Raw genomic sequence first — 922,746 nt, 5'->3', positions numbered from 1 at the left:
AACTTTCGGGTCAAAATTCAACTTACCTCTATAACACGATGAAAGCATACCAAAGCGGAAATAGACAAGGCGACTACGCAGAAATGATGCGAGTTCAGCTCAGTAAGCTCGATGATCAAGACTTGAGAGATATAGCGGCTTTTTATTCATCTCAAGATAGTGGTTCCATAACTCATGTATTAGATGGAAATTAGTAAAAAGTCCCAATATTCAATTGGGACTTACTCCCTAAGGGATGAATTAAGAGGCTGCATTATCCATAAATTCTTTCTCCGTCAGGTATGCTTCAACAATCTTCTCAGCAGATAGGTCGATGTCTTCAGTCGAAGTATGGCAGCTCAGAACAGAGAACAGCATCGTCTTCAAGCCTTTGTAACCCGAAGTTGATGGATATAATGTTCCCTCTTCCTGTAAACGGTGAACTACTCGATCTGTTAGTTCATTGCGGTAAGTGTCATCGCCTTCACCAAATTGTGCTGAGAAACGATTAGAAATAACATCATTCAAAATCGTAATACCTTGCACAGATGAAAGCTTATTCGCCATACGCTGAGCTAACTCAGTACAACGATCAATGTGTTCAACAATCCCTTCTTTGCCTAATGATTTGAACGCTGCATACACAGGAACGCCACGTGCTCTTCTTGATGCAGAAATACCAAAATTAATCGCATTTCGATCTGGTTTTTCCATTGCATCATTAAGGTAGTCACCCATGTTACTACCGCCCATCGCTTTAGATAGTGCCGCTGCATCTTTTACGATGATCATTCCACTGTCATACGGCATGTTGAACCATTTATGCCCGTCAGTATCAATAGAATCTGCGCGTTCAATACCTGCTAATAAATACTTTTGTTTATCACTTGCGGCAGCCCATAAACCAATTGCACCATCTACGTGAAGCCACGCGTTGCCGTGGTTCTCGACAGCATCAGCCAATTCATTAAATGGGTCGAAAGCACCGGAATCAATACAGCCAGCTTGAGCGCAAACAAGCGTTGGGCCTTCTAAGCCTGAAATAATTTCTTTTAAGTTATCTGGGATAATACGTAAGTTATCGTCGGTTGGTACTTTGACAATCGTTTCAAGACCAATACCAATCATGGATAGCGCGCGCTTGATCGTTGAATGAATTTGATCACTGACAACAACGTTAATACGAGGAGCTCCAAACAAGCCTTTTGTCACCACATCCCAACCAGCGCGTTCAAGCAGTGCATTGCGGGCAGTAATCAAACCGGTGTAAATCGCTTCTTGAGCACCAGAAGTGAAACCTACCGCCGTACCTTTATTTAAACCTAGTAGCTCAACCATCCACTCTGCAGCTGTTTCTTCAACAACAGACATAGCAGGGCTAGAAACGTAATAAGGCACATTTTGGTCCCAAGCACTCACGAGCCAATCGGCTGCTAGTGAAGCGGGAAATGAACTGCCAATCGCGTACCCAAAGAAACGTGCACCACCAGATGCCATTAAACCAGCATCGACATTCTTTACCATGTCATTAATCACTTGTGATGGGTCTGTTGGTCGCAATGGTAAATCCCCGCCGATAGCTTCACGTAACGCTTGTGAGGTTGTACCGTTGTCTACCGGTCTATCTGCTAAAGATTCTAGGTAAGAAACTGCATGTTTGAGAGAGCTTTCAAGTGGTAAGCGATATTCATTAAAACGGTGTGACATGATGATTCCTCTATTTGTTGTCTACCCAATCATGTTATTGGATCAGAGCGTTTAGGAATTGTCATATCGCGCCACGGGAATGCGATTTAATAAAGTTCATATATCCAGCACAAAAACGAGAAACCAAAGACGAACTTTTCTAATCAATGTATAGAGTTTTGAGTCAATCATATAATTACCCCTCACTGACAGAAAACTATAACCCTTGATGTTGGCTGCGGAACTGTGAAGGAGTAAACCCTGTTTTGCGTTTAAAGAAACGAGTGAAGTTAGCAGAATCACCATAGCCGATATTGGTTGCTATTGACGTTATTGAGTCGTCCGAGTACTTCAGCCGAACCTGAACTTCATTTAGAATAAGATCATCCAATACTTCGCGATAAGTTACACTTGCGCCGAATAAGCGCCTCTGGATAGTCCTAGGACTCATTCCCAGTATGTTCGCAGCCGTTGATATGGGTAACTTTCCCATCGACAAATATGGTTGCATGGCATGTTTGAATGAGCACAAAAAATCACTAGGTATACCTTCTCGATCTATAACCTCTCTTCCTGAATTTTTTATTAAGTTAACTTTTTGACTCAAAATTTCGTTATTTAGACGAATACCTGTGACTGAGCGGAGTGTAAAAAACTGAACATGTGCTAACTGTGAGCATTCAAAAAAGCACTCCGTATGTGGGCTGACAATTGTCACATACTTTTCTTTGCTATTGTGTTTAGTCAAAGCTGTTATCAACTCATCCAGGAAAATGAACGAGAATATTTCCGCGTACTTAAACCAGTCTTGTGTCGCACCCTCTTTTTCGCGAACTAACCAGTAACAATCATTATGGAGCTTTAACGATATTTTAACTCCGCTTGAGTAATATCGAATGATTTCACAGAATTCTTCTAGCGCTTCTTTTACAGTGCCCTCCCTTGCTTTAACCAACTGAGCAATCACGCCCGGTATATAGGTGTTCTTACACATTACCCAAACACGAGTCACAAATGTGTCCAACGAAACACTTTCACCAAACATTCTGATTATGTTGAGTAAAACAGTCTCAGGTATAAACGGGAATTCACATGTTTGTATGTCAACCGGTGCTTTAACACCAGTAATCAAAGAATACACATTAATATCTCTTTCACTAAAGAGTTCAGCCAGGTCATGAACACAATCTGTGCGAACAAGTGGTACTCCTCTATTCGGTAACGCCATACGTTAGGACCTTCTTTATAATTAGATGTTTCTCGTTTGATATGTTGACAGTCGTGCCTAAGAATTAGAAAACCCCTTACTTGGCAAATCAAATAAGGGGTTAGATTCATACTATTTAGTTATATTTAATATAAAGCACCTTTCGTAGGCTATTGCATCGACTCTTATCCAGAGGGTCTCCTAAATAATCGCCACCTTCTGCAGCCCTTTTCATTAATAACGCTCTTGCACGTTCATCACTAAGTAGATCTCGGTACTTTTCATAGGTTTTCAGTTTGAGAATTTTATATTTCGAATTTTGGCTAGGGTCAGAAAAGTTATCGTAGCAGTAATTCATAGCACCTGAGTTTGCGCCAATCTCACTGGCATCTGTGATTGCATACGCGTTGGAAATCAACACAATCATAGAGAATGCGAGAATCTTTATCAGTTTCATATCCAGTACCCTTTAACGTTAATCTTGTTTCAATTGCAGTTCTCGAACCTCTTAATTGGCTGCAATTGATGTTCAAAATCCATGTTAATCATTCATCTAACGTCATGCTTGCCATTTGGTGACACATCAAAAATAACCAATTTAATTAATACCGATTTGACTCTGCCTAGCATATGTTTCAATTTCATCACGAAAATAAAAAAACCAATGTCACGACATGGCCATTAAATCAAGATATTTGATCTTATTTTTATCTTAAAAATGGTTCACTCTCTCATTAATAACGTGATGGTTCATTGATGGGAGTAGAACACCTAACTCCCTACATATCAGAATCTTAAATTGAGAGCCTCACATGTCAGAAATAAAAAAAATCGGCACTGAAACGCAAAAAAAGAAACCAATCAATAAAGTAAAAATAGCGACAAACAGTCTGTTGGCATTCACCATACTTTCTATTGGTATCGCTGTAGTTTCAGACAGGATTATTCCAACTACCGACAACGTTAGAGTTGAAGGCAACGTCATTTCCTTAAAACCACAAGTATCAGGTTTAATAGAACAAATTAATATTACAGCAAACACTAAAGTAGAGAAAAATGACGTGTTGCTCAAAATTGTCTCTACCGACTATGAGATAGCCGTTAAACAAGCAGAAGCAAAATTGAAGATAGCCGGACAGCAAGTTGGGGCGCAAATGGCCAGTATTATTTCCGCTCAAGCACAACTCACGACATCGTTAGTTGCACAACAAAATGCTCGGCGTCAGGGTCAACGAGTATTAGCGATGGCAGACAAAGGGGTTGTATCAAAGTCAGATGCAGATACAACACGTGCCACGATTGATAAAGCTAATGCTGAGGTCATGAACGCTCACGCTAATCTAGAAAAAGCTAAAGCTCAAGTGGGTTCAGAGGGAGAGGAAAATGCACAAATACAATCAGCACTACTTGAATTACAAAAAGCCCAATTAGACTTATCGCGCACAACCCTATCAGCGCCTTCAGATGGTGCGGTAACCAACTTGAATTTATCAGAAGGTTCATACGCTTCTTCAGGCTCTCCATTAGTCACCTTCGTCGAAAGCGACAATTTATGGCTTGAAGCTTATTTTCGAGAGAATAGTCTCGGTAACATAAAGCCAGGCGATGATGTTGAAATCGCATTAGATCTTGCTCCAGGCACTACGTTCAAAGGCACAGTTTCTTCAATCGACCTGGGAGTCACATGGGGTAAAAACGAACAACTTGGCGACCTTGCGAGTGTACAAAACCAAAATGGATGGTTAAGAGACACACAACGTATTCCAGTTACGATCAAAATAAACGAACCATCAGCGATCCAATCAATGCGAATTGGAGGCCAAGCAGATGTCATCGTTTATACTGGCGAAAACACTCTATTCAACCTACTTGGAAAATTCTGGATTAACGTAGTGAGCTTGTTCTCTTATGTTCGATAAAATAGAACAAGCACAAGAGCGTAGGATTTTTCGCTACGTCACGACAGTCGGCTTGGCAACATTCCTTGCACTATGGTTTAACTGGCCATTAGCTTTTTGTACGCCACTTCTGACCGCAAAATTTATCACTGATAAACCTCAATTTCATATTCTCCATGTCAAGCAGTTGGCCTATGCGCTTCTATCCACCGCTGTAATTGGATTCGTAGTATCAACGGGGCTACCTGAGTATAAAATTGCCTTTCTTTCTATACTCACACTCGGGATGCTTTGGGCATACTATTTATTTACCGACCCTAAATGGGTCATGTTCGCAACATTCTTAATGATCGAACTGATATTACTTCCATCTATAACTATAATCGATCAAGCATCCGCGCTGAATGTAGGAATCGGTTTTGCGTTTTCAGGCACTTCGGCCGTCGCTTTGTATGCCCTTTCACACGTTTATTTTCCCGAAGAAGAGAAGACGGACTTTGTTGGCTTTCCCGTATCTCCACTTACCAAAGAAATGCGATGGACAGCCGCTATACGCGCATGGGTGATTTCATTTCCACTCGTATGCTTTTACTTCTATTTTCAACTTTCACAGATACTGCTTACCGTTGCATTTGTAATGTTATTATCGTTAATGGCAAGCAGCGAAACGTCCGGTAAGACCGCGTTATTTTTCACAGTAAGTAACATCTTCGCAGGCCTGATTTCATTCGTCACTTTTCTCATCATATCTTTAGCACCTAATATGTATGTATATATGATGGTTGTACTCAGTGTCATTGCGCTTTTCGGAATAAAGATTTATACCGTTCCACAAAAGGCGCCTATATATATTACGGCCTTTACCGGATTCAATGTACTTATGGGAACATCAATAAGCAGCGGCGCGTTGGATGACAAATTTTACGTTCGTATTTTCCAGCTATTTTTAGTCTTGCTATACATGGTATTTATGACCTATTTCTTAGAGTCACGAACTAGGAAATAACCCGTCAAAAATCAACTTTCAGTCGTTCGTACAATCTCATCCATTGTTACTATGTGTTGTTAAATGGCAGGGAAACTCCTGCCATATCTAGTCATGTGACAGCCACAGCCCCTAGATTACACTGTAAAGACATGGCTTCAGGTACAACATAGCGCTTTACACGCCCTAGCGAACCCTTACAATGTGCAGCAAATATATTTATCAAGGTTTATCTCTATGTCTATTCAATGGTTTCCGGGACTACTGAATCAAACAATCACCTCAACTCACCAAGACCAAACACTCCATTCAAAACAATAACTTATATAAATAATTCAATTCACACCCTCTCACACCAACTCACCACTCCTCATATTTTTTGTACCCCATTATGTACCCCAAGCAATGAACTAGTGTAGAATATGTAACAACTTTTTGGGGAGTTCATATGCCAAAGAAAACCACTAGTTTGTCTGACAAACAAATCAAAGCAACCGAGATCAAAACGAAGGAATATATTCTGTCTGACGGAAATGGGCTTAACCTCCGCATTAGACCGAATGGCACCAAATCATGGCAGTATCGATACACCAATCGTGTAACTGGCAAAGTTAAGAAGCTCTCGCTAGGTTCATACCCAACGTTAAAACTTGCTGACGCAAGGAAGATTGCTCAAGATCACCGAAATCAACTTGCCAATGGAGTTGATCCTCGAGAGCACATTGAGCTACTCAAGCAGGATACCCTTCGTAGAGAATCTAATACTTTCATTTGCGTTGCTGAGCAATGGTTCAAAAGAAAGAAAAAAACAATCAGCAAGGAGCATGCTGAACGTATTTGGAGAACTCTACAAATCTATATATTCCCCAAATTTCAAAATGTTCCCATAGAGTCTATTACGCGTAGAGATGCCATTCAGCTCCTACGTCCTCTCGAAGAAGCCCAGAAACTTTCGACGATCAAACGAATCTGTCAGTCACTGAATCAGATTATGGAATATGGAGTTGATAGTGATGTAATCGATGCAAATCCATTGACCAGAATGATCAAGGCGTTCGAACGCCATGATGTAAAGCATATGCCAACAATCCGTCCAGAAATACTTCAAGAGTTCCTATGTAAGCTTGAGACAAACAATACGATACAAGATAAAACCAAATACCTCATACTGTGGCAACTTCATACAATGTTAAGACCTAAAGAAGCGGCCCGAACACGCTGGAGCTACATTGATATTCACAAAAGATGTTTGACGATTCCGCTTGAAGAAATGAAAAGCCAAAGAGTACATAAAGTCCCCCTGACTGATGAGATGATAGAGATACTCAGCAAAATACGCCCGTTAAGTGAAGGTAAAGAGTTTGTCTTCCCTAGTGAGCGAAACTCTAATACCCACATGAGCGTATTCACAGCAAATGCTGCGATAAAACGCAGTCTTGGTTTTAAAGGTGAGCTTGTAGCACATGGGTTAAGGTCAATAGCCTCTACTGCCCTGCACGAGCAGGAGTTTGATTCACTGCATATTGAAGCCTGTTTGTCGCACGCTGATAGAAATACAACTAGGGCAAGCTATAATCGAACCGATTTTTTTGAGCAAAGAAAAGACATTATGGCTTGGTGGAGTGAGTTTATTAAGTCGTCATCTTCATAGCATGGGGGCATTCTTAAACCTACAAGTTTAGGTTTATGACGCGCAGTTTGATTGCTTCTTCTACGTTGGTATGTAGAGTATTTAACTGGGGGCAATGTGCCCCTTCCAGTAACGACATATAGAGGTCTACATAGCGCTAAATCGTCATTTCGTCCGAAGGACGGTGTGTGAGATGTTAATAACCCAAGGCACTTATATAAATTTAGCTAACTGTGCTAATAGCTTATCGATAGCATTCACTACCTGAGCTGGTATTTTGACCTTATCTTTTACTTTCTTTAAAGCTTAATTAACAAGCTCCTTAACACTTCCTTATCCTTTGCCGAGTGTGACCGAATCCTCTTTTAGTATCGTCGAATTTTAAACATAAATTTGATCACCCAGTTGTTTCCATTGTTGGAACAACAGCTTAGCTTACAGATCAGCGAACAACAGAAGCTACTACTCGTCTCGCATACCATCACGTTTGGAAATTCTAAAACAGACAATATCTCCAAAATCAACAGGAGCGCTCTATCCTTAAAAGAGCACTTCACCTACTCTCTTTATGGCAAAACCCATTTAGAGGGGGTTTAAAAGAGGTAATTGACCAAATGTCTCGCCAGACCTCGCCTTGTCTTCTAACTTGTAAGCTCGTTCGCTTGTATCAACAACAGTATATTGAAATTCAAGATGCTGATGGATGTATTCCTTCGTTAGAGAGTCGAGCTTGAGGTCTCCAGAAGCAAAGCGAGGGAGGTCAGATGGTTTCAAACTAGGAATCACCAAACGATTCGCAACGTACACGCAAAATTGGTCACCACTTAAACGACCAGAAGCATGACTTTGGATACGTGTGATTAGACCAAATTTTGGCTTATGACTGTTTTTTTCGATTTGTCTTCCAGACATACCGCAATAAATCAGTTGTTCGCCATGCCAAATAGCATAGACGCCAGCAGCAACTTTTGGGATACCTGAGTCAGCCCAGCTTGATAGCTTATATCTTTTGGAAAACATCAAATCTCACTTTTTATTGGGAGGCGTTATGTCCGAAATATGCAATTGAGGGTGGTATTGGAAGTACCAATATCGGTCTCAGAGCTTACTTTCTACACCAAGCGTGCATTGTGAATAGATTAAAACTTAGCAGTCGCAAGTATAACGGCACTTTGGATACGTAGAGCAACCATAAAAAGACATACCAGATTTAGCTCCTCGCTTAGCAACACGCATTACAAGCTTAGATTGGCAATCAGGACAAATCATAGGTTCGATGTCTGCCCTGTGTGTTTGGGGCGAGATTGATGGTTTATTTTGGAACCTGCGCCCATCTTCGATCATATGTACTAGTTCGCTACCGTTGACTAACCACAGACGTTTATCTAGAGAAAAAGCCACAGCATCAGAAGTAAAATCCCCTGAAGTTACGATAATCATTTTACTGGCATTATTTGCGATCATGACACCGTACATCTCCCTTAGAACTTGCACTCCCACCTTGCGAGATTTCCAATGCTTACATTGTACAAGACTTAATTTACTATCTTTTGTTAACCAAATATCAACGCCACCATCAGATTTTTGAGAGAAAGATTGTTTGACCGCATATCCTTGAGACTTAAAGAACTCTCCGATGTAACTCTCAAATTCCATCCAACTCAAGTGATTTAGTGGGGAGGTATTCCTATGAGTTCTAATCTGAGAGTTGGTCGTGAGATAGCTTCTTTTCCTCTGATATTGCTTAAAAAGCGCTATCGGTGCGGGGAGCAAAAATAAAAACGTAAAATATGGGGCTATCAGGGGCAAGTTTGGAGCAATAGCTTCAAAGACAAAATTATTGCTACCAACGGCCAAGCTAGGTAATAGATATGAAAGTCCAAAATAAATACAAGCCGAGAGTACTACGCTTAGCCACCATGGAGCGTCCATTAAGTGCCATATGATTCCATCGTTTTTTCGTGCCATTTAAACTCACCTGATAAGCATTTTGGTGCATTAAAGCATAAACAATAGATGATGAGTATAGTTAGCCCGTTGATATTAATAAGAATAATAACAATTAATGAGCCAGGAGAGAGAAGAGCTGGAGCTGTGTACTTAGGACGATTAGTTTACGCCGCTTGCGTTTGGGTTCCTTGTTCGGAATCCGAACATTTCCAACTCATAGTTGGACAGAAGCATGTTAGAGTCCCCCCCCCTAAATTAACAAAGTAAAATAATGAATATGGCGCTAAGCCACTAGCATACTCACCCTTGATTGAGCAGAGCTAAACACAGGAAACATCTAGCACAAACACGTCTACCTTCCCCTCTAACTCACAAGGTAGAGTTGACTCAATGGACAATTTCAAATCCTGACCGCTTGTTATTCCATGTTTTTTGCTATTCGCAACTAATTCATCTGGGCCAAACCAGAAAACGAGATAGATTCCTTGCTGTTCTGCATCTGGGTGTACTGAATAACGCTCATAAAGTTGCGTGGAAGCAGCACTATATAGCTCCTTATGCCATTGCCCTTTAGCTTCAATAACAAGTAAGCGTCGTTGCCCGTCGAGTACCTTCGCTGCCGTTATATCTATTCGATTCTGATTTTTGGTTTCATGTTCTTTATCAATTATGATGCCATTTTGTTTGAGTGTATGGCTAAGGTATTCAGCAACTATATTGACTGAATCTAGTTCACCTAATCTGTTAAGTTTTCCTTCTTTATCTTTCGTATAGAACCGACTGCCAGTATTAAACTCACCTCCTAGTACCTCTCGTTGATAATTGCTCAACTCTTGCAATACCTGTTGGCGCAGAACCTCAACCGTTACTACGTCACCATTATCAAGGAAGTTTACGATATTCTGAGGTGTTGGTGGCTCAAACTCTTGCAGCGCTTTGGTTCTTCTTTGTTCAGCAAGGATACTTTTCAGTTCTTGATGAAACTCTTTAAAACGCGGATTATCCAGAAGCCGCTTCAACACAGGACTAGCTCTATCAGGAATGTCCCTACTTATTGCCCACACAGTATCCTTAATAAATCGGTATGCTGTTTCACCTACTGGGCTTCCTGTCCCCCAAGAGCTTGGTAAATGGACTTTAGGCCATTCATCAATAAATGTATCTAAAATAGCCTCACTTTTTTGAGCGCATAAATCTGGCCAATATGAGTTCTCACCACGATTCAAAGATCCTGATAAACATTCAAAAAGAAGAATCGAGTGTTTATCAGTCTTCAGTAATTCGAAGTAAGGAGCTGACGCTTCTAGGTTAAGGAAATAAAACGCTCTAACAAACCAGAATTTTTGTGTCTCATTCAACTTCCAATCTTCAGGTGAAAGTTCAGGTTCAGATTGTAGAATCAGCTTCGTGCATCTTTCATTAATAATCGTACAAAGTTTTTTCCTATCACCAAATTTAACCGCTAACTCAAAAAGTGTATCCAAAGCATACGATACAAGGCTGTTAAATTTATGAAGCCATTCAATCGACAGAGAAGCTTTTAGTGGGCTAAAAACGTCATCATACTTAAGTAAGCCAACTTCAGGATACTGACAATTTGGCTCACTAAGCTGTGGTTCTACGTATTGTCGAAGAAATGCCTCGGCAGATTTTACGTTAGGGAATATTAGTCTATCAACTTCAGACTTGAGAGAAGTATGCTCATTATCTTCAACCGCATCCCAATGCCTATTGAGATTGGTTCTCAATGCAATGAGAATCTGGCGGGGAACCTCATCCAACTTGCCATTAAAACGCATAATTTCAAGACAAGCAGCGAACAAAATGTCCTCAGTAACCTGAGACTTCGATTGACACTGAAGCTCAGCAAGCTGACGTAATTCTGGGACATTGGGTTTTATGAAGTCTAAACAGTTTCGTAGCGCAGTTCGAACCAAATTTTCATCACCAAACTCTTTCTCAATATTCTCAGGATGATTTAAAACAAGGTTTGAAAATCGTAGCAAACAGGGCCAGTGACGACCACTTTCAACCAACTCGCGATTTTCATTAACAAAATCTATATTCTTTAAAAAAACAGATGCTTGCTTTTTTTCGCGACGTTTCATTCTTCGTCTATGCTTGCGGTTATGATCAGGAAAAGCTCGTCTTACATATCTGTTTCGACTTGCCCAAACAGCCATAAACTCAAGCTTTTCATTTGCCTGAAAACGCATATGCCTTATCAGGAGATCTGGCCCTCTCTGTTCTTTGGGCCGACAATAGTAATGTGAAGGCAAAAAACTCGACCACAAATGTACATTATCGGTATCAAATGCTAAATCAGCGATAAACTCAAGGTCTTCGGCTCTCAAACACAAGCCAGCATGAGAGTAGTGGCCACTAAACTTATCGAAACGAAGTTGCCAAATTTTCTCACCATCAGTAAGCCGAGAAAATACATGTTCAATGATACCTTGACGAAGGGCGTGATCTTCCTGAAGAATCTTTACCGAAGTGAAATCATTAGAATTACCATTCGAGTTGGAAAAATTGAGGTTTTCAACCCAAGACCAGACCTTTTTCGGGTTATACGGTGGCACCGCAAGTTCAAAATAGCGATCTAACAATGAACCTATTAGTTTGCTAACACCATGACGGCATTTACATTCGTAGTTATCTTTCAAGCAAGTACAAAACAAATCTTTACTTAACGAGTCTAAAAGGCTTTCAACCGTTGTTAGTTGTAACTCCCTGATAAGTCCTTTTATAAAGTATCGCTCACCATATGTTCTGTCACATTTTTCATGATAGAGATAGAAGCAACGCCTAAAAAAAGTCTCAAGCTCCGCTTCCGTGACATTAGAAAAGCCAATTCTCTCATATACATCCATTACCATTCGTAATGAAGCACTACTAGCTTCATCAACTAATTTGTCAATGCTTGTACGAGGGGCATAGCTACTCAGTTCAAGGAGACATTTATGCGCCAGCATTCTTGTATATTTGTCTTCGCTTTTAGTAAAAGACAATTGTTCCAACTCAGGAATCAACCACCTAGAGGCTTGGGAGCTCGCTAGTAATTCCAAAAGTAAATCTCTTAAATGCCCATCTCCATTAATCAACAGCAATGGCTTAATTTCTTGAACTACGCCCTCAGTGAAGAAACCTGAAACACTGAACTTCCGCCAAAGATCCCCCCTTCTAAAGTAAGGATCTTCATTTTCAACTTCTTTCAATTTGGAAAGGAGCAATGCCTTTGAAGAGTCTACTAGTTGTGATGGGTCTCCATTTGCGAGCACCGCATACGGATCGAGTTCAATTAACATCTCCTGTATCAACTTATCCCCCAATGAAGCCATCCAGCCAACTAGTCCTCGTAATTCATTTCTAACCACTGAGTTTGGAGCAACTAAGGGTAATAGTTTATCTAAACTCAACGGATCTGAGGGCGCACTGATACGCTTTATAAAATATTCTGCAGCGCAGTACTCAGAAATTATTTTATGTAGGGGTTCGTGATGATCAGGATTATCACTAGGCTTAAATAAACGGGTGGCGAGGACAATACTTGCTACCGAAGCTCTGCTAACTAAGCTTCCTAATAATGGATACATTCGGCTCTCGGTCGCCTCGCTCACACCAACACCTTCGGAACCCGAAAGCAGTATCTTGGCGAATATTTGCGATGATAGCTCGATTTTTTCTCCATGAGACAAAGCCGTTATAGGCTTGACCTGAGTGTTAACTTCCCGAGCTAGACGAGCAATAGCCTGAGAGAAAATAGTTTTTTTATTTGTAAACTTGCCATTACTCTCAATATACGCATCCGCAAACATTTTGAGAAATTGAGGATTTGGAAGAATCGAAGCGAGATCGAACCTTGCAACTTCTCTCTTAAAATCGTGGAAGTCTTCTTTTTGAGTATAATTTTCGTATATTTGCTGTTGTTCCGACTCATCAAACTCACAAAGCCTAACAACTAAAGGGGCGTGGCCAATATATTCTGCAAAATTACTTGTGGCAGAGTTATTCCATTCGCTAGAGCGACTAGAGATTATGACACGGGGAGGTTTTGCTCTAGCTGCATTGGCTAACAGCTGGTGAATTCCACTTTCATCAATTTTAGCTAGCTCATCAAAAGCATCGATCACTATCGGAATACCTTTGTCCTCTGTCCCCATATGGCGGAACACATTAGCACTAGCCATGTTAACTCCAAGATATTTAGCAAGGCTCCGCATAAGTTCGGACTTTCCAGCCCCTGGCTCGGCGAGCACAACAATAAAGTTTGCCTGTGCAAGTAACTCTGACTCGGAAAGTTTCTTATCTTGGGTGAACAAAATACGATCAATATAAAGCATGTGGTTCCCAACTAAGACGAATAGAGAAAGTGAATGTTTTTGTTGCTAATTTAGCTAGTTAGTTGAAGGAAACTTTATCATTTTTTGGTATGTAAAACTGCTTGCGGTGTCTTATTCATATCCATCACGTTACATTATTAGGCTCGCTTACTAACCAATTGTTAAAAATTGACACTTGCAAACCTATCATAGCTAACACACTTTTGGGCATTTTCGAGCTAGAAAATGCCCCGCTTGAGAATTCAGGTTGTGATGTTTTTGGACATAAATCAGTTTCTGAAAATCTAACATTAGCATTACATGAATTAATTCAGGTATGGCAAAACTGAAAATCGCTCAACTTAGAGTCCAGTTTTGATGGTACTTTTCACACAAAACCCAACGTTAGACTGAAAATGCCAAGCATTGAGAATCTCTCTTAAATTCTGTATATGTTGGGCTACAGATCTACTGTTATAGCTAAATGTGCCAGTTCTACTGAAAACATGAAGCCGAACTTAGCCAACAACACACAGGATTTTTCACCATCATCTTCGATTTTACCGAGAACATCCTTAACAAAGTCTTTATCTCGTTTTCGGACATAAGCCATAGTCCTAGGAAGTTCTTTGATCTCAATATTTGATTTCATGAGGTCGTGAGCGAGCTTATTTCGAATATTCTTTATTTCATGCAGGGCAGGTAACAACTCCCTAGCCTCTTTCTTCTCACTCGCATCCTCAAAGTCATAAATATTAATAAAGGACTTAAAAGTATCAATTTTCTTACCTAACATCGCACCTTTGATATCAGGCTCAATGCACACTAGTAGATGACTTAGCTTGAATTCAATGAGAAGAACAATACTAAAAAACATACCAGTTTTAGCGTTGGACTCCTGCGTTCTAGCCCTAAACCACTTATTTCCCTCTGCTACGATTTCTTTCAATTTTCGAGTGTTTTCTTCGGGGGATTGAGGCTCCCTATACGTAATAATTGAAGGGCTAGTGCTCTTGGGCTTTCTTTTGTAATAGCCAAATATATTTAGTAATTTTTCCACAATTCTCTCTTAAAAACTAAACGCAGCGAATAGTAAAAATGCCACGCATTGCGAATCACTCTTAAACAGTTTGTAAAGTTTTTTGCAGGCACTAAATGATATGCATGCTTTTTCGAAAAGCAGATGCATCAGCCTCAATTTGATTAAAGATATTATTTAGAGCGTCATTAGTCTCAATTAGCATCTCTCTAATTTCCTCTTCTTGAGCTTCAGAAATTATCGTTCCTATATGCTCATTATCACTGTTATTACGTCGAATATTGATCTCAATCGTATCCAAGCGAAGATAGAATGGTGCCGCTTTTACATACCAAAAATTAAAGTCATTAACTAATGAGTCGGACAAGTACAAACGATTATCTTCTATCTCTTTCTTTAGGATATTGACGTAGTTTAGGCATGAATCAAACTGATACTCGAAGACCTCATTAAATCCGTTTTCAGAATTGAACTTTTTAAATTCAAGACTCACCATTAACAACCTATTATATACATTTAATTTCTTATCAAAGAGTTTTTCAAAGGTCGATTGAGATATAGAAAAAAAACGCTGAGTTCTTTTCATTTCCAGCGCATGTTTTTCATCTAGAGCTTTCATGCTTGCTGCATGTTTATTATCTAGTTCTTTAATTTTCTTCGCATTGTTTGCGTCGCTTTCTTTGATATCTTTTTCAAATGCTTGTTTATGCTTTTGTAAAGATTTATCAAACCAATGCTTACCAATCAATGTTGATACACCAACAGCAGCAGGCAAAACTACCGCTATATGTTTTACTATAAAGCTTGTTACTTCCATCATACTTACCAAAAAATGTAACGCTATTCAGACGACTAAAAGCCGTTTTTTAACTCCACCATAATGCCTTTTTAAGAAAATAATATCAATTAAAAATCAGCAACTTATCGATAAAAGGTGTGAGTTAGATTGCTGAGGTTAATCTAATGTCACTATTCCGATAAAATTCGCGTTTCGGATAAGTTTTGGTTGGGCAAAACTACAGCTTTGAGGGATTAGAGCGCTTCTACTCTAACGCATAAAGGGGCACAAACGTTTTAGAGATTTGGCACTAAGCCATGTGATCACCAAGCAATCTTGTCACACAGTTAATCTTCAAGTCGAAGACCGAAATGGTGAAAAACTTCAGAATAAAACTGCCAATTAAGAAAAACGTCAGAATAAGACTGCTAATTAGGAAAAACGTCAGAATAAGGAAGCTCACAAGGAAAGCAAAATGAAACGAAATGGAATATATCCGTGTCAGAGATGTTCACCCACTCTACTTCTACCGTTTTGATAGTTATGCTAAGTTTGGGTCGAAGCTCATCTAAAGGAATGATAATGAAATCATGGATAGCAATTACAGTGTTAGCCTCAGGGGTTTTGAGTGCTGCTGAATTTCGGACACCAAACTGCCCAATTGGCTGCCCTAGTCTAGAAATAGACGGTAATGTAGTCATTTTCGAGCGTTTGTACACACTCTCTCAAAACAAGAAAACACAGTTTGCTGATTGGGTCGCATATGAAGTCGATATTCTTAACTTTGGAACAACAACTAATCGGACTTGGAAAAATAACCCTCTACTTGTTGAAGCTGAACGATTAGAGAAAGGTGATTATACTGGGGCTTCAAGTAAGCTCGATGTTGATCGTGGACACCAGGCTCCCTTAGCCAGTTTTGTCGGCAGTCGCTATTGGCCTACTCTTAACTATCTATCGAATATCACTCCCCAATCAAAAGACTTAAACCAAGGCGCATGGAAAAACTTGGAAGAAGCAGTTAGGGATGCCGTTGGGTTTCGAGAAAACCTGTACGTTATTACTGGGACTCTCTACCGTAACGAAATGGATGCTTTGCCAAAAGCTGATGAGCCTCATGCAATACCTTCGGATTACTACAAAATTGTATACGATGAGAAAGGCAATTCTGTAACCTTTCTTATGAACCAGCACACAAGCCGAGATACTAATTACTGCACTAAAAACCTAACAGTATCAGAGTTGAGATCAATCGTTCCATATACTCTGCCAAGTGGTTTAGCTGATAGTAATGAAATATTGAAACGTTTAGGTTGCTGATCACTCGGTTTATTTGGGCTCGAATTCATCAGCTCAGAACATGCTAGAAGCTTGTAGCTATGCCGCGCTTCTATTTGAATACCCGTCTTCCAACATGCAGTGTAACTACGAATAAGTAATCAAGCTATTTAGTCCACTACTCCAAGAACAAGTAGCTCTTCACAGGATTGAGATACTTAACTTACCTAAGAACAACCATGAGCTACGCTCATGAACTCATCGAGGTTTTTCAAAGCGTAGCTTTGGGATGTCTTCATGAGGGTCACTTTTACTCTATATATAATATTAAGGTGAAAGTGACCCTATACACTTAGACCATTTCAAATTAGCAATCTAATGATAGAACTAAACAAGTTATGTTGATGACTGTACCAATAAACTGTCCAGGCAACTGCATTTTTCAACACCAAGTTACAAATCTAGTGAAGTGGATGACTTTCAAAGTTCATTACGTGAGTGACAGCGGTCGCAAGTATGAGTTCGTCATACTGAGTAGTTAAATCAATATCGGTTAAAACGATCAGCAGCAACAAGTCGGGATCCGATACATCGCTCATCAAATGCAAAGCTATGTCGTCAGAATCGACCTTCATCACAGCTTTAGCCATCAACGAGAACAACTGGTTTAAACAGCTATCGCACTGAGTATTTGCGCGATGGATATACTCTAGAAAAATTGATTTAGTATTCATACGTACAGAATAATAAAAACACTCACAGCTAAAGTATTGGAATAGACTGCCACCATGTGAAGAAAATCACGATTCAGTCGCTCGCATAACGGATTGGTTCAAACAGGCTCAACTTTTAAAAGTGAGCTTTATTAACTCGAACATCGGCTAATTAAACCGCACTTAGTTTTACAAACATTGACGGCTTCAGAACGTATACTGTATATTTATACAGTATACGTTCTAAGGTCGTAAATATGCACATTCTACCGCTTTCCCCATCCAGTATTTCTTGCTCACTCACCTCATGGGAATCACCAGCGGCTGAGTATGTTGAGCTTGGTGTTTCCCTGGATTCAGTCCTAGTCAATAACCCTAATGCCACATACCTTGCTTATGCTAATGGAGATTCCATGGAAAGAATTGGCATCTTCAACGGCGACTTGTTAGTCATCGATAGAAAGCCACAGGCTCAGCATTTTGATACCGTTATTGTCAGCTTAAATGGTGCATTTATGTGCAAGATCCTTGATGTGCATAACAAGCTTTTGCTTTCAGCAAATCCTCATCATTTACCTATTGAGATCCATCCAGAAGATGCCTTTGCGATTGAAGGGGTTGTGATACGTTCTGTTCGTCTGCATAAACCACTGCCTGAGTTCATGTAATGTTTGCTCTTATAGATTGCAACGCTATGTATGTCGCTTGTGAACAGGTATTTCGACCTGATTTACGACACCTACCCTGTATTGTCTTATCAAACAATGATGGTGCCGTTGTAGCAGCAAATAGGTTGGCAAAAGAAGCTGGAGTTAAGAAATTTGAGCCCTATTTCAAGCAAAAGACACTCATTGAAAAGCGTGGTGTGAACGTTTTTTCATCAAACTATGCTTTATATGCTGATCTGTCTGCAAAAATGATGGCCACAATTACTGCTTTCTCACCGAGGAGCCACATTTACTCAATAGACGAATGCTTTTTAGATATCAGCCGTTTTGCACATATTGAGTCAGACTTAACCTCTTTCGGTCAACGAATTCGTCAAACCGTCTGGAAAGAATGTCGACTGCCCGTTTGCTTTGGTGCTGGTGATACTTTGACACTATCCAAAATGGCTAACAGAGTTGCAAAAGTTGACAAAGAATTGAATGGTGTCTGCATCATAGATTCTGAAGACAAACGCCAACAATATTTAGCATCACAACCTGTATCTGAAGTTTGGGGCGTTGGAAGAAGATTGACACAACGTATGAAGTTAATGGGGATAGAAACAGCTCTAGATCTAGCAAATTTAAACCCTGAGCAAGCGAGGTGCTCTTTCAATGTAGAAATAGAACGAACAGTTCGTGAGTTGAATGGCCAACCTTGTAAAATTTGGGACGAATGCAGAGTGGACAAACAACAGATATTTAGCACTCGCAGCGTCGGCAACCGAATAACATCACTTGAAGAGCTAAAGCAAGCTCTCGCCTTTCACGCTGCCACAGTGGCAAGAAAAGCACGTAACCAGAAAAGCTCATGCGCTATTCTCATGGCTTTTGCCAACACGTCGCCTTTCGATGACATACCGCAAAACTTCAAAGACACTTGCACATTTGAATTTCCGACGAATGACACAGGTAAGTTGACCAAAGCAGTGACGTTGATGGCAACAAGGTTGTTTAAACCAGGTGTCAGCTATTACAAGATTGGCGTAGGAGCATTGAATCTAGTATCTGATAAGCAACGTCAGCAAGACTTATTTTCGGAGCAAGACAACCCTGCGTTGATGCAAGCCATAGATAAACTCAATATCAAATTGGGTCGGGATTCGATATTCCTAGCCGCTCAAGGAACCACGCATGACTGGGCTATGAAGCGTAACTTTTTATCCCCTCAATACACGACAAAGTTAAAAGATCTACCGAGAGTGCTCTGTTAATTGAGCCCCTGAAGAATCGAGACCTGTTCTTATCAAGCTTTTGGAGAAAAGCAAGTTGATAGCTTCATGAACTAGCTCTGAGTCAATCAACTGAGATCGAGGCTGTGATCTACACATAATTTATAAGTTCACCCCTATTTTTTATCAACAGAAGTTAAAGTCCAGGATATGTAACCAATACTATGATTCTATTAGAATTTTATTCATAAATGATTATATAAATCGTGCCCATCATCACTTTAGTGATTAGCTATTTCATTCATAATTACAGGTTTTTTCAATTCATAGGTAACAATAATCGATGGGTCTAAATCTTAGTAAAATACGATCAGGAACAGATACTACTGTGATTGTTATCAATGGCTTCCTTTCGGAGTCAGATAACGACTTAACTGACTGGTTGAGTATTGTTGAGAACACTTACAAAGACGCAACTGTATTGCATCTAGAGTGGCCAGCAAGCAACATCGGTAAGAATATTAAACGTATTGCCAGTTCGAAGGTCGCAACTTTTGCCCTATCCGCATTTGTTCCAGGTATGGCCTTACTTTCATCGGCAAAATCAGCTGTAGATCTGACCGCCATGACGAGTGAATGGAGAAAATCGATAGTCAACACCGAGGAAGCTGGTGAATTCTTAGCTAAATATATCGACTCAAACAGTGGTAACTACGTTGTCATGGGCCACTCTCTTGGTGCTCGTGTAAGCTACCATACATTGCGCAACCTTAAACGCGTTGAACGATTAAACAATGTTTTCTTACTGGGTGGTGCTGTTTCTAACCAAGGTGATTGGAATCAGTTTGCTCTAAACAATTACAGCTTGCGAATATTTAATGTGTACTCAAAAAACGATAGCGTTTTGAAGTATCTTTACCGCACAGGGACTGCGTTCCGTAGCACTCCTATTGGGCGGCATAAAATCAACTCGCCATTTCAGAAGCAAATACAAAATTTCGATGCTTCTCACCTCGTCAGTGGACACATGGAATATAAAAAAGAAGAACTAGGAACTCACATAGCCTCCATTATAAGTTCAGAGATTTAGCATAATTTATTTTTGGCAATGTGGATTTATTTACAAGTAATATTAGTTCATATAGCGGTTTAGGTTCCCCCATCGACAAGTATTTTGGGGGCTTTACAAACTCGTAAATGGACAAAACCGTGTCAGCGACTTTGCTAAATTAGTTTAGGTATGCAGTATGTCAAACTCGCTTAATGAAGTGTTCAGTCTAATTGGCGCAGATCACGCACCGACGCGCCGCATTATGCGACCGCGCAGTTCTTTATTAATCTTGATGATAATGACTTTTCAGGCCATACCGCCCCAACTAGCAAAGGCTGGGGTTACGCGGTATTTGGTAAAGTCACCCTAGGCATGGAAGTGGTCAACGAGATCGCAAAGATCCCAACCTGCACCAGGTTCGGCCATGAAGATATGCCAGTAACAGATGTGGTGATTGAGAAAGTGACGGTAAAATAAATTCCTCATTACCAAACCAGCAACAGCGCCCATTTCTATGAGCGCCGATAAACAATGCGACTGTGCTTAACCTGCAAACAGAGAATCGCAGTAGGCATCAAAACTGTCATCATCCAGATAGACACCAAAAGGCAACGGCAAATAGTTCCTTTGTAGCTCCAGTTTTACGATGCGTTTAAGCTCTCTTTTTACATAACCTGCAATGTCTTGCGCTGCCTCAGTAGACCATTGCTTCATGGCCTTTAGTGGCTGTCGGTTTGATAACAATAAACTCGAGTATTCGTTGGGAATGTCGGTTCTTAGATAGATACCGAGCTCTTTAACATGGTAGGGCATATCCCAATCAATGGTACTGATAAAAATCCTAACTCGGCTGCTGGCAGAATAAAGAAAAGCGAAGTGTTGATAAGGCTTAAGATACTCTTCTCGCTCTGCTTTAGCGATATGGCCTTGCGCGATAAAAAAGCGCCGCATCGAAGCAATAAGATAACCAAAAGATGAGACCGAACTATCGATATCATTGGCGCCTTGTTGAACAAAATAGAGATCTTGCTGATCATCTAAGCTTCTTGGCATCAGCTTGGTTTCTTTGGCCCAGAGCAGCTTTTCAGGGCAATAAATAATGTCTGCAGCGTAGTCAGAAAACCCTTCATCTTGGTCTGAAAGCTCGCGCAAGCAATCAAGGTTTCGATGCCTCTCGGCGTGGTTATCGCCAGATATCAGCACATCCATCGCGGCGGGGTCAATATCTAGGCTCAATACCCCAAAGTAAATCTTACCGCGCAGCATCTGATACGGCGTAAGCTGCCTATCGATGAAGCGGTGCTGCGGCATGACGGCTTTTTTTAACCCCATGCAGCGATCCTCGAATATTTCCTTGGCCTCTTTAGCGCCAAACGCCACATGGTGTTTTTTAAGGGTTCTTTTTACTTCAAATGCCGCAACGACATCATTAGCGTCGACATAATCTGTAATCGCACGGGTTCTGTGTGAGCGATCTTTTTTGCTCAGCACTATGTCAAATTTAGGCAAGCGGTGCCCGTCAAAATGGATAGGCATGTCTTGGTGAACGTCAAACTGCTCGCCAAAATACTCATCCATCATTTTTACCCACGCACCTTCAGCCACGGTGCCAGATTCAAACTTACCACCATTGGTATTTTTGATCTTACGCAGACCTATTTGTTGGGCGGTATTCAGATCTGATAGGTCTCGCTGGAAACGAAGTTCATCCCGATCGTAGCGACTTTTGCGCGCCTTGACGGAATGAAAATCCGCACTCGGAAAATAACGGTTTATTCGCCCTTGTAGCTTAAAGCTGTGCAGGTGCCTCCTGTCTAGGGAAAATAGCGAGGCAAACTCGGTGATAAAACCTTCGACAAACGCCCCTCTCTCGATATCGCTGTCGTTTTCAATCTCACGCTTTAAATGCTGGATAAATTGATCGTGAAAATACTGGCCGATGACAGGCTGAATATACGATGACAGACGAAAAGAAGGGAGACAGAATCTGCGCTCGAGCTCTTGCAAGGTTTGTTCTACAAACGCCCTCTCTGACGAGGTATTCAACACGGAATCCAAACGGCTTTGAACCAAAGCGACCAGCATACGGCCCACTTGCTTGTTAATCTCGGCATGGCTGAAAGTCGCGTAAGGAAGCTCAGAAATGTGTTTGATAGCAGCATCAATGTTGACGGATGCGCCAGTCTCAAGAAGCTGGTTAAGCTCCTCGATGGATTGAGGTAAGTTATTCATAATAGTTTCTCTGTTTTGTCTGTATTTATGCCGAGCGTTGCTCATCCATAAATCAGTTAGTTACATAGTTTCAGTTCGGTTGTGAGTTCATATTCAACTTACGCCTTGTTTAAAAAAACGTCAAGCATGCATGGTAAAAGTTGCAAAAAGTGCAACGCCAATAAGCGATTAGATCGCATCGCTCACATTGAACGCTACTGGCAAAGGGGGAAGAAACAAAAGAGTCGCAACTGAACAGGCCGCAAACCGCTCAAAATCAAGAACGGCAAATTAACTCACCACAACAAAGAACTGCTCTCCCCCTTTAGCGTTAAAGCCAATGGTAAAATACGAGTGCTACCGCCAAGGGGAGTTTGTGGAGGTTGCTCGGCTTTCTCTGTGGTTGAGTGGGCAAAAGACAAGCCTTTGACTTTCTTGCACTGATAAGAACTATTTAAGATGTGCTCTAAACTCGATTTTGGACAAAAACATGTCAGCTCGCTTGCTAATTTAGCGAACTATGGATTAGTTCAAGTATTGTTAACTATGGAAGGAAAAAGGCACTATTCGACCCTATTATTTTTTAACCTGTGACGCAGAAACGGAAAAAGCCCTAGCATTTCTGCTAGGGCTTAAAGTGTGGCGGAGAGATAGGGATTTGAATACTATCTTTACCGAGACCTTTATAAATTAAAGCATTGAAAAAATGGAGTTTTTCTGAAAGAGTCAATTGTCCATTAATGAGTCACATTTGATGTGTATAAAACTAGCATTCGTTTATAACATTCAATTGATGCTTTTGTGATCTTAGTGCTACCCGTGCCATCTTCTTGTTTCTGCTCCCGTTTAGGACGCTTCGATCAAACGAGTGAAAAGATGTGGCACATGTAAAGTTGTAATCCGAAAGCTCACTTAAAGGACATGCATATAATACACATCAGCCCCTTTCGAATTTACTATTGGATTGCTACATCAAGGCCTCCAAATCATCATCCATTACATAAGCCGTAGGATCGTACACATCATTTTGAAATCCTTCATGGCAGTACCAGTCAGATTCATGCAATGCCTGATACATCGCTGTTTCCCACGAATTCTTATGTAGTTTAAATTCGTTGTCAGCATCAACTTTAAGCTGTGCTCTAATGTAATCTAATGGATTTACTTGGGGAGCATTTTCTATAAAAACTTCTCTGAGTGTGGCTAACCGCGATGCAGCTTCTATCGAAAATCTATTTGATAAATGATAATCGACAAAGTGTGATTGTATTCTTTCCTGCATGATACGAGAGTAAGTATTGGGCATATTAATATAAAACTCCATGCGCATGAAGTCATCCTCTTTAAGACGAGCAAATAACCACTGTTGTTGATTTACGTCATCATAGTAAGGATGTAGCGTCTGCTTATTTTTCACCGTAGCAATCCCGCTGCTTTTCCCTTTATTACATTTATTGCAAGAAGGTACTAAGTTCTCAGGCAATACTGACAAGAGCGGAAATTTAGCCTTGGGTAAATAGTGGTCTAGTGTTTCAACTGTCGAAAAACCACAAAATGGACATTTATTATAAGGAGCAATATTAAACAAAAAGTCATATACTTTACGACCTTTCTTGTTTAATCCAACAAGTTGATTTGTATAAAGACCTTTTAACTCTTTCTTAGTTACACCACCATATATAATCGTATCTTCGTGGGATGAATCAGGTTGAATATTATACCAATCGCTCGAATTTGAATAAACAAGGTATAAATCACACTCAGAAAATGCCTTGGGAGAAACAGCATGAAATCTCTTCCTGTCATTTGCATCACCAATACTATTCACACAAAGTGTAAAAACTTTTTTGTAGTCGAATTCAGGTTTTTTTAAGTGCCTCATTCGTCATCCTTAGTCGCAGCTGTTTTTGACAGTAAAGCCATTAAAACAGCCCTTCCCTCAAAACCAATCTGTCCTTTATACTCGTCAAGAATTGTCGCAAAGTCCTTTTCTTCCTCAACCGAAGACTCTAGCAAATCATGAAAACCAGACTTAGTTACTTCGAGACCAAAAACTTCTCGCGTTAATAGACCAACATTTTCTCCAAATGTTTCTCTTTCAGGGCGTTCCTGTTTTCCTGATGCTCTCGTACGACTAAGCTTCCAAACACAACTCTTTGGTACTTCTTGAAGTACCACTGGCGAATGTGTAGCTACAATCGCAACGCCATTTCTCTCCATCAGCAGAGAAGATAGAGCGCGAGTAAATGCAGACAACAAAGGGGGGTGTAAGTGACTTTCAGGCTCATCCATTATAATGAGTGTTTTTTCTTGAATTAACTCAACGAGTCTCGTTATTATCAACATTACGATTGCGTGACCAGAACTCATCCTCAAAAATAATTTTCTTGAAATTTCTTCTATGAGATCTGGATCAATATTGTTATCTAATCTCTTTAAACCCATATCCAAAAAGTTAACGTCTGATTCCAAATAAGTAATAGCTTTAAGCCATCTACTCTTAGCTTGTACTAAGCCAAAAATATTCCTAATACTTGTAGAAAATTCAATGCTTAACTCATCTAGATCTTTGAGAGTAGAATGACTCTGCTTTCCTCCACTCCTATTTGCTTTTAAACCAATATAGGAGTAGTTTATATTTTCATTATCATTTTCGCGGTCTTTTGGCGGCTCAAATGGGTCGAAAGCACTAAATGAAACTGATATTAATTTTGAAAAATATAATGGATCTAATACCTCGTCATCATTTTCATCGGATATATCTACAAATCGACCACAGTTTGTTCTATCTATAAGGTTAGAAATCATTCCGTTTAACAACGTTGTTTTTCCGATCCCATTTCGGCCAATTAATACATGAACGTTAGTGGATGGCTTTGATTTTGGATATACGTTGAAATCTAAACAATAATTTGCTTGATCCGTGGATTGTGCAGTCTCATATCTAAATTGATACTTTTGTAGTAGGTCACCACCATTTAATACTCTTCGGTACTGACTTTCTATTGAAGATAATGAAACAAATCTAGTTAGAGATGTTTTGAATACTGATTGTTCTTTGTACCGCTCCAGTTGAGTTTCATCTGCGACGACATCTCGTAACGAGGTTAAGAATCGGTCTTTATCTCTCTCTTTCAAATTGGATATTTTTTTATAATAATCAACGTCCTGCCCTAAAGAGAAGAAAGCAGTTGGCAATCCAGATTGATACTCTTGATCCATGTTATCTCGAGTTAAACTAGGAGAAACTTGCCCTCTATACCCAATCTTCACATCACCTAATTCATAGCGTGTACCTTCACTATCAAACACTATAACGTTGAATTGAGTCTCAAAGGAGTAGTCATCCCATGAGTTAACCCTTAAGTAGATACTATCAACAGCCTCTGTAGGTATAGGATCAATCCATGTGCTCTTAACGATTTTCATTTATATGGTTCCAAATAGGTTATTGTCGCTAATTACTTATTATTTTTTAAATAAAGGGATTATATCAACCAATTACATAAGTAACTAGAGTCATAAAGATTCGGCATACTATCGATTTGTTAGCATCTGATTAAGAGTTTCACCGCTCGGCACTTCCGAGCAGTCTTAGCATTCACTGGTCGTCCTGTAGTGAAAAAGCTATATTGACCACTCAGCTAAGAGGTTATTGATAAGATCTGCTAATGAAAAGTACTAACGGGAATTCGAGGAACGCTCCATCCTAAACTCGTCTTGGGGTATTTTTGTGTTAAAAAGTGCCATGGGTAAAAATTCAACCCATAAAGGTTCTGGACAGGAGTTAAGGTCTTAATACTGACTATCCAAGAAAAGATCTGTAACGGGGAGCCAAAAACATCAGAGCAAAAGGCCTGGCCTCACCCTTATCAAGTACGATGGCAATCAAATGTGCTTTTGCTCATTCCGTCTTTGATGACTCAAGTATATATGCCGTTAATCTACTGACTTATTGGTGCTAATTAGCGCATCATTTAGTTCAGCAAGTACACGTAAGACAAATTCCTTATCCTTGGGTGAATCAAAGCGGTATTCTAAGTAGTCATCTAAACCGTTTACTGCCTTTACATAAGCTTCAATAACTTGAGCCTTGTTGATCATGTTGTTGGCATTTATTGCGGTCATAACACTCACTACCCTGTAACTTTATTAATAACTAAGCTTCGAAAGTCTTGCTGCTCTTTAGAGTTTGCTCTCGGGTGAGCTATCCTGTAGCAATCCATACCATTACTAGTAAATCTCCAGTACTTTTTGCTCTCCAGTTCCTTCGTTTCATACCCTCCAAAATACTTGTTCATGACAAGTTTAATTGTCTCATCGTTTTTACGATTACATCCAACTGCGAACACAATACTATCGGGTTTACAAAATTTGATCGTCTCAACCAAAAGCTCTGCGGATAACTTTTGAATAACCGAGAACTCTTCTTTACCGCGCCGTTGTGGCGATACCCCGTTATAATCCCAAGCATACAAGTTGGCATAAATAAGTTGTTGAGGGCTGAGAGAAAGCTCTTGAGCAAGCTTGGAGTAGAATCGTTTAAAGTGAGAACGATGAGAAACTTTTAACTCTCCGCCTTTCTTGTCCAATAAATGCCAAGAATATCGTTCAAACGCTTCATCAATGATAGATCGTAGGTTTTTAGTATCATTATGCTTAACAATGCGACTTATCGTATTTTTATTGTTGAGCGTATTCCATCTAGCAGTTTCCCTTCCTACTATCATTACGCGCCTGTTGGCAGAACTAAACTCCTCAAACGGATAAGGTAGAAAAACTCCTGAATACCTGTCTTCACCATTGATAAAGTCAGTACTATTAAGATCTTTTAGTACCGATTCATAGTTAGATTTTAGTAAGTTTAAGTCCATTTTTTTACCGTAATACTTTGTTTTTCAAGGTATAGAGTATAACTTACCCATACTCATCAAACATTGAACCTTGTCAAAGCCACTGATATACATAAGGCCACGCTATGCAAAATATTTGTGAAGGACTTTTAAAAATTTGTCCTGAACTAAAGTTTGTAAATGGATACATTATCTTTGGTTCGCTTTCAGACCTACCACCATACAACCATACAACCAGTCGTATTACATAAATTGGTGAACAGATAGTGATGACTACTCAGAAGTGGATACAAAGGCCAAAGATATTGAAGAGTACATTACAGATATTTTGAAGCAATACACGTCCCCTAGCCCATCGCCTCATGGGTACTTCAAGATTAAATCTAGAATCATAGAATTTCAGCTAACAACACAAGATATCGTAGACACAATCTTGGATAACATAGATAAGGCAAATCAGCTGAAGGATTTTCGTATATAAAAACCTATACTCTTCCCTGTATAAAGAAAGAGTATGAGAAAGAAAATGTCTAACATCCAACTAGACTTACCATTAGGCCTAGTTGGATAACGAACGATGTAAAACGACTTCCTACTCACAAAATTCAAGGCCAAATATTCACCTAATTTGCCGCCATGACAATGCCCTATTTTTGTTTCTTTGACCGCTTTTTGTCTCTCACCCACAGTACAGAACCGTTCGTTTTTTTCATTTCAAATAGATCAATTGCCACAAACAGATCGCTTAGTTTTTTGAACCCGTAATTCCGTTGGTCAAATGAAGCATGATTAGATATATGGTTGCCAATTGGCCCCAAACTAGCCCATCCATTCTCCTCTTCAGTTGCCTCTACTGCTTGGCGCAGTAGATTCATTAAACGTGTATCTCTATGTAGCTGCTTGTCTTTTACTACTGGATGACGAGCCTCTTTGGGGTCATCATCTAGATACAAGAACTTAGAACAACTATTAACAAATGGCGACGGAGCCTTTCTTTCTCCAAAACCAATAACGGTTTTACCATCAGCCAAGGTTCGAGTTACTAAGGGCGTAAAGTCGCAATCAGATGAAACTAAGCAAATTACATCAATATCTTTTGTATATAGGACATCCATTACATCGATCACTAATGCCATGTCAGTCGCGTTTTTACCTCTTGTTAGATCAAATTGCTGAATTGGCTGTATCGCATGTTCATGCAGAACATCCTCCCATGCCTTAAGGTTCTGGTTTTTCCAGTTGCCATATGCCTTCCGAATATTAACAACTCCATAACGAGCAAGCTCAGACAGGATTTTATCTATCTTTTTTGCTGGAGCGTTATCGGCATCGATGAAAAGGCCAATTTTTTCTTTTTCTTCTTTCATTTTATTATCCTAGCTATCTGAAGTTATATAACCCTTTGCTCATCCTAGACTTGGTTATTAAACCAGCACGTAAGCTCCAGGAATATGCCCTCCAGCTTTAGCTATGTTTTGCTTAAGTTCGTAGAGGTTATCTTGCTCTAAACCTTGCCATTTCCTAAGTTCTTCTATCTGCCTAAACAAATCCAAAGTATTAACATTCTTAATCAGTGCTATTCGATCACGTTCGCCAACGGCGGCGTCGTAGTTACACCATTCGAAACCCTCGGGGATAGTAGATTCATGAGAAAGGTCTAATGGCTCTAAGTTACCTTGAGACATGTGAATCAATAGGTGATAGTTCATGTTCTCACTCAAATACACCTCTACACGTATAGTGTTCCAATTATCCAATTTTGGTAGGTCACGTATGGATGGAAGGTAATCACTAATTAGCCTGATTAACTCTTTCTCTACCAGTTCGTTCGCTGGCCCATCATGCATTGAATGTTCTGGCATAAATGCAGCTATACGATTTCCCGTAACCACAACAGGTGTTTTCGGTACTAAAACATCAAGTCCACAGTTGGTTTCCCTACCGAATTGAAATTCAGGCAGTACATCGATAAGCGACCACAATTGTCGAAGAATATGAAAAGTATCTTTATTACTAATTGAAACCCCATACGGCTCAGTTATTGATGAAAATTGGTTAATCGAAGATCCTGTAACTTTGTCGTTAAACCCAACATCTTTACATATTTCAGCGAAGCCTTCCGATCGCACCAACTGGTTTATACTTCTAATTTTTTCGGTTCTCGACTCACTTTCAAAACTACATTTATCAATCAATTGTTCAATAACACGGATATTAGACATATATTGATAAACGTCACAATGGAATCGATTGAAAGTTACTGGGATGTACAGTTCAAAGAACAACTCTAAGCTGTTGTATAACTCAACATGCTCAAACCGACCTGGATCTCTTTTAGGTGCACCACATAGCTCAATGATCTGTCTTATTTGGTTAGGCGATACTTTTAGTGGCTTTTTGGCATTCTTCAGCTCGCTGATCCTAGACTCTTTTATGCCAAAGTCTTCTGCAAGTTCTTTCTGTTTCTTGCCTAGGCTTTCGTAGAATGCAATTGCGTGATTTATCCATCTGATAGATTCTTCTTTAGTCATGTTCATTATCTGATCTCCTCTTCATTCGTTGTGAACAAGGCTATCACTAACCAAGATTTTTGTAATTACAGAAATCATGTAATTAGATGTAATTTATTACAATGACGGAGAATGTGGTAATGATGTATAAATGAGAAAAAGCCCAAAACGCAGCCCTATTTTCTATCTTAATCCTTAATTTTGACAAATCACTATGCTGGACTTGTCAGCTCTGAGCTATTAGAAAATATTTTTGTTTATTTAAAATATTCAATTTGACATTTCTATAGACATTTTATTAATTGTTTATAGATTAATTTTTTATTTGTTGCATTTTACAAACCAATCCCAAAAAAATATTAATTTAAACAAGTTAAAATTTTAACTTATTAATAATAATACGTAATCGAAAAAAGTTTTAAAACATACCAAATCAAAACTTCAATGTCAGTTGATTAATGAAATTATTAATATTAATATTGATTGGTACCGTTATTATTCATAGATCTTTAAAAACAAGGGAATAAATAATTTAATCGCACACCTATTGTGCGAGAAATAAACATAAACATTTTCGGCGCACACGTGTACTGCGAATTATCTAAGAATAAGAACTTTGAGTTAGCCAAAAAACCAAAATATATCATATTCATATTTTTCAAAGAGTTAATAATATAGCGAGCTACACCTTCAAGGGACACGAAACTCCGTTTCTACCCTTTTCGATACTCGCTCTCCGAGGGCTCTTGAAAAATCCACTCCGTGATTTTCCGCTGGTGCCGCACTTTCAGTGCGAAGAGACAAGTTTCACCCATCTATGGCAACTCCAGAACATTTAGAAACAGTAATAAAAAATCACAGCAAAAATGCTGAATTCAAAAACAATAATAATAAATGTAGGCATTCAAATGACAAATAATAAAAACAAGGGCGGAGCTCCCAAGTTAGCTCCAGATCAAAAGCAAAGCAAAGACTTGAGATGCAGAGTCACAAGCACTCAGATGGCAGAGGTTGATAGACAGGTTGCTGAATCAGGCTATGAGCACAGAGCGGATTTTGTTCGAGACTGTGTTTTCAACTCAGTCAAGCCCAAGGCAATAATCACAGAACCAAGTCGTGCATTTCTTCATAGCTCTCAAAGCTACTTCAGTAACTTCAATCAATTCGTTCATGCCCTTCATAGAGACAAAGATACACTATTACAAGTATCTGTTGATGTTGTAATTGAAACAAGTACAAAGCTACTCGAACAGTTGAAGATAGTCAGAAGGGAAATTGAGGGCAATATCAGCAATGACACCATAATAGCCCTAGTGATAAATAACCTATCAAAGGATGAGTTTGTTCAACTACAAAAAGACTTTCAGATTCGCCACCCTCAATCGCAGGAGGCTCATGATGATTTTTAAAGAGTGCAAACCAAAAAATGAAGTTCAAACCGACCTCGATATACTTCAAACACTAACGTATGCAGCACGGGCCGATGATAAAGCCCCATATAAGGCTACTGAAGATGAGATGGATGATACCGAGCTAGATGCAAATCAATTACTCAACTATTCGCTAAGAAACAAGACCGACTCGGAAAGCACTTACGTTACATCTAACGAACTAGATTCTGCTGTAAAAATGGTCTTCAAGCCCGATGAGTTGGATCAGAACTGGGGCAATGTAATTGATGAGTTCGTAGCTATCAGCAGAGAGAATAAAAACTGCAAACAGCACATGAAGCACTTTGTTCTCTCACTACCACCGAATGAAGACCTAGACCACTCTCAATGGACTAGGGCAGCTCACCAATTCATGAAAGACTTGGGCTACGAGGATTGCAAGTGGATTGCTTTCAAGCACGATAAAGACAGCAATCCTCACCTTCACATTGTTGTCAGCCGAATTAACGTCTTCACTAAGAAAGTCAAAAGACGCTGGGGCGACTGGGATAAAGCCTTCGAATCAGTTAGAAAACTTGAGAAAGAATTTGAATTGACCCAGCTAGCCTCCCCTGGCGACATCATGAAACCAGAGAAGCAAAAAGATGGCTCAATCAAGATGGTTCCGAACGACCAGGGATTAAATGCCAAGGCTCCGCACAAGGCGGATATCGCCAGACGGGTGACAACTGTACATAGTTATTTTTTCAAAGAGTCATCAATCAAACCCACCTTATCAGAGTGGATGCTCGCACTCAGAGAAGCAGGCGTAGGCGTTCAGCTCAAGTTCAGCAATGCAGGCAAGGTGAGCGGCATGTCTTATAGAGTGAAGCTCCAGAAGCCGTACAAAGGCAAAGAGAACTACATCCTTAATGCCTCCTCTATCGGCTATAAAGGAAGGTTTGGATTCAAAAAAATCACGGAAAGACTCGCTCATGTCACTGATGAACAACTGGGCCTTGCTAGAGAAATATCAGCTCGTGAAACCAGGATGAGAGATGATGAAGAAAAGGACATCATCGCATTCAAGAAGCTTGATGACATAAGATTGTTGGGCAAAAAGGTTTACGATGTTCAAGTCAAGATGGACGAACTTCATTTCTCCAAACATATTCTCAAAATCCTGCGTAAGAAACGAAACTTTAGAGCCCATCGAAAAGATGGAGTTTTCATTGTCAGTCGTCGATTTGCAATCAAAAATCTCGAAGAAACACCGAGAATGACAGGCCCTGAGTATCGTGCTTATCTTGAGCTAAAATGGGCCGAGATGTTTATCGATATGATTCTCGAATTTTTTGGATTTGACACTCGGGAAGTGCGCCCACCATCGACAGATATAAAGTTTGCAGAAGTACTTCTCGACAGTGAGTACCAAAATCTCTTCGGCTTTACTGTGAATCAAGAATATCTTCATGATGGCCGTAAAAACGAAGTCATTGATACTATCGACCTCGAAATGCAAATTAAAGGCAAACAAGGCTCAGGAGACGGGACAAAGAGCACTGCTAGAGCACGAAACTATCGAAAATGACTTATCCCCTTCCCTATAAACGAAAAACGCCCCTGTGAGTAGGGGCGATGAATCTCCAGATTACCTTTTTATACGCTTTTCGCAGTCGCTCTGCATTATCTTCTCCCGAAGCATCTTGCGATGGCAGCGCGGGTGGAGGGGCTTTTTCAATCCGACTAATCCCTCTCTTACCTTAGATTTAGTGTAACTGAAATAGCTTATGCGAACAAACCTTGCTGTTTGGAAGAGTCCGTAAATATACCAACAATAAACCTACGAACTTTAAATTATTGATATTTCGTTATTTATATTTAAATTTCATAACTTTGTTTGTTGATTATTAATTATTACCTTATATGTTTTTTTATAACAATCACTCGCACTAAATTTATTTAAACAGAGAAAACTTCAACTAGATGAATATTAACTTTAATACAACAATAGGAAAGAAAATTGTTAAGCCCTACTAATTGATAACATTTACTTGTCAACTATTAATAATAGTCATTGCTATATTCATTCATTCCAATTAATATATCTGCATACTAATAAAAATAATAAGAAATGGTTAGAAGTATGAATAAAGATCGAATAATCGAACTTGAATACAAATTAAAAAATGACATTAAAATGCAGGGTAGTGATAATTTAACTGTACATTACCAAATTCAAAAGCCAGATTTCCAGCACATTGATGAGCTTCAAACTAATGATAAAAAACAAGTTTCATTACACATTCGAGCCACAGTGAAAAAGGACGGAAAGAAAGTTAAAGACGAGAGCGGCGTGATATTGAGCGCTAAACTGCATTTAGCAACGAAAAAGCCAGTTTCAAAAAAAGAAGCTTTCGAGATGTTTGGTACTGAGCTATACCAACCTGAAATCATGCAACTGAAGGATACTCATTTCAGTGCACTACAGGATTATTGCCAGGTTGCTGCATACAAAAATAATATTAGAAAGCAAAGAGAAGTCCAAAAAGGTCGAGACAAAATAGAGTTACAACATGGAATTACCACACATAGTCTCGCTGCCCCAATCCATCATGTTTGCGAGCAAATTGGTGAAATTGAATCTGTCGATCGAGTTACGGCATTTGAAGCTGAATCTTTACTGCAAGCAGTCTTCAGACTTGAAGAAATTCTTAGAGCTAAAGGCATGGACGAGAAGGCTCTTCACAAACCTCTATCGGACTTCTCGATGCTGAACGACACTATCGCATCACAAGTGCACATAAAATATCAAGTAGCAAACAAGTCAAGAAAGAATCAGGTTGAAGCCGATATTTTTGGAAGCCTTACAGACGAAGATTTACTTAGCATTCAAGAGATGACTCACAAAGATCACTCCTACCCGAGGCAAGAGCTAGAGAAAAGGAAGAAAAAGATATTGGCAACTTCGCCGCAGGCGGTATCTTAAAATATAAACACATCGCTACATTGATAAGTAGTTTGTTGTTGGAATTCTTAAAGTTTCTTTCGTTTTTTAAGAATTCTTAATCCGCTTAAGAATTGCTAAGAATTTACATTAATCGCTCCGAGCACTCACAGCTAAACATCCAGATCAAACCTCCCTCTGAGGTTGACCATTAAATGTAAGTTCTCCTCTCGCTATCTAACTTATGCCCCTTCCTTCTTAGAGTTGATCTTCACTAAACACATAAGCTCATATCAACTATTACTTTTCTAATCTAATGCCTGGGTGTCGATCCTTAGACTATGTACTCTTGTCAATCAGGGTGTGAGCGGCGACAGCAGTCTGTAATGATGTAACACAATCCTCGTGTGTTGATTTGTAACCTTTGTGTACTATGTTGTTGCGTAGGACTCTAAATTTGTGAAGGTCGGAATGAAGGTTATTACCTAAAAACTTCTTTAGTGTCTTAATTACATCGAAAACTGTAGGGCTATCTTGTTTTCTTTTGTTAAAGCGCACTCGGATGCCATTTTCTGGCACATACTCGAAAATTCGAAGCTCAACAGATAAGAATGCTTCGATTATTGCTGCATTATGATGGTGTTGAATCAGTGAGAGCTCATATGACCGATTCATAGTTTGCATCCATGGATAAAATCTATCATTGACAAGGTAGTGAGCGATTTCTTGTGAGATTCTTTTAGAGTCAAACTTGGCTTCCAATGGCTTTTGCAGAGTATGGAAAATGTTAGGTTTGAGCTTCCAACCGTCATCATAGAGCTCTTCGATTCTTTGCATGGCTGATTTTTTCTTGAGTTCTAATAAAGTGTAAGTTTTGAATCCACCAACCAAATAAGGGTGCAGGCCAGTGACAAAGTCAGTTTCCTTAACTCCCATGTCTTTGCTCACATATCGATAGACTTGGATAAAATGGTTGAGCGCTCTCAGGGCCTTCTCAATGGTCTTTTCTTCTGAGTCTGCTTCAAATGCCACTTTAATCGTTGTAAGGGTGTTCAAATAGTTGAAGTTAGTTTTACCAGCTTCGGTCGACATTAAAAAGCCAGTCGGAAATTGACCTTTAATAGGGGGAGAGTAGCAAAATGTTTGGTTTGAATGAGGCTCTACAGGGTTTTCAAACTCGTATTTAACTGCGCCTTTACTAATAGTGTTTGGGAATGACATCGTATTTAGCGCTCTTTGATGTGAGGACACACCTATAAAAAAGAACTCCCCGTCAAGTTTGAAGTTACTTTCACCTAGCTCGACATTAATGGGCATAGGGTAGAAGACTTCGTATACCACGCATCCTTTCATTTATTTCTCCACAGCTAAGGCTGATTCTTTATTCGAGATCGTGTTATAACAAAAATATGCGTCAAGATTTGAGATGGCGTAGATGTAATTTGATTTCATAAGCACCCAATGCCTTTCTTGTAGGTGTTAGGCTAAAGAATGTCATTTACTTGTTCTGAGTCACAGCTTAGATTCATAATGGTCACCGCTAGTTCGTTTCTGTCCAGAGGCTTCATAGAGCGAAATTTTTACACATGGTACTTTTCTCTCAAAGTGCCAGCTAACGAAGATCTGTCCGTTTCAAGCTAGTCGGTAATATGTAATTAATGGTTTCAATTACTTTAATGCAAACATACTAAATGATAAGTAAAATATGTGCTCCCTACTTTACAAAGACTGTCGAACACTAACACTGAACAATCAGAACTAGAGGTAGTTATTAAAATGCTAAGACATTTTACATTGGCATGCGTGTTATTGGTGTCTTTTATCAAGTTCACACCTGTAGCACTCGCAAACGATGATTCGCTTGGGTTGTTTATCGATGCAAGCCCGCAATGCCCTTTTAGTCAGGACGAATTAAAGGGTAAGATCCAAGGGGAGTTCGTTAAGGCTCGAGTAAAGCCATCGCAAGATCGCATACACTTCTTACGCATTTCCTTGCACTGTATTGAAGTAACACAGCGCAATGGATTTAAAACTGGGGTGGCTCTGCATCAAGACATAAGATTTGGTACCACACTCGATAACGGCGTAGTCGTCTTGGAGGAGCACAATCGCGGAATGATGCTAGTTGGTTCGGGCGATGTATCTTCAAAGGTTTTCTTTTTCAATAGCATCAAAGATATAGTTTCGGAAGCACTTATAACCTATATAGAAAACCCGAATGCTACTACTTTACAGCAATATAATTACATTATTCAATTAATGGCATTGCGAGATATAAATAACGCAGAAGCAGTAACAAAAGATTTAAGAAAACGTGGCTACAACACACACGTAAAAGATGAAGAGTCATTTAATAGAATCATTGTTCTCCCTGACCCTGAATATGGGTATGAGCAGGTTATTCAAATTGTTGAAGAACTTGAAGATATCACAGGCTCGCGAGGGCAAGCGTTAAGGTTTAGACCCAAATTATAACTAAAAGACCAGCAATACTGGACACATGACTATGCGACTTTCCATCTCTGATCTAATTTATGAGCTTCTAGTTTATAAAAGTCCTTAACAAGGTTTTGTCCAAAACCTTCACAAGCTGAATTTTTACCCGTGGTACGTTCTACTTCAGAAATGCCCCTTTACATATATGGAATCCACGTATTTACAAAGTGATTTTTGCAATGAAAGTTAAGATGCGGTCGTATATTCGGCTTCTTATTGAAGGAGCTACCCTCTAGCCTTTGATGTTTTGCGCACCTACTGTCCTCATCGAGTTAGCAGCTTGGAAAGCATGACGGAAAGGTCAGGTTTTCAGTAGGTTGGTCTTACCTTTTATGCTTCATCATTTTGTAAAATATCACAATTTATTAGTGATTAATCGGTGAGTAAAACTGGTTTGTATTCAGTCTCATACCGAAGCATTGCCCACGCAGTCCGTACCACTTTGTTAGCCAGTGCAATGCAGGTCTTCTTGAAGCCGATACGATCTATGATACTCCTCAACCAAGCATCCTTTTGAGTCTTCGGTTTTTCGGGGAGTCGTCCAACGTAAGACATTGCACCAAGATAGAGAAGGGAGCGTAGCTCCTTCACTCCACCGCACTTATCGATCCCAATCATAAAGACCTTGCCTCCTGAACTGTGTTGTTTGGGTGTAAGACCAACAAACGCTGAAGCTTGTCTTCCATTCTTGAACTGCTTTCCATCACCAAGAGTTGTATAGAGCATTGCAGCAGTTGTTTCACCAACACCTTCAATTTCCATTAATCGTTGGCAAGGTTCTATCTGACGGGTTAAAGCGTTTTTCTCTTTTTCGAATGCAATGAGTTTTGCTTTCAATTCTTTATATTGCTCCCACAACATAGACAGAACGGATACGACATTGGTTGGTATTGATGTTTCTCCATCAAGCACTGTTTGAACTGAAGCTTTTAACCCTTTTTCACCTCTAGAGTTTGCTATACCGTAGCCCAAGATCGTCCCTCGAATGTGAAGCGCTAGGGAAACCACACTGCGAGATAAGAATCTACGGCTGGTTTCTAAAGAATGCATAGATTGTTGTTCTAGTGATTTTGGACGGCTGTACTTAATGCCAATTTGTATTGCGGCGTTAGCGATCGCGAGAGCATCGTTATGATCCGTTTTATGACCCTCTAGGTATCCTTTTACTTTCTTAGGGTTAATGATCCTCACTTCATGCCCAAATTGTTCAGCTAATTGCCCCCAATAGTGACAACCACAGCAACCTTCCATAGCAACAATGGATGACTTTGCTTTAGCTAGGAACTCTTTCGTTTTTTGTCGGCTTAAAGGTTTATTGGAAAGCATTTCACCATGAACACTGATATGACAGACTTGTAGAACATTTTTAGCTAGGTCGATAGCGATAATATTATTGCTCAACATATTGGAACCCTCGTATTTATCTCATTCTCCTAAGTCTAGCTTGGCAAAGGAGGGAGTGGATTCCATACATCAAGCTAGAGTTTTTATTCCTGATCTTTTCAAAGATAAATACTTGGCCTACTTTTTCTAATGAATGCAATGTGGAGTGACATCAGGCCTGAGAGCCTACTTGATTCATGTTACTTTATTAAAGGGTTGTAACCAGTTGCCCTGCAAGCTTATGCTAGCACTACTCTCAAGCTGTCATTGTTACGAGGTACTATATTTTGCCTACTCTAAAAAGAATTAGACATTTAGAACAACTAGGTCGGCCTACTCAAGGTACGTCCATCCAACTTAACATTATCGTCAAAGGTATTGTAGTTGCTATCGAGAACGGTTTCGTTCTTGTTGACGCTGGTCTTAAGTCTGAATCTATTATCCCTGCTGAACGGTTCATGAACGCTGCTGGCGAACTTGAAGTTGCAGTTGGATCTGAAGTTGAAGTAGCGGTAGACGCTGTTGAAGACGGTTTCGATGCAACTCAGCTTTATATAGAGAAAGCGAAGCGTCAGGAAGCTTGGATCGTTCTTGAGAAAGCTCACGAAGAAGGTGAAACTGTTGTTGGTATCATCAGTGCTAAAGTTAAAGGCGGTTTCACTGTTGAACTTAATGGTATCCATGCATATCTTCCTGGTTCTCTGGTAGACGTACGTCCTATCCGCGACACTGCTCACCTAGAAAACAAAGAGCTAGAGTTCAAAGTAATCAAGCTAGACCAGAAGCGTAATGATGTTGTTGTTTCTCGTCGTGCTGTTATCGAATCTGAAAACAGTGTTAAGCGTGACGAACTTCTTGAAACTCTAAAAGAAGGTATTGAAGTTAAAGGTATCGTTAAGAACCTGACTGACTACGGTGCATTCGTTGACCTTGGCGGTGTTGACGGTCTTCTACATATCACAGATATGGCTTGGAAGCGCGTTAAGCACCCATCAGAGTTCGTTAACATTGGTGACGAAATCCTAGTTAAAGTTCTTAAGTTCGATCGTGAGCGCACTTGTGTTTCACTAGGTCTTAAGCAACTAGGCGAAGATCCATGGATAGCAATAGCTAAGTGCTACCCAGAAGGTCACAAGCTTTCTGGTCGTGTTACGAACCTAACTGACTACGGCTGCTTCATTGAAATCGAAGAAGGCGTTGAAGGTCTAGTACACGTTTCTGAAATGGATTGGACTAACAAGAACATCCACCCTTCTAAAGTTGTTAATGTTGGCGACGAAGTTGAGGTTATGGTTCTCGAAATCGACGAAGAACGTCGTCGTATCTCTCTAGGTCTGAAACAGTGTAAAACTAATCCATGGGACTCATTTGCAAAAACGCATGTTAAAGGCGACAAAGTTACGGGTAAGATCAAGTCTATCACTGATTATGGTATGTTAATCGGTCTAGAAGGTGGCATCGAGGGTCTAGTACACCTATCTGACATTTCTTGCGACGCAACTAGCGAAGGAGCTATTCCTAACTACAACAAAGGTGACGAGATATCAACTTTTATTCTATCAGTTGATGCCGCTCGCGAACGTATTTCTTTAGGTGTTAATCTGGAGATAAAAGCATCGCGAATTAAAGGTGTTTATATTGAAGAAGAATATCTAGCATCTTTATCCGACACGTCTGAGTTCTCCTTTTTGAAACCGATAGAAACCTCTATCGCTACCAACATTTGTAAAGCAAAAATTGTTTGTAATGAAAAGTATACACTACAGTCTTTAACAGCCTTCTTAGATAAAGAGTTCTCTGTAAAACTTTCAGTCGAGCCACGACTTGGTGAAGACGTTAAGTTAAGTGTCCTAGCTGGTTACAGTACAAGTAAGACAATTCGCTCTTATGGTTTTGAGATCAGAAAAGAAAATAATAGCATTGAAGTTTTTACTAATAATATGAGTCTTTTAGATCCACTTGATTCCAGTGCAGTTAGTGATGTTGATGCAAACGAAATTCAAAGCCATGGATTGAATATTGATGCTGACAAAATAATAGTCTCAAAGTTTGAGTATTTGGTAGCCATTTTTGGGGTAATAAATGAGTAAAAATGATAGCGGTCACTCTATAACCGAGTATGCCCGACAAGGTGATGAGTTAATTCGGTTCGATGGTAAGGCACGAGCCAAGTCTTCTGACTTTCAAACTGATAAAACTGTAATTCTCATTCACGGGTTCACTGCGCATGGAGATTACCTCGAGTCTTTAGCAACCGAATTAATAGAGTATGGTTACAACGTCCTCATTTATAATTACTATTCACTTAATGGGGTTTTACGGGCTGCTGAGAGTTTGGCTGAAAGATTAGTTCTACTTAATAGAAATACAGATGGCGATCTAGAAAGTAACAAAGTTAGTCTTATATGTCATAGCATGGGAGGACTTGTTGGAAAAAGCTTGTATTTATTGACGGAAGCTAAGTGTTTTGTGTCTTCGTTAGTAACGATAGGAACCCCTCATCAAGGTACATTAACCGATGCTAAAGTAATGCAACACTTGATAAATGCAGGTGAATATTTATCTGGAAGCTCAACAAGTTACAGACCTGATAGTTGCTCAGCTAAAGAGTTAATGGGGGTAGATAACTACAATAACATTGGCTTACTTGACTCTTTGACACAAAAAGCCGACGAGTTGAAGGAATTACCAATTCTTAGTATTTCAGGAGGACGTCGATATTTAGAAGTTGGCAGTAACCAAATATTAAACTATGCGGCAAACAAGTACATTCAAAAGCAGCTCAAAAGTGAAAATGATGGATTGGTTTTAGAAGATAGCTCAACCCCATTTTCAAACTTAAAAATTGAACCTCACCCATTGAGCATGCACCAAAATAAATACTCTGATTATAAATATGTTAATCATAGCCACCTCGTAAACAGTCAAGTAGTAGGTCTAAATATTGTTGCATGGCTTAATAATATACTCAGGTCTGATGACTGATAGTATTACTGGTTAACGTTTGGTATGTTTTATATTATTTAGTTGAATGTACCTCTATTAACACTGTAAGGCTGAACACCTCCACCGTTCTGATCTTCACTATCAAAACGGGGAACCGAATCAAGCAACTTCCCATACCAGTAGTTACCCATGAATCGCAAATTTAGGAAAGCCGCTGGCAGACTTTTGTCCAAGCGTTTCTTAGTTTTAATTTCTATCCTTGGCACTTTCTAGCTCGAAAGTGCCCCATTGTTGGATAAGAATCTTGCTCATTCACATCCTTTTTATGAGCTTTTCCCCTACTAAAAGTTATCAATTCTTCCAATGCTGTTTGTTGTAAATCCACGTGTTGTATCACGGTTGTTCGACCTAACCGATATCCATCAATGCTCTACAGCGGCCTTAACAAACTAATCAAGATTGAAAAGTATCGACCATTCTCACCAAAATTGATCACAGATGGTATACTTGCTGTATATAAAAACAGTGTTACTACTTATTTACCCTAACTATAAGATATGTATGGACATTTGTATGGTTACAGATGCACAATATGGCGACATTGTGGGTTGGACAACTCTTCTCAAGAGGCTAACTTATGAACACAAAAGAAAAAGTTAAACTATACATTTTGTCGTTGGGAATATTATTTCCAATTATATTGATAATGTCATTGAAGATGCCAAGCGAATCCTTTCAGGTATGTGGCACTGAACCGTGCAATTTTGAGAAAATAGTAAGTATCAGCCTTTCTAATATTTGGTTAATGTACAAAACCAATTGGCTAGCTGTTCTAATGCTTTTCTGCTTCTTAGGCTCACTGATTATCAAGCGCCAGTTCGAGTACATGCTTGAAGGTGGCGTTGGAAAAACAGTTCGGGTTTGCAATGTTAAAAGCGAAGATTATGAACACCTGACTTTTCTCGCAACTTACATTATCCCGTTTTTTGGTTTCTCATTTGATGACCCTAAAAAGCTAATCGCTTACCTTATCTTGATTATCATCATAGGTATGATTTTCATAAAAACTGATAAGTATTACGCGAACCCTACATTAGCTTTATTTGGATATCGGTTGTACAAAGCCGATTTATCTGACAGTCATGGGTTGTATGAATCTGTCATTATAATATCAACAGATAAAATCATTAATAAACAATCAATTAAGTACAAGTTAATTTCAGACAACGTATTTTTTGCTAAGGTAGTGAAATGAGTCAAGTAAAAAAAGTACTCAAAAATTACATTGATGAGTGTGATGGTATTGGGGTTTACTTTGTAACCCACGCTGGCGACATCTTTGACGCCGATATCGACTCTAATGCTCTTAGGCGTTTTAAAGTCGATTTTTGCAATGAATTTGACCGAAAATATACTGAAAACGAAAATTTTTCAGTAGTAAAGCTGTCGAATTATGACGAGAGAAAGAGTGCTCTCTTCAGGTATGACTTCACTCCTCAAGAGATGCCGCTAGAATTCCAATATACCCAAAAAGTGTTGCAGTTCCTGCCAACTGATAATGTTCCAGTTTTTCGCTTAGGTAATAGTCGTCTAAACGAATTAAAGGCTGTAATCGTTTTACTCCAAAGCTCAGTTACCTCAGCAAAAATGGCCTTCTATCAGCACATCTTCCCAGTATCTATTATCGGCCCTGACAAAGGGTTTCTAAACCTCACTAGCCTACAATCTCGTTTAGTGGAATTAGAAGAAGATATCCTAAAGTTGAACGCTAACTTTGTATTTATGCAAACTGGAAAGCACTACCTGATTGAGAATGTTAACACGTTAGAAACCAGGCTTGGCTTCAAAAACGCTATTCATAGCCGAGCTGAATTGTATTCGAAAAAGCTGGATACAACGGGTCTAGTCGAAGACTTAACTATGTTCAATGATAGAATCAAGAAAGAGACATCGTTCGCACGTAAACTAGTTAAAGTTTATCGAAACTCTGCGGTATTAAATGAAAACGTACCTCATGAAAAAATCATCGAGTTTACGAAAAAGAAACCTCACTTCAAGTCTTTGAGCATGTCTGTTAACGACAATGACAACGGCTTTAAACTTGATACTGTAGGTCGATGTAAGCAGTTCCTTGAACTGCTAGATGATGATTTCTTACGTTCCGATCTAACTAACGCAGATTACATTGCAAGGACTAAAGATCGAGTTAAGAACTCTTAGCCAGTAAAAAGCCGAACCCTCTCGAAAAAGGTTCGGCTTCTTCTCCTTGATATGACTAAAAGGATGACTGGACACTTAAACAAGGTTTTTCATCATTCCAGCCGCAACCACCATATCAACAAGTATCAGGTCTCGTTAATTGGCATCTATAAAGCTTTGAGCCTAGATCAAAAAAGCCATGCTTTTCTCATCCCAATTTTGATGTTGGCTATCGCTCTAGTAAGTCCAAGTAAATGAGTAGAAGTCTTGATCTCTTGCTCATATTGAATCCCCAATAGAGCAATCCCTGCTAATATTTTCTGTGGCCTCATCACTTGACCTGTCAGTAGCTCCATAAGGTCGTAAACATTTTGAGCTGTTCCTAATCATCACTTACGTTGAGTTCCCGACCTTTTGCCATACGCATAAGCCTTTTATACTTAGGAGGTATTGGTTTCCTTCATCCCAACCCGTGACAGCCCTCTCAGTATTTAAACACAGTTCAGAGACTTCGTCATTTGGCGCTCTAACTCTCGATAAATTTAATTCTTACTCATTACACGACGTTTAAATGAACAAACCTTTAAATGCAATAGTTTGCATTTATTTTATGTCTAACAACATGCTGTCAAGACAAACTATTCAATCAAAAAAATTGAGTCGAACCAGTTGGTGATTTATTACTGAACCATGCCCGATTCGACTTTCGATAATAATAATTCGGATTAGAGATGTCCTATTTGATTAAGAATTTTTCTTTATAGCAACGTTTGCACGTACAATCGAAATCAAACCTAGTTTTAAGTTGCTTCTGCCTAGCTTTTAGAGGTAACCCCATATATTCATCATCGTATGTCCAAGTAATTTCATCACCTTGTTTTATATCTTTTGTTGCTATAATTATAGGATCGGAAATGCTGATTAGATCGGTAGCAGAAGGGTTAGCTTTTATAGATGGTTGAACCTCAGCGTTTGCATCACAACTGTGATTCATATACATCATTGCGGCAGATATGTACCCAAATATCGATATTGTTTTTTTCGGGTTTAGAACAATGTAAGTTGAGTGATACGTAGTTACAATTGCGTGAATGTAGCGAATATATTCTGGTTTATGTTTCAAATTTTTCGATAATGAATCAACGATCTCTTTATCATACTCATTAAACTTTGGTCGTTGACTATCTCTCAGGTTGTATCTTTTGATAATATGCTCAATTATACCAGTGCTAGATGGCAATAGTAAGGGTAATAGCATCCCCCAAGTACCTGATTTTTCAGCAAGTGGAATCTTGGATATGTTGTAACCGATTAACAACTCATCAACTAATATTGTTTCATTTGCTTTGAAATTTCTGGTTGCCCTGAGCCCTCGCAGGCCATCTTTTCTGATGAACACTTCAACGCCAGAACCAACCGAAGGGTATACAAAATATGATGAGCTATTACTTTTAAGCGCAAATGTTTTCTTAGTTTCAGTTTCAAACGTTTTTTCAATTTTGAGTAATGCTTTGAAGCTTGTATACCCATTCTCAATAGCAAGCTGGTTTTGATAATCTGTGAGTTTTATTGACTTATCGTGAAGACGAAGTGATTTTGCTTGTTTTTTAATTTTAGTGCTTAATTTAGACATAATTAATCCTGCAATTTATCTCACTTCTTGGTACGAGAGATTAAGTAGGTTTTTCTGCCTTGACCATTAAATAAACAAATTTTGAACTAGTGTTGAGCTAAGCAACTTTGGTATCCAAGAACGCCTCTAGAATGCGCAGAAAAATAATACCTGACTCAACATATATGTGCAAACGGTATAATTGGGTTGGCTAAAAGTTTTCTCTGCCCTTGAAATTTACAATATTCTATAAAGTTACTTTGTTATACTTGAACTAACTCCGCATTTTATTAGATAAGTAAATTCACAAGATAACTTTAAGTTCCTCGCTTAAAACATTGAGTACCCCATCGGTTTCTCATGTCTTAAGTAGATTATGTAACAGTCTGGAGTTCAAAAGGTTGTTGTCAAACTTCCCTTCGTGGGGATACCCTACCTGGCTTGAAACCTGTCTTACACCCTCAACAATGCGATCAAAATTATCGTGAGTATGCCCACTAACCATAACGCTTACTCCATGCTCGGCTAACTCTCGGATTAACTCATTGTCATCAGAGCAGAAATAACACGTTAAAAGGTCAACTGGATAGCCTGAGTGTTTCAATTCAAAAGTCTGTGGAAAGTGAGAAACAACCAGCTTCTTCTTCTTTAGAGAGTTAGACATAGATTCAATACAGGAACTCCTAAACTCAGCGTTTAACTCCCTCATTTTTGAAGGTGTCAACGTCTGATTATTCACTGTTATGTATTTGAAATCATTGATTCTCATCTGTAAGAAGAGAGTGTTGACGTCATTTAGCCCACTGAGGTTTGTCCAACCAATCCCTCCAAATATTTCAAGATCATACTTATCAATAACTACCGATGTGTTTTCGAGAAAATGCAAGTTGTCACTCAATTGATTCCAAAAAGGTAAACAGCTCAAATAATCAAGATAATCGAAACCTTGAGGATACAACTCATGGTTACCAGCAATCACGATAAATTCAATATCAAGGTTTGATTTAGCCGCTTGGAAAGCGAGCTCTGCTAGCCCTACCCCATGCGTAATATCCCCACCAAGTATCACAATATCAGCATCAGGGTTAACCAATTGTTTAATGGTGGTTCCACTAAACTCTTCATGCAAATCTGATATCACTTGAAACAACGTATCCACGGGCAATCTCGTAAAAAATGACTGTTATAACAGGATAATAGTTGCTCAAACAGATGTCCAACAAGTCATGTACAACTCCATTGATACGTCAGATTAATTGGCGATATAACCCTTATAGAGCACCACCAAAGCGGTGCTTTGAATAAATCGACAGATTCGTGAGCGAAGCTCATGGGAAAGTTCTTACCGATTCTTAGTCCATTTAAGAAGTCTTAAATTTGGGTTGGGATGTTAAGAATTTTTAAAGTTGAAATGACTCAATAATAATGTATCTCATCACGTATTAACTGATACCCCATTAAAATTAGGTCTGTTGTGTAATGTCCTTATAATGATAAGAAGATAACACCATAAACCCCAAAACCAGAGCTGGTTTCCAGTATGAGGCCCCCCGATGCTCTCTGACATCCACTATGATCAGTATTTATTTCTGTGCAATCTCAGAGTAGCCATAATGAAGTTATTCAATCAGAAGTATTGGTTTTACTATCTAGGTCAAGCCAGTCATTTGTAGCAGATAATGAGCTCATGACTTTCATCAAATCAATTGGAAATTGATGATCAGAGTGACGATTCATCATTTCCTGATCGTATGTATATCGCGCATGAGGGTGCTGCGTTTCATATTCAAAATAAATATAAATGGCTTCTGCCCTATCAAGCCCTGAGAGACCTTTAGCTGCCTTTCTAGCCGCACGAATATGTTTTCTATAGAAAAAATCTATGTCTTTTGCAAGCATATACTTATACCTCCGTAGACACGATAGTATTAAGTGAGCTCTGCCTTGATTTTGGTACAAATGTTTCAAATTGCTGATTCATTCGCTCAACAGTCCAGTCTGGAACACCGTGTATATTTTGATACTTCCCTTCAGCTTCAATAACCTCCAACTCAATATCAAGGTTCTGTGTCGCATTGATGTAGCTTTGAAGCTCCCAGCCTTTAATAAAGGTATTGGCTACGACAACATCATATCCAGCTCTTAGAAGACGTTTCATCTCAAGTCGACACCATGCATGAGCATCTTTAATGTACTGCGGGCAATGGCTGTACTTACCATCTTTATCTACAAAAAACATATCTGCTTCGACCAAACGGGCATCAAGTTTTGAAGCCATTGTTGTTTTTCCTGACCCAGGAATGCCTCTAATTAGTGTGAGCTTTTGTTTCTTCATATTATTTACCTCAAATTTATTAATGGTAGAGGAGCCCCCTACTTTCGTAGTAAATAATACTAAAATTGACTGCTTTATCAATTAGCACTAATGGATATTAATCTTTTAAATCAGCAACTTAATCCAGTTTATTAAATCTAATATTACTAAAGTTTAGATTGAGTATGAACTTATACATCTAACTCAATCAGTTAGCTCCTTTCATAACTTTCTTAATGGAAATAGTATCTAGTTTCTATGGGGTTTTACTATTTAGACTCAGATCACATAAATTAATCTATACGTTATTCAAAGGGTGTAACTACAAAATCATGCCTAGGACATCATTTACAAAAAATTTTCCATGAGCAATGCTCATGAACATATCGATTTAGTTTACAGCTAAGCTTTGGCGAACTTTAAAACAGGGGCAATATGAACTTATTTTATACATACAGAAGAAAGTGGCCCTTTAAGAAGCAAGACATGTGAACCATCTTGAAAAAATACAATCCGTAACATATTGATTAACAATAACAACGTTTAAAAATCACCTAACCCATTGATTTTATAAGTAGTAGTATATGGTGTCAGAACCGTATCTACGTTAAGGTTTGACCAAATCAACGGCAAACCACCATGAACAAACTTATCTATAGAAGAGCCTTAAACCAAAACTTAAACTCAAACCGCAACATAAAAGCCTTGAAAACTCTTAGTGCATTAAAAGACCTCCCTTTTCTTGTCGAGTGCTCAAAGTATAAGCATCTCGAGCAATTCAAAACGAAGTTTTGGAAAACTGCTCATAGGGGCACTTTCCCTTATTTATATATAAACACTTCAAAGTGCCCCCCTTTTACTTAAGGCAACGCTTTGCTTATAAATGTCAGTAGTAAACCCTCCAAAGAGTCCCTCTTTGAATCTATCGATTATGGTTCATTCTAAAGGGCCAATTTTAAACAGTTTCCACCACATAAAACCAAAATAATTATAAAAAGGTAAATATGAAAATTACTAATAAATCAACAACATCAGAACACATTGTCATGGCTGGTCATGCATTCGATAAAGTCACGATTCTTGTATCAAATGGTGTCGAGTATTCTTCATCAGATAGAAGGATCGTGGCGCCAATATATGGTCAAACAAACATTATGGAAATTTACCGATCATATAAACAAGCAGGAATAAAAGACATACAGTTTGCAGTCGATTCTAAGTCACTTCCAGAGGCGTCCTCAATTGTAATGCTTGAAAACTTCAAAGCTGATAAAAAGCATATTATTGATGTAGTAACGGGCGTTGACTACTCTAGCTACCATTCATTTCAGTACTTATTTGAAGCTTACAAGATACATCCAAGTGAAGAGTTAGCATCATTCCTTTCTAGGTACTTAATTCAGCAAATCCCGCTTCGGTTTGACTCAGCAGAGGCTTGCCTAAATCACTTTCTTCCAGGTAGCTCCGATGATAGTTACAGAAAGCTTCTCTCCAAGTTACAAGAACTTGAAGCGTCGCACGAAAGCGAACTCATAAAGGCAACTAGAGTATCCAACTTTGACGATATTGTTGAAGTCGAAACTTTTGCGGATGTGGGCCACTACATCGACTCTGAAAAATACGACACATATGCACTCTTAGGTAGAGCAGGAACAGGGAAAACTAAAAATGTACTGCAACCTATTTCGAAGTCTGCTGATAGTAAAAAGCGTGTCGTGTATCTTTCTTATCTCATTCCATTAGTTGAACAGTTCTGTGAAATGACTGATGCAATTTCTTATAAAAAAGCGTCCTTGTATGAGATAGAAAATGCAGATGCACTTGGAGTTGTAGTTAACAGTAGCTACAAAGATCACATTGCGTCTTTCTTACTCAGTTGCGACGTACTTATTATCGATGAATTTGAAAAAGTCACTTCGACTGTTTGCTCAAAGAGCAACAATACAATGCCACGAGAAGAAGTTTTTGAAATCTTGAGTAAAGCAATTATCAGGGCTCCAAAGATTGTTGTGGCTGACGCCGATATTACAGACACAACATTATGTTGGTTGAAAAAACTAGGCAAAAACATCCAGGTTATAAAAGCAACACATAACCCATATAAAAATGTGAACGTCACTATTGCAGACAAGCTTCATGTTTTCACACATACAAGAAACCAGTTTAAAAATGAAAAGGTCATTTTATTTGACACACTCAAATCACTCAGACTTGTAATGATAGATTTGGGATTAAAAGATAGATCTGGACAACCATGCGAAAAAGCAGCTTTTCGTAAGAAAATACTTGTTATTACAGGAGCTAACAAAGGCTCATCAGAACAAGCTAAATTTCTAAAAAATCCTTCTGAGGAATGTTTGAAATACGACAAGATTTTCGCATCTCCATGTCTTGCTTCAGGGTATTCGATAGAAAGTGACTATACAGACAATGTGAACGTGATGAGTGATCTAACGCTGGGTGTGAAAGAACTGATTAATTTTTCAAAAAGGTTCAGAACTAGCACGAAAATAACGTTCTATCTAACATCAAATTTTATTTACGACTATCAACCAATACAAAACAATTTTCTTGATTCAGATTGTGACCTATTGAATCTAGAATTTGTTAACAAGCGCAAGCTGTTCAATAGCAATCAACCATTAAGTATGAGATGGGCGCTTAAACAACTTGGATTCAATGTTCAAATATTAACCACTACCCATGAATTATTGAAGAAAGGACAAAATCAGCTCAATGTATTGAATGGATTGGAGAAAGAGAGTCGAATACAAGCAATTTTGGATGCACCTCTAACCACGCAAACAGAAGTAGACAGGCTCATGGCAACAAACCAAGTAGGTTTCCAAGAGCAAGCGATGATAAAGAAATTCGAGATCATGCGTGATTATCAGATTAGTTCAGTAAAAGAAGAAGATGTTCTTTTTGATATGTCTTTTACGAATAAACAGCTTTTCAAACATATCTGGACTAGTCAACCAAACAAGGACAAAACGACAAAACACCTCATTGAACCTGCCAAGATTCTGAATTCAATGACCTTTGAGAGTTCTGAATATAGTAATCGTGATGAAAAACTTAGACTTTCACGTCCACAGGTTCTTGAAATTTCGCGAAAAATTTATGACAACCATGAATATTTTCATGAGGTACTTCCAAGAGTAAAGTTTTATGAGGAATGTACACAGGCCCGAGCAACCAAACTCTTAAAATCCCTATTAACCTCATTGGGGTATATATGGCCAAAGCATGGATACAATGGCAACAAAAACTTAGTGAGAATTAAACTTGATGATAGAGCTTTAGCTTTTAGAAACACCATCAGCTAGGATTCAGATCGAAGCCCCCTAAATGCCACTACACACGCGGCATTTAGGAGGTTATATGATTTAACTTTATCGTATTAATCATTTAACTATATAAACCAACAACTTGAATCGCTTACACATTAAACAAAAAGCACCACTAAGCGTGAGGTTAATCACAAATAATTGCATGTGCAAATGTTTCACCTTTACCAAGCAAATAAGTAGCAGTTAACATATTCACCTCGTAAAACTGTCCTCACAATTTACTTTGTATTCAACTTGAAGGAGTTACTAACAATATAGAGCCTTGTTTGCTGGCGATAAATTATGCAAACGATTTTTCCCTTGGCACATTATGCCACTTAGTTCTCATAAACATTTGAAAACCATCCACTCATTTCACTGATTTGAACAGTGACATATAGGTTTTTTATGAGCATTAAATTCAAGATCGAACGTAAAAAAGACGTTTTAGCACGCATCCCATTTTCGATGGCAACACTTCATCGCAAAATTAATGATGGAACTTTCCCACCTTCAATATCTCTTGGCGCGAACTCGGTTGGATTTCTTTCTCATGAGATTGATAGCATAATTGCTGCAATGGTCTTGGGCAAAGACCTCAAGGTTGTGGTATCAGAGCTAGTCGAAAAACGTCAGTACTTTCTTGATGATAGCTATTTAGCATTAGCCGCATAACTCTTACTTTAGGCTTACCATGATAAGTGGGATTTTCACTTCGATATGTAAACGCAAAATTCCACTTTACAATTAATTTCTATAGAGCACTGTTATCCCGCAACATGATGAGTTAAGCGCATTTCTTTACGTAGAATTTGACTCACCCATACACAGTAGCGTTGTGTTACTTCAGAACCTCTTCATTTTAAAAACTACCTCCTTGATATACGCACCTCTCTCAATCACTAGAACCAAATTAAGATATAGCTAAGAACAGGAGCTCCATCGCTTTCTATCTGCTTTATCCATCGCAATCATCCCTAGAAATTTATTTTAAATACTCTCTACGCCTTCACACCTGTTATTCGATTCACGCTACCCTTATAAAGTGTTAAGATCTCTTTATCAAAGTTTATTGTGGCGACGAAACAGTACATGTATTGTGATTTCCTTATCAAATCTTATGTACCCCACTTTGTACCCCACATTAAACAACTAAAATTTAAAGGTAATAGTTTCAAATGGTTAACAGTAGTATTCAATGGTTTCCGGGTCACATGCATAAAGCCCGCAAAGAAATCGAAGAAGTTATCCCACAGGTTGATGTGATCATCGAAGTACTGGACGCTCGTATCCCGTTCAGTAGTGAAAACCCAATGATCTCTTCACTGCGCGGCGATAAGCCTTGTGTAAAAGTGTTGAACAAGCGCGACCTTGCCGATCCTGAGCTCACTGAGCGTTGGATTGAGCACTTCGAGAAAGAGCAAGGCGTTAAAGCGATTGCGATTACTACTAGCGTAAAAGAAGAAGTTAACCACGTGATGGAGCTGGTACGTAAATTAGCACCGCACCGTGAACAAATGGGTAAGAACATTCGCACGATGATTATGGGTATCCCTAACGTGGGTAAATCGACCATTATCAACTGTTTGGCTGGACGTACGATTGCGGTAACGGGTAACCAACCTGCGGTAACTCGTCGCCAACAACGTATCAACCTGCAAAACGGCGTGATCCTTTCAGATACTCCTGGGATCCTTTGGCCTAAAGTAGAAAACCCACACAGCGGCTTCCGTTTAGCTGCGACTGGTGCGGTAAAAGATACAGCAATGGAATACGACGAAGTGGCATTCTACACAGTCGAGTACTTAGCGAAGCAGTACCCTCACCTGTTGAAAGAACGCTACCAAATTGAAGAGCTGCCAGAGTCTGACATCGAATTGATGGAAGCAATTGGTCGTAAGCGCGGTGCACTTCGTGCAGGTGGTCATATAGACATTCACAAGTGTTCGGAAATCCTACTTCACGAACTTCGCAACGGTACTTTAGGTAAAGTAACGCTAGAGCTACCAGAGATGATCACCAAAGAATTGGTTGAAGTAGAAGAAGCGGCTGCACTGAAAGCTGAGCAGCAGATTAAAAAGAAAGAAGAACGTCGTAAGCGTTACTTAAAGAACAAGCGCTAATCGCTATTAGTTTTTGTTAATCTGCATTAGTTTCTGTTAACCACTCTTACACCAACCTCTAATATATTCACGTTCTATCGATAATAGGGCGTGAATATTGCGTTCTACCGTTTGTTGATCTAGCTAACATACTGACAAATCTATAGAAACGGTCATTTACAATCCCAAAGACTGTGACATACTACGCAAATTATTGTGTATCAATCTCGGTTAGTTTCTCAATGCGCTCTTATTCTGGGTTCAAGAATCAAAGATTTAAAACCTATTTCGATAATGAAATTTATTTGCCGTACATAAATTTCATCTACATTCCAATCTCAATATTCTGTGCTTTCATTGTTACCGACTACATCCACTTTGGTACAGAGTGCGTAACCCCTATCATTTTCCGAGTCATACTTTTTCTATTGATGATGGTTGTCGCAAGATACTGCATTACAAATAAACCCAACGTTTTAGAACTCGTAGAAAGTACCTTCCTCGTAATTACCTCGCTTTTCTTGGTCTATGTAGGTCGACTCGCTATTGAGTTGAACAATTTCGATTACCAAGGTGGCATCATTCTAGTAATGATCTACATCGGAACCTTTTCAAGACTGTCTGCTAAATACAGCATCACTACTCTGTCATTTATCTTTTTGGCTTATCTCATTGGCCTTACCCCTCAGCTTTATGAAGCAGAGCCTAGTCACGAAATAGAAACCATTTCCGTATACGCTTCAGCTTATATTCTTATTGCAGCTTCTTGTTTAAGACGAGATTTCGAAGTGCATAAACGCTTCACTCAATCCGAACAGCTTCGTAAACAAGCAATACAACTCCGCAAGCAATCTAATATGTTTGAAGCCCTTTCTTATCAAGATGCGCTAACGGGTTGCTACAACCGCCTTTATCTTCATCAGGTGATCGAACCAAGCATAGACCGTCAGTTATCCATAACATCGATCATGATAGATATTGATCATTTCAAATCGATTAACGACACCTACGGCCACCAAATGGGTGATATGGTGATCAAAGAACTGGCCGATGAGATTCAAAAAAGGCTACCAACCAGCAGTAACTGCTTTCGATACGGCGGTGAAGAGTTTTTAGTGATGGTCCAAGGAGAAACTGAGGCTTCAATTGAATCGCTAGTTAACTCCCTATTAGAATCTCCTTCTCTCCTTCGGTTAGAAGTAACAATTTCAATCGGTGTGAAATATGCGTCACAGGCTCTCGGCTCTGTCGAACAACTTATCGACGATGCCGATCAAGCACTCTACATTTCGAAGAAGAGCGGTAGAAATAAGATCACATGGAGTGATTAATCACACAGTATTTCACGCGCGTTAGCGATTCATTATAACCACCATTAATCCAATCAAAAAAGCCCCGAACAATTGAATGCTCGGGGCTTTTGTCTTCGTTCTTCGGCTTTAAAGTGACTTCAGTAATTATAGTTACTTAAATAAGAAGCTACTAAGAATACACAACGCTCGCTGTTTTCTGTTCAAGTTCAACGGGAGAGCTCCAAGAAATCACTTTTTCATTCACTTGGCTGCCACATGGTGCGTTCCAAACTTGCTCTAGTTCTTCTTTGCCACCAATTGCCTGATAAAAAGCAATCGCTTGGTGGTTCTCAGACATCACCTCTAGGTAAAGCCCCGAATCAGAATAGTATTGCTGCAACCACTTTGATAATTCAGACAATAGACGCTTGCCAACACCACGACCGTGGTAATTATTGTCTACGTGTAACGCATCAATGAACGTGCCACGTTCAAAGTTGTGATTACCAAACGCGCAGACGAAACCAACCAGTAAACCGCCTTCTTCAAGCAATAAAACATGTTGGTTGAAAGGAGGATTAATCAAACGAGTCTGCCAAATAACAGATCTGTCCTCCAGAACATCATTTTCTAGGTAATCATCAGCAAGAATGCCACGGTAATATAGCTTCCAGCTATCCGCGTGTAATTGGGCAATCCGCTCATAATCTTTATATTCAGCTACCTTAATTTCCATTTATTAGCCCTTAGTACTTCCATTTATGACTTGCTACTACATTTCACACTACCTTTATACAATATTTAAGCAAAACATACTAATACACGTTTACACTTTCAATATTGACTTACACGTGTACGCTGATATTCTAGCGAACAGATGTAAGCTCAATGGAAATTTACTAATGAATAGTGCCGATAAACCATCAACAAAAAAGCCACCACTAATCTGGCTCAATATTTTTTTATTCTCTTTTAGCATGCTGCTTGCTGTTGTCGCGGCTCCCGTTTATGGCTACTTTTTTGGCTATGGTATGGAGCACTGGATATGGCTAGCGATCTGTTTTACGTTCTGTAACCTGTCTATCACGACGGGTTATCACCGCTTATGGTCACACAAAGCATTTGAAGCGCATTCAAGCCTAAGATTTCTATTTGCATTAGGTGGCGCATTTGCTCTACAAAACAGCGCGCTACACTGGTCTTCTGATCACCGTGTGCACCACAAGCATGTCGATAACAACGACAAAGACCCATACTCAGCAAAACGTGGCTTTTGGTATTCGCACATCGGCTGGATGATTCGTAATTACAATACTGCAATGTACACAGATTACGAAAATTGTCGCGACCTGAAGAAAGATAAGATTCTTATGTGGCAGCACAAGCACTACGTTTCATTAGCATTGCTTATGAACTTCGGTGTTCCAATCGTATTAGGTGTAATTTACGGTGACGTGCTTGGCATGTTGTTAATTGTGGGCGCTGTTCGTTTGGTACTTAACCACCACACTACATTCTTCATTAATTCTCTTGCTCACATTTGGGGTAGCCAACCTTTTACCGACAAAAACACAGCGCGTGACAACGGTGTGCTAGCGGTACTCACTTTTGGCGAAGGCTACCACAACTTCCACCACATCTTTGAGAACGACTACCGTAACGGCATCTACTGGTGGCAATACGATCCAACTAAATGGTTGATTAAGAGTGCTTCTTTAATGGGCTTAGCAAGCAAGCTTAAGAAAACGCCTCAAGCTCGCATCGAAAAAGCAGAAGCGACAATGCTACTTAAACGCACACAGCAGAAAATCATGCACCGTGCCGATAAGCAACAAATCGCGGAAAAGCTTCAACAAGAATTCGATGCACTTGTATCAAACATGAACGAATACTACGAAGTCAAGAAGCAGCTAATTGAAAGTAAACGCGAAGATGTTGTGAAAAAGTACGAACACTCAGTACTTAAGGTTCGTTACCAACAAATCAAAATGAATTTTGAACAGCAGAAGAAAAATTGGGCTATGACAGTAGAGCAATATGCTTAAAGTAAAGTAATACGCTTAACACCTCAATAACAACACTGTTTGATTCTTATTCAAATGCCCTTATCTTCCGGTAAGGGCATTTTTATTTCATAGATCTAATTAAATACATGAATTTTAAGTCTTTATTCTAATAACAGACACTAGTTCCAAATGTCACACTTTCACTGCAACAAGATGTCAACCTATAGAGCTTACTGTGACAAATATCACTTACAGAACGATATCCATCCCATAACATGCGCGTCCCAAAATTCTTTCAGCAATTAGCGGACCCATTTTATGAAATTGTTAAAAACATCTATCGCTTTCGCCATCTCTTCTGCACTTTTAATTGGTTGCAGCAGCGACACTGATTACGTTCAACCTGAAGAAGTTAAGATCGCTACCTACAACTTGTCATTTGACCGCGCAACCTTTCAAGATCTCGTAACTGAAATGCAAATCGAACCTAACGCTCAAGCGACGTTAGTGTCCGATTATTTGGATAATACAATTAGCGCCGCTAACAAAGAAACGGCAGCAAAAGTTATTCAGATCCGCAACGTCGCAGCTGTGATTCAAAAGAATCGCCCTGACGTGCTTATGATGGCTGAATTTAACAATGACGGCACAGGTACTGATAAATCAGCGCTAGAAGGTTTTCAAAAGAACTATCTCTCTGTCGCTCAAAGTATTGAAGGTGCAGGTGGCGACGCAAACTTAGAGCCAATCTCATACCCATACTTTGAAAGCTACTCAACTAATACAGGTTTACTGAACGAATTTGGTTTTGATTTAGACAATGATGGTAACGCTGGAACACTGCCAGGAGATGCGTGGGGCTTCGGTTTGTACCATGGGCAATACGCATTTGCTCTGATGTCAAAATATGAAATCGACACAGCCAACACGCGTACATTCCAAGAATTTAAATGGAAAGATCTCGAAGGTGCTACTATTCCAACAATCACTGTTTGCGACGATCCTAGTAAGTTCCCAACAGGTATGGTTTGCGGCGATGAGTGGTACACGGCCGAAGAATGGGCAGAAGTTCGCTTATCTTCAAAGAACCACGTTGATGCACCAATCCTCATCCCAACCAAAGATGGCACAGAAACGGTTCACTTACTGATGTCACACCCTACTCCGCCCGCTTTTGATGTAGGTAAAAACATCGAACAAAACGCAGCAGAAGTCGACTTCTGGCACCAATACATTCAAAACAAATCGTTCTTCTACGATGACTCTGGAAAAATGGGCGGCCTAGAACAAGGCAAGCATTTTGTTATGATGGGTGACCAAAACCTCGATCCAGTTGATGGCGACGGCATTAGCTCTGTTATGCAGGACTTACACAACGATGCATTGGTTAACCAAGATGTAACCAATGGCTCATTGTATCCAACAAGTGATGGCGCAGCTGAGTATGCTGCTGATAAACCACTACACCATCCATTACCAAGTCGCATTACTTCAAATTTTGGATTGGCGGTCGACTACGCACTACCATCAGCGACGATGAACATCATTGATTCCGGAGTATACTGGCCTGCCACAAATGAAGATGGCCGTACTTTAATCTTTGATTCTCGAATCCCTGACTCTAATGGAGATAGTAAAGAAATTTCATCTGATCACCGTATGATCTGGGTGAAAGCGGATTTCAGTAACTAAGCCAATCAATTGAGATCTAAGAAGCCCTCATATTGAAGTGAGGGCTTTTTTTATGATCGAAACCGATTGTCACTAGCTTTATGTTCTCAAACGCGAATTGTGGATGCTTACAACCATAGTTATTGGATTCCAGAGCTCTTTCTTCAATCTAAAATATAACTATATTACTTGAACTTAACGAGTTTATAGCTAAGGAATTGAGAATGAGTAAACTGACTATTATTGCAACGATTGTCTCTAAAGAAGACAAAACTGAGCTTGTTAAATCAGAGATGATTAAATTGATCGATAAAACCCGTGTTGAAGACGGCTGTATTAACTACGATCTACACCAAGATAACGATAATCCTGCTCACTTTGTTTTTCATGAGAATTGGGAGTCGGAAGCTCACTTAGAGAAACACTTGGCGAGCCAACACATTGCAGAGTATGTAGCTGCGACTGAAAACTGTATTGAAACCTTTGTGCTTAATAAAATGACGCACATTGCCTAACCAGTCACTCTGTACTGATTCAATAAAAAACCCAGCTCTGATCGCAGGGTTTGTCTTTTCTAAAGGCTTGTATCTACGTATTCTAATTATGAAAAAACCCGCCAGAGTAGCGGGTATGGTCAATAATTAATGCTGTCAAAAACAGATAGGTAACAACCATCAATCCAATATTGAGTGCCTCTTTACAGTGGCACTCTGACATTTCTTTTGCTGATCGCTAGCACGGGGGCACTAGTTAAAAGCACGAGCCAAAATGCCATTCCCTTGATATTGGTAAACACTTGAATTACTACTTACAAAGACCGACTCTCCAGGCTTAAGAGAAACTGTACGGCCTTCTGAAGTGACTGTCGCCTCTCCTTCCACGCAGAACAAAATCTCCGCGCTACGCAAATACTGTGACTTACTCTCATCGGTCGCAGACAAGATATCAAAACCAAAGTCATCCACTGGAATCGGATAGCTCATCTTGCCCTCTTTTAATACAGGCTTAAGGCGAATATCTTCTAGCTTAATCGGCTTAAAGATCGTGTTATCGATAAGCTCAGGAACATCTATGTATTTGGGTGTGAGGCCAGCACGCAACACGTTGTCTGAGTTTGCCATGATCTCTAAACCCGTACCTTGAACATAAGCGTGTGGGGTTTCTGCGAATAGGAACATCGCTTCACCAGGTGCCAGTTCAACCGTGTTAAGCATCAATGGTGCAAACAAACCAATATCACCTGGATAATGCTGTTTGAACTCTTTGCTGTATTGCAGAGCTTCACGCCCCATAACCGTTTTAGCTGGTCGCGCATGCGCCGCATAAAGTTCATTAAGCGCAGACTCTTTACGGTCACCCTCAAGCGACATAATTGCACTAAAGAAAGACTTCAGAGAATCACTGTCGGCATTGGCTTTAAGTACATTGAGCTCAATCGCTAACGAAGGGATATCCACTTCTTCGAACAAGGCAATAATATCGTCGATTGGACGAAAGCCATTCATCGCTTTGTAGAACGTCAGCGCATAAACAAGTTCAGGCTTATGGTTTGGATCTTTGTAATTACGATTAGACGCATTCAAAGGGATGCCAAGTGCATTCTCTCGCTCAAAACCTAATTCAGATTGACGCTTGTTCGGGTGTACCTGAATCGACAACGGTGTTTCGGCTGCCAACACTTTAAACAAGAACGGTAATTCACCAAAACGTGCCGCCGTGTACCCACCTAAAACATCGGTTTTGTTTTCATCAATCATGTGAGAAAGTGGCTCACCTGTGTCGCCTACTTTTGAGCAACCATTAGGATGAGCACCCATCCAAATTTCTGCTTGAGGTTCTTGGTTTGGGTTCACAATACCAAACAATTGATTAATGGAGTCTTTACTGCCCCATGCGTAGTTTTGGATAACGTTGTCGAGTTTGAATAGAGACATAATTACTTCTCATTAAAAATCTGGCCGCCAAGCTTGAGCGTGGCAGCGATATTACGGGCACTACGAGTCAGATTTTGGCTCGCTTCTGATAAAACTTGGTCTAAGGACTGAGGTGAACGTACGGTTCCAAATAAGCTAGACATTGAGTCATAAAGCTTTTCAACGTCTTTACCCAAAGAGCCAGCAATGCCAATGGTTGGAATGTTCAGCTTTTGCGCTCGCTGTGCGATACCAAAAGGTGTTTTTCCTTGCAGAGTTTGGTTGTCCATCTGCCCTTCTCCGGTCACGACCAGTGAAGCGCCTTCAAGCACCTTATCCGCATCTAATGCGTCGAGTACCATCTCAATACCCGCTTTAATTTGGATATTGAACGCTAGGCTTAACCCTAGGGGTGTGCCACCAGCAGCACCAAAACCCTTGCTGTCTCGATGATTAACGCCTGTAAGGAATTGAGCGATATCTACAAAATGTCCGATAGCAGCATCAAGTTGTTGAACTTGAGTTTGTGAAGCCCCTTTTTGTGGGCCAAACACTGCACTTGCTCCGCTTTCGCCACACAATGGATTATTCACATCACACGCAACCACGAACGTGACTTCTTTACATCTAGGATGCAGCCCATCAAGATCGATGCTTGCTAGCTGACTTAATTCGGCGCCGCCACCAGATAACTCGTTGCCTTGCTTGTCTAATAACTTGCCTCCCAACGCTTGTAAGATGCCAGCACCAGCATCGTTGGTTGCGCTACCGCCCAAGCCGATAATGATTTGTTCAACGCCTTGATCTAACGCATCTTTAATCAGCAACCCAGTGCCATAAGACGATGCTGTGAGAGGTGATCTTTCTTCTACCCTTAATCGATCTAAGCCAGACGCTTGAGCAAATTCTACCAAGGCAGTTTTTACCTTTTTTCCATCAACAGCCTGCTCTAACGATGCCCAGTAAGCCGTGCATTCACGTCCGATTGGATCCGCTGTTTGCAACTGTTGCTTTTTACCATTGAGTGCTTCTAGCAACACGTCTACCGTGCCTTCTCCGCCATCGGCGAGTGGCATTTTCACAAACTCTGCGTGAGGGAAAACGTCAGCAAATCCACGCTCAATACAAGACGCAACTTGATGAGCGTCGAGTGATTCTTTAAATGAATCGGGGGCAATTACAATTTTCATTGTCGTTCACCATTCCCGCCCACCAAGGTGAGCGAGTGATTGAAATTAGAATTTGATTTGGAATGTTTTTGCTTGGCAAGATGCCAATTCACCGAAGGTTTCTGCCGCTACATCACCTTCACGAACGCGCTCGTCCATGCTTGTCTCTTTCCAACTCGAAACGGTTTGAGTGAAGGAGATTGAATCTGACACTGAACCTGTTTCTGCCGGGTTGTAGACACGCATGATCAACGCATCTTCATCTTCCGCTTTCTTCAGTACGCTTAGTACCGCACCTGCTTGTTGCTTCGATAGCAAGCTGAAGCTCATTGGTAGGTTTTGCTCATCCACATTCAGCTTCATCGCGTTGTAAGGGATCTTGTTGTAGCATTCGATTTGAGTGACATTGTCACGTGCTTGCGCCATGACGTTCGCGTCAATATGGTTGCCAGAGAAGCCACAAAGCGTGAATTGACACACTAGCTTACCGCGAACTTGTGAATCAGGGGTCGGGATCTTGATACCTGATGGGCGACCTGGGCGAAGCAATAGCTCTTCTTTGCCTAATACGCCAATACCGCGGAATAGTGTCAGTGCGAAGGTATCTCTATTCTCGCCACCTTGGGATGCAATCACTTCAAATTCACGCAGACCATTCGACATGATCGCCATGCCCGCGTAACCGTTTTCTAATGCTGCAAAGTTCATTAACTGATACACAGGAACTGGCGCTTCTTTCCACTTCTCTTCTTCCCAAACCGCCATTGCTGGGTCATTGGTTGGTCGAGTAATACAACCGAACTGGTTATCCGCAACCACAGTTTCAGAAACGAATGGCGTTGGTACTAACACACGTACACGGTGGTCGTCGGCTTGATTGTCTAGTTCCATACGTACTTCAATGCGGCGAGAACCTTGCTTCAATACCACTTGGCATTGCGCTTCAACGAATCCGTTTTGACCCGTGCGTTCTTCACGCTCTGCAAGGTTTGCTGGTACGTTCATTCGGAAAGCGATGTTCGCTACCGATTGGAAGCCTTGGTGGTCAATCGATGTTTCCACTGGGAACTCGTCTGAGTACAGTAACCATTCTTGACGAGATGGAGAGTAATCGTACTCATCGCCGTCATCAGAACCGTCTTCCAAACGAAGTACTTGGTCGAATACTTGCTCTGTCTCTTTATCGAAAATAGTCAGAGTACCGTTGTCGTTTACATTGATTCGGTAGTACTCGTTTTCTAATAGGTAGTCCTTTTGCTCGGCAACTTTTACAGCGCCCTTCTCGTTACCTTGGATGTGTAACGTGGTGAAGCCCATTGCTGGTACAGTGCGTTTGATTTGAATATCAAACTCCATAAACGGGTCGTAGTTACCGTAGTGAACGATTTGACGGTCTACTTTACCTGGGTCAATTTGTCGCTTGTCTTGGATGAAGTACTCAACTGGGTTTTCGTTTTCATCAAAGATTGAGAATTCTTGAGCACGGATAGTAATGGTTGTGTTCACCACTTCTTCACGCTCGTACGGAGAAAGGTTAAACATCGCCAGTTTGTCGCAACCTTCGCGATCCGGCATGTGGTCGACAATCTTACGCTTGTAGAAATGAATCAGGTTTGTCGCCATGTCGTCCGCAAGGATGTAGCGGTTAAGGATCTCAGCGTGAACCTTGTCAGAACAGCAGCAGCCAATCGAGTCATGAGCGTGGTTCTTCATGCTCTCTTTCCACATTTTCTCAATCAAACCGTGGTGGTATTCGAAACCTAATGTCCAAGCGATAGATGCTAGAGGCTCTAAGATGTTTACAATCTTGTTTTCGATTTCTGCGTGGATCAGTTTGATGTCCATACGCGTAGAAGAAATCGTACGGTGAACACGCATGTATTTTCCGTCGTTGAATTCGCCTTTGATTGTATCGAGTTGGTCGCGTGCCGCTTCTACTTTTTCGAACACTTCTTCAAAGCGGCTCATTGAGAATTCACGATCTGGGTAGATTTCGCGAAGTTTGTCCATTACTTCAAAGATGTCTTTCTGAATCGGCATTTGATCGTGGCCGTTCGGCAATAGGATGTCTTTCGTTACCGATGGTTTTTCTAGCACTGGGAAGTACTTATCTAAACGAGCACGCAGACCTTCTTCGTCTTGTGGAAGGTATTTACCAATCGCGTAACCCAGCGGAAGCACTTGTGCCGTTACTTCACTGCCGTCGTTAGACTGCCATAAGAATTCTGTTTTGTTGGTGCCGTGACGCTCTGAACAACCACGCCAGAACATTGCACGTGTGATGTCGAAGCCGTTGTAGATCATCGGCAGTTGAGAACTCATGCTGAATGAATCTGGTAGGTAACCAATCTTCATCGCATCGCCAAATTTCATACAGTCACGAATGCCATACATCATGTTACGCACAATCGACTCACCAGAAACTTGCATTGTGTCGGTTTGAGAATACCAAGGGCCAATAATAAGCTTGCCCGCTTCAACCAATGCTTTTACGCGTTCTGTGTTCTCTGGTTTGATCGCAAAGTAGTCTTCTAGAACAGCGGTTTGACCATCTAGAACGTAGTATTTGTATTCTGGATCACTCTCCAGACGGTTCATGATTTCTTCCATGTTGTTCACAAGAAGAATGCGAGACTCTTCTGTTGTGAAATACCATTCACGATCCCAGTGCATGTGAGGAGTAATGTGTACGCGTGATGTAGTCATAATCATTTACCTAAATGTATCGCTTCGAGTAAAACTAAAGTTCGAACTCAAATACGACTAAATTAAATTTTTCAAGGGGTTAAAAGTGGCTGCCGCTAAATTTAGGGTGCAGAAAACCACGCCCAGAATCTGTGTGAATAAAACCGCTAGGAGCACAGATATTTAGGACAGCCAAGTTGTTCGTTATTTTTTATATGGTATTTTTATTGCGAACTAGAAGTTAGCTCAAAATTCAGTTAGTTCTGTGTTGCAGTACTTGCTTCAAACTTACCCTTTTTTACAGCGTGACCACGCCACATCAGAAGAGTAACAGTTGAAATCACTGTGCCGACAATCGCAGCACCGAACCAAATTGCAGCAGCAGAGAATGCGCCCAAACCTGAATCGTGTAACAAGAAGATAGAGAAGATACCTGCGCCCGGAGTCGATAGACCAATACCTGCCGCACCAACCATTGCACCTGTAACAACAGAGCCTAGTAGGAATGAACCGATTACACGGATTGGATCTTCAATTGCCATTGGAATTGCACCTTCGGTAATACCCGCTAGGCCAAGTAACCATGTAGATTTACCTGTTTCAATCTCAAAGTCTTTGAATAGACGTGGAGCAATCATGGTTGAAGCCGTTACAGTGAACGCCGAAACCATTTTTACTGAACCGAAGATTGCATATGGGCCATAGACACCGTTCGCCATTGCACCTAAACAGAATGCGTAAGCAGCTTTGTTTACCGGACCACCTAAGTCGAATGATACAAACAGACCAAGAATCGCACCCAATAACAGCGCATTGGTGCCTGACATACCGTTCAGCCAATCCGTCAGACCTTGGTTTAGGAACGCTACAGGTTTACCGATAACAAACAGCATCAAGCTACCTGCCACCAAAGTACCGATTACAGGGTAAAGGTAGAAAGTGAGGAAGCCGTTAAACGCAGGGCCTAAGCGAACATGCTCTTTCACCCAACGCATCACGTAACCAGCAATCAAACCACCAACAACACCGCCTAGGAAGCCAGAGCCAATGATGTTTGCTGCAATACCCGCGGCAAAGCCAGGGCCAAGTGCCGGTTTGTCTGCTAATGAGTAGGCTGTGTAAGCTGCTAGAACGGGAACCATTAATGTACCCAGTAGGCCGCCACCTAGCTTGCGATACATCCATAACCAAGAATCTTTTGTTGCGTAGAGCTCTTGCAGGTCAAAAATTTGCGCGATAAGAACAGCGACCGCTAGAACAGTACCACCAGCAACAATTAGAGGAACTGCATAAGAAATACCAGAAAGTAGAGCTTGTTTTAGCTCAGTTTTCAGTGGCAGTTTCTTTGGCTTGTCGTCAGTAGCAACTTTGCGTTCGGCACCGTTACCTTTTTTCGATTCTTCAACCGCTTCATTTAGAATGCTCTCAGCGTGCTTGATAGGTTTCGCTACTGGTGTTTCTACACGAGGTATTCCGTTGAAACGCTCAACTTCTTTAATCGCAACTTCAGCAGCAAAGACACACGCTACTGCATTGTTTAATTGTTCAGCTGTTAAGCGATCTTCAATACCGTTTGCGCCCTGCTTTTCAACATGCACGTTGTAACCAAGCTTTTTTCCTGCTTTTTCTAGGTACTCTGCTGCCATATAGGTATGAGCGATGCCTGCAGGGCAAGCAGTAACACATACAATTGTCGGTGCATTTATATCTAATTTGTCTTGTTTACCTTCTTGCTGGTTGTCGCCATCAAGCAGCGCAAAAATTTCATCGGCTGTGGTCGCTTTTAATACCGCTTCGCGAACATCGTCGTCAACCAATGTAGTTGTCAATGCAGTAAGCAGATGCATGTGGGTAGAACCCGCTTCTGCATTTGGAATCGCAATTAGGAAGATAAGATTTACATCTTCGTCTTCATCCAAGCCTTTCCATTTCATATCTTCTTTAAGTGTTGCTACAGCGAAGCCAGCTTCTTTAACCGCGTCAGTCTTGCCATGCGGTACTGCTAGGCCTTCGCCAAGCGCTGTCGGGCCTTGCTCTTCACGAGCAAATACTGCATCAAGATACTCTTGCTTGTTATGCAGTTTGCCCTGCTGATCCAGTTGGTCAGCAAGTGCGTAAATCGCTTCTTCTCGACTGCTAAACGTAGTTTGCAGATTTACGAGCGACTTATTAGTTAGAGTAGTAAGTTTCATAACCTTTTGTCCCATAGTCACGGATTAGTACGACAGTCGTCCCTGCCGACGCCATGAATAATACAACTTCAAGACATTTAATCCGTGATCACGATCTCATCAATACATATTTGTATTTAATTTGTATCTAAATCGTATTGGTAAATCCTTTAAGAAAGCTTGTTATGTATCGTTTAATTTGTATTATATATACTACAAGATACCGACACGATGCTCACCCTAACCTTTTGAATTAGGATTATATAGAGCAAATCTACGCGTTTAAGGTACAGGTTCTTAAACAAAGTCTAGTTGTTCTAGCGTACAAATGAGGCAAAAATGGCAAGACTCCCGATGTATCGCCAAATCGCAGATGCAATAAGAGAAAAGATCAGTTTAGGTGAATATAAAGTTGGCGAAGCACTCCCGACAGAAGCTCAGTTGCGTGAAGTCTTTTCTGTAAGCCGTGTCACCGTAAGGCAAGCACTTAAGCTATTGATCGAAAATGATGAGCTTGAAAGCGTTCAAGGCAGCGGCACTTACGTGAAAGAGAACAAAATCAATTACGACATCTATAAGCAGTCTAGCTTTCAAGAAAAGTGGGCGCATTTGGATGTGGTAACGCACAGTGAGGTTTTAGCCTTTGAAATGAAACCCTGCTCTTTGGCAATGTCTGAACATCTAGATATCAAAGAAGGCGAATTGGTTTTCTACGTAAAGCGTGTCCGTTTCATAGACAACAGCCCAATCACGGTTGAAGAAACCTGGTTGCCAGTTGCCCTATTCCCGGATCTTACCTATCAAGTAATGCAAACATCTAAATACGACTTTATTGAAAACACCAAAGGCATGGTGATTGATAGAAGTGAGCAAGAACTGGTTCCGATTCTTCCACCTGAAGACGTGGCTAAACAATTAGATATCGACCCAGCTCAACCGATTATTGAAAAGCGCACTCGTGGTTACCTTGCCAATAACACGGTATTTGAATACAGCCGAAACTACTTCACATCAAACGATTACCGATTCACTTTGGTCGCAAGACGCCAAAGATAAAACTCAATCAAGTAACGCTATGACTAACACAGAGGACGCCCGTCCTCTGTGAAAACCCTAATTCCCTAACCGATACCCCCAACGCTACCACTACAAATATTCCTAAACCAATATCAAACAACCTCACGAAAGATCATTCACATTCATTGAAATATTCCGAGTGTCATTTGGCCATAAAATAAACGCAGAATGACAAAAACAACAGTCACAGGAATGTAGATGAATACTAAACAACTTGAGAGCGCGGTAAATGAGGTGACTTTGTTCAACCAGTATCTGCACTTAATCCAATCAGTCCATACCCTTCCGACACCAAAAGTAAACTGGGAATCTATTGCCATGGAACCCGCGCCGACAATGCCAACAGTTCGCTTCGACCATAAAGTCAAAGCCATGGAAGCGCTTGATGAATACAAACCATACTGGCTGGATATGCTGTTGGGTAACAAATCTAAGTTGCACACCCTCACCACGAATATTGAGCGAGCAGCAGAAAAAGACATCGAACAATACAAAACTGAATTTGTACATTGGGTTCAGAGCTACAACTACTGGGCAAAAGGCAATCAATTATCGAAAAGCGTTTTAAATAACGATAGCCAAGCAAAGCTGTCTGCCCTTTCTGAAGCTCAGCAGAACCCGATGAACGCGACAGTGGTCGACACCAAGCTGATAAACCACAACTTTAATACCTACAAGAATGGTCACCTCTTAGAAGTCAACATTCAGGTTAATAGGCACAACATCATCCCTAAAGAGAAAAAGGTGTTGTGCCAAGGCGAAGTAAAGTTAGAGACCCTATCCCTTTCTGAAAGTAACGCCTTATATCGTGAGTACGTGTGCAGCTGTATTCTTAAATGTGCGCTGGACTCTTTCAATGTATTACCCGAGACAAGCGTCGTGATCAATGTTGAACAAGTTTCAGCAGACCATTCCAGCGAAACAATTCTTTCGTGTCATATCGAAAAAGGGTTGCTGGAATTCTTATTGATTGAAGATGACAAGCCCTCTGAGATTCTTGAATTCTTTGTGCATATTGAAGATTTCAACCCTCATCGAGGCAACGGGTTTTCTGCGATTAAAACCATCTTCTCTTCTTTGCCTATCGCGTCGTAACTCACTCGATCTTGCGGTTAAATTATTGACTACTCATCACGACTAACCTTTGGTTGGTCGTGTTAAATCACTTTATATACTTAACAATTATGTCGACAAACGCTATTTCAAAAACAACACATCCATTAAGAAAGACCGCTCTATACAAACGATATTGCAACCCGTTACCTTTAGTCGCGATGGTTCTGTCTGTGCAGGTATCCGCTGAAGAAACGGTACTGAAGGAAGAAGCAGCCTCAATTGAAGAACCTGTGCTTACAGAACCACACGAGCTTACAGAAGAGCAAGCCTTCCTAGGCGAAGCGATATTGGCAGAAAAGTCGGAATCGGAACAAGAAGACGAGTCGCCCTTCACTACGTTAACCAAACTGGGCTTTATCTACTCTCAAAATACCAGCTCATCTTTATCTATCAACTCAGGTATATCGGTAGGCTATAAAAAAGAAAACTGGGGACAACGTATTCAGTTCGATACGTACTATACCGATGCTGAAAACGATGAAGATGGTACTAATCGTTATACCACCAATTATGGCATTAGCTATGACTTGAACGAAGTCACCTATTTGGTCGCGACAACACGTTTTGAGCACGACCACTTTGGTACTTATCGTAAGCAATTCATAACAGCTACAGGACTGGGTCGCCATTTTTATGATACTGAAAGAATCAAACTCCAAGGATCTGCCGGTCCGGGTTACCGAATCAGTAAACGACAGTCTTCTGATGAAGAGTTTCCAAACAAAGAGAACTATGAACTGATCGTCAATGCCAATATTGATGGCTCTCTGACACTCACAGAGACGTTTTCTATGGGAGCAACGGCTAACATGGCTTACGGTGAAGAGAACACCAACTACAACTTGAAAGGCTATCTGAAAAATATTTTGATGGGCAATTTGGCGCTAACTTTTGATACCGAATACATTTACAACACCACCGTTGCGTCAGACCAAAGTAACGCTGAAATCTACAGTTCAATGAATCTAAACTACGATTTCTAACCGTCCGCACCGCTCATTTCGCTTAATCTAGAAACCCCTATAGCAAAGGCCCTCACAACGAGGGCCTTGAAGTATCTAGCTTAGACTTAGACCTAAACTTAAACTTAAACTTAAACTTAAACTTAAACTTAAACTTAAACTTAAACTTAAACTTAAAGTATATCGCTATGCTGCTTTCGTTCTCAATCGAGTCAGTATGTCCATCTGTTTTAGGTTCGCCATACCGACGTAAGCCACTGGCACTAAGAACAGTGAGAAGAAGGTTCCGGCAGTCAAACCTCCGACCAACACTAAACCAATATTGATACGGCCTAATGAGCCCGGACCATCCGCTAGTGCCAATGGCAATGAACCGAGGATCATGGTGAGTGATGTCATCAAGATAGGACGCAATCTTGAACGCGCACTGCTGATCGCCGCCTCTTGAGCACTTGCACCCGATTTACGTTTCTCGTTAGCAAACTCCACCAGCAAAATACCGTGTTTGGTCACTAGCCCAACCAGAGTAAGCAAGCCGATTTTTGAGTAGATATTAAGGCTTTGGCCAAATATCGATAGCGTCAGAATCGCACCCACGATACACAACGGAACCGTTAGCAAGATGATCATTGGGTCGACAAAGCTTTCAAATTGCGCCGCCAAAATCAGGAAGATGAAAATTAACGCCAATACAAACAACACCTGTGCACCGGCTGTTGAATCAACCAAGTCTTTAACTATGCCATTGAACTCGTAGCTCTGTGCGGGTTTTAACAAACTCGGCACCGTGTCGTCGATATAAGCTTTTACATCGCTAGCCGTATACCCGGGCATCAAATCTGCGGTAATTTCAGCGCTGTCTTTGCCCATGAATGTCTTGAAGTTCGATTCTGATGTCACTTGTTTAATCGATACAAACTGAGACAAAGGAAGCCTTTGGCCAGACTGTGAATCCACATACAGCTTATCGAGAACCTTAAAGTCGCCGAGATCCTTTCGGTTAACTTGAACTTGAATTGGGTACGTATAACCGTCATCGGCTTGCAAATCTGCCGCCTTCACTGAACCTAAGAAAGTAGATAGCGCATTGGTGACATTACTGTAATCCACACCAGACAACACAATCGCATTGCGGTCAATCGACAAGTCATAACGTAATTGGTCGCGCAACATTGAGTTCTTAATGTTTGTCACGCCCTCATAACTCTCAAGCGCCTCAACGACTTCACTTGCGGTTTCAGACAACACCGAGGTGTCGCGGTTAACCGTCGTCAGCTCAAGGATCATGTTGGTCGCTATGCTTAAGTTATCTGCAGAGCGAACCTTGAAAGACATGCCGTAGGCAGAGACCGAACTTTGCGCTTTAGCGATAAACTCGTTCACCAACTCATCGGCTGACTGGTCACGTTCGCCCCATGATTTCAATAAAACGTGATTGGTCGGAGTCCCTTCGATGTAAGATAAATTCGCTTCTACTGAATTATCACCTTTGAACACACTGTTAAGCTGCTCGTTGTTGTCTAGGTGATACTGACGTCCGACTCCTGTAGGAGGCGTTGAAGTGACCTCAACAAAACCAGTATCTTCCGTTGGAAGCAACACTTGAGGCATTGTCCAAACCGCCAAAGCAGATAGAGCAATCAATGCCAAGGCAATACCACTCATCAGTGTTTTACGCTCAAACCATTTGCTAAGTTCCTTGGTGTACAAGTCAGACAGAACATTCAGCTTCGCATCAACTTTTTTGTACCACCTTGCCGGCTTTGTAACTGGCTTCATTAAGTAAGCACACATCATGGGTGAGAGCGTTAAAGCCACAAATCCAGAGATGATCACTGCTGCTGCTAACGTGAAAGCAAATTGTCTAAATAGGTCGGCGGTTAAGCCCGACATCAAACCAATAGGGAGATACACGACCGCTAAAGTCAGCGTCATCGCTATCACAGGAAAGACGATCTCTCGGCACCCTTTGATTGCCGCATTAAAAGGGGTTTCGCCCTCTTCGATATGTCGGTAACAGTTTTCAGCAACGACGATGGCATCATCGACGACCAAACCAATCGCAAGAATGATGGCCAAGATAGTCAGCACGTTGATACTAAACCCGAGCACATGCATAACTGCAAACACACCAATCACACACACTGGGATCGTGATAATAGGAATAGACGCCACACGAACTGAACCAAGGAACAACACGACAACGGCTGAAACAAGAACAATCGCCTCAACCAAAGTCATAAAACCTTCATCAATCGCAGTTTTAATGAAGTCGGCTTGGTCATAAACCATCTTCATCTCAATACCTTCTGGCAACTGAGGCTGAATCACATCGATTTGTTTCTTAACTTTATTCGCTACTGTGACTGGGTTTTCACTTTTCAGTGGCAGTACCTGAATCGACATTGCTAAGTTGTCATCGACTCGAAGAATACTCGGGGTTAAGCTTTCTTCTCCCATTTTAACTTCTGCAATATCGCCGACACGAATGATCTTGCCGTTATCAACACGAATCACCAAATCTCGCACATCATCAACACTGGTCACTTGGTTGACCGGGTTAATAGAGAAATCTCTCACCTGACCTTTGATAGTACCCGCGGTAAATGTCGCGTTGTATGAACTTAATGTACCAACTACATCCGATGCACTCATGTTAAGCGCCATCATGCGATCGGGTTGAAGCCAAACACGCACCGCCTTTTCACTGCCGCCGTACGGTCCCCAAATACCGCCAACGCCTTGTATATGCTTAAATTGAGGCACAACCTGTTGGCTAATGTAATCGTACATGTCTTGCTTCGACATCTTGCCAGTATTCACAAACGTGATGATGTTACTGGGCATACTGGTGTCAGAAGAGTCATCCGTTACCGTTGGCTTATCCGTCATACTTGGTGGAAAATCGCCAATCGCTTCGACACTGCTGCGCAGGTTGTTCATTAAGCTGGTGTATTCGACATCATCAATGTCATCTTCAAAGATGATTTTTAGATTACACGTACCTTCCTGACAGTCCGTCGTCATGGTTTTCACACTGTCGAGACCGGTTGCAGCGGTAATCAGTTTGTCGGCCACGTTACGTGACATGAACTCTGCGCTCGCACCATTAATCGCCGCGGTTACGGTCGCTGACGGTGTTTTATGTTCAGGGAAATATTGGATCGATAATTTCTGAAATGACAGCATGCCAAATAAAACAATTGCGATACTCAGTACTGAAGCAAAAACTGGATGCTTAATACAAATCTCAGGAAGCTTCATTCAGATTCTCCTTCGTTACGGCTTCCTTGCTCTGGGTTTCCTTACTTTGGATTTCCTTGCTTAAAGTTTCCTGGCTTAGGGTTTCGCTCGATAACGGCTCAACAGTCGCGCTTACCTCTGCTTGCTCGGTGTTTTCGTTGATCGCTTCGTCCACACCTTTCGATGCATCTGTCCAATCAACCGAAGGCTCTACCGGATGTTGTTCACCCACGTTTGTAACGCTCTTTTCTACTTTAGACTCAACAATCTGCTGAGTGTTTTCTTTGTCTGTCGGTTCCGTTATTAGCTCAACCGTTTTCTGCTCCGCATTAGGGTTCATTACCTTAACTAGAGATGCTTTCTTGAGATTCTGTTGTCCCGTCACTACGACCTTATCACCCAGTTTCAAGCCTTTCTCGACAACAACGTATCCGTCGTTAGTATTTACGCCCAATTCAACAATGCGTTGTTCGATCTTTTCGCCATTCACAACCCACACAAAGCGCTCAGCATCTTTTGCTTGAACGGAATTTTGGGACACCACCATCTGCGTTGTGTCTTCGCTCGTCATTTGGCTTACTTTGGCAAACATACCTGGAACCAAGCGATGGTCTGGGTTGGTTACGTGCGCGTGTACTTCTACACGGCCTGAACTCTCGTCCACCGCGGGGGCAATGTAATCCACTACGCCAGAAAAGGCTTCATCGACAAAAGCATCAACTTGGATGGAAACGTTCTGTCCAAGCTGCGCGTTACCTAAATCCGACTGTCCAATGGAATACTGAACTTCGACAGGATCGAGTTTGATCAAACTCACCAACGCGGTTGCGCTATCAATCTTACTGCCCACTGAGTGGGTAAAATTAGTTAACTGCCCATCAAATGGCGCTACCAATAAATAGTCATTCATCAGCGCTTCTTTCTGTCGGTAATCCGCGGCTGCTAGATTCGCCTGCTCTCCCAGTTCTTCCACATCTTGTTGAGACATAGAGTCAGGCTGTTTCTTTAGTAATTCTTGTACTCGCTTTAATTTCGACTTTGCTAGCGCGAGCGAGCTTCTTGCTTTATCTAAATCAGCTTTCGCTTTGGTATTGTCCAACTGAGCTATCAACTCGCCTTTTTTAACTGAATCTCCATCTTTGAAATGGATGTTGAGAATTTTGTCGGAGGCACTAAATGTCAATGCAGCAGAATCCGTTGCCCTGATTTTGCCAACCTCGTTGATTGAAGAAGTGAATGCTTGTTTGTGCGCTTTTTCGATAGTCACAGGAATCAAGTTCGAGTCTTGGGCAAACGATGGAGAGATATGTAAGGCAAACAGTGCCAGACAGATTGTTTTACTAAGCTTTGTAAATTTCATTTTTAATAACCATAACCGTTTGAATTCGTCTGAATTAAAACGTTTTTCTAAGCAGCTATTTCTTACTTAATGAGCTTCCAGCTATTTAAATAATGCTAAAACAGCTAATAATGAGAAAAGGGCTCAACTCACTGTCGAGCCCTACAATTTTTATATGATTCCTAAATTTTTACGTTCTGAACTCCAAAGTAAAAGTTAAAAACGATGTTGATATTGAACACCAAGCAAGAGAGCATCGGCAGTCACATCAGCAGTTATATTGGAACTCGTTCCTGGAATCGTCGTCAGGTTTTCGTCAATATCTTGTGATTCTCCGATGATAAAGCCGACAGCAATGTCCACAGAACTGGCATCGGTGAAGTTATACGTCCCTCCGACCGTGAGCCAATGACGGTTAACATCAGGAATAGAGAGAGATGTGAGTTCGTCAGTCGGGGAAATGTCGTACATGTAGCCCGCTCTTAGAACGACGTCTTTCGACATGGTGTATGTACCACCGACAGAAACATGTCCGGCATCTTTCCATTTATACTCTTTAATAGAGTCGTCATAAGAGTCAGACGTTAATGAATCAAACTCAGACCAATTCACCCACTGCAGGCTGTAGTGAAAAGCCCACTGATCGTTGAGTTGGTGCCAACCGGAAAACTCCAAAGTATCAGGTAACGGGACGTTCATTTTGTCAGCAGAAACGCCTGCTTTAGTGATGTCACCTTCAACTTCGATATCAGGGCTGTAGCGATAAGAAACACCGAACCTGTTTCGCTCATTCACTTGATAAGTTGCACCAATGTTGGCTCCCAAACCAAAGCCGTCCGCATCTACATTCAACAAGCCCTGACGGTAGATTTCACCCTCACCGTAGATAACATCCAGCCCGGCACCTAAGTTGATTTTTTCAGACAACTCATAAGCGACAGCAAAGCCGACATTGATACTTGAGAGCGCTGTTTTTCCTCCAAACTCATCCGCTTCAAACGAATCATCAAACTCAACATCCGTACCAAAGTTGGAGTGAACCGTTGCACCTAATGTGAACTTCGAATCTTCGATAGGATGAACATAATGAATGTTTGGAACTAATGTCCCTGCGTCTAATGATTGGTCATCCAACATTTCAGTATCACCAATCATTGGCGTGTAGCTAACATTAGACACATCAATACCACTATCGATATAGATAGCACCGACAGAAAGTGTTGGTTGCTCGATGTAAGCCATCGCAGCGCTGTTCTTAGCAACAATCGCAGCGCTATCGGCCATCACAGCATCACCCGAGAATGCACGACCTAGCCCGGTTGCGGACTGTGCGTTAAGTTGAAAACCGGCCGCGTTAATCAGGCAAGGAACGAGAGTAACTGCAGTACCCAATAAAAGTTTATTCTTCATTTTGAGGCACCTCTGTTTCGATATGATCTTCGTTCACTATCTCGATTGAGGCACCCTTTGTTGTTACCATCGAGGCAACGGCAACCTGCTGAGTATTGGTCGCATCCCAAACAAAATTAAGCTCTTCTGAATCTGGAAATCCGGGTAATCCCGATTCGTCCATCGTTCCTTCATAAGGGAACAGATAAGTACCATGCCCTCCCGTGGTCGTTCGAATGACCCCGCGAGTTTCAGTAGTAGTTAATGGCTGTCCTGTCGTGCCCGTAATTGGTGCCAATCCCAAAGCCTTAATAAGTGGCTCAGTTCCCGTTCTTATGTTGTCTGGAGCTGAGTTGGGAACGACACTGTCTGGAATGTAATCAACGCCGACATCACATGAGTCACCGCAGTCACCTACAGCCGCCAACAATAACGTTGGTTGTTCGTTGTTGGCTTGACGGGATGTAAAACTCGCAGGATCTGAACTGTCGATGGCAGCCTGAACTCCCTGCTTTAAACCAGTCACAAGAAGGTCATAAATATCATTTTCTAACTGGCTAACCGTAAGAGCATTTTCGGAAGATGAACTGACAAACTCGTTCAACACCGCGATACATTGTTGATTGCTCGTATCTGTCACGCAGCTTTCAGGAACAACTGTCTCAGCAATACTGCGCTGTACATCTGGGGATTTTTTCACTCCTTCAGACATTTCTGGCCCCAGCGTTTGAGAAGACAAAACCAAATTGGTTAAACCTTGTCCCGGAACAACAAAATTAACGGTATTAAATGAGAAGTCAGAGTTAGCCTGCAGCTCGCGAGTCTCTTGGCTAAACTCGCTGACCATTACCGACATAATTCCGCCCAGAGAGTGCCCGACTAAGTGAATATTTTTCTTATCAACCCATGGCTGACCATTCAAAGCAAAACGTAAACCTAAAAAATCTGAAACCGACTGTTGTAAATTGGAGCGAAGAGCAAGAGGCGAGTCGATATTGATGAAGAAAGATTTGTTCGCTTTAGCACTAATTTCAAGTCCATTTAAATCGTATCTCATGCGCTCACCATGATAAGGCATATCAATAGCCACCACCGCAAAGCCCTGTGTTGTATAATCTTTTGCCATTAGCGAAGCGGCAGACTTATCAGCTGTAACGCCATGAACAAAAACCACCGTCGGTAGCTGCTCGATTCCATCCCAACGAGCTGGGGTGTAGATATCAGCATTGATAATTTGTGACTCTACGACAATTGGAAGTGGGTCATCTTGAGTAGGAAAGCCACCAGAGCTTGTTTTCATCCATTCATATAACGGTGGGCATGATGCTTTAGGCTCGTATTGATCATAATTACATTCAGCCTCACGACTTTCAGTAAAAGGTAAATAAAATGGAAGCTTCAATTTTTGATTATAAAGATCATATTTAGTCGTTTTATCTGCGACCAAGATGAGCTCTCGTAAGAAAGTCGTTCCTTCAGAAATATGATTATCTCTCATCGCATCTAAAGTCGAATACGCACTCTGCGTTGTAAACTGAGCGGCATACACAGGAACACCTTGTTCAGGAAAGTGCTTGTAGTATGCGTCCATAGCACTAAGTACTTGTTTCTGTAATTCAATATCTCTTTCACTTTCAAGGGGAACACCTGAATATAAAAGGTCATTGAAAGATTGCGCAGCTTGAAGCGACTCTCCAAATTCTGTTTTCACACCATCAGTTACAACGACTGAATAAATTTCATGAGGTTTGAGACTAGCTTCACATTGAATCTTAATATTTGACCCATCAGCTTCGACGCGAGTTGCAACTAATTCCCCACTCTCATCAATTAACACGACATTATTTAATAAAGAGTTGTTATCTAATGGATAACGCTTATCAGAATTAACACTTTGTAGAGGAATTAAAATCGGTTCTGCACAAAGGCCCCAGCCATCTAGTGCTGCGTATGAATTGTTGTAGTCCTGATAATAAGCGTCATTCTTCGATGACATAGTCACAGCGTGTTCACCGACTCCGGTAATGGTTCTATCCTCGTCATACCCATACCCATCGTTCGGTTTTGGTAGTTCGTTAATGTTGTAAGGAACCAAAACTGAAACAGGTTCTTGAGTCGAGTCTTCAGACTGACAGCCGAGTAAGGCAAGCGTAATTAGTCCACATATATATGGCTTATTGAAATCTTTCAAAACAGCTCCTTCGTAGCTTTCGCATTCAACTGGTGTGGCCATGCGATTTATCGTTATTTGAGTTGCCAATTGAGTCGGAGGTAAGCTCGACTTTTATTCGTAGAGAGCAAGGCAACACAGAGTTGGAATGACACGTTGATAAAACTACGTAAGAAATTTGAGCAGTTAACCCACACCCACTAAATCAGCGTCACCCGTTAATGATCCAATAGCTACTAACGGCAAGCACCTGAAACCGCATTAAACAACCTAAAAAAGGTATATAAGGAAATCTAATTAGATTAATAATCAACATAAATTCAGTTACTTAAATATCAAAGACGATGAAATCGGTAAGTTTATGTTTGTTGTAAGATTTGTTATATTTAGGTTAGAACGCTTATAACAATGAGAACCCAGATGTCTGCTGAATTTATTATCAATGATGATATACAGGTCAATTTAGAAGAGAATGAAATCCATCACTTTAAGACGGGCCGTACCTACCCAATAGGTTCTAATGAATCAGAGCTGCTTAAGTTTTTTATCTCGAGACCCAATGAGGTGATCACTCGCCAAGTTCTGATTGAACAAGTGTGGGTGTCTAAAGGTATCTACGTTGAAGATGGTAGCCTAATGCAGACCATCTCGATTTGCCGAAAAGCATTAGAAGACAAGAGCGGGATGATCATCGTCACTGAACGCGGTAAAGGCTACCGATTTGCAGGACAAGTGACACAAGACAAAGAAAGCGCGCTGCGTAAAATTCAATCGCAACCAAAACAAGAAACGAAACAACCTGAAGACAATACGGCGACAGATAGCATAGCGACAGAAAATTCAACAACCGAGACAACGGCCGCAGCGAAAAAAACAAACAGTGTAGTAGCGCTGGTTACATTATTTTTGGTGACTGCAGGTTTATCCCATTATTTATTTTCTTATTTAGATAGAAATAACCTAGGCGAAGATCTCGTGGGTCAGCATTTTATCTCTTGTAAAATCGAATCCGACGAATTCACTTTTAATGAATTATTCAACGTCACGCTTTATGAATATAAGGAACGAAAAATCATCATCGATAATTCAGGAAAATCTCTGAGCTTTCCAGCAGGATTTAAAGGAGTGACTTGTGAATAACAAAAAGAATACAGTAATTTTTGTGGTACTGCTTGGCGTATTAATCGGTTGGCTTTCTACCTTTATTCCGAAGTCACACCTTGCAGGGCATTATTTAGCAAATACAGCTTCGATTATTAACCCGTCCAATAATATGATTCATAACCAGTCTTCTATTAACATCGAATTTAAGAAGAATGACAGTTATGACCTATTATACGTGTCGACCAAGCAAGTCGGTTTTACGTCATCGGGATCTTACTCTGTCACTCAACACGACATCTCACTCGATGAGAACCAACACCAGCAAATCATCCCGAATCGCCAGTTGTCGTTTTACGAAAAAGTCATGATAAGTGAAGGTTCTACCCTATCTTCTGACGCGATGCCTTACATTCCATTGAATAGAGAAGAGTTTTTACTGGTGACGCGCTATGGGATGATTCATTTTTGTAAGAAGGTAGTCTGCTCTGAGCTGTCAACGTATTCAAATGACATTCCTGACGTTGATATGAACTAAGCTCACTCGCTATTTTCACCCTAATTATATTTTAGTGCCAGCTTGTGTTTTAACGCTTACTTAGGGAAATAAGTAGGCGTTAAGCGTCAAAGCTAAGATTCTCACCTCTTTACTCCGATAAATACCCACTTCGTTACACATTCCCTTCCAAAGTACAAAAAACACTCACGATTTATAGAATAATGCATCCATATGCAACTAGAACAAACAAAAGTGATCCAAGTTATATTCTAACGAGCTACAAAATTTGTTTATTAACATCTAAACAACAGTAGTTAATCACGATTTACAACCACAATTAACATCGAAAAAAATGTTTGTCTTAGATCATATCAACCTCAACTATGCCTCGTGCCACAGTGCAGTTTTCTGTACATTCATTGTCATATTCTGAAACACTTTCTTATATTTTTTAAACTTTGTGGAGATTTCTATGTTAGAGCTCTTGATCGGATTAGTGATTACCATCGCTGTTGGTTACTTTATTGTGAAAGGCTATAAAGCGGCAGGCGTATTACTAACTGCTGGCCTTGCCCTACTTCTTATTACTGGCCTTATTGGTCACACAGTCTTACCAGCTAAGGTCGCTTCAACAGGTAACATGGTTACCGACTCACTAGAATTTGTTAAGTACATGCTTCAGTACCGTGGAGGCGGCCTAGGCATGCAAATCATGCTTCTTTGTGGCTTTGCTTCTTATATGACGCACATCGGCGCAAACAACGTGGTAGTGAAACAATTCTCTAAACCGCTTGCTGCTATCAAATCTCCATACGTACTTCTTGTTGCGGCTTACATCGTAGCGTGTCTAATGTCTCTAGCAGTAAGTTCTGCAACAGGCCTTGGTGTGCTATTGATGGCTACCCTATTCCCAATGATGACGGCAATGGGTATTTCACGCCCGGCAGCGGTTGCAGTTTGTGCGTCACCTGCAGCAATCATTCTTTCACCAACTTCTGGTGATGTGGTTATTGCAGCTGAAAAATCAGGCATGTCTCTTGATGTATTTGCCGTTCAAACGGTACTACCTGTTTCTATCTGTGCAATCATCGTGATGGCTGCGGCCGCTTTCTTCTGGAACAAGTATCTGGATAAGAAAGAAAACACACCAATGGAAAAAGTAGACGTTTCAGACATTGAAACAACGGCACCCGCTTTCTACGCTGCACTGCCATTCCTGCCTATCATCGGTGTATTCCTATTTAACGGCCGTACGATTCCAGGCCTTTCACTTGATATCTACACCATCGTCGTGGGCTCTATCTTCGTGGGTGCTATCATCGATTACGTTGTGAAGAAGTTCGACGGTGAGAAAACATTAGAAGACCTAGATTCTTGCTACCAAGGCATGGCTGAAGCATTCAAAGGCGTAGTAATGCTGTTGGTTGCGGCGGGCGTATTTGCTCAAGGCCTAATGTCTATCGGTGCTATTGATAACCTAATCGGTCTTGCTGAGTCAGCTGGTGCTGGCGGCATCGCGTTAATGCTTATCCTAACGGGTCTAACGGTTGCAGCTGCTATCGCGACAGGTTCTGGTAACGCACCTTTCTATGCATTCGTAGAACTGGCTCCGTCACTGGCGGCGAAAATGGGCTTGAACCCAGCGTTCCTAATCATCCCAATGCTTCAGGCATCGAACCTAGGCCGTACCATTTCACCAGTCTCTGGTGTAATTGTCGCGACATCTGGTATGGGTAAAATCAGCCCATTTGAAGTAGTAAAACGTACGTCTGTACCCGTAATCTGTGGTCTTATCACGGTTATCTTCGGTACGCTTGTTCTAGTACCAATGGCAGCTTAATTGTCAGTAAAACAGACATGATTATTTGGATATAAAATGCCCTAACAAAAAGGCGCTGAACTTAATAAGTTCAGCGCCTTTTTTCATGTCACGTGTTCAAAATCATTAGAGGTTATTGATGCTAAATTAAAAGTTATCACGAGAAACTGTCGTTAAAAGCTCACGTTATTTGCCCCTAATATTTACAACCAACAGTACGGCTTGAAATAGTTTTATTTCAAAGGAACAAGCCCTACTTCATGTCACCATAGCGTTCTAGGTACAGAACCGTTGCTGCAGTACGTGAAGGAACTTGTAGCTTTTTCAGCAAACTCTTCATATGTACCTTAACTGTCGATTCAGAAATGAACAGATGGTCTGCGATCTGCTTGTTGCGGTAGCCTTTTGCAACTTCTTGAAGGATCTGCATTTCACGTTCAGTCAGTTGGTCGAAGATGTCGTTGCGGCTCTCAGCATCATTTAAGTAACGAGATACAACACTGCTGTAGGCTTTGTCGCCATGGTGCGCTTGTTTCAGTAATTCGATGAGTTCATCGGGTTCAGTGTCTTTAAGCAAGTAACCATCAGCGCCCGCTTTTACAATTGCTTCAATATCTGCAGGGCTGTCAGAAACCGTTAGAATAACGATGTTAGCGCTTGAGCCATCAGTACGAAGTGCCTTTAACGTATCAAGGCCAGACATGCCTTTCATATTAAGATCCAAAAGGATCAAATCAGGTTCTTCTTCATGGGCAAGAGCGACCGCTTCAGTACCGTTACTTGCTTCTGCAATCACTTCGAATTCATCTTCAAAGCTCAGTAATTGGCTTATACCTCTGCGCATCAATGGATGATCATCAACCAGCATTACTTTACAAATCGTCAACTTTAACTTCCTTCAAACTTTTATATTTCAATATGACTGTACAGCCTTCACCTTGAGCCGCTTCAATCGTTAAGTCGCCATTCAGTCTTGCCGCACGCTCCTGCATAATGCTCATCCCATAGTGGTTCATCTTCGAACTACTTGGGTCAAAGCCATCTCCATTATCCTTAATCACGACGAATACTTCACCTTCCTCATCGATACAGCATACATCTATCAAGTCGGCATTGGCGTGTTTTATTGCGTTTATTGTTGCTTCACGAATCAATTGAAGCAAGTGAACCTGACTGTGCGCATCAAGCTCAATCGATGAAAGATTATTGGTTAGGTTAATCTTCGCTTCTGTTCTTTCGCTGAGTTCTTCAAGCATGGTGCTCAAAGCCTCTCCGAAGTTGCCCTCTTTTATCGTCAACCTAAAGGTTGTGAGCAACTCTCGTAACTGAGTATAAGCATCAGCCAAACCGTTACCGATCTCCGACGCTATTTGTTCCGACTGCTCTCGGTGTTGTTGCTCTGGCAGTTTGCCAATCACACGCTTCAGCAATGTCACTTGGATTTTCAAATACGACAGTGACTGAGCCAGTGAATCATGCAGTTCACGTGCAATTGTTGCACGCTCTTCCATAATAATAAGCTGCTCAGCTTTTTTTTGCGCGCGATTATAGTAGATAGCTCGCGATAAGAGTTGGATAAAACTCTCAATCAGCGTCCTGGTTGAATGGCCATGATGATATGAACAATATAAATAGCCCAAGATAAGCTCATTATCATCCAGCTTCATTTCAAATTTTTCATAATCTAAGTTCGAATCGTACCCTTCATCCATAATCAGTGAACGACCTGAGTTGTCTACAATCTCTAGCCTTAACGATTCGATGCCTTCTAAGCTCACGAGGTGTTGCAGGATTGCTCGGAAGTTCTCTGGGGCGATACGAGTTACGGTCAGCTCTTGTGAAGAGTGATACAACGCCTGGAGTGATTGGTTAGCGTTTTGTAGCTCTATTGTCTTAGCATCCACAACGTCTTCAAGATTTCGATAGAGCGCACCCAAGTCTTTCGCCATTGAGTTAAATGTCTTGGTCAAAATACCCAATTCGTTGTTATTGGTGACCTTCAACTCGACTGCAAAATCACTATTTTTGATTCGCTGACTGGCGCCAACGAGTGCATGTAACGGCTTAACAACTTGTTTACGGACAAAGTGAACAACAAAAAGAGATATGACGAGAATTCCCCCTAAGCCAATACCACCAGCCCATGCCAACTTTATCAGCTTATCTTCAGAGAACTCTTGCAGCTTAAAAACGAAGCCATCGATTTCAGCAACGAAGTTTTCAACTAATACGAGATAGTGCTTCCGGTCTTCGCTGCTTAATACCTGTTTAAGCTCGTGCCAACGACCAATAATTAAATAGTAATCTTCGGTGATGTCTGTAGGAACTTCCCAACTGACCAAGTTGGCCATTGAAGGGGAATAAAGAGAACTTTCGAATTCACGAATATGAGAATCATAATCAGCTGATTCTATTTGAATATCATGCGCTAAACGATAGCTTTGCATACGCATTGAGCCAGCCACGTTAACCGCCTCTGCGTCGTTGAGACTTGACGCCAATGTGAAGATAGCAAAACCAGTAGTGGCAACCGAAAGGAGCAGTATGGACAATAGTGATTTAGCTATTGTACTCGTTACAGATGAAACTGGTTTAATAAGCAAAATCAAAATCCTGAAGGTATATAAGTGGCTGTCCGAAACCTATTGTCACACATCAAAAAACAGAGCTCCATTCAATATGTGACCAAACGCTTCGTAATTTATTGATCTAAGACAATATAGGATCCTATTTAGCCCTTAAGGGGTATTTATACAAATATTTCTAAAACTACACTACTTGTGAGGATAAATGACAAGATATTAACAAAACAATGATCTACAATTACAACATCTTAGCAACATTAGTAGGCATTTAGTGGTAGACCTATCGAGACGACGCCTATTTTCTAGGCGAAAAGTAGATTCAAGCCAGATTCGATTGCCTTGGATTAACAGCCTAGAAAGCTTTACAGATGACTGCACTCGCTGCGGTAAATGTATCGAAAATTGTGAGACTAAGATAATCATTGTAGGCGATGGTGGTTTTCCTACTGTCGATTATTCAAAAGACGAATGCACTTTTTGTTATCAATGTGCTGACGTTTGTCCTGAACCAATTTTTAAACCCAAGGAAGAAACACCTTGGCAAGCAAAAGCAAGTATCTCTGATAAATGCTTAGCGCAACAAAATGTTGAATGCCGAAGCTGTGGTGACATGTGTGAACCTATGGCTATTCAATTTCAACTTAGAGCAGGCAGTGTTGCTCTACCAAAAATCGAGTTAGATGAGTGTAACGGTTGTGGAGCCTGCGTAGCAGTTTGCCCTACTTCAGCTATTCTTGTGAGTAATGCATAAAACAAAAATAACGAGAGCAATTTATGGCACTAAATGAAGTGCATATATCAAGTTTAGTCGTGCATGTGAGCCCAGAGCATCTAGACGAGATCAAAGCACAAATCGAGAAATTCGATAACGCAGAGATTTACGGCAGCAGCCCTGAAGGCAAAATCATAGTAGTCCTAGAAACCGAAAACCAAGGTTTTGTAACGGACACCATCGAAGAAATTAATAATATTACGAACGTTTTAGGCACAGCTTTGGTTTATCACCAAATCGAAACTGAGCTCGACGAAACGGATTTAGAAACTGGAAGCAACAATTCTCAACTTGAGGGTGAAGTATGAAAATGACAAGACGCGCGTTTGTGAAAGCAAACGCAGCTGCATCAGCGGCAGCCGTTGCCGGTGTAACTCTGCCAGCAACAGCAACCAACCTGATTGCTAGCTCTGATCAAACAAAAATCACGTGGGATAAAGCGCCTTGTCGTTTTTGTGGTACGGGCTGTTCGGTACTAGTTGGTACTCAAAACGGTAAAGTGGTTGCGACTCAAGGCGACCCAGAAGCACCTGTAAACAAAGGCCTTAACTGTATTAAAGGCTACTTCCTTTCAAAAATCATGTACGGTAAAGACCGTCTTGAACAGCCTCTTCTTCGTATGAAAGACGGCGAGTTCCACAAAGATGGTGATTTTACACCAGTATCTTGGGACCAAGCTTTCGACGTAATGGCCGAGAAATGGAAAGCCGCTCTGAAGAAAAACGGTCCAACAGGCGTTGGTATGTTCGGTTCAGGCCAGTGGACTGTAATGGAAGGCTACGCAGCCGTTAAGATGATGAAAGCGGGCTTCCGTTCAAACAACATCGATCCAAACGCTCGTCACTGTATGGCTTCTGCGGTAGGTGCATTCATGCGTACCTTCGGTATCGATGAGCCAATGGGTTGTTACGATGACTTTGAACACGCAGACGCATTTGTACTGTGGGGTTCAAACATGGCAGAAATGCACCCAGTACTATGGACTCGTATTACAGACCGTCGTCTAAGCCACCCACACGTTAAAGTAAACGTACTGTCTACTTACTACCACCGTTCTTTTGAGCTTGCAGACACGGGTTATATCTTCGAACCTCAATCAGATCTAGCGATTGCTAACTTCATTGCTAACTACATCATTCAAAACGATGCCGTTAACTGGGACTTCGTGAACAAACACACTAACTTCAAGCAAGCAACGACAGACATCGGTTATGGCCTTCGTGACGACGATCCACTACAGCAAGCCGCTGCGAACCCTAACTCAGGCAAAATGACTGATATCAGCTTCGAGAACTACAAAGCTTCTGTTGCTGAATACACCGTTGAGAAAGCGTCTGAAATGTCAGGTGTCTCTCAAGATGATCTAATCAAACTTGCGAAGCAATACGCGGATCCAAACATCAAAGTAATGTCACTTTGGACTATGGGTATGAACCAACATACTCGTGGCGTTTGGATGAACAGCCTTGTGTACAACATCCACCTTCTAACAGGTAAGATTTCTACTCCAGGTAACAGCCCATTCTCACTAACTGGCCAACCATCTGCGTGTGGTACAGCTCGTGAAGTTGGTACGTTCTCTCACCGTCTACCAGCAGATATGGTGGTTGCTAACCCTAAACACCGTAAGATCGCAGAAGACATCTGGAAACTTCCAGAAGGCACTATCCCTGCTAAACCGGGTGCTCACGCTGTTGTTCAAGACCGTATGCTTAAAGACGGCAAGATCAATGCGTACTGGGTAATGTGTAACAACAACATGCAAGCTGGTCCAAACATCAACACTGAACGTCTGCCAGGTTACCGCAACCCAGACAACTTCATTGTATGTTCTGACCCATACCCAACGGCAACAGCTCAAGCGGCTGACCTTATCCTTCCAACAGCAATGTGGATCGAAAAAGAAGGTGCTTACGGTAACGCTGAACGTCGTACACAAGCATGGTACCAACAAGTTAAAACTGTGGGTGACGCGAAGTCTGACCTATGGCAAATCATGGAGTTCTCTAAGCGCTTCACTATTGAAGAAGTTTGGGGCGAAGAACTGGTTGCGAAAATGCCTGAGTACCGCGGCAAAACCATGTACGACGTGCTTTACAAAAACGGCAACGTTGATGCATTCCCACTGTCTGAAGCTCAAGAGCTTAACGACGATGCACAAGCTCAAGGTTTCTACGTTCAAAAAGGTCTATTCGAAGAATACGCAGCCTTTGGTCGCGGCCACGGTCACGATTTAGCACCATACGATCGCTACCACCAAGTTCGTGGTCTACGTTGGCCAGTTGTTGACGGTAAAGAAACACTATGGCGCTTTAAAGAAGGTTCAGATCCATACGCTAAGAAAGGTTCTGATTGGGACTTCTACGGTAAGCCAGATGGTAAAGCGCTGATCATCAACGCTCCATACGAAGCGCCACCAGAAGTACCAAACGATGAATACGATATGTGGCTATGTACAGGTCGTGTTCTTGAGCACTGGCATACAGGTACTATGACTCGTCGTGTACCAGAACTTTACAAAGCAGTACCGGATGCACTTTGTTACATCCACCCTGCTGACGCTAAAGCTCGTGGCCTTCGCCGTGGTGATGAAGTTCTTATCGAAAACAAACGTGGTGAAGTACGCGTTCGTGTTGAAACTCGTGGTCGTAACCGTCCACCACAAGGCTTGGTATTCGTACCATTCTTTGATGCAAGAATTCTGATCAACAAGTTGATCTTGGATGCAACGGATCCTCTGTCTAAGCAGACGGATTACAAGAAGTGTCCAGTTAAGATCACTAAGGTTTCTTAAGCGCCAATTGCTTTTGGAACCTAGATACAAGATCTAACGTATTTAATATTGCGACTACTTTTTTCATCACTTTTTGAAAGAAGTAGTCCACTCAAAGAATTAGCCTTTAGGCGGAGAAATTAACCATGAAAAAACTGATTACTGCCCTACTATCAGCTGGTCTTTTGCTAGCTGGTGCAGTTCAAGCTCAAGCTGAGCTGGATAACCCAGGCGGCATTGGTGGCGTAGAATCTCTACGTGGTGCAAGTGAACTTGAAGCTACTCGTGCAGCAGATGACTTCAAAAAGTTCCCTCGTGACCAAGTACTCGAGAGTGACTACGTATACCAACCACCTCTAGTGCCTCATACTATTCGTAGCTATGAAGTTTCTCTTAACGCAAACAAGTGTCTTTCTTGCCACAGCTGGAAAAACGCAAAAGAAATGGGTGCTACTAAAGTGAGTGTAACTCACTACATGAACCGTGAAGATGCGGTACTTGCAGACGTATCACCTCGTCGTTATTTCTGTCTACAGTGTCACGTACCTCAAGCTAATGCTAAACCACTAGTTGAGAACGAGTTCAAACCTGTAGATTCACTGCGTTAATCGTAGCCAGACGGTAAGAGAGGCTATATATGATAAAATTACTTAAAGCGTTTTGGAAAAGACTCGCGACACCAAGTAAAGCAGCGGTAGGCGTTGTACTTTTCTTGGGATTCGCAGGCGGTCTTTTGTTCTGGGGTGCATTTAACACAGGTATGCAAGCAACCAACACAGAAGAGTTCTGTTCTGGTTGTCACGCTCCTATTGTTGCTGAAATCCAAGAAACAATTCACTACTCTAACCGCTCAGGCGTTCGTGCTATCTGTTCAGATTGTCACGTACCTCACGAGTGGACAGATAAAATTGTTCGTAAGGTTCAGGCATCTAAAGAGTTGTACGCGCACTTCATTGCAAAAACCATCGATACTGAAGAGAAGTTCAAAGCACGTCGTGCTCACCTTGCTGAACGCGAGTGGAAACGTATGAAAGGCAATGACTCACTTGAGTGTCGTAACTGTCACCAGTTCGATTACATGGACTTCTCAGAGCAGAGCCCTCGTAGTGCGAAACAACACTCAACTGCGCTAGCTTCTGGTGAAAAAACGTGTGTAGATTGCCACAAAGGTATCGCACATAAACTACCAGACATGCACGGCGTTGAAGGCTGGCAATAAGGAGCGATTGAATGAGTACTTTAGAAAGCGTAATTTGGCACATCCTAGGTTACAGTGCTATGCCAGTTATCATTCTTGGTGGCTTTGCAGGTGTTGCAGCCGTATCTCTTTGGCTTTTATCTATGACTAAAGACAAAGAAATCGATTAGAAATCGAAATTGCGTCAACTTTTACCAGTTATTTTTGAGATGAGTTGACACTAGAAAGCCACTGAATTCAGTGGCTTTTTTATTGTCTGGCATTTCTTACTTCTACTGTAAGGTATTTCTACTGTTAAGTAAGAGGCAAAACGTTAAGCTTGGTTTTCCGAAGCTTCTGGATCGACGTTCTCTTTATCGACATCTTCCTTATCAACAATCGGCAGCACCTGTTTTACATAGTTACCCGGAGCCTTGCCAATCACAGGATGAAGCTCGGAACCTTGATTGAAAGGTTCGATTTTCTCGTCAGCTTCAAAGCCTTGTAACCATTGATCCCAGTGTGTCCACCATGAGCCTTCGTTGTGACTTGCGTTATTTAGCCATTCGTCAGCAGAGTCGTCTAGGTTGTCGTTCAACCAGTAGCCGTATTTCTTTATCTCTGGATGGTTAACAATGCCGGCAATATGACCCGACTCACCCAGAACAAACGTTTTGTTTCCACCAGTGTTCAATGCACCACGGTAAGTCCCTTGCCACAAAGCAATATGGTCTTCTTTGGCTGAGATAAAGTAGCTTGGAATTTTGATCTTATTCAAATCAATCCAAACACCGCCTACTTTTACGCCTTTGTCTTGAACCAGTTTGTTTTCAAGATAAAGCTCTCGCAGCAAGAAGTTATGGCATTTAGCCGCCACGTTAGTGCTATCACTGTTCCAGTACAGAAGATCAAACTCCATCGGGCTGCTGCCTTTGAGGTAGTTATCGATGTAATAGTTCCAGTATAAGCTGTTCTCTCGAAGCAAACTGAACGTCACGCTCAACGAGCGACCATCCATATAACCTTTAGCGTCGTTCTGTTTCTCAATAGCGTCGATTATCGTCTCATTGATGTACGCCCCAACCTCACCTGGCTGCGAGAAATCTAATAACGTGGTAAAGAAGGTCGCCGTTTTTATGCGCTTCTTCATACGCTTAGCCGCATAGTAAGCCACTGTAGATGCGAGTACCGTACCGCCAATACAATAACCTGCGGCATTGATTTGCTCTTTGCCGGTGATGTCTTCAATAGCTGTGACCGCCTTAACGACACCTTCCGTGACGTAGTCTCCGAATTCTTGGTCTTTCTGTGCCACACCCGGATTGCGCCAAGACATCATAAATACGCTATGCCCTTGTTCAAGCAGCCAACGCACCATCGAGTTCTTTTCTCGAAGGTCGAGAATGTAGTACTTATTGATAAACGGCGGAACGATCAACAATGGTGTCGCATTGACTTGTGGGGTCTTCGGGTGATACTGAATCAATTCAAACAAATCATTTTGGAAGACGACATCACCTTCTGTATTCGCAACATCCACACCCAATCGGAATGCATTATTGTTGGTCATACGGATCTTAAGGATGTCGGCACTCGCTTCCACGTCCGCTTGCAACTGCTCTAACCCATCAAGAAGGTTTTCGCCATTTCTCTCAAGAGTCAGCTTCATCAGCTCCGGGTTAGTCGCGATAAAATTACTTGGGGACATGGCATTGATAGCCTGACGTGAAAAGAACGCTACACGCTCTTTGGTTTTCTCGTCAATGCCTTCAATCGAGTTGATGGTATCGATATAGCTTTTACTAAACAGCAAGTAAGATTGCTTGATGAAGCTATAGAAAGGGTCGTTCTTCCATGCATCATCGATAAAACGCTTGTCACCACGATCTTCAGCGATAACGCTCTCGGTGTTACCCATCAGTGCAGCGTTTTGCCAGATTTGCAGTTGCTGTTCCCACCATTGGGATTGCAGTTGAAGTAGAACGGCTGGTTGGTTTGCGGCTTGCTCAAAAATTTTCGATGCGTCATTAAAATTCAATTCTTGCATCGCTTTATTTAGGGGAGATTGCGCGGCTTCCTTGTTTTGTTCAAAATTTTCCCACCATTGCTGGTTCGTTTGTTGAAGCTTAACAAGGTAGTCCGAAAAGAAGTGTTGAAACATAACATGACTCCAATAATCGGAAAATCGCCACCAAGCGGCACAGGCCAACCTGTACCAACTTGAAGGCGACTAATTTTATGCAGGTGTAACTGTTTTCAAGTTTTCAGTTGTTAGTGTTTCAACATCTTCTTTGAACTCTTTTGCAGCAGCTTGCATTTTTGAGCTATCAATCATCATCTGTTGAGACAATTGAGTAAGTGCCGTTAGTTGCTGGCCGTTAAAAGCGGTGAGGCTATTTACGTCTTTGATTTCACTGACTGCTTTCATTTGTGCAAGACCCATATCGGTATAAGTCTGCAACGCATTCATTTGAAGTTCAGTCATTGTTTGAACGTTCTTTGCAACCAACTTATTGAATTTCAAGTACGGTTCGAACTGCTTTTCAGTTTGGTCTGTGATTGTTTTGAAAATATCCGTGTACATAAGTAACTCCTGGTGAATACATAGTTAGTGAAGAAATAGCTTAATAAAGAAATAGTTAAAAAATAAATAGCTTAAAAAACCAATTTGGCTCGCCTACGGCACATCGAGTTCTAACCCTCGATACCTTTCAGCAAAACAGCGGTTCCCATTCCCCCGCCCACACAGAGTGAAGCAACACCATAATTGGTATGTTGCTCGATCATCTCGTGGATGAGTGAAACAATAATTCGGTTACCTGATGCCCCTAAAGGATGACCAAGTGCAATAGCGCCACCGTTGACATTAACTTTAGATTTGAACGCTTCAAGCGGCAGATCATGTTGTTCAGACAACTGGTACATTACGCCTAACGCCTGTGCAGCGAAGGCTTCATTCAGCTCAAATAGCTCAACTTCTTCTAAAGTTAAATCCGCTTTATCTAGCGCTTTAGATACTGCTTCTACTGGGCCCAATCCCATGATCTTTGGGTCTAAACCCGATTGTGCGTAGCTGCTCAGCTCTACCAGTGGAGTCAGGCCGTATTTCAAGACCGCAGATTCAGACGCTAAGATAATGGCACTTGCGCCATCATTGATGCCCGAAGCATTACCAGCGGTGACCGTTCCTTCTCGGTCGAAGGCTGGACGAAGCTTTTGTAGAGCTTCGAATGTCGCGTCTGACTTCGGATACTCATCGGTATCAAAAGTGACGGTTTGTCTGCGTTGCTTAACTTCTACAGGGACGATTTGCTCGTTGAACTTACCCGCTTCAATTGCGGCTACCGCTTTCTGCTGGCTTTCTAACGCGTAGTTATCTTGTGCGAGACGCGAAATATTTAACGCGTTGGCGATGTTTTCAGCGGTCATGCCCATGTGGTAGTGATTGAACGCATCGGTTAACCCATCACCCACCAACAAGTCTTTCATCGAGATGTCACCCATCTTGTGTCCGTTGCGAATACTCGGTGGCACAATAAAAGGAATCTGAGACATCACCTCAACACCCGCCGCAATAACGACTTCAGCATCTTGTGCTTTGATGTGCGACGCTGCGTCCATCACCGATTTCATGCCGCTGCCGCAAATCATGTTCACACCGTATGCAGGTGTTTCCTCAGGTAACCCTGCATAGATGGAAGCCTGACGAGCAACCCCCATACCTTGACCTGCCGAAATCACATTACCAACGATCACTTCATCAATCGCATCCAACGAAAGATCTACGGACTCCAACGCGCCTTTGATCGCAACGCCAGCCAACTCACCCGCAGATACGTTTTTTAGCGACCCGGTGAATGCACCAATAGGAGTACGTTTAGCCGCAACAATAAATACTTTTTCCATGATTCTATTCCCTTCAGTTTCGCCAATTAGTGCATGTACAAGCCGCCATTCACAGACAATGTTTCGCCTGTAATGTACGCGCCAGATTCACTTGCTAAAAAGCCCACTGCGTCTGCAATTTCTATAGGCGTCGCTAAACGTTTCATTGGAATTTGGTTTTTAATTGAATCAAGGACTTCAGGCTTCATTTGCTCAACCATAGGTGTGCCTGTGTAGCCAGGGGCAACCACGTTTACTGTCACTCCACTTCTTGCACCTTCAGCCGCCAGTGCTTTTGAAAAACCAATCATTCCAGCCTTTGCTGCGGAATAATTGGTCTGTCCGAACTGACCTTTAAGACCGTTCACTGAAGAAATGTTGATGACTCGGCAGTTGCCCTTTTCACACATCGGAGCAAACAGAGGCTGTGTCACATTGAAAAGGCTATTGAGGTTAGTCTCAATCACATCTTTCCAAGCTTCGGCATCCATCTTTTTGAAGACGCTGTCACGAGTAATACCTGCGTTGTTGACCAAAACATCCACCGTGCCTTCTTCTTCTAACAACTTGCTTAAGCTCTGTGCACATTCAGCGGTGTTGGTGACATCTAATTCAAACAATCGTACTTGATCTTCAGTAAATTGCTTTTCATTAAACCAATCCAGTGCGCACTGATAATTCCCAGTAAAATAGGTCGCGATAACACGATAGCCATCCGCGACTAATTTAGAAGAAATTGCTGAGCCGATACCGCCTTTTGATCCTGTAATTAAAGCAAGCTTTTTCATTAATGGTTCCATCCCTTACAAGCGATTAAATAACAATGATGTTAATAAGATAATGTCTTAGTCGATAATTAAACTTTACGTTTTTCTTTAATTAAACCCTACAGCTCAAAATCAAAAATTATTATTACAAATATAAAATATTTTCGTATCATGATTAAAAACTAGACTTTCGTCCCAAAACCAATGAAATGTTACATGGATGTAAAACCACACAATACTTTGATTTTAATAAGGTTTATTTAATTTTACTTTTATCACCAAGCAGATAAGTCTTTGTTAATACGAGACAAACCTATATCTCTCAGCTTGTTTCAAGAAGAATGCAATGTGGGGATTTGAAATGATTGATCATGATAATAATAACAAAACTCTAATTAGCCATTAATAAATGGTTCCTTATCATTCTATATAAACCTCAATATAATTAACGTTCTGGATTGGAAAGCTGAACATTATGAATAGACAAAAAAAGCCCACTCAATCTATGAGTGGGCTTAAGTAAATGTTATTAATAAATAGAGCGCAGGATTCTACTTCGTAAATATTTCATTTGTATTTACATCTAAATAAATTTTATTTTCAAGCGATAGTCCGCCGCAATAAATAAAATAGACATCTCGGTCACTGTACTTTACCGATTTCACCCAACCACCCAATTCTTCGAAGTCACTTGGGTCACATTCGCCATCAGAGATCAGCTCAGCAACCGTATTGCGGAACTTCTCTTTATGGATCTTAAGATCGTCGGATTTAACCAAATATGAATCCAATATCTCTATGCTTTCTTTCTCGGAAATAATCACTTCATCATTAGATAGGCCAGACATCGAAACCCATTCGGCTGTCTGTGGCCCGCCTTCTTTTAGAACGATGTAATCTGAGATACGAGCCCATTCGCCTTGTTTCTCTAACACTTCGACCTTTTCACCTTTATAGAGGTAATCTGTTATCAACCCATCAATTTCAGGCTGCTCTACCACTTCAAGCTTTCTATCCAGAACGTAAAACTCTGTCTGTTCTGGCTCAGGTTTAAGTTCCATGATCGGTTTTAAATCAGCTTCAGGCTGAGCAACTTCTTCAACGGACTCTTCGGTTTTGTCTGCTGGTGGTGAGTCTTTCTTCATAACAAAGAAGTAGTACGCTGCTCCTCCTCCGCCCAATATTAACAACACAAGTAAAGCGATCAGCGCTTTTTTCATCAAATCCACCAGCTCTTCCGTCTTAGGTATCTTTTAAGTGTACATCAACTCATGCTGCTGCTCATCTATACTCTCAATAGAGAACGCAGTAAGTAGAGGAAAGTCATGAGTTTTTGGGTGAAAGTTATCATTGTGAGTGTACCTTTGAGTGCTAATGTCGCGCTAGCAAACCATTGTGACCGTGAAAACTGGCAAGTACTGTTGGACCGCCAACTCTCATTTGAAGGGCGGTACAACCAATACACTAAAGAATTCAACCAAGTTCTCTCAACCTATAAATCACAAACGCTGTTATCCAAACATTTCACCAAAAAGCAGATCATTGAACTTTGGGCAAAGTACGAACAAAGGTTTAATTTACAGCTCAATAGTCATATGAATACCGCTTACGATGTCTCTGAGGTTCTATTAAAACAGGCATACGTTGTGTCTACCGAGCTAGATGGGACGGAATCTCTAACGCATTCTTGGCAAGCCGTGGCTAAACATTGCACCAACGCAAAACTACCACGACAGACAGAAAGTGCGCTGGTGCATGTACAAAGCTCACAATCACTCTCCCGAGAGCTCCATACACTCAGTGAAAAGTTCCGTCAGCTATCTTCAAAATACCGCAAAGAAGCCACGATGATTGACGAAGCACGCCACACAAATCAACCGACAAACGATGGCCCAAACTGAAAACATTACTAGGTTTCATCGCTTTCTCGACTGGATTTTTCCGATAAATATGCTTCCCTCAAGCCAAAATAGTCAGATAAGTCGTTAATCAAAGCTTTATCAATAAGTTGTAAAACTAATGTGCGAACTATCAACAATAAAGTTCAATTTCCGACCAATGCAAGCGAGCATATGAGATATTCATCACAAAATAGGTTTACAAACGCCAAGAAATTGTTATCATGATTATTCATATAACTTAATAACAAGAAACATTTTGGCTAGGTAATATGCAAAAAACTATGGCTTTCAACTGCTTGAGTAACACGGAATGGACTGCGGAGATAAGAGGTAAACTTTTATCTGTAGCTAAACACATGGAAGAGTTCGGTTCAGTAAGTGAGCTAGAGCTATGTAAGATATTTGGAGAGACGATTTGGAATGACGGTGTGGATTATCATTCACATGCTTTCTCATTCAGAATTAACGCTCAAACTGGGGATTGTTCAATCTCTAACTTTAAGTATCACTAAGTTTTGCACCTATCATATACGGAGTGCCTTTCGCGAGGCGCTCCGTTTTTTATTGCTGCGCATTTGGTATTTGACGACAGTCTTTAAGAGCAGCGGCACCCTAGTTTAACAACGAAAGTCATTTCGTTTTCAGCTCATTTCCCCCAAAGACGTCTCCCCTACCTATAAGCTTAGTCAGTATAAACCGGAAGTGGCGCATTGCCTTTCACTTGCCTAATCGCAAGATGAGTATGTATATCTTTTACGTTAGAGAGCCGTTGTAACTTTCGGGTAAACGCTTCGTAAGCCATAAGGTCAGGACTAACAACTTCCAACAGATAATCATAAGCGCCAGACACCACGTGGCAACTTATCACCTCTTCCATATCTACAATTGCGCCTTCAAACTTATCGATCGACAATTCTTGGTGGTTGTTTAAGCTCACCTCAACAAACACACTCATTGCGATGCCGACCTGTTCTCGCGACAGGCTCACGCGATAACCGTCAATGATTCCTTTCTCTTCCAGTCTTTTGATGCGCCTTGCGCACGGTGAAGCCGACAAGCCAACCTCATCAGCTAGCTCAGCCGTGGTTAGCCTACCGTCTTTCTGAAGCAACTCAAGAAGATGTCTATCAATCCTATCCATAGTAAATACCGATCATTGGTTAAATTCATTAACAATTAGGAAAATATTAGCAGAAATCATCAACCATAACTCAAGTTAGAACAAAATTTGCCAACCTGTGGCACACCAAGTACCCCATAATGAGTCATCATCCACTTTCCTTGTTTATTATGAAGCTTGGCTACCTATCTATTATTGTCACTCTGCTCATCTGGGCGAGCTTTTTCCTTTCTCTTAAAGGCGGCGCAAATTCAGACTTAACACCTGCAGACATCGCACTGACTCGATTCCTCATTCCTGCATTGGTGCTATTGCCTTTGATGTGGAAAGCGCGCAGCACGATCGTTGCTGTCCCGAATCGATACTTGGCTGGTATGTTTGTGGGGTGCGGGTTGCCTTATTTACTCGTTGCAGGGACAGCCATGCAGTTTGTTCCGGTATCACACGGGAGTGCCTTGGTTCCGGGAACGCTTCCTCTGTTCGTAACAGGGATCGCTGTACTCTTTTTTAAGCAGCCACTTAGCCGACACCGTGTCGTTGGTTTAGGTCTGGTTTTGCTTGGAATATTGTTGTTTCTGGGAAGTAGCCTAACCAGCTTCAACTTTGAATACACCAAAGGTCACTTGTTGTTTTTGTGTGGCAGCCTGATGTGGGCGACTTTTACCATCTCAGCACGTGTTGCCAATCTTAATGCACTTGTGAGTGCAGGTTTCATTTCATTCGGTTCCACTTTACTATTGCTGGTCCTCATCATGACAGGAACCCTCCCTAGCCATTTGATGGACACACCAATTTCACAATGGCCAGTTACTGAGCTTGCAGTGCATTCAGCTGTGCAAGGTGTGGGCGCCGGCTTAATCGCGGCATTCACATATTTATATGCTGTTAATACTTTAGGCGCTGAGCGCTCTGCTGCTTTTGGCAGTGCAACACCCGCTGTTGCAACCTTGTTGGCGATCCCACTGTTCAACGAAATTCCGGATACGATGACTTGGTTAGCGCTTGGTTCGATTTGCATCGGCAGCTTGGTCGCGAGCAACATTTTCATGAAGCATGACAAGTCTATGCAGTATCAACCGCCAAGCCATAGCAAAGCCTGATGCTGCGTTTGAACCAACGTAAAGTTGCCCTAAGCATCGATCTTAGGGCTTGTAGTACATAGATAAGCCCACAAACGTAGGCTTATCTAAAATCTGCTTTTTCTGAGCTCGCTTCTCCATTAAACTGTCCGACCTTTTTGCAGATCCAAGAGAACACCATGCAACGCGATTACACTTTAACTTGCTTAAACAACATGCCTCGTGAAGAACTAGAAGAATTTAGTTTAAGAATGATTCATCGCCTTGTCCCTGAAGATGCAATGACGGAACTGTTTACGTTCGAACAGGAAGAAGTGACCAATGAAGAGCGTATGCAATCAGCAAAGTTTGATGCGATGTTGCGAATGACAGCAATCGCGCTGAGTGAAGTGAATCTTGCGTTTAGTGAGTCGGATAACTCACAACAAAACATCGAACGCATGACTCGACTATTGCTTTGGCACTTCTATGCAATGTCGTTCAACCTTGAGCAAGCGATCAGCCTTGAAATTCACTGTGACAAAGTCGAGAAGATTTTGTTGAAAGCACCGACAGAAGCATTTGGTTGGGTAAAAGAACTCACAGAGTTGCTGCACTTCTATGCTGAGGTAAATGAAGGCAAAGAAAACGGATAGACTCGAATATCTCCGAATCGAAGGCAGACAGAACTATACCGAAGGCAAGTAGAAACTTTGCTGAAATGAGTTCTCTGCCTTTGTTGTTTCTAACACGCTATGATGCAACATCAGTATCGACTGAGCGATTTTGGTGCCAATACCTAACGAACCATTAGGTGCTTCTCGTTCAACTTCATTATGGATAACGACCTTCACCCGTTTTGAATCCGATTCTAAACCTACATCTAACGACACCATTGTTCCGCTCGGGCTATGCCTCAACGCATTATCTAGCAGATTCAAGATCAGCCTCTCAAGCAAATCACCATCACCTACAGCCTTGATTCCTTTAGGTATATTGACGTTCAACTCAACATTCTTGTGGCGATACTGGCTTTGTATCGTTTCCAAGCATTCGTTCATCAACATATTGAAATCGATTGAAGTGTATTGATATGTAGGCACAGGATTATCATTCTTGGCGCTATCGAGTAGTGAATGGAGCTGTTCAGACAACTTGTTGCCATTGCGGTAAGCGACGTCAATCAACGGGTCTGACTGCGGATTTTTAATCTTCCACGTTTCTAGATAACCCAACACACTCGACAGTGGCGTTTTCAAATCATGACTGAGCTGTAATAAGCTTTGTCTACGGTGTGATGACTGATACTCAAGCTGCAAGAATTGTTGTTGAATGTGTTTCGCCATCAATTGATAAGAACGCGCAATAGGCACTAATTCTGGTACTTGGTGTGTGAAATTAGGTTCTAACCTAAAATCTTGTTCTGCTTGTTGCTGCAATTTATTGGTTACCGCCTCTATTGGGTTCAACAAGCTGCGTTTCACTAACAGATATGCACCAATTGCAAAGCCCAAGATAGAGACCAGCACAAGCCCTGCTAGCGCGATATATGGCGTATCAACCTGAGAGTTGGTGATTACAGTATGGCGATTACTGCCAATCACCACATACAAATACCCCACGGTTGAACCTAACTCTTCAATCGCCGCCACAGAAAATACTTTAGCAGAGCCTGGGTTGATCGGGTCTTCGCCCAAAATGGGATATGGCTCGTCGTTTAAGAACTGTTGAATGGGTGCTAGGTCTATCTGATTCGCTAACACAGTGCCTTCCGGTGCAGCATGAGTCGTAATATTGCCCTGACTATCAAGAAAATAGATATCGAAATCTGGCCCTATCAACATCAAGGTATGGAAAATAGATTTGAGTGCTTTAGGGTTGTAGTCGGTCCCAATCATGAGAGGATTATCATCACGCATATGAACCGCGAGCTCTTTATGTAAGCTCTGCTTGGTTCTTTGTTCTATGGTCTCTTTTTGCCAATGATAGGTGTAAGCAATCACCACACTCACGAGTAGAAACCACAAGCTTGTGAACAGCACTAAACGCGATTTGAAACTCATGTTTTCTCCTCGAAGGATCTTAAGCTTAGGACGCGACACATAGACCTAAGCTTTTGACTCAAACTTATAGCCAACACCCCAAACGGTTTTGATAAAATCATCATCGCTATTCGGCATCGCAAGCTTGGTTCTTAAGCGGTTGACTGTGCTACAGACGGTATGGTGGTAGCCAGAGTGATGAGTGTTCCAAACATGATCGAGCAACTCGTCTTTGCTGTATACACGTCCCGGACGGGTTGCTAAGAAATGAAGTAAGGTAAACTCGGTAGCAGTCAGCGGTACGTCTTGATTATTGAGTGACACCTGATGGCGTTCAGGTTGAATAATAAGCCCGCCAAAATTCATAGTTGATTCTGCTGTCACAACCTCTTGAGTCGCTGATTCAACATGGCTTAAACGGCGAAGTACGTTCCTCACTCTTGCTTGAAATTCAAGAACGCTGAAAGGCTTCGTTATGTAGTCATCAACACCAGCTTCTAAACCCGACACCTTGTCTAGCTCCGCATCTCTTGCCGTTAGCATCAATACAGGTGTCCAGTCCTCTTGCTGACGTAACATTCGACAAAAATCGAGTCCATCACCGTCTGGTAAGCCACGATCCAGTACGATCAAATCGAAATGACCATCTTCATAGAGCGCCTGAGCCTTTTCAATCACATTGGTCCTGATTACGTCATGGCCTTGGAACTTAAGATGCATCTTCACCAGTTCAGCTAAGTCATCATCGTCTTCAATCAACAATATGTTTGCCATCAAATTTACCGCAGCATTATTCATGATCCCTGCTCTATTCGGAGTCTACCCACCTTTCAATTGACCGGAACAGAACAGGAATTATTTCATCGTGCTTTCAACCCTATTATTCAGTTCGAGTAATAGTGATTCTTGCGCCTGGGTTAAGGAAGCGGTGGTTGCCACTTAGTGCCGACGTCGTCAGGCCATCATCTTGGCTTATTACGCCTGCATGGAAACTCACTACATCCGTGTCATTTCTTGCAGTGTTAAAGCCTTCACCACCACCGGCAGGCCCCGGAATCGTTGCAGCAAGCTCGTCGTTCAATTCCGTTCCTGAATCCCAAACATTCATGTTCATGACGAAGGTGTCACCCACCGCTAATGACTTGAGCGACAAACCGGATTCACCAACAAACGCATCATTAGTGTTCACCAACATGGAAGCGACGGAGAGGTAGTCTTCTTGGTTAGGATTGACACGGATTGAAACAGTGTCGATTTCACCAGAAAGAATCAGTCCATTGCCAGAGATGCCTTGATAAACATTGGCGTCACTGCCACTGAGTGCAAGCAATTGTGCATTACTGCCACCTTCCGCTAAGTATTCAAGATCGACCGAGGCACTTTGCCCGACTTCAAACAAGTTGAAGGTATTATTGTGAGTCAACACTGCGAGCGGTGACATTGGTTGATTGGGCGTGAGGTTCGTAACACTCACATCATAACGATAGTAATCGTCGTCATCGTCCGGACAACCTGCTAACACAGCCACAGATGCAGCGATAAATAGAATTCTAGCTTTCATACATCCCCCTTACTTCACAACAATGGTGATAGTTGCAACAGGGTTTAACCAACGATGACTACTGCTATCGAGGTCACTGATACCGCCCGCCGCGTCACTATCACCAATGTTACCCGGATGAATATGAACCTTAGCGTTTGATACTGCAGTTTCTACACCAGAGCCACCAGCGCCAAAGGTAATGAATGGAGGGTTCGGCATGCTGCCCGCCAGCTCATCATTGGCTTCTGTACCTGCGTCATAGCCATTGAGGGTCGCTTTGTAGGTGCCCGCTTGAGTTGGGATTTTCCAACTGTCTAAGCCAACAAAACCGTCGTTGGTTGGCAGCAGCATTGCACCCAATGACAAATAAGCTAAATCACCAGTGTCGATATTAAATGTAGTTGCGACGCCCGGATTGAGAATTCCGCCGGCTGGATTTTCAACCACCACGCCGCCCGCGTTAGCAATGACACCAGATAAACCTGAAATATCGCCACCTTCGGCCATCGATTCTAGTTCCGCAGAAGCAGTTTCACCCGTTCTAAACATGAACAGGCTTGAGTCATGAGCCGCCGCTAAGATAGGCGTAAAGTAGATCCCTTTCGTTGCATTAGTGACAGTGACTTCAAGCTCAGCAGCCTGAACTTGAGCCGCTCCGAAGGCCAACATAGCCGAGCTGATCACTAAGCTGATTTGAGTACGTTTATTCATTTTGATTCCATCCTTTATCGAGTCCTATCGTTGCCAACAAAACGAGTAACAGCGATATACCGTTACCTTTGCCAGAACGAATTGTGGTGTTGTTGACTCTAAGAATGGCGATCAAATCTATCAGCAACTTCATTGAATTCTCATAAAACTCTCACAAGTTTCTTTAAACTTCTCACCACCCAGAAAAATAGACATAAGATATTGATATATAAATAGAAACTCTCGTTATAAAAATGAGAGTCACACAAGAAACCATGGTTCTAGAATAGCGTAGACCAAACGCAAAAAGGCCCAATCGATATACCGACTGGGCCTTTCACTGATGTATAAAGCTTCTCTCTGGAAGACTCTATTCGCTTCCAACTGAGCTAGCCGAACAACACCAATTTAGAATGCGTAGTTTGCGTCAACAAGTTCGCTTACTTCAACTTTGCTTACTTCTGCGCGAGCTTCAAGCCACTGCGCTACTTGCAGTTGCTCTGCTTCTGTCACTGAACGGTAGCGCTCAATAGAACATAAGAAACCTTCGAACAGCTCTAAACCACCGCCACCAAAGCACAGGCCGATGCTGTCGATAAAATCGATAAATTCATCGATGAACACATCGTATTGGTCAAAATCAGCAATCGAAGTCGTGCAGCTTACTTCAAAACCTAAAATAGCGAATTCACCTAGGTATAACTTCTTGCGTAGGCGACGATTTTTGTTTTCGATTTTATCTAATTTCATAACTGTCTCTCTTTTCGTTTGATAAAGCATTTATACACAGTTCCTCGTTAATTCCCAAGAGTTTTGTATTACACGAGAGGCTTAACAGGAAAAATCGTGCTGCAGAAACAAAACCTTAATCAAAACTATAAAAATCTGTCACTTAACTGCTTCACGATTGGTCACACATTGACCCAACTTATTAACTCATTAGTTAGTGGGTAAGTCATGAATAACGAATAATAAATTCAGCCAATAGGAAGCAGTCCCGATGAGCAAGGAAACATTTGATAGTACTCGTTTTAACAAGAGTAACAACAAGCCCTTCGAAGAAGTTCTAGATGCGAACCTTTCAAGAAGAAACATTCTGAAAGGCGGTTTAGGCATCAGTGCAATGACCGCATTTGGCGCGTTTGGTTTGGCGGGTCACAGCACGGCTAACGCTGCGACAATGCAAGCAACGGGCGCACAAAAAAGCACTGCAACACTTGCCTTCGAATCGGTTAAAGGCTCATTGACAGACAGTGTCGTTGTACCAAAAGGCTATACAGCACAGGTATTAGTTCCTTGGGGGACTCCGCTTAACAAGCAAGGCAATGCTTGGTTAAAAGACGGCACCAACAATGCACAAGATCAAGCCAACGCATTAGGCATGCATCACGATGGCATGCACTTCTTCCCGCTTGATGGCAACAGCAATGATGGCTTATTGGTGATCAACCACGAATACATCGACCAAAAAGCGCTGCACGCTAATGGTCCAACATACGATGAAGGCAACCGCCCTAGCCTTGATGAAGTACGCAAAGAGATCAACGCGCACGGCGTGAGTGTGGTTCGCGTGAAACTAGAAGGTAACCAATGGGTGATGGTCGATAACGATCCACTGAATCGCCGCTACACGGGCGCTACAGTAATGGATCTGTCTGGCCCTGTAGCTCACAGTGAATTTACCAAGACCAAGTTCTCACAAGACGGCAGCCAAGCTCGTGGCACACTGAACAACTGTGGTAATGGCTTCACGCCATGGGGCACTTACCTAACGTGTGAAGAGAACTGGCCGGGTTACTTCGTGAACAAAGGCGAAACAACGCCAGCACAAGAACGTATTGGTATCGCAACCGACAAAACACGTTACGGTTGGGACACGCTTTCAGGTAACAAACAAGAACGCTTAGACGAGTTTGCACGCTTTGATGTAACACCAAGCGCTGATTCACCGATGGACGACTACCGTAACGAAGCACATGGTCACGGCTACATTGTTGAAATCGACCCATACACAGCGAACTCTCGCGCTAAGAAACGTTCTGCACTGGGTTGTTTCCGCCATGAAGGCTGTACGTTCGGTAAGTTAACCGAAGGCGAGCCAATCGTGTTCTACTCTGGTCACGACTCTCGCTTTGAATACCTGTACAAATTCGTTTCTGAAGAGAAATGGGACGCACGCGATGCAGAGCCAAGCAATCGTCTAAACGCGGGGGACAAGTACATGGACAAGGGCACCCTGTATGTGGCTAAGTTCAATGATGATGGTTCAGGTACTTGGCTACCACTGACTCTGAGCAGTAAGACCACAAACGGCGGCAAGCTAGGTGATTCATTTGATTCTCAAGCAGCACTTATCATTAATACCGCAGGCGCAGCCGACCTTGTAGGCGCAACGCCAATGGATCGCCCTGAGTGGTGCTCTGTTGACCCAATGACAGGTACGGCTTACCTAACGTTGACGAATAACAACAAGCGTAAAGAAGCGAACTCAGCAAACCCTCGCGTAAACAACAAATTCGGTCATGTTATTCGTTGGGATGAAGGCAAAACCGCAGGTGAATTCGATTGGGATATCTTTGTCTTCGGTTCTCCAGCAGTGGAAGACAAGTCTATTAACCGCTCGGGGCTAACAGACATGAACCAATTCGCGAGCCCTGACGGCTTAGCGTTTGATGCTCGTGGCATTTTGTGGATTCAGACAGATAACGGCGCAGACGAAGTAACGGGCTACACCAATGACCAAATGCTGGCAGTGGTTCCGTCTCAGTTAACGGATGACAACGGCAACAGCGCGGTGATTGATGCAAACAACCAAGCACAGCTCAAACGCTTCTTTGTTGGTCCAAACGGTTGTGAAGTGACTGGCTTTACCATTAGCCCAGATTACAAATCACTGTTTGTGAACATTCAACATCCAGCTAACTGGCCATCGTCTGAAGATGCAACGGCTCAAACTCAAGGCAATGTTCGCCCAAGAGCATCTACCGTTGTGATTCGTCGTGAAGACGGCGGTGAAATCGCAGTCTAATACGTAGACAGGCTCAGATCAGAGACATTTCTGTTATCTAGTTTCTGTTCGCTAGCTAAGTAAAATCAAAAAGAGCGATATGGCCAAATGCCCTATCGCTCTTTTTTAAATTCTATACGATCTTTGATTCAACTAATGATCTGCGACTTTGTAAACTGCTCTTCACCCCAAACCAAATCACGCACCGTTATCGTTGATCGCAATACCGTTAATCACAGTTAACTCACGAACAACCAAACACCAACGCCCATCATCAACGTACCTGCAATACGGTTCATTAACTTAACGTTATCGGCTTTGCCCAGCATATGCTTTAAGCTCTTTCCGCCTGTCGCGTATAAAGTCATGCAAACAAACTCAGAAACCAGAATAATAGACACTAAAATTAACAACTGCGGCGCTAAGTCTTTATTACTATTAATGAAAGGAGGCAGTAATGAAATCATGAACGCCCAGCCTTTCGGATTCGCAATCGCTGTCACGAAACCTTGTACCACTAAATCCCAATCATTACTGACTTTGGTTGTTTGATTATCAGTACTGATCGCCAACTTGCCTCTTGAACGCCACATCTGAACGCCTAAATAGAACAAGTAAGCTGCACCAACAAATTTGAAGCCCGTAAATAGCCACGGGTAGTTAAGCATAATAGAAGCAATACCTAATACCGCGGCAATAGAAACTACAGCGACACCAGCCAACTCACCGATCATCATCCATAATGTACGCTTGTACCCCACACTCATTCCCAGTGTCAAAGCCAAGGTCATACACATACCGGGCGTGATTGAGACAAAGAAAAACGTGGGAATAAAAGCCCAAAGTAGTGCGCTATCCATATTATTACCTTACTGGCTTATTTTTATTTAGTAGCTTTTGCTTCTTGATCGGACTTGAAACGAAGCGATATTGAAACGAAGTAGTGATGACAATAACCAATATTGCGAACAATACAAACAAAAAGAGCCACATAACAGTGGCTCTTTTCAATCACCAACCGTAATTACTTACGACGGTTTTTAATTCGCTTCATCATAGTCAAACGACGTTCAGCGCTTGCTTGATCTTGTGGCTCTTCGTTCGCGTTGTTCTTACGACCTTGACGGTTTTTGTAAGCCGATTTAGTGTTCAGCTTCTCAATGTAAGCATCACGCTTCTTCGGTTCATAACCCGGCTGTTCAACACGGCGAATACGTTGTTGGATCAGTTTTTCAACTTGAACAACAGTCAGCTCTTCTTCGCGGTTAACGAAAGAAATCGCATGACCTTGTTTACCAGCACGGCCTGTACGGCCAATACGGTGAACGTAATCTTCCGCGAGGAAAGGCATGTCGTAGTTAATTACGTGTGGTAAGTCTTCGATATCAAGACCACGAGCCGCAACGTCGGTTGCAACCATCACACGTGCTCTGCCTTCTTTGAAATCATCCAAAGCACGACGACGAGCGCTTTGCGCTTTATCACCGTGACAAAGTACCGCTTTAATGCCGTCTAGCTTAAGCTCTTTAACGACGTCATTCGCTGTTTCTTTGTAGTTCACAAACACAAGAACTTGACGCCAGTTTTTACGGCCAATAAGCTCAGAAAGCAGTTCAGTTTTGCGTTCTTGGTCCACAGGATACACCACGTGACCAACAGTTGCAGCCGTTGAGTTTTCACGCTCAACACTGATACGTTTTGGTTTACGTAGAATATCAACAGACAGTTGGTTTAACTGAGTTGATGTTGTAGCTGAGAACATCATGATTTGTGGAGAGGTTTCCACATCCAACATGATCTTACGAACGGCATTGATAAAGCCCATATCAAGGATACGGTCAGCTTCATCAAATACTAGAAACTCTAGGTTTGCGATAGACACGTTACCCGCTTCTAAGTGCTCTTCTAAACGACCAGGTGTTGCAACCAAAATATCCACACCCAGTTCTAATTGACGAACTTGTGAAGACATTTTGTTACCACCGTAAACCGCTGAAACGCTTAGTTCAGTGTATTTAACGTAGTCTTTAATATTTTGAGCGATCTGCGCAGCAAGCTCACGAGTTGGAGCAAGAATAAGGCCGCGAGCCGTTCCTCTAGACGCCTTTTTACCGCTGTTCAAAAGGTGTTGGATAACAGGCAATGAAAATGCCGCTGTTTTACCCGTACCGGTTTGAGCAGTAGCAAAAATATCATGGCCTTTACGAGCCATTGGAATCGCTTTTTGTTGAATTGGAGTGAGTTTTTCATAACCACACTCAGTCAACGCTTTGACTAATTCAGGAGCAAAACCTTGAGAGGAAAATGACATTGTTACGGGTTCCTTAAGCAGACAGCCTACATTCTTATTTCAGCCGAGCACTATAAAGTAATTAGAGTGATTTATCTCACATTTATCGTGATATAACGCAAACTTTCTCATTTAATCTGGTGTTTACCCCACCTTCAACGAAGTAAACACCGAGATCATCAGTTCAAACAGTAAAAATAGCGCTATTTGATACCACACAGCTTGAGTAGAATCAGCTCGAGATCGCCCCAAGGCATGAGCTGTGAGTCAATCACTTCAAGTCGAGATTCAAAACCATCGAGCGTAATTTCGTTTACAGATACAACTTGATTCGCCACATTGAATGCGTAACAACCTTGGTCGGTATTCACCACCGCTTTTACACGCTCAGCCGTCAAATCAGACAACATTGAGAATAGCGCATCAAAATCAAATTTGTGTTCAGCGCCAAACAACCAGCCACAGCTAAAGTAACCCTGCCCTTTATTCTCTTTGCGGATGAAAGCTTCACCGGGAGGAAGTTGGAATTGTGGCTCTTGTTCAGCGTGATCGTGATGGTGAGCTTCAATATGAGATGAAGCACTGCCGTATACTCTTTCAATATCCAACACTTCCAATGGCACTTCACCATCGTGAATTAGCTTATGGAAGACTTTCGCTGGCGTTTGATCCGTCACCCAATCATTGAACACATCGATGTCTTCAGAATGAACAAGGTCAACTTTAGTACCAAGAATCACATCTGCACTGCCCAGTTGATCATTGAAATTCTGACTCGAGGTGTATTTTTCATTGGATAGGTTTCGTGGGTCAACCAAGCCAAGCGTCGCTTTTAAATCAACATAAGGTGTGTATTGCTCTGAAGTTAGCGTCGCAATAACCTGTTTAGGGTGACCAAGCCCTGTAGGCTCAATCAATAAACGATCTGGCTTTTGGCGCAATAAAGCATTAATGCCCACCGACATAGGCACGCCCGCAGTACAACACATGCAGCCACCCGGCACTTCTTTAATCAAAGCGCCTTGATCTGTCATCAATGCGCCATCAATGCCGATTTCCCCGAATTCATTAACCAGAACAGCCCAGTTTTCATTCTCAGGTTTGTTTTTGAGCAGGTTCAAAATAGCGGTCGTTTTACCGACACCCAGAAAACCCGTAATTATGTTTGTAGGAACTTTTTTGGTCATATCAGTTCTCCTTTTTCAGGGAGTATATACTCAATCACCGAAAAGTTGACCCCAATCGATTGTTTATACTGAGATTCATTAATAGAGATATGGCGAAAATACAATCAGAATAGATAAGAGTAGAAATAAATATAGGGTAAATAGATAGGTAGATGCGAAGTTTGGACGCTCCAGACGAACTAAAGGCGTACTTACTCAGTACGCCTCACCCTCGTTACTCAATCGTGAGTTCGCGAATCAGGAAGCCTTAAATATCGACCTGAACATTTAACGAGGAACTAAAACTTTATTCTGAATCCATCCAAATTGTGTGTAAAACCTCACTTCTCCTTGCGGTTTGTTATGTTGCTTTACGATTTAACTATGGTTCATTTTTGAGGATATTCAAGCCACCACCAGAGAATCGATCAAAATTGTGACGGCGATTCAACTATTGCCCATAGATTCCATTTATGTAACACGTGCATTCCATAAATGAAATTCAACTTTTCATCTTTGTTGCTATAGGATATCCAGAGGACGCGTATAATTTACGACAACCCCGCCTTAACCCATTCAGGAGCCTTATCTCAATGACCAGAAGAGAGAAAATTAAGCAGTCCCTACTCGCCAAAATGCCAAGGGATGCTATTAATCAATTTCTCTCAAGAGATAAGACACCCGCTTCTGTTCTCTTTCTTTCTTGTATTGTTGGTGTACTTGCTGGTGTGGTAGGTACCTATTTCGAAGTCGCGGTTCATTTCATCACAGAAACTCGTACCGATTGGCTAAAAGATGAAATCGGTAGTCATTTACCCCTTTGGCTCGCCGCTTTCCTAATTAGTGCAGCATTTGCCTTTATTGGTTATTTCCTCGTGCACCGCTTTGCTCCAGAGGCTGCAGGCTCAGGCATCCCTGAAATTGAAGGGGCGATGGACGGTATGCGCCCTGTTCGATGGTGGAGAGTATTGCCAGTAAAATTCTTTGGCGGTATGGGCGCATTAGGTTCTGGTATGGTTTTAGGTCGAGAAGGACCAACCGTTCAAATGGGCGGCAGTATTGGTCGCATGGTCACCGATATCTTTCGAGTCAAAGATGACGACACTCGCCACTCACTATTAGCTTCGGGTGCCGCAGGTGGTTTAGCCGCCGCATTCAATGCACCACTGGCTGGCATCATGTTTGTAGTCGAGGAGATGAGACCACAGTTTCGCTACTCACTCATCTCAATTAAAGCCGTCATCATCTCCGCGGTTTCAGCCAACATCGTTTTTCGATCAATCAACGGACAGTCTGCCGTTATCACAATGCCTCAATACCAACCGCCTGAACTGGATGCTCTGTGGTTGTTCTTGTTGTTAGGCGTGTTGTTCGGCCTGTTTGGTGTGATTTTCAATAAGCTGATTACACTTTCGCAAGACCTTTTTGTGGCAATACACAAGAATGACCGTAAACGCTACTTAATGACAGGCTCCCTGTTGGGCGGTTGCTTTGGCTTATTGCTGCTCTATATACCGGAGTTGACTGGCGGTGGTATTGGTATCATCCCGAACATCACTAATGGCAACTACAGCGCAAACGTGCTGCTGTTAATCTTTCTAGGCCGCGTGCTCACCACGCTACTTTGTTTCGGCTCTGGTGCACCGGGTGGTATCTTTGCACCAATGCTTGCTCTAGGAACACTCTTTGGTTACGCGTTTGGGCTTATCGCGGCGGCATTCTTTCCTGAACTGAATATAGAGCCGGGTATGTTTGCGATTGCTGGTATGGGAGCTTTGTTTGCTGCGACTGTTCGAGCACCCATTACAGGCATATTATTGGTTATTGAAATGACCAATAACTACTATCTCATTCTACCGTTGATCATCACTTGCTTAGGGGCAGTTATCATTGCTCAAATGCTAGGCGGTCAGCCGATTTACAGTCAGTTGTTGAATCGTACGCTTAAGAACGAAAAGCTACGACAGCAAGATCTTCCTCAGCAAGAGGAAGTACGTTAACTACTTTGAATGTATAGAGTTCCTTTACTACGTCAGTACGAAAAGTGAGTTAATTACAAATAACTCAAAAAAATAAAGCACACTTTCCTCGTGCTTAATGTCCCGATTCCGCATCAAAATCAAAAAAGCAAACGTTAAACTTGCTATCATCCACTCAAAATTATTTGAGTGCTCTTAACATCTATTGATGGCATAACTGAACGCTCTAGCTAGAGCAAACATTCAATAATTAACTCATACACCTTTAGTAACCCGCATTCTATAAATAATTAAGTTGGAGCAAGTCGTTGAATTGGAGAAGATTAACCCAAGTAAAAAATGTGCCGCCATCTCAGGCGTCTTTAGCACTTGGAGTAATTGGATTAGGACAGGCGTGGGCTTTATATGTACCAGGTATTGGTGAAATCACTCGCCCCTACCTCGCTTCGTTGGGCGCTCTATTATTACTTCCTGTTTTACTTCGCTACCTAACGAGTTTTAATACCTTCTTAAATGATATACGTCACCCGTTAAGTGGTAGCTTAATGGCACCGATGAGCATGGCTTTATTAATTCTGTGTGACTATCTAGCCGAAATCTCTCCAGTCATTGCTTATCCAGTCTGGTTCTGCGCGTTATTGTTGCATTTTACCATGATGGTGTTGTTCTTTAGTTTCCAGATCATCAACTTCAAAATGTCGAACATTGTACCGAGTTGGTTTCTGTATCCGGTGGGGTTAATCAGCAGCTCCTTAGCAGGTACACAATTTGGGCACACCGTTTTTTCAGAAACACTTGCGGCCACTTGTATCGGTATCTATTTCCTAATGCTGCCAGTGGTGTTGTACCGCTTGGTATTCGAAGGAAACCTTCCTCGTCGAGCAAGGCCAACACTGGCCATTATGGCGGCTCCTGTAAACCTGTCTTTAGCCGCTTACTTAGTTAACTTCGACAATCCAGACCCGATTCTGACAGGCGCGTTGGCAGGTATTGCCATCACCATGACACTGTTAATCTATCTGTGTTATATCCGGTTGATGCGTCTGAAATTCCAACCTTCGATTGCAGCCGTCACCTTCCCTTCAGTGATCAGTGCCATAGCTATGCACCGTTTGACTACGTTTTTCGGCGCAGAATACCCACAATGGTATTGGCTGCACAAATTCGGTTTCTTTGAACTAACTATTGCCACCATTTTAGTTATTTGGGTCGCTGGCGGTTACGTGAAAATGTACTGGCCGGAGTTTTTTGATACTGACTACATGTCTAAAAAGGTCAAACGTTCTTAGAGTTTACTTGGTAAAACTCAGTTGTTTTATCTGTACCAACAAAAAATTAGCTCTTAGCTCCCAAAATAACGCCATTTGTTACGTGTAACAAATGGCGTTATTGGTTCGCGCTGAATCAACTTACGATCGAAATGGTTTAATCGATCAAAGCACCATATTGGTCAAAGAATGGATAGGGACCATCACTATCTTCTATATAGCTAATATGAGAAACCACAGAATCCTCAGCTATGGTCAGAAGCTGTATAGCTTTAGGTTCTAATGAAAATGACGAGTTTGCCTTTGGATCCAGATCTAATGTGACTGAATGACTATGAGAAGGCCCCACCCAAACTGGAATTGAATTCCAAACTGCCGTAATTGGTCGATGTAGGTGGCCAGCACAAATACCCAAGATATTGCTAAAAGGCTTAATTATTTCGTAAAATTCATCAGCATTCTGCAAGTTCTGCACATCCATATGATTTAAACCTACGGCCATCGGTGGGTGATGGATGAACAACATTATTGGCCTATCTCGATATTGCTCTAATACCAAACTAAGCCATTCCAAAGTATCCGCTGCTAAATATCCATAAGGTTTACCAAGGACCGAAGTGTCTAAGCCAATAAGTACTTCGTCATGGATATCTACGACAAAATTACAATATTCATCGTGATCAAATGAAACAAGATTCGACAATCCCTGACGCAGATTGTGTCTATCATCATGGTTCCCAGGAATAACATACAATGGCATTTCAAATTCTGCGAGAGCCTTATTGATCAATTGATACTCTTCAGGCACTCCGAAATCACCCAAGTCTCCCGTCACCACAACACAATCAGGTTTTGGATGTAAGGCATTGATATGATTGACGGCATCATACAAACATTTCAACGTATCGACTTTCTTATAGGCGCGCTTGCCACCCTGCTTGATGTGCAAGTCTGTCAGTTGTGCAATTAACATGGTATTACTTCTTCAAAGGGATGAGCCGTTCAGGGGCAAAAGAGACCGCGACAACTTGACCAGTTTGGTAATCAACGCGCGCAAAGCAATCAACCATCAAAGTGCTCATTTTCTGTACCCCAGAGAGAGTGACACGTGTACGATCACCAAGAAAGACCGTACTAATAACCGTTGCCGTTAGTCCGTTGTTTTTATCAGTCACTTCCGTTAATAAAATATCTTCAGGCCTTAGCATTACGCTAATTTCTTTGTGAGTAGATACTTGTGCGAGAACCTGATCGGGCAAAATAATCTGCTTACATGTATCCAATAACAGGCATCCCTCACTCACTTGTCCTCCGAGACGGTTCATTTGACCAATGAAATCGGCAACAAAATTGTTAACCGGACTCAAATAGATATCTTTTGCTGAGCCAATTTGTGCAATTTCTCCATGGTCTAAAACTGCAATTCTATCGCCCATAGCCATTGCCTCTTCTTGATCATGAGTCACATAAACCGCTGTTATTCCCAACCTTTTTAGAAGGTCTCGGATATCGCCGCGCAACCTTTGCTTCAGTAGAGCATCTAACGCGGATAACGGTTCATCCAGTAAAAGGACATCAGGTTCAGTAATGATAGCCCTAGCTAACGCAACACGTTGACGCTGTCCGCCAGAAAGCTGATGTACGTTTCGACTGGCATACTTTTCCAAATCGAACATCTTAAGCATTTCTTTGAGTCTTCCTGCTCGTTCAGACTCACCAACACCACGAACTTTCAAACCATAAGTGATATTTTCACTTACATTCATATTTGGGAATAGCGCATAAGACTGAAATACCATCCCCACTTTACGCTTCTCGATAGGCAAACCAGTAACATCGTGGTCACCAAACACAATGGTTCCACCGTTGTCATCAGCAAACTCTAAGCCCGCAATCATACGTAATGTGGTTGTTTTTCCGCATCCTGATGGTCCAAGCAAAACTAAGATTTCGCCCGCCTCGATTTTTAGGCTCGTTGGCTTCAGCGCCAGTGTGCCATCTGGAAATGTCTTCGTAATATTGTTTAGCGAAATTTCTACGCCATTTTGCTGTTCTAACATATTGATTTTGATCTTAATTATTTGTCACTGGTTTCTTGTTCAATGCTTGAGCCAAGACCAATAGAGGGAGGATTAAACAAAGGAAAATTAGTGTGTAAGCCGAGCTAATTTCAAGCCTCATTGAAGCGTATGAGTCAGCTAAACCCACTGGTAAAGTCTTAGTTAATGGCGTGTGTAGCATCCATGTCAGGTTAAATTCACCAATTGACAAAGTGAGAGTCATCAACATGCCTGCGACAATACCGGCCTTGCAGTTGGGAATTATCACATCAAAAAATCGCTGCCAAAAAGTCGCGCCAAGACTTGCGGCTCCTTCCTCAAGAACACGGAAATTAATGCTCTGCAAAATTGACAGCACCGACTTAACCATGAACGGCAGTGTAAAAATCACATGTCCAACGAGAATAAACATCCAACTTGATCGGAAGTCAGTGAATCCTCCATAGGCTAGAATTAAACCTAACGAAATAGCCATCCCCGGAATTGCAATGGGTAGTGTAAGTAGCTCGTCAAAAATAGAAGCCCATCTACTTTTACTTTTCGCAAGTACGTAAGCACAAGGCACACCTACGACAACATTAATTAGCGTGGTAGCGATAGCTATTTGCAAAGTTAGCCAAATAGTATCTGAGTACAATGCCCATACCTGTTCAACCCACCTAAACGTAAATCCGCTTTTAATACCGACAAAATAGTTATTTGTAAGGCCAGCGACTACCGACATAAATACGGGCACAATCAAGAATGCGCAGACGGTCAGTGTGAATAGAAGTTGAATGTAGAAGTATTTGTCTTTCTTCATGATTAGCCCCCCATCGCAACTGATGCGTTACCATGACGCTTCGCCAACGCTAAACAAATCCAAGTAACTAAACCAAGGATCAAGCTCAGCGCCGCTGCCATGGCAAAATTGGCATTGAGCGTAAATTCTGTATATATCGTCATAGGAAGAACGTTGATGTTCGTTGCCAACGTAAACGCGGTACCAAATGCGCCCATTGACGTAGCAAAACATATCGAACCCGAGGAAATTAACCCTGGGGTTAGAGCAGGAAGTGTCACATCCTTAAAGATCTGCCAACGATTTGCACCTAATGAACGACCGGCTTCAAGTAGGTTATGATCAAGCTTTTCAGCCGTTCCCATTACTGTCAAAACCACGCGGGGAATAGAAAAATATAAATAGCCCAAGAATAGCCCTGCCATTGTGTATGCGAACATCCAACGATCACCCGTTAACATCAGCCCTAACTGGGCAAAGAGCCCTTGCCTTCCCGCAAGCATGATGACAAAAAATCCAATAACAACGCCCGGGAAGGCCAGTGGAAAGCTCAACATCGCAACCAAGAGCTGTTTACCTTTAAATTCATAGCGAGTTAAAAATAGTCCTGTGATGGTCGCTATCGTTAAACTAACTAAAGTCACAAGAACAGAGAGTCCAACCGTCGATACCAGACTCTTGAAATAAATAGGTCTGGTTAAAATATGCCAATAACTTATAGCGCCACCATCCACTAACGACACCTTGATTAGCTGGGCGACAGGCAATAAAAAAAATGCACAGCTAACGATGATGGCTGGTAAAATCAGAAATAAGGAAATACGATTATTTTTCATAGAGATATTGGCGGGCTTAACCCCGCCATCCAACATTTTGATAAGCTATTAATTCACTTCTCGGATATACATATCCGCAAACGTAGACTGATTTTCGGACATTTTTGTAAAGTCTACAGACCCAACTCGTTCATACTCTGTTGCAGGAAGAAATTTACTCTGTGCCTCTTCACTCATAACGCCATCGATAACCGGGCGTAAGTATGCTTCAGCCCACAGTTGTTGGCCTTTATCTGACAATACAAAGTCTAAAATCTTCTGGGCATTTTCTGAGTTTGGAGAGTTCTTCACTTTACTCATTACATAGGGAACAGCAATTGAGCCTTCCTTAGGAATAACAAAGGCAGCATTAGTAAAGTCATTGTATTTGGCACGATACGCATTGAAGTCATAATCGATTAAGATTGGAATCTCTCCAGAAATCACACGAGCATAAGAGGTTTGTCTAGGAACTATTGGACGGTTAGTAGCCAACTTCTTGAAATATTCAATTGCTGGGGCAAAATTATCAATACTCCCTCCCATGGCTTCATTCACCGCTACCGCACTCGCGTAGCCAACAAAGGCACTCGTTGGGTCTAAGTACCCCACCATCCCACGATATTCAGGTTTTAAAAGGTCTTCCCAACTTGTCGGTACGTCAGCACCATCAAGTGCGTCTACGTTTACAAAAAAGCCAATCGTACCTGAGTGAATAGCAAACCAGTTCCCATTAGGATCTTTCATGCCTTCAGGTATCTTCTCCCAATTCTTTGGTTTATAAGCGTCTACAACACCTTGCTCTGTCGCATTAATACCGAAAGAAACACCGTAATAAACCACGTCAGCAACTGGGCTATTCTTTTCTGCCACGAGTTGGGATAAGGACTGGCCTGAGTTCTTGTTGTCCATAGGAACTCGTATTCCTAGCTCTTTATTGATCAACTGAAGTTGCCCCCCCCAGTTCGCCCATTCTGGCGGACAGTTGTAACAAATAGCATTGGATGCCTGAGCCTGAAAAGCGACTCCAGCAAAGCCAATGAATAAGCTAGCTAGTTTTCTCATTTTTGATAACTTTCCAGCTTGTATTAAATGATGTTGTGTCATTATGTTCTCCAACAAATCGTCCGTTAACTAAATTGGGTGATAACCGGAACCGCACCAAGCGATCCCTCCATTTGTAATTCATATTTCAGCGAAAATTCACGCTGTGCGATTGAGCCAGCTTTCGTATTAAACAAAATATCGACAGCCATTTTTCCCATATCGACATGTGGAACAGCAACCGTCGCCAAGCTAGGGCAAACCAACTGCCCAAGCCCCATACCATCAAAACCCACAACTGAAACGTCTTCTGGGATTCGTCTACTTTTACTCTTCAATGCATTTATTGTTTTTAGCGCGAGCAAATCATTGCTGCAAAACCAAACCGTAGGACCACACTCACCACTTAGTAACCTCATCTCAGAGTCAGTGAACGGAACAAGTTTGTTTTGGTCTACTTCAAGAAGCAGGTTTAATTCAACACCCTTCTCATAGAGACCTTGTTTGAATCCTTCATAACGTTTTTTTGCTCGGTCGGATGAGGCGAAGTGCCCTGTAATCATTCCTATCTTTGTATGGCCATATTCTAGAATTTTCTGTGCAACATCCTTGCCTGCCTGATAGTTATCAACGTAGATACAAGGTTCATTTTCAACAGATTGGTTGTGAAGCAAACAATAAGGAAACTTAAAACTGCGTAATAATTCGAGTGCAGCATTATCAGACACGTCGGCTATCGTTAAGATCACACCTTCCACTCTTTGACGGATCAGATCGATAGCTGCTTGTTGTTCTTGTTCACTATCATATTGAGTGTCCAGCACTATAGTCGAGTAGCCAAAATGCCGAGCACGCTGCTGAATACCTGCAACAACTTCTGAAAATACAGGATTCAATAAGCTCGGAATCAATACGCCAATCGTTGGGTTTTTATTGAACTCAAGAGCACGCGACTTCCTGTCTATTCGATAACCGGTTGTATCGATGACACGCTCGATCTTTTGAGCTGTAGCAGAAGCCACAGATTCTGGTGTGTTAACGAATCGAGAGACTGTCGCTGGGGAAACTCCCGCGAGAACTGCCACATCCTTGATATTCACTCGTTATCCCTACTCATCCCGTTAATTGATGAACGCAAGACTAGATGACAGGTGTGACAGTTTTATTAATGAAATTAGGCAATATCTACACTTTTAACCAACGTTAAAAGCACCTTCGAAGCAAATGGCGTCACTTTGATTTATGAAACAAATTTGTTTCATTCAATAACACGGATTTTCTAATGATTTATTTCGAATGAAAAAAGTCATTTAAGAGATGTAGGTCAATAAGATCAGCGTAATACGATTCGACTAAATAAAATTTGGGATTGCTGCGACCAATTCAAATCGCAGGTTACATAGTCATGACCAACACTATTTGAAGGGATGAAAACGGAAAAAGGTCTCACAATGTGAGACCTTTGAATAGGCAAGGTTGTTAATCGATCAGGCGAGTATTACTAGACCTGCTGGGAGATCTTAGAAGTCAGCGTGTGGGCCAAATACTTCGTAATGTACGCGTGAACGATCCACTTTAAGTGCGTCTAACTGCTCTACGATGTTCTTCATAAAGCCAACAGGACCACAGATGTAGAAGTCGCTCTCTTCAAAGCCGTTAGTATCAGAGATTGACGCTAGATCCATTTGACCTTCATGTGTGTTCTCACATGCAGACTCGTCTTTGTTCATGTACCACGTTTTCGCTGACCAACCTTTGTCGGCAACAATGTCTTTTACACGAGTCGTGAAAGAGTGTTGGCCTACGTTTTCACAAGCATGAAGGTAAAGAACCGGTTCGTTTTTCTGCTCGTTGTTCAGGAACTCAAGCATAGACTGCATTGGCGTTACACCAACACCCGCAGAGATAAGCGTTACTGGCTTGCTGCGTTCTTGGTACATAAAGTCACCCGCTGGTGCGTATAGGCTAACTTCATCGCCGATAGCAACGGTATCGTGTAGGTGGTTAGATACAACACCTTGTGTATCTTGGCCTTGCCCTTCACGTTTAACAGAGATGCGGTATTGTTTGCCGTTTGGCTTATCAGACAGAGAATATTGACGAATTTCGCTGTATTGAGAGCCTTCTGGTTTCACTTCGATACCAATGTATTGACCTGGCGTGTAATCCAGAACTTCACCGCCGTCTTTTGGCTGAAGAATAAAGCTAGTTACTAGCGCTGACTCTTCGATCTTGTCTGCAATCACAAACGCACGCGCTGCTTCCCAACCACCAACAGCTTGCTTACGCTGTAGGTAAAGTTCAGCTTCACGATCGATGAATACTTGCGCTAAGAATAGGTAAGCGGCTGTCCATGCTTCTTCCACTTCTGGAGTAAACGCATCAGCGGCTAGTTCACGTAGTGTTTCAATCAGGTGCAAACCAACAATTTGGTAGTGCTCTGGTTGAATGTTAAAGCTTGTGTGTTTCTGTGCAATACGTTCAACCGCGGTGGTTAGCGCCGCTAGGTTTTCAATATTTTTAGCATAAGCCGCGATAGCTTCAAACAGTGCCACACCTTGGCGACCTGTTCTTTGGTGAGTCATATTGAAGATATCTTTCAATTCAGGGTTATGCGTGAACATACGTTGATAGAAGTGTTGAGTTAAAGCAGGGCCTGCGCTTTCTAAAAGAGGAATCGTCGATTTGATGATGTTGATATGTAGATTGTTTAGCATTGATTTACTCCGAACACTTAGTCTTTTGACCACTTGAGTCAAATTGACTAGTTTTATTTAAAGATGACTTTATACCAATTCATTCTCAATGAGCTCTCTGACTGCATTTTTTATGAGAATCACGTGGACTGATAAATGGGCATTAATTGATTCAAATCAACTATAGGTCAGTTATTCAGTCATATAGACAACACGTAATGGACACATAGCACAAACGGTGCCAACATGCGAAAGCTTGCTGTGTCTGACATCCTTTCAAAAATTCACTTCAAACTTTAGTCAAAAAGACCTTTTTTTTGTGTCATAAAGACTCTACCATGTATAAAAATACAAACAGTATGAGCCCTTTATGCAAGACATCTCAGCATCCACTCTCATGGAAATGACCATTGGTTTAGCCAGCGGTGTGAACGATCAAGACCGTTTTAATCGCCTAATCGATGCCATTCGTAAAACCATAACGTGTGATTGCGTCGCGCTTTTAAGCCTTCAAGGCGACACGCTAGTACCCATCGCAATGCAAGGGCTCAGTCGAGATACATTCGGTCGCCGCTTTATCATTTCGGAACACCCACGCTTTGATGAGATTTGCGCGTCACGTTCTCCTGTTCGTTTTGATGCTGATAGCTCATTGCCTGATCCTTTCGACGGCTTACTAATCGACCATGACGGCGATTTACCAATGCATGCCTGCATGGGTTTACCTCTGCTGTTTGGTGACAAATTGTTAGGAGTGCTAACCCTAGACAGCCTAAAACCTGATGTCTTTGCGAATATTCCTGCTCGTAACCTAGAAGTTCTCGCTGCTATTGCGGCTTCAACCATGCAGATGGCGATGACTTTCTCGCAACTTGAGCATCAAGCAAAACAGTCAAAGCAATTACTGGAAGAGTTGAACGTAGAAGCGTGGGAACGTGACGGCGGCGAGTTAATTGGTAACAGTGACACCATGGTCGCGCTTAAGAACGACATCGCGGTTGTAGCACCGTCTGAGTTTAATATTCTGATTCATGGTGATACTGGTGTTGGTAAAGAGCTCGTTGCTCGTACCCTGCACCACCAATCGCAACGTAAGCGTAATCCGCTGGTCTACGTGAACTGTGCTGCTATTCCTGAGAACTTGGTAGAGAGTGAATTATTTGGTCACGTTCGTGGCGCATTTACTGGCGCAGACAAAAACCGCTTAGGTAAGTTTGCCCTAGCCGACGGCGGCACTCTGTTCTTAGATGAAATTGGTGAATTGCCTTTGGCAGCACAAAGTAAGTTACTGCGTGCGCTGCAAAACAACGAAATCCAACCTGTAGGCCAAGACAACATCCAAACCATTGATGTTCGTGTTCTGGCTGCAACCAACCGAGACTTAAAGCAAGAAGTTGAAGACGGTCGATTCAGAGCCGACTTGTATCACCGACTTAGTGTGTACCCTATCGCGGTACCTGCATTGAAAGAGCGCGGTGACGACATCAGCTTATTAGCTGGTTTCTTCCTAGAACAAGCGCGCCGTAAGCTTGGTATCAACCAAGTTAAGTTCCGTTCTGATGTTCTGGTATTCCTAAACCGTTACGGTTGGCCAGGTAACGTTCGTGAGCTTGAACACGTTATCAGCCGTTCAGCACTGAAAGCATTGGCTCGCAGCACTAACAAAAACCTCGTTACAATCACTAAAGAAGATTGTGGTCCACTCGACCAAGATCAACCGATTGCGACGACACAGGTAAAAAACACACCATTATCGACACCAACGATCGACCTATCCGCTGGTTTACGTGGCGCGACGGACGATTTTCAACGCAGCATCATTACTGAAGTGTTGGAAGATGCTAACTTTAACTGGGCGCAAGCAGGACGAGTTCTGAAAACAGACCGAGCAAATCTGACTCGACTGTCTAAGCGTTTAGGACTAAATGTGGCTAAGTCTCACACGATCGAACGGACAAAATAGATATTAGCGGTTTGTTGCGAGCATCTAGCAAAACTTGTGTATATAATGCTGCAAATTGTAACGCTAATTTTAAATATGTAGAGAGAGTTATGAAGTTTATCCGTTGGTTCTTAGGTCGTGTCATCTTGTTATTGAATTTTGTATTCAGCCCACGTGGTGTGAAGCGTTCTCAAGAAGAGCAAAGCAAAGTGAATGAGCAGGCAAAGACGCACACGTTATACCAATTCGAAGCGTGCCCATTTTGTGTAAAAGTGCGCCGCGCGATGAAACGTCAATCGGTTCAATTTGAACTTCGTGATGCAAAGAACAATGATCAACACCGTGCAGAGCTTGAAGCTGGTGGCGGTCGCGTTAAAGTGCCTTGCCTACGTATCGAAAAAGACGGCAAAACTGAGTGGATGTATGAATCTTCGGATATCGTTACTTACTTAGAAAAGCAGTTCGCATAAGCTAACCTGCGTAACGAAAGTCAGATACAAAAAATCCCTCAAATATGAGGGATTTTTTATGTCTATTATTTGGAACTCGTCGCTTTCAATTTAGGGAAGAAAGCTCAAATGACTACTTCGACACAATCAGCATCAATTCTACACGGCGATTACACGCCTTGCCTTGCGGAGAAGCGTTAGTACAAGCAGGTACGTATTCGCCAAAGCCGCGAGTGTAAATAGCACGACTCGAAACATAGTTACTTTCCAAGCGCGCTTTCACTTCTTTTGCACGTAGCTCAGAAAGCGGATCATTAACACGATCACTGCCCGTGTTATCAGTATGGCCCTCAATCACCACATCAATGTCTTGGCGTTGAGAAAGGTAACTGCCTAAAGTATCCAGCCATTGATTGTAGGCTGGTTCAGGGAATGCCGAACCCGTTTTAAAGTTCACGTGCTGTTCCAGCTTTACCATCACATGGTTGCCCGGCAGTACTTCAAAGTCGATACGGTTTTGTCTTAAAAAAACTTCCAGTGGGTCATTAGTCGAGACACCACGTCCATAGTTGGTTGTGATGGTTTTTTGTTGATGAGTGCTGTTCTGGACTGAGTAACTGCGATTGCTCGCTACAGATGTCGTTTGAACCACACCCCATTCAGGATGCATAAGGTCGTAATCGGTTTGCGGAGCAGTTTCTAGCAGATCGTCACCTAACATACCCGTTGGTAACGTCGTTTCACACCCTGCCAAAGCTATGCTTAACATTATCGCTAAATATCTCATTACTTCACCAACCACTCATGCAGATAAACCATTCACTAATGTCTATATCGGCACCGAGGGAAAAACTTTAGACAAAAACTTTATACGAAAAGAAAGCACATCCCAAAAAAGTGCTTTTGATCACAGTTAACCGTCAACTAGCCTGTCATCACCCGCTAGTTCCAACTGTTTGCATTTATTTACCTTATAATTGTTTTCCAATTCGTACTAAATAGTTAGAATCTCACGACTTCTCAACGCTAGAGCAAACATTATGTTTAAACCATTTACTAAATTCATCACAGCACTCGCTGCCGTACTTATTATTGCGGGTTGTAGTGAAACAGACGAGCCACAGAAAGGCGTTCAATACGAAGCACTTCCTACTGCTCTAACTGAATTTAACCTGTCTCCGATCACTGAAATCTTCTCTTTAAACTGTGGTCACTGTCGTCAAATGGAAAGTGCAATTCCAGAGATTGAGTCGCTAACAGACCAAACTATTGGCAAGATGCACGTAACGTTCAATGAAAGTGCTCAAATCAGCGCAATGATCTACTACACAGCAGTGATGCAACTTGACGCGACACCTGACCACGCGTTCATGGACGACCTATTTGGTGCCGTTCAAATGGGTGCAGATGCAACGCCAGAACAGCGTCAACAAGCACTAGAGACAGCGTTCACTTCTCGTGGTTTGGTTAGCCCATACCAACTGAATAAAGAACAGCAAGTTGCTCTATTTGACTACGTTAAGAAAGCAGAAGAGATCTCAGTAAAAGGTCAAATCAACTCAGTACCAACATTTATCATCAACGGTAAATACCAAGTACTCACTGCAGGTCACCAAGATGTTGCTGGCATCGCAAAAACGATCAACTACCTTTTGACTCAACCCTAATCACGGCTTTAGCCCATTGATTAACACACTCTGTATTAACTGCGAAATTCTGCATTAACTATGAAATACAGCATTAACTATAAATAGGTTTTACTATGTCTAAATTTATCATCCCGGTCATTGTCTTTATTTTGGCTGGCTTCATGATCTACCGCACTTGGATGAATCATAAATCTGGCGAAGAAAATATCGAGCAAGGCCAACAGTTTCTTGTCGAAAACGGTGCTAAAGAAGGGGTTGTTACGACTGAAAGCGGTCTTCAATACCTTGTACTTGAAGAAGGTACAGGCACAGAGCACCCAACTAAGAACAGTAAAGTAACGGTTCACTACCACGGTACACTTATCGACGGCACTGTTTTCGACAGCTCTGTTGAGCGCGGCGAGCCAATCTCATTTGCTCTTAAGCAAGTAATCAAAGGCTGGCAAGAAGGTTTGACTTACATGGTTGAAGGCCAAAAAGTTCGCCTGTTTATTCCGAGCCAATTGGCTTACGGTAAGGGCGGTTCAGGCCCTATCCCACCGTCATCAACTCTGATTTTTGATGTTGAGTTAATCTCTATCAAATAACCGAAGTGACTGATATAAGCCCCAACATACAAGCTATGTTGGGGCTTTTTTATATGTGAACATTTGAAAGCACTTTGGCACTTTGGCTATTTAGCTACTTTAACAACGACCAAATATACCCTCAAAAATCGACCACTAGACGACTGGTCTAATTTAAATTATAGTACTGCCCATGAACGAAAAAACGAATGACACACGCCTGCATGTTTTAGATGTTGGCTACCAATTAATAGTGAACAACGGCTTTAACGGCGTTGGCTTATCGCAATTGCTTAAAGAAGCGGACGTGCCGAAAGGGTCGTTTTACCACTACTTTAAATCGAAAGAGCAATTTGGCGAGGCTCTGATCCAACACTATTTTGAGACCTACATCAGCAGAGTTGAAACTATTTTGGTTCATGGCGAAGGAAACCATTACCAGAGAATCATCAGTTATTTCACTCGATGGTCACAGATTGAAAACGGTACCTGTAACGCTCATAAATGCTTAGTCGTTAAGCTCAGCGCTGAAGTTTCTGATCTTTCTGATCCTATGCGTCAAGCCTTACTAAAAGGGGCTGAAAAAGTGACCTCTACGATACAACACTGTGTTGCTGGTGGTATTGAAGATGGCTCCATTAAAGTTGAAGACAGCCAAGAAACCGCTCAAAATCTATATTCTATGTGGTTGGGCGCAAGTTTGTTGAGCAAACTAAGCCAGAGCTCAAGCAGCTTAGAATCAGCTTTAAACCTAACCCAACAGATTTTAAAAGGTAAAAACTAACCACGTACTGTGTTTAGTCTTTATTAACGACAGATAACCCGCCCTCTTATCAATTTGATGACGGCGGGATTTTTAGACAACAAGACTAGACGACTGGTCTAATTCCAAATAAACATAATATAAAATTAAGGATATCCAATGACTCAACAAGACAATCGCCGCATCGTATTGGCTTCTCGCCCAGTTGGCGCACCGACTCAAGATAACTTCCGTTTAGAGTCAGTAGCCGCACCAACAATTCAAGATGGCGAGATGTTACTTCGCTCAGTTTATCTTTCTCTAGACCCATACATGCGTGGTCGTATGAGCGATGCTAAATCTTACGCAGACCCAGTTGCGATTGATGAAGTGATGGTTGGTGCAACCGTATGTCAGGTTGAAGAATCAAACCACGCTGATTACGAAATTGGCGAGTGGGTACTGGCTTACACTGGTTGGCAAGATCTTGGTGTGTCTAACGGTGAAGGCCTCATCAAACTAGGCAAAGAACCAACGCACCCTTCTTATGCACTTGGCATTATGGGTATGCCTGGCTTTACGGCTTACATGGGTTTGCTTGATATCGGCCAACCTAAACAAGGCGACACGCTAGTCGTTGCGGCGGCAACAGGTGCAGTAGGCGCAACCGTTGGACAAATCGGCAAACTAAAAGGCTGTCGTGTTATCGGCATTGCGGGTGGTCAAGAGAAGTGTCAGTACGCGAAAGACGTGCTTGGCTTTGACGAATGTATCGACCACAAAGCTGACGACTTCGCGGAACAACTGGCTAAAGCATGTGACAACGGCATCGACGTTTATTTTGAAAACGTTGGCGGCAAGGTTTTCGATGCCGTAATGCCATTGCTTAACACCGGTGCTCGTATTCCTGTATGTGGCCTTATCTCTCAATACAATGCGACATCACTGCCTGAAGGCCCGGATCGCATGTCTAGCCTTATGGGTACGCTGCTGGTCAAGCGTATTAAGATGCAAGGCTTCATTATCTTTGATGACTACGCGCACCGTTATAACGAGTTTGCTGTTCAAATGACAGAATGGTTGTCTCAAGGCAAGATGCACTATCGTGAGCACCTAATTGAAGGTCTAGACGAGGCGCCACAAGCATTCATGGGTCTATTAGAAGGCCAAAACTTCGGTAAGCTTGTTATCAAAACAAACGAAGCTAAATAAATTCAAAAACTGAACCCGTTAGTTAACTAGGTAGAATCATGATTACTTTGCATCACCTGAATAAATCACGCTCAAAGCGCATCATCTGGCTGTTGGAAGAGCTTGGTGTAGATTACCAAATCAAACCATACCAACGAGACAGTGTCACTTTTCTTGCGCCACCAGAGCTTAAGTCCGTTCACCCATTGGGTAAATCTCCTGTCATTGAAGACGATGGCATCGTGATCACTGAATCTGGCGCGATCACGGAGTACCTAATCGACAAATACGGTCAGGGTAAGTTCGCACCTACACGCGGCACCGCAGACTACGTAGAATATTCTCAATGGCTTCACTTCGCTGAAAGCTCAGGTATTTTGCCAATGTTGCTTAAGATCTTTGTAATGAAAGACGGTTGCGAGACTAATTTCCTTGGCGGCTACGCTGACGATGAAAACCAAAAGATCTTAACTTACGTGAATAATGCTCTTGAAGGTAAAACCTACTTGGTTGCAGACACACTAACAGGCGCAGACTTTATGATGTCGTTCATCGTAGAAATCGTTGGTAACTTTGGTGCAACTGCGCTTTACCCTAACATTGCTAAATACGGTAAGCTTTTGGCTGACCACCCTGCTTACCAAAAAGCAGAGCAAGTAGAGCTAGAACACTCGAGCTGATCGAGTTTCAATCAAGCTCGGACGCGCTTAGGATAAGCACAAGCAACTAAATGAAGCCAAAGCCGATTTATCTTTCGCTTTGGCTTCTCATTTGCCTTCATTTCGACAACAATACCGAACTCTAACTGAACAGCCATAGAGTTTGATTTTCATGTCAGCAAACCTTGCTCAATACACACCACTGCACGCTTTAAACCAACCAGCGAACCAAGACTTATCGCTACCCACTCGGTTTACGTTTCCGTATTACTATACTCCGCACCCAATGTGTAATTTAGCAATGCTGCAGCTTCAACAGTCACTGCTCGACTGTGGTGTGAATGAAACATCGCAAGGCAACCTCTATGCCGTACTTCTTGTTCAGGATCCAACAACTCAGGAGCTAGGCTACCTTTCTGCATTTTCAGGTTTGCAGTTAGATTCGTCTTTGGACTCCCAGTTAAACAACATTAACTTTGTTCCACCAGCCTTCGATTCAGAACAGTTTCAATCTCACAACAGTGCAAACCTCGCTCGCCAATCGCAACTAGCGGATGACATTGAAAAACTAAAACAATCGCATAACCTAGATGAATTGACATCAAGCCTAAATGAACTCAAAAACGATGCGAGTAAAGCAGTTGAAGCATTTCAGATCGCAATGGCTGCTAACAAGGCTGAGCGTACGATTCTAAGAGAAAAAGCCAATCAAGAGAAAGCGTTGGGGAATCTTGATTCAGCCGCTGACCTGCTTAAACAATTAGGTAATCAAAGCAGCCAAGAGAAGCGCGACCTAAAAGCGCTCCGTATCGAGTGGAAACAAAAGATCGCAGAACGCCAGTTGCAAGTTGATGCTATCGAAAGCGAACTTAAGAGCCGCAAGCAAGAGTACCAAGCGATCTCAGCCGAATTAGAAGCGCAACGTTTGTTCCATTATCGCTTTATCAACCAAGCACTCGAATCAAAGAACCTGCTTGAATTGTTAGATGGCAAAGACGCTCTTGAAGGCTCTGGCGACTGTTGCCTACCTAAGCTGCTTAACTTTGCGTTTGAACACGGATTTAAACCGTTAGCATTGTCTGAGTTTTGGTGGGGATTACCACCTACAGATATCATTCGACAACACGCAAACCTCTACCCTGTTTGTCAGAGCAAAAGCTTTGAGGTCCTCGACCACCAGCTGAGTGGTATTGAACTAGAAGATAACCCGCTTATCGTGAACCCTGCTGTAGGTAAGTCTTTTGATATTGTTTATGAAGACGAAGAAATCGTAGTAGTAAATAAGCCTGAAGAGTTCTTGTCGGTTCCCGGTAAGTTTATCGAAGACTCGGTTTATACACGCATTAAAGCGCGTTACCCGAATGCGACAGGGCCTTTGATCATCCATAGATTAGACATGTCGACGTCTGGATTATTGATTTTGGCACTGACCGCAGAGTCTAATAAACACATCCAGAAGCAATTCATAGATAGAACCGTAGAGAAACGATATACAGCTCTGTTAGATGGTGAAATCGACGGCAAATCTGGCGATATTAGCCTGCCTTTGCGCGGTGACATCACAGACAGACCAAGACAACTGGTTTGCCATCAACATGGACGTAACGCTGAAACTCATTGGGAAGCGGTCAGCACCAACAATGGCAAAACCAAGGTTCATCTGTATCCGAAAACAGGACGCACCCATCAGCTACGCGTGCATTGCGCTCACCCGTCGGGCCTTGGTGTACCAATCCGAGGTGATGATCTCTATGGTTACAAACGTGAGCGCTTACACCTTCATGCGGGCTACCTAAAACTGATTCACCCTACAACTGGCGAGTGGATCGAGTTTGAAGTGCCTTCTGAGTTTTAATCCAATCTTTAGCGTGGGGCTTTCGAGCCCTACGCTTCTCAAATGTCCTGTAAATAAGCTTTCAACCCTCGGTCGAAAGACCAAGACATTAGTACCAGAAATCTAAGACTAAAAAGCTTGAACACAATAAAGTGACCATCGCGGGAATACCGTCCTTCCAAGTATCAAAGCGTAAGTGGAAATAAAGCGCCCCTATCGAAGTAGCCCCCAATATTGCACCACCCATCAATTGAGTATGTTCTGGTGAGATGTCACATAGGGCTAAAATCAAAAGAGCCGCTCCTGTCAATTCGACTAACCCCACGAGAAACATGATCATTCTATTCAAGCCATAGCTTCTAAAGAAACCAAGCTGAATTTCAAACACTTTACGCTGCCAAGCAAGTATCTTGATTGAGCTTGCCAATAAAAAGAACGCCACTAGTAATACACTCACCACCGAAATCATATTGCCACCTTTCTTAAGAGTTATTAACGTCAGTGGGATTATTTAAGCATTCATAAATCGAACGATAAATGCTAATTTTATGATACTTAAGATTCCAATTTGGAATGTTTAAGTTTAGATAGCAGACATAAGGCAAGTACAATGGATAAAATTGAGTGTATTCGTATCTTCGTGGAAACTGCGCAGCTGAATAGCTTTACTGCTACTGCCAATAAACTCGACATGACACAAAGTGCCGTCAGTAAAAAGATTGCGTGGTTAGAAAATGATTTGGCAATGACGTTGTTTCAGCGAAACAGTCGCAAAATATCCCTAACCCATGCAGGCAAAGACTACCTCACTTATTGTGTCCGCTTCCTAGAAGAAATGTCAGCAATAGAAAGTCAGCTCAAGCGAGAAACCGAGTCTGTAGAAGGTGAATTGAAAATATCCGCGCCCAGCGCCTTTTCATCAATGTTACTTAGCGAGCTGCTCCAAGCGTTCATTGAGCAACATCCGGGTATCCGCATTAACCTTAGCGTCGACGACCGTATAATTAACCTCAATGAACATAATATTGATGTTGCGATTCGAGCATCACAGCTCAAAGATTCCGGTTTAAAGGCTCGATTCCTATTCAATAACAACGTTCAATATTTCGCATCACCAAACTACCTCCACAAGCACGGAATACCGAAACACCCACAAGAACTTAATAAACACCATTGTCTAACTTATTCACTAATGAGCCCCGCTAACGAGTGGCGCTTTACGGATAAAAACCGCCAATTCAGCAGTGTGAAAGTGAATCAAATCTTCACATCAGATAGCCCAGAAATGTTACTTAAAATGGCTAGACAAGGTTTAGGTGTGGTTGCTTTACCGGATTGGATGGGCAAAGAATTTGTAGAGAATGGGGAATTAACGCAGTTATTAGAACAATGGAGCAACAACTACTTACCCATGTACGCGGTGTATCATGCGAGTGAATATTTGCCCCAACGAATTCGAGTTTTTATCGATTTTCTTGCGGAGCATCTAAGCTCTACGAGCGATTAGCCCATCACATCGGTGCGTTGTTCTACACATTCATATGAGCCCATTTCGAACTCACGACAGATCCAAGGTCGATTCTCGTAAATAGTACACATCAGTGTTTCTCTATCTACTGCAGAACACCAGCCATCGTCTAATCTCAGCATGGTTTCTCCACCCCACTCGTCATAAGCAATATGCTCTTCAGGAACGCCTGTATCTGTGATGATCATAACCTCTAGACGACAACAGCATGCCTGGCAGTTGGCACATGTTACTTCAGGTTCGGTTACGTTCTTTATCTCTATGGTCATAAGTGACTACACTGCTAAATTTTGCGTATAGTAATCGAAACCGTCCGCTACGGCTAATAAAGAAAGTAGATGACGGTGTTTTCATGGATGTAGAAATAACAATGGGCGCTATGATTCACTCACAACACCCATTAATTTATTTTTTAGCTCGGTAAAGACTCTATTTAGAATAGGCTCGCGAAAAACAACTTAACGTAATCCATCAGACGTTTGAATATTCCACCTTGTTCAACAGCCTCTAGCGCAATCAATGGCTGAGTTTGCACATCTTCACCATCGACTGTGTAATGAACCACACCTAGTGTTTGACCTTCTGCAATCGGTGCCTTCAACTCAGAATCAAGCTCAATCGATGCCGTTAGCTTTTTACTGTCTGACTTAGGCAGTGTGATAAACGTATCTTCTGCAACACCCAGCTTCAATGTATCTTTGGCACCAAACCATACCTTCTCTTCAGCGACTTCATCTCCACCTTGATGTGGGTTTAGCGTATCGAAGAAGCGGAAGCCATAGCTCAACAACTGTTTACTGTCTGACTCACGGCTCTTAACGCTTGATGCGCCCATAACAACCGCGATAAGTCTCATCTCTCCTTGTGTCGCCGAACTCGCTAAACTGTAGCCAGCGCCAGAGGTATAGCCCGTTTTCATGCCATCAACCGTCAAGCTTCTATCACGCAATAAGCCATTACGGTTGTGTTGTGTGATGCCGTTGTAACTGAACGAACGTTCGCTGTATAAGCCATAAACATCCGGTAAATCACGAATAATCGCACGACCTAGTAATGCAATATCGTAAGGAGTCGAATAAAGATCGTCAGCGTCTAAACCATGCGCGTTCGCAAAATGGGTGTTTTCTAGTTTCAGAGACGAAGCCCAAGAGTTCATAAGATCCACAAATGCATCTTGTGAGCCCGCAACGTGTTCCGCAATCGCAACACTCGCATCGTTACCTGATTGAATAATCAAGCCGCGGTAAAGGTCCACCATTGCTACATCGGTGTTCACTTCGATGAACATTTTTGAAGAGTCAGGGAAGTTCTTCGCCCACGCGTTCTCGCTGATTCGTACCTGATCGTCAGCAGAGATGTTGCCTCGCTTCATCTCTTGCCCAGCCACATAGCTGGTCATTAGTTTAGTCAAACTCGCTGGGTTTAACTTAGTGTGTGCGTTTTTCTCTACCAGCACATCACCAGAATTAAAATCAATTAACACATACCCTTTTGCGCCTAGGCTAGGTGGGCTTGGTACTATAGAAGGTGCTGCGATAGCTGCATTACTTACCATCGCTGCGTTACTTACAATGAATATACTTAATAGAGGGAGAGAGTATTTGGAAAACAGTTTCATTGAATCAAACCTAAGTTAACGTTTTGAGCAGTATAGACAAATGCTAGCAAAAGAAGCGCGAACTTTACGTTGCTTTACGTATTTGTACCATTCGTTACAAATAAAAAAGTATAATCTGCGATCTGACCATATTTTCAACACCCAATATTGACTCAACGAATGCATCCAACGCCTTATTCTATCGCTTAGGCATGCGTCTAAATAACATTTCAACAAAGCCAGTAATGCGCTGTTTGCTCTCGCTTGGCTCTAAATCAGGTTGAATGCCAGACTGTGCCAATGCTTGCCATTGTACGACCTGAGAGTTAGGTACGAAAAAAGCAATGTACAGAGATCCTTTCTCGGCGACTTTTCCGTCACCATCATAAAATGGCACCCCTGTTGAAAGCTTAATCGCATCGAAAATCGAGTCATCATTTAACTCTGATTCTTCGGCCAGTCCAAAACCGACAACAACATCACCAACTGCACCATTTTGATTCAGTTGATAACCTTTCGTAGCGAGTTGATCTTCAATCGCATCACGCACTAGATCGGTTACTACGGTCTCATCGTATTTTTGAGAAAGATAAACCTGCTCTGATTCAGGGTGCCACGAATACGTCGTTACTCCGTGTTCCATGAACTCAAAATCACCACTGGTGACCACACCATAATTGTGCGTTGGCGGCATTTCTTGTGTGGTACATGCTGTCAGTCCAATCGCTATCAAAGCCAATAACGCTGCTTTTTTTATGCTTTTTGTTGCACAAATGGATCGTTTTATCATTCGCGGCTTCCTTACCTATATAAGAATAAATATCAATTAGCCTCCCAACATAAATAGTAATTATGTTAATAGAAAGGTCATTAAACGTTTGCGTAATCGCTAACCTTCACTTCTGCCCGTTTTGGGGGTTTAATCACAAAAACAGAGTTGGTATAGTCTACCTCGTTAAACATAACCAGACCATTCGAGGCACGGAGCTTCCTCAATCATCTCATGAAGAGAAGAATTGGTACCGACAAAGTATCGGCAAATTTAAGAGGGTCAAACAATGGAATTCAATATGGTTGAAATTTTAGGTTACGCGGCATCTATTATGGTCGCAATTTCATTAACAATGAAAGATATCGTTCGTCTGCGTGTCCTTAACTTTATTGGCTGTACTCTCTTTACAGCATACGGCGTTATGATTGACGCATGGCCAGTGGTCGCGACCAACGGTTTCATCGCTTGTGTAAACATCTACTTCCTTGCAAAAATGCAAAAGGAAAAAAAAACGGAAGCGATGAAAGCAGCGAAAGCTTAAATTAGCGATTAGCATTTCAAATATTTCTGAAAAAGCCCAAATAGAGTGATCTATTTGGGCTTTTTTGTGTCTGTCGTTCTCAAGAGCATGATTTCCAATATTCCAGCCTTTGAATACATCGATTCTTTCAACTGATCACATATAAGCAACGCGATAATCGTTCTTTTGATACGTCTGAGTGTTGTTACGTCCTCTCTCTTTTGCTTGATAAAGCGCTTTGTCAGCTTTATCGATCGCTGTTTCAATATCAGTGAGCGCTCGATCGTGACAACAGCCAGCACTGATTGTGACGGGTGACACCAAACCTTGCAGTTGCTCTACACTTCGTCTTAGTTCCTCAGACAATTCGAATAACTCACGCTCATCACAATCAAACGTCACCAAAATAAACTCTTCACCGCCATAGCGTGCAATCAAGCGACGACGATTAACAAATCTCTTCAGTGATTTTGCGACCTCACAGATAACCCTATCGCCTTGAGCATGACCATATTGATCGTTCACCCGTTTGAAATGGTCAATATCAAGCAAAGTGACACCGACATTTGTTAGCGGATAAGGCGACCTTTGAGCAATTTTCAGCTTTAACTGCTCGATAAAACTCCGTCGGCTAGGAAGACCAGTGAGGTAATCGAGGCTCGCAACATCCAAGATTTTGAGATGACGATGTCGCAGGTAAAGCACCAACACGATGATAATGCTCAATAGGCTCACGACTAAAGCCATCAAACTAATGAACAGCAAACTATGATTTCTATTGAGCTCCTGCTCTAAAATACCCGCGGAAATGACCCAATTCAGATAGGGGTAAAACTTATAGAAGACGTTTTTGTTGGTCGTACCATTGTCACTGGAAATTGAATAGCTAAAGTGACCTTCTGGCTTGGTTGCGATTCGGTCAATTAGCAGTTCCGACGAGTAGCCGACCAAGGCTTTCAATGACTTGTGTTCATAATCAGGATGAAGCACTAAGTTACCCTGAAGATCAATAATGTACACATATCCGCTATCACCGAACGCGTACTTTCTCAGCTTGTCTTTTAAGCCTTCAAGATCGACCAAATACATCAATTCTTCTTTATAGGTCGTCGCGACCAAAGTATTGCCACTCGGTAGCGTCATCGAATAGGCAACTTTTGCACGCCGACTTATCTCATGAGGATTAGCGTGAAAGTACTCGATCATACCAGAGTCGATACTGAGCTGTTTTTGGATATGAATAAGATGCCCGCGCTTCTTGCCTTGCAAGAAAGGATGGTAGAGGTGAACGCCTTGTGGTGACATCAAATAGATATAACCTGATTGTCCAATGTGCAGTTCACTGGCGATCTGGCTTACTTGTTCAATTTCTTGTTCCGGAGTGGCATGCCATACATGGGACGCAACGGTATCGGTAATTCCTTTGAGATATGTCTTTATCGCCTCATTAACTGTTGTGTCGACAATATCGTAACTCGCATTCACAATCGTTCGAAAAAATAGCTGGTTGGATTCCAACAGTGACCTTTCAGTTCGGTTAAATTGAAAGGCCGAAAGAATCATCGACACAATGGCGAGCGCAATGGAAAAACTAAGAATGTATTTACGTCTGACTTTCAAGATTACCCCATAGATTTATAATTTTAGGTAACGCTGTGACTTCTCTTATATACAGACTGTTTTATATCATGGTTTTATTTTTTACTGAACGAGTGTCGATATTTTTAAGGGTTTCTATACGCAATCTGTGACTTAAAGCAAAAACGCCGAACTGGATTCAGTTCGGCGTTTTAATTTTACGTTGAAGTTGATGACTTAAATTACACTAAAACCCTGATAAATAGACTTAAAAGCATTCGTATTTACTGGCTATTACTGCGATCTATTGTCTATAAATGGATTAGTTAGCATTAAATTAAGAACAAACCTGAGTCCAGCTACCATCACTACCCGGTTCAGAACTTGTCCACCAGTTCGCTTGGTAAATACTACCGTTATGAACCACTTGGTCGCCAGTGTTTGCATGGCTTGGGTTACCCGCCCAATCTTTCTGAGGTAAGTCTGGGTAAACCGCTAAACCAGCTGTATCACATGTACCCGGGTTTGTGCCACCATCGCCAGGGTTACCGCCACCTGAACTGATATCACCTAATGGTAGGTCTGGTTGCTCAAAGCTAAAGGCATAATCGACTCCGTTCACGCTCACTGCATAGTTAGCAGGGCCGGAGATTGGCAGGTAATACACCATATCTAGCTCATACACTCCACCAGCTGGAAGTTCTTCCCATGTAGGCAAAGTAAACGCCACTCGGTGCATGGTGCCATCTAATCCACCAATGTTATCCGCACGAGTATGACCCGAAGCAATCACCGTTAAACCACCACCCGATTGATCTTTTGCGTTATCAGGTGCTGACACTGGGATATCGAACTGGAACTCGGTACCGCCCGGAAGTGCTTGACCGGTGTTGTTTGTAAACGTGATCTTAGGATTGATTGGGTAGTTTTGGTCACCGACTTTGAAGCCACCAACCGATACCGTAATATCTAGAGCTTCTGTCGGGATAGCGCCCGTCGCTACCTTGTTTCCATATGGAGTTGCAGACTTAAACTTATCGTAGATAGCTTTCGTCATTGTGTTACCCATGTGGAACTCACCGTTACCGCTATTACACGCTTGTTCAGTAGTATCAATAGACGTTCGGTTGCCACTTGCATCGAGTACATAACAGTTGTAATCCCCTGCCAGTTCCCAGAACATGATGCCGCCGATCTCTTTGTCGATAACGTAGTCTGCTTTCACGTTGATAGAATCTCTATCTTCCGTTGAAAGGAATACGCCCTTCTCTGCGTTCCACAACCAAGGAGCAACCGCCACGCTGTCGTAGTTACGCGTGTAAGTTCCCGTTAGAACATCAGACGGATCATTCACAGGATCAAGCTTGTAAGCCTCTGCATACGAACCCCAAATGCCTTTCTCTAGGTTCTTCGCGTGCCACATTGGGTTAGAACCCGCGCCCATTTCGTTACCTTTTGGATCGGTATCGTGCCACATGTTGTCGATACCAATTGCACCATGGCCACAGTTATTCTTCTCACCTTCCCCGTACCTGCTGAACATTCAGCTTGGTTTGGAAGTGCAGCTCGGCCCCAAAGACCATTTTCGCCTCCGGTTACACCTTGCCAACCACGAGTGTAGTAAGGCACACCGATATTAATACGACCTGCTGGCATAGAACCACGGAAGTAATGGTAAGCCCAATCCGTGTTCAGATAACCGATACCACCGTAAGCCGCAGTGCCGTAAACGTTCCACTGTGCTAACTCTGAATCTTTACCTGTATCAAACAACGCAGCGTTATGACCTACGTGATCGTTCCACGCACCGTGAAGGTCGTAAGACATGATGTTTACGTAATCGAGGTACTTAGTCACATCGAACGTTTCCATACCGCGCAACAGGTAACCAGAAGAAGGCGCCGCGATCGTTAACATGTAATGATTACCATCTTGCGCAGACGCCGCATCAAGCTTCTCACGTAGCACTTTCATCAAGACTTGGTACGAAGCCCACAGGTATTGGCGACGCGGCTCCATGAAGTCTTTGTCGTACGGATTACCAGCACCCGCCATAGAGGTTGGATATTCGTAATCGATATCTAAGCCATCGAATTGGTATTTACGAAGCATTTCAACCGCGGAAGTGGCGAATGTTTCGATACCTTGATGGTTAATAGAACCGTCTGCGTTGGTTGTCATGGTATAGAAACCACCATCAGCTACTCGACTGCCATCAGTCGCGAAGTGACCACCCGTTTCAGCCCAGCCACCAATAGAGATTAGCGTTTTAACATCGTGTTTTTTCTTAGCTGTCGCTAATGCACCGAAGTGACCTTTGAAGCCTAAGGTAGGATCAACTTCAACGCCCGGCCACTCTTTACCAACCGCTGCGTTATTCGGATCGTTCACATCACCCACGTTTACTTTGCCATCTGAGCCAATGCTCACGAAAGCGTAGTTAATGTGTGTGAGTTGTTCCCAAGGGATGTCATTTACTAGGTAAGCAGCTTGTGGGTCGTCCCCTGCACGCCAGCTGGTGAAGTAACCAATGACACGACGTGGGTGATCCGCGCCCATTTTCTCACGGCCTTCATCATCGTAAATAGTACAGTAAGGAACATCGACACCTTGAGTTTGATATAAGCCATCAGGTCGACAAGTGCTCACCGTTGGTGTGCCATTCACCGTCAAAGAAGCCAGCGCTGAATCTGTCGTTGCGCCTTGATTGTCAGTCGCTTTTGCGTAAACCGCTAAAGAACCCGCTTGAGTGGTTGTGTAATCAAGCGTGTAAGGGGTAGTTGCAGCTGTGCCAATAAGAGCGCCTGCCACATAAAAATCTACTTTATCAACCGTGCCATCGCTGTCTGCTGCTGTTGCGGTAAGCGTTACTACACTACCAACATCGACCGAAGCTGCTGAAAGCGCAACCGAAACTGTCGGTGCTTCATTTCCTGGTTGTGCTGAATCAACAACCACTGAAACTTCACTAGCAAGGCTTGCCGCACCTTCGTTGTCTGTCGCGACAACAGAAACCTGATGGTTACCCGACGTTGCAGCCCACGTTGCTTCAAATGGTGCCGCTGTCACAACCGCGACCGAAGAACCATCAACAAAGAATTCTACGGAAGCAACACTACCATCAGCGTCCAGTGCTGTTGCGCTTAATACGACATTGTCGCCTTCAACAATCACATCTGATGCTGTAGGCGTTGTTAATGAAGCCGTTGGTGCTTCGTTTGGTGTACCACCACCGCCATTACCACTACACACATCGACTTTCTTCCATTGTGCGTAATCACCTTCAAATTGGCTTGGGTTGTTATTTTGATTCCAGTAGTTTGCTGAGTACGCGCTGCCGTCATGTGAAACCTGATCACCACCGGTATAAACAGTGGCAGAGTCCCACGTTTCTAACGTTGAGCAATCAACAGCCGCATAACTGTTGAACGCCATCAAGCATGACGCAGTGAGAGTACTGAGTGTAAAAACCTTCTTGGCCACTCTTCCTTGGTTTAGGTGCATGTTAGCTATCCCTTAAGTTGTTGTTTCAAGATGTTTAATTTAAATGAGACTTTACTCACCACTTAAATCTCTTCGCAAAACAACTGTAGGTAACAACGCAAATTTAACACCTAAAATATTCTCTATTTATAAAATGACTCGCATTAATTTGTTTATAGCATGCAATGAGTCGACACTTATTTTGCACCAACAACTAATATTAATTTATTTCGGAAAGCTAAAAAATAATGTCTCAAAAATCAGAAATGTGACTCAGCGTTGGGAAAAAAATTCGTATCAAAACTGACCAAAAAGTAGAGATTTACAGTCGATTTGGCTTTCTTTTTGGAATTCGCCCACCTTTTGATAACAAATGTGTTAGTATCTGCGGCTTTTTTGACGAACCTCACACTTCTATGCAAGTGTGGGAGAAATACATAGGCTTGAAAGAGCCAAATATAGCGAAGAAATAATGTCCAACTTGACGCAAGTCGCCAACGAAAACATCAACGCAGAAGCTACTTCTATCGATTTCAATAAAGCTCAATCTTTGGGTGAAAAACTGGAACTCGGAAACCCAGTATTTTGGCTTAGTGGGAGTTTTTTAACCCTCTTTGTCGTCCTTGCTTTCACCAACACCTCCGTGTTGTCCGAACTTGTTAACATCGGCTTTAGTTACTCAACTAAGTGGTTCGGTGCGTTCTGGCAAGTCCTATTACTACTCAACTTCATTATCGGCTTAGTGCTTGCACTAGGGCGCACAGGCCACGTTCGTTTAGGAACGCTTGCTCTCCCTGAAATGACCACCTTTAAATGGATGTCTATCGTCCTATGTACGCTGCTAGCCGGCGGTGGTGTGTTCTGGGCAGCGGCAGAGCCTATTGCTCACTTTGTTTCAGCTCCACCTCTTTATGGCAACGCTGATCCACAAGCGATGGCGTTCAACGCCCTATCACAATCTTTCATGCACTGGGGTTTCCTTGCATGGGCAATCTTAGGCGGTTTGTCTTCCATCGTGTTAATGCACCTGCATTACGATAAAGGCCTTCCCCTTAAGCCTCGTACTCTTCTTTACCCAGTACTTGGCGACAAAGCAATCAACAGCTGGATCGGCAACGTAGTCGACGCGTGCAGCATCGTTGCAGTCGCTGCGGGTACTATCGGTCCTATCGGCTTCCTTGGTCTTCAAATCAGCTACGCACTGAGCGAACTGTTTGGTATTTCAGACACATTCGCAACGCAAAGCGTCGTGATCATTTTTGCTATTGCTATGTACACGCTGTCTGCATTGAGTGGCGTTAACAAAGGCATCCAACTGGTAAGCCGTTACAACATCATCTTATCAGTGTGCCTAATCGGCTATATTCTGTTAGTAGGCCCTACAAGCTTCATTATTGATGGCTACCTGCAAGGTATGGGCGAAATGGTCGATAACTTCATCCCAATGGCACTGTACCGCCAAGATACAGCGTGGCTAGGTGGCTGGACGGTATTTTTCTGGGGTTGGTTCTTAGGCTATGGTCCGATGATGGCAATCTTTATTGCTCGTATTTCACGTGGCCGTACCATTCGCCAAATGATCGTTTCTATCAGCATCGTTGCACCGCTAGTAACATGTTTTTGGTTCAGCATCGTTGGTGGTAGTGGTTTAGCGTTTGAATTAGAGAACCCAGGCGTAATTTCTAGCGCGTTCGAAGGCTTTAACCTTCCTGCTGTGCTACTGGCAATTACTGCTCAACTGCCGTTCCCTACTTTGATTGCGATTCTGTTCCTGATCCTGACGACCACGTTCATCGTGACAACAGGTGACTCGATGACTTACACCATCAGTGTGGTAATGACAGGCACTACAGAGCCTAATGCAGCCGTACGTACCTTCTGGGGTATCATCATGGGTGCAGTAGCCATTGCACTTATCTCAATGGGCGCAGGCGGCATCTCTGCCCTACAGTCGTTCATTGTGATAACAGCCGTTCCTGTATCGTTCATCTTGTTACCGTGTTTATGGCACGCACCGAAGATCGCGAAACAGATGGCCAGAGATCAAGGTCTCGTTTAATGCCTAATCCGATTTAGTTTCGGATAACGTAGGATACTAAAAAGCCACTCAAGTAATTCACCTGAGTGGCTCTGTTTTATCTGTTCGCTGTCGACTTTATCAGTACTGATGTCTAGCGATTGTATCTACCAATATTTCGGCTTATTGAAACTTTTCACCTGCAGCAACCATGAATGACATCTCAACCAGTAGCTCAGGATTAGCAAGTTCAGCTTTCACGCATGCACGGCTTGGCGCGCAGCCTTCAGGGAACCACGCTTCCCAAACTTCATTTAGTGCGTCAAAATTGGCAAAATCTGTTAGGTAAATAGTCACTGACAATACGCGAGATTTATCACTGTCTACCAAACTCATCATTTCTTCCGCTTGTTCGAATATTTGCTGTACCTGACTCTTAATTCCTGCCGTTGTATCCGTCTCAGCCACTTCCACAAAGCTTGCGATACCGTTAAAAACAGTCACATCAGACCAACGCTTGGTCGGGTTGATTCTATGAATTTTCACTGGTTATACTCTTCTTGTAATTAGGGTGAACATCAGCGTAATCTAATCCAAATCGTGAATATTGAAAACAAAAATTAGAAAGCTCCATCTCTCCAGTGAGATCACCATTCTGTTATGGACGGCGCTCAACTCGTGCCAACACCGCAATTGAAGAGTCTGTCTTTCTCTCAACTTCAAAACAACCGCCAGAGCTTGAAAGCTGACGAACTGAAAGTTTATCTTTCCCTAACTTATCAAACCAATATGGAGCCAGTGAACATTGTGCCGAACCTGTCACTAAATCCTCCGAAATACCGATTTTTGGCGCAAAATAGCGCAGAACATAACTGTCATCTGAGCTTTTGGCTGTCACCATCACTGCATGCAGATCTTTAATTTTTTTATACAGTTCAAAGTCAGGCGAAAAATTCTTTACGGCTTCCTCTGAATCCAAAATCAGCACTAAATCTCTCGTAGAAAAAGCTTCGATAACAGGTTGATTTAAAGCCGCTAAATCAATAGGAACATCGCTTACCTGCGAGTAAGATTTACCCTTCCAGCTTGGCAGTTCTATTTGAGATAAGCCTTCTTTTCTAGAGATCACGACCTGTCCATAATCACTATTTAGGGTAACCTCATTGAGCTTATACTTTTCGATCAAACTAGTGCCTGCAGCCAAACTACCATGACCACAAAGGTTTATCTCACCATCTAAGGCGAACCAACGAATATCGAAATCATTTTCTGATTTCACGATGAAAGCAGTGATTGGCAATGCCAGTTGATGCGTTACTTCTAGTAATTCCGAGTCAGCTAACCATTGGCCAAGTTCTACGACCCCACAAGGGTTACCTTTCGCCGACTCCCCACCAAATACATCATATATAAACGCTTTGATAACCTATCTCCTTATTCTGTCATCTAAAGCTCTCATTCAAAGCTCTAGTTTCATTTTCTTTACATAAATCATTAGCATAAGGAATGTCAAAAGTACCAAGGTTTATGATTCATTTTATAAACTAATACTCTCACAGCGAAATTAATTTTGCACTAGTGCGGTCATATTCAGGGATTTTATTAAATGGAGTACTTTTATGCATGTTCAAACCTATGATTTAAAACAGAGTAATGTGGGATATAACCTTGGAGTGATTGGCGTAGCATTGGTGCTCGCTTGGATTGGAATTTATAAGTTTACGCCAACCGAAGCGATGCTCATTGAACCGCTAATCGCAAATCATCCTGCAATGAACTGGCTTTACAATCTGTTCTCAGTACAAGCCGTGTCTAACATGGTGGGTGGCGCGGAGATCATTGTCGCGATTGGATTGATCGTTGGATTTAAGAAGCCGACAGTCGCATTCTATTCAGGCATTGCAGCAGCGGCTATCTTTGTTGTGACACTTAGCTTCCTGATTACAACGCCAAATGCTTGGAAAGTATCAGATGGCATCTTAGTCACTAACTTCTTCCTAGTGAAAGACATCCTGTTTTTGGCGATCGCTATTAGCGTAATCGAACGTAACAAACCTCAGAAGTAACCGTAAATCTATAAGTGGCCGTAACTAGAAGTAACCTTAAACCTTGAAATAAAAAGACTCGAAGCTGGCTAGAAGGACGCTGCCAGCTTCTAATGTATAAGGCGATAATCGATTAAGTCGGTCGTCTATTCCGAATACAGATATCACGCCCTAATTAATTCGATACTTCTACTCAACTTTTACTCTCAACTCTTCGCACGCTAAGCCATCCAAAAAGCCAATAATAGTGTCATTCGTACTTTGCTTCGCGAGATTAGAGCCATAATCACTTAAATCCATATGTTTAGAGTCTGGAAGCTCAACAACACAACTACCATATTGCTTTTGCTCTGATTCAGTCGGCAGTACCCCCTCTTTGGTAGAGTGTTCAGTTGCTCGAATGGAAAGCACTCGGATATCTTCACTTTTAGGTAGAGTGACTCGTTTGTGGTCGAGCGTAATTAACTGAGAAACATAGCTTTTATTTTCGTTACTCAACCATGTAGAAATATCGCCACCGTTCGAGTGCCCAACTAAGGTTAACTTGTCAAAATCATAAGCAGGAAAACGACTTGCTAGCTCATGTTGAAGTGCATTGAGAGTCTCTGCCCCTCGCGTCCAATTTTCAATTCGTGTTTTATACAAGTCACCAGTCTTCGATAAAGGAGGATCGCTTGGCAGTTCATGATCAACATAGACGGTCATGTACCCCCTATCGTTCAGCATTTCTCCAACAAAACTATATTTGGTGAATGGAACTCGATTACCCGCACTGATAAAAGCTACGTCACACTGTTCTGTTGTTGTACAACTGTCAGAATCCTGCGGCAAAACAACTTCTATTGGGATAGAGCGATCTCTTGCCGAATCAACAATGACCATAGACTGCGCTGTCGCAGAAAGAGATAAGGCACCTAAGCAAACACCTATTAAATACTTCATATAACACCATGTAATACATACAAAAAAGATAGACAGGTTAACGATCGAGTCTATCTTGTTAGAATCTGGCTAATATTAGTCGCACTGATACGTATAACAAGAGAGATATGAATAAATCACGTAGAATTAACAAGTTAGAGCGATAAGTGAGCACTAAACTTTGAGTATCAAAAGTATAAAAGAAGACTCAGGTAGAAGTTAGATACGCACAACGATAAACCAAGTAATTCCTTATATGAGGATAGAATCGGCATTGATAGCATTCACTTAAGCAGATAACGCCTTACGATAATAATGAGCATCTTGATCCTTCCCTTTGAACACGGCGTAACTTTCAACGCGTTCAACCAAGTCAAAACCCGCCTTGGATAAGATTTTATTTGATCCAACATTACCCACTAACGCATAGGCATCAACATATTTAAGGGAGGAGTGCTCAGCCAAGTAGATAAGTGACGTCCTCACCGCGTTAGACGCAATACCTTTAGAACCAAATGCGTGGCCTACTCGATAACCTAGTTCTCCACTTTCAGCGTTCTGGTCGATATCACGAACGTTGATTCGCCCACAAATAGTGCCATTAGCGTCTTTGATCAACATAGGAATCATCTCGCCATTGTCATACTCTCTTAGAAAGCTCGTGACTTGTTCGGCAACTCCCGCATTAGAATAGAAGCTATCATCCCGAGCTGGAACAAATGCCTCAAACCACTCTCTGTTTTCGAGTTCAAACTCCAATAGATCATCGGCATCGTTTGAATGAAGTAAGTGTAGAAATACTTCCATAATTAACCCTATAACATTTATCTAAACGCCACGTCTTGCGATTCATACAGATAACCAGTTTTAAATTTACGGTAAGTCTCTTAGCTTCTTAGCTGGATTACCCGCATAAATACCTTTTTCGGTGATGTCTTTGGTCACAACGCTTCCCGCACCAATCACCACCCCTTCGCAAACACTGACAGACAACACTGTCGCGTTGGAACCAATGGTAACGTTATTTGCGATAACAGTGCGTCCCCAACTCTCTGGGTTTGGATCTGGTTTGCCATCTTTAAACAAGTCATTGGCAAACATCACCCCGTGCCCAACAAAGCAGTCACTTCCGATAGTCACATACTCGCAAATAAAGGTGTGAGATTGAATCTTACTCCTCTCGCCTATCACAGAGTTCTTTTGAATCTCGACAAAAGGGCCAACGAACACGTCATCTTTAAACTCACAACCATAAACGTTGCTCGGCTCGATGATGGTGACATTCTCACCACACGTAATATCAGTAACCTTCACTTTTAAAACTCTAGGACTTGCCATACTTCCTCTCGACATTGGCGTCACAATTCAACCTAAGCGATTGTGCCGTAAGCATTAAAGCGCAGCAAATTGAGATGTTGAGAGTTGGTAATGGATCAAGGATTCTGCATCAGTTAAAACAAGCCAGCCAACACGACTGACAACAGTATGCATCCGATAAAACTTGGGGCATGAAATGGGCGAGCTTTAGATTTTACATACTCTTTCTGAAGATCTTCTTGATAAGTTTTAACAGCGAGTTCTCTCACGTAGTTATTTTGCATAATAAGCTCCTTTTCAATGAGTAAGAGAAGCTTAAGACTTGAAGTTAGGTTGAGGTAAAGCAAAAATTCAAATTAATTGAACACTTTAGTTTTGTTACTCGAGGATTACTCTAAATACATCATTGTTCACGCCGCCAACATCCACTAATTCGCCCTGCTTCATAACAAGCGAAGCGTTTAGTTGTCGTGTTGAACGCGGCTCTTTCTTTTCTCGAATCACGAGTATATCGACGAAGTAGCCAGAATCTTGCTTACGTATTGCCCCTGAAAAAGTCACGCTTTCAACCCTATCCGCGAGCACTGAACTAAATGTTTTATCTTCTAAAACACCCGAAGAAATCGAAATGTCACCATAAAAAAGAGTGATAGTTTTTGGGTCAGGAGCTAGCTCAGGTTTGGATGAACAACCCATCAGGGCTAGGCACAGCATTAAAATAACTCGAAATTGCATAAACTGATATTCTTACGTTAAGCGTCTGTTTTTCATATTAAAACACTTCACATCAATAAACACCATATGTCGGGCAGAAGCTTGTTTAGAATGAACTGTATAGCAAGGCTTAATGATGGGGTTACGTCTTGGGATGGAGTTCGCGAATCAGAGAATCGGCTCTGGTTCCTTGTTAGGAACTAGAGCCTTAATTTAATTGCTTTTATCGAAGGGGTTCAATGGTTCTAAGCAACACCGTCTTGTGGAGGCGTGCCTTCACAGTTAGAAACAACAGCATCAATTTGTACTAAAGCATTCATTGGGATTTCTGAAACCCCTACTACGGTTCTTGCCGGCAAATCAGCATTAAAGAATGCGGTGTAGATTTCGTTTACCGCATCAATATCTGAAATATCCTTAAGTTGAATATTAATTTTCACCGTGTCGTCCATGCTATGGTCAACACTTTCAATTATCGCCTTAATATTTTTTAAACATTGCTCAGCTTGTTCTTTTACCCCACCTGCAACAATTTTATTTGTTTTCGGGTCTAAAGGTAATTGGCCTGAAATATGATTGTAGTGAGAGAAAGCAACAGTATGCGAATAAGGCACGAATGGTGCAGCAGCAGTATTATTGGTTTCAATAACCAGTAAGCGAGTGTCTTCTGGTAATTGCGGCGGTGTACCGTCGCCATGTGAAACGGATGTATCAATTTGAATTAGAGCACCCATTGGTAATTCAGCGGCATTAACAACGGTACGAGCAGGAACATAGCTTGGGAAGAATTTAGCACATACTTCATTTACCACTTCCGCATCTGCGATATTTTTTACGTAGATAGTCGTTTTAACCACATCATTCATGACATGTCCGATGCTTTCTAAAATAGCTTTAATGTTTGATAGACATTGGGCCGTTTGCGCTTCGATACCACCATCAACCAACTCACCTGTGGTTACATCTATCGGTAACTGAGCTGAAAGATTGTTGTAGTGAGAAAAAGCCGCAGTCTGCGTCGATACAGCACTTTGAGGCGCATTATCCGTATTTCTTGATACCTTAACTAGTGCGCAAGGTGCTTGTGGTTTAGTGCCTTCGCCGTTTGAAATAAGAGCATCCATTTGAACTAAAGCGTCACTGTTCGGTAGCGCAGCGACACCCACGACTGTTCGTGTAGGAAGGCTGTTGTGGAAAAAGCTTTTGTAAACTTCATCAATAGCATCGATATCAGAAATATTCTTAACGAAAACATTAATCTTCACGACATCATCCATAACATGGTCGATGCTTTCAACAATCGCTTTAATATTATTTAAGCATTGCGTTGCTTGGTCTTTAATATCACCAGTTACTATTTGACCTGATTTAGGATCAACAGGTAATTGAGCAGAAAAGTTATTATAATGAGAAAAAGCGACCGTTTGTGTAGATACAGAATTAATTGGTGCATTTTCAGTATTTCTTGAAATCTTAATGATATCGCTACTCATCGGTATTATCCTTTTAATAAAATAGGCATATGTATTTATATTTAACAATCGTATTGGAAAGAATGATTAAAGTAGCGCCATGTTAAGTGAATTATTTTAAGGTAAACGTGATATCCATCAGACTCTCAGTTGACTATAAATCAGCAAGTTACAGAATAATTAGTCATCGAACGACTAATTATCCGTAACACTAGGCTTTATCAACTGCTAAATTCTCTTTAATTTTAAGTCTATTCAATAATCCTGAATACTCTCTCTGAGAATACGATGAGTAATTCCTAAATTTTAGATAATATTTGATAGGTTGTTCACACTAAAAGTCCTATAACTCTTTTACTAGCCTAATTATTGAGCTTACTCTCTTATATACGTGCATAAACTCTTAGGCTGTTTAACTAATTATTTTAGAGAGCTATTTTTATATAAATACGTTAATAATATACTCGACAATCAAATACCAACACACTGAAAATGCCCACAATTAGATACATTTACTCACTTAATTCAACAAGACAACTGTGTTCGTTCAAGGTATCCGATAAGTCGGCCTAGAAGTAGCCACTGTAATTTTCAAAACATTAACGACGAGCGCCTAAGAAGCTTGACCATTTGTCTTTTACTTCAGGCGTTAAATCTAGCGAGAATTCGTAGCCTAAATGGTTTTCACGTGTGACCTCAAAACCTAGATGCTTGTGAAACCGCACCGACAACTCATTAAGACGTAGGACATTACTCACTAACACAGTTGAGTGTTTGTTTTTTAGGTTATCAGCAATGGAGCGAAACAAAGAAAGGAAAGCCGCCTTACTACGATAGTTTGGGTGTACCACAAACATAGGTACAAACCACTGACCATCGCCTAAATCACGCAGTGTCGTATAACCAATTAACTTGTCGCCTCTACGATATTCAAAAAGTAACCCCTGCTCAATTGATTCAGCACGTGACGCCAAATAAACATCTCTTTCGATCGGAAACCCGGCTTCTTTAGAAATTGACTCCAACGTGAGCATATCTAGTTCCAAATACTCTTCCATTACTTCCTTGTTAGCTAACATCTTATGGTGAACCTTTAAATATCATGGATGCACAAAACACACTTCAAGCTAAAAATTCCAAGCATTAAGTACCGTTGCGACGCATTTTTTCTGCTGTGACTCAAAGAAATTGAAGAACTAAGCAAGTAATAAAAGCAGGTAAGCCTGCAATAAATAACACTAGGCCTGTTTGATAATTCATTCGATAATGTTCTTGCTGGTCTGTATCAAAATCATGGCCTTCGACCATTTTGTAGACTTTATCTGTTATAGGGTCATCAAGACGTGTGGTCTTACTATGAACACCACCTTCCCACATTAACTTGGCTAGAACCCAAATGACGATAACCACGAAAAACAAGAAATCGACGATTCTTGTAGTGGCAAAGAAAGGAAAAAACTGAGATAAGGCCAGAACAACCAATGCTGCCGTTAAATTAATCAATGCTACTTTCTTCAATAAATCGAACAAAAGACCTCCTAGAGTATCAACATGATTTAAGCGGCTGTGACTGGAAATCTTCTAATGTCATCACAGACTCCAACTTTGGTGTATTCTTGAAAAACAACACGCATAGTCAACCCAGCCTCACTTCTCATCCAATTCATAAACTCACGGTCAAGCTCAGAACGCCATATGTGTTGAATCATTTTTGTGAAGCTTTCGAGTTCAAGGTTTAAAAGTCATTACCGACTCATTTCCTAAAGTTTGCAAGCACTCAAAACCTGATTTGTTGTACGTGCTTATCGCGTGAGTATTATTAGTAAAAACTGTGAGTCTTAATTCTTCTTCATTGCGCGACTCCAATAAAAGCTTAGCGAGACTTAGCATTTTAATGCTGATAGCACGTCCTCTAGAGCTTGAAGTAACAAACATTTGAATGACTTCTAAAGAAGAATCATCAATAGGTGTTAGCCCACATAGGCCGACAAGTTCTTCCCCGATAAATGCACCGATCATGACACTTTCCTGAGAAGCACCTTCAATTAGTCCTTCAAAATATAACTTTGGCATTTTTGACTGGGCTTCGTAACCAGAGCCAAAGCATTCTGGATGTAATTTCAAACTCTCAAGTCGTAGTGCGCGATACTTAAGGCTATCTTTGCTTTCTAGTATTTTACAATGAACGTCCATATTTCCTCACGTGAGAATAATCGCCGTTAGTCCAAAAAGTTTAACGCTTGAACGCAAATTCCTTCCTAACAACTTACTCATGACGACTATGTTTTGTTGTTTAATAACAGATATTTATAAAACATCTGTTTTTCGGGCAACTAAAATATACAAACAATATTGCATAACATGAAATGCCGCACGTTTCGGGACATAAATATTGAGTAAAGACTAAACCGCTCTTGGAGTAGTATTGAAGTGGCGCTTAAATTCGCGGCTGAATTGAGATGGACTGGAGTAGCCAACTCGGCGAGCAGCATCGCTGATGCGAAGGCCTTCTAGCTGAATCAGCTCTTTGGCTTTGTTGAGCCTGACCTTCTTCAAGTATTGCAGCGGTGATTCGAACGTTACGTTACGAAAGGCGTTGTGGAACGCAGACACACTCATGTTGGCTTCGTCAGCAAGCGATTGAACAGTGATGGTTTGGTCGTACTCTTCATGCACTTTAGACAGCGCTTTAGCGACACGCGCATAGTGTCCGTCATGATGAGCTAAATCAAACAGCACACGCCCTTCTGAACCTGTTAATGCACGGTAGACAATCTCCGTCACCATGGCATCTCCCAATATATTGGCTTCAATGTCACAATGTAGAGTTTTGACCAATCGAGTAAGGCTCTCCAGCATTTGCTCTTCCATTCGCGTCGATTCTAAGCCGCTCGAATTCTGCTTGTGCTTGTTGCAGTAGCTCTCTAGAAAGCCTTGGTCTTCTAGCTTTTTGACTAAGCTATGTAAGCGCTGAGAGTCGATACTGATCGATAAACCAAGCAATGGTTCGCCATTTACAGGCAAGGCTTCACACTCCAATGGCATTGGTACACCTACCACAAGGTAATCGCCTGCGGCGTAAGTAACGGGTCTGTCGCCAATGTAGATATTCTTTTTTCCCTGCCCGAGCATGATAATACCCGACTGGTAAGTGAATGGCTGACGCTGATTCCCGCCACTGCTTCTATACAACCACACACCGCCAATTTCAGTTTCTCTGATCCCTTCGAGATCATCCCAACCTTTGTGTTCTACATAAGACTGTAATAACTGCGCGAGTGTTTTCATAAGTGGCGACTTTCCATTCCAAGTGCTAAGAGTAAGCAAGCTAAAGCGGAGAAAGAATATCAAGTTTGTAGAAATAGGCAATTTATTTGGAGGATCAGCTCTTCATCACCCTAGATTACTGTACTAATATGCAAATATAGAAATTGAGCAATCAAATAAAATAACAAATTGAGCTTTACACAAGGAATCTCTAATGCAATTCACTTATGTTAACCCTACCGTTATCCACTTCGGCCAAGGCCAAATCAACGCTATCAACCAAGCGGTTGATACTTCTAAGAAAGTACTAGTCATCTACGGTGGCGGTTCAATCAAAAGCAACGGTGTTTACGACCAAGTTGTCGCTTCTCTAAAGGATCACGCTTGGATTGAGTTCGCTGGCGTTGAAGCAAACCCAACCAAAGAGACGCTAGACAAAGCCGTCGCTCTTGTTAAAGAAGAAAACGTAGAATTCATTATCGCTGTTGGCGGTGGTTCAGTAATCGACGGCTCTAAGTACGTTGCTGCAGCGGCTAAATATGACGGCGACGGTTGGGATATCCTAGCGGGTAAACACCAAGTAACAGAAGCGACACCAATTGGTGCGGTACTGACACTTCCTGCGACAGGTTCTGAATCTAACATGGGTGCGGTAATCACTCGTAAAGAAACTCAAGAGAAACTGGCATTCATGAACCCTGCGGTACAGCCTAAGTTTGCGGTTATGGACCCAGATGTAATGAAGTCTCTGCCAGAGCGCCAACTGATCAACGGCTTAGTTGATGCGTGGGTTCACGTATGTGAGCAATACATCACAATGCCAACAGACGCGATGGTTCAAGACGGTTACGCAGAAACACTGCTTAAGAACCTACTTGTACTGGGTAAGCAATACGACGAGCGTGACAACGACGCATGGCGTGCAAACCTAATGTGGACTGCAAACCAAGCGCTTAACGGCCTGATTGGTACCGGCGTTCCTCAAGATTGGGCAACACATATGATTGGCCACGAATTCACAGCACTATGGCACGTAGACCACGCACGTTCTCTTGCGATTGTTCAACCTTCACTACTTCGTAATCAAATCGAAGCGAAGCGTGGCAAGCTAGAGCAAATGGGTCGTAACGTATTTGGCCTAGAAGCGGGTGCGGATTTAGCAGAGCGCACTATTGATGCAATCGAAGCCTTCTACCACAGCCTAGACGTTCCAACCATGTTCGACGGTTACGAAGCAACTAAAGCGGCAGCAATCGACAACGTTGTTGCTCAACTTGAATCACACGGTTACCTAGAGCTTGGCGAGAACAAAGCAATCACGCCTCAGAAAACACGCGAGATTCTAGAGTCTGCGATTCAATAGCGGTCAAAATTAGAGCAAGGAAAACAAGGTTCTAAAGAAAATCACCAGAATCTAAAAATTTATTCCGTGAAACTGAACCAAATTCTTTGCCCTTGCGTATATCCTCAAGCAGCGTCCAAATCAGGCGCTGCTTTTTAATTTGCCCTACAAGATGCTATTAAATTCTCATAAGTCCTTAATTTTATGTGCATTCAGATTTCTATATTGGTAAGGTAAACCTGTCTCTTTACTAGGTATGAACAACGATTTGAACAATCTCAAGGAAATGGTTAAGTTTAAGTCACTTAACAAGTGGTATGGTGATTTTCATGCCCTAAAGGATATCGATTTAAATATTGAACAGGGAGAAATAGTGGTGATTTGCGGGCCATCAGGTTCGGGGAAATCAACTTTAATCCGCTGTATCAATCAGCTAGAACCTTTCGAAAGTGGCGATCTTTCAGTGCTAGAGCAAGTACTTCCGAGCAAGTTCAGCACACCAGGTCAAGTCGGAATGGTGTTCCAGCACTTTCATTTATTCCCCCATCTTACTGTGCTTGAGAACCTAACTCTGTCGCCGATTCGTACGCTTAAAAAAAGCAAACAAGAAGCCGAGAAGATTGCAATGCACTATCTCGAACGCGTACACATTGCAGAACAAGCCAACAAATACCCTGTACAACTTTCTGGTGGCCAACAACAACGAGTGGCTATCGCACGTTCACTGTGCATGAAGCCTGAATTGCTGCTTTTTGATGAACCAACTTCAGCGCTTGATCCGGAGATGATCAACGAAGTGCTCGACGTGATGGTTGAACTGGCGAGCGAAGGTATCACCATGGTGTGTGTGACCCACGAAATGGGCTTTGCGAAACAAGTGGCCGACCGCGTTATCTTCATGGATGAAGGGCAAATTGTGGAATCTAATACGCCTCAAGCGCTTTTTGAAAACCCGCAACATGAACGTACTCAAGCGTTCCTAAATCAGATCCTGACTTATTGATGTTGATTCGAATTATTAAACCCGCCCTATCCGCTTTGGTACAAATTATTGTGCTCGTGGCTGCGGTTGTCTGGATCCTTGATTCTGGCGCACAAACCATGGGATACAGCTGGCAATGGGAGCGTGTGCCGGACTATATTGCTTTCTATGAAGATGGTGAATGGTGGCCTGCCGAATTAGTTGAAGGGCTACTGGTTACCATCAATATCTCTTTGATTTCTTTGCTAGCTACGCTGATCATTGGTTTAACGACAGCGCTATTGAGAAACTCAAATTCTGTGGTTGGACGCACCTTAGCAGCCAGCTATGTTGAGTTGATTCGTAACACGCCGTTGTTAGTACAAATTTATTTGCTCTATTTTGTGTTTGGCCCCGTATTAGGGCTGGATCGCTTTAGTACTGCCGTTTTAGCCTTGGCACTTTTCCAAGGCGCTTACACCGCTGAGATATTTCGTGCCGGTTTAAATGGTATTGCGAGAGGACAATTTGAAGCAGCTCAATCCTTGGGCTTATCAAAGACCTATACTTACTGGGATGTGATTCTTCCTCAGGTGGTACAACGCACCTTGCCACCTTTGACCAATGAAGTGATCTCTCTTATTAAAAACTCTTCAATTGTGAGTGTCATGGCTATTTTTGACCTGACAACTGAAGCCAGAAACATTGTTTCTGAAACCGCGATGCCATTTGAGATCTGGTTCTCTGTGGCGATCATTTATCTTGCACTTACACTTTCACTTTCTGCCGTTGCTGCTTGGCTTGAGCATAAGCTCGGAGCTAACTGGCGAACACAATAAGGATTTATCAGCATGAAGCTATTTAAAACCGCGATTACAGCCCTACTTGCGCTTGCCGTAAGTTTGCCTGCACTTGCTTCTGAAACGCCTAACCTCGATAAAATCAACGAACGTGGCTCACTGCGCGTTGGTATGTCGACATTTGTTCCTTGGGCGATGCGTAACAAACAAGGCGATCTCGTTGGCTTTGAAATCGACGTGGCGAAACGCCTTGCCGAAGATTCTGGTTGGAAAGTCGAATTTGTACCTACGGCATGGGACGGCATTATCCCTTCTCTATTATCGAAGAAATTTGATGTGATCATCGGCGGTATGTCTATCACTGAAGCTCGTGCGAAAAGCGTATTGTTTACTGAACCTTACTCGCACTCTGGCGTTCAACTGGCGGCTAATAAAGAGCTAGCGAAAGGTTTTACTCAGATATCTGATTTTGATTCTCGCCGCGTAAAAATTGCAGCACGTCGTGGAGCATTCACGGTTCAAGTCGCTCGTGAAACCTTCCCTAAAGCGAAAGTTCTACAGTTCGATGACGATGCTCAAGCATTCCAAGAAGTGTTGAACGGCAACGCACACGCGGTTATCGCGTCTAGCCCGAAACCAGAACACGAAACGATCAAAAACGCAGACACGCTATTTATTCCATTTGAAGAACGTCTATCAAAAGGTAACGAAGCATTTGCAGTTCGCCTAGGTGAAACTGACAAGGCAAAATTCTTCAACGAATGGATCAAAGCACGCACTGAAGACGGTTGGTTGAAAGAGCGTTACGAGTACTGGTTCTCTACTCTAGATTGGCAAGACCAGATTGCTCAAGGTCAGTAATCAAAACTTTTGCTAGTGAATCGAGGCTGTGCGTTGTCTGCACTGCCTCGACTCGGCAACTTGATTCGCTTTATTGATGATCTAAAACTCAACAAAACAGCATACTAATTATTATTTAAACAGGAATGACGTGAGTAGTACTAGCGCATTGACAACACCTAAGCCCAACGTTCATATGAAGCCTTGGTATCAACGCCTTAATCTTTTAGATGGCGTGTTACTCGCTGTTATTTGTGTGTTTGCAGGCTGGCTTTATTATCGTTCTGCTGTTGGTATTAATTACCAGTGGCGCTGGGAAGATGCGTTTACACTAATTTTTATTCCGCCTTCTCAAGGCAGTATTCCCTATTTTTTCCAAGGCTTGATCGCAACGCTGCGCTTAAGTTTATGGAGTATGGTGTTAGCACTCTCTTTTGGCACATTGTTAGGTGTAGCAAGACACTCAAAGATCGCTTTTTTCAAAACACCGGCACTGATTTTTATTCAGTTGGTTCGTAATATTCCGCCGCTGGTGTTTGTCTTTATCTTTTACTTCTTTGTTTCTAACCAACTGATCCCATTGCTTGGTTTAGAAAGCATTTTACGTGAACACAATGGCGAGATTAACGCTGTTCAAGATTTCCTGTTCGGCCCAGCTAACCTTTGGGAAAACTTGGCGTCTGGTGTTATCTGTATTGGCTTGCTCTCTTCTGCTTATATTGCTGAAGTGATTAGAGCTGGCTTAGAAGGTATTCCTAAAGGCCAATGGGAAGCGGCCGATTCACTCGGTCTGTCTGCATTGTCTAAGTATCGATTTGTGGTCGGTCCACAGGTATTAACGGCTATCACACCGCCTTTGGCTGGCCAAGCAATCTCCTTGGTTAAAGACACGTCAATTGTGTCTCTGATTTCGATCCAAGAGATGACGTTTGTTGGCACTGAGATGGCAAACTCCTCAGGTTTGATCTTTGAGATCTGGCTGATTGTAGGCTTCGTATATTTTGCTTTGTGCTTTGCACTTTCGCGTCTGTTCAAAGTGATTGAGCAACGTTCTAGTGCTTACCTTAACCACCAGTAACGTCATTAATCAAAAGTACCAAATCGCCCGACCATTCATTGCCCTTATCAATTTTACCTGATTGGTTTAAGCTGTTGACCAATCAGGATTTATCCCTTCATATTTCTTCTTAGAAACACAGCAAAATACTCGCCTAATCACTATACTTAACGTACCGAACTACGTTGATTCATCTCAAGGACATTGCTCAACATGGACAATCATAAAGAAAGAGCTTTTTACGCCGTTGTTGGCGCATTGGTTGGAGACGCAGCTTCAATGGGGCTGCACTGGCTGTATGACCAAGAGAGGATCTTACACGTGGCTGGTTTTGAGCCTGAGTTTCGCTCACCGAATCGGTTCGATTATCAAGACAAAGGCTACTTTGCGCACCAAGGTAAAACCGCAGGTGAGCAATCGCAATATGGTGCTCAGTTACTGGCGATGGTCGACAGCTTAGTCGAAAACCAAAAATACGATGAAGCGAACTATATTCAACATTTCCGCTTCTGGTTTGATTTTGGCGGCAGTTGGCAAGGCTACATTGATAAAGCGACGCGCATGAGCTTGCTGAACATCCATCAATTAGAACTAGAGGACGCCCCGATTACTGCCTGTGGCGCAGACGATACGCAACTTCCCGCAGTCTCAAAGATCATCCCATTGGTGGCGTGTACTTACACCTCTCACACTTTACCAGCCATGGTAGAGAGTGCGGTGCGAGTCACTAACAATAACGACAAAGCAGTGGAGTGGGCGCAAGCCATCACCCTATTGGTTCAAGCGGCAATTCAAGGCAACTCGCCATTGCAGTCGGTAGAAATGGTGCGACAAACCTGTAGCAAGTTTGTACACGACCAAATCGACATGGCTTTGGCTGATCCCGAACTTTCAATAACAGATGCCGCGAAGAAGTTCGGATTGCATTGTGAACTGAGTGCCGCATTTCCCTTGCTGATTCGCATCATTGCGGGTGCTCAGAGCTATAAACAAGGTATTCGAGACAATATCTTATGTGGCGGTGACAGCTGCGGGCGTGCGATTGTGATTGGCGCTGTATTAGCGGCGTGTTTCTACGAAGAAGATGGCGAAATTCCATCCGAATGGCTAAAACAAGTCGAACTCAATGGCGGCGTGCTGTCTTTGCCTATTGAGTGATTTGCCGTAATAACGAACAAGGCAAAGCGCCTTTCTTGCTCAAGAGCTCGAAAGGCGCTTTTCTTTTCACTAGCCACCTAAAGTAATCACTTAAAAGAATGACTTAAAGGAATAGCTTCAGTTTTGGTCAATAAACTTTGCGGATCCCTACGACCGCCAGTTTATTGAGCTAACCAACCCTGAGAACTAGAACCTTCTCTAGAACCTTCTCTAGAACTGATACGCAGCGGAAAGCTTGTAGTTACGACCTGGTTCATAGTCATCCAAGGTAAAGCCTCTTGCTGTACCCGAACGAGACGCGTGTGAGGTGTATTGCCCATCAAACACGTTATCGATACCAAAGGTGACAGACAATCCATCCACATTTGATGGCACCCACTGAGCATACAGGTTATGAACGTCATAGCTTTCTTTCATCGGCTGACCATCGAATACATTGTCTTCGTCTTTAACAAACATTGAGTTCCATCCAAAGATCGTCTCAAGAGCTTCAGACTGATAATCGAGTGTTAGCGTGATGCTGTCACCCATATCAATGCTGCGACCATTACCACCCGCGACTGCACCGCCTGTTTCCTTATTTTTAGTCTCTGAAAGCGCATAAGAAAGCTTACTGTTAAACATCTCGTAACCGTAAGACAAGCTCGCCTCAAAGCCCTTTATCTCGACGTCACCTAAGTTGTAAATCAAGTAACTCTGGTTTACGGGTTGATACTCTTCGGCAATGTAATCATCAATATTGGTTTGGAATACAGTTAGGTTTGCGCCAATAAAGTGGTTATCTAAACGTTTACCGAAGCGCACACCACCTTGCGTGTTCTGCCCGGTTTCAGCCTTAATGTCGTCAGCTAAGAACGCTGCGTCTTGGTAAGCAATAAAGGTCTCCATCAACTCGGGTCCTTTGAACAGTGAACGGGTGCTCGCGAACAGCGTCCAATCTTGGGTCACATCCCATTGCGTTGCCAACGACCATGTTACGTCGTCAAAGTCATCGTTTCCTGTTTCGGCTTTACGCTGGTAATCATCAAAACGAACACCTGCAGTGATCGAAAAGGCTTGAGTAAAGTAGAACTGGTCTTCAACAAAAAGTGCGGTAGAAATTGCTGACTCATCCATAAACTTACTGCTGCCGTAATAGCTGCTCGATGACTTGTCCATGTAGTCAAAGCCATAAGTCGCGATATTATTAAACGACATCAGGCGATAGTCCGATTGGAACTTAGCATTCAGGCCAAAGTTTTGGTTTTTCGCTGTATTGTTAGATAAGCGGTTCGATGGCCAACGCGGTGCCATAACACTTTCATCACGCTGAATCTCGGTCTCTGTGTTGTACAGAATGACGTTACCTTGATGACTTTCGCCACGTAGCTCATAACTTGCAGTAATAGTGTCACGGTCATAATCAGTTGGAATCAGGATGTCGCTAGACAAGCCTTCGTTAGCACCACCTGACATATCTGGACGCGGGCTGTAATCACCACTATCACGGTAGAGATCATAAGAGAGTTCAAAGCGGTGTAAGTCACTCGGTTCAAAACCAATCTTACCGAGAATGTTGTAAACATCGCCTTCTGACCCAAAGGTTTCATTGCCGGCGCCGTCTTCGAAGTTATCACGACTCATGTAATGACTGTAAAGCATCGCATCGACGTTATCTGACAACAAACCATACACAGTGAGTGAACCTTGCTGGCTTGCGTTGGTTGCGTAACCGCCATAAACACGAGCGCCAAAACTCTCGTCATAACGAAGCATGTCTTTGGCATCTTTGGTTTCAAACAATACTGAACCGCCTAGTCCATTTTGCGTCACCGAATTGTTACCCACTTGGATATCAGCTGATTTCAAGATGTCAGGATTAAGAGTGAGGTTACCGATATGGTGGAACATATTGGCGTGCTGAGAAGCACCATCGAGTCGAATGTCTAAGTCAGTTTCGCTTAAGCCACGGATGGTAATTCGTTGGTTCACCGAGTGCGTTCCCCCAACATCAACACCGGGAATCTCACGCAGAAGATCTGACATATGGTCAGCTTGCTTGAGTGACATGTTATCGGCAATGATCGATTCAGTGTTGCTTGATACTCTCGTTCCCCACACCACAACTTCACCAAAGTGCGATGTGTTCTCTTCTGCAGTTACAGGGCTGCTAAACACGCTGGCAATAGCAATACAGAGGGCTGAAAGCTTGATTGTTGAGCTGACGGGGCTTTCCATAAATTCAATCCTAGATGTAAATGATAATAATTATCAAACATGATAGAGTTGTAATTTATGAATGCACAGATGATTTTCTTATGCAAAAACGCACAGATGTTATGAGGAACGGTCAAATGAGTGAAGTAACATCAAAGCAAACTAAACTTGCCGAAACGGCTGTGGCTGCAAGAGTCGAATTAAACAAGAAAGCTGTGTTAACAAACAAACCAGTATTAACAAAGAAGCCTGCGTTAACAAACAAACCTATGCTAACGAACAAACCTACGTTAACTAAAAAAGTGGCTCTGACCAAGAAGCTAGAACAGACTGAAAAGCAGATCATCGTGACACAAGGCCAAACCAAGCAGACATCACTTGCTGAGGGCAAATTCCTTTCTTACCAATACAATGACCAAATCTTTGTTCATGGCGGTCGCTGTATTGAATTGGTCGACAGTAACATCGTTTCAACCGCTCACTCAGCGATCTTGATTACGATTCTTCTCGAAGGGAAACTCACCTTTGGCTATGACGATCTTGAGTTCGATCTCGATGCCAGTAATGGGCCACAAGGCGTGGTGGTGAACCTTGCCAAGCCTGCCAACTTTAGGCGCTCGTTAATTCAAGATAACAAGATGAATAAGATCAACATCTTGGTTAAGCCACAATGGGTAAAACCACGTTTAAGTGACCACTGTTCAAGCAAATCATTCTTAGATTCGCACAAGGCGTTTTACGATGTGCAGTTCAACGCTGACATCATTCAACTCACCAACAGATTAACCAGCCAAGCGACACCGACTAACTTTCAAGACAAACTCGTCGTCGAGACGCTAACCCAACAATTGCTCGCTCAAACCTTGTCTCAGATGCCGATTCAATGTTGCCACGAGTGCACTTCTGAGGGCATTAACGCTAGTCCAAACGGCACGGAGCAGAACGTTGGCTTTGACCAAAACGATAACCAAGTTTCGACTGAAAAAGGGTTCGATGCCAAGATTGAAGACATCATCAGCTACATCGAAATCAATCTAGATAAGCCACTCAGCCTTGAAAGCATCGCAAATCGATTCTCAATGAGTATCTCTAACTTACAACGTCGATTTAAGCAGTCTTACAACCTGACGATCAACGGCTACATTCGCCACCGCCGCTTAGATATCGCGCGTCAACACTTAGAGCGTGGCTTGGTTTCAATAACCGAGGCAGCCTATGAAGCGGGTTATCAACACCCTTCAAATTTCACCAATGCATTTAAGAAAGCGTTCGGTGTTCCACCTCATACGCTTGCTAAACACTCTGTATCAAGGGGTAACTAGCTCCTGATGTAAGGAGTCTATGTGTTTTTGATAACTGGAACACACTGCGACAACTCACCCCTCAGCCAAGTCACAAACGGGTTTTCTGGCTGACCATACTCGCCGTTTTGTGTGAGCAGTATGTACTGGTGACCAGAAGGTACAAAACCAAACGGCGCGATCAAGTTACCTCTTTCAAGATCATCGGCAACTAAAGGATAAGACCCAAGCGCAGCCCCTAAGCCATCAACAGCCGCCTGAAAGCAAAAGTAGAAGTGTGCAAATGTTTGGTTCGCTCGAGCTTTTGACAACTCTCCGCTATTTACTGTGCCTTCAGTGATAAACGCCCAATGACTCCACGCATCTGGCCGCGTACTGCTGTGAAGCAGTTTTACATCGGCTAGATTATCTTTAACCTGTTGCCAATAATCCGGCGAGCACACAGGGCCTACCCACTCTTCGACTAACGGTATCTGTTTGTAACTCTCGGTTAATTTAAAGTCATCTCGGCGAATCGCCATATCTAATCCAGTTGCGCCTAATGTCACAGGCCCACCCGCCGTAGACAAGCGAACATCAATTCCAGATTCGTTATAGAAATCACCAAGTCGAGGCATTAACCAACGCATGGTCAATGTGGGTTCGCATGAAACCTCCAACGCTTGATGATTCAGCTGATTAAGCTTATGGACTCCAGTCTCCAAGGCTTGGAACGCTTGCTCTGTGTAACCTTTGAGTAATTCCCCCTCTTTGGTGAGACACACATTCCTACCCTGCTTATAGAACAAGGCGCGAGATAGGTGATTTTCCAATACCTTGATCTGCTTACTCACTGCGCCATGTGTGATATTGAGTTTATCCGCCGCATCACTGTAACTTCTCGAATGCGCTGCTACGTGGAAAATATGGAATGCTTTCAAATGTCTCATGTGTGATTTTTTTTCACAGATAGGTGGAATGCATTTCGATTATAGGCAGCAATTAAAAACCATACAATGACAGCTCATCAAATAAGAGAGTTGGAGTATTTATGGAGTGGTTGAGCTTAGCGGTGTTGGGACTATTGATTGTTATAAGCCCCGGTGCTGATTTCGTTTTAGTTTTGAAGAACAGTGTTAATCAAGGTAGACAAGCCGGTATTTGGACTGCAATAGGTGTGAGTTTAGCCATTTGTGTTCACATCAGTTATTCAATGCTTGGGATCAGTTACTTAATCTCACAGAATGAACAGCTGTTTGACATGATCAGGTACGCAGGTGCAGCCTACCTTATTTATCTAGGACTAAAAGGTATCTTGAGTGCGGACAACAAGCTTGCACCTATGGAAGGTGCAAAGCAAATCACCAGTGTTTGGCGCTATTTAGCCCAAGGTTTTTTTTGTAACGTGCTCAACCCAAAAACCATGTTGTTCTTCTTAAGCATCTTCAGCCAAGTCATCTCACCTGATGCAGAGAACCAACATGTCGCACTCGGCTATGGGCTTTATATGATCGTTCTTCACGGCTTGTGGTTTGGCGTTGTCGCTATGCTGTTTACTTCAAAGACATTGCAGAAGCATTTATTGCGAGCAAAGAAAAGACTCAATCAAGCGTGTGGGGTTGGATTAGTGACATTCGGGGCATTGTTGGCGGTTAAATTTTAAATTGAAAACCAAAACAAAAAACCTCAATGGCGAACTGTGCCGTTGAGGTTAATAACTAATGCTTGGAATTACTGACGCCACATATAGACAAACTGGTCGTTTTGCGAGGTGATTTCAAAGCCAAACCTCAAGTACAACTCCCCAACTCGATTACCTTGTAGATAACAAAGTTCGACGGGTTTATTGAGGCTGTCAGCCTTAGTTAAACAATCTTTCAATACTTGGCTACCAATGCCTTTACCATGATATTCAGGTAATAGAAAGAATCGGCAAAAATAGAAGTGATCGCCCTTGTCTTGCAACAACACACTGCCAATCGCTTTATCTTGATATTCAATGATTTCAGGGCGTTCTTCTGCCCACTCTTCGGCGTGTATATCTCGTTGAATTTGTTCATCCCAGCCAAAAACAGCCTTGATTGGCTCAAATTCAGCCGCCTTTTTTAGCACGAACAAAAATTCATAATCTGATGACTGAGCGGGTCTTGTCGAATACTTCAAAATATCTCCAACAATAATCAATGAATCAGAATCTACAATGGCTTCATTTCCCAAAAGATCGCTATCTACAAGCAAGTGAGAATTGGAAGGTGCCATGCTTCAGTGTTCATTTAGGGTTTAGTTGATAGCGTAGAACTTCGTGTTTATCTTGCTCTGAGTAAAAGGTATTTAAGAACTGCCCACCACACTTCTCAATCACTTTCTGCGAAGCAATATTGCCGTACTCGCAGGTAATAATAGCGTTTTCAGTCAGTACGTGACGTTGAACCCAAGACAACATATGACTTGCGATACCTCGCCCTCTCGCTTGTGGCAAAGTCTCGTAGCCTATATGTCCGATAACGTCATGAATGTATTCACTGGTGCCATGACGAACTCTTATCACACCAAGGATTTGACCAGAGTCGATACAAAAATACGTAGAAGCAGGCGTCCAACCTTCTGGCAGTTCCTCACCTTTTGAATAAGCGACTCGCCTTTTTAAATACGCATCGCTGCCATCAGAAATACCGGTATAGATTTCGAGTCCATCATCGATACAAGCTTTTACATAATGGTGGAACGCATTTGAGTGCGCCATGTCTGCTTTGACTATATCCATATAACTTCTATTCCTACCTAATACTTGTCTGACTATTCACTAAGCCCAACGCTAGGCTAGATGCATGGTATACTCTTGGTGCCCTGTGTGCTCTTCGGCTTGTTCACTTACGATGTTAAAGCCTTGAGAAAGGTAGAAATCAATGGTCGCTTGATTCTCTTTATACACATTCAAAGACAAATTAGGGCATTCAAGCTTGGCATGTTGCATGAGCTGTTTCCCAATGCCACAGCCTTGATGCTGCGGGCTAACAAAGATCGCAGCTAAGATACCTTCATAAAGCGAACAAAAGCCACGAACCTCGCCGTCTACTTGATACACGTAAGTTGTTGATGCAGGCATGTATATGTCGCGCATATTACCCACTTTCGACTCCCAAAACTCAGGAGCCACAAAGTCATGCGCCTTGATCGAGGCGGTTAACCAAATATCTAAAACGGCTTCAATATCAGCGGGGTTGTACTCTCTAATCATCTTAATTCTCAGGCAATTAATGCTGTTTAATAGGCGAACAAGTATGCCGAGAAGCCACGTAAAGTTATTGAAGATTTACGACAATGTCTCAGTCAGAATTATTGAACGGCAATGATAGAACAATACCATTGGCCGCTATTGCTTCTTAACGTACTTCGCCGTAACCAGCATTTCACCGCCACCATCAAGCTTGCAATCTAACTGATGGTCTTTGCCTTCATTGATTCGTCTGATTACGGCTTTAGTGCCGATTTTCAGTACAGAAGAACTGCCTTTTATTTTTAAATCTTTAATGAAGGTAACTTTATCGCCACTTTCCAATACAACTCCATTTACGTCCTTAACACGCGCGGCTTCTCTTTCTAAACGCTCTTCTTCTGGGTTCCACTCATAGGCACACTCAGGGCAGATTAGGTTGTTTTGATCTGGGTAGACATATTCAGATTGGCATTGCGGACAAGGAGGTAAAGACATACGTTAATACTTCATTTAAATAGAATTTGTTCCATTTTAATGACTCTTGTTAGGCTTAGCGAGCACAAATCGAACCAATTTTCGGTAGCAGAATTTAGCGTAGAAAAGAACAGCACCTAAAACGAACAAACACAGCCGTTAAGCTGTGTTTGTTTAAAGGCTTGGGAAGCGGAACGGATTAACGTTCTACTTTTGGCGAGTAAATCGAGTAAGCGGTGATTTGCCCTGCCACGATTGCAGAGAACATGAATAACGCCGACAAACCAATACTAGGAATAGGCAGAATCGATTGTTCAAACACAGACTGACTGGCACTCACTAATACTCGGCTACCCGGAACCAAAATGATAATGCCTTGCACGATATAAATAGAGCCCGTGAGTTCCATCTTCTTGGCAATCCAAGTTCCGTACAAAGTAATAAGAACCGTCGTAACCCAAGTACCCACAACCCAACCACTATCAAAACCTAGATAGAACGGCCCCCACATACCCAGAACCGCGACTGGCAAGCCAAGCAAGATGTCTTTAGGGCGCGCATTGAACATCACACCGATAGATACTGAGATCAACACCAAGCCTGATATGTGCATCCACATCGGTACCGCATTGGTATAGTCGATAGAAACCGCTTGTCCCCATATTGCTTCACCAATATTGAGACCCATGATAATCCCAACAAACAGCTTGATCAGCGTTAAGGCACTCTGCCCTAATAAACTGGTACCAGAGACGAGATCATTAAACGCCAAACATTCTAATGCGTTGGCTATGGATAACCCGGGGACAAACAAGACGATCGAGGCGATACACAACGCCCACACCGGAATCGGCAACCCTGTACTTGCCAGAAACGCCACAAAGATACCCGTTAACAATGCAGAGATGAACTCAACCGCGATAGCGCGACGTGAATGAAGAACTTGCTGACAGACCCAAACCATCAAACCCAATAATGCAGAAAAGCCCACTGCTTCCAACGTACTGCCCACCAGCATCAAATACGCAGGCGGAATACCCATATTGGCTAGTGCAGTCACAAATTTAGAGTAACCGACAGGCTCTGGTACAGGCTCACTGCTCGGTTGGTTAATACGAATGATCGTATTGGCCAACAAACTCAGGTTAATTGAAGCAGGCTTTAGACGCTTTAGAATCACAGCGTTGTTATCGTCTGGAAACTGATAATTAATCGCGGTTGGCGTTGCTTGGATCATCACATCCACACCATGCTTTTTAGCATAATATTGTGTATATTTTTCAAGCTTATACGGAGCGCAACCACTGCGGTGAAGAGTATCACCAATTTCAACAATTTTGTTAATTCGGAACTGAGAAGGCATGGGTATTTTAGGGGAGACAAAATGTGCGGCAAATGTACCAAACGACAGACGGAATGACGAGGCTTTTGCGTGAATTATCAACTGAACTCGTTACTTTTTTCTGCAAAGGCTTAGAAGTCTCTATAACTCTACTCATTTGGGATTAGTTTACTGAATGTTTTGACCGACTAATAAGTTAAATTTATGCATTCAGATTGTTATTAACGAACGCCGAAACACGAATAAAAATCAGTTTATGTTAACACTCCAAATACCTTAATTTTCATTAGATTTATGACAACTGAGCACCACCAAAGCAGGTTTATAAATTAAGGTGGATTTATCGAAAAAAACGGCATGACATTTACTATTATTTCTCGCCCTCCTTTTAACGAGATTTTAGTCACATTTTATTCACTCTCATAACGCCAGATATGATTGAAAAACTAGCGGAGTGGTGGTTATGCGAGCACTTAGAATAAAAATGAAAGAAAAAGGTTTCGTTTTCAGTTAGATGTGGCATTATCAAACTCGTTAAGATGATGTGCGTACATCGTATAATGGCTATTACCTCAGCCTTCCAAGCTGATGATGCGGGTTCGATTCCCGCTGTACGCTCCAGTCTTCTTGATGCCTCAGTCTTACTCTTAAGACAGTGTGCGTGCATCGTATAATGGCTATTACCTCAGCCTTCCAAGCTGATGATGCGGGTTCGATTCCCGCTGCACGCTCCAACTTCTGTTTAGTTTCAAATTCTCGTTAGTGACAATATCTCTTTAGATTCACCATCTCCTCTTAGCTTCAAAACCTAAAACAATTAAAACTGCGCACTTCATTGTGTGATTTTTTGTATTAAAAAAGAGCAATACCAAATGATATTACTCTTTGAATATTCTTAATTTAATTGGTTACCTCAATCAAGCTGTCCTTCATCTAAAGCAGACGCGACCCAGACAAGCGGCGCATTCCAGTTGATGGTTATCTCGTTCAACGTCCAAGCTCCAATATTATCGCTGTAACACGTTTGTCCAACACACTTGCCTTTCATCACAGCGGCAATAGGATCACTAAAACTTACCGAATTTGGGCCTCCAATTAACGCACCCGGTGCTGGTTTTGGTGAACTTTCATCAGCAGCGTAAGCCCAGAATCGATGATGAGGATTCTCAGCAGGTTTCGTTCCATAACCAGTAACATAAGAGATATTCATCGGGTTACCCCCGAGGATATAATCCATCGCACTAGCCGCCGCTTTGATGTATCGAACATCATTAGAAAAATCGTGAGCGTAAATCAAAAAGATACTTCGGTTTACAAGGTTGGAGTTTGAGCCCCACGAATACTCTTCGACGGTATAAGGAATGTTGTAGCCTTCATTGGCAACTTGCTTGGTATAAGATTCTGCCGTTTTAATGATGTTCTTACGTGCTTGTTCAATAACCTGGCTGTCCAATGAATTAGGTACCACGGCTAAACTCACGGTGCCCGCAGGCGCTATATACTGCCAATACATATCACCATTCGCATTAATGTTCCCCTTCGGCACTTCAAGATAGTGCGGAGAATCAATCAATACTTTTTTATAAACCTCATCATTGGTTGTGATAAAGAGCTCGGCCGCAGCCCAGTATCGCTCATCACTCAATTCGATATCATCATACGGCCCAGAACCGGTGAAGTTGTCGTAAGCATAGATATCTTGATGTTGATTGGCTGCGTTCCACGCTTTGGTCGCTGAATCCAAACATAACTGCGAGAAATCACTGTCGATATCTTTCCAAATACGTGCGCACTGAGCACCGATTGCCGCCAGATTCAATGAAGCTGCAGTAGTGGGATAACCAACATAACGTTTCTGAGTATCTTTATGTGGTGGTAATGGCATGCCTGTCCAAGACTCATCTGCGATCTTGTGGAATGCCAGCCCTCTCGCGTTAATTTCGGTAAGTTTGAGGTTTTTACTCGCAGACTGATTACCAACAGGAACGGCGATAGGCGTGTCAGAGTCAACTTGCATCGCTAACATGAACTCTATGTTCCAGCGAGCTTCAGACAACAGCGGGTTAACGCCATTGGTTGCTTCAGGGATTTTTACTTTGCTCTCTGAAAAAGGAAGTGATTTGTTCTCTAAGAACTTACCTCGCTCGAATAAATTCAGGAGTGTCCAAGTTGAAATACCACTATTCACCGTGTATTTACCATGGTCGCCCGCATCGTACCAACCACCGGTCGCATCAATAGTCAGGTTGCAACCAGACCATTTATTCCCCCAACTATCGATTTTATCAAAACATGTCGCCGTGTCGGACATGTGACCACCGGGCCTCGCAAGATCCTCACGTTGAACGAACTCAGGCTTTATTTCAATGCCGCTTCGATTTTGATAGAAGTAAGACAACGCATCGAGCTTCAACTTACTATAAACATCGTTTCGAATATCGAACGGATAACTGACATCATCGCCGACTTCGATCTTTAAACCTTTCATTGTGTCTGTATAGTTTGAAAGATTAACTCGGTGAATGTGCTCACCCGACGCTTTATTCAGGCCGAATACTTCTGTTTTACCGAGATCAAGGCTGATCCCTGATTGAGAGACTAATGTCCATTTCAAAGGTGTCGTCGAGGTGTTTTCAACAAAGACATATTTATCAGATTTCGGTAAGAAACCTACTTGATTGGCTCGAATAGGCATCTTAGTCGCCACTTTTACAAATGGCTTACCCACGACAGAAACATTGTCTACACAGATGACACCCGTTTTCTGTGCGCCTAATTGAAACTGGAATTCTGTATCGGCGTCACTATCAAGTTCTTGTACAAAATCAAACGTATAGCTTTGCTTGTCTGTTGATACACCCACGTCACTTAGAAAATAATGCGTATAAGGAGGCCCTTCATGTTGGATCAAGACTTTCATCTCAGTATCAATATTTGCATATGCATCGAACGATACCTGATATTTCTGACCTTGCTCTAGACCAATGCCACTGTGACCAAAAATGATATCCCAAGAATTCTTTCCTGGGTTTTTAATATCAATACACGCTTCATGTTCTGTTTCTACATTTGCGCCAGCATTCCACCAACCATCCATATTGCCTTTAAAGTGACTATTCCTAATCTGCTCTTCTGCATAAGTTGCTCCAGAAGATAAAATCATGACAACCGCGAGAGATAACGTTCCTTTTTGCATCATTATTCCTTAAAGATGTTTCATATCTCCAAGGAAACTAGCGAAATAGATTCAATAATAGAGAGTTAACATTCGCAAAAAATAGACTCGTAAAAATAAATATTATGATTTCTTGTGATGTTTAACACTAAGGAACAAGCTCATGAATCAATTGCATGGATAGACAAAACGATGTTGTGCTAGTGCTTCTCATTAAACTCAAATTTCATAAAAGTGGGGGTTTAATAATCTTGGTCAATATCCGAAAAAACAGTTGTGTTAATGTGCGCGTATTAGCAACAACCAAAAATAATTAAAAATGTTTAAAAGCAATGAGTTAACAATAAACATCGAAGCAATCAATGTCGCACTGTCAAAAGTTGAAAATGCGAACAAGATTCAGCTTAATACGTTGAAAGGTTATGTGAGCAGCGAACCAGAACAGGCCGTGCTTGCGTTTCGTTCTTTGAATGAAGTGGAATCGATCGACGACAAGCTTAAGAAGATCATGTCAGAGCTACCACACCTCAGTGGCGAAGCTCATCATCTGCTTGAAACTTCTATCTTGCTACAGTGATTCTAGCTACAGATAAGCCTCAGCCAATACAAGTTAGTTCATGTATTCCTGAACAGGTTGAGACTTATCTTTAACTGGTCACAGCGTTTAACCAATGACTTATCCGTTACACAAAGCTGTACTGATAGGTTGAAATGAATTGGTGATGTAAGACCCTCGCATTACTCCCAGAAGTTCCACCATTTTTTGCTGTTTTCCTCACGCTGCTGTTGGCCTTTTTCTGAACCTTTCCCCTCTTCTTTACGCTCTTGTTCCGCTTTTTTGTCTTTCTGCTTTTCTAATCCCGACTTTTCTTCGTCCTTATCCATATCATCTTTAAGCTTCTCTTTCTTATCTTTGAGCTTCTCTTTACTCTCTTCGAGGGCTTCTTTCTCGTCTTCTAAATCATCAAGCTCTTTATCTAACTTCTGCTTATCTTTTTTGTTCTTACTTTTTTTCGTTTTCTTCTTTTTCTCTTCGATCATCGAATCAAGCTGCTTCTCACGATCATCCATTTCGCCTTCAACTTTTTTTGCCTCAGCGAATGTTTTTACTTCTTCTAAATCGGGCTTACCTTTACCAGTCCACTCAGGTTTAGCAGCAATACTGTGGGTCGACCACGTTATCAAAGCACCCGTAACTGCAAGTACTAGAACTGTCTTATTCATCCTTAAACTCCTATTCCTATAGTCTTTTAAAGCTAATACCTAAATAGCACTAAAACAAGGTAGCCATACCTAGCACTCATCCCTTTGAACTAGATATGGCTTGTGTATCACCTTATAGCGTTAATGCTTTGACCATACCCGCTTCAGCGTGACCAAGAATATTGCACGCGAACTCTACGTTATTATCACCATGAAAATGCCAAAGCATCTGCTTCGCTTTGCCCGGCTTAACCGTGACTGTACTGCCCGAGTCATGAGCGTGATTACCCATTTTTTTCATCATTTCACGATGCTCTAGCTGCTCTGAGGCAGAACCAATCGAGAATTCATGATCAATCTTGCCTGTATTCATCACAACAAACTGCACTACGTCATTTGGCTCTATATCGACCTTGTTCTTAAAGGTGATTTTCATGTCATCGCTCAGTAGGACATGAACCACTTTATCCGGCTTTACGCCTTGAGCTGGCATCCCAACTTCTGACATACCTTCCATGTTCATCATTCCATCCATATTCATCATCTTCGAATGGTCCATCTTTCCACCCTTCATCATGCTGTGATCCATTTTTGAATGATCCATTTCTCCGCTCTTCATCATCGAGTGATCCATGCCTGAATGATCTTTACTTGAATGGTCAACAGCTGAGTGATCCATTTCAGCAAAAGCCGTTGCAGTGGTCAGTGTTAGAGCGATAGCAATTAGTGTCTTTTTCATGATCGTTCCTTAGATTAATTCAGTTATTTATTTGTTAGTTTCATATGTTCATGTGGTGCACCCTTACCTACTCCTGTCTCGCAAGTAAGGGCCTTATAGTCAGTGCGTTATTTACTTGTCTCGTTTTGGCTCTGAGTAATCTCACGCTGTTTCCAGAGCTTAAAGATTGCAGGCAACACCAGTAGGGTGAGCAACAGCGCAGAAGCCATACCGCCTATCATTGGTGCTGCGATTCGTTGCATCACTTCAGAGCCCGTACCCTCGCCATACATGATTGGAATTAGGCCGATAATCACCGTAAGTACAGTCATCATCACAGGGCGCACACGCAGTCCTGCCCCTTCACGGATCGCATCCGTTAAGTCTTCACTCTGAAGTGCTTGCTGGTTCTCTTCTGCATCCAACTTTTTGTAGTGCCAAGCTTGGTTTAGGTAAACCAACATGATCACACCTATCTCAACGGCAACCCCGGCAAGCGCGATGAAGCCCACACCCACCGCAATGGAGAAGTTGTAATTGAGAACATGCATTAGCCATAGGCCGCCAACCATCGCGAGTGGCAATGTCAGCATGATCATCATCACCTCACCGACACGGCGGAAGCTGAGGTAGAGCAACAACATGATGATGGCGATGGTGATTGGTACTACGACACTTAAACGTTCTTTGGCACGCTCCATGTATTCGTATTGACCAGACCATGCCAGTGAATACCCGGCAGGCAAGACGATTTGGTCAGAAACAACTTTTTGCGCCTCTGCGACATAAGAGCCAAGGTCACGCCCTTCGATATCGACAAATACCCAACCGTTAGGGCGTGCGTTCTCCGTTTTGATCATCGGTGGGCCATCTTCATAACGAATATCAGCAACATCAGAGAGAGCAATTCGCGCACCGTTTGGTGTCACTAACGGCAGGTTCTGCAACTTAACGACAGAGTCACGATAGCTTTGTGGATAGCGGACATTGATTGGGTAACGTTCTAGCCCTTCAACGGTTTCACCCACGTTCATGCCACCAACCGCAGTCGAGATAACCTGTTGCACTTCTTTAATGCTCAAGCCATATCGCGCAGCAGAGCGGCGTTTAATGTCTATCGTCACATAACGACCACCAGCAACACGTTCGGCATACACAGAAGCCGTACCGCGAACACCATTTAAGATAGGTTCCAGCTGAGAACCAATATCTTCAATTACGCTCAGATCCGGGCCTGCGATTTTGATACCGATTGGGGTTTTAATGCCGGTCGCTAACATGTCGATACGGGTTTTGATTGGCATAACCCAAGCATTGGTTAAACCGGGGAACTGAATCAGATCATCAAACTCTTTACGCAGCGACTCTGTAGTGACACCGTCACGCCACTCATCTCGTGGTTTAAGCTGAATCACCGTTTCAATCATGGTCAGTGGCGCAGGATCGGTTGCCGTTTCTGCGCGTCCGATTTTGCCCCATGTGGTTTCGACTTCTGGAATGGTTTTGATGAGCTTGTTGGTTTGTTGCAACAACTCACGAGCCTTACCTATTGAGATACCCGGATACGTGGTTGGCATGTACATCAAATCCCCTTCGTCCAAAGGAGGAATGAACTCACTACCAAGCTTGCTGGTTGGGTAATAGGCAGACGCCATTAAGCCAAGTGCGATAACAATCATCACCTTTGGATATTTTAGGCTGAAGTTTAGAAGCGGCTTGTACATCGCCACTAAACTGCGGTTAACTGGATTCTTGTTTTCAGGTAACACGTTGCCACGAATAAAGTAGCCCATTAACACAGGCACAAGCGTGATAGCCAAACCGGCTGCTGCGGCCATCGCATACGTCTTGGTAAACGCAAGTGGCGAGAACATCTTGCCTTCTTGCCCTTCTAGCGCGAACACAGGTACAAAGCTCAAGGTAATGATGATGAGCGAGAAGAACAGTGGTGCGCCAACTTCTTCTGCCGCTTTACCAATCACTTGCCAACGGTTTTTGTCAGTGAGCGGAGTCCGTTCAATATGTTTATGAACGTTCTCGATCATTACTATGGCACCATCCACCATTGCGCCAATCGCAATCGCTATTCCACCAAGAGACATGATGTTGGCGTTAATACCCTGCCAATGCATCACAATGAATGCACCCAAGATACCGACAGGCAGACTTAGAGCGATAACCAACGACGAACGGATATGGAACAAGAACAGCGCACACACGACGGCGACCACGATGAACTCTTCAGCAAGCTTCTTCCAAAGGTTTTCAACGGCTGAATCAATCAAAGTAGAACGATCATAAGTCGCGACAATCTCGACACCATCAGGTAAGCCCGCTTGCAGTTTAGCGAGTTTGGATTTAACTGAGTCGATCACTTCACTGGCATTTTCACCAAAGCGCATCACGATAACGCCGCCAACCGCTTCGCCCTCACCATTGAGTTCAGAGATACCACGACGCATTTGCGGGCCAAGGTTAATGTCGGCAATGTCGCCCAATAACAGAGGAGTACCCTTGTCGGTCACTTTTAGCGGCAGAGATTGAATGTCTTCGATGCTTGTGAGGTAGCCGGTTGTACGAACCATGTGCTCGGCTTCGGCAATTTCAACGACAGACGCACCGGTTTCTTGATTACCATCTTGGATTGCCTTGTTGACTTGCTGAAGTGTTAGGTCGTAAGCACGTAACTTGGCAGGATCAATCTGTACTTGGTACTGCTTCACCATGCCGCCAACGGTCGCCACTTCAGACACGCCTTCTACGGTTTGCAGCTCGTATTTCAAGAACCAATCTTGCAGACTACGAAGCTCTGCTAAGTCGTGCTTACCGGTTTTGTCTTGCAGTACATAGCTGTAAACCCAGCCTACACCAGTTGCATCTGGTCCTAGTGTTGGCTTGGCACTCGATGGCAAGTTAGGTGCAACTTGGCTTAAGTACTCCAACACTCGTGAACGCGCCCAGTACATATCGGTATCGTCATTGAAGATGATATAGACATAGGAATCACCAAAGAACGAGTAGCCACGAACCGTTTCTGCACCCGGAACGGCTAACATCGCCGTTGTGAGCGGATAGGTCACCTGATCTTCGACTACTTGAGGCGCTTGCCCCGGATAGCTGGTTTTGATGATCACCTGGACATCAGAAAGATCTGGGATAGCATCGACGGGCGTATTTTTAACGCTGTATAAGCCGCCAAATACGATGGCTACAGTGGCAACCAGAACCAAGAATCGGTTACTGATGGACCAACGAATGATTGCATTGATCATAATGTGCCCTCACCCGTGCTATTCGTCGGTTCGAGAGATTTGAGCACATAATCAGAACCTTGCTTCGCCACTAGAAACCGAATGCTTTGACCCTCGGTAAACTCGGATAAATCAAGGTCATCACTTACTTGGAAGTTCATTTCACCCGCCTTCCAATTCCACTCAAGGACTGGCTGATGTTTTACGGTGATCATGCCAAAATCTGCCATCAACATAGTGATGTCACCTGTTACCCAAACTTCGCCAGCGATCTTGTGTTTGTTGACCTTGTAATTAACAACCTCGTACTGCCCTGACTCTGTCTTTCTCATCTCAAAATCAATCGCCTTACCACGTTGCACGTCACTCATATCCAAGCCTTCCGCAAAGGTGAAATTCATCACCATGCCCGGCCAATCCCATTCAGGAACAGGCTGATGGTTAATCGTCACCATGCGACTGCCTTTCATAACATCGGAAATTTCACCGTTTGCCCATACGGTTTCAGCTTCTTCCTCAACACCATTGATACGTGACAGATCAGCCGATTGGCTCGATTCAGAGTCCAACATAAAGTGCGCAGAAGTCACGATATGTTCACCTTGTTCAAGCCCTTGCAACACCTCGATTTTCTCGTCAGCTTCACGCCCGACTTCAATGCGTGCTGAACGGTATTTGCCCTCACCTTCGGACAACACTACTCGTGTCATACCACCAGAATGAATCACCGACGATCTTGGGATAGTAAGAACAGATTCATCACTTATTGGCTTCAACGCAATATTGGCGAACATGTTCGGTTTTAGCTCGCCATTAGGATTCGAGAACTTCAAACGAACGCGTAAAGTTCGAGTTTTCGGGTCAAGAATTGGATACACATAATCAACGTTGCCCTGCCACTCTTTGCCCGGAATCGCATCAAGTGTCATCTCTGCATTACTGCCCGATGAGATCCAGTGAGCTTGGCGCTCAAACACTTCGGCATCAACCCACACCTCGTCTAGAGGGCCTGCGCTGATTACCGCTTGCGCAGGCGAAAGATAACCACCCTCACGAATATTGAGGCTAGCGATAACGCCATCTGCAGGTGCTTTAATTTTTATGGTTTGCGAGGCTTTACCTCGGCGAGTGATCGAACGAATCTGAGCTTTATCGACACCCAAGGTGATCAAGCGTTCAGTGGAGCCCTTGACCAACCCTTTGCGACCCGTTTTGTATGCACTAAGTAACTCTTCTTGTGCCTTAACCAGCTCTGGAGAGTAAAGAGTGAACAACACATCGCCCTGATTGACCTTCTCACCGACAGCATTGATATAAAGCTTCTCAACCCAGCCAGCTGCTCTTACGTTGGTTTGCCACAATGTACTTTCATCAAACGCCACGTAACCCACGGTTTCAATCCGAGGAGACAACGCTTCAAAGTTAACTTTTGCTGTTTTGACACCAAGATTATTTTCTACCGACGGGTCGATATACACAGTTCCCGCCTTGTCTGCTCCCGCACTTGAGTCATCCGCATAAACAGGAATTAAATCCATCCCCATTGGTGACTGCCCCGGTTTGTCTCGCTGATAATTTGGGTCCATCGGAGCCACCCAGTACAGAGGCTCATCCTTGGTTTGTTTACTTACTTCGGCGTCTGTACTCGTTGCCATCGCTGACATGTTATGTGCTGACCCAACGACAAAGTGATTCACACCAAAACCCAATGCACCACCGACCAACAAAGCGATAGTCGCTACTTTTACTGTATTCATTGTCTATTCCTTTATTGATTGGCTGTTGTGTTGAGTTGCGCTTGAGTTGAGTTGTGGTTGGTTTACTTGGTATTCAAAACCACTGACTAACGCCGCCAGTTTGCTGTTAACGATGTTGAGATCGGTGATCAAACGTTGTTGCTCTAACTTAAGCGCTAGCTCATCGGTCGTTGCTAAAATGACATCGTTAAACTGAGCGGTATTGTTTTGATAACCCCTTTCAACCGCGCTGATTCGGGCTGCGGTTTGAGGAAGCAAGGACGTTTGATAGCGATCTAATCGCTGGATCAGATTTGATCTGTCCACCAGCAATGCGTTCACTTGCGCGTTCATTTGGGAAAGTAAGGTGTCTTTTTGAGATTTAGCCGCACCAACTTGATACTGAGCAGCCGATAAGTTTTTATCTTGTCGATTCCCCGTAAACAGCGGAATGTCGACTGTCAGATAAGCACTCACCAAATCAGAAGCAGGTTCACCCGCCATGTTATTGGCTTGGCGGTGCGCATACATCACTTCTACCCCAAACTGCGGGGTATAAGCTTGCTCGGCTAACTCAACCTGAGTTTGATTAGAAGAAATACTGACATCGGAGATCTTAACCAAAGGATGGTCAGTCAGTAGCTGGTAGTGCTTGGTTGAATCGGTATTGGTCTCTAATTTGCTTTCTAACAATGACCAATCGATTTGGTTAGTTGCATTCAGTGTGCCCTGAGAATCAAGAACCTGAGAGCCTAGCCAATCAGAACCCAACCATTCAGAAAACTGAGAGATTAAACGGCGTTGAACCTGTTGGTTTGCCTGAAGTTTCTCATCAAGCTTGCTCACTTGAAGCTGAGCATTAAGCAGATCTTGTGCTTCACTTTTACCAATCGAGTAATTGGTTTGTACATAATTTTCAAGCTCAACCAACAAACGACGATTTTGACGAATCACCGACTCAGCTTTTTGTTGATAACCTAACTCAAGCCAAAGCTGCGTCATGCTATTCGCAACCGTCAATTCTCTTGCTTGCACCTGCAAAGCTAAAGCATCAGCCTGTTGGCCTGCCTTTTTCTGTTGGAGGTTAAGCGTATCGCCACGCTCAAACTGCTGCATCACCCCTACCGATATATTAGTCATCGGGTCTTCGTCGAATTGAAAGCTATCGACAGGCAAACCGCCAAATCCAACTTTTAATTTCGGGTCCATTAAGGTCGCGTTGGCAATGCCCGTTTCTCGCATCGCTTGAGACTGAGCAAAGTACTGTTTGCGATTTCCATCTTCGCTTAAAGCAATCTCAATCAGTGTATTGAGTTGCTGCGTCGAGCTTGCTTGGTCATATGCTGAAATGTGTTGAGCATTTGAAGCTGACGCAGTGTTAGCCGCGAGCGTAGCACTTGAAAACAAGGCCATAGGCAAGGCAGCAGCAACCACTAAGCTCGTGTTCATAACAAACACATAGGTTGTTGGTTTCATATTCACAATGAATGTCCATATCTAGCGCTAATTAGCGCATAAAAAAGAATGGCTTATCAGATTTATCTAACTGATAGAGCTGTATTTTTAGATATAGATTTATGCAGTGGGCGGGCGTAACAAAGATTGAGCACGTGCGACTTTCTGGCCAATCGTGACCGATTGAAAACGAGCTAATGAAAAGGAAAGTTGATCAACGGCTTGAACAGCCTGAATTGGATAGGGACTTGCAGAACACATTGAGGCACAGCAATCGGCACTCGAACAATGGTTACCCATCATCGAACTGCCGTCTTCGCTCATTGAAGACATATCGCATTGAGCCATCAAAGCATGGGCACTCATGTTAGAGTCTTCAGCGTGTACTTTTTCACTCATCACATGACACCCTGCCATTGAATCATTAACCGAAGTACCGCTGTGGTAACAAGCCGATTTGCTCGACCCCATTTCCATCATCATTACTTCAGTCATAAAGGCTGAGGAGCTTGAGGCATAGCTAGACATCAACATCGCAATGATGCTGAAAACAATAATCCAAGTTTTTCGGAATGTGTTTGTCATAGTTTACCTTTGAATTTACACCGCAACTATAAACGTTACCCTTAGGGTAAGGTCAATGCCATTGTGCCGATATTTATCTGACCGTTGAAAAAGTATTCATCCTCTCTTTCATCAAAATGAGATAATTCTTCGACTTTGCAGTTTTTTCTTTAAAAATTATCCAATTAGCTAGCGAAACCTCTATCTGTGTATTTTACTTAAAATAGTGCAACCACGATTCACGGATGATAAAAATGGCTAACAAAAGAAACGTCGAAACAGACAAGAAAAATACAGAAATCAAAAATAAAAAAAGTAACGAGCTAGAACAAAAGAAACCAACACAAAGAAAGAAGCGCAGACTGCATTCACATCTAAAAGTGAATATCCCACTTTTTCAGTCACTCATGATGATTTTGCCATCATTGGCTAAACACGCTGCTGCCGAAAGTATAGACAATTCCAGCGACGCTGCAGATCAAGTAACCGCAAATAACGTGACCGAAAAAGATGTCACCGATGACCATAGCAAGGCGGACTCATCTGCGGTTGCTCATCAAGAAGCTCAGACAAGTGACAGCGATGTAAACTCAACCTTGAGTGCAAGTCATGCCCCCCATGGTTCGAGCTCTCACTTGGTTCCTTCTCATCATTTGTCGACGCTTTCTCACCCGCAAGTCCATTACATTCCTTCGGTATCGATGCCGACTATCTCCTCAGGAAGTAACGGTCAGCCGACTCATTCGAATGCGCCTACGACGCCCGCTTTACCCGTCACCTTCATGCCAGAAGTCATAAAAGGTACGTACGGAGAGCTTCATGTTGATGCAAATGGTCAATACACATTCATATTGAATCCAAATTCTCCTCAATACATCCTGTTAAATCAGCACCAACCAGGTACTGACCATTTTGCGTTACATCTATCTAATGGCTCGAGCATCATTGTTCAGATACCGGTAACAGGTAAGCAAGACACGCCAAATATTTCTGGAGACCTAACAGGTGTCGTAACAGAAGATCACAATATTGATTCACAAGGTTTGTTACATGCGAACGGCAAAATCGATGTCATAGACCCTGACCAAAATGAAAGTTCGGTTACGCCGGAAGTTATCTCAGGAAAATATGGTTCATTAACTATCGATGTTGATGGACACTGGCAGTATCAAGTTGACAACTCTCTTTCGAATGTTCAAGCGTTAACCGCAGCCACTTCATTGCACGAAAGCTTCACTATTCACACCAAAGATGGCACGCCTCAAACAATCGATATGACAATTGGCGGCAACGACGACAACGCCGTTATCACAGGTGTAGATGCTGGCACGGTAACTGAAGATTTAACGACACAAATCCAAGGACAGCTTTCGGTAACGGACTCTGATCTTGGAGAGGACCACTTTCAAGCCTCACAAGTGACTAGTAATTTCGGTACGCTAAGCATCACCAAAGACGGTGCATGGACATACAATTTAGATAACAATAACCCTGTAGTTCAAGGGCTTGGCCAAGGATCAACTGCGACAGACATCGTCACTGTTCACTCTGCCGATGGCACAGCACATCAAGTTACGGTTACGATTAATGGCACCAACGACCATGCGGTAATTACGAGTAGTACAGCAAATTCACCAAGTTCGTTTTTCGCTATCGGGAAAAGTAATGGCTCAAGCCAAGTTACTGAAGATAAAGACCTAACGGTTTCGGGCCAACTCAACATCACCGATATCGACTCAAAAGAGGCGCATTTTTCTACTTCCGACCTCAAGGGGACACTGGGTACTTTACACCTTAAAGACAATGGTGATTGGACCTACGATCTAGATAATAAAAATCCACAAGTTCAGGCTCTTGGTAAAGGGTCTGCGACAACAGACATCATAACCATCCACTCCGCTGACGGCACTCCTCATCAAATCACTATTACCGTTAACGGCACCAATGATAAAGCCGTGATAAGCGGAACTAGTACCGGCGTGGTAACCGAAGAGTCCCAACTTCAGACCTCGGGCACACTTGCGGTAACGGATGTGGATACTGGCGAGGCACACTTCTCCAACACCGATATCGTAGGCTCGTTTGGTACGCTTCATCTGACCGATACTGGTTCTTGGACGTACGATCTTGATAATACAAATCCTAACGTTCAATCATTGGGCAAAGGAGCAACCGCTACCGACACCATCACCGTTCATTCCGCTGACGGCACGCCGCATCAAGTGACTATCACAGTAAATGGCACCAATGACAAAGCAACTGTCAGCAGTGCGACCGTTGCTATCAATGAAACCGACAAAGCAGTAACAACATCAGGAACATTGACCAGTACCGATGTTGATAACCCAGACAATACGTTCACGCCAGATTCCATCATTGGCACGAACGGCAACCTAAACATCGACGCCCATGGTCAATGGATCTTCACCGCCAACAGCGCATTCAATCAATTAAACGTTGGCGATAAAGTCGAAGAGACGTTCACTGTCTCTTCCATCGATGGTACCCCATCAACAATCAAAGTGACGATCAACGGAACCAACGATAAAGCTACTGTCAGCAGTGCAACTGTCGTCATCGATGAGACTAACAAAGCGGTAACAGCTTCAGGAACGCTAACCAGTATCGACGTTGATAATCCAGATAATACGTTTACACCGGATTCTATTTCAGGCACCAACGGTGACCTGACTATTGATGCTAATGGTCATTGGGCGTTCACTGCGAATAGTGCGTTTAATCAATTGAACGTCGGTGATAAGGTCGAAGAAACCTTCACGGTGTCATCTGTGGATGGCACACCATCAACCATCAAAATCACGATTAACGGCACCAACGATAATGCCATGGTTAGCAGTGCGACCGTCGCTATCGATGAGACTGACAAAGCGGTAACCACATCAGGTACGTTGATCAGCACCGACGTAGATAACCCAGATAATGCGTTCACACCGGATTCAATTATTGGTGCCAACGGCAACCTAAACATTGATGCTAATGGTCATTGGACGTTCACCGCCAACAGCGCGTTTAACCAATTGAATGTCGGCGATAAAATCGAAGAAACCTTTACGGTGTCGTCTGTTGATGGCACACCGTCAACCATAAAAGTGACGATTAACGGTACTAACGATGCAGCGACAGTCAGTACCGCAACTGTAAGTGTGGATGAAACGAACAGCGCTATAATAACTTCTGGAACCCTCACAAGTACCGATGTAGACAACCCAGACAACACGTTTACGCCAGACTACATTGCTGGATCTAACGGCGACCTGACTATTGACACCCATGGTCAATGGACATTCACCGCCAACAGCGCATTCAATCAATTAAACGTTGGCGATAAAGTCGAAGAGACGTTCACCGTCAATTCGGTCGATGGCACAACATCCACCATCAAAATTACGATTAATGGCACCAATGATAAGGCGACGGTAAGCAGTGCGACCGTTGCCATCGATGAAACCGACCAAGCAGTAACAACATCAGGAACATTGACCAGTACTGACGTGGATAATCCAGATAATGCGTTCACACCGGATTCAATTATTGGTGCCAACGGCAACCTAAACATTGATGCTAATGGTCGTTGGACGTTCACCGCCAACAGCGCATTTAATCAATTGAACGTTGGCGATAAAGCCGAAGAGACCTTTACGGTGTCGTCTGTAGATGGCACACCGTCCACCATCAAGGTGACGATTAACGGCACCAACGATAAAGCGACCGTTAGCAGCGCAAATGTGGCAGTTGATGAAACTGATACAGCGGTAACTACCTCAGGCACGCTAACCAGCACCGATATCGATAATCCAGATAACACGTTTACGCCCGATTCCATCACTGGCACGAACGGCAACCTAAACATTGATGCTAATGGCCATTGGACGTTCACTGCCAACAGCACTTTTAATCAGTTGAATGTGGGCGATAAGGTTGAAGAAACCTTCACTGTATCGTCTGTTGATGGCACCCTCTCAACCATCAAAGTTACGATCAATGGCACCAATGATAAAGCGACGGTCAGTACCGCAACGGTAAGTGTGGATGAGACTGACAAAGCGATAACCACCTCAGGCACAATAACCAGCACCGACGTCGACAACCCAGACCATACGTTCACACCGGATTCCATTTCAGGCACTAACGGTAACCTAAACATCGACACCCATGGTCAATGGACGTTCACTGCCAACAGCGCTTTTAATCAGTTGAATGTGGGCGATAAGGTTGAAGAAACCTTTACTGTGTCGTCCGTTGATGGCACACCCTCGACCATAAAAGTCACGATAAATGGTACCAACGATAAACCAACTATTGCTGCGCAATCGCACTCGGTTACCGAAGATGGGCAATTACTCCAAGGTCAGATGGTCGGCACAGATATCGATAATGGTGCCCAGTTAACTTATTCAGTAGCAAATCCTGTAGATGGATTGACCCTAAATAAAGACGGTAGCTACAGCTTTGATCCTTCGAATAGTACCTACCAACATCTAGCAGATAAACAAACTCAAACCCTTACGATTCCAGTCACAATCACTGATGAGCACAACAGTAGCTCAACAGAAAACCTAACCATTACTATTACTGGTACTGGTGATGCCGCCATTATTGGTGGTGTGGATACGGGTTCTGTCATTGAAAAAACAGCGGGTGATAATATGTCACCCGATTTTGCTCATTCCGGAATGGCAACACTGGGAAACAGTGTTTTATCCGCCGATGGACAATTGACCATTGTTGACCCAGATAAAGGCGAACAAGGTTTTGCTTCCCACACCAATGCCTATAACTACCATGGTACTTATGGTGATTTAATTTTAAACCCTGATGGTAGTTGGCATTACGTTGCCGATGCAGGCAGTGTCAGTCATATTGGTGGGCGACCAACCACCAGAGGGACCGCCATCGACCAACTTGGTAAAGGTGATACGTTAACTGACACCATCACTGTCCATTCTATAGATGGCACTACGCATGATATTGTAATTACCATAAACGGTAGCAATGATCGCCCGTATTGTTCATCCGAAGTACAACTAAATTCAGGCAAAGAAGATACAGTTCAAACCATAACAACCAGTGAACTGCTTTCGAATAGCGTAGATGTTGATGCAAACGATGCAGGTAAGCTGTCTGTCGCTAACCTTCATGCCGATCATGGTTCAATTCGGGATAATCACGACGGTACTTTCACCTTTACTCCCAACCATAATTACAACGGTAACATCCATTTTACCTATGATGTCGTCGATGCACATAGTGGCGCCACTCATACTGGTGCAAATACAACGATTACTGGTACTCCAGATCAAGCCACTATTACTGAGGTGACAACAGGAAGCGTGACTGAAGATGGCACGCATGCCACTCACAACAACGGAATCACTACAGAGCTAGCATATGGGAAACTTCAAGTTATCGACCCTGATAGCGGTGAAAATAAATTCCAATACAGTCAGTTTGGTGAAACCTCTATTCACGATCCATTTGGTGGCATGTTGCGAATCGACAGCGCCGGAAATTGGGGTTATAGCGTTGACAACGCGGCTCTACAACACCTTGGTCAAGGACAGACTGAAACGGTGGTGTATCGTGTTCATAGTTATGATGGGACTGCTTACGATCTGCATATTGATGTAACAGGAACCAACGACGCTCCTACGGTGAATAAAGTTGTTCTCAGCAACGGCACAGAAGACACACATTACCAAATGCAAGCAAGTCAGTTTGGTTTCACCGATATAGACACCAAAGACACGTTGCACTCGATTTCGATTACAGACCTACCACCAGCGACACAAGGTAAGTTTGTTCTTGACGGGCATGACATCTCTTCAGGTCAGAGCATTGCCACCGCAGACATCAGTAAACTTCAATTCGTCCCCGCACAAGATTTCAATGGTGATGTTCAATTTAAGTACACTGTCAATGATGGTCATGTAAACTCGCAGAAAGCGACGAATACCCTTCACATAGATGCCGTTAGCGACACCGCAAAAATTACAGGAACAGATACTGGTGATGTGCATGAAGGACACACTTTTACGGCGCCAGACGGCAGTATGTCGGGTTCTAGGGTGAACGATCGATCGCCCGATCATCAGCATCACAATACTGGCAAATTATGGAACGATCAGATCCATACCAAGGGCCACCTTAATATCCACGATGCCGATAGTGGCGAAGCGCACGCCCAAAATGGTGTTTACCACGGACATTATGGTCAGATCATATTGCAAGAAAACGGTGATTGGAACTATTACGCTTCAATTGGCCAAGATTCAACGGGTAGAGCAATAGATAAACTCGGTCAGGGGCAAAACCTAACCGATACAATCACAATCAAGTCAGCGGACGGTACAGCTCATAACATTGTTATCACTATTCATGGCAGTAATGACCGCCCGTATTGTTCATCAGAAGTGCAACTTAACGCGGGCACAGAAGATACCCGCCAAACCATCACTATCGAACAATTACTACACAACACGGTTGATGTCGATAATAATGATACTGGGCTACTTACTGTAGAAAATTTGCATGCTGATCATGGTTCAATTGCAATTAATTCAGATGGTAGCTTTTCATTTACACCAGAGAAAAATTATAACGGTAATGTCCACTTTTCATATGATGTTAGGGATGCACATGGTGGAGTGACCCATACAGGAGCAATCACCTCACTAGGCGCGATCAACGATAACCCTGATAATATTCCTGTTGTTGATTCTGTAACAGAAGACACAGATACGCACCATATTATAAATTTACTTGCAGGTGCCACTGATGTTGATGGTGATGCCTTATCTATTAGTCAGATACAGGCTTCGTTTGAAGGCAGTACTGGCAAGTTACCTCAAGGTGTCACAATAGCGAGCGATGGTCATTCGTTGATCATTGATAGCCATGCTCAAGTATTTCAGCACCTAAGAGTTGGTGAAAAATCAGATGTCGTTGTCCATTACATGATTGACGATAATCATGGAGGGCAAACACCTGCCATAGCAACTATTACTATTGCTGGTACAGATGATAAAGCAGGATTAACCTCAAACATCATTCAAATGAGTGAAACAGAAGCCGTTGATAGTGCGCAACATACCTATAAAGGTTCATTACAACTAGTCGACCCTGATACGGGAGATAATACACAGTTTCTATTTGGCGGGCGATATATCGGCCAACATTACTCACCCGGTTCACTTAATGTTTTTCCTGATGGTTCCTATCAATTCCGGCTCCAAGGAGCGCTTAACCGACACGCCAATGATGATATCCAAAGCTTACATGCCGGTGAGTCCATTGATTTTCCTTATGAGATAAAAACCAGTGACGGACAAACACTGACCATTATGGTCAGGGTAACCGGTGAAGATAGTAACGCACAAATCCATGTTTCGATGCCAAATTCATTGCCTGCTAATCAATCTGTTATTGAAGAACATTTTGTTCCCGCGAGTACAACAAATCTCTATGCTGGCGGGCGTTTGCATGTGGTTGACCCTGACCATGATCAATCTTATCTGCAAGCTGAAACCATCAATACCACACACCATGGTCAGTTCAAAATTAGCGCTGATGGAGGATGGAACTACACCATTGATAACTCCATCGATGAAGTACAAAAACTCGGTGCTGGTGAATCATTTACCGAGACCCACACAGTCCATTCCCTAGATGGCACCGCCAGTCAATTACTTACAGTGACAGTTCAGGGAACCAACGATGCACCAGTAGTTTCAGCGCAAGTTAAATTAGCACCAGGAATAGAAGATACCGATATTCAGCTAAACAAGTCTGATCTTCTTTCAAATGCTACAGACATCGATCACAACGACATAGGGCACTTAAACATAACCAACTTAGTCGCTGATCACGGCGTCATTGTTGATAACAAAGATGGGACATTTAACTTCCATCCCGAACCCAACTATAACGGACAAGTCCATTTCTCTTACGATGTCATCGATGGGCATGGTGGAGTGACACACACGGGTGCAAGTACCACACTAGCCGCCGTCAATGATGCAGCTGTATTTTCAGTAGACGATACCGGATCGGTAAAAGAAGATGTCCACGTTCAAGGAGACTCACAACATACTGTAGCAGTATCGGGAGTACTAATTGTTTCCGACCCTGACGCAGGAGAAAGTGAGTTCGTCGCCAACCGAAATGTACATGCTGTGAGTGACCAATTTGGTGGTGATTTAAGTATTGGCCGAGCCGGCGACTGGACTTACTCGGTTCCGAACAACAATTTAAATAGGCTTGCTGAAGGCGAAAAACATCAAGTTACATATGAAGTGGTTTCTCGCGGAGGAGATAAACACCAAATAGTCATCACCGTCGTTGGTACCAATGATGACCCTATACTATCCGTTACCCAAACCACCCCAACAACGGGAACCCTCACTGAAACCGATATTGACGTTAAAGATATGCATACTTTCTCTGTCGTCAGTTCAACAGGCCAATTTGGTTCGCTCTCCGTCGATCCGGATACCGGTGCCTATGTGTACACGGCAAACTCTTCGGTTGCAGGGATGACTTATAACTCAGCTACACACACGTATCACGGAACCGATGTGTTTGAAGTGAAAGTGGCTGACAATCATGGTGGTGAATCATCGAAGTTCATTACTTTTGATACCAATGGTCATGTTTCCGTTGTCCCCGGACAACAACCAACGATTTCAACAACGGTGCCTGTTAATCCGCTGATTACTACAACTCAACCGAGCTTACCTACTGGAACAAACACACCACCAAGTAATGCAGTAACCCTAGATCTAGCCGCATCTAGTGATACTGGTATATCAGATACCGATAATGTCACCAAAGAAACCACACCAACCATCACGGGACATACGGATATCCCTTATTCACAAGTCACGGTCTATGATGGTTCAATACTCGTTGGACACGCGGTGTCTGATGCATCTGGACAATATAGTGTTGCGGTAAGCAGCTTATCGGACGGCGATCATAATCTATCCGCCAAAGCATTGGCTCCTTCATCAGTGCAACCTGCAACATCGTCACTACTTTCTGTACATGTTGATACTGTGGTTGCGCCACTTACCATTGGATTAACTCATGATACGGGAAGTAATAACTCCGATTTAATCACCAGTGATGGTGCACTAACTATTGGCGGACAAGAAGCAGGCTCAACTGTTGAGTATTCCATTGACAACGGGCATACATGGACATCGAGCTTTACGCCACAACAAGGTTCAAATACCGTTAGTATGAGACAAACTGACACCGCAGGAAATGTGTCGACCAATACTTCACTGACTTTCACCCTCGACAATACAATTACCGCACCGACTGTCTCATTGCGCAACGATACTGGGCCACACTCCGTCAACACCCCAGACTTAATCACTAAAGACTCTCAGCTTTCAATTCAAACGGAAGCGGGCGCAAAAGTAGAATATTCAAATGATGGCGGACACACTTGGACTGCTGTATTTAACCCAGTAGAAGGTGTAAACAACCTGCAGGTAAGACAAACTGATATCGCAGGCAACTTATCTCCAGTGACTAACTTTAGCTTCACCTTAGATACAACCCCCGGCACGGTGACTGTGAATCCGATATCGCAAGATAATGCACTAAATGCTGCTGAGAATAATCAGCCGTTGGTAATAACAGGAACCACCTCTAATATCGACCCTGGTGATGTCGTGTATGTTGTCGTTGGTAATAATCATTTTTATGACGCGACCGTAAAATCGGATGGTTCATGGTCATTGACCCTTAGTGCATCTGTTCACCAAAACATTCTGGCGTCCGATCACGACTACCCAATACAAGTGGGTACCGTAGATACTGCTGGAAATTCAACGCCTCGTATTTCAACTCATTTATTAGTCGATACACAGAACCCTATTCCACATATAACCGTCGATTCAGTTACACAAGATAACGTGCTTAATGCCCTTGAATCGGGTCAAAGCATTCCGATAACAGGTACGGTTACTGGCGATTATCACGCAGGTGACACGGTAAGCTTAAAAATAAACGGGACGCATATTCTGTCTCTCACGGGCACTATTAACGCTAGCGGACACTTCTCAATTCCAGTTGATGGCAGAGTGTTGGAGCATGCTAACATTCACACTAGCTATGCAAGTGGCCAGGCAGCACCGATACACTCTATTGAAGCAACAATACAAACAACAGATGTTGTCGGAAATGTGGGCAGTGCAACCACAGGATCGCAAGTATTCACCGTTGATACACAAATACACATCGGTATTCAGACCGATCCTATAACCGCTGATAATGTGATTAACTCTCAAGAATCCAATTCATCCGTTGATGTCACTGGATCCGTTTCTGGTGATTTCAATGTCGGCGACATTGTTACTTTGAACGTCAATGGGGCACAACATACTGGCGCTGTAGACTCACAAGGACACTATTCCATTGCCGTTCCTGGTAGCGAGTTAACTGCAGATGCTGACCAAAAAATTGAAGCGTCAATCGCGGTAACAGATAGCGCAGGTAACAGCGCTCACACCACCACTGATGTTGTTTATCAAGTCGACACTCAGGTTAGCGTTCCTACTATCACTTTTGAAAACACAGGGGCAGACAACTTGTACAGCAAAGCTGAAATCGCCCGAGGCCATGCAAATACGATTACAGCAACCGTTACGCCTCCTGGTGATGCTAAAATCGGTGAGCATCTTGTTGTTAACGGTCAGGATCATGTATTAGATGCTCACACTCTTCAACATGGAATACAAATTGAAGTTCATCCAGGTTCTAATGTGCAAGCAACAATGACTGACGAACACGGTAATACCGCAGGTAGCCAAGGTTTTGCTGCAAGTGCTATACCTGAACCGATCGTTGTCAGACCACCATCGGGAAGCCATCAAGTGTCTGGCACGCTTGGCATACCACCACAATTGCCATCTTTAACACCAGTACCCACCACACAACACGGTTGGAGAATCCATCTACCAAATGGACAATATGTGACCAGTCATCATGGGCAATATGGAACACTAACCATTGATCCTCAAACCGGTGATTTACATTATCAAGAACAAGCAAATGTTCACACAGGGCCACATGGTAGTGCTTCTGGCATCGGTCAACATGAAGACAAGTTCGAAGTTGCCTTACAAGGTACGAATCAAGATGAAGTGGTCGCACATGTCAACATTCAAATACTAAGCCATGGGCCAGGGAATAGTGGCAAACTAAATATTGGTACCGAAGTGGTTGATATGACAATCACTCCTATCGCACATGCTTCACACCCTGCTCCACCACCTCCACCTCCGGTACTACATGATGAGCCAGACATGGCTTCACAAGCGGACTTTACCGTTACGCAAAGCGATGACAGTTATCTAGATTTGACTCAGCACACTCACCAAGAACCCGATCAGAAAACCAGCCACCACGGTGCAGCTGCTTATCTGGATGCATTGGGGATTAAACCCGATGCGACATCAACAACTGTCCACGATCAACCTGCGGACATGGACATCGTACTAGCGCAAGTTGACCATCAAGATGCAACGACACATGACCAAGCGCACTTGGATATGTCAGACGCGCTGGAACACCATGATGCAAACATCAACCATAACCAGGATGATGAGCATCACCACCACGATATCGATGGATTACCGGACATAGATCCTAACTCATAACTCCACATATCAAGTGCTTATTGCCTAACGCTTAGTGCTTAGTGCTTAGTGCTTAGTGCTTGCAACTTACCGCTTAAACTCAAAGCCAACACAACAGGGAGCATTACTTGCTCCCCGTTGTTTCTCTCTAAACAACATACAAAACAGAGAATATGAAAACCAAAAAGGGAGCACATGATGTGCTCCCTTTTATACTTTTCTACTTTCTTATTCGTTGACTATCCAGCTACTCTTTATAACGATTACCTTTCACCAAATGCGACACTCACATTGGTGTAGATCGGTTTCCATAAATACTGGAATACTGATTTCTCACCAGTGGTAATATCTACCTCGCCCGTCATACCTGGCAAGATAGAAAAGCTCTCAGGATTATCACGGAAATAAGGAACATCCACCGAGACGACTACTTCATAATAGATCTCGCCACGTTCGCTTTGACTTGTGGTCGGTGAAATACTCTCAACCGCCCCTTTTAGCGCCCCAAAGCGGCTGTAATCAAACGCATCAATCTTGATACGAGTCGGCTGCCCTACACTCACAAAACCAATATCTCTTGGCGACAAACGGGCTTTAAAATCGGCTTTCCCACCAACAGGAACAATTTCAACCACAGTGCCACCCGGCTGAATAACACCTCCGTTCTGTGTACTTGGCAGGCTTTGCACCAAACCTTGTAGCGGCGACACTAACATGGTGTTCGTCAATTTCGCTTGGCTTGAACGTACTCTGGCGTTCAGGGCTGACAAGTCAGAGACAGCTTTAGAACGATCATCGCTCACTTTAGCTTTCGCCTCCGCCAGAAGCTGTATGATTTTTTGATCATTACTGTCAGCTTGTCTAATCAATACAGACTTCTTACCACGAGCTTCTTCAATTTTCTGCTCAATGCTGGCCAGTTTTTGACGCATTTCAAGCACACGTAAGCGTGAAATGTTGCCCGATTTATAACCCTTTTCTAGTATGTTCAACTCTTGCTTAGTCGCATTCAACTCTTTCTCATAACTCGGCAAGGCATTTTTTACACTACGAAGCTGTTCTGCAATTTGCTCACTCTCTTTCTCAAGCACCACTCGCTTTTGAAAATAGAGTGCTTTTTGCGCATTCAACTGCGCCTTTTGTTGGCTGACGATCTCTGGGTAATCGACCTCGAATTCAGCAAGATTAGGCTCACGTTGCTCAAGCAGCGCATTCATACGTTCCACACTGGCTAGAAGCGTCACTTGTTGAGACTTGAGCTCTTCAAGGGCGGTACGCTGGAAAGTGGCATCAAACTCAACAAGCGGCTGGCCTTTCTCAACCAACTGGCCTTCTTTTACGAGAATTTGCTTTAACTTACCGCCAATCGCACTTTGTAATACTTGCTTCTCGCCTTCCGGAATCACAGCACCTTTGGCTTTGGCGATTTCATCAACTTGAGTGACGACAGACCAAGTGGCAAAAGCAATAACACATAAGGCAACCGACCATGTGGCCAGCGCCAATGTACGAGCCGTATTTTGTGATTCAACAAGTTCACCGTAGCGCTTGCCCTTCTCGATAGATTGTTTAGTCATTAGCGACTCCTTGCTTAGACTCTGATTGTTCTTGTTGGGCTGCATTTTGTTGAGCAGACGAATCTTGAGTTGACGGCTGTAGCTCTTGAGATAACGGTTGCTCAGATAACTGCGGTTCTTGAGAAGCTTGAGGTTCTGAAGACTGCTCCGGCTCTAATGGACCGGCATAAACCACTGCACCTTCATTTAATACCACAACTTTATCGGCAAGCTTGATTAAATCCGGATCGTGGGACGTGTAGATCACGGTTGCTTTTCCTTTTTTCGACTGCACAAACTCACCAAATATACGTTTAGCATTTGGGTGAGCATCCGGCACAGGATTATCCATTAAGAACATAGGGTAGTCATAAACCAGCGCTTTCGCGTCAATGAGGATCTGCGCGACGCTGCCAGACAACATGTCAAAAAGGCTGTCCGGCTGAATACTGCTGATGGAAGTATCGAGCCCACCTGATAATGTCTCGAACCAACGCTTTCCGCCCACCATTTCAATTGCAGAGATCATTTTCTGATCTTCGACTTTATGGCCGTCGTTTAGCCACTCTCGAATACTCAGCGTAAGCAAATCAGGATAAGCGGCTCGAATGAAACACCAGTGACGATAGAGCTGCGGGTCGTATTGGACGAGGTTAACGCTTTCAAGCTCGACCATGCCGTTTTGGATAGGCTGCAAGCCAGACAGCACTTCAATTAATGTTGATTTACCGCTCCCAGAAGGGCCGGTAATCGCGACAATTTCACCGGCTTCAATATCAAAACTGACACCATTCAAGGCAGGGCGACTCTGTTTGGGATAGCGCAGTGTCACTTGGTCTAATTTCAAATTAGGCGCTACCACAGGTAATGGGTGATGCTGGTAACTGAATTCACGCTCAGACGGCTGAGACAAAATACGGTTCACTTGCAGTTTGGATTGATTAAAGCTATTAAAACGCATCGCACTGTTTGCCAACACCTGAGCAGGACCCGTCACTTTAGATATCAACATCATTGAAGCAATCAAACCACCAGGGGTCATCACTTGTTCAAAAATAAGTCCTATACCTAATCCCATCACGGCGAGTGTCGACCCCACACCAATGAAGTAGTAAATCGAGGTGTACCGACTCTGGAGAACCGATTGATTAAAGGTCACTGTTGAAGCAAGAAGATTGGCCTTTTTGAAGCGTTGAATCCAGTGCTCTGCGAATCCGGCACTGCGAATAAAGGCAAGCTTGGATGACAATTCATTGGTCATATTTTGACGATTCGTGCCTGCTACCGTCGATTGCATTGAGCGCTTGTTACTTGAGCGTATCGAACGCTTAGCTAATAGGTAATAAAGAACCAAAGAAACGATAGGAACCAGTACTAACCACCCACCTAACACACCTATCGCAAGTACAAAAATTAGAATGAATGGCAGATCAAACAGCGCATTTCCTAATGGCCCTGAAAGCACACCTGAAATACGCTCCGACAACATTACTTGGTTTTGTTGACTAGAAGAGGCTGTTTGCTGATTCTGAGCATAGCTATTTCGAAGCAGACGCTGCACGAGGGATTGAGAGATCTCACGACTTACTCGGTTGGAAACTGAAGCAAACACTCGGCTACGCAATGTTCTTAACCAACCCATCATCACAAACAACAACGCCGCGCCAATGGCGATACCTTGCAGCTCATGCCCTGCATCACCGCCAATCACATGGTCATAAATTGACATCGTGATGAAAGGAACGGCAAGCGCAAATAAGTTAGTGATAAAACTGACTAGCAGTAATTTAGGAATAATGGGGCGAAATGCATGTAATCTTTCGCCAACCCAATCAGGAGAAGCCTTCTCTAATGGCGGACCATCTATAACAATACAAAACTGCGGGACATCGGTAATATCTTCATTCGCGTTAAAGGCAACAAACTGCTTCGATTCTAAATGACCGGAGATCAACTCATGTTCACCAAGAACCAGTAATACTAATTTGTGTTCACCAACTTCATCTAGGCTCGCAACCAAGCGATAAGGTAATGCAAGCCTATCGAACATAGCGAACATGTCGTCGATTGATTCAATGCCATTCTCATCAACCCATTGATGTGCGAACAACTGGATATTAGCATTAACTTCCAACTGCTTAAGAACCGAAAGGCTCTCGGTTTCTAAATGGTTCATCACCTCTTGTCGACCGCTGGTATCTGCACGGTTGTTCGTACCTGAAGGGTTACCAATATCTAAACGATTCATACGATAGCCTCCTGGTTGTTCTCGTTGTCGACCGCAATAGCTCGACTTTCCACTATAATGATTCGATTAGCCAATTCGCGAAGTTTAGAATGGTAGCTCACCATCAGTATCGTGCGTCCTGCCGTCACTTCTTCTTCCAGAACCTTAGCTAGGTTTCCAAGGGCATCTAAATCAAGTGAAGAATCCGGCCTTTCCAACATGATTATGGGTTTATCGCTTGCCAATTGAGCCGCGATATTGAGCATTTTCACGTTACCCATACTCAACAAAGAAGCACTCGTATGGCCGATTTGTGTCTCTAGTCCATCAGGTAATCGAGTAATTTCCTTGGTTAAACCCAAACGCTTTGCATAGTCACTGGCGCTTTGCGTTTTCTCAGGGTCAAAGCCACACAAGTTATCAAGAATGGTCCCCGACACCAACTGTCCTTTAACGCCACAGTAGGCAGCAATGTTGGTTACCGATGCGATTGAAACGGCAGCTCCGTTAATGAAGCACTCACCCGCTTTTAGATCATCAATACCTGCAATCGACGACAATAAATGACTGTTGGTGTGGCGATCCTCACTCTCTAACAATACCAACTCACCTTTATTCAGTGTGACATCAACATGAGAGAGTTCACCGTATCTTTCAACGGTCGCTTGCTTAATTCCCAACGTCTCAAAGTCAGATAAAGGGAGCTTAGGTTGCTCAGAATCTGAAGGCTCAGATAGTGATAAGTCACTCAACTTTTCTATTGCCTGATTAGCACTGTGTATTGAATTAAGCTTAATTCGAACTCCCACCAAAGCACTTAAAGGTGCGACGGCTCTGCCCGACAAGATAGAACATGCCGCTAATCCACCAGTAGTTAACTGCCCATCCAACACCCACAAGCTCCCCGTAATCACCAGTAAAACTGACGTCGCTAATGCGGCAAGTTGAATACACTCTTGGGCGAAGGCGTTCTGTTCTTCTTCTCTCGCTTTAGACTGAGAGCGAACATTATTGAGGGATTTAAACTGATTGAAGATTCGAGACTCAACGGCCTGACGTTTGATTCCCTGAATGGTTTGGCTCAGCAAAATCAAGAACGCTTTTCGCTCCTGCTCATCTTGAGAGGCTTCTTCACTTAAGCTTTTAACGCGAATAGAAGATAACCAAACGATTCCGAGCGTAATAAGCCAAACTGCCAAAGGTATCGCCACCAGCTCACCGCCGATGTAAGCCACTAAGCCCAAGAAGATCAATGCAAAAGGTAAATCAATAAAGCCTGCAATCACACCACCGGAATACCAATCTTTGACTTTTGATACTGAGCCCAGCCCCTCTTCCACACCGCCAACACCAATGTGGCGAAGATGGCCTGATGAAGCCGTTGTTACTCTTTCAACCAAGGTTTGATAGGTCGCTTTCTCGGTATTGCTGGCCGCGGCTGACAAAAGCCAAGTACGCACAAACCGGATTAATGCTTCCATGGCAACAGCCAACGCTGCACCCGCCAACAACAAAGTGGCAGTACCGTAACTTTGGTTAGGTAAAATACGATCATAAATTTGTAAAACCGTTAACGGAACGGCGAGAGAGAGAAGATTTATGAGTAAAGAAGGCAGTAGGACTTTTCCTACCACCTCTTTGTTTTTCATTGAACTTGCGGGCATACACAATCCTTATCCATGCTGATGAAATAAGATTGGTACACCATGTTGAGTATTGCAAGGTAACGGACTGATTTAACGTGTTTTTCAATATAACTATGACGCAGATCTTCCTACACAAATCTTCCGTTCTATTCGTGCTCTACAATCTGTTGTCATAATCCTCAATCGCCTGCTTTAACTTTGTAAAATCCGAATCACACAAGTGCTTTCTTAATGACTCAAACTTCTCTTCAGGCCAGTCGTATATTTTCATCGAAATCAGTTCTTCGATAACGGACTTGTCAAAACGGTACTTAACGACTTTCGCAGGAGAACCACCAACAATACTGTAGGGTGCGACGTCTTTTGTCACAACGCTATTCGCTGCAACCACAGCGCCTTCGCCAATCGTAACGCCGGGCATCACCATCGCTCGCATGCCTAACCACACCCCATCTTCAATGTGAGTATCGCCTTTGCCGATATAGGCGTCTTCAATCACATCCATAAATGGATACAGTGAAAACCAGTCGACTCTGTGGGTATGGTTACCGCCCATGAGAATGACCACTTCAGCCCCGATACAAACATAGTCACCGATATAGAGTTCGTCGATTTCCCAACGAGGCTCCCACTGACGACTGACTTCGTCACCATGAAGATAACGGACAACTGAACCTTCAAACCCATTGTCCCAGCAATCGCTGTAGTAACTGTGTTGACCTTTGATGTGAATGTTGGGGTTGCTGACTACTTCATGCAGCAATTCGAATTTAGACCAATGCTTGTTTTGCATTTTTACCTCTGATTAATCTTTATTAGTTAAATATCAATATATTCGACAATACAGATTCAACGTGCACAGCTTCGCTGACGTAGTAGCACTGGGTGCCCTGATACATCAATAGTGTAGTCACAGTTAAAATAATCGTAATGTCGCTAAAACTAAAGAGACGTCAGTGGATTCGAGGTTGCTTAAGAAGAGGAAGTAATTTCAAAGTTTGCTCAGTTTGTTATCGATAACTTGGTTAGATAATTTACAGGTATATTGTATCCGTTAATGCACACTCATTTGACAGAAGAATGTGATTAATAAGGTTACAAATATCATTTCGTAGAATACGGAATGAACAAGAGCCTGCGCGATTACACAGGCTCAAACTTAGACTCGCTTATAAATTTAGGCTTACGCTTGGGTCTAGGATCAGCGGTTACATGCGAGCAAGTTGTACTTTTCTGTCTTTATTCACCACGCAGAAGTTACCGCGCTTAGTACGACACTTAGAGCATCGTTCACATTCTACAGGACTTCTATCCCCCTCCTTCCAACGCTTAACTAAATGGGGTTCAGAAAGCAGAGGCCTTGAAAGCGCGAAGTATTCGATGCCCGTGTTGTTTGCAATCGCTTCGATAGCATCAAAATCCGTTAAGCCGCCAACGGTGATCACTGGAATGTCGACGTCTTGGCTGATCGCGTGACCATATTCGTGGAAGTAACCTTCCGCTTGAATGGTAAAACCATCGTGTGACTCGCCAATCATAGTATCGGCTTTACCATGAATATTACCTGACACGACAATGCCATCCACACCAATTTCTTCAAGCTTCTTACACACCAAGCGAGTTTCATCAAACGTCACGCCACCCTCAAAAAACTCAGAAGCTGTAAGCTTAACTAAGATAGGAAAATCATCACCCACCAACTTACGAGTCGCGGTATAGATCTCTAACAAAAATCTCATGCGGTTCTCAAGGCTACCACCGTATTCATCTTCACGTTGGTTGTAATAAGGGCTTAAGAACTGGTTAATTAGGTAAGTGTGAGCGGCATGAATTTCAACTCCATCAAAACCTGACTTCTGTGCTCTTAATGACGCTTGAGCAAAGGCATCAACAATGTAGTCGATCTCATCTTTGGTCATCGCTTTGCCTAGTGTTTGAGTTCCTTTTTCTGGAACCTCACTTGGTGCGTAGATTACTCGCTCGCCAAGATCATGCGTGGTTTTGGTGCCACCATAAGCCAATTGCATCACGATTTTAGAGTCGTTGTCGTGCACCAGTTGAGTCAGCTTCTGATACTCTGAAATGAATGAGTCGTTATACATACCCATCATGCCCGCATTCGGCTTTTCTTCTTCAACGATGTTCGCGTAACCCGTCACGATCAGGCCGACTTCACCTTGAGCCAACTCTTCATAGATAGCGTACAGTTTATCTGTCATATGCCCGTCTTCGGTGGCCATATTTTCCCACGTTGCACTTCTCATGAAGCGGTTCTTTAGTGTCATCTTGCCAATGTGGGTTTCTGTAAACAAAGTGCTCAAGTGTCTTCCTCTCAAAATCGTGTTACGCGAGTTACCCATCAAGCATGGGCACTGATTCAGGCGGATACTACAGAGAATAAACTAGGGAAAACTTAATCTAGATTAAGAGAGCGGCATTCTCATATGAGAAAAAGGCAGAAAGAGATCAGAAAGACAGGAATTAGAGAAGACAAAGGAAGCAAACAAAAGCCGCTTAGTTTAGCTAAACGACTTCAGGGATTTATAAGCTTATAGCTTTATAGCTTGAAGGCTTTACTAAAATTCAGACTTAACAGTGTTACCCATATTTAACCGTAGGATCAACACACTGATAGATCTGCCCAATGCTCGCTTCATTGGTTAACAAGGCTTCAATAAGGCACGCCACTTCTTGTCTGTAAATCACACCATGAACTTCGACCTGCTGGGACAGCTCACCGTTGCCAGTCTCCTCGCCGTCTAACAAGCCACCCGGACGTAAGATTGTGTAATCCAAAGAGCTCGAGGCTAACCAAGCTTCAGCTAACGTCTTTTCACGAACCGCTGCGCCAAACCCTTTTCTAGATCGCTCAGACAAATACTGCCAAGAGTCACCACAACCTAACGACGTTACCAGTACAAATCGAGCGATACCATTGGCTTCAAGCGCATCAGTCAGATGTCGGTGTCCAATGTAATCAACGGGAACATCCGCTCTGAAGCTGCCCATACTAGAAACGACCAGTGCCGATTTAAGTAATTGAGCGACCACAGCTTCAACCTGTTCTTTATCGGTAGCATCACAACGCAGTGTGGTGATACCAAGTTCAGCCAAGCGCGTGTTGTTCTCTGGGCTTCTCGCAATCGCTATCACTTGATAATCTTGTTTGTGAAAATGCTCAACAATTGCAGCACCCAATCCACTTCCTGCTCCCCATACAACGACCGTACTCATAAAAAACCTCATAATATTCATGTTGCTCTTAATACTAACGACACAATCTAATCGGTTCTTACGTTCAGACCAACAAATGAGAATAAGTCTCAGTATTATTTTTATTTTTTGCTGGATCTTACTAATCCGCTCAAAAGCACGACCACTTATCATAATTAGACATTGGTTGATTGAATTGCCCAAACATGTCTACTAAAGTAATTTTAATACAATGACTTAGTCTCGGTGGTTATGAAAAAAGAACGCATTCAATACTCTTTCGACGTGTGGTTATTTATTCCTGATGAAGACAAACTCATCATGAATGATGAAGACGTGATCATCGACAATCGCTTGTCCAAGCTACTCAACTTTTTCTGCCAAAATCCTAAGATAGTATTCTCACGAGATGAGCTGATTAATGAAGTCTGGAATGGCTCAATCTTGACAGATCAGGTGATCACGCAAGCCATTTTTGAACTGCGCAAAATACTCAAAGCGGCTGAACGACATTCCATGGGACACATCATCACCGTGCCCAAACGCGGTTATAAACTCGATGTTGATGTACACAAAACCATCTTAGTACCTGCAAGTGTCACCACAGATACCGTGTCAGTTGCAGACATGAATCATGCACCTAATGCTTTTGGTTCCTTTCCTTCAACTCAATTAGACGCACCAGATACATCGCCAGTTTTGGATGAGGATAAAAAACAACAAGTCGTACCAAAAGCAGAATCGGTTACTGGTGAGAACCTAATAAGCGATCAAGGCTCAGAGGCCAAAACCGTACTCGAAGAATCTGAAGAGAGTTCAATCGATGCAACCTCAAAAAAACCTGCTTCACAAGAGCCTGTTCAGCCTGTTGATCCGCAACCTAGCGCTTCGAGACCTAGCGATTCGAGCTATGTCGCTCCAAGCCATACCGATTCGAGTACAGCACAGTTCATTCAACAGTCACCTGTAAATAAAACAGCAAACGACAAACAAGCGCCTATAGCAGCCAATAAACCTCAGAAAAGAACGTCTCGTGCTGTGATGTTTGGGGGCGCTATAGTTATTGCGCTTGGACTTATTTGGTGGACGTTAAAACCGACCAGCCCTACATCGGACGCCTTCGATTTGAGCAGTTTAAATACCGCCGCTAATGAATCAAACCAACCACTCGCTGACTCCAATCAATCAACGGAACAAAATCGTCTTAATCAAACAGCAGACAGCCAAAATCTAGATGCCCACAAAGCACACGAATCTGTGCACTACTTGTCTTTAGAGCCTAGATACATCTACGTAAGTATCGATGACAACTTGAAGACGGATGCCTTTAAGCGTGGGATCATCCATAAATTAATGAGCTACTTGACCACCTATCGCGATTTTCGTGTCGTAATCGATGAAACCTTGGTGCCAAATTCAGCCAACGTGATCAGTTTCAAGAGTGAAATTGATGGTGATAGAGAATACCTTGATATCACCTACTTCAACCGAATTTCTAACTTCAGACACCTAGGTCGAGATTACCTGATTGACCCAGCTTCACTCCACACGACCATGCGTTCAATGCTCGATGACCTGTTGGATTCATTTAGTTTGGATATTCAAAAATCGATATTAAAGCAACAAATCTCTGAGTTACCCAAACAAGAAGAAGCCTTAAAGCTCACCCTTGAAGCGCTCGGACTCACCTTCATGACATTAGACAGAACCGACACATTGTCTAAGATCGCCCAAGCCAATGAGCTAGAACCCGACAACCACTTCGTTATGTCGAACCGTTACATGTATGAGCTTGCCGACATTTTTATAATGAGATCGAAGAATAAGAATAAGCAGGTTGAAGCGCTCAATAAGAAATTCAAAAAACAGTTACTAAATGCTCAGAACAATGCTAACTCTTATCGAGTCTATGACGCGTTAGCAGCCTACTTCCTCACTGAAGATAACCCTGACCAAGCCGAATACTATCTGAGCTTGATCCCGAGGAATGAATACAGTGTGATGTCTATGATTATCTTGGCAAAAATTGAAGAATCTCAAGGCAACCCTTCAATGGCGGAAGAGTATTACTATGAAGCGATATTAGAATCTGGCCACCCTGTAGTTTTGAAAGTAGCTCAAACACTGTTTTTCAAAAGTAACATCACCGAGATTGAATCCAAATTGGGTATCAAGCATTGATGAGTTTATAATTCTCGATCATTAAGAAGCACACAGCCCATACAGGCGATGTGCTTCTTGTGAGCTAAATACTAGTGAATAAAATAACAAACTGGATAACGGACTAAACTTCTTGCTCTTGCCCGCGGTGATCCGCAGCCAAGTAGGTGTATATCGTTGGTACAACGAACAGAGTGAATAATGTGCCCACCGACATACCAACCGTGATGACCAAACCAATCGAGAAACGGCTTTGAGCACCAGCTCCGCTTGCAATGAGCAGCGGTACGACACCGACAACCATCGCAGCTGTGGTCATCAATACCGGTCTCATTCGAACAGTCGCTGAACGAATAGCGGCCTCGCGTCGGCTACATTTCAATTCCTGTTGCATTTGGTTTGCAAACTCCACAATCAGAATACCGTGCTTACTGATTAAGCCTATCAAGGTCACCAGCCCTACTTCGGTGTATATGTTGAGCGTATCAATGCCTAAATACAGTGGCATCAGAGCACCAAAGATAGACAATGGCACACTGGTTAATACCACTAGTGGGTCTCGCAAACTTTCAAATTGAGCAGCCAGAACCAAGTAAATAATCACAAGAGCAAGGAAGAACGTCGTAACCAGTGAAGAGCCTTCTTGTAGGAACTGTCTCAATTGGCCTGAAGTATCCGTCGTATAAGATTTAGGCAATATCTTCGCTGCCCCTTCTTCCATCACTTTATAGGCTTCACCGATACTGATTCCCGGCATCATTTTCGCTTCAATCATGGCGCTATTAAGCTGTTGAAACTGATCCACTTTCGATGGCTGTACTGATTGGCTAATTTCAATCAATGACGCCAGCGGGACCATCTCATTGGTGTTAGAGCGTACGTGGTAGCTCTTCAGATCATCCCAAGAGTTACGGTTCTCGTTAGGTACCTGAGTGATAACTTGATAGCTGCGCTGATCCATCGAGAAGTAATTCACGAAGCCTTCACTGATAAAGCGAGACAACACGGTACCGATGTCTTGTGCGTTCACGTTCATCTGAGCCGCTTTATCGCGGTCGATGCGAATCTCTACCTGTGGCTTATTAAAATTCAGGTCGTTTTGCACATAGATGAACTTGCCACTCTTCTGTGCGTACTCTTTCAGTTTTTCAGCGTACTGATAGAGATCCTGATAAGAACCCGTTGGCGTTTTCAGAACCATTTGGAATGGCAGACCTTGCGGCGTGCCTGGCAAATCCGGTGGAGAGAAGGTATACACCTGCAAACCCGGTAATACAGAACTCTCTTTTTCGAAACGTTGCATTACCTCTTTTGCCGTTGCGTCACGTGAATCCCAATCTTTCAATACACCCAAACCAAAGAACGCATTGTTGTTCATGTAACCGTTATCTAGCATGGTCATTTCGACTTCATCGTTCTTGCTGATAGAGTCAATCAGAGCCGGAGTAAAGTGGCGAATGTAATCGGTATTCGCTTGTGCAGGACCTTGTCCCATCACAATCATCACGCCTTGATCTTCTTCAGGTGCCAGTTCAGATGAAGTATTCATAAACATGAACACCAGACTGATCAGCAACGTTCCTACCACAGGCCAAATATAAACACGGTTATTCAACACATGTTCGAGCACTTTACGATAGCGCTCTGTTACGCCTTCAATTACCGCATCGATTTTCTTAACCAGTTTTCCGTCGAGAACCGATTTATTAAGCAGTTTTGAACACATCATCGGCGTTAGCGTTAAGGCGATGAAACCCGAAATTAGTACTGAACCCGCCAAAGTGAATGCGAACTCAGTAAACAACTTACCGGTGAGTCCACCCATGAAACCAATCGGCGCATACACTGCGGCCAATGTAATGGTCATCGCAATAACCGAGCCTGCAATTTCACGAGCACTGTCTATTGCTGCCTTAATTGGGCTAGTGCCGTCTTCTAAGTGGCGAAAGGTGTTTTCTACAACAACGATGGCATCATCAACCACCAGTGATATTGCTAATACCATGGCAAGCAGCGTCAACAGGTTAATACTGAAGCCCATGCTCAACATGAAGAACATAGAGCCAATCAATGACAAAGGAATCGTTACAAGTGGTATCAACATCGCTCGCATTGAGCCCAAAAAGGCGAAGATAACGATGACAACGATCAGTGCGGCTTCGATTAAGGTTTTCGCTACTTCATCAATTGAGGTTTCGATAAACTTAGTCGAGTCATAGATTACATCCGCTTTAATACCTTCAGGTAAGCCTGCTTGGATCTGTGGAAGCAATTCGTAAATGCCTTCAACAACGGTCAATGGATTAGATGTTGCCGTATTGCTGATCGCCGTTGATACGGTAGTCACACCATTGAACTCAACGTCTGAGTCATAGTTTGCTGCGCCTAGTTCAACCGTCGCCACATCTTTTAAGTGCACCAGTTGCCCGTCATGCGCTTTCAAAGCCATGTTCTTGAAATCGTCTACCGAACTTGAATCGGTATGGGCGTTAATATCAACTTCGATATAAGGGTTTTGCAACTTGCCCGCCGCACTCACAATGTTATTTGCACGAAGCGCGTTTTGAACATCTTCAGCCGTCAGACCATATGAAGCCAGTCGTTGAGGGTTCAGCCAGATTCGCATTGCAAAATCTTCTTGCCCCAATATGTCGACCTTTGACACCCCCTCAACAGTAGAGAAAGTCGGCTTAACTACGCGGCTCACATAGTCCGAGACTTGCTCCGTCTTCAATGTGTCACTCGAAAATGAAACATATAAGATCGGAGATTGAGACGTCGATTTAAGAATACTCGGGTCCAATACACCCGACGGCAGCTTATATTTCACTTGCTGCACGAGAGACAAAATTTCGGTCAAAGCACTATCAGACGGGTACCCTAGCTTCAAATAAACCGTGATAACCGACTTACCCAGAGCACTATCCGATGTCATGTAATCAATGCCCGCTGTTTGAGCAATTTCTGCCTGCAGTGGCTGCGTCACATACCCTTGAACGCTGGATGCACTGGCACCTGGATAACTCGTTGTAATGGTAATAACGCCTGTTTCAATTTCTGGATATTGACGCACTTGCAGTGAGGTGAAGGCTTTAAGGCCTAACACCAACAGTACAAGGCTTAATACCGTAGCCAAAACTGGACGTTTGATAAATACATCAGTAAATGTCATGGGAGTTTCCTAGTTATTTTGCTTAGTACTTTTGTCAGTAATCAACGGATGTTGGTTATTAACCAGAACCCATCCACTATTCTTGAGTTGGTGTTGGTTTGAAGTCACAACCACATCCCCTGCTTTCAAGCCCGAAACCACACCAACATAACCGCCTTGTTTGGGGCCGACTTCAACAGTGCGCTGCACAACCTTGTACTCGTAAAATGGTGATGCATCGTTGCTCGAATGTTCACTGGCCTTTTTAGTGGACGTATCCAACACAAACACGGTGTTCCCATACAAGGTGTAACTGATCGCAACAGAAGGTACCGCCACGATAGTGTCCGATTCTGATGTGATTAACGTAGCGTCGACATACATACCCGCCTCTAACGGCACGGCTTGGTTAGCCATGGCTCTCAATTCGATATTGTGCGTGTTGCTGTCTGAGCTCGGTTCAATGGCAGAAATAGTGCCGTGAAAGACTTCGTCGTTCGTTGCTTCTGAATTAAACTGTAAATCTTGCCCTACCTTCACATCGTGTAAATAAAGCTCTGGAATAGAGAAATCGACATACTGCTTTGATTTGTCTTCCAGCTCGACAATTGCTGTGCTTGAATTAATAAAGTCACCCACATCGATATGACGAATCCCAACGCTGCCAGAAAAAGGCGCTTTCACTTTCATGTAGTCGATTTGCGTAGCAATATATTCCAGCTTTGCACCTTCAGCATTAAATTGAGCTTGTAGCTTATCAACCGAATTTTTTGAAACACTGTTATTTATAAGGAGCAATTTATTTCTCATCAATTCGACTCTTACCAATTCAACTTTGGATAGCTGGCTCTTATAGTTGGATTTCAATAACGCATCATCCAATTTAACAAGAACATCACCTTTATTTACTTTCTGACCTGAAGTAAAGAGAATCTCTTTTACTTGGCCTGACATTTGGCTCGTCACATCAATAGATTGCTTAGAATGAATGTTACCAATGACTTTTAAACTTTTATCCCAAGTATCTTGGTTTACTTTTTCCGTTGTTACAGATATAGATGGCAATTTAAAATTAGCGACCTTCTCTTTGATCATTTCACCTTTTACATAATGAAAACCAAATACAAAAGACAGTAATATAAAAAGAGCTGACCCGACGATAACGCCTTTATACTTACTCATGTGTTCACCTTGTTTTTTAAGTCTGGTCATTCTACCTATCGACACTGCCAATAAATCAAACTCATATAACATCCACCCAATCTTATATAAAATAAAAATCAAACTTTAAAAATCAAACACTTATAATTAAAACATCAATCGAAACTCAATTTTTGTTTTATTGCTATTTTATTTGAACATGATTTATCTATTTTCTCGATCGATATAATTCTCATCGTTCCTTAAACAAATAAACGAGTTAACTATGTCGAATCAAATTAACAATACTAAAGTCGCTATTAAAGAAAAGATGAAACGTATATATGGAGAAGATGTTACCCATAAACATAATAAAGACCATTTAGAATATAGAGAGCATCAACCTTCTCATTCTGGTCAACATGGTGGCGCCCCAGAAGGTCATAAGCATTTAGTCAATCACCATTCTGATGGTCATCATGATAAACATCACAAAGATAAAATTCATGACCATAAAAAATCATCGCGACTGCATCATAAAAAGTAGAAGACTGGATGAAGTCCAGATTATTAAAAATAAAGCATTAAATCAGTTCTTCCACAAAATATGAATTAATGCTTAATCAAACGTTAAACCAAATTAAAAAATGAAATAGCAAGTCAATGATGATGCTATTTCATTCAAGGATTACTATGTCATTTATTATTGAACAACTTAGAGACTATCCGTTTATAGCGCTCTTTTTATCACTCGGTCTCGGTTACTTAATCGGTAAAATTAAAATCGGTAAGTTTGAATTAGGTGGAATTGCAGGTTCACTGCTTGTTGCTGTAGCACTTGGCCAGATCGGCGGTATCGCGATTTCTAACGAAGTAAAAAGCATCTTCTTTGCTTTATTTATTTTTATGGTGGGTTACAACGGCGGTCCGCAGTTTTTCTCGTCATTCCGCCTTTCATCGCTAACACGCTTATTCGCTTCGTTTGTGATGACGTTTGTAGGATTAATCACGGTTGTATTGCTCTCTAAATGGGCAGGACTAGATAAAGGTTTAGCGGCGGGCCTTGCGGCTGGTGGCTTAACACAATCGGCAATCATAGGTACTGCAGGTAATGCTATCGATCAGTTGAACCTGGCGCCAGATGTCACCTCAACGCTTAAAACAAACGTGGCTGTGGGTTACTCAATCACCTATATCTTCGGCTCTCTTGGTCCGATTCTAATGATGTCACTCATTCCAATGGTAATGGGTTGGAACATAACCAAAGAAGCGAAGAAGCTTGCGGAAAAAATGGGCGCTGGCAGCAAGCAACTAAACGAGGGTGAATTCTCTGCATTGAACCGCGTATCTTCTCGTGCTTATCAAGTGACCGCGAACTCTATGTTTGTTGGGAAAAGTGTTGTCGAGTTAGAAGAAGCATTCGATGCTGACCTCACAATTGAAGCTATTTACCGCTCACACCAAGACACAGAATCAACGTTAGATTTGGCGAAGAACCCTATTTTAGCGGCGGGTGACAAAGTTTACCTTACTGGTCTGACTCAGGCATTTCCTAAAGTGACCTCATTGGGTATCGAACTCGGTGAATTTAGTGAAAAAAGCAATGTTGTCCAAACACAACAGAAGGTCGTACTCACGAATAAGAAACTAGCGGGTATTACGCTACGTAAGCTTCACGATGAAACGAACGCACGTATTCGTCGTGGTGTTTATATCACTCAGCTATCACGCATGGGCCATGATATTTCGACATTGCCAGAAACTGAACTGCACATTGGTGACGAAATCACCTTAGTTGGACAAAAAGAAGACATAACTAAAGTCATCAAAAAAATTGGTTACAACAGCCCACTGCCTAGTGTTACTGACTTCGTAACAATGTCTTTCGGCATGGTGCTTGGCTATCTGATTGGCGAGATTGGTTTCACTATCGGTGGTTCTCATATCGCTCTAGGTTCAGGTTTAGGTTGTCTGGTTTCCGGCCTACTTGTGGGCTACCTAAGAATGCGTACACCTCGTTTAGGCAGTGTTAACCACGGCGCAGCCAACTTTATGCAGACATTCGGCCTTGCAGTATTTGTTGCGGTTGTTGGTATTAATGCAGGCGCTCCAGCGCTGACGGCAATCAAAGAGAATGGCATAACGCTATTACTACTCGGTGTATTGGTGACTCTGATTCCTCAAATACTGACGTTCCTATTTAACTACTACGTACTCAAAATCAAAAACCCAGTGGAAGCACTTGCTGTTGTCGCGGGTAGCCGCAGTGCAAACCCTGCATTCGCATCGCTACTAGAAAAAACACAGAACAGCACACCAGTACCGAGTTTCACGATGACTTATGCGGTTGCCAATATCTTCCTCACCTTATGGGGTCCGATCATCATCAACCTAATTACCAAAATCTCGTAATCAACACCGAATCAGCCAATTGATGATTCAACTTATTAATTAACGATTTAACACAGTAGCTAGCCAAGCAGGCTAGCTGCTCAAAGAAATTAACTCATTTATATATCCAAAAAACTTGGATCTTAAACAAATTTAAAGAGAAACGACTATGAAACGCACAGATGAAAAACGCCTAGAAACACTAAGCCCATTCGAAGTAAAAAACACACTGATCGACCTTGCTCAACATTCACATGAAAAAACCATGATCAACGCTGGTCGTGGTAACCCAAACTGGGTCGCGACAGCGCCACGTGAAGCCTTTTTCCAATTAGGTATGTTTGCACTAGAAGAATCAAAATCGAATTTCTCAGGATATGAAGGCTTTGGTGGAATGGGAGTTCAACAAGATATTAGCCTGCGCTTTCTTCAGTTTTGTGAAAAATACGAAGACCAAGAAGGTGTGCAATTCCTCATTGAAGCCTTCCAGTTTATTACGGATCAATATCAGGTAGACGGTGATGCGCTTATTTATGAATGGGTTGAGGGGATTCTAGGTAACAACTACCCAGTGCCTGATCGCATGCTCAAATATTCAGAACTTATTGCTCGCAAATACATTGAGCAAGAAATGGCGGGCTCACAGCCATTACCTGCAGGAAAGTTTGACTTGTTCGCCGTTGAGGGTGGCACAGCGGCCATGGTTTACATCTTTAACACGCTAAAGAGCAACCGACTATTGAACCCTGGTGACACCATCGCGATTGGTACTCCGATTTTCACTCCGTATATCGAAATGCCCGAGCTAGAAGATTACGCGCTCAACAAAGTAGAAATCATGGCGGATGAAGCGTCTGCGTGGCAAATTCCAGACTCTGAATTAGAAAAACTGAACGATCCAAGTGTTAAAGCGTTCTTCCTCGTTAACCCAAGCAACCCTGCTTCGGTTCGATTAAGCGATGAGACACTCTATAAGATTGCAGAGGTTGCTAACCGTCGCCCTGACCTAATCCTTCTTACTGATGATGTTTATGGCACTTTCGCTGATAACTTCACATCATTAGCAATGCTGGCTCCGAAGAACACTATTCTAGTGTATTCATACTCTAAGTACTTTGGTGCAACAGGCTGGCGTTTAGGCGTGATTGGCGTACATGAAGACAACAACTTCGACCGTATGATTGCTGATCTTCCAGAGGAAACCAGAGGCACACTAACGGCAAGATACCAAGGCATTGCACTTGAGCCGAGTAAGATTAAGTTCATTGATCGTTTAGTGGCAGACAGCCGTGCAGTAGCACTGAACCATACGGCCGGTCTTTCAACACCTCAGCAGATTCAGATGACAATGTTCTCGCTACTGTCTTTGATGAAGGATGGTGAAGAATACAAACGACTCGCGAAACAAATTGTGCGTCGTCGCTACCACACTCTAATGCAGAATAACTTAGCCGCGCCAATCGTTGCTGAAGGCGATCAAACCGGTGCATTCTATTACGTGGAGATTGATCTGAAAGAGATTGCTCAAACGATTCATAGCAACGATTTCTTCGCATGGTTAGAAGAAACGTATGAGCCGCTTGATTTCTTGGTACGCCTTGCAGAAGAACATGGTGTGATTGTGATGCCTGGGGCAGGTTTTGATGCGCCAACGTGGTCTCTGCGTGTGTCTCTCGCGAATCTAGAGGAAGCACAATACGCAAATATCACCAAAGCGATGAACGCGGTAATGCAAAGCTATGTTGAACGTTACGAAGCGGCTTGCTAACACGACCTCAACACTAGAAAGCTCATAGAAGAGCGATAAGTTCTGAGTGTAGATTCACTAAATTAGTGAGCCTACACTCAGTTCTTTTTATCTAAGACGATATGTTAGAAAAGCTATTTGAACTCATAGGTATAAGAAGCGCCAACACTGTTATTTTCACCGAAGTCATCCTCAGCAAAAATAGTGAAGAAGTTGAATGATTGAGCATCACTCAACTTGTAGCTAGCACCGACGCCTGCCCAATACCCTGAATAATCATCAGACCCCATTGAACCGCCACCGAAGCCCATGATAGACCATTCATCAGTAATCGTTTTTAAACCAAACGCACCAATGTAGCCACCGTGTGTTGAGCTCGGCATCAACACATAGTCAGAACCAACGTTATCATCATCGAAAACAGCTACTTCGCCGTCATTATAGCTGTAACCAGCCATAGGGAAGATTTGCCAACCGAACGGCTCAATATCGAAATAGCTCAGTGGTATAAATGTGCCAATACTGTAGTTGTTCTTATAAGCATCGTTGTCATATTCAGAACGGCTAAAGTTGAAGTTCACAATACCCATAGGCAACAGCCATGAACCGCCTAATCGCCACTCTTCACCGTCGGCATTGACACGAGCATTGATCATTCGCGCTTCATCTAAACCAATAGAGCCTGAAAACTGCAAATCTTCGTTATAAGCAACGCCAGCTTTTGTCACGATTTTAGTCGGATCATCAGGGTGCTTCTCTTCAGCCAAAGCATCCATCGATCCGAACGTTGCCACAGCAACAAGTAATAGATTACGTAATGTCATTAGAAGGTCGCACTAACGCCAACAAAGTGGATACGGCCGTCGAACGAACCATCAACCATTAGACGATCCATTTCAACCGAACCCAAGTCAGCGTATTCGTAGAACACGTCGATCAAGATATCATCCCAATACGTTGAAGCACCTACTGAGTAGCGATACTGTTCGCCAACAGGGAGGTCAACCCATTGCATTGACGGATCATCTTGTGGCGAGGTCTCGTAAGAGAAGCCCGCTTTTAAACGCCAGTCTGAATTCAATTGATAATCAGCACCAACCGCAAATTTCCAAACATCATCCCAGTCACGCTTGATTGGAATTCCGCCTGTAGGGTCACCACCAACTGATGCACCAAAGTCTAGTACTGTCTCGTCCCACGCGCTCCAACGATGGAACTGAATACTTGCCAATAGGTCAAGTTGTTGGTTCAAGGCATAACTAGCACTGACATCGACAATCTCAGGTAACGCAATATCCGTAGATAAAGAACGATTGCTACCAGGTAATGGGCCTTTTAACTCATTCTTAAACTCATGTTCTAGTTTCGAGCGGTAGCTGGCACCCAACTTAAGTTTATCCGTTGGTGTATACATCACACCAAGGTTATATCCATAGGTCCAATCGGTATCTTGTTTAGCTGTAAACCCAGAAGTTGACTGCTCAAATGCTGCCCAGCTCAATTGCACACCCGCGCCTACTGACCACTGGTCATTCAGCTTATAACTCAGTGATGGATTCACTTGCATTGCTGTGAGAGTGATATCTTCTAGAAGTGCAGCACCCGCCCAATCACTGCCATAATCGAGGCTTGAACCGCCAACAGCACCAAGCGCAATACCAAAGTGTAGTTTGTCTGTGACTTGATGAGCATGAAAGGCACCAAATGAGGGAAGAACTGAGTGCCCTTTTCCATCATCGCTAGAATCTTGGTTATCTTGATATTTCATCTCAAGATCAAACGCCATAGTATTAATGGTAGTCTTGCTTTCGCCCATGTGTGACATGGTGGCTGGGTTGGTCCACATCGCCGCAGCCGAACGAGTGTAAACACCATCACCGGCACCAGTAGTACCGGCATTGGCGACAACAGCTTCTTGCAAAAACAAACCACTTGCGAAAGCATTTAAGCTTGTAAAAATTGCGGTGGCAGCTAGCGAGTAAGTAAAAGTTTTGTTCATCAGATTGCTCATTTAGCCTTAGACATTAAATTGCTCTAAGGTTACCGCAAAGCCCCATAAACAAATGGAATATCCGTTATTCCTGTACAAACGCTATTTGAACTTTCTCGCGACGTATGAACGTGGCTTGTCTCGATGAATTTCACGTTGAGCAGCAATTGCTCTGTTCTTACCTAACCCTACCTTTATCTGATACCAGGTCTCGTAAAATACGGCCATGCCAGTGCTTGACCACCAAGTCTTGTTGTAAAGTTTCTTATTAGCTGCGACGACATCTGGCGACCGATTCGCACATTCAAGTGCCAACGCATAAGCTTCAGCGTAAGGGTCTTCGGCAATCTTGGTTACCAGCCCATAGTCTTTCGCTGTTTCACAGTCGATCACTTTAGCGGTCATCGCCATTTCTAAGGTGTGATCTTTACGCATTAACTCTCGAAATGCGATGGCGCCTCCCATGTCAGGAATCAAACCCCATTTGGCTTCCAGTATCGAGAAAGTCGCGTCTGGACTGGCCATCCTAAAATCACCACCACTGGCTAATTGAAGGCCTCCTCCCCAACAACGACCATGAATCGCAAAAATGACAGGACATGGGATCTCTCGCCAACCAAGCGAAAAGTGCTGCGCAGCATTAGGTAATGTCGGTAACCATTTGAACAAAAGCTTCATCGCCCCTACTTTACTGTTCAATAACGATTTAACATCTAAACCAGAACAAAAATCGGAACCACTGCCTTTAACAATAACAGCTCGAATATCTCTGCTCTTCTTGAGCTCACTTATCATGTCATTAACGGCTTCAAACATCGCCATATCAATAGCATTGAGCTTATCGGGTCGATTCAACACAACCGTCGCAATTTGGTTTCCATCGATAGAACAAGTAATACGATCGAGGTTTGGCATGGTGGCTACCTTATAAGTGGTCAGACCTTTAGATTATACATTTTATTAACATATGCCAAACTTGCACATTAAGAAGCGAGACCTGTGTTGCTTAACACCGCCCCTTTACACAAACGACATAAATAAAAAAGCAGTGATGGATCGCTCCATTCACTGCTTTTCATTCATAGCTTTTCATTCATAGCTTTTTTGCCAATAGCTTTGATCGCCAGTAGTTTTGAATACCAATAGCTTTGAATACCAGTAGCTTTGATAATCAAGGACTCTCAGTTTTGGGAGAACCTATGTTCTTCGAGATTTCAGTAACAAGAAGATGAAGTAGCTGCCACCAATAATGGAAACTAACGTCCCTGCCGCAAGCTGCGCCGGAAACACCACCACTTGCCCTAACCAGTCAGCAAATAACATGAGTGCAGCACCAATTAAAAACGACAAGATGATCTGTTCTTTAACCAAACGCGCACCCACCATTGCGGCAATATGCGGAGCCAACAAGCCGACAAACGCGACTGGTCCCATGGTGGTTGTCACGACCGAACATAAGATCGCAACAATACACAACAATGCCACGTAGGCGATATTGATATTCAACCCTCTGGCACTCGCGAACTGACGTCCCGCCGCAATTAAGGTCACCCAACGACTCAACAGCAGAGCCACACCAATACAAGCCGTTATCACTATGGCCATAATCATTGCTGACTCAGGTTCAACACGATAGGTAGACCCTGCTAACCAAGCCAATAAAGTGTATTTCCCCTCACCCACTCGCGTTAGAGAGAATTGCACCAAAGCTTCCAATACCGCGGTCAACGAGATACCTGTCAGAATTAGAATAGACGGAGCAAACTGATGCTTCTTTCCAAGAAACAGCAATAAACAAAGTGCAATCGCACTACCTAAAAATGCAACCCACGGGCTTAGTGAGTGAATCGAATAGCCCATGAATAAGCTACTGAAAATCAACGCCAGAACTGCACCCGCCGACACACCAAGAATATCTGGGCTTGCGAGCGGGTTGTAGACCAATCTTTGTAAAATCACACCCGCCACCGCTAAGCCGCCACCAGCGAATATCGCGGTTAACATTCTCGGCCAACGAATAGACCATTCAAATGCGTCTGGAATAACAAAGTAGCCCATATCAGAAGAAGGCTGAGACAATGTACTCAACGCCAACAGCCCCAAGATCATCGTCCCCAACAAGAAGTAAGCCACAGGTGAAATAGACTTTGGACCTTTAGGCATCGAGAAAAACAGCTGATCTTGAGCCGATAATTGCTTTCTCGCAATAATAATCAACGCAGGAGCACCAACCACAGCAGTTGCCGTTCTTGTTGGAATCATGTCCAAAGACCATTGCGCCAAGAAAATCGCCAAGCTGTCAGTGACACACAGCAGTAACGCACCTAATACACAGCTTGCGATGAGTTCAGATTTCGCCTTTAGAAAACCTAGATGTCTAGCAATGTTCGGAGCAATCAAACCGATAAAGCTGATCACGCCCACTGAGGTAATCGATACTGAAACCAACCAAACGCCAACCACCATCAATACAAAGAATGTGGTGCCAATATTGAGCCCGCGCGCTGCTGCCCCTTCTGTGCCGATGGAAAGCAAAGTCAGAACTCGCGGAGCTAAGAAGAATATGGCAAAAATCGGCAACAGCTTAGGCATCAACCAAAGCACTTGTTCCCAACCATTCTGTCCTAGGTCGCCCGCTCCCCACACAAATAGATTTTGTGCGTACTGATCGTTGAGCAGAATAATCGCTGTCGCAAATGCCCCTAGCAACAAGTTGACCGCCATACCCGCCAATACAATTGGCAAGCCGCTCATGTTTTTGATGCCAACAATCGAAACAATCAGCCCCATCGCAAGCAGCGCACCAACTAGAGCAAACCAAACTGAATACTGAGCGACCAACATCGGCGCTACCACATTCAGAATAACCAGACCAAGCCACGCCCCTGATGATGTACCCAAAGTTAACGGGGACATCATGCGGTTCTGCGTCAATTGTTGAAACAAGCTGCCGATAGTGCCAAGTGTTCCGCCGACCAAGATCGCCATCACCAAGCGAGGTAAATTGACATAGGCTAACGCCATCAACTCGAATGAATCATCGACCATTTTATTGAATGTAACGATGTCACTGATCTGTGAGGCTTGTTGAAGCAACTCACCAATAGGGCCAAATTCCGACTGCCCTAACCATAAATGAACAAGGGCAGCACAAAGTAGCGCAGCCCCCATCATAAAACCACTGGATTTCATTACTGCTCCGCTAGCGTCAACAACGATTGCGCCATGGCTTCTGCGTTATACAAGATCGACATTGCACCGCCGTAACTCCAACTTGCCGCGACTGGGCTAAATTGACCCTTGCGAACGAAAGGCATGCTCTTCCAAACCGGAGAACGGTCTAGCTTGTCTTGATATGGGAAAGGTTCAAAGTAAAGCGCAATACCGTTCTTCACGTTCTTAAGCTCGGTCATGCGTTTTTGACTGATGCCCCACTGACTTGCAGGAAGATCCATCGCATTGTCAAAGCCTAGCTGTTCAAGTGCGTATTGTGGAATAGAGTTATCGCCATAAATGAACACCGATGTGGTGCTCGCAAAACGGAAAGAGGTAACTTTCGGTTTGTCGCCCGGATACGCTTTATCTAACTCAGCTTTTAGAACAGCGATACGCTCATCCATTGCGGCCAGCTTTTGGTTCGCTTGTTCTTCTTTACCAAGCAACTGTCCGATCTTCTTTAAATTCTCAATAGCAGCCGCTGCATTGCTGTGTTGTTCGCTGTACGTTTGGTAGTAAAGCACGGGCGCAATTTCAGAAAGTCGTTCCTGAAGATCTTTCTGAGGAGAAGCGATAAGAATCACATCAGGGTTTAGCTTCTTCAAAGCAGAAAAATTCGGCTCAGTTCGAGTGCCAATATCCGCCACGCCTTCTGGAATAGCAGGTTGAACAACCCAATCGGTATAACCTGCAATATCAGGTACCGCTACTGGTGTGACACCGAGTTCAATCACTTGTTCGGCTATGTCCCAGTTCAACGCAGCCACTCTAACAGGCTGAGCTTCAAGGGTTTTAACACCCTCACTGTCTTCAACTTGAAAATTGGCCATCGCATTAAACGATAAAGCGCTCGCCAACACGGATACCACCAGCTTTGCATTCAAGCTCTTTACTTTAGAAAAATGGGAAGCTATTCGTTGTAAATTCATACTGTTGCCTACTCAATCTAAATTCTATATTTCTTCAAACGACAAAAGCAGCCTTAACTAGGCTGCTTTAAATTGGATACACTAACTTAGTTAGAACTCATAGTTGACGCTTAGCTCTACAGACTGCTCAGCACCGAACCAACAGTTCGATTGGTCGTAACACGCGTAATATTCTTCATTGAAAATATTGTTCACGGCTAGGTTGGCAGTCGCACCAGATAAAGTCTCGCTTGCGGCACCTAAGTCATAACCTACAGATAGATCAACCACAGTGTAAGACGGCACTTTGCCTTGTGTATTACTCGCATCCATTTGCATTTCGCCAACGTAACGAGCGCCTGCGCTTAGTCGAGAACCAGCTAGCATCCCTGTAAATACGTTGTAGTTAGCCCATAAGTTCGCAGTATGTTCAGGTACATAGATTGGTGTAGTGCCCTCTAGACCATTGCTCGTATCTTCTGTTATTTCCATATCCACGTAAGTGTAAGCTGCGGCAATATCAAAGTTCTCAGTAGCAAACCAACGACCAGATACTTCAGCACCTTGTGATACCACTTCACCGACTTGAATTCTTGGCCCATAAACATTACTAGGGTCAGTCATTAGCATGTCTTGCTTAGTGATATGGAAGAGAGAAACCGTTGCTTCTTTCGACATATCATCAGACAGGTACTTCACACCAATCTCAGCTTGTTGCGCCATTTCAGGATCAAATTCGTTGCCACTCTTATCAACCCCCGGAGCTGGCTCGAAACTGGTCGCGTAGCTCGCAAATGGAGATAGCCCATTATCAAGTTCGTATAAGCCGCCTACACGATAAGTAAATTGCTTATGATCGGATTCATGAGCGTAGTAATCGCTTTCTGATTTGTAGTGATCAAAACGAGCACCTGCAATTAAGACAAGAGCATCTAAACGAACTTGGTCCTGAAGGTATAAACCAAGCTGACTTGATGTGGTGTCATCAAGATATTCACCCGTTTTTGTTACATCGCTGCGATCGAGGAGATCATTATTAGGATTCAACGGATCGAAGCTATTGAAACCACTTCCGTTCGCACTATAAGACGAGTAATTAACGTCTCCATCCATATTTTGGTAATCAACACCAACTAACACATTGTGCTCTAACGAACCGGCTTTAATAACACCACTCAGCTGGTTATCAATAACAAAACCTTTAAAGCTCTCGTCCGTTGAGTACAACGCACGAGATAATTGATTTGGGGTGCTCGGATCATAACTAAGATGGTAGGTATTCTCTTGGTACAGAGATGCATCGGTATAACGAGCATTTTGTAAGAAGGTCCAATTATCATTGAAGTCATGGTTAATTTTATAACCAACCATCAACACTTCACGTTCAAATTTACTCCAGTTCTTATCTCCCATAGAAACCGATGGATCACTCGCTTTTAACACATCTAAAGGCATTGCTGAGTTAATGCCCATTGAAGGATCATTCTGGTAGTAAAGGTTGAAATTGATTAGTGTTTTGTCGCTTACTTGCCAATCTACAGAAGGAGCAATTAAGTAACGCTCTTCTTCAGCGTTATCAACTTGGCTATCTTGTTTACGAGCAAGTGCTATTAAGCGGTATGAGAAATCGCTGTCACCAAATTGTCCCGTCGTATCAATAGAAGCTTCTTGTAGGTTTCGAGAACCCGTTGCAACGCCAACCTTCGTTGACTGCTCAGTTTGTGGAGTTTTAGCGATCATATTCACCATACCGCCTGGTGGCATTGCACCGTACAGAACTGATGTTGGACCTTTAAAAATCTCAACTTGTTGCATTGCGATAGGGTCAATCTGTGGCTGCAAGTTCCAACCATTCAAGAACTGAAGCGAAAGGCCATCGTAGTAGTTAACGTTGTTCGTGTTAAAACCACGGATAGAGTAAGAATCAAACATGGCTACAGAACCACCACGGTTTTCAGTTACAACACCCGGTGCATAACGAAGGGCTTGGTTCAAAGATTGAACACCTCGTTGCTCTAACTGTTCTTCATCAATAACCGTAATACCTTGAGGCGTCTCTTCTGGCTCAAGTGCCGACTTGGTTGCTGTATTACGATAGGCTTTACCCATGATAGTGACAGTCTCGATGTTCGAGTCTGCCGCTGTAACGGTTTCTTCCGCCAACGCTTGCGCTGCGAACGCAGTCAGCAACGCTACTGCCAATGATGAATACTTAAAACGAGTGTGAGTGGTCATAATTCCCTCGGTACCAATGCTTAATATAAATAATAATAAATCTCATTTGCATTGTATGTATCTAGAGGTGGGATAATTAACAATTTGGTGCAAATTCAAAAAGAACTTGACCTATTTTTAGCAGAAAACGGTCAATTGGTGATTTAAAAGACAATTGACCCTATTGATAGGAAGACTTTGCTAGAAGATAGTAAGCGGGAATATGACTACGATTTAATAATAGGAACCCAGTACTCCATTTCAGCGTCAGAGGCATTTGCTTGGTAGGCAAACGGGTACACTTCAAGCTCATATCCATCAACGCCACGATAACCTGAACTTGGCATCCAATTCAGCACAAACCAACTCAAGGTGTGTCGTAAATTCTCAATTGGACCACAGTGCTTCACTACAGCATAAGTTTGCTTAGGAACCGTCAGTACCTCTAACCTTTCAGAGATAATACTCGGTAATTGCGGGATTGAAATTCCTTCCTGAAGCTCAACCCCTGCCCAATAGTGAATATTCGTGCCGTCAAAGCAAGACTGAGTCAGGTCAACCACGCCAATGAACTGGAGCACGTTGTCGTCAGGGATCTCAACCTCGCCTTCTAAACGTGACCATAGCTGAGGGACTTTCTGAGCGAAGTCTTGCGTGAGTGAAAACAAACCACTGATTTCTGATGTCATACCTTTCACTAGGAAAGACTCTCTTTCATCAATGCGCACTTCCACAAAGCTTAACGCCCCTTTTTCAGAAGTACTCGCTGTTTCAGATACTTGTATCGGCTTTCTTAGCCCAACTCTTTTGCCTGCTTTTCTATACTGACTTGGGCTAGACCCAAACATCTGCTTAAACGAGCGGCTAAAGCTTATTTCTGAATTGAACCCGAGCCCAAGAGCAATATCTATCACGCGCTCTTTTCCATCAAGCAGGTGTTCTGCAGCTTGGCTTAACTTTAGCTCTCTCACATAGTTAGCCACAGTAAGCCCTGTTTCGGCTTGAAACACTCTTTGAAGCTGCCAACGAGACCAACAGCTTTGTGTCGCAATATCTTCTAACGATAGCGAGGAGCTAAGGTTCGAATGGATATAGGTCAAAACGCGACTGATACGACCAAATGCAGGTGTGTTCATATTTAAGCTTTCATATTCTCTATAGTTGACAGCGACATATTCGATTCACCAATACTTTTATCATTTAAAACGGCTTTTATCACTTAAAAATGTACAGCCTGCCCACACTTTATAAATCTCAAAAACGTCAAAAGCACCGAGTAGATGCTCCATTTTGTATGGTTATCCTAGATTATGTCCGTTATGATAACGCAACTGATTCTCATTTATTGATTTAAGATGCTTCCCCAACTGCACAATATTATCACTCGTCGGAAAGCCCCGTCTCTACATCAGAAAATCTTCGCTTACTCAAAAGAAGTTACCCCGTATTTAAGCGGAAGCTTTGGCGCACTTAATAGCAAGAGCATTGCGATAACAAATGAGAATAGCCATAAAGAACTCAAACGAGTTTACGATGGGCTTGCGCAAAGCCACCCTGAAGCAGGCAAAGCGTATTGGTTAACGCGTACGTGGGATCTCGTGTGCTGGCAGCCTATCTATGTGACCTTCATTTCTATCTATGGGCTTCATTCACTGCCCGATATCAAGAACATCGGTCAGTTTAGGTACAAAGAATTTGTCACAGGCTACCGTTTCTTTAATGGTGATCATCAACACGGTTCACCAGAAGAACTGATTCCACAAGCGGGCAAAGCTATTCTTGCACTAACAGAGTTTTATCGTAGCCAGATTAGCGAATGGACACGTATTCGTCCGGGGTTTACCAATCATCTACTTGCTGATCTATTACTAGGCAGCTTGATAAAACTTCAGCAGCACGAACCAAGCCTGACTAATGATTATATCACTGAGCAAGCTAAGCTTTGGTTAGAAGCATGCCAATTGCCTGAAAGTCATTTAGACAGCCTTAAGGTCGATGCCCATTCAGGAATGCTAAAACTGATCAGAGTCAGTTGCTGCCTCGTTTATAAGTGCGATTCAAGAAAGTACTGTGACGATTGTCCTAGGCACCCTGACAACAAAAAAACGGCTAAATAACAACCACCACTTTAAAGACCAGTGCGACAAATTTGCTTTCATTAAGCATCGCTATTGGTCTCGATACAGGACCGACATGTTCCAGCTTTCAAACATCAACATCGTTCGAGACAACCGAACCATTCTCTCAGTTGACGATCTCACTATTCCGACCGATGAACTGACCGTAGTTCTTGGTCATAACGGTTCTGGCAAATCCACGCTCGTTAACTTGCTATCAGGACAAATGTCACCGGATCACGGCACCGTTGAGTTCGAGGGTTCTTCTCTTTCTTCACTCCAAAGCAAAGACTTAGCAAAGAAAATTGCCTATTTACCGCAAAAACTTCCCGCTTCTGCAGGTTTAACCGTAGAAGAGCTGGTTCGTTTAGGGCGTTTCCCATGGAGAGGCGCACTAGGTCGTTGGAATTCAGAAGACAAATCGATTATCCAACAAGCGATGGAAAGAACAGGTGTCACTGAATTCTCACAAGCTTTGGCGGATGATTTGTCTGGAGGAGAACGTCAACGAGCATGGGTCTCTATGTTACTAGCTCAGCAGTCACCGGTATTGATCCTTGATGAACCGACCTCTGCATTGGATGTTCATCATCAGTTTCAGCTAATGGGCTTACTGTCTGAACTCAACAAAAAAGAAGATGTTGGGGTGATCGTTATTTTGCACGATTTGAACCTAGCGCTTCGTTACGCGACGCATATTGTCGCCCTGAAAAAAGGTCAGATTGCGTTCGAAGGCAGCGCGGATAAGTTGCTTGATGAACAAGCGCTATCGGCTTTGTATGAGTCCCCTATCCGACTGATCGATCATCCAGTTCCAGCCAATACTGCAGCAAGTGAGAAGGTTGCAGTCGTCTGTGAATAGTTCTGGTATTTCAGTTTAAATCTAAGCTCTAAGCTCTAAGCTCTAAGCTCTAAGCTCTAAGCTCTAAGCTCTAAGCTCTAAGCTCTAAGCTCTAAGCATAATAAAGGCCATTGAAATCATAAACTTCAATGGCCTTTTCGTTTTTCACTCGCTAGCTAGCTAAATAATAAATAATTAAATAATTAAATAATTAAATAATTAAATAACCAAATAACTAGCTAAGCTGGGACTGTCTCGCTTCTTGGCTACTGAAACCACGTAAAATATTAAACAGGGTAATCAGTGTGAACAACATGATGACAAGCGATAGATGCCACACTTCTCCTAGCCCTAATTGAACTAGCCCCATACTCACCATTGAAGACACCACCATCTGCCCTCCGCCGGACATCGCAGCAGCCGCGCCAGCGTTCTTCTTATAAGGCAACATCACCAAGGCCTGAGCACAAGGTAACGCAATACCATTGCCAAGAATCATCAAGAACTGGCCAAGCATTAAATACAGTGGCTCAAGTGGACAAAAGAAAAGCCATAACGCCGCAGCAACATGTAATACAGGTGTGCATAACAGAGTTTTCTTGTTGCCCAGCATAGGGCGAATACGGTTACATAAGCTTGTTCCGCCCAGCATGCCTAATGCAGGAATCACCGCCCACATCGCGTATTCATCTGACGTCATGCCAATCTGGTTTTGCATGATAAATGGCATCACTGATACGGTGGTGATCATCAAGCTAAAGTTAAGCCAACCGATACTCGCAAAGCTCATAAAATAACGAGAAGTAAGTAACTCTTTATATTGAGAAACCATTTTCTTCGGTGAAGGAATAGCTGAAACCTGAGTGACGGTTTCCTTAAACTTGAACGCCAATACCACCCAAGCCAATGAGACATAGCCAAGTAGTGAGATAAACACCATACTCCAGCCAAAGTGGAAGTTAATAAACCCACCGATAACAGGCGCGATCAAAGGTGTTATAGACGCAACCATCGCAATATAAGACATCGCCAAAGGCAAGTCTGCACCGTTGAATCTATCGCGCGTCGAAGCGCGAGCAAGTACAGCGCAACAGCCGGTTCCTAGGCCTTGCAGAAATCGCCCCATAACCATATTGGTAAACGAATGGCTGAAGAAAATGATCATCAATAGTCCCAGCATGGCGATTAGTAATCCGCTCAGCAGTACTTTCTTGCGCCCGAGAGCATCGGAAATAGGGCCATAAATAAACTGGGAAGGCCCAAAACCTAATAGGTACACGCTCACCAAAAGCTGAGCTTGCTCTAGTGATACATCGAAGTCTTTGGCGATCCAAGGTAGTGATGGGAACACAAGACCCATACTGAGCTGACCGATACTGATGACCAAACACGCAAGTAAGATCGATTTAAAATCAAATCGACGACTCATCGTTTAATACGTCCGTTCGAAGAAAAAACGTGCGTATCTAACTCACAACATAAAAACAGAGAAAATAGCGGAAACGCTGCTGGCGAGTTGTTCATAATGCTCCGACTGGATCAAATAGAGAAAGGCACAGTAAACATACGTGAGCTTGTATAATCATACAATAGGCGTTCAACTAAATATGTGAATAGTCACTTTTCAGCAACCTCAGCTTTCCGCCTGCCCACGACAAGCGCTAGACTAACACTAGATGCTCATAATCAAGGGACTTCAATGAACACTCATCACCGTATTTTTTCATGTGCTTTGGCGCTGCTTTCCCTTGCTCCTACAACGTCAGCCTTTGCATGGCAGGCAGAGAAGATCACCGACGGACTCGTGATCCCTTGGGGGTTGGCTTATATCAACGACAACTCCATGCTAGTAACAGAAAAATCAAGCGTCATTAAACACATTGATTTAAAGACCGGCGATCAAAACACATTGTTCAGGCTGCCAAATGTTTGGGCGAAAGGCCAAGGTGGATTATTGGATATCGCACTCTCCCCTTTTGAAAACGGAAGGTTCTACGTCACTTATAGTAAAGACGTCGATGGTGAAGGTGTAACGACACTGGCTTCTGCTAATTACAGTAATAATGAAATCACTAATTGGACAGACGTGTTCGTGTCGAAATCCAGAACGGACACAGGGCGTCACTTTGGTAGCCGTATCACCTTTGATGAGAGCCACCTGTATTTTTCAATCGGCGATCGTGGTGACAGGGACAACGGCCAAGACACCATGACTCATGCTGGCTCAATATTGCGATTAAATGCCGATGGAAGCACGCCAAGCGATAACCCATTCACTGACAACAACAAGGTACTCAATGAGATTTGGAGCTATGGCCATCGTAATCCACAAGGGTTGTTCTATGATGCCCCGACTCAAAAGCTTTGGTCGATTGAACACGGCCCGCGCGGTGGTGATGAAATCAACCTAATAAAAGCAGGCGCCAACTATGGATGGCCAGTCACATCGCACGGAAAAGAGTATTGGGGCCCAATTAGCGTTGGCGAGTCTAAAACCAAAGATGGTATTGAAGCGCCTAAAAAAGTCTACGTTCCTTCAATCGCTCCGGGGAACTTGATTGTTTACCAAGGCGATAAATACCCAGAGTTAAAAGGAAAGCTGCTGGCTGGCGCTCTTAAGCTTACTCACATTAATATTGTGACAGTCAATGAACAAGGTGAGGCAATCAAGGAAGAGCGTATTTTAGAAGACTTAGGCGAAAGGATAAGAGACATCGAAACTTCACCAAGCGGCGACATCTTTTTCAGTACCGATAATGGCAACCTGTACCGCTTGAAAAAGTAGTCTAGTTCTCGTTCAAGTAAAGACATTTTCCTTATAACGACAGTGATAAATATAAGCCGTTAAAAGTGGGCTCAACACCCAGTTAGCGGCTTCTAATTTGCAAAAAGAAATGCGCTAAAACAGTGCATTCACTCCAAATTCGTCATCAATTTCGACCACCATTTTCACAAAAATGACAACAAATCACCATATAACTGTAACTCCATGATATTTAAGGAATGCAAAGTTTGACTACCCCCAAGTTTCTGCAACCTTTCACTATGGATTCGATTGACTATCCCCTGATTTGATTTAGACTTCATCTCGGCTAGAAAGAAAGTTCTTTGTATATAAACATTTCGTTGGATTACTAGTAACCCCGTTGTGTTGTACGCAATAGCAATAAACTTTTCCACGCTATCAGTGCCACAATTGGCTCATAATAAAAATTTAATTTTAGGATATCATCATGTCTAACACAGTTACTGGTAAAGTAAAATGGTTCAACGAAACTAAAGGCTTCGGCTTCATCGAGCAAGAAAACGGCCCAGACGTATTCGCACATTTCTCGGCAATCACAGGCGACGGTTTCAAAACTCTTGCTGAAGGCCAACAAGTTGAGTTCACTGTATCTCAAGGTCAAAAAGGCCCTCAAGCTGACAGCATCAAAGTACTTTAATTTAGTATTTTAAAGCTTTCTAAAAATAGCCAGCCTCTGCTGGCTATTTTTTTACCCGCTATTCAGAGATTTAAGGTAACATCCTCCCACTATTTCTATCTCAGTATGTAGTGGTCTAATGATCCCGGACACCAAATTAGGTGGTAAAGTCTCCACCATAAATGAGGTGTTCAATGACAAAACGACAACGACGTACATTTTCTACTGAGTTCAAAATAGATGCTGCAAGTTTGATTCTTGATCAAGGGTACTCCATACCTGAAGCCGCTAACTCTATGGGCGTAGGTGAAACGGCTTTACGGCGATGGGTCGACCAACTCAAAGTTGAGCGAGGAGGGATGACTCCAACGACTAAAGCCCTCACGCCTGAGCAAAAGAAAACCCAAGAGTTAGAAGCCCGGATTAACCGGCTAGAACGAGAAAAATCCATATTAAAAAAAGCCACCGCTCTCTTAATGTCGGACGAACTCGAACGTTCTCGTTAATAGACAAGTTGAGGGAGCACGAATCGGTCAAAATGCTTTGCGAACTGTTCAACGTAGCTTCGTCTTGTTACTACGAGTTTAAGCAACGCAAGCCGGATGCCAGTCGCATTCGTCTAGCTAGCCAAATTAAAGAACTCTTCAACATGAGTCGAGGCTCTGCTGGCAGTCGTACTCTTGTCTCAATGCTGAGCGAAAAAGGCATAAAAGCCGGACGATTCAAGGTTCGCCAGATAATGCGTGAAGCTGGTTTAATGAGTAAACAGCCAGGTTCGCATCGATATAGACATGCAAAAGCAGAAAGGCTAGATATTCCAAATCTACTGAAGCGTGAGTTTTCTGTCAGTACTCCGAATCGTGTTTGGTGTGGCGATATTACTTATATTTGGTCAGGTTCGAAGTGGACCTATTTAGCGGTAGTGCTTGATCTATTTAGCCGACGCGTTGTGGGGTGGTCTTTATCCGATAAGCCCGATACCGAATTAGTATCTAAAGCTTTGGAGATGGCCTGGGAGCAACGAGGATGTCCGAAGAACGTGATGTTCCATTCAGATCAAGGCTGCCAATATAGCAGCCGTAAATATCGCCAAAGACTTTGGCGATATCGTATAACTCAAAGCATGAGTCGTCGTGGTAATTGTTGGGACAACGCTCCCATGGAGCGGCTATTTAGAAGCTTGAAAACCGAGTGGATACCAGCAACAGGTTACCTGACACAAGCTCAAGCTAAGAAAGACATCAGCCATTACCTGATGAGTTACTATAATCGGCAACGGCCTCACCAAGCAAATGATGGGCTGTCGCCAGTAAATGCCGAAAATCGGCTTAAGTCAGTGTCCGGAATTTGTTGACCACTACAGACACCCTATCAATGGCTCTCAAACCGACAATCTATAAGTTTCACTAAAATACGCCACTCCCCACCCTACCTAGTAATAGCCACATACACGATTATTTTCAAACACTTAATGTAAGTAACAACCTAGAAGAACTTTAATAAACTGCTATAATCTCTGAACCTTGGTACACCTTTTGTACCCCTCAAATCACCCTTTTGGTACACCTCAGAGGCACACGTTCATGGCATCTTATAGTATTGAAAAGCGAACTCTAGCAAGCGGCGAATCTCGCTACAAAGCCACTGTTACGGTGAAACATCGAAGCAAAATTGCTCAACGTTTTTCCAAAACTCATAAGAAGAAAACACTCGCTACTGCCTGGGCGAAAAATGAAGTCCGAAAGATAGAAGAAGGTGAAGCTCAAGACCGTTCTGTACCTATTGGCCAGCTGCTAGACATGTTCATTGAAAACAAAAACCTCTGGGACAATACTGGCCGATCTAAACGGCTTTGTTGCGTAATTCAATGGAACTAAATTCAGAACCTACGACCTGATCTGCTACGCCCACTATCTCTCGTAGCCCCATGCCTAAACCACGTTACAAAACAACCAACTGGAAGCAATACAACCAATCACTTATTAACCGTGGCTCTTTGACCTTTTGGATTGATGAAGAGGCGATAAGTGGGTGGGCGCAAAGCAAACAGAATAAGCGTGGGAGGCCGCGTCGGTTCAGTGATTTAGCCATCACAACAGCACTCATGGTGAAACGAGTTTTTTCTATGCCGCTAAGAGCGCTACAAGGATTTATCGACTCGATATTTAGGTTAGCCCATGTACCGTTAAGTTGTCCGCATTACACTTGTATCAGCCGTAGAGCCAAGCAAATTGAGGTCTCATTTAAGACTAAAACGAGAGGTGTGATACAGCACCTAGCCATTGATGCGACAGGCCTTAAGGTTTATGGTGAAGGAGAATGGAAAGTCAAAAAACACGGGACAGATGGCAGGCGCAGAGTCTAGCGAAAGCTGCATATTGCCGTCGATACAAGCACTCATGAAATTATTGCAGCCGAGCTAAGTTTATCGACGGTTACGGATGGGGAAGTTCTCCCAAATTTACTGAAACAAACACGCCGAAGTATCCTCGAGGTAACTGCTGATGGGGCTTATGACACGAGAGCGTGTCACGCTGCTATTAAGATTAAGGGAGCCATTGCGCTTATTCCCCCAAGAGAAGGGGCAGCCTTCTGGGACCGGGGTCACCCTAGAAACCTCGCCGTGGGTTGTCAGAAGTTATACGGCTCAAATAAGTATTGGAAAAAGCGGTATGGATACCACAAACGTTCACTCTCAGAAACCGCGATGTATCGAGTTAAACAGTTGCTAGGAGGGCAATTGAGCTTAAGAGATTACAATGCCCAGGTGGGTGAAACTTACGCGATGATAAAAGCGTTGAACAAGCTTACTGGGTTAGGTATGCCTGAAACTTATCGTATTGACTAAGAAACACACGAAACGGGTGGCTCTGTCTCTAAACTGAATTACGCAACAAAGCCAAGTGCCAAAACGGATTATTTAAAAGGGAGATTAGAATCATGCTAGTGACATGCCCGAAATGTGGAAGCAAAACTCGTATTGCGACCTCACGTTCCATCAGTTCAGAAACGCGAGAGCTGTATTGCCAGTGCTTAAATTTACATTGCGGAAGTGCATTTGTTTCGCATCTTTCGTTTTCACATGTAATCGAGTCTACGGGAGAAAACCAGATCCAGACCTGCAGCCAGAGTTATGTAAAGGTGAATTGAACCAGATGGACATCTTTGAATAAGTTGTTTGTACTTCCACAAGTGGGGCTTGTGAAAGTACCAGTCAAGATTGGTTACGGTTGTATTGGAGGAGATGCTTGGAATAAACCATCAAGTGAATAGCGTTCAACAACTGTGACAAAAACGTAATCCGGTTTCCATTCTTGAATTAACTGTTCGAGCGCTTGTGTACCTAAAAGCTTACTCCAGTTTTGCTTCAAGATATGCCCAAAGGTAGCTGTCATATAAGGAGCTAAAGCGTTCCCATATGAATCACTTAACCATAGTACTTTTTTGTTATTGAGTGCCTTTGGTGTTGTGATTAAGTACAGGTCATCCCTATTCCCGTATAATGGTGCAGTGCCTTTGTATACCACCGAATCTTTGTTGTAATCACTTATGACATGACTTAACTGCAAATTGTTTGCTTCTGTTATTGGATTAGGATCAGAATATAGACTGCCAACTCGGAGAAATCTTGTAAGGTCACCATGGACATATGAATCATTCCGTATGACATTACTCCAATTAAGAGGAGGTAAAACTAGGCCTTCATTATTGATTCGTAACATAAACTCATTGAAAGCAACTCCCGCACCGTAATAATTCCAATGCGTATCAGTCTTGTAGTATAAATCTTGAGTATTTATAACGTCAGATATTGTATGCCTAACGTCAATGTAGATTCCACTGTCATACAGCGTTTGCGATATCGATTCGTTACTGGTTTTTGCCCATAGAGGTAGATATTCGTTGTAAATTGTACTCTTATTTGGCCCGACTAATATTTTATAGTCTTTTACACCGTTCTTTTGAAAGTACTTATCCCAGAGTATCTGTGATTCTATGATTGCTTCTGAGCGTTCCTGAACTTCTACAGTCTGAAAACCTGCACGGTAAGCTGAAATTGTTTTTTGGTGGTCATCGCCTAAAAAGAACCACCCATCTTTTCCAACAACAACGGAGTTAGGTTTGATGCTTATCCCTAGAGGAACTAAATATGGGTTTATTTTCCTTTCAATAACATCAAGTGAATAAAGGAACTTTGTGTTAGTTAGATTTTCCTTTGTAAATCCACCTGAATAAACATTTACAATCGGCAGTATTGATAAAATAACACTGATTAATAAGAAAAATATTTTAATATTGGCTCTATTGTTCAATGAGATTTTCCTTATTAAAAGTTGAAATATAGAAACACACTTGAAGATGAGCTTCTGATAATATAAATGGATACTGCAAACAAAAAGGCCGCTGAAATCATTTTTCCTATCCCAACTTCTCTTTGTATCAATTCATATGAATTAGTTTTAGACAATAGATAAAAAGAAAAAGAGATAGCAGAGAATGGGATTGCATTTACGGCTACCATATTAGGAAGAATACCAAATAGAAGGTCAAAATTAGTGCCAATCCATGACAATTTGTTAGAAGCTATTCCCTCTATTGGTTTATCTATTAGATTGAGCCCGCTCATACTAGATAATAGGTTTACGGCGGTTGTAAGGTTTTCCGCCCTAAAAAAGACCCATGTCATATTGATGAATATAAACGTTGTCAGCCAAGCTAACCATGTTGGCATGTTTCCGCCAACAGATTTCCACATTCTGTGCAATACGAGAGCCATGCCATGTAACGCTCCCCAGATAACGAACATCCAGCTAGCACCATGCCATAACCCACCAATTAGAAATGTAATGAAAAGGTTGCTGTAAGTCGCTAGTTCTTTTTTCTTACTCCCACCAAGAGGGATGTATATGTAATCCCTAAGGAACCTTCCTAATGTTATGTGCCATCTACGCCAAAAATCTTGGATATCTAGTGATTTATAAGGCGAGTTAAAGTTGATTGGTAGCTTTATGTTGAATAGCAACGCAGCGCCCATCGCCATGTCGCAGTAACCACTGAAATCAAAGTACAACTGAAAAGAGTAGCTCAAGCTCGTTAGCCAAGCTTCGTAGAATGATAATGTCGCGGAGTTATAGAATCCTGCATCAGCCCATATAGAAAATGTATCAGCTATGGCAATTTTCTTAAACAAGCCGATAGAAAATATAAATAAACCAAGCGAGATATTTTTGCTTCTAGGAGCAAGATTCCATTTTGAATTAAATTGCGGCATCATTTCTTTATGATGAACTATCGGACCCGCAATTAATTGTGGAAAAAAAGTCACAAATAGCGAGTAGTTCAAGAGGTCATATTCTTTAGTTTCTTTTCTGTAGCTGTCAACTAAGTACGCTATTTGCTGAAATGTGAAAAAACTAATAGCGAGTGGAAGAGCGATGTTAGTATTTTCAAATGGCTGGGATAATAATAAATTCACATTCCCAATGATAAAGTTAGTGTACTTAAAGTAGCCAAGTAAAGCTATATTTGTTATCACTCCAAAAGCCAAAAGAGACGACTTTTTAATGCCTTTATCTTTCTTGGTTAGATGACTTCCTAAAGCAAAATTGAACGCCAATGAGCCGAGAATAATGGGAAGGTAGGATGGCTCCCATCTAGCATAAAATATAAGACTAGCGACCACTAACCACATCTTCGCGCAAGTATATAGTCGATACTTTGCTAGTATGAAATATATACAAAAGCAGATGGGTAAAAAGATGAATATGAAATTTATAGAACTGAATAGCATAGGGACGTTACAAAGTGATAATCGAACTGGGAATGATACACTACTTGAACTGTACGTCTTTGATTTTTTATATAAACGAACAAAAACGATCTCGGACGATCTCTAAATTTCCAATCTAAAACAGCCCTGATGTAGATACATCGAGGGCTGTGTTCCAATACAACTACCGAAATGAAATGCGGGGCTTTGTTGCGTAATTCAATGGAACTAAATTCAGAACCTACGATCTGATCTGCTACGTCCACTATCTCTCGTAGCCCCATGCCTAAACCACCTTACAAAACAACCAACTAGAAGCAATACAACCAATCACTTATTAACCGTGGCTCTTTGACCTTTTGGATTGATGAAGAGGCGATAAGTGGGTGGGCGCAAAGCAAACAGAATAAGCGTGGGAGGCCGCGTCGGTTCAGTGATTTAGCCATCACAACAGCACTCATGGTGAAACGAGTTTTTTCTATGCCGCTAAGAGCGCTACAAGGATTTATCGACTCGATATTTAGGTTAGCCCATGTACCGTTAAGTTGTCCGCATTACACTTGTATCAGCCGTAGAGCCAAGCAAATTGAGGTCTCATTTAAGACTAAAACGAGAGGTGTGATACAGCACCTAGCCATTGATGCGACAGGCCTTAAGGTTTATGGTGAAGGAGAATGGAAAGTCAAAAAACACGGGACAGATGGCAGGCGCAGAGTCTAGCGAAAGCTGCATATTGCCGTCGATACAAGCACTCATGAAATTATTGCAGCCGAGCTAAGTTTATCGACGGTTACGGATGGGGAAGTTCTCCCAAATTTACTGAAACAAACACGCCGAAGTATCCTCGAGGTAACTGCTGATGGGGCTTATGACACGAGAGCGTGTCACGTTGCTATTAAGATTAAGGGAGCCATTGCGCTTATTCCCCCCAAGAGAAGGGGCAGCCTTCTGGGACCGGGGTCACCCTAGAAACCTCGCCGTGGGTTGTCAGAAGTTATACGGCTCAAATAAGTATTGGAAAAAGCGGTATGGATACCACAAACGTTCACTCTCAGAAACCGCGATGTATCGAGTTAAACAGTTGCTAGGAGGGCAATTGAGCTTAAGAGATTACAATGCCCAGGTGGGTGAAACTTACGCGATGATAAAAGCGTTGAACAAGCTTACTGGGTTAGGTATGCCTGAAACTTATCGTATTGACTAAGAAACACACGAAACGGGTGGCTCTGTCTTTAAACTGAATTACGCAACAAAGCCTCACTCCTTTACTGTATGACTTCTTCGTAAAATTCGATTACTTGTATGCGCTGCCGCAAGCAAACACGCCACTAAGCGCCGAAAAGTCAGAAGTACTACTTTCAGACCAAGACTTGATTGACGAAGTGCACCTTACTGTCATGTGATCCCTTTCTTGTTAGTTCATCATAAGTGCTTAAAATAATTGGGGTGTACCAAAAAAACCATCTTGCTAGCTAACTGCCCCACTTCGTTTATACTAGGCACAACTTATCTATAGGCTGTGATTTCAAAAAACTCATTGGTACACCTATAGTACACCTCACCCGATTGGAACCCTTACATAACATGGCCCTCAAACCGACAATCTATAAGTTTCGTATCTCTTTAACCGATATGAATCGCGACTATTACGACTCTTTTAATCTAACGGTTGCACAACACCCTTCTGAAACAGAACAGCGCATGATGGCTCGTATTATTGCTTTCTGTATCAATGCATCTCCTGAACTTGAGTTCACTAAAGGGTTGTCTAGCATTGAAGAACCCGATTTATGGCAGAAGTCGTTAGATGACCAAATCTTAGAGTGGATTGATGTTGGCGAACCCGATCCAGAACGCGTTAAGAAAGCGACTCGCTTATCTAAGTCTGTGAGCGTGTTCAGCTTCAACACTAAATCGAATGTTTGGTGGGAACAGAACAAAGGTAAATTCGGTTACCTGAAAGCTCAGATCGTTCGTCTAGACAACGATGGTATTGAGCAGCTAGCGGCGATGACACAACGTACGATGGATCTTTCAGTGATGCTGTCGGGTAACTCTGCGTTCGTAAACAGCGACACTCAATCTGCAGAAGTAACGTGGGAAGAGCTACAGAGTAATGACTGAGATCCAAACTCAGACTGAACCTCAGCGCCAAACTAAGCTCGAAGCGTGTTTGCAGCTCGCAGGTCTCGATTCAGTCAAAGCGCTGACGACGGGCTATGAAAAAGAGTTAAAGTCATTTATTGATGACAACCATGCTCTGTTTAAGCACGCTTGCGAGAACAAGCCAGACAACTCTGCACGTCAGACGTTGCTTGGTCTGTTAACCAAGGTACATATCGATGCAAGCTATCGCTTTGAAAGCAATAAAGAAGCGAATGAGGCGATGCAAAATGTATTCGATAATACAGTGAGCACTGAGCACAGCGACAAGTTTCAAAACTCTAACGCTCAGCAGTTAAAGTTAATCACTCATTTGTGGTTGTTCATTCAAGGACGACTAGGAATGGATTACAGCCTTGCCAATGATCATGCTGCTGTAGCCGCTACGCTGTTGTCTCGCATATCGAGAAGCAGTGATGATGAGATTCGCGTTGAGTTTATGGCCAGTTTTTATGATGGTTTGAACCTCTATCAAGCTGAGAATAAGCCGTCCGGTTTTGTTCACCACTTTAAGCGTTTGTTTAATCTTACTTAAGCATTCCACCAGCGGCTGTACCCAAATTTGCGCTTTATAGATTCTGTAGAGCGCATCTAATTTCCGTTCCAACCAACCCACATCGAAAATGCAGATTCCCTATTACGCTCGTTCCTCACTTTAGGGAATGACGACACTTCATTACAAGCACAAAAAAGCCCCCACAAGATGCCGCGTTTCAGCATCGTTGTTTATCCGATTACAATCCAAAAACCATACATTAGAAACGAACAAAGTTTTGTTGTGATAATGATCCTTCCCATAAAACGACGAATTAAAGCTACGTATATGACAAGGTTATTTTACAAATATAACTTATCAATTTATTCAAAAAGTGCATATTTTTCAGATAATTATTCTCAAATGGAAATGATCATTTATGTGACGAGCGGAAGCATTTTTTCCTATGATGATAAGTACACTGACTTTTATAAAATGATAATAAAAAACCTGCAAATACAACTAACGTTAACTTTAAATTATCTTGTTTTATAAGCGGAGAATTAAAATGAAAATATGGTCTGTATCCTTTCTTGCAACTGCAGTAGCTGTCGCTCTAAGCAGTAATGCGATAGCTTGTACTGGGCTTATTGTTGGTAAAGGAGCCTCGAGCGACGGTAGCATTATGATTGCTCGTAATGAAGATTTTGGCATTAACAACTGGAACAAATACCTAAAGTATCGACCTGCGCAAGATAACCAAGAAGGTGACTGGCAGTTAGGTAACGGATTAATTGTTCCAATGCCAAAGCACTTCTTTGCTTACTCAGCGATACCAGACTGGGATGCGGATACCGTTAATCGCGATGGAAAGTTCTATGAAGAACGTGGGATTAATGAACACAACGTTGCCATTTCAGCAACAACCAGCGCAGAAATAAACGACAAAGTCGCCAAAATAGATCCTTTAATCGATAATGGCGTAATCGAAGCCATTATACCTACGCTAATCCTTCCTCAGGCAGAAAACGCAAAACAAGCCGTAGAGTTACTCGGTCATTACATCGAAACCTATGGTGCTGGCGAAGGTAACAGTCTCTATATTGCAGACACCAATGAGGCGTGGTTATTTGAAATTGGTTCAGGTCACCATTGGATTGCTGTAAAAGTGCCAGATGACAGTTACGCCATGATTGCAAATGGCTTGCGTGTACATGATGTAAACTTGGCAAACAAAGAAGTACTGCATTCAAAAGATATATTCGAGTTTGTAGAACAACACAAACTGCTTGATAACGCAGATAAAAAATCTTTCAATTTTGCTAAAGCATTCGGAGTTATTGGTGATGAGTATAATATCGATCGTGAATGGTTAGGCCAAAAAATGCTTACACCTTCGCTGCATCAACAAAGTCGCATGACGCAATACCCTTTGTTTATGAAGCCAGATACAAAAATCTCAGTTGAAGATGTGGCAGAAGTACTTAGCGCGACTTATAAAGATACGATTTTGGAAGGAAAATCGAAACGACCAATTAGAGTTGAGCGTCAACTAGAGTCGCATATTATTCAGCTTCGCCCTGAGATGCCAGAAGAGCTTCAAGGTATTATTTGGCAAAGCTTCGGCGTGTTACCAGAATCTGTTTTAGTGCCGTTATACTCAACCCTACAAGATTACCCCAAAGCGTACCAAGTAGGCGATGATAACTACAGCGATGACTCTGCTTATTGGCAGTTCCGTAGCTTAACCGCCCTCGCTTCTGCAAACCCAGACAAGTATTTACCAGTACTAAAAGCAACTTGGGACAAAGAAGAAACTCAACTATACAAGCAGGTCGCACACTTAGATAAAACGTTAACAGACATGTATAAAGTAGATAAACAAGCGGCTCTGAACATGGCTGCCGACTACTCATACGGACAGCTTATGCGTACATTGGATATGGCAACTGAGCTTAGATACAAAATGATTACAGATTTGACTAAAAGCACAGAGAAGAAATACTCAGAGGAAGAATTTAAGAAAATAGTCAATCTGTAGGTTTATGAAGCAACCAATAAAAACGGAGCATAATGCTCCGTTTTTTGTTCTTAATAGGTTTAGTTCTAACGCAGGCCGTGTAAGAACTCGTGGCGCGTTGCTGGATTTGATCTGAAGATACCACCCAATGCGGTTGTCGTCGTTTCACTAGTAGCGTCCATTACACCGCGAGATTTAACGCAGTAGTGAACCGCATCCATGGTTACAGCAACATCATCCGTTTCTAGTAGCGTTTGCAATGCTACAAGGATTTGCTGTGTCATGCGCTCTTGAACTTGTGGACGCTGAGCAAAGAAACGAACGATTCGGTTGATCTTCGAAAGACCAATGATCTTACCTTGAGGAATGTAAGCTACTGCGGTTTTACCATCAATGGTGACTAAGTGATGCTCACATGTGCTGGTTACGGTAATGTCTTTTACTCGTACCATCTCACGAACACCCATCTTGTTTTCGATCACGGTGATTTTAGGGAAATTGGCGTAATCCAAACCAGAGAAAATCTCATCCACATACATTTTCGCAATACGTTGTGGTGTTTCTTCCAGACTGTCATCTGCAAGATCAAGTTCAAGGAGAGTGAGAATCTCACGCATATGGTGTTCGATTCGTTCCTTTTTCTCTTCTCGGCTAACCTGGTTAGGACGCATTGGTGTCTCTAATCCGCGGCTTGCTAGCGCATCTTTAACCAACTTCGCTGATTCGCTAAGACCTGACATTGAACTTCCTCTTTTATTGCCCCTTCTGGATGGCAAACAAGGATACTCGGAATTTTGAATAAATACACCCATATTTTAAGGGAGGTCATTATTTACGGGGCTTAAACTATGCTAAAGTGGCTGCAATTTCGTTGGCGAACAACCGTGATTTGATAATTATTGAGCCACCATTGCCAACCACTAAATCAAAATAATAACGACCAAAGGATTTCAATTATGGGCTGTTGCGACGCTCCGGGCTTAATGCCAATTGAAGAAGCACTAGATAAGCTGCTATCACCAATTAAACCAATCCAAACGACTTTATCTCTACCTCTTGCTGAAGCATTAGGTTATGTCCTTGCTGAAGATATTCTTTCCCCTATTTTCGTCCCTCCTTTTGATAACTCAGCAATGGATGGCTATGCATTGCGCTTAGCAGATCTAGAAAACGGTAAAGTACTACCATTAGCAGGCAAATCTTTTGCAGGCCAACCGTTCGAAGGTGAATGGCCAAGCAATACCTGTATTCGCATTATGACTGGCGCAAAGATCCCTGAAGGTTGTGACGCCGTTATCATGCAAGAAAATACGGCCGAAACTGAGGCTGGTATTGAGATTCAACAAGACAACATCAAGCTGAACAATAACATTCGCCCTACTGGTGACGACATCAAACAAGGCGATATCGTTCTTAGCCGCGGTGAGCGTTTAACACCTCGTGACATTCCAATGATTGCTTCATTGGGTGTGAGCCACGTGACAGTGTTACATAAGCCTAAAGTCGCTTTCTTCTCTACTGGCGATGAGCTAAAGCCATTAGGTCAACCTCTTGAAGACGGTCAGATCTACGACAGTAACCGTTACGGTATTAAACCATTAATCGAAGCCTTTGGTTGTGAAGCTATCGACTTGGGTATCATCCCAGATTGTCCTGCGACGCTTAAAGAAACCTTCGAAAGAGCACAGCAAATAGCAGACGTGGTTGTGACTTCTGGTGGCGTGAGTGTTGGTGAGGCGGATTACACCAAAGACATTTTGGAAGAGATCGGCCAAATCGGCTTCTGGAAACTGGCAATCAAACCGGGCAAACCGTTCGCATTCGGTGAATTAGATAACGCGTGGTTCTGTGGCTTACCGGGTAACCCAGTGTCGGCAATGATGACCATGTATGTTTTGGTTCAACCTATGCTGGCTAAGCTTTCAGGTCACACCGCATGGACGGCACCAGAGTCGATCCCTGCTATTACTAAATCTGCATTCAAAAAAGGCCCAGGCCGTACTGATTACCAACGTGGTATTTACTCGATTGAAAACGGTCAATTTGTTGTAGAAACAACAGGCAACCAAAGTTCAGGCGCTTTCCGCTCAATGAGCTTAGCAAACTGCTTTGTGGTTCTAGAGCGTGAACGTGGCCGTGTTGCAGTCGGTGAAACGGTTCAGATCCAACTGTTTAACTCGACGCTTTACTAACGAGGCTTACTGATGGAAATACTGTCTGACGCAGAGATGCTTCGCTACAACCGTCAAATCATCCTTAAACAGTTTGATTTTGAAGGCCAAGAAGCGCTAAAGCAGAGCTCAATCTTAGTATTAGGGGCTGGAGGCTTAGGTTGTGCCTCTGCTCAATACCTTGCGACTGCGGGTGTTGGTAAGCTGACACTGATCGACGATGATGTTGTTGAGCTTTCAAACCTGCAGCGACAGGTGCTTCACACCGATGCAGATATTGGTAAAAAGAAGGTGGATTCAGCCGCTGAATCGTTACAGGCACTGAACCCTCACCTGACGATTGAAACTGTTGACCACAGGCTTGATGACCAAGCACTTGGCAAGTTGATTGAAACACACTCGCTTGTTCTTGATGCCAGTGACAACGTTGAAACGCGCAATCAACTCAACCGCTTGTGTCACGCCTCTAAAACGCCACTCGTATCAGGTGCTGCGATTCGAATGGAAGGTCAGATTAGTGTGTTCACGTATCAAGACGCAGATGCACCGTGTTACCAGTGTTTGAGCGCCCTATTTGGCAACGCTGCACTAAGCTGTGTTGAAGCTGGTGTGATGGCGCCTGTTGTTGGTATGGTGGGCGCGGCTCAAGCTTTGGAAGCTATCAAGGTTATTGCTAAGTTTGGACAACCAAAACAAGGCAAGCTTTTAATTCTCGATGCCATGTCTCATAGCTGGCGTGAAATGAATTTAATGAAGATGCCTAATTGTTCGGTGTGTGGATAAGCTAAGTCCTATCCCCTCTTATCGAAAACCTAAGCCTTGACTAAAAGTCAGGGCTTTTTTAGAGATCAACATCAACTTCTCAAATCGCTTTATCAATTTGAAAGACTCTATGAGAGATTAATTTCATTTGAGTTCTCATTTTGAGAATACAATAAAAACCCCAGCACCCAAAAATATAAACAATAAAAATCAACAACTTAAAGTTGGCACGTAACTTGTAAAAGTATTTAGACCTTCCATGACAAGGATGTAAATATGAGAATTACAACGTTAAGTTTGCTATTAAGCGCGCCATTGGTCGCCAACGCAGCGCCCTTCGATACATGCCCTAGTAAGGCTTACCTCTTTCAATCGACCCCAGTGCAAGTTTGGGGGGTTAACCTAGTTACCGGCTCAACAACTCTGCTGGAAGACGACACGGGAATGAGCGCTAACATCAATGGTGTCGGTTTCGACTTTCAAGACAGATATATCTATGGCTATGACACAACCAACAAACGCTTAGTGCGCCTTGGACAGGATTTCCAAGCCGAAGTAATTAACGCTAGCGGCTTACCAACCGACCATACCTTCTATGTAGGCGATGTCTACGACCATGTTTACTACCTCTACCGCACCGGTAAGGGGCTGTTCACTGTTGATCTATCCCCTCTCGATTCAGATCCTAATGCAACTGTTACGGTCAACAAAATCGCAGGAAGCCCAGCAACTGTAAGATTGACTGATTTTGCCTTCCACCCAAGTGATGGCTCTTTATATGGTATCGACAATAACTCTGGTGGTTTGTACAGCTTCAATCCTACAACGGGTGCAGAAACCTACATCGGTGATACTGGAGAAACTGGCACATTCGGCGCAGGTTATTTCGATGTAAACGGCTACTACTACGTATCTCGAAATCAAGACGGTAAAATATACCGTATCAACTTATCTCCAGACAACGCGGCCAACATCGCAGCTGGGATTGTTCCTGCCGTTGAGTTTGTATCGAATGGCCCAGCTTCTGGCCAAAACGATGGTGCTCGCTGTGCTAATGCCCCAGTTGTTGATGAAGATTCAAATATCGACTTCGGTGACGCGCCAGATAGCTACCTGACTCTTCTAGCAAGTAATGGCCCTCGACATGAACTTGATGGCATCACATGGTTAGGTACAACACCTCCAGATGCGGATTTGGATGGTTATGTCACACCACAATCAGACGAAACCGTTGGAGTGGATGATGAATGGGCAAACGGAGGTATCGGTTTTGTTACCGCGCTTGAAGCCGGACTTGATTCAAAAGTTGTGATTGAAGCTTCAACGACCGGTTACCTTTCAGCTTGGATCGACTGGAACCAAGATGGCAGCTTCGATGGCGCCAACGAGCAGGTGTTTACAGATTACGCGCTCGATGCTGGTGAAAACGCACTGTTCCTTAATGTTGATATTAACGCACTGACTGGTACGACGTGGGCTCGATTTAGATTCAGCCAACAAACCAACCTAAGTTACTTTGGCGGTTCAACCTCTGGTGAGGTGGTCGATATTCAAGTCGATGTCCTTAACGATGGTGCCACCGCTCGTTACTTCCCAAGTGCTTCTGGCTACGCAACGCTCGCGTACGAAGATAACTGGCCATATAAAGCAGATTACGACATGAACGATGCTGTTCTTATGTATCGTATTACCGAGATCCTTAAAGATGGAAAAGTCGTCAAATCCACTATCGACGGACGGTTAGCTGCTGTCGGGGCATCGTACAGAAATGGTTTTGCTGTTCGACTTCCTAACTTAGACCCGAGCTTAGTAAGTAGTGGTAACTCTTACATGAAACACAACGGTGTATTCACTGACCTCGACTTAGAAGATGGACGTAGCGAAGCAATATTTGTAATCGCCAATGACCTGACAGAAAAAATCAGCACTGGCTGTACCTTCTACCGCACCAGTAATGGATGTAAAGAGGATGAGCAGTTCTCATTCCAAATTGGTATTACTTTAGCCGGTGACGGTGTGAGTACTGGCAGTTGGACCGATATGCCTTACGACCCGTTCATTTTTGCAACGCCTGGGTATTATCACGGTGAAAACCTACCTCTACATCCAGGGCGCAGCTGGGAGGTTCACTTGCCAGACCAAGCTCCAACCGAAGCCTTTGATACGGCTAATCTCTTTGAGGCAGGATTAGGTGTCGATGACAGTAACCCATCAACAGGTAAATATTTCAAAACAGCAGAGAATCACCCTTGGGCACTCATCATTACGTCAACCGATGAGTGGGAGTGGCCGCTAGAGTATGTGGATATTGTTACCGCTTACCCTGAGTTCATACAATACGCTGAGTCCGGTGGTGACACGAACCAAACATGGTATGAATCACCTGCAGACAACCAATGCTACGTGCCATAAGGAGAAACGTTATGAATACTCACAATAAACAATATCGAGAAACTCACTACGTTGATTCGAGTCACAATCTAGCTAAGGAAGATGGTATGTCTGCACACAGAACTTGGAACATGAAAAAATCGTTGGCTGTTATTCTCGCTGCCACTCCACTGATATTGGTTGGGTGTGGAGGCGGCGGTGGAGGTGGCGGCAGTGCATCGACACCATCTCCAGCAACACCGTCGACGCCAGCAGCGCCTTCAAATCCAGTAACAGGAACGACATCTTCAGCGACAAGTGCAGCAGCGGCACCAATCTATACAATGAGTGATGTGGTTGTGCCCGATGGCTTTGATTACAGCTCTGTTGAGCAGTTTGATCTCGACATCGACATCAGTAGCATTTCTACCGCTCGCTCATTTGTCACTGTTTATAGCCGTTTCAGCACACGAGATGACTCTACCTTAAAACCAGACTACTCAAGTAAAGTGATTGCTGGCTCATTAAACAACGGAGTCTTCGCGTCTAACTTTACGGCTCCAGTCAATCACGACTCATTGTTAGTCGAAATTTGGTTTTATGATGGTCAACCGCCATTACAACAAGTGGTATCAAGCAGTGATTCCCAGATCGTTTGGTAATCGGCGGAGACAGTTTGGTCGTAAACAGATGAAAAACTGATTCTGTATCAATCCAAAGTGAGCAGCGATGCTCACTTTTTGGTCGTATAAGAATGGATAGCCACTCAAACTTTCTGATTGATTACATTCACTTTACTGCCAATCTGACTTATCTTTTCAAGATTACCTTCAAAGACTTACTCCCATGAAACAGTTAAAAATAGGTCTCTTTATATTGATGTGCGGTGTGGGGGTGCTATTGGCCCTTACCTATTTACCGCTAACATCTGAGACGGGACAACGCATTCAAGCCAAAGTAATTTCGAACACGCTCACTCAGTCCTTAGATGGACACAGGCGTTATCTTACGGTTCAGACAAAAGATAATGACGTATTTCGCGTCTCTATTACTCCAACCACAGACTGCCCTATTGATTCTGTGGTCGCGCTTGATACATTAAACAATCAAATAACCGGACAAAGCAGTTATCAGTTCATCCACTGTCGAGCTGCACAGTAGTAATCGACGCAACAACTGTATTCGCAAAAGCAACAGTAATCTCTCTAACACGGTATTCGCTAAAACAGCAGTGATCTCTCTAACAATAAGAATCGCTATAACAACAAGAATGGATATAACAATAATGAATCAGCCACTCATCTCACCAGAACAACTTCAACAACGTTTGCTAGAAAAAGACAACATCATCCTCCTCGACGCCAGTATCGAATTTCAGATTCCAAGTGAGTCAGAAAAGATCAAAGGACAAATGATTCCTGGCGCGATTCGTTTTGATTACGACAAAGACTTTTGTAATAAGCACACTCTGCTTCCTCACATGTTCCCGACAGAAAAACAATTCAACATACGTGCACAAGAAATTGGCATCAATCAAGACAGTACGATCGTGGTTTACGATAACGCCGGAACCTTCGCTTCGCCCCGTGCGTGGTGGATGTTTATGGCAATGGGACACAACAACGTATACATCTTAGATGGTGGTTTACCAGCGTGGATCGAAGCCGGTTACGCGACAGAGACTGACTATCGAACCGAAGTGAAAACGGGCAACTTTGAAGGCAATATTCAAGACAACTATTTTGTAAGTGCTCATCAGATTGAAAGTTACTCAACTAACAAGAGCGCAAACATTGTCGATGCGCGTTCTCAAGCTCGCTTCGATTCAGAAGTTCCTGAACCACGTGAAGGTTTACGCAGTGGCCACATCCCAAACTCAGTTTGCTTACCGTTCGCTCAGGTATTAAATGATGGCAAATTAAGAACTCAACAAGAGTTAATTGAGATATTTTCCACCATAGAGATCGCCCCTTCTCAACCTATGTTCTTTAGCTGTGGCTCTGGAGTAACAGCCTGCATCATATTATTGGCCGCGAAACTCGCTGGCTATACAGGTGAAATGGGCGTTTACGATGGCTCATGGACTGAGTGGGGCGCTAACGAGAAGCTACCTATCGCCATAACTGAAAAGTAATTAAACTTCACTTAGTGCCACTGTTAATCTTACTGCTAGAACATACTACGTGCGCATAAGAAGCTTATTCACAGTGAGAATAAAACCTCATGGAGTAAGCTTTTTACTCTGTAGCTAACGGCTACCTCCGCTTAAAGCCAGAGCTCGATTAGCGTTACTGCTATAAACGACGACTGTTTGCTAACTATAAACTGTGATTAACCATGGGTTATTTGTCATCAAAATTCTGAATACTAATATTTCGCTCAAGAATCTCTGCTCGTAGTCGTTACACTATTTAATCATTAATACTTTCATTATTGATATTTGTATCCTTCGTTGCATGAATCACGCTGACAATCCACTAGTTTGTCACTTGCTCTCTGTTTAAGTAGTAATTAACAAAAGGCATCTCATGGCTCTATTTAAGAAAAATATCTGGTCGCTGTATGTTCTGATCGTACTGCTTACCCTGATACTTTTCGCTGTGTTGGGCATAAGTAAGTGGCAAGCAAACAGAGACGATTTCACTGAGCAACAGCACATTCAGGTAGAACTTTTTTCTAGCTCTGTTAGCTCGCTGATGACCAGCCAAGAAGCACTACTTGAAGTTGTTGGGCACCAGTTAGCCCAACAATCTGACTTTACTCGCACGGCTTCTATCCAGATTCGACCAATATTAGATAAGCTACTTGATACTCACCCCGCGATAGCCGCATTTGGGTTACTTAATCCTGAAGGTGATTACCTTGCAATTAGCTCGAACCTACAGCTATCCGATCAGCATAATTTGCTTAACGACTCATACACCAGAGATTCATTTCTCGAGGCCATGTCTAGCGAAAAAATGGTGTTGGGACGTACCTATTTCCAGGACTCACTTAACAGCCTAGTAATTCCGCTAAGAAAGTCGATTTCAATCGATGGCAAGCACGTCGATGCAGTCATGACTGCGGGTTTGCGTTTGGACAGTACGATCGTATTCGAAAGCAACGCACACGCAGGTAGCTACAACACGTTAACCCTGCTTAGAACAGACAACTATCGTCAGTTCTTTTCTAGCGACATCGAATCTCTTGACGCCTATTTGAAACCTGTTGCTAACGACCTGATGAAACGCATTACCAAAAATTTTTTAGAACAAGTGAATGTCAGTGTCAAAGAAGCAAAAACCGGTAAAGACACGTACTCTTTCAGTATCAGTGACGACACATACCACTCGCTCGTTAGCGCTAAATACATTCCAGACTACAAGCTTTGGGTGGTCGGCCGTACAGACCTATCGCACGTCGATGTCATATTCGTAAAAGAGTTTGGCATTCTTTTTGTTGCCTTTATTTTTCTTCAATTTGGTTTCTACTTTTTAGTAAAATCGATTGCCAAAAACGAACAACACACTCGAAGCCAACTCATCTACCAAGCGAATCATGACCCGTTAACCTCTCTACCCAACCGTTTATACATGCGTAGAAACATTGGTAAATGGATTGAAGATGAGTCAGAGTCGTTCTCACTATTGTTCATCGATATCGATAACTTCAAGTGCGTCAACGATACCCACGGACACGACTTCGGTGACAAGGTGCTCAAGCAAATCGCTTTACGTTTGATGAGATTCCGCTCTCGAGTCAGCCTTTTAGTGCGCGAATCCAGTGATGAGTTTTTATTCTTAACGCCTTTATCGAATGAAGTTGAAATTAAACGACTCGCCAAGCGGATTATTGAAGTGCTGTCTCAACCTTATGAAGTCGAAAGCGCGCAGTTCTTGTTAGGTTGCAGCATTGGCGTAGCACGTTTTCCTGAACACGGAAAAGATTTAGATAGCCTGTTACGCTCTGCCGACATTTCGATGTACAAAGCGAAGCAGCAGCAAAACTCGTACAGTATTTTTACAACAGAAATGCAAGACGCTCACCTCTACAAAATGAAAGTAGAACAGAGGCTACGTATCGCGATCGAAAAACAAACTCTGTTCATGGTTTTCCAACCACTGGTCCGTGCTGATGAAAGTATTCACGGTGTAGAAGCACTCGTTCGCTGGATTGATGACGAGCTGGGTTTCGTTCCACCAGATGTCTTTATACCGGTGGCTGAAAACACTGGCTTAATGCAAAAGCTCGGCACTTTTATTATTGAGTCCAGCATTATGCAGATCGCCCATTTGCACCGAACGACGGAACAAAAAATCGGGCTTTCGATCAACATATCTGTTCGACAGTTTTCTCACCGATCTTTCTCTGAGCATTTATTTACAACGCTGGAGAGGTATCAGCTCTCCGCAAGTTGTCTAACATTAGAGATCACTGAAAGCCTGTTCATTGAAGACTTAGACATAGTAAAACCTATTTTTGAGGCCTTACACGAAAAGAATATTAAAATATCTTTAGATGACTTCGGTACAGGCTATTCATCACTAAGCATGTTAAAAGCACTCCCTATCGATGAGCTTAAAATCGATAAGAGCTTTATTGAGAACATTTCAGTCGATCAACAGTCTCTTACCATGGTTCAAAACATCATCGCGATAGGTAAGAATTTCGGCATGGTGGTATTGGCTGAAGGCGTAGAATCGAACGAGCACTTCGCGATTCTAAAGGCATGTGGATGTGACTTAATGCAAGGCTATTACTTCTCTCGTCCTATTCCTTACGGTGAGTTGTACGAATTTTTATCTCCAGCCTCAGTCAAGGAAGTCGAACTGGCATAAACCGCAAGTTAACCAATAGCACCACTATTTCTACCCCTGGCTATTACGACCTCAGAGTCTAATGAACCAAGAAAGTGAATTTACTGCCATGCCCCCTCAAAAGCATGGAGGTATTCAAATATAACTCAACCTGGATTCGGTAAGTTTCTACGCCATAAGTCACTATCTAGCGTTTTTTGATACCCATAGTCATACAATTTCTGCACATACTCTAAACTGAATGAACTTAGATCATCCTTCGAAAAATCATCATCGATATAGGCAAGATTAAAACCAATTTGGTTACGCTCACTGTAGTTATAAATATGCTCTATATCACCGATACTTTGACGACGAATCAATATTGATAACGCACGATAAGAAACTGATGTTAAGCCATTCTCTATCTCTTCAAACTCAGGTTTAAGAAAACCATTACGTATAACGTAAATGTTCTTTTCTATATTTTTGGGAACAAAGGTTTTTTGGAAACCCTGTGGAATAAGAAAGACTTGCCTTGAAACACCTCCATCCACATGCAATTCGTCGACCGTTCCCCCTCGATATGGCAATGTAATTCGAGTGGCAGGGAATAGCCCAGGAACGGCACTGCTCGCAATAATGATATCTTGTATCAACTGTTGGGCTTGAGGCGTTCCGATCTGGGCAATTTTTCCAACGTCCCAAATCGCCATTTTTTCATTGTCTAAGCTTGTTGTCGCGATAAGTAATATCCGCCCTTTGCTTCTCTCAACAGCAAGTTGATTGACCATTATAGCGTCGACAGCATCACGGACTTTGAATTCAAAACCACTAACATCCACCATTGAATTTCGAAAAGGTAACTGAAAAATTGAGTTACGTTTAAACATTTCATCGGCTGTCGTTCGCGTATAGTAACCCTTCAGTTTTTGATCGTATTCACTGCCTAAAAATGCAAATATCGACACAATCGCACCCGTTGATACACCTGTAACAACATCAAATTCGGGTCGAGTTCCACTCTCACTCCAAGCGTTCAAAACGCCCGCGGAGAAAGCCCCATTAAACCCACCCCCTGACAGCGCAAGATGGTTTACCTGCCCGGACTTGTTACTGTGTTCAACAAGAGATTCTATAGCGTGACTAAAGTCGTAATTATCAGTCGAGATAACGGACTCATCCCAAAACCTCAAACCCGGCGTGTCTAAGGGGTTTAACTGCTCGGAATTTAATAAGACGTTACGTTCAGGTGTATAGGCGCAACCCGATACCAACAACACGAATATTACGATCATGAACAACGCAGGTTTTGGTGTCATCAATGCAGTGTCTCTTTCAGGCGGCTTATACAGCACGATTTACCACCTTATACTCGAGTATTTTCTGCATCAATAAGATAAATAGAGCGCTGATCACTACTGCGATAAAAATAGAGCTAAATCGATATAAAATCGAGAAAAAGGCATCTTGTTCACCGGGAATAAGCACGGTTGTCAACGGCACCGTTAATGAAGCCATCGCAGAAGATGCTAAGGCCGACTTGAGCTTGCCTTGTGTGTGCCAATAACAAAATGGTCCCATCGCAATCGTGAATAAAAGCCAGTATAAAAATGCATTTTCGTACCATTGCCCTAATGTTAACTGCACCACTAAGCCTGCAGCACATCCTGCGGCAGTACCAATCACTCTCACTTTGGCCATATCGACCGCGCCAGTACAAGTTAAAGGAGCTAAAATCACCAATATTGATGCGTAAGCCGCTGATGAGTCATACAGATCGACGACTTGGAAAACAATAAAAGATAGCATCACGACAACCCAAATCACCATGATTTGCGTGACGTCATACTGAATAGGGAGTTCTACCTCACCTTTCAGATTATCAGCGGGTTGATCTTGCTGTTGTTGATGTACTTCTTGCCGTTGCTGATATTGCTCATCACAAATCGGATCAGGAAAGAGCCAATACGCTATTGAACAGATAACAATATTCAATAAGCAATAAACCCCAATAGTAATAGAGATCTGCTCGACATCGATAAAATCATAGCTACTTAGATGCAGTAATATAGAGACAACAATTAAGCCCATATAACCGACGACAAAAGTCTGCTTTTTTGTCATGGCGATACATTTAAACAAGAACATCACGGCCACAGCAGTCAGTAAAATAGGGGGATAGCTACCTAATACTCCCCACAACACATTGGCCTGAATGATTGACCAAATAGCACTGACGAAAATGATCAGTAACAATGGCAAGTTCAAGCTATCGCTGATACTAAGGACAAAAAGAGGCAGCAAAATTGCCAAGAAACCCAGCTCCCAACCCATGGCCATACTAACAGCCAGACCAAAAGAACAACCAAACCATATTCGAAGTGTCTTCATCGCAACCGCCTAATAGATGAAATGAAACCAACTAATCAAACGGATACGCGTTTTTGCTACGAATCGCCAAAAACGGTTGTCGTTTGAATATAAAGCAAGCGTTGCGCGCGAACCTACGAATAACGGGCTTGGCAGTGCATCATCGCTTTGTAGGTTAATTCGAGTGCGCTGTGCATCTCGTACCCAACGGTTGTTCCCTTCAATCTGAGTCAAAGTACCATTTGGATTTTGGTGTCCAGAAGCGACACCTAAGTCTCGACTCGCTACGCTGTAGTCAAAGATCTTCCCGGGATGAGCATCAAACGTAACCAGCGCTCGATAACTTTCTTGAACGTGAGCTACTGATTTTTCTCTGAAGTCTGCAGCGACCCACATAGAACCGTCAGAGATTAAGGTAATCAGCGGCATATTCGCGTTCGCCATTGCGCCAACTTCTAAACGCAAGTTAGTCACTACCCCCGCACTTTGTGAACGTACCGTCGTATTAGTCAAATCAAGCTTTGCTTGTCTTACACGGTTTTCAGCTAACAAGACATCTGTTGTTGGTATACCCGGCTCTCCTAGGCGCGCAACTAAAGTACCAAGATGATGTTGCTCAATTTCAAGAACTGAACTTGCCACTTGATACTGCTTGAACACATTATCCAAATTCGATTTTGATACGGCTTGGCTCTTAGCAAGCTCAGCAACTCGTTGGTAATCTGCACGCGCGTTTTCGTAGCCTGCTTCAGCTCTGGAGATACTGGCCATCGCCATCTTCTTTTGAGCGTATAGAGATCTTTCCTGCTCTTGAGCTGCTTTCAATGCGAGTTCAGCTTGCTCTAGTGCTATAACATATTTACCAGGGTCAAGAACAAACAAGATATCGTCCTTTTCTACCGCTTCGTTGTTTTTGACGAGGACTTCTGTGACCCTGCTAGTCACTTCAGGCGCGACTTGCACAACTTGACCATAAACACGTCCCTCTGTCGTAAAAGGAGCTCGACGATCAGCGACAATTAAATACACAAACGAGACAATAAACACGCTACCCAAAATTTTCATGACGCGTTGAAATACTTGCTTTTGCTGCATGATTTATCCTAAGCCTAAAGATTTTGTGCAATTATAGTCATAACAAGGTCATTCTGGTATGCTCATAAAAAGCCCCCATTTGAGCTAAAAATAGAACAATGAAAGCAAATTTTGACGATATCCGACTTTTTTCACAAGTCGTACTTCATGGCGGAATAAGTGCTGCAGCTAAAGCAAACGATATGCAGCGTTCCAAGGTCAGTCGTCGCCTAAAAGCTTTAGAATTTTCGTTGGGTTCAGAGTTGCTTATTCGCACGACACGCAATATTGAATTGACAGAATCTGGGAGACATTTTTACGAATTGGTGGCTAAGCAGGTTTATCATATCGAACAAGGAGTAGAAGCTTTACAGGAGAGCCAGAGAGATTTTAATGGTCTTTTACGTCTTGCGATTCCTTCGGCTTTGATGAGCTCAAGCATCTTTAACTCAACTATTGACGACTACTCAGCACAATTTCCCAACGTACAAATAGAAATTGAAAATCACCAAGACAGTGTAGATTTAAAACGATATGGTTTTGATCTACAAATACTACCTAATGTTGTTGAAGTCATTGATGATAGTTATATTCAGTTTAACTTACTGCAGTACGGATCTCGGCTCGTAGCAACCAAAAAATACCTAGAATCTCACCCATTCTGTGATACGTTAAATGACCTAAAACTCCATCGCATTTTATCCAATAGATACAGTGCAGACTTTCTTGATAAGTCCATTAAAATACACTTAAAATCTGATGACCTAAACCTCTTACTCAAGTTAGCCTTACAACACCGCGGTATTGCTTTTCTACCTGATATATACCTGACACGTTCGGTTGACGATTCGAGCCTAGTACATGTATTACCCGATGTTGTTTTCCCAAAATTGAGCTTAACTATGCTCTACCCGTCTGCCAATTCTTTATCAAAAAAGACCCGTTCCTTTATCGACTTATTCAAGCTCAATTTAGAACAGAGTATTTCAATAGGTTAGAGGTCTCCCTGACTATAATAAAGTTAATTTTATCAGTGTTTTACATCTAAATTATAAACAGAAATGCAAAACAGGAACCTAGATAGATTCCCGTTTTAGTAACGAATGAAGCTCATTTTCGTAAGAACAACAAGGGATAGGACAATAAAGTATATCTCCTTTGTCTTCTCTTTAGTTTTTATCAATCAGTTCAACATGCTTCATTTGCTCATCCAAGTTAAGTACCGTTAATGCATTACTTACACTGGTCGCAATCACGTCAACCACTCCAGTTCTTAACGCACCTAATAGAGCTAATGGCTTACTGTTCTCGGCAGCGATGGCGATTACATCAGCGATAGGACGGAACTCTTCCAAGGCCAAACCAATCACACGGTCACTCATTACTGTATTTGCAGCTTTACCGTGAACGTCGAAAAAGTCATAACCCGCAAAGTCACCGACGACACCTTGTAGTAAACGAGACTGTACTACCTCACCCGCGGTAAACCAGCCTAAGTCGACCATATAGCTGTTTTCACTCATATCACCGATACCCACTAATGCGACATCCGCTTTACGAGCTAGATCGAGTGTTTGCTTAACAGTACTGTTTTCCATGAACGCGGATTTTTGTGCTTTGTTTTCAGCATAAGCAGGCGCGTACAAGGTTTCAGATGATCCGCCGTACTTCTTAGCTAGCTGTCTGCATATATGGTCGGCGTTAAACATACCGCCTCTTGGGTGAATGCCGCCGATACCACATACGAATTTACAGTCACGTGGGGTAATTACGCCAGTATGGTGAGCAACAGACGATACGTTTCGACCTTGGCCAACCGTGACTACCATGCCGTTTTTTAAGGTGCTCGTCAGATAGTTAGAGACTAAACCAGCCACTTGCAGTCGTTGCTTCTCTTCATTCGGTTGGTCTAATGCAACAAGTGCACGCTTAACACCAAATCGTTCGATCAAACGTTGTTCGATCTTCGCGCTGAATACTGGGTGGTATTTCACGGTGATCTCGACAATCCCTTCATCGCGGGCTTGCTTGAGCATTCGACCAACCTTTGCACGAGAGATAGAGAACTTTTTAGAGATCTCTTCCTGGGTGGCACCATCTTGATAGTAAGCAACGGCTACTTCAGTGAGGAGATCAGTGTTTTCTTCGGAAACATCTTGGATATTCTTACTCATATACCACTCAACCAATATTTAACAATTATTTTACCTGCTGTACTTCCTAATATAGGAGAGCTCAGTAAGTGATACACAAGCTTACACCCTGAACATATGTAACAACAAGGAACATTTGCTCAGCGTCATAACCATAGTTTCGTTGTTGATTAATTCACCTCACTTTGTTCGTTAAACGTTTGCTTGCATACCCCATGATTACTAGAGCGAAATATATTTGACTGAAGTCACCATACGGCACTATTTACCGTTGACTTTGGGGCTAGATCGGATAAATATGGCTACATCATTTACTCATCGAGCGAACAAATGTTCTGTGCAAATGTTCGTTCGGAGAAAAATTTAAATTAATGTAAGTTAGGCTCACTGGTACAACCATGAGGAACTTCATTAGTTCGCTTGCAAATGCCCACACCTCTCCCATTAAAGAGGTGTTCTGCGATACATAGGATGATCAAAATGAGCAATAAATTAGAGCAACTTCGTAAACTAACAACTGTTGTAGCTGACACTGGCGATATCGAAGCTATCAGCAAGTACACTCCGGAAGATGCAACAACTAACCCATCTCTAATTCTTAAAGCCGCTCAAATTGCTGAGTACGCACCTCTAATCGATGCTTCTATCGAATACGCTAAAGCGCAAAGCGCTGATAAAGCACAACAAGTTCAAGACACTTGTGACATGCTTAACGTGAACATCGGTAAAGAAATCCTTAACGTTGTACCTGGCCGTATCTCTACTGAAGTAGATGCTCGTCTTTCTTACGACATGGAAGGCAGCGTTGCTAAAGCTCGTCAACTTATCAAAATGTACAACGACGCTGGCATCACTAACGACCGCATCCTTATCAAACTGGCTTCTACTTGGGAAGGCATCCGTGCTGCTGAAATCCTAGAGAAAGAAGGCATCAACTGTAACCTAACGCTTCTATTCTCTTTCGCTCAAGCTCGCGCTTGTGCTGAAGCTGGCGTATTCCTTATCTCTCCTTTCGTTGGTCGCATCATGGACTGGTACAAAGCGAAAGAAGGCCGTGATTTCGAAGCTTCAGAAGATCCAGGCGTAATCTCTGTTTCAGAGATCTACAACTACTACAAAGAGCACGGCTACAAGACTGTTGTTATGGGCGCAAGCTTCCGTAACATCGGCGAGATCCTTGAACTTGCTGGTTGTGACCGTCTAACTATCGCTCCTCAACTTCTAGCTGACCTAGAAGCAGCTGAAGGCGAAGTAGTAGAAAAGCTAATCGACTCTAACGGTACTAAAGAGCGTCCTGCTGCAATGACTCACGCTGAGTTCCTATGGGATCACAACCAAGACCCAATGGCTGTAGAGAAGCTAGCTGAAGGCATCCGTAACTTCGCCGTTGACCAAGGCAAACTAGAAGACATGATCGCAGCTAAGCTGTAATCACTACCGAATAAATAAGAGGAACGAATTTCGTTCCTCTTTTACATCTATCCACGAATTTTTAATTTCGAATCAATTTTGGAAGCAATTATGAACCGCAAACATCTAGCTAACGCGATCCGTGCTCTAAGCATGGACGGCGTACAACAAGCAAACTCTGGTCACCCTGGCGCACCTATGGGTATGGCTGACATCGCTGAAGTACTTTGGCGCTCTCACCTAAACCACAACCCGTCAAACCCAGAATGGGCTGACCGCGACCGTTTTATCCTGTCTAACGGCCACGGCTCTATGCTGATTTACTCTCTGCTTCACCTAGCAGGTTACGAGCTTTCAATTGAAGACCTTAAGAACTTCCGTCAACTGCACTCTAAGACTCCAGGTCACCCAGAGTACGGCTACGCACCAGGTATCGAAACAACGACTGGTCCTCTAGGTCAAGGCATCACTAACGCTGTTGGTATGGCGATGGCTGAGAAAGCGCTAGCAGCACAGTTCAACAAAGAAGGCCACGACATCGTAGACCACTACACTTATGCATTCATGGGTGATGGCTGTCTGATGGAAGGTATCTCTCACGAAGCATGTTCTCTAGCGGGTACGCTAGGTCTTGGTAAGCTGGTTGCTTTCTGGGATGACAACGGCATCTCTATCGATGGCGAAGTTGAAGGTTGGTTCTCTGACGATACACCTAAGCGTTTTGAAGCTTACGGCTGGCACGTAATCCCAGCAGTTGATGGTCACGATGCTGACGCTATCAACGCGGCTATCGAAGCAGCTAAAGCGGATCCTCGTCCGACTCTAATCTGTACTAAAACAGTAATCGGCTTTGGTTCTCCAAACAAAGCAGGTACGCACGACTGTCACGGTGCACCATTAGGCGCTGACGAAATCGCAGCAACTCGTAAGCAACTAGGTTGGGAGCACGGTCCTTTTGAAATTCCGTCGGAAGTTTACTCAGAGTGGGATGCGAAAGAAGCAGGCGCAGCTAAGGAAGCAGCGTGGAACGAGAAACTTGCAGCTTATGAAGCAGCATACCCTGAGCTGGCAGCTGAATTCAAACGCCGCGTAAACGGTGATCTTCCTGCTGAATGGGAAGAGAAAGCAAACGCAATCATTGCTGACCTTCAAGCTAACCCAGCAAACATCGCATCACGTAAAGCATCTCAAAATGCTCTAGAAGCGTTCGGTGCTATGCTACCTGAATTCATGGGCGGCTCTGCTGACCTTGCGCCTTCTAACCTGACTATGTGGTCTGGTTCTAAGTCTCTTGAAGCAAATGATTTCTCTGGTAACTACATCCACTACGGTGTACGTGAATTCGGTATGACGGCTATCATGAACGGTATCGCTCTGCACGGTGGTTTCGTACCATACGGCGCAACGTTCCTAATGTTTATGGAATACGCGCGTAACGCAATGCGTATGGCTGCTCTGATGAAAACTCAGAACATCCAAGTTTACACACATGACTCTATCGGTCTTGGCGAAGATGGTCCAACTCACCAACCGGTTGAGCAGATCGCATCTCTACGTCTGACTCCAAACATGAGCACATGGCGCCCATGTGACCAAGTTGAGTCTGCTGTTGCTTGGAAACTGGCAATCGAGCGTAAAGATGGTCCTTCTGCACTTATCTTCTCTCGTCAAAACCTAGCACAACAAGATCGTGACGCTGAGCAAGTAGCAAACATCGCTAAGGGTGGTTACATCCTGAAAGATTGTGCTGGCAAGCCAGAGCTAATCATCATTGCAACGGGTTCTGAAGTTGAGCTAGCGGTTAGCGCTGCTGCTGAACTAACAGCTGAAGGTAAAGCGGTGCGCGTAGTATCTATGCCTGCAACTGACGCTTTCGATAAGCAAGACGCTGAATACCGTGAGTCTGTGCTTCCAGCTGACGTAACAGCACGTATCGCAGTAGAAGCTGGCATCGCTGACTTCTGGTACAAGTACGTTGGCTTCGGTGGCAAGATCATCGGCATGACAACGTTCGGCGAATCTGCACCAGCAGGCGAGCTATTCAAGATGTTTGGTTTCACTACTGAAAACGTAGTAAACACAGCGAAAGAGATTCTTGCTTAGTCTTGATTAAATTGCCTCACCCTTAAATGGGTTGATGCATACTGAAAGCCCCGTATAAAAATGCGGGGCTTTTTTGTATCTGTTGGCTGTTATCTGTTGTCTGTTATCTGTTATCTGTTATCTGTTAGAGACTAGAAGCTAAACCGCGCACCGACTCTAACGGTGTTTTGCTTTAGGTTTTTGCTATAGGTGTAGTCATAACCTGCATCAACGGCAAGCCATGAGATAATCTTAACCGAACTAACAACCCCCAAGCTATTTAAACCATGTTCATAGGTATCTGTATAACTGTAAAACGGTTGTAGCGACCAACGTTCGTTAATCGAAACCACAGAGCCTACTTCACCGATAAACCCTTCATCGTAGTTTTTACTGGTTTCCCTGTTACATGGGTCAAGAATGCTATCATTTCGGCACGAAGAGCGTCTCTTAGGTTTCACCCAGTTAACGCCTACAGAAGCGTACAGTTCAACCTGTTGAGTGATCGACTGGTACCAACCCAATTGAATAGACATATCGGACAAAGTCGTTGAAGATCGTGTGGTCTTCGAAGAGTCGAAACCAACAAACAGAGAATCCGTTACAGCATAATTCCCCCCGAAATAGCCGCCGTAAAGTTGCTTACTGCCTGAGTTATTGTAAGAACCTTCAAAGTAATCTTGAAAGCCATCGTCACTGACTCGTGTATTCTGATATCCCGTATAGAGATAGTGAGAACCCTTTGAAGCTAAGCTTGGGAAACTCATAAGACTGAAACAAAAAACGGTAAAAATAAGGGGGCGCATCTCGGTAACTCAAAATTTGATTAGGATGTTAGAAGTGTAACTCAACGGTAATTGAACGGTGTTCTATTTTTGTTTCAAAGATTTACAAACCGATAATACTAACTTATAAAAAAGCCCTGCAAATTTCGCAAGGCTTTCTCTTATCTCTCATTCAGCTTGTCTTTAACGGTTATTTCTCTTCGAAGCGCTTCGCCAAGTGATAGAACTCATTCACTTGCTCTTTTAGCTCAGTGGAGTGATCTTTCACGGAATGCGTTGCCACTAAGTTTTGCTCGGCGGTCGACGCGATAGACTGCATATGCAGGTTTACATCACTCGATAGCTGACGCTGTTTATGCGCGGAGCTTTCAACCGACTGCATCAAATCGTTCATCGATTGCATTAAAGTTTCGACTTCAGACAAGCGCTCTGCACTCACCTTCGCCACATCACCACACGCGTCCGTTTGCTCTCGGTTCGCCAGAATATCCTTTTGCCAGCCTTCAATCGTCGCTAGCATGGTGTCGATACTCTCTTTGATCTGAACCGTCGCCTTTGACGTGCGACCCGATAGCGCACGTACTTCGTCGGCAACCACCGCAAAGCCTCGTCCTTGCTCGCCCGCTCTAGCCGCTTCAATTGCTGCGTTTAGTGCCAACAAGTTGGTCTGTTCGGCGATTCCACCAATCTCTTCCATTATCTTGCTTACGCTCTGCGCTTGGTCGCTCAATTGGTAAGTCGTTTGAGTCGCCTTTTCAGCCTGTGAAGCTAAGCTTTCTAAATTTAGATGGGTTTGATTAATACTCTCTTTAGCGCCAGCACAGGTTTGCAAAGTCACATCAACAATCTGGTGCGCTTCTTCTGTACGAGAAGAGACCTCATTCGCGGTTACTTCAACCTCTTCAGTCGCCTCTCGTACTTGAAGGATATCTTTTGTTTGTTGGTCTAAGGCTTCTGATACTTCAAATGACGTGGCATTCAGGTTGTCCGCCAAATCCTGTAGTGGCTTGGCTGAGTCTGTCATGCGACCTAGTACCGTGCGGATTCTTGCAGACAATAATTTTAAGTGAAAATCGGCAACAGAGAACTGACTATTGCCTGAATAGACAAGGCGACTGACACTATCGAATTTAGATTGCAGCTTTTTTAACTGCAATGGAGTATCAATGAGCTCTTGTCGGAAAAGCAATGCTAATGCGGAAACAGGAAGTAAGCTCAATAACCATTGCGATACTTGCCCTACTTCGATTAGGTTTGAAATCAAAGGGGCTGCTAAAGAACCGAGTAACACTGCGTAACGAACACTGTCACTGATCTGTAACGACCATTGACGCCCCGACTTCTCAGCCTTCAATAAGCTTTGGTAAGCCTTATCCGCGACTTGTACCCATTCGTTTTTAGGCTTAACACGAACCGATTGGTAGCCACTCACCTTCCCGCCATCATAAATAGGGGTAACGTAAGCATCAACCCAGTAGTAACCACCAGATTGGGTTTTATTTTTTACGATACCGCGCCACGCTTTACCCTGCTTTAGGTTAACCCACATATCGGCAAAAGCCGCTTTGGGCATATCATTGTGCCTCACGATATTGTGATGTTGCCCTAGCAATTCTTGTTGGCTGTATTCTGCGATGCGACAAAAAGCATCATTACTGTAAGTAATCACACCTTTAAGGTCGGTAGTCGAGACAAGTTGTTCGTTTTCGCTTAGAAGCGTTTCACGAGATTGAGAAGATGAACTGACAGTCATTTATATTAACTTTTGTTAATTATTGTTTTAGGCGAGGAATATATACAATTATTAAAGTTATGACAAAATGTGAACGTCACATTTTATGTAAATGCCTGCTATTTATACAAAAATACGCCTGACACCTCACAAAGCTCAGAGCTTCACGTCTTTTCTCTTCTCTTCTCTTCTCTACTCAAATTAGCGGTCATGACTCATCTAAGTTAACTGCAGTGGTAAATTTCACGGTTCTCATAGAAACAGAGGTATGGAACTTGCGAATGTTTAAATCTTTGCGCAGTACTCGTTCAACAAAATCTTCGTAGGCTTGAATGTCTTTGACCGTGACAATCAACATGAAGTCAAAACTGCCCGATATCTGATAGCACTGCGTGACCTCTGACGCCTTCGAAATAGAATGGCGAAAGATCTGATAAATATCCCCTCGGTCTCGTTCCATTTCTACGGACACAACCAAAGTCATCTTACTGCCTGTAAGTTCTGGGTTGATGATAGACACATCATTCACAATCACGCCTTCCTCTCTCAATCGTTTCACTCGCTTTAAGCAAGCCGGAGGCGATAACCCAACCATCTCAGCCAATGTGAGGTTTGGGATTCGGTTGTTCTTCTGCAGTTCAACGAGAATATTCCTATCTATACGATCAATTTCCATAATTTCTCAAAGCTCTAATTTCGTGACCAATAATTTCGAATACTACGACAAATAAAAAATTGCAGTCGAATATTGATATAGATTTTGAAATAACCATCACAATAATCAAGGTAAGATCTTCTCATTCCAAACAATCGAACCATGGTCGTAACTATGAAATCAATCTATCAATTTTTTAAAGAACTCCTCAGAGAGATTTTCGATGTCACCTCGACTCTTTTCCGAATCATGATTCCAATCATCATCGTGATAAAGGTCGTTGAAGAACTTGGCGGCGTCGTAATTCTTAGCGAATGGCTAAGCCCAATAATGGAAAGCGTCGGATTACCGAAAGAAATGGGCTTGGTATGGGCAACAACCATACTCACTAACATCTATGCGGGGCTGATTATTCTTATTAATTCCGATGCTCCCTTAACGGTTGCTCAAGCCTCGGTTTTAGGCAGCATGATGCTACTAGCGCATTCATTACCGATTGAGGGTGCAATAGCTAAAAAGGCGGGTGTGAGTTGGCTGGCTACCCTATCAGTGAGAGTCGGTGGTAGCTTGGTGCTGGCATGGTTACTCAATCTCAGTTATCAATACGGGGATTTGCTCAACTACCCAGCAACCGTGCTTTGGCAGCCTGAAGTATCTGGAGACACGAGCTATCTTGGATGGGCTATTGAGCAGCTAAAGAGCTTTGCCGTTATCTTCATGGTGATATCAGCACTATTACTGCTACTCAAGATTTTAAAAATTCTAGGCGTTGAAAAGCTCATGGCAATATTGTTAAGACCATTCTTGAGACTACTCGGAATCAGCAAAGACGCGACTAACCTAACCATTATTGGAATCACGCTTGGTCTTTCGTTTGGCGGCGGCTTATTGATCAATGAAGCTAAAAAGGGACATATCTCGGCGAGGGATGTATTCACTGCAATCATGCTGCTCAATCTACTCCACAGTTTGATTGAAGATACACTTTTGATCATGTTAATTGGGGCTGATTTTTACACCATATTTTGGGGAAGGTTAGTATTCTCAGTGCTGGTTATCGCCTTAATATCAAACGTCATTAAGCGCATGAATCCACGTACTTGTGAACGTTATTTTTATCGTGATGTCTCTCAGTCATAAGTAAATCGCCAACGAGAATAAAAGGAAAAGAGCTCAAATACGGGCTCTTTTTTACGACTTGGTGCTCATATCACCTCCGCTATTGTTAAATTTCACGCCCTTGAAACACTGAAAATCATTCTCAACACCCCAATTATTGATATTTAGAGTGAAAATAATTTCAGTATGGGTAGTTACTAAACACTCAATTATTAAATGCAATTTTTAAACACCGATAATAAAAAACGTATCTTATTATTTATCACCCCACACCTTGTATAAAGCGGTCTCAAGATAATAAACACTTACCAACCAATGTTATTAAAAATCCAAACTATCAGCTATTCATTCAAAAAAACCCATTAAATAGCTGACAATAAAATAAATAACCATCCTTATTTGATATTAACTCTTAATGTTGAAACCGGAACGAATAATGATTTGTAATGATTATTCATTTGATTGGTTAATTTTATAAATATATTTTGTTACATAATCAAAACTGATGGCTTGATATAAGAATGTCACACAAAACAATGGCTTTAATGGTTCTCATTTTTTCCTCACTGTCACAGGCTTCCACTATTGAGAACGACGAACTATTGCTGAAGTCATTGATTGAACGAGGCGTTATCTGTCCTAGCTTAACCTATGAGGGCAATCAAGAAGCTTTGCGTATCTATCTAAACGCCAAGAAAGTAAAGAGCACTCCGTTTGATTCAAAAAATAGAAAAGAGACAACCAAGACAAAAGAAATAGAAAGTATAAAAGAGATAGAAAGTACGAAACATACAGCAAACACACGTCAGTTAAATAAGACACCACAAGAGTGTATTAGGCCAGACTCGGACAACTGATTCGAATAAGGCAGTTGATACTGATATCGACATGGAAATATAAAAAGGAAATACAATGAAAATGATGAGAAAAACATTGTTGGCTTCAGCAATGCTTACTCTATTTAGCGTCAGTAGTTATGCAAAAACACCTATTGATTTAGGCGTTGTTAATGAATACAAACTCATTGAAATGCTAGTTAGACAAGGCTTAGTCGACCAAGATGCAACCGATGTGGCAAAACACGACGCACTTGACCGTTACTTAAAAAATAAGATCAATTCCGGTTTTAAAGGCGACGCTCAATTCGGTAAAAAAGCACTTGAGCAACGAGCGAAAATACTCAAAGCCATTGAGAAAGGAGCTGGCGTTAAAAAGGCCAGCGTCTTTGCTTTGGAAGTCGGCACCAAGCGTACCGATAAAGTACTGGCTCTATTGGTGGATTTCCCTGATTTGAACTGGGATGACAACAAGCTGACCGAAGAGCACACCCAAATGCTCTACGAGAGCTACAACCCAGAACATTATCAAGAGTTGCTGTTTTCAAACTCTGGCTACACAGGGCCAAACGGCGAAAACCTAATCTCGATGCGTCAGTATTACCAAAGCGAATCGGGTGACAGTTACAGCGTTGCAGGTCAAGCTGCTGGTTGGTATCGCGCCTCTAAGCCTGCGTCTTTCTATGGTGGTAACTCCCCGACGACCGACAACGATCTCAACGCACAAGAACTGGTTCGCGAAGCGCTAAATCAACTGGCTCAAGATCCGAGTATCAACCTTGCCGATTACGACATCGAAGATCGTTACGATTACGACGGTGACGGAAACTTCCGTGAGCCCGATGGTGTGATTGATCACCTAATGGTGTTCCACGCATCTGTTGGCGAAGAAGCCGGTGGTGGCGTATTAGGCCCAGATGCTATCTGGTCTCACCGATTCAACCTTGGTCGCACACATGTGCTTGAAGGCACCTCTAGCTCTCTTCCTGACCGCTTTGGTGGCCAATACGCAGCATTTGATTACACCATTCAACCGATTGACGCGGCAGCGGGTGTCTGTGCTCACGAGTATGGCCATGATTTAGGTCTGCCAGACGAATACGACACACAATACACAGGCAAGGGTGAACCAGTATCTTACTGGTCAATCATGTCCTCAGGCAGCTGGGCTGGTCAAATCGGTGGCACACAACCAACAGCATTCAGCTCTTGGGCAAAACACTTCTTACAAAAATCGATTGGCGGTCGTTGGGTTAACGATGATCAAATCTCGATTGATGACCTAGAAGACAACCCACAGGTTTATACGCTGTTCCAAACGACGGATAACAGCCGTCCGAACATGATTAAAGTGGACCTTCCAGAAAAACAGATCGAAGGTTTAAAACCGTTTGCTGGTGAGTATTCATTCCACTCTCAAAAAGGCGATGACCTGAAAAACAGCATGACACGCAAGTTTGTGATTCCAGCCGGTGATTCTGCATTGCTTTCGTTCAAAACGTGGTTTGAAATTGAGAAAGACTACGACTTCGCTCGCGTGCTAATCAACGGACAAGCAATAGCTGGCAACATCACCTCAATGGATGACCCATACAATACTGGCCTCGTTCCTGCTATTGGCGGCGAATCTGGCGGGTGGATTGACGCTGAGTTTGACGTTTCACAATGGGTAGGCCAAGAAGTAGAACTGTCATTTGAGTACATCACCGATGGTGGCTTAGCGATGGAAGGCTTCTATTTGGATAACCTCAGTGTGGTCGTGGATGGTGAAGTGACCTCAATAGACGATGGTGAAAGCAACTCCACCTTCGCCCTAAATGGCTACAAGCTGAGCAATGGATTCCACCAAGCGCAACACTACTACCTGCTGCAATGGCGTAGCCACATGGATGTTGATGAAGGCCTAGCCAACATCAAACGTATGGGGCAACTTATCTCATTCGATCCGGGTTTGATCATTTGGTACGTAGACGAGTCACTGACTGATAACTGGGTAGGCAAACACCCAGGTGAAGGTTGGTTAGGTGTGGTCGATGCAGACCAGAATGCCATGACTTGGGAAAAATCTGGTGAAGTCGCTCAAACTCGTTACCAAGTTCGTGATGCTGCGTTCTCACTCAAAGATCATACCCCAATGCGTCTTGTGAACAGCGACAATGATGTACTTGAAGATACCAGTTTGCTTGGTAACGCTAGCTTCTCTGACGACCAAGACTACACGTCTCCTCAAGCGCCTGATTCAGGACGTATCCTGACGGAGTTTGGTTTAGCCGTTGATATTGTGAATCAGAGTGACAACAACGAATACGGCGTGGTTCGCTTATCGAAAGTAAGCCAACACAACGTCGCCCCTACTGCGAACTTTGAGCTTAATGTTACTGGCCTGAACGTGTCTGCACGTAACTTCAGTTCTGACCAAGATGGCGAGATCACCAGTTATCTATGGGACTTTGGCAACGGCACAACAAGTAACGAAGTGGCACCAACTTGGTCTTACGAACAAGCCGGTGAATACACGGTGAGCTTGACTGTTGTTGACGACAAAGGTGCTACCGATTCATTCAGCTCCGTAGTGAGTGTTGAATCTCCAAACGCCCTTCCAGAAGCAAGTGCAAAGTACATTCACTTAGGTCGTTGGGTAACCATGTGGTCAACAAGTTCAGATAGCGATGGTCGTATTGTTGATACCGAGTGGACACTTCCAAACGGAAAGGTGAAACGAGGTCGCACATTCACTTCTATCTTCCCTTCATACGGAAAGCACGAGGTGACCCTGAAGATAATCGATGACCAAGGTGGGATTACGACTAAGACAATTTTGGTCGACCTGTAGCTCATCTTAGGTCTTAGGTTTTAGGTTTTAGGTTTTAGGTTTTAAACGATAGACCATAAAAATAAGTACGCGGCTCTATCACACGTACTTACAAGCAAGCTTAAGCACTGTTGTCTTCGAGCATGAGCCAAGACAGCAGTTTTAAGGAAACGTTATTATTTAAGCCGTAAGCAAAAGCCCTACCGATTTGGTAGGGCTTTTTATTGGTCGCAGTTCGAGATACTAGGGTTCTAATCACAGTAACGAATTTACTGAACCACCATTCGATGAGCCATTACACAGGCTGCTTTTGAATACGCGATTTACGAGCACTAAATACGAACAGCAAGATAACAGCTAACACGAATGGTAATACGTAGATGTTGAGGTTCTGCCACCCTGCGGTCGATTCTAGCCAGCCAGAGAGCATCGCTGTAATAGTCACACAGCCAAAGACAATAAATTCATTAAACGCTTGTGCCTTAGCTTTATTCTGCGATTGGTAGGACTGACTAAACAAACCTGTTGCCGCGATAAACATGAAGTTCCAACCCACACCAAGCACAACTAGAGCAGCTCTGAAGTGCCAGATAGATTCGCCATGAATGTTAATCGCGATACAGACGACGAACAGAATCCCGCCCGCCAAGATCATCATTCTTGAGCCAAACTTCTCGATAAGTGATCCGGTAAAAAATGCAGGTACAAACATCCCCAACACGTGCCACTCAATCACGCCAGCAGCTTTAGTAAAGTCAAAACCACAGCCAATCATTGCCAATGGCGTTGCAGTCATCAAAATGTTCATTACAGCGTAAGCAACCATGGCTGCAAAGACCGCACCAATAAAGTTCGGCGCTTTAACGATCACACCTAAAGGATCGGCTTTGGGAGCCTGACTATTAAAAGAGACTTTAGGAAACTGAATGGTTTGTAAAATGAGTAACGCAAGAATGTTCAACCCAATCAAAGAAGCAAAAGCACCAATGTACAAGCCATCTGCTGACCATTGTTGAGACATTATCGCTAAGTTAGGCCCGAGTACCGCCGCTAACACTCCACCAGCCATTGATATTGAAATCGCACGGTGGCGCGCATTTTCGTCACACACTTCGATAGCAGCAAAGCGATAAAGCGTGCCAAAACCTATGCCTATCCCAAGTAAGAACGTGGCGAAACAAAACAGATAGAAATTTTGCTGAGACAGTGCGTAAGTCGCAAGGCTAGCCCCTGTAATGCCAACCACATTACCAATGCTAAATCCTCGCTTCCTCCCTAACTTGCCTGAAATTAGAGACGCAGGAATAGTGGCTGCCATTAAACCCAAAAACTGCAGTGCAACCGGCAAGGTAATCATGCTGACACTGGGCGCAATCTGCTTACCGATCAAGCCAATCACCGAGATCAGTAATATATTACCCGTCATCAACAAGGCCTGACACAGTGAGAGCAGCCAAACATTTCTATTCATCTTCGTTCCTAAATATGAGCACTGTTGGTCAATAGACCAAATAATCAACAAAGTCGCAACACTTTGTTACTCATAGCAACTCTACAAAGCGGCCAATAGACCAATATCAATAGTTACCACCATATGACTTTGATTAGCGTTACTTAAGACGCTAGAGTTGAAATTATCATTACTTAAGATAATAATAATTTTCTGTTATTTATAGGCTTTAGCATTTGAAGGTGAGTATGATCAATCCACTTTGGCTCAATACATTTAAGACTCTGGTTGAAGTTGGACATTTCACCCAAACGGCTGAAAAGTTGTACATGACACAACCAGGGGTCAGCCAGCACATCAAGAAGCTTGAACAAGCTTGCAATTGTGACCTGTTATCGAGAGAAAATAAAAGCTTCGAGCTGACCGAACAGGGTCGGATTATGTATCGCTATGCGCTCAAGCTAGAAAAAGACCAAGAAGATTTATTCGAATCTCTGAGTTTTGACAATCCTTATGCTGGGCAATGTCATCTATCCTGTTCGGGTTCACTCTCTTTACGTCTGTATCCCAAGCTTCTTGAACTTCAGCAGCAACACCAAGATCTGAGCATTAACTTAGAAGCAGCTCCAAACAAAAAGATATTGAACGACCTAATCCAAGGCACCACCGATATCGGCATTGTTAGGCACTCCCCAAACGACAGTTACTATCAGAGCCAAGTCATTGGTAAAGAAGCACTCTGCCTCATCGTTCACAGCAGTCTGGCTCACTTAGAGATAACTCCACAAGTACTGCACGACATTGGCCTGATTGCGCATCCAGATTCTGCTCACTACCTGTCTTTGTATTTCGATCTGTGTGGAGACAAGGATCTCGCGAACATCAACGTTAATGAAATACCAAGATCTGGCTACATCAATCAGCTTCACCAGATCTTGCTGCCAGTATCGAAAGGGTTAGGCTTTACCGTCTTACCGGCAGGTGCAGTTGAGCACTTCCCGGAAAGAGACAAGTTGCACGTTGTGCCACCCAAAATAGAGGTTGAGGAAATACTGTATCTGGTTCAAAAACGAAACCGAAAACTGCCGCACCGATACGATACGGTTATCGATCTGATCAAACAGAACGTGAGTGGTTAGAAGCGTTGATTAGTTGATTAGTTGATTAGTTGATTAGTTGATTAAATTTAAAACCTTTAACCCAGAAGATTAAAGGCTTTAGTACTGAAGCACTTATTATTCAGACAGTAATAGCGATAAGACAGCAACTGTTATATGCCGACTAAGCAAAGCGGCTTATTCCAAGGTACTGAGAACCTGACAGGCTCGCTCGAAGTCATAATTATCTAACGCACTTTGCACATCGTTAAGCGCAACAGAATTTGGATACTCTTTAAGTAACTCGGCCACGTATTGCGTTGCATCGTTATCATAAGCTTCCAGCAGCGAGAGTAGCTTAACCCTTTGATCTTCTTTGACCACGGTTCCCATCGCACTTGCTTCACTCATGTATTCTACTTGTGGCTTCACAATCTGGCTTTCCGTTGCTGCAATAAGCTCAACTAACCTCGCCTCACCTTCTCTGAGGGCTTGATCATCACACAAACGATTGTGAGCTTTATCTTCTAACTCTCCCATCAAATCAGCAAACCGGAGGCCGCCAATCGACGCTGCCATACTTTTCAAAGTATGCAGGTTTCTTTCAAGCGTAATCCAATCGTCTTGTGCCAAATTATCAAACGCATCAACCATCATGTTTGGGGCACTGCTATGGAACTTCCCAATCAGTTTGTTTTGAAGTTCTGCATCATGATGAGTGAGCTGTTCAAATCGTTGCTGAGAAAACACACTGATCACATTAATGCTGTTAGGTTGATTTGTTAGGCCTTCGAGTTGCTCTGCCTGCCCATCTAACGGCGCTGCCTTCTCTTCTACCATCACCTCTGGCACGATGTATTTGATAAGCAAAGAGGTCGCTTTATCAATGATTATTGGCTTATCTAAGAAATCCGTTACCCCTGCGTCTCTTGCTCTCTGTTTTGCATCAGCGAATACATTGGCCGACATCGCAATGATAGGAACTTTCGTATCAAACTCTCTAATTTTTCGTGTCGCTTCGAAGCCATCCATAATCGGCATTTGAAGGTCCATAAAAATCATTTCATAATCGTTAGTTTGAGCTAACGCCACAGCTTCTATGCCATTTTCGGCTAGATCAGCATTCAATTTAGCACGACTAAAATATGCCAGAGCTAAATCTTGGTTCAGCTCGTTGTCTTCAACCAACAACACCCTTTGTCCTTTAAACTCAATATGATAATCCAGTTTAAGTTCTTGCGACTTAAAGTCCGCGAGTTCCTCTGTGTTCGACCGAGGTAGCGTCAAAGGAAAAGAGAACTCACTGCCCTGTCCCAATATGCTCACTACTGAAATTTCACTGCCCATGGCTTGTACAAGCTTTTGACTGATATTAAGCCCTAAACCTGTGCCACCAAACCTACGTGTGGTGGTACTATCTGCTTGGCTAAACGCTTGAAAAAGTTTATGTAGGTTCTCTTCTGATATGCCTATCCCGGTATCAGAAACAATGATCTTCATACTCACACTGTTCTCGTCAGATTTGACCAGTTCAACGGCTAAGGTTACTTGCCCATGCTCTGTAAATTTAATGGCATTACCAATAAGGTTCAGGATTACCTGAAATAGCCTCAATGGGTCACCAAGCATTGGCGTCTCTAGTTCCGGCGCAATCGACATTGATAAATTCAGCTGCTTTTCGATTGCTTTCGACTCCATCAACTCAATCACATCTTTGAATGTCGTTACAGGATCAAATGGAATACTATCGATAACAAGCTGACCCGCTTCTATCTTTGAGAAATCAAGAATATCGTTGATGATAGTTAATAATGAATGACCCGAACGATGCACTTTCTCAATATAGTTTCGAGCGACCGGATTAGATATTTCCCCAATCGCTAGATAAGATAAACCAATAATCGCGTTCATCGGCGTTCTTATTTCATGGCTCATGTTAGCTAAGAATTCAGATTTGGCTTGGCTCGCCAAATCGGCTCGCTTTTTCTCTTCTTCTAGTTGTTCATTTAGGCGTTTCATTTCTGAAATATCAAAAGCCCAAAATAGAGTCGCGACTTCCCCATCAAGCTCGAGTAGGTAGTAACTAACAAGGGCGACAAAACGACTGCCATCAAATTTCCGAAGCATTAACTCCCTATTCACAACCTTACCGTTAAGACTCAGTTCTTTATACAAATCATCACGATCGGATAAAGTGTTATAAACGACTTCAACATCAATAGAAGAAAGCTCTCTTCGTTCTACTCCAAAAAGACGTTTCGCCGTATCATTCGCATAACGAACTTGTTCGTCGACAATAACACTAGCTGCTATAGGGGACGTGTTCAAAATGTTGTAAAGCTGATTTTGTGCTTTACGAAGTGCTTCGGTAGCGTTATTAGCAATAGTGATTTGCTTAGATAATTTCCTATTCCAAAATACAATCAACAATACTATCACTACGGAAAATACCGAGATGGTATAAACGAGTTGGTAATCAACTTTTTCAATCGCTTTAGGTGCCGCCCATTTAGCGGATATTTTTTGGTGGTCTTCTGCAGAGATACTTCCTATTGCTTTGTTAACAATAGACAGTAATAACGGCTCTGATTTAATGACGTGTAAGGTCGGCGATAAAAAGAAATCCAATCGACCAATAATTCCGATACCTCGATAACCAAATGAATTGATCAAATAATTCAACACATCGACAGTATCAATAAATCCATCGAGCTCACCAGATTCAACTCGATCCAACCCTTCTTTGGTGGATTCGACAAGATCCCATTCAATATTTGGGTAACTTTCAACAATGGCTTCGGTATTAGCACCACTGGCTAATATTCCAAGCTTCCAACCTTTAGCCTCTTTAAGCACAATACTATTTACATCACGCCTTGAAGCTATCGCAAGGCGACTAGAGAATAGCGCTTTTGCTGGCTTTACACTTTCGCCTAATGAGCGGTTCTCAACCGCAGCTGACACTAAATGTACTCGTCGATGATCAACGAGGCGACGAGTTTCTTGCCAACTTTCAACGTCGACATGACTAAGGCGCAGTCCGGTTTTTTGTTCAATTAACTTGAGGTAATCATCAATCATCCCTATATATTCATCCTTGTTTGACAAAGCTTCATAAGGTAATGAGTTTGGATCGATACCTATCTTTAGTTCGGGATGATCCTTGATCCATTGACGCTCTTTCTGACTTAGGTTAAGAAGTTCACCAGTCAGGCTGTTCGATTGGTAAACATCTGAGATATAACGCTGAGCTCCTTCACCAAATGACTCAAATTGGTCAATTGAAGGGAAATACACATAATTACTCTCAACCGAATTGACATCAAAATAAAATGTCATGAAGCCCGCATTAATACTTCCTGTTTGCGTTTTATAACCAGCACCTTTGGTAACAGACGATAATTCAGACGTATTCTTTTTACTCAGCGAAGAATCTAATACTTCGCCTAAATACCAAGATTCAATCGGTCTTTTATTATTATCCGCTTGAGCAGAAATAACCTTGAATGTGTGCTCAGCATCGAATATGTCAAAGATCTTAGGGAGTTCTTCGAAGCGGTCATTCACAATAAAGTAAGCGGAGATTTGAGCGATAATATCGGCTTTTCTAAGTACAGGAGTAAGATCATTCTTAACTTGGGTTTCAAGTATCTGTTCAAACTCATCATCAGTTTGCTTTAAATATTTAATCGCTTCGTTAAAACTGTCTCTTAACTTGGGCGTTCTAAAATCAACATAAATTGGATAATCGACTTTAAAATCTTCGTGTAGTTCGATTTCACGCATTTCAATGAAACGAGTATTTGTCACAAACCATCTTAATACCCGTTTTTCGACCATTAACAAATCAACATTTTGTGCTCGTAGTTGAGAAAATGCAGACTCTAAGCTATCAATATCTTCAATTCGATCGATGCTCACCTTATCTTTAAGTAGTTCGACAGAATTTTTTATTGGTGATGTTTCATCGAATAACAAAGCACCTAAAGATAGGTTCTTGGCAGATTTGAGGTTCAAGTTACGTCTTTTTAACGAAACTGGCACGAATTCAACATCCATGACTTTGTCACTCAAAAAGTGCACTGAAGACCCGTCAGCCTGTATCCCTGAGACAAACGATATCGAACTATTGTTATCGATGGCTTGATTCGCAGCACTACGAGGCAACGTGACAACGTCACCAAGTCGGTAGCCCATGTTGTTTAGAGCCCTTTGCATAATGTCGTGTTCGATACCGACAGAAGTGCTATCCGGGTACATATATGGTGGATTACCAAAACCAAACACCCCTTTAACTGGAGTTCGGTAGGGTGAGTCTTTTAACCAATGCGATAGGATCCGGTTTTTCTTCCCAATATCAAACGTTGCAATTTGTTGGTTTAACAAAGCAAGCAATTCGGTGTCCTTAGTTCGAACAACCATTGCAGCTTCTATGTATTTCCAGCGGTCGAGAACGTAATTGACCGCTAAACTGTATACACCACTCTTGTGAGCAAGATTTAATGTTGTAACGGGCTCGGCGAGCATCCCATCGACTGAACCATCTTCCAGTGCTCGGATAGCATCAATCGCAGTATCAAATTGGACTCTTTCGATTGAGCTGAGTTGTACCCCCGACTTTTCTAGATCGATACTATCTTGAACCATGGCGATACGCCGCTTATCGGACTGCTCAATGTTGTCGGTGGTAGGGTCGTCGGTAGGAAGAATCACCGCGATTTGGTAAGGGATGTAAGGATTAGTAGCGAGAAATCGCCCACCTTCGCTCGGATCAAACTGTTGGAAAGGGAAAACATCTCCTTTCCCATCAAGTAGCGCTTGTTTCGCGTCAGAATTAGAGTTTACGCTTATAAAATCCGTCTCAATTCCATAATTAAGTTCAAACTCGTTCGCCCAATCCCGAATGATACCTGACACCTCCCCTCTATCATCAATAAACGAATAAGGATAATGACTGGAAAGCGCGATAAAGGTCACTTTAGGTTTACTTTCTAACCACCGGGTTAAATCATCTTCACTAACACTCACGGCATGAGCATGTGGTAAACCAATGAGAAGAAACAACAAACTGGAAATGAGTATAAAGCACTGCTTAATCCATATAACAAAGCGCTTATTCATCTTTAAATTTCTCTTTAATCGCTAGTATTTCGGGCAAGTTGACGAAAAAAAGATCGACGATAGTCGGATCAAAATGCTTGCCTTTCTGTTCTTCAAACAAGCTCAGCGCCTCATCGACACTCCAAGCCTTCTTATAAGGACGCTCTGCTGTCAGGGCATCAAATACGTCAGCAACGGCCGCAATTCGTCCGACCAATGGAATATCTTCGCCGGCTATCTGGTTTGGGTAACCACTGCCATCCCACTTTTCATGGTGATACTGCGCGACTTGAATGGCCATACGCATCAGTTTGGAATCGCCCTGCCTACCAAGGATTTCAACACCGAACTCGACGTGTTTCTGCATTGTAGTCCATTCATCGGCATCCAATTTGCCTGGCTTCAGTAACACACTGTCAGGAATGCCAATCTTGCCAATATCATGCATCGGCGCTGCATCACGTAAGGTCTCGGCATCTTCGTCTGTCATGCCCAAGGCTTTGGCTAATATCTCGCAATAATGGCTCATGCGCATAACATGCATGCCTGTTTCGTTATCTTTAAATTCAGCGGCTCTACCCAATATGTTGAGCGTTTCTAGTTTGCCGAGATTGATCTCTTGGGTTTTCTCTTTCACCTGACTAAACAAAGCTCGTTGCTGGTCATAAAGAGCAATATGGGTTTTTACACGTTGTAGTGCAATTTCAGGTGTAATTGGCTTCGTTAAATAATCAACAGCACCTAAGGACAAGCCTTTTACTTCGGCTTCAGGGCCAATCTTTGCGGTAACGAATATAATGGGGATATGCGCAGTATTTGGCTGAGCTTTTAATTGACGGCACACTTCGTAGCCATCGATGTCAGGCATCATGATATCAAGGAGAATAAGATCTGGCTGCGGCACCATCTTCGCTATTTTGATACCGATAGTACCGTTAATCGCGACCTTAACTTGATAGGTATCTTTGAGGATTGCCGTTAACACATCTAAGTTACTTGGGGTGTCATCCACGACTAACACTATAGGTTTACGACTCATTGACACCTCTTATAAAAATCAAACAGTTATAAACATAGTGTAGATGGGTTTTCGTACCTCTCAACATGAAAATGACAAATGATTGTTAAAAATGAAGAGTCGATCTTCGAGTGACATCAAACTAACGGTTTGATCCTCGTCTGATGTCAAAAATACGGCAGAGATTAGCGTATAACACAAGAGGGAATATGCTGTCTTGGACATATGAACCATACGAAAAGAGCTCCTCATATGGGAGCTCTTTTCATTTCGGTAACTAAGGGGTTAAGCAGACTAGAGACCCAGTAATCTAACGACCTGAATAATACATACAGATTCGAACGCCATCGAACTCGCGAATCTCAAATGGGATCTCGTAGATCGATTCCATCACTGACTTTTCAACCACTTCAGAGACCTTACCCGACTTAACCACTTGGCCCTTCTTCATCGCGACAATGTTATCAGAGTAACAAGAAGCAAAATTGATGTCGTGAATCACGATCACCACCGCTTTATTGAACTCATGCGCTAAACGACGCAGTGTCTGCATGATTTCAACCGAGTGTTTAATATCTAGATTATTCAGAGGCTCATCTAAGAACACATAATCTGTATCTTGCGCCACAACCATCGCGATAAACGCCATTTGACGCTGACCGCCACTCAATTCATCAAGGTATTTGTTTTGGATGTCGGTAATGCCAAGGTGCTCTAGTGCCGTATCGACGATCTTATGATCTTCGTCTTTCAAGCGGCCTTGAGAATGTGGGAAACGACCAAAACAGACCAACTCACGAATCGTAAATCGCATATTGATGTTGTTTGACTGTCTTAACACGGCAAGGTGCTTGGCTAGCTCTTTGGTATCCCACTCAGCCAATAACTTATCGCCAATGACCACTTCACCCGCGTCACTTTCTGTTAAACGGCTTGCCATTGAAAGCAGTGTACTTTTACCCGCACCATTTGGGCCAATGATAGAAGTCACTTCTCCTTTCGGGAACATAGCACTGGCATCATCAACCACGAGTGACTTGCCATACTTCTTAGTTAAACCTGTTAATTTAATCACTACTTACTACCTTTACTGAATTCTGGTGCGTAACAACAAGAACATAAAATACAAACCACCGACCAAGTTAATGATCACACTCACTGTGGTTTCAAACGCCATTACTTTTTCGATGAACCATTGACCAGACACGAGCAACACTACCGCTAACAAGCTGCTAGCGATGATTAGAGTACGGTGCTGATAAGAACTGAATATCTGACGAGCCAAACTTACTGTGATTAAACCGAAGAAAAGTACCGGGCCAACCAAGGCAGTTGATACCGCGACCATCACTGACACAATAACCAAGGTAATCTGAGTCAGTCGCTTGGTATTCACGCCCAAGCTTGTTGCGTTATCGACACCAAGCCAAAGCACATCAAGCTTAGGTGCTAATAACCACAGGCCAAGCAAGCTCAAACCTAATGGAATAAGGCTGAGGTAAACCAGTTCGCCTTTCACGTTATTGAAGCTTGCAAACATCACATTCTGCAACACCGCAAATTCATTGGGATCAATCAACATCGCAAGGAAGTTCGCTAAGCTCGAGAATACGCTGCCACATACGATACCAATCAGAAGCAGTGTGAATACGTTATTTCGCTTGCTCTTAAAATAGAAATGGAACAGAGCAAACGAGAACAAAATCATCACAGTCACAGACATCGAAAAGTTTGCGATTGAATCAATCACCCAGAAACTGGTACTGCCAAATACAAACAGAAGTACCGTTTGAACCAGCATATACAAGCTATCAAAGCCCAAGATGGATGGGGTTAGAATTCGATTATTAGTGATGGTTTGGAAAACCAATGACGACGCCGAGATCGCCACCGCCGCCAGCACAATCGACAGCAGTTTGGGTAGTCGCAGAGACAAGAAGAACTCATAGTTATCCCACGTAAGTCCCTGCCCCACAAATACTGCCGCCATACACAAAGACGCGATGGCCAGAATCGCAATTTTTACTGAATCACGCATTCGACTTGTCTCTCATGATTAGGTAGATAAAAATCAAGCCGCCAAAGACACTGATTACCATCGAGATTGGAATCTCGTAAGGGAAGATGACGATTCGAGCTAACAAGTCACAAACCAATACTAAGATCACGCCCCAATAGGCTGTCCAAGGCAGAATCTTCTTCATGTTATCGCCCATCATTAGCGACACGATATTCGGCACGATAAGGCCAAGGAATGGGATAACACCGACAATCATCACTACAGAAGAGGCACAGATAGCGACCAATGCAACACCAATGAAGACGATCTTCTGATAATTCAAGCCGATGTTTTTCGCAAAGCTCTCGCCAATACTCGCCGCACTGAACTGACTCGCGAAGTAGTAAGCCAACACACAAGCAGGCACTGCGAGGTAAAGAATTTCATAGCTGCCTTGCAACACACTCGCAAAGTTCGCCATTGTCCATGCCGACATGGTTTGTACTAAGTCGTACTTGTAAGCAATAAAGGTTGTTAGAGACGAAACAACGTTGCCATACATGATGCCAATCAAAGGCACCAACACCGCATTCTTAAACTTAAGGTGTTGTAGAAAGCGGACCAATAGCATGGTTCCGAAAACCGCAAACGCGAAAATGAAACCTAAGTAGCTCCATTGCGCTGCATTGCCCAGAACCAGAATACCGACTATGTAGCCAAGCATGGCGCAGTCAATGGTACCCATAGTCGAAGGCGCGGCAAACTTGTTCTGCACGATCTGTTGCATGATCAAGCCAGCGACACTCAAGCCCGCACCGGCAAGTACAATCGCGAACAGTCGAGGGATTCGACTAACAACATAAATAGAGTTGGCGTGTTGGTTGCCATTGAAGAAGTCGCTAAAACTGATTTCAGCGACTCCAATCATCAATGACATAATGCATAACACAACAAGAAATACAGCAGCGGCAATGGGTTTCAACATAGAAATAATACTAAAGGTAGGGCTCTTTGAGTCCGTATGAAAAGTGAAAAAGGGCTTATAAGAACGCTCTTATAAGCCCAAAAATCTGATGATTGATGACTATTGAATCGTTCGTTCAATATCACCCAACATTCTGTGAATCGCTGTCACGCCACCACCAGCCAAATACCAAGCACTTGAATCAAGGTAAACGATGTTGCCTTTCTGCGCTGCAGGTGTCGCCGCAACTAATGGGTTATCAAACAGCTGTTGTGCGCGCCCTTCTGATTTACCGATCGCTTTTTCGCGGTCAAGAACGTAAAGCACTTCAGGTTTTGCGTCAGCAATGTATTCGAACGAGATTAGGTTGCCGTGAGTCCCTTTAATTGGAGCCACTGTCGCACTCTTTGACTCCTCGAAACCAAAATCATCAAAAATGATCGAGAAGCGACTGCCCTTATTGAACATCGCAATGTTGTTGCCGTTGTTCATCAGCATCATTGCAGACGTTTCGTCAGACGCAACTTTGTCGTTTACCGCCGTGATAGACGCTTGAGTCTCTTTGATTATCGCTTCTACTTCAGCTTGCTTACCAAAGATGTCACCTAGCGCGCGCCAGTTTTGCTGAGCATCAGCCCAGTATTTATCACCTTCAATAGAGAACATGACCGTTGGAGCGATTTGTGCCAGCTTGTCGTAAACCTTAAGCATACGGTTTTCCGCGATAATGATGTCAGGCTTCAACATGTAGATAGCTTCAAAATCCGGTTCACTCAATGATCCTGTATTTGCTGTCGTTTCTTTGTACGAAGCTAGGTAATCGGGCAGCAAGCTATGAGGCGCACCAACTGGCTGTACACCAATTTGATCAAGCACATCCAAGCTACCAAAGCCAAGTACCACAACGCGCTGTGGTACTTCAGTAAACTGCGCCGTGCCCTTTACGTGTTCAATGGTCACGGTTTTCGCTTGAGCGGTCATCAGTAATGATGATGCAAGAATGATGGCAAACCCGCTTAACAACTGGCGAACTGAATTGATTGTTTTCTTCATGTTTCTTCCTTTGCCATTGATACTAACCACCACTCATGACAATGAAAGTCACACTACTCATAGGCGAGCATGGGGCGAACACAACGGCTAAATAACGATAATTTAAAGTCTGTCATTGCTTTGATAACAAACCCGTAACGCAAGTGAGAACTATTATCAATTATATTTGCGTTAAACTGGCGACACAACAACTTTATTATTCAGAAATGTAAAAGTGAGTATTCATATTTTGCGTAGTCAGGAGAGATACTCGGGATCAGAAATAGCAAAAAGACGCGAAGAGGAAAATGATCATCAATCTGAAGAATAAACTGATGGGGAAAAGTGCCCGAAAATCCTGTAATTACAACGCTAAATCACAGAATTACGACGCCAAACTCCAGAATTACAACGCTCAACCTCAGAGTCACGACTTGTAATTTACAATGTAAAGACTATATACAACAGATACTTAATCATAAATAAATTAGCTGAACAATTAAAACCACTAATGACAAAGAACACAAAGCGGTGCAAAGCCAAACATCGGTCAGGTATCATGGTGAATTACCTGCCCATCGCTCATTTAACTCTCAACAAGCGACGGCAAATCATTCAAAAATATTTTTAAATTTAATTAAAAATAGAGTTGCAATTCAAAAAACTAGGCGTATAGTGCGCCACTTGGCTCTAATCTATAGAGCTGTTAATGCTAAAGTAAGTCCAAGTTCCTCAAAGACAGTTCTCGATTTCCTCGTTACACCATCTCTGCGTCAGCTTTCACCTAGATAGTCATTCAATAGCTTTTAAATTCGATCCTCACTACCGATCTATCGTCATTCGCTCTTTTGCTAGCGAAGTCAAAATAGATCGATCACTTAAATATAAATGTAATAAACACAAGGCACAGTTATGTCACGCAGAACAACACGACAAACCCATTGGTACCAACTATCACGCGACAAATCAGTCAATAAACTAAAAGGTAATAAATGCTCAAGATTAAAATAGACTTACACAAAGAAGAAATTTCATGGGTCACAGAGATTCGACAGCTCAATAGCGATATACTCCACCGCCACATATTGCCCAAGCTACAACATCACAGTTATCTCATCGACTTTGAATTTAATGAACGAGAAAGCATCGGAACTATTGTTTCAGGCAACGGAAACACCCTAGGACATTTCACACTCCTATAGCATTTCCCATAGGCTACAAAAAGAAACACCGTTTAGTCCCAAAGATGTAAAAGATGTCACCCTCAATTCGCTCTAGCAGAACAAAATAGAGTAGAAGTAAAACAGATCAGAAACCTAGCCCTTTTTGCATTTCACGCGCGGCTAACGCTAGCTAGGTTATCGTACTTCTATTGAAACCAACTTATATCAAACTCTGAATCACCAATGAGTCATTATCAGTGCATTCATGGACTAATAAGTTAACGGCATCGACCTTAACTTCTGATCAAGAGTATATAAGTGTTCTGCAGCTTGCATGTGTTGAGGGTAATCACTAAATTTCTCACGATTCTCCTCATTCATCTTACATGTCTCATCCACCAGCATTAATTTCCAATACAGCTTTGTTGTATGCAGCATCGCCAATAAAGGTTTGAATACCTCTTTTTCATAAGCTTGAATCAACTCTTCAATCAATTCGTCACGCTCGTCTTCACTTGCGATTGAACCATTGGTTGCCGACAATACTTTTTGATATTTCAGATTGAGTTGCAGCTTATCCATCACCGTTTGGTTATCTTCCGCCAGTTCGACAAGTTTTGACTTAATGATGTTCACCCAATTCTCTTGGCTAAGAACCCTATCATCGATACTCGCAAAATCTTCGCGTATTTGACGTTCGACGTCTTTTTGAGCTTTCTTTAAAACGGCGCGCACCTTTTGAAATGGCAGCTGATATTCCTTACTTAGATCGATAATCAGTTTATGAAAACCACCATTTGGAAGGTGTAAGTTTTCCTTAAACGTCGCCATTGCAGCTTCTTGCTGATCGGTAAGGTGAGTCATTCTGTTTCCTATTCTTTATCACTTATGGTGCTGAGCCCGCGATCATACCACTATATAACCTCGTTTTTTCGGTAACTTGATAGGTTACATCTAGGTACGTACTTAATTTCTCTCAACACGTTATCTTTTGGCTAGTTTTCACACTACTTGGCATTAAATGGTAAGTTTCTATCGATGAATATTCGTACATTAGTCGTACAGGGTATATCGCCAGACAGGAGTCATTACTTACATATGAAAGACAACAGCGAGAAATGAGAAACCATATGACCTATTCCGAATACAAAGAATCCGATCTGCATAAGTGCGTTAGCGTTGGTGCAGAAGCAACGGTATCAATCGCCAAGTTTACCGTTAAAGCCACTACCCTTTTATTTCGATTTTTCCGCTGGCTTGTCGTATCGGCCTATTCTTATGTGATGAAGTAATTCTGTATTGGAGTCGTTATTTTCATTACGACTTATCCAAATACCCAAAAGCGCGCCCTGTTAGGTCGCGCTTTTTTTATGCTCCCATTTTTGTAGCCAGGTTTTCTAGATCTAGCTTTTGATACTTAAAGTACATAACCAATTTTCTATCGTCAGTGGCGCTAAATGGTAAAACTCTGAATCGAATAAAAACCATACTACACCTGTTCCAACAAAACAGACTTCTAACTTATACAGGTACTAAAATGAAAAAGATTGCACTTAAAATTGTAGGACTAACGGTTTTGGCTTCTGCGCTAACTGGTTGTATCGGCAGCAACGCCGTAACAGGGAAAGTGATGAAATTTAACGTTGAAGTTGTCGATAACCGCTATGCTCGTGCAGGTGTAAACTTCTTATTAGCGCCTGTGTACGGTATTACAACCGCAGCCGACTATGTCGTATTCAACTCACTCGAATTCTGGACAGGTAAAAACCCAATCAGTGGTTCACCACACGTATTTGATACAAAAACAGATACACACTTCGAAGTGAACGACGACCTAGACCCAAGCTTGAAAGAAGCACCTGTTGGGCCAATTTCAAACAATCGCACGATTGAAACGGGTGAGATGATTAAGATTGACGAAAACACGGTTCAAATGGACATCGTCTATACCTCTGGTGAAACGGCAACTCTGACAGGTATCAAAGAGGGTCAAAATGTTAGCTATTACATGGATGGTCAGCTTGTGTCACAAACGACCATCGCTGAATTAGAGAAGATACAAGGCACTGAAGCGTAAGATTCATCGCCCACACAGAGTTCAAACTTAAAAAGACTTTAAAGCTCACAAAATATAAGAAGCCCAGCAACTGCTGGGCTTCTTCGTATGTGCTCTATTATTTGTAAATGCCCTATTGAGATTGAGACTGTGTAAGTCGAATGCTCACCAAACTCGCCACCATGATGGCCAAGTAAAAACTGCCGATAATGGATTCCATAAACACGAAGAACTGAGCAATAGGTAATGCCGGTGATATGTCACCATAACCAACCGTAGTCAACGTGATAAAGCTAAAGTACATCGCATTAAACAAATTGGTTAGCCAGATTTGCTCTTCTAACCCATTAAAGGCGTTGGGAAATATTTCTAAAATCAACAAGTAGATGGTCGACCAAGCGAACCCCAACAACAAGTAAATACAGATCGAGCCGATAATGTGATTGGGTGTTACCGTTTTTGCTTTCATCACCTGTTTTAACGCCGAGTAAATGTGTGAAAACAAGAACACAGCCAACGCCGATAGGGTCACTATCGACAGATTATAGCCTTCCAAAAACGAAAACACACCAGACACCAATGCCGTAATCAACAACATCCCATACCAAGATCGATACAAAGCTCGCTCTTTATGGATACCAACAATTGAACTCGCCAGAGTAATGATGATGAGAAATAGTATTGTTTTCTGGCCTTGAGGATAAAACTGCTGCATCACCGCGCAACCAAAAAACAACACCAACAGTGCATAGAATAAGAAGTAGAAGTTGTCGTCTTTAGAGACTGGCTTCATCTATTTGTCCTCTGCCTCTACTGGTTTTTTCTCAGTTTCTTCTTGGTTTTTCTCTTCAAGCCCAAGCCACGCCATCATCAGCTCATAGCTTAAACTCAGTATCACAGCACCAACAAACAGACCGACGATTCCTGACATCGCCATTCCGCCCAGTGCGCCGAGTAAAATAACCAACATTGGAATGTGAGAGCCACGGCTCAGCAGTACTGGCTTCAAGATAGCGTCACTGCCGCTTACCAAAATACACCACACTAAGAACAAGCTCGCCGCCAGTGTCGATTCAACACTGAACATGTAAATAATGGCAGGTAACAAAGCAAGAATCGGCGGCAACTGAATAATAGCGACCAGTAACACCGCTAGCGCCCACAATGCCGCGGCTGGAACACCCGCGATAACCAAACCAATTGCCGACATGATAGATTGAATCACAGCAACACCAATCACACCTTGCACAACGCTGCGCACAGTCGATTTAGATAACTGCACGAGCTCTACGCCTTTGCCATCCGTTAAACGAACCACTAAGTGAGTCACACCGGTTTGACATTTATCGGCGTTACTCATGAACGCACCTGCAATGATGGTTGAGATAATAAATTGGACAAAACCACCGCCCAATGAGCCTAAGATCGATGCCATTTTAGAAGCAAATACCTTAAGTTCGTCTGCATACGTGATAAACACGCCCTCTATATTCGAAGAAGCATGGACCAAGGCGGCATAGACTCTTTCGCCAACTAATGGGATATCTTGCAAGGACTCTTTGGGTTTCGGCAGAGACAAGGTTCCGTCCTGTAGCCCTGTCATTAGGTCCGAAGCACTGGTGTAAATACCGGAAGAGAGCGCGACTAAAGGAATGAGTAGTAACAGTACTCCGATAAAGCTCAGTAACGCGCTGGCTTTTCCTTTCGACATTCCCGTCTTATTTGAAATGGCGACAGCAACTGGATAGAGCGCAGTTGCAATGATCGCCCCCCAAATAACCAATAGAATGAATGGGCGCAAAATCGAGAAACACCAATACACGAGCATGGCAATCGCTGCGATTTTGATGGCAGCGTCTATCGCCTGTTTTGAAAAATCATCGGTTAACTTCATGAGACGTCCTTGTAAGACATAATTAAGGCTGATTTTGTAGGAACTTCCAATTCCGAGTTTCTAGGAATAAAGAAGCCAAAATCATATATATACCAATTAACACTAATTGGAATATGCGTATAAGAGTGTTGCTATCGATGTCGCCTGAGCTCATCAAAGTGCTACCGACAAGTACTAACAACGTACTAAATGCAGTGGCGAAAATCGGCGCTTTTTCGGGAACTGTGTAGATCTTCTTGGCGATCACAATAGCGACCAAGCCTATGAATAAAGAGTAGAAGATAATATTAGGAACAATCGAAAGGATTGAAAAAGCCGCTATCGCGAGCAATCCCCCGATACCGTTACTTATCACTAGAAAAGCACTCAACTTTATCGACTTCTCTGACGTAATCATCAACGATAACAGCGCAATGAACATCATTGTCAATAAAGCTTCAGATATTTGAAAAATAAAGAAAAAACATACCACTGGATAGGAGATAATCATCGCCCTAAAGGCCGCATACCAACGCTGTTTCTTTTCGAGTGGTGCAGCAGCAAAACCTGAGAACTCCGATTTAGGCTCAGGGAAAAATACATGCACTAACGCAAAGATCATCACTGAAACCACACCAGAAGTTGCTAAGCCAGATGCCAGCATTACCGAAACGCCAGGGTTATCAATCGCCATGAATGGCAACATCAAGACAGCAATCAACAATATGGTGGCGAACAGGTTCCATTTAGGGTCGACAAACAAGTAGTAACCCCAAAGCATCATTAGCCCCACTAAAATCAGCAATGGGATTGGGTAATGGGTAATTCCTCGCGATAGCAATAAACCTAACCCCATAGTCACCACAACTGCCAAGAGCAATTCGTAGACCGTTTCCTTATGGAGATTTGGTTTATCAATTAGGAATTTAGCAGTGAACACTGGCGCCACAAACGCAAGTGGCCAGTTTATCCATGCCGCCAAGAAAACAGCCAACGTGACCCCAACCGTATACCTCAGGATCCGTTGCTGTATTTGCTGGTCAAGAATCGGCTTATCGGACATAAGACAATACGCTAATCAGACGAATCCAAACTTTGCCTATCGCGTTGAACACAAAGTTGTCGCCGCTATAAACAATCACATCCGCTTGGCCACCCACTCGAAGCATGCCTTGCATCTCATCTCGTTCAAATTCAATAGTGATAGGAAGCATCTGTGTTTGACGCAACCAACCCGTTTGTTGGCTAGCTTGCGCAAGCTTACCTGCTTGATCATTTTGCCCCCAATCAACACCCCAATCGATACTACTTACGCGCCCTTTTACCACTTTGCCCGGTGCGAAATCTAACGCCACTTCAACTTCATCACCGACCGTTACATTACCTAGGCTGTTCTCTCGATAATAAGCTTCAATCCAAATATCTTCGGTTGAAACAAAGGTCATGATTGCTTGCCCTGCCGATGCATAAAACCCTTCAGACAGGCTAAAGTTAGAAACCCCACCTTGTGTCGGCGCGGTAATCACGGTGCGCTCTAGGTTCAATTGAGCTTGTTCAAGAGCCAGCAACGCAGCTTTCACTTGACTGTTTTCTTGGCCTTCTTTACCCATTTGTTGCTTCGCACCTTCAAGATCAGCCTCTGCATTCACAACAGCCGCCCGAGAGGTCGCTAATGCTGCTCGCGCTTTATCTGCGTCTGATTTAGAAACCACACCTTTATCGGCCATCTCTAAAACACGCTTGGCTTGCAGTTTGGTGTTTTGTCTTTCAACAATCGCTGAAGTGAGTTTCGCTTGAGCTGAAGCAATGCTCGCGGTTTGAGCACCGACATTTTGGCCTGCAATCTCTAAATTTTGCTCGGCTTGTTGTACTGCAATTTTGTAATCAGACTCATCTAAAATGGCTAACTTGTCGCCTTGATTAACCAGTTGGTTAGGTTGAACCAGTATATCGAGTACTTTACCCGACACCTCTGGCTTGATTGGAACGATATAACCTTTTACACGAGCATTATCAGTAATAGGGATGATGCGGTCTGAAATGACACTGAAGATCAACATGAATGCAACAAACAACAATAGGTAGTTTGTGACCTTTCTTACTTTGTCTTTTCCATTTTCTTGCTGGCCAACTTCTTCATTGGCTTCTTGCTTATTCCCTTTGGCTTCTGACATGGGACTCCCTTCTAGATAACTAACATCAACAAAATTAATACTTTAAAAATAAACCCAGCGATGGAAAACTCAAGTAAATAGGGTTAGATTTAGTAAACAAAACGTTGCAAATGATATGCACGTCTAATAATGCAACAATATATACAGGATTGTATTCCAATGACCTCTAGTCACTACCAAGTCCCGGTAATTCAAACGAACTACGCTAAAATTCTGGTTCAGGTTTTTTCTGACTATGGTCTTGATTTACATCTGTTGCTCAAAGATTCCGGTTTACCACCCGACCTTATCGAATCAGAAAGTGATTTTGTGCCATCGGAATCCATTAAGCGTTTGATTTATCTGACATCAGCACAACTCGGCGTATCTCGGTTCACCGATATTCTTGGACTCGCATTTCGACGTCGAATCATCCCAAATGTCTTGCATCAATTTACCGAATTCGAAACCATTGGTGATGCACTAAAACAGATCAATTCAATCTTTGCCTATGACTCCCCAGGCAGCAAAGTCGAGTTTATTCAAGAACACGGTCAGAGCTGGTTTTGCCGAACTGCCCCCGAAGACAATTCCCCTATGTTTCAATGGGGGGAAGCTTTTGCGATTACATATATCATTGAATTAATAACCATTTTATCCCAATCCCCATGGTTACCTAATAAGGTTCGTCTTCAAGGACATGACATCGATGTCGTCAAAACACTGGTGCCAAGTAGCTGCCAACTGTTTGTTGATCAGTCGTCGACGGCTGTGCTTATTCCTGAAGAAATCTTACAACTCCCAATTCGCCTAACCTCTAAAGAACTCAGTGCTAAACCGACACTGATTGAGTGGCACACCAGCTTTACCGATAGCGTTTATGAGCTTCTAAAGCCGTACATGAAAGAACAAGACCTCTCTCTTGAAGAAGCCGCTGAGCTACTCAACTTTTCGGTGCGAACGTTCCAACGCAAACTCAAGAACGAAAACACCACTTATCGAAAGATCAAAGAAAACCTGATGTTTTCGGTAGCTTGCGAACTGATGGAAGAAGGCCACACGCTGACCTACATTTCTAGCCAGCTCGGTTACACCAACATCTCGCATTTTTCTCGTGCGTTTAAGCGCGTTTCAGGGTTAACACCCAAGATCTATCAACGCTCGATTTCGGCTTAGATACCGCTCTCACCGATTAGTTAATTGCAACACACGCCTAACCAAGGACAATGGGCGCTGCACTGCCCGAGCCTGAGCCTGAGCTAGAACTAGAGCTAGAGCTAGAGCTACACACTCTATTTCGCCCATTACCTTTAGCGCGATAAAGCGCCTTATCCGCACTGCGATAGGTCGCTTCAGCTTGTGCCTGTATTTCAGATACACCACTGCTCACAGTCAGGTTCAGTGTTGTTCCTTTGGCAATCACTTCTTTCAATCGATACATCGCCTCAAACGCTTCTGCCAAATTAGTTTCGGGCATTAAGATAGCGAACTCCTCGCCGCCTACTCGCGCGACGATGTCGGTTTCTCGACTGTTATTTCTCAACAGTTCAGCGACCTCTTTCAGCGCTGAATCACCTTGGTCATGACCATGATTATCATTGATGGCCTTGAAATGATCTAAATCGATCAACGCCAAACAAGAGTGTGTATAACCATAACGCTCCGCTAAGTTTGAATAATGGTTAAGTTCTTTATCAAAACGGCGGCGGTTCCAGCACCCTGTGAGAGAATCTGTGTCCACCAACATTCTTAATCGACGTTCTAATACTTTGCGTCGACTAATATCCGTAAAGGTCACCACATATTTATTATTGTGCGACAGTATTTCAGCTAACTTTTCGACAACCACATTCACAGTAAAATGTTCGCCAAGTCGACTGACTCCACTCAACTCCCCCTTCCATCTCTGGTTTTCCTTGAGTGAGCGAGTAATGGTCGATATTAAACTGCTGTTATTCATAAAACAGAGATCAGAAATCGGGCGAGACTCGACTTGATTAAAGGCATAGCCTGAAACTCTAGAGAACTGTTGATTGACTTGTATTACCCTCAATTGACTATCGAGGATGATAAAACCAGCGACGCCATCAATGATCGCTTCAGACAAGCTATTCTTGCTTTGAGCCATTTCATGTCGATATAGGCGTGCAGTAATGAGGGTGCTGAGCAAAAACAACGCGCACACAGAAAAAGCCATGACTGCCGAAGAAGCCATACTCAATAACCACAAGCTAACTGCCATATTAAGGGCAAGTGTAGACACCACGTATAGCGGCATTTTTCGGTCAAAACTTAACTTATTCATAGTCTGCTCTAGTGATGGGCGAATGACTATGATGGCTAAGTTTTCACTAAGATATTTACCATTTTACGACACATACAAATTCAAATTATATGAGTACCATTAAGATCAACAACTTATGCTAATTATTGAGTAAGAATAGCAAGCTACCGCCACTGAGTGAGCTGCCATAATTGAAGTTAATTCCAATCCCGAAATTGTCAAAAAAGTAAGAATCGTAAGGCACATCAAATACTAATCCGGCCCCGAATTCATAGTAATAGTGCGTATCTAAAGGAGCAGTCAAATCACCCGCGACATCGATTCTTGTTAAGTTATAGTGGATTTGAGGGTTATTAAGCGACCAAGCATCGAGCGCTACATTTTGCCTAAACTCTAGTTCATTAATGAATCGCATCCCTTCTGGGTTACCGATATCGCCATCGTTCGCTTCGCCCCAGCCTGTTCCATAAAAGTAACGAACTCTGGAAGACACATTCCAACTGCCCCACTCCTTTGGTTGCAAGTATTGAAGTTTGACTGAAGGTTCAGCAACAAGCGCCCATGCTGATGTATTCAATGCGTAGCCATCTAGCTGAGATTGAAATGCTTGAGAGTAGCTGTTGTTGTATTCGTATTTATTGCGGTAATAGAGCAAGTGAGTGCCTAACCCATAGGCGATAGACCAATGCTGGTTTAAATGGTTTTGCCCTCCGAAAAAGCCATACAGGCCCAATACCGAGTCTTCATTTGGGTTAACACGACGGTCAGGAGTCACATCTGATGAGATCTCAATATCCTGTTCAGAAAGCGCATAAGACCCTCGCACAGACCAAATAAGGTCGAAGTCAGGGTCATCCGTTTTAATCACGGAAGAGTAAGGGATGGAGCCCACACTCACTTGGCTTCGAGTATCGATGGTTTTATCGGATCCAAAACCACTGTCGTTTAAATTGATAAACGAATTAGGATCAAAATCCACAAAGCCAATTGAAATGGCATCGCTGTCAGTCAGCGCAATTGACACAGAAAATATCTTCTCTAAGCGGTTCTGAATCAATTCATTGGATGCATAGGCCGAGGAAGAACTGAGGCCCATTAAGAGCAGAATAATAGAACGGGGATAGTGCGATAGGGGTGAAAGCATTAAGTTGACTCCATTCAAACTTATGCTTCAAGTGTAATTGGTAACTTAACTAATTCAATCAGAGAGTTAACGGTGTGGTTGATACTGCTCTCAGTTCCAGCTGCAAGAGCGTTGCTAAATCGATGGCTCCCCAAAGTTCTTCTACGTCTTGGATTCTAAAATGAATAATCATATGCGCCTCTGTCTAAATTGAAGTCTTATCTTGAATCATTCTTAAAACGCTTACTTACCATAATGCGCCAAACTGACTTTAAGACCTATTTCGCATATAAAACAATAAGCGATTGAAAATTATAGGATTATCTTCTAAGTTTTTTATAACCCTTTACTCAGGAAGAAGTAGATGAGCAATATAGAAAAAGTATATGGATTTAATACGCCCCAACGACTCTTTGTCGGATACACGCTTGCGGTACTCGTCGATTTAACGGTTCTTAATTTTTTTGATGAATACTGGGACTTCGTCAATATCGAGTCTTTCACCATCTCATTTGCAGCTGCGATTCTGCTACAACTCCTGCTCAAACTGTCTATTGGCTTAGAACATAAGCTCGCAGATTACTTCAAATCTAAACCGGGTACAGCGCCTAAGATTTATCGCGGTTTATCCAGTTACGTGATTTTGGTGGGCTCTAAGTTTGTGATGTTGGAAGCCATCAATATCTTGTTTGGCGACAAGGTAGACTTCACAGGCCCATGGAATGGTGTGGTGGCATTCTTCGCTGTGGTATTCACGATTTTGGTCGCAGAGATTATTGTTTCAAAAATCTACTTCGCACTCGATGACACGCCCAAAGCCGAAAAAGCATAGCCGCTTTTGATACAGACCTAAGACAAAAAAAGTGAGCCAAACAGGCTCACTTTTTACATCTATTCTTTACGTTTCAGCGATTAACAAACAGAGAAGTTAGATAAAGACTCTCGCTCTAACACCAAACACCCAAGCGCTACTTTCATTGGAGAAAGCTGGATCTTTAATGTATTGAATATCAGGTGTCACTTGGATGAAATCGTTGAGTTGCATGTTGTAGTAAATTTCAGCCGTCCATTGCTCTGTACTGCCACTTATCGCCTTCGCATCAGCTTCAAAAGAATCGCCATTCACTTCCGCCCAGTTTAGCGCAACACCAAGGTTGTTCGTCGGTTTTCCTAACCCGAAATATCCCATACCAACAGAGATTGATTTATCGTAAAGGGCAACATCACCTTCTGAGAAACCACCTCGCACAAACGGCATAACTTGCGGCGTGATAAACTGACTCCATGAGAAATTGACACCTGAGCCGCCTTCAGTTGCAAGGCTATTACTGTGGCGAGTATCGTCACCAAAATCCCAGAACGTCACATGGAAGTTGTCTGTATAAATCAGGTCTTGTGAAGCCGTCCAACCTAATTCAAGTGTTGTAAAGTAAGACGCATCACTACCAAAAGCGCTATCAAAGCCATCAAAAATATCATCTGACTGACCATTTGCATCAGCGATACCACCGACCACATAAAAGTTTTCGCCTAGCATATGACCGGCAGAAAGGGCCAATACACCGTCATCCGGTAAGCCCATCGCACCTGAGCCTGTCGAGAATACCAAGTTAGTAAAGCCAGACCACGGGCTTGCTAGAGCGTAAACATCCGCATAATTCGTTACATCCTGCCAACCGACAATAATGGTGCCTTTGCCATCATTGATTTTTTGCTTCCAATTTAAGTCCGTAACACGAAACCCTTGGTCGCTGTATGCCGGACCAATTGCACCGACATAGCCAAGCGGGCCGAATGAATAGTCTTTTGGCGGAGTATCACCATAGGCATGCCTATGTTCCACCTTCCAAACTAAGCTACCTGAGTTCTGTGTGCCGTTTCCTAATAGATGCCATGAACCGTATAATCGTGCCACACCCGACGATGCATCAACGCTATCGCCGCCAACCCCATCCCCAGAGGTCAGCCCCAAAGCAAAGTAATCTGCACCAAATGTAAATCCATCTTCAGCTAATGACTCCCTCCAAGATTTCTTTTGTGCTTTCTGCTCTGCAATTGTATTTTCAACAGAATCTGGGCCTTCAAAGTTAGCGCCGTAAACAACGCCGCTCATTGGGCTAGCCGCCATAACAATAGCCATACTTACTTTAGAGAATCTTGAGTTCATCATGTCACCAGTGCTTTTTAAGTTAGTTTTATTTTATTCATTACTCACATTGAAAATTGTCATTTGATGACACTGAGTGATTTAGATACTTCCAACAAGAGATTGGATTCAACTAAATGCGCTAGCTAAGGTTGATACTGTTCTATACCTTCCGCTTTCATCGCATACACCGACTGCACATTGGCTGCGCCGTCAGAGTAATTCACATTTTCTTTCGATTGATGACCCGTTAACTGCCCTTCAACCCAAACTGGTGTCATTAAGCTGACCAATTCAATGCCCTCAGGAAAATCAATCAATACAAGCTGGTTCGCTGGAGGCGGTGGTGTATGAATACACGCTCCAGCAGAAGGCACTAAAAAGAACTTAGTCACCTTAGTTCCATCCATTTCAATCGGCGTGATGTAACCAGGGATACGATGTTTACTACCTACTACCTCTGTATTGGGTTTTGAACCTAACGCTTCGCGTTGCTTCATGATCTGAGCACGAGCAACGAACAATGCTTCTACATCTATATCTTGCTTTTTTAATCTTTCAGTAACTTCGACGATTTCTTGTCTCGCTTTATCACTTGCCACAAAACCGTCTTCAGCCTGAGCCTCTTTAAAGCGAGCAATAGTCGCCATGTCAAACATCTGATTTCTATCTAACTTTTGAAATGGATCCTCCATTAACTCCATATTCGGAACTAACTCATCCCAGTACGTCACTTTTATTTCACTAGCCAATGATGAAAATGACAAACAACAGAACATAAAAAATGAGCCTATTGATTTTAAATCAACCATCAAAATCTACTCCAACCAAACACAACAAAAAGGAAGTAGGTAGAGGAAAAGCTCCTCTACCAAATGATTAAAAATCGAATCGTAAATTACATTTCGTTGCGGTATACAACACCATCTTTCATTACCAATTTAATAGTATCGATAGTCTTGTATTCAGGATCAGCGTCGAACCATTCCGGAGTCGCGCCTATCACTGCCATATCTTCCAATGGGTTACCCTCAATCAATAAGATGTCTGCAACCGCTCCATTTTCAATAACGCCTAATTTCCCTTGTGTGGTGCCTCTAGGGCCTGACATCGCCAACATCTCACCGGCCGTTGAAGTCATTTGTTTCAATACTTCAAAGTTGCTGCCGAAAGCTTGTGTTCGCCAGTAAATTTCGTAACGACGAGCTCTCTCTGCATCGGAATCTGCTCCGACATAGTCAGAGGCAAAAACGACCTTCACATTGTTTTCTAACAATCGTTTACCGTAATCACCGTATTCTTCTTGAAGTTGGGCGACCATTGGCAATTTCTCAGCTGGCATTAAGGGGTTTTTCGCTAAATCTGGCGATAATCCCCACATTTGAGGAACAACATATCCGCCTTCTTTGGCAATTCTCTTCATCGTTTCATCATTAATAAAGAACCCATGTTCAAAGCTTTTAACGCCACAATCCAATAATCGATTTACCGATCGATCGTTAAAAGTGTGTGCCGCGACATAGGTATTCCAATCTTTAGCGGCTTCAACAATCGCACACGTCTCATCAACCGAGTATTGAGTCGTATCTATTGGGTCAAATCGAGATGAACCACCGCCACCAGCCATGATCTTGATTTGAGTCGCGCCATTTCGTAGGTTCAATCGTGTTGCTTTCAATACTTCAGGAACGCCATCGGCAACTGCACCAATCCCCATACGTTCAAAGTTAGAAATGTCACCCACAGAATTTGGAGAAAAACCTGAGTCACTTCGGTCTCGGAAATCACCATGACCGGAGGTTTGAGAAATAAATGTACCAGAAGGGTAAATACGCGGGCCGACAACGTTACCCGCCTCAATTTCACGAGTTAGACCAAAGGCTGGACCGCCCATATCACGAACAGTAGTAAAACCATCATCTAAGAAGCGTTTAGCAACTTGAGTCGCATGAATTGAAATGTCAGTCAGGTCTTTATTAGATTCGATATCACCAAAATTATAATTAATCATGATATGAGCATGGCCATCGATTAGACCCGGCATTAAGGTTTTACCCTGACCATCAATCACATCAGCTTCACCTGCTTCAATTGGCGTTGCGGAGATTTGCTTGATCAGGTTATCTTCAACCAATACGTGATGATCTTCGTACAGTTTATCTTCTGTACCATTGAATATGTCGACGTTAGTAAACAACGTTGACGCCGCATTTGCAGAAAGAGCAAACGCGCACGAAAGAGCCACAACAGAGAGCTTTAAGCCAGTATTTTTCATTTTTACACCTTGTTATCCATAAATGAGTGGAATCCACTTCCCATAACGATTCCGTAACTACTAATGAGTGTTATGAGGTTTCAAAGGTGTTTTTCATTACCCGCGACACTCGCAAATAACAAAATAAAAACATCCTATCAACATTCAATAACTTAGTAGCAATACTGACAGTATTCAATGTTGAAAAATGGCCATTTGGTGACAATGAGTGATTATGCGGATCAAGTCCTGTTTACTTAATGATTTTGATACAGCCGTTTTTTTCTAAACAGCGACTATTTCGATATTGTCGTTATTTCGGAGACAACCTCTATTATCGTTGTAGCCGCTCTTTTCGATACTGTCTTGGTGTCATGTTCATCTGTCGTTTGAAGGCACGTGTAAAATGAGAGGAGTCAGCGTAGCCCATCTTTGTGCCGACTTGAGTAATCGACAAATCCGACTCCGTGAGCAGTTCCAAAACCTGCTCGAGCACCATATCTTCTATCAAGGTTTTATAGATGACACCTTCGCTTTCTAGTCTGCGTTGGATGGTTCTGACATGAATATTCAGAATTTCAGATGCCAAGCTAATAGGGAGTTTCCCCATCGTGAGATAAGGTTTAATCACAAGTTTGAATGCGCTCAGAAATGAGCTGGGTAGAGGCGTGGTGAATTCAGGTGTATGGCCGCGCTTTGACAGCACGATAGGCGAAAGCATGATCTCTGCAGGGATCTCAAAAGCAGTCACTGGCCTATGCGTGTAATACTGAGCACTGCCCATTTGTGGTAGAGATTGAAAACATTCGAGATCGCCATTCTGAATTCCGACCTCAGACGGCTTCCAACGACCTTGCGTTAATACTGAAAGTAGCTCGTTAATGAAAATAACAGAAAACAGCTCAGCGAACTTAAACCAAGGTGCGTTAGTAAATGGCTTCTCACGAACCAACCACCACTTGCCTCCGGATTGCTTGGTATAAACATTCGCACCATTGGATACGAGCTTAAGCTGCTCACCAAATTGGTCTAGCGCGATTTTCAATGAACCCTGCTGGCTTAGCTTAGCCACAAACCTTGGCACATAGGTTTGCTTGCAAAAACTCCACATAAACAGCGAAAACTCTTCTCTCGACGCAGATTCCCCCATAATCTTGACCACGTTTTTAATAGTGGTCTCAGGGAGATAATCGTAATGGTCATTACTGGTGAGAATATCATTAGGGATTTGGGCACTGCGTAGTAAGGTGTAGATTTCACCATCAATATGTTTGAACAGTTCCGCGAACAATTCGACTTCTTTCTTATCAACAACCGTCATTGCCTGAGGGGTATTTGGCATCCTTTCCTCTTATCTATCCGTTCACGAACTCAAATTATCACCTTCTTTAAGATAGCAGAACAAACGCCGCGTTACCTAGAGTTACTAACCGAATATACCCGTCAAAATAACGAATAAACAAACGGTTAGTCGCTCAAATTACATTTACTGACTTGGTAGTTTACTGAACCGCTAAATCGGCTTTTCGTACCCAAAATGCTCGCACATGGTCGTAAATCAGATTAAACACAAACGCGTAAATGGTAATAGAAATGGTCACGCCGATATCCATCAAAAATGCCTGCCATAACCCGACGTTGAGCAAGTACGCCATCACCGGGATCGTCGCCACCAGCAAGCCTGCCTCAAATAACACGACATGAAAAACACGTAACTTGAGCGAACGCTTTGATTTTTCACCCGTGAAATAACGGTCAAAAATGCGATTGAAACAGTAGTTCCAAATCATCGCGATAGTGGCAACAACTATCATGGTTCCTGATAAGGCATTCACATCGTGATCGGTAAATATCGCCAAGCCCATAATTGAAAGTGTTACGGCCAAAACTTCGAATAACACTGAGTGGAACACTCTTTCTAATGTACTCATACATTCCTCTAAATAATCTAGTCTATGTTGGATTAGCTCGGATTATGTCATCGAAAATAATAAGAGAAAGTTAACAGCCATCACGAACAGTGATAGCCTAGGAGTTATCCCCCCCCTTTGGTATTGAGCGAGAGATAGAATGTACAGTTTTGAGCAATTAAAAGTCTTCGTCACCGTGTGTGAAAGTGGCTCTTTTTCTGCTGCTGCACGCAAGCTGAAACGCGCTCAATCCGGCGTCAGCCAATCGATCGCCAATCTCGAAATAGCCATCGACCAAGAGCTGTTTAACCGCGAGAAAAACATCCCCGTTTTGACCAACACAGGCAAAGCCTTATTGCCTGTTGCCAAGTCGATTCTCGACCAACAAAAGTACTTCGACCAAAAAGTAGAATCGCTGACGCAAGAAGATGAACACGAACTGATCATTGCCATTGATGAGAGCATCATAGATAAGAATTTCATTAAGATAATCAGCTCACTAGCCGATCAGTTTCCAATCACACACTTCGATATTATTACGACATCTACCTTCGATGTTGAAGACTTAGTAAGGCGCGGAAAAGCACAGATTGGCATCATCTATGCGGATGGTGAGCTTAAGGTGGATATGGACTTTTTCCTACTTGGCCAAGCGCGCTTTCTTACTGTCAGCTCTGCCACGCACGAGCTGAGCCAAATGCCCGTCGTTCAAGACTCCGACCTAAAGCGCTACCGCCAATGTGTGCATCGCAGTTCGAAGCAGCGCGAATTGTGGTTCACCTATGGTATCAGCTCCATGCTTTGGTATGCCAACAACCACAAAACGATCATCGATCTCGTTGAACAGAACGTAGGGTGGGCAAATGTGCCTGAAATGATGGTGATGGAAGGAATTCAGAAAGGCGATCTCGTTGCACTGCCAGTGGCACACGAGCATGGTGGTTGGATTACTCCAGTGGGTTGCTTAGTGTCTCGCAGCCATATCAATGGCCCAGTGTTAACAAGTTTACTTGAAAAACTAAAAGGCCACTCATTAGAGAACAATCAATGGCAAGCCAACTAATCTTCCCCAATTCTTGAGTTCAGCCAATTTCAGCAACTGAATCCTAAATCAATGACGGTGGTGTTTTCTCCAGCACTACCTCATTTCCGCTTTTCGTGCCGATAATTTTCTTTGTCGTGTGGATAAAACACCCTAGTTGATATCCCAAAGTGACATAACTAGTATGCGATCCCAAAGGGGTTGTCTTATCAAACTGATATCGACAAAACCAAATCGCTCTTTAACACCACTGACCCAACTTCAAATCTCCCACATAAGTGCCCCTGCCCTGCAACCACTTGTGAAAGCTTCAAATAGATCACTTTTGAATATTGATTCGCACCCAGTTTATGAGCCCTCTTCGAGTGCTTTTTTATATCTAAATGAACCTTTTGGAAAATTTGTCGTGAACGTTTTAAGAAATATTTGCCCTGAGAAAATGGGCAAAGAGCGTAACAAACGAGAGTATGATTTACGCGTACTTAATTGTGTCAGTGAAAGCGAATATGAATCGCGTATGGCAGTTTGGAATAGCTTAACTTTGGTTGTTACTCCGTCTGTTTCAGAAACAAAAGGCTTCATCGATGAGGCTTTCAACAAACTTCAGCAAGACTTGAAAGAAGCGAGCCGCGAGTTATCGATTAACTACACGGACTTCATTGCAATGGCGCATGAAGAACTTAACTACATTAAGGTGTTTGTTGCTGATAAGACCGCACAATACGGCTGGTATGCCGCGATCGTTCTTATGATCATCGGTACTGTTGCTTTATGCGCTCAGTAAACAAAACTGTGTATTCAATAAATTGTCTTAAAAGCTCAAGCGACAGGCCAATTTAGCCTTTCTATGAGCCTGTTCTTTAACTAGAAAACAAATGGTTAACCTCATTTGTTTTCTAGTCTATAACCCCTTCACTCCCCCATTAGAGACAACAGATCCCGCGTCGCTTGTTTTGGATCTTCAGCGTGACATATCGCAGATACCAGTGCTAATCCATGAATACCGCTCTCAACTAACTGCGGGATATTCGATTCGTTAATTCCACCAATACCGACAATCGGTAACTTCGTTGTCTCCAACGCCATTTTAATGCCGTTATAACCCCAATGTTTCTTAAGATTCGTCTTGGTCGGTGTGGCAAAAAGCGCACTGAGGCCAATGTAATCAATAGGCAGACTATCGGCTTCTTGAAGCTGTTGTTCAGTTTCAATCGACAGACCAAGAATCTTGTCTGGGCCAATCAACTGACGGGCTAACTCAGCCGGCATATCTGATTGACCTAAATGCAAGCCGTCAGCATCCACAGCCAATGCAACGTCCACTCGGTCATTAATGATCAACGGTACTCCTGAGCTAGCCAAAATCGACTTAACGGCCTGCGCTCGTTCAATAAAAGCTCTCACATCTCCATGCTTCTCTCTTACTTGAACCATAGTGACACCACCAGCGATTGCTTGTTCAACCACAAACTTAAGCGTTTCTAAATCTTGTTGGTCATCCGTTACTAAGTAAAGCTTATAAGGGTTCATATCGTGCCTTTGGAGTCGGAGTCTAAATTGAGTTGCTACCATTTTACCGACAATTCGCATCATGTGCATGGAAGTTAATACTGAATTAGCTCAATTAAGCGCGCACCATTGAATATACAACTCGTTGAAAGCATACCGAAAATCCTGAAATTTTTAACGAAAGCGTTACTTATTACACAAACTATTCACTTAAGCCTGCCCAGAACGCTGTTTTATGGAATACTTCGCTATGAAGGAATCAGGTAAATATAGGGATAGTTATGCGCCACCTTTCTATAGCGTTTAAGATCAAGCTAGGTTATGCCATCTGCTTACTCTTTTTCGTCATTTCAGGCCTTGTGAGTTACAAAGGTATCCAAACCTTGTCGAACGGCTTTAGTCAATACAGTGAGCTCAGCCAGAAAGCGACGCTGTCAGGCAACATTCAAGTGCACTTTCTTCAGATGCGTTTAGCCTCTGAACGTTACTTAGAGTCATTGGATGAGCAATACGAAACGAATTATCAATCAAGCAAACTCGCGATTGATGAACTGCTCAACAACTTAATCCAAACCACCACCAAAACCGATAGCCTAGCTAGCCTGCAATTAGTGCAAGACAGCGTAGCGGCATTTGACACGGCTTATGGCTCAATGAAACAGAGCCAGCTGCTCATCGACCAATTGGTGAATATCGAGATGGTCAAACGAGAAACCAACGCCCTCAAAGCCGCTCAGAGCTTGTTGTATGAGTCGTACAACAACAATGATCCAAACGCGAGCTTGTACGCTGGCATGTTGATGGAGAACTTCCTCGCCGCTAAGATCACTGTGCTGAGTTACTCAAACAACAACGACCTTAAAACCTATGAAGCCGGTAAAGACATTTTTGAATATGCTCTGCCAGGTATCGAAGGTGATATTGAATCTCTTAAATCATCTCCTTATCAAAGTGAACTGATTGAAGACTTCTCTAACCAACGCGAAGCGTATGCAAAAGGTTTTGAGCAAGTTCATCAGCAGATGATTGAAAACACTCAAAGAACTGCAACGCTTGCCTCGATTGGTGACAGCTTGGCTATCGCAGTAGCGGATGCTCAAAGTATTCTAGAGCAACAGAAACAAGCATTAACGCCAGAACTGCAAGCCAGTGAAAAACGTTCAGTTCAAATCATCTTCTTGCTAACGGGTGTGGCTTTGGTGATTGGCATGACGAGCGCTGTGTTGGTGACTCGTTCTATTACCAAAGGCATCGCACAGGTTAAACAGATCACCAATGAGCTTTCTCAAGGCAACTTAAATGTTGAAGTGAACATTGAGAGCAAAAACGAGATTGGCGAACTGCTGACCAACATGGAGATCACCATCGAGTCTCTGCGCGATATTGTTGGTCAAGTGAACCGCTCTAGTGTGCGTATTGGTGAGATGTCGGAGTCGCTGAATCAAGTGACCAATAACAGCTCGACCAACGCGACACAGTTGAACAATGAGATGATCAATATCTCTTCTGCTGTTGATCAATTGGCTTCCAGCACATCAGAAATTGCTTCAAGTGCTAACCACGCCTCTAAAGTGGCGAACCAAGCTACCGAAAATGTCGCGATGGGCCTCAAAGAAGTCGATAAAACACTGCATGAAATTGGCAGCGCCGATGAAAGCATGCAGGTGAGTAGCCAGAAAGTAACGGACCTACACAAAGAGTCGATGAACATTGGCGCTATTCTTGAAGTAATCAAAGGCGTATCTGAGCAAACCAACCTATTGGCATTGAATGCCGCTATTGAAGCTGCTCGTGCGGGTGAGCAAGGCCGTGGATTTGCCGTGGTAGCAGACGAAGTGAGAACGCTCGCTAAGCGTACCCAAGATTCTGCTAGCCAAATTGATGAACTCATCACCTCGTTACAGCGTGGCGCTAAAGATGCGTTAGAGTCGATCAAAGAGAGCCACAGCACGGTTTCCGATGCTTCAACTCAGGCGCAGCAAGCTTCTCAGAACTTGCATGTGATTAACCAACACATCCAAGATCTGAATCAGGCTAACAGCCAGATTGCAGTGTCTGTTGACGAACAAGATTGCTTAACCAAGTCGTTGGGTGAAAACGCGCAAGGTGCAAATACCATCGCGCAGAGCAACCAAGAGTCTGTCAGCAGCATTTCAGGTGCAGCGAGCGACTTAACCGAAGTTGCTCATCACTTAGAAAGCCAAGTGAATCGATTTAGAACCTAACTAAACCAATTGCTGATATAACGAGATAGCTAACACGACGACGAGTTAATACGGTTTTGAAGTAATAATAGAAAAGCCCTCAACACATATGTGCTGAGGGCTTTTTAATAAGCTACGAATGCAGATCTAGATTGAATCTACTGAACCTTCAAACGTTGGATCAACGTCTCTTCATCTAGTTGATACAGCTCATCAAGCAAGTTCATCTGTAAGCTACCCGGGCCACGTGAGTTCTCAGCAGCAATTTCGCCAACCACACCTAATACCGCAGCAGCAGCCAAACCACTGTCATCTCCAACAGCAGCGAAAGCGCCCGTTAATGCCGTTAAGGTACAACCCATGCCCGTCACATACGGCATCATTGGGTGCCCGTTGTTTAACGTCACCACGCTGTCTTTGGTGACAACGTAATCTGTCTCACCAGAAATCACCACATTCGCACCGTATTCAGCGACTAAGCATTGCGCTGCGCCTAATGCAGCATCACTGCTATCTAGCGCATCAACGCCTTTGGTCTGTGCTTGCTCACCCGCTAACGCGATAATCTCAGACGCGTTACCACGAATGACTAGCTTATCCGCTAAACGTGCAATTTCACGAGAAGTCTCGGTACGCAGCGTGCTTGCGCCGCAACCCACAGGGTCAAGAACCACAACCTTGTTGTTCGCATTCGCTTGTTCAACAGCAAAACACATTCTTGGCGTCCAAACACTGTCGAGGGTGCCAATGTTGATCACTAAAGCGCCAGAGAAAGACATCATCTCTGCAAGCTCTTGTTGTGAGTGCGCCATAATAGGCGAAGCGCCAATCGCCAATAACGCATTGGCCGTGTTGTTCATCACTACATAGTTGGTGATGTTCACAACCAGTGGTTTTTGCTCTCGTACTGCGCGCAACGATTGGATGATTTGTTCAGTTAGCATGGATAAATCCTTATTCGTGAAAGTCGCTTTAAGCCGCGGTTGAGTCATTAAGTGCATTCAGACCTTGTTGCCAAAAAGCTACTTCCATACGCGTTGCGGTTTTGAAGATATGGACGATGTTCTGACCGCGCTCGCTGTTAATATCAATTTCAGCCAGTAGCTGATTGAAATATTCTGCGCCCGTTGCCACGCCAGACTGGAACTCTTCACCGCCGTAAAGCTGTAGCCAGCTTGCGTATGGGTTGCCTTCTAATACTGTATCACTGCTTTCTAACAGCGCTTTACCAATCACGGCATAACCGATTGAACACGGAGCCAGTGCCGCATATAAGTCGACGAGATCACCTGTCATACCTGAATCTAGAACGTAGCGCGTGTAGGCAACTGTGCCGAAATCTTCCGGTTCGTTTTCTAAATCCGACTCAGTTAAACCCCATTGACCACAGTAAGTTACGTGGTGTGAAATTTCAGAATCTAGCAGAGCATCAACACTTGGCAGCGCACGGCGCATATCAGCCAGTGTCTTTGCCTTGTAAATTGCCAATGCATAAGCACGGGCATACTGCTTTAAAAACAAAAAATCTTGCTTCAAGTAATGTAGAAAACACGGCTGAGCAAGAGTGCCGTTCGCCAGCGTTTTAACAAAATCATGCTCGGTGTAGTCTTGCCAATCTTGCTGACAGGCTTGAATTAAGTCTTGGTATTTCATGAGATTCCTTAGTCAAAAGTCGGTACGTAATCAGCGGCTTTTGGTAGTGATTTGATAATGCCTTTGTCGAACATAAACTGTGCGTAATCATCGTAACGCTTCATATCTACAGCAGAAGGGCGAAGTGCAAAGCGAGTCAGTGTGTCGTTCCATGCACGTTGGTTAAGTTCGTTGTTCAACGTATCTGGTGAATACGCCACAAACTCACTCCATGACTCTTGTGGGTGGTTCACAATGTAAGTGGTTGCTTGTTCCAATGCTTTATTGAACGCTTTGATTGCTTCGTCGTCGTGTTTCTTAGCGTTCGCCACAAAGATCAACTCGTCGTAAGCGGGTACGCCGTGCTCTTCTGGGAAAAATGCTTTCGCTTTAAAGCCTTCAAGTGCTAGCTGGTTGGTTTCGAAGTTACGTAAGCCACCCCAAATTGCATCTACCTTGCCCGATGCCAATGAAGATGAAAGTGCCCAACCGACATTGATGGTTTGCACGTCGGTAAATGCAACATTTTCTTGAGCTAGCATGGTGCCGATGGTTGCTTCTTCGTTACCCGCAATCGCAATACCGATCTTTTTGCCTTTCAGATCCGCTAGTGAATCGTTCTTGCCATTATCTAAAACCATCAACGTATTCAGTGGTGTTGCGATAAGAGTAGATGCACGAACGAGAGGCAAACCTGCCGCTACATCCATGGTTAAACTTGGTTGGTAAGTTACCGCTAAATCGACCTTACCTGCCGCAACCAATTTTGCTGGTGTGCTTGGGTCAGCTGGCTCTTGGATTTCCACCTCTAAGCCTTGGTCAGCAAAGTAGCCACGCTCTTGAGCAATCACAATTGGGCCGTGGTTCGGGTTCACAAACCAATCCAACATCAATGTCAGTTTCTTTTGTTCAGAATCCGCCAATGCATGACCTGAAACTAGCGAAGCAAGCAGTGCCACTGCACCTACCAATTTGGTGTTTTTCATAGTTAACCTTTCCTTTTGAATATTATTATTGTGTGTATCGAGCTAATTTTTAACGAAGTTTTGTTTAGATAAATAGCGTGAGCGAAGCTTTATTAAACAAAGTGTTATAGAGCGAACCATTACTGGTTTTCCCAAGGGATAGCTTTTTTTAGTAATTTGTCTGTGATGAAGTAGAGCGAGATAGACAGCACCGCCAAAATGAATAAGGCAGCAAACATCTCATCAATGATCATGCGCGCGTTGGCCTGCAGCATTAAGTAACCTAGCCCTTCACTCGAACCCACCCACTCGCCGACAACCGCACCAATTGGGGCAATAACCACAGCCACACGAATGCCCGACGCCAGTGTTGGCAATGCAGCAGGCAGTTGGATATAACGCAACAATTGCCATTTCGATGCACCCATGGTCTTGGCAAGATCAAGGTAACCTGTCGGTGTATTACGTAGGCCGTCGTAACAACAGGTCGTCACGGGGAAGAAGATTATGATTGCCGCCATCACCACTTTTGAAGCGATGCCGTAGCCAAGCCACAACATAAGTACTGGCGCAATCGCAAATACAGGAATCGCTTGGCTAGCAATTAAGATAGGCAACAACCAACGTTTCAGTGGTTCGAACATCAACATCTGCAGGGCGAAAAACAGCCCCATGGATAAACCGAGCAATAGACCAAGTAAGATCTCCTGCGCAGTCACCCAAGTGTGTTTGAGTAACACATCGTAGCGTTCAATTAGCTTGATGAAGACTTCTGCAGGCGCTGGAAGAATGAAGCTTGGCATCTCGAAGATAACCACCACCAGTTGCCATAAACCGAGAATCACAGCACTGCTGATCAGCAAACGCATAACGGGATTCATCTGACGAGGACGTGTAGTGGTAGTCTGTACGTTAGCTGAACGAGCCGCAGCTTCGCTTCGCGTTAGATCATTCATAATCACGCTCCAACTGATCTAAAATCGCTTGTTGTAACTCAGCGCATTCACCGTCTAACACTCGTGGTGTTGATGTGAGAGGCACAGATAAAGAGTGAGCACTCGCAGGCGTGCCTTGCAACACATACAAGTTATCCGCCAAACGCACCGCTTCTTGTGGATCATGAGTAATCAACACAACGGTTTTATCTCTTAACAGCTCACACGCTAAGGTCTGTAACTTGTGTCTTGTTACCGCATCCAGCGCAGAGAAAGGTTCGTCCATCAGCACAACAGGTTTGTCTTGCATTAAAGTGCGAGCCAAAGCAACACGCTGACGCATACCGCCAGACAATTGATCCGGCATAGCATCCGCGTAATCAGCCAAACCAACCACAGCGAGCAACTCTAGTGCTTGATTGGTTTGCTGTGCTTTATCAGAAACTGGATTTTGAAAGCGATGACTCAGGCATACATTGTCGATAACCGACAGCCATGGCAGTAACAAATCCTGCTGCGCCATGTAAGCGATGCGATCCGTTAAAGGCAATTCATCAGAGGTTGCCAATGTGCCCTGCCACTCCACCTTGTCGTCCAACAAGCCTGCCAGATAACGTAAGACCGTGGTTTTTCCGCAGCCACTTCGACCCAGCAATACCGTCCACTTACCTGCATTTAAGCTAAGCGACAACCCAGACAAGGTCGCGTGCTTACTGTCGTTATAGCGTAAGGAGGCATTGCTGAGTTGAACACCCACCGTATTAACAGACATTACCGTGCCCAGCGAAGAAGTGATTTACCGGGCCATGACCTTGGCCGACTTGCAACTCATCAGCGTGAGCAATTGCGCGCGAAATGTATTGTTTGCCTAGGTCAACAGCCTCTGAAAGCGTGTTGCCTTGAGCCAAGAAAGAAGCGATAGCAGAAGAAAGCGTACAACCCGTGCCGTGCGTATTTTTAGTAGGAAAGCGCTTCGCGCTAATCAGAGCAGATGTGGTTGGCAGAATCAGTAAGTCGTTACTGTTCTCATCCTTCTCTAAGTGACCGCCTTTTAGCAGGACAGCTTTAGCACCTAGTGCGCGTAAGTCTTCAATCATGCCCTGCATTTCGGCTTCGCTTTCAGGTACCGCTTTGCCTGTCAGTGCTGCGCCTTCTGGTAAGTTAGGAGTAATGATATCAGCCAGCGGAATCAGCTCTTGTTTTAGCGTCGTAATTGCTGAGTTTTCTAGAAGAAGGTCTCCACTTGTCGCGACCATCACAGGGTCAATCACTAAGTGTTTAGGTTGGTATTGTTTGATTTTGTCCGCGACGACTTTGATGATTTTCGAATCGGCCAACATGCCGACTTTCACTGCCACGATATTGAGATCAGTAAAAACCGCATCTAACTGGCTAGCGACATGGTCGAGTGGAATAGGAAAAATGGCTGACACGCCTTGAGTGTTCTGGGAAGTGATAGCGGTAATCACAGAACAAGCAAAACTACCGGTAGCAGACATGGCTTTAATATCAGCTTGGATACCGGCACCGCCACCACTGTCAGAACCCGCGATGGTTAAAACAATCGGAGTATTCGTGCGAATCGTGTCTTCAGCAGAGTGCTGCTGTGTTGAGGATTTTGGAGTTGAGGCTTTTGGCGTTAAATCTTTTGAAATAGAACTGTGTGTCATTGTCGCTCCTACTATCTTACAAGACGTAGGAGAACGAACACTGATCGAAGGAGAAGTCGCATTAGGCTCATGAAAGCTTTCATGGGTGCAGACGTAGATCGAGTGCTTATAGTTCCCTACGCCAGTGTTAACTGAATCAGGTTCAACGGGTCTCGATTAACGATCTCAGCAAACACCAAATAAGGTATGTGCCCCCCGACTATTGATAGCGATAGTAACAGCACTCTCACAACTGAGATACTGATTTTATTCAATTATAAGAATTACACATGAAAAAATTTCAATTAGGCAAAACAAAACAAATACTTATAACGTTCCTTTAGATGGTTTCGACTGTATAAACAAGCACAACACAATCAGAGACATACCTAACCAGCCTGTAAAAGGAATAAGCTCACCGACAACACAGACGGCAAGCACCGCTGCAACTACTGGTTCAAACAGAGTCAGCAGATTGGCACTACTCGCGGTCACGTGGCGTAAACCAAAACTGAACGCGATATAGCCCAAGCATTGCGGGATTAACGTAAGATAACTGATGACTAATACGTTAATCTGTGAGGAAAACAGGTTCTCACCCGTAAACCAGAGCGTTGGCAACAACAGCATCGCACCCAGGCCAAAAATACTGCCCATCGCTGCTTGTGACTTAATCCCTTTATCGATCAATGCTTTTGTCGCCCAAGAATAAATGGCGTAACACAACCCAGCGACCAAACCTAAGCCAATACCTAACAGCTTGAGATCATCACCGGATTCATTCGCCGATGAAGATTCTGAAAACACCAACAACCCAATACCTACCACACCAATCGCAAAGCTAGTGAGCCAACGTTTGTTGATATTGTTCTTTTTGCTAATCAGACACTCTAATAGTGCCGAAAAGAAAGGTGCGGTAGCAATCGAAACCACGGTACCAATCGCCACGCCTGATAATTTCATTGAAGAATAGAAAGCTAAAGGATAGACCGCCAAAGCCAAAGCGCTCACTGCCAACAGCTTCTTGTTCTGCAAAAGTTTGTCGAAAGCGAATAGGATTTGTCGATACGCCAAGCCCGCTTGCATTAGACCACCGACGCCCATAGAGAAAGCACCAATCGCTAATGGGCTTAGATCAGGCGCAAAACTTGCGGCGGTGCCTGTCGTACCCCATAAAATAGAAGCAAACAAGATGGCCAAAGTGCCCGTTTGGAATTCGTTAACGCGATTGATGGCAAGATTCATTTCTATTATCCAATTTTCAGTTCTGAAATAGATAATAGTGAAGATTGATAAAGGTTAGTTTGCCGAAAGGACGCTATTGTTGTTTCTAAAGACTCTCTTTCATCGAACCCAAAAACGCCCTTGGAGACATTCCAAAGTGCTGAGAGAAGCGACGACTGAAAGCAGACACATCACTATAGCCCACATTTTCAGCAATCAATTGAACCGGTAAATCGGTATGAGTTAACAAGGCTTGAGCTTTCTCCATACGATAGCGAGTGATGTATTTAAGCGCACTGATACCCAAGCATTCTTTGAAACGTTTTTTGAATTGAGTAGGACTCAAACAGGCCGTTTCTGCAAGTTGTGGAATAGAGAGAGGTTGGGCGTAATTATCCGCTATCAGCCTTTGTACCGCACGGATTCTTGGGTCGATGCTCTTGCTGACTTGTTGTTGCTCTAACAGCAATGAAAACACATCCAAAACTGATGACTCAATGCCACTATCGACCTGATATTCCAGCTGCTTCTCAACAAACAGCAAGAAGCTCATTAAAGGTGGCGTTATCGTGAAAACCGAGAGCTCATGCTCTAACAAGTGCTGCGGCAACTCCGCCATATCCGCGACAATAAACCGCGCTGCTTCATCCGCCTTAAACGCATGCGCTGTGGTTACCGGAATCACCACACATTCGCCCACGGCCACTTTGCCGACATACCCCACCATTTCAATATTAATACTGCCTTGGATCGGCAATACCAATTGATGATGGTCATCATGAGCATGGGTATTAAATTGCTTGGTGTAAGATCGAATGCTTAAGCTAGATTTCATGAGCAACGCCGGAGTACAGTTTATTGAAACATGAGTGTTAAAACGAAATTACATGATTTAAGCGAGGGAGTCACATCGGGCTAGTGCTTTTGTCGTCTCCTCTGTCTAGCCTGTTCTAAGTCGGATCAAAAAAGCCGTTTAAGTATCGATACTCAAACGGCTTTTTATTGGAGTCTAATTCGCGATCTCAAGAACAGTTAACCGAATCGGCTATCACTCCCTAACAAAATCGCTCATTCACACTCTACTATTTTTGAAGTTGCTCTTTAGCGGCTTCAACCTTAGAAAAATCTAGGCCAAGCTCTTCAACTGCTTCTTTGATTAGCGCAGGGTTTTGCATTACCTGACCCATCAGCATTTGAAGCTTCTCTTGTGGTAAACCAAGTTGGCTGATTGTCGCCATTGCTGCAAGAGGGTTTTCGGTCAACGTCTTGAATATCTCGCTGATCTGCTCGTCGCTAATATTGTTCTCTTTCAACATTGCTAAAATCGGGTTCATTTTTTTGCCTTTGAAACACTAAATTAAGTAGGAGCACAGCATACCATCTAGCTGTGCTCGATTGTACTAGCAAGTGAAGCTTTGGTTTAACACGAACTGTGCTTTTCCCAAACGCAAATAATGCTTGGGCTTAGCGAGACTCTAATGGGTAAGAGCGGTAGCTCCACATACCATAGGTTCTCAGTGCGTCACGGTAGATGCCTAGAAGCTCACCACTGCTCGCTTTCTTAAGATCTTCTAGCGGCTTATCTGGGTAAGAAACTGTATCGAAGGTGATGCCCTGAGGGCCAGTTTGCCAGCTAGCAATTTCAAATAGAGTTTGACCACGACGAACATGGCTTGCCGAGCTGATAATGGTCGCGTGCTTAATATCATGACGAGCAAGCGCATAGCTACTGAACAAGGCATTGCCTACCGTGCTAGTCGCGTAGTTCTCTTCAATGATGCGGTCTTTGCTTACCCCTTTTGAGATAAGCCAATCCGCCATTAACTTGCCTTCAGTCTTATGGTTCTTAGGTACGCCGCCGGTTAACACGATCATCGCGTCTGGGTTCGCTTTCGACATTGCTAATGTCGTTTCAAGACGTTCAATCAAGATTTCATGCATAGAGCCATCAGGGTTAAGCGCGTAGCCCAAAGTGACGATGGCACCGTGGTCGCTCAACAGTCCCTTATCTGCAGACTCTTTAAGAGGTGTTTCTAACACGCGGTCGACCGTTGCAAAAATACGTTTGATGTCTTCTGCCTTGCCTTTATTCAGGCTTTCCAGCTTCTCCATGTGCTTGTTGGATTCACTGTCATTGCCTTCAAATCTTTGCCAAACCGCAAGATATGCGTGCAAGTCGACATCGTCTGGCGCAACCGTCAGTGCTTGTTCAAACAGCTCAATAGCGCGTTCTGCGTTCTTGTTGTAGATCTGAGCGTTCGCTGCCGAGATCAACAAGTCAGTACGGTAAGGTTCTAGCTGGTAAGCTTCTAACAATCGGTTAGTCACAATTTCCATGTTGCTTGGCATTTTAGCCGTGAAGCCCGCGTGTGAAATTCTTGCCGGAGACTTAAACGCCTGCAACGCATCAAGAAGTAATTGGTCGACAACTTGTCGCTTAGTCACCAACTGCGCGTAATCCGCTGAAGCCTGTACTGCGCCATCGTTAGCAGCAAAAGAATAAGGTGTTGCGCCAAAAGCGAGCATGCCACCAAGAGCGAGGGCGATAATGTTCTTTTTCATGGAAAGATCCTGTGTCGTTAAGTGTTCACATCAGATTTGCTCACCAATGTAAGTCCCTAAGATTAAAAAACTGTGAACCACACCAGAATCTCCGAGGTTAATATTCATTTGTTGCATAAGGTGTGGCAACAGATCACGATTTTGAACTTACCAATAAGCCTGTGTATCCAGATAATTCTGGTTTGAACCAGTGCTCAACGTTTTTGTTGGAATATCTGACTGCGGATTTCATACGCCCTATTCCACCGAAAACCACCCATCACAAACCCGAACTCCGCAGAAAACAACACGCCCAAACAGCAACTTTAAGCTCATTTTTTCAACAACTTAAAATCCAACACACCGAATTGTTCGATGTTGATCCTACCCACAGATAACGAAGCTCTAAACATATGGCCGCTAAATGCGAATCGACATATTTTCAAATAATTCAAAATCAACTATTGAACGATCGTTCAAGCGGTGTTTTAATGAATTATTAATACAAGGAGTTACCCCATGCTTAAGTTCTATTTTCACCAAACACCCAACCCAATGAAGATCGCTCTGTTTCTAGAAGAGACAGGCCTAGATTTTGAACTCGTTCCTGTTGATACCTTAAAGGGCGAGCAACACACTCCGGAATATCGTTTGATTAACCCGAACGGTAAAACACCAGCCATTGAAGACGATGGACAGCGCGTGTTCGATTCTAACGCTATCCTTTTGTACCTATCAGAGAAGACTGGTGAGCTTGGGGGGCAACCAGAAGACAGAGCTGAACTGCTCTCTTGGATGATGTTTATCGCCAGCGGACTTGGTCCATACTCAGGCCAATCAGTACACTTCCGTCATGCTGCACCAGCAGGCTTAGATTACGCTGTAAACCGTTACCTACGTGAGGCACAACGTCATTACGAAGTGTTAGAAAAGCACATGGAAGGTCGTGAGTTTTTCGTCGGAAATGAGTACACCATTGTCGATGTCGCTGCATGGGGTTGGATTGATAAAGCACCTTTCGTGCTTGGTGAAGAAGGCCTAGAACCTTACCCGAATTTGAAGCGCTGGTTTAACGCAATCAACACTCGCCCTGCTGCACTGCGCGCCCGCGAAACCGGTAAAGACGTTGAATTTAAAACCGAACGTGATGAAGAGGCAAAACGAGCACTGTTTCCTTCGAATTATGCGAAGTAGAAAAATGGAAAGTTAACGCTCTACTGAGTGATAGCTAGAACTCAAACATAAAGAGCCGCTAAAAAGCGGCTCTTTATGTTCAAATTGTATTAAAAAGTGACTATTTGATAATCTTTTTGTGGATTGATACTAAGATTCAGTATTCGTAATTATCCACTTTTCTAAAACACATTCATGGACAAAAATGAGCTATAGATTTCACTAAATTAGTATTTAACGAATTATCTAAAGTGTTGAAAATCCTCTAATTGATTGGCCAAAATTAGTCACTCTCTACATAACTAATTAATCATATATTGGATATAATTATCATACTCTCCATAGTTATGCTTGTATAATTTGCCTTGTATTAGGCACGGTAAGCTTGTATTTCGACTCACTTCTTCTGCGTGGTATAGTGGTTGAAACTTAGAGTTTTGAAGATACCAATATGTGGTGTGTTTAGATGATGTTTGATGCCAAACATTATCAATATTGTTTAGTTTGCTATACAGTTCTTCGATAAGAAGTTTTCGTCCCTCGGAGTCAAAACACTCTAAATAGTATTTGGTTACTGCATAGTCTAGCGTGCTCGCTTTAATTTCAAATAAGTATCCATCTCTATTTTTAACGCCGAAATCCCAATTATCCCAAATTTCAAAGGCGAAACTCCAAGCTGATTTTTGTTCTTCTTCACTCGCGAGCTTAGAAAATGATTCAAGGCATTCCGCCACACTATTTCTTCCAATATCTTGGAAATCAACCGCATAGAGATAAATTGCTTTAAAATAGCATTGTATAGCATTATCGGAAGTAGTTTGAGCCATAGCCTTACCAAGGCTCAATTGTATTTGAGGATAACGTGACGGATAGGTGTTTAATATTCTCATCCAGTGTTGCCAGATATTTTCATTTTTCATGAAAGCCAAGAATACTTTAACTAACTTATCATTCTCATACTCACTAAGTGGTTCCCTTCCTGAAAATGGAAGTACAGATGAAAGAGCACAGAATTTTAATGTTTGATTGGTAGTTTCTAATGCAATATCCAGAGCTTTAGATTTACCCATAAGATCCATCATCCCCCACATGAAAGGAATATCTCTCTTAACGTCTAAAATTGACATGAGAGATTTCTCATCCAAATAGTACAGCAAAGTAAATGCACTCTTTAAATTATAACAAATGTAATACTTATAATTTTCATGATTACGATGATACTCATCATATATTTTCGACCAGTTATTGTCAGAAACTATCTTTCTAAGATGCTCTTTTCTTTCGTCCTCATGATATTTTGTAATAAAATCAAAACGAACAGTAGTTGAAAGGCTGTTAATAATTAATATCGAATGCTCAATTAATTGTTTGGATGACTTATCACAAAAATCTCTTAGAGAAGACCAAAAATCAGAATGATTTGATACTAGACCAACAAGGAAAAATATGCCTTTTGTTGTTTCTATATCTGTGTTTCCTAAGTTTATTATTCTATTATTCAACCATTTCAATACGGAAATCGCATCTTGGTTTAAAACTGTACTTTTTAGCTCTCTACTTTTTAAAAGGAAGTCTAGACCTTGAATGGACTCTGCTTTTCGATACAAATCCACAGTATTGTCACGTTGAGATAACCTGATAGCATCTTGAAGCAATTCATTCAACTGGTTATCAATTTCAAACTTTGTATTTGTAGTCATTTAGAACTCCAAACTAAACAATCGTTTTTATCAATCTCAGTCCATAGATCATTAAAGGCATCCAAAATTAATCTAGCATCACCGCACTTTTGTAAGATATGATGCTCTTGACCGAAGCTATTAACGGATGTACCCAAAGACCATGCCATTGGTAAGTCATTTACATTGGGGAAAATTAAAAACCTATCGTGAAAACCCCACCCATAATTATTTCTTGGGCTTCTGAGCTCCAGATTGATCACCATAGTCATCTCTGGTGTTAAAGATTGGAGTTCACTATTGTATTTATCAAAAACACTTATATCTTTTTCTTCATTTGGAGGCTCTTTAAGATAAGTAATTGCTCTCAACGTGGCGTTGTTGAATTTTGTGTAAAACAAAGTTTCTATTATATCAGATGGAGATAAATACGGGTCCCATAGATAAACGCCATTTTCACCGTATCTATTGATTAAAAACCTCAAATCCTCAAGAGCTTTTTTATGTTCAACTTCTTTATTTTTTCCCTTCGGGTTATATTGAACAAAATCTCGACTATCTCTGAGCTTTTCTCGGTTATTTTCATAAATTCTGGTTCTTGTCCAATCAGTAGCTTTATTTTTCTTATCTCCAACAATTCCAGTGTCTGAATGAGTGATCACAGGAACAATAGAATGACTTCCATCATCGTGATATATTACTCTCTGTTCGTTTCCCATAAAATTAGATGAGAATCCAATTGTTGTGATAAAGGAAGATGGTGCCAACGAATAAAGTATTAGTTCACTTTTAGCATCCCATATCGTTAGTCTATAAGCCCCTTTATGGTTGAATGGTATTGTAACCGATTTAGATGACTTAGAGCAGTTTACTATATGAAAATCATTCTTGTTAAAATCATCATCCTCTTGATATCCACAAACCATCAGGTCTCTTGCCTGTATATTTGGGTGCCATGCAATCTTACATTCAACCGATAAATTGTCAGAGAGTAATGTTGTACTCGTTTGTACCGCATTGACTGGAACTTGAAATATTATACTACCTAGCTTGTCAGATAAGGATGAAAGATCTATTGGTAAGTATTTCAAAATCCCATCAGAAAGCTCTTGCAATATCGTTGTTTTTTCAAAAAACATCGATAATTCGATTTTATGCTGATTTATAAGTTCGACGATATATGAGCCATTATTAAAATTGTTCTTTAATACTGAGTTTAACGGCACAGTTTCAAAAGAGTCTGGCGGAGTGAATATTCTATTTTTATAATTGTATTCAGATGTTTTTACCTTTTGACCACAGCTATTCCATTCGCTGTTGTTTTTTGCAGTAGTAAACATCTCAATAGCATTATTAATAGATACTAAATACGTTTTTATTCCTACATACCAACCTTTCAATTGCTGGACTACTATCCCTTCTCTTGGCGTTATGAATGAAGCTTTATCAAGCTCAAGAAATTCAGGACTTCGGCGCTCGGCGACCATAAGAGTAAAAACGTTTGTTGGCTGCGCTCCCTTGCTTATTATCGAAAATATTTCTGTGACCTCGACACAGTTATACTCACCTAAAGCTTGACCAACTAAAAGTGTTCGTAAATCTTGATCAACAAAAGAGTGGTTCACAGCTTTGAGATGTCCGTTCATAGAGTTCTCGATCAATTAATAATATAAGTATTATTTCATATAATTAAGAGACTTACACTTTAAGTAGTATTTAAGATAGAAGTCTGAGGTAGGGTTATAGTGGATTAGCACATTTAACCACATAATTAGACTTTTAAGCATGAAGAGAAATAATCTACAACGCACGATTTGATATTAAGTTCGATCTAACCCTAGAAAAGTTAGGGGCAATAATGTGTTTGCAAGTCCTAAACAAAAAAGAGCCACTAAAAAGCGGCTCTTGATCTTCAAACTATTCGAACTCGTTCAGATTACTCTTTACCGAATACGTTGTTCTCTTGCTCTTGTACACGGATGAAAGTCGTACGCTTAGTTAGCTCTTTAAGCTTTGCTGCGCCTACGTATGTACAAGTTGAACGTACACCACCAAGGATGTCAGAAATTGTGTTGTGAACTGAACCACGGTATGGAAGTAAAACAGTTTTACCTTCCGCAGCACGGTACTTAGCAACACCACCTGAGTGCTTGTCCATAGCCGACTGTGAAGACATGCCGTAGAACTTCATGTACTGCTTACCATCTTGCTCTACTACTTCACCGCCTGACTCAGAGTGACCAGCTAGCATGCCGCCTAGCATTACGAAGTCAGCACCGCCGCCGAACGCTTTAGATACGTCACCCGCACATGAACAACCACCGTCACCGATGATCATGCCGCCAAGGCCGTGTGCCGCGTCGCCACACTCGATAATTGCAGAAAGTTGAGGGTAACCTACGCCTGTTTTAACACGTGTAGTACAAACCGAACCAGGGCCGATACCAACCTTAACGATGTCTGCGCCTGCTAGGATTAGCTCTTCAACCATGTCACCCGTTACAACGTTACCCGCAGAAATAACTTTAGTTGGGAATTCAGCACGTACTTTCTGTACGAACTCAACAAGGTGCTCTGAGTAACCGTTAGCGATATCAATACAGATAAATACGAACTCTTCGCTAAGAGCCATGATCTTCTTAACTTTCTCGAACTCAGCTTCAGACGTACCTGTTGATACAAATACGTTGTTCAGAGTTTTCTTGTCTGCTGTTTTAGCAAACTCAGCCCACTGCTCTACTGTGTAGTGCTTGTGTACTGCAGTCATAACACCGTGCTCTGCTAGAGCAGCTGCCATTTCAAAGCTTGCTACCGAATCCATGTTAGCTGCAATTACTGGAGTACCAGACCATTGACGACCGCTATGCTTGAATGTAAAATCGCGGGTTAATTCAACTTGAGAACGGCTTTTAAGGGTAGAACGCTTCGGACGGAAGAGTACATCTTTGAAACCTAACTTAAGTTCTTGTTCGATACGCATGGTGTTTTCCTTGATTCATAAAATTATGTGTCTCTCGCGAAATGCGTAGTAAAACCGTTGGCAGACGAGTTTACTTTTCTTCGGACACAAAAAAACCGGAGCGTTGGCAGACGCTCCGGTTTTCAGCATTATAGGTCGTGATTTAGTAACAGCAAGTCTGATATTTCATTTTTTTTTATGCTATCCTCTCAAAGATTCCATATCCGCTAAAACTTCCCTAGCTACACTTTCCCACTAAATTCTTACTAATTAATAACTTAGCGAACCATTCACGCAAACGCTGTTGGTTTATTGCGCAATCGTTTTCCTCCATTTTTTACGTAATGTCCCCCTCATAAAGCAATAATGTGAAGAAAGTTCCTCGAAATCACATAAAAACCACACTTTTCTCCAACAAAAAAATGCCTTTTTTCTTAAATAAATTCGATTTTTTTCTAATTTTTATCTGTTTTTGACCAAATTGGCCAATCTCGTGACTTTTTTATTTTGTGGTCACTTGGAAAAGTAGAGTGATAACGACTCGATCTAGAGACCAAGATTCACTTGGGTTTGAGAATTCAGACCTCGCACTCCATTAAATGAAGCTTTCAATCTCGAACTTTATAAATCCAATTTCTATTCACCCGTAGCATTGCCGCTCCGAAAGTACGTTTCGTGACTTCCCGGTCGTTCATGTAACCTGGAATATTGAGTAAAGCGCATAGAAAAAGAAGATTGGTTGACGTGAAAAGCTAGGGGAAAGATTAGATATGAAGAATAAAAAGCAAAAAAATGGCTCAGGTAATTAACCTTAGCCATTTTTATTCGCTGATTAGACTGATGCTAATACACACATAGAAAAGTGCTGTTTAGTAAATAGAACAGTGCTAGTTCTTTTGAGAGACTAACGCTTCAGCGGTCGCATCTTGAATCGACAAGAACAATGAGCTGACTTGCCCTGTTGGCGAGCGCATTGGGTTTAGCGTCACGTTCTGATACATAAAGTCGGCTTGTTGGGTTACAGGCCTAACATTACGGCACTTAAACAGATAAGGCCTTTGTTGCCATGTAATGAAGCTACGACAACCGAGATCGTAGACGGGCTTGGTTTTCAGCCTAAACCACTCTTCAGGGATCTCAGGGAACAGTTCAAAGATAGACTTACCAATAGCATCGTGCGATTGCTTACCACTATGGTGCGTCATGAAGCCATTCCAAACTTGTACCTGAAAGTCACGGTTAATGACCACCAGCCCCATATCGACGTTTTGAACCATATCCACCATCCAGTGGAACTGTTCAAATTCAGCAGGAAGATTCAGCATATTAAAACTCCTCCATTAGGTAGGCCAATTTGTTGTCTAGAAGAGGCAGAGATTCGTCAACGAACATAAACAGAAGATCACAACGGATTGAAGTGCCATCAATGTTGTAACTGACTTCAAAGGTCATGGTCTTCTTAAACGAGCCGCTGGTATTCTCAATCACGGAATCAATTGAGATGTGTTGCCCAAGCAGAACCGGAGAACTCTGGAAGAAACGAACCTCAGATTGCTCCCCTAGCCCGTTAAGAAAAGAACCAACTAGGATATTCGATACATCCATCAGCAGTTCTAGTTCTTCAAGCTGTTCGCTTTCGGTTGGCACTTTCATGAGCTTCTTAAGGTCGCTCACGCTGGAATCACTCAGTAATACTAATGCTTCGCCTGCAATGCCTTCTCCGCTGAAGCCTTGGCAAACACCCGACACTTGGTCGTTGTCTGCTAGGTCACGAAGCGCCATGTGCAATTCGCTCACTTCGAAGATGTTGACGTTCGGCAGTGGCAAGTGGACAAATACATTAAAGTGACGAGCCAGTGCATCAGCAGCACGGCCTATCGCTACGTTCGCCACTTCCATATAGATATCGCGTCGGCGCAATATTGGAAGTTCGAGAGCAGTAGGCGTATACAGTTGAGGTTGTTTTGGTGGCTCGACGTGCTCACGTAAAATCGCTTTTAACGCTTCTTTATCGATCGGCTTTTGCAAAAATGCTTTAGCGCCGAGATCCATCACCTTCTGTTGTGCTTTTGGTTGTATGTCACCAGAAACAACGACAACAGGCGTGGTATCACCCAAACGTTGCATCTCTTCCAATGTGCCATAGCCGTCTAATTCCGGCATGGTGAGGTCGAGGAACATCAATTTAAATTGGTTTTGAGCTAACTCTTCAAGTGCATTAAGCCCATGAACAGCAAAAGTTATATCTGCATTTAGAGAACTAGGCAGTGATCGAGCCATCTGCTTCCTTGCTAACGCAGAATCATCACATATAAGAACTGGGAACGACATAAATGCACCACCGACAAATTAAAGCTAATTCGGACGAGTGTAACAGAACATTATGGTATCAGGTACGGGGTGAATGGATTTATGTGTAGATTATTAGTAAGAATGATGAAACAAGCAGGTAAGCTATTATCCGACATTATTCTTCATGAAAAACAATATGCTACAAAGGTAATAACCGTTCGTCATTATAGAGTAATAGCACTTTTTCATGGAACAACAGCGCTAATTTATGAAATGACAGCCTTAATAAGTGAGTTTATTAAGGCTCAATCTCGTCATGAATGTATTGGTTTACCTGCTCTATATAAAAGAGCGAATACAAAGGACTAAAACTGGTATGAAGGCCATAGGATCAGTAATGCGAAACGTATAACCACAGCAAACACCAACAAAGCAATGCCCAAACGATACCATTTGTATTCTGCAATATTCATTGGGATACGTTTGTAGAACATCGTAATCACGCCTTTCCAATCGCTACTGCGTCTTCCGTACTGCATCATGCTCGTCAAAACAAACAGCGCGCCAAGCACTAACATCCCTTTTTCAGCCCAGAACAATCCAACTTCCATTTGTGTATTCCTTGATAAAACGGTGAGCAACTCAAATCATTCTAGTCACCTTTGCGCTCGGTTTCTGTAAGACCAAGGTCTAACCCACTCTCTACTTACTTGAAGGTACTTATCTGAACGAATTTAAGTGAACGTAAATCGCTGAGCACACTTAACTGAACAGCGTGTTCATATCGAGTTCAGCTCCGCCGTCTATACTCTTGTTTCCACTAACAGGAGAAACTCAATGAAATCACTGAAAAAGTCGCTTTGTGTATTAACTGCTTCAGCTTTACTCGTTACCGCTCCGTTTGTGAGTGCTTCAACACCACAACAACCGCCACAGCCAGCGCTTAGCCCACTGCAAATGGTTATTGCTTCTTTGAATCTAACCGAAGAGCAACAAGCGGAAGTGTTCTCTCTTGTACAAGAGTATCAATCCGATAGAACAGAGATTGATATGGATAAAGCCATAGAGCTTAAGAAGAAACAGATCAGCCTTGTGACTCAACCAGATTTTGATGAAGCCGAAATGGAAAAGGTCATCGACACGGTTCAAGCAACAGAGAAGTCGATGGTGATGCAAGAGATGCGTCTTAAGAACAACATCTATAACGTGCTGACTGAAGAGCAGAAAGAGCAATTCAAAACCATGATGAAGTCTGCGCTCTCTGGTGGAAAGTAGTTTGGTAGAAAGCAGTTTGGTAGAAAGTAGCTGCCCCTAATCCTGATATTGATTCTTACCCTCTCCCCCAAAAGAGAAGAATCGGAATAGACAACAAAAAAGCCGCAGTCACCTTAATGACTGCGGCTTTTTGTTGTTCAGTGCGCCATTAGCAAATCACGTATAAGCATGATTCGACAAATCTGGAGATTGGTTGTTCTTTTGAATGACACGCATTAATTGGATAAGCAATAGAATACCCGTTACACCTAAACCGACGCCGATTCCGCCCCAAATCCCTGCAAGCTGGAACTTATGCATCAAATACCAAGCAGCAGGTAGGCCAAATACCCAGTAACCAATAGCTGTCATCACGGTTGGCATTGAAACAATCTTCATGCCTCTCAATAGGTTAATTGCCAGTAACTGCCAAGCATCAACGATGAAGCACAACGCGACTACCCAGATAACAGAAGCCAATAACGAAGTCATCGCGCCAGTGCCGTCGTCTAGCTTAAAGAGAGAAGCGATCATTTCAGGCCATATGATAAACACGGCAGACAGCGCCACGCTCAGCACCGACACCAAAATAAAGCTTAGAATGGATGTTCTTTTGATGCCTTCGTAGTTGCCCGCACCGTAGTCACGTCCAACCAAAATAGCGGCAGCCTGTGAAAAGCCGAAATTGAAGTTCCAAGTGAAACTTAAGCATTGCAAAAGGATTTGGTGCAGAGCTAACGAAGCAATACTGATCGTGCCCGCCATTAAGGTGCCACCGTAGATTAAGCCATGCTCAAGTAAAGCCGCCATTGCAATCGGCAAGCCCATCATCAATAAAGGACTCATCAACTTAATCGAATATTCTTCGGTATGAAGCCATGGTGCGAATTGCTTGAACTCGTCGCGTTTAAACACCCACACCGTATATCCAAGCATCACGATCAACGCAGCAATAGCGGTTCCTAAACCTAGACCCGTTAAGCCCATATCTAACTGGAACGTCAGCAAATAACTCACTGGCACATTCAGAATTACGGTAATAACAGACATCACAAGAATGGATTGCACATTACCGAACGCACTGGTTAGCCCGCGAAGTACTAGCAAGATAAGCGAAGGCAGCATTACCCATTTCAAGGCATGCACGTATTCCATAGCCAAGGTGATCACTTCTGGCGGCTGTTTTGCTGCTTCCAATACCAACGGAGCAAACCAGAAGCTCGCCATTAAGGTTACGCTGAGCACGAATGCCAGCATAGTTGCGCCTTTCACCGCCAACCTAATTTGTGTATTACCAAACTCTGGGCGAGCGACGCGCTGACCATAAGCGATCGCAATCAAGTTCGCGACACACCCTACCGTGCTACTCGCAATAATGAAGATGAAAAAGTAGATAGAGGCGCCTAAGCCACCAGCCGCTAGGGCTGACACACTGATACGCGACATCATCCAAACATCAGTAAGGACTAAAGCCATGGATATCAGTTGTGAAATGATCAAAGGGAATGCAAGAGTGAGTATTTTTTTCATGAGCGCCTCAGTTAATTCCGCCCAAAATACGATCGATGAGGCTGGCGTTCAATTGATAAATTTGCGACTCTAACATTCCATAAACTCATGCGAACGAATTATGACCCCATATCCTAGCTTACCATCCTCACATAATGGCTTAAAAGCTTTCGAAGCGGCTGCAAGGCTGATGAGCTTTACCTTGGCTGCCGATGAACTCAACGTGACACAAAGTGCGATCAGTCGTCAGATCAAACAGCTTGAAGATGAGTTAAACGCATCATTGGTTATTCGTAAGCATCGAGCGATTGAATTAACAGAACAAGGTCATGATTTGTATGTAGCTTTGCGTGATAGCTACGGCAATATCGAATCGGTGATCGCATCTTGGAGTGAGCCAAAACAGAAGCGGATTGTGATCAAAGCGACTCTGAGCTTTGCGACGCGAGTGTTGATCTCTAAGGTTCGAGAATTAAACGAGCGTTACCCCGATTACGAGATCGTGATTGTTCCTGTGATTGAAGAAGATGAAGCGATCAACAGCAGCGAGTATGACTTGTTGATCTTCCACACTCGCTTCAAAAAACGATACGACAATACACCTGATATCACATTCTTGCGTGAGGAGTTCATGGCGCCAGTCTGTTCTACTAGCTTAACGAATTCTGCCAGTTTAACGACGCAAGACACCAACCTCGACTCGATCTTAACCATGCCAAGGCTCCATCCCACCTTAGATCACCATGACTGGAAAGTATGGCTAGCCGATGTCGAGTTCCCGCCGAAAAAGCCCGTCAGAAACACCAGCTTCTTGTCGTTAGATTTAGCGCTCAGTGCATGTTTATCGGGGGAAGGCGTCACGGTGACTGATTTGCTTTTGGTATTACAAGAACTTCAACGAGGATTTTTATACTGTCCTAAAAACGCCAAGATCCAACACAGTGCTTGGACTTACTTTGGCCACCAGCGTACTCATTCGCCGGTAATAAATGACCTGATTGAATGGCTTAGGGAAGAGACAACAAAAGAGATCGAGTTGCTGAAATCATTAGCTCACCAGAATCATTGGTTTGGTGTTATTAGCGATCATCAGTAACGGTAAGCTGTAAGCCCAGATACAACTAAGCCGCAGAACTTGCTGCGGCTTATGCTTTCTACCAGTCGTTTATTGCTTTTATTTAGTGAGCATTAAAGCTTAAACATACGCGCACTGCGTGGTGGTAGATTGAAGGTATGGTAGCGAGAAGAAATGGTTTCTGTCGCGCTGCTTAATACGTCTTTGTATTGAACATTCCAATTGAATTCATGTTGGTAGGTATCAACCGTCACGCCACGGGTTTCACCACACTTGTTAATACCAACAACGCCTTCTTTGCCACGCTTAAACAGCAAAGTACATTGGTCGCTGGAAATCATCGTCATCGATTTACCTTGCATCGCGTTATGGAAGCTCAACATATTCTTCATATTTGAGCTATTCCAAACATTGCCCCAACGACCGTTATCCTTATCTTCAGAATCAGGAAGGTCATCACTGTAGATCAACGGCGTACCGCCATCTTTACCAAGGATGTAAGCGTAAGCAAGCTGCTCGTCTTGTGGATCCATAATTTGATAACGGAAACCGTCATTGGTTGGAATATCATGTGTGATCGCAAAAGTAATTGAGCGATTATCATCCAATACTTGGCCATAGGCTTTAGGATCATGCAGCTGATTCAAGCCACCGCCCATTGAGAATGCCGAGCGAATCGACGCAAACAGCGGGAAATCGTACGCGGAATGATTAGTATTATTCAGGTAAGGTGCCAAGAACGACTCATAGCCGCTGTTCCCTGCTCCACCACTGGTAATAACTTCACCGAACACATGCATGTTCGCAGTAATTTCAGACGTGAATACCTGATCGATTTGGTACTGGCTCATGTGTTTTACCGCATCAATACGGAAACCTTTGATCCCCATATCTTTTAGCGCTTTCAGATATAAACGTTGCTGTGAAACCACCCAGTTATTCGGATCAAGGTCAGGTAAACCTACATCGCCATCGGCACCACACAAACGCCAGTACTGAACGTGACCAGGATCGTTCCAATCTGAAATACAACCTGCGGCATGGAAATCGTTAGCCGAGACAAAACCTTGCGCTAAGTTGCCAAACAGAGTCTGGTCAGCAAAGTAGCTTGAACGGCTCGCATAATCGTTTAGCACTTCTGTGCCAGGGTAATCCAAGTCACTTCGCTTCCAGCTTTCATTCGCCATATGGTTCAACACCACATCGGCATACACATCAACACCCACACCTTTAAGTGCGGCAATCATTGCGGCTAAATCTTGCTTGTTGCCGAGAGGTGAATCAATGGCACGAAGGTCTTGAGGTTGGTAACGCGCCCACCATTGGCTGCCGCTCGATTTCATTGCCGGAGCAACGAGTACTTTCTTGTAACCAGCTTGTGCAATTTGATTAGCGTTGGCCGTTACGTCCGAATACTTCCAATTGAAAGCATGCAAAATAGTGTCAGCATAAGTGGCTGAGCTAAAAGAACAAACGGCAAGTGCGGATATGAGTAGGGTATTGATTGGTTTCATAGAACATATCTCTCATTATAAATTCACAAGAATGATATGAATAAGAAAGACAATTAAAACGACGGATAAATCAGAGTTGAATTAGCGTCACCTTCTGTTGATGGTGATTTTATAAAACTGAGCTATCGCCGATGTTATGCGGGATGAATTTTGAAAAGAACTGAAATGAGAATTAATTGAATCAAGTTGACCGGAACAAGACAAAGACTTTGGTCGGCTCTTCTAAACTACGTTATGATTCCTTTTCCCCTCAACCAATTGATATTTTTATGCCTTCTTTCTCTTTTTCACTGATCCCTGTAGGGGTTCGGTTCATGATCCTTTCCGCTTTTGGATTCGCACTGATGTCAGCTTGTGTGAAATACGTTAGCAATTACGGCATACCTGTATTTGAAATTGTTGCAGCAAGGGCTTTGGTGTCTTTGATCATCAGCTACATCGACGTTAAACGAAAAGGCATTTCTATCTGGGGCAATAACAAACCTCTGTTGTTTGTTCGTGGCGCTGTTGGTACCGCAGCCTTGATGTGTGTTTACTATGCTGTAACCACTCTTCCGTTAGCAGAAGCCACCATTCTACAATACGTGCATCCCGTATTTACTGCGTTACTTGGCGTACTGTTCCTGAAAGAACGCGTCCAAAAGTCGACCATGATCTGCATTGTATTCTGCCTAGCGGGATTATCGGTAATGGTACAGCCAAGCATGAGCAGCAGCGCGAGCAGCGAGTTGCCGCTATTCAGTATTATGCTGGCGTTATGTGGCGCGTTTGGTAGCTCAATTGCTTATGTGATTGTAAGAAAGCTTAGCCAAACTGAAGACAGCTCAGTCATCATCTTTTACTTCCCACTGGTCGCTCTGCCAATATCGACCGCCCTGATCTGGAACGACTTTGTGTGGCCTAGCCTTTTCTTAACCATGATGCTAGTTCTGGTGGGGATTTTCACACAAATAGGCCAATACGGTTTGACCAAAGCAATGCAAACTCAAGCGGCTGGTAAAGCTTCAGCTTACTCATACGTTCAGATCGTATTCTCAGCACTATTAGGTGTTTGGGTGTTCAATGAGATTCCATCGGTTTGGACATATCTAGGTGGTGGGCTGATCGTGACAGGCGCACTAATCAATGTGTTTGGTAAACAGTTATTGGTGCCATTTAAAGCTAAGTAGATAGCCAAATAACAGAGCTGAATACCAGTTAGCCAATCAGCGATTAAATAGATCTAAAAAGGGCATTGCGGATTATTCCACAATGCCCTTTTCTGTAAGTCTTTCCTAGCACCTTTTCTCAGACGTTTTATTTCGAACAAACTCGCTCTAACACACCAACTCGATTAATGAGTTTTATTACGTAGCATTGCGCAGTTTAGGATCATCACTTAGGTATTCTACGAACTCGATTTCAAAACCTGCCGGATCCACAAAGTAGACGTTTTTACGATAAGGTTCTTCGGCTCCGGGTTTGGCTATTGGGAAGCCCGCATCAATAAGGCGTTCAATCACACTCTCAATATTATGGGTCACATAAGCGAAGTGAGCGAGACCAACTGAGTGTCCGGCTAAGTCTCTATTTTCACCCTCACCATGATCACTCATTGCGATATATTGATACTCATCGCCAAAGTGCAGCCAGTTACGTGGCTTACCTGACCACTCCCCTTTCCCCTCATTACGGACATACCAATGAGGGAACGCCGCTTTGTAGAAAGTCAGCATTTCAGGGATGTCTTTGACGACTAAATTTACATGTTCAAGTTGGATCATTCTTCTCTCCTTAAAGTATTCTCATAAGCAACGTTGTACATGCTAATACCTCAAGTTAAGTTGAGGTAAAGGGTTAATTTACGTTTATTTTCAAGAACGTTTTTAGAGTCCAAATTGTTCTATTTTTTGATGCTATACAAACTTTAAGCATGAGAACTTTAATCACCTAAGTTTTAAACAATAGACGTTAAGTTTAGACGACCTACCCCAAACTGACTTCCTGATCATGCGGCTTGTTAAGCTCGTTTCTTAAGTCTTTAATGATTCAAAAACAAAAAGCGAACCACTTAGGTTCGCTTTTCTTTCATCTAGCACGTTTCGTCTTTGCAATACGCGGCGGTTAAGCCGCAGATATTATGACTTGGGCTGATTCACCTCTACATCGAGAGATGCTCTGTTCCCTAGACTAAAGAACTTCTTCCATTTAATCGGCATCATTGGAATAACGATGAGGCTGATACCAACCAGTGTCAGAATGTCGGGGATCTCGTCAAACCACATCACGCCAAACAAGGTTACAAACACTAACCCCGAGTATTCTGCGAGCGCAATTTGGTTTGCTGGAGCCTTTTTATACGCGACCACCACCAATGCATGATAACCAAGAACAAATAGATTGATTGCCATGATCCACCCCACATGACGCCATTCAATCTCGGCCCATGCCGGCAATGCAAACGCCAGTGCAAGTGGCAGAGTCATAACACTAGTCCAAAATAAGGTCGAGATAATGTGTTGTTCGGCGTTCAGACGCTTGATCAAAATATTACCAACACCCATTGCAAGCGCACTACCTAGCCCTGCAATCGCCGCCCAGTGAAATTGCTCTGGACGCAACACAATTAGCACACCCACGAAGCCTATCAGTGTCGCGATCACTTTTGATGATGTCGGCCTTTCTTTCAACAACACAATAGACAGAGGAAGCATCAGGATTGGCCCAACATAGAACATCGCGTTCGCTGTCGCCAAAGTAAGGTGTGTAATGGCAATCATCGCACAACCACTGCCCACTAATATAAATTGAGCCCGTAAAAAATTGATGCGGCAACCGCCTTGCATGCGAGTTTCTTTAGGGAGCTTTAGCCAAAAAGGAAGCAGTAAGATCACGCTCAATAGCTGGCGGATAAACACATACTGAAATGTGGGAACTTCACCATTAAGTATTTTTAGTGAGACATCGGAAAAAGACGCCAATAGGTTTGCAAATACCAAAAGCAAGATGGCGTGGTTGGTGACTTTATTCATACGGAAACAGAGCTACACATTTGTCATACAATTATGGGCAGGCATAATACATGAGAATGGAAAATAAGTAAGAACAAAGTTTCCGGATACTTATTACCAAAAACCAAAGGTATTAAGGAATAAGTATCCATCCTTTCCAGCTGCCTGATAGTCTCCTAAATAGCAACACACATTGGCGTATTTGAAATAGGGTCACGAAACACGCTCGCTTTGAGATCAAACACGTTACTGAGCATAGTTTCGGTCATCACCTCATCAGGCGAGCCTTCTGCTATTACGCATCCCTTTTCCAAAACCACTAAATGGTCGCAGTAACGACTGGCTTGGTTAAGATCATGCAGCACAACAACCACCGTTTTTCCTTTGGCATTCATCTGTTGCATCAGGTTCATTAATTCCACTTGGTGAGACATATCAAGGTATGTGGTCGGTTCATCCAACATCACTACGTCCGTATCTTGTGCAATTACCATCGCGATCCATGCTCTTTGACGCTGCCCACCAGACAGTGACTCAACAGGCTTATCAGCAAACTCAAGCACACCTGTATCTCGCATTGCTTGCTCAACAATCCTTTGATCGTCCTGCCCTAACCTTCCCCAATGAGAGACATAAGGCGAACGGCCATATTCGACCAACTTTCTTACCGTGATCCCCTCAGGACTGACCAAGATTTGCGGAAGAAGTGACAACGAACGAGCGAGCGCTTTATCGCCATAGCTTGATAGCGGTTTGTCTTCAAACAACACCTCTCCATCCACTGGCTTGTTAATTCTGACTAACGTCTTTAACAAGGTAGATTTACCACACCCGTTAGGTCCTATCAATGCGGTAATTTTTCCCTTAGGGATAGAAACCGACAGGTTCGGTATGATCGTTTGTTTGCCGTACGCGACGGAAAGATTCTGCGTTTTAAGCATGGTTACCAACCTCGATAACGATAGAGAAGAAAGATGAAATATGGCGCGCCAATCACAGACGTGAGAGCGCCTGCTGGCAATTCAATAGGTGGTTGTAGACCTCTGGCTAACCCATCAGCGCTGGTAACCAGAATTGCCCCCACCAGTGCAGAAGCTGGGATTAACAACTTATGATTATGCCCAAACAACAAGCGGGCTAAATGAGGTGCTAATAAACCCACAAAACTGATCGTTCCAGCAACAGAAACGCTAACACTGGCAAGCAAAACCGCGGCCAATAGCGCAAGAGCCTGAATCTGTTTTGGCTTAGTACCCAATGTGGTCGCACTTTCCTCGCCAAGCCCCATCACATCTAATCGCCAAGCAAGCCACAATGCCATGGGTAACAACAAGAGCAGTACGCTCCAAATAAAGGGAACTTGCTGCCAGTTTCGTCCCCAAAGGCTGCCAGTTAACCACACCATGGCCGTGTTGATCTCGATCGGATTGGTAACCAGCAAGAAGTCGATACAACTGGCCAGAAACGCACTCACCGCAATACCAATCAGCGCCAACTTGGCGGGTGTTGGCCTTGACCACCATGCCAATGCAGCAATCAGCCCTGCAGCCAATACCCCACCAAACATCGCCACAACAGGAAGCACACTGACAGGTGCATTGGGGAACCAAACTAAACTCGCTGTCGCAGCAAGGCCAGCCCCGGCGCTAATACCCATAAGATCAGGCGATGCTAACGGATTACGTATCACGCCTTGCACCAATACCCCTGAAAGCCCTAACCCTGCGCCCACGCTTATCGCGAGCAACATACGTGGTAGCCGATACTGATGGATAACAAAGTCGTCACTGGAAAACGCGACCAAATGTTCGATGACTTGAGAAACAGAAAGCGAAGCTGCGCCGACAAACAAACCCGCAGATGCCACTAATATGAGAATCCCAGATAACAAAACTATCTTGGTGTGATGGTGCATTAAGATCTCCTCGTCGCAATCAAAATAAAACAAGGTGTCCCGAGCAAAGCAGTAATAACACCAACGGGTGTTTCAGTCGGGAAAGCAATCGCTCGCGACAGCGCATCTGACCAAGACACTAATGCTGCGCCTGCCAATGCTGAAATAGGAATCAGTAAATGGTAATTGTGCCCAACCATAGGTCGAACCAAATGAGGCACTAACAATCCAACAAAACCAATTGGCCCTGCGATAGCGACGCTTGCTCCGGCAAGCAACACGATCGTCAGTCCACTCACGAGGCGGGTTAACCTGATGTTACTGCCCAACCCCACGGCTACCTCTTCGCCAAGTGCCAGTAAGTTGAGATTGCGAGCAAGACTCATTGCCAACACCAAACCAATCACTACAGGCGGCCAAAGCTGTTGCCATTGCCCATCATCCACACTAGACAGTGAACCAGTAAGCCAATGCAAGACGCTATAAGCCATGTCGTCAGCAAGAATCAGCGCCGCTCGTGTCAGTCCAATCAATAACGCTGTAATGGCGATACCCGCGAGAACCAAACGTAACGGATGAGAACGTTCGGAGAAAAAACCACCGAGGAGCATCACGGCACCGCCGCTTAGCAACGCACCAAGAACCGCATTAAGGATAGGGTTTAGCTCGCTAACCACAGGTATACCTATTGCAGCTAACGCCATAAAACAGGCTGCGCCAGCGTTAATGCCAAGAATCGACGGAGACGCCAGTGGATTGCGCGTCAAACCTTGCATCAATAACCCAGCGACGGCCAAGCTCGCACCAATCAATAGCCCTGCGTAAGCTCTTGGCGCTCTTAGCGTCGCCAATATTTGATGAGTCATGTTGCTTTCATCAAACGCGAACCAGTAGTGAATCAAATCACTCAATGTTAAAGAGAAATTAGACCACCCGGTCATAGAGGCCGCGTAACCAGATAGTGCCAAACACGACACGAATGCCGTAAATAACGTGACTCGCCACGACAGTATTGGCCAGAATTTCTTACTTTTAGAGAACAACATCGTACTCATGATGGGTCCAAGATCTGCTCAAGATTTTTCGCCATTTGTTCTGCCGCTAACATGCCTCGATTCAATGACCAAAGCGCTGGTGATACTTCTACCACTTGTTTACGTTTCGCTGATGACAGTACGTTAAATAACGGATTTTTCTGCCAATCATTAATAATATTCGGGTGAGAGTAAGCACCAATCAGCAACCAATCCGGATTGGTTTTTAATAACAACTCAAAGCTGGTTGGCAAATACGCCTTCTCTGTTATTTTCGCAATAGGGCTAGCAATACCTAATGTAGTGAGCACTCCTCCGGCATAAGATGCAGGGCTATGTAACCACATACCTTTGTCCGACACGACAGCAAATTGGACGGTTTGTTTGAGCGAGAAATGACTTTTAAATTCAGCCATGGCGTGCTGATGTTGTTGAATTCGTTGTTCCATTGACGATTGCTTGTCGAGAGCGATGCCAATCTTGAGCGCAGACTCCAAATTTTCTTGATAAGTCTCACCGCGGCTTTTCAACAACAGAGTTGGCGCGATTCGTTGTAGATCTTGGTAAACAGTTCGGTGGCGCTCAGCGTCGGCAATGATCAGATCGGGCTTTAATATCGCAATGGCTTCTAGGCTTGGCTGAGAGCGCATACCAACCGACTCCCATGGTTGAACCAATTCACGCACCGCCGGAATCACTCGAGAAGCATCATTGTCGTCGGCGACACCAACCGGAGAAACACCCACCGCAGCGAGTGCATCTACAAATGAAAACTCCAACACCACAATACGTTGCGGGGTAGTCGCTATCTCAAACTGATCCTGCTCGTCTTGTATGACCCTGGTTTGTGCTGAACTGGAGTATGAGAACAAGCTTAAGATCAGCAAAGCTAAGGTTATTGCTATCCTGCTGAATAAAAACGGCCGATTAAATGACAGCAGTCCGTTCGACAGCTGCAATGGATTCGAAAACAAGATTCGGGAGCTGTTTTCCATATTTAATTTTCCTTAAACGCTAGAACCGTGAAAGCCGCCAAGAGTATTGGCGACTTTTATTCGTTATTACTTTCAATAAATTACGTATTAGAACTGATAATTCAGATCCAAAGTGTAAGAACGTCCTGGTGCTGGATAACGACCAACTGGGCTGGTATCAATACCACGGAAGTAATAGTCCTCATCAAACAAGTTGTTCACCGCAAAGTTCATGCGCAGCTTACTGTTTTCATCCTTGTACAAATCCGAACCTAGGTTGAAGTTCCAGACCATGTAGGCAGGCACTTTACCTGTCGCGCCCGTTGCATCTTCGGCACTTGTATTCGCATTGTCAGAATAAGATTCGCTAAAGTAGTAACCAGATAAAGTCGTATCTACCTTGCTAAAGGCGTAAGTCGCATCCCAACTAAATTGATGTTTAGACGTATAAGGAAGTTGATTACCTTTGTTTACGCCCTCTTCCTCGATCGTTGCATCTAAGTAGTTATAGCCAGCGCCTAAACTCAGAGCTTGCATCGCTTGAGGAATATAACGACCAGAGAGTTCAACACCTTGATGGAGGGTTTTACCAATATTGTCGAAAGTTTCAGTCGCTTTTTGCCATTGAAGCTGATCTTCAAAATCGATTCGGTAAAGCGCTACATTGAAACTGGTTGAATCTTGGTTGTAGCGAGCACCCAACTCATAACTCCATGCCAGTTCACTGCCCTCTTCACCTTTACCACGGATATAAGCAATTTGTGGTGCTCGCAAAGATTTCTGAGCATTGGTATAACCTACCCATTGTTCAGTTAGATGGTACGCCACCGTTAAACCAGGCAACCATTCTGTCACTTTGTTATTTGTCTTTTCTGCCTTACCTAGATCGTAAAATGCCATATCTATTGATTCATAGCGAATACCAGGTGTTACCTTTAATACATCATTAAACAAGCCAATTTCATTGCTGATATAGCCTGCGAAAGCGTCAGTATCTAAATGCCAATCGCGTGGCGTTGTGGTTACTCCACTAGAAATTGATGTTTGAGTGAGCTTGTAATCAATGTCTTCGTTAACATAGCGCGCACCCACAATCACATTTTGCGTCACGGTATTACCGTCAAAATACATCGCGAGTTTCGGCTCTACCCCATACACCTTAAATTCACGTGGTGACGTACGAATATCAGTAGATGGCTGCGACGGATCAGACCACTCCACACCTTTAGTACTGTTGTAACCCCACTGGAAGAAACGCTCAGAACGATGGCCAAAGGTCAGTACTTCTAGCTCTGCACTATCAGCAATATTCAAATCATGTAAGTACTTTAAGCTCCAACGTGTCGATTTACCTTGGTACTCATCATAAGGGCGCTTAGATTGGGTACGGTCATTCTCGTAATCTTCTGGCGATAAAGCGCCCGGCATTTGCGTGTCGGCATCATAACGCTGCACGAAAGCTTGTAGTTCTTGAGTATCACTCAGTAACCACTGCAACTTAGCTTGGAAGTTTTTGACATCGGTGTCTGAATGTTCACGGAAGCTTTCACCTTTTAGAAAATTACCTTCGACTTGAAGCGCAAGCGTATCGGTTAACCAGCCACCCGTGCGCAGGTAAAAATCATTAAGTGGCGTATCGCCACCCTCGAATACAGTAAAGCGATTACTTATTTCCGTTTGCCACTCGTGTGGAATAGGCTTAGTCACCAAGTTAATCACACCACCCACGTTGTTTGGCCCATACTGCACAGCAGCGCCACCACGCACGATATCAATTCGGTCAAGCATCGACAGAGTCGCAGGGAAAATAGATTGTCCGGTATGACCATAAGGCGCAAGAGTCAGTGGCACACCGTCCATTAGAAATTGAGCATGACCACTGCGGCTGGCTTTCAAGCCTCGCACCGAGATGTTAGGCAATACACCCGTACCCGTTTCGTCTTGAACCTTAATGCCCGGTACACTTTGGAAGGCCGAATCAATCGAAAGTGCGCCAGTCTTTTTAATTTGTTCTTTAGTTAGAACGGTACGCGCTCCCGGATACTCTTTCACATCCTCAAGCTCTGAATTACCGATCAAGCTACCTGTCACGACAACCGTTTCCATGGTCGTCGTTTGTGGATCTGACGCGGCAAATGCGCTAATGGAAGTCACTGAAGCGATGGCCATTGCAAGGGTACTTAGACGCAACGTTTGATGTGATTGAGTACAGGGTTTACCATCCAAATTCTGGTAAGGCATGAAAATCTCCTAAGTAGGCAGGTTAGGATCAAAGGCCGTGTTTGCGGTTATATCGGCGCTTTGATCCTATGGGCTAAACGGCCTCAAAATAAGGCCAACTTTTCACTAATTCGTAGTGAACAAAACAATCGTTTTTAGAGTTGAAATAGCTCTTTGAAATGAACTAACTCCTAGAGCTGAATTCGCTCTTAGAACTGAATTAACTTTTAAAACTGATAGCCATAGCTGAGCATAAATTCGGCTGGTGCTCCGTAACCAATCTGATTAGTACCAGACGTGCCGTTGGTTGCACCCAGAATGTATTTCTCATTAAGCACGTTGTAAGCGTTCGCTTGAACTTTGTGACGACCCGTGGTGTACGCTGCCATCAAGTCAACCGTGGTGTAGTCACCCAGCGCTACAGCTTCATCATTACCCGCGTAACGGTCACCTACGTATTTCACGCCACCACCTAAACGCCAGTTATCGTCTAGCTGATAAGTGCTCCAAAGCGAAAACAGGTGATCAGACACATCGTTCGGCTTTTTGCCTGTCTCTTTGTTTTCTGCATCGAGGTAGCTATAACCCACCGAAATATCCCACTGCTCAGTAAATTGACCGCGAGCTTCTAGCTCAATACCTTGGTGGCGAGCTTCGATCTTGTTAACAACGTCTCCGTCTATATTCGTTTCTGGTTGCTCTTGATCAATTTGGAAGACCGCGGCATTAAGCATCAAGGCGTTATCTAGTAAGTAAGCTTTTGCACCCACTTCTTTTAGATCCGTATGGAAGAATTCAGCCAATTTAGGATTGATATAAATACCCGAGTAAGGCAATTGCCATGAGCGAGCTAAGCTTGCGTACACTGACATATCATTGTTGAGACGGTAGACCAAACCACCACGGTAGCTCACTTTGTCATCGTCTAGATTCTCTTTTGCTGAGCCCGCTTTTTGCTGTTCAAGCTCCATCGAGTCGTAACGCACATTGCCGATCACTGAAAGATCACCAAAGGTATAAACATCTTGAATGTAAACGCCAGTGGTCGTTGTGGTGTTGTCGCGGGAAGGTTTAAACCCCGGATCAGGCGTTGGGCCTGCTACAGGGTTATAGATATCTTTCGGAGGTAAGGTTTCATCTCTTGCGAGCATTAGGTCGATATTGATCTGATTATAATCCGCACCGATCATCATTTGGTTCGAATCCGTTTCCCAAACTAGCTCAGATTGAAGAGTCGTCGTGGTACGAGGGTCGTAACCGAGGTTATTTACACTCTGAGATACTCCATTCCCAGTTACCGTCCCTTGGCGTGTACCCTTTTGCTCAAGTTCGATATGGTTGTATGCTGCGCGGTTTGTCCATGCCCATTCGCTATTCAAAAGCCATTCATAATTAACGCCAACACGAATGCTGTCCGACTCTTGATAATCGTTCGTGCCACCGTAAAACGTGCTTTCAGAGACGTCGACAGGCTTACCATTCTTTGATGGAACACCACGATATGGCACCAACTCTTGGTGAGCATATTCGACATCGAGATCAATAATGTGTCCATCAGAAGGCATCACTCGAATTGTTGGCGCAATAAAGAAATCATTAGAGTCGACATGGTCTACATAGGAATCAGACTGTCGACTTTCCACGTTGATACGACCACTGACCTTGTCAGTAAACGCCATCGAACTATCAACTTGACCAACAAACAAATTGTTGCTGCCAACACTGCCATTTACGTTGGTGAAGTTATCACCGTTAGCTCGCTTGGTGACCAAGTTAATGATACCGCCCGCGGAGCCTCGGCCATAAAGTGCGCCCGCAGGGCCTTTTACCACTTCGACACGTTCGACATTCGCTAGGCTTCGGTACGATTGCATAGTCCCGTCATCACGCATACCATCACGGTAGATATCGTTGAGTGCATCAAAACCACGAATCACAAATTGGTCTCGGCTTCCCTCACCCAGGGTATTGTTAACCCCTGCGACACCATCAAGTGCATCCACTAAACGTACCGCGCCACGGTCTTCCATTTCTGTCTTTGTAACAACCGATACCGCTTGTGGCACATCTAACCACTCGACATCCGTTTTGGTTCCTGACTGAGGCATATGCTCTGCATAACCTTCGTATTGATGGCCAATAATTTGCACTGTTTCATCTACTGTGGCTTGTTCTTCCGCCACTGCAGTTGACACACCAGCCACCGCCGCCAAGGCTCCGCCAATTGCCAAAGCAAGAGGGGACAAGGTCAATCTCATGTTCATTTTCTAATTCCGTTTTAGTTTATAAAATAACAATATTGCGAATAAGAACAAATATCATTTATATTTGCAATATATATTTTTTGATCTATATTTGCTTTGCAATATGCAACACTACTAATGACATAAGAATCAATAAAAACAATAAGATAGAAAAATTCTCTTTCTTTTAACCCCGAAAGAGAGCACTTGAAAGCGAGTTGTGAGCAGGCGACAACAACGTTTTAAAATTAGGAAAGCCCCATGAAATCTACGATTATTATCGTAAGTCACGTCGTGAATGATGCAGTCACTCACGGCTTCGTACCTACCGCAAAGGCGATGGGTCTTCACGTCGTTTTGATCACAGATCACAAGCTCAATCACCTGAAATTGAGCAGTGATGATGAACGCTTTAATCCCGATGAAATTTTAGAATGCGATGTCTTCAACCCTCTTGAACTCATCGAAATCATCACCGAGAAAAATCTAGCACCTCATGCTGTTTTCAGTAATAGCGACCACCTACAAACTTCCACTGCAATCTGTGCACAGTTCTTTGGTTTACCCGCTAAAGATTGGAACGTGACGATTAAGGCGAAAAACAAATACTTAACTCGTCAGGTTCTCAACGAAAAATCGTTACCTAATACTCGAAGTGTTTTGTTAAGTCGAGAGAGCGCTCCTGTATTCGATTTCGATTTTCCTGTCGTTGCGAAGCCCAAGGAAGGCGTGGCTAGTTTAGACGTGCAGCGCTGCGATTCTGCGGCTGAGCTGGATAACTATTGCGATACCTTTTGGCAAAGGCACCCTACTACTCCCATCTTGGTTGAGGCGTTTTTGCAAGGCCCATTGATTACTGTCGAAACCATTGGCGACGGGGATCATTTGGTCGCGCTTGGTGGGTTTGATGTAGAGCTCTCAGCACCACCCTACTTCATCGAAACAGCGGCGAGTTGGAATGGTGTTAACAGCGTTCACTACCGTGATGAATGTATACGTCAGCTTCAAGAATTCGGGGTGGGGTTTGGTGTCTGTCATAGCGAATTCATCATCACAGATTCGGGGCCTGTACTTGTCGAAATCAACTATCGAAGTATTGGTGATGGACGAGAGTTTTTACTTGATAACCTTAGTGGTGGGAATTGGTTCAATACCATCTTAAGCCTTCACTTGGGTCACAAGCTTGATCCTACATTTCGTATTGATGGCAGTGCCCTTGTGCACTATGTAGTGGCCAAACAAAGCGGTTTAATTGAAGGGTCATCAACCTCTTTCATTCACCAAGAGGGCGATATTGTCATTCAGCAGCAAGTGCTTAAAAAGGTTGGTGATACGTTCCAACAAAGCTATTCCAACAAGGATTACTTAGCGAGAATTTCGGTCGTTTCTCCTTCTGGTCGAACACTAGAACCCGCGCTACAACAGGCAATCTCTCGCTTCAATCTAACAGCAACAAGCGAGGTAACAGCATGAATGAAAACGCGTTATACCTCACTCAGCGACTAATCGATACTTGCTTGCGTGAAGATTTGTTTGGATTAGTTTCCCAAAGCCAATTTAAATCTCAGCTACCAAATACACTCAAACTATCTTCTTATCCTCGTAATCAAATTTGGGCTATTTTTGCGGGTTCAGACTTTACACTCTACTTGCCCGTTACTCCCAGCTATTACATGCAGCGTTGGGTATACGGCCAACCAGATGGCTCGAAAGGTGATGGTTGGTTCATCGAGAGAAATGGTGTCGTTGAAACCCAGCAGCACTATCAAGATTGGATCGAATTATTGAAAGCAAGTGCTCACGAAAGCTCGCATTCATTATTAGATGGTTATTTGCAAGAACTCGAATGCGCAGAAAAACACAAAGGATTGTGTGATAGCGCCTTCAGTCAGCAATCCGAATCACTCATGCAGCCGATTTCTCAACTAGAACGTTGGGAGAAAAAGTTATTACGTGCCGATCAAATCGCATCCTATCTTGACCACCCTTACTACCCGACAGCACGTGCTAAGTTCGGTTTAAGCGATCACGACCTAGAGCAATTCGCGCCAGAATTTGCACAAAACTTTGAACTTCGTTGGCTCGCAATCGAGAAGTCACTCGTTACATTGACCAGTCCACAACCAGAATGTTGGCCAACGATGGAGCAAGTAGGTCTGCCCGCCGATTTTGCTCTTAGCCATGAGCTATTCCCCGCACACCCATTAACACTAAGAAGTCTTGATGGCATTCCTGACGGTGTCATTGAAGCACCGGTTGCGTATCTTGAGGTAACTCCAACCCTGTCAGTGCGCACTGTGGTCGTGAACACAGCACCACAGGTCCATATCAAGGTGCCGCTGATCATGCGATCTTTGGGTACTAAAAACATTCGCCTAATCAAACCATCTACGCTCTATGATGGGCATTGGTTTGAACGTTTGTTGACGCACTTAGAGCAAACAGATAAAGACTTACATGGCACGTTTTTCCATTGTTATGAGAAACATGGCGGCCATGTTGGAGACGATAAAACCTTTGCTTACATTGTGCGCGAATACCCGCAGAGTTACTTCCAAGACAAAGCACTGGTGCCTGTGGCCGCCCTTGCCAGTCCAATGCCTGATGGACGCTTGTTCTTGGAACACCTCGCCGAACAGTATTATCAGCAAGATACACTGACTTGGTTTAAAGATTACGTTGATCTGCTTTGCAAAGTGCACCTTACATTGTGGATTCGTTACGGTATCGCTTTGGAGTCTAACCAACAAAACGCCATCATTGCATTCGATGAGCAAGGTAAGATGACCTTAGCCATGAAAGACAACGATGCAGCGCGTATTTGGCCAGAGCGTTTCCAAACGTTTGAGCAACAATCGCCCGTAAAATGCGATCACCTTTTAGATCAACGTATCACTGTAGATAACGAGCTTGCTCTTGGTCAGATGTTTACCACTATTACTTTGCAGTTAGACATTGCCGCGATTGTGGAAGCAATGGCGACGAAAGGAATCGCCACTTCAGCTTATCTGTATGAAATGGTCGCCAATAGCCTCTCCCAACAACTTAACCAGTTGGATGAACAAGGACACAACACCAAGCTCGCAAACGAGATGTTGTTTGAATCACCTAACCTATACGCTAAGTATCTATTGAGCTCGGGTAGCTTATTGTCTAAAGAGGCGTCTGGCGCAAGCGATATCAATAAGTTCTATGGCTTGTCGGCACCGAACTTTTTATTGCTAACCAGCGAAGAAGCACAACACGCTTACCTTGAAAACATCAAGCAGAGCGTGAGTTAACCCATCATGACCAAACTCATCTATTGTGTACTTTTAAGCCACTTTATCGCCGCGTTTGCAGCCTTAGGCATGCCGCTGTTTTTACCAATGGTATTGCCAACACTGGATGCAAACATTACTTCGGATTGGGCGGGGGTACTGTTCATTTTGCCGACCTTTTGCACTGCCGTTGCGGCGCGCTTTTGGGGGCAGTTTGCTGATAAATATGGCAGACGTCGCTCTCTATTACGTGCTCAACTCGGGCTTGCAGCAGGCTTCGCGCTGTGTGGCTTAGCCGATAATCTCTCAATGTTTGTGTTTGGTCTTATCGTTCAAGGAACCTTTGGTGGCACCATGGCCGCCTCAAACAGCTACTTATCCAGCCAAATCAACGATGCAAAATCACTCGGTAAGTCACTCAATAAAACTCAGCTTTCTGCTCGTCTGGCGCTAATTATTGCTCCGATAGGGCTTGGCTGGAGCTTATCAGAAACAAACCCGCTGAACGCGTATCTGTGGCTGTCCGCTTTACCGCTATTCGCGCTATTGATCACCTTAACATTACCCATCGATGACTTAGCGAAATCTAAGGGGATTGTAAAAGATCAGGCGTCGAATAAAGCTCAAAGCAGCCAAACCAATTCGTTAAATACGCTTTATTGGGTGTTTGGCGCGCAGTTCAGCTTTGCTTTCGCCATGGTCGTCACGTTCCCCTATTTCTCGCCTTATGTGCAGCAATATGGCGTGACAAGCCAAGCGTGGATTGGGTTTTTATATGCCCTCCCACATGGTATTTATCTGATCTTTGCAGGAAAAGTTCATCTGTTCTCAGAATGGGTTGATCGCCACCAGCTTGAACGCAATCAAGCGCAGCGTACTTTATGGCTAGGCTTTGGTTTGCTTTCACTCAGTGCAGCAATGCATCTCACTCCTTATCAAGAAGTGTTGATTATTGCTCGTATTGTTTTCGGACTTGGCATGGTTTGCTGTTATCACGGCTTGCATCAAGCGTTAGCAAACCAAATTGATCGACGACAAAGCGGCAAAGTGTTTTCGCGCTTTGACGCTATGTCTAAATGGGGTGGCGTTGCGGCTGGATTGAGCGCTTCTTTTATATCAAGCCTGGGCTGGCTTGAGGTTCCTTTCATACTTTCTATGTTGGTCAGTGGCATTGCTGCTATCGCGCTGATCATCCATTCAAAATTTGGACATCAACATGTTACAGACTCAATTATCTCCAAGTGAATATTCCGCTGAAGACCAAGTTCTTCAAAATCGTAAAAAAGCACTGCTAAACCGAGAAAAAGCCCAACTCAATACCATCATGGGCGTGGTGAACTGTTACTTACGTGAATACGCGATACCAAAGAAACAGGTTAATTGGTGCTACAGTTCGGCCTCTCTTCCTCAAACTTTGAAAAGAAACTACAACGCTCACCAACGTGTGGCCATTCACCTACCTCACCAAGATCAACCTCAGAAAAATGGTCTGATGGTTTTACCCGTTGAGTACACCAGTAAACTGGGGAAAGTGAAGCTCAGTGATACACCTTGGGCTAAAATGCCCGGTGCAGCTTGGTGCAAATTGGACGCAACTCAAACCCTGACGCTTCTACTCAGTTACCTAAAAGAAATGCTGACGATTCCATTCAATCACGAGTTAGTCGAGCAAATGGAAAACAGTTTGTTGATTACCGAGCAGTTCCTAAACTCAGACAACTCACCTCAGCATCACAATGCGTTTATCGCATCAGAGCAATCGTTACTTTGGGGACATACTTTTCATCCAACGCCAAAGAGTCGATCAGGTGTCAGTATCGATGATCTGCTCGCGTGTTCCCCTGAGGTTGGCGCTAAAGTTCCTCTCTATTGGTTTAAGGTCGACACCACTTTGCTCGATGTCTTGAGTTCAGATGACCGTACCTCACCAACTACCATGCTTGAACAACTTGCACCTGATGAAAACAATTCAGCAGGTACCATGCTTTACCCTTGCCACCCTTGGGAAAGTTACACACTTTTGCAAAACCCAGTGGTCAAAACGGCCATTGAACAAGGCAGAATCATCCCGCTTGGATTAGGTGGTGAAAAACTCTTACCCACTTCATCCGTGCGCACTCTGTACCACCCAGATATGGATTGGTTTGCTAAGTTCTCTATCAATGTACGTTTAACCAACTGCGTACGTAAAAACGCATGGTATGAGCTCGATAGTGCCGTTCAATTAACCTCGATTCTGCATCCAATCAAAGAAAGCGAACAGTTACGTAATCCAGTATTCAAGGTAATGACTGAACCTTACGCGACCACATTGGATCTAGAGTCGGTTGCCGAGCAGGAACAAACTGATGTTATTAAAGCTCGCGAGTCGTTTGGTATTTTGTATCGAGAGAATTTCACCTTAAGCGAAACCGATATTTTGCAACCAACGTTAGCGGGTGCCCTCTTTGCTTACGATACAGACGGGAACAGTTGCATCGCCACTCAGCTCAAACAAAAAGCGCAAACAACCCAAAGCCAATATGAAAATGTCGCCACGCTGTGGTTTGAGCGCTATCTGCATTGTTTGATTCCGGGCGTCTTTAACTACTACTTCAAACATGGGGTTGCGTTTGAACCTCATTTACAAAATACGTTGATTGGATTTGAAAAAGGCATGCCTTGCTGTGTATGGATTCGAGACTTAGAAGGTACCAAGCTACTACGCGAGTTTTGGCCATCAGAAACACTTCAGCAACTTTCAGAACGTGCTCGTCAATCGGTGTACTACAGCCGTGAGCAAGGTTGGAACCGTATTGGCTATTGCACCTTCATTAACAATATCAGCGAGGCCATTTTCTTTATCGCTGAGGGTAACTCGGCACTTGAGAATACGTTATGGGGAACTTTAAAAGACGCTATCGTCCGCTGGACGTCTATCAATGGCCAGCAACCCGAACTAATGGCATTGCTTAACGATGGTCATTTCCCAAGCAAAAATAACTTCACAACACGTTTGATGCAAAATGCCGATAAAGAGTCCGGTTACACCCAAGTTGTAGCACCGTGGCCAACTCATTCACAAGGAGTTCACCATGCTTAATTCTCCTCAACTTTCAGCCTCTATCCATCAAGAAATCCAGCAATTGGCCAAGCAACAAACGCAGCCATTATGTGCTTATCTTTATGATCTCGATGCATTGGAGCAGCACATTAAGCAGATGCGACATGTATTGCCAAAAAACGTAGAGCTATTTTACGCGGCGAAAGCGAATCCTTCAGCGCCGATACTGCGAACTTTAGCTCCTTATGTTGATGGTTTCGAAGCTGCATCAGGCGGAGAGCTTACACACCTCCACCAGCAACAACTCAATAAACCACTGATCTTTGGTGGCCCGGGGAAAATGCCCAGTGAACTGGAGCAAGCAATTGAACTCGATGTTGATGCGATTCATGTAGAGAGCCTCACCGAATTGCAACGCATTGGTTCTTTAACACAAAAGTTGAATCGACCAGCTTCGATCTTCCTGCGTATGAACATAGACATTGGTGACATCACACTTAGCAAATTAGCCATGGGCGGAAAGCCCACCCCATTTGGTTTAGATGAAAATGAGTTAAACAACGCGCTGATGTACCTACGCGATTTCCCCTTAATAAAGTTGAAAGGCTTTCACTTCCATTTGATGTCACATCAACTCGACGTTGATCGCCACCTCGCCTTGATGCAACGCTATTTCCAAGTGGTCAAAGAGTGGAAAAAAACGTTCTCACTCGATGAGTTGATCATCAACCTCGGTGGTGGCATGGGGATCAATTACCAAAACCCTAAACAACATTTTCCTTGGATGGAGTTTTGCGACAAATTGGAGTTCCTGATTTCCAAGGAACATTTACAAGATTGGAAGCTGCGTTTTGAATGTGGCCGCTACATCTCTGCACCTTGTGGCTATTACGTAATGGAGGTCTTGGATATTAAACAAAATCTTGGCGAGCATTTTGTGATTGCCCGTGGTGGCACGCATCATTTCCGTACTCCGGCAGCGCAAAGCCATGACCACCCTTTTGCAATCGTGAAAAGTAATCAGCAACCCACGATTTCACATCCGATAAACCATGCCACAGCCACGTTGGTTGGACAGCTTTGTACGCCAAAAGATGTTCTGGCACGAAATCAACATATCGAGCAGGTCGATATTGGTGACTATGTGGTGTTCACTCTAGCAGGCGCTTACGCATGGAATATCTCGCATCAAAACTTTTTAATGCATGAACCTCCGGTGTTTCATTACTTCTAAAGCTCTCCAGTGCTCTATGATTTCTAACTTACGGGTTGAGTCAAAACGCCATAGAGTTAACTAAAGGCGCTAAATTAAAAAGGCGTTAGCAAACTCAGGTCTGCTCACGCCTTTCTTATGTTTATCGTAACCCTTTTGCCAAACAGCTAAGGTGATTGAACACTCGACTCCCCACAGTGATCGTAATGTAGAACCAAACCGTAGTTAATTCAAATACAAGCACTTAGCATTTTTCATCGACTGCGCAACGGGAGTGGTACATGGACAACAGAATCACCATTATTAAGTTTCTTAGAGTGTTCGATTGCATTCGTTCATCTGGCGAGCAATTGGATAACAAATATCAATTTGGCGAGATGGTAGCCTGGCACGATTACGACGGCTACACCTGTTGGTTAAGCTACCGAGACGTTACCGTGACCCTAATGTTCCACGGCTCATTGAAGATCGAATACGACAAAGCATCGAACTATGAAGACTTCATCAAGCGTTGTTTAGCTATGCTTGAAACTGAACCTTCTTCATAAGTTACCCATCGCTATCGAGTAAATAACGCATAGTCTACAGGGAAAGAGTGGAGAAATTCATGAACGGAACCAATTGTAAAACGCGGTTACACCTTAGGTTAACGACACCTTTACTCCTTCTACTCAGCCTACATTCGTTAAGTCTTAAGGCAGATGCAACAGGGACAAACATGATCGACTTTACACAAGTTAGTGAGCATCAAAACTGGACAGTGACTAACGACGATGTAATGGGCGGCATCTCAACAGGCGAGCTCATTTATCTTAATAACATGAGTCGATTTAGGGGAGAGCTCTCGTTAGAAAATAATGGTGGTTTCAGTTCTGTAAAGCGCTCCATTGAATCACCTGCCCATGAAATAGATAGTGCAGAGCTGATATTCGTTGGTGATGGTCGCACCTACCAACTGAGGTTCACCACTTGGAAGGAGGGTAATCGAGTTCAATACAAACACGATTTCGATACCATAAAGGGAGAGCAGCTAAACAAGGTCTTCCACTTCAATGATTTTCAAGCGGTGTTCAGAGGTCGGCTACTGAGCGATGCCCCGGAACTTAAGGCACAAGACATCAAGCAAATTGGCTTTTTGATTGCAGACAAACAGCCCTCGCCTTTTGAGCTAGACCTAATACAGCTTCAATTCAAAACATCACAACCTATCCCATCACCAGAAGCTAACTAAACCGAAAACAAACAAAAGCCCTTGATACCTTTTTGACTAACAACAAGATATCAAAGGCTTCTTCTATTTAAACCGTCAACGATTAGTATTTGATGGCTGTTTTACCAATAGAAGCACTGCTTTCAATACGTTGGTGTGCATCTTTAATTGTATCCACACTAAAGCCATTTAAGGTCGTGGTCAGCGTCGATTTAATACGACCCGCATCAATCAGATTCGCGGCTTGGAATAGGATGTCTTGCTGCTTCTGGATATCGTCGGTGTTGAACAGTGAACGTGTAAACATCAGTTCCCAAATAAAGCCTGCTGATTTGCCTTGCAGCGCTGATAAGTCAATCCCGCCATCGAACTCTACAATCGAACTGATCAGGCCTTGTGGTGCAATCAGCTCAACCATCGCATCCCAGTGCCCTTTGGTATCAGCAACATTGAAGATGTAGTCGACATGTTGAATGCCTTGCTCTCGCACAGACTCGACAAGGTTACGGTGGTTCACCACATAGTCCGCCCCCATATCTCTTACCCACTGTTCAGTTTCAGGTCTTGAAGCTGTTGCGATAACATTTAGGTTGGTCAGTTGCTTAGCCAGTTGAATCGTAATTGAACCTACACCGCCTGCTCCACCAATGATCAGGATAGACTTTTTCTCTTCAGGACGAACACGAAGGCGGTCAAACAACGCTTCCCATGCCGTAAGCGTTGCTAGTGGCATAACGGCCGCAGCTTCATCAGAAAGGCTCTTCGGCGCTTTAGCCGTAATACGGTAGTCCACAGCTTGGTATTCGGCATTAGCGCCCATACGAGTTACGTCACCTGCATAGTAGACACGGTCACCGACTTCGAAGCCTTCAACGTCAGCACCTTTGCCAACAACTTCACCGACTGCGTCATAACCCAAGACTTTTGATTGTTCGAGTGTTTTGTCTTTGGCACTACGAATACGAATTTTTGCGTCAGCAGGGTTAATAGAAGTCGCGCTCACTTTTACCAGCAAGTCATTATTTTTTAGTTCTGGCAGACTCGTTTCAAACTCAAATAAACTGTCTTGCTCTGTAATCGCAAGTGATTGAGTAAATCCGATAGCTTTCATTTTTGATGGTACTGACATTGTGCTTTCTCCTTGAATTAGACGGGTTAATCTTAGTCAATTCTCACTCTAGATAAACCGCCTAATATTTGAATAATTCTCAAATAATTTTTGATAATGGTGTTACCGCTATCTGGGTAATGCAGACATCTAACTGCATTGCCAAGGGCTGAGAGGTTAAATCAGACCTTTCTCAATCAACCAATCATGTGTGACTTGATCTTGTGGTTTACCTTCACGGCAAACTTTGTAATCCAGCTCGGCGATAATGTCATTCGAGAAGCGTAGGGAATCCAACTTCTGAATCTGCTCTTCGTTAAACAAGTGCTTCTTGTCATCTCTTAAAAGCAGTACCGCTCTGTCAACGATTCCGAGTAAGCCTTTTGGCTCTTTGAGCTCACGAATATCGTAACGATAGTGCCACTGAGGTTTCCACAGTGGCACTACCACCCACTCTTTGTTTGCGACCGCACTTTCAAAAGCTCTGAAACAATCGTCTTCACTGCCAGGAAAGAACTGGTAACCAGCATCGCTCAGGCCATAGTCTTTCATCATCTGGATAGAGAAGCGTGTGATACCAGCTCCGGGGTTGATACCCTGGATGGTCGAGTTCATTTTCTCGATCACTTCGGCTTTTAATAAATCAGAGACTTCAGAAACCGCCTCTTCAGGCACATAGTCTGGTACGCCCCACAAGGCGTATGGTTCATAATGAAGCCCAAGCTCGATAAGCGGCTCAACTTCTTCAACGCCCGCTTTGTAGATACCGTGACTTGATGGCAACCACGCAGAAGAAAGCATATCCACTTGGCCTGTTTTCAGCTTTTCAAAGTTCTCCTGATGTGGAGAGAAAATGCGCTCTACCTCAAAGCCCATGGCTTTCAATACATTGGCAACCAATGATGCGGTCGTACGGTGGAACGACAAATCCGTTACACCCATTATGATTTTCTTAGTCATCTTGTCCCCCTAGATCGTAGGCTTCGTTCATACAGTGTGTACTGCGCTATGTTGTCGATAGGGGAAATGATAGTGAGAAAATTACTAATGAAAAACAGCCTCATATTTGAATTATTATCAAATTAATTTTGACAATTAAGTGTTTGAAGCTAACTTAGAAGCGATAATTAGAGATAACCCATCTGCAGATTGTGATGGGGAAATATTCCAACGCCATGTTTAGAACATAATTCAATACAGGTAAACAACATGCTTCTTGAAGACTTACAGGTCATTTTGAAAGTGGCAGAATTTCGCAGTATTACTGCAGCAGCCACCAACCTAGACATGCGTACAGCTACCGCAAGTGCTGCCGTCAAACGTGTTGAAGCGGCTCTGGGGGCGGAATTATTTGTAAGAACCACGCGCCACCTAAGGCTCTCTTCAGCAGGCGAACGCTATTTACCTGAGTGTGAACAAGCCTTAAAAATGTTGGAGCAAGCGAAACTCAACATGAGAGAAGAGCTTGGTATTGTTGACGGTGAAATTCGCATCGCGCTTTCTTCTGATCTAGGACGAAATCTAATCACACCTTGGCTTGATGAGTTTTTACTGGAATACCCTAACGCCGCACTACGTACTAGCATCAGCGATAGCAATATCGATTTTTACCGTGATTCTGTTGATATGGCGTTGCGTTATGGCTCCCCGACTGATGCCAACATGTATGGCTTTAAAATCTGCGATGTACCCAGAATATTGTGTGCGGCCCCTGAATACTTGGCTGAAATGGGAACACCAAAACGCCCGAGTGACTTAACTCAACACAATGGTTTGCTCTACCAACTTCATGACATATTGCAAGACGAGTGGATATTCAACGATGGCACTCAAGATCATAAAGTGAAACTAAAAGGGAACCGCGCCTCGAACGACGCTGATCTTGTAAGACGTTGGTGTATCGCGGGTAAAGGAGTGGCAATAAAATCTTGTCTAGACATGTCTCCTCATCTGCTTTCAGGCGAAGTGGTTAAAGTCATTCCTGAATTTAAACCAACACCTACAGAGTTGTGGTTAGTATGCCCAAGTCGTCAATCCATCACCCCTACTGTGCGTCTACTGAGAGATTTATTCAGAGAGAAGACCGCAGAGATCCTTTCGCAACTTAGCGAAAAAGGCATTATAGAAAGCAAAATATCATAGGATCTAATGCAGCTTAGAGATAAGAAGTAGAGATACAAAAAAGGCGTTAGCGAACTTCAATTCGCTAACGCCTTTAATCATTTGAACATCATATGGGTATGATGAACATACTGACTTTATTACAAGTACTTGATTTAATAACCTTAATACAAGAGTTTAGTTTGACTCGTCTTCAACAACGTCACAACCTGCACAGCACTGAAGAGCAATTTCATGTTCGAAGGTGATGGTGTCTTCGCCTTCTTCCAGTAGCTCTGCGATTTCATCCGCGACTTCTTTCTCATCATCCGCTTCAATTTCGCTTGCTAGCTCTTCTTCTGAATAACCGAAGAAGTTAAGCAATAGGTACTCACGAGCTTCCTCTTTAGTACAGACCACGTTTGCTGAAAGATCTGGTGTAATCTCACCTTGCGCAAGAGTCGCTGTCAGTTGAGCGAGAGCATCCTCTTTCATCGCAGGCGTTAACCAACCAAGATCAGTACTTACTGTTGTTTTTTTACAGTCGAAGCAAGGCAGTTGGTGGAAGTAGTATTGAAAGGTAGTCATAGGTAATTTCTTCGTTAAGTGTTGTATAGCAAGATTATGCGCGTTTTGTAGCAAAATACTATCTCAATCAACAACGAAGACGGATTGGTCGTTGATAATTTATACTAAACACATAACAAGGTAATGAGTGAAGTAACTCAGTTGTTTTTTAGACGACCAATACATTTCGTAAACTTACTGTAAGACGATAAACGAAGCCTCGTAACTGCCACGATATAATGTGTCATATGTAGATGCTCTAGCGATAAAGAAAACTAGAGCAATTTGTTTATGGTCTTGAAATTCAGTGAGGAAAACGGAACAACAAGAATGAAGTCTTGCGATCTCACATTATTTAAATAAACCTAGAAACAGCACTAGATGAAGTAAATAGCTCACTAAGACTTACCTTATACCCAGTTAAAAGTAATAGCTGTAGGTAAACTTTAATTCTGTTCCCTGTCTATTGTGACCAAAGCTTTGCTCCGTATCATCGAAGAATTCCGTATACGTCACTTTACCCCAGTGCTTGCGGTTGTCCGATAGTGGGCCTTGAAATGCGAGGTCAAGTTGCAACTGATTTATCGTCCCAACACTGCCACCGAAATCAAGCGAGCTAAACTGCGGATTTATTTGTACATGAGTGCCGTTTTCATGCAAATAAATCGAGTTCAAGAAATTAAATTGAACGCCATAAGTATAGTCATCGGTAAGGCCTAAGCGACTAAAATCGCTGTTGTTTTGCCCTACTGCACCGGCCAAAATTGGGAAAGATAACCAGTTATCAAACGGAGTATTTACACGAATCAACCCACCGACTGCGAACAAACGATCTGAAATAGCATCGGTAAAACTGGTTTCTATATAATCAAGTGATACACCAACCATTGGCGCATGCTGCCAATCGGTCCGGCTTACTTCAAAATAACGAGCGCGAACTTGAGATAAGTTAAAGTCTTCACTTCCCACTTTTCCGTTATCTTGACCTTGTATTGTTAACTGCCCAAGAAACAAATTCTCATTGCTCTTTTGTCCTGAAATCTGAGCCTGGATTTGCGCGAAGTCGTTATCTTCTTCTCTGAAACTTTGCTTACCGTAAGTCACGTTGATAACCGATGAAACCTTGGTGTGGTCACCGGGGTCTGGGGCATCACCTGGTGTGATGTGGTCATCTGACAATGCATGAGATGAGAAAAGAATAAGGGCACTACTGAGTGTTATGTTTTTATAATTAGTCATGATCAAAAACCTATTATACGTTATTGGGCTCTTAGCCTAGTTAAGCCAAGTTCCAAAACACTTTAGAGAAATTCGATCCCGTTAGATAACAAAATAAAGAGACAAAAAATAAAAAAAAGTAGGGCTAAAAGTATCAAATGACAAAACCTTAAATAACGTTAACTTTGTCACTCTTTCCCATACAGGAAACTCGTCCTCCTCTAATTTAATATTCAATAAATTTATATTTAGACAAAACACATTCACTAGATATAGTTTCATTAATATTTAAATACACATGGTTATTTTTATTTCTGCTTAAATTCTCATTTTTTAATATTCGCATTTCGATGTGAAACATTTATTGCTGTGGATCAAAATGAAAAACCACATATACCAGTTAGCATATTTAAAGACGTTACGTAAGTGAGAAGACTAAATGCTCAAACTATGCCTAGAGCCACCAGTATATAAAGTTGGTGAACTCTATTATTCACCAACTTCTGCTGTGATAGATAGCCAGGGAGAGCGAAGTCGCCTAAGAGCACGAGAATCCAACCTCTTTCACGAACTCATCAAGACATTCCCTGAAGTCCTTTCACGTTCGTCGATCGAAGAAACACTTTGGAAAGACTCTTACGCGACAAACGCAACAATTAATCAAACAGTTAAAGCGTTGAGGTTTTCTTTAGAAGACACTGATAGAACGTTGATTAGAACCATCCCCAAGCAAGGCTATGTTCTGGCAGTTGCACCAAAGATTGACAACAACACAGTACCAAAACTCAACGAGTCAAACGCTAACGAGTTGACCGTAGACGTATCAATAACTGCCCAGACAATATCAAGTACTGAGGTAGAGACAGTTGACACCACCAGCGAACAGAGCAACTCAGTAACTACTAATAATACCAAAACAGAAGCCACACCACGGAGTATCGTTAATTCAATCACTCTATTACTGGCTATCTCTATCGCTACTTTCGCCCTCTGCGCATCTGGCCTTTTTACTGATCAACCTGAGCGTATTAGCCACCAATATGGCAATCACTGGATACTCTTCAATGCTACAGAGCAGGAGCTCAGCTCGTTACCTATACAACCCGGAGACTCGACAAAATATGTGTCTAGGAATAAGTCGTTCTATCGAATTTGTTCAGAGATAAGAGGAGTTTTGGAATGCCAGCAAGTCGAACTTTAACCCTTTTATCCATAGTCATTGCCATTGTCGTTTCTGGCGTACTTGGCACACAAGCTTATCAATATTTAAATAATCCTCTCCGATTAAATGAAGGGGCATGGGAAGGGAAAGGGGCTGTCTATATTGATGACTCAAGGATTGACAGTAATGCAATGATGTTAGTCGCAAACGATGGGATTCGACTTTCAATAAGCAATCGGTACAACGAATTTAACTACACCTACGATGTCACATTAGAATTGAAACGTGTTGATCACGTCAGTACCGATTTCGAGATAAAGAAGAGAGAAGTGCGAGGTTTAGAAGCCTTTATCGAAAATACCAATATTGACATACCACTGGGTAGTAATTTGATCCGTCTGAATGCTTGGAACCTCGATGAAGGTCGAATTTTTATTGAGGTCGAGCAAAGTGCAGGCTTAGATGTATCTTATATTTTAGACAAGAAATCAGGTAGTTAGTACTAATTTACTTTTTTTTACCTCTCAATTTACAAATACAATTTTTTTTCTTCTAAAGATACTTTTTTTGGTTGGAGAGTAAGTGAGCTCACAGGGTTAAATGGTGATGAAGATTATTTCATAACTATAACGACTTGAGCTTTCGCTCTTCAACATAAAGGTATCTACAATGACGGTATCCGCAACCACACTCCCTACTCCGGAAGAAAAATCAGGGTTAGCCAAATGGTTCCCTCTGATTGTTCTCCTCGCAGCCCAATTTTCAACCATGGCCGATAACTCTGGATTGGCTATTTCTACTGAGGCACTTATAGCCCTTCACGGTGCAAGCATGCCGCAAATTCAAATGGCTAATGCAATGTACCCGCTTATTGCAGGCGCCGGCATGATCGCTGGTGGCCTGATCGGTCTGATTATTGGATGGAAGCGTCAAATGATCATCGGAGCAGGCATGCTTGCTGTGGGGTCATTTGCAGCCGCATTCGCTCCAAATATGGAAGTCTTAAATTATGGAGCTCGTGTGGGTTCTGGTTTAGGTGCTTGTTTACTGATCCCTGCAGTGCTGGCAAACGTGGCAGGTATTTACAAAGGTAAAGACCAAGCGATCGCGTTCTCTGCGATTGCAGCTCTGGTTGGCCTCGCAAGTGCAGTTACGCCATTGTTGTTTGGCTTTATTTTGGATGTCGCGAGCTTCCAAGTCGCTTTCAGTGGCTTAGGCATTTACTGCTTATTTGTGATGTTCGGTAGCATGAAACTACCTACGCTTGAGTCTAGCCCTTTCAAAGGTAAACTCGACACTATCGGTATCGCCTTAGCAGGTGTTGGCCTTCTTTGTTTCGTGACTGGTTTGCTTAAAATCTCTGATTGGGGATTGATCAAGCCCCTAACTGACTTCAACCTTTTGGGCATGTCTCCAGCGATTCCAACAGTACTATTAGGCGCTACACTACTTAAAGTGCTGATGGTGTGGGAGCGCCGTTTTGAAGAGCAAGGTGGCACACCTCTTCTTCCTTCTTCTTATGTTAAAAATCCACAAGTTGTGGTCGGCTTAGTCTTGTGTGCCACGATCTTCTTACTGTTTGGCGCTACGGGTTTCATCAACGTTTCTTACATGCAGCTTGTCGCGGGTATGAGTGCATTCTCATCTGGCATGGCATTATGTGCGTTCGCTCTTGGCATGATGATTGGTTCCCTTGGTGCTCCAGTTAAATTGGCTCACTTAACGTGTCAGCGTATTTGCCAATTGGGCTTCAGTATTGCTGCGACAGGTACTGCGCTGATGTTCTTAGGCTTTACCACTGAAGGTATCACCTTCTGGCAATACATTTCTCTAACCATCTTTGGCACAGGTGCTGGCTTACTGGCTTCTCAAGCTTCAATTGTTGTAACGTCTGCACTAAGTGAGCGTGAGGCTCAACAATCAGGTGGCATTCAAGCGACGTCTCGTAACGTAGGACAAGCGTTTGGTGTGGCTATCCTAGGTTCAGTGATGCTGTTTTCTTTAACTGGTGCGATTAAGTCAAACGTAGCTGAACATGAGGCGCTATCAGCAGAAACGAAGCAAATCATTATTGAGCAACCTTCGCTACCATTCGTATCAAACGCTATGGCAGTTGACCTTATGGAGAATCTGATTGCAGATAAAGAAGAGCAACGCATTGTCATCGAAGTCATGGCGGAGTCTCGCTTACAGTCGGTTCACTATGCGCTATTTACTTTGATTGGATTAATGCTTGGTGGGTTAGCCTTGTGCTCTAAACTTCCCCAACGTTCATTAATGAAGAGCGAAGAGTAACATTTCAAGCCTCGGCAATGCCGGGGCTTTATTCGTTTCACCCGACGTAATTTCAATCACCTAATGAGATTTTATGGATAAGAAAAACGATAGCAAAACAACTTGGTTACTCATCGCGCTCTGCTTAGCACAATTCACACTCTCGGCAGATGTCGCCAACCTGTCTATCTCCACCTCCGCACTGGTTAATGTTTTTCAAACAGACATTTCGAACATCCAGTTTCTAAGCAGTGTTCAACCACTTGTTGGCGCGGCTTTGATGCTTTCTGCAAGCATTTTCGGTTTGATTATTGGTTGGCGACGATTATTGATCCTTGGCACAAGCATCGGCTTTATTTCCACACTTGGTTTTATCGCAATCGATGATATAACCACCCTATCCCTTTTAGTCCGCCCTCTTGCAGGCATTGCCTCTGCGCTCATACTTCCCGCTGTTCTGGCGCTTGTGGTTGCGCATTTCCCGGGGAAAAATCGCGCTGTTGGATTCGGCTTTATGGCCGCCGCCACCGGATTAGCAGCAGCCATCATCCCTTTGTTGAGCGGTTGGCTGCACGACAACACCGATTGGTATTGGTCTTTCGTTATTATTGCAGTGTGCTATTTCTCAAGCTTAATGGCGGCCATCTTTGCTATTCGTCCTATTCATACTAACAGCCCGACTAAGTTCGATGTTGTTGGTGCAATACTCGGTGCAGTAAGCACGGTCGCTGTTTTTCTAGGGCTAATTAAGATGCCTTATTGGGGCGTATTCACAGTCTTAAACGGCGCAAAGGTTCCCTACTGGCTGAACGTAATTTACCCATTAAGCCCTGCTCTGTTTTTGCTCGGCCTAGGCGTTTTGCTATTTACGCTGTTTGTTATTCAGCAAATTAGGTTTGAACGGAAGCACGGCTTTGCGCTTTTACCATTTAGCTGGTTCAAAAATAGTGCGTCAAGAACGGGATTTATCGTACTCTCACTGATGTACATCGCACTAGGCGGAAGTAGCTTTGTCACCGTCACTTACTTGCAAGTCGCCATCTCGCTCTCTTCTGCTCACTCTGGTAGCATTATTCTTCTGTTCTCTGCCTGTATGATTGTTCTATCAGTGGCGACTCCAATCATATTTAAACAGCAATCACAGAAAAAACTCTGCCAAATTGCTTTCATCACAATGTTTTTCGCCGGGTTAACATTGATATTATCGAGCCAAAGCCAGCAAATATTAGCCCCTTTCTATTTGGGCATGGCGTTGCTAGGGGCTGCGATGGGTATTTTGGCTTCCCAATGTCCCGTCATCATTACAAGCGCCTTAGGTGAAAGAGATGCGGAGCAATCTGGTGGCTTACAAGCAACGGTAAGAAACATTGGTTTGGTATTAGGTATCAGTCTATTTGGCGGATTAAACCAAGGTGCAATGGACCACAACATTCGCTCTAACCATGAGATCGCGACCTACTACCCTCAAGATTTCGTTTCGGATTTGAACCAACTTTCTCATGTACCCTATGTTGATGATAGCCGTGTTAACACATTGATTAAAAATTATCAGTTAGATAACCATCAAGCTGAATATCTATTAAATGAAAATGCAAACGCTCGCGTTTTTGGTTTCAACTTAGCGATGATGGTTCTGGTGTCGATTTCACTCCTCGGTGGATATATCAGCTCTCGAATCGGTCCACCGAAGCTTCAGCCTCGTCCCCCCACTCTCAAACACTCTCTAAAAATCTAGTGAAAGGTCAACCTTAACGGGTTGGCTTTCTAAGTTTTGCTCCTCAGGTCATCAGCTATCAAGCCTTTAGAGACAACTCCACTCATCGATTAAAGCGCCTTAAACACTGTGAAAACTATAGTCCAGTATCAACGCCCTAATATTGTTTCTCTCGACATTCCCCTCTCCATTGGCAACTCATCCAACTTTAGAAAATACATTTGTGAATAATGGCGTTCTATAACCCTCAGCTCGTTAATCGAAAATTTAGATTTAGGGTTTCAGCTGTATTCTTGTCCACTTATAAGTAATCCATAGCGGCGCTAATATCTGCCATTACAGACCTTGGTTATATTGCTTGCCACCAATGCTGGCTCTGAAGCGGCTTCTTACAGCATGTTTTAAAAGGTACCGTGAAACCCTCACGTTATAGTGAATACTTTTAAGGGCTTTCTATAGACACAAAAAAAGAGCACTTACGTGCTCTTTGAGTTGATGTGAAAGTTGTATTTATATGATTAAGCCATTTCTGGTTCTTTCACTGACGTTGTTGCATTTTTGTGTACTGAAACATCGCCACCTAACACCGTGGCATGTACTCGTATATCTTTAATCTCTTGTTTTGGCGTCTCTAGTGGGTTTGCGTCTAGCACAGCAAAATCAGCCAATTTCCCAGCACAAATCGAGCCTTTACTGTCTTCGTGCCCCATTAGATAAGCTGCACCAAGTGTAACAGCGTGCAGAGCTTGCTCAGCGGTTAGGCACTCTTCTTCTCCATACACGTTACCTGAGAAAATGCACTTACGATTCATTGCACCCCACATCATAAACAACGGGTTAACCTGCGTTACGCCATCATCACAGTGAATAGAGAACGGGATGCCTTTTTTCGCCGAAGTTTGGAACGGGTTTAATCGATTGACATACTCAGGCCCAACGGTTTGTGTTGCGTGTACGTCACCCCAAACCGGAATATGAGTACCAAACAAGTTGTGACACACACCTAACTTGACCATTCTGTCCATTTGCTCATCAGTCACCATTTGGTTATGTTCTAAGCAGTGACGAGCTTCTGGCATTGGTGTGTCTTTCTGCATGCGTTCGATAATATTTAGCAGTTTTTCTGTGGTGCCATTACCGTTACAGTGGAACGAGATGTTGTAGCCCGCTTTATGGAACGGCAAAGCAGACTCGTAGATCTCTTCTACGTCGCGAGTCAGCGAGGTACTCGGCTTGCCATTATAATAAGTTTGGCCGTCTAACAGATTCGCAGTGAAACCTTGAATTGAGCCATCGGTATTCACATACTTCACGCTACCGATACAAAGCCTGTCTGTATCGTTCTGCTTCATGGTGTTTACGTCTTCCAAATTGAAAGGCCCTACCAAAGGGTAAGCCGTAATACGAAGCTTAAACGCTGGGTTGGTACTCAATGCTTGGTAAAGCGGATATGGATTCGACGGCAAGCCCATGCCACAATCCGAGACTGTCGTCACACCCAATGAGTGGGCAATATTCGCGTAATCGATCAAGGTCTTTCCGATCACGGCCGGGTCAGTTCCGTAGTTAAATGCTCCAACATTGAGTGCACGGTAGATGTCTTTCATTTCGGCAATATCGCCTGTCAATCGACCATTTTCACGTAATACAAATTCAGCATTGTCGTCCAAGCTGAACCCTGACATTTCAAGCGCTAATGTATTGAGTCCTGCTAAGTGGCAGCTTGCGTGCATAAAAAACACCGGAGAGTCATCAATAACAGAATCCAAGAAATCACGATTCACAATGGTCCCATCAGTCATCAACAGTGGGTCTAAACCCCAAAGATTGATCCATTCTCCTGTTTTACCTGCCTTGTCGTGCTCTTTTTTAAGATCTTGTAAGTGCGCTTTTAATGTTTCAGCAGTTGCACACCCCTTTAGTAACTTACCTTCTACACCTAGACGGTCGTATTGTCCGCCATATTCAAACATACCTGTAAACAATGCTGCAATCAGTGGATGCATATGCGCTTCAATAAAACCTGGCACAATTGTTTTGCCTTCGAACTGAGCATCTAAGAGATATTCTAAGCTTTTATCGGTTAAAAATGTTTCAGCCTGATCTTTAGTACCTGCGAATAGTATTTTCCCATCTTGTACAATGGTCGCTGCTGCCTTTGGAAGCTCTTCATTCATAGTAATAAAGTTGCCTGTGTAAAGGACGGTTTCGGCGTTGTATTGAATACCAGGCTTAAGAGCTGTTTTAGTTGTCATAGTTAAACTCCAGATGTGTAGGGTTCATTGTAATTTTTGTTCCTCTTCAACTTGCCTTAACCTGTATTTCGTTTCGAGAATTTTAAAATGAAATAAAATGATGAAATAAAATTGCGATATAAAAAAAGATAAAGACGATGATTTATATGAATTTTTTAACTATAAGGAATGCCAGCGCTGTTCAAAAAAAGCATGAACTTCAAAACTGCCTATTGGATAGTGATGTTCAACATCAGGCGTAAAAGAAAAGGAAGAGAGCTCAGGGAAAATCAACAAACTCAATAGTGTCCCCAATATAATGACAACGAACAATTTAAAATAAACACTCATCACTGCATTCCTTATTTATTAGTAATGCAGACTTTATAAGGCTTATTTAGCCGTCTTTTATTGACAATCCACGCTGTAAAACAATTTCTTATCTATTATCATTTTTATTTGTTAACCTAGATATCGTTGAATAAAACCATTTAGTAGTTCGCCAACACCAATCATTCACCAAGCTTAACAATAGCGATGAAATATTGATCAAAAACTTAGAACAACAAGCAATGAACCCATTAATTTATCCTAAATACGTTCATTCACTCGGCCACGAAGCGCTTTATCGCATACCTCAGATAACAATCGAATAAACTCATATTATTTCTCCCACTACACAATAGGAGTAAGATAATGAACGCTCAGTTAGTAAGACAAATTTTAAGGTGAGCACATGTTGTTTGCACATTATTAGCTACTAAAACATTTCAACGTCCAAAAAAAAGCGAGCCACTTAGGCTCGCTTTTGATTGTCTTTTTCTTGCTTAGACTTCAGTTCAGATTACAAAAGTTCTACCGACTGTTGAGCAATCACGAACTCTTCGTTGGTTGGGATAACCATTGCTACTGCGTCTAACATTTCAGACTTACCGATGATGCCTTCTGCACCAAAGCGAGCCGATTCGTTACCCGCTACATCTTCAACGAAACCAAGAATCTTAAGGTTGTCTAGGATTTCACGACGAATTGGTAGAGAGTTCTCACCGATACCACCAGTGAAGATGATGCCGTCTAAAGAATCTAACGTTGCAAGGTAAGAAGCAATGTACTTTGATACGCGGTAAGTAAACACCTCAAATGCAAGCTTAGCGCCTTCATGGCCCTCTTCCATTGCTTCTAAGATGCCACGAGCATCGCTCGTAAGACCAGACACGCCAAGGAAGCCAGACTCCTTGTTTAGAGAGTTAAATACTTGCTCTTGTGACCAGCCTTTCTTAAGTAGGTATTCGATAATACCTGGGTCTAAGTCACCACAACGTGTGCCCATCATAAGACCAGAAAGCGGTGTGAAGCCCATTGAAGTATCAACACTGTTACCGTCTTTGATAGCACATACAGATGCGCCGTTACCTAGGTGAACAGAGATGAAGCTCGATTCTTCTACTGGCTTGTTGACCATTTTCGCAGCTTCACGGCTAACGAAGTAGTGGCTCGTACCGTGGAAACCGTAACGACGAACGCCGAAGTCTGTGTATAGCTCTTTTGCGATTGCACCTGTAAATGCACGTTGTGGCATTGTTTGGTGGAAAGCAGTATCAAACACAGCGAACTGAGGTAGAGAAGGGAAAGCTTCAATCGCAGCACGGATACCGATAGCACCTGCTGGGTTATGAAGTGGAGCTAAGTCAGATAGGCTTTCAATCTCACTCGTTACTTCTTCAGTAATACGAACGGTTTGAGTGAACTTCTCACCACCGTGAACGATACGGTGACCGATCGCCACGATATCAGCTGTGAAGCCTAAGTCTTCCATCAGGCCAACCAATTTGCCAATGGCAATTTTGTGGTGGTTACCCTCACCTTGAATAGCAATTTCTGTTTTCTGACCTTGATGCTTCCAGCTCATGCGAGCATCTTCAAGACCAAAACACTCCCCTAAGCCACTTAATACAGCGTCACCAGAAACAGAATCGATGACAGCAAATTTAAGGGAAGAACTACCCGAGTTAATAACCAGAACAAACGAATTAGACATTGGATATGGATCCTGTTTCAGTACGAATTTAGTGAAGTTTGCGCTTCAATTTTAGTTAAGTCTATTATTCAATAATTTTTGAATCTTTCAACTTTTGTTTTGCAAAAACCACCAAATGAACACAATTAAGTTGATCTTAGTCATCAATTCATTTCTTTCGAGAACGAAAATTAAAAAATAGTTGAATTAGATGAAGTAAATGCAGTTATGAAACTGATAGGTTCATACAAACCACATTGAGAGCAAAGTCATCTTGGATTGAAATCTTACCCAAGAGTCCAATTCAAGAATTAAGCCCATAAAGCCAATAAACCAGCTAGCGTTCTACGCTGCGACTTAAAAAATACAGCACGACACTTAAATATAGAGCAGTTGGTTACCAATACCCGCTAATAGACTTCAAGGCATTTAACTTCGCCTCAGCACTATAAATAGATCACTTATTTGGATCGAAAGGTTGAATAGATCTTACTTCAAAATCCATTTTCATTTTTCACTATAGCTGTGGGTTTCCTTTGCTAGACATCGCTCGACTCCCATACCTCTAGACTAGACACGCTAAACGGCGCTTTACGCACATGTCACTGTGGCAGCCTTATAATGCGAGGCACTATTTCAATCAGGGCTTAGGACGTGCTACAAGCACAAAGAATAAAATAGCAGGCACAAAAAAGCCGAGCATAATACTCGGCTTTTAAATTCACTGTTTAAGCTATTCGTCTATAAGCACTTGGCTTGTAAATTTCAACTTAAACTAAAGGTTGATTAACCTTCGCTGCGCTCTGGACGACGACCGCGGTTGCCGCCATTGCCAGCTGCTGCGTTGCCATGGCCACGTTCGCCACGGTGGTTACCACGGTGATCACCACCACGGTTACGGTCAAAACGACGTTCGCCATCACGACCACCAGCAGAGTTACCATCACGTGCGCCGTCACGGTTGCCACGGTAGCCACCACGACCGCCATTGCCACCTTCACGGTTACCACCTTCGCGATTACCGCCTTCACGGTTACCACGGTAGCCGCCGCCATCACGACCGCCACGACCGCCATCACGACCGCCACGGTTGCCATCACGACCGCCGCCGCCACGACGAGGCTCACGGAAGTCGTTGAAATCAACAACTACAGCGCCAGCTTCTTTTTGACGAATGCGAAGTTTGCTTAGCTTACCAGCAGTTTCAGAGTTCATTGCTTTTGGCAGTTGAACGTAAGTAGAACCTTGGTCTAGCTTGATAGCACCGATAGAACCTTTAGTTAGGCCTAGTTCGTTTGCTAGTGCGCCAACGATGTCTTTAACCTGAACGCCTTGCTCACGGCCAACTTGTAGTTGGTACGTATCCCAATCTTGAGTATTGAAGTTACGACCACCACCGTCACGGCCATTGTCACGATCTTCACGACGCTCTTTGCGACGGTTCTTATCACGCTCAATAGCAGCGATCATTGGGTCTTCGCCAACGTAGAATAGTGGGCTCTTACCTTGCTGACGCTTAAGAAGCATTGCAGCTAGAGTAGCAGCATCAACTTCTAGAGATTCTTGTAGTGTAGAGATTAAACCTGCGAAGTTTTCTAGAGCTTTGCTCTCTTTCTCAGTTTCAAGCTCAGCACCAAGCTTAGCAACACGTGCAGCAGCAACTTCGTCACGTTGTGGAAGTTGGATTTCTTCCATTTGAGACTTAGTTACACGCTCGATTGTGCGAAGCATACGGATTTGGTTAGTGCGAACTAGTAGGATCGCTTTACCTTTACGTCCAGCACGGCCAGTACGGCCAATACGGTGGATGTAAGATTCAACATCGAATGGGATGTCGTAGTTAAATACGTGAGTGATACGTGGAACATCAAGACCACGTGCTACAACGTCAGTTGCAACTAGGATATCGATAACACCTTGTTTGATGTGATCAACAGTGCGCTCACGTAGAGACTGAGGAATATCACCGTGCAATGCAGCAGCTTTGAAGCCACGTGCAGATAGCCAATCAGCTAGACGCTCAGTGTCTTGACGAGTACGTACGAATACGATTGACGCGTCAGTTTCTTCAGTTTCAAGAAGACGAGACATTGCTTCGTCTTTTTCTACGCCTTTAACAACCCAGTAATTCTGCGCTACTTTGTCAACTGTGTGGTTAGTACCAGCAACGTCAACTCGTGCAGGGTTACGTAGGTAACGGTCAACAATAGTCTTAACCATTGGAGGCATAGTTGCAGAGAAAAGTACACGTTGTGCAGATTCGGGAGCTTGCTCAAGGATCCAAGTAACGTCATCTACGAAGCCCATTTTTAGCATTTCATCTGCTTCATCAAGAACAAATGTATGTGCTTCATCTAGGTGTAGACGGTCACGAGTTAGTAAGTCTTTAACACGACCTGGAGTACCAACAACAATGTGAGCACCGCGGCTTAGAGCACGCATTTGGTCAACAATTGAAGCACCACCGTAGATTTCAAGAACTTTAAGACCGTTGATGTCACGACCTAAGTTTTTGATTTCCGCAGCAACTTGAATCGCTAGCTCACGAGTAGGAGCCATGATGATTGCTTGTGGTTTGTGTTGGTTCAGGTTGATTTTGTTAAGTAAAGGCAGAGAGAATGCTGCTGTTTTACCAGTACCAGTCTGTGCTTTACCTAGTGCGTCACGGCCTTCAAGAAGAAGAGGAATAGCTGCTGCTTGGATTGGAGTCGGAGAAACGAAACCCATGCTATCAAGAGCTGAAAGAATGTTATCGTTAAGGGCTAATTCATTAAATTGAATTACAGATTCGGACATTGGGATCCCACTATATATAAGTAAACAAAAGGTCCCGGGAGCTCTATCAATTCCAATACTGATCCAATCAGATACTGATTCCATTCAGAGTTACGAAGCAGTAATAAAACACTTCAAGCCATTAGGGACGTCTAAGGGAGGCGGATTATTCCCTAAATGCATAAAAAAATCCAGAAAAAATTGAAATACATCACATATTTTTCGCTTTTACATCAATACTGGTTATCATATCGTCAAAATTTGATGAATATCTCGTCACAGCACCCATCTTCTAGCAAATTGACCTAGTTAAATAAGAGGGCAATTAATTAACGCTCACTTCGCCTTTAAGTAGTAATCAAGCCTCGCAATGATTATAGTGTGCTCAATTGTCCTCGATAGATAAAAGTCAAAATGTTTCAAGATAATCCTCTACTCGCTCAACTCAAACAGCAAATCCAAGAAACCCTCCCTAAAAAGGAAGGTACAATCAAAGCCACTGAAAAAGGGTTTGGTTTTCTCGAAGTCGATAACAAGACCAGCTTCTTCATTCCACCTCCATACATGAAGAAATGTGTACACGGTGACAAGGTAATTGCCATCATTCGCACCGAGAAAGATCGCGAAGTAGCAGAGCCTGAGGAATTGATTGAACAAGGCCTTACTCGTTTTATTGCTCGCGTGAAGTTGTTTAAAGGTCGTTTGAATGTAGTTCCTGATCACCCGCAACTGAAAAAGCTGCAACTTAAAGCGAAAGCGAAAAAGGGGCTAAACCCTGAAACGCTAAAAGAAGGCGACTGGGTTGTTGCTCATATCATTCAACACCCGTTAAAAGGTGACAACGGATTCTTGGCTCAAATATCTGAAAAAATCACAGATGCTGACGACAAGATCGCACCTTGGTGGGTAACGCTGGCACAAAACGACCTACCAAACAGCGAACCTGAAGGCATTGACGACTGGCAGATCAAAGACGACGCTGATCTTGAACGTATCGACATGACTCACGTCCCTTTTGTGACTATCGATGGCGAAAGCACAAAAGATATGGACGATGCGCTTTACGCTAAGAAGAAAGAGAACGGTGATTTTGAGCTAACTATTGCGATTGCTGATCCTACCGCTTACATCTCTCCAGATGATACGATGGATAAAGTGGCTCGTGAGCGCGGTTTCACTATTTACCTTCCAGGTCGTAACATCCCAATGTTACCTCGTGATCTAGCTGACAACTTATGTTCACTAATAGAGAACGAAGTTCGCCCGGCACTTTGCTGCACAGTAACAGTATCTAAAGAGGGTGTTATCGGCGATGACATTAACTTCTTCGCTGCGAACATCAAATCTCATGCTCGTCTTGCTTACGACCACGTATCTGACTGGCTAGAAACCGGTGTATCAGACAAATGGCAACCATCAGAAGAGATCGCTGCGATTGTTTCTGACCTTCACCAATTTGCACAAGCACGTTCAGCATGGCGCTCAACAAACGCTGTTGTATTCCCAGACCGCCCTGACTACCGCTTTGAGCTTAGCGAAGATAACGATGTTGTCGCTATCCACGCAGACATGCGTCGCACTGCAAACAAGTTGGTTGAAGAGTCTATGATCAGCGCGAACATCTGTGCAGGCCGAGTATTAAAAGAGGGCTTCAACCAAGGTGTCTTTAACTGTCACTCTGGTTTTAAAGCTGAGAAATTAACAGACGTTCTAGAACTGGTTAACCCAGAAGCCGAAACACCGTTTACAGAAGAGCAGATCGTTTCTCTAGAAGGCTTTGCTACTCTGCGTCGTTGGTTAGGCTCTCTAGACAACAGCTACTACGACAACCGTATTCGTAAATTCCAAGCGTACAGCGAGATCAGCAATGAACCTGCGCCACACTACGCGATGGGTTTAGACATTTACGCGACGTGGACTTCCCCAATTCGCAAATACGGCGACATGATTAACCACCGTATGCTTAAAGCACACATCTTAGGTAAAGCGCCAATTCAAACACCAGACGAAACTATTGGTGATGAACTTGCCCTGCACCGCCGTCACCACGGTATGGCTGAGCGCAATGTTGGCGATTGGTTGTACGCTCGTACTCTAGCAAACGCTCCTGTAGAAGAGACTCGCTTCCAAGCAGAGATCTTCGACATTAACCGTGCTGGTATGCGTGTGCGTCTGCTTGAGAATGGTGCAGCTGCATTTATCCCTGGTTCTCTCATTATTGATAATAAAGAGAGAATAGAGTGCAACGGTGATATGGGTACTGTATCTATCGATAAAGAAATGGTATACAAACTGGGAGACGTTTTAGAAGTAGTTCTCTTCGAAGTTAATCAGGAAAACCGTAACTTAGTAGCAAAACCTACTCAAGTATTTGCGGACTTGCCTAGCGAGCCTGAAACGACAAACGAAACCTAAGCTTAAGAGCTTTAAAGGTTACGGCTTTCAAGGTTCACTTCTAAAGGCGCTAATTATTAGCGCCTTTTTTGTAAATGTCTCATGCTTAAACAATACTTAAAAAAATAATCAATAAGCAATCAGTTTACAACGTCAAAGAAGCGCACTATGTCATCAATCACAGTTACTCAATTCAGAAACTTCATTCCCAGGAAACGGGAACGTTACCCCGCCTCTAAAAACGGTATTTTCATCGTTTCTAAAGGCAGTATTTCTTTCGTGCTACCTGATGGGACTGAAGCCTCATTGCAAGCCGGAGATTTTACTCTTTACAATTCTGGTCAGATTAAAGACATCACCGTTGACACTGAGAATGGCGAATTCAGCGCAACCTGTGTAGATTTTGATTTAGCTATTTTTCAGAAATTCATTAATCAGTTCAGTGATTTAGAACCCACACGAGTCCCAGACAAATACATTAAGTTTAATAAAACTGATACCGAAATATGCCAATTGAAAGAGCTCATCATGTCGCTCGTTCATTCATCGACTCAGAATGACTACGCACTCACTCAATTAGGTTTAGGTTTGCTCTCTCTAATGGTCGAGCAGCACCCTGCTCTGTTAGTTATTATTGCCCGAGCGTCAAGGTTAACCGTGACGCAAAAGGTCATTCATTACATTGAACAGAACATTGAAAATAATATCTCACTCGATACCCTAGCCAGCTATATGGGGATGTCACCAGCCACACTTAAGCGCCGTTTGTCGGCTGAAGACCTTTCCTTTTCAAATCTATTAAAGATAAAGCGAATCGCCCATGCAGCGACACAGCTCAGAACATCGAATAAATCTATTACTCAAATCGCTTATGAATCTGGATTTAAAAGCGCGGCACACTTCAGTACAGCCTTTAAAACCTATCATGGCAAGACTCCAAAAGACTTCCGCTCTTTGGTTGCACAGTCTTATTAGTTGCACAATCTTATTGGCTGTACTGTCTTATTGGTTGAACAGTCTTAGAAAGTACGAGTGCACATGCACATGCAGATAAAAGTATAAATCTGAAATGTGTTGGTGGGAGTTTACGAAGGTCGTTCGTTTTTGGTATCAAACCACCAGCGAACACCTAAGTAAAATGGTCACGACCAGAAGTAGGATTTAGGGTCTTTTTCTATTTCAGCCAAAATAGCATCAAGATCCTTGGATTGAGGAAGGTAAGGGTAAGGTCCCCAATTTACAGAGTCGGTTTCCGCATTATCTTCAAGTGGCACCATCACCACCCAGCAAGATAACGACTCATCAAAGGTAACGCAGGCGATCTCGTTGGTATAATCACTATGAGATGAGTCGAGTAGATAATGCGCCTGAGAAAACAGCACACCACCCTCACACTCTTCATAAAGGGATTTTCCTAGCTCTACAGGTAAACTACGATTTCGTGAAGTACAGAGCCTCTCAGCTCCAATTAAAAGACGATTCAGTTCTATATGAATAACGGACATAACACCCCTTGTAACTTCATAGAAACTTCTAAGTAGTGAATTCCTCTACTTAGCTTAGGACTCAACGATCATTTTAGCGAACAAGTGCAAACAAAATACCCGCCCTGCTCCCAGAAACGAATCCTTCTTCAGTAAACACATTCTAAAAGGGCAAAGCCGTCTAAATTTCATTAACCAGTGCCATTTTGGCAGCCACACTGTCTTTCACTAACCAGACTAACGGCTATAACGTATCCGTATAGAATTTCACAAAAGTGTCATATAACCGACCTATCATAGCCAGCAAATGTTATTAACTAGGAGTTGTTTATGTTACGAGTCGCGCTTGCCTCTCTTTTATCCTTAGCCCTGTCTTCTCAAGCTGCTTTAGCACAAGAAACCAATATTTCGGGCTCCACTTCTGTATCACGAGTGATGGATGTTTTAGCAGAGGAGTACAACAAGACTCACCCTGATAACTACATTGCGGTTCAGGGCATCGGTTCTACAGCGGGTATTACCATGGTTAATAAAGGTGTCGCTGATATTGGTATGAGCTCGCGTTACTTAACTGACCGCGAACAGGACGAAAAATTGAAGGTATTTCCAATTGCCTTTGACGGCCTAGCAGTCGTAACTAACCGTTCAAACGGTGTAAGCAACGTTACACGTGAACAGTTATTCGATATCTATAAAGGAAAAATCACAAACTGGAAAGCCGTGGGTGGTGCGGATCAGCCTATCGCAGTTGTAACTCGTGAAGCTTCTTCTGGTTCACGCTACAGCTTCGAAAGCTTGCTTGGTTTAACAAAAATCATTAACGACCGTCTGGTTTCTGACATCAACCCAAACAACTTGGTTGTAAACAGCAACAGCATGGTTAAAACGATTGTTAACCATAACCCACACGCGATTGGATTTATCTCTGTTGGTTCTATCGACCGTTCGATTAAAGCCATTACCTTTGAAGGCATAGAGCCAACATCAAAGAACATTGCTAACCACAGCTATGAATTGGCTCGCCCGTTCTTGTTGCTACACAAAACTGAATCAGTTTCTGACGAGAGCAAAGATTTCATCAAGTTCGTGAAGTCACAGCAAGGGCAAGATCTTATCGAAGAGTACGGCTACACACGTATTAAGTAGCTATTCACGAATGAAGTAAGATAAGTACTTTTAGTGATGTTATTAGGATGCTGATGATGTCGCCTTGATAGACACAAACAAAAAGAGAGAGCCTTAAGCTCTCTCTTTTTTTTTGAATCTATAATCTTCGCTTAAAAGCAGTTCCACTTATAAAAAAGCTCTAGAAGTGCAGTTGGATTACCGAAACAATCACAGCGCCAGGACGACGAATACCTTCGATTTCTACGCGAATTTCGCGTTCAATCTCTAGGCCTTTCTTAATTGGCGTTACTTTTATTAGCGTACTTTTAGCACGAACGTTACTGCCCGATTTGACAGGATATGGGAAACGTACTTGGTTAAGACCAATGTTTACAACCATCTTCGCTGTTGGGAATTGAGACTTATCAGGATCAACACTGTCAGTCAGTCTAGGAAGCAGAGACAAAGTCAAAAAACCATGTGCGATGGTTGTTTTGAACGGAGAATCTGTTTCAGCCTTAGAAGGTTCAGTATGGATCCATTGCATATCTTCAGTAACAAGGCCGAACTGGTTGATACGGTCTTGACTAACATTGATCCAGTCGCCAGTATGAATAACTTCACCGATCTGCTGATTAAGCTCATCAAACACAAGCTGTGCTTCTCGCGTTAATACGAGCGGCTGTTCTATTGGCATCTCTGGTGCATCTTCATTTACAGCAGGTTTGTGGTGATCACGAACCCAAGCAAAGAAATGGCTATTTTGCGTACGATTCAGAAAGTCACCCCAGTAATCTCTAAGAGCTGGAGACATCCATTGCATAAACTCTGAGTGTTGCGAAGACACGCTATCGCCTCGGTGTTTAAATAAATCAATGACTTTCATAAGAACCTCAATGCACAAAAAATTTCAATATAACTAGTTAATTTTGAAACACTTCACACTATTGTGCAAATGTTTTCGAGCATACACTCGTTAGCTGAACACTGTTATTTCCATAGTAAACAGACACTTAATAATAAAACATCATTTTATTACAAAACCTAAATTAGAGTGTTAGCTCCATCACAAAACGAACATTTGATTATATAAATGGCGTTTTTATTCACAAGCGGAATAAAAAAGGCTTAGCGCAATGCTAAGCCTCAGTTTTTATAAGGATTTAATCCTGTAAGGGATTAGCCTTGCAAGGCGTTAATCTTACCGGAGTTAAGTCTCCTATTCGTCATCAAGTGGAATCAACTTAGTCGTGCCACCGTGTGCCTTCTCACGCTTACGTTGCACGAATGCATAGAAGCCTGGGATTAGGAACGTACCCGCTAACAACACACATAGCAGACCGCCGATCAGTGAAATACCCAACGAGTTCTGGCTCACGTGACCTGCGCCCGCTGCGAAGATAAGCGGGAAGATACCTAAGATGAACGACCAAGAGGTCATGTTCACAGCACGGAAACGCAGCGTACCGCCCTTCACTGCCGCATCTTCAATTGATGCGTCTTTCTCTTCACGCTCCACTTTTGCGAACTCTACAATCAAGATTGCGTTCTTCGCGGCCAAGGCTATCAAGAGAACCAAACCTATTTGTGCATAAAGGTTTAGCGGTGTGCCCGTCAGATTCAATGCTAAGAAGGAGCCTAATGTTGCAACCGGTACCACTAAGATAATCGCTATCGGTATTGTCCAACTCTCGTATTGAGCCACCATAAACAAGTAGATGAAGATCAGAGCCAGTGCAAAAGCAAAGATCGCTTGGTTGCCTGCCAATACTTCTTGGTAGGCCATGCCTGTCCATTCGTACTGATAGCCCTGAGGTAAGACTTCAGCGGCTACACGTTCCATTGCAGCAATCGCATCACCGCTTGAGTAACCCGGTGCTGGTTGGCCTTGAATCACGGCACTGCGGTACATGTTGTAACGCCATGCTACATCTGGTTCAAAGATCTGGTCGTACGTTACTAATGTACTTAGCGGGATCATTTCACCATTAGACGAACGTACGTGGAATCGTTGGAGATCATCCATGCTGCTACGGTGTTCACTGTCAGCTTGCATGGTCACGCGGAAGTTCTTACCAAACATGGTGAAATCGTTCACATACAGAGAACCTAGGTTACCTTGTAGTGTTTGGAAGATTTCCGACAACGGAATACCTAACTGTTGCGCTTTCTCACGGTCGATATCGACATAGTAGTGAGGAACGTTGGCACGGAAAGTACTGAACGTATGTGAAATCTCAGGCTGTTTGTTCGCCTCAGCAATCACGTCATTCATTACCATCGCCAGATCAGTACGACTACGACCTAATGTATCTTCTAGAACAAATTCGAAACCAGAAGCAGCACCCATACCCGGAACTGCTGGAGGTCCCATTGCAAACACAATAGCTTGAGGCAGTTCTGTGGCCGCTCGACCATTAATACGTTGTGAGATAGCTTGTGCGGAATGTTGACCATCCAGTGCGTTACGCATATCCCAATCATGCAGTTTGATAAATAGCGACGCGCCATTCGAAGCAGAAGCGCCTGTCATGAATGCGTAGCCGTTTACCAGTGTCACACCATCAACACCCGGCTCTTGCTCAACCATCTCTAGCAACTGCTCAGTCACATCTTCTGTACGAGACAGTGATGCCGCGTCAGGAAGCTGCACGTTAACCAGCAAAATACCTTTATCTTCTTGAGGTACAAACGCCGTTGACGTCGTTTTCGCGAAGTAAGTAACCGCTGCTAGCGCCACAACAAAGAAGGTAAACAGCAGAACACCTTTTTTCACAAGGAAACCCGCGATTTGGCCGTATTTGTTAGTAACAGACTCTAGGCCACGGTTGAATGCTTGGTACCAACGTGCTGTGTTACCACCGCCCTGTTTAAGAACCAATGAACACAATGCTGGTGACAGCGTTAGAGCGTTAATAGAAGAGATAACAACCGCAATACAGATAGTCAGAGCGAACTGACGATACATGATGCCAGTAATACCCGGCAACATCGCCACAGGGATAAACACGGCAAGAAGTACCAGTGTTGATGTAACGATAGGACCCGTTACTTCTTTCATCGCAATCAGTGTTGCTTTACGCGGTGAAATCGTTGGGTCTTTGGCCATCGTCGTATCGACGTTTTCGATAACCAAGATCGCATCATCTACCACGATACCAATCGCCAGTATCAAACCAAACAGGGTTACCGTGTTGATGGTAAATCCTGTCATCTGCATGACGGCAAAGGTACCAATCAACGACACCGGAATCGCAACCACAGGAATCAGGGTTGCACGCGCACTACCCAAGAACAGATACGTCACCGCGATAACCAGCAAGATAGCTTCGATCAGCGTTTTCACTACGCCCTTAATCGACTCTGCAACAAAGACTGTGGTGTCATAACTCGCCTCGTAAGCCACACCTTCAGGGAAGTTAGTACTTAGATTGTCGAGCATCGCCATGACCGCTTTACCACTTTCCAACGCGTTTGCGTCTGACTGAAGTGACAGCGTTACGATTGAAGCGTCTTGTCCTCGGTATTTACCATTGCCATCGTAGAATTTTTTACCTAACTCAACGCGTGCAATGTCTTTTAAGTAAACGGTTGAACCATCTTGATTTGCGCGAAGTACAACATTTTCAAACTCATCAGCCGTTTCTAAGCGGCCTTTTGTCACCAAGTTGAACTGTACTTCTTGTGGATTGGCGTATGGTGCAGCACCAATACGACCGGCAGCGACTTGAACATTTTGTTCGGCCAATGCGCCATACACATCAGATGTTGTTAGGTTCAGGTTAGCCATTTTCTCAGGGTCTAACCAAACACGCATCGAATACTCACCGCCGCCCAACACGTTTACTTCACTAATACCCGACACACGTGCCAGTTGATCTTTAATGTTTAAGTTTACGTAGTTGATCAGGAACTGGTCGTCATACTCACCGTTTGGAGAGTAAAAGTTCAATACCATCAAAAGGTCAGGTGAACGTTTCTTAACCGTTACGCCAACCATTCTAACTTCTTGTGGAAGCTTCGATTCGATTTGGGCTACTCGGTTCTGAACGTTGACCTGAGCCATATCAGCATCAGTACCGACATCAAAGGTCACATTAAGATTGTATGAACCGTCGTTAGCACTTTTAGAAGACATGTAGATCATATCTTCCACGCCATTCACCGACGTCTCTATGGGGTCGGCTATCGCCTGTTCCACCACTTCAGCACTGGCACCCGTGTAGAATGCCGATACACTGACCGATGGTGGGCTAATTTTTGGATATTCGGCCACTGGTAAGATAGCGAGAGAGATCGCACCCGCCAGCGTTAATATTATGGATATGACAAGGGCAAACTTAGGCCTTTGAATAAAGAAACGACTTAACATAAATAGCCCTCTTACTCAGCTTGTTCAGCAGAAGCTTGAATACGAACGGACATACCATTACGTACACGCTGTAGGCCTTGAGTGATCACCGCGTCGTCTTTCTCTAATCCAGATTGAACAATCACGCCACCTTCAACTTGTCGCCCCATCTCAATATTTCTACGCTCAGCGACTGGTGCAGCTTCGCCTTCAACCAGTACCATTACAAAGTCACCTTCTAGGTCGGTTTGAACTGCACGTCGCGGGATAGTCACAACATCAATAGATTGTTTTTCACGTAGATCAACGCGAACGTGTTGGCCTGGAAGTAGTTGCTGATTCGGGTTATCAGCAATGGCGCGCATCGCGATTGTACCAGTATTAAGGTTGATACGGTTGCCCAAGAAATCAAGCTGACCTAGATGTTCAAACGCTTCACCATTCTCAAGTATGATCTGAACTTCAACCCCTGCAGAGTCACTGCTGCCGTCGCCTTCAATGCGATCCATCCCTAACTCAATACGCTCACGTTCACTGATGCTGAACGACGCATGGATTGGGTCTAGGCTAACCAACGTAGTTAATACACCTGAAGACGGCGAAACCAGATCACCCGTACTCACTTTGGTGTCGCTGATTCTTCCAGAAAAAGGCGCGGTAATTTGGGTATGGGAAAGCTGAACATTGGCTGCGTTTAGCTGAGCATGGCTAGCTTCAAGTTGTGCTTGAGAGCCTAATAAGTTTGCCGTCAACGCATCGAATTCCGATTGAGAAATGCTGCCCTTCGGGAGAAGATTTTTACCACGGTTAAAATCAAGTTCGGCTTTTTTAAGGTTCGCATTCGCTTGAGCAACAGAGGCTTTTGCACTTGCAACTTCAGCTTCAAACGAAGATGGTTCGATCGAGTAAAGCAATTGGCCCTTTTCGACCATTTGACCTTCATTGAAATGACGGCTTTGTAGATAGCCTGAAACCTGCGCGGTGATAGCCGTGTCTTCAACGGCTTCAATACGACCGATGTACGACTTACTTTGCTGGTGAGAAACAACGCTAACATCCTGTACAGCTACGAGAGGTAGAGGCGCTTGCTTGGCATTTTGAGCATCTTGCCCACACCCAGCAAGAATAAGAGAGCTTGCAAGAGCCGTAAGGATCAACTTTTTACGCATGGTTATACCGTCACTTATTAGTATTTGAACAGCATAAAATTTACGTAACACACTCGTCACCATTGTCCGAGGAATATCAATTATAACTAGCCAAAGTGTATCAATATGTTAATTGAAACCAAGTGCTTATAAAGTGATTACAAACGCGTTACAATTCCTAAGTAAATCAACCTCTCAGCTTTTGTTCTCTATGGATATTGTCTAACATAATGTATGGTCAGACAGATAAGCATTCACATTTAATTGTTAAGGAATTCTCATGATTTCAAAATGGGCTAAACGTTTCTATCAAATGGCGGAATTGGTCGGTTCTTGGAGTAAAGATCCTTCAACTCAAGTCGGCGCCGTAATCACTAAGCACAACCGTATTGTTTCCGTTGGTTTTAATGGCTACCCACATGGCGTGTCTGATAGTGCGGATACTGATGACAGAGAAATGAAGTACCTTAAGACGCTTCACGCTGAAGAAAATGCAATCTTGTTTGCTAAACGTGATTTAGACAGTTGTGAAGTTTGGGTGACTCACTTCCCTTGTCCGAACTGTGCAGCAAAAATCATCCAAACTGGGATTTCAGCGGTACATTGCCCAGAGCAAAGTGAAGATTTCCTTTCTCGTTGGGGCGATAAAATCAAGATAAGCCAAGATATGTTTGAGCAAGCTGGTGTCGAAGTAGACTGGTTACCACTCGCTGACCTGGACTAATATCAAAGCTAAATTTCAGATACAAAAAAGCCGAGAGTCGATATATCGCTCTCGGCTTTCTTTTTTTCGGGCGCTATAGTTTGGACACTATAGTTTAGACGCTGTAGGTTGGTCGCAATAGACTGACGAGTAAATTAATCGTTGCTTGGGAATGCAAGAGCGTAAGCTTCCATGAAATCCTTACGGATATCCTGTTCAAGGTGAATCGCTTTTTCGGTCGGACAGAAGATCATAAAGTGCACTTCTTGCTCACCCGTCGAACTGCTCGTGATATGGATATGAGGCTCAGATCCCGGAAGATCAACGCCAGCGTGTTTTTCGATCACACCGTTATAACGGCGGGCAACATCGATAAATTCTTCACAATGCTCTTCAATTTTAACGATAAGGCCCGGCACCATTGGATATAGGTTAACGAAGTCTTTGACCGTCACAAAAAAGTTATGATAAACGTAGCGCTTCATGAAATTAAGGTTCTTGACCGGGTAGGTGAAGAACATGCTATTGGGCAGCGTGGCTGTCTTGCCAGTGAAGTGATATTGCCCGTGATATAGGTCGATTTCCTGAATCACAGTCGCCATCAAATTGTGCTCAATCACCTCACCGCTGATTTTACCCACTTCGATCCAGTCACCGATTCTAAATGAGCGAGAACTCGCACGCTGAATAGAACCGGTGAAACACAAAATGATCTCTTTAGACGCAACGACTATAGCAACAGCAATGGCCGTTACTGACAGCGCAAACTCGCTGATTTCAGATTTCCACAGCACAAATAAAGTGACCATAATAATGGCAAACGTACCGTTCTTGGTACGTGACATCCAGTTACGTTGATCTTCACTGAGAAAAGCGACATCACCACGGATTCGAGACAGAGTGATTCGTCGGATTATTAATATAATGCAGATGATCAGCACACTAAAAATAAACTTATTAGCGAGTAAGAAATCGATCACTTGCCACAACTTTTCCATTACGTATTCCTTTGTATTACAACAATTAAGCTTTATAACGACGAGCTTTACAGCGACTGACTCAACCCAAAAAACGCATTATAAAAAAGCGCTCAAAAATAGAGCGCTCCTTTTCATGATTAATTCAGCTTAGGTAAGGCTATCATTTTATCTTGGCAGAAGTAATAAATTGACCAAAAGTTTCACACCAAATCACAACCGTATTAAATCGATTAAGATCAGTACCTTCAGGCAGCTCAACCATAAATCGGTCGAATGTTTTTACATCTCCGACTCTCAGTAAATCGCTTTTACTATCATTGAAGGCTTGTTCGGTTTCAATAAACTTAGGTGATAGGTAAACTTTATAATCCGGTCCCGGTGCCAGTTCACCTTCAAAAGCTATCGCACTTTCAGAAACAGAAACGATGCCTTCTCCCCAATGCAAAAAGTCACTGTCTTGTCGGTCTTTAGTGAACTCGCCTGTGTAGATAGCCTGCTGACTGATCGCTTCAACAGAACTTGAGGAAGGAGAATCAGGCTCAATCAAGATAGGTAGTGCATAGACACCAAGCCCAAAACCAAAAGCACCCACGGCTAAGTGGGTGCAAAGTAAAACTAACTTTTTCATCGCGTACTCCCTTATGCTTAAAGAGAGTATTATTGAATACTCTTAAAAATACAAAGAGATATAACGCTTTGATATCCTATTTTTGGTAATGAGTCGCCGTACGCTGAGACAATTCGACAATCACTTTTACCGCTTGCTCCATGCCTTGAATGGTAATGAACTCATGAATACCGTGGAAGTTATAGCCGCCAGTGAAGATATTCGGACATGGTAGCCCCATGAAAGATAAGCGAGCGCCGTCTGTACCGCCTCGGATCGGCTTGATCATGGGCTCAACATCGCACTCAATCATCGCTTGCTTCGCTAATTCAATAATATGTTGATGCGGTTCAACCATCTCTTTCATATTGAAGTAGCTATCGGTTAGCACCAGCTCAACACGGCCTTTCTCAAGACGCTCATTCAGCTCATCCACTTTCTGTTGCATGAATGCCTTACGCGCTTCTACACCCTCACGTTCAAAATCACGGATGATGTAACCCAGTTCAGAACGCGCCACACCCATTTCAGCTGATTTCAGGTGGTAGAAACCTTCATAACCTTCTGTGCACTCTGGTGTTTCTTGCGTTGGCATCATCAATTGGAATTGCGCCGCGATGTTCATCGAGTTCACCATTTTACCTTTTGCGGTACCTGGGTGAACATTTACGCCATGACAGACAACATCGGCGCTCGTGGCATTAAAGTTCTCAAATTCCAACTCACCGACTGGACCACCATCAATGGTATACGCCCACTCAGCACCGAACTTCTCAACATCAAACAGGTTCGCACCACGGCCGATCTCTTCGTCTGGTGTGAAACCAATACAAATATCGCCGTGTTTGATCTCTGGATTCGCTTTGAGGTAAGCAATTGCACTGATTATTTCAGCGATGCCCGCTTTGTTGTCGGCACCAAGCAGAGTCGTACCGTCAGTCGTAATAAGGTCATGGCCATGCAAGGTATCAAGATCTGGGTATTGGCTTGGATTCAGGCATTCACCGCTTGCACCTAATTCTATCGTTCCACCTTGATAATCTTTAATCACCTGTGGTTTCACGTTAGCGCCGGAAGCATCAGGAGCGGTATCCATATGTGCGACAAAGCCAATGGCAGGCACATCGTAATCGACATTCGACGGCAGTTTCGCCATCAAATAGCCATTTTCATCTAAAGAGACATCAGTTAACTCTAATGCGATCAATTCTGATTTTAAGGCTTCAGCAAATGTTATTTGACCCGGTGAACTTGGGCACTGCTGATTAGAAGGATCGGATTTAGTATCAAAAGTAACGTAATTCAGAAAACGTTCTACAAGCTTTTCCATAATTCATCTCACCATGGATTAAGTAATTGATTTACTGACTTAATTATTATGTCGATAAGCGATACATCGTTAAATTAAGACGAACATAGAGTCAGTAGCGAGGTTTTTCATCTTACGCCCCTGACCATGTATGTAATTGCTCTACATCATTATTGTGCGAAATTAGACGAGCTTCCTATACTTGAAATAAGAGGGTTTCGTCAGTTCAACATTGCATACGGATGATAAGAGATCGCTTTGTACGCATTCTACGCCCTCCGCTCTCAGCCTAAAAAAAGTACAAAGTGGATGATGATCACAATTTATCCTTGATGCAGAATCTGTCATACGTTACACGGAGACACAGTTATGACGATTAATAAATATTTCATTTTATCTCCTCAAGCCTCTGAGGAAACGCTTCAACCAGCATTAACTGAGAAAGAAGTTCAAAGGCAGGAAGCTCTAAGACAGGCGCAATCTCAAGGTGGGTTTGACACCAACGCGACCTCGTAACTTAATCAATACTCAGAACATATTTAAGAACCCCTAATAAAAGAGCTCTACTTCTCTATGATGTAGAGCTCTTTTGTCTTTGACTCTTCTTCTCTCTTTCTATGATGTCCTATTCAGGCGTCGAACCCATTCACGTTTTGTGACTCCCCTACTTTATATCTATAGCTCCACGACTATGCAGCTAGCTCATTCGCTACGTTGAGAAATGACTCATTAAACTTCCCTCAGCCATACCTTGTCGTGTCATTTTGTGCTAATAATTTATATTCGTTTTCATTCCTCACTCGCTCTCTTTTCAAAAACTCTAATGCGAGTACCAGAGAACTTAACCACAGGAATCCCGAATTCAATGGAATATTCAAAACTAGGAAGTAGTCAAATTCCCGTTTCCCGCATCTGTCTTGGCAGCATGACTTGGGGGCTGCAAAATACGCAACAGCAAGCCGACCAACAAATCGAATACGCACTAAGCCAAGGTATTAACTTCATCGATACTGCAGAAATGTATGCGGTTCCCCCGTCTCCAGAGACCTACGGCAAAACAGAAGCGATTATTGGTAACTGGCTATCGCGCCACCCGCAGCGCCGCCAAGAACTGATCATAGCGAGTAAGATTGCAGGCCCAGGTCTTCCTTGGGTTCGAGATGGTGGTCCTATAACGGGTAAAGCCGTAATCGAAGCGGTTGATGCGTCATTAAAGCGTCTACAGACTGATTATATCGACCTATATCAACTGCATTGGCCAAATCGAAATACACCTCACTTTGGAAAACAGTTCCCAAATCAAATTCGCTTCAGTGATATCGACCGAAAGCAGCATGAAGGGGAAATGTTGGAGATCCTTCAAGCCCTAGCGAGCTGCATTAAAGCAGGAAAAATCCGTCATGTTGGTTTGTCTGATGACACCACTTGGGGCATCAACACTTATCTCAAGCTGAGCGAAAAACACGATTTGCCACGCATGGTCTCGATTCAGAATGAATTCAGCCTGCTGCACGCAAAAGACTGGCCGTATCTGATTGAGAACTGTGTGCATGAAGATGTCGCTTACCTGCCTTGGTCACCGTTATCTGGAGGAATGCTCAGTGGCAAATACATTGATGGTGCGAGACCAGAAGGAAGCCGTTGGACTTACATGCAGCGTAAAGGCATTTTCCGCGACACTGAGTCTGCCAATGAAGCCGTAAAAGGATATGTCGAAGTTGCGAACTCTCATGGATTTACGCCGAGCCAGCTTGCATTAGCATGGTGTAATCAAGTCGATGGTGTTACCTCATCCATCATTGGGGCGACCACGATGGAGCAGCTAAAAGAGAACGTGGCTGCTTTCAGTAAGCCATTATCAGAAGAGATTCTTACCGATATCAACACAGTGTTTAAGCGCTATCCTGTTCCATATTAAGCTGTAGTTCACCCAGCCTTCTCAGTTTGTCTAGCCTGTTCAGCTTAATCTTTGGTAAGTAAATCAGATAAGAGCGTACTATTTAGTACGCTTTTCTTTTTGTAAGTGGGTCGCTTTGCTTTTTATGTGGATCGCATTGAGCTATCACGCTTTTGGTTCTCCAACCTTTGCTCTATAATGCGCGGGCTTATATCTAGGATAAAAACATGATTTCAAAAAACCAATTAAAACTCCTTCGTGCTTTGGGCCAAAAGAAACAACGTAAAGCCCACGGCTTGTTTCTAGTTCAAGGTGAAAAGAACGTTCTTGAGCTGTTCAATAGTGACTTAGTCGTGAAGAACGTCTTTGCTACCGCTGATTTCTTATCTGAAAATCACGCTTCACTTATTGAGTTTGATTGTGTTGAAGCCTCGCTAGATGACCTAACCAAAGCGAGTACTTTGGTGAGTAACAATGCCGCGATTGCTGTCGTTGAGATCCCAACATTTGAACTGCCAAAAGCAACTGGGTTGATGATTGCACTGGATGGCGTATCTGATCCGGGCAACCTAGGTACCATTATTCGCGTAGCAGACTGGTATGGTATTAAGCATATCGTTGCGAGCAGCGATTGTGCAGACCCATACAACCCTAAGACCATCAGTGCAACTATGGGTAGCTTTGGCCGAGTACACGTAAGCCAAACAGACTTACCGGCTTATTTAGAACAAGCGAACCTACCGGTTTACGGCGCGTTCTTAGAAGGCGAAAGTGTTCATAAGACAGAATTTACTGCCAATGGCATTTTGCTGATGGGTAGCGAGTCTCACGGTATTCGTGAACATGCGGCTAAATTCGTGACAGACAAGATTACGATTCCAGCTTTCGGGGGCGCGGAGTCTTTGAACGTAGCAATGGCGACCGGTATTATTCTCGACAACATGCGTCGTCAGCATAGCTAGATTTCATAGGCTAACGAGCCAATCGACAGTGTTCAGGTATTAAAAAAGGCGTATTGATTAAATCAGTACGCCTTTTTATTTGAGTTCTTTTCAACAACTACTTTTCTAGCATTGCCAACTTATCAGACACACCATTCCACTTTTCAGCTTCATCCATCGGTGCTTTTACTTCCGTTTGTACCGGCCAAATCTCGGCAAGCTCGGCATTCACTTCAATAAAGATCTTTTGATCTTCTGGCAGTTCATCTTCTTGGAAGATCGCTTGAGCATCACATTCAGGTACACATAAACCACAATCAATGCATTCGATTGGGTTAATTACCATGAAATTAGGGCCTTCATGGAACGCATCTGCGGGGCATACCGCCACACAGTCTGTGTATTTACATTGAATACAGTTATCGCCTACGACAAATGCCATGATGCTCTGCTCTATAAGTTAGTCAAAATTGAAGAATGGAGGATAATACTCATCCCAAGGCAAAATTCAACATCATACGACTCTAATATCGTGTCTATTTGCTCGATGCTTCCAAATTAGTATGACAGATAAATCAATTTCTCGTAAAATGCGCGCCATTGTGAGCTTATCGCTTCTTTCAACATCAGCGTTTTATCAAACTCTGTATTAAGAAACGATCTAGCTAAGACACCTATAAAAACGAGACATCAAAATGATACGTTTAACCGAAATTAAACTCCCACTAGACCATGAAGAGTCAGCCATTCAAGACGCTATTGAAGCAAAGCTTGGCATTAACGCTGATCAGGTACTTTCTTTTAATATCTTTAAACGTGGCTACGATGCTCGTAAGAAATCAAAAATCTTACTTATCTACACGCTTGATGTTCTCGTTGAAAACGAAGCTGAGTTGTTAGAACAATTCATCAGCGACCCGCACGTAAAAGTGACTCCTGACATGGAGTACAAATTCGTGGCTAAAGCGGTTGAGAACCAAACTGAGCGCCCTGTGGTTATCGGTTTTGGCCCTTGTGGTCTATTCGCTGGCCTTGTGCTTGCTCAAATGGGCTTCAACCCAATCATCGTTGAGCGTGGCAAAGAAGTTCGTGAACGTACGAAAGATACCTTTGGTTTCTGGCGTAAGCGTACTCTAAACACAGAATCAAACGTACAGTTTGGTGAAGGTGGCGCAGGTACATTCTCTGACGGTAAGCTATACAGCCAAGTTAAAGATCCAAAGCACTACGGCCGTAAGGTAATCGAAGAGTTTGTTGCTGCAGGCGCACCAGAAGAAATTCTATACGTAAGTAAGCCGCACATTGGTACCTTTAAACTGGTTACGATGATCGAAAAGATGCGCGCTTCTATCATTGAGCTAGGTGGCGAAATCCGCTTCAGCACTCGCGTAGACGACGTTCACATGGAAGATGGCCAAATCACTGGCTTAACGCTTTCTAACGGTGAAGAGATTAAATCTCGCCACGTAGTACTGGCTGTTGGCCATAGTGCTCGTGATACGTTTGAAATGCTGCACGAACGTGGCGTTTACATGGAAGCTAAGCCTTTCTCTGTTGGCTTCCGTATCGAACACAAGCAAGCTATGATCGATGAAGCTCGCTTCGGCAAGAACGCGGGCAACCCTATCCTAGGTGCTGCGGACTACAAACTAGTACACCACTGTGAGAACGGCCGTACTGTATACAGCTTCTGTATGTGCCCGGGTGGTACTGTGGTTGCAGCGACTTCTGAAGAAGGCCGCGTAGTAACCAATGGCATGAGCCAATACTCTCGTGCAGAACGTAACGCAAACAGTGCCATCGTTGTGGGTATCGACCCTGAACGCGATTACCCAGGTGACGCACTAGCAGGTATCCGTTTACAGCGTGAGTTAGAAAGTGCCGCTTATGTTCTAGGTGGCGAGAACTACGACGCCCCTGCACAGAAAATCGGTGACTTCCTGAAAGGTCGCGATCCAAGTGAGATTGGTGAAGTAAAACCATCATTCACGCCGGGTATCCACCTAACAGACATTTCAAAAGCACTACCTGATTTTGCTATCGAAGCAATTCGTGAAGCAATCCCAGCGTTCGAGAAGAAGATCAAAGGCTTCTCTACTCCAGACGGCCTACTAACAGGTGTTGAGACGCGTACGTCTTCTCCTGTATGCATCAAGCGTGGCAAAGACTATCAAAGCATCAACTTAAAGGGCTTCTTCCCTGCAGGTGAAGGTGCAGGCTATGCTGGTGGTATCCTATCTGCTGGTATCGATGGTATTAAGGCTGCAGAAGCGCTAGCGATATCAATGGCCGAACAGAACCAAGCTGAGAAAATTGAGATCGCTTAGGCGCTTTCGATAAAGCAAAGCTAAATAGCGGTCAGCTAAAACTAAAAATCCAGTGTCTTGTAGACACTGGATTTTTTTATTGCGTACGGATTATGTAGATTTAGTCGGTATCGACTCTGGCTTTACTTACAAGTGTCTTTTGACCAGGTCACACCATCATCTGAACACTCAAATCGACTTGTTCCATTCTGGTAATAATAACCTTTAGTCCAGTTACCTTGAGAATATTTAGACGTTATCGTTTGAGTATAATCAAACGGCGTATTTTCAATGTACGCATACTTATGTCTGTTCCAGCTGTCAGAGCCATATGAACTGTTGTCATTAAAATCTACCGATAGGTAATTGAGCGCATCAAAGTCGCTGCGCGACACACTATCCAATGAATCACCTAGATTAACCCACTCTGGATGTGGTGCGTTATTTTCAAAATTAAATTTCGCTTGTACTTGGGTAAACTGATCTTTGTAGTCACCGACAACATCTGCCGACAAGGTTTGCATGAATCCAGCACCGATATTTTGACGTGAACAACTTTCCCAATCAGGTTGTTTAGACCAACCACGGTTCAACACACCAAAGGTCGCGAGTGAGTTAGGCAAAACCTGCTGCTTGATCGTCTCTTGCACCGAACATGAATATTCAGTTCCATCACTATCCAATGAGAACCAAGCTTCTTTGTCATACTCTAAGCCATTTTTCTTTTGGCCATTACGCTCAATATGTTTATTTAAAGCCAGCTCAGTCTGCAGATCAGCGGACACTTCATGTTCAATGACAATCAGCTTGTCTGCGGTCATCACCGTTTTAACTTTATACCACTTATTTATTTCGTTCTTCTTAGCGTAATCCCAATGTTCCCAGTAATAATCAACATAAGCTTGTTGGGCTTTTGGATTCTCTTTTTGAATCTCTTTGGTCTCTTGATACGACTTTTTGATAGCCGGCATCATTTTTTGCGCTAAGTCATAGAGCTCAGTATTTTGATCTTTAACGAAATCTCCATACAAGTCTTCAACTGCGATGTTGTATCGATTGGCAATGCGGAAGTCATGATCTTTCACATTTTGGATAATGCTATTTTGGGTGTTTACGGCTTGCTTCAAAGCTGAACAACTGTTTAAGCCACCTTTGTGCAAATCAGCTTGAATCTCGTTCCATAACACTGTGGTTAATGGTGTCGTTGACTTGATTTCTAAATCAGAACTCACCGTCATGACTGGCGGAAATACTAACTGATAAGGTTCAGTAATCGGCGAGTTTGGGCTATCCGCATCAATTGCGCCGACCGGTACGTTCACTACGATTGGAGCGTAGTCCATGCAGTCAGAATTAGAACCCGTTAAAGATAACTGATAGCTGCCTTCATCGTCTGTGATGCTGCTTGGCTCACCTTCATCTAACACACCGTTATAATTGATGTCCAAAAACGCGGTCGCCCCTGAAATATAACCATCGATAGCCACACCTTGTAAGGTTTTTGTTTGAGGAGCGGAAGCACTGGTACTGCTACCACCGCCTCCTCCGCCACAAGCCGTAAGGCCACCAGCGATAAGTGCGATAGAAATAAGCTTAAGTTTCATTCGATGAGATCCTAATGAAATACATTAATAAGTAGGGTTGTCATTGGGGGGATGACCGAGAATGACTGTGATAGTCATGGTCAGTCATAATAGCGATTGGTATTCAAAAGAAACATGAAAGGGTGCTAGGCAATTTATGCATGTTTTGTTCTAACGAAAGGTCTTAAATGGACTAATTACATATCGCTTGAAGATATCCAGAGTTTATAGAAATCACTGTAGCCAGTTTGATTGATCTCTACGCCTTGAACCTCAACACTATTAAAAACCTTCTCTTTGCCGTGAAATAACGGACAAAGTAACTTCTGTTGATAAAGCGAATCTTCAATTTCTAGCAAGTCGCTCATTGGCTTCTCGCCACTCACAGCGGCTCTAACTCTCTCGCAATGCGCCCTCATCTCCAAATTGTTGAAAATGAATCTGAGGCCAGATGAAGCAAGTAGCCAATCGTAAAGGCCATAATCGGCTGGCTGTTCGATAACTTCTTCAATGAATAACAGGTCTGCCGACTCACTCATGGAGCTAGGGTCACTGATATTGGGAAGCTCAACAACTTCAATAATGACACCTGTCTTTACAATCGTTTGTTGCAGCCAGTCAGCCATCTCTTGAAGTAAAGGAATCGTCATTCTAGGTCGTGTTAACACAACAGTGCCCGTCAAAATAGGAATGGGATTGCTGCATGTTAATTTACTAGGCGAGAAAGAGAGATCATCCGTCACCATATCAGCATCAAACTCTTTACTGCTGGACTTGATAAACGATACCAGCCTGTCGAGTTCTTCAGGGGTTATGCCTGCGTTTTCTCTACGATTAACTGCAAGATACGAAAGTGCATTGATTGTGGTTTCTTCCGCTACACCAGACTTATTGAAACTGAGAGTATGATCATTTAAGCCATCAATATCCGTCAGCGTGATCTGCTCTAACAGTGAGTGTTGAGCAAAGTAACCACGGTGACGTTTTAGAATAAGGCGCTCTTCGCTCCAATCATCCAAAGAGAAAGGTCCCGTTCCAATATACGCACTGCGTCCACTAGCAAAATAGCTACGCTTGCAACGGTAGATAGACGCGTGTGCACTACACAGCGCATAGATAAACATTGGGTTTGCGCGCGCTAACTCGATAGTTAGTTTTTTCTCACCCACCACATGAACATCATTCACCTGCTCAAATAAAGACTGTACCGGGCCATCTATGTTTTTTAACCGTAACAAACATTGAACGACATCTTTTGCACTCAAGGTTTCACCGTCATGGAAAACAACATTAGGCCTTAACCAAAAATGCAGAAAGCGACCTTCTATCTTCCAATGGTGGGCAAGACTGGCTTGAGGCTCGCCATTAAGATCTTGAACTAACAAAGTATTATAGATACTTCTCAGAATTTGATGTTCAGCGATTCTATAGGTTTTGGCGGGCTCAAGATTATCAACCCAGGGGTATTGAGTGATCAACAAATGATCATGCTGTTGATTGAAAAGGTTATGTTTTTCAGTGGCTAGCGTCAGTGCCTTTATTGCGGTATCACCATAGCTTTCTAAAAGGCGAGGAATTACGTTAAAGCGACCTTGCTCTAACTGAAGCGCTAAAACTTGCTCTAATGCTTCAGGGAAGCTAAGCAAAATTTTAAATTGACTAAGCCTCCCTCGTCCTTTGGACGGAATCCAACAAATCCACTGGAATTCAGATAGGCATTTCAGGACGATCGATGTGTTTCTACGAGAAGTAGAAAGCGAGTGTTCCAGATCATCTATCGTTAGGTGGTACTCTTCACCTAGTTCATATTTGACCAGCAGTTGTTGGAATCTACGTAAGTTCGCGTCGTTCAATGGGTATCCAAATTAAAGCGTCTAAAGGAACGAGAATAGCTATCACAAAAATATGGTCTCTATTTACTCGTTCAAAATTGGAATATGCTTTGTGAAACTGTTGATATAAATATTATCAAGACCCAATTTAGTTTATAAACACCTCTTTTAGCAAACAAAATAACCAATGATGATACATAGTCGTAATCAAAATAAGAGATGCGTTTAGTCTTTGACTGAATTCGTTATTTGGTCTGAATTCCACTTCCCTTCATGAATCGCAGAATTGACGTCTCTTCTTGGTAACCAGCCCATGGTTTCAAGTTCGGGTTTATCTTTGAAGTGTTCAACGTAGCCGATACATAAGTACGCCACGATATCGATGTCTTCCGGGATATCTAATGCGTCTCGCAGTGTTGAGTCATGCAGGATGCTCACCCAACCTAGCCCTAGGTTTTCAGCTCTTGCCGCGAGCCATAAGTTTTGAACCGCACACACGGTGCTGTACAGATCCATCTCTTGTTTGATGGTTCTACCTAAAACAACTTTTCCGGTTCGATTACGGTCACAAGTGACGCAGATACCGATAGGTGATTCGACGATACCTTCGAGCTTTAGACGCTTATACATCGCCTGCTTTTCATCGGGGAACATTTCCGCGGATTCTGCATGTGCTTGATTGAAGCCGGCTTTGATTTGTTGCTTGGTTTCAATATCACGGACAACGACAAAGTCCCAAGGCTGCATAAAACCAACACTCGGCGCATGGTGCGCTGCGGTTAGCACACGCATCAAAACGTCTTCTGGGATCTCATCAGGAAGAAACTGACCACGAACATCTCGGCGAGAAAAAATCGTTTTATATACTGCATCGCGTTCATTCGGCGTAATTTCCATACATCCCTGTCTTATCGTCGTCTTATTGAGCCAGTATTATCCAACTAAAGTGTCTATGTTACTAGCGGTACACAAGCAACATGGTAGAATGCCGCCATTAATCTTATCCTTGTATAAGATTGTTAAACCTTTCCATCGCTATTTAGCCAAATCATACCGAGAAACTTATGCCATTTTCCAAGCTTGGATTAAGCTCACCTATTGTTAAAGCCGTTGCAAAACAAGGCTATGAAAAGCCAACCTCTATTCAAGAAAAAGCAATTCCGATTGTACTTTCTGGTAAGAACCTTATTGCTGCTGCACAAACAGGTACAGGTAAAACTGCGAGCTTTGTTCTCCCTATCTTAGAAATGCTAAGTAAAGGTGAAACACAGCGTAAAAAACGCATTCGCGCCGTTATTCTTACACCTACGCGTGAGCTTGCGGTTCAAGTTGAACAGAACATTACTAAGTACGCGAAGTTCCTAAACCTTACATCATTAGCGATGTACGGTGGCGTGTCTTACCAACACCAGAAAGATCGTCTTATTGAAGGCGTAGATATTCTTGTGGCAACACCAGGCCGTTTGATCGACATGTACGGACAACGTGCCGTTCACTTTGATGAAGTTGAAGTTCTGGTTCTTGATGAAGCTGACCGCATGCTAGACATGGGTTTTATTGAAGACATCAACAAGATCATCGCGCGTTTACCACAAAACATCCAAAACCTGTTGTTCTCAGCGACGCTATCAACGCCTGTCCGTGCCCTAGCGAAAAGCGCAATCAGTGAAGCGGAAGAGATTTCTATTGCCAAAACTGACGCCTCTAAAGCGAACATCGAACAGTGGTTGGTGACAGTAGATAAGGATCGTAAGTCGGCACTATTGAGCCATATGATTACTGATGGTGATTGGGACCAAGCGCTTATCTTTATTGAAACCAAGCACGGCGCGGCGAAGTTAGTTGCTCAACTGGAAAAACGTGGTATCCAAGCAGAGGCTTTCCACAGTGGACGTAGCCAAGCGATTCGTGAAAAAATCTTAGCTGATTTCAAGAAAGGTAACCTAAAATACTTGGTTGCGACTGGTGTTGCTGCGCGTGGTATCGATATCGATAACCTAAGCCGCGTAGTTAACTACGACATCCCATTCCCTGCGGACGATTATGTTCACCGTATTGGTCGTACAGGTCGTGCGGACGCGTCTGGTGAAGCGATCTCTTTCCTATCGAAAGACAACTTCAAGAACCTATGTATTATTGAAAAACGTCTTGGTCACTTGATTGAACGACGTGTAGTTGAAGGTTTCGAACCACGTAAAGAAGTACCAATCTCTGTATTGAACTTCGTGCCTAAAAAGAAAAGAGACCTGCAGCAACCTGAGTAATTTCAAATTTAGACAATGCGAGAGTCGCGTTAATCAAAATATAAATGAAACGAAGCCCAATACGGCTTCGTTTTGTTCTTTGAAACACGAATACAAGGCAGGTAACTAGATGATCACTCCTATCGCAACGAGATTAACCCGTGGGCAAGATCTAAAACTTGAGCTCCAAAAGCTTGTGACAGCGCACAATATCTCAGCGGGCTCTGTCGCGTCTTGTGTCGGTTGTGTTTCTCAACTCAATATTCGTTTGGCTAATGCGAACAAAACCAAGCTAATCACAGATCCGTTCGAAATTGTGTCACTTATGGCGACGCTAACCCCAAACCACCAGCATGTTCATATATCCGTTGCTGATGAAAATGGAAATGTGATTGGTGGGCATTTGCTTGAAGGGACGATTATCGCAACCACCGCTGAATTGATTGTTCACTGCTACGATACTTTGACCTTCAACAGAGAGCATGACGATTCGACGGGTTACAGTGAGCTCACTATCAGCGAAAACACGCAATAGAACAACACCACGCAATAGATCGCCCCATAGCAACACTAAGCGCCCCATATAAAGCGATACAACCAAATAGTATTAGGAAACACGATGGCTCCAAACTCCGCAGACTCCGTTATCGTTCTCGATTTCGAAACCACAGGCTTATCACCAAACATGGGTGACCGAGCGATTGAAATCGGTGCGGTGAAACTCGTTAACGGCGAAGTCGTCGACACCTTCCAGCAACTCATGAACCCAGGATTTCGTGTTAGCGGGTTCATTGAAAGCTATACCGGAATCAATAACCGCATGTTAAGCACGGCGGCCAGTTGCAGCGAAGTGATGAATGAGTTTGCAGACTTTATCCAAGGCAGCCAACTTGTTGCTCACAATGCGTCGTTTGATAAACGCTTTCTTGATGCGGAATTAGACTTTATTGGCCGAGACTATACTGGCAAGTTCGCTTGCTCAATGTTGATTGCTCGCCGTCTAATCCAAGACGCGCCGACTCATAAGCTAGGCGACCTTGTGCGTTTTAAGAATATCGACAACGACGGTACTTTCCACAGAGCGTTAGCCGATTCAGAAATGACAGCACGGTTGTGGTTATTAATGATTGATGAACTGCAAAGTGATCACGGTATTCAACAGCCGAGCTTTCAACTGATGCAGAAAATATCTAAGACAGCTAAAGGCTCGATTCCAAAGCTGCTAATGAGTAACAGAGGCTAACTCTCTGCGTTCGGCTTTGGGTTTGTCAGAAGGCTAGTAGCAAACAGTCACTAGCCTTAAATAGCTACCCTACTCCTGCAGTGACACTAACGTCGTCTTGAGGCTTTCTAGTTCACTCATAAAATAAGCCCATTGTTTATCACTGCTCACTGCGGCGATATCCACCAAGAACTTCGCTGATGTTTGCATATTCTTATCAAGCTTAGACTCCAGTTCTTGCGGATAATAATCTTCATTGTTCAAAAGTAGTTTCATAATAATTGGCTGTGCAATATGTAAATCGGTCTTCTTTTGCATAAGTGTCGTTAGGTCTTGATACGTATTATTTTGATATTGTCGCCAGCTATCGTTAGTATTTACCCACTCTTGAGACCACGTCAAAATAATCGTTTTTTGCTCTTCCGATACCGACCCGAACCATCGCTCTAACCTATCTTCAATTCGACTTCGATAACGTTCTCTCGAATCTTCATCATTCAATGATAATCTTTCTTCGTAATACTCTTGCTGCTTTTCCCTAAAGTTCTTTAAGAATTCGTTATCTTGCTCTGGGGTAAGCTGCATACTTAACGCGTAAATATCTGGAGCGAACTTGTTAACGATCGAGCGAATATGATTTTTAGTTTGTTCACTTTGATCAATGATAAAAGCAGAATTCATATCAGAACGGTCTAAGTTTTGAATCGCTTGCAGTTGCGACATATACAGCGGAAGTTGGGTTTCTTTGTGCCATTGCTGTAATAAGTCGAGGCGCTCTTCGAGCTCTGATTCTTGACTGTTGGATAGAGAAACAAAGTCTTCAATATAGCTAACCGCAAACCAGCTTATATTGTTGTAGGCAAATTTAGTCCCGCAACCAGCGAATACAAAACAGACTAATAAGACTAACCATCGACACTTTCTCATTTAACCCTCTCACGATATTCAGCAAATCCACAAATCCATTAACTCACCCTTTTAAGGTTAGCTCTAGTTCTTATAACGCTATATTCTAGCTCTTATAAAAGTAGCCTTAATAAGCAGTGGCTGTAAAAACTTTGAGATAAATTGAGACTCAGACTTGCTAATCTAGCTATTTCGGCAAATGATTAAACTAAAAATAATTAATGGCAGTGATGTAACTTGATTTTTATTGCTCATTTGATGTAAACGAATCCTATAAACGAATGGTTTATTTATTTTCAAATGATTAATATTTGGGAGGTAAGCTATGGCCGCTACTCCTCATTATACAAGCGAGTTAGAGTACGAGCTTTGTTATTTTGACGATGGAAGACTAACAACAATTACGATATCCGCTAATAATCGACAGGAAGCGATGACTTGGTATCTTAGCGAAGGAAGACATATCAACGATTTCTATTCGATCAGACCTGATGAATAAACGTTTGATACGTTACTGACTGTGGAACACCCTTTACTGCATTATCACTAGCATGACTTAGCAGTAAAGGGAGACAATCTCGAACTACTTCAGAATTCGGGCGCGGAATTGACGACCCTTCATTTTACCTGATTCGATTTTACCTAATGCTTTCTTAGCCATTGATCTTTCTACAGCAACGTAAGCACGCATCGCGAACAAGTTGATCTTACCTACTGACTTACCATCAATACCGCCTTGGCCTGTCAACGCACCAAGGATATCGCCTGCGCGAAGTTTCGCTTTCTTACCACCATCAATCTGGATGGTTACCATGTTTGAGTAGTACGGCTTAGCAATTGGTTTAGCTGGCAACTGAGACGGTTCGATTGGCATATCCATGTACTCATCAATTTGAGCAACACGGTGCATCTCTTTTTCGCTAAAGAAGCTAATTGCGACACCTTTGCTTCCTGCACGACCAGTACGACCGATGCGGTGCACGTGTACTTCAGGATCGCGAGACAACTCAAAGTTGAACACAGCATCTAGGTTATCAACATCAAGACCACGAGCAGCAACATCTGTTGCAACCAAGATAGAGATGGTTTTGTTTGAGAACTGAACCAAAGCTTGGTCACGTTCACGCTGTTCCATGTCGCCATGAAGCTCGATAACACTGAAACCACGGTGGCTTAGCTCATCATTTACGTTCTGTACTTCTTTCTTAGTATTACAGAACACAACCGCTGACTCTGGTTGATGATGAAGAAGCATTAGCTCTAGTGCGTCATCACGAGCTTCAGTACCTTCAACCTTATAAAAGTGTTGTTGGATGCTTGAGTGATCGTGCGTTGATTCAACCTTCACCATTTCAGGGTTATTCATGATGCGGTCTGCAACAGATTTAATCTGTTTAGGGAAAGTTGCACTGAACAATAACGTTTGACGATCTTTTGGTGCTGCTTCAATAACAGCATCTAGTGCATCTTGGAAACCCATTTCCAGCATGCGATCGGCTTCATCTAACACAAGTGTGTTCAACTCAGACAGGTCAATACGCTCTCTCTCTAGGTGGTCCAGGATACGACCAGGAGTGCCCACAAGAATGTGTGCGCCATGCTCTAATGAACCAATTTGTGGGCCCATTGGCATACCGCCACATAGTGTCAGCACTTTAATATTGTGAATGCCACGAGCAAGAGTACGGATCTCTTTTGCTACTTGGTCTGCAAGCTCACGAGTCGGACATAACACTAAAGATTGAACACGAAAACGCTTAACGCGTAGGTTTTGCAGCACGCCTAAACCAAAGGCAGCTGTTTTACCTGAACCCGTTTTACCCTGACCGATAACATCCTTGCCATCCAGAATAATAGGAAGACTTAACGCTTGAATAGGCGTCATTTCAGTATAACCAAGAGAATCTAACGTATTTAGAAGCTCTGGCTTAAGGGCGATTGAAGAGAATTTTGAAGTGCTCAATGGAAATATCCAACTGGTGAAAAACAGAGTGCATTATGAGTGTTTTTGAAAATTATTCCACCTTAATCACAGTTTTGGAGCAACATGTTAGGCGAATACAAAAAAACCAGCTGGGGTGCTGGTTTTTTACGTTGAAACATCTAAGTCTGTGGATAAATGCCAGACCCCAAAGGTCTCTATGGCACACCGTGGCCTTTAGATGCAACCCATACGCGATACCATTGCTCGCGAGTCAGTTCTATTTTCAGCGCATCAACGGCCGTCTTCACACGTTCAATCTTACCTGAGCCAATAATCGTAATTGGATTAGACGGTAAACGACGAACCCAAGCGTAAATCACTTGGTCAATGCTGTCTGCACCCACTTCTAGACGAATCGCCTCTAGCTCATCACGAACGCGAATCGCTTGTTCTGAATCACCACTGAAGATGCTACCGCCACCGAGACAAGACCACGCCATTGGACGAATACGGTTCATCTGCAGTTGATCCAGCGTACCATCATGGGCGACTTCGAAGTTCAATGGATTGATTTCAACTTGGTTAGTCACTAGTGGCTTACCTAGTCGAGATTGCAGTAAGTCGAACTGACGCGGTGAAAAGTTAGAGACACCGAAGTGCTTAACTTTACCGACCTTATGTAATTCAGCGAACGCTTCTGCTACTTCATCTGCATCCATCAGTACATCAGGGCGGTGAATCAGTAATACATCAAGTTCGGTTACACCAAAACGCTCTAGAGAGTTATTTACCGATTGGTAAATATGATGCGCGCTGGTGTCATAGTGATTGATCTTGCGATCAGGAGTGTGGTCACCACACAAGTTGATGTCGCACTTGGTGACGATTTGGATATCATCACGAAGGCTTGGCTCAAGCGCCAATGCTTCACCAAACAACTTTTCACATTGGTAGTTACCGTAAATATCCGCGTGATCAACAGTTGTGATACCAAGATCAATGTGCTGCTTCAGGAAAGTCAGGCGTTGTTGCGGGGTCATGCCCCACTCTGCTGTACGCCAGTATCCTTGCACCAACTCAGAAAGTTCTGGGCCTTGTGGCGCTGTCGTTACTCTTGCAACCATGGGTTGTCTCCTTTATCAATACTGAACGTATCCTAAGCTCGTTTTACCGAGGGCTCAACGTATAACAAATGGCAAAGGTAAACGCTTACTAAAAATGTGAGAGCCACAGAAAAACGAACACTTAAATGAATAATAGCTTGCTGTCTGCCCGTCAACCGTTCTCCTGAAAGGCTTGTTTAATCTGATGAATGACGAAACCATCTATAAATTTGAGCAATTAAAAGCGATTTAGTTCAACCGTTAAGTTGTCACCATCACTATGCAGCTGAATCCAAGGAACTGAAGAACCAGAAGAAGATGAGGAAGAACTAGGCACATTCCATACACTCATTTGCTCAGAGGAATGATGTGGTGAGTTGATGAATTCGACGAGTTGTTTATCTACCTTATCGTAACCAACGCCCTCACGTTTCGCTTGCTCAAGTTGAGCGACCACATCGAACTCATCCTCGCCAATCCGAATTAAGCTAAGAGCAAAACCATCTTGGCGAAGATACGCCTGAAGCTTTGTGTAACTTAGGTTCGAATATGGCAGGTTTAAGCGAACCACCTCGACGCTTGAGTCGCCCAACTCCAATTCAACATAAACATCCAGATCGTAATACCGCGTCAAATCACTGCACAGAAGAGCACCTTCGATCTCGCCACAATCCATTAGGTCATTATCGTTAACATAATTTTGAGAACTAGGTTGAGCTGAACTGCTGTTGAATACCGTACGCAACCACCAGCTTTCACTCGCTTGCGCAGAGGATGAAAGGGTATTCAGAGCCAATAACAAAGGTAGGATTAAGACTGGAAGAGTTCTCATTTATTGTGCTTATTTCACGCGGTATGAAACGTTCATTATACGTGACCAATCAATAAACAACCGCTCAAGCCACAAACTTTAGGCAAAAAAAACGGGCATACATGCCCGTTAGATAAATTCTATCGCCGAATAACGTAATCCGTCACATTGAGAACCATTACGGAACTAACAATACCATTCCGACGACCTATATACAATACGACATGCCAATTATTTATAACCACCTTCTATTGCAGGCTCTTCAAGCGATAATCTAACTTTGTTACGCTGAATAGCTTCTGGCGGCAAACTGATGAAACCGTATTGGTTCAACACACCTTGATGATCTTGTGACAAGGTAAGCCCAACAAAGAACTTCTCTTGTTCCGTAAAGCCTTTGCGATGCGCTGGAATATTCAGGTACATATAGTAAACCGTTGCCAATGGATAACGACCAGAGAGAATCGTTTCTTTATTTAAGTCGTAGTTCACCCCTAGATTATCAACCACACTCAACCATTTCACATCCGAGATTTGGTCTGAGTAAACCGTGTAACCAATCGCAGCTTCTTCATCTTCAATCTTATTAATGAGGTCAGGCAAATCCGCTAAGAATTGAGTATGAGCATATTCTCCTTCCGTTCCACATTCGACCCAGCTTGAAAAGGTGGTGTGCCCTTTTAGGTTGTGATCGATGGCAAAAGGCAACATATGAGTATCTAGGCTTTCACCGTTACGAATATCACTGCTTGGTAACCATTTAGGGTGCTTGGGATCGTTAGAACAACCAAACACATCGATAAGTTCAGCAACACTAATGGATGTGGCGGGGTTATTCTCATTCGCCAGAATAGCTATTACGTCGGCGGTAAACATTAGCTCAGTCGGTCTGTAGCCGTAGCGCATGTCAAACCTTGCCATCTCTTTGTCAGTCCACTTTTTGGAAGTAATACCAACACGCGAGCGTTGCATGATCATCTGCTCTGGGACATTGTCACTCAACAAAATTTCTAAGTCGATCTCTTGGCTCTCAAGCAAATCTTTAACAAGATTTTCCATGTTCGGTTCAATTGCGACCAAACCAATATCACTCACGTCATTCGCTAACGTTGATACAGAAAAAAACGCAGGTACAGCCGCAAGCAGTAAGCCCGATTTATTAGATAGACGTTTCATTACTGGCCTCCTACTGGATCAATCGATGTCTTAGATTCAACATCACTATTGCTGTCGAGCTGCATCTCTGAGGTGAAGATATTCCAAGATGAATTTACTGCCATACTCTCTGTTTTTAACACCGCAATGGTTCTACGCTTCCGCTTGTGAAGATGCTGCGTTAAGCTGGTTATCTGAGTAAATTCTTGTTCGAAAATTCGCTCTCCATCGATGCCTCTGTCAATCAGAGCGTCTCGAATCACGCCAGTCCTTTTCTTGGCCAATGCTTTGTTATAAACGTTAGTACCTTCTGAGCTCGTATCACCAACTAAAGTCACGGATGCATCTGGCTGTTCACCAAGTAAACGCACTAACTCGTTGAGAACGGCCGTGTGTTCAGGTTTTAGAACGTATTTATCGAAATCAAATGCCACGCTTAAGACTTCAACATCTTCGACAATTTTCCAGTTTGCACACCCTTTAATGTCTACCGTCACACCTTCTGGCGTATCTGCACAAAGGTCTCGTTGGTTAATTACACCGTCACGATCATCATCAGCGAGATCATCAATTTGATGACGAGTCATCGTCGTATCGGGCGTTTCTGCACACCCCATCAGCAAGATAGAACTAAGTAGCGCTAGTTTAAAATATCTCATTACTTGTTCTCCCCTTGCCATTCTTCTGGGTGTTCAACCCTTAATGCGTAAGTCAACATGCCCATCGCGTTTAACACTCGGTATGCCGATAACGTTTGATCGTATTCAGTGCTGATAAAATTTCTTCGAGCTAAGAACACTTCCACTTTTGCATCAAGCACATCCAGTAGGCTCCGTCTGCCAACATTAAATTGTTGGATATAACCAAGCTCTGCAATTTTGGCTGCATCCACGTTCTGTTGAAGAAGGGACTTTTGCTGTTCAAGCATCTTGTAGGCATTCCAAGCGAGCTGAGTGCCCTCTTTAACCTCACGCTCCGTTCTTAATCTGATTGCTCTTGCTTCTTCCACTCGCCACGCAGATGATTCCACGCGAGAGTCGGTAGAAAAGCCATTAAACAAGTCGTAATCCATGGTCAACATGATACGAGCATCTTCATCAACACCACCCGGAGGGTTAGACACATTGTCATTCTTGTTGGCATGAAGCTCGAGCTTTAGCTCTGGGTAGTAATCCCCTTTCTCGCGGCGCATTTCTTTACGAGCGGCATCGATATCAAGCAAAGAGGCTTGGATTTCAGGGTGATTCTCGACAGCCTGTTCAAGCGCGACCTGTGCTGAGCTTGGTAACAGAGCATAATCAAAACGTGGATAAACCAAGTTCACAGCAGGCTTACCCACTAAACGTAGGTACTGAGTTTGTAAATCAAACAGGTTATTCTGAGCAGCGATTAATGAAGATTGCGCCGTCGCAACACGGGCAGAGATTTGAGCCAGATCCGAGTTGCTACTCAAGCCTTTGCTCTTTTTATCTTGGATATCTTGATAGATCTCTTGGTGCTCTTTTACATTACGCTTAGACAGTTCAAGTAGCGTCTCTGCCTTAAGAATATCGAGATAGTTTCTCACCACATCTAACGAGACATTTTCAGCGCGTGAAATCAGGGTTAATCGTTCAGCTTCAGCTTCGAACGTTAGTCGGTCGACATTCGACGTCGTTTTAAAACCATCGAATAGTAACTGAGAGACTTTAACGCCAATCTCGGTTCGCGTTAACCCACGATCATCGCTATCGAGTTTGCTGCCACTGTTGTAGCGTGTCTCTTCATAACCTGCTGCCGCGTACAAGTTCACTTGTGGCATATACAAACCACTCGCCGCGTCTCCGTCTCTGACCACCGATTGGTATCGGGAGTATTGCGCCAATATCTCTGGGCTATAGTCGATGGCAAAGGCCACGGACTCTTCTAATGAGGCTGCTTGAGACAACCCGCTCATCAGTAAGCAAGAAGAGAGTAAGAATTTTGAATGCATTACACTTCCTTTTATATTTATGCTTTAACCCACTTCATCGTTCGCGAAGTGAGTTTTCCTTAGCTCGTAAAATAGGTTTTAACCAATAACTCAATACTGTTTTTTCTCCGGTCAAGATATCAACCGCGACTTGCATCCCTGGGATAATGCTAAAGGCAGAGTTTTGTAGCTGGTCTTCGTTTAACTGAATATGGGCGCGATAATAGGCATTACCGTCTTCCGTTTGTAAGGCATCGGCACTGACATAAGTGACTTTACCTTTCAGGCCACCATAGATAACAAAGTCATACGCCGTGAATTTAACGGTTGCGCCTAACCCGTTATGAACAAACGCGATATCTTGCGGAGAGATCCTCGCTTCGACAATCAAATCACTGTTTGATGGAATGATCTCAATAATCGGCTCACCTGGACGAACAACACCACCAATAGTACGCACAAAGACCTCTTTTACTGTTCCATCAACAGGCGCTAAGATTTGTGTTCGTTTCAGTTGATCGGCGATGGCCTGTTGGCTTTCATTCAATTGTGCTATTTTGCTGGCAACTTCGTTCAGTTGGCCTTGTACTTTGGCACGAAAATCTAACGCGATGCTGCGGTGGTCGGCTATCGATTCTGAGTAAGCAGCAATCTGTTTCTGAGCCGCCACTTTTGAGCTGGCAATATCGCCTTTCAACTTGACCACATCACGGTTAAGTTTCAGCAACTCAACTTCTGCAACCGCACCGCTAGCAACCACATCTTTCAACATGTTGCGCTCTCGAATAACGATATCGAGGCTGCTCTCTAAAGTCTGAATATTATTGAGCGTATCGACACGAGCTTGATCTTGCTGCTCGATGCGAAGTGCCGCCTCTTCCAGTTCAGACTTTAACTGTCCTAAACGCTCTCGATAGTTCGCCTTAGCATTCATTAACGCGGGATGGCTTGATACATCGACAACAATATCTTGTGGTACTAAAACCACTCGTTCAAACCACTCTTTTGCGTCATTATTTAGAACGACTGTCGCCAGCTCCGCTTTCAATCTTAATTGTTGGGCCAGTAAGGTATCGGCTTGTTGAGCCGACTCTAAAAACGCCGCTTTAAAACGTGTATCTTCGAGCTTAGCCAGAGGCTGCCCTTTCACCACTGATTGGCCTTGTCGCACCATGATTTCTTGGACAAGACCGCCCTCTAAACTCTGAATGGTTTGTACAGAAAGGCTAGGAACGACTTTGCCCTCGCCGATAACCACTTCTTCCAATGTTGCCCACGTCGCCCAACCGATAATCGAGACAATGAGTAGAGCGCTTAGCCAAATCAGCTTACGAGAGCGGAATGCCAAGTGGTTGTTGGTCCATTGAATATCATTACTCATGACGGCCTCCCTTCACCACTGAAACCGTCTTAAATCGACTCGCCCCTTTGGGTACACTTTTCTTCTGTAGAGAGAGGATATCTTTTGGCTCACCCTCAGCTACGATTTGACCTTTATCCAACACAACCACTCGGTCACACATCATCAAGAATGAAGATTTGTGTGAGCTGATCAGCATTGAAGTTTCTCTTGGCATACTTTGAAGTGCATTGAAGAACTGTATCTCAGCTTGATTATCAAGTGCGCTAGTAGGCTCATCCATGATCAATAGTTTTGGACAGCGATACAATGCTCTCGCTATTGCCACAGCTTGTCGTTGGCCTCCTGAAAGCAATCGACCACCCTCGCCGACTGGCGTTTCTAAGCCATTGTTTAAGCGCCCCATGTAACCGTTAAGGCCAGACTGTTGCAGCGCTAGTCTTAGCTTTTCTTCATCAACGTTGGTCGCACCCAGTGTGACGTTGTCGTAAACACTGCCAAAGATAAGATTGGTGGTTTGCCCCACCCAACCCATACCACTGCGCAAGACACTGGTTGGCCATAACTGCCCATCAATCTCTTGATAGAAAGCTTGTCCTGTTGTTGGCAAATACTGGCGTGCAACAATCGATAAAAGTGTGGTTTTTCCTGCGCCTGCCGCACCAACAAGGCCAACTCGCTCACCCGGTTTTATTTCAAAAGAGATTTCCTTTAGCGCTGGGCTTTGAGTCTCTGGATAAGTAAACGTAACTTCATCCAGCCTAACCCCGCCGTCAAAGTCACCCTTATCAATCACTTGATGCTTGGACTCTTCTTGCGGTAAGTCCATGATCTGATTTAGGCCTTCAACGGCTGAGCGTGTTTGTTGAAACCTCAGCAATAGAAGAGAAAGTTGGTTCACCGAGCTTGCAGCACGTCCACTCAACATCACCACAGCTATCAAACCACCCATACTCAGCAAGCCTTCAGAGATCTGATACACGCCGAAGATGATGAGAGTAATGGTGACGATCTGCTGACTCGACTGAATGGAATGTGTCACGATATTAGAGTAGTGGCGAGATTGAGTCTGCCATTGAGAGAGCGATGAAATAGTCTGCTCCCAACGTTTCTGAGTAATACCTTCAGCATTGTTTTGCTTGATATCCGGAAGAGTTGTTAAGCAATCAAACAGCTGTGCTTGTCTTTGTGTCGACAAACGTGCGGTTTCATCGAATGTTTTCTCGACTTTACCTTTCATCGCAATGCTTAGCACGATCAATACCAACATGATCGCGACAGGGATGAACATCATCGCACCACCGAGCCAGCCGATAAGGAATAGGAATAACAAGGTGAATGGCAGGTCGACTAAAGTAACCAAAGAAATAGAAGTGAAGAAATCTTTCACGCTATCGAAATCTTGAAGCTGTCTGGCAAAGGCGCCTACCGACTGAGGTCGATTTTCCAGCTTCATACCAAGGACTTTAGAGAACAGTTGAGAAGACAACTTGTTATCAATATAGCGCCCAGCCATGTCAGTCACAGAGCTGCGTGAGCTTCTCAACACCCAATCAAAAATAACGACAATACCAACGCCTGCTGCCAGAACCCAAAGCGTGTTAAACGCTTGGTTTGGCACCACGCGGTCGTACACATTCATGGTAAACAGAGGCACGACTAGCGCGAGTAAGTTGATCAAAAATGAAGCGATAAATAGGTCTCGATACCAAGGTTTCACTTCTTTGACGACACGCCATAACCAACGGGTGTTGGATTTATTCTCGCTACGTTCATGGGATTGAACACGTGCATCATCAAGAGCTTGAGCACCAACTTGCCAAACATACGATTCAACTTGAGCAACCAAGTCTTTTAACGATGTTTGTTGGCTTGAATTAGTTTCGCAATCCAATACTTGAAAGTAATCACCAGAGTCTTGCGTGACGACAACAGGATTTCCTGTCACGGAATTAACAGCAACAACGGGGAACTGACATTGAGTCAGTAATTCTTTTTTAACGTGGCTCAAAGTTAACCCCGATTTCTCAATGGCTCTTGGGAAAAGGGATTCATTGAGCCTTCCTTCATTTAAAGGTAGGCCAGACACTATTTTGGAAGGATGGCTGCGAACATTAAAATGCTCACATAACCATTCCACACAACCTAGCCAGCTGTCTTTTTGTTCTACCAATCTAAACTTCCTTTTATAGACTGTACATCTAACTTACAGCGTTAAATTATTGTCTTCTATCATTTTTTGTAAAATTTGTGCTTCTAATGCACTGCTACTGTCGCCTTGATACAGATCGTCGTACGTAACATCGGCTAATAAGATGTTTTGTTGAACGTCTTCATCGCCATTAGGTTTAATAGAAATGGTCACACCTTCACCAGATTCTTCTAAATCTAGATATTGTGTTGCCCCTAACCCTGTATTAAGCCCTAGGCTTCCCAAAATACCCGAGAGGTCAATTGCATCAGTATCTGGAGACGCATCAAAATCTTGAACCACATCGTAGCTTGGGGCTTCTACACTCCCTAAGCCTGAAGATGCGAACACAAAATCATCTGAGCCCGTCCCGCCAATCAGCAGGTCGTTATCATCTGTCGCGGTAATCGTAGAGTCCCCTTCCGCAACAAATTCAACCGATACCGTTTGAGGTAATCCTACCGATTGGTTGTTGCCTATTTCAGCAGAAGGTTCGATGGTGAGTTCAAATGGGTCAACGCCATCATAGCCACCCGTAATCGCTAGATTAGGTACATCTGCCAAGTCCACCACATATTGACCATCGACCATAGAGCCGTGTGAGAACGTCAAACCTGCGGGAATATCATAAATTGTAATGAAGCCCACTTCTGAATCGGCAGGGTTTACAAGAGAAAGGTCTAAACCAAGAGGAATCGTGCCACTTGCTTCAGCCACAATTGAAGAGTATTCAACGCTTAGTAAAGGCGCATCAGGTTCTGGTGTAATGATAAGCGTCATGTCTTGTGAGCTTGGGTCACCCGTGTCGACCACTAACTCGCCAAGTACGGTATTTTGATCAACCGTTCGGCCGGTAATCGTAATGTCGAGATTACCAAACGCATCGCCCGCAAAGAATTCGAGCTCATCAACAGAGCTTGCCTTAACGAGGATCGTCGCCTGTATGATGCCACCAACACTAGTGAAAGAACTAGTTTCTGATCCAATTCGAATTCGATCTAGCCCAACTAACCCTGATGGATCCGAAGTCGCATTCACCGTCACAGTGATAGACAAGAATTCATCACTGTTAGTTTCAAAGCTATTGGCATCAAGAGGAATCACGATGCCATCATCTTCACTTCCAGTGAGCTGTTCAGGTAAATCGAAGAACTCAACTTTATCACCAATAGGATTCACACCGACGGTGAATTCAGATTCGGTATAGCGGATTTCTGTGGTGCCGATTTCTTGAGTAATCGCTTCAAGGACTAGATTCATATCACCACTAAAATCTCGCGGCGGTAGAATTACAAGGTTGGCAAGCTGACTTGGATCGACCTGCCACTCGTAAGTAGGGTTACCATCAAAGGTACCGCCATCGACGCCATTGTTTGGAACTAATTCGTAGCTGTCACCCACCTTTATCGCAACAACCGCACCTTCAGGCACGCCTTTCAATGCCAAGGACATGTTTTCAGAGCCATCTTGATCAATCAGCTCCGCGCTCAGTGATGACAATGAAATGTAGTTATCTTCGTCGCCGACAATATCCTCCGTCACCAAGTTTGCTGCATCAGCAACAGGTTCAACGGTGATAGTCACCACGGTCGTTTTATCTTGCGTATCCGTTTCAGTTACGCAATCCGCTTCATCGGTAATATTGGCGGTTACTGTTAAGGTGATTTCACCACTGTAATGTTCAGGTGGTGTCACCAGCACATCACTCAAGCGGCTAGGATCGGTTACGGTCCAAGTACCATTGCCGTTATCAATCAACAAGCCAGTATCAGCAGGACTCTCCGATAGTGTCACACCATTTGATACTGTGATGGTCAGAGAGTTAACGGTCTCCTTACCAGTAGCACTGTTACCTTCACCCGTGATTAACTGGCCATCTTCAACACTATCTCCAAGAACAAGCTCAAGATTAAGATCCGTGGCGATGTCTTCTTGGATCGTTGTCGAATCCGTGGCGACGGTAATGTCATCCACAACAGGCAATACTTGAATACTAATGGTTTGAGCTGTCGTTACGGTTTCACCATTACACGGTGACGTTTCAATCGTCTCTATCGTGAAATCAATACATCCAGCGAAGTCTTCGTCCAATCCGGTTAACGTCAGTTTCGAGAGACCATCGGCAGTAATTGAGTAACCGACGACTTCGCCAGCCGCGTCATATTCCGCAATAACACCATCACCTGAAATCTCGACGCCTTCAGGAAGAGAGTCAGCAGGAATATAGAAAGAGATCGTATTGTCTGGGTCACTAGCTACATTCGTATTGAGCAAGCCCGTAAGATCGATATCTTCCCCTTCTGGTGTCTTAATCTCGCCATCCGGTTGAATCGGGCTTGGTGGACCTACAGGGTCACAAGTACCGCCACCGCCGTCATGGCCAGTGATCTGAATTTGGAATGAAGTATCAATATACTTCGAATCTTCACCATCGATAACACGAGCACGCACCACAATATCTAATACAGGGGTGTCGCTTGGACTGGAGATCGTCATACCGCTCAAGATCTCTTGCGCCAACTCTTGAATAGAGTCACTCGTCAGGCCATTGGCGGAGATAATCCAGTTTCCTGAAACATCTTGAGCGGCTCCGTTCGGGTGTTCGATAATCAGCGAATAACCATCAGGTACATCGATCAAGATATAATCTAAGTACTCTGAGCCATCCATATCAGCGTCAACAAAAGTAACGGCATCAGACACGTTGACTGGAGAACCATCATCACTGGTGTATAGCTGACCAGAACTTTCCAAACGAGTATCTGACTCGACCCTCGCATCAACGGTGACACTGATTGAACCAGAGATATCTTTTACATCAGTTGCGCCTGTCGGCGAAGTGTCGGTAACTTCATAAGTAATTGGAATTGAGAACGTACCGCTCAAATCTTCCGTAGCGGTTACTGTCAGTCTTCCGCTACTTAAAAGCTCGGACAGTGTTGGCGTCGTAGAGTCTAATAAACTTTCTAAATCTAACCCTGAAAGCGGCACATCAATAACACTACCATCAAAATAAAGAGTCAGATCAGCAGGAAGACTGTCAATCACATACCCCGTTAAAGACTCACTCCCATCAACATCTTGATTCACTGATGGCTCTAGGTTCAATCCAATTTGGCTGTCTTCAATACCTTGAGTGCTAACTGTTTGACCATCTTCTTGATCAACAACGGGCGCTAACTCTACTTTCAACGTCATCGGGAACTCACCCGAATCACCATCAGGCTCTGTTGAAATAGCAATAACAGTTAGCTCTAACTCGCCACTGAAATCAGTAACAGGCTTGAGGTATAGGTCATTCAGTTGAGCGTTAGAGACTTGGAATACCGGCCCTGTCACATCATCAACATACGCGATCGTCAGCGACACTGGCTCACCCAACGAATCCACCAGCAAGGTGCCATCAGGAATATTGGTCAGAAGTATATTGATCTCTTCTGAAACGTCGTCATCAGAAGTTTGAACCACAAAATCAAGTCGAATCAGACCATCTTCATTGAGAACAGATTGGTTACTGATGACTTTGGTATCGCTGTCATATTCCCAATGCGCATTTCCTCCATCCACAACAGTAGGTTCATCAACAACGCCTTTGAGGAAGATATTGATGGTTTGAGTATCGCTTAACGCAGTCACATTAACAGGGTCTAACGAGTCAATTGTCGATTCATAAGAAACCGCAGTCACGTTAATGAATAGGTCTTCCGTAAAGGAACTGATGTCTTCTTTTGGTATTAGATAAGCGGTGCCGTTCTCTATCGCTTCAGCAGAAACGAGATAAGTATTAGGACCAATTAGGTCAAACAATCCTCCTTGAATCGCCCAGCCGTCTTGTACTTCAATTTGATAACTTAACGACTCAGAACCATCGGTATCAGTCAACGCACCATTGATTACGTTCTTGAGGAAGATGCTTTCATCTTCCAGACCTTTGTAATCTTTAACAGATAAAATTGGAGTATCAGCATCCGGTGAGATCTCTACAACGACAGTATTAACAATATCGGCCGTTTTATCATCGGGGTCAGCGAAGGTGCTTCCCGCTTCGGTTGCAATCGCAGTAATCTCAAACTCAAATCGACCTGCAAGGTTTTCATCAGCTCTGATTTCCATTTTGTCGATTTGGGTCTGAGTGTACTCTTTGCCTTCTTTAACCGCGTTTCCGTTCAAGGTGATATTCAGCCCATCTGGAATGCCGCTAATGGTGTAAGACAGTTCTTCAGATGTATCTTGGTCAACCAACTGAGCGGTGATATCTAATTTAATTGGGTTTGCATCATCTTCTACGGATTGGTAGGTAAATACAGAATCTGACCAATCTGGAGCATCGGCCACCGGTAAAACAGAAACAGAGACATCTGCGGTCAGCTCTTTTGGAACCGTGTCAGTACTTATAATTGCATTGATCGCTAGAATAACCGTTGAGGTCGTATTCGATTCATGGAGTGCAGGTCGATAAGTTAACTGACCATTCGGGCCGGTAAACTGACTGTCAATCGCCGTTAACTGATTACCTGAAAGCGTCACCTTGCCATCAACTACTTGAAGTAATACGCCATCTAAATACAGGCTACCGCCTTGCAAAGAAGCTTCTGAGAACTCGATAGCCGTAACGGTTTCGCTTTGGTCAACGTCTCCAGTAGAAACGCTCACAACGATAATCGCGTTGTTATCTTCTGTAGTTTCAGAATCTTCATAACGAATAAAACCTTCGTTATCATCCAATACAAGCTCTGCGTTACTGGTGACTTCATCACCGTCGGCATCTCGAACCAAATAATCAATGTCATCGACGATCTTAGGATCAGCAGGATTAGTCGTCACATTTGGATTAGTGGTTAGCTGGTAGCTACCATCTGGTGAAAGGGTAAACTGACCGTAAATAGAATTACTGTCGTAAACATTAATTAGGTCAATGGTGATTGACGTATCTGCATCTACAAAAGTGTAAGTCGTTCCACGATAATCAAAACTGACGATGATTGCGCCATCCGCACCTGCAAATTCTTCTGTTAAGAACTGTCCGCTGAGATTATCGCCTTCCACCATTTCAATGGATCCAGAACGAGAAGTTGGCACTGCATCCGTAACATTAACAGCATAAATAGCCGGGTCAGAACTATCACCATCGGCATCAGTAACGACCAATTCAAAATTCACAGCAAGATTATTTTCACCATCCCCCGTAGCATGAGCAAGCGCCGCATATAGGTTGAACTCTGTTGTGCCATCGTTGTTAAAACGAATTCGGAAGATATCGTTACCCGACGTATCTTGAGCGTAATACCAACCATCAGCATTCACGTCTTGCAAGGATATCGCTCGTCCGCCACTGCTGTAACCAAGGGCATCAAAAGCATCGATGTTGATTGAGACTGATGCGATATCGTCCGAGCCTTGGATAATAGCGATCGATGGGCTTGGTTCTTCAGTCCCAGTTTGTTCGTTATCACCAATGAGCCCATCTTCATCGACAGATATGCTGCCTACAATCGAGAATGCAGGATCCTTACCGTCGTATATTTTGATGTCGGATTCTTGCGTATCTCTTGATCCATCAGAGTCTATGGTGACGATAGAAGCTGGTATTGTCAGCTCGGTGTCTTTTGTACCAGAGCCATGATCAATGGACTGATATAACTCAATAACAACAGTTACGTTTGTTGAACCATTTGCTTCAAGACTAAAGTCATCTGGAAGCCTGATTTTTAAAACAGCATCACCATTGCCAAGAACAGCATCAAATGTACCATTTCCGTTGTCACGCCAAGTCAACGCTTCACCATTGCTGGTTACCGCGACACCATCGCTATCAAGAACAACTTGGCCGGTGGTCACATCCAACCCCAAGAAAACCAGAGGGTCATTACCAGCGGTAACCGCCAAGCTCACGCTTGCTGTTGATCCAACTCCCGACGGCGTGCTATCAGCTACAGGGATTTCACTCAGTTCAACCGTTCCAGAACCAATCGCTGGCTCACCGCCATCAGTCACTGACACATTTAAGGCTAATGTGGTTTTATCGTTGTCATCATCTTTTGCTGTGATGACAAAAGGAATTTGGTCGGTTCCATTCGTTTGGTCGAGCCCTTTGAATAGTTCAAAGGTGTAAGTGACATCAGTATCGGCCTCACCTGACAGAGAGGTGAAGCTCAAGGTAAACGCTTTATTTTCAGCACTTTCAGAGCCAACATAACCAGTAAGTTCATTTCCGCCGGCAGAGACTACATAGATGATCTGTACGCCCCCACTAAACAACTGCGGCTGATCTCCAACATCAAAAAATACAGACTTAACAAAGTCACTTCCGACGTTGAGGTTGAAAGTGCCAGTATCTGAAATACTGCCGTGAATAAGATCTGACTCGTCCACAGCAGCATTGCTAGTTGAAGTTAATATTGGGTCGGCTCCATCCTGGATAATCCAATCGAATTGCCCTTGCTCTAAAGAAGTACCATCTAAATCCGTTCCATCAATAATAAGTGGCAGGGTGATGGAGTCATTGCTAAACAGGTGGTTTATAGGCTGCTCTAACACTAATGTGACATCTGCTAGAACATCGATACCACTAGCGACTGCACTCAACGTTAGCGTGAATATCGTTTCACCATTTGCTTGTGCGGTAATCGTTTTACCATCATTCGCTAACGTGTAGGTTAGAGGGAACTTCTCATCTCCGGTCGTCAAGCCCAAGGCGTCTAGCTGCACCAAACTATTAGCATTAAATACAATAGAAGCAGGATCTGGATTATCTGAGCCAGCGGAAACGGTAAACTGACCGACTACAGTTTGAATTCCATCAGACACATCACCTTCAGAGCTGGTTGTTGTCCCATCAACAACTAACCCTGCATCACCATCAAAAATATCGATCACCGCAGTGCCACTTCCGAAGTCATTACTGCTGTCGCCTGCAACATAGTTGAAAGTGATGTTTTGAGCTACGGTGTGATCCAAATTTCTGTTGGCGACGAACGTCCAATGACCATTGGAAAAAACGGTCAAAACACCTTCATCCAAAGTAAAAGAAACTGGCGCACTCCCGGATATTGTTTGTGTCGTCCCGTTCACTTCAACACTTTTTATTGTCAGTTGTGTATCAAGGTCGATATCGTTATTCAATACATTTCCTGACGTGACTTCACCTTCTATCACATCATAAGACTCATCGAAAATTAACGGCTCCGAGTCTTTGATGACAATAGGTAGATGACCAATTACTAACTCTGTGGTGTTGTCCGCGTCAGTTTGAAGCCCTTCAATAATCAAAGCCGTTTGAATCGAATCAAGGCCAGACTCTTGGTCGATCGCTTTATAGAAATTGATATTTACGTTAGTGCCAGAAATTGAAGCGTCGAACACAATTTGACCATCACTTCGCGTGCCCGTTAGGCTTTGTTTGTCACCTGATACGGTAATCGTTATCGACAAGCTTTGAGAAGTTAGCGACTCAGCTATAGTTTGATCTGCGCTAAACGAGAAGTCCGCAAAATCGATCCTAATATCAGAAGTTTGTGTTTCGCCTCCAAAAATACCGATGATATTTTCCGAAAACACAACTGATTCAGGAAGAATAATCGTCGGCATGTCATCGATGGCTTCGTTGCCGACTGTATTGAAAACTTTTGCGTCGATCGTCCATTCCGCAGAAAAATTTAAGGTAGATATATCAATATTCTCCACCACCCAGTTACCTGCGAAATCAACAACTCCCTCGAACACCAGTGTCTGAGTCCCGTCGTTTACTTCGATGTAAACCGGTAAACCTTCTGCAACATTGGTTGTACCCTGCATGGTTGTAAGTTGGCCACTACGAAATGCCAAAATACTAAAACCGTCTAGCGTATCAATGTCTATAACAGGCGAAACAGTATCAATAACAATTTGCCCTGCGCTATTTATTGCTGAAGCAGGGTTACCGGCAACGTCAACGGTGTCAGCCTCAATTTGTATACCACCGTCAGCAAAACTTGTTAGATCGACGCCTTCAACTGACCAAGCACCATTAGCGACCGTTGCCGTCAGCACAATGATATTCGTTGTACTGTCAGAAATACGGATATTGACCGTTTGACCGTCTTCAACGTTCTGTACCGTACCAAAGAATTTAGCGGATTGAATTTCGAAACTGTTGAGGACACCATCACCTCCATCATCAACACTCGCTGCAATACTCGCCAACGTGTCCTTAACAATGATGTCAGTCGCCGTGGTAGGGTTTCCTGCAATATCGAAGGTACTAGCAACGACAGTGAGCTCACCTTCAGCAAAGTTAGAGTAATCTTGAGAGACGAGTGTCCATGCCCCGCCAGAAACGGTAGTTGTGTATTCCTGAGTAACACCTTGGCTATCAGTAATAACGATCGTAATGACCTGTCCATCTTCAACATTGGCAACAGTACCGGCTAAAACCCCGTTGGAAATTTCGAATTGATTGTAAAACTCATCACCAAAGCCATCGAAGTCAACCTCAATGTTGGCTAATGTGTCTTTGATTGTGGAATCGTTAGCGGTAATGCTATTTCCAAAGTCATCAGCAATGATCGCGTCGACCTTAAGGTCACCTTCCGCGAGCGAAGAAAGATCGACGCCGTCGACGACATAAGTTTCGTTGCTAGTCACGGCAGTAGTGGTAACGGTGTTGCCGTTAACATCAGTGATGGTCAGAACAACGGTACGCCCGTCTCGAACATCCACAGCCGTACCCGTAATCGTGACACCAGGTACTTCAAACTGGTTCTCGTAACCATCTCCGCCATCTAATATATCAACGGTTAATAGTGCACTAGGTAACAGAATATCAAGGTTACCTTCATTCGATGCTGTATCTTCTTCGACATATTCTGTAGGACGCGTATCAAAACCTGCCTCAGCGAGCGTTTCATCTAAGGTAGAACGAACATAAGCAATAAAAGAGGCACTGGAACTAGGTTGATCATTCACTGAGTTAGGCTGTTGAGGTGCGCTTTCAATGTTGTTAACGAGTTCAGTGACCACCTTTTCCAACTGTTGTTCAACTGCGGCTATTTGTGGCTCGGTTAGGGGCTGAGCCTCTTGTAAATTCTGAGGTTCAATGCTGACGACTTGCACACCTTCAACTTTTGGCTGCGTAGCTGGTAATTGAAGCCAAGTCCCATCAGGGAATACTTGCCACACAACACCACCAACTTCGATATATAAAATAGGATCCATCCTAAACCTCTTCCTTACAAAAACGCTGACCTTGAGAACATCAATTTACTCAATAAAAAGCCGGAGAAATCAGCACACTCTCTTTAGTTAATACTAGCAAACAACAAATCATTAACAGTTAATTAATTATCACTAATACGCTGTAAAGTAAACCGATAGGTTGTGACTTGCATTCAGTTATATCTATCGTCACAAAATACATTCAATGAATGTGTCATAATGTTGAAATTACTGGTTAATTTTCAAGGAATGTCATGACTGCAACGAACTATCTCAACCAATTGAATCAAAAGTATCTTGCGACTCATAAAGCGAAAGAAGACTTCTTTTGGGATACATATATGGGGATCAGTGACGACCACGATGGCTCGACACTCGCTCAGACTCAGTGGACTGAATTTCTAAGCTCTGCCGAACAAATTGCTGCTATCGAAACGCAACTAGCTGCTATCGATAAAATTCAAGATCCCCTAGAAAAAGAGAGTACGCTAACAGGCTTGAATGGTTGGTTAGCGACCTTTAGATCTCACGCTATTGAGTCTGAGCAGTCACAGAAGCTTAAAGCCGATCTCATAAAGTTTGAGGCTGAACTGTTTGAGAAAAAACAGAATCATGTGATGACTTACGTAAATGAAACAGGCGACGAAACAGAAGGATCACTGCCAGTTTTAGGTTCAGCCGTTAGAAGTAATGGTAATGAACAAGTCAGGCTTTCTGCACACCAAGCACTATTAGATTTAGAACAGTGGCTGCTGGCTAACGGCTTCATTGAACTGATCAAAAAACGTAACCAATTTGCTCAATCACTGGGTTTTAAAACCTTCTTTGATTACTCGGTGGTTAAAACCGAACAGATGACGACAGAGCAGCTGTTTACGATTCTTGACGACTTCGAAGCACGTACACGCGATAGCCATCAGCAAAGTCTAGCCAATTTAGCAGAACAGAAAGGCGAGAATGCACTTCAAGCCCATAACTTTACCTACTCTTTTGCAGGTGACGTTATGAATGATCTTGATCCTTATGTTCCGTTCTCAAAGTCACTTCGACGATGGATTGAATCTTTTGGTCGCCTAAACATCGAATACTCTCAAGCGACATTAAAATTGGATCTGCTTGATCGTAAAGGTAAGTACCCTAATGGTTTCTGCCATGGCCCTATCCCATCTTTCTACGATCAAGACACTTGGGTAGCGGCTCAAGTTAACTTCACGAGCAACGCCAAGCCCGACCAAATCGGCAGCGGTTATGATGGTATCAACACGCTATTTCACGAGGGCGGCCACGCAGCGCATTTCGCCAATGTTAAGATGAACGCGCCTTGTTTCTCTCAGGAATTTGCACCAACTTCGATGGCTTATGCGGAAACTCAATCCATGTTCTGTGACAGCTTATTGAATGACGCCGATTGGCTCAAACAATACGCGCTTAATGCAGATGGCCAAGCAGTACCTGATGAGTTAATCAAAGCAATCATCGATAACAAACAACCTTTCAGAGCTTATCAAGAACGCAGCATTTTAGTGGTTCCATATTTCGAGCGAGCACTTTACGAATTGGCGGGTGAAGATCTGACACCTGAAAAGATCACCGATCTTGCTCGTAGCAGTGAGAAAATGATTCTTGGATTGGCGAGTAGCCCTCGCCCATTGATGGCGATCCCACATCTGTTGTCGGATGAAGCGTCTTGCGCATATCAAGGTTACCTGCTGGCTCATATGGCTGTGTATCAAACTCGTGCATATTTCACCGATAAGTTTGGCTACTTAACGGATAACCCAGAAATCGGCCCTTTGTTAGCTAAGCACTACTGGCACCAAGGAAATAGCGTCAATCATAATGGGACAATCGAAAGCCTGACTGGGGGAGGTTTTAATGCCAAATACCTCGCTGACGAGTGCAACTTATCGCCAGAAGAAGCTTGGGCTATTGAGGAGCAAAAAATCAAACAGCTGTCGACAAGAGAACGATCACCAATCGCTGATTTGAATGCGAAGATATCGATCGTTGATGGGGCCACCGAGTTGGCGAATAATGATAAGTCAAACCATCAGATGTGTGATGAGTTTGAACACTTTATCGTTGGGCAATACGGCCGATAGCGGGTGCTGAGCATCTATAACCAAGGTTGAACCAAAAGACCAAACGAAAAAAGGACGATAATTTATCGTCCTTTTTATATTCAGCGTTGGATCTATGCCGTGACACATATCGAGCGAGTTTCACAATTAAACTCAACATCAACAGAATCAACACTTCGCAATGATTTTCGATGAATGCCAAACACTTGCCCCGTCAAAACAATATAAAACTTCTCTGTTTTGAGTAGATTCCAAGCTTCATCAAGAGATTCAGCATAAACCTTGTTCTTGAGATCTTGCGGGCGAGTACCTGCTACTCTTCCATGTTTGCGCGCCAATTCAAATAATCCATTACGATTCGGTTTACACGTAAACAGGGTATCATTTCCGTAAATACTACCCTTAGCAGTAATGTTTTTAACCATTACATTTCTCCAAATAATAATTCCACTCGTAACACCTGAGTGGCATACCACATGTCGAACTGTGGATATTTAAACTGCGTAAAGAAGAGAATATGGTGTAAAGACCGGGCAAGCTATTACACCATTATCATCAAATTTCTTAGAAGTTCTTAAGTTCTTAGAAATAGTAGTAAGCTGCTGCGAATACGTGTGTTTCTTCGTCGTATTGCGCGCTAGTTTTACCCACACGGTAACCGTCTAAGTCTTGCTTGATATCAATACCCATGTCAGCGTTGTCAGCAATACGGTACATTGCAGCGATATTGATGTAAGAAGAATCTACGTCAGATTGACCATCTAATTCATTGCTGCTAGACGCGTAACCTGCTGCGATTGTTAGGTCTTCAGAAACTGTGTAGCCACCTGAAACGTAGTAACCCGTATTCTTAGCAGAATCACTCTCTTCAATCCAAGAGTTCATACCTAGTTTAAGAGCACCAACCTTAACGTTACCTGTCACTGTGTAAACTTCGTAATCAGTATCGTCATCACGAGCTTCATAACCTGCGTATAGGTTGAATACCTCTTGCTCTAAACCGATGTAACCGTTAATGCCTTTATCCGCATCATTATGATCGTCACCTGTTTCAAAGTAAGAAATACCATAAGCGATACCGTTTGTTGCGCCTTGGAATTTAACAACATTGAAGCCGTCAGATGCATCACCAGCAGAAGCGCCAAACTCGTAAGTGTTATCGCCAGCGCCATCCACTTTGTCTAGTGCTGTGTCGTTTTCCCAACCGAATGAAGCAATACCGTAGCCAGTATCGAAACCTAACCATGCTTTGTCTACGTCTGTTGCTGGACCAGTATCGATACCGTTTGTCCAACCAGCTGTTGCTGCGTCGTTCGCAGATACGTTGTTGTCTGTCGTGTAGTTCACCATCAAGTCAGTTTCGAAATAACCAACAATACGGTTGTTACGGTAGTTTACGGCAAGAGTAAGACCCGTTGCCCAGTCATCGTAGAACGCTTTAGAGCCAGTGTCGTAGTAACCACCAACACCGAAAGAGCCTGATACTGAGAATTGATCTTTGTGCATTGAATCGAATGCAAACATGTCTTCGTTTTGGCTGTTTTGGCTGCTTGTGCTTACAGCGAAAGCTGAACTTGAAATGCTCGCAATCGCAAGTGCTACTAATGTCTTTTTCATGATAACCACTACCTATATATTGATTCGGCCTTGTTAGTCCGGCCTTTTGGAGTGGCGCTATTGTTCAAAAAAATACGTTATTGATATACCGTAAATTTACTGAAAATTTTATAGCTTTGGTGAATTAAATTACATAATGATATGTTGATATGGCTTTTATATTGAGAATCGCAAGCCGAGCGTAAACCCGATATCCGTGCTGTTATCCATATTCCGGATGTTCTCAATCATCACGGGGGTTGTTAGGCAGAATTAAAAGCCTGAGCCTATAAAAAACACCGTTCAATTAATGCAGTAAATGTACTGCTTATCATTCGATAATCTAGAACTAAGAGTTATAAAAAACTTAAAAATAGAACCTATGATATATATAAGAATCTTATCTTGCACTGAGCCACTCGAACGAATATCTTCTGAGTATTGACCTAATGAATGTATCGAGAAAGGAAAAACGTGTCTGCTTTAAGCCTAAGTTTTGAACAGCTATTAATGAAACAATCAACCTCTCTTATTAATAGCGATCCTAAAAACTTTCAAACAACGTGGTCAGAAGCAAGCTTTGACGTACTCGATTGGTTCGGGATTGATCGTTTAACGCTTTACCCGAATTCAATGGTCTTACTTGAAGACGGGAAAACTTGTTCAGTATCCAAAGCAAACATACCTCCTGTCGATAAGAAAAGTTTGGTTGGCGGTAACTACCTTGATTACCTAAAGCTATTGAAAACCAATGAAACATATCTCACCTTTACCAGTGACGAACTCGTTTCAACCAAAAACTATGTGTTAAAGAAGATCTATAAAGAAGGGGGAAGATGGCACTGCATCATTCCTTTGCAGCTGTTTAACCAACGCTGGGGAGCATTGTCTTTTACTAACTTTCACGACAACGAAACCACCTTCGACCTCGAAGACATCCAGCGCTTAAAGTTAGTCTGTGAACTTTGGCTCTGTTATTGGCAGCACTCAACGCTAGCGAGGACACTAAAGCAAAATGAGAATCGGCTAGCAGATGATAGTGAGAAGCTATTATTACTCACAAAAAAACAAACCAAGGTTTTGGCTCTCATTGCTCAAGGGTTTAGTGCAAAAGAGTGTGCAGAACAGCTCCACCTTAGCTCTCGAACGATAGAATCGCATAAATACAGAATGCTTGGATTACTCGATTTAAACAGCCACAATGACCTGATTCAATTCGCCTTACGCAATGGCCTAGGTCTTACAGAAAACCTACACACGACACGTTAAAGCAAGGCTATGTACACTCTTTACGCATAATGTTGGTTGTTATTCGTTGCCTTCACTCAGAGCAAATTTGATTTCATCCGACGAAAAGCCCTTTCGACTTAACATTGCGTACGCCTTTGAACGCTCTTTGTGATCGTTGAGGTCATATGATTTCTTCTGCAGCTGTTCCAAACAAGATGAATAGAAATCCAGTTGCTCCTCATTAATTAATCGGTCGACCAACGATGACAACTCGCTGGTGTCAATTTGTCGCTGTCTAAGCTCTTGCTGAATAGCAGTCAAGCCTTTGCCTTTACGAGCATACTTAAGCACCTCTTTTTCCAAATCAGCTTTCTCTGCCTTAATTTGAATATTACTTTTCAGTTCATGCGACTGCGTGTGCTGGTCAATCGCTACCTTCACCTGCTGGTAGCTAAAACCACGCTTTTGCAGGGTCGCGACAAGCTTTTCACGGCTCATGGTAAAACTTGTATAGTAATGGTTGATACGGTCTATCAAGATGGTTTGCTCATCAATAGACTTTTCGAAAGACACTTTATGGATTGCATCAGAAATCACTGAATCGGTCAGGCCTTTCTTCTTCAATTTTTCGACAATATATCGAGAACCGAATTCACCAGAAAAAGCTTGTTCCACGAATTGTTCTGCAAACACTTGGTCAGACTTGAGATACCCGAAGCCTTTCAGTGTCCCTAGAGTTTCATCGATCCATTCTTGATTGTCGGTTTTCACTTTGAGCTTCGCAACCAACTCGCTTTCCGTCATATCTCTCTGGGTTAGGTGCCACATCGCAGAGTTCATGACGCTTTCAATTCGTGTTGCTTTTCTTACCGTTGTATTTCTACTATTCGTTTTTTGCTGTGAATCATCCATTCGCTTTCAACTGTCCAAACTAAGCCTACCCCATCATAACGTAATTCTAAGGCGGTTGAGTGACATAAAAGAATGAAGCTCAATATAAACGGAAGCCAATAAAAATGGACGCTTATTCAGCGTCCATTTGATATCACATTAAGAATGTCGACTCTAAGCTGCGCTTAGCTTTGTCGTATTAGTTTTTTTCGTAATAGCTCTTTTCGAAATCGCTTTTCGTATTAGCTCTTTCGCTTAGCTCTCTTCGTGATTGTAAATATGCACATCTCGTTGAGGGAATGGGATCGTGATGCCTTCTTCATCGAAGCGTTTCTTCACGGTTTCCGTCACATCCCAATACACATCCCAATAGTCATCGGTCTTAACCCAAGGTCTGACGACAAAATCAACAGAAGACGTATTCAAGGTATGAAGCTTGATCATATGCTCCGGTTTTTTCAGTACTAGAGGGTGCGCAAGAATGATGTCGTTCAATACCGCTTTCGCTTTATCGATATCATCTGAGTAACCAATGCCGAAGACCATATCAACACGTCTCACACGCTCTGCAGTGATGTTGTTGATCACGTCACCCCAAATTTTGTTGTTCGGGATCACCAAGCGTTGGTTATCGATGGTTTGAATGGTCGTCGACACTAAGCTCATGTCTTTTACTGTGCCTTGAACGCCGGCCACTTTAACCATGTCGCCCACATCATAAGGACGATAGATCAAGATCATCAAACCTGACGCAAAGTTAGATAGTGTGTCTTGCAATGCGAAACCAATAATGACACCCGCAACACCGAAACCGGTTAATAGTGGCGCTAGCTCAATCCCAATTTGAGACAGAGCGATAAGCAAACCAATAAACACGACCGCTTTAGATGCGATGGATACGAAGAACTCCTGCATCAATACGCTAAAGTCCATTTTAGAGTGCGAGACACTCTTACGAACGGTCTTACGAGCCACGTTAGCAATAAGGCGAGTTACGTATAAAATACCAAGAAACAGAGCGAGTTTAACGATAAATGAAGGCGTGTTGTCAAACGCCCATGAACTGAACGATCGAAGCCAGCTATCCAATAGATCCAGTGCAACATCGACATCCAACACATCGGCGTTAATGTCCCCAGTCGTCGCTAATAGAATGCGCTTGTACGAAGTGACATCCACACCAAACGGGGCCATCATAGAGATACTTGTCTCTAAGCTGGCAACCATTACACTGGTTCGTTCGCTGAAACGTATTAACTCAGTTTTTATTGTCGTCTTTTCGTCTTCACTAACAAAAGACAAGCGACGCTCTAGATCTTGACGCTGCGTGTCTGTATACAGGATCGCATTGGTCAGATATTGAGAACGAGAAACCAATGCGGTTTTTAACTGGCTTTCCGCAGCCGATACATCAACGCCTCGATCTTTTGACCAACTTAAGGTTTTAGAGAGTTGCTGATAGTAATCATCCATCATTCCGATACGTTTTTGAATCAACAATTCAAGACGCTTTTTTGAATCCCCCTCAGCCGAACGGTTGTCTTTGCTCATAGAGACAATTTTGACTTCGTTCAATGACAGTAAATGTTGTAAAAGATCTACCTGTTGGGCAAGAACAGCGTCTAAGCCTTCCTTCTTATCGGATGATAATTGGGAGGAAATCTCTTTACGTAGTGCTTGGTTCTTTCGTCTTAATATATCTTCTAGAAACGGCTTCTCAGCATCGTGTGCTGTTTCTAATGTTGTTAGGTCCAGCATTAGCTGGTCTTGTACTTCTGCTATTTTATCGACACTTTGTGCAAAACTCCCTGATGCAACAAACGCCAACATTAAAAATAGACAACGCCAAACCTTTATCATGTTAATTCCTATGAATGTCTAAATTGACCCCTTAAATAGTAGTAAAAAGAATATGGATAACAAGCATTTAAACGTATGTTGTGTTAAAAATTCGCAAAATATCAGTACGTATCTAATATTTGAGAGTTCCAATCCCCTCTTATGATCTGTAGAGTACGCAACCAACAAAGAACAACAGCCAATATCGTCACTTAAGCACATGCACAAAAACGCCTTAAATCCGATGTTAGCTAACAGCAAGAGAGCATAGAAATGAACAACGAACTTGATATTATCGAATCCTTAGAAGAACTAGAAAAGTTCCTCATCTCAGTGGAAGCTGGCGGTTTGGGTCTTGAAGGCGTTGAAGGTGTAGGCATGGCAACCAATAATTCAGATGGTCGTCACTTCGTTGCTGTATTCAACAGTAGCCACAAAGTTCTGCTCGCTCGCTGGATCACCAAAGAAGTTTTCGAAAATGGTAAAGACTTGGTACGTAATGGCCCTCGCCGTACTCACTAAGCCTTTCCAATAGAACCAACGATTAAGCCCAATAAGTTCCTCTAAGATCTGTTGGGCTTTTTGTATCTCCTCATCGTGAATAAACAAATCGATACAGAATAAATTAGTTATAATTGCCGGTTGTTGTGAACTTTAACCAGAGCCCAATGTCGTATTCGCGTGAGTTGATGTTTATACGTCTTTTATCGTGTATATGCCGTTTCCCGCGTTTATATAGTTTCTCTAGTTTATACATGGTTTCACTTTAACAATTTTATGACTTGTGGCGCGAAGAGAACTTATCTAAGCTAGCCACAATTCAATGAGCTCGCTTTAGCTATTAACTATTAACTATTAACTATTAACTATTAACTGATTTGATTACTGACTAATTTGCTGAACACATCGCTACTTTTCTTACCCACACAGAATCGCCAACAAAAGCAATCGCTTTGGGCGCTTCTCCTTACCGGACTGGTTATCATAACTTGCCTGGCGAGTACGCTGTCTGCGAATAAAGTAACGGCTTCAGCTTCCTTAGTTGGACAATCAATATTTGTCGGCGCAGAAACCAGCAACCCACATGCTGTCATCGCATCTTTAGATAAAATGTCTGAGCTTTATGCCAGCGTTTTTGGTTCAGAAGCATCTAAAGCTCTGACAACACCAAATTCAAGTTCATGCAGCCTGAGTTCGAAAATGCTGACCTTTGCCGCCCCGAAAACCGGCTGGCTGATCCCATTCGTACTTATTATTGCTGTTGCATTTAACTTACCTCCTCACATCTCGAGATTATCTAGAGACAATCATCGCTCTGCTCGACCTACAAAACACCGCTTGCACCTAAAGCACTGTATATTTAGAGAGTAAATAACCGGGCTATTCCACCCTTTTATTTATTTTTTGGAGATACATTTGTGTACAACACACTACTAACTAAGTTTGTCGATTCGTTGGCATTCTACATGCGCACATGCGCAAAAGCTTTCGTCACTGCAATCTTAGTCATGACGTCATTTACCGCCCTGGCTCAAACCACGGGCTGGATAAGCGTGCCTGAGCATCCGCCAGTTAAGATGCGAATGATGTCGACGGGTGAACAGTCGGATAACGGCGGTACCGTTCAAACTGTATTGGACGTTACACTCGACGGTGACTGGAAAACCTATTGGCGCAGCCCAGGTGAAGGTGGCATTCCGCCAAGCTGGGATTGGTCTGATTCAACTAATATAGAGTCTGTAGATTGGCATTGGCCGATCCCTAAATACTACGAACAACTTGACGTAATGACGCTGGGATACAAAAAGCACGTAAGCTTTCCTGTCACCCTAACGTTGAAAGACAAAACGCAACCCGCTGTATTTAGGGCTTCTCTCTCGTTCCCGTCGTGCACCAATATTTGTGTTTTGACTGACTATGACATCGAACTCCCTATCGACACGCAGCAATTGCAGTTCGATGAAGAAGCGATGTTCTTGTTCAACCAAGGCATGAGCCAATCTCCAAGAGAAGCGAACCGGACTTCAGTGAACGGTCTATTTTGGGACAAAAGCAAGCAACAACTGGTCACTCAACTAACCAGTAACGAAGGCTGGGATAAGCCGATGGTGTTGATTGACGGGCAAGAAGTCATCGATGACTTCTTTGCTCAACCAACCGTCCATATCACCGGCAATACGATGACCGCGGTATTTGACGTCAGCAACTGGATAGGCGAAGTCGACTTAACGGATCGCACCGTTAGTGTCACAGTTTCAGACACTAATTTTGCCGAAGAGATGACGGCTCAAGTCGGCTCAAAACCTATCGCTTATCAAGCAAGTAACAACGGTTTTCTTGCAATGATCGGCTTTGCTTTGATTGGCGGTTTGATCCTCAATATTATGCCATGTGTGTTGCCTGTATTAGGAATGAAGTTAAATAGCATCATTCAAAATCAAGGTGCATCCAATCGACATATCCGACTCTCATTCTTAGCTTCTGCGTCAGGTGTCATTACGTCATTTGCACTCCTAGCCCTTGGCATGACCGCTCTAAAAATGGGTGGCAATGCGATTGGTTGGGGAATCCAGTTCCAAAATGTTTGGTTCATCGGGTTCATGCTGATCATCACTTTGCTGTTCTCGATTAACCTACTTGGGTTATTCGAATTCAGACTACCATCAGGTTTAAACACTTGGATGGCGACTAAAGGCGACGACTCACATTCAGGCCACTTTATTCAAGGCATGTTTGCTACGCTGTTGGCGACACCGTGTAGCGCTCCATTCCTAGGAACCGCAGTCGCTTATGCACTTGGGGCAAGCTACCAAGAGTTGTGGGCTATCTTTATCGCACTCGGCATCGGTATGAGTGCTCCTTGGTTAATTTTCGCGCTGTTCCCAAGTCTTACAAAACTGCTTCCAAAACCTGGGGCATGGATGTTCAGAGTTAAGCTAGTATTTGGCTTAATGATGTTCATTACCAGTCTATGGTTAGCAAGCCTAATGAGCCCATTCATTGGTAAATTCCCGACGATCCTGTTGTCACTGTTTATCGTGATTACAGTATTGATTTGGATTGGCCGTAAGTTGGGTCGCAAGGTACTTATTCCTATCGTCGCAACCACAACCTTGGTGTTTGGTGCTGCATTAATCGTAGGCAGTGTGACCGCAGACAATTGGGCGACACCGATTGTTGACGATCTCGCTTGGCAAAAGCTAGATGCAAAACAAATCCCTCAATTGGTTGAGCAAGGCAAAACGGTATTTGTCGATGTGACCGCTGATTGGTGTATTACCTGTAAGGCCAACAAGATCGGCGTCGTTCTCCAAGACCCTGTCTACAGCCACCTACAGCAAGAAAACATTGTTTTGATGAAAGGCGATTGGACAACACCAAGTGAAAGTGTCACTCAATACCTACAAAGTAATGGTCGATTTGGTGTGCCATTTAATATCGTCTACGGCCCAAGCTATAAAAGCGGTATTCCACTGCCTGTCATTCTCGACAGTGACACTGTCGTTCAAGCCATCAACGCTGCGAGATAATTGATGAAGACTCCCAACAATGAAGATAAATCTAGCACGACTGAAGACAGCGCTGTAAAGGGTGAAACCAAAAAGCCAAGTCGTCTTAAGAAGTGGGGAAAGGAACTGGTTTCAATGATATTGATCGTTGGCGTGGTTTCATTTGCGATGGACTTTTATCACAGCAGAAGCATGCCTCAGGGCGACGCGATTCCAATTGTGGGTCAATCACTCAAAGGCAAAGATATTGATGTTATCGAGCTAAGCAAAAATGGTAAGCCAGTCATTGTCTATTTTTGGGCAACTTGGTGTGGCGCCTGCAAATTTGTGAGCCCAACCGTCAATAGCTTCAACGACTCCCATCAAGTGGTTTCGGTCGCTCTGTCATCGGGCCCAGACGAACGTGTTCAGCGCTACTTAGAGGCAAAAGAGTATGACTTCCCTGTGATCAATGATCTTTCTGGATCAATCAGCAGAAGTTGGGGCGTTAATGTCACTCCAAGCATCGTCATCATCAAAGATGGAAAGATTAGCAGTATCGCAACAGGCGTTACTTCCCCGATAGGGCTCTGGTTAAGAACCTACTTTGCATAACTCGCTTACAAAGAAAAACTGAGCAAAGCAAGGCGAATAACTCGATTTAGCCCGTTTAACGAACAGTATTACCGTGAGCGCGACCCAATGAGCGCTCACGATTATCAAGAATTAGAGAATATATAGCATGAAAAAACATCTGATTAGTACACTGATTTTAGGTTCACTAATGAGCACCGCTGCCTTCGCTGAGTTAAGTACAGAGCAAACCCAGAAACTTGAAGAGATTAACCAATTTCTGAAAGAGAACCCTTCTACGATCTCTGGCTTACATACCAGCTTAGAGCAGTACGTAGCAGGGCAAGAACAGTCGAAGAAAGCTCAAGCAGGAAGCCATGATTGGTTATACAACAATGACGCTCACCCAATCACGGGCAACCCGGATGGCAAATCAGTCATCATTAACTTTACCGACTATAACTGTCCTTACTGTAAGCGCTTGGAAAAAGGCTTAGTTCAATTAGCCTCTGAAAATAGCGACATCAAAGTGATCAACGTGTACTTATCGTTTAAACAACAACAAGTTGCAGGGCTAGACACCAACGCGGCGCTATACGCGATGAAAGTATGGAAAGATAACCCAGAAGCATTCCCTGAAGTTAATAGATTGCTGATGGCCAAAAGCGGTATTCACTCGAAAAGCTCACTAGAAGCCGTTGCCAAGAAGACGGGAACAGAGGCGGAACTAAAAACAACTAAAGAACAAAACCAGGTTCTAACCACTAACCACCAAACGTTCAGTGCACTCGGCTTAACGGGCACTCCAACCATGATGATGAACGGAAATGTTTTACCAGGATATGTGCCTTACGACCGACTTAAAGATATCGTGGATGACGCTTTTTAATCGAGTGTAGATAGAGATAAAGACTCGAAAGAGAAGTGAATAAAAGCCGACTCGCGTCACTCGCCGTCGGCTTTTTAATGAGCTTAAGATAATGTTTTCAATATTACTTTTGAAACAGAAAAGCAATCGAAGTGTCACTATCTTGCAATGGATTCTTAATTTACCCTCGCTACGCTAAAAGCAGTTCTGTCGATGAGTCAAAGACGTGTTAACTCAAGACAACTGTCCTTTGACCGAGCCTTGCTCGGTCTTTTTTTGCTTAACTCAGCAAGCGACAAACAAGCGCGCCCGGCTCCCTTAATGCATCCACGTTATAGCTGAGTACACGCCCAGAAGATGGTGCGTGATAACGACGACATTCATTACCGAACGCATCATATTGGATGGCGAGCAGATCATCTTGTTCGACACTTTGCAAAAGCTCGACCTGAGGCAGCACAAAGCCACCAATATCAGCGCGGATAGACACGACGTTGTTGCCTTCTATCCAGTCCATACTTGGCAGCTGCTTTGCCTCTAACGGGTCTTCACCATTAAGCATTTCATAGTAAGACAACATATTAAAAACACCGTCCACGGCTCGTTGAATCATGTCAGGCTGAGTAAACTTACCCATCCCCACTTCCACCGTAATGCTCGGAATTCCACTTCGATTCCAAACCGTTTCAAGAATACCTGGGTCACCGGGATCATTGAGAACACAATCTGGCGTCATCAACCTTGCCATTTCAAGGCACTGTTCAATTCGGTAGTCAGCAAAAACATAAAGTGGGTAGACAGCGCCACGAGTTTGGGTATGCAGGTCAACGGCGAATGTCGCATTGTGTTTGAGTAAGCGATCCCACAAAGACGCAACAAAGCGCTCTGCCGCTAAGCCATTCGCATCCCCTGGAAAGAGTCGATTAAGGTTGGCAGGGCAAGAGCCCGGATCCGAAGAGATAAAATCGCGGCTATGGTTAAGCAAACCCGACAAATTCACAGTAGGCACTATCGTTACCGTGCCTTTGAGAGTTTTACCGACTAAGTCTCTGATAATTTGCTGAGCAGCCAACACACCGTTGAGCTCATCACCGTGAATACCAGCGGTGATCATCAACTTAGGACCTGCTTGACTGCCTTTGAAAACAGAAACCGGCATGTTCTTGGGTTGCCCTAGCCCATCACTGGTTACTTGAAACCAAAACTGGTGCTCTCCAACGGGTAGGTCTTCAACATTCAAGGAGCCAATAACCTGCCTACCTTGTAAAACATCGCCTAAGTACTCTGTTTTCATCCAACGTCTCCATCTTGTTGAGCAAAATCTATTCTCGTCTAAGTTTTTGCATCATAGAGGATATCTTAATCAGTACAAACAGTTAATAAGATGAACGAGCTCTGACTTCCCCATAATACTCACTCATATCATCATCACTTCCCCTAAATAGAAACTCGAAAAAGTAACTACACAAAAACAGATAAGTTGTATAACCATTCACAAATCACTCAGTCTATTGAAATAAAAGTGCAATAAAATCAACAATTAAAAAGTTCCCTATTCACGAAAATGTAATTTTATAGAAATGAAAGCTTAATTTAGCTGCTCTAAATTAGCTTCATATCGAAACGGAGAGCACATTGCTCACGGATTTTAAAATACAAGGTAAGTGATTATGAAAAAGGCAGTTCTAGCTTCTGCAGTGGTAGCGGCACTAGTTTCAGGTTCATCTCTAGCAGCAACAGTTTACAGCTCTGATGGTACAGAACTTAAAATTGGCGGTCGTGCGGAATTCCGTGGTGATTTCATCGGGTCAGGCGGTAAAGAAATCGACGGAACCATGAAAAATAAAAGCCGTGTGCGTTTAAATGTTGGCGGTACTACTGAAATCACTAGCGATCTATCTGGTTTCGGTTTCTATGAAGCAGAACAAGGCGTAAATTCTTCAGCGGATAACGATGAAACTGATAACTTTAAACAACGCTATATGTACGCTGGCCTTGAAGGTAACTTTGGTGCTGTTTCGGTAGGTCGTCAAGATACAGCTGCTGCTCAAATCTCAGAAATGTCGGATGTTACTATCTACTCAGGTGATCAAAAAGCCTTCATTAACGCGGGCAACGAGCAGATTAACAACACGTTCGTGTACGCTTACGATGCTGATGCTCTTTCGTTGAAGGCAAGTTTAATCGCTGGCGAAGATAAAGATACAGACGGTTACGGTATCTCTGGTATCTACACATTGCCTATGGGCTTAGGTTTTGGTCTTGGTTACTCAGGTAATGACAATGGTGCAGGTAATGGCTCTGCAACCGCTGTAATTGCTGGTATCAACTACAAAATGGATGCTCTATACCTAGGTGCCACCTACACAATGGGTGACCTAGACGACAAAGCTAAGACTGAGTTCTCTGGTGTAGAAGTTGCGGCTAAGTACAAACTTACCGATCAATTTGAATTGGCTGCTTTGTACCAAAAACAAGAAAAAGACGCGACACAGAACATCACTGTAGATACAGCTGATTTCTTCGAGCTAACGGGTACATACAAGTTCAACAAGTCTATCCGTACTTACGTTGCTTACCAATTAAACAACCTAGACGATGTAAAAGTTGCAGGTCTAGAGACACAAAGCGAAGATTCTCTTCGTCTAGGTCTACGCTACGACTTCTAATCTAAATCGGCTTTAGATGCAGACTAAAAGGTTGGGCAATAGCTCAACCTTTTTCATATTCAAATATTCTGACTAACTTCATCAATGCTTTTTCTGGTTAAGTGGTGCTAAATCCGTATCATAGGTGAACCACATCAAATAATTAGAAGCATCATGTCACAACACCATCCGATCCAAGGCGCTAGCTGGATGCTAACCGCAGGCCTAGCCTTTGCCGTCATTAACAGCCTAACTCAAATCGCTAGCATTCATTTCGGACTTACTTCTACTACCGTTGCCGTCATTCAATACGCCATCGCGTTGTTCGCTATTCTTCCTTATCTGAAAACGCTGGGCATTCGCCGCGCGCTAAAAACCGACAACCTCAAGTTGCATGTATTCCGTGTGTTTTTATCGGTGATTGGTATTCAACTTTGGATATGGGCGCTGGCTTACCCAGTTCCTATTTGGCAAGGCATTGCCCTTCTCATGACGTCGCCACTGTTTGCAACCATAGGTTCAGGGCTTTTCCTCAAGGAGAAAGTGGGAGCTGCTCGCTGGGGCGCGACCTTAGCAGGTTTCGTGGGTGCTATGGTGATTCTAGAGCCATGGGCTGAAGACTTTAACTGGGCAACGCTACTACCGATTGGCGCCGCTTTCTTTTGGGCATGCTACTCACTAATGGTGAAAAAGCTCTCTTCACAAGACAGTCCTTCAACTATGGTGGTCTACCTTTTACTATTGATTACGCCATTTAACATCCTACTTGCTGCGCCAGATTGGCAGACTCCAAGCGGCGGTACGATTTGGGCTATCTTAATTGTCATCGGTGTTATGACGGCACTTGCTCAATGGGCAATTGTAAAAGCCTACTCAGTCGCTGATGCTTCATTCGTACAACCATTTGACCACGCAAAATTACCGCTAAATGTCCTAGCAGGTTGGATTGTATTTAGCTGGGTTCCACCGGGTCGTTTATGGCTCGGGGCTGCTATTATTATTGCGTCAGTCGCATTTATAACGCACTGGGAAACGAAAAAGCCGTCAAAACTGAAGAAAGTTTAGGGTTAGTGAAATAAATAGTTCAACTGTCCGTTCTATATGGATAAGAGAATTCAAACGAGGCCGTAACCATGAAGAAACCAGTCAAGATTACACTATACCGTTGGGCAGGCAGCTGGGGTCCATTTAAAGTTAATATCCCATGTGGGGAATGTACCCTTACCAAAGACATTCTTAAGGATACTTTTGAGAATGAATTATCAGATGTCGATGTCGAACTGGAAGTGAAAGATTGGTTGTCTCACTGGTGGGAGCCTCTAAAACTGGGCTCTTGGCATGCTCCAATCCTTGTTGTTGAAGGCAAGGTTGTAAGCCAAGGCGAAGCGCTTAACCGCGGTGTGTTAGTTCAATCCGTGATCAAAGAGTGGACCAAACGCGACAGCCTAAAAGGCAACATCGTTTATGGTAAAGCGACCTGTCCATTCTGTGTTAAGGCAAAGAAAATGCTTGATGAAGCGGGTGTTGAATACCAATACCACGATGTTGTAAAAGACAGCGCAGCTTTGTATCGCATGATTCCAGAGGTCAAAGCGCACATTGGTGAGAAAACACCAGTAACCGTTCCTCAGATCTGGCTCGATGGTAAATACATCGGTGGAGCAGACAACTTAGAAGCGTGGATGAAAGAAAATGGTTTAGATACCATTCCAAATAACGTTGTCGACCTGTCCAACCAATCGGCAGGCTAAACTCACACAGAGTTACAAATCCGATCGTGAATTAATCAGTGTTTTTTTGTGTCCATCCACAACAAAACGAGCGATGACCTTCATTAATCGCTAAAACGCAAAAGGCCTTAAACTTCATCGAGTTTAAGGCCTTTTTAAATTCCGTTTTTGAAAATGCTTATTTCGCCATTTTCTTCATCATTCGCTTAAAGAACGACGGTTTCTTTGGCTTTGACTTGCCATACAATGCTTCGTGCATCATGTTTTTTGCTACCATTTGACCAAGGTATGCGTGGCCTAGTTCGTAATTCATGCTTATCTCCGCACATAATCGATTTTCTTATGCGCGGATTCTACACTTAAAGCGCCCAGAAACAAGATCTAAATCACACTTTGATGCAAGTAAATCATCCTATTGCAAAATCCGTATTCTTGTCTCTGCATCAGTCAGCATTGTATCGTTATATCAATGAGTTAATGTTAAGCCCGTCTAACCTTGATTCACCATCCCCATTTGCAATCCAAGACATTGGTTTAGACATCCATAAAAAAGCAGCTCAAGAGAGCTGCTTTTTAAATACTTAGCTTAGAAACACTGACCTTAAAAAGGACACTATTCGCTAATGCCTAATAGTTAGTAACTAAAACACTAACTACGCTTTGGCTGTCTGTAAGTTTTACCAGCAATCTGGTACGTGTCTTTTTGCTTTAATTCGAACATAGTTTCAAAGAACCAAGCTGCAAATTTGATTAAGTCATCGCCTTCATTCATTACATGTTCGATGTACTCTTGCTCTTCGCCTTGTTCATTTTCTTGAAACGTCACGTGGTAAATACGCTTTTCGCCTTCTACTTCAGCTAGCGCAAATTGACCTGTTAGTGATCCAGCAGCCTCAGCGACTTCTGTATCCTCATTGGATTTCAATAGCTCAAGCGCTTGAGGCAGGCCATCTAGTGCGCAGATAGCTTTTACCAGTACTTCAAATTCATTTTGCTGCATGTTTATTACCTATTAAATGGACGCAGGTATTGTAGAAAACCATCCATACAAATACAACGTATTAACGACTGTACTCTGAACTATAGCGAGCTAGTTGCTTAACTGTACTCTACTTCAGCTGTTTAACTGTACTCTACTTCGGTAGCTGCGGCTTTCTTATTCATTTTGGTTGAAGACCAAAGGACTGTACCCATGCAAGCACCAATAATCAGATAAAACCCGCCGAGTTGTAAGTGAGTTGTCACCCAGCTTTCTACTAGATACCCACCCAATAAACCCGCTAAACACATCTGAATTGAGCCAGACAATGCAGACACTGCACCCGCTTGTTTCTTATGGGGTTCTAATAACATGCTGATTGATAGTGGGAACGAGATGCCTTGTGCTATCGCCAACCAAGTAAACGCCCAAACTAAGTTAAAGATGGATAACTCATGAGTAAGAAGCCAAGTTCCCGAAGCCAAAATGATCAAAATCGCAAGGCTCATCAATTGCGGAGTGCTAAACCTACGATTGAGCAAGTTCAAAGCCACGCTACCTATCAGTAAACCTGCCGAAGGGACAATCATCAATGAGCCATATTCAGCGGCGGTCAGCCCCAATTGCTCTTGCATTAAGAATGGAAACAGCGATAAAGATACCAAACTTGCCATGTAGCTCATCCAGTTATAACTGGCACTGGTCAACACTTGGCGGTTAGTCAACAAGCGTCCGTAGTTCTTCACTACTTGGCAGGCATCAAAGCGACTCTTTCCATATGGCAAAGTCTCAGGCAACACAAAGTAACCCAGCGTAAATATTGCCAGTAGATAAAGAAGAACAAACAGGAACACCGCCTGCCAACCGAGGTGAAATGAAATCCAACCACCAAATACGGGGGCAATGATCGGCATGATCGAAGCGGTGATCGAAATATAAGACAACGCTTTGGTCAGTTGAGGGCCATCATAGCTGTCGCGAAGCACACTTCGTCCGAGAACCGAGGCGCTGCCCGCCCCTAAACCTTGCAATAAGCGACCAACCTCTAGCGCCGTCATGTTGTCAGAAAAAACAACACAAACGACAGTACCAATCAAATAAACACCCTGACCTAACAAGAAGATAGGTCTTCTTCCCACTGCATCAGACATCGGCCCGTAAAATAGCTGAGACAGGCCAAAACCCACAAGAAACAGCGTGACGAGCAGCTGTACATCTACCTGAGTCACACTTAAATCAGAAGCAATTAACGGCAATGATGGCAAGTAGATGCTCACACCCACCTGCCCCGTAGCAATAATCATCATTGCTAAAAGTAACGGCGTTTTTTTAAAGGTCGATTGGCTCAAAAAATTCCCTATTCGTTTGATATTTGTTCATGATATAAGTTTATATTCAAAACCAGTAATTGATAATTAACCAAATTGGAATTTAATTAAGTCCTAGCAGGAAATAATATGGATTGGATTCTCAACGTAAAAAGCTACGTTAGAGTGGTAGAAGAAGGCAGTTTCAATGGCGCCGCTCGCAAACTTAACACCACCAGCTCGGCGATCAGCAAAAGAGTAAACTGGCTCGAAGAGCGTATCGGTACTCAACTTTTAAAACGCACCACTCGTTCAATTAACCAAACCGAAGCGGGTGCACTCTTTTACTTACGGGCCAAGGATCAACTCGACAATTGGCAGTCAATTATTGATGAGACTCGCTCGGTTAACCAAACCCCGGCAGGCCTCTTAAAGATTGGCGCGACGATTGCTGTTGGCTCTAAATTTCTCGTGCAATACATGGACGACTTCTTAGAAAAATACCCAGATATTAAGGTGCAGCTGATCACGACCACGCCAGGCCAATTGCCTGAACTTGGCTTGGATCTCGTGATCAGTCGTGAACTGGAACAGCTCAACTCATTAAGCTTCAAGAAAACACCGCTGTTTGAACACAAGGCCAGTTTCTATGCTGCGCCGAGTTATCTTGCCAAACATGGTTATCCCACCAACGAGCAAGACTTAGAACAACACAACTCCTTAATATGGGGAGAGCGCCCTACCCGTGAAGTCACACTCACCAAAGGGCAGCGCATCACTTTGAACGGCAACTTTGCGACCACCAACCCTGAGGCTTTGTTTCACGCGGCGAAACGAGGAATGGGTGTGCTGTTAACCATCAAAGCAATGATCAAAGAGGATCTTAAACAAGGGACATTAGTTCCAGTATTGCCAAATATTACCGCCGACGAAGTGATGGTTTACGCATACTACCCTAAGCTTGATTACTCACATACGCGAACCAAGTTATTTTTGGACCATTTGAAAGATAGGCTAGATAAAGAGCGAAATAACCAGATTTTGTGAAATAAGTCTCAACTTTATTTGAAAAATGATACAACGCGGCCAATAATAAACTAAGAGCATATAAAAATAGATGCGTACAAACTAAACACACAGGCTTACACGCTGGATCTGGTTAACTAGGGATGGTAGCTATGACTCAACAAACGTACAACAATATGATAGACACTGAGCGTATAGGGCGCTTGCTCAAGTTGGAAGGTATCGACCTTTTGGAATCAGCAGTACTTACCCTGCACCAAATGTTCGATACCAAGTACACCACTATCATTGAGAAAAAGTACTTTCCAGACCAAATTGTTCCCTTAGTTATTGCTCATTCTGATCACGTCTTGCATGACAGAATCAACCCTCGTCATGGGCAAATCTATCAGCAAGCCGTTAATCAAAACCACCCTGATTGCTCATTTGCTCAATACGTTGTCAAATCACTACCTACATCTGCCTTTCGGCAAGAGATTACCTCACAGAATTCCATTGCGATTCCTACACGGACTCAAAGCGGTGAAGTCATGGGGGTACTTTTTTCTACGTTTACTTCCCCAATGAGTAATGCTCAGCAACAAGAAGCGATTAAACATCATCAACTTTTTTCAGATATCATCATCCACACCCTGCGTGAGATGTGGTTCAACGATCGCTCTGAACAATTGGTCAATCAACTCAGTTATGAGGTCTCACACGATAGCTTAACAGGTTTACTTAACCGCAGTTGCTTATCCGATACGCTAGAATCAATCACTCAGCAAAACTCAACACCGTTCACGTTAGCAATACTGGACATTAATAGTTTTAAAGCGATTAACGATCTTCACGGCAACTATATCGGAGACAAAGTACTGCAACATCTGGCTGAGATTTTGAGACGAACACTCCCTGAAAATAACCTCACCTTTAGAACGGCAGGAAATGAATTCGCCTTCATCACCTATTACGCCGACCCAACCGCAATTTGTGAACAAATCATCGCCAAAGTAAAACAAGGGTATAACAGTATTGATCTTAGGATCGATTTTGATATCAGCATAGGCATCGCAGGATCAGCCGGAGATAGCAAAGACGTAGAGCAAATCATCTTCAACACCAGCTTAGCGTTGAAAGAATGTAAGCAATATTCGGGTACCCATATCAAGTGCTATGACACCCACTTAAGATCTCGATATCAGAGAAAGACCGAGTTAATTGCGGCCTTGAGAAATGAACTTGAAAACTCTATCTCGCTGAACAGCGGAATGTATGTTGTGGCTCAGCCGATTGTTGGTCAACAAGACAAATGTTGGAAGTATTTCGAAGTACTCACTCGTTGGAAAACAGAAAAGCACGGCGACATATCCCCAGTTGAGTTTATACAGGTAGCAGAAGAATCCGGGCTAATTGTCGAGCTGGGTGAACGCATTATCGAACTGGTATGCCGAGCTAAAACGACATTAGAACAAGGCTTAGGATACAAGGTTAAGCTCGGAATAAACTGTTCCGCCCATGAACTTACCGACTCTAAGCGTTACATTTCCTACCTCACTCGGACCATTGAACAGCATCACTTTAAGGCTGACGAGTTTGTTATTGAGCTGACCGAAACAGTATTGCTATCTCCAACTCAAGACACCAAAGACGCACTCAACTTTTTGCGAGAACAAGGCTTTACGATTGCGCTAGACGATTTCGGCACCGGTTACTCTAGCTTGAATTACATTCACAGTTATCCGATTGACTGCATTAAAATTGATGCCATTTTCATTCAAAATTTACTCACCAATTCGACATCAGAGAGCGTTGTTTGGTTGATCATCCAGCTTGCTCATCGACTCAACGTATCACTTGTCGCAGAGGGTGTGGAAAAGCGTGAACAGCTAGAGAAACTTCACGATATGGGGTGCGACAAGATCCAAGGATACCTATACTCGCCTCCTATGCGACCTGAAGCTATCGTGAGTTTAGTGACTCATTCAGAAGCGCTCATTCAAAGCCCATAAAAATTAAAATATATAGCAGTAGCCAGACCAAAATCTAAAAAACCGCGAAGCATGACTAAGTACTTAAGTATTTAGAAAAGCTCTCGCGGTTTGATTAATCGGCCTAATTTAGAGAAATCTATTAACTGTTATTAGATTGCGCTTCTAAAGCTACCTTTAACAGCTTATCAGCTTCATCTCTTGACGCGACGAACGTCGCTTTTTCCTTTTTAGGCACTGAATCAGCCATCGGAATATTCGCTGTCATCGCGTTCACAGGACGACCACGTTCGATTAACTCATAATGCAAGTGTGCCCCCGTCACTCGGCCAGTTTTACCTGACAAGCCAATACGCTGACCACGAGATACCGTTTGTCCTTTACGAACTAAGATCTTACTCAAATGGAGATAACGCGTTTTGTAAGTGCTACCGTGCTGAATAACCACGTAGTTACCGGCGTATGGGTGCTTACGGGTCATGATCACTTTACCATCACCCGTCGCTTGAACTGGCGTACCAATTGGCGTCGCGAAATCTGTACCGTTGTGAGGTGAGACTCGGCCTGTCACAGGGTGTAAGCGCTTAGGGTTAAACTGAGAACTCTGACGCCATCCACTGCTCACCGGGTAACGTTGGAAAGCACGTTGTAAGCTATCGCCATTGGCATCGTAATATTGCCCATCAGTGTGTAAGTACGCAGAAACAACACGATTGCGATTCATGATCTTAATCGCTTCGATTTCACGCTTTCCGGTTGCGACACCATCAACAAATTGCGCTTTCTGAAGCACTTCAAACTGATCGCCAGCGCGCAGGTCGCGGCTAAAGTTCAACTTATCTTTAAGAAGCGTCACAATATGGTCAATCTCAAGACTATTCAGACCAACCTTGTTCGCCGACATAGAGAAACTGCCGTGAATATCACCCACTAAAGGCTTTTGTTTCCATTCACCAGGAATAGAAATGTCTTCAAATTCATAGCTGCCATCTTCAAGTCGTCGGTAAACCGCTTTATCCGCAACACTAAATTGAATTTCCATTTTGGAAAGATTGCCCGTCGCCTCATCACGCCAAAAACGTAATGTGTTACCAGGACGAAGTGTGTCTAGGGCAAGGAAGTTTAAATCGGTTTCCATCACGCTCATCATCGATTTATAAGAAAATCCAAGTTGAGTGAAGATGCTACTCAAGTTATCGCCCGTTTGAATTTGATACTCAAACGTCGGCGGTTCGATAATCGCGACAGAAGAAGGTGATAGGATTGACTCAATAACGGTTGAGTCAGGTAAATCAAGATCGATCGTTTTCGTCAGATCCGATTCTGAAGATTGCAAAGCAATACCAAACGCTGCAATAAGTGGCAGTCCTAAAATAGCTACTTTTTTTACAGGTGAAAGCTCAGCAAACGGAGAGGAAAATATTTTTGAATACACGGTAAACAGGTCTTTCTACGATATAAAGGCATAGGATATGCTTTTCAAACGCATAAATCATCATTGCATTGTCATAATATGATGTGAATCTGCCCAATTTAGACTAAGTCATTGAGTTACCGTAAGTGGAAACCTGCTTCACGATAAATAATATTAACCGCCAAAATAGAAAATAAAAAAGCAGAAACGGCTAGTTTCTGCTTTCTATTGATTCACGCTACTTCATCTCAATTAAGCGCTAACCGTCGATACCAAGCAATTGTCTTCACCAAACTCATTCGGGATATAACGATCAGCATTCGCATCGTTCACCCATTGTTGGTCATCAACCAGGTAGCGGAATTGAAACTCGCCATCTTTAGGTAGGCGAGTTTTAAACTTGTAAACCTTCCCTTTGGCCAGTTTTTTCATTGGGGTGGCTTTCCAATCAAGAAAGTCAGCAACGATGGATACAGAGTTCGCTTCTTGAGCTTCTAGCTCGAAGGTCACTTCAACTTCATCTTTCGTCTTAAAAAAACGTTTATTAATCATTCGCAAGCTCCATTTGTAAAAATAGGCAGACACCAAGCATAAGGAGTGTCTAAATTTCATTCATCTAATTAAGATAATATGTAATTTAGCTCACATAAACAACAGATCCTTGCATTAACGAAAACGTTATTGCTTACCAATTGATTGCGTATCAAAAGAAAAGCTCATTAACACCTTTTCAGAAGGGGATTCTGCAAATGATTGTTCCGCAGAATGCTGAGTAAAGCCGATAAAACCTTCCCCTGTTTGTTTGCTAGCGGATTGTAAATCTTGCTGCTGAGCGACTTCTAAAGTCTGAATTTGCACTCTATCGCCTAGAAAAAGCTGGTCGACAAGCACGACACGGCTTCGCTGCTGGTCATGTTTAAACAAGCCAAGATAATAGAACACGCCACTGCCTTGGTTAGATACCCACATCGGTGCGACAAAGAAATTCGCCTTGCCCAACGTGACGGCTGAAAGGTTGTTGGTGTCTACCGTTACCACACCACGCTCAACACCCGAGTCATAGCGTCCAAAGGCTATAGCTCTAGGTTCATCGACTTCATTAATAAAAGCGTACGCGTTGGTTTCGGGTACTTTAATTGTCCATGGGTTGGTCGTCTTCAAATCAAAAACGGTTTCAACAACAGGGTCATAACTGACTTGAGAAGAAGGAAACTTCGCCAAGATCTCTTCGTCACTTAAGCTAAAGCGATAAATACCCGCCAGTATCACCACAACCAGCATGACAATTGGAATCAGTAAAATCAGAGGTATAGGTAAGATTTTCTTTTTCATGAGCAATTATATTCTTTTGTTTTCATCCAGTTGTGCAGACCATAAAGGGCTTTAGTATAATTATCAATACAGGGTTAACCAGAAGTGGAGCATGGATGGATATCAATCATATTAAAGATAGAAATATCAGAAGTTGCGAATGCCGCTGTGGAGCAGTCAACCTAGTATGCAGAGGCGAGCCTCAACGCACCTCTGTATGCCATTGCTATGAATGTCAGAAACGGACCGGAAGTGTGTTTGGTGTTCAGGCTCGATTCCCAATAGAACAAGTCACATTAAACGGAGAAGTCACTTCTTTCTCACGCATCAGTGATACGGGCAGTGAAGTGACCTATCAGTTTTGCCCTAAGTGTGGCACCACCATGCTCTTACAATCTGTTGCTGCTGCCGATTTTTATATCGTCCCGCTCGGATTATTTAAAGAGCAAGACTTTCCGCTACCGAGCTTTTCAGTCTACGAAGAACGTAAACACGGCTGGGTCAAATTTGACCATCAAATGAGTCACTACAACTAGCCTGTTACTGACCTTTATCTCGATAAAGCAACGGCATTAGAACAAACTGCAATACTGTTGCCTAAGATCAAATATCAACGCACCACAGCGCTAGCGTATCTTTTCGCTAGCGTTATAATCGGCTCCTCTTTTTAACCCAGGGTGAACCACATGATTTCTAAGCTACCTCGCTGGGTTGAATACGGCGCTTTGCTGCTCGCAGGCCTTGCTGGCAGTGTTAATGCGATTGGCTTACTCGGCTTTCAGCATCAAGCGATCTCTCACATTTCAGGCACCATGTCTTTATTAGGCAGTAGCCTGCTCACACCAACTTCGGCTTCTTTACATCTTTTACTGATTATCATGAGCTTTATGTTAGGTGCAGCCTTCAGCGGATTCTTTATTGAGAACCAAGCACTGAAGTTAGGGCGTCGTTACGGCGTTGCTCTGTGCATTGAAGGGGGATTGCTATTTTTAGCACTTTGGGCGCTGTTACAGGGCTACACTTCAGGCCAATACTTCGCTTCAGCAGCCTGTGGTTTGCAGAACGCGATGATAACGACTTACAGCGGTGCGATCATTCGAACAACGCACATGAGCGGGATCATCACGGATCTTGGGATCATGATTGGTGCTCGCTTAAAGGGGATGCCTTTTGACCGTCGTAAAGCCAAACTACTGATGTTCATTGTGGTTGGCTTTCTGTTTGGTGGTTTAAGCGGAGCTTGTCTGTTCCAGCGCTTTGAAATTTTGGCGCTGGCTTTCCCTGCCTCTTTCGCTTTCATTATCGCATTTAGCTACTGGCTCTACCTGACCTATCGAACTGAAACGCCAGTCAATTTATAAATACCTGGCAATATATCCTCAAATTACGTAACATCCGCAACACTTTATTCTAAACTCTTAATGAGTTGCAGAATAACCAGTGTGAATAGTTAGCGATATTTGATGAATAGTATTGCAAGCACTATCAATACTGGGTAATCTTGCAGCCAGTGAGAAAATACGGATGTTTAGAGAATAAAAACGCCAAGGATGTGGCTTTTTTACATGTAGAAATACGAGAACAATTAACATGTCTAACAACACGAATACTGCTCAACCAGAGAAATCTAAAGGCAGTTTCTGGGTTTTCTTAATCCCATCTCTGATTGGTTTATTCCTTTTCATGGCACCAATCAGCTACCAAGGTGATCTAACGATCCCTGTCGCTATTCTAGCCAAATCAATTCAAGCGGTTTTCGGTGAGTCTCTAGTTGCTATTATCACTGCAATCGTTGCCTTCATGTCTGTAGCTTCCGTTTTAAGCACCATTTTCAAGCCTGCATTCATTACATCGAACTCATTTTTAAACGGCCTTTTCAACCCATCTCCACTGTGGTTGTTGGTTCGTCTTATCGGTGGTGCTGCAGCATTCATGGCTTTCTTCCAAGTCGGCCCTGAATTTATTTGGGAAGAGAACACCGGTGGCTTAGTCCTAGAAGGCCTACTTCCAACACTGTTCTCAGTATTTATCTTTGCAGGTTTACTACTGCCACTGCTGCTTAACTTTGGTCTGCTAGAACTATTCGGCACTTTGCTAAGTAAAGTGATGCGTCCAATCTTCAACCTGCCAGGTCGTAGTGCTATCGACTGTATGGCTTCTTGGTTAGGTGATGGCAGCGTTGGTATCCTGCTTACAAGCAAACAGTACGAGAAGAAATTCTACACGCAGCGTGAAGCCGCTGTAGTTGGTACGACTTTCTCTGCAGTATCTATCACGTTCAGTCTTGTGGTTATTGCTCAAGTAGAGCTAGAGCACCTATTCCTGCCTTTCTACGCAGCAATCTGTTTAGCGGGTATTGTGGCTGCGGTCATCATTCCTCGCCTTCCGCCACTAAGCATGAAGAAAGACACCTTCATTGATGGCAGCAAGCCTCACAAAGACGCTGACGCGATTCCTGCAGGTCACTCAACATTCTCTTGGGGTCTTGAGCTAGCAGTAAACAAAGCATCACAAGTTAAGTCAGCTACGTCAGTATTTGCTGAAGGCATCCGTAACGCCGTAGATATGGTATTTGGTGTACTGCCTGTTGTTATGGGCCTTGGTACGATGGCACTGGTTATTGCGGAATACACATCGGTATTCTCATTCCTAGGTCAACCTTTCATTCCATTCCTAGAGCTACTTGGTGTTCCTGAAGCGGTTGCAGCATCTGAAACCATCGTGGTTGGTTTTGCAGACATGTTCATCCCGGCAATCCTTGCGGCTTCTATCGACAACGAGATGACTCGCTTTGTTATTGCAGCAATGTCGGTAACTCAGCTGATCTACATGTCTGAAGTAGGTGCTCTGCTTCTAGGCAGTAAGATTCCAGTGAACATCCTCGAACTGTTTATTATCTTTATTCTGCGTACGTTAATTACACTTCCGGTTATCGCTGGTGTAGCACATCTAATATTCTAAATTAGACCCTACTGATATAGCGTAATTAAGAGCCATTTTATAAAGCCTCACTTTTGTGGGGCTTTTTATTGCCAGTAAAAACATTCCCTACCCGCTCAAAATACATTCACCTACCCACCCCAAATACAGCCAAGATATAAAATTGGCATATCATTTAATTTCATATCTGTTTAACTTCCTTCTCGTCTTGGAATAGAAAACCACACACATAAACGTCTAATTAATAAATTATCAATACCAGTAGGCTCTAGGCTCGCGTGTATCTTCAACTCATTGAACCAAATGCTAAAAGTAACAAATATATGATTTAGTGAATTTTGCATTGTTTAGGTTGTTGTATTTTTGTAGTCTATTTTGTGAAATTACATTCAAGTAAATTTCAATCTCGTCGATATATATAATTAGAAAAACACGATTAACTTTAGACTTCGCAAAGCCTGTGAGAAGGGGAACACTCAATGAAATTTAGCCATAAGGTGGTTGCTGCATCATCAGCCTTGCTGCTAGTGACAGTATCATTGCTTTCAATACAACAACTTTACACCGTAAGAAGTGCTGTAGAAAACCACGTCAATGCGAGCCTAAAAGAGATGGTCTCTGGCGTAAAAAATACAGTCGTATCAGAAATGAACGCCAAGAAAGCGTTGGCTCAATCGACGACTGAAGTCATCGAGATTAACCCTCAAGATCGTACTTACGTAAAAGAAATCCTAGAAAAACCAAAGCTTAAAAACAGCTTCCTAGCGGTTGGCTTTGGTTATGAAGCAAACGGTTTCGTCATTGAGAATGATGACGGTTGGGAAGCCGGTCCAGATTACGACCCAAGAATCCGCCCTTGGTACATTGATGCTAAATCCAAAAACAGTTTAGTGGTTACAGCTCCTTATGTGGATGCATCAAGTAAGAAAGTCATCATCTCTGTGGGTACGCCAGTTAAAGACAGCGGCCGCTTCACGGCAGGTATGTTCTACGACCTAGAACTGACCAACCTTGCGACATTGGTAAACCAAGTGAACTTGTTTGATGCCGGCTACCTATTCCTAGTCACTGCTGACGGCACAACGATTGCTCACCCGAATGCGAAAAACAACGGTGAAACGCTTTCAAGCTACATGCCACAAGCAAGCATTCGTGAAGGCTCTCAAGAAATTGAAGTCGACGGAAAAATGTTCCTAGTGAACTTCACCCACATCCCAAGTGAAGATTGGTACATTGGCGCAATCCTTGATGAAGAGATCGCGTTCCAAACCGTTGAAGATCTGAAAAACAGCTCAATGATCTACTCTTTGATTGCCGTTATTCTCAGCATCATTGCACTGACTGTTCTGATCCGTGTGTTAATGCGTCCACTTGATGTGCTTAACCAAGCAATTCAAGATGTGGCGAGCGGTCAAGGTGACTTAACCAAACGACTAGACACCAACACAGACAAAGAGTTCTCTGACCTAGCAAAAGGTTTCAATACCTTTACTGAAAACCTGCAAAACCAAATCATTCAATCAAAAGCGATTGGTGTTGAGATTAAGCGTGGTACTGAAATCACGGTTAAAGGTGCAGGCGAATCAGCAAACGCGATGAATACCCAACTGCAAGAGCTTGAGCAATTAGCGACTGCAATGAACGAGATGGCAGTGACTGCAACAGAAGTCGCGAACAACGCTCAAGGCGCAGCAGCTGCGGCTCGTGAAGCTGACGAAGCAACGCTAGACGGTACATCTGTAGTCAGTGATACCACTCAAGCCATTGATAACCTTTCAGCACGTATCGACCAAGCGGTTGCAGAAGTACAAGTACTGGAATCAGCGACAGCCAACATCGAAACGATTCTTAAAGTAATCAACGATATTGCAGACCAAACTAACCTACTCGCATTGAACGCAGCGATTGAAGCGGCACGTGCTGGTGAATCTGGTCGTGGTTTCGCAGTCGTAGCCGATGAAGTTCGAACTCTGGCGCAACGTACTCAAGAATCGACCACTGAAATCCGCAACATGATTGAGCAGCTCCAAGCTGGCGCAAGCTCAGTATCGAACGCGATGAATCAAAGTAAAGACACAGCCACTGACGCCGTTGAACGCGCTCAGCAAGCAAACTCTTCACTTGACCGCATCCGTGACGCGATTCAGCGTATCTCTGATATGAATATTCAAATTGCTTCAGCAGCAGAAGAGCAGAGCTTAGTAGCGGAAGAGATCAACAACAACACAGTTAAGATCAAAGACCTTTCAACACAAGTATCCAACGCGGCTCAAGAAGCAAACACGGCAATGCAGGTACAAACTGACAATGTTCGCCAACAAGACGAGCTATTGAACAAGTTTACGGTTTAACAGAAGTTTGTGTTAATCGGCGCTTAGCTTAACCAACACATAGTTCAACTAACGTTCCGCCAAGAACCTAAAAAACAAAAGACCCGTTTACTAGATGCTAGTAAACGGGTCTTTCTTTTTTCGACTTCTCTTTCTAACCGATTAGACGTAACTCGTAACAGGCTCGAATTAGTTCGTTGTCAGCATCATGCACTGATTAGATTCAACCTTAATGGTTAAGTCCTTGCCAACACATTCGAATACATCACCAGACAACAAATCCGTTACTGTACCAGTCCAAGTCAGTGATGCCGTTTTACTTCGCTTCGACTTGTTGATCACCACAATGCCTTTGTCGCCACGGACAAACACCAGCAAATCATCATTTGCCTCAACCACACGCATCGCTTCGCCATGAACATGGTTATGGAACTGAATCATGTTTTTCATGTAAGGCGCTTGCCAATCGTTAAGCCAACGAGGCTGACCGTTCTGATCCAGAATGCCGCTGGTACTTAGCTCACTGTAAACAAGCGGCACACCGCCGTCTCGACCAAGAATAAAGGCATGAGCTAATCGCTCGTCAACTTCACCCATTACGTGATCCAAAAATACTTCATTATTTGGAATATCATGAGTGACGGCAAAAGTGATTGCTCGCATATTCGATAACGCCTGACCAAAACAGTAAGGGTTGATCAGAGATTTAAAGCTGCCCTGCTCTTCAAAGGATTTGAAGATAGTATTGAACAGAGGGAAATCGTAAGCGCCTAAGCGAGTGTGTTTGAGGTAAGGCTCAAGGAACAACTCATACTCTTCTTTGGTCGCACCACCATCAGTAATGATCTCGCCAAAGATGTGCATTTCTTCGCAAATATCATCAGTCCACACCTTGCGTAGATGTGACAGTGTCATGTGTTTCGCTGCGTCTATGCGAAACCCTTTCACGCCAATCTCTTTTAAGGCTTTTAGGTAAGCTCTCTGCTGCGCGACCACATTGTCGTTGTCTAAAAGCGTTGGCAAGCCAGGGTCACTAACTCCACCGGTAATACGTCCGTTCTGCACTTCCCAAGTGTCTTTCCAGTTTTTGATACCAAACGCTTCAACAAAGTCGTTTTCATCAAATAAAGGCTTAGAAAGATCGCCAAACAAACGTATGGATTCGTAATAGTCAGCATCTTCTTGATAAGACGCCATGTCTTGCTGATTTGGATACGTTAAATCGCCACGGATACCCGACTCATTGGCCATGTGGTTAAACACGACGTCCACATAGGTACGAAGCCCGTGTTGCTTTAACGTGTTCACCATCGCAGTGAAATCTTGCGTGTCACCAAGCTGATTATCAATCACACGATAATCTTGTGGTTGATAGCGCTGCCACCATTGGGTGCCAGAATCACGGTCGCAACCTTTAGGTCCGCGTAACGACTTCATTGCCGGTGATACTAAAACAGATTTATAACCCAACTCTTGGATCAGTGGGGCGTTCTTCATTACGTCAGCGTAGCACCAGTCAAAGGCATGCAATATCACATCTGTCGCTGGGTTGCTTAACATAGCTGAACTATCCATGTTGTTCTCCTACCAAACTTGTTTACAGCTTTCTAGATAAATACAAAGGCTAAAAGGCAAAGCTGCATAAATTTCCTTAAGAATGGTATTTATTATATGAGTTACTCATTAAAAACCCTCCTCCTCCCACCGATTAGTCACGGCGGATAGTTAAGGGCGTAGTGCCAATTATCGCATAACGTCTGGGATGAACACTCAACCGTAGTGCTTTAAAATGCACAAAAAAGTGACAAAAAAGGAGCGTATATACGCTCCTTTTATTCAATCTAACACATATTTATGACTAAGTTCTGTAAAGAACCTTCACTACGTGCCAGCCAAATTTTGTTTTAACAAGGTGTGGTACTAGCGTCTCGCCAGAGAAACAAACCTTATCAAACTGAGGCACCATTTGACCTTTTTGGAACTCGCCTAAATCACCACCTTTCTTGCCTGATGGACAAGTAGAGTGTTTCTTCGCTAGTGTTTGAAACTTCGCGCCTTTCTTAAGCTGTTTAATGATGTCTTCTGCTTGTTCTTTATGCTTCACTAGGATGTGAAGTGCTGCTGCTTTTCTTGCCATGATAATTCTCAGTGTGTTGCGGTCAGTTTACTTACGATGGTTGCTTAGAGCATCGTTAATGAACTGACTGTTGTAATTCTGTTTATCGCTAACGACTTGTCGACATAAAACCATCGACAGCGCGCGTTTAGCGTGATTTTAACCCAAGAACTGCCAATCTTCACTCTATAACCGAAAACAACTGCCTTAAAACCCCTAAAAACCGTATAGTGACTTGCCGATATCCCTGTTTCCCTTTAAATTAATCCTTATAAATTAAGCGCGTATTAAGTAGGAGCCACTATGGCCAAACCGATCAGTAAAGCGAGTCAGTCACAGGGAATGTTGATGTTCAAATTATCCCTTACTCAAAGTTTTGCGATTGGCACGCTTAAGGTAAGAGAAATAGTGCCTTTTCAGCCGATGACTCAAATCCCATACTCCCATCATCACGTGATTGGTACGGTGACCATCCGCGATCTTACCGTTCCAGTCATTGATATGTCTGCAGCGATTGGCTTTCGACCGATAACACCCTCTGAATACCAAGATTGTGTGCTCATCGTCACCGATTGTTTAAGAACAGTAGTGGCATTTTTGGTTCGTTCGATTGATAAAATCATTGAATGTGATTGGAAAAGCATTGAATCGCCACCCGCCAGTGTGGGTCGTAATGTGTTTGTTACTGGTATTACGCGTTTTGAAGATCGTATCGTGCAAATGCTCGACGTGGAGTTATTACTTTCTAAGATCTACCCGGCTTATGAAAACGCGCATATTCCAATGCTGACCGATGTAGAAAGGGAACGTCTCAAAGCGCTGAATATCTTATTGGTTGATGACTCTTTAATCGCGAGGAAACAGCTATCTGATGCCTTGGACAGTATCAACATCCCTTACAGCATTTGTAATAATGGTTTAGATGCGATCGATCTAATGCGTCGCCAAGCCAGCGCTGGCAATGCAATTGATCTTCTCGTGAGTGATATTGAGATGCCTGGACTCGATGGCTATGAGCTTGCGTTCGAAGTACAAAATGACAGCGCACTGAGTCATGCCTACTGTATTTTGCATACCTCACTGTCCAGTGAAATCTGTGTCGACCGAGCCAATCAGGTAGGTGCACATGAAGCGCTTGAGAAGTTCAATGCGGGCGAATTAATCGAAGCCATGCTACGCGGCGCAAAAGTCTTAAACGAAGCATCTACGGCTGCTTAGACGCTATTTTGGAAGCTAAACCTAGCATCATGCTTAATGGTTTAGCTTCTTAGCTTCTTAAGGATTAGATATGAATCAATATGGATCTTTTCCTTAAGATTTCTTTGGCATAGAATAACTCTTACTCACAAATTCCACTTCCTCAACTTCATTGACATGATTGGTAAAAGACGCCAATGCATAGAGTGTGTTCGCGACTAAGTTAGCGTATTTAAAAAGAATCGGGTCTGGCGATTTTTTGCTTTCATGATGCTCAATACTCACCAATGCTCGCACGACTTTTTTTGCCTGACAGCGACACAAGTGAAGCTCGCCGGACACTCGGTGCCCACCGGGCAAAACAAACCCTTTGAAACCACCTTCTAGCTGATCGCGAATGTGATGATAATCTTGCTTAAGCTCGACCAATTCAGACTCGGTAATGGCGAGTTTTCCGCGCACAGAGCCATTCAAATGGTAGATGTTAGGTTGCAGGCGTTGCAGGATCTCACGGACTTGAGGTTCTAACTCCAAAGACAGCACCAACCCAACTCGACAACAAAGTTCGTCCGACAGAATCTCAAAATCACAGATAGGACTGTCTTCATAAATAAACGGGTAGCAGAACTCGTCCCAATCTCGACTTACTGGTTTCACGTACCGATCCTTACACATAAATATAATCAGACGCCAATATACCAAACTCTTTGATTTAGACATAAAAAAGCCCTCACATTGGAGGGCTCCTAAAGAAATCGGTTAAACGAGCTTATTCGTTAGACACTTTTTTATGGCCTTCTTGCAGGTGAACGAAATCCACCAAATCGTCGCCAGACACTTGGTATGCCTGACCAAAGCCTTTCACAAACAGACCGTTCTCTGCTTTAAGGTTGAACAAAGAGAAGTCTTGAAGTTGGCTAAGACCATCAATGATTTCACCAAAGCGTTCTTGCATCTGGCCGATCACTTGAGTCCAAAGTTCCGTTTCACGCTCAACAACACTAGCTTGAGCATCAAACGTTAGACGCTTGCGTGCGTAAAGCTGCTTCGAGCTCTCTTCATCTTCAATCATCATCAAAGACACTTGAGGATTAGCCTTCAAGTTACGAGCGTGACGAGCAATATCAGAAATGAGAACAAAGTAACCTTCTTGGTTCTGAACGAAAGGTGCGTAACTTACGTTCGGGCGACCTTCTTCATCAACCGTTGCAAGTTGAAGGGTACGGCGCTCTTGGCGAAACTCTTTGATTTCTGGACCTAGGCGACCTTGTAGACGTTCTTGTTTTACTTGCTGTTCCATGGGTAATTCCTTTCTTCACTTTCTCTGATTTATTATTTTTGCCCGAGGTTGAGCGATCATTAGCGAACTAAACGATCCTCGAGCATTGATGTACTGTTTAAGCGAGTAGGCAACCTTATTTAAGCTTGCCGTTAATTATTCTTAAGCTTGTTCTTTTAGTGCTTTGAAGCGTTCAACTTGGTCGGCAATAAGCTCACGTTTTTCATTGCGGCCTAGGTAGATCTTAAAAATGTTCTCGCCCGTTTCACTGAAGAAACCGAAGTAATGACTTTCACGACCCATGAACGCTTTGCTCACCAAACCAACTTGTTTGATGTTGTCTAGTTTCAGATGGCCATGAAGTTCGCCCTCTTTGCCCATTAGGTTGTAGTAACCACGTGCGACTTTACCTTTAGGGAACGGCGCTTTTACTTCGAAGATTGAGCCGAATGAATGCATAATTGTGGTCACTGGGCCCCAACCAACTAAGCCTTCTAGGATCTCTTGGGCACGGCTGCCATCTAACATCACCGCCATGTCGTTTGGAAAAGCAACGACTACTTCAACTTCTGAAACGCCTAGCTTCTCAGCAATCGCAGTAGGAAGCAGTTTTGGCTCTTCTTCTAAAATTCGAGCTACGCTTTGTTCTAGAGTTTCTGTCATTTCTAATGTTGTATCTGTCATTGAATATGTTCCGTATAAACGAGTAATTTACGTAAGTTATAAACTAAAAATTCAATATTAAGCGTGCTTCAAGCTTGCATGCGGGTGAACGCCCGAAGCTGACACTTTCGGTGTAGGGTGCATCGCTTGATATTCAGCGTTAAGCACTTGAATTACGCTCTGTGCAAGGCTCACTGCCCAAAAACTACCCGCGATAGTCAGGCTCAAATAATCTTCCGAAAGCTCTACTAAACCGTTCTTTTCCCAATGCGCGAACAAAGGCTTCAGATAATCGAACGTGTCTTGTCCCATAAATGTCGGTAATGTGCTTCTTCTAACAACACCAGAATCAAAACCTGCCTTCAATGAAGAGAAGCTTGGCTCTAATGAGCTTTGCTTCGTCATCATGGCAATAGGTAATTGACCTTGCTTTATAGACTCCATGTAACTGTCTAAAGTTCGATGTTGCATCACACCGTGACCGCCAATGTTGCCACCAGCACCACAACCAATTGGAAGAACCTCGGCATAGGTTTTCGCTAAGCTGTTGTAAATGCTGCGTTCGCGGTTATCACGAGTCCAGTGATTCACACTCAGTTGCTTGACCTTATTTTTTGTCATGAACTCGACACCCGCCAAGTACATGCTCGCTTTATCTGGCGTATTCGCTGGTGGTGGAATTTTTCCTTTCTCAACGAGATTAAGCATAGGAGCATTACCCCCAACAATCAGTTGGTAGAGATCAATACCGTGTGCACCAGTAGACATGTAGTCTTCTAAATCTTGTTGGAACACTTCCATTGACTGGTATGGCAATCCGTATAACAGATCAAGAACGATTGGCGCTTGCTCGGTCCGACTCAAAGCACTGATACGTTCTAGCACAACCTCTCGGTCATCTAGGCGCTTAGCACTGCGTCGAACTTGAGTATTAAAACTTTGAATACCGAATGAGAAACGATTGAAGCCACCTTCAAGCGCACGATCAAACATCTCGTCGCCAAATCGATTGATGCGCCCTTCCAAGGTCATCTCAACATCGTTTGCTAGTGGGAAATATTGGCGAATAGCCTTAGCTAATTGCTCTACTTGTTGAGGCGATAAATCGGTAGGTGTTCCGCCACCAATGTAGACGGCATGAAATAATCCAGACTGAGCCCAAGGCGTTTTGGCTTTTTGCTTCAACTCAACCATCAGAGCATCGAAGTACTCATCCACTAATTTGCGGCTTGCGGCATTTTGGAAGAAGTTACAGAACGTACAGCGCACACGGCAGAAAGGAATGTGGATATACAAGCAACGCTTATCCTGTTTTTTCCCTTCGCTTAGCATCAGTTCATCAAAAAGCTCCAACTTCTTACTCGGGTCGACCGGAATTGAACTTCCTCCGGCATGGGCAGAATGCTTTTTCGCAAACGCAAAACGAAGCGGATCAGGGCTAGAAACACCCAAGATTGATTCGTCATACTTATAGATATTAAGACTCATATAATCTCTCTAAACACTTACATAGCAAAGTCTGGAAGACTATTCGCTAAAACTGAAATAATCATAAATAGACGTAAATGATAATGCAATTGATAATTGATCTTATTTAGATTCTAAGCAATAATCCGATACAGATTTTGGATTTGGTAAAGGATTGAGTGTGAACGTTCCTAGATATGTTATTGCAGGCGGTGCATCGTTAGTGATTCATGCGGCGCTATTATTTGTTGCTCAAGAATCCAAAGTATTCGCGATGCCTGCAGGTAGCCAATCGAACACGGTATCGATCAACTTCACTCCCAAGAGCACGCCTTCTCCAGCTCAACAAAAAACCATCACAGAGCCGGTTGAACCAGAACCAATCAAAGAAACGGTCTCAGAAGCTGAACCTAAACCTGTCGAACCCAAGGCAGTCGAACCAAAGCAAGCCAAACCGACACCAAAGAAAAAAGCGATCACCAATAAACCTCAACCCAAGAAAGTAGAGAAAAAGGTTGTTGAAAAGAGAGTCGAGAAGAAGCCGATTCAAAAGAAACCAGTGACTCAGAAAAAGGTCGTTAAGAAAGAACGCCCAGAACCAAAGTCCAAACCAACGCCTCAACCAGAAAAGTTGGCCGACAAGAAAGTCGATAAGAATATGGACGAATCAGCCAATCAACCTCAGGAAGTAAGCCAAGGCGTATCAAACCAAGAGCCCGTATTAGTCACTAAGCCCTCTTTTTCTTCACGCCCCACACCACCAAATTACCCACGCCAAGCTAGACGTCGTGGCGTTGAAGGTGTCGCTACTTATGAGGTCTGGTTAGACGCTGAGGGCAAACAAATTAAACAAGCATTAGTAAATTCATCAGGCGCACTAATGCTCGACAACGCCGCTTTAGACGCCATTAAACAATGGAAATTCTCACCTCACACTGTCAATGGTCGAGCGATTGCTCACCGTGTACAAATACCTGTTCGTTTTAGGTTGGATTAATCATGCAACAAATCAGTTACTTACAAGATCAACTTGGCTTAATGACTTGGCCTCTTCTCATCTGCTCAGCATTAACAGCAATGATCATCGCTGAACGTGTCTTCCAAGTGATGTTAAGCATTGGTGTTGGCAAACGCGCCATTCGTCGCGAGCTCAACCAGATCTCACCAACCAACAGCAAAGAGATCGAAGCATTAGCACAATCTATCTCAGGTAAACGACCGCTACTGTACAAGGCCGTGTCAATGTTGCTTGCTCACCACTCTTTCTCAAAAGGATTACGTGAAGATGCAGCAGGCATCTGGCTACAAGAAAAACGCCACCAGCTTCATGCAGGTTTAAGGTTGCTTGGTTTGATTGGCGTGATCAGTCCACTAATTGGCTTGCTTGGTACGGTGCTTGGTCTTATTGAGATGTTCAAAGGTGTAGCTGCTACCACCGGAAGTATTACACCAAATGATCTAGCTGACGGCCTTGGCTTAGCAATGAGAACCACAGCTGCAGGTTTGATGATTGCACTGCCTGCGATCTCAGGGTCTCAACTGCTTGGGCTTTGGGCCGATCGGGTTTTGGCGCAGCTAGAACATACTCTGAACTATGTCAATGTGTGGCTAGAAGGCATGTCGATTCAAACCAATCACTCTGACGAGACTAAAGGCTCATCAGTAAACAAAGTCGGTGATGTGAGCCAAGCATGATTAAAACGCCCCACTCATCTCAAACACAAAGTTTAGCGCCAGATTTAACACCGCTGCTCGACATCATTTTTATCGTGATGGTTTTCCTGCTTCTGACAGCATCGGTGAAGTTGGAGTCATTAGAAGTCGAACTACCAAGCTCTGATATTAAGAACGTTTCTGAAGTTCATAAAGATTCGATAAGCGTCAATATCTTAGATCGCGAACCTTACTGGGCGATTAACGGCAGAGAGTACATCGACTGGGAAAACTTCAAAATTGCATTACTAGAAGAAACAGGTTCAGCGGATAAAAAGCCGATCATCATTGGCGCAGATAAAGCTGCCAACGTTGAGAACCTAGTGAAGTTGTTGTCGTTCCTTCAAGAGAATGGAATACCCGCAACCCAATTGCTCACCGAAGATGGCTAGAACAACTGTCTATTTTCATGAGGTTAAGCTCTAGTTACTAAGACCAAATAACCAGAGCTAAACCTCTCTATAGATTCGAACTCACAATACGAACGGACTGCTCACTGAGAATCTTCGCGATTACTCTCCATCACAAGAAAGTATAAAGAAATCATTATGAAAAATTTAAAAGTACTCGACAAATTAAAGACCAACAAACATTTACTCTCAATCGCGGCGATGAGCTTGGCACTGACTGCACCAACGGCAATGGCCAACGATACAGAACAGCCTCGAATCATCAGCGCGGGCAGTGCTGTTACCGAATTAGTTTTAGCGCTGGGTGCTCAAGATCAGTTAGTGGCGATTGATGTAACAAGCCATTTCCCTCAAGCAGAGAACCTGCCGAAGATTGGTTATCACCGAAACCTGTCAGCAGAAGGCTTGATAGCATTACAGCCAACAACACTGGTTGGCTCAGATGAAATGGGGCCAGATAACGCAATATCTCAATTGAAATCTGCGGGCGTCGATGTCGAGATCGTCAATACCGAAGCGAATGTTGAAGGGCTATTAAAGCGAATAGACCAAATCGCCAAGATTACCCATACCGAAGCACACTCACAGCAAGTCAAAGCTGAAGTAAATAAGAAGATTGCGGCACTAAAAGCAAACCAAGTACCAAGCAACGAAGCGAAGAAAGTTCTGTTCTTATTATTGCATGAAGGTCGCCCGGCGAACGTTGCTGGCGGTGAAACGTCACCAAACGCGATCATTGAATTGGCTGGCGGTGTAAACCCTGCGGCTAAAAGCCTGACGTCTTACAAACCACTATCGATGGAATCTCTGGTAGAAATGCAGCCTGATGTCATCTTGGTGAGTGGCCGCAGCTACCAAAAAATGGGCGGCGCTGACGCCATTCTTAAATCGCTGCCTATGTTAGCAGCGACTCCTGCTGGCATGAACAAACAAATCATTACCGTAAAAGGCAGTGCATTAGTAGGCGGACTTGGCCTAGAAAGCCTTTCAGAAGCCAAGCGATTAAACGCTCTTATCTATCCGCTATAACTTATCTACCCGCTATAACTCGACCACCCTATTCTTACTGTTGCTAGCTCAGTTTCCATTTACCTACCCGCTTTTCCGCAATGTTGGTGATGGATATTGAAGCTAGCAATGGACATTGAGGCCCTTTATGTTGCTACGATCCGTCCCACTGAAAACATCGATGTTAGGCCTAGGGGCTACCCTAGTCTTCGTCGCACTGTTCTCAATTACCGTTGGGCCAATGAACATTAGCTTAGCTGACAGTGCAGCGAGCTTACTCCAACCAAACAATGATTTAGCCCCACACATCAATTTGGTGATTCAAGAAATCCGTTTACCAAGAACCATCTTATGTATGCTAATCGGCGCGATTCTCGCATTATGTGGTGCCGTCATGCAGGGCTTATTTCGAAACCCGCTTGCAGAACCTGGGATCATCGGCGTTTCTGCTGGCGCTGCATTAGGAGCTGCATTAGCCATCGTGCTTTTCTCTGAGCTTTCACTGCATTACCCTGCTTTCATGAACTTTGCTGCGGTTCCTGTGTTCGCTTTTCTTGGTGGCGCTTTAACCACACTCTTGGTCTATAAACTAGGCACGGGTAAGTTCGGCACTTCTGTCACCATCATGTTGTTGGCGGGTGTGGCGATCAGTGCGCTCTCCGGCGCTGGTATTGGGTTCTTGAACTTCATCGCTGATGACCAAATGCTGCGTGATCTTTCATTATGGTCGATGGGTTCACTAGCAGGAGCGAAGTGGTCAGGCATTTTGCTTGCTGCAGTTACGCTCGTAGCACTCTTTATTGTTTTTTACCGTCAAGCGATGTCACTGAATGCCCTGCTCTTAGGTGAGTCAGAAGCGCAACACCTTGGCATTCCAGTACAAAGACTCAAACGAAAGCTCATTCTACTGACAGCCGCAGGCGTTGGTATCACAGTGAGCCTGTCTGGCATGATCGGATTCATCGGGCTCGTTATCCCTCATTTAGGTCGTATGTTGGCAGGCCCAGATCACCGAGTTCTTTTGCCATTGTCAGCAGTACTAGGCGCACTACTGCTAACAGCCGCAGACATGTTCTCTCGTGTGGTACTGGCACCAGCAGAATTACCTGTGGGCATTGTTACCGCGATTATCGGCGCTCCATTCTTCTTGTACCTTCTATTTCAACAGAAAGGGAGAATCCTTTAATGTTTCCTTCAGCGTTAAAAGCGACCGATATCGAAGTGAAGTTCGGCAGCAAAGTGATATTAGATGGTGTTTCTATTGAGATTGAGGCAGGAAAGGTAACCACACTGCTTGGGCCAAATGGCGCAGGGAAAAGCACGTTACTTAAAGCCTTGTGCCAAGAGATATCAAGCAACGGCGATATCCAATATTTTGGACACACCAAAGACAAGTGGCCTTCTCAAAAATTGGCGAAGCATCTGGCTATGCTACCTCAGCACAGTACGTTGACCTTCCCATTTTTGGCACATGAAGTTGTCGAGCTTGGTGGAATCCCTCTGCAAGAGTCCAACAAGAAGCTCACCAACATCGCTAGTCAAAAAATGGATGTTGCCGATGTGACTCACCTGAGTGAAAGGCTCTACCCTTCGCTATCCGGCGGTGAAAAACAGCGTGTTCACTTGGCTCGAGTGCTAACCCAGCTTCACTATTCTGGTGACCAATGTATCTTGATGCTTGATGAACCCACATCAGCACTGGATCTTGCCCACCAGCACAACACCTTAAAGATCGCGAGAGATCTCGCCGACAACCACAATGCCGCGGTTATCGTGGTGTTGCATGACCTAAATTTAGCCGCTCAATATTCCGACCGATTAGTGGTATTGAAGGATGGACACTTAGTTTGCGATGGAAGTCCTTGGGAAGCGCTAAAGCCGTCAATGATTGAAGACGTATACGGATACAAAAGTATCGTCGAAAAACACCCAACCATGAGCTTCCCTCAGGTTCATCCCGCACAATAAACGCAACCAAAAACTGGCGCACTTAAAGTATTCGTTCCTTCTAACGCCGACACCATTCAAAGCCTCGATTTAGTCGAGGCTTTTTTTATTGGCTCACAGCCTCTCTCTCGCCTTAAACTCAATTTTGTTAGTAACCATAGCAATAAGCTCTCAAACGGCTCACCCAGAGCGTTTGAGGCTCTAGAAATAAACATAATCAGTTAGTGTTGCTAAACTTTTCGCAATTGAGGTTGAATGTAAGACTCGAGCGTAAGCATATAAAAATAAAAGAAATAACTTCATTTGGCACAAAGCAAGATAGCAGAAGCGATATGAGTTCGAGAGAGAAAGAGAAAGAGAAAGAGAAAGAGAAAGAGAAAGAGAAAGAGAAAGAGAAAGAGAAAGAGAAAGAGAAAGAGAAATTGCAGACACAAAAAAAGCCCCCGTAGGAGCTTCTTTTATCGTGTGTTGATTACTGACTCATGCGAATCAATGACTTACCAATCAACCACTCTAGTTCTTTACCGCTAGTATCACCAAACTGAGTTTCAGTCAGCTTGTATAGACGGTCAATACCGTTTGCAGCGAACTCATGAGCGCTCTCAGCAGTAACGATATGATGGAAAAGTAAACGTAAAATTGCTAGGAACTCAGCGTCTTCAAGTGCTGCAACCCAGCTAGCTGAAAATGCGTCAAGGCCATTTTCAAAGTCAATGTGTTCCATAAACATCTTGAAAATACGACCGTCTAAAGCAGCAGTAAAATCCGTTTTCTTAGGAAAGTGATGACTAATACCTGTACGAGAAACGCCTGTTTGTTGACTCAATGTCGTGTATGACATCTTGTCGTAACCCAATCTCAATAGCTGGTCCACAACGGCATCCATGATCTTCTGGATCGTGATTTCTGTATCTTCTTTACTACGCTTTGGCATATTCAGGCTCTTCTCTTTGTAAATCCATCTAACTCAATCAAATGAAGTCAGAATGAAAATCGTTATCAGCATTATGTGAGCAAGATGTTTTTTCGCAAGTATTTAGAACTAAATGCACACAAATACTATGTACGAACAATTTTACAGTGATGTCTCTTTGGACACTTTGTCTAATTATTCTTCGAAAATCACCTTACAATCCTAAGTCGATAATTTTAAATAACGACTTAGAATATGAAATACCCAACGAAAAATTCATTGTATAAATACCTATCAAGCGATAGATAGTCTTATAAAATCATTCCTGACGCAACTAAGTGAATGATATTCTGACAAATTAATAACATTCCTTTTCAACAAAACGTGAGGTAAATCACATACATATTTATCGGCGCGAATGTAGATATTCATTAAACACCTTAACAAACAACATAGCATACCAGTATAAATTAGTTCAAAGGTTTTAATTTTTGTAGATACAGTTCTAATTGCTCGTTAGAATAACCTCAGACTTTGTAAGAGGATTATTTATGAGCCAAGATATTGGTAACAACGATGTATGTGAGGCTTGCGGTTGCGCAGGTGAAATTGGCTTCATCATTAAAGAAGGCGACGAGGTTGCTGAGGTAACGGTTTACGGCAACTCTAAAGCCCTTATTGAAACTGAATTAGCTAAGTACGTTGAGTTAGCAAAGCAAGTGTCTAGCAATGTTGAATTTGAAGCATCAGAGATGACTGAAGACAGCACAGAATTGCACGCACGCTTTAAATTTGAAGTAAGCGCTGAGAAAATTATTTTCGAACTTAAGACTCGCTCTCTAGCGCGTTAATATAAGCACTTACACTCATAAAATTAAAAGACGAGTTTATTACTCGTCTTTTTTTATTATTTCAACCCAACCTAGAGCACCATTGGTCTCAAAGTCATTTTCAGCCGCACATTTAATCACAACACCGGAGACCTCAACGATAGCACCAACACTATATGCCTTATCATTGTAATAACAAACTCGTTGCTGTGAAGTACTCTGAGTGACAACCACTGCCGTTTTTGCAGGCGTTGATATTATTTTATTAGCACTTACTGATATTGAACAAAACGCAGAGGTCAGAATCACAACGCATTTTAGAATTTGATGCTTTATTCGAACCGAAAATTTACCTTTCATTGTCTCTTATTCCTTTCTACCTACCAACAAATGAGTAAAACACTATGCGAGAATAATTTTTTCTTTATAGTGTTAACGTCTATCGTAATAAGAAGCTTGTTATGCTCCGAATAATTGCACTTATTATTGGTTCCTTAACCATAACAAATGTGACTGCTGAACCACTCGATCAGTATCAAATATTGAACCATCTGGATAATTACGGAAACTTATATTTACGAAATAAGCCATACACATCACTGCCAACAGGGTTAATCGTTGATGGCAACCTCAATATTGAGAACACTGCGATTACCCGCCTACCCAAAGGGTTGGAAGTAAACGGAAGTCTTAAAGGCGGTAACAGCCAACTCACGCGGGTTCCCTCGGGAGTGAAGATAAAAGGCTATGCCGACTTGATTGGTAGTCAAATTACCAGTTGGCCACGAGGTGTGAGAGTGGGCGGATTTATTAACCTCACGGATACTCCCCTCCAGAGGCTACCCAATGGCTTTAGAGTGAAAGGCGACCTGAGCGTGATTCGTACGCCTTTGACAGAGCTACCAAACGGGATAGTGATTGATGGCGATTTATATATAGGCGGTTCTGGGATTACAACATTTCCTGACACCATGACAGTCAAAGGTAATATCTACCTCGGTGGTAACACGATTACCACGTGGCCGACCAGCCTAGAGCTCGGTGGCGCTGTCGCTCGCTAATTTAGCCTAAAGCTCTAATGCTCTATTGCTCTATTGCTCTATTGCTCTATTGCTCTAAAACTCTAATGCAGCAGCAAGTAGTAATTCAGAAACAAAAAAGGAGCCCAAGGCTCCTTTTTCAATTCAATCAAGTTACTACTCAGCTAACAAGCTAACTAACGCTCGTTAACCAATGTTCTTCACTGGATTCGCATAGCTGTCGATTAAGTACTGACGAGCACCTTGTGGCAAGCCAGATAGTTTATCTTCAAACTCCTGCTTAACCGCTGCTGTAATCGACTCGTCTTCTTTTTCCGCTGCCAGCAAGTTTACTGGAAACAGTTTGTAGTTGTCGTGGATCTGGCGGTCGATCTCTTGAGCAAGCGCTTCAGGCGTATCAAAATCTTGGTCGATAACCTGACCGAAACCAACATGAACACGTCCTTTATTGCCGATGATACCTTGAATGATACTTTCGATATCTTCAAATTCACCCTTTTCGTAACTGCCGTTTACGTCTTTTTCAAAAAGCTCGATCGCTTTCGCGATGTCACATGGATCGTTTTCGTAAGAAATAGACACAGGAACGATCTTCAACGACTTCACGTATTCAGGGAATGCGATTTTTTGCTTACGACCTTCAACGTGGAACATTTTCAAGATTGCTGGCTCAGTAAAATCATTGCCGTCTTTTGCACGGCCTTCTTTTTGAGCGATCCAGATAGAATTGCCCGTTTCCAAAGAATGCTTGATGTACGAAGACAACTGCCCTAGTGCTTTCATCATCTCACGCGGCCCTTTCAAAGAACGCTTTACAATAAAGCTCTTATTAAGGCGCATCAGTTCAGTCGCACATGGTTTCTTCAACAAGTTGTCACCAATTGCAATTCGGCAAGTTTGATGATTGTTGTGATGCAATGCGTAATTAACTAATGCTGGATCCATAGCAATATCACGGTGATTTGAAATAAACAGGTAAGCTTGGTTAGCATCAAGAGACTCTACACCTGTGTATGTCACACCATTGGTGGTTTTCGCTAATGTATCTCGCAAGTATTTCTTAACTTCAATCTGAATGGATTCAACGCTGGTCAGCTTGCTCCATTTCATTTTCAAGTAAACGCGCAAGATCGGGCTCATTAATGCTTTAAACCAAGACGCATGGTTTGAAAAACGATAGTGCAGAATCGCACTGATAAATTCTTCATCATTAATAAGACGGTTTAGTGCCGCTGGAATTTCATCATCGCCATAAGGACGAATATCAACATATGGATCGGTCGGAGAGGTCATTTTTTAATTCAAATAATAAAAATCTGGCTCATTCTACGCGTTGTTTTGACTTCTCGCAGCTACAGAGTCCATACTTTTGACAAGGTCAGACCAGAAAGATTGAAAATACCCTGTTATTGTTGGCATTCTTTAAAATTAACGGTAATCTTGACGCCCCAAAATTAAGGTACTATCTATGAACTTCGCTATTGAATATACATCGGCTTACTTTTCACACTTGGTGATTACACCTCGCAAGAAAGTACTTAAACATAGCCTTGTATCGGTTCAAAGTGGCTTGGTTTTGATAAAGCTGGGTAAACAAGAGTATGCCGTCGAGCCAGGCCAGAGTGTATGGATTCCATATGACTGCCTAACATCACTGACCTACTTTCCAAACACCCAGGTTAATCGTGTCGATTTCTCAGTTCGTTTGACCGACTCATTCCCGAGACAAGCAGGATACATCACGCAAACCAACCTCTCTTCTGCGTTACTGGAAAAGTTGGATCTAACCAAAGCTCGCGCTTCAAATGCCAATAATACGGAGCAAGCGTTTAAAGATATGCTTTCTGTTCTCAAGCAAGAAGTGTTGGCATTTAAGCCACTGCTTTGCGAAAGTGCTTTGTCTCAGCGATTCAACCAGTGGAATATCGATGACTCGAACCTACCGCAAGAACACACCTTGGTGATGGTAATGCGCGAGGCAAAGAAACGTATGCAGTCGGGTCAGAAACGTGCACTTGTGATTGATGATTTGTTCTCAGGCAAAGAAGAAGAGTTTGAACAGCTATGCATGCTTGTTTTTGGTGAAGATTTATAGCTTAGCGACAAGTTATAGCTAATATGAAAGCAACAAACCAGATACTAAAAGGCCGCAAAAACTCAGTTTTTGCGGCTTTTTTAATTCTTAGCGTCAATTAATAACCTAACGGTCTAGAACGGTAATTCAACCTGCATCATGAGATCAGCGTCTCGTGAGTCATGCCAACGGTAATCAAATCGCATGCGCGGTTGCCCTTCTACTTTATCACCAAAGCCAATGCTCAATTGAAGGCCATGATTCATCAACCACTCTTCTGTCGACATATCATACTGATCATCTTCGAGATCTTCTGGGAACCACATACCTAATCCAACGTAGTTAGATTCAAGGCTTTGAGTTAATAGAGGCGCATCTTTGCTCTGAATAACCCAATCAGACCAATAGTCTGCCGTTGATTCAGGTTCATCTTCGCTTAATCCACTGAGCTCCATCATACGTTGACCAAAAGACTCAATACTCGAAGAGAAGTCTAAGCAGCTGTTTTCATCATCAGAAGTCAGCATTATCGAATCTAAGCTAAAGAAATCACAATCAGCTTGAGCAGGCATACTGCATGCTGCGATGATCATCGTCGCTGGTATCGCGCGCTTTAGCATAGTCATCAGACCTCTTAAATTAGTGAATCTACATTATTGTATACAGTCCACTATCTTGCAATATCTTTGTAACTGACTTTGTACTCAATTTCGCCACATTGCTCCCATTTTGCAAAGCAAGACGGATATCGGTGCTACGAATCTTCACTTTTTCAGGGCAAGCCATCACAGACCAGCGCTCTGTTATCTCATCGGATTTATAGAAAGATGAGAATTTGAAGAAATTATCAGGGCCAATAACAAACGTCAGTTCGGCGTCACTATGTAACTTCTGAAGTTCACTGAGCACCGCGTAAGTCGTCACGCTTTCACCTGGAGTAAATAAACTTTTTTCGATCAAAGAAAGCTCAACTTGATCCAGTGAAAGATCGCTAATAAATGCGTTAACTAACTGACATCTCGTATCAAAGTCTAGCATCTCTTTTCCCCAAGCATGGGCAATACTTGGAACAAGTAGAATTCTGTCAAAGTGAGCCAACGAATCAATCACACTTTTGTGCCCTAAGCTCGGCGGATTAAACGCACTACCGAAAATAGCTATTTTTTCCATTATTTATTACTGCCTTCTCTTTCTAAGCTTGTGCAAAGAGGTTTTTAAATCGGATGATTTAGGTATGATAACACTAGATTTTTAATTTGCTTGCAGGAAAGGAATACGAATGGAACAGTTAATTCGTGACGAAATGCGCGTACTACCTTCAATTGACCCTCACTTCGAAGTGACTCGCCGTGTGGACTTTATCAAAACTAAACTTCAGCAGTCAGGCTGCAAGTCTCTGATCCTTGGTATCAGTGGCGGTGTAGACTCAACGACCTGTGGCCGTTTAGCACAAATGGCAGTTAATAGCCTGAATGAAAGCGCTGGTAGCGACAACTACCAATTCATCGCCGTTCGCCTGCCTTATGGTGAGCAAAAAGATGAAGATGAAGCACAGCTTGCTCTGTCTTTCATTCAGCCTTCTCAATCCGTTTCTGTAAACATTAAAGCCGGTGTTGATGGGCTCCACGCAGCATCTCACGTAGCTCTAGAAGGCACGGGATTGCTACCAACAGATTCTGCAAAAATCGACTTTGTGAAAGGGAATGTAAAAGCACGTGCTCGTATGATCGCGCAATACGAGATCGCAGGTTACGTTGGCGGCCTCGTCATCGGTACTGACCACTCAGCGGAAAACATTACAGGCTTCTACACCAAGCACGGTGACGGCGCATGTGATTTAGCACCTTTGTTTGGTTTGAACAAACGCCAAGTTCGTGAGCTTGCAGCAACGCTAGGCGCTCCAGAGCAACTTGTTAAGAAAGTACCAACCGCTGATCTAGAAGAGCTTGACCCTCAGAAAGCCGATGAAGCAGCATTGAATCTTTCTTACGATCAAATCGATGATTTCCTTGAAGGCAAAGCCGTTTCTCAAGACGTATCAGATCGCTTAGTAAGCATCTACAAAGCAACACAGCACAAGCGTCAGCCTATCCCAACGATTTACGATTAATTTTTTGAGTTAATCTCAGAATCAAAAAGGCCGGAAGCTCATTCACGAACTTCCGGCCTTTTCTATTTAATGCATTTTTCTTTATGATCTAGCGAGCTATTAATCAACAACTTCGATATCAGTTTGAGGCACACTGCAACACGCCAGTATCTGACCCATATTGCGTTCATGCTCTTGCAATGCAGGGACATCAGGTTGATGAACTTGCCCTGACTCAAGGGTCACTTTACACGCTCCACAGAAACCCGCACGACAACTTGAAGCAATAGATACCCCCGCGGACTCCGCTTGCTCTAGCAAAGTGGATTGGTTATTACCTTCGAACAAGTAACCATTAACACTCAACTGCAGTTGCTTCACTGTTTCTTCAGTTGATTGAGCCACGCCAAATGCTTCTTGGTGGTAATGCTGAGGATTAAGCCCCATTTGAATCAGTAGTTTCTTTGCATTATCCATAAAGCCATCAGGGCCACACACAAACGCTTGACGCTTGTGTAGTGCTTCAATTTTAGCAATATGTGACACGCTCAAACGACCAGATAAACCATCCCATTCTTTAGTTGGTTGGCTTAACGAATAAATCACTCGTAACCCTTTATGTTCGTTGGCAATCTTATCAATCTCAGCTTGATAAGGAATATCCTCTTCGCTACTGCATTGATGATAGAAAACCACATCATCGATTTGACCATGGTCGGCTAAGTAGCGAAGCATCGACAACATTGGGGTAATACCGCTGCCTGCAGACAAAAGCAGTAACGGATGGGTTGGGTTTGCTTCTAAGTAGAACGCACCATCTGGGTTTTGAGCGACTAGAGTATCGCCCACTTGGAAATGATCATTGAGCCAGTTAGATATTTGACCATCATCCACTCGCTTCACTGAAATCGCCAAACGACCCGCTCGTGATGGGCTAGAAGATAACGTGTAACGACGCGAAATCGTCTCGCCATCAATCACCATCTCAATCGGCAGATGTTGCCCAGGCTGGTAACTTGGTAGTGAGTGGTTCTCTTTCGCAGGTTCTAACCAAAAAGTTGTAAAGTCACGAGCGATCTCTTCACGTTCAACACAGGTTAAATGTAACGACTCAACCCAAGTGTCTTCATAGTGCTCTTTCTCTTTGGTTTCGAGTACTTCAACGACATCACCGGCTTTGACTAAACCTTCATTTTTGGCCACAAGATTCTGACCAAAGAAAACACCACCGCGCTCATTGGCTCGGAATGTAGAGAAGGTATTAAGCGGCTCTTTTGTTGATCTAAATTCGCCACGCTCAACATCAACCGTAGTTAGGATACAACGCTCACAAGGCTTCACCGATTCGAACTCAACCTCGCCGATACGGATACGCTTCCAGCTATCTTCAGCAAAAGGTTCTGTGTTGGAAACAACAAAGTTGGTGCGGAACTGATCCATTGAATGGGTTTCAGGGCTGCGGCGATTGAGTTCATCAAGAGAGGCTTGGCTGATCACTAACATTGGGTAACCGTCGGCAAAGCTCACATTATGACCGAGCTTTTCACGAACACGATTCGATTGCTCGCCAGAAAACAGTAGCTCAACGCGCACGCCCAACACATCACTGAACCAATCATCGGCTTCATCACATGTCGTGTATGCCGTGAAGCTGTCTTTCCACACCGTTGCTGGTGCTTCTTGCATCTTGAAGCTAGCATACTTTAGGCGCAGCGTTTCTTTACCTTCATAAGTGAAGATCAAACCATCTGGTTGCAAGCTAGAAGATACCTTAACCATTTTAGGGAACTTACGTGCCGTCACCATTGAGCCATCAGCCAACGCCAACATAAAGCGTCTGTCGAAAGTAAGGCCTTGTTTTTCGACCCAAGCAGAAGAGAGCGCAATCCCGCCCACTGACTTAACCGGAAATACATTGATTTGAGATAGAGAAGGCACTTGCTGTGAAGCCTTTTGATCTGACGGTAGCTGCGACATAACGATTCCAATGTTTTGTTATTTGTCCCAATGCTAACAAATGGTTATAAATAGATAAACTGGCAGGCATTAAACACTTGATACTAAGCTATTATCTTGAGATGTTTAGCTGTCTATTTTGATACATTAAGGCAGCAATGCAGTAACACTCTCCATACGTTCTATACTTTGAACACGATTACTGCATTGAACTTTCATTGAATAAAAAGGATTTATCATGAACAAACTCGTCATTATCATCTTGTGTGTACTACTTCCGCCTGTTGGCGTGTTCTTCGCTCGTGGCGCAGGTAAAGACCTATTGATTAACATCATCCTGACTTTCTTCTTCTGGGTGCCAGGAATGATTCACGGACTCTGGGTGGCGACTCGTTAACCCGTCTCCTACCATCTCCGAGAATTAATACCGAATAAAATACTCATAAAAACAAGCTCCTAGCCCTGAAGAGTTAAAAATAGGATGAAATGAAAGTGCTTTTCCACTATCATCCTGTCGCCTAAACGTAAGCGATTGCTTTCACAGATTTCGCCGAGTTTAGGCTCCAACTACATAACACTTCAAATGGTGGGAGCCTTCAATGACACAACTTACGATTACTCGTCCTGACGACTGGCACGTTCATCTACGCGATGGCGAAGTATTAAAAGATACAGTGCGCGATATCAGCCGCTACAATGGTCGAGCGTTAATCATGCCAAACACCATCCCACCGGTAACCGATACCGAAATGGCTTTAGCTTACCGTGAACGCATCATGGCAGAGCAGCCAAGCGAGCAATTCCAGCCTCTAATGGCACTCTACCTGACAGACAACACCACTCCTGATGAAATTCGCAAAGCGAAAGAGTCTGGTGCCGTAGTCGCTGCAAAGCTTTACCCTGCAGGCGCAACGACTAACTCAGATTCAGGTGTAACGTCAGCGCAAAAGATTTACCACGTGTTAGAAGCCATGCAAGAAGTGGATATGTTGTTACTGGTTCACGGTGAAGTAACGGCTCACGATGTTGATATCTTTGACCGTGAAAAAGAGTTCCTAGACACAGTTCTAGCACCGATTGTGAACGACTTCCCTAACCTGAAGATTGTTCTTGAGCACATCACGACTGCAGACGCAGCGACTTTCGTTAAGAACGCTAACGACAACGTAGCGGCAACCATCACCGCTCACCACCTGCTTTACAACCGCAACCACATGTTGGTTGGCGGCATTAAGCCACACTTCTACTGCCTTCCTATTCTGAAGCGCAACACTCACCAATTAGCGCTTATCGAAGCTGCAACAAGCGGCAGCAAGAAGTTCTTCTTGGGTACAGACTCTGCACCACACGCAAAAGGCGCAAAAGAGTCAGCATGTGGTTGTGCGGGTTCATACACTGCGCACGCAGCAGTAGAGCTTTACACTGAAGTGTTTGAACTAGAGGGTAAGCTTGAAAACCTAGAAGCGTTCGCGAGCCACAACGGCCCAGACTTCTACGGCATGCCACGTAACTCAGACACCATCACTCTCGTTAAAGAAGAGTGGAACGTTGCTGAAACCATGCCTTTCGGTTCAGACATCGTTGTGCCAATCCGTGGCGGCGAGACGATTGCTTGGTCTGTTAAATAGATTCTACGCAGTCAAATAAAACACTTATTAAAAAGCCCTTCACATAAGTGAAAGGCTTTTTTTCTTTCTAATCTAATTCGCTTGATTCTCTGCCATTAGCATCTAACCTTATCTCATGACCTCATATTTAATGAGGTTAATGATAAAAATAATAATGGTTAAGTATGAATCTAGGCTTAGATATACGCACTCTGTGTTTAATTATGGTGTTCTTGTCTGGTACATATTGTATTGGTCTGATAATTAAACAACAAAATCAAACACGTGTTCTGGGAATGCGCAGCTTTATTTGTTCCATACTTTTATTCATGGCGGGCTTCTCTTTGCTGAGTTTTGGTCCTCATATCTCACCATGGCTTTCAAAAATCACTGCCAATATAACAATCGCTACAGGTTTCGCATTGATGGTATTTAGTCTTACTCAATTAAGGCAGTCCCCTACCATTTACACAAAAATCGTGTTGGCTGTATTACCCATCGTTATGGTTGCCTTGATTTACTTCACCTTTTTTGAAACTTCAACCAATGCGCGTGTCGTGACAATGAGCCTCTACATCACTCTATGTACGATAGCTAGCATGTTAGTCATCAACACAGGGACTATGGCCGATGTCAGAGCGGCACTGTATCTATTAATCGCCGTATTTGCCGTCCACTCACTTTTCATGGTGTTTAGAGTTTGGGTGACACTCAAAGAGCAGACTATTGAGGATTTCTTACAAGCCAGTGACATTCACCAACTGGCTATTATCATGAACGCAATCTTACTGAGCACACTAGGCTTTACGTACAACTGGCTTCTCAATGCGAGGATCATGCAGTCTCTCTATAGTTCTTCAATGAAAGACAGTTTGACAAACCTTTATAATCGTCGAGCAATGAATGACATGCTGAAACGAGAATGGATGCGCAGCGCAAGGCATCAACACCCTCTATCAGTGATAATTCTCGACCTCGACCATTTCAAGCAAGTAAATGATCAATATGGCCACCAAATTGGTGATTGTGTATTGAAAAGAATGGGACGCGTTCTGCTCGATAATCTACGAGCAGCCGACGTCCCTTTCCGATTTGGAGGTGAAGAGTTTTTAATTATGCTGCCTGACACCAATATTAATGATGCATACAAAGTAGCTGAGAAACTAAGATTGATTGTTGAAGAAAGCAAATTTTGGCGACAGCAAAGTAATCATTTAACGGCAAGTTTTGGGATTTCTCAACTTCGTTCAGAAGATAAAATGACAGATATGATTAAGCGTGCGGATGAAGCCTTATACTATGCGAAGGAGCATGGTCGGAATACGGTTTGTCATTCAGAAAACGTTCAAGGCGCAACCAAAACCGGTTGCCTGTCTTCCTTCGTTTCGTAAATACAACACTAACTTTGAGTCAAAAACACCATAGACGAACACTTCTACGGAACATTATTTAAAATACCAATCGTTTGTAACATAAGCCTACTCAATAAGAGTTGCACGATACTGTTCTGCTGATTATTCTCATTTAATCGCAACGTACCCCAAAGAGATATAAATAATGGAAAGTACTTACACCTACCCGATTGGTAAACCTGGAAAAAAATGGCAACAAGCAGAACGTCAAGCATGGTTCGCTCAAAGAACCGTTAAGCGTGAATACCAGCAAGAAGTCGTGCCAAAAATCCAAGCATTGGCAGACCGCTTTGACATCGAGCAATACGGCGCACTGAGCTACGATGAAGCTCGCTTCCCTCTTTTTGCAATAAAAAGCAAAAACTGGGACGCATCAAAACCGACGATCCTTGTAACGGGTGGTGTTCACGGTTACGAAACCAGTGGTGTGCATGGCGCGATCAAATTCGCCGCAACTCAAGCAGAACAATACTCAGCGCACTTCAACATTGTTGTTGCACCTTGTGTGAGCCCTTGGGGTTATGAAGTGATCAACCGTTGGAACCCAAATGCTGTCGATCCAAACCGCTCTTTCTACGACGGTACGCCAGCAGAAGAATCAGAAAACCTACGAGCTTTAGTGGCCTCTTTGCCAGAAGTATTGGTTCACGTTGACCTGCACGAGACGACGGATTCTGATGAAACAGAATTCCGACCAGCACTCGCAGCGCGTGATGGTATTGAGTACATCGAAGGTATGATCCCAGACGGTTTCTACACAGTTGGTGATACTGAAAATCCACAGCCTGAGTTCCAAGCCGCGGTAATTGCTTCAGTCAAAAAAGTAACCCACATTGCACCAGCAGATGCAGACGGCAAGATCATTGGTTCAGACGTCACTCAACACGGCGTGATCAACTACCCTATGAAGAAGCTAGGCTTGTGTGGTGGTGTGGCTGATTGTAAGTACGGCACAACCACTGAGGTTTACCCGGACAGCGACAAAGTGACAGACGAAGAGTGTAATGACGCTCAAGTTGCTGCTGTAGTCGGTGCTTTGGATTACGTAATTCAACATGAATTGAACGCGTAAGCTAATAGCTAAAACTAAAAAGAGCCACAAGTGACGATTCACTTGTGGCTCTTTTTTTGTCTTATCTGCTTGTCTTTGATTTCTTCTTGGGCATAAAAAAGCTCCCTTGCACACAGTACAAGAGAGCTTTGAAATAATACTTAATAAGGAGTAACTAGAGAACTATCTACTCCCCATACTTGATTACTTTATTTAGCGGTTTCGCTAACGTTTTCTTGTCCTTTATCTACTTCAGTCAGTAGACCTTTCAACAAGCTGAAACAACCAATCAGAAGAATGATCGTAAACGGCAATGCAGCAATGATCGTGATCGATTGCAGAGCTTGGATAGATTGAGTACCACCAATCCACAGCATCACCATTGCAATAGCACCTGAGATAACCGCCCAAACCACTTTCTGTTTAACAGGAACTTCAAGCTTACCACCCGCTGTCATGCCATCGATAACGATAGAGCCTGAGTCTAGCGTTGTAACGAAGAACACGATGATCAGCGCGACTGCGAGAACCGACAGAATACTACCGAACGAGTAAGCATCTAGCATGTAGAACAAGCTTAGAGATACGTCTGTAATGCCTTGGTCAAGGCCAAGTTGCCCTACATGATTAATCACCTGCTCGATAGCCACGCCACCGAAGATAGCCATCCAAGCCGACGTTACCAATGTTGGGATAATCAGTACGCAAAGTAGGAACTCACGAACCGTACGGCCCTTAGAAATACGCGCTACGAACATACCGAAGAATGGTGCATACGCAACCCACCATGCCCAGTAGAACACAGTCCAGCCATGCAGCCATGTTGTGTCTTCACGACCAGAGCTTTGGCTCAACGCTACGATGTTATTCACATAACCCGTCACCGCTGTTGCCACAGAATCAAGCACGGTTGTGAAGTTCAGAACAGCGATAAGACCAAGGAATACGAACGCAATAACCATGTTCAGGTTACTTAGGAACTTAACACCACCGTCCATGCCACGCATAACAGAGATGATCGCCAAGCCCATAATCAAAACGATAATAGATTGCTGAAGATAGATGTTGTTTTCCAAGCCAAACACGTGGCTAATACCACTTGCTGCCTGCGTACCACCTAGGCCTAATGAAGTCGCAAGGCCAAACAGAGTAACCAGTACCGTTAGTACGTCGATCACATCACCGGTTTTACCCCAAACTCGTTCACCCAGTATTGGGTAAAACACAGAACGCATTGATAGCGGTAAGCCTTTGTTGTAAACAAAGTACGCTAGACAAAGCGCCGTCATGCCATAGATAGCCCATGCATGAAAACCCCAGTGGAACAGTGTCGCACCGAGTGCCAGTTCACGGCCTGCTTCTGTAAAAGGTTCTGCACCGAGTGGCGTTCCGAACCAGTTCGTGAAGAACGCGGTTGGCTCTGCAACACCCCAAAAAATAAGTCCTATACCCATACCCGCTGCGAATAGCATTGCTATCCAAGATGACATGGAGTAATCCGCCGTCGCGTCTTCGCCACCTAGACGAATTTTACCCAAAGGTGAAAACGCGAGAACAACGGCAAACGCTAGCATGATGTTAGCTCCCCACATAAAGAGGAAGTCAAACTTTGATAAAACAGCACCCTTAATAGAATCAATAGCAGCTTTAGCATCTGCAGGAGGAAGAGCAAGAAGAGTGATGATGAAGAGAAGAGATAAGCCTACTGAGGCTACGAAAACTGTGTTATGGACATCCATGCCCCATTTACTGACGTTGTCTTGACCAACTTGATAGTCAGTAGAATCAATACTGTATTTTTTTGATTTAAAACTCATAAATTATGATGTTCGCATATCCGAATCAACGAATATAAGGACGCTCTCCATATCCAATTACTACTTGATTGGCTCGCCGCACCACCTAAATAAAAAGGCGATAAAAATCACAATGATTGGTGACAAATGGACTTATTGGCTCAATCCCAAGGCGCGGATTATAGCACAGCTCAAAGCATTTTGACTGAGCTTTAGCTCAATAGTCACCCAAACCACCGTCAATAGTGATAGTTAAACCAATAAAAACAGAATAAAATAAACAAATAAAAATCTTTAAATACAGTACTTTAAATTAAAATAACGCACCGTAAAATCTCATTCAAACTTTCTAAAGATAAAATAAACAACAGCCTAATTTATTTATAGCTCTAACAAAAAAGCCCCGCTATAGGGGCGGGGAAATTACCAAAGGTAAAAGAGAAATCAGTATTCAAATGTCAGTGCTACGTCTAGCAGAGCAGCACTTCACATTTCAAAGACAGCACATTAGATCGCGAAGCAAAAACCTAGGTTATAGTCTTCGCCATTTTTTGCCGTGAACTCTTTATCTTCACTTGAAGCGTTCGGTCGACCGCTTTCATCGCCTTTCACTAAGCTCACCCAGTGACGGATGCCAGAAGAACGGCTCGCCTCAGTTTGGCCAAACGTGGTGCATGTCTCTAACTGGATATCTTGAATATCAACCAATTCTAAGTAGCCAGTGCCTTTACGAGCACCGATTGTCACTTCAACGTGTGTACCGCTTTCATCACGAAATAGGATTGCTGAAGGCTTAGACTTATCGCCGGTGAAAGCAACAAAGTGCTTCGCTCGTTTTAGGCCAGTATGTTCGCCATTTTTGAAGTAAACCTGAACATGTCGGTAGTCAATCTCATAGCTCACTGCGTCTTCGTGTGAACCAGCCTCTAGAGGAAATAGAGTATCAAGCAACTGTTTCGCCATTTTTTGTTTTTCGAGCTGCTTATCTGCTTTCACCATTTCTACGGCAAAGACAGCTTCAGCAATAAATGTTGAATGGTTTCTGTGAAGTTCTGTTCTGTCTAGTGTCAGCATATTCATAGTCTTTCCCTCTTACGGCTTTGAATTTCATGTCGGTCAAAAATCCTGATTGACCCTTTTCAAAATTGTTCTTTACTGTGTTGCTTCCATGCATTTCATACTACTTGTATTTTAGAAACAATTTCACAACAAAAATTTCACAGTGTTAATTTTACTAAATTGCTTTTTTACACAAACCGGAATTTTGAGCCCCCAGCCCTTTATCTAACTGGGTTGAGGGCTAAGTAGAAACACTTTTACGTGTTGTTTGAATTTGTGTAATAACCAACACCAACCAGCTTATTATCGATCACTCGATAGTAAGTGTGCTTGGTTTCCACTTTGCTCGACAGCGGGTTTAACCATTGATAGGTATAAACGCCTCGCCCATTTTCTTTCGCTAGGTTTAACATCTCAGTGAGAATTGGCTTATCGTCAGGGCTTAGGATTTCGTTGTGCGAACGCCCAACAAGCTCAGGGGATACACCGTGCGCGAGCAGCTTTCCAGAGCTCATATCCATCACGAACACATACAGGTCTCCCTCAACAAAGCTGCCTTCGGTATCATTGAACTCGGTGATACTGTCCTGCTCTGATTCCACTATCGCGGCCATCGCTCTCGCCAATAATCGCTTAGCTTCTGTTGCACTAGAGCGTTCTGGGTAATACCCCACGGCAACAATCACATCACCCACACGTTCAAAGAAAGTCGTTTTAGGCTCGCCCATGCGGTCAGTCGGATTAGTCCAATGGTACTGAACTTCGCCAAACCCGTTGTGCACAGCCTTAGTGATCATTTCACGGAAAAAGGGATTACCGTAAACGTCTTGAGTATCCAAAACACTGTCGCCCACCAACACCATTGAAGAGCCGCCACTGGCAAGGAATTGGCCATCAATACCAAGAGCAAACACATAGAGCTCACCGTCTATATATTCGGCATCACTCATGAAGTCTTGAACGCTTTCATCGCCTTCTTTTTGTACATGGACAACCGCTTTAGCAAGCAAGGTTTTGGCTCTTCTTTCAGCATCGCTGACGACATGTGGCTCTGAAATATCGAGCACATTAACTGGCTCGTTTTCTTTTGCTGTTTCTGAATGTTCAGCACGTAGTCCAATGCCACTGATCACTGCAAATACGGCACAACCAATAAGGATAATTCTTGATATATTCATAATGACTTCTCCTAATAGCCGACTAAGGACGGTAGCCAAAGCGTAATTTGTGGGAAGAAAGCGATAACGAACACGCCAATGACGGATGCAAGCACAAAGGGATGTATCTTCGCGGTGATCTGTTCGACCGTGGCCCCGCCTATTCCCGAGGCGACAAAGATATTTTCACCGAGCGGCGGTGTAGCAAAACCTATCGATAACGTACACACCACCACAATACCTACGTGGGTTGGATCTGCGCCTAGCATGTACATGATTGGCAGCAAGACCGGTACGATAATCATGATCGCGGCTAACGTTTCCATGAACATGCCGACGAAAAGCAATAGCACAATAGTCAGTGCCCACACCATGTACATGTTGTCAGTGAAACCTAGCAATGACTCAGCCACCACGACCGGAATTTTTTGTTCGATTAACAAACGACCGAATACCGTTGCCGCGAATAGAATCAGCAACACACGTCCAGTGATCCATGTCGTTGTCGACAATGATTTAATCGTGCTTTTGAACGATAACTCTCGGTGAATAAACACCCCGACAAACAGTGAATAGAAGATAGCCACAACCGCTGATTCTGTTGGTGTGAACATGCCACTGTAGATGCCCCCGAGAATCAAAAACGGAGCCAGTATCGACCAAATACCACGACGTAAAGAATGTCTTACTTCGCCAAATGACCAGTTTTCAGTCAGCCCTTTGTAACCTTCACGTTTAGCAATAAAGTAGTTAGTGACCACTAGCGTCGACGCCATAATGAAACCCGGTACAACCCCAGCAACAAACAGTTTTGGAATAGATAAAGAGGCAAACTGTCCGTGTTGAGCAATGGCCTCTGGCGGTGCCATCAGTCCCATTGCGGAGATGCCGAAAATAACCAAGGGAATTGAGGGTGGGATAATAATACCCAGTCCACCCGATGCGGCAGTCACCGCGGAGGCGTAGCTCTTATCATAATCACGCTTAACCATCGCAGGTACCATCAGCATCCCCACCGCAGCGGTCGTGGCTGGCCCTGAACCCGATATAGCACCAAAAAACAGACACGCCATTACCGTTGCGGCGCCAAGCCCCCCGTCACGGGGCCGGCTAAGCTCTCGGCTATATCCACCAACCGTTTGGAGATACCCGCCGCCTCCATCAAGGCACCGGCAAGAACAAAGGCCGGCAGCGCCATTAACGGGAAGTTACCCACCGAGGTAAACGCGATTTGTACTAAAGCGATGGGATTTTTGTCGAGCAACATATAGGCCGCCATTGAAGCGCCGGCCAGTGATACGGTGATTGGTGCACCCAGAATTAACAGGGTTAAGAAGCCACCAAATAAAATTAGAGTTAAATAGGATTCCATTATTACATCTCTCTATTACGACTATTCTCTATGACGACTACTGTGATGATTTTTGTGCCGTCATTTTGCGCAGTTCTTTAACTTCAGGATCTTCGTTTTTAGCGCCTTTGAACAAACGCTCGTAGTTGTTCCAGATAATTCGAATCATCATCAACGAAAACGCGATAGGCAAAATCATATAGAAGTACTTCATTGGGATGCCTGTAGTTTGAGATTTCCAAAACAGGTTCATTTTGTTGAACACGAAATCGTAACTGAGATAGACAAAGTAACCGTTGAACAGCAACCATAAGAAGTCAGCGATGGTTTCACAGACGGTCTGAACAATCGGAGGGAAGAACTTGAAGTGAAAACTGACTCGGTTATGTGCCGACATTTTGGCCGCCACAACGGCGCCTAGATAGGCAAACCAAACGAACATGTAAGTCGCAACTTCATCACCCCAAGGTATCGAGTAATCGAAAAGCTGACGAGTAAGGATTTGTGTGAACAGTAATAAGACAAAGCTTGCTAGCAACAAACAACAGGTATATTCCTCGATGTTGTTAAGGTGCTTTTTTATTGTTTTAGCGACTGACATATAACCTCCAATGTTGATTTCCACATGACAACCAGTCGCTCGCGGTACTGAGCAGATCAGGTACTAAACAGATCAACGAGTAAAGCCATGTAAAGGCCCTATCTCATTGTTCTATCGCTAGGTGATTAAGTAGCGGAGAACAGCAGATAGGGCGTATCTAATCGTTACTTTCTACCTAGTAACTCAAGAACGTCGTCTAGCTTGTCTTTACCACCAATGCTTGAATAGAACTTAGGCCAAACTGATTTCGTTACCTTGCTGATCCACTCTTGCTCATTGTCTGCTGGGTCTGTGAATACCATGCCTTTTGCTTGCAGTTCTTCACGGATCTTGTTTTCAGTATTTTCTAGATAAGCAAAGCTGTGTTCTGTTGCTTCTTGGCCTGCTTCAAGAATGATCTTTTGCATTTCAGGCGTTTGTTGTTGGAAGACTGTTTCACTGACGATAAGCGGCTCAAGAGAGAAGATATAACGAAGGTTTGTGACGTACTTTTGCACTTCATTAAACTTCATCGCATGAACAGTGATGTATGGATTGTCTTGACCATCAACCACACCTTGTTGCAGGCCAGTAAATGTCTCTGACCATGCCATTGGTGTTGGGTTTACGCCCCATGCTTGGTACGAAGCAATCATAATTTCGTTACGAGGGACGCGAATCACTAACCCTTTAAGATCAGCTGGCGAAGCGACTGATTTTTTAGAGTTGGTTAGAACCCTAAAACCAGAATAAGCCCAACCTACGATGCGAACACCTGCATCACGAATCGTGTTATCGACAAGGTCTTGACCTACTTGGCCTTGAGTTAATAGCACCGCTTCTTCTGCACTTTGAATGACGTAAGGCATGGTCAATAGACCAACCGTTGGAGAGAAAGGCGTCACGTTGTTGATCGCCAATACAGAGAAGTCGAGAAGGCCGATTGCCGCGTCGTTCACGGTATCTTGCTCATTGCCCAATTGACCATTCGGGAACAGGTCGATTTTGACTTTACCGTCTGTTTTTTGCTCCATCAATTCAGAAAATGATGTCGCTAATTCCCACTGCGTACCACCAGCAGCATCGCCGATAGCCATTTTAAAATTTGCTGCCGCCGCGGTATGAGATAGCATCGCTGTTGCTACAATCGTGACGCCAGCAATAATTTTATTTTTAATCAATTTCATAGTCTTAACCTTTCATATCATACAGACGTCCTGCCTGTACTTTGCTCACAAGGTGACCTGGTACAACTTTCCTGGTCGTAGTTCTATTTCCCTATTTTGGAAACAATGTTCGAGTAGCTAAAGCACCTCATCCTTTAACGAATACCACTGATAAAGGAACTGTTGCCCTACTCTTCGAAATGGTGCAAACATCTCAGATTCCACCACTTCCCTCACGTTGGGGAACGGAAGTTTTGATTCAAATATTGGCAAGTCAAGCTTATGACCTTCACCTGCGATCCACTGGGCAAGGCGCTTGCCTGCTTGAGCGGAGTACATCACACCATTGCCGCCATACCCTAGTGCGTAGAATATGGATTGCTTTGGATTCGGCTGATAGATTCTTGGCATCATGTCGTGGCTAACATCAACCCAACCCCACCATGAATAATCGATTTTGATCTGATCGAGAGAAGGGAACTTTCGGGTTAAATCCGCTCTCAACATATCTTCGTATTTCTTTTCAGGTGCATTCTTGCCACTGATGGCACTGCGTGTACCAATCTGCACTCGGTTATCGGGTAACAAACGGTAGTAATGACGCAAGATTCTAGTATCAGTAATCACCTGATTGGTTTTGAAGTTACACGCGGCGATTTCGTCTTGAGTTAACGGACGCGTCACCATCGAATTTGAAAGTACGGGTAATAGGCGATTCTTAAGCTCTGAATGCAAACCTTGGCTGGTATACCCACCGGTACAAACACCGACAGAACGAGCCTTAACCACACCACCTGGTGTTTTCAGGTAGTGCACACCGTTGCGTGTTTCCCAACCCATCACAGGGCTTGCTGGGTGAACTTTTACGCCAAGTGCTCTCGCCTTTCTTAGATAACCAAACGCCAGTTTCCCTGCATGAATACCAATACCTTCAGGCTCATGCATTGCGCCTGCCGCTTCTTGATCACCAACGTAATCACGTTTTACGGTTTCCGCATCTAAGATCTGCGCATCGTAATCGAACGTGTCGCGCAGCAACTTGGCTTCTTTTTCAAGTGTTGCCATCACTTTGGGACGATGGGCAACGTATAAGTGGCCGCCCGGCTGTGGGTCACAATCAATGTCTTTGATCAGAGACTTAAAGGTGTTCATGCCATCGATGCATTCACGGTGCATTTTCAGTGCGGTTTCGAGTCCCCAGCGTTCAATCCACTGAGAACGCTTCAAACGTCCTGACGCACACTGAGCCTGGCCACCATTTCGGGTACTGCAACCCCAACTCATACGGTTAGCTTCAATCACAGTCGCTTTAATGCCATACATTTCAGCAAGGTGTATCGCGGTGCTTAGGCCTGTGTAGCCTGAACCGATTATCGCCACATCCACATCCATATCCGATGTAATTGGACCATCATCTTCAGGTGGCGCGCCTGCGGTATCTACCCAATAAGTCGGGGCGTATTCCTTACCGTGACCTGGGCTCTTGTCTTTAAGTGGATCGTATTTTGGATCGTATCTTTCTTTTGCTTGGGTACTTTCTTGTGCTTGGGTGCTTGTCACCTTTGGCGGCACATCGGCTGCCGGTTGTTCCATTACTAAACTCATAATACGACTCTCCTAGTCATAACACGTGGACTGATTTTGGTTTCGTGTCTAGCTCTTGGGAGTATTGCTGGGAGTCAAAAGAGGTCGTGTTTTACGGAAGGCATTTTTTACGCTGATTTTTCCATCTTTCAGGGTAAACACATCAACCATACGAGCTTCGATGACAGTGCCATCAGGGTTAGTCGCAGAGAACGTTGACTCACTCACCGCGCGGTCGCCACACACAAAGTGGACAGGGTCGCTCCAGGCTGCATCTGGAAAGTTCTGCCAAACCAATTCAAAGCTATTGCGAACGGCTTCGTACCCTTCGATAGTGTTTCCAAGTTCGCCTTCTCCTGCCACGGTGTGGAAGACACAGTCTTCGGTCATAAACGACATTAGCGCTTCAATATCATGGTTATTCCATGCATCACTAAAAGACTGTAAAAAGGCGGTGTCGACTTGGTTTTCCAGCACGAATGTCGCTGCATTGGTTTGCATATTCATATTCCAGAATCCTTTATGTTTTCGTTATTGGTTTAAATTTCAGTAGCTTTGCGCCACTTTTTATTAGAGTTTTTAAACTAGACCCGCGAGAATTTAACAACTTGATAACAAGATTCGCCACTCTAACTTCGAGTTACTTTATAAACAATCTTTAAGCTCACAGATTTCATCTTTTTATAAATTAATTGGTGTTCTAATTTTATTTATCTCGTAATCACTAGATTTATATGAGGTCTAAATAAAATTATTAGAAATATTAGACTTTAGTCGAAATCAAAATCTTGATGGTACTTTCGGCCATACTGCTCAAGCTGGCGATCATGAGTATTAACTTGTAACTCGATATTACCCTCGCCTTTATTAATTACTTGATTGCTGTCTACATGGGCTTCATTTTTCAAATCAGCCAGTTTCTCTTCAATATATTCTGTCGGTTCATTTAAAACATTCATGGAGATTAATTCCTTTATCAGGTTTACTTTCGCTGACGGAAGAATATGAACGGATACTAGACCGTTTGAATATTCTTTCTCATCGTACAAAGGCTGAATGGCATCATTGCCACCTTCCTTAAATGGGTGAATGGAATACCACTTATCTTTTCGTTGCTCTTGCTGATCACAATCAGCCACATTGAATATCTGAGTCCTATTGAGGTCACATGGTGAGTTGAAAACACTAACTTTATGATAATCAATGGCTTTAATAATATTGATACAATCTTTACTTTGGCTATGACATACAGACCACAGCGCATTAATCAGGTTATCTGTCCATTCAAGTAAACGGGTTGGAAACCCCTGTTTCTTGGCTAAACACATCAGTAACCAATCGTTTATCTCGTGTGCACTCAACGAATGCCCACCATAAACTCTCACGGTCGAGAGAAGCTCTTGTTCGACACGGCGAATATTCTTTCGATTTGATCGGCCTAAGCTTGGCATCAGGTTATTATTTTCATAATCACACACGTTATAAATTAATCCACGGTGCCCACTACACTCTGTAATGAGTGAATCGATTATTTTATACAGGTCTTCGAGTGAGCTTATATAACGTTTATTTTTCACAACATGCATACTACGATTCACTTAATTTAAATCCGGTAAAATCCAAATATCAACAACCCTGTCAATCGATGATAAAAATCAACCAATAATAACGATTAACCAATAGTCAACGAGTATCATTATTGTATTTTTCTAAAATGATAATAAGTATATATCTTCATAAACAAGTATCAATATTAGAACCATTCACTAAGGCGCTATGAGTTAATGGTCGATTAATAATAACGAGTAACAAAGTTTATATAGCTAGAACCACTTATGTTCCTAATGAACATTTAATTAGTGTTCTAATGTTTAACTGGAAATTATTGAACTAAGCGTTTACGTTCTTCACCTAAGTACTTGCCAATACCCGTTGGTATTGCCCGACCACATTCTCGATAGCACTTTCTCTAACACTCTCGAGATATCTGCGGCCGGACAAATTTCCTATGACTTACACGTAATCTTTGTATTTATCTAGGAAACGAACCGGTGTTGAGAGTGCATCTCGGCGGAACGGGTCGCCCAACTCCTGAGTACACATGATTTCAATGATGGTTGTTTTGCCTTCGTTCATCTGCATATCGATGGCTTTTTGCAAGGTTGGACCTACATCTTCTAGCTTATCAACCGTGATACCTTCAGCGCCCATTGCTCGTGCAATCTCTGCAAAGCTTTGGTTTTCAAGTTCACCGGCAACAAAGCGTCGGTTGTAGAAGTCGACTTGGTTCTTCTTCTCTGCACCCCATTGACGGTTGTGGAATACCACGGCTGTCACTGGAATGTTATGGCGAACACATGTCATGGTTTCCATCAGGCTCATGCCCCACGCACCGTCGCCTGCATATGAGATAGCTGGACGATGAGGTGCCGCTGCTTTCGCACCAATGATGGTCGGGAATGCGTAACCACAGTTACCGAAACTCATTGCAGCAAAAAAGCTACGTGGTTTTTCAAAGCGTAAGTAGCTGTTTGCCACTGAGTTGATGTTACCGATATCCGTCGAGACCATTACGTCTTCTGGCATCGCTTTTTCTAGCTCACGCAATACTTGGCGTGGGTGTAGATATTCACCACCAGAGAACGGAGTCTCGTGTGAGTTTCCCTCAATCATATCCAAGCTAAAAGAGTCACGTTCGTGTGTCCACTCATCAAGCTCTTTTTCCCAAAGTGCTTTTTCTGTAGCGACTGTATCTTGGCGAGCGCCTTTGTTGTCATCACACAACAGTGCACGACCTTCCAACCTTTCAGATAGAGCAACCGCTGCTGCTTTTGCATCACCACAGATACCAACCGAAATCTTCTTAACCAAGCCAAGCATCTTGTTGTCGGCATCAATCTGAATGATTTTCGCATTCTTCGGCCAGTAGTCCATGCCATGTTGAGGCAAGGTACCAAATGGACCGAGACGTGTACCCAAAGCGATAACCACATCCGCTTGAGCCATCAGTTTCATTGCTGCTTTCGAACCTTGGTAGCCTAAAGGACCACACCATAATGGGTGACTAGCAGGGAAAGAGTCATTGTGTAGGTAGCTGTTAACTACTGGGGCTCCTAGTCTTTCCGCCAACGCTGCACACTCTTGAACTGCATCTGCCATTACCACGCCACCACCAGAAATGATGACTGGGAATTTCGCTTCAGCAATCAGGTCTGCCGCTTCATTTAGAGATTTCTCACCACCTGGACCACGGTCTAAACGCGCGGGTTTAGGGATCTCGGTTTGAGTTTCACCGTAGAAGTAATCACGTGGAATGTTCAGCTGAGTTGGACCCATTTCGCTCATTGCGCGGTCAAAACATCGGCCTGTGTATTCTGCCATACGGTCTGGGTGCGTTACGTGTCCTTGATACTTAGTAAACTCTTGGAACATTGGAAGCTGGTTACACTCTTGGAAACCACCTAAGCCCATTGTTTTTGTACCTGTCTCTGGCGTCACAATGACGACCGGGCTATGTGCCCAGAACGCCGCTGCAATCGCAGTCACACAGTTACTAATACCTGGGCCATTTTGCCCGATAACTACGCCGTGGCGACCCGATACACGAGAGTAACCATCTGCCATGTGAGCAGCACCTTGCTCGTGTACTACTGGGACCAATCGAATGCCAGCAGGAGCAAAGATATCCATTGCGTCCATAAATGCCGACCCCATGATGCCGAACATATCGGTAACATCATTAGCAACCATAGTTTCAACGAACGCTTCTGATGGTGTCATTGTTACTGTGCCGGAAACAACCGTACGTTTTTCTTGCTCGCTCATTCTTCCATTCTCCTTGAGTTAACCAAAATTTCATTTTTCGGAATGAATTGTCTCTTTTTCGAATTCATTTTCACCTTAGTAGTAGAATTTTTGCGCGTCAACTTTTTATATTAAATTGGAACAATTCATTCTAATTAATAAAACTGGATCACATTATTGGTAGTTTTTCGTACAAAAAGTGCCGTTAACTTAAGCGGAGCTGTTAATAATCGATGACATATCGCGATAGCAGCGACAAGTGATGAGTTATATAGAGGGAAAAATGATGAAAGAGGCGGAATTGATACCAACGCAACCAGTCAGTGTGAGAGAGCGCTTTGGGATCGACAGCAACCTAACCGTGATGGCATTTGAACATGCGGGCGAATATGTTCCTAAAGTCGATCCTAACTACTGTTTCGACCCCGAAGTGACGCTAGCGATATTAGCGGGGTTCACCTCCAATCGTCGCACGCTGATTCAAGGCACACACGGAACGGGCAAGTCGTCTCACATTGAGCAAATTGCCGCGAGATTGAACTGGCCATGCTTGAGGGTCAACCTAGACGGACACTTAAGTCGCTTGGATTTCATAGGTAAAGACAGCATCGTTATTAAAGACGGGATGCAAGTAACAGAGTTTAAAGAAGGCATTCTTCCTCAGAGCATTCAACAACCCATCGCACTGGTATTAGATGAATACGACGCTGGTCGCCCTGACGTGATGTTTGTGATTCAACAACTATTAGAGCAAGACGGTAAATACACCTCTTTAGAACAAAACCGAGTGATCACTCCTCACCCTTCTTTCCGCCTGTTTGCTACCTGCAACACGCTTGGCTTGGGTAATTTTTCAGGTTTGTATTCGGGTACTCAAGTACTTAACCACAGTCAGTTAGATAGATGGAACATCATCGCTACACTCAACTATTTAGATCCACAACATGAAACTAAGATCGTGTTATCCAAACTTCAAGATCTAAATAATGAAAGTGGCCGACAACTGGTTGAGAAAATGATCGCGACCGCCGGATTAACGCGTAACGGGTTTCGAGCTGGTGACCTTTCGACGGTGATGTCTCCGCGAACGGTACTCACTTGGGCCGAAAACATCCAAATATTCGACGATGTAGCGACCGCATTTAGATTGTCATTCTTAAATCGCTGCGAAGACGAAGAGAAAGAGCTAGTCAGTGAATACTATTTCCGCTGCTTTGGTGAAGATCTAGAAACGCATGCTCAAAACTATTCACACTCGGAGTCGTAAACCATGGCCAACGTTTCTTCTCAGCAGAAAAAGATCCTCGATCTTGGCGTGTCTGTCGCCAGAGCGATCAGTGGTGAGTTGAGTCTGAATTATCGGGGAGAGCGTCTCTATAAAGGCAATAGCCCTTGTTATTATCAGTCTGCACACACTAACGATCTCACCTTTGTTTCTCGCCATGAGTTGAAAAACAGCAAACTATCGATGCAAGGCAAGATCGATTCATCAGCATTGCGACTCTTGCTTTCAGACGCTGACCTCCATTATTCATTACGCCCTCAAAACGAAATAGAACGTCTGCTTTACGACTTCTGCGAACAGGTACGAATTGAATCGCAAGTCCCGTCTTATCTGAAGGGCGTGATCACTAGTATTCAATTCAACTTTGCATATTGGAGCGACCAATATCATCAAAATGGCTTCACCGAATCACGAATCGGCATGTTGCTGTTTACTCTGATGCAAGTCATCCACACTCGCTTAACCGGTGTCCCAGTTTCGGAACCAATCGCTGAGACCATTGAATCGACTCGCGCCGGCATCGTGCCTACCTTTGGTCACAGCCTTAAACGCTTAAAGCAACATCGAGCCGACCAACAACAGTTTGCACACTGCGCTAACGAGCTTGCCGCCCTTGCACAAGAGTTAGTCATCCAAGAACAAGAAAATGATAACTCGCCCACTCCAACGGTCGAAGAAGACATCAAGATCCTTGCGCAGCTTGCCCTTATCGTTGATGGCGACATTCAAGATCAAGACGTCGATACTGACATCACAGGCAGTAGTAAGGTGTTCGAGCTTTCGGGCGCGAATTATCAGGTCTTTAATTTAGAATTTGATCAAGTCATCGCGGCAGACAAACTCGTCAGGCGCGCCCTATTACTCGAACTGAGACAAAAGCTGACTGATGACATCATGGCGAGACAAGTAAACACTCGCCGTTTAGCCGCTATGCTCACTCGCTTTGTTGCCACGCCACAAAGGAACCGACGTCAGGATCATTTAGAAGAAGGCATTGTTAACGCCACTACCATCACCAAGCTCATCACTTCGCCATTGGATCGCACTGTCTTTTATCAACCTGACATCGGCGCATCTCACCAATGTGCCATCACGTTTTTAATGGATTGCTCAGGTTCAATGCAAAAGCACAGTCACAAGTTAAGCCTGTTGATGGATACGATTCTTAAATCCGTTGGACTGGCCAACATTCCATTTGAGATCATTGGATTCACGACCAATAACTGGAACGGTGGCAAAGTTTATCGACAGTGGCTCAAGCAAGGTCAACCAAAACACCCAGGCCGCTTAAACGAAGTTCGACATATCGTGTTTAAGGATTTTGATACACATTGGAGACGCTCTCGCCTTGGCATTGCTAGCCTTCGTAAAGCAGACATCTTTAAAGAAGGGATTGATGGCGAAGCAGTGCAGTTCGCTAGCCTGCGTTTAAAGCAGCACAGTGCACAACGAAAGGTTTTGATCGTGTTCTCAGACGGCTGTCCGATGGATACCGCCACCAGCACCGCCAACGATCAGTTCTATTTGGATAACCATCTCAAACAAGTCATTGAACGCGAGTCGACCAAAAACGGTATTGAGATTCATGGCGTAGGGATGGGCGTCGATTTAAGCCCGTACTACCGCAGTAACATCACCTTAGATGTGCAGGAGAGCTGCCTGTTCGGGTTATGTAAGAACGTATTTGAAATGCTAAAGCGTTAGGCTTTTTGTTTATACGTACACTCAATGAGAAGTGAAGTTTCGGGGAGCAGTGAAGTATTGGCTAGCACAGGCCGCTAGCCTTTTCTAGAGGATATTCTTAAGAGATAGCAACAGCTAAGAGATAACAAGTAACTAGGAAATAACAGGCAACTAAAAGACAGCAAGCAACGACCATGCAGACACAGCCATCAGATACCCACCAATCAACATCAGCACCGTAAACACCAGCTTTCTTAATTGGTCATTAGACAACGGTGGCGGGAAACGTCGAGCAAACATCGTGACAAGCGCCACCAAGGGGACAGCAATAGCGGATAGCCACAGTATGCTCGGTTCCATGTCGCCTGCAACGTAGACATTGACAGTACGCGACATCGACGTACAAGCGAACACCATCAGCAATGTGCTTCGCACCAGATCGAGTGTAAAAGGTTGCCGATAGAGATGATAAACAATCGGAGGGCCCGCCATCCCAAATAACCCGCCCGCTAAACCAGAGCTAAATCCTGATATAAGGAATGATACCGTTGCCGAACGATCCTTTCTGGTTTTAGGTTTGAACATAAAACTCAAACCTGCGAATAGCACCATCGCACCCAATAGCCCTCGCAAGATATTGGTCGCAGAGTCACTCAACTCGTCCAGCAAAAACACCCCCATCGATACACCGGGAATAATACCGATGACTAACACCACCAGAATTTTGAGCTCCCCAAGCAGTGGCTTACCCATCAAAGCGACAAAGCAATTAAACAAAGTCACAATACTGACCACAGCAGCAATAACGGGTAAGGAAACCAGATTAAGACTGACCGTTAAACCAATTACAATGATCCCAAGACCAAACCCCGTGACGGTTTGGAAATAGGTACCCACCGCGATGGTGGCAAGAATGGCGAGTAAAACAGGTAACTCCATCAGCAATCCTAATTAGGTTGTTTAGGGTTTTATTTTGGGTGCAAGATTCAGTATTAGCTTCGGGAGCTAAATGTTAATACCTAAAATCAAACGTCGACTCTTCTCTTTCTTCAACATCAGCTTCAGTATCAATATCAATATCAATATCAATATCAGCGTTAGAATCAGACACTTTCCCTTGTTGCGCTTGTACCGCGGTCACCGCGATCACATTAAAGATATCTTGCGCGCTACACCCTCTCGATAGGTCATTGGCAGGTTGGTTCAGGCCTTGTAATAACGGTCCAATCGCAACTGCCCCACCTAACCTCTCCGCAAGCTTATAACCAATATTACCGGCTTCTAAATTGGGGAATATCAACACGTTCGATTGACCTTTCACCTCTGAATTAGGCAGCTTTTTAGCCGCTATCTCAGTCACAATTGCGGCGTCGAGTTGAACATCTTGATCGACGGCGATTCCGGGGCAACGTTGTTTAACTAACTGAGCCGCGTTACGAACCTTATCGACCGATTCATGCTTGGCACTGCCGTTGGTAGAAAAAGAAAGCATCGCCACCTTAGGTTGCTCCATCAGTAACGTTTGGGCACTTTTCGATGCGGCAACCGCAATGGATGCTAATTCCGCTTCATTGGGATCAATCACCAAACCGCAATCGCTGAAAATCATGCCGCCTTTAAGATTATGGAAAGGCTCACACAACATCATCAGAAAGAAACTGGACACCAATTCACTGTCTGGCGCGGGGCCGATAATCTGAAGCGCAGCTCGCACCACATCAGACGTGGTATAAACCGCACCATTAACTGTGCCATCGACCAGCCCCTCTCTGACCATCAAATTGGCAAAAACGAGTGGGTCTAGAACCAACTCTAGAGCGTCATCGTAAGTCATACCTTTCGCTTTTCTTAGCGTATACAACCGCTCAGCGAGCACTTCTTTGAGTGATGACGCCTGTGGGGAAACAATATGAATGCCTACAAGATCAATGTGATGTAATTCTGCAGCAGCGATGATCGCTGGTTCATCCCCTACTAGGGTGATGTGAGCGAGCTGTTTGTCTATCGCCATTCTTGCGGCTGCTAGTACTCGCGGGTCCTCAGCTTCACTCAAAACCACTCGCTTACGATCTAAGTGAGCTCTATCAATAATCCGTTCAATCGCCTTCATCTTAAATTCCATTTATTGAGATCAATTGTTCCATAATTTATATTTATATTATTGGAATAATAAAAAAGGTCAAATTTTATTCAGATAATTGAAGAATAATGATTTGGTATGTACACTCTTAGGCATAGACATATCGCAAGGATGGATCATTATATGCAAACAGAAACACCACAAGTTCAAGGGGATACACCGACTCTCCGACTTTTTGCACTATTAGAGGTGATAGCGCAAAAAGACGAGTTTATTTCTCTTCAGGGATTAGTCGAAGAAACTGGACTGCCAAAACCGACCCTGCACCGAATGCTTCAGCAGTTAGAAGCAGCAGGCATCATTCAAAGAGACGGCGATGAGAAACACTACAGCTCTGGTATTCGACTCAGAAAGCTTGCCGAAAACCTACTGTTGAATAGCACCATGCACAGTGCCCGACGCACGATTCTTGAAAACCTGAGGGCAGAAGTTGGTGAAAGCTGTAACCTAACGGCGCTATCAAGTGGCGAGATCATCTATCTTGATCGTGCAGAAACTGAAGCCCCCCTTCGTTTTCATCTACACCCAGGTTCTCGCGTCCCAGTGCATTGCTCAGCAAGCGGAAAATTGTTTTTAGCACACATGTCTAAGTCACAGCGTCGAAGACTGATTGAAAACGTGCCATTAACTCAATACACCGTAAATACCATTACCGACTATTCGACATTAGAGAAAGACATCGAAGAAGCGAAAATCCAAGGTTTTGCAATTGATGACGAAGAGTTTTTGCCGGGCTTAGTCTGTATCGCCGTGCTGATTCCGTCATCTACGGGTCAATCAAACCTCGGCCTCGCAATACAAGCACCTGTCATTCGATTAAGACCAGATGAAGCGATTAAATTCTTACCGGCGCTTCAAAAAGCGGCAAAAGCGCTAGCAAAAATAGAATCTGATAATTGGGGTTAGTTTTGATAATTTCAGCTTAACAGTAGGATCTGGCTTTAAGTACATATTGAAGCCTGTTGCCCCGTTGTCACTGTATTCGGCTAAACGGTACTCGGCCAAACGATGTTTGGTCGAAATCATTTTAACGTCAGCATTTATCATAAACAGCAACATACTTAAGTAATCACGACAAAGGAAACACGATGCTAAACATTAACAACAAGCACTTACTCTCTTTTATGGTGACAGAACCAACAAACGCTGTTTCGGTAACAAACCCGGCAACTGGGGAACTCGTAGGCCGCGCACCTATTTTATCTGAGTCTGAATTAACAAGTGCTATCGAACGCGCTCACATGGCACAAAAAGAGTGGGCTCAAGTACCTGCTAAATCTCGCGCCGCATTACTTCATCGCTGGCATCAACTGATCCTTGAAAACAAAGATGATCTTGCTCGGCTAATGACGATTGAACAAGGCAAACCGTTAGCCGAAGCAAAGGGCGAGATCGCTTATGGTGCGAGTTTTATAGAATGGTTCGCTGAAGAAGCGAAGCGAACCTATGGCGATTCAATCCCGAGTACAGTCGCGGGTAAACGTTTAGTTACGATCAAGCAACCTATTGGAGTGGCTTGTGCCATTACCCCATGGAACTTTCCCACGGCGATGATCACGCGTAAAGCCGCACCTGCCTTAGCCGCGGGTTGTAGCTTTGTCGTGAAGCCGTCAGATGAAACACCACTGTCTGCGTTTGCTGTGGTTGAATTGGCTTACCAAGCGGGCATTCCGAAAGATCTACTTCAAGTCGTACTCGGTGAAAGCCCAGAGCAAGTGGGTGGTCTTTTCACCTCACACCCACTGATTAAAAAAATCTCTTTTACTGGTTCTACCCGAGTCGGCAGTATCTTGATGGCTCAAGCTGCGAAAGGCATTAAGCGCACTTCAATGGAACTGGGCGGCAACGCACCGTTTATCGTGTTTGACGATGCGGATATCGACGCTGCCGTTCAAGGCGCAATGGCTTCAAAATTCCGTAATGCAGGGCAAACCTGTGTTTGTGCAAACCGATTCTACGTACACAGTAAAGTACACGATGAGTTTGTGGCTAAGTTCGACCAAGCAGTACAGCTGCTTAAAATTGGAAACGGTTTGGACGAAGGCGTAACGGTTGGCCCTGTTATCAATGAAGGTGCTAAGCAAAACATCCAAGGATTGATAAACCGAGCTATTGAACAAGGTGCTAAACCTGTGACGCCACTTCAACAACTTGATGGACTATTCCTTCAGCCCGTTGTTCTTAAAGATGTAAAACACAGCATGGACATCGTTCAACAAGAGATTTTTGGCCCAGTAGCACCCGTGATGCAATTCGATACCGACGAAGAGCTCATCGAGATGGCCAACGATACAATTTACGGTTTAGCATCATACTTCTATAGCCAGAATATCCACCGTGTATGGAAAATCGCAGAAGCGCTTGAGTACGGAATGGTCGGCATCAATGATGGATTGATCTCTACCGAAGTCGCCCCTTTCGGTGGTGTTAAGCAATCAGGTATTGGCCGTGAAGGTGCCAAAGAAGGCATCGATGAGTACATGGACATTAAATATCTGTGTTTTGGTAGTAACTAGGTTTTGGCAGTAACGAAGCTATAGCCGTAACGAAGCTTTATCGACAATGAAGATTTAGCGACAAAGAACATTTAATGGTTACAACGCTTTAATGGTAAAGACGCTTTGGTGATAACAACGTTTTAATGATAATGAAACTATGACATTAGCGATTCCTAACTCTTAAATATCAAAAGCTTTAAAGCACCTACCCCTTCAAAAAACTCAAAAAAAAGCCGCGCTATAAAGCGCGGCACCTTGGGCTCGGTTTAAAAGGGTGTTTCTTTTCTTCGTGGTTTTATTATTGAGTGACGTTGTTATGTAATATCGTTTACTTTTTTATTTAGCTACTCAGCTATTCCAGTGTTGAACTATTTAGCAGTTTTGGTTATGTAAGTGCTTTCAACTTCAAACGCATCGCATGCAGCACTGGTTCAGTGTAACCACTTGGTTGAGCACAACCTTCGAATACCAACTGACACGCTGCTGAAAAGGCAATGCTGTTTTCAAAGTCAGGTGCCATATTACGGTAGCTCGGGTCGCCAGCGTTTTGCTCATCCACCACTGCGGCCATGCGCTTCATGGTTTTCATAACTTGGGCTTCATTACAAATCCCATGGCGTAACCAGTTCGCAATATGTTGGCTTGAAATACGCAGCGTAGCGCGGTCTTCCATCAAGCCTACATCATTGATATCCGGCACCTTAGAACACCCGACACCTTGGTCAATCCAACGAACTACGTAGCCAAGAATACCTTGTGTATTGTTGTCCAATTCGTTTTGGATGTCTTGAGCGGTCAGCTTTTGCTTGCCTAATAGCGGAATAGTCAGGATATCGTCGACATTCGCTCTCACTCGCTCACGGAGCTCTTTCTGACGACTTGGTACACTCACCTTGTGATAGTGCAGCGCATGCAAAGTCGCCGCAGTTGGAGAAGGAACCCAAGCAGTATTTGCGCCGGCTTGCGGATGACCAATTTTCGCATCCATCATCTTGGCCATATTGTCTGGTTCTGGCCACATGCCTTTACCAATCTGGGCTTTACCTTGCAGACCACAAGCCAAACCAAGATCGACGTTTTGATCTTCGTATGCACCAATCCAAGTCATGGTTTTCAGCTGTGTTTTAGGCGCAAACGGGCCAGCTTCCATACTGGTATGAATTTCATCACCGGTTCGGTCTAAGAAACCGGTATTGATAAATACAACACGGTCTTTGGCGGCGCGAATACATTCTTTGAGGTTAACTGAAGTACGACGCTCCTCGTCCATGATACCGACTTTGATCGTGAATCGATCTAAGCCTAATGCATCTTCAATGCGGCCAAATAATTCATTAGTAAACGCCACTTCTTCAGGGCCATGCATCTTAGGTTTTACTATATTGATGCTGTTCGCTGTCGAGTTTTGGTAAGCGCTGTTGCCTTTTAAATCATGCATTGCGATTAGCGAAGTGACCATGCCATCCATAATACCTTCAGGTACTTCATTACCTTGATCATCAATGATGGCTGGGTTGGTCATTAAGTGGCCCACGTTGCGTATAAACAACATACTGCGACCTTTAAGCGAAATCTCACCACCGGTGACACTGGTGTATTGGCGGTCTGGGTTCAAGCTACGAACGATGGTTTTACCATTTTTCTGTAACGACTCTTGCAAGTCGCCTTTCATCAAACCGAGCCAGTTACTGTAGGCCAGAGCTTTATCTTCACCATCGACTGCGGCAACGGAGTCTTCGCAATCCATAATGGTGGTGAGTGCCGCTTCCACTAGCACATCTTTAATACCAGCAACATCGACGCTGCCAATTGGTGCGCTCGGGTCAATTTGAATTTCAATATGTAGGTTGTTGTGCTTGATCAGAATACTTGAAGGCGCACTCGCATCACCTTGGTAGCCAATGAACTGGCTATGATCAATTAGAGTGACTTCTTCGCCGTTATCTAGTGTCGCCGTGAGCGTATTACCAATGCTCACGTTGCTGATACTGTATTGGGTCACGTCTTTATGAGAAACACCATTTAACGGCGCAGCATCATCAAGGAACTCGCGGGCATAAGTGACTACTTTGGCGCCGCGAACTGGGTTAAAGCTTCCGCCTTTCTCAGCACCATCACTTTCGCTGATGACATCCGTTCCGTAGAGCGCATCATATAAGCTACCCCAACGTGCGTTTGCTGCATTAAGTGCAAAGCGTGCGTTCATAATAGGTACAACAAGCTGCGGTCCTGCTTGTGTAGCAATTTCAGGCTCAACGCTTGCAGTAGTGACTTGAAAGTCATCGCCTTCAGGGACTAAGTAGCCAATCTGTTGTAGGAACTGTTTGTACTCTGCCGCATCCAATGTTTGTCCTGCACGCTCCTGGTGCCAAACATCAATTTGGTGTTGAAGGTCTTCACGCTTAATAAGCAATGCGCGATTCTTTGGAGCCAAGTCTGCAAGGATATCTGCAAAAGATTGCCAAAAGTCTTCTGCGATAATGCCCGTTCCAGGAATGACCTGCTCATTAATTAATTGGTAGAGGGTGCTATCAATGTTCAAGCTTCCCTGTTGAATACGACTGCTCATAAAATCTCTCTCAAACTAACTGATGACTACTCAATAATTCTACGTAACTGGCTTAAATTTACGTTACTAGCTCAAATTTACGTTACTAACTTAAACTTACTTAACGGGCATGAATTTAGCTAATTTATGCCGTTTATACTGAATATTCATACAAAAAATACCCTACAAACTGTGTTATTCCGTCACACCACTCTCTATTTCATTGGCAACACTTTTAATCAATCGACGCATCCACTGATGGTCAGGATTGGTTTGTAACAATGGGCTCCATGCCATCTTCACCTCAAAAGGTTCAATAGCGAAAGGTGCCGGTTTGATTAACAACCTAGGATTGTTGCGCTGTAACTGTGCCGCTTTGGTTGGAATGGTAAGGATCAGATTTTTCTGTTGAGCGAAGAGAATCGCCGACAAATAATGTCGAGTAAACACCGTAATATTTCGGGTTTTGCCGATACGCATTAGTGCTTCATCAATCCAACCCAGCTTTTGTGCTTCGCTTGGGTTGATCCCAACACCTGTTCCCATCCCTGTCTTACTCACCCAAATATGTTGCGCCTTTAAATAAGACAAAATATCAAATTTATCAGCAATCGGGTTATCACAGCTAAATAAGCAGGAGAACCCGTCGTGCCAAAGGCTCATCTGGTGAAACGACTGTGGAATATCATCAAATCGGTTGATGATAATATCAACAGTGCCTTGTTCCACATCCTTATAGCTCACATCACTTGGCGTCATGATATCCAATCGAATTTTCGGAGCTATTTCGCTCAGTTTTTTAAGCAATGGCTGAATAATGGTCGATTCTGCATAGTCACTCGCCATGATACGAAACACGCGTTCGCTGTCTTCCGCATTAAACTCAGTTGTGGGTTGTAGCGTCTTCTCTACATTCGCCAATATATTACGGATCAGTGGTTGCAACTTATGTGCGCGCTCGGTTGGTACCATCCCTTCACTTGTTCTCACCAACAATGGGTCTTCAAACAGATCCCTTAATCGACGTAGGCCATTACTCATGGCGGGTTGAGTAATTCCTAGCTGATTTGCCGCACGTGTTACGTTTCTTTCACGTAGCAACATGTCTAAATACACAAGTAAATTAAGGTCTACACGAGCAATATTCATAAGAAAAATACCGAATATAATAACTATAAATTAACAAAATTATCACATACATGGTTATTCTTTGTCCATGGTTAGATTTAATCCAAATCAAATGACCTCGCCAAATTGGCCAACATGTCCACGTGAAACTAAGGAATAGTTATGTCGCAAATTACACAAGATATCGAAAAGATTGAAGTTGCAAAAAGCGCTGCTGGTGCTCCATGGGATGCAATTAACCCAGAATCTGCAGCCCGTATGCGAGCTCAAAACAAATTCAAAACAGGTCTGGATATTGCGCAATACACGGCAGATATTATGCGTGCAGACATGGCGGCTTACGACGAAGACAGCTCTCAATACACTCAGTCACTGGGTTGCTGGCATGGTTTCATCGGCCAACAAAAGCTGATTTCTATTAAGAAACACTTTGATGGCAAGACAGACCGTCGTTACCTATACCTTTCAGGTTGGATGGTCGCGGCACTTCGTTCAGATTTCGGTCCACTTCCAGACCAATCTATGCATGAGAAAACGTCAGTTGCTGGCCTAGTAGAAGAGCTATACACCTTCCTACGCCAAGCAGATGCTCGTGAACTAGGTGGCTTATTCCGTCAACTAGATGCGGCACGTGAAGCTGGCGATGTGAATCTACAAGACCGAATCCAAGACAAAATCGACAACCACGTAACACACGTAGTGCCAATCATTGCCGATATCGATGCAGGTTTCGGTAACGCAGAAGCGACTTACCTAATGGCTAAGCAGATGATTGAAGCGGGTGCATGTTGTCTACAAATCGAAAACCAAGTAGCCGATGAGAAGCAATGTGGTCACCAAGACGGCAAAGTAACGGTTCCGCATGCTGACTTCCACGCAAAACTTCGCGCACTTCGTTACGCTTTCCTTGAACTAGGCATCGACAACGGCGTTATTGTTGCTCGTACCGATTCACAAGGTGCTGGTCTAACAAAAGAAATCGCAGTAGTGAAAGAACCTGGCGACCAAGGTGACATCTACAACTCATACCTAGATGTTGAAGAGATCGATGTTGCAGATATGGCTGAAGGTGATGTTTGCTTCAACCGTGACGGCAAGCTAGTTCGACCTAAGCGTTTGCCTTCAGGCTTATACCAATTCCGCGAAGGTACAGGTGAAGACCGTTGTGTATTCGACTGTATTGAAGCAATCAACGCGGGTGCTGACCTTCTTTGGATTGAGACTGAGAAACCACACATCGGTCAAATCAAAGAGATGATGGACGGCGTACGTGAAGTTCACCCTAACGCTAAGCTGGTATACAACAACTCTCCATCATTCAACTGGACGCTAAACTTCCGTCAACAAGCATACGACGCGCTGGCAGCAGCAGGTAAAGATGTATCAGCATACGACCGTGCAAGCCTAATGAGTGCGGAATACGATGAAACGGAACTGTCTGCAAGCGCTGACGAGAAGATTCGTACATTCCAAGCCGATGCATCTCGTGAAGCAGGTATCTTCCACCACTTGATTACTTTGCCTACGTACCACACAGCGGCACTGTCTACCGACAACCTTGCAAAAGAATATTTCGGTGACCAAGGCATGCTGGGCTACGTTGCGAATGTTCAACGTAAAGAGATCCGCCAAGGCATCGCATGTGTTAAACACCAAAACATGTCGGGTTCAGACATGGGTGATGACCACAAAGAGTACTTTGCTGGTGAAAATGCACTAAAAGCAGCGGGTGAAGCGAATACATCAAATCAATTTGATTAATCGCTAACAGCTTTCCCCCAATAAAATCTCCCCCTCCTCATTCCCTGTTAGGTTTTCGGAGGGAGGAGGTTTTGAGATGAAGCTTGTACTGCCAGCTTCATCTCAAAGCCTCAGATTTGTGTTCCATACCACTGTTACGCTAGAAAATTCTGTTTAAGCTAACTATATTCATATTTTTTGATATTCCTGTTTATTGATATTCCTATTTATTGAGAGTGCCCATGACTTCAATACCGACACACCTACAAGATGCAAAAACGTTGCTATCAGAAAATGGCTTCGCTACTGGTGATACTTGGTATCACGGCACGTCTTCAGCTTTACTTGCGTCTATTCAAGGTCAAGGCCTCAAACGCTCAGGCGACAAAGCCCTCAATGAAGCCGCTTTAAAAACTATGGCGACCATTGGCAACAACTACACAGAATCCGTTGAACCCGTCTTCTTAACTCAGAGTAAAGAACTGGCGTATTACTGGGCTCAGCAAACCATTCGCGAGCGCAGCACTCGTTTTGAGGGTGAAGAGCACCCTATCGTGTTAGCCGTCAATCTATCTGACAAACAACAAGCAAAAGTCAGACCGGATGTAGGCGCAATGAGCCTGTTGATGATGAGTGTTGGCGAGCAATTCATAGCTCATTTAGCTCAAGTCTATCAAGAGAACAACATCTCAGGCCCAGATATTGAACTGCGAACTGCTGACCGTATGGACTACTTGAATAAACTTGGAATGGCGTACATTGATGAAGACATCAGCCGTGCTTGTGTTCAAGAGTTATTGGAACCCGAACTGACCAGCTAATACCGTTCAATCAACCGACCTTAATTAGAATTAAAAATGGCTCCCAATACGGAGCCATTTCTACTTTCTGTATACAAACATAAGTTACCTAAAAATATAGGTAGTGAAAATATCCATACTATAGACACAGACGGCCTTGCTGCGCAGCTTGCATCATTTCGATATCACCTTGTAGCGAACGATAAACGACGGTATTCCACACCTCACCATTATCCATTTCAAACTCGATAGCATAGTTCAAACCAGCGACGACCTGAGTTCGAACACTCAAGATTTGTTTGAGCTCGGCAGCGGTATTCATTTGACCAAGAACCGCGTTTAAAGCTTGCTCAGCTTGAGGTGTGATATCACTTTTCGACCAACCGCCAGTAAGGTTCTGAGTACTACAGATTGGATTCGCCTTCTCTTGTGATTGAGTCATCACTTCGCCCTTCTGACTGCATCCAGCTAAAACTACGACACCTACCAAAGTAACCAATAATGCTTTTCTCATAAATCCTCACTAAATAATTCATTCAGCCATTAACGAGTGCTCACTCGCAAAGATGTTTCATATGCCTTCAAGATTAAACCTCAAATGTCATCACTTCATCAGGAATCATGGTGTCGCTAATCCATAAACACAGAACAGTGTCAGAAAAAACAAAGCCGGACATTCATGCCCAGCTTTTATCCACCGGATATTGTGACCCTTTATAGGAGTAACGTTTTAGATGGTGTTATTTGTTAATGCCATTTTTTCTAGTGCTATGTTGGTTAATGAAAGTACACCAACATCTCGACATCATCCCCTTGTTGTTCTGCACTCAGTAAGAAGTGTAAATAGCCTTCTTCTGTTACAGGGATTTGCAGATACTCATTACTGCCTACGTAGTTAGACGCATACTCGTGCTGCCCTGCGGTTGGCCAATATGTACTGCTAGCAAACAGATCGACATTACCAGTATCTGGTTGAGCGGTGTTTTTGTCCGTTAACCACACTCGTACCTCTTGCACACCTTCTGGAACATACACCGCAGCATAGCGACGTTGATGAACCGTCAGGGTTTGAGCTTTACCAGATTCAAAGATCACTGGTGTTAAATCATCTTGTTCTTGGATTGGTGGTGTTGGCGTTTTTGTCTCTACGGATGCCACCAGCGTCACATCACTAAAATCGGTGCGACCCGTGATGCTCATGTAGTAACGACCCGGTTTGATAAAACCCGATGAACTAGGTTCGAACGCCACAACTTCATTGCTGCCGTTGCCGTATTGGCTAAACTCGAAGTCGTAATAATGCGCCTCTTTACCGTAACTCATATAGAGGTCAGCATCACCTTGGCTTTGGCCCAGAGCATTACCTTCAATCGAAACCTCAAAATGCGTGGTGTTCTCTGGTACATCAATGTAGAAAAGCTGTTCGCTATAAGCCGTGCCGGTTAACAGCACATCTTGATTTGAGACAAGCACAGTGACTTGATCTGTCGGCTCTGTGGGATCAGTCGGCTCTCCTGGGTTAGGATCCGGGTTTGGTATTTCAGGCTCGGTTGAAACTGATTCTAACCAACGTTCAAACTCACCATTGTATTGCTGACCCAACACTTTTACCTGTTGCGCCCATTCGGAAAACTGACCAGTACGAGACAGTGCCAACAAGCTCTGCACTTCTTGAGGATGTTCTTCCATCATAAAGCGCACCGCCAAGTAGCCCCAGCGATAGATACGATTAGAATCATGGGAGTAAGTGGTTGCAAGCACATCCGATAAGCTCATCTTCCCGCTGTTAATCAAGCTTACCGCAGCATCGTAGCCTTGCTTGTAATGCATGTACTCGGCAAAACCTTCTAGCCACCACACGACGTAGCCATGCGCCAAATTGTCGTTAAACGAACCATATTGGTTAAAGCGGGCATCGAGATAGTGTGTGTATTCATGTTCTAAATTGAGAATAGCCAGGTCATCACCATTATCGTAACGATAAGCTACAAAACGCGCTACGTTGCCTACCTCTGATGGGTTTCCTTCTAAGTACTGACCACCGTTGTCTGTGGTGTTACCAAATAAGAAAGCGGAGTAATCCACATAGCTGCCTTTGCTCCCGAACACCGCGACTTCTACTCGGTCGTTGTTATCGTCTGCGACGGGTTGTTGAGCGGTATTTGCCACTTGATGAAAATCCGCCTCTTTCGTTGCCAACACATCACACGCTTCCATAGCTTGTGACTGGCTTAAATCTTGAGAACGAATAATTGCAGGCCCTTGGCATTCATGACGGTTAGGAAGTACACGCATGGCTAGATCGCGCTTGGCTTGCTCAATATCAAAGCCATTTAGACCTTCCGGTGCGAAATAGCTCATCATTTCTACTGCCGCTAACCAAAGTTTATCATGTGCACTCCCCAGTGGGTTTTGCGCCATCACTTGTTGCATCATTCGCAGTGCTTTTTCTTTGGTGGCTTTGTCTGGACTTGCTAACAAACGACCCGTTTCACGCACCGCGTTGTAAACAAGGAAGCTCGCATCAGTATCCAACGCCCACGTGTTATCACGAGCAAACGCCGCAAGCGTATCAATATGTTGAGAATTGCTTGCCATGTAATCATAAAAGTCATCTCTAGCCGCATGACCAGCCATTGCTCGAAACAGATTGTTTAGCCCGTCGACCCATTGTGAGTCTTGCGCGGTCTCTCTATTGAAGTGGCTCAGTGCCGCAAGTTGTGCATCCATTGTGAGTGGCAGTTGCTTTACGTTATCAACCATTAGCGTCAGGCTTTTCATTGCTCCAACTTGTTCACGACCTTGGTCTAGCGCAGTAGGATTAGCTAAGAAGGCAATGGTTGACTGAGCAAACCGCTGGCTCAACGCTTCACTGAAGTCTTGTGCTTGCGCGTTATAGCGAACGTAATAAGCCGCACGAACAAACTCGCCAAGGTTTTCTAGTTTACGAGCTTGTTCTTCTTCACCTCGATAACGGGCAATTTCTAGGCTCAGCGTGGCTTGAATGCGGCTTAAGCTCGCTTCACTATAAATATTGTTTAATGCATTCTCAGATGCAGAGAACCAAGAACCATAGCAACTGTAGTCCGCCGTAGAGACGGAAAGAGCGAGATCAGAGGCCAACTGAAGATCAGAAACATCACATTGATTTTCGGCAAAAGAGAAACTGGAAACACTGGCAAGCACACAAGCGATCGCCAAACGATGACGTGGGAATAAACGGGTATGAGACATACAACACTCATTAGTTAATTATATATTTCGGGTCGCCGTTATATTCCTTACGATTAACAAGGTGAATTCAGTTGCTTATGATTTATGAGGTTGGTTCAAAAAATAGATATTTTGCGTTATTTTATAAATTCAAAGGTTTATGCTCGACAAGAACTCATAAGCTCAAAACACTATCGAATAATACAAACTACTGATAATAAGGTAGTTTATTTAATCATTAATTGATTTAGATATGGCAAGGCTATGTTGTTAAGGATGACCGCAAGTAGTAAACTTGCGACCGATTATGCAACTTATCTCTCAAGTCATAGACTCAAGTAACGTTACGGCAGACTCGCTCCAAGTAACATGACTCAAAAAAATACTAAAAAATTTGTGTCCTGTAGACAGTGCAAATCGAATAAAAATAATTATATAAACCTAGGCTAGGTTCGGTTAATCAAATGAAAATAACGTCGTCTTTAGGCTCACTGTTGGCTAGCAGTCTGTCTATCGAAAAAAAACAGCGAGCGCTGATAGAGCTCGTTATCAGTACTTATCAGCCACAAGAACGCACTGCTCTTTTCCAAACCATTACAAAATATCGCACAAGCCAGCTGGAATTGCTTTTCCCTGAGCATCAAAATAACAGCTTCTCAGTGCTATTTGAATTGATGGACTATCGTGATCTCATCCAACACTATCCAAACACTTTATCGACAGAGATGACGTTGCTGGAAACGGCAGCCGGCGATTGTTACACACATTGGTTAGACTTTTGGTGTGAATGTGAAATTGCCGCAATAAAAGCGAAATCACCATTCGATGCGAGTGTATCCTCTCATATAGAACTCCCTATCAAAGACAGCGCTTACTACGGTGCCATCATTGAACAGATAGAAAATGATCAGCTTATGGTGCAAACACCCTGTCACCCTCAAGCCATGCCAATCAGTGATGCCATCGCGTTAAGTAATCTTGAGGTTTTTATCAAGGGAGAGAAATGGTTTGAGATGCTACCTTTACTCCACCTTTCACAAACGGGTAAGCACTTTATTTTACTCAAACACCCGACCGATGAAGCTTTCCCAACCCTAGTTTCTTCTGCGTTGATTCAAGATTGGTCTAAGAATGAAACTTGGTTAAGTTATGCGCCACCGTTCAGCAATGAACAGTGGCAATACTGTTTACCCGATCATGGTTACGATGATTTGGCTGGGTTACAGATATTCACACCGTCTACACTGTCAAAATGTCATTCTCTCCTAGAATTTGATAATAAGTTTCAGTTACAATTGTCTGACAAAAGTGCCATATGTGAAGTGCTCCGCCTGACAGTAAGCGGTAATACTCAACAAAGACTCTATTTCCTCTATCTCGCCCAAAAAGAACTAATGAGTGTATTGCACCAAGTAGGGTACAAAATCGGCTTCACCATTATCGAGCAGCCTTTCATGCTCCAGTTTTATCAAGCTATCGATCCCAAAGCGTATTTCCATTCTGGATATTGCGAGTTGAATGATGACGGTACAACCATTTATCGTGGATTGTGGAATTTCGAAGTGATGGTCAAAGTATTTAATAACACCGATTTTCGTCGCTACAAACGCGCAGTGCGTGAGAGTAGAAAGCTAGGCTCAGTAAAAAAAGTAAGCTCGATAGAAAAACTAAGTTCGGTAAAAAGAGATGAACATGTTTGATTTCGGCCTAGAGGCGATCATCTATGCCAAAGCGATAACGCTTCTTATGACGGCAGCAATCGTAGTGATGTGGTTACTCTACTATTGCTATCGTCTGAAGCAAAAAAATGAAGCCATCGCGGGCACGCACCATGTGCCTTACATTGCTTACTCGGTTTGCATTGTTGCGTGGATCAGCAGCAACGCGTATTTCCATACCGACTTATTACCGGAGCTTGGCGCTTCGGCCGCGGTGTTGGCGGCAAAATTTGCCAATCTCGCCTCTTTCTTTGCGTTTGCATTTGCCTACTACTTCTCGTGTCAGCTCGCAGCCGAGCAACGCAATGGTAAAGTACACATATGGCAACAGGCTATTTTTGTCGGCTCATCAGTCTACGCCCTCTTTATTAATTTAAGTCCGGGGTTAACCGTTGAACACGTCGACATTGTCGGCCCAAGCCAATTCGTTATTGAGTTTGGTCCTCATACGCCATATTTCTTTATCGGACTGGTGAGCTTTGTTGTCCTGACCTTAACCAACCTTGTGGCCATGCGAGCTAATAGCAGCAAACTCATACTCGCCAAAACCAGTTACATGATTGCGGGCATCTTAGTTTTCATGCTTTCTACCGCAACCATTCACCTTGGCATGACATACTTCATGCATGATTTTTCACTAACCTGGTTACCACCAGCATTGTCTATTAGCGAGATGCTGTTCGTTGGTTATGCCCTGCTGACCTCTCGCTTCTACAGTGTTAAATACCTAGCTTATATGAGCCTTAACGCGCTATTGGTGTGTGCAATTTTAGTGATACCTTTCGGCGCAATATTCATCCCATTGACCGACAACAACCAATGGCTAATCGCGATACCTATCTGTGCGCTTATCGGCATTACTTGGCATGTACTCTACAAACGCGTGAGCCATTACGCCTCTTTATTGGTTTACAGAAACAAGAAAACGCCTGTACAGCAAATCCTTGCTTTAGAAGAAGACTTCAAACTATCGATTGATGATGCGATGCGTCGCTTGGGTAACCTACTGCAAATTCCAGAAGACAAATTGCGCCTCGTTAACAGCAACTACAACGAGACCTTCTACGAAGACTACCTTTCAACAAATAAGTCCGTTTTGTTATTCGATGAACTTTCTGAAGAGTTAGATTACGCAGAGCCCACGAAAAGCTCGATCAAGGCGCTTTATGACAAGATGAGCTCAAATAACACAGCCTTAGTTATGCCTTTGTTTGGTCAAGGGCAGTCTGTCTCGCACTTATTGATATCATCACACAAGAGCAACGACCAGATGTTTTCTAATGAAGAGATCTTGGCACTGCAAACCCTGTTAACTCGTGTGCAAAGTACCATCGAAGCTGATAGACGCATTCGTCAAAGCCGAGCACTAGCGAACTCAATTGCTCATGAGATGCGTAACCCGCTCGCTCAAGTACAATTGCATTTTGAAGTACTCAAGCAGCACATTGATAACCAGGCACCAGCAAAACAGATACTGCTTGATATTGAGAACGGCCAAGCTGCCATTCAACGTGGGCGACAATTGATTGACATCATCTTGCGTGAGGTCAGTGACAGCTCACCGGAGCATGGGCCGGTTGCGATGACCTCTATTCACAAAGCTGTGGATCAGGCAGTAAGCCAATACGGTTTTGAAAACGAGAAGATTATTGAGCGAATTCGTTTACCACAACATGCTGATTTTGTCGCAAAACTCAATGAGACCTTATTCAACTTTGTCATTTTCAACCTGATACGTAATGCGATCTATTACTTTGATTCTTATCCAGAGAGCCAAATTGAGATCAGCACTAAAACCGGATCGTACGAGAACATTCTCATCTTCCGAGACACAGGTCCGGGCATTGACGAAACCATTGCTCATAAGATTTTCGATGACTTTTTCTCGTATCAAAAAAGTGGTGGTAGCGGCTTAGGATTAGGTTATTGCCAACGCGTAATGCGCTCATTTGGCGGTCGAGTTGAGTGCCACTCTAAACTGGATGAATTTACTGAATTCCACCTGTATTTCCCAGTGGTACCTAATGCGCCCAAAGCAGACGCGCTTCGTACGCCTGATTTCAATGATTGGAAACAAAGCCAATCAACGAGTAAAGATAAAACCAAAGCGGATATACAAGCAGGTTTACAAACGAGTCAACATGATCCAAGTAGCGTTCAAGAACAATTAGACCACCTCGCACCCACCGTGCTCATCGTCGACGACAAAGAGGTACAACGCACGCTTGTTCAAATGTACTTAAACCGACTTGGTGTAAATAGTTTACAAGCAAAAAATGGTGAAAATGCCGTTGAGCTTTTTAGAAGCAATCAAGTCGATTTGATCTTAATGGACGTGCAAATGCCTGTAATGAATGGCTTTGATGCAAGCCAGATCATCAAAGCGCGTTCACCTCAAACACCCATCATTGCTTTGTCTGGGGAGTCGGGACAACACGAGTTAGATATGATCAGCAAACTGATGGATGGTCGCCTAGAGAAGCCAACCTCTTTGAAAGCACTGCAACATGTACTCGATAACTGGTTGAAGAAAGACATGAGATCGAACGTTTCTAAAGAAACACAAAGTGAAGATTAGATGCAATAAAGTCGCTGATCCTATGAGAACAACGACTCGATAAGTAAACCAGCAATTGGACAACCCAGTGATTAATCAAAAATCCCCGCAAGAGCCTCTCTTGAGGGGATTTAAAAATTCAAAGGGCTCGGTATCAATAATTTACTAAAGCTCTTTAATCTCGATTTGGCGCAATGCTTCCATGTACTCTAGAGTCTCGTTTACATCGATGGGTTCGTATAAGCGCAGTACTCCCGCCCAACCTTCAGAAACTTCAAAGTCATATTCAGCACCAGTATCACAATTGAACGTGACCGAAACGGTACCATCACCGTTGTCACGCATGGACTCGCCAGACGCATAGAATTGCTCAGAATCAATCCAACCATCCGATCCATAAGTGGTTAGAGAGTAGTAACCACCTAAAAAAGCCAACTGTCTTTAATCGTTTTGATACCACAACTGAGACGATTTGGTTCGCTTTAGATAGCTTCTTCAAACTCAGCAACTATTTTGTATTTAGAGCCTACGAACGTAAAAGTACTACCAACGGCTATATTTTTCTCTACAGAAGCGACTTTTATGCCATCAATCATAAGAGTACTGGATAAATAATAATCCTTGTTATCACCTTTTATTTCAGAGAGTTTTGTTTCTACTTCCACCACCTTATTTTCTAAATTTGTTATAAAATCAACCTCACCTTTTAATAACGTTATTTTGGGTGATACAAGCAATTCATCACCCTCAAAAATCTGGTAAGACACTGTATACGTAGGACTACTAAGTGCCAAGGCTAAACCGGAAATCAATAATGAAACTATCAGAGCTATCATATTTCTCATTGTTTTATATCCTTAACTAATTAAACGTTTAATAGAAAGCTAAAGAAGTAGGAATGTTGTTACCCCTCAATAGAAACGTACCCCCCTAGGGTAGGTACGTACATTAATTCAATATTAACGATTCCACCCCTCTTTATGTAAAAACAAATAGCTTAAGGTAACAACGAAGTGGTGTTAACTGAAGACTGTGCAATAAGGGGCTATAGGAACTATAAGTTAATTGCTGATGCAGGACACATATGAAGTAAAGAAGTCTTCGTCCGTACGCTTAAAACTGGTATCTCCAGTTACTAAGCTAACCGTCACTTTACTAGTAGTATTCTGAAAGGCAGTTGTAGACCAATACTGATAAAAACTTGTAGCCCAACCAATAAGAGTCATATCCTCATTTACTATCTGTAGTGACTTCAAAGCACTTTCAGTAGGTAAGCTCCAACTCTTGCCATTAAAACCCATTGAAGACAAAGTGTCGCACCATGCATTAGCTTCTCCCCAATTGACTAAAGCGAATAGCTTACCATTGGTTTCATACTCGCTTTCAGTACTAAAGCCCAATGATTGGGTAACTAATACATTTGGGTTGGATACAAAATCATTCCCAAGCTCATCTTGGTTCACGTGCAAACATAAACCATATTGATCAGAGTTTTCACATGCCAAAAGATCGACTTTATTAATAGTTACAATATCTTGAATGTTACTATCGTACTTATATGTCGCGATAACGTCTGCGGTTTCTTCGCCATCGGTTTTTACGGTAACTAACCCATTTTCATCAATTGCCCATCCAGAACCAGTAGTATGCCAATCAACTAATGAACTTACGTCACTACCATCTGACTTCGCGATCAGTGCCAGTTGCCCGTCTTGAATTATTTCAAATTCATCACTACCATTTTTAATCGCAATTTCTATATTATCGACAGGCAAGCCAACCATTAAGTTTTCTTTACCTTGCGGCGGGTTCCTAGGATCAAGTAAAGTTAATTCAGCAGTAATATCTGCACTTTGACCAGAAGATGTTGATGTCACGCTCCCTTTATTATCAACACTTAATAGGTAGTTACTGGTTTTCCATTCTGCAATCTCACGTACATGTAAAACCTCGCTCAAGTTACCTTTTGTTACTGTCAACAATGCTTCACAGTCAGTAGAACCATAAAATGGATTGTCATTGCATTCGACTACGAGATGATCAGAAAAGTTACTTTTACCTAAAGTAGTCAGTGTTATATTTTCTTCTAATATGTCATCGATATGGCTATTAGAGTATATTCCAGATACTTGGCAGTCATTCAGTTCAATACCAACTTCTTTAGTAACAAGGTAGCCATTATCAATGACACAGTTACCCTCAGCTGACCAAACTACATCATTTGACACATCGACTTTAAATACATCGCCTGAACGTTCAATAATTAATTTGGCTTCAAGTTCCTCAGGAAGATTTTGTAACAGAACTCGTTGTGAATTGTCTTCTGGGTTACTAAAACCAACATCTAACTCTAAATTAACCTTCTCTATATCATCGAATGCAATGACTTCAACACTAAATTCACTTTCTTCATACATTGTATTTTCATCAAAAACGGCAGAAAGTGTGGCTGTTCCTTGAGCTACTGGTGTTGCAACTCCATTACGAATAGTCACTACATCAGTGTTGTTCGAATACCATTGAGAAGTTTTAGTTACATCCAGTTTTTTATTAGGTAAAGTTGGTTCATTAAACAGGAAATTTGCGCTATACGTGCCTGGGACACCAACTAACATAATTGAACTCCCAGAAACATCAAACGCATTATGGTTTAAAGCTTGCACTTCAACTCTGTGACTAGCATTCTGGTCAGAGTAATTCGCACTCACGTGCATATTATCCTGTCTATCATATGCCCAAAAAACGTTTAGATGTTGTTCATCTATACGCAAGCCATCACTATGATCCCAGTCTACCGATTCTAATTCCAGAATAGAACCATCATTATAGGTACCCATGGCTTTGAACTCTGTTGGGTAACCTAGTGGAGCAATTGCTGTTCTTCTGTCCCCCGACATCAACTCGGTGACAGGAAACAATTCGAGCTCTATTAACGCCTTGTCTTGTCTACTATCAGATGACTCTTTGCAGCCTGATAACATAGCTAGAGCTACTAAACTCCAACAAATTTTCTTATTCATCTAAAAACCTTACATAAAGCGCTTTAACGCTTTCCTAAAAAATGTTATTCAACTTCACACCAACTATATAATTTATCTATGTTCAGGCTTAATTAATAAAGTCTGATAACAAAAAATAAGATAATAGCTCGTATAAAAGACAGAACTCTATTTGATGAAGAGATAATAGAACATTTTAACTAAGGTTATAGAACAAAGTTAATTCACAATTAATTAACCAACAATTAAGCCCTGCTTAACGAAAAACACACATACTCTAGAATTATTTAATCTAGTGGATACATTAAAATAATATAAACTTTATTACTTACCTTGGGTGGGTTTTTACTAAATATAACCTTTGCTTATTCTTATTAATCAACACGCGGTATATTATTAATGAATAATTATTTCATTAATTTCTTAAAACCTTACAATCATGCCGCGCATTGCTTGCTCGACTTGATTTTATTTTTATATATTAATGTCTGTAAATCATCTTAGAATTAAACCAAGTAATAACTTTGGCAATAGTCTTATCGATCAAGCTACATACTTCCACCCTAAACAAATATCATTCGTTATCTTTTTCAAACATCGCAACCTCAATCAAATCGAGTAACCACTTATATTTTGCTGAATGCTGATTTCTTTTGTGGATATAAGCAAACACCTCAATATCATCAATCCCACCTAAACCTTCAACTGTAATAGCACGAATATCATGACGATGCTGTTCAATTACAGGGACCATACAGGGTGCGAGTACGTTACTTTGCTTAACTGTGTCTATAAGTCCAACAACAGACGTTGTCCTAAGGCTCATTTTTAAGGAGGTTCCCCGCAGAAGCGCTTCTTCTTCGATGCGCGACTTTTTACTCTTATCAAAGTACGCCAAATCAATGTGAGCGAAAGGGTAACAGACTAGTTCTTCCACTTTCGCTTTAGTGCCTTTAAATGGATGAGCCATTCTTGCAGCAAGCACAAATTTCAGGTTACCCAAAGGCACTGCGATGATTTCAGAGGGGAGCTCATTAGTACCAAAATGAACCACAAAATCGACTGTGCCGTGCTGAAGTTTTTCCAATGAATGCTGAGAGATAGTGTGAGTCACTAGCGTTGCTTTTGGGCTCTCATTAGATACCTGTTGGTAGAGCGCCGGAGTCAACCAAGACAAGATGTGTGGGTTGGCTTCAATGTGAAACGTATCTTCTAACCCAGCAGGGTTAAATCGTTTACCTTCTGCAATCGCAGTGAATAGCCCATCAAGTAAAGGGGAAATACGTTGATAAAGTTGGTCTGAATAAGGAGTTGGTAGGAATTGCTTGTTGGATAAAACAAACAACTCTTCTCCCAGGGACTCTTTCAACTTCTTGATACTTTGACTTACCGCCGACGTTGAAACAAACAACTTCTCACTCGCTTTACGTAAGCTTTGCTCTTGATAAACCACCACAAACACTTTCAATAGGTTTAAATCAACATTACTTAATTTCATACCAGCCCATAAAGAATCGCTTAACAAATAATTGAGTTTATGTGAACTTTATTAACAATGTCTAGTTTGTATGGTGGTTTCAGTATCCAAACGAAGACGGTGATCACCGCATCGAATTTAACTATCAGTTTTAACTGAGCGTTTTTAGCTAACAGCTTCAATTTCAAAGAACAGTTTCAAACTACGCATAGAAACAAGCCTATGCCGAAGTTAAGCCAGATCATCAAGGCGCGTTCACCTCAAACACCCATCATTGCTTTGTCTGGGGAGTCGGGACAACACGAGTTAGATATGATCAACAAACTGATGGATGGTCGCCTAGAGAAGCCAACCTCTTTGAAAGCACTGCAACATGTACTCGATAACTGGCTTGAGAAAGGCTGGGCGTCGAACGCTTCCAAAGAAGCCGAAGGTAAAGAGTAGATGGCTAACAGCTAACAAGTTAATCAACGACTGATAAAAATCCCCGCAAGAGCCTTTCTTGAGGGGATTTTAAAATTCAAAGGGCTCGGTATCAATAATTGACTAAAGCTCTTTAATCTCGATTTGGCGCAATGCTTCCATGTACTCTAGAGTCTCGTTTACATCGATTGGTTCGTATAAGCGCAGTACTCCCGCCCAACCTTCAGAAACTTCAAAGTCATATTCAGCACCAGTATCACAGTTGAACGTGACCGAAACGGTACCATCACCGTTGTCACGCATGGACTCGCCAGACGCATAGAATTGCTCAGAATCAATCCAACCGTTTGCGCCATAAGTGGTCAAAGAGTAATAACCGCCACGACCTTCAAAGTCTAGGTTTGGTGTTGGAATCGTCCACTCTTGGCAGGTAGTTTTACCTTGGCCGGGAACACGCTCCAAATATTGCGCTGTATCTGCCGGTAGCCCTGCATAGCCAAACGCCGTCACATATTTGAAATGGTGATCTTCCACGTCATCTAACGTGGCGCCAAACCCTTTCAAGCCCTCAATCGGTGCGCCATGTTTCATGACGTTGTTGATGAGTTTTAAACGGTAATCTTCAACGTCGCTTGGGTTGTAACCTTTGCCTTGATAAGGCTTGGCTGAGTTCGCTTTTATAGAGAGTAGACTCTGGCGGCGCTTAGTGTCTTCAATAGAATCAGCTATACGTGTTCTTGCTAGCACATGAACATGAGTACCCTTCGTCAGATCATCAGCGGTTAGAGTTAGCGTTTCGCCACGGCGAACCACTTTATGCAGAAGATGATTTTCGTCCATGATATGAATGATCTGGAAATAATCGTTATCTTCTTTTGGTACATGGAACGTTGCACCTTCTGATACGTCAACCACCATCGTCGAGTAAACGACATCACGATTTGAGCGAATCACCGTTTGTGCGTCTTTGGATACTGGGTCTGCGTGCAGCCAATGGTTTACGCCCACTTTGTTTTGTAATCCAAGGAAGTTCCAATCAGACTCGGCTTCAGGGTAGTTATCCCAGTTAACACCACCAACGGCAGCATGGTCATAGGTAGATGAACGATTGTTGTCCTCTGCCGTTACAGCAAATGCGGTTAATGCTAGTAGCGTCGCTAACGTCGTTTTATTCATGATGGTTTCTCGTGTTTGTTTCGATGAGCTCAGTATGTAGATGCGCCGTGATATACTCCAATTGATTATATGAAAACAAGATATACACTTTAGGTATATCTAATCATCTTTGTTCTGGATCCCACAATGATAATAAGTAACCGCTTTAAGCGCTTAGACCTCAACTTACTTAAAGTATTGAAGGTGTTGATCGAGGTGAAAAACACTCGAAAGGCGTCAGAACTCCTGTTTACGAGCCAACCCTCAATCAGTCGTTCATTACAAAAGCTACGCGACTACTTTGACGATGAGTTATTTATACGCTCACAACATGGTTTAGAGCCGACCGCTAAATTACTTGAAATTAAACAAACCTTGATGCCAGTGTTACTACAATTAGAACAAGTGCTTGAACCAGAATCTGAGTTTGATGTCGCTCAATTTGATGGCACCGTGAACATTGCTATCAATGGATTCATTGCCAATAGCATCTCGGCGAAGCTGATTAATATTCTGTTAGCACAAGCCCCGAAGGTGAAAGTGAACATCGTCGATTGGGGAGTAAATACATCGGACTTGATGACCTCTGGTGAAATCGACTTAGGAATCAATTACTACCCATTAGAATTATCTAAGCAGGTATACCAAAAACGAATCGCGAGTGATGACTTTGTCTTGATCTGCCGATCTGGGCATCCGCTTGCTGACTCATTATTACCACAAGATCAGGAAGAGCCGCTTCAATTAGCAAGCTTAGTCGTGAGTGATTGGAACGAGAATATTGCACTTGCCCCTAACGTGCTAGCGGACGTTGGAATCAATACTGAAGTGAAAATACGATCGACCTATCTACACAGTTTATTGTCAATCGTAAAACAGAGTGATGTGTTGTTCCCTTGCTCTAAATTACTAGCGAACTCACTATCTGATGAGTTTTCATTTGTGAAATTCCCTCACATACCCAACATGCCGAACAGTGATATTGGCATGACCATTGGACGTAAGCACCGTAACCAATCCAAAATACGCTGGCTTGAATCGTGTATTGAAGAAGTGTTCACAAGATAACGGTGTGCTTGCTATCACCGACAAAGACAAACCAGACTAGCGATTACGAGTGATTAGCATCCACCATCGCAGTTTCAATCAAATCCAGTAGCCATTTGTATTTTGAGGAATGTTGGTTTTTCTTGTGAAGATAGGCGAATACTTCCATTTCCTCAGCCCCCTCCTCTAATCCTTCAATCACGATTGAGCGCAATACTCCCTTATGTTGTTCAATCACTGGAGGCATACAAGGGGCAATAATGTTGGAGTGCTTGATCGTTTCGATGAGTCCAACAATTGACGTGGTTCGAAGCGCCATATTGATCGACTTGCCTTGGCTTAAAACTTCTTCTTCCAATCGCGAGTGCTTGTTTTGGTCGAAATAAGCGAGGTCAACATGAGCGAATGGAAAGGACAACAAATCATCAATTGTAGCGATAGACGCCTTGAAAGGGTGATCAGCCCTTACCGCCAATACAAACTTTAAGGTCACGAGAGGCACGGCAATGATCTCGGCAGGCAAACTCTCCGCTTCAAAATGAATAACAAAATCAACGTCGTCACTTCGAAGTCTTTCTAACGAGTTTTGGGAACTAGTATGGCTTATCAGCCTAGAAAGCGGACTTACCATTGAGAGTTGATGGAAGAGGGCTGGTGTTAACCAAGGCAAAATATGAGGGTTCGCCTCTATCTTAAAATCTTCGTTTAGATCGGCAGGAGCAAACTGCTTGCCCTCCTCTATCGCCGTGACTAATCCGTCCAGTAGTGGAAAAACACGTCGATACAAATCATCGGAATAAGGCGTTGGTAGAAACTGCTTATAAGACAAAACAAACAGCTCTTCACCTAACGATTCCTTGAGCTTTTTGATGCTTTGGCTTACCGCGGGTGTCGAAACAAACAGTTTTTCGCCGGCTTTGCGCAAGCTCTTTTCCTGATACACCACCACAAAAACTTTCAGTAAGTTCAAATCGACATTGTTCAGTTTCATAACACAACCATAAAGCACAGATTAACGAGTGGTTAAGTTTATATGAATTAACTTAACGATGTCCACTTTGTATAGTTATCCCACATTCACGAGTTACACGGACGTAGTGAGATAAATTTATGAGGCAACTATGTTATTACACCGTTCAATCCTTTCTCTTACTTCTTTCCTTTTCGCTGGTTTAGCTATCGCGGAAGAAACCGAAATTCAAGATATGTCCGACCCTCTGGCGGTGTATACACAAGGTGGCTTTGGTTACACAGATAAAGGCCTAAACCTAAAAATAGGCCAAACCTACGATACTGGTAGCGACACAACCATGGGCATGAATGTGTTCGAAATAAAAGGCATCGCCGGTGAAGCCGTTGGTTGGAACAACCGAGGCGCAGACGACAGTATTGATTCGATTCGTTTTAGAAACTTCGGTGTGGATTTAACCAATGGCCGAGGTACACAAGTCGATATGTCTTGGGATTTCGATAGTAATCAAGGTAGTGCGTCTTACAGCTTTATTCAGGCGCTACCACAGATGGGCATGTTTAACTTCTATCCGCTTGCTGGTCTCGGTATCGCTGCGGGTGAAGAGTTGGTTGAAGGGACGGGAGGCGACCTCGATGCCGCGCAGCTCAGCGATCGCTACAACATGCACGGTACTTTCTACGTAGCGGGGATGTACGCCAAGATGCAACTTACCGACAAAATTTGGCTGAACTATAACCCTATGTATTTAGGCACAATGTCTGGTTCTTCAACGTTCAAAGATCATGGCTTTGAAGGCAGTGATTCTGTACTCGCGCATGAGTTTGCAGCAAGTTACCAAATTAACCCAAGAGCCAACGTTCGTTATTTCGCAAACTGGACAGAAAACACCAGTATCGAAGACGGTGATCACCGTATCGAATTTAACTATCAGTTTTAAGCAGTAATTTTCTGTGCGGATAAGCTCTTGCAGCCTTAACCCATGATTTCTGTTTGACGAGCTATTTCAGTTTAACGAGCAATTTCAGTTTTAACGAACAATTTCAGCTTTAACGAGAAATTCCAGTTTTAACGAACAATTTTGAGTTTTTGAGGACACATTATGAATATGATATCTAAAGCCTTTGTCGGAAGTTTCACTTGCCCATTACGATCTGCTGCCATGCTCGTTTCTGTAACGGCTTTATTTTCAGCAGCGGCGATAGCCGGAAACGATGATGCAACAGAAACGATCCAGACGCGTGCAGGTGACTTTACTTTCGAAACCGACTTTCTTCACGGCATTCCAACACAAGCAAGCTCAGAGAAGCTATTTGAATTAATGGATTATCAACGCGCGTCACAAGCGTACATTTGGTCGGTACCTTTAGTCTCGAACTACGCGTGGAAAAAAGCGTATGCAGATATGGGAGCAGAAGATGGCCAAATCACCTACGTTGAGTCTCATGAATCCAAGCTGGGCGGCTTAACTTACAATACCTCTACGCCTTATGCGATTACCTGGTTTAACGTAGAGAAAGAACCAGTAGTGATTGAGATCCCGACGGATGAGTTGCGTGGCGCAGTACACACCATGTGGCAAATTGGCATTTCTCAGATGACAGAACCGGGTGTCTATGTTGTAAAAGCGAAAGGTTCTGAAACGCCGAGCAACCTTCCAAAGGGTGCGAAGGTATTTGAGTCTGACACAAACAATGTTTTCTTCGGTGTTCGCTTAATGGCTAAGTCAGAACAACAACGTATGAAAGATTTAGAAGCGCTAAAAATCACAGACCTCAGTGGCAAACTACTTAGCAATAAAGGTGTGAACTTCCCTGAACGTGGCGAAGATGCCAAACACCCGCGTGGTATGGCATTTTGGGAAACGCTAAATGAAGCAATCCAATCTGAGCCAGTAGCAGAGCGCGATCGTATGATGCACGACATGCTGCGCCCATTAGGCATTGAGAAAGGTAAAGCGTTTACGCCATCAGCTCAACAACGTGAGATTTTAGAGCAAGCTGTCGTCATGGGTGAAGCTATGGTTAAGAACATCGACTTCAACAAAACGGAACGCTTGCCACACGCAGCTTACGGTAATGAAGGAAATTCGTGGGAAATAGCAACCGCTTCGACTCCGAACCAAGATCGTGACTACGGTATGGATCTCGATGGACGTGCGGCTTGGTTTTATGAAGCGGTGACCAACGATATTGCGATGCACGGTTTTGAAAACGGCGGTTGGGGTCAGATCTATCTAGACAATTACCGTGACGACAATGGCAACGGACTTAATGGCAGCAATCACTACACTTTGACACTGGATGGGGATGTAAATTTTGCCGATTTGTTCTGGACAATTACCGTCTACAACGTCGAAAACCGTGCCATCATCGACAATCAGATTGAGCGTGCCGATGTCGGTTCAAACATAGAAGGAACGGTTAAAGATACACAAGGTAACTACACGTTCCACTTCTCACCAACAAAGCCAAATGGTGTAAATGAAGCGAACTGGGTTCAAACCCGAGAAGATGAAAACTGGTTTGTTTACTTCCGCGCATATTCACCAAGCAAAGCGTTTGTAGAGCAGCAGTCTGAAACCTTACTGCCTAACTTTAAGCGTGTGGACTGATCATCTAGAACGAATCACAGATCATTTATCTATGCGTCTAAAAACTAACAGGTTCATAGAGCAAAAGAAAAGAGGAGCCTCAGTGCTCCTCTTTTTCTTTTCTATCTTCATCTAATAACTAGGTAAGACCTTGATAGATTTAATCTAAAACCGAACGAACATAATCAGCAATGTCTTGGTTTTGGCAGTTATCAAAGAAACATTGCTGGAAACGCTCGCTGCCAACCGCTGTCTTCACTAACTCTTGATCGATCGCTCTTAGCGAGTCAATAAAGTTATCTTTCACTACCGCCGCTTTCACCTCATTTAAAAGCACAGCATTACGCTGCTGCGGCTCTGCTCGTTCTAGTGGGTAACCTTGACCACGCTCGCCAGTGAACGCTTTTTCAAAGATATAACGAATGTTGAGTTCACCAGCCCAGCCAAAGCCTTTTGCAAACGCAAGCGCAATAGCATTGCCGTTATTGATTTGATTAAACAAGAACGCATCTGATGGCTCTAAACAGTAGCCACAAACCACACCCGGATGTAGGTTCAGTGACATCAAAGCACCTTGACCAGTTCCACACCCAGTCACAATGAAATCAACAGCTTTTGAGTTGATAAGAATACTCGCCATGATGCCTAAGTGGATATACGTTAAATGATGGTCGTTCTCGTCTGTCATACCTAAATTGAACACATCATGGCCAAGGCCACCAGCTACTGACTCTAGTTCAGCAGAAACCATTGCATTCTTACCTGCTTGGCTGTTTTCCATCATTAGTGCGATTTTCATTTACGTTCTCCTACTATATTGCTGCAAATTTAATAATTTCTAACCATCTAATAATACAAGAATAGTTAACGTGCTAACCAACCACCATCGACAGCAATGGTGTAGCCGTTGATGTAATCCGATGCTGACGATGCTAAGAACACACATGGGCCAGCCACATCTTTCGGTGTACCCCAGCGTTCGGCAGGAATACGTTCAAGAATCGCTTGATTGCGGTCTGCATCTTCGCGCAATGCTTGAGTATTGTTCGTTTCCATATAACCAGGGGCAATCGCATTTACATTGATATTGTCGCGAGCCCATTCGTTCGCCATCGCACGGGTAATCCCCATCACTGCACTCTTAGATGCAGTGTAAGAAGGCACACGAATACCACCTTGGAACGAGAGCATCGATGCAATATTAATGATTTTACCGCCAGTACCTTGCGCCTTAAACTGCTTCGCAACAGACTGAGACATAAAGAAAACAGTCTTGGTATTGATGTTCATTACGTCATCCCAGTTTCGCTCTGAGAACTCAATGGCGTCTTCACGGCGGATGATTCCAGCATTGTTCACAAGGATGTCGATCTGACCAAACTCAGTCAAAGCTTTCTCTATAATGCCTGGAATGCACTCTTGCTTTAGAAGGTCGGCACGTACATCTAAAAACGTGTGACCTGCGGCATTCATTACCTCAATCGTCTCTTTAGGCTCAGTACGATTAACGCCAACAACCTTACAACCAGCTTCAGCTAAACCCATTGCAATACCTTGTCCAAGGCCAGTATTACAACCAGTCACTATCGCTACTTTTCCTTCCAGATTGAATGACTCTAGCATCGTATTCTTTTCCTCAGTTATGTTTGGTGTTGTGGCGTCACTGCTTATATCTCTCGGTCATTTAATCATACAATAAAACATAAAGATGGGACTAACGTTAAAGAAGTCCAAACTTAGGTAAAAATCATACAAGTAGGTAGCTAAGTCAATAAATAGATAAGTAGGAAAATAGCGGTACAAAATAGGTGTGTGATTTTAGAAGAGAAAAGTGTAGCTATTCACTGAGTCAAAGGGAGTGACTACAAACAAGCCGATTGCCCGCAGTAAAAGCGCAGCACGCCGCTTCGCTAAAACAGATATTTCAGCTATTTGGCAACAATCCCATGATTTAAAAGGCTAAACGGTATATACATAATAATGTGTTATTAAAAGTACTGAATTATCATGACGCTCAAAGAAATCCTGAAAATCCCCAACGTCCGCTACTTCTTAATGTTTAGAAGCAGTTACTTTGCGCGTTTTTATTACCCTGTATTCACCCTACTCTATTTAGATTACGGCTTAACCCTTTCTCAATTCGCGATGCTTAACGTGGTTTGGGCTGCCACTATCGTACTTGCTGAAGTGCCATCAGGGGCATTCGCCGATACCTTAGGACGTAAGAAACTTGTGGTGCTATCTTCGATTGTGATGTTTGTTGAAATCGCCATGATCGCCGTTGTGCCGACAGGAGATCCTAATCTGGTCTTCATCGTTTTCTTGATTAACCGAATATTAAGTGGCTTAGCAATGGCACTGGCTAGCGGCGCCGACGAGGCATTGGCTTACGACACCTTAAAAGAACAAGGCAATGAAGAGTTGTGGCCGCGAGTGCTGCAAATCCAGCTTCGTGTCGCCTCAACCGTCGGTATCTTTGTCACATTGATTGGTGCGGCGATGTACGACGTGAACTTCATGGCGAACATCTTTGATTTCCTAGGATTAGCAGAGCCAGAAAGCACCAAAGACCTGATGCGTATTCCCGTGTTCGCCACCCTATTTGTCGCGATGATCGCCATTTATGCGGCTATAAACATGCAAGAAGAGAAAAAGATCCTACCAAGCGGTCAAACCAAGTTAGCTACATCTATAGCTAGCCTTAGACTAACTGCCGACACCGGTAAGTGGGTACTCGCTACGCCTTATGTGTTTTTCATATTGCTCTACTACAGCCTGTTCGAACACACATCGCGAATGTTCTTAACCATGAACAGCCAATACTATCTGGCCATTGATATCCCCATCATTTATTTTGGTTTTATTGGCGCGGGGATCAGTTTACTCAAAATCATACTGGCAGGACAAAGCCGCCGATTAGCGGAAAGTATGGCGCCCAAAACGTTTATCGCAGTCATGGGTTTAGCCACCATGGCGACTTATTATTGGATCAGTTTGGGGTGGTCAATCTACGGGGTCATTCCTGCACTGGTGTTAATATTTATTATCATGACGATGAACATTTTCATTAGTTACCACCTAAACAAAAAGACCGAATCGCACAACCGAGCCACTGTTCTTAGCTTTAAAGGCCTGATGTTTAATCTCGGATACGGTTTGATCGGTATTTTGTACGCTTACTACTACAAGTTGGTATCTCAGGGCTACACCGAACAAGAGATAGAGCAGAACCTCGCTTTCTTGGCTTCATTGTCTTCGTTCTTCTATTACTTCACGTTGTTGTTCGTTTCGATCAGCGCGTTGTTCTATTTCAAAAACAAGAAAGAGCCTATCTTTTGAAGAAAACATCGGTCTTTGAAGAAAAGGTAGACCTTTTCAAGAACGCTCTGATACCAAATAGAGCGGAAAGGTGAGCCTCTGGTTATAAATAGACCATGTCGCTTCTTATCATGATATTTTTTGTTAAGATAATCATTAATTTACATAACACATGGAAGCGTCATGTCTTTTAGTTGGATAGCTTTTACTCTTCTCGCAGCCTTCAGCCAATCTTGGCGTAATGCATTTCAAAGTAAACTAGCTGGCACCATGAGTGTGGCAGGTGTGACACTGGCTCGCTTTATTTGGGCTGGCCCAATCGCACTTATTTATCTTTGTGCACTCTATCAATGGCAGCCAGTTGCTATTCCTAACTTTTCCGGCGAGTTTGGTTTTTACATCGTTGCAGCAGCGATCATGCAGATCCTCGCGACGGGTTTAATGGTGATGTTATTTAAGCTCGAAAACTATGCGATAGGAGCAGGCTTAGCCAAGTGTGAAGCCCCCGTATCTGCTGTGTTATCCGTATTGTTTTTTGGTACTGCTTTGACACTAACAGGTTGGGTCGGCGTGCTTATTGGCACGTTAGGCGTACTAATCATGAGTAGTTCTTCGGGTTGGCGAAGCTTGTCTCCGAAAGTATTTTTGTTAGGTATGGCGTGTAGTACCGCATTTGCTTTAACGTCTCTTTGGGTACGTGAGGCCAGCTTGAACATAGGGCTTCCCTTCCCTCATAGCGCTGCTTGGGTACTGTTTCTGGTGATAACTCTTCAGACATGCATTATCTGTACGTATCTCTTTTTCAGAGAGCGAGACACGCTGCGCCAGATATTCAAGAAATCTAAACTGGTGGTGATGACAAGCCTAGCAAGTGTGATTGGTTCCCTTGGCTGGTTTAGCGCGATGTCACTTCAAGCCGTGCCGTATGTAAAGACACTCGGGCAAGTCGAAGTGATCTTCATGGTGTTGATATCCTATTTCTGGTTAGGGCAAAGCATCGCGCGCAAAGACATTGTTGCGCTCATCTTGCTTTCTATCGCAGCGGTATTGGTTATGTGGCAGTAAGTTGAACGTCGTCATGCTTGGGTGTTGGCAAATAAGAACGAGCAAATCATGCCAAGCAAAACATTCATCCACCGTATAATTTTTACGGTGGCGTAAAATGATAAGAACCATTTTCACATAATTTCTATAGTGCACGTATCAGCTATTCGTAATCTCCACTTACCCAATAGGATACAGCCTAATGAAAACACTCGCTCAAATCGCACTAGCAACAATCGTATTTACAACCTCACTAATGGCATTCGCTGAACCCACGACGACAAATGAAGCCCAATCAGAAGTGGCAACCATAACCGTGAAACATGAAGCAATGACCGTGACGCTAACGGATAAGCATTTTACGTCTGCAGAAGAAACTGAAGCCACTCCCCCTCAGAAGTTAACACAAAGCCAAAAAACAAACTCAGCGCCACAGCCAACAATATAATGGCCGTGTCAAAACAGTGAACCGCATCAAACTAGTGATCTCATCAAACTACCGCTTAGAGATCTGTACTCATCAAGCAGTAGCGAGTTGATTAATATGACTAGGACAAATTGAAGTCATATTGCGACCGTTTGTCTTCGCTTGATATAACGCTTTGTCGGCTCGGCTAATAAACCCATTCCAACTCTCATGCGGGTGAAGCTGAGCAACACCAAAACTCGATGTCAGAAACATCTCATGTTCTTGTACTGCTGATACCTCTGAAATAGATAATCGCAGCTTGCAGGCAATAGCCTGTGCTTGGAGAAAATTAAAATTGGGCAATAAAATCATTATCTCGTCTCCACCAAAACGAAACGCACTGGCTTTGGGCGATGTTTTTATCGCACCTTGAACCATTTCAGCAAAAGACTTGATGACGAGATCACCCACAATGTGCCCGTGTTGATCATTGATCGACTTAAAATTATCAATATCCATCATAATGGCACTGACAGGCGTAGTACCCGCCTGCTTCATGATGACTGGTACCATTTCATCTAATGCTCTGCGGTTTCCCAGTACCGTTAAGGGATCGCTGTAGGACAGCTCGTGAATAGAACTAAGCAACCTTGCATTAATCAGCCAAAGCATTGTAAAGCTCATCGACACGATAAGAACGATGCTCACTAAAAAGGCAAGTTGATGAATGAGAGTGGCCGCCATGAAATCCTGAAGCTCAGCTGAAAACAACGTCACCATTACTCGGAAAACCATAAACCCGCCATATATCGTAAATGACATGGCCATCATCCGAATACCTAGGGTCAAGTCATCACGCCGGCCCTTTAATACCGCAAAGGCAGTGCAAAAAGTCACAAAAGCCAGATATAAACTAATGAGGATAATTCGAGCCTTGATGGAAGGCTCATAGTACGTGAAGTAAATAAAACATGGCAAAAGAGCCAACATCATTAGACTACTGAGGTAGGTGCATTTGAGAGAATATTCTCGAAACAGACATAAGCTATACAAGGCGAGATGAAAACCAAGCGCAATGATCATATTGGCACCAATAACGGTGACCCAATCAGGGAATTCCCCTCTTAGGCTCAACATCAACGGCCCTGTTCCGATAACAAATATTGAAATGGAAAAGATTGAAAGCCCTTTAATCGGCTGTTGAGTGAATTGAAATAACAATAAGCCAATACAGTAAATGAAAGAGAACAAAATAATAATGAAATTAAGTGTTCTCATATCCAGCGAAAAACCATCCATGATTTTCTATCTTCCATACGCAAACCAAATCACAACATGGTTAATAATCATACAAACCAAAGAAACATTCACTATATGAATCCTTGTATTTTATAAAATAAGGGATAGATCACATATGCAGAGATTTTTTTCGCATGAGTCCATGATCTGGATAGGCATGTAAAACTCGCCCACATGGCTTCATAGCATCACGGAATCTACAGGCTTCTGCACTCGTTACTTGGTCGAATGACGACTGTCTGGCATTATGCGCCCAAGAAATCTCTAGGGGCTGTTGACCTTTCGAGCTGGGTTTTGCAGCATCTTGTGGAAAATTTATTCAAGGAAGAGGCTTTGACGTGTAGCTGGCCTACATGAAAAGCCGAACCACAAGAGCTGCCCGAAGGGTTCGAACTAGGCGCCCCCGCAAAAATCGTTTTATGCTTTGTTTAAGAATATTTGCTTAGAATGACTAGGCTACATACTCTTCGCCGCGCCTAAAACGATTTTGACTAGGCGTCCCCCATCCGAACAAAACTTAACCACGAAAGGTCAACAGCCCCTAGTTATTACACAGTAAAGAATGAATGAAGGTAGTCAGTGGTAGAAAACAGCCAACAATTAAGTGACCGTTACAACGAACATGGTTACTTTGTTATCAGAAATTATTTCGATGAAGCTCAAATTGCATCGCTTAGAAAAGTCGTGCTGAAATTCCATGAATCATGGAAAGCAGACAACGAAGAATTCTATAAAGAAGAAGCATTTAACTCGTCTTTAATTACCGGAAGCGAATATTTGCCTGCCGATGATAGAAGCGTGCTTTTTGACTTCATCAGCTCAAAACAAGTGATGGGCGTTGTTGATGCAGTGATTCCGAACAAACCGGCATTCATGAATACGCAGCTGTTCTTCAACCCTGTGAACCCGCAACAAAAAGACTTCTGGCATCGTGACTGTCAATACGACTACGACGTTGATGACCAGATGAAAGTCATCATGGAAACCCAAGTATTGCACCTGCGAGTCCCTATTTTTGACGAGCCCGGTATGGAGCTTATCCCCGGCACACACAAGCGTTGGGACAACGAAGAAGAATACAATGTTCGCCAAGAAGAAAACGGCAAAGTGAGCAGTGATGATATATCTGGCGGTAAGCAGATACCGTTAGCCGCCGGTGACTTATTGGTGTTTTCAGCGGATATGATTCACCGAGGCCGCTATGGCTTGGATCGTTTGGCTTTGGATATTTTGATCTTTGACTCGGCGGCAGACTATGTCGACTACGTTGATGACGATTGTCTGCCAACGCCAGCCATGCTGAGCAATATTACCGACCCAAGATTGTTTATGAACACGCTACACTTAAAATCAATGCAGTACTCATAATCCATAAAGGTACCCGAACTATGACTGACACTAAGCAAAACACCCGAATTAGCCAGTTCCGTTTCGGTCAGCCAAAAGAATCTCTCAAGTTAGAACATGTCACTTTAGGGGCACTAGACAAAGATAAAGTTCGCGTACAAATTGAAGCCACTAACATTAATCCTAGTGATCTGTTGTCGATTTATGGTGTGGGCCAATACAAACATAGCCACCAGCCGCCGAGAGTGCCGGGATTTGAAGCGGTAGGAAGAGTTGTAGAGTCCAGCCATGCTGAGTTTGCAGTGAATCAGCGCGTGCTTGTGGCAACCAGTGGAACATGGCAGAACTATGTCGATGTATCACCAGACAACCTCTTCCACATTCCTCAGCACCTAGATAATGGCTACGCCTGTCAGTTGTACATAAATGCGCTCACCGCGTGGGTACTAACGACAGAAGTCGCGAAGTTGACCAAAGAAGATGTGCTGATCATCAATGCTGGTAGCTCAGCCATCGGTAAGATCTTCTCCCAGTTATCGAGCTCACTTGGGTTTCAAATCATTGTTGTGACGTCACAACCTGAACGCTCTCGAACCAATTCAAACTATGTGTTAGATGCCAAAAGTGATTTGGTTGCACAGATTCAACAGCTAGGTTTACCTCGACCAACGGTTGCCTTTGATGCGATTGGCGGTTCACCCGGAACCGATCTTATTCACACCCTTGGCAACAAAGGGCGTTTTATCAACTATGGGACGCTGTCTCTGGATTTTTACGAACCACGCTTTTTTGAGCACGCGAGAAGCCAAGGCATCGATTTCAGCACCTTCTTCTTACGTTATTGGGAAGAAGCGGAAGGTAAAGATGTTCGCCGTGATAAGTTCACGACTATGTTAGATCACTTCATCACAAACGACATTCAGCTCGACGTCGACCGCTATCTGCCATTCGATGAGGTGCAAACCGCGATTGATCTCATTGAATCGAAAACCACACGCTTGAACGGCAAGATCATCTTACTGCCTGTGTAGTTTGGTGGAATTGAGAGCACACTATTTACGCCAAACAAGATACAAAACGAACAACCCGCCAAGAGCCGCCGTCACAATACCTACAGGCAGTTCTTGTGGCGCTAATATGGTTCGGCTAATCACATCCCCAGACAGTAAAAGCACCGCGCCCCACAAGGCAACCAAAGGCAGAGCTCGCTTGTGAGTGACACCTGAAAATGGTCGTACTAAGTGGGGTACCATCAAGCCAATAAAACCGACCACTCCGGTCATCGATACAATCGACGCAGTGCAAAACGCACAACAAAGAAAAATCTCGCTTTGTAGGCGGTGTACATTGATCCCCAATGAGCTTGTCGTCTGTTCACTCACCAACAAAGTATCGAGCTCCCGATAACGTTTGAAAATCAACGCTATAAGACACAACACGCCCGCCAAGGCAAAAATCAAATTATCCCAACGTGCGAGCCCTAAGCCTCCCATCGTCCAGAACAAAATCGAACTCGCCGCTCTCTGGTCGCCTGAATAAATCAAAAAACTCGTGATGGCTCCGAATAGAAATGAGATCGCCAAACCACACAAGATCAAGTTGTCATTGCCTTTTTTCTTCTGCATCGAAAACAGAATCAGAACGGCGGTCGCCGAAACAATACCACCCGAGAATGCAGCCAGTGGCAGTGACCAAACACCCAGAGCGTCTCCCACTTTGGTGATCACCAACACAGCACCAGCAGACGCGCCAGATGACAAGCCAAACAGAAACGGATCCGCCAGATCATTTCGTGTCGAGGTTTGAAGCAACGCCCCAACCATCGCCAGCCCTGCACCCGCGATAACCGCTAACAATGCTCTAGGTAACCTTAGATCGATCAGTATTCGACTGGTCATATCCGGCGTTGGATCAGTGAAAGAGCTAAGTCCTACAATCACTTCCTTAAAAGACAAAGGGACTGAGCCAAATTGTAAACTCATCATGAAGGCAAGCAGCATGGCAGTGATACCTGTTAGCCATGCTGCTCGATATTTATCAAATAAAATCAATGGACTACTACTCTTATCAATAACAAGATTTCATATAACAACCTTCCCGATCACTCAGAAACGAACGCCTCTGCAAGTTTCTCAATGGCATCGATATTGGCAGGCCCAGGGGTGAGTTGTTCATAACGCAGTTTGACATAACGACCAGAAGTGACTGCATTGGTGTATTTCATTAACGGATGGGCTTCGAGGAAACGTTGCAACGAATCGGCACCACTCGCCGATTGGTAATCAAGAAGGATAATCACATCTGGGTTTTCACGAGCGACATTCTCCCAAGAGGTTCGAGCCCAACTTGCTTCCATGTTACCAGTGATATTTTGGCCACCAGCAGCTTCAATCATTGCGTTTGGCATTCCGTACTTACCCGCGGTGAAAGGCTTATCTTCACCCGAATCAAACAAGAACACTTTTGGACTCGGCTTACCTGATGCTTTTTGCTTTTCTGCTACTTTTTTAACTCTCTCTTTCCAGCTGTTTACCAAAGCCTCGGCTTCTGCTTGCTTGTCGAAAATAACGCCTAACTTTTGCATGTCGCCATAAAGCAGACCCATTGTCGCGCCTTCTTTTTGGTCTTGGGTATGAATGCAACTCTCAGAGAGCACTAAAGTATCAACCCCGTATGGCTTCAGTGTTTGAGGCGTCACTTCACCACCCACTTTCATTCCGTAATTCCAGCCAGCGAAAAAGAAGTCAGCATCAGCAGCAATCAATGTTTCTAATGAAGGATACTTAGGTGCGAGCTCAGGAATATCACCTAAACGTTCTTCAAACGAACTCGACATCTTGTACCACCCAGTAATGCCCGTAACGCCCACCATCTCCTTTTGAAGACCAAGAGCAAACCCCATCTCGGTCATATTGATGTCGTGTACAACCACACGCGAGGGCCGCTTTTCAATGGTCAATGGGCTCCCACAGTTATCAACCGTCACTGGGTATTGAGTGCTTGTCGCATACGCAAAAGAGAAAGGTAAAAGAAACAAAAGACTGGAAATTACAGGCCACTTCATTGGGCTGCTCCTATTAAAGAGTGATTAGAGAGAGTTAAGTGAGTTGAGTAAGTTGATGCGGCTTCAAAATGATGGATGGTGCTGCATATAACAGGATGATTGAACGTGAGAACGCGCAATCCAAAAACAGGGATCATGTATCGGTCTTGCATCACGGTATCTGGGGCTGAGAACGCCACCATTTTTTGATCTGACATCAACAAGACTTTGTCGGCGAATGGCGCTACCAAAGGTAAATCGTGCAGCACCACAACAGACGCAATGCCGCGCTGTTTAATTAGGCTCAGAAGTTCAAGGCGAGCGAGAGGATCAAGGTGGTTTGTAGGTTCATCTAAGAGTAAAAGCCTCGGCTCTTGTGCAAATGCGCGAGCAATACTTGCACGTTGCTGTTCACCACCGGATAGTTCACCAAAGCACCGCTGGCTTTTGTGAACAAGCCCGACATCTTGCATCGCCTGCTGAACCGCTCGTTGGTGCTCTTTTGCGCTACAACAAAATGTATGAGGAGTTCGGCCTAAGCCAACATACTCAGCAACGCTCAAACGAGGATCAACATGCTCATGTTGAGTAACCACTGCGACTTGCTTGGCTATCTGCTGCCGCTCAAGGCTTCCAAGCGCAATACCAGACAACATCAACTCACCCGCGACGGTTTTATATTCGCCTGTAATGCCTTTCAGCAAACTGGACTTTCCACTTCCATTGGGGCCAATGATGGCAACGCATTCACCATCGTTCACATCAAATGTCACGTCGGAGACGGCTCTCCAGTTAGCCAAACCATCAGCGCAGAGCCCGCGCACAGACAATACAGGTTTATTCAAATTCCCACCGAGCATCCAAAAACAACACTTATTGTTATGTTATAACATAACAATAAGTTAAAGATATAGTTAATAATAGAAATATTAAGACCGCGCTAAGAAGTAATGGGAATGGCGGGATAACCCAATCACCTTAAACAAAGACAGAAGTGCTTACGGAAATTGATTCACTGAGAAAGTTTGATTCAAGGAATTGAGTATTGAGAACGCAGTAAAGAGTTGTAATGCGTTTCTCCATAATTTAAGTGGTTACGAGATGGTCATGAATCACATTTATTTGAAACATCAGTAAGTTATATCACTATAAATATGACACTGATCACCCATAAGGTAATCTCGATTCTATATGGTAGCGTCATACTTAAAACCACGATGCGAACATACTGATGAAAAGACACATACTATCAAGCGCCATCCTACTCTCTCTAGCCTTTCCCACCTTTGCAGCTGATGGCGACATACACGATGTCACGATACTGGGTACTTCAGATATTCATGGTCATTTTATGGCGTGGGATTACGCGGCAGATAAACTCAATACTCGTGGTAGTTTGAGTCAAATCGCGACCAAAGTTGGTGAGATCCGCAAAGAGCAATCTAACATTATCCTTGTCGATGCTGGCGACACCATCCAAGGCAACTTCGTAGAAACCTTCAAAGACGAGCCTGTTGATCCAATGATGCTTGGCTTTAATCACATGAAATACGATGTATGGGTTTTAGGTAACCACGAATTCGACTTTGGCCTTAAAACGCTCAACAGAGCCGTTACCCAATTTAAAGGGCAGTCTCTCGGCGGCGACATCAAGAACAAAAACGGTAATCCATTCTTACCGGGTTACACCATTCTAGAACGCGGTGGCATTAAGATCGGCGTGATCGGAATGGATACCCCAATGACGGAGGTCTTTGCGCAAGGCACCAACCGCTTAGAAGGCGTCACTTTCACTAACCCAACCTTGGAAGTGAAAAAAATCGTCAAAGAGATTGATGATCAAGTGGATGCCATCGTATTGGTTGCCCATATGGGGATTGAAAACGAGAATGACATTGCTGACACCGGTGTCACCGACATTGCCAATGCAAACCCAGAGCTTGATGCCATCGTCGCTGGTCACATGCACACTCGCATTGATAAAGCCGTTGTGAATGGCGTTATCATTACTGAACCCGACAAATATGGCCGCGCCTTATCTCGTATTGATCTTCAATTTGAAGAACGCGATGGCACATTCACTCTCGTCAACAAAGACAGTTTCACCTATAAAATTAAAGGTATCGACTCTGATGAAAATATGGACGAGTTATACCAGCCTTATCACAAACAACTCAGAGAAATGGCGAATCGACCTGTCGCTCAGCTTACCGGCGTTGATTTAGTCCCAGAAAACGAAATCCGCGGCATCCCTCAAGTCCACGTTCAAGACACAGGCATCAGTGCGCTATACCAAGAAGCGAGCTTCTTCTATGCACCCAAAGCCAATGTCATCGCACTTCAAATAGACAACGACAATGCAGAGCTCGATGTTGGCCCAATCAAAGCCAAAGACATCGCGTACAACTACCAATACGCAGGTGGCGAAATCACTGTCTACCAGATGACAGGCAAAGAGCTAAGAACCTACATGGAATGGTCTGCGGGCTACTTCAACTCAGTGCAACCCGGTGATGTAACCTACAGCTTTAACCCTGAACGCAGAGCATCAAAATACTCAACCAATGACTTCTTCGCGGGCGTGACTTATACCATCGACCTCACTCAGCCTGCAGGTACACGCGTCACCAACCTCGCGTTTGCAGATGGCACTCCAGTTACAGATGAAACAGAAATCCGTATTGGTATGAATAGCTATCGAATGGGTCATCTAACCAAGAAAGGCGGCGTGCTAGAAGGAGATTCGTTCCCTGTACTCTTTGATACAGAAGCAGAGTATGGAGAAGAAGCAGGCACGATCCGTAACATGACCATCAAGTATCTTAAAGAAGAAAAGAACGGCAAGTATGAAGGTAAAACTCAGCAGCGATGGGCACTTTCGGGGTTAGAGAACCGCTACAATGAACAGCGAGAGATCGTAAAGTCATTGATTAATGATGAAACCATATCAATCCCCACCAGTGACGATGGCCGCTACACAAACATCGCTTCTATCAACGTGAAAGAACTAATGTTCAAATCTGACGAAGCCAAACAAGCAGCCATAACCACACGCGAAAAGAAACTGGCGCAGGCGACTGAGCAAGAGAGTAAGCAAATCAAACGCGAAATCACTCTGATTGACGCGCTCAATTAACCCCTGACCTATAACCAATAACGACTTAACGACTTAACGACGCTTAGAGCCTGGTTAAGTCGTTGATTGCTTTATTTTGTGTTAGTTTTAAAGAGTCCTAATTTGATGACGTTAAACGGGGTTATTTGGATTAAGCTTGCCAGGCAAAAAGCAAGACTTGCCCCCATTACTTTGTTAATGTTCGTATAAACTATGCTTAGGTTTATTTTGTTTTGGGAGGAAGTGCATTGTCTAGGATAAGTTATCCTTATTCGGTTTCTATCGTCGATACCATCAAAAATAACTATGAGTCATTTAGGTTCGAGACGCATGAGCTTTCCCATGATGGATTGTATACAGATGGTGAAAGAATTTATGCAGTTATTCAAGAGGTTCTTGGTGATGACGAAAAAAGGGCTGCATTAGAGAGTCACTATGAAGAGTTTAGGACAGTGGCTATTCCTCCCGTAGTCATTGTTGGCGGAAAGCTCCCTGGTTTCATCAAAATTCCACTTCGAGACTCTTTCGAAAAATCCCACTTGTTTGGTCAGCCTCTTTTTATGGATGAGTTTATTAATCAATTAAATATTCACATTCCTAAAAAGTATCAACCATTTCATGCTGATATGAAGTGGGCGACGAATGAGTTTAGAATTGTACTGAAGAATGAAACAACTAATGATGAAAAAGAAGATATTCAACTTATCTGTGAATCCTTAGGTCATCAGGGTTTTGATTATGTTTTCGAGGTAAATCATGATATCAGTGATTATCCAGGAGTGGTCGATTTCAAAGATGACTCTAAAAATAACCTTCAAATTATAGCTAGTGGTTTAATTCAGAAACAATTTCCTAGAAATGTTTTGGATAGGTATGAAGAAGATGAAGATTTCTGGGTTAAAAATAGGAACATTATTTTTAATGGTGATGAGCTAGAACACCAAGATATATTTTTGCCTAATGATTTTTCGGGGAAAAATACTAAATGTTTCGTAGACGCCTCTGTATTTGAACGCAGGAATTTGAGGGTATATTTATCTCTTTATGAAAAGGTTGTTATAGCATTGCCATTTAAGTCTGAGGAGAGAGACTTTTATAGCATGTTTGGTATAAATCCACTTGAGTTAAAAGAACTTATTATTAGAGGTCGGTTGCTTTTTGTTGTTCCACAAAATTTAGCAAGATACTCGCAAACTCTATTGCAAGAAATTATAGAGGTCAATCCGAATGCAATAATATTCTCAAGGCGATTAGCAGCAACAACAATTCAGGGTATACAAAAAAAGTCTGGCATTGTTGGCTCTACATTTTCTAGTGATGAGCAATATGCGTTTCTCTATTATTGTGCGAGGTCTAATAGCGAAGGACTCAAGCTTTTAGCCAAGTCGCTTTCTGAACAATGGCAGTTTTCAGAGTACATGATAGATAAAGAAGGAGCTACTTCTGTTTTTAGAGCTGGATTTTCTAATTTAGCTACCAAACTATTTGAAGTTAAAGGGAAAGACTTATCTATTGAGCTTGCTACGGCCAGTTCTAGCTTTGAGTTTGCACAAGGATTAAATGCACATCACTTTCCATTTGATTCCGAACAGTATTCAGAGGTTGCGGCTTGTGAAGCTGTTGGCTGCCTTTACAATGGAGTGATTAACAACTCTTCGTTTATTAGAGAGTCCGAGATTAGCATTCTCTTGGAGAATGTTCTGGCAATTAATAATGACATGAATGTACTAGAACTGGATGATGCTCTTACTAGTAATAGCCTTAGAGCTATTCCAGACATATTGAAGGGCTACTCCAATTTAAGCAAAGATGAACTAAGTTTAAAACTATATGAGCTTAGAAAAGAACTCATGCAAATAGAAAAGAATAGAGGGAATTTGGCTGCTTTAGATTGTACTGGAGCTTTCGGGCCATTAGTGACCGGAGCGATCATGGAATACAATAACGTTTCTGGTGGGGCTTATGTTTCTCTTGGTGGTTGGTTGTTAACGACATTGTGCCACTATAGTCGTCAGTCAAGTTTGGCAGATAATCCAATATTTACGCGGTTATCGAGTATGAAACATAGAGTGTCTCAAGATGCTGTTATCATAAAAAGGTGTCGAGACTCTATTAAGAAGTACTCATAATTTTTTCCAGTCTATGGAAGATTCAACTGGCCTTACAGTCCATCGACTTGTTCCCAGCGAGCTAGTAGGCTGCGAAAGAACAGGCAAAAACAAGCTAGCAAAACAACACCAACCCACACCGCTTTCATAAATAAAACGTTTAATAATTTGAGCCATGATTTATTGCACTTAAACGAGATCACGAACCGTCTGACGAAAAATTCAAAGCCTCCGAGGTGACTCTAAGCTCCCACCACCAACTGTATTCTCCCCCCACACTGATCTATTTCCCTCTTTTTGAAGTACAAGTTATTAATAATTCGATATAAATCGCTCTATTGTTTGAAATTGTTGTCTACAGTTTTATAGAGCTTGTCGCTTCAGTAATTGCCACAAGTAACGACACCTTTTGATGGTAAGTTTTGGTTATAAGGAAAGGAAATGGAAAGCCCAATTGTCACACTCACACATGCCAGCAAAAGCTTTGTTGATGGCAAAGATACCCATCACGTATTAGAAGGTGTCGACTTCGCTTTGGCGACAGGGGCAAGCGTGGCTTTGACAGGGGCGAGTGGCAGTGGAAAGAGTACTCTGCTGAACATCATTGCGGGGTTTGAACCTCTATCCGGTGGCGAATTATCTGGTGGAGAATTGTGGCTCGATGGCGAGAACACATCAAATTGGAAAGACCCACAGTGGAGCCGATTCCGCCATCAAAAATTGGGTGTTATCTTTCAACAGTTCAACTTGCTAACGCCACTCAACGTAAAACAAAACATCGCCTTCCCTCTTCATTTAAATCAACAGAAATGGAGCGACTGGTGCGACTATTTAGTTGATGCATTGGGTATCAGCGATCTACTCGAAAGACACGTATCTGCACTCTCTGGCGGTCAGCAACAACGGGTGGCAATAGCGCGTGCACTTGCCCATAAACCCAAACTATTGCTTGCCGACGAACCCACTGGCAACCTCGACCAAAAAGCAGGGTTAGAGGTTATGAAGCTGCTGAGTGAAATCACTACACAAGGCAACAGTGCCGTGCTTTTGGTTACGCACAGCCCAGAATGCGCCAGCTTTATGGAGACAAAATTGGTGTTAGACGATGGTTGTTTAAGGAACGCAGATCTAACCCCAAGAGCAGCAACGTTGTGAGTCATTCAATGAAGCAAACTGGCTTCGCTCAGAACCAGCTCACACATACCAAACTGACTCTGAATCTATTCGCGGCGCACTATCGTCAATCACCCTTGCAAGCCGCAGCGATTCTGATCGGCATTGTGTTAGCGGTCACCTTGTTTGTCGCAGTGCAAGCCATCAACCTCAATGCCAAGCGCAGTTATGCAGAATCGACCGAGCAACTTAGCGCCCAAGCACAAAACCTTATCATTCCATTAGCAGGGCAAAACTATTTGCCGGAATCGCTCTACTTCAACTTAAGACAAAGTGGATTAAGCGCAGCGCTACCCGTTATAGAAGGGCGAGTAAGAGACGAACAAGGTCGACGTTGGTCAGTTCAAGGCAGTGAGTTGATCGCCGCCCTCACTTCAAGAACTCGTCACTCTCGCGTCGACGATAAAAGCAATATTCAAACCAAAGAGCCAAACATTTCCCTGTTCGACAATGTCTTACCTTTGCCGCAACTCTTAGCGGGTGAACCCATTGTGATGATGAGTCAATCTCAGCACCAGAGTTTGGACGAAGTGGACACGCTCACTTTAGATGAAGTACTCAACAAGGTTGTGGTACTGCCAGATGAATGGCAACTGGGTAGCCGAATGTTGATGGACATTGGATTCGCTCAGCAATTGCTTAACAAGCAAGGGCAACTGAGCTACATCGCTGTTTTTGACACTAAGAGCGACACTAAGAGTAATACTCAGGATAAATGGCAGAGCCTCATAGGCGAGCAAGGGCAATGGATTTCCAACAACCAAAGCACGGATCTCGGTTCAATTACCGACAGCTTTCACCTTAACCTCACCGCCATGAGTTTGTTGGCGTTTTTGGTTGGCCTATTCATCGCTTACAACGGTGTGAAGTACAGTTTGCTGAAACGTAATCGGCTGTTGGTGCAAATTCAACAAGCCGGCATTGCGCCAAGCATCGTGTTTTCAGCTCTGTTAGTCGAGCTGACTGTTTTAGTCACACTGGGCGCGTCGCTTGGTTTCATTCTCGGCATTCAACTCAGCCATTGGCTACATCCAACTGTCGCGATAACGCTTGAGCAACTTTATGGTGCAACACTGCTTCCCGGTACATGGCAGTGGCAATGGTTAGTGCAGGCACTGCTACTCACGCTGGCCGCAACGCTTGTCGCGTGTTGGCAACACTTTAAACAGCGGGTGCGACAACCCCTCTCTTCCCATGGCGGTTTCTATCAAGCGCCAGAAGCGTCTAACGAAAATCAGCTGTTTGTTATCGGGTCAGTATTAACCATTGTCGCGTTAGCAGGGTTATGGCTGAGCGAACACCATCGCTTCACCATGGCATGGCTCGGTGTGTTAGTGGTGTCGATTCCCTTGTATCTCCCCAAAACGCTCAGCGTGCTAGCGAATTGGAGCGAAAAACGCACCCAATCAGGATTGATACAATATCTATTTGCTGAGCTGCGTGAACTTATCTCCCCTCTTTCCCTTGCCATGATGGCATTGCTTCTCGCCGTCACCGCCAATATCGGAATGAATACCTTAGTCGGCAGCTTTGAATCCACGTTAAAGCAATGGCTTGAACAGCGCTTACATGCCGATATTTACGTTAGCCCTGCTCAAGCTGAAATCGCCAATGTAGAGCGCGCATTAGAACAGTTTGAGAACGTTGAAACCGTCTATAAGCAATACTACGTCGATGATAACTTGCAGGGCTTACCGACTTTGCTCGGCACCAAAAATAAAGACACACTTGAGCAAACCATGGTGTTCCAATCCCGCGTTGATGACTTCTGGACGCGCTTTTACCAAGGTGAATTAGTGGCGATCAGCGAACCTACGGCGGTGAAGCTCGGCTTGTCCCTTGGAAGCCAACTCAAGCTCGACGCGATCCAAAACAAAACACTCATCGTCGGGGCGATTTTTCATGATTACGGCTCACCGAATGGCGAAGTGTTACTTGCACCTAATTTATGGCTCGAAAGCGGATTTACTGACTTGCCCACCAGCTTGGGAATCAAAGTATCTGGCGACCCACAAGTGGTGTACGAACAGCTACGCCAACAACTCAATCTGCACCCAAGTCAGCTTTACGATCAGGCACAGATCAAATCGATCGCTTTAGATATCTTCTCACAAACTTTTGCCATCACTCGGGCGCTTAATGGCGTCACATTAATGGTGGCAGTGATTGGGTTGTTCTGCGCCTGTTTCATGTTGCTCGATGCACGCAAAGCCGCCATTGCAAGGTTGTATGCGCTCGGTGTTAGTCAGAAAAAATTGATGGTGATGGTAGTCGCGCAAATCGTTGTTCTGGTCACCTTCACTCTGGTTATCGCCTTACCACTCGGCGCTATGGTCGGTTATGTGTTGACGCACATCGTTACCCTGCGCGCCTTTGGTTGGAGTTTAAATTATGTATGGAATTGGAGTGATGCACTCAGCATCGCAGCCATCACCATTTTAGTGGCTGTATTCGCGACCTTGATTCCACTGTGGCGTTTGGTCAGCAAACCCGTGGTATCCAGTTTACAGAGCGAGGTGTTGTGATGAATCGACCAATAAAAGTTTTCCTTCTCACACTTGGCATCTTGCTCCTTTTAGGATGCGAGGAGTCCACTCAACCGTCAGCTCAAAATATGGGTTCGTTACTCAGTACTGGAACACAAACCGAGAATGAAACACAAAAAGAGGCTGAGCAATTCACCCCGGTAGTAAAAGGCGTCGAGATCACCTTCCCTGCCGACCATAAAGCACACCCTGATTTTCGTCATGAATGGTGGTACTTAACCGCCAACCTGATTGATGAAGACGGCAATGCGCTAGGCGTACAATGGACACAATTCCGCTTCGCGGCTGCACCAAAGGACAGTTCGAATAGCACTAAGGAAACTACGTGGCAAAGTCAGCAAATCTACATGGCACACAGCGCCGTCACCACCAAAGACAAACACTACGCCGATGAGAAGTGGTCACGCGAGCAAGCTGAACTCGCAGGTGTAAGCGCTTCACCATTTCGGGTCTATCTCGATGACTGGCAGTGGACATCGTCAAGTGATGATCTGTTCCCCGCAACCTTGAACGCTAATTCCGGTCAGTTTGGCTACTCGCTTAAGTTAACCAACAACGCGCCTTATCAAAAGCAAGGCGAACAAGGCTACAGCACCAAAAGTAGCGATGGCAAAGTAGCTTCCTATTACTACAGTCAACCATTCATTAATGTATCGGGCGAGGTAATTATCGATGGAGTCACGCATCAAGTTTCCGGTAAAGGTTGGATAGACCGAGAATGGAGCTCGCAGTTTTTACTCGACTCGCAACAAGGCTGGGATTGGTTTGCACTAAGGCTGAGTGATGAAAGCAGCTTAGTCGTATTCCAACTGCGAAACTCAGCAACAGGTGAAGCCAGTTATTCCCATGCAAGGTTAATGCAGCAAGATGGCTCTGGCATCGCGATTAAGCAACAAGACATCAACTTAACCGCCATCAAGCAAACGGAAATCGATGGAAGTGACTACCCAACAAAATGGCAAGTTTCAATTCCAACTCAACAAATCGAACTGACCGTTTCAGCTCTGAATCCAAATGCCAAAATGCCGCTGTCGGTTCCCTATTGGGAAGGCCCGGTCTTAATTGAAGGAACTCACTCTGGTACAGGCTACATGGAGTTGACTGGGTATTAATCAAAAAAGCAGCGTAAAGAACTATACGCCTTTATGCTGCTTCATCACTCTATTCAAAGTTAACAAATGAAAGAGATTAAATCGCCAATAGATACGATTTAACAGACGCAAGACGTAAAGTGGCCCCACCAATGATGTCTATAAAACCGAGTATAGGGTAAGGCTTAGACGCACTGATCCATGCTGAGCCTGTCGCGCCAATCGGTATTTTTTTCATCGTTTCTTCATCAATTTCTAAAATAACGGTTCGACCAATTGCTGGAGACCCCCTTTGAATATGTGCCGAAACTCGCTGCTCTTGTGGGAGTAAATTTCCTTGAGCCTCACCGGTTGCTTTTACTTTACTGTGAACACGAGAGCGGAAAATTTGCCCTGGAAAAGTATCAATAAAGAACTCGCTAAACTGACCTTTTTCGATATTGGCAAAGGCTTGGTCTGGGATACGCATTTCGACAAATTTCTTCGATGTATCCCACACATGCAGGGAACCGACTCGAGATCCATCAGCAATAAAAACATGGGTGATCATGCCATCAAACGGAGCTCGAACCGTAAGGCGGTCAAGGTCAAACATCAAGCTTTGTTTCTTAGCGAGCAAGCCATCTTTCTTGGCGTGCAACACGTTCAACTCAGCCATAAAAAACTCAACATTGTCTTGAGTTTCTTCTAACTCTTTAAGGCTAACATGTTGCTCTAAGTTCTGGTTACGCGATAGGTTTCGCTTAGCTTGGGCCACTTTCACTTCTTGAGCTTCAATAGTTCTATCAATTTCAATCAGACCAGAATCAACCTCAGAAATCGACGCAGAGATCAGATCATCTTTGAGAGTGTAAAGCACTTCGCCCTTTTTCACATCGCGATTATGGTCAACGTATATTTTGTCGATATGTTGGCCAAGCGCTGGAGAGAGCACTGCATGAGGTGCTTTGACAGTGGTTGAATTGGTCAAATCAATCGGCGAATAGAAACGATGGCCGACAAACAAACTCACCAGTAACAGCAAACCAATCACAACAGACACAAAGTAATTCTTAGGGGTTCGTTTGAGTACATTAAATTTGAATAACAACCAAACCACTAATATGTAGGGGAGCATGATCTCTTTCATTGCGAAGCGCCTCTAATCCACTGTTGTAATTTATCCCAGTCCGTCACAATCGCGAGCACCGCAATAATCCAGAGCGGTTTGTAAAACATGCCCAATATGCACAGCCAAAAAATCAACTTGGCCTGAGCCAAACCACGCTCTTTAGCAAGGTGTTTGGGAATAGAATGGACATACCATAGCTTGCTCAATGTCCATACAAGGATGCCCAATGTGACTGCCACAATGAACCACATGAACAACGTCGATTCTAGAATGTTATAGACCGAAGGATACGCATCGTAAACCAAGGTAGTTGGATGAATCTTCATACGATTTCCTAAATTATCATCCCGTCTCTAAGGCAAAGCCATTGGGACTATTCCAATCACTTAAGTACTTATGCACTTACATACTTACGCACTTAAGCACTTAAGCACTTAAGCACTGAGCCCAGAATGAACGAAAAAAGCCGTCTATCAATACCCATTGTCATCGGTATCAATAGACGGCATACACTTTATTGTTCTAGGTACTTAACACGAACTTCTTTGATTTTGCCGTCAAATTTGAACGGCATCTCATCATAATAAGCTTGTGATACTGGCGAGCCTAAATCAGAGCCAATATCAAACCCATCATTGAATGAGAAGAACGAAGGCGCTGTTTTTGGAACCACACCAGAGGCGAACGTTTCACCATTCACCTTGATGGTGATATCGAAAGGCGTAAACGGCCCCGGCTTAGTGGCTTTAGATTCAACTTCTATCGTCACTTCACCTTCTGGTAACACTTTCTCAGATTGGATATGTGTGTGTTCCATCAAAAACAGGTTGTACTCATAGTTAAGTTTTCCGTCTTTCACGTACACCGTCATACCACCTGAGAATGCACCGACCGCGTAGAGCACACCATTCGTATCAGGAGTAACCACCGCATCAAACTCGACGAGCGTAGAACGGTTGCCGACTTTTGGTGCTGCAATTTCAGGGATTCTGGTGATTTCATCAGGATACGTCCATTGCGTATATTTACTCTCTGGCGCATCTTGCGGGCTGTGTGCTGCAGTAGACCATAATGATCCACCAATCGGGAATGCTTTGTTATCCTGCGCTTCTTGCTTGAAAATCGCCTTCATTTCTTCCAGTTTTTCAGGGTACTTATCAGCCAGATCAACCGCTTGAGACCAGTCCTCATCAATGTGGTATAGCTCCCATTGATCCGTCTCAGGACTCCACTCTCTAAAACCTTCGGGCATACCTTGAACCCAAGGAGCTCTTGGCCCAAACGCACTCGCAAACCAACCATCATGATAGATACCGCGACTGCCTAAGATCTCAAAGTATTGGGTTTTCTTCTGCCCTTTCACATCCGCATCGTCAAACGAATAGGTCATGCTTTTACCATCGATTTCATCTTGAACATGACCGTTGACCACTTTAGGTGGTGTAATGTCTAAGATGTCGTAGATAGTAGGCGCGATGTCGTTAACGTGGTGAAATTGCGAACGTGGCGTCGCATCGGGTTCGATTTTTGCTGGCCAACGCACCGCAAGAGGTTGACGTGTTCCACCAAAATGAGCCGCAACTAACTTGGTTGATTTATAAGGGGAGCTGCCTGCCCAAGCCCATGCCGCATGCGCCATGTTCTCGAATTTAGGACCGCCTAACTCATCAATTGAACCGACCTTGTTCATCGCTTCAATTTGTTGCTTTGTCGTGGTTGGAATGGCGTTTTGAGCGAGCAATTCAGCAAGCGTGCCATTTTGCCCTTCCGATGACGCGCCATTATCACCCCACAAGTAGAAGAAGACAGTGTTGTCTTTGTAGCCAAGCTCATCGATTTCATCGACCAAACGACCAACCTGAGCGTCGGTATGCTCAATGAAGCCTGCGTACACTTCCATTAAACGTGCTTGGAATGCTTTTTCATCTTCAGGTACATCGTCCCACGCAGGCATACTTTCTGGCCTTGGTGTTAGCTGCGTGTTTTCAGGAATCCAACCCATTTTCTTGGCTTTTTCGTATACGTCTTTTCTGTATTCATCCCAACCTGCGTCGAATTTGCCCTTGTACTTATCAGCCCATTCTTTAGTTACATGGTGAGGGCCGTGTGCCGCACCACTAGACCAATACATCATGAAAGGTTTGTCAGGCTGCAGAGACTTGTGCTGACGCATCCATTTGATCGCTTGATCCGCAAGATCTTCACTCATGTGATAACCTTCGCGGTGGATTTTTTCTGGATCAACAAACGTGGTGTTTTCCACCATAGTCGGTTCATATTGAGATGCACCAGCACCAACAAACCCATAGAAATATTCAAAACCATAACCCGTAGGCCAATTATCAAAAGGCCCCGCAGCTGTTGAATCTAAAGGGTGAGTGTTGTGCCATTTACCAAAAGCAGAGGTTGAATAACCGTAGTTTTTAAGTACTTCAGGAAAGGTCGCACTGGTTTTCGGGATCACCCCTGCATAACCATCCCAATCGTTAGCGTATTCCGCAATAACACCTGCGCCAACACGGTGATGGTTTCGGCCAGTAAGCAATGAAGCTCGTGTAGGCGAACACATCGCTGTCGAGTGGAAACGGTTGTAGGAAATACCTTCACCAGAGATTTCATCTAACGTAGGCGTATTGATTGGACCGCCGTAAGTCGACGTTTGGCCAGGACCTACATCATCGATCATCACGATGACGATATTAGGAGCATCTTCAGGTAAATGGTTGGAAATAGGACGCTTGTTATGAGTAGATTCAGCAAGAGTATGTTTGGCCACCGAGGTCGATGGCTGACTAGGAAACGGTAAGACCTCTTGTGCGACAGAACCCGCAGCAAAACAAGACATCATGATGGCACTAAGCTTTTTCATTTGGACACCTTTGAGAACAGGAATTAACTCCGGTCTACCTGTTGTGCTAAAGACATCCGTATACCGTCATTTAGCGAAGCAAAATAGATCAGAGATGTAAAACTCAATGGCGAGGGGTCAAAGAAAATAGCCTCAGCACCAATGTAGTTTTTCAGTGCTAAGGTTATTCAAAAGGGGGATATGCAGGTAGAGCGTGGCGTTTATATCAGCAATAAGTGGGGTTTATAGTACTAATCCGCGCATCCTAGGTGTGCTCGAATAGTTTCTCTAACTTTTATGTGGTTTTCTGTTTTTTGATAGCGTCGATGGTAAGCCAGACAGTATTCCAATGGCTTATGCTCTATCGGGTTTTCCAGTACTTGAAAATTTAAACGCTCTTGCCAATTGAGTGCAAGATGTCTAGGTACGATCGCAACTCTATCACTGATGGTGACATCAAGCAGCATCGCTGAAATTGAATGGGTCTTGCATTGGATATTCCTACTTTTTGGACTCTCCAAGCGGATATGTTCGAATCCATCCATTCCTTTCCATTGGGTGGCTAATGCGACATGCCCCTCTTCATAGAATTGATTCCGTGAAATATGATCATGAATTCTTGGATGGTCACGACGGCACACAACAACTGTTGACTCGCTGAATAACGGCTCAGTGACAATGGAGTGGTCTTTGACCATAAATATACCCACGGCTAAATCGACAGATAACGATTTAAGTTGGTGCAGCAGTATTTCCTGATCTAATGGAGTATGTTCTATCATCATTGACGGTAGAACGGGCAAATCCAATGCCAGCGCCTCGTTCACATAAACCGAATAAGTAAAACGCTCACTCAAGGCATTTTGTATTTCATCAAACCCAACGCGAAATCGAGTGGCTAAACGAATGGCCATCGCGGTCGGTTTCATCGTCCGCCCCTCTCGATAAAACAGGGGCTCACCAATCTCTTGTTCCATTCGCTTTATAGATGCACTCACCGCTGGTTGCGTGATACCTATGGTTTCAGAGGCTTTGGTATAAGAGTGATACTGGTAAACTTCTAAGAATACTTTTATCAAATTCAGATCAAAATCCATGGTTTACCTTCTTACTCCGCAGCAATGTTTGTATTTTATACCACTTCCACAAGAGCAAGATTGATTACGACCAATGGTCACAGAGCTTTTGCTTACAACTGCTGTCAGCTTCACATCTTGATAAGCCAATGCCCACATGATTTCATCTGCAAAACGACCAACAGATAATAGCCTACGCATTTCTTTCATGTATTGAGCACTGTACTCGAAAAATTTTCTATAGCCTTGGCAAAAATAATTATGCCCTGGATGTCCGCTTGAACTGCGTTCAAAACGATGTTTTGGACACCCTCCATTGCAGGCAAACTGAAATGGGCATTTTTTACAGTCGGGAGTCAATGTTGTTTGTTTTTGTAGACCGAATTCAATGGCTTGCTGGCTGTTATTGCATTCAGAAATCGATTTATGATGAATATTGCCCAAACGATGTTCTGGGTATACATAATGGTCGCAATTGTATAAGTCCCCGTTCGCCTCAAGAGCAAAAGCATGACCACAACGTTCAGTAAAATGACACATTCCAGACTGCTGTCCGCACCAAGCACTCAACGTACTATCAAACATATTCACAAAAATGGAGCCCACATCTTTGCGTACCCATACATCAAAAATGTCACAAAGAAATTCGCCATAGACTAACGAAGGCACCGACCATGACGTCACTTCCGCTAAAGGCTCATCGGGTAAGACAAGTTTTAAATCCGTTTGAGAACATGTTTGCTTCGTTCGTTCGACCAACGGAATAAACTGAATATACGTTGAACCAATCTCTTTCAAATGCTGATACACCCGCTTTGGATGTTTCACATTTTCATTATTGACGACGGTAAGCGTATTAAACTCAACACCATGCTTTTTTAACAATTCGATACCTTGCATAACTTGAGCATGTGTTTGTTTACCCGAGCGGGTGACTCGGTAAGCATCGTGTAGATCTTGTGGCCCATCAATGGACACACCGACTAAAAAGTGATGTTTTTTGAAAAACTCACACCAAGCATCGTTAAGCAAAATGCCGTTGGTTTGAAAGGTGTGTTCAAGTTTTTTTCCCTTTCCGTACTGTTCACATAACTGCATGGTTTTTTCAAAAAACGCGAGCCCCATCATTGTTGGCTCACCGCCCTGCCAAGTAAATTGAACATGGTTGTTGCTTTGAGCTTCAATGGTCTGCTTTATATAGGAACTTAGCGTGTCATCACTCATTCGCCAGTTTGTTTGACGTTCAGGATAGAGTTGGTGTTTTTCAAGATAGAAACAGTAACTGCAATCAAGATTACAGACAGAGCCGGTCGGCTTGGCCATTACGTGACAATTGTGAGGTGCTTGCATGAGTGAACCTTATAGTCAGCCCATCCATTGTGGCTAATTAGTGAGAAGCGTCCATAAGTGTGTATCACCATTCTATAGGTTCAGTTTCTGGCTAAATAGTCGGTGGTGGTTACATTTACTATAAACAGGATTTATAGTTCATGCCTCTAAATAGCTCAAATCCACGACCACCGACAAATATCGACACATTTTAGTGATTAACCAAAGCCTTCTTCTGCTCTCTACTCTTATATTCTTCTGCTTTGGTTCTGGGTGAGTTTAAAGTGTATAACTCGGCATCTAGGCTTGTTAAACGAATCAGTGACGATAAGAAAGAGTCACAAAGTGAATACGGTTATCTTCATAACTTCCTGTTGGCTGCAGCGTCACGTTGTCGGCTGTGATATCCGCTGTTCCATTATTTTGATATTGATACGCTAAACCTAACTTGTTGCCAGATTCAAGCTCATACTCACTACCAAACCCAACGCGCCATTGCTGGTCAACGGGCAGTAGTACGTCTCGCTCATTCTCGTTCACTGGAGAAGAGTCGTAGCTAGCGCCACCATAAATCGTAAACTTATCCATCTTATGCGCTGCGCCAACGCCTACAGAATAGGTCCATGTATATTTGTCGTCATAATCTTCCCAGTTTTCAAACTTAGCGTTAACCATTACATCGGTTTGTTTGGAAAGAGCATGCTTAAGCCCCAAGTCGATACTAGTAACCCAAGACAAATTCGCGGTTGGATTCACATCTAGCGACGTTTCAATATCAATTTCATGGTCTGTTTTATGGCGATATTGCAGACCCAAGTGTGTATTGTCGCTCAACGTGTAGTAAGAGCTCAGAGCAAAAGAAGGAGCAACACTGTCACCGGTAGCAAGTTCTTCCAATTGAGTGTTCACGCCACCAACGACGTCTATCTTCATGTATTGAAGAATCAAAGAACCGCCAAGGGAGAGCTTGTCTGTAACTTGATATGAAACACCAGTTGTAATATCGACGACAGCAATAGCATTCTCTGAAATGGCATTGATTGGATTAGCGCCGACACCATTGCTATATTCAGCACCTAAGCCACCCGCGGAATGAAGACTAATTCCAAGTACCGCTTTCTTATTCACTCTTTTAGCATAAGAGGCGTGAGGTGCGATTAATCCCTTTGAGGCTTCAGTGCTTTCTCCTGAATCATCACGAGTGAACTGGTTGAATACATTGATATACTGAGCGCCCGAAACATACGAGCGATCTTCAATGCCAGAAAGTGCAGCGGCGTTTGAGATTGTTGCAGAAGAGTCAGAACTGTTTGTAACGTTGGCGGCCCCTGCTGTTGCAACGCTTTTGGTTGTCGCTATTTGAGACATGCTTAAGCCAGCACTATTGACCCAAAAGGGGGTAAGAGTGGCACATGCAACCACAACATTGAGAGCGACTTGCGTCATCTTCATTTTATAGATTCCTTAGGATGTTTCGAGAGAATTTTTCGGCGTATTGCACACATGCAACAAGCCCACACTTGAACCATCCGCAATAAAAGCTAGAGCGTTCACGTAATTAGTAATTAAGTGGCGCCCGAACCTTTCTTGTCATTCAACTCAGCCACAAAACTCAATATTGTCTCGGATTTCGTTTAACTTAGACCAATTTCACTTGTAGATTTTCGATGCCCCGATTCATATCCGCATTTAACGTGTCATCACTCATTTAACAATTGATTGGGTGTCCAGGACAGAGTTGGTGTGTTTCGAAATAGAAAAGGGAGTTGCAACCAAAATGACAAACAGAACCCGTCGACTTGGCCATTAATGAAAACGGTCCATATAAGTGTGTTCCACTATTCTATAGGTTCAGTTTTGGTCTAAATAGTTGGTGGGGATTACATTTGCTATAAGCGGGGTTTATAGTTAAACCTTATGGCGTCGTCTTTATACGATTTATATTTAGTGTGATATTAAGCGTACGCTTTTGTAACCAAAACTAACTTTTTTTCTTCTTGAGGTAGTTCAGTTGGATACCAACAACTTATGTTGCTCAAAGCCCACTTCACAACTGCGGACAAAAATGAGTTTGCGTCACCCTCGTTCAACACTACAATGGAATTCTCTCAATAGTTAAGGACTGACGATGAAAGAACTTCGCGATTTAGATTTAAATCTACTGAAACTATTGCAAGCGGTTGTAGAAACACGAAACACACATCAAGCCGCAGACAAACTAGGGATATCACAAACTAGCGTCAGCCGTGGTCTAGCTAAGCTGAGAGAAACGTTTGGCGATCAACTGTTTATACGTAAAGCACATGGAGTAGAACCTTCTGAACTAGCTGAAAAACTGGCAGAAGCGGCCGATGAAATGTTCACGCCATTGGTTAAAGTCGTTGAGTCTTATCAAAATTTTGACCCTCAACAGTTCACCGGTGAAGTATCGATAGCAATGAACATTTTCCTGCTAGAGCAATACGGTGATGGTATTTTTAGTGAGCTGCGAAGCGTATTACCTAATGCCAACTTCAAACTGGTTTACTGGCAAGAACAAAGCTTGAGTGACATGCTTAATGGCCAAGTTGACTATATGCTCCACTTCGCCCAATTCCCATTACCACAAGAAATTTATCAACATAAATTGAAAGAAATCAAGCTGAGCCTTATTGCCCGCAAAAACCACCCTGTGCTTAGTAACGGCAGTGCTTGGGAAGATATTCACCACCTTCCTATAACTCGGATACTCGCAGATGGAATTAACTCGAAGCGTGCGCCAGTTGAAGACCTTTATTTAGCGAAAGGCTACAAGGCTAATATTGTGTTATCCACTCATAGTCTTCGAGTTTTACTTAACAAGTTAAAACACTCTGATGCCTTTTCATTCGGCAGTACCTTCATGACAGAAAATGAACCAGAGTTGAGTTGCTATCCTCTTCCTGTTGTCCCTAGAGAGATGAGGTCCATTCAAATTAACGGTGGCTACCTACAATCTAAACGTGGCTTCCCATTGAACCAACTGTTGCACCAAGCGATGCAAAGCTTCTTCGATAAAGTGGTGCAACCAGAGAAGTAACTCTTGAACATCAAGTTACTTCATATCGGTCACTTATTTTGGAGACTTTTGTAAACTAAAACTAATTGATATGCTTATTGAAGAATAAGCCAATCTCTTTGATAGCATCTTCCGATTCAGGCATGTCCGCAACGAGTCCATTCATATAATCACCATGAGACTGACCATCATAAACGTGAAGCTCAGTCTCAACATCAGCGCTGCGCAGTAATCGGTGCATTCGAACCGTATCACTCAGTAATAAATCACGAGTTCCTGAAATAAAAACAGTGGGTGGAAAAGCATCTATATTTGCGTAAATAGGTGAAATTAGTGGGTTATCCAATGCCTCACCATCAGCATATAAATCAAATGTCGCTTGAATTAATCCTTCACGATGACCTAATGAATCTAGCCCCTTCAATGTGTGCCAAGTATCCGATGTTTCTTTCAAATCAACCGCTGGTGTGCCAATAAAAAGCGCTCCCGGAGCCGGTAAATCCATATCTTGTATTTTTAGTGTCGTTGCCAACGTTAAATTACCGCCCGCAGATGTGCCAAAAATAGCGGTCGATTCTGCTGTTTGAGTTTTCATTAGCTCTTTCCAAACAGCAACGGCATCATCAATTGCAGCTGGAAATGGATGTAATGGTGGCTGACGATAATCAACTGAAATCACTTTTGCCCCTAACCCATTCGCGACCCAAATTGCCTCTCGAAGTGCCGATTCACCCCCACCAAAAACAAACGCGCCACCATGAATATGAACTAGCCACTTATCTTTATATTCAGATGAGACTATTTTGGGCGTGACAAAAAAGGTATCTACTCCTGCAATTTTTTTTGCTTCATACGTTACTTCAAAACGTTCCGCTACTGATTTAGCGAGTTCAACTCCGGGTGCATCAAACATAGACTGAAATTCAAGCCACTCCTCTGTACTTTCAGGGACAGGAATCTCTGGAATGCTGCCTCTACCTTCGATCATTTCAGCAAACGTTGTCGATATCCCCACAGGCGTTGGAATCGTGCGCTCAGCCAAGTTGATATCAGCGATTACCGAGGTACTTGAAAGACTAAGTACAAGCGCAGAGACAAGAGTAGTAGGAATTAAATTAGTCGGTATACATTTGCGTAATGTTTTCATTGTGACTCCAAAGGCAATTTATGAACTGCGGTTTGCAGTTTGTTAACGCCATTATTGAAATCAATGAACTTAAAATCGACGAATTAGAGAAATTCAGAATTGGGGCAACAATTGAAGCATTTATGAATTTCTCTAATTCATATTCAACCTCTTCCCACAACCATAAGCTATGAGCAAATCACTACCTTATGGAGGACGTAGTGAACATTCGCGAACCGACAAAGTCACTAGGACCTTACGATGTTGGCCTCAACGAGAAGCTCAAATGTATAAGATTTTAAAACAAGAGAAAACGCTACTCCTTGGTATTTTGACTGTAATATTCTTCAAGACTTTAGGTGAAAGCATGCTGACCTCAAGTCTCTCAATCTTCTCTTATGTCATCACTACCGCCGTCCTCTTGTATGTCTCAATGACCGCCATTTTTGCGGTGGTTCGCCACTCAGACTCCTTAGCAATTAAGTTGGGAGACCCATTCGGCACCCTTATTCTGACATTGTCAGTCATCTCATTAGAAGTGATTATGATCTCTTCTGTCATGTTGACTGGCGATCCAAATCCAGTTCTTGCCCGAGATACGATGTTTGCTGTGATCATGGCGGTATTGAATGGCTTTGTCGGTATTACCTTATTAGTTGGTGGGATGAAGTATCACACCCAGTCCTACAATTTGGATGGCATTAAAGCGTATTTGGTTGCCATTATTCCTCTTGCGATGCTCTGCTTGATCTTGCCAAACTTTACCAGCAGTAGTGACAATGGAAACATGTCATTGAGCTTGATGGGCACATTAGTTCTCGCATCCATTGCGTTATATGGCGTATTCCTGTTCGTACAAACACGTAGCCATACTCACTTCTTCATTGATGCCGACAATAAAAGTGAACATGACCACCACGGCCCTGTAAGTAGCAATCTATTTCACACCGTCATGCTAATTAGTTACTTACTCATCGTAATACTTCTGGCAAAAGGTTTAGCCATTCCAATTAACGACAGCATTAGCGTTATGGGCGCTCCGGCAGCCCTTGGTGGCCTTATCGTTGCCCTTATTATTCTCGCGCCAGAAGCAGTTGGTGCCGTCAAAGCCGCTCTCACCAACCAGCTACAGCGTGCTATCAACCTGTTCTTCGGCTCAGTATTAGCAACGATTGCACTGACCGTACCGGCCGTTTTATTGATCTCTGGTGTAATGGATCAGCCCTTGAAATTAGGCTTAGAACCCGCAGAAATGGTGTTGCTGGCCGCTACACTTCTCATGACCAGCGTTAGCTTTAGCAGCGGTAGAACCAACTCGTTGAATGGTGCAACCCACCTTGTCCTCTTCTTCGCTTATTTAATTTTGATGTTCGACTAACACGAAGCACAACAGCCAGATCATTCGATCTGGCTGTTACGTCGTTTGATACCATTAAGGAAAGAGTATGAATGAAATATTATCCGCCATTTGGATACAAGATTTTGACACGCTACTTGAGATCAACTCACTCCATATCTTGCTGCTACTGCTTGCGGTTGTGTTATTTCTAGAGTCGAGTTTTGTGTTTTTGCCTCTCCCTGGGGATGGACTGGTCTTGTTTGTAGGTGGACTAGTTGGATTAGGTGCTGTGGATTTTTATACCGCCCTGACTGCTCTCAGCTTATCGGCTTGTTTAGGTACCATTATAGGTTATCTACAAGGACGCTGGTTAGAAGGTTCACGCTTCATGAACAAAATTGAAGTCGTACTGCCTGAAGATTCATTACCTAGAGCAAGGCGCCTTCTCAATAAATTCGGGTTCCTATCATTGTTCGTGTCCCGCTTTATTCCTTTCGTTCGAGTTCTAACCCCGATGCTGATGGGCATTGCACACCTGAGCTTTATCCGCACTGTCATGATCAGCATGACCAGTTCCATCGTGTGGGTGTTAACCCTGCTTTATGCAGGAAAGTCCATTATGCGTCACCCGTTTCTACATCAACATCAAGAACTCATCACCAAGTGGTTTCTCTTCACCAGCTTAATGCTGATGGCAATTGCTTTTATCACCTTGTTTATCCGAATAATTCGCAAACGTAATCACATTGCAGTGTAGCCCATTATTATGACCTTAATAACCGTTCCATTACCTAACACTGACGCCGAGCTGCTGTACTCCGAGTTAATTTCAGCAATGCAGTCCGGGACTAGTGATGGCATTATCAAACAAATAGAAAGTGCTAACCTGACCGATCTTCCATTCGTGATTAGAAAGTTCACCAACGCACAGTGTGAACAGTTTTGGGTGTTGCTTTGTACTCAGCAGCCTAATCTGGCTGCTGACTTTCTGGATTACCTAACAGAGCCAGAGCGTGCACTCTTATTTTCAAACCTTCCTATCGACAGTGCGAAAGACATTCTTTTACACATGCGTTCAGACGTTCGCCGCTCTCTATTACGTAGCTTACCTAAACCACTTCACAAAGCCCTTGAATCCTCACTACCCGAAACTTGGGAAAACGAAGAAAAATCCGCGATGTCTTTTCCTAATGGTTCCGTTGGGCGAATTTGCAAGAATGAGATAATCAAACTAGAAAGCTGGGCAACCATTTCAGACTTAGAAACCGTCTTGCGTGAAGGCGAGCAAAGCTCTGAACGAATTGAATGGCGCTACATTTATTTACACGACAAACGCGGTAACTACTTAGGTACGGTCAAAACTAGAGAACTGTTTCTCGCTCAATCTTGGGATAGATTGCTCGATCATATTGATACAAGTGTCCCCACCGTACCTGCAGATTTTGATCTCCAATCATTAAAAAGTGTGCTCGACTCTACCTCACACTCTACGGTTCCTGTTATCAACGAACATGGCTTTCAAATTGGTATCGTTGGTCACACCCAGTTAAACCAAGCGTTATATGAGAAATCCGAACAACAACAACGTGAAGCCAGCGGTATATTTGGCGGTGACGAGTTTCGTACTATGCCGCTATTACAACGTAATATCCGACGCCTCACATTTTTGTTGCCATCGGTAATCTTGAGCTATGCCGCGGTATCGATCATCGCTTCCTTTGAGCATATTATCGAACAAGTTGCCGTATTAGCTGCCGTTTTACCCTTAGTGGCTAACTTATCCGGGGCCGCGGGCAACCAATCCGTTGCTGTTTCTATTCGAGAATTATCAACAAAGCATATTTCCGCTAAAGACTGGTTGTTTGTCGTCGCCAAAGAGTTACCGATTGGCGCTATCAATGGTCTTGCAATTGGTTTGGTTATTGCCCTACTCATGTTGTTCACCCATGGTCAGCAAAGTCATTTATTACCGGTGTTAGTCGCGGCTGCCTACACGATATCGTCCACTTGTGCAGTCATGATCGGTGGCGCTTTGCCCCTAATTCTCAAGCGCGTAAACCTCGACCCAGCCATGTTATCTAGCCCACTGCTCACTACATTAACCGATGCGATTTCATTCTTTAGTGTTCTATATCTTGCACAGTTAATGCTTCTTTAACTTAGTTAACTAGTCAATCATTTCAGTTAGTCAGCCATTTAGTCATTAATTTGATTCGAGATTAAGCGACACCTAATAATTTAACCACTACCCAATGACACAAAAACCCACCCACATTTAAAGGAAACTGTATGCACATAGAAACGTTATTCACCTATTTAACTCTAACTGTTCTCGGCTTGTTGCCAATGATGAACCCACCAGCCGCTGCCACCGTTCTTCTTGGTTTAAGTAAGGGCCGAGACAAGAGTTATATCGTTTCACAAGCGAAAACCGTTGGGCTTTACCTATTCATCGCTATGTGCATCACCTTTTTTATTGGTGCTTCTGTTTTGGAGTTGTTTAGTATTTCAATTCCGAGCTTACGTTTGGGTGGCGGGATCATCATTTGTGCGATTGGCTTTAACATGTTGTTTCCAAAACCAGAAAGCATGGATGGCAGTGTCGGACAAGATTCTATTGCTTTAGTGCCCCTTACGATTCCATCACTGTGCGGTCCCGGAACAATGGCATTGATCATTAGCCTTGCCGCTGAAATCGCATCTAGTGAAGAAGAGTTAGAAAAGATTAGTATTTATACAGGAGTCATTGGTGGATTTGGTGTTGTGAGCTTAGTCGCCGCTTTTATTCTGAGTATGGCTTACCCGTTACTTAAAGCTTTGGGTCAAAATGGTATTAACGCGTTTACCCGAATAATGGGTTTTCTACTTATCTGTATGGGTGTGCAGTTCTTTACTATCGGTATTACAGAAATCGTACAAGATATCGGCGCATTGCTGTAATTTTTCGTATCAAACCCCGCACTGTAGATTGCTTATTGTGTGGGTTTTTCTGTTTAAACAACGGCACCCAGTTTCCACTCCAACAGCCCACAATACTATCCCCCTCAAAATACCCACTCTAACTCTAATCGCTCGACTTGCTCTACGTTCTTCTATGTAAATGCTCCTCTGAACCAGTAAACATTGAACCAGCATATATTGACGACCCAGTAAACATTGGTGCCTTTAACGAACATCTTCCCGAGTTTTCATCACAGAGATTCGATAGCAATGTATGGACGTTTTAAGGTGGTCACACTGGTGGCTTTCTAGCTAAATAGTACTGTTATATACATTGATAACAGCACGTATCTTTCTGCAAATTTGAGTACTAAATCGTTCACTTCCTCCAGGCTAATACGAACAAAAAAGCTGATACCAACATTATTGGTATCAGCTTAATCCTATGCACTTCTGGACGTTCTTTCTTATCCTAATGAAAGGTATTGAACATGTAGATGTTAACGATAGCTTACTCGGTACAACAAGGCATAAATCACAGGCAATACCACTAAAGTTAGTAGTGTAGCAAACCCAAGTCCGAATATGATGGTCACCGCCATCGACTGGAAGAAGGCATCAAACACCAGCGGGATCATACCCAACATGGTAGTAATTGCCGCCATGCACACAGGTCGAACACGACTCACACTCGCATCTACAATTGCACGGTTAAGATTTGAACCTTGGTCGGTTTCGATATTGATTTGCTCCACCAGCACAATACCATTCTTCACAATCATGCCTGATAAGCTCAATAACCCTAGCAGGGCCGTGAACGAGAACGGAATATTCATTAATAGTAAGCCTGCACTCACACCAATTAATGCCAGTGGTACCGTCAACCAAATCGCCAAAGGCTGACGAATGGTGTTGAATAACAATACCGTAATCAAGAACATGATCAGGTATCCCATTGGCAATGAACCCATTAGGTTGTTGGTAGCCTTTTGCTGACTTTCATATTCCCCCCCCCACTCAAAATGATAGCCTTGAGGGAGTTCAATCGCTTCGATTTTAGGGGCGACCAAACGGCGCAAAGATTCAGCCGTATCATCACCAAATGGCGTCACATCGGCCATAACGGAAATCACACGTTTAAAGTTACGACGAACAATTAAAGAGTCTTCCGTCGTCAAATTAAAGTCGGAAACGACCTGTGTTATTGGGATATAACGGCTTTGGTCTTGGCTCCACACTTGTAACTCAGGTAATCTATCGATATCAAAACGTTCTTCATCTGGCGCGCGCATGACAATCGGCATGATATGACTGCCATCTCTGAACAAGCCAATCTGCTCACCATTTAAATTGCGTAACAAGGTTCTATCAAGATCACTCTTGGTTATCCCGACTCGCCTTGCTGCTGCACCGTCAAGTTGCGGTTCAAGCACTTGAGTTTTCTCTCGCCACGAGTGACGAACTGCGGTTGCTTTTGGCTCATTACGCATGATCTCATTCGCTTGAGCAGCAAGTTGTCTCAACACTTGTGGATCCGCACCATAAAAGCGCGCTTCTACTTTAGCGGCAGGGGCAGGGCCCAAATCCATTAACTTAAACTTAAAATCAATATCAGGATGTAGACTTTCAAGCCTTGCTTTCATCTGAGGTAACATCGTTTCGATCGCGGCTAAGTCTTTCGCTTCAACAATCAATTGCCCGTAACTGCTGTATGATTTTTCAGGTGCATAAGTCAAAATAAATCGCTGAGCACCCGAACCTACGACGGTCGTGACATTATGAACGTCATTAAACCCGCTCACGGTACGTTCAATTTGTTTTAGGCGTTGTTCTGTTTCACGAACGTCTGTGCCTTGTTGCAGCCATACATCCACATAGAAAATTGGCGTATTCGATGGCGGGAAAAAGGCCTGTTTTACAGAGCCAAACCCGATCACAGCAGAAATAAGCAAGACCAGAGTGATGACCATAGTCGCGACGCGGTTTTTTAGTGCGGTATTAAGAACCGTGCGATACAGGGTAAATATCAACCCTCGATAAGGATCGATATGCTCTGACTCACCTTTGGCTATTTCTTCTTTAAACATCAGTTCGCAGAAGAACGGCGTTAACGTGATAGCAAGCACCCAACTTAGTAATAAAGAAATCGCTAATACTTGGAATAAAGACCCTAAGAAATCCCCCGTTGCGTCGGCAGACAAGCCAATCGGGGCAAATGCAATAATACCAATCAGTGTTGCACCAAGCAGGGGCCACTGGGTCTGTTTAACAACGGATTCAATGGCTTTACGTTTGGTCAATCCACGTTTCAGGCCAATTAAGACACCTTCAGTTATCACTATCGCATTATCAACCAGCATTCCCAGTGCAATGATCAAAGCACCAAGTGAAATGATTTGAATCTCAACGCCTAGAATGCTCATTCCAATGAAGGTGCCGAGGATAGTCAGTAATAAAATAGCCCCCATTAAAATGCCTGAACGCAAACCCATTGCAAATAAGAGCACGACAATAACAATCAATACCGCTTCGACTAGGCTCATCACAAAGTCAGACACCGACTTATCAACCGCATCGCCTTGGTCGTACACTTTGTTTAATTCAATGCCGATTGGGCGAGCAAAATCGAGTTCAGACAATTTATTACTGACACGTTCACTCACATAAACCACATTGACGCTGTTCGCAAACGAGATCCCAAGAGAAATGGCTTGTTCACCATTGTTACGATACAAGGTATAAGCTTTATCCTGAAACTGACGGCTTATTTCTGCGATATCACCTAATTGGATCAGGTCATTGCTTCCCGGCGGGCTAAATTTAAATGATTTTAACGCTTCAATTTCATTAAACTCACCAGAAGAATGGATTCGGATCGATTGTCCATCAAGTAGCAAATCACCACCATTAGACACCATGTTCTGATTTTGAATCAAACGAGAAAGCCAAGCAGGATCAAGGTTCAACGTATTAAGATCTTGCTGGGCAATCTCAATCACAATGTGTTCAGAGACTAGCCCGGCCAAGTTAACTTTCTTTACCCCTTTAATAGCAAGAAGCTCACGCTGAAGGTATTCACCGTAATTTTGTAGTTCGCGATAAGTGTATTCATTACTCGTAATGTTGTAGAGAATGCCATACACATCGCTAAAATCATCAATGACTTGCGATGGATTCACTCCCGGTGGCATTCTCGGCTGAATATCATTCACCTTACGACGTAATTCATCCCATACCTGAGGTTGTTGTTCTGCTTGTATGGTCTCTTTTAATATCACCGCAATCTGAGACAGCCCAGCACTGGTAAAAGATTCGACATCTCTAACATATTCAAGCTGAGAAATCGCACGCTCAAGCGGTAAGGTGACCTCTTCCTCAACTTGCATTGCAGAGGCACCAGGGTACGTGGTGTTAACCATAGCTTGTGGAATAGGGAATGCAGGAAATTCCAATTGTCCTAAACCACGAAACGAAAGCACACCGCCCACCAATAAAATGGCAACGACGAGCCAGCTTATGACTTTGTTTTTAATTGCGTAATTAGTCAGGTTCATTATAAACCTCGCTCACGAACGACGGGCGTAACTCTCATCCCCTCTGACAATTGACTGACACCAGCACTCACCACATAGCTATTCTGAGAGAGATCTCCAGAAACAATCGCACCACGCGCCGACACTCCTTGAATGGTGATATCTAACGAAGAAACTAACCCGTTTTGAAATACCCAGACTTGAGGTTGACCAATCAGGTCATTGTCTAAAATGGCGCTAGCAGGAACGACAAAACGTTGAGCACCTTGCTTATCGGCAATGATTTTATCGATATCAAGGTGTAGCGTTGCTCCCATACCTGGATACACAGTATGGTTATCTTTTGGCGCGACCAGAGTAAAGGTCACTTCATAGCTTTGTGTTCCTGCTGTTGCTTGCGTTTTATGCTGTTTATAAGTCACAGGGTAGGAAATCGATGAGCCATTAAAGGTCGCTAAGGGCTGATAAGATGGGTCAATTCTCTTAGCATCCATCTGGCTAAGTACGTTTTCAGGTAACTGGATCGTGACATCTATCATTTCATGATCTTGTAAAAGGACGATACCTTGGTGAGCTTGCACTTGTTGATGGTTTTCAATGTGAGTCGTTGCAATTCGACCACTGTAAGGCGCAGTAATGACGGTATCTTTCAACCTGTCTTGTGCAAGCTGTAAAGCTCCCTGTGCAACTTGAAGACGAGCTTGAATGCCATCAAACTCCGCTTGAGCCAATAGATTCTTTTTCATCATTTGGGTCGCTCGATCTAATTCTCTTTTGACTAAATCAAACTCCGATTTTTTCAATGTGACTTCAGTTTTAAAATCTCGCTGATCAAGTCGAGCAATGACTTCGCCTTTTGTCACTCTTTGCGATGGCTTTAAGTTAAATTCAACGACTTCACCACCCACTCTAAAAGCGAGCTCGACTTCCTTCGATGCAGAAACTTGAGCAGGAAAACGTCTGATTTCTTGATGACCCACGGCTTGGACTTCAGTCAAACGGACAGGGCGAGGCGTATCACCTATCAGTGGTGAGTCTTCGGTCGAACACCCCGTCGACATAAGTAAAACAGAAAAAGAAAGAAGTATGCGTGAAGAACGAATACGAGGCATGGATATCTCCAAAGTAGCTTAAATATTTTGACGCTACTTTGGAGTAAATAGAAGGCAAACACGATGAATTAGAGAAATTCAAATTAGCGATAATCACCTTAGGGTAAAGCTTCTTGTTTTAACCATTTCCATTTGCGCGAACCGCTGAACTTTTCGCAGGGTACATAATGCTGTCTTTGATTCCATCTTTAAATTCATAACTAAAGTCAGGGAATGGGTAGTTATTGTTATCTTGCCACTGCTTAACTGTTTCGGTCGCTTTCTCTTTGAGTTCATCATCAATAGGGTTAAGTGCCTGAGCAAGTTGGTATTGATTAGAGAATGCCAACTGGGCGCCTACCGCTTCAACTTGCTGCATCACCGAAAACATCACATCCTCTTGCACAGCAAGAAACTCTTCATGGTCTTTGCATATAATATAAGCGAGTATATCGATGTGTATCGCAAACTCACCAACGCCTACAAACCTTGCTCTCACCGGATCTTCATCCAGTTTAGGATGTTGTAACAACAGCCGCCTAATACCAACAACCAGAAGTTTGAGTTGGTCTTGAGTTAGCTCTGGACGCAACCTCAAGCGATGACTCATCCGACGCTTATCGCGGCGTTCGAGGTTATCAATTTCCATATTGGCAAATTCGGAATTAGGAATAGTAATTAAAGAACGCTCTAGTGTTCTGATTCGTGTAGATCGTAGCCCTATGCTCTCAATAGTACCTAGGTTATCGCCATAGCGGCAAAGTTCCCCAATTTTGATACCACCATCAGCATACAAGGTAAGCCCATTAATCACGTTTTCCAGTACAGGACGAATGGCGAGTGCTACCGCCAAACCACCAACCCCTAAACCCGTCACGATTGGGGAGATTGAGAAGCCCATAAAATCGATCACATAGATGCCCAAGATGGCAATCGTAAGGCCGCCAAAAATACGCGCGAGTACCGTAATTAAAGAAGAGTCAACATACTTGCCTTCATGCTTATTAAATACATACAGCTCAGCAAAGTAATTGAATATGGTCATGATCAACCATGCAACGAAGAAAAACTGGCCAATCAAAAAAGAGGTAGACAAAAACTGGTAGATACCTCCAGTGATCCATATTCCGTCATCAATCACTTTTCGGGTAATAAACAGAATAAAGACGACCCCAACCAAAGATAACTGGCGGCCAACTTGCCATTTCAGTCCATTTCGATACCAATGTAAGTTCCAACGTTCGCCAAGCGAGAAGCTTAACTTAATCATAGACCTACATAACAAAAAGACGCTCACTAAAGCAAACCACTGCCAAAGAGGAATCGATGCGTATAAGGTATTAAAGCTTTCTGGTAAAGATTTAATCAATGATATTGAAAATAGCGGGCCTGGAAGAATTAAAAACTCATGGTACAAATCAACGTCATGTTCACTTTTCTCCGTAGACGCTGAGATCAGGCGATACCATTTCGATAAGCTATTAATGGAAGTGGTCGTAAACAGATATTGGCCAACCTTCTCACCATTCGTCTGTCTAGCGATCAGAATGTCTGTATTAGCGAGACGCCATTGGTGACCAGTGTCACCCGTTGGTGATGCCATTTCTGAAGGATGTAATTGAACGTCTTGTCCTAACCTATTTAGAATTTCGTGCAGCAAAATTATTCTTTCCATCACGACCACGGTTCGACTGCGATTGGGAAGGTTTGACAGATCCATGGTTCGCGTTACTTGGGCATAAGCGTGTTGGGCTTCAGGTAAATCGAGCTGCTCAAGCTGCCAATAATGGATCACGTGCTCAGAATACTTAATAAAACCAGATAGAGTGCTATTGGGCGTTGAAGTATCCACAAAACTGGGCTTGTCTTGGCCGTGAGCGAATGAACTAAACCAAACAATTTGGATTGAAAAGAAAAGTGTTAAAAGTCGAGCGACCATAATTGACCTTTGATTTAGTCGAAACACCCTCTCAGAGAGCATACGATTCTTACTATCAATATGAATAGTAAGAATGAAAATTGAAATGAATTAAGAATGGTTCACTATCAATTCGAGCGATAATGAATTTCTCTAATTCATGTGCTTTGTGAAGTAGTTATGCGATAAATAATCATCAATAATCGATGGAGATAAACCATGAAATACTTTCCACTTATTACCGTTATTCTTGGCTACTTAATTTTTATGTCATTTCTAACATTGCGAATATCATCATAAATATATTTTACCTTTAACTACCGCATAGCGAATTACTTCACTATGCGATTAAACTTCCCTATGAAAATCATTTTCTTTAACCCATCCATCCTATCAAAGATAAAAAACCACACATAACAACCACATAACAACCACATAAGAAGATAAGCCAAAATAAATATATTTAAAGGGAACTTTTCCGTAAAGAATCAATGGTTGAGCAGTTATGTTTTTCATATGTAGTTACACCTACCATTTAACGTTTTTATTAAATATCGCACTTGGCTAATAATAAATTTATCTATCATTTTTTAGTTACTGGTTATTAGCTAAATATATTATTTATTAAGTAACTGTACGCTTCAAAAATTAAGATACATACAGTCACTTAACAAAGGGTGATATTGTGGATTAAAAGCTCATGTTGTAACTGATACCAGTATGGTGATCATTGTTTTCATCGTAGCGATATGTTGCTTCAACAAACTGATTTTGTGCTACTTTGAAACCTAAATTGGTTTCAATAGATAAATCACGGTAACTCTCTTTGCCGCCAACTTTCTGTTTTTGATCGTTAAAGCTATAAGTGTATTCTGGTGTAACATCAAACCAAACATGACTAGTGAATGCGTAGGTCATCGTCAGTGCTGCATTAGCTAAATAACTTGTGTTTGTCGATAAGTCATTGGTATTAAAGCCTAGACCCATTGATGGAGAAAGGCTGAAGTTAGAGTCAATAGAGGTTGTTTTTATGGCATTAAAAAATACCGTATGTGAGTTTTTGCTTGTATCCTTGTAATCGGTGTCCCATAGGTAATCCAACTGAAGAGCGGCATCACTATTCGCTAATGTCGCAATAAAATTATGTTGGTAGAAATCATTAGAACCAATGTATTCAAACATGGTTGAACCATTGTTTAGATCCTGGCTTGCAGCAATGCCAGCTGTAAAACCATCACTATCATAACCTAGGTTCGCATAAGAATAAGTCGACACTGGGTTTGAAAAGTCGATGTTCTGGTTTGCATTCGCAAAAGCTGAAAGAGTTAAAGGTAAAATAGCAGAGATAGTTAATACAATTTTTTTCATAATGTGTTCCTCAATATTTAATGTCGAGTAAATTGTACCTAACCCGCTATTGTTTACGACGAATTACAGAAATTCAAAATAGAGCTCACTGTAAATTGTTAATAAACATACATATCATTCGATAAAATGAGCACACTACTATTTTAAATTTTCATAACATCCCAAATAGTCACCCATAGGAAATATAAAATCTAAGAGCATATTTGGTACATTAGATGAAAGATGATGAATAATTCCTTTGACACAAAAAAGGCTCCAATATAGGAGCCATAAGTTTTCAATTAGCTATTAGCTATAAACGGTGGACTATTCACTATGAATAGGATTACCGCCTTCATCTAACAAAGGAGCTTTGGGCTTATAATGCTCAGAAGACAAACCGATCCTTTCCGGTATTGCTGTACCGATCACTAATGAAGACCAAGTGCCCACAATAATCCCAGCGAACAATGCAAACGCAAACCCACTTAATGTACCACCTGCGATAAGGCCAATACTGCTTACCGTCAATAACGTGGTTCCAGACGTTACTAGAGTCCTAAACAATGACGATCGTATCGCTTGATCCGTAGATTCACTGGTACTCTGATTCGGTCTACGGGTCAGGTACTCACGAATTCGGTCTCCGATAACAATAGAGTCATTGAGCGAATAACCCACAACAGCAAGCAATGCAGCAAGAGCGGTGAGATTAAATTCAATCGAAAACACCACAAATAATGCTAGAAACCACCAGCACATCATGCAGTAGAGCAACAATCGCGCCCAGAGCTAATCGCCATTCAAAACGCACAGTTAAGTAAAACATAATGGCGATAGACGCAACAATCAGGGCTAAACCACCTTGCTCAAATAATTGCTCACCCACCTGCGCGCCAACAACTGAGCTCGACACTAGATTAAGCGGATGGCCTAGCTCCAACTCTACAGCTCTTAACCACCGCAACAACTCCAATTCACCCGTTCCGCCAATAGGAAACTGTAACTGCCAAGTTTGGTAGGTAACATCGGGCACTAGATTGGGTAATTCATCAAATACCGTATTCAAAGCTGACTGCATCGCTTCCAAAGTCACTGGAATATCGGTATTGACAACATGAGAGATACCACCGGTAAACTCAAGCCCAAGCGTGAAACCTTTGGTCGATATCAGGACAATTGATATAAACATCAACCCAAGTGAAACCAATAAACCGTTCCACCTTACTTTTGACCACTGAATATCAGCGACCAACTGGTTAAACTTTGTCATTGTCATACCCCCAAAGTTTTGTCATCCACATTTGGCTATAAAATAATCCCGTAAACATACTGGTCAACAGTCCAATCCCGAGTGTTATTGCAAAGCCCTTCACGGCACCATAGCCAATCGCAAACAGAATAATCGCAGTGATCAACGACGTAAGGTTTGCGTCAATAATCGTACTTCTGGCCTCTTTATAACCTCTCGGTATCGCGCTTGCTAGCGGTCTTCCTGAACGCATTTCTTCTTTGATTCGTTCAAACACTAGAACGTTAGTATCAACCGCCATGCCCATGGTGAGTACAAGGCCCGCAATACCCGGCAAAGTAAGCGTTGCTCCCGGTATCAATGATAAGAAACCCACAATCATGACAATGTTGGTGATAAGCGCGGCACAAGCTATAACACCGAACTTTCGGTACAAAACCAGCATCGACACAAATGTCAGAGCTAAACCTACCATCACCGCGAGCAAACCCTTTTGGATATTTTCTTCACCTAGGCTTGGACCAATCACTTGCTCATCAATAATGGTCACAGGTACGGTCAATGACCCAGAGCGTAGAATTAGCGCAAGGTCTTGTGCATCGGAAATTTGCCCGATACCCGTTATTCTAAAACGACTTCCTAATTGGCTTTGGATCGTAGCAATGTTGATCACTTCATGGCGTTGAACAAGTTGGTTGTTATGATCTTGATGATATTCGCTGTATAAGGTCGCCATAGGTTTACCGATGTTACTCCGTGAGAAGTCAGACATTTTGCTGCCTCCCGCACTGCTCAACACTAGGTTCACTTCAGGTTGTCCAAACTCGCCAACCGATGCGGATGCACCAATAATGTACTCTCCCGTTAACACCGGTTGCCTAGACAAGCGTACAGATTCCCCATCACGCGTAGTATGAGTCTGTGCAGCTTGGCTTGAATCAACAACCGTATGAAAAGAGATCGTCGCCGTCGCACCAATAACACGCTTCGCTACTTGAGGATCTTGAACGCCCGGAAGCTCTATCAATATACGGTCAGTCCCCTGACGCTGGGTGACGGCCTCAGTAATACCTAAACTTTCAATACGCTGGCGCATAATATTTAGGGTTTGCTGCATAGCGAGGCTTGCCTGCTCTTCTTTAATGCTTTCATCAAGCGAAAAACGTAATACGTTGTCGTTTACACTGATTTTCCATTCAGAAAACTGTGAACGCATGTGGTCGGTTACGTTTTGAATACTGTTTGAATCACGACTACTTAAATTAGTAATAATGACCGAGAATCCATTGTTGTCTATGTCAGCAATTCGACTGCGTATCCCTTCTGCACGAGCCACGTGGCGAGCATTCGTCGATGTCGCTTCTACCAAACTTCTCACGCTATCATCTATTTCAACTTGCAGCATGAACTGCACGCCACCACGAAGATCTAATCCAAGGTTAATGGGTGTTAGCCCTACCTGGCTAAATAGCTGAGGTGCTGCACTGACGAATGAAAAATGAGAATGAGCTAACGGAAACGCCAATGACAATACCTGTTGCGCTTCTCGCTGTTCTTTTTTACTTTCAAAGATTAATGTAGTTTCGTCTTGTTGATTCTCAATACCTAGCGGAGTTATCTGATTTTTAACTAATGTGCTTAACAAAGGCTCAATGGGTAATGAACTATCAGCGTGATTAAGGACCAATGCAGGCTTTTCGCCAAAAAAACTCGGTATAGCGCTAATCAATAAGAGAATTAGCAGGAAATAGGCAAATATTTTTTTCATGTTATCTACCCTATAAGTACACATACTTCACGAGATAAAAGCTACCTTCTGGGGCTTGTAACCAGTTAGTAGCGTTCACATCACCAGGTCGGTACTTCGAGATTTTGATAAGTAAGCTACCATCGAGTTCTCGATGAAAATTCATATTGTCGATATTAGTAATCAATTGCTGACCACCAGCTGCTATCTCGTCACTTTGTCCGTCAATAATAACAATCGACCACAAATCGCTTTCGGCTTCTGCCTTTGTAATTCGATACGTCAGAGATTGATTATTACTGATTTGTTTGACATCACTCGTCGCTTCAATTTGAGGTTCACTGTCATAAATGAGCTTGGCTATTGCAGACACATCCTCCAACATCGAGCTCGAAGACCATGCAAAACTTGAGAAAAAACCGTTTACAAGAAGAGAGAATAACAAAAGATATTTATTGATATTTTTCATTGGGTTGACAACTGTTAATTGATGCTACTTAGATTCTTTTTTGAACCTATCTCCTTTGCTGCATTAGGTTTTCTTTCCTAGAAAACCATGAATGCAGAGATCATAAATAACCAACAGTGTCCTGAATATGGTTTACAGAAATTCAAATATGACTTGAGAGATTCACATTTGAATTTCTCTAATTCTTTGAGAATTTAAGTGAAGTTAAGCAAACTCAATTCAAACGACATTGAGTTAAAAATTAACGTCTAATGCCAACTCAACATTTTCATTTTGGCTGATTATTTAAATCCCGAGGAATCGATAACATGAAATTCAATATTATTTATCTCAATGATCGACGCTATAAGATCTACGATATCGGAGAGGGCCAAAGTGTGATGTTTATTTTCCACAGAGAGAAAAGCATGGCCGATTTAGAAGATATTGTAAGATTGAAGCTAAAAAAGCATCAACGAGTGATCATTGTCGATCTCAGTGATGATTTCCCTAGTGATATTTCAAAAGTGACTGAGGAAAGTTGCCAAGCATTGATTGAAGATCTTCACCTACTTGCAGATATTTACTGGCTTGACGACATAGCAGTAGAAAGCGATTACATTAACAAACCAATGATCGCAACGTTGTCGACCCTGTTAGGTAACAGGTGCGTTGCTTTGACTACGTTATAGTTATGTCGGGGTTTCTCGTCATGTTAGCCATGCGAGATCAGCTCGGGTTACAACAAACGGTTCTTATACTGTTCTGGCGTTTGGTTCGCGTAACGTTTGAACATGGTGATAAAAGGGCTTGCTTGGTTGTAACCCAATGTAAGAGCGACCTCTTTAACCGATTGGCCGTTTCTCAACAAGTCCATTGAGTAGAGGTAGCGCACTCGCAATCGCCATTCTGTAAAGCTCATCCCAAGCTCCGTCTGGCAGTGGCGAGAAAGGGTTCTTTCCGTGGTGTGGACACGCTCAGCCCAATCTTTCAATGTCACTTCATCGGTTGGGTTTTCTTCCACAGAAGCCAGTATAGGCGCTAGGTACTTATTGTCGGTTGAAGGCAAGAAGTGGTGTTCAACTTCACGCTGCGCAAGTTGGTCGAGTAGTACCTGAACAAGCCTTTGATCTTGTTCTGTTTCCGCAACATTGATCCCACGATCGCGAAAATCATCAATAATCGAAGACACAATCGGCGTGATCTTTATAAGGCTGGTTTTATCTGGAAGGTGTTGCGTTAGCTCAGGGGCGATATTTAGCGAGCAGTAGTCCAAAGGCTTACGGTTATAACTGCAATGCGTCACCCCGGCCGGTACCCAAATCGCCAAATGGGGTGGCGCTAGAAATCGGGTGCCTTCCGCTTCCATTTCTAATATACCGCCACTGATCAATTGAACCTGTCCCCATGAGTGGCTATGAACTCGGGTCTCAGTGTTCGAAAGAAACGCTTCAAAATTCATAAATACGTTGGATGGTGCCTTATCAATTGATAAGGATGGGTGAAGGTTTCTTGAGTGTTTTTTCAAACTTGTCTTCCTATCGCGCCTGATGTCTTTCTAAAGATACTTGTAAGTATAACGACCTGTCAAACTAGCCGCATCAACTCATTTGCGACGGAATTCACATGCATTATCTCTTACCATTTTTTACAGTCTGTATCTGGGGCGCCAATGCAATCGTCAACAAGCTTGCTGCAAGTACCATTGAACCTAGCGCGATGAGTTTTTACCGCTGGTTTTTTGCGATGTTAATTCTCACCCCCTTCTGTATTCGCTCAGTTATCAAGCAATGGCCGATCATTAAACCTAACTTGTCTAAGTTGGCTTTCCTTGGCTTTTTGGGCATGGTGTTAAACCAATCTCTAGGCTATTACGCGGGCTTAACCACAACCGCTTCTAACATGGCGTTGATCACCTCATTAGTACCCTTGATCAGTGTGTTCCTTAGCGTTCCTCTGTTACACAAGTCGATTTCTAGTTTGAGCATTGTGGGTGGTGTATTGTCACTGTCAGGCTTAGCTCTGATGTTAGGCAAAGGCGATCCTCTGTTCTTTATCCATCAAGAGCTGACTCAAGGCGATGGCTATATGCTGATTGCGGCCTTTGTATATGCTTCTTACTGTGTGTTGTTGAAACGCTGGAAAATGCCAATCAGTAGCTGGGTTGTGATTTACATGCAGGGGCTTTTTGCCGTCGCAATGCTAGCGCCACTTTGGCTTACCAGCGAACAGCTTTTACCACCGCAACAAGCGATCCCATTAATCGCTTACGCCGCGGTTGCCGCTTCCATTTTAGCACCTTGGATGTGGGTGAAAGCGATTGATACCATTGGTGCGGACTCAAGTGCGATGTTCATGAATTTGATGCCAGTTATCGCAATTGTATTAGCTTCCACTTGGCTTGGCGAAGAGATTAACCAGTTCCACATCATTGGCGGTGTGATGGTAATTTCCGGTGTCATCCTTGCTCAAATCAAAAGAAAACCAAGGCTTGAGGCACCTCTCCCTCAACAAGGCTAAACACATTACCCAACGCTCACATTAGGGTAAATATTCAAACTCACTTTTCTCACAGTGCCTACTCCCGAAGTAGGCACTGTTGTTTTATTCACAAGCCTTTCAAATGCTTTTAATACGCGTTCATTGTGGTTGCAACATGTTACCGACTCAGGTTTAATGCATTGAGTACCGTTTAAGTTGTAAAAGGAATTACAATGACTCAACCAACGATCCCTGTGATCATCTCGTCTCTGCTTGCTTTGTCATCTGCTTCAAGCTTTGCTGCCACTGTTCCTGCTGATGTGACATTAGCTGAAGAACGATTAGCTGAGGAACAACATTTTGTGCGTGGTAATGGCGCAGAGCCCAACACACTAGACCCAAGCTTCGTAAACTCAGGTATGCCCGGTGACATTATCGTCAATGATATGTTTGAAGGCTTTGTGATTGAGGACAGTGACGGGCAAATCATCCCAGGGCAAGCCAAAAAGTGGTCTATCAGCAAAGACGGCAAAACCGTGACGTTTGTATTGAAAGACAACCTCAAGTGGTCGAATGGTGAGGCAGTCACAGCATCCGATTTTGTCTTTGGTTGGCAGCGCGCTGTGTCTCCTAAAACAGGTAACAACACAGGTTTTGTTTTTTCGACGGCTAATATCGTGAACGCTAGCGAGATTCTATCAGGAGACAAAGCTCCCTCTGAGCTTGGCATCAAAGCATTAGATAAGCGCACAGTTGAGATTTCACTTTCAAAACCTACGCCCTATTTTATGAGTTTAATGGGCATCAAGACCTTTTTCCCTTTGCCTGCTAAGTTGGTTCAAGAGAAAGGTGACCAATGGACTCGCGCAGAAAATATCGCGACCAACGGTGCTTACACTTTGAGTAAATGGGTGCCCAACGAATACGTTGAAGTCGAGAGAAACCCAAATTATTGGGATGACACATCGACAGTCATCAATAAGGTAACCTATCTCGGCCTATCCTCTCAAAATGCCGAACTGATTCGTTACCAAGCTGGTGAGATCGATATGACCAATCGCGTTCAGCTTGAGTACTACCAAAAATTAATCCAAGAAAGTCCTGAACAAATCAAAGCGCAAGCTCTATTGGGCTCTTACGTTTATTCATTCAATACACGTAAGAGCACCGTTTGATGACGTAAGAGTACGCCAAGCACTCAGCATGGCCGTCAATCGTGAGATATTGGTAGATAAAGTCACTGGTCAAAGTGAGCCAGAAGCATACAGCGTGACGCCGAATAATATTCCTGGCTACACAGCTCCTTTATCCGAATTCAATTCTTTAGACAGCACGCAGCGTTTAACAAAAGCCAAAACGCTACTTGAAGAAGCGGGATACAACGAAAACAAGCCGCTCAAATTTACCCTGACATACAACACCAGTGAGAATCATAAAAAGATAGCTATTGCGATTGCATCGATGTGGAAGCCACTTGGCGTAAAAGTTGAGTTAGAAAACATGGAGTGGAAAGCCTATGTTGCAGCGAAGGGAAGTGGCGACTATCAACTAGCTCGCTCATGGGCATTTGGTGACTACCCAGAGCCTTCTGCACTGTTAGAGGCGTTCATTTGTGGTCACACGGCAAATGAAAGTGGCTACTGCAACCCCGATTACGATGAGCTCTTACAGCAAGCAAGTAAAACGGAAGATCAGTCTAAACGCTTTACTTTATACCAGCATGCTGAATCGCTACTTAACGAATCTGCAGCAGTTATGCCTTTATATCATTACAATCACACCCGATTAGTGCGAAATACTCTCAAAGGCTTCCCTAACAATAATCCGAAAGGAAATATCTACGCGAAGGATCTATACTTTATTCAAGAGTAAAAATGAGCTGAATAACAAATATTTTTAACTACCACTTTAGTGGTAAAAAGACTAAGATAATTTAACTAAACCAGATAAACAGCGGTTAGTTGGCTAAAACAAAATAAGGTACCGCAATGAGTACCAAACGGCTTAGAAACACCTAGCACTGCGCTAGGTGTTTTTTTTGCAATCGACCTTTCTAGCTGTCAGCTCAACATTTATTGGTTCTTACTCAATATGGCTAGGCACCTGCTCAATATTACTTCATCCGCGTTTGCCACTCGCCTCTACCGCCTTTAAACATCAATATTCATCCCTTCGTCACTCGTTTGAAAAAATAATCTTAATCGTGAGAAACACCGCTTTAATTTATGTCATCTTAAGTATATTGTTATTAGCAAGTAACAAGCATGTTATACAGAACAATAATAATGAAGGAAGATAGATGAGCAGTAACAATAACCGACCAGATGGTAAACGAGACGTTACTCTGCGTTTTTTAGCTGAACCTGGGGATGTGAACTTTGGTGGTAAAGTTCATGGTGGCGCAGTAATGAAATGGGTCGATTTAGCGGCTTATGCTTGTTCTGCTGGGTGGAGTGGTAAATACTGTATTACCGCTTACGCAGGGGGAATTCGATTCGTTGCGCCAATCCATGTTGGCAACCTTGTTGAGGTAAGTGCGAAGGTCATCTATACCGGTTCATCTTCTATGCACATCGCTATCGACGTTCAAGCCAGCGACCCTAAAGAACTCAACAACCGCCTAACGACTCACTGTATCGTTATTATGGTCGCTGTTGATGAAAATGGTAACCCGACCAAGGTGCCGGAGTGGGTGCCAGAAACACCAGAAGACATCGAATTAAGAGATTCGGCTATTCGCCTAATGAACATGCGAAAACAGATCGGTGAAGAGATGGAAGCACACGTTAAGTACCTTAAGTAAACTTCACCAACTACGCTACAAAACCTTATTACAATGCCAAGCACCTGCTTGGCATTTACTTATCTAGCTCTACTCCCCTATTCACACTCTCACAGACAAAGCTTCGTCTTACCCAACACCGCTTACCTCAATACGACTTGTCTCAATACGGCTTATATAGCGTGATACTTAGCCAAGGGCTGAAATGAAGCCGCTATTGTTTAGCAATTTGCTCGAACTGTAATAAAGTCGTCATTTAGCTCTGGTTAAATACCGCCAATCATAATGGATGTATTTGAATTTCCCGGAGCTACTCTTGAGCGTCACACGCCCCACTCTTAGCGAATCTACACTGAATAACCTCAAGGCAGTTGAGTACCAATGGGTCAGAACCTTGTACGTAGAAGGTTACGATAGCAATGAAATTAACCACTATATCCAAACTTGTTTTGGCGGGGATAACACGTTTGCGGATCTCTTTCGCCGTGTGGCACTCGATCAAGAAAGCATCTATGTGCTGTTGCAGCATCTTGGCTGTGCTCCTTCTAGTAGAGAACTCTAACCACAACATCCGATTCCCTCTTACCTTTGAATTGAAAGATACTTCCAAGCCAACCAATAACTACGAGTGATAGCTACTCACAACACATCAACAGTAGCCCGCCGTTATAGACATTTTCTGTGCAATCAGGCTAATCGTTGCATACAAATCATTGAAGTATCACGCATTGAAATATTAGCAATATATCAATAGAGCAACTGCCCCTTATACTGAGTGTCTGATTTGTGAGACTCGTTCATGTCTTCAAGTAAGAGGAATGAGGCTCGGAAGGTTTGAGAGAGAAGTGACTCGAAGCTTTGAACATGAAGCCGTTATGAGCACAAGAATTGACAGGTAAACGAACATCAAGACAAAGTAGAAAGCAAAAAGTAGCAGGTATAAAAAAACCCAAGTAAATACCTGGGTTAGAGTTACAAAAACCACTAATCATTAATAGCGTAAGGAACCTGATTAGTAGCCAGCTATGCGTAACCTGAGGGTTATTTTTATTACTGATCGGCGGCCAAACCAAATGATGTAATAAAAATGCCAATATAGAGCGACCTAAAGGTCGCTCTTTGTCTTTCTTATAGGGTACAGCTTATCCTTTTACACCACCCGACGTCAAACCGCCAACTAACCAACGTTGAGCAAGTAAGAATACGATCGTAATCGGAAGTGCTGATAGTACAGCCGCTGCCGCAAAGTCGCCCCATAGATAGTTCTGAGGATATAGGTACTGCTGCATGCCGACTGCTAGCGTGTAAGAGTTCACATCCGATAATAGGATTGAAGCAACAGGTACCTCACCAACAACACCAATAAAAGATAGAATAAACACAACCGCTAGGATTGGCACTGACAGAGGTAATAGAACCAATCTGAACGCTTGCCACGGCGTCGCACCATCAAGGGCTGCTGCCTCTTCCAGAGAGTTATCAATCGTTTCAAAGTACCCCTTAATCGTCCATACGTGAAGTGCGATACCACCTAAGTAAGAGAAGATTAGACCACCGTGTGTGTTCAAACCTAAGAACGGAATGTATTGACCAAGTTTGTCGAACAGCGCGTAAATCGCTACCAAAGCCAATACTGCTGGGAACATTTGGAAAACCATCATCGCTTTCAAGATAGTTTCTTTACCTTTGAAGCGCATACGAGCAAATGCGTAAGCCGATGTAGTAGACAGCGCCACAATCAAAATAGACGTAATACCCGCGACTTTAATTGAGTTCCACAACCACGTTAGTACCGGGAATGGAGGTGGTGTCACCGAGCCGTCTGCATTCGTTACCGACATACCAAGAGCTAATTTCCAGTGTTCCAAAGATGGGTTATCTGGAATCAAGCTACCGGTTGCGAAGTTACCTTCACGGAACGAGATAGCAATAATCATTAATAGTGGGAAGATAATTAGCGCTAAGAAGCACCACAACACTGCATGCGTTGCCCACACTCGGTATTTAAGGCCTTTACCTTGTACCATAGCCATTGTCGTGCTCCTTAATCTTGAGTTAGTTTAGTGAAACGTAGGTTTAATAACGCGAGTGCACCAACCAATAGGAAGATAAGCGTTGCGATAGCACTTGCTAGACCAAAGTCTTGACCGCCGCCGCCTTCGAATGCGATTCGGTAGGTGTAGCTTACAAGTAAGTCTGTGTAACCCGCGGGCTCTGAAGTGCCAATCATGTTCGGGCCGCCGTTCGTCAATAGTTGAATCATTACAAAGTTATTGAAATTAAAGGCAAATGCTGCAATCAATAGCGGTGTAAGCGGCTTAATCATCAATGGGAATGTGATTCGCTTGAAATTATCAAGAAAGTTAGCACCATCGATTGCTGACGCTTCGTACAAATCTTCAGGAATCGCTTTTAATAGGCCCATACATAAAATCATCATGTAAGGAAAACCTAGCCAAGTGTTAACAATCAACACCATGGTTTTCGCAAGAATCGGGTCGGAGAACCAGTTCGGGCTTAAGCCAAAGATACTCTCAAGCACCATGTTGATCTCACCAAAGCTCTGGTTAAATAGGCCCTTAAAGATAAGAATCGAGATAAACGCTGGGACTGCGTAAGGCAGAATCAGTAGAACACGGTAGATTGAACGACCCTTTAGCTCTTCCCACTGCACAACATTTGCAAGAATCAGACCAATGGCAAGTGTGAAAACAACCGTACAAATAGAAAATACAACGGTCCAGATGAAGATACTGATGAACGGTTCTTTAATGCCGTCATCTTTCCAAACACGTTCAAAGTTAGCCGTACCAATGTCTACAACAAAGCCTGGAGATATTGTGTTACCAATAAACTCTCCTTTCTCGTCAACCGGTTGGTAGAAACCCACTTCCATGTTTGGTTTCAATACTTCACCAGATTCATTGTTGATTAACGTTTCACCGTCACCTTGAAGGGTATAAAGCGGTGCGACGGCAGCAAACTTACGCAAGCCACTCATACGGATATCATCACCATCTGGCAAGTGGAAGTCTACACCACTGATCGCAGAACGGTTTTGGATGATCGCTTTGATCTTCTCTTTTTCACCTAGTACAGATTCGATTGCAGATAGGTCCATCTCTGTTGCTGTCATACCTTCCAGAGAAAATACATCAGTTGCTAACAGCTGGTCGCCATCTTTCACAACGATCTGGTGACCGTTATCTGTTTTGTACAAAGTAAATGGGTAACTTTCACCGCTTTGGAATGAACGGTCTAAAAGAACGGTTTGAGTACGCTCTAGAGAGAGCTGGTTTTTTGCGCTGTAGTTAGTAAACGCAAGCCCGACGGTGTATGCCAGTGGGAAAAGAATGAATAAAATCATTCCGGCAATACCTGGGTAAATATAACGGTGGGCGTAAGTTTTCTTACTACCAAAAATGTAAAGTGCCAAAGCCGTTAAGATCACAGTAAGAAGCGCAAATGCGAGCTCACCGCGAGAATACATTAAAATTGTAGCGTAGCCATTAATTAAGCCAACACTACCAAGCAACCCCCATTTGATGAAGACGCTTTTACTGCTTGGAAGGCTTGATGGTGCCGGGATCGCATCTGAACCTTGAACTGACTGCATAGAGGAACCTGCTAACGATATAGATAAAAAATAGAAAAGTAAGGAGAGGTTACCCCCTCCTTAAAGGTAGAACTTGAGTATTACTTAGTCATTCGAGCTTCAGCACCTTTCAGCGCTTGATCAACAGTTTGGCGGCCATCAACAACGTTGCCGATCGCTTCTTCCATGCTGTACCAGAATGTAGTGAACTGAGGGATGTTAGGCATGATTTCACCGTTCATCGCGTTGTCCATTGTTGCGGCAATACGCGTGTCACTGTCTAGTTGACGTTGGAAAGAGTTAAGAGCAACTGCGCCTAGTGGTTTGTCATCGTTCAAGCTTTTCATACCTTCATCAGTTAGTAGGTAGTTTTCCATGAACTCAACGGCTAGGTCGCGGTTTGGAGAAGCAGTGCTGATACCACCCGCCCATACACCAACGAAAGGCTTAGACGCTTTACCGTTGAACTTAGGCAGTGTTGCAACGCCGTAGTCTACGCCTGCTTTCTCGATGTTTGCCCAGCCCCAAGGACCATTGATTGTCATTGCAACGTTACCCGCAACGAATTCAGACTCAGCAACTGAGTAGTCCATGTCTGCAGAGATAACTTTGTCTTGTACCATCTTCTCGATGAAACCTAGAGACTTTTGAACACCATCAGTCGCTACGCCCGCATCTTTAATGTCGTAACCTTCGGCTGTTTGTTTGAATGCATAACCGCCGTCAGCTGCTAGTAGAGGCCATGTGAAGTAAGCGCCGCCACGTAGAGGCCACATGATCGCTTTCTTACCGTCTTTTTGAAGCTCAGCGTTAAGTGCTGGGATTTCTTCCCAAGACTTAGGTGGGTTAGGAACAAGTGCTTTGTTGTAGATAAGAGAAACTGACTCAACCGCTACTGGGTAAGCGATTGTTTTACCTTCGTAAGAAACAGCGTCCCATGCGAAGTCTACGATACCTTCTTTAGTCTCTTTAGAAGGTTTGATATCAGCAAGAAGACCCGCTTCTGCAAAACCACCAAAACGGTCGTGAGCGTAGAAGATCATGTCTGGGCCATCGCCAGCCGCTGCAACTTGAGAGAACTTCTCTTCTAGTTTATCTGGGAAAGCCACTGTTACTTTAACACCAGTGTCTTCTTCAAAGCGTTTGCCTACTTCAGCCATTCCTTCATAAGCTTTATCGCCACCAACCCAAATAGTTAGTTGACCTTCTTCGATAGCAGCGTTTGCACCAAATGAACCCAGAGCCACAATTGTGCCTAGAGCTACAGCGCTTAGAGCGTTTTTCATGTCAATATCCTTTTTATATTTATACGTAGGGCGCATTCAATTAAGACGAGCCAGTTTTCGAGGTTATGATCTGAGAAAACAGTCCCTAACTCATCATCCTAGCCACTACGCCCTAGCTATTATGGCTTAATTTCGTGATCGTCATCCGGTCAGATTAGAGAGCGAAGTCACAAAGTGCATACTCATCGTGATCCACATCACCGTTATGTGGTGAATTTATTTGAACTGGATCGCTAATTGGGAGCAACCCCATTTATCTACTCCTCCCCTCCTACTCCCCCTCGTTAAATTTTCATTGGGAGGATGTACGATTGCGCCAATTCACCGAAACTGCATCCATCCAAGAGTGGATAGTAAGAACCCTTTACCAGCGAATGTTATGCGTGAAGCATTGTTCATTTAGTTGGCTTCACTGCCCGCTGTTGTCTTTATTAAGCATCAAGCTAAATCTGTGATTGAATCACGGGGGAGATTTAGCTGGATGTGGGGGAAATAGGCACCAGTTTGGCTATGACGGGTGGGCTTGGTTAAAGAATCCAAGTCTCACCCACTTTTTTTCTTACTCATTCAATACTTACCAATTCCTACAGTTACTGCTGACCCAAAAATTTCTTATAATGATAAGCAGTAAAACTTAAAATTTGATCGATCGAGGACTAGCTAGATGGCGAGTGTCACGTTAAAAAACGTTTATAAATCATATGGTGATGTACAGATTTCTAAGGACGTAACCTTAGACATCAACGAAGGTGAGTTCGTAGTATTCGTTGGACCATCAGGTTGTGGTAAATCGACGCTATTACGCTGTATCGCAGGTCTAGAGGACATTACGTCTGGTGATTTGTACATTGGCGACCAACGCATGAATGACGTTGAGCCTTCAAAGCGTGGCGTAGGTATGGTATTCCAATCTTACGCGCTTTACCCTCACCTTAACCTTTACGACAACATGTCTTTCGGCCTTAAGTTAGCAAACGCAAACAAAGCTGAAATCGACAAGCGTGTTGAGCATGCAGCAGAAATTCTTCAGCTTGGTCACCTTCTTGAGCGTCAACCTAAAGCACTTTCTGGTGGTCAACGTCAACGTGTTGCTATTGGTCGTACTCTAGTTTCTCAACCAAACGTATTCTTACTTGATGAGCCTCTATCTAACCTAGATGCTGCGCTGCGTGTTCAAATGCGTTCGCAAATCACTAAGCTACAACGTCAACTTGGTTGCACCATGATCTACGTTACCCACGACCAAGTGGAAGCGATGACAATGGCCGATAAGATTGTTGTTCTTGATGGCGGTTATGTTTCTCAAGTGGGTAAACCTCTTGATCTTTACCACTACCCTCAAAACCGTTTCGTGGCAGGCTTTATTGGTTCACCGAAGATGAACTTTATGTCGGTTCACATCGAGCAAGCTGAAGCTGAACGCGTACAAGTTCAACTTTCTAACGGTATGACTTTCTGGATCCCAGTTGATGGTACGACTGTCAATGCTGGTGACCGTATGTCTCTGGGTGTTCGTCCTGAGCACTTGTTGTCTGCTGAAACAGGTGACGCGACGATTGAAGCTGAAGTGATGATGGTCGAGAAACTAGGTAACGAAACTCAGGTTTACCTAAACCTCGAAAGTGCTGATGCTGACGTTATTTATCGCCAACCAGACACATTGACGATTGAATCTGGTGACAAACTAGCGATTGGTATTCCTGCGCACCGTTGTCACTTGTTCCATAGCGATGGTCGCGCATGTCGTCGCTTGTACAAAGAGTACGGCACCGACTAATCGGTTCGCCTTTTTAAGATATAACTTGCCCATATCGAATCCCTCTTACCAAGTAAGGGGGATTTTTTGTTTAAAGGCGCCAACTACTTTCGCTTTGATGGTTTAATTTTGCGCACCGCTCAGTTAGCTTTTCGCGCGGCAATAAAAAAGGCCTAGCGGATGCTAGACCTTTATTTGTTTGAGCTCAAAGCCACCCTACCTAAACGATATAGGTTGGCCCTGCAGAAACTTAGTGGATTGGCGTATCACTTGTTTTGTTGAACTGGCCAAAATGCTTTTCTAACACTTCTGGTGTTAGTTTGCCTTCCGCTTCTAGTCGCTTAAATTCAGCAACGATCGCTTTTTGCTCTTCAATTGATGGCAGTTTTACTTCTGGCTCATCGCCCATCTCTTGAGTCATCTGCTCTAGTTCTTTTTCAAAATCGCTCATGATACTTACCTAAATATTAAACCTAATCAGATTTTACTCATTTACGCTCTGTGATGCTAGAGCGATTAAGTGCAAAGCCCGAAACCAGATCAAGCTAAGGCCAGTTAGAAGAAAACAAACCCCTAAATAAAAAGAGCTGGATTCACGATTAAATGAATCCAGCTCTTCGTCTATGTCCCTTTCTAAGCCATGCTACAGCTTAAAGGAATTAAAGCTCAAAGAGATTAAAGCTTAAATGAACCAACCATCTTATCCAGACGTGAGGAAAGGTCTCGGAGCTCTTGGCTCGCTTCAGCAAGCTGCTCAGCGGTACCCGTTGTCACTTCATTGATTGCGTTAATCTCTTCAATGTTCTGGTTGATGGTGTGAACTACGGTTGATTGCTCTTCCGTTGCCGTTGCTACTTGCGTGTTACGATCGGTGATGTCTACGATGCGGTCCGAAATGCCACCCAGTACATCTACGGCTTCATCCGATGCAGCTACACCTTCAAGGGTAATGACTTTACCTGTACTCATTGCTGCTACTGCATCTTTAGCATCGCTTTGCAGTTGGTTGATCATCTTCTGAATCTCTTCCGTCGAGTCTGCCGTGCGACTTGCTAGATTTCGTACTTCATCGGCTACCACGGCAAAGCCACGGCCTTGCTCACCGGCACGCGCTGCTTCAATCGCAGCGTTCAATGCAAGTAAATTGGTTTGCTCTGAAATATCACGGATAACACCCAGAATAGAGCCGATATCTTGTGTTGTTGAAGCAAGTTGTTCAACCACTTGACCCGTACTTTCGATATCTTGAGCTAAACGGCTGATCGCGTCTTTTGCTTTGTTTACCACAGAGCGGCCCACTTCAGTATTGCCCGAAGCTTGAGTGGCCGTTTCCGCAGCCGTTGCCGCATTTGATGCAATCTCGCTGATGGTCATGCCCATTTGGTTAATGGCAGCCACCACTTGAAGGGTTTGATCACGTTGCTCTTGGCTATTATCGTGGGTGATGTGTGCTTTGTTAGAAACACTCTCTGCCGCCACTTGAAGCGCTTGGCTTGTCGAACATACTTCTTTCATAGACTCGTGAATCTTTTCAATGAATCCATTAAAGCCCTTTGAAAGCTGTGCAATTTCATCGTTGCCTTTCACTTCAATACGCTGCGCCAGGTCGCCATCACCTTCGCCAAGGTCACCGAAACGCTTAGCCAGAAGTTTAATCGGTTGAGTAATGCTGTTCGCCAGAACTACGCCCATTAGGATAAATACTAATGCCACAACCGCCGTCATGATCAGCATCTTTTGCGCTGTCGCATCTAACTCTGCAAACACTTCTCCAGTCGGAACTACACCAATAACAAACCAGTCCATGGAAGACACATACAAGCTCGCCACAAACAGCTCTTGGCCCTGGCTTTCAGTGGTAATCAGGTTAAAGCCCGACTTGTTCAATAGTTGGCTTGATTGAGGACCGTAAAGTTGTTGAAGTGAAGAATCACTGCGAGAACGCTCACGGTGAATCTGTACATCACCTTGGCTATCGGTCAAAAATACAAAGCCTGTATTTTCAATCTTGAAACCGTTCAGCAGGTTAACCATGTCATCCATCGATTTTGATAAACCTGACATCGCCAAACCAGAAGGCTGTTGGTAGTTAGCAAACATCTTCACTTCACCGTTGGCTTCTTGGAACATACTCACCATGGTTGGCTGGCCTGACTGAGTAAAACCAAAGAACCAACCGTCTTGTTGTTGGTTTAGCTGGCGTAAAAAACCATCTTGGTTCCAGTAGTAAGCTGTTTGACGGTTCGCTACCGAGGCATCATTCAGCTGATATTGGTTGCGAACATTGTTCAGTTGTTTTACCAACTTACCCTCTAACACAGCATCGCGATCTGTCGATTCGATTGCATCAGAAATGAATTCATTTGAAGCAATTTGCTCCGCCGCTAACAATAGCTGAGAGACTTCACGATCAATTTCACCATTGATTCGCTCCAACATACCGGGAAGCTCAATATCAACCAAACGGTGACTCAATACATCTCTTGCTTGCTGTTGTGCCATCGCGCCGACAATCACTGTCGATGCAAGAACCGCAAAGGTAATTCCAAGTACAACTTTTTGTTTGATACTCAGAGAGTTAGTTTTAAACATATTTGGACCTTTAAAAGAATCGCTCGTTATTGGTATACCCTGAACAGGACTTTTTTAGTGCACTCCAACAAGCAATGCACAATCTGAGTGATGTATCGGCCAAAACCAATAAAACTAGAGACTTTTATCTCAAAAAACTGCAAACATGATGTAACGACTCAATCATTTCTTGTGGGGGTTGAGATTAATTAGCTAAATACGCCCCCTTATTGATATTCACCCTTATTATCAAACCCTTTAATTTTTATCTGAGTCAGGCAGCATCACACCTTTGAGCTTTATTGTATAAAAAGTGATTGATATGATAAAAATTCACTGTTCAGTGATTTTTCTAGCTAAACACTTGTAAATCTTTCCAATTTTGAAAAAATAAATTCCGCAAATGTACTGGAACTTTTTCCTGGTAATCAGTGACCAATACTCAAAATAAGAATCAAATGGCCCCCAGAGAGTCCAAAAATGCATAAAAATAACTTCGAAATCCTTCAAAACTACTTAGAGTCTCAAATCATTGGTCAGCAAGAGCTCGTTAAGCAACTGATGATCGCCTTATTGGCAGATGGCCATATCCTTGTTGAAGGGCCTCCAGGGTTGGCAAAAACCCGCGCGGTAAAATCACTAGCTGACTGTGTCGAGGGAGATTTTCACCGTATTCAATTTACCCCTGACCTATTGCCTGCCGACCTAACTGGTACCGATATTTTCCGTCCAGAAACGGGAGAGTTCACCTTCCAATCTGGCCCGATTTTTAACTCGTTAATTCTAGCGGATGAGATCAACCGTGCTCCGGCGAAAGTACAAGCCGCTATGTTAGAAGCTATGGCTGAGAAGCAGGTGACCGCAGGTCGAAAAACCTATGCTCTACCGGACCTGTTTTTGGTAATGGCAACGCAAAACCCGATTGAGCAAGAAGGTACTTACCCGCTACCAGAAGCTCAATTAGACCGTTTCTTGCTGCATTTAGAAGTGGCTTATCCAGACATGGAAAGTGAACTTGAGATCTTGCGCCTAAACAGAGGCGAAGCTCAAGGCAACCAACCTGTTCAACCAGAGCCTATTTCTCAACAAACTATCTTCGAAGCTCGCCAAGAAGTGCTCAACATTCACATGGCAGACACCATCGAGCAGTACATTATTCGACTGGTTATGGCGACTCGCCAACCTAAGCAATACAGCGACCAACTTGATCAATGGTTAGATATGGGTGTCAGCCCACGTGCAACTATTGCTTTAGACCGATGTGCTCGAGCGCACGCATGGCTAGCAGGCCGCGATTACGTAACACCGCAAGATGTTCAAGCTATGGCATTCCCTGTATTACGCCACCGTCTACTTCGCAGTTACCACGCACAAGCTGAAGGAGTTACGGCCAATCAAGTAATTACACACCTTATCTCACTGGTTGGCAGCGCATAGGTGATACGCGTATGAATAACCAACTACCCAACCATAGTGACGGTGTCACGTTAAATCTGGACGAACTGCTGCAATACAAAGCGCAGTCTGTTCGATGGTTGCCTCCAGCCAAGAGTCTTTGGTCGCAACTTAACGGTCAACACGAGAGCAACCGTAAAGGTCGCGGGATGAACTTCTCTGAGGTTCGTCAATATCAGGCGGGCGATGACATCCGCAGCATTGATTGGCGCGTAACGGCTCGAACAGGGAAGGCACACACCAAACTGTTTTCTGAAGAAAGAGAACAGCCTGTGATTTTGTTCTTAGATCTGTCGAGCAGTATGATTTTCGGCTCAACCTTGTTGCTTAAATCGGTTCAACTCGCGCACTTTGCCAGCCAGCTTTGTTGGTTAACCGTCGCTCAAAAAGACCGTATTGGTGCAGTGATAGATACTGGCCAAGAGATCATTGAGATTAAACCGAGTGCTAGCAACCATGCTCCACTGCGTATTTTACAAAAAGTCATAGAAATCAATAACGCAGCGCTGACCAACCAAGACAATCACAGCGACACAACCTTAGATCATGGGCTGAAGTCTCTACAACAGCTCTGTCCAAAAGGCAGTGATATTATTATCCTTAGTGACTTCGTCCGTTACCGAGAAAGTGACTACTCACTTATCAGCCAAATTCGCAGGCACAATAGAGTGCGTCTAGTTCATTTTTACGACCCTTTGGAGCAAGGTGAAACTACCTACAAAGGATCTAAACAGGTGACCGATGGCGACAAAACTCAGTGGTTCAACTTCTCTTCCAATAAAGAAAAGGAAAAGCTTAACCAAGCGTTTTCATTAAAGAAGCAGCAGTTGCAGAAACTTAGTTTATCTCTCGCGATACCTTATAGCTCTCTGTCTAGTGCGCAGTCACTAATGAGCCAGATATCAGGATCTCAGTCATGAATCAGTCCTTAGATTTAAGCCCTGTCATTGCGCCAGATGCACCGACTTGGTGGCCTTTGGCATGGGGCTGGTGGGCGGTAGGTATCACGGGCATCGTTCTGATCGTCTTAGTGTTTTTCATTGTAAAACGCAGACAAAAGAACCAATGCGCGAAGAACGAAGCACTTGCTTGCTTTCGTAATAGTCAGCCTTCAAATACCTTGTCTCCGAGTGCAGCTCAAGACATCGTTCGTCAGGCAGCACTAAGCTATTTCCCACGCGACAAAGTGGCAGGCTTATCTGGCGATGATTGGTTGGCGTTCTTAGATGCGCAATTGGCGAAGCCGTTATTCGCCGCAAAACAATCGCAATGGCAACAAGCGCTCTACCAAGATACAGCCTTAATGAGCGACGAACAGAAAAAGGCTCAACAGCAATTGGTTAATGACTGCGAAATCTGGCTTCGTAAAGCCCTTCCTCCAAAGCGAGGTCGTTATGACTGATCTTTTAAACACGAGCTTACTAAATATTGAATTCGTTTGGTGGTGGATGTTTTTCCTCGCGCCACTGCCGGTTCTCGTTTACTTGTTCTCTCCTAAGGCGGAATCGAACAATGCCCTAAGGCTTCCATTTCTGCCCGAGGACAACAATACCAAAACGCCGAGCAGTCGCTTACCCAAAGCCTTGTCGGTCATCATCTGGCTTTTATTGGTAACGGCGATGGCACGCCCAGTTTGGTACGGTGAACCGGTTGAGTTTCAACCAAAACACCGAGACTTGATGCTGGTTGTCGACCTCTCCTACTCGATGAGCCAAGAAGACATGCAGTTCAATGGCGAATACATCGATCGCTTATCTGCGGTGAAACATGTATTGAGTGACTTTATTGAGCGACGAAAAGGCGACCGAGTTGGACTGGTGTTATTTGCTGATCACGCCTACTTGCAGACGCCACTGACGTTAGACAGAGACACGCTCTCACAACAACTCAATCAGGCTGTGCTAAAGCTGATCGGTACTCAAACTGCGATCGGTGATGGTATCGGCCTTGCCACCAAAACCTTTGTCGACAGTGACGCCCCTCAGCGTGTGATGATCCTACTCAGTGACGGCAGCAATACCGCGGGCGTATTAGATCCACTAGAAGCGGCGGATATTGCTAAGAAGTACAACGCGACGATTTATACCGTAGGTGTCGGTGCGGGCGAAATGATGGTCAAAGAGTTCTTCATGACTCGTAAGGTCAATACTGCTCAAGACTTAGATGAACGCACGCTAATGGAAATCGCCAAGCGCACTGGCGGTCAATACTTCCGAGCGCGAGACAGCAAAGAACTGGCAACGATTTACGACACCATCAACCAGTTAGAACCCGTGACGAACGCCACTAAGATATGGCGACCGCAACAAGAGTGGTTCGTATGGCCACTGTCTGCGGCAATGTTCTTCGCATTTATGCTGTTAGCCATTAGGAGAAACAATGTCTAACTTTACTTTTATCTACCCATATTGGTTCTTGGCTCTTGCCGCGCTGCCCGCTATTTGGTGGCTTAGCAAAAGACAATCGAAGCAAGGGTTATTGGCGTCACACATCGCCCGTTATCTGGCTCCTGAATCGAGTAAACCCTCGAAAAACCGCAGTACTTACTTTGGTATTTGGTGGATAGTCGGCGTCATCGCGTTAGCTGGACCAAGCTTTGAAAAAAATGAACAGCCGAGCTTTGAAAAAACGCAGGCGCGAGTTGTGATCATGGATATGTCGATGTCTATGTATGCCACTGACATTAAGCCAAACCGTTTAACACAGGTGCGATACAAGGCTCTGGATCTGCTTTCGTTATGGAAAGAAGGCCTAACGGGAATGGTGGCCTACGCAGGTGATGCTTACACCATTAGTCCGCTAACGTCTGACATCAACACCATCAAGAACCTCGTACCCAATCTATCACCAGATATCATGCCCTTCCAAGGCGGCAATGCAGCATCGGCAATTAAGCTTGCGATTGAGATGATGACTCGTGCTCATGTCTATAAAGGCGATCTGGTACTGATTGCTGATGATATTGATGGTCAAGAGAAGAAAGATATCGACTCGCTACTCTCTGGTAGTAATTGGACGTTATCAGTCTTGGCTGTAGGTACGGAAAGTGGCGCGCCAATCTCTCTACCAAGCGGGGCGATGCTGAAAACAGATTCAGGGCAAACCGTGGTGGCAAAAACTAACTTAGACAATATGCGCGACCTGACCCGTCGCTCTGGTGGCACCTTCACCGAGGTGCAATTTAATAACTCAGACGTTGAGCACATCGCGAGTTATCTCGACCGAGTTGCGACAACTTCAGAGGTGACTAAAACCAATAACTCGCTCAACACCAGAGTAAACAACGGTTTCTGGCTATTGCCGTTTCTGTTATTTCCTGCCCTTGGCCTATTTCGAAAAGGGGTCATTTGGTGTGGCCTAGCACTGCTTGTCTCGTTCAGCCAACCGAATACTGCGTTTGCAAACCCTTGGAAAACCGATGACCAAGTAGGTTATCAGTTGTATCAAGATGAGGACTTTCAACAAGCTGCAGAGAAGTTCGATCAGCAAGAATGGAAAGGCATTGCGCAATACAAAGCCGGTGATTTCGAAGCGGCCGAACAGACGCTGCAAGGTCTTTCTGGCGAAGATGCTCGCTATAACCTCGCCAATGCACAAGCAAAGCAAGGCAAGTACGACCAAGCGATTGAAGAGTATCAACGTATTCTAGAAAGCAACCCTGAACATGCTTATGCGAAGAAGAACCTAGAGATTGTCGAACAGGCTCAGAAGCAACAGCAACAGCAACAGCAACAGCAACAGCAACAGCAACAGCAACAGCAACAGCAACAGCAACAGCAACAGCAACAGCAACAGCAACAGCAACAGCAACAGCAAGACGATTCTGAGTCCAAAGACCAAAACGAACAAGACCAAGGTCAGCAAGATGATTCTTCGCAAAGCTCGCAGGATCAACAACAAAGCTCAGCTGACAATGGGAAGTCGCAAAGTCAAAGCGGCAGCCAAGATCAAAGCAATAAACAAGATCAAAGTGAAAACCAAGATCATAATACTGACCAAAGCCAAGCTGATAGTCGCTCTGATTCCAAGACGGATGAAGAAAACGACAAGCAAGCTGTGCAACAAAACAAACCGGATCAAGCAGATAAACAGCCACAGGACAAGGGTGACTCAGTATCTCAGGCAGCCCAAGAACAAGAGGCTGCTAAGGAAGACACTGATAACAACGCTCAACAAGCTGCCGCACAAGTATCAGGTCAACCTATGTCGAGCGATCCTGATATGCGAAAACTTGAGCAAGTAGAAAGCGCGCGTGATCCGAGCCAACTGCTTAAAGCGCAAATGATTTTACAAGCACGACAAAAAAGTGCTCCCAACAACCAAAACAAAAAGTGGTAACCATGCGATTTTTAAACAAGCCATTTTTATCAATGCTACTGACACTGCTAATCGGTGTTTTCTCATCACACTCTGTATTCGCAGCGACTGCTGTTGCGAGTGTTTCGCAAAACAGTGTTACCAAAGATGAAGTCTTCCTACTTAGAGTGGCGACCGATAAAAAAGTATCGTCCGGTGCTTTAGACCTGACCTCCCTTCAGAAGAATTTCTACGTCGGCACACCAAGCTTTGGGTCATCGATGCGAATCGTCAATGGTAGCCGCACTGTGTCTAGCGAGTGGAATATTACCCTTGCCCCGCTTCGATTAGGCCGATTAGATATTCCTAGCTTTGATATTGAAGGCGCGAAAACTAAGCCGATCACCATCAACGTTGCGGTTAATAAAGCCGCTCCAAAGCAGAGTGATATGGCCGAGTTTCAACTTAATCTGAGTAAAGACTCGCTATACCCTCAAGAGGTCGCGGAGCTTGATGTAAAACTTATCATTAAGGCTGATCCTAGAAGACTGCAAGATCCTAAAATTGCGCCACCAAGTTCAGCGCAATTAGACGTGGAACCGATTGGAGAGTCTAAGCAATTTCAAGATGTTATCAACGGACAAGAAGTCACGGTTGTTCAGCAATCTTTCCATATATCGTCACAGCAAGCAGGACAATTTCAGCTTCAAGGGCCAAAGTTAACCGGTGCTGTTGTTTACTCAACCAACAACTCAAGCACAACGCGCCTTTTCCAGCTCGACACGCCTGTTGAAACCTTAGATATAACAGTGAATCCTGTCCCAAAAGGCTATCAAGGTGAGTGGTTGCCAACATCGAACTTTAAACTGATACAACAATGGTCAGATAGCCAAGGCAACGAGCTGACAGATAGCAATGCTTTAGGTGGCGACAAGCAGAATATTGAAATGGAAGCCGGTGATTCGTTAACTCGTACCATCACCATGACAGCCAGCAACTTGACCCAACATCAATTGCCAAAACTGAACATCACCTACCCTAAAACGGTGCGTGTTTATGAAGAAAAACCACAATTTGGCACCACTCAATCCGGTGATGCTGTCGTTGTTTACAAGCAAGTCTTGATTCCGAAAGAGGCTGGAAAGATCTCGCTTCCTGATGTTTCTCAAGCTTGGTTTAGCACTGACTCACAATCACAAGAAATCAGTAAAGCTCTTGGTCTTGAGTTGTCGGTTCAGGCAAGTGAACGCGCTAGCTCAAGCTCGCCAGCGCCTGTTATGGAGACACAAACTCAGCAAGCCAGCCCGACGATTGTTACCGTTGAAAACCCTGGAATGTGGCCTTACCTAACCGCGCTATTTGCTGCTTTATGGGTAATTAGCTCTGCGGTTGCTTTTTACTTCTGGTCACGCCGCGGTACAGCAGTAAAACCAAAGCAAAAAGATGAACGTCAATCCGATACGGCAGAAGCACTTATTGCCGCTCTGAAAATGAAAGACGGTGTGAAGACGAGAACTTTGTTCGAACAGTGGAAAACAGAAAACCCAGACTTGAGTGATGAGACGTTAGAAACAATCGAAGCTGAGCTCACCAAGCTAAATCAGAGCCTCTATGCTGAAGCTGGCTCACCAAGTCAGTCATGGGATCCTTCTGAGGCAATCAAAGCGGTTAAGAAGCCAAAACGCATCTCGAACAAAGCACACAAGAGCACATTAGAAAGGCTTTAATTAACCAGCGTTCTAAGTAAGCAGAAAGCTAGTTAAACAGAAAGTCTAAGTAAACAAAAAAGAACGAAGCCGTGATGACCACATTGTGATCATCACAGCTTCAATCGTTTTGAGACCGGAAAAATAAACGCCAAACTAAATCAGTGGCGTCGCGACCTTTCTTCGCTTTAGAGCAGATACAATTCGATTTCGCCCTGAGTCTTTAGCTTGATACAAGGCTTTGTCTGCCTTGCCATACAGCAGATCGAAATCGAATTGATGTTGGTCTGAGGTTATCGAGGCATAGCCGACAGATGCGGTTAAATACTGGCTGGTACTGCTTTCACAATGAAGGATCTTCGCCTCTTCAATGCATTTTCTGATCGACTCTGCACGCTGTTTAGTTTCAGAGTGATGAGTGCCGATCATCAACAACATAAACTCCTCACCACCAATACGACAAAAAGTTTCCTTATCGCTATGAACATGGGCATTAAGTATCTTGCCGATGGTGCGCAGAGCAGCGTCACCTTCTGTATGCCCGTAAACCGTGTTGTACAAACCAAAGTGATCAAGGTCAACAAGAATGAGTCCAAACGTGACTTCGTGCTCTGTGGCAAATGCCCCTTGATCATCACAATTGAGATCATCTAAAACCTGCGACAACATACGACGATTTCCAAGGCGTGTCAGAGGGTCAAGCTTAGAGATGATATCCAACTGCTCATTGGCTCGTTCAAGCTCTTGAGTGCGCTTACTGACCTCTTGCTCTAGCGTCTCATTGAGCTTTTTGAGCTCCTCTTGCGCCATAGTTCTCTGTAGCACCTCAGCTAAACTCGAAGCGAAGATACGTATCACTTCACGCAGTTGTGAGGTTAAAGGGCTGCGAGTTAACAAATTATCCGCGGCAATAAACGCAATCGGCTCACCCGTATTGGTAGTGAGCATCGTCATTGCCGTCCAACCGACACCTACAATATTAAAATCGTGATAGATAGGCACGGATTCTTCAAAGGCGACTTGATTAGGACAGGCACGTGCTGCGGCGACAATGTCACGCCCCACCAGCTCAGAGCGATAATAAGATTCATCGACAATGTCGCCTTTTATGTCAGTGCCCCACGTGCCTTGCATGTAACTGCAATTTTTATCGGTGAGGAAAACCGCCAATCGATCAATGCCTAAATGCTGAATCGCAAAGCTTACCGCCGATTTGCACACTTCACTGACGCTATCGCAACGAGACAGCTCCACCATACTTGAGTGCAGCATGCGTATATTTTGTTCTTGGCGCTTGCGAATGTAGATCTGAGAAAGCAGAGAGCCAAAGGATTCAAGCATCTGCTTTTGATAATTGGTGATGGGTGAACGGTGAATGTAGTTATCCATCGCAATCCATCCGACGGGTTTATCGCCTTCACGTAAGATAAGCATTCCATTCCATCCCTGCCCTACCACTTTTCCTTCGGTGTAGAGAGGGGCTTGCTCGATAACAATAAGGTTGGTGTGATTGTCAGACAAGGCCTCAATATATTCGGCTTCAAGCTGGTGTAAGTCATATTGAGTATGGTGCTCACTGTTGGTCTTACCGGACTCATCAGTGCCGTATGTCCCGCTAAAACATCGCTTTTTCATATCCAATAACATGAAGATTGCACGATCAAATCCTAACCGATCACGAATTGCCTCAACCGAGGCTTTATATAACGCATCCAAAGAGTCAGGATTGGAGAGCTCTAATGCCACCTGATGAACGAGTTTCATGTTCTCAACAAATAGCTCACGCAGCTTAATTTCATCTAGGTACTGTGCTTCACGCGTGTCGCGGTGTTTGATCTCCAGCGCGGCGTTCTTTTCTGCACGAATGCATTGCCAGCGGGCTGCTGCAAGTTGAAGGACATCAAGATCTTGGTCAAAGGTTTGGTTGATCTGCTCCGCATTGCAATTTTGAACAATTAAATAAGTTCTGCAGGCAGGCGCGTTGTCGAGCATCATGATGAATGACTCCCCACCTAATACCTTCATGTGCTCCCACTTACAGGTATTGATAGACATTGGGAGCACGCCATCTGCGGTATCGAATTGAGAAACCCAAGGCCAAAACGTCGCAGGATAATTCGCCAATGAGGTTAGCTCACCATAAGAAAATAAGGGTAACGAATCGCCTTCCGGTATCGGTTCTGCAAATATCCCCATCCCTTTTGGCGCGAGTACCTTAGCAAGGTAATCAAAAAGAAACTCTGCCAATAAACGGTGGTCGCGAGTAGCAGATATTTGTTTTGCAAAGGCTTTAACAGGCACGCTTCCGTCCATTGGTGATTAAGAGTGAAGCAAAAATACCGAAGCATTGATATGCAATCAATGTAACTAAAAATGAGATGTTAAGCGGGTCGCAATTTCAATTTTTACATTATCACAAGCATGAGAAGGACGACAAAAATGGGATTTTCTGCCCAAAATTTCATCGACATTAGGACTTTTTTAGAGACATAAAAAAGCCCCACCTAAAGTGGGGCAAAACTTCCATCGCTTATAGTTATAGTGATAATTCTGTCGATCTATTCGATTATCTAACCTGCGTTTCAGTTAGCGTACTGTCCTTTTAAAAAACTAAAGCAGCACTGAGTTAATCGAATTAACCAAAGTCACCGTTTACGTAACCTTTAGTACGATCATCTTTTGGTTCGCTGAAGATAACACTCGTTTCGTTGTGCTCTACAAGCTCTCCCATTAGGAAGAAAGCAGTACGGTCTGAGATACGACGCGCTTGCTGCATTGAGTGCGTTACGATAACGATAGTGAAGTCTTTCTTCAGGTCTTCCATCAATTCTTCAATCTTGTGTGTCGCGATTGGATCGAGTGCCGATGTAGGTTCATCCATCAGGATTACATCCGGTTCCATTGCAATCGTACGAGCGATACATAGACGCTGTTGCTGACCACCAGACAAACCAAATGCGTGTGCTTTAAGACGGTCTTTCACTTCGTCCCAAAGTGCCGCACTGCGTAGTGAGCTTTCTACTACTTCATCAATGTGTTTCTTGTCTTTGATACCTTGAGCACGTAAGCCGTAAGCGACGTTCTCGTAGATGCTCATTGGGAATGGGTTTGGCTTTTGGAATACCATGCCTACGCGAATACGCAGGTCAGCCACATCAATGTTACCGTAGATGTTCGTGCCATCCATATCCAGCTTACCTTTAATAGTAACGCCTTCAATTAGGTCATTCATGCGGTTCAAACAACGTAGCAGTGTCGATTTACCACAACCAGATGGGCCAATCAGAGCCGTTACCTGACGCGTTGGAATTGGCAGGTTAATAGACTTAAGCGCTTGGTTGTCACCGTAAAACAGATCTAGGTTCTCAATATCAAATTTGTTCATTTTCGTATTCTCTAAATTCTTAAATTCGTGTCTAACTTGATGCTTTCTTTATCACGGGGGCTCTTTTTATTGTTGAGCCAGCTAATGAGCTTAGTAAGTTGCCGTGTTGAAGCGTCTCGCAATCAGTTTTGTAACCATGTTGATCAAGAGAACCAATACGATTAGGACTGTTGCCGTGCCGTAGGCTTGGTTCCACTCATCGATAGTAAATAGCTCTGTTGTCAGCTTATATAGGTGAACCGTTAGTGTACGGCCAGAATCGAATACCGATTCAGGAACACGTGCCACCATACCTGCTGTTAAGAATACAGGTGCTGATTCGCCAATTACACGACCAATACTAAGAATGACCGAAGTTAAGATACCTGGCATTGCGCTTGGTAAGATCAAACGCCAGATAGTGTAGATTTTTGAAGCGCCAAGGCCGTATGAACCTTCACGATAAGTTTGTGGTACTGACATCAATGCTTCTTCTGTAGTACGAATGATTACAGGAAGAATCAGGATACTTAGTGTTAGTGCACCCGACAGAATCGAGAAGCCAAGACCAAGAATCGAAACAAAGAAGGTCATACCGAACAGACCAAAGATAATCGATGGAATACCGGCTAAAGATTCGGTACAGAAACGAATCACTTTAACCAGTTTACTGCCCACTTTAGCGTATTCGGTTAGGTATATTGCCGTCATGATGCCGAGTGGCGCCGCCACTGCAATCGATGCGATTACCATGTAGATCGTGGCAATGATCATTGGGAAAATGCCACGTTCTTCACCGGTTCGAGTGTAGTCGTCGGTGATGAAGTTCCAGTCTACGTATTGCAGGCCATTCGATAGGATGTACCAAATGATCCAGAATAAGAAACCAACGGTGACTGCTGCTGCCGCCCAGATAAAACCTTTCAAGATATTATCTTTTGTTTGACGTGCTTGTTTTAGTTTTACGCGATCCATATTACTTATCCTCGCCTACTTCGTTTTTTCACGATTAAGATAAAGCAGAGCACCATTCAACATCATGATGAATACCAGAAGCACAACGCCGGTTGCGTACAGTGCACTCGCGTGAATACCACTTGCGTAAGACATTTCAATAGCAATATTTGCGGTTAGCGTACGAGCCGAATCCAAAATACCTTCTGGCATTGCTGGCGCATTACCCATCACCATGATGATTGCCATCGTTTCACCCAGTGCACGACCGATACCCAGAATCACACCAGTCATAATGCCTGAACGTGCAGCAGGAACGAGTAACTTAAAAATCGTGTAGATTTTCGAAGCACCCAGTGCAAGTGAACCTTCTTTGTACGTACGAGGTACAGCGCGGATCGAAGTTTCAGAAACCGTAATAACGGTAGGAAGAATCATGATACCCAGAACAATGATACCCGCGAAGATAGTGTTACCCGCTGGTACTTGGAAGATGTTCTGAATCATAGGAACGATGATTACTAGACCAAAGAAGCCGTAAACTACCGACGGGATACCCGCTAGAAGCTCAACTGCTGGTCGAATAATATCGGCAAGACGCTTTGGTGCAATCTCAGCAATAAAAATAGCGGTTAATACACCGACGGGTACACCAACAACTACAGCGCCAAGTGTCGAGACAATCGATGCAACAATCATGGTTGCAACGCCGAATAGAGCTGGCGGTAACCAATCCACACCCAGAACGATGCCAGAAACACCAGCCTCTTGGAATGCAGGGATACTCTCTGCAACGATAAAGTAAGCGATAACGGCTAGTGATACGATGCCGATTACAGCACTCGATAAGAACAAGCCGTGGAAGATTCTTTCTCTCCAGTCGATGCGCTTCTTAGCACGTAGACTTGGCTTGTTGATTTGAGTCGCTTCAGTATTCATAAGCTTTTCACTATTTGCGATGGTCATATATAAAATCTCAAACTTTGTGGCTCAACAAGAGCTCGAAATAGACAAAGTTGAAAGAAAAGGCTCAGCCTAAGTTAGGCTGAGCAATAATTAAGTGTTGGTCAGTTAAGATTAGTTAACTGTGATGTAGCCTTTCTTGTCAGCGATAGCTTGAGCTTCATCTGCAACCATCCAATCTAGGAATTGTTGAGTTTCAGCTGTTGGAGCGCCGGCTTTGTAAAGAACTAGGAAAGGACGAGCAACTTTGTAAGAACCGTTCTTTACGTTCTCAACTGATGCTGCTGCGCCATCGATAGTTAGAGCTTGAACTGTGTTATCTACAGTACCAAGAGAGATGAAGCCGATAGCGTATGGGTTGCTTGCTACAGAAACTTTAAGTGCGCCGTTACCGTTTGCAACTTGTGCACGTTGAGAGATAGCCGATACTTTCTTGTCGCCAATCTTCTTCTTAAGCTTCATGATGTCTTCGAATGCACCACGTGTACCAGATGCAGTATCACGAGTGATTGCTACGATTGGCTTGTCAGCACCACCAACATCTTTCCAGTTAGTGATGTCGCCTTTGTAGATTGAAGTGATTTGCTCAGCTGTAAGAGCAGATACTTCGTTATTTGGGTTAACAACAACTGCGATACCGTCACGAGCGATAACGAGCTCTTTCAGGTCAGCTGTTTTCTCTTCTTCTTTTAGGTCACGAGAAGAGATACCAAGGTCAGCACTTCCATTTTTTGCTGCTTTGATGCCTGCAGAAGAACCTGGTGCTTGAATTTCGATGAACACTGGTTCGCCTTTATTCATGTAGGTTTCTGCAAAAACTTCAACCAGTGGAGAAGCACTGTTAGAGCCAACTACAGAGATAGTTTCTTTAGCTGAAGCTGTATTCACTGTTAGAGCGCCTAGTAGTGCGATTGCACCGATAACTGTCTTTTTCATCACAAATTTCCTTTAGTGGCGTTATTGCCGTAATGTTTTGCTTGAACGAGGCCTACTTTAGAATCCGAATGTGACAGTTGTGTTTCACTTAATTGAAGCCTATATGACAACTACAATTTATTTTCTTGTTTTCCCCCTACCAAATAGCCTTGAAGTAAAAAATTAGCCTCACTCATAGGCACTGAATATTCATTCCAACTTATTTAAGCTAAACCGCTCAATATCTCGCCCCCTGTCATTACCTAATACCGCACAAAGTTCCTCGTCAAATAACCCTATCTTAAAAATGGCTAAAGCCTTGTTTGTACGATAAATAATCAGAATTTATGAAATATCTATCGCATATATAAAAATAGCATCTATTACTGATTGAATTGTCATTCTCAATAGTTAGAATCACTGATTAATAACAATAATAACAATTGCTTCTGCTCATTTACTTATTCATAGAAGGACAATACATGCGCCAACTTCTCAGTGGCTTATCAATCAAAATACAAATTCTGATTCCAGTACTCTTTTCCGTCGTACTACTTTTGACGGGTGTCATTATCGGTGGTGACAAACTGGAAAATGCTTTTAAAGATGTATCAACAGCAACAGATCAGCTGATTCTACATAAAGAAGAACTTAGCGAGATCGTCGACAACAGCTACGGTATGCGCATCAAGGCGATCTATAGCTTATTTAATCCTGACGACGTCAAAACGCTTGTCGAAACGCTAAATCAAAAACGTGACCAAAATACTCGTCTACTGAACTCGCTTGATACCGTACCAGGCATGCAAGATGAAGTAGCCGCAATGAGCAAAGCGATGAATCACTACGTTGACTTTTCTCGCACCACCATGCTTCCTCTATTGAGAGCGAAACACGGCGATGCATCACTCGCTTCAGATTTTGATAACCGCTACCAGATTGCAATCGACCAATACCGTCACGCGGGTAATGAAATGGTGCAAGCAATCAACACGCTTTCTAAAAAACTCAACTTACTTGCCACCCAGGAAGTCGACACCAATGGCCAACAGCACACCAGCACACTCAATACCGCGACTATTGCGCTGTTAGTGATTCTTTCAATCGCATTAGTCATCAGTTGGACGCTTGCTGGCATCATTGTTAAGCCGCTTAGCAATATCCAAGAAACCATGCGTGAAGTAGCAAAAGGTAACCTGTTAGTAAAAGCCGAAGAACATGGCGACAACGAGATATCGCGCCTTGCCCAAGACGTAAACAAATCAGTTGAGCAATTGCGTGACACAGTAAGTTCACTATCTCGAATCAGTATTGAAGTTGCATCTGCGTCGACAGAACTAGCTGCAGTAATGACGCAATCAAGTGCAAACTCAGATCAAGAGAAACAAGAAGTGGAGCAGGTTGCTTCTGCCGTGAACCAACTTGAGAGCACAGCAGCACACGTTAACGAGAATGCGGTACAAGCCGATTCAGCGTCTAAGCAAGCCGACGAAATGGCGACACACAGCATGAGCTTGTTTAATGAAAGCAACCAAGCTAACGAGCAAATGGCGATTCAGCTTAGCGAAGCGGCAAACGTTGTAGGCACGCTAAAAGAGCACTCTGAACAAATTGGTAAAGTGATTGAGGTGATTCAAGGCATCTCTGAGCAAACCAACCTGCTTGCGCTTAACGCGGCAATTGAAGCAGCTCGCGCAGGTGAAAGTGGCCGTGGTTTTGCAGTTGTTGCCGATGAAGTTCGAATGTTGGCAGCCCGCACACAAGATTCAACCAAAGAGATCCAAGCGATTATCGAAGGTTTGCAGGTTCAATCAGGTAATGCCAATGAGAGCATGAGCAGCTCACTGTCTATGTTAGAGCACAACCAAACGCTCTCGGGTGAGGTAAGCGCGGCCCTTTCAGGTATTGCTAACTCAGTAACCGACATGACAGAAATAAACACTCAGGTTGCCTCTGCCGCAGAAGAACAAAGCCAAGTGACTGCAGACATCAACCGTAATATCTCAAACATCTACAGCTTGGTAAGCCAAAACGTAACCGGCATTACCCAAGCCGCAGCAGCGAGCCACGAGCTATCGAACCTAGCCGAACAGCAAAAACAGCAGTTGGACTATTTTAAGGTATAGGGTTTAAGGTGTAAGCTTCAAGATCTAAGTTAAGACCTATATACCAGAACCTAAAAGGCCGTGGAAAACCACGGCCTTTTTATTTACGCATTAAGAACTAAATCATTCTGCAACTAATAAGACGCTAAATTTATATTGTGCGGCGTTGTACTGGTAAACCTCACCATTGATTGAATCAAACGTCATCACGCTCTGACCATCACTCGCAGGAGTTGAACTCCATATAAACGAAGCTAAGTTTCCAGCTTCAACGTTAAACGTATCACCGAACACCTTGTGACTTATTGCTGGAGAGTGGCAAGCCACTTCTTTTAATGACACTAACTCTTTGATGTTTGGCATGCGCCACTCTTTTACACCTGAGAACTGATGCAACGCATGGCTGCCACTCTGGTCATTAATTGATTCAACCATAGAAAGCGCACTCTGCCAGTGGTACGTTTCAGCTGGCCCACTACAAGCTAATGTCTTCGTATCCCAAGTTTTACCCAGTTGGCAACGCATCCAAGTTAGCCCTGTCAGTTCATCGCTAAACGTCCCATTATCATTCGCAACATAACGCGTGCTCGGAGCCGATTTTTCCATATCTAAACTGCACTCTTGTGCCATTGCACCCGCAGAAAACAGAGCCATTAAAGTGATGGAGAGTAAATTTTTCATGTCTATTTACCTTGTAGTGAAACTAAACGAACTGGGAATTGGTACGAGTCATAATTATCTGAAGAATCAACATCACCTGAATAGATCTCTATAGAACCAACAACCCCTCTATCTGAGCCCTGGGTTCCAATCTCGTTATAATAGAAGCCACCTTCAACAGCAGTGTTTGTATATTGACTATAAGTAATGGATTGAGTCCATACCGAGCCAGTGTAAGTCGTATAGTCAATACCAAGGGTTTGATGTGGGAAGTACTTGTAAGTTAAACCATAAACTTCACCATCCGAGTTGGTTTCGGTCTCACCGAAGTCGAGCACGTTGTAGAATTCATTGAACGTTGGCAAGCGCCAATCTGACTTACCGCATAAGTTCATTGCATTGATATGTTCAACGTAATCTTGAGTGGTACATACCGCATCACCTTTTGTTTTACACGTCGCTAAATCAACATCTTGATCGTAAGGCGTTACTCGTCCAGGTAGCTCAAGCGCTAATATGCGATCTTTATGTTGAATAGAGCTTTCATCATCCGTTTTCGATTCCCAAATCAAGCCACTGCGTTGATCCAAAACACAAGACCACTCCGCTGCATCATCAGCAAGCACCTGGCCATTTGAATCTAACTTTGCGAACTGGAAACCATTACCGGTATTGGTATTCAGCTCTGTTTTATCAAAGCCGTATTCTGCATCTTGACCTGGGAATGAACTCTGTGGTTCAACGACATTTTGTGTGTCATCGATATCTGAGAAATAGCGTAAAACACCCGTATCATTCAATGCTGTCGCAGCTTTTAGCTCTCCTTCGAGGAAATTTGCAAAAGCAGTAACTTGGTCATTATCTAGTACTCCACCCACATAATCGGCCGCACTCTTATCAAATTTCGCACTCAATTGAGCCAGCATGAACGCGCGATTAGAGTGCTTAAACGCCTTAATTGTTGATACGACATTTTGTTCCAGACTCGCGAGTTCAGATGCAGATAAATCGTCTTGGATATCGCCAGAGATCGTAATGCCACTTTTCGCCAACTGCGCTTTTAATTTGTTGTTTGCCTCAGCTACCGTTAACCCGTCTGCGACATAACCCGCCAATAGTGAACTGATACCATTAATCTCATTTCCCGTATTTTTTTGAAGACCGGGAGCGGCAATATAAGCGTAAGAAGATGCAGAGCTGCTCGTGCTATTTGCTGTAATCCCCGTATCCACCTGAGCTAACAAAGGAACCGATAAAATCGACTTCTTAGTGCTGGTGATACTAAATTCGCCATTCGCGTTAGCCGTCGAACTTGGCTCTCCACTATCACACATGTAGTTTTGATTTATGTCTGCACAGACCTTACTTTGCAAATCTACATTCTGTGCTGTCACTGTACCTGACACGGTATAGGTTGGTGCTGCAGATGCAGAGGTGTCGGAACCGCCCGAACCACCGCAGCCAGCAAGAGCCAAAGAGATGGCCAAAATTGTCAATTGAGGTTTCATAGAGTTATCTTCTTGTTTTGTTTTTAAAGAGCCTTGCCATTAGAGACAAGTAACGCGTACCAAATGACCTGCCGAACGAGAGCAAGGACATGAATAGAATTGATATGAGTGAAGCAGAACCACCAGAAGAGCCACTGGTAGCTGTTGGTTCTTGTGGTGAAGTCGTTGTTTCTCCACATTCGTATTTCGAAATCGTGCCAAGCCCCCACCGTTTTAAGTGCCCAGTTTCACCATTTACGTAATCGGCGATTTCTAAACGCCAAGACCCGTTAATAGGCTCACCCTTAAACGAATCAAGGACCGAGTCATGTTTAAGCGTGAAGTAACCATCAAAGCCAGAAAATCGCGTCGATTTATGGTTAAGTAAATCGACTCGTGTTCCCTTCGGTGAAATCAGGGTGACCACTAAATCACTCAATCGAGGATGCTCGATCTCTAGGTACACTCCGAAATTGTCGTCTGCAGTTTGAGTCGTTCCATTTAGAGTGAAATTGAATGTCTTAAAGCCAACGATCGGCTGATTGGTCGAACTAAACCGGCTATCGGGAAGATAACTGTTTACTTCTTTGATATCGGATTCGAGTACAGGTAAACCATATACAAGAGATAAATCATGCTTCCAATTGTGTGATTTGAGGGCGTCGCTGTATCGATAGTCGACACTAGTATTCATGGCGACTGAAGAACCACACATCTCGCCTGTCGGAAGTGTCGCTTCAATCGTTAGTTGATTAACCGGAGGACTAACAAACGACTTCATCAATCCTGAAATATTGATTTGGCCATCCACTTGAGCCTGTCTTAACGTCGGGTACAATTCAATCGTCAACGGCTTCTTTGGATCAACATAGCGGTCAAGAACCTCTACTTTAAATGGCTCGATGATCAACCCATGCACATCAAATTTTTGCTTCAATATTTCGGCATAATCTCGATTCGGATACAGCTTTTGAGCCACAAACAGTGTGCTCTCAGCTAGGTCGTGCATTTTCAATCCACGACCTAACCCGTACATAGACTCGAGTATGATTGAATCAAACTCTTTAAAAGCGATCTCACCATACTGCTCAACCGAGGCTTTCAGAGCTTGGAACAAAGGCGTTGACCAAAGCTCATCACCTAGTTCACCAGCAACACTTTCATGAGGGCGATATTCCGCTTGTCTAAAGTAACGTGCTCTTTGGTTCCATAGGCTACGAGTGGTATTCCTTACCCCGAAGTAACCATCCCAGTTAAAGACAGTATCTATCTCGAACTCTTGCCCGCGAGTCTGTGCATTTTCATATTGAGTACGAAAGCTAAAACTACCCGCCCAGTAGTCTCCAAAACCTTCACCAATTGCGCCTGTATGACCGTAAGCCCAATCTTTTACTATGTGATAATGAATCCCATGACCGAGTTCATGAAGAATCACGTCGCCGTCTAATGCATCTGGAGAACCTCCACCGACACCAAACAAAGCCGCTTTAGGGCCATAATAGTACGTCGAGTTATCTGCAGATAAGCCTCTGCCATCGAACTCAAGCGGGGCATCAAACAGATCAAAGCCCAAGCTACTGATATAGCTTAAGGACTGATCTAGATGGGCAAATACCATCAATTGTGGGAATCGCACATCTTGCCAATCCACACTTTGCAGCTCGTTCAGATCAGCAAACTTTGTGAGACCTTCAGCTGCAAGAAAATTTGAAGTGTCGCGGTTCGTTGTCGCGCCTGAATCAGGGTCGATCGAATATAGAGCCGTTGCATCAACCTGAGAGACACGAGCATTGGTAAGGTAGATACCATCGCTGTGGTTCAATACCTCCACATCAGTTTGTACATAATGTGGAAGACTCGGGTATTGGCTGACATCAGTTAATAAAGTTTCTGGTGGCGCAGTTCTGTCCATGGTTCTCAAATCTGGACTGAACACGTTCACATGAGTCGCAACAACTTGACCACTGCTTAAGCTTGGTGCTCGCTCTGCTTCTAATAAACGAGGCACTTCCAACTCAGCAGCCGTTGTCGGGTTTCCGTTGAGTAACACGGTATTTTCTAAGCTTCTGAAAACGCGTGAAACCTGCTCGTCAGAGTTAGTGGAAAGAACCATGGACTTTTGTTGTTGGTACTCACCTTCTATCAATACATCGAAGTTGTAGTGGTGCCCTAACTTAGACTGTGTTTCATAGCGAAACCTTAACGTACCAACCTCAGGGTAAGCTTCTTCTAAATAAGCTTTAGCTTCTTGCTGCGTTGTCACAACGGTGTTACCAATTGGGTAATCCCACTCGGCAGCACTGCTTGTTGCTGAAACCAAGAACAAAGCGAGATACAGAGGACTCTTTTTCATATGTCCTCCTTAAAACGCATACTTGGCGTTAACGGTGAAGTAGCGGCCAGGTTCTGTGGAGTAGATTTTATTGCTGTTCGCAATACCCGCAACGTCTTGGTATCGGATGTATTCTTTGCCGAATAGGTTCATCACATTGGCGCTGACATCCAAGCCAAAGTTCCAAGAGTAACTTACCCCCAAGTCAACACTCGCCCAGCCAGAGGTGGTCGCACAGTCAGTAACGATACCTAAATCATCTTCACATTGAGGGACGTTATCCATCGCTTGCGCCCAATTAACCTGCGCATAAGCAGATAAAGCGTTATCGTCATAAGTCACCTCGGCATTGCCTTCCCAAGGTGTTAGCGTACGAACTTTTTCCCCATCCTCATCTTCTCCATCAACGTAGCCGACTTTAGTACTCACACTCCAAAAATCGCTTAAACGGTGTGCGACAGAAGCCTCAATGCCATATGTCTCGACTCCACTTACGTTTTGATACTGCTTGTAGTAGTTACCTGTATTTGGATCCGGCACAAATGTGATCTGTTTAACGTCAATAAAATTATCGAACTTCTGATAGAAAACGGCCGCATATAGCTGTGTTTGTCCGTTATCAAACTTACTGCCGAATTCAAACGAATCACTGGTTTCAGCCTCTAGGTCCATATTAGGCACAATGACAAATGGGGTAATTGGGACAAAATCATGGTTCTGATAACCATAAATTTTGTCATAACCCGGTGCTCTAAAGCCGTGGTTGTACGAGAGGTATGCGTTGAGTGATTCTGTTAACTGATAACTCACCGATAAGCTAGGTGAGAACTCGCTAGAGCTTTGTTCCTTCACTTCGTAGCCATTGATCGTGCTCTGTGACTCAGGTTTCAACTGGTGTAAATCAAAACGGGCACCTGCAGTCACAGTCCAATGATCAATTTCAATCGCGTCACGAATAAAAGCAGCAAAGTTGTACGAGCGAGCCGGAGCAAAAGGCAAATCAGCGTTAAGTGATACTCCGTTCCAGTCTAAAACAGAGGATTGACTTGGACGCTCATGGAGGTTGGTTTCCATATTCACACCATAAGACAAGGTATGGCTCATGTTTTGATGTTGGAAAGCACTAATAAAATCGGCGTTTGCACCAAGAAGCTGATCCGTAAAACCACGAACATCAATCGTTCGGCGTAACTCGGAAACGTTGTTGTTGGTTCGAGACATCAAACGATTAGTGGTATCTTCATTAGTCATATCACGCCAATAAATCTTGGCATCTAATTCCTCAAACCAAGTATTGGCAGGTAGGTACTCAAACCCCGCATACGCAGAAAACGTCTCGGTATAAGACTGTTGGTCAAAATCTTCAGTGTCCCATTTTCCGTCTTTTTGGATCTTAGAGGATCCTTCTTTTCGACTTAGATTATCTTTGTAGTACTCAACATTACCTTTGAGCATCAAGGAATCACTTGACCAATAATTTAGAGTGTAACCACCACCGACGCCATCTATCTCCCGGTTATAAAGGTCCTCATCAAAGTTACGTGTTTCTTCACCTTCCCAATAAGAAAGGTTGACTAAGCTTTCGAATTTTCCTGAACGGAAAGCGAGGTTTGTCGCACCTTTGTATTTATTACTGATACCGGTATAGGTTGCAGAGACGTCGCTGTAGAAGTCTTTATCTCCGAGGTAATCTCCCGGCTTTTTCGTCCTAACCACCACAACGCCACCGATAGCGCCTGAACCGTAAACGGATGAACTCGCCCCTTTTATAACCTCAATACTTTCCAAGTTAGACATATCAAACGAGTTACGCCCTACCTTGTCATTGATATCGTTGGCACCAAAGCCATCAGCAGACTTTATTCCGTCTTTCACAATCAAAATCCGGTTACCTGTCATCCCACGGATCGTAATGTTTTGAGGTCGACCAGCTCCTCCAGAAACACTGACACCAGGCTCACTCTTTATTGCATCATAAAGCTCCGTTGCGCCTTTTTTTTCTAGCTCTTCACCTGTGATCACGGCTACTGAACCTGCTACTTCAGATAACGGTTGCTCTATTTTATTGGCTGTTACAATCACTTCTTCAAAGTGGTAAACCTCAGATTCGGCGTGCACGACGTTGGCAGCAAGTACGCTCAGTACTGCCGCTGATAGGGGGGAAAGCTTCATTTACTGCTCCGCTTTAATGTCTTTCAGGGTAAGTGATAAAAGGAATGCGTATTCAAACGCTTGTTGTGCTAAAGACTGTCGTCTGTCTGTCGAATGTCCTTGAGTAAAGTTTGTCGACAATAGATAGGGACCACTTCCAGTCGTTAGCTCGCTTAGTTTTGCGTAATACTTAGCCCCTTCCCAATAAGGTACGCGGCTGTCATTCAGGCCAACCTGAATCAATATTGGTGGGTAATTTTGTTCGCTAAGATTCAGATAAGGGTCATATTGCTGCATGACCTTCAATTCATCGGCAATGTTTGGATTGCCCCACTCACCGTACTGCTGAGCTGTTAGAGGTAATGCAGAATCAGACATGCTATTAACAACATCAACAAATGGCACTTTAAGGACAGCACCATCAAACAAGTCAGGAGCTTGATTTAAAGCGGCAGCAACAAGAGTGCCACCAGCACTTCCACCCATCGCATAAATAGGGCGCTTACCAAGATTGTATGCTGTCAAATCACGAGCAACTGCGATGAAATCCAAGATGGCATTTTCTTTTCTAATCCCCTTACCGGCTTGATACCAATACTCACCATAAAACCCGCCCCCACGAACATGTGCAATTGCATAAATAACACCTTCATCAAGTAAGCTAATAATTTGTGGCATGAAATAGGGCTTCATCGTCATGCCATAAGCCCCGTATCCATACAAAAACACTGGTGTGGTCTTAGTCAATTTGTCTTTGCGATAAGCCAAAGTGACTGGAATCGTTACCCCACCAAAATTCACCATAACTTGCTCGGTTTGATACGCTGATTTTTGATATTCCGGGTAATGATCCTGAGAGAAAGCCTCTCGTTTTAGAGTGTCAGTGTTCAACCGGTCCCACTTCGCAGGCTGAGTCAGAGACATGCTGCGAATGTGCAATTTGTTACTTTGGTAGTCGCCCACTTGGCTTACCCAAGCAACTTGGCCCACATCAGCCAATAACTGGCTTGAGCGATATCGGTTATCTTTGTCGAGAAAGTTTAGAGACTGAGACGCACCACTTTGGCTAACAACCACAGCACCAGACTCAAACAAATAGAAGTTACTGATTCTAGATTCGTCCGTTGGTTCAAAAACCGTTCGCCAGAGGTTGATATGTTTAGCCTGAGTAAGTGATGCAGAGTAAAAAGCAAAATCATTGCGATCGTGATTGCTTTTGGCAAACAACATAGAATCCGAAACATCAATGTAGTACTCCACCCCAGTTTTTCGTGGTAATAGTGGTTTGGATATTTCACCGTTATCAAGGTTTAACAAACGTTGCTCGCTGGAGTTTTCACTGTTTGCCTGAACGACAGCAAATTGCTTATCACTTGAAAGGTAATACGAAAGCAACCAAGCGGAGTCCGGCTCTTCCATTAACTGAATTGGTTTTAATTCATTTAAGAAGTATTTTGTTAGCGCATATGGTCTCGAAGTTTGTTGTTCAAGTTGAATCAAATACAGAGATTTACTGTCTTTCGACCATGCTAGCGAGCTGTCTACATTTTGAGCTACTGATGTAACTTGCTGAGTTTTAAGATCAACAACACTCACTCGAAACTGCTCAGTACCCGTAATATCTTCTGCTATCGCGAGCTTGGTTTTAGTTGAGTCTAATGCCCAACCACCTAACTGATAGTAATCATACTCGGCAGAACGAACATCAATATTAAGTAACTCGGTCAAATCCTCACTCCCAACTAATCGGGACAACAAGGCTCTTTTGCCCTTGTGATTTAGGATCGCATACTCGTAGCCATCGATTTCCTGCCATGGTTTATCGGCGCGTTCAGGGCGATTGTCTTGCCATTTCTGTTGTAGGGATTTGCTCAAATGATCAATACGTTCTTGGTATAGCTGAGTTTTATCATTCTGTTGGTTAAGATAATTGAGTACTTTACTTGCACTACGAGAATCATCTCTGAGCCAAGAGAACTGATCAGATGCGCTAACCGCTCCCGTCAGTAAGAGCGCAAAAGCTAACAACACACACGCTTTCATAAATACAACGAATCCATACGCTAATTTAATAAATTTCGCGTATACTGCACCCAAACGATAATGAGATCAATTATCATTTGCATGATTATGTGAGATTAATCACGAGAAGAGCATCAATTAATGATGGATTACTATTATAATCATGGAAGGAATTTATATTTAGATAAGCCTGATAAATCAGTCGATAGTGTTTAGTTCAATCAGAAAAATGACCATTTACAGAATAAGCAAACGTTTACTAAATTTGTTAAACAACTATCTCCACTAAGGCAATTTTGAAAACTTGAATAACGTCGTTAGATCAGCAAACCTTACTGACTATTCTCAGCAGCTCTGATTCTTTCAATCGCTTCTACCCTTCTAAGCTGTTGTGGCTGAAAATGAGCTTCTCTAAGCTGGGCAATCGTCTCTTTTTGTTCAATATCTGAGAGTGCAGAGTCATTCAAAATGTCACTTCGTTCAACAAAGTAGATTTCTAAAGCTCCTTCAAAGTCCGATCTTTGTTGATCAAGCGCTTCGAGCCGCTGCGCCGCTTCTTCGCCGACCAATTCATTTCTCTTCAAGTATTTGCCTTGTTCGTCTAGACCTTCAGAACTGGATAGCTGGGGGAGTAATACCTGATTCTGATGGCTCGTTTGAACGTAATCTGGCTGCTCAGATAGATAAGACTCAAGCCTTTGCTGATATTCTGATTCGTCTAACCCTTCTTGTTTCAGAAGTAACTTTTCTAAAGCGATTTCCCTCATTCTGTTGTCATGGGTAAATAGAATACTTATCTCGCTCTCACTGAAAAATTGAGATTGGAGATCGAGCAACGCTTGATTCAGTGCGCGTAGGTCCTCAGCGGATATTGATGTGGTGTCAAATTGCACGTCTAATGTTGTCAGTGCCGACTTGTACTCAAGATACTTGGCAAACAGTGCTTCATCGACAATCGTAACTTGTGATTGCTCGTGGTGTTTTGCCACATTGTCACGGATATCTTCAAGGGTTAATTCGGTATTACCTGACACGAAATATTCCATCATGTCTTTGGCTGATGCATTATCAATTTCGGTATCTTGTTGAGAGGTAACCTTCAATGAGGAGGCGTTCTGTTGTTTGTTGTTTGAATTTAGATTGTCTGTTTTTGCAGGCACATATAAAAAGACCGCCGCTGTGCTCATCAGGGCTATCGTGGTTATCGACAAAATGGCGGTCTTTTTCATTATATTTTCCTTATGCTCTTAACTTTGGGCAGTGCGACTTACAGGCCAGCCAATTTCAATCGATTCGCGTGTTGGCGATATAGTGTCACGGGATCGGTCTCAAAGAGATGATGGATACCCAACAACCCATTAATCTCGTCTAGGTGGTTCATTTTGTAATCATCACCAATCACTTTGCCCAAATGAGCGCTACATGCTCCCACTAACCCATCATTAGGTTCGTTAAAGGCTAAACCAAGTATTGTCATCGCTCCGTCGGTAGGATCAAGAATGTTGGTAAAAGTGGAAGATCCTGTCCATGAATAGTAATAAACACCGTTGTTTGCTTGCCATTCACCATCACCACACGCAGACGTCGGAACGCCTTCAGGGTAAAACTGATTGAATGCAAGCGAACCTTCAGTGGTCAACGCTTCAAGAGATGCAAGGCCATCTTGGTCAAGATCCGTTCCACCAGATAACAGGTTGATGAGCGTCGTCAATCCACCAGCCAACTTAACCGCAATACCTTCCGCAGCTGAGCCTTCTGATACGCTTCCACGCACGAGGTCGGCAACTTTAGATCCTTTATGTACGCCACCAATGCTTGTCACCGAAGCAACCAGATCAGGACGAACTGATGCTACATAGCGTGCTGTCGGTCCGCCGTGGCTGTGACCGACAAGATTAACCTTACTAGCCCCTGTCGCGGCTAACAGTGTTTCAACTTGAGCTAGCAATTGCTCGCCACGCACTTCAGAGCTGTTGGTCGCTGATACCTGAGCGACATAGACACTGGCACCATCTTTGGTTAGGGATTCAGGTACGCCATAGAAGTAGTCGACACCCGCTAATGTATCGAAACCAAACAAACCATGTACCAACATAATGGGATATTTCGTTTCCGTGTATCCGCTGGCTTCTAACGCCGATGCGCTCGTTCCGGCATAGACACCAAAACTGGATAGACAGGCTATCGTCCAAATTAATATCTTTTTCAATGCTCTTTCCTTAAACAGATTAGACCTCTGATGAGTAAAAGAACCGTAGTTGATGATTTTATAAAACTAAAAAGAGTGACTCGATATTTGTGATATTGAACTTGAATTAAACAGTTGTGATGAACATTAGATAAATAGAATTAGACCAGATTCCCACACCATAAATTATTGATTAAATTAACATTTAACGAAAATTAATGACGCTAAAACTTCAATTATCTTGACCAAAGATAAGCCCGACATTCACAAAAACGGCTCACCTCTTTTAGATCTACGACGACAAACTGGCGAGTCGTAGCTCTCAGAAATCGAATATTAAATGATAAATCTCTCGCTTCAAGTTGATTGTTTTTCAATCAAAAGTCGTTGGAAAGTTGATACTTATACCAATTATGGAACGCCAACAACCTGAATGTATTGACGGTAATTATTGATTTTCGATATAGGTCGTACCAGTTATTTACTTATCCAGTTATCAATAAACTATAGGCAACAAACAATAGGTAACAAGCAATAGACAACAAACAATAGGCAACAAGAAATAGACAACAAGCAACAACGTTTTGTTTGGCTCACTAAATACAAAAGAGAATACAGTGATGAAAAATACGGCTTTAATACTCGCGTTAACCATACCATTTGGGGCTTATGCTGCTGATGACTCGATACCGACACCAGAATCGATGACATCCGCACAAGTGCTCAGTACACAAGGTTCTGAGACCTATTCTTATGTTCGATGTTGGTATCGAACCGATGCATCGCACGACTCTGCAGCCACCGACTGGAAGTGGGCGAAAAAAGAAAACGGCGACGATTACACGATCAACGGATATTGGTGGTCTTCTGTTTCTTTCAAGAACATGTTCTACAGTGATACCCCACAGTCTGAAATCAAACAGCGTTGCGAACAGACTCTCGGCATCCAACATGACGCCGCTGACATTACCTACTTTGCCGCAGACAACCGCTTCTCTTACAATCACTCCATCTGGACCAACGATAACGTTGTGCAAGCCAATACCATTAATCGCATTGTCACTTTTGGTGATAGCCTCTCTGACACTGGGAACCTATTTAATGGCTCTCAATGGGTTTTCCCAAATGCAAACTCATGGTTTCTAGGGCACTTTTCAAACGGTTTGGTTTGGACCGAATATTTAGCAAAAGCCAAAGACGTTCCTCTTTATAACTGGGCCGTCGGTGGCGCAGCAGGTACCAATCAATACGTGGCACTGACTGGCGTCTATGATCAAGTCACCTCTTACCTAACTTACATGAAAGTCGCTAAAAACTACCGCCCAGAAAACTCACTATTTACTCTAGAATTTGGTCTCAATGACTTTATGAATTACGACCGAGAAGTCGCCGATGTTAAAGCTGATTTCGGCAGCGCTCTAATCCGATTAACGGAATCTGGTGCGAGTAATATCTTGCTGTTCACATTGCCCGATGCGACCAAAGCGCCGCAATTCAAATACTCGACGGAGCAAGAGATCATTAAAGTTCATGGCAAGATCTTAGAGTTCAACCAATTCATCAAGGCGCAGGCCGAGTATTACCAGAGCCAGGGGAAAAACGTGGTGTTATTCGATGCAAGTGCGTTGTTCGCCAGCATTACTGATAACCCAGAACAACATGGTTTTCGAAACGCGAGTGACGCCTGTCTTGATCTCAATAGAAGCTCAGCCGCAGACTATTTACGAAGCCACAGCTTGACTAATGATTGCGCGACCTATGGTTCAGACAGTTATGTATTCTGGGGCGTGACACACCCAACTACGGCTACTCACAAATACATCGCAGATCATATCTTGGCGTACTCGTTCTCGACGTTTAATTTTTAGGGAGGAAACTCTCATCAAGTATCGTTAGGTATCATCTGTAAGTGCCTGAACTTAAAGTTTAGACAAAGTACAGATACAAAAAAACCGCCATCATCGGCGGTTTTTTATTTGCATCAACCTTTCAAAGCTAAGCTTTTAGGTCACGCAAGTTGATTACTCGTCGTCCACTTTTGGTGCAACTTTCTTCTTAGGGATAAACACGGTATCACCCACAGCCACATTTTGGTGGAAGCTCTTATCACGCTTAACTGGTTTCTTCGGCGTTTTCTTAACTTGAGTGTTGGTCTTCTTCTTCGCAGGTCCGCCTTTAGCAAAAGCAGGTTTACGAGGCTTAATGCCTTTGAATTTACCTTTCAAGCCTTCAAGTACTGAGAAAGTAAGATCTTGTTGAAGGTAAAGCTCAACACGCTTAAAGCTATCCCAGTCTTTTGGACCAACCAAAGAGATTGCATCACCTTTGTTACCCGCACGACCAGTACGACCAACACGGTGCACGTACTCTTCTGTATGCTTAGGCATATCAAAGTTGATAACGTGGCTTACGTTTGGAATATCGATACCACGTGAAGCAACATCGGTTGTTACCAAAATCTTGTAAACCGCACGCTCGAACTGACTCATGATAGCATTACGTTGCGTTTGGTTTAGGTTGCCGCTCAATGCCACAGCTTTAAGCTTCTTCTCGTTCAACTTATCCGTTAAACGGTCAGTATCGGCGCGAGTTGCAGTGAAGATCATCACCTGACGGTATTCAGCTTCTTCAATCACACGATCCAAGATCGCTTCTTTATGATCGAGATGGTCACACAGGTAGAACTTCTGAGTGATATCAAGGTGCTGTTCGTTAGATACACCAACAGAGATGCGCTTAGGTGCGTCTAGCATTTCATTTGCAATGCCATTCACTTCCGCGTGATCAAGCGTCGCAGAGAACATCAACGTTTGACGACGACGGTGTTTAGCTGCATTCGCAATACGACGCAATTCAGGTGCGAAACCTAAATCCAGCATACGGTCAGCTTCATCAAGGATTAGCGTTTCAACACCATCTAAAAATAGTGAGCGGTGCTCAAGGTGATCGGCCAGACGACCTGGAGTCGCAACAATAAAACGAGGGTACTTACGCAGGGCTTTAACTTGGTCGTTAAAGTTTTCACCACCCAAGATAAGTGTGGCTTCGTAAGACAGACCGCCAAGCATGCTACGCAGCTCGCCGTAAACTTGTTTCGCTAGCTCACGAGTAGGAGCCAAAATTACACCACGAGGATCTTTAGCAGAAAACGCTTTTGTTTTTAATGCCTTATGTATCATCGGCAACACAAACGCCAATGTTTTGCCTGATCCCGTTTTTGATGAAGCCAATAGATCCTTACCAGCAATAGCAACAGGGATCGCTTTTGATTGGATCTCTGTCGCCTTCTTGAAGTCGTAATGTTTTAAGTTCTTCAGTAAGCGGTTATCTAAGCCTAAATCTTTAAAGTGCAAAGGACTCTCCAGTCATGATGGTATTGAATAAAATTAATTTAACGTGACATGATACCGCGAAAGTACTTTATAAGGATAGAGATCACAGTAAATTTATCCCTTTATCTAATGTTAGCCAGAATATTGTATGCACCGCGAACAAAGGGGTGACTCACCTTTGTACTGCATTATTGCCGCGCCACACACTTCATCTCAAAAGTGAGACAGATTGTGATACCTAGCTAATTACCTCAAAAATTTAGCAATTTCTTTAGTTATTGTTTTTGCAGTTAAAAAATTAGTCGCTACAATCATTAATGAAGCGACTATATGATAAAGAATGTATAGCGCATCTTTTGATGATAAATAAGCAAGGAGTTCTTATGAATAAGACGTTAATCGCAGCTGCAGCCTCAGTATTTATTTTAGCTGGTTGTTCTTCAGAGCCTGAAGAAGCAGCGGTATCAGAAATGGACCAACTAACTAACCAAGTTGCTGAGCTAAGCAGCGAAGTAGAAGCACTTAAGAGTGACAAAGCGGCTGCTGAAATGAAAGCTCAAGAAGCATCAGCTGCGGCTATGGCAGCAAAAGAAGAAGCGGATCGTGCTAACGACCGTATCGACAACATTGCTGAGTCTTACACTAAGTAATTGAGATAGAAGCTCAATGAAGCTGTAGATTTCAAAAGACGTATATACATGCAGTAAATTGACAACACCACCTCTTTTCGAGGTGGTGTTTTTTATTGAGAGAGGAATGATTCGTTTTTAAAACTCAATCACAGGCGGTGCTATTTCAACAGGCACACCATTTTGAGCAAAGATCACCGCTTTCGCCTTTGAATTAGGCAAATCTGCATCTTCAAGCCACCATTTTAATTCAACAGGGATTTGCAGTAATTTCTTAGAGCCATCACTTCGCGTCAAAGGTTCGTGAGCTTCAACAAACACGCTTCTGTCGGGCTCTAGAGACACTTTAATCGGCTCATCGATTATTGTGACTTGTTCACCACGACTCACCTGTTCAAAAAGCCACTCAATATCTTTTGGTTCCATACGGATACACCCAGAGCTGACTCGCAAGCCAATCCCAAAGTCTTTATTGGTCCCGTGTATCAGATAATCACCAGCACCATAAGCAAGTCGCAACGCATATTCACCTAAAGGATTTTCAGGCCCAGCAGGAACCACTCTTGGTAACTCTATACCTTTCTCTAAGTACTCTTTGCGAATTGAGTTTGGAGGAGTCCAAGTGGGGTTTGGACGTTTTTGGCTTATCTTTGTGATCATCTCGGGAGTATCACGCCCTACTCGACCAATCCCGACGGGGAATACATGCACCTGATTCTTCTCAGGCTCAAAGTAGTACAGCCTCAGCTCAGCAAGGTTAATCACAATGCCTTTTCTCGGAGTGTCCGGCAGAATCAAACGGCTTGGAATGCTTAACACATAGCCCTCAGCAGGAAGAAAAGGATCGACCCCTTTATTTGCTGCCATCAAAGAGAGAAAGCCAATATCGTATTGCTTTGCAATGATCGCCAAGGTTTCACCCGCCGCAACTTCGTGTTGCTGTATTCTGCCCACGATACGGCTTTCTGTTGGTGGCAACTCAAAAGTTGCAGCAGACACCCACGACGAAGTCATCGCGCCAGCAAGCAAAATGATTACCCGAGCAAGTAAAGCAGTTCTCACAGCAAACAAAGTCGTTCTAGCAGTAATCAATATGGACTTAACAGCAATCAATGTGGATTTAACAGCGACCAACGCTAGCTTATGTAACCTTGTTTTCGTCTGTAACTGTGTTTTCATCGAGTGCGAAGGCGTCGAGTTAGCGCAATACGACATACAATTCCTTGGTTTGTCTCTTTATCAAAGTTTAGATTATCGCTGATCAAACGTCTCTACAACGTATTGTTGCCTCCAAGGCAATATGCAACAGATTTATATTTCGAGCTTTATCTTTAAATATCGTGCAATTTACCCATACAAAATCGATTGCCTTTACGCTTTCAACATATTTGGTTATCAATATTAATAAAACTATAATGGCAAAGCGGTTTTGTGACTAAAGTCTCATGGAGCCTCGTTTTAACTCGCTAATATTGCCTCAACAAAACGAATTCAATTCAACAGAATCGGTAATTGATTAAATCCTGTTCCTATCATTACCGTTTAAACTTTGGAGAACGACCATGGCTACACCTCATATTAATGCTCAAGCTGGTGATTTCGCAGAAACAGTACTTATGCCGGGCGACCCGCTTCGCGCAAAATACATTGCAGAAACATTCCTTGATGACGTGAAGCAAGTTTGTGACGTTCGCAACATGTTTGGTTACACAGGCACTTACAAAGGTAAGAAAGTTTCTGTAATGGGCCACGGTATGGGTATCCCATCATGCTGCATCTACGTACACGAGCTTATCGCTGAATACGGCGTGAAAAACGTTATTCGCGTAGGTAGCTGTGGTGCGGTACGTGACGACGTTAAACTAATGGACGTTGTTATCGGTATGGGTGCTTCTACTGACTCAAAAGTAAACCGCATTCGTTTCAACAATCACGACTTCGCTGCAATCGCTGATTTCGGTCTTCTAGAAGAAGCTGTAAACCAAGCACGCGCACAAGAAGTTCCAGTTAAAGTTGGTAACGTATTCTCTGCAGACCTTTTCTACACTCCAGAAGCTGACCTTTTCGAAAAAATGGAAAAGCTAGGCATCCTTGGTGTTGATATGGAAGCAGCTGGTATCTACGGTGTTGCTGCGGATCTTGGTGCTAAAGCCCTAACTATCCTAACAGTGTCTGACCACATCATCCGTGGCGAGAAATTAAGCTCTGAAGATCGTCAAAAATCTTTCAACGACATGATGAAAGTTGCTCTAGAGACTGCAATCAACATCTAACAGTTTGATAAAGATACATTGAAAAGCGTTACCTCGCAGCCGAGTTCACTTGGCTGCTCAAATAATCCCGAGGGGGAGATCGTGTCTAACGACAAGCTGCCAAAAGATGCGGATGGTTTGCAACTCAACTTTTGTAAAACATTGGCGTGTGACAACTTTGGCTTGAGCGATGCAAAACGGTATGTTTTGCAACACGCGAACCCTAAGCGTCCAGCGATGGTTTGTCGTGAATGTGGAGCTTTCCCCCCCTTACTTAACAATCGTGAAGTGTTAAGCGAACTTCATCGCCTGCGACAACTTCACAGCGATGGCCTTCCTGCTTGCCGCAATGATGATTGCGATAACTTTGGCCTATCGGTTCATACCCACAAACATCTTTACCATGCCTTCGGCTACAGTGGCGACAGGCAGCGTTATCGATGTAAAGACTGCCAGTCAACTTTCGTTGACAAGTGGTCTGGATCCAATAAAAAACTTCAGTTTCAAGAAAACCTCATGGGCTTATTGTTCATGGGTTATTCCGTACGTGAAATCTGCAGAAAACTTGAGATCAACCCAAAGACTTTCTATGATCATGTTGACCACATCGCGAGCCGTTGCCGTCGTAAATTAGCGATGATCGATGCACGATGGGTTAATCATGCCAAAGATTATCAATTCGCTTCTCACTATCAACGTCTGCAACCGCAAAGCAACAATGGTGTGGTTTGGATAGCAACGGGTGAGGCGCATTCTGGCTATATCCTTTGCCAACACGTCAACTATTCTCAAAATGAAGAGCCTTCAGGGAATGTTGACCACAATCCTTACGATGATGTTGCGCGTTTTGTATCCAAAGATCACTCATCAGAAGCGAACCTCGAACAACCTCAGCCATCTGACAAGTTGAAAGAGCGTATTGAACAGCAGTACCAAGTGATTCTAGCGAGAGGTAACGTTGAGGATCCTATGGGTAACCTCACCACATTTAGCTACCCTTCGAAAGGTGCGCTGATTCGACCGCCTTATACCTCCTATGCTCACTTCTTACATGTGCTTGATATGTGTAATGAAGACAAGCATGTTGCTATCTATATGCCACAAGATCCATTACTAAGGTCTGCCGCTTTAAGTGTATGTTTGCCGCGCATTCAGAGTCAAAATATTGACCTTATGTATGTAGAGGAAGATCCTGGCTGGCAAGACGATCAAAGTTTCGAAAAGATCGACATCGTTCACATGAGCTGGTGGCGCGATCGTTGGGCTATCGCAAATCAAGGTGATAATCAGAAAGGTATTTGCTACCTGACGGGTAACAATCCAGAACCAAAACAGTGGTTTAACACTGCCTCAATTCAGCAAACCAAGTTCTATCAACAACGCTTCCAGCTGTTATTTGATAGCTTCATTAATGAGCCCAGACGTAAGCTTCGTCCTGGGGGCATTCTTCCATTACTCGACATATTCAGAGCTTGGCACAATCTGTGCTACCAAGATAAGCAAGGGCTCACGGCAGCGCAGCGCTTAGGTGTAGCAGAGCAGCCATTGACCTTAAAGCAACTACTTTCATAGACACGTATCAGCTAGATAATTATTCGGGAACTCATTGATTTTAAAGCAACAACATGAGGTAACACCCATAATTAGAAAAGATACATGTTCCTTTGACGCTCTAAGAAAGATAATTGGTGCTTATCTCAAATCACACACTTATAATGATTGTGTTATCAATATGTTCGATAATTATGGATCTAAGTCTTGGACAAAAACCAGTACCTTCTTGAAACAGAACTAGAACAACTCAAAACTCGTGTCGACTCTGAGCCATCGGTGATCCTTGAGATTGCTCAACAGTGCCTAGTCCGATCGGAGCAAGTTCTGTTTGAAGAGGGTGCTATCCAGTCGTTGATGTTAATGGCAAGGTGTAGCTGGAACCTGATGGATTACCAAAAAGGTTTGAAGTACATCAAGGAAGCCTACAAGCGCCAGAACCGATTAGATACCGACCTTTTCCTCCCTGAAATCCTCCATTTACACGCGCTCCAGTACTGGGGACAAGCCAAGTATTACTCCGCCCAACAGTTCTGGATCAATGCCTTAGAGCAATCTGCACTGGTTGATGAAGTCGAGATTCAAATTGAATGTCTCATTGGGCTTGGCAACATTTGGCGAATGACTCATGAATATAAGCTTGCACGTTCTACCCATCAGCTTGCCGTTAAAGTGGCTAACAACAGCCGCATTGGTTGGCTAGAGGGCAAAGCAAGAATACTGCTCGCTTGGGATTACTACCTGCTTAACAACTATGTTGAAATGCTGTCGGTACTCGACGGTGCAGAAGAAGCGTTAAAAGAGCATAAAGATAACACTTGGCATGCCGAAGTATGGGACTTTCGAGGCCTTGCTCTGCTTGGGCTTGAACGTCTAGATGATGCAGAGCGCGCGACAGCCAAAGCGCACAATCTAGCCGTAGAACACAACCTCGTTTGGATGAAAGCGCACTCTTACATCAGTCGAGCTCGATTGGAGCTCCTGAGAAAAAGACCAGAACATGCGGCAGAATTACTGAAACTCGCTGAACACTCTGCAAATGAATTCGATAATGGTGAGTTGCTTAGCCAAATTTGTTACCAACAATCCTTGGTTGCCGAAGAAAACCAAGATTTCAAAGCTGCGTTGGTCGCCTTTAAAAAATACCGTCAATATTCCATCGGTATGCTTAAAGAGCAAACTAATCGTGTCGGTTTAGACAAAGCGCGCAGTTCAAAACGCCAGCTTGAACAGAGAGCACGAAAGCTGATTAATCGTATTCGTGGCCAGCATGAATACGATCCTGAAAAGCACCTCTCTTATGTCGTCTCTGAAACCTTTTGGTGGGAGAAGCTGGTCCTATTTAAGACAGAACTTAAGCGTTCGAACCACAGCATCATTATGTTCCATCATGTCGATACCGATTACTTAGATGTCTGTACCGAGATTGCTCATACCTTGTGTAATCAAAACGACTTCATCGCTAGGCTGAGTTCAGAGCGTGTTGCTATGATGCTTTCAGAGAAAGGCGAAGCCGCAGAACAAACCTTCCAAACTCTCAGCACCATGCTAGAAATATATCCATGGCATAGAAAAGGATTAAAAGGTTCGAGACCTACCGTCAGCCTCAATGATATTTTGACGTTCCCGTTCACTCTTGAACAATTAGAAGAAGACGATGCTGAGGTAATAGAATAATGGAAACCCTATTACGCAAAATCACAGATGCTGGTTTAGACCCTTCATCGGTATCGGGTGAAGAAGCGATCATATTCTGGAACCACATTCGCCAGCACGTTTCGACCACGCAAACAGAACAAGCGCACTGCTATATAATCAGCTCTGAGTACCGTGCCGAGTTGCAACAAAATCAAACCAGTATTGAAGAACTCAGGCTTGCACTCGACCTACTCCACCTTCCTGTAGATATCGAAGACATTCTCACAGTAAAGACCAGCCTAAGTGACCGCTTAGTTGAAATTGGTGATTACACGTCAGCACTGAATGAATTCGTCAGTTCATCGACAATCGCGGTTGAACATGGCCATATCGATGAATATGTATTAGCAATTTTAGGCATGGGGAACCTGTGTGATGCCTATGGCGATCACAACAGAGCTCTTCGCTATTACCAAAAAATCAGCAGTATAGACCACGCGATTAGCAGTCGCTCACTTCGCCTCAAATTCAAGCTGCATATGGTAGCAAGCCTACTTCTGCTCAACCGCATTACCGCGGCCAGCGATTTACTAAATGAGTGCGAAGAACTCAGTATTTTAGTAAGTGACAAGCTGCTCACTGCTCAGATATTGCTTTACCAGGCGAAAGTGCTTCGTGCTAAGAAGAAATACCATGAAGCCTTACGTTGCCTATCAAAAGTTCAATACCCAGCCAACAGCACTCAAGCAAGTTGGCTCGCAACCATGACTCGTCTCGAGTTAGCACATTGCCTAAGTGCAACCGGAAAGCAAGACTATGCGAGCATGATTTTGTCGAGCACAGACAAACGTGTAAAAGCCTACTCATCGCCAGTGCTTGCAAAGCGTTTCTATGACTCTTTGAGTGACGTATGTATGAATCAGGGCCGTTTTCAAGAAGCTCTGAGCTATGAGAAAAAAGGTTACCGAATTGAAACGGATCTGATGAAGCAGATCCCGATCAGCGAACTCGGTGCAAGCCAACTACGCCGCCTATCGCGTTTTGAGTTACAACTCAAACTCATTCTCTCTGAGCAAGAAAATAGAGAACTCAAAGAGACGACTGAACAACACAAGAATACAGTTGCTCAACTACAACAAGATGTTTTCACCGACCCACTGACCGGGTTACACAACCGTCGATGGTTAGATGTGAAACTAAAAGACCTGTTGCTTCACGAAGCACCTTTCGCCTTGATGGTTGTTGATATCGACCACTTTAAGTCTATCAATGATGAACTCAGCCACTTAGTGGGTGATAAAGCGATTGTCAGCGTTTCTCAAGAGCTGCGCTCATACTTTAAGTTTAGAGGCGCGTCATGTGTCAGGTTTGGCGGAGAAGAGTTCCTAGTCATCCTTGAGAACACTGACCTTGCGAAAGCAGAAATGCACTCTGAAAATTATCGAGAGCGCATCTTCCAATTCGGATGGCATGAAATACTCGGAGAACGCGGTTTAACCGTGAGTATCGGTATCACTTTACATCGCGACGGAGAAAATACTCAGCGTACCTTCTACCGTGCCGATAAAGCGCTATACCGAGCTAAAGCCAATGGCCGTAATCAAGTGTGTACAGAATAGTGCCACGTAGGTCTGTAGGTCTGTAGGTCTGTAGGTCTGTAGGTAAGCCTGCATCTTATTGATAAAAGAACAGAGATATTCCAGCAAGGGCAGCAAGCGTCCCTATGACGCTTTGCTTTGACACCTTCTCCCCTTTAATCGCATAAATCACCAAAATAAAGACCGGACTGGTCGCAATCAATGTTTGTGCAATCGCAGGGTTCGCATTCTTCAATGCAACTTGCTGAAGCCACAATGCCAAAAAGGTTCCGACAAAGATTGCCCCTAATAACCAAAGTTTATCGAACTTGGTCATTTCCCATAAATCTCTTTTTATCGATGAATACGGCTTCTTTTCAACAAAAGGGATAATCAGCATTACGGCAAACACGCCAATCGTCAGGCGAATCAAAGCACCTAACAATGGTGGGATATCACCCGCCACTAACGCGTAATGAGAAATCACCACACCGGATGCCTGACAAACACTCGCCACAAGCCCATAACCAATGCCACCCCACTGCGCTTTGTCTTTAGAATCACCGCTCGCCGATTGTGATGGCTGGAAGACGACAAAGATCACCGCTAGTGTTGTAATCACGACACCGAGCCAACTTTGTACTGTCAATACAGCGCCAAGGAACATTAATGCCAGCACACCAGAAAGAGGCGGTGCTAAAGATTCCAGTAACAGCGTCTTATTGGCACCGATTCTTTTCAACGCCGCAAAATAGGCGCTGTCTCCAATCGCAATGCCAATCACACCTGAAATTGCCAATATCAGAAAATGGTTGGTACTCAATTCAAATTCAGGCATAGGTATTAACGGCATGACCAACAGCATCATGCCAGAGGCTACAACACCCTTAACAATGTTCAATTGCATCGCAGAGAAGCGATGTCCAAATTGCCCATAGATCCATGTCGCACATGCCCACACAATTGCAGCGCCAATGGCCGCCAATTCACCTATATACATCCGTATTTATCCCTTGTGGTTATGCACGTCATTTAAAATCGTAGCTGTCATCATTTCAGCTGAAATACCAACCAGAAAGCCGAAATAGCCTCTTCAAACGCGATGAGATTTTATAAGATTCATCCATGCTTTTATTCGCATTAGAAGCGACAACACATTATTTTCAACTCGGTAAATCATTTTTATAACAATTACTTGGATGATAGCGTAGTATATTTATAACTAATATCTAACATTACAAGGATCTGTTATGTTTTTAGACTACTTTGCGCTCGGCTTACTTATTTTCGTAGCATTAGTCATCTTTTACGGCATCATCGTTATTCACGATATTCCTTACGAAATAGCGAAAGAACGCAATCATCCTCATCAAGATGCTATTCATGTTTCAGGCTGGGTTAGCCTATTCACTTTGCACACAATTTGGCCGTTCCTATGGATTTGGGCGACACTATGGCGCAAAGATCGTGGCTGGGGCTTTGCTAAATTAGAAGAAGAACAACACGACATTCATCATCGTGTTGATATTTTAATCGATCAGGTTAGCACGCTTCAGGAAGAAATTGCTCAACTCAAACAAGCCGATTCAGTGAAAGAGAATCAAGCTAAAGATCAGAATAACGCACAAGATCAGGAGGCTAAGTAATGGATTTACTGCTGATAATGACCTACGCGGCGCTTTGTATCACCATTTTCAAGGTGTTCAATATCCCGCTAAATAAGTGGACAGTACCCACTGCCGTACTTGGAGGTGTGATCATAGTAGGTACCCTAATTCTACTAATGAACTACAACCATCCATTTACGCAAATCGGTAACCAAGTTTACTCAACAACGCCAGTCGTTTCAGGCGTTAGGGGTAAAGTTATCGAAGTGCCTGTAGAAGCAAACAAACCTCTGAAGCAAGGGGATATTCTTTTCAAAATCGACCCAGTTCCATTCGAAGCTGAAGTCGCAAGGTTAGAAGCCAAGGTAAAAGAAGCAAGCCAAGGTGCGCTTGGAATGGAATCTGAAGTGGCTGAAGCAGAGGCTGCAAAAATCAAAGCCATCGCAGAAAGAGATAAAGCCCAACGTGAGTTTTCTCGTTACAAGCGCGGTTACGACAGTGGCGCTTTTACCGAGCAGCAATTGGATACTCGCAGACAAGCTTACAAAGCATCGGAAGCGGCCGTGAAAGTTGCAGATGCAAACCTAGAACAAACAAAGATCGCCTTGAACTCTGAAATAGGTGGCGAGAATACAGCGGTTTTAAGCTTATTAGCTGAATTACGTAAAGCTCAGTTTGATTTAGAACAAACCGTGGTTCGCGCTCCCACTGACGGATACGTTACGCAACTAGCATTACGCCCAGGTGTAATGGCAGTACCACTTCCTTTAGCTCCCGTGATGACATTTGTTCACACAGAAGAACAGTTCTATACCGCTGCATTTAGACAAAACTCGCTACAGCGCCTACAACCAGGTTATAAAGCTGAGTTCCTATTTAGAGCATTGCCAGGAAAAGTATTTAAAGGACGTATTGATGAAGTGATTCCAGCTATTGGTGAGAGCCAATTCCAAGCTAGAGGCGCGCTTCTAGGTACTGACGCATTGCGCACCAGTGGTCGTGTGTTTGTTAAATTGAGCATCACTGATGATCTGTCTGACTACCATTTACCTATGGGTACTGCAGTCGAGGTTGCCGTTTATTCTGACAGCTTCACTCATGTGTCTATCATGCGTAAGGTCCTTATTCGCATGAAGAGTTGGCAAAACTATCTATATCTAGACCACTAACTATACCTAGACCACAAAATGGTCGTAGATATACGATGAACCCACTTAACACATTGTTAATATGAATCAAAAAGCCAGACCCGTTCTGGCTTTTTTGTTGCTTGATTAACCGTAAAAGTGGGCTTTTTACATGATATTTGAGTGTTCGGATGGAATTTTAGACATCTAGACACTTACCTTCCCTTATGGAAGGGTTCTACTGTATAATGCGCGCCTTATTTTTTATATTTGCCCAAAAAACGTTCTCATTGAGACACATATTAATAATGGCGAATATTCATTCTTTATCATGCTTTATCTTTCAGTATTCGAGGTTATCTATGAACTTTTCAGCTAAAACAGTGGTCGTTATCGCCATTGGCGCGGCACTGTACGGCATTGGTGGTTTACCTATGTTTGGTGTCCCAGTGTTTGCTAACACGACATTGAAACCAGCAATGGCAGTCTTAGCACTATTTTCTGTTTTGTTCGGCCCTATCGTTGGCTTTTTGGTTGGCTTTATTGGTCACTGGGTAACGGATTTATTTGCTGGTTGGGGCGTATGGTTAACTTGGGTATTAGGCTCAGGTATCGTAGGTATGGTTATCGGCTTGTTCCCTATGATGACTAAGAACCGTCTTCAACAAGGCGAACTGCCAATGAAAGATTTTGTATTGTTCGTGGTACTTGCCCTTGCAGGTAACGTTGTAGGCTACGGCTGTTCCGCGTTCCTAGACACTATCCTATACGCAGAACCGTTTACTAAAGTCTTCACTCAACTGTCTATCATCGCAGCGGGTAATACCGTTCTGATCGCTGTTGTGGGCTTCCTGATCCTAAAATCAGTCGCTAAACGCAACAAACAAAGCCGCAACCTGACTGAGGCATAAGCGCCAATGACTATAGAATTTTCGAACTTCTCTTTTAGATATGAGTCGCTGGATAAACCGACGCTAAAAAATATCAATCTAAGGATAGAGAAAGGAGAGAAAATCGTCATTATTGGACCAAGCGGAAGCGGTAAATCTACCCTAGGTCAATGCCTCAATGGCCTAATACCTCATGCAATTAAAGGTGAGGTAACTGGCTCTTTAGAGATCAACGGCAAGAATATCTCTGAATTTTCGATGCACGACTATACCGAGCAGGTAGGCACAGTATTGCAAGATACTGACAGCCAATTTGTGGGTTTAAGCATCGGCGAAGATATCGCATTCGCATTAGAAAACCAGTTGATGTCGAACATTGACATGTACCCGTTAGTTAAGTCGACTGCAAAAATGGTTGACCTAGCGGACATGCTTGAGCGCTCGCCACACGATCTTTCAGGTGGTCAAAAGCAGCGAGTATCGCTAGCCGGCATCTTAGTTGATGACGTTGATATCTTGCTGTTTGATGAGCCTTTAGCCAGTCTTGACCCTAAGACCGGCAAGGCGACCATCGAGATCATCGACCAACTGCATAAAGAAACCAACAAGACTATCGTGATTATCGAGCATCGCCTTGAGGATGTCCTACATCGTGATATCGATCGAGTGATCTTAATGGAGCGCGGTGAAATCGTCGCGGATATGACTCCCGATGAAATTTTAGCGTCTAAGTTACTTGATACGCACGGTATTCGTGAGCCTCTTTACTTATCTGCGCTTAAAGCGGCGAAAGCCCCACTAACCTGCGAAGATAAGCTGTCAAACCTCAAAGCTTTGGATTACAAAAGGTTCCGCCCAGCAGTTCAAGCTTGGTTTGCTGACCGCCCTGCCCCAGCTGCAGAAAAGCAGTATCAACCTTTACTCGAAGTTCATGGTCTGACTTATTCTTACGATGGCGAGAAGAACGCACTCGAAGATGTGAGCTTCAAGATTGGCAAAGGCGAGTTTGTTTCGATTCTGGGCAAGAACGGTTCGGGTAAATCTACCATCACCAAACTCATCATGGGTGTGATCGATGCCGATTCAGGCTCTTCCTATCTAAATGGTGAAGACTTATCTGAGCTTTCTATCTTCGAAAGAAGCCAAAAGGTCGGTGTAGTAATGCAGAACCCAAATCATATGATCTCGCATCATATGATTTTTGACGAGATTGCTTTTGGTCTTCGTAACCGTGGCGTTGCAGAGGATGAGGCCAAAGAAAAAGTTGAGAACGTTCTTGAGCTGTGTGGACTGAGTAAGTTCCGTCACTGGCCTATCGAAGCTTTGAGCTACGGTCAGAAAAAGCGTGTAACCATTGCTTCTATCTTAGTGTTGGAACCTGAACTCCTCATCTTAGATGAGCCAACTGCAGGCCAAGATTACCGAAACTACACGTCAATGTTGGCGTTTATCCAAAAGCTTAACCGTGATTTGGGTATTACTGTAGTGATCATCTCACACGACATGCATCTCGTTCTAGAGTACACCACACGTTCGATCGTAATCGCAGACAGCAAGCTTATTGCCAATGCCGCCATGACGGAAGTGTTTAGTCAGCCATCGCTTCTAGAACGTGCAAACCTCTGTACCACTAGTATTTATGAACTCGCGACTATGATGAAAATCGACGATACCAATGCGTTTATGCAGTACTTCATCGACTACGAGAGAAGTTCTCTATGAACGCATCAAAAGTAAAATTCGGCATCAACTACATTGATACCAAATCCCCTCTGCACGCATTAAATGGCATCACGAAATTTGCACTCTTCCTAGCTTGGGTAACCGTGGTATTGACTACGTTCGACCTGAGATTGATTACGCTGCTTATTATGACTGGTTTATACCTATTAAAGCTCACCAATGTGCCTATACGCGTGTATAAACCTTTGTTATTAGGTACGGCGAGCGTCTTAAGTCTAAATGCTTTATTCATGTTCCTGCTTGCTCCGCAGCAAGGCACTGAGCTCATCGGTAGCGAAACTGTATTACTGACATTACCGGGTAACTACTCGTTGAGCCAGGAGACTCTATTTTACTTAGTCACGGTGACGCTCAAGTACATGAGTATGTTTCCGATAGCGTTAATATTCGTCTTCACTACGCACCCGACTGAGTTTGCCGCAAGCCTCAACCGTATCGGCGTTCCGTACAAGATCGCCTATGCGGTAAGCTTAACGCTGCGTTACTTGCCAGAGGTTAAGAAGGACTTCATCAATATCATGCATGCTCAGCAAGCTCGTGGTGTAGAACTCTCGAAGAAAGCGCCCCTAATAACTCGAATCAAAAATGTGGCTAAGGTTCTAGGGCCGCTCATTTTCTCTAGCTTAGACCGCGCAGACGAGATCTCTAACGCAATGACGTTACGAGGCTTTGGCCGACACAAGGCACGTACTTGGTATAGCTATGCGCCTTTGAAACGTATCGACTTTGTTTGTTTGAGTGTCATTGCTTTTATTGTGGTGTTGGCCATAGCGAAACGCATTCTTGAACCTGAATTGTTTTGGTATCCATTCTAAATTTTCATTTACCACATACAAACAACGACTTAAAATTACACACCGCTCAATAGGGCGGTGTTTTTATGTGTGCCAAGATCTGATTAACAATTGAACCAATAACTCAATACTGACTATTTTTGACGATAAACTGACCGTTTACTTACGTCTTTGGTTTGAAATCTAATTTAGAAACTCTTAATATACACGCTTACAGAATGCTACACTCAATAGAGATTTGTAATGGCTCGAATTACTCAAGTACAGAAACTAGAAAATCAAAAGCACTACGATGAGATCGTACTAAACCTTTTTCTGGCTGAAGGACATGAAGCACTAACTTATGCAAGGATTGCTCAAGAAATTGGCATTAGTTTGACGACGCTTCAGGGCTATTATCCATCGACCCGCGCTATCCGATCAGCGTTACACCAACACATGCTATCAATTGTTATAGAGAATCTAGAGTTCTCATCGGAAGAAGTATTCATTCAATCTTGGCAAAACGCTCTAGATAATGATCAATTTCGATTCGTGATCAAATTGATGTTTTTCCATGCCTCCCAGGTCAAGAGCCCTGAACAGTTTAACATCAGTTCAGATGGTCAATTCCGCGAGATAATGTTTAATAGCTTTGGGCTTGATACCGTTCGAATCCTTGAGACTGTCGTAGGACGTTCAATGTTCTATCTCACAAACTTCAAGCAGCATTAAACCAAGCGTTAGAAATACAAAAATGGGAGCCTTTCGGCTCCCATTTTCTTTTTAGTTATCGCTTACTTCAACTTATAGACCTAATTTAGCTTGTAAAAAACGGTCGATAACGGTGGTAAACGCAGCTCAATCGATGTGTCTAAACCTTCGCTTTCTACTTGTTCAACCTCAGCAACCGGCTTCACTTCAAAGCCACTGCCTGCATAATCCGCAGAGTCTGTATTCAATAACAAAGAGTACTGACCTTGTGCTGGAACACCTAAGCGGAAGTGCTCATGAGGAACGGGTGTAAAGTTAGAAACCACCAATACACGCTCGCCTGATTCACTGATACGCTCATGAGCTAAGATACTCGCTTCAGCTGAATCCTGTAGACGCCATTCAAAACCTTTCGGGTCGAAATCAAGATCATGCATTGCAGCTTCAGAACGGTACAGATTGTTCAAATCTTTCGTTAAGCGCTGAACACCTTGATGACGTTCATAATCTAGCAAGAACCATTGCAGTTGATCATCGTGGTTCCATTCCGCCGTCTGACCAAATTCAGCACCCATGAAGTTCAGCTTCTTACCCGGCTGCGCGTACATGTAACCCATGTAAGCACGTAGATTTGCCGTTTGCTGCCACTCATCACCAGGCATTTTTTCGTGGATAGATCCTTTACCATAAACCACCTCATCGTGAGATAGAGACAATACATAGTTCTCACTGTGTGCATAAACCAATGGGAAGGTAATTGTATCGTGGTGATATTTACGATTGATTGGATCTTCTTGGATGTAAGACAAACTATCGTGCATCCAACCCATGTTCCACTTAAAGCCGAAGCCTAAGCCGCCCATAAAGGTTGGGGCTGAAACACCAGGGAAAGCCGTTGATTCTTCAGCAATCGTCATCGCATTCGGGAAGTGCTTGTACACTTCTTCGTTCATCCACTTAAGGGTTGCGATAGCATCGTAGTTTTCGTTGCCGCCGTCTGCATTCGGAATCCATTGATCATGGCTACGCGAATAATCGAGGTACAACATCGAAGCAACCGCATCAACACGAATGCCGTCGATATGGAATTGTTCAAACCAGTACAGTGCGTTTGCAACCAAGAAACGGCGCACATGCTCTTTGCCTAAATCGTAAATGTACGAATTCCAATCTTGGTGCCAACCACGACGTGGATCTGGATCATGGAACAAAGGTGTTCCATCAAAGTTGGCTAAGCCGTGATCATCACTAGGGAAGTGTGCTGGAACCCAATCCAGAACAACACCCAGACCAGCTTGGTGACATTGATCGACGAAGAATTTGAAGTCATCTGGAGAGCCAAAACGACTCGTTGGAGCGAACAAGCCTATTGGCTGATAGCCCCAAGAACCGTAAAACGGATGCTCTGAAACCGGCATCAACTCTACATGCGTGTAACCCAAGTCCGTTAAATATGGGATCAATTCAGCAGCAAGTTCACGGTAGTTTAAGAATTCCCCTTCAGCGTTACGCTTCCAAGAACCAGCGTGCAGTTCATAGAACGAAAGTGCTTCTTTACGCTTTTGCGTTACTGGGCGATTCTGCCACTGAGTATCTTGCCACTCGTAACGAGCGTGATCGTAAGTCACAGAAGAAAATGAAGGGTATTGCTCAGAGTAAAAACCCCATGGGTCAGCTTTGTGTGGTAAGCCTTCGCCATCAGGTCCTTTTAATTCAAACTTGTATTGAGCGCCTTCTTCCAGTTCAGGAATGAATAGGCCCCACATGCCATAATCTAAGCGTTGCATTGGATGACGACGACCATCCCAAGCGTTGAAGTTACCCACTAAGCTTGCCGCTGTTGCATGCGGTGCATACACCAAGAAACGCGTACCTGAAATCGTCTGTCCATCACGCTCTAGCGTAATAAACTGAGCCCCCATGTGATGATACATATCTTTAGGTGTATGGAGATCTTCATAACTCGCGTACAGATCGTGGTACTGATATGGATCATCGATGATCTGCTCGACTCCAGCCCAATCAACCGCGAGCTTGTAGTGAGTAAAACGTAAATCTCTCTCTTGCTTAAGAATGAAACCACTTTCACCCTCTCGCGCTAACTCAATACGAGGTTCCTTTCCAACAATCAACTCGACTTTATTTGCCCCAGGAATCCACACACGTAATGCACCTTGCTCAGAAGGTAGGTATGGCCCTAAAAACGCAAATGGGTCAGTGAAACAAGCCTGTGATAGTTGGGTATATATTTGTTTTTGCTTTGAAATAGAACTTAGTTCCAAAACGCTTCTCCCTAACCAAACATCCAAAAAATATAATACAAAAATGCCCGCTATTAGTGCGGGCAATATAACGACGGTTTATTCTACCAGATGAGCATTCATTATTGAGTGACCGAGGTTGTAGTTTCGTACGGCGTAAGCAAAAAACCACCTATTTTCAAGCCACTCAACATCATTACTTAGCTGCTTTTTCTCGAACGTCAGTCAGCTTAGAAGCGATACGATTTACCCCTTCGTGAGCAAATATTTCGTCCAAGTTCATTGATAGTTTACGACGCCAGTTAGGGTATTCATCGACAGTGCCAGGAATGTTTACTGGCTTGTCCATCTCTAACCAATCTTCCAGTTGAACACTAAGAAGTGTCGAACCACCAGCCGCAACGTGCAGTTGAAGTGCTTCAGCAAGATAAGAGTCCATCGGTACTTGGCTTGCATCACGACCAACACCTTCAGGTAAGAAGCCATGCCATGCCACTGAATCTAAGATACCTTGTTTGCACTCCAGACGGTCATCGAACAAGGTTTCTAGCTGTTCTGCATCTGGGTATAAACCAATCTCTTGACCCATTTTCAAGTCATCACAATGCCAGAAGCCGCGAAGCGTTGGCATATCATGAGTACAAAGTGCCGCCATCGATTGTGGCGCATAATGTTTCGGTGAAATAAAGCCACCGTCATCTTCTGATGTTTCGAAGAAGAATACTTTGTAAGAATGCACGCCCGCATCCGCTAGAATATCGACGATTTCATCCGGCACAGTACCTAAATCTTCACCAATAACGCTACATTGGTAACGGTGAGATTCAAGCGCCAGAATTGACAGCATGTCTTGTACTGGGTAGTAGATGTACGCACCCTTGGTTGCGTTTTCGCCTTTTGGAATCCACCACAAACGCAGTAGGCCCAAAACATGATCAATACGAAGTGCACCACAGTGCTTCATATTGGCACGGAGTAGCTTAATGTATGCGTCGTAGCTCGTTTCTTGAAGCACTTCAGGATTAAGTGGTGGTAAACCCCAGTTTTGACCTAGAGGACCAAGCACATCTGGTGGAGCACCGATGCTCGCATCCATCACTAGGTTGCCTTCATCGGCCCAAGTTTCGCTGCCTGAATCAGCAACACCAACAGCTAGGTCACGGTACAAACCAACGGCCATGCCTTTCTCTTCAGCAAGAGACTGTGCATCGTTGATTTGGCAATCCGCTAACCACTGCAGGTACATGTAAAGATGAACATTCTCTAGGTTCTCTTTAATGTATTTCTGTGTCGCTGGGCTTTCGAATGTACGATACTTCTCTGGGAATACTGGCCAGCCCCACATACCTGAATCTTCGGCATGTAACTCACCGTGCAGAGCATCAAACGCCGCTTGATGCATCAGGCTTTCACCACCTTCTTCTACAAACGCTAAGAACGCTTGTGCACGATCGCTGTTTTTATCTAAATGACGAATCTTAAATTCTGCGAATAACAGAGGCAAGATGCTCATCTTAAGCTCGGACACTTCAGTGTAATTCACCCAGTGTGCTTCACGAGCTTTTTGTAGACGCTGTTGGAATTCAGCGCTGCCTACCGTTTGTTGTGCTTCAGCACTTAATGCGAATTCAGGTACTGAGCTCACATCAATGTATAAGATGTTCAACCAACGACGTGACGACGGGCTGTATGGGCTCGCGCCTTCTGGGTTCGCTGGGAATAATGAGTGAATTGGGTTTAGGCCAACAAAATCACCACCGCGAGAAGCGATATCAGCAACAAGCTGTTTAAGGTCACCAAAATCACCAATACCCCAGTTGTGCTGAGTTCTTAGTGTGTACAGTTGAACACTTGGTCCCCAAAGCTTTTTGCCTTGCTCGATTGGTGACTGCTTGAAACACGCTTTTGGCGTAATGATCAATGTCATCTCGTAAGGCTTCTTACGGCGCTTACGGCTCACAATCAGCTTGTGGTAACCCCATGCCAAATCACTTGGCAATGCAAACACTAAAGGGCCACCCTCGGCACGCTCGTCACGAACGACTTGAGATTGAAGATAGCCTTCAAGTACCTCTCCTTGCTCGGTTTCTAAGCGCCAGCTGAACTCACTTTCACGAGCACTAACACCTAGATTAAGCGCCACCTCTACTGGCTCACCGTCACGCAAGACAAGAACTGGGTCTAGTACATCTTTTTTGTGTTTTCTTTCTGCAGATTTAAGCAGTGCATCATCGCTGCTTGTATCGTAGCCCAATGAAGCCAATAGAGACGTAATCGTCTCTTCTGATACTTGTGCTTCATCGCCCCACGCACTAACGTAACTGTCGGCAATATTTGCCATTTCTGCGACTTGTTTTAATACGGTCTGTTCTTTCATCGCTCTCTCCGAAAACGTTCTGACGCTTTCAATTTTGTAGGGTTGTTAATTTAATTTTTTACTAATCAATTAGCTTGTGACAATCGGTTTGTAAGCAGCTTGTTTATAAACGACAAACCTTTAAGCCTTTCGTTTGCTCACAAGCTAATTGAGCCAAGGCAGAAACTGCCTTGGCTACTTTGAAAGTATTAACGGTTAACCGCTTCTAGCTTCCAGATGTTGTTCACGTAGTCGCGGATTGAGCGGTCTGATGTGAACTTACCAACCAATGCTGTGTTAAGAATCGCTTTCTTAGCCCAACCTGCTTGGTCTTTGTACTGCTTGCCCATGTCTTCATGTGCTTTCACATAAGATGCGAAGTCAGCAAGACATAGGTACGGGTCGCCACCGTCTAGTAGGCTATCAAACGTTGCACGTAGAAGACCTGGTTGACCTGGAGAGAACTCATCGCCAGTCAGTAGGTCTAGAGATGCTTTCAGCAGTGGGTCTGCGTTGTAGTAATCGTATGGGTTGTAACCCTGAGCTTGCAATGCCACTACACCATCAACGTCTAGGCCAAAGATGTAGATGTTTTCATCGCCAACTTCTTCACGAATCTCAACGTTTGCACCATCCATCGTACCGATAGTTAGCGCGCCGTTTAGCGCCATCTTCATGTTGCCCGTACCTGATGCTTCTTTACCAGCTAATGAAATTTGCTGAGAAACGTCTGCCGCAGGAATAATGATTTCAGCCATGCTTACACGGTAGTCAGGGATGAATACCACTTTCAGCTTGTTGCCAATGCGAGGGTCGTTGTTGATCTTTTCTGCGATCTTGTTAACCGCGAAGATGATCTCTTTCGCTAGGTGGTAACCCGGTGCTGCTTTTGCTGCGAAGAAACATACGCGTGGCTCACACTCGAAACCAGGTTCGTTAAGAATACGGTGGTACAGAGATAGAATGTGTAGCAAATCTAGGTGCTGACGCTTATATTCGTGAAGACGCTTGATTTGCACGTCGAAGATAGCGTTAGTATCTAGCTCGATACCCATGTTCTCTTGAACCCAATCAGCAAGGCGCTGTTTGTTTTCTTTCTTAACAGCCATGAATTCTTTTTGGAATTTCGCGTCTGTTGCAAACTTAGCGATGCCTTCTAGCTGCTCAAGTTTTGCTGGCCACTCAGTGCCGATCTTGCCAGTAATTAGCGTAGATAGCCCTGGGTTACAGAACTTCAACCAACGACGTGGCGTGATGCCGTTCGTTACGTTAGTCAGTTTGCCAGGGAAGATTTCGTTGAACTCTGGGAACAAGTCTTTCTTAACCAGTTGAGAGTGAAGCGCAGCTACACCGTTTACTTTGTAAGAGCCAATCACACATAGGTTTGCCATGCGAACCATGCGGTGGAAACCTTCTTGGATGATAGAAAGCTTCGCTTGCTTCTCACCGTCACCAGGCCACATCTTGCGAACTTCTTGCATGAAGCGGTGGTTGATTTCAAAAATGATTTCCATGTGACGTGGAAGAAGACGGTTGATCAAAGATTCAGACCAAGTCTCTAATGCTTCTGGAAGTAGTGTGTGATTCGTGTATGCGAACGTATGAGCACTGATTTCCCAAGCTTGGTCCCAAGTTAAACCTTTCTCATCGATCAGGATGCGCATCAATTCAGGGATAGCGATCGTTGGATGCGTATCGTTCAGTTGAATCGTTTCTTGCTTAGGCAGATCTTCTAGAGAGAAACCTGCTGCTTCGTGACGACGTAGAATATCGCGAACAGACGCTGCTGAGTGGAAGTACTGCTGCATTAGACGCAGTGTCTTACCTTTCTCGTGGTTGTCGTTCGGGTAAAGTACTTTAGTGATGTTGCCTGCATCGATTAGCGAGTGTTGCGCTTCGAAGTAGTCACCGTTGTTAAAGCTTGCTAATGAGAATGGTGCGATTGCCTGACATTCCCAAAGACGCAATGGGTAAACTGTGTTTGACTCGTAACCTACGATAGGTAGATCCCAAGGCATTGCTTTCACTTCCATACCCGGAACCCAAGTACGAACTTCTTTACCGTCGATATATTCAACTTCTACATGACCGTAAAAACCAATGTGTTGTGCTAGTTCTGGACGAGCTACTTCCCATGGGTAACCTTCAACACCACGCCATGCGTCAGGTGCTTCTTGTTGACGACCGTCTTGGAAAGACTGTTTGAATAGACCGTATTCGTAGTGAAGACCGTAACCTACTGTTGGGTATTCTTGAGCGGCACAAGAATCCATGAAACAAGCAGCAAGACGACCAAGGCCACCGTTACCTAGTGATGGGTCACGTTCTTCTTCTAGAAGGTCAGTTAAGTTTTGACCTAGCTCTTCCATTGCATGAGTGATCTGTTCGTATAGACCCATGCTGATCAGGTTATTACCTGTTAAACGACCAATCAAAAACTCTAGTGAAAGGTAGTTAACGCTCTTCGCGTTCTTAATTTTTTCGTCATTTTCAGTTTCTAACAGATCAAATGTTGTCAATTCTGCTAGCGCACGCCCCATTGCTAGGTACCATGCGCGGCTATCTGCGTTTTCAATCGTTGTTGCGTAGGTTGCAGATAAATGCTTCTTAACGCTTTCTTGGAACGACACTTTATCGAAAGTTTTTTGCTGAGTTGGTTTCATTTCAGAAATCTCGCTTTTAATAGTTCTAATTCATCTGTCACATATCGTGCATGGTCACCATTAACTAAACATCCTCCCGCTAACGCGACAAACTAGGAGTAGATGGGAGGGCGTAGGGGGCGTACCGACATAGGGTTAGTGATCTGACTCTCATGTTCTGACTTCGAACAAAAACTTGGAGTGACTAAGATCACAAGCTCCCGTTCGATAACTTACCTTCAATTGATGTGACTTTTATTTAACCGGATTAAAGTCATTATCAAATTTGATATTCAGATCACGAAAATAATTTCTTCCTCTCATCTTTTGCATAGATTTACGTGTTGGGATGAAGGAAGTCACATTCACAAACCAACCCGCTATGTGAGCAAAGTCTCAAATAAAGGGCGTAGAAGCCTAAAAACATGCAGGAGTGCAAGGTTTCTGAGGAGGATCATAGTCGGTGCCGTTTTGCTTCACGTAATATGATTGAAGACTTAAGTAATTAGGCTGATGTCATTCGATTACACTCAACGATAGATTGAGGTAATCCAGAACATAAGCCACGGAATAGGTGAAAAACTTCGACATGTGGATCCCTTCGAAACTGACTCGTCCCGGCCGCTTACATAATGCAATCCTACGACCTAGGGTTCTCGATCTGCTCCAACACGCAGATTGCTATAAGCTTGTATTATTCCGCTCTCCAGCGGGGTACGGCAAAACCACAATGGCAGCTCAATGGCTGGTAGATAAGCCCAATGTGGGTTGGTACAGCATTGATGACAGTGACAACGATGCCTTTCGCTTTATCAACTACCTAATGCAATCACTCAATAAAGCGACTCAAAATGCCTGCCCTAATGCCCAAAAGCTGGCAGAAAAGCGACAATTTTCATCGTTGCATTCTTTGTTAAGTGAAGTGTTTGCTGAGATGTCTGAATTCCATCACGAATGTTTCCTTGTGTTGGATGACTATCACTTGGTCAACAATGACGATATCCACGAAGCTATGCGCTTCTTCCTTAAACACATGCCTGACAACCTGACGCTTGTTGTGACTAGCCGCGGGACACCACCACTTGGCACTGCAAACCTTCGTGTTCGTGATCTGATGATTGAAATTGGAAACGATTCGCTGGCTTTTGATACTGAAGAGACGACGCGCTTCTTCAATCAACGTGTCGCCGATGGCGTAGATGACACGACCGCTGGTAGTATCTGTACTTATGTTGAGGGGTGGCCTTCGGCATTACAGCTTATTGCCCTTCAAGCTCAACATCAAAAACGTACCCTTGCGCAATCTGCAGAATCGTTCTCTCACTTTAACCATGCCCACCTTTGGGATTACTTGGTTGAAGAAGTATTCGATCTACTGGATAAAGAAACCCGACAATTCTTGATGCAGTGTTCAGTACTTGATCATTTCAATGACGAATTAGTCTGCGCGCTTACACAGCGTGAAGACGCACTGGGTATGATCGAATCACTCAACCGATTTGGCTTATTCATCTACCCGCTTGAAGGCGAGAAAAACTGGTACCGATTCCACAATCTATTCGGTGAATTTCTTGCCCATGAGCGCCAAGCTCGAATTCCGCAACAAGAAGCCGAGTTGCACCGAAGTGCCGCGAAAGCGTGGATCAAACAGAAAACGCCTCATCAAGCACTGCGACATGCACAACGTGCTGAAGATCCAGAGCTGATCATCCAAATCCTGACTGAACACGGTTGGCCGATGTTCAACCAAGGTGAGCTTTCATCATTAGAGATGGCGATCAAGCAACTGACTACGGATCAACTATACAGTGAGCCGAAGCTATCAATGCTGCGCGCTTGGCTGGCACAAAGCCAGCACCGTTATGATCAAGTGGGTACTTTGTTGGAAGAGGCTGAGACTCAATATCAAGCTCGAAACATTGAACTCGATACTCAGCAACAAGGGCAATACAACGCCCTGCGCGCGCAAGTTGCCATCAACAGCAATGAGCCTGAGAAAGCATTGGAATTGGCTGAGCTTTCGTTGAGCCAGTTGAACACCACCGTTTATCGTAGCCGCATTGTCGCAACCTCGGTTGTGGGCGAAGTGAATCACGTAATGGGTAACCTAAGCCGTGCGCTACCGATGATGCAACAAACAGAAAAACTGGCACGTCAGTATCAGGTTTACCATCAGGCTCTATGGGCAATTCTGCAGCAAAGCGAAATCTTGATTGCTCAAGGTTATGTTCAAGCTGCATTTGAGCTACAAGACAGCGCATTCAAATTGATCGAAGAGCATCAACTTCAATACGTTCCTCTACATGAATTTTTGCTGCGTGTTCGCGCTCAGATCTTCTGGTGTTGGAACCGACTAGATGAAGCGGAAGAATGTTGCTACAAAGGCTTAGATATCCTTGGTCACCACTCACCAAGTAAACACCTGCACAGTTACTCAATGCTGGCTCGAATTTCATTGAGCCGTGGCGAGATTGATAAAGCGTCGAAGTTTATCGACCAAATTCAACACCTGCTACGTCAATCAACTTACCACGTAGATTGGACCGCAAATGCTTCTCTTTCTTTGATTCTATTCTGGCAAGTAAAAGGCAATAAAGAGGCAATCCGTGATTGGCTAAGCGTGGCGGTTCGACCTGAATCGGCAAGTAACCACTTCTGCCAGCTTCAATGGAGAAACATCGTACGTTCTCACATCATCCTTGAGCAGTATGAAGATGCGGAAGAAGCGCTGATTTTCCTTAAGAGTGAAGCGCAGCGTTCACATCTGATTACAGACACCAACCGAAACTTGATCGTTGAAGCGGTGTTGCGTACACAAATTAACGATGAAGACAGCGCACGCGTGCTACTTGAAGAAGCGCTTCATATGACCAACCAAACCGGTATGGTTGGTAACTTCTTGGTCGACGGTGGAACTATCGGGCACATCTTGGATAAGTTGAGTAGCAAGCCAGGCCTAGGTGACTTAGAGCGCCATCGCGCTCAGCAGATCATGAAAGATATCTCAACGACTCAACGTAGCCGTTCGGTTCACTTCGACGAAGATTTTGTGGAGAATCTGGTTAATCACCCGAATATTCCTGAGCTTGTGCGCACTAGCCCACTCACCCAGCGTGAATGGCAAGTACTTGGTCTGATCTATTCTGGGTTCAGTAATGAGCAAATCGCTCAAGAGCTCGATGTAGCGGGGACCACGATCAAAACTCACATCCGTAACCTTTATCAAAAGCTCAACATTGCTAACCGTAAAGAAGCAATCAGCACGGCGGAGAACTTGCTGCAGTTGATGGGGTACTAAAACGGAATCGAGATTGATTCGAGAAAAGCTTAAGCTAGTCACCAATGGTGGCTGGCTTTTTTTTCATCTGAAGTTTAGAGCTTAAAAATGTAGGAGCTGGAAAAGAAAAAAGACAATCACCAAACGACAGGCAAAAAAATAGCCAACCGCAATAATCGCGATTGGCTCTATATATTTGTGAACAAATCAATAGGTTCACTAACAACGTCAGTTGGCTAGGTGACCCTCGGCTTAAGAAGGGTCAATGTACACAATGCAGTTAGCGTGCCAACTTTTATTCGACGTTTTATAAGCCCTGCATCGCATAAAAACCATGAATTTGCCATGCGAATTGCAAAGTGCATTTGCATAATGCAACCAAGATGCAATATCGATAAGAGATCAGTTTCATCTCTGCTCTTAATGATAAATTACTAAGTGGTTGTACTTTAAATGTTAGGCAAATGTTCAGTTCAACTTATTGCCTTACAATTAAGAGAGTAATAAAAGCCCTTCCCCAATGGCATATTCATACTTTTTTTACACTAAAGTTTGTATACTGCACAAAATCACCCTCAACTCTATGAAGCAATGAACTACTTAAGTACTTTTTTCAAAGGCATGGCAATGGGCGCAGCAGACGTTGTTCCTGGCGTGTCGGGCGGAACCATCGCATTCATCACTGGTATCTACGATACGCTGCTAGAAAGCATTCGCAGGATTAACCCTAGCGTACTTGGCTTATGGAAACGCGAAGGCTTCAAAGCCGCGTTTAACCACATCAATGGTTTCTTCCTGATTTCACTGTTCGCAGGCGTATTCACGAGCATTGCGACATTTGCAAAACTGATTTCTTGGTTATTAGTCACCCACCCCGTTCCACTGTGGTCTTTCTTCTTTGGCCTGATCTTGGTGTCGGTTTTCCATATTCTTAAGCAAGTAGAGAAGCGCGATATGATTCGATTCGTGTTTTTGCTGCTTGGCGTTGCTTTCGCCTATAGCATTACCGTGCTTAAGCCGCTGCAAATGGAACCAACCAGCATCAATGTTCTCATTGCGGGTGCGATTGCGATCTGTGCGATGATTTTGCCGGGTATCTCGGGTAGCTTCATTCTGCTATTGATTGGTATGTATGCTCCGGTTCTTAGTGCGGTTAAAGAGTTCCAAATCGATGTGCTTGCGCTATTCCTTAGTGGCTGTGTGATTGGCCTACTGACTTTCTCGCACGTACTTTCTTGGTTACTGCGCTCATTCCGCGATTTCACATTAGTGTTCTTAACTGGTTTGATGATCGGTACGCTGCCTAAGATTTGGCCGTGGAAAGAAACCATCAGCTGGCGTACAAATTCAAAGGGTGAGCAAGTTCCTCTACTTCAAGAAAATCTGTCACCGTTTGATTTTGAAGCCGTAACCTCTCAGCCTTCTCAGCTGGTAATGTCGATTGTGATGATGTTGGCTGCTATTGCCTTGGTTCTAGGACTAGAGAAATTTGCAGAGCGCAACGCTGACTAATCATTCAACCAACTTCTGGAAAGCGTTTAGAACGGATAATGCTTAGAAATACTAAGCTCACCTCTCGATAAACAGACAAAAGCGAAGCCAATGGCTTCGCTTTTTTAGTTCTACCATACGCACAAAATTGCTTTTTGATACAAGCACGTATTGAGGGGTATGATAACATCGCCGCTCTTATAAAATTAGATGAGAACACGACATGCACCCAGCATTAAAGGTGGTGGCTCTTGGCATAGCTCTCGTGGCAGGTTTTTATGGGCCGCAAGTATTTCAAAAATTTAAATCGATGATTGAGCACTCAACTGCCGAAGTCAACTTAGATGACTACTGCATGCTTTCAACCATATCGTGTGAGCAGGAATCCATTTCAATGTCGCTTGACCGAGAAACCGCGCAACCTCTTCTACCCACAAAGATAAAGGTAGTTTGGGAAGGTGCTGCATCTGAGACACTGATGTTATCGCTCACAGGTTTAGAAATGGAAATGGGATCAGCGCGTTTTCAATTAAAGAGCATTGGCAATAATACCTATGAAGGTGATGTGATTTTACCTGTATGTACTTTAGATAAAATGACATGGGTCGGTGAACTCACTGATGGTGTCGATACTGTAAACCCTGCAATAAGGATGGCAAGATGAGTAGAAATTGGTCGTTAGCATTGGTTGTCGCTTTTGTACTTGGCTTTGGTGTCAAAAGCTATCTTGATGGGCAAAACGAAGTTCAAGAACAACACGCTGCAAAACAAGAGTTCTCCGCAACGACTCTTTTCGGCAAAGACAACCAGCCAACGGAAATCTTTGACCAAACCGATGACAGAATTCGTATCGTTTACTTCGGTTTCACACGTTGCCCAGATGTATGCCCTACTTCTTTGGCTATGTTGGCCGGAGCACTTAACCAAGTATCTGATGAAGCAAAAGCAAAGATTCGCCCAATGTTTGTTTCTCTCGATCCAGAACGTGATGCCGCTGAAGCCTCGTATGAATACGCGCAATACTTCCACCCGATGATGGAAGGGTTAAGTGGTCCATTGGATGTCACCACTACTCTGGCCCATAACTACGGTGTTATTTTCAGAAAAACTAAGCTTGACGGTTCAGAGTTGGAATACACCTTAGACCACAGCTCATATTTCTATTTTTTAAAGCCCGACGGTACTTTGATTACTAAAGTACCGCACACGTTGACGCCAGCGCCAATTGTTGAGGCCATCAACACGTTAGCGTACCAAGTCATCAACGACTAGGAACAACGTATAGAAAAATAAAGAACTTAACTAATAAAGTTCGAACAAAAAGTCAGGTCCCAGACCAAAAACATAAAAATTAAGGACAACAACATGAAGTTAAAAGCACTTGCTCTTGCAGGCTTATTGCTCACCCCTTTTGCTCAGGCTAATAGCGACATTATGGTTCATGACGCGTATGCTCGTGCAACCCCGCCTTCAGCAGTGAACAGCGCGGTGTTCACGACTCTGATGAACCACAGCGATAAAGATCGCGCTATTGTTTCTGCAACAACACCTGCAGCAGGTAAAGTAGAACTTCATGATGTAATCATGGATGGCGATGTTATGAAAATGCGCCAAGTTCAAGAGATCACCATCCCTGCGAACGGAGAAGCAATACTTAAACCAGGTAGCCTACACATTATGTTGTTCGACCTAGCAAGCAGCCTAAAAGAAGGTGAGCAAATCGAGATGACACTGACTTTCGCCAATGGTGAAACACAGACCTTCGATGCGCCGGTTAAGAAAGTAATGAGCGGCATGAAAAAAATGAATCACGATCATCATTAATCGTATTCACAATTGATAAAATAATTTAAGCCACGATGACTTCTCGCCATCGTGGCTTTTTGTTAAACTGAATTCGCTTTTTATTCAGAGCCTGAACACATAAATAACCCAAGGAGAATAGAAGATGATTGTAATGAACACACTAAAACTGGCAGTAAAAGTAGCGCGTTAATTTGTTTGGTTAATCAAACTTAAATACCAAACGACCAACATCTCGTCACCCGTGACGACCGCACACTTTTACCCGGTTTACTATTGATCGTAAGTGAACAATACCTGCATGCCCAATAGCGCATGACTAAATCCGGGGTCCTATCTATTTGAATTCGACCCAAGCTCAAAACATTTTTGACGTCTCGACGCTTTTTAATCTCAGCAACTCTTTTTGATCTCATCAATGCTTATTGATCTCATTAATAACCTGAGATCTCACAAGAGTTAATGCTCTCATAAGACTTTAATGCAGTGATAAGAAATCAAAGCTCGCACGTCTGGGTAAATAGACATGAATTCACAAAACGCATTTTCTCATCCAATGTCACTTCAACAACTTGGATGGCAACCTGTATTCCAACAACAACTGACACTCGAAGACTATGACCATTCCGTCATTGCTCGTATCGTCGCACATCATCGTAGTGGCTATACATTAGCGTCAGAGCAAGGTGAAATTGTTCTACCCATCCACCAAAACCAACCGGCAATGACGGTTGGCGACTGGGTGATGTTGAACTCTGATCTACAATTCGACCGTTTACTAGACCGTCAATCGCTCTTCCGCCGTAAAGCTGCAGGCAGTCGCGTAGCTGAACAATATATTTCATCCAATATCGACACCGTTTTTATCGTGGTTTCGTTAAATAACGACTTTAATCTAAGCCGCATCGAACGCTATCTAGCACTCGCCAATGAAGCGCAAGTTGAAGCCGTTATCGTACTCACCAAGAAAGACTTGTGTGACGACTACCAAGGCAAAGTACAACAAGTTCAAAGCTTAGATTCTATGCTGATGATCGAAGCAGTGAACAGCCTAGACCAAGAATCAACTCAAGTATTGTCACCTTGGTGTAAAACAGGCAAAACGGTGGCTTTGATGGGTTCGTCTGGTGTCGGTAAATCGACACTCGTGAACTCGCTACTTGGCGAAACTCAGCAAGAAACGGGCGGTATTCGTGAAGACGACAGCAAAGGCCGTCATACAACCACGTCACGATCGCTCCACTTGCTAACATCGGGTGGTTTACTGCTCGATACTCCTGGTATGCGAGAGTTACAACTCGCCGATTGTGCTGAAGGAGTAAGTGAAACCTTTTCGGATGTGGAAGAGTTAGCGATGCATTGTCGCTTTTCTGATTGCAGTCATGAGTCAGAACCAGGATGCACAATACGCAAAGCCATTGAAAGCGGTAAGCTTTCTGAAAGACGATTCTCTAACTATGAGAAGCTACTCAGAGAGCAAGCAAGAAATGGAGCCTCATTGGCAGAACAGAGAGCGAACAGTAAACAGCTTTCTAAAATGTACAAAACCGTGCAATCAGAGAGCCGTAATATCAAGAAATCGTCTAAATAGCCGATTATTGGATTAGGTTTACAACACGTAAATAAGCCCTGTGTCCCTATCGCGTATTAGCTCATTAATTCATGATCTCTTTAACGCATTGGGCCGGGGCTTCTTTATATCAACAGGAACCCAATGGGATCATTTCTGCACACAATGATCTTGCTAATCGACTCTGATGGCACTAGAACCAGAACATTGACCCAAATGAGTATTATCATGCAGATTTATATCTCAACAAGAGTACAAAAATTTAACATTTAGCTCTAAAAACACCACGTAGCGCAAACAATCACCCTAAAAGTAAACTATTCCTAGACACCCTCTTAGATCCCGCTAATATGACCGCCCATTCCACTAGTGTATAGTTGGATTTGGTACAACTTTATAAAAAAATACATCACTATAATAAATTAACAATTGCAGGTATTTTATGCAAAATCACAACATGCTCGCCCGCATCGCTCGTGGAAATCTCGTTCTACAGATCCTTGCTGGTATTGTTTTCGGTGTCGTTCTCGCCATGGTTTCTCCTTCAGCAGCTCAAGATGCAGGCCTATTAGGTAGTCTGTTTGTTGGTGCTCTGAAAGCTGTTGCTCCAATTTTAGTATTCATTCTTGTTGCAGCTTCTATCGCAAACCAAAAGAAAGGTCAGCATACTCATATGCGTCCAATCATTGTGCTGTACCTGATTGGTACGTTCTCTGCAGCACTGACTGCGGTAGTACTGAGCTTCATGTTCCCAACCACTTTGACACTGGTTGCTGGCGCTGAAGGTGCTAACCCTCCTCAAGGTATTGCAGAAGTTCTTCATACTCTTCTATTCAAGCTTGTAGATAACCCAGTTAGCGCACTAATGAACGCTAACTACATCGGTATTCTTGCTTGGGCAATCGGTCTTGGTCTTGCTCTGCACCACGCATCAGCAACAACCAAAGCGGTTTTCGAAGACCTAAGCCACAGTGTTTCACACATTGTTCGCTTCATTATTCGTCTTGCGCCATTCGGTATCTTCGGCCTTGTTTCGACTACATTCGCAACAACGGGCTTCGATGCACTAGCAAGCTACGGTCAACTGCTAGCGGTTCTACTAAGCTCAATGCTGATCATTGCTCTTGTCGTTAACCCACTGCTTGTCTTTGTAAAGACAAAACAGAACCCATACCCACTTGTACTGCAATGTATTCGTGAGTCTGGTGTAACGGCATTCTTCACTCGTTCAAGCGCTGCAAACATCCCAGTGAACATGAACCTTTGTAAGAAGCTAGAGCTAGATGAAGATACTTACTCTGTATCAATCCCTCTAGGCGCAACCATCAACATGGCAGGTGCTGCAATCACCATCACTGTGTTAACGCTTGCAGCTGTACACACAATGGGTATTGAAATTGATATCTTCACTGCGATTCTACTGAGCCTTGTTGCTGCAGTATCAGCATGTGGCGCATCAGGCGTTGCCGGTGGTTCACTGCTACTGATTCCTCTAGCTTGTGGCCTATTCGGTATCTCAAACGATGTAGCGATGCAGGTTGTAGCGGTTGGTTTCATCATTGGTGTGATTCAAGATTCGGCTGAAACAGCGCTTAACAGCTCAACTGACGTAGTGTTCACTGCGGCTGTATGTAAAGCTGAGCAAAACAAAGCTTAACAGCTCTTGGGTATTAGGCTTTAGCTCTAACAGCAAATAGCACATAAATAAAAAGGGAAGCATCAGCTTCCCTTTTTTGATCCTGTTATTCCTAACTCAGAGTGTCCCGTCTCCAATGGAGTGTGACTAAAATAAACTGAGCTGACCTAAATGAGAGTTCAATTCGCTCAAACGCTCACCTCATCAAGCTACTGACTTAATTTTTGTTGCTCCAATTGGTTTGGCTAAAGTCTAAAGACGCACCGCTAGGCGCTGGTGACGATGTATTATCTGTGCTTTGAGCCGTACCCGTTTGGGACGCTGCGCGTTGCTCTGGAGAATATTGTTGGTTGTGCTCTGGGTTGGAGTTCGGGGCTTTCATCTCGAAACTCATTTCAACATCGCTGCCTTGCACATTCGACTCGTCAATTTCCTCTTCTTCAGTAACCTCTTTAACCTTCTTAGGGACAGGCACATTGCGTTTGTAGAGCTTGTTGAGCGCCTTAATGATTGAGTGCTTAGTGATTGCTTCTTGGGTCAACTTGGTCATTATCGGTTTAGTCAGAGCCTGTAAGCCCACGACAGCATCCACACCAAGTTCCCCGCCGACTTTATCCCTCAAATGCTTCGCTTCTGCGTAGCCAAAATGAGCTGATAGGAATAACCAGATATAAGCGATGGAGTTGCCGTGTTCACCATGGTCAATCCAAGCTTCGCCTGCTCTAAACATGGCTTCTGCACTGTTCTTTTCTGCGGCCGTCTCAAACCAGTAAACGGCTTCACCATGGTTAGACTCAACACCAACACCGTTCAAGTAACTCATACCGAGTTTGATCTTGCCGTCTAAGCTATTCTTTTCCGCAGCTTTTTGGTACCACTCGACAGAGCTTTCCGCGGAGTAGTCTGGATTTTCTTTATCTAGACACCAGTCACCGATAAACAGCATTGCTTCAGTATTACCACCAGCCGCAGATTCTTCGATATAGGTGTAACCTTTAGGGATGTTTTTATCAGTTCCACGACCAAAGACAAGTGCTTTACCCATCTCAAATTTCGCAGACACGTCATTGTCCAATGCGGATATCGCAAGCTGCCAAAAGTTGGCTTTCTCTCTTAAAATCAGGTCTTCTTTGCGCTTCATACTCAGGCGCACAATGCCATACATACCATTGATATTATCGAGTTGTGCCGCTTTGTCGTACCAATACAGAGCTTCCTTAATATTGTTACGTTCCGCTTCCTTCGCCAAATACAGAATCGACGGAACATGCCCGGTTTCGGCTTTGAAGTGACGCTCTTTTTGCTCTTGTATGCGCGCTTTTTCAATCGCTTTTCGATAAGCGACAGCACGAGCCTTACGTTCTTGTTCCAAGCGCTGCTTTCTTAGCGATAAAGAGATCAGCCACACGGCGACAAGTATTAACGAAAGAGCCGTCGCACCAATTGCGATTCCCATTGTACTCATAAAATATTTTAACCTAACTCGGCTGATACTAGCCCCGATATCGGGAAAGTGATCAACCCATAGTGAATGTTTCTAATTACAGGGAAAAGCGCCGTTATTTAAACGTTCCGCCCTAGAATGAACTTAGTTCAGTATCTCAGGAATACATAGCGATAAAAAGTCTACTAAGACCTATCCTTATGCACTCCATAAATGGTGTGATCTTGCTTCAATAGAGTTCGATAATGAAGACCATCTTTCAACAAAATAGTCTTAAACAAAGACAACGAAACTGATGATTACCTATCAACAATTTCGTGTCGCTGTAGTTAGTTCAGTTGACCGTATATGTAAGCTAGCTCAGCAACCGTTTTAGCAGAAAATTTCTTCATTAAACTCGCTCGGTGTACTTCTACCGTTCTCATCGCGATACATAATTCATCGGCAATTTTCTGGTTACGTTTGCCGTCGATAATCTGCTTAAGAATATCGATTTCTCGCTCAGTTAACGACGCATACGCTTGGCGATAAACATTCATGTGTAAATGCTTTTCAGAAGCCTCTAGCCCTTGCTTGATCGCCTCAGCTAACTCACTGCCTTTAACTGGCTTTTGAAAGAAGTTTACCGCACCGGCTTGCAATGCCTCCACCGCCATTGGTACATCACCATGGCCCGTCAGGTAAATCACCGACAATGGGCTCTGCGCTTTCATCATCAACTCATGAACTTGCTGTCCTCTCATTTCAGGCATTCGACTGTCTAACACCACGCATCCCGTCGCATTCAAATCCACTGCATCCAAAAAGCTCGGGCCATCTTCATAGGCTGTCACCTTGAAATCATGCTCTTCCAATAAGAACACCAATGAGTCACGCATCGACTCATCATCATCAACCACATAGACTGGCAACGCATGATGAAGTTCAGACATAACAAGATTCCTTATGAGTCATTTGAAATAGAGGAAGGCAGTGTCACCGCGACATGACAACCATGAGGAGTCAGTGAGGTGATGCTCATTTTGCCACTGTGGTCTTCAATCACGTCTTGGCAAATCGCCAGCCCTAAACCCAAGCCATTTTCTTTGCTACTCACAAAGGCTTGAGTGACTTGTTGCTCGGTGAAATCTAAACCGGTGCCGTTATCGATAACCGACAGCATCATTTTATCCGGTTGATACTCGGTAATCACTTTAATTGTCGATGGTTCGTTGTTTTTGTTATCAATATCAGACGTAGCGCTTTGTTCGCGATGCTGTTGTGCATTACATGCGTCGGTCGCATTGTTTATCAGGTTTACAATCACTTGCTGCAATCCCACCGGGTCAACATGCAGTTGGATAGGCTTACCTACAGCGTCGCGCTCAATGGTTATCTTGTGTTTCTGTAATCGAAATTGCAGTAGCTCGATAGTGTCTGTGAGTAACTGCTCGATATCAGTCCGTGACTTTTCCGATGAACGTTTCTTTATCATGTTTCTCAAGCGTTGAATGATCGCATCAGCACGGTCCACTTGAGACTGGATCTTCTCAAACACAGGTTCAATATCGGTCAATGGTTTGTTCTTCGAAATCCGCAGTAAACCACCTTCGCTATAATTCCGAATAGCTGCCAGAGGCTGATTGATCTCGTGTGCCAAACTGCTTCCTAACTCACCGACCACCGCGATTCGTTGAGAGTGCTCGAGCTGCTCACTCTTACTTTTTAATTTGTGCAGCGTGGCTTCCAACTGTTTTTTGCTAAGGCTGAATTTGTACTCCAACCAAAAGTGATAGGCGTTCAGAAACACAACCAACAAAAAGAACGCCCAAGCCCACTGTTGATTGTACTTAAGCCAGATTAGCGCTTCTTTCCACCAAGGTTGTTGCAGTGGGTGCATGTCGAGTTGCTGATAAAGCTTGTCGATTGACAGCAAGCTTGTCGGTGACGTCCAGCCCGATGCATTCGCTGCAATGGCTGGCGCACTGCTTTTTGGCATCGCAAATAACACCTGACTCATTTTTTTCGCCAGTGTAGAAGACGCTCTCTCTGTTTTGGCAAACGACCAGTTAGGGTACAAAGGCGTAGACACCTGACATCGGAACCCTTCTGGTGCTTGATTGTCGATAACACGATATTGACTAGCCACCAGCAAACCTTCACTGATCATGCTCTCGACCAAACACGCAGGCACCACCGCAGCTTCAATGTGCCCTTCACGCAGTTGATACAAGCTGGCATCAATAGGGAAACCTAAGAACTGAGTATTAGAGAAAAAGTGATTAGGGTTGAGCCCTTGTTGCATCACTTGGTAACGCATAGTGAGGTAACCACCAAATGCATTTTCCGAGACCGCCGCAATCGGCTTACCGCTCAATTGTTCGAGCGAAATATAAGGCGACATTCTTCTCACCACCAAGGCCGAACCAATACTTTGCGTATTGCTGGCTCCCGACTGTTCAAAGTTATGACTGGTCATGGTGGCCATCCAAGAAAGCGCATACTGGCGTCCTAAGCGAACCGCCTGACCGGGGTTGGTGATAACAAAATCGACAGTGACGTCTTTTACCGCTTCGGCCATCTCTTCCAAGTTGAAAGGCTTGAGGACAAAGTGCTTACCCGCAATACGCTCAGACAGCCAATCCATTGTCGGCTGCCAACGCTGTTGAGCGGAAAGCTTACCTCGAGTCGCCAACACGCCAACCTCGATAACCTGATCGGGTTCATCTGTGTTTTGGTTTGGGCTTGAGCTTGGGGCTGCTATCGCTTGTTCAGATTGAGCTGCTAAACACGCACCCGCGGTTAGGCTCAACCAACAAAGGCCAACAATTGTCATTAGGTTTCTGACTGACACTGAAATCTCGTTCTCCACACTGACGGCATGTCCATCACTCAAATAACGCATGACGACACTTTAAATAGAGCATTTAAACAAAGCATAACAGCTAGATTAGTAAAACCACATTTGTTCTAGATCAATTTTGATCTGGGTATGTGGAAATCCACAATACCCCGTGAACGGTCAAAAACTGACAATGAGCCGAACAGATCGAATACCCATTTATAGGTACCTCTATGGACTCATTGAAAAGACGGTTTCTCAGCCAATTCGGTAAAGTTTCCGCCGGTGCTGCGCTCATTCCCATTGCCGGAATCAACACCGCAGTCGCGAGCACAGCCATTCGCAATAACAACCAGCCTGACCGCAAAGGCGAAGTAGGCAAGCGCTACGCGATGGCGATTGATTTACGTAAATGCGTTGGCTGTCAGGCATGCACTGTTGGCTGCAGCGTTGAAAACCAAGCGCCAATCGGCCAGTTCAGAACCACCGTAAAACAGTATGAAGTCTCCCTTGATGATGGTTCGACTACTCAACAAGACGTGAAATCATTCATGTTACCTCGCCTATGTAATCACTGTGACAACGCACCCTGCATCAAGGTTTGTCCTGTTCAAGCCACCTTCCAGCGTGAAGACGGCATTGTGATGGTCGACAACGAGCGCTGCGTAGCCTGTGCCTACTGTGTTCAAGCTTGCCCTTACGATGCTCGCTTCATTAATAACGACACCCTTACCGCTGACAAATGTACTTTCTGTGCACACCGCCTTGAAGACGGCTTACTGCCTGCTTGTGTCGAAACCTGTGTCGGTGGCGCGCGTGTCATTGGTGACCTCAAAGACCCAAACAGCGAGATCAACCGTCTGCTCAATGAAAACCAAGACGACATCAAGGTGCTTAAGCCAGAGCAGAATACCAACCCCCATGTTTTCTATATCGGCATGAACGAGCGATTCGTTAGCCACATTGAAGGCCAACCTGCGATTTATGATCCAGCCGCCATCGATAACTCATCCTCTAGCAAACAAGAATTGGCAATCGCGACACAAGGCAAACAAGGAGAGACAGCATGAATATCACTGAAGTGTTAGTTCCCGCTCAAGAGATCGCTTGGCTACCGTGGGCGGTTCAATATTTCTTCTACATTGGTTCGGCTTACGCGGCCGCTATTCTGTTTTTGATTGCACTGATATTCAAGAACTCAACCAGTCACCAATTCCGTTCAGCGCTTGTGCTTGTGATGGCCATCGGCGCAATTGTTGGGCCACTAGCACTAACAGGTGACTTACACCAACCAGGACGTGCGTGGCATTTCTATGCCCACATCACGCCTTGGTCATGGATGTCATTAGGCTCTCTGTTTTTGCCTTTGTTCTCTGGGCTAACTGTCGCGACTGCTTGGGTTTACCTGCGAGGTGACATCGCACAGCTTAAGGAAAGTGAAAACCCGCTTCTAAAGCGTTTGGCTTGGCTGACGCTAGGTCAATGGCAAATATCATCAAAGCTGATGATTGCACTCGCTGCTGCGACAGCTATTTCTGGCTTAAGTATCGCGCTTTACACAGGCGCAGAGATTGCGATTTTGGCGAGCCGACCACTTTGGCATCAACCGGCTTCTCCACTGCTTTGGTTCACGACCGCATTCTTTGCTGCAACGGGCTTAACGTTGTTGATTTGGGCTCTACTACCTTCAAGCAAGCCAAGTTTAAAACCAACAGATCTCGCTATAGTGCAAAGAACGATTACGTTAACGGGCGGCCTTGCCATCATTCTTACGTCTATTTGGGCATCTAACCATGGTCACTTCAATCTCTATGAAAACAACGCTTGGGGAATCAATCTAGGCATCATGACCACCAGCATTTTGCTGTGCATGATCTTAGTTCTCCCCCTACAACGCTTATCGCAAAGCAAGCTTGGAATTATCTGTGTAGCACTTGCGACCATGATTTCAGCATGGGCGGTACGCTGGGTCACCATGATGGAAGTTCAAACCATTCCACGTTTTGATGTAGGCCCATTCCCTTATGAACTGCCTATGGGGAGCGCTGGGCTACTCGGCATCGTTGGTATGTGCGGCCTTTGGTTAGCGCTTGCGTTGTTCGCTTCGGAAATCGTGTCTACTGGATCTAAAAGAACAACTGGCTCTGCACAAAAGACAGAATCTAAGCCAAACCAAAATACACCGTCACCACTTAACCGCTCACATAGCTTGTAGTCTGAGGAATCATCATGGATAACAAACGTCGTCAATTTTTGAAAACAGGCCTTGCTGCCGGTGGTGTTGGAGCTTTTGCTGCAGGTTATGCAACAACCACAAAACACATGGTTCACGGTGCTATTGATGGCACCGCAGGTAAGAAAACCAATCACATCCATCACGGTAATTCGTTAGAGACGGAATACAGTGTCGATGAACAAGGTAAGATTTCGCCGAATCCAAACCAACGCGTTGCACCATCAATGTGTTTTGGCTGCTGGACATTGTGTGGCTTGCGTGTACGTATCGATAATCGCAATGACGAGATTTTGCGCATCTCGGGCAACCCGTACCACCCGTTATCAAGCGACCAACAGATCCCGTTCAAAACGCCCGTAAAAGACGCCTACATTGGCTTGTCTGGTGAATCCGGCATCAATAACCGTTCGACAGCCTGCGCCCGCGGTAACGGCATGTTAGAGATTCAAAACAGCCCATACCGAATCACTCAACCATTAAAACGTGTTGGTAAACGAGGTGAAGGTAAGTGGGAGCCGATCAGCTACGAACAACTTATCTCTGAGATCACCGAGGGTGGTGACTTATTCGGTGAAGGTGAAGTTGAAGGCTTACGATCGATTCGCGACATCGAAACACCACTTGATCCGAGCAACCCTGAGTACGGACCAAAAGCCAACCAACTGCTTGTGACCAATGCCGGTAATGAAGGGCGTGACGATATCTTGAAGCGCTTTGCATTTAACAGCTACGGAACACGCAACTTTGGTCACCACGGCTCTTACTGTGGTTACGCATTCCGCGCGGGTTCTGGCGCGATCATGAATGATTTAGACAAGTTCTCGCACTTAAAACCAGACTTCAACAACGCAGAGTTCATTCTTTTCATCGGTATGTCTCCAGCTCAAGCGGGTAACCCGTTCAAGCGTCAAGCAAGACAACTGGCTGAAGCTCGTACTAATGGCAAACTGAGCTACACCATTGTGACTCCAAGCCTTCCAGCAGGATCATCAAGCCTTGCGGCGGGCGATCGTAACAACTGGCTACCGATCAAACCGGGCACTGATTCAGCATTAGTCCTGGGCATGATCCAATGGATCATCGAAAACCAGCGCTACAATCACGATTTCTTGTCTCGCCCAAGCGCACAAGCGATGCAAAAAGCAGGCACCACGCATTGGTGTAATGCTTCACACCTTGTGATCAGTGACGAAACACACCCACAAAATGGACGTATGCTCCGTGCATCGGATATTGGATTGCTAGAAACAGGCGAACCGATATCTGACGATGACGGATTTATCGCACTAGATGTGACAGCGTCACTTTTATCATCGCATATTCAGGTGAATGAAGCGGCTCTGTTCGTTGATCAAGACGTAGAAATCGATGGTCAAACCGTTCGTGTTAAGTCTTCTCTACAAAGATTGAAGGAAGAAGCCTTCAAATATGACCTTGCTTACTACAGTGAGCAGTGTGAAATTCCAAAAGATCAAATTATTGCGCTGGCGAAACGCTTTACCAGCTACGGAACGAAAGCAGTCGTCGATACCCACGGTGGCAACATGCACACCAACGGCTTCTACAACTCGTTCTCTATCTTAATGCTGAACGCGCTGATCGGTAACATCAACGCGAAAGGCGGTGCCATGGCGAAAGCAGGCGGCTACCCAACTTCTGTTGCAGGTCCACGTTATGACTTTACCAAATTCAAAGGCAAGACTAAGCCTCAAGGCGTGTTCTTGTCCCGCAGCAAGTTCCCTTACCACAAGACCAGCGAATACAAGCGCCGCGTTGCCGCAGGTGAATCACCCTACCCAACACGCGCTCCGTGGTACCCAATCTCTGCGCCGCTTTTAACCGAGCATTTATCAGCTGCGATTGATGGCTACCCTTACCGTGCAAAAGCGTGGATCAACCACATGGCGAACCCACTTTATGGCGTTCCGGGCTTAGGCAACTTACTAGGTAAGAAGCTTAAGGATCCAAAGCAGCTTGGTTTGATCGTCTCTATCGATGCCTTCATCAATGAGACAACTGCATTATCGGATTACCTAGTGCCAGACACGGTTACTTACGAAAGCTGGGGCATGGCAACACCTTGGCATGGTGTCGCGACCAAAGCGATAACCGCTCGTTGGCCGATTGTTGAGCCTAAAACTTCCCGCACTCAAGACGGGCGGGCCATCAACCTAGAGAACTTCTTTATTGATGTGGCGAAAACACTGGGCTTAGGTGGCTTTGGCGACAACGTAATCAAAGATAATCAAGGCAACTGGCACGGTATTCATAGCGCTGAAGACTTCTACTTGCGCTCTGCAGCTAACTTGGCATTAGCAAAAGGCGGCGTACCGAATGTAGACGCTGAAGATATCGTTTGGTCTGGTCTAGAGCGCCTAGTCCCTGTAATGAACAAAACGCTTAAACCAGAAGAGATGCTCAAAGTGGCGTATATTTTTGCGCGTGGCGGTCGTTTTGAAGACGCAACCAATGCCTACACCAATGAAACCATGAAGTACAAATGGACCAAACCATTGGCTATTTGGAATGAAAAACTCGGTACGTCTCGTAATACCATCAGTGGCGAGCAATACATGGGTTGTCCTACATGGTATCCACAAAAGTTAGCAGATGGCACGCCTTTGGCAGAGCAGTTCCCAGTAACAGAGTGGCCATTCACCCTAACCAACTTTAAGTCCAACATTCACAGTGCGGTGTCTAACTTGTCACCACGCTTGGAATCCATTAAAGGCGTGAACCCGGTTTACATTCACCCGCAAGACGCCTCTTCTGCTGGCATCAAAACAGGCGATGTATTTGCCATTGAAACACCGAGTTCAACCACACATGCGTTGGCAATGGTGATTGATGGTATAAAACAGGGAACATTAGGCTTTGAACACGGCTTTGGACACAAAGAACTCGGTGAGCGTGCGCACTGGATTGGTGACACACAACAACCAGTGAAAATGAAGTCAAACGATGGCGTTAACATCAATGATATTGGCTTGATTGATCCGACGAGAGAAGGCAAAGGCGTGATGCTTGATTGGGTTGTGGGCGCAGCGGCAAGACAAGCGCTTCCGGCTAAGATCTACAAGGTCTAGCTTAAACTCTGTAAGCTCTAACTTAAGCACTTAATCAAAACACTTCTTTATCTGATTTGCAGATGAGAACACAACAGGGCAACTTCGTCATTCGAGGTTGCTCTGCTTTTTCATCCCCTTAATCTAGAAAAGCACCCTATTTGGATAAAACGCCCAATCTTCATACAGCATCGGGACTAGATAAAGCATCCGGTCTAGATAAAGTAATCAACCCAAAGCCATTAGGTAATCTTCATTTCACCACAACTTTTTTAGCCCGCATCCATAAAGCAGCTATGCTTATACAATCGGTGCCATAAAAGAGCCTTAACAAGCAGTTACACCGAGGCGAACATGGCAGTTCCCTTACATTTCGTTAACGGCAGTTGGATCAGCCTATCGAAGTTCACATCAATACCATTATGGTGATTGAGGTTATTAATGTGAGACTCACCTCAAGTTCCAAGTGAATTAATGTGGAAATCCACAATAGCGCGAACAACCAATTATGTCGAAAATGCGTGCATTACAACCAATAGCGACGCCTCATGACTAAGCTGACAATTAAAACTCAAACTTTAACGCTTTGCATCGCTGCTCTAGGAAGCCTTTCTTTATCCGCTTTTGCACAAGCAGCGCCGAACCCAATGCCAGAAGCTGCAGAAACCTGTAGCGGCTGCCACCAAGCCGACGGTAAAGGCATGCCCAACATCGCCCCTATGCTTGCAGGGCTCAATGCTGATTACCTCGAACACCAACTAATCCTGTTCTCAAGTGGTGAGCGTCAAAGCGCGATCATGAAGGGAATGGCTGACGGTGTGTCTGACCCTGCCGTTCGTCGTGAAGTCGCAGAATACTTTGCATCACTGCCTTCATACGAATTCACCGATTTAGAACAGCGCGGCTCACAAGCTGATATCGATAACCCTTATCGTAAACTTGTATTCCAAGGCGATTGGGACCGAAACATCCCAGCTTGTGCAACCTGCCACGGACCAAGTGGGATGGGCGTAGACAAATTCCCACGCTTAGCCAGTCAACACGCCGACTACATTCAAACTCAGCTCAACGCTTGGAAAAACGGCACTCGGAAGGGTGATGATTTGAACATGATGGGCAACATCGCGGGCAAGCTAACCGACGATGAAATCAAAAACCTGTCGTACTACTTCGCATCTTTCCGATACTAAAGGGCTCGCATGAAAACACTACTTCTAATTACCGCAACCCTTGCCTCTGGAATCGCTTATGCAGAAGCTGAGTTGCCTGATCGCCAAACCGAATTACCAGCAGTTGAGAAGCCTCAAGATAACAAGTATCTGGTGCCACGAGACTTGGTCGATATTCCTGCAGGAGAGTTTGGCGACAAAGTTAAACTGGGTTATTCACTGTTTGTCGATTCACAACAGATGCGCGGTACGTTCGTCGGCAATGAACAAAGCTGTGTCAACTGCCACATGCAAGCGGGCATGAAAGCGAATGCGGCGCCTCTATGGGGTGCTTATATGGCCTACCCTGCTTACCGTAAGAAAAACGACAAGGTAAACAGCTACGCAGAACGTATCCAAGGCTGTTTCACTTATTCAATGAATGGCCTGCCACCAGCAGTGGGCTCAAAAGAGATGGTCGCGCTAACCGCTTACTCATACTGGTTGGCAATGGGCGGTATCTTGGATAAGAACGGCATGCAAGACACACCCGTTCCTGAGATTAGCGATGCAGATTTACAAGTCGGAGGAAAAGCGGAGAGCTTCCCTCTTCCAGAAGAACTGTTAAGCAAATACCCAATTGATGATCGCAGCAAGCTGGCAGGTCGTGGCTACCCTAAGATTGCTAACCCTGAACAAGAGCCGTCGATAGCGCGTGGTGAAAAGGTTTATCAAACCAGCTGCCAAACCTGTCATGGTCAAAATGGCGAAGGCATTAAAGGGGCGGATGGTCGCTCATACCTACCACCACTTTGGGGCAAAAACTCATTCAACTGGGGCGCAGGTATGCACCGCGTAAACACCGCCGCGTACTTCATCTACGAAAACATGCCGCTTGGAAAAAGCCAACAGCTGTCAATTCAGGATGCGTGGGATGTGGCCGCGTTTGTAAACAGTCATGAACGCCCACAAGACCCTCGATACAAAGGCGATGTTGCCGGCAATGCTAAGCGTTACCACAGCCACCAAGGTTACTATGGCAAAGAAGTCGACGGTCATGTACTGGGTTCAAAAGCCTACCCAAGTGGTAAAGAAGTGATTAATGATCACTAATTCGTTTTAAAGAGCAGTAACCGGTTTTCGTGAGTAGTCATGCATTTCAGTGAGACCGGATAGTTGCTTACACCAGCTATAGCTAAGCTTTACATTGTAAATTGGTTACAACTGGACGAATAAAAAGGAGCCAAATTGTTTAACGATCTGGCTCCTTTTTTGTGTTTGAACGATTAGAAAAATAACTAACCTTGCTGCATCTTCTCCCAAATCGTCGGAGAGCCAATATAGTCTTGAACCGTAGTGATGAATTCTTTAACCAGCTTGGTTTGCTTACGGTGCGGATAAACGGCATAAATAGCCGTATCGGCAGTAGAGATTGGGTAGTCTGGAAGTAAAGTGACCAAGCCGAGTTCTTTCATTGATGCGTATAGATTTGATTGATCGAGGAAACCATACCCTAAGCCATCCTTAACGCAAGACACCATTGTGCGAACATCACTCACCTTATAGTTGCCACGAATCGTCAGACTTTGGAAAGTATTGCCTCCTGGCTCTTCGCTGATACGTAAATGATCAACCGTCATATCGCCATTGGTATAAATTACAGCAGGTAACGCGAGCAAATCTTGTGGCGTCTTCGGTTCACCATGCTGCTTCACAAAGTCGTTCGAGGCGACCAGCATGAAGTTACTGTCGGCAATCTTCTTCGCAATCAAATTCGATTCAACAAGCTTGCTGAAGCGAAATGCGATATCAAACTGCCCTGCAATGATATTGGCGATCTTGTCGTCCAATGACAGCACAATCTGTACATCCGGATACTTTCTCATGAACTGCGTGATGATAGGTTGCAGGTATTGCTGACCAAAATAGATGGGAGAAGTAATTCTCAACACACCTTTGGGTTCAGACTGGTAAGAATCAGCAATACCCTGAATCTGATTGATGGTGTCTTTCAGCACATAAGTTTGCGCGAGAATATCTTCCCCTGCAGACGTCAACGAGAACGAACGCGTAGAACGGTTGAGAAGCTGAACACCTAGGTCTTGCTCAAGCTTTTTTATTTGTTTAGAGAGTGAGGAGTTGTCCATATCATGCAAGGTTGCCGCTTTGGTAAACGATCCTTGTTGAACCACATCTAAGAACAATAACAGCTGATTCGTATTTGGCACTGCGCCTCTCCTGAAATAAAACTCGACTAACGTTCGTCTTTAGGGGTGTCCATCACAACCATAGTCGTAATAGATTGCACCTGAGCACATTCCCCAAGCACATCGGCATGAAACTTCTTATAGCCCGGTAGATCTTTGGTTTCTACCCTTAGCAAGTACTCGTTGGCACCAGTAATGTTGTGGCACTCCACCACCTCTTTTTCCATACTGACATGCTGTTCAAACTCTAGCTGAGCCGCTTTGCTGTGGCTCGATAAACCAATCGAAACGTAAGCAATAAAGCCCACGCCCATCAGGCCATTATCCAGAACAGCTCGGTAACCTTGAATGATCCCTTTACGCTCGAGATCTTGTACTCGCCTTAAGGTCGCTGAAGCAGACAAACCAATTCGTTCTGAAAGCTCAATGTTGGAGATTCTGCCGTCCAATTTAAGCTCTTGCAATATCCTTTCGTCAAATCTATCCATAGGTACTTATTATTGTGCATTTAGTGATAGTAAGTGAAATAAAAGCACATAATTGCCTCACTTTCCACCTACTATGCTTCTCAACACGTGAAAGTCATGACCGGTCAGTCACTTCGTTCATTTTATTGTAGGAGAACCATTATGCCTTTAGAACAACTTAGCGCACTTGCCTTGTTTGCGTTTGTCTCGACCTTCACGCCGGGTCCAAATAACATCATGCTCATGACATCAGGTGCCAATGTTGGCTTTGCCCGAACTATTCCGCACATGCTTGGGATAGCTCTAGGGTTTGCCGCGATGTTGTTGTTGGTTGGCTTCGGTTTAATGGGCATTTTCAACGCTTATCCTGTCTCTCACCAGATCTTGAAATATCTAAGCCTGACTTATCTTGTGTACCTAGCAATTAAGATAGCATTGAGCGGCAAAGCAAAAAGTACAGAGGCTTATAAGCCCATGACCTTCATTGGCGCTGCCAGTTTTCAGTGGGTAAACCCGAAAGGTTGGTCAATGGCACTGACTGCGATTTCAGTGTACAGCAGTGGCAGTTCATGGTGGGAGCTTGCAATCATCGCAGCAATTTTTACGCTAGCTAACTTGCCATCAGTGACATTCTGGACGGCAGCAGGCAAACAACTGCAACACTGGTTAACAACACCAGTGCGCATCAAGAGCTTCAACTACGGTATGGCGGGCTTACTTCTAGCCTCAACGATCCCGATGTTGTAACCAGATAGTTTCCCTATGATGGTTAGTAAGTGATTACTGGCCATCAATTTCATTACAAGTATCCAATAACTTCGCTAAGCCAACGTCCAAATGTCGCCTGCCCGCTCGGGGTTAGCGTCCATAAAAACACCGCTACATTCATTGCTACTGTCAGCCAATAGATAGATCTGAACGGCTGCTTCTGCGTTTTATGGCGCAGCTTATCTTGAGCAATCAAAGCCCCTAACCAACCACCAGCAACAGAAAAAGCATGCAGAGTTTTCTCTGGCACACGCCAATTGCCATTGATCGCAGCTCGCTTGTCCTTTGCGTACACAAAAAAAGTCACTATCCCGATAACTAAATACCAAACCAACAGCGCTTTAGAACTTTCTGCAAACAACACAGAGACGGCCACCAACACCAGATAAGTGATGGCGAATTGAATAGATGAAGACAACATCAACTCCTTTTGGGTAACAGCTCACATACTGTAGCAATTACGCCCTGTAGATTTTGGTAAGGATGGATAACTGGTGGTTTCGTTCCCAAGAAATCTACCGTCTCCTTAAGTGCACTATGGAATTTATAGGAATTGCAGATATCTGCAAATGAAACTGACGTAATCTACCTATTTTGCTCCCCCTGAGTACAGCTATCGTTCCTAATACACAAAACTCACTTATGTTAATATTAAATAGAACGTAAAAACTTTATTACTCTTTAAAAATAAGAACATTCCAAAGTGATATTCATCTCACATTAATAAGGATGAGCTCTCATCCTTATTATCTACTCCTAGCTTCTACGCCTTGGGTTATTAATATCGAACATATGAGCTATTGATCCAATTAATTTCACTTAAACCAAATACAAAGCGTGATACTGACACTAGGTTTCTTATTTTTACGTATTAAAAATAACTTTACATATAGCTATCACAAATAGTTGGCCATCAATCGGACTAGGATATTCATCTTCATAAAAAGTGAAATATGGATATCAAACGTGAACAACATAAATATTAATAAGAACATCACTCTACAACGCACCTTCGACATTACAAAAAAGAGAAGCTTCAGACGGTCAACGCTAGCCAAAGCGATTCTACCTCTCTTCACCGCCACCCTTATCGCAGGCTGTGGTAGCGATAACGACAGCGACACGGATGCTGGCAACAGTGGCTTATACAAAGCAGGCGAAAACGAAGTCGTTGTGTATTACAAACGTGATGTTGCAGCTGCAAGCACTTCGGGTTCTACTTACGACGGCTGGGGACTTCACCTATGGAATGGCGAAGGCTGTACTAGCACAGACTTAGTAGCCATGGGGTTAAGCAAAACGGGTACTAACTGGGAAGCACCTTACGAATTTGATGGTATCAGTGATACCTACGGCGCTTACTATGTGTTGAAAGTCGATCCAGATGCTTCTGACCCACATAAATGCATGAATTTCATCTTACACAATGGCGACGAAAAAGCGTTTGGTAGTGCCAATTCTAAAATCGAGCTAACCAAGCTTGGCGATTCACAGGGCGTATTCGGGTTCCATGGCAGCAGCGAGTTGTATTACGACCCAATTTCAGAGCGTCCCGTCAATATCGATGGCCAAAAAGCGCATTGGTTGGACGCAGAGACTATCGCCTGGGAAGCCGCTGGTAATGCCGATTCTGTAAAACTCTTCTATGCATTAGATAACAGCATCACGATGAACGACGACAAAGAAATTGTCGGCGGAACTGCAATTGAACTAAGTAAAGACGGGGAGCTATCTTCTGAATTGAAAGAACGTTTCCGCCACCTTGCAAGCTTACCAGCACTGGCTATCGATGTGGACGACAAGACTTTACGTACCATCTTAAAATCTCAGATAATCTTTGTTGCCTACAATGCCAATGGCGATGTTATCTCTTCAACTGAGGTTCAAAAACCAGGAGTGCTTGATGCAGTATTTGCTAGCGAAGATGCTGGTAATGCAATGGGTGAAGAATTAGGCGCGATTGTTGAAGGCAGTGCGGCTACCTTCAAGCTTTGGGCACCAACAGCGCAAGATGTTGAACTCGTCCTGTACAGCGAGGATCTGCAAAGTTCACAAGTTTTTCCAATGACAGAAAGCACTGAGACGGGTATTTGGGCGACTGACGCGGTACCTAACGCTGTCAACAGTTACTATCGCTACCAAGTAAAGGTTTACCACCCAACCACAGGCAACATTGAGACTCGCCTAGTAACCGACCCTTACTCACTCAGCTTATCGAAGAACTCTGCATACTCTCAAGTCATTGACCTTAATGATTCAACACTGAAACCAGAGGGCTGGAGTAACTATAAGCGCGACACAGAAAAAACGGTTCAAGACACAAACCACGTACTTTACGAATCACACCTGCGTGATTTTAGCTTCAGCGATAAGGCAGGCACAGCGAACCTAAACGGCAAGTACCTCGCTCTCACAGAAGCAGATCGTGAATCGGTCAAACACCTACAAGATCTGCAAGATGCAGGCTTAACTACGCTACATATCTTACCGGCATTCGATATCGCTACCGTTGATGAAAATGAAGCGAGCCGTGTCGATATTACGGATACGGTCGGTAAATTGTGTGATGTAAAACCAGCAGCCGTCTTGTGTGGTAACGAAGATGAAAACAAAACCATTGAAGCAGTATTAGATGGTTATGACTCTTCAACTGGTGACGCCCAAGCCCTAATGAACGACCTTCGCATGCTTGATAGCTTCAACTGGGGTTATGACCCATTCCATTACACGGTTCCAGAGGGAAGTTACGCGACCGATCCTAATGGTTCTAAGCGTATTCTAGAGTTCCGTCAAATGGTGAAAGCAACGCACGACATGGATCTTAAGCTGATCATGGACGTGGTATACAACCACACCAATGCGTCTGGCGTGAACGATAAGTCTGTCCTAGATAAAATTGTCCCTGGATACTACCACCGTCTTAACTTAAACACAGGTGGCGTCGAAAATTCAACCTGTTGTGACAACACTGCGACTGAAAACCTAATGATGGGTAAATTAATGGTCGACTCACTTAAGGTGTGGGCTGACGATTATAAAGTGGATGGTTTCCGTTTTGACTTAATGGGCCACCAGCCAAAAGACGTGATGGTCGAAGCATTGGAAGAAGTGCGTAAAATCGACCCAAATACTCTGTTCTACGGTGAAGGTTGGGACTTTGGCGAAGTAGCGGATAACGCACGCTTCGATCAAGCGAACCAAATCAACATGGCAGGCACTGAGATCGGTACATTCTCAGACCGTCTGCGTGATGCCGTACGTGGCGGTAGCCCGTTTGATGGTGGTGTCGATTCAGAAGGCAACCACCCACTTCGCTTTAACCAAGGCTTTGGTAACGCAGCGATTGCCAACGAAGAGACCAAAGTTGATCAAGATTCAATCAACGGTCGCTTACACAACCAAGATCTTGTTCGCTTAGGCATGGCAGGTAACTTAGCCGAATATGTATTACTGGATTACAAAGGTGATACTAAACTGGGTAAAAACGTCGACTACAACGGCGCACCTGCCGGCTACACCAAAATGCCATCAGAGAACATCTCTTACGTTTCAAAACACGATAACCAAACGCTTTGGGATAACAACGCATACAAAATCGCCACTGGTACTAGTTCTGCAGAGCGTGCTCGCATGCAATCTGTATCACTCTCTACCGTGATGTTAGGCCAAGGTATACCATTCATCCATATGGGTTCTGAACTATTGCGTTCTAAGTCTATGCAGCGCGACTCTTACGACTCTGGCGACTGGTACAACCGTGTAATGTTCGATGGTACGGACAATAACTGGAATGTTGGCTTACCTCGTGAAGACAAAGATGGCGCCAACTGGAACCTGATCAAAACTATCATTGCTGACAGTACGGCTAAACCAGACGAAGACGACATTGAGCTCACCAAGCAGCAATTCCTAGAGCTATTAAAAATCCGTAGTTCAAGCGAACTGTTCCGCTTAGACACTGCTGATGAAGTCATGAAGCGTGTCGACTTCCGTAACGTTGGCAAAGATCAAGTCGAAGGCTTAATCGTGATGTCTATCGATGATGGTGTTTCAGCCGGTGCTAACCTAGATCCTGCCAACGATGCGATTGTTGCTGTTGTAAACTCAACCAATAAATCTCAATCGTTCAAAATCACAGGAGCAACCGGCTTTGCACTCCACACCGTTCAACAAAATTCTGAAGATGACATTGTAAAAGGTGCGAGCTTCGCCGCTGAAACCTTCACAGTACCTGCATTAACCACCGCTGTATTTGTACAAGCTCAAGGCGATGCACAGGGTGTCGGCCTGCCAGTTGATAACTCAGGTAAGGATGTGTCTAGCATTCCTCCATACGGCCAAACAACGGTTTACGTGCGTGGTGCTATGAATAATTGGACGCCTGTTGATGATTGGGCTATGAGCTTTATTGGCAATGGTGTTTACTCTGTAACAAAGACTTTGGAAGTAAAAGACTATGGCTTCAAGTTTAGCGGTGCTACTTGGGATCAACTTGACCTTGGTTGTAATTCAGTTGAACTTGCCGATGGCTCTATCAATCTTGGTACTGATGGTAACTGCCAATTGAGCGTAACTGAAGCTGGCAGCTATACCTTCACTCTGAATGCGATTCATGAGCTAAACAGCAGTGTGGGTAAGGCCGTGGTTTCTGTGACCAAACAGTAAGCTTTATAGAACAAAAAACTAGGTTTAAAGGGAGGCATTAAGCTTCCCTTTTTCTATATTAACTCTCATAAGATTAAAGTGAAATAAGCCTCATACCATCCTGTTTTGAGCATCAGCTCACATACCACAACAACTACGCCCCGAATTTCTTAACCAAGGAGGATAAAGCAGCATTCTGATTGAGCTAGCCTCCTGCCTACAACTACAACTACAACTACACCTCTACTTCTCGAGATGGAATATAAGTATGTACAACAAGAAACATTCAATCTATCAAGTTTTTACACGTTTGTTCGGCAATCAGAATACACAGAACACACCTTGGGGAACCATTGAGCAAAATGGCGTGGGTAAGTTCAGTGATTTCACCAATAAAGCGCTTACAGAAATTAGAGAACTCGGCATCACTCATATTTGGTACACCGGAGTACCACATCATGCTGTGATCAACGACTACAAGCACATCGGCATCTCAGATGATTATCCAAGCGTTGTAAAAGGACGAGCAGGCTCACCTTATGCCGTCAAAGATTACTACTCTGTAAACCCAGATCTTGCAGACAACCCAGCACAGCGTTTACAGGAATTCGAAGCCTTGATCAAAAGAAGCCATGACAATGGTTTGAAAGTCATCATCGATATCGTCCCTAACCACATTGCTCGTAATTACAAAGGCTTAAATAACCCAGAGGGCGTGCGTGACTTTGGCGTTCAAGATGACACGACTGTTGAGTATCATCGCAACAACAACTTCTATTACATTCCTAACAGCGTATTTGAACTGCCCGAGATCGAACCTGCGTTCATCCCTCTTGGTAGTGAACAACACCCGAATTTGGCCTCACCGTTTCTTGAATCCCCGGCCAAATGGACAGGAAACGGATCGCGCTTGAGCAAACCAAACTTCGACGATTGGTATGAAACCGTAAAGATTAACTATGGCGTGCGACCAGACGGCTCAAAAGATTTCCCTGACCTACCGGATGATTACGCAACGCGTGATCACCTCGCCCACTACCAATTCTGGCAGCAAGTTGATGTGCCAGATTCATGGATTAAGTTTCGAGACATCGCTTTATATTGGTTAAAAAAAGGCGTCGATGGGTTTCGCTACGATATGGCGGAAATGGTACCGGTCGAGTTCTGGAGCTATCTCAATTCATCAATAAAAGTAAAGAATCAAGACCCCTTTTTGATGGCGGAAGTTTATCAACCGCACCTTTATCGTGATTACATTCGCTTGGGTAAAATGGACTATCTGTATGACAAAGTAGATCTCTACGACGGTCTAAAAGCAATCATGCAAGGAAAGGCTTCAACGGCAATCATCCCTGAAATCCAGCATCAAATGATGGACATCGAACACCACATGATGCACTTCTTAGACAACCACGATGAGCAGCGTATCGCGTCTCCAGAGTTTGTTGGTAACCCATATGTTGCTAAGCCAGCCATGTTAGTCAGTACGCTATTAAGTAGCTCTCCCACCATGATTTACTTCGGGCAAGAAGTCGGCGAGCCGGGCGCAGAGAACGCAGGCTTTGGGCAACCATCTCGAACATCTATATTTGACTATATCGGTGTTCCTCAACATCAAAAATGGATGAACGGAGGAAAATTTGATGGGGGGCAGCTTAGCGATGACGAAAAGCAGCTCAGACTCTTCTACCAGAGAGTGATGACGTTTGCACTGAACCATTCATCTATGACTGGAGAGTACCAAGATTTACACAAATCCAATCAGCTAAGTGATTCTATTTATGCTTTCTTGCGCTTTAATAACGAAGAGCTTGTTATCGCAGCTGCTAACTTTAGCCAAAGCATGACGGATAATATCGAGTTGAAGATTACTGCAGAAGTGATTCAAGAGCTGGGAATCACAGACGGAAGCTATCCGCTCAAAGAACATATTGAAGGCGTCCAACAACAGACTCTATATGTGGAAAATGGCGTCGGTTACTTCAGCGCTGAATTAAATCCCCTAGCGGCTTTCGCTTGGGTGTTAGCTATCTAATATACTGCCTCTCGAAGTCATTAATTATTGTTGCATCGAAATAAGGATAAACGGTACTTAACGTAAATATCAAACATGTTAAGTACCTAAATGCCATGAGCAGTAGAGATGTTAAACCATCGAAAATTCACAAAATCCTATTAGTTTTTAAAGCCTAATCAAAATTAGCCTTTTGTAAAATTTCAATGAAGGTTTTAATCTTCAGATCGCCCGCTCCCTGCTTCGCGTAAAGACCAACATTCCCGCGCTTAGAATCGTCAATCAGTAACGTTTCAAAGCCTTTGTCTTTCATCCAGTTACACATTTTATGACTGTATGGCATCACAGCATCAGACATTCTTAGCATATCTAAGCTCGCAAAAAGAGAGTCAACATCATAGACATCTCGCCCAATAACCTCGGTATCACGCCCGCCAGGTTGTGAATTTACGTGATCAGACAGCACAGAGTTATGTCTAGAGTGATCGGGGGTCACTTGGAGTATTGGAAACGCCAACATCTCACGCCTTAACAAGCTCGGGTCTAAATGTTTCTTCGTTAACAATGGATGGTTGGCTCGAACAAACACCGCTTCTTTGTCTTGAAAAAGTGGGTAAAACGTCACTTTACATCGCTCATGCAGCCCGTAGATTTCATGGCCTACAAACAAGTCGATATCGCCTTGAACCAAGTGGTGCATCAAAGACAAGTTGTTACCGAACTCTAAATGTAGCGAGCCCATTTTTTCTTGTTGCTTGTATTCCTCAACCGCCTTGCAAACAAATTGTTCCCACCAAGCTTCCCCAGTGCCTAGCTTCAATTTACCTGATTGGCGCTGCTGCATGTCGGTAAAGCGATGCATTAAAGACAGATGCTTTTCTTGCTGTTCTTGTGCAAACTCCCGAAACAACAACCCGTACTCGGTAAGCTCAACGCCTTTTGACTTGCGAGTAAAAATAGCCACACCAACATCACTCTCTAATTTCTTGATCGCAGCAGTCAAGGAGGGCTGGCTAATATTCAGCTTTTCCGCGGCACCTTTAATACTGCCAGTATGCGCAACCATCAGAAAGTATCGGTATAGCTTGTTCATAGGATTCTCTTAGTTTGCATTCGATCACAAAATGCGAGGTTAGAAATTCAACAAATTAAACCACTGAACACAGCGCGCAGTGGATAGAGCTCATGATATAGGATTTTTCTATAGAGAGCATTAGTAATGCTATTTCCCAGTATAAGATGAAATCACTATAGTAAGGTCAATTAACTTATTAAGTGGACATTGAGATGGAACAGAAATGGTGGCATGACGCAGTGGTCTACCAAATTTACCCGCGTAGCTTTTTAGACTCGAATAATGACGGTATCGGTGACCTAAATGGAATCATCAGCAAACTCGATTACCTCAAAGAACTGGGCATTAATGTCATTTGGCTATCTCCTGTTTATCAATCTCCAATGGACGATAACGGCTACGACATCTCCGACTACCAAGCGATTGCTGAAGAGTTTGGCACGATGGAAGAGATGAAACTCCTGATGGATGAAGCGAAGGAATGTGACATTAAGATTGTTATGGATTTAGTGGTAAACCATACGTCAGATGAACACCGTTGGTTCGAACAAGCACGCTCTTCAAAAGACAATCCGTATCGAGACTATTACATTTGGCGCGATGCGCAACCGGATGGCAGTGCACCGGATGACCAAGGCTCTATCTTTGGCGGAAGTGCTTGGCAGTGGGATGAACTCACACAACAATATTACTTCCATCTATTTTCGAAACGTCAGCCAGATTTGAACTGGGAAAACCCGAAGGTTCAAGAAGAAGTTCATACTATGATGAACTGGTGGATTGACCTTGGTATAGGCGGCTTCCGCTTAGATGTTATTGATCTTATTGGTAAAGAGATCGATAAAGGAATCACTGGGAACGGACCAAGGCTGCACAAGCTATTACAACAAATGAATCAGGCGACCTTTGGTAACAAGGATTTGTTAACCGTAGGAGAAACTTGGGGCGCGACACCAGAAATAGCCAAGCTATACAGCGGACAAGATAGAAATGAACTTTCTATGGTATTCCAATTTGAGCACATCACCCTGACATGGGAAAACGGTGACAAATGGAACCCTATTCCGCTTGATCTTCGAGAGTTCAAAAATGTGCTGACTAAGTGGCAGCTCGAGCTGGCTGATGGTGGCTGGAATTCCCTTTTTTGGAACAACCACGACTTACCACGTTTGGTTTCAAAATACGGTGATGACAAACATTTCCGAGTTGAGTCAGCAAAAATGCTGGCGACGTGTTTGCACTTCTTAAAAGGCACACCTTACATTTATCAAGGTGAAGAGATTGGCATGACCAATGTCGCTTTTGACAATCTAGACCAATATAAAGATATTGAAACGCACAATTTCTATAAAGTAAAAACGGAATCGGGTGTCACTCATGAACACATGATGGACGCCATTCACGAGAACAGCCGTGACAACGCTAGAACACCAATGCACTGGAACAACCAAACTAACGCAGGGTTCTCTGAGGGAACACCGTGGATTGAGCTGAATCCAAACTACCCAGAGATAAACGTCGAAAGTGCGTTGGCCGATCCAGGCTCAATATTTTACCACTACAAGACATTGATAGAGTTACGAAAAGCTCATCCAGCGATTGTCTACGGTTCATTTATTCCTGTTTTTGAAGAACACGACAAGGTTTTCGCCTACGTGCGTGAGTTGGATGGTGAGCAACTATTTGTCGTATGTAATTTCTCTGGTGACTCATTAACGCTTGACGTCCCTGAGCAATATCGAACTCAAACAGCAACTTGCCTAATCAACAATTATGGTGAGGTTTCGAGTCTCGACACGCAACTAAACTTAGCCCCTTATGAAGCATTCACTTTAAAACTGTAGCTATGGAGCTATGGAGCTATGGAGCTATGTCGCCATAAGAACTAACCCCCGAATAAAGGCAAGGTACCCCCTTGCCTTTTTTGTTGTTCTTTAGCGCGTAAACTTAACTGTCATAGCCGCATACCTAGCCGACATCGCTGTGTATTAGATCCAACATAAACATACATTTAACTCAACATGTCCGCATATTGAATCCGACATTGCATAAGCCAATATACGCAACGCTCTTCTTAGCGAGCGATAGCCAAATCACCATTAATTTGTTTGAGCCCGTCTTCACATTTCTTTTCACGTTCAACATCACAAAAGCTACACACTACCTCCAAAACACTAAGCTCACAATAATGATATAGATTTTTACTATACCTCTTAGCTGTTTACCTATTTCTCAAGAAGGGACGAAACCGATAAAATCACTCTCAGATAATAAGAACTGATAGAAGTGATTATCGTTATGGATAACCTTCTGAATATGGAATGAAACTATGAAACCTCTATTGAAAACACTGTCTATTTGTACTCTTGCTGCTCTTTTCAATGCACCGGCTTTTGCTATGGAAGAAGGTGAAATCACAATCTGGATCAATGGCGATAAAAGTTATGCCGGCCTTGCTGAAATTGGTAAACAATTCGAAGAAGATACTGGTGTAAAAATTAACGTTCAGTACCCAGATTCACTGGAAGCTAAATTCCAACAACACGCAGCAACAGGCGGCGGCCCTGACATCATTTTCTGGGCACACGACCGTTTTGGTGGATACGCAGAATCAGGCCTACTTCACGAACTTAATCCAAGTAAAGAATTCAAAGAAAAGCTTGTCGACTTCAGTTGGGATGCGGTGACAGTCAACGGTAAAGTTGTGGGGTACCCTTTAGCAATCGAAGCACCTTCTCTAATCTACAACAAAGACCTACTTCCAAACCCACCAAAAACATGGGAAGAGCTTGCTGCCATTCAGAAAGAGATGGCTAAGCAAAACAAAAAAGCCATCATGTGGGATGTAAAAAATGCGTACTTCACGTGGCCGATGATCTCTGCCGGTGGTGCCTTTGCGTTTGAAAAAACAGCAACAGGGTATGACGCCAAGAGCACAGGTGTTAACAACGCAGCAGGTGTTCGCGGCCTTCAATTCCTGGTTGATATGGTAAACCAAGGGGTAGTTAACCCGAATATGGATTACTCAGTAGCAGAAGCAGAGTTCACTAATGGCAATGTGGCAATGACCATTAATGGCCCTTGGTCTTGGGGTAACTTAGACAAGCTTGGTGTTAATTATGGTGTTGCGGAGCTGCCGACATTAAATGGCGGTAAAGGTAACCCATTTGTTGGAATCCTAAGTGCGGGTATCAATGCTGCGAGTCCAAATACTGATCTTGCTGTCGAGTTCTTAGAAAACTACCTATTCCAAGACGACGCTCTGAAAACCATGAATGATGACAAGCCTCTTGGCGCGGTGACACTAAAGTCATTCCAAAAGATTCTTGAGAGCGATGATCGCATCAAATCAACCATGACGAATGCTGAAAACGGCGAAATCATGCCAAACATCCCGCAAATGACGGCTTACTGGTTCGCTGAAGGTGCGGCTATCGATAACGCAATGCAGGGTAAGCAAACCGTTAGAGAAGCACTAGACACAGCAGCAAAACAAATTACCAAATAACCTTTCTTATTATTAATATCCTATTGTCCTTTGGCACAGCGCATGCTGTGCCTTTTTTGTTTTGGAAATCAACTCGCTATGCAAATCCCTACTCTTTACCTAAAAGGTACGTTCAATGGCTGGGGGTTAGACACCCCATTGTTCAAAGAGCAAGACGGCTCCTACAGAGCAAACTTATGCTTATCTACCGACCTTTATCGCTTCAAAATTTCGGATTCAGATGGCACCAAGCAATGGACACTTTCAGGGCATGAAAGTGAAGCCACTCTCTGTGAATTGGAACAAGCAATGCCGCTTATCAATACACAAGGTATTGGTAATGATCTGCTGCTCTCTCCCGCTGTCGCTGGTCAATACTCCTTGAAGGTGCAATTCAGCGCTTCGACGCCAACGATCACCGTAACCAAGGGGGAATACAATGATCTATCAACACCTCAACGCGAGCCTATGAACACACGTCTGATAGCGGGTGAGACAGAGGAGACGCTGCCTCTCTGGCAACACCCTGAATTTGCAATGCCACATAACCAACTATTCCAAGAGCTCACCATCTCAGAGACACAGTCATTCCCGTTTGTGTTCGGGGATAATGTCGATGGTTACTATCATGGAGCAACCTATAGCTATGTAAACGGTGGTAAATATCGTCACCACCAAGGTTGGATACTGGGAACCTTCGCCAGCTATATCGACGGCAAGTTCAATAATAAGTTAGAGGCTGAACGTGCTAGCCTGACGCCTTATGGTATTGAACATCATTATGAGAATAGTCGAGAATCGCTGAGCCTGATTCAAGGTTCCAGACTCGTATCGCTTAAGGTATCGTCCAACAAACCGAGCGCTTTAAGCCTAATTCCAGAACTCAACGTACCGACGACTCACTCTAAAGTTCACATTTCAGACTCAAATATCGCCATAGAACTCAACCCTCAAGTTTGCCCAGACGGCTGCCCAAGGTTTGTCGCCATCGTGAGCAATCATGCAGTACATACACGAGAGATCTCGCTAGACGCTCACCCTGAACTTCGCGACCTAGTTCAACTCTCAGAGAGCAATACAAAGCTCATGCTCACGACGTCAGATAAACAAACTGAACTTGTCGTCTACCTCGGCTTTGCTGAAACTCTTGAAACCGCTAGCTCATTGGTCAATCAAGCGATCAAAAATAACGAACACGTTCTTCACCAACAGCGGATTTATGAGTTCTTAACCAATAATTATTTGTGGACCAACGACCTTGAATACAACCAAGCCGTCATGTGGTCGCGCCTTGCAAGCCGAACCTTTGTGAGTCATGAGTTCGGCACGGGCATTTGGGCTGGATTACCTTGGTTCAAGGACTGTTGGGGCCGCGACACCTTTATCGCGCTGTCTGGTACAAGCCTGGTAAATGGTTTATTCAACGAAGCAAAAGAGATCATTGAAAACTTTGCGTCCATGCAGATGCTCGACGAAAATTCCACAAATTACGGACGAATCCCGAATCGAGTGACGAGTAAAACGAACATCATTTATAACACCACCGATGGTACACCTTGGATGATTCGTGAAGCCCTTGAGTACATCAACTACTCTGGCGATGTGGCGTTCGCTAAGGCCATTTACCCCACTCTCAAGCGTTTCATCACGGGTGTCGAAAAACACTACTTGAATGAAGATAGCCTGATGGCACATCGCCACCCTGATACGTGGATGGATGCGAAAATTGATGGGATGACACCTTGGTCTCCTCGCGGTCCTAAAGCCAATGACATCCAAGCTTTGTGGTTTGAAAGCTTAAACTGCGCTATTCAACTCGCAACTTTAGTGGGCGACTCCGAAGCAGAAAAGAGCTGGACAATCCAAGCAGAAAAAGTGAAAGAGAATTTCGCCACCAAGTTTTGGGATGATAAAAACCATCGCCTAGCCGATCATTTATCACAAGGTGATGTGCCTGATTATAGCGTGCGCCCGAATCAGTTGATGACGATTTCAATTCCTCAGAAAAGTCAGCTTAATCAGAATGAAAGAGAGCAATACATCGTCAAGAACGCGGTAGAAACGCTATTGTTCCCATGGGGGATCTGCTCGCTACAACAAGAGCATGTCGATTTTCACCCTTATCATGACAATCAAGCCATGTATCATAAAGACGCGGCTTATCACAACGGGACGATCTGGGGGTGGAATGCGGGCTTTACCATTACTGCGCTCAACAAATTTAAGCGGCAAGATCTCAGTTACCAGCTATCCAAAAACTTGGCAAAACAGATCCTTACACAAGGCTGTAGAGGGACGATGAGTGAGAATTTGGATGCTTTTCAAGAAGGTAACCGCGACCTTGTAGAATCAGGGACGTTTGCTCAGGCCTGGTCCGTTTCAGAATACGCTCGTAACGCGCAACAGGACTATTTGGGATATTGCCCACGCTTATTGGACAATCAGATACACCTAACACCAAATTTCCCAAGTTGTTGGAGCGAATTAGTGGCTTCGTTGCCTTTTGGTCAAGGAAACCAGCTACGACTGTCATTTGAATCTAAAAATGGGATTTCTCATTACAAGATTCAGTCAAATCTAGAAGATACGGTAAGTCCCGAAATCACATTAGTTCTTAAACTGGATATCGACCAAAAATCTGTGGCTGTTATCTCAACACCATTAGCACAATCGTTGGAGATCATGATCGACAGTCATCAACAACAGGTCACGGTTAACGACAAACAAGCGCAGTTTGAGATTCAACCAAAGCCAAATAACGCCATCTTACGCGATTTACAGTTTGCCAAGCCCGACTTTGCAAGGCAACACAACAGCTTGATGAGCAAGGACTACTTGTTGAACAAGCGCAATAAGCAAAAATTGTCAGCAGCTAAGGACTAACTTCGCTGATATTAAGCCTATCGCTTTATAGACGTATAAAGCGATACGGCTATAAAGAGATAAAAAAGCAGGCCTAATACACCGTTTACGAAGACAAAACGGAGTTAGGCCTTTTTTTATTGTCTAAAAATAAAGTCGATAAAATCCGGGAATCGCAACGACCAAGCCAGTTCATTGTGTTGATGACCTTGTCCTTCTTGATAAAACAGCGTCACGTTCGGCTTTTGAGTGAGTAACGTGTTCATTGCCCTTGAACCACTCAGATAAACGTCAGCAAAATCTACGCTTGCCTCTTCACGAGCTTCATTCGTTCCCATATCCATATATATTTTCGTTGGAGACAGAAAGCTAAACTCTTTCATATACTCGAAGTATGAGGGTTTATTGAACCAAAACGCCGGAGAGAAAACCCCAAGCACGCCAAAGGTATTCTGGTACAGTGAGCCGCCATACAAGCTTATTAACCCGCCCATGGAACTGCCAGCAAGATACGTAAACTCTCGGTTCGGCTTTGTTCTGTATGTTTGGTCTATATAAGGTTTCAATGTTTGACAGATAAACGCCATATACTCGTCCCCTTCACCACCAAATTTAAGTAACTCCTCACCAACACCCAACTCTTTTATCTCTTGATTGGCGCGCCAAGGCGAATACTCATTATAACGCTCCATGCCATCAAGCTCATGACTGCTGTCGATTGCGACAACAATTAACCCTGATAACTTACCGAGCCTTTGCATCTCATTGAGTGTCGTTTGTGCATCCCAACACATCCCATACGTCGCTGTAGACTTCTCAAAGACATTCTGCCCATCATGCATGTATAAGACAGGGTAAGCGTGCTCTTCTTGGTGATACCCCGCGGGAAGATAAATGCGGAGCGTTCGAGTTCGATTCAACTGTGGAATAAAGAACTCATCGATAATAATCAATTCAGATTGCATAACGACCTCTAAACTTGAAGCGTCTATAAATTCGGATACAAAAAACGCCCCTTTAAAGGAGCGTTCTATCTTTATCTTTATCTTTATCTAAGCGACTAAGATACTGGGCTGCTAAACCATTCAGCCTACTAATCTATTACGTTATTAGCTAACAAGCTAACAAGCTATTTTGCGTTGACGGCTCGCACAAAAGCTTCTTGTGCGCCTTCAACATTAAGTGCCTTCGCTTCATCTAGCAAACCTAAAGCTTTCGGTATGTCACCCGATTTCACCGAATTTTGTATAGCGGACAAATAGAAGTCTTTTGTCTCTTGCTGCACACGTATCTGCGTGTCTGCTTTCTTCGGTGCTACTGCTGTAGTCGTTGCCAGAGCGACAGGTGCCGCAACAGCAGCCACTGGTACTACAGCAGGTTTAGCACGGTAAGGGCGAAGCTTTAGAGTTTCGACTTCTAACTCTAGACGCCCACCTAGTTGATTGGTGTATACAGGATCGGTGACCATAGGCATCACTTCACCAAACTCTTTCGCGCGAACTTTCGCAGGATGATCAACTTTAATCGCTTTTCCTAGCTCATCAGCTGGTGTGTAGATAATGATGTAAGGTGTTTTACTTGCATCAACACGTAAGCGTTCAATGTAACTAGTGCGTGTAAACGCATCGGATGCTTGAACCTTAAAGTCTTCAAACTTCAATGTTTGCACTGGCTTAAAGTTCTCATCGAGAAGTATAGCTTCTGGAGCAAAAACCGAATCATCGATCATCAAACTGGATAGCTTAACTACCATCTCACCTGAGCGTTCGCTGAACTTGAACGCTGCAAAGTGGCTATTACCTGTCGTAAATGTACCGACAGGTGAACCCAAGTCGATATCAAATTTTAAATCTTCATTGTCATTTAATCGAGCGTATGGGAATTGCGAAAAATCGCTGCAGCATACTTCTGCATTAGTAGGTGCATCTAATTTAGTTTGAACCTGAACATCTGAAGCACAACCGCTTAGCAAGGCACCTAGTACCACGGCTAACATAGAGCTTTTATTTGTCATTTTAATCTCTCTTACTATTGGTTGTTTGGAGGAAACAGAAAAAGGCAGCCAGTTGGCTGCCTTCTACTGCAAATGGTTTAGAACCAAATTTCAGTGTGCACACCGAATACAAACTGGTCATTACCGTTTTCGATACCAATTTGCTTAGCACTTGCATCGTCATCAGCTTTGATGTAGCTGATGTAAGGTTTTACCTGTGGACGACCGAAGTAATCTGAGTTTGCCGTAAATGCTGTAGCAATCTCTAAGTTAATGATGTTACTTTCTACATCGTCACCTGTACGACCCCAGTAACCTTCATCACCTTCTTCGTGACCGTAAGAAGCTGTTGCTTCTAGACGAATGTTGTCATTCAGTTTGTAAGAAGGACGAGCTGCAACAATATAACGTGTTAGGCCTTTAGCGCCCCAAAGTTCGTCAAGAGCTGTGATATATGTCGCTTCTGTACCAAGCTGCCATCTTTCTGAGATGTTTAGCACACCGTAAGAAGTCAAGAATAGAGACTCGGCATCATCATTACCGCCAGACCAGCCACCGAAGTTAACACCACGGTTTTGCATTACACCAGTACCGTATGCAATCGCGTTTTGTGTCCAACCGTCTAAGCCATAGTAGCTTGTATTAAGCGTTACAGATGCACCGATACCGTCTTCGTTTTCATCGCCGTTTACAACTTTTTGACCGTATTTCAAATCAAAGTCTAGAGAGCCAATACCTGCATCTACTCCGTAGTAATATAAGTCTACAGAAGAAGCAGTAGTGCGCTCTGCACCTGGAGTTGAAGAACCAGCATCAGGGTCAGCCATTACATATGCGATACCAGCTGTGTTGCCACCTAACTTAGTTTGAATACCTGCACCGATACCAGATGATTGTTTCCAGAACTCACCAGACAAAATACCTGCAGCACGGTTTAAGAAGCGTTGACCACCCCAGATTGAAGTGTCGTCACCTAGAATACCACCTAACTCAACATATGCTTCTTTTACTTCAAATTGTGCTGTGGTGTTATCTTTTTGGCTACCGGATGAAGAGTAAGCGTAAGAGTTACCATTACCATACTCAGTACGTAGAACGTAGTCAGCCCAAACACCATTTTGGTATTCAGAGTGCTTCTTAACTACAAACTCAACTTGGTTTGTACTCTTACCGTGAGTACCAGCCGTTTTGTAATCTGGCTTACCAAATTCAGTGTCTACTGTTTTACCATCTACTACACGAACGTTGGAAGACATATAACCATGCACTTCCCAACCGTCAGCGATAACATCAGTAGGGTTTTTCACCTCTACTTCCATTGCAGAGTCACCGCTTGTTACATCCAGTGCAACTTCATTCTCAGCAAATGCAGAACCAGCCATAAGTGCAGTAGTCACCGCTGCAGCAATCAAACTTACTTTTTTCATTCTTAACTCCATTAAGGACGATTTATTATTAGGTTTTATATTTTTGCTCTCTTGCGACAACCAAAGGCAGTTATGGCGGACGTAAGATAGAGAGGTTTAGGGTTGCCCCTGATTCGTTTCAACGGAGCCAATATTAAGAGGGGATGACAAGTTTGACTTCCTCCGCCCTGAACTAAATTAAGGGGGATGAGAAGGGAGTAGAAATTATACGGAACGGTGTTTACAGGAGTTAGATCACTTAATCTAGGAGGAGTAGGCAGCACACAGATCTAATTATTCACCTTAAGTGAGATCTAGTTCAAATATATAATTTGAACCTAATCGGTAAATTATTTTTTTAACAATAATTATTCTGTGAAGTTGCTTGACCTTACTGTGACAAAGCTTTTTACTTATAGTTCACTGATGTCGATAAACGAACAAGAAATCAAGCAATGACTAGAACGCTCGCTCGCCCTTATCCGCTAGGCGCAACGCTAGGTAACACTGGCTGCAACTTCTCAATTTTTTCTCCTGACTGTAAATCACTTTCCCTCGCACTCTTTGACGAGAACGATGAGTTCACCACTTATAAGTTGGAAAATGAATACGCTGATATCAGATATGTGTTTATCGACGGTATAAAAGCAGGACAAAAATACGGCTTCATTGCTGAAACTGAAAATGGTCCAATCCTACTTTCAGACCCTTACGCTAAAGCAATCAGCGAACCGCTCGATTACGTCACGCCGTATACCAATGAAAAAAGCTTTTCGATGGCGAAATGTGTTGTTATTGATGACACTTTCGACTGGCAAGATGTAGACAAGCCGCGTATTAGCCGAGAAGAGACCGTTCTTTTCGAAACCCATGTAAAAGGCCTATCTAAGCTTCACCCTGAAGTCGCGCCCCATACTAAAGGCCGTTACTTAGGGTTAGTTAGCCCTGAAATGCTCGCGTTCTACAAACAGCAAAATATCAACTCTCTACAACTTTTACCTATTGCTGCGTGCATGCATGAGCCTCACCTACTAGATATGGGGAAAGTGAACTATTGGGGTTACAACCCATACTTATTCATGGTGCCTGACCCACGCTACGCCGAAAAGGACGCCGTGAATGAGCTCAAAACTGCGATTCGCGAACTGCACCGTAATGGCATCGAGGTCATTCTAGACGTCGTGTACAACCACACAGCAGAAGGCGGTGAAGGTGGAACTACCTTCAACCTAAAAGCACTGGATAGTCGCTACTACATTAAACATGGTTGTCATTATGCGAACTTTACTGGTTGCGGTAATACGGTCGACCTAACCCACCAGCCAGCACTCAACTTAGTGATGGATACACTTCGCTATTGGGTTAATGAGTTTAAAGTTGATGGCTTCCGCTTTGATTTAGCAGCAACGCTAGGCCGTGAAGGCGATAATTACAATCCTGAGGCCGCTTTCTTCAAAGCCGTTGCTCAAGATCCTGTACTTAAAGAAACCAAGTTAATTGCGGAACCTTGGGACATCGGCCCGAATGGCTACCAAGTTGGTAATTTTCCTTTAGGTTGGAATGAGTGTAACGACAAGCTCAGAGACATTACACGCAGCTTCTGGCGCGGTGATCAAGGCTATCTGAAAGAGTTTGCAACTCGCTTGATGGGATCGCGTGATATCTACAGTGCAGCGCACTGGCCGTACAAATTGACCGTAAACTACATCACTTACCATGACGGCTTCACCATGCAGGATCTTGTTTCTTACAAGCACAAGCATAATGAAGAAAATGGTGAGAACAATCGCGATGGGCACGGCGACAATCGCTCTGAAAACTATGGCGTTGAAGGCGAAACCGAAAACCTCTTGGTCGTCGCAACACGTGAAAAGCAAAAGCGTAACTTCATGGCAAGCCTGCTGTTCGCCTTTGGTATTCCGCATATTCTGACAGCTGATGTGTTATCTCATACTCAAAAGGGTAACAACAACGCTTACTGCCAAGACGGCGTAACCAGCTGGCTGAACTGGGAAGATTCAGAGCGTAAGACTTACTTCAAGACTTGGCTGTCTGAGATGATCTCCGCACGTCAGCAATACATGGTGCCTTTTATTAAGGCATTCAGTGGCGAAAAGCGTAACTCTAACCGCATCTTCTGGAGCCGTGTCGATGGTACGCTTATGGAGCATGATGACTGGAACCGTTTAAGCTCGGTTGCGTTGCATTTAGGTATTGGTAAAGATGGTGACGAGTTGATTTATCTGATCAACCAAACCAACGCACCTGCGCGTTTTTCTTTACCTAGTGACCGTAAGCAAAACTGGGTGACTATCTGCGATACTAACCTACGAAATGTAAAACCAGGTCATGCTGAAGGTGAAATGCTGCTATCTCCAGCTTCAATGGCGATTCTGCACTATTCGCCAGACAAGACTGATTTGATTTAAGTTAAAGCTAAGCCAGCTTAATAAACCACCAGAAACCATAGGAGCCAGTTATGTTTATGACTGGCTTTTTTGTTAGCCGAATATCACAAAAGCCATTCATTTATATGGAATCATTTGCATTGATGTGATTACGAAAACTGTTTAGTATGGCCGTACTATAAAAATGAATCTATAACGTCTTTGGATATCATGGCTTTACCTAAAACATTAATTCGGCTTTTTAAACCATACATTATTTTATTAACTGGAGGGATGCTCTATCTTGCTGTGGCTCAGCTTGAAAAAGTAGAAACAGCAGCAACCGAACAATCATCATCAAATATTCGAATCGCAAGCTCCACGATTCGTTCCAACATCGAAGCCACATTTGGCAAGCTCTATTTTCTAGAAACCAGTCTAGGCTTACCTAAAACGGCTCCAATCGGTGACCGAAAATTCAGAGAACTGAGTGATAACATTCTAAAAAGAACACCTAACTTCTCCGATATCGTTCGATACCAACCTCAAACCCAACAATATATATCAAGTCGTGGCTTACCTCTTTCTAACGAACAAGTTGGCTCCATCAAATGGAACCCAATAGACAGTGTTGTGGAAGATTTTTATATCTCTTCTATTTATCAAAAGCCCGATGGTCGTTGGGTGTTCGCGGTGAAACATACAGCGGAAAGATTGAACGAAGAAATATGGATTGAGTTTGATTTATTGCACACAACCCAAGGGTTAAGAGACTTAAAAACGCTTAATCACGGCTATGTGTTTGTGGTTGATCGAGCAACAGAACGACTTGTCTTTCACCCTAATCCGAAACGTATCGGCTCTAAATCTATCAGTTATCACGCTGGAATAAGCCACCAACTCTCGCAAGGAGAAACCGTCGGTAAACACGAATACTACTATCAAGATAACTTCAAAATATCGGTATTTGACGCTGACAATAGCTTGAACTGGGTATTCATTGCGGGTACCGATCGTCACGATATCCTAACCAGCTCATATCAATTCACGTTAACTGGCGTCGTACTTGGTTCTCTGATTCTATTGTGGGTTGGGGCAAACTATTTGTCTTATCGCTTGAACGTATCTTTATCTCAACTGAATAAGGTCGATGACCTCGTAAGCTTTAAGCGAGAGTTGAAATCCATACTGGCTAGCTTTACCTACCAAAAAGGCATTCAATTCTGTCTCTATCAGCCTGAAAACCACGTATTCAGTACCATCGACTATCACGGAAACAAATCAACGGTACATTGTGACAAGGCCCTTGCAGAACGATTTACACCAGACACCATGGCTTATCGAACTGGTAAGTACGCAGATCCGCTGGCATGTAAACTCAAAATACACCAACGTCACTACTGCATTCCTTTGCACTCTCGCAAACAGTTGGTCGCAGTGCTTTATGTGAACGCGAACTTACCGATCAGCCAGAGTATTCTGCGTATGATCAGAGATTACACCGAGGTCTCGCTGTCTAACTTACTGCTCCACCACCAATTGAGCAGTAAAGACCTGATGACTCAGTTGGACAACAAAAGCAGTTTCAATATCGCATTGGAAAACTACGCCGACGAGCCAGATACCTATGTTGCTCTGCTCGACATCGATAACTTTGACCACGTTAATCGCGCCTATGGTGAAGCGGTCGGTGACAAAATGATCAAGCTGACTGCAGAAGCGATACGCTCATACTTCCCTAAACCTAAAGGGCTTTGTCTAGCACGTATTGGAGGCAAGGAGTTCGCTGTATTGTTCAAAGCAAATGATGTGAAGGATGCCAAATTCCAGCTGGACCAATGTCGAATTGGAGTTAGTGAGCAAGCCGTTGCCACGCCAGATATCACGTTATCATTAGGTGTCAGCGTCGGATTCTCGCAAATAGTAGGTGAAACAGATTCGGCTTTAGCGCTTGCAGAACAGGCGAAACTCATCGCTCAGCAGCTCGGAAAGAACCGAGTGGAAGGACATATAAGAGCTGTCGCGCAAGCTTCATAACACGCCGCAGATTCGTATGTGCACACAAAGCACCTAGGATTCACACCCTAGGTGCTTTTGTTTTTATGGAAAGTCATTACAATGCGCCTTCGACACGACAATATTCCCTTTCTAACGACACGAACCTTATGAAGCTAAGTAACCGACTGCAAACTCTCCACTCCCTTGTCAACAATGACTACCAACATATTTGGGACTGCTGCTGCGATCATGGATTTTTGGGCGTTCAACTGTTGTCGGATAATAGAGCGCCTCAGATTCACTTTGTCGATATTGTCCCGTCTCTGATGAATGAACTGGAAGACAAGCTAACTCGTTACTTTCCCCAAGATAATTCAGACCAACAAACGGTTACCAGCCGATGGCAAGTTTACTGCATGGATGTCGCTGCTATTCCGCTCCAGAAACATACTGGTAAACACTTGGTTATTATCGCGGGCGTCGGTGGCGATCTCACTCAGAAGCTCGTCGACGACATTCATCGCCAACATCCAGACAAAGATATCGATTTTTTGCTTTGCCCAGTCCATCAGCAGTTCGAGCTAAGAAGTCATTTAAAAGCGCTCAAGCTCGGCCTGATTGACGAAGTGTTGATTGAAGAGAACCGTCGTTACTACGAAATTTTATTGATTAGTAATAACCAAGGTGATGCTGAAAAGAGCCAAAACGTTAACGAGATATCAAGCGTCGGCGATAAGATCTGGACACCAAGTTGTGATGAGCAAATGAAGATATCACAGCAATACAAAGCCAAAACATTGCAGCATTATCTGCGTATTCATCAAGGCCAAGAGCAGCAAGGCAAACCGAGCCAAGTGAAACACATCATCGATGCTTACCAAGCGATTTAGCCCTCACCTGTTCTGCATATAGCATTGATTTTACTACCACTAGATTATAGTAAGTACTAACTTTATCGCTTACCGTTAGTAGAGCCGATTCAATAAAAAAGCCGACAGTTCAATGAACTATCGGCTTTTTTGATGCTATTTGTTTGGTTTGATCTTACTGTTCTTGCTTCTTATGACCCGCATCAGGCTCACCAGTCGTTTCAACCTCACAGGGCGTATCAGCCCCATAAATCGTATCAAGATAGTCGTCTTTCTCTTTCCACGTGTTATTCAACCAACTGTGGAAGCGGCGTTTAAACGCTTTATCTTCAAAATAGTTACCGTTGACGTTCTCATCCATTGGGTGCAATTTAATACGCACGACCACCTTTTTCATCTTACCTTTCAGCATGTCTTCAAACGGAGAAGTCTGATTCTCTGGATAAGCCAAAGTAACGTCGACGATACCATCTAATATTGGGCCCATTGCAGACAGAGCAAACGCCACACCGCCGGTTTTCGGTTTTAGTAGGTGTCGATAAGGAGTCTTCACTGTCGATAACTTCTCGTGGTTAGCACGCGTTCCTTCAACAAAGTTGACCAATGTCGTTGGTGCCCATTTGAACTTAGTACATGCCTTGTTGATTGCGTCGAAGTCATCATTACGACGCTCAGGGTTACGAAGCAAAAACTCACGCGAGTGACGTCTCATGAACGGCATATCCAAGCCCCAACAGGCCAATCCAACAAAGGGAACATACAGCAGTTCGTGCTTTAGGAAGAACTTAGTCATCGGCATCTTGTCTTTCAAGATTGAAGACAAGATCACGATATCCGCCCAGCTCAGGTGATTCGACATCATCAGGTACCACTGCTTGGTCGAGATATCTTCTCCTCCTTCGACTTGCCACTCGATATCGTTATTCACATTCAACATCCAAAGGTTAAGCGAAGCCCAACACCAAAACGTGAAGTTCGCTAAACGAGTACATGACTTTTGAACAATAGAGATTGGAAGAATCAGTTTGATGAGGCCAAAGAAGCTCACGGTAAACGCAGTCATTGCGGTATTGATAGTCACGAACAATACGTTCAAGACCATACGAAGATTATCAAGCATAAAACACGGCTATATTGAGATCGAAAGCCGACATTATACTCATCTGTAAATTATTCTCTTCAGTTATTGGTGGAATCGTTCAAGGGTCAAACCACTCATTGAGATTGATCAAGCTCAATTCAAAAATTAGCCATAGCAAAGCCACCAAGATCCAACTCCCAACAAGAACAAAAAAAGACCACAAGAAGTCATTAAGACTCAATTATAAATGTGTATTTTTGACTCCATTAAAAGTAATCCCTCTCAACAATTCAGTATTGATAAGCATTCTCATTATTGGCATGGTACATGCAACTCCAAAAAGTAAGATAGTTGAGTATCCTTAATGAGATAACTTCTCTACATAAAGGTGATGATATGACAGATATTCCTCATGGTTTGGTAACTGGCAAAGTCTTACATAAAACACAATGGACAGATCAGCTGTTCTCGCTGCAAGTCAGTGCTCCCGTCTCTCCCTATCAGGCAGGTCAATTCACGAAACTTGGCTTGCTTAACAGAGAGGATGAGTTCGTAAGGCGAGCCTATTCAATGGTGAACGCGCCAGAGCACGAACAAGGTCACCAACATCTGGAGTTTTTGATTATTAAGGATCAGAACGGTCAGCTTTCACCTCAACTTCATGAGTTGAAGGTAGGCGATGACATCTTTGTCGGCAAAGACCCAAGCGGCTTTATGACCTTAGATGAGATCCCAGAGATCGCCGACGATCTATGGATGCTTTCAACCGGGACTGCCGTTGGGCCTTTTATCTCAATGCTCGAAAGTATGCAGATACAGCAGAAAAATGGCTCAGATGTCGAAAAAGTAATGTCATTCAAAAACCTTGTACTGGTTCATGCCGTAAGAACAGAACAAGACCTGACTTATCGAGACCGTATCGCTCAACTCGTTAATCACTTCCAAGGGAAACTACAATATGTGCCAATTATTTCTAGAGAATCAGTCACCGGAACTTTGCGCGGACGAATCCCAAGCTTGTTACTTGGAGGCGACCTTGAGCAAACCACGTCTGTCGCTTTCAATCAAACCCGCAGTTTTTTCTACCTTTGTGGCAATCCGCAAATGGTTCGCGACACAAGTGAAGCACTAACCAGCTTAGGTTTCGAGAAGCACTTACGCCGAAAGCCCGGCCAATTCAGCAGTGAAAACTACTGGTAATCACGGTCACCAATTCAAAAAGCTAAAGCTTGTATTCAAAATACAGGCAGATAAGAGGTTTTATATGAGTCATTTACGCATTCCTTCACATTGGAAGATTCAACGTTCAACACCATTCTTCACTAAAGACAACGTGCCTGCCGCGTTAATCAGTCACCACAACACCGCAGAGGGTGTATTCGGTCAATTATGTGTTATGGAAGGTACGGTTACCTACCACGGTTTTGCAGACGCAGATGCGACAGAACCAGAAGTCACCGTTGTCATCAATGCCGGGCAATTTGCGACAAGCCCTCCGCAATATTGGCACCGTATCGAACTTAGTGACGATGCTCAATTCAATATCAACTTCTGGTCAGAAAAAGAGACCAAGAAAATGTTTAATACTCGAAAGTAAGATCGATTCAATATGAATGAACTTATGAGCAAGCTACTTCGTAGTGTGATTTTTAATGTTCAAGAAGTGATGATAGAAGATCAAATAACCATAGTAATTACAGTGACTAATGGTGATAGACAAGACAAAAAAACTCTAGCACACTGGACAAAGTTATTAGTTTTAATCCCGTTTCAGATAATGAATAAGTGGATTATTTATATTTTAGGTAAGAGAGGAAGCCATGCTCAACATTGCTTTTTTTAGCTCAAAATCATACGACGAAAAATCATTTGAACTTGCAAAAGGCGAACTCAACGCCGAGTTCCATTTTCACGATTTTCGACTCACTACAACAACAGCAAAAATGGCGCACGACAACGAAGTCGTTTGTGCGTTTGTAAACGATGACCTATCGCGAGATGTGCTAGAGATTCTAGCAAAAGGCGGCACTAAGCTGATTGCGATGCGCTGCGCGGGCTTTGATAAAGTCGACTTAGACGCAGCCAAAGAGTTTGGTCTGCAAGTCGTTCGTGTCCCTGCTTATTCTCCCGAGTCTGTAGCAGAACACACCGTCGGTATGATGATGTGTTTGAACCGCAAGTTACACAAAGCATACCAACGTACTCGTGATGCGAACTTCTCACTTGAGGGATTAGTTGGCTTTAACTTCCACGGAAAAACAGTCGGTGTGATTGGTTCAGGTAAGATTGGCCTAGCGACGATGCGTATTCTGAAAGGTTTAGGCATGAACATCCTATGCTACGACCCATATCCAAACCCGTTAGCTGTTGAGTTAGGAGCTAAATACGTTGAACTCGACGAGCTTTATCAAGAGTCTGATGTGATTTCTCTGCACTGTCCGATGAGTAAAGAGAACTACCACTTATTGGATGCAACGGCATTTGGCAAAATGAAAGATGGCGTAATGATCGTGAACACCAGTCGTGGTGAACTGCTTGATTCAACTGCAGCCATTGAAGCGCTGAAGCAAAGCAAGATTGGCGCGCTTGGCCTTGATGTTTACGACAACGAGAAAGAACTGTTCTTCCAAGACAAATCTAACGATGTGATTGTGGATGACGTATTCCGTCGCCTATCCGCTTGTCACAACGTGTTGTTCACCGGTCACCAAGCCTTCTTAACTAAAGATGCTCTGTTCAACATTGCTAATACAACGCTAACCAGCGTCGATGCCTTCTTTACAGGCAACACCAGCGGCAATGAACTCGTTTAATAGAAGATTGAGTTAATAGCAGACTGAGTTAAAAACAAACGAGATCTACAAATACAAAGCCACGCTATTCTGAAGTGAACAGCGTGGCTTTTTCGTTTATCTAGTATTCAAAAATAGTTCTTAGACGCAGAAGTGACAATCTTCGGTGTCTAAACCATAAATGCCTTTTCGAATAGCAAGGTGCTCTTCCCCTGCTTTAACCCCCATCTCATAACCGGCATCAAGCGTTGATTGATCCATAGTTAAACGCTTCACCGCGAATGCTTCAGGTGGCGCAATCACCTTGATGGTCGCATCTTTTGGTGGATTACGAATGAACTCCAAAGATTGGTTGTAGTTTTCAGCACGCACTGCCATTGATTCTGCAATGTGAGGGAATTTCTTTAATAGTTTTTTCAGCATCCATTGGTGCTTTTGAGGCTTCATTCGGTAACTCAAAGGATGAGAAAGAATCACGGTAATGTCTCGTGCGCCGCGACGATAGGCTTCACGAACCGGAATTGAATCGGCCACACCACCATCGGTATAACAACCACCCGAGAAGCACGGCGTTTCGCGGTAAGCAATAGGTAGAGCGGTGGTCGCTTCCACCACGTTAGAAAGGTTTTCTGGCTTGATATGATAGTAGTCTGCACTGCCCGTATCGACATTTGTTACAGCAGCAATGAGTGGGATACTTGAAAACAGTTCACCACAATCTAGGGGATAACGTTGATTTGATTCATCCCACAACCACTTAACGTCCACCAAGTTACCCCCTTTGGCAAAGCGAGCAGGGTTAAAAAACGTCTTGTCAGTCGCCATCGTGGTAATCACGTGATAGCTGCGTTTCGGCGCTTGAGATAAGTAACCCACCAAATTCGACACACCCGCAGATACACCAATGGCAAAATCATAAGGACGGAAATCGTCTTGCATAAAGGCGTCCAACACTCCAGCTGCGAAGATGCCTCTCATAGCCCCACCTTCAACGATTAATGCGCTTTTACTCATCTAAAACTCTATTACTTTATAAACTGATAGCCGTAGGATAATCCCGCCCATCTTATAAAGATAATGGGATATGTTTATCAATTCGATAGGTAAAAGCTATCAATAGAAATGGTGCTGAACTTCAGGGAATTCGCACTACTCACATGGATCGCGAATAGAGGCCAACTAATACTCGCATGATCAATAAAGGCCGCTGAGTGATTAACTCAGCGGCCTTCTGACTATTTAAGCGAGTTTATTGATTACGACTTAAATTCGCTCACATCGATTTGAAGCAATTTACCAATGCCTTCACCGTATGCAGGGTCAGCTTCGTAACAGTGTCTTAGGTGACGCAGTTGAATCTCTTTTGGCACGCCGCCTAGGTTACGAGCAGTGTTATCAAACAGAATAGCTTGCTTCTCTGGTGTCATTAGACGGAACAAGTCACCTGGTTGCGAGAAGTAATCTTCATCTTCGCGGTGATCCCAGTGTGCCGCTGCGCCATCTAAGTTCAATGCTGGTTCAGCGAAATCTGGTTGCTCAGCCCATTGACCTTCGTTGTTTGGCTCATAACCCAATGTGCTACCAAAGTTACCATCAACACGCATCGCACCATCACGGTGATAGCTGTGAACTGGGCAACGAGGTGCGTTCACTGGGATATGCTGATGGTTAACACCCAAACGGTAGCGCTGTGCATCACCATAAGCAAACAAACGACCTTGTAGCATCTTGTCTGGTGAGAAGCTGATACCCGGAACCACGTTAGCAGGATTGAATGCCGACTGCTCAACTTCAGCGAAGAAGTTTTGTGGGTTACGGTTCAATTCAAACTCACCCACTTCAATTAATGGGTAATCTGCGTGTGGCCAGATCTTAGTCAAATCGAACGGGTTATAAGACACTTTCGCTGCATCCGCTTCTGGCATCACTTGCACTTTCAGTGTCCATTTCGGGAAGTCTTGATTATCGATGCTGTCTAGCAAATCGCGTTGATGGCTTTCGCGATCATTACCGATCAACTGTCCGGCTTCTGCATCAGATAAGTTCTTAATACCTTGCTGAGATTTGAAGTGGAATTTCACCCAGAAACGCTCGTTGTCTGCGTTAATAAAGCTGAACGTGTGGCTACCAAAACCGTGCATGTGACGGTAAGTAGCAGGAATACCACGGTCACTCATTACGATGGTGACTTGGTGAAGCGCTTCAGGTAGAGATGTCCAGAAATCCCAGTTGTTCTTCGCGCTGCGCATATTGGTGCGAGGGTCACGCTTAACCGCATGATTTAGATCTGGGAACTTAAGAGGATCACGAAGGAAGAATACTGGGGTGTTGTTACCCACCATATCCCAGTTGCCTTCTTCAGTATAAAACTTCAATGCAAAGCCACGGATATCACGTTCAGCATCAGCGGCGCCGCGCTCACCGGCAACCGTAGTAAAACGTGCAAACAGGTCGGTCTTTTTGCCTATTTCAGAAAACAGTTTTGCCTTGGTGTATTTGGTAATGTCGTGCGTAACAGTAAATGTACCGTAAGCGCCTGAACCTTTCGCGTGCATACGACGCTCTGGAATGACTTCGCGGTCAAAATGCGCCATTTTTTCTAAAAACCAAACATCTTGAAGCAGTTGAGGACCGCGTTTACCCGCAGTTTGAACATTCTGGTTATGAGCCACAGGACAACCCGCAGCTGTAGTTAGTTTTTTACTCATGATCTATTCCTTAAGGTCCAAAGATGCAGCAATAGCAATGCACCTTGATATTTATACTGGCTCCCTTTCAAAAGCCCCTAAAATACTATGGATATAGAATAGACCTCTAATGGCATAAAATATAATCGTTTGTATTTATCGTTATAATCTATAAAACCTATTAATCGGCCAACTTAGAAACAACGATGTGATGCACTGATTAGCTAAGTATCTTTCTTCCTAGCTTGAGCGTCGCTGCTATATTTCTTGCCGTTCTGGTTAGATTCATTTCGGCCTCTTGCAGTACCTGATTGAGTGGTTGAGGAGAACGTACCGTTCCAAACAAGCTGCTCATTTCACCATATAAGGCTTCGACTTCAGTACCTAAAGATCCTGCAATTCCTATGGTTGGAATACCTTGTAAGCTCGCACGTTTAGCAATGCCATAAGGTGTTTTTCCTTGCAGAGTTTGGTTGTCCATTTGCCCTTCGCCAGTGATCACAAGGTCGGCACCTTTCAACACGTCATCGGCTTGTAAAACATCCAGTACCATCTCGATACCAGGTTTGATCTGCATATTGAACAGCAAACCAAGCCCCATCGGTGTGCCACCAGCTGCGCCATAACCGGCACGCTCTTGTACGGGTTCACCACCAACACAACCTTGCGATTCAGCAACTTGAGCAAAATTCGCAAGCGCCTTATCAAGCATTAAGACTTGTTCAGGCGTCGCCCCTTTTTGTGGACCGAATATATGGCTGGCGCCGTTATCACCACACAATGGATTATCAACATCGCACGCCACAATCAATTCGACATCTGTGTAGCGCGAATCTAAGTCGGTAAGATCTATTGATGCGAGTTCTGCAAGTGCAGCACCACCTCGGCCAAGCTCTTGTCCATTCCTATCGAGTAAGCGCCCACCTAGAGCTTGAACAATGCCTGCACCACCGTCGTTGGTCGCACTGCCACCCAATCCAAGAATGATGGTTTGAGCACCCTGCTCTATCGCTTCCAAAATCAACTGCCCTGTGCCGAATGAAGAAGCAATCAAAGGATCGCGCTGCTCTGGCGTCAGCAAGTCCAAACCAGACGCGGCAGCTATCTCAATCAAAGCCGTTTGATTTGGGTTCTGAGCAGACGGTTCTAACATCGCCCATTCAGCACTAACCAACTCACCCAATGGCCCTTCAACTTGATGTGTTCGCTTTTGTCCGGCTAAACCTTGTAGCAATACATCGACCGTACCTTCGCCACCATCGGCCAAAGGTAAGGTCACATAGTCAGCGTCTGGGAATATTTCACGAAAGCCCTTTTCAATGCACGCCGTCACCGATACAGCCGATAAAGATTCTTTAAACGAGTCTGGTGCAATAACAATTTTCATAGAAGCGGGCTCCAATACTTCAAAAATATCTACCAAGAAATAGTCTAAAAACAACAAAACCACTATATAGAAGAGGGGGTAATTGTGCGTATTTCCCTTTCCGAATTTGACCAAACCCTCAGATTTCAACGCCACTATTTTATATTCAGTAAAGTTACTGTTTGTTCATAACCCATATTTTGACAAGTTTAATCCCGCCAAATTATCGAGTTCCGACTTAATTAGTCGTAGAAACCAGATCCTGAACACGCTTTTTGTTTCGCATTGCGGAATCCTAGAATCTTTTTGTTCCATTTTTTAACCTACCGACAGTTATTGGAGAAAAACTTAATAAGGAAATATTTCGTAACTTTGCTCACAGAATATTTTCGGAATAACAACAATAATTCATTCCGTATTATGGAATTCAACTTATCGGAGAACACAGATGCCTTTAGTATCAACTGAAAAACTACAACAAGAATACGAACGAATCCTTTTGGCTCGCGACATGAAACCAGAAATGGCAACCAAGCTTGCGGCTGGTTTTGTTGAGATGGCAAACGAAGGTACTTACTCGCATGGCATCAACCGTTTTCCAGTGTTCATTGACCAAGTAGATAAAGGTCAGATCAAATTAAATGCTGAACCTGAATGCGTTAACAGCATGGGTGCTCTAGAGCAATGGGATTGTAACTACGGCCCTGGCGTTCTTAACGGCCTTATCTGTGCAGAACGTGCAATGGAATTGGCTCGTGATTACGGCATTGGCATGGTCGGTATGCGTAACTCAAACCACTGGATGCGTGGCGGTGCTTACGTATTGAAAATGGCACGTGAAGGTTTTGCAGGAATTGCGTCAACAAACTCAATCGCAGTAATGCCTGCTTGGGGTGGTAAAGATCACCGTATTGGTTCAAACCCTCTCATCATGGCGGTTGCGGGCGATCCACCCGTAGTTGTTGACTGTTCAATGAGCCAATTTTCTTACGGCCAGCTACAAAACTTCGTACTTGCTGACAAAGAACTACCTGTTGTTGGTGGCTTTGACAACGAAGGTGAACTCACTAAAGACCCACATGTACTTTGGGAAAACAAACGCCTACTTCCAATGGGTTTCTGGAAAGGTTCATCAATGGCAATCGTACTCGACATGATGCTAACGGCAATCACTGGCGGCCACTCAGTACCAGCACTAACTGAAGATATGGGTGGCGAGTTTGGTGTATCTCAATTCCTTATCGCTATCGACTTAAGCAAGACAATGGATCAAAGCACTTACGCACAAGAGATGAAGCGCATCCGCGATTACGTACTTGAGTCAGAGCCTGCAGAAACGGGTTCAGTGATGATTGCTGGTTCTGAAATTGAAAACTTCATTAAGGAACACGAAGCAGCTGGCGGCATTGAAATTAACGATGGAATTTGGGAACAAATTACGTCTCTGTAATTAGCCAAAGGTAGGGAAAGCGTTATGCAAAGTGTATTTAAGAGTATTTGGAAAAGTATCGATGTCATCATGGCAGTTATTCTGTCTTGCATGATTGCTCTCGTGTTTACAAACGTAGTTTTACGCTACGGCTTTTCTTCTGGTCTTCGTCCCTCTGTAGAACTATCTCGCCTTGGTCTTGTATGGATTGTCATGCTCGGTGCCGCCGTTGTGCTGCGCCGAGGTGAACACCTCGCGGTTGCGGAATTTTCTGAACGATTATTTCCAAAAGCAGTACCCGTACTAAGACGTATTTGTTGGGTAATCGTCTTGATCTCAGTAGGCATGCTTTACGTCGGTTCATACCGTCAAATGATGTCTAACTGGTCAGATATTTCTCAACTTACAGGGCTTCCTTCAGCATTATTTTACTTAGCTGGTGTGGTGTCAGGCTTGTTAATGGGTGTGATTGCCTTTGTGCGAATCTTCAAACCAGACTGGCAGCTAGATAACTTAGAAGAGGAGAAAGAATAATGACGTTAGCCATTTTCTTATCGGTATTGATTGTCTCAATCTTACTTGGTCTTCCTGTCGCATTTGCACTGTTGTTGTCTTCAATGGCATTGATGCTTCATATGGACTTTTTTAGTGCAGACATTCTTGCGCAGTCTTTAATTAATGGTGTCGACAGCTTCACTCTGCTTGCCATTCCATTCTTCCTCATTGCGGGTGAAGTAATGGCATCGGGAGGCTTGTCACAGCGTATTGTTCGCCTAGCAACCACTTACGTGGGACACCGTCAAGGTGGCTTGGGTTACGTTGCTATCATGACTTCGGTACTGCTTGCTGGCCTTTCTGGTTCAGCTGTAGCAGATGCAGCAGCCTTGGTCAGTATTCTTTACCCAATGATGAAAGCAGCGAAATACCCAGAAGCACCTTCAATGGGCTTACTTGCTTCAGGCGGTATCATCGCACCCGTTATTCCACCTTCAATCCCTCTGATCCTTGTAGGTGTTGCTGGCGGTATCTCGATCAAAAACCTATTTCTAGGCGGCATCGTTCCAGGCCTGTTAATGGGTATGACATTGATGTTTGTGTGGCGCTGGACAGTTCGCAAAGAAAACCTAGCGACATCAGAAAAAGCGACAAAAGCAGAAAAACGCGCAGCACTTAGAGAAGGTGTATGGGCCTTAATGCTGCCGGTCATCATCATAGTGGGTATTCGTTTCGGCATCTTTACACCAACAGAAGCCGCTGTAGTAGCCGCAACTTACGCAATCTTTATCTCAACGTTTGTTTATAAAGAATTAAGCCTAACAAAGTTCTACCACATCGTGCTTACTGCAGGTCGCTCGACCGCAATGGTTATGTTCTTGGTGGGTTGTGCAATGGTTGCAGCGTGGCTAATTACAGTTGCTCAGCTACCTCAACAACTCGCAGAAATGTTAGGTCCACTGGTGGATAGCCCACGCCTATTAATGGCAGTAATTATGTTGCTCGTACTTTGTGTCGGCATGGTTATGGACTTGAGCCCTACGATTCTAATCCTTGTACCCCTTTTAATGCCTGTCATCAAGATGGCTGGAATTGACCCAACGTACTTCGGCCTACTGTTCGTTATTAACTGTTCAATTGGCTTGATTACGCCTCCTGTAGGCACCGTACTAAACGTAGTGTGTGGTGTAGCGAGAGTACCAATGTCGACCGCAGTGAAAGGTGTATTGCCCTTCATCGCAGCTTACATGGCTCTGCTCACACTGTTTGTCATCTTCCCAAGCATTATCACTGTGCCAATGTCGTTTGTCATTGGTTAATCCTCGACGGAGAAAATAATAATGAAAACCCTACTAAAACTTACTCTACTCGCTTCGACTATCGCAATGAGCTCTAGCGCTTTTGCCGCTACGACTCTAAAACTGGCGCACGCTGCACCAGAGTCGGATTTGCAACAAGACCTATCTTTGTTCTTTAAGAAAGAAGTAGAAGCTCGTTCAAACGGCGAAATCAAAGTAAACGTCTACCCACAAGGTCAATTGGGCAGTGATAAGCAAATGATTGATGGTTCACGTGCTGGCATCGTTGATTTAGCGATGGTTGGCTTGAACAACTATAACGGCCTAATGCCTGAATCAGCGGCCTTCACTCTGCCGTTCATGTTCCCAGATCGTCAAACAGCATACAAAGTACTGGACGGCGAGCCGGGTAAAGAAGTGTTAGCGAACTTTGAAAAATTCGGTCTTAAAGGTCTTGGTTTCCCTGAAAATGGTTACCGCAACATGACCAACAACGAAAAACCTATTCGTGTTCCTTCAGATGTTGAAGGCCTACAAATGCGTGTGAATGGCTCGAAAGCGCTAAACGACATGTTCAACGAGCTAGGTGCTAACCCGCAGCAACTTCCAGTATCAGAACTCTACACAGCACTTGAAACAGGCGTTGTTGACTCTCAAGACCACCCAATTTCTGTAACGCTATCTTTCAAGTTTGACGAAGTACAAAAATACCTAAGCCTTACACAACACGCTTACTCACCACTAGTTCTAACAATGAACCTACGTAAGTTCGACAAGCTAACGGATGAAGAGCAAAAAATCATCGAAGAAGTCTCTGCTGAAGCCGTGGCAATGCAACGTGAGCTAAGCATCCAAAAAGAAGACAAGATGATCGCTCAACTAGAAGCGAACGGTATGCAAGTTAACCGTGACGTTGATGGCGCTGCTTTCCAACAAGCTATCCAACCGGTTTGGAGCGCTTACATCGAGAAAAATGGCGACGTGATGATCAACAAGATCAAGCTAGCAGCCAAGTAACGCAATTGAGTGCGATTGCCTAGTCCTCTTTTTAGCTAGGGAATTTAGCTAGGCAATCCGCTCGTCATTAACTCAATACAACATGGGCAAACACAATGTCTCAAGAACAAAAAACATACCAAGAATTAAAAGAACGCGTGTTCGCAGCAAACTTGCAACTTCCTAAATATGGCTTAGTGACTTTCACTTGGGGCAATGTCTCTGAAATCGATCGTGAACGTGGCGTGATTGCAATCAAACCGTCAGGTGTTGAATACGATGTAATGACGGCAGATGACATCGTTGTTCTCGATTTAGAGGGCAATCGCATTGAAGGTAAGCTGAACCCTTCAAGCGACACGGCTACGCACGTTGAACTTTACAAAGCCTTCCCAACCATTGGCGGCATTGTTCACACACACTCTCGCAACGCCACCATTTGGGCACAAGCCGGCCGAGACATTCCAGCGCTTGGAACTACACACGCCGATTACTTCTACGGTGATGTACCTTGCACTCGCCTACTAACAAAATCTGAGATCGAGTCTGACTACGAGAAAAACACTGGCTTAGTGATCATCGAAGAATTCAAGCAACGCGATATCGACCCACAGGCAATGCCAGGTGTCATCATCGCAGGACACGCACCATTTACATGGGGCAAGGATGGTTCAGACGCTGTGCACAATGCTGTAGTAATGGAAGAGATTGCAGCCATGGCAACAGCCACTCGTGCCATCAGTCCAGAAGCAGCTATTCAACCAGAGCTACTCGATAAGCATTACAACCGTAAACACGGTAAGAATTCATACTACGGACAGAAGTAAGGTCTCACACATGCATCAGCTGTCTACGCATAAGTTGTATAAACATAAATTGGATAAGTACAAGTTGTTAGCATTGGATCTCGATGGCACGGTTCTCAACTCGCAGCACACTATTAGTCAAGAGTTAGTCGAGACGATCAAACAAGTCGCTCAACACACTCATGTGGTTATCGTTACGGGTCGCCATCATGTCGCGGCAAAACCCTATTACGACCAGCTTGGTTTATCGACTCCAATAATTTGTTGCAATGGCACTTACATCTTTGATTACCAGAACGATACGGTCATTCAAGAAAACGCCATCGACAAAGAAATTGCGGCTGAGTTTATCACCCTATCCCAGGCTCATGATCTGAAGATGGTGATGTATGTGCGTGATGCAATGCTCTACTCGAGAGCACGCCCTATTGAATACATGGAAGCGCTACTGACGTGGTCTCAAACCTTTCCAGAAAGCCAGCGACCAAACATTCAAAAGGTCGACGATTTTCAACATGAAGCGAAAACCTCAGAGTACGTGTGGAAGTTTGTCGTTGAAGGTGAAGTCGATACATTTGCCGAACTTCCTTTCGTTAAAGAGAACTTCAACGGCGAGCGCTCTTGGGTTGACCGTGTCGATTTCGCAGCAACAAGCAATAACAAAGGCAATGCATTAACCCGTTACATTGAGCCGCTAGGTATCAGCCTAGAGCAGTGTGTCGCAATTGGTGACAACCACAATGACATTTCGATGCTTAAAGCAGCAGGACTTGGCATCGCAATGCAAAATGCAGATGACACCGTAAAAAGCTCAGCCAACCTAATCACGCCTAAAAACAATGACGATAAGACAGGGTTAGCCACGCTTTTACAAGACCTATTTAGTGCCCATTAATTTAATGCATCGGCTTTATTAAGCTGTTTATATTTAAAGAGAATTTTTATGTTAGTCGGAAATACTCAACCTACGCAGATCAGTAAGTCGTACCCTGTCGTTATTCAAAACGTGCTTGAGTACTTGAACAGTCTCGACCAAGAAAAACTCGCATTAGGTCGCCATGAACTCCCTGGTTTTGATTCAAAACAGGCATGGTTTGTTGTATTGGAATATGACAAAGAGCCTCTAGGAAACTTCCAACCTGAAGTCCATAAATACCATTCTGACTTGCAGATCATTCTCGAAGGTTCTGAAGTGATGGCATGGGCGATCGACACTGGCGAACACAGCAACGCACAACCTTATAACCAAGAACGTGACCTTCAGTTTTACGAATACCCAGGAATTGAACTCAGCTTCATTCATGCAAAACGCAATCAGTTTTATTTATTCACACCAAATATCGTGCATATCACCAATATTGAAAATGATGACAGCCAACCCGTTAGAAAACTGGTGGTGAAAATTCACAACGATTTACTGGAAGCCAAATAATGAATTACTACATTGGAATTGATTCTGGCGGGACTTTTATGAAAGCCGCGTTGTTTAACGCAAAAGGTGAACAACAAGGTCTTGCCCGCGTATCGGCGAGCGTCATCAACGAAAAACAAGGTTGGGTAGAACGCGACCTAAACGCACTATGGGGTAACGCTGTCGATGTCATTAAGCAGCTTTTAGATACCACAAAAGTAGAACCGACCTCTATCAAAGGCTTGAGCATTTCAGCCCAAGGCAAAGGCGTTTACCTTCTTGATAAAGAGGGACAAAATCTTGGCCACGGCATTATGTCTTCTGACTCGCGTTCACTGCCTATCGTTAAAGAGTGGCTAGAACAGGGTAAAGCAAAAGAGATCTATCCAACCACACTGCAAACACTGTGGACAGGTCACCCTGTATCGATTATTCGCTGGATCAAAGAGAACGATGCCGAACGATACAACAACATTGGCGCAGTGATGATGTCTCACGACTACCTTCGCTATCGCTTAACGGGCGAAGTGGCTGCAGAACTGACCAATATCTCAGAGAGTAACTTTTTCAACTCCATTACGGGGGAGTATGACAGAGCACTTCTGGAAACCTTTGGTATCGAAGAAATTTGGGACGCGCTACCACCCGTTGTAAAACCTCAACAGCAAGCAGGGAAAATCACTGCGGCTGTTGCTAATGAAACCGGCCTAGCAATAGGTACACCTGTGTTCGGCGGTTTGTTTGATGTGGTGTCTACCGCGATATGTTCTGGAATCAACTCTTCAGAACATACCCTGAATTATGTAATGGGAACATGGGCGGTCACGTCTGGTATCTCAAAGGTAGTCACGCAAGAAAGCCACAACTTTGTTTACGGCCATTACGCCGTCGATAACGAGTACATTATTCATGAGGCGAGCCCGACTTCAGCGGGTAACTATGAATGGTTTGCTGACTACCTTGGTGAAAATGGCCAGCTTAACCACCAGCAAAATCAAGCGTTAGTGGAAGCATTAGATCCGGCATCAAGCAGTATCTACTTTGTGCCATTCCTTTACGGTTCAAACCAAGGGCTTGGCCTAAAGTCAGGCTTCTATGGTCTGCAATCGCACCATACTAAAGGACACCTAATTCAAGCCATTTGGGAAGGCATTTTATTCTGTCACAACATTCACCTAGAACGTATGCGTCAGCGTTTTCCAAAAGCCAACATACTAAAAGTGACAGGCGGCCCTGCATCTAGCCCGGTATGGATGCAAATGCTGGCTGACCTTACCGGCATGACCGTTGAAATATCAGACGTGGATGAAACCGGCTCATTAGGTGCCGCAATGATGGCAATGGTCGGCGCGGGTGAGTTCGCTTCATTAGAAGAATGTACTCAAACCATCACTAATTCTGCGTCACGTGTCGAACCGAATCCTGAACACTACGACACTTACCAAAAGAAATATAAGCACTATCAAAGACTGGTGCAGTTGTTTAAACAATTTGAGGATGAAATGGATGCCTAGCACCGTATTAAAACCATCTAAATCTTTATTAGAATCATCTAAGCCCCTGTTCAAATCACCGAAGCCGTTGCTACAAATGGCACTGGATGCCACTGATATCGACACAGCGTTAGCCTCAATAGAGCATGTTGCAGATAAGTTAGATGTGATTGAAATCGGGACGATTTTAGCCTTCGCCCATGGCGTAGACAGCGTTAGAGTCCTACGAGAAAAATACCCAAATCACATCATTGTCTGTGACATGAAAATCACCGATGCCAGCGCCATTTTAACACGTCTGGCGATGGATGCTGGCGCTAACTGGGTAACAGTAAGTGCAGCAGCACACATCGAAACTATTCGTTCAGCGAAGAAAGTAACGGATGAATTCGACGGCGAAGTGCAAATTGAGCTGTATGGACACTGGACACTGGAAGATGCACAAGCTTGGGTCGACATGGGCATTAAACAAGCAATTTATCACCGTTCTCGTGATGCGGAACTTGCTGGTGTGAGCTGGACCGAAGAAGATTTGATAAAAATGCAGAAATTATCGGATATTGGAATTGAACTATCCATTACTGGTGGTATTGTTCCTGACGATCTGCATTTGTTTAAGAATCTGTCTGCAAAGTCATTTATTGCTGGCCGAGCGTTAGCTGGTAGCAATGGACGTGACATCGCAGAAAACTTCCATACTGAAATAGGTAAACACTGGTAGCACATATATGAGTGAGCAAATTAAATCGTTGTCTAAAGCACTGACCGTATTGGAATTCCTTGGGAATTATCCTAATGGCGTTTCGCTACAAAAAGTGTCTGAAGGGACAGGCTTCAACAAGTCATCTGTCCACCGTATTTTAGCAACGTTTGAAGCCTCTGGTTATGTTGCTCAAATGTGTTCAGGTAAAGAATATCGCTTAACAATGAAGTTGGTTCAGCTTGGACACGCAGCTATCAACTCTGATGTCACTGGCACTGTTAAGCCATACCTATCTGAGCTACTCGACGATGTGAATGAAACGGTTAACTTCCTCTCTTTTGATGCTGACAACATCATTTTTAAAGACAAGTTTGAACCCGTTAATTCTTCCTTTAGAACTCGAACCTACGTAGGGCTGCATTCTCCAATGTACTGCTCAGCGGCAGGAAAATGTTACTTAGCATTTAGCTCTGACAGCGTTCGAGAAACCTATTGGAAACGCAATGTCAGCACAATGAAGCCGTTAACTGAAAACACGATTCTCGACAAGTCTCAGTTTTTTGGTGTTCTCGATAAAATTAAGAGCCGTGGTTATGCGCTCGATGATGAAGAGAACGAAGCGGGTATATCTTGTGTTGCTGTCCCTATTTTTGACAAGAACAATTCTCCTGTATACGCGGTTAGCGTCTCTTCGCTTACGCCAAAAATGAAAGCTCTCGGCTACGAAGAAATTGCTAGCAGAATTCAAGACATAACAACGCGTATAGAACAACAACTCTTTTAAGGAAAAAGAATGTTTGATTCTAAAAACAAATTCAGATTAGGTATTTACGAAAAAGCGATGCCAACCACCCTTACATGGGAAGAGCGTTTGATTCACGCTAAAGAAGCTGGCTTCGACTTTGTAGAAATTTCAGTGGATGAAACCGATGAGCGACGTGCTCGTTTAGATTGGTCAGACGAAGAAATTTATGAGCTTCGCCGTCTATGTGAAAAGCACCAAATGCCTTTCCAATCAATGTGCCTAAGCGCACACCGTAAGTTTCCGTTTGGCTCAATGGATGATGCTATTCGTACTGAATCGCTGATCATCATGGAAAAAGCGATTTCATTGGCTTACAAGCTTGGTATTCGCTGTATTCAAATGGCGGGCTACGATGTGTACTACGAGCCGCAATCGGCTGAAACTCACGCTCGCTTCATTGAAGGCATGCAACAAGCCACCAAAATGGCAGAACGTGCAGGCATCATGTTAGGTGTAGAGATCATGGATACTCCGTACCTCAACTCATTAAGTAAGTTTGAAGTGCTTAAGCGTGAGATCCCATCACCTTACTTCATGGCTTACCCAGATGTCGGTAATATTTCTGGTTGGAACTACGACGTGTGTACCGAACTAAAGCTAAGCCGTGATCACCTAGTACAAGTGCACCTAAAAGATACACTACGAGTTTCAGAAACCTGCAAAGGCCAGTTCCGAGATCTTGTTATAGGCGAAGGCCAAGTCGACTTCCCAGCTATTTTCAAAACACTCGCTGAAATTGATTACAGCGCGCCATTAGTGATTGAAATGTGGGCACAAAACGACAACTGGTTAGACGATATCAAACAAGCAAAAGCAACATTAAAATCTATCGCTAACCAATCTGGCTTTGAACTGTAAGGGAACCACCATGACTATTTTTCGCACTGCTTTTTTCGAAGCTGATTTAACTGAAGAACAAAAACAAGACTTCTACCAATACATGGAAAACGAAGTCGCACCTATTATTCGTACATTCCCGAATAACCAAGGGCTAACACTGAACAAGCCTGAAGCGATTGAAGCTGAAAGCCATAAGAATTTACTGCTTATGATGCAACACAGCTACGAAAACGAATCAGTAATGACAGCCGCTTTAGATTCGGAACAACGAATCAAAAGTATGCATGCGACCAAAGTGATCATTGAGAAATACAATATCCATGTTCACCACATCAATTTTGTGCGCGATTAACGGCTAAAAAAGCCATACACCGTAAAGTCTCAATCGAAAAGCAGAAGATCATCTTCTGCTTTTTTTATCGCTATTAATAAGGAATCATTATGAGAGTATTCCCGTTAAAAGATGCCCCACTGGTCTTACTGTCTCTGATCTTTTTTATCTGGGGTTTAATTACCGTTTCAAGTAACTCGCTAATTCCACATTACAAAGAAGCTTTCTCTCTCGATTATAAAATGGCGATGCTATTTCCCATGGCCTTTTTTATCACCCGAATTACAGTGTCGCTTCCAACGTCATTTGTCATGGCAAAAATTGGCTATAGAACTACGCTGAAGTTCTGCTTGATATGGTGCCTACTGGGCTGTCTAGCCATGGCACATTTAGTACGAGGAGAAGAGCTTGTTCCAACACTCATTGGGATCTTATTGATGGCCTCAGGTGTGTCAGCAATTCAAGTGGTGAGTTCACCTTACGTATCACTACTCTCGACACCCGATAAGAGCGTGATACGTCAAAGTGTGGCAACGGCATCGAACTCTGTTGGCACTGTGCTTGGTCCGCTAGTGCTTACCGCTGTCATTCTTGTGGCAGCAAGTTTTAACGTCGACAACACCGCACATCAAGTGTCGTTTCTGTTCTTACTCATCGCCCTGTTCTTTTTCGGCTTACTGATATTTTTTAGCAAAATAACCCTTCCCGATATTAAACCAAAACAAATGACTGGCTTTTCGCGAGGGTTAGCCATCCTGATTAAAAATCACCAGTTCATGAAATTGGCGTTAGTACTATTGTTGTATATTGGTGTCGAAGTCAGTTTTGGTACTTTTACTATTGCGTACCTTGCCGACCAGCAATATGGCGACCTTGGTTTGGTATTCGCAACACAGATCATCGCTATTTACTGGGTATTGATGTTTGTCGGAAGAGTGTTATTCGCCAAGTTCGGAAGCACTGTAAATAAGCACTATCTCTTCTCACTGTCTTGCGTTATTGCCGCTTTGATTAGCGCCGTTGCGGTCTATCAAAATTATGTTTGGGTTGGCTATTTGATGCTTGTCGTAGGGCTATGTAATTCTGCGCTCTACCCTATCATTTACGCACAAGCGCTACATGCCTCAGGTAAGCAAAACTCACAAGGGGCAGCAATTCTCATTATGTGTTCAATTGGAGGGGTTGTTTTACCATTCGTACAGGCGAGTTTGATTGATGAGCTTTCGCTGAGTACGAGTTATATTGCGCCCGCATTAGCGTATGTATTAATGATAGTTTTGTACTGGTCTAGTTTAAAGCATCGTGTTTAAACTGTTGGTTTAGATAGGTAACTTGGTTTAGTCAATCACTTGATTCAGTAAATAAGTCGATGACTAAAAAGTCGGCCTGATTGGCCTAGAAGATAGAGAAAGTGAACTGGAGAAAGATAAGGAAATGAATTTGGTGCTTCTGACGTTAGTTTGAATCAGTGAGTGGCTAATCACCACCACTGATCACACTTAACGCGGGTTATTTAAGAAATTAAACCCAAGCAGAAGCAACAAGTAGGATAATTGCACCCATGATAACGGTAGACTTAGCAAAAAATAGAACTTCATTCATTACTGAAGGTTTTGCTAGTGATGCGTTGTTTTCATTCGTGATTACTGTAGCGTTCATACTGTGTTCTCATCGTTATGTGATCTGAGGTCAATTTTGCGCCGTTATGTGACCAAAGTCAATATTAACTGTAGTTTTATTACACAATGAAAAAGCTATAACTGAAGAGAACTCCAACAACGCAACCTCCCCTGACTCCACGTAGTTTTTCATTAAATCAACATCTATTAGATACAAAAAAGCCCGAAGCCTGATACACAGAACACTTCGAGCCTTTATACAGCAGTCGATACACTGCTTAACTCAATTGAGCCAACTCCGCTCGCATTGAATCGATAGCTTGTTGATAATCTTCACTATCAAAAATAGCAGAGCCCGCAACGAACATATCGGCACCCGCTTCAGCAATCTCTTTTATGTTGTTAACTTTCACACCACCGTCGACTTCTAAACGAATATTTCGGCCTGATTCATTAATGCGCGATCTGATTGACCGCAGCTTATCGAGCGTGGCAGGGATAAAAGATTGACCACCGAAACCTGGGTTCACCGACATGACTAATATCAGGTCGACTTTATCCATAATGTAATCAAGATGACTCAATGGCGTTGCTGGATTTAATACCACACCAGCTTGGCAACCGTGCTCTTTAATTAGCTGCAAAGTACGATCGATGTGCTCTGATGCTTCGACATGAAAAGTAATCATAGTCGCACCCGCTTTAGCGAACTCTGGTACCAGTTGATCCACAGGCTTCGCCATTAAATGCACATCGATTGGCGCTGTAATTCCATAATCCCGCAGTGCCTTTAATACTGGCGTACCAAAAGTCAGGTTAGGTACATAGTGGTTATCCATAACATCAAAATGAATAACATCAGCTCCAGCCGCGAGAACGCGTTCTACATCCTCACCAAGACGCGCCAAATCAGCAGAAAGAATCGAAGGTGCGATAAGATATTGTTTCATTTTTTTCCTAGTTATTTTTGTATCGTTAAATTCTGTTTAGCTCGCTGGAACAAATTTAGTTATCTGCCCGTTTTCAACCATGTAGCAATCCATTCCTGCCGATGTCGCTGCGTGCTGGCCTATAATCGTATCTTCAAACACCACACAATCGCTCGGTTCAAGCTCTAACTGGCTAGCGACTTTCAGAAAAGTATCTGGGTTAGGTTTGTGATTTTCTACGTCATCGGAAGTCACAATCGTACGTATCATTGATGGGATATCGGTCGTCTTTAAAATCGCCCTTGCATGCTTGGCTTGAGCACCAGTGCCGATGCCTATCTTTTTCAACTGATACTGTTGTTGTAAGAGTGCGTATGTCTCCGGGATAACATCCCCTTTGTGCTCAATAGCCTCAAAGTTAGCGATTTTGTCCGAAGTAATTTGTTGAGCATCAAGAGTTAGATCGTAACGCTTAAGGATCTCTTGAGTCACTTTTCGCGATGGCATCCCACCAAGTTGATCGAGCCACTCTTTGTCGTAGGGAATACCAAACTTCTGACAAGTTTGTTCCCATGCATGAGCGTGTGCCACCATAGAATTGACCAGAGTCCCATCGAGATCAAAAATAATTCCTTTATATTTATCTAACTTTGGCATCGTCAATCTCTCATATTGTTTTGAGACTCATACTACTAATCACCCTACATAAAACCTATTCATGATCGCCTTAATATGATCTTATTCAACAATCCGACAATTAAACGAAGTGATGCAATAAAAGCCGTTGGTTTACTATTGAAATCATATTTTGAGCACATCTCACCCATTTTTACTTAAACCAAGTAGAGTTGCATAAATTGAAGATGATATAGTCCACGAAAATCAAACATCTTGGACATCATCATGCATTCTAGCGACATCATTAAATTGGCAAATTTGGGCGTAAACATCGAAATTACAAAAGAGTCTTCATTACATCCTTCAGACGCGTTAGAAGTAGTAAAGATTGTTGCTGAAATCGGTAGCCAAATCACCATCAAGAAAAAGTACCACACAGACTACCTAGTTCAGATGGCTGAAGTAGGCCGTGACCATGTGACGATTGCTGTTTAAGTGCAGCCACTATTTCGAAATTAACATAACCTAAGCTTCAAAAGTTTAGAGCGACATATTGATATAAAAATGCAGCATATTGGGGGCAATATGCTGCATTTTCTCTTTTCGTTAGGAGCATCGAAAACGCAAAGAGAAACAGGTTAATCGTTACTAGGTATGAACTAACTATCAAATAATTTAGGCACACCTGTTTGCGCACAAACATCATTCAGTCGTTTTTGTGCCGTCCGTATATTCTCTTTCCAGCGTTCATCTTGAGCCCACATCTCGATCACGAGTGGTACAACGCACTCAGTCTCTTTCAACGTTTCAAAAATAGCATTGAAGTCAACTTCGCCATCACCAATCACTAAGTCTCGGAATTGCCCTTTGTACTCGTCAGTCACTTTATAAGTGTCTTTGAGGTGGATCTGAGTGATATGAGGCTTACTCAGTTTTAGCTCAGTCACTATGTCGTAATTCCAACCAGAGATATTGCCCACATCCGGATACGCCGTGAAATACGGTGAATTAACTTCGCGACTCAGCACTTCGAACTTACTCAAAGAATTCAAGTAATCGGTATCCATGATTTCCACAGCAAGCATTACGCCCGATCTTTCAGCCAAACGCGCCGAAAGCTTCATGCCTTCAATGAACCTCTGGTGAGTCACTTTATCAGCAGGCTCGTAGTAGACGTCATAGCCAGCGAGTTGGATGGTACGAATACCCAACTTGTAAGCCAACGAGATAGCCTTCTCCATATGGATAATCGCTTGTTCACGAATCACAGGATCAACAGATCCAAATGGGAACTTACGATGCGCGCTTAAACACATGGATTGCAACGGTACGCCGTGCTTTTCACAAAGATGACGCAAGGCATACACTTCTTCGTCATTCCAATCTAGTCGACTGCGACGCTCGTCTGATTCATCGACCGATATCTCAAGAAAATCAAAGCCGAGTTCTTTGGTTTGCTTAAGTTTATCTTCCCAGCTGAGTTCGTTAGGTAGAGCCTTCTCATAAAGCCCAACACGGTGGCGTAACAAGTTTTGATACATAACACCTCCTAATTCCAGTAGCGATCGATCTGAGCTTTTAGTGCTTCTGCTGTCTCTTTACCTTTGTCACCCGCAAGTGCGCGACCTGCGATAAAGGTTTTCGCTTTAATACCTTCAAATAGGTATAGGTCTTCAGGCACGATGCCACCTGTGATAGAAAGCTCGATGCCCATTTCAGACAATGCACGCATCTTCACTAGATCTTCTTCAGTCCAGCCCACACCGGCTAATTCAGCGTCACGAGAGCGGTGATAAATAGCTTGAGAGATACCTAGGTCGACCCAAGATTGAGCATCGTCCATTGTCCAGTTACCATAAATTTCGATTTGGATTTCACCGTTAAATTCATCAGCGACTTTCTTACATGCACCAATGGTTGCGATGTGTGCAGCAGCAGAAACCGTAATCCAATCAGCGCCCGCTTCGAATGCCATACGAGCTAGAATTGCGCCGCCATCTGTGGTTTTCATGTCACACACAAGAATATGGTCTGGGTGGTTCTTACGAAGCGTAGAAACTGCCTTCATGCCTTCTGCAAAAGCCAAAATAGTGCCTACTTCAATCACATCAACAAAGCTTTCAACGTTGTTTGCCACTTCAATAGCAGCAGGAAGGTTTGTTTGGTCTAGGGCGATCTGAATCATTGGTTTAGTCATGTTGTTATCCTTTAATTTGTTCACGTATTAGACGGGCTAAGCCATCATGGTTGTTATCTGTTGAGCACACGCGTTGAACGTGTGACTTGACGATGTCATCAGCATTGAGCATCGCTACGCCTAATCCGGCGTACTTGAGCATGGATATATCGTTGTGGTTATCACCGACGGCAATGACGTCATCGGCGTGATAACCGAGTTCGGTGATGTATTCAGCAAGGCGTAGGCCCTTACTGTTACCTTTTGCAGCAAAGTCGATTCGGTTTGACCAAGAACGCTCACCGTTGAAGTTCTCTTCTATCCATGGGTGTTGCATTAAACGGTCTACTGAGTCTTGGCTACCTTCCACCACAAACTTCCAAACGTGTTCGGCTTGCTGAGCCGTTTCAATGAATGATGCCACTTGGTAAATTTGAGGGCGATGTTGCTCTGGTGCCGTTTCTGCCCAACTTTCCAATGCCAACATGTAGGCAAATGGGTTGTAGTGTGAGTACGTCATGGCATGCGTGATGTACATGACCATTTTGAGCTGAAACTCATCTGCCATATCGATGAAGGTCAGCGCTTTGTCTTTATCTATCGCGTTTTGAGTCAGTACCGTTTCAGTCTGATAGTCGTAAACATAAGTGCCGTTACAGCAGATGATTGGCGTATCTAACCCCAATTCGTAGTAATAAGGTCGTGCTGCTGTGTGGTGTCGACCAGTCACAATCACGACATGACAACTTTGTTTGGCTTCTTGGATCGCCTTTTTCAGTTCTGGATGAATCGTGTGATCATCCTTTAACACGGTTCCATCGAGATCTAACGCCAGCACTTTATACATAGAGTCCTCTCACTTATTCCCTGAAGTCGGGCCTAATCAATATTGAAACTACTTAGAGCCGAAGCTCGTTAAACGGCTTACTTGAACGGCTTATTTAAACGAAAAGCCGATTTACTGTTGGCCGTAATAAGCATTTTCACCGTGCTTACGTAAGTAGTGTTTGTCGGATAGTTCTGGCTGAATTTTGATGCCGCTATTCAAGGTGCGCGTTGCCAACGCCATTGCAGAAACTTCTTCTAATACCACCGCGTTGTGAACCGCATCGTTGGCGTCTTTGCCCCAAGAGAAAGGTGCATGTCCTGCAACAATCACGCTTGGAACTGCCATTGGATCGATTCGACGCTGCTTGAACTCTTCAATGATCACCAAGCCAGTATTTTTCTCGTACTCTTCAGCAATTTCAGAGTGAGACAATCGACGTGTACATGGGATGTCACCGTAGAAATAATCAGCATGAGTGGTACCCAAGGCTGGAATATCGATGCCGGCTTGCGCCCAAATTGTGGCACTGCGTGAATGCGTGTGAACAATGCCACTGACCTCAGGGAAAGCTTTGTAAAGCTCTAAATGAGTTGCGGTATCACTTGAAGGATTGAGTTTCCCTTCAACAATGTTGCCTTCTAGATCGACGACCACCATATCTTCAGCTGTCATATCGCAGTATTCGACACCTGATGGCTTAATCGCTATCACGCCATTAGTACGGTCAAACTCAGAGACATTGCCCCAAGTGAATGTCACCAAACCGTACTTAGGTAGCTGCAAATTGGCCTCTAAGACGCGTTGTTTCAATTGGCTATATTTAGACATAATTGTCTCCTTACGCGGCTTCCGCTTGCAGCAGTGCAGCATCAATTAAACGCGCCACCTCTTCAGGGCTTTTACATGCGCGAAGTTTTGAGAAGTCTTCATCAAATTCAATCAAATTAGCCACTTGCATCGTGCCTTCGATGTGTTCTTCAGAGTCTTTACCCGCCAGCGTGATCAGAACATCAACAGGCTCATCAACACCTTCAAAAGTAATCGGCGTTTCAAGCACGGTTAACGCAAAACCAGTGCGAATCACGCCATCTTCAGGACGGCAATGAGGCAACGCGAACGCGTCATGAATACAGATGTAAGGGCCTTCTTCACCGATTGCCTTGGTAATCGCCTCGTAGTAACGTTCTTCAGCAATCCCTGCCTTGACCAATGCGTCAGTACCGAGCTTAATTGCCGCTTTCCAATCAACTGCTTTTGCGTTCAGCAGGATAGAGTTGTTTTGGATAAGAGATTCTTTCAGGTTCATGTTATTGCTCACTTATATAATTGTTTTTATTGACTCAGTGGTGATGTACCACTGAGCCGTTTCTAATTATTTGTGGAAGTTGGTCTCGATGATAGAAACCAGTTCGTCGCCGAAAGTTTTCACCATAATCATGTTCTTCACCGCTAACTGCTGCTTGCCTTCAGGCAAACCCGTAATCTTCGCTGCAAGAGCAACTGAAGTAACGATGATGTCAAATGAACCAAGGTGAGATTTGTAATCAGTAATGGCGCTGTTAAACGTCGAACTTGGGATGCCTTTCTTGTCCAAGTACTCTTTGATTTTCTTAGAGCACATCATTGAAGAACCTTGTCCTGAACCACAGCACACTAAGACACGAACCGGTTTCTGGTCAGCCGCCGATACTCTAGATTCTGTTGTTGTGGAAACCGATGGCGCTTCAGCGGTTGCTGTCGATTGTTGTGGTGCTGCAATTTCAATCTCAATGCCTTCTGGCGTTACTGCTGTCATTGTTTCAGCTTGTTTTTCCGCGTCTTCTTCTGCTCGTAGTTGTTTAGAAGCGAAGAACATGTAGACACCAGCCAAAGCTAAAATCCCGAAGAAGAACATATTAGAACTAGAGATACCTTGCATAATTGGCGGGAATACCAGAGCCCAATCAGCCATGCCCATCCAGCCATTAAACTCAGTACCTGATTGAGCAAAGATGTTGATTGCCCAAGCTGAACCGACAACTTCGATAATGCCCATCACGAAACAGATCTTCATGACGGCTTTCCAGCCACCGAAGTGGTTCGCAAATACACCGATAGTGGCATTCGAGAAGAACATTGGGATGAAGCCAGGAATGATCATGATAGGAGCATCAAACGCTAACATCGCAAGAACCGCAGTGAATTGACCAACAGCGCCCCACATGAAACCGAATACCATTGCATTTGGAGAGTATGCGTAGATAGCTGCACAATCGATTGCTAAAACAGCATTAGGAATAAGACGTTGAGAAATACCGTTAAAGGCTTCAGATAACTCCGCTACGAACATACGAACGCCCGTCACGATAACTTGAATAGCCACTGCGAATTTCAAACCAGTTTCGAAAATGTAGATAAACCAGTGCGTTTTGCCTGCCATGTCTTGAAGGTTATCAAGACCAAATGAAAGAAGGATAATGCCGAAGAAAGCAGTCATTACTAACGTTGTTGCTGCAATGCTATCGTGGAAAATGTGTAACCATTTAGGCAGTTTGATGTGATCAACACTGTCATTTTTGTCGCCAAGCTTTGGTGCAACTTTAGTCGCTACCCATGACGCAAACTGTTGTTGGTGACCAATAGAGAAACCCGCCCCACCCGTAACTTCTTGGGTAGGTTTGAACATAATGTTCGACGAAATACCCCAGTACAATGCCATCAATATTGCTGAATAAATGATGGTTTCCCACATACCTGCACCAAGCACGAAGTAGAAAACGGCAATGAGGCCAGCTTGTTGGAACATGATATGTCCCGTAAGCATGATGGTTCTGATACCAGTGACACGACGGAAGGCAACAAGAAGAATGTTTAACCCAAGTGCCAGCAATACGGCATATCCAACCCAAGAATAATTGTCACCCATGGTTTCCATAGTCGACATCATAGAGGTGTACGGATCAATAACAGACCCCGTTAATCCATGAATCTCACTCATTTTCTCAATAACTGGTTTGAAACCTGCTACCAATGTTCCTGCACCTACCTGCACTATCATGAAACCAACGATGGTTTTAATAGAGCCGGAGATAATAGTTGTTGCGTCACGCTTGAGTAGAATGTAACCCAGACAAGTAACAAGACCGAGTAGCAATGGTGCTTTGGTCATTACCTGACTGTAAAAAATATAGAAAATATCATATAAGAATTCCATATCTTTACCCCTGATTAATTTTTAATTTTAATGGTATGTAGGATGTGATGATGTCTAGTTTTGCTCACGAACTAGACTTTACCAATCAAAAGTAATCATTCAATGCTCACTTGTGATTACTTTGATTTATATCAATTAACCACACCCAGAATGTGTCTAATTGAGCTTGGGATCACACACAAAAACATCAAACCCTATAAAATCAACGACTTACGAAACATTGTGATTGAAGTCTGATTTTTATAGCGATGTAGTTTGACAATCACGATGGTGATTATTAGAATCAAAACAAATCAAAAGTAATCATCAAATTGTCACAACGACATAAAGAGTGATAAAAATGAATGAAGTACAAAGACATAACGGCATCTTGTCGCTATTAGAAGATATGCAGACGATTAACGTCTCACATATCATTGATAGATTTAGTGTTTCACCTGCTACCGCCAGACGTGATATCGCTAAACTAGATGAAGTTGGCAGGCTGAGAAAAATTCGAAATGGTGCAGAACGAGTAGAGACTCAAAAGAGAAAATGGTCACCACTCAATATCAACAGCACTGAGTTCTATGAAGAGAAAGCGGAGATTGCACAAGCAGCCGCTGGGCTGTGTGACGCTGGCGATACAATCGTGATCAACTGCGGCTCTACTGCTTTTCTACTGGGCCAGCAATTATGTGGCGATGACGTTCAAATCGTAACGAACTACTTCCCACTCGCAAGCTATTTGATCAACGAAGATCATGACGATGTCATCATCATTGGCGGTCAATACAATAAAGCACAGAACATCTTTCTAAACCCATCCCCTAATTCATTAGGTGGCTACGCTGGAAACTGGATGTTTACCTCAGGCAAGGGCTTAACTGACGCAGGGCTGTATAAAGCTGACATGTTAACGGCTGTGGCCGAACAACAAATGCTAGAACAGGTCGATAAACTTGTTGTCGTGGTCGACAGTTCAAAAGTTGGCCAACGTACTGGAATGCTATTTTGCAACACCAAACAAATAGACATAGTCATCACAGGCAAAAACGCTAATCCAGAAGTCGTAAAACAGATTGAAGCTCAAGGGACGCAAGTCATCCTAGTTTAAATCACAGGGCAAACTAGCCCACAAATAATAATAAATTCAGCTCAGTGCCTTAATCCAAATTAAGGCGCTCGGCTCCCTACATCCAAAATTAATCAAATTAGTGAAATAAAAGGTATTATCATGAGCAATGTAAACGAAATCACTCGCGAGTCTTGGATCCTAAATACATTCCCTGAGTGGGGTACATGGTTAAATGAAGAGATTGAACAAACAGTCGTGCAACCTAATACGTTTTCTATGTGGTGGCTTGGTTGTACAGGTATTTGGCTAAAATCAGAAGGTGGCGCAAACCTATCAATGGACTTCTGGTGTGGTACTGGTAAAAAAACTCAAGCAGTTCAAAAAATGAAAAACCAGCACCAAATGATGCGAATGGGTGGCGTTGAGGCACTTCAACCTAACCTACGAACTGCAATCTTCCCATTGGACCCTTTCGCTATTAAAGAGATCGATGCAGTTATGGCATCTCACGATCACGGCGATCATATTGATATCAACGTTGCGGCAGCCGTTCTACAAAACTGTGGCGATCACGTTAAATTCATTGGTCCTAAAGCGTGTGTTGATTTATGGATGAAATGGGGTGTGCCAGAAGATCGTTGTGTTATCGCGAAAGTTGGCGACGAGATTAAGATCAAAGACGTGAACATCAAAGTTCTAGACGCATTCGACCGTACTGCACTTGTGACACTGCCTGAAGGCACTTCTTCTTTAGATACCGAGATCTTAGGCGGCATGGACGACCGTGCAGTGAACTACTTAGTAGAAACTACCGGCGGTTCTGTTTACCACTCTGGTGATTCACACTACTCAAACTACTACGCTAAACACGGTAACGACCACAAGATCGATGTGGCACTGCTTTCTTACGGTGAGAACCCACGTGGCGTGACTGACAAAATGACTTCTTCAGACATTTTACGTGCCGCTGAATCTTTGGATTGTGAAGTCGTGGTTCCTTTCCACCACGATATCTGGGCTAACTTCCAAAACGACCCACGTGAAATTGAAATGCTTTGGAACATGAAGAAAGAGCGTCTCCAATACGGCTTCGCACCTTTCTTCTGGCAAGTCGGTGGTCGATACACTTACCCAACAGATAAAGGTCGCATGCACTACCAACACTTCCGCGGATTTGCAGATATCTTTAAAAATGACCCAGAACTGCCATACCGCGCATTCTTGTAATTAGAAAATCAACCAAAGAGGGAGCATGAGCTCCCTTTTCTTTATCTACTAAAATGGAATTTTTATGTTGTTGCGCGAATTTAAACATCACTTCAAGCGTGGTGATCTAGAATCAGCCGTCGCCGTTAACTCTCCGAATAATGATGGTTATTATCTAATGGTTCGAAGCAGTAAGTGGGGAGTAAATAGTTTCTTAGAGTCTGACAGAAAGCTGAAACCAAGAGTGTTCAAAACCCAACAAGCTCTGCTTAATGCTGCAAGATCAATTGGCTTCAATCATCAATCAGTCGATATGCAAAACCTCTAGAGCCTTCTGAACCCCCAGTTCATCACATGATCCCCTTTGTCCATCTCACCTTTACACTGTGAATATTGAAACTCTGTTTGGATAGGTTAGGCTCTCTGTCTGATACCAATAACAAGCCAAGACAGGCGAGCAAAGCAATGAAAGTTGACTATCACAAACGACTGATTCCCGTTATCCGTTATCTAGAAAAACGCTTTAATGAGCCATTAAACCTGCCAGAAGTCGCGGCGTTAGCCAACTTTTCACCCTACCATTTTCATCGTACTTTTAAGGCTGTTCAGGGTGAGACACTTGCTGATTTCATCAGACGATTGAGACTCGAAGCGGCAGCCAATGATCTCTTCAAATCCAAACAACCTATTATTAACGTCGCATTGGATTATGGCTTTTCATCGTCTCAGAGCTTTGCCAAGGCATTCAAACAACATTTCGGTGTAACACCGAGTGCATTTCGCGATTGCGAAGATTACCAAGCGTTCAGCGAGTTAACTCGAAATAGCAAGATTGGACACTCATTGCGCAAGAATGGAAACGATGCAACTGACGGCAATTCATATACTAACTCCGAACTTTCAACATGGAGTATGGCAATGAAAACACAACAATTTGAAGCATCGAAACTGGCGTATGTACGAGTGACTGGCCCCTATGGACAAGGTTATGAAGAGCCAAGCGGTCGTCTTTATCAATGGGCAGAAATGAAAGGACTAGCGAGTAATAGTTGCATCTTTATCTATCATGACAATCCAGAAATCACTCCAACAGATAAGTGCCGAACAGACATCTGCTTGATGGTTTCAGACGACACTGAAGTGCCAAGTGGGATCGAATTAAAAGATTTTCCCGGTGGGCAATATGCGGTGATGAGACAAACGATCACCGAAGTCGGTCAATATGCAAAAGCATGGGATGATTTAATGAGTAACGTCATTGAATCCGGCATTGAAACCGAAGACCGACCTTGTTTTGAGCTCTACCACAGCTACGACCCGCAAACTCACCATTCAGACGTCAGCTTCTGTACTGCAATTAAGTAAAAAGAGTAAATACAATAACAAAGCCTACTTCGCGTAGGCTTTCGTCTCTTTAGATCGCTTTCCAACAGCTTTGTTACGTAATTAGGTTGGAGATAGAGCCGGCCTGTTTCAAAGCTTTTTAGTCAATAAATGAGAATAAATACTAGTAGACACCAGTAATGTCATAGCCCAAACGGATTTGGACCATGACAATCAAAATGAGTGGGATACAAACTGGAGGTAAGCTAAATTTTGCCTTACCATTTCCATCTAACAGTTAAGACAGTTCAAAGCGAAACCCTTACTGATTTCATCAATCGCTTGAGGCTCGAAGTACTTTCCTAACGCGTACAATAAAAAACATCACCACACACGCGATATAGAGCTTACCTACCCATAGGCCGATATTGATCAGCTGAGTTTCTTGCTCAATTAGACGTTGATACTCAGTATCAGAGAGGTAAGGATCGTCAAAGGGGACAACGTTAATCCCCCACATAAACCAAACAAACCAAACGACACTTCCTGCGAGCAGCCATAAGGCTAATATTGAAAATTGCTCGAACACACCTAGTAGTGTGTTCTTGTTAAGCGATATTTGAGCTTTTTTCATTTCACGACCTTTTTATCACAACACAGGGGGGGATCTCTAAAGAAGTAAGAGTACTAAAGCCTTTTATTCCACTTACCTTGATGGTCACGGTCGCAATTCTCTTGTGTATCGAAGCTCACATGCTTATCGATATTTTTCAATGTAATCCCAACCTGACTAAACGCCTTTTGGATGGTAACAGAGACCTCCTGCTGACCTCCTCCCTCTAAGAAGTTAGCTCTATCTTGATTGGTGTCGAATACGCAGACGATTTTTAGGCTCTGTGGAAAAGAAGAGAAATTGACCGTATGAGTCACCCAAAGAAAACCATCGTAGCCTTTCAACGTAGCTTCACACACGTCTGTTAACACGTCTCTGATTTGATTTTCGATCTTCTTATCTGATTTACGCATGCAGCAAACTTCCTATTTAACACCTTAAAAAATAAGGTTTTTCGGTCAATATTGTTTGAACGACATTGGACACTGTGACTGTTTCAAATGCAAAGTATTTATTGGGAGAGTCTCGACTGGAAGATATAGAGGAAACGCCTCCTGCTTGATCACTGACGAGACAATCAAACATGAGGCGAATATAGAATTTACGAAGATGTTAGCTCGCCGCGAGCTCCCAATCAGTCAATAACTTCATGATTACGCGAGAATCTTGATGAGTCGCCATTGGCGCAGCAAGTTGCGTGTCACCTTGCTCAACTGCTTGGCGGATATTACGCACTTGATAATGGAAGCCATCGCCTTGCGCTTCGACTTTCACTTCGCGTGTCGACGTTTCATAGATCTCAACAGTGAACGAGTTTTCTTCGGTCGGTAACCATGGGGTGGTTTCGAGAGTGATGCAGCCTTTGCTGCCTAGAATCGTGAAGCCATGCTTTAAGCCGTGGTCTTCTGCGGTATGGATTTGTGCGGTAAAACGGTCATTGAAGCGCATCAGCGCCGACGATTCACAAATATTGCCATCTTGGCCTCGTCGACCGATTGCTGAGATCTGCACATCATCAAACACACTCTCACCAAATTGCTGTTGCGCGACAGAGTGGATCAGAGACATTGGATAACAACCCAGATTATACAATGCGCCTTTGCTCGCAGGGTTCACGAACTGGTCAATCGCCGCAACATAAGACCCTTGAATAGAGCGCACCTCACCAATCTCACCGGTTGCCAACTCTTGATGAAGCTTGGCGATAAGCGGGTGGTTTAGATACATCAAACCTTCAGCGAAGAACACACCGGACGCTTTGACAGCTTGCAGAGCTTGTTCGGTTTTTTCCATATCAACCGACAACGACTTTTCACACAGAATCGCTTTGCCTTTTTGAGCCGCTTTAATAACGTATTCGTGGTGAACATGGTTTGGTAGAGCAATGTAGATGATGTCGACTGACTCATCTTCAATCAAAGCTTCATAGCTGTTGAAGGTCAATGTTGGCTGGTACTGCGCCGCAAACTCATTGAGTGTTTTCTCTGTGCGTCCAGCGACGGCATACAGCTCACTTTTAGCATCGCCTTTAATCGCATCGGCCATTACGCCTGAGATAAAGCTGGTTCCTAGGATTCCCCATTTCATGGTTTATTTCTCCTGCTTCTGAGTTTCGAACGCTTGAACCAACTCGGTAATGTCACGCTCAATAAACGCTTGGGTATGAGGCATACCAAAGTGCTGATTAATCGCTTCACGGTTTGCGTATTGCTCAAGCAAAATCACACGGGCGCTTTGGTTTTGATCATAGGTTGCTATTGCTTGTAGGCAGCCAGGTTCGCTTTGCATGTCTAAACAAAACTGTTCGATAGCTTCGATCGCAGCAGCTCGCTCTATGTTGGTTTTGATCTTAAGTTCGGCTGTGACAAAGATGGTTTTATTCGTTTGAGGCATTTCACGCTCTTATTTTAGTTAATTGTCGGTTTGCCATTAATATAATTAACCCCTAATAATTGATAAACTCACCTTTTGTTTATTATTTATCAACTGAGAGTGTTTAATGGATAAGTTAACCAGCATGAAGGTCTTCGTTTACGTAGTGGAGCAAGGCAGCTTTCGCAGCGCCGCCAACCACTTCAACCTGTCAGCAACCATGATCAGTAAACATGTCCACCACCTTGAAACGAGCCTTAACTCTCAGCTGATTCATCGCACCACGCGTAAGCAATCTTTAACCGATTCAGGTCAGCTTTATTATCGAGAATGTAAACGAATTCTTGAAGACATCAGCAATGCTGAAAACCTGATTCAAACCTTGGAAAACCAGCCTCAAGGCACGGTAAAAATAAACTGCCCGGTCACCTATGGAAACAAGGTACTTGCCCCGATAGTGGCTAAGTTCCTCGCAAATCACCCAACGATCAACGTCGAACTCGTGTTGAACAACGACCTTGTCGACCCTTATTCATCCGATATTGATTTGATTGTGCGAATCGGCGATCTATCTGACTCTAGTTTAGTCGCTAGATACTTAGGGGATTATGAGATGTGTTACTGCGCGGCTCCTGAGTACCTTAGCCAACATGCAGAAATCCGTGTGTTGGAAGACCTTGCACAACACCCATCGCTTGGATTCAGCTATAGCAGTCGTCGTGATGTGAGTGGTCGAGATGCACAAGCGCGGGGTGCGCAAAGCAGTGAATCGCAACTCCTAGCCCCTCAGAACCACCAAGCAACGCATAGCGCGGTGAATAAAGGGCAAGTACGTTTGATGTCGAACAATGGGGATGTGTTGCGATATGCTGCCCTGCAAGGCGTAGGCGTGTTGTTACAGCCGACTATCTTAGTTGCAGAAGAAATTGAGCGTGGAATGCTATTGGAGATCTTGCCCGGCATGGCACCGTTACCTAAACCGATCCACTTGTTGTACAAAACTAAGCAACTGTCATTGAAGAACCGAACCTTTGTCGAATTCTTGTTAGCTACTCTTTATGAGTAACTAAGCGCTGACGAATTAGCAAAGAGGCTTCTAAGTAACGAAGAGTTTTTTAACAACAAAACCGCTAGACTGTTTGCCAATGGCTCATTAAGCGCTTGCCAAGCTCAGAGGGCGTGGTGTTATGGACGATCATTTCATCACATTGGTTAAACACCATGAAGTGTTTTAGCTCATCGCATAAAGCATGAACCAACGACTCATGGTTTTTAATTCGCTCTTCCACAACCAAGTTACGGATATTGAGCAAACCACTCTTCCTATCAACTTTACAATCCATTCGAGCCACCAGCTCACCTTGCCACAGAATCGGTAAGCTAAAATAACCAAACTGACGCTTAGCTTCAGGTACATAACACTCAAGAAGGTAATCAAAGTTGAACAGTGATTGCATTCGCTTACGTTGAATCAACAGATTGTCGAACGGAGACAGTATCTTTAACTTGGTTCTAGAAAGAGGTTGATTCAATAGTTCGAAAGCATCCGGCAACACATAATAATCCGAGCCTTGAATATCTACTTTCATCAACTGCTTATCTTCAAGCATCTGCTGGAGTGTTGTCTGAATCAGAGGTTTTGTGTTCTTGAGTAGATAGCTCATTTCCGACGCTATTCCCACACCATTAGCTTCTAAATAACGCGTAATTAGATGCTCGATGTACTCTTGTTCCGTTGGTTCTGAGGTATCAATACCACTCAGCAAAACTCGTTCAGTTAGGTCATACACCTTATGGAAGTTCACTCGGCTCGGCACCATTAAGTCACCTTGCATAAACAAAGTTTCTAGTGCCTGTTTGGCAGGTTTACCGCCCCATCCGCCGGGGTTTGGTCTATCCCCTTCAAAGTCTTTCGCCATTAATGGCCCTTCGCTCTCAATACGTTTGAGAACATGTGCCATCAGTGCGTCGTCTTTTTTGTACCAATACTTAAGCTTACCGCTTGCGAATCCATTCTTTCGATGCAGGCTGAAGCGGTAGTCGCGCATGGGTAAATACGCGGCAGCGTGCGACCAATACTCAAACACTTCTCGACGCTCTAACAGCTTATCCAGATGGTTAAGTTGGTAGTCTTGATTGCGATTCCACAGCGTATGATGGTGAGCTCGCTGAATCACAGAAATGGTATCAATTTGCACATACCCAAGCTTTTCAATCGCAGACAGCGTGTTCGCCAAGGCACCCCCATTACGTTGCTTCTTAGGCGGCAGCTTTTGAGAAAGCAGTACAATTTTTTGCGCTTGAGCGAGTGAAAGTGATTCCATGAAATTCAGACTCTAATTGATACCAATGACCGGCTTATGATTCAGCAATAAGCTCTTGAAGAATTTGCTTGTACGTTTCGACCGTCTGCGCACCTGTCACTGCACTCTTACGGTTGAATACCACGGTAGGAACCGCAGAGATCCCCATACGCTGCCATTCAAACTCTTGCGCTTCAATTTGCTTCAAGTTTTCGATGTTCTTTAGACGTTTCAGCGCTTTCGTGGAATCGAACCCAACCGCTTCAAGTTCTTGTGCGATAACCTCAAGATCAGACAGATCTTTTTGCTCTGTGAAGTGAGCCGTAAAGAAGCGTAGCTTTAACTCAGTCTGTTTACCGTGCGCTAGTGCAAAATCGAGAAGTACATGTAGATGACGTGAATTGACCATTCTCATGCTGTCGTAGAAATTGAAATCGAAACCAACCGCTTGGCCACGGGCAGCCAATTGCTCACGGGAACTTTGGCTCTCTTCTGCACTAGAGCCGTATTTTCTCATGATGTGGTCGCGCAAGTTTTCACCTTCTTGCGGCATATCTGGATTCAACTCAAACGGCTGCCATTCAAGTTCAATTTGCTCTGCTAAGCCAAGCTCAGTAATAGCTTGTTCTAAGTTTTTGTAACCGACCACGCACCATGGGCACATTACGTCAGAAATAATATCGAGTTGAAGTTTGTTGCTCATCGTCATTCCAAATATCGTTGATTAGGCGTATCCAATACAAGTTACACCATTTTGAACAATCGTTCAAACCAGCTAAATACGCCAGCAGCCAACAAAAAAGCCAACTCATGTTCACGAGTTGGCTTTGATAAAAATCTGTGGAGCTTAAGAGCGTTACGCTAGCAACTTCTCAAGCACTTGGAACACACCGGCATCGACGTTACTTGGCGCGCTAAAACGTGCGATCTCTTTTAACTTTGGATGCGCGTTTTCCATCGCGTAAGAGTGGTAGCTCTCTTTAAGCATTTCCAAGTCATTCAGGTAATCACCAAAACTCATGGTCTGCTCGTAAGTGAAACCTAATGTGTTCTGTAGATGTTTAATCGCCGCACCTTTTGACGCTTCAGCGTTCATCACATCCAACCAAATTTTTGCACTTACCACCACTTGGTAGTTCTCACCGAATTTGGCATCAATAGTTGGGTTCACTTTCTCTTGTGAACCGTCGAAGTGACAGATAGCCACCTTGATGAAATCGTCTTCTACCGCCAGTAAGTCTTCTACTTGCTCTCGGCGATGGTAGTACTTAGAGATCTCCGCTAAAGCACGCTCATCTTTGGTTTCGATGTACGCTGATTTCTTACCACAAAGCACCACATGTGCACCTTCAATGGCACGCGCTTCTTTGATGATGTCTTTGATGGCATCAGTATCAAGTAAGCAGCTGTAGAGCTCTTGGCCTTTGTGCATCACTAATGTGCCGTTTTCAGCAACGAACATCATGCGATCTTTTAGCGGGGAAAAGGTTTCCATCAAGCTGTAGTACTGACGACCCGATGCCGCAGCAAAAATAATGTTTTGAGCTTCTAGTCGCTCATAAAGATTGAAGAATTCTGGATCTAACTTCCCATGTTCATTAAGCAGAGTGCCGTCCATATCAGCAGCGATAAATTTGATGTTCTGTTGTGGCATTTCAGGGCTTACCTATAAGTAAAAATTAAAGTGTAAATTATGATTTTTCGTTATCTTGTGTAACGGTTCTTCGTTCGATTATATCGTTAGAGTAGCCAATGAATGCAACGCTTTTCGGTCGATTTCTTTGTTTAAATCTAAGATCTTGTTTATGCGCAATAAGAAGGTAAAAACAGATAAAAATCGAGTATCAAACTCAACTAAAACCACTGATTTAATATGCCAACTTAAGCCGACTTTTAAATTTCGCGTTGACCAATAAAAGAAATAGGCTTACCATCAATCGTCTTTTAACGATTATAGAAAGCGAAACATCAATATGAACGAAACTTGCCCTACAACTGGTAGCTGTGCTCTACCAATCGGACATGGTGATACCGAAGCTGAAACGCAAATGGCAGCTCTGGCCAAAGCGCTCGCTCACCCAGCAAGAGTTCGTATATTGAGTATCCTTTCAACGTTAGAAAAATCGGGCGGCTGTTTGAACAGTGACTTGGTGAGTGAATTAGGTTTGGCTCAATCAACCGTATCAGAGCACCTAAGAATCTTGAAAACCTCAGGTTTCATCACTGCTGAATCGATACCACCGAAGATGTGCTATCGCATTAACCGCGATAATATTCAGCAATTTGAATCGCTGATCGACACCATTTTGAAATAGATTTATCACGCTTAGTTTGTCGAATACAGAATAAACTAAGCGTATTTTTTTGCTTTTAAATATCGTTTTTCGACGATTGACGATATCAACCAAAGAGAAAATATCATGAAACCAAAATTAGGTTTTCTAGATCGCTATTTAACGTTGTGGATCTTTATCGCTATGGGCCTTGGCGTTTTGCTTGGCACCCTATTCCCACAGATCGAACAGTGGAATGAATCGATGTCGGTTGGTACTACCAACATTCCACTTGCGATTGGCCTTATCTTAATGATGTACCCACCTCTGGCTAAGGTTGACTACAACCTGTTAGGCACCGTGGTCAAAGATAAGAAAGCCATCAAGCTATCTTTAATCATGAACTGGTTAGTTGGCCCAATTCTGATGTTTGTGTTGGCGCTAACATTCTTAGGCGACCACCCAGGTTACATGGTCGGCGTCATTCTGATTGGTCTTGCTCGTTGTGTGGCAATGGTTCTGGTTTGGAACGACATCGGCGGCGGTAACAAAGAATATGGTGCAGCATTAGTTGCTCTAAACAGTGCATTCCAAGTGGTGAGCTACAGCTTTATGGCGTGGCTATTCATCAGCGTTCTTCCACCAGTATTCGGTTACGAAGGCATGATGGTTGATATCTCGATGATCGATATTGCACACAGTGTTCTTATCTACCTAGGTATCCCATTCCTAGCAGGCTTCCTAAGCCGTAAGATCCTAGTGTCGATGAAAGGCGAGCAGTGGTACAACGATGTGTTCATTCCACGTATCTCACCAATCACACTGATTGCTCTACTGGCGACTATCGTGCTGATGTTCAGCCTAAAAGGCGAGATGATTGTTGAGCTGCCAATGGACGTATTGTTGATTGCGGTTCCACTGACTATCTACTTCACAGCGATGTTCTTCATCAGCTTCTTCATTGGTAAGAAGATGGGTATTGAATACGACAAGAACGCATCAATTGCATTCACAGCGACAGGTAACAACTTCGAGCTAGCAATCGCAGTGGCAATCTCAGTATTCGGTATCAACTCAGACCAAGCGTTTGCCGGTGTTATCGGTCCACTGATTGAAGTACCTGTGTTGATTTACCTAGTGAACGTGGCGCTTAAGATGAAAGACAAGTATTACAATGGTCAAACAGTTAAACCTAACGTCTAGCATCTAGAGCTAGAGCGAACAAAAAGCTGCATCACTTTGAACAGAAAGGCTCACACGTTAAACGGTGAGCCTTTTCTTTATTTAGTTTGATCCAATTTAAGTCTCGCCCAGCTTACGTTTCGTCTAATAGGCCTTTCAATGCTTGTTCAAGCCAAAGCAATGCTGGGCCTTTTGAACGTGTTTTAGACAAAACAAGATCAACGGGCGGCGACCATGTTTTGTGATCGAATGAGACATTAATCTCCACTAAACGTTGCTTATCCAACTCCTCTTCGACAAGGTGTTTGGGTAAATATGCCCAGCCAATATCACTGCCGAGCACCACCTCTTTGATAACAATAAAGCTGTTTGACCACCATACCTTACCGGCAATCAGCGGAAACTGATCCATCACCTTACCTTTGTCTCCCCTCAACATTAACTGACGATGCGGGAGTAAGTCAGAGAGTTTCGCAACACCTGTTTTTGCGAGCACATGACTTGGATGACACACAGCAATAAACGGCAAGTGGCCGATAAAGCAAGGCTCAGAGCCGACATCAAAAGCCAAGTTGGTAAACATCAATCCAATATCGGCTCTCTCTTCGATAATCAGCGGATTGACCTCCGTTGTGGTACACGCAACCAGTTCAACTTCAGTCGCAGGGAATTGTTTACTGAATTCACTCAGGATTTTAGATAGGTTCGGGACCAGTAATGAATCATCTAATGCAATTTTGATGAGCCCCTCTTCACCGCTACCCATCGCATTAACCGTCACATTCAGATCTTCAACCTGAAGCACGATCGCTTTCACCTGTTTGAATAACTGCTCGCCCGCTTCGGTTAGTGAAGGCTTTCGAGTCGAACGATCAAAAAGCTCAACATTAAAATCTATTTCAAGATTACTGATACCTTGGCTCACTGCCGACTGCACTTTACCCAATTGACGCGCACTAGCAGAAAATGACCCTAATTCAACGGCATACACAAACATTTTTAGCTGTTCAATGTTGTACATTCGGTTTCTCCTAATACTTACTATCACCATATGTGATGCTAACCATCTTTATATTATCATTTAAGCAGATATTATCTAGCCAAGTCATTAGCCCATCGGCGGCTATTTAATCGTAAAGAGAGTTAGAAAATGTCACATAAAGAACGCATGTTACACATGGTGCTATTTGAAATAGTTGCTTTGATTTTTATGGCTATAGCGGCAACTTACATTGTCGGTGGCGGAGCAGTAAAAATGGCAGGGTTAGCTCTATCTTTGTCATTGATTGCGATGACGTGGAACTACGTCTACAACTACGGCTACGATAAAATTTACGGTGCTGACCGCAGCAAACGAACCAAGAAAACACGTATTCTGCACGGCTTAGGTTTCGAACTGGGTTTGATGTTGGTGTCGTTCCCACTACTGATGTGGGTACTTCAACTCGATTTCTGGACTGTATTGGTAATGGATATCGGGATTGTTATCTTCTTCGTACTTTACGCGATTGCGTTCAACTGGGCGTATGACTCGATCCGAGATCAATTGGTTGCGAAAGGGAAAGTAAGTGTGCTGAATTAATAAAGCCGTCTTCAAAAGAAGACGGCTCATATTATTTACCTAAAGTAGAGATTATTTGCTACGAGATAACACTGTTCCCTTTAGATACATCGGACCACGCTGTTGTAATCGCAACGCGAGATTTACTATCAAGGTTATCGATAAAGCCATTGTCACCCACCTGAGGTTCAAAGCCACTCATAGCTTGAACCAATGCATCAACTGCATTATTGGACAACACAGTATGATCTTGCGATGTGCCTTGATCTCCCATCGCAACAACAACTTGCGCACGGTTACCATTGAAGTAATCATTGAAAGTTACAGAACCAATGTGTTCAAACTTGGCTTGGTCAGTATCACTTTCAGGATCGCGCAGTATCGACAATTTAAGGTCATAGCCACTGCGTTCTAACCACAGTTTCTGCCAGTCAATCCCATTGAAAACAATGTTGTCTTCGCTGCGAATGTCTTCAACGAGGTTGTCAATGACGTCACCACTTACAACAAAGCTATCTACGCCAGTGCCGCCCTTGAAGGTATTTTGGAATCCACCAAGTACCATCACGTCACTTCCTTCGCCACCATTGAACTGGCTGAACTTAGAAAGCGCAGCAGCAATTAGATGATCATCACCTTCGCCACCGTTGAGCACCGCGTTATAACCCATTAACTTAACAACATCATTGCCGCCACTAGCATTGATACGGTTGTAATTGCCAAAGACATTGGCGAAGTCATTACCAGCCCCCAACTCAACTTGGTTATTATTACCAATCGTAACTGAGTAGTCTTGGTCGCCGCCTGTATCAACACGGTTATAGTTGCCAGATGTGACGACATAATCACGGCCAGTTCCAGTGTCAATTTCGCCACCTTCACCAAAGACAAACGACTCATCATCACCCGCGCCCAAGAACACGTGATTGATTCGTCCAGCAACAACGGCTGTATCATTGCCTTCGCCACCGAACATCATATTTTCACGTCCCATTAGCACACCCATATCATTGCCTTCACCGCCGGTAAAGATATTAGATGTTCCTGTCGCATAGTAGACATCATCACCTCGACCACCCCAGAAATTATTGTTATCTCCTAGGTACGCGCCGAGATCTTTACCATCACCACCCCAGTTGAAGTTGTAATTGCCTAAAGAAACGTTGATGTCTCCATCGCCTTGCAAGTGACCGCTATTACGAAGGAAATCAAATGTTTTCTCCTTCATATTCAGTAGATCAGCCGTCAGGTTTTCTTTTAAGTTTTCCACCAGAGATTTCATTTCTGTTTGCTTATTTTCACTGAAAATGGTCGCAAACAAATTAGGTAGGTTTAGCGAATTAAAACCAAATGCACGATCTTCTTTAGCGGAACTATCTGTCGTTATTGCATCGCCGTTATTCTGAGATCCATCGACATTAGTGCCATTAACAGAAACGGATGAATTATCTTCTTCCTCTTCCGGCGCTTTTTCTTTCAAGCCGTGCGTTTCTGCGAACGTCTTAATGCCGTCAGCACCCATATTGACGCCCGACTCTAGGCTGTCTAGCAACTTAGTAGGATCAACGAAGGCTTGTAATTGATCGCCACTAAACTCGCCAACAACTTCTAGCATTTCTTTTAGGATTGCGACGTCATCTACTGATTCACCAGTACGAGACACAATATGCCCTGCAGCTGTGTAATCCACACCGAAGATATCACCTAGCGTCGTATCTGCACCTACGCCGGCAAGTTGGCCTAGAAGCTTATTTTTTAACTGACGAGGAAGATCTTCGGGGCTGTAAGTAAACGTTGTTTTAGCTTGCCCCGTTGTGGAAAATTGTTGAGTCATAAGACCAAACAACGAACCCAAATTGGTATCAAGAATCGACTGGATATTATCACCGAACATAAAGTTCCAGTTACCCGTCGTCACTTGAATATCAGCACCTTGGCCACCGACAGCAAAGTTAAACGCTAGCTTCTCATTCGCTTGACGGAACTTATCTGCACGACTCATTTTACTTGAGTCAGAATGATCACTTCCGCCTAACCACTGGTTGTATTGCTTGTTTAACGTCGCTTCAGCGTCATTTTTCAAGCCGCGGCTACTGCGTTCATTTTGAGAATCCAAGTCAACCAAGCTTGTGTAATCAACACTGCTACTCTGATCTAATCCAGACATGTCTTTAACGAACTTTTTAGCCCCAGATAATGTCCACTGTTGCTCTTGAGCGGCTAACCAATCTTGACCCTCACCTGAACTCGCTATGCTTTTTAACACACCAGAGATTCGAGAGGCGCCGTCAAACGGATTAACCAGAGGAGGCGTAGGAATTGATTTATCCATCATCACAATAAGATCGTTGCTTTGCCCCAAATTGAAGCTCACATTACGATTACCGATGAACATCTGTGCGCCTTCTAGAGCTTGATAGCCGCCAATATCAAAGCTGTGTTTACTTTTCCCATCACCGACATGAACCATCACGTTGTTGTCACCAAAAGCTAGAGATTTAAAGCCACCTGTACCGACTTTAATGCCAACGTTCGAAGTACCCCAGTTAACCGCGGTAAACTCACCATCACCAACATTGACTTGAATATTGCCAGAGTAGCTGAGCTTATTACTGCTGTTATTAGATGAAGAGGATTCAGTCTCATTCTTACGTTTTTCTGGGGCATTAAACACATCACTGTTTTCAGCAATTGCGCCGCGAGCGGTATCATCAACGTCGCTAGTACCTACGCGAGAAAGATCGATGTCTCCTTCTGCGATACCATTTCTTATACGCTCATGTTTTTCGGTCACTTCGCCTTGTTCATCCCAGCTAAGTGTCACTTTGTTACTTTTCTCTTTTTGTACCCAATGACCATTTTCGTCATGGGTATGTTTACGACCATTCGAATCAACAGCAACTTCTGAGCTACGGACAGAAACATCGCTACGGATATCGTTGTCACCCATCGATTGAATAAGAAGTCTTCCGAAGCCATTTTGTTTGTCATCACTGATTAGCGAACAACCGACCACACTAATATGATCAGGTTTAGCCTTCACATTTTCAGCTTCACTAAACGCTTTATTAAACGCTGCTAGTTTCACGGCTAACTCATCTGCGCTGTAACCACTTAAATGAGTATTATTGTTTTCAGATTCATCTCGACCATGACCAACAAGTTGCCAACGTAATTGTCCAGCTAACTTATCTTTAGGTAGCTTAGATGGGTCACCGTAAATCACACGATAATTGCCGTCTGAATCAAGCTGTACAACCACAGTGCTATCTGGATGTTTGCCAGCTAGATTTTCAGCAGCTTTGGAAACCGCAGAATCATTCTCCATTTGGATAATTATTTGACCCCCAAAGCGCGTTTCACCGCCGTCAGATTGAGGGGATACTACGAGGCGTTCCCAACTGTTAACGTCTTTGTTATGAATATCATCATTACGACGGCTTAGCCCATCACCTAAATCAAGCTCATCCGCCACTTTTTTCGGCGTCAAAATATCGGCGACATCGGCACTGTCGAAAGAAGACTTCACACCGTCATGTAGCGTGGAAGTATTCTTATTGATAGCTAAACCAATCTTATTCCCGTCAAATAGGCTATGTACACTTTCACCGACTCTAAAATCTTCCGTATATTTGGCAACAATATGCAGATTCTTATCGGTCTTCTTGATCGCCTCTATACGTATATGGGAGCCCGGTTTGAATAAAACCTCTGCCTGATTCAATTGCGCAAGGCCGGCAACATTGGTACCTTTCGCGTCCAGAATCGTTAGCATCACTGTCCCTTTCCCACCACGGAAGTCTTTAGCCAGCTCTGCACTAGTCGATGTAGAACAGAAACCTTTCTCTCCGATCAGTTGCCCTGGTGCAATACGACTCTCCAATTCCGTTAAACTTACTCCTGGCATGAACGCACGGTAAACAGTTCCTTCAAACGTGTCTAGCTTGCTCATACCTTTAACAGCATCAACAGAGTTGTCTTTCACGAAGTATTGAAGTTTCTCGTTCTTCCTCAGTGATTCGTTTACATATTGGTAGCCTTCACTGGTATACCATTGGATACCTTTAATTTCGGCATCATTTAAATTACTGTTGGCAACAACCTCTTCACCAGCCTTCCTTCCATCAAGTAACTCTTGATTATAGCGATTCTTATTGAACGGTTCCTCTTGTCCAATTAGAGCATTCAGGCTTTCTTCACTGACGTATTTCGTACCATCATCAAGCTGCTTAACATCCACTTTTGGCGTCTTATCATCGGTCGCCATCAATATATTAGAAATAACTGTCGCCGCTAAATCAGGCCGTGTTTTAGCCAAATCAGCAATGTCGCTTCTTAATGCTCCAATTGATCCATTATTGTACAAGCGTTCTGATAGTTGCTCTTGGAAGCGCTTCAAAGCAGAATTCCGTCCTGAAGTCTCATGTTTAGCAACGTAAGTATCAATAAGGTTATTCAAATTCAAGGCAACTTCAATCTGCTTTAACCCTGTAGATGTATGCAATAGTTCCACCTGTTCGAGGATCTTCTGGTAAGACTCTCCGATTGGTTTCGCAAACACTTGGGCATCTTTCTTCAGCTCATCCTTGGTCATGACTTGTGACAAGTCCACTGAAATCTTGGTCTTATTACCTAGAGCTTCTAGGTCACTCGTCACGTCACCCACAGGCTTTTTAATCAGCGTTGCGTCAAACACAGGTAAATCAAGAATTCCCTGCATTGTCGTCTTGTCACCCAATGTCGGCTTGTAAGTAGCCAACGTATCGCCATCCATCACTACCACGCGGTTGAAGATCGCCTCACCTGCGTCGTTTTTACCCAGCTTGTAGCTTTGAGCCATGTTCAGGTCGGACTTACCGAAGAAACGCGTTAGGTAGGCACCAAATTTCTCTGCGGACGAGAACTCAACGATGCCCGCATTTGGGTCATAGAAACCGTAAACACGATCCTCTCCTGAGCCTTTTGCCCAAGCCGCCATCGCGTGACCCGGCGCATCAAGTTCCAACAACACAGGTTTACCGTTAGCCGATACATCGGTGATCTTTTCAACCACACCGTTTACGGTCAGCGCTTGCTTCCCTTCCAGCTTTTCCTGCCATACTTTCATAGAAGTATCATGCATTGGGTTCTTAGCATGAATCGCAGCCAAGCTGCTGAGCAACTTGCTTGCATTGGCTTTTTCACTGTCGGAGTAAAGCGTTGGATTGCTCAGCACCGCCGCCGCAGAATACATTTTCTCCAGCAGTTGTCTTGCAACGCCAGTTTGACCATCGCTTTCTAACTGTTTCGCAACCAAAACAAGTTTAGAGAGAGGATCACAGCGTCCACCAAAACCGTCGTTCGATAGGTTCAACAGCATTAACTGCGGTGCGAGCTGCTCGGTGGCTTTCGCATCCACCACTCCAGCAGAGGCAATCTCACGGAACAGTCGGTTATACTTCTCAGACTTGTTCTGGAACGTCACTTTCAGTGCACGACTTTCGATTTCCCAAGCAAGCGCACCTTTTTGCTCTGCACTCCAGCTACCTTTAACAAACAGATCGACCAGTTGCTTGATGCTCATATCTGAATGGAAGCCGTCAACGATGTCCTTAGCATGGTCGTTTTTGTAACCATTTAGGAAATCTTTGGTGGTACGAATATCTTTCGATTTTCCTGGTACGCTAGTATCCGGTTTCAGCGCATCGCCATAGCGTTTAAAGTCTTTCTCTAGCCCTTTAAGCACTTCGCCCGCTTCTACCGCCGCTTGCTCAGCATTGAACAGACCCGAGACAATTTGATCGGCGTATTGCCCCATCAAGCGGTTGCTCGCTTCGTGGCCATAGAAGGTTTGTTCACCCGTGACGTTGTAGCCAGCAATCGCGAGTTTGGCACGCAGCTTCTCGCCTTCACCGCCTAGACCTTCGTTGTCTGTCAGCAGCAGAACTGGCGTCTCTTTTGGCAAGCCTTTAAGGTTCTTCTCTACCGAGAATTGACCGTTAACGGCTTTCGCGATGGCCCCTACAATGCCCGCAGGATTCGCCACTTCATGAGCTGTAATGGCCTTGGTCATACTTGGCATAGGACGGTCAAGCAATAAGCCCGAAACCGCTTGGCCATTTTGTGCAGCATAACGCGCTAAATCTGCAGCAATTGGACCACCCATTGAGTAGCCGTGAATGATGATGTTACTTGGGTCAATACCCTTGTCATTCACTAGATACTTGAACATGGTGCGAGCGTCTTGATACAAGCCTTTTTCGCTTGTTCCGCCATCGCTTTCACCATAGCCACGCAGATTGACTGCGAGCATGTCGATGCCTTGTTTCTGATAATGACTGCGAATCGCGCTCGCTTGCTCCTCTGAGGATGAACCAGATCCGTGTAGGAACAGCACTACTTTGCCGTTTCCTTTACTCTCTTCGCCTTCAGGTGCTTTCGCTCCCTTATGGAAGTATCCAGACAAACGACCAGCTTCACCTTTCAGAGTCACTTTTTGAGACTCGTCTTTTTCGACAGCAAGCCCTAGCAATGTTTGGGTGATATCACCAACCTTACGACGAGCATCTTTAGTTCCGAACAACTCATTGTTTAGGAAACGAGTTAACGGACTAACAGACTCTTTGTCGCGCGGTGGTGTACCATCATTTTCAATCGCTACGTTTTCTTTGTGCTTCTCATTGCCTGATAAGATATCACTAACTTCCGGTTTACTGATTGGCGTTGCATCAAACACAGGCAAATCAAGGATTCCCTGCATAGTCGTCTTATCACCAATTGTCGGCCTATAACTCGCTAACGTGTCGCCATCCATCACCACCACGCGGTTGAAGATCGCTTCACCTACATCGTTTTTGCCCAGCTTGTAGCTTTGAGCCATGTTCAGATCGGACTTACCGAAGAAACGCGTTAGGTAAGCACCAAATTTCTCTGCTGACGAGAACTCAACAATGCCAGCATTTGGATCATAGAAGCCGTAAACACGGTCGTCACCTGAGCCTTTTGCCCAAGCCGCCATCGCATGCCCCGGAGCATCAAGTTCCAACAACACAGGTTTACCGTTAGCCGATACATCGGTGATCTTTTCAACCACACCGTTTACAGTAAGCGCTTGCTTCCCTTCCAGCTTTTCCTGCCATACTTTAATCGACGTATCATGCATTGGATTCTTCGCATGGATAGCTGCCAAGCTGCTGAGCAACTTACTTGCATTGGCTTTTTCACTGTCTGAGTAAAACGTTGGATTGCTCAGCACCGCCGCCGCAGAGTACATCTTTTCCAGCAGTTGTCTTGCAACGCCGGCTTGACCATCGTTTTCCAGCTGCTTTGCGACCAGAACAAGTTTAGAAAGTGGATCACAGCGTCCACCAAAACCGTCGTTCGATAGGTTCATCAGCATTAACTGTGGTGCAAGTTGCTCGGTGGCTTTCGCATCCACCACTCCAGCAGAGGCAATCTCACGGAACAGTCGGTTGTACTTCTCAGACTTGTTCTGGAACGTCACTTTCAGTGCACGACTTTCGATTTCCCAAGCAAGCGCACCTTTTTGCTCTGCACTCCAACTACCCTTAACAAACAGATCCACCAGTTGCTTGATGCTCATGTCTGAGTGGAAGCCGTCAACGCTATCCTTCGCATGGTCGTTTTTGTAACCATTTAGGAAATCTTTGGTAGTACGAATGTCTTTAGATTTTCCTGGCACGCTAGTATCCGGTTTCAGCGCGTCGCCATAACGTTTAAAGTCTTCCTGTAGTCCTTTAAGCACTTCGCCCGTATCAACCTTCGCTTGTGTTGACGTGCTCGTCTCATTGCTTTCGATATAAGGCGCGGTGATTTTTGCCCATTTATCAGCATGCTGCGTCATTAACCATTCGGCTTTGTGATTCGCAGAAGCACTGGATTTAGGCTTTTTAACTGGGGGTTGGCCTTTGCTTGCGCGATACTCCTGATACCAAGTATCGAAATCATCACTACCACTAACCAAAGCGTTCACTTCAGCAATAATGACTTTACGGCTTGCAAAATCAAAATGATCGAGTGCCTTAACATCAACTTTTGCCGTGGATTCTGTTTTAGGCACAAATTCACTTAACACGTTCGGCACACTGCGGAACTCAAACAAGATAGCGGGCTCTGGCTGCTGCACATTTCCTGTCGTAGCGTTGTTGATGCCATGTCCTGCCACTTCGCCGCCATACTGGAAGTATTCAAATACACTCTTAGCAAGGCTTTCTGAATATGAACCTTTCAGCTTGCCAATGATTTGTTGTCTCACGTATCGTGAATCATCTGCACTAAGAAGTTCCAGCATTTTGACAGGCTTAGTTCTTGGCAAAATCTCCCAAGCATTTTTTACTTTCGGATCGGTTAACCCTTGAGCGTTTGGAGAGAAACCCTCCGATGCAGGATCCCAATCATTGATGTAGATACCGTACTCTTTGGCCAGATCTGCAGTTTTTGAATAGACCGATGTGAGATAGGCATACACGTTTTGCGCAGCCGTCGGATCATCTAATTTGTGCTCATTAGAGTTAACTAAAAACTCATCTCTAAGTCCCGACTGGTACCAAGGTGCCGATTCTAGAAGTCTGACTTCCAATGACGAGCTTGAACCAAATTCTTTCGCATTAATGCCCATAGTGGCTTGTTGTCCACTAGGGGTCATCCCTATTGTCTGCCCTTGAGCTTCAATTGCAGTGCCGTTACCAGCCGCGATGAGGTGCTTCGAATTCGAGATAACCAGCGTAAAGTGTCCATCATCACTCACCAATTGAGGTAAGCTTTGGTGGTTTGACTGGTTGATATGGCCTGTAAACTCTTTCGCTAACCAAAGCATTGCTTCTTTACGACTTTCAATCGCCGTCGTATCACTGGTTTCACTCGGATACGTAACCAATTCAATTGTGTGCGTCTGCCAGTTGTTCACCCCATTGATATCCGCAATACGAGCTGGGTTGCTATAACCGCCTTGATTCATATCTTTGGTTAACATGAACAATGGGTTACCCTGTGAATCATGCACATACCCAAACGTCTGTGCTGAATTCTTAGGTAAAACAACAACTAGACCAGATAGTTCGTTTTCTATACCAATTGATGTCGAGGCAAAATGACTTTGAAACCCAGGAACACTTTTTGAACTATGTTGACCCGTTGCTTGATTTCCTTGTCCACCACTTAACCCTTCTAAGTTCACCCCTGAAATACGAATATCTTTTCGGTTTACATCCTGTGACGCTCGATCTGCAACAATGATGCTATCGGCATTGCTCTCAGTGAACAGAGAAGTGATTGAACTTCCGGTGTTTTTAGAACGAACACCCGCATTGATTTGTAGTCGATTTACGGCTTGAACCGCACCGTCTAGCGCTTCTTGCTCTTGATCGGTTAATCCTTCACTGAATCGACCGTCGGCACTCTGTGGATTTACCGTATCGACATCGCTACTGGTTGTCTCTTCACTCGGAATAGAGTGACTTTCATTAGATAAGCCGCTGCCAGAGGCACCTTGACGATCAGGGCGGTCATTTTCGTTTTGCTTAGAACCTTTCGCGTCTGCTTGTGCTTGATTCGCTTTATTTTCAGCATTTCTCGCATCACTATTACCACGTTCTTCAGCGTCTCTAGCTGAATTATTGGCATTCGATTCAGCTTGTTTAGCTTCATCGGTTTTCGTGGTCGCTTCTGCATTACGTACATCAGCATCGGCTTTAGCGTCCGCAATATCTTGCTCTGCACTAGCGCGATTCTCTTCGCCTTTCGCAACGCCTGCTTCTGATTTAGCCACCGAATCGTTGACGTTCTTTTGGTTACTTTCGTGGGTCTGTTTCGCAGCAGTGATCTGTTCGCCAGACACATCTTTGGCATTGTCTAATTGGGTTTGTACATCCTTTAGAAGACCACCAGCAAAACGATCGCGCCAATGATCACCAGACACCCCCGTATACTCAGCTTTGTTGTCAAGTACATCAAGGCCTTGAGCCATTGCCGTTAGATCTTTAGTTACCGCTTCAGACTCTTCGTTCACAGCGTCGCGCTGCGCTTGACCATTACTCTCTAATGCTTCTTGATCGGTTGATTCTAATTGAGCCTGAGAACCTGATACAGCTTCAAGTTGTTTCTGCTTTTCTTGCTCTAAACGCTGGCGATCGGCTTCCGCTCGTTCTTTGTCAGACATTGCATTTTTTGCAGCTTGATTTTGTTCCGCATTATCGGCAACAGCATTAGCTTGGTGTGACGTTTCAGATTTCGCCACCACATTATCTAAAACATAGCCCAACCCATCATTATGGCCTGTGCCTTTGAATTCTATTCGGTTGCTGCCAGAATTTGCAGTCAACTTAAGTGTTTTTTGTTGCCAAGCTGCTTCATCGCCAGAGGTTGAAAATACAACATCACCGTTCCAGAGAACCTCTATGCCTTCATTGCTTGAAATGCCTGCACGCTTCGCAAAATCAAAGCTAACCGCAATGACCTCACCTTCCGCTAAATCCGTTAAATCTTGAGAAAGACTTGTATTAGTATAAGTATCTAGCTCTGTTACACGTAAACCATGGCCTTCGCCACTTACGCCATAAGCGCTACTTGAATATGATGCTTCTACGCCATGAGTAGATTCCCAACCGTCGCCACCTTGTTCAAAATCGCCATTAACTATCAGGTTAGGTGCTTGCGCTTGATCTGAAGACTCTTCGATGTTGAGTTCATTTTCCATGCTGCTGAGATCAGGCGTTTCAATGTTAGTCACGCTTCCACTTAGCCCGTCTCCTAGATCGGAACCTACTTCTTCGATTTCATCCAGAGCGAAACCATCAAGTTTCGTGATTTCAGGCGTTGAAATAGCACCTCGCCCTTTCTGAATTCCTGATGACGAAGCTTCATCACCTTGAACTAGGTAATTAATCGCTTGGCTGCCACCCACTCCAAGAAGAGTTTGTTTAATATTATCAAACAGTGCGGAAAGCTTATTGCTGCTAGTGTTACTTGACGCGACGGCTAGGCTATAGAAATCACCGTTACCCACTTTGATAGCAACGTTATTTCTGGCATAAGAAGCGTTAATCCCTAAGCCATCACCTACGTGAATATTCACGTTTGCTTTGCCTTTCATCACCGCAACATTGAGACCGTCACCCACTTTGGTGTTGACGTTATATTTGCCCCATGCAACGTTAACTGAAATACCGTCACCAATTTTGGTGTTGATATTCGCATCACCATAGGCAGCCGTTACACTCAGGCCATTACCCACGGTTGTCGTAATGTTAGCTTTACCTTTCGCCGCCGTGACCTGCATACCATCACCGACTTTAGTGACAATATTGCCCTTGCTCCAAAGTGCGTTGAAGCTATCTCCGTCACCCACTTGAGTAATGATGTTCGCTTCACCTTTCGCTAAAACAACATTACGGCCATCACCCACTTTCGTAATGATATTCGCTTTGCCCCAAGCTCCCGTGTAATCATCGCCATTACCGACGTGAGTAATGACATTCGCCTTACCTTGAACCACAGAAACTTCTTGGCCATCACCGACTTTGGTAATGATGTTCGCTTCACCTTTGGCGAAGTTGTATCGATCACCGTCACCGACGTGAGTGAAGATATTTGCTTGTCCCCAGGCCACGTTAACGCCTAATCCATCGCCCACTTTTGTGATGATGTTAGCTTTACCTTTCGCCAAACCAATAGTCGTACCATCACCCACATGGGTCATGACATTACCCACTTTTGATATCAGTAAACCAACGGTGGTTCCTTCACCAACTTTGGTTAAGATATTACCTTTACCCGCCAACACAGCTGCGGTTGTTGCATCACCAACATGGGTCACTACGTTTGCTTTCGCAGCTGCGACAACACCCATGAAGTCATCACCGACTTTCGTTATGATATTCGCTTCACCAAGGGCTAGTACGCCAGTAAGACCATCTCCTACGTGAGTCATAATGTTTGCTTTACCAAACATCGCGGCTAAGGTTGTTCCATTACCCACTTTCGTCATCACGTTTAGTTCGCCAGCAAATAAACCTAAGCTTGTGCCATCACCAACGTGAGTATAGATATTCGCTTTACCGATCATTAATGCAGCAGTTAGGTCATTACCCACTTTAGTCATGATATTGGCTTGGCCAAGCATTGCAGCAAACGTGCTGCCGTTACCCACCTGAGTGAATATATTTGCGTTACCTACCATCGCGGCTATCGAAGTACCATTGCCCACTTTGGTTGCGATATTACCTTTCGCCACCATTAATGCGACTGTTGTACCGTCACCAATATGCGTAAAGACATTGGCTTCCGCGACCATAAGCGCTAATGCATCACCATGACCAACCTTGGTAAATACATTGCCTAGGCCACCCATTAGCGCCCACGCGTTGCCTTCACCAACGTGAGTGAAGATATTGCCTACGCCGATCATAGCGGCTATTGAAGTGCCGTCGCCTACTTTGGTGAAGATATTACCCGCAGCACCCATTACGCCAATTGTTTGGCCATCGCCGACATGAGTCAGTACGTTACCAATACCCAACATAATGCCAGTGGTATCACCATCGCCCACCTTGGTTAGAATGTTCGCCCCACCAACCATTACGCCAGTTGTCGAGCCATCACCAATATGTGTAAGTACGTTAGCACCTCCTCCCATAACGGCAAGCGCATTGCCATTGCCTTTTTTGGTTAGGATATTTGCACCACCAAGTGCGACTGCGGTCGTATTTGAGGCCGTATCATCACCGCTAATATGAGTAATGATATTGGCACCACCAAGCATACCTGCCGTGAGGTCACCGTCACCCACTTTAGTCATGACATTCGCGCCACCGACAAGTACAGATGCGATGTCACCCTTACCAACCTGTGTCATGACATTAAAGCCACCGACCGCTAACCACAGCCCGTTGCCAGAACCAATTTGGGTGTGCGTGTTGTAGCCGCCTAGCATAGTCAAACGACTATTACCGTTACCTTTGTGAACTGAAATATTGCCATAAGCAAGTAAGTGAGCTAAATATTCGCCATCACCAATACGAACCAATACATTGACTGCACCGCCTGCGTAGACATCCATTTTGCCTTGCTTGCTCTGATGGACTAATACGTTAGCCAAGCCAGCACCACGGAAAGTAAGATCGCCTTCATCGCCACTTTTAACAATAACGTTAGCCGCGCCGCCACCAATAAATTCGGTATCACCAAACTTAGAGCTATGAAGAATAACGTTAGCAATCCCTCCGCCATTAAAATGAACATCGCCGCGGGTAACGTTGGACTTGATAACGTTACCGCCACCTACGCCATTAAAACGAACATCCCCAGAGCTTTCACCGGTATCGGTAGAAGGTTTGATCAATGCTTGTTCATTGTACTCGTCAATATCTGCGACCGTTTCGCTTGTACTTCTTACCGCATTTACACTGTACTGAAGATCACTCAGCGAATACCCACCTCGACCCATTGAGTGATATCCATTTGCTGACGAAATATCCTCATTGGCCAAATTTCCGGTGTAATTACCTTCTTTGTACCAAGAGCGGGCCTGGTACTTTAACTCGCCAGTTTCTGAATCATTTGCTAATTCAACCACCACAATTTTTGTATAAGGGCCAAGCACTTTCGCATATACATACGTGTTTGATTTACGATTTGACTTAACACCTTTAACATCAACTGTTGTGCCATTTGTAGAAATAGCATGGCCACCCATTTTTGCATCGGCCAAAACAACATCTTCAGCATCGATTAAGGCACCGTTTGCGTATGTAACCCATTCATATTCAGTCAGGTCTTTCTCAACAGCATGAACGGTTACTGACTGTTGATGTTCCACCGTGAGATCAGATAGTGTATACGCGCCATTAATGTTGACAGCATTGAATCCTCCCTGAGAAGAGATATCTAGATCTGATAGGTTCTCAAGGTGATTACCCGCTTTATACCAAGCGGTAGAGTAGTACTCTAACAAGCCAGTTTGAGGATCGTTACGAAGCTGAACTTTGTTGATTTTTGTATAAGTATCGTCTGCGAATGCAAACAGGTAAGTATTAGGTTCACGAGATGAGCTGATGCCAGTTACTTGATGATTTTGACCAACCCAAGAGCCACTCATTACAGCCTTAGTAAGCACGATTTCATCGGCATTGGCATTGGCTAACCCTTCGCCTTTGAAATCGTTACCAGACCCTTTACGGGTAATCTTGTTGTAAGCCCCGCCTCCAGAGAAATGAATATCACCGTGTGCCACATCAGAATAGATACTGTTGTATCCACCAACTCCTTCAAAACGAATGTTGCCACGTGTTTCCACATAGACATCATCCGATTGTCGCGTACGTTCAATACGGTTTGATGCGCCCGCACCCTGCAATGTTATATCACCGACTTTACCTTTTCGAACGAGATGGTTATCGGCACCAGCACCACGGAAAGTGATATTACCCGTTTCTACTCGTGAGCTAATACTGTTGGCAGCACCAACACCATCAAACGTCACATTACCGCGAGAACCCTGGTATTTATTGAACCAAGTTCGGTCAAGTTTGTTTCCGGCCCCAGCTCCAGTAAAGGATAAATTACCTTGATTTGTTTCATGCCAAAGGCTGTTATAGCCACCAGCACCACCAAACGTCACATTACCACTTAGACCTTTACGAGTTATCCCATTATATGCAGCAACACCGCCATAATTTACGTCACCGCGATTACCTAGATGATCAATAGATACTCCACCAGCAGCGCCAGCGAATGAAACGTTCCCATCGCCACTTTTGTTAATGTCCGCATACCCGGCAGCACCTTTTACATTTAGGTTGCCAACAGAGTCTTCTACTCTTAGATATGCTGCACCACCTACTACCGTATCATTTCCGCTACCCGTATAAACCGTCGCCCCAATGGAACCGACAGTGACGTGATCATCACCTCCACGAGCATGTATTTCGCCGCCAAAACCGATAGCAACAATGTTGTTGTTACCTTCATCGGCGGAATAGTTCCCTGTAAAGAAGTATTCAACACTTCTCCAAAATGGTTTTCCCATAAAAAAAACTCTAAATTTGGGTTAAATAGAAAACCACTGTACTTTTCTGATACAGCGATCATTTTGAACATCGACCTTGCCGCGGACAGTGCAAACTTTCTGCCCCTTCCACGGAAGGAATACACGGCGTCGAAGGTCATTTACGACCTCTCGACCATGCCCGAATGGCGCTATCATCTCTGGAATATAAATATGCTGACCGGACCTCCAGTCAGATAAAGAGATTTCTCGATCCCCTGATAGCAGTGCATCTCGACTCTGCTCAGACAAAAACGCCCAATTACAAAATGCAATTGGGCGACCTTGTTCATCTTCGTAATAGCAAAACTGGTTTAGCTCAAACGCCGGCATAATGCGCTGCTGCCATTCAGCAACAACGTATCTGCTGTGGAGAGGAGAATGCTGACTTAACAACATCACCCCACCAATTAAATTTTTAATTTGAGCTAAGGTAAGATTTGCTGATTGATGTGTAATAGACATAGGCTCTATATCACCGAATACAGCTATTATTTAGCTTTAGAAGCTCTCTTCTTTGGCGCAGGTTTTTCTTCTGTCTGCACTTCTTCAGTCTGCTCAACATTAGGCTCGTCTGAAGGTAAAAAACCTGCTGCAACTAGCTTGTCAAATTCTGCCGACATACGAGGATCTTCGAGCATATTTTTAACCATTGAGACCATATACATAAAACCAGAAGCTGGCATATGAACGACTTGTTTAAGTTCGAGGTCACCATCATTTTCAGCCATTACGCCGCTAGCCATATTGTTTTGATCTTGACCTACGAAATAAAGAGAGAAAACACCTTTATTGTAATTAACACTAGATACTGTTTGAACAAACTTTTCTGTCATAAATTAAACCCGATTAATTATATACAACGGCTTGATTAGCCTTGGAAACAACTATTATTAAAATAGAAAAACACAAAATAAGAATTAGTTGCGTTTTATAAATTAATTTTACACCTCAAAAAAATTTGAATCAACTTACTTTTATTTTTGTTTTAGAGTATATATTCTATTAATTGAAAAACATAAAAATCTCATTATCATAATAAAAAAAATAAACAATGCATTTTCCAAGAAAAATGTTTCATGTTTTATTTTACTTATTAGTAAATATAAATTTGAAGAGTTTCTAAGGTGCTGATACTATGCCGCCCTTTTTTAAACATCATAAAAATCAGCAATGAAGCTTAAATAATGACACAAAATGAAGTTCTAACCCTGAAGTGTATAAACCTATACTTAAGTATTTTAGGCGTAAAAAAAGACATAACTAATATAAAGAACACAACTGAAGAATCAAAAAACTTCAACGATGAATTAAAGGAAATACAAACAAACAACAAAGTTAATGTTGTAATTAAACGTTCAAAAACAAAAAAGATTAACAATATAACAACACCTGTTATTCTATTTGATGCTCAAGGCTTACCATTTATTTTAGCTAAAGCTAATAAAGAATCTTGTTTAATACAAAACCCTAATAAAGAATCTCCTGAAGTGATTCCCTATGATAAAATAAACTCGATATGGAAAAAAAGTTGGCTTGAAATAAAAAAACCTCAATCACGTTTTGATATCACCTGGTTCATTCCTGAGTTTTTGCAACACAAAAGAATACTCGGGGAAATTTTTTTGTTTTCTTTTGTATTGCAAATACTCGCCTTAATCTCACCGCTATTTTTTCAGGTTGTGATGGATAAAGTTCTTGTACATCAAGCTTGGTCAACCCTTGACGTGCTTGTGATAGGGCTTGTGATCACTGGCATTGTAGAGGTTATACTTCGCGGCTTGCGCGAATATCAATATGCGCACACAGCCAATAGAATTGATATTCAATTAGGGCTTAAGTTGGTAAAGCACTTGTTTGGCCTTCCTTTGATGTTCTTCAAAACACGCCAAATAGGCGCTATCGTCACTAGAGTACGTGAGCTAGATACCGTACGAGAGTTTTTGACAGGCTCGATGTTTACTTTAACTGTCGAGTTCTTGTTCATGTTTGTCTTTCTCTACGTAATGAGCTTACTTTCGTCGACCCTCACATTGTTATTTATTGCAACCATTCCTCTTTATGTATTGCTCGCTTGGTGGCTTACGCCTCGAATGCAAACGGCGGTAGAAGAGCAATTTACACATGCTGCTGCAAACACCTCATTTCTAACAGAAACAGTGGCTGGCAGTGAAACTCTAAAAAGTTTAGCCGTAGAGCCACGCTTTGTTCGCCGTTGGGACGAACAAACAGAAAAAATGGTTTCTACTGGATACGTAGTCCAACAAATTAACAATCGCTCTAATCATGCTGTTCAACTTATACAGAAGGTAACCAGTGTCGGTATTTTATGGCTAGGAGCAACTGAAGTATTGTCATTGGAGATGACTATTGGCCAACTCATTGCCTTCAACATGATGACGAATCACATCGCTCAACCCTTATCTCGTATGGTCGAACTATGGGGGCAGTTTATTCAAACCCGCGTAGCGTTAGAGAAATTAGGAGACATGCTCAATTTGCCGGTAGAACAACATACAGGTAACGACATGGTGACAATGCAAGGGGCTATTTCTTTCAAAAACGTTCTGTTTCGTTACCAACTTGATACCCCTCCTACTCTCCATAATTTATCTTTGGATATACAAGCAGGAGAAACCTTAGGCGTTGTCGGCACATCTGGTTCTGGGAAAAGCACCTTAGCTCGATTATTACTGCGACTATACAACCCAGAGCAAGGGTTAATCACGGTTGATGACACTCCACTGAATCAAATTAGTATTCAGCAACTGCGCCAACAAATCGGCATAGTGCTGCAAGAAAACTATTTATTTAACAAAAGCGTTTGCGAGAATATTGCCCAATCAAAACCTGAGGCAAGCTTAGAAGAGGTTATCGAAGCGGCGAAGCTCTCTGGAGCCCACGAGTTTATTATGAAGCTCCCAATTGGCTATGACACGATATTAGCCGAAGGCGGGCAATCTCTTTCTGGCGGGCAGAAGCAACGGCTCGCGATTGCACGAACTCTGCTTTCTAACCCCAAAATCATTATTTTAGATGAAGCTACTAGTGCACTTGACGATGAATCACAGGCGTTGATTCAATCCAATATGGCGAACATCGCAAAGGGCCGAACGGTCATAACTATCGCTCACCGATTATCCACCGTACGAGATTGTGATCGAATTATTGTTCTTCACCAAGGGAGTATCGTCGAGCAAGGCAGTCACCAACAATTATTAACGTTGGGTAAACAGTACAAACAGTTGTGGCAACTTCAACAAGAGCTCAAACAAGAGGATTCAAACGCATGAAAAGCGTAATAAAGCAATTCTTGGCTAGATTCAAGTTCAACCAAGCCGCAGAGAACCACTACGAGTTTTTGCCTGCACACCTCGCTTTGTCACAGCGCCCTCCTTCACCATTTGCTCGTTTAACGGCAATCACTCTTAGCCTAGGGGTAATGGCGGTATTGCTTTGGGCGTATTGGGGAAAACTGGACGTACAAGCGACAGCAACCGGGCGTTTCGTTGTCTCTGGACGTTCACAAGTAATTCAATCTTATGAACAAAGTAGAGTCCTCTCCATTCACGTTAAGGACGGGCAGCGAGTTGATAAAGGCGCGCCACTTCTTACTCTCGACACCCTAGGCATTAATCAAGATATTACACGTCTCATCACTCAATCCGAATATCAGACAAATGAGTTAGTTCGCTACCGATCTCTGAACAGTGGCCTTCCACTCTCTAAAGACCTTCTATTTTCGACCTTACCATCGGCACAGCAGACATTAATCAATGAAAACCACCTTAGCGAGAAACGCGAGTACGAGTCGACTCTTGCAAGTATCAAGGCAGAAATGCACGTCAACAATGCATCACAGGCAGCCCGTCAAAGCGACATCAACGCCTTAATTCAGTTGACCGAAAATATTAACCAAAGACTCGCGGCACGAAAAACGTTGAATCAAATAAAAGTCATTGGACACGTAGAGTATCTAGAGCAAGAAAAAGAGCTACTGGAGGTTCAGCGTCAAGTGTCTCAGCAGCGAGCTGAATTAGAGGTTTTGAAATCCCAATATCACAGCCTTGAAGAGAGGTTAACCGGTTTCAAAGCACAAAAGCAAAGAGAGTGGCTTGAGAAACGAAAGCAAGCAAAGTTGCAGTTGGTTGGGTTAGCTCAAGAGTTATCTAAAGTTCGTGAGCGTGAACAATTAGAAATAATCCGCTCCCCTGTCGATGGCACGGTGCAGCAACTCAGCATTTACACGCTAGGCGCGGTACTTCAACCTGCACAAAACTTGATGATTATTGTCCCTGGAAATTCCGTTCAGCAAGCAGAGATACAGATTCTCAACAAAGATGTAGGTTTTGTTTATCCCGGACAGTCAGTGACCGTAAAAGTAGATGCGTTTCCATATACTCGCTACGGCACTATCGAAGCGGAGTTGTTAAGTATTTCTCGTGATTCGACCACGGATGAGCGTCTAGGGCTTGTTTTCCCAGCCCAAGTTAAACTCATCAATAACAATATCTTAATTAACGGAGAAAGCGTTGAGCTAACGCCTGGTATGTCCGTTGTTGCAGAAATCAAAACGGATAAGCGCCGAGTTATCGACTATATACTTAGCCCAATACGTGAATACCAAGCTGAGTCGCTACGAGAGAGATGAGAATGGATATGGCCTTATCAACAACACAAGATGTGTCTATCGCCCAAGATACATCTTGCACTCAAGATACCTCTAGCAATCAAGATATATCTGCCACAAAAGATAATGGCGGAATAGACGCCGTCGTTTATGCCGGAAATCACTTTCACAAGAAATCGACTAAAACACAGCTAAAACATGCATTGGGTGTAAATCATTCCAATTTGAGCGACATGCAAATAAGGGAAGCGGCGGATTATATCGGCCTGAAAAGTCAAGTAACGAAAGTAAAATCAAACGAGTTAGATACCCTTCCACTACCCGTTTTAATTGAAATCGACAATAGTTGGAAAGTGCTCACAAAGTCAGCCGATGGTTCCTCTCTTTTATATGACCCAACCACTCAATTAGACCAACAGAGTGAGCTTAGTCTGAGTAGTCAATTATCGATGTACAAGGTAATGCTGGTCGCGGATGAAAGACTAAGTAACAAAGAAGTGAAATTTGGCCTTAGTTGGTTTGCCCCCTCTATTTGGCGTCAAAAAAGCCAGATGCGTGATGTGTTTTTCTATGCTATTGCACTTCAGATATTCGCACTAGTAAGCCCGTTGCTATTTCAAAATGTCATCGACAAAGTACTAGTAGGTCGCAGTTTATCAAGTCTTCATGTGCTCGCAATGGCCATGCTCGCATTAGCTATTGCTGAACCAGCATACAGCTACTTACGCAATACCGTCTTTGGTCATTTGGCGAGTCAGGTTAATGCAGAGCTATCAGGGCGCCTTTATCGTCACTTAGTTGGCCTTCCACTCACTTATTTTAAGCAGAGACAAACCGGGCAAATCATTGCGCGAGTTCGTGAAATGGCACAAATCCGTCAGTTTTTAACGGGTTCGACGTTAATGTTAGTACTCGACTTAATTTTTGTGGCTGTCTTTATCGCCGTCATGTTCCACTATGCTAGTACTCTGACTTGGTTAGTCATCGGTTCATTGATCATCTACTTCCTACTTTGGCTTATCGCTGGCCCCTTAATAAGAAAAAAAGTGGAATCAGAATACGAATCAGACGCCGACGCCACAACCTTTTTAACTGAAGCAGTAACAGGCATTGAAACCATTAAAACAACTGCGACTGAACATCGATTCTTACATCAATGGCAACGCATACTCAGCCAGCAACTAAAGCGTAGTTTCGATGCTCAAAAGTCTGGGTTAATCGCAGGGCAAAGCATCGCACTTATCCAAAAGCTTACCGCCGCATTATTGCTATGGTGGGGAGTCAGCGCTGTACTAAATGGTGAGCTAACGCCCGGTGAATTGGTCGCATTCAATATGTTAGCTGGTCATGTTACCCAACCGGTACTTAGACTTGCTCAAATTTGGCAAGACTTTCAACATACTCTCATTGCATTGAAGCGAGTGGGTGACATTCTTGATGAACCAAAAGAAAACAGTAAACAGGGGCTAGCTTCTGTCCCTGAACTCAATGGTGGCATAGAGTTTCACAACATTAGATTCCGTTACCACGAAGACGCTCCAGAGGTACTAGCTAACCTCTCATTAGAAATAAAACCAGGGCAATTTATCGGTATTACAGGCCCATCGGGCTCAGGGAAAAGCACCATAACCCGGCTACTACAACGCTTGTATGTTCCCCAGCATGGTCAAGTGTTGGTCGACGGTATGGACCTAGCTATCGCGGACCCTATATCGTTACGCCGCAATATGAGTGTTGTGTTGCAAGACAGCATTCTTTTCTCAGGAAGTGTTGCAGATAACATTCGCCTAAGTAAGCCACAAGCTTCAGATGAAGAGATGCGCCACGCAGCGCAACTTGCTGGCGCTCTAGAATTTATTGAAGAGCTTCCCCACGGATTCGATCAACCTGTTGGTGAGAAAGGCTCTTCTCTATCTGGTGGTCAGCGTCAACGTGTCGCATTGGCAAGAGCCTTACTCGTAAACCCTCGAATTTTGCTGCTTGATGAAGCGACTTCTGCTCTCGATTATAACTCTGAAGCTGCCATCATGAGCAACATGGACGAGATCTGTCGAGGTAGAACCGTAATTAGCATCGCACACCGCCTCAACACTCTTCGTCATGCGGATAACATTCTAGTTCTTGATAAAGGCCAAGTGTGTGAAAACGGAACTCACGATGAGCTGGTTGAGAAAGAAGGGCTTTATGCCAAACTCTGGAAACAACAGATAGGGTAATAAAATTATCATATCTATTGCGAGAGAAGATCGAACTTAGGCTGTACCTGAGTATCCGTATTTGATTAATTCAATATCAAACATCGTTCAATAACTAGAGTCTCAAACACCGATCGTAGACAATTCTTTATAACTTGTTGTTAACCAACTACGGCAAGTTAAAAGCCATGAACTGACTAACTATTAAAACTGCCAAACTACAACATAGTTGGCAGTTTATTCATTTATGCATATAAGCTCATTTGTTAACGCCCTTGTTACATAGCAAAAACATCACACAGCCCTCCCTAATTAAGTCTAATAATCCGCCACTCACGAAGTAGCATCACAAATCCAAACATAAACTCCTCGTACCAGTTGCGCATTCATTTACATATAGGTAGTTTGAGCGGCTTCGCAACCTATCAATTCGAGCAATGACGTTCATGCGAGCATCTTTTTCGAGCAAAAGTGTTCGGATTAACATTTCAAGTGACTTTAATTAACAATTTTATGCTCAAACGCTCACTTTTGATGTTCGTTTATTTTCGAGTTCGCAAATATATGCACAATACACGTGCTAGATAAGCAAAACTAAAAAGGACTCGAACATGACAACAAACAAACACCCTTCTTTATTTGGGCAATGCTTGGCTGAATTTATCGGTACAGGATTACTCATATTCTTTGGCGTTGGCTGTGTGGCCGCTCTGGTATTAACTGGTGCGACATTCGGACAATGGGAAATCAGCATCATCTGGGGCTTCGGTGTTGCGATTGCAATTTACTGTACTGCCGGCGTTTCAGGCGCGCACATCAACCCAGCCGTAACGATTGCACTGGCCATGTTCCATGGCTTTGATAAAGCGAAAGTGGTGCCTTACATCATTTCGCAACTGCTTGGCGCTTTCTGCTCTGCAGCATTGGTTTACAGCCTGTACAGCAACCTATTTACTGACTACGAAATCGCACATAACTTCGTTCGTAGCAGCCAAGACGCACTATCAACTGCTGGTATCTTCTCGACTTACCCACATGCTTCACTTTCTTTCTTCGGCGCTTTTGCTGTGGAATTCGTGATTACTGCAGTGTTGATGTTTGCCATTTTAGCGTTAGGTGATGAGAACAACGGCGCATCTCGCGGTGCAATGAACCCTCTACTGATCGGTATTCTTATCGCGGTTATCGGTGGTTCTTTAGGTCCACTGACGGGCTTTGCAATGAACCCTGCTCGTGACTTCGGACCAAAACTGTTCGCTTACTTTGCAGGTTGGGATTTCGCACTAAGCGGTGCTCGTGATATTCCTTACTTCATCGTTCCAATTCTTGCTCCAATTGCTGGTGCGTGTTTTGGTGGTTGGTTGTACCCACGTGTTATCGGTGCTTACCTACCAGTAGAAGGCCAAGGCTGCACAATTCCAAACCAATGTGAAACAGAAGAAGAAGCTGAACAAGCTCAAGCTTAATCCCTAAGCGACCTTACATTTACTAAAATATAAATAACAAAAGAAAAAGGATTCTTACCATGACCGAGCAAAAATACATTGTTGCCCTAGACCAAGGCACCACAAGTTCTCGCGCTGTAATCCTCGATCACGATGCAAACATCGTTAGTTCTTCTCAACGAGAATTCACTCAGATTTACCCGAAAGCGGGTTGGGTTGAGCATGATCCAATGGAAATCTGGGCGACTCAAAGCTCTACATTGGTTGAAGCTCTTGCTAAAGCAGGCATCCGCAGCGATGAGCTAGCGGGTATCGGTATCACGAACCAACGTGAAACCACCATTGTTTGGAACAAAGAGACCGGCAAGCCTGTTTATAACGCAATCGTATGGCAGTGTCGCCGTACTGCAGACATCTGTGAAGACCTAAAAGCGCGTGGCCTAGAAGACTACGTACGTGACAATACTGGCTTAGTCCTTGACCCGTATTTCTCAGGTACCAAAGTAAAATGGATTCTAGACAACGTTGAAGGCGCTCGTGAAGACGCTGAAGCTGGCAAACTATTGTTCGGTACGGTTGATACTTGGTTGGTTTGGAAAATGACTCAAGGACGTGTACACGTTACGGATTACACCAACGCGTCACGTACTATGTTGTTCAACATCAACGACCTATGCTGGGATCAGAAGCTACTTGATGAAATGGGCATTCCAGCAATCATGATGCCTGAAGTGAAGCGCTCTTCTGAGGTTTACGGTCAAACGAACCTTGGTGGTAAAGGCGGTACTCGTATCCCAATCGCGGGTATTGCGGGTGACCAACAAGCTGCACTTTACGGTCAAATGTGTGTAGAAGCAGGCCAAGCTAAGAACACTTACGGCACAGGTTGTTTCCTTCTAATGAACACAGGCCAAGAGAAAGTAACATCAAAGAACGGCCTACTAACAACGCTAGCATGTGGTCCTAAAGGTGAGCCTGCATACGCACTTGAAGGTGCAGTATTCATGGGCGGCGCATCAATCCAATGGCTACGTGATGAAATGAAGCTACTGGCTGGCGCAGAAGACTCTGAGTACTTCGCAACCAAAGTAGATTCTTCAAACGGCGTTTACGTAGTCCCTGCGTTTACTGGTTTAGGCGCTCCATACTGGGATGCTTACGCTCGCGGTACGATTGTCGGCCTAACTCGTGGTGTTAACTCTAACCACATCATCCGTGCAACGTTGGAAGGTATTGCTTACCAAACACGTGACGTACTTGACGCAATGCAAGCTGACTCTGGCATCAAGCTAGCGAAACTACGTGTTGATGGCGGCGCAGTAGCGAATAACTTCCTAATGCAATTCCAATCAGATGTGCTGGATACTGAAGTTCACCGCCCTGAAGTAACGGAAGTAACCGCTCTGGGCGCCGCTTACCTTGCCGGCCTAGCGGTTGGTTTCTGGGACAGCATTGATGAGCTTCAGGACAAAGCCGTTCTTGACCGCACATTCATGCCGCACCACGACGAAGAGAAGCGTAACCGCCGTTACAAAGGTTGGAAACGTGCTATCAAGTGTGCACAGGTTTGGTCTGAGCTGCACGATGACGATGACAACGAGTAATACTGATTATTCAGCTAATCGTTAATCATTAGCCGCTGACCTAGGAACTCGAGTAATCTAATCGACTAGATTGTTCGAACCTCAGCAAACGAAACTAAAAAGAGCACTATTTTGTGCTCTTTTTTGCGTTTCAGGCTCAAATTCTGCGTTTTGCGCAGCGTTTTTGCGGTTTAGACATGATTCCTTACCATCATTACTTCTCTCTTTTCATCAATTCGAGCACAATAGCGTGAGTTTATATTTTCGATTTTGACGCGCTAGAGCCCTTTGCGCGCAGGGAGTGGTAAGTTAAGTGAAGCAGATACCAAGACACCAGCAGATTGTAGATCTGGTAAAAACACAAGGATATGTGAGTACCGAAGAGCTCGTTGAAAAGTTCGATGTCAGCCCACAAACCATCAGACGAGACCTCAATGAACTTGCCGACAGCAACAAAATTCGTCGCTATCATGGTGGTGCAACCATTCCTTTAAGCTCGGAAAACACCTCGTATAACACGCGTAAAGCGCTTAACTTCAACGAAAAAGACGTGATCGCCGACGAACTGGTTAAGCACATCCCAGATGGTGCAACCCTATTCGTTGATATCGGTACCACGCCAGAATCGGTGGCACGCGCACTCAACAAAAACCACAAACAACTAAGAGTCGTCACCAACAACATTAACGTTGCCAGCATCCTTCTACCGAACCCAGAGATCAAGGTTATCTTGGCGGGTGGCGAAGTGAGAAACCGTGATGGCGGTATAGTTGGCGAAGCGACACTCGATTTCGTAAAGCAGTTCCGCCTTGATTTCGGTATTTTGGGCATCAGCGGCATCGACTTTGATGGCTCACTGCTCGACTTTGATTACCACGAAGTTCGTGTGAAACAAGCTATCATCGAAAACAGTCGCAGCATCTTCTTAGCCGTCGACCACACTAAGTTTGGCCGTAACGCGATGGTTAAGCTCGGTAATATCTCTCAAGCGCACATGGTCTTTACCAACAAGCAGCCACCGGAAGAGATTCTCAACATCCTTAAAGATTCAGCAATACCATTAGAAGTGATCGATACCGCTCGTCCTATGAGCGAATAACTAAACATAAGAGCTCAGTGACGCCACTTTCTTAAATGAATCACGATTCTTTATAGAAAAGTTAAAAAAGTAAAACTTGCTCACTACCACTGTCGCTTCTATGCTCGAATTAGACTTATTTGAACCTCTGCTTTCATAAGCAGAGGTTTTTTTATGCCCAAATCACATAAAACGCGCATAAACGAAAATAATAAATGACCGCAAACGAAAGTTCATATAGGATTCAATTATGTTCTAAAATGCTCGTTCGCTCAGAAGAGGTCAAAACCATGAGTGCTCAACAAAATAATTCAAACAACAGTACATCTTCCACTTTAGACTTGATCGTGATTGGCGGCGGCATCAATGGTGCAGGCATCGCGGCAGATGCATCGGGTCGTGGTCTAAACGTTGGCTTATACGAAGCAAATGATTTCGCATCTGCGACGTCTTCTGCTAGCTCAAAGCTTATCCACGGTGGCCTACGCTACCTTGAACATTACGAATTTCGTTTGGTTTCGGAAGCACTCGCTGAACGTGAAGTCTTGTTAAGAAAAGCGCCTCACGTTGCTCAGCCAATGCGTTTCCGTTTACCTCATCGACCATTTTTACGCCCAGCTTGGATGATTCGCTGTGGCCTATTCCTTTACGATAACTTGGGTAAGCGCACCACTCTTCCTGGAAGTAAGACAGTCAACCTAGCAAAATCAGGGCTACTGAAACCAGAAATGAAGACAGGCTTCGAATACTCAGATTGCTGGGTTGACGATGCTCGTATGGTGTTGCTCAACGTATTAGCAGCAAAAGAGAACAACGCAGAAGTACGTAACTACTGCCGTGTTGAAAAAGCGCACCGCGAAGGTGGTATTTGGCATGTGACGATCCTTGATGTGATGACAAACCAACGCTTTGAACGCAAAGCAAAAGCGCTGGTTAACGCTGCTGGTCCTTGGGTTAAACAGTTCTTTGATGATGGATTAGAGCAGGCTTCGCCTCGTAATATTCGTCTGATCAAAGGCTCGCACATTGTTGTGCCACGCATTCACGACGAACCACAAGCGTACATTCTGCAAAACAAAGACAATCGTATTGTGTTCATGATCCCTTACCTAGATAAGTTCTCGATCATCGGCACTACCGACCTTGAATACAAAGGCGACCCACGTAACGTCGCAATTGATGATGTAGAAGTGGATTACTTGATTGATATCGTTAACCAGCACTTTGTTAAACAGCTTGGCCGTGAAGACGTGGTTTGGACATACAGTGGCGTAAGACCACTTTGTGACGACGAATCTGATTCACCACAAGCGATCACTCGTGACTACACATTGGAATTGGACGCAGAGCTCGATCAAGCACCACTGCTTTCGATCTTCGGTGGCAAGTTGACCACTTATCGTAAGCTAGGCGAAGCAGCACTTAAGAAGTTAGAACCACACCTAACCAATATGGGTGCGCCTTGGACAGCCAACAACACGCTTCCAGGTGGTAACTTCAGCTGTAGCAGAGAGCAACTTGCGAAGATGATCCATACTAAATACCCTTGGGCATCTGAAGCGTTGCTGCTTCGCTACGTGACTCAATTCGGAACTTACACGTGGAAACTACTGGAAGGTGCGAATAGCGAAGCTGACCTTGGCAGCCAATTCTCAAGCGAAGCCCATGGCGTTTATCAAGTTGAAATCGATTACTTGATCAATGAAGAGATGGCGATGACTGACGAAGACATCTTGTGGCGCAGAACCAAGCTTGGCCTGTACATGAGTGAATCAGAGCAGCAAGCAGTAACGGATTACCTGAAAGAGAAACTACAAAGCAAGGTAGTGAGCTTTTCTCAAGTAGGCTAACCCCACCAGCCTAAACATGGTTCAAGAACATACTTAACAACGAAGCTTAGCGTCCCCCGCGCTAAGCTTTTTTACATCCGCCCTATTTATTTACAAAATCTTAGTGCTAATTGAGTTTGCCTATATCCACGGTTTCTTGTATCTAAATATTCTCATGCGTTCGATAGAGACTGGAACGCAGAAACGAAAAAAACTCCCGAAGGAGTTTTTATTGTCTCAATCTGCAATCCGCTAACTAACTATTTAATTTAGCTATTCAGCAAAACAACCCGCTAGCTAGGCAATTAAACGAGCATGCAGTGAATCTTTAAGCTCAGAACGATCATGTTTTAGTTGGTGCATCGAGCCGTCATCAATGGGTGAATCTTTCAGCTCTAGTTTACGAATCTCTTTATCAAGGTTGTCGTATGTCTTCATATCTGCTGCAAAGCCATCGTCAGTTTTAGCAAGCTCAGCAATTTTGTCTGTCATTTCAGGAAATTCGTGAACAAGAGAGTGATTTTCACCTAGCATAGAAACCTCTTAAGTTGAGTAAAGTGATTGGTATTAAGCACATTTCATTATTAACCTTAGCAAGTGCTTCAAATAACAAATGAGATCCAGTACACAGCCTAGAATATAGACAATTCAGATTCACAAATTTACAACATCAGTCGGTGGGATACGCTGTTTTACATAGAAGAAAGCCTCGTGGAATCACAAGGCTTTTTAGAGGGGGGTCTTTATAAGAACAGTGACAAAAATGATAATAACAGCAGCTAAAAAGGTGTTTCTGAAAAAGAGATTAACTACTACACCCACTCGTATCCACTTTATTCATTTGATCATGTGAAGATGTGTCAGAGCCTGTCGATTGGCATCCTGCCACAAACAATAGCGTTACAGATAAGATAAGCCATTTCATAATTAGTCCTCTTTTAGTCATGACTAAAGCATAGTGCTTAAAAACGCAGATACCTCAGTCATTAACTAAAGCCTTACCTACCGATAAAGCCTTAGTTAATGAACAAAGCATCGCTTCATTAATTAACGACCGTTGAAAACCATAAAAACTTTCAAAAGCGAACAATAAACAACCATAACCCTATCGTTCTTCGCAAAAAACAAGCAAGTAGCAAAATCGGCAAACGCAGATTAAAGTGGACTCCGCTGGTTTACTAACTACTTAATTAAGTTTTGACCGACATGCTATATAGCAGTCTGGGTATAAAAACTTACTTAGCGAATGTCTCTTTCACATTATTAATCATTTGGCGATTAACTCGCTTCACTATCTCTAACTCTTCCTCGCTAATTCCAGCACTCAGAATATCATTCCAGTCGCCAATGATTTTGATCAGTTTTGGCTTAAGCTCTAATGCCTTTTCTGTTGGATAAACCAACTTAGAACGAGCGTCGTTTGGGTTACGCTTACGAGTAATCAACCCTTTGTCGACGAGCTGTTTCAATACTCGAGTCGCCATGGCTTTATCAACCTGCACCTTCGAAACCAGCACTTCCTGAGATACCCCTTGAGCAGTGTATAACTCCATAACGAATGGCAACTGAGAAAATGAAATATCATGCTGTTCTAACAAGTGGCTTACGATACTTAGCTCTTGTCGATAAAGAATAGAAACTTGTCTGCTTATTGGATCTTTTCTTGGGCTCACTTAATTGTCCTCAATAATAATTAGTTGACATATCAACCAATCGAGTGCGAGAATGTTGACATATCAACTAATTATCTTACAAATACAGTCCGCTTAACAGTAATAAAACACTAAATACCAGTAATTAAATACTGAGTAACAAGGCGCTGGGGCTATTTGTGACTTATTAGAAGCTGCCGACAATTACTATTTTCGCCATCCATAACGTTCACACATAACAGGGGATACGCATGAAGACGACTTACCCACCTTTGCTGCTTTCGGCACTTATCGCGACACTTTCCTACTCGGTTAACGCTACAAGTAGCGCTACAACCACCATTGCGTACGTCAATGGCAATATCTATACGGGAGTAGCGCCAGATCACAATGCAAAATCCCTGATCATTAAGGATGGTATTTTCACCTATGTGGGTGACAATGCACTACAAAGCCTTAAAGATCCTAGTCAAGCTACGGTCATCGACCTAAAGGGCAGCACCGTTGTTCCCGGCCTATACGATAGTCATATTCATCCTATTGGAGCGGGTGAGAAACTGCTGTTTGAATGCAACTTCCCACAATCGGCCTCTCTTGATGAGATCTTTAAGACCGTTGAAGGATGTGCTCAAAGTATTCCAGAAGGGAACTGGATAATCGGCGGTAGTTGGAGTGCAGAGACACTACAACACGCGAATGCCGAAACTTTAAAAAAATTGGATAAGGCATCTCAAGGGCGACCGGTATTGCTCACTGATTTCAGTCACCACAATGTGTGGGCGAACACTGCAGCAATGGACAAGGCCGGTATCACTGCAGGCTATGCGGATACCTATGGTAACCTTGTAATTACAGACAACAACAAAGCATTAACTGGATTCTTTCTTGAGCAAGCAGGTAAGCCACTGCAAGCCGTTGTGCCACCTCGCACCGACACTGACTATAAAATGGCCGCTCAAAAGGCAATCTCTGAGTTAAACAAAGTTGGTATTATTGGCGTTAAAGATTCATATGTTTTTGACAAGGAATACAAGGCCTGGAAAGCTCTAGATGACGAAGGCTCGCTCACAGCAAACGTCGCACTCTCTTGGGGTTGGCCGAGTGACAACAACCTCACCCAAGAGCAAAAACAGCAAGCGTTTAAAAAGATGGCGAAACCTAGCTCTGGCCACCTCAATACTATGTTTGCCAAGATGACGCTCGATGGCATCCCACCGACCAAAACAGCAGCGATGTTGGCACCCTACAACCCTGTAGAACAAAAAATTCTCGGCACACTCAACTACTCAGAAACATTACTGGCCACTAACCTGATGTGGTTAGACAGTAACGGCTACACCACCCAAGTACACGCAGTCGGTGACCGAGCAAGCAGAACGATGCTCAATGCCGTGGAAAAAATGCGTGAGCTACAAGGAAATTCTGGTCTAAGGCATGAAATTGCTCATGCGTGTATTGTCGACCCTAGCGATATAGCTCGATTTTCAGAGCTCAATGTTGTGCCCAACTTCTCGCCAATTTTCTGGTATCCAAGCCCAATTCAAACCGGCTTAGAGAAAATATTAGGCAAAGAACGCGCAACACGAAACTGTGAAATGAAGACACTCTCAGAGAACGGCTCTTTACCAACTGGAGGTTCTGATTGGCCAGTTTCACCAGACGTAAACCCTTGGAAAGCAATGGAATCGATGGTGACTCGTCAGGATCCAAATGGTTTAAGCCCTGATGAAACACTTTGGCCAGAACAACGTGTCACTATCGAGCAAGCTATAGAAATGTATACCATCAATGGGGCAATGGCTCAGCGCATTGATAAACAAAGTGGCTCAATTGAAGTCGGAAAGTCAGCAGATATGCTGGTGTTAAGCCAGAACGTGTTTGAGGCAGAGCCTTCTGAGATTGGAGAAACCGAAGTCATAACAACAGTATTCGAAGGCAAAACGATACACAACGCTCAATAGCAGCGACTCCCCTAACAAGAAAAAGTATCAAGAGCCACTCAATGCAGTGGCTTTTTTAATTCATAGCGGCTTTCCACGTAACTCGATTCAACAGCCTACGTTAGGAACATGATAATACGTTCTTTACAAAAATGTTCGTTCCCAAAAAGTTCGAGTTGAAATTCCGTTGTTATTTACGCTCTGCGCTTCTTGAAAGTGTGCCAGCCGGCGCTGAGAATTGTTTTTGCCACCACACCTAATGCGCTTAGTTTAGGGTCGGCGTTCTTGCCAGAAGCGATGCGCCACATCTGATGTTCATACCAAACCAGCCCGACCATCGCCATCTTGTCTAATGCAGGTTTTCCTGTGGTTGGCACCGTTAGCGGCATACCGTGGTTAGGATTTTCAATTAATTTATTAGGAAAGTCTGGATCAACCGCCATCGTACGCGCAATACCAATAAAATCGGTCGCCGAGGTGTTTAATGCTTCATTCATTGCTTGCGCGGTTCGAAAACCTCCCGTGACCACCAGCGGCGTGCTCACGAGCTTTCTCGCCTTAACCATGTAATCCATAAAATACGCTTCACGTTTTACTGTGCTGGACTTCAATGGCTCGGCTTTGTTTTTCGACCCCATCATTGATGGGCTTTCATAGGTGCCACCGGAGATCTCAATCAGGTCGATACCGTTATCACTCAGTGTTTGCACAACCTGCATCGACTCTTCTTCAGTGAAGCCACCTTTCATGAAGTCAGCACTGTTGAGCTTAATCCCGATAGGGAAATCGTCACCGACCTCTTTTCGAATCGCACGATAAACCTCAAGCACGAAACGAAGTCTGTTTTCGAGTGATCCACCCCATTTGTCTTGACGTTGATTGTGTCTCGAAGACAAAAACTGACTTACAAGATAACCATGAGCACCGTGAATCTGCACACCAGTAAAACCCGCTTGTTTTGATAACTTTGCACTCAGCGCGAATTTATCAATGATTGCGATTATTTCCGTCTCAGTCAGAGCTCGTGGCGTATTGAAGCCTTTTTCTAATCCGCGCTCTAAAGAGATAGCTGAAGGGGCAACCGGGCTATCGCATAAGAATTTAGGAATTTGCTTACCTGGGTGATTCAGTTGCATCCATATCTGCGAACCATTCTGTGTTCCAGCCTTCGCCCACTCACGAAATACGCTTAAATCACTGTGCTCATCCAACACCACGTTTTTAGGTTCACCAAGCGCACCTCTATCGACCATCACGTTGCCCGTCATGGATAGACCAATTCCTCCTTGAGCCCAACGCTGGTAAAGCGTGACTAAACCTTGCTTAGGGTTATGATGTTTATCACCTAGCTGTTCACTCATTGCCGATTTGAACAGGCGATTTTTGATTACTTGGCCATTTGGAAGAGAAAAAGGGTCGTTGAGGCAGATTGGATTCATGCGCGTGGTTACTTTCTTGGTTTATATATTACGCTCAGTATGCCCTATTTTATCCGACATTTCTGAGCATTTAGCGTCTATATCAAAGCAAGTTTCGTTCAATAAAAATGCCAGCGGCATAGCAACTGGCATTAATCGATGATAAACGAAACCTTAAACAGGCGATTTAAGTCATCACTTTATCGTGGATTTTTTGACCTTGGTAAACGGTGTCGATTTCCATTTGTCTGTTATGACCTCTTCACCGGGCGTGTACATACGTAACACTGAATACCATTGATGATCGGGGATAGGTAAGAAGTTAGGATCATCTTCATGCCCTTTTACATCACTACTCATGTAAATGGTGTAACTGCCATCATCATTGGGCGTTAATGTTCTGTCTCCACGGGAGTGGCGGTTTAACTCGTTTTTCTCCATCAATCGGGTTTCACCACTGTAAGCCGTGTATGACCAAAAGCCACCCTGCTCTAGCGGTGGCGCATCGAAAGTTACCGTGTAATCATATTTTCCGCCATCGAGCGCATCACCTTCACTATCAAAGAAGTCACCGCTATACATAGTGTGCTTTGCAGGCAGCCCCCATTGACCCATTAAGGTGCCGTAGGCGTGCTGAAAGCTTGGAACCTTAGCCATTTCATCGCGAGTGCCCAATACGTCACGTGAATCATCAAAGCCCGCATTAATAATTCGCTCCAGTCCATCTTTTTGACCAGACTCGATCATACGAAGCTGCTCTGTCGTAAATGGATGATTGGCTTTGCCTAGTTCAAAATCTCCCAAGCCAGTATACTTGAACAGTTCAAGCAACTTTTGGTCATGCGCCTTCATTGCTCCTTCAGACAAAATGAAATTGGTTCGCTCGACCCAATTAGAGTCTTCAGGATCGGGATACTCGCGTACAACAGGATCTGGCCCTTTCTGACCTAAGTATTCCGACAACGTCCTAATATTCCATTGATCCATTAACTTTTGAGCAGTTGCAGAATCGTCACCACCAAGGTCCATGATTCGACCCATCATCTTGACCAACGGATGCTCGACATAGATGACTTGGTCGACACTCGCAGGCACTTCACCTTTCCATCCTTCAACTGCATACATGAAACTGCCGCCTTTTGTGCCTCGCTGTGGAGAGCCAAAAGCCGAGTCAGTAAAGTGCTGCATATTCATGGTATGGAACAACCAATATCGATTTTCATCATGGTCTGGAATCGTAATGATGACCGGCTCTGCTGCTAGGTCCATCCACCCCATCAAGTGTAACGTGTCATTGTTAATCGTCGGATGCGCAGTGTAAGTGTCGTCAGCAAGTATTCGAATATTTTGGAATCGATTCAAAGGGTAGTCTTGCTCAACGACGGTTTTGTAAAAGTATTTGTAGGCTTCATCTATTGAGTACGCGTACTCGTAGGCAAGTTGTGCCAATAGCTGATTATCCTTTTTGAGCGACGCTAAACTCGCCATCTCAACGGGTAGAGTTTCCGTTTTTATCGCCATTGCTGTTTTTGTTGCCATAGTTGCGCTCGTCGCGTCCACGGATTGGCTAGCTAGTACCGGCGACGGAAGTGCAACCATGAAAGCACAAGCCAGTGCTGCCGCAAGTCTATTTTTTTTCATCATTTAATGTCCTAACTAAAAGCGATTACGGAAGGTGCGCTTGTTACAGCACACCTTGCATTAGTCGTATTTGGCGTTAGTCAGCAACCACTGATTTGTCTGCCATACCAATACCACCGGCTTTCTGTCTTGGTGGAAACGCTTTGAGTGACTTCTGATATTCCGCCGCTGATTTTTGCAGCTTTGGTAATACCCAAGACTTCTCTTTCATCCATAAGAACCAACCGCGAGTATCAGGGCTACGCTCGTAAGGATCAGCTTTGATGTTAATGAGCATCCCTAGTGGCCACTCTTCAGGAGGTGCAATCCACTCCGTTTTGGTTTTTAGATGCACTTTCCAATCATCCACTCGGAACGCATTCAAATCTTGCTCGTTGTAGAAGAAAAACTCATGACGCTGACTCGGCTCGCCTTTAGTCAACATGTCCAGTTGGTTATAACCATCCAAGTGAACTTGATAACGCTCGCCGTTTAACTCTTTTCCATCAAGCAGTTCTTGCTTAATGTCGCCTTCACCCACTGCAGCCATAATGGTTGGCACCCAGTCTTCTGAGGTCATGAAGCCATCGGTGTATTCACCTTGAGGGATTTTATCCGGCCAGCTGACCAGCATAGGCACACGGAAACCGCCATCCCATGTCGTGCCTTTTTGTCCTCTGAATGATGCAGAGCCAGAATCAGGCCAGTGATCTAGGTTTACGCCATTGTCAGATGTGAAGAGAATGATGGTGTTGTCGATTTCGCCCAAGTCTTCAAGCTTGTCGAGCAGCACACCGATCTGGTCATCAAGTTCGATCAAGCCATCGTAGTAGGTGTTGATTTGGCTCGCGCCTTGATACTCAGGACGCACGTGTGTTTTTTGGTGCATACGCGTCGGGTTGTACCACATAAAGTAAGGTTGTTCGTCTTTCTCTGCTTCATGCTTATCAAGCCAGCCCGTAGCAAACTCCAAAAATTCGCCGTCAATGGTCTGCATGCGTTTAGCACCGAGCGTGCCTTTGTCTTCAATGGTCTGTTTACCGACAACACCAAACCTTGGATCTTCTTTCATATCCACCGTATCGGTTGCCACAGTGTGAAGCACATTACGAGGGCGACTTCTGAAATTCGGGTCTTTAGGAAACTCTGGCTGTTCTGGCATTTCCATCACGTTAAGGTGATAAAGGAAACCGAAGAATTCATCAAAGCCGTGCACTGTTGGAAGGTGGCTATTGTTGTCGCCTAAGTGACTTTTACCGACATGTACGGTCGCATAACCTTTGTCTTTCAGCATTTCAGCTAGAGTTGGATCTTCTTTTTGAAGGCCAAGCGAAGAGCCCGGCTGACCGACAGACGTTAAGCCTGTTCGGAAAGGATACTGACCCGTGATAAAGGCAGATCGCCCTGCAGTAGAGCTACCTTGTGCGTAGTAATCACTGACCATCATGCCGCGTTCGGCAATTCGATCAATGTTCGGCGTATCCACCGCGCCTAAACCACGGTGGTAGGCAGACAGATCCGTTGGGCTCACATCATCGAGCATGATGGCAACCACATTGGGTTGGCTCGCTGCATGTACGTTGACGCTCGCCAGTACCGAGAGCGCCAGAGCGGATTTAACAAAAGACTTATACATTTATAACCCTCATTCACTATGAGTAAATCGCTGAAGTCACAACGAAAATTGTGCATGTCTCAGCGAACCATTGTTGAGGTAAATGATATAAGAATGACGCCAAAAATGGCTTGATAGCCACTATTACGATTCTTAATAGTAGCTGTTAGAAAGGAGGAATTATTTAAAGAAAATAGTAACGTGAAGCTAGAGCTAGGATTGAATAATCGACGTAATTTCTTTTTGAAGCCAATCCGTGAACGGGTTATTGCGGTTTGCTTGATGAGTAAACAGTGCCAACTCTCGACGATAGGTGTCTTTCAACAGCTCCGGCGGCAAATCGATACAGCGATAAGAGTGATCAAGTAAATAGCGGCATTTCGACGATGTCACATAGATGAAGTCGCTGTCCTTAACGACTTCTAGCATCAAGTTCATATTGTTGCTTCTGAGCGCAATGTGTTTATCTAAGTCATATTTTTTGATCAACATTTCCGTCTTGGACGGCTGAATGTAACCAGGGATCATATTGATACAGAGTGGGTATTTCAGAATGTCCTCAAGGGAATTACCTCGAATTGGGTGGTCAGCTCTCAGCACCAACATGAACTTATCAAAGCCAACTGGGCGTTCAGTCAGGGTTTTATTGACGTCCATAGGAAGATAGCTCACACCCCAACACATTCGGTTGGTCTCTAGAGACTGGACGCCGTTATCTAACCAAGGTGAGCATTGGAACGTCACTTGCGGCGCTTCTTTGGTCAGTTTTTTGATTAGTGGCACACCCACTGGGATCAACAGCGGGGAAGGCAACATGATTTGAACCTCCCCTCTTAAATCTTCCAACCCCCACTCATCATTGGGTATGTAAAGGTTATCTAGCTGCTCTAATAGCAGAGGCAACGTTTCGATAAGCTTCAAGCATTTTGGGGTAGGCTCAAGTCTTGCTTTATCTCTAACAAACAACTCGTCATCAAATTGTTCTCTGAGTTTACGAAGCATGACACTGATCGTCGGCTGACTTACGTTCAAGGCTTTGGCTGCACTCACCGTTTGACGAGTTTCATTAAGCACCAAAATGAGCCGCAGTAAGTTTAGGTCTTTGGTCATGCCCTACTCCAAATGATTTAGAAAAGTGGAAAGTACGCTGGCGAATACCCTTTTTTCATCGCTTCTACCATAGGTAATAGTTTGGGTAATGCGTGACAAAAAAACATCTCATACCCTTGGCACAAATGATTCATCGGACTGCCATCTTCGGTTGTTGCTATTCTGTTTTTAGGACAACCACCTTGGCAAAGTTCAACAAAATCACAACGTCGACAAGTGCTATTTAACTCATGATATTTGTTGGTGCCAAACGCTATTTGTTCTGGTGAGCTCGCCATAGTCGCAAGCTTATCACTGTTCATGGTGCCCAATTGATGATCTTGATACCCATAATGGTCACAACTGTAAACATTGCCGTCATGCTCAACCATTAATTGCTGCCCACAAGTCGCGCTGTGATGACACATTTGGCTTTGGTAACCCATCAACACCATTAAACAGTTTTCAAAAAACTGGATATACACTTTACCGACATCATTGGCGCTCCATGCATCAAACAAGTCGCAAAGAAATTGCCCCCATTGCTCTCCCGTTAACGACCAGTCGTGCCCTGTTCGCCTGTCCAACTCATGATCGATACAAGGCTGAAACTGCATGTAACCACTGCCATTTTCAACCAAAAACTGATAAATCGTTTTACCGTGTTTGTAGGTTTTATTGTTCACGACCGTTAACGTATTAAAATCAACATTGTGCTTCTTAAGGTAAGACACCCCACGCATTGTACGTTCAAAAGACGACTCGCCATTTTTGTCGATCCGAGCGATGTCATTCAGAATATTGGGGCCATCGATACTGATGCCCATCATAAAATTATGTTTAGCAAAGAAACTCGCCCAACGATCGTTAATCATGGTTCCATTGGTCTGCATCGTATTCACGACGCGCTTTTTCGCCGCTTTGCTTGCCTGCGCTTTCATCGCTGCTTCATAGAAATCAAGCCCTCTTAACATAGGCTCGCCACCATGCCAGATAAAGTCCACTTGCTGATCTTTCATTGGCTGCGCGTCGATATGAGCACCGACAATTTGCTTCATCATGTCCAAAGACATTGACGATCTTTTATCGCCATCTTGTCTATTGAGATAATAGCAGTAGCTACAATCCAGATTGCACTGAGCCCCTTCTGCTTTAATGAATAAGCTAAAAGGATAAGTAGATGTGTTCATATCGATTCCCGTACTTTTTTGCCAACATATCAACCGAAAATCAATCAAACAATAGCGCCTCACGCCCCCTACCTGCACACGTCGTAGAGTCGCTTCACTACCCTAAAACAATGTTAATTAAAACAAATGCTTGAGGGGAAAAATTAGACTATTAACATCCTTAATATCGGCTATTACACTCCTTAATCTCACTTGCTCATATGATAAATGCCTAATTCTGTTCCTACGATCTAAGGTGTTCCATGAGAAAGCTCCTCTATAAGAAAAGTGTACTGACCAGTTTAGTGTGTTCTTTATCCAGTATTATCGCGATGCCATCCCTTGCCCAACAATCTATTAATCCTGAAGAAGAGCTCGCTTACAACCTCGGTGTTCAAGCATTTATCTATGGTACAGGCCCATTAACCGTGGCAGCGGTTAGGCAAACGACCACATCTGTTGACGCGCCGATGGACAACGCCATGGCACCATTGAATGAGATGGGTAAAACACGCGTTCTATCCGGGCCTCAGGATAGAATTGTGCCTACCGTCAACAACGATACGCTCTACTCACAAGCTCACTACGATCTGGATTTATCAGGTCCAATGGTGATTGATATTCCTCGCACCGATAACCGTTATTACATTGTTCAGCTATTAGATGCTTACTCAGATTCGATTGAAGATCTGCACGTAAAGAATGTCGGCGACCAAGGTTCAAAAGTGCTTTTGGTTAACAAAGGGTGGGCTGGTGAAGTGCCAGAGGGGATTGATCGTGTCGTAGAGTCTCGCACTTCTATGGTTTGGTTAATTCAACGAACGGGCGTATTTGGCGAGCAAGATCTCGATGACGCACTGGTTACTCACGATAAATTCCTCAGCTACCCACTCGATCAACTCGGCGCAGAGCATGACATCGTAGAACTCAAAGCTTCGACAGGTCGCATCCCACCCATGGCGAGGCCTGAAGGGTTAGAGTGGTATTCATTGATTGACCGTGAGCTACGTAAAAACCCGATTCCAGAAGATGCTGCCATCGTTGATCAATTCCAACAAATTGGTATTGGAGGATCGGCCCCCTTTAACCCGAAAGCGCTAACTTCAGCACAGAAGAAAGGACTAATGCGCGCGATTGACTCTTCGCAACAGATCATTCAATACGCAGGTCGAAGCATCGGCGATGTCAATAACGGCTGGTCGATGATGTACGAGGGAGGTCGTTACGGAAATGATTATCTAAGCCGAGCGAGCATCAATATGCGTGCGGCAGGTTTGAATGTGCCAGAGCGAGCACTCTACCCAAATAGATACACGGACTCGAATGGCGAGCAGCTTTCGGGAGACAATCAATATCGAATGACCATGCCAGCTGATGCACCCGCTGATGCCTTTTGGTCATTGACTATGTACGATGCTGAAAACTTGTTCATGGTTGAGAACTTCATTCAACGCTACTCCATTTCAACCAATCGTAAGGATGAACTGAAATATGCAGAAGACGGCACCTTGCCAATATGCATTCAATACGTAAAACCGTCCGATCCAACATGTAACTGGCTACCAGCCCCTCAAGATGACTTCTATCTTCACATGCGCCTGTACGAGCCAACTCAGACCGTTCTCGACAATGAATATCCACTGCCACAAGTTGAAAAACTCTAGCCTCAATTTGGTTAATTACGTCGATTAATCCAACTAAGGCAATTAAGTCGATCAAGTCAATTGCCACGCTGCGCTTAGTATTCGCTCGTGGCAATTCGTTCTATCCCTAAATACATAACTCATACACTGAAAATAAGGTTCTATTCTTGAAAACACCTTTCATCACACTGTCTTTTTTAGTAACAGGGATAGTCAGCTCTCTTACTCACGCGGGAGGGTTAAATCTATCTCAGATTGCGACAACTAAAAGCGTTGGCACAGCAGGCACAGGAAACGTAACCGCGAACGATGCATCCGCAGTGATCACCAATGCTGCGGGGTTATCGGCCATTAAAGAGAGTGCTTGGATTCTCGGCGTTCAATACCTCGATGTCGAAACCACTTTTGTCCGTGACGATAACTCGGCTTCGACTACAGGAAGCAGCGCCGATGTTCTCCCTCACCTGTCTTACGCATCAAGGTTAAATGACCAATGGGTCGTCGGCGCAGCATTGCACGCAGCTGGCGGCACTGGCGTTGAATACTCACACGGCGTTGGCGCGCACCCTGCTTTATTGATCAAAGAAAATAGCATTTCGGCGCTCAACTTAACGTCGTCATTGTCATATCAGGTCAATAAACAACTGTCTCTTGGTGGTTCTTTGATATTGCAGCACACAGCGCTTGAAACTCAAGCTTCGAATGGTCGAGAGCTTCAAGGAGATAGCCTAGACCTAGGGTTTGGCCTGAGTCTCAATCACCACATCAGTGACAACACACAATTGGGTGTCAGTTATCAGGGCCAATTTGATCACGACCTTTCCCTTGATAACGCCAACGCTTTTGGAATTAGCTCTGAATTGACATGGGTTCGAAGCTTAAACTTAGGGTTGAAGCATTCATTAAATGAAGATTTAAACCTTCTACTCAGCTCCAACATGGAGACATGGCAAGATTATGATGACAAATATTCAACCACTTACTCTCTTGGGGTTGGTGTGGAATACGCATATGAGGATTGGTTGCTGTACAGCGGACTGAGCGGTGACACGAGCCCTGTAAGCAGTCAAAACAGAGATGTGTTACTCCCGCTCGATAAACAGTGGCGTATCGGATTCGGCGCTGAGAAGAAGATATCCAGTGACTTACATCTAGGGTTGAGCTACCAATACCAAGATTTGGGCCATGGTGAAATTAGTGCTGACTCAGGACTATTTCAGCCTTCTGGCAGCTATTCGACCAACAGAGTTCACTTCATCACTTTGTCTCTTCGCCATTAAAGCTAACTCTTAAGCGTTATTCACTTCTAGCTTCTAGCTTCTAGCTTCTAGCTTCTAGCTTCTAGCAGGAAACCGTACAAAAAAGGATTGGCTGTGGTAGCAATCCTTTTAAATTCATGAATATCATTCTGCCAACCAGAAAGGCTCGAACACCCTTTACGCTCATGGTAATTGTCGTTATTGTGATTCTCTACGTCATCACCACAAGGACTGTCTGAGAGTTATGAACAGCACGATTGAAACTATTCTGGGGCATCGCTCCATTCGTCAATATACAAATCAACCGATTGAAAAAGCACAACTTGATATAATTATTCAGGCTGGTCTCGCGGCTTCATCATCGAGCTTACTGCAGGCTGTTTCTATTGTGAGAGTGACAGACACAGAGAAGCGCAAGTTGCTAGCTGAATACGCAGGCAATCAAGCTTACGTTGAGAACGCGGCAGAATTTTTGGTGTTCTGTATCGACTATCAACGTCATGCTCAGATTAACCCTGAAGTAAAAACCGACTTTACCGAGCTGACTCTGATTGGCGCGGTAGATTCTGGCATCATGGCGCAAAACTGCATGCTGGCTGCTGAATCTCTTGGCTTAGGTGGCGTGTACATTGGTGGCTTGCGTAATAGTGCGCAGCTAGTCGATGAGCTACTGGAACTGCCACAACACACGGCAGTGCTATTTGGTATGTGTTTAGGTCACCCTGCGCAGCAACCTGAGATAAAACCTCGCCTTCCTGCTCACGTAGTAATGCACGAAAACCAATACCAGCCGCTAAGCCTAGATGAAATTGCCAGCTACGATGATTCGATGCAAAGCTACTACGCAAGCCGTTCAACCAATCAAAAGCAAAGCAGTTGGTCACAGCAGATAACTCAAAAGCTGTCTGGCGAATCTCGACCGCACATTTTGCCTTACTTAAACAGCAAGCAATTGACCAAGCGTTAAGCCGTTAAGAGCTTGCAACAAACCACAGCAAACCGCAGCACAAACAAAAATGTCAGCGTATTATGCGCTGACATTTTTTATTTCTACGGTGCTAACTCTTTTATAAGTATTTCTCAATCGGTAACAACTGTAAGAAGCCTGATTGCATGCGTTCCCACTTACCGGTTTCTGGTTCGCTGTCCCAACTTTGCTCGCCTGAATACCAATACACATCACCGTCTTCCAGTTCCAAGCGCCAACTGTTGTCGTCACTCATTGCTTGCTCAATGGTTTCTGCTAACGTTTCTGCAATCGCTTTGTTCTCGATGATCAAAACCGATTCAGTATTGAGATAGGTAGAGCGCAGGTTGAAGTTAAATGAGCCAATACTCGCGATGCTACGGTCAAACACCACTGACTTTGCATGCAAGCCATAGGCAGTCTCAGGCGCACATTTCGACACGTCTTGAGTCGAAGCTTCACATAGCTTTGATTCTGGTTTTAGCTCGAACAGGTCGATGCCATGTTCTAACATGTCGTAGCGTCGACCCGCGTAAGCTGAGTGATTAGTCACCAGATCATTAGACGCCATAGAGTTAGTTAGCGCTTGTATTTCAACGCCCTTATTATTCAATACCTGCCACTCTTCAAGCTGACCGTCATCGAATACAAGGTAAGCCGATTCCAACAAGATCTCTTGTTTCGATTCACTCGCTAACTTCCCTAGAAGAATCGCGGTCGCTTTTGGTTCATCAGTATTATCGGAGTCATCAGGGACGGGTTGATCGTAAACAAAACGCGCATTCACCCATGTCATCTCACCAATCACCTCTTTCAGTAAGCTATCAGCAGCCTTACGATCTAATGGCAATTCAGGGTAATTTTGATAATGCGGAACGACAATATTATCTATCTTTGAGAGATCAGGTTGTTCGTCATCACCCAACATATCGACTGGGTAAGACCAACGACTGTTCCAGTATTCAACAAAACTGGTTTGGATGGTGTTAACTACCGAGCCCATGACTAATACATCGCGGTCTCGGAAATTGATTTCATCAGAAAGGTCGAAGTATTCATCACCAATATTACGCCCGCCCACTACAGACAAAGTGCCATCTACGGTAAACGACTTATTGTGCATACGGCGATTTAAACGAGAAAAGTCACCGACAAAGCTCAACCATTTACTGAAGCCACGGCGTGTGGGTGTTGGATTGAAGATACGAATCTCGACGTTCGGGTGCACATCCAATGCCGACAGTAACCCTTCACGTTCGTTGAGGTTGATATCATCCAACATTACGCGCACCTTCACACCACGCTCAGCCGCGGCTAATAAACGGCTAGCGAGATAGCTGCCCGATTCGTCAGAGTTCCAGATGTAGTATTGAATATCGATGGTGTGTTCAGCCGATTCAACAAGTGCCAATCGCTGAGCCAATGCATCCCAACCAGATTCTTGTAAACGAACAGCAGTGGTTGCTTGCTCTAATACTTCAGGTTGATATTCACTGGCTAAAACCGACAAAGTGCTAGGTTCAGGAGAGGTTTTCGGTTCAGCTGGGTGGTCGATGCCTTCGGGTAATGAAGAGCAGCCGCCGAGAATAGCGACTAAAACTAAGGTTAAACTGATGCGTTGGAGCACAGGCATGTGTCTGACTTCCTTTTCACGGTAACGTCTTTAGAAACTGTCCCAACAGCTTTGCGATTAACAATCTGTTTAGGTCTATTCATTGATTATTACTGCTAAAACCTGAAATTTATAGGTAATTATCGAGTATAAATGAAACATCAGTACTCCATCGTGAGCAGCACATCACTAAACCACGCCCTGAAATCTTCACCTTTGTTCTGAAATTACCGCGATTTCAGCTGTTCGATGCCCAAGCAATAAAGGCTTAAAGGCTTTCTCACCATCCCAACAGTGATCTGAATTCTATCCGGGTTACAGCTCAGTGCTAGCGCGTAGCCATGCAGATAATCCACCAGCAAATGAAGGGCATTTTCGGTTTGTTCGGCAGTTAAATTCAAAGGGCTCAACACTGCTTCAAAGCGCTCACTAAACACCTCAACGGGCCCCAGAGATTTCATTGTCAGCAGGGTTTCTAACAGCCCACGATAATCATTCAATACAGATAAATAACTTACACTGAGTTGATAAAGATTCTCTTGCCACACTTGGTTTTGTTCGGGCTGCGCGACCTCTCTTACCAAAGAGACCGTAATCGATTCCAAGAGATCATTTTTGTTTTGGAAGTAATGGTATATGGCCATCGCATCCACGCCGAGCTCTGTCGCTAACCCTCTGATACTCGGGACTTTGCCGCCTTCGCGCATCATGCTTTTGGCCGTATCTAAGATCTTCTCTGCGCTGAGTTGGCTTGATCCACTCTTTGGTCGACCTCGCTTTTGATCCTTGACAGTCATACCGTCACCTCTTAAACTTTATTTCTACACTGTAGAATACTTTAATTTATTATCGTGTAGATGCCAAGTTTCTCATCGATATCGGAGTTAAAAATGTCAAATATTGTATTTATCGCAACCAGCCTTGACGGTTACATTGCAGACAAGCAAGGCGGCTTAGATTGGCTGCAAGCAATTCCAAATCCAGACGGTGACGACATGGGTTACAACGCTCATACCGATCGTATCGATGCACTGGTCATGGGACGAAATACAATGGACATGGTGTTGAGCTTTGGTATCGATTGGCCTTACAGCAAGCCCGTCTATGTACTGAGCAACACTTTAAATGAAGTGCCTCAAGAGCTTGAAGGTAAAGTATTTTTGATGAAGGGTGAGCTCACCCAGATCATCGAGGAATTGAACAAAAAAGGCATGAGAAACCTTTACATTGATGGTGGCGTCACCATTCAAAACTTCATGAAAGAAGACCTGATTGATGAGCTGATCATCTCGACCATTCCTGTCGTACTTGGTGGTGGGTCCCCGCTATTTGGTGACTTAGTGTCCCCTGTCGATTTTACGTTGAGAGACGTCACGACGTACCTTGATGAGATCGTGCAAACGCATTACTTACGTAAGCGCTAGAGCTGTTGTTCATCAAAGGGGCATGTAAGGATCAACACCGGAAACATTGTTCACGCTACATAACGTTTATCGTCCCTACACAAGCCTCCCCTATAGTAGTACCCTTTATCGTCTCTCATTCTTGATGGTATCTGGATCTTATGAAGCTTTTGGTCGATCGAACTAGTGAACAGTTTTTAGAAATCCTGCAAGAATCGGGAGACACGCTGACGGTTCAATTCATTAGCAATGAAGGCAATCGAAAAGGTAAACCGTTCCAAGATAGCTTGAGTGGATTATTCCTCACGGGGTGGAAGCCGCGCACCACTTCAACCGCCATCGGATTAGAACGCTTTAAGCAAGGCAAGCTTAAAGATCCCAAAGTGAGTTTCGCATTGCACCAACTCTATCCACTGGGTCGAGACGTAAAATTACCTTCCGGTGATATCGCTACAGTCGCAAGTTACGCCAATACTCATAGAGATGGTTACTATATGTTTGTGCGCCTCAACGATGAGTTAACACGACTCAAGATTACGCCCGATTGGGAACTGCAACCTTCCGCTCAAAGATTGGCTCTGCCATATTACCCAGCCCCAAGAACCAAGGAAGAGCTCGACAACATTGACGATTTTGATGCGTGGGCGGGCGGTTTTTAAACACTCTTTACCTACGCCTATCAGCACATAATCCCCAGGCTATTATCAATTTATTTTTGAAAATAATTCAAATGTGGCGCTGTTTATCGTTTCAAATATTCCTACTATTATTTATCCATCGATACAGACTGTAGCTCAATGAACAAAGAGTGGCGCTGTAAACACAGACAAATCACCATTTCGGTGAAAAGTAATATAGGTACGAACATGACTCAACTAACTATCGTCGCAAACATCGTCGCTAACGAAGACAAAATCGAATTGGTTAAAGCAGAGCTGCTAAAGCTGATTGATATTACTCGCGCTGAAGAAGGCTGCATCAACTACGACCTTCACCAAGACAATGAAAATCCAGCACATTTCACTTTCTACGAAAACTGGACGTCTCGCGAACTTTGGCAAGTACACATGGGCAATACTCACCTTGCTGAATACATGGCAGCAACCGAAGGCAGTGTTACGTCGTTTACACTTAACGAGATGACTAAGATCGCTTAAGTACAGTTCCAGTAGTCTGTTACTAGAAAGCACACTGACCAGCTATCGAATTCGATTTAAAAGCCCCGCGGCACGCCTAGGTTCGCGGGCTTTATCTATTTAATCTGATTATTACGCATTATCGATCGCTTTCAGTACTTTACATGGATTACCCACCGCAACCACATTAGCTGGGATGTCTTTGGTTACCACACTGCCCGCGCCAATCACACTGTTTTCGCCGATCGTGACACCTGGGCAGAGAATCACACCGCCACCCAACCAAACATTGTCGCCAACGTTAATCGGTGTGCCAAACTCTACGCCCTCTTCAACACGCCCTTTCACATCTAATGGGTGACCCGCTGTTAGAATCTGTACATTGGGCCCGAGCAACACATTGTCGCCAATGGTCACTTCTGCTACATCCAGAATCACGCAATTGAAGTTAGCGTAAAAGTTCTTACCCAGCTTGATGTTTGAGCCGTAATCACAACGGAACGGCGGCTCTAAGTGCGCGCTTTCGCAGCCGGGAATTAATTCTTGAGTAGCCGCTTTCCATTCAGGTGTGTCAGGAATACTGTTATTAAGTTTTTGAAGCACTTTTCGGCACTCAATTCGCGCCGAGTACAACTCTTCATCCCAAGCCTGATAAGGTTCGCCAGCTAGCATTTTTTGTTTTTCTGTTCTCACGTTACTTACCTGTTTTCACATAACTTATCTAGTTTCACATTACTGACCTGTTTTCACATAACTTAACTAGTGGTGGTCAATTCATACACCAAAAAACGCAATATCGCATATCTAGAACGGTCACAATAAGTTCGGTTTCTAACGGATTTCGAAGATGCGTAGCCAATCACAATTTGTAGGTAAAATATGAAACTCACTCACAGTTAATTGAGCCTAGACACGCTGAGCAACTGAGTCGCGAACCACTAAACTTCCAGTCGTACTCAAAGCTTTGGCTTGCTCAGTTTCACCGACAATTTGCAGGATCGCCTTTTGAGTCATTTGCTCCAATGGCACACTCACAGACGTGAGGCTTGGCGTTAAAAACGCCCCCACTTTGCTGTTATCAAAGCCGACGATAGAAACATCTTGAGGCAATGAGTACCCAAGTTCGGTTAACGCCTTAATCGCACCAATCGCCATGTCATCGTTTTCAGACAAGATAGCAGTGAACATTGCTTTGCTTTTTACCAAGGCTTGAACAGCGTGATAACCGCTCTCCATCGTCCAATCGCCTTGAACGGCTTTAGATTCATCCAATGCAATATCGTGCTTGGTTAGCACACCTTGATAGGCTTTATAACGCTGTTCATCGGTCGAAGACCCGGCTTTACCACGAATCACCGCAATGTCTGTATGGCCTTGCTCAATGATGTGTTCCACCATCAAACAGGCGCTCTGATAATGGTCTGTGGTAATGGCATGATTAGGCTTCGACGGCATTTCGCGGTTGATCACCAGAATCGGTGTGTCGGTGCTTTCGATGATCAGAGCGATATCGCTTTCGGTTAAACATTGCGGATAAATGATGATGCCAGCGCACTTCATATCGAGCAGAAAATTGATCGCCTTTCTTTCATCTTCAGCGCTGTGCTTACCATCAGTGATCACCAGTTGGTGATTCGACTTTTCGCTGTAAGAAGCGGCGTGATACATCAAAGAAGAGAAGTACGGGCCATTGAACAGCTCATTGGTAATTACGAACCCAATGAAGTTGGTCTTTTTGGTCGCCAATTGCTGAGCTAACAGGTTTGGCCGATAACCCGTCTCTTGTATCGCATCGAATACCTTTTTCACCACGTCTGGGCGCACGATGTTCTTGCCATTTAAGACACGAGAAACGGTCGACTTAGATACGCCTGCGCGGTTCGCGACATCAAGCATGGTTACCATTACTTCTTTTCCTTTATAAAAAATTAGTCGACATAGGCCGACTAATTCATTGCAAAATCACAGCTCACAGTTCGCATAACTGCGCTGGGGAATGCATTCTAAATAGTGGCACCGTTAGATGCAATCACGCCTTTGTACCACTCGAACGACTTCTTGCGCTTGCGCTCTAAAGAACCAGATTGATCGTTGTGCTTATCTACGTAAATGAATCCGTAGCGCTTTTTCATCTCACCGGTCGTGAACGACACCAAATCGATACAGCCCCAAGGGGTGTAACCCATGAGATCAACGCCATCAATTGCTACGGCTTTTTTCATCTCTTTGATGTGATCGCTAAGGTAAGCAATGCGGTAATCATCATTAATACTGCCATCTTCTTCAATAGTATCAACAGCGCCAAAACCATTCTCAACGATGAACAATGGCACTTCATAACGTTCATACAGAGACGCTAAACAGAAACGTAAACCAGTTGGATCAATTGGCCAGCCCCAATCACTAGACTGGATGAACGGGTTATCGACCGAGTTTTCATGACCGCCGTCCATCGCTTCTTCTGTAGATTGGTGAGAAGAAGAATCCAAGGTATTCGACATGTAGTAGCTAAAACCTAAGTAATCGGCCTTACCTTCTTTTAGGATCTGCTCATCTTCAGGTTGCATCTCGATGTTGAAGCCTTTGATTGCCCAGTCACGCTTAGCGTAATTTGGGTAATGACCACGCACCATTACATCCGAGAAGAAATAACGGTCACGCATCGCTTGTTGTGCCACCATGATGTCTTCAGGCTTTGAAGAGCGAGGGTAGAAAGGCACCATCGCACACATTGCGCCGATTTGAAGATCTGGATTGATCTCGTGACCTTTCTTAACCACCAACGCACTTGCCACAAACTGGTGATGAACCGCTTGATACATCGCTTCTTGCGGCTTTTCGCATTGTGGGAACTTCACGCCAGAGCATAACCAACCAAAGATATCTGCCGAAGTATTCATCTGGTTATTTATCTCATTGAACGTCATCCAGTACTTCACCTTGTGCTGGTAGCGTTCCATCACCGTGGTTGAATACTTAACAAAGAAATCGATCACTTTGCGGTTCATCCAGCCGCCGTATTCTTTGGCTAGGTGGTAAGGCATTTCAAAGTGGCTCAGTGTTACCACAGGCTGAATGTCGTATTTCAACAGCTCATCAAACAGATCATCGTAAAACGCTAAACCCGCTTCACACGGCTCGGTTTCATCACCATTTGGGAAAATACGCGTCCAAGCAATACTGGTTCGAAAGCATTTAAAGCCCATCTCTGCGAATAACTTAATGTCTTCTTTGTATCGATGGTAGAAATCAACAGCGACTTGGTTTGGGTAGTTTTCGCCATTAATCACACCATCGGTGATTCGACGTTGCACGCCATGAGCGCCCGCAGTTAATACATCAACAACACTTACACCCTTGCCATTCGCATCCCAGCCGCCTTCTAACTGATGCGCTGCAACCGCACCACCCCATAAAAAATCGTTCGGAAATTCGTTGTTCATACCATTACTCGCTACAAGTTATTCGCAAAAAAGATCAGGATTAAAGAGCTCACTGCAACTCTGAAACCGATTTCAATAAAAGTAAAGATACATCTTGAAACCGGTTTCAGCAATGCCTTTTTGATCTTCTGTTGATCTAAGTGAGATCTAAGGAAAGTAATCATGGTTGATGGATAACGTTCGAGAACGCCTACACAGAATGCAAAAAAAGCCAGTTCAATGACGATTGAGCTGGCTTTGTGTTGTTAGAGAAAAAAATAATCAGACTACGACAATGGCAACTGACGGATCATCTGCTGAACCTCATTACCATATTTTATTCGTTGTCGTGTCTCTTCTAATGCGTACATTTGCGTCTTCTTGGCTGCTGGGTTGGCACTTCGACCTTCCGTAACCATGGTATCAGCTGAAGACTTTTCTTCATCTAGTCGCCCAGGTATTGTTTTAACCGATGACCAACCTAAACCACCAATCGAGCGCGCCGTCATTATGCCTTGGTAGATGGTATAGCCTCGGGCGCCCACTTTGACTTGTCCGAGAAGAATCTTGGTAAATCCACCATGGATTGGAGGAGGCATATAGGTCATCGTTCTGCCACCCTGTGTCATTCTGGTCGCTATAACCTGCCCCTTAGAGCTGCCGATTCGCATCGCTGGGTTCGTTTTAGAGGCCCACGCAAGGTTGTATTCACCAGAAGGCCTAATCTTGTTCATCAAACGAGAACCAAGGCCGGGCTGAGTGACATCTTCCAATGCCCCACCTGCCCTTACCCAACGTAAGTTCTGAACCGACTTGTAGGCCGAATATCCGCCACTCACCACACCAATGATATCGAATGGAATCGTCGCAATATCAAGCTTATGAGAGATGTCACCATCATCGATAACCCCCGAAGCAATTTGTAGCGCACCACTAGTCATACCTGCAATACCACCGATAATACCCGCCGCCAATACTAAGCTAGAACCACCGGTTGGTGCCGCCAATGCAATACCCACAATACCCGCGATCACACCAAAAGCACCAAATAAGATCTTACTGATATTCAGGTGTCCGCTTGGGTCGGTGAAGTTAATCGGATCGTTATGGCAGTACACATAAGCATTGTGAACCCCCTCATTGAAAGGGGACAAACTGTCCGGTGCATTGAAGCGCATCAACTTCGGCTGGTAAACGCGATAGCCTTGACCTAAATGATAACCTTGTAGGACAGGATCCAACCACTCGCCATTAAAGCCAATTTCCGAATGAGAGATGGTCATCGACTGCGCCATCGCCAAACGAACCGAAGTAGGAAGCAGTGAGATACCACCAGCCACCGCTGCGGTTTGACCAATTTTAATCAGGAACTCACGTCGATTAAGTGGGGTAATAAATACCGAGTCTTTATTGTTCATTTGCATTCCCCGCTTGATCACGTTGCCCATATGGAGAGTAACGGTACATAGACCCTGTTTTACCCGACGTATTTGACGCGATTACCGAACCATTTTGATCCGTTGCCAACAGCGTGGTTTCCAAGTCCATCTCTGACCATTTAGGCACCCCTTCGTGATAGATATACTGAGTGAGTTTGCCATTTTCCTCGATCGAAGCGAGATCGCCCCATAGATAGTTAAAGTGACGAGATTCAGAAGCGGACTGTTGTGTAGATAGTCGGTCGTTGCTGTCATATTGATAGAGCCATTCGGCATTATCAGCTAACACACGCTGTAATCGGTCGAAATTGTCATATTCAAGAATTCGACCATCCGCATCTTCAATCATGTTGCCATTCAAGTCGTATTTCACTGTTACCTGACCGTCGAGTTGTGGATGGGAATGAGTAATACGAGTCAACTGGCAAGGGTCATCCGACTCATAAAAGTAACGAGCGAAATCCTCAGATTTAGTAGTCGCTGTGCGTTGCGTCAGCATGTTACCTAGCTCATTATAGCTCCAATCAATAGACGTCATAGGCTGAGACCAATCGCTCAGTGGGCCCGCGCCGAAGAACTCGACTTTAGTCAACTGAGAAAGGTCATCATAGGTATAGATTTCCGTCAGATTACCTAAAGTTGCACACTCCTTTTGACGAGAATTAAGCAGCCCTAACGCGTTATATTCTTGTGATTGCTCAAAGATATAATTATCGTTCAAGGCTATAGCTCGGTTGACTTCGCGACTATACTCATCCCATTCGAGTTCAGTGACTTGGGTTTGACTACCCGATATCAGTGTCTCTAATATCACTCGATCAAACTCATCATATTCGTAGTAAACCGTTGTTGAATTTGAACTCAATTTCACTAATCGTCCGAGTTCATCGTAACCATACTGGCGAGTGTCCGTGTCACTATCAATTGCAGCGATAACCCCACCATCGGAGTAGCTGTAGTAACGAGACTGACCATCATTCACCTCGGCGTCAGGCAAGCCTTTAGTCGAGTAGGTAATGGTACTTTGATTACCTTCACTGTCCTGACTCCCTGTCGGTAAGCCGGATATTGGATCATGACTGTAACTAGAAGCCTGCCCATCAGACGACTTAGCACTTAGCACACCCAATTGGTTATCGCGAGTAAATAGCCTTGTTGGAGCTGCCATGCTGGTTTCAGTTTCTGGGATATTGCTGCTATCCGCGTAAGTCCACGCCAATGAAGCTTGGGGACTCGCTCCTCTGCGCAGGGATCGCGGCCGTCCCAATCCATCAATATCACGTTGCCCTAAAGTCACCCCACTAATTTTCAGGTCTACAACTTGTGACTGATCGGTATGTTCAGCGTAAGTGATATCTTGATCGACACCGTTCGCTTGAGTCATGCGAATAACACGATCAAAACGGTCGTAATGGTAATGCTTGGATCGAGCGAGAGGATTCGTTTCTTTAATCAATCTTCCCCATGAGTCGTACTCATAATTCCAACTGTTGATGCCTTGCTCTTTTTTCTCTTCTAGCCCCCAGCTATTCAGAGAACTGACTGTCATAGTCAAGCCTTCAATACCTTGAGTTTTCTTACGTGAGGCGAGGTTATTGAACTCGACACGACGTTTTCCATTCGCTAACAAAGTCGCTTTAACCTGATCCCACTCATCGTATTCATAGCTTTCTGTTAACACCACAGGCGCCGCTCTGGAATTGCGATCAGGCAGCACATCGTAGGTACTCTTGCTTTGGAGTCTGCCCAACGCATCGTACATTTTTGACCACACTACTGAGCTGCCGATCTTCGCCTCTAGTTCGCGTCCTTGACCATCCCAGCTTTGTTCGCACACATTGCCTTTGCAGTCGGTTAACAACAGAGTTTGTCTGCTCAAACCAGTATCAACAATGTATTGATACGAACGGGCAGCACTTCCTTCAATCCGTTCTTCAGTAGTTCTACGAAGCGAATCATAAGTGAATGCACAGCTGACTCCGTCTGAGTCGACATGACGCGCGAGTTCTCCAATATCAAGGTAGTGCCCAACCGCAAGATTGGTTTTCATATTGTCGTGACAAGTCAGCTCTTCGTGTTCTTCCAGGACATCGTTATCCAACTCATAGCGATAGTTAGAAATAGCAGAGTACGTGCCGTTAGGATGAAGAATGTCATTTTGGACTGAAGCCAATCGGCCGAAAGAGTACGTCTCACCAGTATCAGTTTGATAAGCGTAATGGCTTCTATAACGTTGCACGTCTTCTTCCAAGCTCAGAACCACGTCACGATGGCCATTCAGCCCCTCAATAGACGCATACTGATAAGACAGCGTTCGCTGCTCTGAACCGTTATTTAAGGCGCGTGATTTTACAAAATTCACCATACCCGTTGGCGATGCGGGGCAACCTGCTTCACCATTTTTTGCGTAATATTCGTAACGTTCTGCGATATTATTCTCATCAACGAACTTAAGCATGTTGCCATATTCGTCGTAGCCCCATAATCGACTTTGAGCTTGACTATCTGCCCCTGAGAACCAGATTTGTTCCTCTTTGCTGATCAGTGAATACTGAGCGGGTTGAGCGGAAAACTGTTGATTATCAATCGCTGGATATTCCAGCCTTTTCAAATGAACAAGGTTTCCGTTAACCTGCCGGGCTTCTTCAACGAGTAGATGAAATTGATTATATGTTTGCGCTGTTACAACGGTGCCATTTTCGATTTTTTGGACGCGATAAGTATATTCGTAACCACGCTCAAGCAGGTTATCAAGCCCTTCACTTAATTCACCACCACGTACACCATAACCCATGAAATTGCGGCTATCTGTACCAACACTGTCGTAGGTTGTGGTAATAACTGGCGAATTAAGGGTAAGGACATCGTGTGCAGTAACCGCTGGTAAGTAAGTCATTGAGTTGACTCGAATACCATCAGCTTTATATCTCAAACGCTCGGTCAAACCACAAGGGTGATTTACTTCATTGATTAGCGTATATGAACCAATGCTTTCATAACCGAAACTATAGCTACCTGCTTGTTCTGGTAAATTGCATTTGACGAGCTTGTTATTGCTAAGAGTAAGACTGAAGTAAGCTTCATGGGTACTACCAATATTAGTAAAAATATTAACGCGCCCTACCGAAATATATTCGACCCACAGCAGTGCGTTCTGTTTGGTTGTTCTGTCATCCCAAATTTTATCTAGGCGCTTATTTTGTCCCACGTTGAGCCAAAAAAAGTAGAGAGCATGACCATTGCTTTGGGTGATCTTAATGATGTCGCCATCTTTATCTAAAAGATCAGTACGGCCATTTTTATACGTGATTTCATAACCATTCGCGCTAGACGATACCGAAAAATCGAGTAGCTTTTTGTAGCGAATACTCATTTCGATATTGGCATTTAATTCAGCACGGTAGGATTGTCCATTTGCAAGATAGAGCTGTTGGTTCTCGATGTCGTATCTTGGAAGATTCAATTTCCAGCCTTTACCGAAACCAAGGTTGTCTGTCGAGTAAGGTGAGAATTGAATGGATATATCCAGATTTGGTCCCTTAAGCCAATTACCAATAAGAGAGCCAAGTAAGATTTGATATGAATAGCTTCTGGTTCTTTGGTCTACGCCTCCCGAACAAAAGCTATCAAAGTTAAAAGCGTTTGAAGTCCAATTAGACATAAATTTCCCCTAAAGTGAATGAGTTAGCCCAAATGGTTGGGCTAACTCTGTTTTATCCGAATGTTACTGGCTAACCAGGTTCCAATGGGTGTAATCCCATTTCTGGCCGCCACCGGTAAATTCACTTTGAGGATAAATAAGCTTTAGTGGTCCCTTATTTCCGTATTGGTCAAATACAGTAAATCGGTACTCTTTTTGAGAATCATTGTTCGATGTCCCGCTATTTGAATAAAGCAATTGGCTTAGAGTCACTGATCTTAGTTGCTGGTTAACTCGCCATACCGCCGTGCGACCTTCGCCAGCGGCGCTATTCCAAACATATTCATCAGATACATTACGCTCTGAACCTGGAGCGAACACATAACCTTTCACTGAACGAAAACCATTAGTGCAATCTGAATAACAACCTAACCACTCATCGTTTAGGAACACCTTATCGCTGTCCGACTCGTCGAAGTTATCCATAGCAACCTCGACCAGTTTCACTGAAGTATCTTTGGGCGTCACATAGAAGTTATACATCTCAGCTTTGTCGAAATAGAACCCATCAGCATTACTTTCTTCCCATACCTTGTCACCTTCTCCAATCTCTGAAAAGTCAGCAGCACTATAGGACTTAGGCTGTACGCTTTGATAGAAGGCACTTGATTCATTTGGATAAGCGCAGCTGTCGTAATAGTTATTGTCATACTGGCTACCAGTATTAAATTTAACTTTCATACAAACTTCGCGATGCTGAGCGATTTCGTTACTGTAAACCCAAGCGGTTAATTTGGTATCAGATGATGAAACACGAGACGTTTGTAGGCCTTTAGAATACCGATAATTGCTGCCCATTTGATGAGAATAGTCATTTGGGTTCAATGTATACCCCCAGCAATCTCTTCCGTAGGTACAGTCTTTATTTTTGCCTAACTCTTGTTCACTATTCTTAAGGTAAAAAGATATCGCACCTTCTAAGTCACTCTTAGGTACTGTTACTGGTCTGCCGTAACTATCAGCGAAGGAAACTGACACACTAAGTTTGGACTGCATTCTTCCATTGCCATAAAAAGGCATAGGTACGCCGTTGCTTTCATTATGATCAGCCGTTAAGTCATCGGCCACCACATGATAATCACTATTAATTCCTGCAAAACTTGCACTAGAAAAAAAACACGCTGACATTGCTAGTAACAATGATTTATTCATCGACAACTTCATAGTATTAACTCTACATATTATTAGGTAAGAAATTAAAGAAAAGACAATGATATCTCTGGGTATAACAACTTTGTTGATAGTTAAATTCACCCTAGGGTCTTTGCCCTATTTTAAAATTCACACTATCAACGATTACAAGTGACATTATCCATTCTGATAACCATTGCTTACACGCCATTTAATTGATTAAACAGACAGCGCTAATTTAATTAATCAATTCATCAATGTAAAATTTAAAAGTCTTCTTAGCGCTAGCCAAGCCATAAAATCTAATGAAAAACTATACCCATAAAAAACAATAACTTAAAATTTCACATGTAACATTATTTCAAATTCATTCATGCAATAGCCACACTCAGAATCGAGAGGGAATTACTTTTTATAAAAATAAGCCTGTTTATTTGTGGTGACTCGCATCGTTACACCACCTTACTGTTAATACTATCAGCGCTTTTACATTGTTTTTATATTAAGAAGAACTATTAGAGATAATTAACCTTACCAATAAAATGGTAATATTCATTATTCAGCTTATATCCTCAGATATCTACCGCGTTCGTTAAATACGTCAAAATATAAAAACCACCATGAAATCACTACTGCGTTCAATTATTAACCGACAAGATGATAATTTATATGCTTTTATCTAATTTCTATTAATATAATTAATGAAAAGTTAATGAGTTCTTATTAATGCTCTCTCTCAATATTTTGAAAACTCTGTTTGCCCCCTCTACCAAGATAGACTTCACACTCTAGAAAGCGAGTCTCTGTTCTACGTTGGAACTCGGCTTAGTGGCCACGTTAGGCACAACGATTGCTGCTATCTGCGTAAGGAAAATGGCGAATGTGGAATAGAAGGTCGTAGTGCTAGCTTATCAAGTCATATTCGTGGGGGGTGTTGCGCTGATTCCGCCGCTTATCGAGTGGCAATGGCCGACGTGGTATGAGTTGGTGCTGTTAGTGTTGGTCGGTGTTATTTCTTCTATCGGCCAATGGTTTGGTGTCAACGCTTACAAATGGAGAGAAGCGAACATGGTTTCGAATGTTGAGTTCTCACAGATAATCTACTCATGATTCTTGGTTACTATTGTTTGCCGAGTTGCCAAACACCATAACGCTGATTGGCGCCGCGGTGATTGTTTTCAATGCCATTATGCCTTTTATAATCCAACTCAAGAAAGGTCAATAATTCACGGCTCCATTTGCCCCTACCAATTCGATAGGGACGAAGGCATCCCAACATCAATGTTGCTCAAAATACTGATCATGCTGTGATTTACCAGATTGGTTTTGAGTTCTTGGGTAGAACTGAACGAGCGTTTGATCAGCTAAAGTGAGATGAATCCAGCCCTCTTTGACTCTCAACCAATTGGTGCCGTTGGTCTCATAGACGGAAGGAAAATTGCCCCAGCCTGACTCTGATACCTGCAACTCTTGAAAGCGGTCTATCGGCGTTAGCTTATTGCTGGCAAAATCTGCGTCGGCATAGACTGATAAAGGCTCAATGGCATCGTTTGGCTTAAACGTGTAACAGCTCACTGCGGCTGAAGTGCGATCAAACCATTGGTAGGGTTGTGCGCCTGTTAAATCATAGACCGTACAGTCGTTAAATTTAATGGCCCACTCTTGGCGATTCACAAAACCTAGGTAACCTATAGGTTCTTGTGAGAATGGATCACCCCCTAAGACAGTATCAGAAACCGAGCATCCCATAAGCCCAAGGCTAAAAATAAAACTCAACATGCGCTGCATATAAACGTCCTGTGTTTAGTGGGAGTGAGGGTCAGCAAGCCCCTACACATCTTAGTATCCTAACATCTTATGATGCTATCAGGCTTGCGTTGATGCGAGAGCTCAATAATCGACGTCTATCCCAGCTAATCTAGCAACTCGATACCAACTAAACCCTAAATAAAAACATCACTGATAGTGATACCTGAAATCATCACGGCTCTATTTTTAGACCCCTTAATCACATGCATAATGTTCACAAGTTAATCAAACCTTGAGAGCATCCATGAAAAAAACCACCCTAATTACCCTTATGGCATTCGCTTCTTCAGGCCTTATTGCCGCTGAAGTAACAAAAGAAAACTACGTTGAAGCAGAAACGGACTGGTACTTTTCTGGCGTACAAAACAATGCGGGGGTAAACAAATGGATGCACGACGCCCCAGTAAGTATTGATAATCAGCAAGTCATTCGATCAAACCGAGATGTGGTGTACTCGATTGCAATTGTCGACGTATCACAAGGCGCTACCTTTACTGTTCCAAACTCAGAGCATTACCAAATTATCCACCTGATGGATGAACAACACCTATCGCACCAGGTCGTGTCTCGTGGTGAATCACTAACTATCAATGCTGATGATATCAATGGTGAGTATGTTTACCTGCTCGCGCGCACCAAAATTTCAGGTGATGACACCGCCGAACGTCAAGCTCAGTTACAGATCGAGGCTAATTCATCGCGCCCTTATCAAGGAAAAGGCTATTCAGAAGCTGACGTACAAACACTACGCAATCAGCTAGTCAATGAGTTTGTGAAAGGCGAAGTGAAGATCATAGAACACATGTCTTTTGTGAAAGAGATTGAGCAAGCGGACCCAACCTCATATATCTACGCGACAGCTGTCGGTTATGGAGGTCTGCCATCATACGAAGCTCAATACTTACCATACGTGGTGGGTGGTGGTTCAGATAAAGCGTGTCAAACCTTCAACATGCCCAAGCCAGATCTTGATTATGCAAATGGCGGTTTCTTCTCACTCACCACTTACGATACTGCTGGTTGGATTGTAGAAGATAATTTCTACATCGGACACGAAGATATGAAAGACAACGGCGACACCTTTGAGATCGCATTTAACTGCCCGAAGTTGTCGCATTCAATCGATGTAACAGAAGGCTGGACCGGAGTATGGCGCTTCTACAAACCAAGTAACGAAATGGAATTCATCGAATTTATCGACAGTATTCGTTCTGTCAGCGTTCAGTAATCTGACGCTTCGAAGTCACTGAATTTAACAAGGAGGGCTCCCCTTGTTTCAAACGAATCCATTTTTGCAAAGATATTCATAAGGTAACACATGAAAAAGACTCTTCTGGCAGCACTTATCACCATGACTAGCTTTTCTGCATTCGCAGGCACTTCATGACCAACATGGCAAAACGTGAAGGTATCAATGGCATCTTCCACTTTACTACCTTAGCTAAAGCCGAAGATCGTTGGGGCTTTTTAATGCGTGCCTATGGCGCTGACGTTCAGGCATTCAAACAATACAACATGCCAGAAATAGAGCCAGCAAGCTAAGGGCTGACTTTACCGCGAACGGTTAGCATAGACTTTAAAGCTTCAGGTCAGGCTATAAAGCTCAAGGTCTGAATTTAACACCAAAGTCAGGCTTTAAATAAATAGCTTAAAACCATACTATAAACCTTCTACCTCAGTAGAAGGTTTTTTTGTTTCTAAAACAAGCCACCCCACAGGAGCATGTATGGATTACAACCTGATCAAAGTATTTGTTGCATTAAGTCAGACTCGCTCACTCACCAAGGCCGCAGAAGCCATTGGCATGACCCAACCCGGTATTAGCATGGCATTAAAAAAGCTAAAATCGGAGGTTGGCTATGAACTCTATATACGCAAAGGTCGTGGAGTGGAACTGACAGCCGAAGGGCTTTGGCTAGCAGAGCGATTTACTCACGCCGAGCAACTTCTCGACGTAACAGGTAATGCCGCGAAACCGGTAATCCACTGCACCGAGTCCCTGTTATACCTATTAGAATACAAGATCTCAGGTCACTTTATTGAGTCTCCTCTGAGCGATGAGCAGCTCATTGATGATTTGACATCAAGAAAGGTCCACCTAGTCATCGATCATCTTCCAAGGCAATCTAGCGCCTTAATTTCCGAGCCTGTCCATCAAGAAAGAATGGTCGTTATCTGTAACGAAAACCATCCTCGCATCCAAGATCAACTGTCCGCACAAGACTACTTAGCCGAGCAACACGTAGCAATAAAGATGAAGCGCCAAAGTATGTCTGCCTTCGATTACTTACTGGTAGGGCAGCCACAACAACGTGACGTGGTTGTAGAGACGAGTTCTATCGCCAGTATGATGTTATTAGTTGCAGAAAGTGATCGACTAGGCAGCACATCAGAAAGCATGTATCAAAGGTGGGGAAAGCGACTTGGCCTCAAATCGTTTGAATTTCCATTCGAGTTTACCTCTGTAGACTACCACCTCACTTATCACCGTCGCTATCTCAATGATGCAACCCATAAGCAGTTGCGAGAACAAGTGAAACACTGCTTCGAGATGAATAACTAAAAGCTAACTGTACTCTTCTCAATCAAACCAGTGAAAACCCGCCATCGATGTCTCGATCAAATCTAACAGCCACTTGTACTTAGCAGAGTACTGATTAAACCACTACACACTCAATAAAGAGCAATGCAACAGGTGCTCATTGCTCTTTTAATATAACGAATTAGCAGGTTTGCTTTGTTCTCCCTATCAAGCCGTAAGTTCCAAGCGATTTCCATCAGGATCGAGTATACAGCTCTCATAATAGCCATCACCTGTTCTTCTTGGACCATCTAAGCGCTCATAACCGTCTTGAATCAAGCGGCTTGTTAACTCATCGACCGCTTGTTCCGACCCCAATGAGATGGCCATATGAATGAAACCGGTAAATTGATCATAGATATCATCTTTCGATTCAGGAACCGAATCCATTTCCATGATTTCTAATCGGCTACCACTCTCGAAAGAGAGGAAGTAGGAAGAGAAGCCTTTAGTTGGGTTGCGATATTTCTGGTTAGACGCCGCACCAAAGTAATCTTCATAAAACCGCTTAAGTACTTCGAGCTGTTTTGTCCATATTGCGATGTGTTCAATCTTCATTTTGTTCACCTAAGTTTGATGTCTAACACTAGATTACTCATCAAATCAGGATCAATAAACAGAACGAAATTCATCGAATGTGTTCCTGTTTAACGGTCAGTTGAGTTATCAAAATAACAACAAGTAGCTGAACAGTATTAACATCTAAGTTTGTGTAATAGTTATCTTTCCTCCATAGTCAGTGTTTTACACATTCTGAGATATAAGCCGTGAACTTTATAAAACTAATAACTCTCGCTGCGATATGGGGCGGTTCGTTTCTGTTCATGAGAATTGCCGCTAATCCGCTGGGCCCTGCGGTGCTGATTGAAGCGCGAGTTCTGTGCGCTGCCGTCACTCTACTCTTGGTTTCTTTTTATCTGAAAAGGAAGCTTTCTTTTAATGCCCATGCGAAACACTTTTTCATTCTTGGCTTGTTTAATACTGCACTTCCCTTTTTGTTTTTCGCTTATGCAGCGCAAACACTGAACGCCTCGACACTGGCTATCTTGAACTCTACCGCGCCAATATGGGCGGCGATCATTGGTGCGATATGGACAAAAACAACACTCGATGCAAGAGTTCTATTAGGGCTAGGGATTGGGGTAACGGGAGTTGGCGTGTTAGTTGGTTGGGATGCGATGAACATTGGCCGTGAGGCTGTGCTTCCTATCTTTGCGGCGGTGATGGCGGCCTTTAGTTACGGAATAGCGTCGAACTATACCAAACAAGCACCCAAAGTTGAGGCTTTCAACAATGCTCATGGCAGCATGTGGGCGGCGGTATTAATCGTGTTGCCGTTTGTCTTCTTTATGCCGATGAGAGAGGCTCCGGATCTAACCATCACCACATCGGTGATCTTATTAGGCGCCGTATGTACTGGGCTTGCTTACTTGCTTTACTTCAATCTCGTTTCTGAATTGGGTGCGCCTTCGGCTCTGTCTGTCACCTTTTTAATTCCAGTGTTTGGCATCTTGTGGGGCAACCTTTTCCTAGACGAAGCGATTGGCCTTAACACCATTTTCGGTTCGGTTCTTGTTATTACCGGCACCATGTTAGTGACCGGTATGACGCCTTCTAAGATAATAGAGAGCGTCAAACAAAAACGAGCAGCAAGAGCGGCTCGTTAGTCGGCCATGTATTGTTGAATCCTGTTTCTTAACCACTGATGAGCAGGATTCAAATCGGTTCTCTTATGCCAAATCATATACTGCTTCATGGGCAAGACCTCAAACGGCTGGTCGAGAACTTGCAATTGGAATCGCTCCGCAAACTGATTAGCAAAATCACGAGACGTACTACCAACACAATCAGAGCCAGAGACCAACACACACATCGTCATCAATGAATCACATTCGGAGCTGACTTTTCGCTGTTGTATCGGGCTTTTCGTAAAGTAATCTGCGGTATAAAGGCGAGAACGACGCATTCTGAAGGTGATGTGTTTCTCATGATAATACTGCTCTTCCGTCACCGATCCATCAATCCTTGGGTGCCCTTGCTTGGCGATCAATACGAGCTCATCTTCGATCACTTGCTGGTTCATATAACCATTCACTTGTGGATAGTGAATATCGATCGCTAAGTCGGCTTGCTGCATGCTCAAACTCTGCAGCAGATCTTCTTCATTGCTTGGCACCATATTGAATTCAATCGAGATGTTACCAAGCGTATCGTCCTTTTCCACAAGGGGCTGAAGCTTGGTTAAACCGATCTCGTTGACCAAAATTCGAAACACATGATGCTGCTGATTATCGAATTGCTTCAAGGTACTAACAGCGCTGGTGATTCCCTCGAGTGCAGGTTCCACTCGGCTTGCTAGTTGAACCGCAGCATTGGTTGGAATGATCCCTCGCCCTTCACGAATAAAAAGATCAGTATCAAGCTGAGATTGGAGTCGCTTCAAAGCTCCACTTACCCCGGGTTGAGTCATACCAAGCGATTCTGATGCAAGCGTGATCGACTTTAATCGATACACTTCTAAGAACACGCTCAATAGATTTAAATCCAACTTTTCCACGTCGCTCACCGTTACTCTCCCTGTCAATGTGGTCTTAATCAATCATAGGTCAGGATTCGTCTTCGTTCCCCAACCATTGCATGACTCAATACATAGCCAATCGTGATGTATTAAATAAAGCTTACTTTATTTTTTACTATATGTCTTATTCCTATAATCGCCTCAACGAAACAAAATTCTGAAATGAAGAGGCTCTTATGACAACTTCTCGCACGTTCAAAAATGCATCACTATTCCTAGCTATCTCGCTGGCATTCCCTGCGATTGCAGCTAACCATGACCACGCACACTTCAGCGAAATTGGCGACCAAGGTGGCAAAAGCGCAACCGAGATGACCACTAAAGCAAACCAAGAGTTCGCAAAAACACTTAACTTTGCCGACACTCGCGCTTTCGACAATAACAATAAAGGTCTTGTTGCTAGCTTTGATCAAGAGACGGGTGACATCATTCGTAATAGCTTTAACTTCATCGATCCAAGTGTAACGAATGCAGACCAAGCACCAGATTCGGTAAACCCTTCACTGTGGCGCCAAGCGGTATTGAACCAAGCGGCGGAAGGTTTATATGAAGTTGTTCCGGGTAAAGTTTACCAAGTTCGAGGCGCGGATTTAGCGTCTATCTCTTTCATTCGTAGTGACAACGGTTGGATCGCCTACGACGTTCTTCTTACCAAAGAATCAGCCGCCAAATCACTCGAATTCTTCAAGAACAATGTGCCTGATGGCGGTGAACTGCCAGTCGTTGCAATGATTTACTCTCACTCGCACGCTGATCACTTTGGTGGCGCAAGAGCAATCAAAGACGCGTACCCAGATGTAAAAGTGTACGGTTCGAAAAACATCACTAAAGAAATCGTCGACGAAAACGTATTAGCAGGTAATGCGATGTCTCGTCGTACTGCTTATCAATATGGCGCAACCCTGAACCGACACGAACACGGTATTGTTGATGCGGCACTGTCTAAAGGCCTATCAACCGGTAGCATTACTTACGTCCTGCCAGACTACGAACTGAACCATAACGAAGAAATTGAAACTCTGGTTATCGACGGCCTAGAAATGCAATTCATGGATGCTTCAGGTACCGAAGCGGCATCTGAAATGGTGACCTACATTCCAAGCATGAAAGCACTTTGGACTGGCGAACTGACCTACCAAGGCATGCATAACCTATACACACTTCGCGGTGCAAAAGTACGTGATGGTTTGAAGTGGTCGAAAAAAATCAACGAGATGTTAGTCACTTGGGGCGAAGAAACAGAGGTGCTATTTGCGTCTCACTCAGCCCCAATCTGGGGTGAACAAGAGATTTCTGATTACCTAAAAATGCAGCGCGATGCTTACGGTTTTACTCATAACCAAACGCTTCGTTTAGCCAATAACGGTGTGGTTCTACAAGATATCGGTGACGAGATTTACAAGGTAATGCCAGACAGCATTCAACAGTCTTGGCACACCAATGGTTACCACGGTACTTACTCTCACAACGCTCGCGCTGTGTACAACATGTATCTTGGTTACTTCGACATGAACCCAGCTAACCTAAACCCATTACCAATCGAGCCAGAATCGGTGAAGTTTGTTGAGTACATGGGCGGCAGCGATGCTGTAATTGAGAAAGCGCAACAAGATTTCCAAGAAGGCGAATATCGCTTCGTTGCAACAGCACTGAATAAAGTGATTCAAGCTGAGCCAGAGAACAAAGTTGCACGTGGCTTATTGGCAGATACTTACGAGCAGCTGGGTTATCAATCAGAAGGTGCAGGTTGGAGAAACATCTACCTAACGGGCGCTCAAGAACTTCGTATTGGCACACAACCGGGCGCACCAAAAACTGCATCTCCGGATGTGTTGGCTAACATGACCATTGAGAACTTGTTGGATTACTTAGCGGTAAAAGTGGATTCATTGAAGGCTCAAAACACGCCATTTACGATGAACATTCAATTACCTGATGTAAAAGAGTTCTACTACGTTGAAATGTCTAACGGCAACCTGAACAACATCCAAGTATCAGAGCTGCAAGATGCGGATACCACACTGATCATCAATAAGTCTGACGTGTCTGATATCGTGCTGAAGAAAACAAGCCTTGGAAAACTGCTAGAAGATGGCCAAGCGGGCGTGAAAGGTGACAAATCATCACTTAACAAACTGCTGTCTTCATTGACTGAAGCTGATACCTCTTTTGAGATTGTTCCTCGTCCAAACAAAGGCGAAGAAGTAGACGCTGAGTTGTACCAAGATTCACACGAGCACGCTCACTAGATAGCTCTAAGGTAAAATAATCACAACGTCAAACTGGCCTAAATAGGCTGAAACAAGGCTAATACGACCAAGCCTCAACCATTAAACTGGTTGAGGCTTTTTTGATTTTAGCTTTATTCGATATCAAGAAAATAAATGAGAAACCCCACTCACAGCACTCAAAAAGCATTGAGTAAATCTTCTTATCAAGCCCAGAAAAACAGTACTGTGTTTGTTAAACCACACCCTTGTTTCACGGTTTATCAATCGCAATACACATCCGTACTTTCTATATCTCAGCATGTGAAGTAGTAGAAACTTTGTGCAATCAAACTTTGTTATAAAAGTTGTCCGGACTCTTTATTCAAGGAAGGAAGATGCGAAAAAAGATCATGATTACAGGTGCGACAGATGGTATCGGTTTAGAGACCGCGAAAATGTTAGCCCAACAAGGGCATCACATCCTTATCCATGGACGTAACCCAACAAAACTCAGCAAAGTAGAAACCGGCCTTTCTCGATTATCCAAGGATGCGATTATCGAAAGTTATGTTGCTGATCTCTCTTCTCTTTCTGAAGTTGAAGCCCTCGCCAACCAAATAAAGTCGAAGCATGAAGAGCTCGATGTACTCATTAACAACGCTGGCGTCTACAAGGTTTCCGAGATCACCACCAAAGACAATCTCGATGTCCGCTTTACCGTCAACACCATTGCCCCTTATTTACTGACTCAAAAGCTGCTACCACTTTTTGATGCCAACGGTCGCATCGTCAATCTATCTTCAGCCGCTCAGTCATCGGTCGATCTCGGGGCGATAGTCAGCCCAAACCCTGACACTTTAGATGGCCCTATCTACGCACAAAGTAAGTTGGCGTTAACGATGTGGTCAATCCATCTTGCGCACCAATTAGGAGATCAAGGGCCCCTAATCATTCCCGTTAATCCGGCCTCATTTCTTGGCAGTAAATTGGTTAAAGATGCGTATGGTTTGGAAGGCAATGACTTAGGGATTGGTGCTGATATCTTGTGCAGAGCGGCACTGTCGGAAGAATTTTCTGATGCCTCAGGACGGTACTTTGATAATGATTCGGGATTATTCAAAGACCCTCATGCAGATGCATTAGATACGGAGAAAAATCAAAAGCTGGTGACAACTCTCGACCAGTTACTGGCAGAACAGCTCGAGCTGAAATCCCACTCTCGCTAGCCAGATACAATACAAGGAGTGCTCCATATTTAGGGGCACCAAAAACCCAAAACTGTCTGATGTCGTGACGAGAGAGCTTCAACTATTATTTCGATAGCATTGAAATGGTTCCTCTCCCAACAAATTGGCATAGCGTTAGCGAAATAGCGACATTACGCGTATTTGATGAAAGCTTGGCTTAACTGCTGAAAAAGTGAATCTACGTTGGGCAGGGGCGTCACATGAGCAGACAACGGAGTATGAACGTACGGATCTACCACGGTTGGGTTGCCGCAAATTTGATTATAAAAATTTACGGGCGCAACGATGTTTTCTAAGTCGACATCTAACAAGATACAGGCTTGTGAAAGTACAATTTGGCCGCCTCCTCGTTTCAACAAAACACGCTGAGCAGTACCCACTATTTTTTGTTTATTGATATTGAGGTTGTACTCACCATCACAATAAGAACCGGGGGTTGCGTGTACATCCACATCGATGTCCAGTTCTTTAAAAAACTGGGTTAAGACATCGCATAAATGTCGATACGCTTTTTGGATATTGTAGGCTTCATCACGAGGCCAATGGTAAATGTGCGATAGGTTAATGATCCCCGGCAGTTGGGGAACGGGAGCGCCACCTGTTTTTCGCGAGGTGAGTTGCCAGCCTTGTGCCGCAAGTTGCTTTCTAGACTCTAACGTCACTGGCCACTTTTTACCCGCAGGCAATACGAGTGTCGGCGTTTTTGCTTGCCAAAGCATTAAGGCTTGCGCAATCTCACCCGCCTGTATTTGCTGCAATAACTCAGCTTCTTTTTCAAACGCACGATCAACATCAATGTGCGGGTAACGTACGAGTTTATTCGTTAACTTCAATGCACTTTTCCTCTACAGATTGTGGTGACCTACCATTTAACGTTCTGCAATGGTTGATGAGATAAACATATCTCCCAAACCCAATCGTACCATTTACTTAATAATACGGCTTCGGGCTTGTTCAACACTCGGGATTTAGTATTGGCTGCGCAACACCTTAATCCTTATTCGTTAGGGCATGAAACTACCCACCTTGCGCTAATTCTTCTTCAATACGCTGAAAATATACGGAAAGCTCGCTTGGTTCACTATGGAAAACTTCGAGCTCACGATCTTCTTCTAGAAACTCAACAATATCTGCCAAATTATCATATGTAAGCTCAAACCATTCTCCACGCACACGCTGCTTTTGAAACGACTTATGAAGAAACTTTTCAAGATAAATAATTTCTCTCGCCAAATGGTCAACCAAATCTGACTCGGCAAAGAAAACCAATTTTAATGTTAATGGGCACCCAGTTTGATGAGTAGAAATTCGCTTTTTAACATCGTTTGCAATTCCAATTTTGTAGTATTGAGTTGTTTCACAACGTACTACGTACAAATATCTTGGAACATCATTGTTAACGACAAACTCTTTGACACTCTGTTCTAACTCCTCATAAGAAGAACCAGAATAATATTCACTATAATCAAACAGTTTTGATATATCATCGTACAACGTATCTGGTACGAAGATTGAACCATATTTTTTCACAATCGATATCACCAACTCTTTCGGCTAACCCTAACGAATGACATGGATTCCCCCTACCGAGGATCTGCCACACTTATGTGGTACTTGAATGCATCGGAGGCACCATGTCTGATTATTCTTATTTCTGCGGTATCGACTTAACTAAAACCACTTTTAGTCTTCATGACGAAGACCAAAATGGTAAGGTCATACTTCATAAATCAGTAACTCGCTCTAAACTACTGACTACAATAGCAAATATGCCACTCAAGCGTATAGCTATTGATCTGTGTAGTGGTACACATTCTTGGGAAAGGGCGATCTAAATTATGCCGTGGCTATCTCCAAAAACGTCCGACATCTTTTCTCGTCCACACCTTGTCTTGATGGCTTCTGTCTGACAAGGTTGTCTGATATGGTGGCGGCAGAACTTCAGCAATTGTTTAGATAGTATTGAATATGAAAACACTAACCATACTTGATGGCGGCATGGGCCGAGAACTCAAAGAAATTGGCGCGCCATTTTCTCAACCACTTTGGAGTGCTCAAGCGCTGATTGAAGCACCCGGTTTTGTCAGCCAAGCGCATCAAAACTTTGTCGATGCAGGTGCTGAAATCCTGATCACCAATAGCTATGCGTGTGTACCTTTTCATTTGGGTGAAGAGCTGTTCGAGCAACGAGGCTTTGAACTCGCTGCACTATCTGGTGAGCTGGCTAAAGCGGTTGCTGAAAATGCTTCTCACACCGTGAAAGTGGCGGGCGCGATTCCACCACCATTTGGCAGCTACCGACCAGACTTATTTAAGGTCGAAGAGGCCGCGCCAATCATCCAAACGCTTTACGATGCCCAAGATCCAAATATCGACCTTTGGATAGCAGAAACCATCTGTAGCCTGCAAGAATTCGAATCCATTCATGCGGTACTCAAGCAATCAAACAAACCGTGTTATTACGCCTTTAGCTTGGAAGATACCAAGGGCGACTCTGCCAGCATTCGCTCTGGCGAAAGCGTAACAGATGCGATCAAACTTGCCTGCCAATCAAACGCGAAAGGCATTATGTTTAACTGCTCAGTGCCTGAAGTGATGGATCAAGCCATTATTGATGCTAAGAAAGTGATTGGTGAGCTAGGCAGTAATTTAGAAATAGGTGTCTACGCCAATAACTTTGCACCGATCAGTAGCGAACATGAAGCAAATGATATGCTTCAAGAGATACGTGAACTGGATGGTCAAGGTTATTTAGTTTACGCAAAACGCTGGTACGCATTGGGTGCGAATATTGTCGGTGGCTGTTGTGGCATCGGGCCAAAACACATTCAAGCCCTAGCCGATTGGAAACGCTCCATACAGAGCTGATCCTGAGTTTCAACTAGAATAAAATAAATAGAGAACAGGTTGAGAAATCTGTTCTCTATTTGTATGTGGCGTCTCTGAGTACACTGATACAAAACAACGATTTGGAGCAACTGATGAGCGACACGCAACGAAAAATTAAATGGGGCATCGCAGGGCTAGGCAATATCGCCAATCGATTCGCAACAGCTGTAACAGAGCACTGTCTGCATGGTGAACTTTATGCGGTTGCCGCGAGAGACCATAAACGCGCAGCCACGTTCGCCAACAAGTTTGGTTGCGACAAGGCTTATGGCTCTTATGAAGAAATGGCGCATGACCCAAATGTTGAAGCGGTTTACATCGCTACCGTTCACCCATACCACCAGCCACTCGCCGAGTTGTTTCTAAAGAACAATAAACACGTATTGGTCGAGAAGCCGGCTTTCACCAATCTTGCTGACTGGCTTGAGATGAAAGCCCTCGCGAAACAAAATGGCGTGATGCTGTTAGAAGCGATGAAAACTGTGGTGTTTCCCGCATATCGTGAGCTTCAATCATTCTTGGTCGACAACAACATTCAGGTAGACTCAATCGAAGCCAGCTTTGGCAACCATCACGACTATGAGCCCGATTTGTTCATCTTCAATCCGGTTTTGTCAGGCGGAGCAACGCTCGATGTTGGGATCTATGGGCTTTGGTTTTTCTACGATTTGTGTCGAACACTGGGTGTGAATCCTTCAAAACCTCAGGTAGAGATGTCATGTCTGTATGAGGGGGCGAATGTTGATACCGATGCGTGCTTTACCTTCTCTGGTGATATAAACGGTAAGATATCGGCATCAACAGTGCAAAACCTTCCCCGATCAGCACACTTGACTGGGCCCAACACTAAGATCACCATTCACGAAAAATGGTGGAATCCGGCCTTTATTGAGATTGAACATCAAGGGCAGAAGTCGACCATCAACAAACGAGTGACGGGTAATGGGTTCGAATTTGAAATCGACCATTTTTCAGACTTGGTGCTTCAAGGCAAAACGGAATCGGATATCCTAAGCTCAGAGGTAACCTCTCAAGTTCTCGATACGATGGAAGAAGCACTCATTAACTCTGGCTATCAACATTTAACTCAACCTCGTCGTTAGGAAAAGCAAATTGGGCAACCTTAAGCGCAAGCTTGAACTGTATGAAAAGATATTTCAGGCTTTTGGGCCTGGAGTATCACGCTGCCAAGTCAGCCAATTAGCTGCCTTGCTGCACGTGAGTGAACGTCACGTTCAAACCTTACTCAAAGCGATGACAGCGCAAGGTTGGATTGAGTGGCAAGCAAGCTCAGGCCGAAGCAAGAAGGCACAGCTGACGTGTCTGGTTGAGCCCATTGAGGCGTGTTACCAATACGCACAAACCCAAGCTGACGCAGGCAACATCGAACAGGTGTTTAGCACCTTGAGCTTCAATGGCCGCAATGCTGGCGCTGAGTTACAAGCCTTTCTAAGCAACACCAATCCATCGGCGCAGAATATCGCGTATATCCCATTTCACCGAGAACTCGAAGCGCTTCACCCTCAACGAGTACTTAGACGCACCGAACGTTTCTTAGTGATGCAAACTTGCCAACGCCTAACCTCCGTTAAGCACGGCAAACTCAGCGGCGATCTGGCGTATCATTGGCAACCTAATGAAGATGCGACACAGTGGCACTTTCAAATTCGCAATGGCGTTCAGTTCCATAACGGTCGAACACTCGAACCTCAAGACATAACACGCAACCTTAACTCGCTCTGCCAAAGCAAAATATGGCGTCGCTGTTATCAGCATATTGATGAGGTCTCTGTCTCGGCAGGTAATGTGGTTGTCGTAAAATTGAATCAACCTGATTGGCATTTACCGCGCTTACTTTCCAGAGTTGAAGCCTCCGTATTTGATCCCTCATCACCGACTGAAAGGCTGATTGGATCTGGCGCGTTCTCATTAGACATATTCTCGAGCAAGATGTTGAGATTGAGCCGCAATAGCGCGTATTCACACAGTATACCCATTCTCAATCGAGTCGAATTGTGGGTCTATCCAGAATGGGCACAGAGCAAAGCTTGCGCTCAAAATCAGGTGTGCGTGAAACTGCCCGAGAAAACGATCACCGTGCGTTGCAATGACCATTCTTCTCAACCGGATTTCGGCTCAACGTTTTTCAAAATTCAGAACCCAACATTGTCGAAAACCGTTCATGAATTCACTGTTGAAGACACCTCTGAATGCCAAACTCTTTTCGAGCAATTGTCAGTATCCGGCGACAGCAAAACCAGCGTCGAATATGGACACTACCTAACTAACTTCCTAACTACTAAAGACGTCGCGCTGTGCAGCATTATTGATGAGAATGACACCTTCACTTCGTGGTTAAGCTTCTTCAGTCGCTTCCCGTTTAAGGACTTAGCGCTGTCAGCTGAGATGCTAAATACAATAGAACAAGGCTTAGCCTCAATAAGAAGCCAGCCCAACTTTGAGTTAGCGATGAATACACTGTTGGAACTGAAGCATTGGTTGAATGACTCTGGGGTTGTGGTTGAGCTCAAGCAAGAGGCGTTCAACTTAGAGGTTTCTGAAAAGATACACGGCGCGCAAGTGAATGGTTTCGGTTGGTGCGAACTCGATCAGTTGTGGATTAACCATTTGTAAATCTAGCCATGTTCAAAAATAAGTCATTAGGCACAGCGACTTATCTTTAACACTCCCCTGCCAATAGCAAAGAAAGGGGGTGCTAATGTACTCTCGAAGTGAGACTCAACAAATATAAGCACAAACTAATTAGACCCAATAAGAAGGTAAACCATGACTCGACACCTAAAAGGCTCATTACTGTTTCTTTGCGCATTCTCTTTTAACAGCATGGCGAGCACCCAATGCGACACACTAACCGGTTGTGAAAAGAAATTCTGTGAGATCGAATATCAAATAAAGAAAGCGGAGCAGTACGATAATCAGTACAAAGTGGAGCGATTAACCACGGCGTTAAAAGCCGCGAAAGAGAACTGCACCAATGAAGGTTTGAAGGATGATCTGCGTGAGAAGATTGAATCAAATGAGCAAGATTTGACTGAGTACCAAGCCGACCTAGAAGAAGCTAAAAGAGATGACAGAGCGGATAAGATTCGAAAGTATGAAGGTAAGATCGAAAAAGAACTGCGTAAAATCGATAAATTGAAGCAAGAACTGACTGAGATCCCTTAATCGAAGCTAGATACAGAAATGGTCTTACTGCTTTACTGCTTAGTAAGACCATTTAGAAAATACCGCTTTTTGACGACCTCAAGAATCAACCTAGCCAACGCCAGGCCGTTGTTATCCTACCAGCGCTAATTCAGACTCTTTATAGATACGGTTAGCCACTTTGAAAGCCGCAGGTGACATCAGTGTCTCTTTGCATCTGCGCTTAAACTGCTCGACTTCAATCGTTTGTTCTTCTAGTAAATAGTACAGCTCACTCAGATAGTTAGCTTCAAACACAGCTTGACCAAGTGGCGTGCATTCGTATCGGCTCGACTCTTGATAACCAATCACCGTCAGCACAGATTCTGGCAACTCCCAGAACTTAGCAATGGTGTAAGTCAGGCGAATAGAGTAGCTGTTCATCAAACGCTTCAATGCTAATGAGTTAGGTGGAACAGAAGGATCAACATGCTTGAAGGCTTCGACCATCATTTGGAAAATGATCATCTTGCCTAAGTTGCGAATCAACCCAACAAAGTGCGCCGCCGCTTGATCTTCTTGGGATGAAGAGTCTTTAATCAACTCCTTAGAAAAAGACGCGGTTTGAACGCTGTGATTCCAAATTTTCTCACCGAAATGACGCCAGTAAATATTGTTGCCCGGCGTGAAGTTCTTCATGTAGCTATTCACAACCCCTTCAACAAGTCCTTGAGAACCCATATTTAGGAATGCTGTTTTTAGGTCGGTTACCTGTTTTTCACTGCGTTTGTAGAAAGCACTGTTAGCCAGTTTAATTACATCGGCAGCCATACTCGGCTCGCGCTCAATTACTTTTAGCAATGCATCTACGTCAAATTCGTCACTCTGTAATTCTGCCATTAATGTGGTCACAGAGGCTGGCATCACTGGCAATTCATTGAGCAAGGCTTTTGGAGAGCGAATCAAACGTTCGATCTGACAAGCAACAAAATCACTAAATGGGTCAGACTCCGTTCGAAGGCGAGACTCTCCAAACAAATAATCAAGGAACTCACCATCGTGAAGGCTAAGCGTATTATCGACGATTAATGATGATGGTTGAGCTGACGACGGCGGAACAAAGGTTGAAGACTGAACGGAATCAGTAGCAACGGTTTGTTGTTGCTCTTTTTGGACAGGCTCTGCAGAGGGTTTGTTTTTTGAATCAACAAAAGGTGAGAATAATGCCTGCAATACCCTTTTAAACATCAATACGGCTCCTAGATGAATACAACATAGATAGGGATATATAACGGCGGTGATTATCGCACAGACAACCCATAAACCATACAGTGACAATTGAATCATTAACTATTCAACTGTATAGGATCTGTTACTTAACAGCCTGCGAGACTAGGCCTCCTGTATTCGTCAGAAACAAAAAAGCGAGCACATAACACTGGCTCGCTCTTACATAGGTTAGATGTGTGGCACTGTCTGAAGTTAGCTCTGGGACACTTCCAATACGATCTTACCGACATGCTTTTTCTTCAAGAACTCGTCTTGTGCTTTGTGGATATCAGCGAGCGGATAAGACTGCGCGACGATTGCTTCGATCTGCTGTTTCTCGATACGATTGACTAGATTCTGGAACACTTGTGGTTCTAAAACCGTACAACCAAAAAAGCTGAGATCTTTGAGATACAAAGTTCGTACATCGAGCTCGACCATAGCTCCACCAATTGCGCCAGATACGGCGTAACGGCCACGGGGTTTCAGCACTTCAAGGAACTGAGGCCACTTGTCACCGGCAACTAAGTCGATAACCACATTGACGCTGTTTGCGCCTAACGCTTTAACCAGATCAGCATCACGAGCAACCACTTCATCTGCGCCAAGTTCAAGTAACTGTTGGTTTTTACTTGGGCTAGTAATGGCAATCACATAAGCACCGCGAGCTTTTGCCAGTTGTATAGCAGCCGAGCCCACACCACCCGATGCACCTGAGATAAGCACGCGATCAGCTTCAGCCACGTTGGCACGGGTTAGCATGTTTTCTGCGGTCGAGTAAGAGCACGGGAAAGACGCTAGATCAACATCCGACATAGTGCTGTTCACCGCATAAGCGTGTTTCGCGGCCACTTTGGTGTACTCCGCAAAGCCACCATCGCACTCCGAACCGAAATACCATGGCTGTGGCAGATCTCGTCCGTAAACTTCAGTCAAACAAGGTTCGATAAGAACACGTTCACCAATACGATCTGTAGAGACTTCATTCCCAACTGCTACGATAAAACCACACACATCAGCGCCTTGGATACGAGGAAACTGCAACGCTTCACCCGACCAACTTGCGTCGTCTGAGTCATCACTTTTTGAGTACCAGCCGATTCGAGTGTTGATATCCGTGTTGTTTACGCCCGCAGCCATCACTTTGATCAGCACTTCATTAGGTTCAATTTCAGGAACAGCGATATCTTCACGGTAACCAAGCATTTCTGCTCCGCCGTGTCCTAACATCTCTACGCCTTTCATTGTTTTTGGTAATTCGAATTTCATCGTGTTTCCTTGAGTAATTTTGTCACCATATTCTGTGCTGATGTCACCGCTTCTTCGCCTAATACTGGCCACGCGCTTGATACACCTTCATGAAGTAGAAAAAGCTCTGAAGCCAAATCATCTCGTTGACTCTGCTTACCCAGAAGTCTTTTCACTTCTCGTTTATGTTCAGTAACAGCCTGATTAATTATCACGTTATCAGGAAAAGCCGCCATCGCATTCATCGACATACAACCGTGCGGCGCATACTCTTCCATCCACTGTTGTAACTTGTTGAAGATATCAAGCATCGACTCAAGGTCACCAGCAGGTACATTTTCTAATAGGAAATTTAGGTAACGGTGATGACGGTGCTCTAAGGCACCCACTATCATCGCTTCTTTCGATGGAAAATGTTTATAGAGCGTACGTAGGCTCACGTTGCACGCCGTTTTCAGCTGAGCAACGCTCGGCTCAGCAAACCCTTGTTGGCTAAACGCCACTTCAAGACTTGCTGCAATCTGTTCTCTTAACAAGCTGACCTCTTATACCTAACCAAAGGTAGAATGATTGTTCTACATACATAGTAGAGCGATCATTCTACCCATGTCAATATGCAAATTTGCGAAAGGATCAGATGATAAATCCCGCAACAAATAGGACGCGGGATTTATCAATATGAATGAGAGACTTACCGTTAAATCTAGAGTCGGCTGCGTATCAACATCATCGGAAACAAGAACCAGATAGTTAGTTCACTCAGTTGGAGAAAATACCAAAACACTTACTCGATTATTCAAAGCCAAAACAGGCATGACTGTTCAAGAATGGCGATGCAATGGCGCTTATTTAAAGTAATTGAATTATTCTCAGAAAACCAACAAGTCGGTGATGTGTCCCACCTGTTAGAATTCTCATCCAACAGCGCCTTTATTGCTTTTTTCAAACAACAAACAGGACAAACACCGCTGGCTTTTACTAAGTCAGGAACGTGATTCTTTTTGTACCCACGCATTGACTTTGCGGATGACAAATACAAAAAAACCAGAACGTGGGTTCTGGTTTTTGTTCGATATCTTGGGTTAATCAATCAACACCAATGAATCGAGAATACCTTTTCCGCTGTGGATCCCGCCTTCGTTTTCACTGGCTGGTTTGCTGCGGATTAAGTAGCCCGCGTAGCCGTCTAATTCGGTAACTGGCTTACCTTGGTAGTAAGCGGTGAATAGGCCGACTTCGCTGACTAAGTCTGTCACTAGCGTTTGCTGAGTGTCACGAACTGCAATGGTAGGTACGTCTCGTTCATGTGGGTACAAGCGTTGCATCAATGCCCATGCATCGTATTCTTCTGGTTTAAGTTGGCTCAGTTTTTCACTGATATCGTCACCAAAGACACAATGGCCACCGCCCTCGCCTTGGTTTTTCAGCACCCACTCTTGCTTGTCGGCTTGCGTGTTAAACCATTCAATCGATTCACTGGTGATTGGTTTCATGTCCGCCAATACACTCTTCACCAATTCAGCCTCTTCTAGGGTTAAACCCCAACGTGCGTATTCTGACGCAGACATCATGGTCAGCAACATTTGCATGGTTTTACTGGTGGCGAGTTGTTGGCTTATCGTCGCATTCATTGCCACATGGTGCTGCTCGATGAACAAGCGAGTTTGGCTAAGCGTATGACAACAAATAGATTCGTTTAGCTCTGGAGCCCAATAGTCAGAATACTGATAGCCGGCGCGCAGATACACCACATCAATAGCGCCAATGCCTTCGAGCAATAAACGCTTGTTATCGCCTGAAGAAAGCTGAGAGCTGAGCTGCTCAAAGGTACGTCGAACCGTGCGAATACCCTGCTTCTGCAGTTCCACTTCTAGTAAGTGTTGGTCATACACATTGTCTTCATTCTTCTGCACCACCATCAAAAATGTTGGTTTTTCAGGAGCATTTTTGTCTGAACAATTGAAGTCCGCTCTCACCTTTCTCGCAGAAGTCGCAATACCGAAAGCCAGCTGTTCAAGACCTTGGTTTCCTGCCGAAGTCGCCGATTTATCTTCCAACCATTTTTGGTAAGTTTCAGGCCATTGATTTTGCATATAGGCATGAAACTCTGTCGCTTTCTGGCCAAACGGAGCCATGCCTGCCGCAATACCATTAAACTCAATCACTTTTGCACCGTGTTGACGGTCATCCATGAAATCAGTGCGCATTAACAACAGTGGCTGACGAGCAGGATTCAAGCGTTCATCAGCACTGCCATGCGCTTGTAAGTGCAGCTCCATCAAACGACCAAAAAACGGGTCAGCCTTAGCCATATCGCTCAATGATGACTGTAAAAAATCATGATCTTCCGACACGTTACTGATCAACTTAGTGATAAGCGGAGTGACTCGGCGCAAGTGATCATAAACCTCGCGCTCCATTGTCATCGGCGCAATACTGAAAGGACAATGCCTCGCGGTATTGTCAGACTGACGAAAAGCGACACCGTGCATGATTGCCCACTCACACGCGTCTTCAATAATTTGTTGCGGAATCAATGACGTTAGCATTGGATTCATTTTGGTTTCTCACTATTAACTCAGATTAAGCACTCTACTAAGACGATGCCCATTCTAGAAAGACGAATAATATTTCATTTCTTTGAGTGTTCTAGTTAATGATTCACATCTGGGTATCTTGGGTCTTATTGACTATGAGGTCTCGAAGCCATTTGTGACTTGGTTCAGAGTCAAAGTAACGGTGCCAAAGCAGAAACAAGCCACCGGGAACTAACTCAATAGGAATCGGCTTCATCACCAGTTCACCACTCTCAATATAGTCACGAACCGAGTTGTACGGATAACACATCAGCAAATCGCTTTGTTTACACAGTTTTACTGCGCTGGTGATGTCCGACACATTGGCGGCTTTATTGATTTGGAGCTGTTTGGCCTGCAAAATTTCAAGTAGTAGCCAGTCGCCAACACCACCGGTCACTAACTGAATATGACGATATTTTAGGAAGGCTTGCAGATTCCACTCTTCTTGAAGCACTGGATGATCATTTCGCATCAAACACACAGAGTAATCTTGCAGCAACTCAACATAGTTCAGCTCAGCAGGGATGTTTTGAATGTGGGTACTCGCCCTTTCATCGAGCTCAAAAATTCCTATCCCAAAATCAACCTCACGCTTAAGTAAACGTTTAAAGGTTTCGCTACTCCAAGTAGTGCTGTTTACCGTAATGTGAGGTGCATCTGCCAACGCGTTAGGCATGAATTTAGGGTAAATAGCGGTATATGCGGTTTCGACAAGATCGATATTAAAAGTACGTTCACTGTCTTTCGGCTCAAAAATGTCTGGCACGGTTAGCTGTTCAACTTGCAGAAGGATCTGATGGATCTTAGGCGCTAAAGAGGTGGCTTTCGGAGTTGGAAACAGACCTTTTGACTCACGTTCAAACAAAGGGTCATCAAACAGAGAGCGCAGCTTAGTGAGTTGCTTACTCACCGCTGACTGACTAAGGAACAATCGCTCTGCCGTTTTGCTCACGCTGCGCTCTTCAAGCAACACGTGTAAACATAGCAGTAAATTCATATCACATTTGAGTAAGCTCTTAACATCTACCATGATATTCCTTAGATTCAGATTAATGATGACTTTATGTCACTTTAAATCATATCACAAACTTGTTAATTTAAGCCCATGTAACCTATGAGTTAATAACTCAAAAAAATAATAGACCTAAGGAATACTCATGAATTTTCTAGCACTCCCTAAGATTGATTTGCACTGCCACCTAGACGGAAGTGTTCGTCCAGACACCATTATTGATCTGGCGAAACAGTACGGAATCGAACTGCCTGAAGATCGCGATGCGGTTGTTCAATCTCTAACAGTGCCAGAAGATTGCAAAAACTTAGATGAGTACCTGGCTTGTTTCAGCTTGCCACTGCAAGTGATGCAGACTGAAGAAGCGATTGAACGTATCTCTTTCGAGCTTTACGAAGACGCTGCACTAGAAAATGTTAAGTACCTAGAAGTTCGTTTTGCACCAATCCTGCACGTAAACAAAGGTCTGTCTCTTGATACGATCATTGCAAGTGCAGTAAAAGGCATGAAACGCGCTGAAGAGAAATACGACATCAAGGGCAACTACATCATGTCTGTACTTCGTATGTTCCCTAAAGACTCTATCAAAGACGTAATCGACGCAGGCCACCCTTACCTAGGTAAAGGTGTTGTGGCGTTTGATATCGCTGGCGGTGAAAAGCCAGGCTTCTGTGCTGAATTCCCAGAATACACGCAATACGCTCTTGAAAAAGGCTACCGCATTACCGTGCACGCTGGTGAGCAATGGCATGGTCAAAACGTTTACGATGCAGTGACAATGCTTGATGCTGAGCGTATCGGCCACGGTGTTCACATCCAAGGTAACGAAGACGCATACAACATCGTTAAAGAGAAGCAGGTTGCGCTTGAAACTTGCCCAACAAGTAACGTTCAAACCAAATGTATTCACAAATTTAGCGACCACCCAATTGCTGAATTCAAGAAAGACGGCATCGTTGTCACTATCAACACAGATAACCGCACTGTGTCGAACACCACTATGACCAACGAAGTGAAGCGTGTGTGTGAAACTTTCGGTCTAACAAAAGAAGACTACGCAGAGATCTACAAATACTCTGTGGAGAGCGCTTTTGCTTCAGACGAAGTGAAACAACACCTAATGGGTTTTGTTGAGCAAATCTAATTTAACAAAGCGCGCCTTTTGCTGAATAGCTGGGCTCACTTAGCATTAATGCTTAAAGGCACAAAACAGGAAGAGAAAGGCTTAGGCTTTTCTCTTTTTTTATGTCTGTATCTCCGTATTCTAATGCCCATGTTGACTAGTGAGATGCAAACAATGAAAACAGAACTCCAGAAAATGCTATCCGGCGAAATTTTTGATGGCGCAGACCATGAGATAGACCACATGCGTACTCACGCGAGCAAGGCTCTGTCAGACTTCAATCAATGTTCAGACGATACTCAGCAGCCAAGCCTTCAAGCTAATCTATTTGGTAAAGTAGGCAGCAGCGTTGTCCGACCTCCTTTTCATTGCGAGTTTGGTAAAACCATTGAGATCGGTGACAACACCTTTATCAACATGAACGTTGTCATGCTTGACGGCGCCAACATCAGAATTGGTAACAATGTATTGGTGGGGCCAAGTGCTCAATTTTACACAGCCTCTCACTCATTGGATCACCTCAGTCGCCGTAAGTGGGAAACGTTTTGTCTACCTATTACAGTCGAAGATGATGTCTGGATTGGCGGAAACTCGGTGATTAACCAAGGCGTGACGATTGGTGCTCGCTCTGTTATCGCAGCTAACTCTGTGGTCAATAGTGATGTGCCACCAGACTGCTTATACGGTGGTACGCCAGCCAAGTTGATTCGACATTTGAATACCGAGCAACAAAGCGACTAGTTCAGCTATAATCTAAATCTAAAGAAGGCCATATTTATCACTTAACATGGCCTTTCTTCCATTGATAAGGTGTAATCCCATTGACTCGCTTAAACGATCTTATAAATTGGGAGGCATCTGCGTATCCCAAGTGAAGCGCAATATCTGAGATCGAATAATCTTGCTCAGTCATAACGCGCTTGGCGAATTCAAAAGACAGAGCCTCTTTTATGCTTCGAAAGGTCGCACCCTCTTCACTAAGCGCCCTTTGGATTGTGCGCTTACCCATTCGGTTAATCTGACCAAACATCACCAGATCTACGTCTACTCGGCCGATATAAGGAAGTAATGCTTGTGTCACCTTGAAGGTTGAGGTCGTTGTCATTGCCAACGCTTTAATTGAACAATCTCGATCTAAGGGGTTATACGAAATGCACGTCTCATTTTGACCTAGGTACTGTGGTGTTTCCGTTTGTATTCTCAACTCACTTAACGCACTCGCCGACACTGAAACTAAGTCGTAGCGAATTGGCTTATCAATATCAATCTGCTGAGATTTAAAGTAGGCGTGGCTATAAACGATCAAAAACAGCTCGGCTTCAATACCATTGAGCGAGCTATTAGATACTAGAAATGAAAGCTTTAATGACTGTGAAGACGATTCGACTGACCATTGTTCAAACGGAAAAAGAGACAGAAAATCTTGAGCTGAAAGGTGGGGAAAAGCGAGTTCGAAAACAGCTCGTTCAGCACTGCCTAATAACGCAGAAACAAACACTTCAGATGGTAATACCGTCCTCAAACCCTCTAAGAAATGAGTAAACACATTAAACGAGACATATTGAGCAGCTGAAGTATCCATTGAGAACGGCACGCTCACTTGAACTGCGAGCACTTCTATCGCGGCATGATATGGAGCTAATGACTTATCTTCTCGCACGCACTGCTGGAAATGACTCACAACACTCTTCGCAATCAATGGTAATTCAAGCATCAGTTCACGATTCCTTTGTCTTGTTCAAATAGGTCAAACCCAAAACTCAACCCAATATCGACATCAATTTCTACATCAACACAGTCTAAGTTCAGTGGCACAAAATGCACATTTTACTTTTCTAGCTTAGCTACTATTACCTCAAGTTAACAAGAGGCGCTTTAAGTTTTTAGCATTAAGGCGAAATCACAATTCAGGACGTAACGCTTTGATTACAAAGTATGACAGGGTTATCAATTTTAAATAACTCAACGATACCGTCAGGGTCTACTATTAAATCTAGGCATAAATATAAATGGACTTAAGCCAGTAATTGAGAGGTTTTCATGTTTAAAAAGATAACGTTAGTAGCAGCAAGCATTGCAATGAGTGTTGGTGTTGCACAGGCAAGTGTTGAGAGTAAAACTTGGCCTGCATCGGACAAGGCTAAAACATTTGTTCAAGACACCATTGTCATTGGTATGCTCGCGAGCCCTTACGGTGCAGGTTGGCAGGACGAGCAACAACTGTTGGATTACTTCCAAGATGCTCGTGATGCAGGTATCACAGGGCATGAATACACCATTACTGCTGCTGATCACAACTTTGATGACTTCTTGTTTCACCATCATAAACACCGCTCTGCGATGGCAAAACAACCTGACAATTTCATCATCGCGCATTCCAATAATGACATTGAGAAAGCGCACACCGAAGGCAAAACTGCCGTACTTTGGAACAGCCAAACCGCCACTATTTTGGAAGAGGATGTGACCAAAATGGCGATTCTAAAAGACATGGGCTTAAAAAGCATGATCTTGTCTTATAACGACATTTTCAGAACAGGTTCGGGACAACTGGCTGCATATAATGGCAGAGACATCGGCTTAACATCTTGGGGAGAGTCTGTTATCGATTCGATGGTCGAGTATCAGGTGATTCTAGATCTCAGCCACACAGGCTCAAAAACGGCTAACGATGCCATGAGTTATATGGAAGAAAACTACCCTGATGTGCCATTTGTATACACACACTCAGTGCCTGCCGGTTTATACAAAAACGAAGCGAATGCGACACCAAAAGGCTGTTACCGCGCCATTCCTGATGATGAAGCAATACGCGCAGCCAAATCAGGAGGCTACGTTGCTCCAACTTTCACTGAATGGATGATGGACGGCGTTTGGCCTGAAGATATCTCTCCGGTTCAAGCCGCGGATATGATCGACTACTACGTAAAATTAGTCGGCGTTGACCACGTAGGTATCGCTACCGATGACATGTTTTCAACTGACATGGTGGTAGATTTCGCAACCAAGAACGCGAAAATGTACGACGATGGCGGCTACATGATAGAGGCGTTCAACAAAGGCGCGACAGGTAATGGTGAATTGGCGAAGATCCTTGCGGCCATCACCGATGAACTGTGGAAACGCGGCTACAGCAATGATGATCTTGCGAAGATCTATGGCGGTAACAAGATGAGAGTTTACGCTCAAGTTTCTGAAGGTGCAGACCCCGACAAGTTCCAAAAAGAGTATGCAAAACGCCTAAAAGAACTAACCAAGTTAAGAAATGAAAACTTAGCCATGTAGCTCGCAACTAACAAAGCTCAAGCATTCGAAGCACGTCCTATTGGGCGTGCTTTTTTATTATCTGCTTGTCGGTGACCTCGCCTTAACGCTTATCTAATCAAGAAAGAGAATGAAGTCACACACCCAGAAGTAATACTCAAATTCGCCCTCCAAAACACCCTATATCCCATCATCTAATCGGCCTTCTATGTTAGAATTAACGGCTAGTTCGGAATGCGCTGAGTATCTGATTTAGTTAACTATAATTTAATCACCATGAGTGCTTTTTTAAGTTTTTAGAATGAAAAAATATGAATTAGTTGTCCAAGATATTGTTAGCAAGATCTGCCAAAACAGTATCAATCATAAGCTTCCTGCAGAAAGGGAACTCTCTGAAATATATGGCTTATCTCGATTTACTATTCGAAAAGCGCTAGCCAAACTAGAAGCGATTGGCATGGTGACATCTAAGGTGGGCTCAGGGTACTTTGTTAATACATCTTTGGTTGGAACCCCTCTAGTTTATAACTCGATTACTGAAAACAGCTTTGAAGAAATATCTTATAACAAGATTCAATTGAATAAGACGTTACCAAACAATCACGAACAGCAAATATTTTCTTTACGTGATGATGAATATATTTGGAAGATCAAACGTCTTAGGTTAATTAATAATAAAGTCGTTCAAATTGAAGAAACAAAAATACCTGTCAGTATCTTTCATGAAATGAACACAGACATCATCGAGAGTTCGCTTCAAAAACACGCACTCGCTCAAGGCTTAGAGATCGACAGTTACCTAACGACTTATCAAGCCATCAACGTATCCAAAGATGATGCCGATTTACTGGGCTGTAAGAAGAATGTCGCGGCAATGAACATCACCAACCGTGGCTTCCTTACCTCTGGCGAATTGTTCATCGTCAGCGACATTATCGACATCAACTATCAATGCACTTATCACACGCCTTTTAACAACGAGAGCATGAATTTCAGAGATAAAAATAGCCGCTAGTGCGGCTAAATTTTGATTGAAACAACAGACTATGGCGTATGAATTGAGCCATCTGGTAGTCGACTTTGAGTCCACTCATGAGGGCGGTACATCACAGGAAACTCGGCTGCAACCTCTCGATCCATCTCTACGCCGATCCCGGCGACTTCCGATGCATACAAATAACCGTTGATAGGCTCTGCGGCATTCGGGAATACTTTGCGTGTGTTTGCGTTGTATTCAACATGCTCTTGAATTGCTGCATTGTGTAGGTGCACATTCAAATGCGTATTTACCGCAGCGCCAATTGGCGTCATGTCTGGCGGACAGTGCCATGCAATACGAACACCAAAGTTCTGACATAAATGTCCGAGTTTAAGCGCAGGTGTAATGCCACCTATTTGTGATACATGGCAACGAATAAAATCAATACGGCGGTTGGCAATCAAAGACTTCCACTCTTCAGGGTTGTTAAACAACTCCCCTAAACCCAATGAAACCGAGCTTTGGCTACGAATGTTATCCAACCATTCAGTTTGGTTTGGCGGAAGAATATCTTCAATGAAGTAAGGCTTATATTGCTCGACTTCTTTGGCAAATTGTATCGCTTGATTTGGGAAAAGGCGCTCATGAACATCGTGAAGAATATGGAATTGGTTACCGTATTTTTCTCTCAGCGACTTAAACATTGTCAGTGTATTGTCCATGTACTGATCTTGGTCGTAGTACGAGCCTTCAGTCGGATTTTGAGTGGTATGTAAATCGGTTGGAACACCACCATAGAAACCAAGCTGACAGCGAATATGCTTGTAACCTTTGTCTAGGAAAGATTCCACCAACTCATAAATACCTTCCATTGTGTCGCTAGTTGCGTGTGTGTATACAGGAATAGCATCACGAGACTTACCACCAAATAATTGATGTAACGGCATACCCGCTAGTTTGGCTTTAATATCCCACAGTGCCATATCAACACCGGAAATTGCATTATTGATCACAGGGCCATTTCGCCAATAAGCATTGACCATCATCATTTGCCATAAGTCTTCAATATTATTGGCATTTTTACCAACTAGAAGAGGTTTTAGATACTCATCGACCATGGTTTTTACGGCTAAGGGTCTTTGTTGGAAGGTCGCGCAACCGAAGCCTGTCACACCTTCATTGGTTTCAACAACAACCGTGATGAGGTTATGCCTATCTGGCTTGGTAATAATACAATGGATATCGGATATAATAGTTTCTTTCACAATTAAATAACCTAAACTAACTTCAACTCTTATTATCTAACCGTGTTAAAAAGCACATTTCAAGCGTTAAATTTCATGAAAAAATAATTGGTACGTTTAGTGTTTTTTTTTGATAAACAAAACATACCAATTGGTCCAAAACGGTCGAAAATAATTTATTCGAATTTTAAGTGTGATTGAAGTCTCTTTTTATCCCATTGGCTTTAAATAAGTTATCGATATGATTACTGGAGTTAAATATATCCCAGTAACAGGTGTAGTATGCAAATTGTTGAAAATAATGATGCTGTTATGAATAACTCTAAGTCATCGTCTAAAAAGAAAAATTTCAAAGAAAATATACAGTTATTAGTCACTGCACTTGGTGGTGAAGATAATATTGTGAGTCTCACGCACTGTATGACAAGACTAAGATTCAAATTGGCAGACGAGTCTCTGGTAGACGAAGAGGCTATCAAGCAGATCGCTGATGTGAAAGGTGTGGTACTTCAACAAGGCCAAACCCAAGTCATCATCGGTGTTGAGGTCGAGAAGTGGTTCAACGCGCTATCAAACACTCAACAAGCTGACGCTAATCCGGCTGATGAGCTAGAGAAAGGCAAGCTGTTCCAGGGCGTGATGCGCATTGTCGCAGGCATCTTTGGACCTGTCGTGCCTGCAATTGCTGGCGCTGGTATGTTGATGGGCCTGTTGTCTGGTCTTATTGCGACCAATGTTATCTCTGAAACCTCAGACACAGTTTATTTCTTCCGCTCAATCTCTGTTGCTGTGTTCTTCTTCTTACCTATGCTGGTTTCTTTCTCTGCAGCTAAAGTATTCAAAGTAAACGAATACATTGCGCTTGCTGTTTCCTCCGCAATGTTAGCACCCAAGCTAGTAGATAAAGCGGTGATGCTAAAAGATGCTGGCGCTGCTCCGGAGCTGACGGTTCTTGGCGTGGTTCCGATTGAACTGCTCAACTACGGCGGCGCAATTGTTCCTGCGATTCTAGCAATCTGGTTATTGTCTAAAGTGACTCCGTTAGTTGACCGTCTAGTTCCTTCTTCTGCGAAGCCTGTATTTACACCACTGCTTGCCTTTACGGTAACTTCGACCATCACGCTATCATTTGTTGGCCCTGCAGGAATTTGGCTAAGTAATGGCGCAGGTTGGGTGATGAGCTCGCTACTGGAGATCTCTCCGACATTAACGGGCTTTGTGTTTGGTCTAACTCGCCCGATTACCATCGTATTTGGTATTCACCACAGCATGACGCCGATTAGCCTGAACAACTTTGCTCTGTATGGTAAGGATTTACTAATGCCGATCATGTGTTTAGGTAACATGGCAATTGCTGGCGCGACAATGGCTATCTGGCACAAGCAACGTAAAACAGTTTCTAAAGAGCAATCTTCAATCACGATGGGCTCAAGTGTTACCGCTATCTTAGGCATCACGGAGCCGGCTCTATTTGGTGTACTTACGAAATACACCAAAGCGATGATGACCGCGAGTTTGGCTGCAGGTGTGTTCGGTGCTATCTCGGTAACAATCGATACCCATTTAACCAGCTACATTCTTTCTTCTGTATTCAGCTTACCGGCTTACCTTGCAGGCGGTACGCAAAACTTCATTCAAGCACTAATGGGCGTGGTTGGTGTGTTCGCACTGTCTTATGTTCTAACACTGTTGTTCGTGAAACTAGACAACAAATAACACTTCCTCCCAACCTATTGGGAACAGAATCAACGTGGCTACCTTCCTTGTAGCCACGTTCCATCATTTATAGCTAGCAATACCCATTCTTCTGTAAGGGCACACTTATGAGCCACATTGCGATTATCGGCGAGTGCATGATTGAACTGAACGGCGCTCCATTCGGTACCATGCAACAAACCTATGGTGGAGATACGCTCAACGCCGCTGTGTATTTGAACCGAAGTGCCACCAACCATTCCACTTCGACAAATACTCCTAGGATTCTTACCAGTTACGTCACGGCTCTTGGAGCAGATTCCATTAGCCAAGAGATGCTTAAGCGTTGGCAAGATGAAGAGCTATCAACCGATTTAGTGCTTATCGACGAACAGCGCTCGCCAGGCCTGTATCTGATTCAATTAGACGACGTTGGCGAACGCACATTCTTGTATTGGCGTAATGACTCTGCTGCTCGTTACATGGTGCAGCACCCAGATTTCGATAAGATAACCGCCCAACTTTGCGATGTTGATATGGTGTTTTTGAGCGGGATATCTCTGGCCATCTTGCCTCATGGCGATCAGCTAAAGTTACTCACTATCATCCAAGGTCTACGTGAACGTGGTGTGGCCATCGCCTTTGATAGTAACTACCGACCAAAGTTGTGGGACTCACAAGACGCAACCAAAGAAGCTTATCAGCTTGCCTATCAAGCGACAGATATCGCCTTGGTTACCTTTGATGACGAACAACTATTGTGGGGCGATACAACGCCGCAAGACACCATAAGAAGGCTGCATTCACTCGGCGTCAAAACCGTTGTTGTGAAGCTTGGTTCTGAAGGCTGCTTGATCAGCGAAAACCCCGAAAATGAGCCAGTAAAAATCACAACGACACCTGTCGAGACTGTGGTTGATAGCACCTCTGCTGGCGACTCTTTTAACGGCGGTTTCTTATCTTGCTATCTCGCTGGAGGTTCTGTTTCAGAAGCCTGCCAACAAGGTAATGCACTCGCAAGACTAGTGATTCAGCACCACGGTGCAATTATTCCAAAAGCCATCACCGATACTCTTTCAAACCCTATTAAGAAGTAAACCATGCCTACAATTAACGAACAGCTAAAAGCACTTAAAGTTATCCCTGTTATCGCGATTGATAACGCAGAGGATATTATCCCTCTAGGCAAAGTATTAGCTGAGAATGGGCTTCCCGCCGCTGAAATTACGTTCCGTTCAGACGCCGCTGTTGAAGCTATCCGACTGCTTCGCCAAGCACAGCCACAAATGCTGATCGGTGCGGGCACCATCTTGAACCGTGAGCAAGCACTGGCCGCGAAAGAAGCAGGCGCAACCTTTGTGGTATCACCGGGATTCAATCCAAACACGGTTAAAGCATGCCAAGAAATCGGCATTGATATTATCCCGGGTGTGAACAACCCAAGCACCGTTGAAGCGGCATTAGAGATGGGCTTAACAACCTTGAAGTTCTTCCCTGCTGAGGCGTCTGGCGGTATCAATATGGTGAAATCGCTAGTCGGACCTTATGGCGACATTCAACTGATGCCTACTGGTGGTATCACGCCATCAAACATTGGCAACTACCTAGCCGTTCCTCAGGTATTGGCATGCGGTGGCACCTGGATGGTGGATAAGAAGCTCGTAGAAAACAAAGAGTGGGACGAGCTTGCCCGTCTAACAAGAGAGATTGTTGAGCAGGTGAATCGCTAAGTAGTTAAGTAGTTAAGTAGTTAAGTAGTTAAGTAGTTAAGTAGTTAGTCTAAATTGTTCGCAGATTTGGAAATGCGTTACATACAAAAAGAGCGAGAAGCTTGCCTCTCGCTCTTTTTTCATCTATCTATTGTGACAATTGTTGCTCTACAAGCGCCTTCCAGAACCCAACGCCATGTTCCAGAATATTGTCGTTGAAATCGTAGTGTGGGTTATGAAGCGCAGTGCCTCCACATTCACCAACACCATTCCCAACTAGCACATAGCACCCTTTTACTTCGCGTAACATGAACGAGAAATCCTCACTGATGGTGAAGCGTTCACAAGCTCCATTCACATTCTCTTCACCAACAACCGCTTGTGCTGCTTTGATTGCGTGAGCAGTCTCTTCCGGCGTGTTGATTGTTGATAGAAAGCTATTGTTAAAATGATATTGATAATCAACGCCTGCTGACATGCACTGACCCGCAACGACACGCTCGATCGCTTTCTCAATCTTGTGTAACGCTTGATCCGTGAAGCTACGAGTATCACCTGAAATGGTCACTTGCGAAGGAATCACGTTAACTGTGCCGTTGGTAACAAAGTTAGTCACTGAGATAACCGCCGTCTCATCAATTGCACTCAAATTACGTGAAACAATGGTTTGTAAGGCGGTCACAACTTGAGCTCCAACTACAATCGGGTCGGTTCCCATGTGTGGCATAGCGGCATGACCACCCGTAGCCTTGATAACAATTTCAAAGCTACTTTCACTCGCCATTAATGAATTGGGGCGAGTCACAAACTTACCTTCAGGAATACCCGGTAGGTTATGCATTGCGTAAATCGCATCCATATTCCAACGAGTAAACAGGCCGTCTTCGATCATCGCTTTGGCGCCTGTACCACGCTCTTCATCGGGTTGGAAAATGAAGTAAACTGTGCCATCAAATTGCTTGCTGTTTGCTAGCTCTTGCGCGGCACCCAACAACATAGCTGTATGCCCGTCATGACCACAAGCATGCATCGCGCCATCATGTTTAGAAACATGACAAAACGTATTCTCTTCATGAATACGCAGGGCATCCATGTCAGCACGCAACCCAATCGAGCGACCGCTTGTACCATTTTTTAAAATTCCCAGAACACCGGTTCCACCAATACCACGGTGAACTTCAATGCCGAACTCTTCGAGTTTATTCGCAACAAATTCAGAGGTTTTGAACTCTTCAGTACCAAATTCAGGGTACTGATGTAGATGGCGACGCCATTCTGTGACAGTGGCAGTGTTAGTCATGGAAACTCCAATAAATACTTAAAATTAATTTGTTGAAACTGTTTTGGATGTCATTTCGCGAGATTTGTTGGAGGTTGCAAATAGCATCATAGCAACGATGATTAAGCCAACCGCCATCGCCCTCAAGGGGGTGATAGGCTCTCCGAACACCAAAACAGCAATGAAAAATGCTGACATAGGGATGAGGTTTAAAGCCATGCTGCTGCCTTCAACTCCCACACGTTCTATGCCGTAGATATACGCGATATAGCCCAGACCTGATACAAAACCTCCTAGCACCATAATGCATAGAAGTGACCAAGAAGGGCGCATCACCAGTAGCAGGCTGGGTACATCTATACCTGACACCAATAAATAAATGAAAAAACCAACAGCTGCGAAACCAAACTGATAATGCATGGTGCGAGTTGCACCGTATTTTTCTGCAAGCTGAGCGCGCAAATGAGTCACCGACGCAAAGCTCAACACACTCAATAAGCAAATCAGATGGCCAATGTTCACGCCGCTATCTTCCGAAGTAAACGGCGGAGCAAGAACCAATATGCTCACTCCAATCAAAGCAATCCCACTTGAGGCAATTTGCATACGCGTAAAGTGTGCACCATAGAAAACTTGCCCAATAGCCAAGATTGCAATCGGTACAAGACCTTGAATGACTCCGTTTTCCGATAGCGAAATATAATCGAGTGATAGAAATGACAAGAAGCTAAATAAACCTTGGCCTACTACACCACACACTAATAACTTAAATAAATCGCTTCGATTAGCCCAACTGAACGACAGTTTCGGTTTAGTTTGAGTATTGGTTTGACGTATTGCTCCAAAAATCAGGACTAAAGATAAAACCGAGAATGCCATCATGTAGCGCAGCCACACTAACAATCGCGCATCAATGGTTTGCAGTGGCAAGGTAGCTAAAGCAGCCTCAGAGCCCCATAGCAAACCAACGCTAATTGCTGCAATCCAACCTTTAGTCACTGATTTCATCACTTAGCTCACTTCTGGCGTTGCTTTCTTATCGCAAGCTAAGTTTTCTGCTGTCTGTTCTTCTTGCTTCGTTTCAAACTTAGTGAATACGTAAAGTGCTACGACAATCAATGAAACGACAATGGTTTTCCCCATGGCCATCTGCTCACCAAGTGTCACAACTGCCACTAAGTAGCCAACCAAAGGCATGAGGTTTAATGCCATCGTTGCCTTTTCTACACCGATACGCTTGAAAGAATACAATTGAATCAAGTAGCTACCACCAGAAATGCCTGTACCTAAGAAAATAAGCAGTGCAATCAACAGCGGGCTAGAGAAAATAATGTAAATCTGAGACAAGTCCAAGCCCATGGTCAACACAACGATAATGCCCATCACAGCAACCGAAATGTATTGGTACAGCATGGAAACCACTGAGCCGTATTTGTCCGCTAAGCTAGCTCGTAAATGTGCCGTCCACGCTAAAGCCAGCATCGAACATGTCACGTAAACATAACCCAGCAGCGGAGTACCGCCTTCAATGGTGTTTGTTGGCCCGACACTCATTGCGTAAATACAAACTGCAGATGCGATGAAAGCGCCCCACTGAATCTTGTTCATACGGAAGTTCATAAACATCATGCCAAAGAAAACCGTCGCGAACGGCTGCATACCTTGGATAACACCGTTTTCAGTCGCACCAATATGAGAAAGAGAAAGGAAATTAAAAAGTGAGAAAACCCCTTGTCCCACGATGCCACAAAGCGCAATACGTCCAATATCTTTGGTATCGATCTTTAATGAAGAACCTAAGTCTGCACTTAAGTTTTTGCTACGTGATGTAAAAAAGAAAATGATTGATAGGCCAATTACCGCGGTAACGTAGCGGAAAAATACCAATGTCATCGGATCAACAGCCATAGAAAGCGGCTTAGAGACCACCCCTGTTACGCCCCAGATACAGGCAACAGCAATGGCTGCAGTCCATCCTAAAAATGTGTCTCTGTTTGTTGTGTTCATCTTTCTATCTTCCATAATTTTTCGATAATGGCGGTGCGGCACACCGCCTTATTACTTGTAATTTGTATCGTGGTTGACGGTTAGTTAGCGTTTGTCGCCGTTTTCATCTGAGGCGCTTTTTTCTTCGCCTTACCAAACTTCATGAACAGCATCATTGAGCCAATAACGACCGCAATCGCTAATAGTCGCATTGGCGTTACCGCTTCACCGAGAGCAAACACAGCCAGGACGAAAGAAGACAGAGGCATCAAGTTAAGTGCCATACCCGTTCCGTCTACGCCGACTCGTTCCATGGCATAGATGTAGATTAGGTAGCTGATACCTGAAATACCCACACCCAGAATTGCAATACAAGCCATACGAAGTGGAGAACTGAAAATACCGAGTGCTGAAGAGAAGTCCGCCCCCACAACCAGTAGATAAAGACCAAAACCGATTGCCGCAAAAATGAACTGGTGGTACATCGTCGCCACTGAGCCATATTTCTCAGCAAGTTTCGCACGAGCGTAAGCCATCGTAGAGAAACTCGCCGCGCTACCAAGACAGATCAAGTGACCAATGTTGAAACCACTTCCTTCAACAGATGGATCCATGACCAAGATAGCGACACCAGCGAACGCACCAACCGCCGCCAAAATTTGCATTGGAGTAAAACGTTCACCATGACGAAGGAAACCAACACACAAGATAATGATTGGAATAAGCCCTTGGATTACGCCGTTTTCTGAAGCAGTGATGTAGTCAAGAGACAGGAACGATAGAAAACTGAAAGCGCCTTGACCAATAATGCCGCAACATGCTGCCCAGAAAATGTCGTGTCGATTTTCCCAGTTAAGCTTAAAGTCGACTTTTTTCTGTGGTTTACCCATCGCATTGCTGACTTGGATAATCACAAATAAGGTAATGAAGGCTACGGTATAGCGAACCCATACCAAGACCTGTGCATCCATTACTTCTAGAATTGGTGTTCCAACGATCCAGGGAATACCCCATAGCAGGCCAATGAAAATGGCCGCGATCCAACCTTTTACTGTATTACTCATCTTTAAATTCCTTTCATTGGTTGCTATTGATTTAGCAATTGTCCGTAACCTGGACACTGAGCTGTCTTACCGACTAGGTGCATGCAATGCCAGAACATCGCAGAGTTGCTGCACACGACAGGGATACCAAATCGATCTTCAATCTCTTGAATGTGGTCAAGAACACGAAGGTTAGTGCAAGACATAAATACAACATCGGCACTAGAATCAGGCAGCATTTCGCTTAATGCTTCCATCATTGATTCCTTTGAAACCGTGGTAATGTCAGTGTCTTTCTCAATGCCAAGTGAACCTAAAACAGGAACTTCAAAGCCAGCGGCAGTCAGTTGTTGATAAAGAGGGAAATTCACTTCTGTTGGATAAGGGGAAAACACGGCAACTTTCTTTGCACCCAAGTGCTTAAATGCAGCTTGAGCGGCTGTCCATGGATTGGTTGCGGGAATATCACCGCGATTTTGTGTAAGAAGGTTTGCTACTTTTTCTTCACCAATAATGATAGAAGCTGAAGTGCAACCAAACGCCATAACATCCATCGGTAAGCCCGTAGCAATCAAATCTGATGCTTCACTGATCCCAACCGCAATTTGGTCGAGCGCTTCTGGTGTCATCTCGCTGCTGTAATAAACGCGGGAGCTAAACACACCCGCTTGTGTACCCAGTAACTTTGCCCAGTCCATCTCTAAAGAGTGGTCAGTACTTAGTTGTACTAAACCGATATGAACTCGACCAATTCTTGGGGCCTGAACGTGCTGTAATGGGATTTCAAATTGACGAAACTGTTCTATTGTTTGCATGAGAAACTCGTATTTTTATAATTTTTATGTGCTGACTCTGGAGTCCAGAGCCAGCTTTTGTAGGGTGTTAAATTTGTAAGGTGCTAAGTTTTGAGCTAAATAATGATCAGTTCTGGCTCTGCGCGTTTGCTTAACCATTCAGCGCCGTCTTCAGTAATCACGATATTCTCTTCGTGAACCATTGACTTACCCGGTGCGTAAACCATGCCCGGTTCTAATGTCATCACCATACCCGGCTTAAGTACTGTGTTGTCGGTAGCCGTGTTAGACGGGCGCTCTGTCAGCTCCATACCTAAACCATGACCAAGACGACCAACGTCGTTGCCCAATGCACCATTGGCTTCTAATACTCCCCACATCGCGTTGTAGATGTCAGTCGTGGTTGCGCCCGGTTTCGCAGCCTCAAAGCCTTTCGTGGTCGCTTCGTAAGTAGCGCGGTATGCCGCTTTGGTTTGCTCACTTGCATGACCAAATGCCCAGTTACGGTCGAAATCAGAGAAATAACCATCACGTACAGCACCGGTATCGATGATCAACACATCTCCTGGCTCAATGATGCGATCAGTTGGGCCCATGATGATGCTGTCATAACCATCTGGCCCTGAGCCTGCGATGATATAAGGGCATTCGTCCGCACCTTCTAACAACATATCGATACGGAACTGTTTACAGATTTCACGCTCGGTCATGCCGGCTTTTGCGTATTGAGGGATCTTGCTAAACCCAACATTGGTAATGCGGCAGATTTCACGTGTTTTCTCGATTTCAGCTTGTGACTTGATCTGACGAAGTTCATGCATTGCTAAAGACACATCAACAAAGTCTTTCTTAACCATGGTGGTTAATTTCAAGTAATTGTTCACAGGCATACGTAGGTGAGATTCAATGCCTAGCGTTGCGCCTACTCGGCCATGACGACAAGGCAGAGAGTTCAATGCGCTAGCTACTAAGCTAATGCCATCATCTTCAGGACGAGGAGAAGGCCAAGTAATAATGTTATCGACCCATGTTCCCGCCATACCACTTGCTCCTATTTCAGGAACAATCGCAATCGGCTTTCCTTCTGCAGGAACGATGACAAACCATGGGCGAGTTGGGCTGTGCCAAAACTGAGTGTGGAAGCCAGTGAAGTAGCGAACGTTTGGTTCGGTTGTGAAAATCATCGCATCCAGATTCATCTCATGCATGACTTTTTGAGCGCGTGATGTTCTGTTTTCAAACTCAGCTTGTTCAAAGCCGCGGTTTAGGTAGTTAGTCATTGGAACCTCTAATTATTGTATTTAGGTAGGCACTTCTGCTGCTCTTCACAACCAGTAACCAACCCTATAGTTCAATTTTGTTTACGTTACGATGAGCATCTTACTGACATTTAAGTTAAATAATGTGACCAAGATCTTAGGGTTAACTATAGTGACCAGAAAGCATCTAAAACTGGGAATATTGTTGATTGCGATCAATTTTAGGTACTTATTTGTAACTTTAGCCTTGTATGGGAAGCGGATGTATAGTCTTATAGTTACATAAAGTTAATTGGCAACTTGAAATGCATCGAGTAACCAAAGATAATGAAAGGCAATTAAAGTTAACAACAGTGGTCTAAAATGAACGCATCAGCATATAAATCGTTTAACGTAGAATTCACCGACAATGATAGAGAGCATCTCGCACTGAACTTTCGCTTAGCCGAAACCATTGCCGACTTTATTGGTCCGCACTGTGAGGTTGTGATTCATTCATTCGAGAGCTTTGAAAAGTCGGTAGTGAAGATAGTGAACGGACACCACACGGGTCGAGAAGTAGGATCACCTATCACCGATCTGGGGCTGAAGATGCTGAGTGTGTTTGAGAGCACTGGTGAGGTCACGCCAAAGAGTTACTTCACCACTAGCAAAGATGGATCGTTACTTAAGTCTACGACCTGTGTGCTAGCTGGAGAAAATGGCAAACCAATTGGGCTGTTCTGTATCAATATGAACTTGTCTCACCCGTTTCCTGAGATCATAAAAACTTTAATGCCAGACATGTCTCATACCCCTGTGGGTGTGCATGAGAACTTTGGAGCTTCAACAACAGAAGTGATTGAGCAAGCGCTTGAGCACGCTATTTTTGAAGTCGACAACGATGAGTCAGTCAACTTAAAAGGTCGAAACAAAGCCATTACCAAGCAATTGCTTGAGAACGGTATTTTCGAATTAAAAGAGGCGACAGCATTCGTATCTGAGCGTCTTGGTATTACTCGCCACGCTATTTACAAATACATCCGCGAGTTTAGAGCATAGAAATCATATAAAGAGAAACGAAATGAAAACAAAAATCCATACAGATCTAGCACCAGCAGCAATCGGCCCTTACTCTCAAGGTATGGCATTCAAAGACCTAATCTTCACTTCAGGTCAATTACCGCTTGATGCAAAAACAATGGCGTTTGTTGAAGGTGGCATCAAAGAGCAAGCTCGTATGTCACTAGAAAATCTAAAAGCAGTTTTGGAACAAAGTGGTGGTTCACTGGATACCGTTATTAAAACCACATGTTTCCTATCTGATATGGAAAACTTCGTTGCATTTAACGAGGTGTACACGGAAGTATTTGGTACAGAGAACGCGCCAGCACGCTCTTGTGTTGAAGCCGCTCGTTTGCCAAAAGACGCACTAGTCGAAGTTGAAGCGATCGCTTACATCAAGTAATCACGTATTGCTTTTAGTGACTGCGTATAGCAAAAAATAACTATGTAATGTTATTAACGACAAAGTAAGGTCATTGAACATCGCTTGATGGCCTTTAATTCCTCTGCCTGTATCTAAGTGTGCCCTATGTTAAAACTATCAAAAAATTCATTCTACACTGGACAAGTTTGCGAGCTATTCACTGCATCTCAAGCGCAACAAGCGCGTGAGTTTCACCGTCAGATCGAAGGTTACCAACCAACGCCACTTGTCTCTCTTCCTAATCTTGCTAATCACCTTGGTGTTAAGGCGATCCTCGTTAAAGACGAATCAAAACGCTTCGGTTTGAATGCATTCAAGGTACTCGGCGGTTCTTACGCTCTGGGTCGCCAATTGGCAAAACACCTTGGCATTGATATCTCTGAGATCAATCTTAAAACGGTAGCTTCAAAACTAGAAAAACCACTTGTTTTTACGACAGCAACCGCAGGCAACCATGGCACTGGTGTCGCGTGGGCAGCTCGTGAAATGGGCCAAAAAGCCGTGGTTTACATGCCAAAAGGTTCATCTCAAGCAAGCGTTAACCGCATTCAAGGTTTAGGTGCAGAATGCATCGTGACGGAAGTTAACTATGACGACACGGTACGTATGGCGAACCAAACTGCGCAAGACAATGGCTGGATGCTTGTTCAAGACACTGCATGGGAGGGTTATGAAGAGATCCCAACATGGATCTCTCAAGGTTACATGACCATGGCAGACGAAGCCGTCGAGCAAGTTCAAGAGCAAGAATTTAGCGCTCCAACTCACGTATTCTTACAAGCTGGCGTAGGTGCAATGGCAGGCGGCATACTAGGCTACCTTGCAGACAAGCTAGGCGCAGATACATTTGAAACCATCATTGCAGAGCCAGCAGCCGCAGATTGTATTTTCCGCTCAGGCGAGAAAGGCGAAATGGTCAACGTAACCGGTGAGTTGAACTCAATCATGGCGGGCCTTGCATGTGGTGAACCAAACCCAGTGACATGGCCAGTATTGCGTGATTGCAGTAACTACTTTATCTCGGTTGATGACAGTATTTCAGCAAACGGGATGCGTGTTCTAGGTAACCCACTACAAGGTGACAGCCAAATCATCAGCGGTGAGTCAGGTGCGATTACACTAGGTCTTCTTTACCAACTTTGCCGAGAGGGCGCAGACCAAGCAACGCGTGACACTCTAGGCTTAAATGAAGACGCAACCATCATGCTCTTCAGCACCGAAGGCGACACCAACCAAACACGTTACCGCGACATCGTTTGGAATGGATTGCACCACTCTAACTAATTGCTGACGGTCATAAACTCCACAACACTAACGACAAAGCCACAGCGAACGCTGTGGCTTTTCTTTTACCAGTTGTTCTTTAATCGCTCTCTCAAAGCACCATTTCTCTAACTCGCACCTTGATTGAGTAACCAATAGCTCACCGGATTATCAGGGCACTGATAAGGACCACATTCGACAAATGTAGCAATAGCATTCAATGCCACCACCACGATTGCTAGTAAACACACAATCCGTCCAAAGTTACTCATTTTGTAAGGTTCGTGAGACTCGGCCTTATTGGTTAGTATCAAGATCACGGCTACACCCAATATGGTTGCAGCGAACAACACAAAGGCCCAAGTGTAATAGTGCATCCCCAAAATAGGGCTACCGTAACCAGGAGTGCCCGGAATCACGTGTAGGGAAACTTGTCTTAACGATGTGGCGACACCATACAAAGCGCCAATTAGCACAACCCCATAGTGACGCGATTGAGGCCCATAAACCACATTCAGCATGAAGCCAAACGCCACCATCACAAAGCCAATCCGTTGCAGTAAACACAGTGGGCAAGGAAGTTCATTGAGGACAAACTGAAGAATAAAGCCGATCAACAAAACGGCTGTCATACCCAGTAAGCCAAGCGTATTCAGAAGAGTTAACTGATTTCGATTCATGTTAGCTCCTTACAATAAGATCGACAGAGGGTCAGTCGCATGGTGATTAAACCAATACAAACCAAGGATCACTGAGCCAGCGAAAAAGCCATACGCGGCGGTCTTCTTGCCGAAAAACCCGCACACCATCGCCACAAGTAATAACAAAAACAGTAAAGACATCATAAGGGGCATCCCCTCCTTACTTATCGAGTGAGTCATATTGAACATCACAAAACACCCGCACCTACTTCCTTAGTCATTCACCTTAGGTGAACCAATGGATTACGGATTAAAAATCATCAACTTAATAGTTGTTAGTAACCTCCAAACTGTCAAGTTAGAAGCTACGTTCTGATGTCTATTCGAGCTAACCTCCAGAGGTAAACCCAACCCCAATACCGTGCTTTGCTACACTGACATAGCGTGACATGCTTAATTTGGCTGATATTAAATCGCTCCCATTGTGGCTAGGAAGCTTGATGAAAAAACACCGTACTCGACGACTATTGGCCCTTCCCTTTACATGCCTTATGTCTTCAAACACCAGCTTGGCAAGCTATACCATTGTGCTACCAAGCCAACATGATAATGGGTTCAACTTACATGGCTCCCCCTTATCAGCCAGAGAGGTGATCGATTGGGAGGTCAACAATAGTGACTTGGTGTTTGGGGCTTACGCCGATAAAAATGATAACGAAAGCGTCAGCGCGATTGGTTACATGTACAACCAAAAATTGGATCTGAATTCAGGAGAATTAGAAAACGAAATTAGAAATGCCGCAGAGCGAAATGGCATTGATTACGAAGATTTTTTCCTACACTTTTCAGAAGACACGATTCTGGCAGAGCCTGATACGAGTCACGGTGCCAATACCACTTTAAATCGCAAACCTATGATTATCGGCTATACCGCTGATGAAAAGCACGCGGGCTTTGCTCTTTATCAACCACCACCTTGGGATGCTGATGTGTTTGAACATTTTGACAAAGGTGGCGCTCTCTACGTTTATCACTCTGAGAAATTCAATCACTTAGCATTTGAATTTTCACACTTTGCACAGGGCGGAGAGTTTCAGATTGAGTATCCATTATCGATGAACGTTGAGGGTAAAGTCACGGCATGGTCTAGCGTCGATATAATGGAAGATAACACAAGCAACATGACCCGAAACCAAGCCGTAAACTGGCGAGTCCCATCTAACTGGGTAAGAACAAATACTCACGATGGAAGTGGCCAGAGTTATGGTGGGGGGCAGTATTTTGGTTCTACGTTTATTCGAGATGGCGGGCGTTTATACGTTGTTAGGGTACGCTGGCAAGGGAACCAAAATGATATTCGCCCTCGCTTAAATCAAGTTCAATTGAAGGACCATTTCCCGAAAATCGAACTCAAAGATCTGCAGACTTCAAAGACAGATTCACAACCACCAAACGAAACCAAGTATTGGCGCAAGATCCGTGGTTTTGACCAGTCAGCCGATCTCAACCAAGACAACTATTTATCACCTTCTGAATATGAAAATAGGAATAACAAATTGGCTACAGCTCGATTTCTCTGGGAGTCTCGCGTCATTCCTTTCGGCCGAATGTGGAACCAAAACTCATCATGGTCATTGACCAACCTTACTAACCCAGATCTACTGATGTTGATGCGAAACTACTATTCCAAACATTGGGGGCAACAAGGGCTCAATGGCGCCTACAACGACGATACCAACAAACTCCTTGGCAGCAATCAATTTGAGGTTCATTCAGGAGGAACCATTCAAGAGCTTGGTCTTGTCGTAGGGTCTAATGAAGCGGATAAGCAATACAAGACGCACTTCGCCGCCTTTCTCAAACAGTTATCAGCTAACGACGATACTCTTTCAATTGGCCTTAATATTGGAACGGCCAACCTTTATGGCCGAAACGGGCAATCACACTTAATTGACTCAGGAAACCTGTACTTTAGGGAGCACTACTTATTCCCCTCTACAGGCTTTAGTGGTTATGCCGGATTGTCTAAGTTTTGGGATAACTCAGCGTTAGCTAACACTGATTCAAGCGTTATATTCCAAGCCACTACTCGCTATGGGCGCGTTCAATACCTAGGTAACAGCCAAGATAACTGGCAACAAGATCAGTATTCAACCCTCGCTATTTATTACCTCAGCTACCAGCCACAACATAGTTATTTTAACCAGTGGAATAGCAGTTATGTGTATGGCAGTGGCAATACTACCGAAGAGAATTTTTGGAAGAGTGGTGTGCCGAAAAACATCGCTTACCGACCGACACAGCTGCTCAAAGTCGACCTAGGCTTTCCAGCCAACCGGATTCCGAATAAATTAGAGCCCATTCCGTTAATGCTTTCGACCACACACTCAACACCCAGTGACTACACCATTGTCGGCGATTCAACCAAGCATCAAGTTGTGCATGCTGATCTGCCAAACGGTAAGGTTCAGCTGTTACCAACCTATACCTATTTTCTTTATCGTTCGGAAACAAACATCGTAGAGGGAGGCCCTCAAGAGATGGTGCTCGCGAGAGAATTTGAGCATGGGCGCGTACTTTATCGAACCCATTTCTATGGTAAAAATCGTGACTTCTATTCGGCACCGAAACTCAGTATTCCATTACACAAGCCAATGAGGCCCGTCGATATGACTGGCAAGGTTGGTGAGTATGTGAAAGAAGTTAAGCTTGGGGGGTATCAAGGGCTATTTCTGCTTTATTAGCCCCTTAGCCCCTTAGCCCCTTAGCCCCTAGTTCAGGGTATTAGCCATCTTTACGCAACGGAATAAACACTCACCACTTTTCCTTTAAATTATCGGTGACCGTTAGCGGCCTTTTACCATCACACGCGCCTTTCTCAAGGTCGTAGACGGGACTGGCTCCATGACTGCTCCACCGATGATCTTCCCTCGCTATTTTTCGATATTGCGTCGGCGTGACGCCAATGTACGTTTGGAAAGTTTCATAGAATCGGCTACTCGAATTGAAGCCCACCGTGAGTGAAATATCGAGAATGGTTCTGTCAGTATCACTCAGCAAAGCACGAGCATGATTGATGCGCATCGCAGTAATGTACTGCTTGATGGTCATCTGCATCGTTCGTTGAAATACGTTCATTGCATAGTTGGCATGTAATCCAATATGTTCTGCGATATCTTTCACGGTTAATGGTTGGTTATGATGCATGGCGATGTATTCCAACATTTGGCTTACATAGAATTGGGAGTGTTTCGACACCCCTTTTGAGGTCGATTTTTCCTGTCGATTTACGAGCAGTTGTTGCCAACCATCAAGGCAGATTCGCTTAAGCATCAAGCCAATTTCATCGATAGCCAACTGCTGGCGACTTTCTGACGAATGCTTTATCTCTTGTACCCAACGGGCAATTTCAAATTCACTCACTAACGAACAAGAATTCGATTGCAACACACTGCCGTGAGTTACCTGATTGACTAAATCCCGACTGAGAGTCCACGACATAAAATGGTGAATCGGTATGTTGATGATCCCCATATTATGGCTTTGGCCGGGATTGGTGAGTCGATGAGGTACCGATGCCCAAAACAAGCCAATCGATCCACTCTTAACCACGATTGGGCTGCCGTTAATGATGTATTCCACATCGTCCCCAAAAGGAATATTCACCTCTATTTGACCATGCCAATGATAGCCGGGCATGGAGTGAGGAGCTCTAAGTTCGATATCAATTTTCTCATAGGACGAATAGAGAGAAAGCGGGCTTACCGACACGGTCTCGGATGAGTACTTATCTAAAGTGATAATTCTCAGCGCATCAGGGGTTGATTGCGGCATATCTCGTTCCTTAGGAAATCGTATAAATGACTTTTAGCAATTCCTCGATAATAAAACTCTGAAGGCGATCATAGTGCCGAAATACCCCATTTCATAAGATCAGCACAATGTGATTAGAGTCAGCATCTTAAGTGCAAAACTCGCTTCATTGCACAACCCCTCTCCTCAAAAGCCAGTAAGTTATCCCATTTCCTAAGATTTCCATTCAATGATTTAAAAATATTAGAAAACGGGAGAGCTATTTGATTATCTGAGACGAATCGACGTGGGTTCTAGGTGTACTTTGTCTGTATCAACAAAGAACTCAGAGAGATAAAGGATTCCACTATGCAAAGCCCTAAGATCACATTCATCGGCGCAGGATCAACCATTTTTGTTAAGAACATTCTTGGTGACGTTTTCCACCGTTCTGCACTACAAAACGCTCATGTCGCCTTGATGGATATTGATGAGACCCGATTAGAAGAGTCACACCTAGTCGTCAGTAAACTCATGGAATCATCGGGTGCTACTGGCTCTATTTCGTGTCACTTAAATCAAAAAGAGGCACTACAAGATGCAGACTTCGTTGTCATCGCTTTTCAAATCGGCGGTTATGAACCTTGTACGGTCACGGATTTCGAGGTGTGTAAACGCCATGGCCTGGAACAAACCATCGCAGACACACTAGGCCCAGGCGGTATTATGCGTTCGCTACGCACGGTCCCGCACCTTTGGAGCGTGTGTGAAGATATGACCGAGGTTTGTCCGAACGCCACTATGCTCAACTACGTCAACCCTATGGCGATGAACACGTGGGCGATGTACGAGAAATACCCGCACATCAAACAAGTCGGTTTATGCCACTCAGTACAAGGCACAGCAGAAGAATTAGCGCGCGACCTGGACTTAGATTATTCAGACCTTCGCTATACCTGCGCTGGCATCAACCACATGGCTTACTACCTCACTCTTGAGAAGAAAACAGAAAGTGGTCAATACATCGATATTTATCCAGATCTACTTGAAGCTTTTGAGAGTGGGCAAGCGCCTAAACCGGGTATTTATCACAATGGTCGCTGCACAAATTTGGTTCGCTACGAGATGTTCAAAAAATTGGGCTACTTTGTGACTGAGTCTTCTGAACATTTTTCGGAATACACCCCCTACTTTATCAAGCCGAATCGCCCAGATTTAATTGAACGTTATAAAGTGCCACTTGATGAGTACCCGAAGCGCTGTGTCGAGCAAATAGCCGATTGGAAACGCGACCTTCAAGAACTCAAAACAGCTGACAAGATCACCGTTGATGAGTCTCATGAGTACGCCAGCACCATCATGAATTCTATCTGGACAGGTACTCCGAGCGTCATCTATGGCAACGTTAAAAACGAAGCTTTAATAGACAACTTACCGCAAGGTTGCTGTGTTGAAGTCGCCTGTTTAGTTGATGCTAATGGTGTTCAACCAATCAAAGCTGGACGTCTACCAAACCACTTAGCCGCATTGATGCAAACCAATATCAACGTCCAAACTCTATTAACAGAAGCTATTCTCACTGAAAACCGTGACCGTATTTATCATGCTGCGATGCTCGACCCACATACAGCCGCTGTACTTGGAATAGAAGAAATCTACGCGCTGGTCGACGACTTGATTGAGGCTCATGAGGGTTGGTTACCAGAGTGGGTTAACAAGTAATTTCATACTAATAAAAAATACAATAACGTGAATATTAGCGCCTTCTCACAGAGGAGGCGTAAGGAGTGGCAATGAGTATCTCTATGAATACCAAGCTAAGTTATGGCTTTGGGGCGTTTGGTAAAGACTTCGCAATCACCATCGTCTATATGTACCTAATGTTTTACTACACGGATGTAGTCGGTATTTCTGCCGCTACCGTCGGAACCATCTTCCTCGTCGCCCGTATTTGGGATGCGGTCAACGACCCAATCATGGGCTGGTTGGTCAACAATACGCGCACCCGTTGGGGCAAATTCAAACCTTGGATTTTAATTGGCACGCTCGCCAACTCTGTCGTGCTACTCATGGTGTTTAGTGCGCATTACATCGAAGGCCCTTGGCTCATCGCCTACGCCGCTGTCACTTATATTTTGTGGGGCATGACTTACACACTAATGGATATTCCTTTTTGGTCGTTAGTCCCAACACTCACCTTAGATAAGCGCGAACGCGAAGAGTTAGTCCCATATCCTCGCTTCTTTGCGAGCCTCGCGTGGATAGTAACCGCTGCCATTGCAATGCCCTTCGTCAACTATGTAGGTGGTGACGACAAGGGGTTTGGGTTTCAAATATTTACGTTACTGTTGATTGCCTGTTTCTTAGTCTCGACGTTTATCACCCTGCGTAATGTCAAAGAACGCTATTCAACCGCGAACCTCGACGCCACACAGCCGGAAGAAAAAGTATCACTGAAAAAGCTACTGTCACTTATCTACAAAAACGACCAATTGACCAGCGTTCTATGCATGGCACTGTCTTACAATTTGGCGACCAACATCATCACAGCCTTCGCGGTGTACTATTTCACTTATGTTGTAGGCAACGAAGAGTTGTTCCCTTACTACATGGCTTATGCAGGCATCGCAAACCTCATCACACTGGTGTTGTTTCCTAAACTCGCAAAAATGTTCTCACGCCGTACTCTATGGGCTTGTGCTTCCACTTTCCCTATTTTAGGCAGTGCTGTTCTTATCTATGTTGGCATGTACGACAAACAAAGCATTTTGTTGATTTCAACGGCGGGTGTGTTCCTACAAATCGGTACCGCTTTATTCTGGGTTCTTAACGTCATTATGGTGGCAGACACCGTCGACTATGGTGAATTTAAACTAGGCTCTCGTTGTGAAAGCATTGCTTACTCTGTGCAAACCTTAGTCGTAAAAGCAGGCTCTGCATTTGCCGCTTTCTTCATCGGTATCTCGCTCACTGCCGTCGACTATGTACCTAATGTAGTGCAAAGCCCTGAAACCGTATTTGGCATGCAATGCATCATGGTCGGCCTACCTGCTTTCTTCTTTGCCATTGCATTAATCATCTACTTCCGCTTCTACAAGCTGAACGGCGCGTATCACCAAAAAATTCAAGATCACCTCACTGAAAAGTATGACCACATCACCAACGATGGCTCAGAAAATCACAAACCAACAGAACCAGTACAGGCTGTGTAAACGAGAACATAAACATTTGTCGTTGAAAAACAGGCCCTAAAAACAACAAAGCCTAGCGAGGGATCGCTAGGCTTTTTCAATTAGAAACACATATGAATTCTCATTGAAGACGATAAAGGCGAAGGCGCCCTTACTTCAATGGGTCATTATCAGGCAATGCTTTGTGAATCCATAGCGCCAAACGTTTTTTAATGTTGGCACCATCAAGCTTATCGTCAGGTAACGGTGTGATCTGATTAACCTCTACAAGGAACAAATACACCGCTTTAACCTTTATCGGTTGGGATGAATGTGGCAAATCAAAACCTTGTAGTTTTGCCATCTTAAAACCGACCTCAACTGCTTTTTTTACCAGCTTATCTTCATTAATGATCTTCGCGGTTTTCGACATATCATCTCCATCATCTTCATCGAATAAGCGTTGAGTATATCAAACAGAAAAATTCGAAAGATTACTTCGTTCTCAGTTTGAGGGGTCGCTTTGATAAATAACAAAAAGGGATAATAGGCTAGAAACCTGCTTGTAGCTTGCGTGACATTTATAAGAGGAATAGGAGTAAGCAACCAGCCTCTTAACAGAAGGCTCAATAAATGAGACATTCAGTCAAGAAAGTAAAAATCGAATAATATTTGACTTACTATTCTAAAGAATACGGAATACCATGGTCGTCATTTAGATGAAAAACATCCTTTAAAATAAAAATAAACCTCTGTTATTTAATCAGTTTTATACTAGAACGACCCAGATCATATTTACAGTCACCTGCAACTAAAACTTATTTACAAAACACTCATTAAGCAAATAGAATAAAACCACTAATTTTATACTGGTGTTAAAAATGCGTTACCTATGGGCTTCATTTTGTCATAAGAATCCAATCGTCGGACGAATCGTTCATATCCTTGTTATGTTAGTAGCGTTAGCCTCTATCGTTATCCCATTGATGTCAAAAGATGCAACAACAATCTTAGTTTCACTGGGTGTTGCTCTAGTATGTTTTGTGTTGTTTGCCTTCTTTGCGCTTGCCGATAAAATGCGCTCAGGTATGCACTAATCAGCTCAATATTCGCAAAGCATTCTCTTTTCTAAACTTCATTATAAAATGCATGCGACCAAGTACGGAAATGCCCAAAGTTATTAGCTTTGGGCTTTTCTTCTATAGCCTGCAGTTGGAAATTACAGCTATCAATCGGGCATGACCACAATACCCATGGTTTCAAGCAGTTGCTCTTGCTGCCAAGCGACAATTTTAATCCCCGACGTGTCTACCTTGCGAGGATCTAACCCTTCTAATTCAGCATGACATAAATTGGCACCTTGCATACTGAATTGCCCCCATACATCTTCCGAGAACACACCTCGGCTGAGATCAGACTCTTTCAATGACGCGCCGCCAAGGTAAGTGCCTATCCAACGGTTCTCAAACAGTTCGCACTTCTCTAAACAAGCCTGTTCAAAATTAGCGTAAGACAGGTTGCAACCCGTGATGTATGCCGAGCAAAAATACATGCGATTGCTCACCTGATTGGCAAAATTCGCACGAGTAAAGTTCGCCCCTTTCAAGTCGCATTCACGTAGCTCAATACCATAGCAATTCGCGTTACTAAAATTCGCCATCGCCAACTGACAATTCTGAAAACTTGCATCTCGTAAGTCGGCAATATCAAAGTGGCATCCCTCAATATCGCCTTGCTCAATAAACTTACAGTTAATAAACGTTGCATCACGTAAGTTCGAACGTCTGAAATCACAACGGATAAACGTGCAGGCTGTAAATGTAAGCTCTGATAAATCTTGCTGAGCAAAACTGTGGTGATGATAAGTGCTGTTATTGGTGTCCATTTAGCCCCCTAAAGAAATTAAGCTAAGACTACCATTGCGATCTTAAGAAAACACCAAATTAAAAACCAACAAAAACAGCAACTTAAAACACCCTGATTTAGCCATTTTAAGGCACCAAACAAGCCCTTTAAGGTTGTTATTTTCGATTTACAGGATGTGCTTATCTTGAAAAAAGTTTTGTCGCTTAGAAGTGCCAATAAGAGAAAAAGTCACTTTGACGAAACGAGTCAATTATTGACCGCGTCCTAACGCGCTAGACTGGACGGTTGGTATGTTGATCGTTACACTATTCCTCATTCTCAGCATAAAGAGTAAGAACAATGAAAGACATGCGACAAGCTATGCTCGATGCAGGGTTTAGCCTTATTAATGAACACGGGTTTGCTGGTGTTGGCCTGATGAAAATCATCAACCAAGCGGAAGGCACGAAGGGTTCTTTTTACCATTACTTCAAATCCAAAGAACACTTTGGTGAGATCCTTCTTACTAACTACTTTGATGAGCATCTCGCTAAGCTAGATGACTTTTTAAGTGATGAGTCGCTTTCTCGTCGTGACCGCGTAAAAGCCTATTTCGAGTTTTGGTGTGCATCGAAACTGACTGAAGACTTCAATATCCAATGTCTTGTCGTAAAACTGGCGGGAGAAGTCTCTGGGTCTGCTAACCCGTTACAGTCCACAATGGCAATAGGTGCAGAAAAGATCATCCTGCGTATGGCGAAGCTATTTGAAGAAGGCAATGGGACCGGTGATTTCACGATCGCAGAGCCCGAATCGCTGTCTCGAATGCTTTATGGCCTATGGCTAGGCTCAACGCTCATGGCCGCCATGCAGCGTAACCGTTCGATTCTAAACAATGCCATGGAAGAGACTCTTCTCGCCATGAACCCAGCCCAAGAATCGGCTGACTAGATACCAAATACCAAAAGGCTCGCATAATTTATGCGAGCCTTCTATCTTACTGTAAACATTGATTAAATCGATTCACGCTTACTCCGTCACCCCAGACGAGACGGAATATTATTAGCTTTAAGTAAGCCCTTAATAACAGGGTCGATATGCTTGAAGAAGCTCAGCCATCCTTCACAGAGATAATTTAACCCAGCCTCACCATCTCGACTTTTGATGATGCGGTTTTTAGGGCACTCGCCATGGCATGCAAATTTAAACTCACAGGCTTGGCATTGTTTCGGCAGAGACTTCTGTTTGGCGAACCCAAAACGCTGCTGCGCTGATGAGAAAGCTAAGGTGGAAAGTTCTTGCTCCTGAATGTTACCCAACTGAAATTCAGGAAAAACATAATGGTCACATGAATAGACATCACCATTCGGTTCAACCGCGAGCCCTTTCCCGCAAATCTCACTCAATGTGCACATCGTGCTTTCTTTCCCCATCCACACACCAAAGAAGTTTTCAAAATAAGGCACGAGCACCTGACCAAAATCATGTTGGTACCATTCATCAAAAATCGTAGAGAGAAACTCTCCCCATTGTGCTGATTCAACACTCCACGGCTCTAGATCGCCTGAAACAGGAATGATCGCCTTCTGGTTGGTGAGCCATTTGTTGTTAGTATGAGCAGCACGCTTATCGACCACAGGAATAAACTGCAATTGCTTCGAACCCACTTCATCACGCAGAAAGCGATAGACCTCTAATGGATATTTTCCTGTCACATCATTCACGCAGCTTAGGGTCGCGAACTCGACATCATGCTGCTTCAAGTAGCGAATGCCACGCATTGTTTGAGAAAAAGTACCTTTGCCTGCACGGTTGGTTCGGTAGTGATTGTGTAAGTGCTCTGGGCCGTCAATGCTCACACCAATGATAAAGTCATTCTTTTTGAAGAACTCACACCACGCATCATTCAGTAACGTACCGTTGGTTTGAAGGTCATTGCTAATCTTGCTGTAGCTAGGACAATATTTTGTCTGCAGATCGACGACTTTTTGAAAGTACTCAACCCCCAACAAGGTAGGCTCTCCACCGTGCCAAGAAAAGATGATTTCATGCGTATTCTGCCCTTCTATGTACTGCTTGATATAACGCTCTAACAGAACTTCATCCATCGTATATTGAGAGCCTTTTGGGTATTCAAGCAGCTGTTGTTTTTCTAAATAATAACAGTAGGTGCAACTGATATTACACACCGCACCTATCGGTTTTGCTAACGCCTGAAGTTTGCTGTGTGCTTTGCCATTGAACTGCGGAACTGAACTCAAATTTGATAGCGATAATGTCGTCATGAAGAGTGCCTCGATGTAAAAGTTATTGTATTAGCCAAAACAATTCGTAATTCCTTTACACGGTGTTCATCGGCCAACCAAGCTTGATGGCATTAGGTTGGCCGAGTGGTTTTTTCCTCTATTTCACGTTTTCAAACGGGTTCCACGTTTCGTCAACTGGGACGATATTTTGCGCTTTTTCGTATTCTTGATATTCAGCGACCATTTCAAGGAACAGATCTGGCATTTCATTTCTCAAGTCATGTTGCTCTGCAGGATCTTTCTTGGTGTTGTATAGGTGCCACTCACTGTCACCGCCCATTCCCGTAGAAATTCGGATGATCTTGTAATCACCTTTAAGCAAAATCCCGCTACCAAACAATTCAAATGGAATCGCATTGTTGGCACTGTGCACGTCTGCCGTTTCCCCTTTGAAGTAAGGCAACAAGCTCACACCACTCATCGGCGCCACTTCTCGACCTTGATATTCGGTTCCTGGATGATCGACCTCTGCAATCTCAAGAATCGTGGCTGCAATGTCCTTCACTTGAGATAAGTCGTCTGTCTGAGTTCCCGGTTGCAACGCATCTTCACCGTCTAAAAGCGCTTTGGCTGGCTTAACGATAAATGGCACACGGATACCGCCCTCTGCTGTATAAGCTTTGTACCAAGATAGGCCACCGGTTGAAGCGCTTGCCCACTCAGGACCAAGTGACACACTGGAGTTCGCCTTACCTAAGTTTTCAGTCGAATTATCGAAATGATGAGCAGTCCACGTTCGGATCAAATCACTGATATTTTCACCGGTAATATCCGCCGCTTCTGGGCCATTATCCGCTAGGTACATGATGTAAGTATTATCGTATTCCCCGATTTCTTTCAGGTAATCGACTATCTGACCGACTTGTTGGTCCTGCATTTCCATCATGCCCATCGCGACAGCCATTTTCTTGCCGTACCACTTTTGTTCTTTCTCAGAAAGCGAGTCCCAAGGCCGGCTTAATGCGTTACGATCTGAAATATCGGCGTCTTTTGGAATCACGCCCATCTCTTTCATGCGTTGGAAACGATCTTCTCGAACCGAGTCCCAACCATGCTCGACGTAGTAATCAACTTTATCTTGATAGGCAGACTCAGGCGCTTGCAATGGCAGGTGAATACCAGTGAATGGGACGTAAGCGAAGAAAGGCTTACCGTCGTCTTTTTTGCTGTCGATCATCTTGATGATCTCGTTGGTGTAAACTTGGTCTGAGTACTCGCCTTTGTACTTGTCCTCAACCACTTCACCGTTACGGTAAGTTGGCTCAACTTCGACGCCGGGAATATCCCCTTTTTGCAGCGCATCCGCTGTCGCGGCATTTTTGGCCGGGAACATCATATCTCGATTAAAGTGATTCGAGCCGCCCGCTAAGATACCGTAACTCTCTTCAAAACCTCGATCGTCAGGTAAGAAACCATCGTCGTGCCCCAAGTGCCATTTCCCAGAGAGGTAAGTGTTATAACCACTCTCTTTAAGCAGCGTTGCGACCGTAACCCCTTTCTTGGTGAGGTAACCTTCATAACCCGGCTTGCCAATCGCACCCGGATAAACAGCATAGTCGAAGGTGCCTAGCCCAACCTCGTGGCTATTTGCTCCGGTTAACATCATAGAGCGCGTTACCGATGAGGTTGGTGACGCGTGAAAGTTAGTAAACTTAACCCCCTCTTCAGCCAGCGCCATTAGGTTTGGTGTATTGGCTTCTGAGCCATAAGGCTGAGTATCGGCAAAGCCCACATCATCGCCAACAATGACAACAATATTCGGTTTTTCTGATTCTGCGGCCAGAGCAGCACTGCTTGCCGCGGCCATTGCAGTGAAGACTAACGATTTCTTGAATGTCTGCATAAGACGTTCTCCAATTTCTGTGATTAACTTTTTCAGTAATTAACTTTTCTGCGAATAACTTTTTCTGAGGCTAACCTTTCTGTGATTAACCTGAGTTAGGATTTGAATTAGTGCGCGGCTTGCGACATCCAATGTAATAAGTCGAGCGCGGGGTCATACTCTTGAGTTGCTGCCATGCCAATCCAGGTGACAGCTTCCGCCTGGCTGGCTTGAACGCCACTTCCAGAGATATACATCAACCCAAGCTGTGTTTGAGCTTCAGGGCTACCGTTATTGGCTGCGGTGACGAACCACTCCGCGGCTTTTTCATCATTCTGTTCTACGCCATCTCCGCTCAGATATAAGTAAGCGACAGAGAGCTGGGCATCCAATTGCCCTTGGTAAGCTTCATCCAACAGTTGCACGACATCTTGATGCTGCTGTACTTGATCCGTTATGGCTTCATTCTCAAAGATCTCACTTCCAAAGCTTGCCTTGGCAAAAAACAGAACAACCAAAACACCCGCCAAACTCACGGTAGTTAAACGTTTATTGAGCATTTATTTCCTCCTCGGGAATAAAGTTCACGACGTCCCTGTTGAATGAATTAGGTGAAAAGTAGGAATGGCGCGATGATGCACAAGCTTGATAGCAATACGTTTTCAATTTTCATAATTGACTCTCGAGTAATGATTGTTGAGTGAATCATCGACTGAATTAAATGGTCATAACATTCAGTCGATTAAGACAGAGACTTAAATCGCTTTCTCTATGATGGTTTCAATCGTCTGTTTCGAGATTGGGTAGAACTGAAAACAGATGTCTTTTTCAATCGCTTCTGCAATGTTGCTCTTCTCTTGCTCATCAAACTTCCAGCTGCTGAAACGCTTCATCGCACCCACACTGGTTTGGAAGTTATTTAAGAAATCCAACACTCTCTGGTAAACCATCTCATCGGTTCCCGTAGTGTCGACAGAGAATGCTTGAGCTAACTTCGCCGCATTCGGCATGTAGAACTCTGGCAGTGCTTCAATCACAACCGGCATTAATACCGTGTTGGCATCGCCATGTGGAATGTGGCTAATCGCACCAAAGGCATGAGCACAGTTGTGAATCGGAATACCGCCCAAAGACGAATAGAAAGCAGAAATCGCCATGGTACTTGCTTGAAGAAGGTTGCCGCGTGCCGTTAGGTTTTCTGGCTCTTTCAATGCCAAGGGTAAGTTTTCAACAATCAATTTTGCAGCCTGAATACCGTAAGCGTCGGTGAATGCATTACTCATTGGCGAGACAATCGCTTCAACAGCGTGTGTTAGTGCATCCATCGCGGTAGAACGAGTCAGATGAGCAGGCAGCTTAGTGGTCACCGTTGGATCAAGGATCGCGATATCAGCTTCCAATCCAGACGCGACTAGACTTGCCTTAATGTTTTCATGTTCATTGTAAAAAACAGCAATCGGAGAGGCTTCTGCGCCCGTGCCAGCCGTTGTCGGAACCGCAATATGTGGCACTCGAATATCTTCATTGTTTGGCCACACATCCATATGACCACCGCCCGCAATCACCGTACGGATATCATCTATCTGTTTATGAAATGCGTATTTCACACCTTTAGAAGCATCAATCACACTGCCACCACCAACAGACAAGATCGCATCAGCATTGACGCTGTTTGCAAATTCAATTGCAGCGTTGATGTTGTCGCAAGTCGCGTCTGGCGCGATATCGGTGTACACACCAACAAGTTGAACTGCTTGTTCATTACCTGGCTGGTTCACCTTTTCGTTTACAAACAACGCCGAGAACTGCTCAACAAAACCAAGAGACTCCAAGCCTTTATCAGAAAAGAGCACGACTCTTTGCGCACCTAAGCGACCAAAAAGAGAAGGGATATTTTCAATGCCATTCTCTTGAGCATGAACAATGGTTTTAAGTTGAAAGTTAAAATTATTGGTTGTCATGGTATTTACCTCATTTCTAGTTGATGACTAAACAATAACCAATACAAACCGGTCGGTCTAGAATGTTAATGTCAAAGATATGTCAATTAAGATCTTTATGGATCATTGCCCCAAAACGAAAAAAGCCCGCAAATGCGGGCTGTAGTAATAAGTTAGTGAGTGATCATTAAACAAGTATCATTGACTCACCATGAGCAACTTATTAACTATTAACTATTAACTATTAACTATTAACGAAGATGAGCTGGCACCTTGCTTTTGTCTCTAGTGAGGTAGTAATACAGGTAAACTAAAGAGTAGACAGTCACAAATCCATCGAGCGCAAACACACCGCTCCAACCGTAAAACCACTCATAATCGTTGATACATACGTTGTATAAGAATATGCCCACAAACATCGACTTCTCAAATGCACTGTAAATCATGGTCGAAGTACGCAGCGATTTGTACTTCGCCGAGAACATCAACAACACACCAATACAGCCAACCATGACTCCCCAGTGTTGATAGGTGCCCATAAGATACTCTTTGTTCACCATCATCGTATCGTTGTACGAGAACAGCGTTTGCATACTCCAATCAGGCGCAAGGAAAGTAGAGAAAGCGGTTGCGGTTAAGAATCCTGTAACCATCAAATACGCTTTCATCGTTCGTTCAAAAAATCGTTCTAACATAAAAATAACCTCTTAAAATAACGTCGTAAAAATAATTTCTTATAAATAACTTCGTGTAGATAAACTGAGTAATAACAGAAATGATTTACTTACCAAGCATGCTCATCACTGCGGTCTTTAATTCGTTGTCTTCTTTTGAAAACAGATACTTAACTCGATGGTCTAAGCCTGTTTCCAAGACTGTTTTGGCATGGGAGAAGGTAAGGAAACCTTCTTTACCGTGATAATTGCCCTGCCCTGATTCACCAATGCCACCAAACGGCGCGTCATCAACCGCTAGATGGAAAACACAGTCATTGATACACATTCCGCCGGAATGAACTTGGTGCTTAACCTGAGCCTGTAAACTCAAATCAAAGCTCATCAGGTAGAGTGCTAACGGCCTTGGTTTGCTATTGATGACTTGGAGCGCCTCTTCGATATTGCGATACGTAATCAAGGGTAATAGTGGGCCGAAAATCTCTTCGTTCATCACCTTGGATGACAGGCTTGGTTCAACAATCAGGTGCGTCACCAAGCGGTGGTTATCTAAGTCCATCGCTTCGTCATGGCAAGCGACGGTTCGCGTTCCAGCTTGTCGTTCTTCATTCAACAAACCCACTATCCGGTCGCATTGACGAGGATTGATTAGGGACGTCAAACTCTCGGAATACACCCCTTCATCGAACAGCAATTGGTACTGTTTTTTATACTCTTGAATGAAAGATTCAACTTTCCCTTCAGGTAGCAATACATAGTCAGGAGCCACACACACCTGCCCGTTATTGAGGCTCTTACCATAAATGATTCGCTCAACCGCGATATCAATTGGCATGTCTTCTGCAACGATAACTGGTGACTTACCGCCTAGCTCTAGCGTGACTGGAGTTAGCGTGTCAGCCGCTGACCTCATCACTTGGCGACCCACTTGGGTTGACCCCGTAAACAGAAGATGATCAAACGGCAACGCCGAAAATGCGGCTGCGATTTCTACCTCACCTTCAACCAAGCACACCTCATCGGCATGGAAAACTTCTGCCAATAGCGCTCTTAATACTTGGTTCGTCGCTGGGGTAAATTCACTCATCTTGATCATGGCGCGATTGCCCGCTGCCAACGCCGAAATAAGCGGGCCGACGGATAACATGATTGGGAAGTTCCACGGAGCAATGATCCCGACAACGCCTTTGGGTTGATAAACCACTTCAACACGAGAGGTTGAAAGCAAAGGGCCGGAATGACGAATCGAAGATGTCGACCAATGAGGTAAACACTCAATGCTGTGATCGATATTTCCGATACAAGGCAATATGTCGGCCATCAAAGTGTCTTGTCGACTGCGGTGACCATAGTCCTCACTCACGGCTGAACACAAACGATCTGTGTAATCGATAAGCGCAGATTTAAGTGCAAGCAACTGCTCAATTCTCACCGATACCGCTGGCATCGGGTTCTGTGCAAAAGCTCCCTGCATGTTGTTCAACGTCATGGTCATTTGTGTTGGCGTCAATTCGTATTTCATACATCACCTCGTGGTTAAGATGAGCACACAATAATACAAATCAGACCGGTCGGTCTACATCTTTATTGTCAGAGAATCGTCAATGCATTTTTGAATACAAATAAATAGGGTGATTACAACGTAGGGTTAAAACCCAGGGAGATTTAAAATAGAAGGGCGTAGCGAATAGGCGGTATAACGAGAAATTTTACATAGTTAGATCAAAAATGGCCGCTTAATGCGACCATTTAATAACTCTTTAAGTTTTTGTTTTAAATAGATAATTTAAAACTAACGTTAGCTTTTGGCTACGTTTGCAATGCCTTCAAGCTGAAGCACTGGAGCAGCGTCGATGTCTTCTGCGTTCATCATTGCTGATACACGCTGCATAGAAGAAAGCAGTAAGCTTTGCTCCCACGTCTCTAGGTTTTGGAATTTTTTCACGAAGTTATCTTGCAGCGGCGGTGGCGCATTGTTTAGCAACTCTTGACCTTTTTCAGTCAGGTTCGCGTGTACTTTGCGGCGGTCCGATGAACTGCGTACTCGTTGTACATAGCCATTTAACTCTAGACGGTCGATGATCGTCGTCGTCGTTGCTTGGCTTACATTGGTCTGATTAGACAATTCTTTGATCGTCACATTACCCATTTCTTGGATTGCTCTCATTAAGATTAATTGAGGGCCAGTCAAACCATACTCTTTACTCAGCTTCTTCGAGTGTAAATCGATAGCGCGAATAATTTGGCGAATAGCGACCAGGATTTCGTCATGTTTGTCCAAGATGCAGACCTTTGTACTAATATACTGTGAATGGTTTTACAGTGTCGAAGCGATGAAATGTCTCGAGTGATTACGTCACGCGCGCTCGAATTACACTGTAAATTGATAAATTACTTCATTGATTTTTCCGCATTGTACTGATGTTCATACTATTCTCAATCTTTTCTATACCACTAAACTTGCGTGGTACGGCACTTTTACTTAATGAAGGGGGAATGAAAGCTTCAATGAAGGCAAAAATAATGAATCAGAGAATACCAGTTCAAAGAATAATATATTTTAATAATCATAGAGGTAGAGAGACTTAACCCTCTCCACCCAATAAAAAATCAGCCCTAATCTCCAAGCTGGAAAACGAAATTTTACGCGGCTGTATTCATCTGAAAGTTACCCGTTAGCGCGTTGTAAAACTCGCTGTTATCCAAAATCCCTACCAATTGATTGTTTTCAACCAACAGAATTGGGTGGTTACTGATCTGCTTAAGCTTAATCGCATCACGCATACCAATCTCCGGGCTTGCCACTACCACACTAGACGCGTTAATCGCGGTTAGGTCGTCAGACTCGCTCCACTCAACAAGCGCCAAGGTAGATTCACCTTTCACCGATAAAGCACCTTCATTCTGTTCAATCCAGAGATCTTTAGAATCGCAGATCTTCCAGCTTTCATTTTCTTGCGTCAGTGAATCAAGAGGCTGCATTAAAGAGCGACCTTTAAGCACATTCAATGGATTGGTGTGAGCAACGAAGTCTTTTACGTATTCGGTTTTTGGCGTCAGTACGATCTCTTCAGGCTTACCGTGTTGAATCAGTTTGCCTGACTCCATGATCGCAATGTTATTACCAATTTTCAGTGCTTCATCTAGGTCGTGACTCACGAACAGAATCGTTTTGTTGAGTTTATTTTGCAGCGTGATCAATTCATCTTGCAGCTGAGCACGAATCAGTGGATCAAGCGCCGAAAACGGTTCATCCATCAATAGAATGTCGGTGTCCATTGCAAACGCACGCGCCAAACCAACACGTTGCTGCATGCCGCCAGAAAGCTCATGTGGAAATTTGGTTTCCCATTCCGCTAGGCCGACCATTTCTAATTGTTCACGCGCTTTTGCACGACGAACATCTTTCGCTACACCCTGCATTTCAAGACCAAACGCCACGTTGTCTAATACGTTAAGCCATGGCATCAAAGCAAACTTTTGGAAAACCATGGATACGCGATGAGTACGAAGATGACGCAGAGTCGCTTCATCACATTGCGCTAAATCGACTTGTTGGTCACCGTCTTTGATTGTTAGTGAACCACGGCTGATCTCATTCAAGCCGTTAACTGCACGAAGCAAAGATGATTTACCAGAACCAGACAAACCCATCAATACACAAATCTCGCCTTCTTCCACCGTCAGCGACACATTGTCTACGCCGACAACTTGACCAGTTTCATCAATGATCTCTTGGCGAGTTTTACCTTGGTCGAGTAGCTCAAGCGCTTGTTTCGATTTATTACCAAACACAACATCGAGATTCTTAATGGTAATCGCGTCCATTGTCTTTTTTTCCTGAGAGTTAGACATGATTAAGCTTCCTTCTGGTTTGGTGTTTTGCACAAGCGGTCAAGGATGATTGCGACTAATACAATCGCTAATCCAGCTTCAAAACCTTGTGAGATGTTCACTGTGTTCAATGCTCGCACAACAGGTTTACCAAGTCCGTCAGCACCGACAAGAGCGGCGATAACCACCATCGAAAGCGACAACATAATACATTGGGTTACACCCGCCATGATGCTTGGTAGAGCCGCCGGTAATTCGACCTTCATCAGCAATTTCATGCGGCTGGCACCAAACGCTTTACCCGCTTCAATCAACTCTTCAGGGACTTTAGTTACCCCTAAGTAGGTCAAACGAATCGGTGCAGCTATTGCGAAAATAATGGTCGAGATTAAGCCAGGAACAATACCCAAGCCGAAGAGGACAAGAGTTGGAATCAGATAAACGAAAGTTGGGACTGTCTGCATCAAATCAAGGATTGGACGCAAAACTGTATAGAGCCAAGGACGGTGAGCAGCCATGATGCCAACCGGCACGCCAATTAATACGGAAATCGTTGTCGCCGCAAAGACGAGAACAAAGGTTTCCAGCATTTCTTGCCAATAGCCGAGGTTAAGAATAGTCAGCAGTGCTGCGACCACAAAGATCACCAGCGAAGGTTTACGGTGTAAGTACCATGCAATAGCAGCAGTCATCACGATTGGCAGAGCAGGCGGCATCCACTTAAATACATCGACTAAAAACATAATGACGGTTTCTAGAAAAATCGAAATAGCGTCAAAGAATCCTGCTGCATTGATTGTTAGCCAATCAACACCCGCTTCCATCCATTGTCCGACTGGGATTTTGTTTTCCGTAATAAAATTCACAATATTGCCTTTTATTATGGGTGGGCTACTTCAAACCAATCGATAAATTGGCAAGCCCACCTTTATTATTTATGTAGCTGTTGAGATAGGTAGAACTAAGCTTTAACTTGCTTTAGGTATTCAGTGACGGCTTGAGTCGCTGATTCACCTTTATGTGTTTTTACGTTGTCTAACCAAGCTTCCACTTGTTGAGAATTGTTGTTCAACCATTGTTGAGCCGCTTTTTCTGGCTTCACTTTTTGGTTAAGAATCTCTTCCATCAACTGGTTTTCCATCTCTAGAGTGAATTCTAGGTTTTGTAGAAGTTGACCAACGTTTGAACACTCCGACAGATAGTTTGAGCGAACATTGGTGTAGACATTCGCGCCACCGTAGTTAGGGCCAAAGAAGTCGTCACCGCCAGAAAGGTATTCCATCTCAACATTGCTGTTCATTGGGTGCGGTGCCCAACCAAGGTAAACGATCCACTGGCTACGACGAGCAGCGCGAGATACTTGCGATACCATGCCCGCTTCACTTGACTCCACTAGGCTGAAATCTTTCAAGCCAAACGCGTCAGAATCAATCATTGATTGGATTAAGCGGTTACCATCGTTGCCCGGTTCGATGCCGTAGATGCGGTCTTTAAATTTGTCGGCATGTTTTGCTAGGTCTGCGAAGCTTTTTACGCCAGAGTCGTACACATATTTTGGTACAGCTAGTGTGTATTTTGCGCCTTCAAGGTTGGCACGAACGGTTTCAACCGTGCCCGCTTCACGGTACTTAGCAATATCGCCTTCCATGGTTGGCATCCAGTTACCTAGGAATACATCAATATCGCCGTTCGCCATTGAAGAGTAAGTCACCGGTACTGAAAGTAGGTCGGTTTTGGTTTTATAACCAAGGCCTTTTAATAGTTCAGAAGTAACGGCGGTTGTTGCGGTAATGTCAGTCCAGCCTACATCAGCGAAGCGAACATTTTCACATTGCTGTGGTTCAAAAGAAGCGTTAGCACCAAATGCAAATGAACTAATGGCTAGTGCTGTTAACGTTTTCGTGGTCATGTTCTGAATATTTAGAGTCGTCATAATGGTTCCTTTTTATCTTTCCTTTTTCTGCTCGATATCAACACCGATAAAGAGCAGTTCTTCTGACTTTTGACTAATTTTTGTTGTTACTTTTTGCTTTTTCTATTTTTGAACCAATAACAGAGGCTTACGCTTCTCTTACTGGTTTATTTATTCTTTGCTTCTCTTGCCACTCAGGTGCAATCCACACTGGAACGTCCTGCGCTTTGAGCATCGGCTTACCTAAAATTAAATCGGAAGCACGCTCAGCAACCATAATGGTCGGGGCGTTCAAATTGCCGTTTGGAATGGTTGGGAAAACCGATGAGTCGACAACACGTAAATTATCGACACCGCGAACGCGACACTCTTCATCAAGCACTGCCATTGGATCATCATCTGAACCCATTTTGCAGCCACATGAAGGGTGATAAGCACTTTCAACGTTCTGCTTAACCCATTCATCAATTGCTTCATCGGAAGTAATATTCAGACCCGGCTGAATCTCTTTTCCTCGATACACATCCATCGCAGGTTGAGACAAAATCTCACGCGTCAGACGAATACAATCGCGCCAATCTTGGCGATCTTGTTCAGTCGAGATGTAGTTGAAAATGATCTCTGGCTTGGCATGCGGATCAGCAGAAGTGATCGCAACCGTACCGCGACTCTCTGGCTTGTTAGGCCCAACGTGTACTTGGAAACCGTGACCATCAAAGGCCGCTTGTCCGTCGTAACGCATCGCTGCTGGTAGGAAGTGATATTGAATATTCGGCCACTTCAATCCTTTGCGAGAACGAATGAACGCGCACGATTCAAAGTGGTTAGTAGCACCAAGGCCTTTGCGAGTCAGAATCCATTCCGCGCCAATCATGCCCTTGCTGACCAAACCAAGCTTGCTGTTGAGCGTGATGGGTTCGTTGCAGTGATATTGGAAGTACACTTCTAAGTGATCTTGAAGGTTTTCACCGACACCGCTCAGTTCGTGTTTCAGCTCAACGCCAGCCTTTTCAAGCACGGCTTTCGGGCCGATACCAGAAAGCTGAAGCAGTTGAACAGAACCGATAGAGCCCGCAGACGAGATCACTTCTTTGTTCGCCACAGCAACTTGAGTATTGCCTGACTTTTCAAACTCGACACCGACGGCTTTCAAACCTGATTGGCCTTTTGATGACTGGTCTTTTACGACGAGTGCTTCAAGTAAAAAACGACGCGCCACGATGCCCTTCTTCAAGGTCAGGTTTGAACGCTTCAATGCTCGACGTAGATAAGCGTTAGAGGTTGAGGCTCTAACACCCTTGTCTACCGTCATATGCATGGTGCCGAAGCCTTCTTGCTGGTAGCCGTTATAGTCTTGTGTTTCTGGGTAACCAGCGTCTTTACCTGCATCAATGAATGCTTGGTAAAGCGGGTTAAGCTCCATATCGTTACCGTTACAAGTGCCTACTGGGCCATGGTCGCCACGGTATTGATCGCCACCTTTATTCCATGATTCAGCACGGCGGAAATAAGGCAAACACGCTTGGTAATTCCAACCGGCAGCACCCTCTTCTTCCCACTGGTCGAAGTCACAAGCATGACCACGCACGTAAACCATGCCATTGATTGATGAGCTACCACCTAACACCTTGCCACGTGGGCAGTGCAGTTCACGTCCATCAAGGCCCGGTTCTTGTTGAGTCTCAAATTGCCAAGCGTACTTTTCAGTATTCATCGGGTAAGAAAGCGCAGTCGGCATTTGGATAAAAATACTCTTATCCGTACCACCAGCTTCCAGTAATAAAACGCTATGTTCACCGCTTTCCGTTAGCCTATCCGCTAACACACAGCCGGCCGAACCCGCGCCGACGATAATATAATCGTAGCGTTGTTCCATATTTTAAGTTCCCTGAGATGAGTCAGTGAGGCTAACTCTTTTAAGCTAGCCCGTTGAATTAAGTGTTACGCGTTAGGCATAAGGGCTGGCGTAGTCGCCAAGTTCAATAAGAATGCTCTTAGTCTGCGTATAGTGAAGTAGGGTTTCGGGGCCATTTTCACGGCCAACACCCGAAAGCTTGTAACCACCAACAGGCATTTCTGCAGGTGAGTCACCCCACGTATTAACCCAACAAATACCAGCCTGCATTTGATGGATCACGCGGTGAGCACGAGAAAGATTTTGCGTGAACACGCCAGCCGCAAGGCCATATTTGGTATCGTTAGCACGGCGAATAACGTCGTCTTCATCACTGAATTTTAGAACCGACATTACAGGGCCAAAGATCTCTTGTTGAACGTGTGGCATGTTGTCTTCGCAGTCCACGAACACGGTTGGGATAACAAAGTTGCCTTTCGCTAGCCCGTTGTCAGTCACTTGATAACCGCCAGTCAGCAATGTTGCGCCAGATTGTTTTGCTAGCTCAATCGCTTCGAGAACTTTTGAAAGATGTTCTTTAGAAATCAACGCACCAATTTGAGTCTCCATGTCCATTGGATCACCAATGATCAGCTTTTCAGTACGTGTCTTAAGTTGGTCGATAAAATCGTTGTAGATGCTTTCGTGTACATAAACACGAGTACCATTAGTACACACTTCACCTTGGGTGTAGAAGTTTGCGACCATAGAAGCGGAAACCGCATCATCCAATTTCGCATCATCAAACACAATCATTGGTGATTTGCCGCCAAGCTCCATCGTTACAGACTTGAGTGTTTTTGCACTGTCTGACATTACTGCTTTGCCCGTGCCCGTTTCACCTGTGAAAGACACTTTAGCGATGTCGGGATGAGCCGTTAGCATTTGGCCGACACGGTAGTCACCCTGAACCACGTTAAATACGCCATCAGGAAGGCCAGCTTCGGTAAATATCTCAGCAAGTTTAAGCGCAGTTAGCGGGGTTTCTTCGGAAGGTTTGAAAATCATCGCGTTACCCGCAGCCAATGCAGGAGCTGATTTCCACATCGCGATTTGAATCGGGTAGTTCCACGCACCAATGCCCGCACAGATGCCTAGCGGTTCACGGCGAGTGTAGAAAAATTGAGATTCACTAAGGGGTTGTTGATCGCCTTGCAGCGTAGGCGCAAGGCCTGCGAAGTATTCAATCACATCGGCGCCAGATGCCACATCCACTTCAATCGCTTCTTGCAGTGGCTTACCCGTATCAACAACCTCAAGGTTTGCAAGGTCATCATTTCGAGCTCTAAGTATTGCTACCGCTTTCAAAAGAATACGACTGCGTTCCACGGCTGTCATTGCTGACCATACCGCAAATCCACGTTTCGCTGATTCAATAGCGCTATCCACGTCCGCTGAAGAGGCTTGGCCTAGCGTTGCGATAGGTTCGCCGTTTGCCGGGTTGATACTATCAAAGGTTTCACCAGACGTAGCTTTAACCGCTGCGCCATCGATGTATAACGAGTTCATTTCCATTTGAGATTCTGACTTAATTATTGTTATTAGACTCTGCTGGTCTATATGTGAGTGTTTGCCGTTCAGGTACTATGATTGCAATGCTACGACCGCGTTCTATGAGGTGTTACACGAGTAAAACGTCAGTTGTTTATCAAGATAATCATTGATGATGGCACGAGCCTTTTGAGCATCGATACCTTCAGGGTTTAACGTGCCTCTCAGCCATAACCCATCAATCAGAGAAGCAATCCCGTGAGCAACGAGATCCGCCTGTTCATGATTCAAAATACCTTTCAACTCAAGACGCAGATGTGAAATCAAACGTTTTTCATTCACACGCTGCAGTCTTTTCAGTTGTTGGTCATGCATTGAATAGGACCAAAATGCCAACCATGCCTTCGCGACTTTATTTTCGGCTTGGTAACCTTCGAAGTTACCGTCGATGATCGCGTTAATTCTCTGTTGGTGAGCATCAACAGGAAGCGCTTTTAGTGAAGTCGTGATGGTGTTGGATAATTGGCGAAGGATTTCACGCATCGTCTCTTCGAGCAGACCGTGCTTCCCACCAAAATAGTGATTAATGATACCTGTAGACACGCCCGCTTCTTTGCTGATTAACGCAATACTCGCGGCATGCAAACCTACTCGATCAATCACCGTCATGGTGGCTTGAACAAGCTGTGGTTTACGTATATCAGGCATCCCAACCTTCGGCATTTCTTAGTCCTTTTATTTTATATTGAACGTTCAGTTAAATATAAAATGACAGAAATTTAGTTAGGGTTCAAATGATTATTTAAAACAAACTCGTAACAATACAGCATTCAAAACAACAAAAATCATTATAAAACAATAAATTAAATATCATTTAGAGCACTAACGAAAACAATTAAAGATTTGAGGTGTGATAGTTATTGGTCAAATGTTTTTGCTTATTCTGAACAAACTTCAACCGCTTACCTTCTGTGCCGAAACAGGGCGAGACACAACGAATAGGCATCGTTATTTGTATATTAGGAGGGAAAGTCGATGATGTGATTGATGGAGAGTAAAAATGAAAATCAGATACAACGAGAGCACCATAAACAGTTCGGTGCTCTCATTTTTATCTCCAATATTGAGGTAATAAAGCGTGGTTAGTTCAACTAAAAAGCCAAGTGGTAGCTATTGCTCGATTGATCCAGTGAGATCACCCAACTTTGCTCTTGTTCACTGCTGCTCATCGGCACCCAACGAGCGTAGATTTGATCCCAGTTCCCATTAACTTCTAACTCCACAACATTGATTTGAGTTGGGTATACCGTTGTGATTCTAGACAATGGGTCAGCGATAATATCACCGTTACTCATCACAAATGCCGACTCGGAATACAAGTGCAGCGCTCCCGGAGTGGTTCCCGTGTAATCCATCGACAAACTGATCTTCTCACCGACATCAAACGAAAACCCAGCTTGTGCAACAATCTCCGAAGTGTCGGTTATCGCTGCAACGGCTGGCTGAGCAGGAGAAGCGGGCGTCTGAACCGGTATTGGCGTGGCCGATGGTGTCTGAGCTGGCGCAGCACTTGAGCTTCCCCCACCCCCTCCGCCGCCACAGGCTGCGACTAACAAAGGCAGAGAACTGATGGTGAATAGTTTGATTGTATAATTCATAGCGCTCTCCTACTCGTCCGTCGCTGAAATAACTTTATTGGTGGTCGAGGCCTTGTACCACTCGCCATCTGTCTCACCACTATTGATTACCCATGTAGGGAACGACGTATAAGCTTCACTGATGTCAACGTACTCAACAGGGTGGTCCCATTCGTCACGGATGTTAATCACCCAAGGCATATTGTTGCTGGTCTTAAACGATTCAGAACCCGAAGAACGGTCATCGTGACTATTGAATAAGGCATTATTCATGTCACTGGTACCAGAAAACGCTTTGAGGTGAGTTTGCCATGTCATACCTGGGGGAGTGCCAACAAAATCACCGTGGTACATATCTTCAGCCGCAAAAATGAATGAGTCATAAGGTGGATAGCCGATATCATCACGCGATACTGGAGACGTAAACTCGACATACAATTGATAGTTGAGAGCATCAGCATTTTGCTGTTCAGAGCATGCGCTTTGTGTTCGGTAGAAGACACAGCTTTCGGTGAGTTCACCTAGGTTTTCTAGCTCCACTCTCAGATCTTCAGACACCATCAGAATCGTTTCGCTGCTCCCCTCCTTGAGAATGGTATGGCCAACGGCAACACCATTTCGAGTCAATGTTGTTGATGCCACGTTAGCAGGCAGAACGTTCGGCAGTTTCAAGGCATAGCCATTGGAGTAGCCAGCCCCCATCGCCTGAAGTGTGTAATCTATGGTTAAGTTTTTAAGTTCTCGCTGTCCATTGAGTTGCTCTGTCACTCGGTAACGCCATACCACATCATTAAAATCATAATCTCCTTTCAAGGGCCAATTATCTTCAAATGCGATCGTTGCGTAGCTGCTCGAGCTTGGATAGACCGATGTCACTGTCACATCCTCATTATTCTCTTGCACAAGCACTTCGTATTTTGAATCTGTCGTGCCATCTTCATTGACTCCATCAACAGCCGCAAATGGCGTCACTTCAACAGTGAAGATCAAATCATTAAAGTCGTTGTCTCCGGTAGGGCGATAAATATCCTCAAAGCCAAGTACTAGGAACTCATTTTCTGTATCGAGGAAAGCAACATTGTGTCTTCTGTTTGCTGCGGTCGCTTCAGGGTTGATTGAAGGGTAGCTGTAAAAAGGCGTCCCCCAGCTACTGAGACTAGAAATGTTGTTGTAAGACCCTTCCCAGCCCCAACCATTAGAGATAATGAAGAAAGCCAATGTTTGCCCAGCGGTAAGTTGGACACTTAAATCAATCGTGTCGCCTTCCTGCATCTCACCAACACTAGCAACGGACGTATTGGGAAACACAATCACATGCGCATTAATGTCGTCTTTGGTCGCCGGTGGGTTGTTGGTATCAAATACAAAGTAACCGAGAGAGTTTCGATAACCAGCCCCTTCATTCAAGAACGTGATTTTCGCCGTCGCGTACTCTGCACCGTTCAACTCGTCGTCAATATCAATGCTCGAATAACGCTCAGGCGCAATAAACGCACTGTTCACCGTACTGCCTTCAGGAAGCATCGAATACACATTGGTTAAGACATCTTGTGGGAGTGAATCGGCTATCGAATAAGTATTGTGGGGTTTACCTTTTGCCGAATAGTTTGACGCATCCGCCCCAGATTCATAGGTAAGATCCGCAGTTGTCAGCGCCATCGCAAAACACGGCATTAAACAACTGGGCAGTATGACTGAATTCCAATTTCTCATTATGTTCCCTCTTTCAGCTAGCCATAAACGTGTAAAGAGGAACGGAGCAAGTATAGTGCCGAAAAATAAAACTATACTTAACATAATGTTATAATTATCGAGTGGGAAATTCTCATTTTGAGAATGAAGTTGACGTGAAGCAAGGACATCCGAATCGACCACAACAAACTTCAGCAAATCAGGCACAAAAAAGGTTGGTGACAACAACGTCATCACCAACCTTTTCAAGTCGTTTCTAATTTTAATCCGAGCTTAAGCTACTCAATGCGTGTGATGAAGCCGTATTTATCTGAATCGGTCTTAGTCACCCAGTGTTCACCATCAGATGGCGCAGAGTCTAAAGTGAAGATGTAAAAATCAATCCCTGTATCTCCCATCACCTTCTTAAAATACGTCGCTTGCTTACGGTGGCTCTCCTCAGTATACGGGAAATCTTTTGCGGTCTTATCGCCCGTCCCCCAACTGTGCACGCCGATTTGTTTGTTTAATTCAATGGCCTGCTTGGTGTTAGAGCGCTGTAAGATACGTGGATGACCAGCAGCAAATAGATCCGTACCACCCGAGAAAACCGAACCCGTTGGGGTCACGATTGTCGTCATATTGTTGTTCTTAATCATGCGCCCGGTGTACATATTGATATCGTCGTCGGCACTGCCACCGATGTGGTTAGTGAACTTCAATGTCATCTTACTGCCTTGGTATAACTTTACGATATCAAAAAGCTGAGAATAGATTGATGCACCCAGAGTCGAATTAATGCGCTCAACAGCGCCAGTCTCTTTAAGCACATCTCGATAAAAAGTGTTGAAGGCAAACGATGTGGTTATCGTTACCTTGTTCCCACTTTTAGTGTTGCTCAAAATCGTCGAACCCAGGCTCGTCATGTATTGCGACAACTCATTGTGGTATTCAAGCTTAACGGCAAGCTTTCTATCGCTCGTTGTCGTTTGGATTAACGTCGTATCATTGCCAATTGAACGTTGAGCCGTATCACAATCAAACGAATCATAGTAATTGCCTTCACTGTAAATACCGCATTTATCAAACCCCGCATCAGGAAAATAAAAATCAACGCTTTGGCCTAAGCGACTCGCTAGCCTAACCACTTTTTGCTTATCACTAATGTCTTCCGCAAACAGAATTGTTTCATACTGCACACCATCGTAAGTGAGCTCCATTGACTCTTGGACCTCTTGTCGCTCTTGATACAACTCGCCAAGCTTAGCTGATGAAAACACGTAATCGGCCTTAGGTTTGACTTGCGCTTTAGTAGCAGCATTATCTGCCGCTTTACCCGAGTTAGAGGTTGAGTTACACCCAACTAAAATAATCAAAGGTAATGCCAGTAACGTTTTTCGATAGCTATTCATGTGGTAATTCCCAAAAATGTTTGATGGGAAAATTCTATTATTTAAAAGCGCAAACATCTGTCGTGCGAATGTATGAGAATGTATACCTTTTTGAACATTGTTTTTTATTTTCGCATAAATTCAAAATCATCATTGAACTGGCGTAGAAAGTGTTTAATTATTCACGTCAGGTATTTTACGTAAAGCATGCAAATTGGAGATGCCACAATAGCTAACCACTAGATAAGGCACCCTCACGTAATCTCAATACGAGAAACGCACGACAAGGCTGATAATGGAATGACAAAACCTAAAATGATCATCGTGGAAGACGATTTGAAACTTCAGAAAATGTTGCAAGACTACTTTGTCGCGCAAGATTTTGACGTCACTGTGCTAGGTGACGGCGGTAATGCCGCGCAGACCATCCTCGCGGAACAACCTGATATCGTACTGCTGGATTTGATGCTTCCTGTAACGGATGGACTGACAATCTGCCGACAGACACGTACACACTATAAAGGTAAAATCTTGATGCTCACCGCTAGCGATGACGACTTTGATCACGTCGCTGGTTTAGAGACAGGGGCTGATGACTATGTCACCAAGCCAATCAAACCAAGAGTTCTGCTGGCCAGAGTTCGTTCGCTATTACGCCGCCAAGACGCCAATACCGCTTCAGTCGATGACTCAGACAACCTTCAGTTTGATCAACTCGTTCTGAAAAACACTTATAAGAAGTGTGAACTTTCAGGTGCGGTTTTATCACTTACTGACAGTGAGTTTGACCTACTTTGGCTATTAGCGAGCAACCCTGATACTCCGCTATCACGTGACTATTTGACGCAAACACTGCGCGGCATTGAGTACGATGGAATCGACCGAACGATTGATAACAAGGTCGTGCGTCTAAGAAAGATACTCGGTGACGACCACGCGCCAGCAGAGAAAATTCAGACCATTCGCGGCAAAGGCTACCTATTTGTTTCTACCGCCTGGCATTAACTTCGCTCACTACGAGCGTAATGAAAGAGATCTATTATGCGACGTATCTATTTGGAATCCCTATTAGGGTTGTTAGTTTGCTTTATGGCCGGCCTTGTCGCCTATGAGATTTGCGTCTATCAGCTCAATACCGACTACGAATATGTACTGGAAGATTACGAAGCGACAGCCCACCAGCAACTCATAGAAAACATCGCAAAGAATCAGGGGCTTGAAGCGGCTCATCAAGCGATAAGTCAGTTTGTAGAGACCACTCGAAATACACTCGTCACTTTCAGTCCAAATGATGAAATACCGGAACCAGTTTCGAGATTTTTCAGTACTCACCCGAATAGCTTTATCTTTCACGATGATGAACGCGACCTATGGTTTCGCTTAGCAAGCAGTGACAATACCTATCATTACCTACCCAACAGTGAAGCGTTCGTTAGGCAAAAGATAGAGTTGGAGGATGACCTCATTTGGTTGTTCTTCCTAGCAAGCTTTATCTTATACGGCTTATGCCATCTGATAATTATATTCCGCCGAGTTAAAAAGCTTGAATCTGCCACTCTACGCTTTGCAGAAGGCGATCTCTCCGCGCGAGCCGAAACGTCAAGCGGCATTGCCATCGGCTCACTCAATAAATCCTTCAACCTCATGGCTGACCGCATTCATCGCTTGATTGAGAGTAACCGCTCGCTCACCAATGCGGTAGCTCATGAACTGCGCACGCCAATATTCCGTATCCAATGGCAAGCTGAAATGCTCAAGGACACGCCACTCAACGAGGCACAACAAAGCACCGTAGAAAGTATTGTCGAAGATACCGAAGAGATGGAAAAGATGGTCGACGAACTATTGTGTTACGCCAAGCTCGATAGCATTGACCTTGAAAACCTACAACAGCCACTAGAGATAAGAGACTTTCTTAATCACGCATTGGCACGCTGGAGCAAAGACACTGAGCTCAACATTGACCTATCACTGCCTGAACAAGCCCACTCAATACTGGCGGATAAAATACTACTCAACCGCGCTTTAGATAACCTAGTACGCAACGCGATGAAATTCGCACGCTCTCAAGTCTTGATTGAAGCCAGCGTGCATCAAGAACAACTACAGATTGCGGTACATGATGATGGTGATGGTGTGGCTCAAGAACATCAGGCCCACCTGTTTGAACCGTTTTACGTTGGCGACAAAGCGCGTAACAAAGCCAAGAGCGGCCATGGTTTAGGGCTGTCTATCGTCGAGAAGATCTGTGCTCAACATAACGCAACCGTGGAAGTTGGTCAGAGCCAATCCTTAAAGGGTGCGGTATTCACCATAACCATTCAGCTATGTAATGCTTCAGCTGACAAACCCATACAGTAACTACAAAACACCTCTGGAATAATGTTCAACATCGGTCGGGAGATGCTGTCTCCCAATGAACTTATGAGTCTAGATAATCATGACACTGTCGTTTATGGCTTGTCATCACAGCACTGCTGAGTAGTAGCAAAGCAACCCGTTACTCGTTAACTCGCGCTTTGCTAGCAGTTCAAGCCATAGGCTTACTATCTAAATTCCAATCATTCTTAAGGTATTTTTATGAAAAAGTTATTAGTTGTTTTAGGCATTGTCTCTCTAGCAGGTTGTTCAGGTATCAGCCACAACGAAGAAGTTTACACAGCGCACGCTGAGAGCTTCAACATTGTTGGTTTCCAAGTTCCTGGTAACACACAAGATCGTGCAATGGAATTAGTACCTGAAGGTGCAACGGTTGATACTATTCGTTCAACAAACTCTGATACAAGCTCTGTGCTAGGTATCATCAACCGTATTATCGGTATCGACTACGTTCAGGTTGGCGGTAAAAAGCAGTAATTCGCTTTAGTCGCAAACCATAGCTAAGTGTATTAGTTACGTACCTTTAATCAGTAGCCTGCACAAACTAAGTTAATCTAAGCCAGTGACCTCGTCGCTGGCTTTTTTCATCCAGCAGCTTTTGTGCTCTGTGCCAAATAAAGCCCCATTTGACTAACTCTCTTGTAACTAACAATTCAGAAAATAAGCCCCAAAATCGTCAATTTCTTATCAAAATTGCCTTTAAACTCGCTTAATAGTCTTTCGCTCAAAATGACACTTCCAAATCGTTGATCCTTCTATCAACCCAGAGCCCGCTAATTGAGGCACAGATCAATTTACCTAGAAATCTTAATTTCCAATAAAAAACAACACCTAATAAAATTGTCATGATTTTATAAATAAAACCTATGAGTGCGTTCAAAAATAAACAGAAACGATAACTATCTGTAAATACGAGAAATATAAGTTTCATGAATAAAAGAGATCATTGCCATGCTACTAATTAATCAGATCGAATGATGTAAATTCGTTGTGATAATTTTGTTACGTTTTCATGGATTTTACATGGAAAGAGAAAATAACAATGAAAATGAAAAAGCGTTTAGTTGCCGTTGCTATAGCGAGTGCTATGTCTTTGTCAGTGCATGCAAGTGAATCCGTTAACATCGATCAGCCAATCAACTTTACTAGCTTTTCTGGGTTGAACACTCAGTTAGGTGTCAGTAACGCCTCTAGCTTTAAGATGGTGAAGGAAGTTAACCTCAAAAAGCGTGGTATCTACAAAGTTAAGATCCAGCAGAACATCTGGGGAACACCCGTTTGGGGGCATTACCTAAACGCCACTCAAAGTGTACAAGGTGGTGCGCTTAAATCGGTTCAAGGCAGCTACCTTAAAACGACGACCCTAGAGCGATCTTTTGTTAAGCCATCAATCAACAGCTCTCAAGCGGTTGAGCTTGCGAGTAAAGATCTCAAGGTTCAGGGCTTAACCAGCAAATCTTTAGACAACGTCCAGCATGAACTGTTTATTTATCAAGGTTCAGGAAAACAAGGACATGACAAAACACGCCTTGTCTACGTTGTCTCTTATCTTGTCGAAGGCAGCGAGCAGCCGACTCGACCATTCACCATGCTAGACGCGCACACCGGCGAAGTTATCGACCGTTGGGAAGGTATTGCTCACGCACAGATCGGTACAGGCCCTGGTGGTAACGAGAAAACAGGCATGTACGAGTACGGTACCGACTACCACTACCTTGATGTGGTAGAAAACGGCACAGAGTGTGTGATGGAATCGGAAAATGTCGTTACCGTTGACCTAAATGGCGCGACAGACGGCGACACCACTTACAGCTACGAATGTCCTCGTAACGAACATAAAGAAGTGAACGGAGCCTTCTCTCCACTCAACGATGCACACTACTTCGGTAACATCGTGTTCGACATGTATAAGAACTGGTTCGACACAGCGCCGCTCTCTTTCAAACTCATGATGCGTGTTCACTACGGTAACAACTACGAGAATGCATTCTGGGATGGCAAGGCAATGACCTTTGGCGATGGTGAAAGCTTCTTCTACCCACTTGTAAGCCTAGATGTGTCAGCGCACGAAGTGAGCCACGGTTTCACTGAACAAAACTCAGGTTTGGTTTACGCAAACCAATCCGGTGGTATGAACGAAGCTTTCTCTGATATGGCAGGTGAAGCAGCAGAATACTACATGAAAGGCACCAACGACTGGATGGTCGGCCGTAATATCTTTAAAGGCGACGGAGCTCTACGTTACATGGACGATCCATCACGAGATGGTTCTTCAATCAATAATGCATCCGAGTATTACGATGGCTTGAATGTTCACTACAGTTCTGGTGTGTTTAACAAGGCCTTCTACCATCTTGCAACCACGCAAGGTTGGGATACCAAAAAAGCGTTCGAGCTTTTCGTGTTATCCAACCAAATCTACTGGTCGGAAAACAGTGACTTCTGGCAAGGTGCTTGTGGCGTGAAAAACTCAGCAACCGACCTTGGCTACAATGCCGATGACGTTGTTTCTGCGTTCGGTCTCGTGGGTGTTACCCCATGTGCAGAGCCACCACTGCCGCCAGAACCGGAATATCAACGCCTTGAAAACGGTGTTGAATCCGCAGTTGCTGGTGAAACAGGCTCAAAAACTTACTTCGATATCGAAGTACCAGAAGGCCAAGACAAGCTAACGATTGATCTTGCTGTGTCTACTGGTGATCCGGATATGTATGTCGGTCTAGATTATGCACCAAGCTCTCAAGAGAATATCTGTAAGAGTGAAAGCGTAACCGATGAAGTATGTGTAATTGAAAACCCAACAGCTGGTCGCTACACGGTGAACATTCTGGGTTACTCAGATTACGCAGGTGCAAATCTGAAAGCATCATACGAATCAGGCAATGCTAACGTACCGCCAGTCTCTTCTTTCGAACACACGGTTGTCGGCAAAGAAGTAGAGCTGCGCAGCACAAGTTCGGATAGCGACGGTCAGATCGTTTCTTACCAATGGAACCTAGGCGATGGCAACATGCAAACAGGTGAAGTGACTCGTTATACCTATACTGAAGCTGGCGACTACGTGGTTACGCTAACCGTGACTGACGATGCAGGTGTTGCGACATCAACAAGCAAGTCGATCACAATTGAAGGTGACTCAGCGGAAGGCTTCCCACTAAAACTGAAGTTTGGTAACAAAAACCCGAACGGCAAGGCTCGCGTTAAGCTGGCATGGGATTACGACACTAACGACTACTTCGTGATTAAACGTAATGGCAAAAATGTTGGTGCTACAGACTTCAACTCATACGTCGACAAGTTCCGTCACAACGGCACAGTAGATGTTGAGTACCAAGTGTGTACCTCAAGCGATATCTGTTCAGAAACCAAGCACTACCGTTTCATTAAAGCACAGTAATCAATAGCAAATTCAGGGCTCCGAAAGGGGGCCCTTTTCGCGGTTATCTGTTTAGAAAATGAAACATCGACACAAAAACATCCACGCACTAAACAAAATTCACACCAATCAACACAACAATACTCACCATAAAAAGGACGACAAATGGCTATTCAAAAAAGCATGCTAGCTTTGGCTGTACTCGGAGGTTCTTTAGCCTTAATCAACAGTACTTCGGCTTACGCATCCCTAGGTATCACACCACCAGCGAACGAAGAAGTTTGGATCACCACCGATGCTGACGCACAGCATATAATGACTCAACATGGCGCAACAGTTTATCCAAGCGTGACCGGAAACAAGCATTCCATCGTCGCGAAAATCAACCAGAAAGAGCTGGCGAAACTATCCAGCCACATGCATGAAGAAACCCACCGTTGTGGTGGCTACATGGTGCACGAAGACAAAGCAAGTGCACTCAAAGCCGCAGCGATGCCACTGACAATGAACACCTTCGAAAAGCCGGTGATCAGCCATCAAGACACAGTGAACGATCTACTCGCTCAGGTCGAGCCGAACAACATGGTCACGACCATTGAAAATCTAACCAACTTCACTAACCGTTTTTATACTACTTCTACTGGTGTCGCTGCTTCAGATTGGCTTTTAGATCGTTGGGAATCAGAAATTAAAGACGTACCGTATGCGTCTGCACGCCAGATCACGCATGCCGAATACCCACAGAAATCCGTTGAAGTGACACTGCTTGGCACTAAATATCCTGAAGAGATCGTCGTTGTTGGTGGACACCTTGATTCGACCGTTGGATCTTGGACAAGCGAAGGCACCATCTCACCGGGAGCCGATGATGATGCGTCTGGTATTGCAACGGTAACAGAGTCGCTTCGCCTGATGATCGCCAGTGGCATTCAGCCAGACAAAACCATTAAGTTCTATGGTTATGCTGCAGAAGAAGTAGGGCTACGTGGTTCACAAGATGTCGCCAATGCATTAAGAGACGAACAAGCAAACGTTGTGTCGGTACTGCAATTAGACATGACCAACTACAACGGTTCAGCGCACGATATTACCTTCATCACAGACTATACCGACAGTAACTTAACCGCCTACTTGAGCGAGCTGATCGACACTTACGCTAATGAGATCAGTTACGGTTTCGATGATTGTGGCTATGCCTGTTCTGACCACGCTTCTTGGCACAATGTTGGCTACCCAGCCGCCATGCCATTCGAGAGCATGTTCAATGATTACAACCCAAGTATTCATACCCAGCACGACACGCTTGAGAACTCCGATCCTACGGCGACACACGCGACCAAGTTCGCCAAACTGGCCATTGCTTACCTTGTCGAAACCAGCCTTGATTCGCCCGTTGCAGGGCCAGCAGAACTTCAATATGACGTCCCTGTAGAAGGGCTATCCGCTGGTTACGGTGAAGAGCAATTCTTTACCGTAACAACGGAGTACTCTGGTCAGTTAACCGTAACCATGACAGGCCCTCGTAGTGGCGATGCCGACCTTTACGTGAAACACAATGGCACCGTATCGAAAGCAAGCTACGATTGTCGTCCATACCAGAACAGCAGCAACGAACAGTGTGTATTAGACATGCCAGCGGGGGAATTCAACATCATGGTGCGCGGCTACCGTAACTTTAACGATGTCACCATCGTCGCTAACTTTGTGCCGGATTGGCTGTAACTAATCACTAGGTTTACTCGGCCAACCAATTGGCTAACCACTTAGGCAAAAAACATAACGCAGCTGACTGGCTGCGTTTTTTGTCAGTGGCAACATAGATGTAGATGTAGATGTAAATGAAAATAGTTACTTCACCAAAAGCTAATTAAGCATCCCTAAATATAAATAAGAGATTATATTTTAATTAAGGAACTTTAATCCCTTACTCCCAACACGCCTACCTTATATTCAATTCTATAAATAACCAACACGAATAATAAAGCGTTCACTTAATTAGTTAATGCTTATTCTATTGCTCTCTAACCCGTTAAACAAATACCTATCGCCCAAATCCAAACGTCTATTTAAATATAATATCACAAACGCTCATTTAATTACTTATTTAACGAGGCTCAACATCATACCCATGTAATAAAAGAGGATAAATACTAAAAACGGAGTAAGCAATAACAAAGACATAGCCAACAAAAACAACAAGTAAGACCCGATTAGCGGCACAGGGAAGAACTGGTTCAATTAAATCCAGCACTCCACATAATCATAAAAGAAGACAACCAATACATATAATAAATATTGCATATATCAAACGGATGTATATTATCTATAAATTATTCGAGTTTATATGTACATTTTATAAGTTTTGTTTTCAATTCAACAGGGACAACCCTGAATTATACAAATCAAACACTACTTATATTGGGATTAGTTATGAGTAATAAACTAAAAAACATTATTTCTTTTACGGGATTAACTGTCATTTTAATCATGACGACGAGCTTATTGAATTGGAAGAATTTCAAAAAATCGTCAACCGTAAGTAATAGAAAACCGTTGGGGTACAAATTTAATGCCCCCATCGAAGCTGCACTCGCTGGTGTTCAAGGACTTGGCTTTACCATCTTAGCCGATGAGGTTCGCCATCTCGCTAACCGTACTCAACAAATTACCACCAAACTTAAAGAAGTTATCACCTCACTTCAACACGAGGCCTGCAACTCAATCACCACTATTGAAGATATGAAGGCTCAAATAACCACCGCGACGGTAGAGCAAACGCTTGTCGCTGGAGAGATTAATCAGAGTCTTGCGGACATCCATCACAAGGCTCACGCAAGCGGTGAGCACGTTCAAACTAAACAGTTAAAACCAGTGTTCATTTAACGCTAAGTAGGAGAAGCAGCCCCCCTACTGACAACATCGAAGTTAAACAATCAAGCCACCTCTAAGGAGGCTTGATTCAACGATTTATCGCATCAACCAACAAACTAAATCCCTAGCGTTCTCTTTGCCATATTGGCAAGGAGAGGCTTTTTGCTTTCTAAAATAAGCAAACAACTCCACAAACAATAAGGATAACTCTATGAAATTAAATAGATTAGCGCTCATTTCGGCCATGATTTCATCTAGCGCCGGCGCTTTTGAAATCTGTAAGATTGGAGACGAATATAACGTCTTAGATAGCGAAAGCTTCCACCAAATCCGTCAAAAAAATTACAATGCATTTAGTGATGGCATTACCCCTGAAAACCTTTTCCCATCGGTGCCGGAACACATTATCGACTTAAAACCATCTCTATCCGAAGCCAGTGATATTTTGCCAGAAACCGCCACATTACTGGATACAGGGCCAGCCTCGGCGATTGCAATTGAACCGGTAGAAGCGACACGATTAATGGAAACCTTAGGGCGTTCGACCAGTAGCCTGGCAAAAGGCACGTTAGAAGCTTTGGGGCCAATTGGTGATGCAGTTGCGGTCGGCCTTTGGGCAAATGACGTGGCCAATAGCTTTCAAGACGAATCACGCACCTCTTATGATAGGTTTGCCACCGTTATGGAGTTAGTCGATTGGTTTGGCGTATTAAAGCTTCCAGCCAGAGAAATAGATCGTCAAATATTGAGTAGCCGTTGGGATAGGATTGCGGCGGGTGACCATTATAGTTATCGCGTTCATGATGACCTGATTACTCAGCAAGATCTAAGAGACAAAAACCATTGGGCTGAACTCTCATCCAAACAGCAGGCCATGTTAAACGCAGTAGCACAAGGCTTCGCGACCGATCTTGCACTCAAATACCAACTGCATTATCAAGAAGTCGTTCAAGCTCAAACCATCATGGCAGAAGAGCTGATTACAGGTGTCGAGCATGAACTGCGCAAAACCCTCTTTAGCCAGCTTGCAGTCGATCATCAAGGCTCTCGCCTTTTCGCATCAGGCATTGCCTTAAGCTGTAACGAAGAAGCCCAAGCATTGGCAGAACTGTACCCTCAACAAGATGTTGAAGAAAACAATAACCGTCCACCAGCGGTGCCGTCAAAACGCCAAGCCAATCGAGCTCTTGCCAAACTCCAACACTGCCAGCAGCAACTATTGGATGAAGCGATTACCAAACTTGATGCCTTACGAGCAGGACAAATTCCAGGGCTTGACCAAGCCGCTGTGGAACAACTTTATACCCGAACGCTAGCAGCAAAGACGCAGATCATTGAAACCGCGGACAACCATGTCAATTTGCTCAAGAGTAAGTTGCAAAAAGAGATGTTTACACAAGGCGAAATCGCCGTTGAACGACTATTCCGTTCAGGCTCTGTAGAGACCATGCATAACTTCTTTAAGGCGCAAGCTGAGCGCAATGCCATTGACGAAATGACACGCAGTATTCTAGGACGCCCAGCAACGTCACAAGAAATACGCAACAAAGAAATTGTTCTCCAAAGCGGTTACAGAAAGTGCGTTCGTATTGGTATTCTCGGAGGAGACCCGAATTTTCGTGGCTGTGTCGAATATGCTTGGATACCAGCGGAAACTCGCCCGTTTAATCCATCTGAAGATACGGTTATTGCGCAAATCTACCCGCCGAATAAAGAAGCGGTGAAGCGAGTTCTTTTCGATACGTTAAGCACCTTAATTGCAGATGGCTGGAACTCCGAAGACGAGGAGCATTGGTTAGAGCAACAGATCTTGAACTTTTCGGCACAGCAGCGCCTAAAAAAACAAGCCGAATTCGATAAACAGCAGGTTTATCATTGGCTGTTAGATTCAACCGCGCAACTAGGAGGTAAATGTACAGGTGGCAGTTCATGCGCAGGCTGGAGCCCTTCTTACCTACAAACAGTGAACCTATCACGTCAATCGTCGCTGCATTACATCAACAATTGGCATACTAACTATTCGGACAAATACGCAAATGTACACTCAAAGCGTTATCAAAAGCTCGAAAGCCTCATCGCTGTGGCGCTGGCAAGCGAATGGCAGGCCAAGCAAGCAGTAGAATTTTTTAGTTTTACTTATCCAGGTAGTGCCGATCTCGAAACTAACGCGCCATTAATTTACTCAGCACTCAAGTCTTCATCGCTAGACATTACGGACCTGCAAGGTAATACGCTACAACTGGCTAAAGGAATAGTGAAAACTCGACTTGCGGAGGCGATAAGCGTCTCAGACAGCAACGGTATTGAGTGGTTACATTCCCAAGTGGGCCAATTCCAACGTTACACGTCGGTCATCCACTCACAACATATCTCTACGGGGCATTACGCCTCTGGGGAAGAAGAGGTTACCGCTCTATTTTCAGAGATGCTACCCGCGCACCTAATGCGTTACCTGATTTCAGACATAATCCCTGATAGTTATGATGCCCGTATCGAGCGCTCTATTGACGCCATCTTTAACCCAACGTCTGAACTCAATCAACAGCTCGATAAATTAAGTAACACCAACGAAAACTTTACCAATCAACCCGGCCGTAGCTGCATGATTTACTATCCGTATCTCAAGAGCGCACTACTTGATGTTGCAGCAGATGAAGATCTGTACTGGCTTTCACCGCTCTCTGAATGGTACGACGCAGTCACTCGACAACAACTTAATATGTTTAGCGCACTTCAGTCTGCCGTAATCAACCAGAATACTTTCGGCATTCCATGTGATTTAAGCCCTAACAGCTACCGATACCAATAAAGGACGACCACTATGAATATTCGTTTTTTATTACTTCTCTGTTGTTTGAGTTTTGCTAGCTTCTCTCAGCCCTTTGATTCGCTAAAGCAACCGGGGCGCTCGCCAGAAGAAATTACGAAACTGGCACAAGACTTCAAAGACTGGTCAAACGCTTCAAATGGCTGGCGTCATACCCTAATGACATCCGCGGAGAAAGAAGCCATAGAGGACTTTTCCGTTTCTGGTTACCTGATCGCCAATGACTATCTACGAGCTGCAGAAACGTCGACTTGGGGAGTGGCAGGCGTCGATGCTCGACAATATATCCGCACGGTCAAATCTGCGCTCAATAAGCTACCGAAATACAAAGGTACCGCCTACCGAGGTAGCTGGGTAAAACAATCGCTACTCAATCGAGTCGAAGTCGGAGATATCTTGATCGAGCCTGCTTTTACTTCGACGACAACCATTCCGGAGGTAGCACGACGTTTTACGGCTGCGCCACCAAGCTCACCAGGCCAATTAAAAAGAGTCGTCTTTGAGGTCAAGGTCAGTAAAGGGGGGCACACCATAGCTGGGCTTTCGGAATACAGTAACGAGGCAGAGGTTTTGTTTGCTCCCAACGCCCACTTTCGAATTACGGAGATAGAACGAACTTCGGGCTCCACCTATATCGGAGTTGAAAGAATCAGTTCTTCCTCTATGAAAAGTGAAGGTACGTACAACCTCTTTTCAGGTGAAGAAGTAGAGATGCCATTTTGGCATTCTCTCATTTGCAAATAAGCCAAGGAGCTAACAATGAAAAAAATACTTTGGATGTTTTGTCTCTCTTTACTGGCAAGCTACTCAGCGTACGGAGAAGAGTTTGCCGAATTTAAAGGGCGTTCACTCTCCCATGAAACCCAGCAACAAATTGCTGATAACTTAATGGACTGGGCTACCACTCATCATGTCAACGCAGAAAAAAAGATGGTGCCTGAGGAGTATTCGGCAATCAAAAACTATGGCCGAGTTGATCACGATGTGGTCAATGAATACATGCGGGCGGGAGAACCTGAAGGGTATTTGTCTGAAATGTTTGGCCGTACATTAAAGTCGCGAGTCTTTCATATGCAAAATGTCATGAATAAACTCCCTAACTACAAGGGCACAGTCTACCGTGGTTCATCGATAAAAAATGCGCTACTGGATAAGCTAAATGTTGGTGATATTCTGCACGAGAAAGCCTTTTTATCGACATCGACATTACCGAGTGTTGCCAAAAACTTTTCGTCGGCCGGCGTTTACGAAGGCGCCTCTGCAGCTCAATTCAAAATTGAGTAAAAGTCAGCAGGTCGAGCGATCAATGCTTACACGTTCAAACCGGATGAAGCTGAAATACTCGCTAAACCCAACACTTACTATCGAGTAGAAGCGATTGAAAAGATATCGCCACACAGAAACTACATCAAGATGAGAGAGGTAAAGAACCCTAGTCGTTATCTTAAAGCTGAACCCGATATCCATATATACGACAGCTTTAATGGTGAAGAAGTCTCCCTTAGAAATCGTAGTTCCCTCTACTGCCTGTAGTGTGATGCACTCGTCTATGGCGTAATGCACCGTCTTCTCAGATTATGTTCTTAACGAACGATTAAACACAAAAAGACCATCGAAACGATGGTCTTTTTTATTACTGAGATTCGCTAATCTAGCGCTATTAACTGGCGATTTTACGCATCACCTTGCCACAAATGTATTCACCAATCGGCATTGCAGAGGTCGCTGCTGGCGATGGCGCATTACACACATGCAGGCTTCTTGGGCTTTCGGCAAACAGGAAATCATGAACCAAGGTGCCATCTTTGAGCACCGCTTGAGCGCGTATGCCTGCTGGGTAAGGTTTGAAATCTGACACCGTAATGCTCGGGCAATATTTGTTGACCAATTTTAGATAGCCCGGCTTCCACCACGAGTTCTTAAGCTCGATCAAACCGGTTTTCAGATTATTCGCAGTCACTTTCCAAAAGCCCGAAAAGCTCAGCATCTGCCAAGTGTCCTTAAAACTAAAGTTCAGCTTGCCATAACCTTCTCGCTTCCAACCTTGAACTGCATTTGGCCCTACCGTTACCGAGCCATCGATCATACGTGTTAAGTGCACGCCCAAGAAAGGCAGTTCTGGGTCAGGGATCGGATAGATAAGGTGATTCACCACCTGGTTGTGTTTCGCGTCCAACTGATAATACTCACCACGATAAGGGACGATTTGAAAGTCGGTTTCAATGCCAAGCATGCTGGTCATTCTGTCGGCCATCAAACCAGAACACGTGATCAAGAATCGACTGTTCAGTTGTAGAGTTTGACCATCTACTTTGCACGTTAACTGCACTTCATCTTCTTGCTCATCCGCCATGATCACTTCTGTGCCTAGACTGAGCTTGCCACCCGTCTCAACAAACTCTTGAGCCATTACTTCGGTCACTTTTTTGTAGTCGACGATACTGGTGGTTTTGACATAAATCGCGCCCAAGCCCGTGATGTTAGGCTCGGCAAGTTTCAGTTGCGCTTGGTCCAACAAATCGACATCAATGTCGTTATCATGACAACGTTGATAGAGCGCATTCATGCGCTCGACTTCCTGCTCATTGGTTGCGACCAACAACTTACCGCAGTTTTCGACAGGGATATCGTGTTGGCTGCAAAAGGCGATAGTTCGCTCGACGCCACGCCTACAGAAATCCGCCTTTAAACTGCCTGGAGCATAGTAAACGCCAGCGTGAATCACACCACTGTTATGGCCAGTTTGGTGCTGCGCGAAGCCACGCTCCTTTTCGACTAAAAGGATACTTTTATCAGGGTGAGCTTGCTGTAATTGCCATGCCGTCGACACACCAACAATGCCACCACCAACGATAATATAGTCGTATGTTGAGTTCATAATATTCCTACATTCAATCCTTTAATTATAGGGAAGACGCGACAGTGTTAGATCCGGTTTGAGGTAACTTTTTTTCCTCACTTTCTGATTCCTTTTTCACTTGATTTGCATCGTATTTACGACCGCTGTAGATGAAGATACCAACAAAAATGGCAACACATACCAAACGGATCACGACTGAAACATCAGGCCATACTAGAGCTACACCTATCGCAACCAACACTACTCGAGTAATAATATTAACTTCGCTCTCTAAATAACCTTCAATCGCCGCGATAAACGCGTAAGTACCAATAACAGCAAAGCCACCCGTGACTAACACGGAGGCCACATCCCAACTTACCAAGTTAGTGTAGGCAATCAACAATGGTACTAAATACAAGCCTTTGGCGATCTTCCATGCCATTAAGCCCGTTCTCATCGGGGGTGTTTTAGCAATGGTTGCAGCCGCAAATGCAGTTAAACAAACAGGCGGAGTCACGTTGCTGTCTTGCGATAACCAGAAAATAATTAAGTGAGCCGAAAGCAGTGCAAGGCTGATAGCTTCTAAGCCAAGGCTCTGTTCAAGCAGAGTTTCCACAAAATCAGCAGGAACTAACGCAATCATCTCTTTCGCCGTTTCCAACGCCATCGGTGCGTTCAATAGATCAAGCTTATCTGGCGCAGCCAACATAAAGATGGCTTTAGCTTGCTCAGGAAGCTGCCCTGACACCAACAAGTCGAGCAGTTGACTTTCAGCAATCAATTTATACAAGGCAGGAGCAGACAATGTTCCCAACACAATATAAGCCGCCGTTACTGGTAACCCCATACCCAGAATCAAAGACGCCAGTGCGATCAACGCAATCATCACCAGTAACTCGCCATTCGCCCAGCTGTTGATCATCAAAGAGAAGGTGTTACCAATTCCCGTAGTGCTAATGACATTAACAACTAGACCAATACCAACTAGTAACACAGCCGTTGTCGCCATGTTTTTTGCGCCTTGAGACAAAGCTTCAATGATCGCTTTCGGTCCCATTTTGTGATTTTTAGAGAACCATGATGCCACCACCACAGAAAGAATCGAAATACCCGCAGCGTAAGTCGGCGTAAAGCCTTGAACGAGCAAAGTCACTAACACGGCCAATGGGATCAGGTTGTGCCAGCCCGATAGCAATACCTTTAACAAAGGTTCACAGCCAGAGGTCACCTTTTGTACACCACTACGCTTCGCTTCAATACGCACGAAAAAGGCCACTGACAAAAAGTAGATAAGCGCAGGAACAAAGGAAACCGCAATAATATCGACATAAGGGATCTGCGTGTAAGAGGCCATGATGAACGCGCCCGCACCCATCACAGGTGGCATCAACTGCCCGCCAGTGGATGCAGCCGCTTCAACACCTGCCGCGAAACGCGAAGGGAAACCTGCCTTTTGCATCAAGGGAATACTGATCACGCCCGTCGATACTGTGTTTGCTACGCTCGACCCGGAGACAGAGCCCATCAAGCCGGAGCCAATAACGGCAATGAAACCAGGGCCACCAATCACTTTACCCGCCGCGGCACGGGATACATCAATAATGTAGTCGCCGACACCAGATCGAACTAAAAATGCGCCAAATAGGATGAACATGAACACGAAGGTCCAACTGATTCTTGAGATCGAACCAAACATCCCTTCTGATGAATAAAAGCTTCGATAAAGTAACGTCTCTAGGCTTAAACCCGGAAAATGAAAAATACCGCTGGTCCATTGTCCCCAAAGCACTACATAACTTAAACACACTAAGATAAGCACTGGAATGAACCAGCCCATAGTGCGTCTAATCAGCTCAATGACGATGGCAATCGCCAAGATAGAGAAAAACCAATCACTGGCGATAAATTTTACGCCTCGGTCATACAACGCATCTTCGGCAAAGGGAATGTAGATAAGGCAAGCTAAAGCAGCCAAGGCAATCCCAATATCGATAGCTAATGCTATTTTGCTTTTTTTAAGCGATACATGGGCGGGATACCAAAGTGCGCAAATGATTGCGAAACCAGCGAAATGCGTCGCCGAAATCCAAAGCTCTGGCAAGGTAGATAAGGTATTAAACCAAATATGTAGGAGGGAGAGTATCACTCCCATTGTCGTTATTGCTTTGCCTACCCAAGGGAAATCTGTTCGGGTAGGCAATTCGAATTTTTTCAGTTCCTGCTGCAGCGAATCGCTCATAGAAAACTCCTGCTCTCCACAGCCAAACGCGCAGAGAAAATCCATAAAGTAAGGTGGTGCGTTTTCACTTCAAATAATCGAACGAGTCGGAGACGGTCAAATCAGACAAAGTAGCCGAAACAGATGAAAACGCACCAAGCAATTAATTAACGCGAATATTCAGTTCACGCCAAATAGCGAGTTAAAGATAAATGGCTAATCGAAGACAAAGAGTTAGTCGACGATCAACTCAGAAGGGATTTCTATACCCACTTCTTTATAGTAACGAGCAGCACCAGGGTGAAGCGGAACAGGAAGGCCTGCGATCCCTTTCTCAAGTGCCATTGCTTTGGTTGCTTTGTGGATACCTTGTAGGAAAGGTAGGTTTTCATAGATAGCTTTGGTCAGTTGATACACATCTTCTTCAGAAATGTCTTCACGAACCGCTAGGAAGTTAGGTTGGGCAATCGTAGTAATTGGTTTATCGACACCTGGATAAGTGTTTGCTGGGATCTCATACTTGGTCCAGATATTATAATCACCATTCGCTTGTTTGATTTGTGCATCGGTAAACGACAAGATTTGAATATCTTCACCCAGTGCTGCAAAGGCTTGCGTCACCGCACCAACAGGAACACCAGCAGGCGTGTTCATACCGTCAATTGTGCCATTTTGTAATGCGCTCGCACTGCCACCGTAACCCATAAAGGCGAGTTTAAATTGTTCTGGGTCCACGGATAGGCCTTGCATGATTTGACGACCTGAGTTTTCAGTCCCAGAGTTCTTCTTACCGATAGAGAATTTCTTACCGTTTAGGTTCTCTAGATCGCTTACCGTACCTGTTTTTGCTAGATCTGAACGCACAATAAAGTGTTCAACGTTTTGCCATAACATGGAAACTGAACGCAGTTGAGTTTGTCTGCCAGATTTCTCATATGGCCCCAAACCCTGCCAAGCCCAAGCACCATACAAACCTTGTAGAATGGCGAACTGAGCTTCGTTCTCGTTCAACAACTTTACGTTCTCACCCGAGCCCGCAGAGCTGATAGCCGCTAAAGAAAAGTGCTGCTTAGGCGCAAGCTTAACTTTACTCAATGTCGCTAAGGCCACACCTACCGGATAGTAAGTACCACCCGTTGAGGCCGTCGCTAAAATATAGCTGCGATCTTCTTCAGCTGACGCATTACTGATAAGGCCAAGAGAAGCCATTGCTATCGCTAAAGTTTTAACTAGCTTGTTGTATTTCATTGTTACTCTCCATGTAGGGTTATTCACGTTATATTTTTGTTAACAACAATCACTAGATAGCAAGCGCAATGCCAGTTTTTAACCATTTGTTTTAATTTACTTTTATTTTAAAACCTATTTAAAATAAGCCGTTTTTTGCTTATTTCACTACTAATGAGTAAGCTATTTTTTGCTTATCCAAAGCCGCAGTTAACATCCCCTTAAAGGTGGTCAGGTCACATCATGTTATATTTATGTGATCAGTGTTTATAAAGTGATAAATATACGATGAGCCATTTATTGCTCATCAATATCCAATAAACACGACTGTCAAACCGATCATTGAGAATCGACGTAGTCACTTCGATTCAACCCATAACGCACCATCTTTTGGTTCAATGTTCGACGAGGTAAATCCAAGTCTTGCATAACATCATTGATGCGTCCCTGATAACGCACTAGCGCATCATGAATCACTTTCCGTTCAAAGCTCTGCACTTGAACCGCCAACGGGATGCCTGCCGTTGTGGACTCTGTGACAGAATTAGGACGACACGCCAAAATATCACCAACGGTCAGGCTTTCATCCAGCGCAAAACGAATCGCAACATTACGCAGTTCACGCACATTGCCCGGCCATGCATACGACAACAAGGCATAGCGATCGGCTTCACTGGCCGCTCGGGTTTCGCTGTTCGCTTCTTGAGTGAAGTGTTCAAAAAGGATAAGAGCATCGTCTTCTCGTTCACTAAGGGGAGGTAAATGCAGTTGAGCAACGTTCAAACGATAGAAAAGATCTTGGCGAAAGTCCGGATGATTTAAAAGGTCGCATTTCGAAGCTGAAACTATTCTTAAATCAACATGTTGCTGTTGATTACCACCGACACGCTCAACAACATTGTCTTGTAAAGTACGTAGCACTTTGACTTGCATCGACAACGGCATACTTTCTATTTCGTCAAGAAAGACCGTACCTTTGTCGGCAAATTCAAGCTTACCAATGCGTCGTTTAGCAGCACCAGTAAATGCCCCGGCTTCATGACCAAACAGCTCGCTTTCAAATAAATTCTCTGGAATCGCACCACAGTTTAGTGGCACAAAAGGATGAGGTTTACGCTGGCTAAATTTATGTAAACAAGAGGCAACGAGCTCTTTCCCACAGCCAGTTTCACCATAAATGATCACATTGGTATCAATTGAAGCGACTTTTTGTATTTGTTCTCGTAATGCACACATCACTCTGCTGCGGCCAATCAGAACTTGTTCAATGCCCTTCAGGTTATCCAAATAGCTTTGACGATTTATCCTATCTTGACCACTTTGATGTTTATCTACCGCTTCCGATACCGTTTGAGACAAACGCTCTGGATCGAACGGCTTTTCTATAAAATCATACGCGCCTTGCTGTAATGCCTTAACGGCCATATCGACATCACCATGTCCGGTGATCAAGATAACAGGTACTTCTGGCACCAAACCTTTAAAGCGACTTAACAGTTCAACACCATCAATATCAGGTAAGCGCACATCGCTAATGATGGTCTGAAAATCACCTTCCACGACCGCATCTAACGCGTCTTGTCCAACCTCAAATGCGGTGACATCGAAGCCAGCCAACTGCAACCATTGGCTGGTTGCTTGACGCACAATTGCGTCATCTTCAATCAAAGCAATACGTTGCATGATCTCTTCCCATCGCTTACACCTAAATAATATCGACCACGGTATGTAAAAAAGCCGCAGACTAAAAGGAGCTAGCTCCCACTTTGAATAACACTCCTTTAACAGTTTTATAATGTTTGCTAGCTTCAATTTGTTCCAGATTCAACCTTCCATGTGGTAATAAAACGCAGCTTTTCAACTCAATAATTTAAAAAGGATTTAATCAAGAATGGTTAACAAAAATCGATATTGGTTGTTCCTGTTTGCCTGTTTATTGATTGGTTTAGTTCAGGTAACCACCAAAAGTGGCATAAGCCAATGGAAGCTAGAACAAGCTCAGCGTTACGCAGAACAGCGCTTCCTTGGATACATTGCCGAAGCAAGACGAACGCTCAAACGTTTTTACTATTTGCCTTATCTCGTGACGAACGATGAAACCAGCGTGCGTTTTATTGATGGTGACATTCGCCTCCAAAAACACATTAAAAAACAGCTGATTCAGTTAGACAAAGCGGCTAACACCAAAGGATGGTATCTACTTTCCGCAAACGGTGATTTGCTTGTTTCTAGCGTAGAAAGGAACAAACTCAGTAAAAAAAGCGCCAGCACTATTGTGTCCAAGATCCACCAGCAAGGCGGTGCGATCTCCCTAGTAACCAAAAATAAAGGCGTCACACCCGATTATTTTATTGCTGCACCCGTTTATCGAGCATCCGATGTGGTAGGCATTGTTGCAGTACAAATTGATTTATCATTACTGATCGACCAATGGTTTGCCGATGGTGAAGCCATCTTGTTTCAAAACCCTCGCGATCAGTTTTTTCTATCGAGTGATCACCGATTGAATGCAGATTGGTTCAATGAAAATTTCACTTCACAACCGCTCGCTACAAAGCGTGAGCTATATGACCAAACCCACATTCGAGTATGGCGACTGAAAGATAAAGATTACCTTATTCAATCCATAAAGTTAGACGACCTCAATTGGCGCTTAACCTACCTAACGCCGTTAACCAGCCTAAACCAAACCACAAGTTGGATAAGTTGGAGCGTCGCGGTAGGTTGTCTGTTCATTCTGTTATTGCTGGTTATTCTTTATCAAAGACGTCAGAAAAAGCTCAGCAATTTACGAATACAAAAACTCATCGAAGAGTCGGAAAAGCGTCTGTCTGGGATGATCAATAAAACGCACGTTGGGCTAGTGCTGATCGACAAACATGGTCATATCCATGATATTAACCTCATGGCCAAGAACTACTTCTCACTATCCGATTCAATGATCAGTAACATCAAAGCTTGGCAGTTATTTGAGGCAGGCAATCCAAATTCAACCACCTTGCAATTGCTTCAGAACCTAGAGCAACACCAAGAACTGGCCGAAATAACCAGCGTCGAAACCATGGCAAGGCGCAGCGATGGTAGCTACTTTCCGGTACTGTTCTCTATAAGTGCCTTTCCTTGGCATGCGACCACTTATTATCTGTGTACCGTGATCGATATTAGTAAGCGCAAAAAAGCAGAAATTGCAGTGCAAAACGCTAATAAAACGCTTCAACTACGTGTAGAAGAGCGAACACAAGACCTCAAAGACGCACAACAAGAACTGGTTGAATCAAGCAAACTTGCCGCACTAGGGCGGATGTCGAGTGCGATCACTCATGAGCTTAATCAACCGCTTACTGGTCTAAAAACCCTGCTTTCAAGTAATCAACTACTGATGGAAAGAGGCGAGACCAAGATGTTGAAAGCGAACATGGACTTAGTGATGAGCCTCATCGACAGAATGGCCAACATGACCAGTCAATTGAAGTCGTTCGCCTTTAAAAGACTTGAGAAGCCCTATCCAGTTTCACTCACCGAAGCACTGCAAGAAACCCTACGAATTCATCAAGCCGAATTAGACAACGTCGATATTCGCATACGTGTCGCCTCTAATATTTCGATGGTAATGGGAGAAGAGGCGCGACTTCGTCAAGTGCTTGGCAACCTAATCAGAAATGCCGTAGATGCGACTCAAAATCAAACACCCGCGACCATTGTTATCAGCGCACATACCGATCAACAACGTGTGATCATCAAGGTGCAAGATAATGGCTGTGGCGTGTCAGAAGACCAACTCGAAACCATTTTTGAACCCTTCCATACCAACAAAAAAATGGGCGAAGGTTTGGGTCTCGGCTTGGCCATCACAGCAAACAATGTGCGGGATATGCAAGGCACCTTGATAGCAAAAAATAACCCAGACCAAGGTATGACATTCACGTTAACACTGCAGAATATTGATAGTGAGAATAAGTAGCCGCTTACATAGAGTTTAGAATTCACATCCGATTGAGAAGCTAAAACTAAAAAACCGCCCACAGAGGGCGGTTTTGATTCACTTATTGGCGTGTGACTTACTTCGTTAATCCGTTAACGGCTTACTGCGCTAACTGCTTCAAAAAGAGCTCTGTCGGGCGAACAATCGCGATGATTGATTCATCGTAGATTTTCGCTGATTCAGACAATATCGCTTGGTAGGCTTTCGCGTCTGATGCTCGAATTTTTTCACCTACTTGTGCTTTAGCAATCAAGGTTAACGCCAAGTCTGCTACTTCCGCCGTTTTCTCTGCGACAACCACAGTCTCCACCGAAGACACATTACCTGAGAAGACAGTTTTAGCCGCGAGTGCAGCCGCTTTTGCTTGCTGATAATGCTGAGCAAGTTGCTCAAGCGCTTGTTGATTACCCGTCGCGACTTCGTTGACCAAATCTTGCATCTCATACACAGCGTAGCTTTCTACTGGCAGCGCATCAACAAAGCGATTTAGGCGCTCGTATTGGCTGTATAAAGTGCCCTTAGGTTCAGTAGAATTCCACTTTTCCCAGTTACGTGCATAGTACTGTGCTGGCTCGGTGTATTTCGCAAGCACGCGCAGGTCGTGAATATCTTGGCCTTTCGCAATACGTTTTAACAGCATGTCCGCATCCGCATGATGACGTAGGCCAACTGACACTTCAGACCATGTATCCATCGCTTTCATGCGCTTGTACATGCTGCGTTCGTCCGTCAATTCTGCATCAGACCAGAAGCGCTCTGCAATCGCATAGCTGCGTGGCCATAAATAGTTTTCGACCGTGTGGCTGTCTTTGTTTTCTAGCCACATGGTGATTTCACCACCTAGGATAAGTTCTTTTTCTTTGTCGGTTAATTCAGCAGGGTAACCGCCATTAGGTTCAGGAATCACGCTGCCTTCAACATCACTGCTCGCAATCACTTCACCTGTGGTTGGCCAACGCACGTTACCCACCAGTTGGTAACTGCCTTCGGCAAAACCCTTTGGATTCAGGTTTAGGTTAAATTCGGTGTACGACATGAAGTTATCGAAGTGGCCAACAAAGGTTTCACCCGGCACATAATCAAGGATGAAGATCTCTTCGCGAGACTTGCCGTTGTAATCACTGAATGCGCGGAAAGTCCCGTCTTTCGCTTCAATGATAGTCAGTGTTCCCTTACGTGGGCCGCCTTTTGAACGAGGCTTTTCCCATTGATACGTCACGAATTTCTCGCCACTGTGCAGCTTATCGTCAACAGTGATACCGCTTGGCATTGGGTCATTGCGATAGTGGTAACTGGTTGGCTGAGGCTGGTCTAGGTAGTAACCGGTAGACAGAATACCTGGGTAGCCCTCTTTCGCCGCACGACCAATACTGTCGTGTCCTTGCCAGCTCTGAATCACGATAGAAGTTGGCAGATCTTTATGCCAGATCTCATCCCAACCCGTCATCTTCTTGCCGCGCTCTTCCAGCATCTTTTCAACTTTTACGTTGAGATAAGACTGTAAGCCGCGCTCACCATCAATGTTGTTCTCTTCAATGAACTCTTGGTGCTTTTCGCTGTTTTTCCATTGCGCATAGTTCGGCTCATCGCCACCAATGTGGAAGTACTCATCTGGGAACAGTTCTGTCACTTCGTCGAACACGTCGCCCAGCATTTCATAGAGCTCAGGGTTAAGTGGGTCCATCAATGGCTCAAATACGCCCCAGCCACGTTCTTGTTCGTAGCTTTGACCTTCACCACCCGACATCAAGCGCGGGTAAGCATGCGCTACAGCAGAAGAGTGACCCGGCAAGGAGACTTCAGGAATCACACGAATACCAAGGTTACGAGCATACTCGACTAGATAACGAACTTGGTCTTTGGTGTAGTAGTTACCATCGGCAGTTTCAGACCACAGACGCGGCCAAGATTCCGTTTGAATACGGATACCTTGGTCGTCCCAGAAGTGCCAATGGAACACGTTCATTTTGGCAGAAGCCATCGCATCTAACTGACGAATCAACACATCAAATTCAATAAAGTGACGAGAGGTATCGTAGGAAACACCACGCCAACGGAAACGAGGCTCATCAACAATGGTTACGGCAGGAATATGGTAGCCAGTCGCCGTGGTTTCAACGAGCTGCAAAAGGGTTTCGATCCCGTGAATCGTACCGTATGGGCTTGGAGAGCTCAGCGTGATTTGCTCACCCTGAGTGGTAATTTTGTAGGACTCTACAGAGTCGATATTTTGTATTTCAGACTTTGGTGCTGCGTCGATATCTATGATCAGGTTCGCTTCGTCTGCACTATCAACCTGCCAATTTAGAATCGGCACACCCGTCTGACGCTCAAGGCGATCAATAAAACGTTTCGCCGTATATTCGACACGGTCAGAGTTAAAGCCTTTGATGTAAACCTTGAAGTTACCGTCGACCTTAACTTGTCCAGCTTGCAGCTCGACCGTTTGTGGATACGGCATTAAATTTAGATCGGTATTTGGAGCCATTGCTAACGCCATTGGGGACACTACTGAACCTGAAATCAATAGGGATAATATAGTTTTTTTCATTATTAGTTTTCCTATATAAATACGGTTCTATTTTGTTTATCGGAGGCGATTCACAAAACAGAACCATCAGCCACTGCTGTTGCTCGTTATCTCTGATTCGAAAGCTTGTCGCCTGTTAAAAAACGAATGAGCGCACAAGCTTATTGCTCGTTAACAAGAGCGACCGCTTCACGAACCAATACTGCAATCTCATCCCATTGCTCGTTCTCGATCATCTTTGGCGACACCATCCAAGTACCACCACAGCACACCACGCGATCGACGGCTAGGTAGTCATTGACGTTGTGTTTACCGATACCGCCCGTTGGCATCAAAGACACATCAACGTATGGCGCTAACAGAGATTTCACCATGTTGATGCCGCCAGACGCTTCTGCAGGGAAGAACTTCAAGAAGTTAAGGCCAAGTTCCAGCGCTTGCTCTACTTGGCTTGGGTTGTTTACGCCCGGAACGATTGGCATGCCGATTTCTTGGCAACGTTTTACGGTATTTGGGTTCAGGCCCGGAGCTACGATGAATTCGCTGCCCGACTCTTTCGCAAGGTCGATCTGGGCTGGCGTTAATACTGTGCCGGCACCGATACACATCTCTGGGTACGCATCGCGCATCGCACGAATCGCATCTGCTGCCGCTTCAGTACGGAATGTTACTTCAGCAACTGGTAGGCCGTTTTCTACCAACACTTTTGCCAATGGAATCGCGTGTTCAACCTTGTTGATTTGGATAACAGGGATAACTTTAAATTGCTTAAGTTTGTTGATCATTTCTTGAGACATAATAATTCCGCTTTTTATTTTATTTTTTAATCAGTTGGCTCATAACGCTCACGGGGATGATTGCGCCAGAGTATTGAATAACGATGGAAGCCAGTTGATGGCCAAGTTCGGCTGCGTCGGTGGCGCTCTCGCCAGTAAGACGCGCAGCTAAATAACCCGCAGCGAATGAGTCGCCCGCAGCACAGGTATCAACCACGTTAGAAACACGAGTTGCTGAGACATAATTCTCAATAATGTTGCCCTGTTCAACTTGAACAATCTTGCATGGCTCGCAGCCACGTTTGATGACGATCTCTTGGCAACCCAAACGAAGGCAGCGTTGTTGAACGCTCTCTGAGTTCCCCCAGACAAGCAGATCGTCGTCTTCGGTAATCAAGGCGATGTCTACCAATGGCAGTAACTTGGCGTACCAATGTTGAGCTTGTTCAGTGCTCCAAAGTTGCGGGCGATAGTTATTATCAAAAATCACCTTGCCGCCTTGGTTTGAGAACACGCTAATGGCTTTGAATAGGCGTTCACGAGAGGCATCATCCAAGATCGCGATGCTGATACCGCTGATGTAGATCGCATCGACTTGTTTCTCTGTCAGGGCGATTTCAAGCTTGTTCAAGTCATTAGCACGGAAGTAAGACTTTACTGCCGCGTCGTTGCGCCAGTAATGAAAATGTCGCTCGCCTGTCTCGTCGGTTTCGACCATGTAGAGTCCAGGAAGCTTGTTCGCAATGCGTTCAACGAAATTGGTTTGAATACCCTCTAGCTGCCAGCTATCAATCATATTTTGAGACAGTTCATCGCAACCAAGACCTGTCGCGTAGTGCACAGAAAGGTTTTGATGTTGGGTTAAGCGAGAAAGGTAAAGCGCGGTATTGAGCGTGTCACCGCCGAATTTTTTGGTTAATGGAGAGCCGCTGATTTCGACCATGCACTCGCCAAAAAAAGCAATATTGAAGTTAGAAGATGCAGGCATAGCAGATCCTAAAATAGAGAGATAAATGGGGAAGAAGGCCCTACCGAGAAGTAGAGCCTGAGCTAGCTAAACCACTCCACAACTTGTTGTACTGAATCTGTTGTACTAACTAGCTGTGGAGCGTTTTAGATTAGCTTGTTTGATTTGCAGGACGTTGAGAAGACGCTTCTTCTTCAAGCACACCTGAGTCTGACAATTCCATTTCCATCAGAGCACGCTCGTCATCAAGAATTGCTTTCGCCATTTCTGGTGTTACTTGATTAGCCGGAGTACATAGACTTACCAGCACACCAGCCGTTAGAGCCACTAGACAAGAAGGAATCACAGGGTTGCCCCAGAAAGCCGTGTAGTCTGCATTTAGCATTACAACAAATGAAGCCACAGATGCACCCGCTAGCGTAGCAAGCGCACCCTGCCAGTTGTAACGCTTCCAGAATCGACCCAACATACCGCACACAAACATGCCCGACATTACGGTTGAAATCATTTTCGTGATGTAGCCAATGATGTCGTTTGACGTCAGTGCGAACAACAGTGCAAAACCAATCACCACAATCAGTGCCAAGCGAGAGTAGTTCACCATTGACTCTTTGTTTGGTACGCGACCAGTAAACATCACGTAAACATCACGAAGTAGGATAGACACACCAGCTATCGCATCTGAACTTGCGCTCGACATGGTTGCAGAAAGACCCGCGATAAGAACAATCATGCCAACACCAACCGGAAGAACCGTTGCTGCAACATAAGGGAACGAGTAGTTCGGATTATCCAATGATGGATCAATGGCATGTGCTGCCATACCAATGATTGCAGGGATGATTGAGAAGAAAAGGTACAACACACCCGATGCAACAAATGAGCGGCGAACGGTTGATACGTCTTTACCCGAGTAGATACGTTGACGGAATGAAGGCGTCGCTAGTACACCAACACCAATAACCACAGCCAGAGACACAGCAGGCAGAAGACCCAGTTTATCGATTGCTAAAAAGCTCGTAGCAGCAGGCTCCATGGCAGCGTAAAGGTTATCCATGCCGCCGATGTAATCGACTGACATGACAGCCATCAAGATGAAGCCAGCAAAAAGGATGATAGCTTGAATGGTATCGGTCCACACAACCGCAGTGTAACCACCGATCACCACATAAATAGTGAATGCCGCGGCAATAATGATTTTCGCTAGGTTAAGATCGATGTCCGCAATCCACGCTAAGTACATGCCGCCACCTAGAATGTGCGCGCCTAACCAACCAATTGAAGCGACAAAGATCAGTACACCTACAACGTTTTTCACGATGCGGTTAGCGCCAACATAGTAAGCCAGCTCTTCACTCATGGTCATGAAGTTCAATTTACGAACCGGAGCAAACCAAAGTGCAAGTAATAGGATGCCTATCGCACCACCAATACCGTACAGAGCACCTGCCCAGCCATTTGCGTAGCCGAAGCCAACCGCACCCATACTAGAACCCGTACCAACCATCGTCGCTACTGTTGTACCAAGTACTAAGAACATAGGTAGGCCACGGCCACCTAATAAGAAATCTTCGCCAGATTTTTGGTTACGCGAGACAAACCAGCCTAACCAAATTAAAAATAATACGTACACGCCGAAGCCTGTAAGAAAAAGTGTGCTGTTCATTTGACACCTCTCAGTGAAATATTGAGTTCATTCCTGAACTTTATTTATGATTCATTCATTTTATATTTCATATAATTACTTTATTGATTTTATCTTTTTTAATTAAAGTAATTTTTATAAATGTAGGGTGAGAGTATTAAAGGATAATAACAGGGATAACTAACCCCTAATACTCTCTAAGTAGGTAATTGTGATTAGGTTATTACTATCCGCGATCGGCGCGGTAGCAAGTCACATCTACTTCAACCTTCACGTCTACAACTAAGTCGCAAACCATGCAGATACGAGCCGGTGGATTAGCACCGAAGAACTCTTTGAATACCTTATTAAAAGATTGGAAATAACGAGAATCCGTTAGCACAACCTTTACGTGCATTACGTCTTCTAGGCCGTAGCCCGCTTCAGTCATGATATCGACACAGTTTTGGATCGCTAGGCGAGACTGGTCAACAATACCACCCTCAACCACTTCACCATCTGTCATCGGTGTCTGGCCAGAAACGTATAGGAAACCACCTGCTTCAGTTGCACGTGCAAATGGTAAATGTTGTCCGCCTGTACCTGTACCGCCTTCAACACCGTAACGTTTAATAGTCATTTTTTAACTCCACTTATTTATAGATAATATTGGCTTTATAGATAACATTGTCTTTATAAATAAAACAGTTTCTATTCCAATATATTTAAATTAATTCGCCGTTTTTATAATCACCTGAATTTAATAAATAATTTAAATTCTAGTTTCGGTAAATAAAAACGCCTGAACGATTATTTCTTACTTTTCCTTGCTGGTAAGTTAACTCACCATTTACAAATACACTTTCTATTCCTTCAGCAACTGAAATAGGATTTTCAAATGTTGCTGTGTCTTTAATATTCTTTGGATCAAATAAAACTAAATCGGCAAAGGCACCACAGCGAACTTCGCCTCGGCCCGCTAAGTTGTAACGCTGAGCCGACATTCCGGTCATCTTGTGAATCGCTTCTGGCAACGAGAACAGTTTTTCATCTCGGCAGTAGTGACCTAGCACTTTCGGGAAGGTGCCCCACAATCTTGGGTGTGGATGCGGGTCATTAGGTAAACCGTCTGAGCCGACCATGGTTAACTTGTATTTCAAAACGCGCTTTACGTCGTTCTCATCCATACAGTGATAAACTGCACCTGCTGGTTGAAGCGCTTTTGCTGCGTCCATCAACGGTAGGTTCATCTCATCAGCAATCTGCTTAAGCGTTTTTCCTGCATGTTCTGGCTTTGCTTTAGACCAAGTGATGAAGATGTCGAAATCGTCTGTCACCTGTTTCAAATCTAATGTCGAAGAGCTCGCTGAGTATGGGTAGCAGTCACAAGACACATCTTGGTGCTCAGAAACCTTGTCCATCAAATCAAGAACTTCAACGGTTCTGCCCCAGTTGCCCGCACCTGCACATTTAAGGTGAGAGATAACAACGGGCACTTTCGCGTATTGTCCTGTCTCAAACGCCTCTTCCATCGCGCTTAAGATCTCTTCAAATTCGGTACGCATATGCGTGGTATAGATGCCGCCGTGACTAGAAAGCACTTTCGCCAACTGCATCACTTCATTGGCATTCGCTTGTTTCGCGCTTGCGTAAGCCAAACCCGAACTCAAACCTAATGCGCCTTGCTCCATCGCCAAATCAAGGTTGGTTTGCATCGCTGCGATTTCATCTTCGCTTGCAGTGCGTTGCAGGTCGTCCATCACTTGGTTACGCAATGTCGTATGGCCGACTAATGCTGCTACGTTGACTGCGGGTTGAGCTTGCTCTACTGCTTGTGCATACGCTGAAAAAGTTGGGTATTTGAAATCAGCCTGCGCGCCCAAAAGATTCATTGGGTCAGGTGGATCGCCCGCCAAAACCGTTGGCGATGCGCTGATGCCACAGTTACCAACAATCACGGTTGTGACACCTTGGCTAATCTTAGGTAAACAATCTGGGTAACGAATTACGTTGGTATCGTCGTGTGTGTGTACATCGATGAACCCAGGAGCCAATGCTAAGCCTGCTCCCTCAACCAACTGGCTACAATCTTCATGATCGATTTTGCCAATTTCGGTGATTTTTCCATCAAGGATTGCTACATCGGCACAAAACGATTGTTCGCCGGTGCCGTCAAACACCTCTACATTTTTGATTATCGTATCGAACAACATTTTTCACTCTCTCAATCCACTGTGTTGATGGAGCTATATTAAAAATCCAGCCGATTATTTTCAGTGACAAAACACACATAATATTTTAATTTGTGTGATAGTTTCTACCACAAAACAGATTGTGGATATATTTAAACACTAAATAACAACAACTTAAATCATGTTAGGAATTAGCAATGAAACATAACTCGGCACAAAAAGATGTTATAAAGTATCAAAGTGATAGTTTTATCTTGACTGAAAAAGGCCAAAAAGGGAGAGCAATATCACAATCTGAGAACGGTATTTATCGACTGGTTGATGAAGATGTTTCACTTCCGGTTGCAGTTATCAAACAATCAGCATTAACCAATAACCTAGATTGGATGCAATCTTTCGCTGATCATCACCAGGTTAAATTGTCTCCACATGGCAAAACCTCCATGACTCCTGCTTTTTTCCGCCAACAACTAGAAAACGGCGCTTGGGGTATTACAGTCGCGACGCCTGCTCAGGCCGAAATTGCGGCTATGGCGGGTGCAAAACGCATCATCATGGCTAACCAATTGGTGGGCAAAACCAACATGGCGATCATCGAACAACTTATTCACGAGTTTGATGTCGATTTCTATTGTTGTGTGGATTCCTCAGTAAACGTGCAGCAACTTAACCAATATTTCGCCAATACAAAGCAGACGCTAAAAGTACTGATCGAGTTTGGAGTACCGGGTGGTCGTTGTGGGTGTCGTTCACCACAAGAAGTTCTAGAACTGGCTCAAACCATCCATGACATACCTGCCCTTTCGCTGGCAGGTATTGAGGTGTACGAGGGTGTGATTCACGGTGACAATGCAGAACAAGACATTCGTACCTTCTTAAATCAGGTGCTCACTTCGGTCGAAAGCCTTGCATCAGATGGCCTAATTGCAGGACAACCTATCATCACTGGCGCAGGTTCTGCTTGGTATGATGTGGTAGCAGAATGCTTGGCGAACCTAACTGATTACTTGGCTATTATCCGCCCGGGCTGTTATGCCATTCACGACACAGGTATTTACCTAGACGCACAAAGCAAGGTGTTGCAACGCGCCCAAGTAAACCAAGGCTACGCGTGCGAATTGGGTGGTGACTTAGAATCGGCACTTGAGGTATGGGCGTATGTGATCTCTCGTCCAGAGCCGACCAAGTTAGTGGTTGGGCTAGGCAAGCGTGATGTGGCTTTTGATGCGGGTTTACCGATTGCCGAGCGCGCCTATCGCAACAGTGAAGCTATATCAGTGAAAGGCTTAACCTCTACTGCCGTGATGGATCAACATACCTTTGTTGAAACCGATGGTTCTTCTGAAATTGAAGTGGGCGACATGATTGCTTTCTCGACCTCACACCCGTGTTTAACCTTCGACAAATGGCGCTACATTGCCATCAGCGATGACGAACATCAGGTGACCAAATGGGTAGAAACCTGCTTCTAGTTCGATTTTTCAATAAGCTAGAATCAGCGAAGCAATAAGATATACTAACGGGGCTAAGGCTTAGTTTTAAGAGCTAGGTTCTTAAAAACTAAGTGATACGATTAGCCCCATCAACAAAGGATCAGGATTCTTGAGTTTAGAAGTAGATATCATTTCACAGATAACAGAGCGTTTTCCTGTTCTTCGTGATGCAGAAAAGAAAGTCGCCAAGTTGATCATGGACGACATTGATTTTGCTGCCAATGCCAGCATTACAGAACTTGCTGAGGGTGCTCAAGTCAGTGAAGCCACCATCACACGTTTTGCTAAAGCGATCGGCTGTAACAACGTACGTGATATGAAGATTAAGTTGGCTCAGACACTAACCGTTGGCCAGCGCTTTATCCTCGAGCCTGTTGACCAAACGGGCTATCAAGGTATCTACGAATCGATCAAGCAGAGCCTAGACATCAACCGCACTCTGTTCAAAGAGCAAGATGTTGAAACTGCAGTGAGCTGGCTGCATAACGCCAGACAGATCATTGCTATTGGTATGGGTGGTGGTTCAACTATTGCTTCTCAAGAGCTGCAACATCGACTGTTTCGTTTAGGCTACCCAGTGGTGTCGTACAACGATGGCTTAATGTCACGTATGGTTGCTGCCACGGCCGATGCAAATGACGTGATGGTGATGATTTCCGCGACCGGTTTTACACCAGTGATCACTGAAACGGCAGAGCTGGCCAAGCAGTATGGACTTAAGATCATCGCGATTACCCCACAAGACACACCGCTGGCAAAGATTGCGGATATCTTGTTGCCAATCAAGCATATGGAAACCGACTTCATCTACAAACCATCGGCTTCTCGTTACGCTATGTTGGCGTTAGTGGATGTGCTTTCGATGGGCATGGCAGTCAATCATAAAAACCGTTCGCGCGACAAGCTGCGTCGCTTGAAGGTTGCACTCGATTCCTACCGAGGTGGTGGCGACCGACAGCCTCTCGGTGATTAGCGAATCAAGGACAAGATGGGCTTAAATTCTGGTGCTCGACAATCTTTCACTAGCTCGTATAAGCTCATTTCCAATCCTGTAATTTGGACACCAGCATCTCGTAACCGGCTAATAGCCAGATTCTTGTTAAGCAGCGTTCGCGAGCTAACACAGTCGCCAACAACCTGAACCTTGTACCCAAGTTCCAACAACCCCATTGCGGTTTGATAAACACAAATATGAGCCTCAATACCACACACTAACCAAGTCTCTACATCCTTGGCTTGAACCGCCTCAACAAACTTGGGCTCATCACACGCGTTGAAAGTGAATTTAGGTATCGGCTTTGCATCATTCAACAAGTCATTAAGTTCGTCGACTGTAGCACCTAGCTTCTCTGGATTCTGTTCCAAACGAATAATTGGCAGACCCAAAACCTGCGCTCCTTGAGCTAACTTTCCGCAATTAGCAATCAGCGTATCGCTCTCATCAACAAGGCGTGCGAGCTTGCCTTGTACGTCCACAACCACCAAACCTGTGTTTGCTCTGTTTAACATCCAACTCTCCTTGTTATCACTAGAATCAACTCTCAGACTTAAGCATATAAATACTACAATATGATGTTAATCATATTGGTTGATCCTTATTTTTCAATAGGTTAGATAAATGCAATTCTACCCAGACCATAAAAAACATCGTTTTATTTATCAAATTTAACTATTTGTCAATATATGAATTTTATTTATAAACGATATAACCAACAAAAACTCCGTTAATGCTTGAAAACTCTAGGAGTACATACAATCGCACTATCAATGAAAAGATAAGTTTCATTTGTGAGGGTTTTATAAATCAAAAATCAGCGATACCGTGATTTGCATCACAGGATGAATTAACAAGGTATCATCATGAAAAAATCAGCATTAGCACTCGGATTAATCGGTTTAGTTTCACTTCCAACTTTTGCAGCAGGCACAGATGGCGGTGCGTATGTAGGTGGCGGACTTAGTGTTTATCAAGGTTCGGATACAGATGGCGCGCCAAGCTTAGATTCTAGCGGCATGGGCTATAACCTATACGGCGGTTACCAATTCAACCGTATCGTTGGCGTGGAACTTGGCTATAACGATTATGCAGACTACAAAAACAGCACAGACAAACTTTCACCAACGTCTATTTCTGTATCAGCAAATCTCGGTTATACGTTCGATAATACTATTCGCCCATTTGTGTTAGCAGGTTTAAGCTCAGTCGACCTTCACGCAAATAGCGCAGCAAATTATGATGACGATAGCGGTACTGGCTTCCACTTCGGTGTCGGTGTTGAATACACACCTATCGAACACCTAACATTGCGCCTAATTTCTCAAGCAGATGCAGTAAGTGTAGAAGACAACTATTCTTTAGGAAGTAACGGTTCACTCAAAAGCGATGACCATACATTAGCATTCAACAGTGTTAGCTTCGGTGGTTCATACGACTTCTAATGTAATTGAACCACATAGAATAAGCTGAATATACTCATTCACTTTGCTGTACCACCTTGTCTTAAAGGTAAATCAGTAAAGTGAATTTTTTTATCTATGTAACGATTCAACTTACAAAGCCATACAGTAATACATACAAGACTACGGAATAATGATCATCAACGGTCGCAAGGTCGCAAGGTCGCAAGGTCGCAAAACAAAAATAATTGATACTGGCATGACATTAAAGAGTGAGTAAGAAAAATGAACAAGATAACGAAATCAGCATTAGCACTGGGTTTAATCAGCGCAGTTTCTCTTCCAGCTTTAGCAGCAGGCACTGACGGCGGTGCGTACATTGGTGGCGGACTTAGTGTTTACCAAGATTCTGATACAGATGGTCACGGTAGTTTAGATTCAGATGGCATGGGCTATAACCTATACGGCGGTTACCAATTCAACCGCATCGTTGGTGTTGAGCTTGGCTACACTGATTACGCAAACTACAAAAATAGCGCTGAAAAGATGTCGCCAACGTCTATTTCTGTATCAGCAAACCTTGGTTACACATTCGACAACACAATCCGCCCATTCGTATTGGCTGGTTTAAGCTCTGTTGACCTGAACGCAAGTAAGAGTGCTGGTTACGATGACGATAGCGGTACTGGTTTCCACTTTGGCGTCGGCGTGGAATACACACCAATCGAACACCTAACGCTGCGCTTGATTTCCCAAGCAGATGCCGTAAGCGTAGACGACACAATCCAAATTGGTAACTCTAAAATATCAACCAGCGACCACACACTAGCCTTCAACAGCATTAGCTTCGGTGGTTCATACAACTTCTAATGTGATTGAACCACATAGAATAAGCTGAACATACTAATTCACTTTGCTGTTCCACCTTGTCATGAAGGTCACTCAGTAAAGTGAATTTTTTGTTTCTACACGCCCTACCGCGTCATTTCACTTTAACCAGTTTATCGCTCGTCACGCCTAATTGAGATTTATGCGTTGATATTAGAGCTTTCTTGGTAGCGAGACTAAAATAAAGGAATAAGAGACGCAGGAACTCAACTACGATGAATCTACCACGCTTAAATATGTCGATAAACAAACTCCCTTTCGTGCTGGCTGTGTATTACCTACTTGTCATTAACCTGCCTATTTCGCGCGAGCTATTCAACATTCTGAGCGCCTCAAAAGCGGAGAGTATTGGGTTCATAATCTCAATTCCCTTTTTCTTTCTCGCTGCATTCAACTTTATCTTTCAAGTTTTTAACTGGCCGATATTCGCCAAAGCCTTTTTCATCTTATTACTGCTTACTTCCTCCTTGGTCAGCTATAGCATGTTCAGCTATGGCATTTTTGTTGACTATGGAATGATAGAAAACGTTTTTGAAACCAACAGCGGAGAAGCAGCAAGTTATCTAAGTCTGTATTCGATTTTATGGTTTGTTCTAATGGGTGGTCTCCCATCACTTATGCTTTTATTCACAAACCTTAAGAGGGAATCTTGGAAAGATTTTGCTATTTGGAAAAGTATCGGTCTGTTAAGTTCATTGATCGTAATCGCGATTATTGCAGGGTTATTTTACAAAGATTATGTCTCGATTGGTCGTAACAACTCTCACCTTAAAAAGATGATCATTCCGACCGAATACGTCGCTTCAACTGCAAAGTACATTAACAATACTTACATCAAAAAACCGATTCCTTACCAAGAGATCGGCTTAGACGCGCAGCTAAAACCGGAAGCTAAACAAGCAACTAAACCAACGCTATTGGTCTTTGTTCTTGGAGAAACAGCGCGTGTGTATAACTACCAATATTATGGCTATGAGAAAGAAACCAATGCTCATACCAAGCCTTACAACCCGATATTTTTCTCTGATGTTCAGTCGTGTGGAACTGCCACTGCGGTTTCTGTGCCGTGTATGTTTTCTAACATGAATCGCAGCAACTACGACCGAGACAGGGCTTATAACCAAGATAACGTAGTCGACATTATGAATCGCGCGGGGATTCACTCTATCTGGCGAGAGCACGATGGTGGAGACAAGGCGGTCGCACATCGAATCAAAGAGATGACTCTCGTCGCCAAAGACAGCGACCCGATGTGTAATAAAGATGTGTGCTATGACACAGCCATGCTAGAGAACTTCGAACAAGATACTCAAGATCTTAAACAAGATAGCATCATTTTCTATCATATCTCAGGCTCTCACGGCCCAACTTACTTTGAGCGATACCCAGAAGATCATAAGAAGTTTGTGCCAGACTGCCCACGTTCTGATATCGAAAACTGCACCAAAGAGCAAGTAGTCAACACCTACGACAACACCATCTTGTACACGGATTTCTTTCTCTCACAGGCTATTCAAAAGCTAGAGAAGCTCACAGATAAGTACAATGTCGCGCTGATGTACATTTCCGATCACGGAGAATCATTGGGAGAAAATGGCGTCTACTTACACGGCATGCCTTATTCATTGGCACCGAAAGAGCAAACCCATGTGCCTATGATAATGTGGATGTCTGATGGTTTCGCCGAGCAGAAAGGGATAAACCAGACCTGCTTAAGAAAGGCAGGCAAAGAACAGAGCTTCTCCCAAGACAACCTGTTCGACTCTTTACTCGGCCTAATGGATGTACAAACCAAAGAATACCGAGAGAACCAAGATATTTTTGCTGCGTGTCGGTAGTGCTTTTTTCTTGAACTTAAGTGCGAACTTGAACTTGAATAAGTAACGGGTAAGCTCCTCTTGCCTTAACCAATTAATTCATCACCTCTAAAAAGAAAAGGCCTCGGTCTTTTCTTTTTTTTCGTCGCTAACATGGATCCAGAGTGTTAATTTATAACGACGAAACAATGAGCTACATTTAACAGGGACAATAATGGAAGAGTCCGTCGTGCTCCAAAGACCAACCTGTCTTATTAGACTTTATCTCACTCACATCGCTCATTGAACTTACCACGATTAAGCTCAGTTCAATACGGCACCTGAATGGCGCCGCAATATCAATGTTTACGTCATATCATTAAGGACAAATGAATGGACGCTTTCATAATTTCAAGCTGGCAATTTTCTGAGGGTGTGGCACATGAACACACCACCAGCCCAGCCTCATTCGAGCAATCAACTTGGTACCACTGCCAAAGAGATGCTGAAGGGTTGAGAGAATGGCTCCACAGTAATACGGTTCCAAATGCCATCATCGATTCATTACTCACAGACGACACTCGTCCTCGATTTGAGCAGTTTGGTCACGACTGCTTTTTGATGATCTTGCGAGGCATTAACCTAAACGAAGGTGCGAACCCTGACGATATGTTGAGCTTACGCATCTTATGGTACAAAGGCACCTTAGTCTCGACACGTAAAGTTCCTTCGAAAGCGGTCAGTAATCTAATATCCGATCTAAAACAAAACCAAGGTCCAACATCATTACCTGATGTCTTACTGGGAATGATCCGTGGAATTAACCATTACATATCAAGCTTCTTGACTCCCGTCGAACAACTGATTGATGAGCTAGAGTCTGAATCTCATATCGATATTAAGTCCATCAATGCTCTGCATTCAAGGCTACTTCGACTAAGGCGCTATTTGAAGCCACAGAAATACGTTTTTGAGGATTTAATGAGTGAACTGCCAGCTCCATTGAGTAAGCACAACAGTCATATAAAGAACAGCCTTGATACCATACTCAGGATTAACGAGTCGGTTGAGTTTTATATCGATCAAATTAATGTATTTTTGGCCAGTCTAAGTCAGCAGCAAGCTGAGAAAATGAATAGAAATACGTACCTATTTTCTATTATTGCGGGTATTTTCCTCCCTGCTGGGTTTTTCACCGGTTTACTCGGGGTCAATATTGCTGGTATCCCAGGAACAGACAACCCCATGGCGTTCCCACTATTTTGTGTTGGACTGCTCGCGGTCGTGGCGATTGAAGTCATTATTTTGAAAAAATTGAGGTTTATTTAATGGTTGAGTTTTTGCAATCCAATATGTGGCTTAAACAAGTGGGTTTAGGTTTACTGCTTATCGTTGTGTATTGGGTGATAAAACGCTTGGGGAAGAACTGGATAGAAACATTAGCGGAAAATAAGCGGGTCGAGTTGAAGCGGAAGCAGTTCGTGATTAAGTGTTTCAATATCGTTCTATTTCTACTCTTCATCGCTGTGTTTACGATTGTTCTTAACTTGGGCTTTGGTGATATTTCGCTGTTCTTGTCATCCATATTCGCGGTGTTGGGTGTCGCTTTATTCGCGCAATGGTCGATTCTAAGTAACCTCACAGCCAGCGTACTAATATTTTTCGTATTCCCTTATCGCATTGGTGACAGAGTAAGAGTCGCGGAGAAAGACGAAGACATCAGCGGTGTGATCATCGATATCACCATGTTCCACGTTATTCTTCGACACAGTTCGGGCAACATCATCACCTACCCTAATAACCTGATCCTACAAAAAGGCGTGATAAAGGTATTAGTTGATCCTGAGTTAAAGAGTGAAACTGTCGATACAAAACTCATCAAAGCTGAAGACTCAGGAAAATAATGCGCCCTATTCAACGTCCCAATCAATAAGTTCAGCAGAGGGCAAAATATCTTGCCCTCTTTCAATTAACATCAGCTCTTCTGTTAACACCCACATACCTTTCAAAACTGTCGTTTTTATTCAATACCGGCCTCAAACAGTCGCCTACAATTGCTGTCATTGATACGTGGCTCAGCTAATCAATTATCTCATCATCAATTGACGTACCTGAGAACAAGATGACGACCACGCACTCTATCGAATCAAGACAACAGGAATTCAAGCGATGTTAGACATCAAAAAAATCTCCGCACTGAGTGACTTAAGCGAACTTAAAACGGCTTACTTTGCTGAATCAACAGCGCCACTCGATGGCATGTGGCACTTTGGCTTTGTGCCAATGTCTGACCATTTTGGTTTTTACGAAAACGGTAATCTTGTCGGTTATTGCGTATTGAATGGCGAAGGCTACTTACTTCAGTTCTATCTAGCACCAACAGCCAGCACTCATATTGAAAACTTGTTCCCCTTAATCGTAGAGAACAACAACTCTGTGATTGGTAAGGTGAAAGGCGCATTCGTGAGCACCGCTGAACCACAATATTTATCACTGTGTGTCGACAACACAGAGTCATTTAAAGTGAACGCGATGATGTACCGCCAAAAATCTCAAGCCAGATCTGATTGTGATTCAGACCGCATTGAAGAGATAGAGATGAGCCTCGCGACAGAAGAACAACTGGAGCAGTTCGTTGAGTTTGCTTCATTAGCGATTGGCGCACCAAAAGAGTGGCTCACCGATTACTACGGTAATTTGATTGCCCGTCAAGAGCTATGGGGCTACTGGGAAAATAACAATGTTCTCGCTACTGGAGAGTGCCGTAAGTTCGATGAGCATCAAACACAGTTTGCCGACCTAGGTATGATTGTCGCACAAGAAGAACGCGGTAAAGGCTTAGCAACGCGTGTTATTCACTTTCTAAAGCAACACGCTAATAGCCAAGGATTAGAAGCTATGTGCTCTACGGAAAGCAGTAATATTGGCGCACAAAAGGCCATCACACGCGCGGGGTTATCATCAAAGCATCGCATCTTGCAGTTTGATTTTAGCGAGTTAAAGAAATAGCTTAGCCTTGATATTGGCTAAATATCAGAACTAAGCTGAAGGTTCAGTTCTGATAATCGATGCTCTTAAAAACTGTCACCTCCAACGATATCCACATATAGTTGTGAGTGATAATCATCTGAAATAGAAGGTCTAATGATCAATTGGCTACAGCCCCCTAAATCGTCTGTTGTTGCTCAGTACATTGATTGTTACTGGCTGATTGAAAAGACACCCAACGCTCAAACTCACAAGTTTCCGATACTCAACCCCGATCCATCAGCACACCTGATCTTATCGCCAAGCGAGCAGGTTTATCACTACACAATAGAGCAACAGGTCGATCAAGGCGTTGGCTGTCATCTACTGTTGCCACACCATAAAGCCATTGAACTGGATCACTCAAAGCCGTTTATTCATTTGGGCATCAAGTTCCATGTGGGCGCACTGTACTCTCTGGTTATCCCAGATTGCCCTCATCCTAGCCTAGACCGCGTTAACTCTATCAACCTTTCAGGTTTGCTTAGCAGCTCAAATGCCGATGCTATGTCATTGATTAAGCTTGCTAAAATCGATGTTGAAGCCTGTTGTCAGCAGTTAGATGATTTGCTGCTGCCTTGGCTATCGACAGGTAAATCCGATAGACACAGTCAACTCACGCACAAGGTATTAGGAGTGCTTGGCACAACACCAATTGCAGAGCTCGGCGACACACTGTTCTGCTCGCAACGCACTTTAGAAAGAAGCTTCAACAAGGTAACAGGACTGACACTAAAACAGTGCCAATCGATGAACAAACTCGAATCAATGTTGGAATACTTGTATAAGCGAAATCTTGATGACATTGATTGGATAGACGTCGCCTATCAGTTTGGGTTTAGCGACCAGCCACACCTGATTCGCTACCTTAAGAAAACCATCGGCCTAACACCCAATAATTACGCTAAACAAGGCGGCTTAACCATTGATGTGTATGGTGGAGTGAGATCGGACTAACCCACTCTTTGTCCATTAAGCACTCTTTGTCTATAACGCGCATTCTTTCTATAACGAACGCTCTATCTATAACAAACTTCCTATCTATAACAAACGTCCTGTCTATAATGCACATCTCTGTCTTTTGTGTCCCATTAGTAGCAAGTTTTATTGAGTTTAGATTTGCGACTAAATATACTGGGGACACTATCAGACGGAGGACAAAAATGAATAATAAAAACAAACATATAGTTTTAATTCATGGTCTGTATATGCCTGCGTTGATCATGCAGTATCTGGATAGAAATTTTAAAAAACGTGGCTTTAAAACGCACAAATTTGCCTACAACTCGCTGCGTTTTCCTTCTGCAGCCAAACGCCTCAATCGCTTCGTGAATGCTCGCTTTGATGAGTACGATGAGGTCTACTTTTTTGGTCACTCACTGGGTGGCTTGCTGATTCGCCACTACTTTAAGTTCTACCAACCCGACTTTGCAGACACCTGTATTATTACCGCAGGTACTCCGCACAATGGGGCAACCATCGCCAAAACGCTTTCGAATCATGGTCTTGGGTTTATATTTGGTTCGAGCAAAATGATCTTAAGTGATGGCTTGGGTGACTACGATATTGATGTGCCGATTGGCGTGATTACAGGCACTTACGACGCCGGAGTTGGACGTATTGTACTGGGAAGAAATCCGGGGGATGGCACGGTAACACTCGAAGACGCAAACCTGAGAGGGGCAACGGATACTTACGCTCTCAAACTCAACCACACGGCGCTTGTATACTCTAAGGAAGTCGTGGCACTGTCGGCTCAGTTCATCGAACACAGAGCTTTTAAGGACGCTTCATAGCTTTTATCTGTTAGCTTTTTTCCGCTGGCGCGCTAGCTCTTGTACCAAAATCTGGTTTTGTTATTTCTGTTTTCTTACTTCTGGTAGACCGATACAAAGATAGATAAAAACAAAAATACCACTCTACGATGAGAGTGGTATTCAAAGATTCATTGCTAAAATGAGTGCTTGTTATACCTTCTATACTTGTTACAGACGATTCACTCGCGTTGGTAAAAATACCTCACCCAACATGCATCGCACCGAACCACCACCGATGTCTTCAATCGTTTTCACGTTAAATGGCAGTAGCTTTCCGTGTGTCGAAAGCTGAGCTAATTGAGCTGGAGAAAATGCATCGTAAGCCGACTGAGACATCGCGATTACCTTATCGCCATTCACGGTTTCCAATTGCAGAATGTTGCCGCAGAATCGGTTCATCTGATCGATCGAGATCGAGATAACTTGCTTGTCTTTGGCAAGAGATTTCACCACAAAACGGCGTTCAAACTCAGGGATCACTTCATCACAGATCACGCAAAAGTTATCACCAATCGCCATCATCACATTGGTGTGATAAATCGGCTGACCAGACGGTAATACCGTTTGGAACGAAACCACGCGAGAATAACCAATACGCTTCGCATAATCTTCTAATACTTCACGGTCGCAACGCTGAGAAAGCGCCGCATAGATCGTCTTATTGATGTGATCGATAACCATCACACCGGTGCTCTCTAGATAAGAACCTTGAGCAACGTACGACTCCATAGACTCACTGTGGTTAACAATGCGACCAGACGCTTCCAACACTTCAATAAGAGCAGTAGGCTTAACTTCATGCTGACGGTTTTCACAGGCCATAGGGAAAGTGAATAAACTTCCATCACTACAAGTACTGAACCAGTTGTTTGGGAACACTGCGTCAGGGGTTTCGACACCCAATTCTGGGTAATCAAACTCTACAACTTGCACACCTTCTTTACGCAACGAAGCCACCATAGCCTTAAATTCAGCCATCGTTTCCAGCTTCACCTCAGCTTCAGTCAGATTGACTCTGTGCTGAAACTCGTTATCACGTGCTGTTTCTTCGTTAAATCGAAACTCTTTTGGCGGCACCATAACAACGCAATTGGCGTTTTGAACATTAGTAATATGAAGTGATTTTTTGTGTAGGTTTAACATTTCAACCGTCCCTATCTTTTATTTACCTCAGAATTGTAAACAACTTGTTACGACAAGATTCACTGAAAATAATAATGATTTGAATATTTATCCCAAACAATCACTGCAGATCTTAGATTAATCGGTAATTTTTACTGCGAGATAACAGCACATCAGAAAGAACCAACTGTATGCATATTCGTTAAGTCGCTTTATGGATAAATATTCCGATTTCATTTTCTCGCTTACCACGAGTTTTGGTTACAATTCAATCCATTTAACGTTAGGATTATCATCGTTGCATAACCATCAATTACGTTTGAAATAAGCTTAACTTTTCCTGTCTAATTCAATCTAAAATAAGCGTCATGAAAGACACTCTTTGGATCTTTCCTTCGTCGCTTAAACAAAGCATTTAAGGTTAAAACTAAGTAATTAACCTTAAAACCAAGTGATTAAAGCCAAGTAATTAAAGCTAAGCGCTTAAACCAAGTACTTAGATAAGAGCTTGAACAACACCCATCGAATGACTCAATGCTTATAAGAACCCATGGGCGCTTATATAATTTCAAACTAAGACGGTAAAATTTCAAATCAAGACTATAAAAACAAAGCTGCACCAACGATGCAGTCGCTTATAGATGCACTAGTTTATAAAGGGAAATCTATGTACAAGAAATTTGAAGGCTTTACTGAAGCCTTTCCAAAGGGAGAGCCGATACGACCTCCTACTGGAATACTGGCATTCTGCCGCCATTACACTCGAGGTTTCGAAAAACCGTTGATCTTGCTCGGGTTGATGAGCATGACCATCGCGATCATCGAAGTCGCGCTGTTCGGCTACATGGGACAACTGGTTGACTGGCTATCAACAAGCAACCCCGAAACCTTCCTTGCTGATAATAAATCAACACTGATGGGGCTCGGCGTTCTACTGTTGGTCGTGATGCCAATCTTGATCAGTGCCTACTCACTATTGCTTCATCAAACTTTACTCGGCAACTACCCAATGTCGATTCGTTGGTTAGCCCACCGCTACCTTTTGAAGCAAAGCTTGTCGTTCTATCAAGATGACTTTGCCGGACGTGTCGCCACCAAGGTGATGCAAACCTCGCTCGCAGTACGTGAAACCGTGACCAAAATGGTCGATGTGTTCGTGTACGTCACCGTATATTTTACTGCAATGTTGTTCATGCTCGCAGAATCAGACTGGCGCTTAATGGCTCCGATGTTGGTGTGGCTGTTCATTTACGTCGGTATCCAACTGCACTTTGTACCCAAACTTAAAGACGTTTCTTCAGAGCAAGCTGACGCGCGATCGCTAATGACAGGTCGTATTGTTGATAGCTACACCAATATCGCAACCGTAAAGCTGTTCTCGCATAGCAAAAGAGAAACTGAATACGCCGAAGAAGGCATGGAAGGTTTTTTGGATACTGTACATCGCCAAATGCGCTTAGTGACCGGCTTCAACATCTGCGTTGAATTCGCTAACTACTTATTAGTGTTCAGCATTGCCGGTATTTCTATTTACCTATGGTTAGATAACGCGATCACCGTGGGTGCGATTGCGATTGCCGTCAGTTTGGCTTTGCGTATTAACGGTATGTCAAAATGGATCATGTGGGAAATTGGTGGCTTGTTTGAAAACCTAGGTACAGTGATTGATGGCATTAAAACGCTATCTAAGCCTATCGCTATTGAAGACAAAAAAGACGCTAAGCCTTTGGATGTGCCACAGGGTGGCATCAACTTCGATAACGTGAGCTTTAACTACGGCGAGAATAAGGGTGTGATTAATAACCTAAACCTCAACATCAAACCGGGTGAAAAAGTCGGCTTGGTTGGCCGTTCAGGAGCGGGAAAATCGACTTTAGTTAACTTGCTACTGCGTTTCCATGATGTAGAAAGTGGCCGCATCTTGATTGATGACCAAGAGATCTCTTCGGTCACACAAGACTCGTTGCGTAGCAACATTGGCATGGTGACTCAAGATACCTCACTGCTGCACCGTTCGATCAAAGAAAACATTCTTTACGGCCGTCCTGAGGCATCAGATGAAGATGTGTATGCAGCGACTAAACAAGCGCACGCACATGAGTTCATCGAAACGCTCACTGACCCGTTCGGTAATATTGGCTACGATGCTCAAGTTGGTGAACGAGGCGTTAAGCTTTCGGGTGGTCAGCGCCAACGTGTTGCTATCTCTCGTGTGCTTCTAAAGAACGCACCGCTGTTAGTTTTAGATGAAGCAACATCAGCACTCGATTCAGAAGTAGAAGCCGCAATTCAAGAGAGCTTGATTGAGCTCATGGAAGGCAAGACCGTGATTGCAATTGCACACCGTTTATCGACGATTGCAGCAATGGATCGCTTAATCGTACTCGATCAAGGCAATATCGTTGAAGAAGGCACTCACCAAGAGCTGATTACACAAAATGGCATCTATGCTCAATTGTGGAATCACCAGACCGGAGGCTTCATTGCCGATAATCTTGACCAAGCGTCGAGTGCTTAATTTGTGTGCTACTTTAAAAGTGCGGCGTAATTCACACCAATTTGTTAACTAATGGTAAATTACACGTGGCAGAATGTTATGTCGTAATTATATAATGACATTAACACCAAAGACGCCTCGCTTGCGCGTTCTGGAATAAGGCTAGACTTCGGGGGGAGGCTAGCCTTTTTTATACCTGTTATTCTTCGCTCCTTTCTCATCTATTTTCGTCTGCCCCATAAACTTCATCGATCCTTTTGTTTTTTTCTTGGCGTTTTTTTCTTAAAATGCGCGCAGTATTCTTTCTAGAGATCAACCATGAACAAAAGTGTCTTAACTAACGTAATCGCGTTAGCACTGCTTGCTGGCGGCTATGCGACAGCAAACCAATACTTGCTTTATGCAGGCCTATTCGCCTTTTCTGGTGCAATCACCAACTGGCTTGCGATTCACATGTTGTTCGAAAAAGTACCCGGCTTATACGGTTCTGGCGTTATTCCAGCTCGTTTTGAAGAGTTCAAGGCGGCTATTAAACAACTGATGATGGAACAATTCTTTACCGAAGGTAATATCGACCGCTTCCTAAGCAGCGAGATGAGCGGTAAGTCGCTCAACCTAGAACCCGTGATTAAGAAGATCGACTTTAACCCTGCATTCGATTCACTGGTTCACGTTATCGAGAACTCACAATTTGGTGGCATGCTAGCGATGGTTGGCGGAACTGAAGCACTACAGCCAATGAAAGCGCCATTCGTGGAAAAGATGCAAGAGTCTGTGATTGAAATCAGCAAGAGTGATTCTGTAAAAAATGCCATCAAGGATGAACTTGAATCGCCTGCAATGATGGATGAAATCAAAGAGAATATTGAAGCGATCATCGATCAGCGCTTGAATGAACTGACACCAAAGCTGGTTAAAGAGATGGTTCAAGCCATGATCAAGAAACACCTTGGCTGGTTGGTCGTTTGGGGCGGAGTATTCGGTGGTGTGATTGGCTTAATTTCTGCGGCAATTACGCTATAAGCAGTTTATCTGTTCTCACTTTATTTGCTCTAACTTTATTTGCTCTAACTTAATCTGATGCCCTCATCTGACGCTCAACAAAAAATGGAAGCTTATCGGCTTCCATTTTTTATATCTAAATAACCTTGGTAAGGCGAAAGCAGGCCACTATTTTAGGGTGGCCAACAACTCAGGGTTAACACCAAAGCCTTTCTTATGCTCTTCAATCACTACTTCGCTGCGAGTCTGAATCACGCCCGGCAGTGTACCCAGCTTGGTTGCCATAAACGCTTGGTATGCCTTCATGTCTTTCACTCGAACCTTGATCATGGTGTCAAAATCACCCGACAGCGAATAACACTCTTCCACTTCAGGCATCATTTCAACCGCTTGGGCGAATTTATCGAAAATCGAGAAGCTGGTCTGGTCGAGACGAATATGGATAAAGACTTGGACATCGAGTCCCAGCTTTTCTGAACAGAGCTCGGCATGATAGCCCGTTATGTAGCCTTCTTTCTCCAATCGCTTCAATCTATCAGAACAAGGGGACGTCGTTAGGTTGACCTGCTTTGCCAACTCAACAACAGGCAAACGCCCTTTCATATGCAGAATTCTTAGTATCTCTTTATCGATACGATCGAGTTGATGCTGAGACATAACATTCCTTAAACATTCTAAATTCCGCTCAGTATATTCCATACCACGAACAATCGAAGAAAACCTCGCTCACACATTTAAAAAACTAAATACGCCATTAGTATTCACATCAAATATAAATCAATATGAAACGATAAGACCCCTTATAAATCAATCTTTGACTATTAACAAATTATTATAGAAATGACCCGAATAACAAATAAGTTGAGCCAGAAACGAAAGAAAGGATATAGGCCAAAGTGAATAATGGGATTATCAAAGAGAAAGGATAACTCTATTATGAAGACACAAGAACTCGCGTACAAACCATACGGTATTGGCTCATGGACACACGTAACAGTATCAAAAGATGTTGCTGAAGCACTCGCAAGTGAATACTCGAACTATGGATGGGAAGTGAAGATTGATGGCAACGCCATTGACGCCGAACTAGCACTCAAAGCCGCATAGAAACGCAAAAACCTCCTAAAACGGAGGTTTTTTGATCTAAGTTAGTGAGCGCTTACTTTAAGTTAAGCTAAACCAACTTGGGGTACAGTACTTCCTGTTTCGCAACGGCAGTTACACGTTCGACAGAAGTGCTGAGTTTCCATATCGTAGTACAGATTTCCACTAAATAGCTTTGACGTCCATTGCATCATACGGCCAGAGGTTGTCTCGGGCTCAGATTCACAACGTTTCATTATAGACTTATGTAGTGTTGTTTTTTTACATCCTTTGCAATAGAGATCAGGCATACCTTTGTCCTATAGGTCTTTAGTGGTTACTGACAATTGACACATCATGTCGAATTTGGTTTCACTATTCACCGAGCTAATTACAAAAGTGAGCGCCAAGTTCAAAAAATAGCCATTTTTCTCTTTCGTTTTTTGACATCAAACGCCATCAAGATCCTTCTTCTTCCATTTATCCTCCCTCGTTCATGCGGTTTCGATTTACATTGTAAAACCCCATAACGACAGTACTTCCCCCGTCTTAGTCATCAAATTGATCGATAAAAAAACGGCACTTCCTCTGCGAAAGTACCGCTTAAGCAAACCATGTTTGGTTGAATTTAGCTCACATTTTAAAAGCCAAATTTACCATTGTCATTTTTCCACTCTGAACGAGCAGGAATGGTTTCGATGGTATCCCAGTGCTCTACGATTTTTCCGTTATCAACACGGAATAGATCATAAAAAGCAACGTGATTATTCATGAACTGGCCTTCACTGATCGACAACACAAAGTTACCTTGGCCTAAAATCTTATGGTTGGCGGTATAAACCATTGGCATACCCGCTTCTGCTAGCGCACCCAAAGCTTCACCCAAACCGCTTAGACCATCGGCTACTCCTGGGTTGTGCTGTAAGTAAGCACTGTCTTCATTATCGATATAGTTATTAATCTTCGCCATATCACCGCCGATCAGGATGTCTTTAACGAAACCACTGACCAACTGCTGATTTTTGTCCGTTTGATCGAGATCTACGACTTTAGTCGTGCCATCTAATTGAGTTCGTCCACTGGCGTTTGGCTTGGCAATTTCTTGCAAGTTGTCCCAATGCTCAACTATCTGTCCATCTTCAAAGCGGAACACATCAAAGCCGACTTTCGGACCAAAGAAGTTATATTCGGTATGAATGACAACATAGTCGCCATCTTGAAATGAGCGCGTCACTTGTGCTTTCGCAGAGCCTTCAGGCAGCATTTGTAGCACTTCACCAAAGCCCGCTAAGCCATCGCCAACAGCTAGGTTATGTTGAATGTACTTTTCAGGGTTAATGTAGCTCACCGCTTTTGCGTCGCCCGTTTCAATGCTCGAAATAACCGCTACCGCTTTTTCTTGAATAGACAGCTCTTGGGCAGTCGCAATGGTTACGAAAGTAGAAGCGCTAAATACGCTTGCCGCTAGTAATGTAGATTTAATTATTGTTTTCATTTTTAAAGTCCTCTCGTTGGCTTGGAAACTATATTAATCAACGAGAGAGACTCACGGCAGAGTGGATTTAGGCAGAAAAATGGTAGATATCGAACCTTAGATGATTCGTGTCGACCCATTCACTATTCAGAAAGGGATGGCTTTGAATACTTCTTTTGAAACTCACTAGGGGTCATTTGAGTATGATTTTTAAAGTACTTTACGAAGTTACTCGCATCTTCAAACCCAAAATCAGACGCCATTTTTTGAGACGTAATATTGGTCACCACCAGCTGACGCTTCATCTCTAAAATGGTAAAAGAATCGATGATTTGCTTGGCAGTTAACCCCGTTGCGACTTTACACACTTGGTTCAACGTCTTGTAGGTGGTGTTAATTTGATTGGCGTACCAGTTTGCATCACGCACGCGCAGGTAGTTGTTTTGAAGAAGCTCAAAATAGCGGGCAAACTTAATGTTTTGCTGCAAGCTCAGGGCGTCTTGCTTCACTTCTGGTCGCAGGCGATGAAGGATCAGGGCTAGTGCTGAGAACAGGTACATCACAATCAAGGGATCGGATTCTGACTGTTTCAGTTCCGTCATAATTTGCTGTAACAGGCTCTGCGTTCGATCTTGATGGGATACGTCTAGTGACAACAGTGCAGAATGTGTCTTGTTCAAATGAGTAGGCGTGTAGTTCGGCAACTTCATGTTAGCGTGAACGCTGTCTAAGAACGCTTGAGTCAACAAAACCGCTGTGCCTTGTGGCTTATTACTAAAATCAAAGGCGTGCACCTGCTCTCTTTGAATGAACAACACGCTCCCTTGGCTAAAAGGGTAGTCCTCAAAGTCGACCATGTGCGTGCCAGAGCCTTGCTCGATAAACAAAATCAGGAAGAAACTGACACGATGGGGCAGTTGAGGATCGTGGTTAATATTGCTTTCTGAATAGAGCCGAGACAAGGGCACCAACTCCAGCTCAGCCTGCGCCGTTTTTTCATGGTTAAAGCCAATATTCGGGATTACTTGAGGCACGACCACCTTCCTATTCATTTACTCAACTGCTCTTAGCAAGAGTAATGTATCCCTGTGGGAACTGAAATGCTCCGAGCCTAGAAGTATGACTTAGCCAGCGTCACCAACAAGGTAAACATGCTCAATACACTCAACTTGCCAGACGCAACAAAGGTCGAAAGGTCAAAGCATTGGGGTATAGTCAAAAAAATAGAGCCACCGAAGTGACTCTATTATTTTTAGCTAATGTTCGTTGCTAATTCACATCTGTTTTACAATGTAAATTAGTCTAGCTCAACTAGGTTCTTCTTAAATTCAGCGTGTTGCTTCTTAACTTCGTCTTCTGGTTCGCCAGTAATTAGGCTCACAATAACGATAGAAAGAGTCGATAGGATGATTCCCGGTACGATTTCGTAAACATCGAACCAACCGCCCGTGAACTGTTTCCAAAGAACAATCGTAACACCACCAACCACGATACCCGCTAGAGCGCCGTTACGGTTCATACGAGACCAGTACAGGCTCAACACGATAGCTGGACCAAACGCAGCACCAAAACCCGCCCATGCGTAAGATACAAGGCCAAGAACTGAACTGTCCGGCGTCATCGCTAGCACAAGAGCAATCAGAGAAATTAGGATAACCGCGAAACGGCCAACACGAACAATCTCTTCTGACGTTGCGTCTTTCTTCAGAATTTGCTTGTACAAGTCTTCTGCCATTGCAGATGAAGAAACAAGAAGCTGTGAATCAGCAGTACTCATGATTGCCGCTAGAATTGCAGCAAGTAGGATACCGGCGATGACTGGGTGGAACATTGCGTTAACAAGAAGCATGAAGATCTTCTCGCCATCGTCTAGTTTAGGTGCGCCAGAGTTAGTCACGTAGATTAGACCAACAAGACCGACTAGCATTGCACCAACCATAGACAATGCAGTCCAGATAACCGCAATGCGGCGTGCTGTCACAAGATCTTTGTTTGAACGAGTTGCTTTAAAACGAGCCAAGATGTGTGGTTGACCGAAGTAACCCAAGCCCCATGCCGCTAGCGAGATGATCGCAATAGCAGACAGTGGCTCACCTTTCGCATCATTCCATAGCGTTAGAAGCTCTGGGTTGATGTTGTGCAGGTCGCTAGATAGCTGACCAAGGCCACCGTTCATTGCCGCGATTGGTACAATCAATAGCGCAGCAGACATTAGCAGGCCTTGAACTAAGTCAGTCCAAGATACCGCTAGGAAGCCACCAAACAGGGTGTACGAAACCACACATACCGTGCCGATGATTACCGCTGTTGTGTAATCTAAGCCGAATACCGTTTCAAACAATTTACCACCTGCTACCAAGCCTGAACTTGTGTAGAAAAGGAAGAATAAAAGGATAAAGAAAGCAGAAATTGTTTGGATCAGCTTAGAATTATCGTTGAAGCGACGAGATAGGAACTCAGGCAGCGTCAGTGATTCAGTCGTAATGCTGTAAGTACGTAGACGTTTTGCACTGATTAACCAGTTTGCCCAAGTACCAACAAGTAGGCCACCAGCAAGCCAAAATGCTTCAAAGCCAGCAGCGTAAGCGTAACCAGGCAGGCCAAGTAGCAACCAACCACTCATGTCTGATGCACCAGCAGAAAGTGCAGCAGGCCATGGGCCTAACGAACGACCACCTAGGAAGTAGTCAGTTGAGTTAGATGTACGTTTGTAAGCAATAACACCGATCGCTAGCATCATAATTAGATACGCAATGAACGTCGTCGTTATTGCAAAACTGTTTTCTATCATTTGATAGTCCTCATTTTGTAGAAAGCCTTCCATGCCTAATTCAATGCAAGGTACTTACCGTAAAGGCAAGCAAGTGCATTGAGTTAGGTATTGAGGCTCCAAAGCACTCAGGGAGAAAACCAAAAATGGGAAAACCCAACAATGGAGAAAACCAAAAGTCTTTAGAGCCAATTTTACTGAAGGTTAGTGAGCTTCACTTCCAAGTTCGAGCAAGGTCGCGTTACCGCCCACGGCTGTTATATTTATAGTTCGCGTACGCTCGGTAATGAAGCGCAGCGATAGGTGTGGATCATTGGCAACATTCATTGCGGTCAGATCCGTTTCAGCCACTAAACCGACGATTGCACCGTCACGCTTAGCAAGCTGTAAATTGATAGCTTGTGCCGTTTGTGAATTACCTACGTAACCCGCGCTTCGTACATCGCAAGACAGCAGCTGTTGAGCAGCGTCGTACGAGGCAACCTGCACCAAGTTGGTTGGTAGATTCGCTTGTTTCGCGGCATCTGCAATTAAGGTATTGAACTGCACGTCATCACTGCACAATTGAACGCTGTTACCTGCTAATAGTGCTGCAGTAATCATCGCTGTTGCAGTTTGCAGTGCGGGCACTTTCTCTTCGCAATCATCAACAATCACCAAAGCCACACCGCGGCCTGCGGCATACAACTCATTGGTTTCGCCCGTAGGACCTGCCATTAGGTGATGTTCAGAAAGCAGCGCAGATGCTTGCTCTAGATGATAAGTTGCCACTGCAGCCAAAGGCACAGATTGACTTTCGATCTCTGATTTCAGCGCAAGTACCTGAGCACTCTTGTAATCAAAGTCGGTAAGATTCCATTGTTCCCACGCTAACAAAGCATCAGAAAAACCTGTCACTTGATGAACCATGATACTGCTCCTTATGCCTTGTCTTGTGATTGAGAGAAATGAACATCTGTAAAACGGTATAGATAGTGAGGACCACCCGCTTTAGGGCCAGTACCTGACAAACCTTGACCGCCGAATGGTTGAACCCCAACAACGGCACCCACTTGGTCACGGTTGATGTAGCAGTTACCCACGCGCACGTGTTTTTCGATCCAACGGTAAGTTGTCTCGTTACGGCTGTGAATACCCATGGTCAAGCCAAAACCGGTTTGGTTAATTTGGTCTACCACTTGCGCTAACTCACTCGCCTTGAAGCGAACGATGTGCAGCACAGGGCCAAACTGTTCTTCTTTCAAGCAGCTGATGTCATCAATTTCAAAAGCACTTGGTGGAACAAAATCACCATGTTCACAATCAGCACCTAAAGAAAGTTGAGCCACCTTCTTCTGGGTATTGGTCATATTTTCTAAGTGCGCCAGCAACTTCTGTTTCGCATTTTGGTCGATAACAGGGCCAACATCCGTTTTATGAAGATGCGGGATACCTACACTCAGTTCGTCCATTGCACCGTGAATCAATCCAACCACGCGGTCTGCGATGTCTTCCTGAATGTAAAGCACACGCAATGCAGAACAACGCTGGCCTGCTGAAGCAAATGCCGAACGAATCACATCACGAACCACCTGTTCAGGCAGTGCGGTACTGTCGACGATCATCGCGTTCTGGCCGCCAGTTTCTGCGATAAATGGAACAGGCTTAGCGTTACGGCTTGCCAGTGACACGTTGATACGTTGTGCTGTCGGTGTTGAACCCGTAAAGGCAACGCCAGCAATCGCATCATGGCTAGTAAGCGCACTGCCGATTTCAGCACCGCGACCTGGTAGTAGCTGAATCGTGCCAGCAGGGAAACCCGCTTCATTCATCAGTTCAACCGCGCGAGCAGCAATCAAGCTTGTTTGCTCGGCAGGCTTAGCCACAACCGTGTTACCCGCAACTAGTGCCGCAGTAATTTGGCCAAGGAAGATAGCTAGAGGGAAGTTCCAAGGGCTGATACAAACGAACACACCACGACCTTGTCGCGAAGCGATTCGTGTTTGGCCATCAAAACCTTTTAGTTCGAAACCTTGTAGGTTGTCAGCTTGTTTTGCGTAGTAACGACAGAAGTCGACCGCTTCACGCACTTCATCAACGCTATCGTGAATTGTTTTACCTGCTTCTTGGTGACAAATCGCTACCAATTCAGCTAGGTTGTCTTCCATCAGATCAGCCAGTTTATCAAGTGCCGCCGATTTGGTTTCAACCGAAGTTGCGTTCCAATCAGCGAATGCCGCGTCTGCGCCAGTGATCGCTGCGGAAACATGATCAAGGTTAGCGAAAGCCACCTGACCCACATTGATACGACGATCGTAAGGTGCCGTTACTTGCTCAACGTTCTGATCAGCCTTGATCATGCTTTCGGCAAGAGATTCACCGTTGATCACAGGACCAGCAGTCCATTGATTATTAAGGAACGCTTTTACTTGCTCTTCAAACTGATGCGCTTCACTTTCGATATCGATGTTCACACCGTAAGAGTTTTTACGCTCTGGGAATACCGCCGGTGGCAATGGAATCTTAGTGTTATGCAATGTATCGAACGCAAGAAGCATATCGACAGGATGTTGAGTCAGCTCTGCTACAGGGCAACGCGCATCAACTAGACGGTGTACAAACGAGCTGTTTGCTCCGTTTTCTAGCAAGCGACGTACTAGGTATGGCAGTAGATCTTTGTGGCTGCCAACAGGTGCGTAGATACGTACCGACTGTTGGTAAGCTTCCATCGCATGGTTATAAAGAGAATCACCCATGCCGTGTAAGCGTTGAAATTCAAAATCTTTATGTTCAGTCATCACTGCGATTGCAGAAACCGTATGAGCATTGTGGCTCGCAAACTGCGGGAAGATATTGCCACGAACACTTGGGCTCAGTAGGTAACGTGCACATGCAAGGTAAGCTACATCTGTCGCTTCTTTGCGTGTGTAAACTGGGTAATCAGTAAAGCCAGCTTGCTGTGACCATTTGATTTCGCTGTCCCAGTACGCGCCTTTCACTAAGCGAAGCGGGATTAAATCACCCTGCTCTTTCGCCAAGCGGTTTAGCCATACTAGAACCGGTAGTGCGCGCTTTGAGTAAGCTTGAATAACCAGACCAAATTTACCCCAACCTTTCACAAGATCGGTACGGTACAGTTTTTCGAATAATTTTAGAGAAAGCTCTAGGCGATCCGCTTCTTCCGCATCAATCGTAATCGCAACGTCTAGCTCTACTGCGCGGCGCAATAGCTGCTCTAACGTGTCGCAAAGTTCCGTCAATACGCGATCTTCATTCGCCACTTCATAACGTGGGTGAAGCGCGGAAAGCTTAATAGAAACAGACGGTGCTGGACTTAATTTTGAAGATACGTATGTATCTCGACCCACGGCTTCAATCGCCATTAGGTAATCTTTGAAGTATTTGTTTGCGTCTGCCGTGGTCAGTGCCGCTTCACCTAACATGTCGTATGAGTAGGTAAAACCTTTGTCACGCATAGACTTACCGTTCTTTTGCGCTTCAGCAATGCTGCGGCCAAGAACGAATTGGTGACCCATTACCTTCATCGCTTGGTGCATCGCTTTACGAATCACCGGCTCAGAAAGCTTGTTGACTAAACGGTTAACCGCTTGGCCAGCGCTCTGTTCATTTGATGAAAGTCCAACAACCTTGCCTGTTAACATTAGGCCCCAAGTCGATGCGTTAACAAATACTGAATCAGAGTTCTTTAAGTGAGATTTCCAATCCGCAACGCTGAGTTTGTCGCGAATCAGCGCATCAGCCGTTGCTGAATCAGGAATACGCATCAAGGCTTCCGCCAGACACATCAGCAAGATGCCCTCTTGAGTATCTAAACTGTATTCAAGCAACAGCGCATCGATCATCTGAATTGAAGTTTTATCCGCACGGATAGCTTCGATCAATGATGTCGTTTTGTCTGTGATTTGCTGCTTTTCAGACTCAGAAGGGGTAGCTAGTGGCAGAAGTTGCTCTAGCCATTGGGTTTCATCCACCATATATAATGGTGAGATAAGCGTCCAAAGATCAGCAAGCGACTGCTCGTTGAATTCTGGCTTTAACACATCAGTAGCTGTAAACATGCGTTTTCCTTAATCTCACACCCGAAAAGAGTTCGGGATCTCTACAATGGCTGCAGTGTATTTAGAGTATATAAGGATTACTTGTCAAAAACTCCGAGTTTTTTGCTAAAAACTCGCTTTATTAACAAAACAAACACAAGGTCACATATGAAACTTTAATATAATATGCCGTTTTGTTTTTTTATTTAACAGAAATTTGCTTTTTGTATTGAGATGGTGACATGCCTTGAAGGCGAGAAAAGGTGTGAGTAAAGGAGGATTGACCGGAGAAACCAGCAAGTTCTGCAACCTGTCCAAGGCTAAGATTACCTTGTTCAATAAGGCGTCGAGAGCGGTCGATACGCTTTCCTAAAACATATTGGTGAGGGGTAATGCCCATTTGATCTTTGAATAGCATGTGGAATTGGCTTTCGCCCAAGAACACACTGCCTGCAAGCTGCGCGACTGAGATCTTATTAGCCAAGTGTTGTTCGATGTAGCGATCCAACGACTCAAGATCGAAACGCGAATCTTTAATCGAGGTTTCAAATGCCGAGATGTGTCTTTGCATCAACGCAATCACCGTGTCATTACAAGCTCGACTCAACAACAGATCATCAGGACTGGCCTGCATCTCTTGCACCAACATATGGATAAGCTTTTGAATTTGCGCATCTAATTGGAAGTAGACGTTCGATGATTCTAACTGGTTAATCTTCTCTAGCATCAGAGGGTCATCATCGGTTGGCATAGGCATGTTAAGTACGAGAATATCCGACTGACCAACCACTCCACCGAAAGCATGATCAGAGCGAGCCGTGACTACACAGCCTTGCCCTGGACCGACAAGATTACCTTTACCGCTCACTTCAAATTCCGCCTGACCTTTTAAACCAATGACTACCTGCGAATAATGGTGATCGTGACAATCCATATGCGAAGGCAAAGTAATGATCTCCGCAGGGCGAGGGCCAGTAAGGCTTAGCGGGGACAAGTCAAAGTTCGGAAAGGGTAACGGTTTAGGCATAACATCAAAATACTCAGGTCGACATAGTAAGAATAATACTCTGAAATCTGCATAAGATGAATTTGTAAATGATCATGAGAGTCATTTCCTCGCTTTAAGCAAAAGATCATTATCGAGACCGTCTTGATCATGCCTCCGGAAAGATGATCAAGAGTGCACAAACTACGGGCATTGTAAAACCAATCGTTCCGGTGAGTTTAGGGGCTTACAGCACTCATACAAGCAAGCACACCAGCACGAAAAACCATGTCATCAATATATGCTTCAGCGCCCCAGCATAATGAATAAATTTTCTTATATAGCTCAAATAATTGGCGATAAACCTGCAAAAAGTGTATCCGAAGTACCGAAACTTGGCTTTTGAGTAGATTGGATAGCAATAAAACGGTATAAAGACGGGTACTGTGTTAATTGCTAATAACTAGTGACTCACAACTAGGAAGTAGACACTTTATTAACGAGCCAATTTTCAATCTACAAGTTGCAGGGACCTATGACTAACTTTCGAATTTCAGCGCTTTTACTCGCGCTATCCCCACTTTGGGTATCTGCATCGGTATCCGCTGAAGAACTGAATCAAGTCGATCCCGTTTCAGCTATCGATGCAAAGCTAACAGAGAAAAACTCAGATATTGAGCGTATTTCAGCAACCAAAGTATCGGCGACTGAAAACCTAAAACAACTTCAAAATAAGAACAGCAAGTTGTTACGCGAAGGTGAAGAACTTAAGGCAAAACGTAACAGAGCCAAGTCTGTACTCGACAAACAGTACAGTCGCTTGCTTGAAGATCCAGAAACGGATTTGGTCTCTTTCCAGAAAAGTTACCAAGACGCTTGGGCTGCGGTTAAAGAGAATCAATCGTCTCAGCTAGATAACGAACAAGCGATGAACGAGAGCGAAATTCACCTTTCTCAAATCAAACAAAAGCAAGCTCGCCTGAATAATGAGCTGGCAAACTTGAGAGAGTCGAAAGTTGAAGCTCGCGTTAAACGTATTGCATCAGAACTTCGCGAAAGTACCGTTCTTGAAACCAGCTACACCACCACATGTTCATCAACGATGACATTGGGTGAATGTACTGCTCAAGGTAAACACCTGACCAATCAAAAAGCGGTGAAAACGTTCAAGAGCCAATTACTTGAGCAGCTCACGGAAAGTTCATTAGCAAAACAGAACTTGCAAGGTGTTCAACTGAATATCCATGTTCAAGACAGCCAAGCGATCAAGAGTGGCTTTTCTGGTAACAACTCTTACTTCATGCAGATGCAGGCTCAGCTTCAAGCAAAACCTGAAGCGGTTGCAGCATGTAACTTATTGAACGTTTCAACGCGCTACTGTTTAACGGGCAGTGACGCAGCAGTCGTTAAGAAGAGTGACAAACAATGGGCTAACGTGACGGTACGTTCTGATCAGTACAATGACTCAGTGACCATCAACGGCATTAAATATGGCAGCACCCCTCTTGAGGTTGCGCTACCAAGTGGTCGTCACCAAGTAACCATTTCAAAACAAGGTTACGAGTCTTACAACCGCACAGTGACCATCAACGGTAGCGACACTATTTGGGTTAAGCTTCTTCCTAGCAAGGAAAGCTAAGTCCAGTATGAATAGCTCAGCGCTCTAATTAAGATAGCCGTGCCTATTTCACAAAGCTGAATGAATACTCGCCATTTTGTTGGTAGTTATAAACTGTATGAACGTTATAGACAGTATGATCGTTATAAACTGTACGGTCGTTATAACCTTGTTTGATCGTTATAAACAGTAGCTGCAGACGAAATGGCGTTTTCGTTTAGAATATTCGATTAACCTAAATTACGATTGAAGTAGCCCATCATGCGCCAAGGTCTTCCTACTCTACTATTTGCTCTTGCTCCCTGCCTAATGACTCCTGCTGTTTTCGCTGAGGCGACACCACCAGCGATCGCATCTTCTGTCAGCGACATTGAAAGCTCACTTTTCGAAAAGCATGCCGAGTTAACGGCAGTTGAGAAGAAACTAGCTGACAAACAAAATGAAGTCGACAATCAAGCGCAGCAAACGGCACGTCTAGCCAAGTTATCGTCTCAAGCAGAGCTAACACTCGCAAAGGCGAAAGCCAGCCTAGAGCAAGATTACACGCGCATGATTGATGAGCCCGATTTCGATATCTCGCCGGCTCAAAACCGCTTCCAAGGCGCTTGGAAAACAGTTAAAGAAGGCAAGCTTGCGATTTCAGATTCAGAGCAGAAGCAGCAAGGCTTAGTGATGGAACTTGAGGCTATTCAAGCAGAGAAAGCGGCAGCAGAAGCTTCAATCGCTAATCTGAACCAAAATAAGCTAAGAGCAAGAGCTGAGCGACTCAGAAACGAGATCACTCAGACGGAAGAGCAAACAGTTAGCTTTACGAACCGTTGCAGCAGCGATATGACACTGGCGCAATGTTCAGACCAAACGATGACCTTGGCACTTCAAAAAGCGGTAAAACAATTCCAGCACAGCCTGGTGGACAACGCGACCGAATCGAAAACAGTGAAAGAGCACCTTGCGTCTGCTTCATTGAATATTCACGTTCTGCAACACAAAGTGAAATCCTCGGGCTTCTCTGAAGATAACCGTTACCGAGCGGTGATTGCGGCGAACCTAGAAACTCGTCCAGATAAGAACACACCTTGTCGTCTGCTTGGTATTCAGTCATCAAACTGTTTCACTCAAAGCGAGCAACAAGCCAACGACCAGCAAAAAGAAGTCGCTTGGGTTAACTTGGTGGTTCGTTCAAATCAATACAACGACAAGGTTTCTATCAACGGCGTGAACTATGGCAGCACACCCGTTGAAGTGATGTTACCAACAGGCCAGCACATGGTCACGATTGAGAAAGAGGGTTACCTTTCTTTCCACCAAGAGCTGAAGATAGCCCGCGATCACAACCTACGAGCCGTATTACAGGCCAAGCAGAACTCATTGAATGTCGGTACCAAGTTTGCAGACCCGATGGGAAACAACATTCAGAGCCCTGAAATGATTGTTGTCGGCTCAGGTCGCTACCTACTCGGTGAAAACAACGCACAACAAGTGACGATCAAACAGCCGTTTGCATTAGCCGCAACACCTACCCGCGTTCAAGACTTTAGAACATTTGTTGACAGCACTGGCTACCAAACAGACGCAGAGCTAATGAACACCTGCGATACGTTCGTCAATGCAGAGATCACAACCATTTCGGACAATGACTGGCAAAGCCCTGGCTTTAAACAAGCAGATAACTCACCCGTTGTATGTGTCAGCCAAAATGATGCAAAAGCGTATACTCGTTGGTTATCTCAAAACACCGGTTTCACTTACCGTTTACCTACACCACAAGAGTGGGAAGCTGCAGCAAGAGCAGGTCAAGACACCAACTTCTGGTGGGGTAACGAGTTCCGCTCAGGTAAGGCCAACACTGGCTGGGCTGGTACGCCTTGGTCAAACGTTAGCACATCTCCAGTTAAATCATTCCTGCCAACACCAACAGGCTTCTACGACATGGTGGGTAACGTATGGGAATGGACAACCATTCAGAAAGGTTTAGCGAAAGGTGGCGCGTGGAGCTTCTCTCCAGAAGAGGCAAAAGTGTTTAACGAACTGTACGTACCGCCTTCAACGGCAGCGAACTATCTAGGATTCCGAGTAGTACGAGAGCTGTAGGCTTTCAATCACTGACTCAGCATCTCAAATATTTACTCTAAGTTCTCAATTATCACATTGAGCAGCATTTATAGGGGAATTCCCCCCTTATGCATAAGCATTCCTAGGAGTAGATTCGTCGATAGAGTAGTAAGTCACTCTGGGTATCAAATTGATGCCTCAGTTTAATTTACCTGACCCTCGTAAATTAAGCTGAAAATCTTCTACATGTCGACAAGGCATATCTTGTCTTTAGCCAGCCCCTCTTCAGGCTGGCTTTTTTTTGCCTGTTTATCACCCCTTTTGCCCATCTATTCCCCGTGATTGAAGCAGTTAGTCAACAATCCGTTTAACTGTCATTCACCCCCCTATTTTTCGAGCAGAGTACAAACTCTAATTGCCATTGCAGCGCTATAAGAAACTGATATTATTGCTATACCTCTGCTTACGAGATAAAACCTTGCCAGATCCATTCAACTCCATACATCGTTCTTTATTTGAACAACTTCCAGGTTGCTGGGGCTGCAAAGATACTGATTCGGTCTTCGTGTACGCAAACCTTGCCTACAACAAACTGATTGGCTTAAAACTCGATGAGACTTGTACTGGTTTGACCGACTTCGACATGCCCAGTCAAACCATTGAGTGCGCGCAAGATTTCAGGGCTCAAGACAAACATGTGATGGACACACGCAGCACCCTTAAAATCCTCGATATTCACCCCTATCCAGACGGACGCTGGCACGCCCATATCTTTACCAAAACCCCTTGGCTTGATGATAACGACAATGTCCAAGGCACTATCTTCTATGGGCAAGAGCTCACTGATACTGCGATCTTAGAAGTCGGCCACTGGGTTTGTCAGGCAACAGGAGCGAAAGGTAATCAAGCATCACTTGCGGGATCAGAGCCGCGCGTGTCTAAGCTGCAAAAGCGGCTGACTTCGCGAGAATCAGAGGTGTTGTTCTTACTGCTTTTCGGCAAGAAGCCTCAATACATTGCGTCTACGTTAGACATTTCAATCAAAACGGTCGAAGGTCATGTCGCGAGATTGAAACAGAAGTTCGATGCGCGCAGCAAAAGCCAATTAATTGAGTATGCACTGGACTCGGGCTTAGGCTCCGTGATCCCAGAAACCCTGCTCAATAAACAGATCTCCGTTGTGCTGCACAGTGATAAATGAGTTGAATGACCAACTCGTCGATGAATCTGGGAATGTACAGATAAAAAAATACCGCTGCTTGATGTTTCTAATCACCAAGTCAGCGGTATTTTTGTATGTTCTATTCGGTGTAGACCACTTAAGATCCATAAGCCTAAGGCGCTAGGCGGTCAATATCCCAGCTATTGTCTTGGCGTGAGAACAAGAAACGGTCATGCAAGCGGTGTTCACCCCCCTGCCAAAACTCAATACTATCCACGCGAACTCGGAAGCCACCCCAGAAAGAAGGCACCGGAATCTCTCCTTTAGCAAACTTCTGTTTAAGCTCTAGATACTTACCTTCTAAAATGCCACGAGCTGAGATACGGCTACTCTGCTTACTTGCAATCGCGGCCAATTGGCTCTCTTTTGGACGTGACGAGAAGTACTTCATGTTTTCCATTGCTGTCAGCTTTTCAGCGGTGCCAGTAATGTGAACTTGTCGCTCAAGTGGATGCCAAGGGAAGTGCAAACTGATTTTGCTGTTGTGCTCAAGTTGGTGCGCTTTACGGCTTCCTAAGTTGGTGTAAAAAACGAAACCGTCTTTATCAACATTCTTTAGCAAAACAATTCGTTGGAATGGCTGACCATTTTCATCAACCGTGGCAACTGTCATGGCAGTAGGGTCAGTCATCTTAGCTTCGATGGCTTGCTCTAACCATAGATTGAATTGCTCAATAGGGTCTGCGGCTAAGTCTTTACGTCTCAGTCCACCCTTAGCATATTCACGACGAATATCTGTCAGTTCCATTTCGTTGCTCCTTTCAATTTTTTGTGATTTTGCGCTGTAATCCTTTGAAACACAAGTCTAAGCCATGGTTTTGTCTGACAGAAGGTGTTCGGTGTTAACAAGATCTCGGTACTCAATCAATCATATTGATAACCTTTATACAAACCGATTACACGCTGAGATCCAAGTGACCAAGATACTGCCTAACCTAATGACTCCTTTTGTTTTATTCTCATTATTATTGGGAACTGCAGGACTGACTGCAACCCACTTTATGGCAGTACAATTCCAAGAAAAAATCGTCACTCAGCAACTCAATGAAGCGGCCAATAAAGCCAATCTACAAATCGATTCTGAACTGGATAAGTTCAAACAGATCCCGGATTTACTCAGCCATGACCCTCGTCTGCTCTCTTATTTTGACTCATCACCACAAACAGACAAGATTTCCGCCACTCAACTCAATCAATTACTGTTTGAATGGTCTAATCAAAGCCAAGCTGACACCATCTATATTCATGACCCGAGCGGTACTGTCATCGCTTCCAGTAATTACCAAAAGCCTCGCACTTTTGTAGGCGAGAACTTCTCATTTCGCCCCTACTTTGCTTCAGCCATTCAAGGCAACAATACACAATATGTCGCACTAGGCGCTCGCTCGAATGTACGCGGTTATTTTTTATCTTCACCACTGTATATAGAGAATGACATTGTTGGTGTTATCACCGTAAAGGTGAGTTTAGAGAACCTCGAAAACATCCTAACCAGCGACGACTATGAGATCGTGGTACTCGACTCTAACCAAGTAGTCTTTCTATCAAGCCAGGCTCCATGGCTTTACCATTCATTGTTGCCATTAACTCAGCAACAACAAACGGATATCGCACTTCAACGCCAATACGGTCAAAGCGAAATTTCGATCATCGAAGCCTTCCGTGCTTCAAGCTCTCAGTCAGAAGCTAGCAACGCCAATCAATCTAAGAACCTTCAATCCAATGAAATCCGAAAAGAGCTCACCGCTAACCAGCTATTCAAGCTTGGTGCTTTTAATCTTTACCCTGCAACGGTCAACAACAACCAGTACCAAGTCGTCGCGCTAAAAGAGACCAGAGCTGAGCTTATTAAAGTCGTGCAGATCGATGTCATCTTCGTAGTGATTTACAGCTTGGTGATGCTCATCGCTTGGTCGTGGCGCCAGACTTATCTCGCGAAAGTGGCGTTGACCCGACTCAACCAAAACCTAGAGCAAACCGTTGATAAACGCACTCACTACTTGAAGCAATCCAATCAACAGCTGCAACAAACCCTTTTTCAATACCAAGAGTCGCAGTCGAAGTTGAAACAGACAGAACAAGAGCTGACACAAACCGCAAAATTAGCGGTACTCGGTGAGCTGTCAGCCAGCATTAACCACGAAATCAACCAACCACTTGCAGCGCTGCGAACATACAGTGAGAACAGCTTAAAGCTGCTTGAAATGGAACGGACTGACTTGGTCAAAAGCAATCTCGATAAGATGATTGCTTTGAATACCTCAATTACCGAGATCATCGCGCGTCTTAAAGTCTTCACTCGCAAGGTCACCAAGCAAGAACATCACGTCGCAAACCTGCATCAATCGATCAACAACGCGACCAGTATTCTTAGTGCGCTAATGATCAAACAAGGCATCACGTTAAGATTAAGCACAGTGTCAGACGACATTAACATTGCGATTCACCCAACCGAGCTCGAACAAGTACTGGTTAACCTGATTCACAACGCGACTCAAGCGCTTCAACAACAAGTTCTTGAACAGAAAGTCTTGCAGCAGCAACAAAACCTGGAAAACGTAGACCAACAGGCTAGCCCACAGATAGGCATCGAATGGCAACTGCATCATGACTCCTGTCAGGTGATCATTTGGGATAACGGAATTGGCATGCAGGACGACAAATTAGAAAAGTTGTTCGACCCGTTTTTTACCACTAAACCGGAAGGCTTGGGGCTTGGACTCTCAATATCGAAACGGATTATTGAAGCGTATCACGGCACGATCAGCGCGAACCGATTAGAGCCTTCAGGCATGGTATTCTCGCTAAACATCCCGTTATATAACGATAAGGGCTGACGTGCCGTTGTTATTGTGGATTAGAAAACGAATGTTACATACTGCTAATCTGACATACAGCAAATCACATACTGTTAAGGACTCGACTTTTGCACTCTATGCCTAAACTCTATTTTGTCGACGATGAACCCGCAATCCGAGACTCCGTAGAACAAGCCATGCTCATTGAAGGCATCGATATCGTCTGCTTTCCTAATGCTATTGAGGCACTAAAGAAAATAGATACCGCGCAAGCTGGAATTGTCATCACCGATATTCACATGCCTGTGATGGATGGCATTCAATTGACACAAAAGTTGCTGAGCCAAAATCCTAATTTTCAGATCATCGTCCTTACTGGGCATGGTGACGTGCAAACAGCGGTGTCCGCAATGAAAGCCGGCGCTTACGATTTTCTGGAAAAGCCATTTGTGGTCGATGCCCTGCTCACCGCGGTAAAAAAAGCCGCAGATAAACTCGCACTGGTTGAAGAGAACAACTTATTACGTAAAGAGTTGGCGATGCAGAATCAGGTGGGACCAAAACTGATTGGTCAATCGCCATCCATGCAGGCATTACGCCGAGAACTGATCACCTTAGATACCAAAACTCACCCTCTTCTACTGTTTGTCGGCGATCTAGGGACAGGTAAAAGGGTCACGGCGCAGTACACGCACGATCTACACAGCCATCAATCCGCAGAACTTTGCCCTGTCGCTGCGTTCAATTTACCACGCAATGACCAAGCTACGTTTGATCAGTTTGTTGTGCAATTATTCAGCAAACATCAGGGCGGAACACTTTATATCCATGAAACAGAAGCACTAACTTCACAACAATGGCGCTGGTTAGCAGCTCTAAAACCCACTCTACTTCGTGAAAACTCATGCAAGACCAATGCAACTTGTATCATTATCGCAACGACAATAGTTCCAACTACAATTGTAGGTGAGTTCCGCCGATTTGATTTGCTAACCTTGGCGCAACGAACCGAAGATATTGGCTCCTTGTTTAAGCATTTTGCTCGTGGTGCGGCAAGTCGATATCAGCTGCCGCCACCTGTCATTACAGAAAAAGAGATTCAACGACTCATTGCGACTCATTGGACGGAAAACATTCGCCAGCTTCGCCAACATGCCGAACTCAGAGTGCTGACTCAAATTAAGCAGCCGTCGCTCGACGGTGATACTGGTGAGCAAAATGATGCGGATGAACGTGACGTGAGCATTGAGGAGCAGCAACAGTCGTTGAACCAACGCACTGATAGCTTTGAACAAATTATCTTAATTGAGGCACTACATCGCCATCAAGGGCGTTTAAAAGAAGTGCAACAAGAGCTGCAAGTGTCGCGAAAGACACTGTATGACAAGCTGAGAAAGCACCAATTGGATAAAACAGATTTCAAGAACCGATAAGTCTTAAAAAATATATAAATTCAAAGATTTAAAGGAGCAAAATCTTAACATTTATCAAAAGTAAGAATACACTCAATAGGCTTGCACTTTTATTTAGCAAACAAGGACAGTCATGAGCCAGAAGAATTACAGCAAATTGAACGAAACCGAACTTGAGTACGTCGATGATAAAACAGCGGCACTACTACTCAATACGCCCACCAGTGCGCGTATTATGTTATGGGTGATCGTTCTGTTTTTTATTGCTGCTATTGGGTGGTCCGCTTGGGCTGAGATCGATAAAGTCACCGTTGGCCAAGGCAAGGTCATCCCCTCTTCCCAAATCCAAGTGGTGCAAAACCTTGAGGGCGGCCTCGTAAAAGAAATATTAGTAAGGGAGGGTCAACGCGTTCAAAAAGGTCAACAGCTGCTGTTGATCGATGACACTCGATTCCGTTCTGACTTCCGAGAGCGCGAACAACAAGTGGCAAACTTAACTGCCAGCGTATTAATGCTTTCAGCTTCCTTTAACAGCGTGGTCATCAACGAAGAGTTCTCCGTCGAAGACTGGAAACAAAGTGTGTTACTCGACTACGGCAAACTCGCCTTCCCACCAAAGCTATACGAACTTCAACCTAAACTGGTTAATCGCCAAAAAGCCGAATATCGTCAAGACCTGAACAACCTAAGAAACCAACTTTCCGTTTTTGATCAACAAGTTGAACAGAAGCAACAAGACCTTGTTGAAATAAAATCGCGCGTCAATAACTTAAGACAAAGTTACAAATTCGCCCGCCAAGAATTAGATATAACAAAGCCGCTTGCCGATGAAGGGGTGGTGCCAAGAATTGAACTCCTCAAGCTTCAAAGACAAGTGAATGACACTCGCCGAGAAATGACCTCGAGCGAACTCAAAATCCCTCTTCTACGTTCCGCCATCAAAGAAGCGATGCTCAGCCGTATCGATGCTGCATTGAGTTTCCGCTCAGAACAACAAGAAAAACTGAACCAAGCACAAGACAAGCTCTCTGCAATGACCGAATCTTCGGTTGGCCTTGAAGACAGAGTAAACCGTACCATCGTGGTCTCTCCCGTAACGGGCACAGTCAAAACGCTAGGTATTAATACCGTGGGTGGTGTTATTCAGCCGGGTATGGACATTGTTGAGATTGTACCGACTGAAGACTCGCTATTGGTTGAAGCTAAAATCGCTCCGCAAGATATCGCATTCCTACGCCCAGAACTGACCGCCATTGTTAAATTTAGTGCCTATGACTTCACAAAATATGGCGGTTTAGAAGGTGTACTAGAACACATCAGTGCCGATACCACTCAAGATGAAGAAGGCAACAGCTTCTACATCGTGCGTGTACGTACCGATAAATACAGCTTTGGACATAACGAAGAGTTGCCGATCATTCCAGGTATGACAGCCTCAGTCGATATCATCACGGGCAAGAGAACCGTACTTGAGTACATGTTGAAGCCACTATTAAGCGCTCAAAACAACGCATTAAAAGAGTAAGGACGTTTGATGCTTGATAGCGCCTTTCAATACACAGTGAACAGACAAGAGCAGAGGCTATGAAATCTCGGATTTCGTTATTGTTGCTGGTCCTCACCTCTTTTACCTCAGTCGCGCTCAACAAGAGCGACCAAAGGTGGATAGACGCGGTTACTGCAACCTACGGGGAAAGAGCCGGAAAACGAGTGGCAACATGGCGCTCCAATATGACGTCGTACGAAGGGCTAAGTGAAACGGAAAAGCTCGATTCGGTAAACCGGTTCTTCAACCAAATGTACTTTGTCGATGACAACATACTGTGGGGAAAGAATGACTACTGGGCGACACCACTGGAGTTTTTAGGCAGCAACGCCGGCGATTGCGAAGACTTCACTATTGCAAAATACTTCTCTTTACTTGAACTCGGCGTCCCAGATAAAAAATTGCGATTGGTGTACGTAAAAGCACTTGAGTTAAACCAATTCCATATGGTGTTGGCGTACTACTCGACACCCAGTGCAGAACCACTAATTTTGGATAACTTAAACCCTGAAATAAAACGCGGTTCTAAACGCGGAGACCTGCGACCGATATACAGTTTCAATGGTAAAAACCTTTGGTTAATTAAGTCGGCAGCAGGCAGCGGTAAGCTGGCAGGGAAATCTTCAAGATTGAGCTTATGGAACGACCTACGTTCTCGTGAGCGCTCTCTAAATTTAAACAAACCCATTATCAATTACGATGAGTAGGTACAATGACTTTATATAAACAGCTTGTGGTCGGGATGGTTGCGGTATTCATACTGCTGATGACGTCAGTTTTTATGATCGAATTCAATACCACCCGTGGATACTTAGAGGAGCAGCAACGCTCTGAGGTAAGTAATACCATTAATACTGTTGGACTGGCTCTCGCCCCTTACCTAGAAGAAAAGGACAAGGTGGCAGTGGAGTCTGTTATCAACGCCCTATTTGATGGCAGTTCTTATTCCGTCGTGCGATTGATTTTCCTAGACACCGGGGATGACATTCTCCGTTCATACCCTGTAAAGCCAACCGGCGTACCAGAGTGGTTTACCAACCTAAATTTATTTGAGCCTGTTCATGACCGCCGCGTAATTACCAGTGGCTGGATGCAACTGGCAGAAGTCGAGATCGTAAGTCACCCTGGTCCTGCCTACGATCAGCTTTGGCAAGCGTTCATCCGCTTACTGAGCATCTTTGGCACGATCTTCTTGCTCGGTTTAGTGTCTATCTCTTGGATCCTTAAGCGTGCTTTACGCCCGCTCTCGTTGATCATTACTAAGATGGATCAGATCGCGAAGAATCAGTTTGGTGAACCACTGGCTCGTCCGAAAACAAAGGATCTCACCTTAGTTGTCGACGGTATCAACCACATGTCGACCCAAGTTGAACTGGCCTTTAAAAACCAAGCGAAAGAAGCTCAAAAGCTGCGTGAAAGAGCGTATATCGACCCTGTATCTCAGCTAGGCAACCGCGCTTACTACATGTCTCAATTAACTCAGTGGTTAGAAGAGTCCAGTTTAGGTGGTTTAGCCGTACTAAAAGCCGAGTTTATTAGTGAAGAGTACGACGAAAAAGGCTATCAAGAAGGAGATGCCTTGGTTCATCAACTGGCTGAACAGCTGCAAGCTTCAATCTCATCACCAGATATCACCATCGCCCGTATTTCTAGTGACGAATTCGGTTTCATCATGCCAAACATTGATGAAAGCGAACTTAAACTTGTTGCTGGCAGCATCGTAAACTGCATTCAAAACCTAGGCTCAGACCCAACAGGTACGGCGAACCCACACATCGCTCTAGGTGTGACATACAGCAACACGCGAAAAACCAGTACCGAAATCATGTCGTTGGTCGATAACGCGCTCTCAAGTGCCAAGGCGAACCGAGAACTGACTTACGGCTACGTAACGGCAGACGATCATGGTGCTGTGATGGGTAAACAACAATGGCGTATGTTGGTTGAAGAAGCGATCATCAACGACCTTGTCACCTTCCGTCTGCAAGCTGCAAACAATAGCTTTGGCAAAACGTATCACCAAGAAGTGTTCTCTGCGATTGAAAAAGAAGGGGTTCGTTACGGTGCAAACCAATATCTATACGCACTAGAACAGTTAGAAATGAGCCACATTCTCGACCAATACGTTATCGAGAAGATGATAGAGAAACTGAATGCGAAAGAAATAACGAGCCCCGTTGCTATCAATATTTCGCCAAGCAGTATTTCTCAGCCGAGCTTCATCCGCTGGATTGGTAAAACTCTTGAACACAATGCCTCAATTGCTCACCTGCTGCATTTTGAGATTCCAGAAAATTGTTTCATCAATGTTCCGCACTACACGGCGCTGCTGTGTAACACCATTCGTAACGCTGAGTCCGTATTCGGTGTTGATAACTACGGACGTAATTTCCAATCATTGGATTACATCAACGAGTACCGCCCAAGCTATGTGAAGTTGGATTACTTGTTTACGCACAACCTTGATGATGAAAAACAGAAATTCACCTTAACGTCGATCTCTAGAACCGCTCACAACCTAGGCATAACCACCATTGCGTCTCGAATAGAAACTCAGACTCAGCTAGATATCCTGTCTGATAACTACGTAGAAGTGTTCCAAGGCTTCATTGTTGATAAATAGTTGTAAGGGTTATATCGCATGCAAGATCCACTATTAAACTCACTGATCTACGTTAGTCGGTATTACGGGTTAGCTAACTCGCCCGAAGCGTTGATCAATGGGCTACCACTATCCGATGGAAAGCTAACCCCTTTCCTATTCCCTCGTTCAGCTGAACGAGCGGGATTAGTGGCGAAAGAAAACCGTTCCGAGTTAGAAAGTATTCCTCACCTGATTCTGCCTGCTATTCTACTTCTCAAACAGGGCGAAGCATGTGTTCTAAATAGTATCGATTTAGAAAAACAAGAAGCAGAGATCATCACCGCAGAAAGCGGGATGGTGCCTATCGTCATTCCAGTCGATGAACTCAAAGAACAATTCATCGGCCGCTACTTCTTGGTAAAAAAACAATTCCGTTATGATGAACGTTCACCAGAAGTTCTAAAAACACGCAAAGGTCACTGGTTTTGGAGCACTATTTGGGAATCTAAAAACATCTATCGTGACGTGTTGATAGCATCCATTCTGATCAATATCTTCGCCATTGCCGCGCCAATGTTTACTCGTTTGGTGTACGACAAAGTAGTCCCTAACCTTGCCTTTGAAACCCTGTGGGTGTTGGCGAGTGGTATTTTCGTCGTCTTCCTTTTCGATCTGCTTCTCAAGTTAATGCGCAGTTACTTCATTGATGTCGCGGGGAAAAAATCCGATATCTTAATTTCCTCTAAACTGTTCAGTAAAGTTCTGGGGATTCGCATGGAAGCAAAGCCCGCCTCTGTTGGCGCTTTCGCGAAAAACCTGCAAGAATTTGAATCAATCCGTGAGTTCTTTACCTCAGCAACCATTGGCTCGTTAATCGACTTACCATTCGCGCTGATGTTCTTGGCGTTAATTTGGCTGATGGCCGGAAACCTTGTGTTTGTTCCTGTCGTCGGTGTGGTCATTTTGATTATCTATGCACTGTTAATCCAAGGGCCACTGCGTCGTACGATTGAAGAAGGCTCTCGACTTGCTTCTCAGAAGTACGCGAACTTAATTGAGAGCTTGGCTGGGTTAGAAACCGTTAAGCTATTCAGCGCGCAAAGTCAGTTCCAATTCCGTTGGGAAGAAGCGGTTGCTCACATGGCAAACTGGAATATCAAAAGTCGCCGCATCACCGACAGCATCCAAAACACGGCTGGCTTTGTACAACAAAGTACCAATGTAGGTATGATCATTTTTGGTGTGTACCTCATCGCAGAAGGTGAACTCACTATGGGTGGCTTGATTGCCGCGACCATGTTGAGCGGCCGTGCAATTGGCCCTCTTGTTCAACTGTCTTTGCTTTCTACACGTTACAACCAAGCGAAGTCATCAATGACTTTGATTGAACAAGTAATGTCGATGCCTGATGAACAGGAAGAAGGTAAGCGCTACATCCACCGTCCGATTATTCAGGGTCATATTGCGCTAGATAAAGTGACGTTCCACTACCCAGACTCGCCTGTCGCTTCTATCAGAGACCTAACCCTTAATATCAAACCCGGTGAAAAAGTCGCGATCATTGGTCGAATTGGTTCAGGCAAGACCACGCTAGAACGTTTGATTATGGGCCTATACAAGCCTACAGAAGGCCATGTGCGCATTGATGACACTGACATGGAACAACTGCATCATGTCGATGTACGACGCAATATAGGCTGTGTACCGCAAGACAGTAACCTGTTCTACGGTTCAGTAAGAGACAACATTACCTTAGGTCGACCGTTGGTCGATGACCGTGATGTGATGGACGCAGCCAACCGTGCAGGCGTGACCGCGTTTACTCAGCAAGATCCAGCAGGCTTAGAACGCCAAGTGGGCGAAGGTGGTGCATTGCTATCTGGTGGTCAACGTCAGTCGATTGCCATAGCTAGAGCCTTCTTAGGACGTCCACCCGTGCTTTTGATGGATGAACCGACCAGTGCGATGGATAATCGCTCGGAGATGCACATCAAACATCAACTCAACCAGTTATTGCCAAGCGAGACATTGATTCTTATCACCCACAAAACATCGATGTTGGATATTGTAGATCGAGTGATTGTGATGGAGAGAGGCAGCATTATTGCCGACGGCCCGAAAGCACAAGTTCTGTCAGACTTGAAGCAAGGCAAGGTAAGAGCAGCAAGTTAAAGCGCTTATGTGACTTAAAGAATCTAACTAAATCAATATCAGATAAAGCAAAGGGGGAGCATCAGCTCCCCCTTTTTTGTTTGTTCTAATGAGTAGAAAATAGCTCGAGCCGCTCTATTCAGAGTCGGTCAATTTCAAAGTATTTCAATTACAACGAGATATCTTCTTGTTCCATTTTGAATGAACATTGAATCTCGTATTGGTTGAACGAGAAAACACTGCCGCCATGGGTTCGCTTGGTGGTGACTGTCTCATCACCAAATTGAATCGTCACTCGGGTATACACCTTTTCATGCGCCTCAACTGTGCACTCGGCAAGGTTAGTTTCAAACTCAGCTTCAAGCGTATCCAACTGTGATTTAGTATTTTCGATCGCAAGATTATTTTTTTCTCTTTGCTGCTCAATTTCTAGCGCTTGCTCTTCGCTGCGTTCCGCTTTTGGTCGCTTCTTAAATTCGAGCTCTTGGCGAATCACATCCATGGTCTGCTCTTGAGTGTGCTTATAAGTTTCTTTCAGCTCGGCTATCTTTTGTCGATAACCATCGTAACGTGCAAATCCGTGTACCTTGGTTGCGGTATCTCCTTCTACGCCTAAAAAGACACATTCCACTTTCCCACCGACTCTAGCTTCGCCGCCACTGAGCGTACCGTGCTTCTTCAAACTATCCATCACGATAAGGTTGTTACCACAACGAATATCATTACTCATGCTGTGCACACCCAGTCGAAGGTCGGTGGCGGTTTGGAGTTCTGCGTTCTGCGCGTAGCTTGCTGTGATAGAACCTTTGCTAAACACCTTGCAGCTTTTCGGCTCACCCTCTTTAGTCGTATGACCGATAATCCCCTTCGCGACTTTTATGTCACCCTGTGCTTGGACTTCTGCCGATTCAATAAAGCCACCAACCGTGACACTTCCTGTCGCTTTAACGATCATTCCCGGTTCAATGTTCCCAGAGACAAAGACATTGCCTTTGAATTTAACGTGTCCGGTTGAGACATCTACGTTGCTAACACACAAGGCGTCATCTACTTCAATAGTTCTATCTTTGATTATGGGTAATCCAGGAAATGAAGCGAGTAATAAATTGGGGTCGTCAGGGGAGATGTAGGTGCCCTTTCCAGGCTTAATTAAACTGTCTTGTCCAGGAAGCGGTGGGATAATTCGACCTTGAACGGTAAAGCCAGCGATGCCTTTGGTCGCGGGAGTACGCTTCATCAAGTGATCATTTTGACCAACAGTAATGGTTTGCCCCAAGTCTCGCATATCAATCTTGCCTTCGTCTTTACTGCGAGGCTTCAAGACTTGGCGAGTAATGTCTTCAACCAAGGCGGCAAACTTAGCATCTTTGCCCTTTACTGGCTGCGTCCCTTTCGCGACGGGTTGAGTAAACTTTTCACCGGGTTTAAGCTTGTTACTCATCATCAGCACTTTTCTGAGCGCTAACTTATTAATTCCCTTTGTTATGTGGGCTTGGGCTAAACAATGAATGATGTCGCTCCCGCGCAGTGCATGTCCATGATGTGGTCCCGTCACCACCAGACTCGCCAGCATCTCGTCATCAGACAGTTCGACGGCAACGCTTGCGTTACGAACTTCGGCAATCAAGACTCCTTCGTAAGCTTCCCCTTTACCTTCTTTGGCAAGAGTGACGAAGCGCAACACCTCTTCTTCAAAAAGAAAATAGTTTGATGCGTCCAAAGCTTCCAAGGTTGGTGGCAACGTCGTGTTATCAAAGCTTGCTTCAACCACAAACCCCGACGGCAGACATGCCACCACTTGTTTCTTGTCTTCTGACAATGTAACAATGTTATCCCACATTCGAATTGAGTATCCCTAATGACTCAGTTGTTATTCAGTCTATATAATTCGTTCTGCGCTGAGTATCACATTATTAGAATAATCAGCGTCACATCACTTACTTTCGATTCTGCAAACATGACTCATAAATAAGACTTACACATTTTATGATCTACTTCGCCTTTACAAATACATAGGGAAATTTTTCAGAATATTTCGTGTGATTGAATGTCGATTCGATATTAAAGCAAGATAGTAAAGGCGAATAGCTTTAGAAGACTAAAGGCTGTTGTGGAGAGGTGGAACAGAAGTGATGAAGCTGATAATCAGGGTAAAAACGGATTTCAATATAGAGCTTCAGTTTACAGTGTAAATCCAATATTCTAATTTACACTGTAAATCTAATTTGTAACGGTCAGTCTATTTAAATGATGGCTTGTCTATTTACACTGTAAATTTGCTAGCAAAACATCGACGTCTTTACGAAACTGAATCTCTGCTTGTTTGCGACCAACAAGATTAAACTGTTCAACACAAGTCCCCCACTCTTTCTGCTGAACGACCTTTGCGATGAGTAAGTCAGAAATACCTATGTTTCGATCGTTACCAAGTAGAATCAAGTTCAGTACGCTGAAGCTAATCGCATCGTAACTGTTGCCACCGTTCACGTAATTTCTAACTAACTGAGTTTCAAACTCGCTAACGGTATCGACACTCTTTGGCAGCAGTACGCGCACCATTTCGGTTTCAAGTGAAACCAAAGAACCGGAAACAAGAAAGCAGTAGCTACGCTCGAAGTGACTTAGAGCTTGGTTAATCCAGCCTTGGGAGTTTGAGGTAAGCGCCTTAACCATCAATACCGAGTGGCAGCCACTTGCCTGATCCCGCTGGTGGCCAATATGGACAGGTACAAAATCGTTATCGCGCCAGAATGAAATCAACTCACTAGTCGCACCGAAGCTTGTCGCCAGATAATCCGCTTGGCTAGTTTGCTCTGATAACTTAGCCAACATCCAACCACCAATGCCCAAACCTTGATGAGGCGTTGAAACTGCAATGCGCATCACTCGAAGGCAGCGACTGGTGGCCGCTTCTGTACAGCCTAGTTGGTTTGCCAGCAACACAGGAGCAAGGTGTCCTTGAGGCCTGCGTTTTCCAATTTGAATCTGAGCAATCAAATCTTTATCTAAACCACTCTCTTCAGTGACCAACATGCAACCTAAACATTCATCTTGCTGCCAGGCAGCGTACAAGTGGATTGCTGGATTGTTAAGGAACTGCATTAAGTCATTGGGCGACGTCTGATAATGAGCATCCACAAGAAGAGAAAAACATCGTTGTAACTTGTGTGGATTAGCCAAACAATCTGCTTTTGATAGTTCAACTAAATTTAATTGGTTGATTGTCTTATCAGAAAAGTTATCTAACTCATGAATCGCCGAGTCACTTAGCGACGCGTCGTTACCAAGCAGGAAGCAGTCAAACAACCAAGCTTCTAGTGGGTCGTTGTTATTCCAACGAATAGGTTGTTCGAGCTTAAAGCCCTTCCAACCAGGGCGGTGTACAGAAAGCCAAGATTCAAACTTAATCCCAAACCCTCGACCACTCCCCTCGTAACCGTGTACCGTGGTTGAAAAAACCATACGGTGATAACTGACGACCATAGATTTAAGCATCGGGATTGGAATGGCAGCCGCCTCATCGACCAATAACAAATCGCAATCAGGCTTAGATTGAAGTAGTTCATCCGGTGCGACGAATCTTAGGCTGCCACCTTGATGGCCGATGTTAGTAGTACTTATAACTTCACAAGGGCCTAGCCGTTGGCTTGCGTGAGCAAATACCGGCTCAACCGCTTTAACAGAAGGAGCGGTAACAATGATGTTAAGCCCGTGACGCTCAACCAAAAGCTCCGCTGCCGCGATACCTAATGTCGAACTCTTGCCGCGACCTCTGTCTGCAGTGAGAATCAAGGGACGCTTTCGATGTCCAGAGACGACTTTCTTGACTAACTCTACTGCCGTCTTTTGTTGCTCAAATCTATCGAATAAAATCGGTTGGGTTAATTCTTCAGGCAAAGGATTACGAGTATAGAGTTGCGTTAGCTGTTCATCGTCTTGTGAAACAGAAAACAGTTTGGCGAAGTTAGTCGCTAACCAACGTTTTCCAAAAGTAGAATTAAAACCCTCTTCATATCCATCGGATTTGGGCGGGATAACCAACAACAAACCGCCACCGACTAACGCACCTAGTGCCGCACTAAAACTGTTGGCATCAAACTGTTCTCTAAAATCACAGACAAGAAGTTGGCATTCTCGGCCCAAGAGTTGCTGCCCCTTTTTAACCGGAACATGTGTTACCGATAGAAAAGGCGAACCACCCATCTGGAAAATTGTTTGTGCTGAAGAAGCATCAAGAAAGCTTTGAATCGTAGCGTCTTGCCAACCACTATCACCAGAAAAGACAACACCATAACGATGCTGATTATGCTCGGCTGTTTGGGAAAGAGTATGTAGGAAGGTGTTTGTTGGGTTCTTCATAATTAGCGTCCAGATTCATCTAGACACAGTTTATCACAGCCAAATAAAAAGCCGCATAATGCGGCTTTAGAGTCGTAATGGAAAGTCGTCGACTTAGTCGAGCTTCGATTGAACGAAGGCTAAAATCTCTTCCATTGTCGCATCATCCACTTTCTTAAGGTTCAACGCTAAGTTTGAACCCTTACGGCTGTATGAAGCGCGGCCTTTAATAAGCTCAACTTTTGGAGAAGCTTTCTTCGCTGGCGCTGGCGCCAATTCAATAATCCAACCTTCCAAAGTTTCAGTAACGTCTTTAGTTAAACGCGTAACACCTTGTGCTTCGCTACGCTGCCATACAAAACCTTCAGAAGCATCACACTTAGTCAGTAATGTTTGCTGCTGTTCGCCAGTCAGGCCACCAAATTGTTTGTGTAGCTTAACAATGGTTGGTCGACCAAGATCGCTCACATTTGGGTAAGCTTGTAGCAGTTCAAGAGGCAAAGCCGCCGCTTTCAACGCGCCACTCACCAAAGCTTCACTGCACTGGAACATTTTCGCTAGTGCTTTCTGGTCTTCAGCTTCGCCTTTATCTAGCTTCGCTTGCATCTCTTTACCCTTCTCATACAGAGAAAGCGGTTTATGAGCGTTAGCGACATCAGATAGGAACTTAGCGTGTTCGCCGTTGATGTTTTCAGCAACATAGATAAGGAACTCTTTGTCAGCCAAAATACACGACATACGACGACGGCTACCATCAAGAACTTCAATCTTACCGTCTTTGTTTTTACGACCAACCGCTGGGTATTGCTGGCCACGTTCTTTCAATGTTGTAAGAACATCAGAAAGCGCGTGCTCGTTTAAGAAAGATTGCTCACGAGCATTTTCTTCGAAAACAACCGTTTGAGTTGCTACGTCAGCCGCCGGGATTCGAACTAGTTCAAATGAAACCAATTCTTCGCCTGCAACAGAAAGCTCTATCACTTGAGCCTGCTCTTTAGCCGCTGTTTGAGCTTCTTGTGGCGTAGCTACGCGACGTTTGTTTGCTTTACCAAATAGCTTTGCATTTAAGTCAGATGTTTTAATCGCCATTCTTGTTATCCCTGATTAAGTGAAGGCCAGTTGCTATGTAATACACGCTCTAATTCTAGAGCACTTTTTTGTACTGCGTCTTGAGCGACAGCCAGAGTTTTCTTACCACCCTCAAAGTCGCTCACCGTTAGATCGAAAACCGTGCTGTAAGTATCTGCACAGGTTTCAAAAGCGCGGCTTCTTGGAATAGTGGCCATCATTACTTGGTCATTCAACAGGTAGTTCATCTCAGTTAATACTGATACCTGCTTCTTGTTGTCGTCTTCAAACATGGTTGGCATTAGACGAACAAATTCGAGCCCTTTCCAGTCGTCCGGGAACATCTCGTACACGGTTGGTAAGTGCTGGAAGAAGTTAACCGTTGAAGCCCAATCCAAACGCTTGGCAGCACATGGAATCAGAAGAGCGTTCGATGCGTACATTGCGTTCCACACTAGAGGGTCTACGTGCGGGCCGGTATCAATCATAATCACATCAAAATCATCCGCAATTTTGTCGATAAGCTTCTCTTTTAAAAGACGAACAATATCAAGTGACTGATCTTGAGATAGGCTTTGCCACGCTTCAGCGTTAAACATCGCGTCTTCTGGGAACGCCGAGATCGTCTTTAGATTCGGATACTGTGTTGGTAAAAGTACGTTCTTACGCAAGAATTCAAGATCAACATCTTGGCCTTCTGGCACGTTGTCCAACATGATATCAACAGCAGAATAGATACTGTCGTGCTCTGCACCACTAATTTGTGGGTTTAAGAACAGACGCAAAGAACCTTGTGGATCCAAGTCAATCAAGCAGATACGGTAGCGCTTATCTAAGTTCAAAGACAGACAAGCCGCTAGGTGAACCGCTGTCATTGATTTACCCGTACCGCCCTTTTGGTTCTGTACGTTAATAACCCATGGCTTATTGTCTACATGCTGCTTACGTTGGTGGAACTTCGGCACTTCAGCTGCGTCCATCAGCATGTGAGCTTCAGTCAATGAAATCGAGTAATGATTGGCGTTGTTCTTTGTAAACTGATGACCATCCGCTTCAAGCTTGTTGATAGCCTCATCCAATTTTCGACGAGTTAAGCCTGAACGCGTCTCCATCATAGCTTTAGACATTGGAGGGAAATGTTCATCACTTCGCTCTTCCAGAATAATCTCAATTCGGTCAGCCTGAACTTGTTGAGTTTGTTCGGCTAGCTGATAGAGCTTATCAATCGTTTGTTCTCTTTTCATTGCCAGTTTCCGTAATGATTAACCTAGAACAAATTGTACAGCGATTAACAACAAACACAACAAAAACATGAACATACATTTATGAGTAAAATCACACAAAATAGACTGTATTTTTACAGTTTGATGAAACAACGGCTAATACGAACACAAAAATGACCTTTTTTGTCATGTATAACTGTTCTATTTCTTCCTTACATTTAAAATGTTACAGCATCACTTATTTACAATGTAAATAGAATTTTAGAGAAAAATCTTCGGAACGATTGAAACACAAGCATAGATTACGGTTGGTGTGATTTGCATTCTAAATTGATAGATTTTCAACCAATAAAGAGTAAACCTAAAAAGTCGCTTGGTTAATAGGAAACAAAGCGACGGCGAGATGTCACTAAACAAAAGAAAATTGAGCCTCAACCGGAAGAATGATCATGGGATACATAACTCGTAAGAAAATTGATAAGTCCATATTATGAAGCATGATCAAGGTGTAAACTCATCAATATTGATCCGTATGAATGCCCGTTCGAAATGATCAACCTCCGGAAAAATGATCAAGTAAATATCGTTCCGGAAGCATATAGATTTAGAGCTAACTTACGGACAAATGCTTTTGCAATGGGGATTCAAGCTCTATAAGGCCTGATTGGTTAGAAATTCAATCGACACAGAATGGAAATGCAGAAACATGACAATTTCATGATCATGCTTCCTGATTTATTGTGTTGCGAGCTAAAAGTGCCCAACCACTGACGGTGTGACCAATATCGACGAATTTTTAAACATAAAAGGGGAGGAACGATATAAAAGCCCCATTACTTGATCATTGTTCCGATGAATTGGCTGTCAAAAATATCCACATAGGTGACTTAGAAGCCGCTTAATACAACTTGATCAATTACGGACTGTGGATAAGCTGTATAAGCATAATGATCATGCTTTCGAACCGATAATGATCATGCTTACAATGACTTAATGATCATCGTTCTGAAGTTCTGTGATCATGCTTTCTTTAATTTAATGATCATCGTTTCGGGCTCTTTATGATCATGCTTTCCAATTGGATTTTTTTTAACACTTATAATTCATATACTTAAAATCAAATTCAGAGCCAGATCATTAGATCACTTAATCATTTAAGATCATATTAATCAAAAAGATCAGTTATTTAAAAGCCAATAAATTCTCTTTATTTATGATCATTCTTTCTTTATCATTCAGGAACTATAGTGAAATTACGGTTAGTGTGATACGGATCAAAAATGAAACCAGAAGAGAAATTGTTAATTAAGGCACGAAGCCACAAAGATGGTCATTTATTTGAGGTATCTGAAACAGCCGTTGAATGGATAGAACAATATCAACACTTCAAAGGGGTCACCAAAAGCATCGTTGAGCTTCTTAACCTAATTTCACTACGTGGGTTTAGCAGCAAAGATGGATACGTCTCCACCACCGAGATCATTGAATCAACTGATGGTCAAGTGACTCGCGCCGCCTTGCAACAAAGGCTGAGAGCCGCTGTAAGTATTGGTCTGTTCAAACAAATCCCAGTTCGTTTTGAAGAAGGCCTTGCGGGTAAAACCATGTTGCATCGCTTTGTGAACCCAAACCAATTGATATCGGTTCTGGGTGCTACCAGTTTAGTGACAGAAAGCGTCAAGCAAAATGAAAAGCAGAAGCGTTCTAAAGCGCTAGCTCAAACCAAAGTAAACAAGCGCTTACTGAATGAACATGGACTGAATACGCCACCGACGATGAAAGACGAAGCGGATCAATTCATTGTTTCTCCAACCAATTGGGCGGGGATTATTGATCAAGCTTTGGCGCCACCTAGAACCCGTAAGAGCTACCAGAAATCTATGGTTTCGATCTCTGGCACTCGAGCGGTGATCGAGACACGATCTTCTAAAAACATCATGACGGTTGACGATCTGATGACGCTGTTCGCGTTATTCACGCTTACTGTCCAATATCATGATCACCACCAAGATGATTATCATCTCGACGCGAAACACACACCGAACAAAACACCACTCTACATCACGGATATTTTGTCTTTGCGTGGCAAGAAAGACAGCGGTCCTGCACGCGATTCGATCCGTGACAGTATTGACCGTATCGAATTTACCGATTTCCAACTGCACGAGCTCACGGGCCGTTGGCTTAGCGAGAACATGCCAGAAGGCTTCAAGAGTGATCGTTTCCGATTCTTAGCTAGAACCATTACGGCATCGGAAGAAGCGCCTACAGAGGGCTCTGATGGCGAAATTCGCATTAAACCGAACCTGTATATCCTTGTCTGGGAACCTTCGTTCTACGAAGAGCTCCTGACGCGTGATTATTTCTTCCTATTTCCGCCAGAAATCCTGAAACAACATACCTTGGTCTTCCAAATGTATTCGTACTTTAGAAGCCGTATGGCACGTCGCCACTCAGATTGTATGTTGCTGAGCGAGCTGAACCAGAAGTTGGCTCGTAATATCGATTGGCGTCGCTTCTCGATGGATTTGATCCGCGAACTAAGAAAATTGGGTGAAGTAGGGGATCAAGAAGATACTTTCCTAGTGAATCTTTGGGGTTATCACTTGACGATCACGGCGCTGATCGAAAAAGGCAAAACCACCGATTATCAGGTTGATATCAAATGTAATGTTGAAGAGGTGTTGCGTTATTCAAGAGCGCGTACCACCAACGCTGGTAAGCGTAATATGGCCCCAACGCTACCGAACCCGCTGCGTAATGAGATGGTGTCTAAGCAGAAGCTGGAAGAGCTGTCTGAGATTATCGATGGTGAGTTTGAGCCAATTCAACGTAAAGCTCCGTCGCCAAGAGGCAAATTGGGACGTCGAGTTAAGCAGCGTAAACATTCTGTTGAGATCAACGCTGATGAGATCATGATTACTCTCTCTAAATATACCTCCACAGAGGCTCTAGAACGCAGTATAACGGCTTTATCTGCTATGACCGGGCATTCACATGCCTCAATCAAAGAAGAGTGCTCAGAGCTCATTGAGAAGCTTGATTGGTTGAGAGTAGGGGAGGATGTTATCCCATACGAAACACTGAGTCGCTTAATTGAGCTGTACAACGACCGTGACAGCACCAGCAATCGACACCTGTCCATTGAACGTTTGATTTCTGGTTTGGCTGTACGTCGTAAAGTGTGTAAACAAGTTCACGAAGGCCATTTGGACGAGAATGTGTTTCTAGCGCTCGATGAAATGGCGATTGGCCATTAATCACGAGGGCGTGTTGATCTTTCGAGCTGATTTTTGCAGTAGAAATACCCAGTAGCAAGAAGCCGCTATTTACGGTCGATGAATGGATAGTTTGAACACATTAGGTGCTGATTAAAACCGCACCTAACGCTGACAAAGTTCTGACAATGTAACGCATCCAGTTGATTATTATTTATCCCGAATAGACAACCTTTGTCCTTTCTTATGATTAATAGATTGGCTCATATTTTGTTACATCATACTGAATAGATTTTTGCGAGTTCCTAAGGGACTCGCTTTTTTTTGCCTGAAATTCGCATAATTACTAAAATTCAATAGCTTACGTATTAGCCCTTACTGCTGACCCTGAAGCATGATCAAGGTTAGATCGTGCTTTTTACGGATCCTATTTGTGAAAGGATTCTGCTTTGGTGTTTGATCGATCAGGGTTAAACCGTGGAGTGGATCAGTGGCGTTGACGTAGAGCTACACCTTGATCATCGTTCTGGTGTTGGCTTGCCATAAAACGCACATGCGATTCGATCAGTTTTTCTGATTCTTCCTTCCAGCGCGGTTCTTGTTGTTGGTTAGTAAATTCTAAAGCCAGTACACATAAATGCTGGAGCCGCTGCGTACACCACTCTTGCAAGTCAGGCTCTGATTTTGGGTCGCATGACACGGCCTGCAGCTTGCTATAGGCAAACATCAGGTATTGATAGGCCTTTTCTTGATTGTGCGAACTACGAGCCTCGTTTGAGAGCGATGATACGCTTGGTGTTGCAAACTTTGTCGATGTCGTCAGCGTTCCGTTTTTATGTCGATAAAACGTAAAGATTCTCAGGCATCCATCTAGCCAACATGCGATGCCTTTGCTCTGTACATCCGTGATCATTGGCCCCCAGAGTGCGTCTGGAGGCGTTAAGATCAAAGGCTCTAACCGGTCCACTTGATCATGCTTTCGGTCTTTGTACCAATCTCCGATCCGCTCTAACCAAGTGTCTAGTTCATTCATGCAACGTTATCCCACTGTTTTACAAAGTGATTATTAGCAACTTGCTTGATTTCATGCTGTATTTCACAGCTCTGCTCTCGAATTCGGTCTGCGTTTATTGAATAGTTTGGCTCATTTTTGACGAGTTCGCCAAATGGCAGATCGGGATCGGGAACGGCAGAGATCAACAGTTTAGTGTACGGATGTTGTGGATTGGTTAAGATCGACTGGGTTGATCCCCATTCAACGATCTGCCCTTTGTACATTACCGCCGTCTCTTCTGCTATGTAATGTGCCGTAGCAAGATCGTGAGTTATGTACAAAAAACCAATCCCCAACTCTTTCTTCATTTTTTGCATCAAGTTCAACACGCCAAGTCGGATCGAAACGTCCAACATCGAGGTGGGTTCATCAGCAAGGATAACCTCAGCACCGACGGCAAGTGCTCTTGCTAAATTAACCCGTTGTCTTTGGCCACCACTGAGCTCATGAGGGTATTTGGCGAGAGTTTCAATGGGTAACTCCACCAGCGTTAATAACTCTTTGAGACGCTCTGTGAGAGCCTGTTTCGTGGCAACTTGCTTATGGATTTTAAGCGGGCGCGTTAAGTGGTGCTCAATGGTGTGAGTTGGATTAAGTGAGCCAAATGGGTCTTGAAATATCATTTGTACACGGCTGCGGTAATCCAAGATATCTTTGCGGCTTTTTAGGGTAGAGATGTCTCTGCCATTGAACAGTATCTCTCCCTCTGTCGGTGGGTAAACCTTGGTCATCAATCGTGCGCAGGTGCTTTTCCCGCAGCCTGATTCTCCAACCAGCGCCAATGTTTTACCGGCATGCAAATCAAAACTCACCCCATGTAGTGCTCTAAAGATCGCTTCTTTGCCAAATCCGCCGCCAACGGTGAACTCTTTAACGAGGTTTTTCACTTGAAAAATAGGTTGTGACATTGAGCTCTCCTAGCACGTAGTCGCGTGCGCATGTTCGTGAATGTTTGGGAAAGAACTCCATAGCTTTTGGGTATAGGAGTGCTGAGGGTTGTTACGAATCTCATAGGCTTGGTTGATTTCAACGATCTGGCCGTGGCGCATGATGGCAATGCGGTCACATAGCTGGCTCATTAGTGCGAGGTCGTGGGTGATGAACAGTATCGAAAACCCAAACTCTTCTCTGAGTTGGTGTATTTGCTGCAGAATTTCGCGTTGTACAACCACATCAAGCGCCGTTGTCGGCTCGTCCATGATGATCAGCTTCGGGTTAAGGGCGAGAGCAATGGCAATCACCAAACGCTGACGCATGCCGCCACTGAACTGATGCGGATATTCGGTGAGGCGGTTACGAGGAATGTTTACAAGGTCGAGGAGCTTCTCTGCACGGTCTTTAGCTTGTTCGTTGGTCATTCCTTTGTGATGACGTAAAACATCAGCGAACTGCTCTTCAATGGTCAGTACGGGATTGAGTGAGTTCATCGCACTTTGGAACACCATGGCGATTTCGCTCCAACGCAAGGTGTTCAAGTGGTCGTCAGATAAACCGAGCAGATCTTGTCCGTCGAACAGTATCTTCCCTCCAGAGATGAAAGCAGGCGGTTTGTGTAAACGGTTAATGGCAAACGCGATGGTACTTTTTCCGCACCCTGATTCGCCAGCCAAACCAAAAATTTCGCCTTGGCCTATGCTAAAGCTTACGGATTTTACGGCATTAAAATCGCCGTCATCGGTGATGTAATCGACACATAGATTCTTCACTTCGAGAAGTGGTTTATCTGGATTTTCCCTAGACATGATAAATACTCAGTTATGATATTGATAACTATTATCATTAACATGAAGTGAATTTAGTGAAAGCGATGAGCACAAAAAGAATGAAGTGCCTCGAAATTTATCTTGGGTTATTTCACGAAGTTTCAGTGAGAAACAAGAAATGAGAACGGGGAAAATGAGAGGTGGATCAAACCACATTTCTTATGGGGAATCTTGTAAATGTAATTGCAGAAAATGGCTTTGGCAAAGTTTAAATGAGGCATTTATTAATTAGCTTTGTGAAGCGTCGGAATCATCACATTTCAGTACAGAATGTCTTAACAAGTGAAATAGCATTTGCTACAGATTACCTGTCCATTACATGGTGCTTTTCGGAGGAAAACATGTCCATTAATTCTATCAACCATGATGAAATGACAAATATTGCAAACAAGTGGGATGCTGAAGAAGAAGTATCTTTCAAACCAGAAAAGAAAATGAAGTCCGCTGAAGCTCGTCGTCGTATTGAAGCTCTAAGAGAAATTAGAGAAAGCGGTTTTAGTCTGGAAGAAGCGAGGGAACTAGGTCTTATTCACTAAGGACCCCTATTGCATTTAAGAGGGTGGCGCACCGCCACCCTTTGATTTATATAACTTTTTAAAAGGGCTGTGAGTTTTTTATAAGTAAACCATGCTCCTTGTCTCCCACCATTTAACTCCATTGTCCTGCCTTTACATTGCTTGTTCCCGACTAAAAACATGCTCATGGCATACTCTTGAACTAAGTTGTTTGACAGCAATATGCAACGCCACTAATTTTAAAGTTAAAGCAAAAATATGCGATGTCGTTGGTAAGGAGAAGGCTATGTCTAATTCTGTGGCTAAAGCCAAAGAAGTGCTGTTTTATGAACCTGAAGATCCAAACGGATACCTGTCAAATTTTGCAGCTTGTCCCATCAAGGTTAACGATCAAGTTTGGGCAACCAGCGAACATTATTATCAAGCGATGAAATTTGCTTCTGAAGCGTTACGCAATACTATTTTGGAAGCCAGTACCCCTGCTGAAGCGTTCTCTTTAAGTCGTGATTATGAAGACCAAGTTCGAGAAGACTGGTATGACATTCGTGTTGAAGTGATGCAGTTCATTGTGACTGAGAAGTTCAGACAGAATCCCCAGTTTGCGCTGTTTCTGACTAACACCGGAGATTCGGTGATCAAAGAGCATTCTCATAAAGACTATTTTTGGGGCGATGGTGGTGATGGAACTGGTGAGAACCGCTTAGGTGAAATTTTGATGGCGGTGCGACAACAGCTTCGTAATCAACAACTGCATTTGATTGCTTCGCACTAACCTATCGAGTACAAGTTCAAAGATAGCTTCCCTAAACGTTAAATTTTAAAGGCCGCTCTGCAATTTAGTATTAAGCTAGACTAAGCAGAGCGGCCTTTTCGTTGCAAGTCGAGCTAAGGTGACTAAGAGTAGAAAAGTGCTCTACAACGTCAACTAGGCGCTATTACAGATAAATGAAGGATCTATAAGTACCCTTGCACGATGTCATCGAGCTGACCATCGTCTTTCATTTGGTCGAGACGTTGGTTGATGAAGCTTTGCAGCTTAGGATCCATCTCAGGGTCAAACGCCAAATGGATAGGGTAGTTATTGATCACTGAACCAAACTCTTGCATCTGGTAATCATCAATACTTAACTTCTGCTCGTTTAGGTTGTATTTGATTCTCGATTCCATTTCAACAAAAACGGTATCACCAGGCGTTCGGTTTAATACACGAAAAGCCGCGCTGTAATTTTTAACTCGAATTTCGTTAAGCTTACCTTGTTTGATGTAAGGCTCTAGATTTGGATATTCGAATCCCACCAGCAAGACCACCGCTTTTCCGTTTAAATCGTCGATAGTATTGAACTCAAATGGTTCCTTGCCACTGCTGAGTAACACGTGTTTTACATTGTAAATTGGATCTTTAGACAGGTTTACAGATTGGATATTTCCCCAACTAGGACTGCCGTAGGTTACCCAGTTTGGATTCTCTCTCGCGTCGAGCTTGTCAATCATGCGGTTGAAAGGGTAGGTGTGGTAATCGATCTCGTATTGGCTGTCATCAAATACGGCCTCAACAATATCCGAAACCATTCCTCTGTGAGATGACCCGTCAGTTTCGATCTGAAAAGGTTGCGCTTGGCTCGCAATAATGTAGTAGTGAACAGGTTCGCTTGCAAAAGCATAACTGCTTGAAAACAAACTGACTATGGATGCAAATATAAGATGTTTTTTCATAACCTTCCCTAGTTATTTGATGAATGACTACTATTATACTAGTTGAGTAATTGTAGTTTGCTAGGATAACAATAATGGTAATTTGTGTATGGTGACAAAAGGAAAACGCTATATTGGACTCTCCCGACAGTTGATCGGGACTATAATAGCAATCAGCACCTTATTCACAGTTATAGTGACAGGTCTGGGGTTGTATGTGGAGTACCAAAGTCGAGTTTCTTTTATCAGTTCTCAGATCGAACAGGTTAAGGCTGGCTATCTTTCGGGTTTAACGTCCAGTTTGTGGGTTGAAGATCGAGAGCAACTGTTTGTGCAAGCCGAAGGTATCTCCCGCCTACCCTCGGTTAGTTACCTTCTTATCGAAAGTCCCGATGAAAAAATTCTAGAATTAGGTCAAAAGACCTCAGGTCAGTCTTATTCCCAGTCTTGGGAAATGGTGCACCAGATGGGGGGGACAGATTTCCCATTAGCGACGCTCACGGTGCAATCTGATTTGAGCATGATCCTCAACGACTTTGAAGAACGAGTTCTACTATTGCTCGCCTTCGAAGCCGTCAAAATCTTCTTATTGTCTCTGGTTTGTTTAACGATCGTCTATCGTCTCGTGGTGAAACGCTTAATGACTATGTCTTCCCAGATCAACCAGCAACAGGTCGAAGACAACAAACCACGCTTCATAACGCCAACCGATTCTACTTACAGAGACGAGATCTCGACACTAGAGAGTAGCTATAACCAGTCGGTTGAACGTATTCGTCAACAATACCAAGAACTGGAAAAAGCCAAAGATGTCGCTGAGGTTGCCAACCGCAACAAAAGTGAATTTCTTGCCAACATGAGCCACGAGATCCGCACCCCGATGAATGGGATTATCGGACTGTCGTCTCTACTCTCTGAAATGGATATGCCGAAAGAGCAAAAAGAGTATGTCGATATGCTCAATACCTCTTCGCTTACTTTACTCGACTTAATCAACGACATTCTCGACTACTCGAAGATAGAAGCGGGTCGTCTAGAACTGCAACAAGAACCAATGAAGATGATGGGTATTGCTGCCGATGTTGAATCGACGTTTAGAGTTAAAGCCGAGCAGAAAGGGCTCAGATTCCAACTAGCGATTGATCCTAAGATCCCAACCATGGTGATTGGCGATGGCACCCAGCTAAGACAAGTGCTGAATAATCTGGTCGGCAACGCCATCAAATTTACTGAGCATGGTCATGTCACACTCTCACTTCGCTTGGAAGAAGTCATAGAGCCAGAACAAAAGCTCAGAGTGAAATTTGAGGTGACTGACAGTGGTATCGGTATTGCAGAAGACAAGCAACAATCGGTGTTCGATAAGTTTCAACAAGCCGACGGCAGCACCACCCGTATTTACGGAGGCACCGGGCTTGGTCTGACGATATGCGATAAGATCGTGACCTTAATGGGCAGCAAGCTTGAGCTAACCAGTGTCGTAGGCAAGGGGAGTACATTTTACTTTACCGCTGACTTTGACCCGAGCCTGGACGTTGACGAAAGCAATATCGATTTTAATAAAGTCTCGGTGCTTCTGGTTGATGATAGTCAGCTGAATATGCGTATTACCTCAACACAGCTTCAATCATTCGGCGTTAAGTCAGAGTGTTGTGAAACCGCCACCCAAGCGTTAGAGCTTGTTTCGGAGTCTGTGGCGAAGTCATCGCCTTATGATCTGGTGCTGATTGATAAAGTGATGCCGTCTATTGATGGATTCCAGTTAGCAAGAAGCTTGATTGAGCGTTTTGACAAAGCGTGTCCTAAGCTGGTGATGATCTCTGCAGACCCACGAAAACAAGATGAAGCGCGCGCTAAACAAGTGGGTTTTGTTGCTTACATAGCTCGTCCATATCAAGATAACCAACTTAAATGGACGTTGAGTGAAGTTCTCGCGAGAGCAGCGGATACCTCAAACTTTACTTATCCAAATAGAGGTGAGGTCGCGTTCAAAGACAATGAACCAGTACCATTAACCAAACCAACGGGGTCTGTTGAAGCTACACCAACGGCTTCTGTCACAACCACACAAACAGACAAACAAGCTCCAATCAAAGAAGATCCAAAACCAATGGCAGCTTCGTTTAGTGGCAAAGTATTGGTCGTTGAAGACTCGCGAGTGAACCAACAAGTCGCCAAGATGATGCTCAAGAAGCTTGGGTTTGAGGTTGATATTGCCGATAACGGGGAAATTGGTGTCGAGAAATTCCAGGCCAACGAATACGAGATGATTTTTATGGATTGCCAGATGCCGGTTCTTGATGGCTTCGAAGCCACTAAACAGATCCGAGCGTTAGAAGAGGGCTCTTCACAACATATTCCAATCGTCGCACTCACGGCCAACGTCGTGCAACGAGACAAGCATTTGTGCTTCGATGTAGGCATGGATGAGTTTTTACCAAAACCGGTTAATCAAGGGAAACTGAGAGAGATCGTTGCCAGTTTTTTATCTAAAGAAACCGATTCGACCAAAGAAGAAGATGAGCAAAAGATTGTTTAGGTTAAATGCCTTTGAAGACTGAGTATTGGGTTAAAAGGTAATAAAAAGGTGGTCGAATAGACCACCTTTTTTGATTCAGAGTGCATGAAACTAGTCTCTGTCGATGGCAAACGGAGACCATGCTTGGCGAGTCGGCATCACTTCAACGCGGTTGATGTTGATGTGATCAGGCAACGTTGCGATATAAAACATCTGCTCGGCGATATCTTCTGCTGACAATGGCGTGGTGCCTTGGTAAAGATTGTCTGAAGCCGTTTGGTTGCCTTTGGTTCTTACTAGAGTAAATTCCGTTTCTGCGATGCCAGGGGAGAGGTCAGTCACTCGTACCCCTGTGCCTTGTAGGTCGCAACGTAGGTTGTAACTAAACTGTTTTACAAACGCTTTGCTTGCGCCATACACATGGCTTCCTGGATACGGCCATTGCCCAGCAATTGAGCCTACGTTGATGATTGAGCTGCCCGCACCGCTTTCAATTAACTTCGGAAGTAGAGCATGCGTGACATTGACTAATCCAGTGACATTCGTGTCGATCATAGTGTGCCAATCTTTTAAATCCACATCAGGTGCGCCTTCCGGTGCCAAGGCTAAGCCTGCATTGTTAACCAACGCTGTAATCGATGAAAACTCAGCGGGTAGCGAATCAACTGCTTTTTTTACGGCGTCTGCGTCTCGAACGTCGAGTTGAATCACATGTACAGGCACCGTCAATTCTTCCTTTAAGTCGAGCAACCTTTCGATACGACGACCCGACAATACGAGCGACCAATTGTCTTCTGCAAAGCGTTTTGCCGCTGCTTTACCAAATCCGGATGTCGCCCCTGTAATGAACGCTATCTTATCCATAAGTAAATCCTTCTAATTTGAAATTAACATAAGTAGTGCCATGCCGATAAGGATCGGCGCGGTCGTTGTTTTTGCAGGCAAGTTAGGTACTGAGATATACAGTTTCTGCCCTAATAAATTGCCAATCACAGCCGCCGGAAGTAACCATAAGCCTGTGGTAAACGTGTCTTGGTTGAATGTACCTATCCAAATAAATCCGCTTAATGAAACTGCAGAACTCAACAAGAAAAACACAATGGCGGTCGCTCTCTGCTCTTTGGCTTCAATAGTGAGATTCATTAAATACGTTACTAATGGAGGCCCGCCAGAAGAGGCGGTGGTCATACTGAAACCGGATATAGCTCCTGCCCAAAATGCGTGCCGCTGGTGTAACCATGTCAGGCGAAAATCCAAAATAATCAGTGCACCAGCGACCGAAGACATCATCGCGATAAAGGCCTTCAAGCCTGATTCCGATATCGTGCTAATGAAATACAGCGAGAAAGGCACCGTAACCAACATACCAATACACAGCGGCGCAATAAGCCGGATATTGATGGTGGTTTTATTTCGCTTGAGCAGCGGAAAGGTACTTAAAAAGTCCAATAGGATAGCGATAGTTACTGCTTGCAATGATGGAACGATAAAGCTGAGAGATAGTGCTGCGATAATCGCAAACCCAAACCCTGAATAGCCTCGAACTACTCCTGCAAACAGAATCAATATCATCGCCAATCCTATTTCCACTCTTGCTCACCTCTTTGCTTTTGATATTGCTGCTGCGTTAATTAGCGTCCGATGAGACTTGTCTCGTCTGCCTTTCAATCTATTCACACCTAAGAATTTTGAATAGAGCCAGATCGACGATTGGATTGGGTCAGGCTGTTGGTTGGATCGGAGACGAGGTTTGAGCTGATTCACTGGCCCAAGATTTTGTTGAAACTGACACTATGAGTTGGGCCCTGTTTGGGACGAAGATTATTCCATCCGATAGCGCAGCCTTTTCAATCTCGTATTTCGCGCTTTGATAGACGAGAAAGATTGAAGCGAGAGGGTTGTGAATCTAGTTTTGTTTATGGAGACGATGAAATGGAAGTATCAACAGAACAGCTTGTAAACCAAGATATTATCGACCTCGACAAGAGCGTATTTCATTCTTGGTCGATTCAAGAAGCGGCAGAACCTATCGCTATCGCTGGTGGGCAAGGATGCAAAATGTGGGACTACGAAGGTAAGGAGTACCTTGATTTTAGTAGCCAACTGGTTAACACCAACATTGGTCATCAGCATCCACAAGTGATTAAAGCCATTAAAGATCAGGCTGATTCATTGGTGACCGTTGCCCCTGCGACAGCAAATCTCACTCGTGGTTTGGCCGCTAAACGTATTTTGTCTAAAGCACCAAGCAAGTTTAAGAAGGTGTTCTTTACCAACGCAGGCGCAGATGCCAACGAAAATGCAATTCGTATGGCAAGACAGTTCACAGGACGCGATAAGGTGCTTTCTGCTTATCGCTCTTACCACGGAAATACCGGTACAGCGATTGCGGCGACGGGCGATTTTCGCCGTATTCCAAACGAGTATAGCCGTGGGCACGTTCACTTCTTCAATCCATTTCTCTATCGAAGCGAATTCAACGCGGCGACTGAGGCAGAAGAGAGTGAGCGTGCCCTACAGCATTTAGAGCGAGTGATTGAATGCGAAGGACCAACAGCGATTGCGGCGATTATTCTAGAGACGATTCCGGGAACGGCGGGATTCCTCATTCCGCCAAAAGATTACCTTATTGGTGTGCGTGAGCTTGCAACTAAATACGGCATTCAATTGATCTTTGATGAAGTTATGGTCGGTTTTGGTCGAACGGGTAAGTGGTTTGCGTTTGAACACTTTAATGTCGTGCCGGATCTCATTACTTTCGCGAAAGGGGTTAACTCGGGTTATGTTCCAGCTGGTGGTGTGGTGGTCAGCGAACCGATCGTTGAGTACTTTAAGTCGAACTTCTTTATGGGTGGCTTAACGTATTCTGGTCACCCTCTAGCGATGGCTTCGATCGTTGCAACGCTCGATGTGATGGATCAAGAGGGCATTGTTACGCATGCTGATAATATCGGAAATAGCGTTCTTGGGCCGCTTCTGCTTAGCCTTCAAGAGCTGCATCCTATGATTGGTGATGTGCGCGGTAAAGGGATGTTCTGGGCGGTTGAATTGGTCGAAGATCGAGAAAGTAAAACGCCATTGAGCAATGAGAAAATGGGTCAATTGAAAGCGGAGCTAACGAAACGAGGCCTGCTAACCTTTATTGTTAATAATCGTATTCATGTAACTCCTCCTTTGGTTATCCAACCAAGCGAGATAAAGAAAGGCGTTAAGATCATTGATGACGTTTTGTGTGAGCTTGCATCTTAATTCTTCAACCAGATAACCAATAAAGAAACCAAGGCACTTTGATAAGGACTCCCCATTCTTGTTTAAGCGTCTGGCTTTTAGATTGTTATGTCGGTCTTAAAAAGAGCATCAATTGATGCTCTTTTTTACGTCATTCTCTTTTTAATTCATGCTCATGGAGAGCGGCTCATGGAGAGCGTCGGTAAAACAGCCCTAAGTGATGCTAAATCTTCATTACCTCAGACAGCTCTTTGATGCCGGGAGCGATCAGATCTTTATCGATGGCGTGAAACCCTAATCGGAAATAAGAGTTGGGATCATATTCTGACAATGATTCATAACCCGATACCGTTTCGGTATTAGTCATAAAGTGTGAATACCCGGTTTCAATCAGTATCCCTTTCTGTGCGGCTCGTGAAGCCAGTCGCTGGCTATTAATGTGGCTCGGTGTTTGTAGCCATAATGAGTTGGCTTGCTCGCTTTGTGCGAGTCGTTTGCAATCAGGTAAATACTTTAAGACGGCATCATTGAGCAGCTTCCAACGCTGACGCGTGTTTTCTCTGAAGCGCCTCACAAAGCTGTCGTAATAGCCTTGTTCAATAAAATGTGCGACTTCCATTTGAATACGACTTGGTGCATGTCGATACATTAACCGGCGCAAGATTCTTAAGTCATAAATCAGCTCTTCGGGTGCCACGATGTAGCCTAATCTCAAGCCGGGTGCCAATAGTTTGGAAAAGCTGCTGACGTAAATGACTCGGCCATCTTTATCATTGGCTTTAAGTGCCGGTTTTGGATTCCACTCAACGTTGCACTCGGCATCGTAGTCATCTTCGATAATGATGGCATCATTGGCCTTTGCCATCTCAAGCAACTGAGTTCGACGTTCGTCACTCATGGTAACCCCAGTTGGCGCTTGATGGCTCGGAGTGACGTAGAAGTGGTCACACAGCGATGAGTGCTCATTGAGCTTTAACCCTTGTTCATCTACTTGATGAGGGTGTAACTGCGCACCTGAGAGATTAAAAATATGGTTTGCTTCTTTATAGCCGGGGTTTTCGACGCCGACTCGGCTTTGAGCATTCATCAGTAAAGTCGAAAGCAGATAGAGCGCATTCTGCGAGCCCATTGTAATTAGGATTTCATCACTTTGAGCGTGGATGCCTCGTTGTGGTAGCACCCGTGTGCGTATTTGTTCCACCAGCATATCGACGTCTTTATCAACTTTGTCACACAGCCAGCGGTGGTCATGAGGATCTGAGGTCACTTTTCTTGTCGCTTCTCGCCATTGAGCCAATGGAAAGTCATTGATTGAAGGCTGGCCAAAAATAAATGGGTATTGATAGCAACTCCAGTGCGACGGTTTGACTATTCGTGGGTATTGACTTAATTGCAGCTTCACTCGTTTGCTCCAATCCGGTGCATTGTTGCTGTCTGTTGATTCAAAATGATCCAAGCTAGAGTCAATTTCATCGCTCGGATTTTGATACTTTTCTGATAAGTAATAACCACTGCGAGGTTTACTTATCAGGTAGCCATCGTCGAGCAAACTGTCGTACACCAAGGACACAGTATTGCGTGAAACACCTAATTGGCTAGAGAGCTTACGACAAGATGGGAGCGCTTGTTCAGCCGGAAAAATACCATTCAATATCGCCGTCACCAAATAGCTACGTACTTGTTCTTGCAGGCTTCTTTTGGAATCAAACTCGATGAAACAATTGTGATTTATCGCCATGAGATACAGTCCTTATTCTCAGTGAACTTCAGTCCAATTTGTATAAAAGAGCAAGAAATGAGCCAGAGTTCATATCAATTCTCAACGGTAATTTTTTTACTCTGTCTCGAACCCGAAAGTTGATCTGTCTTTTATATGAAAATGGCTCTGTCCCAACTTGAAAATTAAATTGGCTCTACGTCTTAGATGCATTCCGTTCATAAAGTAAAGGCAGGCAAATAATCTCGATAAGGAAAGCACATGAGACAGGGAATGACGATGAAGGCATGGGTTTCAACGGCGGCAGCAACCGTTGTGCTGGGTTGTTTTGGTGTTGCACAAGCATCAGAACTTTCAGCCATTGAAAAGCAAGGCTTTATGAAAGTGGCGACAGAAGATAACTACTCACCATTCAACTACATTGACCGAGGCAAGCCTGCGGGGATCAATAAAGATTTGCTTGATGAGCTGCGTGAATATTCAAAGTTCGATATTGAACAAGAGATCTTACCTTGGACAGGGTTGCTCGCCTCAGTATCTGCGGGTCAATACGATGTGGCGCTAACGGGCGCTATCGTGACAGACGCTCGATTGAAGGTGTTTGATTTTACGCCGCCTATTGCCTCAGCACAGCATTATTTCTTAACCAGAGCGGATGCTGACGACATCAATACGGTGTCGGATCTAGACGGCAAAACGGTGGGATTACAAGCGGGTAGTGCTTTGTTAGAGCGACTGCCAGAGCTCGAAGAAATGCTCGAAGCACAAGGTAAATCTTTAGGTAAGGTCGTTCAGTACCAATCGTACCCAGAAGCGTATTCAGATTTAGCTATTGGTCGAATCGACTACGTCATCAACAGTGTGGTCTCGGTTAATGAGGTGGTGAAATCTAAGTCTAACGTCTTTAAAAAAGGTGAGGCGGTATCTGGCCCTGGTTTCGTAAGCTGGCCTGTTCCAAAAGAGAGCCCTGAGCTATTGGCTTACCTCACTGAGTTTTTCATTCACCTAGAGCAAACAGGAAAAATGGCAGAGTTGCAGAAGAAGTGGTTCGGTGAATCGTTCGAGCATCTTCCTTCGGAAGCCATCACTTCAGTCGAGCAGTATCACAAGCTAACAGCGGTCCAGTAGATCAGTAAGCACGCGCTGGCACAAACAGTTAACCGCTGTTTGTGCCGATGACAAAAGGGCTAGAGCGATTTTACCCATTTGTCATTCGCGCAAAAGCCTATTGTAAGAAGTCGCTTTTTAAAGAGGTCGTTTATGGATTATTACGCTTGGGAACAGTTGCTACAGGGCGCGTGGGCTACAGCATGGATATCGGCAGTCTCGATTGTATTGGGTGTGGTTATTGGGCTAGCGATTGCCTTAATTCGAATGATGAAAATCCCGTTTGTCGATCAAATGTTGGGCATCTATGTCAGTTGGGCACGAGCAACACCTCTGGTGACTTTGGCTCTATTTATCTTTCTTTCGTTTCCCTCATTTGGCATCAATTTAGACAAACACGTTTCTGCCATTTTAGCGCTCACACTCAACACCTCAGCATTTAATGCGGAAATTTGGCGCAATGCCTTTCTCAACTTTTCAAAAGGGCAAATGGAAGCAGCCGAGGCTATTGGCATGAGGCGGCTGACTTATTTTCGCCGAATCATGTTCCCACAAATGGTGATCATGAGCCTACCTGCACTGGTCAATGAGATGTCGTTCTTAATCAAAGGCAGCCCTGCCATCGCGGTGATTGGTATTGTTGATTTAACCCGAGTAACGAATCGAATTTCAGCTGTGACCTATGAGCCTTTGGGACCCATTTTGTGTGCCGGTGTCTTGTACATGTTGATCATTGGGGTATTGGTGAAATTGCAATCTGTGGCTGAGAACAGAGCCAACTATCTTCAGCCGTAATCAGTCGCAGCAGTAATCAGTTTCCGTTGTCATTGTTTGAATCATTCATCGTCTGAAGCGGTAAAGGTTGAGTCGCTATCACTACTTAATCCGTGAGTACTGCTTGATCTGAGACTACTGCTTGTTCAATGACGACTATTTGGTCAGAAACACGATTTATCTGCGTATTGAAGTGTTGTCTCGTAGGTAAATTTAAGGAGTAAATATGGAAGAATGGAATATTATCTGGCAACAAAAAGAGCTGTTTGCTTCTGGTTTTGTGACCACGTTTTATCTTTTTGTCTCGTCTTCAATCTTGAGTTTCGTCATAGGTATTGGTTTGTTGTACTGTCTCGAAAACTCGAGACTCGGTGTTAAGTACACCATCAACAGTTTGATCGGCATGAT

The 922,746-nt window shown here is 43.7% G+C and carries 727 protein-coding genes, 2 tRNA genes, 16 pseudogenes and 1 riboswitch (2 of these 746 running past the window's edge); of the genes and pseudogenes, 346 read left to right on the top strand and 399 right to left on the bottom strand.

The window, feature by feature from the left end; genetic code table 11:
- Positions 1–194 carry the 3' portion of a c-type cytochrome gene (locus DUN60_RS20480; protein WP_114635282.1) on the top strand. The gene continues 154 nt to the left of window position 1, outside the view, so the window shows 194 of its 348 coding nt (coding positions 155–348); the start codon falls outside the window, past its left edge; its stop codon occupies positions 192–194.
- Positions 195–240: 46 nt separating this feature from the next.
- Here the strand turns inward: DUN60_RS20480 and DUN60_RS20475 are convergent, their stop codons facing one another.
- The 3 genes from DUN60_RS20475 to DUN60_RS20465 form a co-directional block, all read right to left on the bottom strand.
- Positions 241–1,686 carry a pyridoxal phosphate-dependent decarboxylase family protein gene (locus DUN60_RS20475; protein WP_114635281.1) on the bottom strand — a complete coding sequence of 482 codons (1,446 nt, stop codon included), beginning with the start codon at positions 1,684–1,686 and terminating at the stop codon, positions 241–243.
- A gap of 196 nt (positions 1,687–1,882) precedes the next feature.
- Positions 1,883–2,893 carry a helix-turn-helix domain-containing protein gene (locus DUN60_RS20470; RefSeq protein ID WP_114635280.1) on the bottom strand — a complete coding sequence of 337 codons (1,011 nt, stop codon included), beginning with the start codon at positions 2,891–2,893 and terminating at the stop codon, positions 1,883–1,885.
- Positions 2,894–3,008: 115 nt separating this feature from the next.
- Positions 3,009–3,329 carry a hypothetical protein gene (locus tag DUN60_RS20465; RefSeq protein WP_114635279.1) on the bottom strand — a complete coding sequence of 107 codons (321 nt, stop codon included), beginning with the start codon at positions 3,327–3,329 and terminating at the stop codon, positions 3,009–3,011.
- A gap of 355 nt (positions 3,330–3,684) precedes the next feature.
- On the opposite strand from DUN60_RS20465, the gene DUN60_RS20460 reads away from it, so the two are divergent.
- From DUN60_RS20460 to DUN60_RS20445, 3 genes are all read left to right on the top strand, one after another.
- The gene (locus DUN60_RS20460; RefSeq protein WP_114635278.1) at positions 3,685–4,791 is read left to right on the top strand and encodes an HlyD family secretion protein; all 1,107 of its coding nucleotides are present in this window, start codon (positions 3,685–3,687) and stop codon (positions 4,789–4,791) included.
- Positions 4,781–5,776, top strand: coding sequence for a DUF2955 domain-containing protein (locus DUN60_RS20455; protein ID WP_114635277.1), 996 nt, complete (start codon positions 4,781–4,783; stop codon positions 5,774–5,776). The genes DUN60_RS20460 and DUN60_RS20455 overlap by 11 nt, the downstream gene beginning before the upstream one ends.
- A gap of 427 nt (positions 5,777–6,203) precedes the next feature.
- Positions 6,204–7,406: an integrase arm-type DNA-binding domain-containing protein gene (locus tag DUN60_RS20445; RefSeq protein WP_114635276.1), complete on the top strand. Its 1,203-nt coding sequence runs from the start codon at positions 6,204–6,206 to the stop codon at positions 7,404–7,406.
- A gap of 561 nt (positions 7,407–7,967) precedes the next feature.
- Here the strand turns inward: DUN60_RS20445 and DUN60_RS20435 are convergent.
- The 5 genes from DUN60_RS20435 to DUN60_RS20415 form a co-directional block, all read right to left on the bottom strand.
- Positions 7,968–8,405, bottom strand: coding sequence for a hypothetical protein (locus tag DUN60_RS20435; RefSeq protein ID WP_017102049.1), 438 nt, complete (start codon positions 8,403–8,405; stop codon positions 7,968–7,970).
- A gap of 126 nt (positions 8,406–8,531) precedes the next feature.
- Entirely contained in the window at positions 8,532–9,353 is an 822-nt protein-coding gene (locus tag DUN60_RS20430; RefSeq protein ID WP_114635275.1) for a restriction endonuclease, read from the bottom strand.
- A gap of 302 nt (positions 9,354–9,655) precedes the next feature.
- Positions 9,656–13,678: an NACHT domain-containing protein gene (locus tag DUN60_RS20425; protein ID WP_114635274.1), complete on the bottom strand. Its 4,023-nt coding sequence runs from the start codon at positions 13,676–13,678 to the stop codon at positions 9,656–9,658.
- A gap of 439 nt (positions 13,679–14,117) precedes the next feature.
- Positions 14,118–14,717 carry a hypothetical protein gene (locus DUN60_RS20420; RefSeq protein WP_114635273.1) on the bottom strand — a complete coding sequence of 200 codons (600 nt, stop codon included), beginning with the start codon at positions 14,715–14,717 and terminating at the stop codon, positions 14,118–14,120.
- A gap of 91 nt (positions 14,718–14,808) precedes the next feature.
- A complete protein-coding gene (locus DUN60_RS20415) occupies positions 14,809–15,516 on the bottom strand; it encodes a hypothetical protein (protein ID WP_208638361.1) in 708 nt (235 codons plus the stop codon).
- 540 nt (positions 15,517–16,056) lie between these two features.
- Between DUN60_RS20415 and DUN60_RS20410 the strand changes: the two genes are divergently transcribed.
- Entirely contained in the window at positions 16,057–16,794 is a 738-nt protein-coding gene (locus DUN60_RS20410; protein WP_114635271.1) for a DNA/RNA non-specific endonuclease, read from the top strand.
- A 419-nt stretch (positions 16,795–17,213) separates the two neighbouring features.
- Here the strand turns inward: DUN60_RS20410 and DUN60_RS20405 are convergent, their stop codons facing one another.
- Entirely contained in the window at positions 17,214–17,486 is a 273-nt protein-coding gene (locus tag DUN60_RS20405; RefSeq protein ID WP_114635270.1) for a hypothetical protein, read from the bottom strand.
- Positions 17,487–17,722: 236 nt separating this feature from the next.
- Between DUN60_RS20405 and DUN60_RS24805 the strand changes: the two genes are divergently transcribed.
- The 4 genes and pseudogenes from DUN60_RS24805 to DUN60_RS20385 form a co-directional block, all read left to right on the top strand.
- Positions 17,723–18,133 (top strand): LexA family protein, encoded by a 411-nt coding sequence (locus DUN60_RS24805; RefSeq protein ID WP_016788556.1) that lies wholly within the window; start codon positions 17,723–17,725, stop codon positions 18,131–18,133.
- Positions 18,133–19,386 (top strand): Y-family DNA polymerase, encoded by a 1,254-nt coding sequence (locus DUN60_RS20395; protein ID WP_114635269.1) that lies wholly within the window; start codon positions 18,133–18,135, stop codon positions 19,384–19,386. Before DUN60_RS24805 ends, DUN60_RS20395 begins: the two co-directional genes overlap by 1 nt.
- Before the next feature lie 346 nt (positions 19,387–19,732).
- Positions 19,733–20,434, top strand: coding sequence for a DUF726 domain-containing protein (locus tag DUN60_RS20390; RefSeq protein ID WP_162808242.1), 702 nt, complete (start codon positions 19,733–19,735; stop codon positions 20,432–20,434).
- 201 nt (positions 20,435–20,635) lie between these two features.
- A pseudogene (locus DUN60_RS20385) lies at positions 20,636–20,872 on the top strand (peptidylprolyl isomerase); the annotation flags it as partial.
- A gap of 66 nt (positions 20,873–20,938) precedes the next feature.
- Here DUN60_RS20385 and DUN60_RS20380 read toward each other — a convergent pair.
- The 7 genes from DUN60_RS20380 to DUN60_RS20345 all read right to left on the bottom strand — a co-directional run bounded on the left by DUN60_RS20380 (position 20,939) and on the right by DUN60_RS20345 (position 29,996).
- Positions 20,939–22,627 (bottom strand): DUF6602 domain-containing protein, encoded by a 1,689-nt coding sequence (locus DUN60_RS20380; RefSeq protein ID WP_114635267.1) that lies wholly within the window; start codon positions 22,625–22,627, stop codon positions 20,939–20,941.
- Between the two features lie 946 nt (positions 22,628–23,573).
- The gene (locus DUN60_RS20375; protein WP_114635266.1) at positions 23,574–24,488 is read right to left on the bottom strand and encodes an HNH endonuclease; all 915 of its coding nucleotides are present in this window, start codon (positions 24,486–24,488) and stop codon (positions 23,574–23,576) included.
- Complete coding sequence (locus DUN60_RS20370; protein WP_114635265.1) at positions 24,485–26,035, bottom strand: ATP-dependent nuclease; 1,551 nt, start codon at positions 26,033–26,035, stop codon at positions 24,485–24,487. Before DUN60_RS20370 ends, DUN60_RS20375 begins: the two co-directional genes overlap by 4 nt.
- A 510-nt stretch (positions 26,036–26,545) precedes the next feature.
- Positions 26,546–26,734: a hypothetical protein gene (locus DUN60_RS20365; protein WP_114635264.1), complete on the bottom strand. Its 189-nt coding sequence runs from the start codon at positions 26,732–26,734 to the stop codon at positions 26,546–26,548.
- Between the two features lie 8 nt (positions 26,735–26,742).
- Positions 26,743–27,480, bottom strand: coding sequence for a hypothetical protein (locus DUN60_RS20360; RefSeq protein ID WP_050648095.1), 738 nt, complete (start codon positions 27,478–27,480; stop codon positions 26,743–26,745).
- Between the two features lie 626 nt (positions 27,481–28,106).
- Positions 28,107–28,826 (bottom strand): NYN domain-containing protein, encoded by a 720-nt coding sequence (locus DUN60_RS20350; protein ID WP_016788570.1) that lies wholly within the window; start codon positions 28,824–28,826, stop codon positions 28,107–28,109.
- A 57-nt stretch (positions 28,827–28,883) separates the two neighbouring features.
- A complete protein-coding gene (locus DUN60_RS20345; protein WP_114635263.1) occupies positions 28,884–29,996 on the bottom strand; it encodes a helix-turn-helix domain-containing protein in 1,113 nt (370 codons plus the stop codon).
- Positions 29,997–30,877: 881 nt separating this feature from the next.
- Between DUN60_RS20345 and DUN60_RS20340 the strand changes: the two genes are divergently transcribed.
- The 3 genes from DUN60_RS20340 (at position 30,878) to DUN60_RS20330 (ending at position 34,328) form a co-directional block, all read left to right on the top strand.
- On the top strand, positions 30,878–31,378 hold the full coding sequence (locus tag DUN60_RS20340; RefSeq protein ID WP_114635262.1) for a hypothetical protein: 501 nt from the start codon (positions 30,878–30,880) through the stop codon (positions 31,376–31,378).
- Positions 31,365–32,930 carry a relaxase/mobilization nuclease domain-containing protein gene (locus DUN60_RS20335; protein WP_244212223.1) on the top strand — a complete coding sequence of 522 codons (1,566 nt, stop codon included), beginning with the start codon at positions 31,365–31,367 and terminating at the stop codon, positions 32,928–32,930. Before DUN60_RS20340 ends, DUN60_RS20335 begins: the two co-directional genes overlap by 14 nt.
- A gap of 555 nt (positions 32,931–33,485) precedes the next feature.
- Positions 33,486–34,328, top strand: a complete 843-nt coding sequence (locus DUN60_RS20330) for a hypothetical protein (RefSeq protein ID WP_244212222.1) — start codon at positions 33,486–33,488, stop codon at positions 34,326–34,328.
- 297 nt (positions 34,329–34,625) lie between these two features.
- Here DUN60_RS20330 and DUN60_RS20325 read toward each other — a convergent pair whose 3' ends face one another.
- A complete protein-coding gene (locus DUN60_RS20325; protein ID WP_114635261.1) occupies positions 34,626–35,639 on the bottom strand; it encodes a hypothetical protein in 1,014 nt (337 codons plus the stop codon).
- Positions 35,640–36,062: 423 nt separating this feature from the next.
- On the opposite strand from DUN60_RS20325, the gene DUN60_RS20320 reads away from it, so the two are divergent.
- Positions 36,063–36,761, top strand: a complete 699-nt coding sequence (locus DUN60_RS20320; RefSeq protein ID WP_141652850.1) for an SPOR domain-containing protein — start codon at positions 36,063–36,065, stop codon at positions 36,759–36,761.
- A gap of 393 nt (positions 36,762–37,154) precedes the next feature.
- On the opposite strand, the gene DUN60_RS20315 is transcribed toward DUN60_RS20320, so the two are convergent.
- Positions 37,155–38,186 carry an IS110 family RNA-guided transposase gene (locus DUN60_RS20315; RefSeq protein ID WP_114635260.1) on the bottom strand — a complete coding sequence of 344 codons (1,032 nt, stop codon included), beginning with the start codon at positions 38,184–38,186 and terminating at the stop codon, positions 37,155–37,157.
- A 284-nt stretch (positions 38,187–38,470) separates the two neighbouring features.
- On the opposite strand from DUN60_RS20315, the pseudogene rpsA reads away from it, so the two are divergent.
- The 4 genes and pseudogenes from rpsA to kwaB form a co-directional block, all read left to right on the top strand.
- A pseudogene (rpsA, locus tag DUN60_RS20310) lies at positions 38,471–39,763 on the top strand (30S ribosomal protein S1); the annotation flags it as partial.
- A 484-nt stretch (positions 39,764–40,247) separates the two neighbouring features.
- Positions 40,248–41,150 (top strand): alpha/beta hydrolase, encoded by a 903-nt coding sequence (locus DUN60_RS20305; RefSeq protein WP_114635259.1) that lies wholly within the window; start codon positions 40,248–40,250, stop codon positions 41,148–41,150.
- Between the two features lie 598 nt (positions 41,151–41,748).
- The gene (gene kwaA, locus DUN60_RS20300; protein WP_114635258.1) at positions 41,749–42,366 is read left to right on the top strand and encodes an anti-phage protein KwaA; all 618 of its coding nucleotides are present in this window, start codon (positions 41,749–41,751) and stop codon (positions 42,364–42,366) included.
- A complete protein-coding gene (gene kwaB / locus DUN60_RS20295; protein ID WP_114635257.1) occupies positions 42,363–43,331 on the top strand; it encodes an anti-phage protein KwaB in 969 nt (322 codons plus the stop codon). The genes kwaA and kwaB overlap by 4 nt, the downstream gene beginning before the upstream one ends.
- Positions 43,332–43,498: 167 nt before the next feature.
- Here the strand turns inward: kwaB and DUN60_RS24800 are convergent.
- The 5 genes and pseudogenes from DUN60_RS24800 to DUN60_RS20270 all read right to left on the bottom strand — a co-directional run bounded on the left by DUN60_RS24800 (position 43,499) and on the right by DUN60_RS20270 (position 47,257).
- Positions 43,499–43,828 (bottom strand): annotated as a pseudogene (locus tag DUN60_RS24800) (regulator).
- Positions 43,829–44,046: 218 nt separating this feature from the next.
- Complete coding sequence (locus DUN60_RS20285) at positions 44,047–44,943, bottom strand: SET domain-containing protein (protein ID WP_114635256.1); 897 nt, start codon at positions 44,941–44,943, stop codon at positions 44,047–44,049.
- A 337-nt stretch (positions 44,944–45,280) separates the two neighbouring features.
- Complete coding sequence (locus tag DUN60_RS20280; protein WP_114635255.1) at positions 45,281–46,081, bottom strand: metallophosphoesterase; 801 nt, start codon at positions 46,079–46,081, stop codon at positions 45,281–45,283.
- Between the two features lie 464 nt (positions 46,082–46,545).
- The gene (locus DUN60_RS20275; RefSeq protein ID WP_102364286.1) at positions 46,546–46,821 is read right to left on the bottom strand and encodes a hypothetical protein; all 276 of its coding nucleotides are present in this window, start codon (positions 46,819–46,821) and stop codon (positions 46,546–46,548) included.
- Positions 46,822–46,825: 4 nt separating this feature from the next.
- Positions 46,826–47,257, bottom strand: a complete 432-nt coding sequence (locus DUN60_RS20270) for a P-loop nucleotide/nucleoside kinase family protein (RefSeq protein WP_114635254.1) — start codon at positions 47,255–47,257, stop codon at positions 46,826–46,828.
- Positions 47,258–48,240: 983 nt separating this feature from the next.
- On the opposite strand from DUN60_RS20270, the gene DUN60_RS20265 reads away from it, so the two are divergent.
- From DUN60_RS20265 to DUN60_RS20250, 4 genes are all read left to right on the top strand, one after another.
- Positions 48,241–50,565: a type 2 periplasmic-binding domain-containing protein gene (locus DUN60_RS20265; protein WP_114635253.1), complete on the top strand. Its 2,325-nt coding sequence runs from the start codon at positions 48,241–48,243 to the stop codon at positions 50,563–50,565.
- A 411-nt stretch (positions 50,566–50,976) separates the two neighbouring features.
- Positions 50,977–51,243 (top strand): helix-turn-helix transcriptional regulator, encoded by a 267-nt coding sequence (locus DUN60_RS20260; RefSeq protein WP_016788587.1) that lies wholly within the window; start codon positions 50,977–50,979, stop codon positions 51,241–51,243.
- A gap of 503 nt (positions 51,244–51,746) precedes the next feature.
- The gene (gene ylqF / locus DUN60_RS20255) at positions 51,747–52,691 is read left to right on the top strand and encodes a ribosome biogenesis GTPase YlqF (RefSeq protein WP_114635252.1); all 945 of its coding nucleotides are present in this window, start codon (positions 51,747–51,749) and stop codon (positions 52,689–52,691) included.
- 284 nt (positions 52,692–52,975) lie between these two features.
- Entirely contained in the window at positions 52,976–54,001 is a 1,026-nt protein-coding gene (locus tag DUN60_RS20250) for a GGDEF domain-containing protein (RefSeq protein WP_167409375.1), read from the top strand.
- Positions 54,002–54,152: 151 nt separating this feature from the next.
- Here DUN60_RS20250 and DUN60_RS20245 read toward each other — a convergent pair whose 3' ends face one another.
- Complete coding sequence (locus DUN60_RS20245; RefSeq protein ID WP_004731280.1) at positions 54,153–54,698, bottom strand: GNAT family N-acetyltransferase; 546 nt, start codon at positions 54,696–54,698, stop codon at positions 54,153–54,155.
- Positions 54,699–54,864: 166 nt separating this feature from the next.
- Here DUN60_RS20245 and DUN60_RS20240 point away from each other — a divergent pair, with 166 nt between their 5' ends.
- The 3 genes from DUN60_RS20240 to DUN60_RS20230 all read left to right on the top strand — a co-directional run bounded on the left by DUN60_RS20240 (position 54,865) and on the right by DUN60_RS20230 (position 58,154).
- Complete coding sequence (locus DUN60_RS20240; protein WP_114635250.1) at positions 54,865–56,007, top strand: acyl-CoA desaturase; 1,143 nt, start codon at positions 54,865–54,867, stop codon at positions 56,005–56,007.
- A 279-nt stretch (positions 56,008–56,286) separates the two neighbouring features.
- Positions 56,287–57,660: an endonuclease/exonuclease/phosphatase family protein gene (locus DUN60_RS20235; RefSeq protein ID WP_114635249.1), complete on the top strand. Its 1,374-nt coding sequence runs from the start codon at positions 56,287–56,289 to the stop codon at positions 57,658–57,660.
- A gap of 203 nt (positions 57,661–57,863) precedes the next feature.
- Positions 57,864–58,154 (top strand): putative quinol monooxygenase, encoded by a 291-nt coding sequence (locus DUN60_RS20230; RefSeq protein WP_017076041.1) that lies wholly within the window; start codon positions 57,864–57,866, stop codon positions 58,152–58,154.
- Between the two features lie 231 nt (positions 58,155–58,385).
- On the opposite strand, the gene manA is transcribed toward DUN60_RS20230, so the two are convergent.
- The 4 genes from manA to mngA form a co-directional block, all read right to left on the bottom strand.
- Entirely contained in the window at positions 58,386–59,573 is a 1,188-nt protein-coding gene (manA, locus tag DUN60_RS20225) for a mannose-6-phosphate isomerase, class I (protein ID WP_114635248.1), read from the bottom strand.
- Between the two features lie 2 nt (positions 59,574–59,575).
- Entirely contained in the window at positions 59,576–60,742 is a 1,167-nt protein-coding gene (locus DUN60_RS20220; RefSeq protein WP_114635247.1) for a glycerate kinase, read from the bottom strand.
- 45 nt (positions 60,743–60,787) lie between these two features.
- Positions 60,788–63,427 carry a mannosylglycerate hydrolase gene (gene mngB, locus DUN60_RS20215; RefSeq protein WP_114635246.1) on the bottom strand — a complete coding sequence of 880 codons (2,640 nt, stop codon included), beginning with the start codon at positions 63,425–63,427 and terminating at the stop codon, positions 60,788–60,790.
- 236 nt (positions 63,428–63,663) lie between these two features.
- Complete coding sequence (mngA, locus tag DUN60_RS20210; RefSeq protein ID WP_114635245.1) at positions 63,664–65,598, bottom strand: PTS 2-O-a-mannosyl-D-glycerate transporter subunit IIABC; 1,935 nt, start codon at positions 65,596–65,598, stop codon at positions 63,664–63,666.
- A gap of 318 nt (positions 65,599–65,916) precedes the next feature.
- Between mngA and DUN60_RS20205 the strand changes: the two genes are divergently transcribed.
- The 3 genes from DUN60_RS20205 (at position 65,917) to DUN60_RS20195 (ending at position 68,753) form a co-directional block, all read left to right on the top strand.
- On the top strand, positions 65,917–66,633 hold the full coding sequence (locus tag DUN60_RS20205; protein WP_017076046.1) for a GntR family transcriptional regulator: 717 nt from the start codon (positions 65,917–65,919) through the stop codon (positions 66,631–66,633).
- A gap of 219 nt (positions 66,634–66,852) precedes the next feature.
- Complete coding sequence (locus DUN60_RS20200) at positions 66,853–67,749, top strand: hypothetical protein (protein ID WP_114635244.1); 897 nt, start codon at positions 66,853–66,855, stop codon at positions 67,747–67,749.
- Positions 67,750–67,928: 179 nt separating this feature from the next.
- Positions 67,929–68,753: a DUF481 domain-containing protein gene (locus tag DUN60_RS20195; RefSeq protein WP_114635243.1), complete on the top strand. Its 825-nt coding sequence runs from the start codon at positions 67,929–67,931 to the stop codon at positions 68,751–68,753.
- Positions 68,754–68,918: 165 nt separating this feature from the next.
- Here the strand turns inward: DUN60_RS20195 and DUN60_RS20190 are convergent, their stop codons facing one another.
- The 4 genes from DUN60_RS20190 to DUN60_RS20175 all read right to left on the bottom strand — a co-directional run bounded on the left by DUN60_RS20190 (position 68,919) and on the right by DUN60_RS20175 (position 76,936).
- Complete coding sequence (locus tag DUN60_RS20190; protein ID WP_114635242.1) at positions 68,919–71,996, bottom strand: efflux RND transporter permease subunit; 3,078 nt, start codon at positions 71,994–71,996, stop codon at positions 68,919–68,921.
- Positions 71,983–73,335, bottom strand: coding sequence for an efflux RND transporter periplasmic adaptor subunit (locus DUN60_RS20185; protein WP_114635241.1), 1,353 nt, complete (start codon positions 73,333–73,335; stop codon positions 71,983–71,985). The genes DUN60_RS20190 and DUN60_RS20185 overlap by 14 nt, the downstream gene beginning before the upstream one ends.
- 195 nt (positions 73,336–73,530) lie before the next feature.
- Positions 73,531–74,724 (bottom strand): outer membrane protein transport protein, encoded by a 1,194-nt coding sequence (locus DUN60_RS20180; protein WP_114635240.1) that lies wholly within the window; start codon positions 74,722–74,724, stop codon positions 73,531–73,533.
- On the bottom strand, positions 74,714–76,936 hold the full coding sequence (locus tag DUN60_RS20175; RefSeq protein WP_114635239.1) for an alpha/beta fold hydrolase: 2,223 nt from the start codon (positions 76,934–76,936) through the stop codon (positions 74,714–74,716). The genes DUN60_RS20180 and DUN60_RS20175 overlap by 11 nt, the downstream gene beginning before the upstream one ends.
- Before the next feature lie 357 nt (positions 76,937–77,293).
- Between DUN60_RS20175 and DUN60_RS20170 the strand changes: the two genes are divergently transcribed.
- The 3 genes from DUN60_RS20170 to dcuC all read left to right on the top strand — a co-directional run bounded on the left by DUN60_RS20170 (position 77,294) and on the right by dcuC (position 80,313).
- The gene (locus tag DUN60_RS20170; RefSeq protein ID WP_114635238.1) at positions 77,294–78,013 is read left to right on the top strand and encodes a winged helix-turn-helix domain-containing protein; all 720 of its coding nucleotides are present in this window, start codon (positions 77,294–77,296) and stop codon (positions 78,011–78,013) included.
- Entirely contained in the window at positions 78,006–78,512 is a 507-nt protein-coding gene (locus DUN60_RS20165; RefSeq protein ID WP_114635237.1) for a hypothetical protein, read from the top strand. Before DUN60_RS20170 ends, DUN60_RS20165 begins: the two co-directional genes overlap by 8 nt.
- Before the next feature lie 433 nt (positions 78,513–78,945).
- Entirely contained in the window at positions 78,946–80,313 is a 1,368-nt protein-coding gene (gene dcuC, locus DUN60_RS20160; RefSeq protein WP_016785306.1) for an anaerobic C4-dicarboxylate transporter DcuC, read from the top strand.
- A gap of 232 nt (positions 80,314–80,545) precedes the next feature.
- On the opposite strand, the gene DUN60_RS20155 is transcribed toward dcuC, so the two are convergent.
- Both DUN60_RS20155 and narQ read right to left on the bottom strand, forming a co-directional pair.
- On the bottom strand, positions 80,546–81,178 hold the full coding sequence (locus DUN60_RS20155; RefSeq protein ID WP_004731316.1) for a response regulator: 633 nt from the start codon (positions 81,176–81,178) through the stop codon (positions 80,546–80,548).
- Positions 81,165–82,895 carry a nitrate/nitrite two-component system sensor histidine kinase NarQ gene (narQ, locus tag DUN60_RS20150; protein WP_114635236.1) on the bottom strand — a complete coding sequence of 577 codons (1,731 nt, stop codon included), beginning with the start codon at positions 82,893–82,895 and terminating at the stop codon, positions 81,165–81,167. Before narQ ends, DUN60_RS20155 begins: the two co-directional genes overlap by 14 nt.
- 253 nt (positions 82,896–83,148) lie before the next feature.
- On the opposite strand from narQ, the gene napF reads away from it, so the two are divergent.
- The 6 genes from napF to DUN60_RS20120 all read left to right on the top strand — a co-directional run bounded on the left by napF (position 83,149) and on the right by DUN60_RS20120 (position 87,790).
- Positions 83,149–83,628 (top strand): ferredoxin-type protein NapF, encoded by a 480-nt coding sequence (gene napF, locus DUN60_RS20145; RefSeq protein WP_017078318.1) that lies wholly within the window; start codon positions 83,149–83,151, stop codon positions 83,626–83,628.
- A 23-nt stretch (positions 83,629–83,651) separates the two neighbouring features.
- Positions 83,652–83,957, top strand: coding sequence for a chaperone NapD (locus DUN60_RS20140; protein WP_004731320.1), 306 nt, complete (start codon positions 83,652–83,654; stop codon positions 83,955–83,957).
- Positions 83,954–86,443 carry a periplasmic nitrate reductase subunit alpha gene (napA, locus tag DUN60_RS20135; RefSeq protein ID WP_054545564.1) on the top strand — a complete coding sequence of 830 codons (2,490 nt, stop codon included), beginning with the start codon at positions 83,954–83,956 and terminating at the stop codon, positions 86,441–86,443. The genes DUN60_RS20140 and napA overlap by 4 nt, the downstream gene beginning before the upstream one ends.
- A gap of 125 nt (positions 86,444–86,568) precedes the next feature.
- Entirely contained in the window at positions 86,569–87,030 is a 462-nt protein-coding gene (locus DUN60_RS20130; RefSeq protein WP_004731324.1) for a nitrate reductase cytochrome c-type subunit, read from the top strand.
- A 29-nt stretch (positions 87,031–87,059) separates the two neighbouring features.
- Positions 87,060–87,641, top strand: a complete 582-nt coding sequence (locus tag DUN60_RS20125; RefSeq protein ID WP_017105877.1) for a NapC/NirT family cytochrome c — start codon at positions 87,060–87,062, stop codon at positions 87,639–87,641.
- Between the two features lie 11 nt (positions 87,642–87,652).
- A complete protein-coding gene (locus tag DUN60_RS20120) occupies positions 87,653–87,790 on the top strand; it encodes a TIGR02808 family protein (protein ID WP_004731329.1) in 138 nt (45 codons plus the stop codon).
- A 143-nt stretch (positions 87,791–87,933) separates the two neighbouring features.
- Here the strand turns inward: DUN60_RS20120 and phaC are convergent, their stop codons facing one another.
- The 5 genes from phaC to DUN60_RS20095 all read right to left on the bottom strand — a co-directional run bounded on the left by phaC (position 87,934) and on the right by DUN60_RS20095 (position 93,480).
- A complete protein-coding gene (gene phaC / locus DUN60_RS20115; protein WP_114635235.1) occupies positions 87,934–89,760 on the bottom strand; it encodes a class I poly(R)-hydroxyalkanoic acid synthase in 1,827 nt (608 codons plus the stop codon).
- A 75-nt stretch (positions 89,761–89,835) separates the two neighbouring features.
- Positions 89,836–90,183, bottom strand: a complete 348-nt coding sequence (locus DUN60_RS20110) for a phasin family protein (RefSeq protein ID WP_114635234.1) — start codon at positions 90,181–90,183, stop codon at positions 89,836–89,838.
- 110 nt (positions 90,184–90,293) lie between these two features.
- Positions 90,294–91,505, bottom strand: coding sequence for an acetyl-CoA C-acetyltransferase (locus tag DUN60_RS20105; RefSeq protein WP_114635233.1), 1,212 nt, complete (start codon positions 91,503–91,505; stop codon positions 90,294–90,296).
- 26 nt (positions 91,506–91,531) lie between these two features.
- Entirely contained in the window at positions 91,532–92,272 is a 741-nt protein-coding gene (locus DUN60_RS20100) for an SDR family oxidoreductase (RefSeq protein ID WP_054545568.1), read from the bottom strand.
- Between the two features lie 530 nt (positions 92,273–92,802).
- Positions 92,803–93,480: an SH3 domain-containing protein gene (locus tag DUN60_RS20095; protein ID WP_114635232.1), complete on the bottom strand. Its 678-nt coding sequence runs from the start codon at positions 93,478–93,480 to the stop codon at positions 92,803–92,805.
- Positions 93,481–93,576: 96 nt separating this feature from the next.
- On the opposite strand from DUN60_RS20095, the gene DUN60_RS20090 reads away from it, so the two are divergent.
- Positions 93,577–94,152, top strand: coding sequence for a hypothetical protein (locus DUN60_RS20090; protein ID WP_114635231.1), 576 nt, complete (start codon positions 93,577–93,579; stop codon positions 94,150–94,152).
- A gap of 269 nt (positions 94,153–94,421) precedes the next feature.
- Complete coding sequence (locus DUN60_RS20085) at positions 94,422–94,664, top strand: hypothetical protein (RefSeq protein WP_017062621.1); 243 nt, start codon at positions 94,422–94,424, stop codon at positions 94,662–94,664.
- A 170-nt stretch (positions 94,665–94,834) separates the two neighbouring features.
- On the opposite strand, the gene DUN60_RS20080 is transcribed toward DUN60_RS20085, so the two are convergent.
- The gene (locus DUN60_RS20080; protein ID WP_114635230.1) at positions 94,835–95,293 is read right to left on the bottom strand and encodes an Lrp/AsnC family transcriptional regulator; all 459 of its coding nucleotides are present in this window, start codon (positions 95,291–95,293) and stop codon (positions 94,835–94,837) included.
- A 149-nt stretch (positions 95,294–95,442) separates the two neighbouring features.
- On the opposite strand from DUN60_RS20080, the gene DUN60_RS20075 reads away from it, so the two are divergent.
- Both DUN60_RS20075 and DUN60_RS20070 read left to right on the top strand, forming a co-directional pair.
- Entirely contained in the window at positions 95,443–96,372 is a 930-nt protein-coding gene (locus tag DUN60_RS20075; protein WP_114635229.1) for a DMT family transporter, read from the top strand.
- Between the two features lie 158 nt (positions 96,373–96,530).
- Positions 96,531–96,986 (top strand): exoribonuclease R, encoded by a 456-nt coding sequence (locus DUN60_RS20070; protein ID WP_086050854.1) that lies wholly within the window; start codon positions 96,531–96,533, stop codon positions 96,984–96,986.
- 33 nt (positions 96,987–97,019) lie between these two features.
- Here DUN60_RS20070 and DUN60_RS20065 read toward each other — a convergent pair whose 3' ends face one another.
- From DUN60_RS20065 to DUN60_RS20045, 6 genes are all read right to left on the bottom strand, one after another.
- Positions 97,020–98,393, bottom strand: coding sequence for a sensor histidine kinase (locus DUN60_RS20065; RefSeq protein WP_114635228.1), 1,374 nt, complete (start codon positions 98,391–98,393; stop codon positions 97,020–97,022).
- A gap of 45 nt (positions 98,394–98,438) precedes the next feature.
- Positions 98,439–99,170: a response regulator transcription factor gene (locus DUN60_RS20060; RefSeq protein WP_086050852.1), complete on the bottom strand. Its 732-nt coding sequence runs from the start codon at positions 99,168–99,170 to the stop codon at positions 98,439–98,441.
- A gap of 82 nt (positions 99,171–99,252) precedes the next feature.
- Positions 99,253–99,933, bottom strand: a complete 681-nt coding sequence (locus tag DUN60_RS20055) for a spondin domain-containing protein (RefSeq protein ID WP_114635227.1) — start codon at positions 99,931–99,933, stop codon at positions 99,253–99,255.
- 9 nt (positions 99,934–99,942) lie between these two features.
- The gene (locus DUN60_RS20050; protein ID WP_114635226.1) at positions 99,943–100,626 is read right to left on the bottom strand and encodes a spondin domain-containing protein; all 684 of its coding nucleotides are present in this window, start codon (positions 100,624–100,626) and stop codon (positions 99,943–99,945) included.
- Positions 100,619–100,759, bottom strand: coding sequence for a hypothetical protein (locus DUN60_RS24610; RefSeq protein WP_167409374.1), 141 nt, complete (start codon positions 100,757–100,759; stop codon positions 100,619–100,621). The genes DUN60_RS20050 and DUN60_RS24610 overlap by 8 nt, the downstream gene beginning before the upstream one ends.
- 254 nt (positions 100,760–101,013) lie before the next feature.
- Positions 101,014–101,355: a YggL 50S ribosome-binding family protein gene (locus DUN60_RS20045; RefSeq protein ID WP_004731398.1), complete on the bottom strand. Its 342-nt coding sequence runs from the start codon at positions 101,353–101,355 to the stop codon at positions 101,014–101,016.
- A 250-nt stretch (positions 101,356–101,605) separates the two neighbouring features.
- On the opposite strand from DUN60_RS20045, the gene DUN60_RS20040 reads away from it, so the two are divergent.
- Positions 101,606–103,633 (top strand): PhoX family protein, encoded by a 2,028-nt coding sequence (locus DUN60_RS20040; protein ID WP_114635225.1) that lies wholly within the window; start codon positions 101,606–101,608, stop codon positions 103,631–103,633.
- A gap of 218 nt (positions 103,634–103,851) precedes the next feature.
- Here DUN60_RS20040 and DUN60_RS20035 read toward each other — a convergent pair whose 3' ends face one another.
- From DUN60_RS20035 to DUN60_RS20025, 3 genes are all read right to left on the bottom strand, one after another.
- The gene (locus tag DUN60_RS20035) at positions 103,852–104,472 is read right to left on the bottom strand and encodes a LysE family translocator (RefSeq protein WP_004731394.1); all 621 of its coding nucleotides are present in this window, start codon (positions 104,470–104,472) and stop codon (positions 103,852–103,854) included.
- Positions 104,473–104,636: 164 nt separating this feature from the next.
- Positions 104,637–105,923: a DEAD/DEAH box helicase gene (locus tag DUN60_RS20030; RefSeq protein ID WP_012600498.1), complete on the bottom strand. Its 1,287-nt coding sequence runs from the start codon at positions 105,921–105,923 to the stop codon at positions 104,637–104,639.
- Between the two features lie 182 nt (positions 105,924–106,105).
- The gene (locus DUN60_RS20025; protein ID WP_114635224.1) at positions 106,106–107,089 is read right to left on the bottom strand and encodes a CobW family GTP-binding protein; all 984 of its coding nucleotides are present in this window, start codon (positions 107,087–107,089) and stop codon (positions 106,106–106,108) included.
- A gap of 572 nt (positions 107,090–107,661) precedes the next feature.
- On the opposite strand from DUN60_RS20025, the gene clcA reads away from it, so the two are divergent.
- A complete protein-coding gene (gene clcA, locus DUN60_RS20020; RefSeq protein WP_114635223.1) occupies positions 107,662–109,068 on the top strand; it encodes a H(+)/Cl(-) exchange transporter ClcA in 1,407 nt (468 codons plus the stop codon).
- A gap of 287 nt (positions 109,069–109,355) precedes the next feature.
- A complete protein-coding gene (locus DUN60_RS20015; protein ID WP_208638371.1) occupies positions 109,356–110,336 on the top strand; it encodes a TDT family transporter in 981 nt (326 codons plus the stop codon).
- A 136-nt stretch (positions 110,337–110,472) separates the two neighbouring features.
- Here DUN60_RS20015 and DUN60_RS20010 read toward each other — a convergent pair whose 3' ends face one another.
- From DUN60_RS20010 to hmpA, 7 genes are all read right to left on the bottom strand, one after another.
- A complete protein-coding gene (locus DUN60_RS20010; protein ID WP_114635221.1) occupies positions 110,473–111,288 on the bottom strand; it encodes a phosphodiesterase in 816 nt (271 codons plus the stop codon).
- Between the two features lie 4 nt (positions 111,289–111,292).
- The gene (locus DUN60_RS20005; RefSeq protein WP_114635220.1) at positions 111,293–112,375 is read right to left on the bottom strand and encodes an ABC transporter ATP-binding protein; all 1,083 of its coding nucleotides are present in this window, start codon (positions 112,373–112,375) and stop codon (positions 111,293–111,295) included.
- 13 nt (positions 112,376–112,388) lie between these two features.
- On the bottom strand, positions 112,389–113,177 hold the full coding sequence (locus DUN60_RS20000; protein ID WP_114635219.1) for an ABC transporter permease: 789 nt from the start codon (positions 113,175–113,177) through the stop codon (positions 112,389–112,391).
- Between the two features lie 2 nt (positions 113,178–113,179).
- Positions 113,180–113,992: an ABC transporter permease gene (locus DUN60_RS19995; protein ID WP_114635768.1), complete on the bottom strand. Its 813-nt coding sequence runs from the start codon at positions 113,990–113,992 to the stop codon at positions 113,180–113,182.
- Positions 113,993–114,040: 48 nt separating this feature from the next.
- The gene (locus DUN60_RS19990) at positions 114,041–115,078 is read right to left on the bottom strand and encodes an ABC transporter substrate-binding protein (RefSeq protein ID WP_114635218.1); all 1,038 of its coding nucleotides are present in this window, start codon (positions 115,076–115,078) and stop codon (positions 114,041–114,043) included.
- 23 nt (positions 115,079–115,101) lie between these two features.
- Complete coding sequence (locus DUN60_RS19985) at positions 115,102–116,115, bottom strand: LacI family DNA-binding transcriptional regulator (RefSeq protein WP_114635217.1); 1,014 nt, start codon at positions 116,113–116,115, stop codon at positions 115,102–115,104.
- A 420-nt stretch (positions 116,116–116,535) separates the two neighbouring features.
- On the bottom strand, positions 116,536–117,732 hold the full coding sequence (hmpA, locus tag DUN60_RS19980; RefSeq protein WP_114635216.1) for an NO-inducible flavohemoprotein: 1,197 nt from the start codon (positions 117,730–117,732) through the stop codon (positions 116,536–116,538).
- Positions 117,733–118,081: 349 nt separating this feature from the next.
- On the opposite strand from hmpA, the gene norR reads away from it, so the two are divergent.
- Together norR and DUN60_RS19970 are read left to right on the top strand one after the other, a co-directional pair.
- Positions 118,082–119,674: a nitric oxide reductase transcriptional regulator NorR gene (norR, locus tag DUN60_RS19975; protein WP_004731373.1), complete on the top strand. Its 1,593-nt coding sequence runs from the start codon at positions 118,082–118,084 to the stop codon at positions 119,672–119,674.
- A gap of 89 nt (positions 119,675–119,763) precedes the next feature.
- Positions 119,764–120,123 carry a glutaredoxin family protein gene (locus tag DUN60_RS19970; protein ID WP_004731371.1) on the top strand — a complete coding sequence of 120 codons (360 nt, stop codon included), beginning with the start codon at positions 119,764–119,766 and terminating at the stop codon, positions 120,121–120,123.
- A gap of 112 nt (positions 120,124–120,235) precedes the next feature.
- Here DUN60_RS19970 and DUN60_RS19965 read toward each other — a convergent pair whose 3' ends face one another.
- Positions 120,236–120,871: an OmpA family protein gene (locus tag DUN60_RS19965; protein WP_029222001.1), complete on the bottom strand. Its 636-nt coding sequence runs from the start codon at positions 120,869–120,871 to the stop codon at positions 120,236–120,238.
- Positions 120,872–121,142: 271 nt separating this feature from the next.
- On the opposite strand from DUN60_RS19965, the gene DUN60_RS19955 reads away from it, so the two are divergent.
- The 6 genes from DUN60_RS19955 to DUN60_RS19930 all read left to right on the top strand — a co-directional run bounded on the left by DUN60_RS19955 (position 121,143) and on the right by DUN60_RS19930 (position 126,764).
- The gene (locus DUN60_RS19955; protein ID WP_004731367.1) at positions 121,143–121,769 is read left to right on the top strand and encodes a thioredoxin domain-containing protein; all 627 of its coding nucleotides are present in this window, start codon (positions 121,143–121,145) and stop codon (positions 121,767–121,769) included.
- Between the two features lie 95 nt (positions 121,770–121,864).
- Positions 121,865–122,338 carry a BamJ family beta-barrel-assembly machinery protein gene (bamJ, locus tag DUN60_RS19950; protein ID WP_004731366.1) on the top strand — a complete coding sequence of 158 codons (474 nt, stop codon included), beginning with the start codon at positions 121,865–121,867 and terminating at the stop codon, positions 122,336–122,338.
- A 172-nt stretch (positions 122,339–122,510) separates the two neighbouring features.
- Positions 122,511–123,101, top strand: coding sequence for a TetR/AcrR family transcriptional regulator (locus DUN60_RS19945; protein ID WP_029222534.1), 591 nt, complete (start codon positions 122,511–122,513; stop codon positions 123,099–123,101).
- Positions 123,102–123,239: 138 nt separating this feature from the next.
- Positions 123,240–124,271 carry an NADP-dependent oxidoreductase gene (locus DUN60_RS19940; RefSeq protein WP_114635215.1) on the top strand — a complete coding sequence of 344 codons (1,032 nt, stop codon included), beginning with the start codon at positions 123,240–123,242 and terminating at the stop codon, positions 124,269–124,271.
- Positions 124,272–124,309: 38 nt separating this feature from the next.
- Complete coding sequence (locus DUN60_RS19935) at positions 124,310–124,930, top strand: glutathione S-transferase family protein (RefSeq protein WP_108185380.1); 621 nt, start codon at positions 124,310–124,312, stop codon at positions 124,928–124,930.
- A 151-nt stretch (positions 124,931–125,081) separates the two neighbouring features.
- Positions 125,082–126,764: an RluA family pseudouridine synthase gene (locus DUN60_RS19930; protein WP_114635214.1), complete on the top strand. Its 1,683-nt coding sequence runs from the start codon at positions 125,082–125,084 to the stop codon at positions 126,762–126,764.
- 88 nt (positions 126,765–126,852) lie between these two features.
- Here the strand turns inward: DUN60_RS19930 and DUN60_RS19925 are convergent, their stop codons facing one another.
- Positions 126,853–127,212, bottom strand: coding sequence for a DoxX family protein (locus tag DUN60_RS19925; protein ID WP_114635213.1), 360 nt, complete (start codon positions 127,210–127,212; stop codon positions 126,853–126,855).
- 141 nt (positions 127,213–127,353) lie between these two features.
- Here DUN60_RS19925 and DUN60_RS19920 point away from each other — a divergent pair, with 141 nt between their 5' ends.
- On the top strand, positions 127,354–128,250 hold the full coding sequence (locus DUN60_RS19920) for a LysR family transcriptional regulator (RefSeq protein WP_114635212.1): 897 nt from the start codon (positions 127,354–127,356) through the stop codon (positions 128,248–128,250).
- Here the strand turns inward: DUN60_RS19920 and DUN60_RS19915 are convergent.
- The 3 genes from DUN60_RS19915 to DUN60_RS19905 form a co-directional block, all read right to left on the bottom strand.
- Positions 128,247–128,540: a YkgJ family cysteine cluster protein gene (locus tag DUN60_RS19915; protein ID WP_017076090.1), complete on the bottom strand. Its 294-nt coding sequence runs from the start codon at positions 128,538–128,540 to the stop codon at positions 128,247–128,249. The genes DUN60_RS19920 and DUN60_RS19915 overlap by 4 nt on opposite strands.
- A gap of 164 nt (positions 128,541–128,704) precedes the next feature.
- Positions 128,705–129,889: a D-alanyl-D-alanine carboxypeptidase family protein gene (locus DUN60_RS19910; protein WP_114635211.1), complete on the bottom strand. Its 1,185-nt coding sequence runs from the start codon at positions 129,887–129,889 to the stop codon at positions 128,705–128,707.
- 178 nt (positions 129,890–130,067) lie between these two features.
- Positions 130,068–130,658, bottom strand: coding sequence for a DUF4136 domain-containing protein (locus DUN60_RS19905; RefSeq protein WP_114635210.1), 591 nt, complete (start codon positions 130,656–130,658; stop codon positions 130,068–130,070).
- Positions 130,659–130,926: 268 nt separating this feature from the next.
- Here DUN60_RS19905 and DUN60_RS19900 point away from each other — a divergent pair, with 268 nt between their 5' ends.
- Positions 130,927–131,181: a YgjV family protein gene (locus tag DUN60_RS19900; RefSeq protein ID WP_010430226.1), complete on the top strand. Its 255-nt coding sequence runs from the start codon at positions 130,927–130,929 to the stop codon at positions 131,179–131,181.
- Positions 131,182–131,316: 135 nt separating this feature from the next.
- Here DUN60_RS19900 and DUN60_RS19895 read toward each other — a convergent pair whose 3' ends face one another.
- On the bottom strand, positions 131,317–132,780 hold the full coding sequence (locus tag DUN60_RS19895; RefSeq protein ID WP_114635209.1) for a sensor domain-containing diguanylate cyclase: 1,464 nt from the start codon (positions 132,778–132,780) through the stop codon (positions 131,317–131,319).
- 295 nt (positions 132,781–133,075) lie between these two features.
- Positions 133,076–136,242, bottom strand: a pseudogene (locus DUN60_RS19890) (chitinase C-terminal domain-containing protein).
- A 451-nt stretch (positions 136,243–136,693) separates the two neighbouring features.
- Here DUN60_RS19890 and DUN60_RS19880 point away from each other — a divergent pair.
- Positions 136,694–138,280 (top strand): BCCT family transporter, encoded by a 1,587-nt coding sequence (locus DUN60_RS19880; protein ID WP_017076096.1) that lies wholly within the window; start codon positions 136,694–136,696, stop codon positions 138,278–138,280.
- A gap of 141 nt (positions 138,281–138,421) precedes the next feature.
- On the opposite strand, the gene DUN60_RS19875 is transcribed toward DUN60_RS19880, so the two are convergent.
- Complete coding sequence (locus DUN60_RS19875; RefSeq protein ID WP_017062654.1) at positions 138,422–138,784, bottom strand: RidA family protein; 363 nt, start codon at positions 138,782–138,784, stop codon at positions 138,422–138,424.
- A gap of 112 nt (positions 138,785–138,896) precedes the next feature.
- Positions 138,897–139,661 carry a PhzF family phenazine biosynthesis protein gene (locus DUN60_RS19870; RefSeq protein ID WP_339373967.1) on the bottom strand — a complete coding sequence of 255 codons (765 nt, stop codon included), beginning with the start codon at positions 139,659–139,661 and terminating at the stop codon, positions 138,897–138,899.
- A gap of 196 nt (positions 139,662–139,857) precedes the next feature.
- On the opposite strand from DUN60_RS19870, the gene DUN60_RS19865 reads away from it, so the two are divergent.
- Positions 139,858–140,304, top strand: a complete 447-nt coding sequence (locus DUN60_RS19865; protein ID WP_017108085.1) for a DUF417 family protein — start codon at positions 139,858–139,860, stop codon at positions 140,302–140,304.
- A 168-nt stretch (positions 140,305–140,472) separates the two neighbouring features.
- Here the strand turns inward: DUN60_RS19865 and DUN60_RS19860 are convergent, their stop codons facing one another.
- The 10 genes from DUN60_RS19860 to DUN60_RS19820 all read right to left on the bottom strand — a co-directional run bounded on the left by DUN60_RS19860 (position 140,473) and on the right by DUN60_RS19820 (position 147,995).
- Positions 140,473–141,225, bottom strand: coding sequence for an alpha/beta hydrolase (locus DUN60_RS19860; protein WP_114635207.1), 753 nt, complete (start codon positions 141,223–141,225; stop codon positions 140,473–140,475).
- A 267-nt stretch (positions 141,226–141,492) separates the two neighbouring features.
- Positions 141,493–142,011, bottom strand: coding sequence for a GNAT family N-acetyltransferase (locus tag DUN60_RS19855; protein ID WP_114635206.1), 519 nt, complete (start codon positions 142,009–142,011; stop codon positions 141,493–141,495).
- A 66-nt stretch (positions 142,012–142,077) separates the two neighbouring features.
- The gene (locus DUN60_RS19850) at positions 142,078–142,542 is read right to left on the bottom strand and encodes an acyltransferase (protein WP_114635205.1); all 465 of its coding nucleotides are present in this window, start codon (positions 142,540–142,542) and stop codon (positions 142,078–142,080) included.
- A 113-nt stretch (positions 142,543–142,655) separates the two neighbouring features.
- On the bottom strand, positions 142,656–142,805 hold the full coding sequence (locus DUN60_RS24605; protein WP_167409373.1) for a hypothetical protein: 150 nt from the start codon (positions 142,803–142,805) through the stop codon (positions 142,656–142,658).
- Between the two features lie 94 nt (positions 142,806–142,899).
- Positions 142,900–143,256, bottom strand: a complete 357-nt coding sequence (locus DUN60_RS19845) for a hypothetical protein (RefSeq protein WP_114635204.1) — start codon at positions 143,254–143,256, stop codon at positions 142,900–142,902.
- Positions 143,257–143,480: 224 nt separating this feature from the next.
- A complete protein-coding gene (locus DUN60_RS19840) occupies positions 143,481–144,728 on the bottom strand; it encodes a RidA family protein (protein WP_114635203.1) in 1,248 nt (415 codons plus the stop codon).
- A gap of 578 nt (positions 144,729–145,306) precedes the next feature.
- The gene (locus tag DUN60_RS19835; protein WP_244212246.1) at positions 145,307–145,786 is read right to left on the bottom strand and encodes a GNAT family N-acetyltransferase; all 480 of its coding nucleotides are present in this window, start codon (positions 145,784–145,786) and stop codon (positions 145,307–145,309) included.
- A gap of 100 nt (positions 145,787–145,886) precedes the next feature.
- Positions 145,887–146,237 carry a hypothetical protein gene (locus tag DUN60_RS19830; RefSeq protein WP_114635202.1) on the bottom strand — a complete coding sequence of 117 codons (351 nt, stop codon included), beginning with the start codon at positions 146,235–146,237 and terminating at the stop codon, positions 145,887–145,889.
- Between the two features lie 198 nt (positions 146,238–146,435).
- Entirely contained in the window at positions 146,436–146,900 is a 465-nt protein-coding gene (locus DUN60_RS19825; protein ID WP_054545602.1) for a GNAT family N-acetyltransferase, read from the bottom strand.
- A 210-nt stretch (positions 146,901–147,110) separates the two neighbouring features.
- Positions 147,111–147,995 carry an AraC family transcriptional regulator gene (locus DUN60_RS19820; RefSeq protein ID WP_114635201.1) on the bottom strand — a complete coding sequence of 295 codons (885 nt, stop codon included), beginning with the start codon at positions 147,993–147,995 and terminating at the stop codon, positions 147,111–147,113.
- A 193-nt stretch (positions 147,996–148,188) separates the two neighbouring features.
- On the opposite strand from DUN60_RS19820, the gene DUN60_RS19815 reads away from it, so the two are divergent.
- From DUN60_RS19815 to DUN60_RS19790, 6 genes are all read left to right on the top strand, one after another.
- On the top strand, positions 148,189–149,337 hold the full coding sequence (locus DUN60_RS19815; RefSeq protein ID WP_114635200.1) for an iron-containing alcohol dehydrogenase: 1,149 nt from the start codon (positions 148,189–148,191) through the stop codon (positions 149,335–149,337).
- Between the two features lie 235 nt (positions 149,338–149,572).
- A complete protein-coding gene (locus DUN60_RS19810) occupies positions 149,573–150,319 on the top strand; it encodes an amino acid ABC transporter ATP-binding protein (protein WP_114635199.1) in 747 nt (248 codons plus the stop codon).
- Positions 150,319–151,116, top strand: a complete 798-nt coding sequence (locus tag DUN60_RS19805; protein ID WP_114635198.1) for an amino acid ABC transporter permease — start codon at positions 150,319–150,321, stop codon at positions 151,114–151,116. Before DUN60_RS19810 ends, DUN60_RS19805 begins: the two co-directional genes overlap by 1 nt.
- Positions 151,117–151,128: 12 nt before the next feature.
- A complete protein-coding gene (locus DUN60_RS19800) occupies positions 151,129–151,938 on the top strand; it encodes a transporter substrate-binding domain-containing protein (protein ID WP_114635197.1) in 810 nt (269 codons plus the stop codon).
- A 130-nt stretch (positions 151,939–152,068) separates the two neighbouring features.
- Positions 152,069–152,995, top strand: coding sequence for an amino acid ABC transporter permease (locus DUN60_RS19795; RefSeq protein WP_114635196.1), 927 nt, complete (start codon positions 152,069–152,071; stop codon positions 152,993–152,995).
- Between the two features lie 192 nt (positions 152,996–153,187).
- Positions 153,188–154,132, top strand: coding sequence for an ADP-ribosylglycohydrolase family protein (locus DUN60_RS19790; protein ID WP_114635195.1), 945 nt, complete (start codon positions 153,188–153,190; stop codon positions 154,130–154,132).
- Positions 154,133–154,342: 210 nt separating this feature from the next.
- Here DUN60_RS19790 and DUN60_RS19785 read toward each other — a convergent pair whose 3' ends face one another.
- The gene (locus DUN60_RS19785) at positions 154,343–156,349 is read right to left on the bottom strand and encodes a TonB-dependent siderophore receptor (RefSeq protein ID WP_114635194.1); all 2,007 of its coding nucleotides are present in this window, start codon (positions 156,347–156,349) and stop codon (positions 154,343–154,345) included.
- Between the two features lie 20 nt (positions 156,350–156,369).
- On the opposite strand from DUN60_RS19785, the gene DUN60_RS19780 reads away from it, so the two are divergent.
- Positions 156,370–157,650: a helix-turn-helix transcriptional regulator gene (locus DUN60_RS19780; protein WP_114635193.1), complete on the top strand. Its 1,281-nt coding sequence runs from the start codon at positions 156,370–156,372 to the stop codon at positions 157,648–157,650.
- 17 nt (positions 157,651–157,667) lie between these two features.
- Here the strand turns inward: DUN60_RS19780 and DUN60_RS19775 are convergent, their stop codons facing one another.
- The gene (locus DUN60_RS19775) at positions 157,668–158,558 is read right to left on the bottom strand and encodes a LysR family transcriptional regulator (protein WP_114635192.1); all 891 of its coding nucleotides are present in this window, start codon (positions 158,556–158,558) and stop codon (positions 157,668–157,670) included.
- A 101-nt stretch (positions 158,559–158,659) separates the two neighbouring features.
- Here DUN60_RS19775 and DUN60_RS19770 point away from each other — a divergent pair, with 101 nt between their 5' ends.
- Positions 158,660–159,271 (top strand): LysE family translocator, encoded by a 612-nt coding sequence (locus DUN60_RS19770; RefSeq protein WP_114635191.1) that lies wholly within the window; start codon positions 158,660–158,662, stop codon positions 159,269–159,271.
- Between the two features lie 68 nt (positions 159,272–159,339).
- Here DUN60_RS19770 and DUN60_RS19765 read toward each other — a convergent pair whose 3' ends face one another.
- The 5 genes from DUN60_RS19765 to DUN60_RS19745 all read right to left on the bottom strand — a co-directional run bounded on the left by DUN60_RS19765 (position 159,340) and on the right by DUN60_RS19745 (position 162,662).
- Positions 159,340–159,771: a GNAT family N-acetyltransferase gene (locus tag DUN60_RS19765; RefSeq protein WP_114635767.1), complete on the bottom strand. Its 432-nt coding sequence runs from the start codon at positions 159,769–159,771 to the stop codon at positions 159,340–159,342.
- A gap of 106 nt (positions 159,772–159,877) precedes the next feature.
- Positions 159,878–160,372, bottom strand: a complete 495-nt coding sequence (locus tag DUN60_RS19760; RefSeq protein WP_114635189.1) for a GNAT family N-acetyltransferase — start codon at positions 160,370–160,372, stop codon at positions 159,878–159,880.
- Between the two features lie 51 nt (positions 160,373–160,423).
- Positions 160,424–160,846 (bottom strand): N-acetyltransferase, encoded by a 423-nt coding sequence (locus DUN60_RS19755; protein WP_114635187.1) that lies wholly within the window; start codon positions 160,844–160,846, stop codon positions 160,424–160,426.
- A 135-nt stretch (positions 160,847–160,981) separates the two neighbouring features.
- Complete coding sequence (locus DUN60_RS19750; RefSeq protein WP_004731484.1) at positions 160,982–161,320, bottom strand: zinc ribbon domain-containing protein YjdM; 339 nt, start codon at positions 161,318–161,320, stop codon at positions 160,982–160,984.
- A gap of 178 nt (positions 161,321–161,498) precedes the next feature.
- Positions 161,499–162,662 (bottom strand): threonine/serine exporter family protein, encoded by a 1,164-nt coding sequence (locus DUN60_RS19745; protein WP_017058966.1) that lies wholly within the window; start codon positions 162,660–162,662, stop codon positions 161,499–161,501.
- Between the two features lie 525 nt (positions 162,663–163,187).
- Between DUN60_RS19745 and DUN60_RS19740 the strand changes: the two genes are divergently transcribed.
- Positions 163,188–163,262: transfer RNA gene (locus tag DUN60_RS19740), tRNA-Gly, on the top strand.
- A 38-nt stretch (positions 163,263–163,300) separates the two neighbouring features.
- Positions 163,301–163,375: transfer RNA gene (locus DUN60_RS19735), tRNA-Gly, on the top strand.
- Positions 163,376–163,554: 179 nt separating this feature from the next.
- Here DUN60_RS19735 and DUN60_RS19730 read toward each other — a convergent pair.
- On the bottom strand, positions 163,555–165,837 hold the full coding sequence (locus DUN60_RS19730; protein WP_114635185.1) for a glycoside hydrolase family 9 protein: 2,283 nt from the start codon (positions 165,835–165,837) through the stop codon (positions 163,555–163,557).
- A 298-nt stretch (positions 165,838–166,135) separates the two neighbouring features.
- Between DUN60_RS19730 and DUN60_RS19725 the strand changes: the two genes are divergently transcribed.
- Positions 166,136–166,393: a hypothetical protein gene (locus DUN60_RS19725; protein ID WP_016788617.1), complete on the top strand. Its 258-nt coding sequence runs from the start codon at positions 166,136–166,138 to the stop codon at positions 166,391–166,393.
- Between the two features lie 161 nt (positions 166,394–166,554).
- Here the strand turns inward: DUN60_RS19725 and DUN60_RS19720 are convergent, their stop codons facing one another.
- From DUN60_RS19720 to DUN60_RS19695, 6 genes are all read right to left on the bottom strand, one after another.
- Positions 166,555–167,040 carry a hypothetical protein gene (locus DUN60_RS19720; RefSeq protein ID WP_114635183.1) on the bottom strand — a complete coding sequence of 162 codons (486 nt, stop codon included), beginning with the start codon at positions 167,038–167,040 and terminating at the stop codon, positions 166,555–166,557.
- Between the two features lie 112 nt (positions 167,041–167,152).
- The gene (gene copI, locus DUN60_RS19715) at positions 167,153–167,758 is read right to left on the bottom strand and encodes a copper-resistant cuproprotein CopI (RefSeq protein ID WP_114635181.1); all 606 of its coding nucleotides are present in this window, start codon (positions 167,756–167,758) and stop codon (positions 167,153–167,155) included.
- Positions 167,759–167,865: 107 nt separating this feature from the next.
- The gene (locus DUN60_RS19710) at positions 167,866–171,009 is read right to left on the bottom strand and encodes an efflux RND transporter permease subunit (RefSeq protein WP_114635179.1); all 3,144 of its coding nucleotides are present in this window, start codon (positions 171,007–171,009) and stop codon (positions 167,866–167,868) included.
- Positions 171,006–172,745, bottom strand: coding sequence for an efflux RND transporter periplasmic adaptor subunit (locus tag DUN60_RS19705; protein ID WP_114635177.1), 1,740 nt, complete (start codon positions 172,743–172,745; stop codon positions 171,006–171,008). Before DUN60_RS19705 ends, DUN60_RS19710 begins: the two co-directional genes overlap by 4 nt.
- A 3-nt stretch (positions 172,746–172,748) precedes the next feature.
- Entirely contained in the window at positions 172,749–174,200 is a 1,452-nt protein-coding gene (locus tag DUN60_RS19700; RefSeq protein WP_114635175.1) for a TolC family protein, read from the bottom strand.
- A 99-nt stretch (positions 174,201–174,299) separates the two neighbouring features.
- The gene (locus tag DUN60_RS19695) at positions 174,300–174,764 is read right to left on the bottom strand and encodes a hypothetical protein (RefSeq protein ID WP_114635173.1); all 465 of its coding nucleotides are present in this window, start codon (positions 174,762–174,764) and stop codon (positions 174,300–174,302) included.
- A 233-nt stretch (positions 174,765–174,997) separates the two neighbouring features.
- Between DUN60_RS19695 and DUN60_RS24480 the strand changes: the two genes are divergently transcribed.
- Positions 174,998–186,433, top strand: coding sequence for a VCBS domain-containing protein (locus tag DUN60_RS24480; protein ID WP_162808241.1), 11,436 nt, complete (start codon positions 174,998–175,000; stop codon positions 186,431–186,433).
- A gap of 242 nt (positions 186,434–186,675) precedes the next feature.
- Here the strand turns inward: DUN60_RS24480 and DUN60_RS19670 are convergent, their stop codons facing one another.
- The 6 genes from DUN60_RS19670 to DUN60_RS19645 all read right to left on the bottom strand — a co-directional run bounded on the left by DUN60_RS19670 (position 186,676) and on the right by DUN60_RS19645 (position 195,075).
- Entirely contained in the window at positions 186,676–187,989 is a 1,314-nt protein-coding gene (locus tag DUN60_RS19670; RefSeq protein WP_114635171.1) for an HlyD family type I secretion periplasmic adaptor subunit, read from the bottom strand.
- Entirely contained in the window at positions 187,982–190,216 is a 2,235-nt protein-coding gene (locus DUN60_RS19665; RefSeq protein ID WP_114635169.1) for a peptidase domain-containing ABC transporter, read from the bottom strand. Before DUN60_RS19665 ends, DUN60_RS19670 begins: the two co-directional genes overlap by 8 nt.
- Complete coding sequence (locus DUN60_RS19660) at positions 190,213–191,859, bottom strand: ABC transporter transmembrane domain-containing protein (protein WP_114635166.1); 1,647 nt, start codon at positions 191,857–191,859, stop codon at positions 190,213–190,215. Before DUN60_RS19660 ends, DUN60_RS19665 begins: the two co-directional genes overlap by 4 nt.
- Positions 191,860–191,998: 139 nt before the next feature.
- Positions 191,999–192,634, bottom strand: a complete 636-nt coding sequence (locus DUN60_RS19655) for a CatB-related O-acetyltransferase (RefSeq protein ID WP_114635164.1) — start codon at positions 192,632–192,634, stop codon at positions 191,999–192,001.
- A gap of 415 nt (positions 192,635–193,049) precedes the next feature.
- The gene (locus tag DUN60_RS19650) at positions 193,050–194,162 is read right to left on the bottom strand and encodes an NADH:flavin oxidoreductase (protein ID WP_114635162.1); all 1,113 of its coding nucleotides are present in this window, start codon (positions 194,160–194,162) and stop codon (positions 193,050–193,052) included.
- 277 nt (positions 194,163–194,439) lie between these two features.
- Positions 194,440–195,075: an SDR family oxidoreductase gene (locus DUN60_RS19645; protein WP_114635160.1), complete on the bottom strand. Its 636-nt coding sequence runs from the start codon at positions 195,073–195,075 to the stop codon at positions 194,440–194,442.
- Between the two features lie 231 nt (positions 195,076–195,306).
- On the opposite strand from DUN60_RS19645, the gene DUN60_RS19640 reads away from it, so the two are divergent.
- Positions 195,307–197,235, top strand: a complete 1,929-nt coding sequence (locus DUN60_RS19640; RefSeq protein ID WP_114635158.1) for a winged helix-turn-helix domain-containing protein — start codon at positions 195,307–195,309, stop codon at positions 197,233–197,235.
- A gap of 103 nt (positions 197,236–197,338) precedes the next feature.
- On the opposite strand, the gene DUN60_RS19635 is transcribed toward DUN60_RS19640, so the two are convergent.
- On the bottom strand, positions 197,339–200,386 hold the full coding sequence (locus DUN60_RS19635; protein WP_114635156.1) for an efflux RND transporter permease subunit: 3,048 nt from the start codon (positions 200,384–200,386) through the stop codon (positions 197,339–197,341).
- Positions 200,387–200,395: 9 nt separating this feature from the next.
- Positions 200,396–201,547: an efflux RND transporter periplasmic adaptor subunit gene (locus tag DUN60_RS19630; RefSeq protein WP_244212245.1), complete on the bottom strand. Its 1,152-nt coding sequence runs from the start codon at positions 201,545–201,547 to the stop codon at positions 200,396–200,398.
- A 244-nt stretch (positions 201,548–201,791) separates the two neighbouring features.
- Here DUN60_RS19630 and DUN60_RS19625 point away from each other — a divergent pair, with 244 nt between their 5' ends.
- From DUN60_RS19625 to DUN60_RS19615, 3 genes are all read left to right on the top strand, one after another.
- Positions 201,792–202,052, top strand: coding sequence for a hypothetical protein (locus DUN60_RS19625; RefSeq protein ID WP_114635152.1), 261 nt, complete (start codon positions 201,792–201,794; stop codon positions 202,050–202,052).
- 146 nt (positions 202,053–202,198) lie between these two features.
- Positions 202,199–203,917, top strand: a complete 1,719-nt coding sequence (gene aspT / locus DUN60_RS19620) for an aspartate-alanine antiporter (protein WP_114635150.1) — start codon at positions 202,199–202,201, stop codon at positions 203,915–203,917.
- 148 nt (positions 203,918–204,065) lie between these two features.
- Positions 204,066–205,664, top strand: a complete 1,599-nt coding sequence (locus DUN60_RS19615) for a bifunctional aspartate transaminase/aspartate 4-decarboxylase (RefSeq protein ID WP_114635148.1) — start codon at positions 204,066–204,068, stop codon at positions 205,662–205,664.
- 113 nt (positions 205,665–205,777) lie between these two features.
- Here DUN60_RS19615 and DUN60_RS19610 read toward each other — a convergent pair whose 3' ends face one another.
- The 7 genes from DUN60_RS19610 to DUN60_RS19580 all read right to left on the bottom strand — a co-directional run bounded on the left by DUN60_RS19610 (position 205,778) and on the right by DUN60_RS19580 (position 215,107).
- Positions 205,778–206,467 (bottom strand): hypothetical protein, encoded by a 690-nt coding sequence (locus tag DUN60_RS19610; RefSeq protein WP_114635146.1) that lies wholly within the window; start codon positions 206,465–206,467, stop codon positions 205,778–205,780.
- The gene (locus DUN60_RS19605; RefSeq protein ID WP_114635144.1) at positions 206,467–207,642 is read right to left on the bottom strand and encodes an OmpP1/FadL family transporter; all 1,176 of its coding nucleotides are present in this window, start codon (positions 207,640–207,642) and stop codon (positions 206,467–206,469) included. Before DUN60_RS19605 ends, DUN60_RS19610 begins: the two co-directional genes overlap by 1 nt.
- 93 nt (positions 207,643–207,735) lie before the next feature.
- Positions 207,736–208,548, bottom strand: a complete 813-nt coding sequence (locus DUN60_RS19600; RefSeq protein WP_114635142.1) for a crotonase/enoyl-CoA hydratase family protein — start codon at positions 208,546–208,548, stop codon at positions 207,736–207,738.
- 282 nt (positions 208,549–208,830) lie between these two features.
- Positions 208,831–210,825, bottom strand: coding sequence for a Fe(3+)-hydroxamate ABC transporter permease FhuB (gene fhuB, locus DUN60_RS19595; RefSeq protein WP_114635140.1), 1,995 nt, complete (start codon positions 210,823–210,825; stop codon positions 208,831–208,833).
- Positions 210,825–211,778, bottom strand: coding sequence for an iron-siderophore ABC transporter substrate-binding protein (locus tag DUN60_RS19590; RefSeq protein ID WP_114635138.1), 954 nt, complete (start codon positions 211,776–211,778; stop codon positions 210,825–210,827). The genes fhuB and DUN60_RS19590 overlap by 1 nt, the downstream gene beginning before the upstream one ends.
- Before the next feature lie 90 nt (positions 211,779–211,868).
- The gene (locus tag DUN60_RS19585) at positions 211,869–213,992 is read right to left on the bottom strand and encodes a TonB-dependent siderophore receptor (RefSeq protein ID WP_114635136.1); all 2,124 of its coding nucleotides are present in this window, start codon (positions 213,990–213,992) and stop codon (positions 211,869–211,871) included.
- A gap of 206 nt (positions 213,993–214,198) precedes the next feature.
- On the bottom strand, positions 214,199–215,107 hold the full coding sequence (locus tag DUN60_RS19580; protein WP_114635134.1) for an AraC family transcriptional regulator: 909 nt from the start codon (positions 215,105–215,107) through the stop codon (positions 214,199–214,201).
- A 219-nt stretch (positions 215,108–215,326) separates the two neighbouring features.
- On the opposite strand from DUN60_RS19580, the gene DUN60_RS19575 reads away from it, so the two are divergent.
- Positions 215,327–216,088, top strand: coding sequence for a siderophore ferric iron reductase (locus DUN60_RS19575; protein WP_114635132.1), 762 nt, complete (start codon positions 215,327–215,329; stop codon positions 216,086–216,088).
- Positions 216,089–216,164: 76 nt separating this feature from the next.
- Positions 216,165–216,950 carry an ABC transporter ATP-binding protein gene (locus DUN60_RS19570; protein ID WP_114635130.1) on the top strand — a complete coding sequence of 262 codons (786 nt, stop codon included), beginning with the start codon at positions 216,165–216,167 and terminating at the stop codon, positions 216,948–216,950.
- A gap of 214 nt (positions 216,951–217,164) precedes the next feature.
- On the opposite strand, the gene DUN60_RS19565 is transcribed toward DUN60_RS19570, so the two are convergent.
- Positions 217,165–218,358, bottom strand: coding sequence for a multidrug effflux MFS transporter (locus tag DUN60_RS19565; protein ID WP_114635128.1), 1,194 nt, complete (start codon positions 218,356–218,358; stop codon positions 217,165–217,167).
- Positions 218,359–218,628: 270 nt separating this feature from the next.
- Here DUN60_RS19565 and DUN60_RS19560 point away from each other — a divergent pair, with 270 nt between their 5' ends.
- From DUN60_RS19560 to DUN60_RS19530, 6 genes and pseudogenes are all read left to right on the top strand, one after another.
- The gene (locus DUN60_RS19560; RefSeq protein ID WP_114635126.1) at positions 218,629–219,714 is read left to right on the top strand and encodes a PQQ-dependent sugar dehydrogenase; all 1,086 of its coding nucleotides are present in this window, start codon (positions 218,629–218,631) and stop codon (positions 219,712–219,714) included.
- Positions 219,715–220,162: 448 nt separating this feature from the next.
- Positions 220,163–220,372: a cold-shock protein gene (locus DUN60_RS19550; RefSeq protein WP_004731543.1), complete on the top strand. Its 210-nt coding sequence runs from the start codon at positions 220,163–220,165 to the stop codon at positions 220,370–220,372.
- Between the two features lie 173 nt (positions 220,373–220,545).
- A protein-coding gene (locus DUN60_RS19545) for an IS3 family transposase (RefSeq protein ID WP_114635123.1) occupies positions 220,546–221,705 on the top strand; the annotation gives its coding sequence in 2 pieces (ribosomal slippage) (positions 220,546–220,813 and positions 220,813–221,705; 1,161 coding nt in all).
- Positions 221,706–221,934: 229 nt separating this feature from the next.
- Positions 221,935–222,228 carry a hypothetical protein gene (locus DUN60_RS19540; protein ID WP_244212244.1) on the top strand — a complete coding sequence of 98 codons (294 nt, stop codon included), beginning with the start codon at positions 221,935–221,937 and terminating at the stop codon, positions 222,226–222,228.
- A gap of 50 nt (positions 222,229–222,278) precedes the next feature.
- Positions 222,279–223,199, top strand: a pseudogene (locus DUN60_RS19535) (IS5 family transposase).
- Between the two features lie 92 nt (positions 223,200–223,291).
- Positions 223,292–223,524, top strand: a pseudogene (locus DUN60_RS19530) (Ogr/Delta-like zinc finger protein).
- 51 nt (positions 223,525–223,575) lie between these two features.
- Here the strand turns inward: DUN60_RS19530 and DUN60_RS19525 are convergent.
- A complete protein-coding gene (locus tag DUN60_RS19525; protein WP_162808240.1) occupies positions 223,576–224,664 on the bottom strand; it encodes an alginate O-acetyltransferase AlgX-related protein in 1,089 nt (362 codons plus the stop codon).
- A gap of 14 nt (positions 224,665–224,678) precedes the next feature.
- The gene (locus tag DUN60_RS19520) at positions 224,679–226,034 is read right to left on the bottom strand and encodes an MBOAT family O-acyltransferase (RefSeq protein WP_279627922.1); all 1,356 of its coding nucleotides are present in this window, start codon (positions 226,032–226,034) and stop codon (positions 224,679–224,681) included.
- A gap of 423 nt (positions 226,035–226,457) precedes the next feature.
- Between DUN60_RS19520 and DUN60_RS19515 the strand changes: the two are divergent.
- The 4 genes and pseudogenes from DUN60_RS19515 to DUN60_RS19500 all read left to right on the top strand — a co-directional run bounded on the left by DUN60_RS19515 (position 226,458) and on the right by DUN60_RS19500 (position 230,800).
- A pseudogene (locus DUN60_RS19515) lies at positions 226,458–227,325 on the top strand (IS5 family transposase).
- A gap of 380 nt (positions 227,326–227,705) precedes the next feature.
- Complete coding sequence (locus tag DUN60_RS19510; RefSeq protein ID WP_004731545.1) at positions 227,706–228,245, top strand: YaeQ family protein; 540 nt, start codon at positions 227,706–227,708, stop codon at positions 228,243–228,245.
- Entirely contained in the window at positions 228,238–228,819 is a 582-nt protein-coding gene (locus DUN60_RS19505) for a hypothetical protein (protein ID WP_114635117.1), read from the top strand. Before DUN60_RS19510 ends, DUN60_RS19505 begins: the two co-directional genes overlap by 8 nt.
- Positions 228,820–229,327: 508 nt before the next feature.
- A complete protein-coding gene (locus DUN60_RS19500; RefSeq protein WP_114635115.1) occupies positions 229,328–230,800 on the top strand; it encodes a C69 family dipeptidase in 1,473 nt (490 codons plus the stop codon).
- Between the two features lie 65 nt (positions 230,801–230,865).
- Here the strand turns inward: DUN60_RS19500 and folE are convergent, their stop codons facing one another.
- Positions 230,866–231,519 carry a GTP cyclohydrolase I FolE gene (folE, locus tag DUN60_RS19495; protein WP_004731548.1) on the bottom strand — a complete coding sequence of 218 codons (654 nt, stop codon included), beginning with the start codon at positions 231,517–231,519 and terminating at the stop codon, positions 230,866–230,868.
- A 216-nt stretch (positions 231,520–231,735) separates the two neighbouring features.
- On the opposite strand from folE, the gene moeA reads away from it, so the two are divergent.
- The 7 genes from moeA to DUN60_RS19460 all read left to right on the top strand — a co-directional run bounded on the left by moeA (position 231,736) and on the right by DUN60_RS19460 (position 240,902).
- Positions 231,736–232,971 (top strand): molybdopterin molybdotransferase MoeA, encoded by a 1,236-nt coding sequence (gene moeA / locus DUN60_RS19490; protein WP_114635113.1) that lies wholly within the window; start codon positions 231,736–231,738, stop codon positions 232,969–232,971.
- Between the two features lie 12 nt (positions 232,972–232,983).
- Complete coding sequence (gene moeB / locus DUN60_RS19485; RefSeq protein WP_054545642.1) at positions 232,984–233,733, top strand: molybdopterin-synthase adenylyltransferase MoeB; 750 nt, start codon at positions 232,984–232,986, stop codon at positions 233,731–233,733.
- A 255-nt stretch (positions 233,734–233,988) separates the two neighbouring features.
- Positions 233,989–236,124, top strand: coding sequence for an LruC domain-containing protein (locus DUN60_RS19480; protein ID WP_114635111.1), 2,136 nt, complete (start codon positions 233,989–233,991; stop codon positions 236,122–236,124).
- Positions 236,125–236,135: 11 nt separating this feature from the next.
- The gene (locus DUN60_RS19475; RefSeq protein ID WP_114635109.1) at positions 236,136–236,744 is read left to right on the top strand and encodes a hypothetical protein; all 609 of its coding nucleotides are present in this window, start codon (positions 236,136–236,138) and stop codon (positions 236,742–236,744) included.
- Positions 236,745–236,928: 184 nt separating this feature from the next.
- Positions 236,929–237,243 (top strand): hypothetical protein, encoded by a 315-nt coding sequence (locus DUN60_RS19470; RefSeq protein WP_114635106.1) that lies wholly within the window; start codon positions 236,929–236,931, stop codon positions 237,241–237,243.
- A gap of 124 nt (positions 237,244–237,367) precedes the next feature.
- A complete protein-coding gene (locus DUN60_RS19465; RefSeq protein WP_114635104.1) occupies positions 237,368–238,216 on the top strand; it encodes a sulfurtransferase in 849 nt (282 codons plus the stop codon).
- A gap of 394 nt (positions 238,217–238,610) precedes the next feature.
- Positions 238,611–240,902 (top strand): putative bifunctional diguanylate cyclase/phosphodiesterase, encoded by a 2,292-nt coding sequence (locus DUN60_RS19460; RefSeq protein WP_114635102.1) that lies wholly within the window; start codon positions 238,611–238,613, stop codon positions 240,900–240,902.
- A 125-nt stretch (positions 240,903–241,027) separates the two neighbouring features.
- On the opposite strand, the gene DUN60_RS19455 is transcribed toward DUN60_RS19460, so the two are convergent.
- From DUN60_RS19455 to DUN60_RS19445, 3 genes are read right to left on the bottom strand one after another with little or no spacing between them, the layout of a single operon-like run.
- The gene (locus tag DUN60_RS19455; RefSeq protein ID WP_054545648.1) at positions 241,028–242,218 is read right to left on the bottom strand and encodes a patatin-like phospholipase family protein; all 1,191 of its coding nucleotides are present in this window, start codon (positions 242,216–242,218) and stop codon (positions 241,028–241,030) included.
- Entirely contained in the window at positions 242,208–243,254 is a 1,047-nt protein-coding gene (locus DUN60_RS19450; protein ID WP_054545649.1) for a DUF2955 domain-containing protein, read from the bottom strand. Before DUN60_RS19450 ends, DUN60_RS19455 begins: the two co-directional genes overlap by 11 nt.
- A gap of 9 nt (positions 243,255–243,263) precedes the next feature.
- On the bottom strand, positions 243,264–244,328 hold the full coding sequence (locus DUN60_RS19445; RefSeq protein ID WP_054545650.1) for an HlyD family secretion protein: 1,065 nt from the start codon (positions 244,326–244,328) through the stop codon (positions 243,264–243,266).
- A gap of 98 nt (positions 244,329–244,426) precedes the next feature.
- On the opposite strand from DUN60_RS19445, the gene DUN60_RS19440 reads away from it, so the two are divergent.
- Positions 244,427–245,305: a LysR family transcriptional regulator gene (locus DUN60_RS19440; RefSeq protein ID WP_114635100.1), complete on the top strand. Its 879-nt coding sequence runs from the start codon at positions 244,427–244,429 to the stop codon at positions 245,303–245,305.
- Positions 245,306–245,476: 171 nt separating this feature from the next.
- Here DUN60_RS19440 and DUN60_RS19435 read toward each other — a convergent pair whose 3' ends face one another.
- Positions 245,477–246,481 (bottom strand): sugar-binding transcriptional regulator, encoded by a 1,005-nt coding sequence (locus tag DUN60_RS19435; RefSeq protein ID WP_017075438.1) that lies wholly within the window; start codon positions 246,479–246,481, stop codon positions 245,477–245,479.
- 459 nt (positions 246,482–246,940) lie between these two features.
- On the opposite strand from DUN60_RS19435, the gene tal reads away from it, so the two are divergent.
- Both tal and tkt read left to right on the top strand, forming a co-directional pair.
- Positions 246,941–247,891 carry a transaldolase gene (gene tal, locus DUN60_RS19430; protein WP_029222135.1) on the top strand — a complete coding sequence of 317 codons (951 nt, stop codon included), beginning with the start codon at positions 246,941–246,943 and terminating at the stop codon, positions 247,889–247,891.
- Between the two features lie 90 nt (positions 247,892–247,981).
- Positions 247,982–249,973 carry a transketolase gene (gene tkt, locus DUN60_RS19425; RefSeq protein ID WP_114635098.1) on the top strand — a complete coding sequence of 664 codons (1,992 nt, stop codon included), beginning with the start codon at positions 247,982–247,984 and terminating at the stop codon, positions 249,971–249,973.
- Positions 249,974–250,104: 131 nt separating this feature from the next.
- On the opposite strand, the gene DUN60_RS19420 is transcribed toward tkt, so the two are convergent.
- From DUN60_RS19420 to DUN60_RS19410, 3 genes are all read right to left on the bottom strand, one after another.
- Complete coding sequence (locus DUN60_RS19420; RefSeq protein WP_114635096.1) at positions 250,105–250,719, bottom strand: hypothetical protein; 615 nt, start codon at positions 250,717–250,719, stop codon at positions 250,105–250,107.
- A 208-nt stretch (positions 250,720–250,927) separates the two neighbouring features.
- Positions 250,928–252,490 carry a methyl-accepting chemotaxis protein gene (locus DUN60_RS19415; protein ID WP_114635094.1) on the bottom strand — a complete coding sequence of 521 codons (1,563 nt, stop codon included), beginning with the start codon at positions 252,488–252,490 and terminating at the stop codon, positions 250,928–250,930.
- Positions 252,491–252,677: 187 nt separating this feature from the next.
- On the bottom strand, positions 252,678–253,145 hold the full coding sequence (locus DUN60_RS19410) for an Lrp/AsnC family transcriptional regulator (protein ID WP_114635092.1): 468 nt from the start codon (positions 253,143–253,145) through the stop codon (positions 252,678–252,680).
- A gap of 153 nt (positions 253,146–253,298) precedes the next feature.
- Here DUN60_RS19410 and DUN60_RS19405 point away from each other — a divergent pair, with 153 nt between their 5' ends.
- The 3 genes from DUN60_RS19405 (at position 253,299) to DUN60_RS19395 (ending at position 257,912) form a co-directional block, all read left to right on the top strand.
- The gene (locus DUN60_RS19405) at positions 253,299–254,264 is read left to right on the top strand and encodes a hypothetical protein (protein WP_065207153.1); all 966 of its coding nucleotides are present in this window, start codon (positions 253,299–253,301) and stop codon (positions 254,262–254,264) included.
- Between the two features lie 500 nt (positions 254,265–254,764).
- Complete coding sequence (locus DUN60_RS19400; protein WP_114635090.1) at positions 254,765–255,100, top strand: hypothetical protein; 336 nt, start codon at positions 254,765–254,767, stop codon at positions 255,098–255,100.
- Positions 255,101–255,155: 55 nt separating this feature from the next.
- Positions 255,156–257,912, top strand: coding sequence for an immune inhibitor A domain-containing protein (locus tag DUN60_RS19395; RefSeq protein WP_114635088.1), 2,757 nt, complete (start codon positions 255,156–255,158; stop codon positions 257,910–257,912).
- Positions 257,913–258,186: 274 nt separating this feature from the next.
- Here DUN60_RS19395 and DUN60_RS19390 read toward each other — a convergent pair whose 3' ends face one another.
- Positions 258,187–259,362, bottom strand: a complete 1,176-nt coding sequence (locus DUN60_RS19390; RefSeq protein WP_114635086.1) for an MFS transporter — start codon at positions 259,360–259,362, stop codon at positions 258,187–258,189.
- Between the two features lie 227 nt (positions 259,363–259,589).
- Between DUN60_RS19390 and DUN60_RS19385 the strand changes: the two genes are divergently transcribed.
- The gene (locus DUN60_RS19385) at positions 259,590–260,480 is read left to right on the top strand and encodes a LysR family transcriptional regulator (RefSeq protein ID WP_114635084.1); all 891 of its coding nucleotides are present in this window, start codon (positions 259,590–259,592) and stop codon (positions 260,478–260,480) included.
- Positions 260,481–260,636: 156 nt separating this feature from the next.
- On the opposite strand, the gene DUN60_RS19380 is transcribed toward DUN60_RS19385, so the two are convergent.
- From DUN60_RS19380 to DUN60_RS19355, 6 genes are all read right to left on the bottom strand, one after another.
- Positions 260,637–265,559, bottom strand: a complete 4,923-nt coding sequence (locus DUN60_RS19380) for an ATP-binding protein (protein WP_114635082.1) — start codon at positions 265,557–265,559, stop codon at positions 260,637–260,639.
- Positions 265,552–266,577, bottom strand: a complete 1,026-nt coding sequence (locus DUN60_RS19375) for an HD-GYP domain-containing protein (RefSeq protein WP_054545659.1) — start codon at positions 266,575–266,577, stop codon at positions 265,552–265,554. Before DUN60_RS19375 ends, DUN60_RS19380 begins: the two co-directional genes overlap by 8 nt.
- A gap of 289 nt (positions 266,578–266,866) precedes the next feature.
- The gene (locus tag DUN60_RS19370) at positions 266,867–267,631 is read right to left on the bottom strand and encodes an iron ABC transporter ATP-binding protein (RefSeq protein WP_017094730.1); all 765 of its coding nucleotides are present in this window, start codon (positions 267,629–267,631) and stop codon (positions 266,867–266,869) included.
- Between the two features lie 12 nt (positions 267,632–267,643).
- Positions 267,644–268,594, bottom strand: coding sequence for an iron chelate uptake ABC transporter family permease subunit (locus DUN60_RS19365; protein WP_016793444.1), 951 nt, complete (start codon positions 268,592–268,594; stop codon positions 267,644–267,646).
- Entirely contained in the window at positions 268,587–269,540 is a 954-nt protein-coding gene (locus tag DUN60_RS19360) for an ABC transporter permease (RefSeq protein WP_114635079.1), read from the bottom strand. Before DUN60_RS19360 ends, DUN60_RS19365 begins: the two co-directional genes overlap by 8 nt.
- A gap of 99 nt (positions 269,541–269,639) precedes the next feature.
- Complete coding sequence (locus DUN60_RS19355; protein ID WP_114635078.1) at positions 269,640–270,572, bottom strand: siderophore ABC transporter substrate-binding protein; 933 nt, start codon at positions 270,570–270,572, stop codon at positions 269,640–269,642.
- A 971-nt stretch (positions 270,573–271,543) separates the two neighbouring features.
- On the opposite strand from DUN60_RS19355, the gene DUN60_RS19350 reads away from it, so the two are divergent.
- Positions 271,544–271,753 (top strand): hypothetical protein, encoded by a 210-nt coding sequence (locus tag DUN60_RS19350; RefSeq protein WP_004731601.1) that lies wholly within the window; start codon positions 271,544–271,546, stop codon positions 271,751–271,753.
- A gap of 231 nt (positions 271,754–271,984) precedes the next feature.
- Here DUN60_RS19350 and DUN60_RS19345 read toward each other — a convergent pair whose 3' ends face one another.
- Entirely contained in the window at positions 271,985–272,578 is a 594-nt protein-coding gene (locus DUN60_RS19345) for a hypothetical protein (protein WP_114634991.1), read from the bottom strand.
- Between the two features lie 254 nt (positions 272,579–272,832).
- Between DUN60_RS19345 and DUN60_RS24700 the strand changes: the two genes are divergently transcribed.
- The gene (locus DUN60_RS24700) at positions 272,833–273,006 is read left to right on the top strand and encodes a hypothetical protein (RefSeq protein WP_208638376.1); all 174 of its coding nucleotides are present in this window, start codon (positions 272,833–272,835) and stop codon (positions 273,004–273,006) included.
- 245 nt (positions 273,007–273,251) lie between these two features.
- Complete coding sequence (locus DUN60_RS19340; protein WP_029222428.1) at positions 273,252–273,791, top strand: DUF3332 domain-containing protein; 540 nt, start codon at positions 273,252–273,254, stop codon at positions 273,789–273,791.
- Between the two features lie 112 nt (positions 273,792–273,903).
- Here the strand turns inward: DUN60_RS19340 and DUN60_RS19335 are convergent, their stop codons facing one another.
- From DUN60_RS19335 to DUN60_RS19320, 4 genes are read right to left on the bottom strand one after another with little or no spacing between them, the layout of a single operon-like run.
- Positions 273,904–274,563 (bottom strand): potassium channel family protein, encoded by a 660-nt coding sequence (locus DUN60_RS19335; protein WP_016796765.1) that lies wholly within the window; start codon positions 274,561–274,563, stop codon positions 273,904–273,906.
- Positions 274,564–275,664 (bottom strand): AI-2E family transporter, encoded by a 1,101-nt coding sequence (locus tag DUN60_RS19330; protein WP_114634989.1) that lies wholly within the window; start codon positions 275,662–275,664, stop codon positions 274,564–274,566.
- Positions 275,665–275,686: 22 nt separating this feature from the next.
- Positions 275,687–276,706 (bottom strand): DUF2955 domain-containing protein, encoded by a 1,020-nt coding sequence (locus DUN60_RS19325; RefSeq protein WP_114634987.1) that lies wholly within the window; start codon positions 276,704–276,706, stop codon positions 275,687–275,689.
- Entirely contained in the window at positions 276,696–277,817 is a 1,122-nt protein-coding gene (locus DUN60_RS19320; RefSeq protein ID WP_054545666.1) for an HlyD family secretion protein, read from the bottom strand. The genes DUN60_RS19325 and DUN60_RS19320 overlap by 11 nt, the downstream gene beginning before the upstream one ends.
- A gap of 159 nt (positions 277,818–277,976) precedes the next feature.
- On the opposite strand from DUN60_RS19320, the gene DUN60_RS19315 reads away from it, so the two are divergent.
- Positions 277,977–278,972, top strand: coding sequence for an AraC family transcriptional regulator (locus DUN60_RS19315; protein ID WP_004731614.1), 996 nt, complete (start codon positions 277,977–277,979; stop codon positions 278,970–278,972).
- Positions 278,973–279,009: 37 nt separating this feature from the next.
- Here the strand turns inward: DUN60_RS19315 and DUN60_RS19310 are convergent, their stop codons facing one another.
- A complete protein-coding gene (locus DUN60_RS19310; protein ID WP_114634985.1) occupies positions 279,010–280,101 on the bottom strand; it encodes a sensor domain-containing diguanylate cyclase in 1,092 nt (363 codons plus the stop codon).
- A gap of 118 nt (positions 280,102–280,219) precedes the next feature.
- Positions 280,220–281,224, bottom strand: a complete 1,005-nt coding sequence (locus tag DUN60_RS19305; protein ID WP_054545669.1) for a Solitary outer membrane autotransporter beta-barrel domain — start codon at positions 281,222–281,224, stop codon at positions 280,220–280,222.
- A 343-nt stretch (positions 281,225–281,567) separates the two neighbouring features.
- On the opposite strand from DUN60_RS19305, the gene DUN60_RS19300 reads away from it, so the two are divergent.
- Positions 281,568–282,035: a hypothetical protein gene (locus DUN60_RS19300; protein ID WP_004731619.1), complete on the top strand. Its 468-nt coding sequence runs from the start codon at positions 281,568–281,570 to the stop codon at positions 282,033–282,035.
- Between the two features lie 96 nt (positions 282,036–282,131).
- Here DUN60_RS19300 and DUN60_RS19295 read toward each other — a convergent pair whose 3' ends face one another.
- From DUN60_RS19295 to DUN60_RS19275, 5 genes are all read right to left on the bottom strand, one after another.
- Complete coding sequence (locus DUN60_RS19295; RefSeq protein ID WP_422641391.1) at positions 282,132–283,373, bottom strand: carbohydrate porin; 1,242 nt, start codon at positions 283,371–283,373, stop codon at positions 282,132–282,134.
- Positions 283,374–283,495: 122 nt separating this feature from the next.
- Positions 283,496–284,044 (bottom strand): DUF3299 domain-containing protein, encoded by a 549-nt coding sequence (locus tag DUN60_RS19290; protein WP_237290151.1) that lies wholly within the window; start codon positions 284,042–284,044, stop codon positions 283,496–283,498.
- A gap of 203 nt (positions 284,045–284,247) precedes the next feature.
- On the bottom strand, positions 284,248–285,624 hold the full coding sequence (locus DUN60_RS19285; protein ID WP_114634982.1) for a metal-dependent hydrolase family protein: 1,377 nt from the start codon (positions 285,622–285,624) through the stop codon (positions 284,248–284,250).
- Between the two features lie 313 nt (positions 285,625–285,937).
- Positions 285,938–286,924 (bottom strand): helix-turn-helix domain-containing protein, encoded by a 987-nt coding sequence (locus tag DUN60_RS19280; RefSeq protein ID WP_114635763.1) that lies wholly within the window; start codon positions 286,922–286,924, stop codon positions 285,938–285,940.
- 181 nt (positions 286,925–287,105) lie between these two features.
- Entirely contained in the window at positions 287,106–287,534 is a 429-nt protein-coding gene (locus DUN60_RS19275; protein ID WP_114634980.1) for a PACE efflux transporter, read from the bottom strand.
- Between the two features lie 139 nt (positions 287,535–287,673).
- On the opposite strand from DUN60_RS19275, the gene DUN60_RS19270 reads away from it, so the two are divergent.
- Entirely contained in the window at positions 287,674–288,576 is a 903-nt protein-coding gene (locus tag DUN60_RS19270) for a LysR family transcriptional regulator (RefSeq protein WP_061021942.1), read from the top strand.
- A 418-nt stretch (positions 288,577–288,994) separates the two neighbouring features.
- Positions 288,995–289,339, top strand: a complete 345-nt coding sequence (locus DUN60_RS19265) for a thiamine-phosphate diphosphorylase (protein ID WP_114634978.1) — start codon at positions 288,995–288,997, stop codon at positions 289,337–289,339.
- A gap of 128 nt (positions 289,340–289,467) precedes the next feature.
- On the opposite strand, the gene thiE is transcribed toward DUN60_RS19265, so the two are convergent.
- Positions 289,468–290,085: a thiamine phosphate synthase gene (gene thiE, locus DUN60_RS19260; protein WP_114634976.1), complete on the bottom strand. Its 618-nt coding sequence runs from the start codon at positions 290,083–290,085 to the stop codon at positions 289,468–289,470.
- 260 nt (positions 290,086–290,345) lie between these two features.
- On the opposite strand from thiE, the gene DUN60_RS19255 reads away from it, so the two are divergent.
- On the top strand, positions 290,346–292,289 hold the full coding sequence (locus DUN60_RS19255; RefSeq protein ID WP_114634974.1) for a methyl-accepting chemotaxis protein: 1,944 nt from the start codon (positions 290,346–290,348) through the stop codon (positions 292,287–292,289).
- Between the two features lie 137 nt (positions 292,290–292,426).
- Here DUN60_RS19255 and thiM read toward each other — a convergent pair whose 3' ends face one another.
- From thiM to DUN60_RS19205, 10 genes and pseudogenes are all read right to left on the bottom strand, one after another.
- Positions 292,427–293,212 carry a hydroxyethylthiazole kinase gene (gene thiM, locus DUN60_RS19250; RefSeq protein WP_114634972.1) on the bottom strand — a complete coding sequence of 262 codons (786 nt, stop codon included), beginning with the start codon at positions 293,210–293,212 and terminating at the stop codon, positions 292,427–292,429.
- Between the two features lie 28 nt (positions 293,213–293,240).
- Positions 293,241–293,921, bottom strand: a complete 681-nt coding sequence (tenA, locus tag DUN60_RS19245; RefSeq protein ID WP_114634970.1) for a thiaminase II — start codon at positions 293,919–293,921, stop codon at positions 293,241–293,243.
- 8 nt (positions 293,922–293,929) lie between these two features.
- Complete coding sequence (locus DUN60_RS19240) at positions 293,930–294,886, bottom strand: ABC transporter substrate-binding protein (protein WP_065104608.1); 957 nt, start codon at positions 294,884–294,886, stop codon at positions 293,930–293,932.
- A gap of 119 nt (positions 294,887–295,005) precedes the next feature.
- Positions 295,006–295,740: pseudogene (locus DUN60_RS19235) on the bottom strand (ABC transporter permease); the annotation flags it as partial.
- A 73-nt stretch (positions 295,741–295,813) separates the two neighbouring features.
- Positions 295,814–296,572 (bottom strand): ABC transporter ATP-binding protein, encoded by a 759-nt coding sequence (locus DUN60_RS19230; RefSeq protein WP_114634965.1) that lies wholly within the window; start codon positions 296,570–296,572, stop codon positions 295,814–295,816.
- Entirely contained in the window at positions 296,562–297,470 is a 909-nt protein-coding gene (gene thiD / locus DUN60_RS19225) for a bifunctional hydroxymethylpyrimidine kinase/phosphomethylpyrimidine kinase (protein ID WP_114634963.1), read from the bottom strand. The genes DUN60_RS19230 and thiD overlap by 11 nt, the downstream gene beginning before the upstream one ends.
- A gap of 96 nt (positions 297,471–297,566) precedes the next feature.
- Positions 297,567–297,678, bottom strand: a riboswitch (TPP riboswitch).
- 98 nt (positions 297,679–297,776) lie between these two features.
- The gene (locus tag DUN60_RS19220; protein ID WP_114634961.1) at positions 297,777–298,694 is read right to left on the bottom strand and encodes a DMT family transporter; all 918 of its coding nucleotides are present in this window, start codon (positions 298,692–298,694) and stop codon (positions 297,777–297,779) included.
- Between the two features lie 85 nt (positions 298,695–298,779).
- Positions 298,780–299,508: a helix-turn-helix domain-containing protein gene (locus DUN60_RS19215; protein ID WP_102312703.1), complete on the bottom strand. Its 729-nt coding sequence runs from the start codon at positions 299,506–299,508 to the stop codon at positions 298,780–298,782.
- A 247-nt stretch (positions 299,509–299,755) separates the two neighbouring features.
- Complete coding sequence (locus DUN60_RS19210) at positions 299,756–300,007, bottom strand: DUF2999 family protein (RefSeq protein ID WP_105058350.1); 252 nt, start codon at positions 300,005–300,007, stop codon at positions 299,756–299,758.
- Between the two features lie 130 nt (positions 300,008–300,137).
- A complete protein-coding gene (locus DUN60_RS19205) occupies positions 300,138–301,235 on the bottom strand; it encodes a YdcF family protein (protein ID WP_009844828.1) in 1,098 nt (365 codons plus the stop codon).
- 498 nt (positions 301,236–301,733) lie between these two features.
- Between DUN60_RS19205 and DUN60_RS19200 the strand changes: the two genes are divergently transcribed.
- Positions 301,734–302,408, top strand: coding sequence for a glutathione S-transferase family protein (locus tag DUN60_RS19200; protein WP_108203188.1), 675 nt, complete (start codon positions 301,734–301,736; stop codon positions 302,406–302,408).
- A 281-nt stretch (positions 302,409–302,689) separates the two neighbouring features.
- Here the strand turns inward: DUN60_RS19200 and DUN60_RS19195 are convergent, their stop codons facing one another.
- The 5 genes from DUN60_RS19195 to DUN60_RS19175 form a co-directional block, all read right to left on the bottom strand.
- Positions 302,690–304,087, bottom strand: a complete 1,398-nt coding sequence (locus DUN60_RS19195; RefSeq protein WP_114634959.1) for a hypothetical protein — start codon at positions 304,085–304,087, stop codon at positions 302,690–302,692.
- On the bottom strand, positions 304,084–305,712 hold the full coding sequence (locus DUN60_RS19190; protein ID WP_114634957.1) for a VPA1262 family N-terminal domain-containing protein: 1,629 nt from the start codon (positions 305,710–305,712) through the stop codon (positions 304,084–304,086). The genes DUN60_RS19195 and DUN60_RS19190 overlap by 4 nt, the downstream gene beginning before the upstream one ends.
- Positions 305,713–306,002: 290 nt before the next feature.
- A complete protein-coding gene (locus DUN60_RS19185) occupies positions 306,003–307,046 on the bottom strand; it encodes a GMP reductase (RefSeq protein WP_009844818.1) in 1,044 nt (347 codons plus the stop codon).
- Between the two features lie 866 nt (positions 307,047–307,912).
- Positions 307,913–308,350 carry a PAS domain-containing protein gene (locus tag DUN60_RS19180; protein WP_004731659.1) on the bottom strand — a complete coding sequence of 146 codons (438 nt, stop codon included), beginning with the start codon at positions 308,348–308,350 and terminating at the stop codon, positions 307,913–307,915.
- A gap of 1 nt (position 308,351) precedes the next feature.
- Positions 308,352–309,356: a response regulator gene (locus DUN60_RS19175; RefSeq protein WP_017074861.1), complete on the bottom strand. Its 1,005-nt coding sequence runs from the start codon at positions 309,354–309,356 to the stop codon at positions 308,352–308,354.
- Positions 309,357–309,458: 102 nt separating this feature from the next.
- Between DUN60_RS19175 and DUN60_RS24475 the strand changes: the two genes are divergently transcribed.
- Positions 309,459–309,686, top strand: coding sequence for a hypothetical protein (locus DUN60_RS24475; RefSeq protein ID WP_208638375.1), 228 nt, complete (start codon positions 309,459–309,461; stop codon positions 309,684–309,686).
- Here the strand turns inward: DUN60_RS24475 and DUN60_RS19170 are convergent.
- A complete protein-coding gene (locus DUN60_RS19170; RefSeq protein WP_029223306.1) occupies positions 309,683–309,928 on the bottom strand; it encodes a hypothetical protein in 246 nt (81 codons plus the stop codon). The two genes, DUN60_RS24475 and DUN60_RS19170, sit on opposite strands and share 4 nt — an antisense overlap.
- A 226-nt stretch (positions 309,929–310,154) precedes the next feature.
- Here DUN60_RS19170 and DUN60_RS19165 point away from each other — a divergent pair, with 226 nt between their 5' ends.
- Entirely contained in the window at positions 310,155–310,592 is a 438-nt protein-coding gene (locus DUN60_RS19165) for a Spy/CpxP family protein refolding chaperone (protein ID WP_017107831.1), read from the top strand.
- A 156-nt stretch (positions 310,593–310,748) separates the two neighbouring features.
- Here the strand turns inward: DUN60_RS19165 and DUN60_RS19160 are convergent, their stop codons facing one another.
- On the bottom strand, positions 310,749–312,101 hold the full coding sequence (locus tag DUN60_RS19160) for an MATE family efflux transporter (RefSeq protein WP_114634955.1): 1,353 nt from the start codon (positions 312,099–312,101) through the stop codon (positions 310,749–310,751).
- 100 nt (positions 312,102–312,201) lie between these two features.
- On the opposite strand from DUN60_RS19160, the gene DUN60_RS19155 reads away from it, so the two are divergent.
- The gene (locus tag DUN60_RS19155; protein ID WP_114634953.1) at positions 312,202–313,176 is read left to right on the top strand and encodes a LysR family transcriptional regulator; all 975 of its coding nucleotides are present in this window, start codon (positions 312,202–312,204) and stop codon (positions 313,174–313,176) included.
- Between the two features lie 92 nt (positions 313,177–313,268).
- Here the strand turns inward: DUN60_RS19155 and DUN60_RS19150 are convergent, their stop codons facing one another.
- A complete protein-coding gene (locus tag DUN60_RS19150; RefSeq protein ID WP_114634951.1) occupies positions 313,269–314,669 on the bottom strand; it encodes an alpha-amylase family protein in 1,401 nt (466 codons plus the stop codon).
- A gap of 269 nt (positions 314,670–314,938) precedes the next feature.
- On the opposite strand from DUN60_RS19150, the gene DUN60_RS19145 reads away from it, so the two are divergent.
- A complete protein-coding gene (locus DUN60_RS19145; RefSeq protein WP_114634949.1) occupies positions 314,939–315,838 on the top strand; it encodes a DMT family transporter in 900 nt (299 codons plus the stop codon).
- 177 nt (positions 315,839–316,015) lie between these two features.
- Here the strand turns inward: DUN60_RS19145 and DUN60_RS19140 are convergent, their stop codons facing one another.
- The 8 genes from DUN60_RS19140 to DUN60_RS19105 form a co-directional block, all read right to left on the bottom strand.
- Positions 316,016–316,432: a VOC family protein gene (locus DUN60_RS19140; RefSeq protein WP_065207063.1), complete on the bottom strand. Its 417-nt coding sequence runs from the start codon at positions 316,430–316,432 to the stop codon at positions 316,016–316,018.
- A 354-nt stretch (positions 316,433–316,786) separates the two neighbouring features.
- Complete coding sequence (locus DUN60_RS19135) at positions 316,787–317,680, bottom strand: DMT family transporter (RefSeq protein WP_065207062.1); 894 nt, start codon at positions 317,678–317,680, stop codon at positions 316,787–316,789.
- Between the two features lie 155 nt (positions 317,681–317,835).
- On the bottom strand, positions 317,836–318,600 hold the full coding sequence (gene fecE / locus DUN60_RS19130) for a Fe(3+) dicitrate ABC transporter ATP-binding protein FecE (protein ID WP_114634946.1): 765 nt from the start codon (positions 318,598–318,600) through the stop codon (positions 317,836–317,838).
- Between the two features lie 2 nt (positions 318,601–318,602).
- Entirely contained in the window at positions 318,603–319,574 is a 972-nt protein-coding gene (locus tag DUN60_RS19125) for an iron chelate uptake ABC transporter family permease subunit (protein ID WP_114634944.1), read from the bottom strand.
- Positions 319,574–320,608, bottom strand: a complete 1,035-nt coding sequence (locus DUN60_RS19120; RefSeq protein WP_114634942.1) for a FecCD family ABC transporter permease — start codon at positions 320,606–320,608, stop codon at positions 319,574–319,576. The genes DUN60_RS19125 and DUN60_RS19120 overlap by 1 nt, the downstream gene beginning before the upstream one ends.
- Positions 320,605–321,582, bottom strand: a complete 978-nt coding sequence (locus DUN60_RS19115) for a Fe(3+) dicitrate ABC transporter substrate-binding protein (RefSeq protein ID WP_114634940.1) — start codon at positions 321,580–321,582, stop codon at positions 320,605–320,607. The genes DUN60_RS19120 and DUN60_RS19115 overlap by 4 nt, the downstream gene beginning before the upstream one ends.
- 87 nt (positions 321,583–321,669) lie before the next feature.
- Positions 321,670–323,802, bottom strand: a complete 2,133-nt coding sequence (locus tag DUN60_RS19110) for a TonB-dependent receptor family protein (RefSeq protein WP_114634938.1) — start codon at positions 323,800–323,802, stop codon at positions 321,670–321,672.
- A 206-nt stretch (positions 323,803–324,008) separates the two neighbouring features.
- On the bottom strand, positions 324,009–326,045 hold the full coding sequence (locus DUN60_RS19105; protein WP_114634936.1) for a TonB-dependent receptor: 2,037 nt from the start codon (positions 326,043–326,045) through the stop codon (positions 324,009–324,011).
- A gap of 240 nt (positions 326,046–326,285) precedes the next feature.
- On the opposite strand from DUN60_RS19105, the gene DUN60_RS19100 reads away from it, so the two are divergent.
- The 7 genes from DUN60_RS19100 (at position 326,286) to DUN60_RS19070 (ending at position 334,771) form a co-directional block, all read left to right on the top strand.
- Complete coding sequence (locus tag DUN60_RS19100) at positions 326,286–327,497, top strand: ATP-grasp domain-containing protein (RefSeq protein WP_065207057.1); 1,212 nt, start codon at positions 326,286–326,288, stop codon at positions 327,495–327,497.
- Positions 327,494–329,305, top strand: a complete 1,812-nt coding sequence (locus tag DUN60_RS19095; RefSeq protein ID WP_114634933.1) for an IucA/IucC family protein — start codon at positions 327,494–327,496, stop codon at positions 329,303–329,305. The genes DUN60_RS19100 and DUN60_RS19095 overlap by 4 nt, the downstream gene beginning before the upstream one ends.
- Before the next feature lie 6 nt (positions 329,306–329,311).
- Positions 329,312–330,529 carry an MFS transporter gene (locus DUN60_RS19090; RefSeq protein WP_114634931.1) on the top strand — a complete coding sequence of 406 codons (1,218 nt, stop codon included), beginning with the start codon at positions 329,312–329,314 and terminating at the stop codon, positions 330,527–330,529.
- Positions 330,501–332,366, top strand: a complete 1,866-nt coding sequence (locus tag DUN60_RS19085) for an IucA/IucC family protein (RefSeq protein WP_114634929.1) — start codon at positions 330,501–330,503, stop codon at positions 332,364–332,366. Before DUN60_RS19090 ends, DUN60_RS19085 begins: the two co-directional genes overlap by 29 nt.
- Complete coding sequence (locus tag DUN60_RS19080) at positions 332,359–333,561, top strand: type III PLP-dependent enzyme (protein ID WP_114634927.1); 1,203 nt, start codon at positions 332,359–332,361, stop codon at positions 333,559–333,561. The genes DUN60_RS19085 and DUN60_RS19080 overlap by 8 nt, the downstream gene beginning before the upstream one ends.
- Before the next feature lie 260 nt (positions 333,562–333,821).
- Complete coding sequence (locus tag DUN60_RS19075; protein ID WP_114634925.1) at positions 333,822–334,088, top strand: DUF3081 domain-containing protein; 267 nt, start codon at positions 333,822–333,824, stop codon at positions 334,086–334,088.
- A 47-nt stretch (positions 334,089–334,135) separates the two neighbouring features.
- Positions 334,136–334,771, top strand: a complete 636-nt coding sequence (locus tag DUN60_RS19070; RefSeq protein ID WP_114634923.1) for a CIA30 family protein — start codon at positions 334,136–334,138, stop codon at positions 334,769–334,771.
- A gap of 82 nt (positions 334,772–334,853) precedes the next feature.
- Here the strand turns inward: DUN60_RS19070 and DUN60_RS19065 are convergent, their stop codons facing one another.
- Positions 334,854–335,879, bottom strand: coding sequence for a zinc-binding alcohol dehydrogenase family protein (locus tag DUN60_RS19065; RefSeq protein ID WP_114634921.1), 1,026 nt, complete (start codon positions 335,877–335,879; stop codon positions 334,854–334,856).
- A 156-nt stretch (positions 335,880–336,035) separates the two neighbouring features.
- The gene (locus DUN60_RS19060; protein WP_114634919.1) at positions 336,036–336,800 is read right to left on the bottom strand and encodes a glycine betaine ABC transporter substrate-binding protein; all 765 of its coding nucleotides are present in this window, start codon (positions 336,798–336,800) and stop codon (positions 336,036–336,038) included.
- 267 nt (positions 336,801–337,067) lie between these two features.
- Here DUN60_RS19060 and DUN60_RS19055 point away from each other — a divergent pair, with 267 nt between their 5' ends.
- Positions 337,068–338,000: a LysR family transcriptional regulator gene (locus DUN60_RS19055; protein WP_114634917.1), complete on the top strand. Its 933-nt coding sequence runs from the start codon at positions 337,068–337,070 to the stop codon at positions 337,998–338,000.
- A 156-nt stretch (positions 338,001–338,156) separates the two neighbouring features.
- On the opposite strand, the gene DUN60_RS19050 is transcribed toward DUN60_RS19055, so the two are convergent.
- Both DUN60_RS19050 and DUN60_RS19045 read right to left on the bottom strand, forming a co-directional pair.
- The gene (locus DUN60_RS19050) at positions 338,157–338,546 is read right to left on the bottom strand and encodes a hypothetical protein (protein WP_054545708.1); all 390 of its coding nucleotides are present in this window, start codon (positions 338,544–338,546) and stop codon (positions 338,157–338,159) included.
- A 399-nt stretch (positions 338,547–338,945) separates the two neighbouring features.
- The gene (locus tag DUN60_RS19045; RefSeq protein ID WP_114634915.1) at positions 338,946–339,764 is read right to left on the bottom strand and encodes a hypothetical protein; all 819 of its coding nucleotides are present in this window, start codon (positions 339,762–339,764) and stop codon (positions 338,946–338,948) included.
- A gap of 418 nt (positions 339,765–340,182) precedes the next feature.
- On the opposite strand from DUN60_RS19045, the gene DUN60_RS19040 reads away from it, so the two are divergent.
- The 4 genes from DUN60_RS19040 (at position 340,183) to DUN60_RS19025 (ending at position 344,914) form a co-directional block, all read left to right on the top strand.
- Positions 340,183–340,944, top strand: coding sequence for a winged helix-turn-helix domain-containing protein (locus DUN60_RS19040; RefSeq protein ID WP_114634913.1), 762 nt, complete (start codon positions 340,183–340,185; stop codon positions 340,942–340,944).
- The gene (locus tag DUN60_RS19035; protein WP_114634911.1) at positions 340,923–341,405 is read left to right on the top strand and encodes a hypothetical protein; all 483 of its coding nucleotides are present in this window, start codon (positions 340,923–340,925) and stop codon (positions 341,403–341,405) included. The genes DUN60_RS19040 and DUN60_RS19035 overlap by 22 nt, the downstream gene beginning before the upstream one ends.
- A 169-nt stretch (positions 341,406–341,574) precedes the next feature.
- A complete protein-coding gene (locus DUN60_RS19030) occupies positions 341,575–343,200 on the top strand; it encodes an MFS transporter (protein WP_065207046.1) in 1,626 nt (541 codons plus the stop codon).
- 73 nt (positions 343,201–343,273) lie between these two features.
- Positions 343,274–344,914 (top strand): MFS transporter, encoded by a 1,641-nt coding sequence (locus DUN60_RS19025; protein WP_114634909.1) that lies wholly within the window; start codon positions 343,274–343,276, stop codon positions 344,912–344,914.
- A 497-nt stretch (positions 344,915–345,411) separates the two neighbouring features.
- Here the strand turns inward: DUN60_RS19025 and DUN60_RS19020 are convergent, their stop codons facing one another.
- The 3 genes from DUN60_RS19020 to DUN60_RS19010 form a co-directional block, all read right to left on the bottom strand.
- Positions 345,412–347,148 (bottom strand): amidohydrolase, encoded by a 1,737-nt coding sequence (locus DUN60_RS19020; RefSeq protein ID WP_114634907.1) that lies wholly within the window; start codon positions 347,146–347,148, stop codon positions 345,412–345,414.
- An 823-nt stretch (positions 347,149–347,971) separates the two neighbouring features.
- On the bottom strand, positions 347,972–349,165 hold the full coding sequence (locus tag DUN60_RS19015; protein ID WP_054545715.1) for an acetate/propionate family kinase: 1,194 nt from the start codon (positions 349,163–349,165) through the stop codon (positions 347,972–347,974).
- Positions 349,166–349,930: 765 nt separating this feature from the next.
- Positions 349,931–351,940 carry a DEAD/DEAH box helicase gene (locus DUN60_RS19010; RefSeq protein ID WP_029224327.1) on the bottom strand — a complete coding sequence of 670 codons (2,010 nt, stop codon included), beginning with the start codon at positions 351,938–351,940 and terminating at the stop codon, positions 349,931–349,933.
- Positions 351,941–352,333: 393 nt separating this feature from the next.
- On the opposite strand from DUN60_RS19010, the gene rnb reads away from it, so the two are divergent.
- Both rnb and DUN60_RS19000 read left to right on the top strand, forming a co-directional pair.
- Complete coding sequence (gene rnb / locus DUN60_RS19005; RefSeq protein ID WP_114634905.1) at positions 352,334–354,334, top strand: exoribonuclease II; 2,001 nt, start codon at positions 352,334–352,336, stop codon at positions 354,332–354,334.
- A gap of 147 nt (positions 354,335–354,481) precedes the next feature.
- Positions 354,482–355,288, top strand: a complete 807-nt coding sequence (locus DUN60_RS19000) for a helix-turn-helix domain-containing protein (protein WP_017095053.1) — start codon at positions 354,482–354,484, stop codon at positions 355,286–355,288.
- A 167-nt stretch (positions 355,289–355,455) separates the two neighbouring features.
- On the opposite strand, the gene DUN60_RS18995 is transcribed toward DUN60_RS19000, so the two are convergent.
- Positions 355,456–355,818: a DUF3024 domain-containing protein gene (locus DUN60_RS18995; RefSeq protein WP_017077443.1), complete on the bottom strand. Its 363-nt coding sequence runs from the start codon at positions 355,816–355,818 to the stop codon at positions 355,456–355,458.
- 309 nt (positions 355,819–356,127) lie between these two features.
- Here DUN60_RS18995 and DUN60_RS18990 point away from each other — a divergent pair, with 309 nt between their 5' ends.
- Positions 356,128–356,943 carry a phosphate ABC transporter substrate-binding protein gene (locus DUN60_RS18990; RefSeq protein ID WP_114634903.1) on the top strand — a complete coding sequence of 272 codons (816 nt, stop codon included), beginning with the start codon at positions 356,128–356,130 and terminating at the stop codon, positions 356,941–356,943.
- Between the two features lie 160 nt (positions 356,944–357,103).
- Here DUN60_RS18990 and DUN60_RS18985 read toward each other — a convergent pair whose 3' ends face one another.
- From DUN60_RS18985 to DUN60_RS18975, 3 genes are all read right to left on the bottom strand, one after another.
- On the bottom strand, positions 357,104–357,790 hold the full coding sequence (locus DUN60_RS18985) for a MaoC family dehydratase (RefSeq protein WP_114634901.1): 687 nt from the start codon (positions 357,788–357,790) through the stop codon (positions 357,104–357,106).
- Between the two features lie 333 nt (positions 357,791–358,123).
- Complete coding sequence (locus tag DUN60_RS18980) at positions 358,124–361,276, bottom strand: efflux RND transporter permease subunit (protein WP_004731746.1); 3,153 nt, start codon at positions 361,274–361,276, stop codon at positions 358,124–358,126.
- An 11-nt stretch (positions 361,277–361,287) separates the two neighbouring features.
- Entirely contained in the window at positions 361,288–362,424 is a 1,137-nt protein-coding gene (locus DUN60_RS18975) for an efflux RND transporter periplasmic adaptor subunit (RefSeq protein ID WP_029405039.1), read from the bottom strand.
- Positions 362,425–362,683: 259 nt separating this feature from the next.
- Here DUN60_RS18975 and DUN60_RS18970 point away from each other — a divergent pair, with 259 nt between their 5' ends.
- Positions 362,684–363,127: a dCMP deaminase family protein gene (locus DUN60_RS18970; RefSeq protein ID WP_004731749.1), complete on the top strand. Its 444-nt coding sequence runs from the start codon at positions 362,684–362,686 to the stop codon at positions 363,125–363,127.
- A gap of 134 nt (positions 363,128–363,261) precedes the next feature.
- On the opposite strand, the gene DUN60_RS18965 is transcribed toward DUN60_RS18970, so the two are convergent.
- From DUN60_RS18965 to pepT, 3 genes are all read right to left on the bottom strand, one after another.
- Positions 363,262–364,104, bottom strand: coding sequence for a mechanosensitive ion channel family protein (locus DUN60_RS18965; RefSeq protein ID WP_054545721.1), 843 nt, complete (start codon positions 364,102–364,104; stop codon positions 363,262–363,264).
- Between the two features lie 142 nt (positions 364,105–364,246).
- Positions 364,247–364,714, bottom strand: a complete 468-nt coding sequence (locus DUN60_RS18960) for a DM13 domain-containing protein (protein WP_114634899.1) — start codon at positions 364,712–364,714, stop codon at positions 364,247–364,249.
- A 76-nt stretch (positions 364,715–364,790) separates the two neighbouring features.
- Positions 364,791–366,023, bottom strand: coding sequence for a peptidase T (gene pepT / locus DUN60_RS18955; RefSeq protein WP_114634896.1), 1,233 nt, complete (start codon positions 366,021–366,023; stop codon positions 364,791–364,793).
- Positions 366,024–366,371: 348 nt separating this feature from the next.
- On the opposite strand from pepT, the gene DUN60_RS24600 reads away from it, so the two are divergent.
- The 3 genes from DUN60_RS24600 (at position 366,372) to DUN60_RS18945 (ending at position 368,861) form a co-directional block, all read left to right on the top strand.
- Positions 366,372–366,518 (top strand): hypothetical protein, encoded by a 147-nt coding sequence (locus DUN60_RS24600; RefSeq protein ID WP_004731758.1) that lies wholly within the window; start codon positions 366,372–366,374, stop codon positions 366,516–366,518.
- 409 nt (positions 366,519–366,927) lie between these two features.
- Positions 366,928–367,920 (top strand): aldo/keto reductase, encoded by a 993-nt coding sequence (locus DUN60_RS18950; RefSeq protein ID WP_244212253.1) that lies wholly within the window; start codon positions 366,928–366,930, stop codon positions 367,918–367,920.
- Positions 367,921–368,126: 206 nt separating this feature from the next.
- A complete protein-coding gene (locus DUN60_RS18945) occupies positions 368,127–368,861 on the top strand; it encodes an RNA methyltransferase (protein WP_114634891.1) in 735 nt (244 codons plus the stop codon).
- A gap of 97 nt (positions 368,862–368,958) precedes the next feature.
- Here DUN60_RS18945 and fdxA read toward each other — a convergent pair whose 3' ends face one another.
- On the bottom strand, positions 368,959–369,282 hold the full coding sequence (gene fdxA / locus DUN60_RS18940) for a ferredoxin FdxA (RefSeq protein ID WP_004731764.1): 324 nt from the start codon (positions 369,280–369,282) through the stop codon (positions 368,959–368,961).
- A 253-nt stretch (positions 369,283–369,535) separates the two neighbouring features.
- Between fdxA and DUN60_RS18935 the strand changes: the two genes are divergently transcribed.
- Positions 369,536–371,167: an NAD(P)/FAD-dependent oxidoreductase gene (locus DUN60_RS18935; RefSeq protein WP_114634889.1), complete on the top strand. Its 1,632-nt coding sequence runs from the start codon at positions 369,536–369,538 to the stop codon at positions 371,165–371,167.
- A gap of 122 nt (positions 371,168–371,289) precedes the next feature.
- On the opposite strand, the gene DUN60_RS18930 is transcribed toward DUN60_RS18935, so the two are convergent.
- The 3 genes from DUN60_RS18930 to bluB form a co-directional block, all read right to left on the bottom strand.
- Positions 371,290–372,750, bottom strand: a complete 1,461-nt coding sequence (locus tag DUN60_RS18930) for a hypothetical protein (RefSeq protein WP_114634887.1) — start codon at positions 372,748–372,750, stop codon at positions 371,290–371,292.
- Between the two features lie 176 nt (positions 372,751–372,926).
- Positions 372,927–374,582 carry an ABC transporter substrate-binding protein gene (locus DUN60_RS18925; protein WP_114634885.1) on the bottom strand — a complete coding sequence of 552 codons (1,656 nt, stop codon included), beginning with the start codon at positions 374,580–374,582 and terminating at the stop codon, positions 372,927–372,929.
- Positions 374,583–374,786: 204 nt separating this feature from the next.
- Entirely contained in the window at positions 374,787–375,458 is a 672-nt protein-coding gene (gene bluB / locus DUN60_RS18920) for a 5,6-dimethylbenzimidazole synthase (RefSeq protein ID WP_114634883.1), read from the bottom strand.
- Positions 375,459–375,625: 167 nt separating this feature from the next.
- Here bluB and DUN60_RS18915 point away from each other — a divergent pair, with 167 nt between their 5' ends.
- The 3 genes from DUN60_RS18915 to DUN60_RS18905 all read left to right on the top strand — a co-directional run bounded on the left by DUN60_RS18915 (position 375,626) and on the right by DUN60_RS18905 (position 378,047).
- Positions 375,626–376,825: a DEAD/DEAH box helicase gene (locus DUN60_RS18915; RefSeq protein ID WP_114634881.1), complete on the top strand. Its 1,200-nt coding sequence runs from the start codon at positions 375,626–375,628 to the stop codon at positions 376,823–376,825.
- Between the two features lie 109 nt (positions 376,826–376,934).
- On the top strand, positions 376,935–377,339 hold the full coding sequence (locus DUN60_RS18910) for a PPC domain-containing DNA-binding protein (RefSeq protein ID WP_114634879.1): 405 nt from the start codon (positions 376,935–376,937) through the stop codon (positions 377,337–377,339).
- An 84-nt stretch (positions 377,340–377,423) separates the two neighbouring features.
- On the top strand, positions 377,424–378,047 hold the full coding sequence (locus DUN60_RS18905) for a 3'-5' exonuclease (protein ID WP_114634877.1): 624 nt from the start codon (positions 377,424–377,426) through the stop codon (positions 378,045–378,047).
- A 69-nt stretch (positions 378,048–378,116) separates the two neighbouring features.
- On the opposite strand, the gene DUN60_RS18900 is transcribed toward DUN60_RS18905, so the two are convergent.
- On the bottom strand, positions 378,117–378,953 hold the full coding sequence (locus DUN60_RS18900) for a DUF6279 family lipoprotein (RefSeq protein ID WP_114634875.1): 837 nt from the start codon (positions 378,951–378,953) through the stop codon (positions 378,117–378,119).
- 304 nt (positions 378,954–379,257) lie between these two features.
- Between DUN60_RS18900 and DUN60_RS18895 the strand changes: the two genes are divergently transcribed.
- Positions 379,258–379,431: a hypothetical protein gene (locus DUN60_RS18895; protein WP_017077429.1), complete on the top strand. Its 174-nt coding sequence runs from the start codon at positions 379,258–379,260 to the stop codon at positions 379,429–379,431.
- 84 nt (positions 379,432–379,515) lie between these two features.
- Here the strand turns inward: DUN60_RS18895 and dbpA are convergent, their stop codons facing one another.
- The 9 genes from dbpA to DUN60_RS18850 form a co-directional block, all read right to left on the bottom strand.
- Positions 379,516–380,895 carry an ATP-dependent RNA helicase DbpA gene (dbpA, locus tag DUN60_RS18890; RefSeq protein ID WP_017074818.1) on the bottom strand — a complete coding sequence of 460 codons (1,380 nt, stop codon included), beginning with the start codon at positions 380,893–380,895 and terminating at the stop codon, positions 379,516–379,518.
- Between the two features lie 176 nt (positions 380,896–381,071).
- The gene (locus tag DUN60_RS18885; protein WP_114634873.1) at positions 381,072–381,980 is read right to left on the bottom strand and encodes an aldo/keto reductase; all 909 of its coding nucleotides are present in this window, start codon (positions 381,978–381,980) and stop codon (positions 381,072–381,074) included.
- Between the two features lie 217 nt (positions 381,981–382,197).
- On the bottom strand, positions 382,198–382,791 hold the full coding sequence (locus tag DUN60_RS18880) for a hypothetical protein (RefSeq protein ID WP_114634871.1): 594 nt from the start codon (positions 382,789–382,791) through the stop codon (positions 382,198–382,200).
- 210 nt (positions 382,792–383,001) lie between these two features.
- Positions 383,002–383,946 carry a PstS family phosphate ABC transporter substrate-binding protein gene (locus DUN60_RS18875; protein ID WP_114634869.1) on the bottom strand — a complete coding sequence of 315 codons (945 nt, stop codon included), beginning with the start codon at positions 383,944–383,946 and terminating at the stop codon, positions 383,002–383,004.
- On the bottom strand, positions 383,946–384,584 hold the full coding sequence (locus tag DUN60_RS18870; protein ID WP_114634866.1) for an OmpA family protein: 639 nt from the start codon (positions 384,582–384,584) through the stop codon (positions 383,946–383,948). The genes DUN60_RS18875 and DUN60_RS18870 overlap by 1 nt, the downstream gene beginning before the upstream one ends.
- Complete coding sequence (locus DUN60_RS18865; RefSeq protein WP_114634864.1) at positions 384,584–385,897, bottom strand: TolC family outer membrane protein; 1,314 nt, start codon at positions 385,895–385,897, stop codon at positions 384,584–384,586. Before DUN60_RS18865 ends, DUN60_RS18870 begins: the two co-directional genes overlap by 1 nt.
- A 34-nt stretch (positions 385,898–385,931) precedes the next feature.
- Positions 385,932–387,257 carry an HlyD family type I secretion periplasmic adaptor subunit gene (locus tag DUN60_RS18860; RefSeq protein WP_114634862.1) on the bottom strand — a complete coding sequence of 442 codons (1,326 nt, stop codon included), beginning with the start codon at positions 387,255–387,257 and terminating at the stop codon, positions 385,932–385,934.
- The gene (locus DUN60_RS18855) at positions 387,250–389,409 is read right to left on the bottom strand and encodes a type I secretion system permease/ATPase (RefSeq protein ID WP_114634860.1); all 2,160 of its coding nucleotides are present in this window, start codon (positions 389,407–389,409) and stop codon (positions 387,250–387,252) included. The genes DUN60_RS18860 and DUN60_RS18855 overlap by 8 nt, the downstream gene beginning before the upstream one ends.
- Positions 389,410–389,442: 33 nt before the next feature.
- Positions 389,443–398,619 carry a T1SS-143 repeat domain-containing protein gene (locus DUN60_RS18850; RefSeq protein ID WP_114634858.1) on the bottom strand — a complete coding sequence of 3,059 codons (9,177 nt, stop codon included), beginning with the start codon at positions 398,617–398,619 and terminating at the stop codon, positions 389,443–389,445.
- Between the two features lie 254 nt (positions 398,620–398,873).
- Between DUN60_RS18850 and DUN60_RS18845 the strand changes: the two genes are divergently transcribed.
- The gene (locus DUN60_RS18845) at positions 398,874–400,721 is read left to right on the top strand and encodes a M3 family metallopeptidase (RefSeq protein ID WP_114634856.1); all 1,848 of its coding nucleotides are present in this window, start codon (positions 398,874–398,876) and stop codon (positions 400,719–400,721) included.
- A gap of 92 nt (positions 400,722–400,813) precedes the next feature.
- Here DUN60_RS18845 and DUN60_RS18840 read toward each other — a convergent pair whose 3' ends face one another.
- From DUN60_RS18840 to DUN60_RS18830, 3 genes and pseudogenes are all read right to left on the bottom strand, one after another.
- Complete coding sequence (locus DUN60_RS18840) at positions 400,814–401,125, bottom strand: hypothetical protein (RefSeq protein WP_029222415.1); 312 nt, start codon at positions 401,123–401,125, stop codon at positions 400,814–400,816.
- A 157-nt stretch (positions 401,126–401,282) separates the two neighbouring features.
- The gene (locus DUN60_RS18835) at positions 401,283–402,317 is read right to left on the bottom strand and encodes a porin (protein WP_114634854.1); all 1,035 of its coding nucleotides are present in this window, start codon (positions 402,315–402,317) and stop codon (positions 401,283–401,285) included.
- Positions 402,318–402,473: 156 nt separating this feature from the next.
- Positions 402,474–402,551, bottom strand: a pseudogene (locus tag DUN60_RS18830) (DUF3187 family protein); the annotation flags it as partial.
- Positions 402,552–402,770: 219 nt separating this feature from the next.
- On the opposite strand from DUN60_RS18830, the gene DUN60_RS18825 reads away from it, so the two are divergent.
- The gene (locus tag DUN60_RS18825) at positions 402,771–403,565 is read left to right on the top strand and encodes a response regulator transcription factor (protein ID WP_017077418.1); all 795 of its coding nucleotides are present in this window, start codon (positions 402,771–402,773) and stop codon (positions 403,563–403,565) included.
- A gap of 39 nt (positions 403,566–403,604) precedes the next feature.
- Here DUN60_RS18825 and DUN60_RS18820 read toward each other — a convergent pair whose 3' ends face one another.
- Together DUN60_RS18820 and DUN60_RS18815 are read right to left on the bottom strand one after the other, a co-directional pair.
- Positions 403,605–404,438, bottom strand: coding sequence for a regulatory protein RecX (locus tag DUN60_RS18820; protein WP_004731801.1), 834 nt, complete (start codon positions 404,436–404,438; stop codon positions 403,605–403,607).
- 234 nt (positions 404,439–404,672) lie between these two features.
- Positions 404,673–406,277, bottom strand: a complete 1,605-nt coding sequence (locus DUN60_RS18815; RefSeq protein WP_114634852.1) for a mechanosensitive ion channel family protein — start codon at positions 406,275–406,277, stop codon at positions 404,673–404,675.
- A 252-nt stretch (positions 406,278–406,529) separates the two neighbouring features.
- Between DUN60_RS18815 and DUN60_RS18810 the strand changes: the two genes are divergently transcribed.
- The 5 genes from DUN60_RS18810 (at position 406,530) to DUN60_RS18790 (ending at position 411,206) form a co-directional block, all read left to right on the top strand.
- Positions 406,530–406,778, top strand: coding sequence for a hypothetical protein (locus tag DUN60_RS18810; protein ID WP_004731805.1), 249 nt, complete (start codon positions 406,530–406,532; stop codon positions 406,776–406,778).
- A 372-nt stretch (positions 406,779–407,150) separates the two neighbouring features.
- The gene (locus DUN60_RS18805; protein ID WP_065207018.1) at positions 407,151–407,627 is read left to right on the top strand and encodes a hypothetical protein; all 477 of its coding nucleotides are present in this window, start codon (positions 407,151–407,153) and stop codon (positions 407,625–407,627) included.
- Positions 407,628–407,722: 95 nt separating this feature from the next.
- On the top strand, positions 407,723–409,786 hold the full coding sequence (locus tag DUN60_RS18800; protein ID WP_114635762.1) for a protein-disulfide reductase DsbD family protein: 2,064 nt from the start codon (positions 407,723–407,725) through the stop codon (positions 409,784–409,786).
- Between the two features lie 3 nt (positions 409,787–409,789).
- Positions 409,790–410,359 carry a protein disulfide oxidoreductase gene (locus DUN60_RS18795; protein ID WP_114634850.1) on the top strand — a complete coding sequence of 190 codons (570 nt, stop codon included), beginning with the start codon at positions 409,790–409,792 and terminating at the stop codon, positions 410,357–410,359.
- A gap of 127 nt (positions 410,360–410,486) precedes the next feature.
- Positions 410,487–411,206 carry a DsbA family protein gene (locus DUN60_RS18790; protein ID WP_114634847.1) on the top strand — a complete coding sequence of 240 codons (720 nt, stop codon included), beginning with the start codon at positions 410,487–410,489 and terminating at the stop codon, positions 411,204–411,206.
- A gap of 259 nt (positions 411,207–411,465) precedes the next feature.
- On the opposite strand, the gene DUN60_RS18785 is transcribed toward DUN60_RS18790, so the two are convergent.
- Positions 411,466–412,479 carry a succinylglutamate desuccinylase/aspartoacylase family protein gene (locus tag DUN60_RS18785; RefSeq protein ID WP_114634844.1) on the bottom strand — a complete coding sequence of 338 codons (1,014 nt, stop codon included), beginning with the start codon at positions 412,477–412,479 and terminating at the stop codon, positions 411,466–411,468.
- A 376-nt stretch (positions 412,480–412,855) separates the two neighbouring features.
- On the opposite strand from DUN60_RS18785, the gene DUN60_RS18780 reads away from it, so the two are divergent.
- From DUN60_RS18780 to DUN60_RS18770, 3 genes are all read left to right on the top strand, one after another.
- On the top strand, positions 412,856–413,854 hold the full coding sequence (locus DUN60_RS18780; protein WP_004731820.1) for a porin: 999 nt from the start codon (positions 412,856–412,858) through the stop codon (positions 413,852–413,854).
- A gap of 153 nt (positions 413,855–414,007) precedes the next feature.
- The gene (locus DUN60_RS18775; protein WP_017089881.1) at positions 414,008–414,898 is read left to right on the top strand and encodes a DMT family transporter; all 891 of its coding nucleotides are present in this window, start codon (positions 414,008–414,010) and stop codon (positions 414,896–414,898) included.
- Positions 414,899–414,966: 68 nt separating this feature from the next.
- On the top strand, positions 414,967–415,584 hold the full coding sequence (locus DUN60_RS18770; RefSeq protein ID WP_004731823.1) for a glutaredoxin domain-containing protein: 618 nt from the start codon (positions 414,967–414,969) through the stop codon (positions 415,582–415,584).
- A 157-nt stretch (positions 415,585–415,741) separates the two neighbouring features.
- Here DUN60_RS18770 and DUN60_RS24910 read toward each other — a convergent pair whose 3' ends face one another.
- From DUN60_RS24910 to DUN60_RS18760, 3 genes are all read right to left on the bottom strand, one after another.
- Positions 415,742–415,876 carry a hypothetical protein gene (locus tag DUN60_RS24910; RefSeq protein WP_267136081.1) on the bottom strand — a complete coding sequence of 45 codons (135 nt, stop codon included), beginning with the start codon at positions 415,874–415,876 and terminating at the stop codon, positions 415,742–415,744.
- A 336-nt stretch (positions 415,877–416,212) separates the two neighbouring features.
- The gene (locus DUN60_RS18765) at positions 416,213–416,563 is read right to left on the bottom strand and encodes a hypothetical protein (protein ID WP_114634842.1); all 351 of its coding nucleotides are present in this window, start codon (positions 416,561–416,563) and stop codon (positions 416,213–416,215) included.
- Between the two features lie 122 nt (positions 416,564–416,685).
- The gene (locus DUN60_RS18760) at positions 416,686–417,891 is read right to left on the bottom strand and encodes a multidrug effflux MFS transporter (RefSeq protein WP_114634840.1); all 1,206 of its coding nucleotides are present in this window, start codon (positions 417,889–417,891) and stop codon (positions 416,686–416,688) included.
- 108 nt (positions 417,892–417,999) lie between these two features.
- Between DUN60_RS18760 and DUN60_RS18755 the strand changes: the two genes are divergently transcribed.
- Complete coding sequence (locus DUN60_RS18755; protein WP_004731832.1) at positions 418,000–418,896, top strand: LysR family transcriptional regulator; 897 nt, start codon at positions 418,000–418,002, stop codon at positions 418,894–418,896.
- A gap of 131 nt (positions 418,897–419,027) precedes the next feature.
- Positions 419,028–420,866: a putative bifunctional diguanylate cyclase/phosphodiesterase gene (locus DUN60_RS18750; protein ID WP_114634838.1), complete on the top strand. Its 1,839-nt coding sequence runs from the start codon at positions 419,028–419,030 to the stop codon at positions 420,864–420,866.
- 121 nt (positions 420,867–420,987) lie between these two features.
- Here DUN60_RS18750 and shyA read toward each other — a convergent pair whose 3' ends face one another.
- From shyA to DUN60_RS18735, 3 genes are all read right to left on the bottom strand, one after another.
- On the bottom strand, positions 420,988–422,280 hold the full coding sequence (gene shyA, locus DUN60_RS18745; RefSeq protein WP_017077403.1) for a peptidoglycan DD-endopeptidase ShyA: 1,293 nt from the start codon (positions 422,278–422,280) through the stop codon (positions 420,988–420,990).
- 231 nt (positions 422,281–422,511) lie between these two features.
- Complete coding sequence (locus tag DUN60_RS18740) at positions 422,512–422,811, bottom strand: isoamylase early set domain-containing protein (protein WP_004737771.1); 300 nt, start codon at positions 422,809–422,811, stop codon at positions 422,512–422,514.
- Positions 422,812–422,937: 126 nt separating this feature from the next.
- On the bottom strand, positions 422,938–423,591 hold the full coding sequence (locus tag DUN60_RS18735) for a hypothetical protein (RefSeq protein WP_114634836.1): 654 nt from the start codon (positions 423,589–423,591) through the stop codon (positions 422,938–422,940).
- 32 nt (positions 423,592–423,623) lie between these two features.
- Here DUN60_RS18735 and DUN60_RS18730 point away from each other — a divergent pair, with 32 nt between their 5' ends.
- From DUN60_RS18730 to DUN60_RS18715, 4 genes are all read left to right on the top strand, one after another.
- On the top strand, positions 423,624–424,106 hold the full coding sequence (locus DUN60_RS18730) for a GFA family protein (RefSeq protein WP_017077401.1): 483 nt from the start codon (positions 423,624–423,626) through the stop codon (positions 424,104–424,106).
- Between the two features lie 150 nt (positions 424,107–424,256).
- On the top strand, positions 424,257–424,931 hold the full coding sequence (locus DUN60_RS18725) for a YoaK family protein (protein WP_004731845.1): 675 nt from the start codon (positions 424,257–424,259) through the stop codon (positions 424,929–424,931).
- Between the two features lie 229 nt (positions 424,932–425,160).
- Positions 425,161–426,531: a YjiH family protein gene (locus tag DUN60_RS18720; protein ID WP_114634834.1), complete on the top strand. Its 1,371-nt coding sequence runs from the start codon at positions 425,161–425,163 to the stop codon at positions 426,529–426,531.
- Between the two features lie 458 nt (positions 426,532–426,989).
- Positions 426,990–428,861 (top strand): methyl-accepting chemotaxis protein, encoded by a 1,872-nt coding sequence (locus tag DUN60_RS18715; protein ID WP_114634832.1) that lies wholly within the window; start codon positions 426,990–426,992, stop codon positions 428,859–428,861.
- Between the two features lie 168 nt (positions 428,862–429,029).
- On the opposite strand, the gene DUN60_RS18710 is transcribed toward DUN60_RS18715, so the two are convergent.
- Positions 429,030–430,415, bottom strand: coding sequence for an alpha-amylase family glycosyl hydrolase (locus tag DUN60_RS18710; protein ID WP_114634830.1), 1,386 nt, complete (start codon positions 430,413–430,415; stop codon positions 429,030–429,032).
- A gap of 283 nt (positions 430,416–430,698) precedes the next feature.
- Positions 430,699–430,977 (bottom strand): peptidylprolyl isomerase PpiC, encoded by a 279-nt coding sequence (ppiC, locus tag DUN60_RS18705; RefSeq protein ID WP_010431207.1) that lies wholly within the window; start codon positions 430,975–430,977, stop codon positions 430,699–430,701.
- A gap of 282 nt (positions 430,978–431,259) precedes the next feature.
- Here ppiC and DUN60_RS18700 point away from each other — a divergent pair, with 282 nt between their 5' ends.
- Positions 431,260–432,174, top strand: coding sequence for a chemotaxis protein (locus DUN60_RS18700; RefSeq protein WP_054545755.1), 915 nt, complete (start codon positions 431,260–431,262; stop codon positions 432,172–432,174).
- Between the two features lie 93 nt (positions 432,175–432,267).
- Here the strand turns inward: DUN60_RS18700 and DUN60_RS18695 are convergent, their stop codons facing one another.
- The 4 genes from DUN60_RS18695 to hutW form a co-directional block, all read right to left on the bottom strand.
- Positions 432,268–432,810, bottom strand: a complete 543-nt coding sequence (locus tag DUN60_RS18695) for an ATP:cob(I)alamin adenosyltransferase (protein ID WP_114634828.1) — start codon at positions 432,808–432,810, stop codon at positions 432,268–432,270.
- 112 nt (positions 432,811–432,922) lie between these two features.
- Positions 432,923–433,453 (bottom strand): heme utilization protein HutZ, encoded by a 531-nt coding sequence (hutZ, locus tag DUN60_RS18690; protein ID WP_004731858.1) that lies wholly within the window; start codon positions 433,451–433,453, stop codon positions 432,923–432,925.
- 141 nt (positions 433,454–433,594) lie between these two features.
- The gene (gene hutX / locus DUN60_RS18685; protein ID WP_114634826.1) at positions 433,595–434,116 is read right to left on the bottom strand and encodes a heme utilization cystosolic carrier protein HutX; all 522 of its coding nucleotides are present in this window, start codon (positions 434,114–434,116) and stop codon (positions 433,595–433,597) included.
- Between the two features lie 57 nt (positions 434,117–434,173).
- Positions 434,174–435,583: a heme anaerobic degradation radical SAM methyltransferase ChuW/HutW gene (gene hutW, locus DUN60_RS18680; protein ID WP_114634823.1), complete on the bottom strand. Its 1,410-nt coding sequence runs from the start codon at positions 435,581–435,583 to the stop codon at positions 434,174–434,176.
- Positions 435,584–435,743: 160 nt separating this feature from the next.
- Between hutW and DUN60_RS18675 the strand changes: the two genes are divergently transcribed.
- The 6 genes from DUN60_RS18675 (at position 435,744) to DUN60_RS18650 (ending at position 440,661) form a co-directional block, all read left to right on the top strand.
- On the top strand, positions 435,744–436,559 hold the full coding sequence (locus DUN60_RS18675; protein ID WP_114634821.1) for an energy transducer TonB: 816 nt from the start codon (positions 435,744–435,746) through the stop codon (positions 436,557–436,559).
- Between the two features lie 2 nt (positions 436,560–436,561).
- Positions 436,562–437,257: a MotA/TolQ/ExbB proton channel family protein gene (locus DUN60_RS18670; RefSeq protein WP_114634819.1), complete on the top strand. Its 696-nt coding sequence runs from the start codon at positions 436,562–436,564 to the stop codon at positions 437,255–437,257.
- Entirely contained in the window at positions 437,254–437,667 is a 414-nt protein-coding gene (locus DUN60_RS18665; RefSeq protein WP_065104527.1) for an ExbD/TolR family protein, read from the top strand. The genes DUN60_RS18670 and DUN60_RS18665 overlap by 4 nt, the downstream gene beginning before the upstream one ends.
- 156 nt (positions 437,668–437,823) lie before the next feature.
- Positions 437,824–438,714, top strand: coding sequence for a heme/hemin ABC transporter substrate-binding protein (locus DUN60_RS18660; RefSeq protein WP_114634817.1), 891 nt, complete (start codon positions 437,824–437,826; stop codon positions 438,712–438,714).
- Between the two features lie 127 nt (positions 438,715–438,841).
- Positions 438,842–439,879 carry a FecCD family ABC transporter permease gene (locus DUN60_RS18655; protein WP_114634815.1) on the top strand — a complete coding sequence of 346 codons (1,038 nt, stop codon included), beginning with the start codon at positions 438,842–438,844 and terminating at the stop codon, positions 439,877–439,879.
- Positions 439,879–440,661 (top strand): heme ABC transporter ATP-binding protein, encoded by a 783-nt coding sequence (locus tag DUN60_RS18650; RefSeq protein ID WP_108187788.1) that lies wholly within the window; start codon positions 439,879–439,881, stop codon positions 440,659–440,661. Before DUN60_RS18655 ends, DUN60_RS18650 begins: the two co-directional genes overlap by 1 nt.
- 451 nt (positions 440,662–441,112) lie before the next feature.
- Here DUN60_RS18650 and DUN60_RS18640 read toward each other — a convergent pair whose 3' ends face one another.
- Complete coding sequence (locus tag DUN60_RS18640) at positions 441,113–441,574, bottom strand: TetR/AcrR family transcriptional regulator (protein ID WP_004731875.1); 462 nt, start codon at positions 441,572–441,574, stop codon at positions 441,113–441,115.
- 530 nt (positions 441,575–442,104) lie between these two features.
- Between DUN60_RS18640 and DUN60_RS18635 the strand changes: the two genes are divergently transcribed.
- Positions 442,105–442,404 (top strand): YfcZ/YiiS family protein, encoded by a 300-nt coding sequence (locus tag DUN60_RS18635; protein WP_065206993.1) that lies wholly within the window; start codon positions 442,105–442,107, stop codon positions 442,402–442,404.
- 39 nt (positions 442,405–442,443) lie between these two features.
- Here DUN60_RS18635 and DUN60_RS18630 read toward each other — a convergent pair whose 3' ends face one another.
- The gene (locus DUN60_RS18630; protein WP_065206992.1) at positions 442,444–442,743 is read right to left on the bottom strand and encodes a DUF1496 domain-containing protein; all 300 of its coding nucleotides are present in this window, start codon (positions 442,741–442,743) and stop codon (positions 442,444–442,446) included.
- Between the two features lie 101 nt (positions 442,744–442,844).
- Here DUN60_RS18630 and DUN60_RS18625 point away from each other — a divergent pair, with 101 nt between their 5' ends.
- Positions 442,845–443,444, top strand: a complete 600-nt coding sequence (locus tag DUN60_RS18625; protein WP_065206991.1) for a hypothetical protein — start codon at positions 442,845–442,847, stop codon at positions 443,442–443,444.
- Between the two features lie 165 nt (positions 443,445–443,609).
- Here the strand turns inward: DUN60_RS18625 and DUN60_RS18620 are convergent, their stop codons facing one another.
- Positions 443,610–444,716 carry a 1-acyl-sn-glycerol-3-phosphate acyltransferase gene (locus DUN60_RS18620; protein WP_004731881.1) on the bottom strand — a complete coding sequence of 369 codons (1,107 nt, stop codon included), beginning with the start codon at positions 444,714–444,716 and terminating at the stop codon, positions 443,610–443,612.
- Between the two features lie 175 nt (positions 444,717–444,891).
- On the opposite strand from DUN60_RS18620, the gene DUN60_RS18615 reads away from it, so the two are divergent.
- Positions 444,892–445,518, top strand: coding sequence for a hypothetical protein (locus tag DUN60_RS18615; protein ID WP_054545764.1), 627 nt, complete (start codon positions 444,892–444,894; stop codon positions 445,516–445,518).
- 113 nt (positions 445,519–445,631) lie between these two features.
- On the opposite strand, the gene DUN60_RS18610 is transcribed toward DUN60_RS18615, so the two are convergent.
- The gene (locus DUN60_RS18610) at positions 445,632–446,123 is read right to left on the bottom strand and encodes a hypothetical protein (RefSeq protein WP_114634810.1); all 492 of its coding nucleotides are present in this window, start codon (positions 446,121–446,123) and stop codon (positions 445,632–445,634) included.
- A gap of 22 nt (positions 446,124–446,145) precedes the next feature.
- Positions 446,146–446,667, bottom strand: coding sequence for a nicotinate-nicotinamide nucleotide adenylyltransferase (locus DUN60_RS18605; RefSeq protein ID WP_114634807.1), 522 nt, complete (start codon positions 446,665–446,667; stop codon positions 446,146–446,148).
- A 109-nt stretch (positions 446,668–446,776) separates the two neighbouring features.
- Here DUN60_RS18605 and nadE point away from each other — a divergent pair, with 109 nt between their 5' ends.
- Complete coding sequence (gene nadE, locus DUN60_RS18600) at positions 446,777–447,607, top strand: ammonia-dependent NAD(+) synthetase (protein ID WP_065206987.1); 831 nt, start codon at positions 446,777–446,779, stop codon at positions 447,605–447,607.
- Between the two features lie 99 nt (positions 447,608–447,706).
- Here nadE and DUN60_RS18595 read toward each other — a convergent pair whose 3' ends face one another.
- Positions 447,707–449,563: a hybrid-cluster NAD(P)-dependent oxidoreductase gene (locus tag DUN60_RS18595; RefSeq protein ID WP_114634805.1), complete on the bottom strand. Its 1,857-nt coding sequence runs from the start codon at positions 449,561–449,563 to the stop codon at positions 447,707–447,709.
- A 217-nt stretch (positions 449,564–449,780) separates the two neighbouring features.
- Between DUN60_RS18595 and DUN60_RS18590 the strand changes: the two genes are divergently transcribed.
- The 4 genes from DUN60_RS18590 (at position 449,781) to DUN60_RS18575 (ending at position 453,633) form a co-directional block, all read left to right on the top strand.
- Entirely contained in the window at positions 449,781–449,939 is a 159-nt protein-coding gene (locus DUN60_RS18590) for a YqaE/Pmp3 family membrane protein (RefSeq protein WP_004731890.1), read from the top strand.
- A gap of 202 nt (positions 449,940–450,141) precedes the next feature.
- Complete coding sequence (gene pyrC / locus DUN60_RS18585; RefSeq protein ID WP_102499739.1) at positions 450,142–451,170, top strand: dihydroorotase; 1,029 nt, start codon at positions 450,142–450,144, stop codon at positions 451,168–451,170.
- Between the two features lie 164 nt (positions 451,171–451,334).
- The gene (locus DUN60_RS18580; RefSeq protein ID WP_081008934.1) at positions 451,335–452,540 is read left to right on the top strand and encodes a GGDEF domain-containing protein; all 1,206 of its coding nucleotides are present in this window, start codon (positions 451,335–451,337) and stop codon (positions 452,538–452,540) included.
- A gap of 166 nt (positions 452,541–452,706) precedes the next feature.
- Entirely contained in the window at positions 452,707–453,633 is a 927-nt protein-coding gene (locus tag DUN60_RS18575) for a M14 family metallopeptidase (protein ID WP_114634803.1), read from the top strand.
- A 188-nt stretch (positions 453,634–453,821) separates the two neighbouring features.
- On the opposite strand, the gene DUN60_RS18570 is transcribed toward DUN60_RS18575, so the two are convergent.
- The 10 genes and pseudogenes from DUN60_RS18570 to xsc form a co-directional block, all read right to left on the bottom strand.
- Positions 453,822–455,429, bottom strand: coding sequence for a BCCT family transporter (locus tag DUN60_RS18570; protein ID WP_017091709.1), 1,608 nt, complete (start codon positions 455,427–455,429; stop codon positions 453,822–453,824).
- A 486-nt stretch (positions 455,430–455,915) separates the two neighbouring features.
- Positions 455,916–456,488: an aldolase/citrate lyase/malate synthase family protein gene (locus tag DUN60_RS18565; RefSeq protein WP_004731899.1), complete on the bottom strand. Its 573-nt coding sequence runs from the start codon at positions 456,486–456,488 to the stop codon at positions 455,916–455,918.
- A gap of 236 nt (positions 456,489–456,724) precedes the next feature.
- The gene (locus DUN60_RS18560; protein WP_114634801.1) at positions 456,725–457,645 is read right to left on the bottom strand and encodes a cache domain-containing protein; all 921 of its coding nucleotides are present in this window, start codon (positions 457,643–457,645) and stop codon (positions 456,725–456,727) included.
- An 11-nt stretch (positions 457,646–457,656) separates the two neighbouring features.
- Positions 457,657–458,996, bottom strand: a pseudogene (locus tag DUN60_RS18555) (TRAP transporter large permease).
- Between the two features lie 37 nt (positions 458,997–459,033).
- On the bottom strand, positions 459,034–459,576 hold the full coding sequence (locus DUN60_RS18550) for a TRAP transporter small permease (RefSeq protein ID WP_004731905.1): 543 nt from the start codon (positions 459,574–459,576) through the stop codon (positions 459,034–459,036).
- 164 nt (positions 459,577–459,740) lie between these two features.
- Positions 459,741–460,742, bottom strand: coding sequence for a TRAP transporter substrate-binding protein (locus tag DUN60_RS18545; protein WP_010431300.1), 1,002 nt, complete (start codon positions 460,740–460,742; stop codon positions 459,741–459,743).
- A 117-nt stretch (positions 460,743–460,859) separates the two neighbouring features.
- Positions 460,860–462,326 (bottom strand): NAD(P)/FAD-dependent oxidoreductase, encoded by a 1,467-nt coding sequence (locus DUN60_RS18540; protein ID WP_017090586.1) that lies wholly within the window; start codon positions 462,324–462,326, stop codon positions 460,860–460,862.
- Between the two features lie 48 nt (positions 462,327–462,374).
- Positions 462,375–462,812 (bottom strand): nuclear transport factor 2 family protein, encoded by a 438-nt coding sequence (locus DUN60_RS18535; protein ID WP_102313822.1) that lies wholly within the window; start codon positions 462,810–462,812, stop codon positions 462,375–462,377.
- A gap of 263 nt (positions 462,813–463,075) precedes the next feature.
- Positions 463,076–463,891 (bottom strand): FRG domain-containing protein, encoded by an 816-nt coding sequence (locus DUN60_RS18530; protein ID WP_114634798.1) that lies wholly within the window; start codon positions 463,889–463,891, stop codon positions 463,076–463,078.
- Positions 463,892–464,318: 427 nt separating this feature from the next.
- Positions 464,319–466,130 carry a sulfoacetaldehyde acetyltransferase gene (xsc, locus tag DUN60_RS18525; RefSeq protein ID WP_114634796.1) on the bottom strand — a complete coding sequence of 604 codons (1,812 nt, stop codon included), beginning with the start codon at positions 466,128–466,130 and terminating at the stop codon, positions 464,319–464,321.
- A gap of 262 nt (positions 466,131–466,392) precedes the next feature.
- Here xsc and DUN60_RS18520 point away from each other — a divergent pair, with 262 nt between their 5' ends.
- Both DUN60_RS18520 and DUN60_RS18515 read left to right on the top strand, forming a co-directional pair.
- Positions 466,393–467,376 carry an AAA family ATPase gene (locus DUN60_RS18520; RefSeq protein WP_167409372.1) on the top strand — a complete coding sequence of 328 codons (984 nt, stop codon included), beginning with the start codon at positions 466,393–466,395 and terminating at the stop codon, positions 467,374–467,376.
- A 3-nt stretch (positions 467,377–467,379) separates the two neighbouring features.
- Complete coding sequence (locus tag DUN60_RS18515) at positions 467,380–469,098, top strand: cobaltochelatase CobT-related protein (RefSeq protein ID WP_114634793.1); 1,719 nt, start codon at positions 467,380–467,382, stop codon at positions 469,096–469,098.
- A gap of 150 nt (positions 469,099–469,248) precedes the next feature.
- On the opposite strand, the gene DUN60_RS18510 is transcribed toward DUN60_RS18515, so the two are convergent.
- Both DUN60_RS18510 and pta read right to left on the bottom strand, forming a co-directional pair.
- The gene (locus tag DUN60_RS18510; protein ID WP_102363544.1) at positions 469,249–470,016 is read right to left on the bottom strand and encodes a TSUP family transporter; all 768 of its coding nucleotides are present in this window, start codon (positions 470,014–470,016) and stop codon (positions 469,249–469,251) included.
- A 73-nt stretch (positions 470,017–470,089) separates the two neighbouring features.
- On the bottom strand, positions 470,090–471,187 hold the full coding sequence (gene pta / locus DUN60_RS18505; protein ID WP_114634792.1) for a phosphate acetyltransferase: 1,098 nt from the start codon (positions 471,185–471,187) through the stop codon (positions 470,090–470,092).
- 153 nt (positions 471,188–471,340) lie between these two features.
- Between pta and DUN60_RS18500 the strand changes: the two genes are divergently transcribed.
- Together DUN60_RS18500 and DUN60_RS18495 are read left to right on the top strand one after the other, a co-directional pair.
- Positions 471,341–472,123, top strand: coding sequence for an IclR family transcriptional regulator (locus DUN60_RS18500; protein ID WP_016789652.1), 783 nt, complete (start codon positions 471,341–471,343; stop codon positions 472,121–472,123).
- 182 nt (positions 472,124–472,305) lie between these two features.
- Positions 472,306–473,733, top strand: a complete 1,428-nt coding sequence (locus tag DUN60_RS18495) for an NAD-dependent succinate-semialdehyde dehydrogenase (RefSeq protein WP_114634791.1) — start codon at positions 472,306–472,308, stop codon at positions 473,731–473,733.
- 367 nt (positions 473,734–474,100) lie between these two features.
- Here DUN60_RS18495 and DUN60_RS18490 read toward each other — a convergent pair whose 3' ends face one another.
- Both DUN60_RS18490 and DUN60_RS18485 read right to left on the bottom strand, forming a co-directional pair.
- A complete protein-coding gene (locus DUN60_RS18490; RefSeq protein WP_114634790.1) occupies positions 474,101–476,284 on the bottom strand; it encodes a malate synthase G in 2,184 nt (727 codons plus the stop codon).
- Positions 476,285–476,458: 174 nt separating this feature from the next.
- Entirely contained in the window at positions 476,459–477,412 is a 954-nt protein-coding gene (locus DUN60_RS18485; RefSeq protein WP_114634789.1) for a LysR family transcriptional regulator, read from the bottom strand.
- A gap of 141 nt (positions 477,413–477,553) precedes the next feature.
- Here DUN60_RS18485 and DUN60_RS18480 point away from each other — a divergent pair, with 141 nt between their 5' ends.
- Entirely contained in the window at positions 477,554–479,152 is a 1,599-nt protein-coding gene (locus DUN60_RS18480) for an isocitrate lyase (protein ID WP_061022113.1), read from the top strand.
- Positions 479,153–479,373: 221 nt separating this feature from the next.
- Positions 479,374–479,952 carry a hypothetical protein gene (locus tag DUN60_RS18475; protein ID WP_114634788.1) on the top strand — a complete coding sequence of 193 codons (579 nt, stop codon included), beginning with the start codon at positions 479,374–479,376 and terminating at the stop codon, positions 479,950–479,952.
- 118 nt (positions 479,953–480,070) lie between these two features.
- On the opposite strand, the gene DUN60_RS18470 is transcribed toward DUN60_RS18475, so the two are convergent.
- On the bottom strand, positions 480,071–480,445 hold the full coding sequence (locus tag DUN60_RS18470) for a cystatin domain-containing protein (protein WP_017074727.1): 375 nt from the start codon (positions 480,443–480,445) through the stop codon (positions 480,071–480,073).
- A gap of 263 nt (positions 480,446–480,708) precedes the next feature.
- Positions 480,709–483,165 carry a M9 family metallopeptidase gene (locus DUN60_RS18465; protein WP_114634787.1) on the bottom strand — a complete coding sequence of 819 codons (2,457 nt, stop codon included), beginning with the start codon at positions 483,163–483,165 and terminating at the stop codon, positions 480,709–480,711.
- A gap of 443 nt (positions 483,166–483,608) precedes the next feature.
- Here DUN60_RS18465 and DUN60_RS18460 point away from each other — a divergent pair, with 443 nt between their 5' ends.
- Together DUN60_RS18460 and luxN are read left to right on the top strand one after the other, a co-directional pair.
- Positions 483,609–484,844 carry an acyl-homoserine-lactone synthase gene (locus tag DUN60_RS18460; RefSeq protein ID WP_114634786.1) on the top strand — a complete coding sequence of 412 codons (1,236 nt, stop codon included), beginning with the start codon at positions 483,609–483,611 and terminating at the stop codon, positions 484,842–484,844.
- Positions 484,837–487,440, top strand: a complete 2,604-nt coding sequence (gene luxN, locus DUN60_RS18455; protein WP_114634785.1) for a quorum-sensing autoinducer 1 sensor kinase/phosphatase LuxN — start codon at positions 484,837–484,839, stop codon at positions 487,438–487,440. The genes DUN60_RS18460 and luxN overlap by 8 nt, the downstream gene beginning before the upstream one ends.
- A 144-nt stretch (positions 487,441–487,584) precedes the next feature.
- Here the strand turns inward: luxN and DUN60_RS18450 are convergent, their stop codons facing one another.
- The 4 genes from DUN60_RS18450 to DUN60_RS18435 form a co-directional block, all read right to left on the bottom strand.
- Positions 487,585–487,854: a hypothetical protein gene (locus tag DUN60_RS18450; protein ID WP_114634784.1), complete on the bottom strand. Its 270-nt coding sequence runs from the start codon at positions 487,852–487,854 to the stop codon at positions 487,585–487,587.
- Between the two features lie 47 nt (positions 487,855–487,901).
- Positions 487,902–488,264, bottom strand: coding sequence for a hypothetical protein (locus DUN60_RS18445; protein WP_114634783.1), 363 nt, complete (start codon positions 488,262–488,264; stop codon positions 487,902–487,904).
- Positions 488,265–488,480: 216 nt separating this feature from the next.
- Positions 488,481–490,439, bottom strand: a complete 1,959-nt coding sequence (locus DUN60_RS18440) for a DUF1566 domain-containing protein (RefSeq protein WP_114634782.1) — start codon at positions 490,437–490,439, stop codon at positions 488,481–488,483.
- Positions 490,440–490,992: 553 nt separating this feature from the next.
- Entirely contained in the window at positions 490,993–491,916 is a 924-nt protein-coding gene (locus DUN60_RS18435) for a LysR family transcriptional regulator (protein WP_114634781.1), read from the bottom strand.
- A gap of 213 nt (positions 491,917–492,129) precedes the next feature.
- Here DUN60_RS18435 and DUN60_RS18430 point away from each other — a divergent pair.
- Positions 492,130–492,339: pseudogene (locus DUN60_RS18430) on the top strand (hypothetical protein); the annotation flags it as partial.
- 102 nt (positions 492,340–492,441) lie between these two features.
- Here DUN60_RS18430 and DUN60_RS25000 read toward each other — a convergent pair.
- Positions 492,442–492,732 (bottom strand): hypothetical protein, encoded by a 291-nt coding sequence (locus tag DUN60_RS25000; RefSeq protein WP_029225018.1) that lies wholly within the window; start codon positions 492,730–492,732, stop codon positions 492,442–492,444.
- Positions 492,733–493,620: 888 nt separating this feature from the next.
- Between DUN60_RS25000 and DUN60_RS18420 the strand changes: the two genes are divergently transcribed.
- Complete coding sequence (locus DUN60_RS18420) at positions 493,621–494,541, top strand: LysR family transcriptional regulator (RefSeq protein ID WP_054545793.1); 921 nt, start codon at positions 493,621–493,623, stop codon at positions 494,539–494,541.
- A gap of 43 nt (positions 494,542–494,584) precedes the next feature.
- On the opposite strand, the gene DUN60_RS18415 is transcribed toward DUN60_RS18420, so the two are convergent.
- Positions 494,585–495,511, bottom strand: a complete 927-nt coding sequence (locus tag DUN60_RS18415) for a LysR family transcriptional regulator (RefSeq protein ID WP_114634779.1) — start codon at positions 495,509–495,511, stop codon at positions 494,585–494,587.
- 130 nt (positions 495,512–495,641) lie between these two features.
- Here DUN60_RS18415 and DUN60_RS18410 point away from each other — a divergent pair, with 130 nt between their 5' ends.
- Both DUN60_RS18410 and DUN60_RS18405 read left to right on the top strand, forming a co-directional pair.
- Positions 495,642–496,430 carry a hypothetical protein gene (locus DUN60_RS18410; protein WP_054545795.1) on the top strand — a complete coding sequence of 263 codons (789 nt, stop codon included), beginning with the start codon at positions 495,642–495,644 and terminating at the stop codon, positions 496,428–496,430.
- Between the two features lie 162 nt (positions 496,431–496,592).
- Positions 496,593–498,104 carry a DUF1214 domain-containing protein gene (locus tag DUN60_RS18405; RefSeq protein ID WP_114634778.1) on the top strand — a complete coding sequence of 504 codons (1,512 nt, stop codon included), beginning with the start codon at positions 496,593–496,595 and terminating at the stop codon, positions 498,102–498,104.
- A gap of 139 nt (positions 498,105–498,243) precedes the next feature.
- On the opposite strand, the gene DUN60_RS18400 is transcribed toward DUN60_RS18405, so the two are convergent.
- Both DUN60_RS18400 and kduD read right to left on the bottom strand, forming a co-directional pair.
- The gene (locus DUN60_RS18400; protein WP_114634777.1) at positions 498,244–498,882 is read right to left on the bottom strand and encodes an RpiB/LacA/LacB family sugar-phosphate isomerase; all 639 of its coding nucleotides are present in this window, start codon (positions 498,880–498,882) and stop codon (positions 498,244–498,246) included.
- Between the two features lie 65 nt (positions 498,883–498,947).
- Complete coding sequence (kduD, locus tag DUN60_RS18395; protein WP_114634776.1) at positions 498,948–499,706, bottom strand: 2-dehydro-3-deoxy-D-gluconate 5-dehydrogenase KduD; 759 nt, start codon at positions 499,704–499,706, stop codon at positions 498,948–498,950.
- A gap of 384 nt (positions 499,707–500,090) precedes the next feature.
- Here kduD and DUN60_RS18390 point away from each other — a divergent pair, with 384 nt between their 5' ends.
- The 3 genes from DUN60_RS18390 (at position 500,091) to DUN60_RS18380 (ending at position 502,893) form a co-directional block, all read left to right on the top strand.
- Entirely contained in the window at positions 500,091–501,422 is a 1,332-nt protein-coding gene (locus DUN60_RS18390; protein WP_114634775.1) for an MFS transporter, read from the top strand.
- A gap of 162 nt (positions 501,423–501,584) precedes the next feature.
- Positions 501,585–502,466, top strand: coding sequence for a DMT family transporter (locus DUN60_RS18385; protein ID WP_114634774.1), 882 nt, complete (start codon positions 501,585–501,587; stop codon positions 502,464–502,466).
- Positions 502,467–502,647: 181 nt separating this feature from the next.
- Positions 502,648–502,893: a hypothetical protein gene (locus DUN60_RS18380; protein WP_114634773.1), complete on the top strand. Its 246-nt coding sequence runs from the start codon at positions 502,648–502,650 to the stop codon at positions 502,891–502,893.
- A gap of 72 nt (positions 502,894–502,965) precedes the next feature.
- Here DUN60_RS18380 and DUN60_RS18375 read toward each other — a convergent pair whose 3' ends face one another.
- Positions 502,966–504,153: a GGDEF domain-containing protein gene (locus DUN60_RS18375; RefSeq protein WP_114634772.1), complete on the bottom strand. Its 1,188-nt coding sequence runs from the start codon at positions 504,151–504,153 to the stop codon at positions 502,966–502,968.
- 579 nt (positions 504,154–504,732) lie between these two features.
- Between DUN60_RS18375 and DUN60_RS18370 the strand changes: the two genes are divergently transcribed.
- Together DUN60_RS18370 and DUN60_RS18365 are read left to right on the top strand one after the other, a co-directional pair.
- Complete coding sequence (locus DUN60_RS18370; RefSeq protein ID WP_114634771.1) at positions 504,733–505,521, top strand: phytanoyl-CoA dioxygenase family protein; 789 nt, start codon at positions 504,733–504,735, stop codon at positions 505,519–505,521.
- Between the two features lie 20 nt (positions 505,522–505,541).
- Complete coding sequence (locus DUN60_RS18365; RefSeq protein ID WP_114634770.1) at positions 505,542–506,531, top strand: zinc-dependent alcohol dehydrogenase family protein; 990 nt, start codon at positions 505,542–505,544, stop codon at positions 506,529–506,531.
- A gap of 21 nt (positions 506,532–506,552) precedes the next feature.
- Here DUN60_RS18365 and DUN60_RS18360 read toward each other — a convergent pair whose 3' ends face one another.
- The 3 genes from DUN60_RS18360 to DUN60_RS18350 all read right to left on the bottom strand — a co-directional run bounded on the left by DUN60_RS18360 (position 506,553) and on the right by DUN60_RS18350 (position 509,403).
- A complete protein-coding gene (locus tag DUN60_RS18360; RefSeq protein WP_114635761.1) occupies positions 506,553–507,500 on the bottom strand; it encodes a FecCD family ABC transporter permease in 948 nt (315 codons plus the stop codon).
- A 101-nt stretch (positions 507,501–507,601) separates the two neighbouring features.
- The gene (locus DUN60_RS18355) at positions 507,602–508,564 is read right to left on the bottom strand and encodes an ABC transporter substrate-binding protein (RefSeq protein WP_114634769.1); all 963 of its coding nucleotides are present in this window, start codon (positions 508,562–508,564) and stop codon (positions 507,602–507,604) included.
- Positions 508,561–509,403, bottom strand: a complete 843-nt coding sequence (locus DUN60_RS18350; protein ID WP_114634768.1) for an ABC transporter ATP-binding protein — start codon at positions 509,401–509,403, stop codon at positions 508,561–508,563. Before DUN60_RS18350 ends, DUN60_RS18355 begins: the two co-directional genes overlap by 4 nt.
- A 371-nt stretch (positions 509,404–509,774) precedes the next feature.
- On the opposite strand from DUN60_RS18350, the gene DUN60_RS18345 reads away from it, so the two are divergent.
- The 5 genes from DUN60_RS18345 to DUN60_RS18325 all read left to right on the top strand — a co-directional run bounded on the left by DUN60_RS18345 (position 509,775) and on the right by DUN60_RS18325 (position 518,597).
- The gene (locus tag DUN60_RS18345; RefSeq protein WP_114634767.1) at positions 509,775–511,679 is read left to right on the top strand and encodes a bifunctional metallophosphatase/5'-nucleotidase; all 1,905 of its coding nucleotides are present in this window, start codon (positions 509,775–509,777) and stop codon (positions 511,677–511,679) included.
- Positions 511,680–511,906: 227 nt separating this feature from the next.
- Positions 511,907–513,787, top strand: coding sequence for a hypothetical protein (locus DUN60_RS18340; protein ID WP_114634766.1), 1,881 nt, complete (start codon positions 511,907–511,909; stop codon positions 513,785–513,787).
- 420 nt (positions 513,788–514,207) lie between these two features.
- Entirely contained in the window at positions 514,208–514,921 is a 714-nt protein-coding gene (locus tag DUN60_RS18335) for an ABC transporter ATP-binding protein (RefSeq protein WP_114634765.1), read from the top strand.
- Positions 514,922–514,929: 8 nt separating this feature from the next.
- Positions 514,930–517,464: an ABC transporter permease gene (locus DUN60_RS18330; RefSeq protein WP_114634764.1), complete on the top strand. Its 2,535-nt coding sequence runs from the start codon at positions 514,930–514,932 to the stop codon at positions 517,462–517,464.
- On the top strand, positions 517,464–518,597 hold the full coding sequence (locus tag DUN60_RS18325; RefSeq protein ID WP_114634763.1) for a lipocalin-like domain-containing protein: 1,134 nt from the start codon (positions 517,464–517,466) through the stop codon (positions 518,595–518,597). The genes DUN60_RS18330 and DUN60_RS18325 overlap by 1 nt, the downstream gene beginning before the upstream one ends.
- Before the next feature lie 76 nt (positions 518,598–518,673).
- Here DUN60_RS18325 and DUN60_RS18320 read toward each other — a convergent pair whose 3' ends face one another.
- The 6 genes from DUN60_RS18320 to DUN60_RS18295 form a co-directional block, all read right to left on the bottom strand.
- Positions 518,674–519,705, bottom strand: a complete 1,032-nt coding sequence (locus DUN60_RS18320) for an HlyD family secretion protein (protein WP_054545818.1) — start codon at positions 519,703–519,705, stop codon at positions 518,674–518,676.
- Entirely contained in the window at positions 519,702–520,013 is a 312-nt protein-coding gene (locus DUN60_RS18315) for a hypothetical protein (protein WP_010432893.1), read from the bottom strand. The genes DUN60_RS18320 and DUN60_RS18315 overlap by 4 nt, the downstream gene beginning before the upstream one ends.
- 188 nt (positions 520,014–520,201) lie before the next feature.
- A complete protein-coding gene (locus DUN60_RS18310) occupies positions 520,202–522,556 on the bottom strand; it encodes an arylsulfatase (protein ID WP_114634762.1) in 2,355 nt (784 codons plus the stop codon).
- Between the two features lie 230 nt (positions 522,557–522,786).
- Positions 522,787–523,632: a LysR family transcriptional regulator gene (locus tag DUN60_RS18305; protein ID WP_114634761.1), complete on the bottom strand. Its 846-nt coding sequence runs from the start codon at positions 523,630–523,632 to the stop codon at positions 522,787–522,789.
- Between the two features lie 3 nt (positions 523,633–523,635).
- Positions 523,636–524,961, bottom strand: a complete 1,326-nt coding sequence (locus tag DUN60_RS18300) for an anaerobic sulfatase maturase (RefSeq protein WP_114634760.1) — start codon at positions 524,959–524,961, stop codon at positions 523,636–523,638.
- Between the two features lie 297 nt (positions 524,962–525,258).
- Positions 525,259–526,392, bottom strand: a complete 1,134-nt coding sequence (locus DUN60_RS18295) for an OmpP1/FadL family transporter (RefSeq protein WP_114634759.1) — start codon at positions 526,390–526,392, stop codon at positions 525,259–525,261.
- A 676-nt stretch (positions 526,393–527,068) separates the two neighbouring features.
- Between DUN60_RS18295 and DUN60_RS18290 the strand changes: the two genes are divergently transcribed.
- Complete coding sequence (locus DUN60_RS18290) at positions 527,069–527,998, top strand: LysR family transcriptional regulator (protein ID WP_054545821.1); 930 nt, start codon at positions 527,069–527,071, stop codon at positions 527,996–527,998.
- 61 nt (positions 527,999–528,059) lie between these two features.
- Here the strand turns inward: DUN60_RS18290 and DUN60_RS18285 are convergent, their stop codons facing one another.
- Entirely contained in the window at positions 528,060–529,124 is a 1,065-nt protein-coding gene (locus DUN60_RS18285; RefSeq protein WP_114634758.1) for an alpha/beta hydrolase, read from the bottom strand.
- Positions 529,125–529,389: 265 nt separating this feature from the next.
- Between DUN60_RS18285 and DUN60_RS18280 the strand changes: the two genes are divergently transcribed.
- From DUN60_RS18280 to DUN60_RS18265, 4 genes are all read left to right on the top strand, one after another.
- Positions 529,390–530,481 (top strand): calcium:cation antiporter, encoded by a 1,092-nt coding sequence (locus DUN60_RS18280; protein ID WP_114634757.1) that lies wholly within the window; start codon positions 529,390–529,392, stop codon positions 530,479–530,481.
- 67 nt (positions 530,482–530,548) lie between these two features.
- Positions 530,549–531,199, top strand: coding sequence for a DedA family protein (locus tag DUN60_RS18275; protein ID WP_065206737.1), 651 nt, complete (start codon positions 530,549–530,551; stop codon positions 531,197–531,199).
- Positions 531,200–531,208: 9 nt separating this feature from the next.
- Positions 531,209–532,600 carry a magnesium transporter gene (locus DUN60_RS18270; RefSeq protein WP_114634756.1) on the top strand — a complete coding sequence of 464 codons (1,392 nt, stop codon included), beginning with the start codon at positions 531,209–531,211 and terminating at the stop codon, positions 532,598–532,600.
- 131 nt (positions 532,601–532,731) lie between these two features.
- Positions 532,732–533,382, top strand: coding sequence for a MarC family NAAT transporter (locus tag DUN60_RS18265; RefSeq protein WP_054545826.1), 651 nt, complete (start codon positions 532,732–532,734; stop codon positions 533,380–533,382).
- 500 nt (positions 533,383–533,882) lie between these two features.
- On the opposite strand, the gene DUN60_RS18260 is transcribed toward DUN60_RS18265, so the two are convergent.
- From DUN60_RS18260 to DUN60_RS18225, 8 genes are all read right to left on the bottom strand, one after another.
- Positions 533,883–536,936, bottom strand: a complete 3,054-nt coding sequence (locus DUN60_RS18260) for an efflux RND transporter permease subunit (RefSeq protein ID WP_114634755.1) — start codon at positions 536,934–536,936, stop codon at positions 533,883–533,885.
- Positions 536,936–538,027: an efflux RND transporter periplasmic adaptor subunit gene (locus DUN60_RS18255; RefSeq protein WP_114634754.1), complete on the bottom strand. Its 1,092-nt coding sequence runs from the start codon at positions 538,025–538,027 to the stop codon at positions 536,936–536,938. Before DUN60_RS18255 ends, DUN60_RS18260 begins: the two co-directional genes overlap by 1 nt.
- Before the next feature lie 118 nt (positions 538,028–538,145).
- Entirely contained in the window at positions 538,146–539,945 is a 1,800-nt protein-coding gene (locus tag DUN60_RS18250; RefSeq protein WP_065206734.1) for a mechanosensitive ion channel family protein, read from the bottom strand.
- A gap of 669 nt (positions 539,946–540,614) precedes the next feature.
- Positions 540,615–541,292 (bottom strand): hypothetical protein, encoded by a 678-nt coding sequence (locus DUN60_RS18245; protein ID WP_114634753.1) that lies wholly within the window; start codon positions 541,290–541,292, stop codon positions 540,615–540,617.
- Between the two features lie 306 nt (positions 541,293–541,598).
- Positions 541,599–542,003, bottom strand: coding sequence for a protein translocase subunit SecF (locus DUN60_RS24905; protein WP_162808239.1), 405 nt, complete (start codon positions 542,001–542,003; stop codon positions 541,599–541,601).
- Positions 541,990–542,544 (bottom strand): protein translocase subunit SecF, encoded by a 555-nt coding sequence (locus DUN60_RS24900; RefSeq protein WP_162808238.1) that lies wholly within the window; start codon positions 542,542–542,544, stop codon positions 541,990–541,992. The genes DUN60_RS24905 and DUN60_RS24900 overlap by 14 nt, the downstream gene beginning before the upstream one ends.
- Positions 542,531–544,291: a protein translocase subunit SecD gene (secD, locus tag DUN60_RS18230; protein WP_162808237.1), complete on the bottom strand. Its 1,761-nt coding sequence runs from the start codon at positions 544,289–544,291 to the stop codon at positions 542,531–542,533. The genes DUN60_RS24900 and secD overlap by 14 nt, the downstream gene beginning before the upstream one ends.
- A 10-nt stretch (positions 544,292–544,301) precedes the next feature.
- A complete protein-coding gene (locus DUN60_RS18225; RefSeq protein WP_114634749.1) occupies positions 544,302–544,739 on the bottom strand; it encodes a DUF1214 domain-containing protein in 438 nt (145 codons plus the stop codon).
- Between the two features lie 308 nt (positions 544,740–545,047).
- Here DUN60_RS18225 and DUN60_RS18220 point away from each other — a divergent pair, with 308 nt between their 5' ends.
- Positions 545,048–545,410, top strand: coding sequence for a hypothetical protein (locus DUN60_RS18220; protein ID WP_114634748.1), 363 nt, complete (start codon positions 545,048–545,050; stop codon positions 545,408–545,410).
- A 47-nt stretch (positions 545,411–545,457) separates the two neighbouring features.
- On the opposite strand, the gene DUN60_RS18215 is transcribed toward DUN60_RS18220, so the two are convergent.
- Positions 545,458–546,246 carry an AraC family transcriptional regulator gene (locus DUN60_RS18215; RefSeq protein WP_054545835.1) on the bottom strand — a complete coding sequence of 263 codons (789 nt, stop codon included), beginning with the start codon at positions 546,244–546,246 and terminating at the stop codon, positions 545,458–545,460.
- Positions 546,247–546,344: 98 nt separating this feature from the next.
- Between DUN60_RS18215 and DUN60_RS18210 the strand changes: the two genes are divergently transcribed.
- The 4 genes and pseudogenes from DUN60_RS18210 (at position 546,345) to DUN60_RS18195 (ending at position 550,543) form a co-directional block, all read left to right on the top strand.
- Positions 546,345–547,238 (top strand): DMT family transporter, encoded by an 894-nt coding sequence (locus tag DUN60_RS18210; RefSeq protein WP_114634747.1) that lies wholly within the window; start codon positions 546,345–546,347, stop codon positions 547,236–547,238.
- Between the two features lie 194 nt (positions 547,239–547,432).
- Positions 547,433–549,071: pseudogene (locus DUN60_RS24995) on the top strand (peptide ABC transporter substrate-binding protein).
- Between the two features lie 427 nt (positions 549,072–549,498).
- A complete protein-coding gene (locus DUN60_RS18200; RefSeq protein WP_054545838.1) occupies positions 549,499–550,002 on the top strand; it encodes an acyl-CoA thioesterase in 504 nt (167 codons plus the stop codon).
- A 268-nt stretch (positions 550,003–550,270) separates the two neighbouring features.
- On the top strand, positions 550,271–550,543 hold the full coding sequence (locus DUN60_RS18195) for a hypothetical protein (RefSeq protein ID WP_114634746.1): 273 nt from the start codon (positions 550,271–550,273) through the stop codon (positions 550,541–550,543).
- Between the two features lie 580 nt (positions 550,544–551,123).
- On the opposite strand, the gene malG is transcribed toward DUN60_RS18195, so the two are convergent.
- From malG to malE (DUN60_RS18180), 3 genes are all read right to left on the bottom strand, one after another.
- A complete protein-coding gene (gene malG / locus DUN60_RS18190; protein ID WP_004732010.1) occupies positions 551,124–552,014 on the bottom strand; it encodes a maltose ABC transporter permease MalG in 891 nt (296 codons plus the stop codon).
- 11 nt (positions 552,015–552,025) lie between these two features.
- Positions 552,026–553,597, bottom strand: coding sequence for a maltose ABC transporter permease MalF (gene malF / locus DUN60_RS18185; RefSeq protein WP_114634745.1), 1,572 nt, complete (start codon positions 553,595–553,597; stop codon positions 552,026–552,028).
- Positions 553,598–553,677: 80 nt separating this feature from the next.
- Positions 553,678–554,862, bottom strand: a complete 1,185-nt coding sequence (gene malE, locus DUN60_RS18180; protein ID WP_004732013.1) for a maltose/maltodextrin ABC transporter substrate-binding protein MalE — start codon at positions 554,860–554,862, stop codon at positions 553,678–553,680.
- A 664-nt stretch (positions 554,863–555,526) separates the two neighbouring features.
- On the opposite strand from malE (DUN60_RS18180), the gene malK reads away from it, so the two are divergent.
- Positions 555,527–556,639 (top strand): maltose/maltodextrin ABC transporter ATP-binding protein MalK, encoded by a 1,113-nt coding sequence (gene malK / locus DUN60_RS18175; protein ID WP_017084833.1) that lies wholly within the window; start codon positions 555,527–555,529, stop codon positions 556,637–556,639.
- Between the two features lie 229 nt (positions 556,640–556,868).
- Here the strand turns inward: malK and DUN60_RS18170 are convergent, their stop codons facing one another.
- Both DUN60_RS18170 and DUN60_RS18165 read right to left on the bottom strand, forming a co-directional pair.
- Positions 556,869–557,069: a restriction endonuclease subunit S domain-containing protein gene (locus DUN60_RS18170; protein WP_004732016.1), complete on the bottom strand. Its 201-nt coding sequence runs from the start codon at positions 557,067–557,069 to the stop codon at positions 556,869–556,871.
- 224 nt (positions 557,070–557,293) lie between these two features.
- Positions 557,294–559,210, bottom strand: a complete 1,917-nt coding sequence (locus DUN60_RS18165; protein ID WP_114634744.1) for a methyl-accepting chemotaxis protein — start codon at positions 559,208–559,210, stop codon at positions 557,294–557,296.
- A 459-nt stretch (positions 559,211–559,669) separates the two neighbouring features.
- Between DUN60_RS18165 and DUN60_RS18160 the strand changes: the two genes are divergently transcribed.
- From DUN60_RS18160 to DUN60_RS18135, 6 genes are read left to right on the top strand one after another with little or no spacing between them, the layout of a single operon-like run.
- On the top strand, positions 559,670–560,626 hold the full coding sequence (locus DUN60_RS18160) for an AAA family ATPase (RefSeq protein ID WP_017074671.1): 957 nt from the start codon (positions 559,670–559,672) through the stop codon (positions 560,624–560,626).
- Between the two features lie 11 nt (positions 560,627–560,637).
- Positions 560,638–561,564, top strand: a complete 927-nt coding sequence (locus tag DUN60_RS18155; RefSeq protein ID WP_114634743.1) for a DUF58 domain-containing protein — start codon at positions 560,638–560,640, stop codon at positions 561,562–561,564.
- Positions 561,561–562,046, top strand: a complete 486-nt coding sequence (locus DUN60_RS18150; RefSeq protein ID WP_114634742.1) for a DUF4381 domain-containing protein — start codon at positions 561,561–561,563, stop codon at positions 562,044–562,046. The genes DUN60_RS18155 and DUN60_RS18150 overlap by 4 nt, the downstream gene beginning before the upstream one ends.
- The gene (locus DUN60_RS18145; protein WP_114634741.1) at positions 562,039–563,031 is read left to right on the top strand and encodes a vWA domain-containing protein; all 993 of its coding nucleotides are present in this window, start codon (positions 562,039–562,041) and stop codon (positions 563,029–563,031) included. Before DUN60_RS18150 ends, DUN60_RS18145 begins: the two co-directional genes overlap by 8 nt.
- Positions 563,024–564,982 carry a VWA domain-containing protein gene (locus DUN60_RS18140; protein WP_114634740.1) on the top strand — a complete coding sequence of 653 codons (1,959 nt, stop codon included), beginning with the start codon at positions 563,024–563,026 and terminating at the stop codon, positions 564,980–564,982. Before DUN60_RS18145 ends, DUN60_RS18140 begins: the two co-directional genes overlap by 8 nt.
- Before the next feature lie 2 nt (positions 564,983–564,984).
- Complete coding sequence (locus tag DUN60_RS18135; RefSeq protein WP_114634739.1) at positions 564,985–566,667, top strand: BatD family protein; 1,683 nt, start codon at positions 564,985–564,987, stop codon at positions 566,665–566,667.
- A gap of 135 nt (positions 566,668–566,802) precedes the next feature.
- Here DUN60_RS18135 and DUN60_RS18130 read toward each other — a convergent pair whose 3' ends face one another.
- The 5 genes from DUN60_RS18130 to DUN60_RS18110 form a co-directional block, all read right to left on the bottom strand.
- Positions 566,803–568,947, bottom strand: a complete 2,145-nt coding sequence (locus DUN60_RS18130) for a sensor domain-containing diguanylate cyclase (RefSeq protein ID WP_114634738.1) — start codon at positions 568,945–568,947, stop codon at positions 566,803–566,805.
- 334 nt (positions 568,948–569,281) lie between these two features.
- Complete coding sequence (pstB, locus tag DUN60_RS18125; protein WP_004732036.1) at positions 569,282–570,031, bottom strand: phosphate ABC transporter ATP-binding protein PstB; 750 nt, start codon at positions 570,029–570,031, stop codon at positions 569,282–569,284.
- A gap of 90 nt (positions 570,032–570,121) precedes the next feature.
- Positions 570,122–570,985 carry a phosphate ABC transporter permease PstA gene (gene pstA / locus DUN60_RS18120; protein WP_102438304.1) on the bottom strand — a complete coding sequence of 288 codons (864 nt, stop codon included), beginning with the start codon at positions 570,983–570,985 and terminating at the stop codon, positions 570,122–570,124.
- A 15-nt stretch (positions 570,986–571,000) separates the two neighbouring features.
- Entirely contained in the window at positions 571,001–571,930 is a 930-nt protein-coding gene (gene pstC, locus DUN60_RS18115) for a phosphate ABC transporter permease subunit PstC (protein WP_004732040.1), read from the bottom strand.
- 111 nt (positions 571,931–572,041) lie between these two features.
- Positions 572,042–572,863: a phosphate ABC transporter substrate-binding protein gene (locus tag DUN60_RS18110; protein ID WP_004732042.1), complete on the bottom strand. Its 822-nt coding sequence runs from the start codon at positions 572,861–572,863 to the stop codon at positions 572,042–572,044.
- Positions 572,864–573,324: 461 nt separating this feature from the next.
- Between DUN60_RS18110 and DUN60_RS18105 the strand changes: the two genes are divergently transcribed.
- Positions 573,325–574,968: a methyl-accepting chemotaxis protein gene (locus tag DUN60_RS18105; protein WP_114634737.1), complete on the top strand. Its 1,644-nt coding sequence runs from the start codon at positions 573,325–573,327 to the stop codon at positions 574,966–574,968.
- A gap of 102 nt (positions 574,969–575,070) precedes the next feature.
- On the opposite strand, the gene DUN60_RS18100 is transcribed toward DUN60_RS18105, so the two are convergent.
- From DUN60_RS18100 to DUN60_RS18070, 7 genes are all read right to left on the bottom strand, one after another.
- Positions 575,071–575,628 (bottom strand): Lcl C-terminal domain-containing protein, encoded by a 558-nt coding sequence (locus DUN60_RS18100; RefSeq protein WP_114634736.1) that lies wholly within the window; start codon positions 575,626–575,628, stop codon positions 575,071–575,073.
- 2 nt (positions 575,629–575,630) lie between these two features.
- Positions 575,631–577,115, bottom strand: a complete 1,485-nt coding sequence (locus DUN60_RS18095) for an Lcl domain-containing protein (RefSeq protein WP_114634735.1) — start codon at positions 577,113–577,115, stop codon at positions 575,631–575,633.
- A 4-nt stretch (positions 577,116–577,119) separates the two neighbouring features.
- A complete protein-coding gene (locus DUN60_RS18090) occupies positions 577,120–579,447 on the bottom strand; it encodes a proprotein convertase P-domain-containing protein (RefSeq protein WP_065206717.1) in 2,328 nt (775 codons plus the stop codon).
- Positions 579,448–579,456: 9 nt separating this feature from the next.
- A complete protein-coding gene (locus DUN60_RS18085; protein WP_065206716.1) occupies positions 579,457–581,598 on the bottom strand; it encodes a TonB-dependent hemoglobin/transferrin/lactoferrin family receptor in 2,142 nt (713 codons plus the stop codon).
- Complete coding sequence (locus tag DUN60_RS18080) at positions 581,599–583,620, bottom strand: prolyl oligopeptidase family serine peptidase (RefSeq protein ID WP_114634734.1); 2,022 nt, start codon at positions 583,618–583,620, stop codon at positions 581,599–581,601.
- Between the two features lie 311 nt (positions 583,621–583,931).
- Positions 583,932–584,828, bottom strand: coding sequence for a lipase secretion chaperone (locus DUN60_RS18075; RefSeq protein WP_065206714.1), 897 nt, complete (start codon positions 584,826–584,828; stop codon positions 583,932–583,934).
- A 38-nt stretch (positions 584,829–584,866) separates the two neighbouring features.
- Positions 584,867–585,808, bottom strand: a complete 942-nt coding sequence (locus DUN60_RS18070) for a lipase family alpha/beta hydrolase (protein WP_065206713.1) — start codon at positions 585,806–585,808, stop codon at positions 584,867–584,869.
- A gap of 599 nt (positions 585,809–586,407) precedes the next feature.
- Here DUN60_RS18070 and DUN60_RS18065 point away from each other — a divergent pair.
- Positions 586,408–587,655, top strand: a complete 1,248-nt coding sequence (locus DUN60_RS18065) for an SGNH/GDSL hydrolase family protein (protein ID WP_065206712.1) — start codon at positions 586,408–586,410, stop codon at positions 587,653–587,655.
- A 153-nt stretch (positions 587,656–587,808) separates the two neighbouring features.
- Here DUN60_RS18065 and DUN60_RS18060 read toward each other — a convergent pair whose 3' ends face one another.
- On the bottom strand, positions 587,809–589,140 hold the full coding sequence (locus DUN60_RS18060; RefSeq protein ID WP_017104563.1) for a DEAD/DEAH box helicase: 1,332 nt from the start codon (positions 589,138–589,140) through the stop codon (positions 587,809–587,811).
- A gap of 362 nt (positions 589,141–589,502) precedes the next feature.
- On the opposite strand from DUN60_RS18060, the gene DUN60_RS18055 reads away from it, so the two are divergent.
- A complete protein-coding gene (locus DUN60_RS18055; protein WP_004732066.1) occupies positions 589,503–589,769 on the top strand; it encodes an Lpp/OprI family alanine-zipper lipoprotein in 267 nt (88 codons plus the stop codon).
- A gap of 117 nt (positions 589,770–589,886) precedes the next feature.
- Here the strand turns inward: DUN60_RS18055 and DUN60_RS18050 are convergent, their stop codons facing one another.
- On the bottom strand, positions 589,887–590,963 hold the full coding sequence (locus DUN60_RS18050) for a L,D-transpeptidase family protein (RefSeq protein ID WP_114634733.1): 1,077 nt from the start codon (positions 590,961–590,963) through the stop codon (positions 589,887–589,889).
- A 347-nt stretch (positions 590,964–591,310) separates the two neighbouring features.
- On the opposite strand from DUN60_RS18050, the gene deoD reads away from it, so the two are divergent.
- From deoD to DUN60_RS18030, 4 genes are all read left to right on the top strand, one after another.
- Positions 591,311–592,021 (top strand): purine-nucleoside phosphorylase, encoded by a 711-nt coding sequence (gene deoD, locus DUN60_RS18045; RefSeq protein WP_004732072.1) that lies wholly within the window; start codon positions 591,311–591,313, stop codon positions 592,019–592,021.
- Positions 592,022–592,102: 81 nt separating this feature from the next.
- Positions 592,103–593,572: a lactate dehydrogenase gene (locus DUN60_RS18040; protein WP_029222154.1), complete on the top strand. Its 1,470-nt coding sequence runs from the start codon at positions 592,103–592,105 to the stop codon at positions 593,570–593,572.
- 186 nt (positions 593,573–593,758) lie between these two features.
- Positions 593,759–595,228, top strand: coding sequence for a hypothetical protein (locus tag DUN60_RS18035; protein ID WP_017090319.1), 1,470 nt, complete (start codon positions 593,759–593,761; stop codon positions 595,226–595,228).
- Entirely contained in the window at positions 595,228–596,808 is a 1,581-nt protein-coding gene (locus tag DUN60_RS18030; protein ID WP_017081835.1) for a GGDEF domain-containing protein, read from the top strand. The genes DUN60_RS18035 and DUN60_RS18030 overlap by 1 nt, the downstream gene beginning before the upstream one ends.
- Before the next feature lie 55 nt (positions 596,809–596,863).
- Here DUN60_RS18030 and DUN60_RS18025 read toward each other — a convergent pair whose 3' ends face one another.
- Positions 596,864–597,766 (bottom strand): DMT family transporter, encoded by a 903-nt coding sequence (locus DUN60_RS18025; protein ID WP_114634732.1) that lies wholly within the window; start codon positions 597,764–597,766, stop codon positions 596,864–596,866.
- Between the two features lie 250 nt (positions 597,767–598,016).
- Here DUN60_RS18025 and DUN60_RS18020 point away from each other — a divergent pair, with 250 nt between their 5' ends.
- From DUN60_RS18020 to DUN60_RS17995, 6 genes are all read left to right on the top strand, one after another.
- Positions 598,017–598,412 carry a DUF3302 domain-containing protein gene (locus DUN60_RS18020; RefSeq protein WP_065206708.1) on the top strand — a complete coding sequence of 132 codons (396 nt, stop codon included), beginning with the start codon at positions 598,017–598,019 and terminating at the stop codon, positions 598,410–598,412.
- Positions 598,412–599,542 (top strand): HlyD family secretion protein, encoded by a 1,131-nt coding sequence (locus tag DUN60_RS18015; RefSeq protein WP_114634729.1) that lies wholly within the window; start codon positions 598,412–598,414, stop codon positions 599,540–599,542. The genes DUN60_RS18020 and DUN60_RS18015 overlap by 1 nt, the downstream gene beginning before the upstream one ends.
- Before the next feature lie 320 nt (positions 599,543–599,862).
- Positions 599,863–600,411, top strand: a complete 549-nt coding sequence (locus tag DUN60_RS18010; RefSeq protein WP_048609818.1) for an ECF-type riboflavin transporter substrate-binding protein — start codon at positions 599,863–599,865, stop codon at positions 600,409–600,411.
- Between the two features lie 6 nt (positions 600,412–600,417).
- Complete coding sequence (locus DUN60_RS18005) at positions 600,418–602,112, top strand: ABC transporter ATP-binding protein (protein ID WP_114634664.1); 1,695 nt, start codon at positions 600,418–600,420, stop codon at positions 602,110–602,112.
- A complete protein-coding gene (locus DUN60_RS18000) occupies positions 602,109–602,948 on the top strand; it encodes an energy-coupling factor transporter transmembrane component T family protein (protein WP_017086560.1) in 840 nt (279 codons plus the stop codon). The genes DUN60_RS18005 and DUN60_RS18000 overlap by 4 nt, the downstream gene beginning before the upstream one ends.
- 222 nt (positions 602,949–603,170) lie before the next feature.
- Positions 603,171–603,641: a TetR/AcrR family transcriptional regulator gene (locus DUN60_RS17995; RefSeq protein ID WP_004732091.1), complete on the top strand. Its 471-nt coding sequence runs from the start codon at positions 603,171–603,173 to the stop codon at positions 603,639–603,641.
- 80 nt (positions 603,642–603,721) lie between these two features.
- On the opposite strand, the gene glgB is transcribed toward DUN60_RS17995, so the two are convergent.
- From glgB to DUN60_RS17980, 3 genes are all read right to left on the bottom strand, one after another.
- Complete coding sequence (glgB, locus tag DUN60_RS17990) at positions 603,722–605,902, bottom strand: 1,4-alpha-glucan branching protein GlgB (RefSeq protein ID WP_114634662.1); 2,181 nt, start codon at positions 605,900–605,902, stop codon at positions 603,722–603,724.
- A 175-nt stretch (positions 605,903–606,077) separates the two neighbouring features.
- Positions 606,078–608,258, bottom strand: a complete 2,181-nt coding sequence (gene malQ / locus DUN60_RS17985; RefSeq protein ID WP_108192264.1) for a 4-alpha-glucanotransferase — start codon at positions 608,256–608,258, stop codon at positions 606,078–606,080.
- 188 nt (positions 608,259–608,446) lie between these two features.
- Positions 608,447–610,900 (bottom strand): glycogen/starch/alpha-glucan phosphorylase, encoded by a 2,454-nt coding sequence (locus DUN60_RS17980; RefSeq protein WP_010431613.1) that lies wholly within the window; start codon positions 610,898–610,900, stop codon positions 608,447–608,449.
- A 568-nt stretch (positions 610,901–611,468) separates the two neighbouring features.
- Between DUN60_RS17980 and malT the strand changes: the two genes are divergently transcribed.
- The 7 genes from malT (at position 611,469) to sstT (ending at position 620,677) form a co-directional block, all read left to right on the top strand.
- Positions 611,469–614,177 (top strand): HTH-type transcriptional regulator MalT, encoded by a 2,709-nt coding sequence (gene malT, locus DUN60_RS17975; protein WP_114634660.1) that lies wholly within the window; start codon positions 611,469–611,471, stop codon positions 614,175–614,177.
- A gap of 570 nt (positions 614,178–614,747) precedes the next feature.
- The gene (locus DUN60_RS17970) at positions 614,748–615,668 is read left to right on the top strand and encodes a polyprenyl-phosphate transporter (RefSeq protein ID WP_114634657.1); all 921 of its coding nucleotides are present in this window, start codon (positions 614,748–614,750) and stop codon (positions 615,666–615,668) included.
- 202 nt (positions 615,669–615,870) lie between these two features.
- On the top strand, positions 615,871–616,311 hold the full coding sequence (locus DUN60_RS17965) for a hypothetical protein (protein ID WP_114634655.1): 441 nt from the start codon (positions 615,871–615,873) through the stop codon (positions 616,309–616,311).
- Complete coding sequence (locus DUN60_RS17960) at positions 616,308–616,919, top strand: SCO family protein (protein WP_114634653.1); 612 nt, start codon at positions 616,308–616,310, stop codon at positions 616,917–616,919. The genes DUN60_RS17965 and DUN60_RS17960 overlap by 4 nt, the downstream gene beginning before the upstream one ends.
- A gap of 93 nt (positions 616,920–617,012) precedes the next feature.
- Positions 617,013–617,471, top strand: a complete 459-nt coding sequence (locus DUN60_RS17955; RefSeq protein ID WP_114634651.1) for a copper chaperone PCu(A)C — start codon at positions 617,013–617,015, stop codon at positions 617,469–617,471.
- Positions 617,472–617,976: 505 nt separating this feature from the next.
- The gene (gene rsgA, locus DUN60_RS17950; RefSeq protein ID WP_114634648.1) at positions 617,977–619,041 is read left to right on the top strand and encodes a ribosome small subunit-dependent GTPase A; all 1,065 of its coding nucleotides are present in this window, start codon (positions 617,977–617,979) and stop codon (positions 619,039–619,041) included.
- A 421-nt stretch (positions 619,042–619,462) separates the two neighbouring features.
- Positions 619,463–620,677 carry a serine/threonine transporter SstT gene (gene sstT, locus DUN60_RS17945; RefSeq protein WP_019824728.1) on the top strand — a complete coding sequence of 405 codons (1,215 nt, stop codon included), beginning with the start codon at positions 619,463–619,465 and terminating at the stop codon, positions 620,675–620,677.
- A 196-nt stretch (positions 620,678–620,873) separates the two neighbouring features.
- Here sstT and DUN60_RS17940 read toward each other — a convergent pair whose 3' ends face one another.
- The 3 genes from DUN60_RS17940 to DUN60_RS17930 form a co-directional block, all read right to left on the bottom strand.
- The gene (locus DUN60_RS17940) at positions 620,874–622,121 is read right to left on the bottom strand and encodes a tetratricopeptide repeat protein (RefSeq protein ID WP_114634646.1); all 1,248 of its coding nucleotides are present in this window, start codon (positions 622,119–622,121) and stop codon (positions 620,874–620,876) included.
- 308 nt (positions 622,122–622,429) lie between these two features.
- Entirely contained in the window at positions 622,430–623,032 is a 603-nt protein-coding gene (locus tag DUN60_RS17935) for a response regulator transcription factor (RefSeq protein ID WP_114634644.1), read from the bottom strand.
- An 11-nt stretch (positions 623,033–623,043) separates the two neighbouring features.
- The gene (locus DUN60_RS17930; RefSeq protein ID WP_114635760.1) at positions 623,044–624,933 is read right to left on the bottom strand and encodes a sensor histidine kinase; all 1,890 of its coding nucleotides are present in this window, start codon (positions 624,931–624,933) and stop codon (positions 623,044–623,046) included.
- 221 nt (positions 624,934–625,154) lie between these two features.
- Here DUN60_RS17930 and dsrO point away from each other — a divergent pair, with 221 nt between their 5' ends.
- The 5 genes from dsrO (at position 625,155) to DUN60_RS17905 (ending at position 632,483) form a co-directional block, all read left to right on the top strand.
- Positions 625,155–625,991, top strand: coding sequence for a sulfate reduction electron transfer complex DsrMKJOP subunit DsrO (dsrO, locus tag DUN60_RS17925; protein WP_114634642.1), 837 nt, complete (start codon positions 625,155–625,157; stop codon positions 625,989–625,991).
- Entirely contained in the window at positions 625,988–627,136 is a 1,149-nt protein-coding gene (nrfD, locus tag DUN60_RS17920) for an NrfD/PsrC family molybdoenzyme membrane anchor subunit (RefSeq protein WP_114634639.1), read from the top strand. Before dsrO ends, nrfD begins: the two co-directional genes overlap by 4 nt.
- A 14-nt stretch (positions 627,137–627,150) precedes the next feature.
- A complete protein-coding gene (locus DUN60_RS17915; protein WP_114634637.1) occupies positions 627,151–630,243 on the top strand; it encodes a tetrathionate reductase subunit A in 3,093 nt (1,030 codons plus the stop codon).
- Positions 630,244–630,770: 527 nt separating this feature from the next.
- Positions 630,771–631,412 carry a c-type cytochrome gene (locus DUN60_RS17910; protein WP_016797888.1) on the top strand — a complete coding sequence of 214 codons (642 nt, stop codon included), beginning with the start codon at positions 630,771–630,773 and terminating at the stop codon, positions 631,410–631,412.
- Positions 631,413–631,421: 9 nt separating this feature from the next.
- On the top strand, positions 631,422–632,483 hold the full coding sequence (locus DUN60_RS17905; protein ID WP_114634635.1) for a c-type cytochrome: 1,062 nt from the start codon (positions 631,422–631,424) through the stop codon (positions 632,481–632,483).
- Positions 632,484–632,668: 185 nt separating this feature from the next.
- Here the strand turns inward: DUN60_RS17905 and DUN60_RS17900 are convergent, their stop codons facing one another.
- Both DUN60_RS17900 and DUN60_RS17895 read right to left on the bottom strand, forming a co-directional pair.
- Positions 632,669–633,598, bottom strand: coding sequence for a LysR family transcriptional regulator (locus tag DUN60_RS17900; RefSeq protein ID WP_054545872.1), 930 nt, complete (start codon positions 633,596–633,598; stop codon positions 632,669–632,671).
- A gap of 26 nt (positions 633,599–633,624) precedes the next feature.
- Positions 633,625–634,065, bottom strand: a complete 441-nt coding sequence (locus DUN60_RS17895; protein WP_009845852.1) for an Lrp/AsnC family transcriptional regulator — start codon at positions 634,063–634,065, stop codon at positions 633,625–633,627.
- 141 nt (positions 634,066–634,206) lie between these two features.
- Between DUN60_RS17895 and DUN60_RS17890 the strand changes: the two genes are divergently transcribed.
- Positions 634,207–634,791, top strand: coding sequence for a LysE family translocator (locus tag DUN60_RS17890; RefSeq protein ID WP_010431665.1), 585 nt, complete (start codon positions 634,207–634,209; stop codon positions 634,789–634,791).
- A gap of 52 nt (positions 634,792–634,843) precedes the next feature.
- Here the strand turns inward: DUN60_RS17890 and DUN60_RS17885 are convergent, their stop codons facing one another.
- Positions 634,844–635,233 (bottom strand): DUF1294 domain-containing protein, encoded by a 390-nt coding sequence (locus tag DUN60_RS17885; RefSeq protein ID WP_114634632.1) that lies wholly within the window; start codon positions 635,231–635,233, stop codon positions 634,844–634,846.
- Between the two features lie 596 nt (positions 635,234–635,829).
- Between DUN60_RS17885 and pulA the strand changes: the two genes are divergently transcribed.
- Both pulA and DUN60_RS17875 read left to right on the top strand, forming a co-directional pair.
- On the top strand, positions 635,830–639,477 hold the full coding sequence (gene pulA / locus DUN60_RS17880) for a pullulanase-type alpha-1,6-glucosidase (protein WP_114635759.1): 3,648 nt from the start codon (positions 635,830–635,832) through the stop codon (positions 639,475–639,477).
- A 247-nt stretch (positions 639,478–639,724) separates the two neighbouring features.
- Entirely contained in the window at positions 639,725–641,491 is a 1,767-nt protein-coding gene (locus tag DUN60_RS17875; protein WP_114634629.1) for an alpha-amylase family protein, read from the top strand.
- Between the two features lie 154 nt (positions 641,492–641,645).
- On the opposite strand, the gene DUN60_RS17870 is transcribed toward DUN60_RS17875, so the two are convergent.
- Positions 641,646–642,563: a LysR family transcriptional regulator gene (locus DUN60_RS17870; RefSeq protein WP_114634627.1), complete on the bottom strand. Its 918-nt coding sequence runs from the start codon at positions 642,561–642,563 to the stop codon at positions 641,646–641,648.
- A 194-nt stretch (positions 642,564–642,757) separates the two neighbouring features.
- On the opposite strand from DUN60_RS17870, the gene DUN60_RS17865 reads away from it, so the two are divergent.
- The 3 genes from DUN60_RS17865 (at position 642,758) to DUN60_RS17855 (ending at position 648,915) form a co-directional block, all read left to right on the top strand.
- Positions 642,758–644,389, top strand: a complete 1,632-nt coding sequence (locus DUN60_RS17865) for a glycoside hydrolase family 13 protein (protein ID WP_114634625.1) — start codon at positions 642,758–642,760, stop codon at positions 644,387–644,389.
- A gap of 485 nt (positions 644,390–644,874) precedes the next feature.
- Entirely contained in the window at positions 644,875–646,053 is a 1,179-nt protein-coding gene (malE, locus tag DUN60_RS17860; protein WP_004732148.1) for a maltose/maltodextrin ABC transporter substrate-binding protein MalE, read from the top strand.
- 30 nt (positions 646,054–646,083) lie between these two features.
- The gene (locus DUN60_RS17855; RefSeq protein WP_114634623.1) at positions 646,084–648,915 is read left to right on the top strand and encodes an amylo-alpha-1,6-glucosidase; all 2,832 of its coding nucleotides are present in this window, start codon (positions 646,084–646,086) and stop codon (positions 648,913–648,915) included.
- A gap of 116 nt (positions 648,916–649,031) precedes the next feature.
- Here the strand turns inward: DUN60_RS17855 and DUN60_RS17850 are convergent, their stop codons facing one another.
- From DUN60_RS17850 to DUN60_RS17840, 3 genes are all read right to left on the bottom strand, one after another.
- A complete protein-coding gene (locus tag DUN60_RS17850) occupies positions 649,032–649,859 on the bottom strand; it encodes an alpha/beta hydrolase (protein ID WP_114634621.1) in 828 nt (275 codons plus the stop codon).
- A gap of 164 nt (positions 649,860–650,023) precedes the next feature.
- Positions 650,024–650,908, bottom strand: coding sequence for a MalM family protein (locus tag DUN60_RS17845; RefSeq protein WP_114634619.1), 885 nt, complete (start codon positions 650,906–650,908; stop codon positions 650,024–650,026).
- 77 nt (positions 650,909–650,985) lie between these two features.
- The gene (locus tag DUN60_RS17840; RefSeq protein ID WP_114634617.1) at positions 650,986–652,314 is read right to left on the bottom strand and encodes a carbohydrate porin; all 1,329 of its coding nucleotides are present in this window, start codon (positions 652,312–652,314) and stop codon (positions 650,986–650,988) included.
- A gap of 434 nt (positions 652,315–652,748) precedes the next feature.
- Between DUN60_RS17840 and glgX the strand changes: the two genes are divergently transcribed.
- The 3 genes from glgX to DUN60_RS17825 all read left to right on the top strand — a co-directional run bounded on the left by glgX (position 652,749) and on the right by DUN60_RS17825 (position 657,568).
- Positions 652,749–654,722, top strand: coding sequence for a glycogen debranching protein GlgX (gene glgX, locus DUN60_RS17835; protein WP_114634615.1), 1,974 nt, complete (start codon positions 652,749–652,751; stop codon positions 654,720–654,722).
- A gap of 252 nt (positions 654,723–654,974) precedes the next feature.
- Complete coding sequence (locus tag DUN60_RS17830; RefSeq protein WP_114634613.1) at positions 654,975–656,717, top strand: sensor domain-containing diguanylate cyclase; 1,743 nt, start codon at positions 654,975–654,977, stop codon at positions 656,715–656,717.
- Between the two features lie 128 nt (positions 656,718–656,845).
- Positions 656,846–657,568 carry a tRNA (adenine(22)-N(1))-methyltransferase gene (locus DUN60_RS17825; protein WP_114635758.1) on the top strand — a complete coding sequence of 241 codons (723 nt, stop codon included), beginning with the start codon at positions 656,846–656,848 and terminating at the stop codon, positions 657,566–657,568.
- A gap of 154 nt (positions 657,569–657,722) precedes the next feature.
- On the opposite strand, the gene DUN60_RS17820 is transcribed toward DUN60_RS17825, so the two are convergent.
- Positions 657,723–658,667: an acyltransferase gene (locus DUN60_RS17820; protein WP_114634611.1), complete on the bottom strand. Its 945-nt coding sequence runs from the start codon at positions 658,665–658,667 to the stop codon at positions 657,723–657,725.
- A gap of 357 nt (positions 658,668–659,024) precedes the next feature.
- Between DUN60_RS17820 and DUN60_RS17815 the strand changes: the two genes are divergently transcribed.
- The 4 genes from DUN60_RS17815 (at position 659,025) to DUN60_RS17800 (ending at position 661,441) form a co-directional block, all read left to right on the top strand.
- Complete coding sequence (locus DUN60_RS17815) at positions 659,025–659,828, top strand: ferredoxin--NADP reductase (RefSeq protein WP_114634609.1); 804 nt, start codon at positions 659,025–659,027, stop codon at positions 659,826–659,828.
- A 64-nt stretch (positions 659,829–659,892) separates the two neighbouring features.
- Positions 659,893–660,225, top strand: a complete 333-nt coding sequence (locus tag DUN60_RS17810; RefSeq protein WP_017072581.1) for a TehB family protein — start codon at positions 659,893–659,895, stop codon at positions 660,223–660,225.
- Between the two features lie 24 nt (positions 660,226–660,249).
- Positions 660,250–660,471, top strand: coding sequence for a hypothetical protein (locus DUN60_RS24690; protein WP_208638370.1), 222 nt, complete (start codon positions 660,250–660,252; stop codon positions 660,469–660,471).
- Positions 660,449–661,441: a 2-hydroxyacid dehydrogenase gene (locus DUN60_RS17800; protein WP_104215931.1), complete on the top strand. Its 993-nt coding sequence runs from the start codon at positions 660,449–660,451 to the stop codon at positions 661,439–661,441. The genes DUN60_RS24690 and DUN60_RS17800 overlap by 23 nt, the downstream gene beginning before the upstream one ends.
- Before the next feature lie 120 nt (positions 661,442–661,561).
- Here DUN60_RS17800 and DUN60_RS17795 read toward each other — a convergent pair whose 3' ends face one another.
- The 3 genes from DUN60_RS17795 to DUN60_RS17785 all read right to left on the bottom strand — a co-directional run bounded on the left by DUN60_RS17795 (position 661,562) and on the right by DUN60_RS17785 (position 665,494).
- Complete coding sequence (locus tag DUN60_RS17795; protein WP_114634607.1) at positions 661,562–662,434, bottom strand: patatin-like phospholipase family protein; 873 nt, start codon at positions 662,432–662,434, stop codon at positions 661,562–661,564.
- 242 nt (positions 662,435–662,676) lie between these two features.
- Positions 662,677–664,128: a catalase KatE2 gene (gene katE2, locus DUN60_RS17790; RefSeq protein WP_114634605.1), complete on the bottom strand. Its 1,452-nt coding sequence runs from the start codon at positions 664,126–664,128 to the stop codon at positions 662,677–662,679.
- Positions 664,129–664,327: 199 nt separating this feature from the next.
- Entirely contained in the window at positions 664,328–665,494 is a 1,167-nt protein-coding gene (locus DUN60_RS17785) for a glycerate kinase (protein WP_114634603.1), read from the bottom strand.
- A 427-nt stretch (positions 665,495–665,921) separates the two neighbouring features.
- Between DUN60_RS17785 and yiaK the strand changes: the two genes are divergently transcribed.
- The 13 genes from yiaK (at position 665,922) to DUN60_RS17720 (ending at position 677,390) form a co-directional block, all read left to right on the top strand.
- Complete coding sequence (gene yiaK / locus DUN60_RS17780; RefSeq protein WP_114634601.1) at positions 665,922–666,923, top strand: 3-dehydro-L-gulonate 2-dehydrogenase; 1,002 nt, start codon at positions 665,922–665,924, stop codon at positions 666,921–666,923.
- A 24-nt stretch (positions 666,924–666,947) separates the two neighbouring features.
- A complete protein-coding gene (locus DUN60_RS17775) occupies positions 666,948–667,436 on the top strand; it encodes a TRAP transporter small permease (RefSeq protein WP_114634598.1) in 489 nt (162 codons plus the stop codon).
- The gene (locus tag DUN60_RS17770) at positions 667,436–668,716 is read left to right on the top strand and encodes a TRAP transporter large permease subunit (protein ID WP_114634596.1); all 1,281 of its coding nucleotides are present in this window, start codon (positions 667,436–667,438) and stop codon (positions 668,714–668,716) included. Before DUN60_RS17775 ends, DUN60_RS17770 begins: the two co-directional genes overlap by 1 nt.
- A gap of 21 nt (positions 668,717–668,737) precedes the next feature.
- Positions 668,738–669,712, top strand: coding sequence for a DctP family TRAP transporter solute-binding subunit (locus DUN60_RS17765; RefSeq protein WP_114634594.1), 975 nt, complete (start codon positions 668,738–668,740; stop codon positions 669,710–669,712).
- A gap of 95 nt (positions 669,713–669,807) precedes the next feature.
- Positions 669,808–670,518: an L-ribulose-5-phosphate 4-epimerase gene (locus DUN60_RS17760; RefSeq protein ID WP_114634592.1), complete on the top strand. Its 711-nt coding sequence runs from the start codon at positions 669,808–669,810 to the stop codon at positions 670,516–670,518.
- Between the two features lie 10 nt (positions 670,519–670,528).
- Positions 670,529–671,392: a Cof-type HAD-IIB family hydrolase gene (locus DUN60_RS17755; protein ID WP_114634590.1), complete on the top strand. Its 864-nt coding sequence runs from the start codon at positions 670,529–670,531 to the stop codon at positions 671,390–671,392.
- Between the two features lie 48 nt (positions 671,393–671,440).
- Entirely contained in the window at positions 671,441–671,929 is a 489-nt protein-coding gene (locus DUN60_RS17750) for a NanQ anomerase/TabA/YiaL family protein (RefSeq protein WP_009845885.1), read from the top strand.
- The gene (locus DUN60_RS17745) at positions 671,929–673,422 is read left to right on the top strand and encodes an FGGY-family carbohydrate kinase (protein WP_114634588.1); all 1,494 of its coding nucleotides are present in this window, start codon (positions 671,929–671,931) and stop codon (positions 673,420–673,422) included. Before DUN60_RS17750 ends, DUN60_RS17745 begins: the two co-directional genes overlap by 1 nt.
- A 76-nt stretch (positions 673,423–673,498) precedes the next feature.
- A complete protein-coding gene (locus tag DUN60_RS17740) occupies positions 673,499–674,122 on the top strand; it encodes a 3-keto-L-gulonate-6-phosphate decarboxylase UlaD (RefSeq protein ID WP_114635757.1) in 624 nt (207 codons plus the stop codon).
- A 7-nt stretch (positions 674,123–674,129) separates the two neighbouring features.
- Positions 674,130–674,888, top strand: coding sequence for an IclR family transcriptional regulator (locus DUN60_RS17735; RefSeq protein ID WP_017065667.1), 759 nt, complete (start codon positions 674,130–674,132; stop codon positions 674,886–674,888).
- 9 nt (positions 674,889–674,897) lie between these two features.
- Positions 674,898–675,767 carry an L-ribulose-5-phosphate 3-epimerase gene (locus DUN60_RS17730; RefSeq protein WP_017072595.1) on the top strand — a complete coding sequence of 290 codons (870 nt, stop codon included), beginning with the start codon at positions 674,898–674,900 and terminating at the stop codon, positions 675,765–675,767.
- Positions 675,768–675,777: 10 nt separating this feature from the next.
- A complete protein-coding gene (locus DUN60_RS17725; protein ID WP_114634585.1) occupies positions 675,778–676,101 on the top strand; it encodes a hypothetical protein in 324 nt (107 codons plus the stop codon).
- A gap of 89 nt (positions 676,102–676,190) precedes the next feature.
- Positions 676,191–677,390, top strand: coding sequence for an MFS transporter (locus DUN60_RS17720; protein ID WP_114634583.1), 1,200 nt, complete (start codon positions 676,191–676,193; stop codon positions 677,388–677,390).
- Between the two features lie 211 nt (positions 677,391–677,601).
- Here DUN60_RS17720 and DUN60_RS24595 read toward each other — a convergent pair whose 3' ends face one another.
- From DUN60_RS24595 to DUN60_RS17710, 3 genes are all read right to left on the bottom strand, one after another.
- Complete coding sequence (locus DUN60_RS24595) at positions 677,602–677,739, bottom strand: hypothetical protein (RefSeq protein WP_009845892.1); 138 nt, start codon at positions 677,737–677,739, stop codon at positions 677,602–677,604.
- A gap of 238 nt (positions 677,740–677,977) precedes the next feature.
- Positions 677,978–678,649, bottom strand: coding sequence for a ribulose-phosphate 3-epimerase (rpe, locus tag DUN60_RS17715; protein ID WP_114634581.1), 672 nt, complete (start codon positions 678,647–678,649; stop codon positions 677,978–677,980).
- Between the two features lie 36 nt (positions 678,650–678,685).
- The gene (locus DUN60_RS17710; protein WP_048609861.1) at positions 678,686–679,285 is read right to left on the bottom strand and encodes an HAD family hydrolase; all 600 of its coding nucleotides are present in this window, start codon (positions 679,283–679,285) and stop codon (positions 678,686–678,688) included.
- 246 nt (positions 679,286–679,531) lie between these two features.
- Between DUN60_RS17710 and DUN60_RS17705 the strand changes: the two genes are divergently transcribed.
- Entirely contained in the window at positions 679,532–679,741 is a 210-nt protein-coding gene (locus tag DUN60_RS17705; protein WP_017072601.1) for a hypothetical protein, read from the top strand.
- 164 nt (positions 679,742–679,905) lie between these two features.
- Here DUN60_RS17705 and DUN60_RS17700 read toward each other — a convergent pair whose 3' ends face one another.
- The 6 genes from DUN60_RS17700 to DUN60_RS17675 form a co-directional block, all read right to left on the bottom strand.
- The gene (locus tag DUN60_RS17700; protein ID WP_114634578.1) at positions 679,906–680,787 is read right to left on the bottom strand and encodes an L-ribulose-5-phosphate 3-epimerase; all 882 of its coding nucleotides are present in this window, start codon (positions 680,785–680,787) and stop codon (positions 679,906–679,908) included.
- A gap of 8 nt (positions 680,788–680,795) precedes the next feature.
- The gene (locus DUN60_RS17695) at positions 680,796–681,443 is read right to left on the bottom strand and encodes a 3-keto-L-gulonate-6-phosphate decarboxylase UlaD (RefSeq protein WP_114634576.1); all 648 of its coding nucleotides are present in this window, start codon (positions 681,441–681,443) and stop codon (positions 680,796–680,798) included.
- A 4-nt stretch (positions 681,444–681,447) separates the two neighbouring features.
- Complete coding sequence (locus DUN60_RS17690; RefSeq protein ID WP_114634574.1) at positions 681,448–682,269, bottom strand: pyridoxal phosphatase; 822 nt, start codon at positions 682,267–682,269, stop codon at positions 681,448–681,450.
- Positions 682,270–682,380: 111 nt separating this feature from the next.
- Positions 682,381–683,079: an L-ribulose-5-phosphate 4-epimerase gene (locus DUN60_RS17685; protein ID WP_016787381.1), complete on the bottom strand. Its 699-nt coding sequence runs from the start codon at positions 683,077–683,079 to the stop codon at positions 682,381–682,383.
- 10 nt (positions 683,080–683,089) lie between these two features.
- Entirely contained in the window at positions 683,090–683,557 is a 468-nt protein-coding gene (locus tag DUN60_RS17680) for a PTS sugar transporter subunit IIA (protein WP_017072606.1), read from the bottom strand.
- A gap of 66 nt (positions 683,558–683,623) precedes the next feature.
- Positions 683,624–685,444 carry a PTS ascorbate-specific subunit IIBC gene (locus DUN60_RS17675; protein ID WP_102387942.1) on the bottom strand — a complete coding sequence of 607 codons (1,821 nt, stop codon included), beginning with the start codon at positions 685,442–685,444 and terminating at the stop codon, positions 683,624–683,626.
- Between the two features lie 340 nt (positions 685,445–685,784).
- On the opposite strand from DUN60_RS17675, the gene ulaR reads away from it, so the two are divergent.
- The 4 genes from ulaR to DUN60_RS17655 all read left to right on the top strand — a co-directional run bounded on the left by ulaR (position 685,785) and on the right by DUN60_RS17655 (position 689,072).
- A complete protein-coding gene (gene ulaR, locus DUN60_RS17670) occupies positions 685,785–686,540 on the top strand; it encodes an HTH-type transcriptional regulator UlaR (protein ID WP_017072608.1) in 756 nt (251 codons plus the stop codon).
- A 120-nt stretch (positions 686,541–686,660) separates the two neighbouring features.
- Positions 686,661–687,728, top strand: a complete 1,068-nt coding sequence (gene ulaG, locus DUN60_RS17665) for an L-ascorbate 6-phosphate lactonase (protein WP_017072609.1) — start codon at positions 686,661–686,663, stop codon at positions 687,726–687,728.
- A 64-nt stretch (positions 687,729–687,792) separates the two neighbouring features.
- Positions 687,793–688,035, top strand: a complete 243-nt coding sequence (locus DUN60_RS17660) for a hypothetical protein (protein ID WP_102387940.1) — start codon at positions 687,793–687,795, stop codon at positions 688,033–688,035.
- Positions 688,036–688,172: 137 nt separating this feature from the next.
- On the top strand, positions 688,173–689,072 hold the full coding sequence (locus tag DUN60_RS17655) for an AraC family transcriptional regulator (RefSeq protein WP_114635756.1): 900 nt from the start codon (positions 688,173–688,175) through the stop codon (positions 689,070–689,072).
- Between the two features lie 292 nt (positions 689,073–689,364).
- Here the strand turns inward: DUN60_RS17655 and DUN60_RS24780 are convergent, their stop codons facing one another.
- The 4 genes from DUN60_RS24780 to DUN60_RS17635 form a co-directional block, all read right to left on the bottom strand.
- Positions 689,365–689,664 (bottom strand): hypothetical protein, encoded by a 300-nt coding sequence (locus DUN60_RS24780; protein ID WP_241901697.1) that lies wholly within the window; start codon positions 689,662–689,664, stop codon positions 689,365–689,367.
- Between the two features lie 53 nt (positions 689,665–689,717).
- On the bottom strand, positions 689,718–690,056 hold the full coding sequence (locus DUN60_RS17645; RefSeq protein ID WP_114634572.1) for a Fis family transcriptional regulator: 339 nt from the start codon (positions 690,054–690,056) through the stop codon (positions 689,718–689,720).
- Positions 690,057–690,255: 199 nt separating this feature from the next.
- Positions 690,256–691,230, bottom strand: coding sequence for a Gfo/Idh/MocA family protein (locus DUN60_RS17640; protein ID WP_114634570.1), 975 nt, complete (start codon positions 691,228–691,230; stop codon positions 690,256–690,258).
- 3 nt (positions 691,231–691,233) lie between these two features.
- Positions 691,234–691,536 (bottom strand): putative quinol monooxygenase, encoded by a 303-nt coding sequence (locus DUN60_RS17635; RefSeq protein ID WP_114634568.1) that lies wholly within the window; start codon positions 691,534–691,536, stop codon positions 691,234–691,236.
- A 106-nt stretch (positions 691,537–691,642) separates the two neighbouring features.
- Here DUN60_RS17635 and DUN60_RS17630 point away from each other — a divergent pair, with 106 nt between their 5' ends.
- Positions 691,643–692,581, top strand: coding sequence for a LysR substrate-binding domain-containing protein (locus DUN60_RS17630; protein WP_114634566.1), 939 nt, complete (start codon positions 691,643–691,645; stop codon positions 692,579–692,581).
- 64 nt (positions 692,582–692,645) lie between these two features.
- On the opposite strand, the gene DUN60_RS17625 is transcribed toward DUN60_RS17630, so the two are convergent.
- The 3 genes from DUN60_RS17625 to DUN60_RS17615 all read right to left on the bottom strand — a co-directional run bounded on the left by DUN60_RS17625 (position 692,646) and on the right by DUN60_RS17615 (position 695,472).
- Positions 692,646–693,839, bottom strand: coding sequence for a winged helix-turn-helix domain-containing protein (locus tag DUN60_RS17625; RefSeq protein ID WP_114634564.1), 1,194 nt, complete (start codon positions 693,837–693,839; stop codon positions 692,646–692,648).
- A gap of 34 nt (positions 693,840–693,873) precedes the next feature.
- Positions 693,874–694,521, bottom strand: a complete 648-nt coding sequence (locus DUN60_RS17620) for a DsbA family oxidoreductase (RefSeq protein ID WP_114634562.1) — start codon at positions 694,519–694,521, stop codon at positions 693,874–693,876.
- 153 nt (positions 694,522–694,674) lie between these two features.
- On the bottom strand, positions 694,675–695,472 hold the full coding sequence (locus DUN60_RS17615; protein WP_114634560.1) for a Cof-type HAD-IIB family hydrolase: 798 nt from the start codon (positions 695,470–695,472) through the stop codon (positions 694,675–694,677).
- 319 nt (positions 695,473–695,791) lie between these two features.
- Here DUN60_RS17615 and DUN60_RS17610 point away from each other — a divergent pair, with 319 nt between their 5' ends.
- Together DUN60_RS17610 and arsB are read left to right on the top strand one after the other, a co-directional pair.
- Positions 695,792–696,133: an ArsR/SmtB family transcription factor gene (locus tag DUN60_RS17610; protein ID WP_054545903.1), complete on the top strand. Its 342-nt coding sequence runs from the start codon at positions 695,792–695,794 to the stop codon at positions 696,131–696,133.
- 105 nt (positions 696,134–696,238) lie between these two features.
- Entirely contained in the window at positions 696,239–697,294 is a 1,056-nt protein-coding gene (gene arsB, locus DUN60_RS17605) for an ACR3 family arsenite efflux transporter (protein WP_114634558.1), read from the top strand.
- Between the two features lie 112 nt (positions 697,295–697,406).
- Here arsB and DUN60_RS17600 read toward each other — a convergent pair whose 3' ends face one another.
- On the bottom strand, positions 697,407–698,294 hold the full coding sequence (locus DUN60_RS17600) for a LysR family transcriptional regulator (RefSeq protein ID WP_114634556.1): 888 nt from the start codon (positions 698,292–698,294) through the stop codon (positions 697,407–697,409).
- A gap of 129 nt (positions 698,295–698,423) precedes the next feature.
- Here DUN60_RS17600 and DUN60_RS17595 point away from each other — a divergent pair, with 129 nt between their 5' ends.
- On the top strand, positions 698,424–698,855 hold the full coding sequence (locus tag DUN60_RS17595; protein WP_114634553.1) for a PACE efflux transporter: 432 nt from the start codon (positions 698,424–698,426) through the stop codon (positions 698,853–698,855).
- A 58-nt stretch (positions 698,856–698,913) separates the two neighbouring features.
- Here DUN60_RS17595 and rtxA read toward each other — a convergent pair whose 3' ends face one another.
- The 3 genes from rtxA to rtxH are packed head-to-tail and all read right to left on the bottom strand — an operon-like array spanning position 698,914 to position 714,710.
- Positions 698,914–713,856 (bottom strand): MARTX multifunctional-autoprocessing repeats-in-toxin holotoxin RtxA, encoded by a 14,943-nt coding sequence (gene rtxA / locus DUN60_RS17590; RefSeq protein WP_114634551.1) that lies wholly within the window; start codon positions 713,854–713,856, stop codon positions 698,914–698,916.
- A 21-nt stretch (positions 713,857–713,877) separates the two neighbouring features.
- Positions 713,878–714,339, bottom strand: a complete 462-nt coding sequence (rtxC, locus tag DUN60_RS17585; RefSeq protein WP_102436863.1) for an RTX toxin-activating lysine-acyltransferase RtxC — start codon at positions 714,337–714,339, stop codon at positions 713,878–713,880.
- Between the two features lie 26 nt (positions 714,340–714,365).
- The gene (gene rtxH / locus DUN60_RS17580; protein WP_004732223.1) at positions 714,366–714,710 is read right to left on the bottom strand and encodes a protein RtxH; all 345 of its coding nucleotides are present in this window, start codon (positions 714,708–714,710) and stop codon (positions 714,366–714,368) included.
- A gap of 351 nt (positions 714,711–715,061) precedes the next feature.
- Here rtxH and DUN60_RS17575 point away from each other — a divergent pair, with 351 nt between their 5' ends.
- The 7 genes and pseudogenes from DUN60_RS17575 (at position 715,062) to glpD (ending at position 726,655) form a co-directional block, all read left to right on the top strand.
- Complete coding sequence (locus tag DUN60_RS17575; protein WP_114634549.1) at positions 715,062–717,167, top strand: peptidase domain-containing ABC transporter; 2,106 nt, start codon at positions 715,062–715,064, stop codon at positions 717,165–717,167.
- Positions 717,164–718,525 carry an HlyD family type I secretion periplasmic adaptor subunit gene (locus DUN60_RS17570; RefSeq protein ID WP_017087583.1) on the top strand — a complete coding sequence of 454 codons (1,362 nt, stop codon included), beginning with the start codon at positions 717,164–717,166 and terminating at the stop codon, positions 718,523–718,525. Before DUN60_RS17575 ends, DUN60_RS17570 begins: the two co-directional genes overlap by 4 nt.
- Positions 718,526–718,629: 104 nt before the next feature.
- A pseudogene (locus DUN60_RS17565) lies at positions 718,630–720,720 on the top strand (type I secretion system permease/ATPase); the annotation flags it as partial.
- 590 nt (positions 720,721–721,310) lie between these two features.
- A complete protein-coding gene (locus DUN60_RS17560) occupies positions 721,311–722,165 on the top strand; it encodes an MIP/aquaporin family protein (protein ID WP_004732234.1) in 855 nt (284 codons plus the stop codon).
- A gap of 59 nt (positions 722,166–722,224) precedes the next feature.
- Complete coding sequence (gene glpK / locus DUN60_RS17555) at positions 722,225–723,748, top strand: glycerol kinase GlpK (protein ID WP_004732235.1); 1,524 nt, start codon at positions 722,225–722,227, stop codon at positions 723,746–723,748.
- Positions 723,749–724,040: 292 nt separating this feature from the next.
- The gene (locus DUN60_RS17550) at positions 724,041–724,826 is read left to right on the top strand and encodes a DeoR/GlpR family transcriptional regulator (protein WP_017096306.1); all 786 of its coding nucleotides are present in this window, start codon (positions 724,041–724,043) and stop codon (positions 724,824–724,826) included.
- 269 nt (positions 724,827–725,095) lie between these two features.
- On the top strand, positions 725,096–726,655 hold the full coding sequence (glpD, locus tag DUN60_RS17545) for a glycerol-3-phosphate dehydrogenase (RefSeq protein WP_114635755.1): 1,560 nt from the start codon (positions 725,096–725,098) through the stop codon (positions 726,653–726,655).
- 276 nt (positions 726,656–726,931) lie between these two features.
- On the opposite strand, the gene DUN60_RS17540 is transcribed toward glpD, so the two are convergent.
- Positions 726,932–727,168 (bottom strand): HP1242/YdcH family protein, encoded by a 237-nt coding sequence (locus DUN60_RS17540; protein WP_114634547.1) that lies wholly within the window; start codon positions 727,166–727,168, stop codon positions 726,932–726,934.
- Positions 727,169–727,869: 701 nt separating this feature from the next.
- Positions 727,870–728,307, bottom strand: a complete 438-nt coding sequence (locus tag DUN60_RS17535) for a MarR family winged helix-turn-helix transcriptional regulator (RefSeq protein ID WP_114634545.1) — start codon at positions 728,305–728,307, stop codon at positions 727,870–727,872.
- Between the two features lie 230 nt (positions 728,308–728,537).
- Between DUN60_RS17535 and DUN60_RS17530 the strand changes: the two genes are divergently transcribed.
- Positions 728,538–730,247 carry an amidohydrolase gene (locus DUN60_RS17530; protein ID WP_114634543.1) on the top strand — a complete coding sequence of 570 codons (1,710 nt, stop codon included), beginning with the start codon at positions 728,538–728,540 and terminating at the stop codon, positions 730,245–730,247.
- A 173-nt stretch (positions 730,248–730,420) separates the two neighbouring features.
- Here DUN60_RS17530 and DUN60_RS17525 read toward each other — a convergent pair whose 3' ends face one another.
- From DUN60_RS17525 to DUN60_RS17505, 5 genes are all read right to left on the bottom strand, one after another.
- Positions 730,421–731,665 carry an NADH:flavin oxidoreductase/NADH oxidase family protein gene (locus tag DUN60_RS17525; RefSeq protein ID WP_114634541.1) on the bottom strand — a complete coding sequence of 415 codons (1,245 nt, stop codon included), beginning with the start codon at positions 731,663–731,665 and terminating at the stop codon, positions 730,421–730,423.
- Positions 731,666–731,839: 174 nt separating this feature from the next.
- On the bottom strand, positions 731,840–733,288 hold the full coding sequence (locus DUN60_RS17520) for a DUF1254 domain-containing protein (protein ID WP_114634538.1): 1,449 nt from the start codon (positions 733,286–733,288) through the stop codon (positions 731,840–731,842).
- Positions 733,289–733,361: 73 nt separating this feature from the next.
- On the bottom strand, positions 733,362–734,900 hold the full coding sequence (locus tag DUN60_RS17515; protein WP_114634535.1) for a sulfatase-like hydrolase/transferase: 1,539 nt from the start codon (positions 734,898–734,900) through the stop codon (positions 733,362–733,364).
- Positions 734,901–735,092: 192 nt separating this feature from the next.
- The gene (locus DUN60_RS17510) at positions 735,093–735,989 is read right to left on the bottom strand and encodes a LysR family transcriptional regulator (RefSeq protein WP_114634533.1); all 897 of its coding nucleotides are present in this window, start codon (positions 735,987–735,989) and stop codon (positions 735,093–735,095) included.
- A gap of 17 nt (positions 735,990–736,006) precedes the next feature.
- On the bottom strand, positions 736,007–737,158 hold the full coding sequence (locus DUN60_RS17505) for an anaerobic sulfatase maturase (RefSeq protein WP_114634530.1): 1,152 nt from the start codon (positions 737,156–737,158) through the stop codon (positions 736,007–736,009).
- A gap of 242 nt (positions 737,159–737,400) precedes the next feature.
- Between DUN60_RS17505 and DUN60_RS17500 the strand changes: the two genes are divergently transcribed.
- The 3 genes from DUN60_RS17500 to nfsA all read left to right on the top strand — a co-directional run bounded on the left by DUN60_RS17500 (position 737,401) and on the right by nfsA (position 741,006).
- The gene (locus DUN60_RS17500) at positions 737,401–738,801 is read left to right on the top strand and encodes a DUF1254 domain-containing protein (RefSeq protein ID WP_114634528.1); all 1,401 of its coding nucleotides are present in this window, start codon (positions 737,401–737,403) and stop codon (positions 738,799–738,801) included.
- Positions 738,802–738,947: 146 nt separating this feature from the next.
- Entirely contained in the window at positions 738,948–740,060 is a 1,113-nt protein-coding gene (locus DUN60_RS17495) for an OmpP1/FadL family transporter (RefSeq protein WP_114634526.1), read from the top strand.
- 223 nt (positions 740,061–740,283) lie between these two features.
- Positions 740,284–741,006, top strand: a complete 723-nt coding sequence (gene nfsA, locus DUN60_RS17490; protein WP_114634524.1) for an oxygen-insensitive NADPH nitroreductase — start codon at positions 740,284–740,286, stop codon at positions 741,004–741,006.
- Between the two features lie 100 nt (positions 741,007–741,106).
- Here the strand turns inward: nfsA and DUN60_RS17485 are convergent, their stop codons facing one another.
- Together DUN60_RS17485 and DUN60_RS17480 are read right to left on the bottom strand one after the other, a co-directional pair.
- Positions 741,107–742,639 carry a phospholipase D family protein gene (locus DUN60_RS17485; protein WP_114634522.1) on the bottom strand — a complete coding sequence of 511 codons (1,533 nt, stop codon included), beginning with the start codon at positions 742,637–742,639 and terminating at the stop codon, positions 741,107–741,109.
- Positions 742,640–742,845: 206 nt separating this feature from the next.
- Complete coding sequence (locus DUN60_RS17480) at positions 742,846–743,415, bottom strand: TetR/AcrR family transcriptional regulator (RefSeq protein WP_114634520.1); 570 nt, start codon at positions 743,413–743,415, stop codon at positions 742,846–742,848.
- 60 nt (positions 743,416–743,475) lie between these two features.
- On the opposite strand from DUN60_RS17480, the gene DUN60_RS17475 reads away from it, so the two are divergent.
- The 3 genes from DUN60_RS17475 (at position 743,476) to DUN60_RS17465 (ending at position 745,178) form a co-directional block, all read left to right on the top strand.
- Complete coding sequence (locus DUN60_RS17475) at positions 743,476–744,042, top strand: dihydrofolate reductase family protein (protein WP_114634519.1); 567 nt, start codon at positions 743,476–743,478, stop codon at positions 744,040–744,042.
- 140 nt (positions 744,043–744,182) lie between these two features.
- Entirely contained in the window at positions 744,183–744,680 is a 498-nt protein-coding gene (locus DUN60_RS17470) for a hypothetical protein (protein ID WP_114634518.1), read from the top strand.
- A gap of 207 nt (positions 744,681–744,887) precedes the next feature.
- A complete protein-coding gene (locus DUN60_RS17465) occupies positions 744,888–745,178 on the top strand; it encodes a putative quinol monooxygenase (RefSeq protein WP_114634517.1) in 291 nt (96 codons plus the stop codon).
- Positions 745,179–745,289: 111 nt separating this feature from the next.
- Here the strand turns inward: DUN60_RS17465 and DUN60_RS17460 are convergent, their stop codons facing one another.
- The 6 genes from DUN60_RS17460 to DUN60_RS17435 form a co-directional block, all read right to left on the bottom strand.
- Positions 745,290–745,850, bottom strand: a complete 561-nt coding sequence (locus DUN60_RS17460) for a sugar O-acetyltransferase (RefSeq protein WP_114634516.1) — start codon at positions 745,848–745,850, stop codon at positions 745,290–745,292.
- Between the two features lie 213 nt (positions 745,851–746,063).
- Positions 746,064–747,062, bottom strand: a complete 999-nt coding sequence (locus DUN60_RS17455; protein ID WP_114634515.1) for a LacI family DNA-binding transcriptional regulator — start codon at positions 747,060–747,062, stop codon at positions 746,064–746,066.
- 98 nt (positions 747,063–747,160) lie between these two features.
- Positions 747,161–748,600: a 6-phospho-beta-glucosidase gene (locus DUN60_RS17450; RefSeq protein WP_114634514.1), complete on the bottom strand. Its 1,440-nt coding sequence runs from the start codon at positions 748,598–748,600 to the stop codon at positions 747,161–747,163.
- A 266-nt stretch (positions 748,601–748,866) separates the two neighbouring features.
- Positions 748,867–749,997, bottom strand: a complete 1,131-nt coding sequence (locus DUN60_RS17445) for an RHS repeat-associated core domain-containing protein (protein ID WP_114634513.1) — start codon at positions 749,995–749,997, stop codon at positions 748,867–748,869.
- Positions 749,987–753,679, bottom strand: coding sequence for an RHS repeat domain-containing protein (locus DUN60_RS17440; RefSeq protein WP_114634512.1), 3,693 nt, complete (start codon positions 753,677–753,679; stop codon positions 749,987–749,989). The genes DUN60_RS17445 and DUN60_RS17440 overlap by 11 nt, the downstream gene beginning before the upstream one ends.
- Before the next feature lie 63 nt (positions 753,680–753,742).
- Positions 753,743–754,870 (bottom strand): hypothetical protein, encoded by a 1,128-nt coding sequence (locus tag DUN60_RS17435; protein ID WP_114634511.1) that lies wholly within the window; start codon positions 754,868–754,870, stop codon positions 753,743–753,745.
- A gap of 879 nt (positions 754,871–755,749) precedes the next feature.
- Here DUN60_RS17435 and DUN60_RS24775 point away from each other — a divergent pair.
- Positions 755,750–755,959, top strand: a complete 210-nt coding sequence (locus tag DUN60_RS24775; protein ID WP_244212237.1) for a hypothetical protein — start codon at positions 755,750–755,752, stop codon at positions 755,957–755,959.
- A gap of 168 nt (positions 755,960–756,127) precedes the next feature.
- Here the strand turns inward: DUN60_RS24775 and DUN60_RS17425 are convergent, their stop codons facing one another.
- Positions 756,128–756,637 (bottom strand): hypothetical protein, encoded by a 510-nt coding sequence (locus tag DUN60_RS17425; RefSeq protein ID WP_054545942.1) that lies wholly within the window; start codon positions 756,635–756,637, stop codon positions 756,128–756,130.
- A 265-nt stretch (positions 756,638–756,902) separates the two neighbouring features.
- On the opposite strand from DUN60_RS17425, the gene DUN60_RS17420 reads away from it, so the two are divergent.
- The 3 genes from DUN60_RS17420 to DUN60_RS17415 all read left to right on the top strand — a co-directional run bounded on the left by DUN60_RS17420 (position 756,903) and on the right by DUN60_RS17415 (position 759,221).
- Positions 756,903–757,886, top strand: coding sequence for a DUF1254 domain-containing protein (locus DUN60_RS17420; RefSeq protein ID WP_065206629.1), 984 nt, complete (start codon positions 756,903–756,905; stop codon positions 757,884–757,886).
- Between the two features lie 155 nt (positions 757,887–758,041).
- Entirely contained in the window at positions 758,042–758,200 is a 159-nt protein-coding gene (locus DUN60_RS24470) for a hypothetical protein (protein WP_155758803.1), read from the top strand.
- A 184-nt stretch (positions 758,201–758,384) separates the two neighbouring features.
- On the top strand, positions 758,385–759,221 hold the full coding sequence (locus tag DUN60_RS17415; RefSeq protein ID WP_054545944.1) for a LysR family transcriptional regulator: 837 nt from the start codon (positions 758,385–758,387) through the stop codon (positions 759,219–759,221).
- A gap of 186 nt (positions 759,222–759,407) precedes the next feature.
- Here the strand turns inward: DUN60_RS17415 and DUN60_RS17410 are convergent, their stop codons facing one another.
- Positions 759,408–759,797, bottom strand: coding sequence for a VOC family protein (locus DUN60_RS17410; protein WP_054545945.1), 390 nt, complete (start codon positions 759,795–759,797; stop codon positions 759,408–759,410).
- A gap of 266 nt (positions 759,798–760,063) precedes the next feature.
- Here DUN60_RS17410 and DUN60_RS17405 point away from each other — a divergent pair, with 266 nt between their 5' ends.
- A complete protein-coding gene (locus DUN60_RS17405; RefSeq protein ID WP_216609819.1) occupies positions 760,064–760,906 on the top strand; it encodes a DMT family transporter in 843 nt (280 codons plus the stop codon).
- On the opposite strand, the gene DUN60_RS17400 is transcribed toward DUN60_RS17405, so the two are convergent.
- Positions 760,903–761,805, bottom strand: a complete 903-nt coding sequence (locus DUN60_RS17400; RefSeq protein WP_065206627.1) for a LysR family transcriptional regulator — start codon at positions 761,803–761,805, stop codon at positions 760,903–760,905. The two genes, DUN60_RS17405 and DUN60_RS17400, sit on opposite strands and share 4 nt — an antisense overlap.
- 188 nt (positions 761,806–761,993) lie before the next feature.
- On the opposite strand from DUN60_RS17400, the gene DUN60_RS17395 reads away from it, so the two are divergent.
- Together DUN60_RS17395 and DUN60_RS17390 are read left to right on the top strand one after the other, a co-directional pair.
- Complete coding sequence (locus DUN60_RS17395) at positions 761,994–764,066, top strand: alkyl/aryl-sulfatase (RefSeq protein ID WP_114634509.1); 2,073 nt, start codon at positions 761,994–761,996, stop codon at positions 764,064–764,066.
- Between the two features lie 356 nt (positions 764,067–764,422).
- The gene (locus DUN60_RS17390) at positions 764,423–765,253 is read left to right on the top strand and encodes an SDR family NAD(P)-dependent oxidoreductase (protein ID WP_114634508.1); all 831 of its coding nucleotides are present in this window, start codon (positions 764,423–764,425) and stop codon (positions 765,251–765,253) included.
- A 152-nt stretch (positions 765,254–765,405) separates the two neighbouring features.
- Here DUN60_RS17390 and DUN60_RS17385 read toward each other — a convergent pair whose 3' ends face one another.
- Both DUN60_RS17385 and DUN60_RS17380 read right to left on the bottom strand, forming a co-directional pair.
- Positions 765,406–766,107, bottom strand: a complete 702-nt coding sequence (locus DUN60_RS17385; RefSeq protein ID WP_114634507.1) for a lipoate--protein ligase family protein — start codon at positions 766,105–766,107, stop codon at positions 765,406–765,408.
- Positions 766,108–766,291: 184 nt separating this feature from the next.
- Positions 766,292–766,804 (bottom strand): GIY-YIG nuclease family protein, encoded by a 513-nt coding sequence (locus DUN60_RS17380; protein WP_162808234.1) that lies wholly within the window; start codon positions 766,802–766,804, stop codon positions 766,292–766,294.
- Positions 766,805–766,908: 104 nt separating this feature from the next.
- On the opposite strand from DUN60_RS17380, the pseudogene DUN60_RS17375 reads away from it, so the two are divergent.
- The 5 genes and pseudogenes from DUN60_RS17375 to DUN60_RS17355 all read left to right on the top strand — a co-directional run.
- Positions 766,909–767,106: pseudogene (locus tag DUN60_RS17375) on the top strand (IS110 family transposase); the annotation flags it as partial.
- Positions 767,107–767,242: 136 nt separating this feature from the next.
- Entirely contained in the window at positions 767,243–768,142 is a 900-nt protein-coding gene (locus tag DUN60_RS17370; RefSeq protein ID WP_114634505.1) for a homocysteine S-methyltransferase family protein, read from the top strand.
- 113 nt (positions 768,143–768,255) lie between these two features.
- A complete protein-coding gene (locus tag DUN60_RS17365; RefSeq protein WP_114634504.1) occupies positions 768,256–769,266 on the top strand; it encodes a Gfo/Idh/MocA family protein in 1,011 nt (336 codons plus the stop codon).
- 10 nt (positions 769,267–769,276) lie between these two features.
- Positions 769,277–770,797, top strand: a complete 1,521-nt coding sequence (locus DUN60_RS17360; RefSeq protein WP_114634503.1) for an SgrR family transcriptional regulator — start codon at positions 769,277–769,279, stop codon at positions 770,795–770,797.
- A gap of 153 nt (positions 770,798–770,950) precedes the next feature.
- On the top strand, positions 770,951–771,349 hold the full coding sequence (locus DUN60_RS17355) for a DUF1090 domain-containing protein (RefSeq protein WP_114634502.1): 399 nt from the start codon (positions 770,951–770,953) through the stop codon (positions 771,347–771,349).
- Positions 771,350–771,460: 111 nt separating this feature from the next.
- Here the strand turns inward: DUN60_RS17355 and DUN60_RS17350 are convergent, their stop codons facing one another.
- From DUN60_RS17350 to DUN60_RS17340, 3 genes are all read right to left on the bottom strand, one after another.
- Positions 771,461–772,555, bottom strand: coding sequence for an HDOD domain-containing protein (locus DUN60_RS17350; RefSeq protein WP_114634501.1), 1,095 nt, complete (start codon positions 772,553–772,555; stop codon positions 771,461–771,463).
- Positions 772,556–772,789: 234 nt separating this feature from the next.
- Positions 772,790–773,845 carry an alcohol dehydrogenase family protein gene (locus DUN60_RS17345; RefSeq protein ID WP_114634500.1) on the bottom strand — a complete coding sequence of 352 codons (1,056 nt, stop codon included), beginning with the start codon at positions 773,843–773,845 and terminating at the stop codon, positions 772,790–772,792.
- Complete coding sequence (locus DUN60_RS17340) at positions 773,842–774,360, bottom strand: TetR/AcrR family transcriptional regulator (RefSeq protein WP_114634499.1); 519 nt, start codon at positions 774,358–774,360, stop codon at positions 773,842–773,844. Before DUN60_RS17340 ends, DUN60_RS17345 begins: the two co-directional genes overlap by 4 nt.
- A gap of 214 nt (positions 774,361–774,574) precedes the next feature.
- Here DUN60_RS17340 and DUN60_RS17335 point away from each other — a divergent pair.
- Positions 774,575–774,819: pseudogene (locus DUN60_RS17335) on the top strand (helix-turn-helix domain-containing protein); the annotation flags it as partial.
- Between the two features lie 87 nt (positions 774,820–774,906).
- On the opposite strand, the gene DUN60_RS17330 reads toward DUN60_RS17335, so the two are convergent.
- Positions 774,907–776,373, bottom strand: a complete 1,467-nt coding sequence (locus tag DUN60_RS17330; RefSeq protein ID WP_114634498.1) for a glutathione synthase — start codon at positions 776,371–776,373, stop codon at positions 774,907–774,909.
- 112 nt (positions 776,374–776,485) lie between these two features.
- On the bottom strand, positions 776,486–777,433 hold the full coding sequence (locus tag DUN60_RS17325) for a LysR family transcriptional regulator (RefSeq protein ID WP_114634497.1): 948 nt from the start codon (positions 777,431–777,433) through the stop codon (positions 776,486–776,488).
- Positions 777,434–777,560: 127 nt separating this feature from the next.
- Here DUN60_RS17325 and add point away from each other — a divergent pair, with 127 nt between their 5' ends.
- Positions 777,561–778,559, top strand: a complete 999-nt coding sequence (add, locus tag DUN60_RS17320) for an adenosine deaminase (protein WP_114634496.1) — start codon at positions 777,561–777,563, stop codon at positions 778,557–778,559.
- 153 nt (positions 778,560–778,712) lie between these two features.
- A complete protein-coding gene (locus DUN60_RS17315) occupies positions 778,713–779,279 on the top strand; it encodes a sugar O-acetyltransferase (protein WP_114635754.1) in 567 nt (188 codons plus the stop codon).
- Between the two features lie 37 nt (positions 779,280–779,316).
- Here the strand turns inward: DUN60_RS17315 and DUN60_RS17310 are convergent, their stop codons facing one another.
- Positions 779,317–780,252, bottom strand: coding sequence for a helix-turn-helix domain-containing protein (locus DUN60_RS17310; protein WP_114634495.1), 936 nt, complete (start codon positions 780,250–780,252; stop codon positions 779,317–779,319).
- 326 nt (positions 780,253–780,578) lie between these two features.
- On the opposite strand from DUN60_RS17310, the gene DUN60_RS17305 reads away from it, so the two are divergent.
- Both DUN60_RS17305 and DUN60_RS17300 read left to right on the top strand, forming a co-directional pair.
- Positions 780,579–781,823 (top strand): membrane dipeptidase, encoded by a 1,245-nt coding sequence (locus DUN60_RS17305; protein WP_114634494.1) that lies wholly within the window; start codon positions 780,579–780,581, stop codon positions 781,821–781,823.
- A gap of 280 nt (positions 781,824–782,103) precedes the next feature.
- A complete protein-coding gene (locus DUN60_RS17300) occupies positions 782,104–782,817 on the top strand; it encodes a GntR family transcriptional regulator (protein ID WP_114634493.1) in 714 nt (237 codons plus the stop codon).
- A 29-nt stretch (positions 782,818–782,846) separates the two neighbouring features.
- Here DUN60_RS17300 and DUN60_RS17295 read toward each other — a convergent pair whose 3' ends face one another.
- Entirely contained in the window at positions 782,847–784,046 is a 1,200-nt protein-coding gene (locus tag DUN60_RS17295; RefSeq protein ID WP_114634492.1) for an enolase C-terminal domain-like protein, read from the bottom strand.
- 261 nt (positions 784,047–784,307) lie between these two features.
- Between DUN60_RS17295 and DUN60_RS17290 the strand changes: the two genes are divergently transcribed.
- The 3 genes from DUN60_RS17290 to DUN60_RS17280 all read left to right on the top strand — a co-directional run bounded on the left by DUN60_RS17290 (position 784,308) and on the right by DUN60_RS17280 (position 787,450).
- Positions 784,308–785,741 carry a PTS transporter subunit EIIC gene (locus DUN60_RS17290; protein WP_114634491.1) on the top strand — a complete coding sequence of 478 codons (1,434 nt, stop codon included), beginning with the start codon at positions 784,308–784,310 and terminating at the stop codon, positions 785,739–785,741.
- Positions 785,742–785,848: 107 nt separating this feature from the next.
- Entirely contained in the window at positions 785,849–786,817 is a 969-nt protein-coding gene (locus DUN60_RS17285) for a sugar kinase (RefSeq protein WP_114634490.1), read from the top strand.
- 3 nt (positions 786,818–786,820) lie between these two features.
- The gene (locus DUN60_RS17280) at positions 786,821–787,450 is read left to right on the top strand and encodes a bifunctional 4-hydroxy-2-oxoglutarate aldolase/2-dehydro-3-deoxy-phosphogluconate aldolase (protein ID WP_114634489.1); all 630 of its coding nucleotides are present in this window, start codon (positions 786,821–786,823) and stop codon (positions 787,448–787,450) included.
- 127 nt (positions 787,451–787,577) lie between these two features.
- On the opposite strand, the gene DUN60_RS17275 is transcribed toward DUN60_RS17280, so the two are convergent.
- From DUN60_RS17275 to DUN60_RS17250, 6 genes are all read right to left on the bottom strand, one after another.
- Positions 787,578–788,729 carry a M20 aminoacylase family protein gene (locus DUN60_RS17275; RefSeq protein WP_114634488.1) on the bottom strand — a complete coding sequence of 384 codons (1,152 nt, stop codon included), beginning with the start codon at positions 788,727–788,729 and terminating at the stop codon, positions 787,578–787,580.
- 24 nt (positions 788,730–788,753) lie between these two features.
- Positions 788,754–789,716: a DMT family transporter gene (locus DUN60_RS17270; RefSeq protein WP_114634487.1), complete on the bottom strand. Its 963-nt coding sequence runs from the start codon at positions 789,714–789,716 to the stop codon at positions 788,754–788,756.
- Positions 789,717–789,719: 3 nt separating this feature from the next.
- Positions 789,720–790,715, bottom strand: coding sequence for a DMT family transporter (locus tag DUN60_RS17265; RefSeq protein WP_114634486.1), 996 nt, complete (start codon positions 790,713–790,715; stop codon positions 789,720–789,722).
- 80 nt (positions 790,716–790,795) lie between these two features.
- Positions 790,796–791,758 carry a DMT family transporter gene (locus DUN60_RS17260; protein WP_114634485.1) on the bottom strand — a complete coding sequence of 321 codons (963 nt, stop codon included), beginning with the start codon at positions 791,756–791,758 and terminating at the stop codon, positions 790,796–790,798.
- Positions 791,759–791,781: 23 nt separating this feature from the next.
- Positions 791,782–792,552: a maleate cis-trans isomerase family protein gene (locus DUN60_RS17255; RefSeq protein ID WP_017082838.1), complete on the bottom strand. Its 771-nt coding sequence runs from the start codon at positions 792,550–792,552 to the stop codon at positions 791,782–791,784.
- A gap of 95 nt (positions 792,553–792,647) precedes the next feature.
- Positions 792,648–793,811: a M24 family metallopeptidase gene (locus DUN60_RS17250; RefSeq protein ID WP_114634484.1), complete on the bottom strand. Its 1,164-nt coding sequence runs from the start codon at positions 793,809–793,811 to the stop codon at positions 792,648–792,650.
- Positions 793,812–794,153: 342 nt separating this feature from the next.
- Between DUN60_RS17250 and DUN60_RS17245 the strand changes: the two genes are divergently transcribed.
- From DUN60_RS17245 to dpaL, 3 genes are all read left to right on the top strand, one after another.
- Complete coding sequence (locus DUN60_RS17245; protein WP_114634483.1) at positions 794,154–794,831, top strand: helix-turn-helix transcriptional regulator; 678 nt, start codon at positions 794,154–794,156, stop codon at positions 794,829–794,831.
- A 22-nt stretch (positions 794,832–794,853) separates the two neighbouring features.
- A complete protein-coding gene (locus tag DUN60_RS17240) occupies positions 794,854–795,237 on the top strand; it encodes a RidA family protein (RefSeq protein WP_004732389.1) in 384 nt (127 codons plus the stop codon).
- Between the two features lie 126 nt (positions 795,238–795,363).
- Positions 795,364–796,542, top strand: coding sequence for a diaminopropionate ammonia-lyase (dpaL, locus tag DUN60_RS17235; RefSeq protein WP_114634482.1), 1,179 nt, complete (start codon positions 795,364–795,366; stop codon positions 796,540–796,542).
- 107 nt (positions 796,543–796,649) lie between these two features.
- Here dpaL and DUN60_RS17230 read toward each other — a convergent pair whose 3' ends face one another.
- Complete coding sequence (locus DUN60_RS17230) at positions 796,650–797,201, bottom strand: disulfide bond formation protein B (RefSeq protein ID WP_114634481.1); 552 nt, start codon at positions 797,199–797,201, stop codon at positions 796,650–796,652.
- 9 nt (positions 797,202–797,210) lie between these two features.
- The gene (locus DUN60_RS24590) at positions 797,211–797,366 is read right to left on the bottom strand and encodes a DUF5993 family protein (RefSeq protein WP_017075701.1); all 156 of its coding nucleotides are present in this window, start codon (positions 797,364–797,366) and stop codon (positions 797,211–797,213) included.
- Positions 797,367–797,662: 296 nt separating this feature from the next.
- Between DUN60_RS24590 and DUN60_RS17225 the strand changes: the two genes are divergently transcribed.
- Entirely contained in the window at positions 797,663–799,906 is a 2,244-nt protein-coding gene (locus tag DUN60_RS17225) for a hypothetical protein (RefSeq protein WP_114634480.1), read from the top strand.
- A gap of 70 nt (positions 799,907–799,976) precedes the next feature.
- Here the strand turns inward: DUN60_RS17225 and melR are convergent, their stop codons facing one another.
- A complete protein-coding gene (melR, locus tag DUN60_RS17220) occupies positions 799,977–800,996 on the bottom strand; it encodes a transcriptional regulator MelR (RefSeq protein ID WP_114634479.1) in 1,020 nt (339 codons plus the stop codon).
- Between the two features lie 327 nt (positions 800,997–801,323).
- On the opposite strand from melR, the gene melA reads away from it, so the two are divergent.
- Together melA and melB are read left to right on the top strand one after the other, a co-directional pair.
- Positions 801,324–802,676: an alpha-glucosidase/alpha-galactosidase gene (gene melA, locus DUN60_RS17215; protein ID WP_114634478.1), complete on the top strand. Its 1,353-nt coding sequence runs from the start codon at positions 801,324–801,326 to the stop codon at positions 802,674–802,676.
- A gap of 71 nt (positions 802,677–802,747) precedes the next feature.
- Positions 802,748–804,166: a melibiose:sodium transporter MelB gene (gene melB / locus DUN60_RS17210; RefSeq protein ID WP_114634477.1), complete on the top strand. Its 1,419-nt coding sequence runs from the start codon at positions 802,748–802,750 to the stop codon at positions 804,164–804,166.
- A 130-nt stretch (positions 804,167–804,296) separates the two neighbouring features.
- Here the strand turns inward: melB and DUN60_RS17205 are convergent, their stop codons facing one another.
- Positions 804,297–804,557, bottom strand: coding sequence for a DUF5062 family protein (locus DUN60_RS17205; RefSeq protein WP_004732406.1), 261 nt, complete (start codon positions 804,555–804,557; stop codon positions 804,297–804,299).
- Between the two features lie 448 nt (positions 804,558–805,005).
- Here DUN60_RS17205 and DUN60_RS17200 point away from each other — a divergent pair, with 448 nt between their 5' ends.
- On the top strand, positions 805,006–805,221 hold the full coding sequence (locus DUN60_RS17200; RefSeq protein WP_065206590.1) for a hypothetical protein: 216 nt from the start codon (positions 805,006–805,008) through the stop codon (positions 805,219–805,221).
- Positions 805,222–805,352: 131 nt separating this feature from the next.
- On the opposite strand, the gene DUN60_RS17195 is transcribed toward DUN60_RS17200, so the two are convergent.
- On the bottom strand, positions 805,353–806,009 hold the full coding sequence (locus tag DUN60_RS17195; RefSeq protein ID WP_017078472.1) for a QnrS family quinolone resistance pentapeptide repeat protein: 657 nt from the start codon (positions 806,007–806,009) through the stop codon (positions 805,353–805,355).
- 320 nt (positions 806,010–806,329) lie between these two features.
- Here DUN60_RS17195 and DUN60_RS17190 point away from each other — a divergent pair, with 320 nt between their 5' ends.
- Positions 806,330–806,920: a TetR/AcrR family transcriptional regulator gene (locus DUN60_RS17190; RefSeq protein ID WP_065206589.1), complete on the top strand. Its 591-nt coding sequence runs from the start codon at positions 806,330–806,332 to the stop codon at positions 806,918–806,920.
- An 86-nt stretch (positions 806,921–807,006) separates the two neighbouring features.
- Here DUN60_RS17190 and DUN60_RS17185 read toward each other — a convergent pair whose 3' ends face one another.
- The 16 genes from DUN60_RS17185 to DUN60_RS17110 form a co-directional block, all read right to left on the bottom strand.
- Positions 807,007–808,254 (bottom strand): anaerobic sulfatase maturase, encoded by a 1,248-nt coding sequence (locus tag DUN60_RS17185; protein WP_065206588.1) that lies wholly within the window; start codon positions 808,252–808,254, stop codon positions 807,007–807,009.
- A 118-nt stretch (positions 808,255–808,372) separates the two neighbouring features.
- Positions 808,373–810,118, bottom strand: a complete 1,746-nt coding sequence (locus DUN60_RS17180; protein ID WP_065206587.1) for an arylsulfatase — start codon at positions 810,116–810,118, stop codon at positions 808,373–808,375.
- A 107-nt stretch (positions 810,119–810,225) separates the two neighbouring features.
- On the bottom strand, positions 810,226–810,657 hold the full coding sequence (locus DUN60_RS17175; protein ID WP_114634476.1) for a tetratricopeptide repeat protein: 432 nt from the start codon (positions 810,655–810,657) through the stop codon (positions 810,226–810,228).
- Positions 810,658–810,852: 195 nt separating this feature from the next.
- Positions 810,853–812,058: an iron-containing alcohol dehydrogenase gene (locus tag DUN60_RS17170; protein ID WP_065206586.1), complete on the bottom strand. Its 1,206-nt coding sequence runs from the start codon at positions 812,056–812,058 to the stop codon at positions 810,853–810,855.
- Positions 812,059–812,288: 230 nt separating this feature from the next.
- The gene (locus DUN60_RS17165; protein ID WP_004732424.1) at positions 812,289–812,732 is read right to left on the bottom strand and encodes a hypothetical protein; all 444 of its coding nucleotides are present in this window, start codon (positions 812,730–812,732) and stop codon (positions 812,289–812,291) included.
- A gap of 85 nt (positions 812,733–812,817) precedes the next feature.
- The gene (locus tag DUN60_RS17160; RefSeq protein WP_114634475.1) at positions 812,818–814,233 is read right to left on the bottom strand and encodes a coniferyl aldehyde dehydrogenase; all 1,416 of its coding nucleotides are present in this window, start codon (positions 814,231–814,233) and stop codon (positions 812,818–812,820) included.
- Positions 814,234–814,509: 276 nt separating this feature from the next.
- Positions 814,510–814,992 carry a MarR family winged helix-turn-helix transcriptional regulator gene (locus DUN60_RS17155; protein WP_004732429.1) on the bottom strand — a complete coding sequence of 161 codons (483 nt, stop codon included), beginning with the start codon at positions 814,990–814,992 and terminating at the stop codon, positions 814,510–814,512.
- A gap of 362 nt (positions 814,993–815,354) precedes the next feature.
- Positions 815,355–816,566: a choline ABC transporter ATP-binding protein gene (gene choV, locus DUN60_RS17150; RefSeq protein WP_114634474.1), complete on the bottom strand. Its 1,212-nt coding sequence runs from the start codon at positions 816,564–816,566 to the stop codon at positions 815,355–815,357.
- 2 nt (positions 816,567–816,568) lie between these two features.
- A complete protein-coding gene (gene choW / locus DUN60_RS17145) occupies positions 816,569–817,411 on the bottom strand; it encodes a choline ABC transporter permease subunit (protein WP_009845976.1) in 843 nt (280 codons plus the stop codon).
- A 95-nt stretch (positions 817,412–817,506) separates the two neighbouring features.
- Positions 817,507–818,478: a choline ABC transporter substrate-binding protein gene (locus DUN60_RS17140; protein ID WP_114634473.1), complete on the bottom strand. Its 972-nt coding sequence runs from the start codon at positions 818,476–818,478 to the stop codon at positions 817,507–817,509.
- Between the two features lie 127 nt (positions 818,479–818,605).
- Positions 818,606–820,333 carry a choline dehydrogenase gene (gene betA, locus DUN60_RS17135; protein ID WP_114634472.1) on the bottom strand — a complete coding sequence of 576 codons (1,728 nt, stop codon included), beginning with the start codon at positions 820,331–820,333 and terminating at the stop codon, positions 818,606–818,608.
- A gap of 72 nt (positions 820,334–820,405) precedes the next feature.
- A complete protein-coding gene (gene betB, locus DUN60_RS17130; RefSeq protein WP_114634471.1) occupies positions 820,406–821,866 on the bottom strand; it encodes a betaine-aldehyde dehydrogenase in 1,461 nt (486 codons plus the stop codon).
- 96 nt (positions 821,867–821,962) lie between these two features.
- Positions 821,963–822,565 carry a transcriptional regulator BetI gene (gene betI, locus DUN60_RS17125; RefSeq protein WP_114634470.1) on the bottom strand — a complete coding sequence of 201 codons (603 nt, stop codon included), beginning with the start codon at positions 822,563–822,565 and terminating at the stop codon, positions 821,963–821,965.
- A 428-nt stretch (positions 822,566–822,993) separates the two neighbouring features.
- On the bottom strand, positions 822,994–823,500 hold the full coding sequence (locus DUN60_RS17120) for a hypothetical protein (RefSeq protein WP_114634469.1): 507 nt from the start codon (positions 823,498–823,500) through the stop codon (positions 822,994–822,996).
- Positions 823,501–823,509: 9 nt separating this feature from the next.
- Complete coding sequence (locus tag DUN60_RS17115) at positions 823,510–825,192, bottom strand: LruC domain-containing protein (RefSeq protein ID WP_114635753.1); 1,683 nt, start codon at positions 825,190–825,192, stop codon at positions 823,510–823,512.
- Positions 825,193–825,449: 257 nt separating this feature from the next.
- Positions 825,450–826,562: an alpha/beta hydrolase gene (locus tag DUN60_RS17110; RefSeq protein ID WP_114634468.1), complete on the bottom strand. Its 1,113-nt coding sequence runs from the start codon at positions 826,560–826,562 to the stop codon at positions 825,450–825,452.
- A 279-nt stretch (positions 826,563–826,841) separates the two neighbouring features.
- Between DUN60_RS17110 and DUN60_RS17105 the strand changes: the two genes are divergently transcribed.
- The 9 genes and pseudogenes from DUN60_RS17105 to DUN60_RS17065 all read left to right on the top strand — a co-directional run bounded on the left by DUN60_RS17105 (position 826,842) and on the right by DUN60_RS17065 (position 839,527).
- Positions 826,842–827,546, top strand: a complete 705-nt coding sequence (locus DUN60_RS17105; protein WP_017075673.1) for a response regulator — start codon at positions 826,842–826,844, stop codon at positions 827,544–827,546.
- Between the two features lie 36 nt (positions 827,547–827,582).
- A complete protein-coding gene (locus DUN60_RS17100; protein WP_065206573.1) occupies positions 827,583–828,902 on the top strand; it encodes an ATP-binding protein in 1,320 nt (439 codons plus the stop codon).
- A 219-nt stretch (positions 828,903–829,121) separates the two neighbouring features.
- Positions 829,122–829,397: a hypothetical protein gene (locus DUN60_RS17095; protein ID WP_017065177.1), complete on the top strand. Its 276-nt coding sequence runs from the start codon at positions 829,122–829,124 to the stop codon at positions 829,395–829,397.
- 565 nt (positions 829,398–829,962) lie between these two features.
- Positions 829,963–832,317, top strand: coding sequence for a M4 family metallopeptidase (locus DUN60_RS17090; protein WP_114634467.1), 2,355 nt, complete (start codon positions 829,963–829,965; stop codon positions 832,315–832,317).
- Between the two features lie 144 nt (positions 832,318–832,461).
- Positions 832,462–834,018: a M28 family metallopeptidase gene (locus tag DUN60_RS17085; protein WP_114634466.1), complete on the top strand. Its 1,557-nt coding sequence runs from the start codon at positions 832,462–832,464 to the stop codon at positions 834,016–834,018.
- Between the two features lie 708 nt (positions 834,019–834,726).
- On the top strand, positions 834,727–835,179 hold the full coding sequence (locus DUN60_RS17080) for a methyl-accepting chemotaxis protein (RefSeq protein ID WP_114634465.1): 453 nt from the start codon (positions 834,727–834,729) through the stop codon (positions 835,177–835,179).
- Between the two features lie 199 nt (positions 835,180–835,378).
- A complete protein-coding gene (locus tag DUN60_RS17075) occupies positions 835,379–837,976 on the top strand; it encodes a hypothetical protein (RefSeq protein WP_114634464.1) in 2,598 nt (865 codons plus the stop codon).
- Positions 837,977–837,988: 12 nt separating this feature from the next.
- Complete coding sequence (locus DUN60_RS17070; protein ID WP_114634463.1) at positions 837,989–838,738, top strand: ADP-ribosyltransferase; 750 nt, start codon at positions 837,989–837,991, stop codon at positions 838,736–838,738.
- Between the two features lie 15 nt (positions 838,739–838,753).
- Positions 838,754–839,527 (top strand): annotated as a pseudogene (locus DUN60_RS17065) (ADP-ribosyltransferase).
- Positions 839,528–839,654: 127 nt separating this feature from the next.
- Here DUN60_RS17065 and lhgO read toward each other — a convergent pair.
- The 4 genes from lhgO to DUN60_RS17045 form a co-directional block, all read right to left on the bottom strand.
- Positions 839,655–840,872, bottom strand: coding sequence for an L-2-hydroxyglutarate oxidase (lhgO, locus tag DUN60_RS17060; RefSeq protein ID WP_114634462.1), 1,218 nt, complete (start codon positions 840,870–840,872; stop codon positions 839,655–839,657).
- A 25-nt stretch (positions 840,873–840,897) separates the two neighbouring features.
- The gene (locus DUN60_RS17055) at positions 840,898–843,075 is read right to left on the bottom strand and encodes a TRAP transporter permease (RefSeq protein ID WP_016767107.1); all 2,178 of its coding nucleotides are present in this window, start codon (positions 843,073–843,075) and stop codon (positions 840,898–840,900) included.
- Between the two features lie 213 nt (positions 843,076–843,288).
- Entirely contained in the window at positions 843,289–844,302 is a 1,014-nt protein-coding gene (locus DUN60_RS17050) for a TAXI family TRAP transporter solute-binding subunit (protein WP_010432072.1), read from the bottom strand.
- Between the two features lie 318 nt (positions 844,303–844,620).
- The gene (locus DUN60_RS17045) at positions 844,621–845,964 is read right to left on the bottom strand and encodes a sigma-54-dependent transcriptional regulator (protein WP_114634461.1); all 1,344 of its coding nucleotides are present in this window, start codon (positions 845,962–845,964) and stop codon (positions 844,621–844,623) included.
- A gap of 208 nt (positions 845,965–846,172) precedes the next feature.
- Between DUN60_RS17045 and DUN60_RS17040 the strand changes: the two genes are divergently transcribed.
- A complete protein-coding gene (locus DUN60_RS17040) occupies positions 846,173–848,242 on the top strand; it encodes an ATP-binding protein (RefSeq protein ID WP_114634460.1) in 2,070 nt (689 codons plus the stop codon).
- Between the two features lie 121 nt (positions 848,243–848,363).
- On the opposite strand, the gene DUN60_RS17035 is transcribed toward DUN60_RS17040, so the two are convergent.
- From DUN60_RS17035 to DUN60_RS17010, 6 genes are all read right to left on the bottom strand, one after another.
- Positions 848,364–850,814 (bottom strand): family 20 glycosylhydrolase, encoded by a 2,451-nt coding sequence (locus DUN60_RS17035; RefSeq protein ID WP_114634459.1) that lies wholly within the window; start codon positions 850,812–850,814, stop codon positions 848,364–848,366.
- 140 nt (positions 850,815–850,954) lie between these two features.
- A complete protein-coding gene (locus tag DUN60_RS17030; protein ID WP_017084927.1) occupies positions 850,955–851,590 on the bottom strand; it encodes a bifunctional 4-hydroxy-2-oxoglutarate aldolase/2-dehydro-3-deoxy-phosphogluconate aldolase in 636 nt (211 codons plus the stop codon).
- 19 nt (positions 851,591–851,609) lie between these two features.
- Positions 851,610–852,557: a sugar kinase gene (locus tag DUN60_RS17025; protein ID WP_114634458.1), complete on the bottom strand. Its 948-nt coding sequence runs from the start codon at positions 852,555–852,557 to the stop codon at positions 851,610–851,612.
- A 130-nt stretch (positions 852,558–852,687) separates the two neighbouring features.
- Positions 852,688–854,202 (bottom strand): sodium:solute symporter family protein, encoded by a 1,515-nt coding sequence (locus tag DUN60_RS17020; RefSeq protein ID WP_114634457.1) that lies wholly within the window; start codon positions 854,200–854,202, stop codon positions 852,688–852,690.
- Between the two features lie 205 nt (positions 854,203–854,407).
- Entirely contained in the window at positions 854,408–854,800 is a 393-nt protein-coding gene (locus DUN60_RS17015; protein WP_004732497.1) for a RidA family protein, read from the bottom strand.
- 139 nt (positions 854,801–854,939) lie between these two features.
- Complete coding sequence (locus tag DUN60_RS17010) at positions 854,940–856,373, bottom strand: N-acyl-D-amino-acid deacylase family protein (RefSeq protein WP_114634456.1); 1,434 nt, start codon at positions 856,371–856,373, stop codon at positions 854,940–854,942.
- A gap of 176 nt (positions 856,374–856,549) precedes the next feature.
- On the opposite strand from DUN60_RS17010, the gene DUN60_RS17005 reads away from it, so the two are divergent.
- Together DUN60_RS17005 and DUN60_RS17000 are read left to right on the top strand one after the other, a co-directional pair.
- Positions 856,550–857,824: an amino acid deaminase gene (locus tag DUN60_RS17005; RefSeq protein WP_114634455.1), complete on the top strand. Its 1,275-nt coding sequence runs from the start codon at positions 856,550–856,552 to the stop codon at positions 857,822–857,824.
- Between the two features lie 130 nt (positions 857,825–857,954).
- Positions 857,955–858,818: a MurR/RpiR family transcriptional regulator gene (locus tag DUN60_RS17000; protein WP_065206557.1), complete on the top strand. Its 864-nt coding sequence runs from the start codon at positions 857,955–857,957 to the stop codon at positions 858,816–858,818.
- Here DUN60_RS17000 and DUN60_RS16995 read toward each other — a convergent pair.
- Positions 858,815–859,354: a hydrolase gene (locus DUN60_RS16995; protein ID WP_065206556.1), complete on the bottom strand. Its 540-nt coding sequence runs from the start codon at positions 859,352–859,354 to the stop codon at positions 858,815–858,817. The two genes, DUN60_RS17000 and DUN60_RS16995, sit on opposite strands and share 4 nt — an antisense overlap.
- A 351-nt stretch (positions 859,355–859,705) precedes the next feature.
- Here DUN60_RS16995 and DUN60_RS16990 point away from each other — a divergent pair, with 351 nt between their 5' ends.
- The 8 genes from DUN60_RS16990 (at position 859,706) to DUN60_RS16955 (ending at position 867,749) form a co-directional block, all read left to right on the top strand.
- The gene (locus DUN60_RS16990) at positions 859,706–860,284 is read left to right on the top strand and encodes a porin family protein (protein WP_065206555.1); all 579 of its coding nucleotides are present in this window, start codon (positions 859,706–859,708) and stop codon (positions 860,282–860,284) included.
- Between the two features lie 243 nt (positions 860,285–860,527).
- Entirely contained in the window at positions 860,528–861,112 is a 585-nt protein-coding gene (locus tag DUN60_RS16985; RefSeq protein WP_065206554.1) for a porin family protein, read from the top strand.
- Positions 861,113–861,345: 233 nt separating this feature from the next.
- Positions 861,346–862,968: a phosphoethanolamine transferase gene (locus DUN60_RS16980; protein WP_065206553.1), complete on the top strand. Its 1,623-nt coding sequence runs from the start codon at positions 861,346–861,348 to the stop codon at positions 862,966–862,968.
- Between the two features lie 351 nt (positions 862,969–863,319).
- Positions 863,320–864,255 (top strand): CorA family divalent cation transporter, encoded by a 936-nt coding sequence (locus tag DUN60_RS16975; RefSeq protein ID WP_114634454.1) that lies wholly within the window; start codon positions 863,320–863,322, stop codon positions 864,253–864,255.
- Entirely contained in the window at positions 864,255–864,830 is a 576-nt protein-coding gene (locus DUN60_RS16970; protein ID WP_102551883.1) for a mechanosensitive ion channel family protein, read from the top strand. The genes DUN60_RS16975 and DUN60_RS16970 overlap by 1 nt, the downstream gene beginning before the upstream one ends.
- Positions 864,831–865,095: 265 nt before the next feature.
- A complete protein-coding gene (locus tag DUN60_RS16965) occupies positions 865,096–865,935 on the top strand; it encodes a GNAT family N-acetyltransferase (protein ID WP_114634453.1) in 840 nt (279 codons plus the stop codon).
- A gap of 135 nt (positions 865,936–866,070) precedes the next feature.
- Positions 866,071–866,910, top strand: coding sequence for a helix-turn-helix domain-containing protein (locus DUN60_RS16960; RefSeq protein WP_114634452.1), 840 nt, complete (start codon positions 866,071–866,073; stop codon positions 866,908–866,910).
- A 206-nt stretch (positions 866,911–867,116) separates the two neighbouring features.
- Positions 867,117–867,749 (top strand): esterase/lipase family protein, encoded by a 633-nt coding sequence (locus tag DUN60_RS16955; RefSeq protein ID WP_114634451.1) that lies wholly within the window; start codon positions 867,117–867,119, stop codon positions 867,747–867,749.
- 189 nt (positions 867,750–867,938) lie between these two features.
- On the opposite strand, the gene DUN60_RS16950 is transcribed toward DUN60_RS16955, so the two are convergent.
- Positions 867,939–868,913 carry an arginine deiminase-related protein gene (locus DUN60_RS16950; protein ID WP_114634450.1) on the bottom strand — a complete coding sequence of 325 codons (975 nt, stop codon included), beginning with the start codon at positions 868,911–868,913 and terminating at the stop codon, positions 867,939–867,941.
- A gap of 646 nt (positions 868,914–869,559) precedes the next feature.
- Between DUN60_RS16950 and DUN60_RS16945 the strand changes: the two genes are divergently transcribed.
- Together DUN60_RS16945 and DUN60_RS16940 are read left to right on the top strand one after the other, a co-directional pair.
- On the top strand, positions 869,560–871,410 hold the full coding sequence (locus tag DUN60_RS16945; protein ID WP_114634449.1) for an ABC transporter ATP-binding protein: 1,851 nt from the start codon (positions 869,560–869,562) through the stop codon (positions 871,408–871,410).
- Positions 871,411–871,707: 297 nt separating this feature from the next.
- Positions 871,708–872,412, top strand: coding sequence for a DUF445 domain-containing protein (locus DUN60_RS16940; protein ID WP_017078426.1), 705 nt, complete (start codon positions 871,708–871,710; stop codon positions 872,410–872,412).
- A 147-nt stretch (positions 872,413–872,559) separates the two neighbouring features.
- On the opposite strand, the gene DUN60_RS16935 is transcribed toward DUN60_RS16940, so the two are convergent.
- Positions 872,560–873,048: an Lrp/AsnC family transcriptional regulator gene (locus DUN60_RS16935; protein ID WP_004732526.1), complete on the bottom strand. Its 489-nt coding sequence runs from the start codon at positions 873,046–873,048 to the stop codon at positions 872,560–872,562.
- Between the two features lie 279 nt (positions 873,049–873,327).
- On the opposite strand from DUN60_RS16935, the gene DUN60_RS24585 reads away from it, so the two are divergent.
- On the top strand, positions 873,328–873,498 hold the full coding sequence (locus DUN60_RS24585; protein ID WP_162838715.1) for a hypothetical protein: 171 nt from the start codon (positions 873,328–873,330) through the stop codon (positions 873,496–873,498).
- Positions 873,499–874,114: 616 nt separating this feature from the next.
- On the opposite strand, the gene DUN60_RS16925 is transcribed toward DUN60_RS24585, so the two are convergent.
- The 6 genes from DUN60_RS16925 to DUN60_RS16900 form a co-directional block, all read right to left on the bottom strand.
- Positions 874,115–874,969 carry a nuclear transport factor 2 family protein gene (locus DUN60_RS16925; RefSeq protein WP_114634448.1) on the bottom strand — a complete coding sequence of 285 codons (855 nt, stop codon included), beginning with the start codon at positions 874,967–874,969 and terminating at the stop codon, positions 874,115–874,117.
- Positions 874,970–875,091: 122 nt separating this feature from the next.
- Entirely contained in the window at positions 875,092–875,982 is an 891-nt protein-coding gene (locus tag DUN60_RS16920) for a helix-turn-helix domain-containing protein (RefSeq protein WP_114634447.1), read from the bottom strand.
- A 263-nt stretch (positions 875,983–876,245) separates the two neighbouring features.
- Positions 876,246–877,736: a sodium/proline symporter PutP gene (putP, locus tag DUN60_RS16915; RefSeq protein ID WP_029203037.1), complete on the bottom strand. Its 1,491-nt coding sequence runs from the start codon at positions 877,734–877,736 to the stop codon at positions 876,246–876,248.
- A 186-nt stretch (positions 877,737–877,922) separates the two neighbouring features.
- Entirely contained in the window at positions 877,923–878,627 is a 705-nt protein-coding gene (locus DUN60_RS16910) for a 1-pyrroline-5-carboxylate dehydrogenase (RefSeq protein WP_017091972.1), read from the bottom strand.
- An 11-nt stretch (positions 878,628–878,638) separates the two neighbouring features.
- On the bottom strand, positions 878,639–881,776 hold the full coding sequence (gene putA / locus DUN60_RS16905) for a bifunctional proline dehydrogenase/L-glutamate gamma-semialdehyde dehydrogenase PutA (RefSeq protein ID WP_114634446.1): 3,138 nt from the start codon (positions 881,774–881,776) through the stop codon (positions 878,639–878,641).
- Between the two features lie 181 nt (positions 881,777–881,957).
- Complete coding sequence (locus DUN60_RS16900; protein ID WP_017075637.1) at positions 881,958–882,782, bottom strand: AraC family transcriptional regulator; 825 nt, start codon at positions 882,780–882,782, stop codon at positions 881,958–881,960.
- A 493-nt stretch (positions 882,783–883,275) separates the two neighbouring features.
- Between DUN60_RS16900 and DUN60_RS16895 the strand changes: the two genes are divergently transcribed.
- The 3 genes from DUN60_RS16895 (at position 883,276) to DUN60_RS16885 (ending at position 887,611) form a co-directional block, all read left to right on the top strand.
- Complete coding sequence (locus DUN60_RS16895; RefSeq protein WP_114634445.1) at positions 883,276–884,379, top strand: PEGA domain-containing protein; 1,104 nt, start codon at positions 883,276–883,278, stop codon at positions 884,377–884,379.
- Between the two features lie 240 nt (positions 884,380–884,619).
- Positions 884,620–886,449 carry a formylglycine-generating enzyme family protein gene (locus DUN60_RS16890; protein WP_114634444.1) on the top strand — a complete coding sequence of 610 codons (1,830 nt, stop codon included), beginning with the start codon at positions 884,620–884,622 and terminating at the stop codon, positions 886,447–886,449.
- 376 nt (positions 886,450–886,825) lie between these two features.
- Complete coding sequence (locus DUN60_RS16885) at positions 886,826–887,611, top strand: helix-turn-helix transcriptional regulator (protein ID WP_114634443.1); 786 nt, start codon at positions 886,826–886,828, stop codon at positions 887,609–887,611.
- Between the two features lie 133 nt (positions 887,612–887,744).
- Here the strand turns inward: DUN60_RS16885 and pdxH are convergent, their stop codons facing one another.
- Positions 887,745–888,380, bottom strand: a complete 636-nt coding sequence (gene pdxH / locus DUN60_RS16880) for a pyridoxamine 5'-phosphate oxidase (protein WP_004732548.1) — start codon at positions 888,378–888,380, stop codon at positions 887,745–887,747.
- 166 nt (positions 888,381–888,546) lie between these two features.
- On the opposite strand from pdxH, the gene DUN60_RS16875 reads away from it, so the two are divergent.
- The 6 genes from DUN60_RS16875 to DUN60_RS16850 all read left to right on the top strand — a co-directional run bounded on the left by DUN60_RS16875 (position 888,547) and on the right by DUN60_RS16850 (position 898,144).
- The gene (locus DUN60_RS16875) at positions 888,547–890,469 is read left to right on the top strand and encodes a sensor histidine kinase (RefSeq protein ID WP_114635752.1); all 1,923 of its coding nucleotides are present in this window, start codon (positions 888,547–888,549) and stop codon (positions 890,467–890,469) included.
- A gap of 98 nt (positions 890,470–890,567) precedes the next feature.
- Positions 890,568–891,863, top strand: a complete 1,296-nt coding sequence (locus DUN60_RS16870) for a sigma-54-dependent transcriptional regulator (RefSeq protein WP_114634442.1) — start codon at positions 890,568–890,570, stop codon at positions 891,861–891,863.
- Positions 891,864–891,975: 112 nt separating this feature from the next.
- Positions 891,976–893,367 (top strand): HlyD family type I secretion periplasmic adaptor subunit, encoded by a 1,392-nt coding sequence (locus DUN60_RS16865; RefSeq protein ID WP_065206536.1) that lies wholly within the window; start codon positions 891,976–891,978, stop codon positions 893,365–893,367.
- A gap of 59 nt (positions 893,368–893,426) precedes the next feature.
- Positions 893,427–894,095, top strand: a complete 669-nt coding sequence (locus DUN60_RS16860) for a transglutaminase-like cysteine peptidase (protein WP_017078414.1) — start codon at positions 893,427–893,429, stop codon at positions 894,093–894,095.
- A 5-nt stretch (positions 894,096–894,100) separates the two neighbouring features.
- A complete protein-coding gene (locus tag DUN60_RS16855; RefSeq protein ID WP_114634441.1) occupies positions 894,101–896,011 on the top strand; it encodes a bifunctional diguanylate cyclase/phosphodiesterase in 1,911 nt (636 codons plus the stop codon).
- 18 nt (positions 896,012–896,029) lie between these two features.
- Positions 896,030–898,144, top strand: coding sequence for a type I secretion system permease/ATPase (locus DUN60_RS16850; protein WP_017078412.1), 2,115 nt, complete (start codon positions 896,030–896,032; stop codon positions 898,142–898,144).
- Between the two features lie 148 nt (positions 898,145–898,292).
- Here DUN60_RS16850 and DUN60_RS16845 read toward each other — a convergent pair whose 3' ends face one another.
- The 4 genes from DUN60_RS16845 to DUN60_RS16830 form a co-directional block, all read right to left on the bottom strand.
- Positions 898,293–899,963, bottom strand: a complete 1,671-nt coding sequence (locus tag DUN60_RS16845) for a DUF342 domain-containing protein (RefSeq protein WP_114634440.1) — start codon at positions 899,961–899,963, stop codon at positions 898,293–898,295.
- Between the two features lie 419 nt (positions 899,964–900,382).
- The gene (locus tag DUN60_RS16840) at positions 900,383–902,482 is read right to left on the bottom strand and encodes a tRNA(Met) cytidine acetyltransferase TmcA domain-containing protein (protein ID WP_114634439.1); all 2,100 of its coding nucleotides are present in this window, start codon (positions 902,480–902,482) and stop codon (positions 900,383–900,385) included.
- Between the two features lie 93 nt (positions 902,483–902,575).
- Positions 902,576–903,550 carry a ParB/RepB/Spo0J family partition protein gene (locus DUN60_RS16835; protein ID WP_114634438.1) on the bottom strand — a complete coding sequence of 325 codons (975 nt, stop codon included), beginning with the start codon at positions 903,548–903,550 and terminating at the stop codon, positions 902,576–902,578.
- A 5-nt stretch (positions 903,551–903,555) separates the two neighbouring features.
- On the bottom strand, positions 903,556–904,773 hold the full coding sequence (locus tag DUN60_RS16830) for a ParA family protein (RefSeq protein ID WP_004732566.1): 1,218 nt from the start codon (positions 904,771–904,773) through the stop codon (positions 903,556–903,558).
- Between the two features lie 1,259 nt (positions 904,774–906,032).
- Here DUN60_RS16830 and DUN60_RS16825 point away from each other — a divergent pair.
- On the top strand, positions 906,033–908,012 hold the full coding sequence (locus DUN60_RS16825; RefSeq protein ID WP_004732568.1) for a replication initiator protein RctB domain-containing protein: 1,980 nt from the start codon (positions 906,033–906,035) through the stop codon (positions 908,010–908,012).
- A gap of 445 nt (positions 908,013–908,457) precedes the next feature.
- Here DUN60_RS16825 and DUN60_RS16820 read toward each other — a convergent pair whose 3' ends face one another.
- The 3 genes from DUN60_RS16820 to DUN60_RS16810 are packed head-to-tail and all read right to left on the bottom strand — an operon-like array spanning position 908,458 to position 910,766.
- A complete protein-coding gene (locus tag DUN60_RS16820; RefSeq protein WP_114634437.1) occupies positions 908,458–909,003 on the bottom strand; it encodes a transcriptional regulator in 546 nt (181 codons plus the stop codon).
- Positions 909,000–909,932 carry an ATP-binding cassette domain-containing protein gene (locus DUN60_RS16815; RefSeq protein WP_114634436.1) on the bottom strand — a complete coding sequence of 311 codons (933 nt, stop codon included), beginning with the start codon at positions 909,930–909,932 and terminating at the stop codon, positions 909,000–909,002. The genes DUN60_RS16820 and DUN60_RS16815 overlap by 4 nt, the downstream gene beginning before the upstream one ends.
- A gap of 9 nt (positions 909,933–909,941) precedes the next feature.
- On the bottom strand, positions 909,942–910,766 hold the full coding sequence (locus DUN60_RS16810; protein WP_054546040.1) for an ABC transporter ATP-binding protein: 825 nt from the start codon (positions 910,764–910,766) through the stop codon (positions 909,942–909,944).
- 362 nt (positions 910,767–911,128) lie between these two features.
- On the opposite strand from DUN60_RS16810, the gene DUN60_RS16805 reads away from it, so the two are divergent.
- Both DUN60_RS16805 and DUN60_RS16800 read left to right on the top strand, forming a co-directional pair.
- Positions 911,129–911,323 (top strand): PA3496 family putative envelope integrity protein, encoded by a 195-nt coding sequence (locus DUN60_RS16805; protein WP_004732575.1) that lies wholly within the window; start codon positions 911,129–911,131, stop codon positions 911,321–911,323.
- A gap of 265 nt (positions 911,324–911,588) precedes the next feature.
- Entirely contained in the window at positions 911,589–912,074 is a 486-nt protein-coding gene (locus DUN60_RS16800; protein ID WP_114634435.1) for an NADAR family protein, read from the top strand.
- Between the two features lie 182 nt (positions 912,075–912,256).
- Here the strand turns inward: DUN60_RS16800 and DUN60_RS16795 are convergent, their stop codons facing one another.
- The gene (locus DUN60_RS16795; RefSeq protein ID WP_114634434.1) at positions 912,257–913,015 is read right to left on the bottom strand and encodes a substrate-binding periplasmic protein; all 759 of its coding nucleotides are present in this window, start codon (positions 913,013–913,015) and stop codon (positions 912,257–912,259) included.
- Between the two features lie 88 nt (positions 913,016–913,103).
- Here DUN60_RS16795 and DUN60_RS16790 point away from each other — a divergent pair, with 88 nt between their 5' ends.
- Complete coding sequence (locus DUN60_RS16790) at positions 913,104–915,533, top strand: response regulator (protein ID WP_114634433.1); 2,430 nt, start codon at positions 913,104–913,106, stop codon at positions 915,531–915,533.
- Between the two features lie 90 nt (positions 915,534–915,623).
- Here DUN60_RS16790 and DUN60_RS16785 read toward each other — a convergent pair whose 3' ends face one another.
- Both DUN60_RS16785 and DUN60_RS16780 read right to left on the bottom strand, forming a co-directional pair.
- Positions 915,624–916,376 carry an SDR family NAD(P)-dependent oxidoreductase gene (locus tag DUN60_RS16785; protein ID WP_114634432.1) on the bottom strand — a complete coding sequence of 251 codons (753 nt, stop codon included), beginning with the start codon at positions 916,374–916,376 and terminating at the stop codon, positions 915,624–915,626.
- A gap of 12 nt (positions 916,377–916,388) precedes the next feature.
- Positions 916,389–917,084: a sulfite exporter TauE/SafE family protein gene (locus DUN60_RS16780; protein WP_114634431.1), complete on the bottom strand. Its 696-nt coding sequence runs from the start codon at positions 917,082–917,084 to the stop codon at positions 916,389–916,391.
- A gap of 360 nt (positions 917,085–917,444) precedes the next feature.
- Between DUN60_RS16780 and DUN60_RS16775 the strand changes: the two genes are divergently transcribed.
- Positions 917,445–918,761 (top strand): aspartate aminotransferase family protein, encoded by a 1,317-nt coding sequence (locus tag DUN60_RS16775; protein WP_114634430.1) that lies wholly within the window; start codon positions 917,445–917,447, stop codon positions 918,759–918,761.
- A gap of 202 nt (positions 918,762–918,963) precedes the next feature.
- Here DUN60_RS16775 and pdxR read toward each other — a convergent pair whose 3' ends face one another.
- Complete coding sequence (pdxR, locus tag DUN60_RS16770; RefSeq protein WP_016767933.1) at positions 918,964–920,478, bottom strand: MocR-like pyridoxine biosynthesis transcription factor PdxR; 1,515 nt, start codon at positions 920,476–920,478, stop codon at positions 918,964–918,966.
- A 240-nt stretch (positions 920,479–920,718) separates the two neighbouring features.
- On the opposite strand from pdxR, the gene DUN60_RS16765 reads away from it, so the two are divergent.
- The 3 genes from DUN60_RS16765 to DUN60_RS16755 all read left to right on the top strand — a co-directional run.
- A complete protein-coding gene (locus tag DUN60_RS16765) occupies positions 920,719–921,585 on the top strand; it encodes a transporter substrate-binding domain-containing protein (RefSeq protein ID WP_032544965.1) in 867 nt (288 codons plus the stop codon).
- Positions 921,586–921,717: 132 nt separating this feature from the next.
- On the top strand, positions 921,718–922,359 hold the full coding sequence (locus DUN60_RS16760) for an amino acid ABC transporter permease (RefSeq protein WP_114634429.1): 642 nt from the start codon (positions 921,718–921,720) through the stop codon (positions 922,357–922,359).
- Between the two features lie 205 nt (positions 922,360–922,564).
- Positions 922,565–922,746: the 5' end (the start) of an amino acid ABC transporter permease gene (locus DUN60_RS16755; RefSeq protein WP_016767936.1), read on the top strand. Its footprint extends 484 nt past the window's final position; only the first 182 of its 666 coding nucleotides appear in the window; it begins with the start codon at positions 922,565–922,567; the stop codon falls past the right edge of the window.

This window comes from Vibrio splendidus, assembly GCF_003345295.1.
Taxonomy (GTDB): domain Bacteria; phylum Pseudomonadota; class Gammaproteobacteria; order Enterobacterales; family Vibrionaceae; genus Vibrio; species Vibrio splendidus_K.
Note: the sequence above shows the minus strand (reverse complement) of the source record. Positions and strands in the feature narration are given on the sequence as shown.

Coding starts and splice junctions, on each gene's coding strand:
- DUN60_RS20475 (WP_114635281.1), bottom strand. CDS start 1,686: ATGTCACACCGTTTTAATGAATATCGCTTACCACTTGAAAGCTCTCTC.
- DUN60_RS20470 (WP_114635280.1), bottom strand. CDS start 2,893: ATGGCGTTACCGAATAGAGGAGTACCACTTGTTCGCACAGATTGTGTT.
- DUN60_RS20465 (WP_114635279.1), bottom strand. CDS start 3,329: ATGAAACTGATAAAGATTCTCGCATTCTCTATGATTGTGTTGATTTCC.
- DUN60_RS20460 (WP_114635278.1), top strand. CDS start 3,685: ATGTCAGAAATAAAAAAAATCGGCACTGAAACGCAAAAAAAGAAACCA.
- DUN60_RS20455 (WP_114635277.1), top strand. CDS start 4,781: ATGTTCGATAAAATAGAACAAGCACAAGAGCGTAGGATTTTTCGCTAC.
- DUN60_RS20445 (WP_114635276.1), top strand. CDS start 6,204: ATGCCAAAGAAAACCACTAGTTTGTCTGACAAACAAATCAAAGCAACC.
- DUN60_RS20435 (WP_017102049.1), bottom strand. CDS start 8,405: ATGTTTTCCAAAAGATATAAGCTATCAAGCTGGGCTGACTCAGGTATC.
- DUN60_RS20430 (WP_114635275.1), bottom strand. CDS start 9,353: ATGGCACGAAAAAACGATGGAATCATATGGCACTTAATGGACGCTCCA.
- DUN60_RS20425 (WP_114635274.1), bottom strand. CDS start 13,678: ATGCTTTATATTGATCGTATTTTGTTCACCCAAGATAAGAAACTTTCC.
- DUN60_RS20415 (WP_208638361.1), bottom strand. CDS start 15,516: ATGATGGAAGTAACAAGCTTTATAGTAAAACATATAGCGGTAGTTTTG.
- DUN60_RS20410 (WP_114635271.1), top strand. CDS start 16,057: ATGAAATCATGGATAGCAATTACAGTGTTAGCCTCAGGGGTTTTGAGT.
- DUN60_RS20405 (WP_114635270.1), bottom strand. CDS start 17,486: ATGAATACTAAATCAATTTTTCTAGAGTATATCCATCGCGCAAATACT.
- DUN60_RS24805 (WP_016788556.1), top strand. CDS start 17,723: ATGCACATTCTACCGCTTTCCCCATCCAGTATTTCTTGCTCACTCACC.
- DUN60_RS20395 (WP_114635269.1), top strand. CDS start 18,133: ATGTTTGCTCTTATAGATTGCAACGCTATGTATGTCGCTTGTGAACAG.
- DUN60_RS20380 (WP_114635267.1), bottom strand. CDS start 22,627: ATGAATAACTTACCTCAATCCATCGAGGAGCTTAACCAGCTTCTTGAG.
- DUN60_RS20375 (WP_114635266.1), bottom strand. CDS start 24,488: ATGAGGCACTTAAAAAAACCTGAATTCGACTACAAAAAAGTTTTTACA.
- DUN60_RS20370 (WP_114635265.1), bottom strand. CDS start 26,035: ATGAAAATCGTTAAGAGCACATGGATTGATCCTATACCTACAGAGGCT.
- DUN60_RS20365 (WP_114635264.1), bottom strand. CDS start 26,734: ATGACCGCAATAAATGCCAACAACATGATCAACAAGGCTCAAGTTATT.
- DUN60_RS20360 (WP_050648095.1), bottom strand. CDS start 27,480: ATGGACTTAAACTTACTAAAATCTAACTATGAATCGGTACTAAAAGAT.
- DUN60_RS20350 (WP_016788570.1), bottom strand. CDS start 28,826: ATGAAAGAAGAAAAAGAAAAAATTGGCCTTTTCATCGATGCCGATAAC.
- DUN60_RS20345 (WP_114635263.1), bottom strand. CDS start 29,996: ATGAACATGACTAAAGAAGAATCTATCAGATGGATAAATCACGCAATT.
- DUN60_RS20340 (WP_114635262.1), top strand. CDS start 30,878: ATGACAAATAATAAAAACAAGGGCGGAGCTCCCAAGTTAGCTCCAGAT.
- DUN60_RS20335 (WP_244212223.1), top strand. CDS start 31,365: ATGATGATTTTTAAAGAGTGCAAACCAAAAAATGAAGTTCAAACCGAC.
- DUN60_RS20330 (WP_244212222.1), top strand. CDS start 33,486: ATGAATAAAGATCGAATAATCGAACTTGAATACAAATTAAAAAATGAC.
- DUN60_RS20325 (WP_114635261.1), bottom strand. CDS start 35,639: ATGAAAGGATGCGTGGTATACGAAGTCTTCTACCCTATGCCCATTAAT.
- DUN60_RS20320 (WP_141652850.1), top strand. CDS start 36,063: ATGCTAAGACATTTTACATTGGCATGCGTGTTATTGGTGTCTTTTATC.
- DUN60_RS20315 (WP_114635260.1), bottom strand. CDS start 38,186: ATGTTGAGCAATAATATTATCGCTATCGACCTAGCTAAAAATGTTCTA.
- DUN60_RS20305 (WP_114635259.1), top strand. CDS start 40,248: ATGAGTAAAAATGATAGCGGTCACTCTATAACCGAGTATGCCCGACAA.
- kwaA (WP_114635258.1), top strand. CDS start 41,749: ATGAACACAAAAGAAAAAGTTAAACTATACATTTTGTCGTTGGGAATA.
- kwaB (WP_114635257.1), top strand. CDS start 42,363: ATGAGTCAAGTAAAAAAAGTACTCAAAAATTACATTGATGAGTGTGAT.
- DUN60_RS20285 (WP_114635256.1), bottom strand. CDS start 44,943: ATGTCTAAATTAAGCACTAAAATTAAAAAACAAGCAAAATCACTTCGT.
- DUN60_RS20275 (WP_102364286.1), bottom strand. CDS start 46,821: ATGCTTGCAAAAGACATAGATTTTTTCTATAGAAAACATATTCGTGCG.
- DUN60_RS20270 (WP_114635254.1), bottom strand. CDS start 47,257: ATGAAGAAACAAAAGCTCACACTAATTAGAGGCATTCCTGGGTCAGGA.
- DUN60_RS20265 (WP_114635253.1), top strand. CDS start 48,241: ATGAAAATTACTAATAAATCAACAACATCAGAACACATTGTCATGGCT.
- DUN60_RS20260 (WP_016788587.1), top strand. CDS start 50,977: ATGAGCATTAAATTCAAGATCGAACGTAAAAAAGACGTTTTAGCACGC.
- ylqF (WP_114635252.1), top strand. CDS start 51,747: ATGGTTAACAGTAGTATTCAATGGTTTCCGGGTCACATGCATAAAGCC.
- DUN60_RS20245 (WP_004731280.1), bottom strand. CDS start 54,698: ATGGAAATTAAGGTAGCTGAATATAAAGATTATGAGCGGATTGCCCAA.
- DUN60_RS20240 (WP_114635250.1), top strand. CDS start 54,865: ATGAATAGTGCCGATAAACCATCAACAAAAAAGCCACCACTAATCTGG.
- DUN60_RS20235 (WP_114635249.1), top strand. CDS start 56,287: ATGAAATTGTTAAAAACATCTATCGCTTTCGCCATCTCTTCTGCACTT.
- DUN60_RS20230 (WP_017076041.1), top strand. CDS start 57,864: ATGAGTAAACTGACTATTATTGCAACGATTGTCTCTAAAGAAGACAAA.
- manA (WP_114635248.1), bottom strand. CDS start 59,573: ATGTCTCTATTCAAACTCGACAACGTTATCCAAAACTACGCATGGGGC.
- DUN60_RS20220 (WP_114635247.1), bottom strand. CDS start 60,742: ATGAAAATTGTAATTGCCCCCGATTCATTTAAAGAATCACTCGACGCT.
- mngB (WP_114635246.1), bottom strand. CDS start 63,427: ATGACTACATCACGCGTACACATTACTCCTCACATGCACTGGGATCGT.
- mngA (WP_114635245.1), bottom strand. CDS start 65,598: ATGAAACTTACTACTCTAACTAATAAGTCGCTCGTAAATCTGCAAACT.
- DUN60_RS20205 (WP_017076046.1), top strand. CDS start 65,917: ATGGCAAGACTCCCGATGTATCGCCAAATCGCAGATGCAATAAGAGAA.
- DUN60_RS20200 (WP_114635244.1), top strand. CDS start 66,853: ATGAATACTAAACAACTTGAGAGCGCGGTAAATGAGGTGACTTTGTTC.
- DUN60_RS20195 (WP_114635243.1), top strand. CDS start 67,929: ATGGTTCTGTCTGTGCAGGTATCCGCTGAAGAAACGGTACTGAAGGAA.
- DUN60_RS20190 (WP_114635242.1), bottom strand. CDS start 71,996: ATGAAGCTTCCTGAGATTTGTATTAAGCATCCAGTTTTTGCTTCAGTA.
- DUN60_RS20185 (WP_114635241.1), bottom strand. CDS start 73,335: ATGAAATTTACAAAGCTTAGTAAAACAATCTGTCTGGCACTGTTTGCC.
- DUN60_RS20180 (WP_114635240.1), bottom strand. CDS start 74,724: ATGAAGAATAAACTTTTATTGGGTACTGCAGTTACTCTCGTTCCTTGC.
- DUN60_RS20175 (WP_114635239.1), bottom strand. CDS start 76,936: ATGGCCACACCAGTTGAATGCGAAAGCTACGAAGGAGCTGTTTTGAAA.
- DUN60_RS20170 (WP_114635238.1), top strand. CDS start 77,294: ATGTCTGCTGAATTTATTATCAATGATGATATACAGGTCAATTTAGAA.
- dcuC (WP_016785306.1), top strand. CDS start 78,946: ATGTTAGAGCTCTTGATCGGATTAGTGATTACCATCGCTGTTGGTTAC.
- DUN60_RS20140 (WP_004731320.1), top strand. CDS start 83,652: ATGGCACTAAATGAAGTGCATATATCAAGTTTAGTCGTGCATGTGAGC.
- napA (WP_054545564.1), top strand. CDS start 83,954: ATGAAAATGACAAGACGCGCGTTTGTGAAAGCAAACGCAGCTGCATCA.
- DUN60_RS20130 (WP_004731324.1), top strand. CDS start 86,569: ATGAAAAAACTGATTACTGCCCTACTATCAGCTGGTCTTTTGCTAGCT.
- DUN60_RS20125 (WP_017105877.1), top strand. CDS start 87,060: ATGATAAAATTACTTAAAGCGTTTTGGAAAAGACTCGCGACACCAAGT.
- DUN60_RS20120 (WP_004731329.1), top strand. CDS start 87,653: ATGAGTACTTTAGAAAGCGTAATTTGGCACATCCTAGGTTACAGTGCT.
- phaC (WP_114635235.1), bottom strand. CDS start 89,760: ATGTTTCAACACTTCTTTTCGGACTACCTTGTTAAGCTTCAACAAACG.
- DUN60_RS20110 (WP_114635234.1), bottom strand. CDS start 90,183: ATGTACACGGATATTTTCAAAACAATCACAGACCAAACTGAAAAGCAG.
- DUN60_RS20105 (WP_114635233.1), bottom strand. CDS start 91,505: ATGGAAAAAGTATTTATTGTTGCGGCTAAACGTACTCCTATTGGTGCA.
- DUN60_RS20100 (WP_054545568.1), bottom strand. CDS start 92,272: ATGAAAAAGCTTGCTTTAATTACAGGATCAAAAGGCGGTATCGGCTCA.
- DUN60_RS20090 (WP_114635231.1), top strand. CDS start 93,577: ATGAGTTTTTGGGTGAAAGTTATCATTGTGAGTGTACCTTTGAGTGCT.
- DUN60_RS20085 (WP_017062621.1), top strand. CDS start 94,422: ATGCAAAAAACTATGGCTTTCAACTGCTTGAGTAACACGGAATGGACT.
- DUN60_RS20080 (WP_114635230.1), bottom strand. CDS start 95,293: ATGGATAGGATTGATAGACATCTTCTTGAGTTGCTTCAGAAAGACGGT.
- DUN60_RS20075 (WP_114635229.1), top strand. CDS start 95,443: ATGAAGCTTGGCTACCTATCTATTATTGTCACTCTGCTCATCTGGGCG.
- DUN60_RS20070 (WP_086050854.1), top strand. CDS start 96,531: ATGCAACGCGATTACACTTTAACTTGCTTAAACAACATGCCTCGTGAA.
- DUN60_RS20065 (WP_114635228.1), bottom strand. CDS start 98,393: ATGAGTTTCAAATCGCGTTTAGTGCTGTTCACAAGCTTGTGGTTTCTA.
- DUN60_RS20060 (WP_086050852.1), bottom strand. CDS start 99,170: ATGAATAATGCTGCGGTAAATTTGATGGCAAACATATTGTTGATTGAA.
- DUN60_RS20055 (WP_114635227.1), bottom strand. CDS start 99,933: ATGAAAGCTAGAATTCTATTTATCGCTGCATCTGTGGCTGTGTTAGCA.
- DUN60_RS20050 (WP_114635226.1), bottom strand. CDS start 100,626: ATGAATAAACGTACTCAAATCAGCTTAGTGATCAGCTCGGCTATGTTG.
- DUN60_RS24610 (WP_167409374.1), bottom strand. CDS start 100,759: ATGAAGTTGCTGATAGATTTGATCGCCATTCTTAGAGTCAACAACACC.
- DUN60_RS20045 (WP_004731398.1), bottom strand. CDS start 101,355: ATGAAATTAGATAAAATCGAAAACAAAAATCGTCGCCTACGCAAGAAG.
- DUN60_RS20040 (WP_114635225.1), top strand. CDS start 101,606: ATGAGCAAGGAAACATTTGATAGTACTCGTTTTAACAAGAGTAACAAC.
- DUN60_RS20035 (WP_004731394.1), bottom strand. CDS start 104,472: ATGGATAGCGCACTACTTTGGGCTTTTATTCCCACGTTTTTCTTTGTC.
- DUN60_RS20030 (WP_012600498.1), bottom strand. CDS start 105,923: ATGTCATTTTCCTCTCAAGGTTTTGCTCCTGAATTAGTCAAAGCGTTG.
- DUN60_RS20025 (WP_114635224.1), bottom strand. CDS start 107,089: ATGACCAAAAAAGTTCCTACAAACATAATTACGGGTTTTCTGGGTGTC.
- clcA (WP_114635223.1), top strand. CDS start 107,662: ATGACCAGAAGAGAGAAAATTAAGCAGTCCCTACTCGCCAAAATGCCA.
- DUN60_RS20010 (WP_114635221.1), bottom strand. CDS start 111,288: ATGTTAATTGCACAACTGACAGACTTGCACATCAAGCAGGGTGGCAAG.
- DUN60_RS20005 (WP_114635220.1), bottom strand. CDS start 112,375: ATGTTAGAACAGCAAAATGGCGTAGAAATTTCGCTAAACAATATTACG.
- DUN60_RS20000 (WP_114635219.1), bottom strand. CDS start 113,177: ATGAAGAAAGACAAATACTTCTACATTCAACTTCTATTCACACTGACC.
- DUN60_RS19995 (WP_114635768.1), bottom strand. CDS start 113,992: ATGAAAAATAATCGTATTTCCTTATTTCTGATTTTACCAGCCATCATC.
- DUN60_RS19990 (WP_114635218.1), bottom strand. CDS start 115,078: ATGACACAACATCATTTAATACAAGCTGGAAAGTTATCAAAAATGAGA.
- hmpA (WP_114635216.1), bottom strand. CDS start 117,732: ATGCTAAACAATCTACATATCAACATCATCAAATCGACGATTCCTCTT.
- norR (WP_004731373.1), top strand. CDS start 118,082: ATGCAAGACATCTCAGCATCCACTCTCATGGAAATGACCATTGGTTTA.
- DUN60_RS19970 (WP_004731371.1), top strand. CDS start 119,764: ATGAAGTTTATCCGTTGGTTCTTAGGTCGTGTCATCTTGTTATTGAAT.
- DUN60_RS19965 (WP_029222001.1), bottom strand. CDS start 120,871: ATGTTAAGCATAGCTTTGGCAGGGTGTGAAACGACGTTACCAACGGGT.
- DUN60_RS19955 (WP_004731367.1), top strand. CDS start 121,143: ATGTTTAAACCATTTACTAAATTCATCACAGCACTCGCTGCCGTACTT.
- bamJ (WP_004731366.1), top strand. CDS start 121,865: ATGTCTAAATTTATCATCCCGGTCATTGTCTTTATTTTGGCTGGCTTC.
- DUN60_RS19945 (WP_029222534.1), top strand. CDS start 122,511: ATGAACGAAAAAACGAATGACACACGCCTGCATGTTTTAGATGTTGGC.
- DUN60_RS19940 (WP_114635215.1), top strand. CDS start 123,240: ATGACTCAACAAGACAATCGCCGCATCGTATTGGCTTCTCGCCCAGTT.
- DUN60_RS19935 (WP_108185380.1), top strand. CDS start 124,310: ATGATTACTTTGCATCACCTGAATAAATCACGCTCAAAGCGCATCATC.
- DUN60_RS19930 (WP_114635214.1), top strand. CDS start 125,082: ATGTCAGCAAACCTTGCTCAATACACACCACTGCACGCTTTAAACCAA.
- DUN60_RS19925 (WP_114635213.1), bottom strand. CDS start 127,212: ATGATTTCGGTGGTGAGTGTATTACTAGTGGCGTTCTTTTTATTGGCA.
- DUN60_RS19920 (WP_114635212.1), top strand. CDS start 127,354: ATGGATAAAATTGAGTGTATTCGTATCTTCGTGGAAACTGCGCAGCTG.
- DUN60_RS19915 (WP_017076090.1), bottom strand. CDS start 128,540: ATGACCATAGAGATAAAGAACGTAACCGAACCTGAAGTAACATGTGCC.
- DUN60_RS19910 (WP_114635211.1), bottom strand. CDS start 129,889: ATGAAACTGTTTTCCAAATACTCTCTCCCTCTATTAAGTATATTCATT.
- DUN60_RS19905 (WP_114635210.1), bottom strand. CDS start 130,658: ATGATAAAACGATCCATTTGTGCAACAAAAAGCATAAAAAAAGCAGCG.
- DUN60_RS19900 (WP_010430226.1), top strand. CDS start 130,927: ATGGAATTCAATATGGTTGAAATTTTAGGTTACGCGGCATCTATTATG.
- DUN60_RS19880 (WP_017076096.1), top strand. CDS start 136,694: ATGTCCAACTTGACGCAAGTCGCCAACGAAAACATCAACGCAGAAGCT.
- DUN60_RS19865 (WP_017108085.1), top strand. CDS start 139,858: ATGCATGTTCAAACCTATGATTTAAAACAGAGTAATGTGGGATATAAC.
- DUN60_RS19860 (WP_114635207.1), bottom strand. CDS start 141,225: ATGAAGTATTTAATAGGTGTTTGCTTAGGTGCCTTATCTCTTTCTGCG.
- DUN60_RS19855 (WP_114635206.1), bottom strand. CDS start 142,011: ATGGAAGTATTTCTACACTTACTTCATTCAAACGATGCCGATGATCTA.
- DUN60_RS19850 (WP_114635205.1), bottom strand. CDS start 142,542: ATGGCAAGTCCTAGAGTTTTAAAAGTGAAGGTTACTGATATTACGTGT.
- DUN60_RS24605 (WP_167409373.1), bottom strand. CDS start 142,805: ATGCAAAATAACTACGTGAGAGAACTCGCTGTTAAAACTTATCAAGAA.
- DUN60_RS19845 (WP_114635204.1), bottom strand. CDS start 143,256: ATGCAATTTCGAGTTATTTTAATGCTGTGCCTAGCCCTGATGGGTTGT.
- DUN60_RS19840 (WP_114635203.1), bottom strand. CDS start 144,728: ATGAGTAGCGATATCATTAAGATTTCAAGAAATACTGAAAATGCACCA.
- DUN60_RS19835 (WP_244212246.1), bottom strand. CDS start 145,786: ATGTTAGCTAACAAGGAAGTAATGGAAGAGTATTTGGAACTAGATATG.
- DUN60_RS19825 (WP_054545602.1), bottom strand. CDS start 146,900: ATGGACGTTCATTGTAAAATACTAGAAAGCAAAGATAGCCTTAAGTAT.
- DUN60_RS19820 (WP_114635201.1), bottom strand. CDS start 147,995: ATGAAAACACTCGCGCAGTTATTACAGTCTTATGTAGAACACAAAGGT.
- DUN60_RS19815 (WP_114635200.1), top strand. CDS start 148,189: ATGCAATTCACTTATGTTAACCCTACCGTTATCCACTTCGGCCAAGGC.
- DUN60_RS19810 (WP_114635199.1), top strand. CDS start 149,573: ATGAACAACGATTTGAACAATCTCAAGGAAATGGTTAAGTTTAAGTCA.
- DUN60_RS19805 (WP_114635198.1), top strand. CDS start 150,319: ATGTTGATTCGAATTATTAAACCCGCCCTATCCGCTTTGGTACAAATT.
- DUN60_RS19800 (WP_114635197.1), top strand. CDS start 151,129: ATGAAGCTATTTAAAACCGCGATTACAGCCCTACTTGCGCTTGCCGTA.
- DUN60_RS19790 (WP_114635195.1), top strand. CDS start 153,188: ATGGACAATCATAAAGAAAGAGCTTTTTACGCCGTTGTTGGCGCATTG.
- DUN60_RS19785 (WP_114635194.1), bottom strand. CDS start 156,349: ATGGAAAGCCCCGTCAGCTCAACAATCAAGCTTTCAGCCCTCTGTATT.
- DUN60_RS19780 (WP_114635193.1), top strand. CDS start 156,370: ATGATAATAATTATCAAACATGATAGAGTTGTAATTTATGAATGCACA.
- DUN60_RS19775 (WP_114635192.1), bottom strand. CDS start 158,558: ATGAGACATTTGAAAGCATTCCATATTTTCCACGTAGCAGCGCATTCG.
- DUN60_RS19770 (WP_114635191.1), top strand. CDS start 158,660: ATGGAGTGGTTGAGCTTAGCGGTGTTGGGACTATTGATTGTTATAAGC.
- DUN60_RS19760 (WP_114635189.1), bottom strand. CDS start 160,372: ATGGATATAGTCAAAGCAGACATGGCGCACTCAAATGCGTTCCACCAT.
- DUN60_RS19755 (WP_114635187.1), bottom strand. CDS start 160,846: ATGATTAGAGAGTACAACCCCGCTGATATTGAAGCCGTTTTAGATATT.
- DUN60_RS19750 (WP_004731484.1), bottom strand. CDS start 161,320: ATGTCTTTACCTCCTTGTCCGCAATGCCAATCTGAATATGTCTACCCA.
- DUN60_RS19745 (WP_017058966.1), bottom strand. CDS start 162,662: ATGCCTTCTCAGTTCCGAATTAACAAAATTGTTGAAATTGGTGATACT.
- DUN60_RS19730 (WP_114635185.1), bottom strand. CDS start 165,837: ATGCAAAAAGGAACGTTATCTCTCGCGGTTGTCATGATTTTATCTTCT.
- DUN60_RS19725 (WP_016788617.1), top strand. CDS start 166,136: ATGTTTAAAAGCAATGAGTTAACAATAAACATCGAAGCAATCAATGTC.
- DUN60_RS19720 (WP_114635183.1), bottom strand. CDS start 167,040: ATGAATAAGACAGTTCTAGTACTTGCAGTTACGGGTGCTTTGATAACG.
- copI (WP_114635181.1), bottom strand. CDS start 167,758: ATGAAAAAGACACTAATTGCTATCGCTCTAACACTGACCACTGCAACG.
- DUN60_RS19710 (WP_114635179.1), bottom strand. CDS start 171,009: ATGATCAATGCAATCATTCGTTGGTCCATCAGTAACCGATTCTTGGTT.
- DUN60_RS19705 (WP_114635177.1), bottom strand. CDS start 172,745: ATGAATACAGTAAAAGTAGCGACTATCGCTTTGTTGGTCGGTGGTGCA.
- DUN60_RS19700 (WP_114635175.1), bottom strand. CDS start 174,200: ATGAAACCAACAACCTATGTGTTTGTTATGAACACGAGCTTAGTGGTT.
- DUN60_RS19695 (WP_114635173.1), bottom strand. CDS start 174,764: ATGACAAACACATTCCGAAAAACTTGGATTATTGTTTTCAGCATCATT.
- DUN60_RS24480 (WP_162808241.1), top strand. CDS start 174,998: ATGGCTAACAAAAGAAACGTCGAAACAGACAAGAAAAATACAGAAATC.
- DUN60_RS19670 (WP_114635171.1), bottom strand. CDS start 187,989: ATGACTAAACAATCTATCGAGAAGGGCAAGCGCTACGGTGAACTTGTT.
- DUN60_RS19665 (WP_114635169.1), bottom strand. CDS start 190,216: ATGAATCGTTTAGATATTGGTAACCCTTCAGGTACGAACAACCGTGCA.
- DUN60_RS19660 (WP_114635166.1), bottom strand. CDS start 191,859: ATGCCCGCAAGTTCAATGAAAAACAAAGAGGTGGTAGGAAAAGTCCTA.
- DUN60_RS19655 (WP_114635164.1), bottom strand. CDS start 192,634: ATGCAAAACAAGCATTGGTCTAAATTCGAATTGCTGCATGAAGTAGTC.
- DUN60_RS19645 (WP_114635160.1), bottom strand. CDS start 195,075: ATGAGTACGGTCGTTGTATGGGGAGCAGGAAGTGGATTGGGTGCTGCA.
- DUN60_RS19640 (WP_114635158.1), top strand. CDS start 195,307: ATGAAAAAAGAACGCATTCAATACTCTTTCGACGTGTGGTTATTTATT.
- DUN60_RS19635 (WP_114635156.1), bottom strand. CDS start 200,386: ATGACATTTACTGATGTATTTATCAAACGTCCAGTTTTGGCTACGGTA.
- DUN60_RS19630 (WP_244212245.1), bottom strand. CDS start 201,547: ATGAGTAAGTATAAAGGCGTTATCGTCGGGTCAGCTCTTTTTATATTA.
- DUN60_RS19625 (WP_114635152.1), top strand. CDS start 201,792: ATGTCGAATCAAATTAACAATACTAAAGTCGCTATTAAAGAAAAGATG.
- aspT (WP_114635150.1), top strand. CDS start 202,199: ATGTCATTTATTATTGAACAACTTAGAGACTATCCGTTTATAGCGCTC.
- DUN60_RS19615 (WP_114635148.1), top strand. CDS start 204,066: ATGAAACGCACAGATGAAAAACGCCTAGAAACACTAAGCCCATTCGAA.
- DUN60_RS19610 (WP_114635146.1), bottom strand. CDS start 206,467: ATGACATTACGTAATCTATTACTTGTTGCTGTGGCAACGTTCGGATCG.
- DUN60_RS19605 (WP_114635144.1), bottom strand. CDS start 207,642: ATGAACAAAACTTTTACTTACTCGCTAGCTGCCACCGCAATTTTTACA.
- DUN60_RS19600 (WP_114635142.1), bottom strand. CDS start 208,548: ATGCCAAACCTCGATCGTATTACTTGTTCTATCGATGGAAACCAAATT.
- fhuB (WP_114635140.1), bottom strand. CDS start 210,825: ATGAAATCCAGTGGTTTTATGATGGGGGCTGCGCTACTTTGTGCTGCC.
- DUN60_RS19590 (WP_114635138.1), bottom strand. CDS start 211,778: ATGAATTTACAACGAATAGCTTCCCATTTTTCTAAAGTAAAGAGCTTG.
- DUN60_RS19585 (WP_114635136.1), bottom strand. CDS start 213,992: ATGACCACTCACACTCGTTTTAAGTATTCATCATTGGCAGTAGCGTTG.
- DUN60_RS19580 (WP_114635134.1), bottom strand. CDS start 215,107: ATGAACACACCTGCATTTGGTCGTATCAGTCGCGTTTTGACCTATATC.
- DUN60_RS19575 (WP_114635132.1), top strand. CDS start 215,327: ATGCTTCCCCAACTGCACAATATTATCACTCGTCGGAAAGCCCCGTCT.
- DUN60_RS19570 (WP_114635130.1), top strand. CDS start 216,165: ATGTTCCAGCTTTCAAACATCAACATCGTTCGAGACAACCGAACCATT.
- DUN60_RS19565 (WP_114635128.1), bottom strand. CDS start 218,358: ATGAGTCGTCGATTTGATTTTAAATCGATCTTACTTGCGTGTTTGGTC.
- DUN60_RS19560 (WP_114635126.1), top strand. CDS start 218,629: ATGAACACTCATCACCGTATTTTTTCATGTGCTTTGGCGCTGCTTTCC.
- DUN60_RS19550 (WP_004731543.1), top strand. CDS start 220,163: ATGTCTAACACAGTTACTGGTAAAGTAAAATGGTTCAACGAAACTAAA.
- DUN60_RS19540 (WP_244212244.1), top strand. CDS start 221,935: ATGGCATCTTATAGTATTGAAAAGCGAACTCTAGCAAGCGGCGAATCT.
- DUN60_RS19510 (WP_004731545.1), top strand. CDS start 227,706: ATGGCCCTCAAACCGACAATCTATAAGTTTCGTATCTCTTTAACCGAT.
- DUN60_RS19505 (WP_114635117.1), top strand. CDS start 228,238: ATGACTGAGATCCAAACTCAGACTGAACCTCAGCGCCAAACTAAGCTC.
- DUN60_RS19500 (WP_114635115.1), top strand. CDS start 229,328: ATGAAAATATGGTCTGTATCCTTTCTTGCAACTGCAGTAGCTGTCGCT.
- folE (WP_004731548.1), bottom strand. CDS start 231,519: ATGTCAGGTCTTAGCGAATCAGCGAAGTTGGTTAAAGATGCGCTAGCA.
- moeA (WP_114635113.1), top strand. CDS start 231,736: ATGGGCTGTTGCGACGCTCCGGGCTTAATGCCAATTGAAGAAGCACTA.
- moeB (WP_054545642.1), top strand. CDS start 232,984: ATGGAAATACTGTCTGACGCAGAGATGCTTCGCTACAACCGTCAAATC.
- DUN60_RS19480 (WP_114635111.1), top strand. CDS start 233,989: ATGAGAATTACAACGTTAAGTTTGCTATTAAGCGCGCCATTGGTCGCC.
- DUN60_RS19475 (WP_114635109.1), top strand. CDS start 236,136: ATGAATACTCACAATAAACAATATCGAGAAACTCACTACGTTGATTCG.
- DUN60_RS19470 (WP_114635106.1), top strand. CDS start 236,929: ATGAAACAGTTAAAAATAGGTCTCTTTATATTGATGTGCGGTGTGGGG.
- DUN60_RS19465 (WP_114635104.1), top strand. CDS start 237,368: ATGAATCAGCCACTCATCTCACCAGAACAACTTCAACAACGTTTGCTA.
- DUN60_RS19460 (WP_114635102.1), top strand. CDS start 238,611: ATGGCTCTATTTAAGAAAAATATCTGGTCGCTGTATGTTCTGATCGTA.
- DUN60_RS19450 (WP_054545649.1), bottom strand. CDS start 243,254: ATGAAGACACTTCGAATATGGTTTGGTTGTTCTTTTGGTCTGGCTGTT.
- DUN60_RS19445 (WP_054545650.1), bottom strand. CDS start 244,328: ATGCAGCAAAAGCAAGTATTTCAACGCGTCATGAAAATTTTGGGTAGC.
- DUN60_RS19440 (WP_114635100.1), top strand. CDS start 244,427: ATGAAAGCAAATTTTGACGATATCCGACTTTTTTCACAAGTCGTACTT.
- DUN60_RS19435 (WP_017075438.1), bottom strand. CDS start 246,481: ATGAGTAAGAATATCCAAGATGTTTCCGAAGAAAACACTGATCTCCTC.
- tal (WP_029222135.1), top strand. CDS start 246,941: ATGAGCAATAAATTAGAGCAACTTCGTAAACTAACAACTGTTGTAGCT.
- tkt (WP_114635098.1), top strand. CDS start 247,982: ATGAACCGCAAACATCTAGCTAACGCGATCCGTGCTCTAAGCATGGAC.
- DUN60_RS19420 (WP_114635096.1), bottom strand. CDS start 250,719: ATGAGTTTCCCAAGCTTAGCTTCAAAGGGTTCTCACTATCTCTATACG.
- DUN60_RS19415 (WP_114635094.1), bottom strand. CDS start 252,490: ATGACTGTCAGTTCATCTTCTCAATCTCGTGAAACGCTTCTAAGCGAA.
- DUN60_RS19410 (WP_114635092.1), bottom strand. CDS start 253,145: ATGGAAATTGATCGTATAGATAGGAATATTCTCGTTGAACTGCAGAAG.
- DUN60_RS19405 (WP_065207153.1), top strand. CDS start 253,299: ATGAAATCAATCTATCAATTTTTTAAAGAACTCCTCAGAGAGATTTTC.
- DUN60_RS19400 (WP_114635090.1), top strand. CDS start 254,765: ATGTCACACAAAACAATGGCTTTAATGGTTCTCATTTTTTCCTCACTG.
- DUN60_RS19395 (WP_114635088.1), top strand. CDS start 255,156: ATGAAAATGATGAGAAAAACATTGTTGGCTTCAGCAATGCTTACTCTA.
- DUN60_RS19390 (WP_114635086.1), bottom strand. CDS start 259,362: ATGAATAGAAATGTTTGGCTGCTCTCACTGTGTCAGGCCTTGTTGATG.
- DUN60_RS19385 (WP_114635084.1), top strand. CDS start 259,590: ATGATCAATCCACTTTGGCTCAATACATTTAAGACTCTGGTTGAAGTT.
- DUN60_RS19380 (WP_114635082.1), bottom strand. CDS start 265,559: ATGAATAAGCGCTTTGTTATATGGATTAAGCAGTGCTTTATACTCATT.
- DUN60_RS19375 (WP_054545659.1), bottom strand. CDS start 266,577: ATGAGTCGTAAACCTATAGTGTTAGTCGTGGATGACACCCCAAGTAAC.
- DUN60_RS19365 (WP_016793444.1), bottom strand. CDS start 268,594: ATGCGTGATTCAGTAAAAATTGCGATTCTGGCCATCGCGTCTTTGTGT.
- DUN60_RS19360 (WP_114635079.1), bottom strand. CDS start 269,540: ATGTTGAAACCCATTGCCGCTGCTGTATTTCTTGTTGTGTTATGCATT.
- DUN60_RS19355 (WP_114635078.1), bottom strand. CDS start 270,572: ATGAAGAAAACAATCAATTCAGTTCGCCAGTTGTTAAGCGGGTTTGCC.
- DUN60_RS19350 (WP_004731601.1), top strand. CDS start 271,544: ATGCTCAAGATTAAAATAGACTTACACAAAGAAGAAATTTCATGGGTC.
- DUN60_RS19345 (WP_114634991.1), bottom strand. CDS start 272,578: ATGACTCACCTTACCGATCAGCAAGAAGCTGCAATGGCGACGTTTAAG.
- DUN60_RS24700 (WP_208638376.1), top strand. CDS start 272,833: ATGAGAAACCATATGACCTATTCCGAATACAAAGAATCCGATCTGCAT.
- DUN60_RS19340 (WP_029222428.1), top strand. CDS start 273,252: ATGAAAAAGATTGCACTTAAAATTGTAGGACTAACGGTTTTGGCTTCT.
- DUN60_RS19335 (WP_016796765.1), bottom strand. CDS start 274,563: ATGAAGCCAGTCTCTAAAGACGACAACTTCTACTTCTTATTCTATGCA.
- DUN60_RS19330 (WP_114634989.1), bottom strand. CDS start 275,664: ATGAAGTTAACCGATGATTTTTCAAAACAGGCGATAGACGCTGCCATC.
- DUN60_RS19325 (WP_114634987.1), bottom strand. CDS start 276,706: ATGTCCGATAAGCCGATTCTTGACCAGCAAATACAGCAACGGATCCTG.
- DUN60_RS19320 (WP_054545666.1), bottom strand. CDS start 277,817: ATGTCAGAAGCCAAAGGGAATAAGCAAGAAGCCAATGAAGAAGTTGGC.
- DUN60_RS19315 (WP_004731614.1), top strand. CDS start 277,977: ATGACCTCTAGTCACTACCAAGTCCCGGTAATTCAAACGAACTACGCT.
- DUN60_RS19310 (WP_114634985.1), bottom strand. CDS start 280,101: ATGAATAAGTTAAGTTTTGACCGAAAAATGCCGCTATACGTGGTGTCT.
- DUN60_RS19305 (WP_054545669.1), bottom strand. CDS start 281,224: ATGCTTTCACCCCTATCGCACTATCCCCGTTCTATTATTCTGCTCTTA.
- DUN60_RS19300 (WP_004731619.1), top strand. CDS start 281,568: ATGAGCAATATAGAAAAAGTATATGGATTTAATACGCCCCAACGACTC.
- DUN60_RS19295 (WP_422641391.1), bottom strand. CDS start 283,373: ATGATGAACTCAAGATTCTCTAAAGTAAGTATGGCTATTGTTATGGCG.
- DUN60_RS19290 (WP_237290151.1), bottom strand. CDS start 284,044: ATGGAGGATCCATTTCAAAAGTTAGATAGAAATCAGATGTTTGACATG.
- DUN60_RS19285 (WP_114634982.1), bottom strand. CDS start 285,624: ATGAAAAATACTGGCTTAAAGCTCTCTGTTGTGGCTCTTTCGTGCGCG.
- DUN60_RS19280 (WP_114635763.1), bottom strand. CDS start 286,924: ATGACGGTTGTTGATAAGAAAGAAGTCGAATTGTTCGCGGAACTGTTC.
- DUN60_RS19275 (WP_114634980.1), bottom strand. CDS start 287,534: ATGAGTACATTAGAAAGAGTGTTCCACTCAGTGTTATTCGAAGTTTTG.
- DUN60_RS19270 (WP_061021942.1), top strand. CDS start 287,674: ATGTACAGTTTTGAGCAATTAAAAGTCTTCGTCACCGTGTGTGAAAGT.
- DUN60_RS19265 (WP_114634978.1), top strand. CDS start 288,995: ATGGGCAAAGAGCGTAACAAACGAGAGTATGATTTACGCGTACTTAAT.
- thiE (WP_114634976.1), bottom strand. CDS start 290,085: ATGAACCCTTATAAGCTTTACTTAGTAACGGATGACCAACAAGATTTA.
- DUN60_RS19255 (WP_114634974.1), top strand. CDS start 290,346: ATGCGCCACCTTTCTATAGCGTTTAAGATCAAGCTAGGTTATGCCATC.
- thiM (WP_114634972.1), bottom strand. CDS start 293,212: ATGCTAACTGAACAAATCATCCAATCGTTGCGCGCAGTACGAGAGCAA.
- tenA (WP_114634970.1), bottom strand. CDS start 293,921: ATGAAATACCAAGACTTAATTCAAGCCTGTCAGCAAGATTGGCAAGAC.
- DUN60_RS19240 (WP_065104608.1), bottom strand. CDS start 294,886: ATGAAAAACACCAAATTGGTAGGTGCAGTGGCACTGCTTGCTTCGCTA.
- DUN60_RS19230 (WP_114634965.1), bottom strand. CDS start 296,572: ATGTCTGTTAATACGGTGGGTGTTCAACTCAGCAATGCCTCCTTACGC.
- thiD (WP_114634963.1), bottom strand. CDS start 297,470: ATGACACACAGTTCTATTTCAAAAGATTTAACGCCAAAAGCCTCAACT.
- DUN60_RS19220 (WP_114634961.1), bottom strand. CDS start 298,694: ATGAATCTTGCCATCAATCGCGTTAACGAATTCCAAACGGGCACTTTG.
- DUN60_RS19215 (WP_102312703.1), bottom strand. CDS start 299,508: ATGAAATCTAGCTTAAGCATTCGATCTTACACCAAGCAATTTAATACC.
- DUN60_RS19210 (WP_105058350.1), bottom strand. CDS start 300,007: ATGAACCCGATTTTAGCAATGTTGAAAGAGAACAATATTAGCGACGAG.
- DUN60_RS19205 (WP_009844828.1), bottom strand. CDS start 301,235: ATGAAAAAGAACATTATCGCCCTCGCTCTTGGTGGCATGCTCGCTTTT.
- DUN60_RS19200 (WP_108203188.1), top strand. CDS start 301,734: ATGCTTAAGTTCTATTTTCACCAAACACCCAACCCAATGAAGATCGCT.
- DUN60_RS19195 (WP_114634959.1), bottom strand. CDS start 304,087: ATGACTACAAATACAAAGTTTGAAATTGATAACCAGTTGAATGAATTG.
- DUN60_RS19190 (WP_114634957.1), bottom strand. CDS start 305,712: ATGAACGGACATCTCAAAGCTGTGAACCACTCTTTTGTTGATCAAGAT.
- DUN60_RS19185 (WP_009844818.1), bottom strand. CDS start 307,046: ATGCGTATCGAACAAGAACTTAAGTTAGGTTTCAAAGATGTACTCTTC.
- DUN60_RS19180 (WP_004731659.1), bottom strand. CDS start 308,350: ATGCTGAATCTTCCTGCTGAATTTGAACAGTTCCACTGGATGGTGGAT.
- DUN60_RS19175 (WP_017074861.1), bottom strand. CDS start 309,356: ATGTCGTTCCCAGTTCTTATATGTGATGATTCTGCGTTAGCAAGGAAG.
- DUN60_RS24475 (WP_208638375.1), top strand. CDS start 309,459: ATGATGAAACAAGCAGGTAAGCTATTATCCGACATTATTCTTCATGAA.
- DUN60_RS19170 (WP_029223306.1), bottom strand. CDS start 309,928: ATGGAAGTTGGATTGTTCTGGGCTGAAAAAGGGATGTTAGTGCTTGGC.
- DUN60_RS19165 (WP_017107831.1), top strand. CDS start 310,155: ATGAAATCACTGAAAAAGTCGCTTTGTGTATTAACTGCTTCAGCTTTA.
- DUN60_RS19160 (WP_114634955.1), bottom strand. CDS start 312,101: ATGAAAAAAATACTCACTCTTGCATTCCCTTTGATCATTTCACAACTG.
- DUN60_RS19155 (WP_114634953.1), top strand. CDS start 312,202: ATGACCCCATATCCTAGCTTACCATCCTCACATAATGGCTTAAAAGCT.
- DUN60_RS19150 (WP_114634951.1), bottom strand. CDS start 314,669: ATGAAACCAATCAATACCCTACTCATATCCGCACTTGCCGTTTGTTCT.
- DUN60_RS19145 (WP_114634949.1), top strand. CDS start 314,939: ATGCCTTCTTTCTCTTTTTCACTGATCCCTGTAGGGGTTCGGTTCATG.
- DUN60_RS19140 (WP_065207063.1), bottom strand. CDS start 316,432: ATGATCCAACTTGAACATGTAAATTTAGTCGTCAAAGACATCCCTGAA.
- DUN60_RS19135 (WP_065207062.1), bottom strand. CDS start 317,680: ATGAATAAAGTCACCAACCACGCCATCTTGCTTTTGGTATTTGCAAAC.
- fecE (WP_114634946.1), bottom strand. CDS start 318,600: ATGCTTAAAACGCAGAATCTTTCCGTCGCGTACGGCAAACAAACGATC.
- DUN60_RS19125 (WP_114634944.1), bottom strand. CDS start 319,574: ATGCACCATCACACCAAGATAGTTTTGTTATCTGGGATTCTCATATTA.
- DUN60_RS19120 (WP_114634942.1), bottom strand. CDS start 320,608: ATGAGTACGATGTTGTTCTCTAAAAGTAAGAAATTCTGGCCAATACTG.
- DUN60_RS19115 (WP_114634940.1), bottom strand. CDS start 321,582: ATGGAAAACAGCTCCCGAATCTTGTTTTCGAATCCATTGCAGCTGTCG.
- DUN60_RS19110 (WP_114634938.1), bottom strand. CDS start 323,802: ATGCCTTACCAGAATTTGGATGGTAAACCCTGTACTCAATCACATCAA.
- DUN60_RS19105 (WP_114634936.1), bottom strand. CDS start 326,045: ATGAACATGAGATTGACCTTGTCCCCTCTTGCTTTGGCAATTGGCGGA.
- DUN60_RS19100 (WP_065207057.1), top strand. CDS start 326,286: ATGAAATCTACGATTATTATCGTAAGTCACGTCGTGAATGATGCAGTC.
- DUN60_RS19095 (WP_114634933.1), top strand. CDS start 327,494: ATGAATGAAAACGCGTTATACCTCACTCAGCGACTAATCGATACTTGC.
- DUN60_RS19090 (WP_114634931.1), top strand. CDS start 329,312: ATGACCAAACTCATCTATTGTGTACTTTTAAGCCACTTTATCGCCGCG.
- DUN60_RS19085 (WP_114634929.1), top strand. CDS start 330,501: ATGTTACAGACTCAATTATCTCCAAGTGAATATTCCGCTGAAGACCAA.
- DUN60_RS19080 (WP_114634927.1), top strand. CDS start 332,359: ATGCTTAATTCTCCTCAACTTTCAGCCTCTATCCATCAAGAAATCCAG.
- DUN60_RS19075 (WP_114634925.1), top strand. CDS start 333,822: ATGGACAACAGAATCACCATTATTAAGTTTCTTAGAGTGTTCGATTGC.
- DUN60_RS19065 (WP_114634921.1), bottom strand. CDS start 335,879: ATGTCAGTACCATCAAAAATGAAAGCTATCGGATTTACTCAATCACTT.
- DUN60_RS19060 (WP_114634919.1), bottom strand. CDS start 336,800: ATGGGTGTAACGGATTTGTCGTTCCACCGTACGACCGCATCATTGGTT.
- DUN60_RS19055 (WP_114634917.1), top strand. CDS start 337,068: ATGCTTCTTGAAGACTTACAGGTCATTTTGAAAGTGGCAGAATTTCGC.
- DUN60_RS19050 (WP_054545708.1), bottom strand. CDS start 338,546: ATGACTACCTTTCAATACTACTTCCACCAACTGCCTTGCTTCGACTGT.
- DUN60_RS19045 (WP_114634915.1), bottom strand. CDS start 339,764: ATGACTAATTATAAAAACATAACACTCAGTAGTGCCCTTATTCTTTTC.
- DUN60_RS19040 (WP_114634913.1), top strand. CDS start 340,183: ATGCTCAAACTATGCCTAGAGCCACCAGTATATAAAGTTGGTGAACTC.
- DUN60_RS19035 (WP_114634911.1), top strand. CDS start 340,923: ATGCCAGCAAGTCGAACTTTAACCCTTTTATCCATAGTCATTGCCATT.
- DUN60_RS19030 (WP_065207046.1), top strand. CDS start 341,575: ATGACGGTATCCGCAACCACACTCCCTACTCCGGAAGAAAAATCAGGG.
- DUN60_RS19025 (WP_114634909.1), top strand. CDS start 343,274: ATGGATAAGAAAAACGATAGCAAAACAACTTGGTTACTCATCGCGCTC.
- DUN60_RS19020 (WP_114634907.1), bottom strand. CDS start 347,148: ATGACAACTAAAACAGCTCTTAAGCCTGGTATTCAATACAACGCCGAA.
- DUN60_RS19015 (WP_054545715.1), bottom strand. CDS start 349,165: ATGTCTAATTCGTTTGTTCTGGTTATTAACTCGGGTAGTTCTTCCCTT.
- DUN60_RS19010 (WP_029224327.1), bottom strand. CDS start 351,940: ATGTCCGAATCTGTAATTCAATTTAATGAATTAGCCCTTAACGATAAC.
- rnb (WP_114634905.1), top strand. CDS start 352,334: ATGTTTCAAGATAATCCTCTACTCGCTCAACTCAAACAGCAAATCCAA.
- DUN60_RS19000 (WP_017095053.1), top strand. CDS start 354,482: ATGTCATCAATCACAGTTACTCAATTCAGAAACTTCATTCCCAGGAAA.
- DUN60_RS18995 (WP_017077443.1), bottom strand. CDS start 355,818: ATGTCCGTTATTCATATAGAACTGAATCGTCTTTTAATTGGAGCTGAG.
- DUN60_RS18990 (WP_114634903.1), top strand. CDS start 356,128: ATGTTACGAGTCGCGCTTGCCTCTCTTTTATCCTTAGCCCTGTCTTCT.
- DUN60_RS18985 (WP_114634901.1), bottom strand. CDS start 357,790: ATGAAAGTCATTGATTTATTTAAACACCGAGGCGATAGCGTGTCTTCG.
- DUN60_RS18980 (WP_004731746.1), bottom strand. CDS start 361,276: ATGTTAAGTCGTTTCTTTATTCAAAGGCCTAAGTTTGCCCTTGTCATA.
- DUN60_RS18975 (WP_029405039.1), bottom strand. CDS start 362,424: ATGCGTAAAAAGTTGATCCTTACGGCTCTTGCAAGCTCTCTTATTCTT.
- DUN60_RS18970 (WP_004731749.1), top strand. CDS start 362,684: ATGATTTCAAAATGGGCTAAACGTTTCTATCAAATGGCGGAATTGGTC.
- DUN60_RS18965 (WP_054545721.1), bottom strand. CDS start 364,104: ATGGAAAAGTTGTGGCAAGTGATCGATTTCTTACTCGCTAATAAGTTT.
- DUN60_RS18960 (WP_114634899.1), bottom strand. CDS start 364,714: ATGAAAAAGTTAGTTTTACTTTGCACCCACTTAGCCGTGGGTGCTTTT.
- pepT (WP_114634896.1), bottom strand. CDS start 366,023: ATGGAAAAGCTTGTAGAACGTTTTCTGAATTACGTTACTTTTGATACT.
- DUN60_RS24600 (WP_004731758.1), top strand. CDS start 366,372: ATGACGATTAATAAATATTTCATTTTATCTCCTCAAGCCTCTGAGGAA.
- DUN60_RS18950 (WP_244212253.1), top strand. CDS start 366,928: ATGACTTGGGGGCTGCAAAATACGCAACAGCAAGCCGACCAACAAATC.
- DUN60_RS18945 (WP_114634891.1), top strand. CDS start 368,127: ATGATTTCAAAAAACCAATTAAAACTCCTTCGTGCTTTGGGCCAAAAG.
- fdxA (WP_004731764.1), bottom strand. CDS start 369,282: ATGGCATTTGTCGTAGGCGATAACTGTATTCAATGTAAATACACAGAC.
- DUN60_RS18935 (WP_114634889.1), top strand. CDS start 369,536: ATGATACGTTTAACCGAAATTAAACTCCCACTAGACCATGAAGAGTCA.
- DUN60_RS18930 (WP_114634887.1), bottom strand. CDS start 372,750: ATGAAACTTAAGCTTATTTCTATCGCACTTATCGCTGGTGGCCTTACG.
- bluB (WP_114634883.1), bottom strand. CDS start 375,458: ATGGAAATTACGCCGAATGAACGCGATGCAGTATATAAAACGATTTTT.
- DUN60_RS18915 (WP_114634881.1), top strand. CDS start 375,626: ATGCCATTTTCCAAGCTTGGATTAAGCTCACCTATTGTTAAAGCCGTT.
- DUN60_RS18910 (WP_114634879.1), top strand. CDS start 376,935: ATGATCACTCCTATCGCAACGAGATTAACCCGTGGGCAAGATCTAAAA.
- DUN60_RS18905 (WP_114634877.1), top strand. CDS start 377,424: ATGGCTCCAAACTCCGCAGACTCCGTTATCGTTCTCGATTTCGAAACC.
- DUN60_RS18900 (WP_114634875.1), bottom strand. CDS start 378,953: ATGAGAAAGTGTCGATGGTTAGTCTTATTAGTCTGTTTTGTATTCGCT.
- DUN60_RS18895 (WP_017077429.1), top strand. CDS start 379,258: ATGGCCGCTACTCCTCATTATACAAGCGAGTTAGAGTACGAGCTTTGT.
- DUN60_RS18885 (WP_114634873.1), bottom strand. CDS start 381,980: ATGGTTGCAAGAGTAACGACAGCGCCACAAGGCCCAGAACTTTCTGAG.
- DUN60_RS18880 (WP_114634871.1), bottom strand. CDS start 382,791: ATGAGAACTCTTCCAGTCTTAATCCTACCTTTGTTATTGGCTCTGAAT.
- DUN60_RS18875 (WP_114634869.1), bottom strand. CDS start 383,946: ATGAAACGTCTATCTAATAAATCGGGCTTACTGCTTGCGGCTGTACCT.
- DUN60_RS18870 (WP_114634866.1), bottom strand. CDS start 384,584: ATGAGATATTTTAAACTAGCGCTACTTAGTTCTATCTTGCTGATGGGG.
- DUN60_RS18865 (WP_114634864.1), bottom strand. CDS start 385,897: ATGCATTCAAAATTCTTACTCTCTTCTTGCTTACTGATGAGCGGGTTG.
- DUN60_RS18860 (WP_114634862.1), bottom strand. CDS start 387,257: ATGAGTAATGATATTCAATGGACCAACAACCACTTGGCATTCCGCTCT.
- DUN60_RS18850 (WP_114634858.1), bottom strand. CDS start 398,619: ATGGATCCTATTTTATATATCGAAGTTGGTGGTGTTGTGTGGCAAGTA.
- DUN60_RS18845 (WP_114634856.1), top strand. CDS start 398,874: ATGACTGCAACGAACTATCTCAACCAATTGAATCAAAAGTATCTTGCG.
- DUN60_RS18840 (WP_029222415.1), bottom strand. CDS start 401,125: ATGGTTAAAAACATTACTGCTAAGGGTAGTATTTACGGAAATGATACC.
- DUN60_RS18835 (WP_114634854.1), bottom strand. CDS start 402,317: ATGAAAAAGACATTAGTAGCACTTGCGATTGCGAGCATTTCAAGTTCA.
- DUN60_RS18820 (WP_004731801.1), bottom strand. CDS start 404,438: ATGGATGATTCACAGCAAAAAACGAATAGTAGAAATACAACGGTAAGA.
- DUN60_RS18815 (WP_114634852.1), bottom strand. CDS start 406,277: ATGATAAAGGTTTGGCGTTGTCTATTTTTAATGTTGGCGTTTGTTGCA.
- DUN60_RS18810 (WP_004731805.1), top strand. CDS start 406,530: ATGAACAACGAACTTGATATTATCGAATCCTTAGAAGAACTAGAAAAG.
- DUN60_RS18800 (WP_114635762.1), top strand. CDS start 407,723: ATGCGCACATGCGCAAAAGCTTTCGTCACTGCAATCTTAGTCATGACG.
- DUN60_RS18795 (WP_114634850.1), top strand. CDS start 409,790: ATGAAGACTCCCAACAATGAAGATAAATCTAGCACGACTGAAGACAGC.
- DUN60_RS18790 (WP_114634847.1), top strand. CDS start 410,487: ATGAAAAAACATCTGATTAGTACACTGATTTTAGGTTCACTAATGAGC.
- DUN60_RS18785 (WP_114634844.1), bottom strand. CDS start 412,479: ATGAAAACAGAGTACTTAGGCGATGTTTTACAAGGTAGGCAGGTTATT.
- DUN60_RS18780 (WP_004731820.1), top strand. CDS start 412,856: ATGAAAAAGGCAGTTCTAGCTTCTGCAGTGGTAGCGGCACTAGTTTCA.
- DUN60_RS18775 (WP_017089881.1), top strand. CDS start 414,008: ATGTCACAACACCATCCGATCCAAGGCGCTAGCTGGATGCTAACCGCA.
- DUN60_RS18770 (WP_004731823.1), top strand. CDS start 414,967: ATGAAGAAACCAGTCAAGATTACACTATACCGTTGGGCAGGCAGCTGG.
- DUN60_RS24910 (WP_267136081.1), bottom strand. CDS start 415,876: ATGAATTACGAACTAGGCCACGCATACCTTGGTCAAATGGTAGCAAAA.
- DUN60_RS18765 (WP_114634842.1), bottom strand. CDS start 416,563: ATGCAGCAAAATGAATTTGAAGTACTGGTAAAAGCTATCTGCGCACTA.
- DUN60_RS18755 (WP_004731832.1), top strand. CDS start 418,000: ATGGATTGGATTCTCAACGTAAAAAGCTACGTTAGAGTGGTAGAAGAA.
- DUN60_RS18750 (WP_114634838.1), top strand. CDS start 419,028: ATGACTCAACAAACGTACAACAATATGATAGACACTGAGCGTATAGGG.
- DUN60_RS18740 (WP_004737771.1), bottom strand. CDS start 422,811: ATGATTAATAAACGTTTTTTTAAGACGAAAGATGAAGTTGAAGTGACC.
- DUN60_RS18735 (WP_114634836.1), bottom strand. CDS start 423,591: ATGAAAAAGAAAATCTTACCTATACCTCTGATTTTACTGATTCCAATT.
- DUN60_RS18725 (WP_004731845.1), top strand. CDS start 424,257: ATGATTTCTAAGCTACCTCGCTGGGTTGAATACGGCGCTTTGCTGCTC.
- DUN60_RS18720 (WP_114634834.1), top strand. CDS start 425,161: ATGTCTAACAACACGAATACTGCTCAACCAGAGAAATCTAAAGGCAGT.
- DUN60_RS18715 (WP_114634832.1), top strand. CDS start 426,990: ATGAAATTTAGCCATAAGGTGGTTGCTGCATCATCAGCCTTGCTGCTA.
- DUN60_RS18710 (WP_114634830.1), bottom strand. CDS start 430,415: ATGGATAGTTCAGCTATGTTAAGCAACCCAGCGACAGATGTGATATTG.
- ppiC (WP_010431207.1), bottom strand. CDS start 430,977: ATGGCAAGAAAAGCAGCAGCACTTCACATCCTAGTGAAGCATAAAGAA.
- DUN60_RS18700 (WP_054545755.1), top strand. CDS start 431,260: ATGGCCAAACCGATCAGTAAAGCGAGTCAGTCACAGGGAATGTTGATG.
- hutZ (WP_004731858.1), bottom strand. CDS start 433,453: ATGGAACAGCAAGTAAAACAAGAACGTCTACAAGGTCGCCTAGGTCCA.
- hutX (WP_114634826.1), bottom strand. CDS start 434,116: ATGACAGATACAACATTAGAAATGACAGAAACTCTAGAACAAAGCGTA.
- hutW (WP_114634823.1), bottom strand. CDS start 435,583: ATGAGTCTTAATATCTATAAGTATGACGAATCAATCTTGGGTGTTTCT.
- DUN60_RS18670 (WP_114634819.1), top strand. CDS start 436,562: ATGCAACAAATCAGTTACTTACAAGATCAACTTGGCTTAATGACTTGG.
- DUN60_RS18665 (WP_065104527.1), top strand. CDS start 437,254: ATGATTAAAACGCCCCACTCATCTCAAACACAAAGTTTAGCGCCAGAT.
- DUN60_RS18660 (WP_114634817.1), top strand. CDS start 437,824: ATGAAAAATTTAAAAGTACTCGACAAATTAAAGACCAACAAACATTTA.
- DUN60_RS18655 (WP_114634815.1), top strand. CDS start 438,842: ATGTTGCTACGATCCGTCCCACTGAAAACATCGATGTTAGGCCTAGGG.
- DUN60_RS18650 (WP_108187788.1), top strand. CDS start 439,879: ATGTTTCCTTCAGCGTTAAAAGCGACCGATATCGAAGTGAAGTTCGGC.
- DUN60_RS18640 (WP_004731875.1), bottom strand. CDS start 441,574: ATGCCAAAGCGTAGTAAAGAAGATACAGAAATCACGATCCAGAAGATC.
- DUN60_RS18635 (WP_065206993.1), top strand. CDS start 442,105: ATGAGCCAAGATATTGGTAACAACGATGTATGTGAGGCTTGCGGTTGC.
- DUN60_RS18630 (WP_065206992.1), bottom strand. CDS start 442,743: ATGAAAGGTAAATTTTCGGTTCGAATAAAGCATCAAATTCTAAAATGC.
- DUN60_RS18625 (WP_065206991.1), top strand. CDS start 442,845: ATGCTCCGAATAATTGCACTTATTATTGGTTCCTTAACCATAACAAAT.
- DUN60_RS18620 (WP_004731881.1), bottom strand. CDS start 444,716: ATGACCTCTCCGACCGATCCATATGTTGATATTCGTCCTTATGGCGAT.
- DUN60_RS18615 (WP_054545764.1), top strand. CDS start 444,892: ATGAACTTCGCTATTGAATATACATCGGCTTACTTTTCACACTTGGTG.
- DUN60_RS18610 (WP_114634810.1), bottom strand. CDS start 446,123: ATGACTATGCTAAAGCGCGCGATACCAGCGACGATGATCATCGCAGCA.
- DUN60_RS18605 (WP_114634807.1), bottom strand. CDS start 446,667: ATGGAAAAAATAGCTATTTTCGGTAGTGCGTTTAATCCGCCGAGCTTA.
- nadE (WP_065206987.1), top strand. CDS start 446,777: ATGGAACAGTTAATTCGTGACGAAATGCGCGTACTACCTTCAATTGAC.
- DUN60_RS18595 (WP_114634805.1), bottom strand. CDS start 449,563: ATGTCGCAGCTACCGTCAGATCAAAAGGCTTCACAGCAAGTGCCTTCT.
- DUN60_RS18590 (WP_004731890.1), top strand. CDS start 449,781: ATGAACAAACTCGTCATTATCATCTTGTGTGTACTACTTCCGCCTGTT.
- pyrC (WP_102499739.1), top strand. CDS start 450,142: ATGACACAACTTACGATTACTCGTCCTGACGACTGGCACGTTCATCTA.
- DUN60_RS18580 (WP_081008934.1), top strand. CDS start 451,335: ATGAATCTAGGCTTAGATATACGCACTCTGTGTTTAATTATGGTGTTC.
- DUN60_RS18575 (WP_114634803.1), top strand. CDS start 452,707: ATGGAAAGTACTTACACCTACCCGATTGGTAAACCTGGAAAAAAATGG.
- DUN60_RS18570 (WP_017091709.1), bottom strand. CDS start 455,429: ATGAGTTTTAAATCAAAAAAATACAGTATTGATTCTACTGACTATCAA.
- DUN60_RS18565 (WP_004731899.1), bottom strand. CDS start 456,488: ATGAATATGCTGACACTAGACAGAACAGAACTTCACAGAAACCATTCA.
- DUN60_RS18560 (WP_114634801.1), bottom strand. CDS start 457,645: ATGAATATATCAAGAATTATCCTTATTGGTTGTGCCGTATTTGCAGTG.
- DUN60_RS18550 (WP_004731905.1), bottom strand. CDS start 459,576: ATGTCAGTCGCTAAAACAATAAAAAAGCACCTTAACAACATCGAGGAA.
- DUN60_RS18545 (WP_010431300.1), bottom strand. CDS start 460,742: ATGAAATTGATTAAAAATAAAATTATTGCTGGCGTCACGATTGTAGCA.
- DUN60_RS18540 (WP_017090586.1), bottom strand. CDS start 462,326: ATGAGTTTAGTAATGGAACAACCGGCAGCCGATGTGCCGCCAAAGGTG.
- DUN60_RS18535 (WP_102313822.1), bottom strand. CDS start 462,812: ATGAATATGCAAACCAATGCAGCGACATTCGTGCTGGAAAACCAAGTC.
- DUN60_RS18530 (WP_114634798.1), bottom strand. CDS start 463,891: ATGCATGTTGTGAAAAATAAACGTTATATAAGCTCACTCGAAGACCTG.
- xsc (WP_114634796.1), bottom strand. CDS start 466,130: ATGAGCGAGCAAGAAAAACGTACGGTTGTTTCCGGCACAGTAACAATG.
- DUN60_RS18520 (WP_167409372.1), top strand. CDS start 466,393: ATGATGAAAGAGGCGGAATTGATACCAACGCAACCAGTCAGTGTGAGA.
- DUN60_RS18515 (WP_114634793.1), top strand. CDS start 467,380: ATGGCCAACGTTTCTTCTCAGCAGAAAAAGATCCTCGATCTTGGCGTG.
- DUN60_RS18510 (WP_102363544.1), bottom strand. CDS start 470,016: ATGGAGTTACCTGTTTTACTCGCCATTCTTGCCACCATCGCGGTGGGT.
- pta (WP_114634792.1), bottom strand. CDS start 471,187: ATGAAGGCGATTGAACGGATTATTGATAGAGCTCACTTAGATCGTAAG.
- DUN60_RS18500 (WP_016789652.1), top strand. CDS start 471,341: ATGCAAACAGAAACACCACAAGTTCAAGGGGATACACCGACTCTCCGA.
- DUN60_RS18495 (WP_114634791.1), top strand. CDS start 472,306: ATGCTAAACATTAACAACAAGCACTTACTCTCTTTTATGGTGACAGAA.
- DUN60_RS18490 (WP_114634790.1), bottom strand. CDS start 476,284: ATGAGCAGTCGTATTCAACAGGGAAGCTTGAACATTGATAGCACCCTC.
- DUN60_RS18485 (WP_114634789.1), bottom strand. CDS start 477,412: ATGAATATTGCTCGTGTAGACCTTAATTTACTTGTGTATTTAGACATG.
- DUN60_RS18480 (WP_061022113.1), top strand. CDS start 477,554: ATGTCGCAAATTACACAAGATATCGAAAAGATTGAAGTTGCAAAAAGC.
- DUN60_RS18475 (WP_114634788.1), top strand. CDS start 479,374: ATGACTTCAATACCGACACACCTACAAGATGCAAAAACGTTGCTATCA.
- DUN60_RS18470 (WP_017074727.1), bottom strand. CDS start 480,445: ATGAGAAAAGCATTATTGGTTACTTTGGTAGGTGTCGTAGTTTTAGCT.
- DUN60_RS18465 (WP_114634787.1), bottom strand. CDS start 483,165: ATGTCTCATACCCGTTTATTCCCACGTCATCGTTTGGCGATCGCTTGT.
- DUN60_RS18460 (WP_114634786.1), top strand. CDS start 483,609: ATGAAAATAACGTCGTCTTTAGGCTCACTGTTGGCTAGCAGTCTGTCT.
- luxN (WP_114634785.1), top strand. CDS start 484,837: ATGTTTGATTTCGGCCTAGAGGCGATCATCTATGCCAAAGCGATAACG.
- DUN60_RS18445 (WP_114634783.1), bottom strand. CDS start 488,264: ATGAGAAATATGATAGCTCTGATAGTTTCATTATTGATTTCCGGTTTA.
- DUN60_RS18440 (WP_114634782.1), bottom strand. CDS start 490,439: ATGAATAAGAAAATTTGTTGGAGTTTAGTAGCTCTAGCTATGTTATCA.
- DUN60_RS18435 (WP_114634781.1), bottom strand. CDS start 491,916: ATGAAATTAAGTAATGTTGATTTAAACCTATTGAAAGTGTTTGTGGTG.
- DUN60_RS18420 (WP_054545793.1), top strand. CDS start 493,621: ATGATAATAAGTAACCGCTTTAAGCGCTTAGACCTCAACTTACTTAAA.
- DUN60_RS18415 (WP_114634779.1), bottom strand. CDS start 495,511: ATGAAACTGAACAATGTCGATTTGAACTTACTGAAAGTTTTTGTGGTG.
- DUN60_RS18410 (WP_054545795.1), top strand. CDS start 495,642: ATGTTATTACACCGTTCAATCCTTTCTCTTACTTCTTTCCTTTTCGCT.
- DUN60_RS18405 (WP_114634778.1), top strand. CDS start 496,593: ATGAATATGATATCTAAAGCCTTTGTCGGAAGTTTCACTTGCCCATTA.
- DUN60_RS18400 (WP_114634777.1), bottom strand. CDS start 498,882: ATGAAAATCGCACTAATGATGGAAAACAGCCAAGCAGGTAAGAATGCA.
- kduD (WP_114634776.1), bottom strand. CDS start 499,706: ATGCTAGAGTCATTCAATCTGGAAGGAAAAGTAGCGATAGTGACTGGT.
- DUN60_RS18390 (WP_114634775.1), top strand. CDS start 500,091: ATGACGCTCAAAGAAATCCTGAAAATCCCCAACGTCCGCTACTTCTTA.
- DUN60_RS18385 (WP_114634774.1), top strand. CDS start 501,585: ATGTCTTTTAGTTGGATAGCTTTTACTCTTCTCGCAGCCTTCAGCCAA.
- DUN60_RS18380 (WP_114634773.1), top strand. CDS start 502,648: ATGAAAACACTCGCTCAAATCGCACTAGCAACAATCGTATTTACAACC.
- DUN60_RS18375 (WP_114634772.1), bottom strand. CDS start 504,153: ATGGATGGTTTTTCGCTGGATATGAGAACACTTAATTTCATTATTATT.
- DUN60_RS18365 (WP_114634770.1), top strand. CDS start 505,542: ATGACTGACACTAAGCAAAACACCCGAATTAGCCAGTTCCGTTTCGGT.
- DUN60_RS18360 (WP_114635761.1), bottom strand. CDS start 507,500: ATGCTGCTTGCCTTCATGATGAGTTTACAATTTGGCTCAGTCCCTTTG.
- DUN60_RS18355 (WP_114634769.1), bottom strand. CDS start 508,564: ATGAAGTGGCCTGTAATTTCCAGTCTTTTGTTTCTTTTACCTTTCTCT.
- DUN60_RS18350 (WP_114634768.1), bottom strand. CDS start 509,403: ATGCTCGGTGGGAATTTGAATAAACCTGTATTGTCTGTGCGCGGGCTC.
- DUN60_RS18345 (WP_114634767.1), top strand. CDS start 509,775: ATGAAAAGACACATACTATCAAGCGCCATCCTACTCTCTCTAGCCTTT.
- DUN60_RS18335 (WP_114634765.1), top strand. CDS start 514,208: ATGGAAAGCCCAATTGTCACACTCACACATGCCAGCAAAAGCTTTGTT.
- DUN60_RS18330 (WP_114634764.1), top strand. CDS start 514,930: ATGAAGCAAACTGGCTTCGCTCAGAACCAGCTCACACATACCAAACTG.
- DUN60_RS18325 (WP_114634763.1), top strand. CDS start 517,464: ATGAATCGACCAATAAAAGTTTTCCTTCTCACACTTGGCATCTTGCTC.
- DUN60_RS18320 (WP_054545818.1), bottom strand. CDS start 519,705: ATGAAAGAGATCATGCTCCCCTACATATTAGTGGTTTGGTTGTTATTC.
- DUN60_RS18315 (WP_010432893.1), bottom strand. CDS start 520,013: ATGAAGATTCATCCAACTACCTTGGTTTACGATGCGTATCCTTCGGTC.
- DUN60_RS18310 (WP_114634762.1), bottom strand. CDS start 522,556: ATGAAAAAGCTTAGTGCCATCATGATGTCTTGTTTTGCTGCGGGTTCT.
- DUN60_RS18305 (WP_114634761.1), bottom strand. CDS start 523,632: ATGGATTTTGATCTGAATTTGATAAAAGTATTCTTAGAAGTTTACCAG.
- DUN60_RS18300 (WP_114634760.1), bottom strand. CDS start 524,961: ATGCAAGCACCTCACAATTGTCACGTAATGGCCAAGCCGACCGGCTCT.
- DUN60_RS18295 (WP_114634759.1), bottom strand. CDS start 526,392: ATGAAGATGACGCAAGTCGCTCTCAATGTTGTGGTTGCATGTGCCACT.
- DUN60_RS18290 (WP_054545821.1), top strand. CDS start 527,069: ATGAAAGAACTTCGCGATTTAGATTTAAATCTACTGAAACTATTGCAA.
- DUN60_RS18285 (WP_114634758.1), bottom strand. CDS start 529,124: ATGAAAACATTACGCAAATGTATACCGACTAATTTAATTCCTACTACT.
- DUN60_RS18280 (WP_114634757.1), top strand. CDS start 529,390: ATGTATAAGATTTTAAAACAAGAGAAAACGCTACTCCTTGGTATTTTG.
- DUN60_RS18275 (WP_065206737.1), top strand. CDS start 530,549: ATGAATGAAATATTATCCGCCATTTGGATACAAGATTTTGACACGCTA.
- DUN60_RS18270 (WP_114634756.1), top strand. CDS start 531,209: ATGACCTTAATAACCGTTCCATTACCTAACACTGACGCCGAGCTGCTG.
- DUN60_RS18265 (WP_054545826.1), top strand. CDS start 532,732: ATGCACATAGAAACGTTATTCACCTATTTAACTCTAACTGTTCTCGGC.
- DUN60_RS18260 (WP_114634755.1), bottom strand. CDS start 536,936: ATGAACCTGACTAATTACGCAATTAAAAACAAAGTCATAAGCTGGCTC.
- DUN60_RS18255 (WP_114634754.1), bottom strand. CDS start 538,027: ATGCCTCGTATTCGTTCTTCACGCATACTTCTTTCTTTTTCTGTTTTA.
- DUN60_RS18250 (WP_065206734.1), bottom strand. CDS start 539,945: ATGGTCGCTCGACTTTTAACACTTTTCTTTTCAATCCAAATTGTTTGG.
- DUN60_RS18245 (WP_114634753.1), bottom strand. CDS start 541,292: ATGAAAAAAATTGTATTAACTATCTCTGCTATTTTACCTTTAACTCTT.
- DUN60_RS24900 (WP_162808238.1), bottom strand. CDS start 542,544: ATGACAAAGTTTAACCAGTTGGTCGCTGATATTCAGTGGTCAAAAGTA.
- secD (WP_162808237.1), bottom strand. CDS start 544,291: ATGAAAAAAATATTTGCCTATTTCCTGCTAATTCTCTTATTGATTAGC.
- DUN60_RS18225 (WP_114634749.1), bottom strand. CDS start 544,739: ATGAAAAATATCAATAAATATCTTTTGTTATTCTCTCTTCTTGTAAAC.
- DUN60_RS18220 (WP_114634748.1), top strand. CDS start 545,048: ATGAAATTCAATATTATTTATCTCAATGATCGACGCTATAAGATCTAC.
- DUN60_RS18210 (WP_114634747.1), top strand. CDS start 546,345: ATGCATTATCTCTTACCATTTTTTACAGTCTGTATCTGGGGCGCCAAT.
- DUN60_RS18200 (WP_054545838.1), top strand. CDS start 549,499: ATGAGCAGTAACAATAACCGACCAGATGGTAAACGAGACGTTACTCTG.
- DUN60_RS18195 (WP_114634746.1), top strand. CDS start 550,271: ATGTATTTGAATTTCCCGGAGCTACTCTTGAGCGTCACACGCCCCACT.
- malG (WP_004732010.1), bottom strand. CDS start 552,014: ATGGCTATGGTACAAGGTAAAGGCCTTAAATACCGAGTGTGGGCAACG.
- malF (WP_114634745.1), bottom strand. CDS start 553,597: ATGCAGTCAGTTCAAGGTTCAGATGCGATCCCGGCACCATCAAGCCTT.
- malE (WP_004732013.1), bottom strand. CDS start 554,862: ATGAAAAACGCTCTAAGCGCTGTAGCTCTAGGCACAATTGTGGCTCTG.
- malK (WP_017084833.1), top strand. CDS start 555,527: ATGGCGAGTGTCACGTTAAAAAACGTTTATAAATCATATGGTGATGTA.
- DUN60_RS18170 (WP_004732016.1), bottom strand. CDS start 557,069: ATGAGCGATTTTGAAAAAGAACTAGAGCAGATGACTCAAGAGATGGGC.
- DUN60_RS18165 (WP_114634744.1), bottom strand. CDS start 559,210: ATGTTTAAAACTAACTCTCTGAGTATCAAACAAAAAGTTGTACTTGGA.
- DUN60_RS18160 (WP_017074671.1), top strand. CDS start 559,670: ATGCATAAAAATAACTTCGAAATCCTTCAAAACTACTTAGAGTCTCAA.
- DUN60_RS18155 (WP_114634743.1), top strand. CDS start 560,638: ATGAATAACCAACTACCCAACCATAGTGACGGTGTCACGTTAAATCTG.
- DUN60_RS18150 (WP_114634742.1), top strand. CDS start 561,561: ATGAATCAGTCCTTAGATTTAAGCCCTGTCATTGCGCCAGATGCACCG.
- DUN60_RS18145 (WP_114634741.1), top strand. CDS start 562,039: ATGACTGATCTTTTAAACACGAGCTTACTAAATATTGAATTCGTTTGG.
- DUN60_RS18140 (WP_114634740.1), top strand. CDS start 563,024: ATGTCTAACTTTACTTTTATCTACCCATATTGGTTCTTGGCTCTTGCC.
- DUN60_RS18135 (WP_114634739.1), top strand. CDS start 564,985: ATGCGATTTTTAAACAAGCCATTTTTATCAATGCTACTGACACTGCTA.
- pstB (WP_004732036.1), bottom strand. CDS start 570,031: ATGAACAAATTTGATATTGAGAACCTAGATCTGTTTTACGGTGACAAC.
- pstA (WP_102438304.1), bottom strand. CDS start 570,985: ATGGATCGCGTAAAACTAAAACAAGCACGTCAAACAAAAGATAATATC.
- pstC (WP_004732040.1), bottom strand. CDS start 571,930: ATGACCATCGCAAATAGTGAAAAGCTTATGAATACTGAAGCGACTCAA.
- DUN60_RS18110 (WP_004732042.1), bottom strand. CDS start 572,863: ATGAAAAAGACAGTTATCGGTGCAATCGCACTACTAGGCGCTCTAACA.
- DUN60_RS18105 (WP_114634737.1), top strand. CDS start 573,325: ATGCGCCAACTTCTCAGTGGCTTATCAATCAAAATACAAATTCTGATT.
- DUN60_RS18100 (WP_114634736.1), bottom strand. CDS start 575,628: ATGAAAAATTTACTCTCCATCACTTTAATGGCTCTGTTTTCTGCGGGT.
- DUN60_RS18095 (WP_114634735.1), bottom strand. CDS start 577,115: ATGAAACCTCAATTGACAATTTTGGCCATCTCTTTGGCTCTTGCTGGC.
- DUN60_RS18090 (WP_065206717.1), bottom strand. CDS start 579,447: ATGAAAAAGAGTCCTCTGTATCTCGCTTTGTTCTTGGTTTCAGCAACA.
- DUN60_RS18085 (WP_065206716.1), bottom strand. CDS start 581,598: ATGAAGCTTTCCCCCCTATCAGCGGCAGTACTGAGCGTACTTGCTGCC.
- DUN60_RS18080 (WP_114634734.1), bottom strand. CDS start 583,620: ATGAAAGCGTGTGTGTTGTTAGCTTTTGCGCTCTTACTGACGGGAGCG.
- DUN60_RS18075 (WP_065206714.1), bottom strand. CDS start 584,828: ATGAAAAAGACCGCCATTTTGTCGATAACCACGATAGCCCTGATGAGC.
- DUN60_RS18065 (WP_065206712.1), top strand. CDS start 586,408: ATGAAAAATACGGCTTTAATACTCGCGTTAACCATACCATTTGGGGCT.
- DUN60_RS18055 (WP_004732066.1), top strand. CDS start 589,503: ATGAATAAGACGTTAATCGCAGCTGCAGCCTCAGTATTTATTTTAGCT.
- DUN60_RS18050 (WP_114634733.1), bottom strand. CDS start 590,963: ATGTCGTATTGCGCTAACTCGACGCCTTCGCACTCGATGAAAACACAG.
- deoD (WP_004732072.1), top strand. CDS start 591,311: ATGGCTACACCTCATATTAATGCTCAAGCTGGTGATTTCGCAGAAACA.
- DUN60_RS18030 (WP_017081835.1), top strand. CDS start 595,228: ATGGAAACCCTATTACGCAAAATCACAGATGCTGGTTTAGACCCTTCA.
- DUN60_RS18025 (WP_114634732.1), bottom strand. CDS start 597,766: ATGTATATAGGTGAATTGGCGGCCATTGGCGCTGCAATTGTGTGGGCA.
- DUN60_RS18020 (WP_065206708.1), top strand. CDS start 598,017: ATGTTTTTAGACTACTTTGCGCTCGGCTTACTTATTTTCGTAGCATTA.
- DUN60_RS18015 (WP_114634729.1), top strand. CDS start 598,412: ATGGATTTACTGCTGATAATGACCTACGCGGCGCTTTGTATCACCATT.
- DUN60_RS18010 (WP_048609818.1), top strand. CDS start 599,863: ATGAACTTTTCAGCTAAAACAGTGGTCGTTATCGCCATTGGCGCGGCA.
- DUN60_RS18005 (WP_114634664.1), top strand. CDS start 600,418: ATGACTATAGAATTTTCGAACTTCTCTTTTAGATATGAGTCGCTGGAT.
- DUN60_RS18000 (WP_017086560.1), top strand. CDS start 602,109: ATGAACGCATCAAAAGTAAAATTCGGCATCAACTACATTGATACCAAA.
- DUN60_RS17995 (WP_004732091.1), top strand. CDS start 603,171: ATGGCTCGAATTACTCAAGTACAGAAACTAGAAAATCAAAAGCACTAC.
- malQ (WP_108192264.1), bottom strand. CDS start 608,258: ATGAAAGAACAGACCGTATTAAAACAAGTCGCAGAAATGGCAAATATT.
- DUN60_RS17980 (WP_010431613.1), bottom strand. CDS start 610,900: ATGAAACCAACTCAGCAAAAAACTTTCGATAAAGTGTCGTTCCAAGAA.
- malT (WP_114634660.1), top strand. CDS start 611,469: ATGTGGATCCCTTCGAAACTGACTCGTCCCGGCCGCTTACATAATGCA.
- DUN60_RS17970 (WP_114634657.1), top strand. CDS start 614,748: ATGAACTACTTAAGTACTTTTTTCAAAGGCATGGCAATGGGCGCAGCA.
- DUN60_RS17965 (WP_114634655.1), top strand. CDS start 615,871: ATGCACCCAGCATTAAAGGTGGTGGCTCTTGGCATAGCTCTCGTGGCA.
- DUN60_RS17960 (WP_114634653.1), top strand. CDS start 616,308: ATGAGTAGAAATTGGTCGTTAGCATTGGTTGTCGCTTTTGTACTTGGC.
- DUN60_RS17955 (WP_114634651.1), top strand. CDS start 617,013: ATGAAGTTAAAAGCACTTGCTCTTGCAGGCTTATTGCTCACCCCTTTT.
- rsgA (WP_114634648.1), top strand. CDS start 617,977: ATGAATTCACAAAACGCATTTTCTCATCCAATGTCACTTCAACAACTT.
- sstT (WP_019824728.1), top strand. CDS start 619,463: ATGCAAAATCACAACATGCTCGCCCGCATCGCTCGTGGAAATCTCGTT.
- DUN60_RS17940 (WP_114634646.1), bottom strand. CDS start 622,121: ATGAGTACAATGGGAATCGCAATTGGTGCGACGGCTCTTTCGTTAATA.
- DUN60_RS17935 (WP_114634644.1), bottom strand. CDS start 623,032: ATGTCTGAACTTCATCATGCGTTGCCAGTCTATGTGGTTGATGATGAT.
- dsrO (WP_114634642.1), top strand. CDS start 625,155: ATGGACTCATTGAAAAGACGGTTTCTCAGCCAATTCGGTAAAGTTTCC.
- nrfD (WP_114634639.1), top strand. CDS start 625,988: ATGAATATCACTGAAGTGTTAGTTCCCGCTCAAGAGATCGCTTGGCTA.
- DUN60_RS17915 (WP_114634637.1), top strand. CDS start 627,151: ATGGATAACAAACGTCGTCAATTTTTGAAAACAGGCCTTGCTGCCGGT.
- DUN60_RS17910 (WP_016797888.1), top strand. CDS start 630,771: ATGACTAAGCTGACAATTAAAACTCAAACTTTAACGCTTTGCATCGCT.
- DUN60_RS17905 (WP_114634635.1), top strand. CDS start 631,422: ATGAAAACACTACTTCTAATTACCGCAACCCTTGCCTCTGGAATCGCT.
- DUN60_RS17895 (WP_009845852.1), bottom strand. CDS start 634,065: ATGGATAGATTTGACGAAAGGATATTGCAAGAGCTTAAATTGGACGGC.
- DUN60_RS17890 (WP_010431665.1), top strand. CDS start 634,207: ATGCCTTTAGAACAACTTAGCGCACTTGCCTTGTTTGCGTTTGTCTCG.
- DUN60_RS17885 (WP_114634632.1), bottom strand. CDS start 635,233: ATGTTGTCTTCATCTATTCAATTCGCCATCACTTATCTGGTGTTGGTG.
- DUN60_RS17875 (WP_114634629.1), top strand. CDS start 639,725: ATGTACAACAAGAAACATTCAATCTATCAAGTTTTTACACGTTTGTTC.
- DUN60_RS17870 (WP_114634627.1), bottom strand. CDS start 642,563: ATGAACAAGCTATACCGATACTTTCTGATGGTTGCGCATACTGGCAGT.
- DUN60_RS17865 (WP_114634625.1), top strand. CDS start 642,758: ATGGAACAGAAATGGTGGCATGACGCAGTGGTCTACCAAATTTACCCG.
- malE (WP_004732148.1), top strand. CDS start 644,875: ATGAAACCTCTATTGAAAACACTGTCTATTTGTACTCTTGCTGCTCTT.
- DUN60_RS17850 (WP_114634621.1), bottom strand. CDS start 649,859: ATGCAATCTGAATTGATTATTATCGATGAGTTCTTTATTCCACAGTTG.
- DUN60_RS17845 (WP_114634619.1), bottom strand. CDS start 650,908: ATGACAAATAAAAGCTCTATGTTAGCCGTGGTACTAGGTGCCTTGCTA.
- DUN60_RS17840 (WP_114634617.1), bottom strand. CDS start 652,314: ATGAAAAAAGTAAGTTTGATTGCTGCAGCGGTGACTACTGCACTTATG.
- glgX (WP_114634615.1), top strand. CDS start 652,749: ATGACTAGAACGCTCGCTCGCCCTTATCCGCTAGGCGCAACGCTAGGT.
- DUN60_RS17830 (WP_114634613.1), top strand. CDS start 654,975: ATGCTCTATCTTGCTGTGGCTCAGCTTGAAAAAGTAGAAACAGCAGCA.
- DUN60_RS17825 (WP_114635758.1), top strand. CDS start 656,846: ATGAAGCTAAGTAACCGACTGCAAACTCTCCACTCCCTTGTCAACAAT.
- DUN60_RS17820 (WP_114634611.1), bottom strand. CDS start 658,667: ATGCTTGATAATCTTCGTATGGTCTTGAACGTATTGTTCGTGACTATC.
- DUN60_RS17815 (WP_114634609.1), top strand. CDS start 659,025: ATGACAGATATTCCTCATGGTTTGGTAACTGGCAAAGTCTTACATAAA.
- DUN60_RS17810 (WP_017072581.1), top strand. CDS start 659,893: ATGAGTCATTTACGCATTCCTTCACATTGGAAGATTCAACGTTCAACA.
- DUN60_RS24690 (WP_208638370.1), top strand. CDS start 660,250: ATGAGCAAGCTACTTCGTAGTGTGATTTTTAATGTTCAAGAAGTGATG.
- DUN60_RS17800 (WP_104215931.1), top strand. CDS start 660,449: ATGCTCAACATTGCTTTTTTTAGCTCAAAATCATACGACGAAAAATCA.
- DUN60_RS17795 (WP_114634607.1), bottom strand. CDS start 662,434: ATGAGTAAAAGCGCATTAATCGTTGAAGGTGGGGCTATGAGAGGCATC.
- katE2 (WP_114634605.1), bottom strand. CDS start 664,128: ATGAGTAAAAAACTAACTACAGCTGCGGGTTGTCCTGTGGCTCATAAC.
- DUN60_RS17785 (WP_114634603.1), bottom strand. CDS start 665,494: ATGAAAATTGTTATTGCACCAGACTCGTTTAAAGAATCTTTATCGGCT.
- yiaK (WP_114634601.1), top strand. CDS start 665,922: ATGCCTTTAGTATCAACTGAAAAACTACAACAAGAATACGAACGAATC.
- DUN60_RS17775 (WP_114634598.1), top strand. CDS start 666,948: ATGCAAAGTGTATTTAAGAGTATTTGGAAAAGTATCGATGTCATCATG.
- DUN60_RS17770 (WP_114634596.1), top strand. CDS start 667,436: ATGACGTTAGCCATTTTCTTATCGGTATTGATTGTCTCAATCTTACTT.
- DUN60_RS17765 (WP_114634594.1), top strand. CDS start 668,738: ATGAAAACCCTACTAAAACTTACTCTACTCGCTTCGACTATCGCAATG.
- DUN60_RS17760 (WP_114634592.1), top strand. CDS start 669,808: ATGTCTCAAGAACAAAAAACATACCAAGAATTAAAAGAACGCGTGTTC.
- DUN60_RS17755 (WP_114634590.1), top strand. CDS start 670,529: ATGCATCAGCTGTCTACGCATAAGTTGTATAAACATAAATTGGATAAG.
- DUN60_RS17750 (WP_009845885.1), top strand. CDS start 671,441: ATGTTAGTCGGAAATACTCAACCTACGCAGATCAGTAAGTCGTACCCT.
- DUN60_RS17745 (WP_114634588.1), top strand. CDS start 671,929: ATGAATTACTACATTGGAATTGATTCTGGCGGGACTTTTATGAAAGCC.
- DUN60_RS17740 (WP_114635757.1), top strand. CDS start 673,499: ATGGCACTGGATGCCACTGATATCGACACAGCGTTAGCCTCAATAGAG.
- DUN60_RS17735 (WP_017065667.1), top strand. CDS start 674,130: ATGAGTGAGCAAATTAAATCGTTGTCTAAAGCACTGACCGTATTGGAA.
- DUN60_RS17730 (WP_017072595.1), top strand. CDS start 674,898: ATGTTTGATTCTAAAAACAAATTCAGATTAGGTATTTACGAAAAAGCG.
- DUN60_RS17725 (WP_114634585.1), top strand. CDS start 675,778: ATGACTATTTTTCGCACTGCTTTTTTCGAAGCTGATTTAACTGAAGAA.
- DUN60_RS17720 (WP_114634583.1), top strand. CDS start 676,191: ATGAGAGTATTCCCGTTAAAAGATGCCCCACTGGTCTTACTGTCTCTG.
- DUN60_RS24595 (WP_009845892.1), bottom strand. CDS start 677,739: ATGAACGCTACAGTAATCACGAATGAAAACAACGCATCACTAGCAAAA.
- rpe (WP_114634581.1), bottom strand. CDS start 678,649: ATGAAACAATATCTTATCGCACCTTCGATTCTTTCTGCTGATTTGGCG.
- DUN60_RS17710 (WP_048609861.1), bottom strand. CDS start 679,285: ATGCCAAAGTTAGATAAATATAAAGGAATTATTTTTGATCTCGATGGG.
- DUN60_RS17705 (WP_017072601.1), top strand. CDS start 679,532: ATGCATTCTAGCGACATCATTAAATTGGCAAATTTGGGCGTAAACATC.
- DUN60_RS17700 (WP_114634578.1), bottom strand. CDS start 680,787: ATGTATCAAAACTTGTTACGCCACCGTGTTGGGCTTTATGAGAAGGCT.
- DUN60_RS17695 (WP_114634576.1), bottom strand. CDS start 681,443: ATGACTAAACCAATGATTCAGATCGCCCTAGACCAAACAAACCTTCCT.
- DUN60_RS17690 (WP_114634574.1), bottom strand. CDS start 682,269: ATGTATAAAGTGCTGGCGTTAGATCTCGATGGAACCGTGTTAAAGGAT.
- DUN60_RS17685 (WP_016787381.1), bottom strand. CDS start 683,079: ATGTCTAAATATAGCCAATTGAAACAACGCGTCTTAGAGGCCAATTTG.
- DUN60_RS17680 (WP_017072606.1), bottom strand. CDS start 683,557: ATGAACCTGAAAGAATCTCTTATCCAAAACAACTCTATCCTGCTGAAC.
- DUN60_RS17675 (WP_102387942.1), bottom strand. CDS start 685,444: ATGGAATTCTTATATGATATTTTCTATATTTTTTACAGTCAGGTAATG.
- ulaR (WP_017072608.1), top strand. CDS start 685,785: ATGAATGAAGTACAAAGACATAACGGCATCTTGTCGCTATTAGAAGAT.
- ulaG (WP_017072609.1), top strand. CDS start 686,661: ATGAGCAATGTAAACGAAATCACTCGCGAGTCTTGGATCCTAAATACA.
- DUN60_RS17660 (WP_102387940.1), top strand. CDS start 687,793: ATGTTGTTGCGCGAATTTAAACATCACTTCAAGCGTGGTGATCTAGAA.
- DUN60_RS17655 (WP_114635756.1), top strand. CDS start 688,173: ATGAAAGTTGACTATCACAAACGACTGATTCCCGTTATCCGTTATCTA.
- DUN60_RS24780 (WP_241901697.1), bottom strand. CDS start 689,664: ATGAAAAAAGCTCAAATATCGCTTAACAAGAACACACTACTAGGTGTG.
- DUN60_RS17645 (WP_114634572.1), bottom strand. CDS start 690,056: ATGCGTAAATCAGATAAGAAGATCGAAAATCAAATCAGAGACGTGTTA.
- DUN60_RS17640 (WP_114634570.1), bottom strand. CDS start 691,230: ATGAAATGGGGAATCCTAGGAACCAGCTTTATCTCAGGCGTAATGGCC.
- DUN60_RS17635 (WP_114634568.1), bottom strand. CDS start 691,536: ATGCCTCAAACGAATAAAACCATCTTTGTCACAGCCGAACTTAAGATC.
- DUN60_RS17630 (WP_114634566.1), top strand. CDS start 691,643: ATGGATAAGTTAACCAGCATGAAGGTCTTCGTTTACGTAGTGGAGCAA.
- DUN60_RS17625 (WP_114634564.1), bottom strand. CDS start 693,839: ATGGAATCACTTTCACTCGCTCAAGCGCAAAAAATTGTACTGCTTTCT.
- DUN60_RS17620 (WP_114634562.1), bottom strand. CDS start 694,521: ATGAGCAACAAACTTCAACTCGATATTATTTCTGACGTAATGTGCCCA.
- DUN60_RS17615 (WP_114634560.1), bottom strand. CDS start 695,472: ATGCCACAACAGAACATCAAATTTATCGCTGCTGATATGGACGGCACT.
- DUN60_RS17610 (WP_054545903.1), top strand. CDS start 695,792: ATGAACGAAACTTGCCCTACAACTGGTAGCTGTGCTCTACCAATCGGA.
- arsB (WP_114634558.1), top strand. CDS start 696,239: ATGAAACCAAAATTAGGTTTTCTAGATCGCTATTTAACGTTGTGGATC.
- DUN60_RS17600 (WP_114634556.1), bottom strand. CDS start 698,294: ATGTACAACATTGAACAGCTAAAAATGTTTGTGTATGCCGTTGAATTA.
- DUN60_RS17595 (WP_114634553.1), top strand. CDS start 698,424: ATGTCACATAAAGAACGCATGTTACACATGGTGCTATTTGAAATAGTT.
- rtxA (WP_114634551.1), bottom strand. CDS start 713,856: ATGGGAAAACCATTTTGGAGAAGTGTTGAATACTTCTTTACAGGGAAC.
- rtxC (WP_102436863.1), bottom strand. CDS start 714,339: ATGTCTATTACACATCAATCAGCAAATCTTACCTTAGCTCAAATTAAA.
- rtxH (WP_004732223.1), bottom strand. CDS start 714,710: ATGACAGAAAAGTTTGTTCAAACAGTATCTAGTGTTAATTACAATAAA.
- DUN60_RS17575 (WP_114634549.1), top strand. CDS start 715,062: ATGACACAAAATGAAGTTCTAACCCTGAAGTGTATAAACCTATACTTA.
- DUN60_RS17570 (WP_017087583.1), top strand. CDS start 717,164: ATGAAAAGCGTAATAAAGCAATTCTTGGCTAGATTCAAGTTCAACCAA.
- DUN60_RS17560 (WP_004732234.1), top strand. CDS start 721,311: ATGACAACAAACAAACACCCTTCTTTATTTGGGCAATGCTTGGCTGAA.
- glpK (WP_004732235.1), top strand. CDS start 722,225: ATGACCGAGCAAAAATACATTGTTGCCCTAGACCAAGGCACCACAAGT.
- glpD (WP_114635755.1), top strand. CDS start 725,096: ATGAGTGCTCAACAAAATAATTCAAACAACAGTACATCTTCCACTTTA.
- DUN60_RS17540 (WP_114634547.1), bottom strand. CDS start 727,168: ATGCTAGGTGAAAATCACTCTCTTGTTCACGAATTTCCTGAAATGACA.
- DUN60_RS17530 (WP_114634543.1), top strand. CDS start 728,538: ATGAAGACGACTTACCCACCTTTGCTGCTTTCGGCACTTATCGCGACA.
- DUN60_RS17525 (WP_114634541.1), bottom strand. CDS start 731,665: ATGAATCCAATCTGCCTCAACGACCCTTTTTCTCTTCCAAATGGCCAA.
- DUN60_RS17520 (WP_114634538.1), bottom strand. CDS start 733,288: ATGATGAAAAAAAATAGACTTGCGGCAGCACTGGCTTGTGCTTTCATG.
- DUN60_RS17515 (WP_114634535.1), bottom strand. CDS start 734,900: ATGTATAAGTCTTTTGTTAAATCCGCTCTGGCGCTCTCGGTACTGGCG.
- DUN60_RS17510 (WP_114634533.1), bottom strand. CDS start 735,989: ATGACCAAAGACCTAAACTTACTGCGGCTCATTTTGGTGCTTAATGAA.
- DUN60_RS17505 (WP_114634530.1), bottom strand. CDS start 737,158: ATGAACACATCTACTTATCCTTTTAGCTTATTCATTAAAGCAGAAGGG.
- DUN60_RS17500 (WP_114634528.1), top strand. CDS start 737,401: ATGAGAAAGCTCCTCTATAAGAAAAGTGTACTGACCAGTTTAGTGTGT.
- nfsA (WP_114634524.1), top strand. CDS start 740,284: ATGAACAGCACGATTGAAACTATTCTGGGGCATCGCTCCATTCGTCAA.
- DUN60_RS17485 (WP_114634522.1), bottom strand. CDS start 742,639: ATGCCTGTGCTCCAACGCATCAGTTTAACCTTAGTTTTAGTCGCTATT.
- DUN60_RS17480 (WP_114634520.1), bottom strand. CDS start 743,415: ATGACTGTCAAGGATCAAAAGCGAGGTCGACCAAAGAGTGGATCAAGC.
- DUN60_RS17475 (WP_114634519.1), top strand. CDS start 743,476: ATGCCAAGTTTCTCATCGATATCGGAGTTAAAAATGTCAAATATTGTA.
- DUN60_RS17470 (WP_114634518.1), top strand. CDS start 744,183: ATGAAGCTTTTGGTCGATCGAACTAGTGAACAGTTTTTAGAAATCCTG.
- DUN60_RS17465 (WP_114634517.1), top strand. CDS start 744,888: ATGACTCAACTAACTATCGTCGCAAACATCGTCGCTAACGAAGACAAA.
- DUN60_RS17455 (WP_114634515.1), bottom strand. CDS start 747,062: ATGGTAACCATGCTTGATGTCGCGAACCGCGCAGGCGTATCTAAGTCG.
- DUN60_RS17450 (WP_114634514.1), bottom strand. CDS start 748,600: ATGAACAACGAATTTCCGAACGATTTTTTATGGGGTGGTGCGGTTGCA.
- DUN60_RS17445 (WP_114634513.1), bottom strand. CDS start 749,997: ATGAACAATAAAGACTCGGTATTTATTACCCCACTTAATCGACGTGAG.
- DUN60_RS17440 (WP_114634512.1), bottom strand. CDS start 753,679: ATGTCTAATTGGACTTCAAACGCTTTTAACTTTGATAGCTTTTGTTCG.
- DUN60_RS17435 (WP_114634511.1), bottom strand. CDS start 754,870: ATGAATAAATCATTGTTACTAGCAATGTCAGCGTGTTTTTTTTCTAGT.
- DUN60_RS17425 (WP_054545942.1), bottom strand. CDS start 756,637: ATGCAGCGCATGTTGAGTTTTATTTTTAGCCTTGGGCTTATGGGATGC.
- DUN60_RS17420 (WP_065206629.1), top strand. CDS start 756,903: ATGAAAAAAACCACCCTAATTACCCTTATGGCATTCGCTTCTTCAGGC.
- DUN60_RS24470 (WP_155758803.1), top strand. CDS start 758,042: ATGACCAACATGGCAAAACGTGAAGGTATCAATGGCATCTTCCACTTT.
- DUN60_RS17415 (WP_054545944.1), top strand. CDS start 758,385: ATGGATTACAACCTGATCAAAGTATTTGTTGCATTAAGTCAGACTCGC.
- DUN60_RS17410 (WP_054545945.1), bottom strand. CDS start 759,797: ATGAAGATTGAACACATCGCAATATGGACAAAACAGCTCGAAGTACTT.
- DUN60_RS17405 (WP_216609819.1), top strand. CDS start 760,064: ATGAGAATTGCCGCTAATCCGCTGGGCCCTGCGGTGCTGATTGAAGCG.
- DUN60_RS17395 (WP_114634509.1), top strand. CDS start 761,994: ATGACAACTTCTCGCACGTTCAAAAATGCATCACTATTCCTAGCTATC.
- DUN60_RS17390 (WP_114634508.1), top strand. CDS start 764,423: ATGCGAAAAAAGATCATGATTACAGGTGCGACAGATGGTATCGGTTTA.
- DUN60_RS17370 (WP_114634505.1), top strand. CDS start 767,243: ATGAAAACACTAACCATACTTGATGGCGGCATGGGCCGAGAACTCAAA.
- DUN60_RS17365 (WP_114634504.1), top strand. CDS start 768,256: ATGAGCGACACGCAACGAAAAATTAAATGGGGCATCGCAGGGCTAGGC.
- DUN60_RS17355 (WP_114634502.1), top strand. CDS start 770,951: ATGACTCGACACCTAAAAGGCTCATTACTGTTTCTTTGCGCATTCTCT.
- DUN60_RS17350 (WP_114634501.1), bottom strand. CDS start 772,555: ATGTTTAAAAGGGTATTGCAGGCATTATTCTCACCTTTTGTTGATTCA.
- DUN60_RS17345 (WP_114634500.1), bottom strand. CDS start 773,845: ATGAAATTCGAATTACCAAAAACAATGAAAGGCGTAGAGATGTTAGGA.
- DUN60_RS17330 (WP_114634498.1), bottom strand. CDS start 776,373: ATGCTAACGTCATTGATTCCGCAACAAATTATTGAAGACGCGTGTGAG.
- DUN60_RS17325 (WP_114634497.1), bottom strand. CDS start 777,433: ATGGTAGATGTTAAGAGCTTACTCAAATGTGATATGAATTTACTGCTA.
- add (WP_114634496.1), top strand. CDS start 777,561: ATGAATTTTCTAGCACTCCCTAAGATTGATTTGCACTGCCACCTAGAC.
- DUN60_RS17315 (WP_114635754.1), top strand. CDS start 778,713: ATGAAAACAGAACTCCAGAAAATGCTATCCGGCGAAATTTTTGATGGC.
- DUN60_RS17310 (WP_114634495.1), bottom strand. CDS start 780,252: ATGCTTGAATTACCATTGATTGCGAAGAGTGTTGTGAGTCATTTCCAG.
- DUN60_RS17305 (WP_114634494.1), top strand. CDS start 780,579: ATGTTTAAAAAGATAACGTTAGTAGCAGCAAGCATTGCAATGAGTGTT.
- DUN60_RS17300 (WP_114634493.1), top strand. CDS start 782,104: ATGAAAAAATATGAATTAGTTGTCCAAGATATTGTTAGCAAGATCTGC.
- DUN60_RS17290 (WP_114634491.1), top strand. CDS start 784,308: ATGCAAATTGTTGAAAATAATGATGCTGTTATGAATAACTCTAAGTCA.
- DUN60_RS17285 (WP_114634490.1), top strand. CDS start 785,849: ATGAGCCACATTGCGATTATCGGCGAGTGCATGATTGAACTGAACGGC.
- DUN60_RS17280 (WP_114634489.1), top strand. CDS start 786,821: ATGCCTACAATTAACGAACAGCTAAAAGCACTTAAAGTTATCCCTGTT.
- DUN60_RS17275 (WP_114634488.1), bottom strand. CDS start 788,729: ATGACTAACACTGCCACTGTCACAGAATGGCGTCGCCATCTACATCAG.
- DUN60_RS17270 (WP_114634487.1), bottom strand. CDS start 789,716: ATGAAATCAGTGACTAAAGGTTGGATTGCAGCAATTAGCGTTGGTTTG.
- DUN60_RS17265 (WP_114634486.1), bottom strand. CDS start 790,715: ATGAACACAACAAACAGAGACACATTTTTAGGATGGACTGCAGCCATT.
- DUN60_RS17260 (WP_114634485.1), bottom strand. CDS start 791,758: ATGAGTAATACAGTAAAAGGTTGGATCGCGGCCATTTTCATTGGCCTG.
- DUN60_RS17255 (WP_017082838.1), bottom strand. CDS start 792,552: ATGCAAACAATAGAACAGTTTCGTCAATTTGAAATCCCATTACAGCAC.
- DUN60_RS17250 (WP_114634484.1), bottom strand. CDS start 793,811: ATGACTAACTACCTAAACCGCGGCTTTGAACAAGCTGAGTTTGAAAAC.
- DUN60_RS17245 (WP_114634483.1), top strand. CDS start 794,154: ATGAACGCATCAGCATATAAATCGTTTAACGTAGAATTCACCGACAAT.
- DUN60_RS17240 (WP_004732389.1), top strand. CDS start 794,854: ATGAAAACAAAAATCCATACAGATCTAGCACCAGCAGCAATCGGCCCT.
- dpaL (WP_114634482.1), top strand. CDS start 795,364: ATGTTAAAACTATCAAAAAATTCATTCTACACTGGACAAGTTTGCGAG.
- DUN60_RS17230 (WP_114634481.1), bottom strand. CDS start 797,201: ATGAATCGAAATCAGTTAACTCTTCTGAATACGCTTGGCTTACTGGGT.
- DUN60_RS24590 (WP_017075701.1), bottom strand. CDS start 797,366: ATGATGTCTTTACTGTTTTTGTTATTACTTGTGGCGATGGTGTGCGGG.
- DUN60_RS17225 (WP_114634480.1), top strand. CDS start 797,663: ATGAAAAAACACCGTACTCGACGACTATTGGCCCTTCCCTTTACATGC.
- melR (WP_114634479.1), bottom strand. CDS start 800,996: ATGCCGCAATCAACCCCTGATGCGCTGAGAATTATCACTTTAGATAAG.
- melA (WP_114634478.1), top strand. CDS start 801,324: ATGCAAAGCCCTAAGATCACATTCATCGGCGCAGGATCAACCATTTTT.
- melB (WP_114634477.1), top strand. CDS start 802,748: ATGAGTATCTCTATGAATACCAAGCTAAGTTATGGCTTTGGGGCGTTT.
- DUN60_RS17205 (WP_004732406.1), bottom strand. CDS start 804,557: ATGTCGAAAACCGCGAAGATCATTAATGAAGATAAGCTGGTAAAAAAA.
- DUN60_RS17200 (WP_065206590.1), top strand. CDS start 805,006: ATGCGTTACCTATGGGCTTCATTTTGTCATAAGAATCCAATCGTCGGA.
- DUN60_RS17195 (WP_017078472.1), bottom strand. CDS start 806,009: ATGGACACCAATAACAGCACTTATCATCACCACAGTTTTGCTCAGCAA.
- DUN60_RS17190 (WP_065206589.1), top strand. CDS start 806,330: ATGAAAGACATGCGACAAGCTATGCTCGATGCAGGGTTTAGCCTTATT.
- DUN60_RS17185 (WP_065206588.1), bottom strand. CDS start 808,254: ATGACGACATTATCGCTATCAAATTTGAGTTCAGTTCCGCAGTTCAAT.
- DUN60_RS17180 (WP_065206587.1), bottom strand. CDS start 810,118: ATGCAGACATTCAAGAAATCGTTAGTCTTCACTGCAATGGCCGCGGCA.
- DUN60_RS17175 (WP_114634476.1), bottom strand. CDS start 810,657: ATGCTCAATAAACGTTTAACTACCGTGAGTTTGGCGGGTGTTTTGGTT.
- DUN60_RS17170 (WP_065206586.1), bottom strand. CDS start 812,058: ATGACAACCAATAATTTTAACTTTCAACTTAAAACCATTGTTCATGCT.
- DUN60_RS17165 (WP_004732424.1), bottom strand. CDS start 812,732: ATGTTAGAACGATTTTTTGAACGAACGATGAAAGCGTATTTGATGGTT.
- DUN60_RS17160 (WP_114634475.1), bottom strand. CDS start 814,233: ATGAAATACGAATTGACGCCAACACAAATGACCATGACGTTGAACAAC.
- choV (WP_114634474.1), bottom strand. CDS start 816,566: ATGTCTAACTCTCAGGAAAAAAAGACAATGGACGCGATTACCATTAAG.
- DUN60_RS17140 (WP_114634473.1), bottom strand. CDS start 818,478: ATGACGACTCTAAATATTCAGAACATGACCACGAAAACGTTAACAGCA.
- betA (WP_114634472.1), bottom strand. CDS start 820,333: ATGGAACAACGCTACGATTATATTATCGTCGGCGCGGGTTCGGCCGGC.
- betB (WP_114634471.1), bottom strand. CDS start 821,866: ATGGAAATGAACTCGTTATACATCGATGGCGCAGCGGTTAAAGCTACG.
- betI (WP_114634470.1), bottom strand. CDS start 822,565: ATGCCGAAGGTTGGGATGCCTGATATACGTAAACCACAGCTTGTTCAA.
- DUN60_RS17120 (WP_114634469.1), bottom strand. CDS start 823,500: ATGAATTATACAATCAAACTATTCACCATCAGTTCTCTGCCTTTGTTA.
- DUN60_RS17115 (WP_114635753.1), bottom strand. CDS start 825,192: ATGAGAAATTGGAATTCAGTCATACTGCCCAGTTGTTTAATGCCGTGT.
- DUN60_RS17110 (WP_114634468.1), bottom strand. CDS start 826,562: ATGAATAGCTATCGAAAAACGTTACTGGCATTACCTTTGATTATTTTA.
- DUN60_RS17105 (WP_017075673.1), top strand. CDS start 826,842: ATGACAAAACCTAAAATGATCATCGTGGAAGACGATTTGAAACTTCAG.
- DUN60_RS17100 (WP_065206573.1), top strand. CDS start 827,583: ATGCGACGTATCTATTTGGAATCCCTATTAGGGTTGTTAGTTTGCTTT.
- DUN60_RS17095 (WP_017065177.1), top strand. CDS start 829,122: ATGAAAAAGTTATTAGTTGTTTTAGGCATTGTCTCTCTAGCAGGTTGT.
- DUN60_RS17090 (WP_114634467.1), top strand. CDS start 829,963: ATGAAAATGAAAAAGCGTTTAGTTGCCGTTGCTATAGCGAGTGCTATG.
- DUN60_RS17085 (WP_114634466.1), top strand. CDS start 832,462: ATGGCTATTCAAAAAAGCATGCTAGCTTTGGCTGTACTCGGAGGTTCT.
- DUN60_RS17080 (WP_114634465.1), top strand. CDS start 834,727: ATGAGTAATAAACTAAAAAACATTATTTCTTTTACGGGATTAACTGTC.
- DUN60_RS17075 (WP_114634464.1), top strand. CDS start 835,379: ATGAAATTAAATAGATTAGCGCTCATTTCGGCCATGATTTCATCTAGC.
- DUN60_RS17070 (WP_114634463.1), top strand. CDS start 837,989: ATGAATATTCGTTTTTTATTACTTCTCTGTTGTTTGAGTTTTGCTAGC.
- lhgO (WP_114634462.1), bottom strand. CDS start 840,872: ATGAACTCAACATACGACTATATTATCGTTGGTGGTGGCATTGTTGGT.
- DUN60_RS17055 (WP_016767107.1), bottom strand. CDS start 843,075: ATGAGCGATTCGCTGCAGCAGGAACTGAAAAAATTCGAATTGCCTACC.
- DUN60_RS17050 (WP_010432072.1), bottom strand. CDS start 844,302: ATGAAATACAACAAGCTAGTTAAAACTTTAGCGATAGCAATGGCTTCT.
- DUN60_RS17045 (WP_114634461.1), bottom strand. CDS start 845,964: ATGCAACGTATTGCTTTGATTGAAGATGACGCAATTGTGCGTCAAGCA.
- DUN60_RS17040 (WP_114634460.1), top strand. CDS start 846,173: ATGGTTAACAAAAATCGATATTGGTTGTTCCTGTTTGCCTGTTTATTG.
- DUN60_RS17035 (WP_114634459.1), bottom strand. CDS start 850,814: ATGAAAAAAACTATATTATCCCTATTGATTTCAGGTTCAGTAGTGTCC.
- DUN60_RS17030 (WP_017084927.1), bottom strand. CDS start 851,590: ATGTCTCAAGAAATGATCAACAAACTTAAGCAATTTAAAGTTATCCCT.
- DUN60_RS17025 (WP_114634458.1), bottom strand. CDS start 852,557: ATGCCTGCATCTTCTAACTTCAATATTGCTTTTTTTGGCGAGTGCATG.
- DUN60_RS17020 (WP_114634457.1), bottom strand. CDS start 854,202: ATGAACAGCACACTTTTTCTTACAGGCTTCGGCGTGTACGTATTATTT.
- DUN60_RS17015 (WP_004732497.1), bottom strand. CDS start 854,800: ATGACTATTAAACGTTACGGTGTTGAAGGCGGTACAGGTACAGGCGGA.
- DUN60_RS17010 (WP_114634456.1), bottom strand. CDS start 856,373: ATGTTGTTCGATACGATAATCAAAAATGTAGAGGTGTTTGACGGCACC.
- DUN60_RS17005 (WP_114634455.1), top strand. CDS start 856,550: ATGAAACATAACTCGGCACAAAAAGATGTTATAAAGTATCAAAGTGAT.
- DUN60_RS16995 (WP_065206556.1), bottom strand. CDS start 859,354: ATGTTAAACAGAGCAAACACAGGTTTGGTGGTTGTGGACGTACAAGGC.
- DUN60_RS16990 (WP_065206555.1), top strand. CDS start 859,706: ATGAAAAAATCAGCATTAGCACTCGGATTAATCGGTTTAGTTTCACTT.
- DUN60_RS16985 (WP_065206554.1), top strand. CDS start 860,528: ATGAACAAGATAACGAAATCAGCATTAGCACTGGGTTTAATCAGCGCA.
- DUN60_RS16980 (WP_065206553.1), top strand. CDS start 861,346: ATGAATCTACCACGCTTAAATATGTCGATAAACAAACTCCCTTTCGTG.
- DUN60_RS16975 (WP_114634454.1), top strand. CDS start 863,320: ATGGACGCTTTCATAATTTCAAGCTGGCAATTTTCTGAGGGTGTGGCA.
- DUN60_RS16970 (WP_102551883.1), top strand. CDS start 864,255: ATGGTTGAGTTTTTGCAATCCAATATGTGGCTTAAACAAGTGGGTTTA.
- DUN60_RS16965 (WP_114634453.1), top strand. CDS start 865,096: ATGTTAGACATCAAAAAAATCTCCGCACTGAGTGACTTAAGCGAACTT.
- DUN60_RS16960 (WP_114634452.1), top strand. CDS start 866,071: ATGATCAATTGGCTACAGCCCCCTAAATCGTCTGTTGTTGCTCAGTAC.
- DUN60_RS16955 (WP_114634451.1), top strand. CDS start 867,117: ATGAATAATAAAAACAAACATATAGTTTTAATTCATGGTCTGTATATG.
- DUN60_RS16950 (WP_114634450.1), bottom strand. CDS start 868,913: ATGTTAAACCTACACAAAAAATCACTTCATATTACTAATGTTCAAAAC.
- DUN60_RS16945 (WP_114634449.1), top strand. CDS start 869,560: ATGTACAAGAAATTTGAAGGCTTTACTGAAGCCTTTCCAAAGGGAGAG.
- DUN60_RS16940 (WP_017078426.1), top strand. CDS start 871,708: ATGAACAAAAGTGTCTTAACTAACGTAATCGCGTTAGCACTGCTTGCT.
- DUN60_RS16935 (WP_004732526.1), bottom strand. CDS start 873,048: ATGTCTCAGCATCAACTCGATCGTATCGATAAAGAGATACTAAGAATT.
- DUN60_RS24585 (WP_162838715.1), top strand. CDS start 873,328: ATGAAGACACAAGAACTCGCGTACAAACCATACGGTATTGGCTCATGG.
- DUN60_RS16925 (WP_114634448.1), bottom strand. CDS start 874,969: ATGAAAACAATAATTAAATCTACATTACTAGCGGCAAGCGTATTTAGC.
- DUN60_RS16910 (WP_017091972.1), bottom strand. CDS start 878,627: ATGGTTCATCAAGTGACAGGTTTTTCTGATGCTTTGTTAGCGTGGGAA.
- putA (WP_114634446.1), bottom strand. CDS start 881,776: ATGTTTACAGCTACTGATGTGTTAAAGCCAGAATTCAACGAGCAGTCG.
- DUN60_RS16900 (WP_017075637.1), bottom strand. CDS start 882,782: ATGCCTAAACCGTTACCCTTTCCGAACTTTGACTTGTCCCCGCTAAGC.
- DUN60_RS16895 (WP_114634445.1), top strand. CDS start 883,276: ATGACTAACTTTCGAATTTCAGCGCTTTTACTCGCGCTATCCCCACTT.
- DUN60_RS16890 (WP_114634444.1), top strand. CDS start 884,620: ATGCGCCAAGGTCTTCCTACTCTACTATTTGCTCTTGCTCCCTGCCTA.
- pdxH (WP_004732548.1), bottom strand. CDS start 888,380: ATGGAACTGACAGATATTCGTCGTGAATATGCTAAGGGTGGACTGAGA.
- DUN60_RS16870 (WP_114634442.1), top strand. CDS start 890,568: ATGCCTAAACTCTATTTTGTCGACGATGAACCCGCAATCCGAGACTCC.
- DUN60_RS16865 (WP_065206536.1), top strand. CDS start 891,976: ATGAGCCAGAAGAATTACAGCAAATTGAACGAAACCGAACTTGAGTAC.
- DUN60_RS16860 (WP_017078414.1), top strand. CDS start 893,427: ATGAAATCTCGGATTTCGTTATTGTTGCTGGTCCTCACCTCTTTTACC.
- DUN60_RS16855 (WP_114634441.1), top strand. CDS start 894,101: ATGACTTTATATAAACAGCTTGTGGTCGGGATGGTTGCGGTATTCATA.
- DUN60_RS16850 (WP_017078412.1), top strand. CDS start 896,030: ATGCAAGATCCACTATTAAACTCACTGATCTACGTTAGTCGGTATTAC.
- DUN60_RS16845 (WP_114634440.1), bottom strand. CDS start 899,963: ATGTGGGATAACATTGTTACATTGTCAGAAGACAAGAAACAAGTGGTG.
- DUN60_RS16840 (WP_114634439.1), bottom strand. CDS start 902,482: ATGAAGAACCCAACAAACACCTTCCTACATACTCTTTCCCAAACAGCC.
- DUN60_RS16835 (WP_114634438.1), bottom strand. CDS start 903,550: ATGGCGATTAAAACATCTGACTTAAATGCAAAGCTATTTGGTAAAGCA.
- DUN60_RS16830 (WP_004732566.1), bottom strand. CDS start 904,773: ATGAAAAGAGAACAAACGATTGATAAGCTCTATCAGCTAGCCGAACAA.
- DUN60_RS16825 (WP_004732568.1), top strand. CDS start 906,033: ATGAAACCAGAAGAGAAATTGTTAATTAAGGCACGAAGCCACAAAGAT.
- DUN60_RS16820 (WP_114634437.1), bottom strand. CDS start 909,003: ATGAATGAACTAGACACTTGGTTAGAGCGGATCGGAGATTGGTACAAA.
- DUN60_RS16815 (WP_114634436.1), bottom strand. CDS start 909,932: ATGTCACAACCTATTTTTCAAGTGAAAAACCTCGTTAAAGAGTTCACC.
- DUN60_RS16810 (WP_054546040.1), bottom strand. CDS start 910,766: ATGTCTAGGGAAAATCCAGATAAACCACTTCTCGAAGTGAAGAATCTA.
- DUN60_RS16805 (WP_004732575.1), top strand. CDS start 911,129: ATGTCCATTAATTCTATCAACCATGATGAAATGACAAATATTGCAAAC.
- DUN60_RS16800 (WP_114634435.1), top strand. CDS start 911,589: ATGTCTAATTCTGTGGCTAAAGCCAAAGAAGTGCTGTTTTATGAACCT.
- DUN60_RS16795 (WP_114634434.1), bottom strand. CDS start 913,015: ATGAAAAAACATCTTATATTTGCATCCATAGTCAGTTTGTTTTCAAGC.
- DUN60_RS16790 (WP_114634433.1), top strand. CDS start 913,104: ATGGTGACAAAAGGAAAACGCTATATTGGACTCTCCCGACAGTTGATC.
- DUN60_RS16785 (WP_114634432.1), bottom strand. CDS start 916,376: ATGGATAAGATAGCGTTCATTACAGGGGCGACATCCGGATTTGGTAAA.
- DUN60_RS16780 (WP_114634431.1), bottom strand. CDS start 917,084: ATGATATTGATTCTGTTTGCAGGAGTAGTTCGAGGCTATTCAGGGTTT.
- DUN60_RS16775 (WP_114634430.1), top strand. CDS start 917,445: ATGGAAGTATCAACAGAACAGCTTGTAAACCAAGATATTATCGACCTC.
- pdxR (WP_016767933.1), bottom strand. CDS start 920,478: ATGGCGATAAATCACAATTGTTTCATCGAGTTTGATTCCAAAAGAAGC.
- DUN60_RS16765 (WP_032544965.1), top strand. CDS start 920,719: ATGAGACAGGGAATGACGATGAAGGCATGGGTTTCAACGGCGGCAGCA.
- DUN60_RS16760 (WP_114634429.1), top strand. CDS start 921,718: ATGGATTATTACGCTTGGGAACAGTTGCTACAGGGCGCGTGGGCTACA.